The sequence below is a fragment of the Pseudomonas sp. Z4-20 genome, assembly GCF_051131955.1.
GTDB classification, from domain to species: domain Bacteria; phylum Pseudomonadota; class Gammaproteobacteria; order Pseudomonadales; family Pseudomonadaceae; genus Aquipseudomonas; species Aquipseudomonas marvdashtae.
Genome location: NZ_CP071641.1, coordinates 962,614 through 1,885,359 on the forward strand (window position 1 = coordinate 962,614; position 922,746 = coordinate 1,885,359).

At 60.6% G+C, this 922,746-nt stretch carries 810 protein-coding genes, 13 tRNA genes, 3 rRNA genes, 1 other RNA gene, 11 pseudogenes and 1 riboswitch (2 of these 839 cut by a window edge); of the genes and pseudogenes, 479 read left to right on the forward strand and 359 right to left on the reverse strand.

The annotated features are described in order from the left end of the window. The 7 genes from J3P82_RS04545 to J3P82_RS04575 form a co-directional block, all read right to left on the reverse strand. Positions 1–2,121 carry the 5' portion of a PepSY domain-containing protein gene (locus tag J3P82_RS04545; protein ID WP_434561043.1) on the reverse strand. 405 nt of this gene lie to the left of the window's left edge, so only the first 2,121 of its 2,526 coding nucleotides appear in the window; its start codon is at positions 2,119–2,121; its stop codon lies beyond the left edge, outside the window. A gap of 356 nt (positions 2,122–2,477) precedes the next feature. After that, entirely contained in the window at positions 2,478–2,846 is a 369-nt protein-coding gene (locus tag J3P82_RS04550) for a hypothetical protein (protein ID WP_434561045.1), read from the reverse strand. A 42-nt stretch (positions 2,847–2,888) separates the two neighbouring features. Beyond that, positions 2,889–4,052, reverse strand: a complete 1,164-nt coding sequence (locus J3P82_RS04555) for a type III PLP-dependent enzyme (RefSeq protein WP_434561047.1) — start codon at positions 4,050–4,052, stop codon at positions 2,889–2,891. A gap of 487 nt (positions 4,053–4,539) precedes the next feature. Then, positions 4,540–5,691 (reverse strand): osmoprotectant ABC transporter ATP-binding protein OsmV, encoded by a 1,152-nt coding sequence (locus J3P82_RS04560; protein WP_434561049.1) that lies wholly within the window; start codon positions 5,689–5,691, stop codon positions 4,540–4,542. After that, complete coding sequence (locus tag J3P82_RS04565; protein WP_434561051.1) at positions 5,688–6,341, reverse strand: ABC transporter permease; 654 nt, start codon at positions 6,339–6,341, stop codon at positions 5,688–5,690. The genes J3P82_RS04560 and J3P82_RS04565 overlap by 4 nt, the downstream gene beginning before the upstream one ends. 15 nt (positions 6,342–6,356) lie before the next feature. Then, the gene (locus tag J3P82_RS04570) at positions 6,357–7,259 is read right to left on the reverse strand and encodes a glycine betaine ABC transporter substrate-binding protein (protein ID WP_434561053.1); all 903 of its coding nucleotides are present in this window, start codon (positions 7,257–7,259) and stop codon (positions 6,357–6,359) included. 24 nt (positions 7,260–7,283) lie between these two features. After that, entirely contained in the window at positions 7,284–8,000 is a 717-nt protein-coding gene (locus tag J3P82_RS04575; RefSeq protein ID WP_434561055.1) for an ABC transporter permease, read from the reverse strand. 422 nt (positions 8,001–8,422) lie between these two features. Here J3P82_RS04575 and J3P82_RS04580 point away from each other — a divergent pair, with 422 nt between their 5' ends. From J3P82_RS04580 to J3P82_RS04590, 3 genes are all read left to right on the forward strand, one after another. Beyond that, complete coding sequence (locus J3P82_RS04580) at positions 8,423–8,779, forward strand: type II toxin-antitoxin system RelE/ParE family toxin (protein ID WP_434561057.1); 357 nt, start codon at positions 8,423–8,425, stop codon at positions 8,777–8,779. Positions 8,780–8,783: 4 nt separating this feature from the next. Then, positions 8,784–9,113 (forward strand): XRE family transcriptional regulator, encoded by a 330-nt coding sequence (locus tag J3P82_RS04585; protein ID WP_434561059.1) that lies wholly within the window; start codon positions 8,784–8,786, stop codon positions 9,111–9,113. Positions 9,114–9,326: 213 nt separating this feature from the next. Beyond that, positions 9,327–10,916, forward strand: a complete 1,590-nt coding sequence (locus J3P82_RS04590) for a peptide chain release factor 3 (protein WP_434561061.1) — start codon at positions 9,327–9,329, stop codon at positions 10,914–10,916. Positions 10,917–10,959: 43 nt separating this feature from the next. Here J3P82_RS04590 and J3P82_RS04595 read toward each other — a convergent pair whose 3' ends face one another. Continuing rightward, positions 10,960–11,907: an IS110 family transposase gene (locus tag J3P82_RS04595; RefSeq protein WP_434561063.1), complete on the reverse strand. Its 948-nt coding sequence runs from the start codon at positions 11,905–11,907 to the stop codon at positions 10,960–10,962. 461 nt (positions 11,908–12,368) lie between these two features. On the opposite strand from J3P82_RS04595, the gene J3P82_RS04600 reads away from it, so the two are divergent. Continuing rightward, positions 12,369–12,620 carry a hypothetical protein gene (locus J3P82_RS04600; protein ID WP_434561065.1) on the forward strand — a complete coding sequence of 84 codons (252 nt, stop codon included), beginning with the start codon at positions 12,369–12,371 and terminating at the stop codon, positions 12,618–12,620. A gap of 183 nt (positions 12,621–12,803) precedes the next feature. On the opposite strand, the gene J3P82_RS04605 is transcribed toward J3P82_RS04600, so the two are convergent. The 9 genes from J3P82_RS04605 to J3P82_RS04645 all read right to left on the reverse strand — a co-directional run bounded on the left by J3P82_RS04605 (position 12,804) and on the right by J3P82_RS04645 (position 25,424). Then, positions 12,804–13,784 (reverse strand): peptide ABC transporter ATP-binding protein, encoded by a 981-nt coding sequence (locus J3P82_RS04605; RefSeq protein ID WP_434561067.1) that lies wholly within the window; start codon positions 13,782–13,784, stop codon positions 12,804–12,806. Next, on the reverse strand, positions 13,784–14,752 hold the full coding sequence (locus tag J3P82_RS04610) for an ABC transporter ATP-binding protein (protein ID WP_434561069.1): 969 nt from the start codon (positions 14,750–14,752) through the stop codon (positions 13,784–13,786). The genes J3P82_RS04605 and J3P82_RS04610 overlap by 1 nt, the downstream gene beginning before the upstream one ends. 10 nt (positions 14,753–14,762) lie before the next feature. Then, positions 14,763–15,674, reverse strand: coding sequence for an ABC transporter permease subunit (locus tag J3P82_RS04615; protein ID WP_434561071.1), 912 nt, complete (start codon positions 15,672–15,674; stop codon positions 14,763–14,765). A 10-nt stretch (positions 15,675–15,684) separates the two neighbouring features. Continuing rightward, the gene (locus J3P82_RS04620) at positions 15,685–16,695 is read right to left on the reverse strand and encodes an ABC transporter permease subunit (RefSeq protein ID WP_305496852.1); all 1,011 of its coding nucleotides are present in this window, start codon (positions 16,693–16,695) and stop codon (positions 15,685–15,687) included. Positions 16,696–16,770: 75 nt separating this feature from the next. Beyond that, on the reverse strand, positions 16,771–18,366 hold the full coding sequence (locus tag J3P82_RS04625) for an ABC transporter substrate-binding protein (protein WP_434561073.1): 1,596 nt from the start codon (positions 18,364–18,366) through the stop codon (positions 16,771–16,773). Positions 18,367–18,441: 75 nt separating this feature from the next. Further along, positions 18,442–19,863: an OprD family porin gene (locus J3P82_RS04630; protein ID WP_434561075.1), complete on the reverse strand. Its 1,422-nt coding sequence runs from the start codon at positions 19,861–19,863 to the stop codon at positions 18,442–18,444. A gap of 169 nt (positions 19,864–20,032) precedes the next feature. Continuing rightward, complete coding sequence (locus tag J3P82_RS04635) at positions 20,033–21,634, reverse strand: ABC transporter substrate-binding protein (protein ID WP_434561077.1); 1,602 nt, start codon at positions 21,632–21,634, stop codon at positions 20,033–20,035. A 307-nt stretch (positions 21,635–21,941) separates the two neighbouring features. Beyond that, entirely contained in the window at positions 21,942–23,567 is a 1,626-nt protein-coding gene (locus J3P82_RS04640; protein ID WP_434561079.1) for an ABC transporter substrate-binding protein, read from the reverse strand. A 255-nt stretch (positions 23,568–23,822) separates the two neighbouring features. Beyond that, positions 23,823–25,424: an ABC transporter substrate-binding protein gene (locus J3P82_RS04645; protein ID WP_434561081.1), complete on the reverse strand. Its 1,602-nt coding sequence runs from the start codon at positions 25,422–25,424 to the stop codon at positions 23,823–23,825. A gap of 294 nt (positions 25,425–25,718) precedes the next feature. Here J3P82_RS04645 and J3P82_RS04650 point away from each other — a divergent pair, with 294 nt between their 5' ends. The 6 genes from J3P82_RS04650 to J3P82_RS04675 all read left to right on the forward strand — a co-directional run bounded on the left by J3P82_RS04650 (position 25,719) and on the right by J3P82_RS04675 (position 42,027). Next, positions 25,719–38,564 carry a hemagglutinin repeat-containing protein gene (locus tag J3P82_RS04650; RefSeq protein ID WP_434561083.1) on the forward strand — a complete coding sequence of 4,282 codons (12,846 nt, stop codon included), beginning with the start codon at positions 25,719–25,721 and terminating at the stop codon, positions 38,562–38,564. A 2-nt stretch (positions 38,565–38,566) separates the two neighbouring features. Beyond that, complete coding sequence (locus tag J3P82_RS04655; RefSeq protein ID WP_434561085.1) at positions 38,567–38,983, forward strand: hypothetical protein; 417 nt, start codon at positions 38,567–38,569, stop codon at positions 38,981–38,983. Between the two features lie 218 nt (positions 38,984–39,201). Beyond that, entirely contained in the window at positions 39,202–39,615 is a 414-nt protein-coding gene (locus J3P82_RS04660; RefSeq protein WP_434561087.1) for a hypothetical protein, read from the forward strand. A gap of 307 nt (positions 39,616–39,922) precedes the next feature. Beyond that, the gene (gene imm45, locus J3P82_RS04665; protein WP_434561089.1) at positions 39,923–40,261 is read left to right on the forward strand and encodes an Imm45 family immunity protein; all 339 of its coding nucleotides are present in this window, start codon (positions 39,923–39,925) and stop codon (positions 40,259–40,261) included. Positions 40,262–40,543: 282 nt separating this feature from the next. Then, a complete protein-coding gene (locus J3P82_RS04670) occupies positions 40,544–41,098 on the forward strand; it encodes a hypothetical protein (RefSeq protein ID WP_434561091.1) in 555 nt (184 codons plus the stop codon). A gap of 545 nt (positions 41,099–41,643) precedes the next feature. Further along, complete coding sequence (locus tag J3P82_RS04675; protein WP_434561093.1) at positions 41,644–42,027, forward strand: DUF6124 family protein; 384 nt, start codon at positions 41,644–41,646, stop codon at positions 42,025–42,027. A gap of 188 nt (positions 42,028–42,215) precedes the next feature. Here the strand turns inward: J3P82_RS04675 and J3P82_RS04680 are convergent, their stop codons facing one another. Then, positions 42,216–42,932, reverse strand: a complete 717-nt coding sequence (locus J3P82_RS04680) for an SIMPL domain-containing protein (protein ID WP_434561095.1) — start codon at positions 42,930–42,932, stop codon at positions 42,216–42,218. Between the two features lie 223 nt (positions 42,933–43,155). Here J3P82_RS04680 and J3P82_RS04685 point away from each other — a divergent pair, with 223 nt between their 5' ends. The 4 genes from J3P82_RS04685 to J3P82_RS04700 all read left to right on the forward strand — a co-directional run bounded on the left by J3P82_RS04685 (position 43,156) and on the right by J3P82_RS04700 (position 47,791). Continuing rightward, entirely contained in the window at positions 43,156–44,418 is a 1,263-nt protein-coding gene (locus tag J3P82_RS04685) for an ATP-binding protein (RefSeq protein WP_434561097.1), read from the forward strand. After that, the gene (locus J3P82_RS04690; RefSeq protein ID WP_003177957.1) at positions 44,411–44,971 is read left to right on the forward strand and encodes a response regulator transcription factor; all 561 of its coding nucleotides are present in this window, start codon (positions 44,411–44,413) and stop codon (positions 44,969–44,971) included. The genes J3P82_RS04685 and J3P82_RS04690 overlap by 8 nt, the downstream gene beginning before the upstream one ends. Positions 44,972–45,063: 92 nt before the next feature. Beyond that, positions 45,064–46,791: an ABC transporter ATP-binding protein/permease gene (locus J3P82_RS04695; RefSeq protein ID WP_434561099.1), complete on the forward strand. Its 1,728-nt coding sequence runs from the start codon at positions 45,064–45,066 to the stop codon at positions 46,789–46,791. 253 nt (positions 46,792–47,044) lie between these two features. Beyond that, positions 47,045–47,791 carry a FadR/GntR family transcriptional regulator gene (locus tag J3P82_RS04700; RefSeq protein ID WP_186613367.1) on the forward strand — a complete coding sequence of 249 codons (747 nt, stop codon included), beginning with the start codon at positions 47,045–47,047 and terminating at the stop codon, positions 47,789–47,791. A gap of 191 nt (positions 47,792–47,982) precedes the next feature. On the opposite strand, the gene J3P82_RS04705 is transcribed toward J3P82_RS04700, so the two are convergent. Further along, complete coding sequence (locus tag J3P82_RS04705) at positions 47,983–48,366, reverse strand: hypothetical protein (RefSeq protein WP_186613369.1); 384 nt, start codon at positions 48,364–48,366, stop codon at positions 47,983–47,985. 372 nt (positions 48,367–48,738) lie between these two features. Here J3P82_RS04705 and kdgD point away from each other — a divergent pair, with 372 nt between their 5' ends. The 5 genes from kdgD to J3P82_RS04730 all read left to right on the forward strand — a co-directional run bounded on the left by kdgD (position 48,739) and on the right by J3P82_RS04730 (position 55,285). Next, positions 48,739–49,650: a 5-dehydro-4-deoxyglucarate dehydratase gene (gene kdgD / locus J3P82_RS04710; RefSeq protein ID WP_434561101.1), complete on the forward strand. Its 912-nt coding sequence runs from the start codon at positions 48,739–48,741 to the stop codon at positions 49,648–49,650. A gap of 129 nt (positions 49,651–49,779) precedes the next feature. Further along, positions 49,780–51,225 carry an aldehyde dehydrogenase family protein gene (locus tag J3P82_RS04715; RefSeq protein WP_434561103.1) on the forward strand — a complete coding sequence of 482 codons (1,446 nt, stop codon included), beginning with the start codon at positions 49,780–49,782 and terminating at the stop codon, positions 51,223–51,225. 83 nt (positions 51,226–51,308) lie between these two features. Beyond that, positions 51,309–52,673 carry an MFS transporter gene (locus J3P82_RS04720; RefSeq protein ID WP_434561105.1) on the forward strand — a complete coding sequence of 455 codons (1,365 nt, stop codon included), beginning with the start codon at positions 51,309–51,311 and terminating at the stop codon, positions 52,671–52,673. 12 nt (positions 52,674–52,685) lie between these two features. Then, complete coding sequence (gene garD / locus J3P82_RS04725; protein ID WP_434561107.1) at positions 52,686–54,239, forward strand: galactarate dehydratase; 1,554 nt, start codon at positions 52,686–52,688, stop codon at positions 54,237–54,239. Between the two features lie 104 nt (positions 54,240–54,343). Beyond that, complete coding sequence (locus J3P82_RS04730) at positions 54,344–55,285, forward strand: AEC family transporter (RefSeq protein WP_434561109.1); 942 nt, start codon at positions 54,344–54,346, stop codon at positions 55,283–55,285. A 15-nt stretch (positions 55,286–55,300) separates the two neighbouring features. Here the strand turns inward: J3P82_RS04730 and J3P82_RS04735 are convergent, their stop codons facing one another. The 6 genes from J3P82_RS04735 to gatC form a co-directional block, all read right to left on the reverse strand. After that, on the reverse strand, positions 55,301–55,681 hold the full coding sequence (locus J3P82_RS04735; protein WP_434561111.1) for a carboxymuconolactone decarboxylase family protein: 381 nt from the start codon (positions 55,679–55,681) through the stop codon (positions 55,301–55,303). Continuing rightward, the gene (locus J3P82_RS04740; RefSeq protein WP_434563692.1) at positions 55,678–56,739 is read right to left on the reverse strand and encodes a calcium/sodium antiporter; all 1,062 of its coding nucleotides are present in this window, start codon (positions 56,737–56,739) and stop codon (positions 55,678–55,680) included. The genes J3P82_RS04735 and J3P82_RS04740 overlap by 4 nt, the downstream gene beginning before the upstream one ends. Before the next feature lie 49 nt (positions 56,740–56,788). Further along, positions 56,789–57,166, reverse strand: coding sequence for a septal ring lytic transglycosylase RlpA family protein (locus J3P82_RS04745; protein ID WP_434561113.1), 378 nt, complete (start codon positions 57,164–57,166; stop codon positions 56,789–56,791). 184 nt (positions 57,167–57,350) lie between these two features. Then, positions 57,351–58,796 carry an Asp-tRNA(Asn)/Glu-tRNA(Gln) amidotransferase subunit GatB gene (gatB, locus tag J3P82_RS04750; protein WP_434561115.1) on the reverse strand — a complete coding sequence of 482 codons (1,446 nt, stop codon included), beginning with the start codon at positions 58,794–58,796 and terminating at the stop codon, positions 57,351–57,353. Positions 58,797–58,806: 10 nt separating this feature from the next. Then, positions 58,807–60,258, reverse strand: a complete 1,452-nt coding sequence (gatA, locus tag J3P82_RS04755) for an Asp-tRNA(Asn)/Glu-tRNA(Gln) amidotransferase subunit GatA (RefSeq protein WP_434561117.1) — start codon at positions 60,256–60,258, stop codon at positions 58,807–58,809. Positions 60,259–60,274: 16 nt separating this feature from the next. Next, positions 60,275–60,562 (reverse strand): Asp-tRNA(Asn)/Glu-tRNA(Gln) amidotransferase subunit GatC, encoded by a 288-nt coding sequence (gene gatC / locus J3P82_RS04760; RefSeq protein ID WP_434561119.1) that lies wholly within the window; start codon positions 60,560–60,562, stop codon positions 60,275–60,277. A gap of 214 nt (positions 60,563–60,776) precedes the next feature. Between gatC and mreB the strand changes: the two genes are divergently transcribed. From mreB to tldD, 8 genes are all read left to right on the forward strand, one after another. Continuing rightward, positions 60,777–61,814: a rod shape-determining protein MreB gene (gene mreB, locus J3P82_RS04765; RefSeq protein WP_002555108.1), complete on the forward strand. Its 1,038-nt coding sequence runs from the start codon at positions 60,777–60,779 to the stop codon at positions 61,812–61,814. Positions 61,815–61,985: 171 nt separating this feature from the next. Then, positions 61,986–63,077: a rod shape-determining protein MreC gene (mreC, locus tag J3P82_RS04770; RefSeq protein WP_434563694.1), complete on the forward strand. Its 1,092-nt coding sequence runs from the start codon at positions 61,986–61,988 to the stop codon at positions 63,075–63,077. Beyond that, on the forward strand, positions 63,074–63,562 hold the full coding sequence (mreD, locus tag J3P82_RS04775; protein WP_186638006.1) for a rod shape-determining protein MreD: 489 nt from the start codon (positions 63,074–63,076) through the stop codon (positions 63,560–63,562). The genes mreC and mreD overlap by 4 nt, the downstream gene beginning before the upstream one ends. A gap of 43 nt (positions 63,563–63,605) precedes the next feature. Continuing rightward, a complete protein-coding gene (locus tag J3P82_RS04780; RefSeq protein ID WP_434561121.1) occupies positions 63,606–64,202 on the forward strand; it encodes a Maf family protein in 597 nt (198 codons plus the stop codon). Between the two features lie 56 nt (positions 64,203–64,258). Beyond that, on the forward strand, positions 64,259–65,716 hold the full coding sequence (gene rng / locus J3P82_RS04785) for a ribonuclease G (protein ID WP_186613392.1): 1,458 nt from the start codon (positions 64,259–64,261) through the stop codon (positions 65,714–65,716). Positions 65,717–65,774: 58 nt separating this feature from the next. Beyond that, a complete protein-coding gene (locus J3P82_RS04790) occupies positions 65,775–69,578 on the forward strand; it encodes a YhdP family protein (protein ID WP_434561123.1) in 3,804 nt (1,267 codons plus the stop codon). A gap of 44 nt (positions 69,579–69,622) precedes the next feature. After that, positions 69,623–70,486 carry a carbon-nitrogen hydrolase family protein gene (locus J3P82_RS04795; RefSeq protein WP_434561125.1) on the forward strand — a complete coding sequence of 288 codons (864 nt, stop codon included), beginning with the start codon at positions 69,623–69,625 and terminating at the stop codon, positions 70,484–70,486. Positions 70,487–70,491: 5 nt separating this feature from the next. Beyond that, positions 70,492–71,934 carry a metalloprotease TldD gene (tldD, locus tag J3P82_RS04800; protein WP_434561127.1) on the forward strand — a complete coding sequence of 481 codons (1,443 nt, stop codon included), beginning with the start codon at positions 70,492–70,494 and terminating at the stop codon, positions 71,932–71,934. 45 nt (positions 71,935–71,979) lie between these two features. Here the strand turns inward: tldD and yjgA are convergent, their stop codons facing one another. Further along, positions 71,980–72,504, reverse strand: a complete 525-nt coding sequence (yjgA, locus tag J3P82_RS04805; RefSeq protein ID WP_434561129.1) for a ribosome biogenesis factor YjgA — start codon at positions 72,502–72,504, stop codon at positions 71,980–71,982. A 108-nt stretch (positions 72,505–72,612) separates the two neighbouring features. Between yjgA and pmbA the strand changes: the two genes are divergently transcribed. The 6 genes from pmbA to J3P82_RS04835 all read left to right on the forward strand — a co-directional run bounded on the left by pmbA (position 72,613) and on the right by J3P82_RS04835 (position 77,968). Continuing rightward, positions 72,613–73,959 carry a metalloprotease PmbA gene (pmbA, locus tag J3P82_RS04810; RefSeq protein ID WP_434561131.1) on the forward strand — a complete coding sequence of 449 codons (1,347 nt, stop codon included), beginning with the start codon at positions 72,613–72,615 and terminating at the stop codon, positions 73,957–73,959. Positions 73,960–74,200: 241 nt separating this feature from the next. Continuing rightward, on the forward strand, positions 74,201–74,596 hold the full coding sequence (locus tag J3P82_RS04815; RefSeq protein WP_434561133.1) for a FagA protein: 396 nt from the start codon (positions 74,201–74,203) through the stop codon (positions 74,594–74,596). After that, the gene (locus J3P82_RS04820) at positions 74,589–75,965 is read left to right on the forward strand and encodes a class II fumarate hydratase (RefSeq protein WP_434561135.1); all 1,377 of its coding nucleotides are present in this window, start codon (positions 74,589–74,591) and stop codon (positions 75,963–75,965) included. Before J3P82_RS04815 ends, J3P82_RS04820 begins: the two co-directional genes overlap by 8 nt. Positions 75,966–75,992: 27 nt before the next feature. Further along, on the forward strand, positions 75,993–76,433 hold the full coding sequence (locus J3P82_RS04825) for a hypothetical protein (RefSeq protein ID WP_434561137.1): 441 nt from the start codon (positions 75,993–75,995) through the stop codon (positions 76,431–76,433). Between the two features lie 2 nt (positions 76,434–76,435). Next, positions 76,436–77,047 carry a superoxide dismutase gene (locus tag J3P82_RS04830; RefSeq protein ID WP_434561139.1) on the forward strand — a complete coding sequence of 204 codons (612 nt, stop codon included), beginning with the start codon at positions 76,436–76,438 and terminating at the stop codon, positions 77,045–77,047. Between the two features lie 30 nt (positions 77,048–77,077). Further along, positions 77,078–77,968, forward strand: a complete 891-nt coding sequence (locus J3P82_RS04835; RefSeq protein ID WP_434561141.1) for a ZIP family metal transporter — start codon at positions 77,078–77,080, stop codon at positions 77,966–77,968. A gap of 36 nt (positions 77,969–78,004) precedes the next feature. Here the strand turns inward: J3P82_RS04835 and J3P82_RS04840 are convergent, their stop codons facing one another. The 10 genes from J3P82_RS04840 to J3P82_RS04885 all read right to left on the reverse strand — a co-directional run bounded on the left by J3P82_RS04840 (position 78,005) and on the right by J3P82_RS04885 (position 85,043). Then, entirely contained in the window at positions 78,005–78,280 is a 276-nt protein-coding gene (locus tag J3P82_RS04840) for an HPr family phosphocarrier protein (RefSeq protein WP_434561143.1), read from the reverse strand. 15 nt (positions 78,281–78,295) lie between these two features. Further along, positions 78,296–79,153 carry an RNase adapter RapZ gene (gene rapZ, locus J3P82_RS04845; RefSeq protein ID WP_186638038.1) on the reverse strand — a complete coding sequence of 286 codons (858 nt, stop codon included), beginning with the start codon at positions 79,151–79,153 and terminating at the stop codon, positions 78,296–78,298. Positions 79,154–79,155: 2 nt separating this feature from the next. After that, the gene (gene ptsN, locus J3P82_RS04850; protein ID WP_186613414.1) at positions 79,156–79,620 is read right to left on the reverse strand and encodes a PTS IIA-like nitrogen regulatory protein PtsN; all 465 of its coding nucleotides are present in this window, start codon (positions 79,618–79,620) and stop codon (positions 79,156–79,158) included. 12 nt (positions 79,621–79,632) lie between these two features. Beyond that, on the reverse strand, positions 79,633–79,941 hold the full coding sequence (gene hpf, locus J3P82_RS04855) for a ribosome hibernation-promoting factor, HPF/YfiA family (RefSeq protein ID WP_039592236.1): 309 nt from the start codon (positions 79,939–79,941) through the stop codon (positions 79,633–79,635). Between the two features lie 76 nt (positions 79,942–80,017). Continuing rightward, positions 80,018–81,511, reverse strand: a complete 1,494-nt coding sequence (locus J3P82_RS04860; protein ID WP_434561145.1) for an RNA polymerase factor sigma-54 — start codon at positions 81,509–81,511, stop codon at positions 80,018–80,020. Positions 81,512–81,707: 196 nt separating this feature from the next. Beyond that, positions 81,708–82,433: an LPS export ABC transporter ATP-binding protein gene (lptB, locus tag J3P82_RS04865; RefSeq protein ID WP_047228667.1), complete on the reverse strand. Its 726-nt coding sequence runs from the start codon at positions 82,431–82,433 to the stop codon at positions 81,708–81,710. Further along, positions 82,433–82,981, reverse strand: coding sequence for a lipopolysaccharide transport periplasmic protein LptA (gene lptA / locus J3P82_RS04870; protein WP_434561147.1), 549 nt, complete (start codon positions 82,979–82,981; stop codon positions 82,433–82,435). Before lptA ends, lptB begins: the two co-directional genes overlap by 1 nt. Further along, positions 82,968–83,537, reverse strand: coding sequence for an LPS export ABC transporter periplasmic protein LptC (gene lptC, locus J3P82_RS04875; RefSeq protein WP_186613420.1), 570 nt, complete (start codon positions 83,535–83,537; stop codon positions 82,968–82,970). Before lptC ends, lptA begins: the two co-directional genes overlap by 14 nt. 7 nt (positions 83,538–83,544) lie before the next feature. Further along, positions 83,545–84,069, reverse strand: a complete 525-nt coding sequence (locus J3P82_RS04880; RefSeq protein ID WP_186613422.1) for a KdsC family phosphatase — start codon at positions 84,067–84,069, stop codon at positions 83,545–83,547. After that, entirely contained in the window at positions 84,069–85,043 is a 975-nt protein-coding gene (locus J3P82_RS04885) for a KpsF/GutQ family sugar-phosphate isomerase (RefSeq protein WP_434561149.1), read from the reverse strand. The genes J3P82_RS04880 and J3P82_RS04885 overlap by 1 nt, the downstream gene beginning before the upstream one ends. Before the next feature lie 273 nt (positions 85,044–85,316). On the opposite strand from J3P82_RS04885, the gene J3P82_RS04890 reads away from it, so the two are divergent. From J3P82_RS04890 to hisC, 10 genes are all read left to right on the forward strand, one after another. After that, positions 85,317–86,126 carry an ATP-binding cassette domain-containing protein gene (locus J3P82_RS04890; RefSeq protein WP_434561151.1) on the forward strand — a complete coding sequence of 270 codons (810 nt, stop codon included), beginning with the start codon at positions 85,317–85,319 and terminating at the stop codon, positions 86,124–86,126. Then, positions 86,126–86,923 carry a lipid asymmetry maintenance ABC transporter permease subunit MlaE gene (mlaE, locus tag J3P82_RS04895; RefSeq protein WP_434561153.1) on the forward strand — a complete coding sequence of 266 codons (798 nt, stop codon included), beginning with the start codon at positions 86,126–86,128 and terminating at the stop codon, positions 86,921–86,923. The genes J3P82_RS04890 and mlaE overlap by 1 nt, the downstream gene beginning before the upstream one ends. Continuing rightward, the gene (mlaD, locus tag J3P82_RS04900; RefSeq protein WP_434561155.1) at positions 86,923–87,390 is read left to right on the forward strand and encodes an outer membrane lipid asymmetry maintenance protein MlaD; all 468 of its coding nucleotides are present in this window, start codon (positions 86,923–86,925) and stop codon (positions 87,388–87,390) included. Before mlaE ends, mlaD begins: the two co-directional genes overlap by 1 nt. Before the next feature lie 11 nt (positions 87,391–87,401). Continuing rightward, positions 87,402–88,052: an MlaC/ttg2D family ABC transporter substrate-binding protein gene (locus tag J3P82_RS04905; RefSeq protein WP_434561157.1), complete on the forward strand. Its 651-nt coding sequence runs from the start codon at positions 87,402–87,404 to the stop codon at positions 88,050–88,052. Between the two features lie 8 nt (positions 88,053–88,060). After that, complete coding sequence (locus tag J3P82_RS04910; RefSeq protein WP_434563696.1) at positions 88,061–88,366, forward strand: STAS domain-containing protein; 306 nt, start codon at positions 88,061–88,063, stop codon at positions 88,364–88,366. A 113-nt stretch (positions 88,367–88,479) separates the two neighbouring features. Further along, positions 88,480–88,719: a BolA family protein gene (locus tag J3P82_RS04915; RefSeq protein WP_434561159.1), complete on the forward strand. Its 240-nt coding sequence runs from the start codon at positions 88,480–88,482 to the stop codon at positions 88,717–88,719. A 22-nt stretch (positions 88,720–88,741) separates the two neighbouring features. After that, positions 88,742–90,007, forward strand: a complete 1,266-nt coding sequence (murA, locus tag J3P82_RS04920; protein WP_434561161.1) for a UDP-N-acetylglucosamine 1-carboxyvinyltransferase — start codon at positions 88,742–88,744, stop codon at positions 90,005–90,007. 128 nt (positions 90,008–90,135) lie between these two features. Next, positions 90,136–90,771: an ATP phosphoribosyltransferase gene (hisG, locus tag J3P82_RS04925; protein WP_053178222.1), complete on the forward strand. Its 636-nt coding sequence runs from the start codon at positions 90,136–90,138 to the stop codon at positions 90,769–90,771. Between the two features lie 124 nt (positions 90,772–90,895). Next, positions 90,896–92,233 (forward strand): histidinol dehydrogenase, encoded by a 1,338-nt coding sequence (gene hisD, locus J3P82_RS04930; RefSeq protein WP_434561163.1) that lies wholly within the window; start codon positions 90,896–90,898, stop codon positions 92,231–92,233. A gap of 1 nt (position 92,234) precedes the next feature. After that, entirely contained in the window at positions 92,235–93,287 is a 1,053-nt protein-coding gene (hisC, locus tag J3P82_RS04935; protein WP_434561165.1) for a histidinol-phosphate transaminase, read from the forward strand. Positions 93,288–93,334: 47 nt separating this feature from the next. Here hisC and J3P82_RS04940 read toward each other — a convergent pair whose 3' ends face one another. The 3 genes from J3P82_RS04940 to algW all read right to left on the reverse strand — a co-directional run bounded on the left by J3P82_RS04940 (position 93,335) and on the right by algW (position 97,565). Beyond that, entirely contained in the window at positions 93,335–94,054 is a 720-nt protein-coding gene (locus tag J3P82_RS04940; protein WP_434561167.1) for a DUF4198 domain-containing protein, read from the reverse strand. 11 nt (positions 94,055–94,065) lie between these two features. Beyond that, positions 94,066–96,168 carry a TonB-dependent siderophore receptor gene (locus J3P82_RS04945; RefSeq protein WP_434561169.1) on the reverse strand — a complete coding sequence of 701 codons (2,103 nt, stop codon included), beginning with the start codon at positions 96,166–96,168 and terminating at the stop codon, positions 94,066–94,068. A gap of 236 nt (positions 96,169–96,404) precedes the next feature. Continuing rightward, a complete protein-coding gene (gene algW, locus J3P82_RS04950) occupies positions 96,405–97,565 on the reverse strand; it encodes a Do family serine endopeptidase AlgW (protein WP_434561171.1) in 1,161 nt (386 codons plus the stop codon). Between the two features lie 104 nt (positions 97,566–97,669). On the opposite strand from algW, the gene J3P82_RS04955 reads away from it, so the two are divergent. From J3P82_RS04955 to cysN, 4 genes are all read left to right on the forward strand, one after another. Further along, on the forward strand, positions 97,670–98,428 hold the full coding sequence (locus J3P82_RS04955; protein ID WP_434561173.1) for a Nif3-like dinuclear metal center hexameric protein: 759 nt from the start codon (positions 97,670–97,672) through the stop codon (positions 98,426–98,428). 145 nt (positions 98,429–98,573) lie between these two features. After that, on the forward strand, positions 98,574–99,491 hold the full coding sequence (cysD, locus tag J3P82_RS04960; RefSeq protein WP_434561175.1) for a sulfate adenylyltransferase subunit CysD: 918 nt from the start codon (positions 98,574–98,576) through the stop codon (positions 99,489–99,491). Positions 99,492–99,594: 103 nt separating this feature from the next. After that, on the forward strand, positions 99,595–99,936 hold the full coding sequence (locus tag J3P82_RS04965) for a four helix bundle protein (RefSeq protein WP_434563698.1): 342 nt from the start codon (positions 99,595–99,597) through the stop codon (positions 99,934–99,936). 53 nt (positions 99,937–99,989) lie between these two features. Beyond that, complete coding sequence (cysN, locus tag J3P82_RS04970; RefSeq protein ID WP_434561177.1) at positions 99,990–101,888, forward strand: sulfate adenylyltransferase subunit CysN; 1,899 nt, start codon at positions 99,990–99,992, stop codon at positions 101,886–101,888. A gap of 102 nt (positions 101,889–101,990) precedes the next feature. Here cysN and J3P82_RS04975 read toward each other — a convergent pair whose 3' ends face one another. The 3 genes from J3P82_RS04975 to J3P82_RS04985 are packed head-to-tail and all read right to left on the reverse strand — an operon-like array spanning position 101,991 to position 105,387. Next, positions 101,991–102,899 carry an acyltransferase gene (locus tag J3P82_RS04975; protein ID WP_434561179.1) on the reverse strand — a complete coding sequence of 303 codons (909 nt, stop codon included), beginning with the start codon at positions 102,897–102,899 and terminating at the stop codon, positions 101,991–101,993. Next, entirely contained in the window at positions 102,900–104,999 is a 2,100-nt protein-coding gene (gene pta / locus J3P82_RS04980; protein ID WP_434561181.1) for a phosphate acetyltransferase, read from the reverse strand. It abuts the gene before it with no gap. Positions 105,000–105,048: 49 nt separating this feature from the next. Further along, on the reverse strand, positions 105,049–105,387 hold the full coding sequence (locus tag J3P82_RS04985; RefSeq protein WP_434561183.1) for a DUF3565 domain-containing protein: 339 nt from the start codon (positions 105,385–105,387) through the stop codon (positions 105,049–105,051). Here J3P82_RS04985 and J3P82_RS04990 point away from each other — a divergent pair. The 3 genes from J3P82_RS04990 (at position 105,356) to J3P82_RS05000 (ending at position 107,698) form a co-directional block, all read left to right on the forward strand. Further along, the gene (locus J3P82_RS04990) at positions 105,356–105,841 is read left to right on the forward strand and encodes an FKBP-type peptidyl-prolyl cis-trans isomerase (protein WP_434561185.1); all 486 of its coding nucleotides are present in this window, start codon (positions 105,356–105,358) and stop codon (positions 105,839–105,841) included. The two genes, J3P82_RS04985 and J3P82_RS04990, sit on opposite strands and share 32 nt — an antisense overlap. 115 nt (positions 105,842–105,956) lie before the next feature. Continuing rightward, positions 105,957–106,439: a glutathione peroxidase gene (locus J3P82_RS04995; RefSeq protein ID WP_434561187.1), complete on the forward strand. Its 483-nt coding sequence runs from the start codon at positions 105,957–105,959 to the stop codon at positions 106,437–106,439. 155 nt (positions 106,440–106,594) lie between these two features. Then, a complete protein-coding gene (locus tag J3P82_RS05000) occupies positions 106,595–107,698 on the forward strand; it encodes an NADH:flavin oxidoreductase (protein ID WP_434561189.1) in 1,104 nt (367 codons plus the stop codon). Between the two features lie 29 nt (positions 107,699–107,727). On the opposite strand, the gene J3P82_RS05005 is transcribed toward J3P82_RS05000, so the two are convergent. Further along, complete coding sequence (locus tag J3P82_RS05005) at positions 107,728–108,927, reverse strand: glycosyltransferase family 4 protein (protein ID WP_434561191.1); 1,200 nt, start codon at positions 108,925–108,927, stop codon at positions 107,728–107,730. 40 nt (positions 108,928–108,967) lie between these two features. Continuing rightward, entirely contained in the window at positions 108,968–109,723 is a 756-nt protein-coding gene (gene cysZ, locus J3P82_RS05010) for a sulfate transporter CysZ (protein ID WP_186615765.1), read from the reverse strand. A 312-nt stretch (positions 109,724–110,035) separates the two neighbouring features. Between cysZ and trxB the strand changes: the two genes are divergently transcribed. Beyond that, positions 110,036–110,998, forward strand: coding sequence for a thioredoxin-disulfide reductase (gene trxB / locus J3P82_RS05015; RefSeq protein ID WP_434561193.1), 963 nt, complete (start codon positions 110,036–110,038; stop codon positions 110,996–110,998). Positions 110,999–111,067: 69 nt separating this feature from the next. On the opposite strand, the gene J3P82_RS05020 is transcribed toward trxB, so the two are convergent. From J3P82_RS05020 to J3P82_RS05070, 11 genes are all read right to left on the reverse strand, one after another. Then, positions 111,068–112,351 (reverse strand): NAD(P)/FAD-dependent oxidoreductase, encoded by a 1,284-nt coding sequence (locus J3P82_RS05020; RefSeq protein WP_434561195.1) that lies wholly within the window; start codon positions 112,349–112,351, stop codon positions 111,068–111,070. Between the two features lie 56 nt (positions 112,352–112,407). Then, complete coding sequence (locus J3P82_RS05025) at positions 112,408–113,241, reverse strand: transporter substrate-binding domain-containing protein (RefSeq protein WP_434561197.1); 834 nt, start codon at positions 113,239–113,241, stop codon at positions 112,408–112,410. A gap of 45 nt (positions 113,242–113,286) precedes the next feature. After that, entirely contained in the window at positions 113,287–114,015 is a 729-nt protein-coding gene (locus J3P82_RS05030; RefSeq protein WP_434563700.1) for an amino acid ABC transporter ATP-binding protein, read from the reverse strand. A gap of 69 nt (positions 114,016–114,084) precedes the next feature. Next, positions 114,085–115,059 (reverse strand): amino acid ABC transporter permease, encoded by a 975-nt coding sequence (locus tag J3P82_RS05035; protein ID WP_186611064.1) that lies wholly within the window; start codon positions 115,057–115,059, stop codon positions 114,085–114,087. Positions 115,060–115,191: 132 nt separating this feature from the next. Continuing rightward, a complete protein-coding gene (locus J3P82_RS05040) occupies positions 115,192–116,442 on the reverse strand; it encodes a 2-aminoadipate transaminase (protein ID WP_434561199.1) in 1,251 nt (416 codons plus the stop codon). A 277-nt stretch (positions 116,443–116,719) separates the two neighbouring features. After that, on the reverse strand, positions 116,720–117,058 hold the full coding sequence (locus J3P82_RS05045) for a HopJ type III effector protein (protein WP_434561201.1): 339 nt from the start codon (positions 117,056–117,058) through the stop codon (positions 116,720–116,722). Beyond that, on the reverse strand, positions 117,051–117,347 hold the full coding sequence (locus tag J3P82_RS05050; protein ID WP_434561203.1) for a DUF1244 domain-containing protein: 297 nt from the start codon (positions 117,345–117,347) through the stop codon (positions 117,051–117,053). Before J3P82_RS05050 ends, J3P82_RS05045 begins: the two co-directional genes overlap by 8 nt. 99 nt (positions 117,348–117,446) lie before the next feature. Continuing rightward, positions 117,447–117,827 carry a dihydroneopterin triphosphate 2'-epimerase gene (gene folX, locus J3P82_RS05055; protein WP_434561205.1) on the reverse strand — a complete coding sequence of 127 codons (381 nt, stop codon included), beginning with the start codon at positions 117,825–117,827 and terminating at the stop codon, positions 117,447–117,449. Next, positions 117,828–118,385, reverse strand: a complete 558-nt coding sequence (gene folE, locus J3P82_RS05060) for a GTP cyclohydrolase I FolE (protein WP_434561207.1) — start codon at positions 118,383–118,385, stop codon at positions 117,828–117,830. 20 nt (positions 118,386–118,405) lie between these two features. Next, positions 118,406–119,119: a dihydromonapterin reductase gene (folM, locus tag J3P82_RS05065; RefSeq protein WP_434561209.1), complete on the reverse strand. Its 714-nt coding sequence runs from the start codon at positions 119,117–119,119 to the stop codon at positions 118,406–118,408. A gap of 96 nt (positions 119,120–119,215) precedes the next feature. Further along, the gene (locus J3P82_RS05070; protein WP_434561211.1) at positions 119,216–119,785 is read right to left on the reverse strand and encodes an antibiotic biosynthesis monooxygenase; all 570 of its coding nucleotides are present in this window, start codon (positions 119,783–119,785) and stop codon (positions 119,216–119,218) included. A gap of 222 nt (positions 119,786–120,007) precedes the next feature. Here J3P82_RS05070 and J3P82_RS05075 point away from each other — a divergent pair, with 222 nt between their 5' ends. Continuing rightward, positions 120,008–120,967 carry a MerR family transcriptional regulator gene (locus J3P82_RS05075; protein WP_434561213.1) on the forward strand — a complete coding sequence of 320 codons (960 nt, stop codon included), beginning with the start codon at positions 120,008–120,010 and terminating at the stop codon, positions 120,965–120,967. Between the two features lie 7 nt (positions 120,968–120,974). On the opposite strand, the gene J3P82_RS05080 is transcribed toward J3P82_RS05075, so the two are convergent. Continuing rightward, positions 120,975–121,580 (reverse strand): hypothetical protein, encoded by a 606-nt coding sequence (locus J3P82_RS05080; RefSeq protein ID WP_434561215.1) that lies wholly within the window; start codon positions 121,578–121,580, stop codon positions 120,975–120,977. Positions 121,581–121,618: 38 nt separating this feature from the next. Then, a complete protein-coding gene (locus J3P82_RS05085) occupies positions 121,619–122,095 on the reverse strand; it encodes a PAS domain-containing protein (RefSeq protein WP_434561217.1) in 477 nt (158 codons plus the stop codon). A 154-nt stretch (positions 122,096–122,249) separates the two neighbouring features. On the opposite strand from J3P82_RS05085, the gene J3P82_RS05090 reads away from it, so the two are divergent. The 4 genes from J3P82_RS05090 (at position 122,250) to J3P82_RS05105 (ending at position 125,591) form a co-directional block, all read left to right on the forward strand. Then, complete coding sequence (locus J3P82_RS05090) at positions 122,250–122,705, forward strand: flavodoxin (protein WP_434561219.1); 456 nt, start codon at positions 122,250–122,252, stop codon at positions 122,703–122,705. A 164-nt stretch (positions 122,706–122,869) separates the two neighbouring features. Further along, positions 122,870–123,652: a class II aldolase/adducin family protein gene (locus tag J3P82_RS05095; RefSeq protein ID WP_434561221.1), complete on the forward strand. Its 783-nt coding sequence runs from the start codon at positions 122,870–122,872 to the stop codon at positions 123,650–123,652. After that, on the forward strand, positions 123,652–124,554 hold the full coding sequence (locus tag J3P82_RS05100) for an alpha/beta fold hydrolase (RefSeq protein ID WP_434561223.1): 903 nt from the start codon (positions 123,652–123,654) through the stop codon (positions 124,552–124,554). Before J3P82_RS05095 ends, J3P82_RS05100 begins: the two co-directional genes overlap by 1 nt. A gap of 125 nt (positions 124,555–124,679) precedes the next feature. Next, on the forward strand, positions 124,680–125,591 hold the full coding sequence (locus J3P82_RS05105; protein ID WP_434561225.1) for an SDR family oxidoreductase: 912 nt from the start codon (positions 124,680–124,682) through the stop codon (positions 125,589–125,591). Positions 125,592–125,631: 40 nt separating this feature from the next. Here J3P82_RS05105 and J3P82_RS05110 read toward each other — a convergent pair whose 3' ends face one another. After that, positions 125,632–126,396, reverse strand: a complete 765-nt coding sequence (locus J3P82_RS05110) for an N-acetylmuramoyl-L-alanine amidase (RefSeq protein ID WP_434563702.1) — start codon at positions 126,394–126,396, stop codon at positions 125,632–125,634. A 648-nt stretch (positions 126,397–127,044) separates the two neighbouring features. Here J3P82_RS05110 and J3P82_RS05115 point away from each other — a divergent pair. From J3P82_RS05115 to J3P82_RS05125, 3 genes are all read left to right on the forward strand, one after another. After that, positions 127,045–128,838: a DUF1302 domain-containing protein gene (locus J3P82_RS05115; RefSeq protein ID WP_434561227.1), complete on the forward strand. Its 1,794-nt coding sequence runs from the start codon at positions 127,045–127,047 to the stop codon at positions 128,836–128,838. Between the two features lie 22 nt (positions 128,839–128,860). Next, positions 128,861–130,228 carry a DUF1329 domain-containing protein gene (locus tag J3P82_RS05120; protein WP_434561229.1) on the forward strand — a complete coding sequence of 456 codons (1,368 nt, stop codon included), beginning with the start codon at positions 128,861–128,863 and terminating at the stop codon, positions 130,226–130,228. Positions 130,229–130,431: 203 nt separating this feature from the next. Further along, positions 130,432–132,987 (forward strand): LuxR C-terminal-related transcriptional regulator, encoded by a 2,556-nt coding sequence (locus J3P82_RS05125; protein WP_434561231.1) that lies wholly within the window; start codon positions 130,432–130,434, stop codon positions 132,985–132,987. A gap of 100 nt (positions 132,988–133,087) precedes the next feature. Here the strand turns inward: J3P82_RS05125 and J3P82_RS05130 are convergent, their stop codons facing one another. Continuing rightward, positions 133,088–133,909 (reverse strand): IclR family transcriptional regulator, encoded by an 822-nt coding sequence (locus J3P82_RS05130; RefSeq protein WP_434561233.1) that lies wholly within the window; start codon positions 133,907–133,909, stop codon positions 133,088–133,090. A 150-nt stretch (positions 133,910–134,059) separates the two neighbouring features. Between J3P82_RS05130 and hmgA the strand changes: the two genes are divergently transcribed. The 3 genes from hmgA to maiA are packed head-to-tail and all read left to right on the forward strand — an operon-like array spanning position 134,060 to position 137,317. Next, a complete protein-coding gene (hmgA, locus tag J3P82_RS05135) occupies positions 134,060–135,364 on the forward strand; it encodes a homogentisate 1,2-dioxygenase (protein ID WP_434561235.1) in 1,305 nt (434 codons plus the stop codon). A 3-nt stretch (positions 135,365–135,367) separates the two neighbouring features. Then, entirely contained in the window at positions 135,368–136,672 is a 1,305-nt protein-coding gene (fahA, locus tag J3P82_RS05140) for a fumarylacetoacetase (protein ID WP_434561237.1), read from the forward strand. A gap of 9 nt (positions 136,673–136,681) precedes the next feature. After that, complete coding sequence (gene maiA, locus J3P82_RS05145) at positions 136,682–137,317, forward strand: maleylacetoacetate isomerase (RefSeq protein ID WP_434561239.1); 636 nt, start codon at positions 136,682–136,684, stop codon at positions 137,315–137,317. A 24-nt stretch (positions 137,318–137,341) separates the two neighbouring features. On the opposite strand, the gene J3P82_RS05150 is transcribed toward maiA, so the two are convergent. After that, positions 137,342–138,145 carry a SirB1 family protein gene (locus J3P82_RS05150; RefSeq protein WP_434561241.1) on the reverse strand — a complete coding sequence of 268 codons (804 nt, stop codon included), beginning with the start codon at positions 138,143–138,145 and terminating at the stop codon, positions 137,342–137,344. A 186-nt stretch (positions 138,146–138,331) separates the two neighbouring features. Between J3P82_RS05150 and J3P82_RS05155 the strand changes: the two genes are divergently transcribed. Then, a complete protein-coding gene (locus J3P82_RS05155; protein ID WP_434561243.1) occupies positions 138,332–139,351 on the forward strand; it encodes a Glu/Leu/Phe/Val dehydrogenase dimerization domain-containing protein in 1,020 nt (339 codons plus the stop codon). A gap of 69 nt (positions 139,352–139,420) precedes the next feature. On the opposite strand, the gene J3P82_RS05160 is transcribed toward J3P82_RS05155, so the two are convergent. Continuing rightward, positions 139,421–139,681, reverse strand: coding sequence for a YebG family protein (locus J3P82_RS05160; RefSeq protein ID WP_014340121.1), 261 nt, complete (start codon positions 139,679–139,681; stop codon positions 139,421–139,423). Between the two features lie 294 nt (positions 139,682–139,975). On the opposite strand from J3P82_RS05160, the gene J3P82_RS05165 reads away from it, so the two are divergent. Beyond that, positions 139,976–140,476: a phosphate-starvation-inducible protein PsiE gene (locus J3P82_RS05165; RefSeq protein ID WP_186611035.1), complete on the forward strand. Its 501-nt coding sequence runs from the start codon at positions 139,976–139,978 to the stop codon at positions 140,474–140,476. Here J3P82_RS05165 and J3P82_RS05170 read toward each other — a convergent pair. After that, positions 140,473–140,790, reverse strand: a complete 318-nt coding sequence (locus tag J3P82_RS05170; protein WP_434561245.1) for a DUF3509 domain-containing protein — start codon at positions 140,788–140,790, stop codon at positions 140,473–140,475. The two genes, J3P82_RS05165 and J3P82_RS05170, sit on opposite strands and share 4 nt — an antisense overlap. Before the next feature lie 179 nt (positions 140,791–140,969). Between J3P82_RS05170 and J3P82_RS05175 the strand changes: the two genes are divergently transcribed. Next, positions 140,970–141,110 carry a hypothetical protein gene (locus J3P82_RS05175; RefSeq protein ID WP_434561247.1) on the forward strand — a complete coding sequence of 47 codons (141 nt, stop codon included), beginning with the start codon at positions 140,970–140,972 and terminating at the stop codon, positions 141,108–141,110. A 187-nt stretch (positions 141,111–141,297) separates the two neighbouring features. Beyond that, on the forward strand, positions 141,298–141,708 hold the full coding sequence (locus J3P82_RS05180; RefSeq protein ID WP_305496719.1) for an HPF/RaiA family ribosome-associated protein: 411 nt from the start codon (positions 141,298–141,300) through the stop codon (positions 141,706–141,708). A gap of 83 nt (positions 141,709–141,791) precedes the next feature. Here J3P82_RS05180 and fecA read toward each other — a convergent pair whose 3' ends face one another. From fecA to J3P82_RS05200, 4 genes are all read right to left on the reverse strand, one after another. After that, a complete protein-coding gene (gene fecA, locus J3P82_RS05185; RefSeq protein ID WP_434561249.1) occupies positions 141,792–144,131 on the reverse strand; it encodes a TonB-dependent Fe(3+) dicitrate receptor FecA in 2,340 nt (779 codons plus the stop codon). 109 nt (positions 144,132–144,240) lie between these two features. Beyond that, positions 144,241–145,188: a FecR domain-containing protein gene (locus J3P82_RS05190; RefSeq protein WP_434561251.1), complete on the reverse strand. Its 948-nt coding sequence runs from the start codon at positions 145,186–145,188 to the stop codon at positions 144,241–144,243. A gap of 8 nt (positions 145,189–145,196) precedes the next feature. Further along, positions 145,197–145,685, reverse strand: coding sequence for a sigma-70 family RNA polymerase sigma factor (locus J3P82_RS05195; protein WP_434561253.1), 489 nt, complete (start codon positions 145,683–145,685; stop codon positions 145,197–145,199). Between the two features lie 127 nt (positions 145,686–145,812). Then, positions 145,813–146,688 (reverse strand): helix-turn-helix domain-containing protein, encoded by an 876-nt coding sequence (locus J3P82_RS05200; protein ID WP_434561255.1) that lies wholly within the window; start codon positions 146,686–146,688, stop codon positions 145,813–145,815. 139 nt (positions 146,689–146,827) lie between these two features. Between J3P82_RS05200 and J3P82_RS05205 the strand changes: the two genes are divergently transcribed. Then, positions 146,828–147,727: a DMT family transporter gene (locus J3P82_RS05205; protein WP_434561257.1), complete on the forward strand. Its 900-nt coding sequence runs from the start codon at positions 146,828–146,830 to the stop codon at positions 147,725–147,727. A 75-nt stretch (positions 147,728–147,802) separates the two neighbouring features. Here J3P82_RS05205 and J3P82_RS05210 read toward each other — a convergent pair whose 3' ends face one another. From J3P82_RS05210 to norR, 5 genes are all read right to left on the reverse strand, one after another. Further along, the gene (locus tag J3P82_RS05210) at positions 147,803–148,774 is read right to left on the reverse strand and encodes a 2-hydroxyacid dehydrogenase (protein WP_434561259.1); all 972 of its coding nucleotides are present in this window, start codon (positions 148,772–148,774) and stop codon (positions 147,803–147,805) included. Between the two features lie 102 nt (positions 148,775–148,876). Continuing rightward, positions 148,877–149,626, reverse strand: a complete 750-nt coding sequence (locus J3P82_RS05215; RefSeq protein ID WP_434561261.1) for a YkgJ family cysteine cluster protein — start codon at positions 149,624–149,626, stop codon at positions 148,877–148,879. Positions 149,627–149,709: 83 nt separating this feature from the next. Continuing rightward, the gene (locus J3P82_RS05220; protein ID WP_434561263.1) at positions 149,710–150,036 is read right to left on the reverse strand and encodes a hypothetical protein; all 327 of its coding nucleotides are present in this window, start codon (positions 150,034–150,036) and stop codon (positions 149,710–149,712) included. Positions 150,037–150,133: 97 nt separating this feature from the next. Beyond that, positions 150,134–151,036 carry a chemotaxis protein CheV gene (locus J3P82_RS05225; protein WP_030139917.1) on the reverse strand — a complete coding sequence of 301 codons (903 nt, stop codon included), beginning with the start codon at positions 151,034–151,036 and terminating at the stop codon, positions 150,134–150,136. 157 nt (positions 151,037–151,193) lie between these two features. Beyond that, the gene (gene norR, locus J3P82_RS05230; RefSeq protein WP_434561265.1) at positions 151,194–152,747 is read right to left on the reverse strand and encodes a nitric oxide reductase transcriptional regulator NorR; all 1,554 of its coding nucleotides are present in this window, start codon (positions 152,745–152,747) and stop codon (positions 151,194–151,196) included. Positions 152,748–152,897: 150 nt separating this feature from the next. Here norR and hmpA point away from each other — a divergent pair, with 150 nt between their 5' ends. The 9 genes from hmpA to J3P82_RS05275 all read left to right on the forward strand — a co-directional run bounded on the left by hmpA (position 152,898) and on the right by J3P82_RS05275 (position 161,242). Continuing rightward, the gene (gene hmpA / locus J3P82_RS05235) at positions 152,898–154,079 is read left to right on the forward strand and encodes an NO-inducible flavohemoprotein (protein WP_434561267.1); all 1,182 of its coding nucleotides are present in this window, start codon (positions 152,898–152,900) and stop codon (positions 154,077–154,079) included. Positions 154,080–154,306: 227 nt separating this feature from the next. Further along, on the forward strand, positions 154,307–154,816 hold the full coding sequence (locus J3P82_RS05240) for a disulfide bond formation protein B (RefSeq protein ID WP_186611021.1): 510 nt from the start codon (positions 154,307–154,309) through the stop codon (positions 154,814–154,816). Between the two features lie 784 nt (positions 154,817–155,600). Further along, on the forward strand, positions 155,601–156,548 hold the full coding sequence (gene cyoA, locus J3P82_RS05245; RefSeq protein ID WP_434561269.1) for a ubiquinol oxidase subunit II: 948 nt from the start codon (positions 155,601–155,603) through the stop codon (positions 156,546–156,548). A gap of 3 nt (positions 156,549–156,551) precedes the next feature. Further along, positions 156,552–158,582: a cytochrome o ubiquinol oxidase subunit I gene (gene cyoB, locus J3P82_RS05250; RefSeq protein WP_434561271.1), complete on the forward strand. Its 2,031-nt coding sequence runs from the start codon at positions 156,552–156,554 to the stop codon at positions 158,580–158,582. A 3-nt stretch (positions 158,583–158,585) separates the two neighbouring features. After that, positions 158,586–159,212 carry a cytochrome o ubiquinol oxidase subunit III gene (locus J3P82_RS05255; RefSeq protein WP_434561273.1) on the forward strand — a complete coding sequence of 209 codons (627 nt, stop codon included), beginning with the start codon at positions 158,586–158,588 and terminating at the stop codon, positions 159,210–159,212. After that, positions 159,213–159,548, forward strand: coding sequence for a cytochrome o ubiquinol oxidase subunit IV (gene cyoD / locus J3P82_RS05260; protein ID WP_434561275.1), 336 nt, complete (start codon positions 159,213–159,215; stop codon positions 159,546–159,548). Between the two features lie 11 nt (positions 159,549–159,559). Further along, complete coding sequence (gene cyoE, locus J3P82_RS05265) at positions 159,560–160,447, forward strand: heme o synthase (RefSeq protein WP_434561277.1); 888 nt, start codon at positions 159,560–159,562, stop codon at positions 160,445–160,447. Between the two features lie 139 nt (positions 160,448–160,586). Beyond that, positions 160,587–160,931, forward strand: a complete 345-nt coding sequence (locus J3P82_RS05270; RefSeq protein ID WP_434561279.1) for a toxin — start codon at positions 160,587–160,589, stop codon at positions 160,929–160,931. Next, positions 160,928–161,242 (forward strand): helix-turn-helix domain-containing protein, encoded by a 315-nt coding sequence (locus J3P82_RS05275; RefSeq protein WP_030139928.1) that lies wholly within the window; start codon positions 160,928–160,930, stop codon positions 161,240–161,242. The genes J3P82_RS05270 and J3P82_RS05275 overlap by 4 nt, the downstream gene beginning before the upstream one ends. A 103-nt stretch (positions 161,243–161,345) precedes the next feature. Here J3P82_RS05275 and J3P82_RS05280 read toward each other — a convergent pair whose 3' ends face one another. The 4 genes from J3P82_RS05280 to J3P82_RS05295 all read right to left on the reverse strand — a co-directional run bounded on the left by J3P82_RS05280 (position 161,346) and on the right by J3P82_RS05295 (position 164,993). Continuing rightward, on the reverse strand, positions 161,346–162,050 hold the full coding sequence (locus J3P82_RS05280) for a hypothetical protein (protein ID WP_434561281.1): 705 nt from the start codon (positions 162,048–162,050) through the stop codon (positions 161,346–161,348). Positions 162,051–162,171: 121 nt separating this feature from the next. Next, the gene (locus J3P82_RS05285; RefSeq protein WP_434561283.1) at positions 162,172–162,915 is read right to left on the reverse strand and encodes a DUF72 domain-containing protein; all 744 of its coding nucleotides are present in this window, start codon (positions 162,913–162,915) and stop codon (positions 162,172–162,174) included. A 69-nt stretch (positions 162,916–162,984) separates the two neighbouring features. Then, a complete protein-coding gene (locus J3P82_RS05290) occupies positions 162,985–163,998 on the reverse strand; it encodes a sensor domain-containing diguanylate cyclase (RefSeq protein ID WP_434563704.1) in 1,014 nt (337 codons plus the stop codon). Positions 163,999–164,072: 74 nt separating this feature from the next. After that, positions 164,073–164,993, reverse strand: a complete 921-nt coding sequence (locus J3P82_RS05295) for a LysR family transcriptional regulator (protein ID WP_434561285.1) — start codon at positions 164,991–164,993, stop codon at positions 164,073–164,075. A 98-nt stretch (positions 164,994–165,091) separates the two neighbouring features. Here J3P82_RS05295 and J3P82_RS05300 point away from each other — a divergent pair, with 98 nt between their 5' ends. Both J3P82_RS05300 and J3P82_RS05305 read left to right on the forward strand, forming a co-directional pair. After that, the gene (locus J3P82_RS05300) at positions 165,092–166,261 is read left to right on the forward strand and encodes an aspartate aminotransferase family protein (RefSeq protein ID WP_434561287.1); all 1,170 of its coding nucleotides are present in this window, start codon (positions 165,092–165,094) and stop codon (positions 166,259–166,261) included. A gap of 157 nt (positions 166,262–166,418) precedes the next feature. Next, on the forward strand, positions 166,419–167,153 hold the full coding sequence (locus tag J3P82_RS05305) for an OmpA family protein (RefSeq protein WP_186611013.1): 735 nt from the start codon (positions 166,419–166,421) through the stop codon (positions 167,151–167,153). Positions 167,154–167,235: 82 nt separating this feature from the next. Here the strand turns inward: J3P82_RS05305 and ehuA are convergent, their stop codons facing one another. The 4 genes from ehuA to ehuB all read right to left on the reverse strand — a co-directional run bounded on the left by ehuA (position 167,236) and on the right by ehuB (position 170,353). After that, positions 167,236–168,105 (reverse strand): ectoine/hydroxyectoine ABC transporter ATP-binding protein EhuA, encoded by an 870-nt coding sequence (ehuA, locus tag J3P82_RS05310; protein WP_434561289.1) that lies wholly within the window; start codon positions 168,103–168,105, stop codon positions 167,236–167,238. Beyond that, on the reverse strand, positions 168,105–168,761 hold the full coding sequence (ehuD, locus tag J3P82_RS05315; protein WP_434561291.1) for an ectoine/hydroxyectoine ABC transporter permease subunit EhuD: 657 nt from the start codon (positions 168,759–168,761) through the stop codon (positions 168,105–168,107). The genes ehuA and ehuD overlap by 1 nt, the downstream gene beginning before the upstream one ends. Next, the gene (gene ehuC, locus J3P82_RS05320) at positions 168,758–169,417 is read right to left on the reverse strand and encodes an ectoine/hydroxyectoine ABC transporter permease subunit EhuC (RefSeq protein WP_434561293.1); all 660 of its coding nucleotides are present in this window, start codon (positions 169,415–169,417) and stop codon (positions 168,758–168,760) included. The genes ehuD and ehuC overlap by 4 nt, the downstream gene beginning before the upstream one ends. A gap of 78 nt (positions 169,418–169,495) precedes the next feature. After that, positions 169,496–170,353, reverse strand: coding sequence for an ectoine/hydroxyectoine ABC transporter substrate-binding protein EhuB (gene ehuB / locus J3P82_RS05325; RefSeq protein WP_434561295.1), 858 nt, complete (start codon positions 170,351–170,353; stop codon positions 169,496–169,498). Between the two features lie 289 nt (positions 170,354–170,642). Between ehuB and J3P82_RS05330 the strand changes: the two genes are divergently transcribed. From J3P82_RS05330 to J3P82_RS05365, 8 genes are all read left to right on the forward strand, one after another. Next, a complete protein-coding gene (locus J3P82_RS05330; RefSeq protein ID WP_434561297.1) occupies positions 170,643–172,037 on the forward strand; it encodes a PLP-dependent aminotransferase family protein in 1,395 nt (464 codons plus the stop codon). A 321-nt stretch (positions 172,038–172,358) separates the two neighbouring features. After that, the gene (gene eutB / locus J3P82_RS05335) at positions 172,359–173,330 is read left to right on the forward strand and encodes a hydroxyectoine utilization dehydratase EutB (RefSeq protein WP_434561299.1); all 972 of its coding nucleotides are present in this window, start codon (positions 172,359–172,361) and stop codon (positions 173,328–173,330) included. A gap of 21 nt (positions 173,331–173,351) precedes the next feature. Next, positions 173,352–174,344: an ectoine utilization protein EutC gene (eutC, locus tag J3P82_RS05340; protein WP_434561301.1), complete on the forward strand. Its 993-nt coding sequence runs from the start codon at positions 173,352–173,354 to the stop codon at positions 174,342–174,344. A 40-nt stretch (positions 174,345–174,384) separates the two neighbouring features. After that, entirely contained in the window at positions 174,385–175,575 is a 1,191-nt protein-coding gene (gene doeA / locus J3P82_RS05345) for an ectoine hydrolase DoeA (RefSeq protein ID WP_434561303.1), read from the forward strand. 3 nt (positions 175,576–175,578) lie between these two features. Beyond that, a complete protein-coding gene (gene doeB / locus J3P82_RS05350; protein WP_434561305.1) occupies positions 175,579–176,592 on the forward strand; it encodes a N(2)-acetyl-L-2,4-diaminobutanoate deacetylase DoeB in 1,014 nt (337 codons plus the stop codon). A gap of 190 nt (positions 176,593–176,782) precedes the next feature. Further along, positions 176,783–177,262: an Lrp/AsnC family transcriptional regulator gene (locus tag J3P82_RS05355; RefSeq protein WP_434561307.1), complete on the forward strand. Its 480-nt coding sequence runs from the start codon at positions 176,783–176,785 to the stop codon at positions 177,260–177,262. 130 nt (positions 177,263–177,392) lie between these two features. Beyond that, the gene (locus tag J3P82_RS05360; RefSeq protein ID WP_434561309.1) at positions 177,393–178,880 is read left to right on the forward strand and encodes an NAD-dependent succinate-semialdehyde dehydrogenase; all 1,488 of its coding nucleotides are present in this window, start codon (positions 177,393–177,395) and stop codon (positions 178,878–178,880) included. Next, positions 178,877–180,262, forward strand: a complete 1,386-nt coding sequence (locus tag J3P82_RS05365) for an aspartate aminotransferase family protein (RefSeq protein ID WP_434561311.1) — start codon at positions 178,877–178,879, stop codon at positions 180,260–180,262. Before J3P82_RS05360 ends, J3P82_RS05365 begins: the two co-directional genes overlap by 4 nt. A 254-nt stretch (positions 180,263–180,516) precedes the next feature. Here J3P82_RS05365 and J3P82_RS05370 read toward each other — a convergent pair whose 3' ends face one another. Next, complete coding sequence (locus tag J3P82_RS05370) at positions 180,517–180,954, reverse strand: ZapG family protein (RefSeq protein ID WP_186638269.1); 438 nt, start codon at positions 180,952–180,954, stop codon at positions 180,517–180,519. A gap of 148 nt (positions 180,955–181,102) precedes the next feature. Between J3P82_RS05370 and J3P82_RS05375 the strand changes: the two genes are divergently transcribed. The 3 genes from J3P82_RS05375 (at position 181,103) to zapE (ending at position 184,309) form a co-directional block, all read left to right on the forward strand. After that, positions 181,103–181,732: an alpha/beta hydrolase gene (locus J3P82_RS05375; protein ID WP_434563706.1), complete on the forward strand. Its 630-nt coding sequence runs from the start codon at positions 181,103–181,105 to the stop codon at positions 181,730–181,732. 25 nt (positions 181,733–181,757) lie between these two features. Continuing rightward, a complete protein-coding gene (locus J3P82_RS05380) occupies positions 181,758–183,113 on the forward strand; it encodes a tryptophan--tRNA ligase (RefSeq protein ID WP_434561313.1) in 1,356 nt (451 codons plus the stop codon). A 101-nt stretch (positions 183,114–183,214) separates the two neighbouring features. Next, positions 183,215–184,309 (forward strand): cell division protein ZapE, encoded by a 1,095-nt coding sequence (gene zapE, locus J3P82_RS05385; protein WP_186638274.1) that lies wholly within the window; start codon positions 183,215–183,217, stop codon positions 184,307–184,309. A gap of 214 nt (positions 184,310–184,523) precedes the next feature. On the opposite strand, the gene J3P82_RS05390 is transcribed toward zapE, so the two are convergent. From J3P82_RS05390 to J3P82_RS05410, 5 genes are all read right to left on the reverse strand, one after another. Further along, positions 184,524–185,513 (reverse strand): asparaginase, encoded by a 990-nt coding sequence (locus J3P82_RS05390; protein WP_434561315.1) that lies wholly within the window; start codon positions 185,511–185,513, stop codon positions 184,524–184,526. 76 nt (positions 185,514–185,589) lie between these two features. After that, positions 185,590–186,807, reverse strand: a complete 1,218-nt coding sequence (locus tag J3P82_RS05395; protein WP_434561317.1) for a hypothetical protein — start codon at positions 186,805–186,807, stop codon at positions 185,590–185,592. A gap of 15 nt (positions 186,808–186,822) precedes the next feature. After that, positions 186,823–187,710 (reverse strand): nitrilase family protein, encoded by an 888-nt coding sequence (locus J3P82_RS05400; protein ID WP_434561319.1) that lies wholly within the window; start codon positions 187,708–187,710, stop codon positions 186,823–186,825. Between the two features lie 185 nt (positions 187,711–187,895). After that, the gene (locus tag J3P82_RS05405; protein ID WP_434563708.1) at positions 187,896–189,842 is read right to left on the reverse strand and encodes a flavin monoamine oxidase family protein; all 1,947 of its coding nucleotides are present in this window, start codon (positions 189,840–189,842) and stop codon (positions 187,896–187,898) included. A 259-nt stretch (positions 189,843–190,101) separates the two neighbouring features. Beyond that, complete coding sequence (locus J3P82_RS05410) at positions 190,102–190,998, reverse strand: GlxA family transcriptional regulator (protein ID WP_434563710.1); 897 nt, start codon at positions 190,996–190,998, stop codon at positions 190,102–190,104. A gap of 243 nt (positions 190,999–191,241) precedes the next feature. Here J3P82_RS05410 and J3P82_RS05415 point away from each other — a divergent pair, with 243 nt between their 5' ends. Further along, complete coding sequence (locus J3P82_RS05415) at positions 191,242–192,378, forward strand: acyl-CoA dehydrogenase family protein (protein WP_434561321.1); 1,137 nt, start codon at positions 191,242–191,244, stop codon at positions 192,376–192,378. 60 nt (positions 192,379–192,438) lie between these two features. Here the strand turns inward: J3P82_RS05415 and J3P82_RS05420 are convergent, their stop codons facing one another. Next, on the reverse strand, positions 192,439–193,479 hold the full coding sequence (locus J3P82_RS05420) for an NADP(H)-dependent aldo-keto reductase (RefSeq protein WP_434561323.1): 1,041 nt from the start codon (positions 193,477–193,479) through the stop codon (positions 192,439–192,441). A gap of 245 nt (positions 193,480–193,724) precedes the next feature. Here J3P82_RS05420 and rplM point away from each other — a divergent pair, with 245 nt between their 5' ends. The 8 genes from rplM (at position 193,725) to J3P82_RS05460 (ending at position 199,063) form a co-directional block, all read left to right on the forward strand. Continuing rightward, positions 193,725–194,153 (forward strand): 50S ribosomal protein L13, encoded by a 429-nt coding sequence (rplM, locus tag J3P82_RS05425; protein WP_003178186.1) that lies wholly within the window; start codon positions 193,725–193,727, stop codon positions 194,151–194,153. A 14-nt stretch (positions 194,154–194,167) separates the two neighbouring features. Next, entirely contained in the window at positions 194,168–194,560 is a 393-nt protein-coding gene (rpsI, locus tag J3P82_RS05430) for a 30S ribosomal protein S9 (protein ID WP_003178188.1), read from the forward strand. Positions 194,561–194,816: 256 nt separating this feature from the next. After that, a complete protein-coding gene (gene petA / locus J3P82_RS05435) occupies positions 194,817–195,410 on the forward strand; it encodes a ubiquinol-cytochrome c reductase iron-sulfur subunit (RefSeq protein ID WP_434561325.1) in 594 nt (197 codons plus the stop codon). Continuing rightward, positions 195,410–196,621, forward strand: a complete 1,212-nt coding sequence (locus J3P82_RS05440) for a cytochrome b (protein ID WP_039591564.1) — start codon at positions 195,410–195,412, stop codon at positions 196,619–196,621. The genes petA and J3P82_RS05440 overlap by 1 nt, the downstream gene beginning before the upstream one ends. Continuing rightward, on the forward strand, positions 196,621–197,403 hold the full coding sequence (locus J3P82_RS05445) for a cytochrome c1 (RefSeq protein WP_434561327.1): 783 nt from the start codon (positions 196,621–196,623) through the stop codon (positions 197,401–197,403). Before J3P82_RS05440 ends, J3P82_RS05445 begins: the two co-directional genes overlap by 1 nt. Positions 197,404–197,555: 152 nt before the next feature. Next, a complete protein-coding gene (locus J3P82_RS05450; protein ID WP_434561329.1) occupies positions 197,556–198,173 on the forward strand; it encodes a glutathione S-transferase N-terminal domain-containing protein in 618 nt (205 codons plus the stop codon). Between the two features lie 16 nt (positions 198,174–198,189). Then, the gene (locus J3P82_RS05455) at positions 198,190–198,603 is read left to right on the forward strand and encodes a ClpXP protease specificity-enhancing factor (protein WP_186638313.1); all 414 of its coding nucleotides are present in this window, start codon (positions 198,190–198,192) and stop codon (positions 198,601–198,603) included. Positions 198,604–198,838: 235 nt separating this feature from the next. Further along, positions 198,839–199,063 (forward strand): hypothetical protein, encoded by a 225-nt coding sequence (locus J3P82_RS05460; RefSeq protein WP_434563985.1) that lies wholly within the window; start codon positions 198,839–198,841, stop codon positions 199,061–199,063. On the opposite strand, the gene J3P82_RS05465 is transcribed toward J3P82_RS05460, so the two are convergent. From J3P82_RS05465 to J3P82_RS05485, 5 genes are all read right to left on the reverse strand, one after another. Next, on the reverse strand, positions 199,045–199,992 hold the full coding sequence (locus tag J3P82_RS05465) for an IS110 family transposase (protein ID WP_434561331.1): 948 nt from the start codon (positions 199,990–199,992) through the stop codon (positions 199,045–199,047). The two genes, J3P82_RS05460 and J3P82_RS05465, sit on opposite strands and share 19 nt — an antisense overlap. 829 nt (positions 199,993–200,821) lie before the next feature. Beyond that, the gene (locus tag J3P82_RS05470; protein WP_186638315.1) at positions 200,822–201,400 is read right to left on the reverse strand and encodes a BON domain-containing protein; all 579 of its coding nucleotides are present in this window, start codon (positions 201,398–201,400) and stop codon (positions 200,822–200,824) included. Further along, complete coding sequence (locus tag J3P82_RS05475) at positions 201,397–201,990, reverse strand: phosphoheptose isomerase (RefSeq protein ID WP_007928463.1); 594 nt, start codon at positions 201,988–201,990, stop codon at positions 201,397–201,399. The genes J3P82_RS05470 and J3P82_RS05475 overlap by 4 nt, the downstream gene beginning before the upstream one ends. 100 nt (positions 201,991–202,090) lie before the next feature. After that, positions 202,091–202,453 (reverse strand): YraN family protein, encoded by a 363-nt coding sequence (locus tag J3P82_RS05480; RefSeq protein ID WP_434561333.1) that lies wholly within the window; start codon positions 202,451–202,453, stop codon positions 202,091–202,093. Then, positions 202,453–204,264 carry a penicillin-binding protein activator gene (locus J3P82_RS05485; protein WP_434561335.1) on the reverse strand — a complete coding sequence of 604 codons (1,812 nt, stop codon included), beginning with the start codon at positions 204,262–204,264 and terminating at the stop codon, positions 202,453–202,455. The genes J3P82_RS05480 and J3P82_RS05485 overlap by 1 nt, the downstream gene beginning before the upstream one ends. Positions 204,265–204,511: 247 nt before the next feature. Between J3P82_RS05485 and rsmI the strand changes: the two genes are divergently transcribed. The 18 genes from rsmI to lpxC all read left to right on the forward strand — a co-directional run bounded on the left by rsmI (position 204,512) and on the right by lpxC (position 223,941). Then, complete coding sequence (rsmI, locus tag J3P82_RS05490; RefSeq protein ID WP_434561337.1) at positions 204,512–205,366, forward strand: 16S rRNA (cytidine(1402)-2'-O)-methyltransferase; 855 nt, start codon at positions 204,512–204,514, stop codon at positions 205,364–205,366. Positions 205,367–205,440: 74 nt separating this feature from the next. Further along, positions 205,441–205,794, forward strand: an RNA gene (gene rnpB, locus J3P82_RS05495) — RNase P RNA component class A. A 308-nt stretch (positions 205,795–206,102) separates the two neighbouring features. Beyond that, the gene (gene mraZ / locus J3P82_RS05500; RefSeq protein ID WP_003178209.1) at positions 206,103–206,558 is read left to right on the forward strand and encodes a division/cell wall cluster transcriptional repressor MraZ; all 456 of its coding nucleotides are present in this window, start codon (positions 206,103–206,105) and stop codon (positions 206,556–206,558) included. Next, positions 206,555–207,502 (forward strand): 16S rRNA (cytosine(1402)-N(4))-methyltransferase RsmH, encoded by a 948-nt coding sequence (rsmH, locus tag J3P82_RS05505; protein ID WP_434561339.1) that lies wholly within the window; start codon positions 206,555–206,557, stop codon positions 207,500–207,502. The genes mraZ and rsmH overlap by 4 nt, the downstream gene beginning before the upstream one ends. Further along, the gene (gene ftsL, locus J3P82_RS05510) at positions 207,499–207,792 is read left to right on the forward strand and encodes a cell division protein FtsL (protein WP_003178214.1); all 294 of its coding nucleotides are present in this window, start codon (positions 207,499–207,501) and stop codon (positions 207,790–207,792) included. Before rsmH ends, ftsL begins: the two co-directional genes overlap by 4 nt. Then, complete coding sequence (locus tag J3P82_RS05515) at positions 207,792–209,531, forward strand: peptidoglycan D,D-transpeptidase FtsI family protein (protein WP_434563712.1); 1,740 nt, start codon at positions 207,792–207,794, stop codon at positions 209,529–209,531. Before ftsL ends, J3P82_RS05515 begins: the two co-directional genes overlap by 1 nt. Then, a complete protein-coding gene (locus J3P82_RS05520; protein ID WP_434561341.1) occupies positions 209,531–210,994 on the forward strand; it encodes a UDP-N-acetylmuramoyl-L-alanyl-D-glutamate--2,6-diaminopimelate ligase in 1,464 nt (487 codons plus the stop codon). Before J3P82_RS05515 ends, J3P82_RS05520 begins: the two co-directional genes overlap by 1 nt. Then, on the forward strand, positions 210,987–212,354 hold the full coding sequence (locus J3P82_RS05525; protein WP_434561343.1) for a UDP-N-acetylmuramoyl-tripeptide--D-alanyl-D-alanine ligase: 1,368 nt from the start codon (positions 210,987–210,989) through the stop codon (positions 212,352–212,354). The genes J3P82_RS05520 and J3P82_RS05525 overlap by 8 nt, the downstream gene beginning before the upstream one ends. Next, positions 212,354–213,436 (forward strand): phospho-N-acetylmuramoyl-pentapeptide-transferase, encoded by a 1,083-nt coding sequence (gene mraY / locus J3P82_RS05530; RefSeq protein WP_186610987.1) that lies wholly within the window; start codon positions 212,354–212,356, stop codon positions 213,434–213,436. The genes J3P82_RS05525 and mraY overlap by 1 nt, the downstream gene beginning before the upstream one ends. Positions 213,437–213,441: 5 nt before the next feature. Next, a complete protein-coding gene (murD, locus tag J3P82_RS05535; protein ID WP_434561345.1) occupies positions 213,442–214,788 on the forward strand; it encodes a UDP-N-acetylmuramoyl-L-alanine--D-glutamate ligase in 1,347 nt (448 codons plus the stop codon). Next, complete coding sequence (gene ftsW, locus J3P82_RS05540; protein WP_434561347.1) at positions 214,785–216,002, forward strand: putative lipid II flippase FtsW; 1,218 nt, start codon at positions 214,785–214,787, stop codon at positions 216,000–216,002. Before murD ends, ftsW begins: the two co-directional genes overlap by 4 nt. Further along, positions 215,992–217,062 (forward strand): undecaprenyldiphospho-muramoylpentapeptide beta-N-acetylglucosaminyltransferase, encoded by a 1,071-nt coding sequence (murG, locus tag J3P82_RS05545; RefSeq protein WP_434561349.1) that lies wholly within the window; start codon positions 215,992–215,994, stop codon positions 217,060–217,062. The genes ftsW and murG overlap by 11 nt, the downstream gene beginning before the upstream one ends. Continuing rightward, positions 217,055–218,515: a UDP-N-acetylmuramate--L-alanine ligase gene (gene murC / locus J3P82_RS05550; protein ID WP_434561351.1), complete on the forward strand. Its 1,461-nt coding sequence runs from the start codon at positions 217,055–217,057 to the stop codon at positions 218,513–218,515. The genes murG and murC overlap by 8 nt, the downstream gene beginning before the upstream one ends. Continuing rightward, entirely contained in the window at positions 218,512–219,477 is a 966-nt protein-coding gene (locus J3P82_RS05555) for a D-alanine--D-alanine ligase (protein ID WP_434561353.1), read from the forward strand. Before murC ends, J3P82_RS05555 begins: the two co-directional genes overlap by 4 nt. A 3-nt stretch (positions 219,478–219,480) precedes the next feature. Beyond that, positions 219,481–220,347: a cell division protein FtsQ/DivIB gene (locus J3P82_RS05560; protein WP_018606096.1), complete on the forward strand. Its 867-nt coding sequence runs from the start codon at positions 219,481–219,483 to the stop codon at positions 220,345–220,347. 15 nt (positions 220,348–220,362) lie between these two features. Then, a complete protein-coding gene (ftsA, locus tag J3P82_RS05565) occupies positions 220,363–221,622 on the forward strand; it encodes a cell division protein FtsA (protein ID WP_003205342.1) in 1,260 nt (419 codons plus the stop codon). A gap of 101 nt (positions 221,623–221,723) precedes the next feature. After that, complete coding sequence (gene ftsZ / locus J3P82_RS05570; RefSeq protein WP_135847083.1) at positions 221,724–222,917, forward strand: cell division protein FtsZ; 1,194 nt, start codon at positions 221,724–221,726, stop codon at positions 222,915–222,917. Positions 222,918–223,029: 112 nt separating this feature from the next. Next, complete coding sequence (gene lpxC / locus J3P82_RS05575; protein ID WP_095106092.1) at positions 223,030–223,941, forward strand: UDP-3-O-acyl-N-acetylglucosamine deacetylase; 912 nt, start codon at positions 223,030–223,032, stop codon at positions 223,939–223,941. An 89-nt stretch (positions 223,942–224,030) separates the two neighbouring features. Here lpxC and J3P82_RS05580 read toward each other — a convergent pair whose 3' ends face one another. The 5 genes from J3P82_RS05580 to J3P82_RS05600 all read right to left on the reverse strand — a co-directional run bounded on the left by J3P82_RS05580 (position 224,031) and on the right by J3P82_RS05600 (position 231,970). Next, positions 224,031–225,515, reverse strand: coding sequence for a sensor domain-containing diguanylate cyclase (locus tag J3P82_RS05580; protein WP_434563714.1), 1,485 nt, complete (start codon positions 225,513–225,515; stop codon positions 224,031–224,033). A 146-nt stretch (positions 225,516–225,661) separates the two neighbouring features. After that, positions 225,662–226,990, reverse strand: coding sequence for a heavy metal sensor histidine kinase (locus J3P82_RS05585; RefSeq protein ID WP_434563716.1), 1,329 nt, complete (start codon positions 226,988–226,990; stop codon positions 225,662–225,664). A 25-nt stretch (positions 226,991–227,015) separates the two neighbouring features. After that, complete coding sequence (locus J3P82_RS05590; protein WP_434561355.1) at positions 227,016–227,690, reverse strand: heavy metal response regulator transcription factor; 675 nt, start codon at positions 227,688–227,690, stop codon at positions 227,016–227,018. A gap of 9 nt (positions 227,691–227,699) precedes the next feature. After that, on the reverse strand, positions 227,700–230,816 hold the full coding sequence (locus J3P82_RS05595; RefSeq protein WP_434561357.1) for a multidrug efflux RND transporter permease subunit: 3,117 nt from the start codon (positions 230,814–230,816) through the stop codon (positions 227,700–227,702). Continuing rightward, the gene (locus J3P82_RS05600; protein ID WP_434561359.1) at positions 230,813–231,970 is read right to left on the reverse strand and encodes an efflux RND transporter periplasmic adaptor subunit; all 1,158 of its coding nucleotides are present in this window, start codon (positions 231,968–231,970) and stop codon (positions 230,813–230,815) included. Before J3P82_RS05600 ends, J3P82_RS05595 begins: the two co-directional genes overlap by 4 nt. A gap of 234 nt (positions 231,971–232,204) precedes the next feature. Between J3P82_RS05600 and J3P82_RS05605 the strand changes: the two genes are divergently transcribed. After that, positions 232,205–232,462, forward strand: a complete 258-nt coding sequence (locus J3P82_RS05605) for a hypothetical protein (RefSeq protein WP_434561361.1) — start codon at positions 232,205–232,207, stop codon at positions 232,460–232,462. A gap of 152 nt (positions 232,463–232,614) precedes the next feature. Continuing rightward, on the forward strand, positions 232,615–233,079 hold the full coding sequence (locus J3P82_RS05610) for a RidA family protein (protein ID WP_434561363.1): 465 nt from the start codon (positions 232,615–232,617) through the stop codon (positions 233,077–233,079). On the opposite strand, the gene J3P82_RS05615 is transcribed toward J3P82_RS05610, so the two are convergent. Beyond that, entirely contained in the window at positions 233,069–234,052 is a 984-nt protein-coding gene (locus tag J3P82_RS05615) for a LysR family transcriptional regulator (protein WP_434561365.1), read from the reverse strand. The genes J3P82_RS05610 and J3P82_RS05615 overlap by 11 nt on opposite strands. Before the next feature lie 209 nt (positions 234,053–234,261). On the opposite strand from J3P82_RS05615, the gene J3P82_RS05620 reads away from it, so the two are divergent. The 4 genes from J3P82_RS05620 to J3P82_RS05635 are packed head-to-tail and all read left to right on the forward strand — an operon-like array spanning position 234,262 to position 239,001. Next, positions 234,262–235,737, forward strand: coding sequence for an efflux transporter outer membrane subunit (locus tag J3P82_RS05620; protein WP_434563718.1), 1,476 nt, complete (start codon positions 234,262–234,264; stop codon positions 235,735–235,737). Between the two features lie 7 nt (positions 235,738–235,744). Further along, positions 235,745–237,937, forward strand: a complete 2,193-nt coding sequence (locus J3P82_RS05625; protein WP_434561367.1) for an FUSC family protein — start codon at positions 235,745–235,747, stop codon at positions 237,935–237,937. Further along, entirely contained in the window at positions 237,927–238,127 is a 201-nt protein-coding gene (locus J3P82_RS05630) for a DUF1656 domain-containing protein (RefSeq protein ID WP_186610974.1), read from the forward strand. The genes J3P82_RS05625 and J3P82_RS05630 overlap by 11 nt, the downstream gene beginning before the upstream one ends. Positions 238,128–238,137: 10 nt before the next feature. Then, entirely contained in the window at positions 238,138–239,001 is an 864-nt protein-coding gene (locus J3P82_RS05635; protein WP_434561369.1) for an efflux RND transporter periplasmic adaptor subunit, read from the forward strand. A gap of 74 nt (positions 239,002–239,075) precedes the next feature. On the opposite strand, the gene J3P82_RS05640 is transcribed toward J3P82_RS05635, so the two are convergent. Both J3P82_RS05640 and J3P82_RS05645 read right to left on the reverse strand, forming a co-directional pair. Continuing rightward, positions 239,076–239,900, reverse strand: a complete 825-nt coding sequence (locus J3P82_RS05640; protein WP_434561371.1) for an SDR family oxidoreductase — start codon at positions 239,898–239,900, stop codon at positions 239,076–239,078. Positions 239,901–239,932: 32 nt separating this feature from the next. Beyond that, entirely contained in the window at positions 239,933–240,397 is a 465-nt protein-coding gene (locus tag J3P82_RS05645; RefSeq protein ID WP_434561373.1) for a multidrug transporter, read from the reverse strand. Between the two features lie 168 nt (positions 240,398–240,565). Here J3P82_RS05645 and J3P82_RS05650 point away from each other — a divergent pair, with 168 nt between their 5' ends. Then, entirely contained in the window at positions 240,566–243,283 is a 2,718-nt protein-coding gene (locus J3P82_RS05650) for an RHS repeat domain-containing protein (RefSeq protein ID WP_434561375.1), read from the forward strand. Between the two features lie 72 nt (positions 243,284–243,355). On the opposite strand, the gene J3P82_RS05655 is transcribed toward J3P82_RS05650, so the two are convergent. The 13 genes from J3P82_RS05655 to yaaA form a co-directional block, all read right to left on the reverse strand. After that, positions 243,356–244,807, reverse strand: coding sequence for a mannose-1-phosphate guanylyltransferase/mannose-6-phosphate isomerase (locus J3P82_RS05655; protein WP_434561377.1), 1,452 nt, complete (start codon positions 244,805–244,807; stop codon positions 243,356–243,358). Between the two features lie 153 nt (positions 244,808–244,960). After that, positions 244,961–245,626 carry an alginate O-acetyltransferase AlgF gene (locus J3P82_RS05660; RefSeq protein ID WP_434561379.1) on the reverse strand — a complete coding sequence of 222 codons (666 nt, stop codon included), beginning with the start codon at positions 245,624–245,626 and terminating at the stop codon, positions 244,961–244,963. A 14-nt stretch (positions 245,627–245,640) separates the two neighbouring features. Next, positions 245,641–246,816 carry an alginate O-acetyltransferase gene (locus J3P82_RS05665; protein ID WP_434561381.1) on the reverse strand — a complete coding sequence of 392 codons (1,176 nt, stop codon included), beginning with the start codon at positions 246,814–246,816 and terminating at the stop codon, positions 245,641–245,643. A gap of 11 nt (positions 246,817–246,827) precedes the next feature. Beyond that, positions 246,828–248,393 (reverse strand): MBOAT family O-acyltransferase, encoded by a 1,566-nt coding sequence (locus J3P82_RS05670; RefSeq protein WP_186638388.1) that lies wholly within the window; start codon positions 248,391–248,393, stop codon positions 246,828–246,830. Between the two features lie 110 nt (positions 248,394–248,503). Continuing rightward, positions 248,504–249,640, reverse strand: a complete 1,137-nt coding sequence (locus tag J3P82_RS05675) for a mannuronate-specific alginate lyase (RefSeq protein WP_434561383.1) — start codon at positions 249,638–249,640, stop codon at positions 248,504–248,506. Between the two features lie 11 nt (positions 249,641–249,651). Continuing rightward, the gene (locus J3P82_RS05680; protein WP_434561385.1) at positions 249,652–251,103 is read right to left on the reverse strand and encodes an alginate O-acetyltransferase; all 1,452 of its coding nucleotides are present in this window, start codon (positions 251,101–251,103) and stop codon (positions 249,652–249,654) included. 12 nt (positions 251,104–251,115) lie between these two features. Then, complete coding sequence (gene algG, locus J3P82_RS05685; protein ID WP_434561387.1) at positions 251,116–252,705, reverse strand: mannuronan 5-epimerase AlgG; 1,590 nt, start codon at positions 252,703–252,705, stop codon at positions 251,116–251,118. A gap of 26 nt (positions 252,706–252,731) precedes the next feature. Further along, entirely contained in the window at positions 252,732–254,216 is a 1,485-nt protein-coding gene (locus tag J3P82_RS05690; protein ID WP_434563720.1) for an alginate export family protein, read from the reverse strand. Positions 254,217–254,221: 5 nt separating this feature from the next. Continuing rightward, positions 254,222–255,706, reverse strand: a complete 1,485-nt coding sequence (gene algK / locus J3P82_RS05695) for an alginate biosynthesis TPR repeat lipoprotein AlgK (protein WP_434561389.1) — start codon at positions 255,704–255,706, stop codon at positions 254,222–254,224. A 15-nt stretch (positions 255,707–255,721) separates the two neighbouring features. Further along, positions 255,722–256,891, reverse strand: coding sequence for an HlyD family efflux transporter periplasmic adaptor subunit (locus J3P82_RS05700; RefSeq protein ID WP_434561391.1), 1,170 nt, complete (start codon positions 256,889–256,891; stop codon positions 255,722–255,724). A 35-nt stretch (positions 256,892–256,926) separates the two neighbouring features. Continuing rightward, positions 256,927–258,408 carry a mannuronan synthase gene (alg8, locus tag J3P82_RS05705; protein WP_434561393.1) on the reverse strand — a complete coding sequence of 494 codons (1,482 nt, stop codon included), beginning with the start codon at positions 258,406–258,408 and terminating at the stop codon, positions 256,927–256,929. Positions 258,409–258,517: 109 nt separating this feature from the next. After that, positions 258,518–259,834, reverse strand: a complete 1,317-nt coding sequence (locus J3P82_RS05710) for a nucleotide sugar dehydrogenase (RefSeq protein WP_186610962.1) — start codon at positions 259,832–259,834, stop codon at positions 258,518–258,520. Between the two features lie 809 nt (positions 259,835–260,643). Further along, positions 260,644–261,423, reverse strand: coding sequence for a peroxide stress protein YaaA (yaaA, locus tag J3P82_RS05715; protein WP_434561395.1), 780 nt, complete (start codon positions 261,421–261,423; stop codon positions 260,644–260,646). A 173-nt stretch (positions 261,424–261,596) separates the two neighbouring features. On the opposite strand from yaaA, the gene J3P82_RS05720 reads away from it, so the two are divergent. The 5 genes from J3P82_RS05720 (at position 261,597) to moaE (ending at position 265,792) form a co-directional block, all read left to right on the forward strand. Beyond that, a complete protein-coding gene (locus J3P82_RS05720; RefSeq protein WP_434563722.1) occupies positions 261,597–262,721 on the forward strand; it encodes a polysaccharide deacetylase family protein in 1,125 nt (374 codons plus the stop codon). A gap of 336 nt (positions 262,722–263,057) precedes the next feature. Next, the gene (locus J3P82_RS05725) at positions 263,058–264,452 is read left to right on the forward strand and encodes a PhoH family protein (protein ID WP_072408927.1); all 1,395 of its coding nucleotides are present in this window, start codon (positions 263,058–263,060) and stop codon (positions 264,450–264,452) included. A 171-nt stretch (positions 264,453–264,623) separates the two neighbouring features. Next, the gene (moaC, locus tag J3P82_RS05730) at positions 264,624–265,097 is read left to right on the forward strand and encodes a cyclic pyranopterin monophosphate synthase MoaC (protein WP_434561397.1); all 474 of its coding nucleotides are present in this window, start codon (positions 264,624–264,626) and stop codon (positions 265,095–265,097) included. After that, positions 265,094–265,336 carry a MoaD family protein gene (locus J3P82_RS05735; RefSeq protein WP_434561399.1) on the forward strand — a complete coding sequence of 81 codons (243 nt, stop codon included), beginning with the start codon at positions 265,094–265,096 and terminating at the stop codon, positions 265,334–265,336. The genes moaC and J3P82_RS05735 overlap by 4 nt, the downstream gene beginning before the upstream one ends. 3 nt (positions 265,337–265,339) lie before the next feature. Then, on the forward strand, positions 265,340–265,792 hold the full coding sequence (moaE, locus tag J3P82_RS05740; RefSeq protein ID WP_434561401.1) for a molybdopterin synthase catalytic subunit MoaE: 453 nt from the start codon (positions 265,340–265,342) through the stop codon (positions 265,790–265,792). A 62-nt stretch (positions 265,793–265,854) separates the two neighbouring features. On the opposite strand, the gene rhlB is transcribed toward moaE, so the two are convergent. Then, the gene (gene rhlB / locus J3P82_RS05745) at positions 265,855–267,330 is read right to left on the reverse strand and encodes an ATP-dependent RNA helicase RhlB (RefSeq protein WP_434561403.1); all 1,476 of its coding nucleotides are present in this window, start codon (positions 267,328–267,330) and stop codon (positions 265,855–265,857) included. Positions 267,331–267,428: 98 nt separating this feature from the next. Next, complete coding sequence (locus J3P82_RS05750) at positions 267,429–268,085, reverse strand: alpha/beta hydrolase (RefSeq protein ID WP_434561405.1); 657 nt, start codon at positions 268,083–268,085, stop codon at positions 267,429–267,431. Between the two features lie 471 nt (positions 268,086–268,556). Here J3P82_RS05750 and J3P82_RS05755 point away from each other — a divergent pair, with 471 nt between their 5' ends. The 4 genes from J3P82_RS05755 to J3P82_RS05770 all read left to right on the forward strand — a co-directional run bounded on the left by J3P82_RS05755 (position 268,557) and on the right by J3P82_RS05770 (position 272,719). After that, positions 268,557–269,588, forward strand: coding sequence for an amino acid ABC transporter substrate-binding protein (locus tag J3P82_RS05755; protein WP_434561407.1), 1,032 nt, complete (start codon positions 268,557–268,559; stop codon positions 269,586–269,588). Between the two features lie 65 nt (positions 269,589–269,653). After that, positions 269,654–270,835 (forward strand): amino acid ABC transporter permease, encoded by a 1,182-nt coding sequence (locus J3P82_RS05760; RefSeq protein ID WP_434561409.1) that lies wholly within the window; start codon positions 269,654–269,656, stop codon positions 270,833–270,835. 10 nt (positions 270,836–270,845) lie between these two features. Next, positions 270,846–271,943 carry an amino acid ABC transporter permease gene (locus J3P82_RS05765; RefSeq protein ID WP_186610952.1) on the forward strand — a complete coding sequence of 366 codons (1,098 nt, stop codon included), beginning with the start codon at positions 270,846–270,848 and terminating at the stop codon, positions 271,941–271,943. 11 nt (positions 271,944–271,954) lie between these two features. Beyond that, on the forward strand, positions 271,955–272,719 hold the full coding sequence (locus J3P82_RS05770) for an amino acid ABC transporter ATP-binding protein (protein ID WP_003178331.1): 765 nt from the start codon (positions 271,955–271,957) through the stop codon (positions 272,717–272,719). A gap of 59 nt (positions 272,720–272,778) precedes the next feature. Here J3P82_RS05770 and J3P82_RS05775 read toward each other — a convergent pair whose 3' ends face one another. Both J3P82_RS05775 and J3P82_RS05780 read right to left on the reverse strand, forming a co-directional pair. Then, positions 272,779–273,267 carry a type II toxin-antitoxin system MqsA family antitoxin gene (locus J3P82_RS05775; RefSeq protein WP_186643554.1) on the reverse strand — a complete coding sequence of 163 codons (489 nt, stop codon included), beginning with the start codon at positions 273,265–273,267 and terminating at the stop codon, positions 272,779–272,781. Beyond that, a complete protein-coding gene (locus tag J3P82_RS05780; protein ID WP_434561411.1) occupies positions 273,264–273,575 on the reverse strand; it encodes a type II toxin-antitoxin system MqsR family toxin in 312 nt (103 codons plus the stop codon). The genes J3P82_RS05775 and J3P82_RS05780 overlap by 4 nt, the downstream gene beginning before the upstream one ends. A 348-nt stretch (positions 273,576–273,923) precedes the next feature. Between J3P82_RS05780 and J3P82_RS05785 the strand changes: the two genes are divergently transcribed. The 4 genes from J3P82_RS05785 (at position 273,924) to J3P82_RS05800 (ending at position 277,163) form a co-directional block, all read left to right on the forward strand. Continuing rightward, the gene (locus tag J3P82_RS05785) at positions 273,924–275,228 is read left to right on the forward strand and encodes a CynX/NimT family MFS transporter (RefSeq protein ID WP_434561413.1); all 1,305 of its coding nucleotides are present in this window, start codon (positions 273,924–273,926) and stop codon (positions 275,226–275,228) included. An 84-nt stretch (positions 275,229–275,312) separates the two neighbouring features. After that, on the forward strand, positions 275,313–275,783 hold the full coding sequence (locus tag J3P82_RS05790; protein WP_434561415.1) for a nuclear transport factor 2 family protein: 471 nt from the start codon (positions 275,313–275,315) through the stop codon (positions 275,781–275,783). Positions 275,784–275,827: 44 nt separating this feature from the next. Beyond that, the gene (locus J3P82_RS05795) at positions 275,828–276,148 is read left to right on the forward strand and encodes a GIY-YIG nuclease family protein (RefSeq protein ID WP_434561417.1); all 321 of its coding nucleotides are present in this window, start codon (positions 275,828–275,830) and stop codon (positions 276,146–276,148) included. 79 nt (positions 276,149–276,227) lie between these two features. Further along, positions 276,228–277,163 (forward strand): glutathione S-transferase family protein, encoded by a 936-nt coding sequence (locus tag J3P82_RS05800; RefSeq protein ID WP_434561419.1) that lies wholly within the window; start codon positions 276,228–276,230, stop codon positions 277,161–277,163. Between the two features lie 57 nt (positions 277,164–277,220). Here J3P82_RS05800 and yejK read toward each other — a convergent pair whose 3' ends face one another. Continuing rightward, positions 277,221–278,225: a nucleoid-associated protein YejK gene (yejK, locus tag J3P82_RS05805; RefSeq protein ID WP_434561421.1), complete on the reverse strand. Its 1,005-nt coding sequence runs from the start codon at positions 278,223–278,225 to the stop codon at positions 277,221–277,223. Between the two features lie 395 nt (positions 278,226–278,620). Here yejK and J3P82_RS05810 point away from each other — a divergent pair, with 395 nt between their 5' ends. Continuing rightward, positions 278,621–278,902: an HU family DNA-binding protein gene (locus J3P82_RS05810; RefSeq protein ID WP_186640872.1), complete on the forward strand. Its 282-nt coding sequence runs from the start codon at positions 278,621–278,623 to the stop codon at positions 278,900–278,902. A gap of 72 nt (positions 278,903–278,974) precedes the next feature. Here J3P82_RS05810 and rlmF read toward each other — a convergent pair whose 3' ends face one another. From rlmF to J3P82_RS05835, 5 genes are all read right to left on the reverse strand, one after another. Beyond that, positions 278,975–279,994: a 23S rRNA (adenine(1618)-N(6))-methyltransferase RlmF gene (rlmF, locus tag J3P82_RS05815; RefSeq protein ID WP_434561423.1), complete on the reverse strand. Its 1,020-nt coding sequence runs from the start codon at positions 279,992–279,994 to the stop codon at positions 278,975–278,977. 162 nt (positions 279,995–280,156) lie between these two features. Then, positions 280,157–283,003, reverse strand: coding sequence for a valine--tRNA ligase (locus tag J3P82_RS05820; RefSeq protein WP_434561425.1), 2,847 nt, complete (start codon positions 283,001–283,003; stop codon positions 280,157–280,159). A 126-nt stretch (positions 283,004–283,129) separates the two neighbouring features. Further along, complete coding sequence (locus J3P82_RS05825) at positions 283,130–283,504, reverse strand: DNA polymerase III subunit chi (protein ID WP_434561427.1); 375 nt, start codon at positions 283,502–283,504, stop codon at positions 283,130–283,132. 7 nt (positions 283,505–283,511) lie between these two features. Beyond that, a complete protein-coding gene (locus J3P82_RS05830; protein WP_434561429.1) occupies positions 283,512–283,940 on the reverse strand; it encodes a DNA polymerase III subunit chi in 429 nt (142 codons plus the stop codon). A gap of 60 nt (positions 283,941–284,000) precedes the next feature. Further along, positions 284,001–285,491, reverse strand: coding sequence for a leucyl aminopeptidase (locus J3P82_RS05835; RefSeq protein WP_434561431.1), 1,491 nt, complete (start codon positions 285,489–285,491; stop codon positions 284,001–284,003). Positions 285,492–285,903: 412 nt separating this feature from the next. Here J3P82_RS05835 and lptF point away from each other — a divergent pair, with 412 nt between their 5' ends. The 8 genes from lptF to pdxJ all read left to right on the forward strand — a co-directional run bounded on the left by lptF (position 285,904) and on the right by pdxJ (position 294,250). Further along, positions 285,904–287,025: an LPS export ABC transporter permease LptF gene (gene lptF, locus J3P82_RS05840; protein ID WP_434561433.1), complete on the forward strand. Its 1,122-nt coding sequence runs from the start codon at positions 285,904–285,906 to the stop codon at positions 287,023–287,025. Then, entirely contained in the window at positions 287,018–288,079 is a 1,062-nt protein-coding gene (lptG, locus tag J3P82_RS05845; protein ID WP_434561435.1) for an LPS export ABC transporter permease LptG, read from the forward strand. Before lptF ends, lptG begins: the two co-directional genes overlap by 8 nt. A 162-nt stretch (positions 288,080–288,241) precedes the next feature. Next, positions 288,242–290,041 (forward strand): translation elongation factor 4, encoded by a 1,800-nt coding sequence (gene lepA, locus J3P82_RS05850; protein WP_186640887.1) that lies wholly within the window; start codon positions 288,242–288,244, stop codon positions 290,039–290,041. Positions 290,042–290,046: 5 nt separating this feature from the next. Next, positions 290,047–290,901, forward strand: a complete 855-nt coding sequence (gene lepB / locus J3P82_RS05855) for a signal peptidase I (RefSeq protein ID WP_186610936.1) — start codon at positions 290,047–290,049, stop codon at positions 290,899–290,901. A 183-nt stretch (positions 290,902–291,084) separates the two neighbouring features. Continuing rightward, positions 291,085–291,774, forward strand: a complete 690-nt coding sequence (rnc, locus tag J3P82_RS05860) for a ribonuclease III (protein WP_186610935.1) — start codon at positions 291,085–291,087, stop codon at positions 291,772–291,774. After that, the gene (gene era, locus J3P82_RS05865; protein ID WP_186610934.1) at positions 291,767–292,669 is read left to right on the forward strand and encodes a GTPase Era; all 903 of its coding nucleotides are present in this window, start codon (positions 291,767–291,769) and stop codon (positions 292,667–292,669) included. The genes rnc and era overlap by 8 nt, the downstream gene beginning before the upstream one ends. A 98-nt stretch (positions 292,670–292,767) precedes the next feature. Continuing rightward, positions 292,768–293,457: a DNA repair protein RecO gene (recO, locus tag J3P82_RS05870; RefSeq protein WP_186610933.1), complete on the forward strand. Its 690-nt coding sequence runs from the start codon at positions 292,768–292,770 to the stop codon at positions 293,455–293,457. 49 nt (positions 293,458–293,506) lie between these two features. After that, a complete protein-coding gene (gene pdxJ / locus J3P82_RS05875) occupies positions 293,507–294,250 on the forward strand; it encodes a pyridoxine 5'-phosphate synthase (protein WP_434561437.1) in 744 nt (247 codons plus the stop codon). 215 nt (positions 294,251–294,465) lie between these two features. Here pdxJ and mltF read toward each other — a convergent pair whose 3' ends face one another. Further along, positions 294,466–295,926, reverse strand: a complete 1,461-nt coding sequence (gene mltF, locus J3P82_RS05880) for a membrane-bound lytic murein transglycosylase MltF (protein WP_434561439.1) — start codon at positions 295,924–295,926, stop codon at positions 294,466–294,468. Between the two features lie 287 nt (positions 295,927–296,213). Here mltF and purL point away from each other — a divergent pair, with 287 nt between their 5' ends. Continuing rightward, on the forward strand, positions 296,214–300,110 hold the full coding sequence (purL, locus tag J3P82_RS05885; protein WP_434561441.1) for a phosphoribosylformylglycinamidine synthase: 3,897 nt from the start codon (positions 296,214–296,216) through the stop codon (positions 300,108–300,110). 4 nt (positions 300,111–300,114) lie between these two features. Further along, complete coding sequence (locus J3P82_RS05890; RefSeq protein WP_434561443.1) at positions 300,115–300,426, forward strand: NGG1p interacting factor NIF3; 312 nt, start codon at positions 300,115–300,117, stop codon at positions 300,424–300,426. Positions 300,427–300,611: 185 nt separating this feature from the next. Here the strand turns inward: J3P82_RS05890 and nagE are convergent, their stop codons facing one another. The 5 genes from nagE to J3P82_RS05915 are packed head-to-tail and all read right to left on the reverse strand — an operon-like array spanning position 300,612 to position 307,796. Continuing rightward, positions 300,612–302,336 carry an N-acetylglucosamine-specific PTS transporter subunit IIBC gene (gene nagE / locus J3P82_RS05895; protein WP_434561445.1) on the reverse strand — a complete coding sequence of 575 codons (1,725 nt, stop codon included), beginning with the start codon at positions 302,334–302,336 and terminating at the stop codon, positions 300,612–300,614. Positions 302,337–302,369: 33 nt separating this feature from the next. Then, on the reverse strand, positions 302,370–304,883 hold the full coding sequence (ptsP, locus tag J3P82_RS05900) for a phosphoenolpyruvate--protein phosphotransferase (RefSeq protein WP_434561447.1): 2,514 nt from the start codon (positions 304,881–304,883) through the stop codon (positions 302,370–302,372). Between the two features lie 54 nt (positions 304,884–304,937). Further along, positions 304,938–305,960, reverse strand: a complete 1,023-nt coding sequence (locus J3P82_RS05905) for an SIS domain-containing protein (protein WP_434561449.1) — start codon at positions 305,958–305,960, stop codon at positions 304,938–304,940. Next, the gene (gene nagA, locus J3P82_RS05910; RefSeq protein WP_434561451.1) at positions 305,941–307,047 is read right to left on the reverse strand and encodes an N-acetylglucosamine-6-phosphate deacetylase; all 1,107 of its coding nucleotides are present in this window, start codon (positions 307,045–307,047) and stop codon (positions 305,941–305,943) included. Before nagA ends, J3P82_RS05905 begins: the two co-directional genes overlap by 20 nt. 17 nt (positions 307,048–307,064) lie before the next feature. After that, the gene (locus J3P82_RS05915) at positions 307,065–307,796 is read right to left on the reverse strand and encodes a GntR family transcriptional regulator (protein ID WP_186643569.1); all 732 of its coding nucleotides are present in this window, start codon (positions 307,794–307,796) and stop codon (positions 307,065–307,067) included. A 1,400-nt stretch (positions 307,797–309,196) separates the two neighbouring features. Between J3P82_RS05915 and J3P82_RS05920 the strand changes: the two genes are divergently transcribed. Then, positions 309,197–309,553, forward strand: coding sequence for a DUF6124 family protein (locus J3P82_RS05920; RefSeq protein ID WP_434561453.1), 357 nt, complete (start codon positions 309,197–309,199; stop codon positions 309,551–309,553). Between the two features lie 190 nt (positions 309,554–309,743). On the opposite strand, the gene J3P82_RS05925 is transcribed toward J3P82_RS05920, so the two are convergent. Further along, positions 309,744–310,250, reverse strand: a complete 507-nt coding sequence (locus J3P82_RS05925; protein WP_053124801.1) for a L,D-transpeptidase family protein — start codon at positions 310,248–310,250, stop codon at positions 309,744–309,746. A 42-nt stretch (positions 310,251–310,292) separates the two neighbouring features. Continuing rightward, on the reverse strand, positions 310,293–310,844 hold the full coding sequence (locus J3P82_RS05930) for an NUDIX hydrolase (protein ID WP_434561455.1): 552 nt from the start codon (positions 310,842–310,844) through the stop codon (positions 310,293–310,295). 147 nt (positions 310,845–310,991) lie between these two features. On the opposite strand from J3P82_RS05930, the gene J3P82_RS05935 reads away from it, so the two are divergent. From J3P82_RS05935 to J3P82_RS05945, 3 genes are read left to right on the forward strand one after another with little or no spacing between them, the layout of a single operon-like run. Next, a complete protein-coding gene (locus J3P82_RS05935) occupies positions 310,992–311,591 on the forward strand; it encodes a CoA pyrophosphatase (protein WP_186640912.1) in 600 nt (199 codons plus the stop codon). Positions 311,592–311,607: 16 nt separating this feature from the next. After that, entirely contained in the window at positions 311,608–312,132 is a 525-nt protein-coding gene (locus J3P82_RS05940; protein ID WP_434561457.1) for a gamma carbonic anhydrase family protein, read from the forward strand. Beyond that, on the forward strand, positions 312,129–312,344 hold the full coding sequence (locus J3P82_RS05945) for a DUF1289 domain-containing protein (protein ID WP_186643573.1): 216 nt from the start codon (positions 312,129–312,131) through the stop codon (positions 312,342–312,344). The genes J3P82_RS05940 and J3P82_RS05945 overlap by 4 nt, the downstream gene beginning before the upstream one ends. Positions 312,345–312,509: 165 nt before the next feature. On the opposite strand, the gene J3P82_RS05950 is transcribed toward J3P82_RS05945, so the two are convergent. Further along, positions 312,510–313,124 carry a Pr6Pr family membrane protein gene (locus J3P82_RS05950; RefSeq protein ID WP_434563724.1) on the reverse strand — a complete coding sequence of 205 codons (615 nt, stop codon included), beginning with the start codon at positions 313,122–313,124 and terminating at the stop codon, positions 312,510–312,512. Between the two features lie 24 nt (positions 313,125–313,148). Beyond that, positions 313,149–313,379: a VF530 family DNA-binding protein gene (locus tag J3P82_RS05955; protein WP_003205228.1), complete on the reverse strand. Its 231-nt coding sequence runs from the start codon at positions 313,377–313,379 to the stop codon at positions 313,149–313,151. 439 nt (positions 313,380–313,818) lie between these two features. Here J3P82_RS05955 and J3P82_RS05960 point away from each other — a divergent pair, with 439 nt between their 5' ends. After that, positions 313,819–316,233 carry a glucose/quinate/shikimate family membrane-bound PQQ-dependent dehydrogenase gene (locus tag J3P82_RS05960; protein ID WP_434561459.1) on the forward strand — a complete coding sequence of 805 codons (2,415 nt, stop codon included), beginning with the start codon at positions 313,819–313,821 and terminating at the stop codon, positions 316,231–316,233. 231 nt (positions 316,234–316,464) lie between these two features. On the opposite strand, the gene purT is transcribed toward J3P82_RS05960, so the two are convergent. From purT to J3P82_RS05975, 3 genes are all read right to left on the reverse strand, one after another. Beyond that, positions 316,465–317,646: a formate-dependent phosphoribosylglycinamide formyltransferase gene (purT, locus tag J3P82_RS05965; protein ID WP_434561461.1), complete on the reverse strand. Its 1,182-nt coding sequence runs from the start codon at positions 317,644–317,646 to the stop codon at positions 316,465–316,467. Between the two features lie 91 nt (positions 317,647–317,737). Then, positions 317,738–318,205 (reverse strand): preQ0 transporter, encoded by a 468-nt coding sequence (locus J3P82_RS05970; RefSeq protein WP_434561463.1) that lies wholly within the window; start codon positions 318,203–318,205, stop codon positions 317,738–317,740. A gap of 225 nt (positions 318,206–318,430) precedes the next feature. Then, positions 318,431–319,222: a siderophore-interacting protein gene (locus tag J3P82_RS05975; protein ID WP_434561465.1), complete on the reverse strand. Its 792-nt coding sequence runs from the start codon at positions 319,220–319,222 to the stop codon at positions 318,431–318,433. Between the two features lie 513 nt (positions 319,223–319,735). Here J3P82_RS05975 and J3P82_RS05980 point away from each other — a divergent pair. From J3P82_RS05980 to J3P82_RS06015, 8 genes are all read left to right on the forward strand, one after another. Beyond that, the gene (locus J3P82_RS05980) at positions 319,736–320,221 is read left to right on the forward strand and encodes a CS1 type fimbrial major subunit (RefSeq protein ID WP_434561467.1); all 486 of its coding nucleotides are present in this window, start codon (positions 319,736–319,738) and stop codon (positions 320,219–320,221) included. A gap of 126 nt (positions 320,222–320,347) precedes the next feature. Then, the gene (locus tag J3P82_RS05985) at positions 320,348–322,882 is read left to right on the forward strand and encodes a CS1-pili formation C-terminal domain-containing protein (RefSeq protein WP_434561469.1); all 2,535 of its coding nucleotides are present in this window, start codon (positions 320,348–320,350) and stop codon (positions 322,880–322,882) included. A gap of 153 nt (positions 322,883–323,035) precedes the next feature. After that, on the forward strand, positions 323,036–324,292 hold the full coding sequence (locus J3P82_RS05990; RefSeq protein WP_434561471.1) for a hypothetical protein: 1,257 nt from the start codon (positions 323,036–323,038) through the stop codon (positions 324,290–324,292). Positions 324,293–324,336: 44 nt separating this feature from the next. After that, positions 324,337–325,584 carry a hypothetical protein gene (locus J3P82_RS05995; RefSeq protein WP_434561473.1) on the forward strand — a complete coding sequence of 416 codons (1,248 nt, stop codon included), beginning with the start codon at positions 324,337–324,339 and terminating at the stop codon, positions 325,582–325,584. A gap of 59 nt (positions 325,585–325,643) precedes the next feature. Beyond that, entirely contained in the window at positions 325,644–326,387 is a 744-nt protein-coding gene (locus tag J3P82_RS06000) for a molecular chaperone (protein ID WP_434561475.1), read from the forward strand. A gap of 44 nt (positions 326,388–326,431) precedes the next feature. Next, positions 326,432–326,914 carry a CS1 type fimbrial major subunit gene (locus J3P82_RS06005; protein WP_434561477.1) on the forward strand — a complete coding sequence of 161 codons (483 nt, stop codon included), beginning with the start codon at positions 326,432–326,434 and terminating at the stop codon, positions 326,912–326,914. A gap of 86 nt (positions 326,915–327,000) precedes the next feature. Further along, complete coding sequence (locus tag J3P82_RS06010) at positions 327,001–327,492, forward strand: CS1 type fimbrial major subunit (RefSeq protein ID WP_434563726.1); 492 nt, start codon at positions 327,001–327,003, stop codon at positions 327,490–327,492. 77 nt (positions 327,493–327,569) lie between these two features. Further along, positions 327,570–328,067 carry a CS1 type fimbrial major subunit gene (locus J3P82_RS06015; RefSeq protein WP_434561479.1) on the forward strand — a complete coding sequence of 166 codons (498 nt, stop codon included), beginning with the start codon at positions 327,570–327,572 and terminating at the stop codon, positions 328,065–328,067. Positions 328,068–328,091: 24 nt separating this feature from the next. Here J3P82_RS06015 and J3P82_RS06020 read toward each other — a convergent pair whose 3' ends face one another. Next, the gene (locus J3P82_RS06020) at positions 328,092–331,199 is read right to left on the reverse strand and encodes a transglycosylase domain-containing protein (protein ID WP_434561481.1); all 3,108 of its coding nucleotides are present in this window, start codon (positions 331,197–331,199) and stop codon (positions 328,092–328,094) included. A gap of 230 nt (positions 331,200–331,429) precedes the next feature. Next, entirely contained in the window at positions 331,430–331,891 is a 462-nt protein-coding gene (locus tag J3P82_RS06025) for an REP-associated tyrosine transposase (protein ID WP_434561483.1), read from the reverse strand. A 574-nt stretch (positions 331,892–332,465) separates the two neighbouring features. Here J3P82_RS06025 and J3P82_RS06030 point away from each other — a divergent pair. Then, positions 332,466–333,887, forward strand: a complete 1,422-nt coding sequence (locus J3P82_RS06030; protein WP_434561485.1) for an amino acid permease — start codon at positions 332,466–332,468, stop codon at positions 333,885–333,887. 162 nt (positions 333,888–334,049) lie between these two features. On the opposite strand, the gene J3P82_RS06035 is transcribed toward J3P82_RS06030, so the two are convergent. The 5 genes from J3P82_RS06035 to J3P82_RS06055 are packed head-to-tail and all read right to left on the reverse strand — an operon-like array spanning position 334,050 to position 342,431. Then, a complete protein-coding gene (locus J3P82_RS06035; protein WP_434561487.1) occupies positions 334,050–335,456 on the reverse strand; it encodes an ATP-binding protein in 1,407 nt (468 codons plus the stop codon). Next, on the reverse strand, positions 335,453–337,255 hold the full coding sequence (locus J3P82_RS06040; RefSeq protein WP_434561489.1) for a DAHL domain-containing protein: 1,803 nt from the start codon (positions 337,253–337,255) through the stop codon (positions 335,453–335,455). Before J3P82_RS06040 ends, J3P82_RS06035 begins: the two co-directional genes overlap by 4 nt. Next, the gene (locus tag J3P82_RS06045) at positions 337,252–338,226 is read right to left on the reverse strand and encodes a cytochrome-c peroxidase (RefSeq protein ID WP_434561491.1); all 975 of its coding nucleotides are present in this window, start codon (positions 338,224–338,226) and stop codon (positions 337,252–337,254) included. The genes J3P82_RS06040 and J3P82_RS06045 overlap by 4 nt, the downstream gene beginning before the upstream one ends. A 42-nt stretch (positions 338,227–338,268) precedes the next feature. Next, a complete protein-coding gene (locus J3P82_RS06050; RefSeq protein ID WP_434561493.1) occupies positions 338,269–340,143 on the reverse strand; it encodes an EAL domain-containing protein in 1,875 nt (624 codons plus the stop codon). Continuing rightward, positions 340,140–342,431: a GGDEF/EAL domain-containing response regulator gene (locus J3P82_RS06055; protein ID WP_434561495.1), complete on the reverse strand. Its 2,292-nt coding sequence runs from the start codon at positions 342,429–342,431 to the stop codon at positions 340,140–340,142. The genes J3P82_RS06050 and J3P82_RS06055 overlap by 4 nt, the downstream gene beginning before the upstream one ends. A 227-nt stretch (positions 342,432–342,658) precedes the next feature. Between J3P82_RS06055 and J3P82_RS06060 the strand changes: the two genes are divergently transcribed. From J3P82_RS06060 to J3P82_RS06075, 4 genes are all read left to right on the forward strand, one after another. Next, positions 342,659–344,026, forward strand: a complete 1,368-nt coding sequence (locus tag J3P82_RS06060; RefSeq protein WP_434561497.1) for an HD domain-containing phosphohydrolase — start codon at positions 342,659–342,661, stop codon at positions 344,024–344,026. 104 nt (positions 344,027–344,130) lie between these two features. Continuing rightward, positions 344,131–344,547, forward strand: coding sequence for an NUDIX hydrolase (locus J3P82_RS06065; RefSeq protein WP_434561499.1), 417 nt, complete (start codon positions 344,131–344,133; stop codon positions 344,545–344,547). Between the two features lie 17 nt (positions 344,548–344,564). Continuing rightward, on the forward strand, positions 344,565–345,203 hold the full coding sequence (locus tag J3P82_RS06070; protein WP_434561501.1) for a LysE family translocator: 639 nt from the start codon (positions 344,565–344,567) through the stop codon (positions 345,201–345,203). Then, on the forward strand, positions 345,200–345,697 hold the full coding sequence (locus J3P82_RS06075) for a GNAT family N-acetyltransferase (RefSeq protein WP_434561503.1): 498 nt from the start codon (positions 345,200–345,202) through the stop codon (positions 345,695–345,697). Before J3P82_RS06070 ends, J3P82_RS06075 begins: the two co-directional genes overlap by 4 nt. Before the next feature lie 131 nt (positions 345,698–345,828). Here J3P82_RS06075 and metR read toward each other — a convergent pair whose 3' ends face one another. Then, entirely contained in the window at positions 345,829–346,746 is a 918-nt protein-coding gene (gene metR, locus J3P82_RS06080; protein ID WP_434561505.1) for a transcriptional regulator MetR, read from the reverse strand. A gap of 109 nt (positions 346,747–346,855) precedes the next feature. Between metR and metE the strand changes: the two genes are divergently transcribed. Further along, the gene (gene metE / locus J3P82_RS06085; protein ID WP_434561507.1) at positions 346,856–349,168 is read left to right on the forward strand and encodes a 5-methyltetrahydropteroyltriglutamate--homocysteine S-methyltransferase; all 2,313 of its coding nucleotides are present in this window, start codon (positions 346,856–346,858) and stop codon (positions 349,166–349,168) included. A gap of 160 nt (positions 349,169–349,328) precedes the next feature. Then, complete coding sequence (locus J3P82_RS06090; RefSeq protein ID WP_434561509.1) at positions 349,329–350,348, forward strand: alpha/beta fold hydrolase; 1,020 nt, start codon at positions 349,329–349,331, stop codon at positions 350,346–350,348. Positions 350,349–350,419: 71 nt separating this feature from the next. Here J3P82_RS06090 and J3P82_RS06095 read toward each other — a convergent pair whose 3' ends face one another. Beyond that, complete coding sequence (locus J3P82_RS06095) at positions 350,420–351,301, reverse strand: LysR substrate-binding domain-containing protein (RefSeq protein ID WP_434561511.1); 882 nt, start codon at positions 351,299–351,301, stop codon at positions 350,420–350,422. 110 nt (positions 351,302–351,411) lie between these two features. On the opposite strand from J3P82_RS06095, the gene J3P82_RS06100 reads away from it, so the two are divergent. Beyond that, positions 351,412–353,052 (forward strand): 5-guanidino-2-oxopentanoate decarboxylase, encoded by a 1,641-nt coding sequence (locus J3P82_RS06100; RefSeq protein WP_434561513.1) that lies wholly within the window; start codon positions 351,412–351,414, stop codon positions 353,050–353,052. A gap of 21 nt (positions 353,053–353,073) precedes the next feature. Here J3P82_RS06100 and J3P82_RS06105 read toward each other — a convergent pair whose 3' ends face one another. Further along, positions 353,074–354,003 (reverse strand): AraC family transcriptional regulator, encoded by a 930-nt coding sequence (locus J3P82_RS06105; protein ID WP_434561515.1) that lies wholly within the window; start codon positions 354,001–354,003, stop codon positions 353,074–353,076. A 331-nt stretch (positions 354,004–354,334) separates the two neighbouring features. Between J3P82_RS06105 and J3P82_RS06110 the strand changes: the two genes are divergently transcribed. Continuing rightward, the gene (locus J3P82_RS06110; RefSeq protein ID WP_186611717.1) at positions 354,335–354,688 is read left to right on the forward strand and encodes a putative quinol monooxygenase; all 354 of its coding nucleotides are present in this window, start codon (positions 354,335–354,337) and stop codon (positions 354,686–354,688) included. A 41-nt stretch (positions 354,689–354,729) separates the two neighbouring features. Next, complete coding sequence (locus tag J3P82_RS06115) at positions 354,730–354,963, forward strand: hypothetical protein (RefSeq protein WP_434561517.1); 234 nt, start codon at positions 354,730–354,732, stop codon at positions 354,961–354,963. Positions 354,964–355,094: 131 nt separating this feature from the next. Here J3P82_RS06115 and J3P82_RS06120 read toward each other — a convergent pair whose 3' ends face one another. From J3P82_RS06120 to J3P82_RS06160, 9 genes are all read right to left on the reverse strand, one after another. Continuing rightward, positions 355,095–355,715, reverse strand: coding sequence for a flavin reductase family protein (locus tag J3P82_RS06120; protein WP_434561519.1), 621 nt, complete (start codon positions 355,713–355,715; stop codon positions 355,095–355,097). Between the two features lie 85 nt (positions 355,716–355,800). Further along, positions 355,801–356,019 carry a hypothetical protein gene (locus tag J3P82_RS06125; protein ID WP_434561521.1) on the reverse strand — a complete coding sequence of 73 codons (219 nt, stop codon included), beginning with the start codon at positions 356,017–356,019 and terminating at the stop codon, positions 355,801–355,803. 149 nt (positions 356,020–356,168) lie between these two features. Further along, positions 356,169–357,488 carry an MFS transporter gene (locus J3P82_RS06130; protein WP_434561523.1) on the reverse strand — a complete coding sequence of 440 codons (1,320 nt, stop codon included), beginning with the start codon at positions 357,486–357,488 and terminating at the stop codon, positions 356,169–356,171. A 195-nt stretch (positions 357,489–357,683) separates the two neighbouring features. Next, positions 357,684–359,009, reverse strand: a complete 1,326-nt coding sequence (locus J3P82_RS06135; protein ID WP_434561525.1) for a sigma-54-dependent transcriptional regulator — start codon at positions 359,007–359,009, stop codon at positions 357,684–357,686. After that, complete coding sequence (locus J3P82_RS06140) at positions 359,002–360,768, reverse strand: sensor histidine kinase (protein ID WP_434561527.1); 1,767 nt, start codon at positions 360,766–360,768, stop codon at positions 359,002–359,004. The genes J3P82_RS06135 and J3P82_RS06140 overlap by 8 nt, the downstream gene beginning before the upstream one ends. 85 nt (positions 360,769–360,853) lie before the next feature. After that, positions 360,854–363,577, reverse strand: a complete 2,724-nt coding sequence (locus tag J3P82_RS06145; RefSeq protein WP_434561529.1) for an RHS repeat-associated core domain-containing protein — start codon at positions 363,575–363,577, stop codon at positions 360,854–360,856. Positions 363,578–363,755: 178 nt separating this feature from the next. After that, entirely contained in the window at positions 363,756–366,662 is a 2,907-nt protein-coding gene (locus J3P82_RS06150; protein WP_434561531.1) for an RHS repeat-associated core domain-containing protein, read from the reverse strand. Next, positions 366,592–371,046, reverse strand: a complete 4,455-nt coding sequence (locus J3P82_RS06155; RefSeq protein WP_434561533.1) for a SpvB/TcaC N-terminal domain-containing protein — start codon at positions 371,044–371,046, stop codon at positions 366,592–366,594. The genes J3P82_RS06150 and J3P82_RS06155 overlap by 71 nt, the downstream gene beginning before the upstream one ends. 239 nt (positions 371,047–371,285) lie before the next feature. Then, positions 371,286–372,809 (reverse strand): fumarate hydratase, encoded by a 1,524-nt coding sequence (locus J3P82_RS06160; protein ID WP_122589657.1) that lies wholly within the window; start codon positions 372,807–372,809, stop codon positions 371,286–371,288. Between the two features lie 536 nt (positions 372,810–373,345). Here J3P82_RS06160 and J3P82_RS06165 point away from each other — a divergent pair. Together J3P82_RS06165 and J3P82_RS06170 are read left to right on the forward strand one after the other, a co-directional pair. Continuing rightward, on the forward strand, positions 373,346–374,452 hold the full coding sequence (locus tag J3P82_RS06165) for a diguanylate cyclase domain-containing protein (RefSeq protein ID WP_434561535.1): 1,107 nt from the start codon (positions 373,346–373,348) through the stop codon (positions 374,450–374,452). Then, a complete protein-coding gene (locus J3P82_RS06170; RefSeq protein ID WP_434561537.1) occupies positions 374,445–375,392 on the forward strand; it encodes an iron-sulfur-binding ferredoxin reductase in 948 nt (315 codons plus the stop codon). The genes J3P82_RS06165 and J3P82_RS06170 overlap by 8 nt, the downstream gene beginning before the upstream one ends. Before the next feature lie 79 nt (positions 375,393–375,471). Here J3P82_RS06170 and pyk read toward each other — a convergent pair whose 3' ends face one another. Then, complete coding sequence (pyk, locus tag J3P82_RS06175; RefSeq protein ID WP_434561539.1) at positions 375,472–376,923, reverse strand: pyruvate kinase; 1,452 nt, start codon at positions 376,921–376,923, stop codon at positions 375,472–375,474. A 323-nt stretch (positions 376,924–377,246) separates the two neighbouring features. Here pyk and J3P82_RS06180 point away from each other — a divergent pair, with 323 nt between their 5' ends. Both J3P82_RS06180 and J3P82_RS06185 read left to right on the forward strand, forming a co-directional pair. Then, complete coding sequence (locus J3P82_RS06180) at positions 377,247–377,621, forward strand: tetratricopeptide repeat protein (protein ID WP_434561541.1); 375 nt, start codon at positions 377,247–377,249, stop codon at positions 377,619–377,621. 275 nt (positions 377,622–377,896) lie between these two features. Then, complete coding sequence (locus J3P82_RS06185; protein ID WP_434561543.1) at positions 377,897–378,256, forward strand: PilZ domain-containing protein; 360 nt, start codon at positions 377,897–377,899, stop codon at positions 378,254–378,256. An 89-nt stretch (positions 378,257–378,345) separates the two neighbouring features. Here J3P82_RS06185 and J3P82_RS06190 read toward each other — a convergent pair whose 3' ends face one another. Beyond that, positions 378,346–378,705 (reverse strand): DUF6124 family protein, encoded by a 360-nt coding sequence (locus J3P82_RS06190; RefSeq protein WP_434561545.1) that lies wholly within the window; start codon positions 378,703–378,705, stop codon positions 378,346–378,348. Between the two features lie 425 nt (positions 378,706–379,130). Between J3P82_RS06190 and J3P82_RS06195 the strand changes: the two genes are divergently transcribed. The 5 genes from J3P82_RS06195 (at position 379,131) to J3P82_RS06215 (ending at position 394,991) form a co-directional block, all read left to right on the forward strand. Beyond that, a complete protein-coding gene (locus J3P82_RS06195) occupies positions 379,131–379,634 on the forward strand; it encodes a hypothetical protein (RefSeq protein WP_434561547.1) in 504 nt (167 codons plus the stop codon). A 39-nt stretch (positions 379,635–379,673) separates the two neighbouring features. Continuing rightward, positions 379,674–382,694 carry a COG1470 family protein gene (locus J3P82_RS06200; protein WP_434561549.1) on the forward strand — a complete coding sequence of 1,007 codons (3,021 nt, stop codon included), beginning with the start codon at positions 379,674–379,676 and terminating at the stop codon, positions 382,692–382,694. Between the two features lie 148 nt (positions 382,695–382,842). Further along, complete coding sequence (locus J3P82_RS06205; RefSeq protein WP_434561551.1) at positions 382,843–386,454, forward strand: Tc toxin subunit A; 3,612 nt, start codon at positions 382,843–382,845, stop codon at positions 386,452–386,454. 5 nt (positions 386,455–386,459) lie between these two features. Then, a complete protein-coding gene (locus J3P82_RS06210; RefSeq protein WP_434561553.1) occupies positions 386,460–390,518 on the forward strand; it encodes a neuraminidase-like domain-containing protein in 4,059 nt (1,352 codons plus the stop codon). Between the two features lie 6 nt (positions 390,519–390,524). Further along, a complete protein-coding gene (locus J3P82_RS06215) occupies positions 390,525–394,991 on the forward strand; it encodes a hypothetical protein (RefSeq protein ID WP_434561555.1) in 4,467 nt (1,488 codons plus the stop codon). An 8-nt stretch (positions 394,992–394,999) separates the two neighbouring features. On the opposite strand, the gene J3P82_RS06220 is transcribed toward J3P82_RS06215, so the two are convergent. The 6 genes from J3P82_RS06220 to J3P82_RS06245 all read right to left on the reverse strand — a co-directional run bounded on the left by J3P82_RS06220 (position 395,000) and on the right by J3P82_RS06245 (position 401,913). After that, positions 395,000–396,331, reverse strand: a complete 1,332-nt coding sequence (locus J3P82_RS06220) for a DUF58 domain-containing protein (RefSeq protein WP_434561557.1) — start codon at positions 396,329–396,331, stop codon at positions 395,000–395,002. 199 nt (positions 396,332–396,530) lie between these two features. Continuing rightward, a complete protein-coding gene (locus J3P82_RS06225; RefSeq protein ID WP_434561559.1) occupies positions 396,531–397,535 on the reverse strand; it encodes an AAA family ATPase in 1,005 nt (334 codons plus the stop codon). Continuing rightward, positions 397,532–398,695 (reverse strand): DUF4350 domain-containing protein, encoded by a 1,164-nt coding sequence (locus tag J3P82_RS06230; RefSeq protein ID WP_434561561.1) that lies wholly within the window; start codon positions 398,693–398,695, stop codon positions 397,532–397,534. Before J3P82_RS06230 ends, J3P82_RS06225 begins: the two co-directional genes overlap by 4 nt. Then, on the reverse strand, positions 398,692–400,230 hold the full coding sequence (locus tag J3P82_RS06235; RefSeq protein ID WP_434561563.1) for a DUF4129 domain-containing protein: 1,539 nt from the start codon (positions 400,228–400,230) through the stop codon (positions 398,692–398,694). The genes J3P82_RS06230 and J3P82_RS06235 overlap by 4 nt, the downstream gene beginning before the upstream one ends. Then, positions 400,217–401,191 carry a stage II sporulation protein M gene (locus J3P82_RS06240; RefSeq protein ID WP_434561565.1) on the reverse strand — a complete coding sequence of 325 codons (975 nt, stop codon included), beginning with the start codon at positions 401,189–401,191 and terminating at the stop codon, positions 400,217–400,219. The genes J3P82_RS06235 and J3P82_RS06240 overlap by 14 nt, the downstream gene beginning before the upstream one ends. Further along, entirely contained in the window at positions 401,188–401,913 is a 726-nt protein-coding gene (locus tag J3P82_RS06245) for an RDD family protein (RefSeq protein ID WP_434561567.1), read from the reverse strand. Before J3P82_RS06245 ends, J3P82_RS06240 begins: the two co-directional genes overlap by 4 nt. A gap of 186 nt (positions 401,914–402,099) precedes the next feature. On the opposite strand from J3P82_RS06245, the gene sbcB reads away from it, so the two are divergent. Continuing rightward, complete coding sequence (sbcB, locus tag J3P82_RS06250) at positions 402,100–403,527, forward strand: exodeoxyribonuclease I (RefSeq protein WP_434561569.1); 1,428 nt, start codon at positions 402,100–402,102, stop codon at positions 403,525–403,527. A gap of 119 nt (positions 403,528–403,646) precedes the next feature. Here the strand turns inward: sbcB and mvaT are convergent, their stop codons facing one another. Further along, positions 403,647–404,024, reverse strand: coding sequence for a histone-like nucleoid-structuring protein MvaT (gene mvaT / locus J3P82_RS06255; RefSeq protein ID WP_186611687.1), 378 nt, complete (start codon positions 404,022–404,024; stop codon positions 403,647–403,649). A gap of 300 nt (positions 404,025–404,324) precedes the next feature. On the opposite strand from mvaT, the gene purU reads away from it, so the two are divergent. Both purU and J3P82_RS06265 read left to right on the forward strand, forming a co-directional pair. After that, complete coding sequence (gene purU / locus J3P82_RS06260; protein ID WP_434561571.1) at positions 404,325–405,173, forward strand: formyltetrahydrofolate deformylase; 849 nt, start codon at positions 404,325–404,327, stop codon at positions 405,171–405,173. 78 nt (positions 405,174–405,251) lie between these two features. Then, on the forward strand, positions 405,252–405,434 hold the full coding sequence (locus J3P82_RS06265) for a hypothetical protein (RefSeq protein WP_434561573.1): 183 nt from the start codon (positions 405,252–405,254) through the stop codon (positions 405,432–405,434). Between the two features lie 4 nt (positions 405,435–405,438). Here J3P82_RS06265 and J3P82_RS06270 read toward each other — a convergent pair whose 3' ends face one another. From J3P82_RS06270 to J3P82_RS06280, 3 genes are read right to left on the reverse strand one after another with little or no spacing between them, the layout of a single operon-like run. Beyond that, entirely contained in the window at positions 405,439–406,434 is a 996-nt protein-coding gene (locus J3P82_RS06270; protein WP_434561575.1) for a lysylphosphatidylglycerol synthase transmembrane domain-containing protein, read from the reverse strand. Continuing rightward, positions 406,431–407,204, reverse strand: coding sequence for a DUF2334 domain-containing protein (locus J3P82_RS06275; RefSeq protein WP_434561577.1), 774 nt, complete (start codon positions 407,202–407,204; stop codon positions 406,431–406,433). The genes J3P82_RS06270 and J3P82_RS06275 overlap by 4 nt, the downstream gene beginning before the upstream one ends. Before the next feature lie 10 nt (positions 407,205–407,214). Next, complete coding sequence (locus J3P82_RS06280; RefSeq protein WP_434561579.1) at positions 407,215–408,306, reverse strand: glycosyltransferase family 4 protein; 1,092 nt, start codon at positions 408,304–408,306, stop codon at positions 407,215–407,217. 220 nt (positions 408,307–408,526) lie between these two features. On the opposite strand from J3P82_RS06280, the gene J3P82_RS06285 reads away from it, so the two are divergent. Next, complete coding sequence (locus J3P82_RS06285; RefSeq protein ID WP_434561581.1) at positions 408,527–410,014, forward strand: helicase HerA-like domain-containing protein; 1,488 nt, start codon at positions 408,527–408,529, stop codon at positions 410,012–410,014. A gap of 36 nt (positions 410,015–410,050) precedes the next feature. Here the strand turns inward: J3P82_RS06285 and J3P82_RS06290 are convergent, their stop codons facing one another. After that, positions 410,051–410,506: a DUF721 domain-containing protein gene (locus J3P82_RS06290; protein WP_186611682.1), complete on the reverse strand. Its 456-nt coding sequence runs from the start codon at positions 410,504–410,506 to the stop codon at positions 410,051–410,053. Between the two features lie 309 nt (positions 410,507–410,815). Here J3P82_RS06290 and secA point away from each other — a divergent pair, with 309 nt between their 5' ends. From secA to J3P82_RS06310, 4 genes and pseudogenes are all read left to right on the forward strand, one after another. Beyond that, a complete protein-coding gene (gene secA / locus J3P82_RS06295; RefSeq protein WP_434561583.1) occupies positions 410,816–413,557 on the forward strand; it encodes a preprotein translocase subunit SecA in 2,742 nt (913 codons plus the stop codon). 120 nt (positions 413,558–413,677) lie between these two features. Next, positions 413,678–414,895 carry a bifunctional glutamate N-acetyltransferase/amino-acid acetyltransferase ArgJ gene (gene argJ, locus J3P82_RS06300; protein ID WP_434561585.1) on the forward strand — a complete coding sequence of 406 codons (1,218 nt, stop codon included), beginning with the start codon at positions 413,678–413,680 and terminating at the stop codon, positions 414,893–414,895. Between the two features lie 91 nt (positions 414,896–414,986). Next, positions 414,987–415,103: pseudogene (locus tag J3P82_RS06305) on the forward strand (glutathione S-transferase); the annotation flags it as partial. Further along, entirely contained in the window at positions 415,100–416,044 is a 945-nt protein-coding gene (locus J3P82_RS06310; protein ID WP_434561587.1) for a Nudix family hydrolase, read from the forward strand. The pseudogene J3P82_RS06305 and the gene J3P82_RS06310, both read left to right, overlap by 4 nt. Before the next feature lie 4 nt (positions 416,045–416,048). Here J3P82_RS06310 and J3P82_RS06315 read toward each other — a convergent pair whose 3' ends face one another. Genes J3P82_RS06315 through J3P82_RS06325 form a run of 3 tightly spaced genes read right to left on the reverse strand, consistent with a single transcriptional unit; the run spans position 416,049 to position 419,633 of the window. Then, a complete protein-coding gene (locus tag J3P82_RS06315; protein WP_434561589.1) occupies positions 416,049–416,630 on the reverse strand; it encodes a cob(I)yrinic acid a,c-diamide adenosyltransferase in 582 nt (193 codons plus the stop codon). Positions 416,631–416,632: 2 nt separating this feature from the next. Further along, positions 416,633–418,669 (reverse strand): sensor histidine kinase, encoded by a 2,037-nt coding sequence (locus J3P82_RS06320; RefSeq protein ID WP_434561591.1) that lies wholly within the window; start codon positions 418,667–418,669, stop codon positions 416,633–416,635. A gap of 46 nt (positions 418,670–418,715) precedes the next feature. Then, complete coding sequence (locus J3P82_RS06325; RefSeq protein ID WP_434561593.1) at positions 418,716–419,633, reverse strand: putative 2-dehydropantoate 2-reductase; 918 nt, start codon at positions 419,631–419,633, stop codon at positions 418,716–418,718. A gap of 143 nt (positions 419,634–419,776) precedes the next feature. Here J3P82_RS06325 and J3P82_RS06330 point away from each other — a divergent pair, with 143 nt between their 5' ends. Further along, positions 419,777–420,262 carry a YajQ family cyclic di-GMP-binding protein gene (locus J3P82_RS06330; protein ID WP_186611675.1) on the forward strand — a complete coding sequence of 162 codons (486 nt, stop codon included), beginning with the start codon at positions 419,777–419,779 and terminating at the stop codon, positions 420,260–420,262. Between the two features lie 57 nt (positions 420,263–420,319). Continuing rightward, positions 420,320–421,162 carry a mechanosensitive ion channel family protein gene (locus J3P82_RS06335; RefSeq protein WP_186635585.1) on the forward strand — a complete coding sequence of 281 codons (843 nt, stop codon included), beginning with the start codon at positions 420,320–420,322 and terminating at the stop codon, positions 421,160–421,162. Positions 421,163–421,327: 165 nt separating this feature from the next. Here J3P82_RS06335 and J3P82_RS06340 read toward each other — a convergent pair whose 3' ends face one another. Beyond that, positions 421,328–422,605, reverse strand: a complete 1,278-nt coding sequence (locus J3P82_RS06340) for an OprD family porin (protein WP_434561595.1) — start codon at positions 422,603–422,605, stop codon at positions 421,328–421,330. Between the two features lie 853 nt (positions 422,606–423,458). On the opposite strand from J3P82_RS06340, the gene J3P82_RS06345 reads away from it, so the two are divergent. Both J3P82_RS06345 and J3P82_RS06350 read left to right on the forward strand, forming a co-directional pair. Then, complete coding sequence (locus tag J3P82_RS06345; protein WP_434561597.1) at positions 423,459–423,884, forward strand: HIT domain-containing protein; 426 nt, start codon at positions 423,459–423,461, stop codon at positions 423,882–423,884. A 3-nt stretch (positions 423,885–423,887) separates the two neighbouring features. Then, the gene (locus tag J3P82_RS06350) at positions 423,888–424,094 is read left to right on the forward strand and encodes a SlyX family protein (RefSeq protein ID WP_434561598.1); all 207 of its coding nucleotides are present in this window, start codon (positions 423,888–423,890) and stop codon (positions 424,092–424,094) included. Positions 424,095–424,165: 71 nt separating this feature from the next. On the opposite strand, the gene J3P82_RS06355 is transcribed toward J3P82_RS06350, so the two are convergent. Beyond that, on the reverse strand, positions 424,166–424,771 hold the full coding sequence (locus J3P82_RS06355) for a cold-shock protein (protein WP_186611670.1): 606 nt from the start codon (positions 424,769–424,771) through the stop codon (positions 424,166–424,168). 397 nt (positions 424,772–425,168) lie between these two features. Between J3P82_RS06355 and J3P82_RS06360 the strand changes: the two genes are divergently transcribed. From J3P82_RS06360 to J3P82_RS06445, 18 genes are all read left to right on the forward strand, one after another. Further along, the gene (locus tag J3P82_RS06360; protein ID WP_186611669.1) at positions 425,169–425,642 is read left to right on the forward strand and encodes a Dps family protein; all 474 of its coding nucleotides are present in this window, start codon (positions 425,169–425,171) and stop codon (positions 425,640–425,642) included. A 203-nt stretch (positions 425,643–425,845) separates the two neighbouring features. Then, positions 425,846–426,187: a ribbon-helix-helix domain-containing protein gene (locus tag J3P82_RS06365; protein ID WP_434561600.1), complete on the forward strand. Its 342-nt coding sequence runs from the start codon at positions 425,846–425,848 to the stop codon at positions 426,185–426,187. A gap of 158 nt (positions 426,188–426,345) precedes the next feature. Further along, entirely contained in the window at positions 426,346–426,567 is a 222-nt protein-coding gene (locus J3P82_RS06370; protein WP_003178589.1) for an FmdB family zinc ribbon protein, read from the forward strand. Positions 426,568–426,642: 75 nt separating this feature from the next. Further along, the gene (gene aspS, locus J3P82_RS06375; RefSeq protein ID WP_434561602.1) at positions 426,643–428,418 is read left to right on the forward strand and encodes an aspartate--tRNA ligase; all 1,776 of its coding nucleotides are present in this window, start codon (positions 426,643–426,645) and stop codon (positions 428,416–428,418) included. A 120-nt stretch (positions 428,419–428,538) separates the two neighbouring features. Beyond that, positions 428,539–429,285, forward strand: a complete 747-nt coding sequence (locus J3P82_RS06380) for a YebC/PmpR family DNA-binding transcriptional regulator (RefSeq protein ID WP_434561604.1) — start codon at positions 428,539–428,541, stop codon at positions 429,283–429,285. 194 nt (positions 429,286–429,479) lie between these two features. Next, complete coding sequence (gene ruvC / locus J3P82_RS06385) at positions 429,480–430,004, forward strand: crossover junction endodeoxyribonuclease RuvC (RefSeq protein WP_025215229.1); 525 nt, start codon at positions 429,480–429,482, stop codon at positions 430,002–430,004. A 113-nt stretch (positions 430,005–430,117) separates the two neighbouring features. After that, positions 430,118–430,735 (forward strand): Holliday junction branch migration protein RuvA, encoded by a 618-nt coding sequence (gene ruvA, locus J3P82_RS06390; RefSeq protein ID WP_434561606.1) that lies wholly within the window; start codon positions 430,118–430,120, stop codon positions 430,733–430,735. Continuing rightward, entirely contained in the window at positions 430,736–431,797 is a 1,062-nt protein-coding gene (gene ruvB / locus J3P82_RS06395) for a Holliday junction branch migration DNA helicase RuvB (protein WP_025215228.1), read from the forward strand. Positions 431,798–431,923: 126 nt separating this feature from the next. Next, the gene (gene ybgC, locus J3P82_RS06400) at positions 431,924–432,391 is read left to right on the forward strand and encodes a tol-pal system-associated acyl-CoA thioesterase (protein ID WP_030140799.1); all 468 of its coding nucleotides are present in this window, start codon (positions 431,924–431,926) and stop codon (positions 432,389–432,391) included. Then, positions 432,381–433,076 (forward strand): protein TolQ, encoded by a 696-nt coding sequence (gene tolQ, locus J3P82_RS06405; RefSeq protein WP_025215226.1) that lies wholly within the window; start codon positions 432,381–432,383, stop codon positions 433,074–433,076. The genes ybgC and tolQ overlap by 11 nt, the downstream gene beginning before the upstream one ends. Before the next feature lie 23 nt (positions 433,077–433,099). After that, positions 433,100–433,552 carry a protein TolR gene (gene tolR, locus J3P82_RS06410; RefSeq protein ID WP_162277330.1) on the forward strand — a complete coding sequence of 151 codons (453 nt, stop codon included), beginning with the start codon at positions 433,100–433,102 and terminating at the stop codon, positions 433,550–433,552. Continuing rightward, entirely contained in the window at positions 433,552–434,631 is a 1,080-nt protein-coding gene (tolA, locus tag J3P82_RS06415) for a cell envelope integrity protein TolA (protein ID WP_434561608.1), read from the forward strand. The genes tolR and tolA overlap by 1 nt, the downstream gene beginning before the upstream one ends. Further along, entirely contained in the window at positions 434,628–435,929 is a 1,302-nt protein-coding gene (gene tolB / locus J3P82_RS06420) for a Tol-Pal system beta propeller repeat protein TolB (protein WP_434561610.1), read from the forward strand. The genes tolA and tolB overlap by 4 nt, the downstream gene beginning before the upstream one ends. Before the next feature lie 52 nt (positions 435,930–435,981). After that, the gene (pal, locus tag J3P82_RS06425) at positions 435,982–436,479 is read left to right on the forward strand and encodes a peptidoglycan-associated lipoprotein Pal (protein ID WP_003178634.1); all 498 of its coding nucleotides are present in this window, start codon (positions 435,982–435,984) and stop codon (positions 436,477–436,479) included. Between the two features lie 6 nt (positions 436,480–436,485). Next, a complete protein-coding gene (gene ybgF, locus J3P82_RS06430) occupies positions 436,486–437,319 on the forward strand; it encodes a tol-pal system protein YbgF (RefSeq protein ID WP_434561612.1) in 834 nt (277 codons plus the stop codon). A 166-nt stretch (positions 437,320–437,485) separates the two neighbouring features. Further along, positions 437,486–438,133, forward strand: coding sequence for a 7-carboxy-7-deazaguanine synthase QueE (gene queE, locus J3P82_RS06435; RefSeq protein ID WP_434561614.1), 648 nt, complete (start codon positions 437,486–437,488; stop codon positions 438,131–438,133). A 19-nt stretch (positions 438,134–438,152) separates the two neighbouring features. Continuing rightward, positions 438,153–438,827 carry a 7-cyano-7-deazaguanine synthase QueC gene (gene queC / locus J3P82_RS06440; RefSeq protein ID WP_434563728.1) on the forward strand — a complete coding sequence of 225 codons (675 nt, stop codon included), beginning with the start codon at positions 438,153–438,155 and terminating at the stop codon, positions 438,825–438,827. Positions 438,828–438,890: 63 nt separating this feature from the next. Continuing rightward, positions 438,891–438,966: transfer RNA gene (locus J3P82_RS06445), tRNA-Lys, on the forward strand. A gap of 93 nt (positions 438,967–439,059) precedes the next feature. Here J3P82_RS06445 and J3P82_RS06450 read toward each other — a convergent pair. The 6 genes from J3P82_RS06450 to J3P82_RS06475 all read right to left on the reverse strand — a co-directional run bounded on the left by J3P82_RS06450 (position 439,060) and on the right by J3P82_RS06475 (position 445,381). Beyond that, the gene (locus J3P82_RS06450; protein ID WP_434561616.1) at positions 439,060–439,995 is read right to left on the reverse strand and encodes a LysR family transcriptional regulator; all 936 of its coding nucleotides are present in this window, start codon (positions 439,993–439,995) and stop codon (positions 439,060–439,062) included. Positions 439,996–440,076: 81 nt separating this feature from the next. After that, on the reverse strand, positions 440,077–441,264 hold the full coding sequence (locus J3P82_RS06455; RefSeq protein WP_434561618.1) for a cyanate transporter: 1,188 nt from the start codon (positions 441,262–441,264) through the stop codon (positions 440,077–440,079). Between the two features lie 161 nt (positions 441,265–441,425). Continuing rightward, a complete protein-coding gene (gene copD, locus J3P82_RS06460; RefSeq protein ID WP_434561620.1) occupies positions 441,426–442,337 on the reverse strand; it encodes a copper homeostasis membrane protein CopD in 912 nt (303 codons plus the stop codon). A 4-nt stretch (positions 442,338–442,341) separates the two neighbouring features. Then, complete coding sequence (copC, locus tag J3P82_RS06465) at positions 442,342–442,719, reverse strand: copper homeostasis periplasmic binding protein CopC (RefSeq protein WP_434561622.1); 378 nt, start codon at positions 442,717–442,719, stop codon at positions 442,342–442,344. Between the two features lie 51 nt (positions 442,720–442,770). Beyond that, the gene (locus tag J3P82_RS06470; RefSeq protein ID WP_434561624.1) at positions 442,771–443,673 is read right to left on the reverse strand and encodes a copper resistance protein B; all 903 of its coding nucleotides are present in this window, start codon (positions 443,671–443,673) and stop codon (positions 442,771–442,773) included. Positions 443,674–443,683: 10 nt separating this feature from the next. Continuing rightward, positions 443,684–445,381, reverse strand: coding sequence for a copper resistance system multicopper oxidase (locus tag J3P82_RS06475; RefSeq protein WP_434561626.1), 1,698 nt, complete (start codon positions 445,379–445,381; stop codon positions 443,684–443,686). A 302-nt stretch (positions 445,382–445,683) separates the two neighbouring features. Between J3P82_RS06475 and nadA the strand changes: the two genes are divergently transcribed. Continuing rightward, on the forward strand, positions 445,684–446,742 hold the full coding sequence (nadA, locus tag J3P82_RS06480; protein ID WP_434561628.1) for a quinolinate synthase NadA: 1,059 nt from the start codon (positions 445,684–445,686) through the stop codon (positions 446,740–446,742). A gap of 69 nt (positions 446,743–446,811) precedes the next feature. Here nadA and J3P82_RS06485 read toward each other — a convergent pair whose 3' ends face one another. From J3P82_RS06485 to J3P82_RS06520, 8 genes are all read right to left on the reverse strand, one after another. After that, complete coding sequence (locus tag J3P82_RS06485; RefSeq protein ID WP_434561630.1) at positions 446,812–447,300, reverse strand: RDD family protein; 489 nt, start codon at positions 447,298–447,300, stop codon at positions 446,812–446,814. Positions 447,301–447,394: 94 nt separating this feature from the next. Further along, a complete protein-coding gene (locus J3P82_RS06490) occupies positions 447,395–447,607 on the reverse strand; it encodes a cold-shock protein (protein ID WP_003227496.1) in 213 nt (70 codons plus the stop codon). Positions 447,608–448,000: 393 nt separating this feature from the next. Then, positions 448,001–449,125 (reverse strand): glycine cleavage system aminomethyltransferase GcvT, encoded by a 1,125-nt coding sequence (gcvT, locus tag J3P82_RS06495; RefSeq protein ID WP_434561632.1) that lies wholly within the window; start codon positions 449,123–449,125, stop codon positions 448,001–448,003. A 30-nt stretch (positions 449,126–449,155) separates the two neighbouring features. After that, the gene (locus J3P82_RS06500) at positions 449,156–450,532 is read right to left on the reverse strand and encodes an L-serine ammonia-lyase (RefSeq protein WP_434561634.1); all 1,377 of its coding nucleotides are present in this window, start codon (positions 450,530–450,532) and stop codon (positions 449,156–449,158) included. 104 nt (positions 450,533–450,636) lie between these two features. Further along, the gene (gene gcvP / locus J3P82_RS06505) at positions 450,637–453,486 is read right to left on the reverse strand and encodes an aminomethyl-transferring glycine dehydrogenase (protein ID WP_434561636.1); all 2,850 of its coding nucleotides are present in this window, start codon (positions 453,484–453,486) and stop codon (positions 450,637–450,639) included. Between the two features lie 11 nt (positions 453,487–453,497). Further along, positions 453,498–453,881, reverse strand: coding sequence for a glycine cleavage system protein GcvH (gene gcvH / locus J3P82_RS06510; RefSeq protein WP_434561638.1), 384 nt, complete (start codon positions 453,879–453,881; stop codon positions 453,498–453,500). Between the two features lie 317 nt (positions 453,882–454,198). Next, entirely contained in the window at positions 454,199–455,707 is a 1,509-nt protein-coding gene (locus tag J3P82_RS06515; protein WP_434561640.1) for a sigma-54-dependent transcriptional regulator, read from the reverse strand. 115 nt (positions 455,708–455,822) lie between these two features. Then, positions 455,823–456,728: a LysR family transcriptional regulator gene (locus J3P82_RS06520; RefSeq protein WP_434561642.1), complete on the reverse strand. Its 906-nt coding sequence runs from the start codon at positions 456,726–456,728 to the stop codon at positions 455,823–455,825. Positions 456,729–456,841: 113 nt separating this feature from the next. Between J3P82_RS06520 and J3P82_RS06525 the strand changes: the two genes are divergently transcribed. Both J3P82_RS06525 and J3P82_RS06530 read left to right on the forward strand, forming a co-directional pair. Further along, positions 456,842–457,720, forward strand: coding sequence for an MBL fold metallo-hydrolase (locus J3P82_RS06525; RefSeq protein ID WP_434561644.1), 879 nt, complete (start codon positions 456,842–456,844; stop codon positions 457,718–457,720). A 218-nt stretch (positions 457,721–457,938) separates the two neighbouring features. After that, positions 457,939–458,553: an NAD(P)-dependent oxidoreductase gene (locus J3P82_RS06530; protein WP_434561646.1), complete on the forward strand. Its 615-nt coding sequence runs from the start codon at positions 457,939–457,941 to the stop codon at positions 458,551–458,553. A gap of 9 nt (positions 458,554–458,562) precedes the next feature. Here the strand turns inward: J3P82_RS06530 and J3P82_RS06535 are convergent, their stop codons facing one another. The 11 genes from J3P82_RS06535 to J3P82_RS06585 form a co-directional block, all read right to left on the reverse strand. Continuing rightward, positions 458,563–458,892: a GlpM family protein gene (locus tag J3P82_RS06535; RefSeq protein ID WP_434563730.1), complete on the reverse strand. Its 330-nt coding sequence runs from the start codon at positions 458,890–458,892 to the stop codon at positions 458,563–458,565. A gap of 25 nt (positions 458,893–458,917) precedes the next feature. Next, positions 458,918–460,198 (reverse strand): sigma-54-dependent transcriptional regulator, encoded by a 1,281-nt coding sequence (locus J3P82_RS06540; RefSeq protein ID WP_434563732.1) that lies wholly within the window; start codon positions 460,196–460,198, stop codon positions 458,918–458,920. A 44-nt stretch (positions 460,199–460,242) separates the two neighbouring features. Then, positions 460,243–462,144 carry a sensor histidine kinase gene (locus J3P82_RS06545; RefSeq protein WP_434561648.1) on the reverse strand — a complete coding sequence of 634 codons (1,902 nt, stop codon included), beginning with the start codon at positions 462,142–462,144 and terminating at the stop codon, positions 460,243–460,245. A gap of 113 nt (positions 462,145–462,257) precedes the next feature. After that, entirely contained in the window at positions 462,258–462,992 is a 735-nt protein-coding gene (locus J3P82_RS06550) for an amino acid ABC transporter ATP-binding protein (protein ID WP_186635675.1), read from the reverse strand. Continuing rightward, positions 462,989–463,660, reverse strand: a complete 672-nt coding sequence (locus J3P82_RS06555) for an amino acid ABC transporter permease (RefSeq protein ID WP_014339892.1) — start codon at positions 463,658–463,660, stop codon at positions 462,989–462,991. The genes J3P82_RS06550 and J3P82_RS06555 overlap by 4 nt, the downstream gene beginning before the upstream one ends. Then, complete coding sequence (locus tag J3P82_RS06560; protein WP_053124568.1) at positions 463,660–464,406, reverse strand: amino acid ABC transporter permease; 747 nt, start codon at positions 464,404–464,406, stop codon at positions 463,660–463,662. The genes J3P82_RS06555 and J3P82_RS06560 overlap by 1 nt, the downstream gene beginning before the upstream one ends. Positions 464,407–464,594: 188 nt before the next feature. Further along, positions 464,595–465,509 (reverse strand): glutamate/aspartate ABC transporter substrate-binding protein, encoded by a 915-nt coding sequence (locus tag J3P82_RS06565; RefSeq protein WP_434561650.1) that lies wholly within the window; start codon positions 465,507–465,509, stop codon positions 464,595–464,597. A gap of 349 nt (positions 465,510–465,858) precedes the next feature. Next, positions 465,859–467,397, reverse strand: coding sequence for a glycerol-3-phosphate dehydrogenase (glpD, locus tag J3P82_RS06570; RefSeq protein ID WP_434561652.1), 1,539 nt, complete (start codon positions 467,395–467,397; stop codon positions 465,859–465,861). 313 nt (positions 467,398–467,710) lie between these two features. After that, a complete protein-coding gene (locus J3P82_RS06575; RefSeq protein ID WP_003204973.1) occupies positions 467,711–468,466 on the reverse strand; it encodes a DeoR/GlpR family transcriptional regulator in 756 nt (251 codons plus the stop codon). A 95-nt stretch (positions 468,467–468,561) separates the two neighbouring features. Then, positions 468,562–470,067, reverse strand: coding sequence for a glycerol kinase GlpK (gene glpK, locus J3P82_RS06580; RefSeq protein WP_434561654.1), 1,506 nt, complete (start codon positions 470,065–470,067; stop codon positions 468,562–468,564). Positions 470,068–470,154: 87 nt separating this feature from the next. After that, the gene (locus J3P82_RS06585; protein WP_434561656.1) at positions 470,155–471,006 is read right to left on the reverse strand and encodes an MIP/aquaporin family protein; all 852 of its coding nucleotides are present in this window, start codon (positions 471,004–471,006) and stop codon (positions 470,155–470,157) included. A 284-nt stretch (positions 471,007–471,290) separates the two neighbouring features. Between J3P82_RS06585 and ybaK the strand changes: the two genes are divergently transcribed. Together ybaK and J3P82_RS06595 are read left to right on the forward strand one after the other, a co-directional pair. Then, positions 471,291–471,761 (forward strand): Cys-tRNA(Pro) deacylase, encoded by a 471-nt coding sequence (gene ybaK, locus J3P82_RS06590; protein WP_434561658.1) that lies wholly within the window; start codon positions 471,291–471,293, stop codon positions 471,759–471,761. Positions 471,762–471,911: 150 nt separating this feature from the next. Next, positions 471,912–472,694 carry a PhzF family phenazine biosynthesis protein gene (locus tag J3P82_RS06595; protein WP_434561660.1) on the forward strand — a complete coding sequence of 261 codons (783 nt, stop codon included), beginning with the start codon at positions 471,912–471,914 and terminating at the stop codon, positions 472,692–472,694. Between the two features lie 48 nt (positions 472,695–472,742). Here the strand turns inward: J3P82_RS06595 and J3P82_RS06600 are convergent, their stop codons facing one another. Together J3P82_RS06600 and argF are read right to left on the reverse strand one after the other, a co-directional pair. Then, the gene (locus J3P82_RS06600) at positions 472,743–473,852 is read right to left on the reverse strand and encodes an ABC transporter ATP-binding protein (protein WP_434561662.1); all 1,110 of its coding nucleotides are present in this window, start codon (positions 473,850–473,852) and stop codon (positions 472,743–472,745) included. Further along, a complete protein-coding gene (gene argF / locus J3P82_RS06605) occupies positions 473,849–474,769 on the reverse strand; it encodes an ornithine carbamoyltransferase (protein WP_434561664.1) in 921 nt (306 codons plus the stop codon). Before argF ends, J3P82_RS06600 begins: the two co-directional genes overlap by 4 nt. Positions 474,770–475,170: 401 nt before the next feature. On the opposite strand from argF, the gene J3P82_RS06610 reads away from it, so the two are divergent. From J3P82_RS06610 to grxD, 3 genes are all read left to right on the forward strand, one after another. Further along, positions 475,171–475,458 carry a hypothetical protein gene (locus J3P82_RS06610; protein ID WP_186635701.1) on the forward strand — a complete coding sequence of 96 codons (288 nt, stop codon included), beginning with the start codon at positions 475,171–475,173 and terminating at the stop codon, positions 475,456–475,458. A gap of 123 nt (positions 475,459–475,581) precedes the next feature. Next, positions 475,582–477,690: a molybdopterin oxidoreductase family protein gene (locus J3P82_RS06615; protein ID WP_434561666.1), complete on the forward strand. Its 2,109-nt coding sequence runs from the start codon at positions 475,582–475,584 to the stop codon at positions 477,688–477,690. Between the two features lie 99 nt (positions 477,691–477,789). Then, entirely contained in the window at positions 477,790–478,131 is a 342-nt protein-coding gene (gene grxD, locus J3P82_RS06620) for a Grx4 family monothiol glutaredoxin (RefSeq protein ID WP_434561668.1), read from the forward strand. A 131-nt stretch (positions 478,132–478,262) separates the two neighbouring features. Here grxD and bfr read toward each other — a convergent pair whose 3' ends face one another. Together bfr and J3P82_RS06630 are read right to left on the reverse strand one after the other, a co-directional pair. Continuing rightward, a complete protein-coding gene (gene bfr, locus J3P82_RS06625; RefSeq protein ID WP_434561670.1) occupies positions 478,263–478,736 on the reverse strand; it encodes a bacterioferritin in 474 nt (157 codons plus the stop codon). A 199-nt stretch (positions 478,737–478,935) separates the two neighbouring features. After that, positions 478,936–479,154: a bacterioferritin-associated ferredoxin gene (locus J3P82_RS06630; protein ID WP_003178704.1), complete on the reverse strand. Its 219-nt coding sequence runs from the start codon at positions 479,152–479,154 to the stop codon at positions 478,936–478,938. A 306-nt stretch (positions 479,155–479,460) separates the two neighbouring features. Between J3P82_RS06630 and J3P82_RS06635 the strand changes: the two genes are divergently transcribed. Beyond that, positions 479,461–480,063, forward strand: a complete 603-nt coding sequence (locus J3P82_RS06635; RefSeq protein WP_003204949.1) for a peroxiredoxin — start codon at positions 479,461–479,463, stop codon at positions 480,061–480,063. Positions 480,064–480,284: 221 nt separating this feature from the next. Here J3P82_RS06635 and rnt read toward each other — a convergent pair whose 3' ends face one another. Together rnt and pyrC are read right to left on the reverse strand one after the other, a co-directional pair. Then, complete coding sequence (rnt, locus tag J3P82_RS06640; RefSeq protein ID WP_186611625.1) at positions 480,285–480,962, reverse strand: ribonuclease T; 678 nt, start codon at positions 480,960–480,962, stop codon at positions 480,285–480,287. Further along, positions 480,959–482,005, reverse strand: coding sequence for a dihydroorotase (gene pyrC / locus J3P82_RS06645; protein ID WP_434561672.1), 1,047 nt, complete (start codon positions 482,003–482,005; stop codon positions 480,959–480,961). Before pyrC ends, rnt begins: the two co-directional genes overlap by 4 nt. Before the next feature lie 188 nt (positions 482,006–482,193). On the opposite strand from pyrC, the gene J3P82_RS06650 reads away from it, so the two are divergent. Both J3P82_RS06650 and J3P82_RS06655 read left to right on the forward strand, forming a co-directional pair. Continuing rightward, entirely contained in the window at positions 482,194–483,174 is a 981-nt protein-coding gene (locus J3P82_RS06650; RefSeq protein WP_434561674.1) for a flagellar protein MotY, read from the forward strand. Positions 483,175–483,302: 128 nt separating this feature from the next. Next, a complete protein-coding gene (locus J3P82_RS06655; RefSeq protein ID WP_003204943.1) occupies positions 483,303–484,520 on the forward strand; it encodes an argininosuccinate synthase in 1,218 nt (405 codons plus the stop codon). A gap of 162 nt (positions 484,521–484,682) precedes the next feature. On the opposite strand, the pseudogene J3P82_RS06660 reads toward J3P82_RS06655, so the two are convergent. Continuing rightward, a pseudogene (locus J3P82_RS06660) lies at positions 484,683–484,958 on the reverse strand (hypothetical protein); the annotation flags it as partial. Between the two features lie 464 nt (positions 484,959–485,422). On the opposite strand from J3P82_RS06660, the gene J3P82_RS06665 reads away from it, so the two are divergent. Further along, a complete protein-coding gene (locus J3P82_RS06665) occupies positions 485,423–486,049 on the forward strand; it encodes a response regulator transcription factor (protein WP_186635718.1) in 627 nt (208 codons plus the stop codon). Positions 486,050–486,103: 54 nt separating this feature from the next. On the opposite strand, the gene J3P82_RS06670 is transcribed toward J3P82_RS06665, so the two are convergent. From J3P82_RS06670 to metG, 8 genes are all read right to left on the reverse strand, one after another. Next, positions 486,104–486,286, reverse strand: a complete 183-nt coding sequence (locus J3P82_RS06670) for a PA3496 family putative envelope integrity protein (protein WP_186635721.1) — start codon at positions 486,284–486,286, stop codon at positions 486,104–486,106. 107 nt (positions 486,287–486,393) lie between these two features. Beyond that, complete coding sequence (gene nth, locus J3P82_RS06675; RefSeq protein ID WP_186635724.1) at positions 486,394–487,032, reverse strand: endonuclease III; 639 nt, start codon at positions 487,030–487,032, stop codon at positions 486,394–486,396. Further along, on the reverse strand, positions 487,029–487,559 hold the full coding sequence (locus J3P82_RS06680; protein ID WP_434561676.1) for an Rnf-Nqr domain containing protein: 531 nt from the start codon (positions 487,557–487,559) through the stop codon (positions 487,029–487,031). Before J3P82_RS06680 ends, nth begins: the two co-directional genes overlap by 4 nt. Further along, entirely contained in the window at positions 487,552–488,163 is a 612-nt protein-coding gene (locus J3P82_RS06685; protein WP_434561678.1) for an RnfABCDGE type electron transport complex subunit G, read from the reverse strand. The genes J3P82_RS06680 and J3P82_RS06685 overlap by 8 nt, the downstream gene beginning before the upstream one ends. After that, complete coding sequence (locus J3P82_RS06690) at positions 488,160–489,146, reverse strand: RnfABCDGE type electron transport complex subunit D (protein ID WP_434561680.1); 987 nt, start codon at positions 489,144–489,146, stop codon at positions 488,160–488,162. Before J3P82_RS06690 ends, J3P82_RS06685 begins: the two co-directional genes overlap by 4 nt. After that, positions 489,133–490,149 carry an electron transport complex subunit RsxB gene (gene rsxB / locus J3P82_RS06695; RefSeq protein WP_434561682.1) on the reverse strand — a complete coding sequence of 339 codons (1,017 nt, stop codon included), beginning with the start codon at positions 490,147–490,149 and terminating at the stop codon, positions 489,133–489,135. The genes J3P82_RS06690 and rsxB overlap by 14 nt, the downstream gene beginning before the upstream one ends. Then, positions 490,146–490,718, reverse strand: coding sequence for an Rnf-Nqr domain containing protein (locus J3P82_RS06700; protein WP_434561684.1), 573 nt, complete (start codon positions 490,716–490,718; stop codon positions 490,146–490,148). Before J3P82_RS06700 ends, rsxB begins: the two co-directional genes overlap by 4 nt. Before the next feature lie 126 nt (positions 490,719–490,844). Further along, the gene (metG, locus tag J3P82_RS06705; protein ID WP_434561686.1) at positions 490,845–492,890 is read right to left on the reverse strand and encodes a methionine--tRNA ligase; all 2,046 of its coding nucleotides are present in this window, start codon (positions 492,888–492,890) and stop codon (positions 490,845–490,847) included. A 315-nt stretch (positions 492,891–493,205) separates the two neighbouring features. On the opposite strand from metG, the gene apbC reads away from it, so the two are divergent. Further along, entirely contained in the window at positions 493,206–494,300 is a 1,095-nt protein-coding gene (gene apbC, locus J3P82_RS06710) for an iron-sulfur cluster carrier protein ApbC (RefSeq protein ID WP_434561688.1), read from the forward strand. A 49-nt stretch (positions 494,301–494,349) separates the two neighbouring features. Here apbC and J3P82_RS06715 read toward each other — a convergent pair. After that, positions 494,350–494,588: pseudogene (locus J3P82_RS06715) on the reverse strand (SDR family oxidoreductase); the annotation flags it as partial. Between the two features lie 78 nt (positions 494,589–494,666). Between J3P82_RS06715 and J3P82_RS06720 the strand changes: the two are divergent. The 4 genes from J3P82_RS06720 (at position 494,667) to groL (ending at position 498,185) form a co-directional block, all read left to right on the forward strand. Beyond that, the gene (locus tag J3P82_RS06720) at positions 494,667–495,398 is read left to right on the forward strand and encodes a HugZ family protein (RefSeq protein WP_434561690.1); all 732 of its coding nucleotides are present in this window, start codon (positions 494,667–494,669) and stop codon (positions 495,396–495,398) included. A gap of 66 nt (positions 495,399–495,464) precedes the next feature. After that, the gene (locus tag J3P82_RS06725) at positions 495,465–495,941 is read left to right on the forward strand and encodes an FxsA family protein (RefSeq protein ID WP_434561692.1); all 477 of its coding nucleotides are present in this window, start codon (positions 495,465–495,467) and stop codon (positions 495,939–495,941) included. Between the two features lie 257 nt (positions 495,942–496,198). Continuing rightward, positions 496,199–496,492, forward strand: a complete 294-nt coding sequence (locus J3P82_RS06730) for a co-chaperone GroES (protein ID WP_024619193.1) — start codon at positions 496,199–496,201, stop codon at positions 496,490–496,492. A gap of 49 nt (positions 496,493–496,541) precedes the next feature. Then, the gene (groL, locus tag J3P82_RS06735; protein WP_186635754.1) at positions 496,542–498,185 is read left to right on the forward strand and encodes a chaperonin GroEL; all 1,644 of its coding nucleotides are present in this window, start codon (positions 496,542–496,544) and stop codon (positions 498,183–498,185) included. A gap of 86 nt (positions 498,186–498,271) precedes the next feature. On the opposite strand, the gene J3P82_RS06740 is transcribed toward groL, so the two are convergent. Then, positions 498,272–499,015 (reverse strand): phosphatase PAP2 family protein, encoded by a 744-nt coding sequence (locus J3P82_RS06740; RefSeq protein WP_434561694.1) that lies wholly within the window; start codon positions 499,013–499,015, stop codon positions 498,272–498,274. Between the two features lie 231 nt (positions 499,016–499,246). Between J3P82_RS06740 and colR the strand changes: the two genes are divergently transcribed. The 4 genes and pseudogenes from colR (at position 499,247) to J3P82_RS06760 (ending at position 501,668) form a co-directional block, all read left to right on the forward strand. Next, positions 499,247–499,930 (forward strand): two-component system response regulator ColR, encoded by a 684-nt coding sequence (gene colR, locus J3P82_RS06745; RefSeq protein ID WP_434561696.1) that lies wholly within the window; start codon positions 499,247–499,249, stop codon positions 499,928–499,930. Next, positions 499,920–501,197 (forward strand): sensor histidine kinase, encoded by a 1,278-nt coding sequence (locus J3P82_RS06750; RefSeq protein WP_434561698.1) that lies wholly within the window; start codon positions 499,920–499,922, stop codon positions 501,195–501,197. Before colR ends, J3P82_RS06750 begins: the two co-directional genes overlap by 11 nt. Positions 501,198–501,336: 139 nt before the next feature. After that, positions 501,337–501,438: pseudogene (locus J3P82_RS06755) on the forward strand (lipopolysaccharide kinase InaA family protein); the annotation flags it as partial. A 2-nt stretch (positions 501,439–501,440) separates the two neighbouring features. Then, positions 501,441–501,668 carry a hypothetical protein gene (locus J3P82_RS06760; protein ID WP_434561700.1) on the forward strand — a complete coding sequence of 76 codons (228 nt, stop codon included), beginning with the start codon at positions 501,441–501,443 and terminating at the stop codon, positions 501,666–501,668. Between the two features lie 94 nt (positions 501,669–501,762). Here the strand turns inward: J3P82_RS06760 and J3P82_RS06765 are convergent, their stop codons facing one another. From J3P82_RS06765 to J3P82_RS06815, 11 genes are all read right to left on the reverse strand, one after another. Next, on the reverse strand, positions 501,763–504,789 hold the full coding sequence (locus J3P82_RS06765; RefSeq protein ID WP_434561702.1) for a multidrug efflux RND transporter permease subunit: 3,027 nt from the start codon (positions 504,787–504,789) through the stop codon (positions 501,763–501,765). A gap of 13 nt (positions 504,790–504,802) precedes the next feature. Beyond that, on the reverse strand, positions 504,803–505,951 hold the full coding sequence (locus J3P82_RS06770) for an efflux RND transporter periplasmic adaptor subunit (protein ID WP_434561704.1): 1,149 nt from the start codon (positions 505,949–505,951) through the stop codon (positions 504,803–504,805). A gap of 155 nt (positions 505,952–506,106) precedes the next feature. Continuing rightward, positions 506,107–507,204 (reverse strand): DUF1513 domain-containing protein, encoded by a 1,098-nt coding sequence (locus tag J3P82_RS06775; RefSeq protein WP_434561706.1) that lies wholly within the window; start codon positions 507,202–507,204, stop codon positions 506,107–506,109. 2 nt (positions 507,205–507,206) lie between these two features. Next, on the reverse strand, positions 507,207–508,271 hold the full coding sequence (locus J3P82_RS06780) for an imelysin family protein (protein WP_434561708.1): 1,065 nt from the start codon (positions 508,269–508,271) through the stop codon (positions 507,207–507,209). A 28-nt stretch (positions 508,272–508,299) separates the two neighbouring features. Further along, the gene (locus J3P82_RS06785) at positions 508,300–509,727 is read right to left on the reverse strand and encodes a di-heme oxidoredictase family protein (protein ID WP_434561710.1); all 1,428 of its coding nucleotides are present in this window, start codon (positions 509,725–509,727) and stop codon (positions 508,300–508,302) included. A gap of 118 nt (positions 509,728–509,845) precedes the next feature. Continuing rightward, a complete protein-coding gene (locus tag J3P82_RS06790) occupies positions 509,846–511,174 on the reverse strand; it encodes an ATP-binding protein (protein ID WP_434561712.1) in 1,329 nt (442 codons plus the stop codon). A gap of 68 nt (positions 511,175–511,242) precedes the next feature. Further along, positions 511,243–511,680 (reverse strand): Spy/CpxP family protein refolding chaperone, encoded by a 438-nt coding sequence (locus J3P82_RS06795; RefSeq protein WP_434561714.1) that lies wholly within the window; start codon positions 511,678–511,680, stop codon positions 511,243–511,245. A gap of 275 nt (positions 511,681–511,955) precedes the next feature. Further along, positions 511,956–512,633, reverse strand: coding sequence for a response regulator transcription factor (locus tag J3P82_RS06800; RefSeq protein WP_434561716.1), 678 nt, complete (start codon positions 512,631–512,633; stop codon positions 511,956–511,958). Positions 512,634–512,640: 7 nt separating this feature from the next. Then, positions 512,641–513,051 (reverse strand): translation initiation factor 2, encoded by a 411-nt coding sequence (locus tag J3P82_RS06805; protein WP_434561718.1) that lies wholly within the window; start codon positions 513,049–513,051, stop codon positions 512,641–512,643. 109 nt (positions 513,052–513,160) lie between these two features. Then, entirely contained in the window at positions 513,161–513,460 is a 300-nt protein-coding gene (locus J3P82_RS06810) for a YciI family protein (protein WP_045156716.1), read from the reverse strand. A gap of 1 nt (position 513,461) precedes the next feature. Beyond that, positions 513,462–514,058, reverse strand: coding sequence for a septation protein A (locus J3P82_RS06815; protein ID WP_434561720.1), 597 nt, complete (start codon positions 514,056–514,058; stop codon positions 513,462–513,464). Positions 514,059–514,145: 87 nt separating this feature from the next. Between J3P82_RS06815 and J3P82_RS06820 the strand changes: the two genes are divergently transcribed. The 6 genes from J3P82_RS06820 to rluB all read left to right on the forward strand — a co-directional run bounded on the left by J3P82_RS06820 (position 514,146) and on the right by rluB (position 519,080). Next, positions 514,146–515,009 carry a PHP domain-containing protein gene (locus J3P82_RS06820; protein ID WP_434561722.1) on the forward strand — a complete coding sequence of 288 codons (864 nt, stop codon included), beginning with the start codon at positions 514,146–514,148 and terminating at the stop codon, positions 515,007–515,009. Positions 515,010–515,022: 13 nt separating this feature from the next. Then, positions 515,023–515,652, forward strand: a complete 630-nt coding sequence (locus tag J3P82_RS06825) for an L-threonylcarbamoyladenylate synthase (RefSeq protein ID WP_053124883.1) — start codon at positions 515,023–515,025, stop codon at positions 515,650–515,652. Positions 515,653–515,784: 132 nt separating this feature from the next. Next, a complete protein-coding gene (locus tag J3P82_RS06830) occupies positions 515,785–516,483 on the forward strand; it encodes a segregation and condensation protein A (RefSeq protein ID WP_434563734.1) in 699 nt (232 codons plus the stop codon). Between the two features lie 11 nt (positions 516,484–516,494). Next, complete coding sequence (gene scpB / locus J3P82_RS06835) at positions 516,495–517,454, forward strand: SMC-Scp complex subunit ScpB (protein WP_434561724.1); 960 nt, start codon at positions 516,495–516,497, stop codon at positions 517,452–517,454. Positions 517,455–517,496: 42 nt separating this feature from the next. Beyond that, a complete protein-coding gene (locus J3P82_RS06840) occupies positions 517,497–517,688 on the forward strand; it encodes a DUF1289 domain-containing protein (RefSeq protein ID WP_434561726.1) in 192 nt (63 codons plus the stop codon). 144 nt (positions 517,689–517,832) lie between these two features. Then, positions 517,833–519,080 carry a 23S rRNA pseudouridine(2605) synthase RluB gene (gene rluB, locus J3P82_RS06845; protein WP_434561728.1) on the forward strand — a complete coding sequence of 416 codons (1,248 nt, stop codon included), beginning with the start codon at positions 517,833–517,835 and terminating at the stop codon, positions 519,078–519,080. Between the two features lie 155 nt (positions 519,081–519,235). On the opposite strand, the gene J3P82_RS06850 is transcribed toward rluB, so the two are convergent. Both J3P82_RS06850 and J3P82_RS06855 read right to left on the reverse strand, forming a co-directional pair. After that, a complete protein-coding gene (locus tag J3P82_RS06850) occupies positions 519,236–520,201 on the reverse strand; it encodes a leucyl aminopeptidase (protein ID WP_434561730.1) in 966 nt (321 codons plus the stop codon). Between the two features lie 84 nt (positions 520,202–520,285). Beyond that, positions 520,286–520,423 carry a hypothetical protein gene (locus tag J3P82_RS06855; protein ID WP_042729498.1) on the reverse strand — a complete coding sequence of 46 codons (138 nt, stop codon included), beginning with the start codon at positions 520,421–520,423 and terminating at the stop codon, positions 520,286–520,288. A gap of 657 nt (positions 520,424–521,080) precedes the next feature. On the opposite strand from J3P82_RS06855, the gene J3P82_RS06860 reads away from it, so the two are divergent. Beyond that, positions 521,081–522,502 carry an amino acid permease gene (locus tag J3P82_RS06860; protein ID WP_434561732.1) on the forward strand — a complete coding sequence of 474 codons (1,422 nt, stop codon included), beginning with the start codon at positions 521,081–521,083 and terminating at the stop codon, positions 522,500–522,502. 107 nt (positions 522,503–522,609) lie between these two features. Next, positions 522,610–523,023, forward strand: coding sequence for an alternative ribosome rescue aminoacyl-tRNA hydrolase ArfB (gene arfB / locus J3P82_RS06865; protein ID WP_186612293.1), 414 nt, complete (start codon positions 522,610–522,612; stop codon positions 523,021–523,023). Here arfB and J3P82_RS06870 read toward each other — a convergent pair. From J3P82_RS06870 to J3P82_RS06880, 3 genes are all read right to left on the reverse strand, one after another. Next, positions 523,020–524,219 (reverse strand): MFS transporter, encoded by a 1,200-nt coding sequence (locus tag J3P82_RS06870; protein WP_434561734.1) that lies wholly within the window; start codon positions 524,217–524,219, stop codon positions 523,020–523,022. The genes arfB and J3P82_RS06870 overlap by 4 nt on opposite strands. A gap of 83 nt (positions 524,220–524,302) precedes the next feature. After that, positions 524,303–524,554 (reverse strand): hypothetical protein, encoded by a 252-nt coding sequence (locus J3P82_RS06875; RefSeq protein WP_434561736.1) that lies wholly within the window; start codon positions 524,552–524,554, stop codon positions 524,303–524,305. A gap of 37 nt (positions 524,555–524,591) precedes the next feature. Continuing rightward, complete coding sequence (locus tag J3P82_RS06880) at positions 524,592–524,735, reverse strand: hypothetical protein (protein ID WP_434561738.1); 144 nt, start codon at positions 524,733–524,735, stop codon at positions 524,592–524,594. A gap of 287 nt (positions 524,736–525,022) precedes the next feature. On the opposite strand from J3P82_RS06880, the gene J3P82_RS06885 reads away from it, so the two are divergent. Then, a complete protein-coding gene (locus J3P82_RS06885; protein ID WP_434561740.1) occupies positions 525,023–526,648 on the forward strand; it encodes a methyl-accepting chemotaxis protein in 1,626 nt (541 codons plus the stop codon). Positions 526,649–526,851: 203 nt separating this feature from the next. On the opposite strand, the gene J3P82_RS06890 is transcribed toward J3P82_RS06885, so the two are convergent. The 3 genes from J3P82_RS06890 to J3P82_RS06900 form a co-directional block, all read right to left on the reverse strand. Then, on the reverse strand, positions 526,852–527,874 hold the full coding sequence (locus J3P82_RS06890; RefSeq protein ID WP_434561742.1) for a transporter: 1,023 nt from the start codon (positions 527,872–527,874) through the stop codon (positions 526,852–526,854). A 176-nt stretch (positions 527,875–528,050) separates the two neighbouring features. Continuing rightward, positions 528,051–528,356: a PepSY domain-containing protein gene (locus J3P82_RS06895; protein ID WP_434561744.1), complete on the reverse strand. Its 306-nt coding sequence runs from the start codon at positions 528,354–528,356 to the stop codon at positions 528,051–528,053. Between the two features lie 123 nt (positions 528,357–528,479). Beyond that, complete coding sequence (locus tag J3P82_RS06900; protein WP_434561746.1) at positions 528,480–529,607, reverse strand: glycerophosphodiester phosphodiesterase; 1,128 nt, start codon at positions 529,605–529,607, stop codon at positions 528,480–528,482. A gap of 227 nt (positions 529,608–529,834) precedes the next feature. Here J3P82_RS06900 and J3P82_RS06905 point away from each other — a divergent pair, with 227 nt between their 5' ends. Further along, positions 529,835–530,161, forward strand: coding sequence for a DUF2025 family protein (locus tag J3P82_RS06905; RefSeq protein ID WP_434561748.1), 327 nt, complete (start codon positions 529,835–529,837; stop codon positions 530,159–530,161). A 131-nt stretch (positions 530,162–530,292) separates the two neighbouring features. Here J3P82_RS06905 and J3P82_RS06910 read toward each other — a convergent pair whose 3' ends face one another. After that, positions 530,293–531,000, reverse strand: coding sequence for a CTP synthase C-terminal region-related (seleno)protein (locus tag J3P82_RS06910; RefSeq protein ID WP_434563736.1), 708 nt, complete (start codon positions 530,998–531,000; stop codon positions 530,293–530,295). A 14-nt stretch (positions 531,001–531,014) separates the two neighbouring features. On the opposite strand from J3P82_RS06910, the gene J3P82_RS06915 reads away from it, so the two are divergent. After that, entirely contained in the window at positions 531,015–531,962 is a 948-nt protein-coding gene (locus tag J3P82_RS06915) for a LysR family transcriptional regulator (RefSeq protein ID WP_434561750.1), read from the forward strand. A 3-nt stretch (positions 531,963–531,965) separates the two neighbouring features. On the opposite strand, the gene J3P82_RS06920 is transcribed toward J3P82_RS06915, so the two are convergent. Then, positions 531,966–532,574, reverse strand: coding sequence for a TetR/AcrR family transcriptional regulator (locus tag J3P82_RS06920; protein WP_434561752.1), 609 nt, complete (start codon positions 532,572–532,574; stop codon positions 531,966–531,968). A gap of 188 nt (positions 532,575–532,762) precedes the next feature. On the opposite strand from J3P82_RS06920, the gene J3P82_RS06925 reads away from it, so the two are divergent. After that, a complete protein-coding gene (locus J3P82_RS06925; protein ID WP_434561754.1) occupies positions 532,763–533,809 on the forward strand; it encodes an MBL fold metallo-hydrolase in 1,047 nt (348 codons plus the stop codon). A 12-nt stretch (positions 533,810–533,821) separates the two neighbouring features. On the opposite strand, the gene J3P82_RS06930 is transcribed toward J3P82_RS06925, so the two are convergent. Both J3P82_RS06930 and J3P82_RS06935 read right to left on the reverse strand, forming a co-directional pair. Next, positions 533,822–534,139, reverse strand: coding sequence for a helix-turn-helix domain-containing protein (locus J3P82_RS06930; protein WP_434561756.1), 318 nt, complete (start codon positions 534,137–534,139; stop codon positions 533,822–533,824). Positions 534,140–534,398: 259 nt separating this feature from the next. Continuing rightward, positions 534,399–535,388, reverse strand: a complete 990-nt coding sequence (locus J3P82_RS06935) for a hypothetical protein (RefSeq protein ID WP_434561758.1) — start codon at positions 535,386–535,388, stop codon at positions 534,399–534,401. A gap of 316 nt (positions 535,389–535,704) precedes the next feature. Here J3P82_RS06935 and J3P82_RS06940 point away from each other — a divergent pair, with 316 nt between their 5' ends. Together J3P82_RS06940 and J3P82_RS06945 are read left to right on the forward strand one after the other, a co-directional pair. Further along, positions 535,705–536,112 (forward strand): helix-turn-helix domain-containing protein, encoded by a 408-nt coding sequence (locus J3P82_RS06940; protein ID WP_434561760.1) that lies wholly within the window; start codon positions 535,705–535,707, stop codon positions 536,110–536,112. 88 nt (positions 536,113–536,200) lie between these two features. Then, on the forward strand, positions 536,201–536,449 hold the full coding sequence (locus J3P82_RS06945; RefSeq protein WP_434561762.1) for a type II toxin-antitoxin system Phd/YefM family antitoxin: 249 nt from the start codon (positions 536,201–536,203) through the stop codon (positions 536,447–536,449). Here J3P82_RS06945 and J3P82_RS06950 read toward each other — a convergent pair. The 4 genes from J3P82_RS06950 to J3P82_RS06965 all read right to left on the reverse strand — a co-directional run bounded on the left by J3P82_RS06950 (position 536,418) and on the right by J3P82_RS06965 (position 539,544). Then, a complete protein-coding gene (locus J3P82_RS06950) occupies positions 536,418–536,612 on the reverse strand; it encodes a DNA-binding protein (protein WP_434561764.1) in 195 nt (64 codons plus the stop codon). The two genes, J3P82_RS06945 and J3P82_RS06950, sit on opposite strands and share 32 nt — an antisense overlap. A 194-nt stretch (positions 536,613–536,806) precedes the next feature. Beyond that, the gene (locus J3P82_RS06955; protein WP_434561766.1) at positions 536,807–537,316 is read right to left on the reverse strand and encodes a BRO-N domain-containing protein; all 510 of its coding nucleotides are present in this window, start codon (positions 537,314–537,316) and stop codon (positions 536,807–536,809) included. Positions 537,317–537,541: 225 nt separating this feature from the next. Beyond that, positions 537,542–538,792, reverse strand: coding sequence for a ribonucleotide-diphosphate reductase subunit beta (locus J3P82_RS06960; protein ID WP_417695946.1), 1,251 nt, complete (start codon positions 538,790–538,792; stop codon positions 537,542–537,544). 488 nt (positions 538,793–539,280) lie between these two features. Further along, a complete protein-coding gene (locus J3P82_RS06965; RefSeq protein WP_434561768.1) occupies positions 539,281–539,544 on the reverse strand; it encodes a DUF2790 domain-containing protein in 264 nt (87 codons plus the stop codon). Between the two features lie 409 nt (positions 539,545–539,953). Between J3P82_RS06965 and acs the strand changes: the two genes are divergently transcribed. The 13 genes from acs (at position 539,954) to astE (ending at position 554,708) form a co-directional block, all read left to right on the forward strand. Further along, positions 539,954–541,909, forward strand: coding sequence for an acetate--CoA ligase (gene acs, locus J3P82_RS06970; protein WP_434561770.1), 1,956 nt, complete (start codon positions 539,954–539,956; stop codon positions 541,907–541,909). Positions 541,910–542,596: 687 nt separating this feature from the next. Then, positions 542,597–543,370: an ABC transporter substrate-binding protein gene (locus J3P82_RS06975; protein ID WP_434561772.1), complete on the forward strand. Its 774-nt coding sequence runs from the start codon at positions 542,597–542,599 to the stop codon at positions 543,368–543,370. 90 nt (positions 543,371–543,460) lie between these two features. Further along, positions 543,461–544,150 (forward strand): ABC transporter permease, encoded by a 690-nt coding sequence (locus J3P82_RS06980; RefSeq protein WP_003178836.1) that lies wholly within the window; start codon positions 543,461–543,463, stop codon positions 544,148–544,150. Next, positions 544,147–544,845: an ABC transporter permease gene (locus tag J3P82_RS06985; protein WP_186635882.1), complete on the forward strand. Its 699-nt coding sequence runs from the start codon at positions 544,147–544,149 to the stop codon at positions 544,843–544,845. Before J3P82_RS06980 ends, J3P82_RS06985 begins: the two co-directional genes overlap by 4 nt. A gap of 56 nt (positions 544,846–544,901) precedes the next feature. Further along, on the forward strand, positions 544,902–545,666 hold the full coding sequence (locus J3P82_RS06990) for an ABC transporter ATP-binding protein (protein ID WP_053124413.1): 765 nt from the start codon (positions 544,902–544,904) through the stop codon (positions 545,664–545,666). Between the two features lie 112 nt (positions 545,667–545,778). Further along, positions 545,779–546,759 (forward strand): GlxA family transcriptional regulator, encoded by a 981-nt coding sequence (locus tag J3P82_RS06995; RefSeq protein ID WP_434561774.1) that lies wholly within the window; start codon positions 545,779–545,781, stop codon positions 546,757–546,759. 235 nt (positions 546,760–546,994) lie between these two features. After that, complete coding sequence (locus J3P82_RS07000) at positions 546,995–548,215, forward strand: aspartate aminotransferase family protein (RefSeq protein WP_434561776.1); 1,221 nt, start codon at positions 546,995–546,997, stop codon at positions 548,213–548,215. A 120-nt stretch (positions 548,216–548,335) separates the two neighbouring features. Beyond that, on the forward strand, positions 548,336–549,355 hold the full coding sequence (gene aruF, locus J3P82_RS07005) for an arginine/ornithine succinyltransferase subunit alpha (protein ID WP_434561778.1): 1,020 nt from the start codon (positions 548,336–548,338) through the stop codon (positions 549,353–549,355). A 54-nt stretch (positions 549,356–549,409) separates the two neighbouring features. Continuing rightward, the gene (gene astA / locus J3P82_RS07010; protein WP_186635891.1) at positions 549,410–550,435 is read left to right on the forward strand and encodes an arginine N-succinyltransferase; all 1,026 of its coding nucleotides are present in this window, start codon (positions 549,410–549,412) and stop codon (positions 550,433–550,435) included. Beyond that, positions 550,432–551,901, forward strand: a complete 1,470-nt coding sequence (gene astD, locus J3P82_RS07015; RefSeq protein ID WP_434563738.1) for a succinylglutamate-semialdehyde dehydrogenase — start codon at positions 550,432–550,434, stop codon at positions 551,899–551,901. The genes astA and astD overlap by 4 nt, the downstream gene beginning before the upstream one ends. 83 nt (positions 551,902–551,984) lie before the next feature. Beyond that, positions 551,985–553,331, forward strand: a complete 1,347-nt coding sequence (gene astB / locus J3P82_RS07020) for an N-succinylarginine dihydrolase (RefSeq protein ID WP_434561780.1) — start codon at positions 551,985–551,987, stop codon at positions 553,329–553,331. 69 nt (positions 553,332–553,400) lie between these two features. Then, positions 553,401–553,688: a hypothetical protein gene (locus J3P82_RS07025; protein WP_003178862.1), complete on the forward strand. Its 288-nt coding sequence runs from the start codon at positions 553,401–553,403 to the stop codon at positions 553,686–553,688. A gap of 12 nt (positions 553,689–553,700) precedes the next feature. Beyond that, entirely contained in the window at positions 553,701–554,708 is a 1,008-nt protein-coding gene (gene astE, locus J3P82_RS07030; RefSeq protein ID WP_434561782.1) for a succinylglutamate desuccinylase, read from the forward strand. 57 nt (positions 554,709–554,765) lie between these two features. On the opposite strand, the gene J3P82_RS07035 is transcribed toward astE, so the two are convergent. Beyond that, positions 554,766–555,275 carry a 6,7-dimethyl-8-ribityllumazine synthase gene (locus J3P82_RS07035; RefSeq protein WP_434561784.1) on the reverse strand — a complete coding sequence of 170 codons (510 nt, stop codon included), beginning with the start codon at positions 555,273–555,275 and terminating at the stop codon, positions 554,766–554,768. A 101-nt stretch (positions 555,276–555,376) separates the two neighbouring features. Further along, positions 555,377–555,545: riboswitch (FMN riboswitch) on the reverse strand. 143 nt (positions 555,546–555,688) lie between these two features. Between J3P82_RS07035 and ltaE the strand changes: the two genes are divergently transcribed. The 7 genes from ltaE to J3P82_RS07070 all read left to right on the forward strand — a co-directional run bounded on the left by ltaE (position 555,689) and on the right by J3P82_RS07070 (position 561,648). Further along, positions 555,689–556,693: a low-specificity L-threonine aldolase gene (ltaE, locus tag J3P82_RS07040; protein WP_434561786.1), complete on the forward strand. Its 1,005-nt coding sequence runs from the start codon at positions 555,689–555,691 to the stop codon at positions 556,691–556,693. A gap of 146 nt (positions 556,694–556,839) precedes the next feature. Continuing rightward, on the forward strand, positions 556,840–559,461 hold the full coding sequence (gene alaS / locus J3P82_RS07045; RefSeq protein WP_434561788.1) for an alanine--tRNA ligase: 2,622 nt from the start codon (positions 556,840–556,842) through the stop codon (positions 559,459–559,461). Between the two features lie 85 nt (positions 559,462–559,546). Then, a complete protein-coding gene (locus J3P82_RS07050; protein WP_434561790.1) occupies positions 559,547–560,788 on the forward strand; it encodes an aspartate kinase in 1,242 nt (413 codons plus the stop codon). Between the two features lie 185 nt (positions 560,789–560,973). Further along, entirely contained in the window at positions 560,974–561,162 is a 189-nt protein-coding gene (csrA, locus tag J3P82_RS07055) for a carbon storage regulator CsrA (protein WP_003178872.1), read from the forward strand. Between the two features lie 62 nt (positions 561,163–561,224). Then, positions 561,225–561,315 (forward strand) — tRNA-Ser (locus tag J3P82_RS07060). A gap of 107 nt (positions 561,316–561,422) precedes the next feature. Continuing rightward, positions 561,423–561,499: transfer RNA gene (locus J3P82_RS07065), tRNA-Arg, on the forward strand. 72 nt (positions 561,500–561,571) lie between these two features. Further along, positions 561,572–561,648: transfer RNA gene (locus tag J3P82_RS07070), tRNA-Arg, on the forward strand. On the opposite strand, the gene J3P82_RS07075 is transcribed toward J3P82_RS07070, so the two are convergent. Then, positions 561,619–562,179, reverse strand: coding sequence for a cell envelope protein SmpA (locus J3P82_RS07075; protein ID WP_434563740.1), 561 nt, complete (start codon positions 562,177–562,179; stop codon positions 561,619–561,621). The two genes, J3P82_RS07070 and J3P82_RS07075, sit on opposite strands and share 30 nt — an antisense overlap. Before the next feature lie 323 nt (positions 562,180–562,502). Here J3P82_RS07075 and mgtE point away from each other — a divergent pair. Further along, a pseudogene (gene mgtE / locus J3P82_RS07080) lies at positions 562,503–563,946 on the forward strand (magnesium transporter). Positions 563,947–564,069: 123 nt separating this feature from the next. Here the strand turns inward: mgtE and J3P82_RS07085 are convergent. Beyond that, positions 564,070–564,396, reverse strand: coding sequence for an Arc family DNA-binding protein (locus tag J3P82_RS07085; RefSeq protein ID WP_010226671.1), 327 nt, complete (start codon positions 564,394–564,396; stop codon positions 564,070–564,072). A gap of 529 nt (positions 564,397–564,925) precedes the next feature. On the opposite strand from J3P82_RS07085, the gene J3P82_RS07090 reads away from it, so the two are divergent. The 5 genes from J3P82_RS07090 to J3P82_RS07110 all read left to right on the forward strand — a co-directional run bounded on the left by J3P82_RS07090 (position 564,926) and on the right by J3P82_RS07110 (position 570,437). Next, a tRNA-Arg gene (locus tag J3P82_RS07090) sits at positions 564,926–565,002 on the forward strand. A 218-nt stretch (positions 565,003–565,220) separates the two neighbouring features. Then, positions 565,221–566,828, forward strand: coding sequence for a response regulator (locus tag J3P82_RS07095; RefSeq protein ID WP_434561792.1), 1,608 nt, complete (start codon positions 565,221–565,223; stop codon positions 566,826–566,828). After that, a complete protein-coding gene (locus J3P82_RS07100) occupies positions 566,821–567,513 on the forward strand; it encodes a sensor histidine kinase (RefSeq protein ID WP_434561794.1) in 693 nt (230 codons plus the stop codon). The genes J3P82_RS07095 and J3P82_RS07100 overlap by 8 nt, the downstream gene beginning before the upstream one ends. A gap of 244 nt (positions 567,514–567,757) precedes the next feature. Next, positions 567,758–568,999, forward strand: coding sequence for a glutamine synthetase family protein (locus J3P82_RS07105; RefSeq protein WP_434563742.1), 1,242 nt, complete (start codon positions 567,758–567,760; stop codon positions 568,997–568,999). Positions 569,000–569,069: 70 nt separating this feature from the next. Next, a complete protein-coding gene (locus J3P82_RS07110) occupies positions 569,070–570,437 on the forward strand; it encodes an MFS transporter (RefSeq protein WP_434561796.1) in 1,368 nt (455 codons plus the stop codon). A gap of 64 nt (positions 570,438–570,501) precedes the next feature. Here J3P82_RS07110 and J3P82_RS07115 read toward each other — a convergent pair whose 3' ends face one another. From J3P82_RS07115 to flgA, 4 genes are all read right to left on the reverse strand, one after another. Beyond that, positions 570,502–571,248 (reverse strand): flagellar brake protein, encoded by a 747-nt coding sequence (locus J3P82_RS07115; RefSeq protein ID WP_434561798.1) that lies wholly within the window; start codon positions 571,246–571,248, stop codon positions 570,502–570,504. Between the two features lie 92 nt (positions 571,249–571,340). Further along, a complete protein-coding gene (locus J3P82_RS07120; protein WP_434561800.1) occupies positions 571,341–571,808 on the reverse strand; it encodes a flagella synthesis protein FlgN in 468 nt (155 codons plus the stop codon). Between the two features lie 48 nt (positions 571,809–571,856). Continuing rightward, a complete protein-coding gene (gene flgM / locus J3P82_RS07125; RefSeq protein ID WP_434561802.1) occupies positions 571,857–572,168 on the reverse strand; it encodes a flagellar biosynthesis anti-sigma factor FlgM in 312 nt (103 codons plus the stop codon). A 161-nt stretch (positions 572,169–572,329) separates the two neighbouring features. Continuing rightward, positions 572,330–573,094, reverse strand: coding sequence for a flagellar basal body P-ring formation chaperone FlgA (flgA, locus tag J3P82_RS07130; protein ID WP_434561804.1), 765 nt, complete (start codon positions 573,092–573,094; stop codon positions 572,330–572,332). A 78-nt stretch (positions 573,095–573,172) separates the two neighbouring features. On the opposite strand from flgA, the gene J3P82_RS07135 reads away from it, so the two are divergent. Next, positions 573,173–574,099, forward strand: a complete 927-nt coding sequence (locus tag J3P82_RS07135) for a chemotaxis protein CheV (protein WP_434561806.1) — start codon at positions 573,173–573,175, stop codon at positions 574,097–574,099. 55 nt (positions 574,100–574,154) lie between these two features. Continuing rightward, positions 574,155–574,982 (forward strand): protein-glutamate O-methyltransferase CheR, encoded by an 828-nt coding sequence (cheR, locus tag J3P82_RS07140; protein ID WP_434561808.1) that lies wholly within the window; start codon positions 574,155–574,157, stop codon positions 574,980–574,982. Positions 574,983–575,005: 23 nt separating this feature from the next. Here the strand turns inward: cheR and J3P82_RS07145 are convergent, their stop codons facing one another. Continuing rightward, a complete protein-coding gene (locus J3P82_RS07145; protein WP_434561810.1) occupies positions 575,006–576,118 on the reverse strand; it encodes an enoyl-CoA hydratase/isomerase family protein in 1,113 nt (370 codons plus the stop codon). 131 nt (positions 576,119–576,249) lie between these two features. Between J3P82_RS07145 and ung the strand changes: the two genes are divergently transcribed. Next, positions 576,250–576,942, forward strand: coding sequence for a uracil-DNA glycosylase (ung, locus tag J3P82_RS07150; protein ID WP_434561812.1), 693 nt, complete (start codon positions 576,250–576,252; stop codon positions 576,940–576,942). 29 nt (positions 576,943–576,971) lie between these two features. Here the strand turns inward: ung and J3P82_RS07155 are convergent, their stop codons facing one another. Genes J3P82_RS07155 through J3P82_RS07170 form a run of 4 tightly spaced genes read right to left on the reverse strand, consistent with a single transcriptional unit; the run spans position 576,972 to position 581,017 of the window. Continuing rightward, on the reverse strand, positions 576,972–578,012 hold the full coding sequence (locus J3P82_RS07155) for an AbrB family transcriptional regulator (RefSeq protein ID WP_434561814.1): 1,041 nt from the start codon (positions 578,010–578,012) through the stop codon (positions 576,972–576,974). Further along, on the reverse strand, positions 578,005–579,519 hold the full coding sequence (locus J3P82_RS07160; RefSeq protein WP_434561816.1) for a tripartite tricarboxylate transporter permease: 1,515 nt from the start codon (positions 579,517–579,519) through the stop codon (positions 578,005–578,007). The genes J3P82_RS07155 and J3P82_RS07160 overlap by 8 nt, the downstream gene beginning before the upstream one ends. Before the next feature lies 1 nt (position 579,520). Next, positions 579,521–579,982, reverse strand: coding sequence for a tripartite tricarboxylate transporter TctB family protein (locus J3P82_RS07165; protein WP_434561818.1), 462 nt, complete (start codon positions 579,980–579,982; stop codon positions 579,521–579,523). A 57-nt stretch (positions 579,983–580,039) separates the two neighbouring features. Next, a complete protein-coding gene (locus J3P82_RS07170; RefSeq protein ID WP_434561820.1) occupies positions 580,040–581,017 on the reverse strand; it encodes a Bug family tripartite tricarboxylate transporter substrate binding protein in 978 nt (325 codons plus the stop codon). Positions 581,018–581,090: 73 nt separating this feature from the next. On the opposite strand from J3P82_RS07170, the gene J3P82_RS07175 reads away from it, so the two are divergent. The 3 genes from J3P82_RS07175 to J3P82_RS07185 all read left to right on the forward strand — a co-directional run bounded on the left by J3P82_RS07175 (position 581,091) and on the right by J3P82_RS07185 (position 583,532). Further along, positions 581,091–581,351 carry a hypothetical protein gene (locus J3P82_RS07175; RefSeq protein ID WP_434561822.1) on the forward strand — a complete coding sequence of 87 codons (261 nt, stop codon included), beginning with the start codon at positions 581,091–581,093 and terminating at the stop codon, positions 581,349–581,351. Between the two features lie 125 nt (positions 581,352–581,476). Beyond that, positions 581,477–582,148, forward strand: a complete 672-nt coding sequence (locus tag J3P82_RS07180; protein WP_186612242.1) for a response regulator — start codon at positions 581,477–581,479, stop codon at positions 582,146–582,148. Continuing rightward, a complete protein-coding gene (locus tag J3P82_RS07185) occupies positions 582,141–583,532 on the forward strand; it encodes a sensor histidine kinase (RefSeq protein WP_434561824.1) in 1,392 nt (463 codons plus the stop codon). Before J3P82_RS07180 ends, J3P82_RS07185 begins: the two co-directional genes overlap by 8 nt. A 45-nt stretch (positions 583,533–583,577) precedes the next feature. On the opposite strand, the gene J3P82_RS07190 is transcribed toward J3P82_RS07185, so the two are convergent. Together J3P82_RS07190 and J3P82_RS07195 are read right to left on the reverse strand one after the other, a co-directional pair. After that, the gene (locus tag J3P82_RS07190) at positions 583,578–584,399 is read right to left on the reverse strand and encodes an HDOD domain-containing protein (protein ID WP_434561826.1); all 822 of its coding nucleotides are present in this window, start codon (positions 584,397–584,399) and stop codon (positions 583,578–583,580) included. A gap of 34 nt (positions 584,400–584,433) precedes the next feature. Further along, a complete protein-coding gene (locus J3P82_RS07195) occupies positions 584,434–585,375 on the reverse strand; it encodes a YgfZ/GcvT domain-containing protein (RefSeq protein ID WP_434561828.1) in 942 nt (313 codons plus the stop codon). A 150-nt stretch (positions 585,376–585,525) separates the two neighbouring features. Here J3P82_RS07195 and J3P82_RS07200 point away from each other — a divergent pair, with 150 nt between their 5' ends. Together J3P82_RS07200 and J3P82_RS07205 are read left to right on the forward strand one after the other, a co-directional pair. Then, on the forward strand, positions 585,526–585,780 hold the full coding sequence (locus J3P82_RS07200) for a succinate dehydrogenase assembly factor 2 (RefSeq protein ID WP_007930227.1): 255 nt from the start codon (positions 585,526–585,528) through the stop codon (positions 585,778–585,780). After that, entirely contained in the window at positions 585,764–586,216 is a 453-nt protein-coding gene (locus J3P82_RS07205) for a protein YgfX (protein WP_434561830.1), read from the forward strand. Before J3P82_RS07200 ends, J3P82_RS07205 begins: the two co-directional genes overlap by 17 nt. On the opposite strand, the gene nadB is transcribed toward J3P82_RS07205, so the two are convergent. Further along, the gene (gene nadB, locus J3P82_RS07210; protein ID WP_434561832.1) at positions 586,185–587,801 is read right to left on the reverse strand and encodes an L-aspartate oxidase; all 1,617 of its coding nucleotides are present in this window, start codon (positions 587,799–587,801) and stop codon (positions 586,185–586,187) included. The genes J3P82_RS07205 and nadB overlap by 32 nt on opposite strands. A 559-nt stretch (positions 587,802–588,360) precedes the next feature. Here nadB and rpoE point away from each other — a divergent pair. The 4 genes from rpoE (at position 588,361) to J3P82_RS07230 (ending at position 592,168) form a co-directional block, all read left to right on the forward strand. Beyond that, positions 588,361–588,942 carry an RNA polymerase sigma factor RpoE gene (rpoE, locus tag J3P82_RS07215; protein ID WP_003172477.1) on the forward strand — a complete coding sequence of 194 codons (582 nt, stop codon included), beginning with the start codon at positions 588,361–588,363 and terminating at the stop codon, positions 588,940–588,942. 30 nt (positions 588,943–588,972) lie between these two features. Beyond that, complete coding sequence (locus J3P82_RS07220; RefSeq protein WP_186612236.1) at positions 588,973–589,554, forward strand: sigma-E factor negative regulatory protein; 582 nt, start codon at positions 588,973–588,975, stop codon at positions 589,552–589,554. Positions 589,555–589,562: 8 nt separating this feature from the next. After that, complete coding sequence (locus tag J3P82_RS07225) at positions 589,563–590,510, forward strand: MucB/RseB C-terminal domain-containing protein (RefSeq protein WP_434561834.1); 948 nt, start codon at positions 589,563–589,565, stop codon at positions 590,508–590,510. Positions 590,511–590,740: 230 nt separating this feature from the next. Beyond that, positions 590,741–592,168, forward strand: coding sequence for a DegQ family serine endoprotease (locus J3P82_RS07230; RefSeq protein WP_434561836.1), 1,428 nt, complete (start codon positions 590,741–590,743; stop codon positions 592,166–592,168). A 61-nt stretch (positions 592,169–592,229) separates the two neighbouring features. Here J3P82_RS07230 and J3P82_RS07235 read toward each other — a convergent pair whose 3' ends face one another. Next, positions 592,230–593,663: a M48 family metalloprotease gene (locus J3P82_RS07235; RefSeq protein WP_434561838.1), complete on the reverse strand. Its 1,434-nt coding sequence runs from the start codon at positions 593,661–593,663 to the stop codon at positions 592,230–592,232. A gap of 97 nt (positions 593,664–593,760) precedes the next feature. On the opposite strand from J3P82_RS07235, the gene J3P82_RS07240 reads away from it, so the two are divergent. Together J3P82_RS07240 and J3P82_RS07245 are read left to right on the forward strand one after the other, a co-directional pair. Next, positions 593,761–594,000 carry a sulfurtransferase TusA family protein gene (locus J3P82_RS07240; protein ID WP_434561840.1) on the forward strand — a complete coding sequence of 80 codons (240 nt, stop codon included), beginning with the start codon at positions 593,761–593,763 and terminating at the stop codon, positions 593,998–594,000. 29 nt (positions 594,001–594,029) lie between these two features. Next, entirely contained in the window at positions 594,030–595,100 is a 1,071-nt protein-coding gene (locus tag J3P82_RS07245) for an AI-2E family transporter (protein WP_186612231.1), read from the forward strand. Positions 595,101–595,152: 52 nt separating this feature from the next. On the opposite strand, the gene J3P82_RS07250 is transcribed toward J3P82_RS07245, so the two are convergent. Together J3P82_RS07250 and J3P82_RS07255 are read right to left on the reverse strand one after the other, a co-directional pair. Next, a complete protein-coding gene (locus J3P82_RS07250) occupies positions 595,153–595,626 on the reverse strand; it encodes a peroxiredoxin (RefSeq protein WP_434561842.1) in 474 nt (157 codons plus the stop codon). A 10-nt stretch (positions 595,627–595,636) separates the two neighbouring features. After that, entirely contained in the window at positions 595,637–596,197 is a 561-nt protein-coding gene (locus tag J3P82_RS07255) for a glycine cleavage system protein R (RefSeq protein ID WP_434561844.1), read from the reverse strand. A 315-nt stretch (positions 596,198–596,512) separates the two neighbouring features. Here J3P82_RS07255 and dapA point away from each other — a divergent pair, with 315 nt between their 5' ends. The 14 genes and pseudogenes from dapA to J3P82_RS07325 form a co-directional block, all read left to right on the forward strand. Further along, positions 596,513–597,391 carry a 4-hydroxy-tetrahydrodipicolinate synthase gene (gene dapA / locus J3P82_RS07260; RefSeq protein ID WP_434561846.1) on the forward strand — a complete coding sequence of 293 codons (879 nt, stop codon included), beginning with the start codon at positions 596,513–596,515 and terminating at the stop codon, positions 597,389–597,391. A gap of 17 nt (positions 597,392–597,408) precedes the next feature. After that, on the forward strand, positions 597,409–598,524 hold the full coding sequence (gene bamC / locus J3P82_RS07265; RefSeq protein ID WP_434561848.1) for an outer membrane protein assembly factor BamC: 1,116 nt from the start codon (positions 597,409–597,411) through the stop codon (positions 598,522–598,524). Between the two features lie 4 nt (positions 598,525–598,528). Next, positions 598,529–599,287 carry an MBL fold metallo-hydrolase gene (locus J3P82_RS07270; protein ID WP_434561850.1) on the forward strand — a complete coding sequence of 253 codons (759 nt, stop codon included), beginning with the start codon at positions 598,529–598,531 and terminating at the stop codon, positions 599,285–599,287. Positions 599,288–599,314: 27 nt separating this feature from the next. Continuing rightward, positions 599,315–600,028: a phosphoribosylaminoimidazolesuccinocarboxamide synthase gene (gene purC, locus J3P82_RS07275; RefSeq protein WP_030141208.1), complete on the forward strand. Its 714-nt coding sequence runs from the start codon at positions 599,315–599,317 to the stop codon at positions 600,026–600,028. Positions 600,029–600,111: 83 nt separating this feature from the next. Next, a tRNA-Ser gene (locus tag J3P82_RS07280) sits at positions 600,112–600,201 on the forward strand. A gap of 211 nt (positions 600,202–600,412) precedes the next feature. Then, a complete protein-coding gene (locus J3P82_RS07285) occupies positions 600,413–602,905 on the forward strand; it encodes a hypothetical protein (protein ID WP_434561852.1) in 2,493 nt (830 codons plus the stop codon). 75 nt (positions 602,906–602,980) lie between these two features. Further along, complete coding sequence (locus tag J3P82_RS07290) at positions 602,981–603,892, forward strand: Ig-like domain-containing protein (protein WP_434561854.1); 912 nt, start codon at positions 602,981–602,983, stop codon at positions 603,890–603,892. Positions 603,893–604,102: 210 nt separating this feature from the next. After that, the gene (locus J3P82_RS07295; protein ID WP_434561856.1) at positions 604,103–606,010 is read left to right on the forward strand and encodes a hypothetical protein; all 1,908 of its coding nucleotides are present in this window, start codon (positions 604,103–604,105) and stop codon (positions 606,008–606,010) included. Between the two features lie 14 nt (positions 606,011–606,024). Then, entirely contained in the window at positions 606,025–607,644 is a 1,620-nt protein-coding gene (locus J3P82_RS07300; RefSeq protein ID WP_434561858.1) for a hypothetical protein, read from the forward strand. 17 nt (positions 607,645–607,661) lie between these two features. Further along, a complete protein-coding gene (locus J3P82_RS07305; RefSeq protein WP_434561860.1) occupies positions 607,662–609,287 on the forward strand; it encodes a hypothetical protein in 1,626 nt (541 codons plus the stop codon). Between the two features lie 89 nt (positions 609,288–609,376). Continuing rightward, complete coding sequence (locus J3P82_RS07310; RefSeq protein ID WP_434561862.1) at positions 609,377–610,999, forward strand: hypothetical protein; 1,623 nt, start codon at positions 609,377–609,379, stop codon at positions 610,997–610,999. A gap of 486 nt (positions 611,000–611,485) precedes the next feature. Then, a pseudogene (locus tag J3P82_RS07315) lies at positions 611,486–612,118 on the forward strand (MCP four helix bundle domain-containing protein); the annotation flags it as partial. A gap of 306 nt (positions 612,119–612,424) precedes the next feature. Continuing rightward, positions 612,425–613,024 (forward strand): annotated as a pseudogene (locus tag J3P82_RS07320) (methyl-accepting chemotaxis protein); the annotation flags it as partial. Positions 613,025–613,136: 112 nt separating this feature from the next. Next, positions 613,137–613,220: pseudogene (locus J3P82_RS07325) on the forward strand (phytanoyl-CoA dioxygenase family protein); the annotation flags it as partial. Between the two features lie 11 nt (positions 613,221–613,231). Here J3P82_RS07325 and J3P82_RS07330 read toward each other — a convergent pair. From J3P82_RS07330 to J3P82_RS07340, 3 genes are all read right to left on the reverse strand, one after another. Continuing rightward, entirely contained in the window at positions 613,232–613,600 is a 369-nt protein-coding gene (locus J3P82_RS07330; protein ID WP_434561864.1) for a cupin domain-containing protein, read from the reverse strand. Between the two features lie 102 nt (positions 613,601–613,702). Then, the gene (locus tag J3P82_RS07335; RefSeq protein WP_434561866.1) at positions 613,703–614,509 is read right to left on the reverse strand and encodes an AraC family transcriptional regulator; all 807 of its coding nucleotides are present in this window, start codon (positions 614,507–614,509) and stop codon (positions 613,703–613,705) included. A gap of 132 nt (positions 614,510–614,641) precedes the next feature. Next, positions 614,642–614,833, reverse strand: coding sequence for a YegP family protein (locus J3P82_RS07340; protein WP_434561868.1), 192 nt, complete (start codon positions 614,831–614,833; stop codon positions 614,642–614,644). 190 nt (positions 614,834–615,023) lie between these two features. Between J3P82_RS07340 and J3P82_RS07345 the strand changes: the two are divergent. From J3P82_RS07345 to J3P82_RS07385, 9 genes and pseudogenes are all read left to right on the forward strand, one after another. Next, positions 615,024–615,353 (forward strand): annotated as a pseudogene (locus J3P82_RS07345) (LysR substrate-binding domain-containing protein); the annotation flags it as partial. Positions 615,354–615,422: 69 nt separating this feature from the next. Continuing rightward, on the forward strand, positions 615,423–615,788 hold the full coding sequence (locus tag J3P82_RS07350) for a 5-carboxymethyl-2-hydroxymuconate Delta-isomerase (RefSeq protein WP_434561870.1): 366 nt from the start codon (positions 615,423–615,425) through the stop codon (positions 615,786–615,788). A gap of 196 nt (positions 615,789–615,984) precedes the next feature. Beyond that, on the forward strand, positions 615,985–617,634 hold the full coding sequence (locus J3P82_RS07355; RefSeq protein WP_434561872.1) for a phosphoethanolamine transferase: 1,650 nt from the start codon (positions 615,985–615,987) through the stop codon (positions 617,632–617,634). A gap of 68 nt (positions 617,635–617,702) precedes the next feature. Next, positions 617,703–618,344 (forward strand): class I SAM-dependent methyltransferase, encoded by a 642-nt coding sequence (locus tag J3P82_RS07360; protein WP_434561874.1) that lies wholly within the window; start codon positions 617,703–617,705, stop codon positions 618,342–618,344. Between the two features lie 121 nt (positions 618,345–618,465). After that, complete coding sequence (gene rnd / locus J3P82_RS07365) at positions 618,466–619,599, forward strand: ribonuclease D (protein WP_434561876.1); 1,134 nt, start codon at positions 618,466–618,468, stop codon at positions 619,597–619,599. Next, positions 619,596–619,889, forward strand: a complete 294-nt coding sequence (locus J3P82_RS07370; protein WP_186614117.1) for a YcgL domain-containing protein — start codon at positions 619,596–619,598, stop codon at positions 619,887–619,889. Before rnd ends, J3P82_RS07370 begins: the two co-directional genes overlap by 4 nt. A gap of 120 nt (positions 619,890–620,009) precedes the next feature. After that, positions 620,010–620,942: a D-2-hydroxyacid dehydrogenase gene (locus J3P82_RS07375; RefSeq protein ID WP_434561878.1), complete on the forward strand. Its 933-nt coding sequence runs from the start codon at positions 620,010–620,012 to the stop codon at positions 620,940–620,942. A gap of 397 nt (positions 620,943–621,339) precedes the next feature. Then, positions 621,340–621,789, forward strand: a complete 450-nt coding sequence (locus J3P82_RS07380) for a YcgN family cysteine cluster protein (RefSeq protein WP_033054039.1) — start codon at positions 621,340–621,342, stop codon at positions 621,787–621,789. A 32-nt stretch (positions 621,790–621,821) separates the two neighbouring features. After that, positions 621,822–623,051, forward strand: a complete 1,230-nt coding sequence (locus tag J3P82_RS07385; protein WP_434561880.1) for a hypothetical protein — start codon at positions 621,822–621,824, stop codon at positions 623,049–623,051. Between the two features lie 28 nt (positions 623,052–623,079). On the opposite strand, the gene J3P82_RS07390 is transcribed toward J3P82_RS07385, so the two are convergent. The 4 genes from J3P82_RS07390 to J3P82_RS07405 form a co-directional block, all read right to left on the reverse strand. Beyond that, positions 623,080–623,457 carry a YgaP family membrane protein gene (locus tag J3P82_RS07390; protein WP_186614109.1) on the reverse strand — a complete coding sequence of 126 codons (378 nt, stop codon included), beginning with the start codon at positions 623,455–623,457 and terminating at the stop codon, positions 623,080–623,082. Between the two features lie 76 nt (positions 623,458–623,533). After that, complete coding sequence (locus tag J3P82_RS07395) at positions 623,534–624,004, reverse strand: RNA methyltransferase (RefSeq protein WP_030141187.1); 471 nt, start codon at positions 624,002–624,004, stop codon at positions 623,534–623,536. A gap of 111 nt (positions 624,005–624,115) precedes the next feature. Beyond that, a complete protein-coding gene (locus J3P82_RS07400) occupies positions 624,116–624,490 on the reverse strand; it encodes a YajD family HNH nuclease (protein ID WP_434561882.1) in 375 nt (124 codons plus the stop codon). Between the two features lie 48 nt (positions 624,491–624,538). Next, the gene (locus J3P82_RS07405; protein ID WP_030141186.1) at positions 624,539–625,225 is read right to left on the reverse strand and encodes a spermidine synthase; all 687 of its coding nucleotides are present in this window, start codon (positions 625,223–625,225) and stop codon (positions 624,539–624,541) included. Positions 625,226–625,300: 75 nt separating this feature from the next. Here J3P82_RS07405 and J3P82_RS07410 point away from each other — a divergent pair, with 75 nt between their 5' ends. Continuing rightward, positions 625,301–625,588, forward strand: a complete 288-nt coding sequence (locus tag J3P82_RS07410) for a hypothetical protein (RefSeq protein WP_434561884.1) — start codon at positions 625,301–625,303, stop codon at positions 625,586–625,588. Here the strand turns inward: J3P82_RS07410 and J3P82_RS07415 are convergent. Together J3P82_RS07415 and J3P82_RS07420 are read right to left on the reverse strand one after the other, a co-directional pair. Further along, positions 625,585–626,058 (reverse strand): cyclic nucleotide-binding domain-containing protein, encoded by a 474-nt coding sequence (locus J3P82_RS07415; RefSeq protein ID WP_434561886.1) that lies wholly within the window; start codon positions 626,056–626,058, stop codon positions 625,585–625,587. The genes J3P82_RS07410 and J3P82_RS07415 overlap by 4 nt on opposite strands. Before the next feature lie 106 nt (positions 626,059–626,164). Further along, a complete protein-coding gene (locus J3P82_RS07420; RefSeq protein ID WP_434561888.1) occupies positions 626,165–628,219 on the reverse strand; it encodes a S9 family peptidase in 2,055 nt (684 codons plus the stop codon). 159 nt (positions 628,220–628,378) lie between these two features. Here J3P82_RS07420 and J3P82_RS07425 point away from each other — a divergent pair, with 159 nt between their 5' ends. The 7 genes from J3P82_RS07425 to J3P82_RS07455 all read left to right on the forward strand — a co-directional run bounded on the left by J3P82_RS07425 (position 628,379) and on the right by J3P82_RS07455 (position 634,278). Next, a complete protein-coding gene (locus tag J3P82_RS07425) occupies positions 628,379–628,873 on the forward strand; it encodes an MFS transporter (protein WP_186636048.1) in 495 nt (164 codons plus the stop codon). Between the two features lie 31 nt (positions 628,874–628,904). Further along, entirely contained in the window at positions 628,905–629,681 is a 777-nt protein-coding gene (locus J3P82_RS07430) for a class II glutamine amidotransferase (protein ID WP_103310166.1), read from the forward strand. 12 nt (positions 629,682–629,693) lie between these two features. After that, positions 629,694–630,236, forward strand: coding sequence for a DUF2937 family protein (locus J3P82_RS07435; RefSeq protein WP_025212399.1), 543 nt, complete (start codon positions 629,694–629,696; stop codon positions 630,234–630,236). 322 nt (positions 630,237–630,558) lie between these two features. Then, a complete protein-coding gene (locus J3P82_RS07440; protein ID WP_434561890.1) occupies positions 630,559–631,845 on the forward strand; it encodes an MFS transporter in 1,287 nt (428 codons plus the stop codon). A 62-nt stretch (positions 631,846–631,907) separates the two neighbouring features. Beyond that, positions 631,908–632,660: a 5-oxoprolinase subunit PxpA gene (locus J3P82_RS07445; protein ID WP_434561892.1), complete on the forward strand. Its 753-nt coding sequence runs from the start codon at positions 631,908–631,910 to the stop codon at positions 632,658–632,660. Beyond that, on the forward strand, positions 632,657–633,361 hold the full coding sequence (pxpB, locus tag J3P82_RS07450; RefSeq protein WP_434561894.1) for a 5-oxoprolinase subunit PxpB: 705 nt from the start codon (positions 632,657–632,659) through the stop codon (positions 633,359–633,361). Before J3P82_RS07445 ends, pxpB begins: the two co-directional genes overlap by 4 nt. Further along, positions 633,358–634,278: a biotin-dependent carboxyltransferase family protein gene (locus tag J3P82_RS07455; protein WP_434561896.1), complete on the forward strand. Its 921-nt coding sequence runs from the start codon at positions 633,358–633,360 to the stop codon at positions 634,276–634,278. Before pxpB ends, J3P82_RS07455 begins: the two co-directional genes overlap by 4 nt. Before the next feature lie 52 nt (positions 634,279–634,330). On the opposite strand, the gene J3P82_RS07460 is transcribed toward J3P82_RS07455, so the two are convergent. Together J3P82_RS07460 and J3P82_RS07465 are read right to left on the reverse strand one after the other, a co-directional pair. Further along, positions 634,331–635,509, reverse strand: coding sequence for a vWA domain-containing protein (locus tag J3P82_RS07460; RefSeq protein WP_305496176.1), 1,179 nt, complete (start codon positions 635,507–635,509; stop codon positions 634,331–634,333). Between the two features lie 34 nt (positions 635,510–635,543). Beyond that, on the reverse strand, positions 635,544–636,389 hold the full coding sequence (locus J3P82_RS07465; protein ID WP_025212404.1) for an AAA family ATPase: 846 nt from the start codon (positions 636,387–636,389) through the stop codon (positions 635,544–635,546). A 402-nt stretch (positions 636,390–636,791) separates the two neighbouring features. Here J3P82_RS07465 and J3P82_RS07470 point away from each other — a divergent pair, with 402 nt between their 5' ends. Beyond that, positions 636,792–637,292, forward strand: coding sequence for a hypothetical protein (locus J3P82_RS07470; RefSeq protein ID WP_434561898.1), 501 nt, complete (start codon positions 636,792–636,794; stop codon positions 637,290–637,292). Here the strand turns inward: J3P82_RS07470 and J3P82_RS07475 are convergent. Next, entirely contained in the window at positions 637,289–638,365 is a 1,077-nt protein-coding gene (locus tag J3P82_RS07475; RefSeq protein WP_434561900.1) for a DUF748 domain-containing protein, read from the reverse strand. The two genes, J3P82_RS07470 and J3P82_RS07475, sit on opposite strands and share 4 nt — an antisense overlap. Positions 638,366–638,489: 124 nt before the next feature. Between J3P82_RS07475 and cysK the strand changes: the two genes are divergently transcribed. From cysK to J3P82_RS07490, 3 genes are all read left to right on the forward strand, one after another. Then, positions 638,490–639,464, forward strand: coding sequence for a cysteine synthase A (gene cysK / locus J3P82_RS07480; RefSeq protein ID WP_434561902.1), 975 nt, complete (start codon positions 638,490–638,492; stop codon positions 639,462–639,464). Between the two features lie 200 nt (positions 639,465–639,664). Further along, a complete protein-coding gene (locus J3P82_RS07485) occupies positions 639,665–640,603 on the forward strand; it encodes an aspartyl/asparaginyl beta-hydroxylase domain-containing protein (RefSeq protein ID WP_434561904.1) in 939 nt (312 codons plus the stop codon). A gap of 338 nt (positions 640,604–640,941) precedes the next feature. After that, positions 640,942–641,805, forward strand: coding sequence for a DMT family transporter (locus J3P82_RS07490; protein WP_434561906.1), 864 nt, complete (start codon positions 640,942–640,944; stop codon positions 641,803–641,805). A 67-nt stretch (positions 641,806–641,872) separates the two neighbouring features. Here the strand turns inward: J3P82_RS07490 and J3P82_RS07495 are convergent, their stop codons facing one another. Further along, the gene (locus tag J3P82_RS07495; RefSeq protein ID WP_434561908.1) at positions 641,873–642,781 is read right to left on the reverse strand and encodes a DMT family transporter; all 909 of its coding nucleotides are present in this window, start codon (positions 642,779–642,781) and stop codon (positions 641,873–641,875) included. Between the two features lie 130 nt (positions 642,782–642,911). On the opposite strand from J3P82_RS07495, the gene aceK reads away from it, so the two are divergent. The 5 genes from aceK to J3P82_RS07520 all read left to right on the forward strand — a co-directional run bounded on the left by aceK (position 642,912) and on the right by J3P82_RS07520 (position 652,950). Next, complete coding sequence (aceK, locus tag J3P82_RS07500) at positions 642,912–644,621, forward strand: bifunctional isocitrate dehydrogenase kinase/phosphatase (RefSeq protein WP_434561910.1); 1,710 nt, start codon at positions 642,912–642,914, stop codon at positions 644,619–644,621. Between the two features lie 117 nt (positions 644,622–644,738). Then, positions 644,739–648,650, forward strand: a complete 3,912-nt coding sequence (gene hrpA, locus J3P82_RS07505; RefSeq protein WP_434561912.1) for an ATP-dependent RNA helicase HrpA — start codon at positions 644,739–644,741, stop codon at positions 648,648–648,650. Between the two features lie 229 nt (positions 648,651–648,879). Then, positions 648,880–650,001 carry a beta-ketoacyl-ACP synthase III gene (locus J3P82_RS07510; RefSeq protein WP_434561914.1) on the forward strand — a complete coding sequence of 374 codons (1,122 nt, stop codon included), beginning with the start codon at positions 648,880–648,882 and terminating at the stop codon, positions 649,999–650,001. 374 nt (positions 650,002–650,375) lie between these two features. Further along, a complete protein-coding gene (locus J3P82_RS07515) occupies positions 650,376–651,686 on the forward strand; it encodes an OprO/OprP family phosphate-selective porin (protein WP_434561916.1) in 1,311 nt (436 codons plus the stop codon). 139 nt (positions 651,687–651,825) lie between these two features. After that, on the forward strand, positions 651,826–652,950 hold the full coding sequence (locus tag J3P82_RS07520; RefSeq protein ID WP_434561918.1) for a GNAT family N-acetyltransferase: 1,125 nt from the start codon (positions 651,826–651,828) through the stop codon (positions 652,948–652,950). Between the two features lie 182 nt (positions 652,951–653,132). Here the strand turns inward: J3P82_RS07520 and J3P82_RS07525 are convergent, their stop codons facing one another. The 4 genes from J3P82_RS07525 to J3P82_RS07540 all read right to left on the reverse strand — a co-directional run bounded on the left by J3P82_RS07525 (position 653,133) and on the right by J3P82_RS07540 (position 657,360). Next, positions 653,133–654,965 carry an ABC transporter ATP-binding protein gene (locus J3P82_RS07525; RefSeq protein WP_434561920.1) on the reverse strand — a complete coding sequence of 611 codons (1,833 nt, stop codon included), beginning with the start codon at positions 654,963–654,965 and terminating at the stop codon, positions 653,133–653,135. 85 nt (positions 654,966–655,050) lie between these two features. Beyond that, positions 655,051–655,614 (reverse strand): peptidylprolyl isomerase, encoded by a 564-nt coding sequence (locus J3P82_RS07530; protein WP_434561922.1) that lies wholly within the window; start codon positions 655,612–655,614, stop codon positions 655,051–655,053. Positions 655,615–655,618: 4 nt separating this feature from the next. Further along, positions 655,619–656,422: an alpha/beta fold hydrolase gene (locus J3P82_RS07535; protein ID WP_434561924.1), complete on the reverse strand. Its 804-nt coding sequence runs from the start codon at positions 656,420–656,422 to the stop codon at positions 655,619–655,621. A 14-nt stretch (positions 656,423–656,436) separates the two neighbouring features. Further along, positions 656,437–657,360, reverse strand: a complete 924-nt coding sequence (locus J3P82_RS07540) for a LysR family transcriptional regulator (protein ID WP_186614056.1) — start codon at positions 657,358–657,360, stop codon at positions 656,437–656,439. 50 nt (positions 657,361–657,410) lie between these two features. On the opposite strand from J3P82_RS07540, the gene J3P82_RS07545 reads away from it, so the two are divergent. The 3 genes from J3P82_RS07545 to J3P82_RS07555 all read left to right on the forward strand — a co-directional run bounded on the left by J3P82_RS07545 (position 657,411) and on the right by J3P82_RS07555 (position 659,555). Further along, entirely contained in the window at positions 657,411–657,725 is a 315-nt protein-coding gene (locus tag J3P82_RS07545; RefSeq protein WP_434561926.1) for a 3-phosphoglycerate kinase, read from the forward strand. A gap of 149 nt (positions 657,726–657,874) precedes the next feature. Beyond that, positions 657,875–658,474, forward strand: coding sequence for an FMN-dependent NADH-azoreductase (locus J3P82_RS07550; protein ID WP_434561928.1), 600 nt, complete (start codon positions 657,875–657,877; stop codon positions 658,472–658,474). A 214-nt stretch (positions 658,475–658,688) separates the two neighbouring features. Continuing rightward, entirely contained in the window at positions 658,689–659,555 is an 867-nt protein-coding gene (locus J3P82_RS07555; RefSeq protein ID WP_186636111.1) for a carboxylate/amino acid/amine transporter, read from the forward strand. A 13-nt stretch (positions 659,556–659,568) separates the two neighbouring features. Here the strand turns inward: J3P82_RS07555 and J3P82_RS07560 are convergent, their stop codons facing one another. Beyond that, positions 659,569–660,867 (reverse strand): mechanosensitive ion channel family protein, encoded by a 1,299-nt coding sequence (locus J3P82_RS07560; RefSeq protein ID WP_434561930.1) that lies wholly within the window; start codon positions 660,865–660,867, stop codon positions 659,569–659,571. A 193-nt stretch (positions 660,868–661,060) separates the two neighbouring features. Between J3P82_RS07560 and J3P82_RS07565 the strand changes: the two genes are divergently transcribed. Continuing rightward, positions 661,061–662,407: a DEAD/DEAH box helicase gene (locus tag J3P82_RS07565; RefSeq protein WP_434561932.1), complete on the forward strand. Its 1,347-nt coding sequence runs from the start codon at positions 661,061–661,063 to the stop codon at positions 662,405–662,407. A 237-nt stretch (positions 662,408–662,644) separates the two neighbouring features. On the opposite strand, the gene J3P82_RS07570 is transcribed toward J3P82_RS07565, so the two are convergent. Then, positions 662,645–662,920 carry a hypothetical protein gene (locus J3P82_RS07570; protein ID WP_434561934.1) on the reverse strand — a complete coding sequence of 92 codons (276 nt, stop codon included), beginning with the start codon at positions 662,918–662,920 and terminating at the stop codon, positions 662,645–662,647. Between the two features lie 658 nt (positions 662,921–663,578). On the opposite strand from J3P82_RS07570, the gene J3P82_RS07575 reads away from it, so the two are divergent. Next, entirely contained in the window at positions 663,579–663,857 is a 279-nt protein-coding gene (locus tag J3P82_RS07575) for a BrnT family toxin (protein ID WP_434561936.1), read from the forward strand. Then, positions 663,835–664,092 carry a BrnA antitoxin family protein gene (locus tag J3P82_RS07580; RefSeq protein ID WP_434561938.1) on the forward strand — a complete coding sequence of 86 codons (258 nt, stop codon included), beginning with the start codon at positions 663,835–663,837 and terminating at the stop codon, positions 664,090–664,092. The genes J3P82_RS07575 and J3P82_RS07580 overlap by 23 nt, the downstream gene beginning before the upstream one ends. A 198-nt stretch (positions 664,093–664,290) precedes the next feature. Here the strand turns inward: J3P82_RS07580 and J3P82_RS07585 are convergent, their stop codons facing one another. Then, entirely contained in the window at positions 664,291–665,022 is a 732-nt protein-coding gene (locus J3P82_RS07585; RefSeq protein ID WP_434561940.1) for a DUF899 domain-containing protein, read from the reverse strand. A gap of 181 nt (positions 665,023–665,203) precedes the next feature. Here J3P82_RS07585 and J3P82_RS07590 point away from each other — a divergent pair, with 181 nt between their 5' ends. Beyond that, positions 665,204–665,596: a transcriptional regulator gene (locus tag J3P82_RS07590; RefSeq protein ID WP_434561942.1), complete on the forward strand. Its 393-nt coding sequence runs from the start codon at positions 665,204–665,206 to the stop codon at positions 665,594–665,596. A gap of 57 nt (positions 665,597–665,653) precedes the next feature. Here the strand turns inward: J3P82_RS07590 and J3P82_RS07595 are convergent, their stop codons facing one another. The 3 genes from J3P82_RS07595 to J3P82_RS07605 all read right to left on the reverse strand — a co-directional run bounded on the left by J3P82_RS07595 (position 665,654) and on the right by J3P82_RS07605 (position 667,698). Next, positions 665,654–666,520: a DUF6279 family lipoprotein gene (locus J3P82_RS07595; RefSeq protein WP_434561944.1), complete on the reverse strand. Its 867-nt coding sequence runs from the start codon at positions 666,518–666,520 to the stop codon at positions 665,654–665,656. Positions 666,521–666,601: 81 nt separating this feature from the next. Then, entirely contained in the window at positions 666,602–667,312 is a 711-nt protein-coding gene (locus J3P82_RS07600) for a TorF family putative porin (RefSeq protein ID WP_434561946.1), read from the reverse strand. A 197-nt stretch (positions 667,313–667,509) separates the two neighbouring features. Further along, positions 667,510–667,698: a hypothetical protein gene (locus J3P82_RS07605; RefSeq protein ID WP_172436054.1), complete on the reverse strand. Its 189-nt coding sequence runs from the start codon at positions 667,696–667,698 to the stop codon at positions 667,510–667,512. A 328-nt stretch (positions 667,699–668,026) separates the two neighbouring features. Between J3P82_RS07605 and J3P82_RS07610 the strand changes: the two genes are divergently transcribed. Both J3P82_RS07610 and J3P82_RS07615 read left to right on the forward strand, forming a co-directional pair. After that, positions 668,027–668,863, forward strand: a complete 837-nt coding sequence (locus tag J3P82_RS07610; protein ID WP_434561948.1) for a CvfB family protein — start codon at positions 668,027–668,029, stop codon at positions 668,861–668,863. A gap of 400 nt (positions 668,864–669,263) precedes the next feature. Continuing rightward, complete coding sequence (locus J3P82_RS07615) at positions 669,264–670,718, forward strand: NCS1 family nucleobase:cation symporter-1 (RefSeq protein ID WP_434561950.1); 1,455 nt, start codon at positions 669,264–669,266, stop codon at positions 670,716–670,718. Here J3P82_RS07615 and J3P82_RS07620 read toward each other — a convergent pair whose 3' ends face one another. Beyond that, positions 670,719–671,891, reverse strand: a complete 1,173-nt coding sequence (locus J3P82_RS07620) for an MFS transporter (RefSeq protein ID WP_434561952.1) — start codon at positions 671,889–671,891, stop codon at positions 670,719–670,721. It abuts the gene before it with no gap. Between the two features lie 103 nt (positions 671,892–671,994). Here J3P82_RS07620 and ptrR point away from each other — a divergent pair, with 103 nt between their 5' ends. Together ptrR and J3P82_RS07630 are read left to right on the forward strand one after the other, a co-directional pair. After that, positions 671,995–672,888, forward strand: a complete 894-nt coding sequence (ptrR, locus tag J3P82_RS07625; RefSeq protein WP_186636147.1) for a putrescine utilization regulator PtrR — start codon at positions 671,995–671,997, stop codon at positions 672,886–672,888. A gap of 139 nt (positions 672,889–673,027) precedes the next feature. Further along, positions 673,028–673,156 carry a PA1414 family protein gene (locus tag J3P82_RS07630; RefSeq protein WP_256222727.1) on the forward strand — a complete coding sequence of 43 codons (129 nt, stop codon included), beginning with the start codon at positions 673,028–673,030 and terminating at the stop codon, positions 673,154–673,156. A gap of 157 nt (positions 673,157–673,313) precedes the next feature. Here J3P82_RS07630 and J3P82_RS07635 read toward each other — a convergent pair whose 3' ends face one another. The 4 genes from J3P82_RS07635 to speB all read right to left on the reverse strand — a co-directional run bounded on the left by J3P82_RS07635 (position 673,314) and on the right by speB (position 677,828). Further along, on the reverse strand, positions 673,314–674,702 hold the full coding sequence (locus tag J3P82_RS07635) for a sodium:solute symporter (protein ID WP_186614022.1): 1,389 nt from the start codon (positions 674,700–674,702) through the stop codon (positions 673,314–673,316). A gap of 201 nt (positions 674,703–674,903) precedes the next feature. Beyond that, entirely contained in the window at positions 674,904–676,409 is a 1,506-nt protein-coding gene (locus J3P82_RS07640; protein WP_434563744.1) for a purine-cytosine permease family protein, read from the reverse strand. A 51-nt stretch (positions 676,410–676,460) separates the two neighbouring features. Then, a complete protein-coding gene (locus tag J3P82_RS07645) occupies positions 676,461–676,868 on the reverse strand; it encodes a YybH family protein (protein WP_434561954.1) in 408 nt (135 codons plus the stop codon). 9 nt (positions 676,869–676,877) lie between these two features. Continuing rightward, complete coding sequence (gene speB, locus J3P82_RS07650; protein ID WP_434561956.1) at positions 676,878–677,828, reverse strand: agmatinase; 951 nt, start codon at positions 677,826–677,828, stop codon at positions 676,878–676,880. Positions 677,829–678,165: 337 nt separating this feature from the next. Here speB and J3P82_RS07655 point away from each other — a divergent pair, with 337 nt between their 5' ends. Then, the gene (locus J3P82_RS07655; RefSeq protein WP_003184133.1) at positions 678,166–679,059 is read left to right on the forward strand and encodes a LysR family transcriptional regulator; all 894 of its coding nucleotides are present in this window, start codon (positions 678,166–678,168) and stop codon (positions 679,057–679,059) included. Between the two features lie 2 nt (positions 679,060–679,061). Beyond that, entirely contained in the window at positions 679,062–679,658 is a 597-nt protein-coding gene (locus J3P82_RS07660) for a tRNA-uridine aminocarboxypropyltransferase (RefSeq protein ID WP_434561958.1), read from the forward strand. A gap of 159 nt (positions 679,659–679,817) precedes the next feature. On the opposite strand, the gene J3P82_RS07665 is transcribed toward J3P82_RS07660, so the two are convergent. From J3P82_RS07665 to J3P82_RS07675, 3 genes are all read right to left on the reverse strand, one after another. Next, positions 679,818–681,182 carry an HlyD family type I secretion periplasmic adaptor subunit gene (locus J3P82_RS07665; RefSeq protein WP_434561960.1) on the reverse strand — a complete coding sequence of 455 codons (1,365 nt, stop codon included), beginning with the start codon at positions 681,180–681,182 and terminating at the stop codon, positions 679,818–679,820. 193 nt (positions 681,183–681,375) lie between these two features. Next, positions 681,376–683,535 (reverse strand): type I secretion system permease/ATPase, encoded by a 2,160-nt coding sequence (locus J3P82_RS07670; protein ID WP_434561962.1) that lies wholly within the window; start codon positions 683,533–683,535, stop codon positions 681,376–681,378. A 19-nt stretch (positions 683,536–683,554) separates the two neighbouring features. Beyond that, positions 683,555–684,913, reverse strand: a complete 1,359-nt coding sequence (locus J3P82_RS07675; RefSeq protein ID WP_434561964.1) for a TolC family outer membrane protein — start codon at positions 684,911–684,913, stop codon at positions 683,555–683,557. A 447-nt stretch (positions 684,914–685,360) separates the two neighbouring features. Here J3P82_RS07675 and J3P82_RS07680 point away from each other — a divergent pair, with 447 nt between their 5' ends. Next, a complete protein-coding gene (locus J3P82_RS07680) occupies positions 685,361–690,997 on the forward strand; it encodes a retention module-containing protein (protein ID WP_434561966.1) in 5,637 nt (1,878 codons plus the stop codon). 108 nt (positions 690,998–691,105) lie between these two features. On the opposite strand, the gene J3P82_RS07685 is transcribed toward J3P82_RS07680, so the two are convergent. The 6 genes from J3P82_RS07685 to J3P82_RS07710 all read right to left on the reverse strand — a co-directional run bounded on the left by J3P82_RS07685 (position 691,106) and on the right by J3P82_RS07710 (position 697,329). Then, positions 691,106–692,443 carry an Ig-like domain-containing protein gene (locus J3P82_RS07685; RefSeq protein WP_434561968.1) on the reverse strand — a complete coding sequence of 446 codons (1,338 nt, stop codon included), beginning with the start codon at positions 692,441–692,443 and terminating at the stop codon, positions 691,106–691,108. A 229-nt stretch (positions 692,444–692,672) separates the two neighbouring features. After that, positions 692,673–693,095 carry a hypothetical protein gene (locus J3P82_RS07690; protein ID WP_434561970.1) on the reverse strand — a complete coding sequence of 141 codons (423 nt, stop codon included), beginning with the start codon at positions 693,093–693,095 and terminating at the stop codon, positions 692,673–692,675. Positions 693,096–693,257: 162 nt separating this feature from the next. Beyond that, positions 693,258–695,243 (reverse strand): hypothetical protein, encoded by a 1,986-nt coding sequence (locus J3P82_RS07695; protein ID WP_434561972.1) that lies wholly within the window; start codon positions 695,241–695,243, stop codon positions 693,258–693,260. Positions 695,244–695,627: 384 nt separating this feature from the next. Continuing rightward, on the reverse strand, positions 695,628–696,017 hold the full coding sequence (locus J3P82_RS07700; RefSeq protein WP_434561974.1) for a YbaN family protein: 390 nt from the start codon (positions 696,015–696,017) through the stop codon (positions 695,628–695,630). A gap of 8 nt (positions 696,018–696,025) precedes the next feature. Continuing rightward, positions 696,026–696,613: a UPF0149 family protein gene (locus J3P82_RS07705; protein WP_434561976.1), complete on the reverse strand. Its 588-nt coding sequence runs from the start codon at positions 696,611–696,613 to the stop codon at positions 696,026–696,028. Between the two features lie 110 nt (positions 696,614–696,723). Further along, positions 696,724–697,329: a TetR/AcrR family transcriptional regulator gene (locus tag J3P82_RS07710; RefSeq protein ID WP_186636170.1), complete on the reverse strand. Its 606-nt coding sequence runs from the start codon at positions 697,327–697,329 to the stop codon at positions 696,724–696,726. Between the two features lie 131 nt (positions 697,330–697,460). Between J3P82_RS07710 and J3P82_RS07715 the strand changes: the two genes are divergently transcribed. Beyond that, complete coding sequence (locus J3P82_RS07715) at positions 697,461–698,375, forward strand: DUF808 domain-containing protein (protein ID WP_434561978.1); 915 nt, start codon at positions 697,461–697,463, stop codon at positions 698,373–698,375. A 64-nt stretch (positions 698,376–698,439) separates the two neighbouring features. Here the strand turns inward: J3P82_RS07715 and J3P82_RS07720 are convergent, their stop codons facing one another. Together J3P82_RS07720 and J3P82_RS07725 are read right to left on the reverse strand one after the other, a co-directional pair. Continuing rightward, complete coding sequence (locus J3P82_RS07720; protein WP_186636176.1) at positions 698,440–699,228, reverse strand: MlaA family lipoprotein; 789 nt, start codon at positions 699,226–699,228, stop codon at positions 698,440–698,442. After that, positions 699,221–700,519: a serine/threonine protein kinase gene (locus tag J3P82_RS07725; protein ID WP_434561980.1), complete on the reverse strand. Its 1,299-nt coding sequence runs from the start codon at positions 700,517–700,519 to the stop codon at positions 699,221–699,223. Before J3P82_RS07725 ends, J3P82_RS07720 begins: the two co-directional genes overlap by 8 nt. Before the next feature lie 427 nt (positions 700,520–700,946). On the opposite strand from J3P82_RS07725, the gene J3P82_RS07730 reads away from it, so the two are divergent. The 3 genes from J3P82_RS07730 (at position 700,947) to J3P82_RS07740 (ending at position 703,993) form a co-directional block, all read left to right on the forward strand. Continuing rightward, the gene (locus J3P82_RS07730; RefSeq protein ID WP_434561982.1) at positions 700,947–701,801 is read left to right on the forward strand and encodes a glycine betaine ABC transporter substrate-binding protein; all 855 of its coding nucleotides are present in this window, start codon (positions 700,947–700,949) and stop codon (positions 701,799–701,801) included. Positions 701,802–702,026: 225 nt separating this feature from the next. Continuing rightward, positions 702,027–702,338 carry a DUF485 domain-containing protein gene (locus tag J3P82_RS07735; RefSeq protein ID WP_434561983.1) on the forward strand — a complete coding sequence of 104 codons (312 nt, stop codon included), beginning with the start codon at positions 702,027–702,029 and terminating at the stop codon, positions 702,336–702,338. Further along, the gene (locus tag J3P82_RS07740; RefSeq protein ID WP_434561985.1) at positions 702,335–703,993 is read left to right on the forward strand and encodes a cation acetate symporter; all 1,659 of its coding nucleotides are present in this window, start codon (positions 702,335–702,337) and stop codon (positions 703,991–703,993) included. The genes J3P82_RS07735 and J3P82_RS07740 overlap by 4 nt, the downstream gene beginning before the upstream one ends. Positions 703,994–704,301: 308 nt before the next feature. Here J3P82_RS07740 and gltA read toward each other — a convergent pair whose 3' ends face one another. Next, positions 704,302–705,591 (reverse strand): citrate synthase, encoded by a 1,290-nt coding sequence (gltA, locus tag J3P82_RS07745; RefSeq protein ID WP_186611589.1) that lies wholly within the window; start codon positions 705,589–705,591, stop codon positions 704,302–704,304. 365 nt (positions 705,592–705,956) lie between these two features. On the opposite strand from gltA, the gene sdhC reads away from it, so the two are divergent. The 11 genes from sdhC to J3P82_RS07800 all read left to right on the forward strand — a co-directional run bounded on the left by sdhC (position 705,957) and on the right by J3P82_RS07800 (position 719,904). Next, complete coding sequence (gene sdhC, locus J3P82_RS07750; protein ID WP_024780620.1) at positions 705,957–706,331, forward strand: succinate dehydrogenase, cytochrome b556 subunit; 375 nt, start codon at positions 705,957–705,959, stop codon at positions 706,329–706,331. Further along, a complete protein-coding gene (gene sdhD / locus J3P82_RS07755; protein ID WP_003179222.1) occupies positions 706,325–706,693 on the forward strand; it encodes a succinate dehydrogenase, hydrophobic membrane anchor protein in 369 nt (122 codons plus the stop codon). Before sdhC ends, sdhD begins: the two co-directional genes overlap by 7 nt. 3 nt (positions 706,694–706,696) lie before the next feature. Then, positions 706,697–708,469, forward strand: coding sequence for a succinate dehydrogenase flavoprotein subunit (sdhA, locus tag J3P82_RS07760; RefSeq protein WP_434561987.1), 1,773 nt, complete (start codon positions 706,697–706,699; stop codon positions 708,467–708,469). 11 nt (positions 708,470–708,480) lie between these two features. Then, positions 708,481–709,185, forward strand: coding sequence for a succinate dehydrogenase iron-sulfur subunit (locus J3P82_RS07765; protein WP_434561989.1), 705 nt, complete (start codon positions 708,481–708,483; stop codon positions 709,183–709,185). A gap of 262 nt (positions 709,186–709,447) precedes the next feature. Next, complete coding sequence (locus tag J3P82_RS07770) at positions 709,448–712,279, forward strand: 2-oxoglutarate dehydrogenase E1 component (protein WP_434561991.1); 2,832 nt, start codon at positions 709,448–709,450, stop codon at positions 712,277–712,279. A gap of 43 nt (positions 712,280–712,322) precedes the next feature. Beyond that, positions 712,323–713,543, forward strand: coding sequence for a 2-oxoglutarate dehydrogenase complex dihydrolipoyllysine-residue succinyltransferase (gene odhB, locus J3P82_RS07775; protein WP_434561993.1), 1,221 nt, complete (start codon positions 712,323–712,325; stop codon positions 713,541–713,543). Positions 713,544–713,648: 105 nt separating this feature from the next. Further along, the gene (gene lpdA, locus J3P82_RS07780; RefSeq protein WP_434561995.1) at positions 713,649–715,085 is read left to right on the forward strand and encodes a dihydrolipoyl dehydrogenase; all 1,437 of its coding nucleotides are present in this window, start codon (positions 713,649–713,651) and stop codon (positions 715,083–715,085) included. Between the two features lie 196 nt (positions 715,086–715,281). Then, positions 715,282–716,448, forward strand: coding sequence for an ADP-forming succinate--CoA ligase subunit beta (sucC, locus tag J3P82_RS07785; protein ID WP_007919879.1), 1,167 nt, complete (start codon positions 715,282–715,284; stop codon positions 716,446–716,448). After that, a complete protein-coding gene (sucD, locus tag J3P82_RS07790) occupies positions 716,448–717,332 on the forward strand; it encodes a succinate--CoA ligase subunit alpha (RefSeq protein WP_003179236.1) in 885 nt (294 codons plus the stop codon). The genes sucC and sucD overlap by 1 nt, the downstream gene beginning before the upstream one ends. A gap of 357 nt (positions 717,333–717,689) precedes the next feature. After that, entirely contained in the window at positions 717,690–719,003 is a 1,314-nt protein-coding gene (brnQ, locus tag J3P82_RS07795; RefSeq protein WP_434561997.1) for a branched-chain amino acid transport system II carrier protein, read from the forward strand. A 163-nt stretch (positions 719,004–719,166) separates the two neighbouring features. Beyond that, a complete protein-coding gene (locus J3P82_RS07800; protein WP_434561999.1) occupies positions 719,167–719,904 on the forward strand; it encodes a DUF599 domain-containing protein in 738 nt (245 codons plus the stop codon). 77 nt (positions 719,905–719,981) lie between these two features. Here J3P82_RS07800 and J3P82_RS07805 read toward each other — a convergent pair whose 3' ends face one another. Then, a complete protein-coding gene (locus J3P82_RS07805; protein WP_030138335.1) occupies positions 719,982–720,233 on the reverse strand; it encodes a hypothetical protein in 252 nt (83 codons plus the stop codon). A gap of 158 nt (positions 720,234–720,391) precedes the next feature. Between J3P82_RS07805 and J3P82_RS07810 the strand changes: the two genes are divergently transcribed. The 4 genes from J3P82_RS07810 to J3P82_RS07825 all read left to right on the forward strand — a co-directional run bounded on the left by J3P82_RS07810 (position 720,392) and on the right by J3P82_RS07825 (position 724,115). Further along, positions 720,392–720,868, forward strand: a complete 477-nt coding sequence (locus J3P82_RS07810) for a PaaI family thioesterase (protein ID WP_434562001.1) — start codon at positions 720,392–720,394, stop codon at positions 720,866–720,868. Beyond that, the gene (locus J3P82_RS07815) at positions 720,865–721,326 is read left to right on the forward strand and encodes a PaaI family thioesterase (protein ID WP_434562003.1); all 462 of its coding nucleotides are present in this window, start codon (positions 720,865–720,867) and stop codon (positions 721,324–721,326) included. Before J3P82_RS07810 ends, J3P82_RS07815 begins: the two co-directional genes overlap by 4 nt. Positions 721,327–721,413: 87 nt before the next feature. Further along, positions 721,414–723,318, forward strand: a complete 1,905-nt coding sequence (gene htpG, locus J3P82_RS07820; protein WP_434562005.1) for a molecular chaperone HtpG — start codon at positions 721,414–721,416, stop codon at positions 723,316–723,318. A 68-nt stretch (positions 723,319–723,386) separates the two neighbouring features. After that, complete coding sequence (locus J3P82_RS07825) at positions 723,387–724,115, forward strand: dienelactone hydrolase family protein (RefSeq protein ID WP_434562007.1); 729 nt, start codon at positions 723,387–723,389, stop codon at positions 724,113–724,115. A 58-nt stretch (positions 724,116–724,173) separates the two neighbouring features. Here J3P82_RS07825 and J3P82_RS07830 read toward each other — a convergent pair whose 3' ends face one another. Then, the gene (locus J3P82_RS07830; protein WP_434562009.1) at positions 724,174–725,034 is read right to left on the reverse strand and encodes a pirin family protein; all 861 of its coding nucleotides are present in this window, start codon (positions 725,032–725,034) and stop codon (positions 724,174–724,176) included. Between the two features lie 121 nt (positions 725,035–725,155). Between J3P82_RS07830 and J3P82_RS07835 the strand changes: the two genes are divergently transcribed. Next, positions 725,156–726,172 (forward strand): amidohydrolase family protein, encoded by a 1,017-nt coding sequence (locus tag J3P82_RS07835; RefSeq protein ID WP_434562011.1) that lies wholly within the window; start codon positions 725,156–725,158, stop codon positions 726,170–726,172. 120 nt (positions 726,173–726,292) lie between these two features. Beyond that, a complete protein-coding gene (locus J3P82_RS07840; RefSeq protein WP_186611576.1) occupies positions 726,293–726,757 on the forward strand; it encodes a DUF3859 domain-containing protein in 465 nt (154 codons plus the stop codon). Between the two features lie 75 nt (positions 726,758–726,832). Here J3P82_RS07840 and fabB read toward each other — a convergent pair whose 3' ends face one another. The 5 genes from fabB to J3P82_RS07865 form a co-directional block, all read right to left on the reverse strand. After that, on the reverse strand, positions 726,833–728,050 hold the full coding sequence (gene fabB / locus J3P82_RS07845) for a beta-ketoacyl-ACP synthase I (RefSeq protein WP_434562013.1): 1,218 nt from the start codon (positions 728,048–728,050) through the stop codon (positions 726,833–726,835). 11 nt (positions 728,051–728,061) lie between these two features. Beyond that, positions 728,062–728,577, reverse strand: a complete 516-nt coding sequence (fabA, locus tag J3P82_RS07850; protein WP_003204400.1) for a 3-hydroxyacyl-[acyl-carrier-protein] dehydratase FabA — start codon at positions 728,575–728,577, stop codon at positions 728,062–728,064. Positions 728,578–728,826: 249 nt separating this feature from the next. Next, positions 728,827–730,728, reverse strand: coding sequence for an ATP-binding protein (locus J3P82_RS07855; RefSeq protein WP_434562015.1), 1,902 nt, complete (start codon positions 730,726–730,728; stop codon positions 728,827–728,829). Next, a complete protein-coding gene (locus J3P82_RS07860; protein WP_434562017.1) occupies positions 730,725–731,657 on the reverse strand; it encodes an ABC transporter substrate-binding protein in 933 nt (310 codons plus the stop codon). Before J3P82_RS07860 ends, J3P82_RS07855 begins: the two co-directional genes overlap by 4 nt. Continuing rightward, positions 731,658–733,715: a TonB-dependent receptor plug domain-containing protein gene (locus J3P82_RS07865; protein ID WP_434563746.1), complete on the reverse strand. Its 2,058-nt coding sequence runs from the start codon at positions 733,713–733,715 to the stop codon at positions 731,658–731,660. A gap of 265 nt (positions 733,716–733,980) precedes the next feature. Here J3P82_RS07865 and J3P82_RS07870 point away from each other — a divergent pair, with 265 nt between their 5' ends. The 9 genes from J3P82_RS07870 (at position 733,981) to pyrF (ending at position 741,058) form a co-directional block, all read left to right on the forward strand. Next, on the forward strand, positions 733,981–735,006 hold the full coding sequence (locus J3P82_RS07870) for an NAD(P)H-dependent glycerol-3-phosphate dehydrogenase (protein WP_434562019.1): 1,026 nt from the start codon (positions 733,981–733,983) through the stop codon (positions 735,004–735,006). A 28-nt stretch (positions 735,007–735,034) separates the two neighbouring features. Further along, a complete protein-coding gene (locus J3P82_RS07875; protein ID WP_434562021.1) occupies positions 735,035–735,382 on the forward strand; it encodes a DUF4389 domain-containing protein in 348 nt (115 codons plus the stop codon). Continuing rightward, positions 735,379–735,831: a phosphohistidine phosphatase SixA gene (gene sixA, locus J3P82_RS07880; protein WP_434562023.1), complete on the forward strand. Its 453-nt coding sequence runs from the start codon at positions 735,379–735,381 to the stop codon at positions 735,829–735,831. The genes J3P82_RS07875 and sixA overlap by 4 nt, the downstream gene beginning before the upstream one ends. Positions 735,832–735,875: 44 nt before the next feature. After that, the gene (locus tag J3P82_RS07885) at positions 735,876–736,319 is read left to right on the forward strand and encodes a hotdog fold thioesterase (RefSeq protein WP_434562025.1); all 444 of its coding nucleotides are present in this window, start codon (positions 735,876–735,878) and stop codon (positions 736,317–736,319) included. Between the two features lie 191 nt (positions 736,320–736,510). Then, positions 736,511–737,305 (forward strand): alpha/beta fold hydrolase, encoded by a 795-nt coding sequence (locus tag J3P82_RS07890; protein ID WP_434562027.1) that lies wholly within the window; start codon positions 736,511–736,513, stop codon positions 737,303–737,305. Continuing rightward, positions 737,302–738,153 (forward strand): alpha/beta fold hydrolase, encoded by an 852-nt coding sequence (locus J3P82_RS07895; protein ID WP_434562029.1) that lies wholly within the window; start codon positions 737,302–737,304, stop codon positions 738,151–738,153. Before J3P82_RS07890 ends, J3P82_RS07895 begins: the two co-directional genes overlap by 4 nt. A gap of 129 nt (positions 738,154–738,282) precedes the next feature. Next, positions 738,283–739,101, forward strand: a complete 819-nt coding sequence (locus J3P82_RS07900) for a DUF4892 domain-containing protein (RefSeq protein ID WP_434562031.1) — start codon at positions 738,283–738,285, stop codon at positions 739,099–739,101. Between the two features lie 62 nt (positions 739,102–739,163). Then, complete coding sequence (locus J3P82_RS07905) at positions 739,164–740,210, forward strand: AI-2E family transporter (protein ID WP_434562033.1); 1,047 nt, start codon at positions 739,164–739,166, stop codon at positions 740,208–740,210. 149 nt (positions 740,211–740,359) lie between these two features. Continuing rightward, positions 740,360–741,058: an orotidine-5'-phosphate decarboxylase gene (gene pyrF / locus J3P82_RS07910; protein ID WP_434562035.1), complete on the forward strand. Its 699-nt coding sequence runs from the start codon at positions 740,360–740,362 to the stop codon at positions 741,056–741,058. A 54-nt stretch (positions 741,059–741,112) separates the two neighbouring features. On the opposite strand, the gene J3P82_RS07915 is transcribed toward pyrF, so the two are convergent. Further along, positions 741,113–742,117, reverse strand: coding sequence for an NADP-dependent oxidoreductase (locus J3P82_RS07915; RefSeq protein WP_434562037.1), 1,005 nt, complete (start codon positions 742,115–742,117; stop codon positions 741,113–741,115). 226 nt (positions 742,118–742,343) lie between these two features. Between J3P82_RS07915 and J3P82_RS07920 the strand changes: the two genes are divergently transcribed. The 3 genes from J3P82_RS07920 (at position 742,344) to J3P82_RS07930 (ending at position 746,778) form a co-directional block, all read left to right on the forward strand. Continuing rightward, on the forward strand, positions 742,344–743,105 hold the full coding sequence (locus tag J3P82_RS07920) for an SDR family oxidoreductase (RefSeq protein ID WP_186611559.1): 762 nt from the start codon (positions 742,344–742,346) through the stop codon (positions 743,103–743,105). A gap of 197 nt (positions 743,106–743,302) precedes the next feature. Continuing rightward, the gene (locus tag J3P82_RS07925; protein ID WP_434562039.1) at positions 743,303–744,700 is read left to right on the forward strand and encodes a PLP-dependent aminotransferase family protein; all 1,398 of its coding nucleotides are present in this window, start codon (positions 743,303–743,305) and stop codon (positions 744,698–744,700) included. 110 nt (positions 744,701–744,810) lie between these two features. Continuing rightward, positions 744,811–746,778, forward strand: a complete 1,968-nt coding sequence (locus tag J3P82_RS07930) for a methyl-accepting chemotaxis protein (protein ID WP_434562041.1) — start codon at positions 744,811–744,813, stop codon at positions 746,776–746,778. Positions 746,779–747,201: 423 nt separating this feature from the next. On the opposite strand, the gene J3P82_RS07935 is transcribed toward J3P82_RS07930, so the two are convergent. Beyond that, entirely contained in the window at positions 747,202–747,960 is a 759-nt protein-coding gene (locus tag J3P82_RS07935) for a hypothetical protein (protein ID WP_434562043.1), read from the reverse strand. 371 nt (positions 747,961–748,331) lie between these two features. On the opposite strand from J3P82_RS07935, the gene J3P82_RS07940 reads away from it, so the two are divergent. The 4 genes from J3P82_RS07940 (at position 748,332) to J3P82_RS07955 (ending at position 748,745) form a co-directional block, all read left to right on the forward strand. Next, positions 748,332–748,407, forward strand: a tRNA-Glu gene (locus J3P82_RS07940). 2 nt (positions 748,408–748,409) lie between these two features. Beyond that, positions 748,410–748,485, forward strand: a tRNA-Gly gene (locus J3P82_RS07945). Positions 748,486–748,590: 105 nt separating this feature from the next. Continuing rightward, positions 748,591–748,666 (forward strand) — tRNA-Glu (locus tag J3P82_RS07950). A 3-nt stretch (positions 748,667–748,669) separates the two neighbouring features. Further along, positions 748,670–748,745, forward strand: a tRNA-Gly gene (locus J3P82_RS07955). 172 nt (positions 748,746–748,917) lie between these two features. On the opposite strand, the gene J3P82_RS07960 is transcribed toward J3P82_RS07955, so the two are convergent. After that, complete coding sequence (locus J3P82_RS07960; RefSeq protein WP_434562045.1) at positions 748,918–749,325, reverse strand: PA2817 family protein; 408 nt, start codon at positions 749,323–749,325, stop codon at positions 748,918–748,920. 88 nt (positions 749,326–749,413) lie between these two features. Further along, positions 749,414–751,861, reverse strand: coding sequence for an acyl-CoA dehydrogenase (locus J3P82_RS07965; protein WP_434562047.1), 2,448 nt, complete (start codon positions 751,859–751,861; stop codon positions 749,414–749,416). 296 nt (positions 751,862–752,157) lie between these two features. Between J3P82_RS07965 and J3P82_RS07970 the strand changes: the two genes are divergently transcribed. From J3P82_RS07970 to J3P82_RS07980, 3 genes are all read left to right on the forward strand, one after another. Further along, complete coding sequence (locus J3P82_RS07970) at positions 752,158–752,781, forward strand: glutathione S-transferase family protein (protein ID WP_434562049.1); 624 nt, start codon at positions 752,158–752,160, stop codon at positions 752,779–752,781. Positions 752,782–752,914: 133 nt separating this feature from the next. Continuing rightward, positions 752,915–753,847 carry an ABC transporter ATP-binding protein gene (locus J3P82_RS07975; RefSeq protein WP_434562051.1) on the forward strand — a complete coding sequence of 311 codons (933 nt, stop codon included), beginning with the start codon at positions 752,915–752,917 and terminating at the stop codon, positions 753,845–753,847. Then, on the forward strand, positions 753,844–754,623 hold the full coding sequence (locus J3P82_RS07980) for an ABC transporter permease (RefSeq protein ID WP_186611537.1): 780 nt from the start codon (positions 753,844–753,846) through the stop codon (positions 754,621–754,623). The genes J3P82_RS07975 and J3P82_RS07980 overlap by 4 nt, the downstream gene beginning before the upstream one ends. 72 nt (positions 754,624–754,695) lie before the next feature. On the opposite strand, the gene J3P82_RS07985 is transcribed toward J3P82_RS07980, so the two are convergent. Further along, positions 754,696–755,211, reverse strand: a complete 516-nt coding sequence (locus J3P82_RS07985) for a DUF2062 domain-containing protein (protein WP_434562053.1) — start codon at positions 755,209–755,211, stop codon at positions 754,696–754,698. A 144-nt stretch (positions 755,212–755,355) separates the two neighbouring features. Between J3P82_RS07985 and J3P82_RS07990 the strand changes: the two genes are divergently transcribed. The 12 genes from J3P82_RS07990 to J3P82_RS08045 all read left to right on the forward strand — a co-directional run bounded on the left by J3P82_RS07990 (position 755,356) and on the right by J3P82_RS08045 (position 766,846). Next, the gene (locus J3P82_RS07990) at positions 755,356–757,602 is read left to right on the forward strand and encodes a DNA internalization-related competence protein ComEC/Rec2 (protein WP_434562055.1); all 2,247 of its coding nucleotides are present in this window, start codon (positions 755,356–755,358) and stop codon (positions 757,600–757,602) included. A gap of 95 nt (positions 757,603–757,697) precedes the next feature. Next, on the forward strand, positions 757,698–758,333 hold the full coding sequence (locus J3P82_RS07995; RefSeq protein ID WP_434563748.1) for a MotA/TolQ/ExbB proton channel family protein: 636 nt from the start codon (positions 757,698–757,700) through the stop codon (positions 758,331–758,333). Continuing rightward, complete coding sequence (locus J3P82_RS08000) at positions 758,330–758,758, forward strand: biopolymer transporter ExbD (RefSeq protein WP_186611534.1); 429 nt, start codon at positions 758,330–758,332, stop codon at positions 758,756–758,758. Before J3P82_RS07995 ends, J3P82_RS08000 begins: the two co-directional genes overlap by 4 nt. Further along, positions 758,758–759,768 carry a tetraacyldisaccharide 4'-kinase gene (gene lpxK / locus J3P82_RS08005; protein ID WP_434562057.1) on the forward strand — a complete coding sequence of 337 codons (1,011 nt, stop codon included), beginning with the start codon at positions 758,758–758,760 and terminating at the stop codon, positions 759,766–759,768. Before J3P82_RS08000 ends, lpxK begins: the two co-directional genes overlap by 1 nt. 23 nt (positions 759,769–759,791) lie before the next feature. Next, a complete protein-coding gene (locus J3P82_RS08010; RefSeq protein WP_003179363.1) occupies positions 759,792–759,977 on the forward strand; it encodes a Trm112 family protein in 186 nt (61 codons plus the stop codon). After that, the gene (kdsB, locus tag J3P82_RS08015) at positions 759,974–760,738 is read left to right on the forward strand and encodes a 3-deoxy-manno-octulosonate cytidylyltransferase (RefSeq protein ID WP_186611532.1); all 765 of its coding nucleotides are present in this window, start codon (positions 759,974–759,976) and stop codon (positions 760,736–760,738) included. Before J3P82_RS08010 ends, kdsB begins: the two co-directional genes overlap by 4 nt. After that, positions 760,738–761,202, forward strand: coding sequence for a low molecular weight protein-tyrosine-phosphatase (locus tag J3P82_RS08020; protein ID WP_434562059.1), 465 nt, complete (start codon positions 760,738–760,740; stop codon positions 761,200–761,202). Before kdsB ends, J3P82_RS08020 begins: the two co-directional genes overlap by 1 nt. Then, positions 761,199–762,218, forward strand: a complete 1,020-nt coding sequence (murB, locus tag J3P82_RS08025; protein ID WP_434562061.1) for a UDP-N-acetylmuramate dehydrogenase — start codon at positions 761,199–761,201, stop codon at positions 762,216–762,218. Before J3P82_RS08020 ends, murB begins: the two co-directional genes overlap by 4 nt. A 265-nt stretch (positions 762,219–762,483) precedes the next feature. After that, positions 762,484–762,954: a (2Fe-2S)-binding protein gene (locus J3P82_RS08030; protein WP_434562063.1), complete on the forward strand. Its 471-nt coding sequence runs from the start codon at positions 762,484–762,486 to the stop codon at positions 762,952–762,954. After that, positions 762,951–765,266 carry a molybdopterin cofactor-binding domain-containing protein gene (locus tag J3P82_RS08035; RefSeq protein ID WP_434562065.1) on the forward strand — a complete coding sequence of 772 codons (2,316 nt, stop codon included), beginning with the start codon at positions 762,951–762,953 and terminating at the stop codon, positions 765,264–765,266. The genes J3P82_RS08030 and J3P82_RS08035 overlap by 4 nt, the downstream gene beginning before the upstream one ends. After that, positions 765,266–766,237 (forward strand): XdhC family protein, encoded by a 972-nt coding sequence (locus tag J3P82_RS08040; RefSeq protein ID WP_434562067.1) that lies wholly within the window; start codon positions 765,266–765,268, stop codon positions 766,235–766,237. The genes J3P82_RS08035 and J3P82_RS08040 overlap by 1 nt, the downstream gene beginning before the upstream one ends. 18 nt (positions 766,238–766,255) lie before the next feature. After that, the gene (locus J3P82_RS08045; protein WP_434562069.1) at positions 766,256–766,846 is read left to right on the forward strand and encodes a nucleotidyltransferase family protein; all 591 of its coding nucleotides are present in this window, start codon (positions 766,256–766,258) and stop codon (positions 766,844–766,846) included. Positions 766,847–766,925: 79 nt separating this feature from the next. Here the strand turns inward: J3P82_RS08045 and rne are convergent, their stop codons facing one another. Then, positions 766,926–770,159, reverse strand: coding sequence for a ribonuclease E (gene rne / locus J3P82_RS08050; protein ID WP_434562071.1), 3,234 nt, complete (start codon positions 770,157–770,159; stop codon positions 766,926–766,928). Between the two features lie 698 nt (positions 770,160–770,857). Here rne and rluC point away from each other — a divergent pair. From rluC to J3P82_RS08065, 3 genes are read left to right on the forward strand one after another with little or no spacing between them, the layout of a single operon-like run. Further along, positions 770,858–771,814, forward strand: a complete 957-nt coding sequence (gene rluC / locus J3P82_RS08055) for a 23S rRNA pseudouridine(955/2504/2580) synthase RluC (protein ID WP_434562073.1) — start codon at positions 770,858–770,860, stop codon at positions 771,812–771,814. Beyond that, positions 771,804–772,466, forward strand: coding sequence for an HAD-IA family hydrolase (locus J3P82_RS08060; protein WP_434562075.1), 663 nt, complete (start codon positions 771,804–771,806; stop codon positions 772,464–772,466). Before rluC ends, J3P82_RS08060 begins: the two co-directional genes overlap by 11 nt. Before the next feature lie 20 nt (positions 772,467–772,486). Beyond that, on the forward strand, positions 772,487–773,476 hold the full coding sequence (locus tag J3P82_RS08065) for a S49 family peptidase (RefSeq protein ID WP_434562077.1): 990 nt from the start codon (positions 772,487–772,489) through the stop codon (positions 773,474–773,476). Positions 773,477–773,529: 53 nt separating this feature from the next. On the opposite strand, the gene J3P82_RS08070 is transcribed toward J3P82_RS08065, so the two are convergent. After that, complete coding sequence (locus J3P82_RS08070; protein ID WP_434562079.1) at positions 773,530–774,108, reverse strand: Maf family protein; 579 nt, start codon at positions 774,106–774,108, stop codon at positions 773,530–773,532. 105 nt (positions 774,109–774,213) lie between these two features. Between J3P82_RS08070 and J3P82_RS08075 the strand changes: the two genes are divergently transcribed. The 23 genes from J3P82_RS08075 to araH all read left to right on the forward strand — a co-directional run bounded on the left by J3P82_RS08075 (position 774,214) and on the right by araH (position 794,332). Continuing rightward, positions 774,214–774,741, forward strand: coding sequence for a YceD family protein (locus J3P82_RS08075; protein ID WP_014339505.1), 528 nt, complete (start codon positions 774,214–774,216; stop codon positions 774,739–774,741). 13 nt (positions 774,742–774,754) lie between these two features. Further along, positions 774,755–774,937, forward strand: coding sequence for a 50S ribosomal protein L32 (gene rpmF / locus J3P82_RS08080; protein WP_003179396.1), 183 nt, complete (start codon positions 774,755–774,757; stop codon positions 774,935–774,937). Between the two features lie 4 nt (positions 774,938–774,941). Then, the gene (gene plsX, locus J3P82_RS08085; protein WP_434562081.1) at positions 774,942–775,952 is read left to right on the forward strand and encodes a phosphate acyltransferase PlsX; all 1,011 of its coding nucleotides are present in this window, start codon (positions 774,942–774,944) and stop codon (positions 775,950–775,952) included. 123 nt (positions 775,953–776,075) lie between these two features. Then, positions 776,076–777,014: an ACP S-malonyltransferase gene (gene fabD / locus J3P82_RS08090; RefSeq protein WP_434562083.1), complete on the forward strand. Its 939-nt coding sequence runs from the start codon at positions 776,076–776,078 to the stop codon at positions 777,012–777,014. A 15-nt stretch (positions 777,015–777,029) separates the two neighbouring features. Beyond that, positions 777,030–777,773, forward strand: coding sequence for a 3-oxoacyl-ACP reductase FabG (gene fabG / locus J3P82_RS08095; protein WP_434562085.1), 744 nt, complete (start codon positions 777,030–777,032; stop codon positions 777,771–777,773). A 191-nt stretch (positions 777,774–777,964) separates the two neighbouring features. Continuing rightward, the gene (gene acpP / locus J3P82_RS08100) at positions 777,965–778,201 is read left to right on the forward strand and encodes an acyl carrier protein (RefSeq protein ID WP_003175607.1); all 237 of its coding nucleotides are present in this window, start codon (positions 777,965–777,967) and stop codon (positions 778,199–778,201) included. A gap of 108 nt (positions 778,202–778,309) precedes the next feature. After that, on the forward strand, positions 778,310–779,554 hold the full coding sequence (fabF, locus tag J3P82_RS08105; RefSeq protein WP_434562087.1) for a beta-ketoacyl-ACP synthase II: 1,245 nt from the start codon (positions 778,310–778,312) through the stop codon (positions 779,552–779,554). Continuing rightward, a complete protein-coding gene (gene pabC / locus J3P82_RS08110) occupies positions 779,554–780,369 on the forward strand; it encodes an aminodeoxychorismate lyase (RefSeq protein ID WP_434562089.1) in 816 nt (271 codons plus the stop codon). Before fabF ends, pabC begins: the two co-directional genes overlap by 1 nt. Positions 780,370–780,372: 3 nt before the next feature. Further along, positions 780,373–781,533, forward strand: a complete 1,161-nt coding sequence (gene mltG / locus J3P82_RS08115) for an endolytic transglycosylase MltG (protein WP_434562091.1) — start codon at positions 780,373–780,375, stop codon at positions 781,531–781,533. 20 nt (positions 781,534–781,553) lie between these two features. Then, positions 781,554–782,186 carry a dTMP kinase gene (tmk, locus tag J3P82_RS08120; RefSeq protein ID WP_434562093.1) on the forward strand — a complete coding sequence of 211 codons (633 nt, stop codon included), beginning with the start codon at positions 781,554–781,556 and terminating at the stop codon, positions 782,184–782,186. Then, positions 782,179–783,165, forward strand: coding sequence for a DNA polymerase III subunit delta' (locus J3P82_RS08125; RefSeq protein WP_434562095.1), 987 nt, complete (start codon positions 782,179–782,181; stop codon positions 783,163–783,165). Before tmk ends, J3P82_RS08125 begins: the two co-directional genes overlap by 8 nt. A gap of 42 nt (positions 783,166–783,207) precedes the next feature. Beyond that, positions 783,208–783,564, forward strand: a complete 357-nt coding sequence (locus J3P82_RS08130) for a PilZ domain-containing protein (RefSeq protein ID WP_186640799.1) — start codon at positions 783,208–783,210, stop codon at positions 783,562–783,564. A gap of 11 nt (positions 783,565–783,575) precedes the next feature. Beyond that, complete coding sequence (locus J3P82_RS08135; RefSeq protein WP_434562097.1) at positions 783,576–784,370, forward strand: TatD family hydrolase; 795 nt, start codon at positions 783,576–783,578, stop codon at positions 784,368–784,370. 386 nt (positions 784,371–784,756) lie between these two features. Next, entirely contained in the window at positions 784,757–785,395 is a 639-nt protein-coding gene (locus J3P82_RS08140; RefSeq protein ID WP_186611511.1) for a TetR/AcrR family transcriptional regulator, read from the forward strand. Positions 785,396–785,533: 138 nt separating this feature from the next. Further along, the gene (locus J3P82_RS08145; protein WP_434562099.1) at positions 785,534–786,502 is read left to right on the forward strand and encodes a GTP 3',8-cyclase MoaA; all 969 of its coding nucleotides are present in this window, start codon (positions 785,534–785,536) and stop codon (positions 786,500–786,502) included. Between the two features lie 105 nt (positions 786,503–786,607). Then, positions 786,608–787,213, forward strand: coding sequence for a DUF4823 domain-containing protein (locus J3P82_RS08150; RefSeq protein WP_434562101.1), 606 nt, complete (start codon positions 786,608–786,610; stop codon positions 787,211–787,213). A 15-nt stretch (positions 787,214–787,228) separates the two neighbouring features. Next, positions 787,229–787,789 carry a DUF1285 domain-containing protein gene (locus J3P82_RS08155; protein ID WP_434562103.1) on the forward strand — a complete coding sequence of 187 codons (561 nt, stop codon included), beginning with the start codon at positions 787,229–787,231 and terminating at the stop codon, positions 787,787–787,789. 92 nt (positions 787,790–787,881) lie between these two features. Then, positions 787,882–788,628, forward strand: coding sequence for a FadR/GntR family transcriptional regulator (locus J3P82_RS08160; protein ID WP_434562105.1), 747 nt, complete (start codon positions 787,882–787,884; stop codon positions 788,626–788,628). Continuing rightward, positions 788,625–789,500, forward strand: a complete 876-nt coding sequence (locus tag J3P82_RS08165) for an SMP-30/gluconolactonase/LRE family protein (protein WP_434562107.1) — start codon at positions 788,625–788,627, stop codon at positions 789,498–789,500. Before J3P82_RS08160 ends, J3P82_RS08165 begins: the two co-directional genes overlap by 4 nt. Positions 789,501–789,735: 235 nt before the next feature. Continuing rightward, positions 789,736–790,554 (forward strand): SDR family oxidoreductase, encoded by an 819-nt coding sequence (locus tag J3P82_RS08170; RefSeq protein ID WP_434562109.1) that lies wholly within the window; start codon positions 789,736–789,738, stop codon positions 790,552–790,554. 175 nt (positions 790,555–790,729) lie between these two features. Further along, positions 790,730–791,734, forward strand: a complete 1,005-nt coding sequence (locus tag J3P82_RS08175; RefSeq protein ID WP_434562111.1) for a substrate-binding domain-containing protein — start codon at positions 790,730–790,732, stop codon at positions 791,732–791,734. 75 nt (positions 791,735–791,809) lie between these two features. Beyond that, positions 791,810–793,354 (forward strand): L-arabinose ABC transporter ATP-binding protein AraG, encoded by a 1,545-nt coding sequence (gene araG / locus J3P82_RS08180; RefSeq protein WP_434562113.1) that lies wholly within the window; start codon positions 791,810–791,812, stop codon positions 793,352–793,354. 9 nt (positions 793,355–793,363) lie between these two features. Further along, a complete protein-coding gene (gene araH / locus J3P82_RS08185; protein WP_025214842.1) occupies positions 793,364–794,332 on the forward strand; it encodes an L-arabinose ABC transporter permease AraH in 969 nt (322 codons plus the stop codon). A gap of 50 nt (positions 794,333–794,382) precedes the next feature. Here the strand turns inward: araH and J3P82_RS08190 are convergent, their stop codons facing one another. Beyond that, entirely contained in the window at positions 794,383–794,763 is a 381-nt protein-coding gene (locus J3P82_RS08190) for a Rho termination factor N-terminal domain-containing protein (protein WP_434562115.1), read from the reverse strand. Between the two features lie 42 nt (positions 794,764–794,805). Further along, the gene (locus J3P82_RS08195; RefSeq protein ID WP_186640778.1) at positions 794,806–795,144 is read right to left on the reverse strand and encodes a hypothetical protein; all 339 of its coding nucleotides are present in this window, start codon (positions 795,142–795,144) and stop codon (positions 794,806–794,808) included. A gap of 166 nt (positions 795,145–795,310) precedes the next feature. Here J3P82_RS08195 and J3P82_RS08200 point away from each other — a divergent pair, with 166 nt between their 5' ends. Beyond that, positions 795,311–795,793, forward strand: coding sequence for a GNAT family N-acetyltransferase (locus tag J3P82_RS08200; protein ID WP_434562117.1), 483 nt, complete (start codon positions 795,311–795,313; stop codon positions 795,791–795,793). Between the two features lies 1 nt (position 795,794). On the opposite strand, the gene J3P82_RS08205 is transcribed toward J3P82_RS08200, so the two are convergent. Further along, the gene (locus J3P82_RS08205; RefSeq protein ID WP_434562119.1) at positions 795,795–796,427 is read right to left on the reverse strand and encodes a glutathione S-transferase family protein; all 633 of its coding nucleotides are present in this window, start codon (positions 796,425–796,427) and stop codon (positions 795,795–795,797) included. Positions 796,428–796,602: 175 nt separating this feature from the next. On the opposite strand from J3P82_RS08205, the gene J3P82_RS08210 reads away from it, so the two are divergent. From J3P82_RS08210 to J3P82_RS08230, 5 genes are all read left to right on the forward strand, one after another. Then, on the forward strand, positions 796,603–797,586 hold the full coding sequence (locus J3P82_RS08210) for a 2-dehydro-3-deoxygalactonokinase (RefSeq protein WP_434562121.1): 984 nt from the start codon (positions 796,603–796,605) through the stop codon (positions 797,584–797,586). A gap of 19 nt (positions 797,587–797,605) precedes the next feature. Beyond that, positions 797,606–798,226, forward strand: a complete 621-nt coding sequence (locus J3P82_RS08215; RefSeq protein ID WP_434562123.1) for a 2-dehydro-3-deoxy-6-phosphogalactonate aldolase — start codon at positions 797,606–797,608, stop codon at positions 798,224–798,226. Positions 798,227–798,275: 49 nt separating this feature from the next. Continuing rightward, positions 798,276–799,424 carry a galactonate dehydratase gene (gene dgoD / locus J3P82_RS08220; protein WP_003179439.1) on the forward strand — a complete coding sequence of 383 codons (1,149 nt, stop codon included), beginning with the start codon at positions 798,276–798,278 and terminating at the stop codon, positions 799,422–799,424. 207 nt (positions 799,425–799,631) lie between these two features. Further along, positions 799,632–800,942: an MFS transporter gene (locus J3P82_RS08225; RefSeq protein ID WP_434562125.1), complete on the forward strand. Its 1,311-nt coding sequence runs from the start codon at positions 799,632–799,634 to the stop codon at positions 800,940–800,942. 60 nt (positions 800,943–801,002) lie between these two features. After that, complete coding sequence (locus tag J3P82_RS08230; protein WP_434562127.1) at positions 801,003–801,803, forward strand: IclR family transcriptional regulator; 801 nt, start codon at positions 801,003–801,005, stop codon at positions 801,801–801,803. Between the two features lie 6 nt (positions 801,804–801,809). Here J3P82_RS08230 and J3P82_RS08235 read toward each other — a convergent pair whose 3' ends face one another. After that, positions 801,810–802,862 (reverse strand): NAD(P)-dependent alcohol dehydrogenase, encoded by a 1,053-nt coding sequence (locus J3P82_RS08235; RefSeq protein WP_434562129.1) that lies wholly within the window; start codon positions 802,860–802,862, stop codon positions 801,810–801,812. Between the two features lie 180 nt (positions 802,863–803,042). On the opposite strand from J3P82_RS08235, the gene J3P82_RS08240 reads away from it, so the two are divergent. Beyond that, the gene (locus tag J3P82_RS08240; protein WP_434562131.1) at positions 803,043–803,933 is read left to right on the forward strand and encodes an AraC family transcriptional regulator N-terminal domain-containing protein; all 891 of its coding nucleotides are present in this window, start codon (positions 803,043–803,045) and stop codon (positions 803,931–803,933) included. 83 nt (positions 803,934–804,016) lie between these two features. Here J3P82_RS08240 and J3P82_RS08245 read toward each other — a convergent pair whose 3' ends face one another. After that, positions 804,017–805,681, reverse strand: a complete 1,665-nt coding sequence (locus J3P82_RS08245; RefSeq protein ID WP_434562133.1) for an electron transfer flavoprotein-ubiquinone oxidoreductase — start codon at positions 805,679–805,681, stop codon at positions 804,017–804,019. Between the two features lie 546 nt (positions 805,682–806,227). On the opposite strand from J3P82_RS08245, the gene J3P82_RS08250 reads away from it, so the two are divergent. The 11 genes from J3P82_RS08250 to J3P82_RS08300 all read left to right on the forward strand — a co-directional run bounded on the left by J3P82_RS08250 (position 806,228) and on the right by J3P82_RS08300 (position 814,173). Next, complete coding sequence (locus J3P82_RS08250) at positions 806,228–806,977, forward strand: electron transfer flavoprotein subunit beta/FixA family protein (RefSeq protein WP_007908338.1); 750 nt, start codon at positions 806,228–806,230, stop codon at positions 806,975–806,977. Between the two features lie 2 nt (positions 806,978–806,979). Next, a complete protein-coding gene (locus tag J3P82_RS08255) occupies positions 806,980–807,909 on the forward strand; it encodes an electron transfer flavoprotein subunit alpha/FixB family protein (protein ID WP_434562135.1) in 930 nt (309 codons plus the stop codon). Between the two features lie 90 nt (positions 807,910–807,999). After that, the gene (locus J3P82_RS08260) at positions 808,000–808,824 is read left to right on the forward strand and encodes a substrate-binding periplasmic protein (protein ID WP_434562137.1); all 825 of its coding nucleotides are present in this window, start codon (positions 808,000–808,002) and stop codon (positions 808,822–808,824) included. Between the two features lie 9 nt (positions 808,825–808,833). Next, complete coding sequence (locus tag J3P82_RS08265) at positions 808,834–809,193, forward strand: DUF4398 domain-containing protein (RefSeq protein ID WP_434562139.1); 360 nt, start codon at positions 808,834–808,836, stop codon at positions 809,191–809,193. Next, a complete protein-coding gene (locus tag J3P82_RS08270; RefSeq protein WP_186645051.1) occupies positions 809,190–809,999 on the forward strand; it encodes an OmpA family protein in 810 nt (269 codons plus the stop codon). The genes J3P82_RS08265 and J3P82_RS08270 overlap by 4 nt, the downstream gene beginning before the upstream one ends. Before the next feature lie 200 nt (positions 810,000–810,199). Beyond that, positions 810,200–811,642: a PLP-dependent aminotransferase family protein gene (locus J3P82_RS08275; RefSeq protein ID WP_434562141.1), complete on the forward strand. Its 1,443-nt coding sequence runs from the start codon at positions 810,200–810,202 to the stop codon at positions 811,640–811,642. 84 nt (positions 811,643–811,726) lie between these two features. Then, positions 811,727–812,203 (forward strand): translation initiation factor 2, encoded by a 477-nt coding sequence (locus J3P82_RS08280; protein ID WP_434562143.1) that lies wholly within the window; start codon positions 811,727–811,729, stop codon positions 812,201–812,203. Positions 812,204–812,351: 148 nt separating this feature from the next. Continuing rightward, on the forward strand, positions 812,352–812,606 hold the full coding sequence (locus J3P82_RS08285; protein ID WP_434562145.1) for a YkgJ family cysteine cluster protein: 255 nt from the start codon (positions 812,352–812,354) through the stop codon (positions 812,604–812,606). Positions 812,607–812,645: 39 nt separating this feature from the next. After that, the gene (locus tag J3P82_RS08290) at positions 812,646–813,254 is read left to right on the forward strand and encodes an START domain-containing protein (protein WP_434562147.1); all 609 of its coding nucleotides are present in this window, start codon (positions 812,646–812,648) and stop codon (positions 813,252–813,254) included. Positions 813,255–813,392: 138 nt separating this feature from the next. After that, entirely contained in the window at positions 813,393–813,629 is a 237-nt protein-coding gene (locus J3P82_RS08295) for a hypothetical protein (RefSeq protein WP_434562149.1), read from the forward strand. A gap of 202 nt (positions 813,630–813,831) precedes the next feature. Further along, the gene (locus J3P82_RS08300) at positions 813,832–814,173 is read left to right on the forward strand and encodes a ribonuclease E inhibitor RraB (protein ID WP_186611482.1); all 342 of its coding nucleotides are present in this window, start codon (positions 813,832–813,834) and stop codon (positions 814,171–814,173) included. 128 nt (positions 814,174–814,301) lie between these two features. On the opposite strand, the gene J3P82_RS08305 is transcribed toward J3P82_RS08300, so the two are convergent. Then, positions 814,302–815,114 (reverse strand): c-type cytochrome, encoded by an 813-nt coding sequence (locus tag J3P82_RS08305; protein WP_434562151.1) that lies wholly within the window; start codon positions 815,112–815,114, stop codon positions 814,302–814,304. 610 nt (positions 815,115–815,724) lie between these two features. Between J3P82_RS08305 and J3P82_RS08310 the strand changes: the two genes are divergently transcribed. From J3P82_RS08310 to J3P82_RS08320, 3 genes are all read left to right on the forward strand, one after another. After that, the gene (locus J3P82_RS08310; RefSeq protein WP_434562153.1) at positions 815,725–816,930 is read left to right on the forward strand and encodes an acetyl-CoA C-acetyltransferase; all 1,206 of its coding nucleotides are present in this window, start codon (positions 815,725–815,727) and stop codon (positions 816,928–816,930) included. Positions 816,931–816,955: 25 nt separating this feature from the next. Further along, positions 816,956–819,100, forward strand: coding sequence for a 3-hydroxyacyl-CoA dehydrogenase NAD-binding domain-containing protein (locus J3P82_RS08315; protein ID WP_434562155.1), 2,145 nt, complete (start codon positions 816,956–816,958; stop codon positions 819,098–819,100). An 83-nt stretch (positions 819,101–819,183) separates the two neighbouring features. Further along, on the forward strand, positions 819,184–819,900 hold the full coding sequence (locus tag J3P82_RS08320) for an amidotransferase (protein ID WP_434562157.1): 717 nt from the start codon (positions 819,184–819,186) through the stop codon (positions 819,898–819,900). A gap of 69 nt (positions 819,901–819,969) precedes the next feature. Here J3P82_RS08320 and J3P82_RS08325 read toward each other — a convergent pair whose 3' ends face one another. The 3 genes from J3P82_RS08325 to J3P82_RS08335 form a co-directional block, all read right to left on the reverse strand. Next, entirely contained in the window at positions 819,970–820,941 is a 972-nt protein-coding gene (locus J3P82_RS08325; protein ID WP_186640748.1) for a magnesium and cobalt transport protein CorA, read from the reverse strand. A gap of 135 nt (positions 820,942–821,076) precedes the next feature. Further along, complete coding sequence (locus tag J3P82_RS08330) at positions 821,077–821,799, reverse strand: lysophospholipid acyltransferase family protein (protein WP_434562159.1); 723 nt, start codon at positions 821,797–821,799, stop codon at positions 821,077–821,079. A gap of 202 nt (positions 821,800–822,001) precedes the next feature. After that, a complete protein-coding gene (locus J3P82_RS08335) occupies positions 822,002–822,691 on the reverse strand; it encodes a crotonase/enoyl-CoA hydratase family protein (RefSeq protein ID WP_434562161.1) in 690 nt (229 codons plus the stop codon). Positions 822,692–822,998: 307 nt separating this feature from the next. Between J3P82_RS08335 and J3P82_RS08340 the strand changes: the two genes are divergently transcribed. Next, positions 822,999–823,088 (forward strand) — tRNA-Ser (locus J3P82_RS08340). A gap of 303 nt (positions 823,089–823,391) precedes the next feature. Here the strand turns inward: J3P82_RS08340 and J3P82_RS08345 are convergent. Together J3P82_RS08345 and J3P82_RS08350 are read right to left on the reverse strand one after the other, a co-directional pair. Next, on the reverse strand, positions 823,392–823,913 hold the full coding sequence (locus J3P82_RS08345) for a hypothetical protein (RefSeq protein WP_434562163.1): 522 nt from the start codon (positions 823,911–823,913) through the stop codon (positions 823,392–823,394). Beyond that, entirely contained in the window at positions 823,871–824,164 is a 294-nt protein-coding gene (locus J3P82_RS08350) for a DUF1778 domain-containing protein (protein WP_434562165.1), read from the reverse strand. The genes J3P82_RS08345 and J3P82_RS08350 overlap by 43 nt, the downstream gene beginning before the upstream one ends. Positions 824,165–824,620: 456 nt before the next feature. Here J3P82_RS08350 and J3P82_RS08355 point away from each other — a divergent pair, with 456 nt between their 5' ends. The 4 genes from J3P82_RS08355 to J3P82_RS08370 all read left to right on the forward strand — a co-directional run bounded on the left by J3P82_RS08355 (position 824,621) and on the right by J3P82_RS08370 (position 827,466). Beyond that, positions 824,621–825,664: a UV damage endonuclease UvsE gene (locus J3P82_RS08355; RefSeq protein ID WP_434562167.1), complete on the forward strand. Its 1,044-nt coding sequence runs from the start codon at positions 824,621–824,623 to the stop codon at positions 825,662–825,664. A gap of 137 nt (positions 825,665–825,801) precedes the next feature. Next, positions 825,802–826,284 (forward strand): nuclear transport factor 2 family protein, encoded by a 483-nt coding sequence (locus J3P82_RS08360; RefSeq protein ID WP_434563750.1) that lies wholly within the window; start codon positions 825,802–825,804, stop codon positions 826,282–826,284. A gap of 214 nt (positions 826,285–826,498) precedes the next feature. Further along, positions 826,499–826,831, forward strand: a complete 333-nt coding sequence (locus J3P82_RS08365; protein ID WP_434562169.1) for a type II toxin-antitoxin system HigB family toxin — start codon at positions 826,499–826,501, stop codon at positions 826,829–826,831. Continuing rightward, positions 826,828–827,466: a helix-turn-helix domain-containing protein gene (locus J3P82_RS08370; protein ID WP_186640673.1), complete on the forward strand. Its 639-nt coding sequence runs from the start codon at positions 826,828–826,830 to the stop codon at positions 827,464–827,466. The genes J3P82_RS08365 and J3P82_RS08370 overlap by 4 nt, the downstream gene beginning before the upstream one ends. 16 nt (positions 827,467–827,482) lie before the next feature. On the opposite strand, the gene J3P82_RS08375 is transcribed toward J3P82_RS08370, so the two are convergent. Beyond that, complete coding sequence (locus J3P82_RS08375; RefSeq protein WP_434563752.1) at positions 827,483–828,448, reverse strand: DMT family transporter; 966 nt, start codon at positions 828,446–828,448, stop codon at positions 827,483–827,485. Then, positions 828,448–829,122 (reverse strand): DUF3916 domain-containing protein, encoded by a 675-nt coding sequence (locus tag J3P82_RS08380; protein ID WP_434562171.1) that lies wholly within the window; start codon positions 829,120–829,122, stop codon positions 828,448–828,450. Before J3P82_RS08380 ends, J3P82_RS08375 begins: the two co-directional genes overlap by 1 nt. Here J3P82_RS08380 and J3P82_RS08385 point away from each other — a divergent pair. Next, positions 829,112–829,426, forward strand: a pseudogene (locus tag J3P82_RS08385) (GNAT family N-acetyltransferase); the annotation flags it as partial. The gene J3P82_RS08380 and the pseudogene J3P82_RS08385 overlap by 11 nt on opposite strands. Here the strand turns inward: J3P82_RS08385 and J3P82_RS08390 are convergent. Beyond that, complete coding sequence (locus J3P82_RS08390; protein ID WP_434562173.1) at positions 829,356–829,745, reverse strand: DUF2834 domain-containing protein; 390 nt, start codon at positions 829,743–829,745, stop codon at positions 829,356–829,358. The pseudogene J3P82_RS08385 and the gene J3P82_RS08390 overlap by 71 nt on opposite strands. Positions 829,746–829,862: 117 nt before the next feature. On the opposite strand from J3P82_RS08390, the gene J3P82_RS08395 reads away from it, so the two are divergent. Both J3P82_RS08395 and dapF read left to right on the forward strand, forming a co-directional pair. Next, complete coding sequence (locus tag J3P82_RS08395) at positions 829,863–830,675, forward strand: helix-turn-helix domain-containing protein (RefSeq protein WP_434562175.1); 813 nt, start codon at positions 829,863–829,865, stop codon at positions 830,673–830,675. 84 nt (positions 830,676–830,759) lie between these two features. Then, positions 830,760–831,563 carry a diaminopimelate epimerase gene (gene dapF, locus J3P82_RS08400; protein ID WP_434562177.1) on the forward strand — a complete coding sequence of 268 codons (804 nt, stop codon included), beginning with the start codon at positions 830,760–830,762 and terminating at the stop codon, positions 831,561–831,563. A 227-nt stretch (positions 831,564–831,790) separates the two neighbouring features. On the opposite strand, the pseudogene J3P82_RS08405 reads toward dapF, so the two are convergent. Then, positions 831,791–832,059 (reverse strand): annotated as a pseudogene (locus J3P82_RS08405) (short-chain dehydrogenase). Between the two features lie 211 nt (positions 832,060–832,270). Here J3P82_RS08405 and J3P82_RS08410 point away from each other — a divergent pair. From J3P82_RS08410 to J3P82_RS08435, 6 genes are all read left to right on the forward strand, one after another. Further along, positions 832,271–834,460 (forward strand): GAF domain-containing protein, encoded by a 2,190-nt coding sequence (locus J3P82_RS08410; RefSeq protein WP_434562179.1) that lies wholly within the window; start codon positions 832,271–832,273, stop codon positions 834,458–834,460. 646 nt (positions 834,461–835,106) lie between these two features. Next, positions 835,107–835,523, forward strand: a complete 417-nt coding sequence (locus J3P82_RS08415; RefSeq protein ID WP_434562181.1) for a glycine zipper domain-containing protein — start codon at positions 835,107–835,109, stop codon at positions 835,521–835,523. Between the two features lie 119 nt (positions 835,524–835,642). Then, positions 835,643–835,816 carry a hypothetical protein gene (locus J3P82_RS08420; protein ID WP_186641627.1) on the forward strand — a complete coding sequence of 58 codons (174 nt, stop codon included), beginning with the start codon at positions 835,643–835,645 and terminating at the stop codon, positions 835,814–835,816. Between the two features lie 56 nt (positions 835,817–835,872). Continuing rightward, positions 835,873–836,079: a hypothetical protein gene (locus J3P82_RS08425; protein ID WP_434562183.1), complete on the forward strand. Its 207-nt coding sequence runs from the start codon at positions 835,873–835,875 to the stop codon at positions 836,077–836,079. Positions 836,080–836,165: 86 nt separating this feature from the next. Next, entirely contained in the window at positions 836,166–836,534 is a 369-nt protein-coding gene (locus tag J3P82_RS08430) for a hypothetical protein (RefSeq protein ID WP_434562185.1), read from the forward strand. Between the two features lie 218 nt (positions 836,535–836,752). Continuing rightward, complete coding sequence (locus J3P82_RS08435; RefSeq protein WP_434562187.1) at positions 836,753–837,448, forward strand: HAD-IA family hydrolase; 696 nt, start codon at positions 836,753–836,755, stop codon at positions 837,446–837,448. 74 nt (positions 837,449–837,522) lie between these two features. Here J3P82_RS08435 and J3P82_RS08440 read toward each other — a convergent pair whose 3' ends face one another. Beyond that, the gene (locus J3P82_RS08440; protein WP_434562189.1) at positions 837,523–838,269 is read right to left on the reverse strand and encodes a 3-oxoacyl-ACP reductase family protein; all 747 of its coding nucleotides are present in this window, start codon (positions 838,267–838,269) and stop codon (positions 837,523–837,525) included. A gap of 125 nt (positions 838,270–838,394) precedes the next feature. Here J3P82_RS08440 and J3P82_RS08445 point away from each other — a divergent pair, with 125 nt between their 5' ends. Beyond that, positions 838,395–839,318, forward strand: a complete 924-nt coding sequence (locus J3P82_RS08445) for a LysR family transcriptional regulator (protein WP_434562191.1) — start codon at positions 838,395–838,397, stop codon at positions 839,316–839,318. A gap of 9 nt (positions 839,319–839,327) precedes the next feature. Here J3P82_RS08445 and J3P82_RS08450 read toward each other — a convergent pair whose 3' ends face one another. The 3 genes from J3P82_RS08450 to J3P82_RS08460 all read right to left on the reverse strand — a co-directional run bounded on the left by J3P82_RS08450 (position 839,328) and on the right by J3P82_RS08460 (position 842,846). Then, positions 839,328–840,056 carry an aspartate/glutamate racemase family protein gene (locus tag J3P82_RS08450; RefSeq protein WP_434562193.1) on the reverse strand — a complete coding sequence of 243 codons (729 nt, stop codon included), beginning with the start codon at positions 840,054–840,056 and terminating at the stop codon, positions 839,328–839,330. A 61-nt stretch (positions 840,057–840,117) separates the two neighbouring features. Then, positions 840,118–841,647: an NCS1 family nucleobase:cation symporter-1 gene (locus tag J3P82_RS08455; RefSeq protein ID WP_434562195.1), complete on the reverse strand. Its 1,530-nt coding sequence runs from the start codon at positions 841,645–841,647 to the stop codon at positions 840,118–840,120. A 455-nt stretch (positions 841,648–842,102) separates the two neighbouring features. Beyond that, positions 842,103–842,846, reverse strand: a complete 744-nt coding sequence (locus J3P82_RS08460) for a phosphoadenylyl-sulfate reductase (RefSeq protein WP_434562197.1) — start codon at positions 842,844–842,846, stop codon at positions 842,103–842,105. 173 nt (positions 842,847–843,019) lie between these two features. Here J3P82_RS08460 and thrH point away from each other — a divergent pair, with 173 nt between their 5' ends. Then, complete coding sequence (thrH, locus tag J3P82_RS08465) at positions 843,020–843,637, forward strand: bifunctional phosphoserine phosphatase/homoserine phosphotransferase ThrH (RefSeq protein WP_434562199.1); 618 nt, start codon at positions 843,020–843,022, stop codon at positions 843,635–843,637. Positions 843,638–843,689: 52 nt separating this feature from the next. On the opposite strand, the gene pabB is transcribed toward thrH, so the two are convergent. The 4 genes from pabB to J3P82_RS08485 form a co-directional block, all read right to left on the reverse strand. Continuing rightward, positions 843,690–845,033: an aminodeoxychorismate synthase component I gene (gene pabB / locus J3P82_RS08470; protein WP_434562201.1), complete on the reverse strand. Its 1,344-nt coding sequence runs from the start codon at positions 845,031–845,033 to the stop codon at positions 843,690–843,692. 277 nt (positions 845,034–845,310) lie between these two features. Further along, positions 845,311–846,297 carry an alpha-L-glutamate ligase-like protein gene (locus J3P82_RS08475; protein ID WP_434562203.1) on the reverse strand — a complete coding sequence of 329 codons (987 nt, stop codon included), beginning with the start codon at positions 846,295–846,297 and terminating at the stop codon, positions 845,311–845,313. Then, positions 846,297–847,829: an inactive transglutaminase family protein gene (locus tag J3P82_RS08480; protein ID WP_434562205.1), complete on the reverse strand. Its 1,533-nt coding sequence runs from the start codon at positions 847,827–847,829 to the stop codon at positions 846,297–846,299. The genes J3P82_RS08475 and J3P82_RS08480 overlap by 1 nt, the downstream gene beginning before the upstream one ends. Before the next feature lie 5 nt (positions 847,830–847,834). Beyond that, the gene (locus tag J3P82_RS08485; RefSeq protein ID WP_186641643.1) at positions 847,835–848,371 is read right to left on the reverse strand and encodes an ATP-dependent zinc protease family protein; all 537 of its coding nucleotides are present in this window, start codon (positions 848,369–848,371) and stop codon (positions 847,835–847,837) included. 280 nt (positions 848,372–848,651) lie between these two features. On the opposite strand from J3P82_RS08485, the gene J3P82_RS08490 reads away from it, so the two are divergent. The 5 genes from J3P82_RS08490 to prpF all read left to right on the forward strand — a co-directional run bounded on the left by J3P82_RS08490 (position 848,652) and on the right by prpF (position 855,365). After that, complete coding sequence (locus J3P82_RS08490) at positions 848,652–849,365, forward strand: GntR family transcriptional regulator (RefSeq protein WP_434562207.1); 714 nt, start codon at positions 848,652–848,654, stop codon at positions 849,363–849,365. Beyond that, positions 849,362–850,252 carry a methylisocitrate lyase gene (prpB, locus tag J3P82_RS08495; protein ID WP_434562209.1) on the forward strand — a complete coding sequence of 297 codons (891 nt, stop codon included), beginning with the start codon at positions 849,362–849,364 and terminating at the stop codon, positions 850,250–850,252. The genes J3P82_RS08490 and prpB overlap by 4 nt, the downstream gene beginning before the upstream one ends. 43 nt (positions 850,253–850,295) lie before the next feature. After that, positions 850,296–851,423 (forward strand): bifunctional 2-methylcitrate synthase/citrate synthase, encoded by a 1,128-nt coding sequence (gene prpC / locus J3P82_RS08500; protein WP_434562211.1) that lies wholly within the window; start codon positions 850,296–850,298, stop codon positions 851,421–851,423. Between the two features lie 106 nt (positions 851,424–851,529). Continuing rightward, positions 851,530–854,121 (forward strand): Fe/S-dependent 2-methylisocitrate dehydratase AcnD, encoded by a 2,592-nt coding sequence (acnD, locus tag J3P82_RS08505; protein WP_434562213.1) that lies wholly within the window; start codon positions 851,530–851,532, stop codon positions 854,119–854,121. 50 nt (positions 854,122–854,171) lie between these two features. Further along, positions 854,172–855,365, forward strand: coding sequence for a 2-methylaconitate cis-trans isomerase PrpF (gene prpF, locus J3P82_RS08510; protein ID WP_434562215.1), 1,194 nt, complete (start codon positions 854,172–854,174; stop codon positions 855,363–855,365). Positions 855,366–855,413: 48 nt separating this feature from the next. Here prpF and J3P82_RS08515 read toward each other — a convergent pair whose 3' ends face one another. The 10 genes from J3P82_RS08515 to soxR form a co-directional block, all read right to left on the reverse strand. Further along, on the reverse strand, positions 855,414–856,307 hold the full coding sequence (locus J3P82_RS08515; protein WP_434562217.1) for a metal ABC transporter solute-binding protein, Zn/Mn family: 894 nt from the start codon (positions 856,305–856,307) through the stop codon (positions 855,414–855,416). Further along, entirely contained in the window at positions 856,308–857,207 is a 900-nt protein-coding gene (locus J3P82_RS08520; RefSeq protein WP_434562219.1) for a metal ABC transporter permease, read from the reverse strand. It abuts the gene before it with no gap. Continuing rightward, positions 857,204–857,959, reverse strand: a complete 756-nt coding sequence (locus J3P82_RS08525; protein WP_434562221.1) for a metal ABC transporter ATP-binding protein — start codon at positions 857,957–857,959, stop codon at positions 857,204–857,206. The genes J3P82_RS08520 and J3P82_RS08525 overlap by 4 nt, the downstream gene beginning before the upstream one ends. Next, positions 857,956–858,885, reverse strand: a complete 930-nt coding sequence (locus tag J3P82_RS08530) for a metal ABC transporter substrate-binding protein (RefSeq protein ID WP_434562223.1) — start codon at positions 858,883–858,885, stop codon at positions 857,956–857,958. The genes J3P82_RS08525 and J3P82_RS08530 overlap by 4 nt, the downstream gene beginning before the upstream one ends. A 34-nt stretch (positions 858,886–858,919) precedes the next feature. Next, a complete protein-coding gene (locus tag J3P82_RS08535; protein ID WP_434562225.1) occupies positions 858,920–859,495 on the reverse strand; it encodes a DUF6162 family protein in 576 nt (191 codons plus the stop codon). Beyond that, complete coding sequence (locus J3P82_RS08540) at positions 859,492–859,818, reverse strand: hypothetical protein (protein WP_434562227.1); 327 nt, start codon at positions 859,816–859,818, stop codon at positions 859,492–859,494. The genes J3P82_RS08535 and J3P82_RS08540 overlap by 4 nt, the downstream gene beginning before the upstream one ends. Beyond that, positions 859,815–860,357 carry a thiamine pyrophosphate-binding protein gene (locus J3P82_RS08545; RefSeq protein ID WP_434562229.1) on the reverse strand — a complete coding sequence of 181 codons (543 nt, stop codon included), beginning with the start codon at positions 860,355–860,357 and terminating at the stop codon, positions 859,815–859,817. The genes J3P82_RS08540 and J3P82_RS08545 overlap by 4 nt, the downstream gene beginning before the upstream one ends. Next, on the reverse strand, positions 860,354–861,568 hold the full coding sequence (locus tag J3P82_RS08550) for a PepSY-associated TM helix domain-containing protein (RefSeq protein WP_434562231.1): 1,215 nt from the start codon (positions 861,566–861,568) through the stop codon (positions 860,354–860,356). The genes J3P82_RS08545 and J3P82_RS08550 overlap by 4 nt, the downstream gene beginning before the upstream one ends. Positions 861,569–861,795: 227 nt before the next feature. Further along, positions 861,796–862,257, reverse strand: coding sequence for a VOC family protein (locus J3P82_RS08555; protein ID WP_434562233.1), 462 nt, complete (start codon positions 862,255–862,257; stop codon positions 861,796–861,798). A gap of 106 nt (positions 862,258–862,363) precedes the next feature. After that, positions 862,364–862,819 carry a redox-sensitive transcriptional activator SoxR gene (gene soxR / locus J3P82_RS08560; RefSeq protein WP_434563754.1) on the reverse strand — a complete coding sequence of 152 codons (456 nt, stop codon included), beginning with the start codon at positions 862,817–862,819 and terminating at the stop codon, positions 862,364–862,366. A 92-nt stretch (positions 862,820–862,911) separates the two neighbouring features. Between soxR and J3P82_RS08565 the strand changes: the two genes are divergently transcribed. From J3P82_RS08565 to J3P82_RS08585, 5 genes are all read left to right on the forward strand, one after another. Next, the gene (locus J3P82_RS08565) at positions 862,912–863,325 is read left to right on the forward strand and encodes an antibiotic biosynthesis monooxygenase (RefSeq protein ID WP_434562235.1); all 414 of its coding nucleotides are present in this window, start codon (positions 862,912–862,914) and stop codon (positions 863,323–863,325) included. Positions 863,326–863,393: 68 nt separating this feature from the next. Then, positions 863,394–863,660, forward strand: coding sequence for a hypothetical protein (locus tag J3P82_RS08570; protein WP_434562237.1), 267 nt, complete (start codon positions 863,394–863,396; stop codon positions 863,658–863,660). A gap of 98 nt (positions 863,661–863,758) precedes the next feature. Next, entirely contained in the window at positions 863,759–864,373 is a 615-nt protein-coding gene (locus J3P82_RS08575) for a LysE family translocator (protein WP_434562239.1), read from the forward strand. A 160-nt stretch (positions 864,374–864,533) separates the two neighbouring features. Next, positions 864,534–865,700: an aminotransferase class V-fold PLP-dependent enzyme gene (locus J3P82_RS08580; RefSeq protein WP_434562241.1), complete on the forward strand. Its 1,167-nt coding sequence runs from the start codon at positions 864,534–864,536 to the stop codon at positions 865,698–865,700. 49 nt (positions 865,701–865,749) lie between these two features. Then, entirely contained in the window at positions 865,750–867,558 is a 1,809-nt protein-coding gene (locus J3P82_RS08585) for an aminopeptidase P family protein (RefSeq protein WP_434562243.1), read from the forward strand. A 10-nt stretch (positions 867,559–867,568) separates the two neighbouring features. Here the strand turns inward: J3P82_RS08585 and J3P82_RS08590 are convergent, their stop codons facing one another. Next, entirely contained in the window at positions 867,569–868,159 is a 591-nt protein-coding gene (locus tag J3P82_RS08590) for a 2-hydroxychromene-2-carboxylate isomerase (protein ID WP_434562245.1), read from the reverse strand. A 34-nt stretch (positions 868,160–868,193) separates the two neighbouring features. Further along, a complete protein-coding gene (locus tag J3P82_RS08595; protein ID WP_434562247.1) occupies positions 868,194–868,922 on the reverse strand; it encodes an SDR family oxidoreductase in 729 nt (242 codons plus the stop codon). A gap of 89 nt (positions 868,923–869,011) precedes the next feature. Between J3P82_RS08595 and J3P82_RS08600 the strand changes: the two genes are divergently transcribed. Further along, positions 869,012–869,581 (forward strand): TetR/AcrR family transcriptional regulator, encoded by a 570-nt coding sequence (locus tag J3P82_RS08600; RefSeq protein WP_434562249.1) that lies wholly within the window; start codon positions 869,012–869,014, stop codon positions 869,579–869,581. A gap of 7 nt (positions 869,582–869,588) precedes the next feature. Here the strand turns inward: J3P82_RS08600 and J3P82_RS08605 are convergent, their stop codons facing one another. Then, on the reverse strand, positions 869,589–869,870 hold the full coding sequence (locus J3P82_RS08605) for a hypothetical protein (RefSeq protein ID WP_186611432.1): 282 nt from the start codon (positions 869,868–869,870) through the stop codon (positions 869,589–869,591). A gap of 165 nt (positions 869,871–870,035) precedes the next feature. Continuing rightward, positions 870,036–870,923: a threonine/homoserine exporter RhtA gene (gene rhtA, locus J3P82_RS08610; protein WP_434562251.1), complete on the reverse strand. Its 888-nt coding sequence runs from the start codon at positions 870,921–870,923 to the stop codon at positions 870,036–870,038. Positions 870,924–871,593: 670 nt separating this feature from the next. On the opposite strand from rhtA, the gene J3P82_RS08615 reads away from it, so the two are divergent. The 5 genes from J3P82_RS08615 (at position 871,594) to rrf (ending at position 876,827) form a co-directional block, all read left to right on the forward strand. Further along, positions 871,594–873,130, forward strand: a 16S ribosomal RNA gene (locus J3P82_RS08615). A gap of 123 nt (positions 873,131–873,253) precedes the next feature. Then, a tRNA-Ile gene (locus J3P82_RS08620) sits at positions 873,254–873,330 on the forward strand. A gap of 10 nt (positions 873,331–873,340) precedes the next feature. Then, positions 873,341–873,416, forward strand: a tRNA-Ala gene (locus tag J3P82_RS08625). A 242-nt stretch (positions 873,417–873,658) separates the two neighbouring features. After that, a 23S ribosomal RNA gene (locus J3P82_RS08630) occupies positions 873,659–876,550 on the forward strand. Positions 876,551–876,711: 161 nt separating this feature from the next. Beyond that, positions 876,712–876,827: ribosomal RNA gene (gene rrf, locus J3P82_RS08635) — 5S ribosomal RNA — on the forward strand. The 16S, 23S and 5S rRNA genes sit together here with 2 tRNA genes alongside, the layout of an rRNA operon. Positions 876,828–876,927: 100 nt before the next feature. Here the strand turns inward: rrf and J3P82_RS08640 are convergent. Then, positions 876,928–877,329, reverse strand: coding sequence for a lysozyme inhibitor LprI family protein (locus J3P82_RS08640; protein ID WP_434562253.1), 402 nt, complete (start codon positions 877,327–877,329; stop codon positions 876,928–876,930). Between the two features lie 120 nt (positions 877,330–877,449). Between J3P82_RS08640 and J3P82_RS08645 the strand changes: the two genes are divergently transcribed. Next, positions 877,450–877,908, forward strand: coding sequence for an SRPBCC family protein (locus J3P82_RS08645; RefSeq protein ID WP_434562255.1), 459 nt, complete (start codon positions 877,450–877,452; stop codon positions 877,906–877,908). Between the two features lie 570 nt (positions 877,909–878,478). On the opposite strand, the gene J3P82_RS08650 is transcribed toward J3P82_RS08645, so the two are convergent. Further along, positions 878,479–879,426 (reverse strand): AraC family transcriptional regulator N-terminal domain-containing protein, encoded by a 948-nt coding sequence (locus J3P82_RS08650; protein ID WP_434562257.1) that lies wholly within the window; start codon positions 879,424–879,426, stop codon positions 878,479–878,481. 198 nt (positions 879,427–879,624) lie between these two features. On the opposite strand from J3P82_RS08650, the gene J3P82_RS08655 reads away from it, so the two are divergent. Continuing rightward, positions 879,625–880,362 carry an SDR family oxidoreductase gene (locus J3P82_RS08655; RefSeq protein ID WP_434562259.1) on the forward strand — a complete coding sequence of 246 codons (738 nt, stop codon included), beginning with the start codon at positions 879,625–879,627 and terminating at the stop codon, positions 880,360–880,362. Between the two features lie 35 nt (positions 880,363–880,397). On the opposite strand, the gene inhA is transcribed toward J3P82_RS08655, so the two are convergent. Then, positions 880,398–881,084 carry an isonitrile hydratase gene (gene inhA / locus J3P82_RS08660; protein WP_434562261.1) on the reverse strand — a complete coding sequence of 229 codons (687 nt, stop codon included), beginning with the start codon at positions 881,082–881,084 and terminating at the stop codon, positions 880,398–880,400. 99 nt (positions 881,085–881,183) lie between these two features. Here inhA and J3P82_RS08665 point away from each other — a divergent pair, with 99 nt between their 5' ends. Further along, a complete protein-coding gene (locus tag J3P82_RS08665; protein ID WP_434562263.1) occupies positions 881,184–882,176 on the forward strand; it encodes a GlxA family transcriptional regulator in 993 nt (330 codons plus the stop codon). On the opposite strand, the gene J3P82_RS08670 is transcribed toward J3P82_RS08665, so the two are convergent. Together J3P82_RS08670 and J3P82_RS08675 are read right to left on the reverse strand one after the other, a co-directional pair. Continuing rightward, the gene (locus J3P82_RS08670) at positions 882,145–883,047 is read right to left on the reverse strand and encodes an alpha/beta fold hydrolase (RefSeq protein WP_434562265.1); all 903 of its coding nucleotides are present in this window, start codon (positions 883,045–883,047) and stop codon (positions 882,145–882,147) included. The genes J3P82_RS08665 and J3P82_RS08670 overlap by 32 nt on opposite strands. Positions 883,048–883,075: 28 nt before the next feature. Beyond that, on the reverse strand, positions 883,076–883,453 hold the full coding sequence (locus J3P82_RS08675) for a hypothetical protein (protein WP_434562267.1): 378 nt from the start codon (positions 883,451–883,453) through the stop codon (positions 883,076–883,078). Between the two features lie 574 nt (positions 883,454–884,027). On the opposite strand from J3P82_RS08675, the gene J3P82_RS08680 reads away from it, so the two are divergent. Further along, positions 884,028–884,399, forward strand: coding sequence for a DUF6124 family protein (locus J3P82_RS08680; protein WP_434562269.1), 372 nt, complete (start codon positions 884,028–884,030; stop codon positions 884,397–884,399). A gap of 149 nt (positions 884,400–884,548) precedes the next feature. Here J3P82_RS08680 and J3P82_RS08685 read toward each other — a convergent pair whose 3' ends face one another. Next, positions 884,549–886,372, reverse strand: a complete 1,824-nt coding sequence (locus J3P82_RS08685) for a glycoside hydrolase family 15 protein (RefSeq protein ID WP_434562271.1) — start codon at positions 886,370–886,372, stop codon at positions 884,549–884,551. Further along, on the reverse strand, positions 886,365–887,165 hold the full coding sequence (locus tag J3P82_RS08690) for an SDR family oxidoreductase (RefSeq protein ID WP_434562273.1): 801 nt from the start codon (positions 887,163–887,165) through the stop codon (positions 886,365–886,367). The genes J3P82_RS08685 and J3P82_RS08690 overlap by 8 nt, the downstream gene beginning before the upstream one ends. 157 nt (positions 887,166–887,322) lie before the next feature. Here J3P82_RS08690 and J3P82_RS08695 point away from each other — a divergent pair, with 157 nt between their 5' ends. Next, positions 887,323–888,495, forward strand: a complete 1,173-nt coding sequence (locus J3P82_RS08695; RefSeq protein ID WP_434562275.1) for an MFS transporter — start codon at positions 887,323–887,325, stop codon at positions 888,493–888,495. Between the two features lie 30 nt (positions 888,496–888,525). Here the strand turns inward: J3P82_RS08695 and J3P82_RS08700 are convergent, their stop codons facing one another. Continuing rightward, the gene (locus tag J3P82_RS08700) at positions 888,526–889,659 is read right to left on the reverse strand and encodes a cupin-like domain-containing protein (RefSeq protein ID WP_434562277.1); all 1,134 of its coding nucleotides are present in this window, start codon (positions 889,657–889,659) and stop codon (positions 888,526–888,528) included. 82 nt (positions 889,660–889,741) lie between these two features. Next, entirely contained in the window at positions 889,742–890,512 is a 771-nt protein-coding gene (tam, locus tag J3P82_RS08705) for a trans-aconitate 2-methyltransferase (RefSeq protein WP_434562279.1), read from the reverse strand. A gap of 134 nt (positions 890,513–890,646) precedes the next feature. Between tam and J3P82_RS08710 the strand changes: the two genes are divergently transcribed. From J3P82_RS08710 to J3P82_RS08730, 5 genes are all read left to right on the forward strand, one after another. Further along, entirely contained in the window at positions 890,647–891,381 is a 735-nt protein-coding gene (locus J3P82_RS08710) for a thioesterase II family protein (RefSeq protein WP_434562281.1), read from the forward strand. Between the two features lie 151 nt (positions 891,382–891,532). Further along, on the forward strand, positions 891,533–903,862 hold the full coding sequence (locus J3P82_RS08715; protein WP_434562283.1) for a non-ribosomal peptide synthase/polyketide synthase: 12,330 nt from the start codon (positions 891,533–891,535) through the stop codon (positions 903,860–903,862). Beyond that, the gene (locus J3P82_RS08720) at positions 903,862–917,349 is read left to right on the forward strand and encodes a non-ribosomal peptide synthase/polyketide synthase (protein ID WP_434562285.1); all 13,488 of its coding nucleotides are present in this window, start codon (positions 903,862–903,864) and stop codon (positions 917,347–917,349) included. Before J3P82_RS08715 ends, J3P82_RS08720 begins: the two co-directional genes overlap by 1 nt. Next, positions 917,346–920,564 (forward strand): non-ribosomal peptide synthetase, encoded by a 3,219-nt coding sequence (locus J3P82_RS08725; protein WP_434562287.1) that lies wholly within the window; start codon positions 917,346–917,348, stop codon positions 920,562–920,564. Before J3P82_RS08720 ends, J3P82_RS08725 begins: the two co-directional genes overlap by 4 nt. A 347-nt stretch (positions 920,565–920,911) precedes the next feature. Next, positions 920,912–922,746: the 5' portion of a TonB-dependent siderophore receptor gene (locus tag J3P82_RS08730; protein ID WP_434562289.1), read on the forward strand. Its footprint extends 637 nt past the window's final position; only the first 1,835 of its 2,472 coding nucleotides appear in the window; the start codon lies at positions 920,912–920,914; its stop codon lies beyond the right edge, outside the window.

Genomic DNA, 922,746 nt, shown 5'->3' on the forward strand with positions numbered 1-922,746 from the left:
CGGCACGCCTTGGGGCGGCAAATGGAAGCTGCTGTTGCGGCGTACCCGCAAGCTGATGGCGCGGCCCAACGGTGCATGTTCGGTGAGCCAGCCGGAGCCGACGCCCAGGCTGCCGTCGGCATGACACTCCTGGCGTACGATCAGCTCCAGTACACCGTCGGCCGGGATCGATGCGATGGAGTATTCGCGCATGCCGAGGGGCGCCAAGGCGTCCACCAGGGCTTGGGCGTGCAGGCCCACCAGATGGGTGCGATTTTCCGGCAATTGGCGCGTCGCGAGGGCTTGCTCGAGCGTCTGCTGCAAACCATCGACCTGCACCCGAGCGACCCCGGCGATGCCCAGGCCATCGAGGAAATGCTCGATGGCCCACGGGGCGTTGCGTGGCAGGATTTCCACCAGGTCGCCGGCCAGCCAACTGCTTGGGCCGGGTGCGGTAAGGCCCAGCAGGTAGACGCCCGAACCGCTGCTGTCGGGATTGAGCAGGGTGCGTTGGCTCAGCGTCCAGTGCTCGAAGCTCGGTGCCTGCCAGGCATCCGCCGGCGCCTGGCCGGTCAATTCGGCCAGTTGCTGTTGCCAATGACGCAAGGCGTAAGGGTCGCCGCTGTCGACTTCTACCGGCGCGAACAACGTCTTGCCGCCGTGTTCCGCCAGCCAGGCGTGCAGGCGCCGGGCGAAGCCGCAGAAGTTTTCATATTGCCGGTCGCCCAGGCCCAGCACCGAGTACTGCAGGCTTTCCAGGCTCATGGCGCGGCCCAGCACCTTGCGCTCGAAGCCGCGAGCGCTGTCGGGGCCCTCGCCGTCGCCAAACGTACTGACCACGAACAGGGCACGGGTGGAGGTGCTCAGGTCCTGCTCGCTGACGCCGGCCAGCGGCCGCACCTTCACCGGCAACCCGGCGGCCTGCAGTTGGCCGGCAGTCTGCCAGGCCAGTTGCTCGGCGAAACCGCTCTGGCTGGCGAAGCCGATCAGCCACGCCGGGGCATCGCCGGGAGGGTTGGCCAACGCTTGGCGGGCCTGCCGGACCTGGCGCTTCTTGCGCCGACGGTCCAGGTACAGCAACCAGCCGGTGATGAAAAACAGCGGCATGGTTAGCGCGGCGACCGTCACCAGGATCCGTCCAACCAGGCCGAAATAGCTGCCGACATGCAGCGCATAGATGCTGGTCAGCAGTTGCGCCTTGAGGCTCTTGTCGCTGTAGCGACTGTGACGGCTGACCACGCCGGTGGCCGGGTTGAGCATGATCTGGTTCAGCGCCCGGTCGTGGGGTGAATTCTTCAGCAGGTAGAACACCGTTGCCGGCTGACCCGCCACGGGCGGCATGCGCACGTTATAGGCGGACAGGCCGGGACCGGCGGCGCTGTAGATGCTGCTCCACATCGCCCGGTAATCGGCGATCGGCGCAGGCCCGTCCGGCGCAGGGCCGGCCTTGCGCACGCGCTCCTCCTCGGGCGAATCGGACAGCAGGCGGATGACGCCTTTGTTGTACCACTCGTAGGACCAGGTCAGACCGGTCAGCGCGGCCAGGAGATAGAAGACCAGGCACCAGGTGCCCGCGACGGAATGCAGGTCCCAGTTGAAGCTACGGCCCTTCTTCGCCCAATCGAGGGTCAGCCAGGCGCGCCAGTTTTTCCACTGGCGCGGCCAGCGCAGGTACAGCCCGGATAGGCAGAAGAACACCAGGATCAGCGTGCAGGCCCCGGTGATCTGCCGGCCTACGTCGTCCAGGGTCAGGACGCGGTGCAGCCTCAGCATCAGGCCGAAGAAATCCTGGCCCACCACATCGCCCATGAACTGCGCGTTGTAGGGATTGAAGTAGCGCATCGGCCCGCGTTTCTCTCCGGGCGGCGCCGTGAAGATCGCTCGCGCGGCGTTGCCGCTGTCGGTCTCGACCCAGAGCATGGCGACGGTCTTGCCGGACGCGGCTTCAATTTGTTCCACCAGTTCGGCGGGCGGCAGGACGCCGGCCGGTTGTGTCTCGACCGTCAGCACCTGCGGGTTCAAGGCCCGCAGGATTTCATCCTGAAACGACACCACCGCCCCGGTAACGCCCATCAACGCCAGGACCAGCCCGGCACTGATGCCGAAAAACCAGTGCAACTGGAACAGGGTTTTCTTCAACACGTCGCTCGCCTTTCATTCGTTACTTGTTTATCACGGCGTGCATTATGCCGTGTGTTATCGAGAAGCATTCATAAACACACCAAAAAGCCCCGGTCATTTGCATGAGCGGGGCTTTCCAAAGCCGTCAAAGTGGATGGCTGTTCAAGCCCATCGTTGGTGGACGAGGAAATGTATCCGCGGATCGAGTTTTTCCGCGTTGTGCCTCGAGCAGCAATTGATGGCGATCTCTTAGCGTTTGGAGTTCGTTATGCGTGGGCGCCGACGTCTGGCGACGCCGGTCCAGCTCAACTTGAACCTGGCGCCTGGCCCCGATCAGGTTGTCATACTTGATGGCATCCGAGACGAGGCCCAGCAGTCTACCGGCGACGTCCATACCCGCTTGGATGAGCTTGAGTTGTGTAGGGGATGGATTCATTACGGCAAGGTTGCTGGCGGTGAGGAGCAATTCCTTGATCAGCGAAAAACTGTCGGTCGACTCGGATATCCTGATTGAGGCTTTCGATGGCTTGCTGCTGTTCGAGGGCGGGGTTTTCCCGAAACGTTTCCATAGCGTTGCGCAACGAAACTATCTCATCGGTTTGCAATGAGACGGGAATCAGGGTGATGGCGCGTTTCGCAGGGTCGTAGGTGTTGCTGGTTTCCTTGCGAAGAGCGCTGAACTCCTCAACGAGGACCGGGATATGAAGATTGTTCAGAATGCTGATTTTGTAATTGAGCTCATCCAAAAAAAAGCCCGTGTAATCACGGGCCTGTTTTATTGATAAGACTTACACGTAAAACGACTTCAACGGCGGAAACCCATTGAATTCCACCGCGCTATAACTGGTGGTATAAGCCCCGGTCGACAGCCAGTACAAGCGATCACCAATCGCCAGGTTCAACGGCAAGCCGTACTTGTAGTTCTCATACATGATGTCGGCACTGTCGCAAGTCGGGCCGGCGATGACCACTTCTTCCATCTCGCCTTTCTTCTCGGTCCAGATCGGGAACTTGATGGCTTCGTCCATGGTTTCGATCAGGCCGGAGAACTTGCCCACGTCCGTGTACACCCAACGCTCGACGGCGGTACGGGACTTGCGCGCCACCAGCACCACTTCGCTGACCAGGATACCGGCGTTGGCGATCAACGAACGGCCCGGCTCCAGGATGATTTCCGGCAGCTCGTCGCCGAAGTCTTCCTTGAGGAAGCGGATGATTTCCTCAGCGTAGGTTTCCAGGCTGTTGGTGCGGGTGATGTAGTTGGCCGGGAAGCCGCCACCCATATTGATCAGTTGCAGGACGATGCCGTCTTCTTCCTTCAGACGCTCGAAGATCACCTTGACCTTGGCGATGGCCGCGTCCCAGACGCTGATGTCGCGCTGTTGCGAGCCGACGTGGAACGAAATGCCGTACGGCACCAGGCCCAAGTCGCGGGCCAGGATCAGCAGGTCCATGGCCATGTCGGTCTGGCAGCCGAACTTGCGCGACAACGGCCAGTCAGCGGTGGTCGAGCCTTCGGTGAGGATCCGCACATAGACTTTCGAGCCCGGCGCGGCCTTGGCGATGTTGCGCAAGTCGGCTTCGGAATCGGTGGCGTACAGGCGCACGCCCTTCTCGTAGAAGTAGCGGATGTCGCGGGATTTCTTGATGGTGTTGCCGTAGCTGATCTGATCCGGGCCGACGCCACGGCTCATGACCTTATCCAACTCATAGATCGAGGCGATGTCGAAGTTCGAACCTTTTTCCTTGAGCAGGTCGATGATTTCCACCGCCGGGTTGGCTTTGACGGCGTAGTAGACCTTGGCGAAGTCGAAACCGGCGCGCAGGTCGTCATAGGCCTTGGAGATCATCGCGGTGTCGATCACCACGAACGGGGTTTCCTGCTTGTCGGCGAAGGCTTTCATTTTCTGGAAGGTTTCGCGCGCGAAATAATCTTCGACCTGGATCGACATACTTGGGACTCCTACTGGCAAACATCAGGATCAATGGGTTTGAGGGCAAGCAGCCCTCGTGAACGTCCTCCGTATCCCCACTTTGGTTCGCCTACTTCCCAAGGCATGTCGCCGAAAGCAAAAAGGCCATGGGATACATGATTCCCTTGGCCTTGCTGTCTCGTCGTCAGTACTTGAGCCGGATGGATCGTTTCCAGCATGGACGTTCGGCGCGAACTTTAGGGCGTGAGGGGCCTGAGATCAACTAAAAATGTCGCGTTTTTGCACACATCCGTCGTGCGGCCGGCGACAGCTCATGATGTAACCGACCGGTGTGACAGGTTGATGTTCCCTTGGATCTGTCTCCGAGCCTGTTGAATGTCGCGCTTGCCCTTGTGGCGAGGGAGCTGGCTCCCGCTTGGGTGCGAAGCGCCCATCGCTTTTAGGGCCGCTGCGCGACCCAAGCGGGAGCAAGCTCCCTCGCCACAAAGGCAGTCGCCGCATGGGCCTACGCTGTTTCGGCCGGCGAGACGATACTGGTCTTGCCCCCACGGGACTTACCGGAGCTCAGGTATTCGGCAATCGATTCCTGGGTCACTTCCCCAAGAAAGACCCGCTCGGCGTCCATCACCGGCAGCCACGAACGGTTGAACTCATACATGCGCGACAACAGGATCCGCAGGTGTTCGTCGTAGGCCGCGGTGGCGTTAAATTCGCGCAGAAACTGCCCGCAAGTGCCGGTCTGGCGATGCAGGTCGCGACGGCGGACGTAGCCCAGGGCCTTATTCTCGGCACAGGTGACCACCACGTAGCGGCGGTCATGCTCGTCCATCAATTCCAATGCCTCGGCCACTGGCGTTTCGGGGCTGACCGACGGGGCGTTGTCGGCGGCGTCTTCGGCCTTGACCAGCAACAGTCGCTTGAGCGTGCTGTCCTGGCCGACGAAGTTGCTGACGAACTCGTCGGCCGGATGCGCCAGCAGCGTGTCCGGGTGATCGCATTGCACCAGCTTGCCGGCGCGGAAGATCGCGATCTTATCCCCCAGCTTGATGGCCTCGTCGATATCGTGGCTGACCATGATCACGGTCTTGTTCAGCGCCCGTTGCATCTCGAAGAACTCGTTCTGGATCATCTCGCGGTTGATCGGGTCGACCGCGCCGAACGGTTCGTCCATCAGTAACAGCGGCGCATCGGCCGCCAAGGCGCGGATCACGCCGATTCGCTGCTGCTGGCCTCCGGACAGTTCACGCGGATAGCGATGCAGATATTGCTTGGGTTCGAGCTTGATCATGCTCATCAACTCGCGGGCGCGGTCGTGGCATTTCTGTTTGTCCCAGCCGAGCAGGCGCGGGACCACCGTGATGTTCTCCTCGATGGTCATGTTCGGAAACAGGCCGATCTGTTGGATCACGTAGCCGATGTTACGGCGCAGGGTCACTTCGTCGAGGCCGGTGGTGTCTTCACCATTGATCAACACCTTGCCCGAAGTGGGCGGGATCAGCCGGTTGATCATCTTCAGGGTGGTGCTCTTGCCACAGCCCGACGGCCCGAGGAACACGCAAATCTCGCCTTCGTTGACGATCAGGTTCACCGAGTCCACGGCCTTTACATCCTTGCCGTTGCTCTTGAAGGTTTTGCTGAGGTTTTGAAGTTCGATCATTTGAGGAGTCCTTTAGGAGTCAGCGTGCGTTGCAGCCATTGCAGAAGCAGGTCGGCGAAGATGGCCAGGAGGCTGACCAGTACGGCGCCGACGATCAGCATCGACATGTCGCTGCGGCTGATGGAAGCGAGGATGAGCACGCCCAGGCCACCGGCGCCGATGGTGGCGGCGATGGTCATGACGCCGATGTTCATGACCACGGCGGTGCGTACGCCGGCGAGGATCACCGGCACGGCAATCGGCAGTTCGACCATGCGCAGGCGCTGGCTGAAGGTCATGCCGATGCCGCGAGCGGCTTCACGAATGCCCGGTTCGACGCCGGTCAAGGCCAGGTAGGTGTTGCGCATGATCGGCAACAGCGAATAAAGGAACACGGCGGTGATCGCCGGCATCGGCCCCAGGCCTTGGCCGAACTTGGAATAGAACGGCAGCAACAGGCCGAACAGCGCAATCGACGGAATCGTCAACAGCACCGTGGCGCTGGCCTGCAAGGGGCCTGCGAGCGCCGGGAAGCGGGTCATGAAAATGCCCAGCGGCACGCCGACCATAATCGCCAGGGTCACGGCGATGCCCACCAGGGCGATGTGCTGCCAGGTCAGGTGCAGCACCAGCGGCCAGTCCAGATGGGAAAAGGCGTCAAGAAAATCCATGGCTTTTCCTCCAGGTCATTGGGTTGAGAGCAGCGAATGCTTGCGCAGGAAATCGGCGGCAACGGCGGAAGGGCTTTCGTGATCGACATCCACCCGGGCGTTGAGCTGGCGCATGGTTGCGTCATCAAACAGCTCGGCCAGCGGCTTGAGCTGCGCGGACAGCTGCGGGTGCGCATCGAGGAATGCCTGGCGCACCACCGGCGCGGCGGTGTAGTCGGGGAAGTAATGCTTGTCGTCTTCCAGCAACTTCAGCTTGAACGCGTTCAAGCGCCCGTCGGTGGTGTACACCAAGCCGGCGAATACCTGGCTGTTACGCAGGGCGGTATAGACCAGGCCCGCGTCCATCTGCCGGATGTTCTTGCGGGTCAGGTTCATGCCGTACTGTTCGACCATGCCGGCCAGGCCGTCGGAGCGGTTGGCGAACTCGGTGTCCAGCGCGACCAGGTGATTTTCCTCGGCCTCGGCCTGCAACACTGTATTCAATTGGCTGATGGAGTTGATCTGCGGATATTTCTTCGCGACCTTTTCCGGCAGGGCCAAGGCGTAGGTGTTGCTGAATTTCGACGGTGCCAGCCAGACCAGGCCCTTTTTCGCGTCGAGTTCTTTCACTCGGGCGTAGGACTGGGCGCTGTCGAGTTTTTCCGTGACATGGTTGTAGGACACGAGCGACACGCCAGTGTATTCCCAGAGTAAATCCAGTTGCCCGGTTTCATGGGCGCTGCGGGCCAGGTTGCTGCCCAGCCCGCCAGTGACCTGAGCGTCGTAGCCCTTGTCGCGCAGGTATTGCGCGGTGATCTCGGCCAGCAGGGTCTGCTCGGTGAACACCCGGGCACCGAGGCGGATCAGCGGTTTTTCAGCGGCTTGGGCGAATCCCGCGAACAGCAGCAGGCAGCCCAGGATCAAGCTCAACTTCTTCATAACGATTCCTTTATCCAACCAGGCTCAGGACGGTCGCAGACCGCGTTCCAGCCAGAGGCGGCTGGCCAGGGTCACCAGGCCGTCAAGCAGCAATGCCAGCAACGCCGTGCAAGCGGCGCCGAGCAACAATTGCGGCTGGTTATTCAAGGCGATGCCGGGGAAGATCAGGCTGCCGAGACTGTTGGCGCCGATCAGGAAGGCCAGGGGCGCGGTGCCGACGTTGATCGCCAACGCCACGCGCACGCCACCGACGATGATCGGCACGGCGTTGGGCAGTTCGACTTTCCAGAGCACTTGGCGCGGGGTCATGCCGATGCCGACGGCGGCTTCCTTGAGCGAACCCTGGACGTTCTTCAAGCCTTCGTAGGTGTTGCGCACGATGGGCAGCAGCGAGGCGAGGAACAGGGCGAAGATGGCGGGTCCGCTGCCGATGCCCAGGATGCCCAGGGCGATGGCCAACACGGCCAGGGGCGGCACCGTATTGCCGATATTGAACACTTGCATGAAGCGTTCGGCGCGCCCGACCAGGCCGGGGCGGCTGAGGGCGATGCCGGCGGGGATGCCGACGATCAGGGCCGCCAGCATGGAGGCCAATACAAGCATCAGGTGCGCTTGCAGGTAAAACAGCAGGTCGTCGCGGTAACGGTGGATCGTATCGATGCCGATCCAGTGGACCAACAGGGCCAGGAGGGCGACGACGACCGCACCCCCAATAAGCCCTTTGCCATAGCGGATAGCCACAGGCGGACTCCTTTTTTTTCAGTCGACGCACGCTTTCCCGGGCGGCAAACCATCACTGGTTGCCGGGACAACGTTCGCGAGAAGCAGCTCTTTTCAATGCCGGTAAAACGGCTGTTGAATCGAGCCATGAGCGCAGCCTCGTCAGGCTAACTTGCTGATTTTGCAGACCCTGACGGTTGCTCGTATCAGGGTGGTGGACGCCTCCACGTTGCAAAAGGTTCCCATGCGGGGAAGCATCTGGCCACCCTTGATGTGCTCAACGGTTCGGTTCTTGGCACAAGTTGGGCTATAGTTTCTGCCCTTTTTTTGAATCACCTGCCAGGTGATTTCCCCGTGATCAAACAGGCCGTATGGAATCGGCCGGGATCGGGTAGGGTTGAATTATATACTTGACGGAATATTCTCTTAAGGACATATTTGCAATGCCATGGATTGTCGAGTTTTGTGATGAGTTTGAGCCGGAATTCGGGGCCATGGCCGAGGCGGTTCAGGATGAGCTGCTGGCCCAGCTCAAAGTACTCGAGCGATTCGGTCCGGAACTAGGGCGCCCGCAGGTGGACACTCTCAACGGCTCAAAGCATGCCAATATGAAAGAGTTGCGTTTCAAGGCGGATGATGGGGTCTGGCGTGTGGCCTTCGCGTTCGATCTGGAAAGGAAAGCTGTCCTGCTGGTTGGGAATGACAAGTCAGGCGGTAGCCAGAAGAAGTTCTATAAGGACTTGATCAAGACAGCAGATGTCCGCTTTGACCGGCACCTGAGCACACTGAAGAAAGGGTAAGGCAATGGCTAAGTCAATCGACGAGATTATGAAAGGGCTTCCCGCTGCCCGTCGACAAAAGATCGAACAGCGCGGCGCGGAGCTCATTGCAGAACAGATGACCCTGCAGGAACTGCGCAAGGAGCTGAATCTCACCCAGGAGACTATGGCTGGTCTTCTCCACATGAAGCAAGGCAACGTCTCTAAAGTGGAGAAGCGTACCGACATGCTGCTCTCTACGCTGCGTGAATATGTTGAGGCTATGGGGGGAACACTGGAATTGGTTGCCCGGCTTCCCGGTCGTGGCCCCGTGAAGCTGGAAGGACTTCGTGACCTGAACACGGACTGCCAGTAAGAAAAAAGGCCATCCAGACGGATGGCCTTTTGGTTTGCAGTCAACCTCTTTCGGCGAGGGCGCAGTCCCCGCCAAGCGCTATCGGCCATCGTACCGAGCGCTCCCGCCCACCCTTTGTTACAATGCGCGGTTCCCTGTACTGGCCTGTGCAATCGGCCAAAAGCAAATTTTTCAGTGTGTGCATAACAGCATGCACAATCGAGATTTTGAACGATGTCCGACAGCAAAATTGTCAATGAAGTCAATGCCAGACGCACTTTCGCCATTATTTCCCACCCCGATGCCGGTAAGACCACCATCACCGAAAAGCTCTTGCTGATGGGCAAGGCGATTGCGGTGGCCGGCACGGTGAAATCCCGCAAGTCCGACCGCCATGCCACCTCCGATTGGATGGAAATGGAAAAACAACGGGGTATTTCCATTACCACGTCGGTCATGCAGTTCCCGTATCGCGAGCACATGATCAACCTGCTCGACACCCCGGGCCACGAAGACTTCTCCGAAGACACCTACCGCACCCTGACCGCGGTGGACTCGGCCTTGATGGTCCTCGACGGCGGTAAGGGCGTCGAGCCACGGACCATCGCGCTGATGGACGTCTGCCGTCTGCGGGACACGCCGATCGTCAGCTTCATCAACAAACTCGACCGTGACATCCGCGACCCGATCGAATTGCTCGACGAGATCGAAGCGGTCCTGAAGATCAAGGCCGCACCGATCACCTGGCCGATCGGCTGCTACCGCGACTTCAAGGGCGTGTATCACCTGGCCGATGACTACATCATCGTCTACACCGCCGGTCACGGGCACGAGCGCACCGAAGTCAAAATCATCGAGAAGCTCGACTCCGACGAAGCCCGCGCGCACTTGGGCGACGAGTACGACCGCTTCGTCGACCAGTTGGAGCTGGTGCAGGGCGCCTGCCATGAGTTCAACCAGCAGGAATTCCTCGACGGCCAACTGACCCCGGTGTTCTTCGGCACCGCCCTGGGCAACTTCGGCGTCGACCACGTCCTCGACGCCGTGGTGAATTGGGCCCCGCGCCCGCTGGCACGGGTCGCCAACGAGCGCACCGTGGAGCCGGTGGAAGAGAAGTTCGCCGGCTTCGTGTTCAAGATCCAGGCGAACATGGACCCCAAGCACCGCGACCGCATCGCCTTCATGCGCATCTGCTCCGGCAAATACGAAAAAGGCATGAAGATGCGCCACGTGCGCACCGGCAAGGACGTGCGCATCGGCGACGCCCTGACGTTCTTCTCCTCGGAGCGCGAGCAACTGGAAGAGGCCTTCGCCGGTGACATCATCGGTTTGCACAACCACGGCACCATCCAGATCGGCGACACCTTCACCGAAGGCGAAACCCTGGGCTTCACCGGCATCCCACACTTCGCCCCGGAACTGTTCCGTCGCGTGCGCCTGAAGGATCCGCTCAAGTCCAAGCAACTGCGCCAAGGTTTGCAGCAACTGGCCGAAGAGGGCGCCACCCAGGTGTTCTTCCCGGAGCGCAGCAACGACATCATCCTCGGCGCCGTCGGTGTGCTGCAGTTCGACGTCGTCGCCAGCCGCTTGAAAGAGGAATACAAGGTCGAGTGCTCCTATGAGCCGATCACCGTGTACTCGGCGCGTTGGGTCGAATGCGGTGACAAGAAGAAGCTAGAGGAGTTTTCCAACAAGGCTGTGGAAAACCTTGCGCTGGATGGCGGCGGGCATTTGACCTACTTGGCGCCTACGCGGGTGAACCTGGCGTTGATGGAAGAGCGCTGGCCGGACGTGAAATTCCGCGCGACGCGGGAGCATCACTAAGGTGTGACCCATTGTGGGAGATTCTATGGTTGAGGGAAAGCCCTCAACTGGCTTTTGGCTGATATTCGCTTTGCCCTTTCAGCAAGGCGAATACCACCCGAGCAAGCTTGCGAGCCTGCATTACCAACGCCTGAGTGGTGCTGAAGCCTCGAGCTCTTTGGGCTTCGTAAAACCGTTTCCAGGCTTTTGTACGGCTAGCCGACATCGCTGCATTGTGCAAAAGCCGGCGGGCTTCGGGGTCTCCGCGCTTGGTCAAGCTGCGGCGACCGTCCTTTTGCCCAGATTTCGATACCCGCAGATCCATGCCCAGAAAGGCGATAAACGCATCCGCGTTGCTAAATTCCCCCCGCTGAAACGCCGTGAGCAAGCGTGCTCCGGTTAGAAATCCAATGCTCTCAACTTTCAGGCAGCGCTTCAGTTGACCGAGCAAACCGGCTTCTTTGAGCTGATCGTTGATCGTCTTTTCGATCATCGTTTCAAGCCGCTGCATGGACTTTATTTGTTCGGCAAAAGCCGCCTTGAGCAGCGGCTCATTCGACCAGCTCTGCACTAGGCCGACCCTGGCCTGGACCAAGGCTGCGCGACGGCGGAAAAGGCTCAGGAGCTGGCGGTACAGCGGTGAGGGCGGGGTCCATGGGCGCAACTCCTCGGCTTCGTTTTTCAGGTAACGGGCCAGCAGCCTGGCGTCCAAGGCGTCGGTTTTAGCGCGGATCTTCACGCCTTCGCGGTAATGTTTGAGTTCATAGCCGCCCACCATGTAAATCGTGCAACCGGCCTCATAGGCCAGATCAGCAAACTCCAGGTGGTAGATGTTGGTTGCCTCAATGGCAATAGACACGGGGCATGGCAAGGCCTTCAGCCACTGCTTGATGGATGTTTTGGTATTAGGGATCTCTTCAAGCAGATCGCTATCGGCCTGATAAATCACCAATTCATTCTTGGCGACATCCACACCCACGATCGGTTTTGATAAAGAGACCGGCATTGCCATAGGATTTCCTCCGAGATAAGGTTTGAGCACTTGAAGGGCTCACCCAGAGGCGCAGGCTTGTTCCTATCGTCGGTCTAGCCAGATGCATTCTTTATCGGCGCTTAGGTGAAAGGAGGAGGGGCGAAATCTCCCACGGTCTGTACTGCGTCAACAGTCAGAATCGAGCCTTGTCCCTCCTCCTCCCTTCAAGTCCTACCATACAAGCGAGCTTGCTCGCGATAGCGGTGGGTCAGTTTGCATCGATGTTGGAGTGCTGCCCTCATCGCGAGCAAGCTCGCTCCCACATGGGTTTCGGAGTGTTAGTCGGATTGGAGATAACGCTTATTCGAAACCATTCTGTTGTGCGGGGGCATTTCTGGTGGTTCGGTGGCGTCTTATCTGGTGAACCGGGCAGTTCAGAACTAGATTTTCCTGAGTGCCGTCGGCCCCCCGGCTTTAATCCGGAAAAGAAGGAATTGGTCATGAATAAGCTGCTACGCATGATGTTTTTGTTGAAGGTGTTGGTGATGCTGTCCCTCGGTTCAACGGTTGCCTGGGCTGAGTGCGATGAGCATGAAAAACATGCATCGAGCGGATCGGTGGCGCAGGGCGAGTTGATGCTTGCCGCGACCGATGCGGATGCAGGCGATCCGGATGATGGCGAGGATGATGATGGTTCGCCAATCGACACGCCGGATGACGATGAGGATGCCGAGGGCGATAGCCAGACGTAGATATCCGACATAAAAAACCTCCAGCCCTGATCGGACTGGAGGTTTTTTATTGCCCGTGGCGAGGGAGCTTGCTCCCGCTGGGGCGCGTAGCGGCCCTTTTTGGGACTGCTGCGCAGTCCAGCGGGAGCAAGCTCCCTCGCCACCAGGGCTTTTCTGCCTTAAGTGCTTCGCTGCCTTTAAGCCTTACGCCGCGCCGTCGAGGAACCGCTCGGCGTAGTGACACGCCACCAGCCGGTTATCCAACGGCCGCAACGCCGGCTCTTCAGTCTTGCAACGCTCGGTCGCATACGGGCAGCGCTTGTGAAACGCGCAGCCGGACGGCGGGTTGAGCGGGTTGGGCAGTTCGCCGACGATCTTGATCTTCGGCTTGTTCGGGTCCGGGTGGATGGTCGGGGTGGCCGACAGCAGCGCCTGGGTGTACGGGTGCAGCGGACGGCTGTAGATATTCTCGTTAGGGCCCATTTCCACCGGGCGGCCGAGGTACATCACCATCACGTCATCGGCGACGTGCTGCACCACCGCCAGGTTGTGGGAAATGAACACGTAGGCGGTGTTGAATTCCTGCTGCAGGTCCATGAACAGGTTCAGCACCTGGGCCTGGATCGACACGTCCAGCGCCGAGGTCGGTTCGTCCGCCACCAGCACCTTGGGTTGCAGCATCATTGCGCGCGCCAGGGCGATGCGCTGGCGCTGGCCGCCGGAGAACATGTGCGGGTAGCGCTGGTAATGCTCGGGGCGCAGGCCCACCTGCTTCATCATCGCCTGAACCTTGTCGCGACGCTCGGTGGCCGAGAGGTTGGTGTTGATCAGCAACGGCTCGGCCAGTTGATCACCGATTTTCTGCCGCGGGTTGAGGGACGCGTACGGGCTCTGGAAGACCATCTGCACGTCTTTGCGCAGTTGCTTGCGTTCGGCCTTGTTGGCGCCGGTCACTTCCTGGCCGGCGATTTTCAAGGAGCCGGAGGACGGTTCTTCAATCAGCGTCAGGGCCCGGGCGAGGGTGGATTTGCCGCAACCGGACTCACCGACCACGGCCAGGGTCTTGCCGGCTTCCAGTTCGAACGACACACCGTTGAGGGCGCGCACGGTCGCATGGCCCTTGAACATGCCACGGGACACTTCGTAATGACGGGTCAGGTCACGGGCGGTAAGTACGACGGCCATCACGCCACCTCCTGGTTCAACGGGTAGAAGCAGCGGGCGAGGCTGTTGGATTTCGGATCGAGGGCTGGGCGCTCCTGGCGGCAGTTATCGCGCACGTACGGGCAGCGCGGCGACAGCAGGCAGCCTTGCGGACGGTCGTAGCGACCGGGCACGATGCCCGGCAAGGTCGCCAGGCGCTCGGCGCCCATGCTGTGCTCCGGAATCGCTGCCAGCAGCGCTTCGCTGTACGGGTGCGCCGGGATGTCGAACAGCTCCGGCACCTGGCCCACTTCCACCGCTTGGCCGGCGTACATCACGCATACACGCTGGGCGGTTTCAGCCACCACGGCGAGGTCGTGGGTGATCAGCACCAGGCCCATGTCCTGCTCTTTTTGCAGGGCCAGCAGCAGGTCCATGATCTGCGCCTGGATGGTCACGTCCAGGGCGGTGGTCGGTTCGTCGGCGATCAGCAGTTTCGGCTCGCCGGCAATCGCCATGGCAATCGCCACGCGCTGGCTCATGCCGCCGGACAGTTGATGCGGGTAGGCGTCCATGCGGCTGGAAGCGCCGGGGATCTCGACTTTTTCCAGCAGTTCGATGGCGCGCTTGCGCGCGGCCTTGCCGGACATTTTCAGGTGCAGGCGCAGCACTTCTTCGATCTGGAAACCCACGGTGTAGCTGGGGTTGAGCGCGGTCATCGGGTCCTGGAAAACCATCGCCAGGTCCTTGCCGACGATCTGCCGGCGCTGGCGGTTGCTCAGCTTGAGCATGTTCTTGCCGTCGAAGTTCAGCGCATCGGCGGTGACGATGCCGGGGTGCTCGATCAGGCCCATCAGCGCCATCATGGTCACGGATTTACCCGAGCCGGATTCGCCGACGATGGCCAGGACTTCGCCTTTTTCCACGCTCAGGTCGAGGCCGTCGACCACCGGCACGGCGGTGGCGTCGCCGAAGCGGACGTTGAGATTCTTGATTTCTAGCAGTGACATGGGAATCTCCTCAGGCGGCATTCTTGAGTTTCGGGTCCAGCGCATCGCGCAGCCCGTCGCCCATCAGGTTGATTGCCAGCACGCTGAGCAAAATGGTCAAGCCCGGCAGGCTCACGACCCACCACGCGCGTTCGATGTAGTCGCGGGCCGAGGCCAGCATGGTGCCCCACTCTGGGGTGGGCGGTTGCACGCCGAGGCCGAGGAAACCCAGGGCGGCGGCATCGAGGATCGCCGAGGAAAAGCTCAGGGTCGCCTGGACGATCAGCGGTGCCATGCAGTTGGGCAGCACGGTGATGAACATCAGGCGCGGCAGGCCGGCACCGGCCAGGCGGGCGGCGGTCACGTAGTCGCGGTTCAGTTCGCCCATCACGGCGGCGCGGGTCAGGCGCACGTAGGAAGGCAGCGAGACGATGGCGATGGCGATCACGGTGTTGATCAGGCCTGGGCCGAGGATGGCGACAATCGCCACGGCCAGCAGCAGCGACGGCAGGGCGAGCATGATGTCCATCAGGCGCATGATGGTCGGGCCGAGCAGGCGCGGGAAGAACCCGGCGAACAGCCCCAGCAGGATGCCCGGGATCAGCGACATCACCACCGACGACAAGCCGATCAGCAGCGACAGGCGCGAACCCTGGATCAGGCGCGACAGCAGGTCGCGGCCCAGTTCGTCGGTGCCCAGCAGGAACTGGATCTGCCCGCCTTCAAGCCACGCCGGCGGCGTCAGCAGGAAGTCGCGGTATTGCTCGCTCGGGTCATGGGGTGCGACCCACGGCGCGAAAAGTGCGCAGAACACGATCAGGATCATGAACAGCAGCCCGGCCACGGCGCCCTTGTTGCGGGAAAACGCCTGCCAGAATTCTTTGTACGGGGACGGGTACAGCAGGCTTTGATCGACTGCTACCGCGGTAGTTGGAGTACTCATGGTTTTGATCTCAGCGCTGGTGACGGATGCGTGGGTTGGCAAAGCCGTAGAGGATGTCCACGACGAAGTTGACCAGAATCACCAGGCAGGCGATTAACAGGATGCCGTTCTGCACCACGGGATAGTCCCGGGCGCCGATGGCTTCGATCAGCCACTTGCCGATGCCCGGCCAGGAGAAGATCGTTTCGGTCAGGACCGCACCGGCCAGCAGCGTGCCGACTTGCAGGCCGACCACGGTCAGCACCGGGATCAGCGCGTTGCGCAGGCCGTGCACGAACACCACGCGCGATGGCGACAGGCCCTTGGCCTTGGCGGTGCGGATGTAGTCCTCGCGCAGCACTTCGAGCATCGAGGAACGGGTCATGCGGGCAATTACCGCCAGCGGAATGGTGCCCAGCACGATGGCCGGCAGGATCAGGTGATGCAACGCGTCGAGGAACGCACCCGGCTCATCGGCCAGCAGCGTGTCGATCAGCATGAAGCCGGTTTTCGGCTCGATGTCGTAGAGCAGGTCGATCCGCCCCGACACCGGTGTCCAGCCCAGGGACACCGAGAAGAACATGATCAGGATCAGGCCCCACCAGAAGATCGGCATCGAATACCCCGCCAGGGAGATGCCCATCACTCCGTGGTCGAACAGGGATCCTCGCTTGAGTGCCGCGATCACCCCGGCCAACAGGCCCAGGATGCCGGCGAACAACAGCGCGGCCAGGGACAACTCCAAGGTCGCGGGAAACAGCGAGCTGAACTCGGTCCATACGCTTTCACGGGTGCGCAGCGATTCGCCGAGATCTCCCTGGGCCAGTTTGCCGATGTAATCCAGGTACTGGGCATACAGCGGTTTATTGAGGCCAAGGCGTTCCATTGCCTGAGCATGCATTTCGGGATCGACCCGACGTTCGCCCATCATCACTTCCACGGGGTCGCCGGGGATCATGCGAATCAACGCGAAGGTCAGCAAGGTGATGCCGAAGAACGTGGGGATCAATAACCCCAGTCGGCGGGCAATAAAACTAAACATCTTCAGGTGTACCTCATCAGCCGGTTAGGCGTGCCCTTCGACGCTTGGGTCAAGTGTCGAAGAGCGCTTTCTTATCTACTTCACCTGGGTGGTGGCGAAGTTATTGGTGGTGAGCGGGCTAATCACGTAGCCCTCTACGTTCTTGCGCATTGCCGTGAACATCCGGGTGTGGGCCATGCTGATCCATGGCTGGTCCTGGTTGAAAACCACCTGGGCCTGCTCATAGAGCTTGGCGCGCTCCTCGGGGTTCACTGTGGCGCGTGCCTGGTCGAGCAGCGCCTGGAATTTCTCGTTGCACCAGCGCGCATAGTTTTCGCCGTTCTTGGCCGCTTCGCAACTGAGCATAGGCGTCAGGAAGTTATCCGGATCGCCGTTGTCGCCCGCCCATCCGGCGGAGACCATGTCGTGCTCACCGTTTTTGGCGCGCTTGAGCATCTCGCCCCACTCCATCACGCGGATGTCGACCTTGATCCCGACCTTCGCCAGGTCCGCCTGCATCATCTGCGCGCCGAGCATCGGGTTGGGGTTGGTCGGGCCGCCGCCGTTGCGGGTGAACAGGGTGAACACGGTGCCTTCCGGCACGCCGGCTTCCTTGAGCAACTGGCGCGCCTTGTCGAGGTCGCGGGTCGGATTCTTCAGGTCGTGGTTGAAGCCCAGCAGCGTCGGCGGGTACGGGTTGACCGCGGCGGTGGCGTTACCTTTGCCGAACAGCGCGTTGACGTAGGCTTCCTTGTCGAAGGCCAGGTCGATGGCTTTGCGCACCCGCACGTCGCTCATGTATTTGTGGCTGGTGTTCAGGGCGGTGTAGGAAACGGTCATCGCATCCAGCTCGGTGACCTTCAGGTTCGGGTCTTTCTTGATGCTGGGGATATCGTCCGGTTTCGGGTACAGCGCAATCTGGCACTCGTTGGTCTTGAGTTTTTGCATGCGCACATTGTTATCGGTGGCGATCGCCAGCACCAGCGCATCGGCCGGCGGTTTGCCCCGGAAGTAGTCCGGATTGGCCTTGAAGCGAACCTGGGCGTCTTTGTTGTAGCGCTGGAAGATGAACGGCCCGGTGCCGATCGGCTTGTTGTTGAGGTCGCCGGCCTTGCCTGCCTTGAGCAACTGGTCGGCGTATTCGGCCGGGTAGATCGAGGAGAAAGCCATGGCGACGTCGGCCAGGAACGGTGCTTCGCGGCGGGTCAGGGTGAACTTGACCGTGTGCTCGTCGACTTTTTCGACGTTCTTGAGCAGTTCCTTGAAGCCCATGCTTTCAAAGTACGGGAAACCCACGCTCGACAGTTTGTGCCACGGATGATTCGGGTCCAGCTGGCGCTGGAAGCTCCAGACCACGTCGTCGGCGTTCATGTCGCGGGTTGGCTTGAAGTAATCGGTGGTGTGGAACTTGACGCCTTTGCGCAGGTGGAAGGTGTACGTCAGGCCGTCGTCACTGATGTCCCAGGATTCGGCCAGGGCCGGAATCACTTCGGTGGTGCCGGGCTTGAAGTCGGCCAGGCGGTTGAAAACGGTTTCAGCCGCGGCGTCGGCGGTGACTGCAGTCGTGTACTGGACAATGTCGAAGCCTTCCGGGCTGGCTTCTGTGCAAACCACCAGGGGTTTGGCCGTGGCGCCAACGGCGGCGCTCAGCAATGCGGCGGCGATGGCGGCGCGTAGGGGGGTCATGTTCATCGTCAATCCTCTGCAATCGGTTGAACGGCAAAAACCGAACGGCCGACCTTGTGGGTCGACCGTCGGTGGAAAGGGTTAGAGAATGTTGAACGGGATGGTGGTGACCAGGCGGAATTCGTTGATGTTGCCATCAGCCTGGTTTTCGCTGGCGCGGTGAGTGGTGTAGGTCGCACGAATTGCGGTGGCCTTGAGCGGGCCGCTCTGCACGGCGTAGGACGCGCCGACACCGTATTCGTAGTGAGTTTCGCCGTCCATCAGGCTCAGGTCGCCGCGCTGCTTGCCCGGATCGGTGTAGGCTGTGCCACGGTAATGCGTGCCGTCGATGCCCCAGCCACGTGCCTGGTAAATGTTGAACTTCAGGCCCGGTACGCCGTACTCGGCCATGTTCAGGCCGTAGGCGATCTGGAACGATTTCTCGTTCGGGCTGTTGAAGTCCGACAGCAGGGAGTTGGCCAGGTAGATGCCGTTGGTTTCATGCAGGTAGTCGAAGTACTCGTCGCCGTTCACTTCCTGGTAGGAGAACGTCAGGCTATGAGCCTGGTGAGCAAGGCCGAGCGACAGGGAGTAGGTATCGTTGTCGATATTCCCCATCAGCTTTTTGCCTTCGTCGACGGTTTTGTAATAGTTCAGGCTGGTGGTCAGGCTGAGCACCTGGCTATCGCCCAGTTCATGGGTGGCGCCGAAGTAGTATTGATTCCAGAAGTCTTCGACCTTGGCGCCATACAGGCTGGTTTTCAGGCTCTTGAACGGCTGGTAGTTCACGCCGGCGGTGTAGACTTTGTCGGTTTCTACGCCCGTGGCGGAATACTCGGTGCGAAATTTCGACAGGCTCTGCTCGGTCCGTGGCGAAACGCGATCGAAACCGGCCAGATCGAACGAGAGGTTGTTGAATTCTTCACTGTGCAAACTAATACCTTCGAAGCTCGAAGGCAGTGCACGGTTACCGATGACATCAACGATTGGCGTACTGAAGTTCTGGCGACCTGCGGTCAGCGTCGTGTTCGAGGCACGGAACTTGACGTTGGCCAGGCCCAGCTTGCTCCACTGGTCCACGGCGTCCCCGTTGGAGTCGGCCAGAGTACGGTTGGAACCACCGGCAATGTGCTTGCGATCCCGGTCCAGCACGATAGCGTTGTAGGCGGCGACCTCGGTGCTAACGCCGACGGTGCCCTGAGTAAAGCCCGAGGTGTAGTTGACGATGGTGCCCTGGACCCAGTTGATACGACGAGCAATCGGCGTAGCTGGCACGGTAGGGTCATTTTTTACGCTGTTTGGCTTGTAGCTGAAGCGGTCGTCACGGCGTTTCAACTCGTTGGAGTACCAGTTACGCGTCGTGCCCCCCAGGCTCTGGCCGTCGATGAAGCCTTTTGCTTCGCTCTGGGCGCTGCTGTCGGCCAGCGCGGTAGGAACGAATTCCTGGCTGACAGATTCAGCGTAAGCCGTGGCCGTAACGCTGCTGATGGCCAACGCCAATATCGCGGTGCTGCTCAGTTTCATGGGTAACGCTCCTTTTTCTTTCTTTTTTATGCCGATCTTTTTGGGTGATTCGGCTATCGGTTTACAACTCATCTACAGTTTGCAAACGTTTGCTTGGCGCCTGATCGGCGAATTACGGCAAGACGTCGGCGTGGGGCCTCCAAAGGAGGCCCCGCTGTGTGGCTAACGGTTATGGGTTCAGGCTGACGCCCGAGAAGACGTTGCGACCGAAGGGGCTGACCTTGAACCCTTCGACTTTGGTGCTCAGCGGCTGGTTGACCGTCGAGTGGGCAACAGGGGTGATCGGCACTTGCTGCTTGAGCAACTGCTGGGCCTGTTTGTAGAGCACGGTGCGCTGGTCGCGGTCGGTGACGACCTTGGCCTGCTTGATCAGCTTGTCGTAATCCTGGTCACACCACATGGAGTAGTTGTTGCCGCCAATGGCGTCGCAGCTGTACAGCGTGCCCAGCCAGTTGTCCGGGTCCCCATTGTCACCGGTCCAGCCGATCAGGCTGATGTCGTGCTCGCCGTTCTTGGTGCGCTTGATGTACTCGCCCCATTCGTAGCTGACGATCTTCACTTTCAGGCCGATCTTCGCCCAGTCGGCCTGGAGCATTTCGGCCATCAGCTTGGCGTTGGGGTTGTACGGGCGTTGCACGGGCATGGCCCAGAGGGTGATCTCGGTGCCTTCCTTGACGCCGGCGGCCTTGAGCAACTCCTTGGCTTTTTCCGGGTTGTAGGGGACGTCCTTGATCGTGTCGTCGTAGGACCATTGGGTCGGTGGCATGGCGTTCTGCGCCAGTTGCCCCGCGCCTTGGTACACGGCGTTGAGAATGCCTTGCTTGTTCACCGCCATGTCCAACGCCCGGCGCACTTCAACCTGGTCGAATGGCTTGTGACGGGTGTTATAGGCGATGTAGCCGAGGTTGAAGCCGGGCTTCTCGATCAGTTGCAGCTTGGGGTCGTTCTTCAAGGCCGGCACGTCGGCCGGACGCGGATGCAGAGTGATCTGGCATTCGTTGGCCTTGAGCTTCTGCACCCGCACCGACGCGTCGGTGTTGATGGAGAAAATCAGGTTCTTCAGTTGCACCCGTTCCGGCGCCCAATACTTATCGTTGGCGACATAGCGGATGTTCGAGTCTTTCTGGTAGCTCCTGAATTCGAACGGCCCGGTGCCGATCGGCTTCTGATTGATGTCGCTTGGCTTGCCGCCCTTGAGCAACTGGTCGGCGTATTCGGCGGAGAGGATCGAGGCGAAGCTCATGGCGATGTTCTGGATGAACGCGGCGTCCACGCTGTTGAGCGTCATGACCACGGTCAATGGCCCGGTCGCTTCCACCTTGGCGATGTTCTTGTTCAGGCTCATGCCGTTGAAGTACGGGAACTCGGTGGGGTAGGCCTTGCGAAACGGATGCTGCGGGTCAAGCATGCGGTTGAAGGTGAACAGCACGTCGTCAGCGTTGAAATCCCGGGTCGGCGTGAAGTAATCGGTGGTATGAAATTTCACCCCTTCGCGCAGGTGAAAGGTGTATTTCAAGCCGTCTTCGGAAATGTCCCAGCTTGTCGCCAGGCCAGGAACGACGTTGGTCGCGCCTTTTTCAAACTCGGCCAGGCGGTTGTACAGCGGCTCGGCGGCATCGTTGTCGGTGGCGGTGGTGTATTGCGCGGTGTCGAAACCGGCGGGGCTGCCTTCGGAACAGAACACCAGGCTGCCGCCGGCGGCCTGTGCTGCGGATGTGGCGGCCAGCAGGCCGGTGCCCAGCAATGCGGATAAAACCAAGGTATGGCGCATGACGCTCCCTCTCTCGTTCGGGGTGTTTGACAGTGAACCGGTGTCCTTCCAGGGACGGGGCCGGGGCACTGGGCTCATTCCAATGCGTGAACAGCGCTGCAGCAGGATTGGCAAAACCTCCAGCCCCGACGGTATGAGTCGTGTGCCGGGCGGTATATGCGCAATGCCTGAAAGACTTGTGGGAAAAGGCGACACGTCCTAAACCAACTGCTGTGGTTCGCAGTGCTTTTGGATGTAGGCAATTTCCAAGTCTTTGTCTCGGCAGATAAAGCAACGGCGACGTTGGAAACGCCGCCGTTGATTACCTTTATTTGCTGACGCTGACGCCGTAGAAGGAGTTCAAGCCAAAGGGGCTGATCTTGAAGTCCTGCACGTTGGCGCGCATGGGTTGGTACACCGTCGAGTGAGCGATAGGTGTCATTGGCACCGCGTCCTTGAGGACGTGTTGCGCTTGTTTGTAGAGTTCGGTGCGCTTGGCCTGGTCGGTGGTGCGCTTGGCTTCCTTGACGAGGCCATCGAACTTCTTGTCGCACCATTTGGAGAAGTTGTTGCCGGCCAGCGAGTCGCAGCCGAACAGCACGTTGAGCCAGTTGTCCGGGTCACCGTTGTCACCGCTCCAGCCAATGATCATGGCCTGGTTCTCGCCGCCCTTGGAACGCTTGATGTACTCGCCCCATTCGTAGCTGGTGATCTTGACCTTCAGGCCGATCTTGGACCAGTCGTTCTGCAGCATTTCCGCCATCAGTTTGGCGTTCGGGTTGTACGGACGCTGAACCGGCATGGCCCACAGAACGATCTCTGTGCCTTCCTTGACGCCGGCTTCCTTGAGCAGCGCCTTGGCTTTTTCAGGGTCGTACTGGGCATCTTTGATGGTGGTGTCGTAGGACCACTGGGTCGGAGGCATGGCGTTGACCGCCAGTTGGCCCGCACCTTGGTACACCGAGTCGATGATCTGTTGCTTGTTCACGGCCATGTCCAAGGCTTGACGAACGCGCAGGTCAGCCAGTGGGTTGGGCTTGTCGTCGCCTTTGACTTTGTCCATCACGTTGTAAGCCACATAACCCAGGTTGAAACCCGCCTGGTCAGGCATCTTCAGCGCTTTGTCGTCCTTGAGGGCCTTGAGGTCGGCCGGGCGTGGGAAGAGGGTGATCTGGCACTCGTTCTTCTTCAGCTTCTGGATTCGCACCGACGGGTCGGTGGTGATGGCGAAGATCAGGTTATCGATCTTCACGTCTTCAGGTTTCCAGTAGTCCTTGTTGCCGGTGTAGCGGATGTTGGAGTCTTTCTGGTAGCTCTTGAACACGAACGGGCCGGTGCCGATCGGCTTCTGGTTGATGTCGGCAGGCTTGCCGTCCTTGAGCAGCTGGGCGGCGTACTCGGCGGACTGGATCGAGGCGAAGCTCATGGCCAGGTTCTGGATGAACGCCGCGTCAACATCTTTCAGGGTGAACTTGACGGTGTGGTCGTCGACTTTATCGACCTTGGTGATGTTGGTGTCCATCCCCATGTCGGTGAAGTACGGGAATTCGGTCGGATAGGCCTTACGGAACGGGTCATCCTTGTTGATCATGCGATTGAAGGTGAACAGCACGTCGTCGGCGTTGAATTCACGGGTCGGCTTGAAGTACGGGGTGGTGTGGAACTTGACGCCTTCACGCAGGTGGAAGGTGTAGGTCAGGCCGTCTTCGGTGATGTCCCACTGGGTGGCCAGGCCAGGAATCACGGCGGTGCCGCCGCGCTCGAACTGGGTCAGGCGGTTGAACATGGTTTCTGCAGAGGCGTCGAAGTCGGTTCCGGTGGTGTACTGACCAGGGTCAAAACCGGCCGGGCTGCCTTCGGAGCAGAACACCAGGTTAGTCGCGGCGGAAGCGAAAGGAGCGCTGGCTAGTAAGCTTGCGCCGACTAAAAACGGAATGACCGCTTGTTTAAGCATGTTGGCCTCATGATTTGTTGTCATTTTTGGATTTGAGGGCGACCTCGTGAGTCGTCCTGCGGATACTTATGCAGGCCCCATACCCAATGCAAGATCCAGAGCGGTTTCAAGTCTGAAACAGTGGCACGAACGTACCTTAATGTCGCATCCTTATAACTTTTGACGCATTTGAACGTTTGCGCAGGTTTTTTTGGGGCAAGCGGCGCTCCGTACCGGTGCGCTGCGAGGCTGCAACGCACCGGCCTGGGGCGGGTTTTACTTGTTCAAACCCACGCCGTAGAAGGGTGTAAGGCCGAATGGGCTGAGTTTGAAATCGACCACTTCCTTGCGTATCGGCTGGAACACCGTCGAGTTGGCGATGGGCGTGATGGGCACCTGCTGCTTGAGGATTTTCTGCGCCTGCCGGTACAGGTCGATGCGTTGCTGGCGGTCGGTCGAGACCTTGGCTTGCTGGATCAGCCGGTCGTAGGCCGGGTCGCACCACTTGGCGTAGTTGCTGCCCTTGACCGCTGCGCAGCTATAAAGCACGCCGAGCCAGTTGTCCGGATCGCCGTTGTCGCCGGTCCAGCCATAAATCATCACGTCGTGTTCGCCGTTCTTGGCGCGCTTGATGTACTCGCCCCATTCGTAGCTGATGATATTGGCCTTGATGCCAATCCTGGCCCAATCCTGCTGGATCATCTGTGCCGACATCCGCGCGTTGGGGTTGGAGGCACGCTGCACCGTCATCGCCCATAAATCGATGGTAGTACCGGGCGCAACCCCGGCTTCCTCAAGGAGCGCCTTGGCCTTGGTCACGTCATGGGGCGCGTCCTGGATCGCCGGGTCGAACGACCACTGGGCCGGCGGCAAGGCGTTCTGGGCCAGTTGCCCGGCGCTCTGGTACACGGCTTTGATGATGGCTGGTTTGTCGATGGCCATGTCCAGCGCCTGGCGGACCTTGAGCTGGTCCAACGGCGGATGCGTGACGTTATAGGCGAGGAAGCCCAAGTTGAAACCAGGCTGCTTGAGCACTCGCAGGTTCTGGTCCTGTTCCATCACCTCAATGTCAGCTGGACGCGGATAACCGCTGACTTGGCACTCGTTTTTCTTGAGCTTTTGCAGGCGCACGGCGGCGTCCGGGGTGATGGAAAAAATCAGGTTGTCGAGCTTTACGTCCTCAGGTTTCCAGTACGCGCTGTTGGCGACGTAGCGGATCTGCGAGTCCTTCTGGTAGCGCTTGAATACGAACGGACCGGTGCCGACGGATTTCTGGTTGAGGTCGGCGGCCTTGCCTTCCTTCAACAACTGCGCGGCGTATTCGGCGGACTGCACCGAGGCGAAGCTCATCGCCAGGTTTTGCACGAAGGCGGCGTCGACGTTGTTCAGGTTGAAGCGCACGGTGTGCTCGTCGACTTTCTCGACGCTTTTGATCGTGGTGTTCAGACCCATGTCGGTGAAGTACGGCGACTCGGTGGGGTAGGCCTGGCGGAACGGGTGTTGTGGGTCGAGCAGGCGTTGGAAGGTGAACAGCACGTCGTCGGCGTTGAAGTCGCGGGTGGGACTGAAGAAATCGGTTGTATGAAATTTCACACCCTCGCGCAGGTGGAAGGTGTAGGCCAGGCCGTCGGGTGATACGTCCCAGCTTGTGGCTAATCCGGGTTCGACCTCGGTGCCGCCCCGTTTGAATTGGGTGAGGCGGTTGAAGACGGTTTCGGCCGAGGCATCGAAGTCGGTGCCGCTGGTGTATTGGCTGGGATCGAACCCGGCGGGGCTGGCTTCGGAGCAGTAGACCAGGGTGGTGGCGGCCTGGGCCATTGGGGCGCTGCTGATCAGGGCTAGGGCCAGCAGGAGTGGTTTGAAGGTGGTTCTGTCCATGAAATCCCTTAAAGGGTGATGAGGGTTTTTCTGGAGAGTAGCGTTGCGGGTGGGGGCGTTGGAAATATCGAAAAGTGAGGGGGACCCGTGGGTTTGGGCATACCGCGCTGTTCATCAATATTTAATTGACGCCGGAATAATGGCTATCTAGTATCGCGCCACTATTTTGATATTGCTTTTCGGGCCGGGGTTGACGCACGTCTTACCCGCCTTGGGACGAAGTCATGTTTGGCTCTGCTGCCGACCGACTTCGGTATGGATGACCCTTTAATTGCGCTGCAACGAGACCCGATCATGGACGACCGCCAATACGCCTTCCTGGCCCGCCAACCTTCTGCTGCCCCGCAAACCCGCGAGCGGTTTCTCGGCATGCCCAAGCGCGGCCTGGCGTTCCTCTTGGCCAACGTCATGTTCTGGCAACCGATGTGGGCCCAGGCCGAGGGCATCGTGGTCAGCGCGCCTGGCACCAGCCTGGACCGGGCGGGCAACGGCGTGCCCATCGTCAACATCGCCAAGCCCAATGGCAGCGGTCTGTCACACAACCAGTTCAAGGACTACAACGTCGACGGCAGCGGCGTGATCCTCAACAATGCCACCAACCGCACCCAATCCACGCAACTGGGCGGCATCATCCTAGGCAACCCGAACCTCAACGGCACGGCCGCCAAAATCATCCTCAACGAAGTCAATGGCGGCAACCCGAGCCAGTTGCGCGGCTACACCGAAGTGGCGGGGCAATCGGCGCATGTGATTGTTGCCAACCCCTACGGCATCACTTGCAACGGCTGCGGTTTCATCAATACCCCGAAGGCGACGTTGACCACGGGCAAGCCGATCATCGAAAACGGTCAGCTGAGCCGCTATCAAGTGGACCAGGGCAGCGTCGCCATCGAAGGCGCGGGCCTTAACGCCAGCAACGTCGACCGCTTCGAAATCATCACCCGCAGCGCCAAGCTCAATGCCGAGATCCAGGCCAAGAACCTGACGATCGTGGCCGGGCGCAATGACGTCAACGCAGAGACTTTGAGCGCCACCGCTCGCGCCGATGACGGCAGTGTAAAGCCGGAACTGGCGATTGATTCCTCGGCGCTGGGTGGGATGTACGCCGGCGCGATCAAGCTGGTAGGCACCGAGGCCGGCGTCGGAGTGAAGCTGGACGGCAAGTTGATTGCCAGCGGCGGTGATATTCAGCTTGATGCCAATGGGCGTTTGAGCATGGTCGATACCTCGGCCAGCGGTGCGGTCAATGTCAAGGCTGCGAGTCTTGATGCGCGGGGGCCGGTTTACGCGGGGACGACGTTGAATGCGCAGACCCAGGGTGATCTGACGAACCGGCAAACGTTGGCGGCGCGGGACGGCATCGTGCTGAATGCCGGTGGGCAGCTAATCAACAACGGCATTATCGAGGCGGGGGTCAACCCGGATAACACGCGCAATGCTTCGGGTGATGTGAGCGTTACGGCACAAAGCCTGAACAACAACGGCAAGAGCATCGTTGCCAGCCGTAACCTCACGGCCAACGTTGCGCAGACGTTGAACAACCAGGGCGGAATGCTCAACGGGGCAGCCACTGTTATCAGCGTCGGAACACTGGATAACCGCAATACCGGGCGCGTTCTAAGCAACAATACCTTGAGCCTGGACGCCGGTCAGGTCCTGAACAATGGCGGTGTCATCAGCAGCGGCAAGATCGGCGGTAACGTTGGGCAGCTCATTAACCGTAACGGCGAACTCTCCAGCCAAACCGATACCGTACTGACGACCACTTCGCTGGATAACGTTTCAGGCTTGATGACGGCTGGGCGTCTGCTGGATCTCACCGCGCTCGGCACCATCAATAACAGCACCGGCAAGATCGGCGCAAAACAGGCTCTGGTCATTCGGGCGCAACAGTTCGACAACAGTCAACAGGGACAGATGACCAGTGAGGGGGCGCTGACCACCCGGATCGGCGCTCAGCTCAACAACCAGAAAGGCCTGATCCAGGCCAATGGTGCGATGGATGTGCAAGCCACTCGCTTGGATAACCGCACCGGCAAAATTTCCAGCCTAAATACCCTGGGCATCAACAGCACCAGTGTCGATAACCGTGGAGGCCTCATTCGCGCCGATCAGGCCGCGAAACTGTTGATCGATGAACTGGATAACCGAGCCAAGGGCCGCATTGAAAGCAAGGCCGCGTTGGCGTTTGAAGGCAACTCGCTGGATAACAGTGATGGGGGGCTGGTCACTTCGACAGGGGAGATGAATCTGAAGGCCAAAGAAGTGGCCAACGATGCCGGACGGATTTCCGGCAAGGGCGATATCGAAGCGACTGTCGACATCTTGAGCCAACAGGGCGGCGAGCTGGTAGCTGAGGGCAATCTGCTCCTGACCGGCAAGAGTCTGGACAACCGCCAGGATGGCTTGGTCGGATCACTCAAGACACTGACAATGAACGTCGATCAAATCGACAATCGCGGTGGCTCGCTGTCCAGCCAGCTGGATATGCACATCCAGGGCGCTCGCATGGACAACAGTGAGGGAGGCAAGGTGCTGTCCGACACCACGCTGGGCTTGAAGGTCGAGCAGATCATCAACGCCACCAATGGCCTGATATTCAGCAAAGGTGCGAGCACGCTCAGCGGCATCGGACTGAGCAATATCGGCGGACGGATTGTCACCCAGGGCAGCTTGGAATTGGACTTCGATGACAGCCTGGACAACCAGCAGGGCTTGGTCAGCAGCGAAGGTCAGATGACCTTGGATGCCGGTCGCCTCGACAATCGCCTGGGCAAGCTTTCGAGCCTTGAAACGATGGCACTCACATTCGTCGGCGCCGCGCTTAACCAAGGCGGCCTGATTGCATCCCAAAAGGGTCTGACGTTGAACAGCGCGAGCCTCGACAACAGTGATCAAGGCTTCATCAGCGCGAAGGCCAATTCAACACTGACCACCGGTGGGATGAAGAACCGTCAGGGCGGCAGTCTCGCCACCGACGGCACGTTGTTGCTAACAGCGGCGCATCTCGACAACTCCGGTGGGAAGATCGGCAGCCAACAACAGCTTCAGGTGTCCGTCACCTCGCTGAAGCAGGACGGCGGCGAGCTATTCAGCAACAGCGACCTGACCCTGGATCTCAATCATGGTCTGCTGAACAACCAGCGCGGCAATCTTCATACTCCGGGTCAATTGCTTCTGAAAAACCTCAATGAGGTGAACAACAGCGGTGGCGAAATTTCCGGCGCAAAAGCCTGGAGCATCAATGCTCAACGCCTGAACAACGATGGCGGAAAATTATTGAGCAATGAAAAGCTGACCTTCGTCATCGATCAGGCACTCAGCAACATAAAGGGATTGATCGCCTCCGCCGGCCTCGACAGCCGCAGTGCCACGCTGAACAACGCTAACGGCGAAATCCGTAGTAGTGGAGATGTTGATCTCACCATCGCTGGTTTTTTTGACAACCAGGCAGGCGTGGTCATCGCTGATAACAGTCTCACGGTCAAAGCGGCCGAGTTGGATAACCGCCAAGAGGGCTTGGTAGGTGCGACAAAAGCACTGGCATTGACCGTTGGTCGTCTCGATAACCGCACCGGCGAACTGTCGAGCAAGGCCGACGTGACCCTGACGGGTGCCTGGCTTGATAACAGCGACAGCGGCTACATCCTGGCTGGCGGAAACCTGGCCTTGACTGTGGGACAGATCATCAACCGCAACAAGGGGCTCATGTCCGGTGACACGGGACTGACGCTGACGGGGAAAACGCTGGAAAACAGCGGCAGGCTCATCACTCAGCGTGACCTTGCGATCAATCTCTCCTCGGATCTGAACAATGATCAAGGCGGCCTCCTCAGCGAAGGCTTGCTAACGATCAATGCCCAAAGCCTGAGCAACAACGGCGGTACAGTCTCCAGCGCCAAGACCTTGGCTATCGAAACCCGCGATACCGTCAGTAACCGTGCCGGCCAACTGCTGACCGACACGACGCTCACGATCACCAGCAGTGCGCTGGACAACCAGCAGAAAGGCATGCTGAGCAGCAAGGGCAAACTGAACATCACTACCGGTGCGCTGAACAATAGCCAAGGCAGTATGTATTCCGGTGACCAGCTGGAAATAAGCGCCGGTCAGATGACTAATGCCGCTGGCAGCTTAGGCGCTGCCAATTCGTTGGTGGCCACTATCCAGGGGCTCGATCAGCAGGGCGGCCAGTTGTTCAGCAAGGGCAACTTGAGTGTCGACTTGAATGGTGGCGGGCTAAATAATCAGGGCGGCTTCATCGGTGCGCCGGGCCAGTTGTTGCTGAAAAATCTAGGTGAGGTAAACAACCGCGGTGGTGAAATTTCCAGCGACCTGGCTTTCGATCTGGTCGCCACATCGCTGGACAACAGTGGCGGACAGTTGCTCAGTAATCAAAAGCTCACCCTGACTATCGACAGCGCGCTGATGTCGGTGAAAGGCAAGATCGCGGCTGCCGCGCTGCAAATCCGCGCAGCGAGCCTGGATAACAGCGGTGGTGTATTGCTCAGTGACAGCGATCTTGGCGTGACCGTTGATGGATTGCTAACTAACGACAAAGGCACGATCAAGGCTGAGCAACAACTGAGTCTCGACAGCGTCGGTCTGAGCAACGTGGGCGGCACGCTGTTGGGTGGCTCGGGTATCGACATTGATCTGGGGCCGGCAACGGGGGATCTGGATAATCGCAATGGTTTGATCAACACCAAAGGCGTGTTGAGCATCGCTCATCTGCGTGACCTCAATAACCAGATTGGCGAAATCTCCAGCGTCAACAGCTATAGCCTGACCGGTAACCGCCTGGATAACCGTGGCGGTAACCTGATCAGTAATGATCGATTGAGCCTATCCGCCGTCGAAATGAAAAACCAGGGCGGCTTGGTGTCCGGCTGGAATGGGCTGACGGTCGGCGGCGGCTCGCTCGATAACAGTCAGGAAGGCACGGTTTCCAGTTTGCTCGGTAACCTGACCATCGACCTCAGAGGCGCGTTGATCAACCACAATAAGGGCGGTATCGCCGGTAAGGGCGAGCTGAACCTCACAGCGGCCAGCCTCGACAACAACAGCGGTATCGTTACCAGCGGCGGCAAACAGACGCTGACTTTCACCGGTGGCGCCCTTACCAACACCTTGGGCGGCCTGATCGAAAGCGGTGACACCTTGAATATCCATGCGGCCGGTTTGGATAATACATCTGGCCGTGTCACCGCCAGCAAAGCGTTGGCCTTCACCGGATCTCAACTGAATAACACCAGCGGCAGCCTGGTGGGGGCAGACAGCGTCACCCTCGACTTGCTGGGTGCCCTGACGAACGTCAATGGCGCACTTGGAAGCACAGGCCCACTGGTCATCAAACGCTCCAGTAGCGTCGATAACCAGGGCGGCCAGTTGATCAGCCAGTCTCTTTTTAAGCTGCTGACTTCTGGCGACTTGAACAACAGCAAAAGCGGGACAATTTCAGCCATCGGCCAATTGAATCTCACCGTTGGCGGCATTGCTCATAACGATGCCGATGGCCTGATTTCCAGTCGTGACGCTGACGTGACCCTTACCGCTGGCGGACTGAACAATGCCAAAGGCGCGGTGCAAAGCTACAGCGCCTTGAGCGTGAACGCGGGTAACGGCGCCATCGACAACCAGGGCGGCAAAATCATCGCCCAGACCGGTGATTTGAACCTTATCGCCGCCAGCCTCGACAGTCGTAGCGGCGTGCTGTCCAGTTTGAAGGGCCTGTTACGAACTCGCCTGACCGGAGTGCTACGCAACGGCCAGGGCGGCAAGCTTGAAGGCGGCCGCCTTGACCTGCGAGCGCTGGGCGGCATCTACAGTGACGCTGGCCGTATCGCGGCCAACACTGGCGACATCCTGCTCGATGCTGGCGCCAATGCTTTGGACAATGGCGGCGGCGGAATCTACGCCAAGGGACGGGTGAATGTTGCGGCCGGGTCACTGAACAACAACGCCGGTCAAATCAGCGGCAGCAATATCGAACTTGGCGTCAATGGCAGCCTTACCAACAATGGCGGCCTGGTAGAAAGCGCCACCACTCTGGCAGTGCGAGCCGCCAATCTCGATAACCAGGGTGGGAAGTTGCGGGCGTTGGGTACCAGCGGCAAGACCGATTTTCAGATCGGTAGCTTGTTCGATAACCGTAACGGTCTGCTGGAATCCGCCAATACGGACCTTACCCTCGCAGCACCGAGCTTCCTCAACGCAGGAGGGACCGTCACACACGTCGGCCAGGGTGAGTTCGGTATTTCCACGGCCAACGTCATGAATGCCGGTGGTTCGTTATTGACCCGGGGTGGATTGACGCTGAACGCAAGCAGTTGGACCAACAGCAGCGTGATCCAGGCAGGACGCCTGACGGTCAACGTCAACAACTTCACCCAAACTGCCAGCGGACAGTTGTTAGCAGCGAACCAACTGATAGGCAAAGGCGGTACCTGGATCAACGACGGGTTGATTGCCAGCGATGGGAGCCTGGACATCCAGTTGACTGGCGGCTACAGCGGTAATGGCCGCGTGAGCAGCCTGGGTAATTTGACCCTCAAGGCCCCGCAGCTCGGTTTGACGAGCGTTTCGAGCATCGGCTCTGGCGGGCTCGGCACCATCAACGTGGACGGTTTGCTGAATAACGTCGGCGGTCGCCTGACGTCCAATGGTGACTTGATACTCAACGCCGGAGCAGTGAGCAACAGCGGTACGCTCGGCGCCGCCCAAGTACTCACGATCAAGACGGCCAGCCTGGTCAATAATACCGGGCTGATCTTCAGTGGCGGCAACATGAATCTGCTTGCCAACGACTTCACGAACCAGACCGGCGATATCTACAGCATCGGCAATCTGACGATCGCGGGGAGGGATGGCGGTCGGGCGAATAACGTCAACAATCTCGCCGCGTCGATCAATGTTGATGGTGATTTTTCGTTGTCGGCGAATAGTTTCAACAATAAAACCGAAGGCGTGGTTGGCGAAGAAAAATTTATCGCCGGGGACATTACGTTTGACCGGCTTGCTACGTTCTACGTAAACGAACGCTATGAGTCGACATCGACAATTTCAGGCCCGCAAGCCTCTCTTATAGTCGCGGGTAACCTGACAGGTGACGTCGGATCCTTCAACAATACCGCATCGCTGGTCTCAGCCGGTAAGTCTATCAAGCTAGACGTTGACACTTTTAACAACCTCGGGCTTCAGTCAGGAAGTTTCACTCGTTCGCGAATATATAAACTTAGTGGACTGCCTAACGACGAAACTAGCTGGATCAGCGCAGGCCTACAACGTTACGCAGATCGAAACTCAGAAAATCCATATAGCTATATTAGAAGGTGGCATGAGCCGGACAAAGGAGGAACTTTTTGGGACTATAACTCGCCCGATAAACAGAAACTCAACAAAATAAATACCAAGTTTGGTATTGGCGCCGAAGTCGCCATACCTACCCAGATATTGTCGGGCGCGCTGAAGAAAGATGACCGGATCTTCACCAACGGCGGCGGCAGCGTTTCGTCCATCGTGCAGGCTGGGCAGGCTGTAGAAATCAACGCCAAAACCACGATCAACAACGGCAACCTCAACCCTTACACCAACTTTGATGGCACGGCCAAGACTTCGGCTGACACAGCCGTCAAGAGCGGCGTCAAACCGACTATCGTGTTCTTGAACCCGCAATTGCCGCCAAACTTGGCCCAACAGCAGGTCAATCCACTGGCGCTGCCAGGCTTCACCCTGCCGGTAGGCAACAATGGCCTGTTCCGCCTCAACGGGAAGGGCGCAAGCGAGCAGACGAATGTGCCAGACGAAGACCGAACCATTGGCTCGGTTACCGGCACGACTGCCGAGCGCTCTGTCGGGTATCCAGCAAGACCTGCCACCGCTTTGCAGTTCGATCAGAATGATCCAGTTGCAATGAACAAGCGTGACCTGATCCTGGCCGCTCGTCCGTCGTTGAACCTTGACGACAAGACCGCCCTGATCAATGTCAACGCGAGCGCCGGTGACGGCCCGGTGGGTGTGCTGTTGCCCAGCCGTGACAAGGGCGCGTTCGACGTGCCGCGTGTCCAGGGGCTTCCCGACACCAGCGTGCGCTCCAACCCGCAAAAATACCTGATCGAAACCAACCCGGCGCTCACCGATCTCAAGCAGTTCATGAGTTCGGACTACCTGCTGGACAAGCTGGGTTACGACCCGGACACCAGCGCCAAACGTCTCGGCGACGGCCTGTTCGAACAGCGGTTGGTGCAACAAGCTGTGGTAGCCCGTACCGGCCAACGCTGGATTGACGGCCAGACCTCTGACGAAGCGATGTTCAAGTATCTGATGAACAACGCTGTGGCCAGCAAGGAGCAGCTCAACCTGTCGCTGGGCGTGACCCTGACCTCCCAGCAAGTGGCGGCCCTGACGCATGACATCGTCTGGCTCGAAGAGCATGAGGTGAATGGAGAGAAAGTGCTGGTGCCGGTGCTGTACATGGCCCAGGCCAACAATCGCCTGGCACCCAACGGTGCTTTGGTCCAGGGCGGTGATGTAACCCTGATTGCCGGTGCGGATCTAATCAACGCCGGCACGCTACGAGCTTCGAACAATCTATCGGCCGAAGCGGGCAACAACCTCACCAATAGCGGTTTGATCGAGGCCGGCGAGCGTCTGACGCTCAAGGCTGGTAACAATATCGTCAACAGCGCCGGTGGCATCATTACCGGTCGCGACGTGAGCTTGACCGCCACAAAGGGCGACGTGATCAATCAGCGGGACGTCTACGGTTTTGATACCAACTATGGCGGGACGCTACTGCATCGGGATGTCTTGAACAGCGCTGCGCGGATTGAAGCGGCCAATGATCTCAAGATCGATGCGGGGCGCAACGTCAATAATATTGGTGGGGTATTGCGAAGCGAGGGGGACCTGAAGCTTATCGCTGGTCAGGATGTGAATATCACCTCGGTCCAGGATCGCCGAACGGATTCGCGCGGTAGCAACTTCCTCAACCAGACCATTACCCAACATGCAGCCGAAGTGACTTCCGGAAGGGACCTGTCGATCAGTGCCGACCGTGATGTCGCGGTTGTCGCCAGTCGATTGGATGCCAAGCGTGATCTCATCGTCGATTCCGGTAATGACATTGTCATCGCCTCGGCCGCCAACGAAAGAGATTACGTCTCGCGCAGCAAAAGACGGGCGAATGAAACGCATAGCGTCACCCAGCAGTCGTCGGTATTAAACGCAGGTCGAGACATCGCGCTGAATGCGGGCAACGATCTGGGCATCATCGCTAGTCGGATCAAGGCCACTGAAGATGTCAGCCTTGATGCGGTACAGGACATCACTGTTGCGTCGGCAAAAGATGAAAGCTCTTCCTATTACTACAGGAAGAAAAAAGGTTCATTCGGTCGAAGCAAGACGACTCAAAAAGAAAGTTATGAAAGCGAAAACGTCGCTTCGGTCATCGAGGCGGGTCATGACCTGACTGTTAACGCGTCCAAAGATAACGACGGAGCCGTCAGCCTCGATGGAGGGCGCAATGTCGCGATCATCGGCAGTCAATTGAATGCCGGTAATGATCTGGTGGTCGGTGCAACCCAAGACGTAGCTGTTCTGTCCGCCACGGAGGAGTCTGGCAGTTACACCAAGAAGACCAAGACTGGTCGGTTTGGCATGTCGAAAAGTGGCAGCAGTCAACTACAGACTTCTGTCACCCAGATAGGAAGCGAGTTAAACGGCGGCCACGATGCAGTGGTAATCGCTGGACGTGACGTGCGCCTGAACGCAAGTGAAATCAATGCCAACCACGACGCCGAGCTACACGCCGGGCTAGTGGACAAGGAGGGTGATATTACCCTGTCGTCTGCGGACGACGAGGCTTACAGCCGTGCCGAGAAATACAAGAAAAAAGTGGGCATGTCACTCAAGGACACTATCGGTGCATTTGCGGGCACACCAGGATTGGGGGCCGATATTGCAGTAGCAGCCTCACAAAAGGGTGGTCGGGAAGTCGTCAGTTCCACCAGCATTGGTAGTCAGGTGAATGCTGGGCACGACGCAATTCTCGATGCGGCCCGTGACATCAACGTTATCGGAAGTGGAGTCAGCGCCGATAACAATGCTTCGTTAAAGGCAGGGCGGGACGTCAACGTGGTCGCCTCGATCGATCAGCAGCGTAGCAACACTTGGAAGACGGACAAAAGTGTAGGTCTGAAGCAGACCATCGACAGCAACGCGTTTTCAACATTTGTTGGTAGTGAAACCATCCAACACGGCGTCAACAGCAAGGGATACACCGCCGCGGGTAGCTCCATCGATGCGGGAATGAACCTCAATGTGAATGCTGGTCGCGATATAAATCAGCAGGGCTCCGATCTGACGGCCGAGAACAATATCCGCTTCAAGGCTGGGCGCGATATCAACATTGATGCCAAGGAGGAGGCCAGCCAAGTCACCATTATTGACAGCATCAAACGCAACGGCCTTACGGTGACGACGGCCTACAACATAGGCAATACGATTGACGGACTCAAGGGCACCGGCAAGGGCGAGGACGGGGTCAGCAAGGGCTCAAGCGTACTCAAAGCGGTGGATACCCTTGACCAGTTCTTCAGTGGGCCAAAGTTTGACGGGCATTTGGGGGGCTCCAGTGTCAGTTCTAGCCACACTCAAAGCTCAGTGACACAACGTCCGTCGACGCTTTTGGCGGGCGGCGATATTTCGCTGGACGCAGGAAACGACATCAGTGTCAGCGGCAGCCAGTTCAATGCCGGTCGTGACATCAACGTCACTGGCAAAAATATCACGTTGGATGTCGCCCACGGCTCAGACAGCAGCGAGGGGAGTTCCACCCAGAGTAAAGGTGGTGTCAAGGGCGGCACCACGGGCGGCTTCAAGCTCGGAGTTGGTGTCAGCAACGCAGGTACTGAGGATAAATTATTCCAAGGTTCCTCTTCGCCGACGCAGCTAACCGCAGGCGGCAACATAAATCTCGACGCGAAGAATGACTTGACCTTGATCGGAACCCAGGCGACCGCGGAGCGGGACATTACCCTCAAAGCCGGTAACGATCTGAACGTTCTTTCCGCGCAAAACGCTTATAGCAGTTCTCATGATCGACGCAGCTGGGGGGCAGAGGGCGGCATTATCGCCGGTCAAGATGGATTCGGCGTTTATGGCTCAGTAAACGTTGGGATCGGTGATCTGAATCGCAAAGGCGTAAGGCAGCAAGAGGCTTATCTGTACGCCGGCAACAAACTGGGGTTCGAGAGCGGACGTGATACCAACATTGCCGGCGCCACTTTGCGTGGTGATGAAGTCATCGGTGACGTTGGTCGCGACCTCACAGTGACTTCGGTACCCAACACCGGCAAGGTTGAGGGCAAGGAGTTCGATGCCAGTCTCACCGTCGCCGTCAGTTTCGGCGCGACCGTGAGTGGCTCTGTGGGTTATGGCCAGACTAATGGCAAGACCAATTGGGTTGAAAACCAGACGGTTATTAACGGTAAGAACAAAGTCGACATCCGTACCGAAAACCACACCCAACTCGACGGTTCGGTGATCACCGCCGATAACGGTAACCTGAAGCTCGATACCGACACCCTCGGGCACCGCAATATCACGGGCAAGGACAATGAGCACGGTTACTACCTCAGTGTCAGCGGCAGTTACGGCGGCGGCAATGGTTCTCAGGAAGACAAGCCGAACAAAGGCATGGAAGGCGAGAGCAAAAACAGCTGGGCAATCGAGGGTTACAACTACAAAAAAGATCGGGAGCAGGTTCTCAATGCCACGGTGGGGGCGGGCCAGGTTGTCGTGCGTGACGACAAGACCGCGGCTCAAGACTCTACGGCCGGTCTTAATCGTGATGTGAACCAAGCCTACGTTGTGACCAAGGATAAGGAGCACCGGACTGATCTGTACGTGAGTAGTTCTTCAATCGATGCGGTCAGCCATCCGGTCGAGACGGTGACGAAGTGGGGCGACAATGTTGTCAATTTCAAGGCGAACATGGTCAAAGAGGCCGAGGCTGGGGTCGATTTCCTTACAAATCTGGATCGAGCAATAAGTGCCCAATTGGTCGGGACTGGCGATGTTCCTCAAGCGCTTATTGATAAGTTGGGCAGCGAGCGGGCGCTTGCCGTTACTAAAAATTTCGTTCGACAGGGGCTTGATCCAGAGCGGATCAAAATATTGCCTGCTGCCGTGCTGGACGGACTGGCTGAGTTTGCAAAGCAGGCAGCTGATTACGAAAAACTGGTAGAGAGCTGCACCGCAAACAATACCTGCCCGGGCATGATTACATTGGGTGGGCCTGATAGGCCGGGCTCTATAGAACTACCGCCTACTCAGGTTCCGGCTGAGCTTATTACTCACGGACAGCTTGCACTGAACCAAGTGTTGGATGTGATTGACCTCGCCCAAGGCATGCCCACGGAGACATTTGAAGCCACCGTTATCGGCATTCAGGCGCTGATGGGGCCCATGAAGTTCCTTTTAAGCGTGACCGCCAATGGGTTGCTCAACGCTGCATATGGCCCTGAAATCGATGAACTGAAAGATCTGGCCGCGATCAAGGTGGCGTCGAAACTAATTGGAGAGCCTGAGCACGAGCTGACGAAGAGACACCAAAAGGCCAAAGCCGGACATGACGAGGGAAATGATGAGTATCAGTACGACGGTGATGGATACGTCGTTGCGAGTCGTTTTCTGATCGATGCGGTGCTGGGAGAGTTCAAGTCCCTTGGTATCAAGGCTAGCGGGAGAGCCATCCAGATTCTGGATAAGCAAAATCCACATGACGTTCTAGGCGGCCCGCATAGAGATACGACAAAGCCGAAAAATGACGGTTTTGACTCCCACCATTGTCCGGCCAAAGGATGCTATGTCGGAGCACCCATAAGCTCAAAAGATGGCCCGGCAATCAAGATGTCCCCGGCCGATCACGCAAGGACAGCGAGTCATGGCCCTTCCGATGCAGCTGTGGCATATAGGGCGAAGCAGGAAGAGCTGTTAAGTCAAGGGAAATTGATGGAGGCTATCGACATGGATGTAAAGGATATACGGAGCAAGTTTGGTGATAAGTATGACGCGGCGATAGGCCAGATGTTGGATTATGCGTCTAAGTTGAATCCGGATGATTTTAGGAAAAAATAGTGATGAGCTTCGAACTGTTGGGTTTTGGTGATTTAGGTCCGGTGCACGTGGGTATGACTCGCGATCAATCGCGGGCGATATTGGGAGGTGGTTTTGATGAGTTCTTCAAAACGACAGACTCTACAGTTCCGACTGACGCCTACGATGATTTAGGAGTGCATGTTTATTTTGATGTGAGTTTTGCCATCATCGGTTTGGAATTCTTGAAATGGAGCGACCTCAGCTGGCGCGGGCAGCGTTTGTCCGGTGCGGATGTACTTGAAGTTCAGCAGCATTTGGTTGCGCAAGGTGAGGTCCTGAAATTTAATAATTCAGGATTTGATGTGGACGGGCTGGGTCTTAGGGTTTATGCGCCTGATATCGGTGAAGAGGACGCTGTGATACAGGCGGTTTATGTCAGCTTTGTAAAAAACAAATAAGCTTGCTGAGAGAAACGACTCCCGAGCTTCATCACGCGCTGGGAAAAGGTGCGTTTTGTGCGGGATAAATGAGCTTGGGTGGGTTGCTCCTGTGATTGGGGATAACACAGTTGACGGTGCATCAGCCTGGTCGAATTCGCCCGCTCAATATCGCACACCGAGTCGTCAGGTTTGGAGGGGTATCCAGAGTATGAGCCTTAATGTATTTGGGATATGCAATGGAGCTTAAGTTTTATTATGTTGATGGTGGCGTTCACCCGGTTGCTGGGCAGGTATACGACGCTGTAGCTGAGGTGTCCCCTGGCCAAGAGGATGCGCAACGCTATGAGCTTTATGTTTGCGGTGTATTAAGTGCAGACGCTCAGATTCCAAGTAGCTGTGTTCAATTGCTGGAGGCTGTCACATCAATCGAGGAAGGTGTTCAGGTATCAATCATTGAAGGTGGAAATGATGTCCTATTGAATAGGGATGCTTCAGGTGTGCAAGTTGATATCTTGGTCAACGACGACTGGATCGGCCAACCTGAGGGCAGGTTTACCTTGCAGGAATGGCGCAAAATTTTAGAGAAATGGAAGTGTTTTTTAGAGCTGCCCAAAGGTTCTGATGAGGTCGCTATAGTGAAATTGCCGTAGGCGGAGGGCGAGCAGAATGAATTTCGAGTGGGTGGGTTTCGGTGATTTTGGTTCGGCGCATACCGGCATGCACTGTCGCCAATCGAGAGCGGTATTGGGCAGTGAAAATTCGGCGAACTCTTGAGGAAAGGGTGCGACTCATAGACGCTTCAGGTCGAGGACGCTTCATGAGGACGCCGATCAGGGGCAACTCTTATTCTCTACTGATCTAAAAGACGGGAAAGCACATTGGCGAGTTTTATTTTGATTCGGTGGCTGTCCCTGACTCAAGGTGGAAGTCTAGAGAGCATGATTTGGGGGGGAAGTAATGAACGGCATTAAATTGGTCGATAGTTTGTCTCCTGCGATAAGCCGAGGGCAGATATTCCGACTCCCTGCCCGTTGGCCGTATGAAGAAATTGTAGATTTTATGGTTCTTGATATTCCCGATGAACAATATGGGCATTCTATTGCCGTTGCCTCAGGTAATAAGTCGGGGCTTTTAGTGGTGTGTCTGCCGGTTGATAGTTGCTTGCCTCAAACACACGGGCTTTCAAGGGAGTGGTTAGTAAAAAACTGGGCTAAATGGGTATACCCCGACTGCCCTGTTGAAAATGTTTACTTGTTCGATCGGGCGGAGGTCCCATCTGATTTGACAGAGCGTTAATTGGTTTTGATTGTTGGGGTGGGAAGGTCGATGTTCCTTGATTATCTAAACCCCGACTCGAACACCGGTACCTACTGTTTCTGAGGGGTACAAGAGAGGGGTAAGGGGACAGACCACATTTTCTGTGATGTAAAAACGTGGTCTGTCCCGAATGGCACTTACTTAACGGCTAACTAGCTGATGTATCTGTAAAAAATGAAAAAGTTTGGCCTTGCTCTCTTAGGTGGAAAACCTGCTCCAAGAAGAGCTCTATTAGTTTTTTTGGTTTTTAAGGATTATTCAATGCACTATTTCGGCACGTCCCTCCTACTATCCATGACATTGCTCTTGTCAGCCTGCAACACTACCCCCTACGACAAGGCTACCATCTACTACGACCGGACACAGTTTCCTGCACAACTTGTCAAGGACTACCCAGGACTGAGCAGCCCTGTTTTGCAACATGGCCGTTGCTCTCTGATCGTATCTACCCCGGGTTCGAATACCGGCACCTACTATTTCTGCACCTACGCGTTAACCGCCAATGATCTGTACGTTCAGGGTTGGGACGCCAAGGCATTGAAATACGTCGAGATCGCTCATGTGGATATATCGGCGCTTAAAAACATTGCTCTGCATACGATTTTTCGGACCAGTCAGCTCCAGATGACGGAAGAACGGCGTCAATTGGCGTTGAGCGCGTCTATAGATGAGGGAGGCTATATCGACTCGGCAGCTACCAAGGAACTGTTTGAGGCAATTAAACGCAAGGGTGTGCCGGTGGTGAAAAGCGAAGGAATGATTAACCCGCCCGCGCCGCCTTCACCGATGATCATCCCGATCATTGTTCCAAAGTAAAAAGTGGTAAGCGGGAACAGACCTAATCAAACCCTCGCAAATCTGCCGAAGTTTTGGGTCTGTTATGCGCTGCAGCCCGCATAGGAAAAGAGAGACTTTATGTGTGCAACCTGACTCACCGAGTCGTCAGGCTTGGGTCTGCTGCGCAGCCCAGCGGGAGCAAGCTCCCTCGCCACGGGAATGTGGCGGGCCGTTAGGTGGCAGGCGTCCTTCACAAGAGTAGGAACATTCGGGCTTGGGAAACGAAAGATCCGACATGTTTTTAGGGTTGTACCTCGGAAGTGCGGTCTCTAACCTTTTGCTTGCCGCTGCCATTCAGCGGCCGGGCGTGAGAAACCCGAATAATAGGCATCCAGCCTCTGTACCTGCATAATTGCCGTCAGCTTATCCGCTGCCTGTAGATGCATATGGCGGCTGTGTGCGGGCAGGCTTCGGTCTGGCCGGGTACCTATTCTCGGATTTCTCACCCCTGCACACAGCTGCCACCACTTTGCCGAGTGAGAAACGGCAAGTGATGGTCCTCATCACTAAATAGGTACAAATCAATGGATAAGTCAGTCCCCGACCCACCCTTCAACCTAACAAACCCTCTAGCAGAATTCGACGCCATCGAAGACCTGCTAAAAGATCGCGCCGCCGCCGAGCGCGCCCTCAATCATTACCTGAACCCAAAGCCTCCAGAGCCCAGCACCGATCCGCGCATCGACAGCCTGTTTTCCGTCACCGCCAAGGCCGACGCCGACACGTTGCTGACCAGCACCTCCGAAACCCTGGCCTCGATCAAAGCCATGGCCGAGGACCTCGCTTTCGAAGTGGAGGGCACGCGTCGCAGTGTGGCGTTGGGGATTCATCAGTTGGTGGAGTTGTGCCAGCTGTTGGTGGACAAGGCGTTGGATCAGCTTGAAGCGCAGGCCAGCCCAGCACCGTGATCCCCCGTGGCGAGGGAGCTTGCTCCCGCTGGGGCGCGAAGCGGCCCCAACAGCAGCAGCGACTGCATCCATCTAACACGCCGAGGTGTCAGGCTTGGGTCTGCTGCGCAGCCCAGCGGGAGCAAGCTCCCTCGCCACAGAGGCCAGGGGTTTCAGCCAGTAGCGAACTGGCTGAAACCCCGCCAACTTTATTGCATCAACACCTCAACCACCCCATCCGCGGTCATCGTCACTTTGCTGGTGCCTGCTTCAACTTCCGGCGTCACCGACTCAGCATCCATGGACGCCGCTTTCATCATCATTTGCGGGCGCATGTACGGTTGTGGATAGCCGTTGGTGTTGAAGTTCAGGTTGACGATCTTGTAGCCCTTGCCACCGAGGGCTTCGGTGGCGAGTTGGGCGCGGGCCTTGAAGGCGTTGACGGCGTCTTTGAGAAGGGCGTCTTCGCTGCTTTGGCGGGTGGCTGTGGCGATGGCGAAGTCCATGCCGGCCATTTTCAGGTCGCCCAGCAATTCACCGGTGAGTTTGGACAGGGCGGCGAAGTCGGCGCTTTCCAGGCGCAGCTCGGCGCGTTCGCGCCAGCCGGTGATTTTCCCGCCTTTGTTGTCGTAGACCGGGTAGCTGTTGCGGCTGCCCTGGCGCAGGTTGATGTCCTTGACTTGCTTGGCCTGGCCGATGGCTTTGTTCAGCGTGGTGCTGACGGCGGCGGCAAGTTTGGCCGGGTCGGTGTTCTGTTCCTCGGTGTAGAGGGTGACGATCATCAGGTCGCGGGCCACTTCCTGGCTGGCCTCGGCGCGCAGGGAGATCTGGTTGTAGTGCAGCTCATCGGCGGCCAGGGCCGGCAAGCTGGCGACGGTGCCGAGGCTTAAGGCGAGCAGGGCGGCGGGGCGACTGAACGTGTGCATGAAAGCTCCTTGGGAAAAAGTGCAGCTTCTAGCGACAAGCTTCAAGCTGCAAGTAAAAGCTTGTAACTGTAGCCTCTAGCTTGCAGCTTGCAGCTTGCAGCTTGCAGCTTGCAGCTTGCAGCTTGCAGCTGCTCCTGTGGCTCTTTGCCGCATATCTGCCTCTGCCCGCCGCGCCTTGGTTATACTCCGTGCGATCCGCCTGGAGCGCTCATCAGGAGAGCTCATGCTCGCCCCTTTACAAATGACTTCCGCTTCGCGCCAGAACCTCTGGCGCCTGACATTTATCCGCATTCTGGTCCTCGCGGCCCAGGCCGGGTCCGTTGGGCTCGCCTATTGGTTCGACCTGCTGCCGCTGCCGTGGCTGCAACTGGCGATCACCCTGGCTTGCTCAAGCGTACTGTGTGCTCTGACGGCGATTCGCCTGCGTACCTCGTGGCCGGTGACTGAGCTTGAATACGCCGTGCAACTGGCCTGCGACCTGTTTATCCACAGTGCGCTGTTGTATTTCTCCGGCGGCTCCACCAACCCCTTCGTCTCTTATTACCTTGTGCCGCTGACCATCGCCGCCGTGACGTTGCCGTGGCGCTTTTCGCTGATTCTCTCCGGTATCGCCCTGGCGCTGTACACCTTGCTGCTGGCGCGGTTCTATCCGCTGGAAACCTTCCCCATCGCCCGGGAAAACCTGCAGATCTACGGCATGTGGCTGAGTTTCGCCTTGGCCGCAGCGGTCATCACGTTTTTTGCCGCGCGCATGGCTGAAGAGCTGCGCCGTCAGGAAGAGTTGCGGGCGATTCGTCGCGAAGAAGGCCTGCGGGACGAACAATTGCTGGCCGTGGCGACCCAGGCCGCCGGTGCCGCCCATGAGTTGGGTACGCCGCTGGCGACCATGAGCGTGCTGCTCAAGGAAATGCGCCAGGATCATCACGACCCAGCGTTGCAGGAAGACCTCAGCGTGCTGCAGGACCAGGTCAAACTCTGCAAGGAGACCTTGCAATACTTGGTGCGTGCCGCCGAGGCCAACCGCCGGCTGGACATCGACATGCAAGCGGTCACCTTCTGGCTCGACGATGCGTTGAACCGCTGGCACCTGATGCGCCCCGAAGCCAGTTATCGCTTCCAGTGCCTGGGCAAGGGCGTGGTGCCGCGCATGGCGCCGCCGCCGGACCTGACCCAGGCGCTGTTGAACCTGCTGAACAATGCCGCCGATGCCTGTCCCGACAATCTGGAAGTGGCGCTGGACTGGAACGATTATGAACTGACGATCTGCATCCGCGACCATGGCGCCGGTGTGCCGCTGGCGATTGCCGAGCAGATCGGCAAACCGTTTTTCACTACCAAGGGCAAGGGTTTCGGCCTGGGCCTGTTCTTGAGCAAGGCCAGCGTGACACGCGCCGGCGGCTCGGTAAAACTCTACCCCCATGAGGAAGGCGGCACGCTCACCGAGCTGCGCCTGCCTCATGCCGACCGAGGAGACGAATATGAGTGACGAGATCCAAGTCGACGGCGAAGAACTGCCGCACCTGCTGCTGGTGGATGACGACGCCACGTTTACCCGCGTCATGGCTCGCGCCATGTCTCGACGCGGCTTTCGCGTGAGTACTGCAGGTTCCGCCGAAGAGGGCCTCACCATCGCCCAGGCTGATCTGCCGGACTACGCCGCCCTCGATCTGAAAATGGACGGCGATTCCGGCCTGGTGCTGCTGCCCAAGCTGCTGGAGCTGGACCCGGAAATGCGCGTGGTGATCCTCACCGGTTATTCGAGCATCGCTACTGCGGTCGAGGCCATCAAGCGCGGTGCCTGCAATTACCTGTGCAAACCGGCGGACGCCGACGACGTGCTGGCCGCGTTGTTGTCCGAGCACGCCGACCTTGACACCCTGGTGCCGGAAAACCCCATGTCGGTGGATCGCCTGCAATGGGAGCACATCCAACGGGTGCTGACCGAGCACGAAGGCAATATCTCTGCCACCGCCCGCGCATTGGGCATGCACCGGCGCACCTTGCAGCGCAAATTGCAGAAGCGCCCGGTACGTCGCTGAACCTGCGCTGAACGAATGCTGTCCACCCTCGCGACACATCGGGTCGTTGCTTTATGATCGGCCCGAGTTTTCCCTTTATCGAGCCTTAAACCATGAATCAGAACGCTGAATATTCCGCGGTCAATGACGCGGTGCGCGGCCAGTTTTTCCGCCGTGTCTGGCAGATGACCACGCCATACTGGCGCAGTGAGGAGAAGGGCAAGGCCTGGACGCTGTTGATCGCTGTGATTGTGCTGTCGCTGTTCAGCGTGGCGATTTCGGTGTGGGTCAACAGTTGGTACAGGGATTTCTACAATGCCTTGCAAGAGAAGGACACTGAGGCATTCTGGCGGTTGATCCTGTATTTCTGCGGCATCGCGGCGGTGGCCATCCTTGGCGCGGTGTATCGCTTGTACCTGACGCAGATGCTCACCATTCGCTGGCGGGCCTGGCTCACCGAGCAACATTTTGCCCGTTGGCTCGGTGATAAAAATTACTACCAACTGGAGCAGGGCGGCTACACCGATAACCCTGACCAGCGGATTTCCGAAGACCTCAACACTTTCACCAGCAGCACGCTGAGCCTGGGGCTGGGATTGCTGCGCACCGTGGTCAGCCTGGTGTCGTTCTCGATCATTTTGTGGGGCGTGTCCGGAAGCATCGAGGTGTTCGGCTACACCATCCCCGGCTATATGTTCTGGTGTGCGCTGGTGTATGCGGCGGTGGGCAGTTGGCTGACGCATCTGATCGGCCGTCGCTTGATCGGCCTGAACAACAACCAGCAGCGCTTCGAAGCCGACCTGCGTTTCTCCATGGTTCGGGTGCGGGAGAACGCCGAGAGTATTGCGTTGTACAACGGCGAACCGAACGAGAATCGGCGCCTGAGCGAGCGTTTTGGTCTGGTCTGGCATAACTTCTGGGACATCATGCGGGTGTCCAAGCGCCTGACGTTCTTCACCTCCGGCTATGGGCAGATCGCGATCATCTTCCCGTTCATGGTCGCCTCGCCGCGTTATTTCGCCGGCAAGATCCAGCTGGGCGAGCTTATGCAGATCAACTCGGCGTTCGGCAATGTGCAGGAGAACTTCAGTTGGTTCATCGACGCTTACGCCTCTCTCGCCGCCTGGCGTGCCACCTGTGACCGTCTGCTGAGTTTCCGCCAGGCGATGAGCGACAACGAAGACCGCGTACCGGCGATCGATGTGCAGAACCAGGGCAACGAATTGAAAGTACGCGACCTTGGGCTGGACCTGGCCGACGGTCGCCATCTGCTGACCCACGCCGAACTGAATGTAGAGCCGGGCGAGCGAGTGATGCTCAGCGGACGTTCCGGCAGTGGCAAGTCCACCTTGCTGCGGGCGATGGGGCATTTGTGGCCTGCCGGGCATGGCAGCATTCTGTTGCCTGCGGCGCGTTATCTGTTCTTGCCGCAGAAGCCTTACCTGCCGATTGGCAGCCTGCGCGAAGTGTTGAGTTATCCACAGGCTGGCGACCTCTACCCCAACGAACGTTATGCACAGGTGCTCGAAACCTGCCGCCTGCCGCACCTGGTTTCGCGGTTGGACGAAAGCAACCATTGGCAACGCATGCTCTCGCCCGGCGAGCAACAACGCCTGGCTTTCGCCCGCGCCTTGCTTTATGCACCGCTCTGGTTGTACATGGACGAAGCGACGTCGGCGATGGATGAAGAGGACGAGGCGACGCTGTACCAGGCGTTGATCGACCAGTTGCCGGGCTTGAGTATCATCAGCGTCGGCCACCGAAGCAGTCTGAAACGTTTCCATGCACGACATGTGCGTATTGAAAATGGCCAACTGGTGGAGCAAGCCGTCATCGCCTGATAACAGTCGAACATTGTTGTGGCGAGGGGATTTATCCCCGCTGGGCGCGAAGCGCCCCTTTCAAATCAAAGGTCACGATATCGAATCTGCCGATAGACCAAGGGGGCTGCTACGCAGCCCAGCGGGGATAAATCCCCTCGCCACAACGGTGCATGACGCTAATCTTTGACAAGGCCTCCTAGGAGCACGGTGATCGTACAACCACGTTGCGCTATGATGGTGCCATTCAGCCGCTTGCCGAGACACAGAAACCATGGAAAACCCGATCGACGTCCCACGTCTTCCTCGTAAGCGCCGCAGCCTGGCGCAGGAGCTGGTGACGGTGCTGTCCGAGCAGATTCGTGACGGCCTGCTCAAGCGTGGCGACAAATTGCCCACCGAGTCGGCGATCATGGAGGCTCATGGCGTCAGCCGCACGGTGGTGCGGGAGGCGATTTCGCGCTTGCAGGCGGCCGGCCAGGTGGAAACCCGCCACGGCATTGGCACCTTCGTGCTGGACACGCCGAGCCCAAGCGGCTTTCGCATCGACCCGGCGACGGTGGTCACGTTGCGCGATGTGCTGGCGATCCTGGAATTGCGCATCAGCCTGGAAGTGGAATCTGCCGGGCTGGCGGCCCAGCGCCGCAGCGACGAGCAACTTGCCGCGATGCGCGCCGCCCTCGACGCCTTGAACGAAAGCGCGGCCCACGCCAGTGATGCCGTGGCTTCGGACTTTGCCTTCCATTTGGAAATTGCGCTGTCGACCGGCAACCGCTACTTCACCGACATCATGACCCACCTGGGCACCAGCATTATCCCGCGCACCCGGCTGAACTCGGCGCGCCTGGCCCACGACGACCACCAGCACTACATGGATCGCCTGAGCCGCGAGCACGAGGAAATCTACGAAGCCATCGCCCGCCAGGACTCCGACGCGGCCCGTGCGGCCATGCGCTTGCACCTGACCAACAGTCGCGAACGGCTGCGCCAGGCTCATGAAGAGGCGCAGGCGCAGGGCTGAAAGCGCTCACTGCCGGGGTAGCGAGAATGCTGTTGTGGCGAGGGAGCTTGCTCCCGCTGGGCTGCGAAGCGGCCCCAGATTGATGGCGGTTGCTGCGCAACCGAGCGGGAGCAAGCTCCCTCGCCACAAAGGCGCTTTGTTTGACTTCGGATCCTTGTACCGATCTGACGTGCAGATATGCAGACAAGAGCTTACGGCTGGATCTTCAGCGTTAGCGGCTTGGAGTACCTGTATTCCTCGGACTCACCATATGTCTGATAGCGTAGTTGGACCTCTTTGCCTACGTACTTTTTCAAGGCCTCCTTGGGCAAAGTCATCAATGTGTTCTCGGTTTTTTGCTGGGGATTTTCAGGGTCCTTCATGTCTACCAATGATCCACGTACCCCCGTCCACTCAGGTTTTTCCCCGTTGGGACCCAGTATCAAAAAGGCATCGTCGTATAGAGGTACTGTTTGCTTTCCCGCAATCACAACGGTGAGTCCACTTTCTTGCAGCGCTGACAGGCTGATTTTGACTGTCCCTGTGGATGTGTCTTTTGGGTGGTTCTGAACGGTTGGCTCCACATATGTTTCCATGATGTCACTCCCTGTGAGGCAGCCCTGATCGTCGCGTACGGGCGGCTCGCTAAAAAAATTGAGAAACGAACTTCGGCCAGGCATGGCACGGCCGTACGTGGGTTATCCCCCCATGCCGCAACGGCGCCTACTGGCAGAGTTGACAGTGGCGACGAGCGGTCCTGACGCTCGGCCGACAAGTTTCATCTGTCTTCCTATTCCCTCCAAAGCCCCAATCTACAAGGCTCCGCGCCAAACACCCCAACCCCGGCACCCGACAAAAGACGAAATGCAGTTGACGTCCGTATTTTAAGTTGTACGATGACTTACAACTTCTCAACGAAGCTGAACCGTTTCTTACAACACAACATTTGCGTCCAGGGTGTTCGAATAATGAATCCACAAGAACTGAAGTCCATCCTCTCGTCTGGCCTGCTGTCGTTCCCGGTCACCGATTTCACTGCCAATGGCGATTTCAATCGCGACAGCTACATCAAGCGCCTCGAGTGGCTGGCCCCGTATGGCGCCTCTGCATTGTTCGCAGCGGGCGGCACCGGTGAATTCTTCTCCCTGGCCGCCAGCGAGTATTCCCAAGTCATCAAGACCGCCGTCGATACCTGCGCCACCAGCGTGCCAATCCTTGCCGGCGTCGGCGGTGCCACCCGCCAGGCCATCGAATACGCTCAAGAAGCCGAGCGCCTGGGCGCCAAGGGCCTGTTGCTGCTGCCGCACTACCTGACCGAAGCCAGCCAGGACGGCGTTGCCGCCCACGTTGAAGCCGTGTGCAAATCGGTGAAGATCGGCGTCGTGGTGTACAACCGCAACGTCTGCCGCCTGAACGCCACCCATTTGGAACAACTGGCCGAGCGTTGCCCGAACCTGATCGGCTACAAGGACGGCCTGGGCGATATCGAACTGATGGTGTCGATCCGTCGTCGTCTCGGCGATCGCTTCAGCTACCTGGGCGGCCTGCCGACCGCTGAAGTCTACGCCGCGGCCTACAAGGCCCTGGGCGTGCCGGTCTACTCCTCGGCGGTGTTCAACTTCATCCCGAAAACCGCGATGGATTTCTACCACGCCATTGCCCGCGAAGATCACGAGACCGTCGGCAAGATCATCGACGACTTCTTCCTGCCTTACCTGGACATCCGCAACCGCAAGGCCGGTTACGCAGTGAGCATCGTCAAGGCCGGCGCGAAAATCGTGGGCTATGACGCCGGTCCTGTGCGCACGCCGCTGACCGATCTGCTGCCAGAAGAATACGAAGCCCTGGCCGCGCTGATCGACAAGCAAGGCAAGCAGTAACAGACCCGACAAGGCCGCTGAGAAATCAGCGGCTTTTTGCGTATGGCTTGATCGTTTCCACGCGCTGCGTGGGGATGCAGCCAGGGACGCCTTGCGTTCCTCGACAGCTTTTGTAGAAGGAGTAGCTCCGTGGCAGATTCAAAGCGTTTCGATCACTACATCGACGGTCAGTGGGTGGCCGGTGCTGACTATTGCGCCAATATCAACCCGTCTGACTTGTCCGATGTCATCGGTGAATACGCCAAGGCTGACGCAGCCCAAGTCAACGCCGCCATCGACGCCGCTCGCGCCGCGTTCCCGGCCTGGTCGACCTCAGGCATCCAGGCGCGTCACGATGCGTTGGACAAAGTCGGCAGCGAAATCCTCGCCCGCCGTGAAGAACTCGGCCAACTGCTGGCCCGGGAAGAGGGCAAGACCCTGCCCGAAGCCATCGGCGAAGTGACCCGCGCCGGCAACATCTTCAAGTTCTTCGCCGGTGAATGCCTGCGCCTGTCCGGCGACTACGTGCCGTCAGTTCGCCCGGGCGTCAACGTCGAAGTCACTCGCGAGGCCCTGGGTGTGATCGGCCTGATCACCCCGTGGAACTTCCCGATTGCCATCCCGGCGTGGAAAATCGCCCCAGCCCTGGCCTACGGCAACTGCGTGGTGATCAAGCCCGCCGAGCTGGTGCCGGGGTGCGCCTGGGCGTTGGCCGAAATCATCTCCCGTGCCGGTTTCCCTGCCGGTGTGTTCAACCTGGTGATGGGCAGCGGCCGAGTGGTCGGCGACGTGCTGGTCAACAGCCCGAAAGTCGACGGCATCAGTTTCACCGGCTCCGTGGGCGTAGGCCGGCAGATCGCGGTCAATTGCGTGTCGCGCCAAGCCAAGGTCCAGTTGGAAATGGGCGGCAAGAACCCGCAGATCATTCTCGACGATGCTGACCTCAAGCAAGCCGTCGAATTGGCGGTGCAGAGCGCGTTCTACTCCACCGGCCAGCGTTGCACGGCATCGAGCCGCCTGATCGTCACCGCCGGCATCCACGACAAGTTCGTCGCGGCCATGGCTGAGCGCATGCAATCGATCAAGGTTGGCCATGCGTTGAAAGCCGGTACCGATATCGGGCCGGTGGTTTCCGAAGCCCAACTGAACCAGGACTTGAAGTACATCGACATCGGCCAAAGCGAAGGTGCGCGGCTGGTGAGTGGTGGTGGTTTGGTGACGTGCGACACCGAGGGTTACTTCCTGGCGCCGACGCTGTTTGCCGACAGCGAAGCTTCGATGCGCATCAGCCGCGAAGAAATTTTCGGCCCGGTGGCTAACGTCGTACGCGTGGCGGACTACGAGGCGGCGCTGGCGATGGCCAACGACACCGAGTTCGGTCTGTCGGCTGGTATTGCTACCACCTCGTTGAAGTACGCCAACCACTTCAAGCGCCACTCCCAGGCGGGCATGGTGATGGTCAACCTGCCAACCGCCGGCGTGGATTATCACGTGCCGTTCGGTGGGCGCAAAGGTTCGTCCTACGGTTCGCGTGAGCAAGGTCGTTATGCGCAAGAGTTCTACACCGTGGTGAAGACCTCCTACATCGGATCGTAAACGCAACAACGTCGGTGCCGGGCAACGGCGCCGACCGCACAAGTTGATTTCCCGTATAAGAATAAATAGTGGAAGTAGATTACATGCAAGAAACCAAGCCGACCCGCGTCCGCTATTTGATCCTGCTCATGCTGTTTTTGGTGACGACGATCAACTATGCCGACCGCGCGACTATCGCCATCGCAGGCTCCAGCCTGCAAAAAGACCTCGGCATCGATGCCGTCACCCTCGGTTATATCTTCTCCGCTTTCGGCTGGGCCTACGTGGCCGGGCAGATTCCTGGCGGCTGGCTGCTCGACCGTTTCGGCTCGAAAAAAATCTATGCCTTGAGCATTTTCACCTGGTCGCTGTTCACCGTGCTGCAAGGCTATGTCGGTGAATTCGGCATGTCCACGGCCGTGGTTGCGCTGTTCATGCTGCGCTTCCTGGTGGGGTTGGCCGAGGCGCCGTCCTTCCCGGGCAACGCACGGATCGTCGCCGCGTGGTTTCCTACCGCGGAACGCGGCACCGCCTCGGCGATTTTCAACTCGGCGCAGTATTTCGCCACCGTGTTGTTCGCACCGCTGATGGGCTGGATCGTCTATCGCTTCGGCTGGCAGCACGTGTTCATCGTGATGGGCGTGATCGGTATCGTGTTCTCGCTGATCTGGTTGAAAGTGATCTACAGCCCACGCCAGCACCCTATGATCAACGAAGCCGAGTTCAATCACATCGCCGCCAACGGCGCGATGGTCGATATGGACCAGGACAAGGGCAAGGACAAGAAAACCGACGGTCCGAAGTGGGATTACATCCGCCAACTGCTGACCAACCGCATGATGCTCGGCGTTTACCTGGGCCAATATTGCATCAACGGCATCACCTACTTCTTCCTGACCTGGTTCCCGGTGTATCTGGTGCAGGAACGCGGCATGACCATCCTCAAGGCTGGTTTCATCGCGTCCTTGCCGGCGATCTGTGGATTCATCGGCGGCGTGCTCGGTGGGGTGATTTCCGATTACCTGCTGCGCAAGGGCCATTCGCTGACCTTCGCTCGCAAGGCGCCAATCATCGCCGGCCTGCTGGTGTCCAGCAGCATCGTGGCGTGCAATTACGTGGACATCGAATGGATGGTGGTGGGCTTCATGGCCCTGGCCTTCTTCGGTAAAGGCGTCGGCGCACTGGGCTGGGCCGTGGTCTCCGATACGTCGCCAAAACAGATCGCCGGTTTGAGCGGTGGCCTGTTCAACACCTTTGGCAACCTGGCGTCGATTACCACGCCAATCGTCATCGGCTACATCATCAGTTCCACTGGCTCGTTCAAATGGGCGTTGGTGTTTGTCGGTTGCAACGCGCTGATGGCGGTGTTCAGCTACCTGGTCATCGTGGGCCCGATCAAGCGTGTGGTGCTCAAGGAACCGACGGCCAGAGATGCCGACCTTTCCAGTCTGTCTGAAGCCAAATCCTGAGGAGCGGCGTCGATGAATCTGATTGAACATGCCGATTCGCCCCGTTACATCCGCCTGCATGGGCGGGACAACGTGGTGATCGTCGTCAACGACCAAGGCGTACCGGCCGGGACTGAATTCCCGGACGGCCTGGTCACCGTCGACTTCGTGCCACAAAGCCACAAAGTCACCCTGGAGGACATTCCCGAAGGCGGCGAGGTGATTCGCTACGGCCAGGTCATTGGCTATGCGCTGCAACCGATCCCCCGTGGCAGCTGGGTCAAGGAAGACCAGCTGCGCATGCCCACTGCGCCACCGCTGGACAGCTTGCCGCTGTCAACCGACGTGCCGGCGGCCGATGCGCCGCTGGAGGGCTACACGTTCGAGGGCTACCGCAACGCCGACGGTACCGTCGGCACACGCAACATCCTCGGTATCACTACCACGGTGCAGTGCGTGACCGGCGTGCTGGACCATGCGGTCAAGCGCATCAAGGACGAATTGCTGCCCAAGTACCCGAACGTCGATGACGTGGTGGCGCTGACCCACAGCTACGGCTGCGGCGTGGCGATTACCGCCACCGACGCGTACATCCCGATCCGCACGGTACGTAACCTGGCGCGCAACCCGAACCTGGGTGGCGAAGCGCTGGTGATCAGCCTGGGCTGCGAGAAATTGCAGGCCGGGCAGGTGATGCATGAGGGCGACAGCTCGGTGGACCTCAGCGAGCCATGGCTGTATCGCTTGCAAGATTCCAGTCACGGCTTCACCGAGATGATCGAGCAGATCATGGAGCTGGCCGAGACCCGCCTGAAGAAGCTCGACCAGCGCCGTCGCGAAACCGTGCCGGCCTCGGAGCTGATCCTGGGCATGCAGTGTGGCGGCAGCGATGCGTTTTCCGGCATCACCGCCAACCCGGCCCTGGGCTATGCCTCGGACCTGTTGCTGCGGGCCGGTGCAACGGTGATGTTCTCCGAAGTGACTGAAGTGCGCGATGCGATCTACCTGCTGACGTCCCGGGCACAAACCCGCGAAGTCGCCGAGGAGCTGGTGCGCGAGATGGACTGGTACGACCGCTACCTGGCCAAGGGCGAGGCCGATCGCAGCGCCAACACCACGCCGGGCAACAAGAAGGGTGGGTTGTCGAACATCGTCGAGAAATCCCTGGGCTCGATCGTCAAGTCCGGCAGCAGCGCGATCAACGGCGTGCTCGGCCCGGGCGAGCGGTTCAAGCAAAAGGGCCTGATCTTCTGCGCCACGCCGGCCAGCGATTTCGTCTGCGGTACGCTGCAACTGGCGGCGGGGATGAACCTGCATGTGTTCACCACCGGTCGCGGAACGCCGTATGGCCTGGCGATGGCACCCGTGGTAAAGGTCTCGACCCGTACCGAACTGGCCCAACGCTGGCCAGACCTGATCGACATCGATGCCGGCCGTATAGCCACCGGGCGCGCGACCATCGAGGAGTTGGGCTGGGAGCTGTTCCACTATTACCTGGACGTGGCCAGCGGCAAGAAGCAAACCTGGGCCGAGCGGCACAAGTTGTACAACGACATCACGTTGTTCAACCCCGCGCCGATTACCTGATATAGCGTTGTCGTGGATCGTTCTCACGCAAAAGCGTGGGAACGATCAGTGGGAAAGTGGCTTATCATTAGCCACCTAACGACACCCCTCTCAAGGTCCCCGGCATGCTGGCAATTTTCCTCGAAACCCTGAACATCACCGCGCCGGTGTTTGCCATGCTGTTTCTGGGGACGTTGCTCAAGCGCATCTACTGGATCAACGACAACTTCATCCACATTGCCTCGTCCCTGGTGTTCAACGTCACCATGCCGGCGTTGCTGTTTCTTGGAATCCTGCATGCCGACCTGCACGCGGCGTTGCAGCCGGACCTGCTGATTTATTTTTCGATCGCCACCCTGGCGAGTTTTGCGATGGCCTGGGGCTGGGCGATCTGGCGCTGCCCGCGGGAGGATCGCGGGATCTATACCCAGGGCGCGTTTCGCGGCAACAACGGGGTGATCGGCCTGGCGCTGGCGGCGAGCATGTACGGTGACTACGGGATTTCCCTGGGCGCGATCCTCGCAGCGTTGGTGATTCTGTTCTACAACACGCTGTCGACCATCGTGCTGGCGGTCTACAGCCCGGTGATCAAGTCCGACCCGTGGAGCATTTGCAAAAGTGTGGTCAGCAACCCGCTGATCATCAGCGTGATCGTCGCCGCGCCGTTCGCCTATTGGCAGATCGGTCTGCCGAACTGGTTCGAGACCTCGGCCAAGTACCTGTCGCAAATGACCTTGCCCCTGGCGCTGATCTGCATCGGTGGCACGCTGTCGCTGGCGGCCCTGCGCAAGAGCGGCAAGATGGCCCTGAGTTCGAGCCTGGTGAAAATGGTTGGCCTGCCGCTGGTGGCCACGCTGGGCGCCTGGCTCTGGGGCTTTCGCGGGGCGGAACTGGGGATTCTGTTCCTGTACTTCGGCAGCCCCACCGCCGCCGCCAGCTTCGTCATGGCCCGGGCGGCGAATGGCAACCATGAGCTGGCAGCGGCGATCATCGTCATCACTACGCTGATGGCGGCGATTACCACCAATGTGGGGATTTTTGTGCTGCAGTGGGGTGGGTGGATCTAGCCTTCATTCAAGCGGTCACTCAGCGTTCTGATAGCTATCGATCACTTCCTGCGCGGCCCGGAACGCATCGATCGCCGCCGGTACGCCTGCGTACACCGCGCAATGCAGCAACGCCTCGCGAATCTCTTCCACCGTGCAGCCATTGTTCAGCGCGCCACGCACGTGGCCCTTGAGTTCCTGCGGGCATTTGAGCGCGGTGAGCGCGGCGAGAGTGATCAGGCTGCGGGTTTTCAGTGGCAGGCCTTCTCGACTCCAGACGCTGCCCCAGGCATGTTCGTTGACAAAGTCCTGCAATGGCTGGGTGAATTCGGTGGCGTTGCCCAGGGCCCGGTCGACGAAGGCGTCGCCCATGACTTGGCGACGCATGTCCAGGCCGGTCTTTGGAATGTCGGTCATGGCAAATCCCTCTTGTGATGTTGGCGGCGCCAGGCGCGCAGGGAGGTGAACAGCAGAAACGCGAGCAGGGCCGGCAGCACGTAGAACAGCATCAGCCGTTCCAGTTGGCCGGCCAAGGGCATGCCGGTGGTGAATGACACCACGTGCAGCCCGTAGGCCAGGTACAAACCCAGGAACAGCAGGCCTTCGGCGCGGGTGACGCGATAACCGGAATAGAACACCGGCAGGCACAGCACCGCCACGCCGAGCATCACTGGCAGGTCGAAATCCAGCGCGTTCGGCGACACCGACAGTGGCGAGGGCGCGGCGAGGGCGGTCACCCCCAGGACCCCCAGCAGGTTGAACAGGTTGCTGCCGATCACGTTGCCCACCGCAATGTCCCGTTGGCCACGCAGTGCCGCGATCAGCGAAGTCGCGAGTTCCGGCAGCGAGGTGCTGACGGCCACGATGGTCAGGCCAATGATGCGCTCCGACAGTCCCAGGTCCGTCGCCACTTCGACCGCGGCGCCCAACAGCAGATGCCCGGCGAACACCAGCATCGCCAGGCCCGACACGATCATCAGCACACTCTTGATCCAGGACATTTGGGCAACGTCGCCCCCCACCGGGTGCGGTCGCCCCGAATGCCGTGACTGACGCAGCAAGAGGCCCAGGTACACCGCCAGGGCTATCAGCAGCAGTACGCCGTCCAGTCGGGTCAGTTCCTCGTTCCAGGCCAGCACGAAGACCAGCAGGCTCGCACCGATCATCAGCGGAATGTCCAACCGCACCAATTGACGCGAGACGCGCAGCGGAATGATCAGTGCCGACAGGCCGAGGGTCACAAGGATGTTGAAGATGCTGCTGCCGATCACGCTGCCCACGGCGATGTCAGCGTTCTGAGCCAGGGTCGCCTGCAGGCTGACGGCCATCTGTGGCGCGCTGCTGCCGAAAGCGACGACGCTCAAGCCGATGATCAACGGCCGAACCTGCAAGCGCGCCGCCAAGCCGACGGCGGCACGTACCAGCAGTTCGGCGCCGCCGATCAGCAACAGCAGGGCGCCGAACAGTTCGATCAGGCTGAGCAGCGGTAGGGCGGTGAGTAGGGAAATGGCCGGGCTCCGTCTATCAATCGTCGAGGGCTTGCACGCGCACGCGCGCGGTACCGCTGCGCAGCATGCCCAATTGTTCGGCAGCGGCGCGCGATATATCGATCAGGCGGCCGCGTGAATACGGGCCGCGGTCGTTGATACGGACCACGACGCTGTCGTTGTTTTTCAGGTTGGTGATTTTCACCCGGGTGCCGAATGGCAACTGGCGATGGGCGGCAGTCAGGCCATTCTGGTTGAAACGCTCGCCGCTGGCGGTGCGCTTGCCATGGTGCCTGGCACCGTAATAAGAGGCGACGCCGGTCTGGTCGTAGCCGTGTGGATCGACGGTGCCACTCTGGCTGGCGCAACCGGCCAGCAGGGACAGCAGGGCGCAGGCGCCGAGGAGACGCTTCATGTAAGGGATTCCACATCAGTGTGGTTGTAGTGGTCATCGTGGCGAGGGAGCTTGCTCCCGCTGGGCCGCAAAGCGGCCCCCAACAATCTGCTGCCAGAAAAAGGGGGCTGCTGCGCAGCCCGACGGGAGCAAGCTCCCTCGCCACGGGGGACCGAGCCAGACAGCAAGACTGGCTCCATGGCCATCAGCCTTCGAGCTTGCTTTTGAGCAGTTCGTTGACCTGTTGCGGGTTGGCCTTGCCCTTGGAGGCTTTCATGGCCTGGCCGACGAAGAAGCCGAACATCTTGCCGCGCTTGGCTTCGTCCGCCGCACGGTATTGCTCGACCTGCTCGGCGTTGGCCGCGAGCATTTCATCGAGCACGGCGGAAATCGCGCCGCTGTCGGTGACCTGCTTCAAGCCGCGCTTCTCGATGATCTCGTCAGCGCTGCCTTCACCATTGGCCATGGCTTCGAACACCATCTTGGCGATCTTGCCGGAAATGGTGTTGTCCTTGATCCGCAGCAGCATGCCGCCCAGTTGCTCGGCCGAGACCGGCGACTCATCGATTTCCAGGCCCTGCTTGTTCAACAAGCTGCCCAACTCGACCATCACCCAGTTGGCCGCCAGCTTGGCGTCGCCGCCGATGCTCACGACTTTTTCGAAGTAATCGGCTTGTTCGCGGCTGGTGGCCAGGACGTTGGCGTCATAGCTCGACAGGCCGAATTGCGCCTGGAAGCGCTCGCGTTTCTGCGGCGGCAGTTCCGGCAGGGTGGCGCGTACCTCGTCGAGGAACGAGTTCTCGATGACCACCGGCAGCAGGTCCGGGTCCGGGAAGTAACGGTAGTCGTTGGCTTCTTCCTTGCTGCGCATCGGACGGGTTTCGTCCTTGTTCGGGTCGTACAGGCGAGTCTGCTGGATGACCTTGCCGCCGTCCTCGATCAGTTCGATCTGGCGCTGGATCTCGCTGTTGATCGCCTTCTCGATGAAGCGGAACGAGTTGACGTTCTTGATCTCGCAGCGGGTGCCGAACTCGACCTGGCCCTTGGGCCGGATCGACACGTTGCAGTCGCAGCGCAGCGAGCCTTCGGCCATGTTGCCGTCGCAGATGCCCAGGTAGCGCACCAGCGCGTGGATCGCCTTGACGTAGGCCACGGCTTCCTTGGCGCTGCGCATGTCCGGCTCGGAGACGATTTCCAGCAGCGGCGTGCCGGCACGGTTCAGGTCGATGCCGGTGGCGCCGTTGAATTCTTCATGCAGGCTCTTGCCGGCGTCTTCTTCCAAGTGCGCGCGGGTGATGCCGACGCGCTTGACGGTGCCGTCTTCGAGGGCGATGTCCAGGTGGCCCTTGCCGACGATCGGCAATTCCATCTGGCTGATCTGGTAGCCCTTGGGCAGGTCCGGGTAGAAGTAGTTCTTGCGGGCGAACACGTTGTGCTGGCCGATCTCGGCGTCAATCGCCAGGCCGAACATCACCGCCATGCGCACCGCTTCGGCGTTGAGCACTGGCAATACGCCGGGCATGCCCAGGTCGACCAGGCTGGCCTGGGTGTTGGGCTCGGAACCGAACGTGGTCGAACTACCGGAAAAGATTTTCGATCGGGTGGTGAGCTGCGTGTGAATCTCCAGCCCGATCACGACTTCCCATTGCATGTGTTTCTCCTCAGAAGCCGGTGGGGGTGCGGGTGTGCCAGTCGGTATTGAGCTGGTACTGGTGCGCCACGTTGAGCAGGCGGCCTTCCTGGAAATACGGCGCGAGCAGCTGCACGCCCACCGGCAGGCCATCGACGAAGCCGGCCGGCATGGACAAGCCTGGCAAGCCTGCGAGGTTGGCGGTGATGGTGTAGACGTCTTCCAGGTAGGCAGCGACCGGGTCGCTGTTCTTGGCGCCGAGTTTCCAGGCCGGGTTCGGCGTGGTTGGGCCGAGGATGATGTCGACCTCGTTGAAGGCGGCCATGAAGTCGTTTTTTACCAGGCGGCGGATTTTTTGCGCCTTGAGGTAGTAGGCATCGTAGTAGCCAGCGGACAGCGCGTAGGCGCCGACCATGATCCGGCGTTGCACTTCGGCGCCGAAGCCTTCGCCACGGGAGCGCTTGTAAAGATCGATCAGGTTTTGCGGATTCTCGCAGCGATGACCGAAGCGTACGCCGTCGAAGCGCGAGAGGTTCGAGGACGCTTCCGCCGGGGCGATCACGTAGTACGCCGGGATGGCGTGCTGCATGTTCGGCAGGCTGATTTCCTTGATCACGGCGCCGAGCTTTTCCAGCGCCTTGATGCTGTCTTGGATCAGCCCGGCTATGCGTGGGTCTAGGCCGGCCCCGAAGTATTCCTTCGGTACGCCGATGCGCAGGCCTTGCAGCGAGCCATTGAGGGCGGCGCTGTAGTCCGGCACCGGCTCATCGATGCTGGTGGAATCGTTCGGGTCGAAGCCGGCCATGCCTTGCAGCAGGATCGCGCAGTCTTCGGCGGTGCGCGCCAGCGGGCCGCCCTGGTCGAGGCTGGAAGCGTAGGCGATCATGCCCCAGCGCGAGACGCGACCGTAGGTCGGCTTGAGCCCGGTGAGGTTGGTGAAGGCCGCCGGCTGGCGGATCGAACCGCCGGTGTCGGTGGCGGTGGCAGCGGGCAACAAGCGCGCGGCCACAGCGGCGGCGGAACCGCCGGACGAACCGCCCGGGACATGTTCCAGGTTCCACGGGTTTTTCACCGCGCCGTAGTAGCTCGACTCGTTGGCGGAACCCATGGCGAATTCGTCCATGTTGGTTTTGCCCAGGGTCACGGTGCCGGCCGCGGCCAGCTTGGCGACGACGGTGGCGTCGTATGGCGCCTTGAAGTTGTCGAGCATCTTCGAGCCGCAACTGGTGCGGATGCCCTGGGTGCAGAACAGGTCTTTGTGGGCAATCGGCGCACCGAGCAGGGCGCCGCTCTCACCGTTGGCGCGACGAGCGTCGGCGGCCTTGGCCTGGCTCAGGGCCAGTTCTTCGGTGAGGCTGATGAAGCTGTTGAGCTGCGGGTCGAGCTGGGCGATGCGCGCCAGCAGGGTCTTGGTCAGCTCTTCGGAAGAAAACTTTTTATCGGCGAGTCCGCGGGCGATCTCGGCCAGGGTCATGTGATGCATGAGAGGCTCTTTCCCTTTAGTCGATGACTTTCGGAACCAGGTACAGGCCGTTTTCGACCGCAGGTGCGATGGACTGGTAGGCCTCGCGATTATTCGACTCGGTGACGACGTCGGCGCGCAGGCGCTGGCTGGCTTCCAGTGGGTGGGCCAGCGGCTCGATACCGTTGGTATCGACCGCTTGCATCTCGTCGACCAGCCCTAGAATGCTGTTCAGGGCAGCAGTAATGTGTGGAAGATCGGCTTCATTGAGGCCCAAGCAGGCCAGATGAGCGATTTTTTCCACGTCGGAGCGTTCAAGCGCCATGGGATTCTCCAGTGGAAAACAAAACGGACGCAGTCTGTCCGTGTGTTAGATTGTCGGAACACTACCGCATTTCTACGGGTCTATACCCGCGATTGTGGGGTTTGGTGCACAGAAAAGCGGCCAATTTAACATATTGGCGCCTTGCCCAAAATCCCTGTCGTTGTTAGAGTTTGCCGCACTTTTTTACCCACGCGTTGCCTAGGGTCCCTTTCCCATGTTCAAGAAACTGCGTGGCATGTTTTCCAGCGATCTTTCCATCGACCTGGGCACTGCCAACACCCTTATTTACGTGCGCGAGCGCGGTATCGTCCTGAATGAACCCTCGGTCGTGGCCATCCGCACCCACGGTAACCAGAAGAGTGTCGTAGCTGTCGGTACGGAAGCCAAGCGCATGCTGGGCCGTACACCGGGCAACATTGCAGCCATTCGCCCCATGAAGGACGGCGTGATCGCCGACTTCAGCGTCTGCGAAAAGATGCTGCAGTACTTCATCAACAAGGTTCACGAAAACAGTTTCCTGCAGCCCAGCCCTCGCGTGCTGATCTGCGTGCCGTGCAAATCCACCCAGGTGGAGCGGCGTGCCATCCGTGAGTCGGCCCTCGGCGCCGGTGCCCGCGAAGTGTTCCTGATCGAAGAACCCATGGCCGCGGCCATCGGTGCCGGCCTGCCGGTGGAAGAAGCGCGCGGCTCGATGGTCGTCGACATCGGTGGTGGTACCACTGAAATCGCCTTGATCTCCCTCAACGGTGTGGTCTACGCCGAATCCGTGCGTGTGGGCGGCGACCGTTTCGACGAAGCGATCATCACCTACGTACGCCGCAACTACGGCAGCCTGATCGGCGAATCCACCGCCGAGCGTATCAAGCAGGAAATCGGCACGGCCTACCCGGGCGGTGAAGTGCGTGAAGTCGACGTACGCGGTCGCAACCTGGCCGAAGGCGTTCCACGGGCATTCACCCTCAATTCCAACGAAGTGCTCGAGGCGCTGCAAGAGTCACTGGCGACCATCGTCCAGGCAGTCAAGAGTGCCTTGGAGCAGTCGCCGCCAGAACTGGCGTCGGACATTGCCGAGCGTGGCCTGGTGCTGACCGGTGGTGGCGCGCTGTTGCGTGATCTCGACAAGTTGCTGGCCCAGGAAACCGGGTTGCCGGTGATCGTTGCCGAAGACCCGCTCACGTGCGTTGCCCGCGGCGGTGGCCGTGCGCTGGAAATGATGGACAAGCACACCATGGACCTGCTCTCCAGCGAATAAGTCTGGCTGAGTGGTCTATGTTGTTTGCGCCCGGGCAGCACTTTGCAGTGCTGCCCGTTGGCGTTTATCTTCTGTCATTCGTATCCAGGCCGGTTTGATGCCGTATGAATAAAGAAAACATTTGCCTGGGAGGAGCGGCCTATTAAACCGCTTTTCGCCAAAGGCCCCTCACTGGGTGTGCGCCTTCTGGTGTTGACCGTGCTGTCGGTCGCGCTGATGGTGGTCGACGCCCGCTTCACGCTGCTCAAGCCAGTGCGCAGCCAGATGTCGCTGGTGTTGATGGAGTCCTACTGGATCACCGACCTGCCGCAACGGTTGTGGCAAGGTGTGGCCAGTCAGTTTGGCAGCCGGACCGAACTGGTCGCCGAAAACGAAAAACTCAAGACCGAAAACCTGCTGTTGCAGGGGCGCATGCAGAAGTTGGCGGCCCTCACCGAGCAGAACGTGCGACTGCGTGAGTTGCTCAACTCCTCCGCGCTGGTCAACGAGAAAGTGGAAGTGGCCGAGCTGATCGGCATGGACCCCAACCCCTTCACCCACCGCATCATCATCAACAAGGGTGAGCGCGACGGCGTGGTCCTCGGCCAGCCGGTGCTCGACGCCCGTGGCCTGATGGGCCAGGTGGTGGAGTTGATGCCCTATACGTCCCGTGTCCTGCTACTGACCGATACCACCCACAGCATTCCCGTGCAGGTCAATCGCAACGGCTTGCGGGCGATTGCCAGCGGTACCGGCAACCCGGAACGCCTGGAACTGCGCCACGTGGCGGACACCGCCGACATCAAGGAAGGCGACTTGCTGGTCAGTTCCGGCCTCGGCCAGCGGTTCCCGGCCGGCTACCCGGTGGCGACGGTCAAGGAAGTCATCCACGATTCCGGCCAGCCGTTCGCGATCGTGCGGGCAGTGCCGACGGCCGCGTTGAACCGCAGTCGCTATCTGCTGCTGGTTTTCAGCGACAACCGCACGCCTGAAGAGCGCGCCAACGATGCGGCGGTGGCCCAGGAAGCCCAGGACCGGCAGGGCGGCGAATCGACCGCACCAGTCGCGCCAGCGCCTGTGCCTGTTCCGGCCACGGTGCCCAAGCCTCAAGCGGCAACGCCCGCTGCCACGCCGCCAGCCACGACGCCTCCGGCCGCACCTGCCGCGACCCCCGCCCGTCCAGCCGCCCATCAGCCGTCCACTCAGCCTGCAAGACCTGCAACCAAACCGCCGGCCTCGACGCCCGCCACTGCGCCTGCCACCAGGGGAGCACGAGAAGAATGAGCAGTACTCGATCCGGTAACGGCTGGATGGTCTGGCTGACTTTTGCCATCGGCCTGCTGCTCAGCATTTCACCGCTGCCGCAGTTCATGGAGATCCTCCGGCCACTGTGGCTGGCCCTGTTGCTGGCCTTCTGGGCGCTGGCCTTGCCGCACAAGGTCGGCATGGTCACCGCCTGGTGCCTTGGCCTGGCCGAGGACGTGCTTTACGGCACGTTGCTGGGTCAGAACGCATTGATCCTGACACTGATCACCTTCCTGGTGCTGTCGCTGCAACAACGCCTGCGGATGTTCCCGATGTGGCAACAATGCCTGGTGATCCTAGTGATCTTTGGCCTGGCGCAGCTGGTACAGCTATGGCTCAGCGCGCTGACCGGCAATCGTCAGCCGACCCTGGCGCTGGTGCTACCGGCCTTGGTCAGTGCCTTGCTCTGGCCGTGGATAAGCTTCGGTTTGCGTGGCTTGCGCCTGCGTTTCAAAATCAACTGATTCGGTCAGGCATTGGCCCGCACCTTGGAAGGGAGATGTCTTGATGAAACCGCTTTACCTCGCCTCAGGTTCGCCGCGTCGGCGTGAATTGCTTACGCAGATCGGCGTGCCGTTCACCGCCATCGGTGCGGACATCGACGAAACTCCCCTCGACCAAGAAACCCCATCGGCCTATGTCGAGCGCCTGGCGCGTGGCAAGGCCGAGGCCGGGCGACGCGCCTTGGCGTCTGGCGTCGAAGGTTGCATGCTCGGGGCCGACACCGCAGTAGTGCTAGAGGGACGAATTCTCGGCAAGCCAGTGGATCAGGCTGACGCCCTGTCGATGCTCCTGAGCCTGTCCGGTCGCGACCATGAAGTGCTGACCGCCATTGCCGTTGTGGACGGCCAGCACTGCGAAACCCGGGTGGTTCGCAGCCGGGTGCGCTTTCGCCTCATCACCGAACAGGAAGCGCTCGCCTATTGGGCCAGCGGCGAACCCCGGGACAAGGCGGGCGGCTACGGTATCCAGGGCCTGGGCGCGGTGTTCGTCGCCGGGCTGGAAGGCAGCTATTCAGCCGTGGTCGGCCTGCCACTGTGCGAAACCGCAGAACTACTCGGCCATTTCGGCATACCCTGTTGGCAAACCTTGAGCGCGCGCTGAGCGCCGTCTGACTTGATGCGGCCATAATCGTGAATACGCCTGAACGAGACCCTGCCATGAGTGAAGAGATCCTGATCAACATCACGCCGATGGAATCGCGCGTGGCGGTGGTTGAAAACGGCGTCCTGCAAGAAGTCCATGTCGAGCGCACGCAGAAGCGTGGCATTGTCGGCAACATCTACAAGGGCAAGGTGGTGCGGGTGTTGCCGGGCATGCAGGCGGCGTTCGTCGACATCGGCCTGGACCGCGCAGCGTTCATCCATGCGTCGGAAATCTCCATGCGCGAAGGCCCGGCGGTGGAGAGCATCAGCGCCCTGGTCCATGAAGGCCAGAGCCTGGTGGTGCAGGTCACCAAGGACCCTATCGGCTCCAAGGGCGCGCGGCTGACCACGCAGTTGTCCATTCCGTCGCGTTACCTGGTGTACATGCCACGCACGGCGCATGTTGGCATTTCCCTGAAGATCGAAGACGAAGGCGAGCGCGAGCGCCTGAAGAAGGTCGTCAGCGACTGCGTGGAAAAAGAAGGGATCAAGGAGGCCGGTGGCTTCATCCTGCGCACCGCCGCCGAGGGCGCCGGCGCCGACGAGATCCTGATGGATATCCGCTATTTGCGAAGGCTTTGGGACCAGATCGCCGTGCAGATCAAGACCATCGCCACGCCCAGCGTGATCTACGAAGACCTTGGCCTGGCGCTACGGACCCTGCGGGACCTGGTCAGCCCCAAGATCGAGAAGATCCGCATCGATTCCCGGGAAACCTTTCAGAAGACCACGCAATTTGTCGCCGAGCTGATGCCTGAAATCGCCGACCGCCTCGAGCACTACCCGGGCGAACGACCGATTTTCGACCTGTACGGCGTAGAAGATGAAATCCAGCGCGCCCTTGAACGCAAGGTGCCGCTCAAGTCTGGCGGTTACCTGGTGGTCGACCCGGCCGAGGCGATGAGTACCATCGACGTCAATACCGGGGCGTTTGTCGGCCATCGCAACCTCGAAGAAACCATCTTCAAGACCAATCTTGAGGCGGCCACGGCCATCGCCCGGCAACTGCGCCTGCGCAACCTGGGCGGAATCATCATCATCGATTTCATCGACATGGAAGATGAAGAGCATCAGCGCCAAGTGCTGCGTACCCTGGAAAAGCAACTCGAGCGCGATCACGCCAAGACCAACATCATCGGCATCACTGAGCTGGGCCTGGTGCAGATGACCCGCAAGCGCACCCGCGAAAGCCTTGAGCAGGTCCTCTGCGAGCCCTGCAGCAGCTGCCAGGGGCGAGGCAAGCTGAAGACTCCGGAAACCGTGTGTTACGAAATCTTCCGGGAAATTCTCCGCGAGGCACGCGCCTACCAGGCGACGGGCTATAGAGTGTTGGCTAACCAGAAAGTGGTGGACCGCCTGCTCGATGAAGAGTCCGGCAACGTCGCGGAGTTGGAAGCCTTTATCGGCCGCACGATTCGCTTCCAGGTGGAAACCATGTATTCCCAGGAACAATACGATGTGGTGTTGCTCTGAAGTCGCATGGATGGCAAGGCCGCGCAATTGAATGCCTTTGCCAGGGGAGACTGCTGACATGGAGCGTCTGACACGGCTTTTGGCGACGCTGACACGCTGGGGCCTGGGCCTGTGCGCGCTGCTGCTGGTAGTGCTGGCGTTATACGTCAGCCTCGGCCGGGAGTTGGTCCCGCTGGTGGCCGAATACCGCAGTGAAGTCGAGACTCGGGCCAGCGAAGCGTTGGGCATACCCGTGCAGGTCGGTAGCCTCGAAGGCACTTGGAGCGCCCTGGCGCCGATACTGGCCGCGCGCGACGTGGTGGTCGGCGAGGGCCCGAATGCCTTGCACCTCGATCAGGTCCGGGCCGTGCCAAACCTCTGGGACAGCCTGCTGACGCGCCAGGTGCGCATCGCTCATCTGGAAGTCAGCGGCCTGAAGATCAACCTCAAGGAAGGCGCCGACGGCAAATGGGCGCTGGAAGGCCTGCCGGTGCGGGACGACCAGCCATTCGATCCACAGCAGTTGCTGGATCGGATGCAGATGGTTTCGAAGCTGTCGGTGCTCGACAGCCAGGTCACTTTGCAGCCGGTGGATCATCCTCCGTTGAGCCTGACCTACGTCGGCCTGAGCTTGCGCACCGGCGGCGCCCGCCAGCGCCTGGACGCGCGCCTGACCTTGCCGGACGGCCAGCCCGTGGCGATCAACCTGCGTACCCGCATTCGTGCCAGCGACTGGAAGAATGGCGAGGTGGATGCCTACTTGAGCCTGCCGCAAAGCGACTGGTCCAAATGGCTGCCGAAGGGCCTGACCCGGCAATGGAATTTTTCCCAGATCAAGGCCGGCGGCGAGTTCTGGCTCAGTTGGGGCCAGGGCACGGTGCAAAGCGCGGCCATGCGCTTGAATGCGCCGCAGCTCCAGGGCGCCTATGCCGACCGCGAGCCGGTGCAGATCCACAACCTGGCCCTCAACGCCTATTTGCAGCGCAGCAGCCAGGGATTCACCGCGACCTTCGACACGCTGGCAATGAACCTGGGCGAGACCCGTTGGGAATCGCGTCTCCTTCTGCAACACAGTGACGCCACCGACAAGACCGAGGAGCGCTGGCATTTGCAGGCCGATCGCCTCGACCTGACACCGCTCACGCCACTGCTCCATGCCCTGGCGCCATTGCCCGAAGGCCTTGCCACGACAATTGACCGGCTCAAGGTAACCGGTGGCCTGCGCAACGTCCTGGTGGACTTTCGACCACAAAACACTGGCGACCAGAAAATCAGCTTTGCGACCAACCTGGACACCGTCGGCTTTGACGCCTATCGCGGTGCCCCAGCAGTGCGCAACGTGTCGGGCAGCCTCAGCGGCGACCTCGGCGGTGGCGAGCTGCGCATGGACAGCAAGGATTTCTCCCTGCACCTGGACCCGATCTTTGCCAAGCCCTGGCAGTATCTGCAGGCCAACGCCCGGCTGGCCTGGAAGCTCGACAAGCAGACCTTCACCCTGGTCGCGCCGTATCTGAAGGTGCTGGGCGAGGAAGGCCGAATTGCTGGCGACTTCCTGATCCGCCTGCATCTGGACCACAGCCAGGAAGACTACATGGACCTGCGGGTCGGCCTGGTGGACGGTGACGGGCGCTACACCGCCAAGTACCTGCCGGCCGTCCTCAGCCCGGCGCTGGACGAATGGTTGCGCACGGCCATCGTCAAGGGCGCGGTGGACGAGGGTTTTTTCCAGTACCAAGGCTCGCTGAATAAAAGTGCCGGGGACGCGGACCGCAGCATCAGCCTGTTTTTCAAGGTGCATGACGCCGAGCTGGCGTTCCAGCCGGGCTGGCCTTCGGTCAGCAAGGTCAGCGGTGACGTGTTCGTCGAAGACAGCGGCGTACGCATCTTCGCCAGCGAAGGGCAACTGCTGAACACCCAGGTCAAGGACATCACGGTGAACATCCCTCACGTACCCAGCGGGCAGAGTTCTCATCTGCTGTTGGACGGCGGTTTCGCCGGCGGGTTGGGCGACGGGCTGAAGATCCTCCAGACCGCGCCGATCGGCACGGCCGAGACGTTCGCTGGCTGGGAAGGCGAGGGCGACCTGCAAGGCAACGTGAAGCTCGATATCCCGCTGGTCAAGGGCGAGGAGCCGAAGATCCTGGTGGACTTCTCCACCGACAAGGCCCGGCTCAAGCTCAGCGAACCAGCGCTGGAATTGACCCAGCTCAAAGGCGATTTCCGCTTCGACAGCGGCAAGGGGTTGAGTGGCAAGAACATCGCGGCCCGGGTGTTCGACCGCCCCGTGACCGCGCAGATTTTCGCCGAGGGCCGTGCCGGTGCGCTCAATACCCGGGTCGCCGCGTCCGGGCAGGTAGAAATCAAGAAACTCACCCATTGGCTGAATGTCACCCAGCCGTTGCCGGTATCCGGTGTCGTGCCCTACCAATTGCAAGTGATCCTGAACAGTGCCGACAGCCAGTTGTCGGTCAGTTCCAGCCTCAAGGGCGTAGCCGTAGACCTGCCGGCACCTTTCGGCATGGCTGCGGATGTTGGTCGCGACACGGTGTTTCGCATGACCTTGCAAGGGCCGGAGCGGCGGTATTGGGTCAATTACGGCGACTTGGCCAGTTTTACTTACGCGGCGCCGAGCGGGAACTTCGCTGACGGTCGCGGCGAATTGTTGCTGGGCGTGGGCGATGCGGTCCTGCCTGGCGCCAAGGGTCTGCGATTGCGCGGCACGCTGTCGGAACTGGACGTGAGTCCTTGGCAGGAACTGGTTGGCAAATACGCCGGTCAGGATCCGGGCGGTAGCGCCCGGCAAGTGCTCAGCAGCGCCGACCTGAAAGTGGGCAAGCTTACTGCCATGGGCACGACGCTGGACCAGGCGTCGGTGCAACTGGACCGCAAGCCGGACGCCTGGGGCATGCGGCTTGACAGCCAGCAGGCCAAGGGCAGCGTCAATTTGCCGGATGCCAAAGCTGCTCCCATCGCCATCAAGCTCGATTACGTCCGGCTACCCGCCGCCGACCCGACGGTCCAGGCCGACGAAAATGCCCCGGATCCACTGGCCTCGGTCGACCCCAGCAAGATACCGGCCATGGATATTGCCATCGACCAGTTGTTCCAAGGCCCCGATCTCATCGGTGCGTGGTCGCTGAAGGTACGCCCGACCGGCAAGGGCATTGCGCTGAACGATCTGGACATGGGGCTAAAGGGCATGGTCTTGAACGGCAATGGCGCCTGGGAAGGCCTGCCCGGCTCAACCAACAGTTGGTACAAGGGCCGTATCAAGGGCAAGAATCTGGCTGACGTGCTCAAAGGCTGGGGCTTCGCGCCGAGCGTGACCAGCCAGGAATTTCATCTGGATGCCGACGGCCGCTGGCCCGGTTCGCCCGCCTGGGTGGCCACCAAGCGTTTTTCCGGTAGCCTGGATGCGTCCCTCAACAAAGGGCAGTTCGTCGAAGTCGAGGGCAGTGCCCAGGCGCTGCGGGTATTTGGGCTATTGAATTTCAACTCCATTGGCCGGCGTTTGCGCCTGGATTTCTCCGACCTGTTCGGCAAGGGGCTGAGTTACGACCGGGTCAAGGGGCTGCTGGTGGCGAGTAACGGCGTTTATGTGACCCGCGAGCCCATCACCCTGACGGGGCCGTCGAGCAACCTGGAACTCAACGGAACGCTGGACATGGTGGCCGACCGGGTCGATGCCAAATTGTTGGTGACCTTGCCTGTGACCAACAACTTGCCGATCGCCGCGCTGATCGTCGGCGCACCGGCAGTGGGTGGGGCGTTGTTTTTGATCGATAAACTGATCGGTGACCGCGTGGCGCGTTTTGCCAGCGTAAGATACGACGTCAAGGGGCCGTGGAAAGAGCCGAAGATCACCTTCGACAAACCGTTCTGATCGATGCCCTACCACACCGGACAAACGAAATAGCGGGAGGAGTCATGCCAGTCGCCGCGATTCAAATGGTCAGCCAAAGTGATGTACTCGCTAACCTGGCCCGTGCCCGCGTGTTGCTGGAACAGGCTGCCGCCGGTGGCGCAAGGCTGGCGGTGCTGCCTGAAAACTTCGCCGCGATGGGGCGGCGGGACGTTGCCGACATCGCCCGAGCCGAAGCCTTTGGTCAGGGACCGATCCTGCCTTGGTTGAAACAGGTCGCCCGCGACCTCAGGTTATGGATTGTGGCCGGGACGTTGCCGTTGCCGCCGGTAGACCAGCCTGAGGCCAAGGCCCATGCGTGCTCTTTGTTGGTGGATGATCAAGGCCAGGTCGTGGCGCGCTATGACAAGCTGCACCTGTTTGATGTGGACGTGGCGGACAATCGCGGGCGCTACCGCGAATCCGATGACTATGCTTACGGCGGCAACGTGGTGGTCGCCGATACACCGGTGGGCCGGGTTGGCTTGACGGTTTGCTACGACTTGCGTTTCCCGGAACTCTACAGCGAGTTGCGGGCGGCCGGGGCCGAATTGATCACCGCGCCTTCGGCGTTTACCGCGGTGACCGGCGCCGCCCATTGGGACGTGCTGATTCGCGCCCGAGCCATAGAGACCCAGTGCTACATGCTGGCGGCCACCCAAGGCGGAACGCATCCGGGGCCACGGGAAACCTTTGGCCATGCCGCGATTGTCGACCCGTGGGGCCGCGTGCTGGCACAACAGGATCAGGGTGAGGCCGTGCTGTTGGCCGAGCGCGACAGCAACGAACAAGCGTCCATCCGGGCGCGCATGCCGGTGGCGAGCCATCGGCGCTTTTTCTCGCAGGGCGCCCGGCGGCGGCCTGTCCAAGACGACGAATTCAAGGCGTAGAACTTATGAGCGGGTTGTTGTCCTCAGTCAGTGAACATCTTTTAGCCCCCGGTGGCGTGACCCTGGAAAGCCTGCAAGACGTGCTGGGCGACCTGGCCGGCCCGGGCATCGATGCGGCTGACTTGTATTTCCAGGGTCAGATTTCCGAGTCCTGGTCGCTGGAAGATGGCATCGTCAAGGAAGGCAGTTTCAACCTCGACCAAGGCGTGGGCGTGCGTGCGCAGTCCGGCGAAAAAACCGGGTTTGCCTACAGCAATGCCATCACTCTCGAAGCCCTCGGCGCTGCGGCCCGTGCCGCCCGCTCGATCTCCCGCGCCGGGCAGAACGGCACGGTCCAGGCGTTCAGCAGCCAGGACGTGGCCCAACTGTATGCGCCGGATAATCCGCTGGAAGTCATGAGCCGCGCCGAAAAAGTCGAACTGCTCAAGCGCATCGACGTCGCCACTCGCGCGCTCGACCCGCGTATCCAGCAGGTATCGGTGAGCATGGCCGGGGTCTGGGAACGGATTCTGGTAGCGTCTACAGATGGCGGCCTGGCCGCCGACGTACGGCCGTTGGTGCGTTTCAACGTCAGCGTGATCGTCGAGCAGAACGGCCGCCGTGAGCGCGGCGGCCACGGCGGCGGCGGACGTACCGACTACCGTTATTTCCTCAGCGAAGACCGCGCCATGGGCTACGCCCGCGAAGCGCTGCGCCAGGCCCTGGTCAACCTGGAGGCCATCCCGGCCCCGGCTGGCACCTTGCCGGTGGTGCTCGGGTCGGGCTGGTCAGGCGTGCTGCTGCACGAAGCCGTCGGCCACGGCCTGGAAGGCGATTTCAACCGCAAGGGCAGCTCGGCCTACAGCGGGCGCATGGGTGAAATGGTCGCCTCGAAACTCTGCACCATCGTCGACGATGGCACCCTCGCCGGGCGTCGTGGCTCTTTGAGCGTCGACGACGAAGGGACGCCGACCGAGTGCACCACGTTGATCGAAAACGGCGTGCTCAAGGGCTACATGCAAGACAAGCTCAACGCGCGCCTGATGGGCGTGGCCCGCACCGGCAACGGTCGCCGCGAATCCTACGCACACCTGCCAATGCCGCGCATGACCAATACTTACATGTTGGGCGGCCAGAGCGATCCGGCCGAAATCATCGCGTCGGTGAAGAAGGGCATTTATTGCGCCAATCTCGGCGGTGGCCAAGTGGACATCACCAGTGGCAAGTTCGTGTTTTCCACGAGCGAGGCCTACCTGATCGAAGACGGCAAGATTACCGCACCGGTCAAGGGCGCGACCCTGATCGGCAATGGGCCGGAGGCGATGAGCAAGGTGTCGATGGTCGGCAACGACCTGGCGCTGGACAGCGGTGTGGGGACGTGTGGCAAGGATGGGCAATCGGTGCCGGTGGGCGTCGGCCAGCCGACCCTGAAGATCGATGCGATTACCGTGGGTGGCACGGGCGCATGATGGGAGCGCCGGGTGGAGTGCCAAGCCTCCACCCGAGGGCGTTACTCAGCGCAGGCCGCGTTGAGTCTCGTCCAGCTCACGGATGTATTTGAAGATTTTGCGGCTCGAGGCCGGCGGCTTGTTCTGCGCCAGTTCGTGCTGGGCCTGACGGATCAGGGAGCGCAATTGTTGGCGGTCAGCCTCCGGATAGTCGATGACGAATTTTTCCAATACGCCGTCATCGCCCGCGATCAAGCGATCACGCCAGCGTTCCAGGCCGTGGAAGCGTTCGTTGTACTGCCGGGTGGAGGCATCGAGTTGATCGAGCAGAACCAGGATGGCGTCAGTGTCCTGATCGCGCATCAGTTTGCCGATGAATTGCAGGTGCCGTTTACGCGCGATATTCGCGGTGTGCTTGGGCGCATCGGCCAGGGCCCGGCGCAAGGCGTCGGTCAGTGGCAGTTTGGCCAGCAAGTCAGGCTTGAGTGTTGTCAGGCGCTCGCCGAGGTCAACCAGAGCATGCAGCTCGCGTTTGACCTGGGATTTGCTTTTTTCACCCTCGGAGAGGGAGTCGTCGTAAGAATCAACCATGGTGGCAGTCCGCAAAGAAACGCCGCCATGATAACCAGTCGGGGGCCGCTTGTCCGGCCCGGTCGCTCGATGGCGACCACCGAAAACAGAATTTGAGTGGAGAACCCCATGAGTGCAGTCCAGAGCGTCGGCCCGCAAGCATTGCCGGCACTGCAAGAACAAGTCGAGCAGATCATCGCCGAGGCCAAGCGACAGGGCGCGAGCGCGTGCGAAGTGGCGGTATCCCTGGAGCAGGGGTTGTCGACGTCGGTGCGCCAGCGCGAGGTGGAAACCGTTGAGTTCAATCGCGACCAGGGTTTCGGCATTACCCTGTATGTGGGGCAGCGCAAAGGTTCGGCCAGCACCTCGGCGAGCGGTCCGGAGGCCATTCGCGAAACCGTCGCCGCTGCGCTGGCAATCGCCAAGCACACCTCTGAAGACGAAGCCTCGGGCCTGGCCGATGCCGCGCTGATGTGCAAGGAACTGAAGGATTTCGACCTGTTTCATGCCTGGGACATCACGCCGGAGCAGGCCATTGAACAGGCGCTGCGTTGCGAAGGGGCGGCATTCGATGCCGACAGCCGGATCAAGAATGCCGATGGCACGACGCTCAATACCCACCAGGGCTGCCGGGTCTACGGCAACAGCCACGGTTTCATCGGCGGTTATGCATCGACCCGCCATAGCCTCAGTTGCGTGATGATCGCTGAGGCCGACGGCCAGATGCAGCGTGACTACTGGTATGACGTGAGCCGCCAGCGCACCTTGCTGGCGGACCCGGTGAGCATCGGTCAGAAAGCCGCGCAACGTGCAGCCAGTCGCCTGGGCGCGCGGCCCGTGCCGACTTGTGAAGTGCCAGTGCTGTTCTCTGCCGAACTGGCCGGTGGGCTGTTCGGCAGCTTCCTGTCGGCGGTGTCCGGCGGCAATCTGTACCGTAAATCGTCGTTCCTCGAAGGCTCGCTGGGCCAGAAGCTGTTCCCGGAATGGATGACCATCGACGAACGCCCGCACCTGATGCAAGCCATGGGAAGCTCGGCGTTCGACGGTGACGGCCTGGCCACCTACGCCAAGCCGTTCGTGGAAAACGGCGAGCTGGTCTCCTATATCCTCGGCACCTACTCGGGTCGCAAGCTCGGCATGCCGAGTACCGCCAATGCCGGAGGCGTGCACAACCTGTTCGTGACTCACGGCGAAGAAGACCAGGCGGCCTTGCTGCGACGCATGGGCCGCGGCCTGCTGGTGACTGAACTGATGGGCCATGGCCTGAACATGGTCACCGGCGATTACTCCCGTGGCGCAGCGGGATTCTGGGTCGAGAATGGCGAGATCCAGTTCCCGGTCCAGGAAGTGACCATCGCAGGCAATATGCGCGACATGTTCAAGCAGATCGTTGCCGTGGGGAATGACCTGGAGTTGCGTAGCAACATTCGCACTGGGTCGGTCCTGATCGAGCGGATGATGGTGGCGGGTAGCTAACGCTCATCGCAACAAAAGAGGCGCGTCATCCATTGGGGGACGCGCTTTTTTTGTGCCCGAATATCCTGTGGCGAGGGAGCTTGCTCCCGCTGGGCCGCGCAGCGACCCCAAAATCTTGCGGTCGCTGCGCAACCGAGCGGGAGCAAGCTCCCTCGCCACGATGAATTTGTATCGTGTTGCGGTTGTGTTGCTTCTTATTATCATCTAATAATGAATCTCATTCGCCGAGTGAGCCCCGGTCATGAGTTCTGCCGTGCACGAACAACCCTATCTTGAAAGCTGGCGCTGGATGAGTCGCCAGATCCGTTGCGCAATGAGCCCGGACGAGCCGCGGCTGATCGATCATTACTTGGCCGAAGGGCGCTATCTGGCCTGCTGCACGGCCACTTCTCCGTGGATGATTTGCGAAACTGCCTTCCGGCTTTTGCTCGACACGGCCGCTGATGTTGCACTGCCCTGGCACTGGCGCAACCTTTGTCTCGATCAAGCCTGGCGTCCTTTGCGTGACCTGGAGCGGCAATCGCTCTGCCGCTGTCGCCTTGACCGCTGGCAAAGCCATGCCTGGGCGTTGGCGACTTGTGCGCTGGCACCGTCGATTTCCCTTATTGAACTGGAGCAAGGACTTCCCGATGAGTAATACCCGCATCGAACGTGACAGCATGGGCGAACTCCACGTCCCGCTGGACGCCCTTTACGGCGCACAGACCCAGCGCGCCGTGGATAATTTCCCCATCAGTGGCCAGCGCATGCCGGCGCAATTCATTCGCGCCCTGATTCTGGCGAAAGCCGCCGCCGCCCGGGCTAACGTGGAGTTGGAGCAAATCAGTGCGGCCCAGGGCAAGGCCATCGTCGATGCCGCCCAAGGCCTGCTCGAAGGCGATTTCATGACGCATTTTCCGGTGGATATTTTCCAGACCGGATCTGGCACCAGCTCCAACATGAACGCCAACGAAGTGATCGCGACCCTGGCCAGTCGCCTGCTGGGGGAGGCGGTCAATCCGAATGACCATGTGAACTGCGGCCAGAGCAGCAACGACATCATTCCCACCAGCATTCACGTCAGTGCCTCCCTGGTATTGCACGAGCAGTTGTTGCCGGCGTTGGAGCATCTGGTGCAGGTGATCGAGCGCAAGGGCCGGGAGGTCCATCCATTCATCAAGACCGGCCGCACCCACCTCATGGACGCGATGCCGGTGCGCATGAGCCAAGTGCTCGACGGTTGGGCGCAGCAGCTCAAGGGCAATATCGGCCATCTGCGAGATTTGCAGCCGAGCCTGCAATCGCTGGCCCAAGGTGGTACGGCGGTCGGGACCGGGGTCAATGCCCACCCGCGTTTTGCCGAGCTGTTCAGCCAGCAACTGACGCAACTGACCCAAGTGCAATTCACTCCAGGCGAGAACCTGTTTGCGTTGATCGGTTCCCAGGACACCGCCGTGGCGGTTTCCGGACAATTGAAGACCACGGCGGTGTCGTTGATGAAAATCGCCAATGACCTGCGCTGGATGAATTCCGGGCCGCTGGCAGGCTTGGGCGAAATAGAACTCGAGGGCTTGCAGCCGGGTTCCTCGATCATGCCCGGCAAGGTCAACCCGGTCATTCCCGAAGCCACCGCAATGGTCGCGGCCCAGGTGATGGGCAACGACACGGTGATTACCCTCGCCGGTCAATCAGGCAATTTCGAACTCAATGTGATGCTGCCGATCATTGCCCAAAATCTGCTGAGCAGTATGACCCTGATGTCCACTGCCAGCCGCTTGCTGGCGGACAAGGCCATCGCCACGTTCAAGGTCAACGAAGCCAGGCTCAAGGAGGCGCTGTCGCGCAATCCGATCCTGGTCACGGCACTGAACCCGATCATCGGTTACCAGAAGGCCGCTGAAATCGCCAAGCAGGCGTATCGGCAAGGTCGCCCGGTCATCGATGTCGCCCTGGAACACACCGACCTGACTCGCACCGAGCTGGAGGTCCTGCTTGACCCGGAGAAGCTCACCGCCGGCGGCGTGTAACCCCGACACCTGTGTGGAGAACTCACCATGGAACACTGGAAACGTACGATCGAACGGGCCAATCGCTGTTTCATGCTGGGCGAGCTGGTAGACGCTCGCGAAGCCTACCTGCAAGCCCTGGCGCTGGCCCAAGTGTTGTTCGAGCGCTGGGCGGACGCCGACGAAGCCGTGGCCGCCTGCGTCGTCTCCCACCACAACTTGGCGGATCTGCACTTGCGCTTGAACCAGCCGGAGGAGAGCGCCGAGTACCTATGCGCCATCCACCAGCGCCTGCTGCAGACCATGCAAGACGAACGCATGGCGCCGGCGTTGCGTGAAGCGGCGATGCGCCAAAGCCACAAGACTTATGTCGAACTGCTGAATTTCATCAGCGAGCACGGCGAATACCCACGGACCCAGCGCCTGCTGCACTGCAATGCCGCCGCGCCTCGTCAGCGCAACGCCACTCTTCATCACGGAGTTCATTGAACATGGCTTTTACCTTGCCCGCTTTGCCTTACGCCTACGATGCCCTGGAACCGCACATCGATGCGCAAACCATGGAGATCCACTACACCAAGCACCACCAGACCTACATCAATAACCTCAACGCGGCGGTGGACGGCACCGAATTTGCCGATTGGCCCGTCGAAAAACTGGTGTCCAGTGTGGAGAAGTTGCCGCCCAGCCTGAAGGCCGCGGTGATCAACCAAGGCGGTGGCCATGCCAACCATTCGTTGTTCTGGGAAGTGATGACGCCCCGGGGCGGCGGCCTGCCCGAGGGCGCCCTGGCGGCGGCGATCGATGCGCAACTGGGCGGTATCGAGCTTTTCAAGGAGGCTTTTACCAAGGCTGCGCTGACCCGTTTCGGCAGCGGTTGGGCCTGGTTGAGCGTGACCCCGCAAAAGACCTTGGTGGTGGAAAGCAGTGGCAACCAGGACAGTCCGTTAATGAGCGGGAATACGCCCATCCTTGGCCTGGATGTCTGGGAGCATGCTTATTACCTGCTGTACCAGAACCGTCGTCCCGAATACATCAACGCCTTCTATAACGTGATCAATTGGCCGGAAGTCGCACGACGTTATGAGGCTGCGCTTGCTTGAGTCCTTCATGAAAACAATCCAAGGCTGACTATGGACACTGAAGCGCTGGCGATAGGCGGCGGGCGGATGTTCCGCTACGCCTTGGGATCGCTGTTGGTGTTGGCCGGAATGGCATTATTGACGGCCCAGGGATTGGCATGGCTGGACCTGGAGCCGAGACTGCTGCGGGCATTGCAGGGAGGCGGGCTTTGCGCACTGGGCACCGCGTTGGGCGCCGTGCCGGTGCTGGTGATCCGGCGCATGCCCCAAGCCGTGAGCGATTCGCTGCTGGGTTTCGGCGCCGGGGTGATGCTCGCCGCCACAGCGTTTTCGTTGATCGTGCCCGGCATTGCCGCGGCCGAGCACCTGGGGTTCACGCCTTGGGCAGCCAGCGGTTTCATCAGTTTCGGCATTCTGCTTGGGGCGTTCGGGTTGTATCTGGTGGACCGCAAGGTATCTGCCAGCCCCGAAAAGCTGTTAGTGACACCGGGCCATTCGATCATTGCGCCGCGGATCTGGCTGTTCGTGTTCGCAATCATCGCCCATAACATTCCCGAAGGCATGGCCGTCGGTGTCTCGGCGGGCGGCGGCATGCCGGATGCCGACAGCCTGGCGATGGGCATCGCCTTGCAGGACGTGCCGGAAGGGCTGGTCATCGCGCTGGTACTGGCCGCCGCCGGGATGTCCCGTGCCAGGGCGTTTTTGATCGGCGCCGCGTCAGGGCTGGTCGAGCCGGTGTTCGCGCTGCTGTGCGCCTGGCTGGTGAGCCTGGCCGAGGCGCTGCTGCCCCTGGGATTGGCGTTGGCCGCCGGCGCGATGTTGCTGGTTGTAACCCATGAAGTCATCCCTGAATCGCGCCGTAATGGTCACGAGAAGCTGGCGAGCCTGGGGCTGCTGGTTGGGTTTTGTCTGATGATGGTGATGGACACGGCGTTGGCGTGAAGCTCTCCGTAAAGGTCGTCTTTGGACGAGGGGCGGCTATTCGCCTTCATCAAAGTAGTTATTGATGAGTTCCACCAGTGCATCCATTGCTTCCTGAGCCTGTTCACCTTCCGTGCTCAGGTGGATCTTGGTGCCTTTGCCCGCTGCAAGCATCATCATCGCCATGATGCTCTTGCCGTCGACCGTCGAATCAGGCGTACGCCCGACCCGGATCGTGGTATCAGGAAACTTGCCCGCCACACCCACGAATTTGGCCGAGGCACGGGCATGCAGGCCCAGCTTGTTGATGATTTCAATTTCCCGAGCAGGCATCGCGATGTGAATCCTTTAGCTGAGGTCGCGGTGGCGAACCTGGACGTTCTTCAGGGATTGTTGCAAGAGCTGACCTAGGCGCTCGGTCAGGTAGACGGAGCGGTGATGCCCACCCGTACAGCCGATCGCGATCGTGACGTAGGCGCGGTTGCTGGCGGCGAAACGGGGGAGCCATTTCAGCAGATAGCCAGAGATGTCCTGGTACATTTCCTCGACATCCGGCTGGGCCGCCAGGTAATCGATTACCGGCTGGTCGAGTCCGGACTGTTCGCGCAGTTCCGGCTTCCAGTAGGGATTGGGCAGGCACCGGACATCGAACACCAGGTCGGCATCCACCGGCATGCCACGCTTGAAGCCGAACGACTCCACGAGGAAAGCCGTGCCCGGCTCCGGCTGATTCAGCAGGCGCAACTTGATGGTGTCACGCAGCTGATACAGGTTCAGGTTGGTGGTGTTGACCTTCAGGTCCGCCAAGTCGGCGATGGGGCCGAGCAGCTGGCTTTCGTCATGGATGGCTTCGGCGAGGGAGCGGCTGGCGTTGCTCAGCGGATGGCGTCGACGGGTTTCAGAGAAGCGCTTGAGCAGCGTCTCCTCGTCGGCGTCCAGGTAAAGCACATCGCATTGGATATGCCGGCTGCGCACTTCTTCGAGCAATTCGGGGAATCGCGACAAATGGCTGGGCAGGTTGCGGGCATCGATGGACACAGCGACCAGTGGTTGCGCCAGCTCGGTGTGGATCAGCGCTCGCTCGGCCAATTCTGGAAGAAGGCCTGCTGGCAAATTGTCGATGCAATAGTAACCGCTGTCCTCAAGCACGTTGAGGGCGGTGCTTTTACCGGAGCCGGAGCGGCCGCTGACGATGATCATGCGCATGTTTAATGGCCGTTCTGCTCGTCCAGGACTACCTGATACAAGGCTTCGTTGCTCGGGGCGCTGCGCAGTTTTTCGCGTACTTCCTTGCGGTCCAGCATGCTGGCGATCTGGCGCAGCAGCTCCAGGTGCGCGTCGGTCGCCGCTTCCGGGACCAGCAATACGAACAGCAAGTCGACCGGGGCGCCGTCGATGGCGTCGAAATCGATAGGTGCTTCCAAGTGCAACAACGCGCTGATTGGCGCGGTGCAGCCTTTGAGGCGACAGTGAGGAATGGCGATGCCGTTGCCAAAACCGGTGGAGCCCAGTTTTTCACGGGCGACCAATGCCTCGAAGACGTCTTGCATTTCCAGATCCGGTACCTCGCGGTGGATCAGGTTGGCAATTTGTTCGAGGGCTTTCTTTTTACTGCCGCCCGGCGCGTTCACTTGGGAACGGCCGGGGGTCAGGATGGTTTCTAGTCGGATCATGGATTGGGGGGGTTAACGACCGGTTGCGCCCTGGAGGAGGCTCTGGGTCTTTTCCTTATGCTTTTTGAGTTGGCGATCCAGCTTGTCGGTCAGCAGGTCAATCGCGGCATACATGTCTGAATGCTCTGCGTTGGCAACCACTTCTCCGCCGGGAATATGCAGCGTGGCTTCGATTTTCTGCAGCAGTTTCTCGACGTTCATCGTGACTTGCACGTTGGTAATCTTGTCGAAATGCCTTTCCAATCGGTCGAGTTTCTCGCCGATGTAAGTGCGCAGGGGTTCGGTCACTTCCAGTTGGTGTCCACTGATGTTGACTTGCATACAGCTTCTCCTTCGTTGCCAGTGCATAAAGCGGCAGGTAGAAATACCTGCCACTGGAACGCTGTGGCGTGGCCTGTTACATCAACCGCTTGCGTTCGCTCGAAGGCGCGATCCCGAGGGACTCACGGTATTTGGCGACGGTACGGCGGGCCACCTGAATGCCTTGTGCCTCCAGTAAACCAGCGATCTTGCTGTCACTCAACGGCTTTTTCTGATTTTCCGCCGCGACCAGTTTTTTGATGATCGCGCGGATAGCCGTGGACGAGCATTCGCCGCCTTCGGAGGTGCTGACGTGGCTGGAGAAAAAGTATTTCAATTCATAGATGCCCCGTGGGGTATGCATGAATTTCTGGGTAGTCACCCGGGAAATAGTCGACTCATGCATGCCCACCGCCTCGGCGATGTCGTGCAGGACCAACGGTTTCATCGCTTCGTCGCCGTACTCCAGGAAGCCGCGCTGATGCTCGACGATCTGGGTAGCAACTTTCATCAGGGTTTCGTTGCGGCTTTGCAGGCTCTTGATGAACCAGCGCGCTTCCTGCAGCTGGTTGCGCATGAAGGTGTTGTCGGCGCTGGTGTCGGCGCGCTTCACGAAACCGGCGTATTGGGCGTTGACTCGCAGCTTGGGCACCGATTCCTGGTTCAGTTCCACCAGCCAGCGGTCGTTGTGCTTGCGCACGATCACGTCAGGTACCACGTATTCGGGTTCGGTGGATTCGATCTGCGAGCCGGGGCGCGGATTGAGGCTTTGTACCAGCTCGATGACCTGGCGCAGCTCATCTTCCTTGAGCTTCATGCGACGCATCAGTTGGCTATAGTCGCGGCCGCCCAGCAGGTCGATGAAATCCGTCACCAACCGTTTGGCTTCGGCCAGCCACGGCGTCTTGGCGGGCAGCTGGCGCAGTTGCAGCAACAGGCATTCACCCAGGTTGCGAGCACCGATGCCGGCGGGTTCGAACTGCTGGATGCGATGGAGGACGGCTTCGATCTCGTCCAGCTCGATGTCGAGCTCAGGGTCGAAGGCTTCCAGGATCTCTTCGAGGGTCTCGTCCAGGTAGCCCTGGTTGTTGATGCAATCGATCAGCGTTACGGCGATGAGGCGATCGGTATCGGACATCGGCGCCAGGTTCAGTTGCCACAGCAGATGACTTTGCAAGCTCTCCCCGGCGGAGGTGCGGGTGGTGAAATCCCACTCGTCGTCATCGCCGCTCGGCAGGCTGCTGGCGCTGGTCTGGTATACGTCGTCCCAGGCCGTGTCCACGGGCAGCTCGTTGGGAATGCGCTCGTTCCACTCGCCGTCCTCGAGGTTGTCCACCGTCGGGGCGGCTTCCTGGTAGGACGGTTCCGGGATTTCGGCGGGAGTTTTCTGCTCTACGTTATCGGCCAGCGGATCGGTATTGTCGAAGTCTTCGCCTTCTTCCTGGCGTTCGAGCATCGGATTGGACTCCAGCGCCTCCTGGATTTCCTGTTGCAGGTCCAGGGTCGACAATTGGAGCAGGCGGATGGCCTGTTGCAGCTGCGGTGTCATCGTCAGCTGCTGGCCCATTCTCAAGACTAGCGATGGTTTCATGGCAGGGGCTTAACACCTTATTCGCCGGCGCACATGCGCCATCCACTACAGGGCGCCGGAGCGCCAAACTTAAGCAAATTATATGCCTGAAACTGAAGTGTTTGCCTAGGGGGGACTCTCAATTAATTGAACGCGTCCCCGCAACGTCGGCATTGAAGCGCCGGCATCGCTCGGGCATTCGCCAGGCACATTGTGCTTAAAGGCGGAATTCATGGCCCAGATACACTTCCTTGACCAGTTCGTTGGCCAGGATGGTGGCGGAGTCGCCTTCGGCAATCAACTGGCCGTCATTGACGATATAGGCGGTTTCGCAGATATCCAAGGTCTCGCGCACGTTGTGGTCGGTGATCAATACGCCGATGCCCTTGGCCTTGAGGTGGTGGATGATCTGCTTGATGTCGCCCACGGAGATCGGGTCCACGCCAGCGAACGGTTCGTCGAGCAGGATGAATTTCGGCGCGGTGGCCAGGGCGCGGGCGATTTCCACACGGCGGCGCTCGCCACCGGACAGGCTCATGCCCAGGTTGTCGCGAATGTGACTGATGTGGAACTCTTGCAGCAGGCTTTCCAATTCCTGGCGACGGCCGGCCTTGTCGAGCTCCTTGCGGGTCTCGAGGATCGCCATGATGTTGTCGGCCACTGACAGCTTGCGAAAGATCGACGCTTCCTGAGGCAGGTAGCCGATACCGGCTTTTGCCCGGCCATGCATCGGCTGGTGGCTGACGTCCAGGTCATCGATCAGGACGCGGCCCTGGTCGGCCTGGACCAGGCCTACGATCATGTAGAAGCAGGTCGTCTTGCCCGCGCCGTTGGGGCCGAGCAGGCCGACGATCTGGCCGCTATCGATGGACAGGCTGACATCGCGAACGACCTGGCGACTCTTGTAGCTCTTGGCCAAGTGCTGGGCTTTCAGAGTTGCCATTACTGGGCCTTCTGCTCGTCGGTTTTCTTTTTCGGCTGGATCACCATGTCGATACGCGGGCGCGATTCGGTGACCTTGCTGCCAGTGGCGCGACCGGCGCTGGCCAGTTTCTTGTTGGTGTCATAGACGATTTTCTCGCCTTGAGTCACGTTGTTGTCCTTGTCGACAACCTTGGCGCGGTCGATCAGCACGACGCGGTCCTGGGACGCGTGATACTGGATGGTGACGCCATAGCCCTGGACCGGCTTGGTGTCGCCCGCGGTCTGCATCTGCTCAAAGTAGGCCAGGTTGCCCACCGAGGTCACCACGTCGATGTCGCCGGACTGGGTGCGGGTGATGGTCACGGTGTTGCCGGTCACCTTCATCGAGCCCTGGGTGATGATCACGTCACCTTTATAGGTGGCGACACCGTTCTTGTCGTCCAGTTGCGCGTCGTCGGCCTGGATGCGGATAGGCTGGTCGCGGTCGTTGGGGAGGGCCCAGGCGCTCGCGCTTCCCAGTGCTGCGCCCAGACTGAGCAAAATAGGGAGGGTTTTAGCGAGCTTCATACTGTCCTCTTACTTTCGATAGCAGGTGTATCCTGCTTTCCTTCAAATACGCCTTCATTCCTACGCCAGTCGACACGCCGCCGGCGCCGTCGATTCTAACGGGTTGCTCGGTCTGCGCATATTCTCGCTGCGGAAAGACCGTCATGCGGCTGCTGGTAATGATGGTCGTACGGTTCTTTTCATCGGTTCGGGCGATGCGTACCGAGTCGATCAGCTCGACTTCGGTGCCACCGGGATTGACCTCGGCGCGCTCGCTCTGGACGTGCCACGGAAATTCAGTGCCCCGGAACATGTTCAGGTCCGGTTTGGTGACCAGGGTGATATCGCTGGCCTTTACGTGATCGACCTTGTCGGAGGTCATTTCGTACTGCAGCTTGCCGTCGGGCAGGTATTGCAGCGTATGCGTATTGGTTGCGTACCAGTCGATGTTTTCCTCGACCTTGGCCGCCGGCTGGTCAAGGAAGCGTTCCGGGCTGATGTTCCAGTAGCCGACCGCCGCGAAAATCGCTGCGATACAGCCGAACACCAGGATGGTGCGAATCTTCTTGCTTAGCATAAATGGCTCACAGGTATGCGGCGTGGGCCGCTTCGAGGTGGCCCTGGGCACGCAGGATCAGTTCACAGAATTCACGGGCCGCGCCTTCGCCGCCCCTCGCCGTGGTAACCCCATGGGCGTGCTCGCGTACGAAGGCGGCCGCGTTGGCCACGGCCATGCCCAGGCCGACCCGGCGGATCACCGGCAGGTCCGGCAGGTCGTCACCGAGGTAGGCGACCTGTTCATAGCTTAGGTTGAGTTGGCCCAGGAGTTCGTCCAGTACCACCAGTTTGTCTTCACGGCCCTGATAAAGATGCGGGATACCGAGGTTCTTCGCCCGCCGCTCGACCACCGGGGTCTTGCGACCACTGATGATAGCGGTCTGCACGCCAGTCGCCATCAGCATCTTGATGCCTTGGCCGTCGAGCGTATTGAAAGTCTTGAATTCGCTGCCGTCTTCAAGGAAGTACAGGCGGCCATCGGTGAGCACACCGTCAACGTCGAACACGGCGAGCTTGATATTCTTGCCCCGTAGCAGCAGGTCGGTCGTCATTACATTACTCCAGCACGCAGCAGGTCGGACAGATTGAAGGCGCCAACCGGGCGGTCCTCGTCGTCCACCACCACCAGTGCGTTGATCCTGTGGTCTTCCATGATTTTCAGGGCTTCGGCGGCGAGCATGTCGGCGCGAGCGGTCTTGCCGTGAGGGGTCATGACTTCGTCGATGGTCGCATTGCGGATATCGATAGCGCGATCGAGGGTGCGGCGCAGATCGCCGTCCGTGAAAACCCCGGCGAGCTTGCCGTCGGCTTCGAGGATCACCGTCATCCCCAGCCCCTTGCGGGTCATCTCCATGAGCGCGTCCTTGAGCAGCGTGCCGCGTTGTACTTGCGGCAATGCCTCGCCGGCGTGCATCACGTTTTCGACTTTCAGCAACAGGCGACGGCCCAAAGCACCACCGGGGTGGGAAAAAGCGAAGTCCTCGGCGGTGAAGCCCCTGGCTTCCAGCAGTGCCACGGCCAGGGCATCGCCCATGACCAGGGCTGCGGTGGTGGACGAAGTCGGGGCCAGGTTCAGCGGGCAGGCTTCGTGCTCGACATGAACGTTGAGGTTCACTTCGGCGGCCTTGGCCAGGGGAGAGTCCGGATTGCCGGTGATGCTGATCATCTGGATGCCCAGGCGTTTGATCAATGGCAGCAGCGTGAGGATTTCATTGGTCGAGCCGGAGTTGGACAGGGCCAGGATGACATCGTCCCGGGTGATCATGCCCATGTCGCCGTGACTGGCTTCGGCCGGGTGGACGAAAAATGCCGTGGTGCCGGTGCTGGCCAGGGTGGCAGCGATCTTGTTGCCGATGTGCCCGGACTTGCCCATGCCGACCACGACCACGCGCCCCTTGCTGGCCAGAATCATCTCGCAGGCGCGTACGAAATCAGCGTCGATATGAGGCAGCAAGCCTTGCACGGCTTCGAGCTCGAGGCGGATGGTACGTTGTGCCGATTGAATCAGGTCGCTGGATTGGCTCATGTCAGAATCGTATAGCCCGATGAAAAGGCGGCGATTATAGCGACAATGAACGAATCCCTCACGTTAGTTCGTCATGCTTTATTCGAACGGTTGTAAGGTCGGACATAAATTGTGGCGTTTTATCGCTGGTCTGGCTTAACGGGCATGGGGTTGGCCTTGGGCGCCCGGCGGTTGCAGTGATATAGTTCGCCGCCGGTTCGTGTGCCCGGTTGTACCGGCGTTTGTCGGCTGGCCGGGGCATTCGAATATGAGGCTGCATCGCAAGGAGTTTAGATGAGTGCCGACAACGCCTACGCGGTCGAGCTGAAGGGACTGTCCTTCAAGCGAGGGACGCGCAGTATTTTCAATGACATCGATATTCGTATCCCGCGCGGCAAGGTGACCGGCATCATGGGCCCTTCCGGCTGCGGAAAGACCACGCTGCTGCGGCTGATGGGCGCACAACTGCGCCCCAGCACCGGCGAAGTCTGGGTCAACGGCCAGAATCTTCCGCAGCTATCGCGCAGCGACCTGTTCGATGCGCGCAAGCATATGGGCGTGCTGTTCCAGAGCGGTGCCCTGTTCACTGACCTTGATGTATTCGAGAACGTGGCGTTTCCCCTGCGGGTCCATACGCAGCTGCCGGAAGAGATGATTCGCGACATCGTCCTGCTCAAATTGCAGGCGGTCGGGCTGCGGGGTGCCCTGGAGCTGATGCCGGACGAGCTGTCTGGCGGCATGAAGCGGCGGGTGGCCTTGGCCCGGGCGATCGCCCTCGACCCGAAAATCCTGATGTACGACGAGCCCTTCGTTGGGCAGGACCCCATTGCCATGGGCGTGCTCGTGCGCCTGATCCGGCTGCTCAACGATGCGTTGGGCATCACCAGCATCGTGGTCTCCCATGACCTGGCCGAAACCGCGAGCATCGCCGACTACATCTATGTTGTAGGCGATGGTCAGGTGCTGGGGCAGGGCACGCCCCAGGAGTTGCTGGATTCGGAAAACCCGCGCATTCGCCAATTCATGAAAGGTGATCCGGACGGCCCGGTGGCGTTCCATTTTCCGGCCACGGATTACCGTACCGATCTGCTGGGGAAGCGCTGATGCGCAAGAAGTCATTAATAGAAAGAGTCCGCCTGTTTGGTCGCTCGGGCATCGACGTGGTGGCAGTCCTGGGGCGTTCATCGTTGTTCCTGATGCATGCCTTGCTCGGTCGTAATTCGACCGGCGGCGGTTTTGGCCTGCTGGTCAAGCAATTGCATTCGGTGGGGGTGATGTCCCTGGTGATCATCGTCGTCTCCGGGATCTTCATCGGCATGGTGCTGGCACTCCAGGGCTTCAGCATTTTGTCCAGCTACGGGTCGGAGCAGGCGGTTGGGCAGATGGTTGCGCTGACATTGCTGCGTGAACTCGGGCCGGTGGTGACGGCACTGCTGTTCGCCGGGCGTGCCGGTTCGGCGCTGACGGCCGAAATCGGTAACATGAAGTCCACCGAGCAGTTGTCCAGCCTGGAAATGATTGGTGTCGACCCGCTCAAATATATTATTGCCCCGCGCCTGTGGGCCGGCTTCATTTCCCTGCCGGTGCTGGCGATGATCTTCAGTGTCGTGGGGATCTGGGGCGGCTCATGGGTTGCCGTCGATTGGCTGGGGGTCTATGAAGGCTCCTATTGGGCCAACATGCAGAACAGCGTCGATTTTCTCGACGATGTGCTCAACGGTGTGATCAAGAGTGCCGTATTCGCTTTCGTGGTGACCTGGATTGCCGTGTTTCAAGGTTATGACTGTGAGCCCACGTCAGAGGGGATCAGCCGTGCCACAACCAAGACCGTGGTCTACGCCTCGTTGGCCGTCCTGGGCCTTGACTTTATTCTGACCGCCTTGATGTTTGGAGATTTCTGATGCAAAACCGCACCCTGGAAATCGGTGTCGGCCTTTTCTTGCTGGCTGGCATCCTGGCTTTGCTGCTGCTGGCCCTGCGGGTCAGTGGACTGGCGCCGACCGCGAGCACCGATACTTATAAACTTTATGCTTATTTTGACAATATCGCCGGTTTGACGGTCAGAGCCAAGGTGACCATGGCCGGTGTGACCATCGGCAAGGTCACGGCAATCGATCTGGACCGCGACAGTTTCACTGGCCGGGTAACGCTGCAGTTGGAAAAACGCGTGGATAACCTGCCGACCGACTCCACTGCATCTATCCTCACGGCTGGGCTGCTGGGTGAGAAATACATCGGTATCAGCGTGGGCGGGGAAGACTCCCTGCTCAAGGACGGCGGGACCATCCACGATACGCAGTCGTCGCTGGTGCTTGAGGACCTGATCGGTAAATTCCTGCTCAATACCGTTAGCAAAGAAGCCAAATGAGGAGCTTTTGAATGATCTCTATCCTGCGACGCAGCCTGCTGGTCCTGCTGGCGGCGCTGCCGCTGATGGGCAACGCCTTGGCGGCGCCTTCGGCGCACGACATCATCAAGACGACGACTGACCAGCTGTTGGCGGATCTTTCAGCCAACAAGGAAAAGTACAAGCAGGACCCGGGCGCGTTCTATGAATCCTTGAACCGTATCGTTGGGCCGGTGGTGGATGCCGACGGTATTTCCAAGAGCATCATGACCGTCAAGTATTCGCGCAAGGCTACGCCCGCGCAGATGAGCCGCTTCCAGGAAAACTTCAAGCGCAGCCTGTTCCAGTTCTATGGCAACGCCTTGCTCGAGTACAACAACCAAGGCATCACGGTCGACCCGGCCAAGGATGAGTCTGGCGAGCGCACCAGCGTCGGCATGACGGTCAAGGGCAACAACGGTGCCGTCTACCCGGTGTCCTACACGCTCGAGAAGATCAATGGCGAGTGGAAGGTACGCAACGTGATCATCAATGGCATCAACATCGGCAAGCTGTTCCGCGATCAGTTCGCCGATGCGATGCAGCGCAATGGCAATGACCTGGACAAGACCATCAATGGTTGGGCCGGTGAGGTCGCCAAGGCAAAAGAAGTTGCCGAAGATGCCCAAGAGAAGCAGCAATGAACGAGTCGGTGAGTGAGTCAGCCGTGCGCCTGGGCGAGTCCGGCGAGCTGCTGCTCAGCGGCGTGCTGGATTACCGCACCGGCCCGGGCTTGCGCAAGCAGGGCCAGGCGCTGATCAAGTCCGCCACGACCGCCGAGCTGGTGATCGATTGCTCAGGCGTGCAGAAGTCCAGCAGCGTCGGCCTGTCGCTGCTGCTGTGCTTCATGCGGGACGCCAAGGAAGCCGGCAAGACGTGGAGCATCCGCGCAATGCCCGAAGACATGCGCGAAATAGCCCAGGTCAGCGAATTGACCGAGCTGTTGGCGCACCACTGAACCCACATCTTTGGAGCCCCCCCGTCAGAGTCCTGCTTCGCGGGGTTCGCAGGCGCGGGGCTTTTTTGTATGATGTGCGACCCGTGCGCACAGGGCGCCGATTGAGGTTGAGCATGCAGGCTGTAGAAGTGAAGAGCTTCCTAGAAGGAAAGCTGCCTGGTACGAACGTGGAAGTTGAAGGCGAAGGCTGCAACTTCCAGTTGAACGTGATCAGCGATGAACTGGCGGCGTTGAGCCCAGTGAAGCGTCAGCAGAGCATCTATGCCCATTTGAACCCATGGATCGCCGATGGCAGCATCCACGCGGTCACGATGAAATTTTTCAGCCGCGCGGCCTGGGCCGAGCGCACCTGAGCCCAAGGGCCTCGAGATTCTTATGGATAAATTGATTATTACCGGCGGCGTTCGTCTTGATGGCGAAATCCGTATTTCCGGGGCAAAGAACTCCGCCCTGCCGATCCTGGCCGCGACGCTGCTGTGCGATGGCCCGGTGACCGTGGCCAACCTGCCGCACCTGCACGACATCACCACCATGATCGAGCTGTTCGGTCGCATGGGCATCGAGCCGGTGATCGACGAGAAGCTCAGCGTCGAAATCGACCCGCGCACCATCAAGACCCTGATCGCCCCGTACGAACTGGTGAAGACCATGCGTGCGTCGATCCTGGTGCTGGGCCCGATGGTTGCTCGTTTCGGTGAAGCCGAAGTCGCGCTGCCTGGCGGTTGCGCCATCGGTTCGCGTCCGGTGGACCTGCACATCCGTGGCCTGGAAGCCATGGGCGCGATCATCGACGTCGAGGGCGGCTACATCAAGGCCAAGGCCCCTGAAGGCGGCCTGCGCGGGGCGAGCTTCTTCTTCGATACCGTCAGCGTGACCGGTACCGAGAACATCATGATGGCCGCTGCCCTTGCCAAGGGCCGCAGCGTGCTGCAAAACGCCGCCCGCGAGCCTGAAGTCGTCGACCTGGCGAACTTCCTGATCGCCATGGGCGCCAAGATCACCGGCGCCGGCACCGACACCATCACCATCGATGGCGTCGAGCGCCTGCATTCGGCCACTTATAAAGTGATGCCAGACCGTATCGAAACCGGCACCTACCTGGTAGCCGCCGCCGTCACCGGTGGCCGCGTCAAGGTCAAGGACACTGATCCAACCATCCTCGAAGCCGTCCTCGAAAAACTCAAGGAAGCCGGCGCCGAAGTCACCTGTGGTGAAGACTGGATCGAAGTGAACATGCACGGCAAGCGGCCGAAAGCCGTCAACGTGCGGACCGCGCCTTACCCGGCGTTCCCGACCGACATGCAGGCGCAGTTCATCTCCCTCAACGCCATTGCCGAAGGCACCGGTGCGGTGATCGAGACGATCTTCGAAAACCGTTTCATGCACGTCTACGAGCTGCACCGCATGGGCGCCAAGATCCAGGTCGAAGGCAACACCGCCATCGTTACCGGGACCGAGAAGCTCAAGGGCGCGCCTGTGATGGCCACCGACCTGCGGGCCTCGGCCAGCCTGGTGATCTCGGCCTTGGTAGCCGAAGGCGATACGCTCATCGATCGCATCTACCACATCGACCGTGGCTACGAGTGCATCGAAGAGAAACTGCAGATGCTCGGCGCCAAGATCCGTCGCGTACCGGGCTAGTCCCGGCTGAACGGGCACAGGGAGGTGCCCTCTGATTTCGTTTCACGTCGAGGGTGGTTCCACCCTCGATGTGTGTCTGGCGCCGTTTGCGACCAGGCATGAGTACTTGATAAGGACTGACGCTTCCCATGTTGACCATCGCACTGTCCAAGGGCCGTATCCTCGACGACACCCTGCCGCTTCTGGCTGAAGCGGGCATCGTGCCGACCGAGAATCCGGACAAGAGCCGCAAGTTGATCATCCCCACGACCCAGGCCGATGTGCGCTTGCTGATCGTGCGCGCCACCGATGTGCCAACCTACGTTGAACATGGCGCCGCTGATCTCGGGGTGGCCGGTAAAGACGTGTTGATGGAATACGGTGGCCAGGGCTTGTACGAGCCGTTGGACCTGCAGATCGCCCGCTGCAAGCTGATGACCGCCGGTAAAGTCGGCGCACCTGAGCCCAAGGGACGCCTGCGGGTGGCGACCAAGTTCGTCAACATTGCCAAGCGTTACTACGCCGAGCAGGGCCGTCAGGTCGATATCATCAAGTTGTACGGTTCGATGGAGCTGGCGCCGTTGATCGGCCTGGCGGACAAGATCATCGACGTCGTCGACACCGGCAATACGTTGCGGGCCAATGGCCTGGAGCCCCAGGATTTCATCGCGGACGTCACCTCCCGGCTGATCGTCAACAAGGCTTCGATGAAAATGCAGCACGCCCGTATCCAGGCTTTGATCGATACCCTGCGCAAGGCAGTGGAATCGCGACACCGCGGCTGATTCACCTGCGCGACCTTAGCGTCGCGCCCGTCTATCCGCGTCATAGCCAATTTTCTCAGGTGCCCACGCGAATGGACTGGTAGCTTAGGGCGCCTGAGCATTTGCCATTAATGAGGCCCTCGCTATGACCGCTCCCACTTCGATTCGCCGACTCAACGCTGCCGACCCGGATTTCGCGCATCATCTGGATCATCTGCTGAGCTGGGAGAGTGTGTCTGACGACTCGGTCAATGAGCGGGTGCTGGACATCATCAAGGCCGTTCGCGAGCGTGGCGATGCCGCGTTGGTGGAGTTCACGCAGAAGTTCGACGGCTTGCAAGTCGCCTCGATGGCCGACCTGATCCTGCCACGCGAGCGTCTGGAGCTGGCACTGACTCGGATCACCGTGCCTCAGCGCGAGGCGCTGGAAAAAGCCGCGTCCCGGGTTCGCAGCTACCACGAAAGGCAGAAACAGGACTCCTGGAGCTACACCGAAGCCGACGGCACGGTGCTGGGCCAGAAGGTCACGCCGCTGGACCGCGCCGGCCTGTACGTCCCGGGTGGCAAGGCGTCCTATCCGTCCTCGGTATTAATGAACGCCATCCCGGCCAAGGTCGCCGGGGTGACCGAAGTGGTGATGGTGGTGCCGACCCCGCGCGGTGAAATCAACGAACTGGTGTTGGCCGCCGCCTGCATTGCCGGCGTCGACCGGGTGTTCACCATCGGCGGTGCCCAAGCCGTCGCCGCGTTGGCCTATGGCACCGAAAGCGTGCCGAGGGTCGACAAAGTGGTCGGGCCGGGCAACATCTATGTCGCCACCGCCAAGCGCCACGTATTTGGCCAGGTCGGTATCGACATGATCGCCGGACCTTCGGAGATCCTCGTGGTGTGTGACGGTCAGACCGACCCGGACTGGATCGCCATGGACCTGTTTTCCCAGGCCGAGCACGACGAAGATGCCCAGGCGATCCTGGTCAGCCCGGACGCCGAGTTCCTCGACAAGGTCGCTGCGAGCATCGACAAGCTGCTGCCGACCATGGACCGCGCCGAGATCATCAACACCTCGATCAATGGTCGTGGAGCGCTGATCAAGGTCGAAGACATGGAGCAGGCCATCGAGGTCGCCAACCGCATTGCGCCGGAACACCTGGAATTGTCGGTCGCCGACCCTCAAGCCTGGCTGCCGAAGATTCGCCACGCCGGTGCGATTTTCATGGGCCGTCACACCTCCGAGGCGCTGGGCGACTATTGCGCGGGTCCCAACCACGTGCTGCCGACCTCCGGCACCGCGCGTTTCTCCTCGCCGCTGGGGGTTTACGATTTCCAGAAACGTTCGTCGATCATTTTCTGCTCCGAGCAGGGCGCGTCCGAACTGGGCAAGACCGCGTCGGTGCTGGCCCGCGGCGAATCCCTGAGCGCCCACGCGCGTAGCGCCGAGTACCGCATTCTTGACGAGCCATCCATTGAGCGGCAGGGGAACTGAAATGAGCAGATTCTGGAGCCCGTTCGTCAAGAACCTGGTGCCCTACGTGCCGGGCGAACAGCCGAAGCTGACCCGGCTGGTCAAGCTCAACACCAATGAAAATCCCTACGGCCCATCGCCCAAGGCCCTGGCCGCGATGCAGACCGAGCTGAACGACAATCTGCGCCTGTATCCGGATCCCAACAGTGATCTGCTGAAAAGCGCCGTGGCCCGGTATTACGGTGTGCAGACCAACCAAGTGTTCCTGGGCAACGGTTCGGATGAAGTGCTGGCGCACATCTTCCACGGCTTGTTGCAACACGATCAGCCGTTGCTGTTCCCGGACATCAGCTACAGCTTCTATCCGGTTTATTGCGGGCTGTACGGTATCCAGTTCGATGCGGTGCCGCTGGATGAGCAATTCCGGATCGACCCGGCGGACTACGCCAAGCCCAATGGCGGGATCATTTTCCCCAACCCCAACGCGCCGACCGGCTGCCTGTTGGCGCTGGAAGCGATCGAGCAGATCCTCAAGGCCAGCCCGGATTCGGTGGTGGTGGTCGACGAGGCCTACATCGACTTTGGCGGCGAGACGGCCATCAGCCTGGTGGATCGTTATCCGAACCTGCTGGTCACCCAGACGCTTTCCAAGTCTCGTTCGCTGGCGGGGCTGCGGGTGGGGCTGGCGGTGGGCCATCCGGAGCTGATCGAAGCGCTGGAGCGAATCAAGAACAGCTTCAACTCCTATCCCCTGGATCGCCTGGCAAATGTCGGCGGCGCGGCAGCGTTCGACGACCGTGAGTACTTTGACCGGACCTGTCGGTTGGTCATCGAGCACCGTGAATGGGTGGTGACGCAATTGGCAGCCAAGGGTTTTGAAGTGCTACCGTCGTCGGCGAACTTCATCTTCGCCCGTCATCCCCGGCACGACGCGGCGGGGCTGGCGGCGAAATTGCGCGAGCAAGGCGTGATTGTGCGGCACTTCAAGCAAGAGCGCATTGCGCAGTTCCTGCGGATCAGCATCGGCACGCCGGAGCAGAACCAGGCCCTGATCGAAGCCTTGGGCGAACTCTAAAGACCTGCGGTCGCTGTGGGAGTCTCGCTCCCACAGCGCTTGGTGTCCTATTCGTGGTGCGGTTCGCCGAGGAATGTCAGCGAGGTGAACACGCCGCGCGTCGCCACGTCCTTGTTGTCCTTGAGCGCGATTTCCATGCTCGCGGCGATCACATTCAAACCTTCATTGCGCACCAGCACTTTGGCCCGGCCTTCGGCATCGGTTTCAGTGCTCACGGTATTCGGCGCGCTACGGTAGTCCCCCACCAGTTTCACCCCAGCCGCCGGTTTGCCATCGAGCAGCACCCGCACCGGCAGTGACTGGCCGGGACCGACGGTCAGCGGGTCGACTTCCGGCACGATTACGAACTTGATCGGATCCAGCTTCGGCAGTTTCGCCCCCGGCTCATAGATCGCCAGGCTGTATTTGAACGTCTGCGTCGACTCAATCGCGCCGGGCACCTTGCTGCGGCCTTCGTTGATCCACTTTTTGTCAGCCGTCTGCGACCACATCCCGTTGTCCAGGGCGACCGCCAGCACGGCCGGGGGCTTGAGCGGTTGCAGGCGCGCATGGTCCGGCAGGCGCTCCACCGTAACGGGGATCATCTTGCCGCCCAGGTCGTAGGCCCAGGCGCCGCTGATTTTTTTCGCCTTGAAGGCGTTGTCCTCGGCGCCGTGGCCGTAGATCACTTCAATGTTGCCGCGTCGTTGTTCGGTCCACAGGCCATGGGCCGAGGCCTGGGTGGCGAGAAACAGGCCGAGAAGGGCGAAGGTCTTGGGGTATTTCATGCTGACTTCCTTTACAGATCGAGGGTGAGGCTGACAGTGAAGTTGCGCGGGTCGCCGGGCGTGACCCAGTAATTGCTGAAGGAGCGTTCGTAGTACTTTTCGTCGAACACGTTGTTCAGGTTCAGGCCCACGGTGACGTTGTCGCTGGCCTTGTAATGGGCCAGCAGGTCCACGGTGTGGTAGGCCGGCAGTTCGAAGTCCTTGCCGGCTTCGCCCGAGCGATCACCGACATAAGTGAACGCTGCACCGAGGTCCGAACCGCGCAGATGCCCATCCTGGAATTCGTAGACGCCCAGCAAGCTGCCGCTGCGCTTGGCGACGCCGAGGATCCGGCTGCCCGTGGGAATTTCCTCGTCACCCTGGGTCACTTCGGCATCGATGTAGGCGAAGGCGCCGATGATGCGCACCGCGTCGGTCACCTGGCCTGTGATCTGCAAATCGATGCCCTTGCTGCGGGCCTCGCCCACGGCGCGGCTGAAATCGGTTCCGGCAACCTGAGTCAGGACGTTTTCCTTTTCTATGTGGAACGCCGCCAGGGTGGTGCTCAATCGGTCATCGAACAACTCGCTCTTGACCCCGATTTCATACCCGATACCTTCCTCGGGGTCGAAGGTCTTGTCGTTGGCGTCCAGGCCGTTGTTGGGCTTGAACGAGGTGGAGGCGTTGGCGAACAGCCCGACTTCAGGCGTCAGTTGATACAGCAACCCGGCGCGCTGGGTCAGGGCGTCGTGGCGCTGGCGGCTGGTCACGTCGTTGACGTGGTTGTCGACGCTCTGCTCGAAATGCTCATAGCGCACACCAAGCAGGCCACGCAGCTTGTCGGTGAAGATGATCTGGTCCTGAAGGTTCAGGGCCCGGCTTTTGACATGCTCGAAGAAGTCCGTGCCGGAGCGCACGCCGTTGGGTTTTGGCTGGCCGTAGATCGGGTTGTAGAGGTCGATGGGGTAAGCGCCAGCGATGGTGGTCACGCGCTCGTTCTTGCGGTAGTCCTCGTATTCCGTGCCGATCAGCAGCTCATGCTGCCAAGGCCCGAGGTCGAATCGGCCACGCAGTTCCAGCTGGGTAATGCTGTCGTGCCAGTTGTTGTCGCGCTCGCGGTAGCGGCGGTTCACGGTGTGGCCGTCGGCGTTCAGCGGGCGCGCTTCGGAGGCAAATCCCCAGAGTACGCCCTGCTTGTAGTGGCTGGCGAGGCGCAGTTGCCAGTCATCGTTGAGCTGATGCTCAAGGGCGGCCTGAAGCATGTTGTTGTGGTTGTCGATGTCGCCGTCGTTGGGCTCGCCCAAAAAAGTCGAACGGGAAACGCCGCTCCAGCGATTGTTTGGCGCGACGATGCCGCGGTCAAAAGTCGAGCTGTGACGCACGATTTCACTTTCCACCAGCAGCCGAGTGTCTGGGCTTAGTTGCCAACTGATGGAAGGCGCCACGAAGACACGCTTGCTGTCGACGTGATCGCGGAAGCTGTGGTTGTCCTCGACCGCCAGGTTGACCCGCGACAGCACGTTGCCTTCAGCGTCGAGTGGCGTATTGACGTCCAGGGCGGTGCGGTAGCGATCCCAACTGCCAGCGCTGGTCTGCAATGTGGTGAACGCTTCAGGCTGGGGTTTCTTGGTGACGATGTTCACCGTGCCCCCGGGATCGCCTCGCCCGTAGAGGCTGGCCGCAGGCCCCTTGAGTACCTCGATGCGCTCGATATTGGCCGCGTCCGGCGTGCTGGGATAGCCGCGGTTGGCGCTGAAACCGTCCTTGTAGAATTCTGAAGTGGTGAAGCCGCGCACGCTGTATTCGTAGAGCGTCAGCCCGCCGAAGCTGTTCTGTTTCGATACGCCGCCGGCATATTCCAGCGCTCGCTCGACGCTCGTGCTGCCCAGGTCCTTGAGCACGCTGGCGGGGATTACGCTGATGGATTGCGGGACGTCGCGCAGGGCCGTGTCGGTTTTGGTGGCGCTGGCGGAACGGGTGGCGCGGTAGCCCGAGACGGGGCCAGTGGGGGATTCGTAATTGGACGTGACGTTGATGGCGTCCAGCTCCAGGGGCTGGTTTTCTTCGGCAAAGACCGGATCGCCCAGCAGGCCCAGGGCCAGGCTGGCGAGGGAAATCCGTTTTAAAGATGACATGTTATGTTGTTCCAATTTTTAGTATTGAAACAATATAACACTACTAATGAGAATTTATGCTATTTCTGATTTTCCTGATTCGCGGATTGTTTTCGTGGCGAGGGAGCTTGCTCCCGCTGGGCCGCGAAGCAGCCCCAACAGGATCGGATGCGGTCGGTCTGGTATTTTCGAGGTGACGGTTTTTAGGGCCGCTGCGCGACCCAGCGGGAGCAAGCTCCCTCGCCACGGGGGGATAGTTATTCTTCTTCCTTGAGCACCACCGGTGCCGGCGGTGGACGCAGGCCGATTTCGGCCGTGAGCTTGAGCTCCTTGCCGTTGCGCATCACCTGGACAGTCACCTTGTCGGTGGGCTTGATCCGCGCCACTTGGTTCATCGAGCGGCGGCCATCGCCCGCCGGTTCGCCATCGATGCTCAGGATCACATCGCCTAGCTGCAAGCCGGCCTTCTGCGCCGGGCCGTCGCGGAAGATCCCTGCCACAACGATCCCGGGACGCCCGGACAAGCCGTAAGACTCCGCCAGTTCCTGGGTCAGCGGTTGCACTTCGATGCCCAGCCAGCCACGGATCACCTGGCCGTGTTCGATGATCGACTTCATCACCTCCATCGCCAGTTTCACCGGGATGGCGAAGCCGATGCCCTGGCTGCCGCCGGACTTGGAGAAAATCGCGGTGTTGATCCCGGTGAGGTTGCCGTTGGCATCCACCAGTGCACCGCCGGAGTTGCCGGGGTTGATCGCGGCGTCGGTCTGGATGAAGTCTTCGTAGTTGTTCAGGCCCAGCTGGTTGCGCCCGGTGGCACTGATGATGCCCATGGTCACGGTCTGGCCGACGCCGAACGGATTACCGATCGCCAGGGCCACGTCGCCGATGCGAATACTGTCGGAGCGGCCGATGGTGATCGCCGGCAGGTTTTTCAGATCGATCTTGAGCACGGCGAGGTCGGTTTCCGGATCGCTGCCTATCACCCGGGCCAGGGTCTCACGGCCATCCTTGAGCGCCACGACGATCTGGTCGGCACCGCTGGTGACGTGGTTGTTGGTCAGGATATAGCCTTCCGGGCTCATGATCACACCCGAACCCAGGCTCGACTCCATGCGCTTCTGCTTGGGCGAGTTGTCGCCGAAAAAACGCCGGAATTGTGGGTCTTCGAAGAGCGGGTGGTTGGGTTTGTTGATGACCTTGGTGGTGTACAGGTTGACCACCGCCGGCGCGGCCAGGGTCACTGCGTCGGCATAGGACACCGGCCCCTGCTGCGGGGCCTTGGTTTGCGGCGCCTGCTGCAGATTGACGTCAAGGCTTGGCAGCCCGACCCATTCCGGGTAGCGCTGGATAATCAATAGAGCGACAAGCACGCCGGCCAATAGCGGCCAGCCGGAAAAACGCAGCGCCTTGAGCATTAAGCACGTCCTACGATGGTTGCAGGCGGGATGAGACCGCCCATAATGTCGCGCATTATACGAGGCCGCGCACGCCTCGGAACGGGATATTTAGGAGTCTTTTTATGGCCGTAGCCCTGAGCACCCTGGTTGAAGAAGCGGACCGATACCTGGCAAGCAGCCGGGTCACCGATTACTGCCCCAATGGCTTGCAGGTCGAGGGCGCGCCGCAGGTGATGCGCATCGTCAGCGGCGTGACCGCCAGCCAGGCGCTGCTCGACGCCGCCGTGGAGGCCAGCGCCGACCTGGTGTTGGTGCACCATGGTTATTTCTGGAAGGGTGAGAACCCGTGCATCACCGGCATGAAGCAGCGGCGCCTGAAAACTTTGCTCAAGCACGACATCAGCCTGCTGGCCTATCACTTGCCGCTGGATTTGCATCCCGAGGTCGGCAATAACGTGCAACTGGCCCGGCAGTTGGATATCACCGTCGAAGGGCCGCTGGATCCGGATAACCCGAAAATCGTCGGCTTGGTCGGCTCCTTGTCCGAGCCGATGACGCCGCGGGATTTCGCCCGCAAGGTCCAAGAGGCCATGGGCCGCGAGCCGTTGTTGATCGAAAGCGAGCACATGATCCGTCGCGTTGGCTGGTGCACGGGCGGGGGGCAGGGCTATATCGAACAGGCAGTGCTGGCCGGGGTTGATCTGTACCTCAGTGGCGAGGCGTCCGAGCAGACTTTTCACAGCGCCCGGGAAAACGGCATCAGCTTCATCGCCGCCGGTCACCATGCGACCGAACGCTACGGCGTCCAGGCATTGGGCGACTATCTGGCGCGACGTTTTGCACTGGAACACATCTTTATCGACTGCCCGAACCCCATTTGACACGCCTTCGGCCCCCGAACCCGCAGGCATATCCATATGCTGTTTCGATCTAGCCGGCGCCCTGATTAGAAGAGGTCGCTGTGCTAGGATTCCCCGCTCGAACACGGCCCGCTGGCCGTTCATAAGAATGTTTTCGTGAGTAGCCATGGTCGACAAACTGACGCATCTGAAACAGCTGGAGGCGGAAAGCATCCACATCATCCGCGAGGTGGCCGCCGAGTTCGACAACCCGGTGATGCTGTACTCCATCGGTAAAGACTCCGCCGTGATGCTGCACCTGGCACGCAAGGCGTTTTTCCCCGGCAAGCTGCCGTTTCCGGTGATGCACGTCGACACCCGCTGGAAATTCCAGGAGATGTACAAGTTCCGCGACCGCATGGTTGAGGAGCTTGGCCTGGACTTGATCACCCATATCAACCCGGACGGCGTGGCGCAGAATATCAACCCGTTCACCCATGGCAGCGCCAAGCACACCGACATCATGAAGACCGAGGGCCTGAAACAGGCGCTCGACAAGCATGGTTTCGACGCAGCTTTCGGCGGTGCCCGTCGCGATGAAGAGAAGTCCCGCGCCAAGGAGCGCGTCTACTCTTTCCGCGACGGCAAACACCGCTGGGACCCGAAGAACCAGCGTCCGGAGCTGTGGAACGTCTACAACGGCAAGGTCAACAAGGGCGAATCCATTCGCGTGTTCCCGCTGTCGAACTGGACCGAGCTGGACATCTGGCAGTACATCTACCTCGAAGGCATTCCGATCGTGCCGCTGTATTTCGCCGCCGAGCGTGAAGTGATCGAGAAGAACGGCACGCTGATCATGATCGACGACGAGCGCATCCTCGAGCACCTCTCCGATGAAGACAAAGCCCGCATCGTCAAGAAGAAAGTGCGTTTCCGTACCCTTGGCTGCTACCCGTTGACGGGCGCGGTGGAGTCCGAGGCCGAAAGCCTAACGGACATCATTCAGGAAATGCTCCTGACGCGAACTTCCGAGCGCCAGGGCCGGGTCATCGACCACGATGGCGCAGGCTCGATGGAAGATAAGAAACGTCAGGGGTACTTTTAAGCTTCGAGTTACAAGCGGCAAGCTGCAAGTTAAAGGCGGTATGCGTAATTTTGCAGCTTGGTGCTTGCAGCCGGTTGTTGCGAGCCGTCATCGGATGATCGCAATGGATTTCGAGAAGCTGATTGTTTGGCAACGAAGCAAATGTTTGGCGGTGGGAATTTATAGAGAGTTTGCGCGCTGTGGGGATTTCGGCTTCAAAGACCAAATTACCCGTTCCGCACTTTCGGTGCCTTCCAATATCGCAGAAGGCATGGAGCGTTACAGCGCCAAGGAAAAGGTACGTTTTCTTTGGATCGCGAAGGCTTCTTGTGGAGAGTTACGAACACAGATCCTCATCGGCAGCGACATTGCTTACATCGCCCAGCCGCTGGCAGATAACTGGATTGCAGAAACTCGCGAGCTCTCAAAAATGCTTCGCGGCTTGATCAACAAAATTTCTGACTAGCTGTACGCCGACAAGCTTGCCGCTTGAAGCTTACAGCTCGGAGCTTGAACACAATGAGCCATCAATCTGATTTGATCAGCGAGGACATCCTCGCCTACCTGGGCCAGCACGAGCGTAAAGAACTGCTGCGCTTTTTGACCTGCGGTAACGTCGATGACGGCAAAAGCACCCTGATCGGGCGCTTGCTGCACGACTCCAAGATGATCTACGAAGATCACTTGGAAGCCATCACCCGCGATTCGAAGAAAGTCGGCACCACCGGTGACGACATCGACCTGGCATTGCTGGTCGACGGCCTGCAGGCCGAGCGCGAGCAAGGCATCACCATTGATGTTGCGTACCGCTATTTCTCCACCGCCAAGCGCAAGTTCATCATTGCCGATACTCCCGGCCATGAGCAGTACACCCGCAACATGGCCACCGGTGCCTCCACCTGTGACCTGGCGATCATCCTGGTGGATGCCCGCTACGGCGTGCAGACCCAGACCCGTCGCCACAGCTTCATCGCCTCGTTGCTGGGCATCAAGCACATCGTTGTCGCCATCAACAAGATGGACCTCAAGGACTTCGACCAAGGCGTGTTCGAGTCGATCAAGGCCGACTACCTGAAGTTCGCCGAAGGCTTGAAATTGAAGCCCACCAGCATGCACTTCGTGCCGATGTCGGCCCTCAAGGGCGACAACGTGGTGAACAAGTCCGAGCGCTCGCCGTGGTACACCGGCCAGTCGCTGATGGAAATTCTCGAAACCGTGGAAGTGGCCGGTGACCGTAACTTCACCGACCTGCGTTTCCCGGTGCAGTATGTCAACCGTCCGAACCTGAACTTCCGCGGTTTCGCCGGCACCCTCGCCAGCGGCGTCGTGCACAAGGGCGACGAAGTGGTGGTGCTGCCGTCGGGCAAGAGCAGCCGGGTGAAATCCATCGTCACTTTCGAGGGCGAACTGGAGCACGCCGGCCCAGGTCAGGCCGTAACCCTGACCATGGAAGACGAGATCGACATCTCCCGTGGCGACTTGCTGGTGCACGCCGATAACGTCCCGCCGGTCACCGACAGCTTCGAAGCGATGCTCGTGTGGATGGCCGAAGAGCCAATGCTCCCGGGCAAGAAATACGACATCAAGCGCGCCACCAGTTATGTGCCGGGCTCGATTGCCAGCATCGTCAACAAGGTCGATGTGAACACGCTCGAAGAAGGCCCGGCCAGCGCGCTGCAACTCAACGAAATCGGCAAGGTGAAGATCGCCCTGGACGCGCCGATTGCCCTGGACGGCTACGAGAGCAACCGCACCACCGGCGCCTTCATCATCATTGATCGCCTGACCAACGGCACCGTTGGCGCGGGCATGATCGTCGCCCAGCCGCTGGCCCATGGCAGCAGCACGCATCACGGCAAACTGGCCCATGTGTCGGTGCAAGAGCGCGCCCAGCGCTTCGGCCAGCAACCGGCCACGGTGTTGTTCAGCGGCTTGTCCGGCGCGGGCAAGAGCACGCTGGCCTACGCCGTGGAGCGCAAGCTGTTCGACCAGGGCCGTGGGGTGTTCGTGCTCGATGGCCAGAACCTGCGTCATGACTTGAACAAAGGCCTGCCGCAGGATCGTGCCGGGCGTACCGAGAACTGGCGTCGTGCGGCTCACGTCGCACGCCAGTTCAACGAAGCCGGCCTGCTGACCCTCGCCGCGTTCGTTGCGCCGAGTGCCGAAGGGCGTGAGCAGGCCAAGGACCTGATCGGCAGGGAGCGTCTGCTGACGGTCTACGTCCAGGCGTCGCCAGCGGTGTGCGCCCAACGCGATCCGCAAGGGCTGTACGCCGCTGCCGGCGATAACATCCCGGGCGAGTCCTTCCCGTACGACGTGCCGCTGGACGCCGACCTGGTGATCGACACCCAGTCCCTGACGTTGGAGGAAAGCGTCAAGCAGGTGCTGGAGCTGCTACGCAAGCACGGGGTGATATAAGGGGAGCAGCTTCAAGTTGCAAGCTTCAAGCTTCAAGTAAAAGCCCGCCGATGAGTGATCATCGGCGGGCTTTTTTTATTTCTACAGAATCGTCAACGGGCATCAGTGGCGGTCAGGATACTCGCGATGCATCTGCGCAAGCAGCGCATCCTTGTCCTGCCACAACTGGTTGATCCAGCCTTGGAATTCCAGCCTATAGGCGCCGTCCTGGTCGTAGCTCTTGCCGATGAATTGCGGTGGAATCTTCAGTTCCTGGAAGTGCACCACCACTTCATCCACTTTGCCGCAAAGCAAGTCCCAGTACCCCGGACGCCCGCCGGGATAATGAATCGTCACGTTGATGATCGATTCCAGTTGTTCGCCCATTGCGTCGAGCACAAACGCGATGCCACCGGCCTTGGGCTTGAGCAGGTAGCGAAACGGCGATTGCTGCTGGGCATGCTTGCCTTCGGTAAAGCGCGTGCCTTCGACGAAGTTGAAAATGCCCACGGGGTTGTTGCGAAACTTCGCGCAGGTCTTGCGCGTGGTTTCCAAGTCCTTGCCTTTCTTTTCCGGGTGCTTTTCCAGGTACGCCTTGGAATAGCGCTTCATGAATGGAAAGCCCAACGCCCACCAGGCCAGGCCGATCACAGGCACCCAGATCAGCTCTTGCTTGAGAAAAAACTTCAACGGCCGGATGCGCCGGTTCAACACGTACTGCAACACCATGATGTCGACCCAGCTCTGGTGGTTGCTGGTGATCAGGTATGAGTGCTGGTAGTCGAGGCCCTCCAGGCCGCTGAGGTGCCAGCGCGTGCGGCGCAGCAGATTCATCCAGGCCTTATTGTTGCTGATCCAGGCTTCGTGGATGTGGCTCATCAGCCAGTCGGTGAAGCGCTGGGCGGCGGGGAAGGGCAGCAACAGCTTGAAAATCGCCACGACGAATAGCGGTGTGCAGCAGGCGATGGTGTTCAGCGCCAACAGCGATGAAGCGATGACGCCACGCAGGTGGGCAGGCAGGAAATCCAGCATTTAAATATCCAGAGGTCGGTTGGCGGCTTGGATCGCGGTGAGGGCGATGGTGTACACGATGTCGTCGACCTGGGCGCCGCGCGGCAAGTCGTTCACCGGTTTGCGCAAGCCTTGCAGCATCGGCCCGAGGCTGACGCAATCGGCGCTGCGCTGTACGGCCTTGTGGGTGGTATTGCCGGTGTTCAGGTCCGGGAAGATAAACACCGTCGCCCGACCCGCGACTTGGCTGTTGGGTGCCAATTGCCGCGCCACGGCTTCGTTGGCGGCGGCGTCGTATTGCAGCGGGCCGTCGATCAACAGGCCATGTTGTGCCTCGTGGGCCAGCAGGGTGGCCTCGCGGACCTTCTCCACTTCTTCGCCGCTGGCCGACTCGCCGCTGGAATAGCTGAGCATCGCCACCCGTGGCGTGATGCCGAAGGCCGCCGCGGAATCAGCGCTTTGCAGGGCAATTTCCGCCAGTTCCGTCGCGCTCGGGTGCGGGTTCATCACGCAGTCGCCATATACCAGGACTTCCTCCGGAAACAGCATGAAGAACACCGAGGACACCAGCGAGCATCCCGGCGCGGTCTTGATCAGTTGCAGCGCCGGGCGGATGGTGTTGGCGGTGGAGTGGATGACACCGGAGACCAGTCCGTCCACTTCGTCCAGCGCCAGCATCATGGTGCCGATGACCACGGTGTCTTCCAGCTGTTGCTCGGCCATCGGCGCGTTCAGGCTTTTGCTCTTGCGCAACCGCACCATCGGCTCGACGTAACGCTCGCGAATCGAATCCGGGTCGAGGATCTCCAGTCCCGGCGGCAGTTCGATGCCCTGGGCGCGCGCCACCGCCTCGACGTCGGCCGGCTTGGCCAGCAGCACGCAACGGGCGATGCCCCGGGCCTGGCAAATGGCAGCGGCCTGGACGGTCAGCGGTTCGCTGCCTTCAGGCAGCACGATGCGTTTGTTCGCCGCCTGCGCGCGTTGGATCAGTTGATAGCGGAACACCGCCGGCGACAGGCGCATTTCCCGAGGCGTGCCGCAGCGCTGGTGCAGCCATTTGGCGTCCAGGTGGCCGGCGACGAAATCGGTGATGATTTCCGCACGCTCGCGGTCGTCGATCGGGATTTCCTTGTTCAGGTTGTTGAGCAAGTTGGCAGTGTCGTACGAGCCGGTGCTTACCGACAGCACCGGCAGCCCGGCCTGCAGCGCACCCCGGCACAAATCCATGATGCGTGGGTCGGGCAGGGTGTCGCTGGTCAGCAGCAGGCCGGCCAGCGGCACGCCGTTGATCGCCGCCAGGCTCACGGCCAGGATGATGTCATCGCGATCGCCCGGGGTGACCACCAGTACGCCGGGCTTGAGCAGCTCCACCGTGTTGCGCATGGTGCGGGCGCAGATGATGATGTTGCTCATGCGCCGGGTTTCGTAATCGCCGGCGTTGAGCACCTGCGCGCCCATCAGGTCGGCCACGTCGCGGGTGCGCGGGGCGTTGAGTTCGGGGCGAAACGGGATGCAACCGAGCAGACGGAAGTCGCCGCTGCGCAGCAAGGGCGAGTGCTCCTTGAGGCGTGCGGAGAACGCTTCCATGCTTTCGTCAGTGCGGACCTTGTTAAGGATTACGCCAAGAACCTTCGGGTCTTTCGGCCCGCCGAACAATTGCGCCTGCAACTCGACGCGGCCGGACAGCTCGGTCAGCACTTCGTTTTCCGGGGCTGACACGAGGATGACCTCGGCGTCCAGGCTCTTGGCCAAGTGCAGGTTGACCCGGGCGGCGTAGCTGGCGCTGCGGGTCGGGACCATGCCTTCGACGACCAGCACGTCCTTGCCGATGGCGGCCTGTTGATAAAGGGTAATGATTTCTTCCAGCAGCTCATCGAGCTGGCCGTCGCCCAGCATGCGCTCCACATGGGCCAGGCCCAAGGGTTGTGGCGGCTTGAGGCCGTGGGTACGGGCCACCAGTTCGGTGGAGCGTTCCGGCCCGGTATCGCCGGGGTGAGGCTGGGCGATGGGTTTGAAAAAGCCGACTTTCAGCCCGGCCCGTTCGAGGGTACGCACCAGCCCGAGGCTGATGGAGGTCAGGCCCACACCAAAATCGGTGGGCGCGATAAAAAAAGTTTGCATGCGGTTTCCCTAGCAAGGCGCGGCCTATGGCTGGCCGTCTACCATCAATTCAGTCGTCAAGGTTATCGCTAACCGGGCCTTGGGCGCACCAGCCACAATTAAAGGGCTGGCCTATTTTTTCAATACGTTGCGCAGGGTCCAGCACCCAGGCCCGGGATTGCCACGGCGGCTGGTGGCGCAGGTGCTGGGTGTGGCCACAGGACAGCTCGGCCACCCAGTGCCCGTCCTCATCCTGATGGAAACCCGTGACCGTTGGTCTGTTCGAGCAGGCCCGTTTGTCCGGGTTCCGTTCGCTTTCAGGCAAATCCTTGTTTAGACTTGTCCGTTCTTCATTCTTATGCAAAAGGTCTCGCCCCATGCTGATCGCCGCCAATAAGGCTGTCTCCATCGACTATACCCTGACCAACGACGCTGGTGAGGTCATCGACAGCTCCGCCGGCGGCGCTCCGCTGGTCTACCTGCATGGCGCAGGCAACATCATCCCGGGCCTGGAAAAAGCCTTGGAAGGCAAAACCACCGGTGACGAGCTGAACGTTGCCGTTGAGCCGGAAGACGCCTATGGCGAATATTCCGCCGAACTGGTCAGCACCCTCAGCCGCAGCATGTTCGAAGGCGTGGATGAGCTGGAAGTGGGCATGCAATTCCACGCTTCGGCGCCGGACGGCCAGATGCAGATCGTCACCATCCGCGACCTGGAAGGCGACGACGTCACCGTTGACGGCAACCACCCATTGGCCGGCCAGCGCTTGAGCTTCCAAGTCAAGATCGTCGACATTCGTGACGCCAGCCAGGAAGAAATCGCCCATGGCCACGTCCATGGTGAAGGCGGCCATCAGCATTGATTTCTGCGCTACGCTCAGATTGACTGGAGAGGCGCCCTATGGCGCCTTTTTAGTCGCTTGCTGTTAGCATCACCCATGGCTGTTTCGAAAAGATCCGCAAACCCTGGAGTTCGTCATGAGTGCTTTCCACGACCTTAAACTGACAGCGCTGGATGGTCAGGAGCTTTCTCTGGCGCCCTTCAAAGGGCAAGTCGTGCTGGTGGTCAATGTTGCCTCCAAATGTGGCCTGACGCCTCAATACGCGGCGCTGGAAAACCTCTATCAGCAATACAAAGACAAGGGGTTCAGCGTGCTGGGCCTGCCCTGCAATCAGTTCGCCGGCCAGGAGCCGGGGACCGAGCAGGAAATCCAGGAATTCTGCAGCCTCAACTACGGCGTGACGTTCCCGCTGTCGAGCAAACTGGAAGTAAACGGCCACGACCGTCACCAGCTTTACCGCCTGCTGGCGGGCGAAGGCGCGGAGTTTCCCGGGGACATCACCTGGAACTTCGAAAAATTCCTGCTCGGCAAGGACGGCCGCGTGCTGGCGCGTTTTTCCCCGCGCACCGCGCCGGATGATCTTTCGGTCATCCAGGCGATTGAAAAAGCATTGGCCTAGCCCGGAGCCTTTGTGGCAAGGGAGCTTGAACCCACAACCTCACCGTCCCCTTTTGATCCTTAATCACTCCAATCAATAGTGCTACCCAGCGCTGTGCATGCCTCATATTATCGTCGTCATATCCGACCTGTGACCTCGTTTTCATGGAGTGCCCCATGCCTGTAAAAGCCCTGTTCAAACCCTTCCATCTCGGCGCGCTGGAACTGCCGACCCGGGTCGTGATGGCGCCGATGACGCGTTCGTTTTCACCGGGCGGCGTGCCGAACTCCAAGGTTATCGAATACTACCGTCGCCGAGCGGCGGCAGGGGTCGGCCTGATCATCACCGAAGGCACCACCGTCGGCCACAAGGCTTCCAACGGCTATCCGAACGTACCGCACTTCTACGGCGACGCCGCACTGGCCGGTTGGAAAAAAGTAGTCGATGCGGTGCACGCCGAGGGCGGTAAGATCGTTCCCCAGCTGTGGCATGTGGGTAATGTGCGCCGCCTCGGTACCGAGCCGGATGGCGCCGTGCCGGGCTATGGTCCGAGCGAAAAACTCAAGGATGGCCAGGTCGTGATTCATGGCATGACCCAGGCGGACATCAATGAAGTCATCGCCGCCTTTGCCCAAGCGGCAAAAGACGCCCAGAGCATCGGCATGGACGGCGTGGAGATCCACGGTGCCCACGGCTACCTGGTGGACCAGTTCTTCTGGGAAGGCAGCAACCAGCGCACTGACGGCTACGGCGGCAGCCTGGCCAACCGTTCGCGCTTTGCGATCGAGTTGATTCGCGCGGTGCGCGCGGCGGTGGGCGAGGGCTTCCCAATCATTTTCCGCTTCTCTCAATGGAAGCAGCAGGATTACGCAGCGCGTCTGGTGCTGACGCCCGAAGCGCTGGGAGAATTCCTCAAGCCATTGGCTGACGCAGGCGTCGATATTTTCCACTGCTCGACACGCCGGTTCTGGGAACCGGAGTTCGAAGGCTCGGAGCTGAATCTGGCCGGCTGGACGCGCAAGCTCACCGGCAAACCGACCATCACCGTCGGCAGCGTCGGCCTGGATGGCGAATTCCTCCAGTTCATGGTCAACACCGATAAAATTGCCCAGCCGGCCAGCCTGGAAAACCTGCTGGAGCGGTTGAACAACGAAGAGTTCGACCTCGTGGCAGTGGGACGCGCATTGCTGGTGGATCCGGACTGGGCGCAAAAAGTCCGGGAAGGGCGCGAGCAAGAGATCCTGCCGTTCAGCCGCGAGGCGTTGATGACGCTGGTTTGAGTAGCGCCTGAACCGACCTTTCCGAACACTCAGCGCACCGTCGGCGCAACGGGCAGGCCCTGCTCGCCGACGCACACTGCGCGCAACAGCGTCTCGAACTGCTCGATGATCGAGGCCCAGCCCTGGCGACTGGCATGTTGGCGCGCATTGAGCCTCACGCAACGCAAGGCCTCGCGCTCTTCCAGCAGCCAGCGGGCCGCGTCGCAGAATGCATCTTCATCCCCCGGCATCGCCAGCACCCCGTTATAACCGTGACGGATGTGTTGCGCCGCCGCGGCCTGATCGTAGGCCACCACGCCCAGTCCGGATGCCAGCGCTTCCAGCACGACGTTGCCGAAGGTTTCGGTCAGGCTCGGAAAAACGAATACGTCCCCGGACGCGTAATGGGCCGCCAACGCTTCGCCACGCTGGGCGCCACAGAAGATCGCCCCGGGCGATTGCTGTTCGAGGGCAGGCCGCTGCGGACCGTCACCAATGATCACCAGTTTGATTCGCTGTGTCGGAAAAGCGTTACACAGGGTGTCGAAACTGCGCGTGAGCAGGCCCAGGTTTTTCTCCGGTGCCAGGCGTCCGACATGGATCACTGCGATATCACCTTCGTCCAGGCCCCAGGCTTCGCGCAGAGCGGCCGAGCGTTTGGCCGGATGAAACAGTCGGCTGTCCACGCCGCGGGACAACAAGGCCACGCGTTCAAAATGCCGGCGTTCCAGCTCCAGGCGCTGGCTGACGCTGGGCACCAGGGTCAGGCTCGAGCGGTTGTGAAACCAGCGTAGGTAATGGGTCAACAGCCGACTCAACAAGCCGAGGCCATATTGCTGGGTGTATTGCTGGAAGTTGGTGTGGAAGCCGCTGACCACCGAGATACCCAGGCGCCGCGCTGCCCGCAACGCCGACAAGCCCAAGGGGCCTTCGGTGGCAATATACAAGACGTCCGGGCGATGACGTTTCCAGCGCCTGAGCAGCTTGTGCATCGAAGCCTGCCCCCACTGCAAGCCCGGATATCCCGGCAAAGGCCAGCCTCGGCACAGCAGGAGTTGATCGTCGCTGGCCTGGCCTTGATCCGCGGCCTGGCGGGGGCGGATCAGCTCAACGCGGTGTCCACGGGCTCGCAAGCCGTCGTAAAGGCGCCCCAGGGTATTGGCGACGCCATTGATTTCCGGTGCAAAGGTTTCAGTGACGAGGGTGACGTGCAGGAGTGTGGTCATGGCCCCAGTGTCGACCGAGGCCATTTCGTCGTTGTGACGCCACGATGACGGATTTGTGACGGGATCAGCCCTGCCGGGCCAACGCCGTCTCGGCACCTTGCTCGCGCACCCAGAACAACGTCGCCCCGGCGACCGCGGCCGGCATCATCAGGACGTTGACCACCGGGATCAGCAGCACCAGGTACACGCTGCCGCCAAAGCCCAGGCTCTGCCAGCGTTTCTCCCGCAGCCAGGCGAGCATTTCGTTCCAGCCCAGCTTGTGGTTGTCCGCCGGGTAGTCGATGTACTGGATCGCCATCATCCAGATGCCAAACAACAGCCACAGCGGCGCAGCGACGATATTGAGCACGGGGATGAACGACAGCACGAACAGCCCCAGGGCACGCGGCACGAAATAGCCGAGCTTTCGCGCTTCCCGGGCCAGGGTGCGGGGAACCATGGCGATCAGTTCGCCCCAGCTGAACGCCGGAAAATCATCAGTGCCGCGCACCACCACTTCGACTTTCTCAGCGAGAAAGCCGTTGAAGGGCGCCGCGATGATATTGGCGAGCATGGTGAAGGTGAAAAACACCATCAGCCCCACCAGTACGACGAACAATGGCCAGAGGATGTAGCTCAGGAAGCTCAGCCACTCCGGCAGCGACGGCATCAGCGTGTCGACCCAGAGGCTGAATTGGTGGCCGGCCAGGTAGATCAGCCCGACGAACAGCACCAGGTTGATCGTCAGCGGCAGCAATACAAACAGGCGCAAGCCGGGGCTCAGGACCAGCTTGAGACCTTCTCGCAAATATTGCGGACCGGACAAGACGGGGGCGGGCATAGGTGGCTCCGAGGGAATGATGGACGCGCCGACCTTACCGGCTTTGCCCGGCGCGGGAAAGCTACGACATCACGTGTAACAAGGTTTACTGAAGGATCGTACCTATTGAATAAGCGCCAGCGGATAGAGCTCACCTATGAGCTGGATTGTTAAACCGTATTTCCTTAATCTTCGCTCCCTCGATACGCTGCACCCATTCTTTTTCAGGACTGTCGAACCAAAGCCTTCCCCAAGTGCATCAACAGTCCTTTTTTATTCCCGCCGCTCAGCCGGCGTTCCGGACCTTACAGGTCCGGTCAACAGGAGCAGGTCATGTCTGAAGTCCGTCATTCGCGAGTGATTATTCTCGGTTCCGGCCCTGCCGGTTACAGCGCCGCGGTCTATGCGGCCCGTGCCAACCTCAAGCCGTTGCTCATCACCGGCATGCAGGCCGGCGGTCAATTGACCACCACCACCGAAGTCGACAACTGGCCGGGCGATGTTCACGGCTTGACCGGCCCTGTCTTGATGGAGCGCATGAAAGAACACGCCGAGCGCTTCGAGACAGAGATCGTTTTCGATCACATCAATGCCGTCGATTTCGCCGCCAAGCCGTACACGCTCACTGGTGACAGCGCGACCTACACCTGCGACGCCCTGATCATCGCCACCGGCGCCAGCGCTCGCTACCTGGGCCTGCCATCGGAAGAAGCGTTCATGGGCAAAGGTGTTTCCGCCTGCGCTACCTGCGACGGTTTCTTCTACCGCAACAAGCCCGTGGCCGTGGTCGGTGGCGGCAACACTGCGGTCGAGGAAGCCCTGTACCTGGCCAACATCGCGAGCACCGTGACCCTGGTCCACCGTCGCGAAACCTTCCGCGCCGAGAAGATCCTGATCGACAAGCTGAACGCGCGCGTCGCCGAAGGCAAGATTATCCTCAAGCTCAACGCCACCCTGGACGAAGTGCTGGGTGACAACATGGGCGTGACCGGTGCTCGCCTGAAGAACAACGACGGCAGCTTTGACGAGATCAAAGTCGACGGCGTGTTCATCGCCATCGGCCACACCCCGAACACCTCGTTGTTCGAAGGCCAGCTGGAACTCAAGGACGGCTACCTGGTGGTCAAGGGCGGCCGCGACGGCAACGCCACCGCCACCAGCGTCGAAGGCATCTTCGCCGCCGGCGATGTGGCCGACCACGTCTATCGCCAGGCCATCACCTCGGCCGGCGCCGGTTGCATGGCGGCCCTGGACACCGAGCGCTACCTGGACGGCCTGCAAAACGTTTCGTTCTGATCCGTCAGGCACAAAAAAACCGGCTTCGGCCGGTTTTTTCATGGGCGGTGGTTAACCGAGCGAGGCCCGTCACCCGCGTAACCGCTCCTGAACAAAATCCATCACCTTCAACGATTGATAGATGGCGTTCGCCGCGACGCGCCCGAACGGCCCGCCGTTCCAGTCGAGCCAATAAGGGCTGAAGGCCTTGTAGCGTTCGCTCTCCCCGCACACGGCTTCGGCGATGACCCGGGCGCCGATGGAGCCGGTGTTCAGGCCATGTCCACCAAATGATGTGCAGGCCCACACGCCCGGTTCCAGCATGCCCAGGTTGGGCATCTTGTTGGTGGAGTAACCCATCAGTCCGGACCAGGCCAACTCGATCTTCGCCGACGCCAGTTGCGGATAAACCGAGACCATATCGGCCTTGAGCATGGCCGCCAGGGCCGTTTCGTTCTGTTCGTTGCGGGTGGTGATGCGTCCGCCCCAGAGCAGGCGATCACCGTCGACGACGCGATAGTAGTCCGAGGCGCGACGGTCGTCGGAAAAGGCGGCGCTGCAATTGAGAACTTGTTTGATCAATTCGCCCAGCGGCTCGGTCAGTACCACATAGGTCGCGATAGGCAAGTAGGCGCGGCTGAGCTTTTGCAGTTCCGGGCCGCCGTAGCCGCCTGCGCAGAACACCAGGTCTTGGCAGCGCACGGAACCCTGGGCGGTGCGGATGACTTTGTCGACCCCCTCGCGGTGCCAGGCGAGCATCTTGGTGTTCTCATAGATCCGCCCGCCAGCCGCTTCGATGACCGAAGCCAGCCCCAGGCAATAGTTCAGGGGATGAAAATGCAGGGCGTTGGGGTCTTCGATGCCTTGGAAGTAGCGGCGGGTGTGGGCCCGTTCACGCACTTGGCCGACGTCGAGAAAATTGAGTTCGTAACCGAAATCCCGGCGCATGTTTTCGATATGGGCTTTTACACCGGCGCTGTCATCGTAGCGCTTGACCCGGATCGTGCCGGCGGACGGATCGCAACCGGTCAATGCCAGGCTAGTCATGTTATGGCGCACGATCTCCACGCCTTCCACCGACATCTGAAACAGTGCCTTGGCCTGCTCCAGCCCGACTTTTTTACGAATGGCCGCCGAGCCTTCGGCCCAGCCCGCCGACACCACGCCGCCGTTGCGTCCCGACGCGCCCCAGCCGACTTGATGGGTTTCCAGCAGGATCACGCGTTTGCCGCGCTGCGTCAGTTCCAGCGCCGCCGTGAGGCCGGCGATACCGGCGCCGATGATGCAGACGTCGCAGGCTTCGGCGCTGCCGAGTCCTGGCCTGGCTGTACGGGGCAGCGAGGTTTGGGAGTACCAGGTGGCGGGAAAGGACATGATCGATCCTTGAAGTCATTGAGTGGGAGCGAGCACGCCCGCTCCCGCACGAGGTGTTATTTGACGACCGAATAATCGACGCCGTACCACTTGGTCGACAACTGTGTCAGCGTGCCGTCCTTGTGCATCTGGCCGATGATTTCGGCAAGCTTGGCTTTGAGCTCCGGGTCGCCCTTGTCGGTCGCGATGGCCAGCGGTTCGTAGAACACCGCCGTCGCGTCGACGGCCCGCAACGGGTAGTTCTTCTTGACGGCCGCTTCCAGGGTGCTGCGCTGGGTAAGGATCGCGTCCAGGCGCACGCCGTTACCCAGGCGCAGGTCATCCAGCGGGCCAAGGGAGCCGGCGTAGGTCTTCATCTTTCCGGCCTTCACGTCATAGTTGACCGGCGGCATGTCGGTCGCTTCGATCGCCAGATGCTGGTTCAGGTAGTCTTCGGACGTTGTGCCACCCTCGACCCCGATGGTCTTGCCGTTGAGTGCCTGGCGGTTGGTCAAGGTCGAGTCGTTGTGGACCGCGAACACATAGGGCACGTAGTAGTACGTGGCGGGGAAGTCGAGGATGCGCGCACGGCTGGTGGTGGCGGTCATCGAGCCCACGGACATGTCCCAGCGGCCGTTCCACTTGCCGGCGGTGATGACGTCCCAATCCGGCGTCACGAACTTGACCGCGACGCCCAGGCGCTTGGCGATTTCCTTGGACACGTCGATGTCGAAACCGTCGATTTCGTTCTTGTCGTTGATAAAGCCTTGGGGCGGCCATGTCGCCGAGGTGGCGACGGTCATTTGCTTGCTGCTCTGGATCTTGTCCAGGACCGCCCCGGCGTTGGCGGCGCCGACGAACAGCAGGGACAGGGCGGCTGCCAGGGTGATTGCGCGTTTTTGACTGAGCATGTGCATCTCCACTTTTCGTTATTGTTATGCGGGGTAAAGCGGTTCTCAGTGACCGATGATCTGCGACAGGAATTTTTGCGCGCGTTCGGTCTGCGGGTTGTTGAAAAAATCGGCGGGCGTGGCTTGTTCGATCACCTGGCCCTGGTCCATGAACAGCACCCGGTCGGCGACCTTGCTGGCGAAGCCCATTTCGTGGGTCACGCAAATCATGGTCATGCCATCGCCGGCCAGCTCGCCCATGACGTCCAGCACTTCGTGGACCATTTCCGGGTCGAGGGCCGAGGTGGGCTCGTCGAAGAGCATGACTTTCGGGTTCATGCACAACGCGCGGGCGATCGCCACGCGCTGCTGCTGGCCGCCGGACAATTGCGAGGGGTATTTGTCGGCGTGCTCGGCGATGCGCACCCGCTCCAGGTAGACCCGGGCGCGTTTTTTCGCGTCGGCGCTGGACACGCCCTGGACCAGTTGCGGGGCAAGGGTCAGGTTGTCGATGACGCTCAGGTGCGGGAAAAGATTGAAGCTCTGGAACACCATGCCGATTTCGCGGCGCACGGCGCTGACGCTTTCGGCCTCGCTGGTGAGGACGATGCCGTTGACCTGGATCTGGCCTTTCTGGAAGTTTTCCAGGTGATTGATGCAGCGGATCATCGTCGACTTGCCCGAGCCCGACGGGCCGCAGACCACCAGGATTTCGCCAGGTGCGACAGTCAGGTCGACGTCACGCAACGCATGGAAATTGCCATACCACTTGTTCAGCCCCTTGATGGCAATCATCGGTGCGTCGGCCTGGGCAGTGGTTGCCGGGTCGAGATGCCGGGCGGTATCGGTTCGAGTCATCACGCATCAACCCCTTGCAGTGGATCGATTGACCCGTTTTTCAATCCGCGCCTGCACCCGTTCAAGTACGAACGACAGGGCCCAGTAGATCATCGCGGCGGTGATCAGCATTTCCAAGTGGCGGAAGTCCGCGCGACCCTGGGTCTTGGCCAGGTACATCAGTTCCCAGACGCCAATCACCGACACCAAGGAGCTGTCCTTGAGCATCGCGATGAACTGGTTGCCAGTAGGCGGGATGATGACGCGCAGGGCTTGGGGCATGATCACCCGGCTCAGGGTCTTGAATGGGCTGATGCCCAGTGCCCGCGAGGCCTCCCATTGGCCCACCGGGATGCTCTGGATGCCTGCACGGAAAATCTCCGTCATGTAGGCGCCGTAGCACAGGGCCAGGGCCAGGATGCCGGCGGGCACCGCATCGACCACATAACCCAGTTGCGGCAGGCCCAGGTAGATAAGGTAGATCTGGATCAGCAGCGGCACGCCACGAAAGAACGAGGTATAGAACGAGGCCAAGGCATTGGCCAGACCGTTGTTGGACAGCTTGGCGACTGCGCCGACCAGGGCCAGGACAAAGGCAATCACGATGGCGATGGCTGAGATGTAGAGTGTGGTGGCCGCGCCCTGAATGATCAGGAAACCGACCTTGTCGAGGATGAAACTGTAGGAGAGATTGAAGGTGTCGAAGAACGCCAGGAACAGTACCAGCAACTCGACCCAGACCACGGTGGTCTGCACCTTGAATTTCAGCCGACCGAGGACGTGGAAATTCAGCGTGCCCAGCAGGGCGATCCCCAGGCCGATGGCGATGTTGCGCGCGCCGAGGCTGTCCGGTGCGTTCCCCAGCAGCGGTTGCAAAAAGTGGCTGAGGGCGCTGTTGCCAAGGTTCATCACGTATGAACCCAGGAACAGCACCACGGCTACTCCCAGCAGGAATCGAGGATCATTGGACTTTTTCTTATAAATTATATTGTCGTGATACATGGATGCCTCGGGCGTGTGGGGTGGCAGCGATCTCTTCCGGCAACAAGGACAGTTGGCCAGTATTGCCAGCCGTAATCGGCTACCACAAGCGAACATAATTCGTTATGTCAGTCCCTCAGCGCATCCTGGATTTCAGGACAGCTTCGCCAGGCAGTCCTCCAGAATATCCAACCCCTCTTTCAACACCGTCGGCTCAGTCGTCAATGGCGCCAGCAGGCGAATGATGTGCCGCGACTTACCGCTGGGCATCAGCAGCAAACCCGCGTCCCGTGCCAGGGTCAGCAGTTGGGTCAGTTGTGCTGTCGCCGGGGTGCCGTCGGCGTTGGCCAGCTCGATGCCGCGCATCGCGCCGACGCCGGTCAACCGGCCCAGGTACGGTGACAGACCACGGCTGTTCCATGACTGGTAACGGCTGACAATCGCTTCTTCCTGCTGGGCGCCCCAGGCCCGCAGGTTCGCATCGGTCATTTCGTCCAGGGTCGCCAGGGCGGCGGCGCAGGCGATGGGGTTGCCCGAGTAAGTGCCGCCGAGCCCGCCCTTGGGCAAGGTGTCCAGCAGCGATTTACGTCCCACCACCGCCCCCAGCGGGACGCCACCGGCAATGCTTTTACCGAGCAGGATCAGGTCGGGCTCGATGCCCAGTCGAGGGAATGCAAAGCGCTGGCCGGTGCGGCCGAAGCCGGACTGGATCTCATCGACGATCAATACGATGCCCTTGTCGTCGCAAAATTGTCGCAGCGCCTGGGCGAAGCTCACGTCCATCGCCAGGAACCCGGCTTCGCCCTGCACCGGTTCAACGATGAAGCAGGCCACATCGTTCACGTCGATCTCGACGCTGAACAGCCTGTCCATGGCTTTCAACGCCTCGGCGCACGTCACGCCGTTGTCCTGGCTGGGGTAGGGCAGGTGATAAACCGGTCCGGGCAATACGCCGACTTTTTGTTTGTACGGGGCGACCTTGCCATTGAGGTTCAGCGTGGCGAGGGTTCGACCGTGGAAACCGCCGTCAAAAGCGATCACTGCGGTGCGCCCCGTAGCGCCGCGGACGATTTTCAAGGCGTTTTCCGCAGCCTCCGCCCCGCTGTTGGTGAGCATGCCACTGATCGGGTAATCCACCGGGATGAATGCGGCCAAGCGCTCCATCAGCTGGATATAGGGCTCATGGGGCGCGGCGTTGAAGGCGTAGTGGGTAAGGCGGGTGGCTTGCTCGCGGATCGCCTCGACGATGCGTGGGTGGCAATGGCCGAGGTTCAACACGCCGATGCCACCCACGAAATCGATATAGCGCTTGCCGTCAACGTCCCAGACTTCGGCGTTCCTGCCGTGGCTGAGGCTGACGGGGTGAACGAAGGAAATCGATTGGCTGATGGTTTTGCTGCTCATGGATGGACGGCTCGGCGGAGGAAAGATGTCCTTTATCTAAGCCGTGAGCAGGGAGAGCCGGCAAACGAAATAAAGTTGCCGGGTCAATCTTAAAAGTCGGGATGTGGATAAGTGCGAAGCTTGCCAGAACCGCTTCTGTGGCGAGGGAGCTTGCTCCCGCTGGGGCGCGAAGCGACCCCGAAATCTCACAACCCGGTGTGTCAGGCAAATTGAATCTGACTGCTTGGGTCTGCTGCGCAGCCCAGCGGGAGCAAGCTCCCTCGCCACGAAAAGCGGATCAGCGACGCTGTAGTGGTTGCGCCTCGAACTTCACACCGGCGAGACCATGGGCCATCAACGCGCGGATATTGCCGTGGTCGCTGCCTTCGGGCGTGGCCAGCACCGAGCGGTAATGCTCGCCAAACGCCTGGAGTGCTTCTTCATCGCTCAAGCCTTCAAGCAGGGCCAGGCCCAGGGTCTTGCACGAACCTTCATTCTGCCCGGCGACGTTTTCAACACCGCCGTTGTTGAAAGCCCGGGGCTGGTAGTCGTAGCCATCGGCGACAAAGGCCAGGGTATCGGCAAAGACATGTTCGCCACTTTTGAGGCTGGCGCGGAAGGTGTTCAGGTCAGGCATCGGGAGTTCCTTTGGCAAACGCCGCCTGCTGTTCGACGCTGGCTTCTTTCTGGTATTGGGCTTTCCACTCGGCGTACGGCATGCCGTAGACGACCTCACGCGCATCGTCGAGGCTGACCTCGATCTGGCGCTCGTCGGCAGCGGCCTTGTACCACTTGGACAAGCAGTTGCGGCAGAAACCGGCGAGGTTCATCAGGTCGATGTTCTGCACATCCTTGCGGCTGTCCAGATGGGCAACCAGCCGACGGAAAGCGGCGGCTTCGAGTTCGAGGCGTTGTTGGTCGTTCATGGAGGTCTCTGCGAGGCAGCTTCAAGGGGCAAGCTTCAAGCTGCAAGAGTGGATTTGCGGTGGTCAGGCTTGAAGCTTACAGCTTGAAGCTTTTGGCTGCTACGAAGTAGCCCTGCTTGCCGCGAGCGTAATCGACACCGACTCGGCAAATCGCAAGGCATGCGGCTTGTCCACTTCGACTTCGGCGTACAGCACCGACTCGTTGGCCATGACCAGGTCAAGCAGCTCCTGGGTGAGGCGTTCGAGCAGGGCGAAGCGGTTGCCTTCCACGTGGGCGATGATCGCCTTGGTGATGGTGCGGTAGTTCAGCGCGTGCTCGATATCGTTGTCGCGCACCGCATCCTGGGCGGCGTAGAGAATGGTCAGGTTGATCAACACATCCTGCTTGTTGAGAATCTCATCCTCATTGATGCCGATGAACGTACGCAGGCGCAGGTCCTTGATCTTGATACGCGCCATGGCGGGCTGAAGTTGTGGCATTTATTGGCTCCGTCGAATCAATTGCAGGAACTCCTGGCGGGTGTTGCTGGACTCGCGAAAGGCGCCGAGCATCACTGAGGTGTTCATGGTCGAATTCTGTTTCTCGACACCGCGCATCATCATGCACATGTGCTGGGCTTCGATCACCACCGCCACACCGGTGGCCTGGGTGACGTGTTGCACCGCGTCAGCGATTTGCCGGGTGAGGTTTTCCTGGATCTGCAGGCGGCGGGCGAACATGTCCACCAGCCGGGCGATCTTCGACAGTCCCAGGACCTTGCCCGTAGGAATATAAGCCACATGGGCCTTGCCGATGAAGGGCAGCAGGTGATGTTCGCACAGTGAGTAGAGCTCGATATTGGCAACGATCACCATTTCATCGCTGTCGGAGGCAAACAAAGCGCCATTGACCACCTGCTCGACGCTCTGATCATAGCCGTGGCAAAGATACTGCATGGCCTTGGCTGCGCGCACCGGGGTGTCCAGCAGGCCTTCGCGCTCCGGATCTTCGCCCAGGCCGATCAGGATCTCGCGGTAATGCTGGGGCGATAACGCCATGGTGCTTCCTCGAAACAGGACTATTTGATGTGCCGTCCGCCGTTCACGGTGAGCGTCGTGCCGGTAACGTAAGGGTTATCCAGCAGATAACGCAGGCTCTGGTAAACCACTTCGCTGCCGGGTTCGATGCCCAGCGCGGACTTGGCCAACGCCTTGGCACGGTAGGCCGCATCATCGTCGGGATTGAACAGTAGCAGGGCCGGGGCGATACCGTTGACCTTGATTGCAGGCGCGTACTTGGCCGCAAAGGACAGGGTCAGGCTTTCGAGCCCGGCCTTGGTGGCGCAATAGGCGATATGCTTGCTGCTACCCTTGCGCGTCACGTCGTCACTGATGTGCACGATGTCCGCCGGTACCGACCGTTCCAGCAACTGGACGCAATGCAGATTGATCAAATAAGGCGCGAGCATGTGCACGCCGAACATGGCGTGGAAGGCGTCCGCTTCACCGCCCGGGGCTTCGGCCAGCCAGGCCGAGGCGTTGTGCACAATGGCGCGCAGCTGGTGGGTATGCTGCTTGAGCTGATCGATAAACGCGAGAATCCCCGATTCACTGGCAAAATCGGCAAACAGAACCGTGGCCCCCAAATCTCGCAGCGCCTGTACGCCCGGACGTTCGGTGCGATACGTCGCGATCACCGGGTGCCCGTCTTCCAGCAGCCGCCGGGCACAATGCAAGCCGACGCGCTGGGCTGCGCCAGTGATCAGGATCGGAGCGGTTGTGCCCTGTTTCACGAATACGTTCCTTTATGACGAGCGGCTGGAGTCTTCAGGCGAGGCGCCGCGACGAGTCCGTGGGAGCGCGGTGGCTCCCACCGGTTTAGTGTCGCTTCAATGATTCTGCGTGGAAGGCTTGGTTGGCAAGGGCCGTTGCGATGCGCCAGTGAGCCAGCTCGCCAATAAATGAGTCGACATCGGGATAAACAGGTAGACCATCAGCGGCGTCAGTATAAGGGTGCTGATGAAGACGCGACTCAGCAAACCCAGTTCGTTGAGCAATGGTCCCAAGAGGAAATTGAACAATAACGAAACAGGAAAGAACGCGAGCCAGATAGCCACCGCTTGTTTCCAGCGTGGCGGACGTTGGCCGATCGCGCCGAACCAGCCATCTATACCTCGCACCCTATGTTCGGACGGCTGGGCAAACAGCTCGCTCCCCCGTTCCAGCCAGGCCGTGCGCGAGGCGGAGTACTCCCAGGCATGCAGGGTCTGCTCGTCGGCGAAACGGAAAATGATCTGGAATTCGTCGTCGTCGGGCGGCGGAGCGAGCACGCCCGAGCCCAAGTAACCGGCGAAATCGGTGGCCAATTGCTCGCCTTCACGCAACCATGCAATCAAATCCTGGTAGCGCCCGTTGGCAACGCGACGGGCGACCATTAGCGTGACGGGAGAGGTAGACATTTTGTATCTCCATGTTACATGTGCGGCGCTCCGGATAAGAGGTTCGCGGGGAAGACGCCCCCTGGGTAATGGGCAGCGTCTGATTGCAAGACGTAGGCAAGGATTATTCCCTGTCGGGTAAAAAACAACAATTGCGCGCGTTGATCGCGTTATGCCCTTGTCATGACGTGCTTGGGGAGAGCTAAAATGGGATCCAATTTTTCAGTCGGGAAAACGACGCGAATGAGCGTAAACACCGAGGATAACATCGCGTTCCAGGTGTCCGACGCCTTGGCGCGCGAAGACTTGGTTCCTATCCGTGAAGTGGCGCGGTTGACGGGTGTTAATCCAGTGACCTTGCGTGCATGGGAGCGACGCTATGGTCTGATCCAACCCACTCGCACCGAAAGCGGCCATCGCTTGTATTCCATGGGCGATGTCGAAAAAGTCCGCCGTATCGTTGCCTGGATCGAGCGCGGCGTAGCCGTGAGTAAGGTAGGAAAAATCCTCGCCAGGGCAGAATCGGCACAGCCGGTTTCCAAATTCATTTCTTCCGATCTGGTACGCGCCGATTACAGTCAGTGGCAACACCAGGTGCTGGACGCAGTCGGTAACTTTGACGACGTGGAACTCGATCGCGTCTACGGTCAGATTTTTTCCAGCTATGCCGTGCCGGTCGTATTTCAAGACATCTTGATGCCGCTCTGGCGAGAGCTACTGCAACGCCAACATGAGTTCGGACAGACCAGTGAATGGCTGTTTTTCGATGGTTTCCTGCGTTCGCGCGTAACGCAGCGACTGCTGCTCAAGCGAGATTTCTCATCGAGACGTGTGCTGGTCAGCGCCATTGCGGGCCAGTGTCGGGAGTTGGAGCTGCTGGTAACGGCGCTGTATGTGTCCAAGGCTGAGGTCGGCGTCAGGGTCATGACGGTCGGCCAACCTTTTGACGAGCTGACCCTGGTTTGCCAGAAAATGCAGCCTTTGGCGCTGGTACTGGTTTCCAACCATGCGCCAGTTGCCGAGCTGCCCAAACGCCTTAACCGGTTGGCGATGAGCCTGGATTGCCCCGTCATGCTCGCCGGCGATGCGTCCGACCTGGCGCAGGAAAGCCTGGCGGGGTCAGCGATCGCTTGTCTGGGAAATGAAGGTACGGTGATGCGCCAGCGTTTGTGTCAATTCCTGGCCGGCAACCTGGACACTTGAACCACCGCTAGAGATGCATCGTCGGATGGGTCAGGCGATGCTGTTGAAGGATGTACTGACGCAGGCGCTCGGTTTCGTCCTGGTCATGCTGGCTCAGATGGTAGGCATACATTCCTTGGTCTGTTTCTCGCTCGAACGTACCGCGCAGTGAAATCCTCTCGTAGCCTGACGGGCTGAACCACGAGACGAATTGTCTGGGTGGTTTGGTACGGTTGCGAATTTCCAGCAGTACGCCCTTGCAAGACACTTCGTGCACCCATAAAGCCCCCGGCTGACCCTTGGCATTTTCCAAGGCTACCGGCTCGTCGAGCGCCAGGCGCCAGGGGCGGATTTTCGGTCCGTCCTCATAGATGCTCGGCACACCCAGGCGAAGGTGCATGGCGTGGAATTCATCTTCAACCAGATGCAACGGAAACGTCATCTGCTGGTTTTCGAAATTCGCCTGCAAAGTGACTTGTTCATTCGCCGCCAGGCGCGTCAATAGATCCCGGATCTGCGACCCGCCGTTTACCAGCAAGCTAGACGTGACATCCCGCTCGTTGAGCTGCGGGTTGTGCTGCATGGTCCGGATGAAGTCCAGCTCATCCTGGGTCAGAAGGGCGTCGCGCTGCATAAGGTGCCACTTTCACGGTTGAGTGTAGTGACTGACCGTTAATTCGCCGTTTTGTTTGCACCATTCGTCGTATTGAGTCGCGCGATGGTCGCCCGGGCTTCGGCCAGCTCTGATTCCAGCTGAGCGACGCGCTGTTGAGCCTTTACTTGAGCCGTTACGTCTTTCTGTACGCCAACGAAATACGTGTGGCCATCCGCCTCGTTCTTGACAGTGGACAGCGACAACTCATTCCAGAACGGCGTACCGTCCTTACGGTAGTTCCGCAATATTTGCCGGCATGAGCCTCCTAACTTCAGGGCCATACGGATCTGTTCCAGAGCTGGCTGATCGCGGTCGCCCGACTGCAGGAAGCGGCAGTCCTGATAGAGGATTTCGTCGCGGCTATAGCCCGTCAGCCGCTCGAATGCCGGGTTGACGTAAATCAGGATATTGTCTTCATCGCCTTCTTTTTCGGCAATGACAATGCCGTCATTCGAAGCGTTGATTACGAGTTGCATCAGGTGCGCGTTAATCATGGAAATTCCCCTTAGACATCCGTGTGCGCTGCATTCTAGAAGAATCCCGCAGAGTGTCCAATTGCCAGCATTGATTGTCGAGAGTCAATCTCAGCTTAAGCGCACAGCCCTGTTACTATTCCGACTCTTTGAATTGAGTTCCAGGATCACATTGATGAAAGTCGCCATCCTTTCCGGCTCCGTATACGGCACGGCCGAAGAAGTTGCCCGGCATGCTGCCAAAATGCTGGGTGATGCCGGTTTCGAAACATTCCACAATCCTCGGGCGACACTGGCGGATATTCAGGCGTTCGAACCGCAAGCCATGGTGGCGGTGACATCGACGACGGGCATGGGTGAACTGCCTGACAACCTGATGCCACTGTACTCGACGATTCGCGACCAATTGCCCGCGTCGTTTCGCGCTCTGCCCGGCGCCGTCATCGGCCTGGGGGATGCCAGTTATGGCGATACATTCTGCGGTGGTGGCGAGCAGATGCGCGAGTTGTTCGCCGAGTTGGGGATACGCGAAGTGCTGCCAATGTTGCGCCTCGATGCCAGCGAAAGCGTGACACCTGAGACCGATGCCGAGCCCTGGCTGGGCGAGCTGGTCGATGCGTTGCGCGGTTGAAAGGACATAGCCTGCGCATGTGAAACAGGCTCGGGCTGACTCGCTCGGCCAGTAAGCTGGCTGCCAACGCAACTACCGACCTGGCCGGGGCTGACTAGACTGGTTTTCTTGTTCGCGAAAATCGTCGATATCTTTTCCATAAAAAGAAGCCAGAGGTCATAGCCGTGAGCGTAACCCCCATTCAATCGACACCCGGTATCAAGGATCAGGTCAGTGCGGCGGAGTGGCAAACACGCGTCGATCTGGCCGCGTGTTATCGGCTGGTCGCGATGCATGGCTGGGACGATCTGATCTTCACCCATATCTCCGCCAAGGTTCCTGGCACTGAAGAGTTCCTGATCAACCCGTACGGCTTGATGTTCGATGAAATCACCGCGTCGAGCCTGGTCAAGATCGATCAGGCCGGCAACAAGCTGATGGACAGTCCCTACGAAATCAACCCTGCCGGTTTTACCATTCACAGTGCGGTGCACGAGGTGCGGCACGATGTGGTGTGCGTGCTGCATACCCACACCGCAGCCGGCGTCGCGGTCTCGGCACAGAAGCAAGGGGTGCTGCCGATCAGCCAACAGTCGCTGTTCGTGCTGTCGAGCCTGGCGTATCACCCCTATGAAGGGGTTGCCCTTGATCCTGGAGAAAAGGTTCGTTTGCAAGCGGACCTGGGCGACAAGAACTTCCTCATGCTGCATAACCATGGCCTGCTGACCTGCGGCGGCGCCATCGCCGATACCTTTCTGATGATGTTCATTTTTCAGCGAGCCTGCGATATCCAGGTGCTGGCCCAGACGGGTGGTGCCGAGTTGATCGCCATCGAGCCACAGGTGCTGGCCGGGGCTCGAGCGATGGTCGCCGGGGTGACCAAAAGCGCGCAGGGAATGGGCGGCGCGCTGGCCTGGCCGGCGCTGCTGCGTAAGCTCGATCAGCAAGACACGGGTTATAAAAGCTGATGCCCATGGTCCAGATTCCCCTGCGTATCTGGCGTCAGCGCGGCCAGACGTTCATGTTTCGCGGCCACGCGATCCGCTACTGGACGGCGGGGCACGGCGAGCCGCTATTGCTGATTCACGGCTTTCCCACCGCCAGTTGGGATTGGCATTACCTGTGGCAGCCACTGGCACAGCGTTACCAGGTGATTGCCTGCGACATGCTCGGTTTTGGTGATTCCGCCAAACCGGCAGATCACGTCTACAGCCTGCTGGAACAGGCGGATTTGCAGCAGGCCTTGCTCGCGCACCTGAAGGTGACGCAAGGGGTCCACGTGCTGGCCCATGATTATGGCGACAGCGTGGCCCAAGAGTTGATCGCCCGGCATGGCGAGGCGCGCATCGATGTCGCCAGTTGTGTGTTTCTCAACGGTGGCCTGTTCCCGGAAACCCATCGTCCCGTGCTGATGCAAAGACTGTTGCTCAGCCCTTTGGGTTGGCTGATTGGCCGGGCGTTTTCACGGGACGGCCTGGTTAAAAGCTTCCGGCAGATCTTCGGTCCCAGGACCGGCCCCTCCGAAAGCGAGCTGGATGATTACTGGAGCCTGGTCGAAACTCATCGCGGTCCGCGGATCATGCACAGACTCATCACGTATGTTCCGGAGCGTCGCGTGCAGCGTGATCGCTGGGTCCATGCGATGCAGAGGGGTGGTGTGCCCATGCGGGTCATCGATGGCGCGTTCGACCCGATTTCCGGTGCGCATATGGTCGCGCGTTACCGCGCCCTTATCCCGAATGCCGACACGGTGCTACTGCCCGACATTGGTCACTATCCGCACACCGAGGCACCGGTACAGGTCCTCAGGCATTACCTGGCGTTTCGCGAAGTCATTGCCGCGACTTGCAGGCAAATGGCTTGCTCGTGACGTATCGCCTGCATCATCCCCTCACCTTATTGCGCGCTATTCACTCTCAGCCGAGTTGATTGTGACCGGCGGGTTTGTACCGGACACTCCTGTTCATCGTCTTACTGGCCTGCTGGAGTTCTTCCATGAATGAGTCTGTGCGCTTCGAGGATAAAGTCGTAATCGTTACGGGAGCCGGTGGTGGCCTGGGGCGTGCCCATGCGCTGTTGTTCGCAAGGCATGGCGCAAAAGTACTGGTCAACGACCTGGGCGGCTCGGCTCAAGGGGAGGGCGCCAACGCTTCGGCAGCCGATCGCGTGGTTTCAGAAATCCGCGAGGCCGGCGGCATCGCCGAGGCCAACCACGACTCTGTCACCGACGGTGACAAGCTTGTGCAGAACGCGCTGGATGCGTTCGGTCGGGTTGATGTGGTCGTCAACAACGCCGGGATCCTGCGGGACAAGACGTTCCACAAGATGGACGATGCCGACTGGGACCTGGTTTACCGCGTTCATGTCGAGGGGGCCTATAAAGTCACCCGTGCCGCCTGGCCACATCTGCGCGAGCAGAACTACGGACGAGTGATTTTCACCGCCTCCACCTCCGGCATCTACGGCAACTTCGGGCAGTCCAACTACGGCATGGCCAAGCTTGGCCTTTATGGCCTGACTCGTACCCTGGCCATTGAGGGCCGCAAGAACAACATTCTCGTCAACGCCATCGCGCCAACGGGCGGCACGCGCATGACCGAAGGCTTGATCCCGCCGCAGGTGTTCGAGCAACTCAAGCCTGAACTTGTCAGTCCGCTGGTCGTGTATCTAGCCAGTGAGGCCTGCCAGGAAACCTCCGGGCTGTTCGAAGTGGGCGGCGGCTGGATGGGCAAGGTGCGCTGGGAGCGCAGCCTGGGCGCGGGGTTCGATCCGCGCGAAGGTTTTTCCCCTGAAGACGTCGCCGCCCATTGGCAGCAGATCTGCGATTTCCAGGATGCGGTACACCCGAACGACAATCTGGAAGCCTTGAAAGAGATGATGGCGAACCTGCAACGCCACGCCATTTAAGTCTTATTGCCCAGGCCGGTTGCTGCCAGCAGCAATCGGCTCACGGAAAGTACTTTTTCACCAGGGCTGCCAGGTTCGCGGCTGTCTCGATGTCCATCACACCGTCATACCTGGCCGGGCGAAAGTGCAACTGAAAAGCCCTTACCAAACGCTCGAAGCCGGCACTTGTCGTGGCAGCCGAAGTGTCATAGCCATACCTCTTGAATAGGCCGAGCAATTGTTCCCGCAGGGGGATTCCGTTGGCCAGGTACGCCTGCTCAAAAGACTTCTGAGTCGCGTCATCGAACCACGCGCCGATACCCTTGAGGTACAGTACGTGCCACGGAAACATCGGGCCAGGATCACTCTTTCGCCCGGCGGCGATATCGGAATGGCCCACCACATTGACTGGGCTGATGTCCGGATATCGCTTGAGAATGTCTGCCGCCAGGTATTCGATCGCCTCTATTTGCTGGGCCTTGTAGGGCGGAAAAGTAAATTGACCTTGGTTATCGGTGGCCAGGTTCACAATCTCCACGCCGATCGAAGTGTCGTTCAGATTGTTGCGATTACCCCAACTGCTCACGCCGGCATGCCAGGCTCGCTGGTTCTCGTCCACCAGGTTGAAGATGTGTGGTTCTTTGAAGCAGGCCTTCAGGTAAGTCGGATCGGCAAAGTCCGGGATGAGGTAATGGGCACTGACGGAAGGGCCGGTTAATGCATTGATGGACGATGCAAAGTTGCCGGCGGTGTAATGGAAGACCAAAAAACGAACGCGGCTGTTATAACCTGTTTTTGAACGATAGCTTTGGTTGTTTATCTGCATTTTTAAACGACTCGCTGTTATTAAATCGAAGCGAAATGCTGCGAACGATTTCAGCGTAACAGTGAGTTTTAAAAGCATGCGTAGTTGGCTTCTGGCTTTGTTGTAGGAAGATACAACAGGCCATAAGTTTCGCTGTGGCTGGCGCGGTGGACGTTTCCGACAACCGTGTAGGAAAGAAGAGTTCCCCTGCGTTAAATAACCCGCCCATAAAAAAAGCCGCTGCAAAAAGCAGCGGCCTAAGCGTGACGTTGTAAAGGAGCTACAAATCAACGTCAGTGAACACGGGGCTGATGGATTGATGCGCAATCCACCCGAATGACGGTGCGCCGGGCGCAAGGGACGCCATGACGACTTGGCACTTGCAGGCCCGTTGTCCTGCAAGCCCGGCCAGCATAAGGATCAGGTGTCTCGGGAAACAGCCCGGATCCGGACATGCACTGTTGCAGTGCGCGCAACAGTTGCAAGCACTCCGACAGTTATGCGCGGCGCTGATAACCCATCATCCGTTCCGTTCATGCGCCGCGCAGACGCCAGTCCCGCATGGGCTGTCATCCTTTTTAGGTACAGCGCGAATACCTCCTTGGTGCGCTTATCGCCCATGGCGTGCGGCAGTAGGGTGAAGCCTCTGTCACTCACCGGGGAAGACGCATGACAACAATAACAATGCGCGCCATCTTCAAGCCGCAGGCGCTGGCCGTCGCGGTGGCCTTGGGTTGCTCTGCCCAGGCGCAGGCCGTTTCTTTCAATATTGGCGAAATCGAGGGTCAGTTCGACTCTTCGCTGTCGGTTGGCGCGAGCTGGGGCATGCGCGATGCCGACAGTGACCTTGTCGGCACGGTCAACGGCGGTCGGGGCCAGTCCTCTACCGGTGACAATGGGCGGTTGAACTTCAAGAAGGGCGAGACCTTTTCGAAAATCTTCAAGGGCCTGCATGACCTGGAACTCAAGTACGGCGACACTGGCGTGTTCGTGCGGGGCAAGTATTGGTATGACTTCGAACTCAAGGATGAAAACCGCGAGTTCAAGGACATCAGCGACAGCAATCGCAAGGAGGGCGCCAAGTCGTCAGGGGCACAGATTCTCGATGCCTTCGTCTATCACAACTATTCCATTGCCGACTTGCCAGGCACGGTGCGCGCCGGCAGGCAGGTGGTCAGTTGGGGTGAGAGTACTTTCATCGGCAACTCCATCAACAGCATCAATCCGGTGGACGTGTCGGCATTCCGTCGTCCGGGGGCGGAGATCAAGGAAGGCCTGATTCCGGTGAACATGCTGTTCGCCTCTCAGGGCTTGACCGACAAGCTTACCGTTGAAGGCTTCTATCAACTGGAGTGGGACCAGACGGTTGTGGACAACTGCGGCACCTTCTTCGGTAACGACGTGGTCGCCGATGGTTGCACCGATGGCTATACCGTAGGCAGCCCGGCGATTGCACCGTTCGTGCCGTTGACCACCGCATTCGGCCAGGGCATCCAAGTGACCAGCGAAGGCGTGGTCATTCCCCGTGGCGGTGACCGCGATGCGCGGGACTCCGGCCAGTGGGGCACGGCGTTGCGCTGGCTCGGCGATGACACCGAGTACGGCCTGTACTTCATGAATTATCACAGCCGCACGCCGACCGTTGGCACCACTACGGCGGGGCTCTCTACGCTGGCTGCGTTGCCACGGATGGTCGCGACTGCAAACGCCATCGCCCCTGGCAGCGGCGCCGGCCTGGCGCAAAGCGTGATGCTGGGGCGCGGTGGGTATTATCTTGAATACCCTGAAGACATCCGCCTGTACGGCGCCAGTTTCTCCACCACGCTGCCCACCGGTACCGCATGGACCGGCGAAATCAGCTATCGCCCCAACGCACCGGTGCAGATCAGCACCAACGACCTCACCCTCGCATTGGTGAATCCGATTGCCGGTGGCGCCGCGTCACCCATCGCCACTTCGCCGGGTGCCGATAACACCGGCTACCGCCGCAAGGAAGTCACTCAGGTCCAGAGCACCCTGACCCACTTCTTCGACCAGGTACTGGGCGCCGATCGCCTGACCGTGGTGGGCGAGGCGGCAGTCGTGCATGTCGGTGGACTCGAATCGAAAGACCAACTGCGTTATGGCCGCGATTCGGTCTACGGCCAGTATGGTTTCAACGGTGACACTGATGGTTTCGTCACCTCGACCTCTTGGGGCTACCGCGCCCGGGCGATTCTCGATTATTCCAACGTCATCGGTGGGGTGAACTTCAAGCCCAACGTGTCCTGGTCCCATGACGTGGCCGGCTATGGCCCCAACGGCTTGTTCAACGAAGGCGCCAAGGCGGTCAGCTTGGGTGTCGATGCCGATTACCGCAACACCTACACCGCCAGCCTGAGCTACACCGATTTCTTCGGCGGCGATTACAACGTTCTCGAAGATCGCGACTTCCTCGCGCTGAGCTTCGGCGTGAACTTCTGATCTGGCTGACAAGGAAAACCCAATGCGCAAGATGATCCTGCAGTGCGGTGCCCTGGCCCTGAGCCTGCTGGCAGCGAATGTGATGGCGGCGGTTTCGCCGGAGGAAGCGAACAAACTGGGCACCAGCCTCACGCCGCTGGGCGCCGAAAAGGCCGGCAACGCCGATGGCTCGATTCCGGCCTGGACCGGCGGTATCCCGAAAAACGCCGGTGCCGTGGACGGCAAAGGCTTCCTGGCTGACCCGTTCGCCAATGAAAAGCCGCTGTTCACCATCACTGCCGCGACCGTGGACAAATACAAGGACAAGCTGTCCGAAGGCCAGGTCGCGATGTTCAAGCGCTATCCGGAGACCTACAAAATTCCGGTCTACCCGACCCATCGCAGCGTTGGCCTGCCGCCGCAAATCTACGAGTCGGCCAAGCGCAGTGCGCTCAATGTGAACGCCATCAACGAAGGCAACGGCTTGGCCAATTTCACTGGCAACCGTTACTACGCGTTCCCGATTCCCAAGAGCGGGGTGGAAGTGCTCTGGAACCACGTCACCCGTTATCACGGCGGCAACGTGCGGCGCATCATCACCCAGGCCACGCCGCAAACCAACGGTGGCTTCACGCCGATCCGCTTCGAAGAAGAAATCGCCGTGCCGTTCCTGATCAAGGACGCCGATCCGGAAAAGGCCAGCAACGTGCTGACCTATTTCAAACAGTCGGTAACGGCCCCGGCGCGACTGGCCGGTAACGTGTTGCTGGTGCATGAAACCCTCGACCAGGTGAAGGAACCGCGCCTGGCGTGGATTTACAACGCCGGCCAGCGCCGCGTGCGTCGCGCCCCACAAGTGGCATACGACGGCCCGGGCACCGCTGCGGACGGCTTGCGCACTTCCGACAACTTCGACCTGTTTTCCGGCGCGCCGGATCGCTACGATTGGAAACTGGTCGGCAAGAAGGAGATGTACATCCCGTACAACAGCTACAAACTCGATTCCCCGAGCCTCAAGTACGATGACGTGATCAAGGCCGGCCACATCAACCAGGACTTGACCCGCTACGAATTGCATCGGGTCTGGGAAGTAGTAGGTACGGTCAAGTCCGGCGAACGGCACATCTATGCCAAGCGCCACATGTACTTCGACGAAGACAGCTGGCAAGCGGCGCTGGTGGACCACTATGACGGTCGCGGCCAGTTATGGCGCGTGGCGGAAGGTCATGCCCAGTTCTACTATGACCACCAGAACCCGGGCTACACGCTCGAGGCGCTCTACGACATCATTGCCGGTCGCTACATCGCGCTGGGCATGAAGAACGAAGAGAAACACGCCTACGAGTACGGTTTCGAGGCACGGGCAGCCGACTACACCCCGGCGGCGTTGCGTTCGAGTGGCGTGCGCTAAGGCGTCCCCTGTGGCGAGGGAGCTTGCTCCTGCTGGGCCGCGCGGCGGCCCCAAGCGCCGCCAGGGATAATCAGAAAACCGATGACCGGTAGCCAGGCTGCCGGTCATTTTTTTATGGGCGCCAATCAGCGCGCTGAATATTTCTCCTAAGGTGGTCGACACAGGCTAGGGTGAAGGAACAACAATAAAAGGGACCTTGCACAATGACCGCCATGACCCCGTGTCCGGACCGTCCCGGGCTGCTGCCGCGGCTGTCTTCGACGCATGTGCCGCGCAAGTCGTTGAGCGAACCTTTGCTGGCTTGCGAGGCCCGCGTAAAGCTGCTTTGCGCACCGGCTGGCAGTGGCAAGAGCGCCTTGTTCGCCGAATGTTTCCTGCAGGCACCAGCGCAGTGCCGGTTGCATTGGCTGCCGTTGGCGGGTGCCGCGATGGATGCGGCGCAACTGTGTGAATGCCTCGCCCAGGCCCTCGGATTACCGGTCACGGATGAATCGAGTCTGGTGGCCCATCTGGCGCGTTTGCAGACGCCTACCTGGCTGTTTCTGGATGACTATTGCCGGGTGCCCAATCCGGAACTCGACCAGCTGCTCGACCGTTTGTTGAACGCCAGCAGTCCGATGGTGCACCTGTGGTTGAACGGCCGCCGTCGTCCTCACTGCAATTGGCCGCGCTTGCTGCTCGATGACGAATTGTACGAGTTCGATGCCAAGACCCTGGTGTTCACCGATATTGATGTCCAGCAGTTGCTCAGTCACTTGCCCGAGCCGTTGGCGGCGCGTACGGCTCGTGAAGTGATACAGCGCAGCGGTGGCTGGTGTGCCGGGGTACGCATCACATTGCTCGAGCGCTGTGAATGGGCGCGTCGGCACGCTGCGCCGGGTCGGGCCGGCACATTGCTCGACTACCTCGAATACGAACTGTTTGGCACGTTGACTCCAGAGCTGGCTCAAGCCTGGCGCGTGCTGGCGCATCTGCCGCGCTTCAACGCCCGTCTCTGCGCGCATTTGTTCGTCGACACGGTGGGCGTCGAATGCCTGCCGTTGCTGCTGGACCTTGGGTGTTTTATCGAGCCTTGGGAGCAATCCTCGGACTGGCTGCAAATTTTTCCGCCCCTGGCCCGGCTGGTGCGGGACGAGCCCTGGCCGCAGGGCCGTTCCTGGCATCGACGGGCCTGCCAGTGGTTCGCCGCCGAGCAGGACTGGCCAATGGCGTTCGCGCAGGCCATGCAGGCCGGTGAGTTCGAGGCCGCCGTCAGTTCTTTGCAGCATCTGAACTTTGAACATGTGCTACAGGGCAGTAACGCCCAGCTATTGCTGGCCTTGCATGACCAGCAGGGTGACGCGCTGTCACTCGGGACGCCGCAGTCGGTGGGATTGGTCACCACCGCCTTGCTGTTTGCCGGACGCTTCGACCAGGCGCAGGCTTGCATCGAACAGCTGGCCCGCTTCATGCCGCAACCCTTGGCTTGCCAGCAGCGCCAACTGATCGCCCGATGGCAGGTCTTGCGCGGTTGGTTGTTGCACCTGCGCGGCGATGGCGGGCAGGCACGTGAACATTTCCTCCAGGCCCAGATCGACTTGGATCCGCAGGCCTGGGCCCTGAAAGTGCTGTGCCTGATCGGACAGACGCAACAGGCGCTGCTGGCAGGTGACTTGACGTCTGCGCAATGGATCAACCGCCAAGCGTTATGCGTGGCCCGCGCGCAAGGTTCACTGGTGTTTGAAGGGCTGCTGGAGTTGGATCACGCCCAGATTCTCGAGCAGCGCGGCGCCCCCCACCGGGCCGACCATTTACTGGACGCCGTCCAGGCATTGCTCGATAAGCCGGGGCAGGATTTTTCCGCGCTGCTGGGGCGGATTGCCTTGCGACGAGGGCGCTTGGCGTTACGCATGGGCTTTGACGAGCAGGCCGCCGAGCATTTCCAGGCGGGCCTCGAAGCGGGCCTGCGCAATCATGACAAACAGGTGCTCTATGGCTTTCTCGGCAAGGCCTGCCTGGCAGCCAACCAGGGTGACTACGGCGAGGCGTTCATGCAACTACGTGACGCCGAGCGGATCATGCAACAACGGCATATTCCCGATACGGTATATCGAGGCGTATTGCTGCAAACCAGCTGTCAATTCTGGTTGCAGCAGGGTCGACCGGAACTGGCCCATGAAGTCTTGACCCGTGTGTTGCGGCATTTTAGCGGGCCGCAGGCCAAGCAGGCGCCACCTGCAACCCTGGAACTGATTCCGCGTCTTGAATACTTGTTGGTGTTGACCGAGGTCTACCTGCGTCGGGCACAGGATCCACAAGCTCGCCTCAGGGAAATGATTGCCCAGGCGCAACGCTGCGAGATGCATGCCCTGGAAACCGAACTGCATCTGGTGTTGGCGCAAGTGGTCTGGTTGTCCGCTGACCATCCCCAGGCGCGGGCTCTCCTGCAAGAAGGGACCGAACGTGTCGCCTGCTGGCGGGCGCAACAAGCGCTGCGCGAACTGTGTCTGCGCCAACCTGACCTGGTGCGCGGCGCGATCCAATCCCCAGAGCAAGTCGCGCCCCCCATAACCATGGCTGAAGAAACCGTGCTCAGTCAGCGCGAGCTGGAAGTGCTTGAGCTGATCGCGCAGGGGTATTCGAATCAGCAGATCGCCGAGCAACTATTCATCTCGTTGCACACTGTAAAAACACACTCGCGTCGAATCCACAGCAAGTTGGGTGTACAACGGCGTACTCAAGCGGTAGCGAAGGCAAAACTCATGGGGGTCATGAATTGAATACAAGCGGTCGCTGAGGCCCTTTGGTATTTATACGGCTGCCTTCAGTAGGGAAGACCGCGGTCTGCATCCGCGGTGGGGTATCCATCATCTGAATGATCTAGTGATACGTATCGTCCCGGACTTCCTGGACTGATCCGGGCGTTGCCTCATACCCCATCCGCCAACTCACGGCCCGGGTCGCTGCCAACAGACGCTGCGCCGCCGGGCCGTTTTCGTCGGCGTGGAACAGCGAAGTCGGACCGACGATGGTCATCACCGCCGTCACCTGGCCGACGGCGTTGAATACCGGGGCGGACAAGGCATCTACACCGGGCATCAGCAAGCCATGCACATGGTGCAGGCCACGGCTGCGAATCTGCTCGCACAAGAGCGCATAGACCTGGGCATCGGCCAGTGCATGGCCGCTGGTACTTTTTACTTCATCCACACGCAGCTCGATGGTTTCCCGTTCTGGCAGATAAGCCGCGAAAACCAGCCCCGTGGAAGAGCTGAGCAACGGCAGCACCGAGCCCAGTTGCGTCACCACGGTCACGGCTCGCACGGCGGGTTCGATTCGCACCACCGTTGCGCCGTGATTACCCCATACCGCCAGGAAACAGGTTTCGTTCAAGTCGTCGCGCAGTTCGGCCAAGGGCAGGGCGGCCACTTGCAATACGTCCATTCCATTCAACGCCGCCAGGCCCACCCGCAATGCCTCACGGCCCAGGCCGTAGTGATTGGTGGCTGTGTTTTGCTCGGCAAATCCGCTGGCGATCAACGCTTGCAAATAGCGGTGGACCTTGCTGGCCGGCATTTGCACATGTTCGGCCAAGCGCGATAGCGACGTTGAGGGAGACAGCTCGGCCAACGCTTTAAGGATGTCGGTGCCGACCTCGGCGGAGCGGACTTTCTGTTTACCGTTGCTGGGCGGGTTTTCCATGGAAGGCAGGTCCGGAGAGGCGAATGGGCGTCTTTATAGCTTGACGGTCGCTGCCGAGCAAATTACGTTATGCGTAATTTGATTACGATAAAAATAACCCGGTGCGCCTCAAGCTTTCGTTGAATGACGGGCCGCATCCCAGGAGGCTCCATGAACCTCGATTCCACCGCGTCGGAACTGGCTTATCTGTCCGGCTTTGGTAATGAGTTCGCCAGCGAAGCGCTGCCCGGCGCATTGCCTGTCGGCCAGAACTCCCCGCAAAAAGCTCCGTATGGCCTGTATGCCGAACTGTTTTCCGGCACTGCCTTTACCATGGCCCGCAGCGAAGCGCGCCGGACCTGGATGTACCGCATCCGGCCATCGGCTCATCATCCAGCGTTTGCCAAGCTTGGCGCGCAATTGGCGGGTGGTCCGCTGGGTGACGTCACGCCTAATCGCCTGCGCTGGAACCCGTTGGAGATCCCTTCCGAGCCCACCGATTTCATCGATGGGCTGGTGCGCATGGCGGCCAATGCTGACGCTGACAAACCGGCTGGCATCAGCATTTATCATTACCGGGCCAACCGTTCCATGGAGCGGGTGTTCTTCAATGCCGATGGCGAATGGCTGATCGTCCCGCAATTGGGGCGGCTTAGGATCACCACCGAATTGGGCGTGCTGGAAGTGGCGCCGCTGGAAATCGCCGTCTTGCCTCGGGGCTTGAAAATTCGCGTCGAATTGCTCGACTCGCAAGCCCGCGGCTATATCGCCGAGAACCACGGTGCGCCATTGCGGCTGCCGGACCTAGGGCCTATCGGAAGCAATGGCTTGGCCAATCCACGCGACTTCCTGACGCCGGTCGCCCATTACGAAAACCTCACACAACCGACCACGCTTGTGCAGAAGTTCTTGGGGGAGTTATGGGCCTGCGAGCTGGATCATTCGCCATTCGACGTTGTGGCCTGGCACGGCAGCAACGTCCCCTACAAGTACGACCTGCGCCGTTTCAACACCATCGGCACGGTCAGTTTCGACCACCCGGACCCGTCGATTTTCACTGTGTTGACATCGCCTACCAGTGTTCACGGCCTGGCGAATCTCGACTTCGTGATCTTCCCACCCCGCTGGATGGTGGCGGAAAACACCTTCCGTCCGCCTTGGTTCCATCGCAACCTGATGAACGAGTTCATGGGACTGATCCAGGGCGCCTATGACGCCAAGGCCGAAGGTTTCCTGCCGGGAGGCGCGTCGTTGCACAGTTGCATGAGTGCTCATGGTCCTGATGGCGAAACCTGCACCAAGGCGATCAATGCCGAGCTCAAGCCGGCAAAAATCGACAACACCATGGCCTTCATGTTCGAGACCAGCCAAGTGCTGCGTCCGAGCCGTTTCGCCTTGGACTGCCCGCAATTGCAAACTGACTACGACGCCTGCTGGGCCTCGCTGCCGGTCAGTTTTGATCCGACCCGGAGATAACCCATGTCCCAAGTTTCCTTCACCCGTAGCTGGGTCGAATCCGCCAACGGCCATACCGACTTCCCCCTGCAGAACCTGCCGCTGGGCATTTTCAGTATTGCTGGCGGAGCTCCACGCAGCGGTGTGGCCATTGGCGAGCGGATTTTCGATTTACAGGCGGCGCTGCAAGCCGGCTTGTTCGATGGCGCCGCAGGCAAAGCCGTCGCGGCGATGCAGAACGGCCAGTTGAACGCGTTCTTCGATTTGGGTCGCACCGCCCGGGTCGCCTTGCGTGAACGACTCCTGGAACTGCTGCGCGAAGACAGCCCCCTGCGGGAGAAGATTCAGGCCGAGGGCGAAACGTTGCTGCCTCCGGCAGCCGATTGCCAGATGCATCTGCCGGCAAAGATCAACGATTACACTGATTTCTACGTCGGTATCGAGCACGCGCAAAATGTCGGTAAATTGTTCCGACCTGACAATCCGCTGCTTCCGAACTACAAATACGTCCCTATTGGCTATCACGGTCGTGCCTCGACGGTTCGTCCGTCTGGCACCGACGTGCGCCGACCGAACGGCCAAACCTTGCCGGCCGGTCAGACCGAGCCGACGTTCGGCCCCTGTGCGCGCCTGGACTATGAGCTGGAGCTGGGTATCTGGATCGGAAAAGGCAATGCACTGGGCGAGCCCATTGCTGTTGGCGACGCCGCCGAACACATAGCCGGTTTTTGCCTGCTCAATGACTGGTCGGCCCGGGATATCCAAGCCTGGGAATACCAACCGCTGGGGCCGTTCCTGTCGAAGAGCTTCCTGACCAGCGTCTCGCCATGGGTAGTGACGGCCGAGGCCCTTGAACCGTTCCGACGCCCTCAACCGGCGCGTCCCGAGGGCGATCCGCAACCGTTGCCGTATCTGCTGGACAAGCGCGACCAGGCTGGCGGTGCATTCGACATCGAACTGGAAGTGCTGCTGCTGACCGAAGCCATGCGTGAGCAGAACCTGCCGGCCCATCGATTGACGCTGAGCAATACCCAATACATGTATTGGACCGTGGCGCAGATGGTTGCGCACCACAGCGTCAACGGCTGCCAATTGCAGTCTGGCGACTTGTTTGGCTCGGGCACGTTGTCGGGGCCTGAGAGCGGTCAGTTCGGCAGCTTGTTGGAAATCACCGAGGGTGGCAAAAAAGCGATCCAATTGGCGTCCGGCGAGGTCCGCAAGTTCCTGGAAGATGGCGACGAGATCATCCTGCGCGCCCGTTGCAAAGGCGAGGCGGGCGCGTCCATAGGCTTTGGCGAGTGCCGCGGCAAGATTCTGCCGGCGCGTTGAGGACGGGGCATGGAACTCTACACCTACTACCGTTCCACCTCGTCCTACCGGGTGCGTATTGCCTTGGCACTCAAGGGCCTGGATTACCAGGCCCTGCCGGTCAACCTGATCGCCCCGCCGGGGGGCGAGCATCGCCAGCCGGCCTACCTGGGAATCAACCCCCAGGGGCGGGTGCCGGCGTTGCGCACCGAGGAGGGGGCGTTGCTGGTGCAATCACCGGCCATCATCGAATACCTGGAGGAGCGTTACCCCCAGATGCCGCTACTCAGCGGTGACCTCGCGATTCGTGCTCACGAACGTGGCGTCGCCGCGCTGATCGGTTGCGACATTCATCCCCTGCATAACGTCAGCGTGCTCAACAAGCTGCGACAGTGGGGCCACGATGAAACGCAGGTGACGGAGTGGATCGGGCACTGGATCGGCCAAGGGCTGGCAGCGGTGGAGCAGTTGATTGGCAACGAAGGCTATTGTTTCGGCGCCGCGCCAGGGGTGGCAGATGTTTACCTGATCCCGCAGCTGTACGCCGCCGAGCGGTTCAATGTTTCGCTGCAAGCGTACCCGCGGATCCGTCGGGTTGCGGCGCTGGCGGCTGGGCATGTTGCGTTCCAGCAGGCGCATCCGGCGAATCAGTCTGACACGCCTTAGAATGGTCTGTCGGCGGCATGGAGCTCAATGCACGATGGAGTTCGGCGGCAGATGCCCCAGTCGCTCGGTCAAGCGGATCCGCTGGATCGGATCGTCGCTGAGCATCAAGGCGTGCTCAAGATCGAAGCGTTCGGCGTTGGGGCAGTCCAGCCGCTGGTAAAGGCTGGCGCGGGCCAGATAATCGGCGGCATTGGCGTTGCCCATTTCCAATACCCGTTCGGCGTCGATCAGCGCCGCAATGTAATCATCGTTCGCCAGGTGCAATTGCCGCAGGTTGCGCGACAGCCGTTGCAGCATTTGCATCGGCTCGGCGTTGACCAGGTGCTCGGCCTTGAGCGGCACGTTCGAGCCATATTGGCGTTGCAGTAGCTCCCGGCAGTCATTGGGGTACAACCGACGGCCACCGCACGGGTCGAGCAGGTGATCGGCGCCGGGTACGCGCAGCAGAAAATGACCGGGGAAATTGACGCCGGCCATCGGGATTTCCAGCCCTCGGGCCAGCTCCAGCGCAATCAGGCCAAGGGCCAGGGGTTGGCCTCGTCTACGGGCCAGGACTTTGTCCAGCAACGCCGCGCGGGGGCGTAGCGGTGTGAAGTCGTCCTGGGCGAAACCCAGGTCATTAAGGCGTCGAAGCAAAGGTTGGCCCAGTTCGCTGACGGGTAACATCGGCAGGCCGTGGCTGACCAACTGCTGCAGATCCTTGAAATCCTTGAGCAACGCCGGTACGTCCGCCTCAGGATCATGTTCGGCGGCGATCCACAGCGCGGCTTCGAAGAGCGCCGGTGGCGAGCGGTGCAGACATTCAAAAAAGGCTTGGCGCGGCTTCATCACAGTCTCCGGACTATGTCTCGTTTTAGCGCTGCCATGGGCTTTCGTCCAGTCTCGCAAATACGCAGTAACAGGTTATGCCTAAAAAGCTGACTACCGCCCAGGCTTATTCCGGCGTGCTCCAGCAATTTTCGGCCGCACGCCTATACTGGCGAGACAGACAAAAAGTGATTCGGGAGCCTGTCGATGTTCGCTCTCATGCAAAGCTCCCGCCTTGAATCGCTGCACTTGAGCGTGGACCCGGCGACCGGGTTGAAGGCGGTGATTGCCATTCATTGCAGCCGTCCTGGGCCTGCCCTGGGTGGTTGTCGTTATCTTTCCTACCCCGACGATGAAGCCGCCGTGGCCGACGCCGTGCGCTTGGCCCAAGGCATGAGTTATAAGGCCGCCCTGGCCGGCCTGCCAGTGGGCGGTGGCGTGGCAGTCATCATGCGTCCGGCGCACGTCGAGAGCCGGGCGGCGCTGTTCGAAGCCTTCGGTCGCTGCGTTGAGCAACTGGACGGCCGCTACATCACTGCCATCGACAGCGGCACATCGGTAGCGGACATGGACTGCATCGCCCAGCAAACCCGCCATGTCACCAGCACCACCGCTGCGGGAGACCCGGCGCCCCATGCGGCAATGGGCGTGTTCGCCGGGATTCGCGCCACGGCCATGGCTCGCCTGGGCAGCGATAACCTGGAAAGCCTGCGGGTGGCCATCCAGGGCTTGGGCAATGTCGGTTATGCGCTGGCCGAACAGCTGCATGCGGCGGGCGCCGAACTGCTGGTCAGCGATATCGACCCTGGCAAGGTGCAATTGGCGATGGAGCAACTGGGTGCCCATCCGATCGCCAACGACGCGCTGCTCAGTACGCCCTGCGACATCCTGGCTCCCTGCGGCCTCGGCGCAGTGCTCAACAGCCAGAGCGTGGCGCAACTGCGCTGCTCGGCGGTTGCAGGCTCGGCCCACAACCAATTGAGCAATCTGCAAGTAGCCGATCAGTTGGAAAGACGCGGGATACTCTATGCGCCGGATTACGTGATCAACTCGGGCGGGCTGATCTACGTCGCCCTGAAACATCATGGCGAGGAACTTCCAACCATCACCGCGCACTTGTCGAAGATCGGTGCCCGGCTCACTGAAGTCTTCGCCCATGCCCAGGCGGAGAAGCGCTCACCAGCCCGGGTAGCCGATGAGTTGGCGGAGCGTTTGTTGTACCGATAAAAAAAGACCGCAGCATGTGACAGCTGATACACCTCGTGTATCAGCTGTCACATGCTGCGGTCTTTTTGCTCATTCGTCCGACGGATTGAGCAGTTCGGATAACGCGTCTGGCTGGCTCTTGAAGGCCTTGGCAAACACATCGCGATTCTTCGCCATGTAGATCCCGGCTTCTTCCACTTGTTTCTCGCTCAGCGAAGGCACGGCTTTTTGCAACACCTCTGCCAGCAATTCGGCGAGTTCCAGCATTTTGTCATGACGGTCAGCTTCGGCTTTATCCATGAACAAGCGCTCCAGATCTCGGCTGCTGCGGTATACCACTTCGACGGCCATTCACCACCTCACATGCCTTCACATTGGTTTGTCTATGCGACTACTGTATTTATATACAGGCAAAAGAATAAGCGAATCCTGATGCTTTGGATAGTGGCTTTTTAATGTAGACCGGTTTCTAGGTCTGTCGCCTAGGACAAACGTGTCCGCGACGAGGCCGTTTGATGTCGCCCACGTGTCGAATGCCAGCCCCGTGCCATCTCATTCCGGTCGCTGGCCTTTTTTCTGCATGCAGAACAACCGTCACGTCTAACCCGCATCATCCGGTCGAGCCGACCTAAGGAAAACTACATCGTGAAAATCAACTGGGCCGAGAACCTGCGCCAGAACGTACACCAGCTGGCCGAATCCCTGGGCAACCTGTTCGTCGAGACCTTCCACTACCTGGCGCTGTTCGCCATTGGTGCGGTGACCGCGTGGGCGGCGGTGATGGAGTTCCTGCAGATGATCGAGGAGGGGCACATCAAGATCGACGACATCCTCCTGTTGTTCATCTATCTGGAGTTAGGGGCAATGGTCGGGATTTACTTCAAGACCAACCACATGCCGGTGCGGTTCCTGATCTACGTGGCAATCACCGCGCTGACGCGCCTGCTGATTTCCAACGTTTCTCACCACAGCCCGCCGGACCTCGGAATTATCTACCTGTGTGGTGGCATCCTGCTGCTGGCATTCGCGATCCTGGTAGTGCGCTATGCGTCCTCGCAGTTTCCCTCAGTGAAGATCGAACATCCGCACCGCAAGGTCGGCGCGGGTTCGAGCGAGCATGCTGAAGTGGAAAAGGGCGAAATCTAGAGACCGGCGGCGCTGGAGGCCTGGCCTTGGACCTGCGGCGGCGGCACCTTGATGGTGTCGCCGCCGGTCATGGCTTCGAGGATGGCCACGGCGCTGTGGCCCTGCTCGATGGCAATGCCGAATTGAATGCTCTGCACCAGGCGCTTGAGCCGTTCCGGGTCGTTGCGTTGTTGCGCGCTGATCATGCGCTTGGCAACGACGCGCCCGGCCTTGGACAAGGTCAGCATGATGCTGCCGTCCAGGCCCTGGATGCTCAGGTTGATCTGGTATTGCGGCGCGAAGGCGTCCGTAATGATCTGAAAGGGGTTGTCCATGATGCGTCACCGCCTGATTGAACGTGCAGTTGTTGACCGGCCATGATCAGGATTAGTTCGCAACACCGGACCATCGGCCATTCCATGATCGTATCCATCGCCAGCTTCCCGAGGCGGGCAGGCGGCTGACCAACAGATCGCAGCCCGCGGCGCCTCCTGCAAGGGAAGTAGCAAGGGGCATGCCGGAAAAACTGTCGGACAATGATCACGGCGCCTGGACGCGCAATGCTCTGGAATGCGGTTATGGCGGCAGCCCGTTTCGGGGCACTGGCGGGCCGATGTTCGCTGACGGTGCAGGGCACGCAGGCGGATTGGAATGAACAAGCGGGGCGAGACAACTCCCGACATTAACAGTGCTATTGCTCGTTGTCCGGCTTTATTTGCAAATGAATATTTATCTTTTTTCGGGGGTTGAATTGTTCTTCCGCCAGCCCGACTCTGTATTCAAGGAGCCGTTGCATCAACGTCGACGGCTCCCGGCGAGCTAGCTGAAATAAGGGATGAACTATGCAAATCCAAGTCAACAGCGATAACCATATTCAAGGCAGCATCCGACTGGAGGAGTGGGTACGTACTACCATTGAAAGCACGCTCGAACGTTACGAAGAAGACCTGACACGGGTCGAGGTTCATTTGGGGGATGAGAACGGTGACAAGCCTGGTCCCCATGACTTGCGTTGCCAAATTGAGGCTCGGCCAAAGGGCCATCAACCAATATCCGTGACGCACAAGGCAGATACCCTGGAGCTGGCGCTCGACGGCGCAGCCGAGAAGCTGGAACATGCGCTGGAACACTTGTTTGGCAAACTGCGCGGCAAGCGCGCCGCCACCAACGGCCAGACCGAGTCGATTGCACTGGCTGATGCCATGCTGGAAGAAGAATTCCTCGAGAACGAACGGGCTGCGCTTAACGGCTAAACCCGATCACTGAAACGACCCACCAAACAGACGGGCCTGCAATCGCAGGCCCGTCTTGTTTCAGCTATTCACCATGGCCTGAATCAGAACGCCACGGACGTCTGCACATACAACGTGCGCGGTTCCCCTACGTACTTGCCCCGGTTGTTGTCGTCGAACGAGCGGGTGAAGTACTGGGTATTGAAGATGTTCTTCACGCCCACCGCTACGTTCAGGTCCGACAGTTGCGGGCCGAAGTCATAGGCGGCGCGGCTGCTGAACAGCATGTAGCCAGGAATATTGCCGGTGCTGCCATCGGCGCTTTCAGCGCGGGTATTGGCATTGTCGGCAAACTGCGCGCTCTGGTAGGTGCTGTCCAGGTTCAGCTGCCACGGCCCGTCCGTGTAGCCCACGCCCAGCGTACCTTTGTGCGTGGAGGAAAATGGCACGCGGTTGCCCTTGTTCGGTCCGTCTTCGCGGATGGTGGCGTCGACGTACGCATAAGTGGCGTACACATCAAAGCCGGCCAGCGCCGGGCTCAGGCCGTCGAGAGCATAGTTGATGCTGGTTTCGATGCCTTGGTGGCGAGTCTCGCCCCGGGCGATCACCGAGTCATTGGTCTGGTTGCTTTCGTACTGGTTGTCGAAGTTGATCAGGAAAGCGCCGATTTCCGCCCGCAGGTTGCCATTGTCATAGCGAGTGCCGAGTTCCCAGGTGCGGGCCTTCTCCGGCTTCACTTCGCCGCTGCTGACGCGGTTGGGCATCTGGCTGTACTGCACGCTGCCGAATGAACCTTCGGTGTTGGCGTACAGGTTCCATTGATCGGTCAGGTGATACAGGACGTTCAGCGCCGGCAGGGCTGTGTTGTAGTCGCCCGTGTATTTCACGTTGGTCAAGTTGTTGGTTTGCTGCGACTCGATCATTTCGTAGCGAATGCCGGGCGTGATCGTCCATTTGCCGATATCGATCCGGTCATCGATGAAAAATGCATTGGCTTCGGTTCCGCCACGGGTATCGCGGTCGTTGCGGCTGGAGGTGGTCGGCAACTCGTTGCTGGCGATGGGTGTGCGATAACGCAGTTCATGGCCGGCTTCGTTGATATAGCGATAGCCGACGCCGGCCTCGTGGCTGGTCGGGCCGAGGTCGAAGCCTTGGGCGAAACGGGTTTCCAGGCCGCGTACCCAATATTCGCGGGGTGACAGGGACAGGAACGTGCCCTGGTCCAGATAGCCGCTGCGCAAGGTTTTGGTGAAAAACGTATTGGCGGTAAATTCTCGCCGGTCCTGCTGGTAGCGGTAGCCGAAATTGACCAGGGTACGACGGCCCCAGAATCGGTCCTTCTGACGAGTGGACTGGTATGGGTCGGCGTCGTAGTCGGCGACATTCAGGCCGCCGGGCATATCGGCCTCGCCTTCGTAATACTGGGCCATGGCGCTGAAACTGTTGGCTTCGTCCAGTTGATAGTTGCCCTTGAGGATCAGGTCGTCGATTTGCGTGTCGCTGTGCTCACGCCAGTCGCCGCCGCGGGTGCCGGAATACAACAGGGCGCCGCCCAGGCCGTTATCGGCGGTGCCGCCGGCCAGCAGATTGGCGGACGTCTTGAAGCCATCGTGGCTGGAGGACGGGCTCGCCTCGGTCTGGAAACCGCCTTTGACGGTCGGTGCATCGGGTATTGCCCGGGTCACGAAGTTGACCACGCCGCCGACGTTTTGCGGGCCGTAGCGCACCGCGCCGCCCCCGCGCACGACATCCACCGCGTCCATGTTGCCCATGCTCACGGGAGCAAAGGACAGCTGCGGTTGGCCATACGGCGCGAAAGGCACTGGAATGCCATCCATCAGTACCGTCGAGCGGGAAGCCAGGCGTGGATTGAGGCCACGGATACCGAAATTCAGCGCCATGTCATGGCTGCCGGTGCCGTTGTTTTCCGGTGCGTTGACGCCGGGAATGCGATTGAGCACGTCCCGCGCCTGCGTCGCGCCCTGGCGCTCGAATTCTTCGCGGCGGATGACGTCACGGGCGCCCGGGTGCTCGAACACATTAGTCTGCGCGGCGTCGCCGAGCCAGTCGCCGACCACGGTCGTGGTGCCGATGTCCAACGCGGTGCTGCTGACCGGCTGCAGGCTGAAAGCATTGTCCCCCTCGGGCCGGGCTTGCAGGCCTGTGCCTTCAAGCAGCGCGCTCAGCCCTTGCTCGGGGCTGTAGCTGCCTTCCAGGCCGCGACTCTGCAGGCCTCCGGTCAGTTGCGAGCCGAAGGAGATCAACACGCCGGCTTCGCGGCCGAACTGATTGAGAGCGTTTTCCAGCGACGACGGCGCGATGTGATAGGCCTTGGCCTCTGCAGCCAGCACGGCGGGCAGTGCGACGAAACTCAAGCTGGCCCCCAGGAGCAGTTGACGCGCGACGCGAGCGAGCGGGGTTAGACGGGTGGGTTGCTGCGGCATGGATGGGAGTCCCGAGAAGGTTATATCGAAGTGGCTTTCCTTCTCTGTCACCCGAGGTGTGGAAAACGGCTCACTGGAGCAGCATTTTTTTTCGGTGGGTGGCGATGACTCAAGCGCGAGCTTCGACCGTGACCCAATAGCGAGTGAAGCGCCGCACTTTTACCGGCAGGCTGATTTCCAGCAGATCGAGGATTCGTTCGCTGTTGTCCAGCGGATAAGTCCCGGAGACCAGAAGGTTGGCCACCGCCTCGTCGCAGTGCAGTTGGCCGCGTCGGTAGCGGCCCAGTTCATCAAGGAAATCCGCCAGGCGCATGTGCGCGGCGACCAGCATGCCCTCCGTCCAGGCACCACTGTTGGCGTCCAGCGCGGTGGCGGGCCCGGTGCCGTTGATGCCAAGGGACGCTTGTCGTGAAGCCGTCAGCAGAAAAGCCGGGCCGTGCCCGCTGCGAATGTCCACCTGGCCGGCAAACACCGCTACCTGAGTGTGGCCTGCATACTCGCGTACATTGAAGCGGGCGTCGTGGCTTTCCAGCAGGCCATGGGCGGTCAGCACTTGCAGGGGGCGCGGGTCCTGGGCTGCGGTCAACAACAGTTCCCCTTCCAGCAGGCGGATCAGGCGGCGTTGAGCGTCGAAGCGAATATCGACCGCGCTGGCGCTGTTGAGCTGCAACTGGCTGCCGTCATCCAGTGCCAGGCGCCGCCGCTCGCCCACAGGGCTGCGGAAATCGGCGAGCAATGGCGGTAACAACTGGCGTTCACGCAGGCCCCACGTCACCGCCGAGCCGGCACCCAGCAGCAACAGCATCTTGAGCGCCCGGCGCCGCGTTGCCGACTTGGGTGTGTTGAGCGTCGCATGGGCTAATGGAGAGGACACATTGCGCAGCCGCTGGTTGACCCGCTGGATGTGCTCCCAGGCGCGGCGATGTTCGCTGTGTGCATTGAGCCACTGTTCCCAGGCTTGCTGCTGGCGCGTATCAAGCGGCCCTTGCTGCATTTCCAGCAGCCAGTGCACCGCCTGCTCGGCGACTTGCGCGCTGACGTTCGGCGCGCTTGGCATCGGCGGGTTCACAGGGCGAAGTAGCAGCGCATCGCTGCCTTGTTCAGGTGGCGCTTGACCGTCGCCAGGGAAATACCCAGTTCAAGGGCGATTTCGTTGTAGGTCAGGCCATCGATCTGCGCCAGCAGGAACGCCTTTTTGACCGCACGCGGCAGGCCATCGAGCAGTTGATCCAGCTCCAGCAGCGTTTGCAGGATGATCGCGCGGTCCTCTTCCGAAGGCGCCACCTGTTCGGGCAGTTGGGCAAGCGCGTCAACGTAGGCGCGCTCCAGGTCCTGACGGCGGTAATGGTTGAACAACACACGCTTGGCGATGGTGGTAAGAAAGGCCCGCGGTTCGAGAATTGGCTGGGGATCGCGTGCCGCCAGTACCCGTATGAACGTGTCTTGCGCCAGGTCGGCGGCGCTTTCGGGGCAGGCGAGGCGGCGTCGCAACCAGCCGTTGAGCCAGTTGTGATGGGCGATATAAAGCACTTCGACGGTAGGGGCGGACGGCAACAGGAACACTCCGACAGCGATCGGCTGCGCTAGAGAACAAGAATTGTTCGCATTGTAGGGGTGCGGCGGGGGCTACGGCAATCGGGATGCGTGTCTGCTTATTTGTTGGACCGGGGCGCGACGGCGACTAGCACAGAAACGCCTGTCGATAGTCCCCGGGCGTGGCGCCCACGACTTGGCGAAAACGGTTGGCGAAATGACTGGCGCTGGCGAACCCGCAGGCCAGCGCAACATCGCCCAGCGCTTGTGAAGTGCTGCGCAGCAAGTGTCGCGCCTGTGACAAGCGTCGTGCCAGCACATACTGGTGGGGAGGCAGCCCGAAGCTCTCGCGGAACATTCGGGCGAAATGGTATTCGGACAAGGCGCAAAGCGCCGCCAGTTGCCCAAGGCTGATGCCCTCGGCCAGGTGACTGTCGATGTAGTCCACCAGCATACGCCGTTGATGGGCAGCCAGGCCGCCCTTGAGGCGAAGCCCCTGGCGCAGGCCGACCTGACTCAGCAGCAAATGACTGAGCAGGTCATGGGCCAGGCTGGTGCAGAGCAGGCGTTCGGCGGGTTCGTTCCAGTTCAGCGCGATCAACTGGCGAAAGCGCTGGGCCTGTTGCGCGTCGTCGAGAAACGTTGCCTCATGCAATTGCACTTGCCGAGGTTCACGATCCAGCAACGTGACGCAACCGAGGGCGAACTGTTCGGGGCTGAAATACAGGTGGGCGAGGCGAATGTCACCATTAATGACCCAGGCCGACTCATGCCCGGCCGGCAGCACGCAGAGCTTGTCTGGTGCCCCGGTGGCGTCGGGTCGTTCGCGGCGAAACGTGCCGGTGCCGCCAGCGATGTAGCACGACAGCGTATGGTGGGTTGGCGCCTCGTAGTCACGGGCGTCATGGTGATTGCTCCACAAAGCGGCCGCCAAGCCGTCCCCAAGCTCGGCGCTGTGCTCAAGGCGAGCGTTGGGCGAGCTGTTGAGGGCTTGAAAGACTTGCAAGGTTTGCAGTGTGGACATGATCGGTTCTCTCCAACGCCTTGCATCCTACTCCGTCGGCCGATCCGTGCCAGCCCGCCAGCCGACAAAACCGCAAGTTTACGCAAGCGCCAGGTCAATGACGGCGTGACACTGGGAACCATTGCCAGGAGTCGCCGTCATGAACCTCTCGCTGTACCTGCTTACCGTGATCATTTGGGGCACCACGTGGATTGCGCTGAAATTGCAATTGGGCGTGGTCGCCATCCCGGTGTCGATCGTTTATCGCTTTGGCCTCGCGGCGCTGATTCTGTTCGTGATGCTGTTGCTCAGCCGGCGCTTGCAAGTGATGAACCAGCGCGGCCATCTGATTTGCGTCGCCCAGGGCTTGTGCCTGTTCTGCATCAACTTCATGTGTTTCCTGACCGCCAGTCAGTGGATTCCCAGCGGGCTGATTGCCGTGGTGTTCTCCACGGCCACCCTTTGGAACGCCCTGAATGCGCGGGTTTTCTTCAGTCAGCGGATTGCCCGTAACGTGTTGCTGGGCGGTGCGCTGGGGCTGTTCGGGCTGGCGCTATTGTTCTGGCCGGAGCTGGCCGGTCACAGCGCAAGCCCGCAAACGTTGCTCGGATTGGCATTGGCGCTCTTGGGAACGTTGTGTTTCTCGGCGGGCAACATGCTGTCGAGCCTGCAACAGAAAGCCGGCCTGAAGCCGCTGACGACCAACGCTTGGGGCATGGCCTACGGGGCCGCGATGCTGTCCGTGTGGTCTCTGTTTCACGGCATCCCGTTCGACATGGAATGGAACACGCGTTACGTGGGCTCGCTGTTGTATTTGGTCATTCCAGGTTCGGTCATCGGCTTTACCGCCTACCTGACGCTGGTAGGGCGCATGGGCCCAGAGCGGGCGGCGTATTGCACGGTGCTGTTCCCGGTGGTGGCATTGAACGTCTCGGCGTTTGCCGAGGGTTATCAATGGACGGCGCCAGCGTTGGTCGGGCTGGTGCTGGTGATGCTGGGCAACGTGCTGGTGTTCCGCAAGCCGCGACCCGTGGCCGCGCAAGTCTCGCTAGCTCGCTGAGCCATTACGTCTGACGTTAATCCCGTGGAGGGAGCAAGCTCCCTCGCCACGGTGTGTTCCTCGTGGTGTCCGCGGTTATTTCCAGACTTGCGAGTTGACCAGGTTCTTTGGTCGCTCGCCCAGCAAGGCGCTGCGCAGGTTCTCCACGGCCAGATTGGCCATGGCCTCACGGGTTTCATGGGTAGCCGAACCGATATGCGGCAAGGTCACGGCGTTTTTCAGCTGGAACAGCGGTGACTCTGCCAGCGGCTCTTTCTCATAGACATCCAGCCCGGCGCCGCGGATGCGGTTGTTCTGTAAGGCTTCGATCAGCGCCGGCTCGTCCACCACCGGGCCACGGGAGATGTTGACCAGGATGGCGCTAGGTTTCATCAGGCCCAGCTCGCGTTGGCCGATCAGGTGACGGGTCTTCTCGCTCAACGGCACCACGAGGCAGACGAAGTCGGCTTCGGCCAGCAGCTGGTCCAGTTCGCGAAATTGCGCACCCAGCTGGGTTTCCAGTTCGGTCTTGCGGCTGTTGCCGCTGTAGAGGATCGGCATGTTGAACCCCAGCCGGCCGCGTCGGGCAATGGCTGCGCCGATATTACCCATGCCGACGATACCCAGGGTCTTGCCATGCACATCGCTGCCGAACAGCGGTGGCGCGACCGTCGCTTGCCACTGTCCGGCCTTGGTCCAGGCGTCCAGTTCAGCGACGCGACGGGCACTGCTCATCAGCAGCGCGAACGCCAGGTCGGCGGTGCTTTCGGTGAGCACGTCGGGTGTGTTGGTGAGCATGATTCCGCGTTCATTGAAGTACGCCAGGTCATAGTTGTCATAGCCCACCGACACGCTGGACACCACTTGCAGCTTCGCGGCGTTTTGCAGTTGCTCGCGGCCGAGCTTGCGGCCGACACCGATCAACCCGTGGACGTGGGGCAAGGCTTCATTGAACTGCGCGTTGATGTCGCCGTTCGACGGGTTGGGCACAATCACGTCGAAGTCCTGTCGCAGGCGCTCAATCATAGGCGGCGTGATGCGGCTGAAGGCAAGTACGGTTTTTTTCATCGTGCAAGGCTCTCTGCAGGGAATACCAAGCACGCTAACATTCCTGGCGCGGGTTAGGCGAGGGGGGCGGTGTTTTTGGTGCACCGCAACTCCCTATGGAGGCTATGCCGCCCGCAGCGAAATAAAGGCGTAGTTCACCGGCGTTTCAGTGACGACGCATGCGCCGGCGGCTTTGACCTGGCTGGCGATGTCATCACCGGACAGATGGAACTGCCATTCTCCTGCCGCTTGCTCAAGCGGCTGCGAGCGGGCCTGATCGATGGCAGCGGCGAACGCGCTCATGTCCGGCAGGTACGCGGTGAACCCATCACCTTTGAGCGCAGTGGTGTGAATGCCCAGGGCCACGCAAATGCGTTCCTTCATGCCGATCTCCTGACGATCGGCCTGGCGCGAGCGCTCAATCAGCCGAGCGAGCTCCTGGTCGACCAATTGACCGCCGACAATCAACTGCGGCCCCGTTTCCCACGACTCCGGCGGACAATCCTTGGTGGCGGTGTCGAGCGGGATGTGCGGGTTGATTTCCATCGGATAGATGCGGCACACCAAGGGGCGGCGCTCATAGATGCGGCACAGGTTGTCGGCGTCCAGATTATGGCAAGGGCCGGCGTTGTAGGCGGCAAACGTGATCGCCACGAGGGCCTCGCTCGTGCCGCTGCGCACCACCGCCGAACGCCGTTCGGCGTGCTCGCGTTGTGCCACGGGCAGACCGAGGCCATTGGCCAGGAAGGCCTCGACCAGGACGATCACTTGCCCGCCATCCTTCGCCCACATCCTGGCTTCGTCGAGGGTCAGGGGAACGTGATGACCGGTACAGCATTTGCCGCACCCTACACAGGAAAACGTTGTGTTCATTGATCGACCGAAGACAAATGGGCTGAAAGCAGCGACAGAAAAGCGCCGCGATGCGCCCTGCGAAGCAAGTTATGCGCCAGCCATCATGGATTGCCAGCCGGGCGGATCGAATCCCATTCGGTCACGAACGCGGTCTTGGTTTTCTTGCGGTAGAGACACAGCTCGGTGCCGCTCGCGCCTTTCATGTGGGCCTGCGGGTATTGGCCTTGCAGCAACAGCGCGGTGTAGCCCACCCGGTCGTCGAATTGCGCGGCGCTGCCGATCGGTTCGGGGTTTTTCAGGGTGCTGGCCTTGAGGCAGCTGGCGAGCACTTTTTTGTCGTAGGCAGCCCAGGCGTCGGGGCTGGAAGCGTGAGCCTGGAGGGTCATTGCGGCGATAAAGCCGAAGAGCGTCAGGGCCGGGGTTTTCATCAGCGAAGTCCTTGTTTGGGAAGACAAGGACTGGAGTATGCCTGAGGATGGCCCGGCTCAAAGGCTGCAAACACCGCAGCCTCGAAGCGGGCAGCGGTCAGCGACCTTGTTCGGCAACCGCCTTGGCCGCCGTGATCAGGCACTTGGTCAATTCCGGTGAAGAGAACTTGGTGAGTACCCCGTTGGCGCCGGCCAGCCTGGCCTTTTCGCTGTTCATGGCGCTGTCGAGCGAGGTATGCAGCAACACGTAGAGGTGAGCGAAGTCCGGCGTCTCGCGCAGCGTGCGGGTGAGGGCGTAGCCGTCCATCTCCGACATCTCGATGTCGGAGACGATCAGATTGATCTCTTGTGCGGTGCCCTGCAGCTCCAACAGGCAGTCGATGGCTTCCTTGGCGCTGCGGGCGGTGTGGCATTGCAGGCCGAGGTTACGCAGGGTATGCACCGATTGTTGCAGCGCCACCTGGCTGTCATCGACCACGAGGATACGCGCGTTGCCCAGCACTTCGGCGTCTTCCATGCTCAGCTCGGTCGGTGCTGTCTCGATCTGCGCGGGCGCTATGCCATGGATGACTTTTTCGATGTCCAGCACTTGCACCAGCGTACCGTCTACCGAGGTCACGCCGGTAATGAACGCTCGCACACCGCCGGAGCCGTAGGGCGGCGGTTTGATGTCAGTGGTCAGGCAATGCACGATCTTGCTCACGGCCTGTACGTGCAAGCCCTGTTTGGAGCGGCTGACATCGGTGACGATCAGGCAGCCGCCGTCCGGATCTTCCAGCGGCCGTTCGCCAATGGCGCGGCTCAGGTCGATCACCGACAGCGATGTCCCGCGCAGCGTGGCGATGCCTTTGACGTGCGGATGCGACTCCGGCAGCTTGGTCAGCGGCGGGCAGGGGATGATTTCACTGACCTTGAGCAGGTTGATCGCCATCAGCTTGCCGCTGCGCAAGGTAAACAGCAGAAGCGAAAGTGAATCTGCGCGGGCTTTGTTTGAAGACATAAAAACCTTCTGTGGAAAAAGGTGAGGCGAGCGGGAACATCGCCAAGACAGCTTTGATAATGGGTTATCGACTTGTCGGGGGCAGGCTTTAGGACGAAAACCATCGACAACGAGGATCGCTATAACGGGGACTGGTGAAAGGTGGCGCCCTCGGCCACTACTTGAGGCCCAGGCGCTTCGCCATGCGCCCCAGGTTCGCCCGGTCCAGGCCCAGCTCCCGGGCGGCGCTGGCCCAGTTGTGCTGGTGGCGTTCCAGGCAGGCGCCGATCATTTGTCGCTGATAATTTTCCGTGGCCTGGCGCAAGTCACCGGACACCGTCACCGTGGACTGCGGCGCGAGGCTGATCGTTGGGACGTTCTCTGCGGTGGCATGGGGCAAGTCAAGATCCCCGGCGCTCAAGCTGAGAATCTTCGGCCGTATTTTGCAATGACCCAGTGCCTTCAAGGCGCTGCGACCGATCAGGTGTTCCAGCTCGCGCACGTTGCCCGGCCAATCGTAGGCTAGCAATGCGGCCTGGGCATCGCTGGTCAGGCGAAGGCTGCCCAGGCCCATGCGCGAACGGTTCTGTTCGAGGAAGAACCCGGCGAGCAACAGCACATCGCGTCCGCGCTCACGCAGCGGTGGCACCTGCAGCGGGTACACGCTCAGTCGATGGTAGAAATCGGCCCGATAACGGCCATTGCGCACCTCCTCGGCGAGGTCGCGATTGGTCGCCGCGATCAGGCGCACATCGACGCGGTGTTCTTTGTCCGAGCCGAGCCGCTGCAACTGCCCGCTCTGCAGCACACGCAACAGCTTGGCCTGGACGGTCAGGGACAGTTCACCGACTTCATCGAGAAACAACGTGCCGCCATCGGCCAGTTCGAACTTTCCGCGTCGGTCGTTCGTGGCCCCGGTGAAAGCGCCCCGTACATGGCCGAACAGCTCGCTTTCAACCAGAGTGTCCGGCAGGGCCGCGCAGTTGAGGCTGATCAGCGGCTGGTCGGCGCGCTGGGAGGCGGCGTGGATCGCCTGGGCCACCAACTCTTTGCCGACACCGGTTTCGCCGGTGATCAGCACCGTCAGGTCGCTGCCACCCACCAAATTGATTTCTTCCACCAAGCGTTTATGGGCCTTGCTCTGGCCGACCATGTCGCGGTGCTGCTGGCCGCTGGCCTGGCGATAAACCTCGGCACGGTGGTGTTCGTCTTCGGCCCTCAAGGCCAGGTGCTCGATACGCTGGGCCGCGCTGACCGTTGCGGCGGCGAGGCTCGCGAAGGCTTGCAAGGCGCTCAGGTCGATGGGCTCGAAACGTTCCGGGTCCAGGGAGTCGAGGGTCAGCAATCCCCAGGGCCGCTCATCGACGAACAGCGGGCACCCCATGCAATCGTGGACTTCGAGATGCTCGTCCAGCCCCTCGACCAGCCCATCGTATGGATCGGGCAGATCGCTGTCGGTGGCGAAGCGAGTCGGCTGCGCACTGGCCAGCAACGCCTCGAAACGCGGATGCTCGCTGATGCGGAACCGCCGACCCAGCGTGTCGGCGCTCAAGCCATCCACCGCCAACGGCACCAGGCAGTCGCCGTCCAGGCGCAGCAGTGCGGCGGCATCGCAAGGCAGGAGGGCGCGCAAGGCGCCGAGCAGGCGGCGGTAGCGCTCGCTCTCCGGCAGTTCGCGGGACAGGTCCGCCACCAGGGGCAGCAGCGAGGTGAGCAAGGAGGTTGCGGTCATAATGACTCCATCTGGTCATATTGACTATAAACGGTAGCGTGTCGTTATGACTATCTTGTTCTCAATCTATTGAAATTAAAGGAATAAATTATTGGCACGGAAACTGATAAACCTAGGCATCTGTTATCAGTTCCAAGCGAGGAGTTACCCATGCTGAGTCGAGAACAACGCACCATTATCCGCTCCACCGTCCCATTGCTGGAAAGCGGTGGTGAAGCGCTCATCACTCACTTCTACCGCATGATGCTGGCTGAGTACCCGCAAGTGCGGCCGCTGTTCAATCAGGCCCACCAGGCCAGTGGCGACCAGCCGCGTGCCTTGGCCAACGGTGTGCTGATGTATGCGCGGCACATCGATCAGCTCGACCAGTTGGGCGACCTGGTGGCGAAAATCGTCAACAAGCATGTCGCCTTGCAGATTCAACCGGAACACTATCCGATCGTCGGTTCATGCCTGCTGCGGGCAATCGCCGAGGTGCTGGGCGAGGAAATCGCCACGCCTGAAGTGATTTCGGCATGGGGCGCCGCCTACAACCAGTTGGCCGATATCCTCATCGGCGCCGAAGCCGGGCTGTATGACCAGAAGGCCGCGGCACCAGGCGGCTGGCGCGGCGAGCGCGAGTTCATCCTGACGGCCAAGGTGCCGGAAAGCTCGGAGATCACCTCGTTCTACTTCGAGCCGGCGGACAACGGGCCGATTCTGCAAGCGGAGCCGGGCCAGTACATCGGCATGAAGCTGGTGCTGGGCGGCGAAGAAGTGCGGCGCAATTATTCGCTGTCGGCCCTGGCGGACAACGGTCAATACCGCATCAGCGTCAAGCGCGAGGCGGGCGGTCGCGTGTCCAATTACCTGCACGACGATTTCCTGGTGGGCAGCAGCATCCAGCTCTTCCCGCCGTCCGGGGACTTTTACCTCACGGCCAGCGATAAGCCGCTGGTGTTGATCAGCGGCGGCGTTGGCATCACTCCAACCCTGGCGATGCTGCAGGCTGCGCTGCAAACCGAGCGGCCGGTGCATTTCATCCACTGTGCGCGCAACGGCGGCGTCCACGCTTTCCGCGACTGGATCGACGACCTGGCCGCGCGTCACCCGCAACTCAAGCGTTTTTATTGCTACGACGAAGACGACGGTTCGGGTCGCGTGGCTGACAAGGTCGGGTTGTTGGGCGAGCAACAGTTGGCGCAATGGCTGCCGGAGCAGCGGGACGTCGATGCCTACTTCCTTGGACCGAAGGGTTTCATGGCGGCCGTCAAGCGTCACCTCAAGGCCTTGGGCGTGCCAGCGCAACAGAGCCGCTACGAGTTCTTTGGTCCGGCAGCGGCGCTGGAATAAGACAGCATCGAGCCTGCTCGCGATGGGGGCGGCACTGTCCGGCCCCATTCCAAAGAGCCTTCCCCAGCCAGAATTAATCCACAGTTAACTCTCTTCCTGTCTATTCCCTTGATGTTGCCGACGGCGGCTCGTTCACGGCCATGGTCTGCGTGTAGACTTCGGCCATCCGATAGCGCGCCGGGTGCCGCCAGGTCGCGCGTCGATCCATGTCTATAAAGGGAAACGCAATGAGTGAGGAAATGATGCGGTTAGGCCGAGAACGGCGCTACCTCGTGCTGCTGGGGCTGATCTGCCTGGGGCTCATCGGCGGTGCGCTGTACATGCAGGTGGTACTCGGCGAAGCGCCATGCCCACTGTGCATCCTGCAGCGCTATGCGTTGTTGCTGATCGCCATCTTCGCCTTCATCGGTGCCGCCATGCGCACGCGCCGCAGCCTGACGATTTTCGAAGGCCTGGTGGTGCTGTGTGCCTTGGCCGGGGCAGGCGTGGCGGGTCATCACGTGTACACCCAGTTTTTCCCCGCGGTCAGCTGTGGCGTCGACGTCCTGCAACCGATTGTGGACGACCTGCCGCTGGCGAAGATTTTCCCGCTGGGCTTCCAGGTCGATGGTTTCTGCTCCACCCCGTATCCACCGATCCTCGGTCTGTCGCTGGCGCAATGGGCGCTGGTGGCGTTCGTGTTGACCGTGGTGCTGGTGCCTTTGCTGGTGTCGCGTAATCGCAAGCCGCTTCGCTGACGAAACGCTTGAGACGCCCCGGTTTCTTCTTTCAGGAGCCGGGGCGTTTTGCATTTCAGTCCCAGCGGGAGACAGCCTTGATCCGGGACAAGAATGCCCTGCGACAACGTGCGACACGTTGTCACATATCTCGCCCCCGGCGACCTTTCAAGGCGTGAATAGGCGTCCGATCCTGCAACAAAAAAACAGCCGGATTGGCCCTGGTTCGCTCGCCAGTTCTCTGTTGGAGCAGGCATTTTTAACAGCGAAGCATCCTGCCGTACAGCCCCCGAAAAATGGGCGCATTAAGGGCGTTCAGGTCCGATGGGATGCCCTGGAGCTGTCTAAATCGGGCGTAGTAGCCCTACGATTTTTGGGGTTCTTGTTGAGAATTAATTTCGATAACATGCTGGCCCGTTGCAATAGCGGCGACAGATTGTTGCCGGATCGGATAAAAATTATTTCGGGTTAAGACATGGTCTCCAAGGCTCCAGCTCACTACAATCGCCCGCACCGATTTTCCGACCCGGCTCAGGCTTGAGCACGAGAGTGGTCGAAGGGCGCGAGCGCCCCATGCGACCCCAGGTGTCGGTGCCTCCAACTACCCGCACCAAATGGAATTGGGCTTGAACTAGGCCTTTGACCAACGAATAAGAACTCACTGCTGGCCCAGGATGTGTCGAACAGCGTCTGACGTTCGAAGGGCAGCCCTTATTCAATCCAAGAAAATGCCAACCCTTGGCAGGGTGAAGTGTTGGCGATCAAAACCCAACTGCATTGCGCAAGCTGCTTTAGAGGTCGTGAGATGAGTAAAAACAGGTACCCCCGATTACTAGGCTTGTTGCCGCTGCTCGGCACGTTGCTGCTGGGAGGCTGCAATATGACCTTGCTCGATCCCAAGGGCCAGGTCGGCCTGGATGAACGAAACCTGATCATCACCGCCACGCTGCTGATGTTGCTGGTCGTCGTGCCGGTTATCGTCATGACGTTCCTGTTCGCCTGGAAATACCGCGCGTCCAACACCAGTGCCACCTACACCCCGAAATGGTCCCACTCGACCAAAATCGAAATCGCGGTGTGGACCATTCCGGTACTGATCATCATTGCCCTGGGTTACATCACCTACAAGTCGACCCACGCCCTGGATCCGTACCGCCCGCTGGACTCCGACGTCAAGCCGATCACCATCGAAGTGGTCTCGATGGACTGGAAGTGGCTGTTCATCTATCCGGAACAAGGCATTGCCACGGTCAACAAGATCGTGTTCCCGGCCCATACGCCGATCAACTTCAAGGTCACCTCCGACACCGTGATGAACTCGTTCTTCATCCCGGGCCTGGGCGGCCAGATCTATGCGATGGCCGGCATGCAGACCAAGCTGCACCTGATCGCCAACCAGAACGCCGAACTCGACGGTATCTCCGCCAACTACAGCGGCGCGGGTTTCACCGGTATGAAGTTCAAAGCAATCGCCACGACCCAGGAAGATTTCGACGCCTGGGTCAACGATGTGAAGAAGGCACCTAAACAGCTTGAAAAAGCTGAATACGAAGCCCTTTCCAAGCCGAGCCAGAACAACCCAGTCGAACTTTACTCGTCGGTCACGCCGAACCTGTTCCAGACCATCATCGATAAGTATGAAGGGATGAATCCGGGCAAGCCGATGCATCACGAGAAGCACGAGAAGGAAGTGGTCCACAACATGGAAGGGATGGACATGAGCTCGCATTCAGCTGCCGGGGCAGAGGAGTAAACGATGTTTGGTAAATTAAGTTGGGAAGCGATCCCGTTCCACGAGCCGATTGTCATGGTGACCCTCGCCATCATCGCGCTCGGTGGTCTGGCATTGTTTGCAGGTATCACTTATTTCAAGAAGTGGACCTATCTGTGGACCGAGTGGTTGACGTCGGTCGACCACAAGAAGATTGGCGTGATGTACATCATCGTCGCCATGGTCATGTTGCTGCGCGGCTTTGCCGACGCGATCATGATGCGTACCCAGCTGGCCATGGCCACCGAGGGTTCGCCCGGCTACCTGCCGCCTGAACACTATGACCAGATCTTCACCGCCCACGGTGTGATCATGATCATCTTCATGGCGATGCCATTCTTCACCGGCCTGATGAACCTCGCAGTGCCGCTGCAGATCGGCGCGCGTGACGTGGCCTATCCGTTCCTGAACTCCTTGAGCTTCTGGCTGCTGGTGTCCGGCGTGGTGCTGATCAACCTGTCCCTGGGCGTCGGCGAATTCGCCAAGACCGGTTGGGTTGCCTATCCGCCGCTGTCGGGCCTGCAATACAGCCCGGGCGTGGGGATGGATTACTACATCTGGGCGCTACAGCTATCCGGGTTGGGTACGACGCTGACGGGGGTCAACTTCCTGGCCACCGTGCTGAAAATGCGCACCCCGGGCATGAAGCTGATGGACATGCCGATCTTCACCTGGACCTGCACCTGGGCCAACGTGCTGATCGTCGCTTCGTTCCCGATCCTCACCGCTACCCTGGCTTTGCTGACGCTTGACCGCTACATGGATTTCCACATTTTCACCAATGAGCTGGGTGGAAATCCGATGATGTACGTCAACCTGTTCTGGGCTTGGGGTCACCCTGAGGTGTACATCCTGATCCTGCCGGCGTTCGGTATTTTCTCCGAAGTCATCTCGACGTTCTCTGGCAAGAAACTGTTTGGCCACCACTCGATGATCTACGCTTCCGGCGCGATCTCGGTGCTGGGCTTCATGGTCTGGCTGCACCACTTCTTCACCATGGGTTCGGGGGCGAGCGTCAACGCCTTCTTCGGCCTGGCGACGATGCTGATTTCGATCCCGACGGGTGTGAAGCTGTTCAACTGGCTGTTCACCATTTATCAGGGCCGCCTGCGTTTCACCAGCCACGTGCTATGGACCCTGGGCTTCATGGTGACCTTCGCCATCGGCGGCATGACCGGCGTACTGTTGGCCATCCCGGGTGCGGACTTCGTGCTGCACAACAGCCTGTTCGTGATCGCGCACTTCCACAACGTGATCATCGGCGGCGCCGTGTTCGGCTACATCGCGGGCTTTGCGTTCTACTTCCCGAAAGCGTTCGGCTTCAAGCTGCACGAAGGTTGGGGCAAGGCAGCGTTCTGGTTCTGGATCTCGGGCTTCTTCGTCGCGTTCATGCCGCTCTATGCACTGGGTTTCATGGGCATGACCCGACGCTTGAATGCCACCACCAACCCTGAATGGGTGCCGTACCTGTACGTCGCCATGTTCGGTGCGGTGATGATCGCGGTCGGCATCGCCTGCCAGTTGATCCAGTTGTACGTCAGTGTGCGTGACCGCAAGAAGCCGGAAAACATGTGCGAACACGGTGACCCGTGGAATGCCCATACCCTGGAATGGTCGACTTCTTCGCCACCACCGTTCTACAACTTTGCCGTGCTGCCAAAAGCGGACGTCATCGACCCGTTCACCGAGGCCAAGGAAGACGGTACCGCGTACCAGGCTCCGGCCAAGTACGCGACGATCCACATGCCCAACAACACCGCTACCGGTGTGGTCATGGGGGCGCTGTTGACCGTGTTCGGTTTCGCGATGATCTGGCACATCTGGTGGCTGGCCATCGCCAGCCTGGTCGGCACCGTGGTGTATTTCACCATCCATGCCGCCCGTGATGACCAGGGCTACATGGTGCCGGTGGATGTCATCGAGCGCATCGAAGCCGAGCAGCACAAGCGCCTGGTCGCGGCCGGGAAAGTCCCAGCCTCCGCCACCCGTGTTGAAACCTCGTTGGAACAGGCTTAAACCATGTCGAACTTAGTGACCAATGTTGGACACGCCCATGGTCATGACCATGGGCACGATGACCATCACCACGACTCGGGCGAGATGACCGTATTCGGTTTCTGGCTCTACCTGATGACCGACTGCATTCTGTTTGCGTCGATCTTCGCGGTGTACGCGGTGCTGGTTAACAACGTCGCCGGTGGCCCGTCGGGCGCCGACATCTTCGAACTTCCTTACGTGCTGGGCGAAACCGCGCTGCTGCTGTTCAGTTCGATCACCTACGGCTTCGCCATGCTGGCGTTGTTCAAGGGTAAGAAAACCCAGGTCCTGGGCTGGTTGGCCATGACCTTCCTGCTGGGCGCCGGCTTTATCGCCATGGAGATCAACGAGTTTCATATCTTGATCGCCGAAGGCTACGGCCCTAGCCGCAGCGGCTTCCTGTCCGGGTTCTTCACCCTGGTCGGAACCCACGGCCTGCACGTGACCAGCGGTCTGATCTGGATGGCGATCATGATGTACCAGGTCCAGAAAAATGGCCTGACCGCCACCAACAAGACGCGCCTGAGCTGCCTGAGCTTGTTCTGGCACTTCCTGGACGTGGTGTGGATCTGCGTATTCACCGTTGTATATCTGATGGGGACTCTGTAAATGGCTAACGCACATTCCCATGATGGCCACGACGCCGGCCACGGCAGCGTCAAGTCCTACGCCATCGGTTTTATCCTGTCGGTGATCTTGACCGTCATTCCGTTCGGCCTGGTGATGTATCCAACGCTGCCGAAGAGCCTGACGCTTTGGATCATCCTGATCTTCGCGGTGGTCCAAGTATTGGTCCACCTGGTGTACTTCCTGCACCTGGACCGTTCGGCCGCCCAGCGTAACAACGTGATTGCGTTCGTCTTCGCGGCGTTGGTGATCGTACTGTTGGTCGGCCTGTCGTTGTGGATCATGTTCAGTATCCACACCAACATGATGGCGCACTGAGGAAACTCCGAATGTCACTGAAGCACTTTATCCAAATCACCAAGCCGGGGATCATTTTCGGTAACGTGCTTTCTGTGGCGGGCGGGTTTTTCCTGGCCTCGAAAGGGCATGTCGATCTGGCCATCTTCCTGGCGGCGATGATCGGCACTTCCCTGGTGGTGGCGTCCGGTTGCGTGTTCAACAACTGCATCGACCGCGACATCGACATCAAGATGGAGCGAACCAAGAACCGGGCGCTGGTGCAAGGCCTGGTGTCGGTGAAGCTGGCACTGGTGTTCGCCACCGTGTTGGGCGTGGCCGGCGTGGCGCTGCTCTATTGGGTCGCCAACCCGTTGGCGGCGTTGTTCGCGGTGATCGGTTTTGTCATCTACGTCGGCCTCTACAGCCTGTACCTCAAGCGCAAGTCGGTCCACGGCACGCTGGTGGGCAGCCTGTCGGGGGCGATGCCGCCGGTGATCGGTTACGTCGCCGTCAGCAACAGCTTCGACATGGCCGCGCTGACGCTGCTGGTGATGTTCAGCCTGTGGCAGATGCCGCATTCGTACGCCATCGCGATCTTCCGCTTCAACGATTACCTGGCCGCTTCGATTCCGGTGCTGCCGGTCAAGCGTGGCATCCAGGTCGCCAAGAAGCACATCCTGCTCTACATCCTGGCTTTCCTCGTGGCGACCTTGATGCTGACCTTCAGCGGCTACGCCGGCATGAGCTACCTCGCCGTCGCCGCCGCCATGGGCATGTACTGGCTGTACATGGCCTGGACCGGCTACAAGGCGGTGGATGACAGGGTCTGGGCACGCAAGCTGTTCGTGTTCTCGATCTTCACCATCACCGCCCTGAGCGTCATGATGTCCCTGGACTTCAAAGTGCCGAGTGAGCTGCTGCTGACCTACGCACCTTAATCTTCAGACGCTGCAAAAAAGCCCCGCCTTCGAGAGAAGCGCGGGGCTTTTTTGCAATCAGGCGCGGGAAGCGGGGTGTCATTCGTCGCAACAGGTTGTGGCTTGTTGAACTATACGCAATTTGCCTATAGTTTTGGCCATGCAAACCCTATTTTTCGAAACAACGTCGTTCACCGCCACAGTTGGTCAATACTTGGCTGACGATGAATATCGCCTCCTCCAGTCCTATATGCTGCGGCATCCAGAGGTCGGTGATGTCATGCCACGTACCGGAGGCTTTCGTAAGCTGCGCTGGTTCGATGAACGTCGTGGCAAAGGGAAACGAGGTGGGTTGCGAGTTATTTACTATTGGCTCATGAATGACCGTCAGTTCTGGATGTTTGCAATTTATGACAAGGATGAGTTGGAAAACCTGACCTCCGAGCAAGAGAAGACGCTCAAGCGCGCCATAGAAGCTGAGTTGAAAGTACGAGGTACCTTATGAAAAAGCGCGATCTGTTTGCCGAGATGATGCAAGGCGTCGAAGAGATGGCCGCTCACCGCGAGGGCAAGATTACCCTTCGCCAGATATCGATCGAGGACAAACCGGTTCCCGAGGTATCGGCCCAGGAAATCGTGGCTTTGCGTGACCGGCTTCATATGTCTCAAGCCGTTTTTGCCAAGAGCATCCGGACCAGTCCAGGCACCCTTCGGAACTGGGAGCAGGAAAAATCCAAGCCTAATGCCCAAGCGGCTTTGTTGATCAAACTGGTCGAAAAGTTTCCAGATATGGTCGAGCGTCTCGGCGCTGTTTGAAAAGCTGATAGTCATGAAAAAGCCCCGCCTTCGAGAGAAGCGCGGGGCTTTTTCATGGCCGCTGTCTCAGAGCGTCGCGACCACAGGGGAAATCAACCGGGGCTTATTGCTGGGCGATGCTGTAGCCGTCGAAGGCTTTTTGCTGCTGCAAGGCGGTGACAATGCTCTTGCGTGTGACCGGCTGTTCGGTGCCGTCATTGTCCAGGAACGTTTCGCTTTCCAGCTCGGCTTCGTCGCCTTCGCCAACGAAATTGAAGCCCAGGAACTCGAACGCCTCGCGGTCGACGTTGGGTTTGGAGCGTGGTGTGCGCAAGGGCAGGGTGACGCTGATGCCGTCCTTGCTGATGACAAACACCTCGGCTTCCTTCTTGGGACGCGTGGCCTTGCCCTTGCTGCCACTCGGGTTGCTGATGGCTTGGTGGGTCTGGTTCAGCACTTTCAGCGCCAGGCCATAGACCAATTCCTGAAAATCCGGGTCGTCCTTGTAGCTGGACAGGATACGGCTGATGGGGAAGCGGCTGCTGAGATCTTCCAGCGCGGCGAAATCGGCGGCTTCTGCGTCCTTGAGTTGCTTGAGCTGGCCCATCAGTTCGTAGGCCTTGTCATCGTCGAAGGCATCGTGAGCCTGGCGAATGGCGTTGCGCAGCTCGCGGATCTGGTCGCTTTCGCGGTTCGACTGGAAGGCATCCAGAACCATTTCGCTAATGGTTTTGGCCTGGGGCAGATGCTGTGAAAGATTGATGGAGTTTTCGTATTCCGCTTTGGACGACAGGGAGACTACAGATTCAGCGGTATTGGAATCGGACATTGAAATTTCACTACTTCTGTTAGCTGGATAAGGCGAGAAAGGCATTGAGCTTTTTTCCGGTCGCCTAATCTATTGGACGCGGGCGATGTTGTCACGGTCGGACCGGCCGCCGGTGAATATTTTACCCTCGCATCAAGTCCATCAATCGCAACGCATCCCCTGTTGCGGCGCCGCTGGCGGTGTTGTCGAAGATGCACCAGGTCGGTGTGTCCGGGGCGGCCTTCAGTTGCCGGGCGAGCTGCTGCAGCCAGGCGTTTTCGTATCGGGAATAGTAAATTCGCGGCGAGCCGTGCAGCCGGTAGTAACGCACCCCCGGCCAGCCCGCCGGTTCATCGCCGCCTGGTAGAGGCGAAGGATCGGCGGCGACCCGACCGATGCGTTCGTCTTGCAGCATCGCCCTGACCTGCGGTGCGAGCCAGCTCGGGTGTCGAGGTTCAAGTACCGCGTGGCCCTGATAGCGGTCTCGCAACGCCGTAAAGAAACGCCCGGCTTGCTCACTGTCAAAGGCCAGCGACGGTGGCAATTGAATCAACAGGCAACCCAGTTTTTCGCCCAGTTGCGAGCATTGCCCCAGGAATTCATCCACAAGCCCGGCGCAATCGTGCAAGCGCCGCTCGTGGGTGATTTGCTTCGGCACCTTGACCGAGAAGCGGAAGTCCGGCGCCACGCTGTCGGCCCACTTTGCGTACGTCGCGGGGCGGTGCGGGCGGTAGAACGAACTGTTGATCTCCACGGCCGGAAAGCGTGCGCTATAGCGCTGCAAATGAGTGCCCTCGACAGGAAAGGATGGCCAATGCTCCCTGGGCAACGACCAGCCGGCACAACCCAGGAAAAGGCGTGAACAGGAGGGGAGTCGAGTCGTCAACGGCAGGAACCTGATTCGAAAGGGTTACAGCCTATGACCGCTGCAAGCGCCTCAAGGGTTCAATTCGAGTCAGACACAAATCACATTCTTGCCGCCCATCTTGGAGCGATACAGCGCCTGGTCCGCCCGGTCCAGCAGCGTCGCCTGCGGCTCGTCCTCGAACCGTTGCACCACGCCAAAGCTCATCGTGATCTGGAAGTCGCCCACCGGCAGCAGGTCGGACAGGCCTCGGCGAATGCTTTCGGCCATCAGCACGGCATCGGCCAAGGAGGTGCTTGGCAAAATCATGATGAATTCATCACCGCCCCAGCGCACCAATAGATCACCGTCGCGCTCGCAGCGTTTGACAGCCTGCACCACTTGCACCAGCGCTGCGTCGCCGAAGGCATGACCGTAACGGTCATTGATGTCCTTGAAGTCGTCGACGTCCATCGCGATCAGCGACAGCGGTTCGCGAAAGCGCTGGGCGCGATCACAGGCCAGCGGCAGCGCCTGTTCCAGGCGATAACGGTTGGCGACGAGGGTCAAGGCGTCGGTTTCGGCGAGCCTACGGTTTTCGTCGAGTTGGATTTGCAATTGATGATTGACCCGGGACAGTTCGCGGGTGCGTTCCTCGATGACCGCTTCCAGGGACTTGTTGCGCCGTTCCAGTTGTTGGAACAGGCGCTTCTTGTCGTCGATGCTGCGATGGGCGCCGATCATCCGGGCCACGCTGCCGTCGGGGTTGCGGGCAATCACATAGCCGCGGTCTTCGATCCAGATATGGGAACCGTCCTGCGTGCGGCAGCGATATTCGGCCTGATACGTGGGGGATCGGTGTTCCAGGTAGTCATCGAACAGCGCCATCACCTGGGGGTAATCATCGGGATGGATGACGTTCTCCCACGTCAGCACGGTATTGCTCAGCGAGTGGGGCGTGTAGCCGAGCATCGTGTACCAACCGGGGTTGCGGTAGACGAACCCGGTGTTGGCGTTCCAGTCCCAGATGCCGTCGCTGACCAGCTCCATGATGGTGTGCAGCACGCTTTCGTCCAGATCGGATAAATCGAGCCGCAGCAATTCGATTTTCGAGGCGTCGTCCATCATCGTTCCCTCAATCAGCCCTGATATCAAAATGCTCTCCAGGACTGAAGAGTAGCCGATGGGGCGGAGCGCCACTAGCGGGCACTGTTCAGACTGGGTTTACCCCACTTGTGCAACGCAAACTCGACAAAACTGCGCAGTTTCGGCAAGCGGTAGCGATCCTGGGCGTAGAGCAGGCTCATTGGGCGGTGGGGCAGTTGATAGCCCTGCAGGAGGGCCACCAAGTCTCCGTGCTTCAGGTCCTGCTCCACCAATGCATCGGGCAGCATCACCACGCCCATGCCGGCCAGGGCCGCACGGTGCAGGCCGGAAGAGCTGTTGATCAGCATCGGTCCGGTCACCGGCACTTTGATTTCGCCCTCCGGTCCGTTGATCGGCCAATGCTCCTGGGCAAAGCGCCATTCGTCGCCGGCCGAATAGGCGAACGACAGGCAATCGTGGTGTTGCAGGTCATCGGGCTTTTGCGGCGTGCCGCGCCGGGCCAAGTAAGCCTTGGAGGCGCAAACGGTGAGGGTGTAGTCCATCAGGGGGCGGGCGATCAGCTTCGGGTCGGGATGGCCCAGGCGAATGGCTACGTCAAAGCCGTGGTCGAGCAGATCGAGACGCTGGTTGGTCAGCACCACATCGAGCTTGACCTGCGGATAGCGTTGGCTGAATTCGGCCAACGCCGGTGCCAGGCGCTCCGTGCCGAATGTCAGCGGCGCGGTGATGCGCAACGTGCCGGTGGGGTCACCTTGGGTCTGCTCGGCCAAGCGTTCGGAGTCGGCGACCAGCCCGATCACTTCCAGGCAACGCTGATAGTAGGCCGAGCCGATTTCGGTCAAGCGCTGGCGGCGGGTCGTCCGGTTGATCAGGCGCGCCCCGAGGCGTTGCTCCAATGCCCGAAGATGATTGCCCACCATGGTCGTCGACATTTCACACGCCTGCGCCGCCGCAGTCAGGCTGCCGGTTTCCACCACTTTCACGTAAACGGTCATTGCCTGGAACAGGTCCATTATCAAGCTCTGCTTTTAAATGATTGAAGTAGGGCGAGGTTTATCCAGCAAGAGTGGCTAACCATACTGGAAAAAACCACCCGATGGAGCTAGATGTCATGACTGCCGCCTGCCTGATGAGCACTTACCAACCCTTGGCGCTGAACTTCACCCATGGCTTGGGTACGCGCCTGTGGGACCAGGACGGTCGCGAATACCTCGATGCGGTGGCGGGCGTGGCGGTGACCAATGTCGGTCATTCCCATCCGCAGCTGGTGGCGGCCATCAGTGAGCAGGCCGGCCTGTTGCTGCACACGTCCAACCTGTACAGCATCGACTGGCAGCAGCGGTTGGCCCATAGGCTCACGCAGCTCTCGGGGATGGAGAGGGTGTTTTTCAACAATTCCGGCGCCGAAGCGAATGAAACCGCATTGAAGCTGGCCCGCCTGCATGGCTGGCACAAAGGCGTCGAACAACCATTGGTCGTGGTGATGGACAACGCTTTCCACGGGCGCACCCTGGGCACGATGTCCGCCAGCGACGGACCCTCGGTGCGGCTGGGCTTCAATCGGTTGCCGGGGGACTTCATCAAGGTGCCGTTCGGCGATCTCGGCGCATTGGAAAAAGTCCAGCAAGCCCACGGCGAGCGTATCGTCGCGATATTGGTTGAACCGATCCAGGGCGAAAGTGGCGTGCAACTCGCGCCGCCGGGTTACTTGAAAGCGCTGCGGGACCTGTGCAGCCGGCGCGCCTGGTTGCTGATGCTTGACGAGATCCAGACCGGCATCGGCCGCACCGGCCAGTGGTTCGCTTTCCAGCACGAGGGCATCGTGCCGGACGTCATGACCCTCGCCAAAGGACTGGGCAACGGGGTGCCTATCGGCGCCTGCCTGGCCCGGGGCAAGGCCGCTCAGCTGTTTACCCCCGGAAGCCATGGCAGCACGTTTGGCGGCAATCCGTTGGCCTGTCGCGTCGGTTGCACGGTGTTGGACATCATCGAGGAACAAGGCCTGCTGGAGAATGCCCGGCGCCAGGGCGAGCAATTGCTCGGTCGGTTGCGGGCCGAGTTGGCGGATAATCCGAACGTGCGTGAGATCCGTGGCCAAGGGCTGATGATCGGCGTAGAACTCAAGCAACCGGTCCGTGACCTGGCCCTCTGCGCCGCCCGGGACCACGGCTTGCTGATCAATGTCACCCGGGGCAAGACCATCCGCCTGCTGCCGCCACTGACGATTGACGGGCGGGAAGTGGCGATGATCGTCAGGGGCGTGAGCCGCTGCTTGGCCTAGGCTTGAGGGGGACTTCGCCTGGACCGATGATCCATCGTCGACTCGGGCGAAGCGCAGCGCGGCGGGACGGAATTTTTAACGATTGTCGCGTTCCAACGCCAGCCAGAGTCGATTGCCTACACTTTGGCACTCAGACTGAAAACCCAGGAGCATCTCCATGTTCACCTCGCGTCGCTTGATCGTTGTCGCTACTGCCGTGGCCCTGTTGTCCGGCTGTGCGTCGCCCAACCCCTATGACAACCAAGGCCAGGCCTCTACCGATTCTTCCGGCATGAGCAAAACCGCCAAGTATGGTGGTCTCGGCGCCTTGGCCGGTGCATTGGCGGGCGCGGCCATCGGCCACGATAACCGCGGCAAAGGGGCATTGATCGGCGCGGCGGTGGTAGGGGCTTCGGCGGCCGGCTACGGTTACTATGCCGACCAGCAGGAAAAGAAACTGCGCGCCAGCATGGCCAATACCGGTGTCGAAGTGCAGCGCCAGGGCGACCAGATCAAGCTGATCATGCCGGGCAATATCACCTTCGCCACCGACTCGGCGAACATCGCATCGAGCTTCTACCAGCCGCTGAACAACCTGGCCAACTCTCTCAAGGAGTTCAACCAGAACCAGATCGAAATCGTCGGCTATACCGACAGCACTGGCAGCCGCCAGCACAACATGGACCTGTCCCAGCGTCGCGCCCAGAGCGTGGCGACCTACCTGACGTCGCAAGGCGTGAGCGGTGCCAACCTCACGGCTCGCGGAGCCGGCCCGGACAACCCGGTCGCCAGCAACGCCGACGTCAATGGCCGCGCGCAGAACCGTCGTGTCGAGGTCAACCTCAAGGCCATTCCGGGCCAGCAGTACCAGGCGCCGCAGCAGCAGGGGCAGACTTACCAGCAGTATCCGTGATTGCTGGGCGGTAAATGAAACGGGGGGCCATGGAAACATGGCCCTTTTTTTATGGCTGCCAGATCAGATGTTGTGCTGAGGTTTAATTAGCCTCTTTCACCGCACTCAAAAACGCACACGTACGCTCCTGCTGCGGGTGCTCGAAAATCTGCGCCGGGGTGCCTTGTTCGTGGATCTGCCCCTTGTAGAAGAAGCACACCCGGTCGGCGAACTCCCGGGCGAAGCCCATTTGGTGGGTCACCATCAGCATCGTCAGGTTGTGTTCGGCGCCCAGCTTGCGGATCACGTTCAGCACTTCGCCGCACAACTCCGGATCCAGCGCCGAAGTCACCTCGTCGAACAACATCACCTTGGGCCGCATCGCCAGCGCCCGGGCAATCGCCACCCGCTGTTGCTGACCGCCGGACAACTGCGACGGGTAATGGTCGAGCTTGTTGCCCAGGCCCACCAGCTCCAACAGGTCGGCGGCGCGCTCGCGGGCTTCTTTCGGGTTCATGCCCAGCACTCGCACCGGCGCCTCGATCACGTTTTGCAGCGCGGTCATGTGGGGAAACAGGTTGAAACTCTGGAACACCATGCCGATCTTGCCGCGCACGCGGCGGATGTGCCGGTCGTTGGCGGGCACCAGCACCCCGTTGCGGTTGGGCATGTGGGTCAGGGAATCGTCTTCGATGCGGATCTGACCCTGGTCGATGCCTTCCAGCGTCATCAACACCCGCAGCAGGGTGGATTTGCCCGAGCCGCTGGGGCCGATGATCGCGACTTTTTCGCCGGGCGCGACATTCAGGTTCAAATGATCCAGCACGGTGAAGCTGCCATAGCTTTTGGTCACGTCCTGGAAACTCACAATCGGCCGGGACGGTGTCGGAACCTGCATGGCGGGGGCCTCCTGCTGCGATGCCAGCGTGCTGCGCCGGGACAAATCGGTGGGCGTGGACAGAGGTAAAGTCATTAGCGTAGCTCCATGCGCGTTTCAAGGCGCCGTACCAGATAAGCCAGGGCAAGGCTCAGGGCCAGGAAGAACAGGCCGACCAGGGTGATCGGTTCCAGGTAGCGGAAATGCTCGGAGCCGATGTTCTTGGCCTGCTGCATGATTTCCACCACGGTGATCGCCGACAACACCGGCGTGTCCTTGAGCATCGCCACCAGGTAGTTGCCCAGCGGCGGGATGATCGGCCGCAGCGCCTGGGGCAGGATGATGTTGCGGTAGGCGTCGTACGGCGCGATGTTCAGCGCCGTCACCGCCTCCCACTGCGCCCGTGGCACGGCGTCGAGACCACTGCGATAGACCTCGGCGATGTAGCAGGCGTAATGCAGGCCGATGCCAATGATGCCGACCTGCATGGCCGTCAGGCTCAAGCCGTAGTTGGGCAGCACGTAGTAGAGGAAATACACCTGGATCAGCAACGGCGTGCTGCGGATGAATTCGATCAGCGCCGTGGCCGGCCACGACAACCAGAACTTGCGGCTGCGCCGGCCAATCGCCAGGAACAGCCCCAGCACGATCGCGATCAGGAAACCGATGAGGGTAATGGCCACGGTGTTGAGGGAGGCCCGCAACAGGTCCGGGAGGATCTGCGCCGCGTACGCCCAGTCGAACAGGGTCATGACAGGCCTCCACGCATCCGGCCCCGGCTCAACCGACGCTCAATGCTGCGCATGCCCAGGTTGATGGCCTGGGCGAGGATGAAATACATCACCAGCGCCAGGCTGAAGATTTCCAGGGTCTGGAACGTCGCCTGGTCCAACTGTCGCGCCCGAAAGCTCAGGTCGGACAAAGTGATCAGCGACACCAGCGAGGTGTTCTTCAACAATTCGATCAGCAAGTTGGTGCCCGGCGGAATCGCCGCCAGCAAAGCCTGGGGCAGGATGATCCGCTTGAAGCGGGTGAAGCCATCGAAATTCAGCGCCGTGCAGGCTTCGTATTGCCCTTTCGCCACCGAGCTGATGGCGCCGCGCATCACTTCGGCCCCATACGCGCCGATGTGCAGCCCCAGGCCGACGATCGCCACGGCGTACGGGCTCAGCTCGATGTTGAACGGCGGCAGCGGCAACACGAAGAACAGCCAGAACAACTGCACCAGCAGCGAGGTGCCACGGAACACTTCGATGTAGGTAATCGAAAACCAGCGCAACGCGCGCCACGGCGACAGCCGACCGAGGGCCGCGAGCACCGCCGCGACAATTGCCAGCAATGAGCCGAAGAAGGTCACCTGCAGCGTGACCCAGGCCCCTTGAATCAGTAACGGAAGTAATTCGCCCATGGTTCAACCCGATATCCGATGAAGCAGGGAACAGGCATCACGCGTGCGCGTCATGCCCGTTTCGGCACGCCAGTTCGACTATGGCTGAGCGCAGAGCTCGGCGGCGGTCTTGCTGGTGACGTTGGACTTGTCGAAACCGAATGGCGCGACGGCCTTGAGGTGTTCCTCGGAGCCCAGCCACTTTTTCAGCTCGGCATTGACCGCGTCGCGCAGGTCTTTGTCCTCGGGGCGAAAGGCCAAGGCGCCGTAGCCGATGTGGGACGGATCGTCCTTGAACTCGGTCATTGCCTCGACCTTGTCACCACCCTTGGAAGCCAGGCCTTTCATGGTCAGTTGCGTGCCGACGGCAGCGTCGGCGCGACCGGCGCGCACCGCTTGCAATTGTGCGGTGGTGTCGGGGACCTGGAGGATCTGCTCATCCTTGACCCCGGAATCGCGGGCGTAGGCCAGGTTCACTGTGCCGGCCATGATCGCCAGCTTCACGTCCGGTTGCTTGGCAATGTCTTCATAGCTGTGGAGTTTTTTCGGATTGCCCTTGGCCACGAGCAAGGCGTCGGGCAGTTGGTACTGGGGATCGGTGAACAAGACTTGCTTGCAGCGCGCGGGGGTGATGTACATGCCCGCGGCGATCACGTCGAAACGGCCGGCGCGCAGGCCAGGAATCAGCGATCCCCATTCGGTGAGCACGCCGTTGACCTGCTTGATGCCCATTTTGGCGAAGATGATCTTGGCGATTTCCGGCGATTCACCGGTCACGGTGCCGTCGGTTTCGGTGAAGGCGAACGGGGTTTCGTTCGCATAGCCGATGCGGATGCTGCTGTTGCTTTTGACGGTATCCAGGGTCGCCGCTTGAGCGCTGCCGGCCAGGCCGATCAAGGCACAGGTCAACAAGAGCCGGCGCAGGGGCGCGCAGGTGCCGGGAAGAAAATTGCTCATCGATAAAATCTCCTGTTTCTTGTGGATCCGTCGGGGGACGGTTCTGTGTTAGGAGGCAGTGTGACAAGAGCAAAGCGTACAGCGGCGGACCCGGGCGAGGCCTGGAATCGATAACGGCGCCGGTACAGGTCGATCCGGCTTTTTGTCGGGGCGATGAACCCGCCTGGATGACGACCTTGGGCCGAGCATACAAAAGCCCCGGCGCTGATTGTATTGCACTAGGACAATTGCTTTGCCGCGATTGCCGCGCAATGCTGTGCGCACCAGTACACACGCGGGTTGCAGCGTTATGGATAAGTGGAAAACAGCCTTGGACGTCGCCCGTAGCGGTGAATCCAAATACAAGATCCTGGTACAGGCCATCTCCGACGATATCGAACAGGGCACCTTGGCCAATGATCAGCGCCTGCCGCCGCAACGGCAGGTGGCCGACGCCATGGGCATCAGCGTGCAGACCGTCACCAATGCCTACAAGGAATTGGAGCGCCAGGGGCTGGTGCGTTGTGAGGTCGGGCGTGGCAGCTTCGTCTCGCGACGCATGAGCGACCGGGTCGCCACGTACATACTCGATAGCCCCGAGCGCGCCCTGGTGGATTTTTCCATCACGCGCATCCTGCACACCCGCGAGCATGATCAATTCTGGCGCGACACCTGCGCCGAGCTGAGCACCGAAGAAGACCAGCCGTGGATTCACGCGTTTCGCCCCATCGCCGGTTTCGAATCCCATCGCGAAGCGGCGGCTCAATGGATCGGTCGCCAGGGGCTCAAGGTTGATCGCAACGATATCCTGATCACCAATGGCGCGGCCCACGGGATCTTCCTCGCCTTGGCGTCACTGGCCGGCCCCGACGACGTGGTGCTCTGCGAAGGCGTGACCGACCACGGCGTGATCGGCAATTCCCAGGTGCTGGGCTTCACCCTCAAGGGCTTGGAGATGGACCGCCATGGCATCGACCCGGAACATTTCGAAGACATGTGCAGCAACGAGCGCGTCACCGCGCTGGTGTGCACGCCGAACCTGAACAACCCCACCACCAGCCTGATGCCCGACACGCGTCGCCGGGAAATCGCCGAGATTGCCCGGCGTTTCGGCGTGCACATCATCGAAGACGACGTCTACGGTCCGTTGCTGGACGAGCGCCGCGCGCCGCCCATCAGCCATTACCTGCCGGAGCTGTCCTTCTACTGCACGAGCATGACCAAGTCGGTGCTCACGGGCTTGCGCGTCGGCTACCTGGTGGTGCCCAAGCGCCTGGCGCTGCGCACCGAGAGCATCCTGCGGGTGAACAGTTGGATGGCCACGCCGATGGTCTCGGAAATCGCCGCCCGGTGGATCCGCGATGGGCGCGCCGAATCGCTGGTGCATTTGCAGCGACGCCTGTTGGCGGGACGCCAGGCGATGGTCACCGAATACATGGGCGAGCATCTGCTGGCCCAGCACCCTCACGCCTTGAACGCCTGGATCGGCATCCCGCCCCATTGGGAAGTGGACAGCCTGGTGCGGGCGCTGCGGCACAAGCACATCGCCGTCACGTCGCCCGACCCGTTCACCGTACGCGGGACGCCCAAGCCTCGTGCCGTGCGGGTGTGTGTCGGTGCCGAATGCAGTGACGAAGAAATGCGCCATGCGCTGGCGGGGATGCGTGAAATCTTCAACCAGTACCCGCAGATTCATGATTTTTGATGGGCAAGAGGGTGCTCTGAAGGCAAGGTGTTTACTTAAAAATTGCATGGGGCCTTTGTGGCGAGGGAGCTTGCTCCCGCTCGGCTGCGAAGCAGTCGTAAAAGTTTCCGATTGTCTCTCATGCATCGGGTCGAATGGTTTTGGGTCTGCTGCGCAGCCCAGCGGGAGCAAGCTCCCTCGCCACGGGAATGAGGTCATCTTCAAGTTTTCAGTTCACTTTCGTTCAATCGCAACGAATGCAAACTAAATTGCCCTAGTACATTCATTGCCACAATCCAGCCCTCTTAGACTGCGCCCAACACATCAGCTCGGGACGCGGTCATGGCAGTGTTGCAGCTACAGGATGTCTATCTCGCTCGCCAGCGCATCGAGTCGCAGGTCAGACGCACGCCCATGGAACATTCTCCCAGCCTGTCGCGACTGATGGGCGTGGCGGTGTATCTCAAGCTCGAATCCATGCAAGTCACCGGCAGTTTCAAACTGCGTGGGGCGAGCAATGCCGTGGCGCAACTCAGCCCGGAGCGCAAAGCGTCAGGCGTGGTGACGGCCTCGACCGGTAACCATGGTCGGGCACTGGCCCATGCCGCCTCGCAGCAAGGGATCAAGGCGATTGTCTGCCTGTCGAACCTCGTGCCGGGCAACAAAGTGCAGGCGATCCGCGACCTGGGTGCCGAGGTATGCATCGTTGGCCAGTCCCAGGACGATGCCCAGCGTGAAGCCGAGCGCATTGCCACGGAGCAGGGCGCAACCTTCCTGCCGCCCTTCGATCATCCGGCGATCATCGCCGGCCAAGGCACCCTCGGCCTGGAGATCCTTGAACAACAACCCGACGTGGCCCAGGTGTTGGTGCCGTTGTCCGGCGGCGGGCTGTTCGCCGGCGTGGCCCTGGCTCTCAAAAGCGCGAATCCGGCGATCCAGGTCCATGGCATCAGCATGGCTCGGGGCGCAGCCATGCACGCCAGCTTTGCGATCGGACACCCAGTGGACGTCGAAGAACTGTCGACGCTGGCCGACTCCCTCGGCGGCGGCATCGGCCTGGACAACCGCTACACCTTCGACATGACCCGGCAACTGATCAACGACCTGCACCTGCTCTCGGAAGCTTCGATCGCCAACGCCATCCGCCACGCTTATCACCAGGAACGCCTGGTGCTCGAAGGCGCTGCCGTGGTCGGCATCGCCGCGCTGCTCGATGGCCTGATCGAGCCCCGCGGGCCCATCGTATTGGTGGTCAGCGGGCGCAACGTCGACACCGAACACCATGCCCGCGTAATCGCCGGCGCCAATGAATAACCACTCGCAACGGAGCCAGCCATGAGTGAAGTGACCCTATTGAGCGAAGCGGATCTGCGCAGCTGCGTCGCCCTGGATGTGCCCAGCATCGATGCCGTCGAGCAGGCCTTCGTGCTGCTGGCGACCGCGGCCGTGGCGATGCCGCCGATCCTGCGGCTGGACATCCCCGAACATAACGGCGAGGTGGACGTGAAGACCGCTTACCTGCCGGGCCTGGAGCGCTTCGCGATCAAGGTAAGCCCGGGCTTTTTCGACAATCCCAAGCTTGGCCTGCCCAGCCTCAACGGCATGATGATGCTGCTCTCGGCGCGCACCGGCCTGTTGGAAGCGCTGCTGCTGGACAATGGCTACCTCACCGCCGTGCGCACCGCAGCGGCCGGGGCGGTGGCGGCGCGGTGCCTGTCTCGCGAGCAAAGCCGCAGCGTGGCGCTGATCGGCGCGGGCGAGCAAGCCGCGTTGCAGCTCCAGGCGCTGCGCCTGGTGCGACCCATCAACGAGGTGCGGGTCTGGGCGCGGGACGCAGAGAAGGCCAAGGCGTTCAGCGTTGAACTGGCGCGCGACAGCGGATTGTCGATCACCGCATGTTGCACGGTCGACGAAGCCCTGGAAGGCGTGGACATCGCCATCACCTGCACCCCCAGCCGCGAGCCGCTGATCGAGGCGCGCCATTTGCGCCCCGGCCTGCACATCACTGCGATGGGCTCGGACGCTGAACACAAGAACGAAATTTCTCCGCAAGCCTTGGCGGCTGTCGATTGCTACGTCGCCGATCGCCTGAGCCAGACGCGCGTGCTTGGCGAGTTGCATCACGCATTGGCCGCCGGAATCGTCCGCGACGAACGGGTGCTGATGGAACTGGGCCAAGTGCTGGCGGGGCAACGGGCCGGGCGCACCAGCCCGTCGCAAATCACCCTGTGCGACCTCACGGGCACCGGCGCCCAGGACACCGCCATCGCCAACCTGGCGTTCGAGCGGGCGCGGGCGGCGGGCAAGGGTTTCCCATTCGGCCGCTAACCATTTTTCATTCGTGCGTCATTGATTCGAGGGCAGATGGATGTCAGAGATAGTCGTCAATCTTCCGTTTAAGCGGGAGGAATACGCCCAGCGCCTGGCGAAGGTTCGGGCCGCCATGCAGGCCCAGGGCCTGGAGCTGCTGGTGGTCACCGATCCATCGAACATGGCCTGGCTCACCGGCTATGACGGGTGGTCCTTCTATGTGCACCAGTGCGTGTTGCTGGCGCTGGACGGCGAGCCCGTGTGGTTCGGTCGCGGCCAGGATGCCAACGGCGCCAAGCGTACGGTGTTCATGCAGGCCGACAACATCGTCGGCTATCCCGACATTTACGTGCAGTCCCGCGAGCGCCACCCGATGGACTACTTGTCCCGCGAGGTAATCATCGCCCGTGGCTGGGGCGCGCTGAGCATCGGTGTGGAGATGGACAACTACTACTTCAGCGCCGCCGCGTACCTGTCGCTGCAAAAGCACCTGCCCGAGGCCAAACTGGTGGACGCGGTCGGCCTGGTGAATTGGCAGCGGGCGGTCAAGTCACCGCAGGAAATCGCCTACATGCGCATCGCCGCGCGGATCGTCGAGAACATGCACAGCCGGATCCTCGAACGCATCGAGCCGGGCATGCGCAAGAACGAACTGGTGGCCGAGATCTACAGCAGCGGCATCCTCGGCGCCGACGGCCATGGCGGCGACTACCCGGCCATCGTGCCTCTGTTGCCCACCGGCGCCGATGCCAGCGCGCCGCACCTGACCTGGGACGACTCACCGTTCGAGAAGGGCGCCGGCACCTTTTTTGAAATCGCCGGTTGCTACAAGCGTTACCACTGCCCGCTGTCGCGGACCATCTACCTGGGCAAGCCGCCGCAACATTTCCTCGACGGCGAAAAAGCCGTGGTCGAGGGCATCGCCGCCGGCCTGGACGCGGCCAAGCCAGGCAACACCACTGGCGACATCGCCGTGGCGTTTTTCAAGGTGCTGGAGAAATTCGGTATCCATAAGGACAGCCGTTGCGGCTATCCCATCGGGATCAGTTATCCACCGGATTGGGGCGAGCGCACCATGAGCCTGCGTCCCGGCGACAACAGCGTGTTGCAGCCGGGCATGACCTTTCACTTTATGCCGGGGCTGTGGATGGACGACTGGGGCCTGGAAATCACCGAAAGCATCCTGATCACCGAGACCGGCGTCGAGACGCTGTGCAACGTGCCTCGTCAACTGTTCGTGAAGGATTGAGCCATGCCCGACTTGTCCATCAATCCCATCAGCAACCCCATCAGCGCCACGGTCGACTTCAGCCGCGAGGGCGTGCAGCACGGCTTTCTCAAGCTGCCATATTCGCGGGACGATTCGGCCTGGGGCGCGGTGATGATCCCCATCACCGTGATCCAGCGCGGCAGCGGCCCGACGGCGCTGCTCAGCGGTGGCAACCACGGCGATGAATACGAAGGACCGGTGGCCCTGAGCAAGCTGGCGCAACAGTTGAACGCCGAAGACGTCAGCGGGCGGGTGATCATCGTACCGTTCATGAACACCCCGGCGTTTCATGCCGGGCGTCGGACCTCGCCCATCGACAAAGGCAACCTGAATCGCAGCTTCCCCGGCAGGCCGGACGGCACCGTCACCGAGAAAATCGCCGACTATTTCAATCGCACCTTGTTGCCTTTGGCAGACATTGTCCTCGACATTCATTCCGGCGGCCGGACCCTGGATTTCCTACCGTTTGCCGCCTGCCATGTGCTGCCTGACAAAACGCAGCAGGCGCGCTGCGAGGCCGCGATGCTGGCGTTCAATGCGCCCTATTGCATGCGCATGCTGGAACTGGACGCCGGGTCGATGTACGACACCGCGGCCGAGTCCCAGGGCAAGGTGTTTGTTACTACCGAGCTGGGCGGCGGCGGTTCGTCGACCGCGCGCAGCGTGGCGATCGCCGAGCGCGGGGTACGCAACCTGTTGATCCACGCCGGCATCCTGCGGGGCGCGATCGAGTTGCAACCGTCGCTGATGCTCGACATGCCGGACGCCAGTTGCTTCATCGCCAGCGAGCACGACGGCTTGCTGGAAATGTGCCGCGACCTCGGCGAAAACGTGACCTGCGGCGAGGTGGTCGCGCGTATCTACGACGCTACCCGCAGCGGCGTCGCCCCGGTCGAATACCGCGCCACCCGCAGCGGCCTGCTGGCGGCCCGGCACTTTCCCGGGCTGGTGCAGTGTGGCGATACGATGGTGGTGATTGCGGATGTGTTGGCTTGACACCGCCCCCTCAATTGACACACCACCTCGTGGCGAGGGAGCTTGCTCCCGCTCGGCTGCGAAGCAGTCGTTGCTTTTTGGCCTGAGCCATCGCGACTCTGACATTGGGGCCGCTGCGCGGCCCAGCGGGAGCAAGCTCCCTCGCCACAGGGAGCGGTGTGATGTCTGAATTCTCTGGAGAGCCCCGGCCATGCACAAGCTCGATCGCTACGACCTGAAGATCCTGCAGATCCTCGCCGAGAACGGGCGCATCACCAAGTCGAGCCTGGCCGAGGCCATCAACCTGTCGGTGACGCCGGCCTGGGAGCGGGTGCGCAAGCTGGAAGCGGCGGGGCTGATCATTGGCTACCGGGCGCAGATCGATTGGGGCGCGGTGTTCAAGCGCCAGCAAGTGCTGGTGGAAATCACCCTGGCCCGACACACCGCCCAGGACATGCGCCGTTTCGAACAACGCATGATCGCCGCGCCGGAAGTGGCGTTCTGTTACGCCACCGGCGGCGGTGTGGATTACCTGGCGATGATCCAGGCGCCGGACGTCGATGCCTACCAGCGTTTCGTCGATCAACTGCTGCTCGAAGACCTCGGCATCGAGCGCTACTTTACCTACATCGTCACCAAGACCATCAAGGCTGCCGGTGCCTTGCCGGCGGAGCTGGCGCAGTCCTGCTGAGCACCACAGAAAACACCTTCCCACCTGGCTTTTTCGGAAAAAAACCAGGGTTTGGCCCCTGGCAAACGGGCAATGACCCAGGCCTAGCTGCCCTAGCATGGATTCACGCACACGGTCTGGAGTGAACGTCATGACTTATCAACACCCGCTGCTGTTCAAGGCGCTCTGCTACATAGATGGCCATTGGGTCCATAGCGACAGCGGCCAGAGCATCGCGGTGCGCAATCCTGCCACGCGCACGGTGATCGGCCATGTGCCGATGCTCGATCAGCCACAGATCATCGCGACGGTGGACGCGGCGCATCGCGCCTTCCCGGCATGGCGCGAGCAGAGCCTGGAGGCTCGTGGCGCGATCCTGCGACGTTGGGCGGCGTTGATTAACGAGCACAGTGAAGACCTGGCGCGCATTCTCAGTCTGGAGCAGGGCAAGCCGTTGGCCGAGTCCCGTGGTGAAATCGCCTATGCCGCCAGCTTCATCCCGTGGTTCGCCGAAGAGGCCCGACGCCTGTACGGGCAGAACATCCCCAGCCATATCGCCGGCGCGCACTTGGGCACGGTCAAGGAACCGGTGGGCGTTTGCGCGCTGCTTACGCCGTGGAATTTCCCCTCGGCGATGATCACCCGTAAGGCTGCCGCCGCACTGGCTGCCGGCTGCACCGTGGTGGTCAAGCCGGCACATGAAACGCCTTACTCGGCCCTGGCCTTGGCGCAACTGGCCGAGGAAGCAGGCTTTCCCGCCGGGGTCTTCAACGTGGTCTTGGGCGAACCGCAAATGGTCATGGAAACCCTGGTCAAGGACCGTCGCGTGCGCTCGGTAAGTTTCACCGGCTCGACCCGGGTGGGCAAATTGGTCCTGCAAGCGGCGGCTCATGACGTGAAAAAAGTCGCGCTGGAGTTGGGCGGTAACGCGCCGTTCATTGTCTGTGCCGACGCCGATTTGGCGCTAGCGGTGAAAGTCGCCGTCGACGCGAAGTTCCAGACGTCGGGCCAGGATTGCTGCGCGGCCAATCGGATCATGGTGCAGCGTCCGGTCTATCAGGCATTTCTTGCCCGTTTCGCCGAAGCTGTCCGTGCCTTGCGGGTCGGGCCGGCCATGGTCGATCAACAAGAGCAGGGCGTGGATGTCGGGCCGTTGATGCACCAGGCGGCGTTCGATGGGACTGCTGAGCGTGTCGCCGATGCGCTGGCCCTCGGCGCTCAACGCCTGGTGGGCGGAGAGGCTCATGCTCTGGGTGGGTTGTTCTATCAACCGACCGTGCTGGCCGATGTCACGCCGCAGATGCGTATCTACCGCGAGGAAAACTTCGCGCCCATCGCCGGGGTGATGCCGTTCGATACCCTGGACGAGGCCATCGAAATGGCCAACGACACCGAGTACGGCCTGGCGGCCTATATTTGCTCGAACCGCCTGGACGTCATTTATCCGCTGATTCGCCGTCTCGACCACGCCATGGTCGCGGTCAACGGCGTCAAGTTCACCGGCCACCCGATTCCCTTCGGTGGCATGAAGGCCTCGGGCCTCGGCCGCGAGGGCGGCAGCGAGGGCTTTGAGCCCTTTGTCGAAACCAAATATTTTTGCCTGCACCATCAAGGCCAGTTCCCAGGAGAGCCCGCATGAGCCAAGAACTCAACACGCTGTTCGAACAAGACCGTGCGCATTTCATGCACCCCTCGACCCACGCCCACGACCACGCCAGCGGCGCGCTCAAGGGCCGGATCATCAAGAGTGCGTCGGGCATTCGCATTCGTGACCATGAAGGGCGTGATTTCATCGACGCTTTCGCCGGGCTCTATTGCGTGAATATCGGTTACGGCCGTACCGAAGTGGCGGACGCCATCTACAAGCAAGCCAAGGAACTGGCCTATTACCACACCTATGTTGGCCATTCGAGCGAGGCGATCATCGAACTGTCCAGTCGCATCATGGATTGGGCGCCGACGGGCATGGAGAAGGTCTACTACGGGTTGTCCGGCTCAGACGCCAACGAAACCCAAATCAAACTGGTGCGTTACTACAACAACGTCCTGGGTCGGCCGCAGAAGAAGAAAATCATCTCCCGTGACCGTGGCTACCACGGCTCGGGCATCATGACCGGCAGCCTGACCGGGCTACCGGCCTTTCACCAACATTTCGACCTGCCGGCCGAAGGCGTCAAGCACACAGTATGTCCGCATTGGTATCGCAAGGCCCCGGCGGGCATGGACGAAGCGAACTTTGTGCGCTATTGCGCCGATGAGCTGGAAAAAATGATCCTCGCCGAAGGTCCGGACACTGTCGCGGCGTTCATCGGCGAACCGGTGATGGGCACCGGCGGCATCATCGTTCCGCCGGCGGGTTATTGGGATGCGATCCAGGCCGTGCTGGACAAGTACGACGTGCTGCTGATCGCCGACGAAGTGGTCTGCGCGTTTGGCCGCCTCGGTTCGAAAATGGGCAGCCAGCGCTACGGCATGAAGCCGGACCTGATCACCACCGCCAAGGGGCTGACCAGTGCTTATGCACCGTTGTCGGCGGTGATCATCGGCGAAAAAGTCTGGAGCGTGATCGAAAAAGCCTCCCAGGCCGAAGGTGCGATGGGCCATGGCTGGACTTACTCCGGACACCCGATCTGCGCGGCGGCGGCCTTGGCCAACCTGGATATCCTCGAAAGGGAAAACCTCACGGCCAACGCCGAGGACGTCGGTGGTTATCTCAACCGTCGTTTGCGCGAAGCCCTCGAAGGTCATCCGCTGGTGGGCGAAGTGCGCGGTGACGGCATGCTGGCGGCGGTGGAGTTCATGGCCGATCGTGACCAGCGTACGGCGTTCGACCCGGCGCTGAAAGTCGGCCCGAAGGTTTCAGCCGCCTGCCTGGAGCGCGGCATGATCGCCCGTGCGATGCCCCACGGCGACATCCTGGGCTTCGCCCCTCCGCTGATCCTGACCCGCGAGGAGGCTGACCTGATTGTCGACATCACCAAGGGGGCTATCGACCAGGTGGCCAGCGAAGTGTTGGCGTAAGCGGAGTGAATCATTCTTCAGGAAACCTGTATCCCGTGGCGAGGGAGCTTGCTCCCGCTGGGCCGCGAAGCGGCCCCAAAACCAGGCAACTCGGTGTGCCAGGAAAATTGTGTTCGCTGCTATAGGGCTGCTGCGCAGCCCAGCGGGAGCAAGCTCCCTCGCCACGGGGGAATCAAATTGAAGTGAGAAAATAGAACCAATAAAAAGCCCGCCCGATCAGGTGATCGGGCGGGCTTTTGGGTGTCGCTTGGAAATTACTTCTTCAAACCGTAATGCTCATCGAGCATGCCGGGTGAATTCGGCGCCTTGGGGGCGTAGTCCCGTGGCGGTTCCTGGATCCCTTTTGGTGGGGTCAGGCGTTCCCGTGGCGTCTGCGCCGCATCGGCTTGCAGGGCGGCCAGCAGGCGTTGGCGAGTCTGTTCGTCCAGGGCCAGGCGGTTGGCGCCTTCGGACAGATGATCCTGGACGTCCTGGTAGCTCTGGGTGAGTTTCTTCACCAGAGACGCGGTGCTGTTGAAGTGAGTGACCACTTCATTCTGGTAACTGTCGAAACGTTCCTGAATGTCGTCCAGCTGACGCTGCGTGCTGTTGGGCACCGCGTTGGGCAGCAGTCGGGCAACCAGGAATCCAATGGCGACACCGGCAACCAGGGCAAGAGTCGGCAACAGCCAAACTAAGAGCGAGTGTTCCACGAGTCCTTCCTCTATAAACGGCTTTGCTTTACGTTAACGGCTCGGACCTGCGCTGTATACCGCGAAGAACATCGCAATCATGCCAGGCACAGACTTTTAGCTAGACGAGTCGACCCTATTTGGGGTCACGGAGTTCTTTCCCTTGCTTATGCGCGAAACCCCTGTATTCATCGATGGCCCTGTGGGCCAACTGGAAGCCTTGTACCTGGACAGCGAAGCGCCCCGTGGCCTGGCGCTGATCTGCCACCCGAACCCGGTGCAGGGCGGGACCATGCTCAACAAGGTGGTCTCGACCCTGCAACGTACCGCACGCGACGCCGGCCTGGTTACGTTGCGTTTCAATTATCGCGGCGTTGGCGCCAGTGCCGGCAGTCACGATATGGGCACCGGCGAAGTGGACGACGCCCAGGCCGCGGCCGCCTGGTTGCTGGAAAAGCACCCGGATCTGCCCCTGACGCTGTTCGGTTTCTCATTCGGCGGTTTTGTCGCCGCCACCCTCGGCGGTCGCCTGGAAGTCCAGGGCCAGGCGCTCAAGCACCTGTTCATGGTCGCACCTGCCGTGATGCGCCTGAATGAACAATCGCCCCTGCCGACGGGTGGTGAGTTGACGGTGATCCAGCCTGAAACCGATGAAGTCGTCGATCCCCGGCTTGTCTACGAATGGTCCGACACGCTGCAGCGCCCCCATGAGCTGCTGAAAGTGGCAGAATGCGGACACTTTTTTCATGGCAAGCTGACCGATCTCAAGGATCTGCTCCTGCCGCGCCTCTCGAATTGACAGCAGTCTGACAAGCGATAAACCCATGACGACGCGTACCCGTATCCTGACCGGCATCACCACCACCGGCACCCCGCACCTGGGCAACTATGCCGGCGCCATCCGTCCGGCGATCCTCGCCAGCCGCGACAGCAATGCCGATTCGTTCTACTTCCTGGCCGATTATCACGCCCTGATCAAATGCGACGACCCGCTGCGCATCCAGCGTTCGCGCCTGGAAATCGCCGCCACCTGGCTGGCCGGTGGCCTGGACGTGGACCGGGTGACGTTTTATCGCCAGTCCGATATTCCGGAGATTCCGGAACTGACCTGGCTGCTGACCTGCGTCGCCGCCAAGGGCCTGCTCAACCGTGCCCATGCCTACAAGGCGTCGGTGGACAAGAATGTCGAGACCGGCGAAGACCCGGACGCCGGCGTCACCATGGGCCTCTACAGCTACCCGATCCTGATGGCCGCCGACATCCTGATGTTCAACGCCCACAAGGTGCCGGTCGGTCGTGACCAGATCCAGCACGTGGAAATGGCCCGCGACATCGGCCAGCGTTTCAACCACCTGTTCGGCCAGGGCAAGGAATTTTTCACCATGCCCGAGGCGCTGATCGAAGAAAGCGTTGCCACGCTGCCAGGCCTCGACGGTCGCAAAATGTCCAAGAGCTACGACAACACCATCCCGTTGTTCAGCAGCGCCAAGGACATGAAGGACGCGATCTCGCGGATCGTCACCGACTCCCGCGCGCCGGGCGAAGCCAAGGATCCGGACAATTCGCATCTGTTCACGCTGTTCCAGGCCTTCGCCACGGCTGAACAGTCTGCCGAGTTCCGCAGCGAACTGCTGCAAGGCCTGGGTTGGGGAGAAGCCAAGAACCGCCTGTTCCAGTTGCTCGACAGCGAGCTGGGTGAAGCGCGCGAGCGTTATCACCAGTTCATCGAGCGTCCATCGGACCTTGAAGACATCCTGCAACTGGGCGCGAGCAAAGCCCGGGCCGTGGCAACGCCGTTCCTCAACGAACTGCGCGAAGCCGTTGGCCTGCGTTCGTTCGTCAGCCAGGTCCAGGTAGCGCCCCAGGCCAAAAAGAAAGCGGCCAAGGCGGCACGCTTCGTCAGCTTCCGCGAAGACGACGGCAGTTTCCGCTTCCGCCTGCTGTCGGCCGATGGCGAGCAATTGTTGCTCTCGAGCAATTTTGCTGACGGCAAGATCGCAGGCCAGGCGACCAAGCAGCTGCAAGCCGGCCAGCCGCTGGACGTACGCAGCGACGACCTCAGTTTCAGTGTCTGGCTCGACGGCGAATGCGTGGCCAACAGCCCGGTTTTCGCCGACAGCAGCGCCCGGGATGCGGCGATCGACGCCCTGCGTGTCGCCCTGACGCCTACGCAGGACTGATCCCAGGCAATATCCGACCATCGGTCCGGAAAAGGGCCGATTGCCATTCTCCCGGGCCGTCGCTACAGTGACGGCCCGTTTTTGTTGCCTTGCTAACGAATATGACGCCCCTAGAACGATATCAAGCTGATTTGAAACGCCCGGAGTTCTTCCACGACGCAGCGCAGGAAACGGCCGTGCGGCACTTGCAGCGCCTGTACGACGACTTGATTGCCGCTTCGAACAACAAGCCGGGCTTTTTGGGCAAACTGTTCGGCAAAAAAGACCAGGCGCCGGTCAAGGGCCTGTACTTCTGGGGCGGCGTAGGCCGTGGCAAGACCTACCTGGTGGACACCTTCTTCGAAGCGCTGCCGTTCAAGGAAAAGACCCGGACGCACTTCCACCGCTTCATGAAGCGCGTGCACGAAGAAATGAAGACCCTGGGTGGCGAAAAGAACCCGCTGACCCTCATCGCCAAGCGTTTTTCCGACGAAACGCGGGTGATCTGCTTTGATGAGTTTTTCGTGTCCGACATCACCGACGCGATGATTCTTGGCACGCTGATGGAAGAACTGTTCAAGAACGGCGTGACCCTGGTCGCCACCTCGAACATCGTGCCAGACGGCCTGTACAAGGATGGCCTGCAACGGGCGCGCTTCCTGCCAGCGATCAAGCTGATCAAGGAGCACACCGAAGTCGTCAACGTCGACAGCGGCGTGGATTATCGCCTCCGTCATCTCGAGCAAGCGGAGCTGTTCCACTTTCCGTTGGACGCTGCCGCCGAAGAAAGCCTGCGCAAGAGCTTCCGTGCCTTGACGCCGGAATGCACCCAGGCGGTCGAGAACGATGTGCTGATCATCGAAAACCGTGAGATCCGCGCCATCCGCACGTGTGATGACGTCGCCTGGTTCGACTTCCGCGAACTCTGCGACGGTCCCCGCAGCCAGAACGACTACATCGAGCTGGGCAAGATCTTCCACGCCGTGCTGATCAGCGGCGTCGAGCAGATGAGCGTCACCACCGATGACATCGCCCGCCGGTTCATCAACATGGTCGACGAGTTCTACGACCGTAACGTGAAGCTGATCATCTCGGCTGAAGTCGAGCTCAAGGACCTCTACACCGGCGGTCGCCTGACGTTCGAATTCCAGCGGACCCTGAGCCGTTTGCTGGAAATGCAATCCCACGAATTCTTGTCGCGGGCGCATAAGCCGTAGGGATTCGGAGAATAGAAAAGGCCTGCGATTGCAGGCCTTTTTATTTATTGATTCCCCACCGGACCCTGTGGGAGCGAGCTTGCTCGCGATAGCGTCCTGCCAGCCAACGTCCATGCTGCTGAACCACCGCCATCGCGAGCAAGCTCGCTCCCACAGTGGATCGGTGCCAGGCCTCCGGGCTAACGCCGCAATGAATCGGTAAGTCTCAAAGCTACTAAAACCGGATGTCCTCTTTCAGATAACGAGCCAAATCATCCTGTCTCTGGCAACCAATCAGCAGCCACAGGAGAATCCTGGCTTTGCGTGGGCAGAAAAAGCCAGCCATCGATGCGCCTCTGCGAATCAAATCCATCTCGCCACCCTTGAACCCGTAAGTTGAACGAGCCGTGGATCCTGAGCCGCAGCGAGTTGCAATAATGACCGGGATTTTTTTGGCAATGACATCAACCAACGCTGTCCAGCTTTCAGAAAGATGTCCTGCACCGAAACCAGCGATCACTAACCCGTCGTAGCCCAGCGTGACGATGTTTTCCAACAATTGGGTGTCGGCAGACAGTGACGCTTGTAGCAAGGCAACTTTCTGTGTCGTTTGCTTCGGTAACGGCAAAACGTTGCGTTGCAGCGTGGGATGCAAGTAGTGAACGCTGCTTTCCAATAACAGACCGCTTGGGCCCACAATAGGCGAAGAAAAAGCCTGCATTGCCATCGCATCGGTTTTGCGAACAGCCTGCGCCAAATGAATCTGCCCGTTCATGACCACTTGGACGCCACGCTGCCGGCTGCTTCTGGCCAGGCCAACCCGGCAGGCGTCCAACAGATTTCCCGGCCCATCGGCGCCTGCCTGGGTCGCCGAGCGCATTGCTCCCGTCAGAACCAGTGGTTCGTCGTGGTCCCACAGCAGGTCGAAAAAAGCCGCAGTTTCTTCCAACGTATCCGTACCTTGTGTGATGACAATACCCACCGCACCTTGCTGTATCTGATAGTTCGCCCAGCGGAGAACGCTCAATAAAAACTCGAAATCCAATGAAGCGCTGGGCAACATCCCCAGTGTTTCAACAGTAATGCGTGCCAGCTTCGTCAGTTCCGGCACCGAAGCCAGCAGGGTTGCGCCACTGATGGTCGGGATCACTCCTTCTCCGGCAGCCCGGGCCTGCATGCTTACGGTGCCGCCGAGTGACGCGATGGCCAGTTTGGGCAAGTCCATGTGGATCACCTCGCTTTTTAATAGGAATTGGCTGTACGCGCCTCAGGGGCCGCAATACAGCCATGGGATGGAAGGCTCAGCTGATCATCAGAGATCCGATAAACGGAACGATTAGCAGGGTGCTGATGGCCATGGACAGGACATTGGCGATGTAGGCATGCATGTCAGCGGGTAACCGTTTGGCAATTGCGCACGCCAGCGGCGGCGCAATCAATGCGCCTAGCAAAGCGCTTGAAGCAATGACCAGCCAACTGCCGCCGTAGGTCAAAACCGCCGCCGGTACGACGGATACCAACGGTATGTAGGTGGGGTACCACCCGCGTAGCATCCATTGTCGACGCCAGATGATCACGCCCAGAGCCGAGGTCAATGCTTGGGCACCGATCAGTTGAAGGAGCAAGCCCGAGCCGTAGGCAGGGCTCATAGGGTTCAAGCTATAAGCCAGTAACGCACCCACTATCAGGCCGAGGCTGGCCCACTCATTGCCGAAAAATGGCGCCTCCGAAAAGTCCGCCAAGACCCGGCGTAAGCTCCAGACGACACCGTAGTCAGGCTTCTTGGTGAGGGTGAGGGCTGGTTGTGGTTCTGATTCCGACGACTCTGCTTGAGCCTGTGACTGCATAAGGCTTGGCACGTAGCGACAGAGCAGGAAGGCAATGACGCTGGCGACGGCCATTCCCGAGACATTGCCAATCACGACGGGCAAGCCGAGCGGATTGCAGACGTAGTTGACGATCACTAGACACGCAGGGGTAACCAGCAGGGCACCCATGATTGCGCCATTGATCGCGATCTTCCAGCCGCCGCCAAACATCAGCACCATCGCCGCTGGCAATGAAACGAAAGCCGCAAATGTGGGCTGCCAAGTCGTGGCTGTCACTGTCCAGCCCCACAAAAGGTTACTCAGCAAGAGCCCCAGCAATGAGCTGGTGACCAGCCACGGCCACAGGCCGCTGCCATAGCAGATGGAAAAACCTTGCCAGGCTTTTCCGGTCCGATTGGCCCGGTACGCTAGGTAGGCCCCGGCTAGTAATCCAATAGAGGCGAACTCATGCTTGTAGAAGGCCACCTCGCTGATATCTCCCAATACCCAGCGTAACCAGGCAGTGGGCTGTGGCAGGTTCGATACCATGTGGCTGTAGTCTGGCCAATGGGCGGGCCAGGAAGCGCTGTGGGTGAATGAAAGCCAGATGACCAGCGTTATAGTGCCGAGCATCAGCAAAACGATGGCAACGTCCAGTGGTGATCTTGCAGTCTGCTGGGGTTGTTCGAGCTTTTCGCTTGCAGTTTCCATCGGGTCGCTCCCTTATCAACGCGGCAGACAAGGGTGCTGGGTATAACCGAGCATCTGATCGTATAGGTCAGATCGACGATCGCGGTGTAGATCATTCAAGTCGTTCCAGATGGCCGCGCTACGGGAGCTGGTCAGGTCGATATCGGCAAACAGGACTTCTTGCTGGTCAGCGGAAGCCACCGCGCCAATCGGCCAACCGTTGGTGCCCGCGATTAGCGAACAGCCTAGGTAGCGAGCACCTCGCTCTTCCCCTATGCGACTTGCCGCTGCGATAAATACATTGTTCACGTGAGCGGCTGTCATCGTCAGGTAGGACGCCATGCATTTGCCGGCATCATCAAACAGAGGCGGTGGCGTCCAGACCCAATTGTTCAAGCTGCATATGATGTCTGCGCCTTGCTGGCTGAGAATTCGCGGCACTTCCGGAAACCAGATGTCCCAACAGATCAACAACCCGATGCGACCTATAGGTGTTTCAAACACTGGAAAGCCCAAATCACCTGGCGTGAACCAGAGTTTTTCCAGATTCCACAGATGTGTCTTTCGGTATTTGCCGATGAAGCCGTCAGGCCCCACCAGGACGCCAGTGTTGAAGAGCCGCATGCCTTCGCGCTCCGTCAAACCGGCTACCAGGTAGATCTGGTACTGGCGGGCGAAGTCCATCCAGGCCTGCACGCTTTGCCCGTCGGGGATCGACTCGGCGTGTTCAAACGCGTCCTGTCGGTTGTGGAAGAAATAGCCAGTATTCGATAGTTCGGGCAGGACGATGAGATTGGCACCGCCGTCGACCGCTTTCTGCGCCAGTGCGAGGCTGCGATGCAGATTGGTTTCTCGATTGGTGATGCCTACCTGTGGGTCGAATTGCACGACGGCGACACGAACAGGGCTGGTTGGCTCGCTCATTGGGGTAACCTCTTTTTATTGTTATTCACGCTGTGTAATGGCGTGTATATGAGAGGCTAAACAGGCAGGGATGTAAGTCGGCCGTTTCCGTACAGGTTGTAGGCAGCTTCTGAAGACGATAATTGAAAGGATTGGTGAATCGGCAGCGCCATGCACAAACGTGCATGGCGCTAAGCGGACCAGGATCAGGTTCCAAGCTTATAGTGCGGGTAGTCGTTCAGGGAGAATCCGCCATTGAAGATCGCAGCGGTTTTGTCGCAGATGTGGATGACGGCATCGACGGCGCCTCGAAAGCAAGGTTCTGTCCAACCAGCGTCCACGGAAAACGATTCTCCGGAAAAATACAGGCCCGAATGATGGCCAAAATCCCTGTTGTACTTCATCAGGCTCACAGCGTCGCAGTAGGTACCTGGTCGGTATAACTTTGCACAACCCAGCGAGTTTTTATCGGTTATCCACCGTTGGACCACGGCTTGGTCGAGTCCGATGTAGGGCGAAATCCTCTCTTGGATATTGGTACATTTCATGAGTATTCGATCCAGCTCCCTGGCGCACTTGCTGATAAGCTCCTTGTCGCTGAATGACGCGAGTTTGGTGGCATCGTCTTCCCACGTATAGCTCAGCAGAATGCAGTCATAGCTGTAGTGGTCGTTGTAGCGATAGGTGTAGACGTCGTGAATGAAGCTGTCGGTGACGATGGCCTGTGGAATTTTGCTGTTTTTCGAAAGGAATGACTTTTTCAATGGCGCAAAGACCTTGCAACTGGTCTCCCAATGAGCTGTTTTATAGGCATTGATTGTCTCGAAGGGGAGCATTTTCGGGGTGAAGTTTTCAAGCTCGATACGAGTTTCAATCAGCCACGAGGGCAGCGTCATGATGACTGAGTCGAAATCCTCGAAACGGTGTTGGGTCTGTTCGGGCTGGCTGTATTTCCAGTCGAAGTGGACGCGCGTCTTTTGGTTCGCCAGTTTTACCAGTTTTGTTACGGATGAATCTGTAAGCAGACCGTCGTTTCCTTCGAGGCAGTGTTCATAAAAAGACTTTCGAGTTTCATCGGTTTTCATGAATAACAGGCACTCGTTCAACGCCCCTAGCCCGATGTAGCGGGGGCTGTCGAAAATCAGGCCCTTCGAGTCAAACACGGCTTCGCTATGCAGGTAGGGCGAAGCGAGCGGGTCCCCCGTCGAATCCACCCGACCATGAATCAGCTGCAGGTGGCTGCTGAATCCGAAGATAGCGGTACGCAGGGGATAAAGCGAGCAGACGTCATAGAAGGCACCCCAGCTACCATCGCCTATGCCAATCGCATAGAAAATCGCGGACTCTTCCAGGGACATTCCCATCCCGCCAAAGTCCCCCGGTGAGCGTTCATTCCAGGTTTTTAAGGCCGGCATAGTCACCAAGTCACGAAACGAAACGCTCTCGTATCTTGAAACAATAGCGGCCCACATGGTTTCCCACCCATCGCTGGCGTAAACCTCCGCGACGTGTCGAGTCATACGGTCGGCAAAGGTTTTCCACTTGGAATAGACCTTTTGCAATTCTCTGCCGGGAGGTGGTGTATGGCCGTCGTCATTTTTCCAGATTTGCATTTGCGGAGTCGATTCGCCGCCAATGCTGCCCTCGCGCAGGTAAATACCCGTCGAGCGGACCCATTGGCTTCCTGGATTGGCGAAGTCCGAAGTCGATAAATCAAACGTTTTTGCGTAATAAGCCAACATCGACCGCCCTTCTGTCGGCGGCTCACCCGTCCGGTTAAAGAAAGGCATGCGCATCGCGCCCATCTCAAAGGGGGTATGGCTCGCGGTGGAGTGTTTGCTTCCGGGTACGGTCAGGTGCCTGCCGCCTATGCGCTTGGATTGCTCTATTAAGGTTATATGGGTGAATCCGCAACGATAAAGCTCTCTGGCGGCAGTCAATCCGGTGATGCCGGCGCCTATGATGCAAATTTTGTGTTGTGGATCAGTGGCCTTGGCGATGCCATTTTTCTGCTCGACCAACGCCCTATAGTCGAAGCACAAATCGGGTGGGTTTGGAAAGCGAACCGCCCATTTGTTGCCAGCCGAGCGCTTGGTTCGAGCGACTTCCTTGGCGGCGGAGGCGGGGTAGTTGTAGCTTGATCCGATAGTCATTGTTGCTCTTCCCTGATGATGTTGTTCAGGGAGCGATGGTGCGGCGTTCATGCGGTGGTGTATGTGAGCGAAATCCAGCGCTGGGGCGCTCTGCATTCCGCTTTTTATGTAGGAATGTGCAAGAGGGTGCGACCTTTCCATGCACACATTGTGGGAGCGAGCTTGCTCGCGATAGCGTCCTGCCAGCCAACGTCCATGCTGCTGAACCACCGCCATCGCGAGCAAGCTCCCACAGTGGATCGGTGCCAAGCCCTTCCACCTACGCCGCCTGCTGAAACTGCTGCCGATACTGGTTCGGTGACAGGTCGGTATGCTGTCGGAACAACCGTGCGAAAAAGCTCGCATCGTCGTAGCCGACTTCGTAGCTGATGGTCTTGATGCTCTTGCGGCTGCCGGACAGCAGGCCCTTGGCGGTTTCGATCCGCAGCCGTTGCAAGTAGTGCAATGGCTTGTCGCCCGTGGCGGTCTGGAAGCGGCGCATGAAATTGCGGATGCTCATGCCATGCTCGCGGGCGACGTCCTCGAAGCGGAACTTGTCGGCGAAGTGCTCTTCGAGCCATTGCTGGATCTGCAGGATGATCACGTCCTGGTGCAGTTTCTGCCCGCCGAAGCCGATGCGTCCGGGCGAATAGCTGCGCTGCACTTCATAGAGGATATCCCGTGCCACGGCCTGGGCGATGTTGGCGCCGCAGAAGCGTTCGATCAGATAGATGTAAAGGTCGCACGCCGACGTGGTGCCGCCGGCGCAGAACAGGTTGTCGGCGTCGGTCAGATGCTTGTCCTGGTTCAGGTGCACCTGGGGGAAGCGTTCCTTGAAGGCATTGAAGAAACGCCAGTAGGTGGTGGCTTCCTTGCCATCGAGCAGCCCAGCCTCGGCCAGCCAGAACACCCCAGTGGCTTCGCCGCAGAGTACTGCGCCGCAAGCGTGTTGTTCGCGCAGCCAGGGCAAGACCTGGGGATAACGTTGGCAGAGGCCAGCGAAGTCATCCCAAAAGGCCGGCAGGATGATGACGTCGGTATTTTCCAGGCCACCGTCCACCGGCATGATCACATCGCTGAAGCTGTTCACCGGTTTGCCATCGGGGCTGACCAGCCGGGTTTCGAATGCCGGCGTCAGGCCGTGGCCCAGTTGTTTGCCATAACGCAGGCTGGCCAGGTGGAAAAAATCCTTGGCCTGCATGAGAGTAGAAGCGAAAACCCGGTCGGTTGCCAGGATGCTGACGCGCCGCAAGGGCGTGGAGCCGTGCATGGACATAATTAATCTTTATTTTTATAGGGGATAGTGGTCACCAAACGGCTGGATCGTCTTATTTTTTGTCGGATGTGTCCAGTGTCCTGTTGCGAGCCGCAGGCTTAGGCTCTTTTGGATAGCCCATCGAACAATAACCATAGGTGCCCCATGATCCCAAGAACCCTGTTCAGTCCCGAGCACGAACTGTTTCGAGACACGGTACGAAGCTTTCTTGAAAAAGAAGCGGTGCCGTACCACAGTCAGTGGGAAAAGCAGGGGCACATCGACCGTCAGCTGTGGAACAAGGCGGGGGAGGCCGGGATGCTCTGCTCGCATCTGCCGCAGGCCTACGGTGGACTGGACGCGGACTTTCTCTACAGTACGGTGGTGATCGAGGAAGTCGGGCGCCTGGGGCTGACCGGGATCGGCTTCTCGCTGCACTCCGATATCGTCGCGCCGTACATCCTGCATTACGGAAGCGAGGCGCTGAAGCACAAATACCTGCCAAAACTGGTGTCTGGCGAAATGGTCACGGCTATCGCCATGACCGAGCCAGGCGCGGGCTCTGACTTGCAAGGTGTAAAGACCTCGGCGGTGCTGGATGGCGATGAATATGTCATCAACGGCTCCAAAACGTTCATCACTAATGGCTTCCTGGCTGACCTGGTCATTGTCGTCGCCAAGACCGACCCGAAAGCGGGGGCCAAGGGCACCAGCCTGTTCCTCGTGGAGGCGGGCACGCCCGGCTTCGAGAAAGGCAAGCGCCTGGAAAAAGTCGGCATGAAGGCCCAGGACACCTCCGAACTGTTCTTCCAGGATGTCCGCGTACCGAAGGAAAATCTATTGGGGCAGGCGGGAATGGGGTTTGCCTACCTGATGCAAGAGTTGCCCCAGGAGCGCCTGACCGTCGCCATCGGTGGCCTGGCGTCGGCCGAAGCAGCGCTGCAGTGGACGCTGGACTACACCCGTGATCGCAAGGCGTTCGGTAAATCCATCGCGGATTTCCAGAATACCCGTTTCAAACTGGCGGAAATGGCCACCGAGATCCAGATCGGCCGGGTCTTTGTCGATCGCTGCCTGGAACTGCACCTGCAAGGCAAGCTCGACGTGCCGACCGCGGCGATGGCGAAATACTGGGGCACCGACCTGCAATGCAAGGTGCTCGACGAATGCGTGCAGTTGCATGGCGGCTACGGCTTCATGTGGGAATACCCGGTTGCCCGGGCATGGGCCGATGCGCGGGTGCAGCGGATCTATGCCGGGACCAACGAAATCATGAAGGAGATCATTGCGCGGTCGCTGTGATGCAGCGTGACCGATCCCACGCTCGGCGTGGGATCGGTGCAAGGGACGTTCCGCTTGGGGTTATGGCGCGGGATTCGGATGATCCTTGTGGATCGCCTCGATCCCCGCCAGCACTTCGTCCGACAGTTTCAGGTCGAAGCTGGCGATGTTGCTGTCCAGTTGTTCCAGTGTCGTGGCGCCAATGATGTTGCTGGTCACGAACGGCTGTTGGGTAACGAATGCCAAGGCCATCTGCGCCGGATCCAGGCCATGCTCGCGAGCCAGCGCCACATAGCGGCTGCAGGCTGCTTCCGATTGCGGGTTGAAGTAGCGCATGAAGCGGCTGTAGAGCGTCAGGCGGCCCTTGGCCGGCCGCGCGCCGCCTTCGTATTTGCCTGACAGGAAGCCGAACGCCAGGGGCGAATAGGCCAGCAGGCCACACTGTTCGCGAATAGCGATTTCCGCCAGGCCGATCTCGAAGCTGCGGTTGAGCAGGTTGTACGGATTCTGGATTGACACTGCGCGGGGCCAGCCGCGGGCTTCGGCCAGGGCGAGGAATTTCATGGTGCCCCACGGTGTTTCGTTGGACAGGCCGATGTGGCGGATCTTGCCGGCGCGGACCTGCTCGTCCAGGGCTTCGAGGGTTTCTTCCAACGGGGTAAAATCTTCGTCGGCCTTATGGGTGTAGCCCAGTTGTCCGAAGAAATTGGTGCTGCGCTCCGGCCAGTGCAGTTGGTAGAGATCGATCCAGTCGGTCTGCAGGCGCTCGAGACTGGCGTCCAGCGCTTCGACGATATGGCGGCGGTTGTGCTTGAGGTTCTTGTCGCGGATGTAGTCGATGGTGTTGCCGGGGCCGGCGATCTTGCTCGCCAGGACCCAGTCGGCACGGTCGCCGCGGCTCTTGAAATAGTTGCCGATGTAACGCTCGGTGGTGGCGTAGGTCTCGGCCTTGGGCGGCACGGGGTACATCTCGGCGGTGTCGAGGAAGTTGATCCCGGCACCCTTGGCGCGTTCAATCTGGGCGAACGCCTCTGCCTCGCTGTTCTGCTCGCCCCAGGTCATGGTTCCGAGGCACAAGGCGCTGACATTCAGATCGGTACGGCCTAGCTTGCGATAATCCATCGGGGACTCCTTGGGCAAAACAATCATAAAAGCAGGTTGAAATATTTTTCGCAATCTGCATAATTGCGCACCTCTTTCTGCAGTGGAAGTGATGCGCCGCCGCCGAAGAATCTTGCCGTTGAACGGACGCGCCGACCCGAGCCCCCGAAAGCGTCTGTATCCGGCTGCCTTTGACTTGTCAAAGTACGCACTATTCAGTAAGATCCGCCGTCTAATTTACAGGGCGGCCCCTGAGGCTATAAAGAATGAAAACTTTTACTGCTAAACCGGAAACAGTAAAGCGCGACTGGTTTGTCGTCGACGCTGCTGGTCAGACCCTGGGTCGTCTGGCCACCGAAATCGCGAGCCGTCTGCGTGGCAAGCACAAGCCTGAGTACACCCCTCACGTTGACACCGGTGACTACATCGTCGTTATCAATGCCGAGCAAGTACGTGTTACTGGCGCTAAAACCACTGACAAAATGTACTACTCCCACTCCGGTTTTCCTGGCGGCATCAAGTCGATCAACTTCGAAAAGCTGATCGCCAAAGCCCCTGAGCGCGTGCTCGAGACCGCGGTTAAAGGCATGCTGCCTAAAAACCCACTGGGTCGCGACATGTATCGTAAGCTGAAGGTTTATGCGGGCGCTGCTCACCCTCATACTGCTCAGCAGCCCCAAGAACTGAAGTTTTAACGGAATAGTTCATTATGTCGGCGACTCAAAATTACGGCACTGGCCGTCGCAAGACCGCAACCGCACGCGTCTTCCTGCGTCCGGGCACTGGTAACATCTCCATCAACAACCGCACCCTGGATAACTTCTTCGGCCGCGAAACTGCCCGCATGGTAGTTCGTCAGCCGCTGGAACTGACCGAGACCGTCGAAAAATTCGACATCTACGTCACCGTTATCGGTGGTGGTGTAAGTGGTCAAGCTGGCGCAATCCGCCACGGCATCACTCGCGCCCTGATGGATTACGACGAGACTCTGCGTGGTGCTCTGCGCAAAGCCGGCTTCGTAACTCGCGATGCTCGCGAAGTTGAACGTAAGAAAGTCGGTCTGCGTAAAGCGCGTAAGCGTCCGCAGTACTCGAAGCGTTAATTTCGCTTCCGCGTTCAAAAGGCGCCCAGTTCCTCACGGAGCTGGGCGTTTTTTTATGGGCAAAATAATTGCTCTGTGACAACTTGCCACATTCGTAGAGCCCCTATACTACAAGGCTTGGCGGTTTGGCCGCTTGGTAATTACCTTGTCAGAATTGGGGGTTTTCATTACCATTCGGCAAAATTTTTATAAGTTCAGATTTTTACTTAGTAGACGCCTGATCTAACAGGCCACAAAGCTGATGGGAGAGGACTGAATGAGCAATGACGGCGTGAATGCAGGCCGGCGTCGCTTCCTGGTAGCAGCCACATCCGTGGTGGGTGCTGCAGGAGCGGTGGGGGCCGTGGTCCCGTTCGTGGGGTCATGGTTTCCCAGTGCCAAGGCGAAAGCTGCAGGTGCACCGGTGAAAGTGAATATCAGCAAGATCGAGCCAGGGCAGCAGATGATTGCTGAGTGGCGCGGTCAGCCGGTGTTCATCGTCCGCCGTACAGAGGAGATTCTGGGGAATCTGAAAAAGATCGAGGGCCAGCTGTCCGATCCCTCTTCCAAGAACTCGGTCCAACCGGAATATGTCAACCCCGAGACGCGCTCGATCAAGCCGGAGATCCTGCTTCTGGTTGGCCTCTGCACTCACTTGGGCTGCTCGCCAACGTTCCGTCCCGAAGTCGCGCCTGTCGACTTGGGCAAGGACTGGGTCGGCGGCTATTTCTGCCCTTGCCACGGCTCCCACTATGACCTGGCCGGTCGCGTCTACAAATCGCAGCCTGCACCTTTGAACCTGCCGGTTCCCCCGCATTCCTATGAGACCGATGACATCATTGTCGTTGGCGTCGATACGGAGAAAGCGTGATGAGCAAACTAATGGACTGGGTTGATGCGCGCTTTCCCGCGACCAAGATGTGGGAAGACCATCTCAGCAAGTACTACGCTCCGAAGAACTTCAACTTCTTCTACTTCTTTGGCTCCCTGGCATTGCTCGTTCTGGTCAACCAGATCGTCACCGGTGTCTGGCTGACCATGAGCTACACCCCGTCGGCGGAAGAGGCGTTTGCGTCCGTCGAGTACATCATGCGCGACGTCGAGTACGGCTCGATCCTGCGTCTGCTGCACTCCACCGGCGCTTCAGCGTTCTTCATCGTGGTCTATCTGCACATGTTCCGTGGCCTGCTCTACGGTTCGTACCAGAAGCCGCGAGAGCTGGTCTGGGTCTTCGGCATGCTGATCTACCTGGCGCTGATGGCCGAAGCCTTCATGGGCTACCTGCTGCCGTGGGGCCAGATGTCCTACTGGGGCGCCCAGGTGATCATTTCGCTGTTCGGTGCCATCCCGGTCATCGGTGACGACCTGACCCAGTGGATCCGCGGTGACTACCTGATCTCGGGCATTACCCTGAACCGCTTCTTCGCCCTGCATGTCGTGGCCCTGCCGATCGTGATCCTCGGTCTGGTGGTGCTGCATATCCTCGCGCTGCATGAAGTCGGTTCGAACAACCCGGACGGCGTGGACATCAAGAAGCACAAGGACGAGAACGGCGTACCGCTGGATGGCATCGCCTTCCACCCGTACTACACCGTGAAAGACATCGTCGGCGTCGTGGTCTTCCTGTTCATCTTCTGCTCCATCGTGTTCTTCTTCCCTGAGATGGGCGGTTACTTCCTCGAGAAGCCGAACTTCGAGCAGGCGAACGCCTTCAAGACGCCTGAGCATATTGCGCCGGTCTGGTACTTCACACCGTTCTACGCGATCCTGCGGGCGGTTCCGGACAAGCTGCTGGGCGTCATCGCCATGGGCGCGGCCATCGCCGTGCTGTTCGTCCTGCCATGGCTGGACCGCAGTCCCGTCAAGTCGATGCGCTACAAGGGTTGGCTGAGCAAGATCTGGCTCTGGGTGTTCTGCATCTCGTTCGTGATCCTGGGCGTGCTAGGCGTACTGGCGCCGACCCCGGGTCGGACGCTGCTGTCGCAGGTCTGCACCTTCCTGTACTTCGCCTACTTCATTCTGATGCCTTTCTACACCAGGCTCGAGAAGACCAAACCGGTTCCGGAAAGGGTGACTGGCTGATGAAAAAGCTATTTTCTGTACTGATTCTTGCTGCTCTGCCTGTACTGTCCTTCGCGTCTACCTCAAGTGGGCCGGAACTGGAAAAAGTCGACATCGACGTTTCCGATAAAGCAGCCATGCAAGACGGCGCCCGTACGTTCGCCAACTATTGCATGGGTTGCCACAGTGCCAAGTTCCAGCGCTACGAGCGCGTGGCCGATGACCTGGGTATCCCTCACGAGATGATGCTCGAGAAGCTGGTGTTCACCGGAGCCAAGCTGGGCGACCACATGAACATCGGCATGCAGCCGTCCGACGCCAAGACCTGGTTCGGCGCTGCACCCCCGGACCTGACCCTGGTAGCACGCGTGCGGGGTACCGATTGGCTCTACGGCTACCTGCGTTCGTTCTATGAAGACCCTGCGCGTCCATGGGGCGTGAACAACAAAGTCTTCCCGAACGTCGGCATGCCGAACGTTCTGGTCGGCCTGCAGGGTCGGCAAGTGGTAGGCTGCAAGCAGGTTCAGATCGTCGAAGACGGCAAGAAGCAATATGATCCGCTGACCGGCACCGCTTTGACCCATGAAGCCTGCGACCAGCTGACCATCGTGCCGAACTCCGGCAGCCTGACGCCTGAGCAGTTCGACGAAAAGGTCAAGAACCTGGTGACTTTCCTGGCCTATTCGGCCAACCCGGTGAAGCTGGAGCATCAGCGCATCGGTACGTATGTATTGCTGTACCTGGCGTTCTTCTTCGTCTTCGCCTATCTGCTCAAGCGTGAATACTGGAAAGACGTGCATTGATAAAGTTGTAAGCCGTTGCTGTTAATCGTGCGCGCCCAAGGGCGTCTCTGAAGGTGTAACGAGCCTGGTTGATCAGGTGGTTACGGGAGGCGCCCTCTGGGCGCGCTCGTTTTTCCGTTTTTCGATAATTTCAACAAGCGAGGAGGATCGCCATGGGCGTGACCAATCGGTTGGCCTGTTACTCCGACCCCGCCGACCACTATTCCCACCGGGTACGCATCGTACTTGCAGAGAAGGGTGTCAGCGCCGAGATCATTTACGTTGAAGCGGGCCGTCAGCCGCCGAAGCTGATTGAGGTGAACCCTTACGGCAGCCTGCCCACGCTGGTCGATCGTGACCTGGCGTTATGGGAGTCGACGGTGGTGATGGAATATTTGGATGAGCGTTATCCGCATCCGCCTTTGCTGCCGGTATACCCAGTTGCGCGTGCCAACAGTCGTTTGCTCATCCATCGTATCCAGCGTGACTGGTGCGGGTTGGTGGATCTGATCCTGGATCCGCGGGCCAAGGAGCCGGCGCGGGTGGTGGCGCGTAAGGAGTTGCGAGAAAGCCTGACGGGCGTGTCGCCGCTGTTCGTCGACAAGCCGTTCTTTCTGAGTGAGGAACAAAGTCTGGTGGATTGCTGCCTATTGCCCATACTCTGGCGTTTGCCGATCCTGGGTATCGAACTGCCGCGGCCAGCCAAGCCGCTGCTTGATTATATGGAGCGCCAATTTGCGCGTGAGGCTTTCCAGGCGAGTCTGTCTGGTGCCGAACGCGACATGCGCTAAGGCTTAGGGAGCCGCTATGAACTCCAGTCGACCTTATCTGGTCCGCGCGCTCTACGAGTGGATTGTGGACAACGATTGCACCCCGCACATGCTGGTCAATGCCGAGTATCCATCGGTCCAGGTGCCGCAGGGTTTCGCCAATGACGGACAAATTGTCCTGAACGTATCGCCGGCCGCTGTGCGGCATTTGCACATGGACAACGATGCGGTCAGCTTCGAAGGGCGCTTCGGTGGCGTGCCGCATACGCTGTACGTGCCGATTGCCTCGATCCTGGGGATCTATGCCCGGGAGAATGGCCAGGGCATGGTGTTCGAGCTGGAAGTGCCGTTGGACGGCGAGGAAGAGTTCGAGGCGGATGATGACCTGCCACCACCGGATGACGAACCGCCGCGTCCTAGCGGGCGGCCGAGTTTGAAAGTGGTGAAGTGATCGGGTCTGTGTGAAGGCTTGGTTAATTGGTTGAGAAAAATGCCCGTGTCGTGAGATGCGGGCATTTTTTTGTGGGGTTGGGTGGTGTGTATATCCGTTGCTGCGGTTATGGCTGCTAATGGTTTCGCTTTTACAGCGACTCACTTTCGAAGGGCGCGAAAGTAAGCAAAGCGCCTTTGCCCCACCACTCGGCACCTCGCCTGGGCTCGGTGTGCCCTCACTCCGGCATTGCTCCGTGGGCCGCCGCGAAGGGCCGTCCCTGGCCCAGCGCGGCTACCTCGGCATCCATGCCGAGGTGCCCACTGCGCAATGCCTGCGTTCGGCCAGCGTGGTTAACGGGGCGCCCGAGGTCAACGTCCACCGCGAGGCGGCCTTAAAGCCGGCCTGTTTCTTGCTGACCGCGTTCCCCCTGTGGGAGATTCTATGGTTGAGGGAAAGCCCTCAACTGGCTTTTGGCTGATATTCGCTTTGCCCTTTCAGCAAGGCGAATACCACCCGAGCAAGCTTGCGAGCCAGCATTACCAACGCCTGAGTGGTGCTGAAGCCTCGAGCTCTTTGGGCTTCGTAAAACCGTTTCCAGGCTTTTGTACGGCTAGCCGACATCGCTGCATTGTGCAAAAGCCGGCGGGCTTCGGGGTCTCCGCGCTTGGTCAAGCTGCGGCGACCGTCCTTTTGCCCAGATTTCGATACCCGCAGATCCATGCCCAGAAAGGCGATAAACGCATCCGCGTTGCTAAATTCCCCCCGCTGAAACGCCGTGAGCAAGCGTGCTCCGGTTAGAAATCCAATGCCCTCAACTTTCAGGCAGCGCTTCAGTTGACCGAGCAAACCGGCTTCTTTGAGCTGATCGTTGATCGTCTTTTCGATCATCGTTTCAAGCCGCTGCATGGACTTTATTTGTTCGGCAAAAGCCGCCTTGAGCAGCGGCTCATTCGACCAGCTCTGCACTAGGCCGACCCTGGCCTGGACCAAGGCTGCGCGACGGCGCAAAAGGCTCAGGAGCTGGCGGTACAGCGGTGAGGGCGGGGTCCATGGGCGCAACTCCTCGGCTTCGTTTTTCAGGTAACGGGCCAGCAGCCTGGCGTCCAAGGCGTCGGTTTTAGCGCGGATCTTCACGCCTTCGCGGTAATGTTTGAGTTCATAGCCGCCCACCATGTAAATCGTGCAACCGGCCTCATAGGCCAGATCAGCAAACTCCAGGTGGTAGATGTTGGTTGCCTCAATGGCAATAGACACGGGGCATGGCAAGGCCTTCAGCCACTGCTTGATGGATGTTTTGGTATTAGGGATCTCTTCAAGCAGATCGCTATCGGCCTGATAAATCACCAATTCATTCTTGGCGACATCCACACCCACGATCGGTTTTGATAAAGAGACCGGCATTGCCATAGGATTTCCTCCGAGATAAGGTTTGAGCACTTGAAGGGCTCACCCAGAGGCGCAGGCTTGTTCCTATCGTCGGTCTAGCCAGATGCATTCTTTATCGGCGCTTAGGTGAAAGGAGGAGGGGCGAAATCTCCCACGGTCTGTACTGCGTCAACAGTCAGAATCGAGCCTTGTCCCTCCTCCTCCCTTCAAGTCCTACCATACAAGCGAGCCTGCTCGCGAAGGCGGAGTGTCAGTCGATGAAGATGCTGGATGTGGTGGCCTCTTCGCGAGCAAGCTCGCTCCCACAGGAGATCTGTGGTGCACATGAGTTTTATGTTCCCTGAAGATCCACTGTGGGAGCGAGCTTGCTCGCGAAGGCTGAGTGTCAGTGGATGAAGGTGCTGGATGTGCTGGCCTCTTCGCGGGCAAGCCCGCTCCCCACAGGAAGTAACGCGGTCCCACCGAAACCAGGTCGGCTTCAGGCCGCCTCGTGGTGGACGTTGATTTCGGGCGCCCCGTTAACCACGCTGGCCGAACGCAGGCATTGGTGGAGTGGGCATCCCGGCATGGATGCCGGGATAGCCGCGCTGGGCCAGGGACGGCCCTTCGCGGCGGGCCCACGGAGCAATGCCGGAGTGAGGGCATGCCGAGCCCAGGCGAGGCACCGAGTGGTGGGGCAAAGGCGTTTTGCTTACTTTTGCGCCTCTTAAAAGTGAGCCGCTGTAAAAGCGGAACCATTACTGGCCGCAACCGCAGCAACGGATATACACACCAACCAGTATCCATAAAAAAACGGCGCCTCTCCATCGCGGAGCAAGCGCCGTTTTCTTGAGCGAATCAGAGCTCGATATCAGTCAATGTACTCAAACAACTTGACGATCTTCTGCACCCCAGACACACCCTGCACCAGGTTGGTCGCCTGTGCCGCTTCCTGCTTGGTCAGCAACCCCAGCAGATAGACAATACCGTTCTCAGTCACAACCTTGATGCGCGAACCAGGAATGCTGGCATCGGTCAACATCTGCGTCTTGATCTTGGTGGTCAGCCAGGCGTCATTCTGGCGCGCCAGCAGCGAGGAGGGCGGCAGGACCTGGAGTTCGTTATGCACGGTCTTGACCCGCTGCACGGCGCTGGCTTCCTGTTCGGCCTTGGCCTTGAGGTCGGCGCGTGGCGTCTGGCCGGCCAGCAGCACGACGCCGTTGAAGCTGGTGACGACGATGTGCGAGTTGTTGTCCAGGTCCGGGTCGGCCTTGGCGATATTCACGCCGACCTTGGTTTCGATCAGCGAGTCGTCGATCTTGCTGCCGAAGGTGCGGGTGCCGCGGTCGTCTTCAATCGGCTTTTCCCGGCTGGCATTAACCACCGATGTGCAGCCGCTGATGCCGAGGCACAGGGTCAGGGCCAATAGGCCTAGGCGATTAGGGGTCATTCTTCACTCCCGAACAGTTGGCTGTCGATCAAGTCACAGAGACAGTGGATCGCCAGCAGATGGACTTCCTGAATACGTGCAGTGACATTGGCCGGTACGCGGATCTCGACGTCTTCAGGCAGCAGCAACGATGCCATGCCGCCGCCGTCGCGACCGGTCAATGCTACGACAATCATTTCGCGATCATGTGCGGCCTGGATCGCTTGAATAATGTTGGCCGAGTTGCCGCTGGTGGAAATCGCCAGCAGCACATCGCCGGGTTGGCCCAGGGCGCGGATCTGTTTGGAGAATACTTCGTTGTAGCTGTAGTCGTTGGCGATCGAGGTGATCGTCGAGCTGTCGGTTGTCAGCGCGATGGCCGGCAGGCTCGGGCGTTCGCGTTCGAAGCGGTTGAGCAGCTCCGAGGAGAAGTGCTGCGCGTCGCCGGCAGAGCCGCCATTGCCGCACGAGAGCATTTTGCCTTCGTTGAGCAGGGCGTTGACCATCACTTGGCTCGCTTGCTCGATGTGCGGTGCAAGTACGTCCATCGCCTGTTGCTTGGTGTCGATACTGGCCTGAAAAAGCTGGCGGATTCGCGATTGCATGTCCATCTGTGTGACCTTAAGTAGCGCGACTTATCGGCACAAACATGTGCGGCGCGCAAAGCAAAGAGCAAAAAGTTAAGTGAAGGTGTCCGGCTTGGCTGGGCGCTCAACTGTCGAAGGCGTTTTGTAGCCAGTTCAGCTGATCGAGGTTGCTGTCGATGGCAACCACGTCGAAGCGGCAGGGATGGTCGGCCCAGCGAGGCTCGCGTTGCAGGAAATACTGCGCGGCGAAAACCAGCTTCTGACGCTTGCGTGCATCGATGCTATCGAGCGCGCCACCCCATTGGGTATTTTTTCTATAGCGGACTTCGACGAATACTACTGTATCGCCGTCAAGCATGACCAGATCCAGCTCGCCGCGTTTGCACAACCAGTTCTGCGCCAGCAGGCGCAGACCCTGTTGCTGAAGATGCGCGAGGGCTTGGCCCTCGGCATTCTTACCGCTTTGCAGGTGTGAGCGGTCAGGCATCAGCGCTGGGTGTCCGGCAGCCGCTGTACCTGGCCGTTGACGAATTGCGCCCAAGGCAACTGACGTTGCACGCGCTGGGTCGGCGATATCGCCAGGCTGCCCGACAGGCCTTCGAGCCGGCTGTCTGGCAATGCCTTGAGCTGGCCCAGGCGCGGAGCGAGGCGATAGGCGTCGGCACCCATCGCATACAACCGGCCCAGGCTGCCGCCGGCCTGAGGCCATTGCGCGGTGACTTGCTGGCGCAGCGGGTCATTGGCGTCGAGCAGCCAAGGCGTTTCGCAGAAGCGCACGCCGTTCATGTCGTTGTACTGATTCTGGTCGCCGCTGACGCTGAATACAGAGGACGTCGCGTAGACCGGCACGTCGCCGGCGTACTGGAAGTTCAGGGTTGGCTTGATCTGCTGGGCCTGCTGCGGGGTCGATGCGAGGAAGATGAACTCGATGTCCTGGCGACGCGATGGCTGCGCGGCGACCGTTGTGCCCACGGTGCTTTGCAAGCTCTTGGCGCGACCTTCGCTCTGACGCAACTGGAACATGTCGGCGATCTGCTGGGCCAGTTGCACCGGCTGGTCGACGCGTTCGACTGCGACGATGGTTCCGCCGTTCGCCTGCCAATCCTGGCTGAAAGCTTTCAATACGCGATCGCCCCATTCCCCTTTCGGCACCATGGCGGCGGCGCGATGCAGGCCGTCGGCGCGAGCGCGACGGGAGACTTCACGGGCTTCATCTTCTGGAGCCAGGCCGAACTGGAACAGTTGGGGCGGGCCTTGTTCGCCTTCGCTGTAGTTCAGCGCCAGGGTGGTGATGGGCAGTTGCGGGCGGGTGCTGATTTGTTTGACCAAGGGTTTTTCCAGCGGGCCGACGACCAGTTGGACACCGTCGGCCTGGGCCTTGCGATAGAAGTCATCCATCGACGTCAAGCTGGCGCTGTCGTAGAACTGGATGCTCGGCGGCTTCTGCCCGGCCTGCTGCACCTGGTAGTGAGCTGCCATAAAGCCTTCGCGCAGGGCCTTGGCGACCGAGGCCAGCGGGCCGGTTTGCGGCAGCAGCACGGCGATCTTGCTCAGCGGCTGGCTCGCCAGTTCTTTTAGCTTGACCAGCGGCGTCGGCAATTGCAGTGCGGCAGGGTGCTTCGAGTTCTGCTCGCGCCAGCTGTCGATGGCCGCTTGTTGTTGCTCCAGGGTGCCGGCGGTTTTCACGGCCTTGGCCAGGCTCAACCAGCCGCCGAGGTCGTCGGTGGTGGTCGGTTGCAATTGATCGGTGGGCAGCGAGGCGATCAGCGTCCAGATGGTTTCGTGATTTTTTACTGCGGCTTCGTTGTCGAGCAGCGGGGCAATGAAGATCCGCTCCTTGGCGGCGGCCAGGGTCTGGCCATCGGCCTCAAGGGCGCGAGCGCGGACGGTGCCGGTGCGGACTTGCTGTTCCACCGGCATTTCGCTCAGGTGCTGCAGGCTTGGGTGGCCCAGCGAAGTCAGCGCTGCCTTGGGCTGATTGCGCGTCATCGCCAATTCGGCCGACAGCGTGCTGGCAAAGATCTGCTGGCCGGGCTTGAGTTGTTCCATCGGCACTTGTTGCAGGATCTGTGCGGACTGGCCGGCATTGCCCTGGCGGTAGGCCAGGTCCGCGGCACTCAGGCGCAACAGGGCTGCTTGTTCCGGCGTTTTACTTTGGGCGGCCTGTTCGAGCAACTGCTCGATACTGGCATCCGGGGTCCGTGGAAGTTCGCCAAGGCTGGACGAGGGCGAGCTGGCGCAGGCCGCCAGGAGGGCAGCGAGGCAGAGGGCGGAGAGCAGCCGCAGGCAAGCGATCATGTAAGTGTTCCTGATACGAGATCAAATTAGCGTCGAATTGTACCCAAGCGTTGGCCGGGGCGCGATGTTAGTGGTGTGAATCGGATGATTTAGGTGGTTCAAAGGGTGTGGTACCGCATAAAAGACGAGAAGTTGACTCTTGTGGCGGGCACAAGCCCTTGGTGCGCAGCAGCCGAGACCGACGCTACGCGCTACAATGCCGGTTTTGACCGACCATGAGGTATGCGTTTTGACTGCTCCAGGTGCTATGAATTCCGCCGCCGGCTCGCTTTACGTGGTGGCGACGCCCATCGGCAACCTGGACGATATCAGTGCGCGCGCCTTGAAGATCCTGCAGGACGTTGCGCTGATCGCGGCCGAAGACACCCGCCATTCCCAACGTCTGTTGCAGCATTTTGGTATCTCCACGCCGCTGGCCGCCTGTCATGAGCATAACGAGCGGGACGAAGGCAGTCGTTTCATCACCCGTCTGCTGGCCGGTGACAATGTGGCGCTGATTTCCGATGCCGGTACGCCGCTGATTTCCGATCCGGGGTATCACCTGGTTCGCCAGGCTCGCGCTGCCGGGATAAGTGTGGTGCCGGTGCCTGGGGCCTGTGCTTTGATCGCGGCGCTGTCGGCGGCCGGCTTGCCGTCGGACCGGTTTATTTTCGAAGGTTTCCTGCCCGCCAAGGCCGTGGGGCGACGGGCGCGCCTGGAAGCTATAAAGGAAGAACCGCGCACGCTGATCTTTTATGAGGCGCCGCACCGCATTCTGGAGTGCCTGCAAGATATGGAGCTGGTGTTCGGTCCCGAGCGTCAGGCCTTGCTGGCGCGGGAGCTGACCAAAACCTTCGAGACGCTAAAAGGGCTCCCCTTGGCGCAACTGCGTGAGTTCGTCGAGAGCGACAGCAACCAGCAGCGCGGCGAATGCGTCGTGTTGGTGGCGGGCTGGACGCCGCCGGAAAGCGAAGACGCCGTCAGTGGCGAAGCGATGCGTATCCTCAACCTGCTGCTCGAGGAAATGCCTCTCAAGCGCGCGGCCGCCCTTGCGGCGCAGATTACCGGCGAGCGCAAGAATGTGCTGTACCAGGTCGCACTGGAAAAACAGAAGAACCAGTGAAAGCTGGGTGCCGGGCTGGCCATGGGCTTTTAGCGCTTGTTCTTGGAACGCTCTACCGTTAACCTTCGCGGCGGAGAGTCGATCGGACAGTCGCTGCCCTCTATGAAAATTAGGGGGGGGAGGAAAGTCCGGGCTCCATAGGGCGAAGTGCCAGGTAATGCCTGGGAGGCGTGAGCCTACGGAAAGTGCCACAGAAAATAACCGCCTAAGCGCTTCGGCGCCGGTAAGGGTGAAAAGGTGCGGTAAGAGCGCACCGCACGGCTGGCAACAGTTCGTGGCTAGGTAAACCCCACTTGGAGCAAGACCAAATAGGGTCCCAAGGCGTGGCCCGCGCTGGGACCGGGTAGGTTGCTAAAGATGTCCAGTGATGGCCATCGTAGACGAATGACTGTTCAAGACAGAACCCGGCTTACAGATCGACTCTCCACCTTTTCCCTCCCTGCCGGAATCACTGGCAGACGCAGTTCCTAATACCAAAAAAATCTTACTCTTAATAAATCACTTTAACTTGTGCGCGCAGTCCTCTGTGCTTCCTCAAGTTCGGGCGAATTTTCCTACGTCAGATTCTTGTTACCCCTCCTGAAACGCTCCTAAATCTCCGATCTATAAGGCTTTTCCTTCAATTCGTGCCTTGACGGTGCGGTGGGCGCATTCCTATAGTGTGCGCAAGTGGCGGAAAGTGGCATGAAGTGGGTTTTTTTGAACGTAAACCGCCCAAAAGTGGAGAAACGCAGACGTGTTTCGCGGAGCTAACGCAATCAGTCTCGATGCAAAAGGCCGGCTCGCCATGCCCAGCCGGTATCGTGACGAGCTCGTTTCGCGAAGTTCGGGTCAGTTAATCGTCACGATCGACGCTGTTGACCCATGTTTGTCGGTCTACCCGCTGGATGAATGGGAAATCATCGAAACCAAACTGCGCGCACTGCCTTCGTTGCGTGAAGAAAACCGCCGCTTGCAGCGCTTGCTGATCGGCAATGCCGTCGACCTCGAACTCGACGGTAGCGGGCGTTTCCTGGTGCCACCGCGTCTGCGCGAATACGCCAAGCTGGATAAGCGCGCGATGCTGGTGGGCCAACTGAACAAGTTCCAGCTGTGGGACGAAGATGCCTGGAATGCGGTTTCCGCCGCCGACCTTGCTGCTATTCAACAACCGGGCGCCATGCCTGATGAACTACGTGATTTGATCCTGTGACTACTGATAGCGGCTTTAACCACATCACCGTACTGCTTGACGAAGCCGTCGAGGCTCTCGCCGTACGTCCTGATGGCTGCTATCTGGACGGCACGTTCGGGCGTGGCGGGCACAGTCGGCTGATCCTCAGCCAGCTCGGTCCGGACGGTCGGCTGCTGGGGTTCGACAAGGATCCTCAAGCGATTGCCACCGGGCAAGCGCTAGCGGCCGAAGACGGCCGCTTTGTCGTTGTGCAGCGCAGCTTTGCGGAGCTCGGTTCGGAAGTCGTCCAGCGTGGCCTGGCCGGCAAGATCAGTGGCGTGCTGCTGGACCTTGGCGTGTCGTCGCCGCAGTTGGACGACCCGGAACGGGGCTTCAGTTTCCTCAACGACGGCCCGCTGGACATGCGCATGGATCCGTCCCGCGGAGTCAGCGCCGCCGAATTCGTCAACACCGCTGCGGTGGAAGAAATCGCCCGTGTCTTCAAGGAATATGGCGAAGAACGTTTTTCGGGGCGCATGGCGCGCGCGGTAGTCGAACGTCGCGACGTCAAGCCGTTCGAGCGTACCGGTGACTTGGCCGAAGTGCTGAAAGTCGCCAATCCGGCCTGGGAAAAAGGCAAGAATCCAGCGACCCGCGCTTTCCAGGGGCTGCGCATCCATGTCAACAACGAACTGGGCGATCTTGAGGCCGGCCTTGAAGCGGCCCTTGAAGCGCTGGAGATCGGTGGTCGCCTGGTGGTGATCAGCTTCCATTCCCTGGAAGACCGTATCGTCAAGCTGTTCATGCGCAAGCTCACCAAAGGCGAAGCCGACAACCTGCCGCGCAACCTGCCGGTGCGTTTCGAAGCGTTCGTCCCCAAGATCAAGATCCACGGCAAAGCGCAGTTCGCCTCCGAGGCAGAACTCAAGGCCAATCCGCGCGCCCGTAGCGCTGTCATGCGTGTCGCGGAGAAGTTGCGGTGAGCAAGCTCTTCGCCAAGCCGTTGCCGGGCGGCAGCTTTTTCATGCTGCTGCTTTTTATTGGCGTGCTCGTGTCGGCTATCGCCGTGTCCTACAGCGCCCATTGGAATCGTCAGCTGCTCAACACTCTTTATAACGAGCTGAGCGTGCGCGACAAGGCTCAGGCCGAGTGGGGCCGGTTGATCCTGGAACAGAGTACCTGGACTGCCCATAGCCGCATCGAAGTACTGGCCACCGAGCAACTGAAAATGCGCATTCCCGGCGCCGCCGAAGTGCAGATGGTGGCGCCATGATGAAACTCGAAGGGGCGCTGTTCCCGTGGCGGTTTCGTCTGGTCCTGGGCTTGCTCGGGATCATGGTCGCAGCGATTGCCTGGCGCATCATCGACCTGCAAGTCGTCGACCGCGACTTTCTCAAGGGGCAGGGCGATGCGCGTAGCGTGCGTCATATCCCGATCCCGGCGCACCGTGGCTTGATCACTGACCGCAATGGCGAGCCCCTTGCCGTAAGCACCCCGGTAACCACCCTGTGGGCCAACGCCAAGGAAATGCAGCAAGCCAAGGAAAAGTGGCCGGCATTGGCTGCAGCCCTCGGCCAGGATCCCAAGGCACTCGCCGAGCGTCTTGAAGCCCAGGCCAACAAAGAATTTATCTATCTGGTGCGCGGGTTGACGCCTGAGCAAGGCCAGGGCGTGCTCGACCTGAAAGTGCCGGGCGTCTATGGCATCGAAGAGTTCCGGCGTTTCTACCCGGCCGGTGAAGTTACCGCCCACATGGTCGGTTTTACCGATATCGATGACCGGGGACGGGAAGGGGTCGAACTGGCCTATGACGAATGGCTCGCTGGAGTCGCCGGCAAGCGCCAGGTCATCAAGGACCGGCGCGGCAGGCTGATCAAGGATGTCCAGGTTACGAAAAACGCCAAGGCCGGCAAGCCCTTGGCGTTGTCCATTGACTTGCGCCTGCAATACCTGGCCAACCGCGAGCTGCGCAACGCCATCGTCGAGAACGGTGCCAAGGCCGGTAGCCTGGTGATCATGGACGTCAAGACTGGCGAGATCCTGGCGATGGTCAACCAGCCGACCTACAACCCGAACAACCGTCGCAACCTGCAGCCGGCGATGATGCGCAACCGCGCGATGATCGACGTATTCGAGCCGGGTTCGACCATGAAGGCCGTGTCCATGGCCGCTGCCCTGGAAACCGGACGCTGGAAGCCAAGCGACACCGTCGAGGTCTATCCGGGTACGTTGCAGATCGGCAAGTACACCATTCGCGACGTATCCAAGACAGAAGGACCGGTGCTCGACCTGACCGGCATCCTGATCAATTCCAGTAACGTCGGCATGAGCAAGATCGCCTTCGATATCGGTGGCGAGGCGATTTATCGCCTGGCCCAGAAAATCGGCCTCGGCCAGGACACTGGCCTGGGTTTCCCGGGCGAGCGCGTCGGCAACCTGCCCAACTATCGTGAATGGCGCAAGGCGGAAACCGCCACGTTGTCCTACGGCTACGGTGTTTCCGTGACCGCGATCCAGCTCGTCCACGCGTTTTCCGCGCTGGCCAACAATGGGCGTATCGCGCCGCTGACCCTGGTCAAGACCGACAAGGCGCCGCAGACCACCCAAGTGATTCCGGAAGACGTCGCGAAGACGATGCAGGGCATGCTGCAACAAGTGATCGAGGCGCCGCGCGGTGTATATCGCGCCCAGGTGCCGGCTTATCACGTTGCCGGCAAGTCCGGTACGGCGCGCAAGACTTCTGTCGGCACCAAGGGCTATGCCGAGAACTCCTACCGCTCGCTGTTTGCCGGTTTCGGCCCGATGAGCGACCCGCGTTATGCCATCGTCGTGGTCATCGATGAACCGAGCAAGGCCGGCTATTTCGGCGGCCTGGTTTCTGCGCCGGTGTTCAGCAAAGTCATGTCCGGCACGCTGCGGCTGATGAACATCACCCCGGACAACCTGCCACCGACCCAGCAGGCGAGTACCGCCCCGGTCGTTCCATTGAAAGCCGACGGAGGGCGTGGCTGATGTCCCTGAGCCTGAACAAGATTTTTGCCCACGCCGGCCACGACTTGTTGATTCGCGAGTTGGCCCTTGATAGCCGTGACGTACGCGCTGGAGACCTGTTCCTGGCGGTGCCGGGCGCCCGGTTCGATGGTCGCGCGCGCATTGCCGACGCCCTGAAGCGCGGAGCGGCGGCGGTGGCCTATGAGGTCAACGGCGCCACCGTGCTGCCCATCACCGATGTTCCACTGATTCCGGTCAAGGGGCTGGCGGCACAATTGTCGGATATTGCCGGACGTTTTTATGGCGAGCCGAGCCGTCACCTGAACCTGATCGGCGTGACCGGCACTAACGGCAAGACCAGCGTCACCCAACTGGTGGCGCAGGCGCTGGACCTGCTCGGGCAGCACTGCGGCATCGTCGGGACGCTGGGCAACGGTTTCCACGGTGCGCTGCAGAGCGGCCTGCACACCACGCCAAATCCGATTGCTGTACAAGCTACGTTGGCCGACCTGAAGAAGGCCGGTGCCAAGGCCGTTGCGATGGAGGTTTCTTCCCATGGCCTTGATCAGGGCCGCGTCAGCGCACTGGCATTCGATGTCGCCGTGCTGACCAACCTGTCCCGCGATCACCTGGATTACCACGGCACCATGCAGGCCTACGGTGAAGCCAAGGCCAGGCTGTTTGCCTGGAATAACCTGAAGTGCCGGGTCATCAATATCGATGACGAGTTCGGCCGGCAGCTGGCCGCCGAGCAACGCGAGTCCCGGTTGATCACCTACAGCCTGGAAGACACCAGCGCCTACCTTTATATCCGCCAGGCGCAATTCAATGACGAAGGCGTGCGCGCCACGCTGGTCACGCCCCAGGGCGAGCATTTCCTGCGCAGCACGTTGCTGGGCCGCTTCAACCTGAGCAACGTTTTGGCAGCCATCGGCGCCTTGCTCGGGCTGGATTACGCACTCGACGAAATTCTCAAAATGCTGCCGCAACTCGAGGGTCCGGCCGGTCGCATGCAGCGCCTGGGCGGCGGCACCCAGCCATTGGTTGTGGTCGATTATGCCCACACGCCGGACGCGCTGGAAAAAGTTCTCACCGCCTTGCGCCCGCACGCCAAGGGCAAGTTGCTGTGCCTGTTCGGCTGTGGCGGTGATCGTGACCGAGGCAAGCGTCCGTTGATGGCTGAAGTCGTCGAGCGGCTGGCCGATGGTGTGCTTGTGACCGATGACAATCCGCGTAGCGAAGACCCGCAGCGGATTTTCGACGATATCCGCGCCGGTTTCTCGCAGGTCGATAACGTCGACTTCGTGGCCGGTCGCGGCCAGGCCATTGCCCAACTGATCGCCAGTGCGTCGGCGGACGATGTTGTCGTCCTGGCCGGAAAGGGGCATGAGGACTATCAGGAAATCAACGGCGAACGCCATGCTTTTTCCGATCTGGTGGAAGCCGATCACGCCTTGAGCGCATGGGAGGTGGCCCATGCTTAAGGCCCTCAAGCTCAGCGAACTGACCAACGCCTTGAACGCGCGCCTTATCGCCGCCGACGCCAGTTTTGACGGCGTCAGCATTGACAGCCGGGCCATCGCGCCGGGGCAATTGTTCGTCGCCCTGGCCGGTCCGCGTTTCGATGGCCACGACTACTTGAACGAGGTCGCGGGCAAAGGCGCGGTCGCGGCGCTGGTCGAGCGGGAAGTGACCAACAGTACGCTGCCGCAACTGCTGGTCAGCGACAGTCGCCAGGCCTTGGGCCTGCTCGGCGCGCAGAATCGCGCGGCGTTTGCCAACCCAGTCGCGGCCATCACCGGCTCCAGCGGCAAGACCACGGTCAAGGAAATGCTCGCGAGCATCCTGCGCACCCGCGGTCCGGTATTGGCGACCCGCGGCAACCTGAACAATGATCTTGGCGTACCGCTGACCCTGCTGGAGCTGGCGCAGGAACACAGCGCCGCCGTCATCGAACTCGGCGCTTCGCGCCTGGGCGAGATTGCCTACACGGTCGGCATGACCAAGCCCCACGTGGCCGTGCTCAACAATGCCGGGACCGCCCATGTCGGCGAGTTCGGCGGCCCGGAAAAAATCGTCGAGGCCAAGGGCGAGATCATCGAAGGGCTGGATGCCCAAGGCGTCGCCGTGCTGAATCTCGACGACAAAGCCTTCGAAATCTGGAAGGCCCGGGCGGGCGAGCGCAAGGTGTTGACCTTCGCCCTGAGCAACCTCGCCGCGAATTTCTACGCCAGCGACCTGGACCGCGACGTCCGTGGTTGCCCGGCTTTCAATCTGCACAGCCCCGACGGTGCCGAACGCGTGCAGTTGAACCTGCTTGGCACTCATAACGTTGCCAACGCCCTGGCTGCCGCCGCCGCCGCCCATGCCCTGGGCGTGCCGCTGCCGGGCATCGTCGCCGGCTTGAATGCCGTGCAACCCGTCAAGGGGCGTACCGTCGCGCAGCTGGCGAGCAACGGCATGCGCGTCATTGACGACACCTACAACGCCAACCCGACGTCCATGTGCGCAGCGGTGGATATCCTTGCCGGTTTCTCCGGTCGCACCGTATTGGTGTTGGGGGATATCGGCGAACTGGGCGAGTGGGCGCAACAAGGTCATCACGATGTCGGCGCCTATGCACGCGGCAAGGTCGATGCGTTGTACGCCGTCGGCCCGATGATGGCTCATGCGGTCGCCGCGTTTGGCGAGAACGCGCGGCATTTCACCACTCAGGCCGAGCTGATCCAGGCCCTGGGCGCCGAGCAAGACCCGAACACCACCCTATTGATCAAGGGCTCACGCAGCGCAGCGATGGAAAATATCGTCGCGGCTTTGTGCGGCACCCGTATGGAGAAACATTAATGCTGCTGCTGCTAGCGGAGTACCTGCAACAGTTCCACAAAGGCTTCGCGGTCTTTCAGTACCTGACCCTGCGCGGGATCCTGGGTGTGCTGACCGCGCTGTCGTTGTCGCTGTTCCTGGGCCCGTGGATGATCCGCACCTTGCAGAGCCTGCAAATCGGCCAGTCGGTTCGTAACGACGGCCCGCAATCGCACCTGTCCAAATCCGGCACGCCGACCATGGGGGGCGCGTTGATCCTGTCGTCCATCGGCATCAGTACCTTGCTCTGGGCCGACTTGGCGAACCGTTACGTCTGGGTCGTGCTGCTGGTGACGCTGCTGTTCGGCGCCATCGGCTGGGTGGACGACTATCGCAAGGTCATCGAGAAGAACTCCCGCGGGCTGCCAAGCCGCTGGAAATATTTCTGGCAGTCGGTGTTCGGCCTCGGCGCGGCGATCTTCCTTTATATGACCGCCGCGTCGCCGGTGGAAACCACCCTGATCCTGCCGATGCTCAAGGACTACAGCATCCCACTCGGCGCGGGCTTCATCGTGCTGACCTACCTGGTGATCGTCGGCTCGAGCAACGCGGTCAACCTCACCGATGGCCTGGACGGCCTGGCGATCATGCCGACGGTCATGGTCGGCGGCGCGCTGGGGATCTTCTGCTACCTGTCGGGTAACGTGAAATTCGCTGAATACCTGCTGATTCCTTATGTACCGGGCGCCGGTGAACTGATTGTTTTCTGCGGCGCGCTGATCGGTGCCGGCCTGGGCTTCCTCTGGTTCAACACCTATCCGGCCCAGGTCTTCATGGGTGATGTCGGCGCATTGGCGCTGGGCGCGGCCCTGGGCACCATCGCCGTCATCGTCCGCCAGGAAATCGTCCTGTTCATCATGGGCGGCGTGTTCGTGATGGAGACCTTGTCAGTCGTCATTCAGGTGGCCTCCTTTAAATTGACCGGCCGCCGGGTATTTCGCATGGCGCCAATCCACCACCACTTTGAACTCAAGGGCTGGCCCGAGCCGCGCGTGATCGTCCGTTTCTGGATCATCACCGTGATTCTGGTACTGGTCGGCCTTGCCACCCTGAAGCTGAGGTAGAGCGCGTGTCCCTGATCGCTTCTGACCACTTCCGCATCGTTGTCGGCCTCGGCAAGAGCGGCATGTCCCTGGTTCGCTTCCTGGCGAACCGGGGCGTGTCGTTCGCCGTGGCCGATACGCGGGAAAATCCGCCTGAGCTGGCCACGCTGCGTCGTGACTATCCTCAGGTAGATGTGCGTTGTGGCGAGCTGGACGTCGAATTCCTGTGCCGTGCCGATGAGCTCTACGTGAGCCCCGGCTTGGCCTTGGCGACCCCGGCCCTGCAGGCTGCCGCCGCTCGTGGGGTGAAATTGTCCGGTGACATCGAGTTGTTCGCCCGCAACGCCAAGGCACCGATCGTTGCCATCAGTGGCTCCAACGCCAAGAGCACCGTCACCACCCTGGTGGGTGAAATGGCGGCTGCGGCCGGCAAGCGTGTCGCCGTGGGCGGCAACCTCGGCACCCCGGCGCTGGACCTGCTCAGCGACGACGTCGAGCTGTACGTGATGGAACTGTCCAGCTTCCAGCTCGAAACCACTGATGACCTGGGCGCCGAAGTGGCGACCGTGCTCAATATCAGCGAAGACCACATGGACCGGTACAGCGGCCTGCCGGCCTATCACCTGGCCAAGCACCGGATCTTCCGTGGCGCGCGGCAGGTGGTATTCAATCGGCAAGACGCGCTGACACGGCCGTTGATGAGCGAAGGGCTGCCTTGCTGGACCTTCGGCCTCGGCGTTCCGGATTTCAAAGGCTTCGGTTTGCGCGAAGAGAACGGCGAGAAATACCTGGCCTTCGAATTCCAGAACCTGATGCCCGTGCGCGAATTGAAGATTCGTGGCGCCCACAACCAGGCCAATGCACTCGCGGCCTTGGCGCTTGGGCACGCGGTCGGGCTGCCGTTCGACGCCATGCTCTCGGCCCTGCGCAGCTTCGCCGGTCTCGAACATCGCTGCCAGTGGGTGCGCGACCTGGATGGCGTGGCCTGGTACAACGATTCCAAAGCCACCAACGTCGGCGCCGCGCTGGCCGCCATCGAAGGATTGGGCGCGGACATCGAAGGCAAACTCGTGCTGATCGCCGGTGGCGACGGCAAGGGCGCCGACTTCAAGGATCTGCGCGACCCGGTGGTGGTCAACTGCCGCGCCGTGGTGCTGATGGGCCGCGACCGGGAATTGATCGCCCATGCCCTCGGCGATGCCGTGCCGTTGGTTCGCGTGGGTTCGTTGGACGAGGCGGTACAGCAATGCCGTGCCCTCGCGCACCGAGGCGATGCGGTGCTGTTGTCTCCGGCCTGCGCCAGTTTTGACATGTTCAAGAACTACGAAGAGCGCGGGCAGTTGTTCGCTCGGGCCACGGAGGACTTGGCATGAACCTGCTGAACATCATCAAACCGTACCCGTCGCCGCTGATCACTGGGCGCGGCATCGACCTGGATTTCCCGATGCTCGCCGGTTGCCTGGCATTGCTCGGCCTGGGCCTGGTGATGATTACCTCCGCGTCGTCGGAAGTGGCCGCCGTGCAGTCGGGCAACACCCTTTATCACATGATCCGTCACCTGATTTACCTGGTGATCGGGCTGGGCGCGTGCATCGTCACCATGATGGTGCCGATCGCCACCTGGCAGCGCCTGGGCTGGATGATGCTGCTCGGCGCCTTCGGCCTGCTGGTGATGGTGCTGGTGCCCGGCATCGGCCGTGAGGTCAACGGTTCCATGCGCTGGATCGGCTTCAGCTTCTTCAACGTCCAGCCTTCGGAAATCGCCAAGGTGTTCGTGGTGATCTACCTCGCCGGTTACCTGGTGCGGCGCCAGAAAGAAGTGCGCGAAAGCTGGATGGGTTTCTTCAAGCCGTTCATCGTGCTTTTGCCGATGGCCGGCCTGCTGCTGATGGAACCGGACTTCGGCGCCACTGTAGTGATGATGGGGGCGGCGGCGGCGATGCTGTTCCTGGGCGGTGTCGGGCTGTTCCGTTTCACCCTGATGGTGGCGCTGGCGGTCGGCGCGGTGACCGTGCTGGTTCAGGCGCAGCCGTACCGGATGGCGCGTTTGATTACCTTTACCGATCCATGGGCCGACCAATTCGGTTCCGGCTATCAATTGACCCAGGCGCTGATCGCTTTCGGGCGCGGCGAATGGTTGGGCGTAGGCCTGGGCAACAGCGTGCAGAAGCAGTTCTACCTGCCGGAAGCCCATACCGACTTCGTGTTCTCGGTCCTCGCCGAAGAGCTGGGCGTGGTCGGTTCGCTGCTGACCGTCGCGCTGTTCGTCTTCGTCTGCGTGCGCGGCATGTACATCGGTTTGTGGGCCGAGAAGGCCAAGCAGTTTTTTGCCGCGTACGTGGCGTATGGCCTGTCGTTCCTGTGGATTGGTCAGTTCCTGATCAACATCGGCGTGAACGTTGGTCTGTTGCCGACCAAGGGTCTGACGCTGCCGTTCCTCAGTTACGGCGGCAGCTCCCTGGTGATCTGCTGCGCCTGTCTCGGCTTGTTGCTGCGCATCGAGTGGGAGAGTCGCACGCATCTGGGCAGCGAAGAGATGGAATTCCAAGAGAGCGACTTCGCCGAGGAGCCGACTCATGGGCGCTAACGTGCTGATCATGGCGGGCGGCACCGGTGGGCATGTGTTCCCGGCGCTGGCCTGTGCGCGGGAGTTCCAGGCGCGCGGCTATACCGTGCACTGGCTGGGCACGCCACGGGGCATCGAGAATGAATTGGTGCCGGCCGCCGGCCTGGAGCTGCATCGGATCAACGCCAGCGGCCTGCGCGGCAAGGGCAAGCTGTCGCTGCTCAAGGCGCCACTGATGCTGCTCAAATCGATCTGGCAGGCGCGGGCGATCATTCGTCGGCTGCGGCCGGTCTGTGTCGTCGGATTCGGTGGCTACGTGACCGGCCCAGGTGGCGTCGCGGCGAAACTGGCCGGTGTGCCGGTGATCGTTCACGAGCAGAACGCCGTAGCCGGTACCGCCAATCGGTTACTGGTGCCATTGGCCGCCCGGGTCTGTGAAGCCTTCCCCGACACCTTTACCCTGTCGGGCAGCCGTCGCACCACCGGTAATCCAGTGCGCACGGAGCTGTTCCTCGCAACACCGCGCCCGGCCCTGGCCGGACGCAAGGCGCGTTTGCTGATCCTGGGCGGAAGCCTGGGCGCAGAACCGTTGAACAAATTGCTGCCCGAAGCCCTGTCGCAGGTCGCTCCCGAACTGCGCCCGGAGGTGTTTCACCAGGCTGGCAAAAACCACGATGAAGTGACCGCCGAACGCTATCGCGCCGCCGGCGTCGAGGCGCAAGTGCAGCCGTTCATCATAGACATGGCCCAAGCCTATGGCTGGGCCGACCTGGTGGTCTGCCGCGCAGGCGCGCTCACCGTCAGTGAACTGGCTGCCGCCGGTCTGCCCTCGATGCTGGTGCCTTTGCCCCATGCCATCGACGATCACCAGACCCGCAACGCCGATTATTTGGCCCGTGAAGGCGCTGCCTTCCTGATGCCACAAAGAACGACTGGCGCCGCGGATCTTGCCGCACGCCTGACAGAGGTCTTGATGCAGCCGCAAACACTCGAAGACATGGCCCGCGCCGCGCGCCGCCTGGCCAAACCCGATGCCACTGCCCAAGTGGTCGATACCTGCCTGGAGGTGGCCCATGGTTGAGAATCGCAAAGCCATGCCGCAGCCGGAAATGCGCCGTATCCGCCGCATCCACTTCGTCGGGATCGGCGGCGTGGGCATGTGCGGGATCGCCGAGGTGTTGCTGAACCTGGGTTACCAGGTCTCGGGGTCCGACCTGAAGGCTTCGCCGGTCACCGAGCGCCTGGAATCCTTCGGTGCGCAGATTTTCATCGGCCACCGCGCCGAGAACGCCGCCAACGCCGATGTGCTGGTGGTTTCCAGCGCCGTGAACACCTCCAACCCGGAAGTCGCCACCGCCCTGGAACGGCGCATCCCCGTGGTGCCGCGAGCCGAGATGCTCGCCGAGCTGATGCGTTATCGCCATGGCATCGCCGTCGCCGGTACTCACGGCAAGACCACCACCACCAGCCTGATCGCCTCGGTGTTCGCCGCCGGTGGCCTGGACCCGACGTTCGTGATCGGTGGTCGCCTGAATGCCGCGGGCACCAATGCCCAGCTGGGCACCAGCCGCTACCTGATCGCCGAAGCCGACGAGAGCGACGCGAGTTTCCTGCACCTGCAACCGTTGGTGGCCGTGGTCACCAACATCGACGCCGATCACATGGCGACCTACGACGGTGACTTCAACAAACTGAAGAAAACCTTCGTCGAATTCCTGCACAACCTGCCGTTCTACGGGTTGGCGGTGGTGTGCCTGGACGATCCGGTGGTGCGCGAGATCCTGCCGCTGATCAAGCGTCCGACCGTGACCTACGGTTTTGGCGAAGACGCCGACGTGCGCGCCATCAACGTGCGCCAGCAAGGCATGCAGACGTTCTTCACCGTGCTGCGCCCTGATCGCGAACCGTTGGACGTGTCGGTGAACATGCCCGGCAACCACAACGTGCTGAACTCGCTGGCCACCATCTGCATCGCCACCGACGAAGGCGTCAGCGATGAAGCCATCGTCCAGGGCCTGTCTGGCTTCCAGGGTGTGGGCCGACGCTTCCAGGTCTACGGCGAACTGCCGGTGGACGGCGGCAACGTGATGCTGGTGGACGACTATGGCCACCACCCGACCGAAGTCGCGGCGGTGATCAAGGCCGTGCGCGGTGGCTGGCCGGAACGGCGCCTGGTGATGGTCTACCAGCCGCACCGCTACAGCCGCACCCGCGACCTGTACGACGATTTCGTCCAGGTGCTGGCCGACGCCAACGTGCTGCTGCTGATGGAAGTCTATCCGGCCGGCGAAGAGCCGATCCCGGGTGCTGACAGCCGCCAGTTGTGCCACAGCATCCGCCAGCGCGGTCAGTTGGACCCGATCTACATCGAGCGCGGCGTGGACCTCGCGCCGCTGGTCAAGCCGCTGCTGCGCGCCGGCGACATCCTGCTTTGCCAGGGTGCTGGTGACATCGGTGGCCTGGCCCCGAAACTGTTGAATAGTCCGTTATTCGCTGGGGCAATCGTGGCTTCCAGCGAGGGGAAACTGAAATGACTGCTGCCTACGCCAACCTGGTCTCGACCCTGGACCCGAAAGCCTTCGGCCGCGTGGCCGTGCTGTTCGGTGGCAAGAGCGCCGAGCGCGAGGTGTCCCTCAAGTCCGGCAATGCCGTGCTGCTCGCTTTGCAAAGCGCCGGTGTCGACGCGTTCGGTATCGACGTGGGCGACGATTTCCTGCAGCGCCTGCTGAGCGAAAAAATCGACCGGGCCTTCATCATTCTCCACGGTCGCGGCGGCGAAGACGGCAGCATGCAGGGTCTGCTCGAGTGCTTGGGCATCCCTTACACCGGCAGCGGCATCCTGGCTTCCGCCCTGGCAATGGACAAGCTGCGCACCAAGCAGGTCTGGCACAGCCTCGGCATTCCGACGCCGCGTCACGCCGTGCTGGCGAGCGAGGCCGATTGTATTTCGGCGGCGACGGAACTGGGCTTCCCCTTGATCGTCAAACCGGCCCATGAAGGTTCAAGTATCGGCATGGCGAAAGTGAATTCGCTGCCTGAGTTGACCGCCGCATGGAAGGACGCCAGTTCCTACGATTCGCAAGTGTTGGTCGAACAGTGGATCACCGGTCCGGAGTTCACCATCGCCACCCTGCGTGACCAGGTGTTGCCCCCTATCGCGCTGGGCACGCCCCACACGTTCTACGACTACGACGCCAAGTACATCGCCAATGACACCCAGTACCGCATTCCCTGCGGGCTGGATGCCGCCAAGGAAAAACAATTGATGGAGCTCACGGCCAAGGCCTGTGAGGCGCTGGGGATCGCCGGTTGGGCCCGCGCGGACGTGATGCAGGACGCCGACGGGCAGTTCTGGTTCCTGGAAGTCAATACCGCTCCCGGCATGACCGATCACAGCCTGGTACCGATGGCGGCCCGTGCCGCCGGTCTGGATTTCCAGCAACTGGTGCTGTCGATCCTGGCCGCCAGTGTCGGCAACCAAGAGCCAAGAGGTTAAGCCATGCAAGGCGCATCGCTTCGTCATCAGCCATCCGCTCCCGGTCGCAAGCCGGTGCCGCGGGGTGCCAGCCGAATGGTGGCCAAAGAGCCGATGTCGGCGCGCTTGCCGAAAGCCAATTTTGGTTTTCTCAAGAGCTTGTTCTGGCCGGTGCTGCTGGTGGCGTTGGGGTTCGGTACGTATGAAGGCGCACAACGCTTGCTGCCCTATGCCGACCGGCCAATCGCCCGGATCAACGTCCAGGGCGACCTGAGCTACATCAGCCAGCAGGCGGTGCAGCAGCGGATCGCGCCGTTCGTCGCGTCGAGCTTCTTCACCATCGACCTGGCCGGCATGCGCACGGAGCTGGAGCAGATGCCTTGGATCGCCCACGCCGAAGTACGGCGGGTATGGCCCGACCAGGTGTCGATTCGCCTGGAAGAACAATTGCCAGTGGCCCGTTGGGGCGACGAGTCGCTGTTGAACAACCAGGGCCAGGCGTTCACGCCACGGGAACTGGCGAACTACGAACATTTGCCACAACTGTTCGGGCCTCAACGGGCCCAGCAGAAAGTGATGCAGCAATACCAGGTGTTGAGTCAGATGTTGCGGCCGCTGGGCTTCTCCATCGCACGCCTGGAACTGCGTGAGCGCGGCAGTTGGTTTCTGACCACTGGCGCGGGCAGCTCGGGGCCCGGCATCGAGCTGCTGCTCGGGCGCGGCAACCTGGTGGAAAAGATGCGCCGCTTCATTGCCATCTATGACAAGACGCTCAAAGAACAGATTACGAACATCGCGCGCATCGATCTGCGCTACGCCAACGGCCTCGCTGTTGGCTGGCGGGAACCTGTAGCGCCGACGACAGCCGAACCCGCTGTCGCGAAGAATTAAGAAGAGGCAGGACCCATGGCAAACGTGCAAAGCGGAAAAATGATCGTCGGTCTGGATATCGGCACTTCCAAGGTGGTTGCGCTGGTAGGCGAGGTCGCGGACGACGGCACGCTGGTCATCGTCGGGATCGGTACACACCCGTCCCGTGGCTTGAAAAAAGGCGTGGTGGTGAACATCGAGTCCACCGTGCAATCGATCCAGCGCGCCATCGAAGAAGCGCAGCTGATGGCCGGTTGCCGGATCCACTCGGCGTTCGTCGGCGTTGCGGGCAATCACATCCGCAGCCTGAACTCCCACGGCATCGTGGCGATTCGTGATCGCGAAGTCAGCTCCGCCGACCTTGAGCGCGTGCTCGACGCGGCCCAAGCGGTGGCGATTCCGGCCGACCAGCGTGTCTTGCACACCCTGCCGCAGGATTATGTGATCGATAACCAGGAAGGCGTGCGCGAGCCGCTGGGCATGTCCGGCGTGCGCCTCGAAGCCAAGGTCCACGTGGTGACTTGCGCCGTGAACGCTGCACAGAACATTGAAAAATGTGTGCGCCGCTGCGGCCTGGAAATCGACGACATCATCCTCGAGCAACTGGCGTCGGCCTACTCGGTGTTGACCGACGATGAGAAAGAACTGGGCGTGTGCCTGGTGGACATCGGCGGCGGCACCACTGATATCGCGATCTTCACCGAAGGCGCCATTCGCCACACGGCCGTGATTCCGATTGCCGGCGACCAGGTGACCAATGACATCGCCATGGCGTTGCGCACCCCGACCCAGTACGCCGAGGAAATCAAGATCCGCTACGCCTGCGCCCTGGCGAAACTCGCCGGTGCCGGTGAAACCATCAAGGTGCCAAGCGTTGGCGACCGTCCACCGCGCGAACTGTCGCGCCAGGCCTTGGCCGAGGTGGTCGAGCCGCGCTACGACGAGCTGTTCACGCTGATCCAGGCCGAACTGCGTCGCAGCGGCTACGAAGACTTGATCCCGGCCGGCATCGTGCTGACCGGCGGTACGTCGAAGATGGAGGGCGCGGTCGAACTGGCCGAAGAGATTTTCCACATGCCGGTGCGCCTGGGCGTGCCCCATGGCGTCAAGGGCCTCGATGACGTGGTCCGCAACCCGATCTATTCCACCGGCGTGGGCCTGTTGATGTATGGCCTGCAAAAGCAATCCGACGGGATTTCGTTCTCGGGGATCGGCAGCCGTGACAGCTACAGCAGCGACGAGCCGAAAGCGCCGCTTTTCGAGCGGCTCCAGGCTTGGGTGAAAGGTAATTTTTAGCAGCAAGCTTCAAGCTTCAAGCGGCAAGCTCAGGCTTGGCGCTAGAAGGCGGTAAAAACGCAGTAGGCGAAAAAAAACTAGAGAATGTAAGGAGAGGGAACATGTTTGAACTCGTAGACAACATCCCCGCTAGCCCGGTTATCAAAGTAATCGGTGTCGGCGGTGGCGGCGGCAACGCTGTCAACCACATGGTCAAGAGCAACATTGAAGGCGTTGAGTTCATCTGCGCCAACACTGATGCCCAGGCGCTGAAATCCATCGGCGCACGGACCATCCTGCAATTGGGCACTGGCGTGACCAAAGGCCTTGGCGCCGGCGCCAACCCTGAAGTGGGCCGTCAGGCCGCTCTCGAAGACCGTGAGCGCATTGCTGAAGTCCTGCAAGGCACCAACATGGTGTTCATCACCACGGGCATGGGCGGCGGTACCGGTACCGGTGCGGCGCCAATCATTGCCGAAGTGGCCAAGGAAATGGGCATTCTCACCGTTGCGGTGGTGACTCGTCCGTTCCCTTTCGAAGGTCGCAAGCGTATGCAGATCGCCGACGAAGGTATCCGTCTGCTGTCTGAAAGCGTCGACTCGTTGATCACCATCCCTAACGAGAAGCTGCTGACCATCCTCGGTAAAGACGCAAGCCTCTTGTCGGCTTTCGCCAAGGCTGACGATGTACTGGCCGGTGCCGTTCGCGGTATCTCCGACATCATCAAGCGTCCTGGCATGATCAACGTCGACTTTGCTGACGTACGGACTGTCATGAGCGAAATGGGCATGGCGATGATGGGCACTGGCTGCGCCAGCGGTCCGAACCGTGCGCGCGAAGCGACCGAAGCGGCCATCCGCAACCCGTTGCTCGAAGACGTGAACCTGCAAGGTGCGCGCGGCATCCTCGTGAACATCACCGCCGGTCCTGACCTGTCCCTGGGTGAGTACTCCGACGTGGGTAGCATCATCGAAGCCTTCGCTTCCGAGCACGCAATGGTCAAGGTCGGTACCGTTATCGATCCGGACATGCGCGACGAGTTGCACGTCACCGTGGTTGCCACGGGTCTGGGCGCTAAAATCGAGAAGCCGGTAAAGGTTATCGACAATACCGTTCACACCTCAATGGCTTCGCAACCGCAACAACAAGTGTCCTCCCGTCAGGAAGCACCGGCGGTGAACTACCGTGACCTGGACCGTCCGACCGTCATGCGCAACCAGGCCCAGGCCGGTACTGCGACTGCCGCGAAGATGAATCCGCAAGACGATCTGGATTACCTGGACATCCCGGCATTCCTGCGTCGTCAGGCCGATTGATGGAATGTATCAGGGGTATACGGGTGATTGGTGTTCAGCAAAGGTCTGGTCTGCTATCATCGCCAGCCTTTGTTGATACCAGTTCGCAATTTGCGCTGAAGCGGCCCATGCCATGATTAAACAACGCACCCTGAAGAATATTATCCGTGCCACAGGTGTCGGCCTGCACTCCGGCGAGAAGGTCTACCTGACCCTCAAGCCTGCGCCTGTCGACACCGGCATTGTGTTTTGTCGTGCCGACCTCGACCCTGTGGTGCAGATCCCTGCTCGCGCGGAAAACGTTGGCGAAACCACTATGTCGACCACACTGGTCAACGGTGACGTCAAAGTGGACACGGTGGAGCATTTGCTCTCGGCCATGGCTGGCCTGGGCATCGATAACGCCTACGTCGAGCTCTCCGCGTCCGAAGTCCCGATCATGGATGGCAGTGCCGGACCCTTTGTATTCCTGATTCAATCGGCTGGCCTGGAAGAACAGGACGCGGCCAAGAAATTCATCCGCATCCTGCGGGAAGTGACAGTGGAAGACGGCGACAAGCGCGCCACTTTCGTCCCTTTCGAAGGTTTCAAGGTGAGCTTCGAGATCGATTTCGATCACCCGGTTTTCCGTGACCGCACCCAAAGTGCAAGCGTGGATTTTTCCAGCACTTCGTTCGTAAAAGAAGTCAGCCGCGCCCGTACCTTTGGTTTCATGAGTGACATCGAGTACCTGCGCAAGCACAACCTCGCACTCGGCGGCAGTGTGGAAAACGCGATCGTGGTCGATTCCGACGGTGTATTGAACGAAGACGGCCTTCGTTATGAAGACGAATTCGTCAAGCACAAGATCCTCGATGCAATCGGCGACCTCTACCTGCTGGGCAACAGCCTGATTGGTGAGTTCAAGGGCTTCAAGTCCGGCCACGCACTGAACAACCAGCTGCTGCGCAAGTTGATTGAGCAGAAAGACGCTTGGGAAGTCGTGACGTTCGAAGACGCCAGCACCGCACCAATCTCTTACATGCGCCCTGTAGCGGCCGTGTAAGCAAAAAACCTCTCTAGTTTTTTAAGGGCTGCCTTCGGGTGGCCCTTTTTTATACCTGGAGTTCGGGGCATAAGCACTTGGTGGCTGTCTTACATCGCGCAAACAACCCGATTACGCCCGCTGGCCTTGGCCTGGTAAAGCGCCTTGTCGGCGGCAAGCAGCAGTTGTTCGGGTTCGCTGTACGGCCCCTGGGCCCAAGTGGCGATGCCGATGCTGACGGTCATGGGCACGTCGCCAGGCAACTGCTCCACCGCTTCACGAATGTTCTGCGCCATGCTGAACGCTCCTGCGGTGGTGGTTTCCGGCAGCACCACTGAAAACTCCTCACCTCCGTAGCGCGCAGCCAAGTCGGCCGGTCGCCGAACATGCTCGCCGATCAGTTGCGCCAGGGCGCGCAAGGCCTCGTCGCCACGTTGGTGGCCAAGGCGATCGTTGAGCGCCTTGAAGTGGTCTGCATCGATCATCAGGACCGACAGCGGCTGGCCGGAGCGTTGCGCACGCAGCCATTCCAGATGCAGCGTCTGGTCCAGGGTCCGACGGTTGGCCAGGCCTGTCAGCGGATCGACGGATGCCAGTTGCGCCAGCTCCCGTTCGGCGTGGTGGCGGCGTCGCAATTCCCGGCGCAGCAACCAGGTGAGCCAGAGCAAGGTGATGCACAGCGCGCCCGTGGCGCCACTGACCAGCAACGCCGTGCGTTTCCATGAAGCGAAGACTTCCTGGGAGGAGAGCGCGACGACGACTATCAAAGGCAAGTCGCCCACCTGGGAAAAGGTGTAGAGACGTTGCGTCTGATCCACGCTCGACACGCTGGTGAAGCTGCCATCGCCTTCGCGCAGGATGCGCACGAAATTCGGCCGATTGCTGAAATCCTTGCCGATCATGTCTTCGGCCAGCGGTGGTTCCTGCGCGAGCAGGATGCCGTCACGGCTGACCAGGTTGACCGTTCCGCCGTGACCGATGTTCAGGCTTTTGAACAGTTGGCTGAAGTAGCCCAGGCGCATCGCTGCCTCGGCCACGCCCATGAAATCGCCCCGGTCATCGTTCAACCGATAGCTGAAGCTGATGCGCCAATCGTGCGGCTGGCTCCTGGCCCGGAACGGGCGACTGATTTTCATGCCCGGGTTGGGGTCCGGAAGGTGGGACTGGAAATATTCCCGATCGGCGTAATTGCCTCTACGTGGTTCTACCGAGGCGGAATCGGCGATCACATCGCCACGCTTGTCGAGCACCAGGATGTCGCCTTTGTAGGGCGCGGCGGTGGCGCGGTCGAACAGGGCGAGATGGCGAATCGTTGGCGAAACGTCTTTCAAGTCGTCGCGCTTTGCAGCGGCAATCAAACCTCGCAGGGATAGGTCGTAGAGTTCAACGTTGCGCAGCACGTCGGCGTCGATCAGCTGCACGATGTTGCTCGCCGCCCGCGTCGCCGCCTGTTGGGCGCTGGCATGTTCCCGGATCAGCAGGAACGTCACGATACTCAGGATGGCAATCACAACCAGCGAGCTGGCCAATACGAGTACCCGTTCCGAACGTATCGAAAGGGGGATCTTGCCGGGTGTTGCACTGCTCGCGTTCATGATTCCGATCTGCATTGTCATGTGGCTGGGATCCTTCCCATAGGCTGCTCATCTTCAACCGCGGATGACTGGCATCAGACAATGCTGGCCTTTTGCAAGATTGTGCGTGCGGCACTGGAATTGAGCAATGCACATCGTGGCTTATTTCAGGCCGGCAAACGGATGCCGAAGGTGTTTGCGCCCCGGTCGCTGCGCACGAACACATCGCCGCCATGCATCAGCGCAATCGCCTTGACGATGGCCAGGCCCAGCCCGTGGTTGGCGCCACTGTTGCTGCGGGAGGCATCGACCCGGTAGAAGCGCTCGAACAGACGCGGCAGGTGCTCGCCGGCGATCGGCTCGCCGGGGTTGGTGACGCCAAGGCAGACCTGGTCGCCGAGGACTTCAATCTGCACATCGATCACTTGTCCGGGCGCGGTGTGCTGGACGGCGTTGCTGAGCAGGTTGATCAGCGCCCGGCGCAGGTGGGCGATTTCGATCGTGGCTTGTGCATCGCCGCTGACGCAAACCTGGACCTGGGCGTCTTCGAGGATGAAGTCCAGGTAATCGAGGGTGGTTGCCACCTCGTCGGCCAGGGAGGTGGTGGTCAGCTTGGTGGCCTTGCTGCCCTGGTCCGCGCTGGCCAGGAACAACATGTCATTGATGATCGAGCGCAGCCGCTCCAGTTCTTCGAGGTTCGATTGCAGCACTTCGAAGTAATGCTCGGCCGAACGCCCGCGGGTCAGCGCCACTTGGGTCTGGCCGATCAGGTTGGTCAGCGGCGAGCGCAGTTCGTGGGCGACATCGGCGTTAAACGATTCGAGCCGGGAGTACGCCTGTTCCACGCGATCGAGGGTGGCATTGAACGAACTGACGAACTGGCTGAGTTCCGGCGGCAACGGCGACAAGCGCAAGCGACCGGTGAGGCGGGGCGGGGCCAGGCGCTGGGCTTCATCGGACAACTTGATGAGGGGCTTGAGGCCGATGCGCGCAACCCAATAGCCCAGCAAGGAAGCCAGCAGCACGCCGATACACGCCAGGCTCACCAGCGCCACCAGCAAATGATGTTGGGTCTGGTAGAAGGTCTCGGTGTCGATGCCGATCATGAACCGCAACGGCGGACGCTGGTCCTTGGCCGGAAACTGGCTCACCAGGACCTTCATCGGATAATGCCGGTCGGGCAATACAAGGTCGTGCTTGCCCAGCGGGCCTTGGGCAACGGCGCGGACCTGAGGGGCGGGGTTGCCGTATTCAAAGCGCGGGTCGCCGCTGACGACCCAGAAATGGATGCGCTTGTCTTCTTCGCCCAGCAACCGCAGCTTGTTGTTGATTTTCACCCAGTGCTCGGACGTGCCGAAACGCCCGACGGTGGATTCAAGCACGCTGTAACGGGCATCGAGTTCGGCTTCCGGCAACAGGCCCAGGCCTTTTTCGACCTGCTGGTAAAGGGCGCCGCCAATCAGCAGGAACACCAGCGCCGCGACCAGCGTGAACATGCCGCTCAGGCGCAGTGCGATGCTATTACTCACCTCGGTTCTCCAGCACGTAACCCATGCCGCGAATGGTGTGCAGCAATTTTTCTTCGAACGGTCCGTCGAGCTTGGCCCGCAGCCGTTTGATCGCCACTTCGACGACGTTGGCGTCGCTGTCGAAGTTGATGTCCCAGACCATTTCGGCAATGGCGGTTTTCGAGAGGATTTCGCCTTGGCGACGGGCCAGGACGCTGAGCAGCGAGAACTCCTTGGCGGTCAGGTCCAGGCGCTGGCCGGCGCGGGTGGCCTTGCGGCTGATCAAGTCGATCCACAGGTCGGCGATGCTGACCTGCACCGGTTCATGGCCGCCGCTGCGGCGAGTCAGGGCTTGCAAGCGGGCCACCAGTTCAAGGAAGGAGAAGGGTTTGCCCAAGTAATCGTCGGCACCGTCGCGCAGGCCCTTGATGCGGTCTTCGACCCGTTCGCGGGCGGTGAGCATGATCACCGGCGTCTGCTTGCGCACGCGCAAGGCACGCAGCACGCCAAAGCCATCCAGCCCCGGCAGCATGACGTCGAGCACGATCACCGCGTAATCGCTTTCGAGGGCCAGGTGCAGCCCTTCGACGCCGTCCCGCGCCACGTCCACGGTGTAGCCCTGTTCGGTCAGGCCGCGGTGCAGGTAGTCAGCGGTTTTTTCTTCGTCTTCGATGATCAGAACGCGCATGGGCCCGCCTCAGTGGTCTGTGCTTGCCAGCGTCGCCGTCGGCGCCGGCCCTGGGTGCTGGGCGGGCCGATGGAACAGTCGCTCGAGCCACAAGTATATGACCGGAGTGGTGAACAACGTCAGCGCCTGGCTCACCAGCAGACCGCCAACCACCGCGATGCCCAGGGGCTGGCGCAATTCCGCGCCAGCGCCGTAGCCGAGCATCAGCGGCAGGGCACCGAGAAGGGCAGCCAGGGTGGTCATGATGATCGGACGGAAGCGGGTCAGGCAGGCCTGGAAAATCGCGTCCTGCGGCGTCATCCCGCCATTGCGCTGGGCGTCGAGGGCGAAGTCGATCATCAGGATGCCGTTCTTCTTGACGATGCCGATCAGCAGCACCAGCCCGATCAACGCCATGATCGAAAAATCCTGGCCCAGCAGCCAGAGCATGATCAGCGCGCCAAGGCCGGCCGAGGGTAACGTGGAAATGATCGTCAGCGGGTGCACGAAACTCTCGTAGAGCACGCCAAGGATGATGTACACCGCCACCAGCGCGGCGAGGATCAGCCACGGCTGGCTCGCCAGCGAACTTTGAAACGCCTGGGCCGCGCCTTGGAAATTACCGGTGATGGCGGCGGGCATGCCGATCTCGTTCTTGGCCTGGTCGAGCAGGCGCACTGCATCCCCCAGCGCCACCCCGGGCGCCAGGTTGAACGACAGGTTCGCCGCCGGGAACATGCCGTCATGGGCAATCGACAGCGGGCCGTTGGTGGGCGCATCGAAGCGGGCCAGGGCCGAAAGCGGCACCATTTCCCCGCTCAGTGGCGAGCGCAGGTAGAAATACGCCAGGCTTTCGGCCTTGCCACGTTGCTGGGTATCGAGCTCCAGGATCACGTTGTACTGGTTGGTCTCGGTCTGGAATTCATTGATCTGGCGCTGGCCGAAGGCATCGTACAGCGCCTGGTCGACATCGCTGGCGGTCAGGCCGAAACGCGCCGCGGCGCTGCGGTCGATGTTGATGTGAGTGATGCTGCCGCCCAGTTGCAGGTCGTTGGAGATGTCACGGAACGCCGGGCTGCCGCGCAGCTTGTCGGTGAGTTTCTGGGTCCAGGCGTTGAGAGTCGGTCCGTCGTTGCTCTTGAGCACGTATTGATACTGGGCGCGGCTGGGGCCGGAGCTGAGGTTGATGTCTTGCCCTGCCCGCAGGTACAGCACGACGCCGGGAATCTTCAACAGTTTGGGACGGATCCGGTCAATGAAGCCACTGGCCGATACATCGCGCTCGCCCCGGGGCTTGAGGGCGATCCAGAAGCGGCCGTTGGCGATGGTCTGGTTGTTGCCCGAGACGCCGACGGAGTGGGAGAAAGTCTGCACTGCCGGGTCGGCGGCAACGATCTCGGCCAGGGCCTTGTGCTTGGCCACCATGTCCGGGAACGACACGTCGGCGGCCGCCTCACTGGTGCCCAGCACCAGGCCAGTGTCCTGCACCGGGAAAAAACCCTTGGGAATGAACACGTAGCCCACTACCGCAAGCGCCAAGGTCAGGCCGAACACGCCGATCATTAGCTTCTGATGGGCGAGGGCCTTGCGCAAGCCCCGCTCGTACCAACCCAGCAGACGTTCGCCGAACCCGGGCTTGGCGTGAGCATGGTGCGTCGGGGCGCGCATGAACAACGCCGCCAGGGTGGGCGCCAGTGTCAGGGACACCACCACCGAAATCAGGATGGTCGAGGTGGCCGTCAGGGCGAACTCCTTGAACAGACGACCGACCACGCCGCCCATGAACAACAGCGGGATAAACGCCGCGACCAGCGAGAGGCTGATGGAAACCACGGTGAAGCCGATTTCCCCGGCGCCCTTGATCGCCGCCTCGCGCATGCCTTCGCCGGCCTCCAGGTGCCGGTGGATGTTTTCCACGACGACGATGGCGTCGTCCACCACGAACCCCACCGAGATGACGATGGCCACCAGGGTCAGGTTGTTCAGGCTGAACCCCATCACGTACATCAGGGCGAAACTGGCGATCAACGACACGCCGAGCACCGCCGAGACAATCAGGGTCGCCGAGAGCTGGCGCAGGAACAGCGCCATCACCGCCACCACCAGCAGCACCGCGATCACCAAGGTGATCTCCACTTCGTGCAGCGATGCCCGAATGGTCTGCGTACGGTCGATCATCACCTTGACCTGCACCGCGGCGGGCAACATGGCTTCCAAGGTCGGCAGGGCCGCCTGGATGCGGTCGACGGTCTCGACGATGTTCGCTCCCGGTTGGCGGAAGATGACCAGGTTGACCCCGGGCTGATCGTCGGACCAGGCCTGGACGTAGGCGTTTTCCGAACCGTTGACGACCTTGGCGATGTCCTTGAGGTGAACCGGCGCGCCGTCCCGGTAGGAAACGATCAATTCGCCGTATTCTTCGGGCTTGAACAACTGGTCGTTGGTGGACAGCGTGGAAATGCTCGACTCTCCGTACAGCGCACCCTTGGCAAGGTTGAGGCTGGCTTGCTGGAGGGACAGGCGAAGGTCGGCCAGGGTCAAGCCGATGGCCGCGAGTCGGTCGGCCGAGGCCTGGACCCGGATCGCCGGGCGTTGCTGGCCGGTGATATAGATTTGCCCGACGCCGTCGATCTGGCTGATCTGGCGGGCGAGCAGGGTTTCGACGTAATCGCTCAGCTCGGTGCCTGGCATCAGGTCTGAGCTGATGCTGAGGATCAGCACCGGACTGTCGGCTGGATTGACCTTGCGCCAGGTCGGCAGGTTCGGCATGTCGTTGGGCAGCTTGCCGGCAGCGGTGTTGATGGCCGCCTGGACTTCCTGGGCCGCGGTGTCGATGCTTTTGTCGAGGCTGAATTGCAGGGTCAGGTTGGTCGAGCCCAACGCGCTGCTGGAGGTCATCTGGGTGATGCCCGGGATGGCGCTGAATTGCACTTCCAGCGGGGTCGCTACCGACGAAGCCATGGTCTCGGGACTGGCGCCAGGCAACTGGGCGCTGACTTGGATAGTCGGGAATTCCGCCTCGGGCAACGGCGCGACGGGCAGGCGAGGGAAGGCGATCAACCCCAGCAACACCAGGGCGAATGTCAGCAGCACCGTGGCGATGGGGTGGTCGATGCACCACGCCGATATCGAGCCGCGGCCCTTCATGGCTGCGCCTGCCCGGTCTTGGCGAGGGCGGGGGGATCGCCGAGTACCTGGACGCTGGCGCCGGGCTTGAGCCGTGACTGGCCGTCGCTCACCAATTGGTCGCCGGCGCTCACCCCCTTGATGATGTGCATGCCGCTATCCTGGTAGACCATTTCTACCGGCACGCTTTCCACCTTGTCGCCTTTGACCCGGTACACGAAGTGTTGCTCCAGCCCGCGCTGGACCACGGTGGGTGGCACCACCAAGGCGCCTTTTTCGATGGCTGTCTGGATTTTCAGGGTGACCAGTTGCCCCGGCCACAGCCGTTGCGCGGCGTTATTGAATTCAGCCTTGGCCCGCAGGGTCCCGGTGTTGGTATTGATCTGGTTGTCGATGAGGCTGAGCCGCCCCTCGCCGAGTGGGTCCCCGGTGGCGTCATCGGCGCCGATGTAGGCCTTGACCAAGGCTTGGTCGGGGGCGGCGATCAATCGCTGCAAGGTCGGCAACATTTGCTGGGGCAAGGAAAACTCCACCGCAATCGGGTCGATCTGGGTCACCGTGAACAAGCCTTCGGTGTCGCTGGTTCGCAGGAAGTTGCCTTCATCGACGTTGCGAATGCCGACGCGACCGGTCACCGGGGAGCGGATCTGGGTGTAGGACAATTGCACCTGGGCCGAGTCGATGGCCGCCTGGTTGCCTTGGGCAGAGGCCTTGAGCTGATTGACCAAGGCCTGTTGCTGGTCGTAGGTCTGTTTGGACACGCCGTCATCGACACTCAGCAATTTATAGCGCTTGAGGTTGACCTGGGCCACGGCCAGTTGCGCCTGGCTCTCGCCGAGTTGGGCCCGGGCCTGGTCGAGGCTGGCACGGATCGAACGATCATCGATGGTCGCCAGCAGGTCCCCCTTCTTGACCAGCTGTCCTTCCTTGACCATCAGCCTGGTGAGAATGCCGTCGATCTGCGGGCGGATCACCACGCTGTGCAGCGACAACACCGTGCCGATACCGCTGGCAAAGCGCGGCACGTCCTTTTCGACCACGCTGACAACCCTCACCGGTACGGCGGCGGACGCGCTGGGTCGGGTGGCGACGGGCTTGATGGCAAACCAGAGGGCGAGGGCGGCCAGGGCGATCAATAGCACGACAAGCAAGACGGTTTTTTTCTGGATAGGCATGAACGTGAAACGCCGGTTCGGGACGAAGGAATTCTTGGGCTTTCTTATATAGCGTTGTGAGCCCGTCAGGAAGGTGACGGCTAGCTGTCACGGCTGTCAGTTTTGTCCCGACTTCCTGTCAGACGGTCAGTCTCGATTGAATCTGCCCGGTGCACGGCGATAGCGGGCGAGTATACTGCTGCGTTTCGCGGCTCACTCACCGAGCCCGGCATACCCGCTTTACCGGAGCCTTACATGACTTCCCCGACACCTTCGCCCGTGGACGAACTCACGAGCGACGACCAGGCTGACCTGGCCAACAGCGAGAATGGCAGCGCTGAAAACGCCACGGCGGCGATCGCGGCCTTCAAGTTCCCGTTCAAACCCGGCGAACTGGCCACGGCCAAAGGTGCCGGGCAACAGCCCTGGTACAAGAACGGCGCGAAGAACGGTCACACCAAGACCCCCGGCGCGGCGCCTCCCGGTACGCGTCGTTCAATGGGCAAACGCTGAGCCTTGCAGACCCTGAGTACACGTTAATTTAAGGCGTTGCCTACAAGAATGTAGGTCAATGCCTACAGCTAACTTTATCAGTCCTCGCGAAGATGAAATGCCCCGGCGCCACCATTCAGGATGCGTAACGGGTCATCTTTGTGGAGACGTTCATGTCGATAAATAAAACCTGGCTTGCCTTTTTGCCTGCCTTGTTGCTCAGCGGTGTTGCGCCGTCTTATGCCCAGCAACAGGCTTCGGTTGCCCAAGACGTTTCGCCAATTTATGAATCACTCGAAGGCCTGCCGTTCTCGTCATCCGTGCGTGTTGGGCCAACGGTCTACTTGTCGGGTGTGTTGGGTCTTGGCTCGGACGGTCGTCTGGTCGAGGGCGGGGCCGCCGGACAAACCAGGCAGGCTATGGATAATCTCAAGGCGGCGCTCGAGCGGGCTGGATCTTCTCTTGAACACGTCGCCAAGTGCACCGTGATCCTTGCCGATATCAAGGACTTCGCCAGCATGAACGACGTCTATAAAAAATACTTCAATTCCAGGCGGCTGCCGGCTCGCACGACGTTCGCGGCAAGCCTGGTGCGTGATGCCCGGGTAGAAATTGAATGCGTGGCTGTCATGTCCTGAATAATTGAGGAGTGGCGGCGGGCCCTGTCAGGCTTCCACTCAATTCATAAGCCGTCAGTTCCGCCTGGTGTGCCGCCAGGATTTCCGGCAACGAACCTCTCAGGTACTCGACCCACGTCTTGATCTTCGCGTCCAGGTACTGGCGCGAAGGATAGATGGCGTAGAGGTTCAGCTCCTGAGAGCGATAGTTGGGCATGACCCGCACCAGCGTGCCGTTGCGCAAGCCTTCGATGGCGGCGTACACCGGCAAGACCCCTACACCCATGCCGCTGGTGATCGCGGTTTTCATCGCATCGGCGGAATTCACCAGGAACGGTGAACTATTGATGGTCACCATCTCCTGGCCTTCCGGGCCGTCGAACACCCATTTCTCCAGCGGAATGACCGGGCTGACCAGGCGCAGGCAGGCGTGGTTGAGCAGGTCGCTGGGTTTTTGCGGACAGCCGCTGGCCTTCACATAGGCGGGCGACGCACAAACGATGCTGTAAGTGATCCCCAGGCGCTGGGAGACGAAACCTGAATCCGGCAGCTCGCTGGCGAGGACGATGGAGACGTCGTAGCCCTCGTCGAGGATGTCTGGCACGCGGTTGGCCAGGGTCAGGTCGAAGGTCACGTCCGGATGGGTCTTGCGGTAGCGAGCGATGGCGTCAATCACGAAGTGCTGGCCGATGCCGGTCATGGTGTGCACCTTCAACTGCCCGGCCGGGCGCGCATGGGCGTCGCTGGCCTCGGCTTCCGCCTCTTCGACGTACGCCAGGATCTGCTCGCAACGCAGCAGATAGCGTTTACCCGCCTCGGTCAGTGCAATGCGGCGCGTGGTGCGGTTGAGCAGGCGGGTTTGCAGGTGGGCTTCGAGGTTGGAAACCGCACGCGAGACGTTGGCCGTGGTGGTGTCCAGTTGCGCGGCGGCAGCGGTGAAGCTGCCGGCTTCAGCAACACAGCTGAACGCGCGCATGTTTTGCAAAGTGTCCATGGAGGGCTCTCTTGGGAGGTGGCAAATTGTGACATGAAGTTACGGCGCTACGGGACCCCGACCGATCGATTATCACGTTAACGGTAACAAAGAATCACAGAAAGATTGGCTTATCGCCGTTGGGGGCGATGCCTAGAATTGCCGCCACTGTGGCGCGGTCCCTGCGTTTCCACAGTTCCCCCGACTTTCTCTCCCAGGAATTTGCGCCAGTGCCGCGTTGCATCAGCAGAGAGCTGAAGACTCTCAGTGTTTGGGTTTTGACGTTGACCCTCGGCGGTTGCATCGGCACGGGAGGGATTGCGCCGCAAGGCAAGGCGTTGTCGGCCAACCAACTGGCGACTGATGAAGCGATTCGCCAGGCCGCCGGCGAGGCCCACTGGCCCACCCGTCAATGGTGGAAGGCCTATGGCGACCGACAACTGGATCGCTGGATCGCTTTGGCTGTGCAAGACAGCCCGAGCCTGGCGATGGCCGCCGCCCGAGTGCGGCAGGCCAAGGCCATGGCCGGTGTCGCGCAGGCCGCCGAGTCGCCGCAGGTTAATGCCGAGTCCACCCTCAAGCGTCACAACTGGCCGACCGATCAGTTCTATGGACCCGGCGAGCTGGCCGATACCACTACCTGGGACAACAACGCCGCCCTGGGCCTGAGCTACGCCTTGGATTTATGGGGACGTGAGCGCAACGCCAGCGAGCAGGCCGTCGATCTGGCCCATGTCAGCGTCGCCGAAGCGCGGCAGGCGCAGTTGGAGTTGCAAAACAACATTGTGCGCGCCTACATCGAGTTTTCGCTGCACTACGCCCAGCGCGACATCGTCGCCGCGACGCTCGATCAACAGCAGCAGATTCGGCAACTGGCGAAAAAGCGCCTGGACGGCGGCATCGGCACCCATTTTGAAGTCAGCCAGGCCCAGGCGCCGTTGCCCGAAACCCATCGCCAACTTGACGCCCTCGACGAAGCCATTGCCTTGAGCCGCAATCAACTGGCGGCGCTCGCTGGCAAGGGGCCGGGAGAGGGCGCGCGCCTGCAACGGCCGAGCCTGGCGCTGGGTGCTCCGTTGGAATTGCCCTGCGCCTTGCCCGCCGAACTGCTCGGTCAGCGCCCGGATGTGGTTGCTGCGCGCTGGCAAGTGGCGGCCCAGGCCCGTGGCGTCGATGTGGCCCGGGCCGGTTTTTATCCCAATGTCGATCTGGTCGGCAGCCTCGGCTACATGGCTACCGGCGGCGGGGCGTTGGAATTCCTGACCGGCAAGAAACTCACCTACAACGTCGGGCCGGCCATCTCGCTGCCGATCTTTGACGCAGGGCGCTTGCGTGGAGCGCTGGGAGAAGCCGCGGCGGGTCATGACATCGCCGTGGCGCACTACAACCAGACCCTGGTGAATGCCCTCAAGAGTGTTTCCGACCGATTGATCCGTCGCGAGTCGATGGACAGGCAACAGGCCTTCGCCGCCGAATCGGTGGCCGCCGCCCAGCGCACCTACGACATCGCCATGGTGGCGTTCCGGCGCGGCCTCACCGATTACCTCAACGCGCTCAATGCCCAGAGCCTGTTATTCAAGCAACAACAGGTACTTCAGCAAGTAGAAGCCGCGAGATTGACTGTCCATGCCGATCTGGTGACGGCGCTGGGTGGCGGGTTGGAGGCTGGCAGCGACGTGCCTGATGTGAGCCACGGTGCCGAATAGAAATTTCATGAGGACTCTACGTGCCCCCTTGCGCCGGCTCCATTGCCTCGAATGGCGCCGTGGTTTCTTCGACTGGGCCCGCAGCGACGGAGTGACCTGGGTCTACATCTTCAAAGTGTTGTTGGCCGCGTTCTTGACGTTATGGCTGGCGATGCGCCTGGAGCTGCCACAACCGCGCACGGCCATGATCACGGTGTTTATCGTCATGCAACCCCAGAGCGGCCAGGTATTGGCCAAAAGCTTCTATCGCTTGCTTGGCACCTTGGTCGGTTCGACGGTGATGGTCGCATTGATCGCCTTGTTCGCCCAGAACACCGAGCTGTTCCTCGGCTGCCTGGCCATCTGGGTCGGAATCTGCTCGGCGGGGGCGGCGCGTTATCGCAATTTCCGGGCCTACGGGTTTGTGCTGGCAGGCTACACCGCGGCAATGATCGGCCTGCCGGCCCTGGCCCATCCAGAAGCGGCGTTCATGGCGGCGGTCTGGCGCGTGTTGGAGATTTCCTTGGGAATACTCTGTGCGACCTTGGTCAGCGCCGCGGTCCTGCCGCAAACCGCGAGCGCCGCCATGCGCAACGCGCTTTATCAGCGCTTCGGCGTATTCGCCCTGTTCGTCACCGATGGCTTGCGCGGGCGCAGCCAGCCCGAGGCATTCGAGGCGCGCAACGTTGGATTCATCGCCGAAGCGGTGGGCCTGGAAAGCCTGCGCAGCGTGACTGTTTTCGAAGATCCGCACATGCGTCGGCGCAACGGTCGGCTCAGCCGCTTGAACAGTGAGTTCATGGGCGTCACCACGCGTTTCAATGCCTTGCACCAGTTGCTCGAACGTTTGCGCGAAGCCCGGGCGGATCACGTGATAAACACCATCAAACCCGGTTTGCAGACCCTGGCCGAATTGCTCGATGGCTTCAGCGCACGGGCCTTGACCGATGCCGATGCGGCGCGTCTGGCGGCGGCACTGGCTGACTACAAGGCCGACTTGCCGGCCTTGGTGCGCCGGTTGCGGGCGCTCTTCCAAGAGACGGATCCCAGTGATGCGCAGCAGTTGGATTTCCATACGGCCTACGAGCTGCTCTATCGCTTTGTCGACGACTTACACGGCTACGCCCAGACCCACGCGTCCCTGACCGATCATCGCCACGAACGCGAACGCTGGGACGAGCCCTTCGTGTCGCAGACCAACGGCTTGGCCGCTGCGGCTTCCGGGTTTCGCGCAGCCTTTATCTTGCTGGTGCTGGGCAGCTATTGGGTCGTCACGGCCTGGCCGAGCGGCGCGACCATGACGATGATCGCGGCCGCCACCGTGGGCTTGTCGGCCGCCACGCCGAACCCCAAGCGCATGGCGTTCCAGATGGCTTGTGGGACGTTGTTCGGGGCGTTGATCGGTTTCGTCGAAATGTTTTTTGTCTTCCCATTGATCGACGGCTTTCCTTTGCTCTGCGTGATGCTGGCGCCGGTAATCATGCTGGGCTCATTCCTCAGTTCACGCCCGCAATACGCCGGCGTCGGGCTGGGGCTGCTGATTTTCTTCAGCACCGGCTCGGTGCCGGACAATCCGACGGTCTACAACCCTTACACCTTCATCAATGATTACATTGCGATGATCCTCGGCATGCTGGTGTGCGCGGCGGCTGGTGCGGTCATCCTGCCACCCAACAGCCGCTGGATGTGGCGTCGACTCGAACAGGACCTGCGTGAACAAGTGGTGTTTGCCATCAGCGGCAAGCTCAAGGGCCTGGCCTCGGGCTTCGAGAGTCGCAGCCGTGACTTGCTGCACCAAGCCTACGGTCTCGCGACGGGGCAGCCGCAGGTGCAACGGGAGCTGTTGCGCTGGCTGTTGGTGGTGCTGGAGGTCGGCCACGCGATCATCGAATTGCGCAAGGAACAAGCAATCCTGCCGGTGCACCCGGCCTATGCCGAAAGCCAGCCATGGCGACAGGCGATCCGCCTGATGGGACGAGCGCTGGTGCGGCTGTTCCGCCAGCCTGGTCAGAACAATCTGGAACGGGCGCGGATGGCGGTCGACGATGCGATCAGTCGCGTGCAAGCCACTGATGAACCTTTCGCCGCGCATTTCGACACCTCGGCCCTGCGCCGGGTGAAAAGCTACCTGCACTTTATCCGGACCTCGCTGATGGACCCGCAATCGCCCTTGTCGGCCCACGCCGCGCCGCTGCTCCAGGAACCTCGACATGCCTCGTGAGATCGCCTTCCATGGCGTGTACATGCCCACCATGACCCTGATGTTTTTCATCGCTGCCGGCTTGGCCTGGGCGCTGGACCGTTTCCTTTCGGGGCTGGATCTGTACCGTTTTTTCTGGCATCCGGCGTTGCTGCGCCTGAGCCTGTTTACCTGCCTGTTCGGCGCGCTGGCGCTGGCGGTCTACCGTTGAGATCGAAGCCATGAAAAAATTTTTCAGCCTGATGGCGACGCTGCTGGTGCTGGCCCTGGCGCTGTGGATCGGTCGTACGCTCTGGGTGCATTACATGGATACGCCCTGGACCCGCGATGGTCGGGTGCGGGCCGACATCATCAACGTGGCGGCCGATGTCAGCGGCGAGGTGCTCGACGTTCCAGTGCGTGACAATCAGCAGGTGAAGAAGGGCGACCTGCTAATGCGCATCGACCCCGAGCATTACCGCATCGCGGTCAAACAGGCCCGTTCTCTGGTGGCGTCGCGCAAGGCCACCTGGGCAATGCGCAAGGTCAATGCCCACAGGCGTGCCGACCTGGACAGCCTGGTGATTTCCCGTGAAAACCGTGACGACGCCAGCAACCTCGCCGACTCGGCCCTGGCCGACTACCAGCACGCCCAGGCGCAACTGGAGGCCGCCGAGCTGAACCTTGCCCGCACGCAAGTTCGCGCGGCGGTGGACGGCTACGTCACCAACCTCAACGTGCACCGGGGCGACTACGCGCGAATCGGCGAGGCAAAGATGGCGGTGGTGGATATGAATTCGTTCTGGGTCTATGGCTTCTTTGAAGAGACCAAGTTGCCCAAGGTGCGGGTCGGCGATCCCGCGCAGTCGCAGTTGATGAGCGGCGAGGTGCTCAAGGGCCATGTGGAAAGTATTTCCAGGGGCATCTACGACCGTGACAATCCCCAAAGCCGTGAATTGGTCGCCGACGTAAACCCCACGTTCAACTGGGTGCGCCTGGCCCAGCGGGTACCGGTGCGCATTCACCTGGACGAGGTGCCGGATGGCGTGCTGCTGGCGGCGGGGATGACGTGTACGGTGGTGGTCGAGCCGCACGACAAGCGCTGAGATCACTGGCTACTGATGGGGTGATGGTGAGATTTGGTTCACCCCACAGCAGCCAAAAGCCCAATTCGCGATGATTACAGCGATTTCCCCAACCCAAACCGTTTCATCAATCCCTTCTCCAGCAGCGCCTTGGGTAATAAACCCGCCATCAACGGCAACGCCCGGCTGCCATTGCCCAGACGCAACAAGCGCGGCGGTTTGGGTTGTTGCACGGCTTTGAGCAGCCCTGCGGCGAGTTCGCTGGCCGGGGTCGGGTTGTCCTGGGACGCCTTGGCGCGGGCGCGGATACCCTCACGCAAGGGCCACCAGGGCGACTGTTCGCTGATCAGCTGTTCGGCTTCGTGGCCGGCATTCTTGGCGAAGCTGGAGGCGATGGCGCCGGGCTGGACTTCCATCACGCGAATGCCGAACGGCGCCAGTTCCATGCGCAGCGCATCGCTCAAGGCATGCACCGCTGCCTTTGACGCGCAATAGGCGCCGGCGAACGGCGTGACCAGCACCCCGGAAACGCTGCCAATATTCACCACCAACCCCTTGGCGCGGCGCAGAACGGGAAACAGCGCGCGGGTCACGCCGACGATGGCGAACACGTTGGTTTCGAACTGGCGCTGCATGGCGGGCACACCGCCATCCAGCAGCGGTCCCATGGCGCCGTAACCGGCGTTGTTGATCAGGACATCAAGGCCGCCATGTTGCTGGTTGATCCTTTCGCTCAGTTTTTCCAAGGCCTGGCCGTCGTTAACGTCCAATTGCACGGCGGTGAACCCGGCGGCGCTGAGTAGCGCCACATCCTCAGCCCTGCGCGCACTGGCCCAGACCTGGTAACCGGCGGCCTTGAAGGCATCGGCGAGGGCACGGCCGATGCCGCTGGAACATCCGGTGATCAACGCAACGGGCATGGCGCTTTCCTTGTGTAACGGCGGATTTGAAATCAATTAGAGAAACTTCCCTGCAACCGCTCGGCGCGAAACTCCAGGGTTTGCGGGCGATAGCTGGGACGCAACGGCGGCAACGGCAGGCAGTCTTGCCAGTCGGCGCCAGGTTGCAATTCGCCGGGGCCGCGATAGCGCGGTGAACTGTAGACGTTCTCGGCCAGGTTGATGGTGTCGCCAGGCGCGTAGGCCGCTATTCGCCAGTGCAGCTCGGTCAACGGCACGTCGTTGCCATTTTTCAGGCTCAACGACAGCGGACGATCAGCAGGGCAGCGCTCAGGCGCATAGGCAATGCGCACATCCAGGCGCGCCAATTGTCGCGTTTCGCGGTTCTCCTGCCAGAGCACCCACGCCGCGACCAGTCCCAGCCCGATGAACGCCGCCAGAGACACTGGCAAGGCCTTGGCCGGGTAGCGCAGCAGCAGGATGAGCCAAGTGATGACCAGCAAAACGCCGATGAGCATGGTTGAAGCCTCCGTGACCTTCGCCACATCCTACCGAAGGGGGCGGGCCGTGGGTATTGCTCCGTCGTTGACCGTGCGTCGCCACTGTCACATCTGACAGTAGGCAGCCCGCTGGACTGTCGGCTAGATGGCTTGGACACCATGTCGCTACGATGGGACGTCTTATAAATGGGTTTGGATCATGGAACACCGACACTGACAGCCGTCGACGCGCGCGGTTTGCCGGTGCGTTCGGTCGGCTATTGCCGCAACGTCGAGCATGGCCCCGCGCAGCGGCGCATCAACCGCAGCCGCTTCGATATGGCCGGACGCGCGGTGAAACAGTGGGATCCGCGCTTGTGGGCTTTGCAACGGACGGATGAGACGGCGCCGGCCAATCTTTCGGCGATCTATTCGCTGTCCGGCGCCACGCTGCATACGGACGGCGTCGACGCGGGCATACAGACCGGTCTGCCCGGTCTTGCCGATGAAGGCTTGTTGGGCTGGGACGGGCGAGGGACGCAGCGTGAGATTTTATATGACAACCTGCTGCGTCCCGTGGCGGTGTTCGAGCAAGGCACCAGCCAGCCACGTCGCTGCACCGAGCGCATGACCCACGGATACCCCGGCCAGGGCGATCAGAACCACAATCAGCATGGGCAATTGATTCGTCACGACGACCCGGCGGGTACGCTGGTGCTCGCGTCGTTTGCCTTGGCGGGGCAGAACCTTGTCCAGGATCGTCGTTTCATTCTCGATGCCGCGCCAGCTGACTGGCCGGAGTCGGAAGCCGATCGCGAGCTCTTGCTTGAACCTGGCGACGGCGCCGTTTCGACGTGGCGCATCGGGCCGCTGGGGGATGTGCTGGAGCAGGTCGATGCCAGGGGAAATCGACAACGGCAAAGCCTGACGCTCGATGGCCGGATGTCTGGCAGTCAATTGCAGTTGGCGGAGCAGGGCGAGTGGCAGTCGTTGGTGAACGACATTCGCTACGACGCCTTTGGGCAGATCGAACAGGAAACGGCCGGCAATGGCCTAAGGACCACGCTCATCTACAGCCCCGAAGACGGGCGGTTGATAGAGCGTCAAGCCGTGCGCGCGGGCGATGTTCTGCAACATTTGCTTTACGCCTACGACCCCATGGGCAACGTATTGAGCATCGAGGACAAAAAACAGCCGATCCGCTATTTTGCCAATCAGCGCATCGAGCCAGTCAGCCGTTTTGCCTACGACAGTCTCTACCAACTGATCGAAGCCACCGGCTGGGAGGCGGGCGCCGCCAACCAGGGGCCTGACTCCGTGGGTCGTAACGACCCTGCGGCGGTCAGCAATTACCGGCAGACCTACCACTACGACGAGGCCGGTAACTTGTTGGAACTGACGCACGTCGGTGCCCAAAGCCATGGCCGGGAAATCAAAGCGGCCCAGTACAGCAATCGCTGCCTGCCATACCGCAATGGCGTGCCGCCCACGGAACAAGAAATCGCCGCCGCGTTCGATGTGCGGGGCAATTGCCTGGAATTGGACGCGGGCCGGTTCCTGGCGTGGGACCTGCGTAACCAGTTGAGTTCGGTCACGCCCATTGAACGCGCCTCGGGGCTCAACGATAGCGAGGCCTATATCTATGACGGCGGCGGGCAACGGGTGCGCAAGCTGCGGACCCTGCAAACCGGCGCTCGCACGCTGGCCGCCGAAGTACGTTATTTGCCGGGGCTGGAACTGCGCGCAAACAGCGGCACGGGCGAGGCGCTGCAGGTAATCGTCGCTCAGGGTGGGCTCAGCGATGTTCGGGTCCTACATTGGGAAAGCGCATCGCCGACCGGCGAGAAGGACTGCTATCGATACAGCGTTGCCGATCACCTGGGCTCGGTCGGCCTGGAACTGGCCCAGGACGGGCGGGTTATCAGCCGGGAGCACTTCTACTCCTTCGGCGAGACCGCGTATTTGGCGGGGGCTGACGGGGTCGGTGTCAGTTACAAGACAGTTCGTTATTCGGGAAAAGAACGGGATGCGACGGGGTTCTACTACTACGGCTATCGCTACTACATGCCTGGCTTGCAGCGCTGGCTCAATCCAGACCCCGCGGGAAATGTCGATGGGCTGAACCTGTACGCGATGGTGAGCAATAACCCACTTACTTTTCGGGACGCCGACGGGCATAACAAGACTGGAAAGTACGAAATTGAAATGGGCGTGAAAAATCGGCTCAAGCTCATAGCGGCAGCGCTTACGAGCCGTGTTAGCGTGTTTAAGCAAACCACGGGAAAGTACAGTGAAGTGAACGACTTCAAAGTGGTGGAGGTCGGTGCATTCAATGACTATCTGGTGGGAGGAGATGAGGTCAAACAGAATCTTCAACGCTACAAGCAACGCTATAAAACCCTCTCCAGCGAAACATTGCAGTCGAAGGTCGTTGGGCAGCCTTCAAACTTCGGTCTGGGGGCAAGCATTTCCGGTTATATGTTGCGCAGTGCCAATGAGGTATTTGTGGACGAGTCGATCAATCCGGACGCCTTGAACGGACACCCTGACTTCGTCGTTGAGCGGCGCTTTTTCGCAGTCATGAAAAAATCCGACAAATTGAAATCGCGTGAGGAGCGGCACATTTATGGTCTGGCCGAACTGAACATGCTTACCTCCAAGGGAAAAACGGAAGTGGATGTTGTGCAAGTGGTCGTTCATCCTGAAACCCAGGGTGACGGGACGTTGGAAAAAGAGGCGCTGGTAGGGGCCACCTCAGTGGTGCAAATGCCGATTCTGAAGGGAGTGGGTACATTCTTGACGGTGAACGCAATCAACGCGATTTCGAAGGGAGCGGATATCAGAAAAATCAGAACGGAAGCTGTCAATCCGCGCTCGGCCAGGATTGCCGAAAAGTTTGATGCCAAGAGAGTGGTCAATCAATAAAAAGCCCCCACCCAACCCGCTGCGGATAGGGGACGCAGTGAGCTGGATGGGGGCTTCTTGTTCTGCTGGTCGTTACTGCGCGATGGTCTTCACCGACACGCCGCGTTCGATCGGGGTGGAGCGGCCGTAGATGTCTTCGAAACGCTCGATGTCATCTTCACCCAGGTAGCTGCCGGACTGCACTTCGATGATTTCCAGCGGGATCTTGCCCGGATTGCGCAGACGGTGCACCGACGCGATCGGGATGTAGGTCGACTGGTTTTCGCAGAGCAGGAACACGTTCTCGTCGCAGGTCACTTCGGCGGTGCCGCTGACCACGATCCAGTGTTCGGCGCGGTGGTGGTGCATTTGCAGCGACAGGCACGCGCCCGGCTTGACCGAGATGTGCTTGACCTGGAAACGACCGCCCATGTCCACCGAGTCATAGGAGCCCCACGGACGATAGACCTCGCAGTGGTTCTGGGTTTCGGTACGGCCCTGGGCGTTGAGGGTGTTGACCAGTTGCTTGACGCCTTGGACCTTGTCCTTGTGGGCGATCATCATGGCGTCCTTGGTTTCGACCACGACGATGTTGTCCAGGCCGATCACCGATACCAGTTTGCCGTTGCCATGGATCATGCAATTGCGGCTGTCCTGGATCACGACGTCGCCTTTGGTGACGTTGCCGTTGGTGTCTTTTGCGTTGACTTCCCACAGCGACGCCCAGCAACCGACGTCGCTCCAGCCAGCCGACAGCGGCACCACGCAGGCGCGCTGGGTTTTTTCCATGACGGCGTAGTCGATGGAGTTATCCGGGCAGCAGGCGAAGGTGGCTTCGTCAAAGGTGATGGTGTCGGCGGTCTGCTCACTGCGCTCCAGGGTCAGTAGGCAGGTGTCGTAGATGTCCGGATCGTGCTTTTTCAGCTCTTCGAGGAAACGGCTGGCGCGGAACAGGAACATGCCGCTGTTCCAGAAGTAACCGCCGGCTTCGACGAATTCAGTGGCGCGCTTGACGTCGGGTTTTTCGACGAAGTGCGAGACGCGGCTGACGCCTTCAGGCAGCAGCGCATCGTTGGTCGACTTGATGTAGCCGTAGCCGGTTTCCGGCTTGGTCGCCGGTACGCCGAACAGCACCATTTCGCCACGCTCGGCGGCCACGGTGGCCAGGGCCAAAGCACGTTGCAGGGCTTTCTGGTCTTCCACCACGTGGTCGGCCGGCAGCACCAACATCAGCTCGTCGCGGCCTTCGTTGACCAGCATCATCGCAGTCAGGGCCACGGCCGGCGCGGTGTTGCGCCCGAACGGTTCCATCAGGATGCGCTGGGCTTCCAGGTTGCGAGCGGACAGTTGCTCGTTGACGATGAAGCGGTGGTCTTTGTTGCAGACCACGATCGGCGTGTCCATGCCTTCGAACACCAGGCGTTCGAGGGTCTGTTGGAACAGGGTGTGCTCGCCGGTCAGGGCCAGGAACTGTTTAGGGAATTGCTTGCGCGAAAGCGGCCAAAGACGTGAGCCGCTACCACCTGACAAGATCACCGGAATCATGTGTGTTACTCCTACAAAATCGAAATGGTTTTAGAGCTACTGCGTTCTGTCGTTTCACTCTCTTGTTGTTGTTCCAGGAGGGCAGCGGCAAGTTTCAAGCTTCAAGCTACAAGTCAAAGCTTGCCGCTTGAGGCTTAAAGCTCGCCGCTGCTCTTATCGGGTGGAAGCCGGACGCTTGACCCACACTGGCGACAGGCTGCTGCCCGAGCCGGTCACGTAGAGCACGGCTGCTTCGCCGCGTTCCAGGGCAACTGGCTTGAGGTCGCCGACTTTCTTGTCGCCTTCGAACAGGGCCAGGCTTACTTTCACCGGGTTGATTTCACGTTCGCCACGGCCCTTGGCCGCTACGTTCGGAACCACTTCGGTCTTGCCGTCAGCGGTCTTGAGGGTCAACGCCTTGTCGGTGAGGTTCTGCACGCGTACCAGAGATTTCTGCTTGTTCTTGAACGGTGGTTCTTCGATCAGTTGTGGCTGGCCGGTGGCGTTGTTGACCAGGGTGTAATAGTGATCGGAAGCCAGTTTAACCGGAACGGTCTGGCTGCCCACCTTGGCGCTGTAGTCGCCGCCAGGCATGAAGCTGAAGTCGCTGCTGGCCAACGGGGCCACGTCGCTGATGTTGGTGCTGCCGACGGTGGCGCTGACTTCGGCGTTGCTGGCGTTGTAGATGCGCACGAAGCTCGAACCTTTTGGCGCGACCGGGCCGTACAGGGCCGAGTCACCGGCGAAGGCTGAGAAGGACAGGGCACTCATGCTGGCGACCAGGGCAACGGCCTTGAAGGAGCGAGCAGCGAGACGGCGAGGAGTAGTGTTGAAAGTCATGGTGGACCTCTCTTTCAGTTTTGCGCCCGGTCGGGCGTCTCGGATTGTGTGTTAGCAGCTACGTTCTGTTGGCGGGCACCGGCTTGCTTGAGCTCGGCGACCCACTGCGGATCGGCGTCGCCGATCTCGTTGTTCACTGGCAAATAACGTTCTGGAAACTCCCAGATCAGCACTTGTGGCGGGCTGTTCTTGAAGGCGTCGCTCTTGAGGTAGCTGAGCATCGGCAGAATCGGGCCATGGCCGTCTTCGGCGTAGTTCACGACGTCGCTGTGCAGGGCTTGCTTGAGTGCACCGACGAAGTTCCAGGTTGGGTTGGCGCTGTAGCTGGTACCGATCAGGGCCACGGGCACCTGGGCATCGGCAAACAACGCGTCATCGCTGGCCGGCTGGTCGTCGGCTTCGCGAGTGTTGCGTTTGACCAGCGGCTCCTGGGCTGGCATCAGGTTTTCAAACAGCGGGTCCAGCGGCAGGAACTGACGCAGGTCGCCCTTGTGGATGATCTTTTCAGCAGGCTCGGTGACGAAACGCTGTGGCTCGCCGTTAAGAGGAGTACGTTCGGCAATCGCCTTGGCCAGATGTTCCGCAGCGATTTGCGCGCCTTCCGGCGTCCAGTGGGTGTCGGTGCGCAGGAACACTTGCTGGCCGCTTTGCTTGGCCTGTTGCATCGGGCCGAGCAGGTCCGGGGCGAGGATTTTGTCTGCCGCGACACGGGCGTGGAAATCCTGGTACAGGCTGGCGTGAATGCTCGAAGGCTTCACTTCACCCAGGTATTCCGGGTACAGCCGCGCCTTGGCCGGGACGATCGCCATGACCAGGGTGATGCCCTGTTCCTTGAGTTTCTGGCGCACGCCTTCGACCAGTGCGTAGTTGTCCTGCAGGTTCTGTTCTTCGTTGACGATCGGGTTGAACTCTTCGTCGCTGTACAGCCACTGATCGCGGCCCAGGACCACGCCTTTGCGGCCTTCGTTGAACAGCTTGTAGTCCAGCGCAGCCCAGATGTTGGTGCCCAGGCGCTTGATCGGGAACTCTTCGTCGTAGTGCGTTTCCACGGCCTTGGCCCAGCGCCCGTTGAGCACGGTCGCGTCGGGGTTGGTGCTGAAGCCGAGGAAGCTGCGCATCGACCAAATACCCAAGGCTGTCAGGATCAGCATAAACAGCGCGACGTAGAAGATGCGTAATGAGCGGGTCATGTTCAGATCCCTCAGAACTGGAAGTAAAGGAACGGCGAGAAGCTTTGCGCCGACAGTTTGAGAATCGAGGCGATGAACAGCACCAACACCAGGGTGCGCATCACGTAGCGCGACCAGTCCACGGTCCAGTAGGCCGGTTGCACCTGGGCTTCGACGCCGACGGTGTAGCCTGGTTCATGGATGGTCGACGGGTTGTCGCCCGGTACGGCTTTGATCAGCCCCGGTTGCGCGGTGGCAGGACCGTTGGCTTCGGTGCTCTGTTCAGGCTTGGCCTTGACCGGCGGACGGTTGGTGTAGAAGTCGCGCAGGCCGAAGAAGGCGAGGGTGATGTAGGCCACCGCCAACGTAGCGATCTGCAGGCCGGTGAGGTTGGCGCGGGTCAGTTCCGACAGCGACCAGTCGCCAAAGCTGAACATGGCGCTGTACATGCGACCGGCCACGTGCAGGTTTTCGGCACGGAAGATCACCCAGCCCATCACCACCAGCAGGAACGTCAGTGCCCAGCGGATCGGGTTGATGCTGCGCGGGTTGGTGTCGATACCCACCGCTTTCTCGATGGCCAGCCACATGCCGTGCCAGGCACCCCAGATCACGTAGGTGATGTTCGCGCCGTGCCACAGACCACCGAGGAGCATGGTCAGGAACAGGTTGCGATAGGTCATCAACGTGCCTTTGCGGTTACCGCCAAGGGTGATGTAGAGGTAATCGCGCAGCCAGGTCGACAGGCTGATGTGCCAGCGACGCCAGAACTCGGTGATTGACTGGCTGATGTACGGCTGCTTGAAGTTTTCCATGAAGCGGAAACCCATCATCAAGCCCAGGCCGATCGCCATGTCGCTGTAGCCGGAGAAGTCGAAGTACAACTGCGCGGTGTACGCCAGGGCGCCGAGCCAGGCATCGCCGGTGGTCGGGTTTTGCAGGGCAAAGCAATGGTCGGCCACCACCGCCAGGGTGTCGGCGATGAACACTTTCTTGATGAAGCCCTGCATGAAGCGCGTGCAGCCTTCGGAGAACTTGTCCAGCGTGTGGGTGCGGTTGTTGAACTGGTCGGCCAGATCACGGAAACGCAGCACGGGGCCGGCAATCAGGTGCGGGAAGATCGCTACGAATGCCGCGAAGTCGATCAGGTTGCGGGTGGCCGGGGTATCACCACGATAGACGTCGATGATGTAGCTGATGGACTCGAAAATGTAGAACGAGATACCGATCGGCAGCAGCACGTGAGTCAGGATGAATGGGTTGAGCCCGAAGCCGGAGATGATTGCGTTAAGGCTGTCCACGCCAAAGTTGGCGTACTTGAAGTAGCCCAGGATGGCCAAGTCGACGCCCACGCCGAGCAGCAGCCAACGCTGGGCTGGTTTGGTGCGCACACCGGCGGCGCCGACTTTCAGGCCGATCCAGTAGTTCCACAGGGTGACGCCTGCGAACAGGGCCAGGAAGTCCACCCGCCACCAGGCATAGAACACATAGCTGGCGATGAGCAGCAGCAGGTTGCGATAGCGTTGCCCGCTCAAGTAATACAGGCCGAGAAAGATCGGCAAGAATAGGAACAGGAACACATTGGATGAAAATACCATCCCGATCTCTCCATGTTGAATCAACAGTCAAGGGCCAGAGCCCCCCCAAACCCCCCCATTGAAACCGGGGGGGCATTGCATTTCGAACACTTACTTACCCGTGGCGAGCATCAGCTTCCTTTCTCGCCTTTTTCCCGCGAAGGGTCATACACCCGGGTCAAGTCGCCGCCGAGTCGAAAGGTCTTGAACGGCTGCATTTCATGCTTGCGTTCCAGCACGTCTTCGGAGCAGGTGTAGAGGCTGCAGAACGGTTCGAGCCAGGCAAATTTCGAATCGATCTTCAGGTCTTTCATGTCCTGCTCTTCGCCATTCTTCTCTTCGAAGATATCCGGGTCCTCGACGCCGGCCAGCACGCGGTCACCCAAGCGCTTGAGGGCACCGTTGTTTTCCTGGCGCAGGTCCACGCCATTGACCTGGGCGAAACTGGCGATCATCGCCAGTGGCGGCAGGGCATAGTTGTGGTAGGACAGGGCCCGTTGCTTGCGCTTGAGCTCATTGGGCAAGAAGCCTTCGGCGTCGACCTGGTTGACGCCTACCTTGTATTCCTTGACGGCCCAGTCGAACAGGTCGCGACGGTTGGTCGCCACGGAGGTGGCCATTACCGACCAGGCGGCCCAGTACGAGTGGTTGTTGGTTTTTTCCAACGGCAGGTTGTCCCAGTCGCTGACGACTTGGTCGGCCATTTTGCTGAACCAGCCTTCGATCAATTGCGCTTGCTCTTGACGGTTGGCCAGCGGGCGCGACTCGGAGAACTTCAGGCGCACGTAGGCCGAAGCCATGCTGCCCAAGGCCCATTTGCGCATGGACTTGCCGGTGTGGTTGAAGTCCTTGGACATCAACGCATCGGCCTGGGCCCAGGCGGTCAGCCAATTCAGCGTGCATTCCAGTTGCTCGGGGCGACCGTCGCGCATGAACTGCATGACTTGCTTGCTGATGCCGCGCTCGATCTTGGTGATGTCGGCGGTGCTGTCACGGAAAGCTTTTTCCGACTGCACGTTCAGTGTCGAGCGAGCCTTGTCGGAGCCCTCGTACTTGCTGCGAAACTGCAGCGAGCCGGTATACGGCGTCGGCACGGCATCGCAACTTTGGCCGCCATTACCTTCCTTGACCTTTTCGATCGGTGCGAAGTAGCCCTGCGGCGGACGCAGCGGGGCCGAGGCCTGCGTGGCCCCGGCGAACATCGCCAAGGCCAGCAGCGACGGCGCCAGCAGCGTTTTCAGCGTTCGGGTGCGCATGGTTCTAGTCATGAGACGAGACCTCATTGTCCGATTTGAGCCGTTTGTTGCTCGGCTTGCGAAGATGCGTTGCGTTTGCAGACTTTCGCTTCGACTTGCAGCGGCTCTTTACCGGCTTCAGGACCCTGGACTTCGAGAGCCAGCAGGTTTTGCGAAGCCCAGTCTTCGTCGGTGCGCAATTGGAAGGCGAAACGTCCGTCGGTTTCGGAGGTGTTCGGTTTTTCGATCTTGATGTCCTCGTGGCGCCCATTCATGTACCAGAGGGTGGCTTGCAAGGTTTTCACCGACGTGTCGGCGAAGCGGATGTCGATCTGGTGGCTGCCGTTACGCAGGTCCATATTCTTGCTGTTGACCATCAATTCGTTTTTGCCCGGCTTGAGCTTGGCCTTGCTGCTCATCAGCGCCGGCTTGCCTTCGCAACCGTTGTTGTCCAGCAACGCCATCATCTGGCGGTAGATGGTTTCCTGGTCGAGGCGATACAGCGGCGAGAATTCCCAGATGAGGATTTTCGGCGGGTTCTTCTGGAACTCTTCGCTGCCCAGGTACTGGATCATCGCGCCCTCGAAACCGCCGCCTGGGAAGGCCACGTTGAGGATGTCGGCGCCGATGGATTCCTGCAGGAAACCGGCGAAGTTGTAGTTCTTGCCGCTGTGGCTGGTGCCCACCAGGGTGATCTGCGGATCGCCGGAGTCGCCGAACAGGTCTCCGTCGCCAGCCTCGCCCTTGGGCTCGGTGGTGAACTGGTCCATGTACTGGATCGCGTAGCTGGTGCCGCACAGCTGCCCGGCCATGTTGTGCAGGGTGCCGGTCTTGCCCATGCGGCCGGACTTCTTGGTCTCGAATTCCTGCTTGGGAATGTCGGCGAAGGCCGGGAGCTGCTTGATCTTCTCGGCGACGATTTTTGCCGTGCGCTGGGCGCCGTAGGGCGTCCAGTGCTGATCGCCACGGAAGTAAAAGTCGTGGGCGGGCAGGGTTTCGGGCAAGTTTTCATTGGTCAGCGGCGACAGGTCTGGCACCACATAACCCATCTGGGCAAAGCGGCCAAGCATGGTCTTGTAGTTAGCCAAGGCCTTGTCGAAGTTGAAGCTGGCCTTTTCCTGCGGGTTGAGTTTGTTGCGGTTCACCAGGCCCCGGGTCGGCTGGTAGACGAGTACCAGTTCAACGCCTTTTTTCTTGAAGGCATCGTGCAGCTGTTGCATGCGTTTGTAGCCGGCCGGCGTGGTATTGAATTCGGTGCGCAGGTCTTCCTGGGTACGGAACAGCCAGTCGCCCTGGGCTTGTACCAGCGTGGTGAAGTTCTGCTGGTAGCGCGTGGTGTAGTTCTTCGCGTCATGGGCGGCAGGGCAGAGATTGCAGCACGGTTCAGCGGTAAAGGCCGGTGCCTTGACTTCATCGGCGCGCGCGCCGCTTGCGGCGGCGAGAATGCCGGCAGTCAGGGCGGACAGGCCCAGGAGTTTGATCATCTGTGGGTTCATAAAGGTCATTCCTCAGTCCCGCATTTCGGTCTGGCGTTCGACAGGGTCGATCAGCACGGCTTTCTGCTGGCGCACCAGCAGGTCGAGAATTTCATCCTGGCGCTCGCCCAGGATCCCCGTGAAGCTGATGCCGCTGGATTTGGTCGGCGCGAGCATGGACACGCGGTACAGCTCAACACTCAACGGCGAGTCGATGGACAACGGACCGCTGCCGTTGCCGGCCAGTTCGCCACCGACCACGATCAACGACACTTCGGCGTCGAACGGGTCGAGCTTGATGTCTCGGTCGGTATCGGACAGGTCCTTGATGTGGCCATAGAGACCGGTCAAGCCGTTGGCCATGGACAGGTTTTCGTAGAGGCGAATGTTCACGCTGTTACGAATCCGGATGCCGTGGCGGCGGTTGCTGATCACTTTGTTGCCCCACAGCAGGTTGTCACCACTTTCGTACAGTGTGATGCCGTCGGTGTGGTTCTTGTAGATCTCGTTGTAGGCGATCAGGTTGTTCACGCTGTTACGGTCGATCACCACGCCGGAGAGTTTGTTGTCGTAGCTGCGGTTATTGAAAATGAAGCTGTCGTTCACCTCACGGGAAATAATGATCCCGTGCTTTTTCTTGGTCCCGTAGACGGTGTTGTCGGCGATGATCAGCCGATGGGAACGGTCGTGGGGGTCGATGCCGTAGACAATGTTGTCTTTGTACGTGCTGCCTTTGATCACAAAGTCGCTGGTCTCGTAGCAGTAGAAGCCGTACCACATGTCCGAGAACTCGGAACCGATGATCCAGCCGGTCGGCTCCGGGCGCTTGAGGACCTTGGCCATGTTCGGCGTGTACTGGGAAATACTCACCCCGTACGACTTACTGTTGGCATAGCCGAAACTGGCCATCTTGGTGTTGACGATGTAGGTCTCGGTGCCGCCCCAGGACAGCAGGAACGGCCGGAATTCGTTGGCCGAGCGGAACGTGGCGGGACCGTTGTCCTTTTCACGCCAGCCGGTGACCTTGGTGTCGCGGATGAACATGTGGCCATCGTTGACCAGGAACGAGCCGCCCTCTTGGGACAGGCGCAATTCCTGGGTCTGTTTGTCGATTTCGAGGATGCCTTTCTGGCCGACCACGATCGGGATCTTCGCCAGGTAGACGCCTGGCGAAGTTTCGATGATGTACTTGGGCACCTTTTTAGCCAGGTCCTTGAGATTCATATAACCGTCGTCAAGGAAGATGGCCTGTGGGATGCCGTGCTGACGCACCACCCACTCGGCCATCTTGTTGTCGCCGCCGATGAAGTCCTTCAAGGCGTTTTCCTGCATCATCCGCCGCACGCTGACCTTGCCGGGCTTGCTGCGCACGATCTTTGCGGCGACCGCTTCGGCGGTGTAGCCGGAGAGGTCGGGCAGGGTCGGGGCGGCCAGCTCCAGCGGTTCGGTTGGCGCGCTGCTGACGGTGTAGGTCTTGGCTTGTTGCAGTTCCTTGACCACGTTGCCCGGTTTGACCACCGGTTCAACGTTGGCGAACGCCGACGAGCCGGCCAGCAGCATCGCTGCGGCCAACAGGCTGATCGAACCTTTCATCGCCTGGCTGTTCCTGAGGTAGCGGTTCATATCGGGCACTCCCATGGCCGTTCGCATCAGAAGCGCCAGATCACGTCGACAAAGGCGCGATGCATGTACGAATCGACCTCTTTGCCGTAGGCGTCGCCTGGCTTGAATACGCCGCCACGAAAGCGCACCAGCGCCGACGGCTCATCAATGGATTGACTCAGCGCGGCCGGCAGCAGGCCTTGCTTGAAGTATTTGGTGACGACCAGATCGACTTCCTGGCCCAAGTCCTTGTTGCCATCACGCAACGGCAGGGACGAGGTGGACAGGATGGCGCCGGTCACGTCATCGGTGTTGTTTTCCACGGCATTGATGCCGTTACTGCCCACCGGTTTGTTGCCGTCCACGCGCCAAAACTTGTGGTACACCAGGCTTGCGTCGTATTCGTCGCGCAGCTGCCAGGAACCGAACAGGCTGGCACTCTGGGTGTTGGCCATTTCGCCTCGGAAGGCTTCGCCGAAACGGTGGACCCGCGAGCGAGTACCGGTGAAGTTCGACCGGTTGCTTTGCAGGCCGTTCTGTTCGTAGTCCTCGCTGGCACGGGCATAGGCCGCGCCGACTTGCCATTGCGGGTCGAGGCGCAGGCGGATGCCCAGGTCAGTGGCCCAGCCGTCGACGTCATCACTGCGCTTGAGTTGCGCAGGGCGAGTGCCGTCGGCGTTGAGCGGGTTGACCGTGTCGCGATCGCCGGTCATGCCGGTGAGGCTTGCCCAGTAATTGACAGTGTTGGTGTTGCGCCAGTTGTAGGCGTCGCTGTTGGCTTCCAGGCCGAGCCAGGTCAAGTCGCCGTTCTGGGTCTTGTCCAGGGTGTCGGTGGCTTCGCCCGGGGTCGGGTAATCGAGGCTGCCGCTGTCATGGGAATGGTGGGCACGGATACCCGCCCACTGGCCAGGCATCCACTGATAGCCGACGTCACCGTAGACGTGCATGCGATCCTTGTCCTGGGGCGACAGCTCCTTGAGGTCGGTGCGGTATTCGCTGAACCGCTCGGCGACGCCCAGGTTGGCGCGCAGCAGCGTGGTGTCGAAGGTCCAGTTCAGCGCTTCGATGTTGGTGTCGCGCCATTGGCCGTCGTCGTTGCGCAGGCGCTGGCGACCGAATTTCAGTTGCTCGCCCGGATAAGGGGTCAGGCCCCGGTAGCCAATCCAGAATTCGCGCATGGCCAGGTAGTTTTTCTTGGCCTCGCGGTCGCCGCTGTCGGTTTGCTGGGTCGCGTCGTCCGACTGCTGCAGGGTGTCGGTCTCGATGATGTCGGTGGATGCCACGGCCTGGGCCATGGCGTAGGCGCTCCAGGCGCCGCTTTCCCCATAGACCCATGGACGCAGGTCCAGGCCGACGCCGTTGACGTCGCCACCGCGTTGGGTGCCGAGGTCGCGGTCATCTTCGGACTGGCCGGTGATCTTCACTTCCAGGCCAAAATTCTTGCTGTCGGTCAGGGCCGCCAGGGTTGGGCAGGACCACAGCAGGGCAAACGACAGGCCAATACCGGCCTGCACAAAAGGATTGAGCTTCAAAAGCTTCATAGAGGTTCCTCGCCGTCATCTTCTTTTAGGGCTTGCAGTTCCAGCGTATCGGGGCTCATTGCGCCGCGAATGGCCTGCTCTTGTTGTAGCAGGCGTTGCGCTTGTGCAAGTTGTTCCGGCGGTAATTGTGCTTCGAGGGTCTGGGCAAGCTCGATGGCCTGCGGGGTGTTTTGCGCCTTGGCCAACTGGCTGAACACATAAGCGTTGACCGGGTTGGGCTTGGTGCCCTTGCCCTGGGAAAACAACTGGGCAATGGCATAGTCCGCACTGTTCTGACCGTTGCGGGCGGCCTTGAGCAGGTGGTCCAGGGCTTTTTGCGAGTACACCTGGCCCAGGTAGCCGCGACGATAGATCTGGCCGAGGTAGTAGTCGGCGGACACTTCACGGCCAGCGGCTTTCTGGAAATGTGCCTCGGCGGCTTTGGCGTCAGCCGGCACCCACTTGCCTTCGTAGTACAGCTTGCCCAGCAGCACTTCGGCACGCGGCTGGTCGGCGGCACGGCCGTTTTCCAGGTACTGCATCATCTTGTCGACATCACCCAGCTCGGGGAAGTCGTAAAGCAGTTGCGCCAGGCTGACCCAGGCAGCGGGATAGCCGGGCGCGATGCCTTCGAGCAGCGACTGGGCGGTTTTCTCGTCGGTCTTGCCCAGGCTCGAATCGGCCAGGACACGAGCGACGCTGTCCACACGCTGGGCAGAAACCACACCGCGAGCGTGACCGGCCTGCATCTGCTTGATCAGTTCAGCCTGCTGTTCCGGCTGGCCGCGTTTCTGATAGACCGTGGCCAGTTCGACGTAGCAGATGTCGGTGGTCGCCAATGCGGCCTTGCAGACGCTTTCCACTTCATCCAGGTGCTGGTCGTAAGTGCCCTGGGTGCGATAGAGCAGGATCTGCGCCAGGCCCGCTTCCGGATAACCGGCGCTGCGCCATTGGCTGATCTGCTGCTGGGCGTTGACGTTCGGGAAGCTGTGAGGGTATTGCAGGTACAGCATCGCCAGGGGGATCAGGGTGTTGCCTTCACCGTTGGCGAAGGCCTTTTTCAGCAAACCTTCGGCTTCATGTTTTTCCGCTTCGGTGGAACCGGGCTTGGCCACCAGCAGGCGACCCAGGCGAGCCTGGGCCCGTGGCGAGATGTCGGCAGCGGCGCGGTAGGTCGCCTCGGCCTTTCTCATCTGCTCGGGGTCGCGGCTGTCCACCTGGATATCGGCCAGGCCCACCTGGGCTTCGCTGTAGCCCAGGTCTGCCAACTGCTGATAGTTTTGCTGCGCCAATGCCGTGTCGCCGCGCTTGAGGGCTTCGTTGGCCAGGCGTTGGTCGGGCAGGCCGGCACAACCGGCCAGGCTCACGGCCAATGCCAAGGCACACAGGGTTCCCACTTGGGAACGCGCTTGCGGCATCTCATCCTGACCGCGTTGATCCTTTCGCGAGCATGCTCGCTCCCACAGGCTCTGTGGGGTGTTAAGGATTTTTATAATGGTCACGGGCATATCCTCGACTTAAAGACCAACGGCCATGGCTTTGTCGATCAGCCAGTTCAGGTTCGGGCCACGGTCGCTGACGACTTCCACCGGACGGCCGGCCAGCGCGCTGTCCAAGGCTTCGTCAGGCTGGATCAGCACACGGATATCGGAAGACAGGTCGGCGCTTTTCAGGCTGGTGCTGCTGACGATCTTGCCGGTGCGGGTGGCGTCTTCGCCGGCCACTTGGAAGCTGACCGGGGTGCCTGGGCGCACGTCGCCGAACTGGCGATAGGAGAAGCGCGCTTCGACGTTGGCTTCGGCGCCACGTGGAACCAGTTGGAAGATCACGTCACCCTTGCTGGCGTACTGGCCGTTGGAAACCATTTGCTGAGCCACGATGCAATCGCATGGCGAGGTCAGGGTGCCGGTCATTTGCTTGCCGAACAGTTCCTCGACCTTGGCTGGCTGCAATTGGTTGTCGTCCAGGTGACCCTTGAGCACGTCGAGCATGCTGGTGCTGAAAGTCGCCAGCGGGGCGCCCTTGGCCGCCAAGCCGTCAGCCTTGACCAGGCTTTGCACGGTGCCGTCGCGCGGCATGGTAATCGCCATGCCCGGTACGTTGACGATGCCGGCCTGGGCGTGGCTGACGAAGTACATGCCATATACCGACTTGAAGATGAAACCGAACGCCGCCAGGCCGACGATGAAAATCCCCAGGCTGAAGGTCACGGCGCGCAGGCGACCGAAGGCGCTCATGCCGCCGTTTTCATCTTTCTGCTTGCGAGCCTTGGTGAAGTTGTCGCGCTGCAGCGTCGCCAGCACGTCGCCGACGCCGACGATGTCGCCGGCCAGGTGCGAGGTGATGATGTGGCGCAGCGTCGAGATGTCCCGCGGCTCCAGGTTCTGGAACTGGCAACCGGCGCGGCCGGTCTGGCGGTCGTAGGAGCGGATCTGCAATTCGACGTCCATGGCCAGGCCAAGGTTGTCGATCACGAACTGCAAGCGAGCCTTGTAGGTCTCGCCAACCTTGAGCGGCAACTGACCGGCGTTGAAGCACAGCCCACCGGCGGACAGGTCCAGGACCTTGACTTCCATGGGCGTACGGTCAGGGCCGAAGAAGCGCAACTTGGCCGGGATTTTGACCCGGGCGTGTTGGCGTTGGGCTTCGGATTCATGCACTACGTTGACATTCACGGCGGTGTTCATAGGGGCGATTTCCTAGTTAATTCATTCAAGTCCGGTCAGACCATCGTCAGCAGCACGGCGACAAAGATGCTGCCGGCGGAGAAGGTCATGGTCCGAGACGACCAAGTGTTGAACCAACGTTGAAAGCTGGCGAGATCACGGGTCAGGTGGGTGGGCTGGCGAGTCCAGGATTGTTGATCGAGGCGGAAGAACACGTAGATCTTCACCAGCGCGCCGACGATCTGGTTGTAATAGAGAATCGCCGGGTAGGCCGGGCCGATCCGGTGTCCGGAGCACGACAGCAATAGGGTCAACAGCAACCGTGTGATGCCGATCCACAGCAGGTACACCAGGATGAACGCGGTGCCGTACTTGAAGCTGGCGATGATCGCCACGGTCAAGCCCAGCAGCGAGGTCCACATCGATACGCGCTGATCAAACAGCACTACCGAGGTGAACAGGCCCAGACGTTTCATGCCCAGGCCCAATGCCCGGGAGTTTTGCCGCAGGTTGTTGCCGTACCAGCGAAACATCAACTTGCGGCTCGCCTTGATGAAGCTTTTTTCCGGCGGGTGCTCGACGGTGTTGATCGCCGCATCCGGCACATAGAAGGTGTCGTAGCCCAGGCGCATCAGGCTGAACCAGCTCGATTTGTCGTCGCCGGTGAGGAACTTGAAGCGGCCCAGGCGCCAGTGTTGCAGCGAGTCGCTTTCCACGTCGGCAATGAAGTCCGGGTTGGTAACCACGGTGGCGCGGAACACCGACATACGCCCGGTCATGGTCAGCACGCGCTTGGACAGGGCCATGGAGCACATGTTGATGTGACGCTGGGCGAAGCGCAGCTTGTGCCACTCGCTCATGATGTAGCCGCCGCGCACTTCGCAGAATTCGTTAGTGGTCAGGCCACCGACGTTGCCGAACAGCTGGAACCACGGCACGGTCTTGCGTACCACGCCTTCGGCGAGCACGGTGTCGCCATCGATCACGGCGACCACGGCGCGGTCGTCCGGCAAGTGGCGGGAGATTGCACGGAAACCGTAGGCGAGGCCGTCACGCTTGCCAGTGCCGGGGATGCGCACGAAGTCCAGCTTGACCCGCTCTGGCGGATTCATGCGGGCCCAGAGGCTCTTGACCAGCAATTCGTCGGACATCTCGACGATGGAGCAGACCAGCGTGGTCGGCAGCCCGCAGTCGATGGCTTCGCGAATCACCGAGCCGTAGACCTGGGCGGTGGTCAGTGCGTCGATCCGAAAGCTGGTGACCATCAGGTACACGTGGGACGGATCCGCCGCCTTGCCCAGCTTGCGTACCTTGCGGCGCAAGTGTGGGTAGACGATGTACAGGAAGATCATGCCGCGCACGAAATGCGTTGCTCCCATGGAGTAACGCCAAATGCCCACGGCGCCGATCAGGAAAATGAAATCCTTCGATTCGGCGTCGAACGTGGACGTGGGCAACGCCGTGGCGATGCCCATCAATAAACTCAAGTAAAACAGCCAACCGGCGGCCTGAAGCAGGCCGTGCTTTAGCCTGTGCATAATCGGGATCCTAAAGTCAGAGGCAAGCTGCAAGGGGCAAGCTCCAAGCTGCAAGCTCAAGCAAACGGGCTTTGAGCTTGAGGCTTGCAGCTTGAAGCTTGCGGCTGCTTTACCAGCAAATACCTTCGGTCCGGCCACTCGGGGAGGTGGCCTTGGACATGAAACCAACCAGGTCGATGACCTGCTTGCCTTCCGGTACGTTCTCGGTCAGCGCGCGGAACTTCTCGTCGCGGTTACCGAGGATGATGATGTCGGAGCTGTCGATCACCGCGTCGAAGTCGGAATTGAGCAAGGACGAGACGTGAGGAATCTTCGACTCGATGTAATCCTTGTTCGCACCGTGCACGCGTGCGTATTCGACGTTGCTGTCGTAGATCTTCAGGTCGAAACCCTTGCCGATCAGCATTTCCGCCAGTTCTACCAGTGGGCTTTCACGCAGGTCGTCGGTGCCGGCCTTGAAGCTCAGGCCCAGCAGGGCGACTTTGCGCTTGTCGTGGCTGGAGACGATGTCGAAGGCGTTCTGCACCTGGGATTCGTTGCTGCGCATCAGCGAGTTGAGCAGCGGCGCTTCCACGTCCAAGGAGCTTGCGCGGTAGGTCAGGGCACGCACGTCTTTTGGCAGGCACGAGCCGCCGAAAGCGAAGCCGGGGCGCATGTAGTACTGGGACAGGTTCAGGGCCTTGTCCTGGCAGACCACGTCCATCACGACACGACCATCGACGCCGACGGCCTTGGCGATGTTGCCGATCTCGTTGGCGAAGGTCACCTTGGTGGCGTGCCAGACGTTGCAGGTGTACTTGATCATCTCGGCAACGGCGATGTCCTTGCGGATGATCGGTGCGTCGAGTTCTTCGTACAGCGATTGCAGGACGTCGCCGGAGGCGGTGTCGAATTCGCCGATGACAGTCATTGGCGGCTGGTCGTAGTCCTTGATCGCGGTGCTTTCACGCAGGAACTCAGGGTTGACCGCAACGCCGAAATCGACGCCGGCTTTCTTGCCGGAGCAGTCTTCGAGGATGGGGATGACCACATTAGCCACGGTGCCTGGCAGCACGGTGCTGCGAACCACGATGGTGTGGCGGGTGGTCTTGTCACGCAGGACGAAACCAATCTCGCGGCACACTGCTTCGATGTAGTTGAGTTCCAGGTCGCCGTTCTTTTTGCTTGGCGTACCGACACAAATCATCGACAGGTCAGTATCGCGAATGGCTTCGGCGAAGTTGGTGGTACCGCGCAGGCGACCTGTTTGAATGCCTTGCGCCAACAGCTCGCCAAGACCCGGTTCAACGATCGGAGATTTACCGGCGTTGATCATGTCGATTTTGTCTTTGGCGACATCTACGCCAACTACATCATGGCCCCGTGCAGACAGGCAACCGGCACATACTGCACCGACGTAACCCAAACCAAATATGCTAATGCGCATCGCATTTACCTCTGTTTTCACGCCATTAAATGGCCGGAGTTAATAGTGTTCAGCGGTCATCGAGCACTCGGAAGTGTGGAATGCAGGCGCCACAATGCCGTGTGCAGGCATACTAAGTTCCGAGTGTCTAAATAATTGCACTCAAGTTGTGCGCAAAGCGGCCTAGTTGTTATGACCTGCCCTGTTATGCAGCCAGTCCTCGTTGTCGGGACGTCCGTGCAAAAGGTCGTTGACCTCCGATTTCTGGCAAAAAGCCCACAAAATCAGAAGCTTGCGTGCTCGGGGGAGCACGTTAATAGGGGCACAGCCTTGGCCTTGTAGGGGATAGTAATGGTGCGTTATCTCCCGTCCCTTAAGTGTGGATCCAATTAGACGACCGTTTCGCGAAGTTGTCGTGACAACTCGGTTACTTTGGACGACGTGCTGCGTAAGTTATCTCGTACACGCTCGGCGAGAATCGTTACGGGTGGTATGAGCCGTGCAATTTCACATAGTTCCGATCCGCTCATCGCCATTTTCGAAATTTTTCGAAATATTTGCCTAGATGGCACTGCCCTCATACTGATAGCACTGATGGTTTGGCCCTTTAGTTACGGGCGTTTAAAGGGGGTCGATAGTTTTGTGCCACTACGGATCAAAAATTTTTGTGCCACTACGGAAAAATCTGACATTTGTCGAGTGAAACAAAAGTTAGCGCAGGGGGTGTTTGTTTTGTTGACGCCAAGAAAGTGTCAAGTTGGGCGGGGAAGTGGGATGACACATACAGCTTCAATCGAGGCCCCTTATCGAGGCCTGAAAGAGACGTTGCGTTATTGCGGGGCGCTGTCGCGCAGAAAGACCATTTTATTGGCTGAGGACTGTTCGGCATTGTAGCGATAGCCGTGGACATCGAAGTGTCGGAGTTGTGCCGGGTCATTGATGCGTTGCTCTATGACAAATCGGCTCATCAAGCCTCGGGCTTTTTTTGCGTAGAAGCTGATGATTTTATACTGGCCGTTCTTGAGGTCCTTGAATTCGGTATCGATGACGCGTGCGTTCAGTGCACTGCGCTTGACCGCCGAGAAGTATTCATTGGACGCCAGGTTCAATAATACGTCGTCGCCCTGGTCGGCCAGGGCTTCGTTCAGCCACTCGCTGATACGGGTGCCCCAGAATGCATAAAGATCCTTGCCTCGGGCGTTGGCCAGCTTCGTGCCCATTTCCAGGCGATAGGGTTGCATCAAGTCCAGCGGGCGCAACAGGCCATACAGGCCCGAAAGCATGCGCAAGTGTTGCTGGGCGTAATCGAAATCGGCTTCGCCAAGGCTTTGTGCGTCGAGACCGGTGTAGACATCCCCCTTGAAGGCCAGCAGGGCTTGTTTGGCATTGTCTGGCGTAAACGCCGGATTCCAGCTGCCGAACCGCGCGGCATTGAGGCCGCCGATCTTGTCGGAAACGTGCATCAGCTCGCTGATCTGGGCCGGTGACAGTTCTCGCAACTGCTCGACCAGTTCCTGGGAGTGATCCAGGTATTGCGGCAGGGTAAAGCGCTCGATGGCCGGTGGTGTTTCGAAATCGAGGGTCTTGGCGGGGGAAATCACCATCAGCATGCAAACGTCTCCTTTAAGGGTGCGGCGATTCTAGGGGGTTGTTTGGGTGGACTCCAGCTATTGGGGCAATAGGGGATCGGTGGTGATGGTGGTGGTCGGTGCCAGTTTGCCAATGGGTACTGCTTCTGGATCAGCTATCATCCCGCGCGGGTTTCGTTATGGAGACATACCTTTTGCGCATCGCTCTTCTTCTATCGGCCTGGTTGCTGAGCCTCGGCGTCATCGCCGCGCCCAACGACGTCGCCACCCTGGACCGCAGCGCCTGGCCTGAGCAGCTCACCAGCCCGACCTTGTTCGATGTGGCCTCGCGGGCCGAGGTCCTGATGTTTGCCCGGGTGTTGCTGGACGTCGATGCCATGGACGAAATAGCCCTCAAGCAGTACCTGGGGCTACGCACGGTGAACATGCAAGCGGTCAACGCCCTGCGGGCACGGCTGTGGCAGCGGCTGCTGTCCAGCTACAACTTTGCCCAGCGCAGTTGCGGATTGGACGCGTCGTTTTGTTACCTGGTCGAAGACATGGCGACCCTGCGTGAAGAAGCGGGCAGGTTCCAGCTCGATGACAATTCCTATTACATCAAGTGGGCCGGGCCGAGCCGGATCTTCCATACGCAATATCGGGACGAGCTGCTGCGCAAGGCGGCACTTTTTCCCCAGGTCAGCAGCGAAATCGAGCGTTTCGGCGATTACGAACGCAACGGCGAGGCGATGAACGACCGACTGTTCTTGCTGACCTTTGACAGCGGCGCCAACGTCGCGCCGGACAATACACCGTGGCTGACCGAGTATCTGCGCAAGTCGAATATCAACGGCACGTTCTTTGTGCTGGGCAAGGACTTCCAGGCGCGGCTCGTGGATCGCTCGGTCAATGATCTCCAGGCGCTGTATTCCGGGCAATGCGTCGGGGTGCAGGGCTGGGAGTTCCGCTCCCACAGCTATTGGCAGGATTGGCAGGACTCGGTGCGGCGCAGCGTCGATCTGGTCAAGGGCAAGCTGCCCGAGAATTACGTGCCGCTGTTCCGCCCGCCCCAAGGCCAGCGCCGAGGCGATGCCCAGTCCTTCTTCAGGACCCAGGGCCTGCAAGTGGCGCTATGGGATATCGATCCCCAGGACGGCACCAACCGCCTCAAGCCCGAGCAAAGTGCCCAGCGCGTGCTGACCCTGATGTTGCTATGGCGCCACGGCGTCATCAATTTCAACGCCAAGCAGGACACGGTCAAAACGGCGATGCCCTGGCTCATTGCGCAAACGGCGCAAAGTGGGATCGGTTGGGAGGATTGCCAGGACGCGTTTCGCTGAAGAGCAAAAGCCCCGTAAACGTTGGGCGAGGAGGGAATTGTGTCGTGCATTCGGGGCGACCCGACTTCCGACTTTAACGGCGCGACGGCGGTACGCCAAGGGTTATTCGTCACTCTGAAAAATAAACTTCAAAAAAGCGTCAAAGTACTTTTTCCTGTCATGGGTTTTGGAGTATCAAGAAGTCAGACCGCCGAAACCTGCAACACAGGTGGCGTCTTCCAAGACCCAGATTGTGTGCAGTTCACCCGAAATCCTCGCGGGTGAATTCGGTGGCTACCTCGAGGCGCAGCACTGTCACGGTATTGCGTCGAATGGCCCCCACAAAGGTGACCGAGTATGGATGACCACGGACGTAGCCCTTCCTCCAACCAGCCAATCCTGTATGTACTCGATACCAACGTATTGATCCACGATCCAAACGCGCTGCTGAACTTCGAAGAACACCACGTTGCCATCCCGATGACCGTGCTTGAAGAGCTGGACAAGCTCAAGAGCGGGCATCACAGCGTGGCGGCTGAATGCCGGCAGGCGATCCGCCTGATCGACAAGACCTTGGGCGACGCCTCGCCCGAAGACGTTGAACTCGGGGTACCGATCCAGCGCGGAAAAAGTGGTCCCAAGGGCTTGCTCTCCATCCTGATGAGCAAACGCACCGAACCCAACCTGGTGCTGCCTGAACACCTGAACGACAACATCATCATCAACCAGCTGATCGACCTGCACGCGCGCAACAAGGATCAAGCCGTCGTGCTGGTGACCAAAGACATCAACATGCGCCTCAAGGCCCGTGCCTGCGGAATCGCGGCGGAGGACTACAGCACCGACCAGCTGGTCGACGATGTATCGCTGCTGCCCAACGGCTACCACACCATGACCGGCTCGTTCTGGGACCGTGTGAGCAAGGTCGAGACGCGCCAGGACCATGGTCGCACCTGGCACCAGGTGCAACTGATCGACAATCTGCCAGCAGTGCACATCAATGAATTCATTATCGATGAACAAGGATTCGTCGGCTGGATCAAGGAAATCCAGGTCGACAAGCTGCTGATTCTCGACCTGCACCAGGAGCCCTTGTTGCACCAGGAGGCCTGGGGCCTCAAGCCGCGTGACATCTACCAGAGCCTGGCCTTGTTCGCCTTGCTCGACCCGGACATTCACCTGGTCAACCTGTCCGGTGCCGCCGGTTCCGGCAAGACCATCCTGGCCCTGGCCGCGGCCATTGAGCAGACCATGGTCAGCAAACGCTACCGGCGCATTATCGCCACCCGCAGCGTGCAGGGCCTGGATCAGGAAATCGGTTTCCTGCCCGGCACCGAAGCGGAAAAAATGGAGCCTTGGCTGGGCGCCATCACCGACAACCTCGAAGCCTTGCACATGGATGATGAAAGCACCCATGGCAGCGTCGATTACATCCTCAGCAAAGTGCCGTTGCAGTTCAAATCCCTCAATTACATCCGAGGCCGCAGCTTCCAGCAGAGCCTGATCTTGATCGACGAATGCCAGAACCTGACCCCGCACCAGATGAAAACCATCATCACCCGTGCCGGTGCCGGTTCCAAAGTGGTGTGCCTGGGTAACCTGGCGCAGATCGACACCCCTTACCTGTCCGCGACCAGCTCCGGGCTGACCTACTTGACCGAACGTTTCAAGGATTTCCCCAACGGGGTCCATATCACCCTGCAGGGCGTACCGCGCTCGATCCTGGCCGAATACGCCGAATCGCATCTCTAAAATCAGCTACAAGTTTTAAGCTGCAAGCTGCAAGCGGACCGAGTGAACTCACTTGCCGCTTGTAGCTTGTCACTTGTGGCTGCTTAAATGCCCCTTTTAAATCCGCAGCTGGACTGCGTTGTTTACTTGCCGCTTGTGGCTTGTAGCTTGCGGCTGCCTCAAGGAGGCCCTGTGCTGACCCATCTCGATTCCCAAGGTCGCGCCAACATGGTCGACGTGACCGACAAGGCCGTGACATTCCGTGAAGCCACCGCCGAAGCCTTTGTGCGCATGCTGCCCGCCACGCTGCAGATGATCGTCAGCGGCGGTCATCCCAAGGGCGACGTGTTCGCCGTTGCGCGTATTGCCGGTATCCAGGCGGCCAAGAAAACCAGCGACCTGATTCCCCTCTGCCACCCGCTGATGCTTACCAGCGTCAAGGTCGAGCTCATTGCCGAAGGCGAGGACCGGGTGCGCATCGTCGCCCGCTGCAAACTGTCGGGGCAGACCGGCGTGGAAATGGAAGCCCTCACCGCCGCCAGCGTCGCCGCGTTGACCATTTATGACATGTGCAAGGCCGTGGACCGGGGCATGACCATCGAAGGCGTGCGGGTGTTGGAGAAGCTTGGCGGCAAGAGCGGCCACTTCCAGGCGGATGCGTCATGAACATCACGGTAAAGTTCTTCGCCCGTTACCGTGAAGCGCTTGGTGTGGATTCGCTAAAGGTTGAAGGCGATTTCGACACGGTCGACGATGTGCGCGCGTTGCTCGCCCAACGTGACGGTGTCGAGGTGCTGAAGGAGCAGAACCTCATGTGCGCGCGCAACGAAGACCTGTGCCAGCTTGATGAACAGCTGGCGGATGGTGACGAAGTGGCGTTCTTCCCCACCGTGACCGGAGGCTGAGCCATGGCGATTCGTGTGCAGGCCGATCCATTCGACCCGGGAACCGAAGTCAACGCGATGCACGCGGCCAACGTCGGCGTCGGGGCGGTCGTGAGTTTTGTCGGCTACGTGCGTGACTTCAATGACGGACTGGATGTGTCTGGCATGTTCCTGGAGCATTATCCGGGCATGACCGAAAAAGCCCTAGGCAAGATCGCCGCCGAGGCCGAGCAGCGCTGGCCGTTGCTCAAGCTGGAGGTGCTGCACCGTATCGGTGCCCTGGAGCCGGGCGAGCCGATTGTCTTCGTCGCGGCGGCCAGTGCCCATCGCCAGGCGGCGTTCGACGCCTGCGCCTTTGTCATGGACTACCTCAAGACTCGCGCTCCATTCTGGAAAAAGGAAAACACCGCCGACGGCCCGCGCTGGGTTGAAGGGCGGGACAGCGATCACGCGGCGGCGCAGCGCTGGAAGTCATAAGCAACTGCAAAAAAAAGCGCAGCTGTTACGGCTGCGCTGATCGGACCCATCACTTCAAATAATCAGGAGTGCTTGCGCTCAACCGGCCGCAACAAATGCGTCGGCGGGGTTTCGCAATTGATCTTTTTCCCCAGCAACGCCTCGATCGACGGCAACTGATAGGAATCATCCTCGCCGGCAAAGCTGATCGAGACCCCCGCAGCCCCGGCACGGCCGGTACGGCCAATCCGGTGCACATAATCATCCGGCACTTCCGGCAGCGTGAAGTTGATCACGTGGCTGATGCCGTCGATGTGGATGCCACGCCCGGCCACGTCGGTGGCGACCAGCACGCGGATCTTGCCTTCGCGGAAGCCTTCGAGGGTCTTGATGCGCTTGTGCTGGGGCACATCGCCCGACAGTTGCGCGGCGTTGACGCCATCGCGCACCAGGCGTTCTTCTATGCGGCGCACTTCGTCCTTGCGGTTGGCGAATACCATCACCCGCTCCCAACCGTTGTCGTTGACCAGGTTGTAGAGCAGCTTGTATTTGTCGGCACCAGCGACGGCGTAGATGTGCTGCTCGACGTTTTCGCTGGCGACGTTCAGCGCCTCGATCTCGACGATGGCCGGGTCGGTGGTCCACTGCTTGGCCAGGTTCATCACGTCTTCAGTGAAGGTGGCGGAAAACAGCAGGGTCTGGCGTTCGTCTTTCGGTGGGGTCTGGCGAATGATCTGGCGCACTTGCGGGATGAAGCCCATGTCGAGCATGCGGTCGGCTTCGTCCAGTACCATCACTTCGACCATGTCCAGGTGCACGTCGCCGCGCTGGTTGAAGTCCAGCAGGCGGCCCGGCGTTGCAACGAGGATGTCGCAGTGGCGCGCTTCGAGGTGCTTGAGCTGCTTGTCGAAGTCCATGCCGCCGACGAATGTCATCACGTTCAGGCCGGTGTACTTGGTCAGGTCGGCGGCGTCCTTGGCGATCTGCACCACCAGCTCGCGGGTCGGCGCGATGATCAGCGCCCGCGGTTCGCCCATGTAGCGTTCCTTGGGCGGCGGGGTCTGGAGCAATTGGGTGATGATGGAAATCAGGAACGCGGCAGTCTTGCCGGTGCCGGTCTGGGCGCGACCGATGGCGTCTTTGCCGGCCAGGGTAAAACCCAGCACCTGCGCCTGGATGGGCGTGCAATACGGGAAACCCAAGTCCTGGATGGCGTGCATCAGTTCCGGGGCCAGTTTGAAGTCGTGGAAACGGGTCTTGCCTTCCTGGGGCTCTACGGCGAAATCCTCGAGCTTCCAGGCGACAACCGGCGGTTTCGGTGCGCGTTCGCGGCGTGGCTTGGCGGCTTCGGGTGGCCGTTCCGGTGCCGGGGAAACGTCTGGCTCGGTTGCGGCAGCGGGCGCCGGCGCTTTTTTATCGCTGACAACCGGCGCGGCGCGGCGCGGCTGCTGGGGTGCTTCGGTACGGCTCGGGCCGTGGACCGGCGTGCTGGTGCCAGGCGCGAGCTGCTCGGCCTCGCTTTTACCGAACATCTTCTTGAGTGCTTTGAGCACGGTCATCTCATCGATTGGTTAAGGAATGTACGCCGGCCAGTGTAATGCAAGAAACGGGCGCGGCGTAGTGTGATCATCAAAGCGTCGGCGTGGCGATTGGCCGCTTAGCGCAAACGCTCGGCCAGCCAGGTGCCGATGTCGCGAATCTCCTCGGGTAACACTTCGTGGCCCATTGGGTATTCCTGCCATGTCACGGTGACACCATGCTGCTTTAAATACTCTTTAGCGGTCCGCCCCATGGGGTTGAGCACCACTTCATCGTATTGACCGTGCAGCGCCAGGACCGGAACGCGTTGCTGGCTGGCAGATAACCGCAGTTCTTCGCTGAACGTTGGCGCATACGTGGACAATGCGATCACGCCGCCCAGAGGCCCCTGCCATTTGACGAATGCCGTGTGATAAACCACCGCGCCGCCTTGGGAGAAACCCGCCAGGAAGATCCGCGAGGCGTCTATTCCGCTGGCTCGCTGGGTTTCCATCAGGTCGATGACCCGTTGCGAGGACGCTTCCAGTTGCTGCTCGTCGATGGCCCGGGCCGGGCTCAAGGCACGGATGTCGTACCAACTGGGCATGGCGTAGCCACCGTTGATCGTGACCGCCTGCGTCGGTGCCTGGGGCAGGACGAACCGCGTGGTGAGCAGTTTTTCCTGCAACACTTCGGCGACCGGCAGGAAATCAAAACGATCGGCGCCCAGGCCGTGGAGCCAGATAACGCACGCGTCGACGGTGCTGGAAGGCTCGAGAATCAAGGGGTCGGTCATGGTGTGCTCCAAAAATGTGCGGGCGCGCTCAATCAGTGCGTGATTACGGTGCGGGCCTGGTGCCTCAGTTAATTAGATGTCGCAATGCTACAACTTTTTGTCTTGACGTGTTTAGTAAGGGGCAAGCGCAGCGGTGTGGTACGGGCTTTGCTATGGGGAAGCCTGAGTGATGATTCTTACGCTGCGCGGTAACACTATCAGCTCGACGCGCCGCATGGGATATCAGAATCCGGTGATGGATGTTCGCCAATAGCCGCTACGGGCTTCGCGAACGTGAAGGGCTACAGCCCGTTCGGCCGATTGGTGAGAAGTGAGTAAGGCCGCTGTTTATAGGCACTCTCATGATTAGACTCATAGCGAAGGCCCAGACGTCGGTTGACCCTAAAAAAAGCCAACAAGGGTCGGCAATGCCTCAAAAGGGTGCGACAGGGCTCAAGCTCCGACACAACAAGAGCAAAACTGGAGGTTTGAATGAAGTTACTGAAATCCACCCTGGCAGTCGTGACTGCAGCAGCAGTTCTCGGCGTCAGCGGGTTCGCTCAGGCGGGTGCAACCCTGGATGCCGTACAGAAGAAAGGCTTTGTACAGTGCGGTGTGAGCGATGGTTTGCCGGGTTTCTCGGTACCTGATGCCTCCGGCAAGATCCTCGGCATCGACGCTGACTTCTGCCGCGCCGTGGCCGCCGCCGTGTTTGGCGACGCCAACAAGGTGAAATTCAGCCAGTTGAACGCCAAGGAGCGTTTCACCGCGCTGCAGTCCGGCGAGATCGACATCCTGTCGCGCAACACCACCATGACCAGTTCCCGCGATGCCGGCATGGGCTTGGTGTTCCCTGGCTTCATTACCTACTACGACGGCATCGGCTTCCTGGTAAACAACAAGCTGGGCGTCAAGAGCGCCAAGGAACTGGACGGCGCGACTATCTGCATCCAGGCCGGTACCACCACTGAGCTGAACGTTTCCGACTACTTCCGCGGTAATGGCCTGAAGTACACCCCCATCACTTTCGACACCTCCGATGAAAGCGCCAAGTCGCTGGAATCCGGTCGCTGCGATGTGCTGACCTCCGACAAGTCCCAGCTGTTCGCCCAGCGCAGCAAGCTGGCTTCGCCGAAGGACTACGTAGTTCTGCCGGAAACCATTTCCAAGGAGCCACTGGGCCCAGTCGTGCGTAATGGCGATGAAGAGTGGTCGAAAATCATCCGCTGGACTGGCTACGCCTTGCTCAACTCTGAGGAAGCCGGCATCACTTCGAAGAACGTCGAAGCTGAAGCCAAAGCCACCAAGAACCCGGACGTCGCCCGTATGCTCGGCGCTGATGGCGAATACGGCAAAGACCTGAAACTGCCGAAAGATTGGGTTGTGCAGATCGTCAAGCAAGTCGGCAACTACGGCGAAATCTTCGAGCGCAACCTCGGCAAGGGCACCCCGCTGGAAATCGATCGTGGCCTGAACGCTCTGTGGAACGCAGGCGGCATTCAATACGCACCACCAGTGCGCTGATGGTTCTATCACCCGGTGGGCCAACCACCGGGTGATGTTCTGTTCCATTCTTTGCGGGGCACTTCATGCAAAATTCAATCGGCGCACCTAAGCAGAGGCTCAGCCTCAGCGATCCACGAGTGCGTGCGTGGGTATTTCAGATCGTCACCATCGTGGCGGTCATTTCTCTGGGCTGGTTTCTGTTCGACAACACTCAGACCAACCTTGAGCACCGGGGCATCACCTCCGGTTTCAGCTTTTTGGAGCGCAGTGCCGGTTTCGGCATCGCTCAAACCCTGATCGACTACACCGAGGCGGACAGTTATGCCCGGGTCTTCGTCATCGGGTTGCTCAACACGCTGCTGGTGACCTTCATCGGTGTGATCCTGGCGACGATCCTCGGTTTCATTGTCGGCGTGGCCCGGCTCTCGAAAAACTGGATCATCGCCAAAGTGGCGACGGTGTACGTGGAAGTCTTCCGCAACATCCCACCACTGCTGCAGATCCTGTTCTGGTACTTCGCGGTATTCCTGACCATGCCAGGGCCGCGCAACAGCCATAACTTCGGCGACACCTTCTTTGTCAGCAGCCGGGGCCTGAACATGCCGGCGGCGTTGATGGCCGAAGGGTTCTGGCCGTTCGCGGTCAGCGTGGTGCTGGCGATCGTCGCCATCGTGCTGATGACCCGCTGGGCCAACAAGCGTTTCGAAGCGACCGGCGTGCCGTTCCATAAATTCTGGGTGGGCCTGGCACTGTTCCTGGTGATCCCGGCGTTGTGCGCCGCGATCTTCGGTGCTCCGGTGCATTGGGAAATGCCGGAACTCAAGGGCTTCAACTTCGTGGGTGGCTGGGTACTGATTCCTGAGCTGCTGGCTTTGACCCTCGCCTTGACCGTATACACCGCGGCGTTCATCGCCGAAATCGTGCGTTCGGGCATCAAGTCGGTCAGCCATGGCCAGACCGAGGCGGCTCACTCGCTGGGCCTGCGCAACGGTCCGACCTTGCGCAAGGTGATCATCCCGCAAGCCTTGCGCGTGATCATTCCGCCGTTGACCAGCCAGTACCTGAACCTGGCGAAGAACTCTTCGCTGGCGGCCGGTATCGGTTACCCGGAAATGGTTTCGTTGTTTGCCGGCACGGTGTTGAACCAGACCGGCCAGGCCATCGAGGTGATTGCGATCACCATGAGCGTGTACCTGGCGATCAGTATCAGCATTTCCCTGCTGATGAACTGGTACAACAAGCGCATTGCGCTGATCGAGCGGTGAGGAAACGCGCATGACATCCCATACTTTCAAACCTGATATGCCGCCACCGAGCAAAGTGTTCGGGCCGATGGCCTGGATGCGCGCGAACATGTTCTCCAGCTGGCTCAATACGCTGCTGACCCTGTTTGCGTTCTACCTGATCTACCTGGTGGTTCCACCGATTCTCAGCTGGGCGATTCTCGATGCCAACTGGGTCGGCACCACTCAAGCCGACTGCACCAAGGAGGGCGCCTGCTGGGTGTTCATCCAGCAGCGTTTTGGCCAGTTCATGTACGGCTATTACCCAGCGGACCTGCGCTGGCGCGTGGACCTGACCGTATGGCTGGCGGTGATCGGCGTGGCACCGCTGTTCATCTCGCGCTTCCCGCGCAAGGCGATCTATGGCCTGAGCTTCCTGGTGCTGTATCCGATCATCGCCTGGTGCCTGCTGCACGGCGGCGTGTTCGGCCTGGCCACCGTGGCGACCAGCCAATGGGGCGGCCTGATGCTGACCCTGGTGATCGCCACCGTCGGTATCGCCGGCGCCTTGCCGCTGGGTATTGTCCTGGCGCTGGGGCGTCGTTCGAACATGCCGGCGATTCGCGTGGTCTGCGTGACCTTCATCGAGTTCTGGCGCGGCGTGCCGTTGATCACGGTGCTGTTCATGTCGTCGGTGATGCTGCCGTTGTTCCTGCCTGAGGGCATGAACTTCGACAAGCTGCTGCGGGCACTGATCGGCGTGATCCTGTTCCAGTCGGCCTACGTGGCCGAAGTGGTGCGCGGGGGTCTGCAAGCCATTCCCAAGGGTCAGTACGAAGCGGCTGCGGCGATGGGGCTGGGCTACTGGCGCAGCATGGGCCTGGTAATCCTTCCACAGGCCCTGAAGATGGTGATCCCGGGGATCGTCAACACCTTCATTGCGCTGTTCAAGGACACGAGCCTGGTGATCATCATCGGCCTGTTCGACCTGCTCAACAGCGTGAAACAAGCTGCCGCCGACCCGAAATGGCTGGGCATGGCCACCGAAGGCTATGTGTTTGCCGCCCTGGTGTTCTGGATTTTCTGTTTTGGTATGTCCCGCTATTCCATGCATTTGGAACGCAAGCTGGACACTGGCCACAAGCGTTAGGAGCGTAGTTTATGAGTGAAGCGATCAAACAGCCTGTGAGCCCTGAAGGCATTATTCAGATGCAGGGCGTGAACAAGTGGTACGGCCAGTTCCACGTGTTGAAAGACATCAACCTGAACGTCAAGCAGGGCGAGCGTATCGTCCTGTGTGGCCCTTCGGGTTCCGGCAAGTCGACGACCATCCGTTGCCTCAACCGTCTGGAAGAGCACCAGCAGGGCCGCATCGTGGTCGACGGCGTGGAACTGACCAACGACCTCAAGCAGATCGAAGCGATCCGCCGCGAAGTCGGCATGGTGTTCCAGCACTTCAACCTGTTCCCGCACCTGACCATCCTGCAGAACTGCACCCTGGCGCCGATGTGGGTGCGCAAGATGCCCAAGCGCAAGGCCGAGGAAATCGCCATGCATTATCTGGAGCGCGTGCGCATTCCAGAGCAGGCGCATAAATACCCGGGCCAGCTCTCCGGCGGCCAGCAGCAGCGTGTGGCGATTGCCCGTGCCTTGTGCATGAAGCCGAAAATCATGCTGTTCGACGAACCGACCTCGGCCCTCGACCCAGAGATGGTGAAAGAGGTTCTGGATACCATGATCGGCCTGGCCGAAGACGGCATGACCATGCTCTGCGTGACTCACGAGATGGGCTTCGCCCGCACCGTGGCCAACCGCGTGATCTTCATGGACAAGGGTGAAATCGTCGAACAGGCCGCGCCAAACGACTTCTTCGACAATCCGCAGAACGACCGCACCAAGTTGTTCCTGAGCCAGATCTTGCATTGATCCAGTCTTAGGCAGTGAAAATAGACCCGGACTTGTCCGGGTTTGTTTTTTTCTGGGAGTCAGGGTGTCAGGACGATTTCCTGCTCCGGATGGCAGATAGCTAACAACTGCTTCAAATCGGTGCCCTCGCTCAGTGCGCGTACCTCAGCCATCAGATGTGGATGACGATCAAGCAGACGCATCAGCATGAACAGTGGTTGCGGTGGGGCTATTTCGCCCCGCTCGTAACGGGAAAAGGCGTTGTGTCCGCCGCCAGACAGCAGCTTCACCGCGTCTTTCTGCGTGAGCTGCAGTTTGCGGCGGATGCGTTTCATCTCTGTCCCTATCGCCTGGGCGTAATCTTCGAGCAACTGATCGCTCACGCGGGAATAACGTTCCGCGCTGTCGGTGTCGTGATCAAATTCGATCTCACCACAGCTCCTGCACTCCCATCCAGCGATGTCGTGCACCTGCCGTGCTACCTGTTTGTAGTCGATGGTAAAGCTGCGGCCCTCAAAGTGTTGCATTGCGTCTTGGGTACCGCAGTTGACACATTGCTGCGTTTTCATTGGTCTTTCTCCTTGAAGGAGATTACCGGATGGCCACCGCCAGGGCGGTAGGTCACCTTGATGTAAATCTCCCGATCCTGAAATGCCGTGTGATAAACGTCCTGCCAGACTCGATGATCGGCATAGGTCGTCATCGACTTGTGCAACATCCTGTACTCCAGCGAGGCAATGATTCGCAGCATCCTCGCAGTGCTTAACGACATTCTTCGACCGCCTTCCTGAGCGCTCAGTGTGAATGCCTTGCTCCCCAGCCTGAGTACTTCTGCCTTGACCACTGCCAGGTCGTAGTGGGGTGTGCTCTTTTCCATAGAACTGTTTGCCCTGTCCTTGAAATTACCCTTATAGGGTAATTTTTACCAATCGAAAATTTCACCCCTTTTCCCTCCCATTGACCTTAGGTGGTTGCCGTCCTACAAGAAGCTGACTAATCTGTCAGAAAATTCGACCCATGCTGCCAGCCCCTGCGCTCAGCGAACGTTAACGCTGCTTCTCCTGCGTCATCGGCGCAGTTGCGCCAGAGCCTCAAACTTGTCCTCGCCATCACCCTGTATTCGATCCGCGCTTCGAATCCTCGACGCTGTGGAACGACAGGTTCGGCAATGAGCCAAGGCCCTCTGTCGACCGTTGATCAATGAACCTTGAACCCAGAGCTTTCCATGTCCCGCGATCCGCTTGACCTCACCCCTGCGACGCCGAACAAGCGCGCCGCCGAACTCGAAGAATTGTTGATTGACGCCGAAGCCGACGATGAGCAAACCCAGCAACGCCATCCGTTGGTGCGCCGCCCCTGGCTGCTGTTGCTTGGGTTGATCCTGGTGGCACTGAACCTGCGTCCGGCGCTGTCGAGCATGGCGCCGTTGCTCAGCGAGGTTTCAAAAAGCCTCGGTCTGTCGGCGGCCCAGGCCGGTCTGCTGACGACGCTGCCTGTGCTTTGCCTGGGGTTGTTCGCGCCGTTGGCGCCGGTGCTGGCTCGGCGCTTCGGTGCCGAGCGCGTGGTACTGGGGATCTTGCTGACGTTGGCTGGGGGGATCGTGCTGCGTAGCTCATTCGGCCAGTTCGGGCTGTTCGCCGGCAGCGTCCTGGCCGGAGCGAGCATCGGCGTGATCGGCGTGCTGTTGCCGGGCATCGTCAAGCGCGACTTCGCCAAGCAGGCCGGCGCCATGACCGGTGTCTACACCATGGCACTGTGCCTGGGCGCCGCGATGGCGGCCGGTTCGACGGTGCCTTTGAGCGAGCGCTTGGGCGACAGCTGGTCGCTGGGCCTGGGTTTCTGGATGATTCCGGCGCTGGTGGCGGCGGTGTTCTGGCTGCCACAAGTGGGCCAGCAGCACGGCGCGCACCAGGCGGCTTATCGGGTTCGCGGTTTGCTGCGTGATCCACTGGCCTGGCAGGTAACGCTGTATATGGGGCTGCAATCGTCCCTGGCCTACATCGTATTTGGCTGGTTGCCCTCGATTCTCATCGGCCGTGGACTGACGCCGACCCAGGCCGGGCTGGTGCTGTCCGGTTCGGTGCTCGTGCAGTTGATCAGCTCCCTGGCGGCGCCTTGGTTGGCCACGCGTGGCAAGGATCAACGGCTGGCCATTGTCATCGTCATGGTCATGGCTCTGGGCGGCCTGTTCGGTTGCCTGTACGCCCCTCTCGACGGTCTGTGGGGCTGGGCAATCCTGTTGGGGTTGGGGCAGGGCGCGACGTTCAGCCTGGCGCTGACCCTGATCGTATTGCGATCACGCGATGCCCATGTGGCGGCGAACCTTTCCAGCATGGCCCAGGGCTTTGGCTACACGTTGGCGTCATTGGGGCCATTTGCGGTGGGCGTGGTCCACGACTGGACCGGCGGTTGGAGCGCGTTGGGCTGGATCTTCGGCCTGATTGGCCTGGGGGCGATCATTGCCGGCGTCGGTGCCGGACGGGCATTGTACGTAGGCGTCGTCAGCGAAAGGGTTGACGATCTTCACTGATGTCATTTCCATGGCGAATGACGATAGTCTTCCTCGCGCAGGCAGATTATCGTGCCAGCTACTGAAATCTTTTCGGAGCCTTCCATGAGTGACACCCACAACGCCCTGGTGACCCGCTTCTATGAGGCGTTCCAGCGCCTGGATGCTGAAGCCATGAGCGCCTGCTACACCAACGACGTGGTGTTCAGCGATCCGGCCTTTGGTGAGCTGCGGGGCCGTGATGCAGGTGACATGTGGCGCATGCTGACGACACGGGCCAAGGATTTCTCCCTGGCCTTCGACAGCGTGCGCAGTGATGAGCACGCCGGCGGCGCTCACTGGGTAGCGACGTACCTGTTCAGCCAGACCGGCAATACCGTCGTCAACGATATCCAGGCGCGCTTCGTGTTTCGCGACGGCAAGATTTGCGAGCATCACGACAGTTTCGATTTGTGGCGCTGGTCCCGCCAGGCATTGGGTACCAAGGGCCTGCTGCTAGGCTGGACGCCGCTGGTGCGCAACGCAGTCAGAGCCCAGGCGCTCAAGGGGCTGCGGGCATTCCAGGCGAGTCGCTGATAAGATCGCAGCTTGTTTCCTACGTACCTGCTGAACGTTTCGTGATGAGCGCCAACGAATCTTCCGACCTGTCTATGCCAACGGCAGCCGATCCCGGCAAACCTTGGTTCGTCTATCTGGTGCGGGCCGCCAACGGCTCGCTGTACTGCGGCATCAGCGATGATCCGGTCCGGCGCTTTGCCAAGCATCAAAGCGGCAAAGGCGCCCGTTTCTTCCTCTCCAGCCCCGCAGTTTCCCTCGTGTACACCGAAGCCTGTCGCGACAAGGGCGAGGCCCTGCGCCAGGAGCGGCTGATCAAAAAGCTCAGGAAAAGCGCCAAGGAATGCCTGGTGGCCAGTGCGCTGGCGCTTCATCAGCCTGGCTGATAGGCCTTTATCAGGCCGGTAGGCTGGTCCGGTCAGGCGCGCTAAGCTGCAAGACTTCATTCCTGCAGTGGCGAATCTCATGTCAGAGCTGATTCTTCATCATTACCCGACGTCTCCGTTTGCCGAAAAGGCCCGTTTGCTCTTGGGCTTCAAGGGCTTGTCCTGGCGTTCGGTGAACATCCCGCCAATGATGCCCAAGCCTGACCTGACGGCACTGACGGGCGGTTACCGCAAGACCCCGGTATTGCAGATTGGCGCGAACATCTATTGCGATACGTCGCTGATGGCCCGCCGGCTGGAGCAGGAAAAAGCCTCGCCGGCACTGTTCCCCGAAGGCCGGGAAATGATCGCCGCGTCCTTTGCCGCCTGGGCCGATTCGGTGGTGTTCCAGCACGCGGTGAGCTTGGTGTTCCAGCCTGAATCGGTGGCGGTGCGTTTCGCCAAGCTATCGCCCGAAGCGATCAAGGCGTTCGTCAGCGATCGTGCCGGATTGTTCAGCGGCGGCACGACCACGCGCTTGTCTGCCGAGCAGGCCAAGCACCAGTGGCCGACGATCATGGCGCGGCTGGAGCAACAATTGCAGCGCGAAGAGGGTGATTTCCTGCTGGGCGATCCGTCGATTGCCGACTTCGCCATGGCCCATCCGCTGTGGTTCCTCAAGGGCACGCCCGTCACTTCGCCGTTGGTGGACGAATACCCAGCAGTATCGTCGTGGCTCGCGCGGGTATTGGGTTTTGGCCATGGCGCGCCGAAGGAAATGAGTTCCGAAGAGGCGTTGGACGTGGCTCGGAACGCCACACCGGCAGCGTTGCCGGATGAACCGTTCAATGACCCAAATGGCTTCGTGGCGGGGCAACAGGTAACCATCGCGGCGACTGACTATGGCGTCGACCCGGTGGCTGGAGAGTTGGTGTTTGCCGGTAGCGAGGAGCTGATCCTGCGCCGAGAGGACGCGCGTGGCGGGGTGGTGCATGTGCACTTTCCGCGGTTTGGGTTTCGTATCGAGGCCACCTGATCCTCACCAGGACGGTGACGGGGGTTTATCGCGAGCTGGCTGCTCGCGATAAGACCGTCAGTTGCGTCGCTTGAGCTGATCGGTCAGCGACGTCGGCAAGCCCTTGATGATCAAGGTGCCGGCCTCCTCGTCATACTCGATCTTGGAGCCCAGCAAGTGCGCTTCGAAGCTGATGGACAAGCCTTCGGCGCGGCCGGTGAAGCGGCGGAACTGGTTGAGGGTGCGCTTATCCGCGGGGATTTCCGGCGACAACCCGTAGTCCTTGTTGCGGATGTGGTCGTAGAAGGCTTTCGGGCGATCTTCGTCGATCAGCTCGGACAGTTGTGCCAGCCCCATCGGCTCGCCGAGCTTGGCCTGGCTGCTGGCGTAATCCACCAAGGTCTTGGTTTTTTCCCGGGCGTCGTCTTCGGGCAGGTCTTCGCTTTCGACGAAATCACTGAATGCCTTGAGCAGGGTGCGAGTCTCGCCAGGGCCGTCGACGCCTTCCTGGCAGCCGATGAAGTCACGGAAATACTCCGAGACTTTCTTGCCGTTCTTGCCCTTGATAAACGAAATGTATTGTTTGGACTGCTTGTTGTTCTGCCACTCCGACACGTTGATGCGCGCCGCCAGGTGCAATTGGCCCAGGTCCAGGTGACGGGACGGCGTGACATCCAGTGCGTCGGTCACCGCCACGCCTTCGCTGTGGTGCAGCAGGGCGATGGCCAGGTAATCCGTCATGCCCTGTTGGTAATGGGCGAACAACACGTGGCCACCTACCGATAGGTTGGACTCTTCCATCAGGTTTTGCAGGTGTTCCACCGCCACGCGACTGAACGCGGTGAAATCCTTGCCGCCGTCCAGGTACTCCTTCAACCAGCCGCTGAACGGATGCGCCCCGGACTCGGCGTGGAAAAAGCCCCAGGCCTTGCCTTGCTTGGCGTTATAGCTTTCATTGAGGTCGGCGAGCATGTGCTCGATGGCCGTGGACTCCGCCAGTTCGGAGTCGCGAGCATGGAGCACGGCAGGGCTGCCGTCGGGTTTTTTGTCGATCAGGTGGACGATGCAATGACGGATCGGCATGGTTTTCTCGGCTGGCAAAAGGGAGGAGGGCGCGCTCCCCGAAAAAGGGCCCAGTGTACCGCAAACACTGGTTTTGGGAGGCGCCAAAGGTTCTTTCAGACCCGTCCGACACTCACGGAGCATTTTTTTACCGGTTTAGCGCAATAAAGCTGACCAAATGGGTAGGTAGAGGCGGATATTTCACAGGCGTTGTGCTAGTTTTGCCCGGTCTTACGCGAAGTCTCTGCGTTAAGCGTGCATTCAGCATTTGTCAGGTCGAACCAAACCCGGATTTCGGCATCTATTACCCCGATCCGTCGTGGTGATGACCGAGGGCGGCTGATCAGATAGATCGGGCTCGATGGCTGACACTGCACTCTGCAATCCATATGAATTTGATAGGGAAGGAACACTACATGGCTCTTACTAAAGACCAACTGATCGCTGATTTGGCTGAATCTGTAGACGCACCAAAAGCTACCGTGCGTGCTCTGCTGGACCAACTGGGCCAAGTCGTTGCTGATCAGCTGGAAAACGGCGGCGAAATCACCCTGCCAGGTGTTGGCAAGCTGAAAGTCACCGAGCGTCCTGCCCGTACCGGTCGCAACCCTTCGACTGGCGCAGCCATCGAAATCCCGGCCAAGAAAGTGATCAAGCTGGTTGTGGCTAAAGGCCTGACCGACGCGGTCAACAAGTAAGACCGTTTTATAAAAAACCGTGCCGCGGAGTGATCCGGGCACGGTTTTTTGTTGCCTTGGGAAAAGTGCTGCTTAGTCCTTGCGAACCCAGCGCGACTGGCGCCACGCCTGCTGCTGTGCCTCGGTCTGGAAGGTCCAAGCCACGAAACGACTCTGCTTCTGGCCCTGGGACATTTCCACCACCTCGCTGTGCAGTGCTCCGGCTTTTTTCAGGGCGGCATGAATTGCCGGCAGGTTCGAGGCTTTCGACACCAGGGTGCTGAACCACAGCACTTGCCCGGCCACTTGTACGCTCTCGCTGATCAGTTGGGTCACGAAGCGCACTTCCCCACCTTCGCACCACAACTCCGCCGCCTGGCCGCCGAAATTCAACACCGGCAACTTGCGTTTCGGGTCCGCCTTGCCCAGCGCACGCCATTTGCGCTGGCTGCCTTTGGTGGCTTCCTCCAGGGAGGCGTGGAACGGTGGATTGCACATTGTCAGGTCAAACCGCTCGGCGTCTTCCAAAAGGCCCAGCAGGATCTGCTTGCGGTTGGTTTGTTGGCGCAGCTGGATGGCCTTGTTCAAGCCATTGGATTGAACGATGGCCTTGGCCGAAGCGATCGCCGTCGGGTCGATCTCAGAACCGAGGAAGTGCCAGCGGTAATCGCTGTGGCCGATCAGCGGATAAACACAGTTGGCGCCGGTGCCGACGTCCAGCACCTTGACCGTCGCCCCACGAGGGATCTCGCCGCCGTTATGGCTGGCGAGCAGATCGGCGAGAAAGTGCACATAGTCCGCACGGCCGGGCACCGGCGGGCACAGGTAGTCTGCCGGAATGTCCCAATGGGCGATGCCATAGAAAGATTTGAGCAGCGCCCGGTTGAACACTCGCACGGCGTCGGGGCTGGCGAAGTCGATGCTTTCCTTGCCGTAAGGATTGATGATCACGAACTTCGCCAGTTCCGGGGTGCTCTTGATCAACGCCGGGAAGTCATAGCGGCCCTGGTGGCGGTTTCGCGGATGCAGGCTGGCCTTCTCTCGAGGCGCTTTGGCCTCAGTGGTGGGCTTGGGCTTCTGGCGGGCAGGTTTGGGGGGGCGAGGGGCAGTCATGGGCGGGTCGATTCGGGGCTGGCTCAAAAAGTGGCGGGCATTGTCCCACATCCAACCTGGTCGTGATGACTGCTCGATTAAATGTGCGAGTGGTACGGCAGGGAAGTGACGGGCAGAAAAAAGGAGGCCACCAGGGCCTCCTTCTTCTGTTGCGAACCGCCGTTACAAACTGGCAATCCGCGCGTGCTGCTCGGCCAATTTGCCCAAGGCCTGCTCAGCCTCGGCCAGCTTGGCTCGTTCCTTCTCGATGACCTCGGCCGGCGCCTTGTCAACGAAGCCGGCGTTGGACAGCTTGCCGCCGACCCGCTGGACTTCGCCTTTGAGGCGCAGGATTTCCTTGTCCAGCCGCGCCAGTTCGGCGGCCTTGTCGATCAAGCCGGCCATCGGCACCAGCACTTCCATCTCGCCGACCAGGGCGGTGGCGGACAGCGGCGCTTCCTCGCCAGCCGCCAGCACGGTCACCGATTCGAGCTTTGCCAGTTTCTTGAGCAGCGCCTCGTTTTCGTTGAGGCGGCGCAGGTCTTCGGCGTTGGCGTTCTTCAGGAACAAGGTCAGCGGCTTGCCCGGGCCGATGTTCATTTCGGCGCGAATGTTGCGCAGGCCGAGCATGAAGGTCTTGAGCCACTCGATGTCGTCTTCGGCCGCCGGATCGATGCGGCTTTCGTTGGCCACCGGCCAAGGTTGCAGCATGATCGTCTTGCCTTGGGCGCCGGCCAGCGGTGCGACGCGCTGCCAGATTTCCTCGGTGATGAACGGCATGAATGGATGCGCCAGGCGCAGGGCCACTTCCAGTACCCGAACCAGGGTGCGACGAGTGCCGCGCTGACGTTCGACCGGTGCGTTCTCGTCCCACAGCACCGGCTTGGACAGTTCCAGGTACCAGTCGCAATACTGGTTCCAGATGAACTCGTACAAGGCTTGCGCGGCCAGGTCGAAACGGAACTGGTCGAGCTGGCGGGTCACTTCGGCTTCGGTGCGTTGCAGCTGGGAAATGATCCAGCGATCGGCCAAGGTCAGTTCAACGGCTTCGCCGTTCTGGCCACAGTCTTCGCCCTTGTCCAGCACGTAACGTGCAGCGTTCCAGATCTTGTTGCAGAAGTTGCGATAGCCTTCGACGCGGCCCATGTCGAACTTGATGTCGCGACCGGTGGACGCCAGCGAGCAGAAGGTGAAGCGCAGCGCATCGGTGCCGTAGCTGGCGATGCCCTCGGCGAATTCTTCGCGGGTGGCTTTCTCGATCTTCTTCGCCAGTTTCGGCTGCATCAGGCCTGAAGTGCGTTTTTGCACCAGGGTTTCCAGGTCGATGCCGTCAATGATGTCCAGCGGATCCAGGACGTTGCCCTTGGACTTGGACATCTTCTGGCCCTGGCCATCGCGCACCAAGCCATGCACGTACACGGTCTTGAACGGTACCTGCGGCGTGCCGTCTTCATTTTTGACCAAGTGCATGGTCAGCATGATCATCCGGGCGACCCAGAAGAAAATGATATCGAAGCCGGTGACCAGCACATCGGTGGAATGGAATTTCTTCAGGAATTCGGTCTGCTGTGGCCAGCCCAAGGTCGAGAACGTCCACAAGCCGGAGCTGAACCAGGTATCGAGAACATCGTTGTCCTGTTGCAGCGCAACGTCCGGACCGAGGTTGTGCTTGGCGCGGACTTCGGCTTCATCGCGGCCGACATAGACCTTGCCCGACTCGTCGTACCAGGCCGGGATGCGATGGCCCCACCACAGCTGACGGCTGATGCACCAGTCCTGGATGTCGCGCATCCACGAGAAGTACATGTTTTCGTATTGCTTGGGCACGAACTGGATGCGGCCGTCTTCCACGGCGGCAATCGCCGGCTCGGCCAGCGGTTTGGTGGACACGTACCATTGGTCGGTCAACCACGGTTCGATGATGGTGCCGGAACGGTCACCTTTCGGCACTTTCAGGGCGTGATCGTCGACGCTGACCAGCAGGCCGACGGCATCGAATGCGGCAACGATCTGCTTGCGCGCTTCAAAGCGGTCCAGACCGGCGTATTCGGCCGGGATCTGGCCATCGATGCTTTCGTTCAGTGTGCCGTCGAGGTTGAAGACCTGGGCTGCTGGCAAGACGTTGGCGTTCTTGTCGAAGATGTTCAGCAGCGGCAGGTTGTGGCGCTTGCCAACTTCGTAATCGTTGAAATCGTGGGCCGGGGTGATTTTCACGCAGCCGGTGCCGAATTCAGGGTCGCAGTAATCGTCGCCGATGATCGGGATGCGACGGCCAACAAGGGGCAATTCGACAAACTTGCCGATCAGCGCCTGGTAGCGCTCATCGTTCGGGTTCACCGCCACGGCGGAGTCGCCCAGCATGGTTTCCGGGCGCGTGGTGGCAACGATCAGGTAGTCCTTGCCTTCGGCGGTCTTGGCGCCGTCGGCCAATGGGTACTTCAGGTTCCACAGGAAACCTTTCTCGTCGTGGTTCTCCACTTCGAGGTCGGAAATGGCCGTGTGCAACTTGGTGTCCCAGTTGACCAGGCGCTTGCCACGATAGATCAGCCCGTCTTCATGCAGGCGCACGAAGGCTTCCTTGACCGCTTCCGAAAGGCCGTCATCCATGGTGAAGCGCTCGCGGCTCCAGTCCACGGACGAGCCGAGGCGACGGATCTGGCGGCTGATGTTGCCGCCGGACTCGTCTTTCCACTCCCAGACTTTCTCGAGGAATTTTTCGCGACCCAGGTCATGACGGCTCTGGCCCTGGGCTTCGAGACGGCGTTCCACCAGCATTTGCGTGGCGATACCGGCGTGGTCGGTGCCCGGTTGCCACAAGGTGTTGCGCCCTTGCATGCGACGGAAACGGATCAGGGCGTCCATGATCGCGTTGTTGAAACCGTGGCCCATGTGCAGGCTGCCGGTGACGTTCGGCGGCGGGATCATGATGGTGTAGGAATCGCCCGCGCCTTGCGGAGCGAAATAATTCTCGGACTCCCAGGTGTTGTACCAGGAAGTTTCAATGGCGTGCGGCTGGTAGGTCTTATCCATGCGCGGCGGGACCCTATTGGCATTCATTCAGGAAAAGCCGGGAAGTATAGCGGGGGGGGCAGCTACAAGCCACAAGCCACAAGCTGCAAGCGGGATCCGGCTTTTGCTTTTGATTTTACTTGCAGCTTAAAGCTTGTCGCTCGCAGCTGCGGCGACTAGCCGCTCCATCCGCGCATCCAGCCGGCGCTTGATCTCGGTCTCGATGTGCGGGGCGAAATCGTCGATCACGTCTTGCAGGATCAATTGCGCGGCCGCGCGCAATTCGCGGTCCAGGTGCAGCAGGGCATCCGGGCCTTTGGGCTCGGCCTGGGGGGCTGGCTTGGGTTCGGGCTGTCCATTGATCGGATCGAACAGCAGGGGGATCTGTTCGTCGTGCACGGGTTCATGCTCGACCGTATCGGTCAGCAGCGGTGGTTGCAGGTTGTCGTCTCCGAGCAGCTGGCGGATCGACTCAAGGTCATCCAGTAGTTGTGCGGGTTTTTGCGGTTTTGAAGTGTCCATCGAAGGCTCAGAGTCGCTGTAAACGGTGGTCTTGCAGAGGATAGCCCTGTTCGCGGTAGAAGCGGAAACTCTCCCGCGCGGCTTGTCGGATGGCCGGGTCTTCCACCACCACTTCCGCCACGCGGGCGAAGCGCTGGGCGAAGGCCGGCACTTTCAGGTCGAGGTTGACCAGCAGGTCCTGGTGCTGACCGCAGTCTTCCCCAAGCCCCAATACAATCAAGCCCTCGGGCTCGCTTTCCGCCGGGCCATGGGGCACGAAGCTTTCACCCTTGAAGGCCCAGAGGCGCGCATCGAGGTCGTCGCGCTGGGCGGCATCGCTGCAATGCAGGTAGATGCGATGGCCCATGCGCCAGGCCTTTTCAGTGAGCTTGCAGGCGAAATCCAGCCGCGCCGACGGATCGGCGCTGGGCAGGATATAGAAATCGACTTTGGTCATTGCGGTTCCTGAGCCGCCGCTGACGCCACCCGAGGGCGACGCCAACGACGGTCATCGGTGTCAGGCCTTGGCGCGGTCCAGCAGGTACTGGGTCAACAGGGGCACCGGACGGCCGGTGGCGCCCTTGTCCTTGCCGCCGCTGGTCCAGGCGGTGCCGGCGATGTCCAGGTGCGCCCAGTTCAGGTTCTTGGTGAAGCGCGACAGGAAGCACGCCGCCGTGATGGTCCCGGCTTTCGGGCCGCCGATGTTGGCAATGTCGGCGAACGGGCTGTCCAGTTGTTCCTGGTACTCATCGAACAGCGGCAGTTGCCAGGCACGGTCGTCGGCTTGCTGGCCGGCGCTGAGCAGCTGGCCGATCAGCTCGTCGTTGTTGCCCAGCAAGCCCGACGTATGGGCGCCCAGGGCGACGACGCAAGCGCCGGTCAGGGTCGCGATATCGATCACCGCTTGCGGCTTGAAGCGCTCGGAGTAGGTGAGGGCGTCACACAGCACCAAGCGGCCTTCGGCGTCAGTGTTGAGGATTTCCACGGTCTGGCCGCTCATGGTGGTGACGATATCGCCCGGACGCGAGGCGGTGCCGCTGGGCATGTTCTCGGCGCAGGCGAGGATGCACACCAGGTTGATCGGCAATTGCAGTTCGAGCACCGCGCGCAGGGTACCGAACACGCTCGCGGCGCCGCCCATGTCGTACTTCATTTCATCCATGCCGGCACCGGGCTTGAGGCTGATGCCACCGGTGTCGAAGGTAATGCCCTTGCCGACCAGTGCGTACGGCTTCTCGGATTTCTTGCCGCCGTTGTATTGCATGACGATCAGGCGCGGCGGCTGGGCGCTGCCTTGGCCGACGGCGTAGAACGAGCCCATGCCCAGGTCCTTGATCTTCTTCTCATCGAAGACTTCGACCTTGAGTCCCTTGAACTCCTTGCCCAGCGCCTTGGCCTGTTCGCCCATGAAGGTCGGATGGCAGATATTCGGCGGCAGGTTGCCCAGGTCGCGAGTGAAGGCCATGCCATTGGCGATTGCGGTGGCGTGGGTCACGGCGCGCTGGACTTCAGCCTGAGCGGCCTTGATGGTCAGCAGGGTGATTTTCTTCAGGGCGCGGGGTTCGGCTTTCTGGCTTTTGAATTGATCGAACTGGTATTCGCCATCCACCAGGGTTTCAGCCAGCAGGCGGTTCTTGCCATAGCTGTCGCGGCCCTTGACCACCAATTCGTCCAATGCCAGTGCGGCATCGCCGCCGCCCAGGCTTTTGAGGGTGCCGAGCACGCCGGCGATGATTTTACGGAACGGACGGTCGCCCAGCTCGGCGTCCTTGCCCACGCCCACCAGCAGCACGCGCTCGGCCTTGAGGTTGGGCAGGCTGTGCATCAACAGGCTCTGACCGACCTTGCCAGCCAGGTCGCCGCGCTTGAGCACGGCGCTGATGGCGCCGCCGCTCATGGCGTCGAGCTGGGTGGCGACGACGCCAAGCTTGCGGTTTTCACCAACGGCAACCACCAGCGTGGCAGTCTTCAACGTTTCTGGGCTGACGCTTTTTACAACCAATTCCATGTCCGGATCCCTGAGTGAATGGTCAAGAGGCAGGCGCCGGGCAGTGGCGCGCTGGACAGCTGTCTTCCTATGAGGCAGCTTCGAGCGGCAAGCTTCAAGCGGCAAGCTGAAGCAGTACGCGTACTGCTCTGAACTTGCCGCTTGGAGCTTGCCGCTTGCAACTGACCTTATAAAAGAAGCGCCGGGGCATGCCGGCGACGAAGGCCGCAGTTTGAACCCCGGCGCCCGAGCCTGACAACCCTCGGCGTTGTTAACTTTTTGACGTTGAGGCGTCTGCATTAAAGCGTTCGCAGTGACAGGCGCCTCCAATCACAGGATAATGCGGCTCTTTTTTCGGCGGCTCGCTCGTATGGGCTGGCTCGATACGTGTCTTGTTTGGCCGCCTTAGCCTGACAATCCTGGAGTGTCTGGTTTGATCGTCTTCCGTTATTTATCCCGCGAAGTCCTGTTGACCCTGAGCGCTGTAAGCGCGGTGCTGCTGGTCATCATCATGAGCGGGCGTTTCATCAAGTACCTTGCCCAGGCGGCCTCCGGCGCCCTGGACCCAGGCTCGCTGTTCCTGATCATGGGGTTCCGCTTGCCGGGCTTTCTGCAATTGATCCTGCCGCTGGGGTTGTTCCTCGGTATCCTGCTGGCTTACGGTCGCCTGTACCTGGACAGTGAAATGACCGTGCTGTCAGCCACCGGCATGAGCCAGCAGCGTCTGTTTCGCATCACCCTGTTCCCGGCAACCCTGGTGGCGCTGGTGGTGGCCTGGTTGAGCCTGAGCCTGTCGCCCCAGGGCGCCAATCAGTTCCAGTTGCTGATCAATCAGCAGGACGCCATGACGGAATTCGACACCCTGGTGCCGGGGCGCTTCCAGGCCCTGCGCGACGGGACGCGTGTCACCTATACCGAACAGCTCTCGGACGACCGGGTCAACCTGGGCGGGGTCTTCATTACGCAAAAGAACCTGTCATCGGATACCAAGAAGGATCGCGGCATCTCCGTGCTGGTAGCAGAGAAGGGACGCCAGGAAATCAACCCAGACGGTAACCGCTACCTGATCCTCGAAAATGGCTACCGCTATGACGGCAAGCCGGGGCAGGCCGATTACCGCGCTATCAAGTACGACACCTATGGGGTGCTGCTGCCCAAGCCCGAGGTCAGCGACGAAGTCACCGACCGCGATGCGATGCCTACGGCCAGCCTGCTGGGCAACGATGACATTCGGGCCCGCACCGAGCTGCAGTGGCGCCTGTCGTTGCCATTGTTGGTGTTCATCGTGACGCTCATGGCGGTCCCGCTGTCGCGGGTCAATCCGCGCCAGGGCCGTTTCCTCAAGCTGTTGCCGGCGATTCTTTTGTATATGGCTTACCTGACCATCCTGATTTCCGCCCGCAGCGCCCTGGAAAAAGGCAAGATCCCGCCGGCCCTGGGCCTGTGGTGGGTGCATTCGATCTTCCTCGTCATTGGCCTGGGGTTGCTGTACTGGGAGCCACTGCGCCTGAAACTGGCCAGTCGTCGCAGCGCGCTGGAGGTGGCCCGTGGTTAAACTCGACCGCTACATCGGCAGCAGCGTATTCATGGCGATCCTTGCTGTCCTGGGGATCATTCTTGGCCTGGCGACCTTGTTCGCGTTCATCGATGAAATGGGCGACGTCAGCGATACCTATACGCTGCTGGACGTGGCGAGCTACGTCCTGCTGACGGCGCCGCGACGGCTTTACGACATGTTGCCGATGGCCGCGTTGATCGGCTGCTTGATCGGCCTGGGCAGCTTGGCGAGCAACAGCGAACTGACCATCATGCGCGCCGCTGGCGTGTCCATCGGTCGGATCGTCTGGGCGGTAATGAAGCCGATGCTGGTGCTGATGCTGGTAGGTGTGCTGATCGGTGAGTACGTCGCCCCGGCGACTGAAAACACTGCGCAGGCCAATCGCTCCCTGGCCCAGGGCGGTGGTGATGCGCAAAGCGCCAAGCATGGCCTCTGGCACCGCCAGGGCGCCGAATTCATTCATATCAACTCGGTCCAGCCCAACGGAACGCTGTATGGCGTGACGCGATATCGCTTCGATGACGAGCGTCACATGCTGTCGTCGAGCTTCGCCAAACGCGGCAAATTTACCGAGGATCATTGGCAACTGACGGAGGTCACCACCACGCTGTTCCATGACAAGCGCACCGAAGTGGTCACTGCCCCTGAGGCGCGTTGGGACGTGGCCCTGAGCCCGCAATTGCTCAGCACCGTGGTGATGGCGCCGGACTCCTTGTCGATTACCGGACTGTGGGGGTATATCCACTATCTGGCGGACCAGGGCCTGAACAATGGTCGCTACTGGCTGGCTTTTTGGGTCAAGGTGTTGCAGCCGCTGGTGACCGCTGCCCTGGTACTGATGGCGATTTCCTTCATCTTCGGTCCGCTGCGTTCGGTGACCCTTGGCCAACGGGTATTCACCGGTGTGCTGGTGGGCTTCACCTTCCGCATCGCCCAGGATTTGCTGGGGCCATCGAGCCTGGTGTTCGGTTTCTCGCCGCTGTTCGCGGTGCTGGTGCCGGCCGGTGTCTGCGCGCTGGCCGGCCTCTGGCTGCTGCGCCGGGCCGGTTGACCAGAATTCAATGAGGCAAGCGAGCTTCTGTGGGCAGGGGAGCTTGCTCCCTCGCCACAAGAGCTCATCGACAGGCGAGCGTGACGCTTGCTCGATGGATCAGGTACAATTCCCGGCTATTTTTCCGCGGGCCATGCCTGCAGCCTTTTTGAGTGTTGATCCGTGAGTGATTTGAGTCATATCCGCAATTTCTCCATCATCGCCCACATTGACCATGGCAAGTCGACGCTGGCTGATCGGTTCATCCAGATGTGCGGCGGCCTGGCCGAGCGTGAAATGGAAGCCCAGGTCCTGGATTCCATGGACCTGGAGCGTGAGCGCGGGATCACCATCAAGGCCCACAGCGTTACCCTCTATTACAAGGCCAAAGACGGCATCACCTACCAGCTCAACTTCATCGACACCCCGGGCCACGTCGACTTCACCTATGAAGTCAGCCGGTCGCTGGCGGCCTGTGAAGGTGCATTGCTCGTGGTCGATGCCGGCCAGGGCGTCGAGGCCCAATCGGTTGCCAACTGCTACACGGCCATCGAGCAGGGTCTTGAGGTCATGCCGGTGCTTAACAAAATCGACCTGCCCCAGGCCGATCCGGACCGGGTAAAGGAAGAAATCGAAAAAATCATCGGCATCGATGCCACCGACGCGGTCACGTGCAGCGCCAAGACCGGCCTGGGCGTGGATGAAGTGCTCGAGCGCCTGGTCGCCACCATTCCCGCGCCGACTGGCAACATCGAAGATCCGCTGCAAGCGTTGATCATCGACTCCTGGTTCGACAACTACCTGGGCGTGGTTTCCCTGGTTCGCGTGCGCCATGGCCGCGTGAAGAAGGGCGACAAGATCCTGGTCAAGTCCACTGGCAAGATCCACCTGGTGGACAGCGTCGGTGTCTTCAACCCGAAACACTCCGCCACCGTCGACCTGAAGGCCGGTGAAGTGGGCTTCATCATTGCCGGCATCAAGGACATCCATGGGGCGCCGGTCGGCGACACCCTGACCTTGAGCTCCACTCCCGACGTCGATGTGCTGCCAGGTTTCAAGCGCATCCAGCCGCAGGTCTATGCCGGCCTGTTTCCGGTCAGTTCCGACGACTTCGAGGATTTCCGCGAAGCCCTGCAAAAGCTGACCTTGAACGACTCGTCCCTGCAGTACACCCCGGAAAGCTCCGACGCCCTGGGCTTCGGTTTCCGTTGCGGGTTCCTGGGCATGCTGCACATGGAAATCATCCAGGAGCGCCTGGAGCGCGAGTATGACCTGGACCTGATCACTACGGCGCCGACGGTGATCTTTGAGCTGCTGCTCAAGAGCGGCGAGACGATCTACGTCGATAACCCGTCCAAGCTACCGGACCTGTCGGCCATCGAGGATATGCGCGAGCCGATCGTGCGCGCCAACATCCTTGTGCCTCAGGAGCATCTGGGCAACGTCATTACCCTGTGCATTGAAAAGCGTGGCGTGCAGCACGACATGCTGTTCCTCGGTACGCAGGTCCAGGTGACCTACGACCTTCCGATGAACGAAGTGGTGCTGGACTTCTTCGATCGCCTGAAATCCACCAGCCGCGGCTATGCTTCGCTGGACTATCATTTCGATCGCTACCAATCGGCTAATCTGGTGAAGCTGGATGTGCTGATCAACGGCGAGAAAGTCGATGCCCTGGCATTGATCGTGCACCGTGACAACGCGCACTACAAAGGTCGCGCATTGACCGAGAAGATGAAGGAACTGATTCCGCGGCAGATGTTCGACGTGGCAATCCAGGCCGCCATTGGCGGGCAGATTGTGGCGCGCACAACCGTCAAGGCGCTCAGAAAGAACGTATTGGCCAAATGCTACGGCGGTGACGTTAGCCGTAAGCGCAAGCTGTTGGAAAAGCAGAAGGCCGGTAAAAAACGCATGAAGCAGGTCGGCAACGTGGAAATTCCACAGGAAGCCTTCCTTGCGGTGCTCAGGTTGGATAGTTAGGTCCTATGTCGCTAAATTTCCCGCTGTTGCTGGTTATCGCCGTGTTCGTCTGCGGCTTGTTGGCGTTGCTTGATCTGTTGTTCCTGGCGCCTCGGCGCCGGGCCGCGATTGCCTCTTATCAGGGCAGCGTCAGCCAGCCTGATGGCGTGGTCATCGAAAAGCTCAACAAGGAACCGCTGCTGGTCGAATACGGCAAGTCGTTCTTCCCTGTGCTGTTTATTGTGCTCGTGCTGCGCTCGTTCCTGGTGGAACCGTTCCAGATTCCGTCCGGTTCGATGAAGCCGACCCTGGACGTTGGCGATTTCATCCTGGTGAACAAGTTCTCCTACGGAATTCGGCTGCCAGTGATTGACAAGAAAGTCATCGAGATCGGCGACCCGCAACGCGGCGATGTCATGGTGTTTCGCTTCCCGAGCGACCCTAACGTCAACTACATCAAGCGCGTGGTCGGCCTGCCGGGCGACAAGATCCGCTACACCGCCGACAAGCGCCTGTTTGTCAACGGCGAGCTGGTGGCCGAGCAGTTGATCGGTTCCGAACCGGGCACCCTGGGCAGCGCCGAGCTGTACAAGGAAAAACTCGGCGAAGCCGAACACCTGATCCGCAAGGAAATGAGCCGCTACCGCGCCACGCCGGACCATTCGTGGACCGTGCCGGCAGGGCACTATTTCATGATGGGCGACAACCGCGACAACTCCAACGACAGCCGGTATTGGGATGATCCGAACATTCCCAAGGACATGCTGGGCATGGTCCCCGACCGCAATATCGTCGGCAAGGCCTTTGCGGTCTGGATGAGCTGGCCGGAACCCAAACTCAGTCACCTGCCGAATTTCTCGCGGGTTGGCCTGATCAAGTAATCACACACGGCGCTGTTGAACACAGCGCCGAATGCATTTCTGGAGCCTGAACAAGGTTCCCGAAGGCATGAAGCCAACGATAGTCAGGACGTCATTTTTGAACACAGCGTTAATTGTCCCAAGCCAACGGCGCCTCGCCGCCGTGGCGGTGGAATCCAGCCACGAACTCAGCGTGGGTAAACCGTGAGCGTTTCTCTAAGTCGTCTCGAGCGCCAGCTCGGCTACACTTTCAAGGATCAGGAACTGATGCTCCTGGCCCTCACTCACCGCAGTTTTGCCGGGCGCAACAATGAACGCCTGGAATTCCTTGGCGATGCCATTCTCAATTTCGTGGCCGGCGAGGCGTTGTTCGAACGCTTTCCCCTGGCTCGCGAAGGCCAGTTGTCGCGTTTGCGCGCACGATTGGTGAAAGGTGAGACCCTGGCGGTACTCGCCCGCGGTTTCGACCTGGGCGAATACTTGCGCTTGGGCTCGGGTGAATTGAAAAGTGGCGGTTTCCGTCGCGAGTCGATCCTGGCGGACGCCCTGGAAGCATTGATCGGGGCGATTTACCTGGACGCGGGCATGGAAATGGCGCGTGAGCGTGTGCTGGCCTGGCTGACTTCCGAGATCGACAGCTTGACGCTGGTGGACACCAACAAGGATCCGAAGACCCGCTTGCAGGAATTCCTGCAATCGCGCAGCTGCGATCTGCCGCGCTACGAAGTGGTGGATATCCAAGGTGAGCCGCATTGCCGAACCTTCTTCGTCGAATGCGAAGTGGTCTTATTGAATGAAAAAAGCCGAGGCCAGGGTGTGAGTCGTCGTATTGCCGAACAGGTAGCGGCTGCCGCAGCACTGATCGCCTTGGGCGTGGAGAATGGCAATGACTGATACAACCGTCACCCGCTGCGGCTATGTTGCCATTGTCGGACGGCCGAACGTGGGCAAGTCCACGTTGCTGAACCACATCCTCGGCCAGAAGCTGGCGATCACCTCGCGCAAGCCCCAGACCACCCGCCATAATATGCTCGGCATCAAGACCGAAGGCGCCGTCCAGGCGATCTATGTCGACACCCCGGGCATGCACAAGGGCGGCGAAAAGGCCCTGAACCGCTACATGAACAAGACCGCCTCGGCGGCGTTGAAAGACGTCGACGTGGTGATCTTCGTGGTCGACCGGACCAAGTGGACCGACGAAGACCAGATGGTCCTCGAACGCGTCCAGTACGTGACCGGCCCCTTGATCGTGGCGCTGAACAAGACCGATCGCATCGAAGACAAGGCCGAGCTGATGCCGCACCTGAGCTGGTTGCAGGAGCAGTTGCCCAATGCCCAGATCATCCCGATCTCTGCCCAGCACGGCCATAACCTCGACGCGCTGGAACGGGTGATTGCCGACCACCTGCCGGAAAATGATCATTTCTTCCCCGAAGACCAGATCACCGACCGCAGCAGCCGTTTCCTCGCCGCCGAGCTGGTGCGCGAGAAAATCATGCGCCAGATGGGTGCCGAGCTGCCGTACCAGATCACGGTCGAGATCGAAGAGTTCAAGCAGCAAGGGAAGACCCTGCATATTCATGCGTTGATTCTCGTTGAGCGTGACGGCCAGAAGAAAATCATCATTGGCGACAAGGGCGAGCGTATCAAGCGCATCGGCACCGAGGCGCGCAAGGACATGGAGCTGCTGTTCGACTCCAAGATCATGCTCAACCTGTGGGTCAAGGTGAAGGGCGGCTGGTCCGACGACGAGCGTGCATTGCGCTCATTGGGTTACGGCGACCTGTAATCTGATTGGCTGGGGGCGGGCTCTTGTGGCGAGGGAGCACGCTCCCTCGCCACAAGATCTGTTCATCCATTGATATCTTATTGATATTCAGGCCCCCGATGTCCCCCAACCAACCCCTCGCGCAATCCGCCTACGTCCTGCACTCGCGCGCCTACCGCGAAAGCAGCGCCCTGGTGGACTTCCTCACGCCCCAAGGGCGGTTGCGGGCGGTGTTGCGTGGGGCGCGGGGCAAGGCCGGGACGCTGGCGCGGCCGTTCGTGCCGCTGGAAGTCGAATTCCGCGGGCGGGGCGAGTTGAAAAACGTCGGGCGCATGGAAAGTAATGGCGTGGCGGCCTGGCTCAACGGCGAGGCGCTGTTCAGTGGCTTGTACCTTAATGAGTTGCTGATTCGCCTGCTGCCGGCCGAAGATCCTCATCCCGCCGTTTTCGACCACTACGCCGCCACGCTGCAAGCCTTGGCCGAGGGGCGCCCGCTGGAACCGCTGCTGCGTTCATTCGAGTGGCGCCTGCTGGACGACCTGGGCTACGGTTTTGCCCTGGACACCGACCTGCACGGTCAACCCATCGCTGCGGACGGTCTGTACCGCTTGCAAGTGGATGCGGGCCTGGAGCAGGTCTATCAATTGCAGCCCGGCCTGTTCAATGGCGTTGAGTTGCTGGCGATGGCCGAGGCCGACTGGACCGCACCGGGCGCCTTGGCGGCGGCCAAGCGTTTGATGCGCCAAGCCTTGGCGGTTCATTTGGGTGGTCGGCCGCTGGTCAGTCGCGAGCTGTTTCGCAAGCCCTGATCTACCCGTATGCTGTGGGCCGAATCTCTGTCCATTCAGGAGCGCTTTCGTGAGCACCAGCAATCGCATTCTTCTCGGCGTGAACATCGACCATGTCGCGACCCTGCGTCAGGCCCGCGGTACGCGTTACCCGGATCCGGTCAAGGCCGCGCTGGACGCGGAAGAAGCGGGGGCCGACGGCATCACCGTGCACTTGCGTGAAGACCGCCGTCACATCCAGGAGCGTGACGTGCTGCTGCTCAAGGACGTGCTGCAGACCCGCATGAACTTTGAAATGGGCGTGACCGAGGAAATGATGGCGTTCGCCGAACGCATCCGTCCGGCGCACATCTGCCTGGTACCGGAGACGCGCCAGGAGCTGACCACCGAGGGCGGCCTGGACGTAGCGGGGCAGGAGTCGCGGATCAGCCTGGCGGTGGAGCGGCTGTCGAAGATCGGTGCCGAAGTTTCGCTGTTCATCGACGCCGACGAGCGGCAGATCGAGGCCGCCAAGCGTGTCGGCGCACCGGCCATCGAGTTGCATACCGGTCGTTATGCCGATGCCGAAACGCCGACGGACGTGGCCGATGAGCTGCAACGGGTCGCCGATGGCGTCACCTTTGGCCTGGCCCAAGGGTTGATCGTCAATGCCGGCCATGGCCTGCACTACCATAATGTTGAAGCCGTCGCGGCCATCAAGGGCATCAACGAGCTGAACATTGGCCACGCGCTGGTAGCGCATGCGATGTTTGTTGGGTTCAAGTCGGCTGTGGCGGAGATGAAAGCGTTGATCCTGGCTGCAGCCAAGTCCTGAGCCCGTCCCATAACCCAATGTGCCTGCTCACTTGAGCTTGCAAATTCTATTGTGGCGAGGGGATTTATCCCCGCTGGGCTGCGTAGCAGCCCTAAAATCTGGCGCCTCGGTGTGTCAGGCAGATTGAGTTGAATGCTTTGGGGACTGCTGCGCAGCCCAGCGGGGATAAATCCCCTCGCCACAGGTTCATCACAACATTGGAAGTTGGTTACAGCTTATAACTGCGGGGATTCCTGGTTCGGCTTGCTCTTGTCGACACCCGGCACGTGCAGATTGCCCTCGGCCACCTGGTTGCCTTCAAGCTGCGGCTGGGTCACCCAGGTCAGGATGTCGTAGTAGCGGCGGATGTTCGCCACGAAGTGCACAGGTTCGCCGCCCCGAGCGTAGCCATAGCGGGTCTTGCTGTACCACTGTTTCTGCGACAGGCGCGGCAGGATCTTTTTCACATCCAGCCACTTGTTCGGATTCAGGCCTTCCTTGGCGGCGAGCTTGCGCGCGTCGTCCAGATGGCCGCTGCCTACGTTATAGGCGGCGAGGGCGAACCAGGTGCGGTCTGGCTCTTCGATGCTCTCGTCCAGTTGCTCCTTCATATAGGCCAGGTACTTGGCGCCGCCCATGATGCTTTGCTTCGGATCCAGGCGATTGGACACGCCCATGGCCTGCGCGGTGTTCTGGGTCAGCATCATCAGGCCGCGCACGCCGGTCTTGGACGTGACCGTCGGTTGCCAGAGCGATTCCTGATAGCCGATCGCCGCCAGCAGCCGCCAATCGACCTTTTCTTTCTTGGCGTAGGCCTTGAAGTGCTGTTCGTATTTGGGTAGGCGTTGCTGCAGATGCTGGGCGAACGTGGTGGCGCCCATGTAGCCGAGGACGTCGACGTGGCCGTAGTAGCGATCCTTGAGGCGCTGCAGCGTGCCGTTTTTCTGCACCTTGTCCAAATACGCATTGATCTCGTTGAGCAGGCTGTGGTCTTCGCCCGGGCCCACCGCCCAGCTTTGGCTGCGGGCATCGCCCAGGTCAAACGCCACGCGTACGTTGGGGAAGTACACCTGGTTCATTGCCACTTCGTTGGAATCCACCAGGGTCAGGTCGATCTGGCCTTCATCGACCATGCGCAGCAGGTCGACGACCTCAACCGCGTCGGACTCTTCGTATTCGATGCCCGGGTATTGCTGTTTCAACTGCGCCAGTTGTTCGGCGTGGGAGCTGCCCTTGAGCACCATGATCTTCTTGCCGGCCAGGGCTGCCGCGTCGGTAGGGCGCGACTGGCCGTTGCGGTAGATGATCTGGGGGGTGACTTCCAGGTAAGGATGGGAAAACCGTACCTGTTTCTTGCGCTGTTCGCTGCTGACCAGGCCTGCGGCGGCCAGCACCGGGCCGTTGGGCTTGCCGACCTGGCCGAAGAGGTCGTCGAGATTGTCGGCGGTCTCGATTTTCAGTTCGACGCCCAAATCCTCGGCGAAGCGCTTCACCAGCTCGTATTCGAAGCCGGTTTCACCGTTGCGATCCTGAAAGTAGGTGGCGGGGCTGTTACGAGTGACGACCCGCAGCACGCCATCCTCCTTTACGCGCTCCAGTGTGTTGGGTTTCTCAACACAACCACTGAGCACCAGGAAGAGTCCGGTTGCGATCAGCCATCTGGCGTACCGCGGACGCAAAGCCGTTGGGGAAAACATCTGCGCAGTATACGCAAACGGCCTCGACCGCCATATATCGACAGTGAAAGGCCAGTCTGCTAGAGGTTGCAAAACGTGTCCGCAACACAGGCGGGCCGGCGCGCGGCGGGTTTTATGTCGGTAAAAAATAACTCCATGGCGTTCTCGCAACAGCGGCGCGACCAAGCCGTCTGCGCCACGACCGACGTTCGGCTGGCATTGTCCCTACCGTTTCGGATGCCGTCGCCACCGGTTTAGGCTAGAATGCACGGCCTCAAAGCACACCCCTTCCCGAGGCTGTCCCGAAGATGTTGATCCTGCGCGGCGCTCCTGCCCTTTCTGCCTTTCGCCACAGCAAACTTCTTGAGCAACTGAGCCAGAAAGTACCGGCTGTCAGTGGCTTGTATGCTGAATTCGCTCACTTCGCCGAAGTCACCGGCGGTTTGACCGGCGACGAACAGCAGGTGCTCGCGCGCCTTCTGAAGTACGGTCCCAGTGTTCCCGTCCAGGAGCCGACCGGTCGGCTGTTCCTGGTGTTGCCACGTTTCGGCACCATTTCGCCGTGGTCGAGCAAGGCCAGCGACATCGCCCGCAACTGCGGCCTGGCGAAGATCCAGCGCCTGGAGCGCGGCATTGCCTTTTATGTCGCCGGTCAGTTCAGCGAGGCCGAGGCCCAACTGATCGCCGACGGCTTGCATGACCGCATGACCCAAGTCGTACTGGGCAACCTTGAGCAGGCCGCCGGCCTGTTCAGCCACGCCGAGCCCAAGCCGCTGACCGCCATCGACGTACTGGGCGGCGGCCGTGCCGCGCTGGAAAAAGCCAACGCCGAGCTGGGCCTGGCCCTGGCCGAAGATGAGATCGATTACCTGGTCGACGCCTTCCAGGGCTTGAAGCGCAACCCGCACGACATCGAACTGATGATGTTCGCCCAGGCCAACTCCGAGCACTGCCGTCACAAGATCTTCAACGCCAGTTGGGACATTGACGGCCAGAGCCAGGAAAAAAGCCTGTTCGGCATGATCAAGAACACCTACCAGATGCATAACGAAGGTGTGCTGTCGGCCTACAAGGACAACGCCGCGGTCATCGTCGGCAATGTGGCTGGCCGTTTCTACCCGAACCCCGAGACCCGCCAGTACGGTGCGGTCCAGGAGCCGGTGCACATCCTGATGAAGGTCGAGACCCACAACCACCCGACCGCCATTGCCCCGTTCCCGGGCGCGTCCACCGGTTCCGGTGGTGAGATCCGCGACGAAGGCGCCACCGGACGCGGTGCCAAGCCCAAGGCCGGCCTGACCGGCTTCACCGTGTCGAACCTGCGGATTCCGGGCTTTGAACAACCGTGGGAAAAGCCCTACGGCAAGCCTGAGCGCATCGTCACCGCCCTCGACATCATGATCGAAGGTCCGCTGGGCGGCGCGGCGTTCAACAACGAATTCGGCCGTCCGGCCCTGACCGGTTACTTCCGTACCTTCGAACAGTCCATCACCACCCCCCGTGGTGAGGAAGTCCGTGGTTACCACAAGCCGATCATGCTCGCTGGCGGCATGGGCAACATCCGCGCCGAACACGTGCAGAAAGGCGAGATCGTGGTCGGCTCCAAGCTGATCGTTCTCGGCGGCCCGGCCATGTTGATCGGCCTGGGTGGCGGCGCGGCTTCGTCCATGGCCACTGGCACCAGCTCGGCCGACCTGGACTTCGCTTCGGTCCAGCGGGAAAACCCGGAAATGGAACGCCGTTGCCAGGAAGTCATCGACCGCTGCTGGCAGTTGGGCGAGCAGAACCCCATCAGCTTCATCCACGATGTCGGCGCGGGCGGCCTGTCCAACGCGTTCCCGGAACTGGTCAACGACGGTGGCCGCGGCGGCCGCTTCGAACTGCGCAACATTCCGAACGACGAGCCGGGCATGGCCCCGCACGAAATCTGGAGCAACGAATCCCAGGAGCGTTACGTCCTGGCGGTCGGCCCGGCCGACTTCGAGCGCTTCCAGGCGATCTGCGAGCGTGAGCGCTGCCCGTTCGCGGTCGTCGGCGAGGCCACCGCCGAGCCGCAACTGACCGTCACCGACAGCCACTTCGGCAACAGCCCGGTGGACATGCCGCTGGAAGTGCTGTTGGGCAAGGCCCCGCGGATGCACCGTTCGGCCGTTCGCGAAGCCGAGCAGGGCGACGATTTCGATCCATCGATCCTCGACATCGCCGACTCCATCGAGCGTGTGCTGCATCACCCGGCCGTGGCGAGCAAGAGCTTCCTGATCACCATCGGCGACCGTACCATCACCGGCCTTGTGGCCCGCGACCAGATGGTCGGCCCATGGCAAGTGCCGGTGGCTGACGTGGCCGTGACCGCCACCAGCTTCGACGTCTACACCGGCGAAGCCATGGCCATGGGCGAGCGCACGCCGCTGGCGCTGCTGGACGCCCCGGCGTCGGGCCGCATGGCGATCGGCGAGACCCTGACCAACATCGCGGCCTCGCGCATCGGCAAGATGTCCGACATCAAGCTGTCGGCCAACTGGATGTCCGCCGCCGGTCATCCGGGCGAAGACGCCCGCCTGTACGACACCGTCAAGGCGGTCGGCATGGAGCTGTGCCCGGAACTGGGCATCACCATTCCGGTGGGCAAGGACTCCATGTCCATGGCCACGCGCTGGAACGACGAAGGCGTGGACAAGAGCGTGACCTCGCCGCTGTCGTTGATCGTGACCGGTTTCGCCCCAGTCACCGACATCCGCCAGACCCTGACCCCGCAACTGCGCATGGACAAGGGCACCACCGACCTGATCCTGATCGACCTGGGCCGTGGCCAGAACCGCATGGGCGCCTCGATCCTGGCCCAGGTGCATGGCAAGCTCGGCTCGCAAGCGCCGGACGTCGACGATGCCGAAGACCTGAAAGCCTTTTTCGCGGTGATCCAGGGCCTCAACGCCGACGGTCACCTGCTGGCCTACCACGACCGTTCCGATGGCGGCTTGCTGACCACCGTGGTGGAAATGGCCTTCGCCGGTCATTGCGGCTTGAACCTGACCCTGGACAGCGTCGCCGAATCCGCCGCTGAAATCCCGGCCATCCTGTTCAACGAAGAACTCGGTGCGGTGATTCAGGTTCGCCAGGACGCTACCCCGGACATCCTCGCCCAGTTCAGCGCCGCCGGCCTGGCCGAGTGCGTCTCGGTGATCGGCCAGCCGATCAACAATGCCCACATCAACATCACCTTCAACGGCGACACGGTCTTTGAAGGCCAGCGTCGCGTGTTGCAGCGCCAGTGGGCCGAGACCAGTTACCAGATCCAGCGCCTGCGCGACAACGCCGATTGCGCCGAACAGGAATTCGACGCGCTGCTGGAAGAAGACAACCCGGGCCTGAGCGCCAAGCTCAGCTACGACGTCAACGAAAACGTCGCCGCGCCCTACATCAAGAAAGGCATTCGCCCACAAGTGGCGGTCCTGCGCGAGCAGGGCGTCAACGGTCAGGTGGAGATGGCGGCAGCGTTCGACCGCGCCGGTTTCAACGCGATCGACGTGCACATGAGCGACATCCTCTCCGGCCGTGTCGACCTGAACGACTTCAAGGGCATGGTCGCCTGCGGCGGTTTCTCCTACGGCGACGTGCTCGGGGCCGGTGAAGGCTGGGCCAAGTCGGCGCTGTTCAACAGCCGCGCCCGTGATGCATTCCAGGACTTCTTCGAACGCACCGACAGCTTCACCCTCGGCGTGTGCAACGGTTGCCAGATGATGTCCAACCTGCACGAGCTGATCCCGGGCAGCGAGTTCTGGCCGCACTTCGTGCGTAACCGTTCCGAGCAGTTCGAAGCCCGCGTCGCGATGGTCCAGGTCCAGGAGTCGAACTCGATCTTCCTGCAAGGCATGGCCGGTTCGCGCATGCCGATCGCCATCGCCCACGGCGAAGGCCATGCGGAGTTCGAAAGCGAAGAGGCACTGCTGGAAGCCGATCTGTCGGGTTGTGTGTCGCTGCGTTTTGTCGACAACCATGGCAAGGTCACCGAAACCTACCCGGCCAACCCGAACGGCTCGCCGCGCGGGATCACCGGCCTGACCAGCCGCGACGGCCGCGTCACGATCATGATGCCGCACCCTGAGCGAGTCTTCCGTGCGGTGCAGAACTCGTGGCGTTCGGACGACTGGAACGAAGACGCGCCATGGATGCGCATGTTCCGCAACGCACGCGTCTGGGTGAACTAAGACGGTGTACAAGCTCTGCTTCTTCGTCCCGGCCAGCCATGTCGACGAGGTCAAAAGCGCCGTATTCGCCGCCGGTGGCGGGCGAATCGGCGACTATGACCACTGCGCTTGGCAAGTGCTGGGCCTGGGCCAGTTTCGCCCGTTGGACGGCAGCCAGCCGTTCATCGGTGAGGTGGGGCAGCTCGAACAAGTCGAGGAATGGAAGGTGGAGCTGGTAGTTGCCGACGGGTTGATCCGCACAGTGGTGGAGGCGCTGAAACACAGCCATCCCTACGAGACACCGGCGTATGAAGTGTGGCGGTTGGAGGATTTTTGATCTTCCCCGCTTAAATGAAAAACCCGCTGATTGATTCAGCGGGTTTTTTGTTGTCCGCGATTCTGTGTACACGAACTCCTTGTGGCGAGGGAGCTTGCTCCCGCTCGGTTGCGTAGCAACCGCCAAAGCTTGGGGCCGCTGCGCGACCCAGCGGGAGCAAGCTCCCTCGCCACGGGATTAGTGTGTCAGCCACTGAAGGTTTTAGCCTTGGCCCCATCCCGATTCACGATCATCGTCAACGCCCGCCACACCCCCGGCGCTTTCTCGCCCAGCAGCAAGTGCCACACGCCACCTTCCAGCGAGCTAACCCCCTGACAGCCAAGCGCCTTGAGCTGGCTTTCCGATATCCCCTTGCCATCGGCCAATTGCACGCGCAGACGGCTCGTCGCCACGCAATCAAGTTGCAACACATTCTCTCCACCGCCCAGGGCATTGAGCCACTGTTGCGCCTCGGTCTCGCAGACGTCAGTCGGTAGGGCAGGCTCGATCACGGCGGTTGCGGGCATACTGGCGGCTCGTTCCGAAGATGGCAACGCCTGGCGAATTTCATCGGCGATACTGTCGGCCATCGGCCCCACCACCACCTGCAAGCTGCCGCCGTTGCCAGGGCGAACCACGGCCATGGCGCCGAGGGCCTTGAGCTGGGCGTCGGACGCCTTGTTGCGATCCACCATGTCCAGTCGCAGACGCGTGGTGCAGGCGCCAATCGTGATCATGTTCTCGGCACCGCCCAGCGCCTGGATATAGGCAGCGGCGCGCTGGTTTTCGGCGATGACCGGCTTGTCGCCCGCCGGCACCTCCTCCCGACCTGGGGTCTTGAGGTCGAAGCGGCGGATGCAGAAGTCGAACACCACGTAGTAAATCAGTGCATACGCCAGGCCTACCGGGACAACCAACCAGCCGTTGGTGGATTTACCCCAGCCCAAGACCATGTCAATGAAACCACCCGAGAAGGTAAAGCCCAGGTGAATGTCCAATAGATTGGTCACCGCCATCGACAGCCCGGTGAGCAGCGCGTGGACCAGGTACAACAGTGGCGCGAGGAACATGAAGGCGAATTCGATCGGTTCGGTGACGCCGGTCAGAAACGAGGTCAGTGCCATCGACAGCAAGATCCCGCCCATGACTTTGCGCCGCTGGGGCAGGGCGTTGCGGTACATCGCCAGGCAAGCGGCGGGCAGGCCGAACAGCATCACCGGGAACATGCCGGTCATGAACTGGCCGCCCTTGGGATCGCCAGCGAAATAACGGGTCAGGTCACCGGTGACCACGGCGCCGGTTTGCGGGTCGGTGAAACTGCCAAAGATGAACCAGGCCATGTTATTGAGGATGTGGTGCAGGCCGGTGACGATCAGCAACCGGTTGAACACCCCGAAGACGAACGCGCCGAAGCTGCCGCTGGCCATCAGCAGCTCGCCAAAGCTGTTGATGCCGTGCTGGATCGGCGGCCAGATCAGGCCGAACACCAGACCCAGGCCGACGGCACTGAAACCGGTGACAATCGGTACGAAGCGTCGGCCGCCAAAGAACGCCAGGTATTCCGGCAGCTTGATGTCCTTGAACCGGTTGTACAGCGCGCCGGCCAACAGACCGCTGATGATCCCGGCGAGCATGCCCATGTTGATGGTCGCGTCGAGTACCTTCAGTGTCGCGATCATCACCAGGTAGCCGATGGCCCCGGCCAGCCCGGCCGTGCCGTTGTTGTCCCGGGCGAAGCCCACGGCGATACCAATGGCGAAGATCATCGGCAGATTGGCGAAAATCGCTTCGCCGGCGTCGTGGATGATCGCGATATTCAACAAGTCCGTGTCGCCCAGACGCAGCAGCAGGCCGGCAATCGGCAGGATCGCGATGGGCAACATCAGCGCCCGGCCGAGACGTTGCAACCCTTCAATGAAATGCTGATACATGGCGTCTCTCCTTTTATTGTTCTTCGACGTGGCTCAGCCCAAAGGCCAGTGTTGGTGACAGGCCTGGCGCACGGCGGCGGCGCTGGCCAGGTTCAGCAAATCGGTACTGACGCGGCGGCACTGGGCGGCGTCGAGGTGACGCACGCGGTCCTTGATTTCGCCGATTTGCGGCGAGCTGACCGACAGCTCCCGGACGCCCAGCCCGATCAGCACCGGCGTCGCCAGGGGATCCGAAGCCAGGGCGCCGCACACGCCGACCCAACGCCCGTGCTTTGCCGCGCCAGCGCAGGTTTGGGCGATCAGCCGCAACAGTGCCGGGTGCAAGGCATCGACCCGGGCGGCGAGACCTGCATGGTCGCGGTCCATGGCGAGGGTGTACTGGGACAGGTCATTGGTGCCGATGGACAGGAAGTCTGCGTGCTCGGCCAGTTGTTCGGCCAGCAAGGCGGCGGCCGGCACTTCGATCATCACTCCCAGTTGCGGACGTTCGCTCAGGCCCAGTTCGGCGCCCAGCGCATCGAGGCGCTGACGGATGTGCAGCAGCTCGTCGACCTCTGTGACCATCGGCAACAAGATCCGGCAGCGCTGCAGCGGGCGGGTTTGCAGCAGGGCGCGCAGTTGTTGATCCAACAGTTCCGGGCGCACCTGGGCCAGGCGAATGCCCCGCAGGCCGAGCACCGGGTTGGCTTCGGCCGGCAGTGGCAGGTAGTCCAATTGCTTGTCGCCGCCGACGTCGATGGTGCGGATGATCACCGGTTTTTCGCCCATGGCATCGAGCACCGCCTGATAGGCCTGGCGCTGTTCCTGTTCATCGGGGGCGGTACGGCGGTCGACGAAAAGAAATTCGGTGCGCAACAAACCGACGCCGTCGGCGCCGTAGGCAAAGGCCTGGCTTGCTTCGGCGCTCGACGCCACGTTTGCGGCGATTTCAATCCCGACTCCGTCAATGGTCCGCGCCGGCGCGTGGGCGAGCGACTGTTGTTGGGCGCGCAGGGCTGCGCGTCGGGCTTGTGCTTGCTGAACCTGCGTCAGGCGCTCGGCGGTTGGCGCCAGTTCGAGGCGTCCGCCGTCGGCATCCAGCACCACGGGCTGCCCCGGCGCCTGCGCAAGCAAGGCATCGCCCAACGCCACCAGGCAGGGCACGCCTTTGCCTCGGGCCAGGATTGCCACATGGGACGTCGCGCCGCCCTCGGCCATGCACACACCGGCCACGCCTTGGGCGCTGAGGTGCAGCAGGTCCGACGGGGTCAACTCCTGTGCGGCGACAATGGAGCCTGCCGGCACGTCGAATTGCCAAGCCTCACCCAGCAACGCTCGCAGGACTCGCTGGCGCAGGTCGCGTAAATCGTTGGCGCGCTCGGCCAGCAGCGGGCTGCCTAACTGACGCAGGACCTGGCACTGCGCGTCGATGGATCGGCTCCAGGCGTGGGTGGCGGCGTCGCCCTGGTCGATGGACACGTAGGCGGCGTCCAGCAAGGCCGGGTCTTCTAGCAATGCCAGATGGGCGCTGAAGATCGCCTGCTCATTGTCGTAACGTCGAGCCTTGGCATTTTCCAACGTCAGGCGGATGTCGCCACTGACGTGCTCCAGGGCTTGGCGCAACCGTTGCCGCTGCTCTTCGATATCGTGACCACCGTCATCCTCGGGCAACTTCAAGCCATCCAACCGAACCAACGGTCCGGCCACCAGGCCGGGCGCGGCGCAGACTCCTTGGAGCACGCCCTCTTCGGCGGCCCGACTGGGCGCTTTTACCGGCGGGGCCTGGGCATGGTCGTTTTCGGCCAGGGCTGTGGATAACGTTGCGAGCAAGGCTTGCAGCGCCGCTTTGGCGTCGCTGCCACGGCAACTGACGTGCACTTCGGCCTGCTCGTTGATTGCCAGGCCCATCAAGCCCATGACGCTGTCGCAGGACGCCGACCGGCCGCCAAAGTGCAGGTGCGAGCGGCTCTTGAAGCCTTGCGCAGTCTGGCGCACCAAGGCGGCCGGCCGCGCGTGTAGGCCGCCACGGTGGGCGATACGGATCTGGCCGAACACTTCGATGCCGACGTCCGCTTCATCGTCGCGCGGTTCACCCGGTGCTTTGCTGACGATGTGCAGCAACGGTTCGCCGACCTTGACCCCTTTAAGCGTGATGGGCCGTGCCTGGAAATGCTCGCCGTTAGTGATGATCAACAGGCTGACCAGGCTTTTGCAGCGCCGTGCCACGCTGTCCAGGTCATAGCGCAGCAGTGCCTGGCCGTTGCTGACCCGCGCGCCCTCCTTGACCAGCATGGAAAACCCATCGCCCTGCAGTTCGACGGTGTCCAGCCCCAGGTGCAGGAGCAGTTCGGCGCCGTTGTCGGCCCGCAGGGTCACGGCGTGGCCGGTGCGGGCGACGTGGATCACCTCGCCGTCACAGGGCGCATAGAGGGTGTCGTTCAACGGATCGATGGCGATCCCGTCACCCATGGCGCCGCTGGCGAATACCGCGTCAGGAACGTTGGCGAGGGTGAGCACCGGACCGCTGAGCGGGGCGCTGAGGATCAGCTCTTTATTGTTGTTGGGCATGGGCTCGCTCTCTCTTGAAATCTCATTGGCCCTCGATGGAAGAGGGCCGGCGGTTCAGTGGGTCCGGGTAACCTTGCTCAAGTGCCGTGGCTGGTCCGGGTCCAGGCCCCGGGCCACGGCCAGGGTCGCGGCCATGCCATAAAAGCTCTGGATCGCCAGGATCGGGTCCAGGGCCGGATGCTCGGCGCGGCTCAGCGTCAGGTCGCGTTCGGCGATGTCATCAGGTGCGGCCAGCAGCACCCGGGCGCCGCGCTGGCGCATATCGGCAGCCAGGCTCAACACGCCAGCCTGCTCAGCGCCGCGTGGGGCAAAAACCAGTAGCGGATAGTCCTCGTCGATCAGCGCCATCGGCCCGTGGCGGACCTCGGCGCTACTGAAGGCTTCGGCCTGGATCGCCGAGGTCTCCTTGAATTTGAGCGCCGCTTCCTGGGCGATGGCGAACCCGGCACCACGGCCGATCACCATCAACCGCTGGCTGTCACGGAACGTCTCGACGGCAGCGCTCCAATCCTGGCTCGCGGCCTCGCGCAGGCCTTCGGGCAGCGCAATGCCGGCTTCGAGCAACTCGCCGTCGTCTTTCCAGTGGGCGACCAGGCGCGCGCTGGCGCTGAGGGTAGCGATGAAACTCTTGGTGGCGGCGACACTGCTTTCGATGCCTGCGCACAGCGGCACGCTGAACTCACACGCCGCTTCCAAGGGCGAATCGGCGGCATTCACCAGGGCCACGCTCAAGGCACCGCGCTTGCGCAACAGCCGCAAGCTGTTCACCAGGTCCGGGCTCTGCCCAGATTGGGAGAACGCGAACGCCACCTGGCCGCTGACCTTCAGCGGCGCCTGTTGCATGGTCACCACCGACATCGGCAACGATGCCACCGGCAAACCCAGTTGTTGCATGGTCAGGTAGGCAAAGTAGCTAGCGGCGTGGTCGGAGCTGCCACGGGCCACGGTCATCGCCACTTGCGGCGGTTGTCGGCGCAAGCGTCCGGCAATCTCCTGCAGGGCGGGGTCCAATTGGCGCAATTGGCGCTCGACGGCCTCGGACGAGGCCAGGGCCTCTTCAAGCATTTTTGAAGACAATGGCTTCTCCTTCGACCATCACGTCGGTCAAGTTCATGGAACGGTCCAGGCGCACGCAATCGGCCCAGGCACCCGGGTGCAGGCGTCCGCGTTCGGGCAGGCCGAGGTAGTCAGCGGGGAATTGCGACAAGCGCTGCGAGGCTTCGGCAAGGGGCAAGCCAATCTTCACCAGGTTGCGCAGGGCCTGATCCATCGTCAGCGTGCTGCCGGCCAGGGTGCCGTCGGCCAGGCGCACGCCGCCCAGGCATTTGGTCACGGTGTGGCTGCCCAGCTTGTATTCACCGTCGGGCATGCCGGCGGCGGCCGTGGAATCGGTGACGCAATACAGGCACGGGATCGAGCGCAACGCCACGCGGATAGCGCCGGGGTGCACGTGCAACAGGTCCGGGATCAACTCGGCATATTGCGCGTGGGCCAGCGCCGCGCCGACGATGCCTGGCTCGCGGTGATGCAACGGGCTCATGGCGTTGTACAAGTGGGTAAAGCTGCTGGCCCCGGCCGCCAGCGCCGCGACGCCTTCCTCATAGCTGCCCAGCGTATGACCGATTTGCATGCGCACCCCGCGGGAACTGAGTGCGCGAATCAAGGCGTCGTGGCCGGCGATTTCCGGCGCGATGGTGATCACCCGGATCGGTGCCAGGGCCAGGTACGCTTCCACCTCGGCCATCAATGCCGTGTGGGCGAAATTCGGTTGAGCGCCGAGTTTGCCGGGGTTGATGTAGGGGCCTTCCAAGTGCACGCCCAGGACACGGGCACTGCCGCTGGGCCGCTGTTCACAAAACTCGCCGAGGGCCTTGAGCACGCCGGCGATTTCCTCGCTCGGCGCGGTCATGGTCGTGGCCAGCAGCGAGGTGGTGCCGAAGCGCACATGAGTGCGAGCGATGGTCTCGAATGCAGGCGCGCCTTCCATGATGTCCTTGCCGCCACCGCCGTGCACATGCAGGTCGATGAACCCGGGCAACAGATAAGGCAAGTCATTGTCCGCCGGATCGCAGGGCTGGCCTTCGATGGACACGATCTTGCCGTGTTCATGCAAGAGACGGCCGCGTATCCAGCCGTTGGCGGTGAGGATGTTGTCTTCGGACATGGGGATTCTCTGGTCGTCTAGCGCCGCAGTTCCGCGACAAAGTCGTAGTAGTCGTTGCGGCAATAGGTGTCGGTGACTTCGATGGGCGTGTTGTCTTCCAGGTAGCCGACCCGCGTCATCAGCAGCATCGCGGTGCCGGGGGCGATGCCCACCAGGGCGGCGAATTCGTCCGAGGCGTTGATCGCCTGGATGTGTTGCAGCGCGCGCACGACCGGTTTGCCGATGCCATCGAGGAATTCATAAAGCGAATCGCCCACCGCCTGCGGCTTGGGAATGATCGAGGCGGGCAGGGTGCTCATTTCGATGGCCATGACCGTGTCATCGGCCTTGCGCAGCCGTTTGAGCCGGGCGACTTTGTCATTGGGCGACAGGCCCAGGCGGATCAATTCTTCGTGGGTTGGCGGGGTGATCTCTCGCTCCAGCCACTGCGACCCAGGCACGAAGCCCTTGAGCCGGAGCATTTCGCTGAACCCGCTGAGGCGCGAGAGCGGCTGTTCGAGGCGCGGGGTGATGAATGTGCCCGAGCCTTGGTTGCGGCGGATCAGACCTTGTTCGAACAGCACTTCCAACGCTTTGCGAGCGGTCACCCGAGAAATGCCCAGTTGCTCGCTCAAGCTGCGCTCGGACGGCATCGCTTGCTCGGCTTTCCATTGGCCGGCGTGGATGGCGGCCTCCAGGTTGCGGGCCAGTTGCAGGTACAGCGGCGTGGGTTGGGTGTCGTCGGGACGCAGGGCCAGGATGTCGTTCATGTGAGCTGTGTCCGATGCTGCTGTAGGAATTTTCGCTCGGTGAGTGGGTGGGAAGCTAATACCACTTGAATACCAAGTCAATGTGATGTTCGGCGGTTTTTGGGGAATTACGGGGTGCTTGGATAAGGTTGGCTTAAAGTGGTATTAGTGGGGGCAGAAGGGGGCGTGAAACTACGGCGCTGGTGGCTGCCTCAGAGGGGCAGTGGTATGCCCGGCCTGTGAGTTGTGAATTTTGATATTTATTTTCTGATGGCGGTGGTGATGGGCTGTTTTCAGCTGGGCGTGTATATCCAATGCTGCGGTAGCGGCGGCTAATGGTTCCGCTCTTACAGCGGGTTACTTTTGAACAGCGCAAAAGTAACCAAAACGCTTTTGCCCCACCACTCGGTGCCTCGCCTAGGCTCGGCATGCCTGAACGAAGACCTTGCTCCGTGGGCCGCCGCGAAGGGCCATCCATGGCCCAGCGCGGCTACCTCGGCATCCATGCCGAGGTGCCCACTGCGCAACGCCTTCGTTCAGCCAGCGTGGTTAACGGGGCGCCCTAGATCAACGTCCGCCACGAGGCGGCCTTATAGCCGACCTGTCTTTGGCGCCTGTACTTCGATCCAATTGTGGGAGCGAGCCTTCTCGCGAAGGCGGAGTGTCAGCCGGTGGATATGCTGGATGTCATGGCATCTCGTGAGCAAGTACGCTTCCACCGGAAAAACACGGTCCCCACCAAAATCAGGTCGGCTATAAGGCCGCCTCGTGGTGGACGTTGATCTCGGCGCCCCATTAACCACGCTGGCCGAACGCAGGTATTGCGCAGTGGGCATCCCGGCATGGATGCCGGGATAGCCGCGCTGGACCATGGATGGTCCTTCGCGGCGGGCTCACGGAGCAATGCCGGAGTGAGGGCACACCGAGCCTAGGCGAGGTGCCGAGTGGTGGGGCAGAGCGTTTTTGGTTACTTTTGGCGCTCTTTCCAAAAGTGACCCGCTGTAAGAGCGGAACCATAAGCAGCCGTTACCGCAGCAACGGATATGCCCCCAATCCAACCCACCCAAAAAGACTACTCGGAAATTTGTGCGAAACATCCATGACCAGATGGATGGTCTGTCAGACGCCCCGAAGTTTCCGACATGTTTTTAAGGTTGTCCGTCGGAAGCGAGGACTCTAGCCTCTGGGTGTCGCTGCCAATTCAGCGACCGGATTTGACCGTCCGAGAATCTAGACGCGCCAGCATTCCAAGACCTAGTTCAGGCGTTTTCCTTTCGTCTGAGGTATCGTGTCGCGGCAGCTGTGCGTGGGACGTCTTCGGATGTGCCGGTTTTCTTGATTCCCGGTCGGTCAACCCGCGTACAGCTGCCCTTTTTGTTTGACCGCGAAAAGTGGTGGCTCCATTGAATCAGGAGCTGCACATGATCAAAGAAACCCCAAACCCGCCAAAACCCGCCTCCACCTTCCCCTACGGCGACTACGCTCCCGAAAAACTGAAAGAAGCCGCCGATCGCGCAATGGACCACTACCTTAAGCCCGATGACGAACCAGACCCCCAGCCCTCGGTGCAGTTGTTCACCGTATCGGACAACATCGACACCGAAGCCCTGCTAGCCAACCTCAGCGAAACCCTGGCCTCGGCCAACGCAATGCTCAGCGAACTCGCATTCGGCCTGGAAGGTTCTCGACGACGGGTGGCATTGGGGGTGGCGCAGATGATTGAGTTGGGGGAGTTATTGGCGAACAAGGCCTTGGATCGGGTCGAACTCAGGACTTGATACCAAAGTAATCTGTGTGGCGAGGGAGCTTGCTCCCGCTGGGTTGCGAAGCAGCCCTAAAACCTGACAACCCGGAGTGTCAGGCAGATTGAGTTGCCCTGCCTTGGGGTTGCTGCGCAACCCAGCGGGAGCAAGCTCCCTCGCCACAAGAGCTCCTATCCACAGGAGCTCCTTGCCGCAAGAGAAGGGGCTACGGACGAATCTCGATCATCGTCCCATCCGGCACCAGGTTCCACACCTCGCGCATGTCCACATTACGCATGGCGATGCAGCCATCGGTCCAGTCCAGGGTATGGAACAACTGCTCTGGGTTCTCTTCCGAATCAGGCGTGCCGTGGATCATGATCATGCCCCCCGGCTCCACGCCTTCGCGGCGGGCGCGGGCGGCGTCGCTGATGTTGGGGTAGGAAATGTGCATCGACAAATAGAACCGGTCGCTGGTCTTGCGCCAGTCCAGCCAATAGAAACCCTCGGGGGTACGCTTGTCGCCTTCTATCAACTTGGGGCCTTTCTTGGCGCCCTTGCCCAGGGAGATGCGATACGTCTTGAGGGGCTTGCCGTCGTTGATCAATTGCAATTGATGGGCGGACTTGAGCACCAGGACTTTTTCGATGACCTTGCCGTTGTAGGTTCCCACGGCAGCGGCTTGGGACACAGCGGTAAACGACAGGCAGAACAGGACAAGCAACCAGCGCATTGAAACGATATCCCTAGAGGTGTCGCGGCTATATTGGATTTTTTAAGTGTTGGCAGGCTGAGCAAGCGGCGGTATCGACTCGGATCGCACCGGGTAATCCTCGGCTCGCCGGTCAGCGTAGAAGCATTCTAGGGTACGGCCCACCGTGCGGAAAGCCAGCTCGTCCCACGGAATGTCGGCTTCCTCGAACAATTGCACTTCCAGGCTCTCGGGCCCGGCGGCGAAATCCACGTCCACCAGTTCGGCGCGGAAGAATACATGCACCTGGCTGATGTGCGGTACGTCGATCAGCGTATAGATGTTCAAGTTTCGGACTCTGGCGCAGGCCTCTTCGGCGGTTTCACGGACCGCGGCCTGTTCGACGGTTTCGCCGTTCTCCATAAAACCGGCCGGCAAGGTCCAATAGCCGCGTCGCGGTTCGATGGCGCGTCGACATAAAAGCACCTTGCTGCCCCAAGTCGGTACGCAACCGGCCACGATGTTGGGGTTCTGGTAGTGAATGGTGTGACAGGTGTCGCAGACAAAGCGCAGGCGCGAGTCGCCCTCGGGTATGCGCTGGGTCACCGGGTTACCGCACTGGCTGCAGAATTTCATGCTTGGATTCCTGGAGGCTGCGCCTATCTTGGCGTGTGCGCACGGGTATCGGCAAGTTGTCGTTTCGCGACATGACGCCGTTTCGGGGCTTGGGCCGCTTGCGTGATTGGTGCATGATGCAAGGTAGCGAATAAATCGAGAAGTCTCATGCTGGACGAGCTACTGCATCGAGTAAGCAACCATACCCCACGCGATCTGGAGACCGATCGACGCTTCCCGGAAGCAGCGGTGCTGGTGCCGATTACCCGCAGCGGCGAGCCGGAACTGGTCCTCACGTTGCGCGCCAGCGGGTTATCGACCCATGGCGGCGAAGTGGCGTTCCCCGGCGGACGCCGGGATCCGGAAGACCCTGACCTGATCTTCACAGCCCTGCGCGAAGCCGAGGAAGAGATCGGTCTGCCGCCCGGCCTGGTGGAAGTGATTGGCCCCCTCAGCCCGCTGATTTCCCTGCACGGAATCAAAGTCACGCCGTACGTCGGCGTGATTCCGGATTACGTCGAGTACCAGGCCAACGACGCCGAGATCGCGGCGGTGTTCAGTGTGCCGCTGGAGTTCTTCCGCAAGGATCCGCGAGAACACACCCACCGCATCGATTATCAGGGATGCAGTTGGTACGTACCCAGCTACCGGTTCGGCGAATACAAGATCTGGGGCCTGACTGCAATCATGATCGTGGAACTGGTCAACCTGCTGTACGACGCCGATATCGACTTGCACACGCCACCCAAGAGCTTCATCAATACCTGACGCCCCGAGGACTTTCATGAAATACCGCCTGGGCGATGCCCGTGTCGAAACTCACCCGCAAAGTTGGGTTGCACCCAACGCCACGTTGGTGGGCAAGGTCCGCCTCGAAGAGGGCGCCAATGTCTGGTTCAACGCCGTGCTGCGTGGCGACAACGAGTTGATCCTGATCGGCAAGAACAGCAACGTGCAGGACGGCACCGTAATGCACACGGACATGGGCTATCCGCTGACCCTCGGCACCGGCGTGACCATCGGCCACAACGCGATGCTTCACGGCTGCACGGTGGGCGACTACAGCCTCATCGGCATCAACGCGGTGATTCTCAACGGCGCGAAGATTGGCAAGCATTGCATCATCGGCGCCAACTCGCTGATCGGCGAAGGCAAGGAGATTCCCGACGGTTCGCTGGTGATGGGCTCGCCGGGCAAGGTCGTGCGGGAACTGACCGAGGCCCAGAAGAGCATGCTCATGGCCAGCGCGGCGCACTATGTGCACAATTCGCAGCGCTATGCCCGCGACTTGGCCGAGCAGGAACAATGAACACGCCCGAACGCCCTGTGCCTTCGCCCTGCGTAAACATCTGCGCGCTGGACGATGACGACATCTGCACCGGCTGCCAGCGCACCGTGGCGGAGATCACCCTCTGGAGCCGCATGGATAACGATGAACGGCGTGGGGTCCTGGCGCTGTGTCATGAGCGGGCCAAGGCCAGTGGGTTGGTGTGGATGTTGCCGACAAAGCGCGGATTGTGAATACGTTCCCCTGTGGCGAGGGAGCTTGCTCCCGCTGGGTCGCGTAGCGACCCCAAAGCAGGCGACTTAATCTGCCTGACACACCGGGTTGTCGGGTTCAGGGCTGCTGCGCAACCCAGCGGGAGCAAGCTCCCTCGCCACAAAAGCTTTTTATCCGCAGTCCCGTCAGTACGACCGTCGCCCCAACCACCGATCCAGCCCCACCACCCCCAGCGCAATCGCGATAAACCCCGCCAATATCCCCCCGGCATTGACGAACACCTGTGGATAACCCAGGTTCGCCACGTCGATGAAGGGGTAGGGATAGGCCGCGAGTAAATCCCCGCGCAACAGGACGTAGCCGAAGTACACCAGCGGATAAATCACCCAAAGCCCGATATGGCCCAGGCGCAGGGTGCCTTTGGGCACACACCGCCACCAATAGATGAGGAACAGCACAGGCATCACGTCGTGCAGCAATTCGTCGGCGACGAATTGCCAGCCTTCGGGTTGCCAGAGGTGGCGCAGCAGCAGGTTATAGGCCAGGCCGACCAGGGCGATGCTCACCGCGATGCCGCTGCGTACGCTGGGCAGCAGGAACCAGCGTCGGGCCGCGGAGGGGCGCTGGGTCAGTTCCCAGGTCAGGACCACCGCCACCAACAAGTTGGTCAGTACCGTGAAAAAACTGAGGAAACTCACCAGCCCACCCAGCAGGCTCGCGCCCAGTTCCCAGCGCCCCAGCAGGATCAGGTAAAGCTGGATGCTCAATCCCGTCCAGCCAAGCAAGGCCTGCGTCGCCACGAAACCGGTTCGCCCGCTCACGATTCAGACGGGCCGCTTGGTACGCATCAGCTTGATGTAAAGACGCTCGACTTTCTCCCGCGCCCAAGGCGTCTTGCGCAGGAAAGTCAGGCTCGACTTGATGCTCGGGTCGCTCTTGAAGCAACGGATGTCGATGCGTTCGGCCAGGCCCGACCATTCGTAGTGCTGCACGAGGGCGTTGAGGATCTGCTCCAGCGTGACGCCGTGCAGCGGGTTGTTGTTCGGTTCGGTCATGGCAGGCCTGCGCGAAAAGGCTGTAAAGCCGCGCACCTTAGCCGAGGTGCTCTTTGGGGGGAAGCGTTGCCTTCATCCGCTCGCCTGAGTGGGGTAGCCGCTTGGCACACTGTTACCGAAACCGAAAGGCTCCATGTCAATAAAAGATCTTTCTCTATTTATGACAGGCCATTATCCTTGCGCCGCCTGCTGAAACGTTTCTTCTTGCGCGCCAGAGCCTCCGCATCCCACGCATCCCTACTGGATCCACCAACTCCCGCGCTCTGGCGCCAGGATAGACAGCGCTGTCTCTGCGTGAGGGGCCGTCGGGGCTCTCGTTCTCCCAGATGAGCGTGGCAGTGGAATTTGCTTTTTTTAACTGAACCATGCCCCCGAAGGATCGTCATCTAAAGTGACAACTTGCGCGGGACTTTTTTTAAACGTCACGGAGAAACACGCTATGAGCACTGAGGGTGCTTTGAGTCGAAGCCGTCTGTTACCGAGCCTGCTCGGCATTCTGCTTCTATTGATGGGCCTGGCCTTGCTGGCCGGGGGAATCAAGCTGAGCACGCTCGGCGGCTCGCTGTATTACCTGCTCGCTGGTATCGGCCTGGCGCTGACCGGCGTGCTATTGATCATGGCCCGTCGTGCGGCGCTGGGGCTGTACGCATTGGTGTTGTTCGCCAGTACGGTCTGGGCGCTGTGGGAAGTTGGCCTGGACTGGTGGCAGTTGGTGCCGCGCCTGGCGATGCTGTTTGCCTTGGGCATCGTCATGCTCCTGCCATGGTTCCGCCGTCCGCTACTGACCGCCGACGCTTCGCCGATGGGCACCCGTGCCTTGGGCGCCGCCGTGGTCATCGCCGGTATCGCCGCGCTGGCCAGTCAGTTCACCAACCCGGGCGAGATCAAGGGCCAACTGGACCGCGACAGTGTGCCGGGGATGACCAACACCGCACCGGCCATGCCGGACGGCGATTGGAACTCCTACGGGCGCAGCGCCCATGGCGACCGCTATTCCCCGCTGGCGCAGATCACCCCTGAGAACGTCGGCAAGTTGAAGGAAGCCTGGTCCTATCGCACCGGCGATCTGCCAGGGCCGAACGACCCGGGTGAAACCACTGCCGAAAATACCCCGTTGAAGGTCAACGGTATGCTCTATGTGTGCACGCCTCACAGCCAGGTGATTGCCCTGGAGCCTGAAACCGGTAAGGAAATCTGGCGTTTCGATCCGAAGCTTTCCACGCAAAAAGCGGAGAACTTCAAGGGTTGGGCCCACATGACTTGCCGTGGCGTGACCTACCACGATGACGCCGTGTACGCATCCGCCGAACAGAGCCCGACCGGCATGGCCAGTGCTACGCCAGCCAGCAGCGTTTGCCCACGGCGGATTTTCCTGCCGACCGCCGACACCCGCCTGATCGCCCTCAATGCCGACACCGGCAAGATGTGCGAAGACTTCGGCGACAAGGGCCAGGTCGACCTGACCGCCAATATCGGCGGCTTCACGGCGGGCGGTTACTACTCCACCTCGCCGCCGGCAGTCACCCAGAACCTGGTGGTGATCGGCGGCCACGTCACCGATAACGTCTCCACCGATGAGCCGAGCGGTGTCATCCGTGCCTACGACGTGCACACCGGCAAACTGGTGTGGAACTGGGACAGCGGCAACCCGGACGACACCACGCCGATTGCCGAAGGCCAGACCTACACCCGCAACTCGCCGAACATGTGGTCTATGTTCAGCGTCGATGAAAAACTCGGGATGCTCTATCTGCCGATGGGCAACCAGACTCCCGACCAGTTCGGCGGATTCCGCACACCGGAATCGGAAAAATACGCCGCCGGCCTGACCGCCCTGGACATCGCCACCGGCAAGGTGCGCTGGTACTTCCAGTTCACCCACCACGACCTGTGGGACATGGACGTTGGCGGTCAACCGACCCTGATGGACCTGAAGACCGCCGATGGCGTGAAACCCGCCGTCCTGGCCTCGACCAAACAGGGCAGCATCTACGTGCTGGATCGCAGCAACGGCCAGCCGATCGTGCCGATCAAGGAGATCCCGGTGCCGCAAGGCGCGGTGGAAGGCGACTTCACCTCGCCGACCCAACCGATGTCCGACCTGAACTTCGTGCCGCCGGTCCTCAAGGAACGCGACATGTGGGGCGTGACCCCGTTCGACCAGATGCTGTGCCGGATCGACTTCAAGTCGCTGCGCTATGACGGCATGTTCACGCCGCCGTCGCTGCAAGGCTCGATCGTCTACCCAGGCAACTTCGGCGTATTCGACTGGGGTGGCATTTCAGTGGACCCGGTGCGCCAGATCGCCTTCGTCAACCCGAGCTACATGGCGTTCAAGTCAAAACTGGTGCCGGCGGCGGAAGTCGCTGGCGGTCCGGGGCGCAAAAGCGAAACCGAAGGCGTGCAGCCGAACAAGGGCGCGCCGTATGGCGTGATCCTCGAAGCGCTGCTCTCGCCCATGGGCCTGCCGTGCCAGGCGCCTGCCTGGGGTTACGTGGCAGCCGTGGACCTGACCAACAACAAGACCCTGTGGAAGCACAAGAACGGCACCGTGCGCGACAGCTCGCCGGTTCCGATCCCGCTGAGCATGGGCGTCCCGAGCCTGGGCGGCCCGTTCACCACCGCCAGTGGCCTGGCATTCCTTAGCGGTACGCTCGACCAGTACCTGCGTGCCTATGATGTGAAGAACGGCAAGCAACTGTGGGAAGGCCGCCTGCCCGCCGGCGCCCAGACCACGCCGATGACCTACACCGGCAAGGACGGCAAACAATACGTGCTGGTTGTTGCCGGTGGTCATGGCTCGCTGGGCACCAAGCAGGGTGACTATGTGATTGCCTACAAGCTGCCGGATTAAGCAGAACCGCGCCCAAGAAAAAGGCGACACCCTTGCGGGTGTCGCCTTTTTTTGTGCCGCGCGGAGTCTTTGTGAACGCAGGCCTTTTAGCTTCTGCTTTTGTGGCGAGGGAGCTTGCTCCCGCTGGATGCGTCAGCATCCCCTGCGGTGTGATGGCTGACAAAGCAAGGGGGCTGCTTCGCAACCCAGCGGGAGCAAGCTCCCTCGCCACGGGGTTTTGTGTACGAGGTCTTAGAGCTCGATCTTGACCGCTTGGGAAGCTCGGGTCGCCTTGGCGCGGGCGGCTTCGATCGACTCATCGCGCGCCAGGGCCACGCCCAAGCGGCGCTGGCCGTTGACTTCCGGTTTGCCGAACAGGCGCAGGGCGGTGTCCGGCTCGCCCAGGGCGGCGCCGAGGTTGGCGAAGGCGGTCTGGGTCGACTGGCCTTCCACCAAAATCACCGCCGAGGCCGATGGGCCGAACTGGCGGATCAGTGGGATCGGCAGGCCGAGAATGGCCCGGGCGTGCAAGGCGAATTGCGACAGGTCCTGGGAAATCAGCGTCACCAGGCCGGTGTCGTGTGGGCGCGGCGAGACTTCGCTGAACCACACCTGGTCACCCTTGATGAACAGTTCGACGCCAAACAGTCCACGACCGCCCAAGGCCTCGGTCACGGCTTTGGCGACGCGCTCGGATTCGGCCAGGGCCGCTGGGCTCATGGCTTGTGGCTGCCAGGATTCCTGATAGTCGCCTTTTTCCTGCCGGTGGCCGACCGGTGCGCAGAAGGTCGTGCCGCCGACGTGACGCACGGTGAGCAGGGTGATTTCGTAGTCGAAGTCGATGAACCCTTCGATGATCACCCGGCCCTTGCCGGCACGGCCGCCTTCCTGGGCGTAATCCCAGGCTTTCTGCACGTCATCGGTGCCGCGCAGCAGGCTTTGGCCCTTGCCCGATGAGCTCATCACCGGCTTCACTACGCACGGGAAGCCCAGGGTCTCGACGGCCTTGCGGTAGTCTTCGATGGTGTCGGCGAAGAAGTATGGCGAGGTCGGCAGACCCAGTTCTTCGGCGGCCAGGCGGCGGATGCCTTCGCGGTTCATGGTCAACTGCGCGGCGCGAGCCGTAGGGATCACGGTGAAGCCTTCGGCCTCCAGTTCCACCAGGGTCGCGGTGGCGATGGCTTCGATTTCCGGCACGATGTAGTGCGGCTTCTCGGCCTCGATCACTGCGCGCAGGGCCGCGCCGTCGAGCATGTTGATCACGTGGCTGCGGTGGGCCACTTGCATGGCCGGCGCGTTGGCGTAGCGATCCACGGCAATCACTTCAACGCCCAGGCGCTGCAGTTCGATTACCACTTCCTTGCCCAGCTCACCGCTGCCACACAACAAAACGCGGGTCGCGGTGGGCGACAATGGGGTTCCGATACGGGTCATCTGAAGGTCCTCAAACAGGAGCGGATCATCGAGGGTCGCGCGCCGGGCGAGCTTCCCATGGGAGAAAGCGCGGCATTTTACATGAACCGCGTCAGCCGGCGACGGGCTGTTTGCGCAGACGCCAGGCCATGATCAGCCAGACGGCCGTAACCCCGGCGAATTTCGAGAGCAGGGCGGTGATCACCACGGCTGGGGTCAAGGCGTCGATCATTCCAAAGAAAATGAACGTGTCGATGGGGATGCTCAGGGCCGAACTGATCCACAACCGGTCATGCAGCGGGCGCTTGGTGACCGTGAACACCAGCCAGTCGATGCATTCGGATACCGCGAACGCCGTGGCGCTCGCCAAGGCGATGGTCGGGTCCGAGGTGACGTAGGACAACACCAGCGCCGCCAGCATCGCCACGATGGCGCCATGGCCGAAGCGGGTCTGCACCATGTCCCGCAGGATAAACACCAGCCCGCCCCAGGCCGACCAGATGATGTCCAGGTGCGGCGCGGCCGAGAATGCGAAGTTGATCAGCACGACGCTGCCGATGTACGCGATCAGGAAAAGCATGGGGCGGGGTACCTGGTGGGTTGGGATGCAGGGCGAAACGACCGTGGCGAGGGAGCTTGCTCCCGCTGGGCTGCGAAGCAGACCCAAAACCTGGCAACTCGGTGGATCAGATAGGTCGAGGTGGCTGCTTTGGGGGGGGGGGCTGCTGCGCAGCCCAGCGGGAGCAAGCTCCCTCGCCACAAGGGTCATTAGTGTCAGAAGGTTACTTCAGCAGCAAGCCGTCCCTCAATCCTCCTCACTATCATTCAGCTTCCAATACCCCACCGTCTTCACAAAATCCTGGCCCAACCCTTTCTCCTCCAGCAAAACCTTGCGAATCTGCCGGGACACCTTGCTCTCGGTCGCGACCCAGGCGTACAGCTTGCCGCCGGGCATTTCCAGCTGTTGCACGGTACGGAGCAGGTTGTCCTGGCGACCCTCGCGCAACACCCAGATCACATGCACCTGCGCCGGGCTCTGGAGCACCTGCTGCTCGGCGCCGTTTTCCACTTCCACCACCACCAGGGCCCGCCGATTGGGCGCCAGGCCTTCGAGGCGGCGGGCGATGGCGGGCAGGGCGGTTTCGTCGCCGATCAGTAAATAGCTGTCGAAGATGTCCGGCACGATCATCGAGCCCCGGGGCCCGGCGATGTTGAGGTATTGCCCTGGCGCCGCTTGGGCCGCCCAGGTCGCGGCCGGGCCGTCGCCGTGGAGCACGAAATCGATGTCCAGTTCCAGGGTGTCCAGGTCATAGCGACGCGGGGTGTAGTCGCGCATCGGGGGCATCGGCCCCTGGGCCTTGTCGGTGCTGGGGCTGGGGCTGAAGTTTTCCAGGGCAGCCTGTTCCTCGGCGTTCTGCGGGAACAGCAGCTTCACATGATCGTCCGTGCCCAGGCTGACGAACCCGGCCAGCTCCGGCCCGCCGACGGTGATGCGGCGCATGCGCGGGGTCAGGTCGGCCACCCGCAGCACTTGCAGGCGGCGCCGCTTGATCTCGTGGTTGACACGGTGAATGGTGTTCGGATCGACTTCGGTCATTGCATGACTCCAAAACAGGTGGACGGTCGGGCCGTCGAGGGTGGCTTTGGCGATATAGACAGCAGTCTACGTCTGCTCGCGTCAATAGGCTGCCTTGCATCATCCCGCACGACGGTCGCGCTTCTATGAATAGACGTATGGCAGCGGTCAGGCTGTAGCGTTTTCTTTCATTTCAGCCGCGTCCTGTGCCGTGGCAGGCATGTAATCTTGGCCCTCTAGTTAAATGGAATAAGCGCTTTGCCAAAAAGTTGACCGGAAGAATATCAAGGTCTGTTTTTAGGTGGATCTAAAGCTATACGTAGGGAGTTTCTTACATCCAAAAACATCAATTAAATAAAATCGCAACTTTTTCTTCTTTTCGAGTACCGCTTTTACTACGTGTCTATAGGAAACGGCCTGCTTATTTTTAATTAAAGGGAGACGATCATGCTCCGGCGTTGAGGTGACACGCCAAGTTGCTGGTGGCCTGGAACCCAACCTCTCTCTCTTTATTGCTATGAACAGGTGTTAGACATGCTCAAACCACTCGTAACCGCCGCTTCCCTGACTGCCGTTACCTTGAGTTCTTCGCTGGCGTTCGCTGCCGATGACGCGCGCTCCTCCATCCACATCACCGCGAACATTCCGACCCAGCAGTTCCATGTGCAGCCTCGCAACCCGGACTTCGGTAAGGATGAAGTCATGAGCTACAACACGGTGACCGGCACCCTGACTTCGCTGCGCCAGACCTTTGATGTGAAGAATACCGACGGTTCGGTCAATGCCTACATCGAAGGTGGCCCGGCTTCGCTGTTCAATGGTCGTGATGCCATTGCCCTGACCACCGCGTTCAATGGCGTCACCCTGACCGCCACGCCTCAGGAAGTGGTGGACGACGCAACGTCGACACCGGGTACCCAGGCTGACATGACCATCACCCCGGCTCGTCCTCTGGACACCCAGAACGGCCTGTACACCGCCGACATGACCGTGATCTTCGATGCCGTGCCGCGTCCGTGATGCCATTTAACGCCCGGTGAGTTCATCCCGTCACCACGGGCGTTATCGCAGGTCGGCCGGTTCTCCCCAGCCGGTCGGCCCGCACCTGGAACAACCCGATAGCTCGCTGATTATGAGAATCCGTTGATGTATCCAATGACACCCATCGCGGGTGCGCTCGCGCTGTTGCTGTGCGCGAATGCATTGGCCGCGCCGACTGCCCCCGGTACGACGCCCACCAGTCTGTTGTCACAGGCCAAGGGTTTGCCGGCAGAGTTTGAAGCGCACTTCTTCGACGTACCACTGGCGGTTCGTGTTGAACTCAATCAACAGTATCTCGGTGAAGCCATGGTGGTCTTGACGCGGGATGATCGTATTACCCTGCTTGAATTTACCGACACTCAGGAAAGTACCCTGAAGGCGGTCGAGCGCGATCAATGGGAACACCTTCTCAAACAAGGCGTAGCACTGGGTGCCTGCGAAGCCAATTGTTCGTCAGGCCTGCTCGCTGTGCATTACAGTCTTGAAAATTCATTGGTGTCGATCCTCACCCGCGATGTGGAGCGCGGCACCGAAACCAAGCGTTATTACGATCAACCGGAAGGCGGCAGCTTCGGCCTGATCCTCAATAACCAACTCAACATCAATGGCGGCCAGGAGCAGGATACGGGCGGTCGCTATGGTCTCAATGCCGGTTCCAGCCTCGGCAACTGGAGCCAGTCGCTCGATCTCCAGCTCTCACGCCTGGGTGGGCCGGACGACAAGGTCTATCACGCCGTCCATGAGCTCTACACCCAACGAGAGATGGAAGGAAATTTTTTCCGCCTGGGTTATTTCACGCCCAGCTCCGATGGCTTGAACCGGCAGATCCGCGCGTTTGGCGCTAACCCGGACACCGCGCTGGGGGTGATGTACGGCAGTTCCGACAGCCTGGTCATCGACAATCCCAAGCCCAGCGTCTACCCCATTTATGTCACCGCCAGTCGCCAGGCTGCGGTGGAAATCTATCGCAATGGCCTGTTGATCAATACCCAGGCGGTCAGCGCCGGCTTGCAAAGCCTGGACACCCGGCCCTTGCCCGGCGGCATTTATGAAGTAGAAGTACGGTTGGTCGAGGACGGGCAAACCACCGCCACCAGCCAAGAGCTGGTCTATAAGCCCAACAATTGGAACAGCACCGAAGACCGCTGGCGCTACAACCTGTTCGCCGGACGGGAAACCCGGCTCTGGAGCAATTGGGAAGACCAACCCTCGGGTTTCAACACCGCGGGGATCGGCCTCAACTACCTGTTGCATCCTCGGGTGATCCTGGGGGCTTCCACGCGCCAAGTGCAGGACAAACTGCAAGTCGGCACCTCGGTGGACTGGACGCTTGCCAGCAACACCAGCCTGTATGCCAACGTCTACCAGACCGAGCGGTACGGCAACGGCATGGACCTGCAAGGCCTGTACAGCTACGGCCAGGGCAGCATCGTGGCCAGCCACAATCGCAGCTGGCTGGACACCCGCAACACCTATGAAACCCTGCCGGACGGCACCCGTATCCGCCAGCGCAATGTGTTCGTCGGCCATACCAGCAACTCATCGCTGTCGGTCAACCATCGCCTGAGCAACAAGACCTCCCTCAACGGCCGGCTCGCCTACAGCGAAGGCAATGTCCAGGGCACCGGCCTGGACCTGGGCTGGACCCAGCGCGCCAAGTTGCGCGGCAGCGATGCCAACTGGCGGCTGTCGGTGTTTGACCGCCCGGGCACTTCCAGCACCGCCGACAAGCGCAACCGTGGCCTGGACCTGAGTCTCAGTGTGGCCTTGGGTGGGCCGGGTGAGTACTGGTCGGGCAGCGTCGGTACCCGCACCTCGCGCGATGGCGAGCGGGACAACAACGCGTCGCTGTCGTATCGCCGCAATCTGGAAGATCACGTCCTGCAAAGCGTCTCCGGCACGGTGCTGGCCGACACCTATGGCGTGGGCCTGTCCGGCCTCGCCAGTTTCCAGACCGATTCGCTTTACGGCGACGGTTTCCTCCAGCGTTCGTCCTATAACGACAACCTCACCGGCGGCTTGAACCTGAGCAGCACGGTGGCCGTGGGCGGCACGAAAGCCGCGTTCACCGGCGTGCCCCAAGGGCGCGGCGCGGGAATGATCGTCGATGTGGAAACCGACCTGGACGAAATCGCCTTGCGCGCCGACGACTTGACCGGCGGCAGCACTGTGCTGCGTCCGGGCCGTAACTTCGTGCCGATCACCGCTTACAAAAACAGCATGGTGACCTTCGATTTCGAGGGCCTGCATCCGCCGGCGGCGAACATCGAGCCTTCCCGCACCCGCTATCACTTGAACAAGGGCGGCGTGGACTACCGCAGGATCGCTGTGATGCGCACCGTGACTGTATTGGGTCGCCTGCTCGACGAACAGGGGCAGCCGCTCAAGGGCCATCACGTGATCAACCACGCCAGTCGCGGGATCAGCGAAGTGGACGGGTTCTTCTCGATGGAAATGAATGCCGGCAACCCGACCCTGGAAGTGCGCTACGGCAATGAATTGTTCTGCCGTTTCCGTCTCGATCCCGACAGTGCCAGCCGCGAAGGGGATGTATTGATGATCGGCGATCTGCGCTGCACCCCGGATACCCTGGCCGACACGACGGTGGCCGAGGCTGGCAGTGCGAAACAACGCTCGTGAGGCCGTGGGAGCAAAGCTTGCTCGCGATTAACGATAACGCAGTTCACCTGAAGAGAGGGGGCGCCTGCATCGCGGGCAAGTCTTGCTCCCACAAGTGAATGGCCCACCTACTTATTTTGCGGCGATTTGTCTTGATTGTATGAGGTTGTATAAATGAAACCCTTATCGGTTGCAGTACGCAGCGTCGTCTCGGTGTTGTTGTTTGCGTGCGTGCCTGCGGCCAATGCCGTGAGCCGGGATATCACTGCCATATTCAGGCCCGATGCTTCGAAGCCAAACCTGAATCAATTTACCAATACCACGCCTATTTCTGGTTACTGCACCGACTTCCCGGCGGATTGCGCAGCGACGAAGATCTTCAGCATTCAGTTGCCTATCACCTTCAATTCGAGCCGCCCTATCCAGGCGAATCATACCGACTATCGGCAAGGCGCAACGTTCAAGGTGCCCGCCAATTGGCGTACCGCACACGTGACTCATGCGGTGACGGGTGAAACCGAAACCGTTGAAGTGCGTTTTTCAGGAATCGGCTCGAGGTATCAACTACCAACGAGCGTGCTGAACCTCATTGGTAATCCGGACATTAGCCTTTCGCTGGCACATAACCGGTTATGGGGTGGGTATGGTAATAGCTGGGTGAATCCCGGCTCACCTTGCGGATATACCGGTCGTGGGGGCTTTAACGCGACTTCATACCGTTTTTTCTGGAAAACCCGGGTCGAAGCAGCGTGCTCCAAAAAGGCGAGCTTTTTGATCCCGAGCTTTACCTACCAATATCTGGAATTTGCCTACGAGTTGCGCACCCCAAACCCCCTGAAAATGTCGAGCGGTCTCTACACGGGATCGCTGACCTATAGCGTTGGACCGGGCCAGGATCTCGACATGGGCGATGTCATGATTCCTTCCGATGCGATACTCACCCTTGATTTCAAGTTGACTGTCGAACACACCCTCAAAGTCGAAGTCCCCCCCGGCGGCAACCGGGTCGAGCTGGTTCCCCAGGAGGGTTGGCAATCCTGGCTGAACAGCGGCCGGAAACCATCACGGTTATTCCGTGACCAGCGCTTCCATATCTCAGCCTCGTCGCGTTTCAAGATGGCACTCGAATGCCAACAAATCAGTGGCAATACCTGCGCGGTTTCTGAAACCGGTTCTGGCCATACCGTGCCGGTCGACATCAGCGTGAGCCTGCCCAACGGCTTGACCGACGGTTCCGGCCAGCCGGTCAACCGCCGTCGGCTGCTGCGCGATGGCAGCGGCACCGAACTGTTCCAACCGGGCCAGTATATCGATCGCGGGCCGGGAACCCTGCACTTCGAAATCGGCCGCAACAGTGTCGAGCAGATGCTGGACAGCGGCGCCAAGGCCTATAGCGGGAGCGTCACGGTGATATGGGATTCGGAAGTGTAAGAAAGAGCTTGGTCTATTCAACGGATTTGAATGAGGTCGTACCCATGAAAGGATCACCAGTACTAGCAGGCTGTGTGGTTTCAACGTTTCTGGCTGCCGGCGCCCCCATGGCCAGTGCGCTAACCCGGGACATCAGCGCAGTGTTCAGGCCCGACCCGTCGAAGCCTCAGCAAAGCACATTCGTCAACACCACCCCGGTCAGCGGCTACTGCCAGCGTTATCCGGAGCAATGCAGGGCTTCGGGCATGTTCAGCATCTCGTTGCCTATCACGGTCAACTTGAGCCGGCCTATCCAGGCCAATCATGCAGATGCTCGGCAGGGTGCGATGTTCAAGGTGCCCGCCAGCTGGCGCCCGGTGCTGGTGACTCATTCGGGCACGGGGGAGACGGAAACCGTCGAGGTGCGCTGGTCGGGTATTGGCGCGCAACAGCGCCTTCCCGACGGCGTCGACACCTTGGTCGGTGGCGAGCCGAACCTCGCTCTCGCACACCGGATGTTGTGGGGCGGTGCGGCCTGGGACGAGGCCCCATCACCCTGCCAATACAGCGGCCTGGGGTTTTATTCCAGAGTGACTTACGACTTTTTCTGGAAGACCCCGACAGAAGGCGTGTGTGCCAAGACGGCTCATTACCCGATTCCCCAGATGAGTTATTACTCAATGGATTTTGCCTACGAACTGCGCACGCCCAACCCGCTGAAAATGTCGGCCGGGCATTACACCGGGTCGCTGACCTACACCATCGGGCCAGGGCTGGACCTGGACATGGGCGATGTCATGGTCGCGGATGACTCGGTGCTCACGCTCAATTTCGATCTTCAGGTCGATCACGCCCTCAAGATCGACGTGCCCCCCGGTGGCAACCAGGTAGAGCTGGTGCCCCAGGAGGGCTGGCAAGGGTGGTTGAACAGCGGGCGCAAGCCGACGCGGTTGTTTCGGGATCAGCGGTTCCATATTTCCACGTCCTCGCGCTTCAAGATGTCGCTGGAGTGCCAGTACCCCAACGGTAATACCTGCGCTGTCGCGGAGGCCGGCTCCGGGCATGCCGTTCCGGTGGATGTCAGCGTGACGCTGCCCGCCGGCCTGACCGACGCCAACGGGCAGCCGGTCAACCGTCGCCGGGTGCTGCGTGACGGCAGCGGCACCGAGCTGTTCCAGCCGAGCGTTTATATCGATCGTCGAGCGGCCAGCCTGTCATTCGAAATCGCCCAGGGTGACGTCGACGACATGCTGGTCGGTGGCGCCGGGACCTACACCGGCAACGTCACGGTGATCTGGGATTCGGAAGTTTGAATGGGCCTGCGACCAGCAGTGTCCAGTGAGTTGCTTTAGTGCATGAGGTTGAAGAAACGATGAAACGGTTAGTGGCATGGATTGGTTTTTTTCTGTTCAGCAGTGTGGCCCAGGCCGGGCCGCAGATTGGGGTCGGGGTGGTCTACGACTACCTGGACGGTGACAAGAGCACCTACATGAAGCGGGTGTTCAATGGCGGAACGTCGACGGCGTTCGTCAAGGTCAACATCCTGGAAATCATCTACAACGAGGACGGCACTTACCAGGAGGTGCCGCTGCAGAACCAGGTCAGCGCCCAGGCCAAGGACGGCCTGATGGCCAGTCCGGCGCGCCTGATCGTACCGGCCAACGGCATGCAGGGCACGCGGCTGGTGTTCATGGGCAACCGCGACAAGGAGCGTTACTTCCGGGTCCGTTTCGTGCCCGTGGTGCCCGAGGCGGAGGACGAATTTGCCATCAGCCAGGAAGAACGCGAGCAATACAAGAAGGACCGGGTCGCGGCGGGGGTCAAGGTCCTGGCGGGCTACGGCACGGTGTTTTTCGTGCGACCCAAGAACACCCGTTTCGAGACGGTGATCGATGACAACGCCAGCCGATACCTGATGCGCAACAACGGCAACAGCGTCGTGGTCATCGACGAATTCAAGGACTGTGACGCGCAGAAGGAAAACGACTGCCGACCCACCACCAAGCACCACGTCATGGCAGGTCGCACGTTTTTCTTTGAAAAGGAGTCGGGGCGTGAGTACCGCTTCACGCTGATCGAAGGCGGCGAGACGAAGTCCGTCGAAATCAAGGGTTGACGATTGCTGTCGCCGAACCGTCGCTGACGCCACAGGTAATGACCATGCTCAAGACACTTGCAAGCCCCCTCGCACTGACCACGCTGATGTTGCCCTGGCCTGCGGCCTGGGCGGCCGTGGAGCGGGAAACGTTCGAGCTCTATGTGACCATCCCGACGGTGGATTTCTATGTGCTGCCGCTCGATCCGCAGTTGGTCCAGCGCGAGCAACGCTTGCCGTTCAGCTCCATCACGAACGACCTCAGCCCGCTGCGGGCGACCTACGAGGTGAAGAACACCACCGGCGCCATCGGCGCGCGCCTGGGCGAAGAGGCCTACTTGTCCAACGGCCGTGATCGCATTGATTTGCGGGTGAGCTTCAACAACGTTGAATTGAGCCTCGATTCGACCCTGGTCGTGTCGGCCACCGAGGCCCGGCCGGGGCGGCAAGTGCCCTTGGAAATCGCCGCCATCAAGCCCGGCGATAACTACAGGCCCGGTGATTACTACGGCACCGTTCACATGGTGTTCGATGCCGTTGCGCCATAAGAGGCTGGATGTTTTGTCGGAGCAATCCGGCTTGCTCGTCCAAGGAGGGGCTATTGATGAACCACAATGAAAAAGGAGCTACACCCATGTTTAAAAAAATCATATCCAGTACGGTGCTGGGCGCTGTCGCCCTGGCTTGCCCGGCGGCCTTCGCTGCCGATGATGCACGCTCGTCCATCCACATCACCGCGAATATTCCCAACAAGCAGTTCCATGTGCAGCCGCGTAATCCGGATTTCGGAAAAGATGAGTACATGCATTACAACCCTGTGAGCTACGAGTTGAGCTCCATACGCCATACCTTTGATGTGAAGAATACCGACGGCTCGGTTCATGCCTACCTTGAGGGGCGCCCTGACCTGTCTAATGGCAGCGTGATCATTCCTGTGCGTGTTTGGTTCAACGACGTACAGTTGTCCTATGAGCCTCAAGAAGTCGTAGATGACGCCACATCCACGCCAGGTACCCAGGCGGAGATGGTCATCAACCCGGTTAATTGGGGCATCCATCGCCTACCTGGACTGTATACCGGGAACTTCACTGTCATCTTCGATGCGGTGCCTCGTGTAACTCTCTAACGACAGCCTGATCCGGCGGCGGCTAGTGCCCTTGTCGCGGGACGGTCTGCATTTGGTTCTGTAAAAAGGTATCAACCATGTTCAAGCAAATGGTCTCCCTGGTCGTACTGGCGGCCGCCGTCCTGGGCTCTTCGCCGGTATTGGCAGCTGATGATGCACGCACCTCGATTCACATCACCGCGAATATTCCCAACAAGCAATTCCACGTGCAGCCTCGTGACCCCGAGTTCGGTAAGAACGAGGTCATGCTCTACAACGAAGTGACCCAGTGGATGAGCCGCATACGTCATACGTATGATGTGAAAAACACCGACGGCTCGGTCCATGCCTACATTCTGGAAGGCCACCGGCCTTGGTTGAGCAACGGGAGGACTGCGATTGAGCTGGGTGTCACGTTCAATGATGTACGTCTGCGAGGTACGCCCCTGGAAGTGGTGGATGATGCCTCGTCCACACCAGGCACCCAGGCTGAAATGGTCATCTTTGCCGATGGCATGCCTGCCGATCGCGATCCAGGGGTGTATATCGGCAGCTTCACCGTGATCTTCGACGCGGTGCCTCGGGTAGCGATTTAGCTCACCGCACGGCGGTGCGGTCGCTCATGGGCCGGCCACCAACGGCTTGCACTGGGTTTGACTGCCCGGCTGCAAATAGGCCGACAGAAACGGCGCCATGCCCTTGAGCACTTGCACCGGCAAGGCCGAGGTGAACTTGAAGTTCTGGGCCGACGCGCCGGGGACGAATGCCGTCAGCGTGCCGAAATGGCTGTCGCCGATGTAGAACACGAACGTGGCGGTGCGGTTGATCGATTTGGAACTGATCACCCGCCCACCGGAACCGACCGCTTCGATACGGTTGTCACCGGTGCCGGTCTTGCCACCCATGGCCAGTGGCGTATCGTCGGCCAACTTGAAACTGCCTGCCACCCGTTTCGCGGTGCCGGCATCCACCACCTGGGACAGCGCACCGCGCAAGGCCCGGGCCACTTCCACTGGCATCACGCGCTTGCCGTTGTCCGGGTTACTGACCAATCGCGTTTCATAAGGCGTACCGACGGCGAACTGCAAGCTGTCGACGCGCAGCGCCGGCCGGCGGACGCCGTCGTTGAGGATCGTACCCACCAGCTCCGCGAGCGCGGCGGGGCGATCACCGGAGCTGCCGATGGCAGTGGCCAGCGATGGCACCAGGTGGTCGAACGGATAGCCGACTTGCTGCCAGCGCTGGTGGATATCCAGGAAAGCTTCGATCTCCAGCATGGTGCGGATACGGCTGTCGCGGGCGCTCTTGTGCCGGCTCTTGAACAGCCAACTGTAGACTTCCTGACGCTCGAACTGGCTGGCCTTGACGATCTGGCTGAACTTGGCGTCGGGGTTGTTCAGCAGGTAACCCATCAACCACAAGTCCAACGGGTGGACCTTGGCGATGAAGCCTTGGTCAGGCAGGTCATAGGCGCCGGGACCGTAACTTTGATAAAGCCGTTCCAGGCGTTCGTCGGTGAGTTTTTCGGCGCTCTTGGCCGACTTCAGATGCGCGCGCACGAAGCGGTTGAAGCTTTCCTGGCTGTCGTTGGGAAAGAAATAACGGTGCACGGCGGCGAGGCGGATTGCGGTAGGGCGCATGCCGTCGAGGAAGGTTTCCAGGCGCTGTGCGGTGTCCTTTTTCTGGTATTTCTTCCAGAACCTGAGCAGGAACGACGTGCCTTCGCGGTCGGCGAACTGGGCCAGGTATTCCTGGCGGCGCGGGTCCTTGTCGTCCTTGAGCAATTCGGAACTGTTGTTGGGGCCGGCGTAGGTGGCGTAGCGCACCAGGTCGCGCATCAGGCGGATAAAGGGCAGGTTGATGGATTCTCGCAAAGAGTCACGCAGCGTGGGTATGCGGCCGTCGTCTTCCTTGCGAAAGTTGTGGAAGGTGTGCAGCCCGCCACCGGTAAAGAACGACTCGCCGGGGCTGGCTGAATAAGTGCGGTCCAGTGCCGCTTCGAGCATCTTGGGCAGGCTGCGGTCGGTGTTCTGGATCAGATAGTCAACGGCCCAGCGGGACAGGCGGTCCTGCTCGGCGATCTCGGTTTTCTTCAACGCCGCCGGGGTTTGCTGGGCATAACGCTCATGCAGTTCGGCGATGATCTGCAGGTAAGTGGTGAGCACGCGCAACTTGGCGGTGGAGCCCAGCTCCAGTTTGCTGCCTTCGTTGATGTCGAAAGGCTGGTCGGTGCTGTCGGTCTGCACCCGCACGCGCGAGCCATCGGGGGTCAGTTCCAGCAGGGTGAAGCTGTAGCGCACCTGGGTGGTGCTGGTGGGGGTCAGCAGGCGTTCTCCCATCAGGCCGATCTCGGCGGCGAAGGCCGGGTCGGCCAAGCGCTTGAGGTAGTCGGTGGCCTGGGCCTGCAAGTCGCTTTGCAAGGTGCTGGTGGCGGAGAGGTCGAGGCGATCGAGGTCATACAGCGGTCGGTTGAGCAGCGCGGCGAGGCGACTGCGGGCGGCGCTGATGCCTTTGTTGGTTTCGTTGGGCTGGACGGTCGGGTCCTGGACCCAGTCGCGGTAGCTGACCTTGCTCGCCAGGGCCGCTTCGGACAGCGCGGCGTCGATCACGCCGTTCTGTGCCAGTAGGCGGATATGGCTGTCGGTCAGGCGCGCCAGTTCATCGTGGCCCTTGGACAGGTAATGGGACGGGCGCCGCTGGGCGATCATCAACGACAGCATTTCCCGCAGGGCCAGGCCTTTTTCCGCCAGGCTCTTGGGGTCGGTGGCGGTGCTGAACAGCCGCTCGTTGGCCCGCTTGAAGTCCGCGCCATACCAGACCCGCAAACCTTCCGCCATACCGTGGACTTCACCGTGCCCCGGCACGGCGGAGAGCGGTACGCTGTTGAGGTAGTCGCGGATGACCCGCTGCCGTGCCTCGAGGGTTTGCGGACCGGCCTGGTAAGCGCGGACGCTGGCGGAAATCATCTGGCGGATTTTTTCCGCTCCCGACACGGTCAGGCCTTCGGGCGAGTGCCGGTACTTTTCCAACTGCGTTGCCAACGTACTGCCGCCGGCCGATTGCCCCGGCAGGCTCAGCAGCTTGGCCACCTGCGACCACGCCGCCATGCCGAAGCGCGGCCAGTCCACCGCCGGGTTGGCGAGTGGCTGCTTGGGGTCGAGCAGGAAGCGGTTTTCGATGAACAACAGGCTTTGCACCACCACTGGCGGAATCGCGTCAAAGCTTGCATACAACTGCTGTGGATACTTGAACTGATACACCGGCGCGGCGCGGCAGTCGGTGATGGTCAGCCCCGCCTGGATCTTTTCCGCGTAGGGCACGAACAGGCCTTTGTCGACGTAGTCCATCAAGGCCGGTGAAAAACGCGCCTGGGCCTCGATCACATAATCGCGCTTGAGCAGGCGCGGCAGGAATTCCCCCAGGGCGCTGTAGCCCCACCGCTGGTCGAACGGACCGGCGCCCGGGTAGACGATGGCATCGCTGGGGCCCGGTTGTACCGAATAGGTCAGCGACGCGGCATATTGGCTGAGTTCCTGCGCCTGGAACCGGGACGTGCGCATCTCCTTGGCCGCAGCGATGCCGACCACCACCACGATAATCAGCAACAACAACCAGAACGCCCGCCAGCCATGCCGTGCGCGGCGATTTTTTTGAGGTAAAGGCGCTTCTTCCATACGTTCAGTCGGGACCACAGGTTTGTTCGAATCGGTTTGCCACAAAGCGCCCATAGTCGACTGATCCATTCACGCAGATTGATCGGACTTGCTTGAAGCTTAGACGGTGGTTGGCGTGGGGGAGGGGAAATTGTGGTTGGCACGTAAGTCGTTGAGTGATGAGGCCGTTGTGGCAAGGGAGCTTGCTCCCGCTCGGCTGCGCAGCAGTCGTCAGCTTTTGAAAGCTGAAAAGCGAGGGCGGCTTCGCCCCCCAGCGGGAGCAAGCTCCCTCGCCACAAGAGCGGTCAGAGCCAAATGGCGTCCCAGAGCGGATAGTTGCCAATGCACTCCACCAAGCCCGCGCGAAGAGGGTTGGCGATAATGTAGCGGGCGCAAGGCAACAGATCCTGATTGTCGCGGATGGCCCTATCATGGAATCCGTTTTGCCAGAAGGCCCCCTTCTTGCCCATGGCTCGATTGATTGCAAGGGTGCTTCGGGACTTGACCGTCTGCATCACGTTGGGCAGTTGAGCTTGTTCCAATTGCAGCAACCAGTGCAGATGATCTGGCATCACAACCCAGGCGAGCGAATTGACCTGACTTCGCTCATGGATCAGACGCATTTCTGCAACCAGCAAACGGCCCAGCTGCCAATCCTTGAAGATCGGTGTGCGTTGGTGAACGACTGTGGTGACGAGGTAACCTCGCCCCGCTTCTGATGAGCGTCCATGACGCAGCCTATGAGAGTTTGGACGTAGGGGATGCATTCCGTGGCTTCCTGTAGTTGGGGTACTCCTTGACGGTAGCTTCGCCCACGACGACCTGACGACCTGACGCCCTGATACATGAACGACTTTTCTGAAATCGCCGTAGTCCCCGTGGCGAGGGAGCTTGCTCCCGCTCGGCTGCGCAGCAGTCGTCAGCTTTTGAAAGCTGAAAAGCGAGGGCGGCTTCGCCCCCCCAGCGGGAGCAAGCTCCCTCGCCACGGGGGCGGTGGCATCCTGAAATCCTTGTGCTAGAGCCGTCGCCGTCTGCCAAGACATGACGCTGCACCATCGCTGTGCAATACTCTGCGCCGTTTTCTGAATGGCCGGTAATTCAGTCAATCCCTCTTGAAAATGCCGTTCCGGCTGAGGCTTATCCCTGAACTTCTCTGGTTTTACAGTGAAACTCTCTATCCCTGGCTTTTTATACTGCACGGCCCGCTGATCTTGAGGATTTTTCCTACAGGACGGTCTGCCCACAAGGCAGGCCCGGTTTCGGCAAAGGCTGCAAGCTCACCCGTTTGCGGCTTTTGGAGACTCGGTGGCTCATCCAATAACAAGACGAGGTTGTACTCCTATGCCTGTCGGCAATCATCTGCCCCATGGCGAGACCGCTCAGGGTGGTCCGCTCAAACGTGAACTCGGCGAGCGACATATCCGCTTGATGGCGCTTGGCGCTTGCATCGGTGTCGGGTTGTTCCTCGGTTCGGCCAAGGCCATCGAGATGGCGGGTCCGGCGATCATGCTGTCTTACATCATTGGCGGCCTGGCGATCCTGGTGATCATGCGCGCCCTTGGCGAGATGGCCGTGCATAACCCGGTGGCCGGTTCGTTCAGTCGTTATGCCCAGGATTACCTCGGCCCGCTGGCAGGCTTCCTCACGGGCTGGAACTACTGGTTCCTGTGGCTGGTGACCTGTGTGGCGGAGATCACCGCGGTAGCGGTGTACATGGGCGTCTGGTTTCCCGACGTTCCGCGCTGGATCTGGGCGTTGGCCGCACTGATCAGCATGGGCTCGATCAACCTGATCGCGGTCAAGGCCTTCGGTGAATTCGAGTTCTGGTTTGCCCTGATCAAGATCGTCACGATCATCGCCATGGTCATCGGCGGCGTCGGCATCATCGCCTTCGGGTTCGGCAACGATGGCGTGGCCCTGGGCGTTTCCAACCTGTGGACCCACGGCGGCTTCATGCCCAACGGCGTGTCCGGCGTGTTGATGTCCCTGCAAATGGTCATGTTCGCCTACCTGGGCGTGGAGATGATCGGCCTGACCGCCGGGGAAGCGCGCAATCCGCAGAAAACCATCCCCAACGCCATCGGCTCGGTGTTCTGGCGGATCCTGCTGTTCTACGTCGGCGCGTTGTTCGTGATCCTGTCGATCTATCCGTGGAACGAAATCGGCACCCAAGGCAGCCCCTTCGTGATGACCTTCGAGCGCCTGGGCATCAAGACCGCCGCCGGCATCATCAACTTCGTGGTGATCACCGCCGCGCTGTCGTCCTGCAACGGCGGGATCTTCAGCACCGGGCGGATGCTCTACAGCCTGGCGCAGAACGGCCAGGCTCCGGCCGGTTTCGCCAAGACCTCGAGCAACGGCGTGCCGCGCCGTGCGTTGCTGTTATCGATTGCCGCGCTGCTGCTGGGCGTGCTGCTCAATTACCTGGTACCGGAGAAAGTCTTCGTCTGGGTCACTTCCATCGCCACCTTCGGCGCGATCTGGACCTGGGTGATGATCCTGCTGGCCCAGCTGAAATTCCGCAGAGGCCTGAGCGCGTCCGAGCGTGCGGCGTTGAAGTACCGGATGTGGCTTTACCCGGTCAGCTCTTATCTGGCACTGGCGTTCCTGCTATTGGTGGTGGGGCTGATGGCGTACTTCCCGGATACGCGCGTGGCGTTGTATGTGGGCCCGGCGTTCCTGGTGTTGCTGACGGTGTTGTTTTATACCTTCAAGTTGCAACCGACCGGTGATCTAGCCGGTTCGGTGCGTTCGGCTTCGTAACGTGAGAGTGCTGTAGAACAAGAGCCCCGGTCGGAAATGACTGGGGCTTTTTGTTAAGTGAGGGTATCGAGCAATGTCGCTGAACGTCCGCGGCAGCTGCCATTGGGGCTGCTGCGCAGCCCAGCGGGAGCAAGCTCCCTTGCCACAAGAGCCGGTTCGTATTTATCCGGCCAATTTCATCTGCCGCACCGGCAGTTCCACCCGGAACGTCGTCCCCACGCCGACCTCGCTGCTCACGGTAATTTCGCCGTTGTGTTTCTTCACGATGCCGTAGGACAGCGATAACCCCAGCCCCGTGCCTTTACCGATGGGTTTGGTGGTGAAGAACGGGTCGAAGATTTTCTTCAGGGTTTCCGGTGGGATGCCCGAGCCGTTGTCGGCGATTTCGATCCAGACGGTGTCGCCTTCGACGCCGTTGCGCAGGGTGATGGTGCCGCGTTCCGGGCCGATGGCTTGGGCGGCGTTGACGATCAGGTTCATGATCACCTGGTTGATCTGCGACGGCAGGCATTCGACTTCCGGCAACGGGCTGTATTGCTTGACCACGTCGGCCTTGTACTTGATCTCGTTGGCGACGATGTTCAACGTCGAATCCATCCCCTGCTGCAAGTTCGCCATCTGCCATTCCTGGCTGGAGTCGACGCGGGAGAAGTCCTTGAGGTCCTTGACGATTTGCCCGACGCGGGCGATGCCGTCCTTGGACTCCTTGATCAGCACCGGAATGTCCTCCACCAGGAAGTCGAGTTCCACCTGTTCGCGCAGGCGCTTGAGTTCCGTCAGCAACTCCGGCGAGGTGATGGCTTGTTCGGCACTGCCGTAGGCCTGGAGCATTTCTTCGAGCTTGCTGAAGTACCCGCCGAGGGCGCCGAGATTGGAGGAAATGAAACCGATCGGGTTGTTGATTTCATGGGCGACACCAGCGGCCAGCTGGCCCAGCGAGGCCAGTTTCTCCGATTGCACCAATTGGCTTTCGAGCATCTTGCGTTCGTCGATTTCCATTTGCAGCAGCTCGCTGGCCTGCTTGAACGCCAGGGTGCGTTGCTCCACCAGGTCTTCGAGCTTGTTCATTTTCAACCGGGCGCGGGAGGTCATTTCCCATTTGGTGGTCAGGGTGTTGGCCATCTGCTGGACTTCGATATTGTCGAAGGGCTTTTTCAGGATCAGCAGGCGGTCGTGGCCATTCAGGCGATCGAGCAGTTCATCCCAGGAATAATCCGAATACGCGGTGCAGACCACCACTTGCAACTGTGGGTCGACTTTCCAGAGCTCTTCGATGGTCTTGGCGCCGTCCCAACCTTCGGGCATGCGCATGTCGACAAACGCCAGGGCATAAGGAAGCTCCTTGGCCAACGCTTGCTGCAATTTGGCCAAGCCCTCCTGGCCGCCGTAGGCCGAGTCGAGCTCGAACACCGTGGCGACGGGTTTCGGGGCTTCACCGAAGAGGGCGCTTTCCATGTCCTGCAGGTCGCTGTCGTTTTCCTCTTCCGGGGTCAGGATCTTGCGGAAGTCTTCATGGATGGCGGGCGTGTCGTCGATCAGGAGGATGCGCCGGTTGCTGATGCTGTTCATGGCTCACCCTCCGCGAGTTTCAAGGGCAGTTGCAGGACGAAGGTTGCCCCGGTTCCTGGCCCGTCACTGTGTGCGGTGAGCTGGCCGTTCATTTCTATCGCTGCCAGTGCGCAACTGTGCAGGCCGAACCCGTGGCCGTCCTTACGGGTGGTAAAGCCGTGGGCGAAGATGCGCGTCATGTTGTCCGCCGGGATCCCTTCGCCTTCGTCCTTGACGCTGATCTGCAACGTCTCGCCGTCCACGACGGCGGCCTTGAGCGTCATGTTTCGCGCATGGTTGGAAACGCCCCCCATGGCGTACTTGGCGTTGCTGATCAGGTTGATCAGGATCAGCAACAAGCGGTGCTTGTCGCCCATGATCCGCGGCACCTCGCCGTATTCCTTGAGCACCGTCACGTGGTGGCGGGTCAGGGCGCCGGAGTTCATGCGCAGGGCGTCCTCGAGCAATTCGCTGATCACCAGCGGTTCCATCAGGCTGTTGGCGCCGGCGTAGGATTGCTGGGTGGAAACGATGTCCTTGATGTGGTCCACGCTCTTGCTCAGTTGGGCCAGTTCATCGGTCATGCCTTGCTGTTCCACCGCGATGGCCTCCACCAATTGATTGAGGTAGCCGGGCAGCAGCTTGCCTTTTTCATCTTCGGTGAGGAAGTGCCCCAGGTCGTGGTTGTGTTCGTTGATCAGGTTCATCGCCTTGCCCAGGCCCAGGGCCTTGCTGCTGCGCAGTTTGCGGCTGACAAGGTCGGCGGATATGTTCACGCTATTGAGCACGTTGCCGACGTTGTGCAACACGTTGGTGGCGATCTCCGCCATGCCGGCCTGGCGGGCGGTGTCCATCAGTTCGCTCTGGGTGTCCTTGAGTTGGCGGGTGCGTTCTTCGACGCGTTGTTCAAGTTCGTCGTTGGCGGTTTGCAGGGCGTTGTTGACCCGCTTGATCTCGGCGAAGCTGCGAATCAACCGGATCGCCAGCCAGATCAGGATCAGCACCAAAAGCGTGGCGAACACCAACAGGTAAACGTGGTTGCGCTCGTATTTGGCGGCGGCTTTTTCCTGGTCTTTCTCCAGCAGATGGGTGATGGTATCCAGATGATCGGCCACGGGGATGGCGCCGATTCCGAGTAAGAGTTCGTTGACCTTTGGCTGTTCGCGCAGGATCACCCCAATGTGTCTGCGCAGCACTTCGATGGAGTTGAGCAGCCCCGTGGGCAGGCGCTCTTTGTTGACGTCCAGCTGGTTCAAACCCAGCAATACCTCGGCGGCTATCTCGGGGGAGCCGAGCTGGGCGAACTCCATGCTGCTGAGCAACAGGTCGTAGGTGTCGATGGCAACGTTCTGCAACTCCAGCCTGTAGGTGTCGGGCAGCCGAGCGAATTGGCCCTGGATGTCGTCCTCGCCAGTGGGCAGGAAGGCCAGGGAATTGCGCAGCACCGCGTTATGGGATTTGAACTGTTCCACCAAGCGGGTTTTTTCCTTGACCGCCTTGAGGTACGCGTTGCGCTGGGTCTCCCAGAGTGACGGCCCGTGGCGGCCCGGCTCCGATTCGATGGCGTCCAGGCGCTGCCACAGGCGCGCCATCTCCTGCAGCGGCGAGACCAGTGGATCGTAATTGTGGCTCAGGGCAATCCGCGCCTTGAGCACCTCGTTGTCCCAGATCGCGTCCTGCTGCTTGAGCAGGCGGATCAGGTCCCGGGATTCGATGTACGAGGCGGCCTGCTGGGCACCGGAATTGACGTACATGAACAGCAGGACCGAAGCCAGCAACAGGCCGATGAACGCAAGACCGAGACGACGCAGAGTGGTCATAGGGGCTTGCCCTCCGATTCGCCGGTCAGTGTCCTGAGGAACTCGACGATCAGGGTCGTATCGTTCTTGAGGGGCTCACGACCCAGTTGATACTTGAACATGACCTCTACCGCGCGCTCCAGGGTCGGCGCCGACCCATCATGGAAATACGGGGCGGTGACGGCCACGTTGCGCAGGCTGGGCACTTTGAAAACCTGGCGATCCGCTTCATCGCCGGTGACGTTGAAGCGTCCTTCGTCGGCCCGGGTGGGGTTGCCCCGGTCATTGATGTAGTCGCCCATGATTCCGAATTTCTGGAACATGTTGCCGCCAATGTTCACGCCTTGGTGGCAGGCGATGCAGCCGTACTCCTTGAAACGCTGGTAGCCGAATTTTTCCCGGGGCGTGAGGATGTCGGTGTCGCCCAGCAGGTATTGATCGAAACGCGAGTTCGGCGTCTGCAAGGTGCGCTCGTAGGCGGCCAATGCGCCCTGGACATTGGGTTTGGTCACGCCATCGGGATAGGCGGCCTTGAAATCCTTGGTATAGCCGGGGTCATCGGCGATGCGCTTGACCACCGATTCCCAGGTGCTGCCCATTTCCACCGGGCTGGTCACGACCAGATGGACCTGTTCTTCCAGCGTATCGGCGCGGCCGTCCCAGAACTGGTGGAAGTTCAGGCTGGCATTGAACACCGTGGGCGTATTGACCTCGACCGGTTTGCCATCGAAACCCACGGACATGGGCTTGTCGTCGGCGCCGCCCTTGTCCAGGCGATGGCAACTGGCGCAGGACAGTGTGTTGTTGACGGAAAGGCGCGGGTCATTGAACAGGCGTTGGCCCAGTTGGACCCGTTTGGGGTCCAGTGCCGGAACGGGAGGCAGCGGCTTGAGCGGTTCGTCCAGTGGCTCGGCGTGGGCGGTTACACTCCAACCCACCGGCATCCATCCCACCAGCAGGCCGAGAGCCAGAATCAATCCGTGTGACGCCATGGAGTGCTTTCCTTTGAAACTCTGGTTGATGAACCCGGATGCTCATGAAAGCGGGTTCGGGCGTTGTTCCCATTCGGCCATCCATTGGCTGAAGGCTTGCGGCTCCACGGCCTTGCTGAAGTAATAACCTTGGGCTTCCTCGCACTGGTGGCGCTTGAGGAATTCCAATTGCTCGCGGGTCTCCACGCCCTCGGCAATGATGTGCAAGTGCAAGCTCCGGCCCAGGCTGATGATGGTGCTCACCAGCTTGGCGTCGTTGCTGTCGATGCTCAGGTCGCCGACGAATGACTGGTCGATCTTCAACACATCCACCGGAAATTTTTGCAGGTAGCTCAGGCTCGAATAGCCGGTGCCGAAATCATCGATGGCCAGTCGTACCCCCAGCTGTTTGATGGCCTTGAGCGTGGCGACGGTCGTATCGATGTTCTGCATGAGCACGCTTTCGGTGATCTCCAGTTCTAACTGTGTCGGGTCCAGGCCGGTTTCCTTGAGGGTGCGTGCGATGCCATCGACAAAACCGCGCTGGCGAAAGTCGATTGCCGAGACGTTGACCGACAAATACAGCGGCCGCATGCCCTCGGCTTGCCAGCGACAAGCCTGCTGGCAGGCTTCCTGGAGCACCCACTGGCTGAGCGGCACGATCAGCCCACTGTCCTCGGCCACCGGGATGAAATCCGACGGGAAGACGAGGCCTTGGTCGGGACGGTTCCAGCGCACCAGGGCCTCGGCACCGACCACTCTGCCGTTCGTCAGGTCGAGCTTGGGTTGGTAGTGCAGCACGAATTCCTTGCGTTGCAGGGCCAGGCGCAGACCGGATTCGATGGTCTGTTGCTGGCGGGCCCGGCGGTTCATGTCTTCGGTAAAAAAACGGTAATCGTTGGGGCCGCTTTCCTTGACGTTGCGCATGGCCGTCTCGGCTTTCTTGATCAGCGCCACGGCATCGAAGCCGTCGGTTGGATAAACGCTGATGCCCAGGCTCGCCGTTACCGTCAGGTCATGGCCGTCGATGGGGTGTGGAGCGTTGATGGCCGCCAGCAGTTTTTCCGCCACGCCCTTGGTCAGTTGTGGGTCGGCGATGTCCCCGAGGATCACTACGAATTCGTCGGAACCGTAGCGAAACACCGAGTCGGATTCGCGCACCACCGTTGCCAGCGTCCGCGCCACGCGCTTGAGCAATTCATCGCCGACCGGATGGCCCAGCGCATTGTTGATGCGCTTGAAGCGGTCCAGGCCGATGAACATCACCGCCAGCTGCCGATCGTGCCGGCGACATTGGGCCAGGGCCTGGGTCAGGCGATCACCGAGCAACATGCTGTTGGGCAGCTCGGTGAGCACGTCGTATTGCAGCAGGTGCGAGACTTTCAGCAGTTCCTGGACGCGCTCTTCAATGGTGCGCTCCAGGCTGCGCATTTTTCGCGCGGCGTCCTGCGCCAGTTGCCATTTCCAGGTCATGGCACTGGCCATCTGGCGAATTTCCAGGGTGTCGAACGGTTTCTTGAGGATCAGCAACTGATCGTCGAACTCGATGCGTTCGGACATGGTTTCCCAGGAATAATCCGAATACGCGGTGCACAGGGCGATCTGCAGGCGCGGGTCGGCTTTCCACAATTGCTCGATGGTTTGCAGGCCGTCCCAGCCCGGCGGCATGCGCATGTCGGCGAACACCAGCGCGTAAGGCTGGCCCTCGGCCTGGGCACGCTTGACCAGTTCCAAGGCTTCTTCACCCTGGTAGGCCGAGTCGATCTCAAATTGCAGTCGACTGACCTGCGGGGTGCCGAACAGCAGGCTTTCGGTGTCGTCCAGCGAGTCGTCATTGCCAGCGCCGGGGCTGAGGATCTTGCGAAAGTCCTGGTGAATGGCGGGCGTGTCGTCCACCACCAGGATTCGCCGGTTGGCAGGTACCGACATAGGGTTCATGGATTGCTCTCCGATAGCTCGCTTGCCGGCCGGGTCCAATGATCCGTCACCGGGACGATGGTGCCGGCCTTGAGCAAGGCGGCCGCCTGGTCGCTGTCGACCACGGTGCTGAAGTAATGCCCCTGGGCCTGCATCGAGCCGCCGCTGGACATCAGGGTGGTGCGTTGTTCCTGGGTCTCGACGCCTTCGGCAATGATGCCGATGCCCACGTCCCGGGCGAAGTTGATGATGGCCCGCAAGGTCGTGGCGTTCTCCGGATCGTCATTGGCGCTGTCGAGAAACCGCTGGGCGAGCTTGAGGTGGTTGACCCGGTAGGTCTTGAGGTAATCGAAGGATGAATACTCGGTGCCGAAATCATCGATGGCGACCTGCACGCCCAGTTCGCACAGGCGCGGCAGCACGTCGTTGTGGGTCCATTTGGTCTGGGCCAGGGTCGCTTCGGTGACGTCAAAGCGCAGGTCCCACGGCGCCAGCTCCCAGCGGGCGGTGGTGCGCAGCACGTCATAGATCAGTTCCGGGCCGGTCTTGAGCTGGGTCAGCGACAAGTCAATGGCAATCACCGGTGGCGCCACGCCCTGGTCGCGCCACTGGCGCATCTGCTGGCAGGCCTGGTCCAGCACCCAATGGCCGAGGCCGATGATGATCCCGGTCTTTTCCGCCGCTGGCATGAACGCCGCCGGTTCCAGCCAGCCCTGTCGGGGGTGGTTCCAGCGCACCTGCACGCCCATGCCGAGGATTTTGCCAGTGCCGAGGTCGACTTCCGGCAGGTAATGCAATTTCAGCTCGTTGTGCTCGATGGCGTGGCGCAGGTCGTTGGCCAGGGCGACCCGGTCGGTCACTTCCTGGTTAATCTCCTCGTTGTGGAAATGGTACTGGTTGCGGCCTTTTTCCTTGGAGCGGTAAAGGGCCATGTCGGATTGGGCCATCAAGCTGTCGGCGCTTTGGCTTTGCGCGGTGTACAGGCTGATGCCGATGCTCACGGAAATGCGAACGTCATTGCCGTCCAGCGAATAGGGCGCCACCAGCGAGTCGCGGATCTTGGCCGCCAGCGCGGCGCAGTGGGTCGCTTCGTGGACGTCCAGTTGCAAAATGGCGAATTCGTCGCCGCCCAGGCGTGCCACCACGTCGTTTTCCCGGGTGCAGGCCTTGATCCGTGCGGCGACTTCCTGCAACAGCAGGTCGCCGATGGGGTGCCCCAGCGTGTCGTTGATGCGCTTGAAGTGATCCAGGTCCAGGTAGAACATCGCGAACGGCGCGGCCCCCCGGCGCGCGCCGGCGAAGGCTTGGTGCAGCCGCTCGATCATGGTGGCGCGGTTGGCGAGCCCGGTCAGGCCGTCGGTGCGGGCCAGCAAGGCGATTTTTTCCTCGGCCAGCCGGCGTTCGGTGATGTCGAGGATGATGCCTTCGACTTCCAGCAACAGGCCTTGCTCGTTGCGCACCGGAATGTAGCGGTTCTCGACCCAGCGGAACGCGCCGTCGCCGGTGCGCATGCGAAACTCGATGGACGCCCCCGCCGTGTCACGGTCCAGAACGCGGACCATGGCTTCCTGGACCTTGCTCTGGTCGTCAGTATGGATCAAGGTCTGCGCCCAATCGGGTGAGCTGATCAACTGCGCCGCGACATGGCCGAACTTGGTGATGTTGTGGGAGATGTACATCAACGGGAACGGTGGTTCGCCGCGCAGGCGATAGAGGATGGTCGGGCTGTTCTGCACGATGATATTGGCGTCGGCCAGTTCCCGGGTACGTTCCTCCACGGCCCGCTCGAGCATGTCCATTTTCAACGCCGCGTCTTCGGTCATCTGCCATTTGACGGTCAACGTACTGGCCATCTGGCGGATCTCGATCGCATCAAAGGGCTTTTTCAGGATCAGCAGGCGATCGCCCAGTTCCAGGCGATCGGCGATGTCCTCCCAGGAATAATCCGAGTAAGCGGTGCATAGGGCCACTTGCAGCTTGGGGTCGACGCGCCACAGCCGCTCGATGGTTTCAAGGCCGTCCCAACCCGGCGGCATGCGCATGTCGATGAAGGCCATGGCGAAGGGCTGGCCCTGGGCCAGGGCCGTTTCCACTTTATTCAAGGCTTCCATGCCCTGGAAGGCCGAATCGAGCTCGAAATTCTGAACGGAAACGGCCACGGGGGCGCCGAACAGCGTTTCTTCGGCGCTGCTCAGGCTGTCTTCCGGGGCCGCTTGAGGGCTGAGGATCTTGCGAAAATCTTCATGGATCGTCGGCGTGTCATCGACGATCAGGATCCGCCGATTGGATCTGTCCATCGGCAGGCTCATGGCCGTGCACCGTCATGATGCTGACTGTAGAACCGTGGGAACATCTGATATCCCTTTCGCTGGCATGAGCATTCGGCCTGTACTTGGCCCTTCATGGGGTACAGCATAGTCGGCTCATCGGAAGCGTGCGGTGGGGTGGTGGCAAAATATGTCTAAATGTCGGTGATCTACTAGCCTGTCTCTCAGGGGTAAGGTAGAACGGTGGTCGTCAATAGGAGGGGGTGCCAATGGAAGATCAAGCGTCAAACGTTCCGGTCACGAAGCCGACGGTGTTGCTGGTCGATGATGAAGAGTCGATTCTCAACAGCCTGCGCCGGCTGTTGCGCAGCCAGCCGTATGAAATCCTGCTGGCCGACAGCGGTGCCAAGGCGCTGGAAATCCTCAAGGAGCGGCCGGTCGACCTGGTCATGACCGACGCACGCATGCCCAACATGGACGGGGCCACGCTGCTGGCTGAAATCCGCAGGCTGTATCCATCGACCTTGCGCATCCTGCTGACCGGCTACGCCGATGTCGACATGATGACCAAGGCGATCAACGAGGGGCAGCTCTATCGCTACCTCAGCAAGCCCTGGAATGATGAAGAACTGGTGCAGGCCCTGCGTCAGGCCCTGGCCCACCAGCATTCGGAAAGCGAGCGCCAGCGCCTCGAAGCGCTGAACCGCGAGCAGAACCAGCAACTCAAGACCCTCAACGCCACCCTGGAAAAACGCGTGGCGTCTCGCACCTCCGAATTGCAACAGACCGCCGACATGCTTGACCTGGCCTACGACGAGCTCAAGCGCAGCTATGTGACCAGTACCGAAGTGTTTTCGTTGATCGCCAACCTGCGCCTGCCTAAAGCCAAGCAGACCAACCGGCAGATCATCGAGCTGATCCGCGTCTACAGCCGGCTCAACTTTCTCGACGAGTCCACCGACCGCGACCTGACCATGGCCGCCGCGCTCTACAACATTGGCAAGCTGAGCTGGACCGACAACATGATGGTCACGCCGGCCGACATGTTGCACCACACTGAACTTGATCTGTACCGGGCCTATCCGAAGCAGAGCGAGTCGCTGCTGATGACCCTGGACCCGATGAAGGACGCGGCGCGCATCATCCGCCATCACCAGGAGCGTTGGGACGGCAGCGGTTTCCCCGAGCACCTCAAGGGCGAGGCCATTCCGTTTGGCTCGCGCCTGTTGAAACTGGCGGTGGACTTCATCGAGTTGCAGCGCGGGTTGATCCTGGAGCGGCAGATGAACAGCGACGAAGCGCTGGTCTACATCCGCAACTACACCGGCAAGCTGTACGACCCAAACATGGTCGAGGATTTCATCAAGGCCTGTGCCGAGTACCTGGAAGACGTGACCTTGTCCGACCCGACGGTGAAGGTCGCGACCACCCGCGAGCTGGCGGCCGGCATGGTCCTGGCGCGCAACCTCAATGCCGACAATGGCATGCTGTTGCTCAACGCCGGCAAGGTCTTGAGCGGGCCGCTGATCGAGAAACTCATCGCCTTCGAAGCGATGGAAGGGGCGCGCTACAGCGTGTTCGTCAAGATCCCCGAAGAGGAGGCGGACCCTACGGCGCCGAAGCCGATGCTGGGTTGAGACGCCTCTGGTGGAAGGCGTTGATTGCAGATGCGACGACAGGCTTTGCGCCTGCTGCCGCGATCTGTAATCTGCCCGGCATTTCCTGCCCGAGATTGTTGAACATGACCGCTTCTCTCATCCGTATCGCCGCCGCTCTGCTCATCGGCCCGGACGGTCGGACCCTGTTGGTGCGTAAGCGCGGCACCTTGGCCTTCATGCAGCCCGGTGGCAAGATCGAGCCGCATGAGCAACCGCTGCAGGCGCTGGCTCGCGAACTGGAGGAAGAGCTTGGGCTCGCGATCGATCCGGTACAGGCCCGCTACTTGGGGCAGTTCAGCGCACCGGCCGCCAACGAGCCGGGTTTTACCGTGCGCGCCGAGGTGTTTTTGCTGAACAGCGACGCCCCGGCTGTCCCCACCGCCGAGATTGAAGAAGTCCGCTGGATCGATCCGCTCGGCGCCAGCGACTTGCTGCTGGCGCCACTGACAGGCGAGGTAATCCTGCCGTTTTATCGAAGCCACTGCCTCGCAACCTGCTGATTCAAGGACTGACGCCCATGATTCCCTTGCCGGACCTGCTGATTTTCGCCGCTGCTGCGTTGCTGATGGTGCTCACGCCCGGCCCGAACATGATCTACCTGATTTCCCGTTCCATCTGCCAGGGCCGCAAGGCCGGCGTCACGTCCTTGCTGGGTGTGGTGGCGGGCTTTTTCGTGCACATGTTCGCGGCAGCGGCGGGGCTGACGGCGGTGTTCCTGGCCGTGCCGATGGCCTATGAAGTGCTGAAATGGGCGGGTGCGCTTTACCTGTTGTGGCTGGCTTGGCAGGCCTTGAAGCCGGGCGCGCGCTCGCCGTTCCAGGCCCAGCAGTTGCCCGCGGACTCGACGCGCAAACTAATCACCATGGGTTTTCTGACCAGCGCCCTGAACCCGAAGATCGCGGTGTTCTACCTCTCGGTATTCCCCCAATTCATCAGCCCGGAACACGGCTCGCTGTTCACCCAGAGCATCATCCTCGGGCTGACCCAGATCAGCGTCAGTTTCAGCGTCAACTTGCTGATCGCCCTGTTCGCCGCCGGGATTGCCTCTTGGTTCGTCCACAACCCGACCTGGCTGGCGGCGCAGCGTTACTTCATGGGGTTTGTCCTCGGTGCGTTGGCGCTGCGGCTCATGCTTGAGCAACGGCGTTCGGCGTGAGCATCCGGCGGCTGAAAGCGGGTGATGCACTGGCGTATCGCGAGCTGATGCTCCAGGCCTATGAGCTGCATCCACAAGCCTTCACCTCGAGCACCAGCGAACGGGCGGCGCTGCCCATCAATTGGTGGGAATCGCGCCTGACCAGCCGGGTCGATGTGATCCTCGGGGCGTTCGTGGCGGACGAACTGGTCGGTATCGTCGGCCTGGCCCTGGAGCCTCGGTTGAAGGCCCGGCACAAGGCGACGCTGTTCGGCATGTACGTTGCCGAAGGCCTTCGCCACGGAGGGCTTGGCGAACAACTGGTGCAGTCAGCCCTCAACGAAGCCCGTCGCCATGCCTTCCTGCGGCTGGTGCAACTGACCGTCACCGCCGGCAACGACCCGGCCGTCAAGCTCTACCAGCGCTGCGGTTTCGTGCTCTACGGGCTCGAACCGATGGCGATTCGTGTGGGCGAAGAGTATTTCGACAAGATCCACATGTGGCTTGAACTCTGAGCTATCTACCGGTTTGGGTGTGGAGCTTTTGTGGCGAGGGAGCTTGCTCCCGCTGGGCTGCGTAGCGGCCCCATTCTTTTGCAATCGCTACGCAATCGAGCGGGAGCAAGCTCCCTCGCCACAAAAAGCGGTCAGCGAACGGCACTGACACCGTCGAGGGTCGAGAACGACGTGTCCTTGGCCGTCAGCAAGAAATCGCGCATGTACGGCGCATCGAGCATGTCGGTGCGCACCGCCGCGTACAGTGTGGCGAACAAGCCTTTCTCCCCCAGCCGCTTGGCCTTCACATAGCCCCGTGAGCTGTATTCATGCAGCGCCCAATGCGGCATGCCGCACACGCCTCGGCCGCTGGCCACCAGTTGCATCATCATCACCGTCAGCTCGGACGTGCGCACCTGGGCCGGTTCGATGTCGGCCGGCTCCAGGAAGCGGGTGAAGATGTCCAGTCGATCGCGTTCCACCGGATAGGTGATCAGGGTTTCGCTGACCAGGTCTTCGGGCACGATGTACGCCTTGCCCACCAGTCGGTGCTGGTTGGCCACCGCGAGCATCGCTTCGTAGGTGAACAGCGGCACGTAGGTGATGCCGGCCAGTTCCAGCGGGTCGGAAGTCACCACCAAGTCGAGGTCGCCACGGGCCAGGCCCGGCAGCGGGGCGAAGGCGAAGCCCGAAGCCAGGTCCAGTTCGACTTCCGGCCAGGCATCGCGAAACTGGTCGATGGTGGGCATCAGCCATTGGAAGCAACTGTGACATTCGATCGCCATGTGCAAACGCCCGGCGGTGCCGCCGGCCAGCCGAGCGATGTCCCGTTCGGCGCCGCGCAACAAGGGCAGGGTGGCGTCGGCCAGTTGCAACAGGCGCAGGCCGGCGCTGGTGAATCGTACCGGTTTGGTCTTGCGCACGAATAACTGCATGCCCAGGCGCTCCTCCAGTTCCTTGAACTGGTGGGACAGCGCTGACTGGGTCAGGTGCAGGCGTTCGGCGGCCTCCACCAGGCTGTCGGCTTCACGCAGGGCGTGCAGGGTCTTGAGGTGACGGAGTTCAAGCACCGGGGTTGCTCCATGAATAAAACTTGTGATCAACACGAAAAGGTTGAGTTTGTCTCATGTAGGCCTGGCTGTCGACAATGGCGCCATCTTTTACAGAAGGACAGTCACCATGGCTCTGGCCCACACCCTCGGTTTTCCTCGCATTGGCGCCGACCGCGAACTGAAGAAAGCCCTCGAAGCCTATTGGAAGGGCGACCTGGCACCGACCGCCTTGCAGGCCGTGGGCCGTGAATTGCGGGCCCGGCACTGGCAGTTGCAGAAAGACGCCGGCATTGACCTGCTGCCCGTGGGCGATTTTGCCTGGTACGACCAGGTGCTCAGCCACACCTTGACCCTGGGCGCCGTCCCGCCGCGCTTTCACAACACCTTGGACGACAAGGGCCTGCCGACGCTCGACACCCTGTTTACCATGGCCCGTGGCGCCACGACTGCCTGTTGTAGCGCCGACCAGGGTCCCGCGCAACACGCCCAGGAATTGACCAAGTGGTTCGACACCAACTACCACTACCTGGTCCCGGAGTTCTCCGCTGACCAGACCTTCGCCCTGAGCTGGCAGCAACTGTTCGACGAAGTCGACGAAGCCCATGCACTGGGCCATCGGATCAAGCCAGTGGTCATCGGTCCGCTGACCTACCTCTGGCTGGGCAAGGCCAAGGGCGGCGACTTCGACAAGCTCGACCTCTTGGAGCGCCTGCTGCCGGTCTACGGTGAAATCCTCAATCGCCTCAAGGCCCAAGGCGTGGAATGGGTGCAGATCGATGAACCGATCCTCACCCTTGACCTGCCGCTGGCTTGGAGAAACGCCTTCGAACGGGCTTATCACATCCTTCAATATTCGCCGCTGAAGAAACTGGTGGCGACCTATTTCAGTGGCCTGCAAGACAACCTTGGCCTGGCGGTGAGCCTGCCGGTGGACGGCTTGCACATCGACGCGGTACGTGACCCAGAACAACTGGGCCAGGTGCTGGACCGCCTGCCGACCTACAAGATTCTCTCGGTGGGCCTGGTTAACGGTCGCAACGTCTGGCGCTGCGAACTGGAGCAGGCGCTGACGCAATTGCGTCCCGCCCAGGAACGGTTCGGCGACAACCTCTGGGTCAGCACCTCATGCTCGCTGTTGCACAGCCCGGTGGACCTGGAGCGCGAAGACAAACTCGACCCCGAGCTCAAGAGCTGGCTGGCGTTCGCCGTGCAGAAGTGCGGTGAAGTCGCGGTGTTGCGTGATGCGCTGAACGATCCGCAAGCTCCTGGCGTGCAACGGGCATTGATCCATGACCGGGAGATTCAAGTCAGTCGCGCGGGCTCGTCGCGCATCCACAACGCCGAGGTCCAGGCCCGTCTCGCGGCGATTGGGCCGCACGACAGCCAGCGGTGTTCAGCGTTTGCCAAACGCATCGAACAGCAACGTGCGCGGCTCAAGTTACCGACGTTTCCCACCACCTCCATCGGCTCTTTCCCGCAAACCCCGGCGATTCGCCTGGCGCGACAGGCTTACAAGCAAGGCAAGCTGTCGGCCAACGATTATCAGGAGGCGATGCGCACCGAGATCCGCCACGCCGTGCAGATCCAGGAACGCCTGGGCCTGGATGTGCTGGTGCATGGCGAAGCCGAGCGCAATGACATGGTGGAATATTTCGCCGAACAACTGGACGGCTACGCCTTCACCCGATTCGGTTGGGTGCAGAGCTACGGCTCGCGGTGCGTAAAACCGGCGATCATCTATGGCGACATCAGCCGGCCCAAGGCGATGACGGTCGACTGGATTCGTTATGCGCAAAGCCTCACCGACAAACCCATGAAAGGCATGCTCACCGGCCCCGTGACTATGCTGATGTGGTCGTTCCCCCGCGAAGACGTGTCACGCCAGGTTCAGGCGCAGCAATTGGCCCTGGCCCTGCGCGACGAAGTGGTCGACCTGGAAAAAGCCGGGATCGGCATCATCCAGATCGACGAGGCGGCCTTTCGTGAAGGCCTGCCGCTGCGACGCGGACAATGGCAGGACTACCTCGACTGGGCGGTGCAAGCGTTCCGCCTGAGCGCATCAGGCATAAGCGATGAAACCCAGATCCACACCCACATGTGCTACAGCGAATTCAACGATGTGATCAAAGCCATCGCCGACATGGACGCCGATGTCATCACGATTGAAACCTCGCGCTCGGACATGGAATTGCTCGACGCCTTCGAGGCGTTCGACTATCCCAACGACATCGGGCCGGGCGTCTACGACATCCACTCGCCACGGGTACCAGACACCGCCGAGATCGTCGCTCTGATGAGCAAAGCCGTGCAGCGCATCCCCGCCGAGCGGTTGTGGATCAATCCCGATTGTGGCCTGAAGACGCGGGCCTGGCCGGAAACCGAAGCGGCGCTGGTAAACATGGTGGCGGTGGCGCGACGGTTGCGCAGTCAGTTGGCTTGAACCGTGGTCCCTTTCTGGGGTGAGCCTGGCTTTGTGGCGAGGGAGCTTCGGATAACCACTCGGCAATCTTCATCAAACTGTCACGCAATTGTGGCAGCGCGCTTGAACAAACTTCATCAGACTCGCGCTCTACTGGGGTTCTGCGTTTTGGTGTTTGTTCATGCGTGTATTCATTTTCCTGGCCGCCTTGCTGTGCGGCCTGCCGTCGTTGGCGGCTTCTCGTTGTGATGTCAATGTCGCGACCCAACGGGTCGACCTGGACCAGGTAAGCCTGGCGTACCAGAGCATCGGCCGTGCGTCCGATCCAGCATTGCTGCTGGTGATGGGCCTGGGCGGGCAATTGATCCATTGGCCGGATGAAGTGGTGGAGGCCTTGTGCGAACAGGGCTTTAGGGTGATCCGCTACGACAATCGGGACGTCGGCCTTTCCGCCTGGCGCCAGGCCCCCGGCAGCGCCAACCTGACGTTCGAAGCGCTGCGCTACAAGCTTGGCCTGCCGGTGGCCGCGCCGTACGCCTTGACCGACATGGCCGCCGATGGCCTGGGGTTGATGGACGCCTTGGACGTGGAGAACTTCCATGTGCTGGGGGTGAGCATGGGCGGGATGATCGCCCAGCACATGGCCGCGATGGCGCCGCAGCGGGTCGAGAGTCTTACGCTTATCATGACCAGCTCCGGCGCCCAAGGCTTGCCCGCGCCGAGTGAAACGCTGGTGCAATTGTTGTCGCGGCGCAGCGCGCCGAATCGCCAAGTGGCGCTGGAACAGCAGGCCGACCTGCTTGCCGCGCTCGGCAGCCCGATGGTGGTCGATGATCGGCAAGCCTTGCTGCACCAGGCCGCCGTGGCGTATGACCGGGCCTTCAATCCCGAGGGCGTGAAGCGCCAGATCATGGCGATCCTGGCGGAGCCGAGCCGGGTGGCGCTGCTCAATCAGCTGCAGGTGCCGACGCTGGTGGTCCACGGCACCGCCGATCCGTTGCTGCCGGTGATGCATGGCGTGCATTTGGCGGCGCACATTCGCGGCAGCCAGTTGAAGCTGATTCCAGGCCTGGCTCATCGCTTTCAAGAGGCGTTCAAGGAACCGCTGCTGGGCGCGGTGTTGCCTTATCTGCAACAGCACCGTGAAGACACGTCGCACTGGGCGCAGGTCGAGCCGGCACAGGCGCCGAATCTGCTCTGACATTCAGGATTGACACGATCCCCTGTGGCGGGGGAGCTTGCTCCCCCGCCACAGGATTTGCAGTAATTTAGCTATCTGCGCCGGGCCTGCTCCACCAGCCATTCCATCAACTCCCGCAACGGTTCTGACGCCTGGGCTTTGCGCGGATGAACCAGGTAATAACCCAACCCGGTCGTGACCTTCAATTGAAACGGAATCACCAGCCGTCCGGCGCTCAGGTCGTCGCCGATCAGCGACCAGTCGCCAATCGCCACGCCCGTGCCCTGGGAGGCCATGGACATCGCCAGATCGAGGGTTTCGAAATGTTGGCCCTTGCTGACGTTGTTCAGGCGCACATCGGCCTCGGCCAACCAAGCGTTCCAGTCGCGCTCGTCGGTGGTGGGGTGCAGCAGCAAGTGCTGCTGCAGATCGTCAGGCGAGCGCAGCGGTACGGGACCTTCCAGCAACGGACGGGAGCAGACTGGCGTCAGTTGTTCGTCGAACAGATGCAGGCATGCCAACGAGGCGTCAGGCGGTGGCCCGTAGACCACCGCCGCGTCGAACGCCTCGCGCTGAAAATCCACCCCATGCCGGACCGTGGTGGTCAATTCCACCGGGACGTCCGGGCGTTCCTTTTGCCATTGCAGCAGGCGCGGCAGTAACCAGCGCATCACGCACGTGGGGGCCTTGAGTCGCAGGGCCTGGCGTTTTTCCCCGATCTGCGCCACCGCTTCGCCAATCAGGCCGAACACCTGCTGCACCCGGGGCAGCCACGCCTGGCCCTCGGCGGTCAGGCTCAGGCCTCGCGCCTGACGCTGGAACAGCGGGTAACCCAAATGTGCTTCCAACCCAGCGATCTGTCGGCTCACCGCGCCCTGGGTGATGTGCAACTGTTCAGCCGCGCGGGTGAAGTTGCAGCATTGGGCCGTAATCAGGAAGGTGTACAGCGTCGGCAGCGGAGGAAGCCGTTTCATTGGATTTGAGCCATGACGTGTGGACATGGCTAGTATGACTTTTTATCGATTGTTGCCGCCATGGCCCGACCGCTCCAATAGCGCCATCCTGAAGAAAAAAGGCATTGACGATGGCGACGTGCGGCGAGGTATTGGTCAAGTTACTCGAAGGTTATGGCGTGGAGCAGGTGTTCGGCATTCCCGGCGTCCACACCGTCGAGCTGTATCGCGGGCTGGCCCATTCAAACATCCGCCATGTGACGCCGCGTCACGAGCAGGGCGCCGGCTTCATGGCTGACGGTTATGCCCGGGTCAGTGGCAAGCCCGGCGTGTGTTTCATCATCACCGGGCCGGGCATGACCAACATCACCACGGCCATGGGCCAGGCCTACGCCGATTCGATCCCGATGCTGGTGATCTCCAGCGTGCAGTCGCGCAGCCAATTGGGCGGCGGGCGGGGCAAGTTGCATGAGCTGCCGAACCAGAGTGCACTGGTGGGCGGTGTGGCGGCGTTTTCCCACACATTGATGTCCGCTGCGCAATTGCCAGGGGTGCTGGCCCGGGCTTTTGCGTTGTTCCAGGCCGCACGGCCGCGACCGGTGCACATCGAGATCCCATTGGATGTGCTCGTCGAGAAGGCCGATGACTTGCTCGCCAGCACGCCGGTAAATATCAGTCGTGCCGGCGCCGCGCCCGCAGCCGTGGCGCAGATGGCGAGCCTGTTGGCAACGGCTGAACGACCCTTGATCCTGGCCGGCGGCGGCGCAGTCGACGCGTCGCTCGAATTGACCGAACTGGCCGAACGCCTCGCTGCCCCGGTCGCGTTGACCATCAACGCCAAGGGCTTGCTGGCCTCCAGTCATCCCTTGTTGATCGGCTCCACCCAGAGCCTGGTCGCGACCCGTGCCCTGGTGGCCGAGGCCGACGTGGTGCTGGCGGTCGGCACCGAACTGGCCGAGACCGACTACGACGTCACTTTCGCCGGCGGCTTCGAGATCCCCGGCGCGCTGCTGCGCATCGACATCGACCCCGACCAGACGGTGCGCAACTACCCGCCGAAACTGGCGCTAGTGGCCGATGCGCGGATGGCTGCCGGCGCCTTGCTCGATGCGTTGAATCGACAAGCGCTCGACGCGCGTCACGATACTTGGGGGGCGACTCGTGTTGCACGACTGCGGGCCGAACTCGACCGGCAATGGGACGCCCCGACTCGCGTCCAGGCCTTATTCCTCGACACGGTTTTGCAAACACTGCCCGACGCGGTCTTCGTCGGCGATTCCACCCAGCCCGTATACACCGGCAATCTCACCTTCAATCCAGAGCATCCGCGCCGCTGGTTCAATTCGTCCACCGGCTACGGCACCCTCGGCTATGCGTTGCCAGCGGCGGTCGGCGCCTGGCTCGGCGGGGGCGACCAGGGCGATGGTCGCCCGCCAGTGGTGTGCCTGATCGGCGATGGTGGCTTGCAGTTCACCTTGGCCGAACTGGCCAGCGCCGTGGAAGCGCGCACGCCAATTATCGTGCTGCTGTGGAATAACCAGGGCTACGAAGAGATCAAGAAATACATGCTCAACCGGGCCATCGAGCCGGTGGGCGTCGACATCTACACGCCGGATTTCATCGCCGTCGCCAAAGCCCTGGGCTGTGACGCCGAGGCCGTTGACGATGCGCCGTCATTGCGTGCAGCGTTGCTCGTCGCCCGCGGCCGGCAAGGTCCGACGTTGATTGAGGTGGATCAGGCACGGTGGAGCCGGCGTGCTGAAGGCTCGTAAAAAGCTGCTCGAAAAACCAGATCAAACGGTCATGCGCAACCGCGCGAGATCGCGCAGCGGCGGTGCGCCGAACAGGCGGCTGTACTCGCGGCTGAACTGCGAAGGGCTTTCATAACCGACCCGATACCCCGCCGCCGACGCTTCAAGCCCTTCGGCCAGCATCAGCCGCCGGGCTTCTTGCAGGCGCAATTGCTTTTGGTATTGCAGCGGGCTCATGGCCGTCATGGCCTTGAAGCGATGATGCAGCGTCGAGACGCTGAGGTTGACCTCCCGGGCCAGGTCATCGATGCGCAGCGGCTGTTCGAAATGGCCGTTGAGCCATTTGATCGCCTGGCTGATGCGATGGCTCTGACTGTTGGCAATGGCAATTTCGTAGAGCCGATAGCCCTGCGGACTGCGCAGCAGGCGATAGAGGATTTCCCGGCGTACCAGCGGCGCGAGCATGCCGATGTCCTTCGGCGTATCGAGCAGCCGCGCCAGGCGCAGCACGGCGTCGAGCATCGGCGTGTCCAGGCGTTCGACATACAGGCCGCGCCCGGCGGGGCGGGTCGGTACACCCAAGGGTCCCGCGTCGGCGATCAGCGCGGTGATTTCCGCCGGGTCGATGTCCAGGCGCAGGGCCAGGATCGGCTGCTCGGGCGAGACATTGGCGATGCATCCACTCAACGGCATCGAGACCGAGACCACCAGATAATGCAGCGGATCGTAATTGAATGTTTCGTCCGCCAGGCGCACCTGCTTACTGCCCTGGGCCATGATGCACAGCGCCGGTTGCGCCAGCACCGGGGCGAACCTGTGCGGTTGGCTGTGTCGCGACAGATTCAGCGAGCCGATGGCCGTGGCGTAGCTGCCATCCTCGCGGGTGTTGCGCTCGATGATCGAGGCCAGTTCGGCGCGCTGTTGTTCCAGGTAGGTGTCCAGCGGGACGGGGGCGTGGTCGAGTGGCGACATGCCGGGGATCCTCAAGTAAAACGGGGAGCGATGAGACAGAGCTTATGTTTGTGCAAGGCGTAGCGGTAGTCACATCCTGTTGAAAGCTTGCCTGATCCTGCACGACGGGTGGGGACTGGGCCGTGCAGCCCGGTCGAAACTTGCTTGAAACCTTTTGTTTCATCTGTCGGTGTTTTCAGCGCATCCGGGCTGGATGCGCTGCACTCGACGGGCAGGATCGTGCAATGGGTCGGCAGGAATCGACTAACGAAGCTGGCGTCGGGGCCTTTAACCTTTGATCCTGTCGCGGCCTGTCCCCGGCTGCACAACGGATTACCTGGGAGGGTTGAACATGACTACACAGATCCCCGTCAGTCACATGGCTTTCGTCCGCGCACGCGCCGGGTGCAGCCAGCCGCTCGGCGCGCGCCTGAGCACGTTGATCACGCCATCGCGCCAGGCGCCCGGTTGCCTGCACTTTGCCTTGCAGCAATCGCAATGCGATGCCGACTTGTGGCTGGTGTCTGGGCTGTGGGTCAACCAGCAGGCGATGGACGCCTATTTCAACTCGCCAGCGATGGCGATTTTCGCCGAGCTGGTGCAAGACCTGGTGGTGAGCAGCCTGGATTTCCACACCTTTCGCGAAGTGTCCGCCGCCCAGGCGACCGAAGGGTGCATGGCGAAGGTACACAAACTGGCCGGTTGAAGGTTTAATGACGGTCATTTTCCACCGCCAGGATGCGCGTTATGGCACGTAAAGCCTTTGACACTTTTGAAGCTGTTTCCGCTGTTGTACCCAAGGAGGGTGGCGGCTATTACGCCGCCATCGCCACCAAGGCCATCGGCAGTCCCGACAAGCCGCGTTTCAATAAAGTGCTTGAAGAACAGACGTTCGAGACTGCTACCAAGGCCGATGAAGCGGCCGCGGTGAAGCTGACTCACCTGAAGGGTGTCGACGACGAGGGCGGGTTGGTCTGGTAATCAGCATCACTGGCATTGCTTTTGTGGCGAGGGAGCTTGCTCCCGCTTGGGTGCGAAGCGCCCATCAAAACAGGGGCTGCTGCGCAACCCAGCGGGAGCAAGCTCCCTCGCCACGGGGAACTGCGTTGTTCTTATTGGGGGCGATGCATCCTGAACAACGCCTCGGGCCCCAGCTGGAAATAATCCGCCGGCCCGCCACCGCGCAAGATCGGCTCGGCGGCGGCAGTGTCGTATACCCCATCCTTCAACAGCCATTTGGCGATATGCACGGCGACCACTTCGCCGAGAATCAACCAGCTTGGCACCAGTGCCTTGTCCGCCCGCTGCAACTGAATGATCTGTGTGACCTTGCATTCAAAAGACACCGGGCTCTCGCTCACGCGCGGTACCTGGATCACCCGCGACGCCGCCGGCGTCAGGCCCGCCAGCTCAAATTCATTGACCTCTGGCGCGACCATCGCACAGCTCTGGTTCATCTGCTCGGCCAGCGGGCGCGTGGCCAGGTTCCAAGCGAACTCGCCGGTCTGCTCGATGTTGTTCAGGCTGTCCTTGCGCCCGACACTGGAGAAACCAATGATCGGCGGAACGTAGTTGAACGCGTTGAAGAAACTGTAGGGTGCGAGATTCAGGCGGCCCTCGCCGTCCTGTGAAGAAATCCAGCCAATCGGCCGTGGACCAATGATCGCATTGAACGGATCGTGGGGCAGGCCGTGACCGTTGGCGGGTTCGTAGTAATGGATATCGTCGGGCATGAAAGATGGAGGTCCGGTGCTGGTCAGAAGGATCCGACGATAGTGCAGGGACCAGACATTTTTGTCAGCACCGGTTGTGCTGGGATCAGTTGGTCAACGCCGCATCGCTATGGTCGGAACCATCGGCCGCCACGGCAGGTTCGATCGCGTGATTCTCATCCTTCTTCGCAACAACGGCGGAGCCGGCGCGCTCATGACTGCTGGCGATAAAAGCGGCAGTGCCGGTGCGCTCGAAGCCGTCGTCGGCGAAGGCGCTGCTTGCCAGTGCACTGAGGGTCAGGGCGAAGATCAGTTTGGGTTTCATGGTCATACTCCAAGCATCGATAGTGGATGAGGGGGAGGATGGAGTGCGGCCATTAAGTGGAAATTAATGTAGGAAACGACGCCGGCCTGGAACGAAAAAAGGGGCGAGCCCGTGCAGGTTCGCCCCTTTCGTTTGTACGAGCGGAGCTGTCAGTCAGTCAGGATCCGCGAGTGCTTGCGGGTGTCTTTCATGGTGATGTAGACCAGCAGCGATACCGCGATGCACGCCGTCACGTACCAGTAGTAACCGGTCTCCATGCCAATGCTCTTGAACCACAGGGCGATGTATTCAGCGGTGCCGCCGAAGATCGACACGGTCAATGCATAGGGCAGGCCGACGCCCAGGGCGCGGATTTCGGTAGGGAACAACTCGGCTTTCACCACCGCGTTGATCGAGGTGTAGCCGCTGACGATGATCAGCGCGGCCATGATCAGGAAGAACGCGCCCCACCAGGTCTGGATGGTGTGCAGGGTGGTGAGGATCGGCACCGTGAACAATGTGCCCAGGATGCCGAAGGCGATCAGGATCGGCCGGCGCCCGACCTTGTCCGACAACCCGCCGATCAAAGGTTGCAGGCACATGAACAGGAACAGCGTGGCGGCGGAAATGGTGGTGGAGTCGGAGATGCTCATGCCGACCGTATTCACCAGGTATTTCTGCATGTAGGTGGTGTAGGTGTAGAACGCCAGCGTGCCGCCCATGGTCAGGCCGACCACGGTCATCAATTCCTTGGGATGGCGCATCAAGGTGCGCATGGCGCTTTCCTTGGCTTTTTCTTTCTTGGTGAATGACTCGGTTTCTTCCATGCCGCGACGCAGGTACAGCGCAACGACTGCGCACAGCGCGCCGATGGCGAACGGGATGCGCCAGCCCCAGGCGTACAGCTGCTCGGTGGTGAGGGTCTGTTGCAGCACGATCAGCACGCCCAGGGCAATGAGCTGGCCGGAGATCAGGGTCACGTACTGGAAGCTGGAGAAAAAGCCGCGACGTTCCTTGGTTGCCATCTCGCTCAGGTAGGTCGCCGAGGTGCCGTACTCGCCACCGACCGACAGGCCTTGGAGCAAGCGGGCGAACACCAGCAGGATCGGCGCGCCGACGCCGATGGTTTCGTAGCCGGGGCTCAGGGCGATGATCAACGAGCCGAAGCACATCAGGTAGACCGAGGCCATCAGGGCCCGTTTACGACCGGCGCGGTCAGCGTACAGGCCCATCAGCCAGCCGCCGATCGGGCGCATCAGGAAGCCCACGGCAAAGATCGCGGCGGTGTTGAGCAGTTGGGCGGTGGTGTCGCCCTTGGGGAAGAAGGCTTTGGCGAAGTACAACGAGAAAGCGGCGTAGACGTACCAGTCGTACCACTCGACCATGTTGCCAACCGAGCCGCTGAAGATCGATTTGATTCGGCTGGCGGTGGTTCTTTCACGGGCGGGCACGGCAGCCGACCCAATGGGCAGGGCGTTGGAGTTGTCCATTGAAGGATCCTTCGTTTAATTGTTTTTGTGGAGCGCGTGGGAACGCAGCCTGCCAGGGCTATAGCAGGAGCTGTGCCAGGTGCGAGAAGGCCGGCCTAGAGGGGGTTGTAATGCTGGATGGGCGGAAATCCGCTCATTGCGGGTGGGGATGTGGGCGGGAATCCGCTTATGTCGATCGGGTGAAAACCGCCGGCCTTACAAAAACATCTCCCGACTCAGCCCATGCCGCTGCATCTTTTCATTGAAGGTGCGGCGCGGCAGTTGCAGTTCTTCGAGCACGGCTTTTACATCACCCTTGTGTCGGGTCAGGGCGGCGCGCAGGCATTGGGCCTCGAAGGCTTCCTGCTGGGCGGCGAGCGATTGCCCCGGTTCCGTGTCCAGGACGGGCGGTTGATCCAGCCCCAGCACCTGCCGTTCGGCGACGTTGGCCAGTTCGCGCACGTTGCCCGGCCAATCGTGGCTGAGCAGATGGCTCAACTGCGGACCGCTCAACGGCAGGGCGGGACGGCCGAGGCGTTCGGCGGCGCTGTGGGCGAAATGTTCGAACAGCAGCGCAATGTCCTCGCGCCGTTCACGCAGGGGCGGCAGGCGCAGTTCGGCGATGTTCAGGCGATAGGCCAGGTCCTCGCGAAAGCGCCCGGCCCGGGCTTCGTCCAGCAAGTCTGGTTTGGTGGCGGCGATGATGCGCAGGTCTACGTGGATGCTCTGGTTGGAGCCCAGTCGCTCGAGTTTTTTTTCCTGAAGCACGCGCAGCAGTTTGGCCTGCTGGGCCAACGGCATGCTTTCGATCTCATCGAGAAACAGCGTGCCGCCGTCGGCGTATTCGAGCTTGCCGATGCGCTTGCCTTGGGCACCGGTGAAGGCGCCGCTTTCATGGCCGAACAGTTCGGCCTCGAACAGCTGTTCGGGAATGGCCGCGCAGTTCAACGCGACGAAGGGCTTGCTCGCCCTCGGACCGAAGTCGTGCAGGCAACGGGCGACCAGTTCCTTGCCGCTGCCGGTTTCACCGCGGATCAACACATTGACCGGCAGGGTTGCCAGGTCCAGCACTTGGCGCCGCAGGTTTTGCAGCGCCCGGGAGGCGCCAAGCAGCGTGGTATCCAGCTTGACCCTGGCATCGGCCTGCTCGTGCAGTCGACGGTTTTCCAAGATCAGGAAACGCTTGTCCAGGGCCCGGCGCAAACTGCCAAGAAGGGCTTCTGGGCTGAAAGGTTTTTCAAGAAAGTCATAGGCGCCGTCGCGCATGGCTTCCACCGCCATCGGCACGTCGCCATGGCCGGTCAACAGGATGACCGGCAGGTCCGGGTCGCGCCGGCGTACTTCGGCCAGCAGCTCCAGGCCGCCAAGTCCGGGCATGCGCACGTCGCTGAGGATCACCCCCGGATAATTGTCCGGCAACTGCGCCAGGCAATCCTCGGCGCGACTGAACAATTGCACCTGGAACCCCGACAGGCTCAGCCATTGCTCGACGGCTGTGCGGATACTGGTTTCGTCATCGACGACTATGACCGAATCAAGCATGCAACTGCGCCTCCTGGTCGATGGGCAAGGTCACGCAGAATACCGCGCCGTTTTCATGGTTGTCCGCCGTCAGCCGCCCGCCGGATTCGTGAATGATTGCAAACGAAACCGCCAGCCCCAGGCCCAGGCCATCGCCCACGGCCTTGGTGGTGAAGAACGGGTCGAATACCTGGGCCAGGTGTTCCTCGGCGATCCCGTTGCCGCTGTCTGTCACGGTCAGGCTCCACAATTGGTCATCGGCCTGAAGACGCACTTCCAGGCGCTTGAGCGGTTGGTCGGCCATCGCGTCGAGGGCGTTGCGCAGCAGGTTGATCAAGACCTGTTCGAGGCGAATCGCATCGCCGCGCACCCACGCCGGGCGGGTCAGGTGCAAAACGGTGCTGACCTGCTCGTCGCGTAGGCGCGTGTCCAGCAGTTGCAGGGCCTGGTCGACCACCGCCGCCAGGTCCAGGCGTTCGCGCAGGCCGCTGGGGCTTTTGCGCGCGAACGTCTTCAAATGGCCGGTGAGGGCGGCCATGCGGGTCAGCATGTCATCCACCGGCTTGAGGGCTTTGTAGGCATCGTCGACCCGGCCGTGATCCAGCAGCAGGCGCAGGGTTGCCAATTGCATGCGTTGGGCGGTCAGCGGCTGGTTGATCTCGTGGGCCAGCGCCGCCGACATCTGCCCCAGGGCCGCGAGCTTGGCCGATTGCACCAGGCCGTCCTGGGCGGTGTGCAATTCGCGGGTGCGTTCATCCACCAGCCGTTCGAGTTCTTCGCGGCTGCGTTGGCGCAGTTTCGCCAGGCGCCAGCGTTGGTTGAGAAACAGCAGCAGGAACACCAGCGCCAACCACGACCCGGCGGCGGCGAGGCCGGCGTTGCGCAGGTCTTCGAAAGCGATCTGCGGACGGCGTAGCAGGTGCAAGGTCCAGCCTTCGCTGGTCAACGGCAGGGATTCCCAAAGGTAGTCCGCCGGGCCGTCGGGCGCCTCGACCCGGGACAAGTGACTGTTATCGTCAAAGCGTCGCAGCGGATCGAAGGTCAAAGGTTGTAGCGGTTGCTTGTCGTATTGGCGAGTGGCCTTGAGTTCGGCGCGGTCGCTGTCGGTCAAGGGTTGTAGATGGCGATAGCGCCAGCCGGGGCGGTTGGCGATGAAAATGATCCCCCGCGCATCGCTGACCAACAGCGTGTCGCTGCCCTGGCGCCATTCGCGCTCAAGCTCGGGGAACTCCAGCTTCACCACCATGGCGCCGAGGAACTCGCCGTTGTCGCCGGTCACCGCGCTGGACAAAAAATAGCCCGGGATGCCACTGGTCACGCCCACTGCGTAGAACCGCCCGGTGCCCAGAGTGCGGGTCTGGATGAAGTAAGGACGAAAACCGTAATTGTGCCCAACGTAACTGCTGGGCAATCGCCAGTTGCTGGCGGCAACGGCCAAGCCGTTGTGGTCGAGCAATTCCAGGGTGGACGACTGTGCGGCACCATTGATTTTTTCCAGCTTGCGGTTCAATGCATCCTGCTGCGTCGCGCCGACCGGGCCCTTGAGGGCATCGCGCAACTGCGGGTCCAGCGCCAGTACGGCGGGCAGGGCGCGGTAGCGTTCGATCAAGGTATGGAGGGAATTGGCGTACAGCGCCAGTTGTTGGCTGGCACGGCTGGCGTCTTCCTCCAGCGCCTCGCGTTCTGCGTGGCGCACGGCCAGGGTGGCGGCAATGATCGCGCCGGTGAGGATCAGCAGGATATACAACGACAGACGCAAGGGGCGTGGCATTGCGGGCATGTAAAAACGTCATGGCAGGACAGGGTCGGGCACGATAGCATGCCTCCGTCGGCCGTGATGCTCCTGCGCGCCGAGCCCCATCGAATCACGGTCTAGGGCCTTTGGCCCGCTTCAGCAAAAACTGATTGTCGGTGGTCCTGCTCTCTTTGTACGAAGCCATGCCTTTTTGCGCCCGATCGATATAGTCCAGGATCCCCCTGGTTTTTTGCTGCAGGGTTGAACGATGAATCGGTGCCGGTGTTTCTTGTGTCGTCATGTAGTTAACGTTAGGTAGCACTTCGCCCGGCTTTATAACGGTGGTTCCCAGGGTGTCAAAAGCCGCCTCGGTCGAGGTCCAGCGACTTTCCAGAGCCTCTTTCCATTCGGCGAGCATTTTGTCGATTTTCTGGATTTTCATGGGTGTCAGCCCCGTCTTGATGTCCTCGGCTTCTTGTGCTCGAGCAGCCAGGCTCAAGAAGTTCATGCCTGGAATAACCGAGCCCACGACACGGTTCATGAAAAAACTAGGGAAATCGCTGATGGAAAAGGTCAGGGGGGCGTCGCGAAAGCCAAGCCTACGGTCAATCGCCTCGACTGACATCGCCGATGTCTGCGGTATCAGTGGGCGGATCAAGCGTGCCGTTGGCAGGATGGCATCGGACAACGCACCGACCGTGTCGCCGCCGATATTTCCCCCAACGAGGCCACCCACATAAGGCATATCATTGAGACGCGGAGCCACGCTGGCAAACGCCTCACCTCCGACGAAGCCACCGGCAAACCCGAGGGCGCCGCCGATGGACTCACCCACCAGATTCTTCAGCAGATTCGTCTTGATACCTGACTGGGTGATGATGCTATCTATTTGCTTCAGGGCCGTGGCCGATTCTGTCCCCAATTCTGAAATAAAGTCCGAGTAGTTCATGATCTCCCACTTGAGTTTGTTTGTTCCTCCGTCATCCAGGTAGCGCACTGGGTTGTTTCCCACAAATGCATACATATTCAAGCCGTCCACATCCCTTGCCGGATCGGCACTGACCCAGCGCTGTAGCCACGGCGCGTAATAGCGCGCGCCGTAGTAGTAAAGCCCACTTTCGTCCATTTCCTTGCCAGAGTACCGAACGGTCTTGTAGCCGACTTCCACCAATGAGCGACCGGCCTGCCACGCGGTGCCGCCGAAGGGGTAAAAAAACTCAAGGCCGATCAGCCCGCCGTGACGGTCTAACTCTACGGTGTCGGAGCCCAGGTGATCATCGAGGCTGTAGCGCAACTGATCGGCTTCGATCCCGCCAGGTTGGCCGGTCTCCCAATGCAGGCAGCGGACATTGCCGTAAGCCAGCCCAAGGGTGATGACGTGGAGTGCTTCGCCGTCGCTGCAAATGCGTACCTCAAGGCCCGGCAGGTAATGTGTTTGCCGCACCATGCCGGTCGTGGCGTGGATCTTCCCGACCCGCTCACCTTGGCTATACAGGTAGGTTTCGTCATCGTTGAGCACACCATTGTCGCGCTCGATCACCGTGACATTGCTGAGCTGATCGCGAGGGTTCCAGGCAAGCTGTGGCGTACCGGGCTGAAGGAATAGCTGGTTGCCGTGGGCATCGAACAGCGTGTCGAAGTCCGGCTCGGGGTCGCCGTCCTTCCAGCGCACGCCCCGGTTGCTGTTTGGGTCGATGCGCATGATCTGGGTGTGATTGTTGCCCTCGCGAACATGGCGCAGGCGGGTCAGGTTGTTGCCCACGTCGTATTCATACCGTTGGGAATAATTGAAGAGACGGTTCGGGTCGATGGGAATGATCGGGGCCGGCAGGCCAGGTTGCAGGTGCGGTGTGTCGCCCTCGAAACCGCTGGCGCCGGTCAGGCGATAGAGCGAGTCATAAGTGAAGTCGCGATGGCCATCCACGCGTTGGTTGGCGAAATGGACGGTGGTGACCGTGTGGTCCTCGATGCGCAGCACATTACCGACGGGGTCGTAGACGTAAGCCAGGTTCTGGCGCGGGGCTTCACTGGGTTTTCCGGCCTGTAGCGTGCTGAGCCGCCCGTCGGCCGGGTCATAGGTCCAGCGGCTGATGACGCCATTGGCCGCGTCCTGACGCTCGATCTGGCCGGCGGCGTTGTAATAGGCCGCCAGCAGCAGCGGTTGCCGCGCCGCGTCCTGCTTGAGTTGCAAACTCACCCATATAAGTTGCCCGGCAACGTCCAGGCGCATGTCCTGCTGATGACCTCCGGCATCGGTCTGGCGAATGAGCGCGCCGAGGGTATCGAAGGTTTGCTCGGTGACGTAGGCATCACTGGCGGCGATGACACGCGCCTGGCGCAGGGGCAACCCCAACAAGCCATAACTGTCGAGGTTCAAGGTGCCGGACGGGTCGGTTTGCTCAAGCAGTTGACCGCGCAGGTTATGGCCCGTGTCTGCCGTAGCATCGCCATAGGCGAAGGTGTCGACATTGGCCTGGCCGTTTTCCTCCAGGGCCACCGGGCGTAGCTGGTCGTCATACGACGTGCGCCAATGACTGCCGCGGGCATTCCATAATTGCAAGGTTTCACCCGCCAGCCCCGGCAACGCCAGGCGCCATCCGGCGTCGACGCTGTCGGTGTGCAGTGGCTCGCCCAGAAGGTTGTAGACCGTGGCCTGATTGGGTTTGGGGGCGTTGCCGAACAGGCGAGGGTCCCATTGTTCAACGAGTTGGCCGGCGACGTTGAAGCGTTGCTGTGTTATCAGCGCGGTTGGGGGGGGCGAGGCTTGGCTTCGCAGATACGCGCCGCGCCGCACCGCCAGGCCTTGGCAGTTGAAGGCAACGACATCTGGAGTGCGGCTGTGGATAGCGCTCATCGATCGAAGGGCTCCATGTCCAAGCAGAGAGGGTTCGTCACTTCAGCCAATATAGCTGCGAACACATTGGACCGAACCTGTCAGGTCTGACAGGGCTTCGGTGCGCACGGATGCTTGACGAGGGCGGCAACAGGTGCCCTGCCGCCAACCCGTCGAGATGTGCGTCAATGCGAGCTCACTAGAGCATGCTTTGCGTCTGCCTCAAGCGGCCAATAGTGGCTTCCATGTCTCTTCTTAGGGCCACACGAGTGATGCCGTTCGATTTTCCAAATAGCTTCTCCAGCGGTACAAAGGTCCCGATTGCGTCAATACCTGCCTCATCGTATAGCTGTTCGACGGTGCCCATTTCCTCATTCAATAAGTCGATCAGGCCAGTAATGTAGGTATGTGCAATCGCCAATTTTTCCTCGGTCAATTCTTGCCCCGCCCCGACGATTTCATGGACGATTTCAACGGCGCCCGTTGCCGTCTTTATCAACGCGGAAATTTCGGTGGAACCCGTAGTAGCTAAAGCTTTCAGGGCGGTTGACGTACCGGTGTTGACCGTTTCCTTGGCCAGTTTCGAAAGGCCCTTTGGCGTGGGGGACGTCGCCGCGTGGATGAAGTCTTGGGTTTTTTTCGCGGCATACTCGGGAAGGTGCATCATTTTGTATTCCTGCTTCTTCACGATTTTTTCCTTGCTCAGCTTACTGCTTTTGAATTTGACCGATGCACTTGCACCTGTTCTTTCAGCCAAGTAGTCCAGGCCAGCGCCGATGCCTTTGCCCACCGTAAAGCCCAAAAGGCCGAAGCCTATGGCGCCAGGTGGGCCCAGTGCACTACCGACTATTCCGGCCGCGACGCCAAAACCAATACTCACGCCATAATTTGTGGCCTGCACAGCCACATGACTGCCGATGCGTATCGCCGCCGATTGGGCAAGGGCCGAGCCCGAGCGATGATTGGCCAGTTGCGTTTGAGCTTCGAGGGCCCTTCTAGAGGACATCTTCATAATGTCGGTGAGCCTGGTGACGCCTGCGGTCAACCGGGAACGACTTCGGTACATTTGGTTTTGGTTCTTCGATTCTTCTTTCCTGGTGTTTTTCTCCGCTTGAGTTTCTACCTTTAACAACTTCATCAAACCGTCGCCGTCGGCGTAGGTCATCGGGTTATTGGTGACGAACCCGTACAGGTTCAATCCATCGATATCCCCCGCCGGGTCGGTGCTGACCCAGCGCTGTAGCCAAGGCGCGTAATAGCGCGTGCCGTAGTAATACAGCCCGCTTGTATCCATTTCCTTGCCCGAGTAGCGAATCGTCTTGTAGCCGACTTCCACCAATGAGCGACCGGCCTGCCAGGCGGTGCCGCCAAACGGGTAAAAAGACTCAAGGCTGATCAGGTCGCCAGCGCGGTCCAGTTCCAAGCTGCTGGAGCCATGAGGTTCATCGAGGCTGTAGCGCAACTGATCGGCTTCAATCCCCCCAGGCTGGCCAGCCTCCCAATGCAGGCAGCGGACACTGCCGTATGCCAGCCCAAGGGTGATGACGTGGAGTACCTCGCCGTCGCTGGAAGTACGTATCTCAAGGCCCGGCAAGTAGTGCGTTTTTCGCGCCATGCTGGTCGCGGTGTGGTTTTTTTCGACCCGCTCACCCTGGCTGTAGAGATAGGTCTCATCATCGTTGCGTAAACTGTTGTCGCGTTGGATCACCGTGACGCTACTGAGCTGATCGCGAGGGTTCCAGGCCAGCTCTGGCGTACCAGCCTGCAGGAACCGCTGGTTGCCATGGGCATCGAACAGCGTGTTGAAATCCGGCTCGGGATCGCCGTCCGTCCAGCGCACGCCCCGATTGCTGTTTGGGTCGATGCGCATGATCTGGGTGTGATTGTTGCCCTCGCGAACATGGCACAGGCGGGTCAGGTTGTTGCCGGTGTCGTATTCGTACTGCTGGGCATAGTTGAAGCGGCGATTCGGGTCGATGGGAACGATCGGGGCCGGCAGGCCGGGTTGCAGGTGCGGTGTGTCGCCCTCGAAACCGCTGGCGCCGGTCAGGCGATAGAGCGAGTCATAAGTGAAGTCGCGATGGCCATCCACGCGCTGGTTGGCGAAATGGACGGTGGTGACCGTGTGGTCCTCGATGCGCAGCACATTACCGACGGGGTCGTAGACGTAAGCCAGGTTCTGGCGCGGGGCTTCACTGGGTTTTCCGGCCTGTAGCGTGCTGAGCCGCCCGTCGGCCGGGTCATAGGTCCAGCGGCTGATGACGCCATTGGCCGCGTCCTGACGCTCGATCTGGCCGGCGGCGTTGTAATAGGCCGCCAGCAGCAGCGGTTGCCGCGCCGCGTCCTGCTTGAGTTGCAAACTCACCCATATAAGTTGCCCGGCAACGTCCAGGCGCATGTCCTGCTGATGACCTCCGGCATCGGTCTGGCGAATGAGCGCGCCGAGGGTATCGAAGGTTTGCTCGGTGACGTAGGCATCATTGGCGGCGATGACACGCGCCTGGCGCAGGGGCAACCCCAACAAGCCATAACTGTCGAGGTTCAAGGTGCCGGACGGGTCGGTTTGCTCAAGCAGTTGACCGCGCAGGTTATGACCCGTGTCTGCCGTAGCATCGGCATAGGCGAAGGTGTCGACATTGGCCTGGCCGTTTTCCTCCAGGGCCACCGGGCGTAGCTGGTCGTCATACGACGTGCGCCAATGACTGCCGCGGGCATCCCATAATTGCAAGGTTTCACCCGCCAGCCCCGGCAACGCCAGGCGCCATCCGGCGTCGACGCTGTCGGTGTGCAGTGGCTCGCCCAGAAGGTTGTAGACCGTGGCCTGATTGGGTTTGGGGGCGTTGCCGGACAGGCGAGGGTCCCATTGTTCAACGAGTTGGCCGGCGACGTTGAAGCGTTGCCGTGTTATCAGCGCGGTTGGGGGGGCCGAAGCCTGGTTTCTCAGGTAAGCGATTTGCCTGGCGGGCAGGCCACGGCCATCGACCGCCGCGACATTTGGGGTACGGGAATGAACGGTGCTCAAGGCATTCGTCTGCTCACGCACGTCGATTCCCCGGATCCGTATCGTTGTAATCGTGATCGCACTGGTACCACGGATGGTAGACATGCCAGGCCTCATGCCCCTTGGCATTGACAACCTTCACCAGCCGTCCGGGCGGATCGTAGAACTGTTGGTCGTGGTAGCCGTGTTCGCGTATGGAGGCATCGTTGATGTAGCGCCAGGCATCGGCGAAATAGGGGCGATAGACCCGCGTGACCAGGCCTTTGTTGTTGTACTCGACCCGTTCGCTGACGCGCCAGCGTCGGTCGGCCTCGTGCTCGATGGGAGGTCCTTGGTCGTCCACTTGCAGCGAACCGTCCGCCGCCACGGCATAGGCGTTCCCAGGTTCGACCAATTGCTTGCTTTGCAACGCGCGACCGAAACCGTCCACGGCGCTGAGCGCAATGCGGATCTGCCGCAATGGGTCATCTGGATAGCGATCGGCACTCAGCACCACGCTATGAGCCGGCTCCCGCGTGGCCGCCCGGATCAGCGTCCAGAGCAGTTCCTCACCGGCGGTACGCGTTTTGAGCCGGGCCAGGTGAACACGCGCCGACGCACGAATGTGCCCGCTGGGCAGCAGATAGCGGGCGCTGACCCACTCGTCGCGCTGCGTCGTCAGTACTATCGCCAAGTCAAGCGTGCCCATCCAACTCATGTCTTCTATCCGCACGGCGCTGGCCATGTCACCGAGGGTGGCCTCGGGGTTTTCGATGGCGTGAGCGGGAGACAGGTCTTCGGGCGGCTCGTAGTTATCGATGGCCTTGAAGCCAGTCGGCAGGCCATTCTCGGTACCATGAAAAGTCACCGCCAAGGGCACTCCGGCCGGGCCATAAAGTGCCTCTTGGATGTTGTCGTTGGCGTCGATGATTGTTTGCGGCAGCAGCGAGTGATAGTCGTATTCGACGCGGGTTGTGCAGCCGTCCGGTAACGTCACGGCGATGGGCATCAGGTGATAGTCGTCATAGTCGGTCGTTGTAACGCCATGACTCTGGGTTTCCTGCAAGGCGCTGATATGGAAGAAACCTTCCAGCGGCAGGTAGGTGGGGAAGCCGATTTTTTTCGACCACAGCTCTTGCGCGGCGTCCTTGGCTGGGTCTTCTGGCAGGAACAGCTTCATGGGTTCGAAGCCAATCGTCTCCAGTTGCTGGCGAATGTCGAAAGGCTCTGGCACGGCGTCGTAGGCGTCCAGGGCCTGTTTGTCGAACTCGGCCACTTCCAAGGGACCGCGCAACGCCGGGAATCGGATGTTGTCCGAGCCGTCGCTCAGGTAAGTTTGTTCTTCCAGGGCGATCAAGACCCGGGCGGCATCCCACTGAGGTGAGTCTTGGTGCGCGGAGAAAGATTCGTAGCTGACTTGTTGTGGGGTCAATCCGTCTGGAAGCTCGCCTTTGGGGCGTTGCAGCCCGTTGGTTCGAGCGCGCCAGGGCAGGCCCAGTTGCATGCGTGGTCCGGTCGCGTCAAACAGGTCCAGCGACTCGGCCCGGCTCTCGATGAGATGAAAAACCTGCTGCTGATCGTCATGGGCGTCGCGCCACCAGATGTTCTCGACATCATCGTCAAAGGGCGGATCGTCGGTCGCGGCCAGGCGCCGGGCGTAATGCACCACGAAGCTATGCACCGGCTGGCCATGGTGGTTCCACTCAAGTGTGATGCTGTGCTGGACTTGGGGGTCGTTGATGAAGCCGTCGTATTGGAGGCTGACTGTTTCCACATCCAGTACCAACAAGCTTCTATTGCTCGCATGCGGTTGACGCAGCAGGTAGCGTTGTTGCGTCACGGTGTACGGTTCGAGCAGGGTGATGGATTCAGCGTGATGGGTCTCGCTGCGCAATACGTGGCCGCCCAAGGCGTAGGCCATTTCCCGGGCGGTGTCGGGGTCGGGGGGGACGATTTGATCGGCCCCGTCCCGCCCATGGAAACGCGCCAGCAGCATGGGGCCCAGCTGCGGCGCGTCGTCGTCGGCCTCGAAACAGTCTTTGAGCGGCTGATCGACGGTACGGCCGGTGTGGAACCAGGTCTTGACCAGCACTGGCGCGGTAAAACCGCTGTCCAGGGCAGCGCCGGGTAGTTCGCTGTCGAGTTGATGCAGGCGACCGAAGCCGCGGAACTCCCGGTGAAAGCTGTCGTAGTTTCCCTCGAAATAGGCGAAGCGCTGGGTCAGGCAGTTTCCGGTGATTTCGTCCAGTTGTTGCTGGCGTGCCACCAATGGCAGGGCCATTGGCAGGTAGCAGGCCGGCGCCTGGCGCAATGTCAGGATACGTAGTTTCTCATCCAGCCAGAATTGCGCGCTGCTGCGATAGCTCAGGCTACTGCTGCAGCCCATGTTGTTGTTCGTGGCGCTGAGCAGGTAGGGCCGTGTCGCGACGAAATCGTAGCGCCAATGACGGGGATGCATGTCCGGCGCGTGATGAGGAACACTCAGGATCAAGCTGGCACAACCCAGGCCTTGCAGATCGGCCAGGGTGACTTGGCAGAGTCGGTCGTAACGCAGGCCCTCGGGCCAGGGAACCCGCAGCGGAGTTTGCTCAAGACCATTGCCACCGCGGTTGAAATAGATTTCGAAACAATCGCTTTGCAGATAGATCAGTGCCGGCGCCCCGGAGCCGTCGAGATCGGCGATCCGCACCCGCTCGGCGTCGAACTCGGTGTAGGTGAAGGGCAGTTTGCTCATTTCGAAGCCTTCGCCGAAACGCCCATGACCCAGGTTTGGCCAGCACTTGATTTCATCGAAGCGAATACGGCACAGCTCGGTGGTGTCGCTGCCCAGCATATTGCCGAACAGCACCAGCTCGCTGCGCACGTCGCTGAACAATGGCAGGTCGCTGTCCGGTTCATGAGGCACTTCCACGCCCGCGGCGAACCCTTCTTCGCGAAGGTTGGCGTACAGCCGCACGCTTTTGGGACCGATCATGGCCAGCGAGCGCAGACCGTCGCCGGCCAGGTCGCCCAGTTGCGCGGCGGGGTGCAGGAACTCAGTGGGGAAGGAATCAAAATCCTTGAAAGTCGACCAGCTGCGGTCCGGGTTGAGCGTATAAAAACCATTCATGCCCGGTTGGGCGATGACCCAATTGAGGTGGCCGCTGCCGGTCAGGTCGGTCAGCACCTGCATCGCCGCCGAATGATCGGCCGCGATCGGGATGCTCGGCAACAGTGACCAGGGGCCATAGCTGATTTCGTCAGGATCCTCGCCTGCGCCGCGTTCAGGCTCCCGGTAATACCAACCGTCGGCGTAGCGACACAAGAAACCTGGAACGCCTTCACCGTAAAGATCGACACACTGGTAGCGACGGCCGTCTTCCAGGCCGGGCATGGTTTCCAAGGCAAAAAATGCCTTGGGTTCAAGGTTTGGCTCAAAGTCGGTGTATTGAAGCTCCACCGGTGGGCTGTGTTCGACCCGGCCGTCGGCATCCCAGTCCTGATAATGGGCTGCGGTCAACAAACTGTAGCCAGCCCTGATGGTGTCGGTGTATTCCAGCAGCAATCGCCGCACCAGCGCCGGTTCAGCGTCGGTGTCGGCGGGAAACTGGTGGAACATCAGCACCTGGTGGCACAAGCGCCGCGTGCCCACCTCAAAACCGTAGCGGTACGCGTGAATCGGGTCGCTGCGCGGTTTCCAGGCATTCTCGTCGGGGGCCGTCCAGGTGGGTTTCTCTTCAAGTTCGAGGGAGCGTTGGCCGTAATCGAAGACGAGATGAAAGTGCCAATCCAGGTCGGCCGGATCTTCATTTGCGAAGCAATACAAGGTATCGCTGGCCGTGGCGTTGCCGTAACAGACCCGTCGCAAGTAGCGCTGGGCGCGATAGTCATGGGGGCCGTCGAACTCAGCGCGATCCTGCGTATATTCGTAATAGATGTGCTCGCCCAGCGGGCTGACTTCTTCCAATAACAGCCACTCGGCGATGTGCGACGGGGTTGGCGGAACGGTGATGCGTGATGTATTGGCGATGATCGACGCTGGGCTTTTTCCATAGCAATACACGTGTCCGTTGCTGCCCTGTACGCGCCAGAACGCATGGCTGGTGATAGACGTCCAGAGTTCGTAGATGTCGAAGGCACTCTCGATCCTGGGGTAATAGCGCACCACCGCGTAGGTCAGGTCGCCCACTGTGCGGCAGGTCTGCCCGTCAAGATCGGGCCACATATCCACCCCGTCGGGCCCGACCATGACATCGTCGTCGCCGTAGAGCGGCACGCCTTTGCTGGTTTTACGAGCGATGCTGGGGATTGGCAGATGCATGCCGATGCCGAATAGGCCGTTGCCACTTTGACTGTTGTATTGCAGGGCCAGAGAGGGTGTCAGAAGACGGGCGCTCGACACGGGCAGCGGCAAGGTCAGGGAGGCGGCACCCCGCGTGCCGACCGGGCCGAGGCTGTTGCCGATGGTCGCAATCGACGCGCCGCCGGCGATGGTCGGCGTGATGATCTGGAGGGGCGTTTGCTCTGCCATGGACGTTCATCCCTTTGATCCGCGCCAGGGTTGATTCCCGGCATGGCTGAGGATGCCAAGAGATCGCAGGGGTGTAACCTGTCAGATCTGACAGGCAGGCAGGTACAGCCGATGAACGGCTGTGTCCAAGCTGAATAAGATTTGAAACCCCCGTGGCGAGAAATAGGTTGTTTGAAAATATAAAAAAGGCCGGTGGGCATGTCGCTCACCGGCCTTTTTTCACAGCGCTGAAGTGCGTGTTATTGCACTTCCACCGCGAGGCTTTCGCTGATCTTCTGCTGCCAGATGGCGGGACCGGTGATGTGCACCGACTCGCCTTTGCTGTCGACCGCAACGGTCACCGGCATGTCCTTGACCTCGAACTCGTAGATCGCTTCCATCCCCAGTTCGGCGAACGCCAGGACCTTGGATTTCTTGATCGCCTGGGCCACCAGGTAAGCGGCGCCGCCGACGGCCATCAGATAGACGGCCTTGTTGTCCTTGATCGCTTCGATGGCGGTCGGGCCGCGCTCGGATTTGCCGATCATGCCCAACAGGCCAGTCTGCTCAAGAATCTGGCGAGTGAACTTGTCCATCCGCGTGGCGGTGGTCGGGCCGGCCGGGCCGACCACTTCGTCGCCCACCGGATCGACCGGGCCGACGTAGTAGATGAAGCGGCCCTTGAGGTCTACCGGCAAGGTTTCACCCTTGTTCAGCATCTCGACCATGCGCTTGTGCGCGGCGTCGCGGCCGGTGAGCATCTTGCCGTTGAGCAGCACGGTTTCGCCCGGCTTCCAGCTCTGTACGTCTTCCGGGGTCAGGGTGTCGAGGTTCACGCGACGAGCCGACGGGCCGGCTTCCCAGACGATTTCCGGGTAGGCGTCCAGCGGTGGCGCTTCCAGCGAGGCCGGGCCAGTGCCGTCGAGCACGAAGTGGGCGTGACGGGTGGCGGCGCAGTTGGGGATCATGCACACCGGCAGGGAGGCGGCGTGGGTCGGGTAGTCCATGATCTTCACGTCGAGCACGGTGGTCAGGCCACCCAGGCCCTGGGCGCCGATGCCCAGTTGGTTGACCTTCTCGAACAGCTCCAGGCGCATCTCTTCGATACGGTTCTGCGGGCCGCGGGCCTTGAGCTCGTGGATGTCGATGGATTCCATCAACACTTCCTTGGCCATCACCGCGGCTTTCTCGGCGGTGCCGCCGATACCGATGCCGAGCATGCCCGGTGGGCACCAGCCGGCGCCCATGGTCGGAACGGTCTTGAGTACCCAGTCGACGATCGAGTCGGACGGGTTGAGCATCGCCATCTTCGACTTGTTCTCGGAACCGCCGCCCTTGGCCGCCACGTCCACTTCCACGGTGTTGCCCGGGACGATGGAGTAGTGGATGACCGCCGGGGTATTGTCCTTGGTGTTTTTGCGCGCCCCTGCCGGGTCGGCGAGGATCGATGCACGCAGGACGTTTTCCGGCAGGTTATAGGCGCGACGCACGCCCTCGTTGATCATGTCGTCCAGGCCCATGGTCGCGCCATCCCAACGCACGTCCATGCCCACGCGCACGAACACGGTCACGATGCCGGTGTCCTGGCAGATCGGCCGATGGCCGGTGGCGCACATGCGCGAGTTGATCAGGATCTGCGCCATGGAATCACGGGCCGCCGGCGATTCTTCGCGCAGATAGGCCTCGTGCATCGCCTGGATGAAATCCACGGGGTGGTAGTAGGAAATGAACTGCAGGGCGTCGGCAACGCTCTGAATCAGGTCGTCTTGCTTGATCACGGTCATGAGTCGCGCTCCTCTCTAAGACGGGAACATTTTATGAGGCAGCTGTAAGCTTCAAGCTCCAAGCAACAAGCTGAAGCAGTACGCGTACTGCTTTGAACTTGCCGCTTGGAGCTTGGAGCTTACAGCTGGCCCCAGGTCAAGGCACGCCGGGCATGCTGGCGCGACGCTAAAAAGGCGCGGCAGTATATCGCAGGCGGGCAACCTATGGGAGCGAGGTTGCTGGTGATGGCAACCTGCGCGCTGAAGGGCTGGAATGCACCCCGTGGCGAGGGAGCTTGCTCCCGCTGGGCTGCGTAGCGGCCCCAAGATTTTGCGGTCGCTGCGTACTGGAGCGCCAGCCCGGCCGAGCGGGAGCAAGCTGCCTCGCCACGGGGGCAGCGTCGGGGCCGGCAGATGCGTCAATCTGGGCCATTGCTTTGACGCCATTTTTCTGAGCCAGAATTGAATGGTCATTTGCCGAACACGCCACTAAAGTGGCGTCTGGCCTGTAGCGTAGGACACCTCTATCAGCCCCCTTTCCCATGGTGAGTCACCGATTGACCCATAACGCCATCCAACGCCTTTTGCTGAAACGCTTCGCCCTGGCAGCCACGACTTATGCGCTGGCACTGGTGTTGCTGTGGCTGGCGTTTTTCAGTGGCCATTACCTCGACTCGTTGCGCGGCGTCGTCATCGGCAGCGTGTTGGTAGTGCTGTGCCAGGTCGGGTTGTTCACGCTGTTCATCTCTGGCCGCAACTTGCGCTTCGCCGACCCCAGCCTCACGGAAGTACAGGTCTGGATCGGCCTGGGCTGGCAGACCTGGATGATGGCGCACCTTGACCAGGCCCGGGGCCTGTTCCTGGTGTTCTATGTGCTGATCCTGCTGTTCGGGCTGTTCCACCTGACGCGACGGGCCTTCGTGCGCTGCGCGACGCTGGTGTTCATCAGCTTTACCGGCATCACGCTGTGGGACGGCTATTTCTTTCGGCTTTCCGATCCGACCCTCGCCGGGCTGCAAGTGTGCGTGTTGTTCATCGTGCTGGTGTGGCTGGTGTTGTATGCCCGCTACGTCCAGACCTCGCGCCAACGCATGCGCCAGCGCCGGTTCGCCTTGCAGGCGCACCAGGACACCCTGCGCGGCATGATGCGCCAGCTTGAAGACCTGGTGGCCACCGATGAACTGACCGGGCTGTTCAACCGTCGGCATTTCTTGCGCCTGGCAAGTCGCGAACTCAATACATTGCGGCCCGGCGTCGCCCATGGGCTGGCCTTGATCGATCTCGATCATTTCAAACGCATCAACGACTTGCACGGCCATGCCGCTGGCGACCAGGTGCTCCAGGCATTCGCGACCGTGGCCACGGCCTGCCTGCGTGAAGGTGATGTGCTGGCCCGTTATGGCGGCGAAGAATTCGTCATGTTGCTGCCAGCGTGCGACCCGGCGCGCCTGACGGCTTGTTGCGAACGCTTGCGGCTGGCGTTCAACGAAGTTCAGGTGATCGAGTTGCGCGTCGGCAGTCTCAGCCTGTCGGTGGGCATGACGATGCTGGAAATGGGCGATGACCTGGACAGCGCCTTGCAGCGCGCCGACCAGGCCTTGTACCGTGCCAAGCGGGACGGCCGTAATCGTTGCGCCGCCGCCTGGGAGAACATCGATGCCTGAGCTGAAAGTCACCGGCCGGCAATGGACGGTGACGGCGGGCGCCAACTTGCTGGACGCGCTCAACCAGGCCGGCGTGTCGGTGCCCTACAGTTGCCGTGCCGGCAGTTGCCATGCGTGCCTGGTTCAATGCGTGAGCGGCGATGTACGTGACAGTCGACCTGACGCCCTCAGTCCTGCGCAGCGTGACCAAGGTTGGCGACTCGCATGCCAATGCCAAGTCACCGAAGATGTGCAGATCCACACGTTCGATCCGCAACGCGACGGCCAGGCTGCCGAGGTGGTGGCAGTGGATTGGCTCGGCGCCGACGTGCTGCGCTTGCGCATCACCCCAGAGCGACTGCTGCGTTATCGAGCCGGGCAACACTTGGTGCTCTGGGCCGGTGACGTCGCGCGCCCGTATTCCTTGGCGAGCTTGCCCGGGGAAGACCGTTTCCTGGAATTTCACCTCGATTGTCGCGAACCTGGTCAATTCATCAGTGCGGCGCGACAACTGAAGGCTGGCGACCCGATTCGCCTCGGTGAACTGCGCGGCGGCACACTGCATTATGATCCCGACTGGCATGACAAGCCGTTGTGGCTGCTGGCGTCCGGCACAGGCCTGGCGCCGTTGTTCGGCATCTTGCGCGAAGCCTTGCGCCAGCAGCATCAAGGCGCGATTCGCCTGATACATGTGGCCCGTGACGCCAGCGGACACTATCTCGCAAAACCTCTGCAGGCCCTGGCGGCCAAACATCCAAACCTGAGCGTTGAGTGGATCATCGGGGCCGAGGCGCCAGCGGCACTGGCGCAACTGCGCCTGACGTCCCGGCAGACCCAGGCCTTGGTGTGCGGCCAGCCGGAACGGGTCGAGGCGTTTGCCAAGCGTCTGTACCTGGCGGGGTTGCCACGCAATCAGTTGTTGGCGGATGTTTTCCTCACCCGCGAGAACGGTGTGGGCTGATCAGTTTGCACAACAAAAAGCCCCGCCATGTGAATGGCGGGGCTTTTTGTTTTCCAGGCGTTGGTTTGTCAGCCGATCATCAAACCATCGGGTCGCCGACATGCAGGATCTTCATCCCGTTGGTGCCGCCGGTGGTGTGGTAGCTGTCGCCCTTGGTCAGGATGACCCAGTCACCTTTTTCCACCACGCCGCGCTTGGTCAGTTCATCGATGGCTTTCTGACTGACTTCGTGCGGCTCCAGCGAAGCTGGATCGAACGGAATGGTGTACACGCCGCGGAACATCGCTGCGCGCGCCTGGGTTTCGCGGTGTGGCGAGAACGCATAGATCGGCACCGAGGAACGGATGCGCGACATGATCAGCGGCGTGTAGCCACTCTCGGTCAGGGCAATGATTGCTTTGACGCCCGGGAAGTGGTTGGCGGTGTACATGGTCGCCAGGGCGATGCTTTCGTCGCAGCGGGTGAATTCCTTGCCGATGCGGTGGCTGGAAGTCTTGCCGGTCGGGTGCTTTTCAGCGCCGATGCAGATACGCGCCATGGCCTGCACCGCTTCGAGCGGGTAGAGGCCGGCGGCGCTTTCGGCCGAGAGCATCACCGCGTCGGTGTAGTCCAGCACGGCGTTGGCTACGTCGGACACTTCGGCGCGGGTCGGCATCGGGTTCTGGATCATCGACTCCATCATCTGGGTCGCGACGATCACCGCTTTGTTGTGGCGGCGTGCGTGCAGGATGATCTTCTTCTGGATGCCCACCAGCTCGGCGTCGCCGATTTCCACGCCCAGGTCGCCACGGGCCACCATCACGGCGTCGGACGCCTTGATCAGGCCATCGAGGGTTTCGTCGTCGGCCACTGCTTCGGCGCGTTCGATCTTGGCCACCAGCCAGGCAGTGCCGCCGGCTTCGTCGCGCAGTTGACGTGCGTATTCCATGTCCGCCGCGTCACGCGGGAAGGACACGGCCAGGTAATCGACTTCCATTTCCGCGGCCAGCTTGATGTCGGCCTTGTCTTTTTCGGTCAGGGCCGGGGCGGTCAGGCCGCCGCCGCGACGGTTGATGCCCTTGTGGTCCGACAGCGGGCCGCCGATGATCACGACGCAGTGCAGTTCGGTGGCGGTGGCGGTTTCGACGCGCATCACCACGCGACCGTCGTCGAGCAGCAGCTCGTCGCCCACGCCGCAGTCCTTGACCAGGTCCGGGTAGTCGATGCCGACCACTTGCTGGTTGCCTTCGGTCAGCGGGTGGCTGGTGGAGAAGGTGAACTTGTCACCGATCTTCAGCTCGATGCGCTTGTTGGCGAATTTGGCGATGCGGATCTTCGGGCCTTGCAGGTCACCGAGCAGGGCGACGAAGCGGCCGTGCTTGGCGGCCAGGTCACGCACCAGCTTGGCGCGAGCCTTGTGCTCGTCGGGCGTGCCGTGGGAGAAGTTCAGACGGGCAACGTCCAGGCCAGCCAGAATCAGCTGTTCGAGAACTTCCGGCGAGTTACTGGCCGGGCCAAGGGTAGCGACGATTTTGGTGCGACGGACGGACATGCAAGACTCCTCAAGTTCAAGCGCCAGCGAAGGCTACTATGGTCTTTGGGTGTAGTCATCGTTCATGTGCACTACTTATTCGTTTGTTTTTCGAAATGAACATTCCTGAAAATTTTTGCGCCTCTCAAGCGCGAAAGCCGAACATTGCTTGGGTGGCGAGGGAGCTTGCTCCCGCTCGGTTGCGCAGCGACCGCAAAATCTCAGGGCCGCTGCGCGCCCCAGCGGGAGCAAGCTCCCTCGCCACAAGAGCTCGTCCGATCCTTTTCAGGCTGAAGATTTTCCCATCCAGGTCGATAAACAGCTCAAGACAGGAGAACCTCCCCATGCGATTCGTGCTTTTTATTGCCCTGGCCCTGAGTATCACGGGCTGTACCCGTTGGTCGATGAACCACCACATGAACCTGGCCTACAAGGCCTACGAGCGTGGCAACTGCGAGCAAGTCATGCTCGAGTTGTCCAAGGTCGACCGCGCCAGCCGTGCCCGTCGCTACATGCAGCCGGAAGTCTCGATGATGCGCGGCCAGTGCCTGGAGCGGCAGAAACTGTTCGTCGATGCGGCGCAAACCTATCAATTCATCCTCACCCAGTACCCCAACAGCGAATACGCCTACCGCGCCCGCGCACGTCTCGAAACCCTGCAGAGCCTCGGCCATTACCCGACTCGCGGCGCCACGGCTGTTCGCCCCACATCGTTCTGATCGTGTCGCGATGAAACCATTGGCGCAAAACGATTGTCGGACCGATGACTGGCATCGTGTCGACCTGACGCTTATGCCTGCATGAGCTATATTTTTGTACAAGTCGTGACTAGAGCCTATGCTCTAATTTCGCAGCGTCACCTGAGACCGGCAGAAGTGCGCCAGCATGCTTGCAAGCGTCTGGCACCGGGCTCGGGGAGAGCGGGCTGGTGCAGGCTCGTTCCGAAGCACTCGATTGGCCGTGTACGCGGCTGTTCAAAAAAGCGATACAAGACATGTACAAAGAGCGTCGCATTGAACGACATCAGTTGTCGTATTTCCTTGAAGTGTTCAACGGTATCAACGATAAACCCATCGGTTTTCTGGGCAACGTCTCAGAAAACGGCTTGATGCTGATCAGCCATTTGCCGTTGATGGTCGGGGCACACTTCGACCTGCGCTTGAAGATGCCAGCCGACGACGGGCCGCAGCAGCATATCAAAGTGAAAGCCACCTGCCTGTGGTGCCAGGAAGACGTGACCCCACAACATTTCGACGCCGGTTTCAGCCTGCAAAGGGCACCGCCGGAGTACGGGCAGTTGGTGAGCGCGTTACAGCAGTATTTCTGTTTTTATCCGATGCCCGCATCGGCTTGAGCCGTCGACTGCTTGCCGGGTAGTCCGCTAAACCGTGGCGAGAAAGTTTGCTCCCTCGCCACAGGTGCGCCAGCGCTGTTACACAGCCATCAACGCTGTACCTTCGTCTCGCCATCCAGCAATTTCTCCAGCAACAACACCCCCATCTCGCCCATCTGGTGAATCGCCAGGGCCAGGTTGCGTGGGGCGCCTTCCAGGTCTTCGGATAAATCCAGAATCAGCGTGCTCACCGAGCAGAAGGTTTCGTAGGTGTGCACGAGCATGCCTTCGGGGTCGGCGTCCGGGGCGACGATGAAGCAGTCCAGCTGCCGCTGGGACTTGGCCGGTTTGTCGGGCTTGAGGTAATGGTCCAGGGCTTTTTGCGCGGCTTTGTCGAGGTTGATTTCTTCGGCGGTTTTTGCGGTGGGGCGTGAGGCTTTTTTCGGGGGATTGGGGGTTGGTTTGATCATCATCGGTCTCCGTAATGGGGCTGCCACCAATTCGCGACTAAACGAATGGAGGCGGCTGGACGCAGGTTAGTCGACCGGCGGAGACACGAAATCCGGCGCGCCCGAGGGCGCCCTGCGAACAGCCACCATCGAGTGCGGGCAGGGAGCCCGACTGGATGACGCTTGTGCACACCGTATCTGACCGCCGAGCGACTAAACCCGATCGCTGAGGTGTCAGCGACGCGAATCACGTTACGGGGCAAGGCCAAGGCGCACAAGTCGGCGGATTCTGGCGGATCTGTAGTCCGTTGCGCAAGGAGGTGTAGTCAGTTGGGCGCTTTCTTGCACCGAGGGACTGCCGCTGGTCAGACCTGTCAAGTTTGACAGGTGCAAAGGCCGCTCGTTGATACGCAAAATGCCGACTCAAATTACTTGGAAGCTAAATCATGAACAGTGCAACTCCAGATGACCTCAGTACCGAGATACTTTCTGGGCCTCAGCAGGAAGAGAGAGAAAAGACAAAGTCCGCGCTGGAAAAAGAGAGTGAAATTCTCAAGTCTCGCCTTATTAAAGAGAGGCACGATAACGTGTCTGTTCGAACTGATACGTTGACAGTGAATAAAGGCAATTTTAGAGGAGAGCTTACTTTTCAATACTCGTTCGTAGGAGGGTATTTCGATTTTAAAACGCTTCAATATAGAATTACGCGATTTAATGGTCAATCGGGGGGGAATAAGGCCAATATAAACCTGCATCTTTGGAATGAGCCGTCGGACTGGAGAAGTAATTCCCCTGATGCTATGTGGCAGGATGGTAAATGGCATAACTATGAGCGCGAAGCTAATCTTCGCGAGTGGGGCTGGATCACCGTGTGGGCGGAATTCATCTTTGATAAGGGGGGGGGTGATCCGTCTGGACCCACGTATAAGCAGTACTATCCTTCGATCTAATTAATTGGCGAACGGTGGGTGTTTCGCAAGGAGGTGATTATGAGTAAAAATAACGAACCCGTTCCGCACAGCGTGACCATTGTAAAGCCGGCTGATAATGCTTACGTTAGGAATGCGATGATTCCTGTTGAGGGCACATCACCGATCGCCTTGCCTATTGTGGTCCGGGTGTTCAAAGGCGATGTTCGGGTGGCTGAGCAGGCGGCCGCTTTGCAGAACAATCAATGGTTTGCTCAGATAACGGGGCCTCTCGAACCTGGGCAGTACAGGTTTGAAGTGACTCAATCAGGGCCTGTGAACGTAATAGTCAACCTGCGCGTCACCCCCGTCACCATCACGGACCCTCCCTCCGGAGACGTGCCAAACACGCAATTCATTGTCAGTGGTTCTGGTGGCGAGCAAGGTGTAGGGACGGTTACCCTGCATAATGCATCCAACGAAGCGCTGTTAAGTACCGCCACGATCAATAGCGCCGCCGGCAACTGGACAGCCACTGTGACCTTGCCCAATGAAACTCAAACCCTGACGTTCTATGCCAAGCAGAAAATCGGAAACTATGATTCTCGTTCAACCTCTGTAACGGTAGGCCTGGTCGTCCCTCCTGTGGTGATACATTCTCCTTCTGGAGGCGTGGCAGAAAATCCGTTCACCGTTACCGGAACAGGTGCCAATCACGGCGTGGGTGTCGTCACGGTTCACAACAATGCCAACGATGCGTTATTAGGCTCTGCCACGATTCATTCAAACGGCGATTGGACCGCTACAATTTCTCTGTCTACTAGCGAGACAACGTCCCTGACGTTTTACGCCATACAAAAATACGGAATCCGTAAATCCGTGAAATCCAATTTAGTCACGGTGATGGTACTTTCTACGCCGGTCATTACCAGCCCTGCCGCTGGCTCGTATCAAAATAGTACCTTTACACTTTCGGGCACCGGCGGTGCCCTGGGCGCTCAAGTCCATGTATTCAACGATAACGCCGTGGAAGTTGGTCATTCCGGCGTGTTAGCCGGGACTAGCTGGACCTGTCCCGTGACGGTGGATCCAGGTAGGCGATCGTTGGTCGCACTGCTGAGACTCAACGGTGAAGATTCAGATCGCAGTGAGCCCCGTGCGTTTGACGTCCGACCTGCCACGCTCACCAACGTCACTGTCACCGACCTGTCCGAAACCGCAATCAGGTTCTCCGGCTCAGGCTATACCGGCGCAACCGTCCAGATCACAGTCGTCAGCGGCCCGACCGTCGAGCCGCCGCCCGAGGTGCCAGTGGAGGACGACGGGTGGTACACGACGGCGACAAACTGGCCGTTTGGCAGCTACAGCCTGAGGGCGATTCAGAAGGTTTCCAACCATGCGGGTGGCTGGATTGAGTCACAACCCTACACATTCCCCGTCAATCGGGTGTTGCCCGATGTAAGCGAAGTGACCTACACGCAGGATTATCAACCAACGATCTCGGGTAAAGGTTTCACCGGAGCCTCGGTGAGGCTTGCCAACCCTGGCGGTGGCAGCGATGCCGCGCCCAACGCGCCGGTGAGCAACAGCGAATGGTCAAGTCGGGTATCACAGGTATGGGGCCCGACGTACAAACGAGAAGTCCATCTCAAGCAATCCTTGGATGGCCAGTCGTCACCGAACTGGTACAAGCTCGAGATCACCATCCCACCTTTGGCTCCGGTCATGGACCCACCAGTGGAAAATGGCCTCTCGCCAGATCTGAGCGGCACCTGCTGGCCCGGCGCGGTTCTGAAACTCAAATACAGCGACAGCAACACCGAGCACCCCGTCACCAATAACAATGGCAGCTGGAGTTTCCGGCGCGAGACGTCGTTCGAACCTGAAATCACTCACACCGCCACCCTCACCCAGACCGACGCCGAGCAAACATCGCCGCCAGCATCCAGGACGTTTACGGTGTCTGTGCCCATGCTCCAACCGGTCATCACCCATCCCGACCCTGGTGAGGTGGGCCGTGATGTGACCATTCGAGGGCGGGAGGGCATGGCCGGGGCGACGATGCAACTGCGCGACGCTCAATTCAACAGGCCTCTGGGCGAGCCAAAACTGCTCACCACTGATGGCGAATGGTTTATCGAACTCAGCGGATTGCAATTTCGTGATTACGTCATCGATGCGCAGCAGACATTGGGTGGACGGCCATCGGAGCCAAGTGATCCATTGGTTTTTACGGTAGTGCTGTTGCCTCCGGAATTCGACGTGCCGCAGCCGGGCGGGAAGCTGCCGCGCACCTCGCAATTGTCGGGCAGAGGCATGCGGAATGGGCGGGTCAGTGTCTGGCTACAAGGCCGAGACGAACCGTTGCGTGAAAACATTTCCGTGAATTTCAATGGCGATTGGGAAGCCGAGGTGACCTTGCCCGTTGGTGAGACCACCGTCCGGGCTCGGCAATTCTTTGTCGACGAGAACGGCAAAGAACAGACCTCAGCATATAGCGACTGGCTGACCTACAATGTTGTCCCAGCCGCTCCCTTCATCGAAACCCCGGCCATGGATGAGCACATCGGTCGGCGGGTCGTGGTGTCGGGTTTCGGCGTGCCGGGGGACACGGTGACGGTGAGGCTGGGCGATACCAAACTGAAAATACTGGGACGCAGCCCGGTCCTGGAAGACCGCACCTGGTCGGTGACCGTGACGCTCGATCAGCCCGGCGGTGCCCATGGCCTGGTGGCCGTGGCGGAAAGCGAGGGGTTCGAATCCGAGGATTCGGCGCCGCGCGCCGTGGTGCTGGGGACTTATCTACCTTCCATCGATGTGCCGGCGTCGGGACATTGGGTCGATAATCCGGTCGAGTTCGAAGGCCGGGGCAGGCCGGGTGTCGGGCAGGTGGTGAGTTGGTACAACCCCGATCGAGCCTTGGTCGCCGACCTTGGAGTCGATGCCGGCGCTTGGCAGGGCGAAGCGGTGTTGTCATTACCCAGCGGCGGTCATTGGTGCCGATTCAAGCAAACCCTCACGGACAGCGCGGGGGACGGCACGGTTTCCGATTGGATTGACAGCGGGCGCTTCGACGTCCTGCCTCCCTCTTCGCAACCCTGATGCTGGGCCGTCGACGGACGGTCTTATGAACTGTCAGATCTGACAGTAGCCGAGAAGCCTTCGTTGGCGCCAAATCTATCCCAGCAAACTCATGGCCGGGTCACATCACCAGGCCACTTAGGTCTATGTCGACTCAAGGAAACCCGTCATGGCGGACTCCCGGCCTGCTGTACAGCTAATGAATCAATTGATCAGCCAAAAGCAACTCGCCGAATACCCTGCGCTTCGAACATACATGGAGGCAGACGGCTCTATTTTCCCGCTGGTGGAAAAGGGCGTGCGGGGGCTGGTCAAGGATTATGGCGTGACGCCCGATGATGCCCATCGATTCATGCGCCGGGCCAACAGCATGGCGCTTTATGTGCGGCGCCAGTTCATCGAACACAATTTGTATGGTCGCGAGGTTGAGGGAGAAAGGAGGGGGAGCGGTTTGTTGTCGTTGGTTCAGGGTCCCAGTTTCGAGGAGTTATTCCGCCCCGACTTCGATAGCATGTGCCCACCGCAGGCGCTGGAATCATTGACCTCACCCGTGGCGTATCTGATTGAGCTATTGAGGTGGATAGAGCAGCGTATCGAGGCGGCCTCGAACGATCCGCTCAAGTTGCCGTTGCATGATCGGCGCAAAGACTTGAAACCGCTGGCTGTCGATTTCAATGCGGTGCATCAATCGGTGTCGGCGGTGAACATCATCGTCCCGGTGCTGGAAACCTTCATCAACGCGCATGAACCTCCAGAAAATCTGGAAGACGCCATGATCGAGGCGCGGTACCCCAACGGGCTACCTTATTATCAACATTGGGTCACGCTGGATACGGTCGCGCGCCAGCATGATTTGTCCGTGGGCGATTTTGCCCACAGGGTTGACCTCTCGTTTCCTTACTTTCTGCAGCGTCATGCCTGGGATGACGATGCGGGTCGTGCCTTGGCCCACGCGTCGCGGCTAGGGCCTTATCAACGAAAACTGCTGACGGAAGATCGGCCCCAAGAGGGGAGCCTAGAGGACTATTACGCCCTTAACTTCGGTACCGATAATCAGAATCTGTTCGCTAACCTCTACCAGGTTCCATTCTTTGGCGAGCGGACCAAACTGGATACACAAGGGCTTGAGGCCTTATTGTCGGTGCGCCGCTTCGCGCCCGTGCGCTCTGCTAACGTGACGTATACGGGAGCGGTATCTGGAGAACCGGAAAGCGGCCGCTCCGGTTCGGTTTACCTCAATGCCAACGCCCATCCTGCTGTTCAAATTACCGGTGACGACTCTGGCGCCGCATTTTTTCACCGGTTGTCAGTAGACCCCGCTGTCAACGTTGATCGGTACGACCGGATGAACCGCAAGGTGCGCCTGGACCAATGGCTGGCGCTGCCGAGCGAGCAGGTGGACGCGCTACTGGTGGCGGCCATCAATGCCGAAGTGCGCGGTGGCGCGCCGGCCAATGCTTGGTGGATCACCGAGCGAGTCGTACATGCATTGGGACTGTTTCAGTCGCTGCGCGAGCGATACGGGTGCAGCGCGCCCGACTTTACGGTGTTCATCGACACGTTCTCGATTTATGGTCGCGGCGAAGCACCTTCGCAATTCGATCAGATTTTCAATGATCAGGGCGACTATAACGAGCCCTTGATGCTTGATGGAGGAACCTTTCCAGTCATGCCCGACCCCGGGCAGTCCGACCTGACAGTCGCCAGGCTATGTAGCGCCTTGAATATCGATCAGAAAAGCTATGCCTATCTGGCCCAGGTGATTGCTGGCGCTCATGGTGTCCAGAACGGCAACTTTCAGCGCAACGCGGCGATTCTGTCCAGTTTCTACCGTTTGGTCAGGTTGCCCAGGTTGCTGGGGATCACACCGGTCGAAGGCGTCCTGATGCTGACATTGCTGGGCGGGAAGCCTTGGCTCGACGGCGTGGCGGGGGAGCCTCAAATCAATCCAGCCCGGGGCGAGTCACCCGATGTGCTCAACCTGCTATATGCCATGCAAGCCTGTACGCAGTGGTGCGCCGATCGCAACCTTCCGGTGCTTTGGATGTTGCAACAGGTCTCGCCCCCTCAAGCCCAGGCCACCACCGATGCTGAGCGCCAGTTTTTTGAGCAGGTGCTCAATCTACTTCCTGGCGCGCTATTCACTAATATGGAATTGCTGGTGGCCGGCGTGCCTCCGTTGGCGGGGGGCAACTGGCTGGATTTGCTGACGGCGCTGATCGATTCCGATGGGCTGGTCATTGCCTATTCGGGCACTGAACTCGAATACCTGGGCTTCGCGCGGCCAAGACTCGACGACGCGGTGAGGGATGGCCTGGGCGAAGCGTTCGAGCCCGAGCGTCCAGCCATTGTCGAAAGAATGCTCAGCGTGTTGTTACAGGTCCGGGCGGCCCAAGCATCAGTGGCCAAGGAATGCCTTGCGGTCTACGCCGGTGTCGATTCGGAACAGGCGTTACCTGTCTTGACCTGGGCCAATGCAACGGTGCATCGGTTGTTGCGTCAAGTGCTGGAACGGGCACCGCTACCCTCCGATAGCCAGGCGCCTGCCAGGGGGCGTAACGAGGAGCCTGATCCACTCCTTGCGCTGCTGGCGGATGTGCGCCGTCGTGGTGCCGTGGTGGCGAAGCTGGCGCTTGGCGCCGGGTTGTTGCAGGACTTCCTGGATTATGGCTATCGGGCCTGGCTGGGGCTGGAAGAGAGCAACAAGCACGCGTTCACGATGCGCACGCTTTATTATCTGACGTCGCTCACCCATGCCTTTGAGCTCAGTGAACAGCCCGCGCAGAAACTGCTCGATTACCTGCGTGAGGTCGACGCGTTGGATTCCGGGTTGGGGGAAGACGCGCTGGGGTTGGCCCAGCAAGCATCGTGGATCAGGCTCGCCGAGTTTTTTAACTGGAGCGTCCAAGAGGTGCGCGAATGCCTCAGGCACATCGATCCGGAATGTGAGGTCCTGAAAAATCTGACCCAGTTGGATTTGATGATGCGCGTTCGGGAACTGGCTGCGCATACCGGTATGGATGCCTTGACGATTTTCCTGATCGGGATCTTACCGGAAGAAATAAACAAACCGGCCTACAAGGAAGCCGCTGAGTACGCCTTGCTGAGCGTGACCGAATCCGGTGCGTCTGCGTTGACCTCCTCCACCGAGGATCTGAAGCAATTGGTCAACATTGCCGTTGACGTGGATAACACTCACGTCGTGGCTAATAAACCCAACGAGAAAATCACCTTCACCGTCACGCTTCGCGACCGCGCCGGGGCACCGTTGAGCGGTGTTTTCGTTCGGTGGAGCGCCACACTGGGGACCATCGAAGAGAAGGCGACTGGTGTCGAGGGGAACGTTGAGGTGGAGTTCAAACCTGGCAAGGTGATGGGCACGGAAACCCCGCAGTTTTGGCTGGACCTGTTCGAGCCGCAGTACGCGCCCACCATCCATGTCATCGCCGACGTTCAAACCCTGCAAGTTCCGCCACCGCTTCGGTCACCGGTGCCGTTGGGTGAGGTGGCGTACGGCCAGGAAATCGAACTCTACGGCACGTTGATGGACGGGTATGGAAACCTCGGAAAAACCAGCCTTGTGCAATGGTTCATCGAATCGTCAGAACCCGCAGATGGACAACTGGTTTTTCGGTCCAGGCAGGCATTCACCAACCAGGAGGGGCAGGCACGGTTGTTCGTTTCCAGCCCGACGGGTGGAACATTCGAAATCAGCATTTTGGCCGAGGGCAGTGAGCGCAAAGCCCACTTCGACCCCATTAAGTTTGCTAGCCAGGAGTAACGACCATGGCGCTGAATAATCTCGCTGAACTTCTCGAAAAGCGTCGTACTGCCCTGGTGGAGTACTGCTTGGGTCAAGTCAAGGAATCTGGCGGAAAATACAACTTTTTGCGAACCCCGGCAGACCTGTTCGAACTGCTGCGCATGGATCCGCTGGACAGCTACCCGGTACAAAGCTCTTGGGTCGCCGAAGCGACCAGCTGCGCTCAGCAGTTCATTCACGCCGCTTTCCGTAAGCTGGAGCCCGGCTACGAAAAAATCGAATTCGACAAGCGCGATCTGGCCACGTGGGAACTTTATAACAATTATCCGGATTGGGCCGCGCTGCAGCTGATTGCGATTTATCCGGAGAATTTCATCAACCCCTTTGTGCGGCGGCGCAAGACCAGCCTGTTCAAGGCACTGGAAAACAACCTCAACCAGACACGCTTGAACGCTGATTCCGTTCAGGCGGCGCTGCAAGATTACCTGCAATCCTTTGAGCAAATCTGCAACCTGGACGTGATCAGCGGCTATATGGATGGCGCCACGGCCGACCGTGCCGATTATTACTTTGTCGGTCGGCAGCGGGTGCCGCCTTTCCAATACTTCTGGCGCAAGGCAGAAGTTGAACTCTCTGCTACTTGTGCCGCGATCAATCCGGCGGCATGGAGCGAATGGCAACCCGCGGATATTCCGGCCGGCGCAATGGTGCTGGACATGCGTCCGGTGTTCTGGAGCGGTCGACTTTGCCTGGTATGGGCGCAGTGGCAAGCGAAGGTGCAGGGGCAGGAAGGCAGTGAAGGCTTGCCAGCCAGGTTGGATATCAATGTTTCTTTCATGGCGCAGAATGGCAACTGGTCAGCTCCGCTGAGCCTGCACAGCTCCGCGCGGGACCAGGATCCCCCTCCCCAAGGCGCTCGTCTGGTCGCGACCGTTTGGGCCGATCCAAATCATCCCCAGGGCAGGCTGGGGGTTATGCTGATCGGCGTGGATCCGGAGGTATTTGCGGTGCGTGATGTGCTGTTTCGTCCCGTGGATTGGGACGACGGCGGTTGGTTGGAAAAGGCTGTACTCTATCGGTTTACCACTGCCGAAACAGTTCAACATCCGCTGACGAATCAGCCGACGATGGTTATTTCCGATGCTGCGTCAGGCTCCTTGACGCCGTACTTGGGTTTCCAGGCGGTGGCGTTTCGTGTGGGTAATGACGACAAGTTGTTCGTGCAGGGTTTCTGTAGGCCAACGGGGCTGACTGGGGATCCTGTAATTCTAAAACTGGAACTTGATCAACGGGCAGGTGACGATCCGGACCCGATTGAACAAGAATTTGCTGTTGCGGGTGGCTGGAGTACGCAATGGCTGGAGCTCACGCGGGGGCAGGGCTCGTGGCAGGATCCGGTCTTTTTGTTCGGCGACGAAACAGGTGGCCCTGGGCAGAAACGATTTAAACTGACGATCAAAAACGTCACGGACTTCCCTCCCGTGACCCTGTCTAAAAACACGCTCGATGCGGCGCAGTTTCTTTCCCTCAACCAATCGGGGCTGAACCTTAAGTACACCCGTTTGAACTCGCTGTTTGGTCCCGAATTGGTGCAGCGTTCCAATATTTCCGTCGATGCGGTACTGGACTGGGATACACAATTCCTATCGGAACCACCTCCCCTGGGCGTGCCTGATTTTTCGGAGCCCAACGGTGCGTTCAACGGCGCCAACGGTTTATTTTTTTGGGAGCTGTTTTTTCATCTGCCTCACTTGGTGACCGCACGCTTGAATGCCGAGGATCGTTTTCTCGAAGCGCAGAATTGGTTGCATTATCTGTTCGATCCACAAGCGCCAGCTGATCTTGGGCGATCTCCCGTGGATCATCCAAAACCTCTCTACTGGCGCTGCCGACCCTTGTATGGTCCCGGTAACCTGGGTTGTGAAGCCGATGCCCCCACCGATCCCGATGCCATCGGGTATTCGGCGCCCCGGCACTTCCAGATTGTGGTGTTTACTGAATACGTTAAAAACCTGATCGCCTGGGGTGACTGGTATTACCGCCAGCTCACCCGGGAGAGCTTGGTGGCGGCCAAGCTGTGTTACGTCCAGGCCGAGTTCCTGATGGGCAAGGCACCCGAGGTCCGGACGGTGAACCGTTGGGAGACGAACACGGTGGAAGGGCTGTTGAACAAAAGTGCCTCGCGACCGGCGCTTGAGCAGTTCGAAAAAGAACTGGTGTTCAGCCTGGCGGATTTTCCGGCCACCGCCGAGGCGCCGCCTCTGTTGGGCTTGCTGGCAAACGAGCCGTTCAAGGCCCCGATCAATGAGCAATTGTTGGCGGTCTATGATTTGCCCGGCCAGCGCCTGTACAACCTGCGCAATAACCTCACGCTCGATGGCAAGCCACTGGACATTCCGCTGTTCAGTCCACCCACCGATCCCAACCAATTGCTACGTGACCTGGCGGCGGGTAGTGGTGGAGCAAGGCCCATGGGCGGGCGTCTGGTGGTCGGTGCGTTCCGCTGGCGCGTGACCTTCGAGACGGCGTTGCGCGCCGTGCAGAGCTTGCAGGAGCACGGTAGCCAGGTCCTGCATTTGCTCGAGCAGCGTGACCGGGCCGAGCAGGAGGAAATGCAGCAAAACCACCTGGTGGAATTGGGAAGCTACGCCCAGACCGTTCAAGAACAGAGCATTACCCAATTGCAAGCGAGCACGGCCGCGTTGGAACAAAGTCGCGCCATGGCCCAGGAGAGGGCCGAGGCGTATGCGCGGCGCTACGATGAAAACGTCTCGGAGGTTGAATACCAGGTCATGGAAAACCTGCAACTTTCGAAAAAGCTCGAATTGGCCTCCTCGATTATCAAACCAGCGGGGGCGGTCGTGGCGTCGCTGCCCACAATCTTCGGCATGGCCAACGGCGGCCATCGTCTGGACAAGACCATCGACGCGGTGAGTTTCGTATTGAGTGTCGCTGCGTCGGCGATGCAGATCGACGCGGATAAGCAGGCGACCACCGAGGGCTATCGCCGGCGCCGTGAAGAGTGGCAACTGCAACGCGATCAGGCGCTGGCGGAGGTACGGGCCATCGACGCCCAAATCACCGCACAGACCCACGCCTTGCAGGCCGCGCAAACTACCCTGGCGCAAACGCTGAAAGCCAACAGCCAGGCCTTGACGGTTTACAACTTCATTAAAAAACGCGCGAGCAATGCCGAACTGTTCGGCTGGCTACTGGGCCAGCTCAAAGCGTTGCATTATCAGGCTTATGACGCGGTCGTTAGCCTGTGCCTCGGTGCCCAGGCCGCGTTGACTGCCGAGACCGGCGATTACGATGCCCAAATCCCTTTGCCACAAGTCTGGCTGGACAACCGCCACGGCTTGACCGCCGGCGAGCATTTGCACGGGCACCTGTTGCGCATGGAGCGTGAATACCTGCAACGCCATGAGCGACGGATGGAGCTGGTCAAGACCGTTTCCCTGCGTCGGCTTTTCGATGATTCGGTCGAGCGTCAAGCCGGCGTTGATGGGTGGGCGGCCGCGCTGGCCCAGTTGCGGGGCCAAGGGATGCTGGAGTTCGCGCTCACCCAACTGCTTTTCGATCGCGATCATCCCGGGCATTACTGCCGGCAGATCAGTTCAATCGAAGTCGACCTGCCGGTGCTGACCGGCCCCTTCGAAAATGTGCGAGCCACCTTGCTGCAGATTGGCAGCATGATCGCCACCAAGGCGTCGTTGCAATCGGTGCGCTACCTGCATCATCCGACAGAGTTCGTGGCGCCTTCGGATGTGCTGTTCAACCTGCGCAGTGGTCAGCAAATAGCCTTGTCCGTCGGGCTGGGCGACAGCGGCATGACGGCGATGAAACCGGATGAGGGGCTGCTCAACCCCTTTGAAAATACCGGCGTTGTCTCACGCTGGATGCTGAAGTTTCCATGGCCGAATAATGACCCACAGCTACAGATGCTCGCATCTTTGACCGACATTATCGTGCGCATTCGCTACACGGCGAAAGCCGGTGAACCGACCTTCATACGGGCCGTCGAGGACCGGGTAGTCGAGGCGGAAACCCCCGATAGACTCAATCCCCTTCCGAAGGAGTAGCGTGTCATGGATAACGTGGTGAGAACCGATGAGAGTTTGGTGGTCAATGGGGATTTCGCCCAATCGTTCAGTCACTGGAGGAAGGGGCCAACCAATCCGAGCTGGCTGGGCATAGATAGCGAAATGTATAACGGGGAGATGATTCGCGTGCTATTGGCTGGCAATAGATCATCAGTCAGTCAGCCGTTGACGGCTCCGAAGGACCCAGGCAACCAGGCTCTCTACATCCTCACTTTTCTCTGCGAGGTTCGACACGCCGAAGAGGGTACATTGAGGATTGAAGTTGATGGACGGGAGGAGCAGCTGGATATCCCGTTATTGCCGGGCCCACCCCGCAATGCAAAGAAGGATCAGGCTCGACTGAAGAGCGGGGAGCTTCTGGAGTTCTTGCCGAAGGAGTATCGCGTCGAGCTGGATCTGTCATTCAATGAGCAGGATACGCTGATTGTCAGCGTATTCAGCCCGCCCAACGCATCCGGGGACTACACATCGGCGGTCTTTATCACCCGAATCAAACTCCATGTGCATCTGGAGCCTGTTGCCATGCAAGTGCTCAAGCTCGACGAGCAATCCCACACGCCAACCGGTCCGCTATATATATGCCTGGGGGCAACGGTGTCCCAGTCCCATCAACTTGAATTTGTGCCTGAGCCGGACAACGCCTGGCTCGGTACGCAGGCTGCGCTGACCAGCGACGACAATCCATTGGAAGCGGTTGAAACGACGCCGGGCTGGGGCGAGGACCAACCGTTGGAATTGCCTTGGACACTCGAATGTCCATTGATCGGTGAGGACGAGCCCTACCTGTTTTCGATGAATCTGCTCAACCAGTACACCGCCGACCCTTATCCGCTGCAGGTGTCGCTCGGGCACCACCGGTTGGTCTTCCTCGACGTGCGCGAAGCGGCGTATTACCCGGTGTTGGAATACGAACAAAGTGTTCGCCTGGGGGTTCAGGTTGGTTCGTATTACACCCGTCAGACTCTGAGTGGGCGGACCGTGAGCTGGACCGTCACGTCCGGCCAGATCAAAACGGTTGCCCTGACGGACGACCAGGGCTGGGCCTATTTCGATTATCTGCCGACCCAGGCCGGCGAGTTGGAAATCGAGGCATCGGTTGAAAGTCCCTATTACACTGCGGGCGTTGTGTCCCAAACCTTGACCGTCCGGGCCCTTGAGACAGACCCGTGGAAAAGTGTATCGACCGTTGTCGAGGGGGAGGAGACGCGTTGGGATGAAAAAACCGGGTACCCCAACCGAGGCACGGATTATGCGTTGGACTTGAAGGTGCCGGTGGCCAGTCCGTTGTTGGGTACGGATCTGTCGTTGCATTGGAGCGGCGACCCCCAGGAACAGCTGGGTGTTGACGTCGAGCCTGCGCTTGGAGATCCCGTCCCGATCACCGGCACTGAATTCGCTTGGACATTGACGAGCCAAGACCGCCTGGATGGTCGGTTCTACCTTGAGCTGGCCTGCTCCAAACTGTTGCTCCCTTCACCGAAAAAAACCATGTCGCTGGCGCGCAATCTGGTCAAGGTGGGCGAAGTCCGCGAGGCCAATAAGTTTCCGATCGTGGACGAAAACGAAAGCGTGCTGTTGCGGGTGCAAGGGGTGCACGTCATCGCTGCTGGGGACGGTGATCCGGTCATCAATGCATTGGTTGAATGGAGGAGTTCCGACGGACCGATCACCACCGTGCCCACCGGGGCCGGTGGCTGGGCGAGCTTACTGTACGAGCCGCAGACCCCTGGGGACAAAACTGTCACCGCCAGCATCAAGGCCCACGCCGAGGCCGTTGCGGTGGAGCATCCATTCAATGTGAAAGCGATCGCGACCAGCCCCTGGAAAAATGAGGTCACGATTCTCCTGGATGAGCTAGAAGTCGAGCGTAATGCCCTCGACGTGCTCTGCAGGCGCGGCCGGACCCATACGTTGAAGGTCGTGCCGAATAGCGGAAGTAGCTGGATCGGTAAAAACATCAGCTTGCATTGGCGAGGGGCTGCACCGGGTATCGGTCTGGTTCCAAGTGACCTTGAAACACCCAAGCCGCTGGCGGCCGTTGGGGCACAATGGAGCCTAGCATCACCCGTCAATGGCAGTACCAGCAGTCTGTTCGAGTTGGAGCTACGCCTTGAAAGTGTTTCCGTCGTCCGGGAATTGGCTGGGCGCCTGGTTTCCGAAAATCTGGCGGAAGAAGTGAGCCTGAGGCTCGACCAGATACCGGCGCAGTTGAATGACCAGACACTTTATCCATGCCTGGGGGCTCGCCACCGTTTCAGTATTTTGCCTAATGCGTTGAGTCCCTTGGTCGGGCTGGCATCAAGGTTGGTGTGGTCCGGGACGTCTGCTGAGCAGTTGAATGCGACCGTTCAACCTCCACTCGACAATGCACAACCTGTCAATGACGGTGGTGCAATCTGGACGCTGGACTTTACCGCCAGTGAGCAACCGGGGCAGTTTGCCCTTGCATGGGAACTGCCGCAGCTGGACTTCGCCGCAACCGCCAAGCCAATGATGCTTGCACATAACAGAGTCCGAATTCAGGACTGGCGCGATTCGCCGGTAGACCCGGTTGTGGGGCAAGACCCTGCGTGGCTGTGGGTACAGGTTTTTTCTCATTTCACCGAACTTGCTGTGGATCAGGTGCCGGTGAGTTGGAGTGCAGGGGGAGCGCCAACTGACGTGCCCACTGATGCCGCAGGCTGGTCTGGGTTTGCGCTGGAACCGTCCGACGCCCGACCTTATGAAGTGACGGCATCGGTCGTCAGTCTTTATGACGACTTCGAGGGTAGCCATTGTCTGACGGTCACCCCATTGGCAAATGATCCCTGGGCGGAGTTGACCGTTCAATTCGACGAACAGCCGCCGCAGCGCTGGGGTGACAAGACTTATTTCCCTCGTCGTCGAGGTACCCACAGCTTGATATTGCAAGCCCCGGACAATAGCCCTCTGTTCGACCATGAGGTGACATTGGGGCTGACCGGAACCGGACCTGCCGAGTTGGGGTTGGAGTTTTTACCGGCCGCGCTTGGCGTGCCGAAAAAACTACCCCAAGGGGGATTGAGCTACGCCTTCAAGGTGAATGATCTTACCGACGGCAGTTTCGCATTGCGCTTGTCGGCAACGCGACTGGCGAATCTGTCGCCTGCCAACGCGATGTCCGTGGGGGCCGGTTCACAGGCGCTGAAGCTGGTGCTGAGCGGCAATGTCCATCAGATCTTGGATTGGGAGAGCGAGCTTTATGCCGAGGTCAAATTGCTCTCGGCGATCAATGGTAAGCCGATGGCCGGGTGGACAGTGACTTGGCGCAGCCCCGATCTTGAAGAGCTCACCTCAGTGACCAACTGGTATGGCGTGGCTAACGTGCGCTTTGTCCCTATCACACCAGGCGCGGCCCAACTGACCGCTACGGTAGGCGATGTGGCGTATTCGGAATCGGTGGCGTTGTCCTATTTCCTGAACAACCCCCGGGAAATACAGTCGCTCACCAGCCCCAAGCCAACTGGACATCTGGGTGAGTTGGTTTCAGCGACTGTCACTGTGGTATCAGCATTAACCGGTGAGCCATTACCAAACGTAGAAGTTATGTGGAATTACCCTTACCTCTCGCTTGCTTCGACGAGTACGGACGATGATGGCAAAGCCCGAGTGGAGTTCAATTTGCCAGGCGTGAGACGGGGACTTTTAGAGGCCTCGGTACGGGGTGGGTACGCTGGGTGGGAGATTGAGCATATTGAATTTGAGTTGGTGCCCGATGAGACGACGTGGTCGAGTGAATTCACGCCTTACGTCAACAACACTCGAGTACAGTGGTCTGAAATAAAACTGAATGTATTTGCTGGACAGCGTTATACATTGAAGCTGGATTATAGGGATAGTTGGCTGATCGGCGATCCGCATGCCCGGATCCTTCTGGACTACAAGCCTGGCGAAGAGGCACAGAACCTTGTTATCGATCCGCCGTTGGGGCAGCCGGTTGCGATGGAGCAAGGGAGTAGTTCCTTGAGCTGGTCCATATCCGCCGACCAAGCGCAAAACAGGACCTTTGTGTTGCAGTTCGCCACGCCCTTGATGAGTGACATGCCAATGTCACCACCTGTGCCGGGGATTACACGCGATACAGATAGCTGGCTGGAAGAGTTCACGTTCTACCTGAACGAACAACTGTTCGATCTGGCTCATAGGGACCTCTACCTCAAAGATGGAACCACTAACACCTTGGAATTGAGAGTCAAGGAAGGCAGCAGTTTGATTGACTCAACCAGCGTTGATTTGTGGATGCAGGGGTACGAAGGCCTTGGGTTGGAGTTCGATCCCGGGTTGTTCCAGCCGCAGCCGGTAACGGCGGCCCCCTTGAGGTGGTCTATCTTGACTAAGCCAGCGCATTACGGGCCTTTCGTGTTGGAGTTACGCAGTCCAGACCTGCCCACACGGGCAATCAACGCAGAGGTAAATGTTTTAGCGTCAAGGTGATCGATCACCTACAAATCCCCCGCCTTCTTCCACTCCAGATACAACGTCACCAGCTCGGCCCCCAACTCCCCGGGCCGGGCTTGCAACACCGCCAACCCATGGGCACTCAGCCGTTCATGCAGCGTCGCCCGCGCGTTCAAATAATCCACCGTTCCACAATACGCCAGCGCCTCGGGCAAGGTCCGCACCGGCGCCTGGCGCAACCGGTCCAGCGCCTCTTCCCGCAGGCTCGCCACCAATACCCGATGCCGTTGGCCCAGCCGTTTGACGGCGGTCAGCAGTTCTTCATCGTCTTCGTCCCGCAGGTTGGTCACCAACACCACCAGGGCGCGGCGCTTCTGCCGCGTCAGCAGTTGCGTGACGGCGGCCTGGTAGTCGGCGGGGTGTTGGCTGCTGTCGAGGTCGTAGACGGTGTTGAGCAATACATTGAGTTGGCCGGTGCCTTTGACCGGCGCGAGATAGCGCGGCTGTTCGCTGGCGAAGGTGCTCAGGCCCACGGCATCGCCCTGGCGCAGCGCGGTGTAGCTGAGCAGCAGGCAGGCGTTGAGGGCGTGGTCGAAATGCGCCAGCTCGCCGTCCTGGCTGCGCATGCGCCGGCCGCAGTCGAGCATGAAGATGATCTGCTGGTCGCGTTCATCTTCGTATTCGCGGGCGATGGGCGTGCGGTGGCGGGCGGTGGCTTTCCAGTCGATCTGGCGCAGGCTGTCGCCTTCGCGGAATTCACGTAGCTGATGGAATTCCTGGCCCTGGCCCCGTCGTTGGCGCTGACGGATGCCGAGTTGGCTGAGCCAGTTGTCCACGGCCAACAATTGGCCGTCGTAGAGCCGGGCGAAGTCCGGGTAGACGCGGGTGTCGTCAAGCGCTTCGATCAGGCGTTTGTCGCTCCACAGGCCCAGCGGGCTGGGCAGGTTGATTTCGCAGTACTCGAAGGTGAAGTGTCCGCGCTTGAGCGGACGCACGCGGTAGCCGAGTTGGGTGAGCTGGCCCGGTTGTAGCTCAGCTGACAGCGGCAGGTGTTCGAAGCTGAGGCCGTCGGGCACGTGATCGAAAATCAGCGTTTCCAGCGGCTGGGTAAAGTCGTGGCTGATCGCCAGGCGCACTTCGCTCCAGCGGCCCAGCGCCAGGCTGCCAGGCATCTGCCGTTGTACGCGCGGCGAGGACAAGCGTCGCAGCCGCACCGCGTCGAGTATCGCCAAGGCCAGCAAGGCCAGCAGCAAGCCCCAGTTGATGGACAGCAGGGTGACGGGCAGCGCGACGCCCAACGCCCGCAAGGTGCCCAGCACGATGCCGACGGTCAGCAGGACAGCGAGCCAGGACAGCAGCAGGCGCGAGGGTTTCATCGCAACATCTCGGCTGCGCAAATCCCCGTGGCGAGGGAGCTTGCTCCCGCTGGACGCGCAGCGTCCCCTGGCGGTGTGTCAGATAGAACCAGGGGGCTACTTCGCAGCCCAGCGGGAGCAAGCTCCCTCGCCACAAAAAGCATGCCTGCCACAGAGAATATTCCTGGCACAGAAAGCGTGCTCGTCACAGGAGATCTCATCACAACCGCGGCGCCGGCACTTGGTCGAGCAGTTGCCCCAGCACCTGGTCCACCGACAGCCCTTCGATGTCCAGCTCCGGTGCCAGCCGCACACGGTGGCGCAGCACGGCCAGGGCGCAGCCCTTGATGTCGTCCGGCACCACGAACTCGCCCCCACGCAGCAACGCCCGGGCGCGGGCGCAGCGCACCAGTGCAATCGAAGCCCGAGGCCCGGCGCCCAGAGTCAGGCCCGGCCAGGTGCGGGTGCTGCGGGCCAGGCGTACGGCGTAGTCGAGCACCTGGTCGTCCATCGGCAGGTCGCTGGCAATGCGCTGCAGCGCTTGTACATCCTTGGCCTGCAACACCGTGCGCAACGGCTGCACATCAAGCATGTCGGCACGGGTCGAGCGGCTGACCTGGCGCACCATGTTCAATTCCTGGTCGGCGTCGGGGTAATCCATGCGCACCTTGAGCATGAAGCGGTCGAGCTCGGCTTCCGGCAGCGGATAGGTGCCTTCCTGTTCGATAGGGTTCTGGGTGGCGAGCACCATGAACGGTTGAGCGATGGGCAAGGCGCGACCTTCGAGGGTGACCTGGCGTTCCTGCATGGCTTCGAGCAGCGCGGCCTGGGTCTTGGCCGGTGCGCGGTTGATCTCGTCGGCCAACAGCAGGTTGGTGAACACCGGCCCCTTGCGCAGCTTGAACTGCTCGGTCTGCAAGTCGTACACCGCGTGGCCGGTGACATCGCTGGGCATCAGGTCGGGGGTGAACTGGATGCGCGCAAACTCGCCGCCGAAACAGCGCGCCAGGGCCCGCACCAGCAAGGTCTTGCCCAGCCCAGGAACGCCTTCGAGCAGGACATGACCACCGGCGATCAGCGCCGTGAGCACATCGTCGATCACCGCACCCTGGCCGACCACGGCCTTGTGCAGTTCGGTGCGAATCGCCTGTGCCAACTGACTGGCACGCTGGCGCTGTTGGACGGCGTGGGTCTGGCCGGCAGCAGGTTCGTTCTGTTCAGTCATAAAGCATTCCTAAGGGTTTGCAAAAGGGCGACCTGGCGGCAGAACTCGGCGCTGGACAGGCGCTGTTTCGGCCGGGGGCTAAGGGCCTGGCTGATGGTTCGGGTGGGTTGCCGGGTCAGGCGCGCAAGCACTTGCCATTGATCGGCCACGACCTGTTGCTCGAAGCCCGGATGAAGCTGGCGAGCCCGACGCAGTACGTCCTGCTGCAAGGTCTGCAGCAGCTGTTGTTGACCGTTGTGGCGCAGATGGAACGCGGCGCTGGCTTGCAGGTATTCTTGCAGTTGGCGGCGGGCCTTGGGCGCCGGTTGTTGCAGCGGACCCTGGCGCACTGCCGAACGCCAGAACCAAAGGGCAACCAGGGCCAGCAGCGCCACCAAGGCCTGGGGGAAATAGCGCAGCAGCAAGGTCAGCAGATTGTCATGGTCGGTATTGAACAGCAGTGTGACGTCGGTGTCGGCGCTCAGGTACCAGAGTAGCCAGGCGTTGTCGTATTGGTCGATCTGGTCGTTCTTCCACAGCTCGGCGTCGGTGAGCACGGTGATCGTGCCCAGGCCGTGGTTCAGTTGCATCAAATGGGTCGCCTGCGCACTGTTGGCCCAGGCCTGGACAAGGTTCAGCGGGTCTTCGAGGTGGAAGTCGGTGTCGAAGCCGAGATAGGCCGGCGCCTCTTCGTCCTCCAGGTACAGCTTGGTCAGTTTCGGGTAGGGATCCTTGATGAGCTCGGGATCGGGCTCCTTGAGGTCCTTGCTCAGCAACTGGCGTAGGCGCACGCGGTCCAGCAGCAGATCGCCGCTGCTGCTGGTGCTGTCATCCCATATCGCTTCGGCGACAAACAGCAAGCGCCCTCCGGCGCGGGTCCAGTTCAACAGTTGATCGGCGTCCCGTGGGGTCATGTTGCTGCGCTCGCCCAGCAGCAAAAGGCTGCGCTGGTGCGGCTCCAGGGTCGGCAGGACGTCCAGGCTGTTGGCGTGCTCGACGTTGATGCCCTGCTTGCGCAAGAAATATTCGGCGGCCAGGTAAGGGTTGGCCTGGGCCTCGGGGGAGGGGCCATGCTCGATGACTTCCTGATACGGCACGGCCTTCAGGTACAGGTAAATGGCCAAAGCACCGGTCAACGCGGCGACCACGGCCCCGACCAGCAACCCTGTGCGTCGGCTCATCGGGACGCCCCCGGGCCGAACAGCTGACGCCATCCATCGCACAGTTGCTGTTGCAGATGGGGCGGCGGGGCACGGTGCCCGTAGGCAATGTTCTGCCAGTGCAGCGTCAGGTTCTTGCTGAAGGCCAATAGCTGTTCGTGTTGGAGGTTTTCGACACGTTGCAACACTTGGCCTTCGGTATCGGCGGGTTTCAGAGGAACGTTGAATTCATGGTGCAAGCGGCTGAGCAATGCTCGATACAACAAGCCCAGCGCCTCTCGGGGAGCACCGGACCATAGCTGCTCGGCACTGGCCGCGACGTCGTCCGGCAGGCTTTCCTCACGAATATCCAGGCCGAACATTCGGGCTGGCGTGGGCCGCTCTGCGCGCAGGCGCTTCGTCGGGCGCAGGTTCACCAGGGCATTGAGTCGCTCGCGATAATGCCAGCCCAGCCACACGACCGCGCCCACCAGTGCGGCCCAGAGCATTACTTGGATCAGCGTGGCGAGGGTGTCGAAGCGTTTGGCGCTCCATTCGAACATCGATTTGAGCCAGCCCGGGGCTTTGCCAGCCTCGGCTGACTCGCTGGTCTGTTCTTCACCGAAACGATAACGGGTGACTGTTTCCGGATTCTTGAAGGGCGGGGCTTCCAGGATCGTCTCGATGCTGTCCCGGGAGGCCTCGCTGGTAAGCGGTTGGTTGAGCAGTCGGGGACTGTCGGGCGCGTTGCTGTCTTCGGCGGCCCAGACCGGTGGCGCCAGCGGCAGCAGGGTCAATGCCAGCAGTATCAGCATCGGAGCGACGGCGCTCAGGCGCTGGCGCAGTCGGCGGAATACCAATTCGATGTCCCAGGCCTCAAGCATGGTGCGCCGGTTCAGATAGAGGCTGAAGCCGCAGGCGACGTACACCGGCTCCCAAAGAATCAGCAGCAGCGGATAGAGCAAGTTGATCAGGTGTTCGAGCCATAACCAATCGTGCTCGGCGACGGCGATCAGCGTCTGCCAATCCCATTCCAGCTCGACCTGCTGCGGTATGAACAAATAGAACAGCGCCATCAGGCCGAACCACAGGGCCATTTCCAGGTGCACGCCAATGATGGTCAACCATTGCGCCGCACCGCCGTTGCGTTGAAGTAACACCCCCAAACGCTGCTCCCGCGCCTCACCGGCAAGCCCTTCGAGTTGCACGACGGGCATCAGGAAGCTGCGGCTCGGGCTCAGCCGGCGCCAGGTCAGGCTGGCGAGCAATTGGGGCTTGAGCAAAGCCGGCCATTGGCGCAAGGCCTGCTTCAAAGTGGGCGTCTCGCCAAACAGCGCCTTGGACAAGATGTACAAGGGCAGCCGGTCGAAGGCTGGTTTCAGCCACCAGAATATAAACATTACCAGGGACGGCGAATCCCACAGCAACAGTGCCAGCAGCGCATAGACCGGCAGCGTGACAAGTGCCCAACTGGTCATCAACAGCCACCGATGCCGCTGGCTCATCAGCACACCCAGGTCCATGGCTTCCCAAGTGGTGCGTGGACGGATGACGACGGTGGCGTCACTCAGGCGCATGGTGGTCTCGTCCGGCAAACAGCAGGTAACCGAGCACCAGCAGCCACAACAATGCGCCGACGGTGTATTTGGTGGCCGGCGTCACCGCGCTGGAGGACCAGTAGGCCTCGACGAATGCGGCGATCAGCAACAGCAATGTCACGCCGCCGATCATCAGCACGCTTTTGCCCGCGGCGAGCCGCAAGGCTTCACCGCGGGTGAGGCGCCCCGGCGCGATCAACGCCCAGCCCAAATGCAGGCCCGCGGCGCCGGCCAGCACGATGGCGGTGAGTTCGAAGGCGCCATGGCCGATCACGAAGGACCAGAACGTGCCGCCGGAGCCGACCTGGGTAAGGTGCCCGGCCACCGCCCCGATTGTCAGGCCGTTGAAGAACAGGAAAAACGCGCTGCCCAGGCCAAACAGCAAGCCACTGGCAAAGGTCTGAAAGGCGATGCCGATGTTGTGCATGATGTAATAACCAAACATGACCCAATCCTCGCTGGCGGCTCGCTCGATCGAACGTCCCAGGTGCCCCGCCGCCGGGTCGTACATGGCGCGCATCCCGCTGATTTCCTCGACGCTCAGGAGGCTATAGACCAGTTCGGGAAACAGATAGACCAATATCCCGATGCCGATCAGGCTACCCAGGAACATCAGCCCAGCCGCCAGGACGAACCGCCATTGTTCGCGCACCAATTGGGGAAAACCGGCCAGGATGAAGGCCGACAAGCTGGTCGAGGGGCGGCTGCGGTCCCGGTAGAGTTGCTGGTGGCCGCGCAGCGCCAGTTGCTGTAGCGCATCCACCAGCAGGCTGCTGTAGCCGCGCGCCTGTGCCAGCGCCAGATGATGGCAGAGCCGTCGATAAACGTGGGGGAAGTCGCTGCTCTGGGCGACGCTACGGCTGCGTTCCAACTGGTCGAGCAGCCGGGACAACTGGTCCCATTGCGCCTGGTGGCGACTTTCGAACAGGCTTTGCTTCATGTCGGCCCCAGCAGGCCGCGGGCAATGCCGTTGAGTTCGGCCACGGCGCCTGTCGGATGCACTTTCAGCGGCGTGGCGAGGATCGTTGCCAGTTCGGTGACCCGTGCCTCGGACAGTTCTGCCTGGCGCTCGGCGAAACCCAGCACGGCGCGTTGTTCAGCCAGGCCCAGGGCAAAAGGCGGCCGTATCGATCGGGCGGAAGGCAGTACGGGGCGTTTGACCGGTTGCTCGCGATAGACCACTAAAGTGCCGGCCGCCAAGTCCCCCAGGCGTTTGAAAGTAGGGTTTTGCAGGCAGCAGATTGCCCCGAAGGTGTAGCCGAAGGGCAGCATGTCGACGAAGCGCAGCAGGTTGCGAATCAGCGATGCGGACCAGCCGATCGGCCTGCCGTCGTCCTGCACAACGCGCAACCCCATCATTTGCTTGCCGGGAGAACGGCCTTGGTTCAGTACTTCGAACAGCACCATGTACCACCAGCTGATGACAAACAGCAGGATCGAACCCAGGCCGATCCCCAGCTCGCCGAAAAACGCCAGGACGATGAAGAAAAGGCCCAGCACCAGCCCACGTATGCCCAGGTCGATGGCGAAGGCCAGCGCGCGGGGCATCAGCCCCGCCGGGCGCAGCGGCAGGTCAATACCTTCGGGCGTTTCTACCTGGTAGCGCGTGTCCAGTGGCGGCGGCAGCGGCGCGTTCCTTTGCAGTGCTGGTGTCTCGGGCATGGGCTACCTGTAATGGACCGGTTTGGACGTTCGATCTCGGCCCAGATGCTAGCAGTCTTCTGGCGGGCACACGATACACGTGTGTGGGTCATTTAATGGCCTGCAACATGATTCAACGACGGCAATGCTGGCGGGCGCCGGGTTCGAACGCCTAGACTTCGCCAGTCCCCAGCTCAGGAACCCCCCGTGACTTCGATCTTTTGGTACGACTACGAAACCACCGGCATCAATCCGCGTTGCGACCGACCGTTGCAGGTGGCGGGGATCCGTACCGATTTCGAACTCAATGAGATCGACGAACCGGTAAACCTTTATTGCCGGCCCAGCGACGACATCCTGCCTCATCCGGCGGCCTGCGCGATTACCGGCATCACTCCGGCATGCCTGGCCGAAAAGGGCTTGAGCGAAGCCGATTTCATGACCCGTGTCCACGCGCAACTGGCCGCTCCCGGAACCTGTGGCGCCGGCTACAACACCTTGCGCTTCGACGATGAGATGACGCGCTACAGTCTGTATCGGAATTTTTTCGACCCGTATGCGCGGGAGTGGCAGGGCGGCAACAGTCGCTGGGACTTGATCGACCTGGTGCGCGCTGCCTACGCGTTGCGACCCGATGGCATTATCTGGCCGCAGGAGGAGGGTCGCGTCACCCTCAAGCTGGAACGCCTGACCGCCGCCAACGGCATCGACCATGGCCAGGCGCATGACGCGCTGTCGGACGTGCGCGCGACGATTGCCCTGGCCCGGTTGATCCGCCAGAAGCAACCACGGCTCTATGACTGGCTGTTCCAATTGCGCAGTAAACAGAAGGTGCTGGACCAGATCCGCCTGCTGCAGCCGATGGTGCATATATCCGGGCGTTTCTCGGCGGCGCGCAACTACATCGGCGTGGTGCTGCCGCTGGCCTGGCATCCGAAGAACCGCAACGCCTTGATCGTCTGCGACCTGCACCTCGATCCCCAGGGATTGCTGGACCATGATGCGCAGTTACTGCGTCAACGCCTGTATACCCGTCGCGAAGAACTGCTCGAAGGGGAGCTCCCGGTACCGCTCAAGCTGATTCATATCAACAAGTGCCCGGTCATCGCACCGTTGACTGTCTTGCGCGCCGAAGACCAGCATCGGCTGCAGCTGGACATGGACGGCTTTCAGGAGCGGGCGCTGCGGCTAAGTGACGCACAACAGCTCTGGCAAGTTAAACTCCAGCACATTTATGGGCCGGAAGACTTTGCTGCCAGCGAAGATCCCGAGCAGCAGTTATACGCAGGCTTCCTGGGTGATCGTGATCGTCGATTATCTGAACAAGTACGCCTGGCCGATCCCGCTCAACTGGCGCAAGAGCATTGGCCGTTCGACGACGAACGCCTGCCGGAATTATTGTTTCGTTACCGTGCGCGCAACTTCCCGGACACCTTGGAGCCGAACGAGCAGGAACGCTGGAAACTATTTTGCCAGCAACGCCTGTCGTCCCCTGAATGGGGGGCGCCTAATACCCTGGAAAGTTTTGATGAAGCAATGGCTGAGTGGATGGGGCTCTCCACGCCGTTGCAGCAAGAGGTACTCATGCAATGGCAGGGTTATAGCCAACAATTGCGTAAACGTTTAAGCCTTTGAACGGCCCTGCAGCGATTGAAGCCAGGACTTAACATGAGGGCATAAAAAAACGCCAGTAATGACTGGCGTTTTCGGGTCCGTAAGCGTCGCCCGTAAAGAGCAGCGCTGATCGGCGAGGCTTAGCCCAGCAGGGTTGCCCAGCCTTCTACGACGTCACCGCCCCACTTGGCTTTCCACTCTTTCAGCGTCTTGTGGTTGCCACCTTTGGTTTCGATGACTTCGCCGTTGTGCGGGTTTTTGTATTGCTTAACTTTGCGAGCGCGTTTGGTGCCGGTGGTTTTTACCGCGCCACGGGGTGCTTTGCTCGACTTGGCTTCTGGATCCAGCAGGGCAATGATGTCGCGCAGGGACTTGGAGTACTCGCCCATCAGCGTGCGCAGCTTGCCTTCGAATTCCAGTTCTTTTTGCAGTTTGTCGTCTTTAGACAGGTCGGCCAGACGTTGTTGCAGTTCTTCAATGGCTTGTTTTGTGGCGTTGTATTCGGTGATCAGGGACATTTGGACTACCTTATGTAGGACGCTGGTGACAAGGAGACAGTGCAGCAATAGTAATCAGACAGTTTCATCAAGTAAACATTTAAGCCGTGTTTATTTAATTAAATAGTGCAATGCCACGAAAACGGGCAATGCGAATTAATATATGACGCGTCTGTGCATCTGTTCACACAAATAGCCCTCGCTCATGGGGCAGGCTGCACGTCGTGGGCGGTCAAGAAGGGCTCGGCGCCTCATCGGTACTGCAGTTTTGCTGCGCAATGGCTAGAATGGCCGCCTTTTGCGAAGTTCTGGAGTTTCCTCATGCGCACTTTTCGGCTGGTGATCGCTTGCCCGGACCGCGTCGGCATCGTTGCTAAAGTCAGTAACTTTCTGGCGTCCCATAACGGCTGGATCACTGAAGCAAGCCATCATTCGGACAATCAAAGTGGCTGGTTCTTCATGCGCCACGAGATCCGTGCCGACTCGCTGCCCTTCGGCATCGAAGCGTTTCGCGAGGCCTTCGCCCCGATTGCCGAAGCGTTCTCGATGGACTGGCGAATCACCGATACCGCGCAGAAAAAACGCGTGGTGCTGATGGCCAGTCGCGAGTCCCATTGCCTGGCTGACTTGTTGCACCGCTGGCACAGCGATGAGCTGGATTGCGACATCGCCTGTGTGATTTCCAACCATGACGACTTGCGCAGCATGGTGGAGTGGCACGGCATTCCTTATTACCACGTACCGGTCAATCCGCAGGACAAGCAGCCAGCGTTCGCCGAAGTCTCGCGGCTGGTCAAGCAGCACGACGCCGAAGTGGTGGTGCTGGCGCGCTATATGCAAATCCTGCCGCCGTCGCTGTGCAGCGAATACGCCCATAAGGTCATCAATATCCACCACAGTTTCCTGCCGTCGTTCGTTGGTGCCAAGCCCTACCACCAGGCTTCGATGCGCGGTGTGAAGCTGATCGGCGCGACGTGCCACTACGTGACCGAAGAGCTCGACGCCGGCCCGATCATCGAGCAGGACGTGGTGCGTGTCAGCCATAGCGACAGCATCGAAGACATGGTTCGATTCGGCCGTGACGTGGAAAAAATGGTGCTGGCGCGTGGCTTGCGTTACCACTTGGAAGACCGCGTGTTGGTACACGGCAACAAGACCGTCGTATTCTGATTCCATGCAGAACCCTGTGGCGCGGGAGCAAGCTCCCTCGCCACAATGGTCCATGAGGACTTCGAGGGAGCAATAGCAATGACCGATCCCTTGGACAAGGCCACCGCCAAAGCCCCGGCTACGGTGGGCGAGGGCTGCCTGAGTCGTTACGATCCCGAAGCGCTGGGGCCGGAAGACGGCACGGAATTCCCCGACGCCGCCCAGCTGTGGGAAACGCTGCAAAAGCCGTCACCGCCAGACGATCCTGAACGCAAGCGTTGAACTGTCAGGCCTGCCGGAGCCTGATCAGTTTCTTGATCAAGGGGCGTCCGACCATCAGGAAGAACACCGGACCGCCGGCCACTAGATAGAAGTAATAGGTGACCGCCCGCCAGATCAGGATCGCCGCCGCGGCGGTGGATTTGCCCACCATGGGCGCCAGCAACGCCGCTGAGGTCAGCTCTGCCGCCCCTGCGCCGCCCGGTAGCAGGCTGAACTGCCCCGCGCTGAGGGACAGCATCTGGATGAGAAAACTCCAGGCCCACTGCAAGTCCGCTCCCAACCCTCTCAATGCCAGGTACAACACGCTGTAGCGCAAGGCCCAGTGCAGGCAGGTCAGACCGAACACCTGGAAAAGCGTCTGCCGGGGCAGTTTCAGGGTATCGGTAAAGGCCGCCAGGAAATTCAGGATCTTGCGACCCCAGCGCCGACGGGTCGTGGATTTCACCCTCAGATGACGCAGCAGCCGCGCCCCCAGCAGAATCAGCCGCCGATGATAGCGAGCTACCAGCGCGCAGCAGAGAAGCCCGCCGAACAACGAAATCGCGCTCAGTGCGAGCATCCATTCCATGCGCTGGCTGAGATTCTGGAACAAGGCGTAGAACAGAATGCCCAGCAAGGCGCAGAGGAAGAACAGCAGGTCGCTCAACTGATCCATCGCAAACACCGCGCTGCCATGGGCCGGACGCACGCCGTTGCGCGCCAGCAGCGCCATCAGCGTCAACGGGCCGCCACTGCCGCCGGGTGTCGCGCACATGGCGAACTCGGTGGACATCACCACGCCAATGCTCTTGAGCCCGCCAATGCGTCCTCGATGTTCACCCAGCAACAGGCGCAGGCGCACCGAGTTCAGGCCCCAGCAGAGCACGATCATGCCGAGCATGATCAGCAACAACGACAGCGGAAAGCGCTGCACGCGTGACCACATCTCGCCGCCGCCCAACAACATCGGAACCAGCAACGCCGTGAGCAGGGCGGCACTTAGCCATATCAAGCGTTTCATGCGGCGCTGCTGACCCGCAGGCCCTGGGTTGCCAGCCAGCCGGCCTTGGTCATCGGCACCCGGCCATCTTCGAGCAGACGTTCCAGGGTCTGCAGCCAATAGTCGCGGGAAAAGTCGTGACGCATATCCACCGGGTGCAGGCCCAGCCGAATCACCGGTGCCTGGCGCCAACGCTGTTGACGCTGATCGCTGATGATTTTCGACAGGCCCCGGCGCCAGGCACTCCGAGCGCTCCAGACCAGGCCTGGGGCATCGACCTGGGTGAAGTCCGGCAAGTGGTAAAGGTGCTGGGTGTCGCTGGTATAACTCAGGGGCAACTGGCGCAAGGCACGGCGGGTGCCCTCACTCATCAACCAGGCGGGCGCGACAAAGCCTTCCAGCGGCCATTGATAGCGCTGGAAGAGTTCAACGCCTGCGTGCAGACGGGTGAGGGCGGCTTCCTCGGACAAGTGGTAGAACTCGCCTTCATGGGTATAGATCCGACGCATGAACCAGTCCTTGGGATGAGCGGCGGGCGGGCCGTCGTCGCAATGGTAGTAACCATGCAGGACCAGTTCGTCGCCGCGTTCGACACGGCTGTCGAGCAAGCGTCTGAAGCTCGGATGATTGTCCAGAGCGTTGGCATGGTGGAAATCCGGCACCACCAGCCAGGTCATCGGCACTTGGCCGAGGGCGTCGACGGCTTCGACGAAGGGCTGGTAGTCGGGCCAGGTCTGCGGTGCGACGTCATGAAGCACCAGCAGCAGGCTGGGTGAAGGGGTCATCGCCATGGGTTTGACCTCAACCGTTTGCCAGCAGTGGCATCTCTGCGCCCAGCACGCTGTAGTAATGGCCCAACAGGCTGTTGACCACCGAATCCCAGGCGTAATGACGCTCTACGTGGCGTCGTGCCCTTGCGCCGCGCTGCTGACAGCCCTCGGCGAACAGTTGGCGCACCGCATTGGCCATGGCCTGTGGATTGTTGGGCGTGCATAACAGGCCGCACTCTTGCTGGACGATTTCGCTGAACGCGCCCGCCGCTACCGCCACCACCGGAATGCCGCTGGCCATCGCTTCGAGGATGACCAGGCCGAACGTCTCCTGGTCGCCGGCATGCAGCAGCGCGTCGGCACTGGCCATCAGCCGGGCGACTTGCGGCGCCGGGCAGAACTCGTCGATCACCGTGACATTGTCCGGCACCAGGGCGGGCATCGAAGAGCCCACCAGCAACAGGTGATAGCGCTCGCCCAGGCGTTGCATGCACTTGAGCAGCACCGGCAGGTTTTTTTCCTTGGAGCCGCGACCGGCGAAAATCAACAGCCGCGCGTCTTCGGCGATGCCCAGCTCGGCCCGCAGTTCCGGGTCTCGAGCGGCAGGGTTGAAGGTTTGCAGGTCCACACCCAGAGGCTGCACATGGACATTCCTGACGCCCAGCCCGGTCAACTTATCGGCCATGACCTGGCTCGGCGCCAATACCCGGTCGAAGTTGCCGTACAACTTGCTGACATAGGCTTCGATGTTGGGCGTGAACCAGTTCCCCATGCGGTTGCTCACCAGCAGGGGCAGGTCGGAGTGATAGAAACCGATCACGGGGACGTCAAGCTGCCGCCGGGCATCCAGGGCAGCCCAGGCGGTGAGATAGGGGTCGCCGACTTCAATCAGATCCGGTTGCAGGTCGCGCAGGACATTACGCCACGGGGCCAGGCGAAGCGGGAAGCGGTAGCCCTTGCCGAAGGGCAGGGGAGGGGCTGGAACCTTGTAGATGCCGTCCTGCTCGCTCAAATGCGCACCGGGTATCAGGAGGCTGTGGCGTATGCCGGGCCGATTGCCCAGGCGCCGGTGCTTGGCATCCAGATAAGTGCGCACGCCGCCGCTGGCGGGGGCGTAGAACATGGTGATGTCCGCTATATGCACGATGAACGTCCCTCCGGTCTGTGTTCTCCCTTGTTGACCTTTAGTAAGAATAGATGTTCGGTTGGGTTGTGGTGACGTAGCGATACGGCATCAGACGTGACGATGTTTTTGTTTCCAGCGCCAGGGTCTTAACGTCCCGGGCATGCTTTTATATAAGCGTGCAAAATGACGTCATATCGCAAACATCACGGGTGACCAAATGGCTGACTCATCGCAACTCATCATCGGGGCCGACCTTGCCGGCCAACCCGTGGCCCAGGCCATGCGCCTGGCGAACCGACATGGTTTGGTGGCGGGGGCCACCGGCACGGGCAAGACGGTCACCTTGCAACGCCTGGCCGAGATGTTCAGCGATGCCGGCGTCGCGGTATTCGCAGCGGACATCAAGGGCGATCTATGTGGCCTCGGTGCCGCCGGCAATCCCCAAGGCAAGATCGCCGAGCGCATCGCTGGCATGCCCTGGCTCGGCCACACGCCCCAGGCCTACCCGGTGACCTTGTGGGATATCCACGGCCAATCCGGTCATCCGTTGCGCACGACCTTGAGTGAAATGGGGCCGTTGCTGCTCGGTAGCCTGCTGGAGCTGACGGACAGCCAGCAAGCGGCGTTGTACGCGGCGTTCAAGGTGGCCGACCGCGAGGGGCTGTTGCTGCTGGACCTCAAGGACCTGAAGGCGCTGCTCAATCACCTCAAGGACAATCCCGAGCTGCTCGGCGACGATGCGGCCTTGATGACCACCGGCTCTAGCCAGGCCTTGATGCGACGCTTGTCGACGCTGGAGCAGCAAGGCGCGGATGCGCTGTTCGGCGAGCCGGCGTTGCAACTCGAAGACATCCTGCAACCGGCCAGTGATGGCCGCGGCCGGATTCATCTGCTGGACGCCAGTCGCCTGGTCCATGAGGCACCCAAGGTCTACGCGACGTTCCTGTTGTGGTTGTTGGCCGAGCTGTTCGAACAACTGCCCGAGCGCGGCGACGCGGATAAACCCCTGCTGGCGCTGTTTTTCGACGAGGCGCATTTGTTATTTGCCGGTACGCCCAAGGCGTTGCAGGAGCGGCTGGAACAAGTGGTGCGGCTGATTCGCTCCAAGGGCGTCGGGGTGTATTTCGTGACCCAGTCGCCAGGCGACTTGCCGGACGACGTGCTGGCGCAGTTGGGGCTGCGCATCCAGCACGGCTTGCGGGCGTTTACCGCCAAGGAGCAGAAATCCCTGCGGGCGGTGGCGGACGGTTTTCGACCGAACCCACAATTCGATGCCTTGTCGGTGCTGACTGAGCTGGGCATCGGCGAGGCCCTGGTGGGCACCTTGCAAGAAAAAGGCACGCCGGAAATGGTCCAGCGCGTGCTGGTGGCGCCGCCGCAGTCGCGCATCGGGCCGCTGACCGAGGCCGAGCGCGTCGCACTCATCGCCGGCTCAGCGTTGCAGGGGCGCTATGACAAACCCATCGACCGCGAGTCTGCCTATGAAGTGCTGATGGGGCGCAAGGGGTTGGAACCGCAGGCCGAAGCGGCGCCGGGAAAACCGACCGCGCAAGAGCCGAGCTTTACCGAAAAGGCCGGTGAGTTCCTCGGCACCGCGGCCGGCCAGGCGTTGAAATCGGCAATGCGCCAGGCAGCCAACCAACTGGGTCGGCAACTGGTACGTGGGTTGATGGGGTCGTTGCTGGGAGGCAGCAAGCGCCGCTAGTCAGGGCGCAAGCTGAGGGACAGGCGCCCAGAATACTCAGTCCTTGGGTTTGGCGTGCGCCGCCAATCGCTCCAGCGCCGCCCGCAGCTTGGGATCGCTGATGCCTTCGGCCGTGGCCTGGATGGTCGCGGCCGCATCGGTGGACAGGTCCAGCGTATGGCCCTTGACGGCGGCCTGTACGGTGGGCGGCTGAACCTTGAACAGGATCCGCGTCAGGTTGGCGAACTCATCGAAAACCTGCAATTGACGCAGCAGGCGCTTTTGCTGGTAGCGCAAGCGCGTGGCCCAGTGGCCGTCGGTGACGATCAGCAGCAAACTGCCTTCGCGCCATGACGCCACGTGGCAATGCTCGCGTGCGGCCGGCTGCAGCTGACTGTCCAGCAGCCGTTGCAGGTGGCCCAGGCGCTTGGCGTGGCCGAAGATCGCTTTCAGCGGTTTGGCTTCGCGCAGGAGCACGGCGGGCGCCTTGGCTGGAAGAGGGCGGAAGGCCATGAATGAATACCACAAGTGACAGAGGCGCCATGGTAGCAGAAAGCGTCCGATGCGCTCCGGGCGCAGCTGCCGAGCGGCATTTTACCTGCACAATCAATCAGTAACTTCTGCGTTTTGTGGGTTGAAGTTCGCGCAAAAGCCCTTATTTTAGGGAAGCCCCGTCACAGCGCTGTGCCAGCATCGTGGAATAACGCCACTTTCCTCACCATCGTTTCCGGGTAGAATGCTCGTTCGCATGCGGCCATGAGGGCTGCACGGGCGACTCATGGGGCCGCCCTCCATCCCTTTAGTGTGGAAGATCCTGCCGATATGTTTGCGCCTTTGTTAAAGAAACTTTTTGGAAGCAAGAACGAGCGTGAAGTCAAACGCATGCTCAAGACGGTACAGACTGTCAATGCCTTCGAAGAGCAAATGGTGGCCCTTTCGGACGATCAGTTACGCGCCAAGACTGCCGAATTCAAGGACCGCTTCGCCAAGGGCGAGACCCTTGACCAACTCCTGCCCGAAGCCTTTGCGGTCTGCCGCGAAGCCGGCAAGCGGGTCATGGGCATGCGTCACTTCGACGTCCAGTTGATCGGCGGCATGACCTTGCACGAAGGCAAGATCGCCGAAATGCGCACCGGTGAAGGCAAGACCCTTGTGGCCACCTTGGCGGTGTACCTCAACGCATTGTCCGGCAAGGGCGTGCACGTGGTGACGGTCAACGACTACCTGGCCCGCCGCGACGCCAACTGGATGCGCCCGCTCTACGAATTCCTCGGCCTGACCGTTGGCGTGGTCATACCGTTCCAGCCGCCAGAAGAGAAGCGTGCCGCCTACGCCTCGGACATCACCTACGGCACCAACAACGAATTCGGTTTCGACTACCTGCGCGACAACATGGCGTTCAGCATGGATGAAAAATTCCAGCGTGAACTCAACTTTGCCGTGATCGATGAAGTCGACTCCATCCTCATCGACGAAGCCCGTACCCCGCTGATCATTTCCGGTCAGGCCGAGGACAGCTCCAAGCTGTACATCGAGATCAACAAGCTGATCCCGCAGCTCACCTTGCACGTCGAGGAAGTCGAAGGCGAAGTGACCCAGGCCGGGCACTACACCGTCGACGAGAAGACCCGTCAGGTCGAGCTCAACGAAGCCGGTCACCAGTTCGTCGAGGAAATGCTGACCCGCGTCGGCCTGCTGGCCGAAGGCGAGAGCCTGTATTCGGCGCACAACCTGGGGCTGCTGACCCACGTCTACGCCGGCCTGCGTGCCCACAAGCTGTTCCATCGCAACGTCGAGTACATCGTGCAGGACGGCCAGGTCGTGCTGGTGGATGAACACACCGGTCGCACCATGCCGGGCCGTCGCTTGTCCGAAGGCCTGCACCAGGCCATCGAAGCCAAGGAAGGCCTGAACATCCAGGCTGAAAGCCAGACCCTGGCCTCGACCACCTTCCAGAACTACTTCCGCCTGTACAACAAGCTGTCCGGCATGACCGGTACCGCTGACACCGAGGCGTTCGAATTCCACCAGATCTACGGCCTGCAAGTGGTGGTGATTCCGCCGAACAAGCCGCTGGCGCGTAAAGACTACAACGACCTGGTGTTCCTGACCGCCGAAGAGAAATACGCGGCGATCATCAATGACATCAAGGAAGGCATGGCCCAGGGCCGTCCGATCCTGGTGGGTACCGCCACCATCGAGACCTCCGAGCACATGTCTGCCCTGCTCAACAAGGAAGGCATCGAGCACAAGGTCCTCAACGCCAAGTTCCACGAGAAGGAAGCCGAGATCATCGCCCAGGCCGGTCGCCCGGGTGCGTTGACCATCGCTACCAACATGGCCGGCCGTGGTACTGACATCCTGCTGGGCGGCAACTGGGAAGTGGAAGTGGCTTCCCTGGAAAACCCGACCCCCGAGCAGATCGCGCAGATCAAGGCCGACTGGCAGAAGCGCCACCAACAGGTGCTCGAATCCGGCGGTTTGCAGGTGATCGCTTCCGAGCGCCACGAATCGCGCCGTATTGACAACCAGCTGCGCGGCCGTGCCGGTCGCCAGGGTGACGCCGGCTCCAGCCGTTTCTACCTGTCGCTGGAAGACAGCCTGATGCGCATCTTCGCCTCTGACCGGGTGAAGAATTTCATGAAGGCCCTTGGCATGCAGCCGGGCGAGGCGATCGAGCACCGGATGGTGACCAACGCCATCGAGAAGGCGCAGCGCAAGGTCGAAGGCCGCAACTTCGATATCCGCAAGCAATTGCTGGAGTTCGACGACGTCAACAACGAGCAGCGCAAAGTGATCTATCACATGCGCAACACCCTGTTGGCCGCTGATGACATTGGCGAAACCATTTCCGATTTCCGCCGCGAAGCGCTCGACGCGACCATCAGCGCGCACATTCCACCGCAATCGCTGCCGGAACAGTGGGACGTCGCGGGCCTGGAAGCCTCCCTGCGCAGCGATTTCGGCGTGTCGTTGCCGATCCAGCAGTGGCTCGATGAAGATGACAAGCTGTACGAAGAAACCCTGCGCGAGAAGCTGCTGGCCGAACTGATCGCCGCGTACAACGAGAAGGAAGACCAGGCCGGCGCCGAGGCACTGCGTTCCTTCGAGAAGCAGATTGTGCTGCGCGTCCTCGACGACCTGTGGAAAGACCACCTGTCGACCATGGACCACCTGCGTCACGGTATCCACCTGCGCGGCTACGCCCAGAAGAATCCGAAGCAGGAGTACAAGCGCGAGTCCTTCACGCTGTTCTCCGAGCTGCTGGATTCGATCAAGCGCGACTCGATCCGGGTCCTGTCCCATGTCCAGGTTCGTCGCGAAGACCCGGTCGAAGAGGAAGCCCGCCTGCGCCAGGAAGCCGAAGCCCTGGCCGCGCGCATGCAGTTCGAACACGCCGAAGCCCCAGGCCTGGAAGTCGTCCAGGCGATGGAAGAGGGTGTCGATGTGGATGTCGCCTTGGCAACCACGCCGGTACGCAACGAACAGAAGTTGGGCCGCAACGAACTGTGCTATTGCGGTTCGGGCAAGAAATACAAGCATTGCCACGGGCAGATCCAATAAACCCGTTTCAACGCTGAACGACCCGCGCCGCGGCAGGTTTTCCCTGCCGCGGCGTTTTGCCATTTGATTCGCCGTCCTGATAAGGCGGCGTCGATAGACATCTAATTTAGGAGCGCATTCATGGCTGTTGGTCTTGGTCCGTTGCCAACGTTGCACCCGGTTGCCGGTTTTGAACTCGGTATCGCCTCGGCGGGCATCAAGCGCCCCGGGCGCAAGGATGTCGTGGTCATGCGTTGCGCCGAAGGCTCGACGGTGGCCGGCGTGTTCACCCTCAATGCCTTTTGCGCCGCGCCGGTCATCCTGGCCAAGCAGCGCGTGCAAGGACCGGTGCGTTATCTGCTGACCAACACCGGCAACGCCAACGCCGGCACGGGCGCGCCAGGCCTGGCCGCCGCCGAGCGCACGTGCGCCAAGTTGGCCGAACTGACTGGCGTCGATGCCAGCCAGGTGCTGCCTTACTCTACCGGCGTGATCGGCGAGCCGCTGCCAGTCGAGAAGATCGAAGGCGCGTTGCAGGCCGCCCTCGATGACCTCTCGGAAAACAACTGGGCGGCTGCCGCCACCGGCATCATGACCACCGACACCCTGCCCAAGGGTGCGAGCCGCCAGTTCCAGCACGACGGCGTGACCGTTACCGTGACTGGCATCAGCAAAGGCGCGGGCATGATCCGCCCGAACATGGCGACCATGCTCGGCTACATCGCCACCGACGCCAAGGTCTCGCGCCAGGTGCTGCAAGACCTGATGCTCGACGGCGCGAACAAGTCGTTCAACCGCATCACCATCGACGGCGACACCTCCACCAATGACTGCTGCATGTTGATCGCCACGGGCAAGGCCAACCTGCCGGAGGTCACCGAAGCCAGCGGTCCGCTGTTCGCAGCCTTGAAGCAGGCCGTGTTCGAAGTGTGCATGGAAGTGGCCCAGGCAATCGTCCGTGACGGCGAAGGCGCGACCAAATTCGTGACCGTGCAGGTCAACGGCGGTGGCAATCACCAGGAATGCCTGGACGTCGGCTACACCGTCGCGCATTCGCCACTGATCAAGACCGCATTGTTTGCCTCCGACCCGAACTGGGGCCGGATCCTCGCCGCCGTCGGCCGGGCCGGCGTGCCGGAGCTGGACGTGAGCAAGATCGACGTGTTCCTCGGTGACGTCTGCATCGCCAGCAAAGGCGCCCGCGCCTCCACCTATACCGAAGCCCAAGGCGCGGCGGTGATGCAGCAGGAAGAAATCACCATCCGCATCGAACTGGGACGTGGCGATTGCAGCGAAACGATCTGGACCACCGACCTGTCCCACGAGTACGTGAAGATCAACGCTGAGTACCGGACTTAAACCGCTCGGGACCGAGCTGCTCCCAACGCGAGTAAGGAATCACATGAGCCTGCACCTGATCATTGGCGACAAGCGCATTTTCTCCTGGTCCCTGCGCACGTATCATGTGCAATTGCCGGAAGTCGACGCGGACTACGTCGAAACCCTTTATCAATGGCCGGCATTCAAGGCTTGGCTGCAGGCTGGTCTGGAGGAAGTGGCGCGGTGAAACGAGTACACGTAGCGGCGGCGGTCATTCGTGACGCCAGCGGCAAGATCCTGATTGCCCGACGGGCCGATTCCCAGCATCAAGGTGGCCTGTGGGAGTTTCCCGGAGGCAAGGTCGAGGCGGATGAATCCGTTGAAACGGCCCTGGCCCGCGAACTACATGAAGAGCTGGGCATCGTCGTCGGCGCTGCCCGACCGCTGATCAAGGTGCGTCACGATTACCCGGACAAACAGGTGTTGCTGGATGTCTGGGAAGTCTCGACCTTCACCGGCGAGCCCCATGGTGCCGAAGGACAACCGCTGGCCTGGGTGACCACTCGGGAGCTTGCGAACTATGAGTTTCCGGCGGCCAATCAGCCAATCGTCGCGGCGGCCCGATTGCCGGGCGAGTACCTGATTACCCCAGAGGGCCTGGAAACCCCAGCCCTGCTGCGTGGCCTGCAGAAAGCTATCGCCGGCGGGATCAAGTTGGTCCAGCTGCGCGCGCCTAACGGCTATGACCCGAAATACCGCGACCTGGCGGTGGATGCCGCAGGGCTTTGTGCGGGCAAGGCCCAGTTGATGCTCAAGGGGCCGTTTGAATGGTTGGGCGATTTCCCCTCCGCTGGCTGGCACATCACCGCCGCGCAACTGCGCAAGCACGCGGCGGCCGGCCGACCGTTCGGCAAGGATCGCTGGCTGGCGGCTTCTTGTCACAACGCAGAGGAATTATCCATGGCGCAGCAGATGGACGTGGACTTCGTGACACTGTCGCCCGTACAGCCGACCCAGACCCATCCGGATGCACAGCCGTTGGGGTGGGAAGAGGCGGCGCGGTTGATCGACGGGTTCGATAAACCCGTTTATTTGCTGGGCGGGGTCGGGCCTGGCGAACAGCAGAAAGCCTGGGCGGCCGGGGCCCAGGGCGTGGCGGGGATTCGGGCGTTCTGGCCTGAGGCGTGAGTGATCAGTGCGCAGGCTTGGCTGCCGCCTGCCACAGCACTTCTGCAATTCCCTGCCGACGGGCAATGATCCGCGCCGCTACGAACAGCAGGTCCGATAACCGATTGATATAGGCCAGCCCCGGCCCCGCCAGCGGCTCCATGGCGTTCAGCTGTTGGCAACGGCGCTCCGCGCTGCGGGCCAGGCTCCGGCACACATGGGCCTGGGCTATCAAGGTCGAGCCACCGGGCAGGATGAAGTTCTCCAACGGCCCCAGTTCGTCGTTCCACACGTCGATGGCCGCTTCCAGGCGTTCGACTTCCGCCATATCCAGTGCTTGATACGCCGGCATCGCCAGCTCGCCACCCAGGTCGAACAACCGGTGCTGACAGGGCGCCAGCACTTCGACGAGTTCCTCCAGTGCCGGATACTGGCCCATTTCATTGGCCAGCCCGGCCAGCAGCAACCCCAACTGGCTGTTCAACGTATCCACTTCGCCGATGGCCTCAACCCGTGGATGGTCCTTCGCTACGCGGCGGCCATCGCCCAGCCCGGTTTCACCTTTGTCACCGGTGCGGGTGTATATCTTCGACAGGCGAAAACCCATGTTCAGCGCTCCACTTGCTTGTGTTCTTGCGCCACCATCGAAGTGCCCGCCAGGGGCAGGCGCAAGGTGAAGCAAGTGCCTTGGCCCGGCGTTGATTGCACTTCCATCTGGCCCTTGTGGTTGTTGGTAATGATGAAATACGACACTGACAGCCCGAGCCCCGTACCCTGGCCGATTTCCTTGGTAGTGAAGAACGGTTCGAAGGTGCGTTTGCGCACGTTTTCGCTCATGCCGATGCCATTGTCCTCGACCTGGATTTGCGCCCACGGCGGGTTCAGCCGGGTACGCAAGATGATGCGGCCGGGCTCGCCGTCGTCCTGGCGCTGGTGAATGGCCTGGGCGGCGTTCTTCAACAGGTTCAGCAGCACCTGCTCCAATTCGTTGGCCGTGCCGGGCACCGGGCCCAGGTTCGGGTCGAACTGGCGGATGATCGCCTGGCCCTTGAAGTCGAAACCAATCGCCAGGTCGAAGTCGTTGCCGGCGATCTCCACCGCCTGGTCGATCAGCGCCGGCAGGTCGCAGGGCGCCATTTGCCGGGTGCTGCGCCGGCTGAAGCTGAGCATGTGGGTGACGATTTTGGCGGCGCGGGCGCCGGCCTGCTGGATGCCATCGAGCAACTGCGGGATCTCCCGGCTTTGCAGGTAGCGATTGACCACCGGCAAGTCGATCCCCAACTGTTCGGCCTGTTCGAGGTTCTTGGGCAGTTCGGCCGACAGGCGTCGGCGGATGTTCTGCACGTTGTGCAGGATCGCCCCCAGTGGGTTGTTGATTTCATGGGCCATGCCCGCTGCGAGGCCACCCACCGAGAGCATTTTCTCCGATTGCACCATCATTTCCTCCAGCGACAGGCGCTGGGTGATGTCGTCGATGCGGATCACCACGCCCCGTCCGGCGCCGCCCATCAACGGATAGAAAGTCAGGGCGTAGTGCTTGGCTTCATCGTCCTTGGTCCAGGTGACGCGCTCGATCTTGGCGACCGTGTGCTGCTCGACCGTCTGCTTGAGCTGTGGCAGATAGGGCTTGAGCGGTTCGAAGGCGAGGAAGATCGGCTGGTTCAACGCCTCGTCCAGCCGAGTGCCGGAAAGGGCGCTGGCTTCCTGGTTCCATTGGGTGACATAGAGTTGTTCGTCGAGGGCGATCAGCGCCGACGGCATGGAGTCGATGATGCTGTTGAGGTAGTTCTGAAAGCCCGTGAGCTTTTTCTCGATCTTGCTGCGCACCTGGACTTCCAGCTCCAGCTTGCGGTTGGTGTGGCGGGTTTCTTCCGCCAGGCCCTGGGCCTGGTCATAAGCCGCCTGGGAATCGTCCCGGGCGCGCTTGAGCTGCTGCTCCCGGGCTTCGATACGCGACAGCATGGTGTTGAACGCCTCGGCCAGGCTGCCGATCTCGTCATGGTTGCCACGGCCGGCCCGCAGGGAATAGTTTTCCTCGCGGGTAACCTGGCGCGACAGCTCTTCGAGTTGGTGGATCGGCTGGGTAATCAGCCGCTTGATCTGCTGGGCAATGAGCAACCACAGCAGCACGCTGAAAATCAGGATGCCGAGGCTGGCGGTCAGGGTGCCGGTGTAGAAGGCGGTGGGCAACTCGCTGCTGGCGACCAGCAACAAATGGCCGGGTTGGGTGCCGGGACGGGGCAGGGTGATGACTTGGTTGCTACGAAATTCCCCGGCCTGCCAGGTTTGCATATGGCGAAAGTGTTCCGGCAACCTGAGCTTTTCGCCCTGTTGCAACTCGGCCAGGCGTTCACCCCGACCGTCATACAGCGCCGCTGCCCGCAGGGGCGCGTAACTGTTGAGTTCATCGAGCAGGCGCTGGGCGCTCTGCGGCGACTGCAACGCGTCGGAGATCAGGCTCGGGTTGGCCACCAGCCGGCCGATGGTCTGCAAGGCCTGCGGGGCCATGCTTTCCTGGGAAATGTAGTAGGCCGCGCTGATGAAGGTCAGGTTCGCCACCAGCAAAACGGTGGTCAACAATACCAACAGGGCCGCCAGCAGTTTCTGGCCGACCGGGAGGTTTTCAAGGCGCTGGCGCAATGGCATCTGACTCGTCGCTAAAAAGGAACACGTGGGCCAGCGTAGCCGCTGCTCAGTCGCTGGGCAATCCGAGGTTGTCCAAGTGGGCAATCAGGCGTTGGCGCATTTGTTCAAGATGCGGCACGGCCACCCCATGACGTTGTGCGACCGCGCAGGCATGGCCGAGCAGGTAGCTGATTTCGGTGCGGCGCTGGTTGGCGACATCCTGGTACATCGACGAATAGTTCTGAGCGGTGGCCTGGATGACCCGTTCGACTTCGGCCGGTAAGTCTTCGGCCGCCGCGGGCTGGCCGCAGCGTTCGAGCAGGTCGGTCAGTTCCGCGCACAAGGTTGCCACTTCGCAGTGGTGTTCCTGCAAGCCGCCGTTCTTGCAATGGTGCAGCACGGTGAGCGGATTGATCGCACAGTTGAGGGCCAGTTTGCGCCACAGGCGAGTGAGAATATCGGCGCTCCATTCATGGGGGATGCCAGCAGCGCTCAGGTCATCTAGCCAGACTGGCGCCACCGGGTGCGCGGGGTCGCCCAGCCAGGTGTAGCCATGGCCGGCGAACACCACGCGCCAGTCACCGTCGCGGAACGCGCCTTCGGTGCTCGAGGCGCAGATGCAGCGAGCCAGGGGGACGCGGTTCGCCACCGCATCCTGGCTGCCGAGGCCGTTCTGCAGCAGGATCAGTTCCGTCTCGGCACTCAGTCGATGGGCGACCGAAGCCACCGCCGCTTGCGCGTCATAGGCCTTGCAAGCCAGCAGCAAGCGCTGGATGGGTTCGGGGCTTTGCGCGGTTTCGCCGGGCACCGGGTAACACTGCGCCTGGCCCTGTTCCACCAGCGTCAGGCCGCCGCTGGCCCGGTAAGCCTGCAGCCGCTGCTCATTGCGCAGCACCAGCCGCACCGGCAGGCCGGCCCGGGCCAGGCGCGTCGCCCACAACGTGCCGAGGCTGCCGGCTCCCAGGACATGCCAGGTGGTGGACATCAGTTTTTTACTCGCTTTGGCGCTGGCATCTGAGGGGCTCGCGGTAACGACGGGAAAAGACCCGTTATAATGAGCCCGATTTTAACCACAAGCCAAGTGCGCGCCTTTGTCACGGGCGCGCCTTTTTATTTGGAGAACACTACATGCCGTCATTCGACGTGGTATCCGAACTGGACAAACACGAAGTCACCAACGCCGTTGAAAACGCCGTCAAGGAACTCGACCGTCGGTATGACCTCAAGGGCAAGGGCAGTTTTGAGTTCAAGGAAAAGGACCTGACCGTCAACCTGACCGCCGAGGCCGAGTTCCAGCTCGAGGCGATGATCGAAATCCTCAAGCTGGCGCTGGTCAAGCGCAAGATCGATGTGCAATGCCTGGAGGTCAAGGAAGCCTACGCCTCGGGCAAGCTGATGAAGCAGGAAGCCGTGCTCAAGGAAGGTATCGACAAGGAATTGGCGAAGAAGATCGTTGCCCACATCAAGGACGCCAAGCTCAAGGTACAGGCCGCCATCCAGGGCGAGCAGGTGCGCGTGACCGGCAAGAAGCGTGACGACTTGCAGGAAGCCATCGCCGCGCTGCGCGGGAAGGAATTCGGCATGCCCCTGCAATTCAATAACTTCCGCGACTGATCTCCGTTATACGGAAACACACAACATGCCGCGTGCAACAGGAATAAGGAGAGTTAGATGGACTTGAACGCTGAAGTGGACCACCTGGTCAAGGCTTCCCAGGCCTGGATACCGATGATCATGGAGTACGGCAGCCGCGTGCTGCTGGCGGTCGTCACCCTGGCTATCGGCTGGTGGCTGATCAACAAGTTGACCCGCAAACTGGGCGCACTGCTGGCCTTGCGCAATGCCGACTTGGCATTGCAAGGGTTTATCAGCACCCTGGCGAACGTCATCCTCAAGATTTTACTGATCGTCAGCGTCGCGTCGATGATCGGCGTGGAAACCACCTCGTTCGTCGCGGCCATCGGTGCGGCAGGCTTGGCGATCGGCCTGGCCTTGCAGGGCAGCCTGGCGAATTTCGCCGGCGGCGTGCTGATCCTGCTGTTCCGTCCGTTTCGCATCGGTGACTGGATCGAAGCCCAAGGCGTGGCCGGTACGGTCGACAGCATCCAGATCTTCCACACGATCATTCGTACCGGTGACAACAAGACCGTTATCGTGCCCAACGGCAACCTGTCCAACGGCATCATCACCAACACCAATCGCCAACCCACTCGCAAAGTGGTGTTCGACGTGGGCGTGGATTACCAGGCCGACCTGCAAAAGGCCCGGGAAGTGTTACTGGAGTTGGCCAAGGACGAGCGCGTATTGGCCGATCCTGCACCAGAAGCGGTGATTTCCACCCTAGGCGATAGCTCGATCACGGTGTCGCTGCGTATCTGGGTGAAAACGGCGGACTACTGGAACGTGATGTTCATGCTTAACGAACAGGCGCGGGACCGCTTGAAGGATGCGGGCATTGATATTCCGTTTCCGCAACGGGTGATTCGGGTTGTTCAGGAAGGGCCGGCGCAATAACGGTTTGAATGTAACTCGGCGCTGGGGTCAGGTTATGTTTAGCTAGCTTGCTATTTAACAAGTTGTGTTAACGCTGACATTGCACCAGGCATAAAAAAACCGCTCACCTGGATCAGGTGAGCGGTTTTTGTTTGTTGCGGGTGTCGCTATCGAATTAGCACTGAATTACAAGATGCTCAGTGGGTATTCGACGATGAAGCGGAAGTCGTTGTTGTCGCGGCCAACACCATCGCTGCCGCGGTAGAACGCGCTACGAACACGGAAAGACAGGTCTTTTGCTGGACCGCTCTGCATGACGTACTTGGTTTCGAAGTCAAGTTCGTGTTCTTTGTTGTCGCTGTCGTCGCCAATGGTGATGTTGTCACCTCGGACGTAGCGAGTCATGAAGCTCAGGCCAGGAACGCCGTAGGTCTTCATGTTCAGGTCGTAGCGAGCCTGCCAGGACCGCTCGTCTTCGTTGTTGAAGTCGGAGTACTGGATGGAGTTGGCGAGGAAGATGGTGCCGTTGCCGTCAACGCCATAAAGGTAGCCAGTATCACCGGTGGAGCGCTGATGAGCCACGGTGAACTTGTGGGCACCGATAGCATAGGCCGCTGCGAGGGACCAGATGCGGTTGTCGATGTTGCCGCTCAGTTCCCGACCTTGGCTCTCGCTGTCATAGCCGTTGAAGTCGAAGTTCAGAGATTGATCTTCGTTGATTGGCAGGGTGTAGTTCAGGTTGATGTACTTCTTCTTGAAGTAATCTTCAACGTCGGAGGCAGCCACGCCAGCGACGAAATTGTCGGTGAACTGGTAGGTAGCACCTGCAATGTTGGCGGAGGTCAGGCCAGGGTTGCGGATACCGGCATCGTTACGACCATTGATGCTGTCACGGCCCATACCAGTCTGTGAACTCAGCGAGGTGAAGCGACCAGCGCTCAGCTCCAGGCCTTTGATTTCCTTGCTGGTGATCAGGGTGCCGGTGGCAACTTCCGGCAGCAGACGGCTGTCGTCAGTCGAGAAAACCGGGCTGGCAACCACTTGATTACCGTATTTCAGAACGGTGTCGGACAGACGGAACTTAACCGCGCCACCAGCCTTCGACTGAGTATGTTCTAGGTCGCCATCGCTGTCCTGAGCGAACAGACCGTTACCGGCACGACCAGCACTGCCGTCGAAACGGGCGGAGCCGAATGCGAAGGCATCGACGCCTACACCAACGGTACCTTGGGTGAAGCCCGATTCGTACGTGGCACGTACACCAAGGCCAGCTTCTTCACGATAACTTTGCTCGTCGCTGTCGTTGTTCTTCCAATCGCGATTCATGTACAGCGCACGGCTCAGAACGTTCAAACTCTGATCTTCAAAAAAGCCCTTGGATTCTTCCTGGGAAGAGGCCACTGCGAACTGCGAGGTACTGGCCGATACAGCCAGTGCGATCATGCTCCACTTCATCACGCGCATCGTGATTTGCTCCTTTGGTTTTTAGAAGAGTACTGCCGTCCCACCTGTTTTTTTATCTGGGCGGCTCTTTCTTTTTGTGTCGGCGCAAACTTATATCACGCTGACATTCTTTGGCGATACTTGCCCATTCAACCTTTCAGCTTCTTTACGACCGTGTCGCCAATGGCTCGATCCCTGTCGTATTTCAGCTAGTGCGGCGCAATCGGATCCGCAACTTGTAGTTGCTTTTTTTTTCCGGCACCGGCGTAAAGAGTCCTTGGTAACTGCGCTTGAAGCTCCTTGAGGGCAACCTTGCCACTTTATTCATGAGCCTTCAGGTTCGCGCGTCCGGCGATTCCCCTGTAGGCGATGTGGGGATGAATGCAACAAGCATGCTCAAATCCCATTTCTGTTCACGTTTTTTTCACATTTCCCAATTGCTCGTAGCGAAACCTCATGAAACCGGGCTCCAAACGCCTTGTTTTAATTAAGGTTGACTACGAGGCCAGTGCCGTGATTGCCGCCCGGAAAGGCCGTGCGACAACCAAAAACGTTACCGGTTCACCCCACGAGTGAGTAGATCACGGATGCTTCGTGCACTGAGCGTAGACGCGCTGTGCGATTTTGGTGCAGAAAATCTTCTGGTTGTACGAAAAACTTACAGTGCGAATTCTCGATGCGGCGTCTATAGAGCTGTTTTGGCATCGCCGAGTATTCGCTGCGCTGTATTGGTGCGCGGCGTCGAAAGCAGGCGCCATGTCGGTTCATCATTCGCGATGAACCCGTTGCCGTTCACAGGTATGCTGACCCCCTGCGTCCGGTGCCGGCCTGCGGGCCAAATCGGGCTCAATCGATCATGTAAGGAGTACGCACGGTGTTTGCCTTAGATCCACGATTGCAACAAGACACATTGCCCATCGGCGATTTCCCGCTGTGCCGGTTGCTCATGTCCAACGACTCGAACTACCCATGGTTCATCCTCGTGCCGCGACGGGAAAATATCAGCGAATTGTTTCAGTTGGATGACGGTGACCAGCAACAGTTGTGGAAAGAAACCACGGCGCTGGCCGAAACGCTCAAGGACTCGTTCGATGCCGACAAACTGAACGTTGCAACCTTGGGTAACGTTGTCAGTCAATTGCACATGCATGTGATCGTGCGCAAGCGAGAGGACGCTGCGTGGCCCGCGCCGGTATGGGGCAAACATCCGGCGCAGCCTTATAATGCCGAGCAGGTGAGCGCCATTCGCGAACGCTTGCGAGCGGTCCTGACCGATGATTTCAAGTTCCTGGAGGGCTGAACCATGAACCTTGAAGAGCGTGTAACCGAGCTTGAAAGCCGCCTGGCGTTTCAGGATGACACTATCCAGGCGTTGAATGACGTGCTGGTGGCGCAGCAACGAATTGTCGAACGTTTGCAGCTGCAGATGGCCGCACTTCTCAAGCGCCAAGAGGAAATGGCCGGGCAGTTCGAATCCTTCGAAGAAGACGCGCCACCCCCGCATTACTGACCTGGGCCCGAACGACGGGCAATAAAAAACCGCGAGCAGCCAGGCTGCATCGCGGTTTTTTTACGCCTGGATCAGCGGCGCGGGAGCGCGGCGATCACGTCTTCGGCCTGCAGGCCCTTGTCGCGGTGCATGACCGAGAACTCGACACGCTGGCCTTCGACCAGGACGCGGTGGCCTTCGCCACGGATCGCCCGGAAATGCACGAAAATATCATCACCGGAATCGCGAGAAATGAAACCGAACCCCTTGGAGGTGTTGAACCACTTCACGGTGCCGGTATCGCGGTTGGACATGTCGTAGTTCTGCGGTGCGGCGGCCGGCGACGACTTCTTGTAGAAGCTGACGGCCAGGTGCAGCAACACAGCGAGCAATGCCGCGGCCAGGCTGGAAAGAATGGCGGGTTGGCCGCCGATTTCCGGCATGGGCGCCAGCAGGGTCAGGGTTTGCAACGCAACAGCCAGCACCAGCAGCGCACTGACAAGGTTTTGCAGTTGATGACGTGGACCTTTGTTCCAGTAAGGGATGACGGGTGCCAGGGTCAGGTTGAGCAGGCCGAAAAAGGCCAGGTACAGCGCGTCGGGATGTTGCAGGTAAGGTGTGGCTTCGGAACCCAGGCTAGGGATGAAGGACAGCAGCAGGGCAGCTGCGCCCATTAGCAAGTGGACGATTTTCAACATTTTGATTGGCTCACGGTTAAGACAGATCACAAGGAAGAGCTGGTCGGGGGCGGTTCGCTCCAGAACAATGAGAGGCGTAGGAACACGTACCCGAATCAGCCTATGCGCCATGCCCGGGAAAAGAGGCGTAGCGACACACTGCCTATTTAACAGCAAAGCCCCGGCCTTCTCAAACTCGTTACGGGGCCGTGACACGCTGTTCGTCGGCCGAAAAGCGCCGGCGGGGCGCTCGAAGGTGATCGGCAAAGGAGGTTGAATTTTGCGCCGCGCCGGAACCCTGCGCCGTCCCGGCTTGTCGGTTCAGGAGGGCTGGCGATTAGTCGCAGGCTACAGATGGCGACACCCGCTAGGGTGCAATGGCCGCTGTCGAATTCATCACCGTCAGGAGATCAAACACATGGCAATTGATATCGGTATCAGCGAAGAAGATCGCAAGTCCATCGTCGACGGGCTTTCGCGCCTGTTGTCGGACACCTACGTGCTTTACCTCAAGACCCATAATTTCCATTGGAATGTCACCGGGCCGATGTTCCGGACCCTGCACTTGATGTTCGAAGAGCAGTACAACGAGCTGGCGCTGGCGGTGGACCTGATCGCCGAAAGGATCCGTGCGCTCGGCTTTCCGGCGCCCGGCGCCTACTCGGTGTACGCGCGCTTGTCTTCTATAAAGGAAGAAGAGGGCGTGCCGGGTGCCGAGGACATGATTCGACAACTGGTCGAGGGCCAGGAGGCGGTGACGCGTACGGCCCGTGGCATCTTTCCTTTGCTGGACAAGGTCAGCGACGAACCCACCGCCGACCTTTTGACCCAGCGTATGCAGGTCCACGAAAAAACCGCCTGGATGCTGCGTTCGCTGCTGGAAGATCAATAAGTCTGTACAGGTGATGGTGCTGCCGTTGGCGCCATCGCTTGCCGTCGCGTGTAGGAAGGCATGATTTGTCGCCAACTCCCCGTTGGCTTGTCCTACGTTGATGGTCAAAAAGTCATCTGGAACTGGCGATCCAGTTGAGCTTCCATAGGGCCACAGGTCGGTTGTTCCGACTGAGGCTCGTATGGCAAAGGAGTGTCAACGGTATGATTCAAGGAAAAGAACCCAGGGGAAGTGCGCGCGAACGTTTGCTGTCCGTAAGCACCGACCCGTTCGTCAGAGGGTTTGACATGCAACTGGCCCGGCCCTTGGCCCGCTCTATCCGGCTCAACGGGTTCGCCACCTGTCTGCGGCTGGAACAAATCTATTGGGATATCCTTGGCGACATGGCCCAGCTCAATAGCTGCTCCGTCAGCACCTTGCTGTCCCATGTGGATCGTGAGGTGCATCTGCGTCACGGTGGCGTGCGCAATTTCAGCGGCTTGGTGCGTGTTGTCTGCGTTGTGCACAGCTTGAAGGAAGCTGAAATTGATCAGTGCGTGATCTAGTCCCCTCGCCAAGTGGGGTACGCAAGCCTGGAATGAACGACATTGCCGGCAATGACTGTGCGGTCTTACGGCTGCACAGGCTGCATTTAATGGATATAATCCCGCTCTTTGCCGCAAAGCCGCGCTTTGCGTAATAACCTGATCGCCGAGACAACCCCATGCCGATGTACGACTATCAATGTGCTTCCTGTGGTCATCAGATGGAAGCCATTCAAAAGATCAGCGCGGCACCGCTGGTCGACTGCCCTGCCTGCCAGGCGCCGGAGCTGAAGAAGATGCTGTCCATGCCAGGTTTTCGCCTCGGTGGTACCGGCTGGTATGAAACCGACTTCAAGACCGGCGCCAAGAAAAACCTGGCCGGTGGCGACAAAGCCGATTGAACTGAATACGCGCGAGTTCTTGCACAGGCAGGGCCTCCAACCGAATGTCGAATTACGAGAAGTGAAACCACTACCATGATGCGCAGCCATTATTGCGGCCAACTGAACGAAAGCCTGGAAGGTCAGGAAGTTACTCTTTGCGGATGGGTCCATCGTCGCCGTGACCATGGCGGGGTGATTTTCCTCGATATCCGTGATCGTGAAGGCCTGGCCCAGGTGGTGTTCGATCCGGACCGCGCTGAAACCTTCGCTACCGCCGACCGCGTGCGCAGCGAATATGTCGTCAAGATCACTGGCAAGGTGCGCCTGCGCCCGGCCGGCGCCGGTAACGCCAACATGGCGTCCGGCATGATCGAAGTGCTGGGCTATGAGCTGGAAGTGCTCAACGAGTCGGAAACCCCGCCGTTCCCGCTCAACGAATATTCCGACGTGGGCGAGGAAACCCGCCTGCGCTACCGCTTCATCGACCTGCGTCGTCCGGAAATGGCCGAGAAGCTGCGCCTGCGTTCGCGCATGACCACCAGCATCCGTCGCTACCTGGACGAAAATGGCTTCCTCGACGTCGAGACGCCGATCCTGACCCGCGCCACGCCGGAAGGCGCCCGCGACTACCTGGTGCCGAGCCGTACTCACCCCGGCAGCTTCTTCGCCCTGCCGCAATCGCCACAGTTGTTCAAGCAACTGTTGATGGTGGCCGGGTTCGACCGCTACTACCAGATCGCCAAGTGCTTTCGCGACGAGGACCTGCGTGCCGACCGTCAGCCTGAGTTCACTCAGATCGACATCGAGACCAGCTTCCTCGACGAAAAAGACATCATGGGCCTGACCGAAGGCATGATCCGCAACCTGTTCAAGGAAGTGCTGGACCTGGAATTCGGTGAGTTCCCGCACATGACCTTCGAAGAGGCCATGCGTCGCTACGGTTCCGACAAGCCGGACCTGCGTAACCCGCTGGAGCTGGTGGACGTGGCCGACCAGCTCAAGGACGTCGATTTCAAGGTGTTCAGCGGTCCGGCCAACGACCCGAAATGCCGTATCGCGGCCTTGCGTGTGCCAGGCGGGGCGAGCATGCCGCGCAAGCAGATCGACGACTACACCAAGTTCGTCGGCATCTACGGTGCCAAGGGCCTGGCGTACATCAAGGTCAACGAGCGCGCCGCGGGTGTTGATGGCCTGCAATCGCCCATCGTGAAAAACATTCCTGAAGCCAACCTCAATGTGATCCTCGATCGCGTGGGCGCGGTTGACGGCGACATCGTGTTCTTCGGCGCCGACAAGGCCAAGATCGTCAGCGAAGCCCTGGGCGCGTTGCGCATCAAGCTGGGTCACGACCTCAAGCTGCTGACCTGCGAATGGGCACCGATGTGGGTCGTCGACTTCCCGATGTTCGAAGAAAACGACGACGGCAGCTTCTCTGCGCTGCACCACCCGTTCACCGCGCCGAAGTGCTCGCCGCAAGAATTGGAGGCCAACCCGGCCACCGCTCTGTCGCGTGCCTACGACATGGTCCTGAACGGTACCGAGCTGGGTGGCGGTTCGATCCGTATCCATCGCAAGGAAATGCAACAGGCGGTGTTCCGCCTGCTGGGCATCAATGAAGCCGAGCAGGAAGAGAAATTCGGCTTCCTGCTGGATGCACTGAAGTACGGCGCGCCACCCCACGGTGGCTTGGCCTTCGGCCTGGACCGTCTGGTGATGCTGATGACCGGCGCCCAGTCGATCCGCGAAGTGATCGCGTTCCCGAAAACCCAGAGCGCGGCCGATGTCATGACCCAGGCGCCGGGCGTGGTGGACGCCAAGGCGCTGCGTGAGTTGCACATTCGTCTGCGTGAACAGCCAAAGGCTGAGTAAGGCTGGCACCTGAGAGGGCGCATCTTCGGATGCGCCTTTTCATTGGGGTCGATATTTCTGATTGCCGGCCACTGCGCACGCGCAGGGCGGGCAATGTTCCAAAGAGAAACGGAGCGAGTTATGGCAGGTCATTCCAAGTGGGCGAACATCAAGCACCGCAAAGAACGTCAGGATGCCAAGAGAGGCAAGATCTTTACCAAGTGGATCCGTGAGCTGACGGTCGCGGCCCGCCAGGGTGGCGGCGATCCGGGTTCCAACCCGCGCCTGCGCCTGGCGTTGGACAAGGCGCTCGGCGCGAACATGAGCCGCGACATCATCGACCGGGCCATCGCCCGTGGCGCCGGTGCGACCGAGGCCGACAACGTTGAAGAGCTGACCTACGAGGGTTATGGCCCGGGCGGCGTGGCAGTGATGGTCGAATGCATGACCGACAACCGCAACCGCACCGCGGCGGCCGTGCGTCATGCGTTCAGCAAATGCGGTGGCAACCTGGGCACCGATGGCTCGGTGGCTTACCTGTTCGAGCGCAAGGGCCAGATCAGCTTCGCCCCGGGCATCGATGAGGATGCGTTGACAGAAGCGGCCCTGGAGGCCGACGCCGATGACGTGGTCAGTCATGAAGACGGCTCGTTCGACGTGTTCACCTCGTTCGCCAGTTTCTATGCCGTGCGCAACGCCTTGGAAGCGGCGGGTTTTACGCCTGCCGACGCGGAAATCGTCATGCAGCCGACCACCAGTGCCGAACTGGACCTGGAAGGCGCCGAGAAAGTGCTCAAGCTGATCGACATGCTGGAAGACCTGGACGATGTGCAGAACGTCTACTCCAACGCCGACATCCCGGAGTCGGTGGCTGAACAGCTGGGCTGACAGGCGTAATGCCGCTCACTTAAGGTTTGCTTGAAATCATCGTGGCGAGGGAGCTTGCTCCCGCTGGAGTGCGAAGCGCTCCCAAAAAAGGTCTGCTGCGCAGCCCAGCGGGAGCAAGCTCCCTCGCCACGGATTCACTGCAAACCTTCGGTGAGCTGTATCCTTTTGCAACCGCATTACCTTTCGCAGGCGTTATGACTTTAATCCTTGGTATCGACCCCGGTTCGCGCATCACCGGCTACGGTGTGGTTCGCGATACCGGGCGCGGCTGCGTGTACGTTGCGTCTGGCTGCATCCGCACCGGCGCGGGCGAACTGCACGAGCGCTTGCAGATTGTTTATCGCGGCGTGCGCGAAGTCATCCAGACCTACGGCCCGGTGACCATGGGTATCGAAAAGGTCTTCATGGCCCGCAATGCCGATTCCGCCTTGAAGCTGGGGCAGGCACGAGGCGCGGCCATCGTGGCCGGCGCCGAGGAAAGCCTGGAGATCGCTGAATACACCGCGACCCAGGTCAAGCAGGCAGTCGTCGGGACGGGAGCGGCGAACAAGGAGCAAGTGCAAATGATGGTCATGCATTTGCTGAAACTGGTCAGCAAGCCGCAGATCGACGCCTCCGACGCCCTGGCCATCGCCATTTGCCATGCCCATACCCGTTCCAGCCTGTTGCCTCACGGACTGGGAGCTGCACGCAGTCGTGGCGGGCGCCTGCGTCTCTGATAGCATCAGCGCATTCATTCATGAACCCGAGCAAGTTGTGCCTGTGTCGTTGGCCTCCATGCCCGGGCAGTTATTCGCCAGCCAGCGGTTGGCAGAGCCCAAGGATCTGAAACGTGATTGGACGCTTGCGCGGCACTTTGGCTGAAAAACAGCCGCCGCACCTGATTCTGGATGTAAACGGCCTGGGTTATGAGCTGGAAGTGCCCATGACCACGCTGTATCGCTTGCCGTCGGTCGGTGAGCCGCTGACGCTTCACACTCATTTGGTCGTGCGCGAAGATGCCCAGTTACTCTATGGTTTTGTCGGCAAGCGCGAGCGGGATTTCTTTCGCGAGCTGATCCGCCTCAATGGCGTCGGCCCGAAGCTGGCGCTGGCCTTGATGTCGAGCCTGGAAGTCGATGAGCTGATCCGTTGCGTGCAATCCCAGGACACTTCGGCGCTGACCAAGGTGCCGGGCGTTGGCAAGAAAACCGCCGAGCGCCTGTTGGTCGAGCTCAAGGACCGCTTCAAGGCCTGGGAGGCGGTACCGGCGATGTTCGCCTTGGTGCCGAATCAGCCGAATCAGCCGGACGCGCTAACGCCAGCGGTCAGCGCCGAGAGCGATGCGGTCACTGCGCTGATCTCCCTGGGCTATAAGCCGCAGGAAGCCAGCAAGGCGATTTCCGCGATCAAGGAAAAAGGCTTGAGTACCGAAGACATGATTCGCCGCGCCCTGAAGGGAATGATTTAAGTGATTGAAGCTGATCGTCTGATCGCCGCCACGGGCGCGCCCCGTGACCGCGAGGAAATCCAGGACCGCGCGATCCGCCCCGTCAGCCTGGCCGATTACATCGGCCAGCCGACAGTGCGCGAGCAGATGGAGCTGTTCATCCAGGCCGCCCGTGGGCGCAGCGAATCCCTGGATCACACCCTGATCTTCGGTCCGCCGGGCCTGGGCAAGACCACCCTGGCCAATATCATCGCCCAGGAAATGGGCGTGTCGATCAAAAGCACCTCCGGACCGGTCCTCGAGCGCCCGGGCGACCTGGCGGCGCTGCTGACCAATCTTGAACCCCATGACGTGCTGTTCATCGACGAAATCCACAGGCTGTCGCCGATCGTCGAGGAAGTGCTGTATCCGGCCATGGAAGATTTCCAGCTCGACATCATGATCGGCGAGGGACCGGCGGCGCGTTCCATCAAGCTCGACCTGCCGCCTTTCACCCTGGTGGGCGCCACCACCCGCGCCGGCATGTTGACCAACCCGCTGCGCGACCGCTTCGGTATCGTCCAGCGCCTGGAGTTCTATAACAACGCCGACCTGGCGACCATTGTCAGCCGCTCGGCGAGCATCCTCGGGTTGCCGCTGGATCCGGACGGCGCTTATGAAATCGCCCGTCGGGCCCGGGGCACGCCGCGGATCGCCAACCGACTGTTGCGCCGCGTCCGCGACTTTGCCGAAGTCCGCGCCAAGGGCCACATCACCAAGCCAATTGCCGACCTGGCCTTGAACCTGTTGGACATCGACGAGCGCGGCTTCGACCACCAGGACCGACGCCTGCTGCTGACCATGATCGAGAAGTTCGACGGTGGCCCGGTGGGCGTCGACAGCCTCGCCGCGGCCATCAGCGAAGAGCGCCATACCATCGAAGATGTGCTGGAGCCGTACCTGATCCAGCAGGGCTATATCATGCGTACCCCTCGCGGGCGCGTGGTGACGCGTCACGCCTATCTGCACTTTGGCTTAAACATCCCGACACGAATGGGTGAGATGCCGGTGGTAGACGAATTCCTCGATGCGGTGGACGATTGAACGCGCTCTTTGTCCCGACTTTTTTCCGGTTCGTGCTGTCCCAGACGACGCCTGGAGCGTCAATGCATTCGAGAATGAAAAAACAGTTGCCGGCCGATTGGCAACCTGAGGAGTAAGCACTAGAGTATGCGCGCGCAAAACGGGCTGGAGTCGTTCGCACATCGCTGTCGCGTTTATTACGAGGACACCGATGCTGGCGGCATCGTCTACTACGTCAATTACCTCAAGTTTATGGAACGGGCTCGAACCGAACGGCTGCGGGAACTGGGTTTCGCCCAATCCGCGCTGGCAGGGGAGGACCTGTTATTCGTCGTGCATTCCAGCGAAGCGCGCTACCACGCGCCGGCGCGACTGGATGACGAGCTTGTGGTGACTGCCGATGTCATCGAATTGAACCGCGTCAGCCTGCGCTTCAAGCAGCAGGTCAGGCGGGCTGCGGATAATGTGCTGCTCTGCGAAGGGCAGTTTTTGGTGGCCTGTGTGCGCACCCATAGTTTGAAACCCCGGGCCATTCCCGAAGCTCTACGCGCGGCCTTTGCCGGCGTGAGCGGCGCGGGTACACACTCAGAGCAGGAGATAAAGCGTGGAAGCTAACGTCGTCGACCATTCCTCCATGTGGAGCCTGGTCAGCAATGCCAGTGTCGTGGTGCAACTGGTAATGCTGATCCTGGTAGCCGCATCGGTGACCTCATGGATCATGATCTTTCAGCGCAGCAACATGCTGCGCGCCGGTCGCCGTGCCCTGGAGAGCTTCGAAGAGCGCTTCTGGTCCGGCATCGACCTGTCCAAGCTGTATCGCCAGGCCGGCAGCAACCCGGACCCGGATTCGGGCGTCGAGCAGATCTTCCGTGCAGGTTTCAAGGAATTCTCTCGCCTGCGCCAGCAGCCGGGTGTCGATCCTGAAGCGGTGATGGAAGGTGTGGCGCGTGCCATGCGCGTGGCCATCTCCCGCGAAGAAGAAAAACTCGAACAAGGCCTGTCGTTCCTGGCCACCGTCGGTTCGGTCAGCCCGTACATCGGTCTGTTCGGTACCGTGTGGGGCATCATGAACTCCTTCCGTGGCCTGGCATCCGCCCAGCAAGCGACCCTGGCCACCGTGGCCCCGGGTATTGCCGAAGCGCTGATCGCTACCGCCATCGGCCTGTTCGCGGCCATCCCGGCCGTTATTGCCTACAACCGCTTCGCTGCCCGCAGCGAGACGCTGACCGGCCGCTACTACACCTTCGCCGATGAGTTCCAGGCGATCCTGCACCGCAAAGTGCACACCAGCGAAGAATAAGCAGGTATTTCCCAATGGCTTTAATCGCTCGAGCCCGAAAAAAGCGCAAGCCGGTCGCCGAGATGAACGTAGTGCCCTACATCGACGTGATGTTGGTGCTGCTGGTCATCTTCATGGTGACCGCGCCCATGCTCAATCAGGGCGTGAAGGTTGATCTGCCGAAGGTTTCCAGCGAAGCCTTGCCGCAGGACAACAACACCCAGGTACTGACCATTTCGATCAAGGCTGACAAGACCTATTACTGGAACCTTGGCAGCGAAGTCGATACCGAGAAGCAGCAGGACCGCGCCATGACCTTGCCGCAGATGACCGATGCGGTGACAAAGATCATCAACGCCGGTAACAGTAACGGCAAGCGCACCCAGGTCTTCATTCGCGGCGACAAGACCGTCGACTACGGTGCCGTCATGGGCGCCATGGGCGGTTTGCAGAAAGCCGGGGTCGGTAATGTTGGCTTGATCACCGAGGCCCCCTGATGCAGCAACAGCGAGAGCCGTCCGCCTCGGAAAGCTACTTCTGGCCCAGTGTCCTGGCAATCGGCCTGCACGTGCTGGTGTTCGGCATGCTGTTCGTCAGTTTTGCCATGACCCCGGAACTGCCGCCGGCCAAGCCGATCGTGCAGGCGACCCTGTACCAGCTCAAGTCGAAAAGCCAGGCGACTACGCAGACCAACCAGAAGCTGGCTGGCGAGGCGAAGAAATCCGCCGCGCGCCAGACCGAGGTCGAGCAGATGGAGCAGAAAAAGGTCGAGCAGGAAGCGGTGAGAGCAGCGGAACAAAAGAAAGAGGAAGCTGCTCAAAAGGCCGAAGAAGCCAAGAAGGCCGATGAGGCGAAGAAAGCGGACGAGGCGAAAAAGGCAGACGAAGCCAAGAAAGCCGACGAAGCGAAGAAAACCGCCGAGGCCAAGAAGGCAGAAGAGAAACAATTGGCTGATATAGCCAAGAAGAAATCCGAAGAAGAAGCCAAGAAAGCCGCTGAAGAAGAGGCCAAGAAAGCGGCCGCTGAAGAAGCGAAGAAAAAGATTGTCGAGGACGCGAAGAAAAAAGCGGCCGAAGACGCCAAGAAGAAAACTGAAGCTGAAGAGGCGAAAAAGAAAGTCGCCGAAGACGCGAAGAAGAAAGCCGCCGCCGACGCCGCCAAGAAAAAGGCCCAGGACGCAGCGCGCAAATCCGCCGAAGAGAAAAAGGCCCAGGCCTTGGCGGACCTGCTTTCGGACACGCCGGAGCGTCAGCAGGCCTTGGCCGACGAGCAGGGCGATGAAGTCGCCGGCAGTTTCGATGACCTGATTCGCGCCCGAGCGGCAGAAGGCTGGGCTCGTCCACCTTCAGCGCGCAAAGGCATGACGGTTGTGTTGCAAATCGGCATGTTGCCCGACGGTACGGTTACCTCGGTCAACGTCGCCAAGTCCAGCGGTGACGGTCCGTTCGACGCTTCGGCGGTCGCGGCGGTCAAGAACATTGGGCGATTGACGGAAATGCAAGGAATGAAGCCGAGCGATTTTGCTCCCTATCGTTCGTTCAAGATGACATTCACACCTGAGGATCTAGCCTTGTGAGAAACCTTCTTCGATCAATGCTTGTCGTTATCTGCTGCCTGGCAGGGATAGCGGTAGCAGAGGAAAAGAACATCCTGGTCACCAGCGGCAGCGACCGGGCGACGCCGATCGCCGTCGTACCGTTCGGCTGGCAGGGCGGTAGCGTCTTGCCGGACGACATGGCGGAAATCATCGGCAATGACCTGCGCAACTCGGGTTACTACGCGCCGATTCCCAAGCAGAACATGATCGGCCTGCCGACCCAGGCCAGCGAAGTCATCTACCGTGACTGGAAGGCGTTGGGCGCCCAGTACATCATGGTGGGCAGCATCGTTCCGGCCGGCGGTCGCCTGCAGGTCCAGTACGCGTTGTTCAACGTCGCCACCGAGCAGCAAGTGCTGACCGGCAGCGTGTCGGGCAGCGTTGACCAGTTGCGTGACATGTCCCACTACATCGCCGACCAGTCGTTCGAGAAACTCACCGGCATCAAGGGGGCGTTCTCTACCCGCATGCTCTACGTGACGGCCGAACGCTTCTCCGAGAAAAACACCCGCTACACCCTGCAGCGCTCCGACTATGACGGTGCCCGTGCAGTGACCCTGCTGCAGTCGCGCGAGCCGATCCTGTCGCCGCGTTTCGCCCCCGATGGCAAGCGTATCGCCTATGTATCGTTCGAACAGAAGCGTCCGCGCATCTTCATGCAGCACATCGACACCGGTCGTCGCGAGCAGATTACCAACTTCGAAGGCCTGAACGGCGCGCCAGCCTGGTCGCCGGACGGTACCCGCCTGGCGTTCGTGCTGTCCAAGGACGGTAACCCGGACATCTATGTGATGAACCTGGCGTCGCGTTCGATTTCCCGCGTGACCAATGGCCCGGGCATCAACACCGAACCGTTCTGGGGCAAGGATGGCTCGACCATCTACTTCACCTCCGACCGTGGCGGCAAGCCGCAGATCTACAAGACCAGTGCCGGTGGCGGCGGTGCCGAGCGCGTGACGTTCGTGGGTAACTACAACGCCAACCCTAAACTGTCAGCGGACGAAAAGACCCTGGTGATGATCCATCGCCAGGATGGATTCACCAATTTCAAGGTGGCGGCCCAGGATTTGCAGCGCGGTAGCGTAAAAATCCTCACTGATAGCACTCTGGACGAGTCACCTACTGTTGCGCCCAACGGCACCATGGTAATCTACGCCACCCGCCAGCAGGGCCGGGGAGTCTTGATGCTCGTGTCCATTAATGGACGCGTGAGGCTCCCGCTTCCTACCGCTCAAGGCGAAGTCAGAGAACCGTCCTGGTCCCCTTACCTGAACTGACGCGGCGCAATACGTTTTACTTAACACACTGGGGTTCATTAGGAGTTTCACGATGGAAATGCTGAAGTTTGGTAAATTTGCTGCGCTGGCTCTGGCCATGGCTGTAGCTGTAGGTTGCTCGTCCAAAGGCGGCGACAACGCCGGTGAAGGCGCTGTTGATCCAAACGCTGGTTACGGCGCTAACACTGGTGCAGTTGACGGCTCCCTGAGCGAAGAAGCTGCTCTGCGCGCAATCACCACCTTCTACTTCGAATACGACAGCTCGGACCTGAAGCCAGAAGCCATGCGCGCTCTGGACGTTCACGCCAAAGACCTGAAAGCAAACGGCGCTCGCGTTGTTCTGGAAGGCAACACCGACGAACGTGGTACTCGTGAGTACAACATGGCACTGGGCGAGCGTCGTGCGAAAGCCGTTCAACGCTACCTGGTACTGCAAGGTGTTTCCCCAGCTCAGCTGGAACTGGTTTCCTACGGCGAAGAGCGTCCAGTTGCTACCGGCAACGACGAGCAGTCCTGGGCTCAAAACCGTCGCGTCGAACTGCGTAAGTAATTCGTCATGCGAACGTGCCGTCGTGCTGTAACTGTCCTGGCTCTCAGCCTCGCGCCGCTTGCGGCGTGGGCTGCGGTTCCTGTGGTCGATAACCAGACCGGCTATGACAATAGCGGGAGCAGTTATCCGCCTGCAGGTTACGGTACGAACGGCGCCTATGCCGGGGGAGGGGTTTCGGCCCCTGTCTCGGCACAGGGCCAGCTGTTCAACCAACTGCAGCAAATGCAGGATCAGATCTCGCGCCAACAGGGTGTGATCGAAGAACTGCAAAATGATATTTCGCGCATGAAGCAAGAAAACCTGGAGCGATACCAGGATCTTGATCGGCGCATAGGAACCGGCGTTGCTCCTGCCGCGACTCCTGATAATTCTTCAGCCGGTGGCGATTTGAACGCCCCCGGTGCAGCCGCAGGCGCCGGAGCAGCCGCTCCAGCAGCACCTGCAGCCGGTGGTGAGCCGGCTGATCCGGCGAAGGAAAAGCTCTATTACGATGCTGCCTTCGACCTGATCAAGGCCAAGGATTTCGACAAGGCAAGCCAGGCCTTTACCGCTTTCCTGCGCAAATACCCCAACAGCCAGTACTCGGGTAACGCCCAATACTGGTTGGGCGAAGTGAACCTGGCCAAAGGTGACCTGCAAGGTGCTGGCCAGGCCTTTGCCAAGGTCTCGCAGCTGTACCCCAAGCATGCCAAGGTGCCGGATTCGTTGTACAAGCTAGCTGACGTGGAACGCCGCCTCGGTCACACCGACAAGGTAAAAGGCATTCTGCAGCAAGTGGTGGCCCAGTATCCGGGTACGTCCGCTGCCCAGTTGGCCCAACGCGATCTGCAACGCATGTAAGGTTGCTTGACCCGCTTGGAAGAAACCCGCGCTTGTCGCGGGTTTTTTCGTTAGAATTCACGCCCTTTTTCTGAAACACGCTTCTTGGGATCTACGCGTTGGCGGGGTTGCTTGAAGTGCCTGACGGAGGCGGACAGCCTGTTTAGCTGTTACGCCCGTGGCGACTATGCAAGACACATTGAGAATTACTGAAGTTTTTTACTCGTTGCAGGGTGAAACGCGGACGGCCGGGCTGCCCACTGTATTTGTGCGCCTCACCGGTTGCCCGTTGCGTTGCCAATACTGCGACAGTGCCTATGCCTTCAGCGGCGGCACCTTGCGAACCCTCGACGATCTTCTCGAACAGGTGGCCGGCTTCCGTCCGCGCTATGTTTGCGTGACCGGCGGTGAGCCCTTGGCGCAACCCAATGCCATCCCTTTGCTCAAGCAGCTGTGCGACGCTGGCTATGAGGTCTCGCTGGAAACCAGCGGTGCCCTGGACATTTCGCCGGTCGACCCACGGGTCAGTCGTGTCCTGGACCTGAAAACCCCAGGCTCCAAGGAAGCGCATCGCAACCGTTACGAGAACGTCCAGCTGTTGACCCCCAACGATCAGGTCAAGTTTGTCATCTGCTCAAGGGAAGACTACGACTGGGCCGTGTCCAAACTGATCCAGTATGGACTCGACCGGCGGGCCGGCGAGGTGTTGTTTTCACCGAGTCATCACGACCTCAATGCCCGGGAATTGGCCGATTGGGTCGTGGCGGACAATTTGCCGGTGCGCCTGCAATTGCAGCTGCATAAATATCTTTGGAACGACGAGCCGGGGCGCTGACATGATTGAACAAACCACGATTCCAGAAAAGCGCGCGGTCATCCTGCTGTCCGGTGGCCTGGACTCGGCGACCGTCGTGGCCATGGCCCGTGCAGACGGCTATAGCTGCTACACCATGAGTTTCGATTACGGCCAGCGTCACCGCGCCGAGCTTCATGCCGCCGAGCGGGTTGCCCGTGACCTTGGCGTGGTCGAGCACAAGGTGATCGGCCTGAACCTCAACGGCATCGGTGGTTCGGCCCTGACCGACAGCTCCATTGACGTGCCCGAGGCGCCGAGCGAAGGCATTCCGGTGACCTATGTGCCGGCGCGCAACACCGTGTTCCTATCGCTGGCGCTGGGCTGGGCCGAAGTGCTGCAGGCCCGAGACATCTTTATTGGCGTCAACGCCGTGGATTATTCCGGCTACCCGGACTGCCGCCCGGAATTCGTCGAGTCGTTCGAGCGCATGGCCAACCTGGCGACCAAGGCCGGCGTAGAAGGACAGGGCTTTCGCATCCAGGCGCCGCTGCAAAACCTCAGCAAGGCTGACATCATCAAGGCGGGGGTGAAGCTGGGCGTGGACTATGGCCTGACCGTTTCGTGCTACCAGGCCGATGATCAGGGCCGCGCTTGTGGCAAGTGCGACAGCTGCCGCCTGCGTGCGGAAGGCTTCGCAATGGCGGGCGTAGACGATCCAACCCCTTATTTTTGATTTATTTCAAATTAAGTGTTGAATAGTCCTTAGAAATCAGTATTATACGCGCCACCACACAGAGGGTCGTTAGCTCAGTTGGTAGAGCAGTTGGCTTTTAACCAATTGGTCGTAGGTTCGAATCCCACACGACCCACCATTTTCTGTAGTTTTAAAAGTCTGGAAGGCCCACGCAAGTGAGGATTTCCGGATTTTTTTTTGCCTGCAGGAAAGTTCGCTGGCCTGATCGGAGTCAGCGCAATCCTTCCTCCGAACACACTTGCATGACCTGCTGGCGCAACCAGGTATTGGCACTGTCCTGGCTCGCTTTCTCGTTCCACACCATGTCCAGCGTAAAGTTCGGCAGGCCTGCCGGTGGCTGGCGCTCGGCGAATTTCGCTTTGTCGCAAAGCAATGCCTGGATGCGCTTGGGCAGCGTCAGGATAAAGTCGGTTCCGGCGACCAGGTTCAACGCTGCCACGTAGCTGTTGGCTCGGGCAACGATCTGCCGGCTATGACCCTGTCGATCGAGCCAGCCATCGATCATGTTAGTGTCAGACGTCCAAGGTGTCGGAAAGATATGCTTGCATGCGACAAAGTCCTCCAGGCTCAACGCTTCCTTGCGCCCCGAGAAATGTTTATCGACCACACACATCAGCTCATCTTCGAGCAGGGTCTGTGAGTGCAAGCCCTGGCTGTCGCCATGGAAGTTCGGGCCGAAACACACGACAAGATCGAAGCGATCTTCCTCCAATGCGCCCACCGGGATATCCCGCTGAAATTTCGTGATGTTGAGGACCACCGGAAAACGGCTGCCGATGAAGCGTTTAACCAGTTTCGGCAGGACCAGTAGTTCGAAATACTCCGGCGCGCAAACGGTGAAGGTTATTGCTGCCTGACGCGGATCGAACGCCTGCTTGCCCGAGTGGCATTGGTTGATCGTCTTGAGGATCTCAAGTATCTGGCCGTACATGGCGGCGGCTTTGTGGGTGGGGCACATGCCACTGCGGGTGTTGATGAACAGCTCGTCTTCGAAGCTGATGCGCAGTTTCTTCAGGCAGTAGCTCACCGTCGACTGGCTGACACACAATGCTTCGGAGACCTGGGTGACGTTGCCCTGTTCGTACACCGCGACAAACACCATCAAGTCTTGCATGTCCAGCTTTCTGAGCTGGTTACTAATGAGCATCGGTTGTTCTCGGCGCCATCCGTACGTACCGTCCCTGTCCCTGAACAAAGGGACCTTTATACTTGCCGTTACGGTCGATGCCTAGCCAATATGCCGCGCGTATTGCTTGGGATTGAAGCGCAACACCATTAGCAGCATCAGCGCCATTACTGCTGTGAGCGACCACCAGGCCCATTCGAAGCTGCCCGACTGATCGCGAATCATCCCGGCAATCAATGGCGAAAGCCCGGCGATCAGGTAGCCGATGCCCTGCACGAACGCCGTCAGCGCACCGGCACGGCGTGGACTTTCCAGATGGTCGAGGGACACGATCAGACTCATCGGGAACAGGCCGCCGATTCCCAATCCCAGTAGGCACGGCCATAGCAGGCTCAAGCGCTCCGGGCTGAGGATCATGCCGCAAAAGCCAGCCATGACCAGGGCCAGCAGCGCGACCAATACCAAGCGTTTATCCTGGCTGCGATTGGCTATTGCCGGCGTGACGAGGCCGGACAACACTTCCATCGCGGTGAGAAACCCCAGCAGCAGGCCGGCTTGCTGTTCGCTCCAGCCTTTTTCCACGTAATACGGCGCCAACCAGGCCAGGACGCAGGTGTAGGACGCGGTACCCATGCCGAAAAAGAGTGCCAGCAACCAGGCTCGGCCGCTGGTGAAGAACGACGCCTGTGGGCGCGCCGATGTTTCAGGCAAGGGCGTTACGGCGCGGCGTTGTGCGTACCAGCAGCCGAGTGCGACCACGGCCAGCAGCGCCCAAATCGCCAGGCCGGCGCGCCAACGGCCGGTCTGCGCCAGGACGAGGGGAGAGAACGACGCGGCAATGGCCGCTCCACCCATGATCGACGTGACATACAGCCCCATGAACAGCGAGACGTTGCCGGCGAAGCGCGACTTGATCAGTGCCGGCATCACAGCCTGGATCAGGGCGATCCCGATTCCGGCCGCGACCGCACTGGCGATCAATCCGGCGGCGCTGTCCAGATACCAGCGCGATGCCGTGGCGATTGCGATGATCAACAGCGACAGAACGACGGTGCGGCGTTCACCGATGCGCAGGGCAACGCGCATGCCCAGGAACATCGCCAGGCCCATCGCCATGACCGGCAGCATGGTCAGTAGCGATGCCATGCTGAAACTCAAGGGCACCTCGCCGCGAATGGCCGATAACAACGGCCCGACCGCAGCCATCGAAGGCCGTAGATTCAGTGCCACCAGCACGATGCTGACCATCAGCCAGACGGTGTGGGTGCTTGAGGTTCGAATGTTTTCCATGACAGAGCCTTGGCCAGAACAAAGCGCCATTAAGGCTGCGGCAACCTGCTTTGGGCAAACTGAAAACTGGCGGGGCTTATCGAATAATTAAATGCCGCCCACCCGGCCTTTGTGGCGAGGGAGCAAGCTCCCTCGCCACGGACTCATGGGGCGCGAGACGGTCATTCCATCGCCGGGCTCAGCGTCCCAAGCCACGCCACCAATCCAAGAATCATGACGGCTACTGAAAACTCCAAAGCCATGCTGCGCCGCAGCGCACTCACCGCGATGCGGTGATCGCCGGTCTGTCGGGCCTGTTCCAGCAGCGGAGTCAGGCGAAAACGGTTCAGCGCGGCGAACACCAGCATGACCGAGAACAAGATGAGCTTGAACGTCAGCAACTGACCGTAAGTGCTGTCGAACAGCCCTGCGACACTTGCGCCGACGATGAACAGATAATTGCCCACGCCTGTCACGCTGATGACTACCACGATCACCGCCCCGACGGTTTCAAACCCAGCCAATGCCCGGACCAGTATCGCCAGCTGAGGTTCGGCCTGGCGAAGCAGGAGGGCAAACGCGGCCAAGGCGCCGACCCAGCTGCCCGCCGCCCACAGGTGCAGGAAGTCGGTGATGAAGTGCCAGTTGCGGCGTGAGCCCTCATCCATGGCGCCGTGGCCTGCCCAGGCCAGCGTCGCCAGCGCCACAGCCCCGCCCAGCGTGACCAGGACCAGGCTGGCGGTCGGCCAAGGTTTATTGAGCGCCACGGCGAAACCGGCCAGCAGCAACGCCGCGATGCGCAACGTGCAAGCCAAGCCGACCTCGGTTTCCAGTACCATCATTTCAATGTGCGGCCACAGTTCGGCCCATGCCGAAGCACCGCTCATGGCCCAAGCCATGCACGCCATGGCGGCCAGGGACAGCAACCCGCCAAGCACCGCCGTGGTCACCAGCACCGGCGCGAAAGACCACGCCGTGCCCGACACCCGCTCCTGGCCACGCAGACTGTAGAGGCCGAACGCGGCCAGGCCGAACAGCAGCATGAGGTCCAGGTACAGGGCTAAACGCAGCGCGATGTTGATCGAGTCGCTCATCGACTCACTTCACCTTGAACGTAACGCTGCCGGTGATCGGGTGAGTGTCGGACGATACCGCGCGCCACTGGACCTGATAGGTACCCGTAGCCAGGGGCGCGTTTGGCGTGATGACCATGGTTTTCGGATCGTCGCTGCCGGAAACCCTGGCCGCCATGGGCATCGGCGAATGCGCCGCCATCCCGGGCATCGCGGTCATCACCAGCTTGGCGCCGGAGAACTTGGTCATCAGGTTTTCGGAAAAGCGCAGCTCGATTCTTGTGGGCGCCGCACCTTCGGCGCCTTCGGCCGGGGTCGAGGACAGCAGTTTCGGATGGGCCTGGGCCAAGCCACTGAACAACAGGCCGGCGGACAAGGCGACAGCGGTCTTGATGAATGACATGCAAGGACTCCTACAGCTCGTTTTTAGTTTTAAGTAAAGCAGGTCAGCGGATTAGAACCACAGGCGCACGCCTAGCACCAGGCGTGCTTCGCTGCGGTCTTCGCCTTCATCCTGGGCGTAGTCGGCGGTATTGCCGTAGACACGGTTCCAGGTGACGCCGATATACGGGGCGAATTCGCGGCGGATTTCGTAGCGCAGCCGCAGGCCGACTTCGGTGTCTGACAGGCCCGAGCCGACGCCGTGGGCGGGGTCGTTCTTGCCGTAGAAGTTGGCTTCGGCGGTGGGTTGCAGGATCAGACGGTTGGTCAGCAAGATGTCGTAGTCGCCTTCCAGGCGCGCCGCGCTCTGGCCGCCTTCGCCGATGAACGCGGTGGCCTCGGCTTCGAAGTTGTACAGCGCCATGCCTTGCACACCGAATGCGGCCCAGGTTTGCGGATCGCCTGGCTTGAAGTCCTGGCGCACGCCGGCTACCACGTCCCACCACGGGCTGACGGCGTGTCCCCACAGGGCCTGGAGCTCGGCTTCTTCAGTCTTGCCGTTGAGGCGCTCACCTTCGGAGCGCAGCCATAGACGATCGATGTCGCCGCCAATCCAGCCGGAGGCATCCCAGCTCAGGGCACTGCCGTCATTGGCGTCTTGCCATTCGAGTTGGTCGATGAGAAAAAACGAATGGATGGCGCTGTCATGTACCGCATGCCCGCCATGATCCTCATAGACGGCGGCGCGGTCGGCAGCGGTCAGCTGCGGGATTGGCGTGCGGCTGGTGACGGGGGCCGGCTGCATCGGCTCCATGCCCTGCATCGAGTCCATGCCCTGCATCTGGCCATGGTCCATGCCCTGCATCTGGCTGTGATCCATGCCTTGCATCGTGTCGCTCGCCGCCCAGGCCGAAACGCTGGTGCCGAGGGCCAGGGCGGCCACGGGCAGGGTAGGGTATTTCAACAGGCTGATCATGGTCGGCTCCTCATTCCTGCACCCGGACTTCACGGAACATGCCCATTTCCATATGGAACAGCAGGTGGCAGTGATAGGCCCAGCGTCCAAGCGCGTCGGCGGTCACGCGGTAGCTGCGCCTGGAGCCCGGTGGCACGTCGATGGTGTGCTTGCGGACCATGAACTGGCCGTTTTCATCTTCCAGATCGCTCCACATGCCGTGCAAGTGGATAGGGTGGGTCATCATGGTGTCGTTGATCAGCACGATGCGCAGGCGCTCGCCGTACTTGAGCAGCAGCGGCGCGGCGTCACTGAACTTCACGCCGTTGAACGACCAGGCGAACTTTTCCATGTGCCCGGTCAGGTGCAGCTCGATCGTTCGGCCGGGTTCGCGGCCGTCGGGGTCGGGGAATGTGCTGCGCAAGTCCGAATAAGTCAGCACCTTGCGACCGTTGTTGCGCAGGCCCATGCCCGGGTCGTCGAGCTTGGGCTTGGCGCTCATGGCCTGCATGTCTACCAAGGGATTGTCTTTCTCGGTGTCGGGATGCGAGAGCATGCTGTCGCCCTGCATCTGGCTGTGATCCATGCCCGGCATCGAGCCGTGATCCATACCGCCCATGCCCATGTCGTCCATGGTCACCAAGGGGCGAGGGTCCAGCGGCGGCACTGGCACTGACAACCCGGCCTTGGTGGCGAGGGTGCCGCGGGCATAGCCGGTGCGGTCCATCGATTGAGCGAACAGGGTGTAGGCCTCTTGGGTCGGTTCGATGATGACGTCGTAGGTTTCGGCCACGGCAATGCGCAACTCATCGACGCTCACCGGTGTGACGTATTGGCCATCGGACGCTACCACCGTCATCTTCAAGCCGGGAATGCGCACGTCGAAATACGTCATCGACGAGCCATTGATAAAGCGCAGGCGGATGCGCTCGCCCGGCTTGAACAGGCCGGTCCAGTTCATGTCCGGCGCCTGGCCGTTCATGAGGTAGGTGTAGGTGGCGCCACTGACGTCGGCGAGGTCAGTGGGGTTCATCTTCATCTCGGCCCACATCTTGCGGTCGGCCATGGTGGCGCCCCAGCCGTTCTTGCCCACGTCATCGATAAAGTCGCCGACGGTGCGTTTGTTGTAGTTGTAGTAGTCCGATTGTTTCTTGAGCTTGCGCAGGATGTCGGTGGGGTCTTCATCGGTCCAGTCGGTGAGCATCACCACGTAGTCCCGTTCGTACTGGAAGGGCTCGGGCTCCTTGGCGTCGATCACCAGCGGGCCGTAGACGCCGGACTGTTCCTGGAAACCGGAGTGACTGTGGTACCAGTAGGTGCCGTTTTGCCGGACCTTGAATTGATACACGTACACGCCGCCGGGCTCGATGCCCTTGAAACTCAGCCCCGGCACGCCGTCCATGTTGGCCGGCAGCAAAATGCCGTGCCAGTGGATGGACGTGGTGTCCTCCAAGCGATTGCGCACTCGCAGGGTCACGGTATCGCCTTCGCGCCAGCGCAGCAGCGGGCCGGGAATACCGCCGTTGATGGTTTGTGCGGTGCGTGGGCTGCCGGTGAAATTGACCGGGCTCTCGCCGATGAACAGGTCGAATTCGCTGCCGGTGAGTACGTTGGGCTGGCCGGGGCTGGTGACGGCCCAGACGGGCGGGCGCCAAAGGCCGAGGCCGCTCAGGAGGCCTCCCGCGGCCAGGCCCTTTACGAAAGTTCGCCTGGAAGTGTTCGATTGCATGCCTTGAATCCATCGCTCGATTTGAAGCAGGCACAGAAGCGCTGCCCTGTGCCGGTTGAAAAGAAGATGACACAGCCGGACGCGGCAAGTGATTACATTTCAGTCAGCTTGCTGGACGCGTCCGTTTCGGTGGCCGGGCGCAGGTCAGAATGATCTTTTGCAACGGCGGGATATTCTGTAGCCTTGCCGGCTTCACGCTGTCCCGTGCCTGATAGATACTCACTTTCCCGGCGGTACCCGAGTGGTCCGGAGCCGGGTGTATACTCGACTTTCGCGCAAATGCGCCCATAGGTCTTGCGAACATGACGCAAATTTCCGAACGCCTTCTAGTCCAGGCCCATCTCGATGCCAAGCAGCCCAAGCCGTTGACCGCCGAGCAAGAGGCCTGGTACCGCGCCGCCATTGCCGCCGAGCTCAAGGCTCAGGACGCGGTGCTGGTCGCGCACTTCTATTGTGACCCGATCATCCAGGCCCTGGCCGAAGAGACCGGCGGCTGCGTGTCCGATTCCCTGGAAATGGCCCGCTTCGGCAATGCCCACCCGGCCAAGACCGTGGTGGTGGCCGGGGTCAAGTTCATGGGCGAGACCGCCAAGATCCTCAACCCGGAAAAACGCGTATTGATGCCGACCCTGGAAGCCACCTGCTCCCTGGACCTGGGTTGTCCTGTGGACGAGTTCTCGGCGTTCTGCGATCAGCACCCCGAGCGCACCGTGGTGGTCTACGCCAACACCTCGGCGGCGGTCAAGGCCCGGGCCGACTGGGTCGTGACCTCCAGTTGCGCACTGGAAATCGTCGAGAGCCTGATGGACAACGGCGAGACGATCATCTGGGGCCCGGACAAGCACCTGGGCACCTACATCCAGCGAAAGACCGGGGCCGACATGCTGCTTTGGGACGGTGCCTGCATCGTCCACGAAGAGTTCAAGTCCAAGCAGTTGGAAGACATGAAGGCGCTGTACCCGGACGCCGCCATCCTGGTGCACCCGGAGTCGCCGACGGCGGTGATCGAGCTGGCGGATGCCGTGGGCTCTACCAGCCAGTTGATCGCTGCGGCGCAAAGCCTGCCGAACAAGACGCTGATCGTCGCCACCGACCGCGGCATCTTCTACAAGATGCAGCAGTTGTGTCCCGATAAGGTCTTTATCGAAGCCCCCACCGCCGGCAACGGCGCGGCCTGCCGTAGTTGTGCACATTGTCCGTGGATGGCGATGAACACCCTGGAGCGCACGCTCCAGGCGTTGAAAGACGGTAGCAACGAAATCTTCGTCGACCCGGCCTTGATCCCCCACGCGATTCGCCCGCTCAAGCGCATGCTCGACTTCACCCAGGCGGCGCGGATGAAGCTGGCGGGGAATGCTTAAAGGCAGCTTCGAGCTGCAAGCTGCAAGCTGCAAGCTAAGGTCACAATCGCTTGGCTTGTAGCTTGTAGCTTATTTTTTGCTTTTTGGAATCCGCACCAACTGCGTATCCGAGTAGATGTCATGCCAGCTGCGCTTGCGCTTGTCGAACAGCGCCCAGATGAAGCCTGCGCCCACCAGTAGCAACGACGCAATCGATACCACGAACCGCAACAGCGCCTGCCACAGGCTGATGGCGGTGCCGTCGGCGTTCTGTACGCGGATGCACCAGACCTGCATGCCCAGGGTCTGGCCGTTGTGGGTCCAGAACTTGGCGAAGAAACCGAACAGCACGAATAACAGCACGGTGGACAGCAGCGGGTCACCGTCCAGCGCGCCAGTGTCGGTGAGGGCGCGCATCTTTTCTTCGCCGAGGATCGCCATCTGGATCATCTTATAGACGCCGCCGGTCACGATCAGCAGCGCCGTGCACAGCAGAAAGTCATAAAACATCGCCGCCAGGCGACGACCCAAGCCGGCGGGAGGAAAGTCCCCCTGAGGGGTGAGCAGGTGTTTCGGCATGATGGTCTCGGCGGACAAAAGAAGCCATTTTACGGATTTACGCCCATAAAAAAGCCCCTGATATCAATCAGGGGCTTTTTAGTTCCTGAAAGCCTTAGGCTTCGGCTTGAACCTCGTCAGCCTGCATGCCTTTCTGGCCTTGCACGGCAACGAAAGTGACTTTCTGGCCTTCTTTCAGGCTCTTGAAGCCGTTGCCCTGAATGGCGCGGAAGTGCACGAACAGATCCGGACCGCTTTCAGGAGTAATGAAACCAAAACCTTTTTCGTCGTTGAACCACTTGACGGTACCGCTCTGACGAGTAGACATTTTCTTAATTTCCTTGACGCTAAATTAATGACAGCCTCTTTCAATGCGAAAGAGTACTGGGGCTGGGTTGCAGGAAAGTAAGATGACGTCGAACGGGATGTAGCTAACTTCGTAGGCTACTGCCCAGGTCACGATCCAAGCGACCCATGCAAACACAGTGACGAAACTCTACGCCAACTTCCAAGGAAAAAACAACCCCCTGCAAGACCCCGGTTTTGCTCAGTTTGCTGGCATTTCATATGTTTCGCTGGGGCAGGCTTATTCGCAAGGTTTGTCTACTTGTTCCGCACCGTTATAAGCCGGTCCACTATTGATACATGCACCTTTTTATGGCGGTTGCGTTACACATTAGTGCATGTATGACGCAACCGCGTTACTTATAGAAACAACTAATCAACCGCGGTAGTAGCGCTGTGGAACGAATGGCATTTTGCTTACAAGCAACGGTACCTTTTTTCCACGCACAATCGCCCAGACCGGCGTCCCCAGCGCTGCGTAGACGCTGTCCAGATACCCCATCGCCAAGGGGCCGCCCAGTGTCGGGCCGAAACCGCCGCTGCACACCGCGCCGATGATGTTGCCCGCTTCGTTGACGATCTCTGCGCCTTCACGCACCGGTGTGCGTTCCTGGGGCAGCAGGCCGACGCGCTTGCGGTTCACACCGCCCTGTTGTTGGGCGAACACGGTCTGCGCCCCGGGGAAACCACCGGCGCGGGCGCCATCGGCGCGTCGGACCTTGGAAATGGCCCATAGCAGGCTGGCTTCGATTGGCGTGGTCTCGGTGTTCATGTCGTGGCCGTAGAGACACAGGCCGGCTTCCAGGCGCAGCGAATCACGGGCGCCAAGGCCAATGGCCGCGACTTCCGGTTCGGCCAGCAGGGCACGGGCGAGTTTCTCCGCATCGGCAGCCGGCACGGAAATCTCGAAACCGTCTTCGCCGGTGTAGCCCGAACGGCTGACAAAACAATCCACGCCCAGCAACGTAACGCGTTGGAACTGCATGAAGGTCATCTTCGCCACTTCCGGCGCCAGGCGTGCGAGCACGGTGACGGCGGCCGGGCCTTGCAGGGCGAGCAGGGCGCGGGCTTCGAACAGCGCCTCGATGCTGCACTGGTCGCCAATGTGGGCGCGCAGGTGGGCCAGGTCCTGATCCTTGCAGGCCGCGTTGACCACCAGGAACAGTTCGTCATTGCCCAGGTTGGCGACCATCAGGTCATCGAGGATGCCGCCGTTCTCGTTGGTGAACATGGCATAGCGCTGCATGCCCACCGGCAGATCGATGATGTCCACCGGCACCAGGCTTTCCAAAGCCTTGGCGGCACCCGCGCCGGTCAGGCGGATCTGGCCCATGTGGGACACGTCGAAGAGTCCGGCCTGATCACGGGTGTGCTGGTGTTCCTTCATCACGCCCAGTGGGTATTGCACCGGCATGTCGTAGCCGGCGAATGGCACCATGCGCGCGCCGAGTTCCAGGTGCAGCGAATGCAGCGGGGTTTTCAACAGTTGTTCGGTGGACATATCAGCTCCTGATTCTTGAGAGGTGGCGCATCAGCATTCGATGATGTTGACCGCCAGACCGCCGCGGGCGGTCTCCTTGTATTTGCTTTTCATGTCGGCGCCGGTCTGGCGCATGGTGCGGATGACTTTATCGAGGGAGACAAAGTGATGCCCGTCACCGCGCATGGCCATGCGCACCGCATTGATGGCTTTCACCGAACCCATGGCGTTGCGCTCGATGCACGGCACTTGCACCAGGCCACCAATGGGGTCGCAGGTCAGGCCGAGGTTGTGTTCCATGCCGATTTCGGCGGCGTTTTCCACTTGCTGCACCGTACCGCCCAAGACTTCGCACAACGCGCCGGCAGCCATGGAACAGGCCACGCCGACTTCGCCCTGGCAGCCGACTTCGGCGCCGGAGATGGAGGCGTTCTCCTTGTACAGAATGCCAATGGCCGCGGCGGTCAGCAGGAATCGCACCACGCCATCTTCATTGGCACCGGGTATGAAGCGCATGTAGTAATGCAGCACCGCCGGCACGATTCCGGCCGCACCGTTGGTGGGCGCGGTCACGACACGCCCGCCGTAGGCGTTCTCTTCGTTGACCGCCAGGGCGTACAGGTTGACCCAGTCCAGCACCGACAACGGGTCGCGCAGCGCGGCTTCCGGGTTCTTGCACAACTGGCGGTGCAGCGCCGCGGCTCGTCGCTTGACCTTCAGCCCGCCTGGCAAAATCCCTTCGTTGCGACAGCCAGCGGCCACGCAATCTTGCATCACCTGCCAGATTTTCAGCAGGCCGGCGCGGGTTTCGGCCTCGGGGCGCCAGGCACTTTCGTTGGTCAGCATCACTTGGCTGATGGACAGGCCGTAGGTCGTACAATGGGCGAGCAGGTCCTTGGCGCTCTTGAACGGGAAAGTCAGCGGCGTGGCGTCCTCGACGATCCGGTCAGCGCCGGCCGCGCCTTCATCGACCACAAAGCCTCCACCCACCGAGTAGTACTCGCGGCTGCGCACTTGCAGGCCCGCCGCGTCGAAGGCGCGGAAGATCATGCCGTTGGGGTGAAAGGCCAACGGCTTGCGGATCATCGCCAGGTGCAGCTTTTCATTGAATTCGATGGAGTGTTCACCCAACAGGTTCAGGCGACCGCTGCTGCGAATCTGTTGCAGGCGGGCGTCGACTGTTTCGGTGTCCACGGTGTCCGGGTGCTCACCTTCCAGGCCCAGCAGCACGGCCTTGTCACTGCCGTGCCCTTTGCCCGTGGCACCGAGCGAGCCGTAGAGCTCGACCCTGACGCTGGCAGTGGCATTGAGCAGGTCATCACGACGCAGCCCTTCGGCGAAACGGGCGGCGGCACGCATCGGGCCGACCGTATGGGAGCTGGAAGGGCCGATGCCGATCTTGAACAGGTCGAACACGCTTAATGACATGGGGGGCTCCTGGGGGAGCAGCGACAAGCTGTGAGCTACAAGCTGCAAGAAGAGCCGTTCGGCTTTTAACTTGTAGCTTGCAGCTTGAAGCTCGTAGCTGCTTTTTATGCGTAACTTTCGATCGACGGGCAGGCGCAAACCAGGTTGCGGTCGCCGAACACGTTGTCGACCCGGCCCACTGGCGGCCAGTACTTGCCTTCGATCAACGACGCCACCGGGTAGACCGCTTGTTCGCGGCTGTAGGGGTGAGTCCACTCGCCGACCAGCTCCGCCGCGGTGTGCGGGGCGTTTTTCAGCGGGTTGTCGTCTTTGTCGAGGCTGCCATTTTCCACCGCGCGGATTTCTTCGCGAATGCAGATCATGGCGTCGCAGAAGCGGTCCAGCTCTTCCTTGGATTCGCTTTCGGTCGGCTCGATCATCAACGTGCCGGCCACCGGGAACGACATGGTCGGCGCATGGAAGCCGAAGTCGATCAGGCGCTTGGCGACGTCATCGACGCTGATGCCGCTGCTGTCCTTGAGCGGACGCAAATCGAGGATGCATTCGTGGGCTACCAGGCCGTTGCTGCCGGAGTAGAGCACCGGATAGTGCTCTTCCAGGCGGCGGGCGATGTAGTTGGCGTTGAGGATCGCCAGTTGCGAGGCGCGCTTGAGGCCAGCGCCGCCCATCATGCGAATGTACATCCAGGTAATCGGCAGGATGCTCGCGCTGCCGAACGGTGCCGCGCACACCGCGCCTTCCTTGCGCGTCATGTTGGCGTGGCCCGGCAGGAACGGCGCCAGGTGCGACTTGACGCCGATCGGGCCGACGCCCGGGCCGCCACCGCCGTGAGGGATGCAGAAGGTCTTGTGCAGGTTCAGGTGCGACACGTCGCCGCCGAACTTGCCCGGGGCGCAGAGGCCGACCATCGCATTCATGTTGGCGCCATCGATGTACACCTGGCCGCCGTTGTCATGAACGATGCCGCAGATCTCGCGAATGCCTTCCTCGAACACGCCGTGGGTGGACGGGTAGGTGATCATCAGCGCGGCGAGGTGCTCGCGGTGCTCAATGGCCTTGGCGCGCAGGTCTTCGATGTCGACGTTGCCACGGGCATCGCACGCGGTCACGACCACGCGCATGCCGGCCATGTTGGCGGTGGCCGGGTTGGTGCCGTGGGCCGAAGACGGGATCAGGCAGATGTCTCGGCGGTCTTCGCCACGGCTCTGGTGATAGGCACGGATCGCCAGCAAACCGGCGTATTCGCCCTGGGAACCGGCGTTGGGTTGCAGCGACACCGCGTCATAGCCGGTGGCGGCGCAGAGCATCGCTTCCAGCTCATCGGTCAGTTGCTGGTAGCCGGCGCTCTGCTCGGCCGGGGCGAACGGGTGCAGGGCGCCGAACTCGGCCCAGGTCACCGGGATCATTTCGCTGGCGGCGTTGAGTTTCATCGTGCAGGAACCCAGCGGGATCATGGTGCGATCCAGCGCCAGGTCCTTGTCGGCGAGCTTGCGCAGGTAGCGCATCAGCTCGGTTTCGGAGTGGTAGCGGTTGAACACCGGGTGGCTGAGGATCGCCGACTGGCGCACCAGCGCCGCCGGGATACGGCTTTGGACATTGGCGGCCAGGGCCGCGAAGTCTGGCAGCGCCTTGCCGTCGGCCAACAGGCCCCAGAGATTTTCCACGTCAGCCTGGCTGGTGGTTTCGTCCAGGGACAGGCCCAGGCGTTCGGCGTCCACCACGCGCAGGTTGATGCGTTGGGCGCGGGCCTTGTCATGCAGGGCGGCGGTCTGTGCGCCGGTGTGCAGGGTCAGGGTGTCGAAGAAGCTCTCTTGCTCCACGTTCAGGCCCAGCGCGCCCAGGCCCTTGGCGAGGATCGCGGTGAGGTGGTGGATGCGGTTGGCGATCTGAGTCAGGCCTTTAGGGCCGTGGTACACCGCGTACATGCTGGCGATGTTGGCCAGCAGCACTTGGGCGGTGCAGATGTTGCTCGTGGCTTTCTCGCGGCGGATGTGTTGCTCACGGGTCTGCATCGCCAGGCGCAGGGCCGGCTTGCCGAAACGGTCCACGGAAACACCGACCAGACGGCCCGGCATGTCGCGCTTGAACGCATCCTTAGTGGAGAAATAAGCCGCGTGCGGGCCGCCGAAGCCCAGCGGTACGCCGAAGCGCTGGGCGCTGCCGATGGCGACGTCGGCGCCGAATTCACCCGGTGGGGTCAGCAGGGTCAGGGCCAACAAGTCAGCCGCGACCGCCACCAGTGCGTTGGCGGCGTGGAAGCGTTCGGTCAGCTCGCGATAGTCGAACAGGTCGCCGTTGCTGGCCGGGTATTGCAGCAACGCGCCGAAGAACGCGCTCACATCGGTCAGTTCGCGCTCATCGCCCACCACCACGTCGATGCCCAGGGGCTCGGCGCGGGTGCGCAGCACATCAAGGGTTTGCGGGTGGCTGTGGACGGAGGCGAAGAAGGCATTGCTGCCCTTGTTCTTGCTCAGGCGCTTGCAGAAGGTCATGGCTTCGGCGGCGGCGGTGGCTTCGTCCAGCAACGAGGCGTTGGCGATCGGCAGGCCGGTGAGGTCGCTGATCAGCGTCTGGAAATTCAACAACGCTTCGAGACGGCCCTGGGAAATTTCCGGCTGGTACGGGGTGTAGGCGGTGTACCAGGCCGGGTTTTCCAGCAGGTTGCGCAAGATCGGCGACGGGGTGTGGCAGTTGTAGTAGCCCTGGCCGATGTAGGTCTTGAACAGTTGGTTCTTGCCAGCGATGGCCTTGATCGAGGCCAATGCATCGGCTTCGCTCTGGCCGTCGCCCATGTCCAGCACGCTGGTGCCCTTGATGCTTTCCGGGATGACGCTGGCGCTCAGGGCTTGCAGGGAGTCGAAGCCCAGGCGCTCGAGCATGGCTTGCTCGTCGCCTGCACGCGGGCCGATGTGGCGGGCGATGAATTCGTTGGCGGTGCCGAGATTAACGGTCATGTCGTGGCTCCTCAGGCTTCGGCGTTGGCTTTGATCAGGCGATCGTAGGCGTCTTGATCCAACAGCTTAGCCACTGCGTCGGCGTCGGTCGGTTTAAAGCGGAAGAACCAGCCGTCGCCCAGCGGATCTTCGTTGACCAGTTCCGGGCTGTCGCCGAGCTTGTCGTTCACTTCAAGTACTTCACCATCAAGGGGCATGTACACACCGCTGGCGGCTTTCACTGATTCAACCGTGGAGGCTTCGTCGCCCTTGGCGTAGGACTGCAATTCAGGCAGTTGCACAAAAACCACGTCGCCCAATGCGTTCTGCGCGAAGGCGGTAATGCCTACGGTGACGCTGCCGTCTGCTTCGGTGCGCAGCCATTCGTGATCTTCAGTAAAACGCAACTCGCTCATGGAAACTCCTGGGGCCAGATTTCGTCTGGTGGACGCGAAGAAAGGCGCGGGGCTTGGCCCGGCCGAATGACCATAGCCTTAGCAAGAACGTGGCCAATGTTTTAAATCTCTTATTTTTCAGTGACTTAAGTAGATTTTGAAAGGCGAAAGGCTTTTACTCTGTAGCGAAATCGCTACAGTATCCAGACAGGAGAAAATCACCCTGGGATCAAAGCCTTACCCAGCGCCGCTCAGCGCCCGGTGTAGCGATATCGTTCCGCTGTAGCGCTTTCAGTACGGTCGAGGTCGTTTTTAATGCGTTTTCGACCGTAACACGGCTAAGGCTTGCCGGAGATCCCATACTTGCGCAGCCGATGGGCGATCGCGGTGTGCGAGGTTTGCAGACGGCTGGCGAGTTGGCGGGTGGAGGGATAATTGGTGTACAGCGATTCGAGCAATTGCTTTTCGAACGTTTCGACGGCCTGCTCCAGGCTTTCGACTTCCACATCACCCTGACGCGCCACGCTGGTGCCGGCGATGTCCAAGTCGCCGATGTCCACCAGGCTGCTTTCGCAGATAGCGGCGGCGCGGAAGATCACGTTCTGCAGTTGCCGCACGTTGCCCGGCCAGCGATTGCCCAGCAGCGCCGGATAGGTACCGGGGGCCAGGCGGCAGACCGGACGCTGGATCTGCGCACAGGCCTGCTGCATGAAGTAACGCGCCAACAGCAGGATGTCCTGGCCGCGTTCGCGCAGTGGCGGGACTTCGACGTTGAGCACGTTCAGGCGGTAGAACAGGTCTTCGCGAAACGAGCCTTCGCTGACCATTTTTTCCAGGTTGCGGTGGGTGGCGCTGAGGATCCGCACGTTGACCTTGATCTCCCGGTCGCCGCCCACCCGGCGGAAGCTGCCGTCGTTGAGGAAACGCAGGAGCTTGGCTTGCAGGTAGGGCGACATCTCGCCGATTTCATCGAGGAATACCGTGCCCTGGTTCGCCAGCTCCATCAGCCCCGGCTTGCCGCCACGTTGTGCGCCGGTGAAGGCGCCGGGGGCGTAGCCGAACAGTTCGCTCTCGGCCAGGTTCTCCGGTAGTGCCGCACAGTTGAGGGCCAGGAATGGCGCGCCGTAACGGGCGCTGATGGCATGACAGGCACGGGCCACCAGTTCCTTTCCGGTGCCGGTTTCACCTTGAATCAGCAGCGGTGCATCCAGGGCCGCGACCCGCTGGGCCCGGGCCTTGAGGGTGCGGATCGCCGGGGATTCGCCCAACAGCGCGTCGAAGCCTTCGGCATGGTCGTGGTGAAGCGCCGACAGGCGCTCACCGATGCGATTGGGCTGATACAGCGTCAGCAGCGCCCCGGCGTCGGTGATCGGGGTGGCGTCCAGCAGCAGCGTCTGGCCGTTGAGGGTGATTTCCCGCAGCGGCAGGCGAAAACCATTCTCCAACAGGGCATCGAGCAATGCCGCATCACCGAACAGCTCGGCCACGCTTTCCCCGGCCGGCTCACGGCCGTAGAGGGCGATCAGCGCCGGGTTGGCGAGTAACACCTTGCCAGCGCTGTCCAGCGCCAGGACCGGGTCGGTCATCGCCGCGAGCAAGGCATCGAGCTGCAAGTGCCGGCGTTGGCCCGGCAGGATGTCCACCACGGTTACCGCCTGCACGCCGCGCACGCTGAACAGCGCCTCGCGCAATTCATCCAGCACTTGCGGGCTGAGGGTCGGGGCGTCGATGTAGACGTTGGGCGGCACCATCTCTACGGCATCCAGGTTGAGATTGCGACCGCCGAGCAAGGCCAGGACTTCCTGGGTGATGCCGACGCGGTCGATGAAACTGACGTGGATACGCATGGGGCGGCTTTGGGTTCTGGAATACGATGGGTGGCAAGTATGCCTTGGGGCGGGCTATTGGTGAAATCCCGGGGACACCGTTGCGAGCGCAGCAAATCCTGATGGCTGAGGGACGTTAGAGCCCCGCATCCCATTCCGGCGTTTCCGGAAACCTCTCCACCAGGAAATCCAGCAGGCTGCGCAACGCCGATGGCATGTGTTTGCGCGACGCGTATACCGCGTACATGTTCATCCGGCGAGGTTCAGCGTGGGCCAGCAGGCGTTCCAGTTCACCATTCTGGATGTGGGGACCGGCTTGATAGCTGGGCAGCATCGCCACGCCGGCGCCCGCTATCGTTGCTTGCAGCAGCGTGCTGGCTTCGTTGGCGCTGATGTTGCCCTGCACCGGCACCGAGACCGGTTCGCCGTCCTGCTCGAAATGCCAAAGGCTTTTGCCGACGTAGGAGTGGGTCAGGCAATTGTGCCGGCTCAAATCCTCCACGCGTTGCGGCGTCGGATGCTCGCGCAGGTAGCGGGGCGAGGCGCAGATTACCGAACGGCACACCGTGAGGCGGCGGGCTATCAGGTTCGGGTCGAGGTCGTTGCTCATGCGGATCGCCAGGTCGATGCGCTCATCCACCAGGTTCACCGTGCGGTCGAGCATTTGCAGGTCGACGGTCACGCCTGGGTAACGCCGGACAAAGTCGGCCATGGCGCAGGCCAACTGGGCCTGGCCGAACGAGGGGCTGGCGGTGATGCGCAGCAGGCCCCGTGGCGCGTCTTGCGGCGTGCTCACGGCGGCTTGCATGTCGCCGGACAGCTCGAGCATCTGCCGGCAACGCGGCAGGATCTCGCTGCCGGCGGCCGTCAGGCTCAGCTTGCGGGTGGTGCGGTGCATCAGCCGAGCACCAACCCAATCCTCCAGCTCCGCCAGATACCGCGACACCACTGGCCGCGAAAGGTCCAGGTGCTCGGCCGCCGCCGACTGGCTGCCCAGGTCCACCACGGTGACAAACACCCGCATTGCTTGTAGACGATCCATGATTTGCCCGCTTTCAGAAACAAACTGTGTTCCAGCATGGCATTTTTTGTAACGACTCTGGCAACTAAGCTCTGTTTCATTCCCTTGCGGGCCTTTGGACGACGGAGCATCTCATGACCGGATTCACCCCTATCAAGCGCTGGCTGCTGGCAACCGCCGCCCTGGCTTTCACGGCCCAGGCCTGGGCCGCCGACTTGACGCTTGACGTCTACAACCCCGGCGCGGCGGCGATTTTTCCGGTGACGTCAGTGTTGGTCAGTGGTGAAAAAGAAGCCATTCTCGTCGACGCCCAGTTCGGCAGATCCCAGGCTGAGCAAGTCGTCGAGAAAATTCGCGCCAGTGGCAAGCAACTGACCACGATCTACATCAGCCATGGCGATCCAGACTACTATTTTGGCTTGGAAACCCTCACCGCCGCGTTCCCTGAGGCCAAGGTGCTGGCCTCGGCGCCGACCGTCGAACACGTCAAGCACACCATGGACGGCAAGCTGAAATATTGGGCGCCGATCCTGAAGACCGATGCCCCAACCAAGGCCATCGTGCCCCAGGTGCTCAAGGGCGACAGCTTGACGCTGGAAGGCAAGCGCTTACAGATCATCGGCCTCGACGGCCCGCAACCGGACCGCAGCTTTGTCTGGATTCCATCGATCAAGGCAGTGGTTGGTGGCGTGGTGGTGGCGGAAAACATTCACGTCTGGATGGCCGACACCCAGACGCCGCAGTCTCACAAGGATTGGCTGGCGACGCTGGATAACCTCGAAAAGCTGCAACCGGCCACCGTGATTCCTGGACATTACCTGGGCGCAAGCGCCCGTTCCCTGGCCCCGGTGCGCTTTACTGCTGGCTACATCAAGGCGTTCGACGAGGAAACCGCCAAGGCCAAGGATTCCGCCGCGCTGATCGCCGCCATAAAAAAACGCTACCCGGACCTGGGGGAAGACAGCTCCCTGGAACTCAGCGCCAAGGTTGCCAAGGGCGAGATGAAGTGGTGACCCTCAACCTTTGATCGGGGCTTTTGTGGCGAGGGAGCTTGCTCCCGCTGGGCTGCGCAGCAGCCCCCATACCAGCAAATGAGTTGTACCTGGCACACCGCATGAACCTTTTTGCGGCTGCTTCGCAGCCGAGCGGGAGCAAGCTCCCTCGCCACGAATGTATTCATGGCTCCAAGACGCGTTGAAGTAATCCCTACGAATAACCATAGGAGAATCACATGAGCAAAATCGCAATCATCGGCGCCACCGGCCGGGCCGGCAGCCAACTGTTGGAAGAAGCCCTGCGCCGTGGTCACAGCGTGACGGCCATTGCCCGCAACACCGCGAAAATCGGCGAAAGGACCGGGGTGGTCAGCAAACCATTGGACGTATTGGACAGCGAGGCGTTGATCGCCGCCATCGACGGGCATGACCTGGTAATCAGCGCCGCGCACTTTGCCACCGTACCGGCCGACAAGGTCATCGCCCCGGTGAAAGCCGCCGGCGTCAAGCGTCTGCTGGTGGTGGGCGGTGCCGGTTCGTTGCTGCTGCCGGATGACAGCCGTGTCATTGACAGCGAGGGCTTCCCGGAGGAATACCTGGCCGAAGCCAGCGCCGGTGCCTTGTTCCTCGACGTGTTGCGCAAGGAGCAGGATCTGGACTGGACCTTTTTGTCGCCCTCGGCGGAGTTCGTCGAAACCGAACGTACCGGCCAGTTCCGTGTCGGCAAGGACCATCTGCTGTTCGATGCTGCTGGACGCAGCTGGATCAGCTTCGCCGACTACGCCATTGCGATGATCGATGAAGTCGAAACGCCGCAGTTTCCACGGACGCGGTTCACCGTCGGTTATTGATCACAGGGTTCAGCCGTGAAGCCGTACCCAGACGCTGACCAGCACCGTCGCCGCCATCAGCCAGGCGACGGCTGCTACGGCCAATGAGGCTTCGAGGCGCATGCGATCGATCATCACGTACAGCGTCGCAAGATAGACGAAGTACGGGATGATCGACCACATGCCGAACACTATGGTGGTCTTCAGGTCGTCCACCGAGCGGCCCTTGCCGACAATGTAGTGGGCAATCAGGGCAAAGGTCGGAAACAGCGGCACCAACCCGGCGATGTAATAGTTCTTGGTCTTGGCGAGCATCGCCAGGATGACCACCACGGCTGCGCCGAGCGCCGCCTTGAAAATCAGGTCCACAGGTTCACATCCCGGATCAATGGCTCAGGCCATATTTTTTGACTTTGTCGAACAGCGTGGTCTTGGCCATGCCCAGTTCCTGGCTGGCCTGGGTCAGGTTGCCGCCGCTGCGTTGCAACGCGTCCATCAACAGATTGCGCTCGAAGGCTTCCACTGCTTCGGCGAAGGCCAGGCCATGGCTGCCACTGCTGGCGCCGGACTTCTTGAACGCCGGCAGGCCCAAGGCGTAGCGTTCGGCGACGTTGCGCAGTTCACGCACGTTGCCCGGCCAGTCGTGGCTCATCAGGTTCGACAGGGTCTGGTTGTCCAGCTCCGGCACGGTGCGGTCGAAGCGCAGGGACGATTGCTGGAGGAAATGCTCGAACAGTTGCAGGATGTCTTCGCGCCGCTCGCGCAGCGGCGGCAATTCCAGGGTGACCACGTTGAGGCGGTAATACAGGTCGCTGCGGAACTGTCCGGACCGGCCCATTTCGTCGAGGTCGGATTTGGTGGCGGCGATCACCCGGCAATCCACGGCCACGCTCTGGTTTGAACCCAGGCGTTCGAGGGTGCGTTCCTGCAGCACGCGCAGCAGCTTGATCTGCAAGGGCAGGGGCATGCTTTCCACTTCATCGAGAAACAGCGTGCCACCGTCGGCGTGCTCGATCTTGCCGATCCGGCGTTTGCCGGCACCGGTGAAGGCATTGGCCTCGTGGCCGAAAATTTCGCTTTCGAAGAGATTCTCCGGCAGGCCGCCGCAATTCAGCGCGACGAACTGCTTGTCGTGGCGCCGACTGAAATCATGCAGGCAGCGCGCGACCAATTCCTTGCCGGTGCCGGTTTCGCCTTCGATCAGCACATTGGCCGACGTGTCGGCGACGTTGGCGATCAGCGCCCGCAGATGCTGCATGGCCGGCGAACGGCCAATGATCCGGCCTTCCAGCGAATCACGTTCGGCCAGTTGCCGCCGCAGCGATGACACCTCGCGGGCCAGGCTGCGCTGCTCCAGGGCGCGGCGGGCGACATCGACCAGGCGCTCGGGAGAGAACGGTTTTTCCATGAAGTCATAGGCGCCTTTCTGCATGGCGTCGACGGCCATGGAGATGTCGCCGTGGCCGGTGATCAACACCACTGGCAGGCTGCGGTCGCGGGCCTTGAGGCGGGTGAGCAGCTCCAGGCCATCGATGCCCGGCAGGCGGATGTCGCTGATGACGATGCCGGCGAAGTTGTCGTCGACCCGCTCCAGGGCTTCTTCGGCACTGCCCACGCCGATGCAGGGAATGTCTTCCAGGGTCAAGGCTTGCTGGCAGCCCAACAGGACATGGGGGTCGTCTTCGACGATCAATACGCTCAGGTCGTTGTTCATAGCGGCTCGGCAGGTGAAAGGCTTACCAACGGTAAACTGAGGACAAACGTGGTGCCACCGTCCTCCGGATGCTCGACGCCCAGGTGCCCGCCAGCGGCGGCGCTCAGGCTCGCCGACAGCGTCAGGCCAAGGCCCAGCCCCTGTTCGCCGGGTTTGGTGGTGAAGAACGGTTCGAACAGATGCTTGCGCGCTTGCGGGTCGATGCCATGACCGTTATCGCGGACCCGCAGGCGGTATTTGCCATCGCTGGTGTCGCCGACAAGCCACAGTTTCGGCTCGGGTTGGACCTGCATGGCGTCCAGCGCATTACCGATCAGGTTGACCAGGATCTGCTCCAGGCGCGTCTGGTCGATCTGCACCTGGACGTCTTCGAAAGCCGAGTGAACCTGGATGCCGAGTTTCTCAAGGCGTGCGCCGAGCAATTGCAGCGCCGCCTCGACGGCCTTGCCCAGGCTGGCTTGGCCCTTGTCGTCGCCGCGCCGGGCAAATGCGCGCAGGCTGGCGGTGATCCGGCCCATGCGGTCGATCAGTTCATTGATGGTCTTGAGGTTGGTGCTGGCGATGTCCAACTGGCCGCGCTCCAGGAAGCGCACGGTATTGCCGGACAGGGTGCGCAACGCCGCCAGCGGCTGGTTGAGTTCATGGGCGATGCTGGTGGACATCTGGCCGATGGCCGCCAGTTTACCGGCCTGCACCAGTTCATCCTGGGCGCGGCGCAAGGTCTCTTCGGCCTGCCGTCGCTCGCGGATCTGGCCCTTGAGCTGTTCGTTGCTGGCGCGAAGGTCAGTGGTGCGTTCGGTAATCCGACGTTCGAGTTGGTTGTTGGCCTCTTGCAACGCTTCGCGGGCGGCGAGGCGCGTGGCGATCACCTTGCGCCGCTCGTTCCAGGCGATCAACAGGAAGGCCACCAGGGCAAACGCCACGGCCACCAGGATGCCTTGGTTGATCGCTTGGCGACGCAGGTCTTCAAGCGGCGTGAGCAAGGTGAAATTCCACGGTGTGTCGCTCAACGGGCGGGTCTGTGACAGGTAGCTGATGGCCTGCTGTTCGGTGGCGATTTCGGTATTGGCGGGGAAGGTCAGTTTTTCCATGCCTTCGCCCAGCCGCTCCCGGGCCAGGGGGATCAGCTCATTCAACGGGAACCAGTAATATTGCAGGCTGCGGGCCAGGCGTTCCTTGGTTTCATCGCTCAGCGGGCGTACGGACTTGAGCCGTCGTGCCGGGTCGCTGGAGAGGATGATGATGCCGTTCTCGTCGCTGACGAAGGCCTCCAAGCGTGCCCGCTGCCAGCGTTCCTCCATGGCTTCGAGGCGTACCTTGACCACGGCCACGCCGATGATCTTGCCTTGTTCTTCCAGGCCATGGGCGAGGTAATAGCCGGGCTCGCCGTTGGTGCTGCCGATGCCGTAGAAGCGCCCTGGCTGGCCGCGTACGGCATTCTGGAAGTAGGCGCGGAAGGACAGGTCTTCGCCAAGGTAACTGTCGACATCGCGCCAGTTGCTGGTGGCCATGACCCGGCCGGTGGTATCCATGACGTAAATGGCCCGGCTGCGGCTACGCCGGTTCAGGCCTTCGAGGTACTCGTTGACGGTCTTGCGGTGTTCGGGTGTCGGGTCGTCGAGCAGTTGCGCGACGCTCGATTCAAGCTCCAGCAGGCTGGGCAAATAGGTGTACTTGCTGATTTCGCTTTCCACCGCGCGGGCATGCAGTTCCAGCTGGCGCTCGCCATTCTCGGCCAGGCCGCGAATGCCATAGTGCTCGCTGAGCCAGAAGCCGAGGTAACCCAAGCCGATCATCAGGGCAATGACCAAGGGCGGCAAAAATAGATGGCGGATCAGGCGGGGTTTCACGGCGAGTGATGGCGGCGCGGCGCGATAGAAGGTGGGGTCGCATTTCATCACAGAAGCCTTGGGTCAACCAGTGTGGCGGCGGTCGTCCTTCAAACGCGGCCTTGTGGGGAGGGAACCAGCTCCCTCACCACAAGGGCAAGCGTGTCTAAGGAAGGCGACGCTTAGTGCTGCAGGATTTTCTCAAGGAAATGCTGGGCGCGTTCGGAGCGGGCGCTGATGTCGCCGAAGAACTCTTCTTTCGGGCAGTCCTCGATGATCTGGCCCTGGTCCATGAAGATCACCCGGTTCGCCACTTTACGGGCGAAGCCCATTTCGTGGGTCACGCACATCATGGTCATGCCTTCGTGGGCCAGTTGCACCATCACGTCGAGCACTTCGTTGACCATTTCCGGGTCAAGGGCCGAGGTGGGTTCGTCGAACAGCATGACCACCGGGTCCATCGCCAGGGCACGGGCGATCGCCACGCGCTGCTGCTGGCCGCCGGAGAGCTGGCCAGGGTGCTTGTGGGCGTGGGCCGAGAGGCCGACGCGTTCGAGCAGTTGCAGGCCTTTCTTGGTGGCTTCTTCCTTGCTGCGGCCCAGCACCTTGATCTGCGCGATGGTCAGGTTCTCGGTGATGGTCAGGTGCGGGAACAGTTCGAAATGCTGGAACACCATGCCGACGCGCGAACGCAGTTTCGGCAGGTTGGTCTTCGGGTCGGCGATGGATGTGCCATCGACCACGACGTCGCCTTTCTGGAACGGCTCCAGCGCGTTCACGCACTTGATCAGCGTGGACTTGCCCGAACCCGACGGCCCGCAGACCACCACCACTTCACCTTTGCTGACCTCGGTGCTGCAATTGGTCAGTACCTGGAAGTCCCCATACCACTTGTTGATATTTTTGATAGAGATCATACGGCGAACCTTTTTTGCAGACGCTTGACCAGCAGCGAGGCGGCAAAGCTGATTGTGAAGTACACGAGACCTGCGATGATCAGGAACTCATTGGAGCGGCCGATGATGTCGCCATTGGCCCGCGAAGCATTGAGGAAGTCCACCAGGCCGACCGTGTAGACCAACGAGGTGTCCTGAAACAGGATGATGCTCTGTTGCAGCAACAGCGGAGTCATCTTGCGAAACGCCTGGGGCAGGATGATCAGGCGCATGACCTGGCCATAATTCATGCCCAGCGCCTGCGCCGCGCCCATCTGGCCCTTGGGGATCGACTGCACGCCGGCCCGGACGATTTCGCAGAAATACGCCGCTTCGAACATCATGAACGCCACGACGCAGGAACCGAACGCGCCAATAGGCGTGTCCTCGCCGGTGATCCAGCGCAGCACGAACGGCACCGCCAGGTAGAACCAGGTGATCACCAGCAGCAACGGGATCGAGCGGAAATAGTTGACGTAGGCGCCGGCGATGTTGGAAACCAGCTTGTTGTGGGACAGGCGCATCAGCGCCAGGATCGTCCCCAGGATGATCCCGCCGACCACGCCCAGGGCCATCAGCTTGAGGGTCATCACCATGCCATTCCACAAGCCGGGAATGGCGGGGATGATGCCTGTGAAGTCGAATTCCATTATTTACCCCCCACGGAGATCAGGCCGGGCACCGCGACTTTCTTCTCGACCATGCGCATGAGCAACATCAGGCTCATGTTCAGGGTGAAGTAGATCAGGGTCGCCAAGGTAAAGGCTTCGAACAGGTTGGCGGAGAACTCGGCGGTCTGCTTGGTCTGCGCGAGCAGCTCCATCAGGCCGATCAGCGACGCCACGGAAGAGTTCTTGAAGACGTTGAGGAATTCCGAGGTAAGCGGTGGAATGATGATCCGGTAGGCTTGGGGCAGCAGCACGTTCCAGTAGATCTGCGGCAGCTTGAAGCCCATGGCGCGTGCGGCGGATTCCTGGCCGCGCGGCAGCGCCTGGATCCCGGTGCGTACCTGTTCGCAAACTCGCGCGGCGGTGAACAGGCCCAGGCACACGACAACGCTCAGGTAGGCCGAGGTGGTCGGATTCAGGTCCTGTTTGTACCATTCCTGCATGTCTGCGGGCAGCAGGTCCGGTACCAAGAAGTACCAGATGAACAGCTGTACCAGCAACGGCACGTTACGAAAGAGCTCCACGTAGCAAGTCGCGATGCCCGACACCAGCCGGTTCGGCACGGTGCGCATCACGCCCAGGATCGAGCCCAGCAGCAGGGCAATGATCCAGGCGACGACGGCGATGGCGATGGTCCAGCCCAGGCCGGCCACGTACCAGTCGAGATAGATCTCGCTGCCCACGCCGGTGGACTTGAAGAACACACCCCAGTCCCAGTTGTAATTCATCAGGGTCTCCCCTCAGATCGATCGATGTACAAATATCTGCAGGGGGAAATCCTTTCCCGCCTAATCTTGACGATCAGGCACACACCGACGGCTCGACCTCACCGTTCGAGTGTTTCCATTATTGCCAGCAGGGAATGACACACTCTTGGAAGGGCTGGGCCCTTCCAAGAGGTAAGGTTAGTCAGAAATCAGGATTTTTTGTCGTCAGCCGCTTTGTCGGTTGGGGTGGCGATCAGGTCCTTGAGTTCGTCGCTCATCGGGAAGTTGAGGTTCAGGCCTTTTGGCGGGATTGGCTGCATGAACCATTTTTCGTAGATCTTGTTGATCTCGCCCGAAGCGTAGGTGGCCTTGATGGCGTCATCCACAGCCTTCTTGAACGGCTCGTCGCCCTTGCGCACCATGCAGCCATAGATTTCGTAGGACTGTGCGGTACCGGTCACGGCCCAGTCATCAGCCTTCTTGGCCTTTGCGGCTTCGCCGGCCAGCAGGGCGTCGTCCATCATGAACGCGACGGCACGACCGCCTTCGAGCATCTGGAAGGATTCGCCATGGTCCTTGGCGGAGATGACGTTCATGCCCATTTGCTTGTCGGCGTTCATGGACTTGAGCAGGCGCTCGGACGTGGTGCCGGCGGTGGTCACGACGTTCTTGCCTTTCAGGTCGTCAAAATCCTTGTACTTGGAATCTTTCTTGGTCAGCAGCCGGGTGCCGATCTCGAAGATGCCTACGGAGAAAGCGACTTGTTGCTGGCGCTCGACGTTGTTGGTGGTGGAGCCGCATTCCAGGTCGACGGTGCCGTTCTGCACCAGGGGAATACGGGTTTGCGAGGTGACCAGGTTGTACTTGACCTGCAGGTTCGGCACGTCCAGCTCTTTTTTCAGCGCTTCGACGACTTTCAGTTGGATGTCGTGGGAATAGCCGACCGGCTTGCCGGAAGCGTCCGCAATGTAGGAAAACGGGATGGAGGCGTCGCGGTGGCCGAGCGTAACGACGCCGGACTCTTTGATCTTTTTCAGCGTACCGGTCAGTTCGGCTGCGAAGACCGGAGTGCTGATCAGAGCGGCAGCAACGGCTGCGCCCAGGAGATGGGGAACGATGCGCATCGATATTTCCTCGACATTGTTTTTTTTATTCGGCCGGTTCAACCGGCCCTGAGTGCTTCGAATGCCTGGCAGCTCCTGTTGTGTTGGCGTACAGGCGTTCGTCTCCACGAGTGTAGAGCATGACTCGTGCCAGGCCAGCGACAAATGATCAACTAGTTGTTTTATAAGGAAATTAACGTTTTGTTTCAGCTTTTCGGCCGATAACTTATCCGGTTTGCCGAATTGACCGTCGGGTCGCGTTCGGAAAACCGAATGCGCCGCATAGGGCGTGTGCTTGGGGAAAGGGCGCCAGGCAGCAAAAAGCCCCCGTATCTTTCGATCCGGGGGCTTCATTTACTCAGCGGTGATTTCAGGCCGCTTCGATCTTGCGTCGGTTGTGCTCGACCTTGTCCAGGTACTGCTGCAGTTTCTCTTGTTCCGAGGCGCTGGTGAACAGGCCCAGCTTGCTGCGACGCCAGAGAATGTCCTGGGCATACACGGCCCATTCGTCGCTGCACAGATAGTCGACTTCCCGGGTGTAGAGTCCTGCGCCGATGTGTTCGCCCAGGTCGGCGAGGCTTTGCACCCCTTCAAGCATGCGCCAGGTACGGCTGCCATAAGTGGTGGCCCAGCGGCGGGCGATATCGGTCGGCAGCCAGTCGAATTTGTCGCGAATGGCCGAGCACAACGCCTGCGGCGTGGTCATGTTTTCGCCGCCGGGCAAGGTTTCCAGGGCGGTCCAGCTTGGGCGCATCTGTGTGAAATAGGGAGCCAGCTGCGCCATGGCCGATTCGGCCAACTTGCGATAAGTGGTCAGCTTGCCGCCGAACACTGACAGCAATGGAGCTTCTTCGCCGCCGCCAGAGAGCGCGAGGGTGTAGTCCCGGGTCACGGCGGATGGGTTGTCGGATTCGTCGTTGCACAGCGGGCGAACACCCGAATAGCTGTGCAGGATCTCGTCACGGCTGATCTGCTTCTTGAAGTGCGCGTTGACCACCTTCAGCAGGTAATCGGTTTCGCCCTCGGTAATCGCCACTGAAGCTGGGTCGCCGGTGTATTCGCGATCGGTGGTGCCGATCAGGGTGAATTGGTTCAGGTACGGAATGGTGAACACGATGCGCTGATCTTCGTTTTGAAGAATGTGCGCGTGCTCGCCTTCGTAGAGCTTCGGAACAATCAGGTGGCTGCCCTGGATCAGGCGGATGCCGTAGGGCGATTCGAGCTTCAGGTCATCGCGAATGAACTTGGCGACCCACGGCCCGGCGGCGTTGACCAGCGCCTTGGCATGGATGGAAAACAGACTGCCATCGGTGCGTTCCAGGTTCAGCTGCCACAGGCCCTTGCTGCGGCGAGCACTCACGCAGCGGGTGCGGGTGTGGATATGCGCGCTTTTTTCGCGGGCCGCCATGGCGTTGAGCACCACCAGTCGTGCGTCATCTACCCAGCAGTCGGAGTATTCGAAACCTTTGGTGATTTCGCTTTTCAATGCGCTGTCGGCGCCGAATTTCAGGCTCTTGGAACCGGCCAGTTGCTCGCGTTTGCCCAGGTGATCGTAAAGAAACAGGCCGGCGCGAATCATCCAGGCAGGACGCAGGTGCGGCCGATGGGGCAACACAAAGCGCATTTGCTTGACGATGTGCGGGGCTTTGGTGAGCAGCACTTCGCGCTCGGCCAGCGCTTCACGCACCAGGCGGAATTCGTAATGCTCGAGATAGCGCAGACCGCCGTGAATCAACTTGCTGCTGGCCGACGAGGTATGGCTGGCCAGGTCATCCTTTTCACAAAGGAACACCGAAAGGCCGCGACCGGCGGCGTCCGCGGCAATCCCCACGCCGTTGATACCGCCACCGATGACGGCGACATCATAGATCTCTGAGAGAGGGGGCGTAGGCAAGGTAGAAGTGGGCATCGGCTGGCCTCGGGCTCTTTTCGTAATATTTGAATTCGAACATAAATGTTCATTTGCGAAAATACTAGCCCATAAGTACAGCGACAGCCAGTCGAATCCGATTGAAAATACTGATCGAACGACGCTGAAGGAAAATTTTCGAACAAAAAGGAGTTGGGGAGGGCTCTTGTGGCGAGGGAGCTTGCTCCCGCTGGATGGCGAAGCCATCCCAATCAGGCCGACGCGTTTCTTCAGGCGAGCCGCATTCAGTAAAATTTGCGACGGTTACGCCGCCGAGCGGGAGCAAGCTCCCTCGCCACAGGGTAGTGGGGCTTCAGACCACTTCCAGCCGAATCTTGTGCTGGCTCAGCAATTGCGCCAGCGCCGGCACTGGCTGTTGGTCGGTCACCAGGCAGTCGATCAGGCTGATCGGGCCCAGGCGTACCATGGCGTTGCGCCCGAACTTGCTGGAATCGGCCGCCAGCAATACCTGCCGCGCATTAGCGATGATGGCTTGGGAAACCCGCACTTCCTGATAATCGAAATCCAGCAGGCTGCCGTCTTCGTCGATCCCGCTGATACCCACCAGGGCGAAGTCCACCTTGAACTGGTTGATGAAATCGACGCTGGCCTGGCCTACCACGCCGCCATCACGGCGTACGTTGCCCCCGGCAATCAGGACTTCGAAGTCATCCTTGGCGCTGAGGATCGATGCCACGTGCAGGTTGTTGGTGATGACTTTCAGATGGTTGTGATTGAGCAGCGCCCGGGCAATCGACTCGGTGGTGGTGCCGATATTGATGAACAGCGAGGCGTGATCGGGAATCTGGGCGGCGATGGCTTCGGCAATGCGTTGCTTTTCGTCGCGCATCTGGTCGGCGCGCATGGCGTAGGCGGTGTTTTCCACGCTCGAATCATAGGCGGCGCCGCCGTGGTAGCGGCGCAGCAGGTTCACTTCCGCCAATTGATTGATGTCGCGGCGGATGGTTTGCGGGGTGACGACGAATAGCTGCGCCATTTCCTCGATGCTGACATAGCCGCGTTCGCGGACCAGCTCGAGGATTTGCTGCTGGCGGGGAGGCAGATTCATGGGGCTTCCTTTGGGCTGCCGTACAAAATTTGCCCATGATGCCGCAGGAATCCATTCCCGACCAGTTTCAGATCCTCATCGTTCCCGGCTTCGGCTTACTCAGCGTCTTCGTGTGGCTCCCAATCGCGGGTGCGGCTGACGGCTTTTTTCCAGCCAGCGTAGAGTTTTTCCTTGGCCTGTTCATCCAGCTGCGGCTCGAACTCGCGCTCGATGACCGCTTTGCCGCGCAACTCGTCCAGGCTGCCCCAGAAGCCGCATGCCAAACCGGCCAGGTACGCTGCGCCCAGTGCGGTGGTCTCGCGCATTTTCGGGCGCTCGACCAAGGTGCCAAGAATGTCTGCCTGAAACTGCATGAGGAAGTTGTTGGCCACCGCGCCGCCGTCCACGCGAAGGGACTTGAGGCGTTCGCCGGCATCCTGCTGCATGGAATCGAGCACGTCGCGGGTCTGATAGGCGATTGATTCCAGCGTCGCCCGAATGATGTGATCGACTCGTACGCCACGGGTCAGGCCGAACAGTGCGCCGCGGGCATAAGGGTCCCAGTACGGCGCACCAAGGCCCGTGAACGCCGGCACCAGGTACACGCCATTGCTGTCCTTGACCTTGTTGGCGAAATATTCGGTATCGAGGGCGTCGTTGACGATCTTGAGTTCATCGCGCAACCACTGGACCGTGGAGCCGCCGTTGAACACCGCGCCCTCCAGGGCGTATGCCACTTCGCCGCGCGGGCCGCAGGCGATGGTGGTGAGCATGCCATGGTTGGATTTGACGGCTTTGTCGCCGGTGTTCATCAACAGGAAGCAGCCGGTGCCGTAGGTATTCTTCGCCTGGCCCGGTTCCACGCACATCTGGCCGAAGAGGGCGGCTTGCTGGTCGCCGGCGATACCGCCGATGGCGATGCCGCTTTTGGTGCGGCCGTAGATTTCCGAGGAAGATTTCACTTCCGGCAACATCTCACGAGGGATGTCGAGGATGTCGAGCATCTTCGCGTCCCACTCCAGCGAGTGAATGTTGAACAGCATGGTGCGCGAGGCGTTGGTGTAGTCGGTGACGTGGACCTTGCCGCCAGTGAATTTCCAGATAAGCCAACTGTCCACGGTGCCGAATAGCAATTCGCCGTTGCGCGCGCGTTCGCGGCTGCCTTCGACGTGGTCGAGGATCCACTTGAGCTTGGTCCCGGAGAAATACGGATCGGTGACCAGGCCGGTGGCTTCGCTGATGTACTGCTCGTGGCCGTCGCGCTTGAGTTGCTGGCAGATCTCGGTGCTGCGTCGGCATTGCCAGACGACGGCGTTGTAGATCGGACGCCCGGTGGACTTGTCCCAGACCACAGTGGTTTCGCGCTGGTTGGTAATGCCGATGGCGGCAACCTGGTCGTGGTGCAGCCCGGCATGGGCCAAGGCCTCTACCATGACCGCGCTCTGCGTGGCGAAGATTTCCATCGGATCATGTTCGACCCAGCCTGGCTGCGGATAATGCTGGACGAATTCGCGTTGGGCTGTGCAGACCACGTTGGCGTCACGGTCGAAAATAATCGCCCGCGAGCTGGTCGTGCCTTGGTCTAGGGCAATGATGTAGTTTTTATTCTCAATGTCGGTCATGTCGATTGCCTCGGGTCTTTCATAAAGGGAGACGTAGATAAAGAAGCCACGGCGCAGACCGGAATGGCAGGAGCCTGCGCCGACTGTTCAGGATGTTCTGGGCTTGCCGTCAATGGTCGGCTCTGCATCCTTTGTAGCAGCCACGGCGCCGGGCAGGTGACGGGCAATCAGCCCGCGGTAGGCGGCGGCACCCAGGCAAGCCCCCGCAATCGGTGCAAAAATAGGCACCAGAAAGTACGGGATGTCGCGTCCCCCGGTCAGGGAAATTTCACCCCAGCCAGCGAAGAATGTCATCAGTTTTGGACCGAAGTCCCGTGCCGGGTTCATCGCGAAGCCTGTCAGCGGTCCCATCGAACTGCCAATCACGGCGATCAGCAGGCCGATCAGCAGTGGAGCCAGTGGACCGCGGGGCAGGCCATTATTGTCATCGGTAAGGGACATGATCACACCCATCAGGATGGCGGTGATGATCGTTTCCACCAGGAAGGCCTGGCCGGTAGACAGTGCTGGGTGCGGGTAGGTAGAGAATACCGACGCCAGTTCGATGCTTGCTTCGGTGCCGCGAATCATCTGGCGAGACTGTTCGAAATCGAAGAACAGATTGCTGTACAGCGTATAGACCAAGAGCGCACCGCAGAAGGCGCCGGCGACTTGGCAGATGATGTAGAAGGGCAGTTTGCGTTTTTCGAAGTCAGTAAAAATACACAGCGCGATGCTGACGGCGGGGTTTAAATGGGCACCGGAAATACCGGCGCTGAGATAGATCGCCATGCTGACACCGACGCCCCAGATGATGCTGATTTCCCACAAGCCGAAACTCGCACCCGCGACCTTGAGCGCCGCAACGCAACCGGTACCGAAAAAGATCAGCAGGGCCGTACCGAGAAACTCGGCCAGGCATTGGCTGGAAAGGGAGGGTTGTTGTAAAGCAGTTGTCATTCAAACCTCGGTTCTTTTTGTTGTCCTGCGCGTCGGATACAACTCGTCAGCGCGTTTTCACCGAGGGCGGGATCCCCATCCTGCGCTCGGGCTGTTGCTTGAGACACGTGTTTCTGCTTTCAGTTTCGAAAAAATATAGACAAGAAACGCCGCTGTCAAAGGTCGAAAGTGAACCATCAGTCACTTTGGGATTATTCGTGGCGTGAATGACCGCCGCGAAGCCTTTTACCCGCCGATCGCATAGAATTCCTCACAGTCTTTTGGTTTTTCTGTCAGGAGTGGCCATGACCCCCGCGTTGGATCTGCTTAAGAAAGTGCGCGCCGAACATCGCATCCACAGCTACGAACACGATCCCAAGGCAGCGTCCTATGGACTGGAGGCAGCTGAAAAGCTCGGATTGGAGCCGGCGCGGGTGTTCAAGACCTTGTTGGCCGCCAGCGAAAAGGGCGAGCTGCTGGTGGCGGTGGTGCCCGTGGCTGGAAGCCTGGACCTGAAAGCGCTGGCCCACGCCGCGGGGGTGAAAAAAGTCGAGATGGCTGATCCAGCCGCCGCTCAACGCTCGACGGGTTATCTGCTGGGCGGTATCAGCCCGCTGGGGCAGAAAAAACGTCTTCGCACGTTTATCGATAATTCTGCGCAGCCTCTAGCCAGTCTGTTCGTCAGTGCGGGCAGGCGTGGTTTGGAAGTCGAATTGGCGCCTTTGGTATTGAAGGAACATACCGGGGCGGCATTCGCCGACATTGGGCGTCCCTGAATCCCTTGCCAAGATAATCTGAGGCTTCAGGTTTCATTGGGTGTCAAAACTTCCGTCCTGTGCTGTAGGGCAAAAATTGTGCTCATCTGTCACTGGATAAACGGTGCCGGTGCGGCTCATGCTCGCGCATCTATAAAAAGGAGAAGTGCCATGCAGCTCGCGTTTCATCAGGTCGATGCGTTCAGTGACCGGCCGTTTGGCGGTAACCCGGCGATGGTCTATCGGCTCGATGCCTGGCTCGCCGACGACTTGATGCAGAAGATCGCGGCCGAACATAACCTGGCTGAAACCGCTTTCCTGGTGCGTGAAAACCAGCAGTGGCACATTCGATGGTTTACTCCCACCACGGAAGTCCCGCTCTGTGGACATGCGACATTGGCCAGCGCCTTCGTATTGTTCGAGGTCTATCACGAAACCGCGCAGCGGCTGGATTTCATCTGCAAGTCTGGAGCGCTGAGCGTCAGCCGCGAAGGTGACCGGCTGTGGTTGGATTTCCCTGCGATAGTGCCGGCCGAATTGGGCGCTTCCCTGGCGGTCCAGAATGCCTTGGGGGTCGAGGCGGTGGACGTGCTGAGCTCCAACGAGCTGTTCGTGGTGTTGGAATCGGAGCAAGCCGTGCTCGACTGCAAGCCTGATATGGCAGCCTTGGCAAAGCTGCCGTGGCCGGGCGCTATCGTGACGGCGCCGGGCAGCAAGCACGATTTCGTCTCGCGCTATTTTGCCCCGGCGATCGGCATCAATGAGGATCCGGTCACCGGGTCGACCCATTGCAGCTTGATTCCATACTGGTCCAAGCGCCTGAACAAGCACGGTCTTACGGCGTATCAGTGTTCAGCCAGGGGCGGGGCATTGTTTTGTCGGTTGGAGGGAGAGCGGGTGAAGATCGGCGGGCATGCGACGCTTGTGGCGAGCGGGACGCTGTCCCTGGGTTGACTTGTGGCGAGGGAGCCAGCCCCTTCGCCACAAAAGCCTCCCGAAGCATTAGCTGGCCGCGCTGTGTCGCCGCACGCCGTTTTCCACCGGCGGCAGATGTGCCGCTGTGCTGCCCGAGGCCTGGAACAATACCAAGTGCTCTGCCGCCACTCGGACACCAACGGTCGCCCCGACCTGATGATCGGCATGGCTCGGGAAAATCGATTCCAATTGCGCGCCTGTCGGCAATTGCAGGCGATACAAGGTAGAAGCACCAAGGAACGTCTTGCCGACGATAGTGGCTGTCAGCTGGCTGTCTGGCGCATAGACGATATCGTCCGGGCGCAGCAGCACATCCACGGCGCCGCCGATCGGCCAGGTGTAGGCTCGGTTGCCGCGCAGCACGCCCAGTTCAGTTTGCACCGATTCCGGGCTGTTGAGTTGGCCGCGAATGAAATAACCCTGGCCAATGAAGCTGGCGACGTAAGGCGTCAGCGGTTCGTGATACAGGTTGTAAGGTGTATCCCATTGTTCCAGTCGACCTTCCCGGAACACACCGACATGATCGCTCACGGCAAAGGCCTCTTCCTGATCATGAGTCACCAGGATTGCGCTGGTGCCGCGAGCCTTGAGAATGTCGCGCACCTCATGGCTGAGCTTGCGTCGCAGCTCGCCGTCGAGGTTGGAAAACGGTTCGTCGAGCAACAACAGTTGCGGCTCGGGCGCCAACGCCCGGGCAAGCGCCACGCGTTGTTGCTGGCCCCCAGAAAGTTCATGGGGAAAGCGCTTGCCCAGGTTCTTCAAGTTGACCAATTCCAGCAGCTCTTCGACCACGCGATCCTTTTGAGGATGTTTGCGAATGCCGAAGGCCATGTTCTCGGCGACGCTCAAGTGCGGGAACAGCGCATAGTCCTGGAACACCATGCCGATACGGCGCTTCTCGGGGGCGAGGGTAAAGCCCGCGCGGGAAATGGTTTCCCCGGCCAGCTGGATCTCACCTTCATGCACGGGCTCGAAACCAGCGATGGCCCGCAAGGTCGTGGTCTTGCCGCACCCGGACGAGCCGAGCAGGCAGCCGATATCGCCGGCGTTGAGGTGCAGGTTGAGGTTCTGTACGACCCGTTGGTCCTGATAACCGCAGGCCAAGTTGTGCAAATTCAACAACAAGGAATGGCTCATGCGTGGTGGTACGCCGGCTCGACGAGAAATTCGAGCAGGGCCTTCTGTGCGTGGAGACGATTCTCGGCCTGGTCCCAGGCCACGGAGCGCGGATCATCCAGCAGGTCGAGGCTGATCTCTTCGCCACGATGGGCCGGCAGGCAATGCATGAACAGCACTTCGTCGGCCGCCAGGTCGAGCAGGGCGCGATTGACCTGGAAAGGCGCGAACAGCTTCAGGCGCTTGGCGGTTTCTTCTTCCTGGCCCATGGACGTCCAGACGTCGGTGCTTACCAGGTGCGCGCCGGTGACCGCTTGTTGCGGGTCGCGAACGAGGGTTACGCGGTCACCGGCCCGGGCGACAAATTGCGGATTGGGTTCGTAGCCTTCAGGGCAGGCGATGCGCAGCTGGAAATCGAATTGGATCGCTGCTTCTATATAGCTGTTGCACATGTTATTGCCGTCACCGATCCACGCCACGGTCTTGCCCTGGATCGAGCCCCGGTGTTCGAGGAACGTCTGCATGTCGGCCAGGAGCTGGCAGGGATGCAGGTCATCGGACAGGCCATTGATCACCGGCACGCGGGAATGGGCTGCGAATTGGGTCAGGGTGCTGTGGGCAAAGGTCCGGATCATCACCGCATCGAGCATGCTCGACATGACGATGGCGCAATCGCTGATGGGCTCGCCGCGGCCGAGCTGGGTGTCGCGGGGCGACAGGAAAATCGCCTGGCCACCGAGCTGGATCATGCCGGCTTCGAACGAAATGCGCGTGCGCGTCGAGGCCTTCTCGAAAATCATCCCCAGTACACGGTTGTTCAAGGGCTCGAACAGTACGCCGCGCTTACGCAGGTCCTTGAGCTCCACGCCTCGACGGATGACGCCGAGCAACTCATCGGGCGTGAAATCCATCAGGGAGAGAAAGTGCCTTGCGCTCATGATTGACTACCTTTTGTTACTGACCGCAGATACTCAAAGCCTTGTTTAATGGAAAAACGGGCGAGACCTGCGGCAAAAGCCGCACGGGGCGACGAAATTAGGGGAAGGCGCGATATTGACATTAAATGTCGCGTCTTACCAATAGGGCTACGGTTATAGGGGATTTCAGCGAAGTCACGGCAGGACTGCAATGACGTATTTAAAGCCGGTTTCCTGACAGCAGCAGCCCATTTGTACACTGGCGTGGCGGCGCTTGGCAAACAAGCCGGACGGGCGTGGGACGATAAACGCTCGGTTTTCGGCGGGCGGGCGTGGATTTCCCAGTGTCCGTTGTCGGATGTGAGATTTCCTAAACCAAGGGCCTGGGTTATAAATGAACCCCTATATGCAGGAGCCCCCAAATGGATTCGAAAGAGCGACAACTGATGGAATTGCTGGGGCTGACGGCGCGCTCCCTGACGCACCTGACCGCTTCGGTGACGTCCATGTCATTCGAGTTGTTGCGCAGCGACGACGAAGTGACCAAGGCCGCGGGTCGGCGGATGATTGATCGCATGGCCACTATCAGCAGTGGACTTGACGAGCATTGGCGCTTGATTGGCGAGTTGACGGGCGTACCCATCTCCCATGAGGAAGTGGAGACCATCGAGGAAATCCAGTTGCTGGCGCCGCCTCCCGAGCAGCCCTGAAATCGGCTGGCCTGATGCCCGCCGATTCACAGGACGAACGTCGCTGGCGCGGTAGGGGATCCCGGGCCATAGTTTTGTTCCCGCGGCCAAAAGCGGCCGCTACGAATAAAACAGAGACTGGCCATGACCAAGACTCTTCATCACCGTGCGTGCCATCTGTGTGAGGCCATCTGTGGCCTGACGCTCGAAACCACCGAAACTGAAGGCCAAGGCCTGGCGATCACCTCGATCAAGGGGGATCCGCTGGACAGTTTCAGTCGTGGACACATCTGCCCCAAGGCCGTCGCGCTGCAGGATATCCAGAACGATCCGGACCGGCTGCGCCAGCCCATGCGGCGGATGGGCAGCGAATGGCTACCCATCGCCTGGGAGGATGCGTTCGCGTTGGTGGCCGAACGCCTGGCAAGCATTCAGGAACGCCACGGCCAGAACGCGGTGGGCGTCTATCAAGGCAACCCGAGCGTGCATAACTATGGGCTGATGACCCACAGCAACTATTTTCTCGGTCTGCTGAAAACCCGTAGCCGCTTCTCGGCGACCTCGGTGGACCAACTGCCCCATCACCTGACCAGCCACTTGATGTACGGCCACGGCCTCTTACTGCCAATTCCGGACATTGACCACACCGACTTCATGCTGATCTTGGGTGCAAACCCGTTGGCTTCCAACGGCAGCATCATGACCGTGCCGGACGTGGAGAAACGCCTCAAGGCGATCCAGGCCCGGGGCGGCCAAGTGGTGGTGGTCGATCCTCGGCGCAGCGAGACCGCGGCCATCGCCAACCAGCATGTCTTCGTACGCCCCGGTGGTGATGCTGCGTTGCTGTTTGGCTTGCTCAACACGCTCTTCAGCGAAGGCCTGACTCGTGACGGTCATTTGCCGGTGGATGGCCTCGAAGAGGTGCGCCAGGCCGTTGCAAGCTTTACCGCGGAGGCGATGAGCCCTCTCTGTGCGATTCCGGCGACGCAGATCCGTCAGCTGGCGCGTGATTTTGCCGCCGCGCCGTCAGCGGTGTGTTACGGACGGATGGGCGTATCGACCCAGGCTTTCGGCACGCTTTGCCATTGGCTGATCCAGTTGATCAATCTGGTGACCGGAAATCTTGATCGGGTCGGCGGGGCGCTGTGCACCGAGCCAGCGGTGGATTTGGTGGCGAGCACCTCGGGCGGACACTTCAACCGATGGCAAAGTCGAGTGTCCGGGCGTCCCGAATACGCGGGGGAGCTGCCGGTGTCGGCCCTCGCCGAAGAAATGCTCACCGAGGGCGAAGGGCAGATCCGTGCGTTGGTCACCGTGGCGGGTAACCCGGTGTTGTCCACGCCCAATGGGCGGCAGCTGGAGCAGGCACTGGATGGCCTGGAGTTCATGGTCAGTATCGATCTGTACATCAACGAGACCACTCGCTATGCCGACCTGATCCTGCCGTCGACCTCTGCCCTGGAAAACGATCATTACGACACCACGTTCAATCTGTTCGCGGTGCGTAACGTCAGCCGTTTCAATCGGGCGATCCTGCCCAAGCCTGAGGGTGCGCTGCATGACTGGGAAATATTCGTCGGCCTGGCCAAGGCCTTTGCAGCCCGGACCGGCAAGGAACTCAAGCCGACCATGCCGCCAGCGCAGATGATCGATCTGGGGCTGCGCGCGGGTGCCTATGGGGATGCATCGCCGCACAAGCTGTCCCTGGCGACTCTGTTTGATCATCCCCACGGCATTGATCTCGGTGCGCTCAAACCCAATCTCACCGCAAGGTTGAAAACTGAAAATGGTCGCTTGCAGGCTGCGCCCGCGGTGATCCTTGCCGACCTGGCGCGCTTTGCCGTGTTGCGAGCGCCGGCATCCGATGAGCTGCTGATGATTGGCCGTCGCCATGTGCGCAGCAACAACTCTTGGATGCATAACTTTCATCGGCTAGTGAAAGGCAAGCCGCGCCATCAGCTGCTGATGCATCCCGATGACCTGGCGAGCCGGGGTCTTGTCGATGGGCAACGAGTCAAGGTCAGTTCGCGAGTAGGCGTGATCGAAGTGGAGGTGCAGGGCAGCCTGGACATGATGAAAGGCGTGGTCAGTCTTCCCCATGGCTGGGGCCATGCCCGACCGGGTGTGCAGATGACCATTGCCAGCGCGCAGCCCGGTTCCAGTGCCAATGACTTGACCGATGAATGCCAACTCGATGAGTTGTCCGGCAACGCGGCGCTTAATGGGGTTCCGGTGAAGGTGGCGGCTGCGTAGAATTGTCCTTGGGGCGGACCGAGCAGGGTGCTCGGCTTTCCGTTACAATGCGCCACCGTGTCGACATCTGTAGTCGCAAAGTTCAAGCCGAGGTGCTCCGTGGATATCATCGAAACGATCAAAGACCAGATTGCCAACAACACCATCCTGCTTTACATGAAAGGCTCGCCGAATGCGCCTCAGTGCGGCTTCTCGGCCAAGGCTGCTCAAGCGGTGATGGCGTGTGGCGAGAAGTTCGCTTACGTGGACATCCTGCAGAACCCGGAAATCCGCGCCAACCTGCCCAAGTACGCCAACTGGCCAACCTTCCCACAGTTGTGGGTCGGCGGTGAGTTGATTGGCGGCAGCGACATCATGACCGAGATGGCAGCTGACGGTTCGTTGCAGTCCGCGATCAAGGCAGCTGTAGAAGCGGCAGCGGCGAACAAGACTGAAGCTTGATCCATGACGGTTCTGTTCGCCGCACGGGGTGTGGTGGACGAACGTTGTGGGATGCCTGGAAATCCAGGCAACAAAAAGCCCCGCTCCTCGAAAGAGGGCGGGGCTTTTTTGTGGCTTGCTTTCGGGGAAGCTTATTCTTCACCCATCTGCGATTGCAGGTAATTCTCCAGACCGATCTTGTCGATCAGGCCCAACTGGGTTTCCAGCCAGTCGATATGTTCTTCTTCGGACTCGAGGATATCTTCGAGCAGCTCGCGACTGCCGAAGTCACTGACGGTTTCGCAGTGGGCGATGGCGGCTTTCAGGTCGGCGTGGCCGGTGCGTTCGATGCGCAGGTCGCATTCGAGCATTTCCCGGGTGTGTTCGCCGATGTGCAGCTTGCCCAGGTCCTGGACGTTCGGCAGGCCTTCGAGGAACAGGATGCGCTTGATCAGCTTGTCCGCGTGTTTCATCTCGTCGATGGATTCGTGGTACTCGTGCTTGCCCAGCTTGTTCAGGCCCCAATCTTCATACATGCGTGCATGCAGGAAGTATTGATTGATCGCGACCAGCTCATTGGCGAGGATCTTGTTGAGATGCTGGATGACTGTAATGTCGCCTTTCATGGTGAGGGCCTGCCCTGTAATAGCTGTGTATAAGGCGGAGTTTGAGCCGCCCATTTACGGGTGTCAAACCTAAGTTATTGAATAATAAATGAAAATTAATCGGAATAAGAATGTTTGTGTTCCGCGTCTGGACGCTAAGCAATTGATTTACAGGCATAAAAAAACCGGACATTGAGTCCGGTTCTTCAAAAAGCTGGATTTATGCGGCAGTAAATTCTACCGGATAAGGGATCGAGGCCTGGGCGGTCTGCACTTTGGCGAGGGTTTCACGCACCACTTCCTTGGCAAGGCAGGCGCATTTACCGCATTGGCTGGCTACGCCGGTGGCCTGGCGGACTTCGCGGTAGCTGCAGCAACCTTCATAGATCGCTTCGCGGATTTGTCCGTCGGTGACGCCAGTGCAGAGGCATACATACATAAGTAAGAACCGTCGCTGGTTGTGACTCAATTGAGACAGATCTTAATGTTAACGAGAATGATTGTCAAAGTGGTTTCTAAAGCTCTTTCACCAGAGCGGCATCAGGCTGACGAACGGTTTGGTGGAGGTGCATGCCGCCAGGTGCTTCGGATTTTCGATGTCGCTGAAAAACCGTTGAGGACAGTCCAAATGTGCGGTGTATGATGGTCGGTCCTTGCAAAGCGGGTTCGTGTCACAGGGCTGTCGCCTGAGGGTGACAGGCTGGCGCGGACTCTGTTTTCACGTTACTACACCAGGAGATATCCAATGAGCGTACTCGTAGGCAAACAAGCCCCTGACTTTACCGTTCCAGCCGTCCTCGGCAACGGCGAAATCGTCGACAGCTTCACCCTGTCCTCCGCCATCAAAGGCAAATACGGCCTGGTGTTCTTCTACCCGCTGGACTTCACCTTCGTCTGCCCATCCGAGCTGATCGCACTGGATCACCGCATGGACGACTTCAAGGCGCGCAACGTTGAAGTGGTCGCGGTTTCGATCGACTCGCACTTCACCCACAACGCCTGGCGCAACACCCCGATCAACAATGGCGGGATCGGCCAAGTGAAGTACACCATGGCTGCCGACATGAAGCATGAAATCGCCAAGGCCTACGACGTTGAGTCCGAAGGCGGCGTGGCCTTCCGTGGCGCGTTCCTGATCGATGACAAAGGCGTGGTTCGTTCGCAGATCATCAACGATCTGCCGCTGGGCCGTAACATGGAAGAGCTGATCCGTCTGGTCGACGCCCTGCAATTCCACGAAGAGCACGGCGAAGTCTGCCCGGCCAACTGGAAAAAAGGCGACAAGGGCATGACCGCATCGCCTGAAGGCGTAGCCGCCTATCTGGGCGAGCACAGCGACAAGCTGTAAGCGCACGCGGCATAAAAAAACCGGCCCTTGATGGGCCGGTTTTTTTATGGGCCGGTTATCAGCTGCAATGCAGATATCTGTGGCGAGGGAGCTTGCTCCCGCTGGGGGGCGCAGCCGCCCTCAAAACTGTGTGAGCGCTTCGCACTCAAGCGGGAGCAAGCTCCCTCGCCACAAGAGCACAAGAGCACAAGAGCCAGAGCCAGAGCCAGGCTTAGCCGCTATCAGTCGTCGAAATCCTGCCAGCCGCCCATTTCCTTCCAGCGATTGACGATGCCGCAGAACAGCTCGGCAGTTTTCTCAGTGTCATAGCGGGCCGAGTGGGCTTCGCGGCCATCGAAATCGATGTCGGCTGCCTGGCAGGCCTTCGCCAATACGGTCTGGCCGTACGCCAGGCCCGCGAGGGTTGCGGTGTCGAAGCTGGAAAACGGATGGAACGGGTTGCGCTTCATGTCCAATCGCGCAACGGCGGCATTGAGAAAGCCCAAGTCGAAGCTGCTGTTGTGCCCCACCAGGATCGCGCGCTTGCAACCGTTGGCCTTCAGCGCCTTGCGCACGCCGCGGAAGATGTCGGTCAGGGCGGTTTCTTCACTCACTGCCATGCGCAGTGGGTGATCAAGCTTGATCCCAGTGAATTCCAGCGCGGCGGCTTCGACGTTGGCGCCTTCGAACGGTTCGACGCGGAAGAAATAGGTGTGGTCAGGGAAGACGAAACCTTTTTCGTCCATGCCGATGGTCGTCGCGGCGATTTCCAGCAGCGCATCGGTGGCGGAGTTGAATCCGCCGGTTTCTACGTCGACCACCACCGGCAGGTAGCCCCGGAACCGAGCGGCCATGGGATGGCGAGCGCCCCCGGAACCAGCGTTGCCGTCCAGTTCGTCGTCGAAATGATCTTCACTCACGCGTTTTCCTCCAGCAGGCGCCAGCGCAGTTTTTCACCGGCGCGCAGCGGGATGACAGTCAGCTCGCCAAAGGGCAGGCTGGCGGGGGCGGTCCACTCGTCGCGGACCAGGGTAATACAATCGGTGTTCACCGGCAGGCCGTAGAAACGCGGGCCGTGCAAGCTGGCGAAACCTTCGAGCTTGTCCAGCGCATTGCGCTGCTCGAACGCCTCGGCGTACATCTCTATGGCGGCGTAGGCGGTGTAGCACCCGGCGCAACCGCAAGCGGCTTCCTTGGCGTGGCGGGCGTGGGGCGCCGAGTCCGTGCCGAGGAAAAACTTGGCGCTGCCGCTGGTGGCGGCGTCGAGCAAGGCTTCCTGATGGGTGTTGCGCTTGAGGATCGGCAGGCAATAGAAGTGCGGCCGGATGCCGCCCACCAGCATGTGGTTGCGGTTGTACAGCAGATGATGCGCAGTGATCGTCGCGCCGACATTGGCCGGGGCTTCGTTGACGAACTGCACGGCATCGCCGGTGGTGATGTGCTCGAAAACCACCTTGAGCGTCGGGAAACGCTCCACGACGCGACGCATATGCTCGTCAATGAAGATTTTCTCGCGGTCGAACACATCGACATCGCTGCGGGTGACTTCACCGTGGATCAGAAGGGGCATCCCGACTTCAGCCATGGCTTCCAGCGCCGGGAAAATCTTGTCGATGCTCGTGACGCCGGAATCCGAGTTGGTGGTGGCGCCGGCCGGGTACAACTTGGCCGCGTGGACGAAACCGCTGGCCTTGGCCTCGCGTATTTCCGCGGGCTGGGTGCGGTCGGTGAGGTAAAGCACCATCAGTGGCTCGAAGCGGCTGCCAGCCGGGCGCGCGGCGAGGATGCGCTGGCGATAGCCATCAGCCTCGAAGGCGTTACGCACGGGCGGAACCAGGTTAGGCATGATGATTGCGCGCCCGAAGGTGCGCGCGACATCGGCGACGGTATGGGTCAACACAGCACCATCGCGAAGATGAATATGCCAGTCGTCGGGACGCAGCAGGGTCAGGCGGTCGGACATGGGGGGCTTCCAGGCGGGTCAAACTCTGGGGAATGCTACCGGAAAAGACCGATGCGGGCACCCGCTATCAAGTTTTGCCGCAAGTGACCGATAGCCCCTTCAGGTGTGCCACGATTCCGTGCGGTGTCTCGGACAGGCGTCATGCCACGTGTTTTTCGATTTCCGTATAAATGCCAGTGGAGCCTCCCGTGCGCCAGCGTTATCTAGCCTTGCTCAGTGTGTTTGCCAGCCTTCCCGCGATGGCGCTCACTTTCCAGACCCGTCTGGAGAGCATCGAGTGGACGGTCGAAGGCGACAAGTTCGAGTGCCGGCTGAGCCAGCCGATCACCGATTTCGGTAGCGGCGAGTTCGTGCGCCGGGCAGGCGAGCAGGCCACGTTCCGGCTCAAGGCCTATAACCCGATGATGGGTGGCGGCTCCGCGACGTTGCTGGCGGCTGCGGCGCCTTGGCAGCCAGGGCGGGGTGACATCAACCTGGGCTCGGTCAGGATCGGCAGCGGCGATGTGCTGTTCGACAGCTCCCAGGTACAGGCGGGCCGTCTGATCAGTGGGCTGATGGAGGGGCGTAGCCCTGTGGTCCGACGCAATACCGAGGACGGCCGGGTATCGGAGGTCCGCCTGTTGCCTGTGCGCTTCAACAAGGCTTTCAGCGATTATCAAGGCTGTGTAGCGAAACTGTTACCGAAGAATTTCGAGCAGATCAAGCAAACCCAGATCGGCTTTCCCGGCGAAGGGATTGAACTCGACGCCCAAGCCAAGGCGCAGTTGCAAGTCATGCTCGACTTCATCAAGGCTGACCCTAGCGTCAATCATGTCGAACTCGACGGCCATTCCGACAACAGTGGCAACCGTTTGACCAATCGTGAATTGTCGCGCCGTCGTGCGCTGGCGGTCATGGATTTCTTCAAGGCCAACGGTTTCCAGGAATCCCAATTCACCGTGCGTTTTCACGGTGAGCGTTATCCCCTCGTCTCTAATACCAACGCCGCCAATCGAGCCAAGAACCGGCGCGTGGTTGTGCATCTGGCGCGTGTGACGCCGACTCAAGCTCCGACGCCACAGCCGACGACACCGCCTGCGGCACCGGTAGGGGCGCCTGGCAAGGTTCCGACGCCGGTCGCTCCCACCAAAACTGCAGCCCCCGCTGCGGCGACGGCGCGAACCTCCTGATCCTGCCCTGATCGTCGCGGGCTCGACATAATCTGTCGCTTCGTCGTCATAAGCTGTCGCGCCCCTGTAAATTATTCGCGCTGGACGTTAGACTTCCCGGCTTTCCGTACAACCCGTGGAGTGATGGCATGGCGGACGTAAACAAGGTCGTTCTGGCGTATTCCGGCGGCCTGGACACTTCGGTGATCCTCAAGTGGCTGCAGGACACTTATAACTGCGAAGTGGTGACCTTCACCGCTGACCTGGGGCAGGGCGAAGAAGTCGAGCCTGCACGCGCCAAGGCTCAGGCCATGGGCGTCAAAGAGATCTACATCGACGACTTGCGCGAAGAGTTTGTCCGCGACTTCGTGTTCCCAATGTTCCGCGCCAACACTGTTTATGAAGGCGAGTACCTGTTGGGTACTTCCATTGCCCGTCCGCTGATTGCCAAGCGCCTGATCGAAATCGCCAACGAAACCGGCGCCGACGCCATTTCCCATGGCGCCACCGGTAAAGGCAACGACCAGGTGCGTTTCGAGCTGGGCGCCTATGCCCTCAAGCCGGGCGTGAAGGTCATTGCCCCGTGGCGCGAATGGGACTTGCTGTCCCGTGAAAAATTGATGGACTACGCCGAGAAGCATGCGATCCCGATCGAGCGCCACGGCAAGAAGAAATCGCCGTACTCGATGGACGCCAACTTGCTGCACATCTCCTATGAAGGCGGCGTGCTGGAAGACACCTGGACCGAGCACGAAGAAGACATGTGGCGCTGGACCGTCTCCCCGGAGAAAGCCCCCGATACGCCGCAATACCTGGAACTGACCTATCGCAACGGTGACATTGTCGCGCTGGATGGCGTGGAAATGAGCCCGGCCACCGTTCTGGCGACGCTGAATCGTATCGGCGGCGAACACGGCATTGGTCGTCTGGACATCGTCGAGAACCGCTATGTTGGCATGAAGTCCCGTGGCTGCTACGAAACCCCGGGCGGCACCATCATGCTGCGCGCGCACCGGGCGATTGAATCGATCACCCTGGACCGCGAAGTGGCTCACTTGAAAGACGAGTTGATGCCCAAGTACGCCAGCCTGATCTACACCGGCTACTGGTGGAGCCCGGAGCGTCTGATGCTGCAACAGATGATCGATGCCTCCCAGGCTCACGTGAATGGCGTCGTGCGGTTGAAACTCTACAAAGGCAACGTGATCGTCACCGGACGCAAATCCGACGAGTCGTTGTTCGATGCCAACATCGCGACCTTCGAGGAAGACGGTGGGGCCTACAACCAGGCCGACGCGGCCGGCTTTATCAAGCTCAACGCCCTGCGCATGCGCATTGCGGCGAACAAGGGTCGTAAGTTGTTCTGATCCGGCTTTAAAAAAAACGGCCTGCCATGAGCAGGCCGTTTTTTTATACATTCCTTCTATCGTTCCCCCTTTCGGCTCATCCCCGTGATGACTCGACTTCCCAGTTGATAACGCGGATTATCTGGCAGAACGCCTGCGCCTTTTACCAGGTGAACGACGTGGGCGATGGCTATCCTCGGAGGAGACGTCCATGCTTTTCGTGAAATGCTTGCTCTTGCGAAAATCTGAAGGTGAATACAGGGAACGGTAGTTGAAGTTCAACGTAGTGAAGAACAGAAGTAACAAGTAGAACGGAAAGCTGATCAGGAACCAAAGAAAGTATTCGCGATCTTGGTCATCCAGGAACGGCAGGGAGATGGCGGCGGAGCTTTCGGATAAAGTTGCTAGTATGGCGATAAGTGTCAGGGGGTTGGTAACGGTTCTCGGTGGTTTGTTCATGGTGGATGCTCATAAATAGTTTCATGCTCGAAGAGTAAAATAAGATTAAGTAGTATTGCGTGCTCTGAAGCGATAATAATATTGATGGTGCAATTGTTCTGTCGCCGATCAGATAGAATCTTTTATACAGAAACTCATTCCTCTGGGCGAAATTTTTGCTGTTGTCTATAAATAAATCAGTAACTATTTATGATAAATGGCTTTTTCCTGATGTTGCCGTCAGGGACGTTTTTCCGGGAAAACTCGCATTGTTTATAGGGTTTCCGGCTCGTCAGAATAAGCCGCTTCATGTCTGTGGAAAAAATCGTGGCACATCATCTCTCAGGTTATTTGTAGGATTTTTCTGTATTGCTTGTAGGTTATGTCTTTCGGTGCGAGCGGTCATGGGGGGCGGCATGCCAAGGCCGAAATGACTAGGCTATTGTGCGTGCTCTAAAAACTCGAACAGCGAATTGGATTTGCCCATGAATAAAGTGCTGATCGTGGATGATCATCCCGTCATTCGTCTTGCTGTACGTTTGCTAATGGAGCGCCATGGATATGAAGTTATCGCTGAAGCAGATAATGGCGTCGATGCGTTACAGATTGCCAGGGAACAAATGCCCGACATCGTCATCCTGGATATTGGAATCCCGAAATTGGATGGGTTGGAGGTCATTGCTCGTTTGACCGCCAATCCATCACCCTTGAAAGTATTAGTGCTGACTTCACAAGCACCCGGACATTTCTCTATGCGCTGCATGCAGACAGGCGCTGCCGGCTATGTTTGCAAGCAACAGGATTTGACCGAACTGTTAAGCGCAATAAAGGCGGTGCTGTCCGGCTACAGCTATTTCCCTAACCAAGCCTTGCATACGGTTCGTTCAAGCCTTGGGAATGCCAGCGAGTCCGATATGGTTGATCGCCTGTCCGCAAGGGAAATGATGGTCCTGCAGGAACTGGCTCGCGGAAAGACCAACAAGGAAATAGCGGATGGGATGTTCCTGAGCAACAAGACCGTCAGCACCTACAAGACTCGCTTGTTGTTGAAGCTCAATGCCCGTTCGCTGGTCGACCTGATCGAACTGGCACAGCGAAACGGCTTGGTGTGAGTTTCCGGCTACGCGTAATCAGTAAAAAGCCTCCATCAGGGAGGCTTTTACGTGTCAGAGATCAAAGTCATACTCGGCGAGTTGCTTCTGTAGGCGACGCTCTTCCAGCAGGTTATCGATGGTGCGGCGTTTGCTCAGGTTGGTTTTCGCCACTTCCACGACCGCAGGTTCCGCGTCGTCAGCCTCGACGGCGATGAAATCGTCTTCTACATCCAATTGTTCTTTGCCAGTACTCATGGGGTCGACTCCAGGCTAAGGATGCCATTGGCGCTCCTTATATCGATAAACCACCGGCGGGTAAAAAAGATTTTTTCAATCGACTTATCAATAAAAGCAATAGCGCCTCAATCGTCCGATGTCTTGTGCTTGTATTCGCAGAGGTCTTCGATCCGGCAACTCCCGCAGCGTGGCTTGCGCGCCAGGCAAACGTAACGCCCGTGGAGGATGAGCCAGTGATGGGAGTCCAGCAGGTATTCCTTGGGTACGAATTTCAGCAGCTTCTTTTCCACTTCCACCACATTTTTGCCTGGAGCCAAGCCGGTGCGGTTGCTGACGCGGAAAATGTGGGTATCGACCGCCATCGTCAACTGACGAAACGCCGTGTTGAGGACTACGTTGGCAGTCTTGCGACCGACGCCCGGCAGGGCCTCCAGCTCCTCCCGAGTCTGTGGGATTTCGCCCCCGTGGCGCTCAATCAACAGGCGACAGGTTTCGATCACATTTTTTGCCTTGCTATTGAACAGCCCGATGGTCTTGATGTATTCGGACAGCCCTTCAACGCCCAGAGCGTGGATCGCCTGAGGCGTATTGGCCACGGGGAATAGTTTGGCCGTAGCCTTGTTGACGCCGACATCGGTGGATTGGGCCGACAGAATCACCGCGATCAGCAACTCGAAGGCAGAGGAATAGGCCAGTTCGGTTTTCGGCTCCGGGTTGTCTTCATGGAAACGACGAAATATTTCCAGGCGTTTTGCGGCGTTCATGGGCGCGGCGGTTCCTCTTGGGGTGATGGGGCTTTGATAGTTTTCCAGGCTTGGTAAGCCGCCAGCAGCAAGCCCAGCAGAATGAATCCGCCAGGGGCGAGCAGGGCCAGTGGGACGCCCCTGCCGATCAGTTCCCGCAGAGCACCCAGGGTGATGATCAACAGGCCAAACTGTCCCGCCAGCCTGAGTTGGGCAGCCATGCGGGGCTCGACGATGGTTGTGTGGTCCAGCGCTACGCAGCTCACGGCGATCCATCCGATATACAGGCTCAACGCTGCGTGGCGCTCCAGCAGCCAGGCCTGTGCAACAAGGCCTGCGCATGCGGTCAGCGTCGCGGCCAGGACGACGGACGCAAGAAGCCGTTGGTTGGCCGTGAGGCGTTGCCTCAGCAAAATCATGGTGCCGCCATGGGGGAAGCTGATCAAAACCCAGGCACACCATAGAAGCAGCGAATTGATCAGCGAGTCGCTTGCGCCCACCAGGGGGACGAGCACCAGTCCACGGGTCCAGGCCGCAGGTTTATTCATGAACAACCGCTCCTGTCAGCCGAGCCTTGTTCTCGTCGAAGTAACGCAGCGCGTCGTGTACAGCCTGGAGCACAGCCCGGGACGTGACCGTCGCGCCAGCCAGTTGATCGAATTGGCCCTGATCCTTTTTCAAGGCCCAGCCGTTATCGGTAGGCGCCTGGAGTGACTTTCCGTGGAAGGTTTGCAGCCAAGTGTTCGGCCAGCCGGCGATCGCCGCGCCCAGGCCTGGGGTTTCCGACTGGCGCAGTGTTTTCACTCCTAGTAGTCGGCCTGTCGGGTCGATAGCGATCAGCAGTTCGATGCTGCCTTCATAACCCGATACTTGGCTGCGTAACAGTACTGCGCTGGGCCGGCCGGTGCGGGTCGCCAGGTAACCGCCCAACACGGTGCTGTGAGATAACGTGACCGGAGTCGCGAGGATGGGCCGCTCCAGCGGCTGATTGTCGTAGCGGTCGGCCGGCAGTGCGTCGAGCAAGGTTTTGCTGGCTATCGCTTGTCGCTGGGCTTCGATGCGCCCGGTGGTATTGATTTGCATGACATACGTGGCGCCGATGCAAAGGCCAGTCAGCAGTATCAGGATTACAATGCCCGTGACGTTTTTCATGTCACCGAACGCCTTTGTCGTGCCTCGACGAAGCGGTCCAGCGCGGGCGCGCCGAGGTTCATCAACAACACCGCAAACGCCACGCCATCCGGGAAACCGCCCCACGTGCGAATCAGATAGACCAGTAATCCTGCGCCGGCGCCGAACAACAGCCGGGCGAGCGGGGCCTTCGCGCCCGACACGGGTTCGGTCACGATAAAAAACGCGCCCAGCATGGTGGCTCCGGTCAGCAGATGAAACAGTGGCGAGCCATGGGAGTCCGAGCCCGAGCCGCTCCAGCACAGCAAGCTGATCGTGAACAAACTGACAAGCATGCCCACCGGGGCGTGCCAGCTGAATACCCGTTGTCGCAACAGAAACAGGCCCCCGGCGAGGAAGGCCAGGTTGATCCACTCGACACCGTGTCCACCCCAGCGACCGAACGCCGGGTCGCTGGCGAACAGCTCGTCGATGGTCAGGCTTCTATTGATCTGCAGGCTGTCCAATGCTGTGGCTGCGGCCCACCCGTCGGGCGCCTGGGCAATGCCAGCAACCTGCCGCAAGCCCTCGAGCAGGTCCATGCCGTGGAGCGAGGGCCATTGGCTCATGTACTGGGGAAACGCCACGAGCACCAGGGCATACCCCAACATCGCCGGGTTGAACGGATTGCTGCCGACTCCGCCCCATAAATGCTTGCCGAACAACAAGGCGCAGGCGACCGCTGTGACGATCAGCCACCAAGGGCAATACGCCGGCAAGGCCAAGGCCAGCAAGAGGGCGCTGACCCATGCGCTACCGTCGCTCAGGCCCGGCTTGAGTGGCCATCGCCGCAAACGCAACACCAGCGCCTCGACCGCCAGTGCGGCGAGGCCTGACAACAGCAAGTTGAGCAGCACGCCCCAGCCGTAGACCCACACCGACACCAGCACTCCGGGCAGCGCCGCCAGCAGCACTTGCCGCATGGCTTGTCGCAGTCGTTCGTCCACCGGGTCAGGTAGCGGCATGGGCGTTCACTTGCTGTTCGGCGTCTTTTACGGCTTGCTCCAACGCTTGCAGTTGCTCCTGCGATGCCGCGGCAGTCCGGGCCTTGCTCAGCTCTGCGCGACGCATCGCCAGCTGGATCTTGGCCCGCTTGAGCTCGGCGTCGTTTACCGGCATGGCGGCTGGCGCTGAAGCAACGGGGCAAGCGCTGTTTTCCAGTTGGGCCAGCACTTGCTCCGCCGTCTCGAACTGGCGTTGCAGCACGATCAGTTGCGACTGCTGCTCGAAGGTCGGCGGATGGCCGAACGCTTTCAAGGATTTGTTCAGTTGCGCCCGACTCATGGCCAAATCGATCTTGGCTTTTTTCAAGGCGGCATCGGCGCTGGCGGCTTTCTGTGCGCGCACTCGCTCCAGCGCTGCCTGCACCGGGTCAAGGGGCTGTGCCTCGGCTTGCTGGACGTTGCGCTGGGTACGGGCGAGACGCTCGGCCTGGCGCTGCTCTTCTTCGCGACGCAGGCGCGCGTTGCGTTGTTCAAAGCGTCGGCGGGCGTGATTGCGCTTGGCGGTTCGCGCCTGCTGTTCCTCGACGCTGAAGGCCAAGCCCCCCACGATCGGCAATACGGTTGCCATCGGCAATGGCCGCATCTCGATACAGTCCACTGGGCATGGCGCCACGCACAGATCGCAGCCAGTGCATTCGTCGACAAGCACGGTGTGCATCAGCTTTGCCGCGCCGACAATCGCGTCCACCGGGCAGGCCTGGATGCATTTGGTACAACCGATGCATTCGGCCTCGCGGATAAAGGCGAGCTGCGCCGGCGCCGAGCCGCGACTGACGTCCAGCTCCAGCACCGGGATCTTCATCAGCTCGGCCAGGGCCGTGATGGTCTCGCTTGCGCCTGGCGGGCATTTGTTGATGGGCTCACCCTGGGCGATGCCTTCAGCGTAAGGCTTGCAACCGGGATGGCCGCATTTACCGCATTGAGTCTGCGGGAGCAAGGCGTCGATACGTTGAATCAGGCTCATGTCTTGACCAGCCCGCGTAATCCGAGAAAGGCCACCGCCATCAGTCCGGCGCTGATCAACTGAATCGGCAGGCCTCGAAAAGGCTGGGGAATATTGTTACCCAGGACTCGCTGGCGCAAGTCATCGAACAGACTCAATACCAGCCAGAAACCCAGCCCGGCGCCCAGGCTCGCGGCAATGGCCTGGCCCAAGCCTGATCCCTCCCGGCTGTTGAGCAGGGTGACACCCAATATGCCGGCGTTGCCGAGCAACATGGGCCACAGGCCGTCGAATGGTAACAAGGGAAACGTGCGCGCCAGCCGCCGCAACAACGGCCCGATCAGCAATACGCTCAGGGGCAGCCACACGAATAACCGCAGCGACGCCAGGTCGGCCGGCACCAGCAGCCAATAATCGATCAGATACCCCAAGGTCCCCACTATCAGCATCAGGCATGCCGTCGCCAGGCCCAAGGCATGGACCTGGTCTCTGCCCTCGGCTGCCAAGAGCGGATCGACGCCCAGCGGCCAATGCAACACGAGGTTGTTGATCAGGGCCGCGCTCAATAGGGGCAAGAGGATTTCGGTCATGGGTATTGGGTGACAGTGCCTGTTACAAGAGTAGGCATTATCCGGCACGCCGTGAGAGTGAGCCAGATATGAAAATCCCACAGTCGCTCGACAGCCACCGTGGGATCGGTGCAGCGCGCCGTCGTGTTATTTGATTCGTTGGCCCGGCTTGGCACCGCTGTCCGGGCTCAGCAGGTAGATTTCCTCGCCGCCGGGGCCGGCCGCCATCACCATGCCTTCCGAAATACCGAAGCGCATTTTGCGCGGCTTGAGGTTGGCGATCATCATCGTCAGCCGGCCTTCGAGCTTGGCAGGGTCCGGGTACGCGCTCTTGATGCCGGAGAACACGTTGCGTTGCTCATCGCCGATATCCAGGGTCAGGCGCAGCAGCTTGTCGGCGCCTTCGACGGCCTCAGCCTTGACGATCAGCGCCACGCGCAGGTCGATGGCGGCGAACGCATCGAAATCGATTTCCGGCGACAACGGATCCTTGGCCAGTTCGCCGTTGCCGGCAGGGCCGCCGGTGTCGGTCTGGCTGGCGGCCAGGTCTTCCTTGGAGGCGTCGATCATGGCTTGTACCTTGGTCGGGTCGATGCGGGTCATCAGCGGCTTGAACGCGTTCAACTGATGGTTGCTCAGCAGAGTCTGGTGATCGTTCCAGGTCAGTGGCGCAACGTTCAGGAACGCTTCGGCATCGGCGGCCAGCAACGGCAGCACCGGCTTGAGGAAGATCACCAACTGGCGGAACAGGTTGATGCCCAGGGCGCAGATCGCCTGCACTTCGTCCTGCTTGCCTTCCTGCTTGGCCAGTGACCACGGTGCCTTGTCGGCGATCCAGGCATTGGCACGGTCGGCCAGCCCCATGATTTCGCGCATGGCACGGGCGAAGTCGCGGCCCTCGTAGGCTTCGGCGATGCTTGGCGCGGCGGCCAGGAAGGCCTCGGTCAGCTCCGGCGCGGCATTGCCCGCCACCAGCACACCGGCGTTGCCTTTGTGGATGAACCCGGCGCAACGGCTGGCAATGTTGACGACCTTGCCCACCAGGTCGGAGTTGACCTTCTGCACGAAGTCTTCGAGATTCAGGTCCAGGTCATCGACGCCACGGCCCAGCTTGGCCGCGTAGTAATAGCGCAGGTATTCCGGCGACAGGTGGTCCAGGTAAGTCCGCGCCTTGATGAAGGTGCCGCGGGACTTGGACATTTTCTGGCCATTGACGGTCAGGTAGCCATGGACGTTGATGCCGGTCGGCTTGCGGAAACCGGCGCCTTCAAGCATGGCGGGCCAGAACAGCGCGTGGAAGTTGACGATGTCCTTGCCGATGAAGTGATACACCTCGGCCGTGGAGTCCTTTGCCCAGAACTCATCGAAGTCCAGCTCCGGGGTGCGGTCGCAAAGGTTCTTGAAACTCGCCATGTAGCCGATGGGCGCATCCAGCCATACGTAGAAATATTTGCCAGGCTCGCCGGGAATCTCGAAGCCGAAATACGGCGCATCGCGGGAAATGTCCCACTCTTGCAGGCCAGAGTCGAGCCACTCGGCGAGCTTGTTGGCCACGGCGTCCTGCAACGTGCCGCTGCGGGTCCAGGTCTGCAGCATCTGCTGGAAATCCGGCAGCTTGAAGAAAAAATGCTGGGAGTCCCTGAGCACCGGGGTCGCTCCAGAAATCGCCGATTTCGGGTCTTTCAGGTCGGTCGGTGCGTAAGTGGCGCCGCATTTTTCACAATTGTCGCCGTACTGGTCTTCGGTGCCGCATTTCGGGCAGGTGCCCTTGATGAAGCGGTCGGCCAGGAACATTTTCTTTTCCGGGTCGAAGTACTGCGTGACCGAACGGGTCGAAATGTGCCCGGCATCACGCAGCTTCAAATAGATCTGGCTCGACAGCTCACGGTTTTCTTCGGCGTGAGTGGAGTGGAAGTTGTCGAAGTCCACCAGGAACTCGGCAAAGTCGGCGCTGTGCTCAGCCTGGACGTTGGCGATCAGTTGCTCCGGGGTGATGCCTTCTTTTTCCGCGCGCAACATGATGGCCGAACCGTGGGCGTCGTCGGCGCAGACGTAGATGCATTGATTGCCGCGATGTTTCTGGAAGCGCGTCCACATATCGGTCTGGATGTATTCCAGCATATGGCCGAGGTGAATCGAACCATTGGCATAGGGCAGGGCGCTGGTGACGAGGATCTTGCGTGGCTCGGACATGGGGCTCGGCTACTTGATGAAACGGAGGTCGGCCACTATAAAGCGCTGGCGGCTTTTTTTCACCCTTCGGGGCTGTTTCAGAGTGCTGCGCGGTTGTGGCGAGGGAGCTTGCTCCCGCTGGGTGGCGAAGCCGCCCCAAAGCTGTCAGCCAGGCATGCAGGCGAACTGCGTCAGCCCCATTGCGACTGCTGCGCAGTCGAGCGGGAGCAAGCTCCCTCGCCACAAGAGCGTTTGTCGTCCTTAATCGGGTCGCCACGACAGCATGCGCGGCGTAGGATAGCGGCCTGTTTTCAAGTCTTGCTATCGGAGTTGCCCATGAGCGCCGTCAATCGCGCAGCGGTGGAAGCCGTTCTTCGCCAATACACCGACCCCTACCTGAACCAGGACCCGGTGAGCGCCGGATGTGTGCGCGCCATCGATATCCAGGGGGATCGTGTCAGCGTCCAGCTGGAAATTGGCTATGCCGCCGACCTGTTCAAGAGCGGTTGGGCGCAAATGCTGCAGATGGCGATCGAGGGCCTGGACGGCGTGGCAGCCGCAAAGGTCCAGGTCAACAGCGTGATTGCCGCCCACAAGGCCCAGGCGCAGGTGCCTGGGCTGGCCAACGTCAAGAATGTGATCGCCGTGGCGTCGGGCAAGGGCGGCGTCGGCAAGTCCACCACCGCCGCCAACCTGGCCCTGGCCTTGGCCCGTGAAGGGGCCAAGGTCGGTATTCTCGACGCCGACATCTACGGCCCGAGCCAGGGCATCATGTTCGGCGTCGCCGAGGGCACCCGACCGCAGATCAAGGACCAGAAGTGGTTCGTGCCGATCCAGTCCCATGGCGTGGAAGTCATGTCCATGGCGTTCCTGACCGACGACAACACGCCGATGGTCTGGCGCGGGCCGATGGTTTCGGGCGCCTTGCTGCAGTTGGTCACGCAAACCGCGTGGGGCGACCTGGACTACCTGGTGATCGACATGCCGCCGGGCACCGGTGACATCCAGCTGACCCTGGCACAGAAAGTCCCGGTGGCCGGCGCGGTGATCGTCACCACGCCTCAAGACCTGGCCTTGCTGGACGCCCGCAAGGGCGTGGAGATGTTCCGCAAGGTGAACATCCCGGTGCTGGGCGTGGTGGAAAACATGGCCGTGCACATCTGCTCCAATTGCGGACACGCCGAGCATCTGTTCGGTGAAGGCGGCGGTGAAAAACTGGCAACTCAGTACGGCGTTGAGCTACTGGCCTCGCTGCCGCTGTCGATGCTGATCCGCGAACAGGCCGACGGCGGCAAGCCAACCGTCATCGCCGAGCCGGACAGCCAGATCGCCATGGTCTATCAAGAGTTGGCCCGCCACGTGGGCGCGCGGATCGTGTTGCAGGAAGCGGCGACGCCGGCGATGCCGAACATTACCGTCAGCGACGATTGATGAGCTGATCAGAGAGGGACACGAGCAAGCGCGTCCCTCTGCGGTGATGTCAGATCCGCAATCCGCCGTCCATTTCCAGGATGCGCCCGGTGTAGTAATCGTTCTCGAAGATGTAGGCGGCCGAATGGGCGATCTCCTCGGGTTTGCCCATGCGCTTGAGCGGAATTGCGGACGTCATCTTTTTAGGGCTTCGGGCTTCATGCCCAGGGTCATCTCGGTTTCGATAAAGCCCGGTGCGATACCCGCCACGCGGATGCCGTATCGTGCCAGTTCCTTGGCCCACACGAGAGCTGCCCGAAGGCGTACTGGAACAATATCTCAGTCACCCGACGGTTTTTAGACGGATTTCATAAAAGGAGTCATAAATTGAGCGTTGAGCCCGCTAAGCATGCACGAGAATTACTGCTCAAGGAATACCGTGGGATGCTCTCCACCCATTCCAAAGCCATGCCTGGTTTCCCGTTCGGTTCCGTGGTGCCGTACTGCCTGGATGATCAGGGCCGGCCGTTGATTCTCATTAGCCGCATCGCGCAGCACACCCACAACCTCCAGAAGGACGCCAGGTGCTCGATGCTGGTCGGCGAGCGGGGCGCTGAAGATGTGCAAGCGGTAGGGCGCCTGACTTACCTGGCCGAGGCGCAGAAGCTCGAGGACAGTGCCGCCATCGAGTTTGCCGCCGAACGTTATTACCGCTATTTCCCTGATTCGCAGAACTATCACAAGGCCCACGATTTTGATTTCTGGGTGCTCACCCCGGTGCGCCACCGTTACATCGGTGGCTTTGGCGCGATTCACTGGATCGATCAGATCACCTTGGCCAACCCCTTTGCGGGCAAGGCCGAAGCCAGCATGATCGAACATATGAACGCCGATCACGCCAAGGCCATCGCCCACTACGTGGACTTGGCCAGCCTGCCGAAAACCGAACCGGCGCAACTGGTGGGTATCGACAGTGAAGGCATGCACCTGCGTATCGGCGAAGGCTTGCATTGGTTGGCGTTTCCCGCACCTTGCAACACGCCGACACAAGTGCGCGAAGCGTTGGTTTACCTGGCTCACGCTGAGCAATGGCCGAAAAATCTGGAGGTCGGCGCTTGAATTCACGAAAGGGCGACGTCATTTAGGTTTTCATAGCAAGGTATTCTTGCGTTGAGGAACCATTTGATGCGCCCTTTTTTGTTGCTCTTTCTGCTGTTCCCGGTGTTGGAGCTGTTCGTATTCGTCAAGGTCAGCGGTGCGATCGGGTTTTTCCCGGCGCTGCTGCTGGTCATTCTCGGCTCGATGCTCGGCGTGTTCGTGCTGCGTATCGCCGGCCTTGCCACGGCGCTGCGCGCCCGTGAAAGCCTGAGTCGGGGCGAGCTGCCTGCGCAGACCATGCTCGAGGGCCTGATGCTCGCCCTGGGTGGCGGTCTGTTGATCCTGCCTGGCTTCATCAGCGATGTGCTGGGCCTGGTCATGTTGTTGCCAATCACCCGGCGGTTGGTGGCCAATAAAATGCGCCGGCGCGCCGAAGAACAGGCGATGCACCAGCGGGCCTTCGCCGACGACCTGCAGCCACGTGGCGGGCCGGCTCCGCGAGAACCCCTGGGCCGCGAGCCCAACGTGATCGAAGGCGAATTCGAACACCGCGATCCCAAGTAGCTTTCCAGTGACACGGCAGCCAGCCACACGGCACCTTCGGGTGCCGTGTTCGTTTGCCCGCTTGAAGAAAAAAATTCATACCCGGCCCTTGTAATCGGCTTGTACGCCCTTATGTATGGGTCACCGCAAGGTTTCCGGTGGCAACGCCGGACAGACTTCCGCGGTTCGCTTGGCGAACCGCACCCGGCACCGCCGGATTCGTTAAACCCGCCGGGACTACACCGGCCGATGAAAACCACAATTAGGAGAGATCGACAATGAAGCTTCGTCCTCTGCATGACCGCGTCGTCGTCCGTCGCAGCGAAGAAGAAAAGAAAACCGCTGGCGGTATCGTCCTGCCAGGTTCGGCTGCTGAAAAGCCAAACCAGGGTGAAGTCCTCGCTGTTGGCCCAGGCAAAGCCCTGGAAAACGGTGAAGTACGTGCGCTGTCCGTGAAAGTGGGTGACAAGGTTGTGTTCGGCCCTTACTCCGGCAGCAACACAGTGAAAGTCGACGGTGAAGACCTGCTGGTTATCGGCGAAAGCGAAATCCTCGCTGTTGTCGAAGGCTGATTCCCCGCTCATTTTCCCGCTACTACAAAGTATTTAAGGAATATCGATCATGGCTGCTAAAGAAGTTAAATTCGGCGATTCCGCCCGCAAGAAAATGCTCGCCGGTGTCAACGTCCTGGCTGACGCAGTAAAAGCGACCCTGGGCCCGAAAGGCCGTAACGTGATCATCGAGAAGAGCTTCGGCGCTCCGACCATCACCAAGGACGGCGTTTCCGTAGCCAAAGAAATCGAGCTGAAAGATCGCTTCGAAAACATGGGCGCGCAGCTGGTTAAAGACGTTGCCTCCCGTGCCAACGATGACGCAGGCGACGGTACCACCACCGCGACCGTACTGGCTCAGTCGATCGTCAACGAAGGCCTGAAAGCCGTCGCTGCCGGCATGAACCCGATGGACCTCAAGCGCGGTATCGACAAGGCAACCATCGCCATTGTCAAAGAGCTCAAGGCCCTGTCCAAGCCATGCGCTGACACCAAGGCAATCGCTCAGGTCGGCACCATCTCCGCCAACTCCGACAGCTCCATCGGCGACATCATTGCCGAAGCCATGGAAAAAGTCGGTAAAGAAGGCGTGATCACCGTTGAAGAAGGCTCGGGCCTGGAAAACGAACTGTCGGTTGTAGAAGGCATGCAGTTCGACCGTGGCTACCTGTCCCCGTACTTCGTCAACAAGCCGGACACCATGACCGCCGAGCTCGACGGTCCGCTGATCCTGCTGGTCGACAAAAAGATCTCCAACATCCGTGAGCTGCTGCCAGTGCTGGAAGCTGTTGCCAAGGCCGGCCGCCCGCTGTTGATCGTGAGCGAAGACGTTGAAGGCGAAGCCCTGGCGACGCTGGTTGTGAACAACATGCGCGGTATCGTCAAGGTCGTTGCCGTCAAGGCACCAGGCTTCGGCGATCGCCGCAAGGCCATGCTGCAGGACATCGCTGTCCTGACCGGCGGTACCGTTATCTCCGAAGAGATCGGCCTGAGCCTGGAAAGCGCTACCCTGGAACACCTGGGTAATGCCAAGCGCGTGACCGTGACCAAGGAAAACACCACCGTCATCGACGGCGCTGGCGTTGAGACTGACATCCAGGCTCGCGTAACCCAGATCCGTGCACAAGTTGCCGAGACTTCGTCCGACTACGACCGTGAAAAACTGCAAGAGCGCCTGGCCAAGCTGTCCGGCGGTGTTGCTGTCATCAAGGTTGGCGCCGGTTCCGAAGTTGAAATGAAAGAGAAGAAAGCCCGCGTTGAAGACGCCCTGCACGCGACCCGCGCAGCCGTTGAAGAAGGCGTGGTGCCTGGCGGCGGCGTGGCACTGGTTCGTGCCCTGCAAGCCATCAGCGAGCTCAAAGGCGACAACGATGACCAGAACGTGGGCATCCAGTTGCTGCGTCGCGCTGTTGAAGCGCCTCTGCGCCAGATCGTTGCCAACTCCGGCGACGAGCCAAGCGTAGTGGTCGACAAGGTCAAGCAGGGTTCGGGTAACTACGGTTACAACGCTGCCACCGGCGAATACGGCGACATGATCGAAATGGGTATCCTGGATCCAGCCAAAGTGACTCGTTCGGCCCTGCAAGCGGCTTCGTCGATTGCCAGCCTGATGATCACCACCGAGGCGATGATCGCTGAAATCAAGGACGACGCTCCAGCTGGCGGCGGCATGCCAGACATGGGCGGCATGGGTGGTATGGGCGGCATGATGTAAGCCAGCCTTACCCCTGTAGCGAAAAACCCCGCCTGCGAAAGCAGGCGGGGTTTTTTAATACGTTGGATTCACCCTGCGACGCGAATTCAGGCGCTGACGGGCTGAATGCCAACCGCACGCTCATCCTTGGAGGCCGGCCGGTAAAGAATCCAGCAATAACAACCCAGGCAAATCAGCCAACAGAACACTGCCGTCCACACGTTGTGGGAGAAAAAGTGCGCCCCTTGCATCATCCGGCCCACCGAAAACACCGTACCCAGCCCAAATGCGAAGATAAGCGCCTGGCGAGCCAGGCGTGGGCGGCGGTCACGCAATACGAAAAACAGCGCGAAGAGCGTAAAACCAGTGGCGGCGTGCCCGCCCGGCCAGCAGCGGCCAGGTTTTTGCGTCGCCGGACGCGGGCTCAGCAATTCACTGTAGGTTTCCTTGCCGCCAAATTCCTTCAGGCTCCAGGGGCATTGCACGGCCGTCACGGCTTTGAGCGGCGTGACAAAGGCAGTTGCCAGCGCGAGGGACAGGACCAGGCAACCCAGCTCCCGCTTGAAAGGCGCGAGTCGAGCGATAAAAAACGAAGCGACGAAGCCGAGGACCGAAAGTACCGAAAAGACGATGACCAGTTGTTTGGCCCGGTCGTGCAGGATGTCTTCTAGAAAAAAACTATGCCGGCCAATGAATCCACCATCAGCGGAGCTGTAGAAAAGCCTGGCCAATGTCATATCCAGCGTGGTCAATTCCAGCAGCACCAGGATGAGCGCGACTGCGACAGGAACACCCAGGGCGATCCGTAAGTTCAGCGGTCTGGAGGCGGGGCGCAGGGCGATGGAAACCATGGCGATACCTATGTGGGAAGTCTTCGTGGGCAGCAGGTGATGCGGAGTCTGTTCCCCGCGGCGTTGGCGAGGCGTGAATCCGTGGTGAAAAACTCGTCAATCCAGCTGGCTCTCTTCTGGGATTGCTCCCCGCTGGCCTGACACAAGCGGATACAACCCTAGCGGTGCGGCACGCTTGGCCTTAAGCTGCGCGGGCCACGACGATTGCCTACGTGCGCAGAGGAGATGCCCATGCGAATTCTATTGGTCGAAGACAACCGTGACATCCTGGCCAACCTGGCCGACTACCTGGGACTCAAGGGTTATACCGTCGATTGCGCCCAGGACGGTTTGTCGGGGTTGCACCTGGCCGCGACCGAACACTATGACTTGATCGTGCTCGATATCATGCTGCCGGGCATCGACGGCTACACCTTGTGCAAGCGCTTGCGCGAAGACGCCCGGCGCGATACGCCGGTGATCATGCTCACTGCGCGAGACCAATTGGACGACCGTCTGCAAGGCTTCAAATCCGGGGCTGACGATTATCTGGTCAAGCCCTTTGCCTTGTCCGAGCTGGCAGCGCGGATCGAAGCTGTCATGCGCCGCGCCCAGGGCGGCGGCCGGCGCGCCCTGCAGGTCGCAGACTTGAGCTACGACCTCGATACATTGGAAGTGACCCGTGAAGGGCGGCTGCTCAAGCTCAACCCCGTTGGCCTGAAGCTGCTGGCGGTATTGATGCAGAAAAGCCCTCACGTGCTGCGCCGCGAAATCCTCGAAGAAGCCTTGTGGGGAGACGATTGTCCGGACAGTGACAGCCTGCGCAGCCATGTCCACCAATTGCGCCAGGTGATCGACAAGCCGTTCGAGAAGCCGCTGCTGCACACGGTGCACGGCGTGGGTTACCGCTTGGCCGAGGGCCGAGATGGAGTTTAAGCAAAGCCTTGCCCAACGGATCATCATCGCTTTCGCACTGATGAGCGCATTGGTGGCGGGGGCTTTTGCCCTCGGTATCGTGGCAACGGTTCACCTGGTGGAAGAAAAACTGATTTCCGCCGGTCTCGGTGGAGACCTGCAACGCCTGCTGCTGATGGACAGTGTTTCCGACTGGAGTCATCGCCCTGAACCCGACCAATTGTTCTACTTCACTGGCGGCCCAGGTGATTTCGAGTTGCCCAAGGATTTGCGCCATCTCGACCGTGGCTTCCATGAAGTGTTTCGCGACCAACTGTCCTATCACGCGATGGTAGAGATCGTTGACGGCCGACACTACGTGTTATTGCAAGACCAGAGCGATTTCGAGGAGCGCGAACGCGTGCTCTTCGCCGTGGTGCTGGTGGGTTTCGTGCTCAGTCTGGCGTTGGCGGTATTCCTGGGCTGGGTGCTGGCACGCCGAGTGATGGCGCCGGTGGTTCGCCTGGCCCGGCAAGTGCGACATCGCGACCAGCTCCTGGGACTTGCTCCGCCGCTGGCCCCGGACTATGCCGCCGACGAAGTGGGCGAGCTGGCCGTGGCCTTCGACGCGACATTGGGACGGCTGCGCCAAGCCCTGACCCGTGAGCGGCTGTTCACCAGCGATGTCAGCCATGAGCTGCGCACCCCGTTGATGGTCTTGGCCACGTCCTGCGAACTGCTGTTGGAAAATCCGGCACTGGATCAGCGGGGACGCACTCAGGTCGAGCGCATCAACCGTGCCAGTGAAGAAATGCGCGAGCTGGTGCAGACCTTCCTGATGCTCGCCCGGGCCCAGCGTGAAGACAACGGCATGTCGCCCCGGGCGACATTGGGACAGGTGGCAGAAAACCTTCTCGGGGTCTGGCGCACGCCGATCGAATCCAAGGGCCTCACATTGGTCTTCGAGCCAGGGCACACCGCCGATACGCCGTATAACGCCACATTCCTGACTGCCGTCATGGGGAATTTGCTGCGTAACGCGTTGCACTACACCGATCAGGGCTTTATCCGCGTCTCGCTGACCGCCACGGGGTTCGTGGTCGAAGACAGCGGCGTGGGGATTCCCGAGGAAAAGCGTGAGGCGATGTTCGAGCCGTTCGTGCGCGGTAATGAAAAGCGCGGCGAGGGGCTGGGGCTCGGGCTGTCGTTGGTGCAGCGGATTTGCGAGGATCAGGGTTGGACGGTCAGCCTCAGCACGATGGAGCCTAACGGTTGCCGTTTCGTAGTGGATTTGAATCCGAAGGGATGACGGCTCGTCGAAAAAACTTGAAATGATTCCTCGGTACTTGACGGTTTTTTCACAAGGCGACGACACTCCGTTTCATAGGGTGGGCTGATCAATAACGGAGAGCCCCAATGTCCAAAGCCATCAAGTTGGATTTTTCAAAATGAAGCAGCTGCAGCGCCATTCGTCGTTCCAAGGCGCCGACTGGGAAAAACTGGTCTACTTTTACGAGACGGCGTTTGGCAGCGCTATCAAAGGTTTATAACGATGAAACTAGAAATTGCTAGAGGTTTATTTTTAGTCGGAGCCCTGGCAGTTACCTCAATGGCGGTGGCGGTGTGGGAACAGCCGCGTTCGCAGATCCTCAGTGCCTCCACGGTTGGCGCGCATTGCCCTGTGCCTCGCGTGGCCAAGACCAGCGAGGCGATCCGACCGGATGACGACTTGTTGCTGTTCATGTTCAGCCTGTCTCAAGGCATGCGGCCGCAGAGTTAAGTGTCATGGTTAAAAATAAAAGGCCTCGCATTTGCGAGGCCTTTTATTTTCCTGCGGATTCCATGCACCACAGGCGTCCCGTGATGCTCGTATCTCAGGCTTTGTCCGGTTTTGCCAACAAGGTATAGACGCAGGGCAATACGAACAAGGTGAACAAGGTTCCGACCGTCATGCCCGTGGCGATGACCATGCCGATGTCGAAGCGGCTTACCGCCCCGGCTCCTGTGGCCAGGATCAACGGCACCATGCCGAACACCATAGCGGCTGTGGTCATCAATACGGGCCGCAGGCGAATCGAGGCCGCTTGCTCCACTGCATCCCGCGGGCTCAGGCCTTGTTCCTTGCGCAGCTGGTTGGCGAACTCGACGATGAGAATGCCGTGCTTGCTGATCAATCCGATCAGCGTCACCAGCCCCACCTGAGTGTAGATATTCATGCTCGACCACCCGAGGAACAGCGGGATCAGCGCTCCGCAAATGGACAGCGGCACTGTTACCAGGATCACCAGCGGGTCCCGGAAACTTTCGAACTGCGCAGCCAGCACCAGGAAGATAATGGCCAGCGCCAGGGCAAAGGTTGCCCACAGCGCGCTGCCCTCCTGTACGAATTGGCGTGAAGCACCGGCGTAATCGAAGGAGAATCCCACCGGTGCTTCCTCGAGCGCAATCTGGCGCACGGTCTCGATGGCCTCGCCCATGCTCACCGTGGGGAAGCCAGAGATCGTGACGGCGTTTAGCTGCTGGAACTGGTTCAGTTGCCGCGGTCGGGCCCGGTCGCTCACCTTGATCAGCGTCGACAACGGTAGCAACTCACCCTGGGCATTCTTCACGTAGTAGTTGTTCAACCACTGCGGATTGTCCCGGAACGGTCGTTCGACCTGGGCAATGACCTTGTAGCTGCGCCCTTCGAGCGTAAAGCGGTTGATCTCGGATTCACCCAGCAATGTCGCCAGGGTTCCGCCCAGGTCCTGCATCGAGACGCCCATCTGGGCAGCCTTTTCACGATCGATGTCCACCACTACTTCAGGCTTGTCGAAAGCCAGGTCGATGTCCATGAAAGCAAATTTGCCGGACTCCACCGCGCGTTTTTTCACCCGGTCGGCAACCTCCAGGAGCGTCGCATAGTCTTTCGGCGAATTGATGACGAACGCGAACGGCAGGCCTTCGCCGGTTCCGGGCAGTGAAGGCAGGTTGAAACCGAAGATCTGCAGGCCAGGTACGCTTTCCAGCTTGGCCTGGACTTCAGGCAGGATTTCCATTTGGGTGCGGCTGCGTTCGTTCCAGGGTTTGAGCAGGAAACCGCCGATGCCCGATTGCACGCCGTTGTAGCCGTTGATCTGGAACGAGGAGTAGTACTCCGGAAACTCCTTGAAGATGGTAATGAAGTGATCGGTGTAGCTGTTCAGGTAGTCGAGGTTCGTGGGCTGCGGGGCGTTCGCCATCATGAAAATGATGCCCTGGTCCTCGTCGGGCGCCAGTTCCGACCTGGTGAACATGATCAACACCGGTATCAGCAGCAGGACGATCACCGCAAACACCAGGACCACCGGACGGGTATTGAGCGTGCCGTGAAGCATGCGCTGGTAACGGGTCTTCGAGCGTTCGAAGATCACGTCCAGTCGATGGGCCAATCCCGACGGGTTTTCGTCATGGCGCAGCAGCATCGCGCACATCATCGGCGACAGGGTCAGGGCGACGATTCCGGATATCACCACCGCTCCGGCCAGGGTCAGTGCGAACTCCTTGAACAGCGCCCCCGTCAGGCCTTCTAGCAGGCCAATCGGCGCATACACCGCCGCCAGCGTGATGGTCATCGAGACCACCGGCATGGCTATTTCGCGCGCGCCATCTATCGCGGCGTCGAACGGGGTCTTGCCTTTTTCGATGTGCCGGTGAATGTTCTCCACCACCACAATGGCGTCGTCCACCACCAGGCCGATCGCCAACACCATGGCGAGCAACGTCAGCAGGTTCATGGAATAACCCATGAGCTGCATGAAGAACATCACGCCGATCATCGACAGTGGAATGGTCACCACCGGGATGAGTACCGAACGCAGCGCGCCGAGGAACAGGAATACCACGACGATGACGATCAGCACTGCCTCGAACAGGGTCTTTACCACCTCGTCGATGGACGCCTGGATGAACAGCGTCGCATCATACGCGATCTCGGCCTTGAGGTTGGAGGGCAACTGCGCCTCCAGTTCAGGCATGATCTTGCGCACTTCCTTGATGACATCGAGGGGGTTGGCGCCCGGTGTTGCCTTGATGCCGATGTACACCGAAGGCGTGCCACCGAAGGAGCTGACGGTATCGTAGTTTTCGGCACCCATTTCCACCCGTGCCACGTCCCGCAGCAACACGCGGCTGTCGCCTTCGGTCTTGAGCGCAATCGCGGCGAATGCTTCTGCGGACTTGAGCTCGGTGTTGGCGTTAATGCTGGTGACCACGTACTCGCCTTTTACTTCACCGGCTGCGGAGAGGAAGTTGTGCTGGCGCACGGCATTGGTCACGTCGGCGGCGGTCAGGCCGAAACCGGCGAGCTTGACCGGGTCCAGCCACAAACGCATGGCAAAGACCTGGTTGCCGAGGATCTCGGCCTCAGCCATGCCAGGCAGTGTCGCCAGTTTGGGTTGGATCACCCGCGACAGATAGTCGGTGATCTGGGGATTGCTCAATTCCTTGCTGAAGAAACTGATGTACATCAGTGCCGAGGCGTCGGCGGCCTCGCGGCTGAGCACTGGGTCTTCCGATTCCTGGGGCAGCTCGTTCTTGACCTCGCTGGCCTTGGCCAGCAGTTCGGTGTAGAGCCGGTCGCTGTTGGAACCGATACGGGCATAGACCGAGATGACCGAAAAGTTCTGGCGGCTGACCGAGGTCATGTAGTCGATGCCCTCGGCACTGGCCAGGCTCTGTTGCATCGGTTGGGTAATGTAGCCCTGGATGGTTTCAGCGTTGGCCCCCGGGTAAGCGGTGGTCACCGTGATCAAGGCGTTTTCCATCTGCGGATACTGACGCAGGGGCAGCTTGCTCCAGGCCTGGAAGCCCAGCAGCACGATCAGCAGGCTGACCACGGTGGCAAGCACCGGACGGCGGATGAACGGATCGGTAAAAGCCATGGGGGTTCCTTGATCAGTCCGCGGGTGACGGGCTGTTCTGTTCGGTCAGGGTCTTGTCATCGCCGATGGCGATGGGCGTACCGTTGTCCAGTTTGATCTGGCCGGCAATCACGACCTGTTCGCCGCTCTGCAAGCCCTTGGTCACCAGCACCTTGCCGTCACGCCGCTCGCCGGTCTCGACGAAGCGCCGTTCGGCGATCAACAGCGGCTGGTCCTTGTCATCCATCTCGACACTGCCGTCGGCGGCTTTCTTTTGCGTGACCACGTACATGGAGTTGCCGTAGAGCGTGTAGGTCACGGCGCTTTCCGGCACGACGATGCCGGCGGCCACATCGGGCAGGATGACCTGCAGATTGGCGAACATGCCGGGCAACAATTTGCCGTCGGGGTTGGCGAGGGTGGCGCGTACCAGCACGTTGCGAGTGCTGTCCTCGACCTTGGGGTTGATGGCGCTGATGGTGCCGGTGAAGGCCTGGCCGGGGTAGGCCGAGACGCTGACGTTGATCGGCAGGGTGATAGCCAATCGAGCCACCGTCTGCTCAGGCACGTAGAAGTCCACATAAAGGCTGCTGAGGTCTTGCAAGGTCGCGATCACCGTGCCGCTGGCCAGGTAGTCGCCGACGTCCACCTGGCGAATGCCGATGGTGCCGCTGAACGGCGCGACGATGTGTTTCTTCGCCAACGAAGCCTTGAGCTGGTTGACCGTGGCCTGGTTCTTTTTCAGCTGCGCCGAGAGACGGTCGAATTCGCCCTTGGAAATTGCCTGGCTGCCCACCAGTTGACGGCCGCGGCCGAAGTCCAGCTGTGACAGGCCGAGGTCGGCCTGTGCGGTTTCCAGCAGGGCACTTTCGACTTCGCTGTCCAGTTGCAGGATCGGTTGGCCAGCCTTGACCTTCTGCCCGGACTCGAACTGCACCTTTTGCACGGTCCCGGCAATCTCCAGGCTCAGGTCAACGCCTTGCAGGGCCTTGAGGCTGCCAACGGTGGGCAGGCGAGACTGCCAGGGTTGCTCGGTGGCCTTGGCCACGGCGACGCTGACCGGCGGTTTGGGTGCAGAAAACATCTGGATTTGCTGGTAGATGGAGAAGGACTTGTAGCCCGCCAGCAACAGCACCACCAGCAGGACAACACCCAACATGATCAGCATGCGGCGTCGCAGCATGTTCCACTTCCTTGGAAAAGAGCCGAGAGGAGAAACAGATAGGCGGGCACATTACTCCGAGTGGGCGGTGTATTCCATATGCTGTTGGGCCTGTAATGCGTGGGATTATTCCGAAAAATAGGGAGCTGGGCTTCGATGGGCTTCGCTCCCCTCGCTCAGGCCAGATGCAAATGGTTGTCCCAGAGCCCCGCCGGCAGATCCAAGGGTTTTGCAACCAGTTGTGTCTGCGTGCAGTCGTAATAACGGCAACGGCCCTGGCCGGATGTCACGACAAACCCGTCGGCCACCGCACCCACTCCGGCGCAGTCCGGCAAGGGCGCGTCCAGGCGAATCTCGCCGCTGTCCAGGTCCCAGATGAAGAACCGGTTGCCCCGTGGCGCCGTCAGGGCCACCAGCCGCAAGTCGCTGTGCACGGCCACACTGGCGGTGTAGTGCCCCATGGCTTGCAACTGGCGTTCAGGCACTGGGAACGCTTGGAACGGTTGTCCCGGTCGCTTGATCGCCAGCAGTTGCGACGACTCGTAGGCGGCGCCCATGAACTGCTGGCCAGTGACGATGGTGCCGTCGCTGGCAATGCCCATGTGGCGCACGCTGTTCATCTGCTGGGGGAGGGTCTCCTTGCTCAACAGTGTGCCGTCTCTGCGCATCAGCACCAGGCTCGGCTCCATCGCATCGAGGTTCATCTCGACGCGACTTTCGGCCTCGGTGCGGATACCGCCGTTGGCCACCACCAAGGTCTCGCCGTCGGGCATCCACGACACTTGATGAGGGCCGATGCCGTGGGTGGAAATCTCACCACTGTGCGCCAGCCGCTCGCCCTCGAAGCGGTACACACCCAGCAGGCCGCGTCCCGGATCGCGGGTGTCGTTCTCGGTGGCATACAACCATTCGCCGCTGCGATGGATCACCGCATGGCCATAGAAGTGCCGGTTCGGCAATGAGCTGATGGTTTGCAACAGCGCACCGTCGCGCAAGTCGATCAGGTAGCTTTTGGTGCCTGGACGGCGGGCAACGAACAGCGCAATCGGCTGCGCTGGATGATTGATGATGTCATGGCAACGCTGGCCGACCTGGGTGGCAAACACCCGGGTGCCGTCCAGTCGATAGCCGACGGCGTAGTGCTTGCCGTCGCCATCGTCCCGTGCCGAAAGCAGCAGCGGACTCTTGTCCTTTTGCTTGAACAGCGTCCAGCCGCCCAGGGTAACGGCGCCCAGCAGCAAGCTGCCGAGCGCCAGAGCCTGACGTCGAAACATGATCAGTCACCGTCGTTGGCGTTGAAGCCCAGTTGAATGCCCAGCGCCTTGGCCAGTTCGCCTTCGTGCAGGCGATGGACGACGTTGAGGCTGTCATACAGGTCGTTGAGTTGTTGGCGCCCGGTATCATCGCTGAGCATTTCGGCCAGCGAGCGCTGGCTGCTGGCGAACAGTTTCAACGAGGCGTCGTAGGCGGCGTCGATCTTGTCGGCCAGCGGTTTCTGGTCACTTGGCAACAAGCCTCGCAGGCCTTTGTTGTCCACGCCGACCCACACGGTCCTGGCGGCGCTGAGGCTGGCTTCCAGTCCTTGCAGCGACGATTGGCTGCGCCAGGCATCGGCCTGGAACGGCTGCGGCACGCCCTTGCTCTGGCGGCCCATCGGCGTGCCGAGCTTCTTCTTCAGGGTGTCCAGGGCGGTGACCTGGACGCGCAGCAGATCGGCGATCGCTTCGTGGGAATCGGCATAGCGCTGGTTCGGGAATTTGCTCATCTGGGCGAGCATGCCGTCGTGGGTGTTCCAGCGCGACAGGATCTCTTCGGCGAGCTGCTTCTGGCGTTCGCCGATGGCGATGAGCAACGGGCAATACTTGGCTTTTTGCGTGCTGTCGGCCATGTCGATCTTGGCGTCGAACAGCAGGTATTCGTAGGCCGAAAGCCCTTGCACGACGACGCTGGACTTGGCCAGGCCGGCGGCGTCGATCTGCGGCTGGCTGTTGACCAGTTGCTCGACCTGACGGCCCACGAGGTTTTTCTTGTCTGGCCAGAACTGCACCTGCCAGGCGCGGTTGCCCTCGGCCAGCGGACCGATCAGCAACGGTTGTAGTTCGGCCCAGGCTTTTTGTGCCTTGAGAAAGTCGGCGCGGGCGCTTTCCAGGTTTTCCTTGCCCTGGCAGAACGCGAGGGCGCTGGTCGCCAACTGCCGATCGGCATCGACCCAACGGCTGTAGGTCGGCAGGATCACCTGTTTGGCAATGGCGGCCGACGTGACGGCTTGTGGGTCCTGGGGCGAGCAGGCCCCCAGGGCGATGGCGGCGAGGCTGGTGAACAACAGCTTGGGACGGAACATGTCGGGCTCCCGTTTCTGGAACGTACGTTTAAAGAGAATTGAGGAAGGCCAGCAACGCGGCGCGTTGCTCGGCATTGAAGGCTAAGACTTGTCGTTGCGCCGCCTGGGCTTCGCCGCCATGCCAGAGCACGGCTTCGAGCAGGCTGCGGGCGCGACCGTCATGCAGGAACTGGGTGTGGCCGTTGACGGTTTCGGTCAGGCCGATGCCCCACAGCGGCGGGGTTCGCCAGTCACGGCCGCTGGCCTTGAATTCGCTGCGGTTGTCAGCCAGGCCTTCGCCCATGTCGTGCAGCAGCAGGTCGGTGTAAGGGCGGATGACCTGGTTCGCCAGCTCCGGTTCGGCAGCGTTGGCGGCGGTGGTGTATGTGGGCGTATGGCAGGACTGGCAGCCGGCCTGGAAAAACAGGTTCTTGCCGGCCAGCACCTGGGGCGCATTCACCTCGCGACGGGCCGGTACGGCGAGGTTGCGGCTGTAGAAAAGTACAAGTCGCAAGATGTTGTCGCTGACTTCCGGCTCGCCTTCCGGGCCATTGCCATTGGGCGCTCGCTTGCAATCGACCTGGGCCTCGGTGCAGTCGTCGAAAGGCCGCAGGGTGGTGGTCAGGCCCATGTCGCCGGAGAAGGCGTGGACGTTCTGCTGATTGAGGTTTGGCTGTCCGGCTTTCCAGCCGAAACGCCCCAGCACGGTTTTCTGCTGCACATCGTCCCAGACCCGGTTGGGGCGCCCGGCGATGCCGTTGTTCTCCCGCGCCTGGGCCTCGGCATTTGCCAGGATGGCTTCGTCGGGGATGGCTTCCAGCAGACCCAGGCCGATCATTGGCGGGGCGACGCGGGCCGAAAAACGCGTGTCCGGGTGCATCGGGCCATAACCCAGCTGGGTAATCTGCAGGTTTGGCTTGCGCAGTTCCACGACGGTGCCGTCCTTGAAACGCACAGGGACGGGTGTGTAGTCGACCCGCACCTTGCCTTCCGGGGCGACGCCAGGTACGGACATGTCCTGCAACTGGCCGCCATACACTGGTTCTGGCACGACACCGAGTTGTTCGATGACCTTCGCATAGGACGGCGCATCGGGAATCGACAGGCGCACCAGCATCGACACCGCGTTGGCGGCATCTGGAGCCGGTGGGTGGCCGCGCCCGTCCTTGATGTGGCAATTCTGGCAGGCGTTGGTATTGAACAAGGGGCCGAGTCCGTCCCGTGCGGTGGTCGTCGAAGGGGCGATCACCCAGGGACTGCGGAAGAAACTGTTGCCGACGCTGAAATCCACGCGCCGCGAAGGCGGCAGGTTGGCCGAAGGCAAGGAGAAGGCGTTCTGATCGGCCTTGCGCACCGTCGCGCTGCCGCCGGACTTGGCTTCGCCGGGTTCGGCCTGGGTAAAACGCGGGGCGTCGTCGCAGGCACTCAGGCCCAGGGCCAGGAACAGTGCGCATAAGCGAAGAGACAACGACGGCATTGGGAATCCTGCGGGGACGAGTGAAACGCGGGCGCAAAGTCTAACAGGGCAGGGCAGTTTGAATAAGAGGAATTATCGTTTGGTTTGAGGGAGCAAGGTCCCTCGCCACAGCTCCATTTTAAGGTTGCACCACGGCCCCCGGCACCAGCGGCAGCTCGAGCGTCGCGATGAACCCGCCCTCCGGATGGTTGGCCAATACCAGCGCACCCCCGTGGCGTTCCGCCGCGCGGCGGGCGATTGCCAGCCCCAGGCCATGGCCGGCGGCGGTCTGGCCGGGGGCCCGGTAGAAGGGTTCGCCCAACTGGTCCAGGTGTTCGGCCTCCACGCCTGGCCCATGGTCGCGCACGCTGATCAGGATCCGTTCGCCCTGTTGCACTGCACGCATCTCCACGGGCTGCCCGCTCGGACTGAAACGCTGGGCGTTGCGCAGCAAATTATCCACAGCCCGCTCGATCATGGTCGGCCAGCCTTTAAGGGTGAGGTTCGGCTCCGCTGCCACCTGGACATGCTGTTCAGGCGAAGCCAGTTGGGTGTCTTTTTGCAGCGTGACCAACAGGGCGTTGAGATCGACCTCTTCGGCGCTGGCGTTGTCGGCATCGACCCGGGCCAGGACCAGGATTTCACTGATCAGCGCTTCCAGGCGATCACATTCGCGGGTCAAGCGTGGCCACAGTTTCTCCCGCTCCGCAGGATTGGCCCGTTCGGCGAGCGCCAGGGCGATGCGCAAGCGGGCGAGGGGCGAGCGCAGCTCATGGGAGACGTCTCGCAGCAATTGGCGCTGGCTGGCAATCAGGCTTTGCAGGCGCGCGCCCATGCGATTGAAGTCGGTGGCCAGTACACCGAACTCGTCCCGGCGGTTGGCCAGCTTGGCCAGGCTGTTTTGCTGGTAGGTGGCCTGCCCCAGATCATGCACCGCACCGCGCAGGCGACTCAGTGGACGGGTGATGGAGAAGGTCACCAACAGGCTGAACAGGGTCAGCACCACCAACGCGATCCCCAGTGCACTGAGGGGCAAGAGCAGGCTCTCGCGGTGCCAGGCGTCCAGTTCAGGATGGGGAATGCGGTAGATGAACAGGTATGTGTCGCCGGTTGTTGCGCTGGTGAACTCGTCGGTCAGCCGCCGCCAGGGCAGGCGCTTTTGCCGTGCCTCGAAGGCGGCGGCGCGAGGTGGGAAGGTGCCGCGCACCACCGGGTCACCGCTTTCGTTGAGCACTTGGACGTCGATTCGATATTGGCGCTTGCGTTGTTGCAGGATGTCCTGGGCGGCTTCTTCACCCTGGCTTTCATAGGTTTGCGTCCATTCCTCGGCCAGGGTGTTGAGACCCGGATGGCGGGTGAGAATCCATGCGTCCTGATTCAGCATGTGGCCCATGAGAATCGAAAGCCCTGCAACCAGGGCAATGGCCAGCCAGAAACTGGCCAGGATGCGCCAGAACAATGAACGCACGGATTTATCCTCACAAACCAGGAAAGCCCAACGGCGGTGTGCCGTTGGGCTGGGGGCGCTTCAAGGTATTATTGCGCTTTTTGCGGCTGTTGCGCTTTCCACGCCTTGAATTCAGCCCACTCGGCCCGACGCTCGGTCTGCTTTTTCTGGATCGCATCAAACTCTTTCTGTTGTTCAGGCTTCAACAGGCCACGGATCTGGGCATCGACCTTTTCGTGACGAGCCTGCATTTCGTCCTGCATGGCTTTCTGATCGGCCGGCGAGAGTTTGGCCAGGTATTTTTCGACCAGCTCGCGACGTTCGTGACGCTGCTCCCCCATGATCTTGCGGATCTGCTGGCGTTGCTCGTGGGTCAGGTCCAGCTGGCTGTACGGACCTTTGTCGTGCATCTGGCCGCCGTGGCGCGGTCCGTCCATCGGGCCCATCGGGCCGGGGCCTTCAGGCATGGCCATGGCGACGGTCGGCAGGGCGGCGGCGAACATCAGAGCGATAAGGGACTTGCGCATGGTGTTTCTCCTTGTCTCATTCCCGGTCAGTTCCGGATGTGTGCAGATTACGGAGATCAAGGTCAGCGGCGGTCAGGGGGGCGTAAAGCTTGGGTAAAGACGGTTTGATGCAGAGCTGACAAACAGCCTGCACAAACCCCGTGGCGAGGGAGCTTGCTCCCGCTGGGCTGCGTAGCGGCCCCCAGATTTTGCGGTTGCTGCGCAACCGAGCGGGAGCAAGCTCCCTCGCCACAAAAGCCCCGTTCGCCACAGTTAACCGTAGCGGCGGTGCATTGCTAGAGGCTGTAGTAGTAGCCCCGGCTACGCAGCGCCACGATCCGCGGCCGGCCGTCGGGGTGGGGGCCGATTTTCTTGCGCAGGTTGCTCACGTGCATGTCGAGGCTGCGGTCGTACAGGGTCAGCTTGCGGCCCAGGGCGAGCTGCGCCAATTCCTGCTTGTCCAGCGGCTCGCCCGGCTGCTTGAGCAATGCTTCGAGCAGGCGGCTTTCGGAAACGGTGAGGGTCTGTTGCTGCTCGTCGATGCTGACCACGCCGCGCACCGGGCTGAACGTCAGGTCGCCCAGTTCGATCTGGCTGGACACGGCCATCGGGTGGCTGCGGCGCAGCACGGCGCGCAGGCGGGCGGTCAGTTCCCGTGGGTCGCAGGGCTTGGCCAGGTAGTCATCGGCGCCCAGCTCCAGGCCAAGGATACGGTCCAACGGTTCACCCCGGGCCGAGAGCATCAGTACCGGCAACTCCGGGTGATCGTTGCGCAATTGCTTGAGCAGTTCCAGGCCGCTGCCGTCGGGCAGCATCACATCCAGCACCACTGCAGCAGGGGCGGTCTCGGCCAAGGCCTTGCGGGCACTTTGGCCGTCGTGACAGGCGCGGACCTGAAACCCTTCCTGGCCCAGCCAACTGCAGAGGAGCTCACACAGCTCCTGGTCATCATCTATCAGTAACAGCTCGCTCATGACTCACTCAATTTAGCCATTGCCGACGTTGTCTACGTCCACCGCTGGCAAAGATACCGCAGAGCAAGGCCAATAGCGCTACCCCGGCACCAATGACGAACCATTGCTGTTGATCGGTCAACAGGCGTGGCAGCGGGCTGGCCTGGGCTTCCTTGAGTTGCAGCTTCAAGCGCTGGTTTTCCTGGCGCAGCCGGGCCAGCACAGCGCTTTCGCGCTCGCTGTCGGCATTTTGCAGTTGTTTGCTCAGCTCTTCACGCTGGCGTTCACTGTCCTTCAAGCGTTGCTGCAATTCGGCGATCTGGCCGCCGGCGCTCAGGGATAACGGCGCCGAATGGCTGCCCTCGGCGCTTTCCTCGCCATGGGCGGGCGCTCCGATCGCCAACGATACCAACAACAGGCACAACGGACCTTTGCGCATTGCAACTCCTGAATTCCAATCGAGATTAGACAGGTTGTCGGCAGGCGCACGGGAAAAATGAGCAAATCGAGCGCAATGAGCCGCGCAGGCTCATTGCGCCAGGAGGGAGTTACGGCAGGACTTGCTTGAACGGCTTGACCACAACATCGGCGTAGACGCCGGCCGCCACGAACGGATCGGCCTTGGCCCAGGCCTGCGCGGCGGCCAGGGAGTCGAACTCGGCCACGATCAGGCTGCCGGTGAAACCTGCGGCGCCCGGATCATTACTGTCCACCGCCGGGTGCGGGCCGGCCAGCACGATGCGGCCTTCGGCCTTGAGCTGCTGCAGGCGCTCCAGGTGTTCCGGGCGGGCGGCCAGGCGTTTTTCCAGGGAGTTGGCGACGTCGGTGGCAATGATTGCGTAGAGCATGTCAGTCCTCGGTTTTTGGCGTGGTGGGTTCGGCATCGTGCAGGTGACGGGACAGGTAGATGCCCTGGCCGATCAGGAACAGCAAGGTCATGCCCAGGCTGCCGAAGACCTTGAAGTCGACCCAGTATTGCTGGAACGTGAATGCAACGAAGAGGTTGGCGGCGCCGCAGAACAGGAAGAAAACGATCCAGGCGATGTTCAACCGGGTCCAGATCACCTCTGGCAAGCTCAGGGCATGGCCCATGATGCGCTTGACCAACAGGCGGTCACCGATGAAGTGGCTGCCGATAAAGGCCAGGGCAAACAGCCAGTTGACCACCGGTGCTTTCCATTTCAGGAAGGTCTCGCTGTGGAAGGCCAGGGTCAGGCTGCCGAAGACAAGGCAGGCGATCAAGGTCAGCCACTGGCTTTTTTCCAGCTTGCGCTGGGAAACGAAGAGCGCGCCATAGACCACCAGGGAGCTGATGATCAGCACGGCGGTGGCGCTGTAGATACCGCCAACAGTCAACGAGTGACCGGCGATGTCGACGGTTCGTGGATCAAGTTTGTAGACGATGAAAAACAGCAGGAGCGGGATGAAGTCGATGAATTGTTTCACAGTGGCAGCCAGAAGCAGGATGTGGCGGCATAATAACAAACATCCTTGGCCGCGATAGGGCCAGCTGATTTGAGGTAACAAACTCTCGTGAATGTTGATTTGCACTGCCATAGCACGGCCTCCGATGGTGCCCTGGCGCCTGCGGTTCTGGTGGCGCGGGCGTTCGAGCACGGCGTGCGAGTCCTGGCCCTGACCGATCACGATACCCTCGAGGGCCTGGACGAGGCGCGCGGCGCCGCCACCGCGCTGGGCATGCAGTTGATCGATGGGGTCGAGCTGTCCTGCACCTGGGGCGGGGCGACCATCCATGTGCTGGGCTACGGTTTCGATGTGAATGCGCCGGCGCTGGTCCAGGCCATCGCACAATTGCGCGACGGTCGCTGGCTGCGCTCCGAGGAGATCAGCCGCAAGCTGGCCCTCAAGGGCATGCCCGGTGCGCTGGAAGGCGCCCGGCAAATCCAGCAGGCCCTGGGCGACAGCGGCAATGCGCCGGCCCGGCCGCATTTTGCCGACTGGATGGTGAGCGAAGGTTACGTCAAGGATCGCGCCGAAGCCTTCCGCAAATGGCTGGGGGCCGGCAAGCTGGGGGACGTCAAGCAGCATTGGCCCACCTTGGAGGAAACCGTCGCGACGCTGCGAGCCGCCGGGGCGTGGATCAGCCTTGCACATCCCTGGCACTACGATTTCACTCGCAGCAAGCGCCGCCGCCTGATAGCCGACTATATTCAAGCAGGGGGCCATGCCATCGAAGTGGTCAATGGCCATCAGCCGGCCGAGCAGGTCGGCAGCCTGGCGATCCTCGCCCGGGAGTTTGGGCTGCTGGTCACCGCCGGCAGTGATTTCCACGGCCCGGGGGGCTGGTCCGAGATTGGCGAATACCGCCCGTTGCCGGAAGATCTGCCACCACTATGGTGTAGATTCAAACATGATCCCGTTATCGCCGCCGTCTGAACAGGTAGAACACGTGAGTCAATTTTTCCAGATTCATCCGGAAAACCCGCAAGCGCGCCTGATCAAACAGGCGGTGGAGATCATCCGTGGTGGTGGTGTAGTGGTTTATCCCACCGACTCGTCCTACGCGATTGGTTGCCAGATCGGCGATAAAAATGCTGTGGAGCGGGTAAGACGCCTGCGCCAGTTGGATGACAAGCACAACTTCGCGCTCATCTGTAGCGACCTGTCGCAGTTGGGGCTGTTCGCCAAGATCGACACCGGCACCTTCCGCCTGCTCAAGGCTCATCTGCCAGGCCCTTACACATTTATTCTCAACGCCACGCGGGAAGTCCCGCGGCTGTTGCTGCACCCGAAAAAACGCACCATCGGCCTGCGTGTGCCGAGCCACCCGATTGCCTTGGCGCTGCTGGCTGAGTTGGGTGAACCGCTGATGAGCGTGACGTTGATCATGCCCGGCGAGACCGAGCCGTTGACCGATCCCTATGAAATGCGCCAGATACTCGAGCACCAGGTGGACCTGATCATCGACGGCGGTTTCGGCGGCATGTCGGCCTCCACCGTGATCAACCTCGCCGATGGCGAGCCCCAAGTGGTGCGTGTCGGCTGCGGTGATCCGACGCCGTTCATGGTCGAGGCCTGAATGTCCGCTGTTGAGACCGCCGTCGAAAGCGTCGACAGCCAGGCCGGCGCGCAACAGGAATTGCCCTTTGCCATGGTCTATGGCCAGGCGGTCCTGGAAATGCCCCTGGACCTATACATCCCGCCGGATGCGCTGGAGGTTTTCCTCGAAGCCTTCGAAGGCCCGCTTGACCTGCTGCTGTACCTGATCCGCAAACAGAACATCAACATCCTCGACATTCCCGTGGCGGAAATCACCCGTCAATACATGGGCTACGTCGAGCTGATGCAGTCGGTGCGCCTGGAGCTGGCGGCCGAATACCTGGTGATGGCCGCGATGCTGGCCGAAATCAAGTCGCGCATGTTGCTGCCGCGTTCGGCCGCGGTCGAAGAGGAAGAAGACGATCCGAGGGCCGAGCTGATCCGTCGCTTGCAGGAATACGAGCGCTTCAAGGCCGCGGCCGAAGGCCTCGATGGCCTGAACCGGGTCGGGCGCGACGTGGTGGTGCCCAAGCTCGATGCGCCTGAAGCGCGGGCGCGCAAGTTGCTGCCAGACGTGAGCCTGGAAGAGCTGTTGATGTCCATGGCCGAGGTCTTGCGCCGGGGCGATATGTTTGAAAGTCACCAGGTCAGCCGCGAAGCACTGTCCACCCGCGAGCGCATGAGCGATGTGCTGGAGCGGCTCAAGGGCGGCGGCTTCGTGCCGTTCGTCGAGCTGTTCACCGCCGAGGAAGGACGGCTGGGGGTGGTGGTGACGTTTATGGCAGTCCTGGAATTGGTCAAGGAATCCTTGGTCGAGCTGGTGCAGAATGAGCCGTTCGCAGCGATCCACGTGCGGGCCCGAGCCGAATAACGAGCAAATCAATGAATCTGACTGAACCCCGCGAGCTGGCGCCCTTGCTTGAAGCTTTCCTGTTGGCTTCCGGAAAGCCGCAATCGATGGAGCGCCTGTTCGAACTTTTCGAAGAAGGCGAGCGGCCCGAGCCGGCCGTGTTCAAGAAAGCCCTGACACTGTTGGGCAAGTCCTGCGAGGGGCGGGCATTCGAGCTCAAGGAGGTGGCGTCTGGTTATCGCCTGCAAATCCGCGAGAAATTCTCGCCCTGGGTCGGGCGCCTGTGGGAGGAGCGGCCGCAGCGTTACTCCCGGGCGATGCTCGAAACCATGGCGCTGATTGCCTATCGCCAACCCATCACCCGGGGCGAGATCGAGGATGTACGGGGCGTGGCGGTCAACAGCCACATCGTCAAGACGTTGCTGGAGCGCGAGTGGATCCGCGTCGTCGGCTATCGTGACGTGCCGGGCAAACCGGCGATGTTTGCCACCACCAAGGCTTTTCTCGATCACTTCAACTTGAAGAACCTCGACGACCTGCCGCCGCTGGCCGAGCTGCGGGAGCTGGAGCCAGAACCGATGCTCGGGTTCGACGACGCCCCGGTGCCTCAAAGCCTGCAAGCGTTGGCCGATGCCAGTGCCGAGCCTGAGGAGCCGAAGGAGGAGACCAGTTTCCATTCGTTGTTGCTGGAGCTGGACACCATGGAGGAGGGCCTGAAAACCGACTTCGACGATTTGCTGCGTGACGCTCCGGATATTGAGGACGGGACGGAACAACAGCCACAGCAAGTCGATGCAGTTGAACTTGCTGTCGAGCCTGAACCCGAACCCGAAGACGATATTCTCGGCGTTGCACAGGCACGGGAAAAGCTGCTCGCTGCGGTTGCCGCCCTCGAACCGCGCGAGCCCGAACCCGAGCTGAGCGACGAAGAGGCCGAGGCTCGCGCCCTGGCCGAAGCGATTGAAAACGAGCGTCGCCAGTTCGAAGATTGACCCGCTTGCCCATCCCGGGCTTGCGGCGTGACAGGAATTATCATGAGCGCCATCAAAGACCCCTGCATCAGCCTCTGCAAGTTCGACGATGATATTTGCATCGGCTGCGGGCGCAGCAAGCGCGAGATCAAGGCCTGGAAAAAACTCGACAAAGAAGACAGGCGCGTCGTACTCGCCGAAGCGGCGCTGCGCCTGATCAAGCTTGGCGCCACCGGTCGGCGGAAAAAGCGCTAAGCACTGTACGATCAGCTAGTCTCTGATGCGCGAAAGCCTCAACGAGCGTATGATTCGCGACCCTTTGGCGATCCCTTCGCCGAATGACCTGTTTTCAAAGCGTCAGGCCACGCCTGACCCGACCACACCGGGAGGTGCCCAGAAATGAAAGACCTAGACCAGAACGACAGCCAGGAAATCGGCCCAGCAGGCGAGAAGTTGCAAAAAGTCCTCGCCCGTATCGGCGTCGGCTCGCGCCGTGACGTGGAAGCCTGGATCACCCAGGGCCGCATCAAGGTCAACGGCAAAGATGCCACCTTGGGCCTGCGTGTCGACATGCACGACGCCATCACCATCGATGGCAAGGTGATCAAGCGCGAAGAGGCCGCCGAAACGGTGCGCCGCGTGATCATGTACAACAAACCCGACGGTGAAATCTGCACCCGTGACGACCCGGAAGGCCGTCCGACGGTGTTCGACAAGATGCCGCGTCCGAAAGAAGGCCGCTGGATCAACATCGGTCGCCTGGACATCAACACCACCGGTCTGCTGATGTTCACCACCGACGGCGAACTGGCCAACCGCCTGATGCACCCGTCCTACGAGATGGACCGCGAATACGCCGTGCGCGTGCGTGGTGAAGTCGATGACGAAATGATCGAGCGCCTCAAGGCCGGTGTTGTGCTGGAAGACGGCCCGGCTCGGTTTACCGACATCAAGCAGGCCCCAGGCGGTGAGGGTTTCAACCACTGGTACCACTGCGTGGTGATGGAAGGCCGGAACCGTGAAGTGCGCCGGCTGTGGGAATCCCAGGGCCTGGTGGTCAGCCGCCTGAAACGCGTGCGTTTCGGCCCGGTGTTCCTCAACTCCGACCTGCCGATGGGCCGCTGGCGCGAAATGACCCAGCAGGAAGTCGACATCCTGGCGGCCGAAGTGGGCCTCAAGCCTGTGGCAATGCCGCAGATGACCGCCAAGAGCAAGGACAAGCTGGATCGCATGCAGCGCAAGTCCTCGCGTCCGATGGGCAAGACCGAGCGCGTGCGTACCTTGCGCCCTGCTGCCGACGGCGCAGCGACCGGCCCGCGTCCTTCCCGTGAGCCGCAACTCGAAGGCGAACGCCCGGCCCGCAAGCCGGCGCCGCGCCAGGACGGCGAGCGCGGCCCGCGCACGCCACGTCCGGCCAACGGCCGTACCGAGCGTGGCACTGAGCGTGGCGAAGGTCGCGGCGCTCCGGCAGGTCGCGGCACACCGGTCGCCGACCGTCCGGCCGACACCAAGCGCCCGGCCAAGCCTGCACCGAAAAAGCGTCCGGGCATCATCCTGGCCGACCGTGACGCGCCATCAGGCAAACGCCGTGGCGCGCCGGCCGGTTCCGGCCAGCGTCCAGGGTTTGGACGCCGGAAGCCCGAGTGAGGCAGCTGTGAGTTTCTAGCTGCAAGCGGCAAGAAAAAACGCCAACCGTTGGGTTGGCGTTTTTTTTTGCTTGGCTGAATGATACGTTTCGGATAAGGCACACCCTCGGTGCCCGCTCTTTCTTGCAGCTTGCAGCTCGCAGCTCAAAACTGCCCCTAAAGCACAAACCGCCCATCAAACATCGGCTTATTGTCCAGCGCCAGCACACCGCCTTCAAAGATCAGGTCCAGATGATGGCTGCCCTTGGCCCCGCCGCCCAGCCCCAGGTGCAGGCCGCAGTGGCGTTCTTCGAAACCGGCATTGCGGGCGTACAGGCTCTTGACGCCTTCGTTGGTGCCGATTCCCAACTCCTCGATGCGCCGGTTCGATGGGTTGGCGTCCAGGTATCGGTTGAAATCGTGTTCCAGGCCCGGCACGTCGGTGGCAATTTTCTGAATGGTCGAATCTTCGATCCACAGCTCCAGCGGCGATTGCAGCACACCATATTTACGAGCGAACGGAATCGTGCTGAGAAACGTCCCGACGAATTTCACCTGGCCATTGATGGCGTCGCTGTGGGTAGCAATTTCGCCGGGGGCGAGGTCGTAGTTGCCGACGCCATTGATGTCGGTCCACTTCTTCACGCCGTTCAACGCCGTGTCGAAATATGAGCCGTAGCCATCTTCGAAACTCAAGGTCGCGGCTTGGGACATGCGGCGGATGAGGTGACTGTTGAGCCCGGCGATGCGTTGGGGGATGACGCTGAAGGTGTCGTAGAAATAGTCGCCGTAATCTTTGAACAGCAGCGATTTCTTCCAGTTGTCCGCCATCACGCTTTGCAGCGCACGGACAAAGTCCGGGCCGTCGGGACGTGGATTGGGCAGGGTGGAAGAGTCGTAGAAGAAAATGTACAGATCGCTCTCGGCAATGGCCTGTGCCAGGCGCTCGGTAGTTTCGAGATCCAGGCGCATGGCGCTGAACTGGAACGGCGAGCCACTGCCAGCCTGTTCGGCGATGGCACCGGTCAATGCTTCGTAGTCGGCGGTGTGGCCGAGCAATACCTTGGCGGGCTGGATGCCGGCCAGGGCGGGATGATGTTCGAGGTAGTAAAGGAAATGTGAGATGGCTCGTTGTGTGTCCATGCTTATTCTTCCCTGACGAATGATTGGCGTCCTGTTAGCAAAGTGGCGGAACCGACCGGCCGGATCAGCTCCGCCGGGTATCGCTTACAGAGGCCACATCGCCGTGCCGAACGGAACGACGGCGTCGGCTTGCATCATTTCGACGGCGGCTTCATGGGTCGGTGCCTCGAACCATTCATCCAGTTGCAGTTCGGTTTCCAAGTCTTTGTCCAGTGTTTGCATAGTGAATCTCCTAGATGACTTTTGCGGAAAACGCGGGCCGATTCGTGAGCAGAACCCGAGCGAACCGGCACCGCAAAAACTCGCCGGCACGATGCCGTGGCAAGTGGGGGAAAACCTAGTCGAGGGTTTTTTGGAATGCAAAAAAATAATCTATTTTTTTATTTTGAATTTTTTATTCCAATTTACGTGGGGGATTTACCCTTTGGAAAACAGTCATGTGGGCTTGTTTTTTTGTTAGGTAGCTACCTACCGTCAATTTGCGGTCATCCTTCGAAAACTTCCCGCATGGAAAGTCTACGTTACGGCTTGTAAAGGAATGCTGACGGTTTTGACCGTTGGAGCGGACCGGTATCGGCATTTGGAAGGGCTGTAAGAAAAAGCTGCCGGGTGGCCCGGCTTGACGCGTTTTTTTGCTACTTCGCAGCGCTTGTTTCAAGCCCGCGGGAAGGGTCAGATGCGCGCCAGACCTCAAGTGCGGGGTGAGACGCTGATCGGGTGGTGTCTGGCAGCGAGGGGACTGCAGTGTACAATGCGCCGCGTTTTACTGTGACCCTTCGCGTACCCACGCACTTTCAAGGTTATCCGCCTTGTTCACTCCGCCACGCCACAAGCGTGTCGGGTCCGATTTCGTCACAGATAAAAACAAATAGGTGACGCATGACCGTTGTAGAAAATACGCATTCTGGCGAGCTGAAGCGCGGCCTGAAAAATCGCCACATCCAGTTGATCGCCCTCGGCGGCGCGATCGGCACCGGCCTGTTCCTCGGCTCGGCGGGGGTGCTGAAATCAGCCGGCCCGTCGATGATCCTCGGCTATGCCATCTGCGGGTTCATCGCCTTCATGATCATGCGCCAGCTCGGTGAAATGATCGTCGAAGAGCCCGTCGCCGGCTCCTTCAGTCACTTTGCCCATAAATACTGGGGCGGTTTCGCCGGGTTCCTGTCGGGCTGGAACTGCTGGATCCTCTATATCCTGGTGGGCATGTCCGAGCTGACGGCGGTCGGCAAATACATTCATTACTGGGCGCCGGACATCCCGACCTGGGCGTCGGCGGCGGCGTTCTTCGTCCTGATCAACGCCATCAACCTGGCCAATGTCAAAGTCTTCGGCGAGGCCGAGTTCTGGTTTGCGATCATCAAGGTGGTGGCGATTGTCGGCATGATTGCCTTGGGCAGCTATTTGCTGGTCAGCGGTAACGGCGGCCCGCAAGCCTCGGTGACCAACCTGTGGGCCCATGGCGGATTTTTCCCCAACGGCGTGAGCGGCCTGGTGATGGCGATGGCGATCATCATGTTCTCCTTTGGCGGCCTGGAAATGCTCGGCTTCACCGCTGCCGAAGCCGATAAACCGAAAACCGTGATTCCCAAGGCCATCAACCAGGTGATCTACCGCATCCTGATTTTCTACATCGGCGCGCTGGTGGTGCTGCTGTCGTTGACGCCGTGGGACAGCCTGTTGACCACGCTCAATGCGTCCGGCGATGCCTACAGCGGCAGTCCGTTCGTCCAGGTGTTCTCGATGCTGGGCAGCAACACCGCGGCGCACATTCTCAACTTCGTCGTGTTGACCGCTGCGTTGTCGGTGTACAACAGCGGCACTTACTGCAACAGCCGCATGTTGCTGGGCATGGCCGAGCAGGGCGATGCGCCCAAGGGCCTGGCGAAGATCGACAAGCGCGGCGTGCCGGTGCGTTCGATCCTCGCGTCGGCGGCGGTCACGCTGGTGGCGGTGCTGCTGAACTACCTGATCCCGCAGCATGCGCTGGAGTTACTGATGTCGTTGGTGGTCGCGACGTTGGTGATCAACTGGGCGATGATCAGCTACTCGCACTTCAAGTTCCGCCAGCACATGAACCAGACTCGCCAGACGCCGCTGTTCAAGGCGTTGTGGTATCCGTACGGCAACTACGTCTGCCTGGCGTTCGTGGTGTTCATCCTGGGCGTGATGCTGTTGATCCCGGGCATTCAGATCTCGGTCTATGCGATTCCGGTGTGGGTGGTGTTCATGTGGGGGTGCTACGTGATCAAGAACAAGCGCAGTGCCCGGCATGAACTGACGATGGCGGCTACTGCCAAGTAAGCAATCTTGAAATACGACAAACCCGGCCAAGTGCCGGGTTTGTTGCATTAAGGCAAGACACCTGAAGATTCGGGGTATCCTGTGGAGCCTGATACCGGACACTTTCCATGCTGGTGATTTCCAACAACGTGCACCTCCCCGACGCGGAGATCGAGCTGACGGCTATCCGCGCCCAAGGCGCTGGCGGGCAGAACGTCAACAAGGTTTCGAGCGCCGTGCACCTGCGCTTCGACATTCCGGCCTCGTCCTTGCCCGAGTTCTACAAGGAGCGGCTGCTGGCGCTGCGTGACAGTCGGATTACCAGCGAAGGCGTGTTGATCATCAAGGCCCAGCAATACCGCACGCAGGAACAGAACCGCGCCGATGCCCTGGAGCGTCTGGTCGAGTTGATCCTCAGCGCCACCAAAGTCGAAAAGAAGCGCCGCCCGACCAAGCCGACCTTGGGCTCAAAAAAGCGCCGCCTGGAATCCAAGACCAAGCGCGGTTCGATCAAGGCCGGTCGCGGCAAGGTGGATTTCTAGTTCTTTTCCCGTTCTTGACGGTAGCGAGGTGCCTGGCGATACAGGTAGACGCTCAACGCCAGCCCGCCCAACGCCGCCAGCGCGGCGAACAGGAAGATCGAGGCAAAGCCGAACCCTGCGGCAATCGCACCGGCCAGCGGACCGGTGATGCCCAGCGACAAGTCGATGAACAGCGAATAAGCACCCACCGCCGCCCCACGACTGGAGGCCGGCACCAGGTTGACCGCTTCCACGCCCAGCGCCGGGAATACCAGCGAGAAACCAAAACCACTCAACGCCGCACCCGCCAGGGCCCACTGCGCATCCGGCGCCAACCACAACAGCAACAGACCGAGGGTTTCCACCGACAGGCAGGCGATCGCCACCCGGAACCCACCGAGACGGTTGATCAGGTTGCCGAACAGCAAGCGTGCGCCGATGAAGCTGGCGCCGAACAGGCTCAGGCACAGCACGGCGTTATCCCAGTGCTGTGTCGCGTAGTACAGGGTGATGAAAGTCGCGATGGTGCCGAACCCGATGGACCCCAGGGCCAGCCCGCAGCCGTGGGGAAGCACTCGTCCTAACACGTGCATGAAGGGCAGGCGTTCGCCAGAGACGATGGGCGCCGCGGTCTTGCGCCAAGCCAATGCCAGCCCCAGCAGGCCGAGCGCAATGATGCTGACGCCCATGCTCCAAAGTCCCAACGCATTGACTAGCCAAACCCCCAGCGGGGCACCGATCGCCAGCGCGCCGTAACTGGCAATTCCGTTCCAGGAAATCACTTTGGCGGTGTTCGCCGCCCCGACTCGACCGATGCCCCAGCCAATCGAACCCGAGCCCACCAGGCTTTCCGCACTGCCCAACACCAGGCGACCGATCAGCAGGCTGATCAGGCTGAATGTCGGCAGGTGTGGCGTCCAGGCAGACACCAGCATGAACACACCGCTCAGTCCGCAGCCGGCGAGGCCGAACATCACTGCGCGCTTGCTGCCCAGGTTGTCGATGATGCGGCCCGCATAAGGACGGCTGAGCAAGGTGGCCAAGTACTGGACGCTGATTACCAGCCCGGCGATCACCGCGCCGAAACCCAGTTCGCCATGGACGAAGCCGGGCAGCACGGCCAGGGGAATGCCGATATTCAGGTAGCCGATGAAAGTGAACAGGACGATGGAGACGACTTGCAGCGTGACCGCCAAGGGGCGCTGGGGATCTGGCATGGGTAAAAGGTCCACGGGGCAGCTGGATAGATAGGCTGCTTATGATAGCGGCGACCGTGGGGGTGGCGCCTGGAAAAGTAAAACTATTTGCCGGACGGCGGTTCGGTAGTGGGTTTGCCAGCGACCAGATGTGTGGTCACCAACGCAGCAAGGGCATTTTCCTCCGTGCCGAACCGAGCCAGCAGGGTGGCTTGTTTCTCGGGAGAAAGGCGGGTCCAGATATCGACCATTTTTTCCGCTGTGCCGATCAGCATGCTGGCCTGGGCTTCGCTGAAGGTAGGGGTGTCATCGGTCATGGTACGGGGCTCGGAATTCAGGCGGTGTGGAAAGCGCATCTTAGCGCTTTCCACACAGTCTGTTGGTGCGGGTGTATCAGTCGTCGCTGTCGGCCTGGCGGCGTTCAGTGGCTTGCGGCGGCTCGGGTTGCTGGGCGTCGGGTTGCCCCCCGGCTTGTAGCGTGGTCGTCTGCTCAGGTTCGTGCAGGCTTGGGAAGGGGAGATTAGGAATCTCGTGCATATCGCGCTCCTCGCAAAGTCTGTTGATCGATCGGGTAGATCCGCGCTTGTACAAAGCGCGGGCAGGATACCCCAGGAGAAATGACAAAAAGACTTTTAAATCCCGATGCGCGACAAAAGGGATTGTCTGGACAAGTCATGACCACCGGGGAAAAACGACGCCGCTACCGATGGTCGCCAAGGCTCAAGAACACTGGATGCGGGCCGATCCCATGTTCATATCTTCCACGCTCAGTTGCGACAGTGGACCCTGGACATGGAGGTCCTTTATTTGAAGAGATCGATTGCATGTTCCTACAAAAATCCCTGAGAGCCCAGATCCTTGCCTTGCTGACGGGTAGCCTGCTGGCGATGCTGTTGATCGCCCTGGCGTCCTTTCATTTCCTTTCCGATGGCATTCACAATTATCGCAACCTGATTGATGGCCCGTTGCGTGCGTCGCAATTGATCGACGAGGCGAACCTGCAATTCAAGGTCCAGGTCCAGGAATGGAAAAATGTGCTGCTGCGTGGCAAGCAGCCGGCGGACCTGGATAAATACTGGAAGCAATTCGAAGACCGTCAGCGCGATGTCCAGGGCATCCTTGGCGACTTGATCAAACACGACGGTGTTGCGGCGCAGATCAAGACGCGCATCGAACGCCTGCGGGGCGAACATGCGCAGCTGGGCGCGGCCTATCAGAAGGGCCGTGATGCGTTCGTTGCGGCAGGCGGCGACGCAGCAGCGGGTGACGCGGCGGTCAAGGGTGTCGACCGTGCGACCAGTGAGCAGATGAGCGAGCTGGTGGTCGAGCTGCATAAACTGGGTGATGAACAATCGGCGCTGATCAATGCCGGTGCCGATCGCACGATCATGCTGGGCACTGTGATCATGCTTGTCTCGGGGCTGCTGGTCTGGCTGCTGAGCCTGTGGCTGATCAACCGCAACCTGGTGCAGCCCATCCGTAACCTGATCGAATACGTGACTCAACTGAGCCGCGGGCGTTTTGGCGAACGCGTCACCAGCACCCGCCAGGATGAGTTGGGCGACCTGGCCCTGGCGGCGAATACGCTGCGCGATTTCCTCGCCGAAACCTTCACGCGCCTGCAACGCAGTGCGACGGAGCTGGACAGCGCCAGCGGTGAGCTCAATGCCATCGCCAGCCTGATGAGCCAGGGGACGAGCGAACAATTCGAACGCACCGATCAGGTGGCGACGGCGATGAACGAAATGTCCGCCACCGCCCAGGAAGTCGCCCGCCATGCCGCCGACGCCGCTCGGGCCGCCGATGAGGCCGATCACTCGGCGCAACAGGGCGAGAAGGTGATGCAAGGCACCATCCACACCATCACCCAGATGCGCGGCGAAATCGCCAACACCGCCACGGTCATTCGTCGCCTGGAAACCGACAGCGGTCGCATCGGCAAGGTGCTGGAAGTCATTCGCGGAATTGCCGAACAGACCAACCTGCTGGCCCTCAATGCCGCCATCGAAGCCGCTCGAGCCGGTGAGGCAGGGCGTGGTTTTGCGGTGGTCGCCGATGAAGTACGCAGCCTCGCCCAGCGCACGGCGTCGTCGATCATCGAGATCAACCAGATCATCCAGACGGTGCAAACCGGTGCGGTGGACGCGGCCCAAGCCATCGAAAGCGGGCAGTCGCGCAGCGAAGAAAGTGTCGAGCAAGTGACCCAGGCCGGCGAGATGCTCGAACGCATCACTCATGCGGTCGAAGCGATTCGCGACATGAACCGCCAGATCGCTACGGCTGCGGAAGAGCAGACCTCGGTGGCCGAGGACATCTCGCGCAACCTGACAGAAATCACCTGCATTGCCAGCACCAACCTGGACAACGTGCAGCGCACCGAAGCGGCGAGCCGGGATCTGCACGGGTTGTCCGGGCAGTTGAATGAAGTGACGGCGCGGTTGAGTGCCTGAGAGCGTTGACCTGTTTGCAATAGGGTCTGATTAACACCCGTGGCGAGGGAGCTTGCTCCCGCTGGGCTGCGTAGCAGCCCTAAAGCCATTCAACGCGGTGGGTCAGGAATAAAACGGTAGGCAGCTTTTACGACTGCTGCGCAGCCGAGCGGGAGCAAGCTCCCTCGCCACAACAGCTTATGCGAGCCCGAGGTGGACCAATCTCAGTAATCGCGCCGCTTGCGAAATGCCCAGCGGCCTGCAATCACGGTGAAGGTCGCCACCAGTGCGACCAGGATCCAGAAGCCGTGGTCATCACCGGCCAACGGCACGCCGCCGACATTCATGCCAAAAAAACCGGCAATGATGTTGATGGGCAGCGCCAGCACCGTGACCACCGTCAGGGTGAACAGCGTGCGGTTGCTCTGTTCATTGAGGTTGGCGGCAATTTCTTCCTGCAGCAATTTGATCCGCTCGCCAAGGGCGGTGAGGTCGTTGATGATCAACGCGAACTCCTCGGTGGATTTGCGCAGCTCCTTGACGTCTTCTTTCTGCAACCACTGCGGTGGGCGATTGAGCAGACGCAGCAACGAACCCGGCTCCAATGCCAGCAGGCGTTGCAGGCGCACCAGTATCCGGCGCTGGCTGCCGAGTTCGGCGCGGTTGTTGGACACGCGCGAAGACAGCAGTTGGTCTTCGATCTGGTCGACGCTGAGGCTGGTCTTGCGCACGATCTGGGTGAGCACTTCGCCTTGGTCGCGCAATAAATGCACGAGTAGTTCAAGCGGCGAGCGAAAGTGTTCCCCGGCCTTGACCGACGAGCGCAGCTTGTCGACCGAGTGCAGCGGTTGCAGGCGTGCGCTGACTATCAGCCGACTGTGGACGCAAACCCACAACGTGGACACATCCGAGGACACCAGGTTGCTGAGGTTGAATACCACATCGTTCACCACGGCCAGCAAGGCTGAGTCCACGTGTTCGATGCGGGTCGAGCGCGAGCCTTCGTGCAACGCTTCGAAAAACTCCACGGGCAAGGCCAGATGGTTTTTCATCCAGCGCTCACAAGCGGCATGAGCCAGGTTCAGGTGCAGCCAGAGGAATTCGTCGGCATCCTCCGGTTGCTGCAGGCTTCGCAGGGCCTGGGCCGAATCGATCTCTCGCCCGCGTTCGCCGGGGCGGAAGCGAAACCCGTAGAGCAGGCCGAACAGGTCCGGATCGCGGTGGCTTTGGTCGATGCTGTGGTTCATGAAGGCTCGCTGGCGGGAAGTGCCTGTCGTGGCGATGACAGGTTCACTTGAGCGGCATCATTGCAGGGTTTTTTGAAGGTTTTGTGACGGTTGAGCTGTGTTGCCCGGATCGGTAGCTATTTACAGCGTGCGCAAAAAAGCCGCGCAACTTGAAAGTTGCGCGGCTTTTTGATCGGTTAATTATCTTGTTTGTTGGAGAGCACTTTACCAGTGGTGGCGTCGAAGTCGATATCCCACTCTTGGCCATTGGCGTCGCGTACTTCAACTTCATATTCATAGCCGTTGAAGTGATTGTCCAGGTCGGTGTCGGTGATCGTGCCGCCCGGGTGCAACTTCAGGGCTTCGGCATTCATCGATTCCAGCGATTTGATTTTGCCGTCCTTGACCAACTGGGGAATCTGGTCGATGCGGACATCAGCCTGGGCCAAGCCAGCGGTAAGGGTCAGTGCAGCAGCAGTAAACAGGGCAGTCAACGTTTTCATGAGGTCTTTCCTTGGTGTCGTTAAAGGGTGATTCGTTTAAGTGGGTTCAGATTATCTGTGGCAACTTAATTCACCCTTAATTCGGAAAACTTGCAGCAACTGCCCCGATCCGGCCCTGATGCTTCAGTAGCCGTTCTTCTCCAATAGTTGCGCCACACTGCCGGTTTCGGGACGCTTGAAGTACTTGAGCAACTCACTGGCCCGGTTGGTGAAAATGCCATCCACGCCGGCATTCATCACGTTCTGGAAGTCCACCGGCTCATCCACAGTGTAGACATGTACCAGTAAACCTTGGTCATGGGTGTACTGGTTCATCCACGGCTGCACCAGGTCCGTGTAGCTCTGGCTGCCGCCATGGGTCAACGCCGCCGAAGGACCGGTGCCGATGGCGCCTTGGGCCTTGGCGTACTGGACCCATTGTTCGAACTCGGCCTTATCCTTGGGTTCCTGTTTGGCGTAGTACGCCGCCTTGTCGGTTTCGCCGGATTCGGCAAACGTCACCTTGGACTTGGGCTCGATATTGCCTTCACCGACCCACAGCAACAGGATTTTCGGCACCTTCGGCATTTCCTTGTGCAGCAGTTCCAGGCTGCTCTTTTCGAAGGTCTGCAATACCACCTTGCCCTTTCCTTGGCCTACCCCGATGGCGCCCTTGGCCAGCTTGGAGCCTGCCGGGCTCAACCAGCCACGATCTTGCAGCTTGTCCTTGAGGTCGCGCTCGATGCCTGGAAACAGCTTGGGCTCCTTGGTCTCGATGTACAGCCCTGGTTTGTGTTGCGGGTTGCCCTCGGCGATGTTGATGACTTCGTCCAGCGTCAGGATTTTCAGACCCGCGTATGAAGGACGCGCGCGGTCCGGGTAGGCCGCGTTGAACCAGCTGCCGGCGTCCAGCGTCTTGAGCTCGGCCATGGTGAATTCGTTGGCGGTCTTGTCCTTGCGCTCGGGAAACCTGGTCGCGACATCGGTGGTGCGCAACAGGCTGTCGTCGTGCAAGACGAACAGCACGCCGTCCTTGCTGCGTTGCAGGTCGAGCTCCAGATAATCGGCGCCCAGGTCACGCGCCAGTTTATAGGCCGCGGCGGTGGACTCCGGCGCGTCGAACGATGCACCGCGATGGGCGATGACCGCCGGGTGGGGGATACCTTGGAGGGTTGCCAGGGCCTTGGGATTCGGGACTTCGGCGGCATGTGCCTGACCGAAACCGAGCAACAGGCTCAGCATCAACGCGCTACGGGGGAGTGTGACAGGCATGTTCGAGGTCCTTTCGTGGGTGTAAAGACCTCTCTTTTAACAACTGAACGCGCTCGGCGCTATCGCCAGACCGTCATAAACCTGTGCGATGCAGATCTTTCCCACGCATTTTCGGGATGTTTTGAAGTAACCTTGGCGGCACCAGTTTCCCCGCCAGAGGGAAACCTCAAAATCTGTATTCGCTTGCCCTGCGTGTAAACCATCAATCAGACGTCCTGAGGTTTACCATGCGCACCACTTCCACATTCATCTGCCAGGCCGCGGACCAGCTCAAGGGCTTCGTCGGCCTGAACCGCAAGACCGGCCAGTACATTGTGCGTTTCAGCGAAGATGCCTTCGGCATGGACGTGGCCGACGACGGCATCATCCCCACCAGTGAATTCGTCTGGACTCCAGCGGCTGACGGCGCCATGACCCTCAACCGCGAGCGAATCCAGTTGCTGCTGGACCAGCACGTCGACGACCGGATCAACCTCACCGAACCGTTGCGGCTGTACATGGCCCGTAGCGATCTGCCGGAAATCATGGCGGTGCGGCAGTTGGTGGAAGGCTGAGCACTCGATGTTGAACTGAATAGAAAACCCTGTGGGGCCAACAAAGATTTTTGGAACGGCACGGTTTTGTGGCGAGGGAGCTCCCTCGCCACGAAAGCTTCCCAGCCACCACGCCACAGACTGATCAGCGCTCATGATATTTTCCTCGCGCAGGCTTCGACAAATGCGCGGACCAGCGGGGGCACCCGTCCTTCTAATGCGGCACGTTCAGGTTGGAACAGCGTGGAGACAAAGAACGGATGGTCCCGCAGCTCCACCGCTCGCAAGTCGTCGGCCGAATCCCGGGCAACGGCGTGCAGGCGCTGGCTCAGCAAGTCTTTTTCAAAATCCGGATTGACCCCGAAGCGGCAATGGTAGCCCTCGAACGCGGTCTGTCGGCCATAGGCCTTGGCAATCAGCGAGCCCGCCTCGAACTGAAGGCTGTCGATGGTTTCGACCAAGGCACAGCTCAGCGGCGTCAGCAGCGGCCGTTCAGCTTCTGGAGAGGTTTCACCATGAACGGCATCGGCCCAGCCCATCACATTACGGGCATATTCCAGCACAGCATGTTGAAAACCGCCGCAGGTGCCCAAGAAAGGGCGAAGCCGTTCGCGGGCAAAACGAATGGCTTGTAAGGCGCCGTTTTCGTTTTGGTAAGGGCTGCCGGGTACGCACCAGACACCGTCGAAGTTCTCCAGCACAGCGTTCTCGATAAGCGGTGTTGCCAGCCATTGCAGACGAATGGAATGGCCGGTTTGCTTGGCAGCCAGCTCAAGTGCGAGGGGGATCGCTCGATGCGCGGTGATGCGTGGGTCGTGGTCGCCGACCAGGGCGATGTTTAACGGATGCTGATTTTCCATGGGAGGTCCGCCGCTTGTTGATTCATGGTCGTCACTATAGATTGGCGTTTGTGCAATCAATATTGGCGTTTACCCAAGTGATCAATGCAGCGACGCACTATCGTCTCGACTATCCCGATCTGTCCCTGATCCTGGCGTTGGTCCGTGGCGGCTCGCTGGCCCGGGCCGCTCGGCTATTGCACGTGGATGTATCGACGGTGTTTCGTTCGGTACGTCGGCTGGAGGCGGCCCTGGGCCAGCCATTGTTCGAAAAGAGCCGTTCCGGGTATTTACCCACGAGCCTGGCCCAGGCGTTGGCCGAACAAGCCGAACGTGCCGAACAGGCTTTGGAGGCGGCGCGCGTCGGCGTGGAGCAGGGCGGCCAGGTAGTCAGCGGCACGGTGCGCCTGACGTGTACCGACGCGGTCCTGCAGGCATTGCTGCTGCCGGCGTTGGCGCGGTTCATGCCCGCTTATCCAGCGTTGACGCTGGAGCTGAGTACCTCGAACGACTTCGCCAACCTGAGCCGCCGCGATGCCGACATTGCCTTGCGCTTGACCCGTACGCCGCCGGAACATCTGGTGGGACGCAATCTGGGCAATGTGGTTTATCGGGTATGTGCTGGCGACGCGTATCTGCGCTCGACGAGTCTGCGGGACCTGGCGTCCATGACTTGGATCGCACCGGACGATTTCCTGCCTGATCACCCCACCGTGGCCTGGCGCCGCCAGCACTTGCCTGGGGTGGTGCCGGCCTATCGTTGTAATAGCATGCTTTCTGTCACCGAACTGGTGCGGGCCGGTTTGGGAGTGGCGGCACTGCCGGACTTTTTGATCGATGGCAACCAGGGCCTGACGCCCGTTGGTGAGCCATTGGCCGGGTATGACACGGCGCTCTGGCTCCTGACCCGACCGGACTGCCGCGCGTTGCGCTCGGTGGTGACGCTGTTCGATGAGCTGGGGCGCACTCTGCGGCGCAGCTGAGGTTCAGCGTTGGTAACAGGCCAGGAACATGTCCAACGCAGATTCGATCACCTGGGCCTGTTCAGGCGATGCAAGGCTCGGCTGGCCCATGGAAATCTGCGGCCAGAACGCGAATGTCTTGATCAGCCCATGCATCTGTTGGGCAGCAAATGCCGGGTCAACCGGTTTCAATCGACCGTCGGCCTGGGCCATGCGAATCCAGACGGTCAAGCCTTCTTCGCGCTCGCCCATACGCGCAACCATGTCTTGGGCCCGCTCCGGAGAGTGGATCGTTGCGGCGATGGCGATGCGCGCCAGGTCGAGAAAATTCTCATCCGCCAGCATGTGCAATTTGGCTTGAAGCAGCGTTCGAAGCTGATCGCGTAAAGGCTGATCCGTGGCGTAAGGGGTGAGCTGTTCTGCCGTGATGCTGTTCCATAGTCGATTCAGAATCTCGGCGAACAGGGCTTCCTTGCTGGGGAAGTGGTTATACACCGTGCGTTTCGAGACGCCGGCAGTCGCCGCGATCCTGTCCATGCTGGTGACCTCGAAACCGCTGCTGCGAAACTCCGCAATCGCGGATTGAAGGATCGCTTCGCGTTTTCGCTCGGTAAGGCGCTGCGGTACGGTCATGGGCATTTGTCGGTAGGAAAAAAGAAGTTACACCCGGCAGTTTACTTGCCCAGGAGATTCATGCAATCTAGAAACTACACCATGTAGTGTAGTTTTTGATTCAAGTGGCTGAGCGTGCATTGCAACGGCCATCCAGCGTCCCACGACGGCGAAGCGCAGCGCGCCGACGCCCTTGGAGTTATCGCACCATGACCAACCTTTCTTTTTCGACCGAAAATCCTTCGTCACGGCATGAACAGGGCAAATACCGCAATCATGCCGTTACGCCACGTGAGGGTTTTGGCACGACCTTGCGCGTCATCTGGAACATGGTCTTCCATAAACCGCACAACACGCGGCCCGCGGGCACCATCGACGTTCGACCATTGACTCGCGCCGCTCTGCTGACGGCGCCGAACCACAGCGTCTTCCGTCTCGGCCATTCCACCGTGTTGCTCAAGCTACGGGACAAATTCTGGCTGACCGACCCGGTCTTCTCCGAGCGCGCCTCGCCCGTGCAGTGGGCCGGCCCAAAGCGTTTTCATCAGCCGCCCATCAGCCTTGAGGAGCTGCCGCCGATCGAAGCGGTGATCCTTTCCCATGACCATTACGACCACCTCGACCATCACGCCATCCTGAAGCTCGCTGCCAAGACTCGCTATTTCCTCGCACCGCTTGGCGTGGGCGAAACCTTGGTCAAATGGGGTATCGACGCCGGCAAGGTGCGCCAGTTGGATTGGTGGCAAGGCACCGAGGTGGCGGGTATCGAATTCGTTGCCACGCCGTCCCAGCACTTTTCCGGGCGCGGCCTGTTCGACAGCAACGGCACGTTATGGGCCTCATGGGTAATGATCGATGGCGACACGCGAATTTTCTTCAGTGGCGACAGCGGTTATTTCGATGGTTTCAAACGCATCGGCGAGAAATACGGGCCCTTCGACCTGACGCTGATGGAAACCGGCGCCTATAACGTCGATTGGCCTCATGTCCACATGCAGCCGGAGCAGACCTTGCAGGCCCATATCGATCTGAAGGGCCGTTGGCTCTTGCCGATCCACAACGGCACGTTCGACCTGGCGATGCACGCCTGGTATGAACCTTTCGACCGCATCCTGGCGCTGGCCTGGGAGCGCAACGTTTGCATCACCACGCCGCAAATGGGCGAAGCATTCACCCTGACGCAACCGCAGCGTGGCCGCGCCTGGTGGCTGGACGTGGAGCCCTCGGCTTATCAGAACCAGACCGGCATGGCCTGACGCCCGGCTCGTTTATTCGATCATTGCGTAGTCCGACCGCTCCATCGGATCTGGCGTGGCGCCTTTGATATTCATGCCGCGTCCCGGAGCGAAACCCGGGAAGAACACCAACCCTTCGGCCTCCAGCCGGAAGGCCAGCGCCAGGCGCGTCACGTCAAGCAGCTCGCCACCGGCCTCGAAGCGCCGAATGGCCCGGACCGAGACGCCGGACTGTCGCGACAGCTCTTCGACACTCCAGCCCAGCATGGCTCGGGCCTGCTGGCTGTGAGCGGGGGTGAATTGATAGACCGCGATGCGTTCCAAGGTGGTTTTGATTGCGAGAGAGGCCATGGGGTGCTCCAAAGCGATGGATTCGAAAAATACTGTGTTTTTGTACAGTTGTTTTGAGTCCACTTCAATCTCATTTTTTTGATCAATGACCAGCGGTCTTCTCCAGCCAGGCACTCGGGGCATGTCCCAGTTTTCCACGATGTTCCATCTTGTTCCGACGCGGTTTTCTGACACAGTACGACGGTGTAATCCCACGGCAACCCGCTGAGTTTGCCGGTTGCGGTGGTTGGAGACGCAATAAAAAGCGTGGTGCTGCAAGTCACTTCTCGGACAACCCCGGCGCCTCCCGAATAATGAAGTGATCCAGGTTCTCGATATTGGCACTGAACACCCCGAACGTTTCTTCGGGGTTCTTCTTGCTCTGCACCTGCTTCAACTCCGGCGTCACGCCATAAAAGAAGCAATACAACGGCGCGTCACTGTCGATGGCGTGCTTGATCTCTGCCAGGAAAGCTTTGCGCTTGCGGTAGTTATCGATCAGCTTCTTGCTCAGGTAAACGTTGACCGAGTAAGGCTTCTTCTTCGCCTCGTCCGGCTGCTTGAACCAGACCTTTGCTTCGAAATCGATGCGAAAGCTCAGCGTGTAATCCTTAATCTCCTTGATCTTGCCCCAGTAAATCAAACCCTTGTTGTCCTGCAAGTAATCAATTTTCTTGAAGAACGACCCATAGGGCGCCGTGTGCTCGCCAATCTTCAGCGGCTTGCTCTTGAGCAGGTCCTTGTCCGCGAAGTTCGAGACGAAACACTCCACCGGGTGGGCGAAGACGCTGGTCTTGTCGGGTGTCGAGTCCTGGGCCGAATGGGCGTTGTCACCGTGGGACGATGGAAGATTCGACGTGGGCCGAGTCGCAGCAAGATCCTTCGGCTGATCCGACGGCTTGCGAATGTACTCACGCCGAGTCAGCAACAGCTCCGACGGAAAATGCTCTTCACGGCCATCATCCGTTTCTGCCTCGCCACTCTCCAGACCCAGCCCCGGCATCTTCGGACTGACATACGGGCAACCCTCGATATGCTGGGTAGTAGGTTGATTCTTGAAATGTGGCGTGCGGATGTAATTGACGTTCTTGGCGTTGAACGTCGTCAGCCGATTCTCCTCATCAAACGCCGCCCGACAGGCATCGTTGGGGCACTGAAAGCGCTCCTTGGCCGAATCGAAGGCCATGGTCTCGTCGAAATTCAGATCCCGAACGTCATAGATCGAAAGCTTGGCATCGAGGCTGAGGCAGTAGGCAGTGTCGAATTTCATCGGGGCTCGGGTCCGTGACAGGAGGTGTATTAATACCGAAGGACGCGGCGGGCTGCACCCAAAGTTTCAACGCACCACAAGACTCTGTGGGAGTGAGCCTGCTCGCGATTCCCAATCCCCAACCCGACCATCAAGCCTGCCCTCTACTTGCGCCCTGACAGCAACCCGTGGCGAGGGGATTTATCCCCGCTGGGCTGCGAAGCAGCCCCCGTTCTGCAGTTCCTTACACGGAGCAATCGGAACTATAATGCCGGTTATAGCCCGATCTCTCAGATAGTCGGCAATATAATGCCGAAAACAGCGACTAGGAACTTCGATGAAAGAGCCCACCGTCGAACAACGCAGGGAGATTATTGCCGACATCGTCACGCAGCATGTGACGGGATTTGAAACCCTGGGAACCGCTATCCGCCGACTACGGCTTGAAGTGACCGGGCTGGATCAGGAAACCTTTGCTGTCATGTGCAAGATGTCGACCAAGGCCCTGTACCAGATCGAGAAGGACAAGGGTAACCCGACCATCAACACGCTCGAATGTATTCTGAGAAAGTTCGGGCTGCGATTGGGGCTGACGAAGGCTGCAACATCCATCTACGCACCGCCCCCACAGAAACGAAAAACGGATCCTGAAACGCCTGTTCGCGGCGCTAATCCCCGACGCAAAACCGCAGCACAGCTTGGTAGCGTTGTTACGAAGACCAAGGATGGCGGCAAGGCCGATTAAGTGACAAACCTCAGGACAGTGACTAGAAGCGCCAGCTAGAACCTATCGAGCACTCAAGCTTGGTCCAGCTAAATCATTGGAGCGGTGTATGAGCGAGCAACTGCGAGTAACCCTACACGAAGCAAAGTCCCAGCTCTTTCAACTGGGTGCACGTGCATGGCGGGGCGACAGCGTGGTGATCACCAAGGCCGGCAAGCCTTATCTGGATCTGGTGCCCCATATCGATACACCGCAGGCGCGCAAGCCTGGGCGGTTGAAGGGGAAGATTTGGATGTCGGCGGAGTTTGGCCGTTCCTCCGAAGAAGTCATTGATGGTTTTGAGGGCGGCCAGCTTTGAGTTCAGACGAGCCTTCTTGCTCTAAGACTTCAGCAGACACCTCGGTTATGCAGGCCTCATCGAACTCCCGCATAGTGGCCATGTCGATAGCGCCGATTTTCAGCAGCGCTTCGGCCGAGCTGTGAATCGACTCGAAGGCCTCAGTTCTTATTTTTTTCGTCATTACATGTCTCCTTGGGTCTTTTTTCAACAGGCTGAACTGGCACTGGTGCTCTCAAACTCACGGAGCTTGCCGCGTCGCCGTCTCAACTCCCGTGGCGAGGGAGCTTGCTCCCGCTGGGCTGCGTAGCAGCCCCAATTCCATATCCCCAACAAAAAACCGCCGCCCGAACACGGACGACGGCTTCCGATTGAAGCTCAAAACCCTCGCATAATCCGAGAGGCTTTCCGCCACCAGGATTCATGCTGACTAAACGGATCATCCACCAACACCGCTGGCATATCCCGCAAACGAATCCATGGCTCATCCTGCCAGTGCAGCATGCACAGCGAAATCTTCGGCCAATCCAGCACACTCAACGTAGGTCGTTCCATCTTATGCGAGTAGCGTTCATCCCGCAGGGTAGGCACTACCTGATGCGTGATCCACTCACGCAGCAATCGATACTCAGGGCAGTAGTGATAAACCAGCAATGCATAAACGCCCGACTCGCTCAGCATCAGACGCTCTTCGGTCAAGCCGTGGATGTGCATGAGCATCATCCTGCGCTGGTCAGGGTCAAGCTTGCGGGTCATGCGTTCATCGAGGTGCTTGCTCATCAAGCGACCCAAATCGGAGGCGCTGAACCAAGCCTGGTTTTCAACCAAGAGGGCATGCAGATGGACGTTGTGACGGGTAAAAACCGCCGGAATGTAAGCATCAGACATGATGGGTCTCCGAGGTACACGGAGAACAGAGCTGCGCTTTCGTGGGCATAACAGATAACGAGGAGATGCGGCGTCAATACGGAACGATTCTGAGTTTTGCGTAGGGTAAAGGTAGCGTTCCGGTCCCAGAGTTAAACGCGGCTTTGGTGCTGCAGAAATATAAAAAACCCCGTTTTCACGGGGTTTTTAGTTAAGTCGCTGATGGTTCAACTTAGGACTTAGACATCAATCCCAGCTAAGCGCCCCACCCGTCTGATATTCAATCACCCGAGTCTCAAAGAAATTCTTCTCTTTCTTCAAGTCCATGATCTCGCTCATCCAAGGGAACGGATTCGTCGTCCCCGGATACTCTTCCTTCAACCCAATCTGCGACAAGCGACGGTTGGCGATGAACTTGAGGTAGTCCTCCATCATCGCCGCGTTCATGCCCAGCACGCCGCGAGGCATGGTGTCGCGGGCGTATTCGATTTCCAGTTGGGTCCCTTGCAGGATCATCTGGGTTGCTTCTTCCTTCATCTCGGCGTCCCACAGGTGTGGGTTTTCGATTTTGATCTGGTTGATCACGTCGATGCCGAAGTTAAGGTGCATGGACTCGTCGCGCAGGATGTACTGGAACTGCTCGGCGACGCCGGTCATTTTGTTGCGGCGGCCCATGGAGAGGATCTGGGTGAAGCCGCAGTAGAAGAAGATGCCTTCCAGGACGCAGTAGTAGGCGATCAGGTTGCGCAGCAACTCTTTGTCGGTGTCCGGGGTGCCGGTTTCGAACTTCGGATCGGAGATCGAACGGGTATATTTCAGGCCCCAGGCGGCTTTCTTCGCGACCGATGGGATCTCGTGGTACATGTTGAAGATCTCGCCTTCATCCATGGCCAGCGATTCGATGCAGTACTGGTAGGCGTGGGTGTGGATCGCCTCTTCAAAGGCCTGGCGCAGGATGTACTGGCGGCACTCCGGGTTGGTGATCAGGCGGTACACGGCCAGGACCAGGTTGTTGGCGACCAGGGAGTCGGCGGTGGAGAAGAAGCCCAGGTTGCGCATCACGATGCGGCGTTCGTCGTCGGTCAGGCCTTCCGGGGTTTTCCAGAGGGCGATGTCGGCGGTCATGTTGACTTCTTGCGGCATCCAGTGGTTTGCGCAGCCGTCCAGGTACTTCTGCCAGGCCCAGTCGTACTTGAAAGGCACGAGCTGGTTGAGGTCGGCGCGGCAGTTGATCATGCGCTTTTCATCGACGGCGACACGGGCGGAGGCGCCTTCGAGTTCGGCGAGGCCTTCGGCAACGTCGAGTTTATCGAGGGCGGCCTTGGCGCGAATGATCGCGGCCGAGTCGCTGGCCGTCACGGCACGGGCTTCGAGCGCGGCGGCACCGCCGGCGCTGTCGAGGCGGTCCATGTTGGCTTCAGAAGCGTGGCCGGCGTTGGCGCCTTTTACCGCGACTTCGCCGTCGTCTTCTTTGTCGAATTCGTCCCAGCTCAGCATGACGTGTCGTCTCCTGCGTGAGGGCCAGATGCCCATTGAAAGGCCTACTGGCCGCGGTGGATCTTGGAAAATCGTTTGTTGCAGCAGCTGACGCAGGCAATAAACAGAAAAATGTACGGGTTTACTGAAGCGGCTGTGAACGCACCGGCGTGTCGACCGTTGCGTGGGCTTCAGGCTGGTTTTGACCCCTGTAAGGGAATATTGCAGGCCCGTTTAAGGCGGCATTATAAGGACTTTTTTGCCTACGTGGTGCGGCGAAATAGCTCACAGAAGAGCTGGCGGGGGAGATATCCGCGTGGGAGCGAGGGTTTACAAGGCTTTGGTCATTGAAGATTTTTTTTGCATGGGGTGGATGACGGATTTTTTTGATCAGAAAATGATCGGTTTTTGCGGTTTTGCACTACATGTTGTGTTTTATGACGTTTTTTGGTTGCTTCAGACACAACCAGGCCCGACCGGAATCGGGCCTTGGAAAGCGCCAGTCGTGATCAATCGCTGGAGCAACCATTGCCCATGACGCGGTAGCGCAGGATGTGGCGCTGCCCCTTGGAGTCATCGTATTCCATTTGGGCTGGGACCACTTCGCAAACGTTCGGGATCGTACTCATGGAGATGACTTTGGCAATGTCCAGGTGAGTGGAGTAGCTGTAGTCCTCAATTGCCGGTTTTCGCTGCCCGGCTTTGATTGGGGTTTCGCCAGCCATTGCGGTGGCGCAAAGGCTGCCGAGGACCAGGGCCCATAAAGCTTTCATTTGAATTTCACCTTTTTTGAGGTCGAGTGGGGTCACGCCGCCTTTTTGGGGCTGCGTGTGGAGTAGATGTTGGGAAAGTTCGATCAACGGCCTTCGTGGGGGCTGTGTTGCGTCAATCTTGTTGCCGGTTGGCGAGGCTGATTTTAGGAGGCGAGGGCAGGGCTAAACAGTCTCGGTTTTGATAAACACTATTGATCGTTCTGGCAATAATCGGCTCAGGATGCACTGAGCATCTGGCGGATCCCGAGCAAGCGGGTTCTCGCAAAGGAGCGCTTGCAGGGGCGGAGTTGAAGGCTAGTACCGACATTTTGTAGGGACTTGTTACTACCATCGTCGAATGGTTCTATAGGCCCGCCCCGGGCTACAACGGGACCATACAAAAACAACTATTGTCACCGAGGTAAGAAAGATGAGTGCGGCTTCTGTGTATCCCGTTCGTCCCGAGGTTGCGGCCAATACGCTGACTGACGAGGCGACCTATAAAGCCATGTACCAGCAGTCGGTCGTCAACCCGGATGGCTTCTGGCGCGAGCAGGCCAAGCGCCTCGACTGGATCAAGCCTTTCACCACGGTGAAGCAGACGTCCTTCGACGATCACCATGTCGACATCAAGTGGTTTGCCGACGGCACCTTGAACGTTTCCTATAACTGCCTCGACCGTCACTTGGCCGAGCGCGGCGATCAAATCGCGATTATCTGGGAGGGCGATGACCCGTCCGAGAGTCGCAACATCACCTATCGCGAGCTGCATGAAGAAGTCTGCAAGTTCGCCAACGCCCTGCGCGGCCAGGACGTGCATCGCGGCGACGTGGTGACCATCTACATGCCGATGATTCCCGAAGCCGTGGTTGCCATGCTCGCCTGCACCCGGATCGGTGCGATCCATTCGGTGGTGTTCGGTGGGTTTTCGCCCGAAGCCCTGGCTGGCCGGATCATCGACTGCAAATCCAAAGTGGTGATCACCGCCGACGAAGGCATTCGCGCCGGCAAGAAGATTCCGCTCAAGGCCAACGTCGATGACGCGCTGACCAACCCGGAAACCAGCAGCATCCAGAAAGTCATCGTGTGCAAGCGCACCGCCGGTAACATCAAGTGGAACCAGCACCGTGACATCTGGTACGAAGACCTGATGAAGGTGGCCGGCACTGTTTGCGCGCCGAAGGAAATGGGCGCCGAGGAAGCGCTGTTCATCCTCTATACCTCCGGTTCCACCGGCAAGCCCAAGGGCGTGCAGCACACTACCGCCGGTTACTTGCTCTACGCGGCGCTGACCCATGAGCGGGTGTTCGACTACAAGCCGGGCGAGGTCTACTGGTGCACCGCCGACGTCGGTTGGGTTACCGGTCACAGCTATATCGTCTACGGCCCGCTGGCCAATGGCGCGACCACGCTGATGTTCGAAGGCGTGCCGAACTACCCGGACATCACCCGGGTGGCCAAGGTCATCGATAAGCACAAGGTCAACATCCTCTACACCGCGCCGACCGCCATCCGCGCGATGATGGCCTCAGGCACCGCCGCCGTCGAAGGCGCCGATGGCAGCAGCCTGCGCCTGTTGGGATCGGTAGGCGAGCCGATCAACCCGGAAGCCTGGGGCTGGTACTACAAGAACGTCGGCAAGGAACGTTGCCCGATCGTCGACACCTGGTGGCAGACCGAAACCGGTGGCGTACTGATCAGCCCACTGCCAGGCGCCACGGCGTTGAAGCCGGGTTCGGCCACGCGTCCGTTCTTTGGCGTGGTGCCGGCGCTGGTGGACAACCTCGGCAACCTGATCGAAGGCGCCGCCGAAGGCAATCTGGTGATTCTCGATTCCTGGCCAGGCCAGGCCCGTACCCTGTATGGCGACCATGATCGTTTTGTCGATACCTACTTCAAGACGTTCAGCGGCATGTATTTCACTGGTGACGGCGCTCGTCGCGACGAAGACGGCTACTACTGGATCACCGGTCGAGTGGATGACGTGCTCAACGTGTCCGGCCACCGCATGGGCACGGCCGAGATCGAGAGCGCCATGGTCGCGCACCCGAAAGTCGCCGAAGCGGCGGTGGTCGGTGTGCCGCACGACATCAAGGGGCAGGGCATCTATGTCTATGTCACCCTCAATGCTGGCGAAGAAACCAGCGAGGCCCTGCGCTTGGAACTGAAGAACTGGGTGCGCAAGGAGATCGGTCCGATTGCCTCGCCGGACGTGATCCAGTGGGCGCCGGGGCTGCCGAAAACCCGTTCCGGCAAGATCATGCGCCGTATCTTGCGCAAGATCGCCACGGCGGAGTACGACGGGTTGGGTGATATCTCCACCCTGGCCGACCCAAGCGTCGTTGCGCACCTGATCGAGACGCACAAGACCATGAACGTCGCCTGACGGTACCCGTAATACCGAAAAGCCCCGCCCGGCGTTTGCCGGGTGGGGCTTTTTTGTGCGCGTGGGATGGCCTTTGTGGCGAGGGAGCTTGCTCCCGCTCGGCTGCACAGCAGTCGCAACTCAGCCAATGCCGTCTGGCTGAAGGACCGTAGTGTCTGGTTTAGGGCTGCTGCGCAGCCCAGCGGGAGCAAGCTCCCTCGCCACGGGTTCGGTGGATGAATAAATATCGGCGTTTAAAGTAGGAGGTGCCTGAACGTTACCGGTGTTTTGAAATGTGTAACCAAAGGCGCCACGACGGGGCGATGTGAAACGCAAAGCCCCGTTATAGGGCGGCTCCGGGCGTCTCGGAAAACAAGCCGACACGCTGTGCTTGCCGGATTAGAAGGGTTTGCGAATAATGGGCCCGCTATTTGCAGCATGGATCGGTTCCCTTTCTTTTGCTCTTGCATGATTTTGCGAGGCTGTCAATGTGCTCGAACAGCTTTCTCGGTGCTTCTGTAATTTGTTGTCGCATTGAAGAAATATCGGCTTCGGGCCTGTCGTTAGAATGCCGATCACTCGCTCGTCGTGGCGTGCGTTGAATAAACGCGCGCATTTCGGACGCAGCACCAAAGTTCGTTCCACCCATTCGCATATTGGGCTGTTGCTCACTCTGCCGTTTTCGCCCTTTACCGATGGAGTCCCAAGATGAAGAAACTTGTGCTGCTTGGCGCCCTGGCACTGTCCGTGCTGTCCCTGCCAACATTCGCTGATGAGAAACCCCTGAAGATCGGTATCGAAGCGGCTTACCCTCCGTTTGCTTCCAAGGCTCCGGACGGCAGCATCGTCGGTTTCGACTACGACATCGGCAATGCGCTGTGCGAAGAGATGAAGGTCAAGTGCGTGTGGGTCGAGCAAGAGTTCGACGGCCTGATCCCGGCGCTCAAGGTCCGCAAGATCGACGCCATCCTGTCTTCGATGTCGATCACAGAAGATCGCAAGAAGTCGGTTGATTTCACTGGCAAGTACTACAACACTCCGGCCCGTCTGGTGATGAAGGCCGGTACCCAGGTGAGCGACGGCCTGGCCGAACTCAAGGGCAAGAACATCGGCGTACAGCGCGGTTCGATCCACGAGCGTTTCGCCCGTGAAGTCCTGGCCCCGCTGGGTGCCGAGATCAAGCCGTACGGTTCGCAGAACGAGATCTACCTGGACGTGTCCGCCGGCCGCCTCGACGGCACCGTGGCAGACGCTACCCTGTTGGAGGACGGCTTCCTCAAGACCGACGCGGGCAAGGGCTTCGCGTTCGTCGGCCCGGCCTTTACCGACGTCAAGTACTTCGGCGACGGCGTGGGTATCGCGGTTCGCAAGGGCGATGCGTTGAAGGACAAGATCAACAGTGCAATCGCTGCCATTCGTGAGAACGGCAAATACAAGCAAATCCAAGACAAATACTTCGCCTTCGACATCTACGGCAAGTAAGCACGTCCCGCCACTCGTGCGAAATGGCGCAAGCAACAGGATCTCTGCGGTTTGCGCCATTTTTTCATCCCACTTTCGAGGACCTGAATCATGTTGAAAGGCTACGGGGCTGTCATCCTCGATGGCGCATGGTTGACGCTTCAGCTCGCCTTGTCGTCCATGGCCTTGGCCATCGTCCTGGGGTTGATCGGCGTCGCGTTGCGCCTCTCGCCGGTGCGCTGGCTGGCGTGGCTGGGCGACCTGTATTCGACGGTCATCCGCGGCATCCCCGACCTGGTGCTGATCCTGCTGATTTTCTACGGCGGCCAGGACTTGCTCAATCGCGTGGCGCCGATGCTCGGCTATGACGACTACATCGACCTGAACCCGCTGGCGGCCGGTATCGGCACCCTGGGCTTCATCTTCGGTGCGTACCTGTCGGAAACCTTTCGCGGTGCGTTCATGGCGATCCCCAAGGGCCAGGCCGAGGCGGGCATGGCGTACGGCATGAACGGCTTCCAAGTGTTCTTCCGGGTGCTGGTGCCGCAGATGATTCGTCTGGCGATTCCGGGCTTCACCAACAACTGGCTGGTGCTGACCAAGGCCACCGCGCTGATTTCGGTGGTGGGCCTGCAAGACATGATGTTCAAGGCCAAGCAGGCGGCGGATGCCACTCGCGAGCCTTTCACCTTCTTCCTCGCAGTGGCGGCGATGTACCTGGTGATCACCAGTGTCTCGTTGCTGGCGTTGCGTCACCTTGAGAAGCGCTACTCGGTAGGCGTAAGGGCGGCTGATCTATGATCTTCGACTACAACGTCATCTATGAAGCCTTGCCGCTGTACTTCAGTGGCCTGCTGACCACCCTGAAGCTGCTGGCCCTGTCGTTGTTCTTTGGTCTGTTGGCCGCGCTGCCCCTGGGGTTGATGCGGGTGTCCAAGCAGCCGATCGTCAACATGACGGCCTGGCTCTACACCTACGTAATCCGCGGCACGCCGATGCTGGTGCAACTGTTCCTGATCTACTACGGGTTGGCGCAATTCGAAGCCGTGCGCGAGAGTTTCCTCTGGCCGTGGCTGTCCAGCGCGACGTTCTGTGCGTGCCTGGCATTTGCGATCAATACCAGCGCCTACACCGCGGAAATCATCGCCGGCAGCCTGCGGGCCACGCCTAACGGTGAAATCGAGGCGGCCAAGGCCATGGGCATGTCACGCTACAAGCTGTACCGCCGGATCCTGCTGCCATCGGCCTTGCGCCGGGCGCTGCCGCAATACAGCAACGAAGTGATCATGATGTTGCAGACCACCAGCCTGGCGTCCATCGTCACCCTGATCGACATCACCGGCGCCGCGCGCACGGTGAATGCGCAGTATTACTTGCCGTTCGAGGCCTACATCACGGCCGGCGTCTTCTACCTGTGCCTGACCTTCATCCTGGTGCGCCTGTTCAAATTGGCCGAGCGCCGCTGGCTGGGTTACCTGGCCCCGCGCAAGCACTGATAACGCATCGATCCGATCGACTGCTCAACGATTGACGTTTTGTGAGAACCGACCGCATGTACAAGCTTGAAGTCCAAGACCTGCATAAACGCTATGGCAGTCACGAAGTGCTCAAGGGCGTCTCCCTGAAAGCCGCCGCTGGCGACGTGATCAGCATCATCGGCTCCAGTGGCTCCGGCAAGAGCACCTTCCTGCGTTGCATCAACCTGCTTGAGCAACCCCATGCCGGCAAGATCTTGCTCAACAATGAAGAGCTGAAACTGGTCGCGGGCAAGGATGGCGCCATGAAGGCTGCGGACCCCAAGCAACTGCAACGCATGCGTTCGCGGCTGTCGATGGTGTTCCAGCATTTCAACCTGTGGTCGCACATGACCGCGCTGGAAAACATCATGGAGGCGCCGGTGCATGTGCTGGGCGTGGCCAAGGCTGAAGCGCGGGAGAAAGCCGAGCACTACCTGAACAAGGTCGGCGTGGCGCACCGCAAGGATGCTTACCCGGGGCATATGTCCGGCGGCGAGCAGCAGCGCGTGGCGATTGCCCGTGCGCTGGCGATGGAGCCTGAGGTGATGCTGTTCGACGAACCGACCTCGGCCCTCGACCCGGAGCTGGTGGGCGACGTGCTCAAGGTCATGCAGGCCCTGGCCCTGGAAGGGCGGACCATGGTGGTGGTGACCCACGAAATGGGTTTTGCCCGCGAAGTGTCGAACCAGTTGGTGTTCCTGCACAAAGGCATCGTCGAAGAGAGCGGCAACCCACGCGAAGTGCTGGTCAATCCGCAATCGGAGCGCCTGCAACAATTCCTCTCGGGCAGCCTCAAGTAGTCGCTCCCGTTACGCACTCGATTGGATCATGCTGCGCGCCATGCGCCAGATGGTCTAATTTGGTTGCAGCCGCTTTTGGCTTTAACACTGTTTTCGCTTCGGATTGCCCGCCATGACTGCCCATCGAATAGGTTTCCTGATTTGGCCCAGCACTAAAGCCTTGACGCTGGCGCTGGCCGAGGAGGCCTTGCGTGTTGCGCAGCGAGTGCATCCGGACGTGGTCTACGAGCTGTCGTTCCTGCAAGCCGAGCCGCCGACCGAAGGCGCCTGGCAATTGCCGGGTGAACCCTGGGCCGGCAAGCTCGAAGGCTTGCAGAAACTGTTCCTGCTGGCCGATGAGCCACCGACCACGCTGGCTTCGCCGCTAAGCAGCGCGCTCAAGCAGTTGGTGCGTGCTGGTTGTGTCATCGGTGGCCTGTCCGCCGGTGTCTATCCGCTGGCTCAGTTGGGCTTGCTCGACGGTTATCGCGCTGCCGTGCACTGGCGCTGGCAGGATGATTTCTCCGAGCGCTTTCCCAAGGTCATCGCGACCAGTCATTTGTTCGATTGGGATCGTGATCGCCTGAGCGCTTGTGGCGGCATGTCGGTGCTCGATCTGTTGCTGGCGGTGTTGGCGCGGGATCACGGTGCGGAACTGGCCGGCGCGGTGTCGGAAGAACTGGTGGTCGAGCGCATTCGCGAGGGCGGCGAACGCCAGCGCATCCCGCTGCAGAACCGCCTCGGCTCCAGCCATCCGAAGCTCACCCAGGCGGTGTTGCTGATGGAAGCCAACATCGAAGAGCCGCTGACCACCGACGAAATCGCTCAGCATGTGTGCGTATCGCGCCGGCAACTGGAGCGGATCTTCAAGCAATACCTCAACCGCGTGCCGAGCCAGTATTACTTGGAGCTGCGCCTGAACAAGGCGCGGCAGATGTTGATGCAGACCAGCAAATCCATCATCCAGATCGGCCTGTCCTGCGGATTCTCCTCGGGGCCGCATTTCTCCAGCGCCTATCGCAACTTCTTCGGCGCCACGCCGCGGGAAGATCGCAACCAGCGCCGCAGCAGCAGCCCGTTCGAACTGTCTTCGGTGCCGTCCGAGCGCGGCTGAGACTGGACGCGTCACGGGGCTGCAGCAAATCGTTATGCGGGCACCTCAAAGACATCGGCAACGTTTAAACTGCGCCTTTGCGACGCTATTTGTCGCATTGCCGTAAACCCGCGCAAAACGTGGGTTGGCGCTATAAGAAGTTGTCGCTTGGCGGCAAGGCCGGGCTGAAAACTGTCCTTACAATCCTTACCAAGCTCGCCAGTTCCAGGCGAGTGTTCCTCTTCAGGAGACTCCGATGTCCGTTGAGCAAGCCGCGGTACAACGCGCCGATTTCGACCAGGTGATGGTTCCCAACTATGCGCCTGCTGCCTTTATTCCTGTGCGTGGTGCCGGTTCCCGCGTGTGGGACCAGTCCGGTCGCGAGTTGATCGATTTTGCTGGCGGTATCGCAGTCAACGTACTCGGGCATGCCCATCCGGCGCTGGTCGGCGCCCTGACTGAACAGGCCAACAAGCTGTGGCATGTGTCGAACGTATTCACCAATGAACCGGCGCTGCGACTGGCTCATAAGCTGATTGACGCAACCTTTGCCGAGCGCGCGTTCTTCTGCAACTCCGGCGCCGAAGCCAACGAGGCCGCCTTCAAGCTGGCCCGTCGCGTTGCGTTCGACCGTTTCGGCAGCGAGAAATACGAAATCATCGCCGCGCTCAACAGTTTCCACGGGCGCACGCTGTTTACCGTCAATGTTGGCGGGCAGTCGAAGTACTCCGACGGTTTCGGTCCTAAAATCACCGGCATCACCCACGTTCCTTATAACGACCTGGCGGCGCTGAAAGCGGCTGTCTCGGACAAGACCTGCGCCGTGGTGCTGGAACCGATCCAGGGCGAGGGCGGTGTATTGCCGGCCGAACTGGCCTACCTGCAAGGCGCCCGCGAGCTGTGCGATGCGCACGACGCGCTGCTGGTATTCGACGAAGTGCAGACCGGCATGGGCCGCAGCGGCGAGTTGTTCGCCTACATGCACTACGGCGTGGTTCCGGACATCCTCACCAGCGCCAAGAGCCTGGGCGGTGGTTTCCCGATCGCGGCGATGCTCACCACCGAAGCGCTGGCCAAGCACCTGGTGGTCGGTACCCACGGCACGACGTATGGCGGTAACCCGTTGGCTTGTGCGGTGGCCGAGGCGGTGATCGACGTTGTGAACACGCCTGAAGTCCTCGGCGGCGTCAAAGCCAAGCATCAGAAATTCAAGGCGCGCCTGGAGCAGATCGGCGAGAAGTACGGCATGTTCACCCAAGTGCGTGGCCTGGGCCTGCTGATGGGTTGCGTGCTGAACGACGCCTGGAAGGGCAAGGCCAAGGACATCTTCAACGCCGCCGAGCAGGAAGGCCTGATGATCCTGCAAGCCGGCCCGGACGTGATCCGTTTCGCCCCGAGCCTGGTGGTGGAAGACGCCGACATCGACGCCGGCCTGGACCGCTTCGAGCGGGCCGCGGCGAAGCTGACGCAAGCCTGATTCACCCAGCTGGACCAGCTCCAATGGATGAGCGGCGCAGTGCCGCTCATCCATTGATGTTTTTTCTCTGTGTATCGACCTCAGGGTCGAACCGTTTATTTCAAGTTAAGGAGTGACACCATGCTGGTGATGCGCCCCGCGCAAATGGCGGATCTGGGCGAGGTACAGCGTCTGGCTGCGGACAGTCCGATCGGTGTCACTTCCTTGCCGGATGACGTGGAACGCCTGAGCGACAAGATCGCCGCAAGCGAAGCTTCGTTTTCCGCCGAAGTCAGTTTCAACGGAGAGGAGAGTTATTTCTTCGTCCTCGAAGACACCGCCACCGGCAAGCTTGTAGGCTGTTCGGCCATCGTCGCGTCGGCCGGCTATTCCGAGCCGTTCTACAGCTTTCGCAACGAAACGTTCGTCCACGCGTCCCGCGAGCTGAAGATCCACAACAAGATCCACGTCCTTTCCCAGTGCCACGACCTGACCGGCAACAGCCTGTTGACGAGTTTCTATGTGGTGCCGGAACTGGTCGGGTCGCCTTGGGCGGAGCTCAACTCCCGTGGGCGTCTACTGTTCGTCGCCAGCCATCCGGAGCGGTTCGCCGATTCGGTGGTGACCGAGATCGTCGGTTACAGCGATGAGAACGGTGATTCGCCGTTCTGGGACGCCATCGGTCGCAACTTCTTCGACCTCAACTACGCCGCCGCCGAGCGTTTGTGCGGGCTGAAGAGCCGTACCTTCCTCGCCGAGCTGATGCCGCATTACCCGATCTACGTGCCGTTGTTGCCGGACGCCGCCCAGGAAGCCATGGGGCAGGTTCATCCACGGGCACAGATCACCTTCGACATCCTGATGCGTGAGGGTTTCGAGACGGATCACTACATCGACATCTTCGACGGTGGCCCGACCCTGCATGCCCGTGTCTCGGGGATTCGCTCGATTGCCCAGAGCCGCGTAGTGCCGGTCAAGATCGGCGAACCGGTCAAGGGCGCCGGCCGCCAATACCTGGTCGCCAACGCCCAATTGCAGGACTACCGCGCCGTGCTGCTCGAGCTCGACTACGCGCCGGGCAAGCCTGTGACGCTGGACATGGACGCGGCCGAAGCCTTGGGCGTTGGCGAAGGTGCGAGTGTGCGCCTGGTAGCGGTTTAACGCCTTACAGCTGAGTTTCGCGGGTGGCGTGAGCGGCCCGTTTGAGGAGATAGCATGATCGTTCGTCCCGTACGCAGCAGCGATTTACCCGCTCTGATCGCCCTGGCCCGCAGCACCGGTACTGGCCTGACCACCTTGCCGGCCAACGAAGAGCGCCTGGCGCATCGGGTCGGCTGGGCCGAGAAGACCTTTCGCGGCGAAGCCGGGCGCGGCGATGCGGACTACCTGTTCGTGCTCGAAGACGATGACGGCCGCGTGGTCGGCATTTCCGCTATCGCCGGTGCCGTGGGCCTGCGTGAGCCCTGGTACAACTTCCGGGTCGGCCTGACGGTCAGCGCTTCCCAGGAACTGAACATCTACCGGGAAATTCCGACGTTGTTCCTGGCCAACGACCTGACCGGCAATTCCGAGCTGTGCTCGCTGTTCCTGCACGCCGACTTCCGCAGTGGCCTCAATGGCCGGATGCTGGCCAAGGCGCGGCTGTTGTTCATCGCCGAATTTCCACAGCTGTTCGGCAACAAGATCATCGCCGAGATGCGCGGCATGTCCGACGATAACGGCCGTTCGCCATTCTGGGAAAGCCTGGGTCGGCATTTCTTCAAGATGGAATTCAGCCAAGCCGACTACCTGACCGGTGTGGGCAACAAAGCCTTCATCGCCGAGCTGATGCCCAAGTTCCCGCTGTACACCTGCTTCCTGTCCGAAGATGCCCGGGCCGTGATTGGCCAGGTTCATCCTGACACGGAGCCGGCGCTGTCGATGCTCAAGAGCGAGGGCTTCAGCTACCAGGGTTACGTCGACATCTTCGATGCCGGCCCGGCCGTGGAATGCGAGACCGGCAAGATCCGCGCGATTAAAGACAGCCAGGCGTTGGTGCTGGCCATCGGCACGCCGGGCGATGACGCCACGCCGTTTCTCATTCATAACCGCAAGCGTGAAGACTGCCGCATCACCGCAGCACCGGCGCGCTTCGCCGCAGGCACACTGGTGGTCGATCCGCTGACCGCCAAACGTCTTCAACTCAACGCCGGCGATCAAGTGCGTGCCGTGGCGTTGTCTGCCGCTCGGGAGTCGAAATAATGAAATCGCTGTACATCGCTGGAAGTTGGCTGGAAGGCCAGGGCGACGTCTTTGAGTCGTTGAACCCGGTGACGCAGCAGGTGCTGTGGTCTGGCAAAGGCGCCACGGCTGCGCAGGTGGAGTCCGCTGTGCAGGCGGCGCGCCAGGCGTTCCCGGACTGGGCGCGGCGCTCGCTGGATGAGCGCATCCAGGTACTGGAAGCGTTTGCCGGCAACCTGAAGACTCATGCTGACGAATTGGCCCGTTGCATCGGTGAGGAAACCGGCAAGCCGCTGTGGGAATCGGCCACCGAAGTCACCAGCATGATCAACAAGGTGGCGATTTCGGTGCAGAGCTACCGCGAGCGGACCGGCGAGAAGAGCGGCCCGCTGGGCGACGCCACCGCCGTGCTGCGCCACAAGCCCCACGGTGTGGTGGCGGTGTTCGGCCCCTACAACTTTCCCGGCCATTTGCCCAACGGCCACATCGTGCCCGCGCTGCTGGCAGGCAACTGCGTGTTGTTCAAGCCCAGCGAGCTGACGCCGAAAGTCGCCGAGCTGACGGTCAAATGCTGGGTCGAGGCCGGCCTGCCCGCGGGCGTGCTGAACCTGCTGCAAGGCGCGCGGGAAACCGGTATCGCCCTGGCGGCGGATCCGGGGATCGACGGGCTGTTCTTCACCGGATCCAGTCGCACCGGCAATTTGCTGCATCAACAGTTTTCCGGTCGGCCGGACAAGATCCTGGCGCTGGAGATGGGCGGTAACAACCCGCTGGTGGTGGATGAGGTGGCCGACGTCGATGCGGCGGTCTACACCATCATCCAATCGGCCTTCATTTCCGCCGGCCAGCGCTGCACGTGCGCACGCCGTCTGCTGGTGCCGGAAGGGGCGTGGGGCGATGCCTTGCTCGAGCGCCTGGTGCAAGTCAGTTCGACCATCGAGGTGGGCGCCTTCGACCAGCAGCCGGCGCCGTTCATGGGCTCGGTGGTGTCCTTGGGCGCGGCGAAAGCGCTGATGGATGCACAGAATCATTTGCTGGGCAAGGGCGCGCTGCCGTTGCTGGCCATGACCCAGCCGCAGCCACAGGCTGCGTTGCTGACCCCGGGGATTCTCGATGTGACTGCCGTGGCCGAGCGCCCTGACGAGGAGCTGTTCGGGCCGCTGTTGCAAGTCATCCGCTACCAGGATTTCGCAGCAGCGATCAGCGAGGCCAACAATACTCAATATGGCTTGGCCGCCGGCTTGCTGTCGGATTCGCAAGCGCGCTACGAACAGTTCTGGCTGCAAAGCCGTGCCGGTATCGTCAACTGGAACAAGCAGCTGACCGGTGCCGCCAGCAGTGCGCCATTCGGCGGTGTCGGCGCCTCGGGCAACCATCGCGCCAGTGCTTATTACGCGGCGGATTATTGCGCGTATCCGGTGGCCTCCCTGGAGACCCCAAGCCTTGCCATGCCGGCTGCCCTGACCCCCGGCCTGCGGATGGTGTAAATCTGTCGCGAGCTTGCTCGCGATAGCTACGCCATCGTTGCTATTGATGCCTATAAAAAACAGATTCTCGTGGAGCCTCGCTGATGAAATCCTATGAAGTCAACTTTGACGGTCTAGTGGGGCCGACCCACAACTATGGCGGGCTCTCCTACGGCAACGTCGCGTCCCAGAGCAACAGCCAGCAATCCTCCAACCCCAAGGAAGCGGCGTTGCAAGGCCTGGCGAAAATGAAAGCGTTGATGGAAATGGGTTTCCAGCAAGGCGTGCTGGCGCCCCAGGAGCGTCCGGACGTGGCGGCCCTGCGCCGGTTGGGTTTTGCCGGCAGCGATGCCCAAGTCATCCAACAGGCGGCGAAAGAAGCGATGCCGCTGCTGGTTGCCAGTTGCTCGGCGTCGAGCATGTGGGTCGCCAACGCCGCCACCGTCAGCCCGAGCGCCGACACTGCCGATTGCCGTGTGCATTTCACCGCCGCCAACCTGAACTGCAAATACCACCGCAGCATCGAGCATCCGACCACCAGCCGTGTGCTGGGGGCGATGTTCGCCGACCCGCAGCACTTCGCCCATCACGCGGCATTGCCGGCGGTGGCGCAGTTCGGCGACGAAGGCGCGGCCAACCACACGCGTTTCTGCCGTGCATACGGCGAGGCCGGCGTCGAATTCTTCGTGTTCGGTCGCAGCGCTTTCGACAGCCGTTACCCATCGCCGCAGAAGTACCCGGCACGCCAGACCCTCGAGGCGTCCCAAGCCGTTGCCCGCCTGCACGGTCTGAGGGAAGAGGGCGTGGTCTATGCGCAGCAGAACCCGGCGGTGATCGACCAGGGCGTTTTCCACAATGACGTCATCGCGGTCGGTAATGGTGAAGTGTTGTTCTATCACGAGGACGCATTCCTCGAGACCGACAAGATGCTGGCCGAACTGAGCAGCAAACTTGCCAAGGTCGGTGGAAAACTCCAGTCGGTGTGCGTGCCGCGTTCGGCCGTTACCGTCGATGACGCCGTACGTTCCTACCTGTTCAATAGCCAACTGCTGTCGCGTCCCGACGGCTCGATGCTGCTGATCGTGCCGGAAGAATGCCGTGGCAATGAACGCGTCTGGCAATACCTGCAAGGCCTGACGGGTTCTGGCGGGGTGATTCGCGAAGTGAAGGTCTTCGACCTCAAGCAGAGCATGCAGAACGGTGGCGGCCCGGCGTGCCTGAGGTTGCGCGTGGCGCTCAACGAGACCGAACTGGCGGCTGTGAATCCAGGGGTTATCATGACCGCGCCGCTGTATGGGTCGTTGACCCAATGGGTCGAGCGCCACTACCGCGACCGCATGAGCGAAAATGACCTGGCGGACCCGCAATTGCTGCTTGAATGCCGGTCGGCACTGGATGAACTGACACAAATCCTTAAACTTGGCTCGGTTTATCCTTTCCAGATCAATTGAAAGCGCGCGCGACCTGACTACAGTCAAAGCAGGGCGCGTTGCCTTATCCCCAGACGAGAATGTAAAGACATGAGCGATACCCTGCAGCTGATCCTTGAAGACACCGACGGCACGCAACTGGAAACTTCCTGCACTCGCGTCGCAGTGATGTGGCAAGGCAAGGAACTGTGGATCCAGCAGGACGGCCGCGGCCAGTTGCTGATCGGCGTCGACGTCGAGGAAGGGGACGAGGAGTACGCCAACCTGTTGCTGCGTCCATTGGCGACCAACCTGGTCAGCCTGCAACTGGAAATGGAACCGGCCGACGTCGGCGATGATGACCATGTCCATGGCCCGGATTGCGGCCACGACCATTAAGGAACCCGCGCTATGCTCGCCCTCGGCAAACTGCTTGAACTGACGCTGGCCGGCCGTGAACCGGCGGAGAAGACTCAACTGACTGTCGAAGGCGTACGGATGCGCTGGTTGAGCGAGGGCGCGCTGGAGGTCAAGCCGCCCGAAGCCCGGGATAACGGCCTGGACCTGCTGCTGTCGGCCGGAATCCATGGCAACGAAACCGCGCCGATCGAATTGCTCGACCGTCTGCTGCATGACATTGCCCGTGGCGACCTGAAGCCGCGGGCGCGCATTTTGTTCCTGTTCGGCAACCCCGAGGCGATCCGTCGCGGAGAACGTTTCGTCGAGCAGGACGTCAACCGGCTGTTCAATGGTCGCCACGAATTGAGCGGCGGCCCCGAAGCGTTGCGAGCGTGTGAACTTGAACGGCTGGCCGCGAGTTTCTTCAGCGTGCCGGACCGCAGTCGTCTGCACTACGATTTGCACACCGCCATTCGTGGCTCGAAGATCGAGCAGTTCGCCCTGTATCCCTGGAAGGAAGGCCGTCCGCATTCACGTCGCGAACTGGCGCGCCTGCGCGCGGCGGGCATGGAGGCGGTATTGCTGCAGAACAAGCCGTCCATCGTGTTCAGCGCCTACACCTACGATCAGCTCGGTGCCGAGTCTTTCACCCTGGAACTGGGCAAGGCCCGGCCATTCGGGCAGAACAACGGGGTTAACGTCAGCTTGTTGGAAACCCGCCTGCAACAGATCATCGAAGGCAACGAGCCGGAGCTGGATGAAGGGCTCGATGGCTTGCAACTGTTCAGCGTCGCCCGGGAAATCATCAAGCACAGCGATAGCTTCCGCCTGAACTTGCCGGCGGACATCGAGAATTTTTCCGAGCTTGAAAAAGGTTATGTGCTGGCCGAGGACATCGCCCAGACTCGTTGGGTGATCGAAGAGGACGGTGCCCGGATCATCTTCCCGAACCCCAAGGTCAAGAATGGCTTGCGCGCCGGGATTCTGATCGTGCCGGCGACGGATGAAAACCTGGCCTGAGTCCAGCGTCGACTCGGTCGTGGGAACGAGCAAGGCCGCCCCACGATCGAATCGGCCTCAGACTGCCAGGGCGCGCTGCTCGCTGCGGCGCAATGCCCGGGTCTTGTGCAGCGTATCGGCGCAGGTCTTCGCTGCTTCCTGGCCCTTGTGCACGAAATGCTCGAAGAAGAACTTTTGGTGTTCTTCCCCGGCATGGAAGTGGTGCGGCGTGAGCACGACCGAGAACACCGGCACTTCGGTTTCCAATTGGACCTGCATCAGGCCGCTGATCACCGATTGGGCGACGAATTCGTGGCGGTAGATCCCGCCATCCACCACCAAGCCTGCAGCAACGATGCCGGCGTACCGGCCGGATTTTGCCAGCAGCTTGGCGTGCAGCGGAATTTCAAAGGCGCCGCCAACCTCGAAGAAGTCGAAGTCGCTTTCCTGATAACCCTGGTTGATCATCTCGGCGACGAAGCCTTTACGGCTCTGGTCGACGATTTCCTTGTGCCAGCAGGCCTGGATGAACGCGACGCGCTCGCCCGGATGGGTTTTGGTTTTACTGTCGATTGCAGTGGGTTGCATGTTCTGGTTCCTGTTTGTGTGAAAAACAGGGCGTCATGAATCGAAGGGGATTCGAGGGTACGCCGCGCACAAGACAGTCGCAGGCGGCCCTTGGGTGTCAATCCCGTTCTCTCTTCATCCGGACTATGACCGTCGGCCCCGGGATCGCACCGGGTCTGCTGACCTTGTCACTGCACCGCAAGAAAGTGGTGAGTGCCAAGCGCTCGCGGGCTATGCGCATTGCGCGCAATTACCGCCGGTGGGGAGTTGCACCCCGCCCTGAGAACGTTTTTGTCGCCGTGGTTGGTGGCGGCGGAGGATTTTTAACACATATTTCGGTGCAACGCATGGGCAACTGGCTTGATTATTCGTCACCATGCCCGCAGTAATTGTCATCCGAAAGGGAATTCCCATCTGAACCCGAGGCCAGATTCATGAGCGTTATCGACCTTCGCAGCGACACGGTGACTCAACCTTCCGCCGGCATGCTCGATGCCATGGCCAATGCGCCAACGGGCGACGACGTCTACGGTGAAGACCCGACCGTCAATCGCCTCGAAGCCGAACTCGCCGAGCGCCTTGGCTTCGCGGCGGCGTTGTTCGTGCCGACCGGCACCATGAGCAACCTGCTGGGGTTGATGGCTCATTGTGAGCGCGGCGATGAATACATCGTCGGCCAACAGGCCCATACCTATAAATATGAAGGCGGCGGTGCGGCGGTGCTCGGCTCGATCCAGCCCCAGCCTCTCGAAGTCCAGGCCGACGGCTCGCTGGACCTGGCGCAAGTGGCTGCGGCGATCAAACCCGATGACTTCCACTTCGCCCGCACCCGCCTGCTGGCCCTGGAAAACACCATGCAGGGCAAGGTCCTGCCCCTGGAATACCTGGCCCGGGCCCGGCGTTTCACCCAGGAACACGGCTTGGCGCTGCACTTGGACGGCGCGCGGCTGTACAACGCCGCGGTCAAGCTGAACGTCGACGCGCGCGAGATAACCCAGCATTTCGATTCGGTGTCGGTGTGCCTGTCCAAGGGCCTCGGTGCTCCGGTGGGCTCGGTGCTGTGTAGCAGCGTCGAGCTGATCGGCAAGGCGCGGCGGCTGCGCAAGATGGTCGGTGGCGGCATGCGTCAGGCCGGGATCCTCGCGGCGGCGGGGCTGTATGCCTTGGAAAATAACGTCCAGCGCCTGGCCGACGATCACACCAATGCCCAGCGGCTTGCCGAGGGCTTGCGTGCGGCCGGTTACGACGTCGAGCCAGTACAGACCAACATGGTCTACGTGCGGATGGGCGAGCGGGCCGAGGCGATCAAGGCCTACGCCGCTGAGCTAGGCATCCAGCTCAGTGCCGCGCCCCGTCTGCGCATGGTGACCCATATGGATATCAGCACCGCGCAAATCGGCCAAGTCATCGACACTTTCGTCGAATTTTCCCGCAACTGATCCTTTCAGCGGTCCAATTGACGGTTTCTATCGCATAAACACGCTGTACCCCACGCAAAGGGCCGATATAATGCGGCCCTTTGCCGTTGCTTCGTCTGTTGACGTTTTGCACAGGCCTTTGGCCGCAGCCTCCGTGGAAGAACCTAATGAAAAGCGCAGAAATCCGTGAAGCCTTCCTTCGCTTCTTCGAAGAGCAAGGCCACACCCGAGTAGCCTCCAGCTCTTTGATTCCGGGCAACGACCCGACCCTGCTGTTCACCAACGCGGGGATGAACCAGTTCAAGGACTGCTTCCTGGGCCAGGAAAAACGTGCCTACACCCGTGCGGTGAGCAGCCAGAAGTGCGTACGCGCCGGCGGCAAGCACAACGACCTGGAAAACGTCGGCTACACCGCTCGTCACCAAACCTTCTTCGAAATGCTGGGTAACTTCAGCTTCGGCGACTATTTCAAGCGCGACGCCATCACCTTCGCCTGGACCTTCCTGACCTCCGACAAGTGGCTGAACCTGCCCAAGGAGAAGCTCTGGGTAACGGTCTACGCGACGGATGACGAAGCCTATGACATCTGGACCAAAGAGGTCGGCGTCCCGGCTGAACGCATGGTGCGCATCGGCGACAACAAAGGCGCGCCTTACGCTTCCGACAACTTCTGGACCATGGGCGATACTGGTCCATGCGGCCCTTGCACCGAGATTTTCTACGATCATGGCGCCGACATCTGGGGTGGCCCACCGGGCTCGCCGGAAGAAGACGGCGACCGCTACATCGAGATCTGGAACAACGTGTTCATGCAGTTCAACCGCACCGCCGACGGCGTGTTGCATCCGCTGCCGGCGCCGTCGGTGGACACCGGCATGGGCCTGGAGCGGATCAGTGCGGTGTTGCAGCACGTTCATTCCAACTACGAGATCGACCTGTTCCAGAGCCTGCTCACCGCTTCGGCCAAGGCCATCGGTTGCTCCAATGACAACCAGGCCTCGCTGAAAGTGGTGGCCGACCATATCCGTTCCTGCGGCTTCCTGATCGCCGACGGCGTGCTGCCTTCCAACGAAGGTCGCGGCTATGTGCTGCGCCGGATCATTCGTCGCGCCTGCCGTCACGGCAACAAGCTGGGCGCCAAGGGCAGCTTCTTCTACCAGATCGTCGCGGCACTGGTGGCCGAGATGGGCGAGGCGTTCCCGGAACTCAAGTCCCAGCAGGCGCACATCGAGCGCGTGCTCAAGGGCGAAGAAGAGCAGTTTGCCAAGACTCTGGAGCAGGGCCTGAAGATCCTCGAGCAGGACCTGGCCGACCTCAAGGGCAACGTGGTCCCGGGCGATGTCGTGTTCAAGCTGTACGACACCTATGGCTTCCCGATGGACCTGACCGGCGACATCGCCCGCGAACGCAACCTGACCCTCGACGAGGAAGGTTTCGAGCGCGAGATGCAAGCCCAGCGCGTGCGTGCGCGTTCCGCCAGTTCCTTCGGCATGGACTACAACAGTCTGGTCAAGGTTGACGTGGCGACCGAGTTCACCGGTTACGCCGCGACCACCGGCTCGGCCAAGATTGTCGCGATCTACAAGGACGGGCAGTCGGTCGACATCCTGAGCGAAGGCCAGGAAGGCGTGATCGTGCTGGACAAGACGCCGTTCTACGCCGAGTCCGGTGGTCAGATCGGCGACAGCGGCTACTTGCAGGCGGGCAATTCGCGTTTCGACGTGCGTGACACCACCAAGACCGGCGGCGCGTTCCTGCACCACGGCGTGCTGGCCTCCGGCAGCCTGATGATCGCCGCCCCCGTGGCCGCTCATGTCGATGCCGAAGTTCGTCACGCGACATCGTTGAACCACTCCGCCACGCACTTGCTGCACGCAGCGTTGCGCCAAGTGCTGGGTGAACATGTCCAGCAGAAGGGCTCGTTGGTGGACAGCCAGCGCCTGCGTTTCGACTTCAGTCACTTCGAAGCGATCAAGCCGGAGCAACTCAAGGCGCTGGAAGACATCGTCAATGCCGAGATCCGCAAGAACTCCCCGGTAGAAACCGAGGAAACCGACATCGAGACCGCCAAGCGCAAGGGCGCGATGGCGCTGTTCGGCGAGAAGTACGGCGACAACGTGCGCGTGCTGAGCATGGGTGATTTCTCGGTGGAGCTGTGCGGCGGCATCCACGCCAATCGCACCGGTGACATCGGCCTGCTGAAAATCGTCAGCGAAGGCGGCGTGGCCTCCGGTGTGCGGCGTATCGAGGCGGTCACTGGCGCTGCGGCGCTGGCGTACCTCAATGCGGCGGAAGAACAACTCAAGGAAGCGGCGAGCCTGATCAAGGGCAGCCGTGACAACCTGATCGACAAGCTCTCGGCTGTGCTGGAGCGCAACCGCCTGCTGGAAAAGCAACTCGAGCAGTTGCAAGCCAAGGCTGCCAGCGCCGCGGGCGACGATCTGTCGGCCCAGGCCGTGGACGTCAAGGGCGTGAAGGTGCTGGCCGTGCGTCTCGATGGCCAGGACGGCAAGGCGCTGCTGGCGCTGGTCGATCAATTGAAAAACAAACTCGGCCGCGCAGTGATCCTGCTCGGCGGTGTCCATGAGGAAAAGGTCGTTCTCGTCGCAGGCGTGACCAAAGACCTGACTGGCCAACTCAAAGCCGGTGATTTGATGAAGCAGGCCGCTGCGGCAGTGGGCGGGAAGGGCGGTGGTCGTCCGGACATGGCGCAAGGCGGCGGTACCGACGCCAGCGCCCTGGACGCGGCACTGGCCCAGACCGTTGCATTTGTAGAGCAGGGTATTTAAGGCAGCGCTCCGGGCTCGCCAAGCGTGGGCCCGACCGCTGTTGATTGATTATTGGGCGCCCTTCATGGGCAGAGGCGGCTTTGAAATGGCTTTGATCGTACAGAAATTTGGAGGCACCTCGGTCGGCACCGTCGAGAGAATCGAACAAGTCGCCGACAAGGTTAAGAAATTCCGTGACGCGGGCGACGACCTGGTGGTCGTGCTGTCGGCAATGAGCGGCGAGACCAACCGTCTGATCGATCTGGCCAAGCAAATCAGTGGCGACCAGCAACCGGTCCCCCGCGAGCTGGACGTGATCGTGTCCACTGGCGAGCAGGTGACCATTGCCTTGCTGGCCATGGCCCTGATCAAGCGTGGCGTGCCGGCGGTGTCCTACACCGGCAACCAGGTTCGTATCCTGACGGACAGTGCGCACAACAAAGCGCGTATCCTGCAGATCGACGACCAGAAAATTCGTGGTGACCTGAAGGCCGGTCGCGTTGTGGTTGTCGCCGGTTTCCAGGGCGTAGACGAGCACGGCAACATCACTACCTTGGGCCGTGGCGGTTCCGATACCACCGGCGTGGCGCTGGCAGCAGCCCTCAAGGCTGACGAGTGCCAGATCTACACCGATGTGGATGGCGTCTACACCACCGATCCGCGGGTCGTGCCCGTGGCTCAGCGCCTGGACAAGATTACCTTCGAAGAGATGCTGGAAATGGCCAGCCTCGGTTCCAAGGTATTGCAGATCCGCGCGGTCGAATTCGCCGGCAAGTACAACGTTCCGCTGCGCGTTCTGCACAGCTTCAAAGAGGGTCCGGGCACCCTCATTACTATTGATGAAGAGGAATCCATGGAACAGCCGATCATTTCCGGCATCGCTTTCAACCGCGATGAAGCCAAGCTGACCATCCGTGGTGTGCCAGACACTCCCGGCGTGGCCTTCAAGATTCTCGGCCCGATCAGTGCCGCCAACATCGAAGTGGACATGATCGTGCAGAACGTCGCGCACGATAACACCACCGACTTCACCTTCACTGTGCACCGCAACGACTACCAGGCCGCTGAAACCGTGCTGAAAAAGACGGCTGTCGAGATCGGCGCCCGGGAAGTGGTGGGCGACACCAAGATCGCCAAGGTCTCGATCGTCGGTGTCGGCATGCGTTCCCACGCAGGCGTGGCCAGCCGCATGTTCGAGTCCCTGGCCAAGGAAAGCATCAACATCCAGATGATCTCCACCTCGGAAATCAAGGTGTCCGTGGTGATCGAAGAGAAGTACTTGGAGCTGGCCGTGCGCGCCCTGCACACGGCTTTTGAACTCGATGCTGCTGCCCGACAGGGCGAGTAAAGCATTGTCCTGAGGGCGCGGCATTGACCGCGCCCTTTGTTTTTCTGAATGGCGTGCCCCAAAACTGTTCTTTTGCGCGCGCTAGTCAATACTAGGCCTGTAGGCTGCGACCGTTTCGGTTGTAGGTCCCATGCCTTTTTTTTGCAGACTGTTGTCCCTGAACTGAATTGCGTGAGGAGAAAGGTATGCTGATTCTGACTCGTCGGTGCGCAGAAAGCCTGATTATTGGCGATGGCGAAATCACCGTGACCGTGCTCGGCGTCAAAGGAAACCAAGTACGTATCGGCGTCAACGCCCCGAAAGAGGTTGCTGTCCACCGGGAGGAAATTTACCTGCGTATCAAGAAAGAGAAGGACGACGAACCAAGCCATTAATTTTTATCGATTTTTATGTTTGCAAACGGGGATGAAGGTGGTTAATATACGCCCCGTGTTGCGGAGAGCTGGCCGAGTGGCCGAAGGCGCTCCCCTGCTAAGGGAGTACACCTCAAAAGGGTGTCGGGGGTTCGAATCCCCCGTTCTCCGCCATTATTCGTTTAGTGCGCTGTAGTCTGGCTTGATCGGTAAGTGATTGAAATTACTGAAAAAAGCGCTTTACAAAAAGATTCGGCGACCTATAATGCGCGGCAACAAATGCACTCGTAGCTCAGCTGGATAGAGTACTCGGCTACGAACCGAGCGGTCACAGGTTCGAATCCTGTCGAGTGCACCATTTAAGAGTTGCTTGCAGCGATGCAAATAACTTGGCTTCAACCAGTTGTGATCTGGTATAAAACCACAATCTGCACTCGTAGCTCAGCTGGATAGAGTACTCGGCTACGAACCGAGCGGTCACAGGTTCGAATCCTGTCGAGTGCACCAAACACCAAAAAGCCCGCATTCAATGCGGGCTTTTTGCTGTCTACGATTGCCTTTTATACATCCTTTCTCATCGAATACGATTTCTGCACTGCGGCCTTTCTTCGCTTTGTAGATATACCGCGTAGTCGAATTCCGAACCTTGATCGTGTCGGGTTTACCCAGCGCGTTGATCACATCGTGCTGGTTCATGCCGGCGATGATGCGTTGGTTGATGATGGCTTCGCGGCGCTGGCTGGCGTTGATCAGATTTGCGCAGTTGTCTTCGAACTGGCCGACAATGGTCGGTTCCTTGCGCCTGGTTTTGTTGCTGGATGTTTGGCGGGGTTCCGCTTCGGGCAGCATCGGCTCGGCGTGGCTCGGCGTGAACGAATGAATCTGCTGCAGCGTCAGGGTCTCGCCTGTTTCGCAACTCAAACTCGTAAACGTAACCTGCCCAGCGACGTTTTCGCAGCGGTGCACGGTTAGCCCGTTAGCCCATAAAGGCAGGCAGGGCAGGGCGGCGAGCAAAAACAGACAGTGACTTGGCGACATCATCCTGGCGTCCTCCTTGACGTAGAAATGAAAGGGTAGCCGCTGGGTTTTTGCCCCGGCGTGTGTTTTCTTTTCAAGATAAGTCGTCGTAAATGCAGAGGTTCAGCCTGTCTCCAGGTTTGTCTCGCAAGCGCTTGTTCTTGCCATGATTTTTTAACGTTTTACAGCGTCAAGCGGTGTATGATTGCGCCCGTCAGCCCCGCCGGGGCTTTGGAATATCTTCATGGACTTACCCAGTAGTTACTCAATATCCCGTTTTGCCAATCATGAATTGACTGATTGATCCTTCCGGCGTGTTCCACTGCTGGGAGTGGAGTTCGCCTATGACCGAAGTAGAAGTAAAAAAAAACGCAGGAAAGCCTTCAGGATCGCCTCGCTCAAGTCGTTGAGCTGCTGCATCGCCAGCGGGTCGTCGAAGACCTGACGCATCGCCAGGAAGGCCCTCACTCCGACCGGGTCGGGAACCTGGTCCACCGGCAGAATCTCGTCGAGTTGCAGCGCAAGCTCGATGACCTGCACTCGGCCGACGTCGCCTACATCCTTGAAGCCTTGCCACTGGAAGAGCGTCTGACGGTCTGGCAACTGGTCCAGGCTGATCGCGACGGTGACATCCTGCTCGAAGTGTCCGACTCGGTCCGTGAGACCCTGATCGCCGACATGGATGATCACGAGCTGCTGGCCGCCGCCAAGGAGATGGACGCCGACGAACTCGCCGACCTTGCCCCCGAACTGCCGCGCGACGTTGTCCATGAGCTGATGGAAGCCCTCGATGGCCAGCAGCGTGAGCGTGTGCGCTCGGCATTGTCCTACGACGAGGAGCAGGTCGGTGCGCTGATGGACTTCGAGATGGTGACCATCCGCGAAGACGTCAGCCTTGAGGTGGTCTTGCGCTACCTGCGTCGCCTGAAGGAGCTGCCGGGGCATACCGATAAACTCTTCGTAGTTGATTACGACGGCGTGCTCAAGGGCGTGCTGCCCATCAAGCGCTTGCTCGTCAATGATCCAGAGAAGCAAGTGGCCGAGGTCATGGCCAGCGATCCGGTGAGTTTTCACCCGGACGAAAATGGCTACGATGCCGCCCAGGCGTTCGAGCGTTATGACTTGATTTCCGCGCCGGTGGTGGACAAGAACGGCAAGCTGATCGGCCGTCTTACCATCGACGAAATGGTTGACCTGATCCGTGAGGAAAGCGAAAGCGAAGTCCTCAGCATGGCCGGTCTGCGCGAAGAAGAAGATATTTTCGCCTCGGTCTGGAAGTCCCTGCGTAACCGTTGGGCCTGGCTGGCGGTCAATCTGATTACGGCTTTTGTCGCTTCCCGCGTCATCGGCCTGTTCGAAGGCTCCATCGAGAAGCTGGTGGCGCTCGCGGCGTTGATGCCGATCGTTGCCGGCATCGGCGGTAATTCCGGCAACCAGACCATTACCATGATCGTTCGCGCCATGGCGCTGGATCAGGTCAGCACCGGCAATACCTCGCGATTGATGCGCAAGGAATTGGCAGTGTCCTTGATCAACGGCGTGATCTGGGGTGGGGTGATTGGCGTGGTGGCGTATCTGCTATATGGCAGCTGGTCGCTAGGTGTAGTCATGACTGCCGCGATGACGCTCAACCTGCTGTTGGCCGCGCTGATGGGTGTATTGATCCCGATGACCTTGGCCCGTCTGGGGCGCGACCCGGCAATGGGGGCCAGTGTGATGATTACCGCCGTGACGGACAGTGGCGGTTTCTTTATCTTCCTGGGCTTGGCGACGATTTTCCTGCTCTAAGTCGCTCATCAAGAAACCCGCCTGATTGGCGGGTTTTTTATTGGGTGATGATTCGCAGCGGGAGGCCGAATTCCGGGCCAAAAAAAGCCAGCACGAGGCTGGCTTTTACTGTCAAGGATGCGATCAGGACGCGTCTGCGGCCATTTCGGCGTCGTGAGCGATCAGCGAAACGAGGGCGTTTTGCTGGCGATGGGAAAGTTGCCGGAAGCGTTGCAGCAACTCGCGCTCATGCAGTGACAGCTCCGGGCTGTCCAGGCGCATGCTCAGCTCTTCACCCAAGGCACCTTCCTGAATCAGGCTTTGCTCTAGGCGTGCGATGATTTCAGAGTTCATGCTGCGGTGATGATTACGAGCCACCTCGGCAATGCGTTCCCGCATTCCGTCTGGCAGACGTACGACGAACTTGTCAGCCGTACGGCTGGAATAAATTGCCTGTTTCATTGGGCGCATATTTATTTAACCGGTTAGTTCAGGGGAGCGGTTCTCGGGATTGGCCGCAGGATGTCGATAGGACAAGTCCTACAGCCAAATGTTCAACCTGAATTGTTAAGAGGCCCGCATCATGCCTCAAAATTGCCAGATCATTGGCGCCAATTCTGTGACAAATTCTGATCCGCGTAAAGGCGTTATGCCAGTACCCTTCGTCAAAAAATGCGGACTGGTTTGAAAAAACACACAGGTTCCGCATTTGTGACCACTGCATCGTGTCGTTGTGCCATACCGTTGGGCGGATAACCGGTACGGAGCGAAACCCTCTGACGTCTTCGTTATGCATAGGATAGTGGCAAATGGCCGATTTACTAGGCCGCGCCGCCGTGAGGCGGATGAATGGCGGCTGGATTCTCAGCGGGCTCGGTCGCTGCGGCTACTGAGCCGTACCATTTGCCTACACTTAAAGACATGGACGACATGACAAACGCAGGGCTGGCCGTTAACATGCACGCCGTCCAACGCACCGCGTTTCTCGCGGTCGACCTGTGTCTCAGTAGCTCAATTGGATAGAGCATCCCCCTCCTAAGGGGAAGGTTGGCAGTTCGAACCTGCCCTGGGACACCATCTTTCTTTGCCTCTCCCTGCAAGTCTCTCTCGATCTCCTTAACGGAACGCCAACCGCTGCCGATAACCCGATGAGTCCCCTTTCCTGACGTCCCGAGGTTCAGGATTGACTCGCGATGTGCGCTGCGAGTGTCTATCCTCTGCGCGCGTCGCCGGCTGCGGGGCGGCGTTTCGTTGTTATGCCATTGGTTATTTTCTTACTTGCCTGGACATCCTCGATGCTCGCGTACCACCAAAAAAGTTTTCTGATCGTCGATGATTTCTCGGATTTCCGCAGTTCCGTCCGGTCCATGTTGCGTGAGCTGGGCGTCAAGGACGTGGACACCGCCGACACTGGTGAAGTGGCGCTGCGCATGTGCTCGCAGAAGCGCTATGACTTCATCTTGCAGGATTATCACCTGGGCGACGGGCGCAAGAATGGCCAGCAAGTGCTGGAAGACCTGATGGTCGAAAAGCTCATCAGCCATGAAAGCGTGTTCCTCATGGTGACTGCCGAGAGCAGCCAGGCGATGGTGCTCAGTGCCTTGGAGCACGAGCCCGATGCGTATCTGACCAAACCATTTAACCGTTCCGGCCTGGCCCAGCGCCTGGAGCGTCTGGAGCAGCGCAAGACGCTGCTCAAACCGATCCTGCAGGCCCTTGATCGTGGCAAGCCGATGGAAGTGCTCAACGCCTGCATCGCGCTGTGCAAGCAGGATCCGCGCTACGGACCGTTGTGCCTGCGTTATCGAGCCGATGCGTTGCGGGACTTGAATCAGAACGAAGCGCTGGAGCGCCTATACAACACCATTCTTGCGGACCGCCCATTGCCATGGGCGTACGCGGGGCTGGGAAAGTTGTTGTTCAAGCGCGGCCAGGTCCTTCAGGCCAAGGACGTTTATGAGAAGGCTCTGAAAGTATTCCCGATGATGCCGGCCTTATATGACGGCATGGCTGAAGTGCTGGTGGCGGAAGGCGATACGAAACAGGCGCAACACGTACTGGAAGAGGCGGTTCGCTTGTCGCCGCTGGCGGTGCGCCGGCAATCGTTGCTGGGCAAGCTGGCAATGACCAATGAAGACTACGAGACCGCATCGAAAGCCTATCGCCAGGCGGTCGGGCAGGGTGCGCAGTCGCGCTTCAAGGATCCGGAAAGCAATCTCGGCCTGGCCCACGCGTTGATCAGCAAGGGGAGCGAGAAAGGCCTGGACACGCGTACCCGGCTGGAAATCAACACGACGCTCAGCGCCGTGGCGAAGGAAAATCCCAGCGATCCGGGGTTACAGGTTCGGGCGCGCTTGATGAAGGCCACGAGTCTGCTGCTCAACGATGCCGAAACCGCCGAAAAGCTGACCGAGCAGGCCTTGCAGCGCCTCGACGGCATGGAACAGTTCATGAGCGCCGAAGCCGCTTTGCTGGTTGCCAAGCAGTTGCAGATGCTTGGGCAGACCAGCGCCGGCGAGTCGATGCTCAAGAACTGCGCAGAAATCTATGGCGATGACCCAGCCGTGATGCAAGGTATCGCCAAGCTCACCGATGACCCCAATATTCTCAATCAGGGCAATGCCGCCGCCGAACTGAACCGTGAGGGCGTGCGCGTCTACAAGACCGGCGCGTTGCCTGAGGCGCGAGAGCTGTTCCGTCGGGCGCTGAAGATGCAACCGAAGAACATCAGTATTGCCCTGAACCTGGCGCAGTCGCTGTTGCACGGCACCGATACCAGCGTGGAATCGGAGCTGCTGCAGGAATGCCGCGCCTGCCTGAAACTGGTGGGCATGATGCCCGACACCGATGCGCGTCATGCGCGTTATCAGAAACTGCGAAGCAAGGCATTTGGCGATGAATGACAGCGAACAGGCGCTCGATTTTTCCACGGTGATCGCGTCTACCGTGCACGACATGAAAAACTCCCTGACCTTGCTCATGCAGGCTCATACGCAATGGCTCGAGCGTTTGCCGGAACCTGATCGGCAGACGTCGGAGCAGGGCGTGATGGAGTTCGAATTCGCCCATCTCAACGGCCTGCTGGTGCAATTGCTCGGGTTATACAAGCTTGGGGTCAACCAGTTGCCATTGCATCCGGCTTACCACGAGCTGGATGACTTCATCGAAGCACAACTGGCCGGCCACCAGGAGGTGTTCCGCAGTCGCGGGATCATGGCCACCTACGAGGTCGACCCGCTGAGCCCACTGGGTTTCTTCGATCGCGAGCTGATTGCTTCGGTGCTCGATAACATGATCAACAATGCCATTCGCCACGCTCGCCAAGCGCTGTTGATCAGTGTGAGCGATGAGGCTGGGCAGTTGGTATTGACCATCAATGATGACGGCGAAGGTTACCCGCCCGAAATGATCGAGCGTCAGGCCGAGTACGTGCAGGGTATCAACCACAGCAGCGGCAGCACCGGGTTGGGCCTGTACTTCGCCGCGAGGATTGCCGGGCTGCATCAGCGTGGTGGCTTGAGCGGGCGCACCGAGATTGCCAATGGCGGTGTGCTGGGTGGCGGGGTGTTCAGGCTTTACCTGCCTTGAGCCCGTTGCGCCAATAGCCGGTGATGCACATCGTCTTCCTGGCGCCGGTGTTTATTGTTTCCAGGCGCTTGATATTCCGAACAGCTGGAGCCTATTTTGTACGGGTTGCCGTTCGCGGCCCGCACATAACAAGGATTGCGTCATGACGACCGATGGCCAGCGTTCACTCGCGCAGCGACTGACGGGCATTGATGAGATTGAATGTGTCACGCCGGATCTCAATGGCGTGCCCAGGGGCAAGGTAATGACCGCCGAGGGCTTTTTGGAGGGCCGGCGGTTGCAGATGGCGCGTGGTGTTCTGCTGCAATGCATCATGGGCGGTTATCCGCCGTCGCGTTTTTACGGTAGCGACGATGGCGACCTGGCGCTGGTCGCTGATCCAAAGCAGGTACATCGCTTGCCGTGGAGCCAGTCGCCGCGTGCCTTGGCTATTTGCGACGCCGATGAGCTGACCGGCGAAAGCTCGCGACTCTCCACGCGTGGCCAGCTCAAAGCGGTGATCGCCCGGTATGCAGCCCGCGGCTTGGCGCCGGTGGTAGCTACCGAGTTGGAATTTTTCGTGTTCGCACCCAACGCGGACCCTACCCAGCCATTCCTGCCGCCGGTGGGGCTCGATGGTCGCCGCGAAGACGGCCAGTCTGCGTTCAGCGTGAGTTCCAACAACGGTTTGCGCCCGTTTTTCAACGAAGTCTACGCATGCATGGCGGCGTTGGGTTTGCCGCGCGATACGTTCATGCATGAAATGGGCGTGAGCCAGTTCGAGATCAATCTGCTCCACGGCGATCCGTTGTTGCTCGCCGACCAGACGTTCCTGTTCAAGCACCTGCTCAAGGAAGTCGCCCTCAAGCACGGCCTGGCCGTGGTCTGCATGGCCAAGCCCCTGGCCCATACGCCAGGCAGCTCGATGCACATCCACCAGAGCGTGGTTGAGCTGGGCAGCGGTCGTAATGTGTTCAGCGACGAGGCGGGCGAGCCGACGGCGGCTTTCCGGCATTTCATTGGTGGGCAGCAGGCCGGCATGGCGGATTTCACCGCGCTGTTCGCACCGAACGTGAACTCCTACCATCGGCTGTGTCATCCGTTCGCCTCGCCAAACAATGCGTGCTGGTCCCATGACAATCGTTGCGCCGGGTTGCGCATTCCCGCCAGTGCGCCGCAGGCCCGACGGGTCGAGAACCGCTTGCCGGGCGCCGACGCCAACCCTTACCTGGCGATCGCCGCGAGCTTGGCGGCGGGCCTCCATGGCATCGAAAACCAACTTGAGCCGAGCGCTGTGATCCAGGGCGAATTCGAGGTGCCGGATAATTTGTCCCTGCCGTGTACCTTGCACGCGGCCCTCGAGCGTCTCAAGCGTAGCCAGTTGGCGAAGGAACTGTTCGGTGCCGAGTTCATCGAAGGTTACATCGCTTCGAAGACCCTGGAACTGACCAGTTTTTTTGACGAAATCACTCCCTGGGAGCGGCGTGTCCTAGCGGCCCAGGCATAACGAACCACCGCATTAGGGCTATCTTCAAGAGATAGCCCTCACTCACCTCAAGGAGCCGCTCGGAACGCCGATGCGCCAAATCTGGAAACCTTTTCGAGCGCTTTATTTTTCTTCGCTGATGATGCTCATCGGCTCGGGCCTCCTGAGTACTTACCTGGCCTTGCGCCTGGCCGCCGACCACGTCGACAGCCTGTGGGTCGGTGCGCTGATGGCCGCCAACTATTTCGGCCTGGTGCTGGGAGGCAAGATCGGTCACCGACTGATTGCCCGCGTCGGGCATATTCGCGCCTATTCGGCCTGCGCCGGAATCGTTGGCGCGGCGGTATTGGGCCACGGCCTGATCAATTGGCTGCCGGCCTGGATCGTGCTGCGGATGATTGTTGGCCTGGGCATGATGTGCCAGTACATGGTCATCGAGAGTTGGCTCAACGAGCAGGCAGAGGCCAAGCAGCGCGGGGTGGTGTTCAGCGGCTACATGATCGCCTCGTACCTGGGGCTGGTGCTGGGGCAATTGATTCTGGTCATGCACCCGGCCCTTGGGTTGGAGCTGCTGATGCTGGTGGCGTTGTGTTTCGCCCTGTGCCTGGTGCCGGTGGCGCTGACCCAGCGGATTCACCCGGCGCCCTTGCATCCGGCGCCGATGGAGCCGCGTTTCTTTATCAAGCGCGTGCCGCAATCGTTGACCACGGTGCTGGGCTCGGGACTGATTGTCGGCTCCTTCTACGGCCTGGCGCCGCTGTACGCTTCTCAGCAGGGCTTGAGCACAGAACAGGTCGGCCTGTTCATGGGTAGCTGCATTTTTGCCGGGCTGCTGGTGCAGTGGCCGTTGGGCTGGCTATCGGATCGTTACGACAGGGCGCTGTTGATCCGCTGCTTCGCGCTGATCCTGGTGGTGTGCGCGCTGCCGTTGGCCATCCTGCCGAAGGTGCCGCTGGAAGTGTTGTTCGTGGCGGGGTTCTTCTGTTCCCTGGTGCAGTTTTGCCTGTATCCATTAGCGGTGGCCTTCTCCAACGACCATGTCGAAGGGGACCGTCGGGTGTCGCTGACGGCCATGTTGCTGGTGACCTACGGCGTTGGCGCCAGTATTGGCCCGCTGGTGGCTGGGGTGCTGATGAAGTTGTATGGCAGCCAGATGCTCTACGGCTTTTTCGTCTTGTTTGCGTTGATCCTGGTGTGGCGGATCCGGCCGAAAGCGGTCACCAATCTGCATCAGGTCGATGATGCGCCACTGCACCATGTGGCCATGCCGGACAACATGACCAGCTCACCCTTGGTAGCGTGCCTCGATCCGCGGGTCGACGAGCAGGTTGTGCAGGAACAGATGCAGACGTCGCCCAATCCGGACGTCGAGCCCGAGCCCGAGCCGGAATTGGAGCCGGTCATCGAAGGGGCCGACGATGAACCTCCACCCTCCGATTTCACTCGGGCAAGGCCTTGAGCCAGGCATAAAAAAACGGGCAATCCCTCGTAAGGATTGCCCGTTTTTTCATGCCCGCGAAAAATTAGTAATCGTCTTTATCGAACTGGCGGGCTTCACGCTGCAATTGATACACGAAACGCTCGACCTGACGCTGCACCAAGCCGCTGATATTGTGAAAGCGAACACCGGCAAAGGTGGTATTGATCCGCTCTTCAAAATGCAGATAGCGCAGTTCCACCGGCGCGGTCATGCTGCCGAAAGGCAAGGCGGCGATAAAACGCTCGTAGACTTGGCCCAGTTGCAGTCGTTCGGTGATGTCGCCATCGAAGCGTAGCTTGCAGCCGGTTGCGGAGAGATCCAGCAACTTGCCGTTCACCGGGGACTTCAGCTTGTCGCCCCCCAACTCCACGTTCACCAGCTGCGCCAGTTTCAGGGCGGCGCGGAAGGCATTGCGACGTTGGTGATAAACCACTTCATCAGGCAGGGCGCCGCGGTAGCAGCGTCCGTCTTTCGACTCCTGGATGGTCAGCGCACCGTTGCCTTCCCACGCGATGCGCACGCCATCATGGAAACCCTCGACTCGAAACGGCTCGCCCGCCAGCAGGAAACGCTCGCCGTCACGGGGGATCATTTCATCCAGGGCCAGGGTATTGCGCTCGCGGTCGACATCCACCAGATAGCTCTGGAAGCGCTGGCTGCGCTCATGGAAGGTGATGATCAACGGGTCATGGCTATCTTGCAGCATCCGCAGGTTGCCGGAGATTTCCAGAGGGGTGTTGAGGACCTTCGGTGGCTGCGGAGCATCATCCGCGTTTGAGGCATTGAACACGGTGGGTCAATCTCCAGGCAAAATACGACTACAAAGAGCCAGCATTTTGCCAGCATGTAGCGCGCGTTGATAGTGCGCAGGCATCGTTCCCTTCACGCCTGGCTGAGCGGGCGGTGCTTGACCAGTTTAGCGGTCGAACCGCGAGCGTCATAAAGCGTAGGGATTTCACCACCATTGAGGATGCGCAACTGGTTGGCCGTAGCGGCCTGCTGCATCTGGATGGATTGGCCGATTCGAGCGTTGGCGGCCTGGCACTGGCTGAGCAAGTCAGTGAGCGCTGCGCTCTGGGATAACAGCTGATCGCCGATCGATGATTGAGTCGCCAGCTGCTCAAGGCCGCTATTGTCGGCGGGCAGGTTGAGGCTGGCGAGAATCTCGCTGCGCTTGCGGCCATGCTGATCGAGCAAAATGATCAATGCCTGTTTCTGCGCCAGAATATTTTCCAGCAGGGGCATGTCGCGACCGTGCAGTGCCAGGGATTCGGTCTGCAGCAGTTCCAGCAATTGTTGCGCTGGAGCGAAGTCGTCGTTGATCAGTTGCAATAAATGAGTGTCGTGCATGGCTGGCCTTGGGTCTTGAGCGTCCAAAAGCCTGGCGCAGGCGGCGGCCTAGCGCTGGGCTTCGAAGTTGAGCAGTTTGCTGGCTACACGGTTGCTGTCGACTTGGTAGCTGCCATCGGCAATTGCTGCTTTCAACTGCGCCACGCGGGCGTTGTCGACGACAGGTTGATCGCGCAGCTTATCAGTGACCTTTTGCAACTGCTGAGCCTCATTGCTGAGGTGTACCGACTCCCCGTTGCTGACAGTAGCTTTTTCGGCTGGCTTGGATTTGTCGACTTCGACGGTTTCCTTGCTGGCGCTGGTACGTGTGGTGCCTGTCGTGGGCGAAGAGCTGTTTAGACGGTTGAAATCGATGACCATGGTAAAAAACCTCTGGGTATTTGGACGCTTGCCATGTTTTCGGCCATTCCCAAATAAACTTTAGGCTCATTTATCAAATGAACGTGCGCACGTCTGCGCTTGCCTTTGCGTAAGGCACAGTCTAGGGAACACCGAGGTCAAGCGCCAGCCTGTCACCCTCCTTACATAGCCACTTCCACCTGGCCCGGCGCGATCACTTGCGCCTTGATGACCCGTTGGGAGTTGAGGTTTTTCACACGAATCTGTTCACGCATGCCGCCATTGGACAGGGCTTCGCCGGGCATCCGCACGGCCAGGGTGCCGCTGCGCGCGGTGATCACGACCTGATCGCCCTTGCGGACCACTTCGGCTTGTTCCAGGTGCACGAGGGTAACGACCTGATCAGTGACCATTGGTCGGACAAGCTTCTGCCCGATGGCCTGATCGACGGAGGTCAGGAAACCCTGGGTAATCTGGCTGACATCACGCTCACGCAGCACCACATCCTGAGGCTCGACAATCCCGGCGCGCTTGAGCGGGCGAGTAGTGGTGACAATCTCGCGAAACAGGCGCACTTGAGCGGGCACGAACACCGTCCAGGGCGCGGCGCTGTCACAACGAACCTTCACTGTGACGCGGCCCAGGGGCCTGGCCGGACTCTCCAGCGAGGCAGTCAATTCCTTGTCGCACATCGGCATCCGCAGGCGCGGGTCGAGCTGGTTGACTTCGATCTCGTAACGCCCTTCGGTTTGACTGGTTGCCAGATAGTCTTCTACGGTGAACTCAAGAAAGCCCTGAGTGACGCCGATAAGGAGATCAGGCAAGGTGACCGCAGCAGCACCAAGGGCAGGACCGCCCGAAGCGAGCAGGCAGGCAGCCAGCAACGCACCGAGCCAGTGGCGGCAGAGAGTGGTCAGGCGTCGAGAAAATGTCGTTTGTGCGTTCATGCCGGTTCAATAGCAAGCCCCGTGCCGTTTAGTGATGAATGCGCGTCGGACACATTAGCGTTAGGTAGGAGTCAGGGCATGGCGGGAGTGATGGATTCGGTAAACCAGCGCACACAGCTGGTCGGTCAGAATCGCCTGGAGCTGTTGTTGTTCCGTCTCGATGGCCAACAACTGTATGGGATCAACGTATTCAAGGTCCGCGAAGTGCTGCAATGCCCTAAGCTGACCCTGATGCCGAAGTCCAGTCCCGTCGTGTGCGGTGTGGCGAATATCCGGGGAGCGACCATCCCGATTCTCGACCTGGCAATGGCAACCGGTTCCGGCCGGCTGCTGGACCAGAGCAACCCATTCGTGATCATCACCGAGTACAACACCAAGACCCAAGGGTTCCTGGTGCGATCGGTGGAGCGCATCGTCAACATGAACTGGGAGGAGATCCACCCGCCGCCCAAGGGCACTGGCCGCGACCACTACCTGACGGCGGTGACGCGAGTCGACAACCAGCTGGTGGAAATCATCGACGTGGAGAAGATCCTCGCCGAAGTGGCGCCGACCCCGGAGGCGATCTCTGTCGGTGTGGTGGACGAAGAGACCCAGCACAAGGCGATTTCGCTGCGTGTGCTGACCGTCGACGATTCATCGGTGGCACGCAAGCAGGTCACCCGTTGTCTACAAACGATCGGCGTCGAAGTGGTCGCCCTGAACGACGGACGGCAAGCGCTGGATTACCTGCGCAAGCTGGTCGAAGAGGGCAAGAAACCGGAAGAAGAATTCCTGATGATGATCTCCGACATCGAGATGCCGGAGATGGACGGATACACGCTGACATCGGAAATTCGCAGCGACCCGCGTATGCAAAAGCTGCACATCATCTTGCATACTTCATTGTCCGGGGTGTTCAACCAGGCGATGGTCAAGAAGGTCGGTGCCGATGACTTCCTGGCCAAGTTCCGCCCCGACGACCTGGCTTCCCGGGTGGTCGAACGCATCAAGTCAGCAGATTAAAAGGTCGGGCGCGTTGTGCGCCCGGCAAGTCAATACAGAGAAAAGAGGCGGTATCTTGTCTACGGGTAATTTGGATTTCGAACAGTTCCGGGTCTTCCTGGAAAAAGCCTGTGGCATCTTGCTTGGTGAAAACAAGCAATACCTGGTGTCTAGCCGTCTCAATAAATTGATGGAACAGCAGGGCATCAAATCATTGGGCGAACTGGTCCAGCGTATCCAGACCCAGCCACGCAGCGGTTTGCGCGAAATGGTAGTGGACGCCATGACCACCAACGAAACCCTGTGGTTTCGTGACACCTATCCCTTCGAAGTATTGAAGAACAGGGTTTTGCCGGCGGCCATCAAGGCCAGCCCGGGCCAACGCCTGCGCATCTGGTCGGCGGCCTGTTCGTCGGGGCAGGAACCTTATTCGCTGTCGATGTCCATCGACGAGTTCGAGCGGACCAACATCGGCCAGTTGAAGATGGGCGTACAAATCGTCGCCACCGATCTGTCGGGGACCATGCTCAACAACTGCAAGACCGGCGAGTACGACAGCCTGGCCATTGGCCGTGGTCTGTCGCCTGATCGCCTGCAACGTTACTTCGATCCGAAAGGGCCGGGCAGATGGGTGGTCAAGGCGCCCATCAAGAGCCGCGTGGAGTTCCGCTCGTTCAACCTGCTGGACAGCTACGCCAGCCTGGGCAAGTTCGACATCGTGTTCTGCCGCAACGTGTTGATCTATTTCTCCGCCGAAGTGAAGAAGGACATCCTGCTGCGTATCCACAGCACCCTGAAGCCGGGCGGCTATCTGTTCCTTGGCGCGTCCGAGGCATTGAACGGCTTGCCGGATCATTACCAGATGGTTCAGTGCAGCCCTGGAATCATCTATCAGGCGAAGTGATGGGTGTGCGGCGGGTCGGACGTTTACTCGTTGGATAAATCCGCCAACGGATGCCGCCCCTCCCATGCCTTGTGGAAATGCGCCTCGACTGCGGCTTCGGGCACATGGTTGATGTCAGGCCAGTGCCAGCGGGGCTTGTGATCCTTGTCGATCAACCGCGCCCGTACGCCTTCGCTGAATTCCGGATGGCGGCAGCAGTTCAGGCTCAGGGTGTATTCCATGCGGAACACTCCGGCCAATGACAAATGGCGCGCGCGGCTGATCTGCTCCCAGACCAGGTGCGCCGTCAGCGGCGAGCCTTCGGTCATGGTCTTGGCCGCCCGGGCGATCAGCGGGTCCGGATGGTCCAGCAGCAAGCTGAGGGCTTTCCAGGCGCAGCGCACATCACTGACATCCAGCCATTCGTCGATTTTCTGCCGGCGCGGCAACCATTGCGCGTCCGGTAACTGACCAACGGCTTCCTGCTCCAACGCCTTGAGCAGGCTGTTGAGCTGCATCTGGGTTTGCTCCTGCCAGTTGAGCTGCAGAAGACCCTCGATCAAATCGTCCTGTTGCTCATCGAGCAGGAAGCGGTCGGCCAGGCCCAGGTCAATGGCGTCTCGGGCGTTCATGTGGGCGCCAGTCAGGCCGAGGAACAGGCCAAGCTTGCCCGGCAGGCGCGACAGGAACCAGCTGGCGCCAACATCTGGATACAGGCCGATGCTGATTTCCGGCATTGCCAGGCGACTGCTTGGCGTGACGATCCGCGTACTGGCGCCTTGCAGCAGACCCATGCCGCCGCCAAGCACATAGCCATGGCCCCAGCACAACAAGGGCTTGGGGTAGGTATGCAGATTGAAATCCAGCCGGTATTCCGCCGCGAAAAATTGCGCAGCCAGTGTCGGCACTTCGCCGGGTTGGGCGCGGCAGGCTTCCACCAGGCTACGGACTTCGCCGCCGGCGCAGAAGGCCTTGGCGCCGTTGCCGCGCAACAATACACAGACAATCTGCGGCTCTCTGGCCCAAGCGTCGAGGCGATCGCGCAAGGCGTTGATCATGGGCAGGGACAGGGCGTTCAAGAATTTTTCGGCGTCCAGGGTGGCGATGCCCAGGCGCGCTCCGTTGATGCCGGTGAGTTCTTCGAAGTGCAGATTCATCGTGACCTCGATCAGAAAATTGAATGATCAGTATGACTGCTGTGTGGGAAAGTGCCGGATCAGCGTCAGATCAATTGACAAGCTCTGTAGGCTTTCCTAGGGTGCGCCCATTGTTTTTTTCGAGTGCAACCATGACTGCCGACGATCGTATCAAACTCGAACCGAGCTGGAAGCAGGCACTGCGTGCCGAGTTCGACCAGCCCTACATGGCCGAGTTGCGCGAGTTCCTGCGCGGGGAATATGCGGCGGGTAAGGAGATTTATCCACCGGCCCCGCTGATCTTCAATGCGCTCAACTCCACGCCGCTGGACGAGGTCAAAGTGGTGATACTGGGCCAGGATCCGTATCACGGTCCGGGCCAAGCCCACGGCCTGTGCTTTTCAGTACAGCCGGGCGTGCCGACACCGCCGTCGCTGGTGAACATCTACAAGGAATTGAAGCGCGACCTGAACATCGACATTCCCAACCATGGCTATTTGCAGCATTGGGCTGACCAAGGCGTGTTGCTGCTCAACACTACCCTGACCGTGGAGCGCGCCAACGCCAATGCCCACGCCAAAAAAGGCTGGCAGCACTTTACCGATAAGGTCATCGAAGTGGTCAGCGAGCATCAGCCTCACTCGGTGTTCCTGCTGTGGGGCGCTCATGCGCAGAGCAAGCAGAAGCTGATCGATGCAACCAAGCACCTGATATTGACCTCGGTCCACCCGTCACCGCTGTCGGCCCATCGCGGCTTCATCGGCTGCGGGCATTTCAGCCGGACCAACAAGTTTCTTGAACACAATGGTGAGAAGCCGATCGACTGGCGATTGCCGCCGGTCTGAGTGGCAGGCCGAAAAAGCCCGTCGGACGATCAGACCGAATCGGGCTTGCGAGTCCAATACCTGAATAATGGCTCCGCCAGAAACAGCACGAACAACAGCCGCATGACTTGCAATGCTGTCACCAACGGCACCGATAACTGTAGCGTTTCCGCCGTCAGGCTCATCTCCGCGATGCCGCCGGGCATCATGCCCAGGGTCAGCGAACGCAGGTCCAGGTGAGTGAGAGTACTCAGGCCGAGGGCTGCGAGGGTGGCGATGAGCATCGTCAACACCGTGCCGATCAAGGTGCGACCCATGAACGACGGTGCCCGGCGGAAGAACTGCCGGTTGAAATGACAGCCCAGGCCGCTGCCGATCAGCCATTGGCCGATCTGGCTGCCGCCATCGGGCAGGCCGATGTGCAAATCCCAACCGATGCTCACCGCCGCGCTGACCAGCAGCGGCCCGAACAGCCAGGGGTTGGGTTGGCGCAAGCGTTCCCAGGCCCAGGCGAGCAGGGCGCCCGCCGGGAACAGGATCGCCAGCCACAACCAATCCACCGTGGCGGCATGGTGCAGCGGGGTGCCTTCGCCCAGCAGATATTTGAACGCGGCCGGCACGCACAGCACCACCACCAGAACGCGCAGGCTCTGGCCCGCGGCGACATGGCTGAGCATGGCGCCATTGCGGGCGCCGAGGTTGACCATCTCGCCGGAACCGCCCGGCATGCTCGAGAAGAACGCGGTGGCGCGGTCTTCGCCAGTGCGGCGCATCAGCCACACGCTCACCACGCTGGACACGCTGGTAATCAGCGCGCCGAAGAAGATCAGGCCGAAGTGGCTGAGGACTTGTTCCATCACCACCGGCGTAAAATGCAGGCCGATACCGATGCCCACCACCCATTGGCCGCATTTGCGGCCGCCGGGGATTTCCATCAGTTGCCAGGGAGTGAGACAGCGCACCAGGATGATCGCCAACAGCGAGCCGACCATCCAGGGCAAGGGCCAGCCGATCAGGCTGGCCAGGTAACCGCCGGCCAGGCCGACCAGCGGTGTTCCCCACCATTGTCTGAAGGTTGGCGCCTCAGACATTGGCCAGGGCACGACGCTGGGCGCTGCGACGACGCCAGATGCGCAGCAGTGGCAAGAACAACATGATCGCCGTGAGGATCCAGCAACCGAAGGTGATCGGACTCGACCAGAGGATTTCCAGCGCACCGTTGGAGATCGACAGCGCACGGCGCAGGTTCTGCTCCATCAGGCCACCAAGGATGAAGCCCAGCAGGACGGGCGACAGCGGGAAGTCCAACTTGCGCAGGATGTAGCCGAAGATGCCGATACCGATCATCAGGAACAGATCGAACGTGGTGGCGTGCACCGCGTAGACACCGATCCCAGTGATGATCGCGATGACCGGCACCAGCGCCCAGTTCGGCACGGCCAGGATGCGCGTGAAGATGCGGATCATCGGGATGTTGAGGATCACCAGCATGATGTTGGCGACGAACAACGAGGCGATCAGGCCCCAGACGATGTCCGGCTGTTGCTGGAACAGCAGCGGGCCGGGCGTGATGTTGTACAGCGACAGCGCGCCGATCATCACCGCCGTGGTGCCCGAGCCGGGAACGCCGAGGGTCAGCATCGGCACGAGTGCGCCGCAGGCTGCGCCGCCGATGGCGGTTTCCGGGGCCGCGAGGCCACGCTTGTCGCCTTGGCCGAACGTGCCACTGGTTCCGGCGATGCGTTTTTCAGTCATGTAGGCCACGGCACTGGCCAGGGTCGCGCCCGCGCCAGGCAATACGCCCATGATGAAACCGAGCACGCCGCAGCGGATGTTCACCCAGAACACCGAGGCCGCTTCCTTGAAGTTGAACATCATTCGCCCGGTGGCCTCCACCGCTTCCTGGCCGCGATGGGTTTTTTCCAGCAGCAACAGGATTTCGCTGATGGAGAACAGGCCCAGCACCAGCACGACGAATTGGATACCGTCGGTCAAATGGATGTTGTCACCGGTGAAACGGTACACGCCGCTGTTGGCATCGATCCCAACGGCGGACAGGAATAACCCGATCAGCGCGGCAATGAAGGTCTTGAGCGGTCGATCGCCGGCCATGCCGCCGAGGCAGACAATGGCAAACACCATCAGGACGAAATATTCCGCCGGTCCGAAGGCAATCGCCCATTTGGCCAGCAGTGGAGCAAACAGCACCATGCCGCAGGTGGCGATGAACGCGCCGATGAACGAGCTCCAGGCCGACAGCGACAAAGCCACCCCAGCCAGGCCTTGGCGGGCCATTGGGTAACCGTCAAGCGTAGTCATTACGGTGGACGCTTCGCCCGGGATGTTCAGCAGGATCGAGCTGATACGTCCGCCGTATTCGCAACCCAGGTAGACCGCCGCCAGCAGGATCAGCGCCGATTCCGGTGGCAGGCCCAAGGCGAAGGCGATCGGGATCAGCAGCGCCACGCCGTTGATCGGGCCCAGGCCCGGCAGCAGCCCGACCACAGTTCCGATCAGCGTGCCGCTCAACGCGGTGACGAGGTTATACGGCGTCAGCGCAACGCCAAAACCCTGGCCTAGATAATTCAGGGTATCCATATCAATTCTCCAGGACGTCGAGCAGGCCCAGGGGCAGCGGCACGTCCATCAGCTTGTCGAACAACAGATAAAGACCGATGGCCATCAGGCTGATGATCACCGCGCTCGGTACCCAGCGACCGCCATACAGGCGCGCCATCGGCACACCAATCAGAATGCTGGCGACAATGAAGCCCAGGGGCTCGAAGGTGCCGGCGAAGACCAGCAGGAGTAACACGCAGATGCCGATTTTCTGCAGGGTTTCGCGGTCCAGTTGCGGGTCGTCGTCGCTGTGCACAACGGGCGTAGGGCGAAACAGCATGTACAGCAGCGCCAGGCCCATCAGTCCCAGGATCAATAATGGAAAGGCGCGCGGGCCGACCGGTTCGTAGGAAAAGGCGGCCTGATAGGGCCAAGCCATCAGTGCCAGGCCGATACAGATCAGCAGCAGCACCGCGGCAAAAATACGTTGGATGGTGAGCATGACTAACTCCTGGGCGGCGCGGCCATAGTGCCAGCGCCGCCGCGAGAACAGAGACGGTTACTGGATCAGGCCGAACTCTTTGGCCAGCACCTTGTAATCAGCCACTTGCTTCTTCACGTAGGTGTCCAGTTCCGGACCAGTCATGGCAAACGGGAACAGCTCGCGCTGGTCACGCAGCTTGGCGAATTCTTCGGAAGCCAACAGTTTGTCGAAGGCATCTTTCCACCAAGCGTAGTCTTCATCGCTGACCTTCGGCCCGAGGTAGAAGCCGCGAACCACCGGCCAGACAATGTCGTAGCCTTGTTCCTTGGCGGTCGGAATATCTTTCATCTCCGGCTCTTCGATGCGTTTCTCGGCAAACACGGCGAGCAGGCGCATGTCGCCGCTCTGGATGTGCGGCATGGAGTCGGAAATGTCGGTACTGCCTACCTGGATGTGCCCACCGAGCAGTGCGGTGGCGATTTCGCCGCCCCCTTCGAGGGCTACGTAACGCAGGTCGCGAGGGTTGATACCGGCGGCCTTGGCGATCAGCGCGGTTTGCATCCAGTCCTGGCTGCCGACGGTGCCGCCGGAACCGATCACCACGGAGCCTGGGTCTTTCTTCAGGGCCTGTACCAGATCGTCGAGATTCTTGTAGGGCGAATCGCTTTTCACCGCGATGGCGCCGTAGCTGGTGCCCACGGCAGCGAGCCAACGTACTGCGCTTTCATCGAAGCGACCGAACTTGCCTTGTGCCAGGTTCAGCAGCGAGCCGCTGGACCAGGCCACCAGCGTACCGGCATCGGCCGGGCGCTGGGCAACCACCGCGTTGTAGGCCACTGCGCCGACACCGCCGGGCATGTAGGTGACGCGCATCGGCTTGGTCAGCAGCTTCTGATTGACCAGCGCGCTTTGCACCAGCTTGCACGTCAGGTCAAAACCGCCGCCGGGGGACGCCGGTGCGATGCACTCAGGGCGCTTGGGCTCGGCGAGCAGTTGCCCGGCGAACATCAGGCATCCGGCGGCCAGGGCTACTTTACGCAGTGATAGGTTCATTTTTTGTCTCCACAGGAGTTGTTGTTTTGTGTTGTAAATCAAGTAATGCCAGGGCGTGACGCCGTGCTGGTCCATGCGGCTGATCAACCGCGCGACAGCTCAAGCCGCACAGCCGCACCGTGACGTCGATGAAAAATCGGCGCGCGAGACGGCACAGGCAAGGGTAGTCTGGGCAAGGCGAGAAAGGCGGGTGGGCGGTGAAACCTGGAGCTGCATGAACAGCATGGTGAATACTCCGCTTATTGTTTTTATTCGGCGAAAACGCTTCGGGGCGTTTTTCGTTCGCAAGGTGTGTCGCGACCGGCAGTCGAAACTGTCCGTGGGAGGACTCTAACGGGCCAACCTTTCGCGAACCTTTCAAAAGGTTTCAGGATGTTTTTTGACTCCACAGTGGCGAATGCGGCTGTAAACTCCGCGCCAAAGAATGGCCCCGACCATCCCTGAATCGAGGAAAATCCCATGCGTGTCCTGCTCGTCGAAGACCATCTGCAGCTCGCTGAAAGTGTTGCCCAGGCCCTCAAGAGCACGGGGTTGACGGTGGATGTGCTGCACGATGGGGTAGCCGCCGACCTAGCGTTGAGCAGCGAGGAATACGCCGTGGCGGTCCTTGATGTGGGGTTGCCGCGCATGGACGGATTCGAAGTGCTGGCGCGCTTGCGAGCGCGGGGCAAGACCTTGCCGGTGCTGATGTTGACCGCTCGCAGCGATGTCAAGGACCGCGTCCACGGGCTGAACCTCGGCGCCGACGATTACCTGGCCAAGCCCTTCGAACTCACGGAGCTCGAAGCCCGGGTCAAGGCGTTGCTGCGCCGTAGCGTGCTGGGTGGCGAGCGCCAGCAGCGATGCGGAGGACTGGTCTACGACCTCGACACCCGCCGCTTCACCCTCGACGACGAACTCATGACATTGACCTCCCGTGAGCAGGCCGTGCTGGAGGCGTTGATCGCCCGGCCCGGTCGGGTGATGAGCAAGGAGCAGTTGGCGGCCCAAGTGTTTGGCCTGGATGAAGAGGCGAGCCCCGATGCCATCGAAATCTACGTGCACCGTCTACGCAAGAAACTCGACGGCCATGCGGTGGCAATCGTGACGTTCCGGGGGTTGGGTTATCTGTTGGAAACCCGCGATGCATAAGCCGGACAGCCTGCGTTGGCGGCTGCTGCGCAACCTGGCATCGCTGTTGGTGGTACTGATGCTCGCCAGCGGCCTGAGCGCCTATTGGAACGGTCGTGAAGCAGCCGATACCGCCTACGACCGCACCTTGCTGGCTTCGGCCCGGACCATCGCTGCTGGCCTTTCGCAGCGAGACGGCACGCTCAGCGCCGATGTGCCTTACGTGGCCTTGGATACCTTCGCCTATGACAGCGCCGGACGGATCTACTACCAGGTCAACGACATCCACCAGAAGCTGATTTCAGGCTACGAGAATCTTCCCGGTCCGCCGCCCGGTACGCCGCGCACCGATGACTATCCCGCGCTGGCACGTTTCTACAACGCTCGATATGAAGGCCAGAATGTGCGAGTGGTGAGCCTGCTCAAGGCCGTGAGCGAGCCGGAGATGAATGGCATGGCGGAAATTCGCGTGGCGGAAACCGAAGAGGCGCGGGTCAGCATGGCCCGGAGCCTGATGGCCGATACGCTGTTGCGGTTAGGCATGCTCGCCGTGGGTGCGCTGCTGTTGGTGTGGTTCGCCGTCAGTGCCGCGCTGCGTCCGCTGGAACGCTTGCGCACGGCAGTGGAGGAGCGTCAGCCGGACGACTTGCGACCTTTGCCGCTGGTAGAGGTCCAGCATGAGCTGTGGCCGCTGGTGAGGGCCCTCAATCATTTCACCGAACGCTTGCGCGGCCAGTTCGAACGTCAGGCGCAGTTCATTGCCGATGCCGCCCATGAGTTGCGAACCCCCTTGGCCGCGCTCAAGGCGCGCCTGGAGTTGGGCTTGCGCTCCAGCGAGCCGGCAACGTGGCGCGAAACCCTGGAAAGCGCGGCCCAGGGCACCGACCGCCTGACCCATCTGGCGAATCAGCTGCTGTCGCTGGCCCGGGTGGAAAATGGTGCGAGGGCGATTGCCGAGGGCGGCGCGCAGTTGCTCGATCTCAGCCAATTGGCCCGTGAACTGGGCATGGCCATGGCGCCATTGGCCCATGCGCGTGGTGTCGCATTGGCCCTGGAAGCCGAGGAGCCTGTCTGGTTGCGGGGCGAACCGACGCTGCTGAACGAGCTGTTGAGCAATCTGGTAGACAACGCGCTGGCCCATACGCCTGCGGGCGGGAATGTGATCCTGCGCGTCGCCGCACCGGCGATACTCGAGGTCGAGGATGATGGCCCAGGCATTCCCCTGTATGAACGAGAGCGGGTGTTCGAGCGCTTCTATCGGCGCAACCAGCAAGTGGCCGGCTCCGGCTTGGGCTTGGCGATCGTCGGGGAAATCTGCCGGGCGCATTTGGCGCAGATCACCCTGCATGATGGGCAGGAGGGGGGATTGAAGGTGCGGGTGAGTTTTATTCCTGGCTCGGACTGAGTCCGAGCCGAAAGCCACATGAAGGTGTGGTGGTTGCAAAATTTGTCAGTAAAACATCGACCGCGCCTCTTCGATGTCTGCGCACCGGTCCTTGTTGTCCAGGTCCAGGCCCAGCTTCTTGACCGAGGGCACTCCAAACACGTCGATCCTGCCCAGCGGGTTGTCGGTGTCACGGTGGCAATACAGTGAGGCGACCTGCACCAGGTCGACGTAATCGAGCTGCCTGGAGTCCCGGCTGAAATCCAGATACTGGCCCGGCAGTTTTACCAGCCTCTCTGGAAACTCCCAGACACTGAGCAGCTTGTCCCCCAATACGGGATGAATCGACTCGATGACGTGGTTAAGGCTGACCGGGTCCGAAAGCAGCTCATTGTTGTCCTCGGCATACGTCAGGATCGGCAGGACGCCAATCTGGTGGACCAGCCCACCCAATGCAGCCTGGTCAGGCTTGAGATGGGTGTAGCTGCGGCACAGCGCATAACTGACGCCCGCGATCTCCAGGCTTTTGCGCCAGACTTCGCGCATCTTGTGTTCCACGACCTCGGAGCGGGCATGGAATATCTGTTCCATGACCAGGCCGATGGCCAAATTGCTGCTGTAGTTGACCCCCAGCCGCGTGATGGCCGTGTGCAAGTCGGTTACTTCTTGGGTAGCTCGCAGCAGCGGGCTGTTGACGACCTTGATCAGGCGCGCCGACAGAGCCGTGTCGCGGCCGATCACTTTGCTCAGGTTGCTGACGCTGATTTCCGGGTCTTCGGCGGCCCGGCGAATCTGCATGGCCACTTCCGGCAATGTTGGCAGGACCAAATCGTCATTATCGATGGCCGCCACCAAGTCCCGCTGGACCTTATCCGCCAAATCGCTCATTTCGTTTCTCTAGGTGCTGCGAAAAATGTTGCGATCAACGCTGGATTTCGCGGTCGCGGTCCAGTTCGTAAGGCAAGTCCAGCAAGTGTAGCGCGGGTCCTTCCAAAGCACCGAGGTGCAGATTGCCATCTTCTGCTGCTTCGGCCTGCAAAACCGCCAGCAGTTCTATATTTTGTTCGGCACGGGCAGCAATCACCACTTCGCCGATGGAGCTGCCGTGAGTGGGGGAAAATAGCGGGGTGCCAGACTCTGGCAATTCATTGGCCTCCAGTTGCAGGCGATACAGCCGGCGCTTGAGTTTGCCCAGGTACTGCATGCGCGCGACGATTTCCTGGCCGGTGTAGCAGCCTTTCTTGAAGCTCACGCCGCCAACGGCTTGCAGGTTGAGCATTTGCGGAATGAACAGTTCGCGGGTGGCCGGCATGACTTGGCCGATGCCCGCGCGAATCTGGCCCAGCAACCATTGGTTCAGGTCGCTTTCGGCCAGAAGCGCGCGCAGGCGGGTGCGCAGCGTATCGGCCTGTTCGGCGCGAGCCCAGAGCTCGGCGCGGCCGGGAGAGACGCGAATGGCGATCAACGACTCATGGCGTGCAACGCTGTCAGTGTCGACCGGCAGCTCCAGGCCCAGGTCGCTGAGCGCCGTGTCGGCGTTTTCCAGTCCGAAGCGGACCCAGGCTGCGCTTTCATCGGTGAGCTTGGATTTGGAAAATACAGCGTATTTCTTCAAGTCCGCCAGTTGCGGCTCCAGCAGTTCGGTGGCCATCGCCATCAAGACACCGTCACCTTCGAGCAGGATCCGGAAGCTCGATTGCATCCGGCCTTTCTGAGTGCACCGGGCACCCAGGCTGGCCCGGCTGTCGCCCAGGTAGTTGAGATTGCAAGTCAATTGGCCTTGCAGGAATTTGCCGGCATCCACGCCGCGGACCGCGAGTACGCCTTCGTGGGACAGGGTGCAGAAAAAAGCGGAATCAGCCATGGGTCATCGCAGGGTAAAAAAGTCTGGTGGACATCATAAGGGGGCGCCCTTGAAATGGGTAGTTTACAAAGGATTGGCGTCGCCCGACCAAAGCCGTCTGTTGCGCCACGGTCGGGCCTGTATACTTGCGCTCTATTTGAGGAGCGCTCCATGGTTGAAGATGTTGAACTGAATCGCCTCTACTGGCACAGCCGCCGCGGCATGCTTGAACTTGACGTGCTGCTGGTGCCGTTCGTGAAGGAGGTCTACCCACACCTCAATGACGTGGATCGTGCGTGCTACGTTCGCCTGCTCGAGTGCGAGGACCAGGATATGTTCGGCTGGTTCATGGAACGCAGTGAGTCCGAAGACCCGGAGCTGCAACGCATGGTCCGGATGATCCTGGACCGTGTCCAGCCCAAGTAATCGCTTCGAATGCCGCTGGCACGTCTCCGGGCAGTTGCTGGCGGCCTACCTGCTGGCCCAGGTGTTCGCCCTGGGTTCGTCGTTGCTGTTGACTGTCCCGCCCGTGTTCACTGCCGTTGGCGTCGTGCTTTGCATGTGCCACGGCGCCTGGGTATTGCCGCGATATGTATTGCTGACTCATCGCCAAGCCTTTCGTGGCTTGCGTCGTGATGCCGATGGCTGGCAGCTCTGGAGCGCCAGTGGCGGCTGGCAAGCGGTGCAGTTGCGGCCCGACAGCCTCGCGTTACCCTTGATCGTCGTGCTGCGCTTTCGCCTGCAGGGCGAGCGACGGGTCCGCTCATTGTGCGTGCCCCGTGACGCGCTGGCGCCGGATGTCCACCGGCGCCTGCGCGTGCGGCTCAAGTTCAGCCGGCGTAGGTGGGCGGCACCAGAATAGTGTCCAGCGCTTCCGGCAGCAGGTTCGGGTAGTCGAGCGTGTAGTGCAGGCCGCGACTTTCCTTGCGTTCCATGGCTGAGCGAATCATCAGCTCGGCCACTTGCGCCAGGTTGCGCAGTTCGATCAGGTCGCGGCTCACCTTGTAGTTGCTGTAGAACTCATCGATCTCATCGAGCAGCAAGCGCACCCGATGCTGGGCCCGTTGCAGGCGCTTGTTGGTGCGCACGATGCCAACGTAGTCCCACATGAAGCGCCGCAATTCATCCCAGTTGTGGGCAATGATCACGTCTTCATCCGAGTCGGTGACCTGGCTGGCGTCCCACGAGGGCAGGGCGGCGGGAACGGCGACAAGGGGTAACTGCTCAAGGATGTCTGCCGCTGCGGAGCGTGCATAGACAAAACACTCCAGCAGCGAGTTGCTGGCCATGCGGTTGGCGCCGTGCAGGCCGGTGAAACTGGTCTCGCCAATGGCGTACAGGCCAGGCACGTCGGTGCGGCCTTGCTGATCGACCATCACGCCACCGCAGGTGTAATGCGCTGCGGGCACCACCGGGATCGGCTGCTTGGTAATGTCGATGGAAAACTCGAGGCAGCGTTCGTACACCGTCGGGAAATGGCTCTTGATGAACGCTTCGGGTTTATGGCTGATGTCCAGGTAGACGCAGTCGATGCCCAGGCGCTTCATTTCATGGTCGATGGCCCGTGCAACGATGTCCCTTGGGGCCAATTCCGCACGAGGATCGAAGCGCTGCATGAAACGCTCCCCATTGGGTAGCTTCAGGTGAGCACCTTCACCACGCAGGGCCTCGGTCACCAGGAAACTCTTGGCCAACGGGTGATACAGGCAGGTCGGGTGAAATTGGTTGAATTCCAGGTTCGCCACCCGGCAACCCGAACGCCAGGCCATGGCAATACCGTCGCCGCAGGCGCCGTCGGGGTTGCTGGTGTACAGATAGACTTTCGCCGCGCCGCCGGAGGCCAGGATCACGAAGCGTGCGCCGTAGGTGTCGACTTCTCCGGTGCCTCGGTTGAGGACGTAGGCGCCCAGGCAGCGGTCGCCGTCCAGGCCCAGGCGTCTTTCGGTGATCAGGTCGATCGCGACTCGCTGTTCCAGCAATTCGACATTCGGGCGCTGCCGGGCCTGGGCCAGCAAGGTCTTGAAGATGGCCGCGCCGGTCGCGTCGGCCGCATGGATGATCCTCCGGTGGCTGTGGCCGCCCTCGCGGGTCAGGTGGAACTCAAATCCACCGTCTTCAGTACCGGACTGCTCGTCACGGGTGAAGGGCACGCCTTGGTCGATCAGCCATTGGATGGCCTGCTTGCTGTGCTCGACGGTGAATCGCACCGCGTCGGGATGGCACAGGCCGCCGCCCGCGTTAAGGGTGTCGTCGACATGGGACTCAATGGTATCGGTGTCATCCAGCACTGCGGCGACCCCGCCCTGGGCCCAGAAGGTCGAGCCGTTGGCCAGGTCGCCTTTGCTCAGCACTGCAATGCGCAAGTGCTCCGGCAGGGTCAGGGCGAGGCTCAAGCCGGCGGCACCGCTGCCGATTACCAGAACATCGTGTTGGAACTGTTGGCTCATTTGAAGTTTTCCGCTCAAGGCGACCCGGTTTCGGGGTTGGCACCAGACAACCGCTACATCGGGTCGGGAAGCCACGCAGCCCACTAGTATATAGAGGGGGGGACCGGCACAATAGCCGGGTGTTCATGGCAATATGGAACCAGTGGGGCGGGAAAAGCGACGCGCTTCGTCGCAAGACGGTTTTCCTGATGGACGACAAGGCGGCCGTTTCGTCGATTAAGCGCAGTTTATCTCGTCACGCAAGGCCAATGTTTGCTTCGGAGCTCTATAAATAGCGGGAACTTTTGCCAAGCGTCCACGTTCAATAGACGGTTGCCTGCAAAAGGGAACGGCGTCGGGTTGGTGCAGGACTTCGGTTTGAGTCCTCCTCCGACAAACCCGGCGACAGATTATTCGCGCAGCCGGGGAATCTCGTGCTGCGCTTTTCGTGCGTGCCGGATCAGAGCACGCCGGAAACTTGCTTGGAAGGGGGAGAACTTTTGCGAAAAGCCCGAGTCTATGTTTGCAAGCCCGGTCAATTAGTAATGCAAGCCTCCTTCGAGCTTATCGAGGAGTGTTCATGCTAACCCAGGAAGAGGATCAGCAGCTGGTCGAACGCGTTCAGCGCGGCGACAAGCGAGCTTTCGATCTGCTAGTGCTGAAATACCAGCACAAAATTCTCGGGTTGATCGTGCGTTTTGTGCACGACACCCATGAAGCCCAGGATGTCGCCCAGGAAGCCTTCATCAAGGCCTACCGCGCACTTGGTAATTTTCGCGGGGACAGCGCGTTTTACACGTGGCTTTACCGCATCGCCATTAATACGGCGAAAAACTATCTGGTTTCACGCGGCCGTCGGCCGCCGGATAGCGATGTAAGTTCCGAGGATGCCGAGTTCTATGATGGCGATCATGGCCTCAAGGACCTTGAGTCACCGGAGCGAGCCTTGCTGCGGGATGAGATCGAAGGCACCGTCCATCGAACCATCCAGCAATTACCTGAAGATTTGCGTACGGCTTTAACTTTACGTGAATTCGACGGTCTGAGTTACGAGGACATTGCGAGCGTCATGCAGTGTCCGGTGGGTACCGTGCGCTCCCGGATCTTCCGCGCTCGGGAGGCCATCGATAAAGCCCTGCAACCGTTGTTGCAGGAAAACTGAGACAGCGGCGATAGCCAAGAGAGGAACGCCATGAGTCGTGAAGCCCTGCAGGAATCGCTGTCCGCAGTGATGGATAACGAAGCGGACGAATTGGAATTGCGTCGGGTATTGAATGCCTTTGACGATGTTGAAACCCGTGAGACCTGGGCTCGTTACCAGATCGCCCGGGCTGTCATGCACAAGGACCTGCTGCTTCCGCGTCTGGACATCGCTGCGGCCGTTTCTGCTGCATTGGCTGATGAAGCCGTACCGGCGAAAGCCTCTCGTGGTCCATGGCGTAGCCTGGGTCGACTGGCTGTGGCCGCGTCGGTGACCGTAGCCGTTCTGGCAGGCGTGCGCTTGTACAACCAGGATGAGATTGCCGGTGTTCAGATGGCCCAGCAATCCAACCAGCCAAGCTTGGCCACCCCACAGGTCAAAGGCCCTGCGGTACTGGCTGGCTACAGCGAAGGTTCGGAAGCTGCCGGCACCAATGGTGTCCTTCAAGGACAACCAGGCTGGCATGATCAACGCTTGCCCAATTATCTGCGCCAGCATGCCCAGCAGGCTGCGTTGAAAGGGACTGAAAGTGCACTGCCATACGCTCGTGCAGCCAGTCTGGAAAACCGTTAAGGAGGACCATGCGCGCCATACCTCTCTTATCGCTTCTGCTCGGTGGCTGGTGCGTTGTTCCAGCCCATGCAGGTGAGGCTCAAGACTGGCTTAATCGTCTAAGCCAAGCCGAGCAACAGCAAAGCTTCCAAGGTACTTTCGTTTACGAGCGTAACGGTAGTTTTTCCACCCATAACATCTGGCATCGCGTCCTTGATGGCAAAGTCCGCGAGCGGCTATTGCAGCTCGACGGTTCGGCACAGGAGGTCATGCGCATTGATGGACGTACTCAATGCGTCAGTGGCAGCTTGATTGCCGGGCTGGGAAATACGCCTGAAGGTACTGCGCGTGCGCTTGATCCGCAAAAACTCAAGAATTGGTATGACCTTGCCGTCATTGGCAAGTCGCGTGTGGCTGGGCGACAGGCAGTGATCGTTGCCCTGACGCCCAAAGATCAGCATCGTTATGGCTTTGAGTTGCATCTGGACAAGGAAACCGGTTTGCCGCTCAAGTCTCTGTTGCTCAATGACAAGGGCCAGTTGCTCGAACGCTTCCAGTTTACCCGCCTGAATATCGCCGAACCTTCGGACGGTGACCTGCAGGCCAGCGCCGAGTGCAAGGCCGTTGCGCAAGACCCTGATAAAGCCCCCGCGGTAAAGACCGCCTGGCATTCGGACTGGCTTCCGCCTGGCTTCGAACTGACCAGCAGCGTTGCGCGAAAGGATCCGGACACCAAGGTCCAGGTCAGCAGCTTGATGTACGACGATGGCCTGGCTCGCTTTTCGGTGTTTCTCGAACCGTTGAACGGTGCTACAGCTACCGACACTCGCACCCAGTTGGGGCCGACGGCTGCTGTATCTCGTCGTCTCACCACGCCGCAAGGCGAAATGATGGTCACGGTGGTTGGAGAAATTCCTATCGGTACGGCAGAGCGGATTGCGCTGTCCATGCGCTCCGACGTCGCGGCAGCCAAGTAGTCCATTGCTCAGGTGGCTCGATTGCGCATGAGGCCGGTAGCGCCGAGGCTTGATCGAAATGCCGAAACTTCCTGTCAGCATTTTCATTTGCAAAAAAACGATTTTTTTTCTATTAGGTCAGAGCCGCTCGGCTCTGGCCTTGTCTGTTTGCGGAGGATAAATACCAGCGTATCGTGCTCTGGTGTTTCTGCTCCATATCGCTTAACCATGCTCGTCGTAACGGGAGCCGTATGTCGATACCACGCTTGAAAACCTATCTCTCCATATTTGCCACCGTGCTGGTTCTCGGTCAGGCCGTTCCCGCGGTGGCGGTCGAGTTGCCTGACTTCACTCAGTTGGTCGAGCAGGCTTCGCCCGCCGTCGTGAACATCAGCACCACGCAGAAGCTGCCGGAACGCAGGGTGATGGATCCGCAGATGCCAGACCTGGAAGGCCTTCCGCCCATGTTGCGTGAGTTCTTCGAACGCGGAATGCCGCAGCCGCGCTCGCCCGGTGGTGGCCGCCAGCGTGAAGCGCAGTCCTTGGGCTCGGGCTTCATTATTTCGCCGGATGGCTACATCCTGACCAACAATCATGTGATCGCCGATGCCGATGAAATCCTGGTTCGCCTGGCCGATCGCAGCGAGCTCAAGGCGAAGCTGGTCGGCACCGACCCACGCTCCGACGTGGCGTTGCTGAAGATCGAAGGCAAGAATCTGCCTGTGCTCAAGCTCGGCAAGTCGCAGAATCTTAAAGCCGGCCAGTGGGTGGTGGCGATTGGTTCGCCGTTCGGCTTCGACCATACGGTGACCCAGGGTATCGTCAGCGCCATCGGTCGCAGCCTGCCAAACGAAAACTACGTCCCATTCATCCAGACCGACGTGCCGATCAACCCGGGCAACTCCGGAGGTCCGTTGTTCAACCTCGACGGTGAGGTCGTGGGCATCAATTCCCAGATCTACACCCGTTCGGGCGGTTTCATGGGCGTGTCATTCGCCATTCCGATCGACGTTGCGATGGACGTCTCCAACCAGTTGAAGAGCGAGGGCAAGGTGAGCCGCGGCTGGTTGGGCGTGGTCATCCAGGAAGTGAACAAGGACCTGGCCGAGTCGTTCGGGCTGGAAAAACCTGCTGGCGCCCTGGTGGCGCAGATTCAGGAAGGTGGTCCGGCAGCCAAGGGTGGCTTGCAAGTCGGTGACGTGATTCTCAGCCTCAATGGCCAGCCGATCATCATGTCCGCTGACTTGCCGCACCTGGTGGGAGCCCTCAAGGCTGGTGCCAAAGCCAACCTGGAAGTGATTCGTGAAGGTAAGCGCAAGAACGTCGAGCTGACGGTTGGCGCCATCCCTGAAGAAGGCAAGGAACTGGATTCACAGCCCAAGTCTGGCGTAGAGCGCAGCAGCAATCGCCTGGGCGTGGCCGTGGCTGAGCTGACCGAGGAGCAGAAGCGCACGCTGGAGCTGCAAGGCGGCGTCGTGATCAAGGAAGTACAGGACGGTCCAGCTGCACTGATCGGCCTGCAACCGGGCGACATCATTACGCACCTGAACAATCAGGCCATCGGCTCCACCAAGGCGTTCACCGACATTGCCCAGGCACTGCCGAAGAATCGTTCGGTGTCGATGCGGGTCCTGCGCCAGGGACGTGCGAGCTTCATTACTTTCAAATTGGCCGAATGACCGGTTGATCGCTGAAAAAAACCGCCTCGAACGAGGCGGTTTTTTTATGTCTGGCGAATGCTCAGCCCATCATGTCCTTGACCATGCGCTCCTGCTCCATGAGCTCTCGTTGCCGGGCATCGATGCGCGACGACAACGGGAAATTGGTGCCGGCGCGCCGTTTGGCGAAGTCCAGCTGCTGGATGGCCTGACGGTAATCGCCCACCAGTGCGAAGTATTCGGCACGTGCTTGATGCAGGCCGATGATATTGCCTGACAGCCCGCGGGTTTCCGCCACCATGTACCAGACGTCCGGGTCGTCCGGGCGGTTCTTGAGCAGGGTTTCGAGGGCCTTCTCGGCGTCGGCGGGGCGGTTCTGCTTGAGCAACAGGTCGACACGCACTTGGTTGAGCGGATAATTGCCCGGGTATTGCACCAGCAGCCGGTCGACGCGAGCTTGAGCATCCGCCAGCTTGTTGCTGGTAATGTCCAGATCCACTTCGGCCAGGTTGTAGATGATCTCGTTAGGCGATTTCGCCAACAACGGCTTGAGGTTCTCGCGAGCCTCATTCAGCTGGCCGCCCTTGATTTGCGCGATCGCCAGGCCATAACGGGCGACATCGTTCTTCGGGTTTTCGTCCAGCAACGCGCGAAAACGCTTGGCGCCCAGCCCCGGCGTTTCTTCATAGGTCAACTGGACCCGTGCACGGATCAGTTGATAGCGCATGCTGTCCTCGATGCCCCCTGGCCTGGCCTGCTCGGCGCGGTTGCGGGTGTCGGCAATGCGCGATTCGGTGACCGGGTGAGTCAGCAGGAACTCTGGGGGCTTGGCGTCAAATCGGTACTGGCGCATCAAGCGCTCGAACATGGTCGGCATGGACCGCGGGTCGTAGCCGGCCTTTTCCAGGTTCTGGATACCGATGCGGTCGGCTTCCTGCTCGTTCTGGCGCGAGAAGCGCCGTTGTTCCTGGATGGCGGCGGCCTGGGTCCCGGCGATGGCGGCAATACCCGCGTCACCACCACCGGCGGCGGCAATCACGATGCCCGCCAGCAACGCCGCCATCATCGGCACTTGCATGCGCTGTTGGGCTTCAACGCCGCGGGCAAAGTGACGTTGTGACAAGTGCGCCAGTTCATGGGCCATGACCGATGCGTATTCGCCTTCGGTCTGCGCGTTGAGAAACAGTCCGCCATTGACCCCGACGATTCCGCCGGGTGCGGCGAAGGCGTTGAGCTGGGGGCTGTTGATCAGGATGAACTCCAGGCGCCGGTCATTGACCTGGCTGGTTTCCACCAGCTTGTAGACACTGGATTCGACGTAGTCCTTGAGCTGCGGATCGTTGAGTTGCGAGACCTGGCTGCGCAGCAGGGCCAGCCAGGCGCGACCCAGTTGATGTTCCTGTTCCGGCGAGACGATGGCAGAACTGGCATCGCCAAGTGACGGCAGGTCGTCGGCGAAGCCCGGTGAGGCGAGCAGGCAAGCGAGCGTCAGCAGGGTGGGGCGCAGAAATGTCATGCACGGAGCCTTAGTCGACAAAGACCTTACTGTAGCCGGACAGCGGGTCCGGGACCAGATATTCTAGGCGGCTCGACGACTGTTGCGGAGTGAAACAATGACCGATGCTGTAGCCTACGATGCCGAGTTGGACGCCAGCGGCCTGAACTGTCCGTTGCCGTTGCTCAAGGCCAAGCTGGAACTCAATCGCCTGGCCAGCGGCGCCGTGCTCAAGGTGATCGCGACGGATGCGGGCTCCCAGCGCGACTTTCGTACCTTCGCACGGCTGGCCGGTCACACGCTGCTGCGTGAAGAAGACGAAAACGGCGTCTACCGTTATTGGCTGAAGAAAGCCTGAAAACGGACAGCAATTCATAGGGATTTTTAATGTTCAAAGTGTTACGTGACTGGATCCAGCGCTACTTCTCCGATGAAGAGGCGGTGGTATTGGCCGTGCTGTTGTTCCTGGCCTTCACGGCTGTCCTGACGTTGGGAGGCATGCTCGCGCCGGTCTTGGCGGGGATGGTGCTGGCGTACCTGATGCAGGGGCTGGTCACAACGCTGGAGCGCTTGCGGCTGCCAGGCTCCGTGGCGGTGGGGTTGGTGTTCGCCCTGTTCATGGGGCTGCTGGTGGTGTTCCTTGTGGTGATCGTGCCCTTGCTCTGGCACCAATTGGTGACCTTGTTCAACGAGCTGCCAGGGATGCTCGCGAAATGGCAATCGCTGCTGCTGCTATTACCGGAGCGCTACCCGCACCTGGTCTCGGATGAGCAGGTGCTGCAAACGATCGAAGTGGTGCGCGGCGAGATCGGCAAGTTCGGCCAGTGGGCGCTGACATTCTCCCTGTCCAGCTTGCCGCTGCTGGTGAACATCATGATCTATCTGGTGTTGGTGCCAATCCTGGTGTTCTTCTTTCTCAAGGATCGGGAAATGATCGGGCGCTGGGTTCGGGGTTATCTTCCTCGTGAACGGGCGCTGATCACTCGGGTAGCCCAGGAAATGAATCGCCAGATCGCCAACTACATTCGCGGCAAAGTCATCGAGATTTTCATCTGCGGCGGCGTCACCTATATCGGTTTCGTCGCCCTGGGCCTCAACTACGCCGCGTTGCTGGCGCTGCTGGTGGGGATTTCGGTGGTGGTGCCTTACGTCGGCACCGTGGTGGTAACCGTGCCGGTGGCGCTGATTGCGCTGTTCCAATGGGGCTGGAGCGACCAGTTCATCTATTTGATGGCGGTGTACGGAATCATCCAGACACTGGACGGCAACGTGCTGGTCCCGCTGCTGTTTTCCGAAGCGGTGAACCTGCACCCGGTGGCGATCATCTGCGCGGTTTTGCTGTTTGGCGGGCTGTGGGGATTCTGGGGAGTGTTCTTCGCGATTCCCCTGGCGACGCTGTTCAAGGCAGTGCTGGATGCGTGGCCTAGCAAGGAACCGGTGGTGGCGCCGCTCTTGTAGGGGTCCTGGGCACATGGCGAGCCGACTCGCCATGTGCCCAGGCAATGACACCTCAGGCGTTATTCAGCGCCTGAGCCGCCGCCAGCACCGCTTCCACATGGCCCGGCACCTTCACGCCACGCCATTCCTGACGCAATACACCGTCCTTGTCGATCAGGAATGTGCTGCGGTCAACGCCCAGGTACTCCTTGCCATACAGCTTTTTCAGCTTGATCACATCAAACAGCTGGCAGACGGCTTCGTCCTTGTCGCTGATCAGCTCGAACGGGAATTCCTGCTTGCACTTGAAGTTCTCGTGGGACTTGATGCTGTCCCGGGAGACGCCAAACACCTCGGTGTTGGCCGCCTGGAATTGTGCGTATTGATCGCGAAAACCCTGGCCTTCGGTGGTGCAGCCGGGGGTGCTGTCCTTGGGGTAGAAGTAGATCACGACCTGCTTGCCTTTGAGGGCCGCGAGGCTGACGGTCTGCCCGCTGGTGGCGGGCGCTTGGAAATCGGTAACCGACTGGTCGATGGCAACGGCCATGAACGCTTCCTTACATTGGGTTTTGTGGGCGCCACGGTTCGATCAATGCGTCCAGGTTCATCGCATCGGCGAAATCCAGGAACTGATCACGCAGCCAACTGATCTGGGTGCCGGCCGGCAAGGTCACGGTGAACGTGGCGTTGAGCATGGTGCCGCCCGTTTGCGGGGCCTGATAAGTGTCGCACGTGAGGTTTTCCAGCTCGACGTGGTGGTCCATGAAAAACTGGCACAGCTCGTTGATGATGTCCGGGCGGTAGGCCGAACTCACATAGGCCACGTAGGGCAGGGCCTGGGGACGGTTCTCCAAGACAGCGCTGCGCACCACGTTAACGGTGAAGGCGTGCTTCTTGGCCAACACGGGCAGGCTACCTTCCAGGCGGGCGAGGGCGTCCCAGCTGCCGGAGATCTCGAGCACGAGCGCGCTGCATTCGCCATGACGGGTCAGGCGTGAGGTCACGACGGCGCAGCGATTTTCATGGCTGGCGCGGCACAGGACGTTAGTCAGCTCCATGGGGTTGGCGCCAAGGGCACTGATAACAAGGAATTGTTCGCGGACTGTGGGGGTGGACATGCAGCATTCCTAAAGCGATGAGCGGTCGGTATGTTTCAGCTCGACGGGGCGACAGCACTGGGAAAACGAACGGTTCAAGCCTTTTGCTTTTTTGTGGCGCTGCGTTGCGGGACATCACGCAAACACCTGTTCAAGAGCAGGATCGAGGCTTGTAGCGACGAAAACGGAGGCTGGAAACCGGCGTATGAGCTTATCGGTACCGATCAAAGGCTGAAGGGTAGCGAAAACCATCGCCAAGGGGAATGGGAGTTCGCTTGTACAAGCATCTTGGCGCCAGTACCATTACGGCTCTCTTTTTCCGGCAGGAGCGGTTTCATGATTGCGGGCAGTATGGTGGCACTGGTCACACCCATGGATGCACAAGGGCGTCTTGACTGGGCCAGCCTCAGCAAACTCGTGGACTTCCACCTTGAAAACGGCACCCACGCCATCGTCGCCGTCGGCACTACCGGCGAGTCGGCAACCCTTGACGTCAACGAGCACATCGAAGTCATCCGCGCCGTGGTCAAGCAGGTCAATGGGCGCATTCCGGTGATCGCCGGTACCGGCGCCAACTCCACCCGCGAAGCCGTCGAGCTGACCCGCAACGCCAAGGAAGCCGGGGCCGACGCCTGCCTGCTGGTCGTTCCGTACTACAACAAGCCGACCCAGGAAGGCTTGTACCAGCACTTCAAGCACATTGCCGAAGCCGTCGACATCCCGCAGATTCTCTATAACGTTCCCGGCCGCACCTCCTGCGACATGCAGGCCGAGACCGTTATCCGCCTGTCCACCGTACCGAACATCATCGGCATCAAGGAAGCCACTGGCGACCTGGCGCGTGCCAAGGCCATCCTCGATGGCGTGAGCCAGGATTTCATCGTGCTGTCCGGCGATGATCCGACCGCTGTCAAGCTGATCCTGATGGGCGGCAAGGGCAACATCTCCGTCACCGCCAACGTCGCCCCCCGCGAGATGGCCGACCTGTGCGAGGCCGCGCTCAAGGGCGACGCCGAGACCGCACGGGCACTCAACGAAAAACTGATGCCGCTGCACAAGGACCTGTTCATCGAGGCCAACCCGATCCCAGTGAAATTTGCCCTGGTCGAAATGGGCTTGATGCACGAAGGCATTCGCCTGCCGCTCACCTGGTTGAGCACTACCTGTCACGAACCGCTGCGGCAGGCCATGCGCCAGTCCGGCGTCCTGGTTTAATTGAGGAACTACACCGCATGAAGCGAATGGCCGGCCTTTCCGCACTTGCCTTGATTATCTCCAGCACCAGTGGCTGCGGATGGGTCTGGGGCCCGGATGGTTATTTCCGCGATCGTGGTAGCGACTACCTCGAAGCGCAACAGACTGCACCGATGCAACTGCCACCCGACGTCAGTGTCGCCAAGCGCCTGGATCCGCTGTTGCCGATCCCGCGCAACGTCGCCGACGACAGCGTCAAAGGGGAATACGTCGTCCCGCGTCCACAGCCGTTGACGGCCGTGGCCGATGCCAGTGACTACACCCTGCAAAAGAGTGGCGACTCAAGCTGGGTCATGGGCCAGCACCCGCCGGCCGAAGTCTGGCCCGTGGCGATCCAGTTCTTCCAGGACAACGGCTTCCGCCTGGATGAACAGCGTCCGCAGACCGGTGAGTTCACCACCACCTGGCAGCGCTCCGATGAACTGTCCGCGGCCATGGCCAAGCGCCTGAGCGCCGCCGGTGTCGCCGCCGACAGCGAAACCCGCGTGCGGGTGCGTATCGAGCCGGGCGTGCAGCGCAACACCAGTGAAATCTACGTGGTCAGTGCCGAGCGTCCTGCCGGCAGCACCGCCGACGTGGCTTTCACCAACCGTTCGGTGAACAACAGTCTCGACGCCGCGCTGGTCGACGACATGCTGGCCAGCATGAGCCGTAACGCCGAGCAGGGCGGTTCAGTCTCGATGCTGGCGACCCGTGACTACGACACGCCGAGCCGCGTCAGCCTGAGCGAAGACGGCAGCGGCAATCCGGTGCTCAACGTCGGCTCCGACCTGGATCGCGCCTGGTCGAGCGTGGGTCGTGCGTTGGAGCAGGGCGAATGGCGAGTTGAAGACATCAACCGCAGCCTGGGCCTCTACTACATCAACCTCGCCGAAAAAGCCGAGAAGAAAGACGAGAAGCCCGGCTTCTTCAGTGGTCTGTTCGGCAGCGCGCCGGACAAGGAAGAGATCGAAGCCCGTGCCGAGCGTTATCAGGTTCGCCTGAGCAAGGTCGGCGACAACGTCCAGGTGACCGTCGAGAAAAACATCAACACCGTGGCGCCGGCCGATGTGGCCCGCAAAGTGTTGGGCGTGATTCAGGACAACCTGGGCTGATCCGATGCGTTTTGCCGTTCTCGGCAGCGGTAGCCAGGGCAACGGCACGCTGATCGCCAGCGCCGGCACCTATGTGCTGGTCGATTGTGGTTTCTCCTTGCGAGAAACCGAGAAGCGCCTGTTGCGCCTGGGTGTTCACCCGGCGCAACTGAGCGCGATACTCGTGACCCACGAACATGCCGATCATGTGCATGGCGTGGGTTTGCTGTCTCGGCGTTACAATCTGCCGGTCTACCTGAGCCGCGGAACGCATGGCGGCCTGCGCAAACCCATCGAACCGGCTGGCTTCGTGGCCGGCGGCGAGCAGTTGCGCATTGGTGCCCTGGACATCAACGTGGTCAGCGTGGCGCATGACGCCCGGGAGCCGACGCAATATGTCCTCAGCGATGGCGAGCGGCGCTTCGGGTTGCTCACCGACCTGGGTTCGTATTGCGACAGGGTCATGGACAGTTATCGGGACCTCGATGCGCTGATGATCGAGTCCAACCATTGCCGCGACATGCTGGCGCGGGGGTACTATCCGTACTTTCTCAAGCAGCGGGTCGGCGGGGAACACGGACATTTGAACAACCACCAGGCGGCGTTCCTGGTGGCCGAGTTGGGCTGGCAAGGCCTGCAACACCTGGTCCTGGCCCATCTGAGCAGCAAGAACAACCTGCCGCAGCTGGCCCGGCAATGTTTTGTCGACACTCTCGGGTGCGACCCGGACTGGCTGCAACTGGCCGATCAAGATTCAGGGCTCGACTGGCGACATATCGCCTAGCCCACTACTTAGCAAGCGGAGCCCATCATGGAAAAACGTGAAGAACTCTACCGCGGCAAAGCCAAGTCGGTTTACAAGACCGACGACGCTGACCGCTTGATCCTGCTGTTTCGCAACGACACCTCGGCGTTCGACGGCAAGCGCATCGAACAGCTCGACCGCAAAGGCATGGTGAACAACAAGTTCAACGCCTTCATCATGCAGAAACTCGAAGCCGCCGGCGTGCCGACCCAGTTCGACAAACTGCTGGGCGACAACGAATGCCTGGTCAAGAAGCTGGACATGATCCCGGTGGAATGCGTGGTGCGTAACTACGCCGCCGGCAGCCTGGTCAAGCGCCTGGGCGTGGAAGAGGGCATGAAGCTCAATCCCTACACCTTCGAGCTGTTCCTGAAGGACGACGCCAAGGGCGATCCCTTCATCAACGAATCCCACGTCGTGGCCTTCGGTTGGGGCACCGCCGAGCAACTGGCGCGCATGAAGGAATTGTCCCTCAAGGTCAACGACGTGCTGACCAAGCTGTTCGACGATGCCGGCCTGCTGCTGGTGGACTTCAAGCTGGAATTCGGCGTGTTCAGCGACGGCTCCATCGTCCTGGGCGACGAGTTCAGCCCGGACGGCTGCCGCCTGTGGGACAAGGACACCAAGAAGAAGATGGACAAGGACCGCTTCCGCCAAGGCCTCGGTGACGTCATCGAAGCCTACGAAGAAGTCGCCCAGCGCCTGGGTGTACCGCTGTAATCGACGCAAGCATCTGATAGCACGGAAAAAATTTCGCCCGGGGGTTCGCTTCCGGCGAATGTGCTGGTATGATGCGCGCCACTGGAGAGATGCCGGAGTGGCCGAACGGGACGGATTCGAAATCCGTTGTACTGGCGACAGTACCTAGGGTTCAAATCCCTATCTCTCCGCCATAATTGAATACGACTAAGCCCCTGAAATGGTTGAACATTTCAGGGGCTTTTTCGTTTCTGGCGTTTTGTAAAACACCTTCGCTCAAGTCACCCCAGCCCGCCGTTCGTCTTAAATCCATCCGACCTGTAAGTTCTGACAGTAGGCAGCCTTCGCCGCTTGAAGTCTCATGGCTCCATGCCGAAAGGCCGCCCACCATTGTCAGGAGACATCATGGACATCCAATCTTCCGCCTTGAACGAATTGTTCAAGCTATTCCCTGTGATCATCATGGGGTGGGTGACGCCAGTGAAGCCGGCGGGTATTGCGCATGGCGGCATTCCCAAGAGCCTGTACGACAATCAGCCCAAGGGGTTGAGATGCCTGATCGACCCGTGGACCGAACTCCAGAAACGTTCCTGGACAATGGCGGTGGATGACCGAGCTGATTTGTACGTCAACGACGATCCATTTCCGGTGGATGGTAAGGACGTAGGGCCAGGAGAAGAACAGCTGCGCATGGAGCTGCATGTGCCCCATGGTCGGTTACTGAATGGTGTCAACCGGTTGCACTACAAAGTAACCCGTCCCAGTCAGAACGGTGTGTCATCAGGGGATTTGCTTGTACTTTATCACCTGCGGGCGCCGGGGGAGCCTGCACCCCAAGGCCTGGACCTGGTCATTCCAGTCGACGTGATTGCCGACGGAGTCAGCGGTGAACGGGCGGCGCAGGGTGTAGCGTTTGGTTTTACTTATTCCAATCGGCGGACCTACGACCGCATCAATTTCTTGATAGGCAATGCGACGGTTCCATTTGAAGTATTGGACGGTTTGGTGCCCGTGGTGCATACGCTCTTTACCGATACATTCATACAGGCAGGGGACAACCCAAACACGCCGCTTGAATTCAGGGTGACGGATCAGTTGGGCAACTCCAACCAGTCCTCAATCAAATATATCAATGTCCACCTTGGTCAGGTCGAGCAGGACCTACCAGCGCCCAACGTTGAAGGTGTTAAGGACGGCGGCACGCTCGATCCCTCTCAAACAACCCAGGTCTGGACCAGGGTGCCGGGGACGGCGTTGCTGGAAGGCGATGAGGTCGTTGTAACCTGGACGGATGAAAGCGGTGTCGCTCTTCCTTATGTATCTCCTCCAAAACCTTATACGTTCAATGACACGCAGCTAGGTTATCTGCGTTTTCCGATCGGCGCGGCTGTGGTGCAAAGGTTTCTCGACAAGAGCGTCAAGGTGACCTATACGCGGGATCGAAACGGGAGCATCACCGGACCGTCACTGCCGTTCAAGATGCGGGTTGAAACGCCTGTATTGCAGGAGCAGTTCAAGGTGATGGGCGCACGTTTCAACCGCACGACATATAGAGCTTCTGGTAGCTCACGGCTATTGAGTGCGTTGCGCGCCGACACGCTCCAGCCGCTGATGGTGGAATGGAAGTATGCGGATGAAATCAACTGGAGTGCACCTTCCGCTACCTGGCGCGACAGTCAACCATCCAAGCCATTGCAGGTACGTTCCAGCAGCCATGAGGCGACGTTGAACCCGGCGAATATTTTCGGCAACGGGGCCGATACGCTTACCGATGGCGGTGCAGCTTTTGTAGCCTTGCGCGACCAGGGCGATGTGGTGGGCTGGGGCAATCCGGATTTCGGCGCGGCACCTCCCGCCCTGAGCAATATTTTCGAAGTGAGCTGCACCCAGAGCGCTTATGCGGCGCTGGACAGTGGCGGCACTGTGCGGGTCTGGGGCGATTCGAACGCAGGCGGGATGATGGGAAGCGTATCGCCTTATGGCTTCGCCGAGTTGGCCGCCAATGGCAATGCATTTGCCGGACGCAAGACCAGCAACAATAGCCTGGTGGCCTGGGGGAGAGGTCAGGAGACGGATTTGATTCCTCCGGAACTGGGAGGGCTCCCCGGAACAACACATGTTTACGGCGCCTCCCAGGCATTTGCGGTTCGTCGTCTGAATAACCCTGTCGTGGCCTGGGGTCGAAATTTGGACGGTGACTACGGCGGCACGATGCCTGGGGACCTCGTTATCAATGATGCCGTGGACATCTTGGGCAGTTTCGCCGCTTTCGCGGTGTTGCGTGCAGGCGGCCGAGTGGTGGCCTGGGGCAATACTGCCTATGGCGGCACGTCACCGAATCTCTCCGGCATTGCTTCTCTGGGGTGTTCAAACGCCCAGGCGTTCTGTGTCCTGAATAACAGTCAGCAGGTGCAATCGTGGGGCACACCGGATTACGGAGGCGGCGGGATTCCGTCACCCAACAGCAACGTTGTCGAAGTCGTCAGCACTTGGCGCGCATTCGCCGCGCGTCGTGGCGACGGTACCGTAGGGGTTTGGGGGCGACCTAATGAAGGCGGTACCCATCCTGGAGGGCTGACAAACGTTGTGCAGATTGCCGGCAGTTCCGAAGCGTTTGCCGCGTTGTGCAGTGATGGCTCGGTCATAGCCTGGGGCAATGCGCTGGTGGGCGGCGGCGGGGGGCCGGTTTTGACTGACGCGCTGGCGATATACAGCAACTCCCACGGTTTCACCGCATTGACGACCAGTGGCGATGTGGTCAGTTGGGGGCATCCTGGCGGCGGTGGCAACAACGCCGCAGTGATCGGGCAACTGCGCAACAACGTCTCCTACTACCGCTCGCCACCGGCACCGAGGGCCCTGGCCGCCCAGGCTGAGCACGCCAGCAGCCACTCTTGAATCATTTTTCCGGTTCTTGATCCGTCTCGGCGCACCGTAAGGACGCCGAGTCCTCTCTACCTATGAGGCCTCATCATGTCCGGCACACCTGAACGTGCGGTAAACCTGCCTCCCCCGTCGGTGGATGAGGCGCCTGACGGCATCCTCGACCCTGCCGATATCCCGCTTGATGGTGCCCGTGTCCGGCTCAAGCGCTCTGCCGCCGATACTGGCTGGCAGAAGGCGTTTGTCTTCGTCGGCCCTACCTACAGTAATCAGCTACCCGTAGGAACGACGATCAAGGATGTCGTGTTCTATGTCGAGGCAGAGCATTTTGTTGCTGATGCGGACGGTATCGTAATCATCCGTTATGACGTGCTGATGAGCGATGGCAGCACGGAACCCTCGGATAATTTTGAACTGAAAATAGACGTTGGCTTTGAGGCGCCTGCGACACTCGATCTCAGCCAGGATAATTATGTCGCGGTGGCCGACAAGGCTCCGCTGGACGTACCGCCCTATGCCCGGATGACACGACCGGCGACCGGGGGCACCCCGCCCTATCGCTATGAAAGCAGCAACGAGTACGTGGCCAGCGTCGATGCCCAGGCCGGCGAGGTGACCGCCAGGGGCAACGGCCAATGCACGATCACCGCCACCGACAGCCTGAATCAGCCGCGCCAGTATGAGCTGACCGTCAAGGGCATCCGGCAAGTGCATTGGCTGAGTAACAGCGCCGATTGGCAGGGCATGACCGCGGCTTGTGCTGTCGCCGACCTGGACAGGGTCACGCGCTCGGACCTCGACCGGTTACGGGCAGTGTACAAGCACCCGGACATTGGTGAGGCGGTCGGGGAATATCTGGGTTGGCTGCCCTATTCGTTCTGGACCGGTGACGCGGCGGGGGCGGGTACCTATTGGATCTATGAAATGGACACCGGTGACAAGACGTCAGCCGATGCCGGCGCCCATCACCAGGCACTCGGTATTTCCAAACGAGTGTCATGACCGTTTGCTTGAGGGGGGCGCGACATGAACGACACGCCAGAGAACACTGCAGCAAACGCTTTGTTGCCACCACCTTCCGTGGAGGGAGTGGGTGAGGACGCGACACTTGATCCCGATTCGGTGCCCCAGGGTATCAGGGTTCAAATTCCCGCAGGCAGCTTGGTCGAGGGTGATCTTGCAGTGCTCAGCTGGGCGGACGCGGCAGGCGTCGTGACCGCTTACACGCGCGACAAGCCCTATACCTATAACGATGTGGGCCTACCTTTGTACTTCACCGTGGCCCAGGCAGAGGCCCGCCGGTTCCTCGACCAAAGCGTGGCGCTGAGCTACACGGTGCAGCGCTTGGCGGGCGGAGCAGACGAGGACTCTGATGTCTTCAGCTTTCGGGTGGCAAAGCTGCCGCTGCCTGCGCCGACGATTCTGAAGGCCGAGGACAACCAACTGAACCCGGACGACTTGTTAGGCAACGCCACGGTACTGATCCCACGCGAAGCCTGGCTGAGAGCTGGCGATGTGCTGCGGGTGAACCTGGCGGGCGCGGCGGATGCCGGCAGTACCGTGGTGACGCATAAGGTCCTGCCGAGCGAGGGCGGGCAAGCGTTGGAAGTGGCCATCCCGTACAGTGTGATCGACGCCAATGAAGGCCGGTCTGTCGTGTTGTCCTATACCGTCAACGGGGGCGAGCCGAGCCCAGAGGCCGTGTACTCAATCAAGCGGGACGTAGGCTCCGGCGAGCTGCGGGTCATGGGCGCGCGGTACAACCGTGGTTTGTATCGCTGTTCGGCATGTTCGCGTCGGTTGAGCGCATTTCAGGCGTCGACCGGGCGGCCAATCCTGGCGCAATGGCAATACGACGGTGACGACGGTTGGGTGGCCGGCACGAGTTTTCGTGACACCGACTCGTCCCGTCCGTTGCGCGTGCGAACGACGGATTTTCAGATCATCGTCAATCCGGCGAACGTGTTGGGTAATGGCCTGGATAGCATGCTGACGGGGGAGGCGGCGTTCGTGGCCCTCCGGGGCATGGGCGATCTGGTCGGCTGGGGCAACGCCATCGAGGGCGCGAAAATTCCCCCGACCATCATCAGTATGGACGACATGGCCGAGGTGAGCGCCACGGCGGGCGCCTACGCTGCGCGCCGGGCCAATGGCAATGTCGTTGCCTGGGGATTGGCCACCCATGGCGCGACCATGGGTGAGCTGTCGAGGCTGGACTTTGCCCAAGTAGTGGGCAATGGCGCGGCTTTCGCCGGTATCAAACGCAGTGGTCAATTGGTCGCCTGGGGAGATCCGGAACGCGGTGGGTTGCTGCCCGCGCCCATCGAGGGCTACACGGATATCGTCAGGGTGTGCGGCGGGGCGTCGGCGTTTGTCGCGATCCGCCGCACTGGCGAGATCGTGGCCTGGGGCGCTGCCGCCAGTGGCGGCGAGTTGGGCGAAGCGGTCGGGCAGTTGAACGATATCGACGACGTGATGGGCAATGACGCCGCGTTCTCGGCCCTGCGCAAAAATCGCCGGCTGATTGCCTGGGGAGGAGCGGAGCAGGGCGGTGCGCTGCCGGAAAAGATCGCCTACCTGGACGATATTGTCGAGTTGAGTTGTGCCAATGCGCAGGCGTTCGTTGCCCGGCGAGCCAGTGGGCATATCGTCGCCTGGGGCGCGGCGACTCACGGCGGCGTGTTGCCGGACGTGATCAGGGACCTGGACGATATCGTCGAAGTGGTCGCCAATTGGCATTCATTCGTGGCTCGCCGGGAAAATGGCCACGTGGTGGCTTGGGGGACGGCGGAAACCGGGGGCGAACTCAGTGACGAGATTGCCCGGCTCAACGACATTGTCCAAGTCGTCGGCTCATCCAGGGCTTTTGCCGCCCTGCGCAAGGATGGCAGTGTCATGGCGTGGGGCGATATCACTGTGGGCGGGGACGCGAGTCCTGTCGCCGAAGGGTTGACGGACGTCCAGGCCATTTATGGCAACACCCATGGTTTTACTGCCTTGACCGCAGACGGTCGGGTCGTGACGTGGGGCCATGCCGCAGGAGGGGGCGACAGCGATGCGGTGCGATCTTTGCTCAATGACCAGGTGGCTTGTTATCGAGCCGTCGAAGCATTGACGTAGCGGGCCTCGCGATCATGAGCCATTTCTTCAAGATATTGATGCTGTCATGGGCACTGCTTGGCGTGACAGTCCATGCCGCCACCGGCCCGGAAGTTGCGCAATTGCTTAACAATCGTTACCGCTATGCACCGCAGCAGTGTGCTGGTGGGAACCCTGCATATTTTTGCAGCGGGGTATTGGTCAGCAGTCTGGCGAGCGGGCTATCGCTCAAGTTCTGGGAGCATACGGACAACGCTCTCGTGGTCGGTGCCCGGAGCTTTTCCTATTTGCGACGAGACTTGGGTATACGCACCCTGCGCGAGAGCAATGGCATGGTCTTCAGCGATTCGATCACGGCTATCAGTCAGGGCAAGACTGTCGACGTGCGCTGCGCCTACCCTTTACCGACGACGATACACGGGCTTGAGGGTTGCGGGGCCGGCGGGACAGTGGACGATCCGGGTTCCTGCGCCGCGCAAGGGGTCAGCGATGCGCCTGGCTGGCTTGTGCATTTCCAGCAGCACGGCCAGCAGCTCGACGCGCAATGTTCGCTGAGCAGCCGGATCGCGACACAGTTTCGCGCCAGCCTGCTGGCCCACCAGCAGTTGGGGGGTGACTGGGTGACCCAGCCCAATCAGTTGCAGGTGCGCCTTTGGGATGCACAGGCGCCGACGCAGATTCCGGTGCAAGCGTTGTTTTATGACTTGAGTCAAACCGGCGGCTTGCGTGTGGCGCAGAAGAATCAGAACGATTATCACGCGGCCACCGGGCAATGGCTGCCGATCCTGCGCCTGGATATGTCGCGGGCCCGGGATGACGTCTTCGGCTTCGAGCTGTGGGACCAGATTTATATCGGCTATGAAGTGGCCGGGCGGTTGAACAGGCGCTATTTCGATACGGCGGCCACCTGTCCGGATGGTCGGGCATCGTTCTACTGCAATTGGGTGATATTGAGAGGAACCGATGTTTCGCCACTTTTTCATTCTTGGAATCCCAGCCCCGCTTCGAAAGAAAACAACGGTATTTCCATTACGCTCTTAAGGACCGATTCCCTGGCCCCGAGGCCCGTCTGGCCTCAGGGGCTGCTGTTCAAGGAGATGGCAGCTCCGTCCGCGCATCCGCAGACATTGCGCTGCGGGTACCCCTACGACGGGCATACGGGATGGGGCACCGACGCCTGCCTGGTCAATGATGCCTGCGCCAATCTAGGGATCGACAACCTGGAAAAATGGACGGCGAAATACCACGCGAGTCTCTACCTGTCCTGCAGCTTCGACCCAACGGTAACGAACCTTCAGTTGATCGATGAGATCCGCAGAACGATCCCGATGCCTGAATACGACTGGAACGAATTCATTCTGGCGGCCTGGCCGGAGGATATTCCCGAGCAGTTGCCCGTCGACGCTCTTTTCTATAGCCACACGTCCTATTTCCCTCGGGATGGCCTGGCCGGCGCGCGTTATATCCAGGATGACTATTTCAAGAGTACGGGGCGCTTCTGGCCGGTCGTCCAACTGCGCCTTGGTGCCACGGACCGGCAGGTATTCATCTTTAATCCCGACGATCAATGCCTGGCTGGCAGTTGCGCCCCACCCCAGCAATCGTTCGGGGCTCAGGAAGCAGCAGATGCCTGGTTTCTCAAGCACGGACAATAGTGTCGGGGAGCGTCACGATGAGTAGTTATTCGGTTTGGCTCGGTAAAGGTCTGGTCCTGATGCTGGCACTGCTCATTTTCACGAGCCAGGCTGCAACCGGCCCGGAAGTCGCGCAATTGCTTAACAATCGGTACCGCTATGCACCGCAGCAGTGTGCCGGAGGACACCCGGCATATTTTTGTAGCGGGGTGCTGGTCAGTGGGCTGGCGAGCGGCTTCACCGTGAAATTCTGGGAGCATGGTCCCACCGCCGATGCCCTGGGCGCGCGTGACTTTTCCTATTTGCGCCGCGACCTGGGCATCCGCACCCTGACACAGCCCAGCGGGATGGTGTTCAGTGATTCGGTAACTGCCATCAGCCAAGGAAAATCGTTGGACGTGCTCTGTGCCTACCCGTTGGTATCGACGAATAGGGATAAATACGGCTGTGGCGCAGGCGGCAGCGAGGGTGATCCGGGCTCCTGCGCCGCGCAGGGCGTGAACGATGCGCCGGGTTGGCTGGCGCATTTCCAGCAGCAAGGCCAGCAGCCTGCGGCGCAATGTTCGCTGAGCAGCCGCATCGCGGCACAATTTCGCGCCAGCCTGCTGGCCCATGAACAACTGGGCGGCAGTTGGGTTGCCCAACCCAACCAAGTACAGGTACGTAATTGGGATCCCCAGGCCCCGACGCAAGTACCGGTGCAAGCGTTGTTTTATGACGTACATGGGGACAAGGGACTGCGCGTGGCGCAGTCCGATCAGAAGGACTATTACGCAGCCACGGGGCAATGGCTGCCGATCCTGCGCCTGGACCTGACCCAGGCCGACGGCTTGGTGTTTGGTTTTGATTTGCAAGAGCAGCTGTACGTGGGCTATCAGGTGGCGGAGCGGCTCAACAGGCGGTATTTCGATACGGCGCCGACCTGTCCAGACGGTCGTGCGTCGTTCTACTGCAATGGAGTGGTGTTGAGGGGAACCGATGCGAATACCGCATTCCATTCCTGGAATCCCAGCCCGGGATCTGTTCGGAACAATGGTGTTTCCACGACTTATTTGAGGGCCGATGCACACGTCCTCAGACCGGTTTGGCGTCAAGGGTTCCTATTCAAAGAGTGGGCCGCGCCGGCTACTTACCCGCTGACGATGGGTTGTGCCTATCCTGTCGATGCAGGTACCTCAAATCTGGCTGAAGCTTGTTCGTCCCACGGTGTGTGCCAGCAAATGGGGATCGACAGCGTGGCTACCTGGATGGAGCGTTATGGTACCTATCCCTATAACACCTGCAGTTTTTTGCCGACTGCGGAGCAGATCCAACTGACGATCGATATTCGCGTGCACATGGCGGATAGGGATTGGAATGAGTTCATGGTCAGGACCTGGCCGCAGGACATTCCCGAGCAATTACCGATCGACGCGGTGTTTTATGGCGATGCGCTTTTCGAGGGTAATGGGCCGGTCGGTTCACGCTATCTCCAGGATGATTACTTCCAGCAAACCGGTCGATTCATGCCGATTGTCGAACTGCGGCTGGATGCGCCGGATGCCCGGATATTTAGGTTCAGTCCGGACGACCAGTGTCTGAGCGATCGTTGTCCGGCTCCTCAGGTAAGAGCGGCGGGTCGACAATATTTCGGTCCGAACCTGGAGCGGTACCTGGATCCTTAACGATGTTGCTTCGTCCAACGGCGATTACTGTTTGTCTGTGTTCGGGGGGCGACGCGTGATTCTGTAAACCTGGTTTCAAGGAGGCATTCATGGGATTTAATTTTCTGCTGAGCAAGCTCCTGGGTCTGGTATCGATCGTATTTGTGCTGGCGGTCCAGGCCGCCACCGGGCCTGAAGTCGCGCACTTGCTTAATAATCGTTACCGCTATGCACCGCAGCAATGCCCCAATAACCAGCCGGCCTACTTTTGTAGCGGGGTGCTGGTCAGTGGGCTGGCGAGCGGCTTCACCGTGAAATTCTGGGAGCATGGTCCCACCGCCGATGCCCTGGGCGCGCGTGACTTTTCCTATTTGCGCCGCGACCTGGGCATCCGCACTCTGACACAGCCCAGCGGGATGGTGTTCAGTGATTCGGTAACTGCCATCAGCCAAGGAAAATCGTTGGACGTGCTCTGTGCCTACCCGTTGGTATCGACGAATAGGGATAAATACGGCTGTGGCGCAGGCGGCAGCGAGGGTGATCCGGGCTCCTGCGCCGCGCAGGGCGTGAACGATGCGCCGGGTTGGCTGGCGCATTTCCAGCAGCAAGACCAGCAGCCTGCGGCGCAATGTTCGCTGAGCAGCCGGGTGGCGGCACAGTTTCGCGCCAGCCTGCTGGCCCATGAACAACTGGGCGGCAGTTGGGTTGCCCAACCCAACCAAGTACAGGTACGCAATTGGGATCCCCAGGCCCCGACGCAAGTGCCGGTGCAAGCGTTGTTTTATGACGTACAGGGGGACAAGGGACTGCGCGTGGCCCAGTCTGACCAGAACGATTATTTCGCGGCCACTGGTCAATGGCTGCCGATTCTGCGTCTGGATCTGGCGCAGCCCGACGGGCTGGTGTTTGGTTTTGATGTGCAGGAGCAAGTGTACGTTGGTTATCAGGTGGCGGAGCGGCTGAACAGGCGCTATTTCGATACGGCCAAGACCTGTCCGGATGGGCGGGCATCGTTTTATTGCAATGGGATCATATTGAGATCGACCGAAGCCGTCACGGCGTTTCACGCATGGGATCCCAGCCCCCGATCAGAACAGATTAATGGTGTATCCGCCAGTTATGCACGGGCCGATGCTGTGATGCACTTGCCCGCCGGACCTCAAGGCTTGTTGTTCAAGGAATCTTCCGCGCCAGCGGCCCATCCGCTGACGCTGCGTTGCCTGTACCCGTTCGACGGTTATACGGGGAATCTGATCGAAGCCTGCACCGGGCGTATGGTCTGCGCAACGGGAGGTGTTGACAGCGTGGCGAGCTGGCAGGGCCGGTACGCCACGGCGCCTTATGAATCCTGCAGTTTCGATACATCGGCGGATATGGCCCAAGTGGTCATGGACATCCGCAACACGGTCGCGCACCCCCAGTACAACTGGAACGAGTTGGTGCTGGCGGCCTGGCCGAAGGACATTGCCGAGAAATTACCCATTGAAGCGGTGTATCACGGCCCCGGACTCAGGCCGGGAGATGGGTTGGCGGGAGCTCGTTATACCCAGGACGATTATTACCAGAAGACGAGGCGTTTCTGGCCCGTTGTACAAATGCGTCTTAACGCTACGGATGGCCAGGTATTCCGCTTCGATCCCGCTGAACAGTGTCTGACAGAGAATTGCCCACCGCCGCCGCAGGCTATGGGAGTCCAGGACATGGAGTCGTGGTTTCGCGAGCACGGACAATAAGCCATTCGGGAGAGACCACGATTATGAAGCGGGGCGATTACAAGCGAACTCAAAATCGTGGCCGGTCCCGTTTCCGCACCATTTGTCATCGAGTCGCCAAACCCAAGCCGCTCCTACGAATGACGCTTGGACTATAGGGCCGTCCTGCAGAGATCATCAATCAGACGATGCGTAGGACTCTTCCCTGAATTATGTGAGCGGAAAATGTCAGAAAAATCCCCGACGGTACTGCGTCCACCCCATACTTTTTTATCCAGCTCAACTCCCCTCCGCATCCTGCATAACCACAGCCCTTCACACCAAAACCTTTGTGACAATCAGACTAATGGGCTATAGCTCAAGACATGGCTGCCGATAGGTAGGTATTCCCCCGTGTAAGGAGTGACCCCCATGCCGCGATTTTTTGCCGACCTTGGCTTTCGCTGGAAGATCACTCTCCCAGTCGCCTTCCTGGCTGTATTGCTGGCGCTAATGGGGTGGACGGGCATGCGCGGCATCGGTCAAGTGACCGAGTCCAGCACGCAATTGACCAAACGTTATTTGCCGGCCATCAGCCTGTTGCTCAATGCGGATCGCGATCTTTATCAGGCGTTCGTCGCCGAGCGCAGTCTGCTGGATGGTCATGCAGACGTACACGTGCAGGCGCTGAGCGCCAGTCATGGCGAGAATGCCAAGCAGGCCTATGACCGCGTGCAGCAATATGCCGCGATGCAGCCCGGTGCCGAGGCGCTGGCGTTGGTCAGTCAGTTCAACGACAGCTTCGGAAAATGGATGCAGGTTTCGCGGCGGGTCATCGAGCAGTCTGTCGGCGACCCCCAGGGCGCCAGCGCCTTGAGTTTTAGTGACAGCGAGCGCCTGTTCGATACCATGCGTGATTCCATCGACAAGCTGGGTGAGCTGGAAGATGCCGCGTCGCACCGCGAGGGCGACGCGGCGATTGAAAACGGCGAAGCAGTCGGGGTGCATCAGGGCGTGATTCTGCTGGTCGGCCTGCTTGGTTGCATCTTGGTAATCGTTGTTCTGCCACTGGTAGTGCTGACCCCTATGCGCCGATTGTTGCAGCGAGTCGAGCAGATCGCCGAGGGCGGGGGCGATTTGAAAGGACGCCTCGAAGTGCGTTCGGCCGATGAGTTGGGCCAGCTCGGCAGCGCCTTCAACCGTTTCCTCGACAAGTTGCAGCCGTTGATCGCCGAGGTTGGGCGGGTGACCGGGGAGGTCGACTCCGCAGCGCGCGCCATGGCCAGCATGGCGGCGACAAATGATCGCTTGATCAGCAGCGAGCATGCGGCGCTCGACCAGGTCAGCACCGCTGCCACGCAGATGAGCGCGGCGGTGCATGAAGTAGCCCATAACGCGGCGAGCGCTTCCGAGGCCGCGCAGCAGGCGACGAGCCAGTCCCGCGACGGCGCCCAAGTGGTCAGCAGTACCGTCGATTCGATCCGCCAGTTGGCCCAGGAGGTGGAGAGCGCGTCGGGCACGATCGAGGCCCTAGCCCAGGAAACTTCCAGCATCGGCGCCGTGCTCGAGGTGATCCGTGGCATCGCCGAACAAACCAACCTGTTGGCGCTGAACGCGGCCATCGAAGCCGCGCGAGCCGGTGAGCAGGGCCGTGGTTTTGCCGTGGTCGCCGACGAAGTGAGGGCGTTGGCGGCGCGGACCCAGGATTCGACCAAAGACATCCAGGTTCGCATCGAGCGTTTGCAGAGCGGTGTTGCCAAGGCCGTGCAAGCCATGCAGGTCGGCAGCAACAAGGCGCGCGACAGCGTTGAACGCGCCGCGGGCGTCGATCAGGTGCTCAGCGGTACCGGCGGTTCGATCCAGCGGATCAACGACATGGCCGCGCAGATCGCCAGCGCGTGTGAAGAGCAGAGCAGCGTTACCGAGGAAATAGCCCGCAATATTTCCGACATCCGCGACTTGTCCAACGAAGCAGCCGCCAACTCCGCCCAAAGCATGCACGCCAGCCAGCAGCTTTCCAACTTGTCGAGAAACCTGGCAGAGCTGACCGGCCGCTTCCGTACCTGAGGCAGGTGCTGCCGTGTCCGTTGACGATCAGCTGCGAGCGTTGCATCAGGACGGTTTTGTCCTGATGCCCGTTGTGTTGAACGTCAGGCGAATCACCGACCTGCGCCGGCGGAGGTTCAATCCGGAGGTCCTGGCCGCCGCGACGCCTCGCCAGCGCCGGCTGCTGGGCGACCATCAGGAAGCGGAATACGACTGAACTTGGCCCAGTCAGATCCAGACATCATTGACCGCTGTTCGCTCATTGGTTTCTTCGCCGGTATTGATCACGCCCCGAGGTTCTATTAACAACAACTTCACTTCCTGCTTGGCACTGGGTTTGTGCTCGACACCTTTTTTGACGACGAACATTTCGCCCGCGCCAATCGTCACTGCACCCTCGCGAAAATCGATACGAAGCTCACCTTCCAACACGATGAAGGTTTCATCTGTATCAGCATGGGTGTGCCAGATGAAATCGCCTTCTAGCCGGGCGATCTTGAACTGGTAGTCGTTCATTTCGGCGACCACTTTTGGCGCCCACTGCTCGTGGAACAGCGCGTATTTCTGGGCGAAGTTAATGGGGGAGTAATGATTCATCGGACACGCTTCTCAACTGGAATATGAGCGCTACCTTATTGCCTTGGGGTGGGGCCGGTATTGGATGATCGTGCAGCTTTTTGCGCTGCTCGGCACAGGTCTTTAGCGCAGCATTTTCAGCCAGCGCGCAGGCGAGATGCCGAAGGCCTGGGTGTGGAGGCGCGTCATGTGGCTTTGGTCAAAAAAACCGCAGGCCAAGGCAGTTTCGCTCAACGGCATGCCGCGCAATACCAGGCGACGGGCTTGGCTCAATCGACGGTGGATGATGTAACGATAGGGGCTGGTGCCGTACAAGGCGCGGAAGTCCCGGGACAGGCTCCATCGGTCACGACCGCTGGCCTCGACCAGGTCATCCAAGGTTATTGGCTGGCCAAGGGCATCATGGATGAACAGCCTTGCGCGCTCCGCTGCAGGATAATCCAGCAACCTGCGTCCACGCCTGTTCCCTGCCGCAACGGCGAGTGCCTGGGCTACGTCGTAGATGGCATCGTCCTCTTCAAGCGGATCGAGGCGATGCTCCAGCGTGCTCAATAGCCTGCGGGTCGCGATGTTGAGTCGGGGGTCGTTCGACAGCCCGCCTTCGATGAAGGGCAATGGCCTGCCCCCCAGCACTTGCTGGATTAGCGCCGGTTCGATGTAGGACATCCTGTATCGAAAGCCGTCGCTTGTCCCGGCCTCACCGTCATGGACCTCGTCTGGGTGCAGTACGATGGTGCCGCCCGGCTGGCTATGACGTTTGCTGTGCCGGTAATTGAAGCTCTGGACGCCGGAAAGGGTGAAGCCGATGGCATAGGTGTCATGCCGGTGGGTGGTGTAGCCATGACCACTGAAATAGGCCTCGATGCGTTCCAGCTTCCCCGATTCAGGAGCGCGCAGCAGCCAATCGCGACAAATGCTTGATTGAGCCATGGGCATCGACCTCTCGCTGTTGTCTGTACACGATACCCGCCTGGTTCCACACGCCAAAGCAAAACAACGAAGTTGGTGTTGGACAGAGCTGCTCATTTCACCGAGCAGCCTCGCGATAATAGCCCTCGGGGGTCAGATTTCCTTCACGGGCGTCTCGCCGTGGGCGCTTTTGATCAACCCGATAACATGCAGGCAGTCAGCCTTGTTCACGTAGGATTCGCCGCTGGCGATGGTTTCGTGATTGCCGGCCCTCAAGCGCCAGCGCCACTGGCCTTGTCCGGTGTAGGGGGTGCCTCGGGTCTGTCTGTAGATTTCAAAATACATCGGTTCGCTCCCTGCGATTCATTCATTCAAGACACGTTTTGAACATGTCGTCGCAAGCCTAGCCAAGCTGAAAACTTTCGCAAAATGGCAATACGTTTCCAATGATTGTGGGATATTTCAGGGCATTGCAGAGCTTGCTCAAAATCGACTCGAACCAGGAGCCATGCATGAACCGCAACGAATTGCGCGAGCCAATATTGCCGGCTTCGCCGATGAATGGCTGGCCGAGATCGGTCGCAAGCGGCAGGTCGTGCTGTCGGTGCCGCAGTACAGCGCATTGCCGGCGCTACTGGCAGGCACAGACCTGATCGCCAGCCTGCCGGACTATACCGCCACCGCCATGGCTGCTTCCGGCCAGTTGTTCAGCGAACCCTTTCCCTTCAAGACGCCCACCCTGGACCTGTCCATGGTCTGGCTGAGCCACGTCGACAATGACCCGGCCGAGCGTTGGCTGAGGTCCCGTCTGGAGGCGTTCATGAGTGAGCGCAAGGGCCCGAGGGGCGAAACAAAACCTGCCTGAAACAGCAAAGTCGAGGTATGGTTGCGCCGATTGTCATCCCGATATCATCTTCGAAACGGAGTCGAACACATGCCTCACCTGCACATGGAGTACACCGCCAACCTGACCGAGCTGAACGCCGACGTCGCGCTGTTGCGCATGAACAACGCACTGGTGGCATCCGGTCAGTTCGCCGCCGAGTTCGACATCAAGAGCCGGGCCGTGAAAATCGAGACGTTTCGCGTTGGCACCGGCATGGGTGAGCGCGGGTTCGTGCATGTGAAACTGGCCTTGCTAAGCGGTCGTTCACCGGAGATCAAGAAGCAGTTGGCCGATAGCCTGCTGGCGGTGATCCAGGATCTGGGCCCATGGCCCGTCGGCGTCAGCGTGCAGCTGTGCGTGGAAGTGCTCGATATTGATCGGGGCCCCTACGCCAAGGCAGCCATCGGTCTTTGAAATACGGTGTGCACACGCAGTGGATCGAGTAGGCGATGGCTGTTTGAAGTGGCTATCTAAAAAATGATTTAACAGCAATTTTTTCACGAAAAATTGATGGCGGGCTATCTAAAGTTTGTGTTGCCGTAGGAAATGAGTTTTTCACATTTACTGCGCCAGCCTTATAAAGAACAACGCTCAGGAAGTCCCCGCCATCATGTTAACGATTAAAGCCGTGCGCCCCGAGTGGGTGACACTGGTCGCCAGTGCGTTTCTGTTAGTGGGCTTTAATCTGGTGCTCTGGCAACACCTGCTCACGATCACCGCATCGGACGGTCACGGAGTGTTGCTGTGCCTGGCCTTTGGCGTGATGGTGTTCTGCGCGTTCAACCTGGTGCTGACGCTGCTGGCGTTCCGTCCGCTGCTCAAGCCTGTGCTGGCGCTGCTGTTCGTGATCAGTGCCGGCGTGGCGTATTTCATGGCCCAGTATGGGGTATTGATCGACGCCGGCATGTTACGCAATTTCGCCGAAACCAATGCCACGGAAGTGCGTGACTTATTGTCGGTCAAGTTGTTTGCCTATTTGTTCTTATTGGGTGTCTTGCCGGCGTGGTTATTGTTCAAGACCCCGATAAACTATCGTCGCTGGCCCAAGGAGTTGTTAAGTAAACTGATTGTCGCGGTGGCCTCGGCTGCGGTGCTCGGTGGGGTTGCATTGAGCAATTACCAGGGCTTGTCTTCGTTGTTTCGCAACCACCACGAGTTGCACTTGATGGTCGTGCCAAGCAACTACATTGGCGCGTCGATCGGCTACTTGCGCGAGCAGGTCGCGTCAGCCAAGCAACCGTTCATTGCCTTGGGCGAGGATGCGAGTCGCAACCCGGCCTGGCAAACCCACGGGCGAAAATCCCTCACCGTGCTGGTCGTGGGGGAGAGCGCCCGGGCCGAAAACTTCGGCATTCTCGGCTATAAGCGCGATACCACGCCGAAACTGGACAAGGAGGCGGGGCTGATCGCTTTCACCGATGTGCATTCCTGCGGCACCGAAACCGCCGTGTCGGTGCCCTGCATGTTTTCCAATATGGGGCGCAAGAACTACGACGCCAGCAAGGCCAGGAACGAAGAGGGCCTGCTGGACGTGCTCAAGCGCGCCGGGCTGGAGGTGATCTGGCGGGACAATCAATCCGGCTGCAAGGGCACCTGCGACCGGGTCACGGTGCAGGACGTGAGCAATCTCAAGGACCCGAGCCTGTGCGCCAACAGCGAGTGCCGCGACGAGATCCTGCTCCAGGGCCTGCAGCATTTCATCGACACCCTGGACAAGGACACCGTGCTGGTGTTGCACCAGATGGGCAGCCATGGGCCGGAGTATTTCAAGCGCTATCCCAAGGAGTACGAGCATTTCACTCCCGTGTGTGAAAGCAACGCCCTGAACAATTGCAGTCGAGAAAGCATCGTCAACGGTTACGACAACACCTTGGTGTACACCGATCACGTGCTGTCGACGCTGATCGATCTGCTGCGCGCCAATCAGGACAAGGTCGATACCGCGATGTTGTATCTGTCGGACCATGGCGAGTCCTTGGGCGAATACAACCTGTTCCTTCATGGCACGCCGTACATGCTGGCCCCGGAGCAACAGAAGCACGTGGCGATGCTGGCTTGGTTTTCTGACAGCTACCAAAAGTCCTTCGCCGTCGATACCCATTGCCTGCAACTGAGTCGGGACAAGCCCCTGAGCCAGGACAACCTGTTCCATTCGATGCTCGGGCTGCTGGAGATCAACAGCAAAGTCTACAACCAGGATCTCGACTTGTTCGCCAGCTGTCGCGGTGCGGTGATTGACGGCGTGCTGGCCCGGGAATAATGCCTACACCTTTTTTTCACGCAGCGTTGTTTAACCTGTCCTTCAACCTTTTTTCATGAGCTGTGAGCATGCCCCGGCAATTCCCATCCACTGTCGAGCTTGAGTTCGCCAGGCAGCATGACCAGGAGCATGCGCAAATCTGCCGTCAGCCGGCGCCTCGCCGCTTGCGCCTGGCGTTCTGGCGTGACGAGCAGTTGGTGCGCAACGCCTTGAAAGTGGCGGGTGAGCCTGGGCTGGTGCTGGACGTGGCGTGTGGGGCGGGGCGGTTCTGGCCGGTCTTGGGCGAACATGCCAATCGGGTGATCCTGGCGGCGGACCCGTCGCCAGACAGGCTTGAGCACGCCCGCAGCCATCATGAAGGCGCATTGCTCGAACGGGTCACGACTTTCCCGAGTTCGGCGTTTACCCTCGGCCTGTCAGCCAACGCGGTCGACTGCATTTTTTGTGTGCATCTGTTTCTGCACATCAAGGCCAGCGAGCATCGCCTGGCCTTGCTGCACGAATTTCATCGGGTCAGTCGCGACACGGTGATCGTTTCGGTCCAGATCGAAGGGCGTCTCAAGCTCGGCAAGCCGACGCAGCGAAGCCTGGCCGATAAGGCCGACGTCGAAGCGCAGTTCATCGAGGCCGGGTTCACCGTGCTGTGGCACCAGGATTTCCTGCCTGGTTTCGCGTTGAAGCGGGTTTACGTATTACGCAAGGCCGGTTAAGTCTGGATGTAGGACTATTCTTGCGTTTGCGCAGGCAATTTCTCTCAAGCTCTTGCTCCGTAGATGCTCGCAACCGCCGACGGCGATATATACTGCGCGCCATTCTTCAAGGGAGAGCCGTGTGGCCATCGATATTCACTGGATTCGCGACAACGATAGCCTCGGTCAGTTTTGCGCCGAATGGCAAGCGTTGCCATTCGTCGCCCTCGACACCGAATTCATGCGGGTCGACACTTTTTATCCCATTGCCGGCTTGCTTCAGATCGGCGACGGCAAGCGCGCCTACCTGATCGACCCCTTGACCATCAATGACTGGAGACCCTTGGCCGCGTTGCTGGAAAACCCGGCGGTGCTCAAGGTGTTGCATGCCTGTAGCGAAGACCTGGAAGTTTTGCTGCGCCTGACCGGCAGCCTGCCCGCGCCGTTGTTCGACACCCAACTGGCCGCCGCCTACTTGAACCTCGGTTTTTCCATGGGCTACTCGCGGTTGGTGCAGGAAGTACTGGGCATCGAACTGCCCAAGGGCGAGACCCGTTCCGACTGGTTGCAACGCCCCTTGTCCGAGACGCAAATCAGCTACGCCGCGGAAGATGCTGTGCACCTGGCGGAAGTTTTCGTACAGCTGCGCCCGAAACTTTCCGACGACAAGTACGCCTGGGTGCTAGAGGACGGCGCCGAACTGGTGGCCAACCTGCGTCGCGAAATCGACCCGTACGAGGTGTACCGCGAGGCCAAGCTGGCCTGGAAGCTGTCCCGTGCGCAACTGGCCGTGCTGCGCGAGCTGTGTGCCTGGCGCGAGCGCGAAGCGCGGGCCCGTGACTTGCCGCGCAATCGCATCATCCGTGAGCATTCACTGTGGCCCCTGGCCCGCACGCAGCCGGATAACCTCGGCGCGCTGGCGAAGATTGAAGACATGCACCCGCGTACCGTGCGCCAGGACGGGGAGTTCCTGCTGGACCTGATCAAACGTGCGGCCAGCGTGCCTCCCGAGCAATGGCCACCCGCCGTGCCCGAGCCACTGCCCATCGAGGCGTCGGCGCTGCTCAAGCGCCTCAAGGCGTTGGGGCAGGCCGAAGCCGAGCGCCTGGGTGTAGCTCCGGAGCTGATGCTGCGCAAGAAAACCCTCGAGGCCCTGATAAAAAGCGGCTTTCCCGAGGGCCCTTACCAATTGCCCGATTCGCTGCGTGGCTGGCGCCGCGAGTTGATGGGCCAGGCCCTGCTCGACAGCCTGGCCACCGCCGGAGAACAGCCTTGAAACGTATCTGCTCCATCTATCGAAGCTCGAAGAAAAACGAGATGTACCTGTATGTGCTCAAGAGCGATGCCTTGAAGCGTGTGCCGGAGCCATTGATGGCGGCATTCGGCAAGGCGATCCATGCCTTTGACTTGGTGCTGAGTCCCGAGCGGGAGCTGTCTCGGGAGGACATCAACAAGGTGCTGGAAAACCTCGACACCCAGGGTTATCACTTGCAAATGCCACCGGCCGAAGACGAGTACATCGAGCATCTGCCTGAAGAGTTGCTACGACGCAACGACCCGATTTGACAATACCCCGGGCGCCCGTCTCGGGGCTCTTGAAACATTGAAACGATTTTGGCGATGGTCCGTGAGGACGGAGCGATACTCTGTCAGCGGCCGTCTGCACTGTTTTTGAAAGGTTGATTCATGCGCGTTCTGATTGCCGAACACGACCACGCGGTATATGCCCAGCTTCTGCGCCAAGCCGCACCCGATATCGAAGTGCTGACCAGCGGTGACTCCGCCGAGCTGGCGCGGCTGGCCAGCGACTGCCCGGTCTGGCTCGGCCAGCCTGACCTGTTGGCGACGCTGTTGCGTCAAGGCCACCAACCCCGTTGGTTGCAATCGACCTGGGCAGGCATCACGCCGCTGCTGGCCGAGGGTTTGACACGCGATTATCGACTGACCCGCGCCGTCGGTATTTTCGGCCAGTTAATGGCTGAGTATGTGCTGACCTACATGCTCGGCCATGAGCGCGAAGTGTTGGCGCGGTTGGTCAGCCAGGTGGAGCGCAAGTGGGACAATCGCCAAGGGCAAAGCCTGGCGGGGCGCAAGGTGTTGATCGTCGGGACCGGCGATATCGGTCAGTGCATAGCGCAGTTCCTGGTGCCGTTTGGCGTGCAGTTGTACGGCATCGCCAGCGAAGCCAGGGAGCTGGCGCCGTTCGTCGAAGTCGGCGCGCTGGAAGATTTGCCACGCCTGGTGGGCGAAGTGGATTACGTGATCAATCTGCTGCCGAACACCCCGAACACCCATGACATCTATGACGCGGCGCTGTTCAAGCGTTTCAAGCCCACCGGGTTGTTCATCAATGTTGGCCGTGGCGTGGCCGTGGTCGATGCAGACCTGGTGCAAGCCTTGAAAGAAGGGCACTTGGCCGGCGCGGTGATCGACGTCTGCCGCCAAGAGCCATTACCGCAGCGTCATCCATTCTGGACCGCGTGGGGCCTGCTGCTGACTGGTCACAGCTCGGCTCCGACCTCGCCGCCGATGATGGTGCAACTGTTCCTGGACAACCTGCGGGCGTATGAGGCCGGTGATGGGCTGCGTGGGGAAGTGGATTTCAGCCGGGGTTACTGATCCGCTGACTCCACCCAAGACTTGTGGACCCATCGTGGCGAGGGAGCTTGCTCCCGCTGGGCTGCGAAGCAGACCCAAAACCATTCAGCACGATGCATCAGGCAACGGCTGATATTTTTACGACTGCTGCGCAGCCGAGCGGGAGCAAGCTCCCTCGCCACGGGTCGCGGGGTCCTTACAGAGTGAAGTCGCCTTCGGCCACCCGCTCGCTCAACGGCCAGAGTGGTTTTGTCCCCCAGCTTGCCAATCGCCACGGCGGCGGAACGTGATGCAGCAACCTACGTCTCGGCGCCCGGCCTGACAAGCCCCGGTTACCGACAGTCGCCAATGCTTGGCCTCCAGAGGTCCCGGCACTAGACTGTCGGCCTTTTCACCACGCGATGTTGATGCTCGAGCCATGGCCGCCAAAGTCGAACCGTTCTGGATACGCAAAACCCTCGATCAGCTCGATCCCCAGGAATGGGAATCGCTGTGCGACGGCTGCGGCCTGTGCTGCCTGCAAAAGCTCGAGGATGAAGACGACAACAGCGTCTACTACACGCGCATCGCCTGCAAACTGTTGGACCTGAAGACGTGCCAGTGCACGGACTACCCCAATCGCCGCGACTTCGTCCCCGACTGCATCCAGCTCACGCCGGGCAAGGCCGATGAGTTCAAATGGCTGCCGCCGACCTGTGGCTATCGACTGGTCAGCGAGGGCAAGGACTTGCCGCTGTGGCACCATCTGGTCTGCGGCGATCGGGACGCCGTGCACCACGAACGCATTTCCCAATCGGGGCGCATGCTGGCCGAAGGCAGCGTGGCTGAAGACGATTGGGAAGATCACCTGATTTTTCGTGCAGGCTGAAATCCAACGGCATCGCATCACAGGGAGCGCCCATGGCGGCAGGATTGAAATGGATGCTGGCGGCTGCACTGCTGCCGTTGTGCGGGTCGCTGTGGGCGGCGCAGAAAGTCGACCTTGATTATCACGTCCACCTGTTGCCGCAACGCGATCAGGTCGAGGTGCGCCTGACCCTCGCGCGGGGCTCGGCGGTGCGCAGCCTGGATTTCGACCTCGGCGACGAAGGTCGCTACAGCGATTTCAAGGCGGACGGCCAATGGCAGCTCACTCCCGGACATGGCTCGCGAGGCGTTTGGCGTCCAGCCGCCGACAAGGCGAGCCTGACCTACCGCGTGCGCATCAGCGAATCGCGCAAGAACGGTTCTTTTGAGGCGCGCATGACCCCGGGATGGGCGCTGATGCGCGGCGATGACCTGGTGCCGCCGGCCAAGCTGGATCAGCAGGACGGCATCGAGTTGGTGTCGCGCCTGGAATTCGAACTGCCCGGCGGCTGGAAGAGCATCGAGACGTCCTGGCCGCGTATTGGCAAGCAACGCTTTCGCATCGATAACCCTTCGCGCTTGTTCGACCGGCCCACGGGCTGGATGCTCGCCGGCAAGCTCGGCAGCCGCCGCACGCGCCTGGGTGAGACCGAGCTCACCGTCGCTTCGCCCCAAGGCCAGGGCATGCGGCGGATGGACGTGCTGACGCTGCTGACCTTCATCTGGCCGCAAGTGCAGGCAGCGCTGCCGCGTCATCCTGCCAAGCTGCTGATTGTCGGTGCGAGCGACCCGATGTGGCGTGGTGCCCAGGCCGGTCGTGATTCGGTTTACCTGCACAGCCGTTCACCGCTGGTCAGCGAACGGGGCACCAGCCCGCTATTACGGGAATTGGTCCAGGTGCTGGCGCGCATCAACGATGACGATCGTAGCGACTGGATCGGCGAAGGGCTGAACGAGTATTACGCGATCGAATTGCTGCGCCGCGCTGGCGGCATGAGCGACGAACGTTATCAGGCCCTGAATGATCGCCTCGCCCGGGACAGTAAGGGCGTCACGACCTTGCGCGGCGAACAGGCGAGCCCTGCTATGGTGGCCAAGGCGGTGCTGTTGTTGCAGGAGCTGGACCGCGAAATCCGCCTGAAGACGCGCAACAAGCGTTCGCTTGATGACGTGCTACAGGGCGCGATGCGCTTGGAAACGGTGGATACCGAGGAGTTTGTCCAGCTCAGCGAGAGCATTCTTGGCGAACGTTCTACCGCGCTGGACACTCGGTTACTTCAGTAATTTCGCTTCATCGGTCGCACAGCCGAGATCAGAGCCCAGCCTTCGGCGAAACCAGCGAATCATTTCCGGTCACGGTGGCTGTGTCGGTCGCGGCCGTTGCATTGGCCTTCATGCGCGACAACTCATCGCCCGCCTGTTCAATACGGGCGCGGGCTTCGTGCAGATGCTGACGATTCCTTTCCAGCATGCTCTTGGCCGAGCAGTGCCCGGTGATGCCGCGGGCCAGGGCCATGCCGCCGATTGCCAGTTGAGCCAGGCCGAACACGCCGCCGCGGCGCAGGCCCTTGCCCATCATCAGCACCCCACCGGCCAGTGAACCAATGCGCTCCCAGCCGTGTACGTTTTGCGGGGTACGGGATTGAAAAGGGGTGGTCTCAACCGGCCCGAACGGATTGTTATCGCTCATGATCTGTCTCCAGTGTGGGGATTTGTATAAAGCTGACTGCCAGAGCGAATCCGTCGTTCCATCAAATTCGCGCCGATCAGCGGAATTGCGGACCCGAGCGCGTGTTGTTGCCTTTGGCCATGCGATCGTACAACACGACATTGACCGTGGCCGCCAGGTTCATGCAGCCGTTGGTGGGGATGTAGATTACGTCTTCGCACCAGTCGCGGATGTCTTTGTCCAGCGAGCCGTCTTCTGGGCCGAAGATGTACAAGGCCCGGTCCGGGTGCGTGTATTCGGGCAGCGGCCGGGCGCCTTCCACCAGCTCGACGGCCACCGGTACGCAGCCAAGTGGCAGGATCTTCTTCAGGTCGTCGATGCCGATCAGCGGGATGTCGTAATGGACTTTCTTGGTGTCGGTGACGAAGTCGGCGGCGCGTTCATAACGCTTGCCGGTATAGAACACCGACGCCACGCCGTAGCAACCGGCGGCGCGCATCACCGAACCGACGTTTTCCGGTGACTTGGGGTTGAACAGACCGATGCAGCTGTAGCGTTTGTTGGCCACGGACGGGGTGCCTTTGAGAAAAGGCGCGATTATACGGGGAATGCCGTTTACTTACGAAAAACGATACGCCCGTGGCGAGGGAACAGGCTCCCTTGCCCCCGATGGGGCCTGCTATTCGTCTTTTTTCATCAGTCCGGCCAATGCGGCGAAGGGGTTATGGGTCGCCTTGGCGATCTTCGGCGTGCTCAGGGAGCCGTCGCCAAAGTATTGCTGGTCGGTATAACGCGAGTGCTCGTTGTCGTGGCAGTACAAGCACAGCAGTTCCCAGTTGGAACCGTCCTGCGGGTTGTTGTCGTGGTTGTGGTCGCGGTGGTGAACGGTCAGTTCGCTCAGGCGCTTGCCGGAAAACTCACGGGCGCAGCGGCCGCAGACGTGGGGGTACATTTTCAGGGCTTTGTCGCGGTAGCCCATTTCCCGGTCGCGCTGGGCGTCGGCAAGGATGCGGTCCAGCTTGGCGGTGGTGGACGGTGGGGTGGACGAACTCATGGGTTCACCTCTGTGAAAAAGACTGATGACGGTTGGACAGAGTTTAGCTCAGCCCTTGAGCTTCTCGGCAATCCAGATGGTGTGGCGGGTGCCTTTGTTGCCGTGGGCGAAGACTTGCACCTCTTCAGCCTTGAAGCCGGCCTTCTTCAGCTTGTCGGAAAACTGCCGGTCAGCACTGGCCGACCACACGGCCAGCACGCCCTTGGGCCGCAGGGCTTTGGCGCAGGCGGCCAGGCCACCGGCCGAGTACAGCCAGCTGTTGGCTTTCTGGGTCAGGCCTTCGGGGCCGTTGTCGACGTCCAGCATGATTGCGTCGAAGCCCTGGGGCTCGGCTTGCAGCACTTTGGCGACGTCTTCCATGCGGATCACCGTGCGCGGGTCCGACAGCGGCCGTCCGGCCTTTTCGCCCAAGGGGCCGCGATTCCACTCCACCACGCCGGGAACCAGTTCGGCCACCACCACTTCGGCGCTCTTGCCCAAATGCTTGAGGGCCGAGGCGAGGGTGAAGCCCATGCCGAGCCCCCCGATCAGCACGCGCGAGCCAGGACGGCCGGCGACCTTGCGGCAAGGAATCTCGGCCAGGGCATCTTCGGAACCGTGCATGCGCGTATTCATCAACTGCCCGCCGTCACCGCCCTGGATCTTGATGACGAAGTCTTCGCCATATTCGAACAGGCACAGGGCACCGCCGTTGTCAGGGATGGGCGTGGTGTCGAGCAGAACGAAACGTTTCATGGAAATCTCATGGGAAGGGGCAGACTTGCCCGGTAGGGACTAGCCTCAAAGCAGACAATAGCCATGGAGCCATTGATGAAGTGCAGCATTCTAACGGCCATTGCCCTGGCGGCGCTCTCGATAAGTTATGCACAGGCCCAGCAGCCGACCATTCCAGTATCGCCGCCGGGCATTCCCGGTTCGCCCGGCACCGCCACGCCCATGCCGTACCCGCCGGTCGCGCCCAGTGGCTTACCCAAGGCCGGCCCCGGAAGTGGCGGCCCGCCCTTGTTGCCACCGATCGAAATGCCCAGGCCGCCAAAGGACCAACCGATACCGGGCCTGGAACCTAAGCCGCCGAAGGCCAAGTCGCCTGGTGGCTAGACCTGCTGCGACAGTAACTGTCCATCGGCCATGCGCAGGCGCTTGGACAGGGAGACGGCGAGGGCGCGGATGATCTTGGCGGCAATCTTCGGCGCGTCGTTGAGCATTTTTTCCAGGGAATCCTTGCCCAGGTTCAGCAACTGGCAATCAGTGGCTGCAATGCAACTGGCCGAACGCCGTTCGCCATCGAGCACGGCCATTTCGCCGAACGCCCGGCCGCTGCGCAGTGTAGCGATGGTGACGGGTTGGCCGTCAGGGCCGGTTTTTTGTACGGCCACTTGGCCGGTGTGAAGGATGCACATGAAGCTGCCAGCATCGCCCTCGTGAAATATCGCCTCGCCTTGGGCGATGGTGCTGATGCTGAAATAGCCCGACGCCGCGGCGAAGTCGACGGGCAGCAATTGGTCGAACAAGCCGCAGTCCATCAGCCAATCGCGAATCTGGTTGTTCAGTAAAGTCGGTTCTGACATGTCGTCACGGTCTTTTCTTGTGTTTACAGGGTCAGCCTGGCCTTGGGGGAGAACAGATGGGATGCCTGGCCAATGGAGCTAAGACCCGGCCATCCCACAGAGTTCCTCAGGCCCGTCCCAAAACCTTCAGGACAAATGCATATTCGAGCGCTACGTCACGCAATCCCTGATAGCGACCGCTCATTCCACCGTGGCCGGCGCCCAGTTCGGTCTTGAGCAGCAGCGGATTGTCATCGGTCTTGGTGGCCCGAAGTTTGGCCACCCATTTTGCCGCTTCCCAATACTGCACGCGGCTGTCGTTGTAGCCGGCGATAACCAGCATCGCCGGATACGCTTGGGCGCGAACGTTTTCATAGGGGGCGTAGGCCCTGATCCGATCATAGACCTGCGGCTCTTCGGGATTGCCCCATTCGTCGTATTCTGTGACGGTCAGCGGCAGCTCAGGGTCGAGCATCGTGTTGAGCACATCGACGAAGGGCACTTCGGCAATTGCGACCTTGAACAGCTCAGGGCGCTGATTGAGCACCGCGCCGATCAACAGGCCTCCGGCGCTGCCACCGCTGATTGCCAGCTGTTCGGCCGTGGTGTAGCCCTCGGCGATCAGGTGTTCGGCGCAGGCGATGAAGTCGCTGAAGGTGTTGTGCTTGTGCTCTTGCTTGCCGGCGCGATACCAGGCTTCGCCCAGCTCGCCGCCACCGCGGACATGGGCGATGGCGAAGGCGACGCCACGGTCCAACAGGCTCAGCCGCGCGTGGGAAAACCATGGATCGAGGCTCTCGCCATAGGCGCCGTAGCCATACAGATAGAGCGGTACCGGCTGGCCGAGGGCTTCACGTTTGACCACCAGGCTGATGGGCACTTGCGTGCCGTCCGGTGCTGTGGCCCAAAGGCGCTGGCTGACGTAGGCATCGGCGTCGAACGGACCCAGCACCGGGGTTTGCTTGAGTACGATCTGGTCACCGCTGGCAAGGTCCAGCTGGCGGATTTGCGCCGGACGGTTCAGGGCCTCGTAGCGCAGGCGAACGCGCTCGCTGACGAATTCCAGGCTGTTCTGCACGTGCAGGCTGTAGGCCGCGTCTGGCAATTGCACCCGATACGCCGGCAAGCCGTGTGGATGAACTTCGATGATCGGCAGACCGCCTTCGCGCAGGCTCAACGTCATCGCGCTGGCGTTGAGGCTCAGGCTATCGATCATCACCGTGTCGCTGTGGGGGATCAGCTGCTGCCAGTCAGCCTCGGTCGGCGCTTCGCCCGTATCGGCCGCCTGGTACAGCGCGTAATTGATGCCGTCGCGGTTGCTGCGGATGAACCAAGTCCACTGGCCGTCGAGCAAGCCGTGATCGACATCATATTCATGGTGCTCCACCCGTGGCGCCAGGCAGGTAAACGGCCGTTGCGGTTGTGTGGCGTCCAGCACCCAGATCTCGCTGGTGGTCTTGCTGCCCAGGGACAGGATCAGCTGGCGCTCCGAACTCGAACGGTAGCAGTGCAGGAAGAAACGCCCGTCCGGCTCATGGAACACCTCTTCGGCGGCCGTGCCGTCCAGGCGATAGCGCAGCAGCTTGTGCGGGCGGTGGGTGTCGTCCAGTTCGCCAAAGAACAGCGTCAGGCTGTCGTTGGCCCAGGTCATGCTGCCGTCGCAGTTTTCGAAGGAGAGTTCGCTGACCTTGTCGTTGGACAATTCCTTCACGAACAAGGTGTAGATCTCATCGCCCGTGGTATCCAGGCTGTAGGCCAGGCGCTGATGGTCGGGGCTGATGCTGAACGCACCCAGGGAAAAGAACCCACCGCCGGCCAGCGCGTTCGGGTCCAGCAAGAGTTGTTCATGGCTTTCATCGACGGTCAGGCTGTCGTCGGCCGGACGCGGGCAGCGGTAATGACGGGGGTATTCGTCACCGGCCGTGGTGCGGGTGTAATACAAGTACGGGCCCCAGGGCGAGGGCAGGGACAGGTCGGTCTCGAGGATCCGTCCCTTGATTTCCTGGAACAGCGTTTCGCGCAATTCGGCCTGATCGGCGAGTCGGGTTTCCTGATAACGGTTTTCGGCCTTGAGGTATTCGAGCACGGCGTCGGTGTCGCGCTCCTGCAGCCAGGCATACGGGTCGACACCGGCGTCCTTGCGGGCAATCGGTGCGTCGGGAACGTGGGCGGATAGGGGCATGAAAAAACTCTCGGGCTGGATACGAAAAGGGACAAGTGGCCGGTGACGTCAGTTCTGTTGCCGGACCGAAAAACTCACCATGCCAGCCAAGGGGCAGACACCGGGGCAGCCTGACGAGCGAAAAGCCGTTACTATAAGCGCCTCTTTGCCTGCCTTGCCATGGACACCATGACCGAGAACGACTATCTGATTGCCTGGGGCCTCTACGCCTTCGCCGCCTTGGGCTGCCTGCTGGTATGGATGCGCATGACCCGCTTCATGTGGCGCTGGTTGCGCGAGCCGCTGCGGCTGTTGATGGCGGTGCTGCTGTTCAGCCCGACCATCGTCGACCCGGTGAAGGAAAAGGTTGCGCCGGCGCTGGCAATTGTCGCCCTGGATGTGCTGTTCAAGGTTGGCAACAATCTCTGGCGCGCAGCGTCGGACCTGCTCATGTACGGCATGATCGCCTTCGGCCTCTACCTGATTGTCGTGCTGATCCGCTTCCCTATCGAACGCGCTTCAAAGGCCCGCAAGGAGCGAGCTGCCGCCGCGAAAGCCGCCGAGGCAGCCGAGCCTGACGACGAACCGCCGTTCGGCGTCGCCGGCGATGACCGCTACGGTCGCCCACCCGTGCCGAGCAACCCTCAGCGTTCGCGTATCGAACCGCGCCTGTAGCCAGGCCTCCCATTCCTCCAAGGGTTCGAGCATGTGTGAATTATTGGGCATGAGTGCCAATGTGCCGACCGACATCGTGTTCAGCTTCACCGGGTTGATGCAGCGCGGGGGCAAGACCGGACCACATCGCGACGGCTGGGGGATCGCCTTCTATGAAGGCCGCGGCTTGCGCCTGTTCCAGGACCCGGCCGCGAGCAGCGAGTCGGAGGTGGCGAACCTGGTGCAGCGCTATCCGATCAAGAGCGAAGTGGTGATCGGGCACATCCGCCAGGCCAACGTCGGCAAGGTCTGCCTGTCCAACACCCACCCGTTTGTGCGTGAGCTGTGGGGGCGAAACTGGTGTTTCGCCCACAACGGCCAGCTCGCCGATTTCCAGCCGGGCGTGAGCTTCTACCGCCCCGTGGGCGATACCGACAGCGAAGCGGCATTCTGTGATTTGCTCAACCGCGTGCGCCAAGCCTTTCCGGAACCGGTGGAAGTGGAGCAATTATTGCCATCGTTGATCGAAGCCTGCAGCGAATATCGCAGCAAAGGCGTGTTCAACTGCCTGCTCAGCGACGGTGACTGGCTGTTCTGCTATTGCTCGACCAAACTCGCGCAGATCACCCGGCGCGCACCGTTCGGTCCGGCGCGGCTCAAGGACGTCGACGTGATTGTCGATTTCCAGGCCGAAACCACACCCAACGACGTGGTCACGGTGATTGCCACCGAACCCCTGACTGAAAACGAAACCTGGACCCGCTACGAACCGGGCCAATGGAGCCTGTGGCGACGCGGCGAATGCGTCAGCCACGGCCGAACCGAATAAGGACGTCAGACTATGTTGCTCAGCTATCTACGGTTGGTGTTGTTCGCGGTGGGCCTGCTGGTCGGGGTCCAGGTGCCAGGCTTTGTCAGCGACTATGCCAAGCGGGTCGAAGCTCACCTGATCGAGGCGCAAACCGGGCTCCAGGGTTTCCAGGGCACCGCGAATCAATTTTTCAAGGGCGACATGCAGGCCTTGGTCGCGCATTACCGCGCCAGCGAGGACCCGATCTTTCGCAGCGATGCCGACAGCCTGAACACGTTGCTTGTGCGTCAGCAGGCGTTGGACAAGCAATTCCAGGCGATGCAAGGCCCGTGGTATATCCGCCTGCTGCAAGTGGCGCTGGCGGCCGATCCGGACATCCGCAAGGAAACCTGGAACGGCTACAGCTACCAGATCCTGCTGACGCCCGAGGCTATGATCTGGGGCATCAGCGGTGCCCTGTTGCTGTCGTTCGGCCTGGAATGCCTGTTCCGCCTGATCGACTGGGTCGTGCTGGGCGGCAAACGCCTGCGCCAGAGCCGGCCGATTGAAGAGCGCGACCTGCGCGGGCTCTGACCCGATTGTTCAGTGAGTTTCCTGTGGCGAGGGAGCTTGCTCCCGCTGGGCCGCGCAGCGGCCCCAAAACCAGACGCTGCGCAGTGTCTGGCTGATGATGCCCGGCAGTTTTGGGTCTGCTTCGCAGACCAGCGGGAGCAAGCTCCCTCGCCACAGAAGCGGTCCGCCTTTCCTGGCAATGCTCCGCCCAATCAAATTTTTCTTATGACCCGGCCAAGGTTTTATTCGTTGGACGCGATCGGCTGCGCGCTCAAGAATCGGGGCAACGGTCTCCACGCCAGCGTCGTTGAGACTCACAACAATAAAACCGTGGAGAACCACCATGAGTGCACCCGACACGCTCGGCGTCCCCCAGCCGCAGGCCCGTTCCGGCCCGTTCGACTGGTACCGCAACATCAACCAGCAGGAACGGCGCACGTTCTGGAGCTGCAAGATCGGTTATGCCCTGGACGGCATGGACACGCAAATGCTCAGTTTCGTGGTGCCGACCCTGATCGCCATGTGGGGCATCACCACCGGTGAAGCGGGGCTGATCCACACCAGCACGCTGATCGCTTCGGCCATCGGCGGTTGGGTCGCGGGTATTCTCTCGGACCGCATCGGCCGAGTGCGCACCTTGCAACTGACGGTGTTGTGGTTCGCCTTCTTTACCTTCCTCTGCGGCTTCGCCCAGAACTACGAACAGCTGTTGATCGCCCGCACGTTGATGGGCTTCGGCTTTGGCGGCGAGTGGACCGCTGGCGCGGTGTTGATGGGCGAGGTGATCCGCGCCAAGGACCGTGGCAAGGCGGTGGGCATGGTGCAATCGGGCTGGGCGCTGGGCTGGGGCATGACGGCGATCCTGTATGCGCTGTTATTCTCGGTCTTACCGCCGGAAGACGCTTGGCGCGCCTTGTTCATTCTCGGCATCGTGCCGGCGGTGTTCGTGATTTTCGTCCGCCGGTTGGTCAAGGATCCGGAAATCTACAACCAGACCAAGGCCCGGCTGACGCCGGAGAATCCGGCCAAGTTCTACGAGATCTTTGCCCCCGGCATCCTCTCCACCACCATCCGGGCTTCGCTGCTGACCACAGGCGCGTTGGGCGGTTACTACGCAATCACCTCCTGGCTGCCGACGTTCCTGAAAAACGAGCGCGGTTTGAGCGTGCTGGGCACCGGCGGATACCTGGCGATGGTCATCGTCGGTTCCTATGTGGGTTACGTGATCAGCGCGTACTTGAGCGACATTCTTGGCCGCAAGAAAAACTTCGTCCTGTTCGCCGTCGGCTCATTCACGATCGTGCTGCTGTACACGCAAGTGCCGGTGAGTAATACCGTGATGCTTTGGCTGGGCTTCCCCCTGGGGTTCTTCGCTTCGGGAATGTTCAGCGGCATGGGCTCGTTCCTCACTGAATTGTTCCCGACCCGCATCCGGGGCTCGGGCCAGGGTTTCTGCTACAACATTGGCCGGGCAGTGGCGGCGCTGTTCCCGCTGTTGATCGGTATTCTCAGCCAGAAGGTGCCATTGAGCGTCGGTATCGGTGCGTTCGCGGCGGTGTCCTACGGAGTGGTGATCCTCGCGGCCCTGAGCCTGCCGGAAACCCAAGGCAAGCAGTTGGAAGCCGAGTAACTGATAACCTGTGGGGCCAATGCCTCATAGCTAAAAAGAAAGAGCCTACAGGAGCGTTCACCGTGAACCGCCTGCTATTGAACTGCGACATCGGCGAAAGCTTTGGCAACTGGACCATGGGTCTGGACGCCGAGGTGATGCCCTTCATCGATTGCGCCAACGTCGCCTGCGGCTTTCATGCCGGCGACCCGAGCATCATGCGCAAGACCGTCAGCCTCGCGCTGAGCCACGACGTACGGATCGGCGCGCACCCGGCCTATCAAGACCTGGCGGGCTTCGGCCGACGTTCCATGGCCTATGGCGCCCAGGAATTGCAGGACCTGTTGCACTATCAGATCGGCGCCCTGGACGGTATCTGCCGCGCCCAAGGTGGCCGGGTCAGCTACGTCAAACCCCACGGTGCGATGTACAACGACATGATGGCCAACCCGGCGCAACTGCGCGCGGTAATCCAGGCAATCGCCGCTTATGACCGGCAGTTGCCGTTGATGCTGATGGCGACCCGGGACAACAGCGCCGCCCAAGCCTTGGGCGATGAGTACGGCCTGACGCTGTGGTTCGAGGCCTTCGCCGACCGAGCCTATGACAGTGCCGGTCACTTGGTTTCCAGGCAATTGCCCGCGGCGGTGCATCACGATCCCGAGATCATCATTGAGCAGGCCCTGACCATCGCCCGCGGCGATGCGCTAACGGCCAGCGATGGCAGCCCCTTGAATCTGCACGCCAACACCTTGTGCGTGCATGGCGACAACGCCAGTTCCGTAGCCGCCGTGCAGCGTATCCGCCAGGCCCTGGACGGGCAGAGCGCGCCATGAAGCCGCGCTTGGAAGTGGTGGCGGTGGACTGCCTGATGGTTCGCCTGTTCGATGAGATCGCCGAGACGAACATGCCGTGGATGCTCGCCGCCAGCGAGCGTTTGCGTGAGGTTTTTGCCGGCGACTTGATCGACCTGGTGCCGTCCTACACTACGTTGATGGTGCATTACGATTTGCTGGCCCTGACGCCGACCCAGGCCCGCGAGCTGATCGGCGAGGCGCTGAACAACCTTTCGCCGGACGCCGGCTCCGTCGGTCAATGCCATGTGTTGCCGGTGTGGTACGACCTAAGCGTCGGGCCCGAGCTGGTCCTGCTATCGAGCCGCAGCGGGTTGACGGTGGAGCAAGTGATCCGTCGCCACACCGAGCGTGAGTACCAAGTGTTTGCCCTGGGTTTCGCGCCGGGCTTCGCCTTCATGGGGCTGGTTGACCAAGAACTGGCCGCGCCGCGCCTCGACACACCGCGCAAACGCGTGGCGGCGGGCAGCGTCGGGATCGCCGAGCGCCAGACAGCGGCATATCCCGTGGTCTCGCCGGGTGGCTGGAACCTGATCGGTCGCACCCCGGCCAAACTGTTCGACCGTGAGCGCGACGGCTACAGCTTGATGCGACCCGGCGACACGGTGCGGTTTGCCGCCATCGATCACGCTGAATTCATCGCCCTGGGGGGCGACGACACTCCGTTGGAGGCCCAGGCATGAGTCGTTTGTTGATTGAGGCCAGCACACCGCTGTGCCTGTTGCAGGACAGCGGCCGTTTCGGCGTCAGGCACTTGGGCGTGACCCAGGGCGGCGCGGCGGATTGGCTGTCGATGAGCTGGGCCAATTGGATGTTGGGCAACGCGCTGGACGCAGCGGTGGTGGAGATCACGCTGGGCGGTTTTACCGTGGTGGCTGAAGAGGATTGTGTGCTGGCCCTGGCCGGTGGGGACCTGGGCGCGCGTATCGATGGCCAGCCTGTGGGGGCGTGGCGTTATTTTGCTTTGCGCAAAGGCCAGGTCCTGGCTTTCACACAACCGGTACTCGGCGCCCGGGCCTACCTGGCGGCGCCCGGCGGGTTCGACGCGCCCGCGATGCTGGGCAGCCGGGCGACGGTGGTGCGCGAAGAGCTGGGTGGCCTGGATGGGCGGGGGCGGGCGTTGAGTCGCGGCGAACACTTGAGTTATTCAGGCGCGGCGACGCCTCGGCCCATGCCGCACGCGCTGATTCCAGATTTTCAGCAAGCGCAGCCGCTGGATCTGATCCTCGGGGCGCAGAATGGTGCGTTCAGTGGAGGGAGCCTCTTCGACGCCTTCAATACGGTCTGGACGCTGGACAGTCGCGCCGACCGCATGGGCATTCGCCTGCTTGGCAAAACGTTGGAATATCAGGGCCCGGCGATGATTTCCGAAGGCATTCCGCTGGGGGCCGTGCAGGTGCCGCCGGACGGCCAGCCGATCGTGTTGCTCAATGACCGGCAAACCATCGGCGGCTATCCGCGCCTGGGTGCCCTGACGCCGCTGTCCCTGGCCCGGCTGGCGCAATGCCTGCCAGGGACGCCGGTGCGGTTGCGGCCAGTGGTGCAGGAGGTTGCGCATCGGCAGCAGGTTGAATGTCTTCAGGCGTTCTTGAAGGGTTGAAAAGCTTCGCGATCCGAAGGGATCGCGAAGAGTCATCACTGGCGCGAAGCGCTTATTTGGAGAGAAACCGCATCCCTTCCTCCAAGCCCCGCAAGGTCAGCGGATACATCCGGTCTTCCACCAACTCCCGCACGATGTTGGTCGAGGCGGTATAACCCCAGGTGTCCTTCGGGTACGGATTGATCCAGATGAGCTTCTTGTATTTTTCCATGAAGCGCTGCATCCACACATAACCGGCTTCTTCGTTCCAGTGTTCGACGCTGCCGCCGGCCTGGGTGATTTCATAGGGCGCCATTGCCGCGTCGCCGATGAAGATCACTTTGTAGTCGGCGCCGTACTTGTGCAGCAAGTCCTGGGTCGATGTGCGCTCCGAGGTGCGGCGCAGGTTGTTCTTCCACACCGATTCGTAGACGAAGTTGTGGAAGTAGAAGTACTCCAAGTGCTTGAACTCGGTCTTGCAGGCCGAGAACAGTTCCTCGCAGATCTTTACGTGGGCATCCATCGAGCCGCCGATGTCGAACAGCAGCAAGAGCTTGACGGTGTTGCGTCGCTCGGGGCGCATCTGGATATTCAGCAGGCCGGCGTCCCTGGCGGTGTGGTCGATGGTGCCGTCGATGTCCAGCTCTTCGGCCGCACCTTGGCGAGCGAATTTGCGCAGGCGACGAAGGGCGATCTTGATGTTGCGGGTGCCCAGTTCGACCTGGTCGTCGAGGTTCTTGTACTCGCGCTGGTCCCAGACCTTCACGGCCTTGCCCTGGCGCTTGCCGGCGTCGCCGACACGGATGCCCTCGGGGTTGAAACCGCCGGAGCCGAACGGACTGGTGCCGCCGGTGCCGATCCACTTGTTGCCGCCGGCGTGGCGTTCTTTCTGTTCCTCCAGGCGCTTCTTGAACTCTTCGATCAGTTTGTCCAGGCCACCGAGGGACTGGATCTGCGCCCGTTCTTCGTCGGTCAGCGAGCGCTCGAACTCCTTGCGCAACCAGTCTTCGGGAATCAGCGCCTGGAGGTGATCGTCGAGTTTTTCCAGGCCGTTGAAGTAGGCGCCGAACGCCCGGTCGAACTTATCGAAATGCCGTTCGTCCTTCACCAGGATCGCTCGGGACAGGTAATAGAACTCATCCATGTCGGCAAAGATCACCCGCTGCTTCAGCGCGTTGATCAGGTCCAGCAATTCACGCACCGACACGGGCACCTTGGCAGCGCGCATCTCATTGAACAGGTTAAGCAGCATGGCAATCGCCCTCGCTCTTGTTAAACGAAGAGGATCAGCGAGTGCCGCGACGGCTCATGAACGCCAGGCGCTCGAGCAATTGCACATCCTGCTCGTTCTTGACCAGGGCACCGGCCAGCGGCGGAATGGCCTTGGTCGGATCACGCTCGCGCAGCACCGCTTCGCCGATGTTGTCGGCCATCAGCAGCTTGAGCCAGTCCACCAGCTCGGACGTGGAAGGTTTTTTCTTCAGGCCCGGCACCTTGCGCACGTCGAAGAACACGTCCAGCGCTTCGCTGACCAGGTCCTTCTTGATGTCCGGGTAATGCACGTCGACGATTTTTTGCAGGGTAACGCGGTCGGGGAAGGCGATGTAATGGAAGAAGCAGCGGCGCAGGAAGGCGTCCGGCAGTTCCTTTTCGTTGTTGGAGGTAATGATGATGATCGGGCGCTGCTTGGCCTTGATGGTTTCGTCGGTCTCGTAGACGTAGAACTCCATCTTGTCGAGCTCTTGCAGCAGGTCGTTGGGGAACTCGATGTCGGCCTTGTCGATCTCGTCGATCAGCAGGATGACCCGCTCCTCGGACTCGAACGCTTCCCAGAGCTTGCCTTTCTTCAGGTAATTGCGCACGTCATGGACTTTGTCTACGCCCAATTGCGAGTCCCGCAGGCGGCTGACCGCATCGTACTCGTACAAACCCTGGTGGGCCTTGGTGGTGGACTTGATGTGCCAGGTGATCAGGCGCGCGCCGAAGGACTCCGCCAATTGTTCGGCCAGCATGGTCTTGCCGGTGCCCGGTTCGCCCTTGACCAGCAGCGGCCGCTCCAGGGTGATGGCGGCGTTCACGGCCAGTTTCAGGTCATCGGTGGCCACGTAGGCGCGGGTGCCTTCGAACTTCATCGGTATTTCCTCGAACGGAGTCGCCGGCCCGGCGAGGCGGGGCGCGCGAAATAGATATCGTGCCCGACTATAACGCGCGGCCCCGCCGACTGTGAACGCAGACGCTGTATTCAGTCTCTGAATGGGGCGTCACATGTTGACTCAGTCTTGGCGTCTTGCCAGTATTGCATATCGCCAATTTGGCGATACATTTCTGGATTCATATTTTTCTAACGATCAGCCGCACTTGTGGCGAGGGAGCTTGCTCCCGCTCGAGTGCGCAGCGCTCGCAGGCTTTTAGGGCTGCTTCGCGGCCCAGCGGGAGCAAGCTCCCTCGCCACAAGTGCGCTACACGTAAGCCACGTGTTGGTCGTTGGACTGGGTCAGGGCTCATCAGGCGCAACTGCTGGAGGATTGGCAACGATGCTACCCATGAAACGACCGCGGCTATTGGCCGTGCAGCCTTTATTACCGTGCATTCTCGAACTGACTTTTATCGATGGTCAGCAACTGACGCTGGACCTGAGCGCCGATGTGCAACATTTTCCGGGCCTGCGACCTTTGCTGGAGGAGGGCGCGTTTGAAGGCGCGGTGCTGGGTGACGACGGCTGGAGCGTCGAATGGCGGGCGCTGGATATTCAGATCGGCGCCGACACTTTGTACCTGGATGCGCTGGCGCAGAACGCCGAGGATGAAAACACCCGCATCTTCATCAGTTGGCGCGCCCGCACAGGCCTGCCGTTGAACCAGGCGGCCGAAGCGCTGGGGGTCAGCGCCCGTAGCATCAGTCGCTACAGCAGCGGTCGCGAAGCGGTGCCGCGTTCGCTGGCCCTGGCGTGCCTGGGCTGGGACTCGCTGCAGCGCGCACCAGCCGTAGCGGCGGCGGAACAGACCGGCCGTTATACCGTCACCGGCAAGGGTTAATCCTTGGAGGGCGGCGGTTGCTCGTAGCGGGTATTGAATGCCTGGACAAAACCATTGCGCAGGATCTGCAGGAAGGCTTCGAATGCACCAATGTCCTGTTGGTGGACGTTGCCGCTGAGTTCCACGCGGGTGGCAAACTGGTTTTTGCGCTGGTTCTTGAGGGCCGTTTCACCCCCTCCGACCAACGCTTCCCAGACGGAGCGGAAGATATTCTTGTTCTGGTTTTCCACGTCCTGCTGCCAGTCGAACACATCCACATCGCGCAGCAGCGGCTTGATATAGCCGCTGAGCTTGGCGTTGTTGGCTTCGGCTTCGACCACCAGGTCGCCGTGGCCGGCGTTGAAGTCAAACTTGCCGTAGGCCGCGGCGAAGTCGTTCAGGCGTTTGAGCTCGATGTTCCTGGCCCGCAGGCGGAAATCGAAGTCCTCGAAGTCGCTCAGCGGGTCGAAGGTGGCCTGGACTTCCAGGGGCGCATGTTCGGCGACAAGGGCCTTGCCCTCGAAGCGAGCGTCGCGCTTGCCTTCGGTGTCGACCACGTTGGTCAGGTTATGGAAAGTGGCGTTCACGTTGGTGGCCCGAAGGTTCACCGGCGGCTTGGAGTTGAAGTTGCGGAAGGTCACCTTGCCATCGTTGATCCGCACCTCGTTGAGGGTGATGGGCATCAACTTGCTCAACTGCTCGCGCCAGTTGGTGCCTTGACCGGTCTGTGAGTTTTGCCGGTTGGCGCCACCGTCGACGAAGTTCACTTCGGGATGGGCGAACTCCACCTCGGCCACGACCGCGTGGTCATGCCACAGTGAGTGCCAGCTCACGGACAAATCGACCAGTGGCGCGTCGACGAACGGCACCGGGACCTTGCCGTCAACCTTGACGATTCGCAGGCCATTGATCCGATAGGCGCCGCGCCAGAGGGCCAAGTCGACATCGGTCACTTGGCCACGGTAACTGCCCATGTCGGCCAGTTTGTCGTTCAGGTAGTTGCGCACCAGGTGAGGCAAGGCGAAATGCAAGGCCACCAGTAGCGCAACGATGGCGACGAAGGCCCACAGTGGCCAGCTGTATCGACGCTTCATGTCAGTAGTCTCCGTTGTTAAACCATTGACCGTTGTCACAGCGCGAACGTTCGCTGCAACTGGACGCCCTTGGGCAACAGGCTTACCTTAAAGCGCTAAATTCCTCTGCATTAAGGACCCGGTCATGAGTCGTATATACGCTGACAACGCCCATTCCATCGGCAATACGCCGCTGGTGCAGATCAACCGCATCGCCCCTCGTGGTGTGACCATCCTGGCCAAGATCGAAGGACGCAACCCGGGTTATTCGGTCAAGTGCCGGATCGGCGCTAACATGATCTGGGACGCTGAAAGCTCGGGCAAACTCAAGCCTGGCATGACCATCGTCGAGCCAACCTCGGGCAACACCGGTATCGGCCTGGCGTTCGTGGCGGCTGCCCGTGGCTACAAACTGATGCTGACCATGCCGGCGTCCATGAGCATCGAGCGGCGCAAGGTGCTCAAGGCCTTGGGCGCGGAACTGGTGCTCACCGAGCCGGCCAAGGGCATGAAAGGCGCCATCGAGAAAGCCGCCGAAATCCTGGCCAGCGACCCGTCGAAATACTTCATGCCGCAGCAGTTCGATAACCCGGCCAACCCGGCCATCCACGAGAAAACCACCGGTCCGGAAATCTGGAACGACACCGATGGCGCCGTCGATGTGCTGGTCGCGGGCGTGGGGACCGGCGGAACCATTACCGGCGTTTCGCGGTATATCAAGAACACCTGCGGCAAACCGATCCTGTCCGTGGCGGTAGAGCCCGAAGCGTCGCCGGTGATTACCCAACGGATGGCGGGGCAGGAGATCAAGCCCAGTCCTCACAAAATCCAGGGGATCGGTGCGGGTTTCGTACCGAAGAACCTCGATCTGTCGATCGTGGACCAGGTCGAACGGGTCACCGACGATGAGTCCAAGGCCATGGCCCTGCGCTTGATGCAGGAAGAGGGGATTCTCTGCGGCATCTCCTGCGGCGCGGCGATGGCAGTGGCTGTGCGCCTGGCGGAAAAACCGGAAATGCAGGGCAAGACGATCGTCGTGATCCTGCCGGATTCGGGCGAACGCTACCTGTCGAGCATGCTGTTCAGCGACTTGTTTACCGAGCAGGAGACGCAGCAGTAACCGAACATCACGACGTTGGTAATGATTGTCGATGCTTCAGCCAAGGTTCAGGTGGCGCCTGTTAAAAGTGTTTATTGCGCTTTACTCAATAGAGAATGTTACGTCAGATGGTTTTTACCCGGGCCATGAGTATTTAGCATGGCCCTCGGCTACGTCGGGCAGTTGGCGTTGCGTAAGTGGTTTCTACAAGGAGCTGTTCCATGACCATTTCGTTTGTTGCCAAGGCCTCGGTGTTGCTGCTGTTTCTGGGCAGTACGCTTTATGTGCATTTGCGTGGCAAGGCGCGTTTGCCGGTGTTGCGCCAGTTCGTCAATCACTCTGCGTTGTTCGCCCCCTACAACGCCTTGATGTACCTGTTTTCCGGCGTGCCTGCCAGGCCGTACCTGGATCGCAGCAAGTTCCCTGAACTGGATGTGCTCAAGGACAACTGGCAGGTGATCCGCGACGAAGCCATGCACCTGTTCGACGAGGGCTACATCCGCGCCGCGGAGAAAAACAACGACGCTGGTTTCGGTTCGTTCTTCAAGAAGGGCTGGAAGCGTTTTTACCTCAAGTGGTACGACAAACCGCTGCCTTCGGCAGAGCTGTTGTGCCCCAGAACCGTCGAGCTGGTAAATCGCATCCCCAACGTGCGAGGCGCGATGTTCGCGCTGCTGCCGGGCGACAGCCACCTCAATCCTCATCGCGATCCGTTCGCCGGGTCGCTGCGTTATCACTTGGGGCTGTCCACGCCCAATTCCGACGATTGCCGGATCATCGTCGACGGGCAGATCTATGTCTGGCGCGACGGCGAAGACGTCATGTTCGATGAAACCTATGTGCACTGGGTCAAGAACGAAACACCCGAGACTCGCGTGATCCTCTTCTGTGATGTCGAGCGGCCCCTGAGAAATCCGTTGATGACGCGCTTCAACCGCACCATCAGCGCCTTCCTCGGACGCGCCACCGCACCGCAGAACCTGGACGATGAGCACGTCGGCGGCATCAACCGAGCCTATGCTTGGAGCAAATCGTTCAGCGACGCCATCAGTGGCCGGGTCAAGCAATTCAAGCGCAAGCACCCCAAGGCCTATCGGGTGATGCGGCCCGTGCTGGCGGTGGCCGTGTTGACGGCGCTGGGGTATTGGTTGTTCGTTTAAACATTGCGTAGCTCATGGGGCGCTGGTTATAGTCAGCGTTCTCCGGGTTTTCGAACCCGCCTTCCAAGAGATCGGCTCATGCCTGCATTCCCTTTCACCGCGGTTGTGGTTCCAGCGTTCAACGCTGGCGTCGTGCCGTGCGGGAATCCGCCGCCTGAGCAGATCGGTCAATACCCCCCACCTGTCAGTTGCTCTGCGGTGTACGCCTGCGTATCTCCGCCGGGTGTTGGCATCCAGGGCTGATCGGCGACGGTTGCCGTTCCCTGTGCCCGCCTGAAAAAACGACTGGATTTCAGCTTCGGCTGAGTTGGCTTTTTGCCTGACTACAGGTGGTTTTCATGTTTCCCTTTTCCAAAAACGCCTTATTGGCGACGGCTTCCACGAGCCTGTTCGTTTTGCTGTGGAGCAGCGGGGCGATCTTTTCAAAACTGGGCCTGGCCCACGCGTCACCCTTCGCTTTCCTGCTGATCCGTTTTGCTATCGCGTTGTGCGCGTTGGTGCTGTTGATCCCCTTGCTGAAATTCAAGCTGCCCCGGGCCGGCAAGCCGATGCTGTACGCGGCGGCGACCGGCTTGGTGTTGTTGGGGGCCTATCAGATTTTTTATCTGCTGGCGCTGCAGCTGAACGTTACCCCCGGCGTGATGGCTACGCTGATGGGCGTGCAGCCGATCCTCACCGTGGTGCTCATGGAGCGCCAACGGTCCTGGCAACGGATGTTCGGCTTGGCGCTGGGCTTGGTTGGACTGGTGATGGTGGTGTACCAAGGCATCGGCCTGGCGGGCATGTCCCTGGCGGGCATGCTCTGCGGGTTGCTGGCGCTGGTGAGCATGACGGCGGGTTCGATCATGCAGAAGCGCATCACCGACAATCCGCTCGGCACCCTGCCGGTGCAATACCTGGCCGGGCTCATCCTGTGCGCGGTGTTCGTGCCGTTCCAGTCGTTTCACTTCGAACACAGCATGGGTTTCATCGTGCCGGTGCTGTGGATGGGGTTGGTGGTATCGGTGCTGGCGACCTTGCTGCTGTATCGGCTTATCGCCCGGGGCAATCTGGTCAACGTGACCAGTCTGTTCTACCTGGTGCCGGCGGTGACAGCGATCATGGACTACTTGGTATTTGGCAACCGGCTGGCGTTGTTGAGCTTGCTGGGGATGGTGCTGATTATCATCGGGTTGGTGTTTGTGTTTCGTAAGAGTCGCTAGCTGATTCCTGGCGGACCAATGCCATCGCGAGCCTGCTCGCGATGGCATTTTCAGGTTCGCCGAAAGATTAGCGGGCAGCAACCTCAATCGGTTTCGCCGCTCCAGGCTTGAGCACCAGCCACAACGCCGCGGCAATCAACACTCCGCCATACAGGTGCGCCATTCCCAACGGTTCATCCAACAACAGCGCCCCCCACAGCACGCCGAATGGCGGGATCAGGAAGGTCACGGTCATGGACTTGACCGGGCCGATGGAACTGAGCAGGCGGAAATAAAGAATGTACGCCAGCGCCGTGCACACCAGTCCCAATCCCAGCAGCGACAGCCAGACGCTCCAGCCGCCCCAACTGGCCGGTGGTTGGCTGATGACGCTGTAGCCAAACAGCGGCAGCAGAAAAACCGTGGCGCCAAACATGCTGCCCAAAGCCGACAAGCGACTGTCCAGCCCGCCTTGGTGATCGAGCCAGCGACGGGTGAGGAAACCGGCAAAACCGTAGCAGGTGGTGGCGAGCAGGCAGGCGAGGGCGCCCATCAGCAATTGCAGGTCGAAGGCCACCGGGCCGGCGCCGGTCAGGATGCCGACGCCGAAGAGCCCGAGGAACACACCACTGACCTTGGCCAGGGTCAGTTTTTCACTGAAGAACAACCCGCCGATCAACACCCCCATCAGCGGTGTGGTGGCATTGAAGATCGCCGAGTAGCCGGCCGGCAGGACTTGCGCGGCCAGGGAGTAAAAGGTCGCCGGGATGCCGGAGTTGATCAGGCCCAGCACCATCACGATTTTCAGTTTGCCGCGGAAATTCCAATCGATACGCATCAGCGCGAGGATCACCAGCAGTCCGACGAAGGCGATGGACACGCGAAAAAACGCCGTGGGAATCGTGCCAATCACTGGGGCAATAATGCGCATGAAAAGGAAACTCGCCCCCCAGATGGCGGCCAGTGATAGCAAACGCAAGATATCGACGGGGTTCACGGGGATTTCCTTCCTTGATGGGGTCGCAAGTGTCGCCGCCCCCAAGACCAATGGCAATGGTTGCGTTGCCGCGCAATTGGCCTCTAAGCTCAGTCGCCAATAACAAGCATGACCCGCCGAGGTTTTCCCTATGTCGCAGCCATGGCCCGCCACCGATATCGCCCGTTCGATCCTCGACGGCTTCGACGATTATCGTGAGCATTTCCGGCAGATCACCGACGGTGCCCGCGCCCGGTTCGAGCAAGCGCGGTGGCAAGAGGCGCAGACGGCTTCGGCGGCGCGCATCAGCTTGTACGAAGAAAAAGTCTTCGAAACCGTGGCCAGGCTGCGCGAGGCCTTCGCTGCCGAAGCCCTGATGGATGTCGGCTGCTGGCCCCTGGTGAAAAGCGCCTATATCAGCCTGATCGACCTGCGCTTCGACGATGAGCTGTCCGAGACTTGGTACAACTCGATCTTTTGTGGCCTGTTCAGTCATGACCTGATCAGCGACGGCACGATGTTCATCCACACGACCCGGCCGAGCCTGCGTCGTGCCCGCGCCGCCCAGACTCGTACCTATAGACCCGAAGGGCAGCTGGACAAGATGCTGGCGCAGATGTTCGCCGATTATCGCTTCAGCGAAGACTACGCCGACCTGCCTGGTGACCTGAAACGCCTCGAAACCCAACTGCGCGAGAACCTGCCGGACTGGGTCTGCAAAGACCCCGAGCTGACAGTGGAATTGTTCTCCTCGGTGCTTTATCGCAACAAGGGCGCTTACCTGGTGGGGCGCATCTACACCCGGGACGAGCAATGGCCGCTGGTGATTCCTTTGCTGCACCGCGAGGGTCGGGGCATCCAGATCGACGCGCTGATCACCGATGAGGCGCAGGTGTCGATCATCTTTTCCTTCACCCGTTCGTACTTCATGGTGGACGTGCCGGTGCCAGCGGAATTCGTCGGTTTTCTCAAGCGCATCCTGCCGGGCAAGCACGTTGCCGAGCTGTACACATCCATCGGCTTCTACAAGCATGGCAAGTCGGAGTTCTACCGGGCCTTGATCAATCACCTGGCGAACACCGACGACCAATTCATCATGGCACCGGGCGTGCGCGGCATGGTCATGAGCGTGTTTACCTTGCCGGGCTTCAACACCGTGTTCAAGATCATCAAGGACCGGTTCTCGCCGTCGAAAAACGTCGACCGAGCCACGGTCATCGAGAAATACCGGCTGGTAAAAAGCGTCGACCGGGTCGGGCGCATGGCCGATACCCAGGAGTTCGCCGACTTCCGCTTTCCCTTGAGCAAGTTCGAGCCAGCGTGCCTGGAGGAACTGCTGGAGGTGGCACCGTCCACGGTGTCGGTGGACGGCGACACGGTGTTGGTCCGCCACTGTTGGACTGAACGCCGGATGACGCCGCTGAACCTTTACCTTGAAAACGCCAACGAAGCCCAGGTGCGCGAGGCGCTGGAGGATTATGGTCTGGCGATCAAGCAGTTGGCGGCCGCCAACATCTTCCCTGGCGACATGTTGCTCAAGAACTTCGGCGTGACCCGCCATGGCCGCGTGGTGTTCTACGATTACGACGAAATCTGCTTCCTCACCGAAGCCAACTTTCGCCACATCCCCCAGCCGCGCACGCCGGAAGACGAAATGGCGTCCGAGCCCTGGTATTCCATCGGGCCGCTGGATGTCTTCCCCGAGGAATTCCCCCCCTTCCTGTTCGCCGATGCCGGACAGCGCAAGCTGTTCGATCAGTTGCATGGCGAACTGTACAACGCCGACTACTGGAAAAGCCTGCAAGAGGCGATTCGGGCAGGGAAGGTGATCGACGTGTTCCCGTATCGGCGCAGGGGATAGGGGCAGCTTCGAGCTTCAAGCTTCAAGCTGCAAGTTCGAGTTTCAGGCCAGTGCCGCTTGCAACTTGCAGCTTGCAGCTTGAAACTTGCCGCTGCTCCTATTCCCCTTGCGTACGTGATGACTGACCAAGCCCCCGCTATCGACAAACTGTTGAAAAACCTCGATCACGCCATGCTCGCCGACCGTAACCGGTTGCGGCGGCAGTTGTTCGAGCTGCGCAAGAAGCCCGACGAGGCCAAGCTGGCCCAGTGGGTGGCGCGCATGCAAGCGTCGTGCGACCAGGTGTTGGCGCGCAAGGCGAGCCTGCCGCTGATCCGCTACGACGACAATCTGCCGATCGCCGCCAAGCGCGACGAAATCAAGGAGGCGCTGCTCAAGCACCAGGTGTTGATCATCGCCGGCGAGACCGGCTCGGGTAAGACCACCCAGTTGCCGAAGATCTGCCTGGAAATCGGTCGCGGCCAGCATGGCTTGATCGGCCACACCCAGCCGCGCCGGATCGCTGCCCGCAGCGTCGCGAGCCGCGTGGCCGAGGAGCTGGGCACTCCGTTGGGCGCGCTGGTCGGTTATCAAGTGCGGTTCGAGGACCAGAGCGACGCCAATACCCTCATCAAGTTGATGACCGACGGCATCCTGCTGGCCGAAACCCAGAACGACCGCTACCTCGAGCGCTACGACACGATCATCGTCGACGAAGCCCACGAACGCAGCCTCAACATCGACTTCCTGCTTGGCTACCTCAAGACCCTGCTGCCGCGCCGTCCGGACCTGAAGGTCATCATCACCTCGGCGACCATTGACCTGGAGCGTTTCTCCAAGCATTTCGATGACGCGCCGATCGTCGAGGTCTCCGGTCGCACCTTCCCGGTGGAAACCTGGTATCGCCCGCTGACCCTGGAGCAGGACGAGGAGGGCAATCGGGTCGAGGACGACTTGACCGTCGACCAGGCGATCCTCGCCACCCTCGATGAAATCGCCGCCTACGAACGTAGCGAGCGCCGCAGCCCTGGCGATGTGCTGGTGTTCCTGCCGGGCGAGCGGGAGATTCGTGACGCGGCGGAAATGCTGCGCAAGGCCCAGCTCAAGCACACCGAGATCCTGCCGTTGTATGCACGCCTGTCGCCGGCCGAGCAACAGCGGATTTTCCAGTCCCACCCAGGTCGCCGTGTAGTGCTGGCGACCAACGTGGCGGAAACCTCGCTGACCGTGCCGGGGATCCGCTACGTGATCGACAGCGGCACCGCGCGCATCAGTCGCTACAGCTATCGCGCCAAGGTCCAGCGCCTGCCCATCGAAGCGATTTCCCAGGCCAGCGCCAACCAGCGCAAGGGCCGTTGTGGCCGGGTCGAGCCGGGGATCTGCATTCGACTGTACAGCGAAGAAGATTTCCTCGGCCGGCCGGAATTCACCGACCCGGAGATCCTGCGTACCAACCTGGCGGCGGTGATCCTTCAGATGCTGCACCTGCGCCTCGGCGAGATAACGGACTTCCCGTTCATCGAGCCGCCGGACGGCAAGGCCATCAGCGACGGTTTCAATCTGCTGCAAGAGCTCTCGGCGGTGGACCGCAACAGCCAATTGACGCCGTTGGGTCGGCAGTTGGCGCGGCTGCCGGTGGACCCGCGCATGGGCCGCATGCTGCTGGAAGCGGCAAAACTGGGCAGCCTCCAGGAAGTGCTGATCGTTGCCAGCGCCATGTCGATCCAGGACCCGCGCGAGCGCCCGCCGGAACGCCAGCAAGCGGCCGACCAGGCCCACGCCCAATGGAAAGATGCCGACTCGGACTTCGCCGGGCTGGTCAATCTATGGCGCGGTTTTGAAGAGCAGCGCCAGGCCCTGACCGCCAGCCCGCTGCGCAACTGGTGCCGCAAGAACTTCCTCAATTACCTGCGGCTGCGTGAGTGGCGCGATTCCCATCGTCAGTTGAGCCTGATCTGCCGCGACATGCAGCTGAGCCTCAATAAAGACCCGGCCGACTACCCGAAACTGCACAAAGCGGTGCTCTCGGGCCTGCTGAGCCAGATCGGCCAGAAAACCGAGGACGGCGATTACCTCGGTGCGCGTCAACGGCGTTTCTGGGTCCACCCGTCGTCAGGCCTCGGCAAGAAGCGTCCGCAGTGGCTGATGACCGCCGAGTTGGTGGAAACCACCAAGTTGTACGCGCGCATGGTGGCGAAAATCGAACCGGACTGGATCGAACCGCTGGCCGGGCACCTGATCAAGAAAAACCACTTCGAACCCCATTGGGAGAAGAAGCGCGGGCAAGTGGTGGCCTACGAGCAGATCACCCTGTTCGGGCTCATCGTCGTCGGTCGCCGGCCCGTGCACTACGGGCCGGTGGACCCGGTGGTGTCCCGCGAGCTGTTCATCCGTGAAGCGCTGGTGCGCGGCGAGATCCAGTCCAAGGCCAAGTGCCTGAGCGCCAACACCCGCCTGCTGGAACAACTCGACGAACTGGAAGCCAAGGCGCGCCGGCGTGACATCCTGGCGGACGAGGAAACCCTCTTCGCGTTCTACGATGCGCGCCTGCCCGCGGAGATCCACCAGACCGCGACCTTTGATAGTTGGTATCGGATCAACAGCCAGAAAGATCCGCAATTGCTGATCATGCGCGAAGAAGACGTGCTGGCCCGCGAAGCCAGCGAGGTCACGGCCACGCAGTACCCCGACACTTTGCGCGTCGGCGAGCTGACCTTGCCGTTGAGCTACCACTTCGAGCCCAACCACCCGCGCGACGGTGTGACCTTGCGTGTGCCGGCGCCACTGCTGCCGATGTTGCCGCCGGAGCGCCTGGAGTGGCTGGTGCCGGGGATGATCGAAGCCAAGTGCATTGCCCTGGTGCGCAACCTGCCCAAGGCCTTGCGCAAGAATTTCGTGCCGGTGCCGGATTTCGTCAAGGCCGCGCTGCAACGCATGACGTTCGCCGAGGGCTCGTTGCCCCAGGCGCTGGGCCGCGAGTTGTTGCGCATGACCGGCGCGCGGGTCAGTGACGAAGCCTGGGCCGAAGCGGCGCAGCAGGTGGAGAGCCACCTGCGCATGAACCTGGAAATCGTCGACGGCCAGGGCAAGTTCCTCGGCGAAGGCCGTGACCTGGCCGAGCTGACCGCCCGCTTTGCCGAAGCCAGCCAGGCCGCGTTGGCCGTACCGCAAACGGCGAAAAGCCAGGCGCCGGTGGAGGCGAAAGTCTTTGCGCCGGTCGCGGAGAAAACCCAGCAGAAGATCGCCGGGTTGTCGATGACGGTGTATCCGGCGCTGGTGGAAGAGGGCGGTGTGGTCAAGGAAGGGCGCTTCCCGACGCCGGCCGAAGCCGAGTTCCAGCACCGTCGCGCCTTGCAGCGCTTGCTGATGCAGCAACTGGCCGAACCGGCAAAGTTCCTCCGAGGCAAGCTACCGGGCTTGACGGAGCTGGGCCTGCTGTACCGTGACTTGGGCCGCGTCGACGGCCTCGTGGAAGACATCCTGTTGGCGAGCCTCGACAGCTGCGTGCTCGAAGGCGAGCCGAGCCTGCCCCGTGACGGCGCCGCACTGGCGGCCTTGGCCGAGCGCAAGCGCGGCGGCTGGACCGAGCACGCCGAACGCTTGGCGAAGCTGACGCTGGACATCCTCAAGCTCTGGCACGGCCTGCAAAAACGCTTCAAAGGCAAGATCGACCTGGCCCAGGCCGTGGCCCTCAACGATATCAAACAGCAGCTCAGCCACTTGGTGTACCCGGGCTTCGTACGCGAAACCCCGCATCAGTGGCTCAAGGAACTGCCGCGCTACCTCAAGGCCGTCGAGCAACGCTTCGAGAAACTCGGCAGCCAGGTGCAGAAAGACCGGGTCTGGAGTGGTGAGCTGTCCAACCTCTGGGCGCAATACCAGGCTCGCGCGAGCAAACATGCCCAGGAGGGCAAGCGCGATCCGCAGTTGGAGTTGTATCGCTGGTGGCTGGAAGAATATCGGGTGTCGCTGTTCGCCCAGCAACTGGGCACCAAGGTGCCGATTTCCGACAAGCGCCTGAGCAAACAGTGGGGACAGGTGGACGCTTGACCGTCCGGCTCCTGTGTTGTGTCTTCAGCAACGGAGAATGGGCCAAACGCCAGCGTTTATGGCAAACTTCGCGCCTATAAATGCCGGTCCCGTGGTCTTGCGCTTCAAGACCACGGGCGGATCGGAATAAAGCGATGCCTGGGCTGCTTCCCCTGGATGGGAAAAGTCCCTTTGTGTGTTGGTACGTCGGTGCCAATACTTTCTGCCTGAACAGATCAGAGACACGACCATGCATAACGTCGTCATCAGCGGCACCGGCCTGTACACCCCGGCCAACAGCATCTCCAACGAAGAGCTGGTGCAGTCTTTCAATACCTATGTCGCGCAGTTCAACGCCGACAACGCCGAGGCCATCGAGCGCGGCGAAGTCCAAGCATTGACCGAATCCAACGCGGCGTTCATCGAAAAGGCTTCGGGCATCAAGAGCCGTTTCGTGATGGACAAGGAGGGCATCCTCGATCCGCAACGCATGACGCCGCGCCTGCCTGAGCGTTCCAATGACGAGTGGTCGGTGCTCTGCGAAATGGCCGTAGGCGCCGCGAAACAGGCCCTTGAACGCGCCGGTCGCAGCGCCGCTGACATCGACGGCGTGATCGTCGCCTGTTCCAACCTGCAGCGGCCTTATCCGGCCATTGCCATCGAAGTCCAGGAAGCCCTGGGCATCGAAGGGTTCGGTTTCGACATGAACGTGGCCTGTTCCTCGGCGACGTTCGGCATCCAGTCCGCCGCCAACAGCGTGCAACTGGGCCAGGCCCGGGCGATCCTGATGGTCAACCCGGAAGTCTGCACCGGGCACCTGAATTTCCGTGACCGCGACAGTCATTTCATCTTCGGCGACGCGGCCACGGCGGTGATCATCGAGCGGGCCGACCAGGCGACATCGCCGTACCAGTTCGATGTGGTCAGCACCAAGCTGCTCACCAAGTTCTCCAACAACATCCGCAACAACTTCGGCTTCCTCAACCGCGCAGCGGAGGAGGGCGTCGGCACGCGAGACAAGCTGTTTGTCCAGGAAGGCCGCAAGGTGTTCCGCGACGTTTGTCCGATGGTGGCGGAACTGGTCGGCGCTCATTTGGCAGAAAATCAGCTGAACGTCGGCGAAGTGAGGCGTTTCTGGCTGCATCAGGCCAACTTGAGCATGAACCAGCTGATCGTGCGCAAACTGCTGGGACGCGAGGCCACCGAGGAAGAAGCCCCGGTGATTCTCGACCGCTACGCCAACACCAGCTCGGCCGGTTCCGTGATTGCATTCCACATGTATCAGGATGACTTGCCCAGCGGCTCGGTGGCAGTGCTCAGCTCGTTTGGCGCCGGCTACTCGATTGGCAGCGTGATCCTGCGCAAGCGTTGATTTGTCCTGATTGATTTCCCGTGGCGAGGGAGCTTGCTCCCGCTGGGCTGCGCAGCAGCCCCCTGCGTCCTATCTGATGCATTGCGGTGCCAGATAAAGTTTGGGGCTGCTATGCAGCCCAGCGGGAGCAAGCTCCCTCGCCACGAAAGCAGCTTGATCGCTGCTTCACCGCTCTAGCTTGCCGCTTGCAGCTTGCCTCTCGAAGCTGCCTCATTTGTTATTCCGATTCGAAGTAAAAAGTTCCGCTGTCATAAAATCTTTATGTGATAGCAACTTGCCTGACACACCCCGTCGCCAAGATCCCCTCCCAACACCAGCGGGCCCAGTTCCGCGTGTTTTCTAACGCATAGACTACCAACTAGGGGAATTCTTCGATGATCCGTAAGCACTTCGCAGGTGTTGCCGCCAGCGCACTGGCAATGGCAGTAACCGCCCAGGCTTTCGCCGGCACCGTCACCACCGATGGCGCCGATATCGTGGTCAAGACCAAGGGCGGCCTTGAGGTCGCTACCACTGACAAAGAGTTCAGCTTCAAGCTCGGCGGTCGTTTGCAGGCTGACTACAGTCAGTTCGACGGGATCTACACCGACAATGGCAATTCGGCAGACGCCGCCTATTTCCGTCGTGCTTTCTTGGAACTGTCCGGCGTGCTGTACACGGATTGGGCATACACCATCAACTACGACATGTCCCATAACACCGGCGATTCCGATAACGGCTACTTCGACGAGGCGTCTCTGGCCTATAACGGTTTCAAACCGGTTTCCATCAAGGTTGGCCGTTTTGACCCAGACTTTGGCCTTGAAAAAGCCACCAGCTCCAAATGGGTCACCGCGCCTGAGCGAAACTCCGCCTACGATCTGGTCGATTGGGCCATGGACAAGCAGAACGGTATGGGTATCCAGGCATCCAGCACTTTCGCTGATTCGTTCTATGCTTCGGCCGGCGTGTTCAGCAAGGACAATGACGATGCTGACGGCGACAGCGTCAAGCAAGTCAACGGTCGTTTTGTATTCGCGCCGATGCACGAAGCCGGCAACGTGCTGCACTTCGGTTTGAGCGTGGCCTCCCGTGACGTCTCCGACACTGCGTTCGATGCTCGTTATCGCTCCCGCCTGGGCATGCGTGGCGTTGAAACCCTGGGCGGCAACGATGCCGGTCCTAACGGCAACCGTCCGGTCCTGGGCGGCGCGAACAACTCGCCGGCCGGTTCGTACGACACTGACACCGCCTTCGGCCTGGAAGCCGCTTTCGCTATGGGGCCAGCGTCGATCCAGGGTGAATACATCTCGCGCAAGACCAAGGCTGACAGCGACGCCTTCGAAGACCTCAAGGGCCACGGCTTCTACGTCCAGGGTGCCTACACCCTCACCGGCGAGTCCCGTGGTTATAAAGTCGGCAAGTTTGACGCGATCAAGCCACAGAACAAATCCATCGGTGCCTGGGAAGTGTTCTACCGCTACGACAGCATGACCGTCGAAGACGACAACATCACCACTGCCTCGGCGACCCGCGAAGTGGGCGATGCCGAAGCCAAGGTGCACAATCTAGGTGTGAACTGGTACGCCAACGAAGCGGTGAAAATCACCGGTGCCTACGTCAAGGCCAAGACCGACAAGGTCACCAACGTCAACGGCGATGACGACGGCGATGGTTTTGTTGTCCGCGCTCAGTACGTGTTCTAAATCGCTTTGACTTGATACACCGCTGCACTTTCATCCGTTATGCTCCTTTGAACCCCGCCTCTGGCGGGGTTTTTTTATGCCCGACCGGCCTGGATCGGCGATACTCGGGTAATCCGCCGCCTGGATATCGAGGAACTGCATGCCGCTTCACGTCCTGGACAGTCTGTCCGCCATCGCGCCACATGAGTGGGACGCGCTGGTGCCCGCCAATCAACCTTTCCTGCGCCACGCCTTTCTAAGCGCCCTCGAAGACAGCGCCAGCCTGGGCGCGCATTCCGGCTGGCAGCCCGAGCACCTGTTGCACATGAAAGACGGACGGCTGCTGGCGGCCTTGCCCAGTTATCGCAAATGGCATTCCTACGGTGAGTATGTGTTCGATCACGGCTGGGCCGATGCCTGCGCCCGGGCCGGCATCGAGTATTATCCCAAGCTGTTGACGGCGGTGCCGTTCAGCCCGGTCAGCGGTCCGCGGTTGTTGGCGGCGTGTGTGGAGGATGGCTTGGAATTGCTCGGTAGCCTGCCGGGTTATCTGGAAATCGAAGCGCTCTCCAGCGCCCACATCAACTTCACCGATCCTTTCACCGACGCGGCGCTGGCTGGGCAGGAGGGCTGGCTGCAGCGGATCGGTTGTCAATACCACTGGCAGAATCGCGGTTACCGGGACTTCCAGGATTTCCTCGATGCGCTCAGTTCCCGCAAGCGCAAGCAGATGCGCAAGGAACGCGAGCAGGTGGCAGGGCAGGGCATAGAATTCGAGTGGCTTGAAGGCCATCAACTGGACGAGGCGCAGTGGGATTTTGTCTACGCCTGCTACGCCAACACCTACGCGGTGCGACGGCAGGCGCCGTACCTGACCCGGGCGTTTTTCAGCCTGTTGGCCGAGCGCATGCCTGAGGCCATTCGCGTGGTCCTGGCCAAGCAAGGTTCACGGCCGGTGGCGATGGCGTTCAGCCTGGTGGGTGGCGACAGCTTTTATGGGCGGTACTGGGGATGCCTGGCGGAGTTCGACCGCCTGCACTTCGAAACCTGTTTCTACCAAGGCATGGACTATGCGATCGCCAACGGTCTGCAGCGCTTTGACGCCGGGGCCCAGGGCGAGCACAAATTGATTCGCGGGTTCGAGCCGGTGATTACCCGCTCGTGGCACTACTTGCGCCATCCGGGCCTGAAAGCGGCGGTGGCGGATTTTCTCGCGCGCGAGCACGAGGGCGTGCTGGCGTATGCCGAAGAGGCGAAAGCAGCACTGCCTTATCGGCAGTGCTGAGGTTGCTAATGGTCACTACAAAACCTTGTGGCGAGGGAGCTTGCTCCCGCTGGGCTGCGCAGCAGCCCCAATAAGGCTGGTGTCCAACCCATTTATTGTGTTGGAGCCTAGATTTTTGGGGGCGCTTCGCACCCCAGCGGGAGCAAGCTCCCTCGCCACGGGTTCTTCATCACCTGGCCCGGTCAGTCGATCCCCACGAATCCACCCGTCTGGTGCTGCCAAAGCCGCGCATACAACCCACCATGGGCCAGCAGTTCGGCATGGCTGCCGGTCTCGGCGATGCGGCCGTTTTCCAGCACCACCAGGCGATCCATCCGGGCGATGGTCGAGAGGCGGTGGGCGATGGCGATCACGGTCTTGCCTTGCATCAGCGTCTCGAGGCTTTCCTGGATCGCCGCCTCGACTTCCGAGTCCAGCGCGGAAGTCGCTTCGTCCATGATCAGGATCGGCGCGTCCTTGAGCAGTACCCGGGCGATGGCAATGCGTTGGCGCTGGCCGCCGGAGAGTTTGACGCCGCGTTCACCCACATGAGCGTCGAAACCGCTGCGGCCTTCGGCGTCCGATAGCAGCGGGATGAACTGATCGGCACGGGCCTTGTGCACCGCTTCCCACAGTTGTGCATCGGTCGCGTCGGGCTTGCCGTAAAGCAGGTTATCGCGAATCGAACGGTGCAGCAGTGAGGTGTCCTGCGTGATCATGCCGATGCGCTCGCGCAGGCTTTCCTGGCCGACGTGGGCGATGTCCTGGCCGTCGATGAGGATGCGCCCGCCTTGTACGTCGTAGAGGCGCAGCAGCAGGTTCACCAGCGTCGACTTGCCCGCACCGGACGGGCCGATCAGGCCGATTTTCTCGCCCGGCTTGATGATCAGGTTCAGGTCGCCGATGACGCCGCTTTTCTTGCCGTAATGGAAATCCACATGCTCGAAACGCACCTCGCCCTGGGCCACGGCCAGCGGCTTGGCCTCGTCGCGGTCGGTGACGCTGACGGGCTGGGAGATGGTCTGCAAGCCATCCTGGACCATGCCGATGTTTTCGAAGATGCCGGTGACCACCCACATGATCCAGCCGGACATGTTGACGATGCGAATCACCAGGCCGGTGGCCAGCGCAATGGCACCGACGCTGATCAACGATTGCGTCCACAGCCACAGCGCCAGGGCGGTGGTGCCGACGATCAGCAGCCCGTTCATGCTGGTGATGACGACGTCCATGCTGGTCACCACACGGCCGGCCAGCTGAGCCTTTTCAGTTTGCTCCTCGATGGCTTCGCGCGCGTATTGCTGTTCGAAGTTGGTGTGGGCGAACAGCTTCAGAGTGGTGATATTGGTATAGCCATCGACAATCCGCCCCATGAGCTTGGAGCGGGCATCGGAGGAGACCACGGAGCGTTCCTTGACCCGAGGCACGAAATAGCAGAGCGCGCCGATGTAGCTGGCGATCCACATCAGCAGCGGGATCATCAGGCGCCAATCGGCTTCGGCAAACAGCACCAGCGAGCTGATCGCATAGATCAGCACGTGCCACAACGCATCCACCGCCTGCACCGCCGAGTCGCGTAGCGAGTTACCGGTCTGCATGATGCGCTGGGCGATGCGCCCGGCGAAGTCGTTCTGGAAGAAGTTCAGGCTCTGCTTGAGCACGTAGCTGTGGTTTTGCCAGCGGATCAGGCTGGTCATGCTGGGGCTCAGGGTCTGGTGCACCAAGAGGTCATGCAGGGCCACGAAGATCGGCCGGAACACCAGCGCCACCACGGCCATCCAAGCCAGCTCCACGCCGTGGAGCTTGAAGAAGTCTGCGCTGGGCGTGGCCTGGGTCAGGTCGATGATGCGACTCAGGTAGCTGAACAGCGCGACTTCTATCAGCGCGCCGATCAGGCCCACCAGCAGCAGCGCGGCGAAGCTGGGCCAGACCTGTTTCAGATAATAGGTATAGAAGGGCAGGACGCGGTTCGGCGGGGCCGAGGTCGGCGCATCGCGGAAAATGTCGATCAGTTTTTCAAAACGGCGGTAAACCATGGGGTGCATAGCCCGGGCGGGGGCTCTCCTTTTTTGCGGTAAGCGGCGCGGGGTTGCCGGCGCCGCTCAAGCTTGCCCTGTGCGTTTAGTCGATGCGCTTGGCCGACTTGATGATCACAGGATCGATCGGCACGTTTTGCATGCCTTGCTTGGTGGTGGTCTGGGAGTTGACGATGACGTCCACCACGTCCATGCCCTTGACCACTTTGGCGAACACCGCGTAGCCGGCGTCGCGGCCCGGATCGAGGAACGCGTTGTCAGCCACGTTGATGAAGAATTGGCTGGTGGCCGAATCGGGATTGGAAGTGCGGGCCATCGACAGGGTTCCGCGAACGTTGTGCAAGCCGTTGCTGGCTTCGTTCTTGATCGGCGCCTTGGTGTCTTTCTGTTGCATCTGCTGGGTAAAGCCGCCGCCCTGGGCCATGAAGCCTGGGATCACGCGGTGGAAAATCGTGTTGTTGTAGAAGCCGCTGTCAACGTACTCAAGGAAATTCTTGGTACTGATGGGCGCCTTGACCGGGTCCAGTTCGATTTCGATCTGGCCGTTGGTGGTATCCAGCAAGACGTGTGGCGCCTTGGCTGGTTGCGCGGCCATCAGGTTGGCGGCAAACAGGACGGAGCCGGCGGCGAGGGCGATTTTTTTCAGCATGGGTTCAATGATCCTGGGTAGTGGAATCGATAGCGGTCAAGAATTCGAGCAGGGTCTGGTTGAAGCGTTCGGGTTGATCCAGCGGTGTAGCGTGCCGTGAATCGGCGATGACCGCCAGTCGTGCGTCAGGCAACAGTTTCACATAAGCCTCTTTCAGCGCCACCGGGGTGTAGTCGTGGTCGGCGCAAATAATGAGGGTTGGACAGGCAACCTGGGAGAGTCGTTCCTGCACGCCCCAACCGACAATGGCGTCGAAACTGGCGAGATAGGCACGTTTGTCGTTCTCTGCCCAACGCCGGGCCATTTCCAGGCGCAGCTCGGTTTGTTCGGGCTTGGGGAACAACTTCGCACCGAGGGCCTTGCCGATGGTTTCAAGGCTCAGCAGGCGCATCAAGCTCCAGCGCTTGAACCATTGCCAGCAATCGTCGGGCGTGCGGACCTTGACTTCAGGGGCGCTGTTGACGATGCACAGGCTCTTGACCCGCGCGGGTTCATCCACCGCCAGCTGGAAACCAATCATGCCGCCCATGGACCAGCCCACCAAGTGCACCGGGCCGAGATCGAGGTAGTCGATCAGGGCGCCCAGGTCGGCGCTGAAGCCTTCGATGCTGTAGCGCTCGCGGGGCTTGTCGGAGCGACCGTGGCCGCGCACATCGGGCACGATCAGGCGATAGCGGGCGGACAACACCGGGATCTGTTTTTCCCAGTCCCGCGTGCTTGAACCCAGCCCGTGGACCAGCACCAGGGGCGCGCCGTGGCCGTACTCCTCGTAATGCAGGTTGTAACCTTCGTGCTCGAAATAGGCCATCGGTGAAGTCCTTGTCAGGCTTGTTCAGGGGCGGCGAACGGCGCATCCAGCGGCGCGGTGTCGAAGGTGCGCAGCAGTTCGATCAGGATTTGCGTGGCCGGGCCCAGGGGTTTTTCCTTGTTTGAGAAAAGATAGAAGGTCGAGTTGCGGCTGCCTCCCTGTTCCAAGGGTAGACGCTTGAGCACGCCCTCCGTGAGTTCTCGTTCGATCATATGACGGGGCAGCCAGGCGAATCCCAACCCGCTGCCGACAAAACTCGCGGCGGTGGCCAGGCTGCCTACGGTCCAGCGCTGTTCGGCGCCGAGCCAGCCGACATCCCGGGGTTGCTGGCGACCGGAGTCGCGGATGACTACTTGCAACTGGCTTTCCAGGTCCTGAAAGTTCAGCTCGCGATTGAGGCGGTGCAGGGCGTGTTCGGGATGGGCCACGGCGATGAACTCCACATCGCTCAGTTCCGCGCCCAGGTAACCGGGAATGCTGAAACCGCTGATGGCCAGGTCCGCCACGCCTTCGAGCAGCACTTCTTCGACCCCCGACAACACTTCCTCGCGCAGCCGCACCCGGCAGCCACGGCTTTGCGGCATGAATGCCGTCAAGGCGCGAACGAGGCGGGCGTTGGGGTAGGCCGCGTCGACCACCAGGCGAACTTCTGCTTCCCAGCCTTGCTCCATGTGATGGGCCAGGTCTTCCAGTTGGCTGGCCTGTTTCACCAATTGCCGGGAGCGGCGCAACAGCACGCCACCGGCTTCGGTCAGCACGGCCTTGCGCCCGTCGATGCGCAACAACGGTACGCCGAGCTGATCCTGCATGCGCGCGACGGTGTAGCTCACCGATGACTGGGAACGATGCAGCACTTCGGCGGCCTGGGCAAAACCACCGTGGTCCACCACCGCCTGCAACGTTCGCCACTGATCAAGGGTCACGCGGGGCGCTTTCATGTTGAGCTCCTCTTGTCCTAAGCTGGCGGTCCCCTGGTGGAGACTGCCGAATGAAGAAAATCTGTTGTGCGTTGCTGGCCCTGTTGCCATTGACCGCGTTCGCCTACCCGATCGAAGTGGAAAAACACCTCAACGGCCTGAGCATCGACTACACCGCCTACGACACCGATGCCGATATCGGCTCGATCCAGGTCAACAACTACGGCAGCACCGACGCGGCTTGCACCGTGGTGTTCCGCAACGGTCCCGAAGCGCCGCGCACCCGCAAGATCGAAGTCGCCGCCGGCAAATTCAAGAACGCCACGGCCAAGTTCAACCGCAACATCATCAAGCTGCGCATCGAGCTGACTTGTAAGCCGAAGTAGCCAACCGCGGGCAGCATCGTAAAGCGTGCTCCGCTTATAAACGAAAATATCGATGCATTACAGCAATTTTTTGCGCTTTTTCATCGATATGATCGCGATTAACCTTCACTCCATCGACTGACAACATTCTCAGATGGAGCCTACAAGCCATGTCCCGCGTCCTGATCATCGAAAGCAGTGCTCGCCAGCAAGATTCGGTTTCCCGCCAGCTGACCCAGACCTTCATCAACCAGTGGAAAGCCGCGCACCCGGCCGATGAGATCAGCGTTCGTGACCTGGCCGTCAATCCGGTGCCGCACCTGGACGCCAACTTGCTGGGTGGCTGGATGAAACCGGCCGAGCAGCGCAACGACATCGAGAACGCTTCGCTGGAGCGCTCCAACCAACTGACCGACGAGCTACTGGCCGCCGACGTACTGGTGATGGCCGCGCCGATGTACAACTTCGCGATTCCCAGCACCTTGAAAGCCTGGCTGGACCATGTGCTGCGTGCCGGCGTGACGTTCAAGTACACCCCCACCGGTCCCCAGGGTTTATTGACCGGCAAGCGCGCCTTCGTCCTGACCGCCCGCGGCGGCATCCATGCAGGCGGCAGCACCGACCACCAGGAACCGTACCTGCGCCAGGTGATGGGCTTCATCGGTATCCACGACGTCACGTTCATCCATGCCGAAGGCTTGAACCTGGGCGGTGACTTCCAGGAGAAGGGCTTGAATCAGGCCAACGCCAAGCTGTCCCAGGTCGCCTGATCCGTTAATCCTCGGGTAATCGCCAAGTGGTCTAGTGACTTGGCGCTTCCCTTCAAACCGTTTTGCGCATCGAACCTCCCTTCGCACTTATTGCTCCCTGAGTGCATCAGCCCGATTGAACGCTTAAGCGAAATCGGGCTTTTTTTTGCCTGCGATCGCATGGCTCCCGCCATTCAAAACCGTTATCTTCGCCGCCATTCGAAACGAGGGCGGTATGGGCTATCTACTTTTTGTGACATTGATCCAGGCGTTTTCCTTCAGCCTGATCGGCGAATACCTGGCCGGACACGTCGACAGTTATTTCGCGGTGCTGGTGCGGGTCGTGCTGGCGGGGCTGGTGTTCATTCCGTTGACGCGCTGGCGCCAGGTGGAACCGTCGTTCATGCGCGGCATGCTGCTGATCGGCGCCTTGCAGTTCGGCGTGACTTACGTTTGCCTTTACCTGAGTTTCCGAGTGCTGACGGTCCCAGAGGTATTGTTGTTCACCATTCTCACGCCGCTCCACGTGACCTTGATCGAAGATGCCCTCAACCGCCGCTTCAATCCCTGGGCGTTGATCGCGGCGCTGGTGGCCGTGGCCGGCGCGGCGGTGATTCGCTACGACCGGATCAACCCGGATTTCTTCATGGGGTTCTTGCTGCTGCAACTGGCCAACTTCACCTATGCGGCGGGGCAGGTGTTGTACAAGCACTTGGTAGCGCGGCATCCGAGTGACCTGCCGCATTACCGACGTTTCGGCTATTTCTACCTGGGCGCGCTGATGGTTGCGTTGCCGGCGTTCCTGCTGTTCGGCAAGGCGGATTTCTGGCCTGAAGCGCCGTTGCAGTGGGGCGTACTGGTATTCCTCGGGCTGGTTTCCACCGCGCTCGGTTTGTACTGGTGGAACAAAGGCGCTTGCCTGGTCAACGGCGGCACGCTGGCAGTGATGAACAACCTGCACGTGCCGGTGGGGCTGCTGGTGAACCTGTTGATCTGGAACCAGCACGAGGCGTTGGGGCGGTTGCTACTGGGCGGGTCGGTGATACTGGCGGCAGTGTGGATCAGTCGGTTGGGGGTTCGCCGACCTCAGCCTTCGCCCTGAATATCGTGGTGGTTCAGACCACCTGCTTCTCCGTCTCCGGCAGGTGGCTCGCCCCCAGCACTGCCGGCAGCAGTCCCGAGCGCAAATCCGTGCCGCTTGGCTGCTGGTACAGGTTCAATCCAAACTCCGGCATCACCGCCAGCAGGTAATCGAAAATATCCCCCTGGATGCGTTCGTAGTCGGCCCACACGGTGGTGCCAGTGAAGCAGTAGATTTCCAGCGGGATGCCTTGGGCGGTGGTTTGCAGCTGCCGGACCATGCAGGTCATGTTCGGCTGGATCTCGGGGTGGCTTTTCAGATAGGCCAGGGCATAGGCACGAAAGGTGCCCAGGTTGGTCATCCGCCGGCGGTTGGCTGACATCGCCGCGACGTTGCCCTGGGCTTCGTTCCAGGCCTTGAGCTCGGCCTGCTTGCGGCCGATGTAGTCGGTCAGCAGGCGCACCTGGGTCAGGCGCTGTTCCTCCTCGTCGTGGAGGAAGCGCACGCCGCTGGCGTCGATGAACAGGCTGCGCTTGATCCGCCGCCCGCCGGATTGCTGCATGCCGCGCCAGTTCTTGAACGACTCGGACATCAGGCGCCAGGTCGGGATCGAGACGATGGTCTTGTCGAAGTTCTGCACCTTGACCGTGTGCAGGGTGATGTCCACCACGTCACCGTCGGCGCCGACCTGGGGCATCTCGATCCAGTCGCCGACCCGCAGCATGTCGTTACTGGTCAACTGCACGCTGGCGACGAACGACAACAGCGTGTCCTTGTAGACCAACAGGATCACGGCCGACATCGCACCCAGGCCCGACAGCAGCAACAGCGGCGAACGGTCGATCAGCGTGGCGACGATGATGATCGCGCCGAACACATACAGCACCATTTTCGTCAGTTGCACGTAGCCTTTGATCGAGCGAGTGCGGGCATGCTCGGTGCGGGCGTACACATCCAGCAGGGCGCTGAGCAGGGCACTGAGGCTCAGCACCATGAACAGGATGGTGAACGCCAGGGCGACATTGCCCAGGAAGACCGTGCTGGTCTTGCTCAGTTCCGGCACCAGGTGCAGGCCGAACTGGATGATCAGCGACGGCGTCATCTGTGCCAGGCGATGAAAGACCTTGTTCTGGCGCAGGTCGTTGACCCAGTGCAGGGCCGGTTGGCGCCCAAGCAGCTTGGCGGCGTGGAGGATCAGGTAGCGCGCTATGCGCCCGAGTACCAGGGCGATGACCAGTAGCAACATCAGGGCGAGGCTGGAATGCAGGAGCGGATGCTGGTCAAGGGCACCCCAGAGGTCTTGGATGTTGACCCAGAGTTGTTTGATGTCCATGGACGAGACGGTTCTTCTATAAAGACGCGACGGGGCGATTAGAGCATTTAAGCCCGTTCAAGTGACCGTTGTTGCAATAACGGCTGATAAAAATGCACTGATTTGCCGCCGTTTGTACAAAGAAACTCGGCCTTCGCGCTCGAAACCGTTACCCTATGCAGCTGTTTTTTTGCATTTCTTCGAGGTAGCACCCGTGTTTTCCCAATTCGCCCTGCACGAACGCCTGCTCAAAGCCGTGGCCGAGCTTAAATTTGTCGAGCCAACGCCGGTGCAGGCAGCGGCTATTCCGCTCGCGCTCCAGGGGCGTGACCTGCGGGTGACGGCGCAAACCGGCAGCGGCAAGACCGCCGCGTTCGTGCTGCCGATCCTTAACCGCCTGATCGGTCCGGCCAAAGTTCGCGTCAGCATCAAGACCCTGATCCTGCTGCCGACCCGTGAGCTGGCCCAGCAGACCTTGAAGGAAGTGGAGCGTTTCTCGCAGTTCACCTTCATCAAGTCCGGCCTGATCACCGGGGGCGAAGATTTCAAGGTCCAGGCTGCCATGCTGCGCAAGGTGCCGGACATCCTCATCGGCACGCCGGGGCGGATGATCGAGCAACTGAACGCCGGCAACCTCGACCTCAAGGAAGTCGAAGTGCTGGTGCTGGACGAAGCCGACCGCATGCTGGACATGGGCTTTGCCGAAGACGTGCAGCGCCTGGTGGAAGAGTGCACCAACCGCCAGCAGACCATGCTGTTCTCCGCCACCACGGGCGGTTCGGGCCTGCGCGAGATGATCGCCAAGGTGCTGAACAACCCCGAGCACTTGCAGCTCAACGCGGTCAGCCAGCTGAACGCCACCACCCGCCAGCAAATCATCACCGCTGATCACAACCAGCATAAAGAGCAGATCGTGAACTGGCTGCTGGCCAACGAAACCTATGAAAAGGCCATCGTGTTCACCAACACCCGGGCCATGGCCGACCGCATCTATGGCCGTCTCGTTGCCCAGGATTACAAGGCCTTCGTTCTGCACGGCGAAAAAGACCAGAAGGACCGCAAGCTGGCCATCGACCGCCTCAAGCAGGGCGGCGTGAAAATCCTCGTCGCCACCGACGTCGCGGCCCGTGGCCTGGACGTGGATGGGCTGGACATGGTTATCAACTTCGACATGCCCCGCAGCGGCGACGAATATGTGCACCGTATCGGCCGCACTGGTCGCGCCGGCAACGAGGGCCTGGCGATCTCGCTGATCTGCCATGGCGACTGGAACCTGATGTCGAGCGTCGAGCGCTACCTCAAGCAGAGCTTCGAGCGTCGCACCATCAAGGAAGTCAAAGGCACCTACGGCGGACCGAAAAAGGTCAAGGCCTCGGGCAAGGCCGTTGGTGTGAAGAAGAAAAAAGTCGACGCCAAGGGCGACAAGAAAAAAACCGGCGCCAAGGCCCCGACCAAGCGCAAGATCGCCAACCGCCCGAAGACCGACGCCTTGTCGCTGGTCAGCAAGGACGGCATGGCCCCGCTCAAGCGCCGCAAGCCAGAGGCGCCGGCGGCTGAGTAAAATCGGCGTTAGCGCTTGATGAAAAAAACCGGACCTTGGGTCCGGTTTTTTTATGAGCAGTTGAATCTGACGCAAAACCCTGTGGCGAGGGAGCTTGCTCCCGCTGGGCTGCGCAGCAGCCCCAATAAAAGCACCCCGTTTGCCCCTGGCACACCGAGTACTGACTTCAGGGCTGCTTCGCACCCCAGCGGGAGCAAGCTCCCTCGCCACAGAAGCGGGATGTGCTGAGCTCGGCGCTCACTCCGCCTTCTTCTGCGCCTCCTCCAGTTCCCGCAGGCGATTATCAATCAACTCGCACTTGTCCGGCACCTTCTTGCTGGATGTCTCCATCTTCATGGCCTGCAGTTCGTCATTCATCTCCTTGGCCTTGGATGGATCCTGCTCGGTGAGCTTGGCGACCTTATCCGCCAGTTGCTCGCGCTTGATGGTCGCTTCTTCGGGCGTGCAAGCGGCCCAGGCGGGCAGGGCGCAGGTGAGGGTGGCAGCGAGGGTGAGTGTGATCAGGGTTTTCATGGCTCGGGCCTCGTATTCCTTTGTTGGGCAGATAAACGGTTGAGGCTGATGGCGGGGAGAAAGTTCAGTGATTGCAAGGTGGGCTGCTGATCGAGGGAGTCCTGCGGCCGCTCCGGATCTTTCGTACTGCCGTAAAGGAGGCGTCTGATTTCAGATGAGCGGTCGCAAAGATTTCCCTCAAAGGGCGGGACGGCTGGTTGACGCCAAAATGATGGCTCGTTATTTGTCGGCTTAAAGCAAGCAACTGCTGCGCAGTCGAGCGGGAGCAAGCTCCCTCGCCACGGAAGCGGTGATCGACTTGAGGATTGTGCTTAGTCGCATCAGCAACCGTGGGGTTTTTCTCTTTCGTATTCATCGTGATGCGGCGTCAGTCCCCCGTTTCCTACTACGACCTGTTTGCCATCTTGTCTGTCCGTTTCGCAGGAGGTTCCCACCTCTGCGCAGGACGTTTCGCACTTTTTTACAGGATACGTCTGATTTCAGATGAACGGTTACGACAGTAATCTTCGGGGAAGAGGCGTCATGCGTCGAATACGGTTGCGCCTTTTGAGCTGTTTCCAATGTAGTGATCCGATGGTCATTCCATCGAGCTACCGGGGCTGTGTATTTCTGCAGAGGAGAGTACTGTGTATGTACGTAAGTAAGTACAGATGGTCCCATGCTGTTTGAATGGGACGAAGCCAAGAACCGGGCCAACATTCTTAAGCACGGCATCGACTTCAACGACGTGCCGGGCATTTTTCAGCATCCGATGCTGGTCTTGCACGATGACCGAAGGGCCTACGGCGAAGAGCGTTGGATCACTATCGGATTGATCAAAACGTTGATTGGCGTGGTCGTGTACACCGAACGACGGGGCGATGTGATCCGCTTCATCTCCGCCCGAAAAGCCACTAAGCAGGAGGCCATACGTTATGTCGAAAACATCGAAAACTGACTGGGAGCGCTTGGCCAAGTTGGATGACGCGGACATCGATACCAGGGATATCCCCGAATTGGATGAGGACTTCTTCCGTCGCGCCGAGCTGCGTGTGCCGGTAAAGCAGTCGGTGACTATTCGCCTTGATGCCGATGTGGTCGAGTGGTTCAAGGGGCAGGGCACGGGCTATCAGACGCGCATCAATCAGCTTCTTCGCCAATACATGCAGGCTCAGCAGGGCCATCGTCGGTGAGCCAATTGATGCTATGAAACGGGTGGCTGAGAAGTCGCCCGTTGTCGTTAATTCTGTTACCTGCGCCCGCAGCTCCTCCGATTTCATCAAACCTATCGCCCAGCGCTGTGGTTAAGGCAAAACTGGCGACTGCTACGCAGTCGAGCGGGAGCAAGCTCCCTCGCCACGGATACCGCGCTCGACTGGGCGGCTGGCCCATCAGCCATGGCAGCAGCCACGCGGCTTGGCCTCTTCGTATTTATCATGATGCCGCACCCAATCCATGATCTCCTCTTCGTTGCGACCCTTGGGTGTCAGGTCGAGGTAGTTGTAGGCGCCGACCAGGATGTCGAGGCCGCGGGCGTAGGTGGAGTAGGTGTGGAAGATGTCGCCGGTTTCGTTGCGATAGAAGACGCTCAGGCCGGGGAGTTCGCCTTCGGTGGTGTCGGTTTTTTCGTAGTTGTAGGTGGCTTTTCCGGCGGCGGTGTCTTCGGTCTTGAAGCTGACACCGAAGTCGTAGTTGAAGTCGCAGCCTTCTGACGAGACCCAGTCGAAGGCCCAGCCCATGCGGCGTTTGAAGGGCTGGAATTCGGCCAGGGGCGCGCGGGAGACGGCCACGACGGCCACGTCGTGGTGGGCCAGGTGTTGGTTGGCGCCGTCGATGTGGTCGGACAGGAACGAGCAGCCTTGGCAGCCTTCGGTCCAGGCGGGGCCGAACATGAAGTGGTAGATGATCAGTTGGCTGCGACCGCCGAACAGGTCGGCCAGGCTCAGTTCGCCGTGCGGGCCTTGGAAGCGGTAGGGCTTGTCGATTTTTACCCAGGGCAGGGCGCGGCGTTCGGCGCTGAGTTTGTCCCGTTCGCGGGTGAAGGCTTTTTCGTGAGCCAGGTGTTGGGTGCGGGCGGCGAGCCATTCTTCCCGCGACACGACTGGATGGTGTTCGATGTTCATGGGCTGCTCCTCAGAGATTCGTTTATCGACGGTTGCTCTGCCTAGTCGTTTGGTTGGCGTCGGATTCGACATGCCGTTGGTCGGCTCGGGGAGAGGACCGGTCGTGAACCCGGCTGAACGGCGCGGCGCCGCCTCGGTCACAAAACAAGTAGGCATCTCACTCTTTAGAGGATGGACCTGGATGACGACTTATAACTGGGACTTGATCGAACGGTTGCTGCACGAAGTGCAGAACGGCGCCGGCCACAGTTTTACCCCTCGGCCCTATGCGGAGCAGTACGCGGCGGCGAAAGCGGCTCAGGGCGAGGAGATCGAGAACCTCGATCATTTGAAAGCGGTCGCCGGGGAGTACGAGAAGTTACTGCTGGAGCGCGGCTATATCGAACCTCGTCCGGAGGAAGAGGGCGGCAACGGCGAGAACTTTGTGCTGACGCCGCGTGGCTCGCGGTTGTTGAGCCTGATCGACAGCAGCATCCCGGGTAATGACCATCCGCGCCAGGTGCTGGATGAACAGGAAGATGCGCTGGATGAGTTTACGTTCGATGATTTGGCTTCGAAGGCGCAGATTGCCTAGATCCAGCGCTATATCACCTGGGAGCGGGGCTCGCCCGCTCCCAGGTGATGGCCTGTCCTACCGTTGCGCTACCTTCAAGCATTTCAAATCACTGAAGTCCCTTTTCACCCCGTCGATTTTTTGCAACAGCCGTTCACGCTGCTCCGCGGTGCTGTCGCCCATCAGGTCCACCAGCAGATTGCGGGCCTGTGCTTCGGTCTTGTTGTAGGCCTCCCGGTAGGCGGGAGTCCATAGACTTTCGCGGTTGACCAGCAATTGCTCGATGCGTTTGGGAAAGTCCGGGCTGTGGCGCTGGGCCACGGCTTGGCTGAATTGGTTCTGCCAGTGAGCGCGGTTGGCGATCCATTGCTGGTTCTGGTCGCCGAGGGCGGTGGACCAGGCTTGTACCCGTTGACGCTGGGCGTCGTTGAGTGGGCCGATCCAGTCATTCAGGCGTTTTTCCATGCGCTCGGCACGTTCCTTGATCTGCTGTTGCAGCGTCGGCTTGAGGTATTCCCGTTGGCGTTTGCGTTGGTCTTTGACAAACGCGGCGTCCATGTCCGCCACCTGTTCATCGCTCAGGCCTTGCAACAGCTCGATAGACGACGGGGTGATTTCCCGGGCGGTTTCGGCGATGGCGGCCTTGGCCTCGCGGGTGCGTTGCTGCAGGGCTTCGTCGGTTACCTGGTTGGTTTGCACCATAGACTTCAGGCGATCGAGCCAGTCAAGGTAGCCGGGCAATTGCGTGCTGCAATGCCAGCTCAGGTGCTCCTTGAGGCGATCGTCGAACCAGTCTTTTTGCTCGCCGTTGATCTCCAAATAGTCGTTGAGCGTCCAAGGGATGATCAGGTCAAGGTTGCGGTACGCCAGCCCGACGCGGCTGCAAGCGGTGAGCACGAGAAGCATGGCGATAAACATGGCGGTGCGGGTTAACCAGCGCGACATGAGCGAGTCCTTGCAAGGGCGTAGGTGCTTTGTTTGAGCATGGCAGGCGCGCCGCAGTTCAGCCGATTGAATACGTAACGCTTAGTAAAAAGGATGGGCCATCTTCAGTGTGACCAGTCCGTCGCACTCACTGTTGTGACCGGAATACGCCGAGCAGCTGTTGCCGCTGAGGCTAGAGTCGCTGTAGATCAGGTCCAGGTCGATGCCTTTCCAAGGCCGGGAGATTTTCAACGACCAGTCGCTGAAGCTGCTGATGGAGCCGTTATCCACAGACACCGGCGAGTTGAGCTGGTGGGTGGTGTATTTGGCGCTGATGCCAATGCCGAACGGCACGTTGCCGCCCAGGTCGGCAAACAAGGTGCTGTTTTGTTTGTCCGGGTCATTGCTCAGGGCTGCGCCGAAGCGACTGCCGAGCAGGGTCAGGCCGCCATAGAACTCTTGGCTGTCGAGCGTATCGACGGTGGGGTAGCTGTAATGGATAAGGCCGACTTCATAACCGAGGGTCTGGTCGAAGGGCTGTTTGAAACCCATGTAGGAATCGACTTCAAGATCGGCGGACACTCCCGCGCTGGGCGACCACTGGCCGATATACCAGCCGCTGTCATGGCTCAGGTCCAGGCCGCCGTGGAACGAACCGGTGCTCGATGGCGTGACAAGGCCCTGGGCCATGCTACGGCTGGGCGTGGTGCCGAGTTTAAGGTCGAAGTCACCGAGCTCGCGCTGGAACACCTGCCCTTGGACGAGAGGACAGGCCAATAGGCTGATCAACAGCACGACCGTGTGAATGCGCATGCTTCACTCCGTGAATAGCGAGGAGCAGGGGACCGTAGCCAAGCTGAAACGCTTGAGCTAGAGAGGTGCAAGCATACCGGCGAATGCTCGACTGCGATGGCCGTTCGTCGATTTTTGCGCGAAGGGGGGGTAAGCAGAGGGGTTCCAGTCCAAGCGCTTCGAGCGTCAAAGCGCTTTGGGACCAGGTGTTACGAAGTTTACTTCTTGCCCAGGCTGATCTGCTTGGACGGGCCGAATGTCTGGCCGCTGACACCTTTGGCAATTTGCTGGATTTCACCGCCGGACTTGAGGAACGCAGCGATCTGGTCGTTGATCGACTCGCTGGTTTCAACGGCTGGAGCTGGCTTTGATTTGCTGTTGGATGCTTTTACGCGCATGACGACCATTAACCTGTAGATAATTAATTGGGCCAGGCATCGTACAGGAAATACTTGACAATTGCTTGGCAAATATCCTCCTGAATTATTATCGCTGAAACCGGAATATCGGCTGGGTTATCCGTATTTATGACCCTAAGTCGCTGTTTTAAATAAGATCACCTGAGCAAGCCCAGCGCCGACGGGAAGCGACGCGAACCGTCGGCCGTCTGACGAATGGCCACGCCTTGGACGAAAACCCAGGAAAATCAAAGGCCGCGCGGCGAAGCTCGTCGTCGGCCACGAATCGCGCCGCAAAACCGGGTAGAATGCCGCCCACGCAATGAGGGTTTTGGAAATGGCTTTAGTCGGGCGCTACAACAGTTTGCAAGTGGTTAAACATACCAACTTCGGTTTATATCTGGACGGTGGGGCGGACGGTGAAATCCTGCTGCCCAATCGTTATATCCCCAAGGATATTCCCAGCGAAGATGAAGACTGGCTGAATGTTTTTATTTATCTGGACAGCGACGACAAACTGATCGCCACCACTGAAAAGCCGAAAGTCCAGGTGGGCGAATTTGCCAGCCTGAAAGTGGTTGAAGTCAACAGCATCGGCGTGTTCCTGGACTGGGGGCTGCCCAAGGATCTGCTGCTGCCGTACTCCGAAGAGAAACGCCAGATGACCGCCGGCGAATATTGCGTGGTGCATGTCTACCTCGACAAACACACCCGCCGCATCACCGCTACGGCGCGCTTGGACCGTTATCTGGACAAGACCCCCGCCAACTATACGCCTGGGCAGGAAGTCGATTTGCTGGTGGCCGAAGCCACTGATATGGGCTTCAAGGCGATCATCAATAACAAGCACTGGGGCTTGATCCACAAGAACGAAATCTTCAAGTTCATGCGTGCCGGTAAAGAGGAAAAGGGTTTCATCAAGGAAATCCGTCCGGACGGCAAGATCAGCCTGAGCCTGCAGCCGGTGGGTCAGGAAGCGGCCACCAGTTTGAACGCCAAGATCCTCGCCAAGTTGCGCGAGAACAACGGCACGCTCCCGGTCAGTGACAAGAGCGACCCGGTATTGATCACCAGCCTGTTTGGCGTGAGCAAGGGCAACTTCAAGAAGGCCATTGGTGCGCTGTACAAGAATGGGCAGATTGTCATTCATGCCGATCGTATCGAGTTGAGCTGATCGAACGCAGCCTCCCGGGTTTATGAGCTTGTGACCTTGTGGCGAGGGAGCTTGCTCCCGCTGGCCTGCGTAGCGGGCCCCGGCGATCTTCCTGACGTACTGTGGTGAAAAATAGTTTTGGGGCTGCTTCGCAGCCCAGCGGGAGCAAGCTCCCTCGCCACGGTTGATTCTCGCTGTATACAAAAACCTGCACCTTAAACATGCACCTGCGCTCTGTTCGCGGGCGTTCGTCTGTGCTCGTTCGGTTTTTACCTGCGCTGAACACCACGGTTTGTCTCACATCCAGCGCCTGTGGCACGCATTCTGCCTGGGAACCGGTATACAAACCATGCCAGCTCCCGTGCGCAGTGTGGTGGACAATCAACTCGGGGGCTCGGCGGTATCGAAAAGGAGCCCCGCGATGTCCGAACAAATGCCCAACGGCTATAGCCCTCGTCTCTATAACGAAGACTTGGGCCCGCTGCCGCAGAAATGGAATTGGTACAACATCTTCGCGTTCTGGATGAGTGACGTGCACAGCGTCGGCGGCTATGTATTTGCCGCCAGCCTGTTCGCCTTGGGCTTGGCGAGTTGGCAGGTGCTCATCGCATTGTTGGGCGGGATTTGCATCGTGCAGTTGATCGCCAACCTGGTCGCCAAGCCGAGCCAGCAGGCGGCGGTGCCTTATCCTGTCATTTGCCGGCTGGCGTTCGGCGTGTTCGGAGCGAATATCCCGGCGGTGATCCGAGGCCTGATCGCCGTGGCCTGGTATGGCATCCAGACCTATCTGGCCTCGAGTGCGCTGATCATTGTGGTGCTGCGGTTTTTTCCTTCGATGGAAGTCTATGCGACGCCGCATTTTGCAGGTTTGTCCTACCTGGGCTGGTTTGGTTTCCTCGGCTTATGGTTTGTCCAAGCGCTGGTGTTCTGGACGGGCATGGAGTCGATCCGTCGTTTCATCGACTGGGCCGGGCCGCTGGTGTATGCGGTGATGTTCCTGTTGGCCGGTTGGATCGTCTGGAAAGCCGGTTGGAGCAACATCAGTTTTACCTTGGCCGAGAAGTCCCTGTCCGGCTGGCAAGCGTTCGGCCAGGTCATCGTGGCGACGGCCCTGGTGGTGTCGTACTTTTCCGGTCCAACCCTGAACTTCGGTGATTTCAGCCGTTACTGCCGGAGCATGTCTGATGTGCGCCGGGGAAATTTCTGGGGGCTGCCGGTGAATTTCCTGGCGTTCTCCCTGGTCACCGTGGTGATTGTCTCCGGGACCTTGCCGGTATTCGGGGAAATGCTTCACGATCCGATCGCTACGGTGGCGCGCATCGACAACGATGTCGCCGTCTTGCTCGGGGCGTTTGCCTTCGTGACCGCCACCATCGGCATTAATATTGTCGCCAACTTTGTGTCCCCGGCCTTCGACTTTGCCAACGTCGCGCCGAGCAAGATCAGTTGGCGCGCCGGTGGCATGATCGCGGCGGTGGCGTCGATTTTCATCACCCCGTGGAACCTGTTCAACAACCCTGAAGTGATCCACTACACCCTGGACGTGCTGGCAGCGTTTATCGGGCCGTTGTTCGGCATTCTGTTGGTGGATTATTACCTGATCAAAAAACAGCAGATCGATGTTGATGCCCTGTTCAACGACGGCCCGAGCGGGCGTTATTACTACAGTGGCGGCATCAACTGGACCGCCATCAAGGCGTTGGTTCCGGCGACGTTGATGGGGGTGGCGATCACTTTCACGCCGCTGCTGCAACCGATGGCCAACTTTGCCTGGTTCACCGGATGCTTTCTCGGCGGGGCGCTGTATTTCGTCCTGGCGCGGCGCGAGCCGGCAACGTGGCCGGCCAAGGCGTTGAGCCCTGCCGGCCAGGCCTGATCAACGCATGGCGGTCTGGGTGCAAGGCTTCACTGCGCCGCGGTTGGTCGGTCGCAGCAGCAGGCCGCCGGCCAATACCAAACCGCTGCCGGCGACGATCAGCGCCGGTTGCAGGCCGCCGCTGAAATGGCTGCTCAGCGCCGCCAGCAATGGACCGCTGAGCTGGCCTACGGCAAAGCAGGCGGTCAGCAGCCCGATGTTGCGCTGGGTCGCGTGGGGCGCCAGTTCCCTGGCACGCATCACCATCAGTTGCATGCAGGCGAGGAACGGCGCGCCACAGAGAAACACACCCATGGCCAGCCCCATGCCGCTGCCCAGCAGGCAGGCAAATACGCCAGCGGCTTGCAACCACAATGTCGCCATCAACCAGCGACTGGTGGTGTTCGGGTTCGGTCGACGCAGGCTCACCAGCAGCACGCCGGTGGCAGCGGCCAGGCCGAAGCAGGGCCAAAACAGATCCGCCTGCCACTGCCCATGAAATTGCGCCGAAGCCATTTGCGAGAGGAAAGTCGCCGGAATGATGTAGCCCACACCATACAAGGCGTAGACCACGCAGAGCCGGGCGATGCCGCTGTTGCTGGACGCGGCGATGGGCGCTGCAACAGTGGCCGTCGGTACGGGTTTGGGCAGGGCCGGCAGGATCATCAGCAACATCACCAGCGCTGCGCCGGCATACACCAGCCACAGGGTATCGGATGTCTGGCCCAACACGTTCGAACCCAAGGCCAGCAAGCCTGTAAGAAAAATCCCCATGCCCGGCCCGGCAAATACCAACGCGCCCAGCCGAGGCCGTCCCGCTGCCGCCGCCAACGGTTGGCTCAACGCGGTAATCATCACCATCACCCAGGCACTCGCCACGCCGGTGCCGAAGCGCAGCGCCAGGTGCGGCCAGAACCCCCAGGCCCAGAACGACGCCAGCGTCAGTACTACGCACAGCCACAGGCCTCCCAATAGACGTCGCTGCACCTGTTGCGGACGACGGGCGAACATGGCATCCAGCGCACCGAGCAGATAACCCAGGTAGTTGGCGGCTGCAATCAGACCGGCGGCGGTCAAGTCGACCTGACCTTCGCCGATTAAATGAGGTAATTGCGGTGTCAGGGCGAAGCGGCCAATGCCCATGGCCATCATCAAGGCGATGAAACTGGCGAGCAGGTGAATCAAGGGCGACATGGTCGATCTCCAGCGTCGAGGCGAATGACCGTCAGGCTAGAATCGATTGACTTTCATTAAAAATGAATAATAGTGAGTAACTTGTTCTTTTTTGGAGAAGGTCGTGGAGTTCAGCCAGTTACGGATTTTCCAGGCGGTGGCCGAAGAAGGCTCCATCACCCGAGCGGCAGAACGCCTGCACCGGGTGCCGTCGAACCTTTCGACCCGGCTCAAGCAGCTCGAAGAGCAGTTGGGCGTCGACCTTTTCCTGCGTGAGCGTCAGCGTTTGCAGTTATCGCCTGCGGGAAAAGTCCTGTTGGACTATGCGACCAAGCTGTTTGCCCTGCACGACGAAGCCCATGCGGCGGTGCAGGGTGGCCAGCCGGCTGGAGATTTTGTGTTGGGTACCATGTACAGCACGGCGGCGACGCACTTGCCGGACCTGTTGGCCGGTTACCACCGGGCTTACCCGGCGGTGAACCTGCAAGTGCAGTCGGGACCAAGTGGCGAATTGCTGGAAGGCCTGCTCACCAATCGCCTCGACGCGGCGTTGGTGGATGGCCCGCTGGAGCTGGCGGGGTTGGATGGCGTGCCGTTGTGCGACGAGCGGCTGGTGTTGATCACCGAGGCCGATCATCCACCGGTGCGCAGTGCGCTGGATGTCCAGGGCCGCGCGGTGTTCACGTTCCGGCGCGGCTGTTCCTACCGGATGCGCTTGGAAGCCTGGTTTGCCCATGATCACGCAACCATGGGCCGGGCGATGGAGATTGAGTCGTACCAGGGGATGCTGGCTTGTGTGATCGCCGGGTCCGGGGTGGCGTTGATGTCCGAGTCGATGCTCGCCAGCCTGCCAGGCCGGGAACGGGTGACGATGCATCCATTGGCCGAGCCGTTTGCCAGCGCAACGACCTGGTTGATGTGGCGCAAAGGCATGGTAGGCGCCAACTTGAACGCCTGGATTGAACTGCAACAACAAGCCTGGCCGCGTGCGCCAATGATCACGGCGCAATCGGCTTGAACTCCCAGGTTGGGATTTGGATCAATTCAGTAACAGATCATTGCAATCTGTCACGAGCATTGCGTAGGACTTCGGACTATTATCAGTGCGAAGGGGCCACAGAAATCTGCCGCTCGCACCACCCTGAGGGGGCACCACGATGAAAGAGAAAATCCAGAACTGGCTTCACGACTTGGGTGTCGCGCTCGGCCTGATCGAACCGCCGATGCAGCCGATACCGATCCGCACCGACGACGAGCAACGCCGCCGCCAGCCGCGCCGCCGGTAAACCCACCGATTTTGGAGAGATCGCAGTCTCGGGCTGTTTCAATTGAAACAGCCCGAGACTGCGATCTTTTTTTTGTTTTGACGGGACAGATGCAGGAAAAAAAAGGGCATGGCCACCGACGCCATCCCCCTCGAAGAAAACCTTTCCTAGTGCTTGATCAAGCGGCCTTAGCCACCACATTCGAACGTGGCGACAACAGGCTCACCAGCACAAAACTCACCAGCGCCACGCTCAGGCTGTAGTAAATCGGCGTGTTCGCATCCAGGCCGTCCTTGAACATGAAGAACAGCGCGGTGAGAAAGCCCAGCGACATGCTGGTGATCGCGCCGGCCGTGGTCGCGCGTTTCCAGTAGATCGCGCCGATCAGCGGGATCAGCATGCCGCCCACCAGCAGGTTGTAAGCCAGGGTCAGGGCGCTGATCACGTCGCTGACCACCAGGGCGATGCCCAGCACCACCACACCCAACAGCAGGGTCGCAATGCGGTTTTCATGGACGTCGCCGTCGCCGCTTTCTCGGCCCTGACGCAGACGCGGCAACAGGTCCTGGACCACCGTTGTGGACGCTGCCAGCAGGCCCGCCGCGGCGGTGGACATCAGCGCCGCCAGCGCTGCGGCGATTACCAGCCCGCGAATGCCATTGGGCAGGCTGGTCTGCACCACGCTGGCGAAGGCGTTGTTGACGTTTTCCAGGTCCGGCAGCAACACCTTGGCGGCCATGCCGATCAGCGCACCGGCCAGGCCGTAGAGCACGCAATAAAGGCCGGCGGCAGTGCCGGCGACTTTCGCCACGCGCTCGCTGCGAGCGGTGAACACCCGTTGCCAGATGTCCTGGCCGATGAAGATGCCGAAGAAGTAGATCAGGAAGTAAGTGAGGATCGTGTCCCAGCCGATCGCGGTGAAATCGAAATAACGCGCCGGCAACGCCGCCACCATCGCATCCCAGCCGCCGGCGTCGACGATGGACATCGGCATCAGCAGGAACACCAGGCCAACGGTCATGATCAAAAATTGCACGATGTCAGTCAGGGTCAGCGACCACATGCCACCGATGGTGGAATACAGCACGACGACACCGCCGCCCACCAGGATCGAAGCCCAGAAGGGCAGGCCGAACAGCACCTGCATCACCGTGCCGATGGCGATGGTCGAGGTGGCGCCGATCATCAGCGCATACACCAGCATGATCAGCGCGCTGGCGTGACGAGCCGCCGGGTTGTAGCGGCGCTCCAGCACTTGGGTCACGGTGTAGATCTTCAGCTTGAGCAGCGGCTTGGCCAGGAACAGGCTCAGGCCGACGATGCCCAGGCCGATCGCGCCGCACAGCCAGAACCCGGAAATGCCGTGGACATAGCCCAGGCGCACGGTGCCGATGGTCGATGCGCCGCCCAGCACGGTCGCGGCCATGGTGCCCAGGTAGAAACCCGGGCCGAGGTTGCGCCCGGCGACCAAGTAGTCGTCACGCGTCTTGGCGCGGCGCATGCCATACCAGCCCAGGGCGATCATGCCGGCGGCATAGATGAGAACGACGATTAAATCCAAAGCCATGATGGCGTGTCTCCGATTGTCTTTTTATGTGGGGCGAGGCTGCTGGCATTGACACCGCAGCCTCAATGCGCACGGGCTTTCGTGGCGAGGGAGCTTGCTCCCGCTCGACTGCGCAGCAGTCGCCGCTTTTCAAGTCAGAAAACCTGGGGGTCGCTGCGCAACCCAGCGGGAGCAAGCTCCCTCGCCACGGGAATTGGTCAGTCAGGCGGCCTGTCGCAGTTCTGACGGGTTGAGCGGATCAGTGCTACGCGGATCCTGCGGCCCATACACCGCCGCCGGCTCTGGAAACAGTCCCAGCAGCGCCAGGTAAACCACCGACGCCAGCCCCAGGGTCACCGGCAGGCTGACGTCGATACCGCCGGCCAGTTCGCCCAATGGCCCGACGAATTGCCCCGGGAGGTTGACGAAGCACAGCCCCACCAATGCGCTGGGAATCCACGCCCCCAGGCCCCGCCAGTTCCAGCCGTGGCTGAACCAGTAGCGCCCGCCGGTTTCGCCGCGGGTGAACACCTGCAAGTCGTCCGGGCAGTAGAAGCCGCGGCGCACCAGCAGGCCGATGATCATGATCACCATCCAAGGCGTGGTGCAGGTGATGATCAGCACGGCGAAGGTCGAGACGCTCTGCACCAGGTTCGCGGCGAAGCGCCCGATAAAGATGAAGGCAATCGACAGCACGCCGATCAGCAGCGTCGCCTTGACCCGCGACAGCACGCGGGGAAAGACGCTGGACATGTCCAGCCCGGTGCCGTACAGCGACGTGGTCCCGGTGGACATGCCGCCGATCACCGCTATCAGGCACACCGGCAGGAAGAACCATCCCGGCGAAACCGCCAGCAGGCCGCCCACGTAGTTGTTGGCCGCGATGTAGTCCGGTGCCTTGATCGCCACGATGGTGGCGGTGGCAAGGCCGAACAGGAACGGAATCAGCGTGGCCAACCGGGCAGCGATCACCGCCAGCATGATGCGCGGCTTCGGCGTATCTCGCGGGATGTAGCGCGACCAGTCGCCCAGGAACGCGCCGAAGGAAATCGGGTTGCTCATGGCCACCAGCGCGGCGCCGATGAAAGCGGCGTAGAAGCCCGGCTGGCCGAGGCTGACCGTGCCGGCGAACTGGCTGTCGAAGCTCGGCGCGAAGGCGAATATGCCCAGCAGGAACAGCAGGCTGGCGGCCCACACGGCGATGCGGTTGACCCACAGCATGAAGCGGAAGCCGTAGATGCACACGGTCAACACCAGGAGTGCGAACAAGCCGTAGGCCAAGCCCAGGCTGAGGTCGGTTTCCGGCACGCCGATCAAGCGCTTGGCGCCGCCGATCAGCGCATCGCCCGAACTCCACACCGACAGCGAGAAGAACGCGATAGCGGTCAACAGCGAGAGGAACGAGCCGACGATTCGCCCGTGGACGCCGAAGTGCGCACCCGAAGACACCGCGTTGTTGGTGCCGTTGAGCGGGCCGAACAGGCCCATCGGCGCGAGGATGATCGAACCGACCAACACCCCCAGCACAATCGCCCAGACTCCGGCCTGGAACGACAGGCCGAACAGCACCGGGAAACTACCGAGCACGGCGGTGGCAAAGGTATTGGCGCCGCCGAAGATCAGGCGAAACAGATCGCCCGGACCGGCGGTTCGTTCATGGTCGGGGATCTGTTCGACCCCGTTGGTTTCAATCTGCGTAAGGCTTTTATCGTTATTGTTATTCATGATCTGCTCCGATCATCGAGGCGCGTTCATCGGATGTGAACGTTGCCTGCTTGGCTAAGGGGGTGGCAGCCCTTCCGGCATTGCGGACAAATGTTCATGACAGGCCAGCCATAGGCCTTGTTGTTCTTGGCGAAACACAATGGTTTCGCGCTCCTGGCTAAAGTGAAGCTCCCCTTGCATGCGCAGCTCGGTGGCCACGTCATGGATGAAAATCGCCACGTCCCCTTGCAGGCTGACGAAGGCGTTGCTCGAGGTGCAGTTCAGCACCTCGAAACCCTCCTCGGACCGCCAGCGGTCCCACAAGGCCTGGTAGGCCTCGCGTGACAGCAGCGGCTGTTCGAGGGTGTAGAACACGAAACTCGCATCGGCCGCGAACGCGCCGAAGTAAACCTCGCGGTCATTGCGGGCGAAGGCCGATACCAGCTCGGCGGCGGCCTTGAGAACCTGATCCCGATGGCTCATGGCGGCGCCTCAGCGATGGACCACGCCAGGTAGTACGCAGAGCATCTCGTACAGCAGGTTGGCGCCCAGCAGCGAGGTGTTGCCGGTGGTGTCATACGGCGGCGAGACTTCTACCAGATCGCAACCGACCAGGTCGAGGCCCTGGCAACCACGGACGATTTCGATCGCCTGGATGGTGGTCAGGCCGCCGATTTCCGGGGTGCCGGTGCCAGGCGCCCAGGCTGGGTCGATGCCGTCGATGTCGAAACTCAGGTACACCGGGCCGCCGCCGACTTTCTCGCGCACTTCGGCCATCAGCGGTGCCAGGGATTTGTGCCAGCACTCTTCGGCCTGGACCACGCGGAAGCCCTGGTTGCGGCTCCAGTTGAAATCGTCGGCGGTATAGCCCTGGGCCCGCAGACCGATCTGCACCACGCGATCGCAGTCGAGCAAGCCTTCTTCCACGGCGCGACGGAAGGTGGTGCCGTGGGCGATTTTCTCGCCGAACATGTGGTCGTTTACATCGGCGTGGGCGTCGATGTGCACCAGCCCGACCTTGCCGTGCTTCTTATGGATCGCCCGCAGGATCGGCAGGGTGATGGTGTGGTCGCCGCCCAGGGTCAGGGGGATGACGTTGTGTTCGAGAATCTGGTGGTACGACTCTTCGATGATCCGTACCGCGTCCAGCAGATTGAAGGTGTTGATCGCCACGTCGCCAATGTCCGCCACCGCCAGCGAGTCGAATGGCGCGGCGCCGGTGGCCATGTTGTAGGGGCGGATCATCACGGATTCGGCGCGGATTTCGCGGGGTCCGAAACGGGTGCCGGCGCGCAGGGAGGTGCCGATGTCCAGCGGTACGCCGACGAACGCAGCGTCGAGGCCGGCAGCGGTTTGCAAATGGGGAAGTCGCATCATGGTGGCGATGCCGCCGAAGCGCGGCATTTCGTTGCCGCCCAGTGGTTGGTGAAGAATCTTGTCCACGGGTAGGGCCTCATCGTTTGTTTTATTTATCAGGGGCCGATTCTGCGAAAAGCTTTCGCCGTGAAGAATCGCTGGCGGCAAATACTTAGTTCAGATTTTTCTAAACTAATGGCGGGCGGGGCGATAGACTCCGCAGCAATGCAATTCCGGGGGATATGAACACCCCCCTGTGGCGAGGGAGCTTGCTCCCGCTCGATGGCGCAGCCATCGCAAAACCAGCCGACGCGGTCCGTCTGATGCGTCGAGGTGAATGGTTTGGGGCTGCTTCGCGGCCCAGCGGGAGCAAGCTCCCTCGCCACAAGAGCGCTACAAACCCCTGAGTAATTTGGAGACCCCCATGGCCAACGCTCTACCCGACCTGAAACTGCTGCGCATTTTTGTCAGCGTGGTCCGGCACCAGGGGTTCGCCAATGCCCAGCACGAGCTCAATCTTTCCACGTCGGCCATCAGTACCTACATGAGCCAGCTCGAATCGGCCCTGGGCCTGGTGCTCTGCCATCGCGGGCGGGGCGGGTTCAGCCTGACCAGCAAGGGCGAGTTGTTCCATCAGGAAACCCTGCGCCTGTTGGGCGAGCTCGAAGGGTTCGAGCAGTACGCCGCAGCGCTCAAGGGCGAACTACGCGGGACGCTGAACCTGGGGGTGATCGATTCCACCGTCAGCGACAAGGCCCTGCCGTTTGCCGAAGCCATCGGCGCCTACAGCCAGGAACATCCGGCGGTGCATTTGCACTTGTCCGTCATGAGCCCTTACGAACTGCAGCTGGGCGTTCAGGACAATCGCCTGGACCTGGCCATCGGCGCGTTCTCCACGCGCATGAGCGGCCTCGTCTACATGCCGCTGTACCGCGAGCAGCACTGGCTGTATTGCAGCAACCGCCACCCGCTGTTCAACGAGCGGCGCATTCCCGAGCAAGTCATCACCCAGCAACGCATGGTCGGGCGTGGTTACTGGAGCCAGGCCGAACTGGCTCGCCATGGCTTCAAACACAGCGCGGCGACGGTGGAGAGCATGGAAGCCCAGTTGATCCTGGTGCTGTCCGGTGCTTATGTTGGTTATTTGCCCGAACATTATGCCCAGGCTTGGGTCGACAAGGGCGACTTGCGCGTGCTGCTGCCGGCGACGTTCGGCTATCAGGCACCGTTTTCGATGATCGTGCGCCGTGGCCGCAGCCGCGAGCCGTTGATCCAGACCTTCCGTGACTTGCTCAAAGCGCAACTGAATCAGGCATGACCATGTCCAGAATCCAATGCCCGCGTTGTCTCCGGCCGCAAAGCCACTGCCTGTGCCCGCTGATCCCCAGCCTCGACAGCCGGACCCGGGTCTTGTTGTTGCAGCACCCCAGCGAAGTGAACCATGCGTTGAACACTGCCCGGTTGGCGGCGTTGGGGCTCAACAATGCCGAACTGATCGTGGGCGAGGTGTTCGAGGATTTGCCCAGGCTGCTCGATCAACCGGGCTATCAGGCGCGGTTGTTATTTCCTGCTGACGATGCGCAGCCGCTGCAAGCCTACCGGCCGCCCGATGATCCGCTGCTATTGGTCGTACCCGACGGCACCTGGCGCAAGGCACGCAAGCTGCTGCACCTCAACCCGCTGCTGGCGGCGTTGCCGAGGGTGACGCTGGCCGAAGGCAAGGTATCCCGTTACCGTTTGCGCAAGGCGCCAGGACCGGGGGCGTTGTCGACGGTGGAGGCGATTGTCCAGGCGCTGCAAACCCTCGAAGCGCCGGCGAGCTTCGAGTTGTTGCTCAAGCCGTTCGAGGCGTTGATCGAAGGGCAGATCGCGGCGATGGGCGAAGAAACCTACCAAAAGAACCATGGAGGGGAATAGAGTCCCCTGTGGCGAGGGAGCTTGCTCCCGCTCGGCGGCGCAGCCGTCGTGAAACCTGCTGGCGCGGTCTGCCTGACACAACGAGGTGAATGGTCTTGGGGCTGCTGCGCAGCCCAGCGGGAGCAAGCTCCCTCGCCACGGGATCGGCGTAAATCCGGATCAGCGCTCGCGCATCGCCTCGGTCCGTGCCTTCAACACTGGTTTGAGCAAGTAATCCAGGACACTTTTCTCCCCGGTAATGATATCCACCGTGGCCACCATCCCCGGAATGATCAGCAGCGGTTTTGCATCGCCGCCCAAGTGATTTTTATCGGTGCGAACCTGAATCAGGTAGAAGCTGTTGCCCTTGTCGTCGGTGATAGTGTCGGCGCCGATCAGTTCGAGCTTGGCGCTCAGGCCGCCATAAATCGTGTAGTCGTAGGCGCTGAACTTGACCATGGCTTTCTGGCCTGGATGGAGGAACGCAACGTCCTGGGGACGGACCTTGGCTTCGATCAGCAGGTTGTCTTCCAGGGGCACGATTTCGATCATGTCGCTGCCCGGCTGGACCACGCCGCCGATGGTGTTGACCTTGAGCTGCTTGATCACTCCGTGCACCGGCGAAACCACCGTGGTGCGGGTGACACGGTCGTCGATGGCGATGCTCGAGGCGGTGATTTTTGACAGCTCGGTGCGCTTCTCGTTGAGCTCCTTGGCCGCGTCGGAGCGGAAGGACTGTTCCGATTCGTCGATCTTGCTCTTGATCTCGTTGATCGCCGATTCGGCCCGTGGGATTGCCAAGGTCGTGGCGTTGAGCGAACCGCGTATTTCCACCGCGCTGCGCTTGAGCCGCAGGATCTCCACCGGCGAAACCGCCCCGGTGCGCACCAGCGGCGCCGACATGTTCATTTCTTCCTGAAGCAAGGCCAGGGCCGAGCTGAACTGGCTTTGCTTGGAGCGAAATTCCGCAAGTTCCTGGGTCTTCTGCCGCAGTTGTTCAGACAGTGTGCGTTGCTCGCTGGCCAGACGTCGCTGGCGTTGCTCATGCAACGAGCGCTCGTCTTCGGCCACTTGCGGCGCCTTGGCGATCACCTCGGCCGACAGCTTGAAGGGACGGCCTTCTGCCTCGGCCGACAAGCGCTCGACTTGGGCCGTCAGGGCGTAACGGTCGGCCTCGCTCTCGCCCTTGTTCGACAGGAACCGCGTGTCGTCCAGGCGCAGCAGGGTATCGCCCTTGTTCACCATCTGGCCTTCGCGCGCGAAAATCTCGGTGACGATGCCGCCCTCCAGGTTCTGGATCACCTGGATCTTGCTCGATGGAATGGCTTTGCCCTCACCGGTGGTGACTTCTTGCAGCACCGCCAGTTTGGCCCAGACCAGCCCAGTGATAATCAACCCGGCGGCCAGCCACACGGTGACCCGCGAGCGACGGGGCGAGTCCTGCAGCGTGGCGCTGGCGGTTTCCGGCATGAACTCGCTTTCGGCGCTTCTGCTGAAACTGCCGAAGTAGCTGCGGGCGGCTGAGTCGGGTGTTTGAGCGGACATGGGGCGGTACCCGTTGGTTAAATGAAATGCGCTAGGCGCTGCTTTTGTGGCGAGGGAGCTTGCTCCCGCTGGGCTGCGAAGCAGCCCTAAAAACATTCACCTAGTGTAACAGGTAGATCGCGCGGGCAGGTTTCGCGACGGCTGCGCCGCCGAGCGGGAGCAAGCTCCCTCGCCACAGAGTATGTGTTGGCGGCTATACCGCAGCAGACCCCACCCGCCCTTTGCGCAGTGCATCGATCACCGCTTCCTTGGGCCCATCCGCCACGATCCGCCCGTTATCCAGCACCACCAAGCGGTCCACCAGACTCAGCATTGAGGTGCGGTGGGTGACCAGCAGCACGGTCTTGCCCTGTACATGGGTGTGAAGCTTTTGCCGCAAGGTATCTTCGCTGCTGTTGTCCATGGCGCTGGTGGGTTCATCGAGCAAGAGGATCGGCGGATCGAGCAGCAGCGCGCGGGCCAGCAGCACGGCTTGGCGCTGGCCACCGGAGAGCAACTGCCCGCGCTCGCCCACCGGGCGGTCGAAACCTTGTGGATGCTGGCGGGCCAGTTCCGTAACGCCGGTCAGCTCCGCCACTTCCAGCATGCGCGCGTCGCTGATATAGCGGGCGCCGAGGGTGAGGTTGTCGCGCAGGCTGCCGGCCAGCAGCGGCAGGTCATGGGCGACATAGCCGATCTGCTGCCGCAAGTCGGCGACGTCCAGTTGCCGCAAGTCCAGCCCATCGAGCAGCAGTTGGCCTTCCTCCGGTGCATAGAAACCCATCACCAGGCGCGCCAGGGTGCTTTTGCCCGAGCCGCTGCGGCCGATGATCCCGACCCGTTCGCCAGGCTTGAGGCTGAAGCTGACGTTGGCCAGCGCCGGGGTACTCTGGCCGTCGTAGTGGAAGGTCACGCCGTTGACGTCCAGGGCGCCCTGCAATTGGGTGCGGTCCAGGGGGCGCTGTTTGGCATCGCGCTCCTGGGGCAGGGCCATCAAGGCATCGGTGCTGCGCATGGTGAGCTGGGCTTGCTGGTAGCGGGTGATCAGGCCGGCGATCTGGCCGAGCGGCGCTAGGACGCGGCTGCCGAGCATGTAGGTCGCCACCAGCGCGCCGACGCTGAGGTTGCCGGCGATGATGCTGTAGACCCCAGCGACGATGGTCGCCATGCCCGCCAGTTGCTGTAGGAAGAGGGTGCCATTGGTCGCCAGCGCTGAAAGGTTGCGCGCATGGCTGTCGAGGCGGGTGAGGGCGCCGTGGGTGCTTTCCCATTGATGTTGGCGCTCGCTTTCGGCGCTGCAGGCCTTGAGGGTTTCCAAGCCGCCGAGGGTTTCGATCAGCAGTGCCTGGCGCTGGGCGCCGAGGGCCAGGCTTTTCTGCACGGTGTCGCGCAGGCGGGCCTGGATGATCATGGCGAAGACGATGGTAATCGGAAACGCCACCATTGGAATCACCACCAGCCAGCCGCCGAGCAGGCCGATCACCACCAGCATCAGCAGGGCGAAGGGTAGGTCGATCAGACTGGTGAGGGTCACGGCGGTGAGGAATTCGCGCAGGCCCTGGAAGTCATGGATGCTCTGGGCGAAGCCGCCGATGGTCACGGGCTTGGCTTTCATTGCCATGCCGGTGATGCGTTCGAACAGGGTGGCGGAGAGAATCACGTCGGTTTTCTTGCCGGCAGTGTCCAGCAGGTGGGCGCGAACCACCCGCAACACCAATTCGAACCCGGTGCCGATCAACAGCCCCACGGCCAGTACCCATAACGTCGACGTGGCCTGGTTCGGTACCACGCGGTCGTAGGTCTGCATCACGAACAGCGGCACCATCAGGCCCAGCAAGTTGATCAGGAAACTTGCCAGGATCGCGTCGCTGTACAACCAGCGCGACAGTTTCAACGTGTCGCGAAACCATGCCTCGACCCGCGGCACCAAGGGCGCGCGCAAGTCTTCGAGTTCATGGCGTGGCCGGGCGAACAGCGCCTGGCCACTGTAGTCGGCGGCCAGTTCCTGGCGACTGACCCATTGCTCGCCGCCATCGGCTTCGCTGGGCAGGATCAGCGCCTGACCGTCCTCGCCCCAGCGCCGCAGTATCGCGCAGCGACCTCCGGCCAAGATCAGCATGACCGGCAAGTTGAGCGCGGAAATATCGTTCAGGTCGCGACGCAACAGTCGCGCCTGCAAACTGGCCCGGGCCGCTGCGCGAGGCAGCAGGTCCAGGCTCAAGCGTTGGTGCGCCATAGGCAGCCCGGCGCTGAGGCTGGCGCGACTGACGGTCGCGCCATGGAGTTTGCAGAGGATCAACAGGCCGTCCAGCAACGGATCATCGAAGTTCAGGCGCGGATCGGCGCCGGGGATTACCGGTTCCATGCGGGTCATGCTGATCACTCCCACTGGATTACTTCAGTTCCGGCAACCGTGCCTGGTTCTTGACTTCGGTCTGCGCGACCGCGTCGGCTGGCAGGACGATCCGTTGTTTTTGCAATAACAGGCCCATGTTCGCCAGCACCCGGTACATCGAGTATTCCTCGGTGTAGCGCACCTCGGTGTAGCGACGGTTGGCGTTGTACAGCTCGTTTTCGCTGTCGAGCAAGTCGAGCAGGGTCCGCTGGCCAAGGCCGAACTGGTCTTGGTAGGCGGCGCGCACGCGGGCGGTGGTGTCGGCGTATTCGCGGGCCGTCGGGGTCTGCTTGCGGGCATTGAGCATCGCGTTCCAGGCCAGGCGCGTGTCTTCATTGAGCTGGCGCAGGGCGTTGTTGCGTATGTCCATGGCCTGGTTGATTTGGTGGGCGTTGGACGCCAGCCGCGCCTTGTCGCTGCCGCCGCGGAACAGGTTGTAGTTCATCACCACGCCGAGCCGCCAGTTGTTGTCATGGCCTTCTTCGCCGCCGAGGTTGTTGTTGGCGCCCACGGCCGCTTCGGCGTCGAAGCGCGGGTAGAACGGCGACTTCGCCACTTCGTATTGGCTCTCGGCGGACTGCACGTCGGCCTGGGCCGATTTCAGGTAGGGATTGTTGTCGACCATGCTTTGCTGGGCTTCGCGCAGGTCGGCGGGTATTTCGCCTTTGGTCGAGGGCGGCGCTTCCAACTCGTCAGGCATGCGCCCGACCACGCTGTAGAAGTTCGCCTCGGCGTCGGCGAGGTCGACTTGGGCAGTGTCGTAGTTATTTTCCGCCAGGGCGCGACGGGCATTGGACTGGTCGGAGTCGGCGGTGCTGCCCACGCCCCGCTCGGTGCGTAGGCCGATCTGATCGTTGACCCGCAGGTGCGCTTGCAGATTGTTCTTGGCCAGGGTCACCAGTTCGCGACGCTTGAGCACTTCCAGATACACCTCGATGGTGCGCAGGGCCAGGTCCTGGGCAGTGCCCTGGGCGTAATAGGCTCGGGAATTGACCACGCCTTTGGTGCGCTCCACTTCATTGGCGGTGTTGAACCCGTCAAAAATCATCTGCCGCAGGCGCAGCTCCGACTGGGTGTAGGTCAGGATGTTGGTGTGGTGGTTGCCCAATGCCCGGGTATTGGTGTTATCGCTGTAGCCGCGGCCATAACCGGCGTTCAGATCCAACGATGGGAAAAAGCCCCCCCTGGCGACCTTGACGTCTTCATTGGCCGACAAACGGCTGTCCACCCGTTGCGCCAGTTCGGGGTGGGTCGCAATGGTGCTCTGGATCGCTTCGGTCACGGACATGGCCTGCACCTGAGAAGAGCAGGCCATGGCCAGTAAAACCGCGCTGTAGAGGGGAGTAAGAACGCGCATGGGGAGCATCTCCTGAGGGCTGTTGTGCTTCGTTGTCGCCAGAATATTGACGTTTAAAAGATCAAAACCGTTTCAACCTTGTAACAACACAGCTAAGAACATCCTGAGGAAAACCTAAGAAGGATTTCTCATAAGCTTTATTCCGAAAAAAACTTATGTGCTCTGAGAAATCCAGCACATTGTTCAAATCGAAAGCCGCAGAAACTAAGGGTTGTGACGGCTTTTAGGCGTCAATTAAAAGTTCCATGCAAATTTTTAAACGATGTGAAGACGTGCAAAAAGGTTGAGCGAAGAGGCGGTTTAAGCGACGGTTTTTTGTCATTGTGGCGAAAGGCTAGCGCTTCGGACGCTCGCGAAAGCTGGCAGATTTTCCAGATTCTGACGGTGACCTGAGCACGCTTCTTCACCCAGACAGGTGCTGACTGCGGTCGGCAGGAGGGGATGCACATGGCAGCGCTCATCGGTACCGTCAGCAAGGTGGTAGGGCAGGTTTTCGCGGAGGCTGCCGGTGGGCTGCGGCGCCCCCTGGTCGAAGGCGATCGGCTGTATGCCGGCGAGCATCTGATCACCGGGGCCGAAGGCGCAGTGGCAGTGCAGTTGCAGAACGGCCAGGAATTGACCCTGGGCCGCGAGAGCAACCTGAGCCTGACCCCGCAGTTGCTCGCCAACCAGGCGCCTCATGTCGACACGCCTGACAGCGTGGCGCCGACCGATGCGCAACTGACCGATGTACAACAGCTGCAGCAAGCCATCGCCGCCGGTGCCGACCCGACCCAGACGGGCGAGGCCACGGCTGCGGGCGCCGAGGGCGGCAACCCGGGCGGGGTAGGCGGCGGGCACAGCTTTGTATTGCTGGAAGAAGTCGCCGGGGAGGTTGATCCGCTCATCGGCTTTCCAACCGCCGGCTTCAACGGGATACCGGAGTTTCCCCAGCTGGAGCTGGCCGCTGACCCGGATGGAGACGGCGATGATGCCACCGTGCCGCCGGTAACGCCCGAGACGCCGGATAATCCCGTCACCCTCGACGGCCTGACCATCGATGGCGGTGAACTGACCGCCCACGAGGCCAGCCTTGCCGACGGCACGGCGAGTAACCCAGGCGCCTTGGTGCAAAACGGTACGTTCACCCTCTCGGCTCCCGACGGCCTGAGCAGCCTGAGCATTGGCGGCATCAGCGTGATTGCCGGTGGCGTGCCCACGGGTTTCCCGCAATCCATCACCTCGGCGCTGGGCAATACGCTGACCATCACCGGCTACAACCCGGCCACTGGCGTGGTCAGCTACAGCTACACCCTGACCGACAATGAAACCCATCCGACGGGCGACGGTGCCAACAGCATCAGTGAGCAATTTCCGGTGGTGGCGGTCGATACCGACGGTGATACGGCCAACGGCACCCTGGATGTCAACATCACCGACGACGTGCCCCAGGCGATCGATGACAGCCACGCCAGCACCGCGTCGCAAACCCTCGTCAGCCTGACCGGCAACGTCTTGCCCAACGATCATCAGGGCGCTGATCGCATTCCCACCGGCCCCGACAGCGGCCCGATCATCGGCGGCACCTTCACCGGCACCTACGGGACGTTGGTCCTCAACCCCAACGGCACGTATACCTACACGCTGAACACCAGCGACCCGCAATTCGTCGCGTTGCACGGTGGCGGCAGCGACACTGAAACCTTCCCCTACACCCTGACCGACGCCGACGGTGACACCAGTACCGCGAACCTGGTCCTTCAAGTCCATAACAACGACGACCCGGTGGTTATCGCCGGCCTCGACACCGACGGCGGCGAGCTGACGGTGCAAGAGAAAAACCTCGACGACGGCAGCAGCCCCGACGCTTCGGCGCTGACCCAAAGCGGCACCTTCACCGTGACCGCGTTGGACGGCGTGCAAACCCTGAGCGTCGGCGGTATCAGCGTGGTCAGTGGTGGCGTTACCGCCGGTTTCCCGCAATCGATCACCACCGCATTAGGCAACACACTGACCATCACCGGCTTCAACGCGGTTACCGGCGTGGTCAGCTACAGCTACACCTTGCTCGACAACGAAGCGCATCCCAATGCGAATGGCGCCAACAGCCTGGGCGAGCAATTTGCCGTGGTGGTCACCGATGACAACGGCACCACTGCGAACGGCAACCTGGACGTGAACATCATCGACGACTTGCCCAAGGCCCACGCCGATTCAGCCTCGGTTGAGGAGGGCGGGACGGTCAGCGGCAATGTGCTGAACAACGATGAGGGCGGTGCCGATGGTCCTGCGGCGAGCGGTGCGGTCATCGGCGTACGGGCGGGCGGCGATACGTCGACCTCGGCCGTCGGCGGCCTCAATACCCAGATCAACGGCGCCTATGGCTACCTGACCCTGGATGCCAACGGCAACGCCGTTTACCACAGCAACCCGAACGTCGTCAGCGCACCGGGTGCCACTGATGTGTTCACCTACACCGTGCGCGACGCCGATGGCGATGAAAGCACCACGACCATCACCATCGACGTGCACAACAGCTGCCTCGTCGCTGCGCCGGATCATGAGATCAGCGTCCATGAACGCGCGCTCGACCTCAACCAGGATGGCCAGGACCTGGCCCCCGGCACCGTCACTGGCAGCGCGCCGAACGCCAGCAGTGAAACCGCCAGCGGCAGCCTCGTGGATGCGGTGACCGGTGCGGTCGGCGCCGTCAGCTTCGCGCTGATCGGCAATGCCACCGGCGCCCATGGTCAGTTACTGCTCAACCCGGACGGTTCCTACACCTACACCCTGACCTCGCCCGCAACGACAGCGCCCGCCGCCAACGACGGGCCGAACGTGCTGAGCGAAAGCTTTACCTACCAAGCCACTGATTCACTCGGCAACAGCGTCACCAGCACCATCGTCATCAACATCGTCGACGATGTGCCCAAGGCTCATTGCGATACCGCTGCGGTGGTGGAAGGCGGGACGGTCAGCGGTAATGTGCTGGACAACGACGTGCTGGGCGCGGACGGCGGCGCGGTGCTTGGCGTACGTGCCGGCAACGATACTTCAACGCCTGTCACTGGCGGCCTCGACACGCAGATCAACGGCACCTACGGCTACCTGACCCTGGACGCCAACGGCAACGCGGTTTATCACAGTAACGCTGACTCGGTCGGCGCACCGGGTGCCACCGATGTGTTTACCTACACCGTGCGCGATGGCGACGGTGACGTAAGCACCACGACCATCACCATCGATGTGCACAACAGTTGCCTGGTCGCCGAAACCGACCACGACGTCACCGTCCATGAAAAAGCCCTGGACCTGAAACAGGACGGCCAGGACCTCGCGGCTGGCACCGCCACGGGCAGCGAGCCGGGTGCCACCAGCGAAACCGCCACGGGCACCTTGGTCGGTTCGGTGACCGGCGCGACCGGTGCCGTAACGTTTATCCTGGTGGGAGACGCCACCGGCGCCCACGGCCAGTTGCTGCTCAATCCCAACGGCTCCTACACCTACACGTTGACTTCACCGGCGGCGACTTCGCCCCATGTCAACGACGGCCCGAATGCGCTGACCGAAAGCTTCACCTATCAGGCGACCGATTCCCTGGGCAACAGCACTACCGGCAACCTGGTGGTGAGCATCGTCGATGACGTGCCCAAGGCAGCCGCGTCTGAACGTTCGGTCACGGCGACGGAGATCGATTCGAACCTGCTGATCGTGCTTGATGTGTCCGGCAGCATGAAAGATCCCTCAGGCGTGTCGGGGCTCTCGCGAATGGACTTGGCCAAACAGGCGATAAACGCTTTGCTCGATAAGTACGACGACATGGGCGACGTGAAAGTCCAGCTCGTGACCTTCAGCGGCAGCGCCACCGACCAGAGTTCCGTGTGGGTCGACGTAGCAACTGCCAAGACGCTGATCTCGACGCTCAAAGCGCACGGTGATACCAATTACGATGCGGCCGTGGCGGTGGCTCAGACTGCGTTCGCAACCTCCGGCAAACTGCCCGACGCACAGAACGTTGGCTATTTCTTCTCGGACGGCAAGCCGACCTTGGGCGAGATCGGCTCGGCGGACGAAGCCGCTTGGAAGGCTTTCCTCGACGCCAACAGCATCAAGAACTACGCCATCGGCCTGGGCAGCGGCGTCAGGGATGTCCACCTCGATCCGCTGGCCCATGACGGCAGCACCCGCACCGATACCGACGCCGTGCTGGTCACCGACCTGAACCAACTCAACTCGGTGCTTTCCGGCACCGTGCAGGGCGTGCCGGTCACCGGCAGCCTGCTGGGCGAGGGCGGCTCGTTCGGCGCCGACGGCGGGTTTGTCAAAAGCCTGGTGGTGGACGGCACAACGTATGGCTACAACCCGGAGGCCAACGGTGGCCAGGGTTCACTGATCGTCAGCGGTGGGGCCAACCACGGCACCTTCAATACCGCGACCAACACGGTGAGCATCGCCACAGATCATGACGGTACCCTGGTGGTCAATCTGGATACCGGCGCGTTCAGCTACACCTCGCAGACCACCACCGGCACGCTGATTACCGAGCACATCGGCTACACCATCAGCGACAACGACGGCGACCTGGCCAGTTCCAACCTGGTGATCAAAGTCGTGCCCAACAGCCCACCGGTGGCGGTTGAGGACAATGTCATCACCAATGTGCTGTCGGGCAATATCGTCATCCCCAGCGAACTCTTGCTGGGGAACGACAGCGATGCCAACGGCGATCCGCTCACCGCTTCACCCACGGGCTTCAATACCGGCTGGATCGCCAAGGGCGCGGATTTCACCGGCACCAGCGGCACTGCCAGTTTCACCGGCAACAATGCCCAGGCGATCAACCTCAACCGCAGTGCCTTCGTCGCCAACGCCGCGAGCATGACGGCGGTGCTGGTGGTCAGCGGCGCGCTGGGGGCGGTGTCGAACAACAACGCCAACGATGAAGACCGGCTCAACATCACGCTCAAGCAGGGCGAAACCCTGACGCTGGATCACAACCTCACGGCCGGTCGCATCGCCATGGAGTACTCGTTGAACGGCGGGCCGTTCATCGCGATCAACGATGGCGCCTCGTTCACCGCGGCAGCGGACGGCAACTACCAGATCCACGTCACCAACATCCCCAACCCCGGCAATGGCAACGCCAATGCCTCGGAAAACTACCAACTGACGATGACCGTCAACTACGCCGGCGCCCAGGACCACACGCCGGATTACCACGGGACCTACACCACCAGCGACAATCATGGTGGCAGCGACAGTGGCGGGGTCGGCATCAGCTACCAGGCAGGCCATACGCTCACCGGTACAAGCGGGGACGATGTGCTGCTGGCCGGCAATGGCAACAACGTGCTCAACGCCGGCGATGGCAATGACATTCTCAGTGCGGGCACCGGCAACAACACCTTCAATGGCGGCGCGGGCGGCGACTTGCTCTACAGCGGCAGCGGCAACGACCTGCTCGACGGCGGCAGCGGCAACGACACCGCCAGCTACGCCCATGCCAGCGCGGGTGTCACGGTGAACCTCGGCCTGCTTGCCGCACAAGACACCCTCGGCGCAGGCACCGACACCCTGGCCGGCATCGAAAGCCTCGTCGGCTCGAACTTCAACGACACCCTCACGGGTAACGGCGCGAGCAATCGCATCGACGGGGGGCTCGGCCATGACGTGCTCAATGGCGGCGGCGGTGATGACATTCTGATCGGCGGCCTGGGCAACAATACCCTCACCGGCGGCAGCGGCGCCGACACCTTCCAATGGCAGGCAGGCAACAGCGGCCACGACGTCATCACCGACTTCACCCCAGGCCTGGACAAACTCGACCTGTCCCAACTGCTACTGGGCGAAAACGGCAGCGCCGCGTCCCTCGACGACTACCTGCACTTTACCGTCACCGGCACCGGCGCATCGGTCATCACCAGCATCGATGTCGGCAGCACCGCCGGCGCCACGCCGAACCAGACCATCGACCTGGCCGGTGTCAACCTCGCCAGCCACTACGGCGTCACGCCGGGCTCGGGGGGGATGATCGGCGGCGCGGACACGGCGACCATCATCAATGGGATGCTCAATGATCATTCGTTGAAGGTGGATACGGTGTGAAGTGAGCTGAAATGACAAAGCCCGGCGACGTGCCGGGTTTTGTGTACTTGGGACGGTTATGTTCACCGTAAAACCGTTTAGAACTTGTCCAGCACCTTACATTCGAAGCTACAGCCTCTTTATTGCCGGAAACACGTTACTGCCTGGATATATTTTTTCCTCAGGGATGTCCGAATCCAGGTTGACAGCCCAAGCCGTACCATCTGTCCACACGTTGGTCGATGACCAATACCAACCCGGAGGCCAACCCAATGCGATGGCTACAGGCCCGTGCGAGGGAAAGTACAGCGCCCAGAATCTCTTCATCTGCGTCATGTCCAAGTGAACTTCCGGATCAGGTCTGGCAGCGGAATAGTTTGCGTCCCACCACATCCCATCGACTCTTTCGACCCACCTGACGTTTGAAAATGTGATTTGGTAGGAAACCGTGTTTTTGTTTGCATCGGTGGCTGTGATACGCGCCACGCCATTCCCTGCCGCTCGCACCAGGCCGGAGCCACTGTCAACCATGGCGATGTTGTTATCGGACGACGTGTATACGTAAGGAGCAGTTCCCCCCGTAGCGGTACGCATATACGTTGCCGTGGCGTCATCGGGGGGCATTGTGGGTGGCCGCCCACGCACTATGAAATAATCTGACGCAGATTGACTGTAATCTGAGGGATCAATCGATAGCGGCACCCCCTCGAGGTCGATCTTCAAAAGTATGGGCACCGATTCGTTGGAATTGCCCAGTCGGTCTGTCACCCTGTACCAAAATGGCAGCACGGGCACCCCGGCCTCCGCAGTGCGGCCCGTCATTGCTTCTTTGAATGTCTGAGTGAACAGTGTGTCCACCAACGGAGGCGCGGGTGCCGTTACGTTGTGTAAGCGGGTCACGGTACCCAGATTGAATTCAATTTCGTCAAGATTTCGCTGATAAGTGTATTTAAAACCAAACGGCACACCCGCTTCCGCCTGCTGGGCGGTGATGGTCTCATTTGCGCGGATCTCGGGCGGCAGTTCCAGAACCATGTTGGTCTCCGGCGGCTCTCCGGGAGACAGCGAGTGATAGAGCACCTGCAATTCCTCTGAGGACTCTGCATTTTGACTGACACGGGTGACTTCGTAGTGCAACTTGTTAATCCCATTAACCAACTGCCTATGGGGAATGTACAATCCGATACGGTCTTTTTCTTCCCCCTTAAGGACGGTATGGCTGGCGACGGGGGTCCGCCCGTTATTCACGTAAAGCTCAACTTGATCGTATGCCGCCATTGTCAAAGAGCGGCGTTGTAGTTCGGTCCATGGATCGACCACGCATAGTAAGCCGTTGGGATTATTGTCATAAATGCTTTTGGGAATACCTCCGTGTGCAATGTCTCCCGGTTCGAATTGTTTCCAGCCAGGAATCCACACGGGGAACAGTTCGAACAACTCGTTCCAGTCGGAAGATTGAATATCCATGTTGTTCTCCTGCCAAGTAATGATTGTGATCTTTGAACTCGCTTATCTAATCCTTTGGCCGGAAGGCTGACTACTGTCAGGTTTGACAGGTGCGCGCCGGTTTCGGACGAGCGGTTGGGCAGGCGGGGCGGTGATCATTAACGTGCTTGCGAGGCGTCCCACAATAAGTGTCGCGGCTTCAGGTGGGCCGTTGTCGCGAGCAACTCGCAGCCACAGAGGTCGGCGTGAGTCACGCTACCAGTTCATGCACCAGCAAACTGAGCGTCGACGAATATTCGTATGCTCGCGCGGCCGACCGCCACAAGGCGTAACTCACCCTGACACGCTGCCCCATGTTGGGCATGACACACTCGACACCTACCGTGAAACGCACTGGTTGGTCTTCGACAACGTCCGTGACCGTCAGCCGGCCGCGAGTGCATCCCGACGGAGTGGTCCCTTGCCAGCTAACAATCAGAACGTCGTTGCGGGTCATCTGCGGATACTCGATCAGCACATGAACGGTTTCGAACACTCTGGACAGGTCGAGCACATCCGTTGGAGCTTCCTCCACTCTCGGGCAGGGCAGCGTGGCGGATTCGCAAGGGACGTGAGGCGTTGCTTGGTTGTTCAATGAAATGTCGGAAGAAAATGGAGTCGAGATATTTGACATGACCACGCTCCTTGCGAGGACAACGCTCTGGATTCAAGCAGTTTGGGTGTGATCTGATTGAGCCTCTGCGGCATCGGCCTGGCTACTGTCAGGATTGACAGGTGCGGATGGTTTTTGGACGAGCGGTTGAAGCGATAGGTATTTCGCTCAACCGCGCCCTGTTCAGTTTGTAAAATTGATCCTCCATCCAATCGAAGACACATCTTCATTAAGCCAATAACCTGGCTTGGCACGGCATTCCTTGAAGCCGCCCTCGGCGCGAGGCACTTGAACTGACCACTCTCCATTTAGATTCGCGGTGACAGGCTCTAGAGCGACGGTATTCACCATGACCTGAACCGGGACGCCAGGTACCGCGAATCCGCTCAGGGTGACAAAGGCCCCGGAGGTTGAGTCGCCATTGGGTATTGAATTGCCGCCTGGGTCCCTGGCAACCAGGATGCTCGGTCGAAGAACGGATCGAACCCAGATGTGGGAGATTTCATAATCGTTTCCTCCTCCCGTCGCGACGTGGCTGAGGATTCTGAAGGCGATCTCTTCATCAGCCGAAATTTCCGGGAGTCTGCCGGCGAGCCCCACCCAGTCTGCACTGCTGATTGGAGTCGCCGGGGTTAGTTCTGCTTGTGTACTAGTTTCCAAGGACAGGATTGGCACAACCTGTTCGTGTACGATTCGGCGAGTTCGAATGGCAAACTCATAGGCCATGAATTTTCTGATTTGAAGCCTCTTGAACAGAATGATCCCGTTGCTTGCCTGGCTATAGGTCATGTTGTGCAGTACCCAGCCTTCTCCAGGGGCCTGGTACCTGAGCAAGTCGTCTGGGTGACTTGCAGCCGGGCCCTTGTTCCACCCGTCGTAATTTTTTTCGAATGTCGAGGTGCTATTGAAGGATTCGACAATTGTCAGTACCCACGTATTGGAATCTGTTCCACCTGGCCGTTCACGGGCAACCAGATTGCGGACGCCACCTATTTCAAGCGTGACGGTCACACCTCTCCACGCACCAGACGCGTCGCTCTGAGCAGTGCCGACCTGTGTGAACCCATCGTATATTCCTACCGTGCTTGACGGAGCTGCTTTTCCGTAAACCACTACCTGCCGATACAGCGTGGTTGCGCCTTGCACAATAGCAATGCCGTTGCCGTCCTCAACCCCGAGGATTACTGGCACTTCACCCGGGCCGCCTTGCCCGATAACAGTCGCATGTGCGGTTCGCGAGGTCCCCCGCAATTCAATGCCTCTCAACAGTTCATATGACATTTCTACGGTGCTGTTCGGGATGACTTTATCCTTTGGAATCTCAAGTATGCAGGGGATTTTCTGTCCAAACTGATCCGTTTCTACGGTGCCTGTCACGGAGAAAGTGACATCCGGCTGGCCGGCGACTTTCGTGACGTAGATCGCCTCGATCGTATCCCCCGGCATAAAATGCGGGTCGCTGGTCAAGATGATCAGCCACAGGTCGTCGCCCAGCTTTTCGAGGTCGATGAGGCTGGGATCGTCGTCCGACTCGCCGAGAATTTCCCGCGGGATGGGTGCCGGCAGTTGCACACGACGGACATGAATATCCATATATTCTTCTGACGACTGGTTGGAGTTACCCAATTGGTCAGTCACTCTGAATTGAAGCGCCGCCCTGGGATTGTCCCCCGCCCGTAGGAATTCTTCGGTGCCCAGAATCTTCACCACTGGGCTCGGAAGATCCGGTACATCAAATAGTTCGTCCGTGAGGCCTATAGAAAAGCTGATGTGGTCGTAATTACGCCGATAGGGATAGGTAAAACCAAACTCCACGCCCCGCGCAGCCTCCTCGGGGCCGACCCCTGTTTTAATCACCTCTGGCGGGATTGTGAGAACCATGTCTGCGCTAGGATCACCCGGTGCCTTCAGGTGATACAGCACGTTCACTTTACTGGAAGGGCTGCTGATATTTTCGCTGGGACGCTGCACCGTGTAGTGCAGCTTGTTCACCCCGTCCCTCAATCTCCCTTTGGGGAGGTCGAATAAAAAGTACTCTTGATTTTCCTGTTCCGGCTGGACGGTGAAACCTGCTTCAGGGATCCGCACGTCGTTGACATACACCTCAACGCGATCAAGCACCGCCATGGTTCGAGGGCCGCTTTGAAGAGGCGTCCATGAGTAGATCATGCACTGCAATCCCTCATGATAAAGGGCTATAGGGATACCGGCGTAAGCGGTACCTTCCGGTAGCACTGGCCTTACCCACCCAAAAATGTAGATAGGCACGAGATCGAATGGGTGGTTCAAGACGGACGATGGGATATCCATAAGGTTACCTGGCAAATGACGGGCGTGAGACCTTCCGGTGCAGGATCATGAGACTTCAGGCGGGGAAGGCCGGCAACTGTCAGAACTTACAGGTGCGGCCAGGTTATCGACGGAAGGTAGGTTGAAATTTGCAGGGCGGGCTCCGCAGGTCCTTGCTCCGTGGGGGCGCGATTGACAGGTGCGGATGGTTTTTGGACGAGCGGTTGGGGGATGTACCGACAAACACTCAAGCTGCGTTCAGCATCAGCGCAGCGTCTTTTGCCTGAGGATATAAATCGTCACCAGCACCGCGCTGGCCAGCATGAACCCGCGCGCCCACGGCAGTGGCACCAGATAACAGGACAACAGGATGCTCGCCCACATCAGGCCGATGGCGTAGACCTTGCCCTTGAGCGGGATGCCGTTGCCGCTGAGGTAGTCGCTGATCCACGGGCCGAGGCGGGGATGTTCCACCAGCCATTGATAGAAACGCGGCGAACTGCGGGCGAAGCACGCGGCGGCCAGCAGCAGGAAGGGGGTGGTGGGGAGGACGGGAACGAAGATGCCGATGACCCCCAGCACCACGCTCAACCAGCCGATGGCCAGTAGAGCGTAACGCAGGATCAGCGGGCGGTTGCCGACGGGCGAGGGCACCCGGTCACTCAGTGGTGGCGCGGCTTGAGGATCGCCGGTTTCTCGTCCGGGGCGTTGCACAGCAGGTACAGGGCGGTGAGGGCTTCGGGGATCTGGACGATCATGTCATCCATCAGGTTCGCGTCGGCGGCGATGTCGGAGAACTCCGGTTGCTCGTCGAACAGGCCGGAACCGACCATGATCGGCAGGAGCATTTCGCTGACTTCCTCTTCGGCGGTTTCGAACCAGGCCGCTTCGCGCAGGAACACGCCTTCCATGAAGCCGATGCACCAGCCACGCAGTTCCGAATCGTCCGGGTCATCGCCCAGGTCCAGTTCGCACGGCAGTTCGAATTCTTCGTCGGACGCCAGTTGACGGGCGATGTGGGCCTTGAGGCCAACCAGTGTGGCTTCGATCTCGGCGCGCTGGGCTTCGTCCGCGTAATGTGGCTCTTCGGCGAACAGGGCATCGATCCATTCACGCTCCGGCACCGATTCTGCGCAGATGGACAGGGCGGTCAGATAGCCGTGAGCGGCCACGTAATCCAGCGCCTCTTCGTGCAGCTCATCGGCGTCGAGGAAGACTTGCAGGCGGGTCAGTTGCTCAGCGAAGGACATTACGGGCTACCTTGGGGAATAAACAATGCGGGAATTCTAGGCCTTCTTGAGCGTCCAGGCCAGCCGCGTGGCGTATTTGCTTCTCGGTGGTGTGGCTGGACGCGCCGGTATCAGTCGGGTGCGCAGCCCTTCAACACCAACCGAATGATGGTCTGTGCCGCCGCTTCATAATCGGCTTCATCGAGCTTGGCTTTGCCCGTTACTGCGCTAATCTGCCAGTCGAAGTCGGCATAGGTCTGGGTGGCGGCCCAGATGCTGAACATCAGGTGGTTGGGGTCGATGGGGGCGATCTGGCCGCGGTCGATCCAGGTCTGGATGCAGTCGATGTTGTGCCGGGCCTGGGCATTGAGTTGTTCAACGAGGTCGGCGCTCAGGTGCGGGGCGCCGTGCATGATTTCGCTGGCGAAGACTTTCGAGGCGAAGGGCAGGTCGCGGGAGATGCGGATCTTGGAGCGGATGTAGTGGCTCAGCACCTCGCCCGGCTCGCCGTCGGCGTTGAAGGGCGTGGAGGCCTGGAGGATCGGCTCGATGATGCTTTCCAATACCTCGCGGTAAAGGTTTTCCTTGGATTTGAAGTAATAGTAGACGTTGGGTTTGGGCAGGCCCGCCTTGGCCGCGATGTCGCTGGTTTTGGTCGCGGCGAAGCCCTTGTCGGCAAACTCTTCGCTGGCGGCACGCAGGATCAATTCTTTGTTGCGCTCGCGGATAGTGCTCATAAACCCTGGGGTTCCTTGCCGGTTCTGGCGGTGGCGCATGGTAGCACCGGGCTCGCGCGGCGCTCAAGAATGCCCATGCAAGCACCGCTCGCGCTATGCTGCGCAGCATTATTTATTCAAGGAGTCCCTTCATGGCTGGAAGCAGTTTGCTGGTACTGATCGACGACATCGCCGCCGTGCTCGACGATGTCGCGCTGATGACCAAGATGGCGGCCAAGAAAACCGCTGGTGTACTCGGTGATGACCTGGCGCTCAATGCCCAGCAAGTGTCCGGTGTGCGGGCCGAGCGGGAGCTGCCGGTGGTCTGGGCGGTGGCCAAGGGATCGTTTATCAACAAGCTGATCCTGGTGCCCTCGGCGCTGGCCATCAGTGTTTTCGTGCCCTGGCTGGTGACGCCGTTGCTGATGGTCGGCGGCGCCTACCTGTGTTTCGAAGGGTTCGAAAAGCTTGCCCACAAGTTCCTCCACAGCAAGGCTGAAAACCAGGCCGAGCACGCGCAATTGGTCGAGGCGGTGGCCGATCCGGCGGTGGATCTGGTGGCCTTCGAAAAGGACAAGATCAAGGGCGCGGTGCGTACCGACTTCATCCTCTCGGCGGAAATCATCGCCATCACCCTAGGCACTGTCGCCGATGCGCCGCTGACCCAGCAGATCATCGTGCTGTCAGGCATCGCCATTGTCATGACCGTCGGCGTCTATGGCCTGGTGGCCGGTATCGTCAAGCTCGATGACCTGGGCTTGTGGCTGACCCAGAAACCGGGCCAGGCCGCCAAGAGCATCGGCGGGGCCATCCTGCGCGCAGCGCCCTACATGATGAAGAGCCTGTCGGTGATCGGCACGGCGGCGATGTTCCTGGTTGGCGGGGGCATCCTGACCCATGGCGTGCCGGCGGTGCATCATTGGATCGAAGGCGTGGCAGCCAGTGCCGGCGGCGCCGGTTTTATCGTGCCGATGCTGCTCAATGCCGTGGCCGGGATCGTGGCGGGTGCGGTGGTGCTGGCGGGGGTGATGGCGGTGAGCAAGGTCTGGAAGACCTTCAAGAAATAGAGCAGGCGCCCAAGAACCACCGTGGGGAGCCAGTCTGCTCCCACGGTGGTCGGTCGGCTGATGTTTACTCGGCGATCTGCAACTTGCGCGATTCGGTGTACACGTAGCGCACTTTTTCGTACTCGAACGGCGAGTTCAGCTGGCCATAGCGGAAACTGGTCTGGTAGCGCTTGTCCACGCCACGCAAAAGCAGCAGTTCCGGGTGGTTGGAACTGACCTCGGCGACGTTCAGGAAGTTGATCGCCGACTCGGCCGTGTAGTCCACCAGCAAGCCCGAGGTATCGCGCAGGTTCGACGGGCCGAAGATCGGCAGCACGAAGTACGCGCCGCCGGGCACGCCGTAGTAGCCCAAGGTCTGGCCGAAATCTTCGCTCTGGCGCGGCAGGCCCATGGCCGTGGCCGGGTCCCACAGGCCGGCGATGCCGACGGTCGTGTTGAGCAACAGTCGCGCCGTGGTTTCCATCGAACGCTTGCCCTTGAATTGCAGCAGGCTGTTCATCAGGTTCGGCACGTCCCCCAGGTTATTGAAGAAGTTGCTGACCCCCGTACGCACGAAGCTCGGCGTGACGTAGCGGTAGCCATCGACGACAGGCAGGAAGACCCATTGGTCGAAGCGGTAGTTGAAGTGGTAGACGCGACGGTTCCAGGATTCCAGCGGGTCGTAGACGTTCAGGGCGTTGAGCGTCGAGCGTTCGAATTCACGCTGGTCCAGGCCGGGGTTGAACTTGAGCTTGGACAGCGGTTCCTTGAAGCCATCCGAATCCACCACCACGGGCGCGTTGGCCTTGCTGTTATCGGCGTGGACCATGCCAGCGCTCATTAATGCGGCAATAAGCAGAAGGTATTTAGCCACGGAAGAACTCCAGCATGGCGTCGCTGTTGACGCGATAGTTAAGGTTGCCGCAATGGCCGCCCAGTGGGTAAACCGTCAGGCGATCACCAAAGGTCTGGCGCAGGAAACCCAAGTCGCCTGGGCCGAGAATCACATCGTCGGCGTTGTGCATGACCGCGATCTTCGGGCTGGCCTGCAGATAATCCTTCAGGGCGTAGAGGCTGACCTGATCGACCAGTTGCAGCAGGCTGCCGCCGTCGGTGCGCGCGCGCCACATCGGAATCACTTGCTCAGTCAGGTAGCAATCGAAATCGCATTGCAGCGCGCGCTTGAGGAACGGCGTCAGGCTGGTGCTTTCAGTGATCGGGAACTTGGGCGGGATGATCAGGCCGCGACGGTTGATCAAGTCCGAGGTAAACGCGATGTCCGCCGCCGAGAAACGGAACGAGGTGCCGATCAGCATCGCCATCTGTTCGTTACTCAGGTGTTGCTTGGACTGCTGGAAGTCGTAGAGCAGGGCATCGTTGAGGTCGATGTAGCCTTTTTGCTGGAAGTAGCGGGTCAGCTTGTTCAGCACCAATTCATAGAAAGTGGTGCTGCTGTTGATGCCCTTGACCTCGGTCTGGACCAGTTTGTCGAGGTTGGTGATCGAGGTGTAGAGGTTCACCGGCGGGTTCAGCAACAGGACTTTCTTGAAGTTGAAACTGCGCCGGGTTTCGTCCAGATGCGCGACAAACGCCGCGTCCAGGGCGCCCAGGCTATAGCCGGTCAGGTAGTACTCGGTGACGGGAAGTTTCGGGTTTTGCGCGCGCACCGCCTGCATCACCCGGTACATGTCTTCGGCATCTTCCTTGGTGATACCCGGGGTGGCGAATCGCGAGGCCGCGCTCATGAAGTCGAAGCTGGTTGGCGACGACAGTTGCACCACGTGATAACCGGCCTTGTAGTAAAGGCGCTTGAGGTACTCGTTGAGCGTGCTGTCGTACCGTGCGCCGGTGCCGGCGATCAGGAAGATCAGCGGCGCGGGTTTGTCCTGGGTAGCCATGCGGTAAGTGAGGCTTTTCACCGGCCAGAAGTTGTCCGGCAGGATGAATTCGCGTTCCGGGCGCAGGGTCAGGCTCTGGTCCGACTGGTTGATGTCCTCATTCAGCGGCAGCTCCGGGCGCAGCTCCGGCGGCGTGGTGGCAATGGTCGCCTCGAACGGGTTGGTCAAGGGGTAGCCATAGCTGGCGGCGTCGACATCCACCGCCAGCGCGGACGCACTCAAGATAAGGCCGCCGGCGAGGGCAGCGAAGCGCAAGGAACGGAGCATGACTGGATCCCTTAGAGGAAGGTGCCGAATGAAGTTCGCAGCCTATGACCACCGAAGCGAAGCCAAGTGCCATGACGGATGCAAAACAAGCGCGGGCGGGGCGCGATAGTAGCGGGACGATACACGGTGAGACGTGGTGACCGCTAGTGACTCGGCGGCTCGCTTGGTTCAGACATGCAAGATTTGATCGAAATTCGCGGGCTGAAACGCCTGGAATGGCTTGCTGGCTTTCTGATGTCGTTTCTCGCTGCCTCAGCGTCGCAGACAGAGCAGGTTCCAGATCGGCGCAGGTTGATGATCAGCCTGTCAGTACTCCACTGGCATTCGAACCGGTTTGCAGGCGAGCGTGATGGGGGCGCTGTGCACCATAACAATACGTTGACGCTGCTCGGCATCCGCCGGGCGCAGCACTTTCGGGGAAGTAACGATGAAGATGCGACGACTCTTGGGCGCAGGTGCCGCACTGGTACTTGCGATCAGCTCCACCCTGGCCAACGCCGAAACCAAAACCCTGAGCATTGGCTACGTTGACGGCTGGTCCGACAGCGTCGCGACCACCCACGTGGCCGCCGAAGTGATCAAGCAGAAGCTCGGTTATGACGTGAAGCTGCAAGCCGTGGCGACCGGGATCATGTGGCAAGGCGTGGCCACCGGCAAGCTCGACGCGATGCTCTCGGCCTGGCTGCCAGTGACCCATGGCGACTATTGGACCAAGAACAAGGATCAGGTGGTCGACTACGGCCCGAACTTCAAGGACGCTAAAATCGGCCTGATCGTGCCGGAGTACGTCAAGGCCAAGTCGCTTGAAGACCTCAAGACCGACGATTCCTTCAAGAAACGCATCGTCGGCATCGACGCCGGTTCAGGTGTGATGATCAAGACCGAACAGGCCATCAAGGACTACGACCTGACCGGTTATCAACTCAAGGCCAGTTCCGGTGCCGGCATGATTGCCGAGCTGACCCGCGCCGAGAAGAAAAACGAATCCATCGCGGTCACCGGTTGGGTTCCGCACTGGATGTTCGCCAAGTGGAAACTGCGCTTCCTGGAAGACCCGAAGGGCGTCTATGGCGCGGCTGAGACGGTAAACAGCATCGGCAGCAAAGGCCTGGAAGCCAAGGCGCCGGAAGTGGTCGCGTTCCTGAAAAAATTCCAATGGGCCTCGAAGGATGAAATCGGCGAAGTGATGCTGGCGATCCAGGAAGGTGCCAAGCCTGACGCCGCCGCCAAGGACTGGGTCGCCAAGCACCCGGACCGCGTGAAGGAGTGGACCGGCAAATAACCCGCCTGGTTGGGTGATTTCCTAAGGCCGCACGGCTCGCGTCGTGCGGCTTTTTTGTGCCTGGAATATTTGATCCTTGCGGTGCCCCTATGGCGGGCTGCGCGAATGTGCTGGAAACCGGCAAGGCAGTCATGTCGTTCTAATACTAAGGTCGTCTGGAACCTGGCCTTGAGCCGCATAGAGTAGCGTCGTTCCAACTTAATTTGTGCTGCGAGGATAAAAACAATGAACGACAGCATTTACCTCTCGATTCAAAACAGCCCGCGCTTCAAGGAGCTGGTGAAAAAGCGAGAGAAGTTCGCCTGGATTCTCTCGGCGATCATGCTTGGTTTGTATTCCGGCTTCATTCTTCTGATTGCCTACGGGCCTCACATCCTGGGAGCGAAGATCAGTCCCGAGTCGACGATTACTTGGGGTATCCCCATCGGGATTGGCCTGATTCTCTCGGCTTTCGTCCTGACCGGTATTTACGTACGACGTGCCAATGGCGAGTTCGACGACCTGAACAATGCGATTCTCAAGGAGGCTCAGCAATGATCCGGCGTCTACTGGCTCTATTGAGCATCGCAGCGTTTGCACCGGGCGTCTGGGCGGCTGATGCCGTGGCGGGGGCCGTGCAGAAACAGCCCCTCAACGTCGCGGCTATCTTGATGTTCGTGGCCTTCGTCGGCGCGACCCTGTACATCACGTACTGGGCATCCAAGAAAAACAACTCGGCGGCCGACTACTATGCGGCCGGCGGCAAGATCACCGGCTTCCAGAATGGCCTGGCAATCGCGGGCGACTACATGTCGGCGGCGTCCTTCCTGGGTATTTCCGCGCTGGTGTTCACGTCCGGTTATGACGGCCTGATCTACTCCATCGGCTTCCTGGTGGGCTGGCCGATCATTCTGTTCCTGATCGCCGAGCGCCTGCGCAACCTGGGTAAATACACCTTTGCCGACGTGGCGTCCTATCGCCTCGGGCAAACCCAGATCCGCAGTCTGTCGGCTTGCGGCTCGCTGGTGGTGGTAGCGTTCTACCTGATCGCGCAAATGGTCGGTGCCGGCAAGCTGATCCAGCTGCTGTTCGGCCTGGACTATCACGTTGCGGTGATCCTGGTCGGCATCCTGATGTGCCTCTATGTGTTGTTCGGCGGCATGCTGGCGACCACTTGGGTACAGATCATCAAGGCGGTGCTGTTGCTTTCGGGTGCTTCGTTCATGGCCTTGATGGTGATGAAGCACGTCAACTTCGACTTCAACATGCTGTTCTCCGAGGCTGTCAAGGTACACGCCAAGGGTGAAGCGATCATGAGTCCGGGCGGCTTGGTGAAGGATCCGATCTCGGCCTTCTCCCTCGGCTTGGCGCTGATGTTCGGTACTGCTGGCCTGCCACACATCCTGATGCGCTTCTTCACCGTGAGCGACGCCAAGGAAGCGCGCAAGAGCGTGCTGTACGCCACTGGCTTCATCGGCTACTTCTACATCCTGACCTTCATCATCGGCTTCGGCGCGATCCTGTTGGTCAGCACCAACCCGGCCTTCAAGGACGCGGCAGGTGCCTTGCTGGGCGGTAACAACATGGCGGCGGTGCACCTGTCCAACGCGGTTGGCGGCAGCATCTTCCTGGGCTTCATCTCGGCGGTGGCGTTCGCGACCATCCTGGCGGTGGTAGCGGGCCTGACCCTGGCCGGTGCCTCGGCGGTGTCCCATGACCTGTATGCCAGCGTGATCAAGAAAGGCAAGGCTAACGAGAAGGATGAGATTCGCGTCTCGAAAATCACCACCATCTGTCTGGCGGTGCTGGCGATCGGCCTGGGCATCCTGTTCGAGAAGCAGAACATCGCGTTCATGGTGGGCCTGGCGTTCTCCATCGCGGCGAGCTGCAACTTCCCGGTGCTGCTGCTTTCGATGTACTGGAAGAAGCTGACCACCCGTGGCGCCATGATCGGCGGCTGGCTGGGCCTGGTCAGTGCCGTGGGCCTGATGGTGCTCGGTCCGACCATTTGGGTGCAGATCATGGGTCACGAGAAGGCGATCTTCCCGTATGAATACCCTGCGCTGTTCTCGATGGCCATTGCGTTTGTGGGTATCTGGTTCTTCTCCATCACCGACAAGTCGGTTGAAGGCGCCAATGAGCGGGCGCTGTTCTTCCCGCAATTCGTGCGTTCGCAGACGGGTTTGGGTGCGAGTGGAGCAGTGAGTCACTGAGGCAGTTGTGAGCTGCAAGCTGCAAGCTGCAAGTTAGAGGCAGTGCTATGTAGAGAGATACCCCTGTTGTGAGACAGGGGTATTTTTTTTTGCTTTTTGCTTTTTGCTTTTTGCTTTTTGCTTTTTGCTTTTTGCTTTTTGCTTTTTGCTTTTTGCTTTTTGCTTTTTGCTTTTAGCTTTTAGCTTTTAGCTTTTAGCTTTTAGCTTTTAGCTTGCAGCTTGCAGCTTGCAGCTTGCAGCTTGAAGCCAACTAAACCCCAGCCAAAAAAAACGGCCTCATCAAGAGGCCGTTTTTTCTTGGCTGGGGTTTAGTGCCGGTCTTCCAGCTTGGTGATGTCACGCGACTCGTAGCCGGTGTACAACTGGCGTGGGCGGCCGATCTTGTACGGGCTGGAGAGCATTTCCTTCCAGTGGGAGATCCAGCCGACGGTCCGCGCCAGGGCGAAAATCACGGTGAACATACTGGTCGGGATGCCGATCGCCTTGAGGATGATCCCCGAGTAGAAGTCGACGTTCGGGTACAGCGAGCGCTCGATGAAGTACGGGTCGGTCAGGGCGATCTCTTCCAGGCGCATGGCCAGTTCGAGTTGCGGATCGTTCTTGATCCCCAGTTCCTTGAGCACTTCGTCGCAGGTCTGCTTCATGACGGTGGCGCGTGGGTCGCGGTTCTTGTAGACCCGGTGACCGAAGCCCATCAGCTTGAACGGATCGTTCTTGTCCTTGGCCTTGGCGATGAACTTGTCGATGTTCGAGACATCGCCGATTTCATCGAGCATGGTCAGTACCGCTTCGTTCGCACCGCCGTGGGCGGGGCCCCAGAGCGCGGCGATACCGGCGGCGATACAGGCGAACGGGTTGGCACCCGACGAGCCGGCCAGGCGTACGGTGGACGTGGAGGCGTTCTGCTCGTGGTCGGCATGGAGGATGAAGATCCGGTCCATGGCCTTGGCGAGCACCGGGCTGATCGGTTTGATCTCGCACGGGGTGTTGAACATCATATGCAGGAAGTTCTCTGCATAGGTCAGGTCGTTGCGCGGGTACATCATGGGCTGGCCCATGGAGTACTTGTAGACCATGGCCGCCAGGGTCGGCATCTTCGCCACCAGGCGGATCGCGGAGATTTCGCGATGCTGGGGGTTATTGATGTCCAGGGAGTCGTGGTAGAAGGCCGAGAGGGCGCCGACAACGCCGCACATGACGGCCATCGGGTGGGCATCGCGACGGAAGCCGTTGAAGAAGGTCTTCAACTGCTCGTGAACCATGGTGTGGTTCTTCACGGTGCTGACGAACTGGGCCTTTTGCTCTGCGGTTGGCAGCTCGCCGTTGAGCAGCAGGTAGCAGGTTTCCAGGTAGTCCGATTTTTCAGCCAGTTGCTCGATCGGGTAGCCGCGGTGCAGCAGGATGCCGTTGTCGCCGTCGATGTAGGTGATTTTCGACTCGCACGAGGCGGTCGACATGAAACCTGGGTCAAAGGTGAAACGGCCCGTGGCCGTCAGGCCCCGTACGTCGATTACATCGGGACCAACGGTGCCGGTTAAAATGGGCAGCTCGACGGGGGCTGCGCCCTCGATGATCAACTGCGCTTTTTTGTCAGCCATGTGGCCTCCTATTAATGCTTGGAATCATCAGACAGACCCCCCACGCAGGGCCCGCACCACTATAGTGAGATAAATCCGAATGTCAATTTGCCTAAAGTCTTGCTCCAGAAGGCTTTAACCGGACTTTTTCCGCGAAATTGACTGCCATTTACGCCTTTTATGGCGCTTGTGCAATGCGCTATTAGGGGAAGGTGAACGCGTTGTCATTAGTAGCCTAACTGTCTATACTCGGCCACCGACCGCCAGGGGCTTTTGGGCCTGCTTTCTTGGGGGTCGTCACTCCCTGGGTGGTGAGTACCTGACCAGTGCGCGCCCCAACAACTTTGCCCTGATTGTTAGGGGCTCTTCAGTGTGAAAAAAAAGCCGTGAAAAGCCAACGACCTGTAAACCTAGACCTAAGGACCATCAAACTCCCAGTCACTGCTTACACGTCCATTCTTCACCGTATTTCCGGTGTCATCCTCTTCGTCAGCCTGGCCATCATGCTTTACGCATTGGACAAGTCGCTCGATTCGGAAGAAGGCTTCGGTCAGGTGAAAGCGTGTCTGACCAGTCCGCTAGCCAAGCTAGTGATTTGGGGCATCCTGTCCGCCTTGCTGTATCACCTGGTAGCCGGCGTGCGCCACTTGATCATGGACATGGGCATCGGTGAGACGCTGGAAGGCGGCAAGCTGGGCTCGAAAATCGTTATCGCCGTTTCCGTGGTGGTAATCGTTCTGGCAGGAGTCTGGATATGGTAACCAACGTCACGAACCTCTCGCGTTCTGGCCTTTATGACTGGATGGCGCAACGTGTGTCGGCGGTCGTTCTCGCGGCTTATTTCATTTTCCTGATCGGATATGTAGTAGCCAACCCCGGCCTGGGCTACGCCCAATGGCACGAACTGTTTGCAAACAACTGGATGCGTATCTTCAGTCTGCTGGCACTTGTCGCACTCGGCGCTCACGCCTGGGTCGGCATGTGGACCATCGCCACCGACTACCTGACGCAGATGGCGTTCGGCAAGTCGGCGACTGCCGTACGTTTCCTCTTCCAGGCAGTATGCGGCGTTGCGATGTTCGCTTACTTCGTCTGGGGTGTGCAGATTCTCTGGGGTATCTGATTCATGGCTAACATTCCAACGATTTCTTTCGACGCCATCATCATTGGTGGTGGCGGTGCCGGCATGCGCGCAGCGCTGCAGCTGGCACAGGGCGGTCACAAGACTGCCGTGATCACCAAGGTTTTCCCGACCCGTTCGCACACTGTGTCCGCCCAGGGCGGCATCACTTGCGCCATCGCTTCGGCCGACCCGAACGATGACTGGCGCTGGCACATGTACGATACCGTCAAGGGTTCCGACTACATCGGTGACCAGGACGCTATCGAATACATGTGCCAGGAAGGCCCGGCTGCTGTTTACGAGCTGGACCACATGGGCATGCCGTTCTCGCGTACCGAACAGGGTCGTATCTACCAGCGTCCGTTCGGCGGCCAGTCGAAGGACTACGGCAAGGGCGGCCAGGCCGCACGTACTTGCGCGGCGTCCGACCGTACCGGTCACGCACTGCTGCACACCCTTTATCAGGGCAACCTGAAAGCCGGTACCGTGTTCCTGAACGAGTACTACGCTGTCGACCTGGTGAAGAACCAGGACGGCGCTTTTGTCGGCGTGATCGCGATCTGCATCGAAACCGGTGAAACCACCTACATCCGCGCCAAGGCCACCGTACTGGCGACCGGCGGTGCAGGGCGTATCTACGCGTCCACCACTAACGCCCTGATCAACACCGGTGACGGCGTCGGCATGGCACTGCGTGCCGGCGTGCCGGTACAAGACATCGAAATGTGGCAGTTCCACCCGACCGGCATCGCTGGCGCCGGTGTGCTGGTCACCGAAGGTTGCCGCGGAGAAGGCGGCTACCTGATCAACAAGCACGGCGAGCGTTTCATGGAGCGTTATGCGCCGAACGCCAAGGACCTGGCCGGTCGTGACGTTGTGGCTCGTTCGATGGTTAAAGAGATCATCGCCGGCAACGGCTGTGGCCCCAATGGCGACCACGTGATGCTCAAGCTCGATCACCTGGGCGAGGAAGTGCTGCATAGCCGGCTGCCAGGTATCTGCGAACTGTCCAAGACCTTCGCCCACGTCGATCCGGTCGTTGCGCCAGTTCCGGTCGTTCCAACCTGCCACTATATGATGGGCGGCGTTGCCACCAACATTCATGGCCAGGCGATCACCCAGGACGCCGAAGGCGTGGACCAAATCATCCCTGGCTTGTTCGCAGTAGGTGAAGTGGCTTGCGTATCCGTCCACGGTGCCAACCGCCTGGGCGGCAACTCGCTGCTCGACCTGGTGGTGTTCGGCCGTGCTGCCGGCCTGCATCTGGAGAAAGCGCTGACCGACGGTATCGAATACCGCGACGCCAGCGACACCGACATCGACGTGGCCCTCAAGCGCCTGGCCGGTCTCAACGAGCGTACCGAAGGCGAAGACGTCGCCACCCTGCGTCGCGAGCTGCAAAGCTGCATGCAGAACTACTTCGGTGTGTTCCGTACCGGCGAATACATGCAGAAGGGTATCGCCCAGCTCGCGCAATTGCGTGAACGAATTGCCAACGTGAAGATCAACGATAAGTCGCAGGCGTTCAACACTGCCCGTATCGAAGCGCTGGAATTGCAGAACCTGCTGGAAGTGGCCGAAGCCACCGCCATCGCGGCAGAAGTACGTAAAGAGTCCCGTGGTGCCCATGCCCGCGAAGACTATGAAGACCGTGACGACGAAAACTGGCTGTGCCACACCTTGTACTTCCCGGGTGATAAGCGCGTCACCAAGCGTGCCGTGAACTTCTCGCCGAAGACTGTTCCGACTTTCGAACCAAAAGTCCGGACTTATTAAGGGTGACCGCTATGTTGAAAGTCAGTGTTTATCGCTACAACCCTGATCAGGACGCTGCGCCGTTCATGCAGGACTTCCAGGTCGATACCGGTGGTAAAGACCTGATGGTGCTGGACGTGCTGGCCTTGATCAAAGAGCAGGACGAAGGTTTTTCCTATCGTCGCTCGTGCCGCGAGGGCGTTTGCGGCTCCGACGGCATGAACATCAACGGCAAGAACGGCCTGGCCTGCATCACGCCATTGTCGGCTGTGGTCAAGGGCAACAAGCTGATCGTTCGCCCGTTGCCAGGTTTGCCGGTCATCCGTGACCTGGTCGTTGATATGAGCATCTTCTACAAGCAATACGAGAAGGTGAAGCCATTCCTGCAGAACGACACGCCGGCTCCGGCCATCGAGCGTCTGCAGTCTCCGGAAGAGCGTGAAAAGCTCGACGGTCTGTACGAGTGCATCCTGTGCGCCTGCTGCTCGACCTCGTGCCCATCCTTCTGGTGGAACCCGGACAAATTCCTGGGCCCGGCCGCCCTGCTGCAAGCGTATCGCTTCCTGGCAGACAGCCGCGACACCAAGACGTCCGAGCGTTTGGCCGCACTGGATGACCCGTTCAGCGTATTCCGCTGCCGCGGGATCATGAACTGCGTCAACGTCTGCCCGAAAGGCCTGAACCCGACGAAGGCCATCGGTCACGTACGTAACATGCTGCTGCAAAACGGCGTGTGATTCAGCTGCTGTACCCGTAGAACCGCTGTACCCGTAGAGGCGAGGGCGTGGGCTTCAACCCACGTCCTGGCTATAACCAGAACAGCCACTCACAAAGCGGCAGTTCTTATTTTGAAGAAATGAGACAAGCAGGGGCATCCGGGCTGGTACCCGGACTATCAGCGTGATCCTAAGTGGCTTGTTTTAGTCGCTGCACTCGGACTTCTGCAAGTTTGCTCGGTGTTTTCGCCGATGGTGTTCCCCAAATCGAGGGTGACCAAGCATGCAAGAAAGCGTGATGCAGCGCATGTGGAACAGTGCCCACCTCTCCGGTGGTAACGCTGCCTATGTGGAAGAGCTCTACGAGCTCTACCTGCACGACCCTAACGCTGTGCCAGAAGAATGGCGCACCTACTTTCAGAAGTTGCCAGCTGACGGTAACTCTGCCACTGATGTTTCGCACTCGACGATTCGCGATCATTTCGTGCTGCTGGCAAAGAACCAGCGCCGCGCCCAACCGGTGTCTGCCGGCAGCGTGAGCTCCGAGCATGAAAAGAAGCAAGTTGAAGTACTGCGACTGATCCAGGCCTACCGGATGCGCGGCCACCAGGCAGCCCAGCTGGACCCGCTGGGGCTGTGGCAGCGTCCTGCACCTGCAGACCTGTCGATCACTCATTACGGCTTGACCAATGCCGATCTTGATACGACCTTCCGTGCCGGCGACCTGTTCATCGGCAAAGAGGAAGCGAGCCTACGCGAAATTCACGAAGCGTTGCAGCAGACATATTGCCGCACCATCGGCGCTGAATTTACGCACATCACCGATTCCGAACAGCGCCAGTGGTTCCAGCAGCGTCTGGAAAGCGTTCGTGGTCGTCCGGCTTACTCCGCGGATATCAAGAGTCACTTGCTCGAGCGCGTCACCGCGGGTGAAGGTTTGGAGAAGTACCTGGGCACCAAATACCCGGGCACCAAGCGTTTCGGCCTGGAAGGCGGTGAAAGCCTGATTCCAATGCTCGACGAGCTGATCCAGCGTTCCGGTTCGTACGGCACCAAGGAAGTCGTCATCGGCATGGCCCACCGTGGTCGCCTGAACGTACTGGTCAACACCTTCGGCAAGAACCCGCGCGAGCTGTTCGACGAGTTCGAAGGCAAGAAGAAGGTCGAGCTGGGCTCCGGTGACGTGAAATACCACCAGGGCTTCTCGTCCAACGTGATGACCACAGGTGGCGAAGTGCACCTGGCCATGGCGTTCAACCCGTCCCACCTGGAAATCGTTTCCCCGGTGGTCGAGGGTTCGGTTCGCGCCCGCCAGGATCGTCGCAACGACCCGACCGGCGAGAAGGTGCTGCCGATCTCCATCCACGGTGACGCGGCATTCGCCGGTCAAGGCGTGGTCATGGAAACCTTCCAAATGTCGCAGACCCGCGGTTTCAAGACCGGCGGCACCGTGCACATCGTGATCAACAACCAGGTCGGTTTCACCATCAGCAACCCGCTGGACTCGCGTTCCACCGAGTACGCAACCGACGTCGCGAAAATGATCCAGGCGCCGATTCTCCATGTGAATGGCGATGACCCGGAAGCCGTGCTGTTCGTGACCCAGTTGGCCATCGACTACCGCATGCAGTTCAAGCGTGACGTGGTGATCGACCTGGTCTGCTACCGCCGTCGCGGCCACAACGAGGCCGACGAGCCAAGCGGCACCCAGCCGCTGATGTACCAGCAGATCGCCAAGCAGCGCACCACCCGTGAGCTGTACGCCGAGCGCCTGACCCAAGGCGGCGTCCTGGATGCCGCGCGCGTCCAGGAAAAAGTCGATGAATATCGCAACGCCCTGGACAACGGCCTGCATGTGGTAAAGAGCCTGGTCAAAGAGCCGAACAAGGAGCTGTTCGTGGACTGGCGTCCGTATCTGGGCCACGCCTGGACCGCTCGTCACGACACGCGCTTCGACCTCAAGACCTTGCAAGAGCTGTCCGCCAAGCTGCTGGAAATTCCGGAAGGCTTCGTGGTCCAGCGCCAGGTTGCGAAAATCTACGAAGACCGGCAGAAGATGCAAGCCGGTGGCTTGCCGATCAACTGGGGTTACGCTGAAACCATGGCGTACGCGACCCTGGCGTTCGAAGGTCACCCGATTCGCATGACGGGCCAGGACATCGGTCGCGGTACGTTCTCGCACCGTCACGCTGTCTTGCACAACCAGAAAGACGCGGGTACCTACATTCCGCTGCAGAACCTGTACAAGGGCCAGCCACGTTTCGACCTGTACGATTCGCTGCTGTCCGAGGAAGCCGTCCTGGCGTTCGAATATGGCTATTCCACCACCGAGCCGAATGCGCTGGTGATCTGGGAAGCCCAGTTCGGCGACTTCGCCAACGGTGCCCAGGTGGTCGTCGACCAATTCATCACCAGCGGCGAGCACAAGTGGGGCCGTCTCTGCGGCCTGACCATGCTGTTGCCACACGGTTATGAAGGGCAGGGGCCGGAGCACTCTTCGGCACGTCTGGAGCGTTACCTGCAACTGTGCGCCGAGCACAACGTCCAGGTTTGCGTACCGACGACCCCCGCGCAGATCTACCACCTGCTGCGTCGTCAAGTCATCCGTCCGCTGCGCAAGCCGCTGATCGTGCTGACACCGAAGTCGCTGCTGCGTCACAAACTGGCGATTTCCACGCTTGAAGACTTGGCTGAAGGCTCGTTCCAGACCGTCATTTCGGAAATCGACACCCTGGACGCGGCAAAGGTGACTCGCCTGGTCCTGTGCAGCGGCAAGGTCTACTACGACCTGCTGGAAAAACGTCGTGCCGAAGGCCGCGAAGACATCGCCATCGTGCGTATCGAGCAGCTTTACCCGTTCCCGGAAGAGGACCTGATGGAGGCCATCGCGCCTTACACCAATCTCACCCATGTGGTGTGGTGTCAGGAAGAACCGATGAACCAAGGCGCGTGGTACAGCAGCCAGCATCACCTGCGTCGCAGCATCGGCAACCATAAGAAGGGCCTGGGCCTGGAGTACGCCGGTCGTGATGCTTCCGCTGCACCTGCGTGTGGTTATGCGTCGATGCACGCCGAGCAGCAGGAAAAACTGCTGCAAGATGCCTTCACTGTTTAACGCCTTCGCGCTGACTGAAACCGAATTTTAAGGACCCACTGAAATGGCTATCGAAATCAAAGCCCCGTCATTCCCGGAATCGGTTGCCGATGGCACCGTTGCCACCTGGCACAAGAAACCAGGCGAGGCCGTCAAGCGTGACGACCTGATCGTCGACATCGAGACCGACAAGGTCGTGCTGGAAGTATTGGCCGAAGCTGACGGCGTGCTGGGCGCCATCGTTGCCGAAGAGGGCGCTACCGTTCTGTCGAACCAGGTCCTGGGCTCGATCGAAGAGGGCGGTGCTGCCGCTGCCGCTCCAGCCGCCGCTGCACCGGCTGCCGCTCAGGCCTCTGCGCCTGCTGCTTCGGGCGAAGATGATCCAGTCGCAGCTCCCGCTGCTCGCAAGCTGGCTGAAGAGAACGGCATCAACATCGCTTCCGTTGCCGGCACCGGCAAGGGTGGTCGTGTGACCAAGGAAGACGTGGTGGCAGCCGTTGCCGCCAAGAAAGCCGCTCCAGCCGCCGCACCGGCCAAGCCTGCCGCGCCTGCCGCCGCTGCTCCGGTGTTCGCTGCCGGTGACCGCGTTGAAAAACGCGTTCCGATGACCCGCCTGCGTGCCAAGGTTGCCGAGCGTCTGGTTGAAGCCCAGTCGAACATGGCGATGCTGACCACGTTCAACGAAGTCGACATGACCGAAGTCATGGCGCTGCGTTCGAAGTACAAGGATCTGTTCGAGAAGTCTCACAACGGCGTACGCCTGGGCTTCATGTCGTTCTTCGTCAAGGCTGCCACCGAAGCGCTGAAGCGCTTCCCGGCCGTCAACGCGTCGATTGACGGTTCCGACATCGTCTACCACGGCTACGCCGACATCGGTGTTGCGGTCTCCAGCGACCGTGGCCTGGTGGTTCCGGTCCTGCGCAACGCCGAACAGATGAGCCTGGCCGAAATCGAAGGCGGCATCGCCACCTTCGGCAAGAAGGCCCGTGACGGCAAGCTGTCCATCGAAGAGATGACCGGCGGTACGTTCACCATCACCAACGGTGGTACATTCGGTTCGATGATGTCGACCCCGATCGTCAACCCGCCACAAGCGGCTATCCTGGGCATGCACAACATCCTGCAGCGTCCGATGGCGATCAACGGTCAAGTCGTTATTCGTCCGATGATGTACCTGGCACTGTCCTACGATCACCGCTTGATCGACGGCAAAGAAGCCGTGACGTTCCTGGTCACCATCAAGAATCTGCTTGAAGATCCGGCTCGTCTGCTCCTGGATATTTAAAAAGCAGCTGCTAGCTGCAAGTGGCAAGCCTCAAGCTCAAAGCGAGCGGGAATGGCTTCTCTTGTGGCTTGCAGCTTATAGCTTGTAGCTAAAAGGAACTTTTTCATGACTCAGAAATTCGACGTGGTAGTGATTGGTGCGGGCCCTGGCGGCTACGTAGCGGCCATCAAGGCTGCGCAACTGGGCCTTACCACTGCCTGCATCGAGAAATACACCGACAAGGAAGGCAAACAGGCCTTGGGCGGTACTTGCCTGAACGTCGGTTGCATTCCTTCCAAGGCGCTGCTGGACAGCTCCTGGAAATACAAGGAAGCCAAGGAAAGCTTCAACGTTCACGGTATTTCCACCGGTGAAGTGAAAATGGACGTTGCTGCGATGGTTGGCCGCAAGGCTGGCATCGTCAAGAACCTGACCAGCGGTGTCGCCACCCTGTTCAAGGCCAACGGCGTCACCTCGATCCAGGGCCACGGCAAGCTGCTGATGGGCAAGAAAGTCGAAGTGACCAAGCCGGACGGCTCGGTTGAAGTGATCGAAGCCGAAAACGTCATCCTGGCGCCAGGCTCGCGTCCGATCGACATTCCACCGGCTCCGGTCGACCAGAACGTGATTGTCGATTCCACCGGCGCCCTGGAATTCCAGACCGTGCCAAAACGCCTGGGCGTCATCGGCGCTGGCGTGATCGGCCTCGAGCTGGGTTCGGTATGGTCGCGCCTTGGCGCTGAAGTGACCGTGCTCGAAGCCCTCGACACCTTTCTGATGGCCGCTGACGTCGCCGTCTCCAAGGAAGCGTTCAAGACCCTGACCAAGCAAGGCCTGGACATCAAGCTGGGCGCTCGCGTGACCGGTTCGAAGGTCAACGGCGAAGAAGTCGTGGTGACCTACACCGACGCCAACGGCGAACAGACCATCACCTTCGACAAGCTGATCGTTGCGGTCGGCCGTCGTCCGGTGACCACTGACCTGCTGGCTGCCGACAGCGGTGTGGAAATCGACGAGCGCGGTTTCATCCAGGTTGACGATCAATGCGCCACCACCGTACCGGGCGTCTTCGCCATCGGTGACGTGGTCCGCGGCATGATGCTGGCGCACAAGGCGTCCGAGGAAGGCATCATGGTCGTCGAGCGCATCAAGGGCCACAAGGCCCAGATCAACTATGACCTGATCCCTTCGGTGATCTACACCCACCCGGAAATCGCATGGGTCGGCAAGACCGAGCAGGCCTTGAAAGCCGAAGGCGTTGAAGTTAACGTCGGCACCTTCCCGTTCGCCGCCAGTGGCCGTGCCATGGCCGCCAACGATACCGGTGGTTTCGTGAAAGTCATCGCCGATGCCAAGACGGATCGCGTACTGGGCGTTCACGTCATTGGCCCAAGCGCTGCCGAGCTGGTACAGCAAGGCGCGATCGGTATGGAATTCGGCACCAGCGCTGAGGATCTGGGCATGATGGTCTTCTCCCACCCGACCCTGTCCGAAGCCTTGCACGAAGCGGCCCTGGCCGTAAATGGCGGCGCCATCCACGTGGCCAACCGCAAGAAGCGTTAATAGACAATAAGAAACCACGGCGGTATGGCCCGTCGTGAGCCTTGCGAGCAAGACTCACCGCGGAATATCCGCTGGACGCAGCCTTGCGTAGTGACACCGGTTCACCGGAACGCTACGCAAGCAGCAGTCACAGGTGGTGCGGCACCACAACGGTGCAGCACCGAATGCGCAGTACCTAACGAAGACGGTAATAAGCATGAATCTTCACGAGTATCAGGGTAAGCAGCTGTTCGCTGAGTACGGCCTGCCAGTATCCACCGGTTACGCGGTAGACACCCCGGAAGCGGCAGCAGAAGCTTGCGACAAAATCGGCGGCAGCGAATGGGTTGTCAAAGCCCAGGTTCACGCCGGTGGTCGCGGTAAAGCGGGCGGCGTCAAGCTGGTTCGTAGCAAAGAAGACGCCAAAGCCTTCGCACAGCAGTGGCTGGGCAAGCGTCTGGTGACTTACCAGACTGACGCCAACGGTCAGCCAGTCACCAAGATCCTGGTTGAATCGTGCACTGATATCGCTAAAGAGCTGTACCTGGGCGCTGTCGTTGACCGTTCGAGCCGTCGCATCGTGTTCATGGCTTCCACCGAAGGTGGCGTGGACATCGAGAAAATCGCTCACGACACCCCTGAGAAAATCCTCAAGGCCACCATTGATCCGCTGGTTGGCGCACAGCCGTTCCAAGGTCGCGAGCTGGCCTTCCAGCTGGGCCTGGAAGGCAAGCAAGTTGCTCAGTTCGCCAAGATCTTCGTAGGCCTGGCCAAGCTGTTCAAGGACCACGACCTGGCGCTGCTGGAAGTGAACCCGCTGGTGATCAAGGCCGACGGCGACCTGCACTGCCTCGATGCCAAGATCAACATCGACGCCAACGCCATGTACCGTCAGCCTAAGCTGAAGACTTTCCACGATCCGTCGCAAGACGATCCGCGCGAAGCGCACGCTGCCAAGTTCGAACTGAACTACGTGGCCCTGGAAGGCAACATCGGCTGCATGGTCAACGGTGCTGGCCTGGCCATGGGTACCATGGACATCGTCAACCTGCATGGCGGCAAGCCAGCCAACTTCCTCGACGTGGGCGGCGGTGCTACCAAGGAACGCGTAACCGAAGCGTTCAAGATCATCCTGTCCGACACCAACGTCGCTGCAGTACTGGTCAACATCTTCGGCGGCATCGTTCGTTGCGACATGATTGCCGAAGGCATCATTGGCGCCGTGAAAGAAGTCGGCGTGAAAATCCCGGTTGTTGTTCGCCTTGAAGGCAACAACGCTGAGCTGGGCGCTAAAGTACTGGCAGAAAGCGGTTTGAACATCATCGCTGCTACCAGCCTGACCGACGCTGCTCAACAAGTCGTTAAAGCTGCGGAGGGCAAATAATGAGCGTCCTGATCAATAAAGACACCAAGGTTATCTGCCAGGGTATTACCGGTTCGCAAGGTAGTTTCCACACCCAGCAAGCCATCGAATACGGCACCAAGATGGTTGGCGGCGTAACGCCGGGCAAGGGCGGCACCGAGCACCTGGGCCTGCCTGTCTTCAACACCGTCAAGGACGCTGTTGCAGCCACTGGCGCTACCGCCAGCGTGATCTACGTTCCGGCTCCTTTCTGCAAGGACTCCATCCTTGAAGCAGCGTTCGGCGGCATCAAGCTGATCGTCTGCATCACCGAAGGCATCCCGACCATCGACATGCTGGAAGCCAAGGTCAAGTGCGACGAGCTGGGTATCACCCTGATCGGCCCTAACTGCCCAGGCGTGATCACTCCAGGCGAATGCAAGATCGGCATCATGCCAGGTCACATTCACTTGCCAGGCAAGGTCGGTATCGTTTCCCGTTCCGGCACCTTGACCTACGAAGCCGTCAAGCAGACCACTGACGCCGGTTTCGGTCAGTCGACTTGCGTCGGCATCGGCGGTGACCCGATCCCAGGCTCCAACTTCATCGACATCCTGAAGCTGTTCCAGGAAGACCCGAAGACCGAAGCGATCGTCATGATCGGTGAGATCGGCGGTTCCGCTGAAGAAGAAGCGGCTGCCTACATCAAGGCCAACGTGACCAAGCCGGTTGTTTCCTACATCGCGGGTGTGACTGCTCCTCCGGGCAAGCGCATGGGCCATGCTGGCGCAATCATCTCTGGCGGCAAAGGCACTGCAGACGAGAAATTCGCTGCGCTGCAAGACGCAGGCGTGAAAACCGTGCGTTCGCTGGCAGACATCGGCAAGGCCCTGGCCGAGCTGACTGGCTGGGAAATGAAGAAGTAAGCTTCGGCTGACCCCTTCGTTCCAGCAACAAAGGCCACCTTCGGGTGGCCTTTGTCGTTCCAGAGCAGCGCCAAGCTTCAAGCGGCTAGCTGCAAGATAAATGCTTGCAGCTCGAAACTTGTAGCTTGCTGCTGCTTTTATTACGTAAACGCGACAAGGAAATGTCGTGTATCGGATAGTTCGCCCTGTAACAGTGCGTTTTTCACCCAGATTCGTTAGTCTGGCGGCCATTTTGCGATCGCGGCCCACAAGGAAGCGACGCGCTAAACGGGTTGGTCCCATACGGATCGGCAGCATTTCCCTCACCCTTCAGGGAAATCCCTCTCTAAATTCCGATTCAGTAGTGTGGTTTCCTTAATGAAAGTGTTGAAAGGCCAGGACATCCTGGCGCTTGGTTTCATGACATTTGCCCTGTTCGTCGGGGCTGGCAATATCATCTTCCCGCCTATCGTTGGTTTGCAGTCCGGGCCGCATGTCTGGATGGCGGCGCTGGGCTTTTTGATCACCGCGGTCGGGCTGCCGGTGATCACCGTCGTTGCGCTGGCCAAGGTCGGCGGGGCGATGGATGCCTTGAGCAGCCCTATCGGCAAGATCGCCGGTGGTTTGCTGGCAGCGGTGTGCTACCTGGCTGTCGGCCCGCTGTTCGCCACACCGCGCACCGCCACGGTCTCGTTCGAGGTCGGCCTGGCACCGCTGACCGGCGAGAGTCCGCTGGCGCTGTTTCTTTATAGTGCGGTGTACTTCCTGCTGGTGTTCTTCATCTCGCTCTATCCGGGCCGCTTGCTGGACACCGTCGGGCGCTTTCTCGCCCCGCTGAAGATCATCGCCCTGGCCGTGCTCGGCATCGCCGCGTTTGCCTTGCCTGCCGGCGATATCGGCGTGGCGACACCGCAATACGTGGCGGCGCCGTTTTCCCAGGGCTTCATCAATGGCTACCTGACCATGGATACCCTCGGTGCCCTGGTATTCGGCATCGTCATCGTCAACGCGATCCGTTCCCGAGGCGTGGAGTCGCCTGCCTTGATCACCCGCTACGCGATCATCGCCGGGCTGATCGCCGGAGTGGGCCTGGCGCTGGTCTACGTCAGCCTGTTCCGCCTGGGCTCCGGCAGCCACGAAGTCGCGGCGCACGCAACCAATGGCGCGGCCGTGCTGCATGCCTACGTGCAACACACGTTCGGCAGCCTGGGCAGCGGTTTCCTCGCGGTACTGATCTCCCTGGCGTGCCTGGTGACTGCGGTCGGCCTGACCTGCGCCTGTGCCGAATACTTCAGCCGCGTCCTGCCGCTGTCGTACAAGACGCTGGTGATCATCCTGGCGGCGTTCTCGCTGCTGGTCTCCAACCTCGGCCTGACCAAGCTGATCGCCTTCTCGATTCCGTTGCTGACGGCGATCTATCCACCCTGCATCGTTCTGGTTGCCCTGAGCTTCTGCAAGGACTTCTGGCACGAGCAGGGGCGCATCGTCGGCCCGGTCATGCTGGTGTCGTTCCTGTTCGGCTTGATCGACGCTCTCAAGGGCGCCGGGTTGGCGGATTGGCTGCCGACGCAGCTGGCCCACCTGCCGCTGAGCGATCAGGGCCTGGCCTGGCTGGTGCCTTCGGTCATGACCCTCGTGGTCGCGGTGGTCTGCGATCGGTTATTGGGCAAGCGCAGCGAAGCACTGGCTTAAGCGGCTTCGAACAGGCTAACCCGTAGAACGAAATGCCCCGTATCAATCGATACGGGGCATTTTTTATGGGTGCAGTGTCTTTTTCCTTGAGCTAGCGTCGAATGGAGTGTCCTGAGTCCGCAAACACGGTTCCAGCGTTCGTTATTGTCATACAGGGAATTGCATGTCATTCATCCAAGCCAACCTGATTCATCTTCTCGCCGCCGTATGGTTCATTATCTGCTGGGCTGGCTACACCCGTTACGCTTCCTGGAAAGCGCGCGATACGGCGTGCCTGGCCAGCGTAATGCACCTGTACCGGGAAGATTGGATGCGTCGCATGTTGCTGCGCGATAACCGCATCGCCGATGCCAGCGTGATTGGTAACCTTGAGCGCAACGCGTCGTTCTTCGCCTCCAGTACGCTGATTATCCTTGCCGGTATCCTCACGGTATTGGGCGCGTCCGACCGTGCGGTGTCGTTGCTCGCGGACCTGCCACTGGTGCAGCAGGCTTCCCAAGGCATGGCAGAGGTGAAGCTGCTGTGCCTGGCGCTGGTGTTCGTGTATGCGTTCTTCACGTTCAGTTGGTGCATGCGCCAGTACAACTTTGCCGCGGTCCTGGTGGGTTCGGCGCCGATGATCGGTGAACGGCATGTGTCCGAGCAAGAGCGCAAGGCCTTTGCATCAAGAGCGGCACGGGTCATCTCCATGGCGGCCAACCAGTTCAACTTCGGCCTGCGCGCTTATTATTTCGGCATGACCATGTTGGCGTGGTTCGTCAGCCCCGTGTTATTCATGTTGATGAGCGCCGGTGTGGTGTTTGTGCTGTATCAGCGCGAGTTTCATTCGGATGTACTGGATGTAATGGTCTATACGCCTACCGAAGCGCCAACGTCGGACGCCGGCAAGGAAACCGCGTGATGAAGCGTTGAGCCACCCAAATTGCAGGCAAAAGAAAACCCGCTCCAGGCGGGTTTTCTTTTACTGCTAAAACCGTATCAGTTGGTTTTAGGCGCGGTAGCAGGGGCTTGTTCCTGCTGGGCGGCGCTGTTCGATTCAGACTGAGCTTTGGCGGCTTCGGCGTTTTCTTTCGCCGCGTCGTTCACTTTATCCTGTGCTTTGTTCATGTCTTGCTGAGCTTGCTCAGCGTGTTGGTTGGCATCTTGAGCTTTGTCCTCGGATTTTTTATCGCAGGCAGCGAGACCGAGGGAGGCGGCCAACATCAAGGCAATAGCAAAAGTCTTACGCATGGGGTGTTTCTCCTTATGGAAATAACTACTGGCCTTTTGAGCAACCCCCCTCAGGTTAAGTTCCTCTTTTGCGACAGATATATAACTTTGCAAGGTTGCGGAACTTTAGCGCACCCGCCTGTTGCCAGGCCTATCAACAAACAAGGGCATTGATGAACATGGCTGAAGATCCCGTTTTTGAGCGTGCGACACGTTTTTTATCCGCGCTGCGGCATTGTCAGGTCCTGGGCTTGAAGTTGCACAGCGCCAGTTGTGATGGGCTGACGGTCATCCTTCCGTTCAGCCCGCAAATCGTCGGCAACCCGCTGACGGGCATCATCCATGGTGGCGCGTTGACTTCATTGATGGACACCGCCTGCGGCATGTCGACCTTATGCGTGCTTGCGCAATTCGAAGTCTGTCCCACCCTCGACTTGCGCATCGATTACATGCACGCCGCCGAGCCCCACAAGGACGTCTACGGCTTCGCTCAATGCTACCGGGTGACTCCGGATGTGATCTTCTCTCGCGGTTTCGCCTACCAGGACGACCCCGGGCAACCCATCGCTCATGTGGTGGGCACGTTCATGCGCCTGGGCGAGCATGCTCGGGGAATGGGGAAGGGCGGCCCGATGACCGCCGTGGCCCAGCCATGACCGACATCACCGAGGAACAACTGCGCCGCGCCTGCGAACAGGGCGACTACGCGCTGCTGCTCGCTTCGATTCCCTATGCGCAGCTGATTGGCATTGAATGCACGCGACAGGGCGACGAACTGCTGTTTTGCCTGCCGGCCAACAAGGACAACATTGGTAACCCTTTGCTGCCAGCCATTCATGGCGGTGTGATCGCCGGTTTCATGGAGTTGTCGGCTGCCGTTCATCTGCTGATCGCCACCCGTGCGCCGGGCGTGCCGAAGATCATCGATTTTTCCCTGGATTACCTGCGCGCCGGGCAGTTTCGCGACACCTATGCCAAATGCCAGGTATGGCGCCAGGGGCGGCGCGTGGCCAACGTGGCGATCACTGCTTGGCAGGAAAGTGAGGCCGAGCCTATTGCAACGGCGCGGGCCCATTTCAAGATCCCTGCGCCTTCCAAGCCGACCGGCCCTTGAAATCATCACCGTTGCCCCCACCTTCAGGACATCCCGCCGCCAATCTCTGCGAGGCGGACACCACCATCCACTTGGAGTTTGATGACCATGAGCGTGGAAACTCAAAAGGAAACCCTGGGCTTCCAGACCGAGGTGAAGCAACTGCTGCACCTGATGATTCACTCGCTGTATTCGAATAAGGAAATTTTCCTTCGCGAGCTGATCTCGAACGCCTCTGACGCTGTCGACAAGTTACGTTTTAAAGCACTGTCCAAGCCAGAGCTGCTGGAGGGCGGTGCTGAGCTGAAGATCCGTGTGAGCTTCAACAAGGACGCGAAAACCGTCACCCTCGAAGACAATGGCATCGGCATGAGCCGCGAAGAGGTGATCACGCACCTGGGCACCATCGCCAAGTCGGGCACCGCCGACTTCATGAAAAACCTGTCCGGCGACCAGAAGAAAGATTCCCACCTGATCGGCCAGTTCGGCGTCGGTTTCTATTCCGCATTCATCGTCGCCGATCAGGTCGAAGTGTTCAGCCGCCGTGCCGGCCTCGCTGCGAGCGAAGGCGTGCATTGGTCGTCCAAGGGCGAGGGCGAATTTGAAGTCGCCACCGTCGACAAGGCTGATCGGGGCACCCGCATCGTGCTGCACCTCAAGTCCGGCGAAGACGAGTTTGCCGATGGCTGGCGCCTGCGCAACATCATCAAGAAATACTCCGACCACATCGCGCTGCCGATCGAGCTGCCGAAGGAAGTCACCGCTGCCGAGGGCGAAGAAAAGCCTGAAGTGGAATGGGAGACTGTCAACCGCGCCAGTGCCCTGTGGACCCGTCCGCGCACTGAGGTTACGGACGAGGAATACCAGGAGTTCTACAAGCACATCGCCCACGACTACGAGAATCCGCTGAGCTGGAGCCATAACAAGGTCGAAGGCAAGCTGGAATACAACTCGCTGTTGTACGTGCCGGCCCGTGCGCCGTTCGATCTGTACCAGCGTGAAGCGCCACGCGGCCTGAAACTGTACGTGCAGCGTGTGTTCGTCATGGACCAGGCCGAGTCGTTCCTGCCGCTTTACCTGCGCTTCATCAAGGGTGTGGTGGACTCCAATGACCTGTCGCTGAACGTCTCGCGGGAAATCCTGCAGAAAGACCCGATCATCGACTCCATGAAGTCGGCGCTGACCAAGCGCGTCTTGGACATGCTGGAAAAACTGGCCAAGAACGAGCCGGAGCAATACAAGAGCTTCTGGAAAAACTTCGGCCAGGTGATGAAAGAAGGCCCCGCCGAGGACTTCGCCAACAAAGAGAAAATCGCCGGCCTGCTGCGCTTTGCATCCACCCAGGGTGACGATGGCGAGCAGATCGTTGGCTTGGCCGATTACCTGGCTCGCGCCAAGGAAGGCCAGGACAAGATCTACTTCCTCACCGGTGAAACTTATGCACAGGTGAAAAACAGCCCGCACCTGGAAGTCTTCCGCAAAAAAGGCATCGAAGTGCTGCTGTTGACCGACCGCATCGATGAGTGGCTGATGAGCTACCTCAACGAGTTCGACGGCAAGAGTTTCGTCGACGTGGCCCGTGGCGACCTGGACCTCGGCAACCTGGATTCGGAAGAAGACAAGAAAGCCGCCGAAGAAGTCGCCAAGAGCAAGGAAGGCTTGGTCGAGCGGATCAAGACGGCCCTCGGCGATGCCGTTAGCGAAGTGCGTGTTTCCCACCGCCTGACCGATTCTCCGGCGATCCTGGCTATCGGTGAACAGGACCTCGGTTTGCAGATGCGTCAGATCCTCGAAGCCAGCGGCCAGAAGGTCCCGGATTCCAAGCCGATCTTCGAATTCAACCCGGCTCACCCGCTGGTGGAGAAGCTCGATAACGAGCAGAGCGAAGAGCGTTTCGGCGACTTGTCGCACATCCTCTTCGACCAGGCCGCCCTGGCGGCCGGCGACAGCTTGAAGGACCCGGCGGCATATGTCCGTCGCCTGAACAAGCTGCTGGTTGAACTGTCAGCTTGATCAAGTGAGACAAAACCCGCTTCGGCGGGTTTTGTCATTTCTGGTGTTCAGTCAAAAAGGAGTCCGTCATGAGTGAGGTTACGGTTCGTTCGCTGGTCTATCAGATCGATGGTCAAAGTTATGAAGGTCGTCTGGCCTTCGACGTCAACCAGCAGGGCCCGCGTCCGGGTTTGCTGATGGCGCCGAACTGGATGGGTGTCGGGGCGGGTGCCGAAGACATCGCCAGATCGGTGGCGGCTAATGGTTATGTGGTGTTGATCGCCGACCTGTACGGGCAAACGGTGCGCCCGAGCAATGCCGATGAGGCCGGGGCGGCGATGATGCCGCTCAAGAACGACCGGGCCTTGTTGCGCAAGCGCATGCAGGCCGCGTTCGAACAACTGCAGAGCCAGGGTGACGCAGAGGTCGATACGGCGAGACTGGCCACGTTCGGCTTCTGCTTCGGTGGCTGCTGCGCCCTGGAACTGGCGCGAAGCGGTGCGCCGCTGAAGGCCACCATTTCCTTTCACGGCACCCTGGATACACCGGACCCGGCCGATGCGCAAAATATCAAGGGCGCGGTGTTGGTGATGCATGGCGCGTCCGACCCGCTGGTGCCGAAGGAACAACTGCCCGCGTTCGAAGCTGAGATGAGCGCCGCTGGTGTGGACTGGCAATTGCTCAGCTATGGCGGCGCGGTGCACTCTTTCACCGATCCACAAGCCAATGTGCCTGGCAAAATGATGTACAACGCCAAGGTCGCCGGGCGCGCGTTCCGGTCGATGCATAATTTGCTGGATGAAGTGTTCAAGGGCTGAATGCACCCAATAACTGTAGTGAGGGAGCAAGCTCCCTCACCACGGGATGGGTGTGTAGCTAGGGCAATTCGATCCGCTCGCTTTCCCCCGGCACCGTCGGCCAGTCCCCGGCCGCCCAGCGCCGGCGGGCTTCGTCGATGCGAGCCGGGTCGCTGGAAACGAAATTCCAGTTCATTCGCCGTGGCCCGTCCAGCGGAGCGCCGCCGAACAGCACGGCGTGACAATCGCTGTCGGCAAACAGCGCCATCTCTTCCCCCGCTGGCAGTATCACCAGCGAATGAGGCTCCAGCGGTTCACCGTCCAACTGCGCCTCGCCGCTCAGGACATACAGTGCGCGTTCTTCATGCTCGGTCGGGATCAGCAGCGTCGTCGCGGTTTGCAGGTTCAGTTCGGCATACAGCGTAGGCGACAATACCGGGACCGGCGACTCCAGGCAAAAGCCTGACCCGGCAATCATGCGGATGCTGACGCCCAGGTTGTTGCTGACCGGTAGGGTCTGGCCCGGATGATGGCTGTAGTGCCCTGGCCCTTGCTCATGGGACTTGGGCGAAGCCAACCAGACTTGCAGGCCATGCATGACGAAGGCGCTGCCCAGCAATGAGTCAGGGGTGCGCTCGACATGGGCGATGGCGCTGCCCGCCGTCATCCAGCTGACGTCCCCAGCCTCCACCACCTGATCGGAACCCAGGCTGTCCTTGTGTTGGAGTGTTCCCTCGAACAGGTAGGTGAGGGTGGACAGGCCAATATGCGGATGCTGGCGGACGTTCATGCCTTTATCGGCCGGGTAGGAGGTCTGCAGCATGTGGTCGAAAAACACGAAGGGTCCGACGTTGCGGCATTTGGCGGACGGCAGCGGCCGCAGAATGGGCTGGCCTTCCACATCTTCTGCACGGGGGCGAACGATCAGGGGAGCGGTCATGAGGGCTTCCAGGTTGAACGACGAATGCGCAGAGCATAACCCGAGCTTACAGAGAGCGGCAGCGGCGGCTTGAACCCGGGCGGGACGGCCGGGTCTATGCTGCTCATGGCTTTTTTGGAGAGTGCTCGTGCCTTCGCCCCGTCTGATCTTCGCTTGCCTGTTGGCCATTACGAGCAGCGGCGCCGTGGCTCGTGAATATGTCTACAGTGATGCGCACCTGCATTATGTTGACTTCTTCCAGGAGTCTGCCGGCATGCCCAAGCTGCTCAAGGCCATGGCCGACAACCGCATCGAGCACGTCATGATTTCCGGCGTGCCGGTGGCGAAGAAATGGCATGAGGATGAACCCAAGCGTCCTCGCTACTACGCCGGTGATGATGCGGACGCCTATTGGTACAGCGCCACTGACGTGATTGTCGCAGCGGCGGTCAACAAACTGCCCGCCGAACAACGCCGGTATTTCCATCCATTCCTGTCCGGGTTCAACCCCAACGACAAGAATTCCGCTGCACATATCCAGCGCATGCTCGATCTGTACCCTGGGCTGTGGCAAGGCATCGGCGAAGTGTTCACTCGCCATGACGACTTGACGGCGCTGACTTCCGGCGACACCCCCCGCGCTAACAACGAGGCCATGACCCGGATCTATCACCTGGCCGCCGAGAACGACCTGCCGGTGATGCTGCATTCCAATATCACGTCCAAGCGTGAGAGAAATCCGCTTTACCTGGCGGAAATAGAAGAGCCGTTGCGTAATCATCCGCACACACGGTTCATTTGGGCCCATGCCGGCACTAGCATGGAGATTCATCGGCACCAGACTCAGCTGGATTTCCTGCTGCCCACGCTGACGCGGATGCTCGAGTCCTACCCCAACCTGTTCATCGACCTGTCCTGGAGCATGCTCACGCCTTACTTGCTCGACGAGGCGGGCAAGCCCAGGGTTGAATGGGTAAAGCTGGTGGAGCGCTTCCCTGAGCGCTTCATGCTGGGGTCTGATGTGGTAGGACGCTTCAACAAACTGGGTAAGGAGCTGCGCAGCTTTGCCCCGTTCCTGGATGCCTTGCCGGAAGACGTGGCGAGGAAAGTGGCGCGGGATAATTTCCTCGCGGTATTGCCTCGCTCAGTGGCCCGCTGAGCTCCCTCGCCACAGGTTAGCCATTTGCCCGAGTTATCGGTGGCAGGGTGCATTGGCTTTGTCATCAGCCTGTCACCCCGGCGTCATACCCTCGCGCTCATCTCAATCAAGGAGCGCAATATGCATCTCACCCGTCCAAGCGCGCTGCTCGCGCTGTTGATGACCTGTGGCCTGGCCCAGGCGGAAGTCCGTGTCGAAGGCCCGGTGGAGTACGGCGTGTTTGAAGGGCCACAAGCCGAGTTGCAATCGGGCGAGCGAGTCCTGCGTCGCAGCAACGAGCAGATCCGTCAGACCGAAAGTGTGCCGGCCAAGCTGGGCACCAAATTTGGCATGCGCTATCAGTTGGCGGGCAAGGTCGCGGATGACCAACCGTTGACACTGCTGTACTTCACGCCGGGCATTCGTACTCCCGATGGCGTGCGGCACGACAAGTTCGAAGTTATCCAGAAACTGGTGCCCGGCGCGCCTCAGGACGTGATGGCGTATGAGTTCACCGAAAGCCATGAAGTGGTGCCGGGGGAGTGGCGGTTCATGGTGTTCCAGGGTGACCGACTGCTGACGCAGCAGCGGTTTGTCGTGCGCTGAACACGTACTGAGCAGGCAAAAAAACGCCCCGAACCAGTCGGGGCGTTTTTGTGTGCGGCGTAGCGGCGGGGCTTACTAGCCCTGCCAGCGCTTCATGACCAGGGTGGCGTTGGTGCCACCGAAGCCGAAGCTGTTGCTCATCACGGTGTTGATGGTGGCGTTTTCGCGAGTCTTGGTCAGGATCGGCAGGTCCGCCACTTCCGGGTCCAGCTCGTCGATGTTGGCCGAACCGGCCATGAAGTTGCCTTCCATCATCAGCATGCAGTAGATCGCTTCGTGAACGCCGGCGGCGCCCAGGGAGTGACCCGACAGGCTCTTGGTGGAGCTGATGGCCGGTGCTTTGTCACCGAACACCTCACGCACGCCTTTCATTTCCGCAACGTCGCCGACCGGGGTCGAGGTGCCGTGGGTGTTCAAGTAGTCGATCGATGCATCGACGGTGGACATCGCCATTTGCATGCAACGCACGGCGCCTTCACCGCTCGGGGCAACCATGTCGTAGCCGTCCGAAGTGGCGCCGTAGCCGACAATTTCCGCATAGATTTTTGCGCCACGGGCGAGGGCGTGTTCCAGCTCCTCGACCACGACCATGCCACCACCGCCGGCGATGACGAAGCCGTCACGGTCGGCATCGTAGGCACGGGAAGCTTTTTCCGGCGTGTCGTTGCGCTTGCTGGACAGGGCGCCCATCGCGTCGAACAGGAACGACTGGCTCCAATGTTCTTCTTCGCCGCCACCGGCAAAGACGATGTCCTGCTTGCCCATCTGGATCTGTTCCATGGCAGTACCGATGCAGTGGGCACTGGTGGCACAGGCAGAAGCGATGGAATAGTTCAGGCCCTTGATCTTGAACGGTGTGGCCAGGCAGGCGGAAACGGTGCTGCTCATGGTCCGCGTGACGCGGTACGGACCTACGCGCTTGACGCCTTTCTCGCGCAGGATGTCCAACGCTTCCATCTGGTTCAAGGTCGAGGCGCCGCCGGAGCCGGCGATCAGGCCGGTGCGCGGGTTGGACACCTGCTCTTCGGTCAGGCCGGAGTCAGCGATGGCGTCCTTCATGGCCAGGTAGGCGTAAGCCGCCGCATGGCCGACGAAACGGTAGATCTTGCGATCGATCAGCTCTTCGAGGTTGAGGTCAATGGAGCCGGAAACCTGGCTACGCAGACCCATTTCGGCATATTCCGGGTTGTACCGGATGCCAGGGCGACTTGCACGCAGGTTAGCGGAGACGGTCTCTTTGTCATTGCCCAGGCACGAAACGATGCCCAGACCAGTGATAACGACGCGGCGCATGCGGATAACCCTTAGAAGTTGTCAGTGGAGGTGAAAACGCCGACCCGAAGGCCTTCGGCGGTGTAGATCTCGCGACCGTCGACAGCCACCGAACCATCGGCGATGGCCATGTTCAGCTTGCCCTTGAGGACGCGTTTGATATGAATGTTATAGGTGATCTTCTTGGCGGTCGGCAGAACCTGACCGAAGAACTTCACTTCGCCCGAGCCCAAGGCGCGACCGCGACCCGGCAGGCCCTGCCAGCCGAGGAAGAAGCCGACCAGTTGCCACATGGCATCCAGGCCCAGGCAGCCCGGCATCACCGGGTCGCCTTCGAAGTGACAGGCGAAGAACCACAGGTCCGGAGTGATATCCAGCTCGGCGACCAATTCACCTTTGCCGTACTTGCCACCCTCTTCGCTGATATGGGTAATGCGATCCACCATCAGCATGTTCGGGGCGGGCAGTTGCGCGTTACCTGGGCCGAACAGCTCACCGCGACTGCAGCGCAGCAGATCTTCCCGAGTAAAGGCGTTTTGTTTGGTCATGCGAGCTCCTCAATAGTCCCATGCGGCAGGGTGGGGCAAATCTTCCCGGCCGATCGAAGCGTTCATGCCTCGAGTCGGCAGCCTACTCATAGACTATTGCGTTGTAGTGAAAGTCACAGCACACGGGAAATGAATGTACACCTGTGCACTGAAATGGTTATTCCTTTCCCGATCGAGGCGTGTCCGGGTGCCTAAGACTGCCGCACTTTCGCTTTTCACGCCAGTCACAGATCGTCCAAGAGACCGCATTCATCCCACCCAACGCTGCAGAATCTGCTGCAGGTCAACCCGTTTGAAGGGTTTTGCCAGGTAATCGTTCATGCCCGCCGCGAGGCACGCTTCGCGGTCGCCCTGCAACGCGTTGGCCGTCAGCGCGATGATGGGCACCTCGGCGCAGCCGGGCAACTGGCGAATCTGGCGCGTGGCTTCGTAGCCATCGATCACCGGCAGTCGGCAGTCCATCAGGATCGCTTCGAAAATCAGGCTCTCGGCGCTGCGTACCGCCTGGGCGCCGTCCGTGGCAACGCTCACCTTGAAGCCCAGGCTGCGCAGCATCGCTTCGATCACGGTCTGGTTCACCGGGTTGTCTTCTACCAGCAAGATGTTGCGGCCTTCTCCATCGCCGTTTCCAGCAGGCAGGCGCGGGACCAAGATCGGCGGGGCCAGGCGCGACAAGGCCAACGGGATTTCCAAGGTAAACACCGAGCCCTGGCCCTCCTGGCTCTGGGCACGCAGCGTGCCGCCCATGCGTTCGGCCAGGGTGCGGGCGATCGGCAGGCCCAGGCCCGTGCCGCCGTAGCGCCGGGAAATCGAACTGTCGGCCTGTTGGAAAGCGTCGAACATTCGCTCCAGGCTCTCGGCTGGGATACCGATGCCACTGTCGCGCACCGTGCAGGTGAACCACAGCAACTCGTGATCCAGGGCCTGCCATTGGCATTGCACGGTGACCCGTCCCTGGTCGGTGAACTTCAGTGCGTTGCCGATCAGGTTCACCAGTATCTGTCGGATACGCGTCGGGTCGCCTTGTACCCGCAGCACCTTCATGTCGTCAGGGATCAGCAGGTCCAGGCCCAGCTTGCGTTGCGCGGCGCTGTGCTGGAACGATTGGGCACAGCTGCCGACCAGTTCAGACAAGTTGAAGGGGATATGTTCCAGTTCCAGCGCCGAACGTTCGATGCGCGAGAAATCGAGGATGTCGTTGATCACCTTCAACAAGTGCTCGGTGGATTCCGACGCCAGCGCGGTGTACTCCTGCTGCTCATCGGTCATCTGCGTGGTTTCGAGCAGTTGCAGCATGCCCAGCACACCGTTCATCGGCGTGCGCAGTTCATGGCTCATCATTGCCAGGAATTCCGACTTGGCGCTGTTGGCTTTTTCCGCTTCCTCCCGAGTCTTGATCAGTTGCGCCATGGCCTGGTGCTGTTCGCGGCTGGCTTGCTCCAGACCGTCCGCCAGATTGTTGATGTGCCGCGACAACGCGCCCAGTTCGCCGTCGTCGACGATCGGCAGTGGGGTGCTGTAGTCGCCTTGCTGGATGGCCTTGACCGCGTTGCCGATGTCGCGAATCGGCTGCGATAGGCTCGCCGCCAGGCGACGCGCCACCAGGAAGGTGAACAACAGGGCAAACAGTGCCAGGATCGCCGCCTTGAGCAAGATTTCCTGTTGGCGCTGGCTGAAGGCATCGCTGGACATGCCGACGATGACACGGCCCAGGTAGTCCTCGCCGGGCATCTCGATGGACGGGCCGGCGCTTTGCAGGAAATCATTGTTCAGGGCAATGCGCTGCAGGCGAACCGGGGCCTGGAACACCTCCACCTGCCGGGAATGGCCGCCGGTTTGTGCGGGTTGCTCGACGTACACAAGCACCCGCTCCGAGCGATCCTGGACTTCCAGGAAACGCACGTGTGGCGTGGCAAGAGTGGCCGTGAGCAGGCTTTCCAGTACGTCGTTGTTGCCGGAAATCACACCGTATTCCGCCGCGGGGGCCAGTTGGTTGGCGATCAGTTGCCCGGTGTGGTTGAGTTCCTGGCGCAGGTCCTGGATACGCACGAAGGTGAAAAAGCTGATCAACAGCACGGTCAGCAACAAAGCCGGGCCAAGCGCAATGAGCTGGGTGCGGGTATTGATGTCCCAACGGCGACGCAAGGTCATGGGCGATGTTCTCCTTCTGCCAACTGCGTAGCGACGGATTCGGCGTCAATCGGTTCGATCCCCAGCGAGCGGGCGACCTGCTGGTTGCTCAGAATCTTGAAACGGGCCGGATACAAGGCGCGTGGCCAAGTGGCGGTGGGGCGGTCGAGCAGGTCGTCAAGAATCGCCAGCCAGTCTTCCTGGTCGCTGTAGGTGCTGGCCAGGCTGCCGGCCTTGACGAAGGCGGCACTTGGGCCGATCAGCGCCCGTTGGCGGGCATAACTGCTAAGCAGCACGTTTTTCACGGTCTTGGGGTTGTAAAGGTCGGGGTCATCGAGGCCCAGCAAGACATCGCTCTGGCCCAACAGTCTTTGCAAGGGGCGGCTGTCGTTGGTGTCGTCCCAGCGTTCGCTGACGATTTCCAAGCCCAGGGGCGTTGCGGCCTGGCGAAGGTCCTGGAGCAGGAACTCGCTGTGCCTGTCGAACAGCACGCCGACCCGCCGTACTTGCGGCAGGACCTTGCGAATCAGGCGCAATTGCCGGGCCATCGGCGGATCGCTCCAGAGCAGGCTCAGTTGATCGGGCGTCGCCTCGCCGAGGCGCTCGCGGGCTTGTTGGCGGCTGATCCGCAGCACCAGGGTGGCCGGCCCGTTGGGCGTTTGCAGGCGCCAGTCGAGGCCCGGCAGGTCCAGCAGGACCAGGCGCATGTCGGCGGGCAAACGGTCCGGTGCCGGCAGGCTGTCCAGGCGTGCAAACCGCACGCGGTCCTGGGGACGCCGGGCCTGTAAGGCTTGGGTAAACGATTGCACGCCGGGGCTGTCCTGGGCGCCGGTCAACAGAATCTCGGCGGCCCGCGCCTCAAGGGTGCCCAGTAGGCTGGCGAACGCCAGGCACAGTAGCCACCACAGGCGGCCACAAAAGGGCGTCTTGCTCGGTTGGCCGCGGAACATCTAGAAGGACAACTCCGCGCTGAAATACAGCACATGACGGGAGTCGTAGCGGTTGTCGACGAACGTGGTCGGCTGATCGTCGAGACGCTGTTGCAGGATGCCCGCCAGCTCCAGGCTGGCCTTGCCCAAGGGGATGCGCCGGGCGAGGCGGGTGTCGACTCGCTCGTAGCGGTAGCCGTTGAGGGCATCAGCGGCGTAATAGAAGACCGCACTGTTCCAGCCTCGGCCCCAGTCACGGAGCCAGCCGGCCGAACCGCTGTTGCGGGCGGTCAGTTGTTCATCGAGGGGGTTGCTCGCCAGGGCGTCAACGTAGGCGTAGGTCAGGCGCAGGCGATCGGTGCGGGTCACGCGCCAGTCCAATTGGGTCTCGGCGCCAGTAAATTGCGATTCGTTGCTGTTGCTGGCGATGTACTGATTGTTGCGTAGCGGTTCGCTGATCATGCCGGTGATTTCGTCATGGAACAGCTTCACATCGACCGCCAGGCCCAGGTCCATGAAATAGCCGTTGTAGCCCAGCTCCCGGGAGCGCATGTGTTCCTGTTCCAGGTTGCCCGGGCCGCGGGTGCGGACGAAATAACGGGCGCTGTCCTGGCCGAACGCGGCGGGCCGCAGGTTGGTCACCTGGTAGCTCCAATTGACATTGTTCTCGAACATGTCCGGCGAGCGCACGGCCTCGGAGTACACCGCACGCAGTCCGTGTCGCGGGGTGATCAGGTAGTTGACCGCCATGCGCGGGGTCAGCGAGCTGCCGGTCAGGCGCGTGTCTTCGAACATTGCACCGCCCTGCAACAACCAGTGCTCGCTGGCCCGCCATTCGAGCTGGCCGAACAAGCGCCAGGTAGTGTCGTCGAGCGTACCGTTGAAGTAGGTTTCGGAATCGGCGCGGTCGTAGCGATAATTCGCCCCGGTGACCAGCCGCAGGCTGTCGGACAGGCTCAGGGTGTCCTGGATTTCCAAGTCATAGCGCGATTCTCGGGCGCTCTGGTCGATGTCGCCGCACAGGGTGCGCGAGGCGCCGTTGCGCCACTGGTCGATCACTTGATTGGCCAACGCCTGTTCCTGGGCCGTGCCGGCAGGCGCACCCGTGCCGAGGAAGCTGGGAATGTTGCGTGCCAGCTTCTCGGCGTAGTGGGGGTTGAGCTGCCAGAGATCGGTCAATTGCGGGCTGAAGGACACCTCGGCGTCACAGGCGCGCCAGGTTTGTTGGCGATCCCAATGCTGGATCGAGCCTTGCACATAAAGACTGTGATTGGGGTTCAGGTCCAGGTTCCAACGCAGCGAGCCGGCGTAATCCTTGGCGACGACGTCGGAGTTGTCACCTGCCGCGGTAATCCCGGCGAAAACCGGACGATAGGTATAGGGACGTTGATTGGTCCCGTCCTTGGCGTTCAACTGCCAGTCGATGCTCTGGCGTTCGTCCAGGGTCTGGCTGACCGACAGGTTGAAGCGGTCCAGGCGTCGGCTGTCGCGGTAGTTTGCGCCGTTGCGGTCACTGTCAAAACCGTCGTCTTCCTGGCCTGACAGTGAAAGTCGCCAGTCTCCGTGCTCCCAGCCACTGCCCTGGCTCGCGTACCAGTCGCCGATCCCGCGCTGACCCCGGGTTATTTTCAAGCGTGTACCGTGGCTGTCGACCGGGGCGCGGGTGATGATGTTGACCACCGCCATCAGGGCGTTGGCGCCGTAGCTGACGGTGTTGGGGCCGCGGAAGACTTCGATCCGATCGATGTCTTCCATGGCCACTGGGATATCGCTCCAGTCCACCGTCGCGAGGCCGGCGCGGTACACCGAGCGGCCGTCGATCAGCACCTGCATGCGTCGCGCTTCGCTGGCGCTGGTGCCGTGGTAGTTCGCCGTGGCCTGGTTGCCGCTGAGATTGCCGACCATCATGCCCGGCACCAGACGCAACAGTTCGCTGATGTCCCGGGCGCCGCTGGCCTTGATCAGTTCGCTGTCGAGCACGGTCATGCTGCCCGGCACCGCCGCTGGCGATTGTTTCAGGCGCGTGGCGGTCAGTATCTGGGGCAAGGGCTGGTTGTCCACGAACAAGTCGTCGGCCATCACTGGCGCACTGATGATCAGCGCCAATAGCAGTGGTGAACCTGAACGGGAAGGGCCAGCGAGCACGGCACAGCCTTTGATAAAGGAAGGGTGGCGGGCATGTTAACCGAGCCGAACGACTTTTCCATTCACGTTGACAGCATTTTCCTGGAAATTGAAGGTCTGCCTCCTACGGCTGTGGCTATTTACTAACGGGGCTGGTCGCGATCTGGCCGCTCCGTATAATGCCTGGCATTGCCACTTGGTACGGAAGAGCGGATTGCATATGACTGAACAGCGCCCGATTGCGGTCCTGGGAGGCGGGAGTTTCGGCACCGCCGTGGCCAACCTGCTGGCGGAAAATGGCCACGCGGTACGCCAATGGATGCGTGACCCGGAGCAGGCCGAGGCCATCCGCGTGAACCGGGAGAATCCGCGTTACCTCAAAGGCATCAAGGTCCGGCCTGAAGTGGAGCCCGTCACTGACTTGCAGGCGACACTTGAGGGCAGCGATCTGTTCTTTGTCGCCTTGCCCTCCAGCGCCTTGCGCTCGGTATTGGCGGCGCATGCCGAACGCTTGAGCGGCAAATTGCTGGTGAGTCTGACCAAAGGCATCGAGGCACAGACCTTCAAGCTGATGAGCGAGATCCTCGAAGAGATCGCCCCCAAGGCGCGCATCGGCGTGATTTCCGGGCCGAACCTGGCGCGCGAGATCGCCGAACACGCACTGACCGCCACCGTGGTCGCCAGCGAAGATGAAGAACTCTGCCAGCGGGTCCAGGCGGCACTGCATGGCCGCACCTTCCGGGTCTACGCCAGTGCTGACCGTTTCGGCGTGGAGTTGGGCGGGGCGTTGAAAAATGTCTATGCAATCATCGCCGGCATGGCGGTCGCGCTGGGCATGGGTGAGAACACCAAGAGCATGCTGATCACCCGGGCGCTGGCGGAAATGACCCGCTTTGCCGTCAGCCAGGGCGCCAACCCGATGACCTTCCTCGGGCTGGCCGGGGTGGGCGATTTGATTGTCACCTGTTCCTCGCCCAAGAGCCGCAACTACCAGGTGGGTTTTGCTCTCGGCCAAGGGCTGAGCCTGGATGAGGCGGTGTCGCGCCTGGGCGAAGTGGCCGAGGGGGTCAATACGCTCAAGGTGCTCAAGGCCAAGTCCCAGGAAGCCGGCGTCTACATGCCATTGGTCGCCGGGCTGCACGCGATTCTGTTCGAAGGGCGGACGCTGGAACAGGTGATTGAACTGTTGATGCGTGGCGAACCGAAGACCGATGTCGATTTCATTTCCACCAGCGGTTTCAACTGATTCTATTGACCGCAAGCAGGAGCGAACCATGAATGATCCGAAAGGGCAGCCTCGATACGAATCCATCCTGCTGCGTGTGCTGTGGATGGTGATTTACCTGCTGGTCTGGCAGGTGGCGCAATTCATCCTCGGCGCCGTGGTGCTGATGCAGTTGATCTACCGGTTGATCTACGGCGCACCCAGCGCCGGCCTGATGAATTTCGGCGACAGCCTGAGCCAGTTCCTGGCGCAGATCGGCCGCTTCGGCACGTTCCACAGCGACCAGAAACCCTGGCCATTCGCTGACTGGCCAACCCCACGCACACCAGAAGGCGAGGTGCCTCATGCCGTAGCGCCGGCGCCGCATCCAGTCCGCGACGAGGAGCCAAAGCTATGAAACTATGGGTATTGCGTCATGGTGAGGCCGAGCCCCACGGCGTTCGTCCCGATCCGGAGCGGGTATTGACGGTGCATGGTCGAGAAGAAGTGCTGCGCAGCGCCGGTCGATTGATGGGTGAACCATTGCGGGCCATTTACGCCAGCCCCTACGTGCGCGCCCAACAGACCGCCCAACTGGTGCGTGAAGCGTTGGGGTTCGAGCCTGAGCTGATTACCGTGGACTGGCTGACGCCCGAGACCCGACCGACCGATGTGCCGAAACATCTGAAGGATCAGGACGACGTGCTGTTGGTCAGCCACAACCCGCTGGTGGGCAGCTTGCTGGGCTTGTTGCAGCACGGTCACTTGCAGCAGCCCGAGCAGGTGCAAACGGCTGGGCTGGCCGAGCTTGAAGGTGACCTGCCGTTGGCCGGTGCGATGACGCTCGAAAGCCTTAAGCATCCCTGAAAAACCACTTGCCGGAACATAAAAATCAAAAAGGAAGGGCAACGATGAGTCTGTGGCGCACCATCCCCAACATCGAACAGTTGAACGCTGCCGGTAAGAACACCATCAGCGAAGTGCTGGACATCCGTTTCGAGTCGTTCGACGACGAGTCCCTGACCGCCAGCATGGTGGTCGATCACCGCACCCACCAACCGTTCGGCCTGCTGCACGGCGGCGCTTCGGTGGTGTTGGCCGAAACGGTCGGCTCCATGGCCGCCTACCTGTGCGTGGATACCAGCAAGTTCTATTGCGTCGGTCTGGAGATCAACGCCAACCACCTGCGCGGCGTGCGCAGCGGGCGAGTCACGGCCACGGCTCGCTCGGTTCACCTGGGCCGCACCACCCAAGTCTGGGACATCCGCCTGGTCAACGATGACGGCAAGGTCAACTGCGTGTCGCGCTTGACCATGGCGGTGGTACCGTTGGGTGAGCAGCCGCCGGGGCGCTAAAAGCTACAAGCTACAAGCTACAAGCTACAAGCTACAAGCTACAAGCGAAGCAGGCCTGCGTTTACTGGCAGCGTGAGGCTTGCAGCTTGCAGCTTGAATCCAGCTGTCATCATTCCTGTCAGTTACGGTCATTGCCCCAGCGTCGGGTTCTGCGCACAATCGGTCGCAGTTCTCGCAATGGATCGGCCTACATGTCGCAACAGGTGTTTTTCGCCCACGCCAACGGTTTCCCTTCGGCCACCTACGGCAAGCTCTTTGCCGCGCTAGCGCCGCAATACGAGGTTGCGCACCTTGAACTGCACGGCCATGACCCGCGATTTCCGGTGGATGACAACTGGAACAACCTGGTGGACGAACTGATTCATCACCTCGAACAACAACCGGAGCCGGTATGGGGCGTGGGCCACTCTCTAGGCGGCGTACTGCACCTTCACGCAGCGTTGCGATGCCCTCGGCTGTATCGGGGCGTGGTCATGCTTGATTCGCCGGTGCTGACCCGCGCGGACCGTTGGGTGATCCTCGCCGCCAAGCGCCTGGGCTTCATCGATCGCCTGACCCCGGCCGGGCGGACTCTGGGCCGGCGCGAGGAGTTCAACGATCTCGAATCGGCGCGGGCCTATTTTGCCGGCAAAACGCTGTTTCGCGGTTTCGATCCAGAATGCTTCGAAGCGTACCTGCAACATGGCTTGCAGCCCATTGGCGACCGGTTGCGACTGCGCTTCGACCCGGCCACGGAAATCAGCATCTATCGCGGCGTGCCGCACACCAGCCCAGGTCGGGCTCTAAAGCTACAAGTGCCGCTGGCGGTGGTGCGAGGCCGGCAGAGCCGGGTGGTAATGCGTCACCACACCCGTTCGGTGGGGCGCATGCCCTTGGGCGAATCCCTGAGCATGCCGGGCGGCCACATGTTTCCTCTCGAATACCCCCAGGACACGGCCACCTTGATCAAGGACCTGCTCCAGCGCTGGGAAGGGCAGCGAGCATGAATGCCGTCGAAGAGGTTCGCCTGAGCCTGCCTCACATCGAACTGGCGGCCCACCTGTTCGGGCCGGAAGATGGCCGACCGGTGATCGCCTTGCATGGCTGGCTGGACAATGCCAACAGTTTCGCCCGGCTGGCACCCCGACTGAAGGGTGTCCGAGTCATTGCCCTGGACATGGCCGGTCACGGTCATTCCGGGCACCGCCCGCCTGGCGCCGGCTACGCCCTGTGGGACTACGCGCATGACGTGCTGCAAGTCGCCGAACAACTGGGCTTGAAGCGTTTTGCCTTGTTGGGGCACTCCATGGGCGCGATTGTTTCGCTGGTGTTGGCCGGCGCTTTGCCGGAGCGGATCACGCACTTGGGCTTGATTGATGGAGTGATTCCTCCTACGGCCAAAGGCGACAATGCGGCGGAGCGCATGGGCATGGCCTTACAAGCGCAGCTGGAACTGCAACAAAAACGCAAACCCGTCTACAAAACCCTCGACCGGGCCATCGAAGCCCGTATGAAAGGGCTGGTGGCGGTCAGTCGCGAGGCAGCCGAGCTGTTGGCCCAGCGTGGGCTGATGCCGGTGCCGGGGGGCTACACCTGGCGCACCGACAACCGACTGACCTTGCCCTCACCGCTGCGCCTGACCGATGAACAAGCCATGGCCTTCGTGGCTCGGGTCGCTTGTCCTGCTCATCTGGTGGTGGCGGCCGACGGCATGCTTGCCCAGCACCCCGAGTTGCTGGAGCGTCTACCCTTCAGTCATGAACAGCTGCCTGGCGGTCATCATTTGCACCTGAACGACGAGGTCGGTGCCGCGCTTGTAGCAGACTGTTTCAATCGGTTCTTCTGCGTTCCTTGACTTGCGCCGGGCAAGTGTCGAGGCTGGGCGGGTTGAAAGGGAGCCAACCATGACAGACAACCACCCACTCGCCTTGCTGCGCATTGACGAACGCCTTTGCGTCGCGCGGATCCAGGCCAAGTCCATCCGATGAAACCGACCATTCACTCATTCGTCCTGCTGGCGCTGGCCTGTCTCAGCCCGGCATCGCTGGCCGCCGATGTGCCCGGCAGTCGAGACCTGGAACGCGTGCCACGTATGCCCGACGCGCAGATCGTCGATTACCGGCAAACCAGCGACCTTGAGCGCATCTACCCGATGGGGGCGATCCGCAGGATCAGCGGCCAGTTGCGTTTCGACGGGCAGGTCGATGCCCGTGGCAACGCCACGTCAGTGACCTACGAACTGCCGCCGGAACATTCCGCCACCCAAGCCTTTACCACTGCGCGCGAAGCCTTGCAAAAGCAGGGTGCCGAGCTGTTGTTCTGGTGCCAAGCTCGCGATTGCGGCGAAAGCAGCCTGTGGGCCAACGACGTATTCGGCAATGCCAAGCTCTATGGCGCCGATAACGGTCAGGCCTACCTGTTGCTGCGCCTGGCGCCGCCTGCGGACAACACACTGATCGCGCTGTATGCGATAACCCGTGGCAACCGCAAGGCGTACCTGCACATCGAGCAGTTCGAAGCGGGCGCGCCCTTGGGGAACGTCCTGCCGACATCGGCGACACTGCTGCGCCAGCTCAAGGACACAGGCGTGCTGGATTTGCCGCGTCTGGCCGGCGAGCCGGATGACGCCTGGTTGCGCTTGCTGTCCCGGGCCCTGAACCTGGACACGGGCCTGCGAGTCAGCATCGCCGGCCCGCACGCCGAGGCTTGGCGCCAGGCCTTGGTCGATCAAGGTGTCCGCGCGGCAAGAATGGAGGCGACCAGGAGTGACGTCACTGGCCTGCACCTTGAACTGCTGCGATAAGCTATCTGGGGGAGTGCGCTTGACGACCTTATCCCGGCCTTGTTCATTTTTCGGGACCGTCCATGCTCAATAACGATCGGCTGTTGGTGCAGATCCTGCTCCTGGTGTTGTTCGGAGCAAGCCTTTGGGTAATGGCTCCGTTCTGGTCGGCGCTGTTCTGGGGCGCCGTGCTGGCGTTTGCCAGTTGGCCGCTGATGCGCTTGCTGACGCGTTGGGTCAATGGCCGTGAATCCCTGGCGGCGGCGTTGCTGACGGTAGGCTGGATGTTGCTGGTGGCGGTGCCGCTGGTGTGGCTGGGGTTCAACCTGGCCGATCATGTGCGCGATGCCACGGCCTTCATCAGGGACGTCCAGGTCGACGGCCTGCCCGAAGCGCCCGAGTGGCTGGCCGGTGTGCCATTGGTCGGCGGACGGCTGGTGACGCTCTGGGACAGTATCGACCAGCAAGGAGCGGCGATGATGGCTTCCGTCAAGCCGTACCTGGGACGGGTCGGCAACTGGTTGTTGGCCCGCAGTGCGCAAATCGGCGGCGGGATTCTCGAATTGACCCTGAGCATTGTGTTCGTGTTCTTCTTCTACCGCGACGGCCCGCGACTGGCGGCGTTTGTCCAAGGGCTGCTGGAGCGGCTGATCGGCGACCGTGCCGGCTACTACGTCGAACTGGTGGCCGGTACGGTCCAACGAGTGGTCAATGGCGTGATCGGGACCGCGGCGGCCCAGGCCGTGCTGGCGCTGATCGGCTTCCTGATCGCCGGGGTACCGGGTGCCCTGGTACTGGGGATCGTCACCTTCCTGCTCAGTCTGATTCCCATGGGGCCGCCATTGGTCTGGATCCCCGCCACCGCCTGGCTGGCGTGGAAGGGCGAATACGGAATGGCGGTGTTCCTGGGCATCTGGGGGACCTTCATCATCAGCGGCGTGGACAACGTGCTCAAGCCGTACTTGATCAGCCGTGGCGGGAACCTGCCGCTGGTCATCGTGTTGCTGGGGGTGTTCGGCGGGCTGATTGCATTCGGTTTCATTGGGCTGTTCATCGGTCCAACCTTGCTGGCGGTGGCGTACAGCTTGCTGACGGACTGGAGCAAGAGCCACGCGCGGCAGGACATATAGAACAAGCTGTGGCGAGAGGGATCGGGACACGAGCCTGCTGGTGAAAGACCCGTGCGTGGGCGTTTGACGATTTAACGATCATCGGGTCCCGCACGGGCGCTGGTTCCGCTACAATGCGCGCCGATTTCGACTTGCCTGAGAGCCCACTCATGTCCGCCTGCCAGACGCCCATCATCGTCGCCCTGGATTTCCCCACCCGTGACGCCGCCCTGAAGCTGGCCGACCAGTTGGACCCCAAGCTTTGCCGGGTCAAAGTCGGCAAGGAGCTGTTCACCAGCTGTGCCTCGGAAATCGTCGGTACCTTGCGTGACAAGGGTTTCGAAGTGTTCTTGGACCTTAAATTCCACGACATCCCGAACACCACCGCGATGGCCGTCAAGGCTGCCGCGGAGATGGGGGTGTGGATGGTCAATGTGCATTGCTCCGGTGGCCTGCGCATGATGGCCGCGTGCCGCGAAGTGCTCGATCAGCGCAGCGGTCCAAAACCGCTGTTGATCGGCGTGACTGTGCTGACCAGCATGGAGCGTGAGGATTTGGCAGGGATCGGCCTGGACATCGAGCCTCAGGAGCAAGTGCTGCGCTTGGCGGCGCTGGCCCAGAAAGCCGGCATGGACGGCCTGGTTTGTTCAGCCCTGGAAGCCAACGCCCTGAAGTCGGCCCATCCATCGCTGCAACTGGTGACGCCGGGGATTCGTCCGGCGGGCAGCGCCCAGGACGATCAACGCCGTATCCTGACACCGCGCCAGGCATTGGACGCCGGCTCCGATTATCTGGTGATAGGCCGCCCGATCAGCCAGGCGGCGGATCCGGCCAAGGCGCTGGCGGCGGTGGTGGCCGAACTGGCCTGATCCAACACTGCAGATCGTGCGGGAGCGAGCAAGCTCGCTCCCGCTTGTCTCGCTTCAGACCTTGAGAACCAGCTTCCCGAAGTTCTCGCCACTGAACAATTTGGTCAGTGTCTCGGGAAACGTTTCCAGCCCTTCGACGATATCTTCCTTGCTCTTGAGTTGTCCCTTGGCCATCCAGCCGGCCATTTCCTGCCCAGCCGCGGCGAACTGCGACGCATAGTCCATAACCACGAAACCTTCCATACGCGCGCGGTTGACCAGCAGCGACAGGTAGTTGGCCGGGCCCTTTACCGCTTCCTTGTTGTTGTATTGGCTGATCGCACCGCAAATCACCACGCGAGCCTTGAGGGCCAGGCGGCTGAGCACCGCATCGAGGATGTCGCCGCCGACGTTGTCGAAATAAACATCTACGCCTTTGGGGCACTCGCGCTTTAGGCCTGCGTGGACGTCTTCGCTCTTGTAGTCGATGGCGCCGTCAAAGCCCAGCTCATTGATCAGGAATTTGCATTTATCGGCGCCACCGGCGATGCCCACCACACGGCAACCTTTGATCTTGGCGATCTGCCCGGCAATGCTGCCCACTGCACCGGCGGCCCCGGAAAGCACCACGGTTTCTCCGGCTTTGGGCGCACCGACATCCAGCAGGGCGAAATAAGCAGTCATCCCGGTCATGCCCAGCGCGGATAAATAGCGTGGCAGCGGCGCCAGTTTCGGGTCCACCTTGTAGAAACCTCGTGGCTCGCCAAGGAAATAATCCTGCACGCCCAGCGCACCGTTGACGTAATCCCCGACCGCAAATCCCGGATTGTTCGAAGCGATGACCTGGCCCACGCCCAACGCCCGCATGACTTCACCGATGCCGACCGGCGGGATGTAGGACTTGCCTTCATTCATCCAGCCGCGCATGGCCGGGTCGAGGGACAGGTACTCATTCTTGACCAGGATCTGGCCGGCTGCCGCTTCGCCGACGGGGACTTCTTGAAAGGTAAACGTCTCACGGGTCGCGGCGCCCACCGGGCGTTTGGCGAGCAGGAACTGGCGGTTGGTCTGGGCAGTCATGACAGGCACTCAAAATGAATGAAGCCTTGTTGATAGACCCTCCAGGCCTGCGCCGCAAGGTTTGCCGATACAGCGAATGCAGGTTGATCCAAGCCAGTGATAGTGCGACGGGCGCTATTATCACTGGCGCTCATGCGATGCCAACCGGCGGTTGGATAGTGCTGCCGTGCCGTTGCGATCGGTGGCTATATGCGGCAATCAGCGGTAATTCTTCGAGGCATTGACAATGAGCATGACGTTTTCCGGACAGGTTGCGGTGGTGACGGGCGCGGCGGCGGGCATTGGCCGCGCCACGGCTCAGGCATTCGCGGCGCAAAACCTCAAAGTGGTCGTTGCCGACCTTGACGTGGCGGGCGGCGAGGGCACGGTGCAGTCGATCCGCGAGGCGGGGGGCGAAGCTGTGTTCGTGCGTTGCGACGTGACATTGGAAAGCGACGTGCAGAATCTGATGAGCGCAGTGATCAATGCTTATGGACGCCTCGATTATGCCTTCAACAACGCGGGCATCGAGATCGAGAAGGGCAAGTTGGCTGACGGTACGCTGGATGAATTCGACGCAATCATGAGCGTCAACGTGAAGGGCGTGTGGCTGTGCATGAAGTACCAATTGCCACTGCTGTTGGCCCAAGGCGGTGGAGCTATCGTCAATACCGCCTCGGTGGCAGGGCTCGGGGCGGCGCCAAAAATGAGTATCTATGCCGCGTCCAAGCATGCCGTGATCGGCCTGACCAAGTCGGCGGCCATTGAGTACGCCAAGAAGAAAATTCGCGTGAATGCAGTTTGCCCGGCAGTGATCGACACGGACATGTTCCGTCGAGCCTACGAGGCGGACCCGAAAAAAGCCGATTTCGCCAACGCAATGCACCCGGTCGGGCGCATTGGCAAGGTCGAGGAAATTGCCAGCGCGGTGTTGTATCTGTGCAGCGATGGCGCTGCATTCACCACGGGACATTCCTTGGCAGTGGACGGTGGGGTCACTGCGTTCTGACGCCAACTACGTAAGATAGGGCCCGCATTGCCCGCGGGCTTTTTCTTTTGGCGCCGAAGGTTCCCTTGATAAGGGCGCCAATGTATTTCAAAGAATGAGAATCAGGTGGTTTTGCGCCGATGTCGTACATCGTCCGGCGGCGGCCTGTGCTTAACTGTTTGTGGAAATAAAACAAACGCTTAGGAGCTTGTTTACTCATGGAGTTGAGAATCGACCGGCAGGCACTGGTACCTGTCGTGCAGCAAATCGTCGATGCGCTGGCCAGTTGGGTTCGACAAGGGACGGTTGAACCGGGCACTCGCCTGCCATCGATCCGGCAACTGGCGCGGGAGAACCTGCTCAGCCAGGCCAGTGTTCACGACGCCTACCAACGCCTGGTTGCCCAAGGCGTGCTGGAATCCCGTAATGGCTCGAGTTTTTTTGTCGCCCTCGCCCCTTCGGCAGTGGGGGAGCCGGCAGGCAGCGTCTGGCTCCAGGACGCACTGTCTGCCCCGCCCCGCCCGGCCAGCGACGCGCAACAAGAGCTGAAGCTGGGTTGTGGCGGCCTGCCCGAGAGTTGGCGCGAAAGCGACGATCTGGGCTATGCGATCCGTCAGGTAACCCGAACAGACATGGCAGGCCTGTTCAATTACAGCACGCCGCTGGGGTTGCCGGCCCTACGCGAGCTTCTGTCCAGGCGACTGAAGCAGTTCGATATCGACGCCGATAAGAACCGGATCCTTACGACTGCGGGCGCCACCCACGGGCTTGACCTGATCGTGCGCACCCTGCTGCCACCAGGATGTTGCGTGGTAGTGGAGAGTCCCGGCTATTCGAACCTGTTCGATCTGCTCAGGCTGCATAAAATAGACATGATCGAACTGCCCAGGACCCCACGCGGACCGGACATCGACGCCCTGCAATGCCTGCTGGCGATCCATCGGCCCTGCGCTCTGTTCGTCAACAGCGCCTGCCACAATCCTACCGGGAGCAGCCTGGCTCCAGCCGTGGCCCAGCAGCTGCTGCAACTGACAAAAAAACACGCCATGCTGGTTATCGAAGACGACGTCTATGCCGATTTTCAAAGTTCGATGCGCCCGCGCCTGGCGGCGCTGGATGCCGATGTGGTTTACCTGGGCAGCTTTTCAAAAACCCTGAGCAGCTCGTTGCGAGTCGGCTTCGTGGTCGCCGGGCCGGCCACTATCGCGCGCTTGAGCGAGGTCAAGGAGATCACCAGCATGGGCGGTTCTCGATTCTGCGAATCGGTGCTGGCCAATCTTCTGGCCAACGGTGCCTATCGCAAACTGGTCCAACGCCAACGGCAGCGACTGAGCGTGGATATGGCAGTGGCTTTGCAGCTGCTGGAGGACGCCGACTGGAAAGTGTTTGGCAAGCCGGCGGGTGGCTTGTTCATATGGGCGCGTGCGCCATTGTGTGACTATGCTGAGTTGCAGCGGCTGGCCAAACGGTGCGGTATACAGCTGTCGTCGCGCACCGCATTCAGCCCTTCGGGCACGGACACTGACTGGCTGCGTATCAACGTGGCCTATGCCCGAGATCCCAAAGCCTTGGCGTTCTTCCGAGCGACGGCTCTGGATCGACCTCAAGTGTCCTGAAAACGACGCGGCTGTAGCTTTTTGCCATTATTCCGACGCGAGCATCTTGTGTTGCGGGGCGTCTCGTTGCGAACCTGCAATCAACACACACTGGCAGAGGATTGGGCGCAATGATTTCGGCCGTGCAAGGACGTTTTGCCAACCTGGGTATGGCAAAGAAACTGGGTATCGGGTTCGTCCTGGTATTGCTGCTCACCGCAGTAGTGGCGGCTATTGGCGTCTGGTCCCTGCAAACCATCAGTTTTCGCTTCGATGGCTTGAAGCAGATGTCGTCCCTCAACAACGAGCTGCTCAAGGTCCGGCTGCTTGAACAGGAATACGCCTTGCGCTCCGATCCCAAGACCGCCGATGCCTTGCGCCAGGGTGTTGACGGGCTGGTGGCCCTGGCAAACGAGCTCAAGGCACAATCGGCTGCCAACGTGCCAGTGATGGAAGATGTGGAACAGGCCCTGGCGGCCTATCGCAAAGCATTCGATGAGTTCGTCGGGCTGAGCCAGAGCAAGGATCTGGCCCTCGAAATGGCCAGTTGGTCAGTCTCCAGCGTCGCCAACAACCTGGATGTGTTGCAGGCTGGGTTAGCCGATGACGGCGCCTACACGTTGAAGGAGTCGGAAGGCAAGGAGGGCGCCGAGTTCATCGAGCAGGCCAATCAGGTCAGCGAAGTGTCGCGGATGATGTTGCAGGCCATGAACGAAGCGCGCGTTCGCCTTGATCAGAGCCGCAAAGGCAGTGATGAAGCCGCTGGACAAGGCAATATAGAACAGGCCGAGCAGGCCATGAAACTGGCCGAAGGGCTCAGGAGCGCCGTCAAGGATCCAGGCTACCAGACCGTGCTCAACGAAGTGGCCGGGCATATTGGCGGGTTCAACCAACAGCTCGCCGAATACACCGGCCTGTTGGCCAACGAAAAGACCGTCTACCAGCAACTGCACGAGCGCGCCGATCAGGTCGTGGCGCGGGTCAACCAGGCCTACGGCGCCGAAGACAGTGCCATGCAGAGGGAACTGAAGAAGAACTCGCTGATGATCATCGGCTCGTCGGCCTTGGCGCTGCTGGTGGGATTGATCGCCGCTTGGGTCATCACCCGGCTGATCGTCACGCCGCTGCGCAGTGTCATTCGTGTCGCTCAGCAAATTGCTTCGGGTGACTTGAGTGCCAAGGTCGAAGTGACGCGTCGGGACGAGATCGGCCAGTTGATGCTCGCGATGCAACAGATGGCCGCCGGCTTGAGCAGCATCGTCAGTGGATTGCAGGCCGGGATCGAGCAACTGGCCAGCTCGGCCCAGTCGCTGTCGTCCGTGACCGAACAGACCAACTTGGAAGTCAGCAGCCAGAAGGAGGAAACCGAGCAAGTGGCGACGGCCATGAACCAGATGACCGCCACCGTGCACGACGTCGCCCGCAATGCCGAAGAGGCGGCGCAAGCGGCTCAGACGGCTGACGACAAGGTCGAAAGCGGCCAGCAGGTAGTGCGCCAGAGCATGGTACGCATCGAGCAATTGGCCGACTCGGCCACACTGGCCAGCACCAGCATCGAAAGCCTGAGCGCCGAAATACAAAACATCGGCAAGGTCCTGAGTGTCATCAAGAGCGTGGCCGAACAAACCAACCTGCTGGCGCTCAATGCCGCGATCGAGGCGGCTCGGGCGGGCGAACAGGGCAGGGGATTTGCTGTGGTGGCCGACGAAGTACGGGCCTTGGCCAAGCGTACGCAACAGTCCACTGAGGAAATCGAGCGACTGGTGAGTGCTTTGCGCTCAGCCGCCCAGACCTCCGTACAACAGATCCAGAGCAGCGGCGACCTGGTGAAAATGGCCGTCAGCGATGCACTACAGACCGAAAGCGCCCTCGGCAGCATCGCGGCAGCGGTGTCGCTCATCCAGCAAATGAACCAGCAGATCGCCGCGGCCGCCGAGCAACAGAGCTCAGTGGCCGAAGAAATCAACCGCAGCGTCACCAGCATCCGGGCCAGCGCCGATCAGTCATCCGTGGCCATGCAAGGCAACGCCGCGTCCAGTATTGAACTGGCGCAGCTGGGCGCTGAATTGAAGGGGATGGTGGGGCATTTCAGGTTGTGAATGGGGGCGGCGACAGCAATCCAACCTTTGCAACTGATTCGGCTACCGTGAGCAGTCTTGCTCTCACAGAAGAAACGCGGCCATCCAGAGACAGGTCGGCTATAAGGCCGCCTCGCGGAGGACGTTGATTTCGGCGCCCCGTTAACCACGCTGGCCGAACGCAGGTATTGCGCAGTGGGCATCCCGGCATGGATGCCGGGATAGCTGCGCTGGGCCATGGATGGCCCTTCGCAGCGGGCCCACGGAGCAATGCCTGCGTTCGGGTACACCGAGCCTAGGCGAGGTGCCGAGTGGTGGGGCAAAGCGGTTTTGGTTACTTTTGACGCTTTTCAAAAGTGACTCGCCGTAAGGGCGAAACCTTAAGCAGCCGTTACCGCGGCAACGGATATACACCCAATCCCAATCCCAATCCCAACTCCAACCTCAATCGTAAACCTTCTTCTTCTTCCACTCGTCGTTCGCTTCGTCGTCCTTCAAGCCTTCCGTCAACTGATTCACCTCACCCTCGACCGGCTGAGTGCTGGCCAGGACCTGGGCATTGGCCCGAGCCAGGAGCTTCTCCAGATAGGCCAACTGCTCGACATAGAGCTGAGGCTCCTGCTGCTTGCGCAGATACTGCACGCCACGCTCGAACGCCAGGCGAGCCTGCCCCGGCTGTTCCTGTTGCAAAGCCTGCTGGCCAAGGTTGTTGAAGAATTCGATGTGCAACAGCACCAGGATATGCCGCACTTCACGGATCCAACGCTTGGCCTCATTGGACGGCAGGAAACCGTCCTGGGCAGCGCGGGTGATCTGGCCGTGCAAGGCCTCGAGCAGAAACCGTACATCCTTGGCCTTGGCTTCGGTCTGGATCGGTGCCGGCGGGTTGCTCACCGGGATCGATTCACCTTGGGCCGCCAATGCAGTCAGTTCGTCCAGGCGTGCCTTGACCGCAGCATTGGTCTTGTCCAGATTGAGCAAGCGCTGGCAGACGTTGAGTTCAAGGCGCGTGATCAACAGTTTCAGGGCCGGAGTCATCAGCTGGCCGGGGAAGGTTTCGGTCAGCTCGCCGCAACGACGCAAACGGTCGTTGAGTTCAACCTTGGTGCGGGCCTTTTCCAGCTTGTTGTTTTCCACCACATGGTTCATGTAGCCAATGGCGATCAACAGCGCGATCCCGGCTACGACGAGCAGGGTGATCATGAGTGGTGTCACCGGTAAGACCTCTTTATTAGCGTTTGCATGTCATGAGTGTAGTGGCTTGGCTTTTAAGCGCATAGGCCCGAACGATGCGATTAGACGGGCGTCGTGCTGTTTATGGAGTATGTAGCGCCATAGATGCACATTGCCATCATTTGCCGTGTGCGACTATAACGTCTTGGCGGGCGACAGAATATAGGCGTCAGGGACCGGGCGGGCAAAATCCGCAAATCCGCCCCAAACCTGAGGAAGTCATTGATTTAAATAAATTTATATCTGGGGGTTGACGACCCTCCAATCCGTCCATAGAATGCGCGCCACTTACAGCGTAAAGCACTCAGCCAAACGCGATAAGCAGTGAATGTTGTACGTGTGTCCCCTTCGTCTAGTGGCCTAGGACACCGCCCTTTCACGGCGGTAACAGGGGTTCGAGTCCCCTAGGGGACGCCAATGCGGGAATAGCTCAGTTGGTAGAGCACGACCTTGCCAAGGTCGGGGTCGCGAGTTCGAGTCTCGTTTCCCGCTCCAATTTTAAGCAGCGTTGCTTTCGGGCAGTGCTGAGTGAAGCCAGAGCCGATATCTTAGGATGCGGGTTTGGGCACTGGAATACACACCATGTATTTCAGTTAGCGTGTCCCCTTCGTCTAGTGGCCTAGGACACCGCCCTTTCACGGCGGTAACAGGGGTTCGAGTCCCCTAGGGGACGCCATTTGCGGGAATAGCTCAGTTGGTAGAGCACGACCTTGCCAAGGTCGGGGTCGCGAGTTCGAGTCTCGTTTCCCGCTCCAAATTCAAAAAACGCCGCTCATTGAGCGGCGTTTTTTTTTGCGCGCAGGAAAAGTCTGTCCCAACTTCAAGGCTAAGTATCGCGCGCCCACTGCCAAACATGGCTCGATAAAAAAATCAAAAAAAGACCCGCAGAGTTTTAACTCATGCGGGTCTTTGTCGTGCTGTTTGCAATCAGTGCTTACTGTCCTGATCCGACATGGCCAGCAATTGTTTTTCCTGGCTCCAGTCGAAAGGCTCGTCGTTTTGCTCGGCTTCGAAGCGACGTTCCTCAAGGGCCTGGTACAGACCGATTTCTTCGTCGGGCATGTAGTGCAGGCAATCGCCGCCGAAATACCACAGCAGGTCGCGAGGCACCAGGTGGGCGATCTGTGGATAACGCACGATGACCTGGCACAGCAGATCCTGGCCCAGGTACTGGCTTTGGATCGGGTCGACCGGCAGTTGCGCGCGCAATTCGTCAAAGCGCTCCAGGAACAGCGCATGGCTTTCTTCGGGAACCTGTTCGGCCTCACCCACGGCGACCAGGATGCTGCGCAAGTGGTCAAGCAAGACGAGGTGATCGGCAACGACGTTGGACACGAGATAAGTCCTCAAGAGCAAAACGGGCGCAGGAGTATAAAGCCCCTGCGCCCGCTTTTACATGGCAGCGATCAGATCGCCGACAGGGTTAACGAACTTTCGCCTCGGCGAGCATCAGTTCCTCCTTGTCGAAATCATCCACGTCGATGACCTGGCGGCGTGCCGCTTCAGCTGCGCGCAAAGTCTGCGCCTCACCGGCTTGCAGGACACCCGCTTCCAGGGCTGCGTCGATGAGGTGTTCACCGGGCGCCGGGTTGAGCTGCCCGTGCTTGAACGCGCCCTGCAGTTTTTTGTGCAGCGGCTGGGCGGCGGCCAGCAGGTCGGCGGCATGTTGCAACGCTCCGACTGGGTCGTCCGTCGATTGCGGGCGATAACAGCCTTGTAGCAGTTCCTCCAAGGTTGGATCGCCCTTGGCCCGGCCGATCACGGCGGCTACCTCGGCGTCCAACCTGTCGCTGGGGCCCTTGTGGCGCCGGCCGAAAGGGAACACCATCACCCGCAGCAGGCAACCCAGCACGCGGTTCGGAAAGTTCGCCAGCAGTTCGTCCAACGCCCGCTCCGACTGGCCCAGGCTTTCTTCCATGGCCCATTGGAACAGCGGCGCCATATGGTCTGGCGAGTCGAGATCGTGGTAGCGCTTTAGAGCTGCAGACGCCAGGTAAAGGTTGCTCAATACATCACCCAGGCGTGCGGACAGGCGTTCGCGACGTTTGAGTTCGCCGCCGAGCAACATCATGCTCAAATCCGCCAGCAGGGCGAATGCTGCCGCCTGCCGATTGAGGGCGCGGAAATACCCTTGGCTCAAGGCATTGCCCGGCACGTTGTCGAAATGTCCCAGGCCCAGGTTCAGCACCAGGGTGCTGGCGGCATTGCTGACCGCGAAGCCGATGTGCTTGAGCAGTAAGCCGTCGAATTCGATCAGCGCCTGGTCCTGATCTTCCCGGGTCGCCAGCGCCATTTCCTTGAGTACAAACGGATGGCAGCGGATTGCACCCTGGCCAAAGATCATCAGGTTGCGCGAGAGGATGTTCGCTCCTTCGACCGTGATGAAAATGGGTGCGCCTTGCCAGCTTCGGCCCAGGTAATTGTTCGGGCCCATGATGATGCCCTTGCCGCCGTGCACGTCCATGGCGTGGCTGATGCACTCGCGACCGCGTTCGGTCAGGTGGTACTTGAGGATCGCCGACAGCACCGAGGGTTTCTCGCCGAGGTCTACCGCATTGGCGGTCAGCATGCGCGCGGCATCCATCAGCCAGGCGTTACCACCGATCCGCGCCATGGCCTCTTGAATACCTTCGAAGGCAGCCAGCGGTACGTTGAATTGTTCACGCACCTGGGTGTATTGGCCTGTCACCAGGCTGGTGAACTTCGCCGCGCCGGTGCCTACCGCCGGCAGGGAAATCGAGCGCCCGACCGACAGGCAGTTCATCAACATCATCCAGCCCTTGCCGAGCATGGCCTGGCCGCCGATGAGGAAGTCCAGCGGGATGAACACGTCCTTGCCCCAGTTCGGCCCGTTCATGAAGGCGGCACCGAGGGGCAGGTGACGGCGACCGATCTGGACGCCGGGTGTATCCGTCGGGATCAGCGCCAGGCTGATCCCGAGGTCCTCTTCGTCGCCGAGCAGGTGGTCGGGATCGTAGGCTTTGAAGGCCAGGCCGAGGAGGGTGGCGACCGGGCCAAGGGTGATGTAGCGCTTTTCCCAGTTCAAGCGCAGGCCCAGGGTTTCCTTGCCTTCCCATTCGCCTTTGCAAATGATGCCGGTGTCGGGCATCGCCCCGGCGTCGGAGCCGGCCAGCGGCCCAGTCAGGGCGAAGCAGGGGATATCGTCACCACGGGCCAGACGCGGCAGGTAATGGTTGCGTTGTTCATCGGTGCCATAGTGCAAGAGCAGTTCGGCCGGGCCGAGGGAATTGGGGACCATCACGGTGGAGGCCAGGTCGCCGCTGCGGGTCGCCAGTTTCATCGCCACCTGGGAATGGGCATAGGCGGAGAACCCCTTGCCGCCGTATTCCTTGGGGATGATCAGCGCGAAGAAACCGTGTTCCTTTATATGGGCCCAGGCCTGCGGCGGCAGGTCCATGGCCTGGCCGATCTGCCAGTCGCTGACCATCGCGCAGAGCGCTTCGGTAGGGCCGTCTAGGAATGCCTGCTCTTCTTCGGTCAATTGCACCTTGGGGTAGGCCAGCAACATGTCCCAGTTCGGGCGGCCACTGAAAAGCTCGCCGTCCCACCACACCGTGCCGGCGTCGATGGCATCGCGTTCGGTCTGCGACATGGGCGGCAAGGTCTTCTGGAACCAGTCGAACATCGGTGCGCTGAAATATTTGCGGCGCAGGTCTGGCAACAACAGCGGGGCAGCGACGACGGCGAGCGCCAGCCACAGGATCAGCATCAGCCAGCCGGGGGCGTGGCTGGAAACACCCATGACGAGCAAATAGACCGCGACGATGCCCAGCGCGGGCAGCGGGGCGGTGCGACGGTGCGCCAGCCAGGCTATTCCAACGACCAGCACCAGTATCCACAACAACAGCATAAGTGATCCTCCGTGAACCAAGGCAAACCGACCTTCAGAGCTTAGACGGCCCCTGCAAAACCGGCGGTAGGCGCGATGTGACTGTTTTCGTGGGAAACCCTCGACACATTGCGCCAGTCTGGTTGGCAACAGCCGTGGGAAATCGTTCGTTGTCAGCGTGAGAAAACGCCATTGTCTGGCCGAAACGTCGTTATCGCCGAGCCAGGGCTGATATGGATTGGAGACCTGCCGGGCGATTTGAGCCACGGCTGATCCGGCGTATGCTGCTGCGGCATTTATCCAATGAGGAAGCCGTGATGCTGAAGATCTGGGGCCGGAAGAATTCATCGAACGTGCGCAAGGCGTTATGGTGCGCCGAAGAGCTGGGCCTGGTTTACCAGGCCATCGACGCGGGCGGGGCGTTCGGTGTGGTGGACACGCCTGAGTACCGTGCGAAGAATCCCAACGGCCGTGTCCCGATGATCGAGGAGGACGGCTTCGTGCTATGGGAATCCAACTCCATCGTCCGCTATCTGGCCGCTCGTCATGCCCCGGGTTCGGCCTGGTACCCCGCTGACGTTCAGGCCCGAGCCCGGGCTGAAAAATGGATGGACTGGACCACCTCCAGCTTCGCTGCGCCGTTTCGCACGGTATTCTGGGGTGTGTTGCGCACCCCTCCCGAGCAACAGGACTGGGCGGCCATCAACGCGGGAATCAAGGAGTGCAGCGACTTGCTGGCGATGGTGGAGCAGGCCTTGGCCGAACAGCCTTACCTCTCGGGTGAAGAAATCGGCATCGGCGACATTCCCTTGGGCAGTTTCATTTATGCCTGGTTCGAGATGCCCATCGGGCGCCCCGACCTGCCTCACCTGGAGGCCTGGTATGCACGGCTCACGCAGCGTCCAGCCTATCGAAAAGCCGTCATGACCGCGTTGACTTAATACTTACTATCGACACACTTCACTGTACTTGTGCGGCGACGCCACTCACCATTGCCTTCGTGTGCCGTGGTTGTATTGCTCGCCGCACGCCCTTATCTATTCTTTTCTTCCCCTTCTTGGTGCGTAATCCGATATGAGTTCCGCTCTGTCCATACGGCAGTTAACCAAAACCTACGGCAACGGTTTCCAGGCCCTGAGTGGTATCGATCTGGACGTTGCCGAAGGTGATTTCTTCGCCTTGCTTGGCCCTAACGGAGCAGGCAAGTCCACCACCATCGGCATTCTTTCCACCCTGGTGAATAAGTCCGGCGGTACGGTAAATGTCTTCGGCCATGACCTGGACCGCTCACCCGCCGCGCTCAAGCGTTGCATTGGCGTGGTGCCCCAGGAATTCAATTTCAACCAATTCGAAAAGACCTTCGACATCGTCGTGACCCAGGCCGGCTACTACGGCATCCCGCCGAAGGTCGCCAATGAGCGCGCCGAACAGTACCTGACCCAACTAGGGTTGTGGGACAAGCGCGACGTGCCGTCCCGTTCTTTGTCCGGGGGCATGAAGCGGCGCCTGATGATTGCCCGCGCGCTGGTGCACGAGCCGCGCCTGCTGATCCTCGACGAACCGACCGCGGGTGTGGACATCGAGCTACGCCGTTCGATGTGGACCTTCCTGACCGAGCTGAACCAGAAAGGCATCACCATCATCCTCACCACGCACTACCTTGAAGAAGCCGAGCAGCTGTGCCGCAACATCGGCATCATCGACCACGGCACCATCGTGGAAAACACCAGCATGCGCCAGTTGTTGAGCCAGTTGCATGTGGAAACCTTCCTGCTGGACCTCAAGCATGACCTGAGTGTCGTGCCGCAGCTCGTTGGCTATCCCACCCGGCTGGTGGACGGCCACACACTGGAAGTCCAGGTCGACAAAGCCGCTGGTATCACCGGGTTGTTCACCCAATTGGCGCTACAGAACATCGAAGTGCTGAGCTTGCGTAACAAAACCAATCGCCTTGAGGAGTTGTTCGTGTCCCTGGTGGAGAAAAACCTGGCGAAGGTGGCGGTATGAGTTCCGAATTGCGCCCCAACCTCATCGCTCTCAACACCATCGTCTACCGAGAAGTCCGACGTTTCATGCGAATCTGGCCGCAAACGCTGCTGCCGCCGGCCATCACGATGGTTCTGTATTTCGTCATCTTCGGCAACCTGATCGGCCGGCAGATAGGCGACATGGGCGGCTTCACGTACATGGACTACATCGTGCCGGGACTGATCATGATGTCGGTGATCACCAACTCCTACGGCAACGTCGTGTCGAGTTTCTTCGGCAGCAAGTTCCAGCGTTCGATCGAAGAACTGATGGTCTCGCCGGTTTCACCTCACACGATCCTGATCGGCTTCACCTTGGGCGGCGTGCTGCGAGGGCTGGCGGTGGGTCTGATCGTGACGCTGCTGTCACTGTTCTTCACTGACCTGCAAGTGCATCACCTGGGGTTGACGATCCTGGTTGTAGTGCTGACGGCGACGATCTTTTCGCTACTGGGTTTCATTAACGCCGTGTTTGCGCGCAACTTCGATGACATTTCCATCATCCCGACCTTCGTGCTCACGCCGTTGACCTACCTGGGCGGAGTGTTCTACTCGATCTCCCTGCTGCCACCGTTCTGGCAGACCGTATCGCTGGCCAACCCGGTGCTGCACATGGTCAACGCTTTCCGCTACGGGATCCTTGGGGTTTCGGACATTCGCATCAGCATTGCGATTACGTTCATGGTGGTGGCGACCGTGGTGCTTTATGTGGGGTGTGCGCGGTTGTTGGTGAGTGGGCGGGGGATGCGGACCTGAGCCGGTAGTTTCATGCGCCACCCTCTCGAGCGGAACGAAAAGGCCTCCAATTGTTGGAGGCCTTTTCGCATTTCACATCCGGCTTTTCTTACGTCGCCGCCACTGCCGCGTCACCCACCATCGCCAATACGCCATGGTGACAAAATAAGCCAACGCGCCAAGCACCAACCCCGTCACCACAGACCCCAGCAAAAACGGCTGCCACAATGTCGACAACTGGTTAGTGATCCACTCCCAGGTCAGCTCATCCGGCAACGTCCGGGCTGGCACGTCCATCAGCCAGGCGCCGGTTTGATAAGTGCAGAAGAACACCGCAGGCATCGTGATGGGGTTGGTCAACCAGACCAGGCTCACCGCAATCGGAATATTGCCACGCACCGTGACGGCCAGCGCCGCGGCCAACAGCATTTGCAACGGGATCGGCAGAAACGCGGCGAACAGGCCGACGGCCATCGCTCGTGCCACTGAATGGCGATTGAGGTGCCAAAGGTTGGGATCGTGAAGCAGAGTACCGAGAAAGCGTAAGGACTTGTGTTCCCGAATGCTCGCTGGGTCAGGCATGAAACGTTTGAATAGGCGCCGGGGCATAAGGCTTCTCGGTGGGATCAAAGCAGTCAGGTCGCAAGTATGTCCGGATTCTACGGCCGGCAGATTCAGACTTTGTGACAATTGATAACGCGCGCGGTGCCATGAACCGGCTAAGCCTGAGAGGGAACTCTCAAGGATGAGCTTATGCGTACAGCAATGGTCGCGCTTGCATTGGGGCTGCTGGCCCCGATTTTTCTACCGGTATTGCCGCCGCTGTGGCTGATCGCAGCCATGTCGATATCGGCATTGATGGTGTTGCCATCGCGCCTTTACCCGGTGGGCTTCTTTTTCTTCGGGCTGGCTTGGGCCTGTTTCTCGGCGCAGCTTGCATTGGACGACCGGTTACCCGCCGCGCTGGAGGGTGAGACCCGTTGGGTCGAGGGGCGTGTCGTCGGCTTGCCGCAACAGAGTGACGGCGTGGTGCGCTTCGAACTGGCCGACGCTCAATCCCGACGCACACGCTTGCCGACGTTGATGCGCCTGGCCTGGTACGACGGGCCGGCGGTCAACAGCGGTGAAAAATGGCGCCTGGCGGTTAAGCTCAAAAGGCCCGCCGGGCTGCTCAATCCCCACGGCTTCGACTATGAAGCGTGGTTGCTGAGCCGGGGCATTGGCGCGACCGGCTCGGTCAAGGATGGTTGGCGGGTGCAGCCGGCCGAAGGCGCCTGGCGCGATGGGGTGCGCCAGGCGCTGGCAAAAGTCGATGCCCAGGGTCGCTCCGGCGCGCTGATGGCGTTGGTTCTAGGCGACGGTGCCGGTCTGGCCCGGGAAGATTGGCAGGTGCTGCAAGACACCGGCACTGTCCATTTACTGGTGATCTCCGGACAGCATATCGGCTTGCTTGCCGGCCTGGTTTATCTACTGGTGGCCGGCGCGGCGCGTTATGGCGTATGGCCGTCGCGTCTGCCGTGGTTGCCCTGGGCCTGTGCGCTGGCTTTTGCCGCTGCCCTGGGTTACGGCTTGCTCGCCGGGTTCGAGGTGCCGGTGCGGCGGGCCTGCGCCATGATCGGGCTGGTGCTGTTGTGGCGCTTGCGCTTCCGGCAGGCGAAGCCTTGGTGGGCTTGGCTGTTGGCCTTCGTTGGAGTGCTGGTGCTGGACCCGCTGGCGAGCCTGCGGCCAGGGTTCTGGTTGTCGTTTGCCGCCGTGGCCATATTGATGTTCACGTTTGGCGCTCGCCTGGGGCCCTGGCGTTGGTGGCAGACTTGGACCCGCGCCCAGTGGCTGATTGCGCTCGGCCTTTGCCCGTTGTTACTGATACTGGGTTTGCCGGTCAGTCTCAGCGGTCCGTTGATCAACTTGCTGGCGGTGCCCTGGATCAGCTTGTTGGTATTGCCTGCGGCCCTGCTTGGCACGGCGTTGCTGCCGGTCCCGTTCGTGGGGGAAAGCCTTTTATGGATCGCCGGTGGATTGCTCGATCTGCTATTCAAGGGGCTTGCCTTGGCAGCCGGGCGAATACCGGCTTGGGTACCGCCCGCCTTGCCGCTATGGGCCTGGGCTCTTGCGACGCTCGGCGCGTTGTTGCTGTTGTTGCCCAGGGGCTTGCCGTTGCGGATCCTGGGTTGGCCGATGTTGTTGCTGATCGTTTTTCCTCCATGGGAAGAAGTGCCCCAGGGGCAGGCCGAAATCTGGCAACTGGACGTTGGCCAGGGGTTGGCGGTCCTGGTGCGCACCCGTCGCCATGCCTTGCTATATGACGCGGGGCCGCGCTTTGGCGACGCCGATGCGGGCGAGCGCGTGGTGGTGCCGACGTTGCGCAAGCTCGGCGTGCGCGGATTGGACCTGATGTTGCTCAGCCACGCCGATGCAGATCACGCCGGCGGCGCCCGTGCCGTGCGCAACGGGCTACCGACGACTCGGGTGATCAGCGGCGACCCCGCTACGCTGGCCGTCGATCTGCAGGCGGGCCCGTGCGATAGCGGTGAAGGCTGGGAGTGGGACGGGGTCAGGTTCGAGCTCTGGCGATGGGCATCGGCTGTCGAAAGTAACCAGACGTCCTGCGTCTTGCTGGTCGAGGCCGGCGGCGAGCGATTGTTGCTGACGGGTGACATCGACACCCATGCCGAGCGCGCCTTGCTCGACGGTCCATTGGGGGCGCCGACCCAATGGCTGGCGTCACCGCATCATGGCAGCCGCAGCTCATCGTCGATTGCGCTGCTGGCGCGCCTGCAGCCTCATTCGGTATTGATCTCCCGAGGGCGAAACAACGCATACGGCCATCCGCATCCGTGGGTGATGGAGCGCTATCGAAGGTTGGGCATGACAATCTATGACAGTGCCAAACAGGGTGCCATTCGTCTGCAACTGGGCGCGTTCGGGCCGGCGCACACCCTAGCCGGCGAACGTCGATACTGGCGTGAGCCGCCACCCGCTGGCCCATCGACGCAGCATTGATCTGGCTCATCGTTCTTGCCGTGTTGTCGGCCGGGCGGGTCTGCACGGCGAGTCTGTATGATAAAGTGGCGCACTTTTTCGAGGGGGCTGTCACTGTGTGGGAATTGGTCAAATCCGGCGGTTGGATGATGTTGCCGATCATTCTGAGTTCCATCGCGGCATTGGGTATCGTTGCCGAACGCCTGTGGACCCTGCGGGTCAGTCGCGTGACCCCGGAGCATCTGCTCGGGCAGGTCTGGGTCTGGATCAAGGACAAACAGCTGAACAAGGACAAGCTCAAGGAGCTGCGAGCCAGTTCGCCTTTGGGGGAGATTCTTGCGGCGGGCCTGGCGAATTCCAAGCATGGTCGCGAGATCATGAAGGAATGCATTGAAGAAGCGGCCGCGCGGGTCATTCATGACCTGGAGCGCTACCTCAACGCCCTGGGTACCATCGCGGCCATGTCCCCATTGCTGGGCCTGCTGGGCACTGTGCTGGGCATGATCGATATTTTCAGTGCCTTCACCGGTTCTGGCATGACCACCAACGCCGCGGTGTTGGCGGGGGGTATTTCCAAGGCCCTGATCACCACCGCCGCAGGCCTGATGGTCGGTATCCCAGCCGTGTTCTTCCACCGATTCCTGCAACGCCGCGTCGACGAGTTGGTGGTGGGCATGGAGCAGGAAGCCATCAAGCTGGTCGAGGTGGTGCAGGGCGACCGTGACGTGGACCTGGCCGGGGGCAAGCAGTGAAATTCCGCCGCAAACCACGGGAAAACATCGAGATCAATCTCGCGTCGCTGATCGACGTGGTGTTCATCCTGCTGCTGTTTTTCGTCGTGACCACCACGTTCACCCGGGAGACCCAGCTCAAGGTCGAATTGCCGCAAGCGGTCAGTGGTTCGCCCGCCGAAGACCAGCAGTTGAAGAACCTGGAAGTCACCATCAGCGCCGAAGGCGCGTTCTCGGTGAACAACCATTTGCTGCCCAAAAGCGACCTGGCGAGCCTGATCGAGGCCCTGCAGAAGGAATCCGGCGGTGACACCAGCCTGCCGTTGTCCATCAGCGCCGACGGCAAGACCCCTCACCAATCCGTTATCACCGCCATGGACGCGGCCGGCAAGCTCGGCTTCAGCCACCTGCGCATGACGACGGTCGAGGCGGCGCCGGCGCCCTGATGGCCATGTCCGATCGATTGCTTGCCGCGTGGTACGAAGGTCACCCGGCCCTGACGCTGTTGCGACCGCTGGAATGGCTGTATCGACGTGTGGTGGTGAGCAAGCGCGAACGCTTCCTGGCGGGCGACGGCGAGATCTACCAACCCCCCGTGCCGCTGATCGTGGTCGGCAATATTACCGTTGGCGGTACCGGCAAGACGCCGTTGATCCTGTGGATGATCGAACATTGCCAGCGCAGTGGCTTGCGGGTTGGCGTGGTCAGTCGTGGCTATGGAGCCAAGCCGCCGCAACTGCCTTGGCGGGTCCAGGCCGAGCAGGGCGCCGACATCGCGGGTGACGAGCCGCTGCTGATCGTCCAGCGCACCGGTGTGCCGTTGATGATCGACCCTGATCGCAGTCGCGCGGTCCGCGCGCTGCTGGAAGCCGAGCCGCTGGACCTGATCCTGTCCGACGACGGCATGCAGCATTACCGCCTGGCCCGGGACCTTGAACTGGTACTGATCGACAACGCCCGCGGCCTCGGCAACCGCCGTTGCCTGCCTGCCGGTCCGTTGCGCGAACCGGTCGAACGCCTGCAATCGGTCGATGCGGTGTTGTACAACGGCGCCAGCGCCGACCGCGAAGACGGCTTCGCCTTCCAATTGCGACCCACCGCCCTGGTGAACCTCGCCAGTGGAGAGCGGCGCACCCTCGACCACTTCCCAGCCGGGCAGGCCCTGCACGCCGTGGCCGGTATCGGCAATCCGCAGCGTTTCTTCAAGACCCTCGAAACGCTACACTGGCGGCCTATACCGCACGGGTTTGCCGATCACGCCGAATACAGTGCCCAGGCCTTGAATTTCACGCCAACCCTGCCAGTGGTCATGACGGAAAAGGACGCGGTCAAGTGCCGTGCCTTCGCCGCGCCGCACTGGTGGTACCTGGCGGTGGACGCCGCACCGTCGCCAGCCTTCGCGGCCTGGTTCGATAGGCAATTGATGCGCCTGTTGCCGGATCGGCTCTTGCCTTAAAATCTTTTACCCAGGGGAATTCCATGGACACCAAATTGCTCGATATTCTGGCCTGCCCAGTTTGCAAAGGCCCGCTCAAGCTCAGCGCCGACAAGACCGAACTGATCAGCAAGGGTGCCGGCCTGGCCTATCCGATTCGCGACGGCATCCCGGTGATGCTCGAGAGCGAAGCCCGCACCCTGACCACTGACGAGCGCCTGGATAAATGACCACAGCCTTCACCGTCGTCATTCCGTCGCGCTTCGCCTCGACGCGCCTGCCGGGCAAGCCGTTGTTGTTGATCGCCGGCAAGCCGATGATCCAGCACGTCTGGGAACAGGCCAGCAAAAGCAGCGCCCAGCGCGTGGTGGTCGCGACTGACGATGCGCGCATCGTCGAAGCCTGCGAGGCGTTTGGCGCCGAAGTGGTGCTGACCCGCGAAGATCATAATTCCGGCACCGATCGACTGGCGGAAGTCGCCACGAAACTGGGCCTTGAACCCGACGCCATCGTGGTCAACGTACAAGGCGACGAGCCGTTGATCCCGCCCAGTGTGATCGACCAGGTCGCGGCTAACCTGGCGGCCCATCCCGAAGCGCGCATGGCGACCCTGGCTGAGCCGATCGACGACGTGCAAGCGTTGTTCAATCCCAATGTGGTCAAGGTGATCAGCGACCTCAATGGCCTGGCCTTGACCTTCAGCCGCGCGACGTTGCCCTGGGCGCGGGATGCCTTCGCGCAAAGCCGGGACGTGATGCCCGAAGGCGTGCCGTACCGCCGCCATATCGGCATCTACGCCTACCGCGCCGGCTTCCTCCACGACTTCGTGGCCTGGGGACCGTGCTGGCTGGAAAACACCGAAGCGCTGGAACAGTTGCGTGCCCTGTGGCACGGCGTACGAATCCATGTGGCCGATGCACTGATCGCTCCGCCGACCGGTGTCGATACCGCTGAAGATCTTGAGCGCGTTCGGCGCTTGCTGGAGGCCTGATGCGGGTTTTGTTTGTCTGTCTCGGCAATATCTGCCGATCGCCCACGGCCGAAGGCATCTTGCGCCACAAGTTGCGCGAAGCCGGGCTGGACGCTCAGGTGGAGGTCGCCTCCGCCGGCACCGGTGACTGGCACGTCGGCAAGGCACCGGACAAGCGCAGCCAGGCCGCGGCCCTGAGCCGTGGCTACGACTTGTCGGCCCAGCGCGCCCAACAAGTGACGCGCGCCGATTTCGCCGCCTATGACCTGATCCTGGCGATGGACAGCAGCAACCTGCGCAATCTCAAAGTCCTGCAACCGACCAATGCCAGGGCTGAACTGGACCTGTTCCTGCGTCGTTACGAGGCGGAACTCGATGACGTACCAGACCCTTACTATGACGGTGAGCAAGGTTTCGAGCAGGTGTTGGATTTGATTGAACGTGCCACGGATCGCCTGGTGGTCGAACTGAAGGGGCGGTTATGACCTTGCACGTCCAGCCGGGTGTCAGCCTCAAGCCATTCAACAGCTTTGGCGTGGATGTCGCCGCCCGGTTGTTCGCCCAGGCCCACAACGACGAGGATGTCCGTGAGGCCTTGGCCTACGCCGCCGAGCAAGACATGCCCCTGTTGGTCATCGGCGGCGGCAGCAACCTCTTGTTGACCGGCGACGTGGACGCGCTGGTGTTGCGCATGGCCAGCCAAGGCGTCCGCCTGCTCAGTGATGACGGCGAGCGCGTGGTGGTCGAGGCCGAGGCGGGCGAGCCATGGCACGCTTTTGTCCAGTACACGCTGGCGCAAGGTTGGTCGGGGCTGGAGAACCTCAGCCTGATTCCCGGTACGGTGGGTGCGGCACCGATGCAGAATATCGGCGCCTACGGGGTGGAGATAAAGGACGTCTTCGCTGGCCTCACCGCGCTGGATCGTGACACCGACGAGCTGCGCGATTTCACCCTTGAGGAGTGCGGTTTCGCCTACCGCGACAGCCTGTTCAAGCAACAGGCCGGGCGCTGGTTGATCCTGCGGGTGCGTTTCGCCCTCAGTCGTGCCGCGCACTTGCATTTGGAGTACGGCCCGGTCCGCCAGCGATTGACCGAACAGGGCATCGATCAGCCAACGCCCACGGATGTGAGCCGGGCCATCTGCAGTATCCGCAGCGAAAAACTGCCAGACCCAGCGGTGCTGGGCAATGCCGGCAGCTTCTTCAAGAACCCGTTGGTGCCGGCCTCCCACGTGGCGCAACTCAAGGCCCGATACCCGGACTTGGTGGCTTATCCACAGCCCGACGGCCAGATGAAGATCGCCGCTGGCTGGCTGATCGAGCACGCCGGCTGGAAGGGGTTTCGCGAGGGCGACGCCGGGGTGCATAAATTGCAGGCGCTGGTGTTGGTCAACTACGGCAATGCGACCGGCCTGCAACTGCTTGAACTGGCTCGGCGCATCCAAAAGGACATTGCCGAACGTTTTCAGGTCGAGCTGGAAATGGAGCCCAATCGGTACTGACCCGCGCTTCGCAATCGCCGGAAAAAACGCCCTGGACAGGCTGCACAAAACCATTTGTGCAGGATTGTGCAGGGCGTTTTGCTTGATCCTGGGTTAATTTAACGGGCTGGCGATGCGAGCATACGCATCCCTGAGGCCCGGTGCAGACGCGTGCTCGCGTGTGCACAAGAGAGCCCGATTAGCCTGAGCCAGTCTGCGACACCGAACCGATAACCAAACGGCAGATGGCTCGACCCCATAACTCGATGACGATGCGGGCGTGCCCATGATTACCCTGAAACTCAATGGAAAAGATCACCAACTGGATGTGACCGAGGACATGCCGCTGCTGTGGGCGATCCGTGACGTGGCCGGTTACAACGGCACCAAGTTCGGCTGCGGCATGGGCTTGTGCGGCGCCTGCACCATCCACATCGACGGCGCCCCTGCTCGCAGTTGCATCACGCCGATCGGCTCGGTGAAGGGGCAAAGCGTCAGCACCATCGACGCGCTTCACGTCGACCCGGTCGGGCAGGTGGTGCAGAAAGCCTGGCTGGACACCGCGGTAGCTCAGTGCGGTTTTTGCCAGGGCGGGCAGATCATGTCTGCTACAGCCCTGCTCAAGACCAACCCCAACCCCAGCGACGAGCAGATCGAAGAAGCTATGGTTGGCAACCTCTGCCGCTGCGGCACTTATAACCGGATCAAGACCGCGATACGCCAAGCCTCCACTCACCTGAAGGAGGCCAAGGCATGAGCCGCTTGCCTGATGATTTTGTCCTGAGCAACCTCAGCCGTCGTGGTTTCCTGAAAGGTGCGAGCGCTACCGGTGTGCTGGTGCTGGCGGCCACGTGGGGCCTGCCGGATGCCTTCGCCGAGGAAAAGAAATTTGGCGCCGAGGGCATGCCCAATGGCGCGGTCGACGACCCCAAGGTCTACTTGAGCATTGCCGCCGACGGCAGCGTGACGGTGATCTGTAACCGTTCCGAGATGGGCCAGGGTGTGCGCACCAGCCTGAGCATGGTGGTGGCCGACGAACTGGACGCCGACTGGGCGCTGGTCAAGGTCAAGCAGGCACCGGCAGATGAGGCGCGCTTCGGCAACCAGGACACCGACGGCTCGCGCAGCATGCGCCATTGGTACGAGCCGATGCGCCGTTGCGGTGCCGCCGCGCGGACCATGTTGGAACTGGCCGCCGCTGCACAATGGAACGTGCCGGTAGGCGAATGCCGCGCGCAGCTGCACAAAGTGGTGCACCAGCCTTCCGGGCGGGAGCTGGGTTATGGCGCCTTGGCTGCCGCAGCCAGTGCCTTGCCGGTGCCGCCCCGCGAGAACCTGCGCCTCAAGCAGCCTTCGGAATTTCGTTACATCGGCAAGGAGGCGAGCCGTGCCATCGACGGCGCGGACATCGTCAACGGTCGCGCAGTCTTCGGTGCCGACGTGCATTTCGACGGCATGCTCTATGCCGTCATCGCGCGGCCGCCGGTCTATGGCGGCAAGGTCAAGAGCGTCGACAGCAGCGCGGCGTTGAAAGTACCAGGCGTGGTCAAGGTGCTCCAGATCGAGGGGCGCCCATTGCCTTCGGAATTCCAGCCTCTGGGCGGCGTGGCGGTGGTGGCGAAAAATACCTGGGCGGCGATCAAGGGCCGCGAAGCGCTGAAAATAGAGTGGGACGACGGCCCGAACGCCGGTTACGACTCCATTGCCTATCGCAAGGAACTGGAAGCGGCTGCTCGCCAGCCTGGAAAAGTCCTGGGCAGCACCGGTGATCTCGATGGCGCATGGGCCAAGGCCGATTCGACGTTGGAAGCTTCGTATTATCTGCCGCACCTGTCCCAGTCCCCAATGGAGCCGATGGTCGCCGTCGCCCGGTTCAAGGATGGCCAATGCGAAGCCTGGGCCCCGAGCCAGGCACCGCAGGTGACCCGCGAACGTGTCGCCGAACGCCTGGGCATTCCTTTCGAGAAGGTCACGGTGAACATCACCTTGTTGGGCGGTGGTTTCGGACGCAAGTCGAAACCCGACTTCGTCGTCGAAGCCGCCGTGCTCGCCAAGGAGTTTCCCGGTCAGGCGATACGGGTGCAATGGACCCGCGAGGATGACATCCACCATTCGTATTTCCACACCGTATCGGCCCAATACCTGAAGGCCAGCCTGAACCAGGACGGCATGCCTTCCGGTTGGCTGCATCGCACCGTGGCGCCGACCATCACCGCGTTGTTCGCTCCGGGCATGACCCACGAAGCGCCGTTCGAAGTAGGAATGGGCGTGACCAACATGGCCTATGCGATTGCCAACATGCGCCTGGAAAATCCCGAGGCAGTGGCTCATACCCGGGTGGGCTGGTACCGCTCGGTGTCGAATATTCCCCACGGTTTTGCGATCCAGAGCTTCATCGACGAATTGGCCCACAAGGCCGGCCAGGATCCTCTGAAGTATCACCTCAAGTTGCTGGGGCCGGACCGCAAGATCAATCCGAACAGCCTGAACGACGATTGGAACTACGGCGAATCCCCCGAGCGTTATCCCATCGATACGGCGCGGATCCGTACTGTGCTGGAGACTGCCGCAAAAGCCGCCGGCTGGGGGCGCGAACTGCCCAAGGGCCGGGGCTTGGGGCTGGCGGTGCACTACAGTTTCGTCACTTACGTCGCGGCGGTGATCGAAGTCGAGGTCAAGGATGACGGCACGGTGATCGTGCACAAGGCCGACATTGCCGTGGATTGTGGGCCACAGATCAACCCCGAGCGCATCCGCTCCCAGTTCGAAGGCGCCTGCGTCATGGGCTTGGGTAATGCGATGGTGGGGGAAATCAGCTTCAAGGACGGCAAGGTCCAGCAAGATAACTTCCACATGTACGAAGTGGCGCGCATGTCCCTGGCGCCCAAGGAAGTGGCGGTGCATCTGGTCACGCCGCCGGGTGAAGTGCCCTTGGGCGGCGTGGGTGAGCCAGGCGTGCCGCCGATCGCACCGGCGCTGTGCAACGCGATTTTTGCAGCCACCGGCAAGCGTATCCGCGATCTGCCCGTGCGTTATCAGCTGCAAGGCTGGCAACAGGCCAAAGCCTGATGGACAGCGTTGACCTGAATGTCCTGCGCAGCGTGCTGGCGTGGCGCCGCGCCGGGCAGCGCGTGGTGTTGTTCACCGTAGTCCAGACCTGGGGCACCGCGCCACGGCCTCCCGGCGCCATGCTGGCCCTGCGCGAGGATGGCGTGGTAATCGGTTCGGTGTCGGGCGGTTGTGTCGAAGATGACTTGATTGCCCGGTTGCACGACGACCGGATTCCGGCGGACGGCCCGCCGGTGCAGTTGATCACCTATGGCGTCACCCGCGAGGAGGCAGCGCGCTTCGGCCTACCGTGCGGCGGCACCTTGCGCCTGACGGAGGAGCGAGTGGGCGATCCACAGTGGGTTGCCGACTTGCTGGAGCGTTGCGAGGCCCATGAGATTGTCGCCCGGGAATTGACCGTCGCCACCGGTAGCGTGTCGTTGGTGCCGGCCAGTAAAAGCGATGCTTTAGTGTTTGATGGCGAGACACTGCGGGCGATTTATGGGCCGCGTTGGCGGCTGCTGTTGATCGGCGCTGGGCAGCTGTCCCGTTACGTCGCGGAGATGGCCCGGCTGCTGGATTTCGAAGTGCTGATCTGCGATCCGCGCAAGGAATTCGTCTACGGCTGGGAAGAGCAGCATGGCCGCTTCGTGACCGGCATGCCCGACGAAGCGGTGCTGAGCATCCAGACTGATGAGCGCACGGCGATCGTGGCGCTGACCCATGACCCGCGCCTGGACGACATGGCCTTGTTGACCGCCCTCGATTCCAAGGCCTTTTATGTGGGCGCCCTGGGGTCGCGGGTCAACAGCCAGAAACGCCGGGACAACCTGGCTCAGCTAGGCTTGTCGGCACAGGCCATCGAACGGCTGCATGGCCCTATCGGCCTGCACATCGGCAGCCATACACCAGCGGAAATCGCCTTGTCGTTGCTGGCGGAAATCGTTGCCATCAAAAATGGCATCGAACTGCGGCAGAAGAAACCGCTGTAAGCCACAAAGGAGCAGGTTATGACTGGGTCCATTGGCGTGATCATTCTTGCGGCGGGATCGGGTCGCCGTTTCCGTGAGGTTGCCGGTGCCGACAAGGATAAGTTGCTGGCCGATTGCACCGGGCGTGACGGTGCGGTGCGCTCAGTGATCGAACATGTGCTGGCCAATTTACCGTCCTCCCTGGAAAAGCGCGTGCTGGTGACCCGCAACGATCGTCCGCAGGCCATTCGCATGGCCCAGGCCTACGGGTGCGATTACGTGGAGCTGGACTCGCCCGGCCTGGGCGACAGCATTGCCGCCGGCGTCCGGGCGTGCCCGGACCTTGATGGCTGGCTGATCGTGTTGGGCGACATGCCGTTCATCTTGCCGTCGAGCTTCGAAGGGGTGATGGCGGGGATGCGCGAGGATGGCGTCAGCGTGCCGGTGCTTGCCGGGGAGCATGGGCATCCGGTGGGATTCGGTCGCGCGTTGGGTCCGCCACTGATGGCCTTGACGGGTGATCGCGGCGCCAAGGTGCTGTTAGCCGGGGCGCACGTGGTCCACGTGCCGGTGGACGATCCAGGTGTGACGTGGGATGTCGATGTGCCTGAGGCACTGGTTTTTAGATAACTCACTCGATCAGATCCACTGAGGCATAAAAAAGCCCCGCCTGGCATCACCAGGCGGGGCTTTTTACTGGGCGATGGAATCAGGCGTGAGGTTTAGGCTCGTGCTCTTTTTCCAGGGCTTCAGGGTGGTGCGGTGCAACTTCTTCAGCGGACTGCTGAGGTTCGTCGATCGCTGGCTCTGCTGCGGTTTCGGCAACCGGGGCAGGGGCTTCGACGGCTTCCACGACTGGCGTCGGTTCGGCGGCAGGCGCCAGGGCAGCGGCAGCGGCAGCCTGTTCGGCTTCCTTCTGCAGGCGCTCGGCTTCACGCTTGCGACGGCGCACTTCACGCGGATCATTCGGAGCGCGGCCATTCGGAGCCAAGGCGCTGACAGGTGCAGGTGCCTCAACCGGGGCCGGAGCTTCGACAACCGCAGGAGCCTCGATCACTGGCGCAGGCTCTTCCACCGAGGCAGCTTCGACCTCCGGAGCAGGCTCGATCACTTGCGCTTCTACGGTTTTCACCGGCTCAGGCTCGGCGATTGGCGCTGGCGCTGCGGGTTCTGCGTGCCAGTTGAACGTCGTCTGCTCTTCACGAACAGGTTCGGGCGCAACTTCCTCGGCCGGGGTTTCCTGCACCGGAGCTTCGACGGCAGGTTCGGCGGCGGCCACTGGCTGCTCGACGACCGGTGCCGGCTCGGCGGCGGCTTGGACTTCAGGCTCTGCGTCGGGAACCGGCGCGAGTTCCACTTCCGGCGAAGCGGTGGCTTGTACTGGCGTGGTCGCTTCGACGACTGGCGCTTCAACCGGGGCGTCTTCCACCGCAGCGGTGGCGCGTTCAGCCTGCTCGTGTGCCTGGGCTTCGGCCGGGGCGCTGATCGCGCTGCTGGCCACTGCCGCGGTGACGGCCAGGCCTGCGGCCAGATCCGCGCCGCTTGGCGCTTCGGCGTTCTCGGCGGATTCGGACTCTTCCGAACCTTCGATCACGTTGCCATTAGCATCACGTTGACGCTCGCGGCGGTTGCTGCGACGACGCTGGCCACGGGAGCGGCGGCGTGGACGATCGCCTTCGGCATTGTCCTGGCCGTCTTCCTGCAACTGCTCTTCGCTGTTCAGCACTTCTTCTTCGCTGGCAGCGGCGGCTGCCTGCTCGGCGCGTGGTTGACGCTCTTCACGCGGCTGACGCGGTGCGCGCTCTTCGCGAGGCTGGCGGGCCGGGCGCTCTTCAGCCGGTGCGGCGCCAGCGGCGGCAGCTGGTGCGGCATCCAGTGGCTCACGCAGTTCGCGGACACGTTCTTCACGTTCGCCACGCGGCTTGCGGTCTTCGCGCGGTGCACGCGGCTGACGCTCTTCACGTGGAGGACGCGGTGCGCGCTCTTCACGGGCTACGGTTGGAGTCGCTGGCGTTTCCTCGCGGGCTTCGCGTGGCTGACGCTCTTCGCGCGGCTCGCGTGGCGCTCGTTCTTCACGGGGCGCGCGTTCTTCGCGCGGCTTGCGCTCTTCGTCACGGCGACCGTTGCGATTGCGGGTCTGCTGGCGACCGTTACGGCGCTCCTCGTTGCGGGCCGGACGCTCGGTAGCGGCAGGCTTGGCGACGACGGCCGGAGCGGCAGGCTCTTCCTTGGAGGCAAACAGGCTGACCAAGGATTTCACCAGGCCCTTGAACAGGCTCGGTTCTGGCGCGGCCGCTGGGGCAGGGGCCGGGGCGGCGACTTCGGTCGGGACCGGAGCGTTGGCGCGGGCTGGGGCAGTCTTGACCGCCGCTTCCTGGCGAACCAGGGTGCGAGTCGCCGCAGCGGGCTGGACTTCTTCCACTTCGGCAGCGGCAGCAGCGATTTCGTAGCTCGACTGGTTGGTGTGGGCTTCCGGGCTGTCATCGCGCAGGCGCTGCACTTCGAAGTGCGGCGTCTCGAGGTGATCGTTCGGCAGGATGACGATACGGGCCCGGGTGCGCAGTTCGATCTTGGTGATCGAGTTGCGTTTCTCGTTGAGCAGGAACGCTGCCACTGGAATCGGCACCTGGGCGCGGACTTCGGCGGTGCGGTCTTTCAGGGCTTCTTCTTCGATCAGGCGCAGGATCGCCAAGGACAGCGATTCAACGTCACGGATGATGCCGGTGCCGTTGCAGCGAGGGCAAACGATGCCGCTGCTTTCACCCAGCGATGGACGCAGGCGCTGACGGGACATTTCCAGCAGGCCGAAACGCGAGATACGACCGACCTGTACGCGGGCGCGGTCGGCTTCCAGGCACTCACGGACCTTCTCTTCCACGGCGCGCTGGTTCTTGGCCGGGGTCATGTCGATGAAGTCGATGACGATCAGTCCGCCGATGTCGCGCAGGCGCAACTGACGGGCGATTTCTTCGGCGGCTTCAAGGTTGGTCTGCAGCGCGGTTTCTTCGATGTCGCTGCCTTTGGTGGCGCGCGCCGAGTTGATGTCGATGGACACCAGGGCCTCGGTCGGATCGATGACGATGGAGCCGCCGGACGGCAGTTCGACGACGCGCTGGAAGGCGGTTTCGATCTGGCTTTCGATCTGGAAACGGTTGAACAGCGGGACGCTGTCTTCGTAGAGCTTGATCTTGCTGGCGTACTGCGGCATCACCTGGCGGATGAAAGTCAGGGCTTCGTCCTGGGCTTCGACACTGTCGATCAGCACTTCGCCGATGTCCTGGCGCAGGTAGTCGCGGATGGCGCGGATGATCACGTTGCTTTCCTGGTAGATCAGGAATGGCGCGGAGCGATCCAGCGAGGCTTCTTTGATGGCGGTCCACAGTTGCAGCAGGTAGTCGAGGTCCCACTGCATTTCTTCGCTGCTGCGGCCAAGGCCGGCAGTGCGCACGATCAGGCCCATGTCGGCGGGGGCGACCAGGCCGTTGAGGGCTTCACGCAGTTCGTTGCGCTCTTCGCCTTCGATGCGGCGGGAGATACCACCGGCACGCGGATTGTTCGGCATCAGGACCAGGTAACGGCCGGCGAGGCTGATGAAGGTGGTCAGGGCGGCGCCCTTGTTGCCACGTTCTTCTTTTTCGACCTGGACGATGACTTCCTGGCCTTCGCTCAGGACGTCCTTGATGTTGACGCGGCCTTCAGGGGCCTTCTTGAAGTATTCGCGGGAGATTTCTTTGAGGGGCAGGAAGCCGTGGCGCTCGGAGCCGAAATCGACAAAGGCAGCCTCAAGGCTTGGTTCGATGCGAGTAATCCGGCCTTTATAGATGTTGGCCTTCTTCTGCTCGCGTGCACCGGATTCGATATCCAGGTCGTAGAGGCGCTGGCCGTCTACCAGTGCAACACGCAACTCTTCGGGTTGAGTTGCGTTAATCAGCATTCTTTTCATGTAGTACCGTCGGTTTCCGGGCTGCCGGAAACGGCGTTCGGCACACACGACTTCTCACGGTCGGTGTCAGGTGCGTCCTGGTAATGGCGGGCCATTCCAGTGTCCAGCGAGTTCGACCCAATGATGGCGAAGTCGCGACGGACGCGTCCTGCTTGCTGGTACTCAAGCACTCAGTCAGGAGGAGGAATCAACCGGCGTCTGTGGACGAGATGAAGCGTCTAAATATAAGCCTAATGCTACACAGTCCGACGGTTGTACATCTCCACCCTACACGTATCCCTGATAATTCGGGTGCTGCCGCGCGCAGAATCCGCAGCGGGTTGGCATTTACCGTGAGCTCCGAAAGGGGAGGTCACGCATCATGGCTAATTTAGGCGTTGTTTCCGAAGCTCTCGCTCGGGGTCGTTCCCAAGTGACTGCACTTTGTGAACTGGCCATGAATGTGGCGCGCAAGGCGAGTCAAAACTCTGCTTTGCGGCGTATTTCAGGCCTCATGTCACCTGCGCTCGTTACACTCGAAAACTCTACCGTTACGTAGCAAAAGCCCCGTAGGACGGCCTCTCGTCCTCGTGAATTGCGTTGGTCAGGGCCGGTTTTTAACCGCTAGTCCGCTGGCCAGCCACTTTTGGCGGCGTTCGCGACTATAGCAGCAATGATTAAGTGCTTCAATTCCATAAAAAATTGTTATCATCGCGGCCATGACAACTACTGCCCCTTCGACCCCTGGCGTTCAACTGCTCGAGGTCTCGCCGGAATATGCCGGCCAACGAATCGATAATTTCCTCCTTGCCCGGCTCAAAGGCGTGCCCAAGACCTTGATCTATCGCATCTTGCGCAAAGGCGAAGTGCGGGTGAACAAAGGTCGGATCAAGCCCGAGTACAAACTCCAGGCCGGCGACGTCGTGCGCGTGCCGCCGGTTCGGGTGCCCGAGCGCGACGAACCGGTGCCCTTGGCGCAAGGTTTGTTGCAACGCCTTGAAGCCTCGATTGTCTTCGAAGACAAGGCGCTGATCGTGGTCAACAAGCCCGCGGGTATCGCGGTCCACGGCGGCAGTGGCCTGAGCTTCGGGGTGATCGAAGCCTTTCGTCAGTTGCGTCCGGATACCAAGGAGCTGGAACTGGTCCATCGCCTGGATCGCGATACCTCCGGTCTGCTGATGATCGCCAAGAAGCGCAGCATGCTGCGGCATCTGCACGAGCAGTTGCGCGGCGATGGTGTCGACAAGCGCTACATGGCGCTGGTGCGTGGTCGTTGGGATACCTCCGTGAAGCAGGTCCGTGCGCCGTTGCTCAAGAGCAACTTGCGCTCGGGTGAGCGCATGGTGGAAGTCAACGAGGAGGGTAAGGAAGCGCTTACCGTATTCAAGGTGCTCCGTCGCTTCGGCGATTTCGCCACCATGGTCGAGGCCAAGCCGGTGACCGGGCGCACGCACCAGATTCGCGTCCATACCCTGCATGCCGGGCATTGCATTGCCGGTGACAGCAAATATGGCGATGACGATTTCACCAAGGAAATCCGCGACCTGGGTGGCAAGCGCCTGTTTCTCCATGCCTATATGCTGACCGTGCCGCTGCCCGACGGCGGTGAGTTGAAATTGCAGGCTCCCGTGGATGACATGTGGGCCAAGACCGTGGAGCGGTTGAGTGCATCCTGATTACAAGCTGCTCATATTCGATTGGGACGGCACTCTGGCCAACTCCATCGGTCGGATCGTGGAGGCGATGCATGTCGCGTCGGACCGCACGGGTTTTCCCTTGCGTGACGATCTGGCGGTAAAAGGCATCATCGGCCTTGGGTTGCCGGAGGCGATTCGCAGCCTGTATCCGGAGATCGACGATGAGCAATTAATCGTTTTTCGCCAGCATTACGCCGATCACTACATTGCACTGGAAGCCGAGCCTTCGCCGTTGTTCGAAGGCGTGGCGCAGACGCTTCATGCGTTGCGGGGCGAGGGCTATCGCCTGGCGGTCGCAACTGGCAAGGCTCGGCGCGGGCTGGATCGGGTGTTGAAGGCTCACGGCTGGGACGATTATTTCGACATCACCCGAGCCGCGGACGAAACCGCCAGCAAGCCGCACCCATTGATGCTTGAGCAGATCCTTGCTCATTGCGATATGCGGCCCGAACAGGCGCTGATGGTCGGGGACTCGTCGTTCGATCTGCAAATGGCGCGCAATGCTGGCATGGGCTCGGTGGCTGTCAGTTATGGTGCCCAGACGATCGAGGCGCTAAAGGCCTTCGAGCCGTGCCTGGCCATTGACCATTTTCCTGAGTTGCACGCCTGGCTGAGCCGGCGTGCCGATTAAGTTTTGACGGGGATGCATGCATGACGGATGAATGGAAGGCACCGGCCAAGGCAAACGCCGAGAACGGTGATGATAAAAGCTGGAAGCTGCTGGAAAAGACTCTGCTGGCCAGTGTCCAGGAGCAGCGCCGTTCGCGCCGCTGGGGCATTTTCTTCAAGCTGCTGACGTTTGTTTATCTTTTCGCCGCGCTCATGCTGTTCACACCGCTGATGAGCCTGGAGAAAAGCGCCGCGGGCGGTTCGGCGTATACCGCGCTGATCGACATCGAAGGCATGATCGCCGACAAGGAGCCCGCCAGCGCGGACAACATCGTCGGTAGCCTGCGGGCAGCGTTCGAGGATCCGAAGGTCAAGGGTGTGGTGCTGCGCATCAACAGTCCGGGCGGCAGTCCGGTACAGTCGGGTTATGTGTATGACGAGATCGTCCGGTTGCGCGCGTTGCATCCGAACATCAAGGTCTACGCGGTCATCGCCGATCTCGGTGCGTCCGGGGCCTATTACATTGCCAGTGCGGCAGACCAGATCTATGCCGACAAGGCGAGTCTGGTCGGTTCCATCGGTGTGACGGCGGCGGGTTATGGTTTTGTCGGGACCATGGAAAAGCTGGGTGTCGAGCGCCGGGTCTATACCTCGGGCGAGCATAAGTCGTTCCTTGATCCGTTTCAGCCGCGCAAGCCTGAAGAAACCGCGTTCTGGCAAGGCGTGCTGGACACGACTCACAAGCAGTTCATCGCTAGCGTCAAGAAAGGGCGGGGCGAACGCCTGAAGGACAAGGAGCATCCGGAGTTGTTTTCCGGGTTGGTCTGGTCCGGGGAGCAGGCGTTGCCGCTGGGCTTGATCGATGGCCTGGGCAGCGCGAGTTTCGTGGCTCGGGACGTGATCGGCGAGAAAGAGCTGGTGGATTTCACCATCGAAGAATCGCCGTTCGATCGCTTCTCGAAAAAACTGGGCGCAAGCATTGCCGAGCACCTGGCAATGTGGATGGGCTTCCAAGGCCCGGCGTTGCGCTGATTTTTTGAAAGGCTGCGCACCTGAAAGGCGATGCGGTCCCTGTGGCGAGGTATTCAGGGAATCTGCGCACCCTCGGCCAGCAACATATCCACCAGGCGAATCAACGGCAGTCCGATCAGGCTGGTGGCGTCCGGGCCCTCGGTGCTCTGAAACAGGCTCACGCCCAGTCCCTCGGCCTTGAAGCTACCAGCGCAGTCGTACGGCTGCTCCGCCCGCAAGTAGCGCTCAACGCGTGCCTGATCCAATGTCCGCATCGTCACGGTAAACGGAACGCAATCGACCTGGCAGTTGCCTGTCTGGCTGTTAAGCAGCGCCAGGCCCGTCAGGAACGTTACGCGGGCGCCGCTGGCGGCCAGTAGTTGTTCACGGGCGTTTTCGAAGGTGTGGGGCTTGCCCAGGATGCGCTCGTCGAGCACGGCGACCTGGTCTGATCCGATGATCAGGTGCGCCGGATGGCTGGCGGCTAGCGCCAAGGCTTTTTCCCGGGCCAGGCGTTTTACCAGTTCGAGCGCGGATTCATCGGCGTGGCGGCTTTCGTCGATGTCCGGTGAGCTGCAGACGAACGGCAGCCCCAGGCGGGCGAGCAATTCCCGGCGGTAGACCGAGCTTGAGGCAAGTAATAAAGGCAGCATGGGCGTCTCCAGGAGGCAGGAGCGAATTCTAGCGAGGCGCGCAAGTGACGGACAGGGCTGAATTTCCTTTGACATGGCCCGGTGCATCCCTATAATGCTGCGCCTATGTTGAATGACCCGATTCCACCTCACGTTGACCCGCGCAAATTGGCTGACCGTGGCACCACCCTTCAAGGTGAACTGCTGCTGGCCGATTTGAAGAGACTCTGCGACCCGCTTTCCGACAATGTCGGTACGGTCCAGGCCAAATTCGTTTTTGAACGAGATGAACGTAAATCTGTGGTCATCCACAGCTTTATCGACACTGAAGTCAAAATGGTTTGCCAGCGTTGTCTTGAGCTGGTCACCCTGCCGATCCATAGCGAATGCAGTTACGCCGTGGTGAAGGAGGGTGCGAATACCCAGTCGTTGCCGAAAGGTTATGACGTGCTGGAACTGGGCGAAGATCCATTGGATCTGCAGTCACTGATCGAGGAGGAGCTTCTGCTCGCCTTGCCCATTGTGCCTGCTCATCATCCGGAAGAATGCCAGCAGCCGGCGGGAGCAGATGAGCCCGAACCGAGCGAGGACGAGGTAACGCGGTCCAACCCGTTCAGTGTATTGGCGCAGTTAAAGCGTGACCCAAACGTTTAGGAGTTAATCAATTATGGCTGTTCAGCAGAACAAAAAATCCCGCTCTGCCCGTGACATGCGCCGTTCGCACGACGCTCTCGAGGCTAGCACCCTGTCTGTAGAAAAAACCACCGGTGAAGTTCACTTGCGTCACCACGTATCGCCAGAAGGCGTATACCGTGGCCGTAAAGTGATCGACAAGGGCGCTGACGAGTAATCACTTGTCCGCTCAAGTCATCGCGATTGACGCAATGGGCGGGGACTTCGGTCCCCGCAGCATTGTCCAGGCCAGCCTTGCTTGCCTGAATGCCACGCCCTCGCTACACCTGACCCTCGTCGGTCAACCCTCTCTCCTTGAAGAAATGCTCAGCGGCCAATCGGCTGTGGATCGCGCGCGCCTATCGATTGCGCCTGCGTCCGAAGTCATCACGATGGACGAAAAACCGGCCCAGGCTCTGCGTGGCAAGCCTGACGCTTCGATGCGGGTGGCCCTTGAGTTGTTGCGAGACGGTAAGGCCCAAGCGTGCGTCAGCGCGGGTAACACCGGTGCGCTGATGGCGCTGTCGCGCTACGTACTCAAGACCCTGCCGGGTATCGATCGCCCGGCGATGGTGGCTGCGATCCCGACCCAGCGCGGCTTCTGCCAGTTGCTGGACCTGGGCGCCAACGTCGATTGCAGCGCCGAGCACCTGTTGCAGTTCGCCGTGATGGGCTCGGTTGCGGCGCAGACCCTCGGCATCGCCCAACCTCGCGTGGCGCTGCTCAATATCGGCACCGAAGACATCAAGGGCAACCAGCAGGTCAAGCTGGCGGCGACGTTGTTGCAGGGCGCGCGCGGTATCAACTACATCGGTTTCATCGAGGGCGACGGCTTGTACCGTGGCGAGGCCGATGTGGTGGTCTGCGACGGCTTCGTCGGCAATATCCTGCTCAAGTCCAGTGAAGGCCTGGCAACCATGATCGGCCAGCGCATCGAGACGTTGTTCAAGCAGAGCCTGGCCTCGCGGATGGTTGGCGCCCTGGCGCTGCCGTTGATGCGGCGACTGCAGGCCGACCTGGCGCCGGCGCGGCACAACGGGGCGAGTTTCCTGGGGTTGCAGGGCATTGTCATCAAGAGCCATGGCTCGGCGGGCGTGCAGGGTTTTCAAAGCGCGATCAACAGGGCTGTGATCGAAATCCAGGAAAACCTGCCGGAACGGCTTCATGGCCGCCTCGGGGATTTGTTAACTTAGGCGTTTTCGTCCGACAATGCTTAAATGTGACCGGTCGGTTCAACCGGCCATCCAACTGTCAGTTTCCTAGCGCCCCCAGGGGCGTCAATTTTTGACGACAAGATCATTAGGGGCTTTGTTTTCATGTCTGCTTCCCTCGCATTCGTCTTTCCAGGACAGGGCTCGCAGTCCCTCGGCATGTTGGCCGAGTTGGGCGCGCAATACCCACTGGTCCTTGAAACATTCAAAGAAGCGTCCGATGCGCTCGGCTACGACTTGTGGGCACTGACCCAACAAGGGCCGGAAGAACAACTCAATCAAACCGATAAAACCCAGCCCGCCATTTTGACCGCCTCCGTTGCGCTGTGGCGCCTGTGGCTGGCCGAAGGCGGCCCACGCCCGGCGTTTGTCGCCGGTCACAGCCTGGGCGAATACAGCGCCCTGGTGGCCGCTGGCAGCTTGAGCCTGGGTCATGCGGTCAAGCTGGTAGAGCGTCGTGGCCAGCTGATGCAGGAAGCCGTTCCGGCCGGGAAGGGTGGCATGGCCGCGATCCTCGGCCTGGACGATGCCGATGTGCTGGCCGCCTGCGCTGAAGCGGCACAGGGCGAAGTAGTCAGTGCAGTGAACTTCAACTCCCCGGGCCAAGTGGTCATTGCCGGCGCCAAGGCGGCCGTCGAGCGCGCCATTGAAGGCTGCAAGGCCCGTGGCGCCAAGCGCGCCATGCCGCTGCCAGTCAGCGTGCCGTCGCACTGCGAGCTGATGCGCCCGGCCGCCGAGCGCTTTGCCGAATCCATCGCCGCGATCCAGTGGCAAGCGCCGCAGATTCCCGTCGTGCAAAACGTCAGCGCCGACGTGGCACCGGATCTCGAGACCCTCAAGCGCGATTTGCTGGAACAACTCTACAAGCCGGTTCGCTGGGTCGAAACGGTGCAGGCCCTGGCGGCAAAGGGCGCGACCGAACTGGTCGAGTGCGGGCCTGGCAAAGTGCTGGCTGGCCTGAACAAACGCTGCGCCGAAGGCGTATCGACTTCCAATCTCAATACCCCAGACGCTTTCGCTGCCGCTCGCGCAGCGCAAGCCTGAACAGGAGAAGCTTGCATGAGTCTGCAAGGTAAAGTTGCACTGGTGACCGGTGCAAGCCGTGGCATCGGCCAGGCCATTGCCCTGGAATTGGGTCGCCAAGGCGCCATCGTTGTTGGCACCGCGACTTCCGCTTCGGGTGCCGAGCGTATCGCCGCGACCCTGAAGGAAAACGCTATTCAGGGCACCGGCCTTGAACTGAACGTGACCAGCGACGAATCTGTCTCGGCGGTGTTGGCAAGCATTCAGGAACAGTTCGGTGCGCCGGCGATCCTGGTCAATAATGCTGGCATCACCCGCGATAACCTGATGATGCGCATGAAAGATGACGAGTGGTTCGACGTTATCGATACCAACCTGAACAGCCTGTATCGGCTGTCCAAGGGCGTTTTGCGTGGCATGACCAAGGCCCGTTGGGGTCGGATTATCAGTATTGGCTCGGTGGTGGGTGCCATGGGCAACGCAGGCCAAGTAAACTATGCTGCGGCGAAGGCTGGCCTGGAAGGTTTCAGTCGTGCGCTGGCGCGTGAAGTGGGTTCGCGCTCGATTACGGTAAACTCGGTTGCACCGGGTTTCATCGACACCGACATGACCCGTGAACTGCCAGAAGCACAGCGTGAAGCCTTGTTGACGCAGATTCCGCTGGGTCGTCTGGGGCAAGCTCAAGAAATCGCGTCGGTGGTCGCTTTTCTTGCTTCGGACGGTGCGGCATACGTGACTGGGGCTACAATCCCGGTAAACGGCGGGATGTACATGAGTTAAATGTGACGGATTGCTTCAAAAAAATGTCATACGAGCTGTCTAAAATCCGTTATAAAGCTGCAATCTATTTATAGGCGGCGGGCCCCAGGGTTCGAGGAGTGAAGCTTTCGGTTGAAAAACTGAAAAGTCTTTCTATACACTTACCCACCGGCCAGCTGCCTGAATTTGTCCATTAGGAGTGAAAACAAGGTATGAGCACCATCGAAGAGCGCGTCAAGAAAATCGTTGCCGAGCAACTGGGCGTCAAAGAAGAAGAAGTTGTGAACACCGCTTCCTTCGTTGAAGACCTGGGTGCCGACTCCCTTGACACTGTTGAGCTGGTGATGGCTCTGGAAGAGGAATTCGAGACCGAGATTCCTGACGAAGAAGCTGAGAAGATCACTACTGTACAAGCTGCTATCGACTACGTTACCAGCCACCAGGCGTAATCGTTTTTAGTCGTCGCTAGCTGTCATGGAAAAACCGCACTGCCGTTACGGCGTGCGGTTTTTTCTTTAGGCCTGATGCAAAGTCGTCATTAGAAAAAGGAGAGTGCTGTGTCGCGTAGACGCGTCGTAGTCACCGGTATGGGTATGTTGTCGCCACTGGGCACGGATGTGCCGAGCAGCTGGCAGGGCATTCTGGCTGGCCGTAGTGGCATTGGTCTGATCGAACACACCGACCTTTCTGCCTATTCCACCCGTTTTGGCGGCTCGGTAAAGGACTTCAATGTCGAGGAATACCTGTCGGTCAAGGAAGCTCGCAAGCTTGACCTGTTCATTCAATACGGTCTGGCAGCCGGGTTCCAGGCGGTGCGTAACGCCGGCCTGGAAGTCACTGACGCCAACCGTGAACGCATCGGCGTGGCCATGGGATCGGGTATTGGCGGCTTGACCAATATCGAAGAAACCAGCCGCACGCTGCATGATTCGGGGCCGCGACGGATTTCTCCGTTTTTTGTGCCGGGCTCGATCATCAATATGATTTCCGGATTCCTGTCCATCCACTTGGGTGCACAGGGGCCGAACTACGCCATTGCCACCGCTTGCACCACGGGTACCCACTGCATCGGCATGGCCGCGCGCAACATCATGTACGACGAAGCCGACGTGATGATTGCTGGCGGCGCCGAGATGGCCGCCTGTGGCCTGGGCATGGGCGGTTTCGGCGCGTCCCGTGCGCTGTCGACCCGCAACGATGAGCCAGCCCGGGCCAGCCGGCCGTGGGACAAGGGCCGTGATGGCTTCGTGCTGTCGGACGGTGCCGGAGCGCTGGTTCTCGAAGAGCTGGAGCACGCCAAGGCGCGCGGCGCGACCATCTATGCCGAACTGATCGGGTTTGGCACCAGCGGCGATGCGTATCACATGACGTCGCCGCCGCCCGATGGTGCCGGTGCTGCCCGTTGCATCACCAACGCCCTGCGGGATGCGAAGCTCAACGGCGAACAGGTGCAGTACATCAACGCCCATGGCACTTCGACCCCGGCCGGCGACTTGGCCGAAGCCCAGGCGATCAAGACCGTGTTCGGCGACCACGCCTACAAGCTGGCTGTCAGCTCTACCAAGTCCATGACCGGTCACCTGCTGGGTGCAGCAGGGGCGGTGGAAGCGATCTTCAGCGTGCTGGCGATCAATAGCCAGGTGGCGCCGCCGACCATCAACCTCGATGAGCCGGACGAGGGTTGCGACCTGGACTTCGTGCCGCATACGGCCCGTAGCATGGACATCGATGTGGTGTTGTCCAACTCCTTCGGCTTCGGCGGAACCAACGGCTCGCTGGTGTTTCGCCGGTTCGCCGGTTGATGGAAAGCTGGGTCGACGGTCAGCCGGCTGACGCTCTGTCGCTGAAAGATCGCGGCCTGGCCTACGGTGATGGGTTTTTCGAAACCATCGCCGTGCGTGACGGCAAGCTCGTTTTGCTGGAACGCCATCTGCAACGCCTCGCGCTGGGGTGCCAACGGTTGGCAATCGGTGTCGATCAGGCGGTGTTGAACGCCGAACTGCGAGCCTATGCGCAGCAGCTTGGCGATGGCATCCTGAAACTGACCGTGACCCGCGGTGACAGCCTGCGGGGCTACGCCGCCAATCCTTTGGCCCAGGCCCGCCGCATCTTGCAGGGCAGCCCGCCGGCCGCCTATCCGCTGGCCCATGCCGAGCAAGGCATTCAACTGTTCCCCTGCGTTACACGCCTGTCCGAGCAACCGCTGCTCGCCGGCCTCAAACACCTCAATCGCCTTGAGCAAGTGCTGGCCCGCGCCGAGTGGAGCGACACCGAGCACGCCGAAGGCTTGATGCTGGATATGTCCGGGCGGGTGATCGAAGGCGTGTTCAGCAATCTATTTATGGTGCGCGACGGAGCGCTGATCACGGCGGACTTGAGCCGTTGTGGTGTCGCCGGGGTGATGCGTGGGCAATTATTGTTTCAAGCCGAGTCTCAAGGCATCGCCACGCAAATCACCGATATCAGCCTCGAACAGCTGCACCAGGCCGACGAAGTCTTTGTCTGCAACAGCGTGTATGGCGTGTGGCCGGTACGCGGATGCGGTTCGGCGCGCTGGTCGGTTGGCCCGCTCACCCGTAAACTGCAGTCCCTTGCCCGTGCGCTATTGGAAGCCTGATTCGTGAGACGTAAATTCTTGTTGCTGCTAGAGACCGGACTGGTTCTGGCGGGGCTGTTGTTGGGCGCTTCGGCCTGGAAAATTCATTCAGCTTTGCAGCAGCCTTTGAACATCGCCCAGGAAGAACTGCTCGACGTGCCCAACGGGACCACGCCAACCGGCACCTTCAATCGTCTCGAAGCTGATGGCCTGATAAAGGATGCGTTCTGGTTGCGGGTCTACTGGCGTTTCAACCTCGCCGGCCAGCCGTTGCATTCCGGTGAATACCGGATGACGCCGGGGATGACCATGGAAGGCCTGATCGGTGTTTGGAAGCGCGGCGAAGTGGTGCAGTACAGCGTGACGCTGGTAGAGGGTTGGAACTTCCGTCAGGTTCGCGCTGCGCTGGCCAAGGCTGAAAAGCTCGAGCAAACCGTTGCCGGCCTGAGCGACAGCCAGGTGATGGAGCGTCTTGGCCATTCCGGGGTATTTCCCGAGGGCCGGTTCTTTCCGGATACCTATCGATTCGTGCGCGGTACGTCGGACGTCGACCTGCTGAGAAAAGCCTACGATCGGCTGGAAGATGTGCTTGCCAAAGAGTGGGCGCAACGCGCTGCCGATGTGCCGTACACCCAGCCCTACCATGCATTGATCATGGCGTCCCTGATTGAAAAGGAAACCGGCGTGCCCCAGGAACGCGACCAGATTGCCGGGGTATTCGTGCGCCGCCTGCGCCTGGGCATGCTGTTGCAAACCGATCCCACCGTGATCTACGGCTTGGGGGAGCGCTACACCGGTAAGCTCACCCGGGCCCATTTGAAAGAACCGAATCCCTACAACACGTACCTCGTTCCAGGCTTGCCGCCAACGCCCATTGCGATGGTCGGGCGTGAGGCGATTCATGCGGCATTGAACCCGGCCGACGGCAACAGCCTTTACTTTGTCGCGCGCGGCGATGGCAGCCATGTCTTTTCCGATGACCTGGAAACGCACAATAACGCGGTGCGCGAATATCAGCTCAAGCGCCGTGCCGACTACCGCTCCAGCCCGGCTCCAGCTGCGCCGGAAGATTCGGCGCCGATTCCCGCCGCATCGCCTGATACCGCGCCCGAAGCCGTGCCTCAGGTGTCGCCGCAGGAACCTGCCCCTGAACCGAACGCCAGCGAGCCGCCGAGCCCGCAATGACACTGAATTAAGGATCGCCCGTGACTGGCTTGTTTATAACGCTGGAAGGCCCCGAAGGCGCCGGCAAGAGCACCAACCGCGAATACCTGGCCGAACGCCTGCGGGCATCGGGCGTCGAGGTCGTGTTGACTCGTGAGCCGGGCGGTACGCCGTTGGCCGAGCGGATTCGCGAGGTGCTGCTGGCACCTGCCGACGAAGTCATGAACGCCGATACGGAACTGCTGTTGGTGTTCGCAGCCCGGGCGCAGCACCTGGCGGAAGTGATTCGCCCGGCGCTGGCCCGTGGTGCCGTGGTGCTGTGTGATCGGTTTACCGATTCGACCTACGCCTACCAGGGCGGAGGCCGAGGCTTGTCACTTGAACGTATCGCTGCGCTGGAGTCTTTCGTCCAAGGCGACCTGCGGCCCGACCTGACCCTCGTTTTCGACCTGCCGGTGGAAATCGGCCTCGCACGCGCAAGTGCTCGCGGTCGCCTGGATCGCTTCGAGCTTGAAGGACAGGCGTTCTTCAATGCCGTGCGCAATGCTTTCCTGGGGCGCGCCAAGGCCGATCCTGCGCATTACCTGTTGATTGACGCCGCTCAGCCGTTGACGCAAGTCCAGCAGTCATTGGACAGCTTGCTGCCGCGTTTGCTGGAGCGTACCCGTGGCTGAAGCCTATCCCTGGCAGGACGGCCTCTGGCAACAGCTGGCCGGTCGTTCGCAACATGCCCATGCCTATCTGTTGCACGGCCCAGCCGGTATCGGCAAGCGAGCCCTTGCCGAGCGCTTGATGGCAAGCTTGTTGTGCCAGGCTCCGACGGCCTTGAACGCCTGCGGTGAATGCAAGTCGTGCATGCTGCTCAGGGCCGGCAGTCATCCTGACAACTATGTGTTGGAGCCGGAAGAGGCGGACAAGGCGATCAAGGTCGACCAGGTCCGTGACCTGGTCAGTTTCGTGGTCCAGACCGCGCAGATGGGCGGGCGCAAAGTGGTGTTGATCGAGCCGGTCGAGTCGATGAACATCAACGCCGCGAACGCACTGCTCAAGAGCCTCGAAGAGCCTTCCGGCGATACGGTGCTTTTGCTGGTCAGCCACCAGCCCAGCCGTTTGCTGCCGACCATCAAGAGCCGTTGCGTGCAGCAGGCCTGTCCGTTGCCCAGCGAGGCGATCAGCCTGCAGTGGCTGGGCCAGGCATTGCCCGGGAGCACCGATGAAGAACGTGTCGAACTGCTGACCCTGGCCGCCGGTTCACCGCTTGCCGCCGTCAGCCTCCAGGCCCAGGGTGTGCGGGAGCAGCGGGCGCTGGTGGTGGACGGCGTGAAGAAACTGCTCAAGCAGCAACAATCTCCGACGCAACTGGCCGAGGGGTGGAACGCCATTCCCTTGCTGCTGTTGTTTGATTGGTTCTGCGACTGGTCGAGCCTGGTCCTGCGTTATCAGCTCACCGAGGACGAGGCAGGCCTGGGGCTGGCAGACATGCGCAAGGTGATCCAATACCTGGCGCAAAAAAGCAGCCAGGATAAAATCTTGAACATTCAGGACTGGATCCTTGCCCAACGTCAGAAGGTGCTGAGCAAGGCCAACCTCAACCGCGTGTTGCTGCTGGAGGCACTGTTGGTGCAATGGGCGAGTTTGCCTGGTCGTAACTGACAGAGAGCGCCTAGACTCAGCTCAATTGCAGCGGAGATCAGCATGAACGAACCTGTCAGTCCCGGGCCACGCAATGGCATCTTGTCCCTGACCATCAAGGACAAGTCCGTGCTTTACGCCGCCTACATGCCCTTCATCAAGAACGGCGGCCTGTTCATTCCCACCAACAAGAACTATCGCTTGGGCGATGAGGTGTTCATGCTGTTGAGCCTGATGGACGAACCGGAGAAAATCCCGGTGGCCGGCAAGGTGATCTGGATGACTCCCAAAGGCGCCCAGGGCAATCGGGCCGCTGGCGTCGGCGTGCAATTCAATGAAGGCGACAACTCCGCCCGCAGTCAGATCGAAACCCACCTGGCCGGAACCCTCAAGTCCGACCGTCCTACCCATACGATGTAGCCTGGCCCCTTATGCTTGTAGACTCTCATTGCCACCTCGATCGCCTCGACCTTGCCGCCCATGGCGGCTCCCTGGACGCTGCGCTGGATGCCGCACGCCAACGGGGCGTCGGCCACTTCCTGTGCATTGGCGTCAGCGCCGACAATGCGGCCGACGTCAAAGTCCTGGCTGAACGTTACGAAGACGTCGATTGCTCAGTCGGTATCCACCCGCTGGATGTCCAGCCCGGTGCTGCGCCGGCCCTGGACTGGCTGCTGCGTGAGCTGGACCACCCCCGGGTGGTCGCCATTGGCGAGACCGGCCTCGACTATCACTACGAACCGGAGGCCGCCGACGTTCAGCAGGCTTCGTTCCGTCTACACCTGGAGGCTGCGCAACAGACGGGCAAGCCAGTGATCATTCATACCCGCGGTGCCAGGGCCGATACCCTGGCCCTGCTGCAAGAGGCGGCGTTGCCCCAGGCCGGTGTGCTGCATTGTTTCACCGAGGATTGGGACATGGCCAAGGCCGCGCTGGACATGGGTTATTACATTTCCCTGTCCGGGATTGTCACGTTCCGCAATGCCGATGCCCTGCGCGATGTTGCAAGCAAGGTGCCGGCCGATCGCTTGCTGGTGGAAACGGACTCGCCTTACCTGGCGCCGATACCGTATCGCGGCAAGCCGAACCTTCCGCAATACGTGCGGGAGGTGGCGGAGTTCCTGGCGATGTTGCGCGGCGAATCCTACGAGCGTTTCGCCCAGCAGACCACGGAGAATTTCAAGCGCCTGTTTCCATTGGCCCATGTCCGTTCGGTACGGGCTTGAATCGCAGGCAAAAAAAACCCGGGTTCTGGGGGGTGAATCCGGGTTAAGACCATTAGGAGTAAAACAAAGGCACGCGGTCCGTTGGTACCTTTATCGGCGCGTCACTTGGGGGAGATGTCGCGCCGACAGTTCAAGTATTGATCACTATGGCGACGCGTCCAGTTTAGCCGCGGTGGTTTTTAAACAAATTTGGAATACGTTCGCTTCGGATAAGTTCTCACTGCCATCCAAGCGTGCCGTTACGGTGCGGGTGGTGGCGTACAGGGGGAGTCGGGTCCGCACGGTTTTTAGAAGAACTGCCGCCGAGAGCGGATGATCCGTGCATTTTTGCGTAAGTTAGGCATAATACCCGGCTTCGAATTTTGACCCTTCAGACCTTTTTTCTTATGCATAAAGAACCCCGTAAGGTCCGTGAGTTTCGTCGCCGCGAGCAGGAAATTCTCGACACCGCGCTCAAGTTGTTCCTCGACCAAGGCGAAGACAGCGTCACCGTCGAGATGATTGCGGATGCCGTGGGTATCGGCAAAGGCACGATCTATAAACACTTCAAATCCAAGGCGGAGATTTACCTGCGCTTGATGCTCGATTACGAGCGCGATTTGAACGAGCTGCTGCATTCAGCCGATGTGGACAAAGACAAGGAAGCCCTGTCCCGGGCCTACTTCGAGTTCCGCATGCGCGACCCGCAGCGTTACCGCTTGTTCGACCGCCTCGAAGAGAAAGTGGTCAAGGGTAACCAGGTGCCGGAGATGGTTGAGGAGCTGCACAAGATCCGTGCCTCGAACTTCGAACGCCTGACCTTGCTGATCAAGGGCCGAATCAGCGAAGGCAAGCTCGAAGACGTGCCGCCTTATTTCCACTACTGCGCTGCCTGGGCATTGGTGCACGGCGCGGTGGCGCTGTATCACTCGCCGTTCTGGAGCAATGTGTTGGAAGATCAGGAAGGCTTCTTCCAGTTTCTGATGGATATCGGCGTGCGCATGGGCAACAAGCGCAAGCGCGATACGGATACACCGAGCAGTTGAGGCATCCAGCTGCTTAATTGCGCCATGTCCGCTTACATGGCGCGGCGCCCCAGGAATATACTCGGGCTGGGGTCTTGCGGAAATTTGATTTGTAAGTCAAGTTTTGCGGGCCCGATTTTTCTTTCGCCGGAGTGATCCATGATCGTTGACCGTCAAGGCAGGCGTTTTCGCAATTTGCGGATCAGCCTGACTTCAGCCTGCAATTACGCCTGTACCTACTGCGTGCCTGATGGCAAGCGGCTGGTGGCTGCGCAGGATGAGCTGTCGGCCGAGGCGATGGCGCGGGGCGTGGCTTACCTGATCGAAGCTGCCGGTATCGAGCGGTTGCGCATCACCGGGGGCGAGCCGCTGGTCAGTCCCAAGCTTGAGCGCTTCATGACGGCGGTCGGGCAGATGGGGCTGGACGACATCAGCCTGACCACCAACGGCCAACTGCTGGCAAAAAAACTGCCTTTGCTGGTGAGTGCCGGCATCCGCCGTATCAACGTTTCCCTCGACACCCTGGATGCTGGCGCGTTTCGCAGCATCGCCCGGGGTGGCGACCTGGCGACCGTGCTGGACGGCATGGAGCAAGCCCGGGCGGCGGGAATGAAAATCAAGGTCAACATGGTGCCGTTGCGCGGGCAGAACCTCGATCAGGTGATGCCGTTGCTGGAGTACTGCCTTGAGCGCGGCTATGAGTTGCGTTTCATCGAGCTGATGCGCATGGGCCACTTGGCCAAGGACTCGAATGCATTCCTCCAGCAGTTCGTCAGCCTCCAGCAACTGCTGAGCCTGATTGGCGACCAATACGAATACCTGCAGGCCGATGCGCCGGTGGATGCCACCGCAGTGCGTTATGAGATTCCGGGGCTGGGGCACTTCGGCGTGATCGCCAACGAAAGCGTGCCGTTCTGCCGTACCTGTTCGCGGCTGCGGCTGTCTTCGACGGGTTGGTTGCACGGCTGCCTGTCGTCGAGCAATCGTCATTTTGTCGGCGATCTGCTGGACAAACCCCGCCATCAGGCGCTGCCGGCGCTGCAGCGCTTGCTGGTCAAGGCGCTGGGAGACAAGCAGGAAGTGGCATTCTCCGGCGGTGCAACCATCATGAAAATCATCGGCGGCTGATCGGGGATTTCCGAGGCAATAAATCCAACCATCCTGCGAGCTGGCGCAAAAGCTGCATCCCGTGGCCATTCGCCGGTTTTCCGTCACCGGTCTTTGGAGGGTAGGATGCGTAGCCTGTTTTTGCTGCTGGCCGTTTTGGCGCTGGGTGGCTGCATGAATGTCAGCGACATGGGGGAGGGTGTTCGTTATCACATGAGCGATGCCGGCCTGTTAGACCATAGCGACAGTCGTCGTGTGAACAACCTGCGCATCCAGCCGGATTCCTTTATCTATATCGCCCAGGGGGCCTTCGCTCCGCCAGGCAGCGCCTATCCACGTCCCAACGTCGTGGCTGAAGAAGCCTTCAACGGTTTCGTTGAATATTTCCCCATGGTTCGTCGCGCCCGGGTCCCCGAAGGGCTTGACCAGGCTATGGGCGAAGCGCGTGCCGCCGGCGCCCATTATTTGCTGTATACCCGATTCGCCAAGGCGGACAACCGCATCGGCACTACCGACGAATGGCTGGATGAAGAGGCTGTGGATCGCCTCGGCGTCGATACCAGCGTGATTCAGATCATGTTGATCGAGACCAGTACCCAGTATTTGATTGATACTGCACGTATCAAGAGCCGTGGCGGTTTGCTGACGTTGCACGACAAGCAGCCACAAGACCTCATCGCCGCGCCCTTGCGTGAGTATGCCCGCAGCCTGCTGGGGATGAGCGACGAATAAACAGAAGGAGTCACCATGAGCGGACCGCAAAAAGCCAATGACCTGTTGGGACAGATTCCCAAGACCAAAGGCTTGCCGCCGGTCCACTTGTGGAACCCCGACTTCTGCGGCGACATCGACATGCGCATCGCCCGTGACGGCACTTGGTACTACCTGGGGACGCCCATTGGACGCAAGCCGATGGTCAAGCTGTTCTCCACCATCATTCGCCGCGACGGCGATGATTACTTCCTGATCACTCCCGTGGAAAAAGTCGGCATCAAGGTGGACGACGCCCCATTCGTGGCTGTGACCCTGGAGGTCGAGGGGCGGGGAGAAGGGCAGTTGTTGCGCTTTACTACTAATGTCGATGAATCCACCGAAGCTGGATCCGAACATCCGATGCGAGTGGTGATCGATCCCCAGACCCAGGAGCCCGCTCCGTACATCCATGTGCGCAGCAACCTGGAAGCGCTGATTCACCGCAACGTCTTCTATCAGTTGGTCGAGCTGGCGGTCAGCCGCGAGATCGACGGCCAGCGGTGGTTGGGCGTCTGGAGCGGCGGCGTGTTCTTTCCCATAGGCCTCGAACCCTGATCCTCAACCTTGGAAGGGCAAAAATTCAAATTGACACTCAATCATATGATGATTAGCGTGGGCGCCTGATAAGAAAAGCCCACGGGGTGTTCATGTCCAGCAGTTTTCATGCGTCGACCGTCGATTGGCTGGGTGGCTGGATTGCCGCTGGCCAGGTCAAGCCTGGGCAAACCATCAAGGTCGAGGCCGACTTGGGCGAGCAGTTGGGCGTCAGTCGCACGGTCATCCGTGAGGCCATCAAGACCTTGGTCGCAAAGGGCATGCTGGAAGTGGGGCCGAAAGTCGGCACGCGGGTATTGCCGGTGCGCCGTTGGAATCTGTTCGATCCCCAAGTAGTAGGCTGGCTGTCACGCAGTGGCCTGCCGGAAAATTTCGTCGACGATCTGTTGGACCTGCGCCGCACCATCGAACCCATGGCGGTGCGCTGGGCCTGCGAACGGGCGACGGCCGACCAGGTGCAGGCGATCCGCTTGGCCTATCATGCGCTGGAACGGGCGGTGGACAGTGGCGCTGATTACAACCGCGCCGATCAGTTCTTTCATGAGTGCATTCTGGCCGCCAGCCACAATCAATTCATCGAACAGATGGTCCCTGCATTGGGCGCGCTGCTGGCGGTCTCGTTCGAGGTATCGGCTGCCGATCCGGACGAACTGCGCCGCACCTTGCCGATCCACAAGGAGATCGCCGACGCCATCGCCGCCCGTGACGCGGCGCGAGGCGTCTGGGCCTGCATGACCTTGATCGATAATGCAGACTTGGCCATCAAGCGTTTTTACCCTGATGTCATGGCCGGTCGAACTGACAACGCCGGGAAAGCCGGGAACGGGAGGTTTCAATGAGGTGGACGGCGCTCACGGAGCATCGGGCAAAATTGGGCGAAGGGCCATTCTGGGATGAGCCGACCCAGGCGCTTTATTGGGTTGATATCGCCGGCAAGCAAGCGCTGCGCCTGATCGGCGCGAACGTACAGATCTGGCAGATGCCCGAGCACGTTTCCGCCTTCATCCCGACCCAGAGCGGCGATGCGTTGGTGACGTTGAGCAGTGGTGTCTATCGGCTGGACCTGGATTCGCCTGGGCTGGAACCACGCCTGAAGCTGTTGTGCATGGCCGATCCCCAGCCAGGCAACCGCGCCAATGAAGCCCGTTGTGATTCGCTGGGCCAGCTCTGGCTGGGCACCATGCAGAACAACATTGGTGAAAATGGCGAAGACCTGCCCATTGAGCGGCGTTCCGGCGGCTTGTTCCGTGTCGGAGTCGATGGTCGGGTAATGCCGCTGCTGCGCGGGCTGGGCATCCCCAACACATTGCTGTGGAGTCCTGACGGCACGACGGTTTATTTCGGCGAAAGCATGGACGGGACGCTGTACCGGCACTTCATCTACCCCGATGGCAAGCTGGCGCCCGCTGAAGTCTGGTTCGGGCCCCATTCCCGTGGCGGGCCGGACGGTTCGGCGATGGATGCGCAAGGGTACGTCTGGAACGCCCGCTGGGATGGCAGTTGCCTGCTGCGGTTGCACCCGGACGGCTACGTCGATCGGGTGATCGAGTTGCCCGTCAGTCGCCCCACCAGCTGCGTATTTGGTGGTAAAGACCTCAAGACGTTGTACATCACCAGCGCGCAAAGCCCTGTAGGCCATCCGCTTGACGGTGCGGTGCTGTCGATGCGAGTGGACGTGCCGGGAGTGGCTTGCACAAGGTTTGCCGGATAGATCCCAAAATATGGGATGTAAATATATATATTGAGATTATTTGGCGGTCGGGTTTATAGTCGGCTCCATCAGCAATACGCACTCACACTTAAAAAAACAAAAGGTGAAGCGATGCATCGAGTTCCCCCCGGACGCCCCAGCGGCGTTCGCCAGCTACTCATCGCCCTGCAGTTTCCTGACCGGTCACCCGTGGTTGCCCGGTTTTTCTCGTGCCTTACCACGGGAGCCCAGGTCCATGGCTGAAGCGCTTTGCTTGCCACCGGTGCCGAAGCCGCCGCAGGGCGAACGGTTGAAAGGCAAGGTCGTGCTGCTGACCGGCGCTGCCCAAGGCATTGGCGAGGCGATCGTTGCTGCGTTTGCTTCACAACAGGCGCGGCTGGTGATCAGCGACATCCAGGCGGAAAAAGTCGAGGCCGTCGCCGCCCATTGGCGTGGCCAGGGCGCGGACGTACAGGCGCTCAGAGTCGATGTTTCGAACCAGCAGGATCTGCACGCCATGGCCCGTCGCGCCGTTGAACTGCACGGTCGCATCGACGTGCTGGTGAATTGCGCCGGGGTCAATGTGTTTCGCGACCCCTTGGAAATGACCGAGGAAGACTGGCGCCGCTGCTTTGCCATAGATTTGGATGGCGCTTGGTACGGTTGCAAGGCGGTGCTGCCACAAATGATCGAGCAAGCCGTGGGCAGCATTATCAACATCGCGTCGACCCATTCGTCCCACATCATTCCCGGTTGCTTTCCATACCCGGTGGCCAAGCACGGCCTGCTCGGTCTTACCCGCGCCCTGGGCATCGAGTACGCGCCCAAGGGTGTCCGTGTGAATGCCATTGCGCCGGGCTACATCGAGACTCAATTGAATGTCGATTACTGGAACGGTTTCGCCGATCCCCATGCCGAACGCCAGCGTGCACTGGATCTGCACCCGCCTCGGCGCATCGGCCAGCCACTCGAAGTGGCAATGACGGCGGTGTTCCTGGCCAGTGACGAAGCCCCTTTTATCAATGCTTCATGCATCACCATCGATGGTGGACGTTCGGTCATGTACCACGACTGAATATTCTTGGGTTGCGGTGGGAAACTTCGCCTGTAATCCAATCATCATACGATATGACTATTTAGACCTATGCTGTGCAGTAACACGATTTGACCGGCCAGCCTGCGCATTTCCACCAACGTGGAGCAGATCCCTGGACGTTTTGGCTTTCAATAAAAAAAACAAGGAGTCAGCTATGAAACATCGTCGTGGGATCCGTTCCCTGTGTCGTGCCGCCCTGGCGGTTACCGCGTTCAGTCTCAGCAGCCATCTGCTGGCGGACGATGCGGTAAAAATTGGTTTCCTGGTCAAGCAGGCCGAGGAGCCCTGGTTCCAGACCGAATGGGCGTTCGCCGAGAAGGCGGCCAAGGACAAAGGCTTCCAGTTGATCAAGATCGCCGTGCCTGACGGCGAAAAAACCCTTTCAGCCATCGACAGCCTCGCCGCCAACGGCGCCAAGGGCTTCGTCATCTGCCCGCCAGACGTGTCCCTCGGCCCGGCCATCATGGCCAAGGCCAAGCTCAACGATCTGAAGGTGATTGCCGTCGATGACCGTTTCGTCGACGCCAACGGCAAATTCATGGAAGACGTGCCGTACCTGGGCATGGCTGCGTTCGAGGTGGGCCAGAAGCAAGGCGCCGCGATGGCCGCCGAAGCGAAAAAACGCAACTGGGACTGGAAGGACACCTACGCGGTGATCAACACCTTCAACGAGCTGGACACCGGCAAGAAGCGCACCGACGGTTCGGTCGATGCCCTGAAGAAAGCCGGGATGCCGGAAGACCATATCCTTTATTCCGCGCTGAAGACCCTCGACGTTCCCGGCAGCATGGACTCCACCAACTCGGCACTGGTGAAGCTGCCAAGCGCTGCGAAAAACCTGATCATCGGCGGCATGAACGACAACACCGTGCTGGGCGGCGTGCGCGCCACCGAAGCGGCGGGGTTCAAGGCAGCCAACGTGATCGGTATCGGCATCAACGGCACCGACGCCATCGGCGAATTGAAAAAGCCTGACAGCGGCTTCTTCGGTTCGATGCTGCCAAGCCCGCACATCGAAGGCTACAAGACCGCCGAAATGATGTACGAGTGGATCACCGCCGGCAAGGAGCCGCCGAAGTACACCGCCATGGACGAGGTGACGCTGATCACCCGGGAGAACTTCAAGCAGGAGCTGGAAAAAATCGGCCTGTGGAACTGACGGTCGGTTGATTCAAAAGCGGCTCTGGTCACAGGCGTGACCGGGCCGCTTGATCTCTGTAAGTTCGAGGTGGTTATGCAAGCGCAAACAGCGACACGGCAACACAACATCGGCGGCAGCTTGCGGTTCAACGGGATCGGCAAGTCCTTCCCTGGCGTGCAGGCGCTGGCCAATATCAGTTTCGTCGCCCATCCGGGGCAGGTTCATGCCTTGATGGGCGAAAATGGCGCGGGCAAATCCACGCTGCTCAAGATCCTCGGTGGCGCCTACATTCCGAGCAGCGGCGACTTGCAGATCGGCGAACAGACGATGGCCTTCAAAGGCACCGCCGACAGCATCGCCAGCGGTGTGGCGGTGATTCACCAGGAACTGCACCTGGTGCCGGAAATGACCGTCGCCGAAAACCTGTTCCTTGGTCACTTGCCGGCGCGTTTCGGCCTGGTCAATCGCGGTGTGCTGCGCCAGCAGGCGTTGACGCTGCTCAAAGGCCTGGCCGACGAAATCGACCCCCAGGAAAAAGTCGGGCGCCTGTCCCTCGGCCAGCGGCAACTGGTGGAAATCGCCAAGGCCTTGTCCCGTGGCGCCCATGTCATTGCTTTCGACGAACCGACCAGCAGCCTCTCGGCCCGGGAAATCGACCGTTTGATGGCGATCATCGCCCGCCTGCGGGACGAGGGCAAAGTGGTGCTGTACGTCAGCCACCGCATGGAAGAAGTGTTCCGCATCTGTAACGCGGTGACGGTCTTCAAGGACGGTCGTTACGTCCGGACTTTTGAAGACATGAGCGAATTGACCCACGATCAACTCGTCACCTGCATGGTCGGTCGCGATATCCAGGACATCTATGACTACCGCCCGCGGGAGCGCGGCGCTGTGGCGCTGCAAGTGAAGGGCCTGTTGGGGCCGGGCTTGCGCGAACCGGTGAGTTTCGAGGTGCACAAGGGCGAAATCCTCGGCTTGTTCGGGCTGGTCGGTGCCGGGCGTACCGAGCTGTTTCGCTTGCTCAGTGGGCTGGAGCGCCAGAGCGAGGGAAGCCTCGTCCTGCACGACAAGGAACTGAAGCTGCGTTCGCCACGGGATGCCATCGCCGCTGGCGTGCTGCTCTGCCCGGAGGACCGCAAGAAGGAAGGCATCATTCCGTTGGGCAGCGTGGGCGAGAACATCAACATCAGCGCGCGTCCGTCCCACTCGACGCTCGGTTGCCTGTTGCGTGGCGATTGGGAGCGGGGCAACGCCGACAAGCAGATCAAGGCGCTAAAGGTGAAGACCCCGGCGGCGAGCCAGAAAATCATGTACCTGTCCGGCGGCAACCAGCAGAAGGCGATCCTCGGACGCTGGCTGTCCATGCCGATGAAAGTCTTGCTGCTGGACGAGCCGACACGCGGCATCGACATCGGCGCCAAGGCCGAGATCTACCAGATCATCCACAACCTGGCGGCCGATGGCATCGCGGTGATTGTGGTGTCCAGCGACCTGATGGAAGTGATGGGCATTTCCGACCGGATCCTGGTGTTGTGCGAAGGGGCCATGCGCGGCGAGTTGCCACGTGACCAGGCCAACGAATCCAACCTGCTGCAACTGGCGCTGCCGCGCCAACGCGTTGCCGACGCGGCGAACTGAGAGGTAATCATGACCATTCAAAACAATGCACTGCCAACGGCACGCAAACCCCTGGACCTGCGCCGCTTCCTCGACGACTGGGTCATGCTGCTGGCGGCCATCGGCATCTTCGTGCTCTGCACCTTGATGATCGACAACTTCCTGTCTCCGCTGAACATGCGCGGCCTGGGCCTGGCGATTTCCACCACCGGCATCGCCGCCTGCACCATGCTGTATTGCTTGGCGTCCGGGCACTTCGACTTGTCGGTCGGTTCGGTGATTGCCTGTGCCGGTGTGGTCGCGGCGGTGGTGATGCGCGATACCAACAGCGTGTTCCTGGGCGTGAGCGCAGCGCTGGCGATGGGGCTGATCGTCGGCCTGATCAACGGCATCGTGATTGCCAAGCTGCGGGTCAACGCGTTGATCACGACGCTGGCGACCATGCAGATCGTTCGCGGGCTGGCCTACATCTTCGCCAATGGCAAGGCGGTGGGTGTGTCGCAGGAATCGTTCTTCGTCTTCGGCAACGGCCAGTTGTTCGGCGTGCCGGTGCCGATCCTGATCACCATCGTCTGCTTCCTGTTTTTCGGCTGGCTGCTGAACTACACCACCTACGGGCGCAACACCATGGCCATCGGTGGTAACCAGGAAGCGGCGTTGTTGGCGGGGGTGAACGTTGATCGCACCAAGATCATCATCTTCGCCGTGCATGGCTTGATCGGCGCGCTGGCCGGGGTAATCCTGGCGTCGCGCATGACCTCGGGCCAACCGATGATCGGCCAGGGCTTCGAGCTGACCGTCATCTCGGCTTGCGTGCTGGGTGGGGTTTCATTAAGTGGTGGCATTGGCATGATTCGCCACGTCATCGCGGGTGTGCTGATCCTGGCGATCATCGAAAACGCGATGAACCTGAAGAACATCGATACCTTCTACCAATACGTCATCCGCGGGTCGATCCTGCTGCTGGCGGTGGTGATCGACCGGTTGAAACAGCGCTGATAACCCTCCGCGGCAGGCCTGCTCGATGGCGTCGTCCTTGACGCCATCGTTCATCCCGCCTTGCGCAACGCTTCGACCAACTCTTGCTTGCGCATCTTCGAACGCCCGGGAATGTTCTTCGCCCGGGCTTCTTTCATCAGGCTGTCCACGGTCTGGGCCTCATGGGAGGCTTTGCTGGTACGCGGATGCCCTTCGCGGGTCTTGGCGGCACGACGGGCCGATTCCTTGCGATCGGATTGCTTTTCCCCGACGGACTTTTTCTTCCCGGACCCACCGGAGCGCTCGCCGCCGCCCGATTGCTTGTTGACCGTAGCCCAGGCCCGAGCCTCGGCCTCATTCTCAGACAGACCTTTTTGCTCGTAGCTTTTTTCGATGTGCTCGGCCTTGCGCTTTTGCTCGTCGGTGTACTTCTCTTTGCTTCCACGAGGCATGAAGTGTTCCTCCTCAATGTATGAGCAGAGCGGCGGCCCGTACTACTGGCTCGCGCCACCTTCCGAGCCGGAACCGCCGGTGGTGGTTTTCGAACCCACGCCGGTATCGGCATTGTCAGGGGCGGTGGAGTCCGGGGTGTTCATGCCGCCCTGGCGACCGGTGTCGTTACCCTGGACGCGTGGATCGGTTCCCGTGGCGGGCGGCTGGCCATTGTTCAAGCCACCGGTACCGTCGGTGTTCAGCTTGGGCAAGCCTTGCGTGGCGGGCGAATTCGGAGCCTGGACCGGGTCGGTCGGCCCGGTGCCAGAAGTCGACGCTGCCAAAGCAGCCGAAGATAGCAGTGCAGCGAATGTGAACGCAGTCAGCCTTGAATAAATCATGGTGTCGCCTCCATTTTTGGAATGCTTGCCTGATTTTTGGCCGCGCTGGAGCGAGGTTGGTGCCTGGGCGGCGACGAATGGCACACTGGAAGCCTTGTCCAGAAGATGTGACGAGCACCGCGTAGCGGCTTAGTATGGCGCTTTCAATTGGCTACAAGGCCCGTTCATGTCGATCGAGATCCGTCCCGCGCAACCTAGCGATGCGCCTCAAATCCTTGCCTTCATCACTGAGCTTGCCGATTACGAGAAAGCCCGCCACGAAGTCATCGCCAGTGTGACCGATATCGAGCGCAGCCTGTTCAGTGAAGGCGCAACCGCCCACGGCTTGATCTGCCTGCGTGATGGCGTGCCCATCGGTTTTGCGGTGTTCTTCTTCAGTTACTCCACTTGGCTGGGCAGCAACTGCCTGTACCTCGAAGACTTGTACATCACTCCCGAACAGCGCGGTGGCGGGGCGGGCAAGACGCTGCTGCGACACTTGGCGAAGATCGCCTGTGACAACGATTGCGGTCGCTTCGAATGGAGCGTGCTGGACTGGAACACGCCGGCCATCGAGTTCTACAAGTCCCTCGGCGCGCAACCGCAGGAGGAGTGGGTGCGCTATCGGATGGACGGCAAAGTGCTCCGGGATTTTGCCAACGGCAACTGATTTACGCGTATGCGCTGGACGCGTACTCGGCAAATCCGCGGCGTTGTTCGAGCCGCTTGCAGTAGGCGGCCACCGCCGGATAGTCCGGACGCTCCATGGGCGTCTGGCGCCAGCGATGCGCGGACAGGCCGATAAGCACGTCGGCGAGGCAGAAATCCGCGCCGGCCACATAGGCTTCGGTGCGACTCAGCTGATCCTCCAGCAACCCCATCGTCTTGTTCCAGCGTTTAACCCCGGCGGCGATGAGCTGTGGGTCCTGGAAGTCCGGGTGTTTGCGCACCAGTCCGTAAAACGCATCGCCCCATGACGGGTTGAGCTCCGTGGCTTGCCAGTCCATCCACTGTTCTACACGCGCCCGTGCGGCAGGCTCGATGGGGAGCAGATCGCTGCGCCCATGTTTGCCGACCAGGTAGCGGCAAATGGTATTCGACTCCCAGAGCACGCCGTTCTCGTCAATGATCACCGGCACCTGGGCGTTGGGGTTGAGCGCCAGGAAGGCCGGGTCATGGGGCGAGGCAAAGCCGCTGCCCCAATCTTCGCGTTCGTAGGAAAGGTCCAGTTCCTGACAGGTCCACAGTACTTTTCTGACGTTGATCGAGGAGGTGCGGCCGAGGATCTTCAGTCGATGTTCCATGTTCTTTCCTGAGTTTTTGGCGTCCGATCAAAAACGTAGCAGGGTCTGGGACGGATGGCGACTATCACTGATATATCCCAATATATGGGAGTGATATTTATATATTGAGATTTTCCCGTGCTCGGGTTTATAGTCCGTCTCACTCACTGCCAAATAAACAGAACAGGTGAAGCGGATGCAGGCGCAATTGATCGCGCTCGATTGGGGAACTACCTCATTACGGGCTTACAAACTCGCCGCTGGTGGCGAGGTGCTCGAACAGCGTTCGCTGTCGTCGGGGATCATGCAGTTACCGTCCGGGCCGCGAACCGTGGCCGGCCGGGAGTGCACCGATGGGTTCGAGCTGGCTTTCGATGAAGCCTGCGGCGACTGGCTCGATGCACAGCCGAGCCTGCCCGTCATTGCTTGCGGCATGGTCGGCAGCGCCCAAGGCTGGCGCGAAGCGCCTTACTGCGACACGCCTGCAAACGTAGCCAACCTCGGACATTCCCTACAAACCGTTCGCAGCCTTCGCGGTGTCAATGTGCACATCGTGCCCGGCGTGATCCAGCGTTCACGCTTGCCCAATGTCATGCGTGGCGAAGAAACCCAAGTGCTTGGCGCCTTGCACAGCCTGCCGAACGAAGCGGTGCTGATCGGCCTGCCGGGCAGCCACTCGAAGTGGGCGGAAGTCACCGATGGCTGCATTGTGCATTTCGACACCTTCATGACCGGCGAGATCTTCGCCGTGCTCAGCGACCACAGCATCCTCGGCCGTACCCAGCAGCGCGGCGCGGCGTTCGATGGCCTGGCCTTTGACCGTGGCGTGCAGGTGGCGCTGTCGGCGGAGGGGCAGATCGGCCCGTTGTCCACCGTCTTCAGTGCCCGCAGCCTGGGGCTGACCGGCGAACTTGGCGCCAGCGCCCAGGCCGATTATCTCTCCGGCCTGTTGATCGGCCATGAGCTGACGGCCCTGGCCGCGGCGCAACGCCAACGACGCAACAGCGTGCACCTGCCGACGGTGGTGCTGATCGGCAACTCTCAACTCTGCGCCCGTTATCAACGGGCCCTCGACGCCTGCGGTTTCGCCCGGGTGACCTTGGCCGAACAGGCCACCGAACGTGGGTTGTGGCAACTGGCCGTGGCGGCCGGGCTGCTCGACGCCGCCGCATTGCGTTAAACCTGACTGGAGGTCTGACATGCTCACACAAGCATTGGCGCAAAACGGGCTGATCGCGATTCTGCGCGGCCTGCGTCCCGAAGAGGCAGCCGCTGTCGGCGAAGTCCTTTATAGCGCTGGATTCCGCGTCATCGAGGTACCGCTCAATTCCCCTGAACCGTACGAAAGTATCCGCATCCTGCGCGACACCTTGCCGGCCGATTGCTTGATCGGTGCAGGGACCGTGCTCAGGGCGGAACAGGTCGAGCAGGTAAAAGCCGCTGGCGGCCAAGTCATCGTCATGCCCCACAGCGATCCTAAGGTGCTGCGGGCGGCGAAAACGGCGGGCCTGTACCTGTCGCCCGGCGTCGCCACGCCCACCGAAGCCTTCGCCGCGCTGGCCGAAGGCGCTCACGTGCTGAAGATGTTCCCGGCCGAGCAGATGGGCCCGGCGGTGGTCAAGGCCTGGCTCGCGGTGCTGCCGGCCGGGACCGTATTGGTGCCGGTGGGCGGGATCACCCCTGACAACATGGCGGTGTTCGTCGAAGCCGGCGTTAAGGGGTTCGGCCTCGGTTCCGGGCTGTTCAAGCCGGGCCTGACAGCGGACGAAGTGGCAGTGCGCGCCAAGGCCTACGTCGCCGCGTGGAATGCCTTGATCTGAAGACTTTTCCGGCGCCACGCGCGCTGCATCCGATAAGAGAGACAAGAAGATGAAAATCACCAAGCTGACCACGTTTATTGTTCCGCCGCGCTGGTGCTTCCTCAAGGTCGAGACCGATGAAGGCGTGACCGGCTGGGGCGAACCCGTGGTCGAAGGCCGTGCCCACACGGTGGCGGCTGCCGTCGAGGAATTGTCCGACTACCTGATCGGCAAGGACCCACGCAATATCGAAGACATCTGGACCGTGCTCTATCGTGGCGGCTTCTACCGCGGCGGTGCCATCCACATGAGCGCCCTGGCCGGTATCGATCAGGCGTTATGGGACATCAAGGGCAAGGCCCTGGGTGTGTCGGTCAGTGATCTGCTGGGCGGTCAGGTGCGTGACAAGATTCGTGTGTACTCGTGGATCGGCGGCGATCGTCCGGCCGACACCGCCCGGGCGGCGAAAGAAGCCGTGGCGCGGGGGTTTACCGCGGTGAAGATGAACGGCACCGAAGAGCTGCAGTTTCTCGACACCTTTGAAAAAGTCGACCTGGCCCTCGCCAACGTAGCCGCGGTGCGCGACGCCGTCGGGCCGAACGTCGGCATTGGCGTGGACTTTCATGGCCGCGTGCATAAGCCAATGGCCAAGGTGTTGATGAAGGAACTCGACCCCTACAAGCTGATGTTCATCGAAGAACCGGTGCTCAGCGAAAACTACGAAGCGCTCAAGGAACTGGCGCCGCTGACCAGCACACCGATTGCCTTGGGCGAGCGGCTGTTCTCGCGTTGGGATTTCAAGCGTGTACTCAGCGAGGGCTACGTGGACATCATCCAACCGGATGCCTCCCACGCCGGCGGCATCACCGAAACCCGCAAGATCGCCAACATGGCCGAGGCCTACGACGTGGCGCTGGCGCTGCATTGCCCGTTGGGCCCAATCGCCCTGGCGGCATGCCTGCAACTGGACGCGGTTTGCTACAACGCGTTTATCCAGGAGCAGAGCCTGGGCATTCACTACAACGAAAGCAACGACCTGCTGGATTACATCAAGGATCCGCAGGTGTTCGACTACGACAAGGGCTTCGTGAAAATCCCCAACGGTCCGGGCCTGGGCATCGAGATCAACGAGGAATATGTGATTGAGCGCGCGGCCATCGGCCACCGCTGGCGCAACCCGATCTGGCGCCATGCCGATGGCAGTTTTGCCGAGTGGTGAGTGCCTAGACGCCCCACATTCCATGTGGCGAGGGAGCTTGCTCCCGCTCGACTGCGCAGCGGTCGCAAGAATTTTGACCAACGAACCCAGGGGCTGCTGCGCCCGAGGCGTCGGGCCGGCCCAGCGGGAGCAAGCTCCATCGCCACGGCGGTTGACGTAGCTGCTCATAAGTTTCGCCCTCAATAAACATAAAAAGAGGCACCTCACATGCAAGCGCACACCCTGAACGCGCAGGCGTCGTTGGTGACGCCCAGCCGCAAGCGTTTTTTCATCATGGTCCTGCTGTTCATCACCGTGGTGATCAATTACCTGGACCGCAGCAACCTCTCGATTGCCGCTCCTGCAATGACCAGTGAGCTAGGCATTGATCCGATTCATGTCGGGCTGATTTTCTCGGCGTTCGGCTGGACCTACGCCGCCATGCAAATCCCCGGTGGCTGGCTGGTGGACCGGGTGCCGCCGCGCATTCTGTACAGCGTGGCGCTGCTGTTGTGGTCGGTGGCCACGGTGATGCTCGGTTTCGTTTCCAGTTTTATTGCGTTATTCGTCCTGCGCATGGCGGTCGGTGCGTTGGAAGCACCGGCTTATCCGATCAACAGCCGCGTCGTTACCACGTGGTTTCCAGAGCGTGAGCGGGCCACGGCGATTGGTTTCTACACGTCTGGACAGTTCGTCGGGCTGGCATTCCTGACACCGGTCCTGGCGTGGCTGCAGCATGCCTTCGGCTGGCACATGGTGTTCGTCGCGACCGGTGCCGTCGGTATTCTCTGGGCGTTGATCTGGTACGCGGTGTATCGCGAGCCGCGGGATTTCAAAGGCGCCAATGCCGCCGAAATCGAGCTGATCCGCGAAGGCGGCGGGCTGGTGGATATCCAGGCCGAGACGGCGAAGGTCAAGGCGAAATTCAGCTGGACTGACTTGGTCATCGTCCTGACCCAGCGCAAGCTTTGGGGCATTTACCTGGGACAGTTCTGCCTCAACTCCACGCTGTGGTTTTTCCTGACGTGGTTCCCGACCTACCTGGTGAAATATCGCGGCATGGACTTCATCAAGTCTGGCCTGCTGGCGTCGTTGCCGTTCCTCGCGGCGTTTGTCGGCGTGCTGTGCTCCGGGTTCTTCTCCGACTGGCTGATCCGCCGCGGCACCAGCGTGGGGTTTGCGCGCAAGCTACCGATCATTGGCGGGCTGCTGATTTCCACCTCAATCATCGGTGCCAACTTCGTCGAGTCGACGCCGCTGGTGATCGCGTTCCTGGCCCTGGCGTTCTTCGGCAATGGCCTGGCCTCGATCACTTGGTCGCTGGTTTCCACCTTGGCACCGGCGCGGTTGCTCGGCTTGACCGGCGGGGTGTTCAACTTCATCGGCAACCTGGCGGCCATCGCCACGCCGATTGTCATTGGCTTCCTCGCCAGCGGCGATTCGTTTGCCCCGGCCATTACCTATATCGCTGTCCTGGCATTGGCTGGCGCGCTTTCCTACATCCTGCTGGTCGGGAAAGTCGAGCGCATCGAGTTGTAGTCCCGTGGGGCGGGCGACCATAATGCCGCCCGTTCCCTCGCTCACTGTGAAAGGCCGGATATGCAAGACGCCCCAAAAAATACCAAGGACGCAGCGCCCACGGGCACGCAGACATTGCTGCGCGGCCTGGGCGTGGTCCAGGCGGTCGCCAGCGGAGCCCGCGACTTGAAGGAAATCGCCCGGCTGATCGGGACCACGCGCAGCACCACTCATCGCCTGGCCAGTTGCCTGGTGGATGAACGTTACCTGCGCGTGGTGCCGCAAGTGGGCTACCTGCTTGGGCCGAAGTTGATTGAATTGGGTTTTCAGGCGCGGGAAGAGCTGCCGCTGGTGAGCCTGGCGGGGCCCTACCTGGATGAACTGTCGGCGCTCACCGGTGACACCGTCCACCTGGCGATTCGCGAGGGCGACGAGGTCTTGTACCTGCTGAAGAATCCCGGACGCAATGGCCCGGAAATGCGCTCGCGCGTCGGTCATCGCATGCCGTTGGCGCGCACCGGCATCGGCAAGGCGCTGATGCTCGATGACCCGCAGGACCAATGGAAGAGGCTGTATGAAATCAGCCTGCCGGCAGGTGGGAAGAATCAGTTCTGGCCGCTGCACCAGGAGCAGTCTTGGGAGCAGTTCCAGCAGCGAATGGTGGAATACGTCGCGGGGGGCTATGCCTACGACCTGGAGGACAACGAACCGTCGATTCGCTGTGTAGCGGCGCCGATCCGAGACGCGGGCAAGCGCATCGTCGCCGGTATCAGCATCGCCAGCACCGTGCCGTACATGCCGCTGGAAAAAATGGCCGAGCTGATTCCCCTGGTCAAAGGGGTCACAGCCCGGCTATCGGCGGAGTTGGGCGCCAAGGTTTGACGAACGTCAGGCCTTGAGCGTCGCCATTTCGATGACGAAGCGATACTTCACGTCCCCGGCGATCATGCGGCTGTAGGCCTCGTTGATCTGGCGGATGTCGAGCATTTCAATGTCGCAACTGATGTTGTGCTCGGCGCAGAAGTCCAGCACCTCCTGGGTTTCTGCGACACCACCGATCAGCGAGCCGGCCAGGACACGGCGACCCATGATCAGTTTTGCCGCATGCACTGGCGGTTCGACCGGTTCGACCAGGCCCACGATGATGTGCACGCCGTCGAAACGCAGCGTGTCGAGGTAGGGGTTGAGGTCGTGCTGCACCGGAATGGTGTCCAGCAGGAAGTGGAATCGTCCGGCCGCCGCGGCCATTTGTTCGGCGTCGGTGGACACGATCACATGGTCCGCGCCTTGGCGACGGGCTTCTTCGGCCTTGCTGGCCGAGCGGGTAAACAGGGTCACCTCGGCGCCCATCGCCTTGGCAAACTTGATGCCCATATGCCCCAGTCCGCCCATGCCCAGCACACCGACCTTGTCACCGGCTTTTACGCCATAGTGCTTGAGCGGCGAATAGGTGGTAATGCCGGCGCAGAGCAGCGGTGCGGCACTGGCTGGATCGAGTGTCTGCGGGATGCGCAGCACAAAGTGCTCGCTGACCACGATGCTCTCGGAATAGCCGCCCATGGTGTGGCCGCCGCTGATGCGGTCCGGGCTGGCGTAGGTCTGGGTCATGCCTTCGAAACAGTATTGCTCCAAGTCGGCGCGGCAAGCCTCGCACTCGCGGCAGGAGTCGACCATGCAGCCCACCCCCACCAAATCGCCTACTTTATGGCGAGTGACATTCGCACCGACAGCGGTGACTTTTCCGATGATTTCATGGCCAGGCATCAGCGGATAAACGGCGATGCCCCACTCATTGCGGGCCTGGTGGATGTCGGAATGACAGACGCCGCAATACAGGATCTCGATCGCCACGTCGTCGGCGCGCGGGCTGCGGCGCTCGAACTTCATGGGGGCGAGGGGCGTGGTGGGCGATTGAGCGGCGTATCCGATTGCTGTGTACATGATGGACCTCGCTAAGCAGTGAACGGTGAGGTGGTCCATTCTGGGGGTGCTCGCGGCAGGCGGCGATGGCGATTCCTACGTCTGTCATGCCTAATCCTCCGGTCTTGGCCAGGATCTGATCCTATGTGTCGCCAGACCTGCGATCATGGGTTCATCCCCTCTTCCGGAAAGTTTCTGCCCATGTTGTTGACCCGCCATCTCGATGCCAACGCCACCCTGGTTTCCCTGATCGAACCCTTGGCGACCCGTGACGGTTTTGTCCCGACGCAACTGCCCGGCGTGCATGCGCTTCGGGCCAGCCAGGACGTCGCTCGTGGCCCGCAGCTGTACGAGCCGAGCCTGGTGATCATCGCCCAAGGCAGCAAACTAGCGTACCTGGGGCCTCGCACGCTGGAATATGGTGCCGGGAATTATCTGATCCAGGCCCTGCCGGTGCCGTTCGAATGCGAAACCTACGCCTTGCCCAATGCTCCGCTGCTTGGGGTTTCCGTTGCGATCGATCGAGCGATGTTGGGGGAGCTGGTGTTGGCGATGGGGCTGGTACCGGGGCGGAACCTGGCGCCGCAGACGCCGGAATCGATGACGTGCGCAGTGCTCGATGACGCCATGCGTGGATGCGTCGAGCGCTTGCTGCGCTGCTTGCACGATCCGCTGGAATGCCAGGTCATGGGCCAGGCACGGCTGCGGGAACTGTTGTTCGTCGCACTGCGTGGCCCCCAGGCCGATGTGTTACGCGCACTGGTGGAACAACAAGGGCAATTCGCCCGGATTGCCGCTGCCCTGAGCCATTTGCACGCGCATTTTACCGAGCCGCTGAACGTCGAGACCCTGGCCAGTTGCGCGCACATGAGCGCCTCGACCTTTCATGAGCATTTCAAGCGCAGCACGTTGCAGACGCCCGTGCAGTACCTCAAGCGGCTGCGCCTGCTCAAGGCCCAGCGACTATTGCTCACCGAGGGCATGGGCGTGGCCGAGGTCGCTCATCAGGTGGGATACCAGAGTCCGTCGCAGTTCAGTCGGGAGTACAAGCGCTACTTCGAGCGTAATCCTGGGGAAGAGCGGGCAGCCTGATCCTTTGACGGAAGCGGCGCTGCTTTAATTGTGCACAACAAAAAGGCCCCCATTGCGGGAGCCTCGATGTTCAGCGTGTCGGCTTACATGTTCGGGTAAGTCGGACCGCCGGCGCCTTCCGGCGATACCCAGGTGATGTTCTGTGCTGGGTCCTTGATGTCGCAGGTCTTGCAGTGCACGCAGTTCTGGGCGTTGATCTGGAAGCGTTTTTCGCCGTCTTCCTTGGTGATGACTTCGTACACTCCAGCCGGGCAGTAGCGCTGGGCCGGCTCGTCGTACAGCGGCAGGTTCTTGCTGATCGGGATGCTTGGGTCGGTCAGCTTCAGGTGGCAAGGCTGTTCTTCTTCATGGTTGGTACCGGAGATGAACACCGAGCTGAGTTTGTCGAAGCTGATCTTGCCGTCCGGTTTCGGGTAGTCGATTTTCTTGCAATCGGCCGCCAGTTTCAGGCAAGCGTAGTCCGGCTTGGTATCGCGCAGGGTGATTGGTAGCTTGCCGCCGAAGATGTTCTGGTCGAGCCAGTTGAAACCCCCGCCGATAATCGCGCCGTATTTGTGGATCGCTGCGCCGAAATTGCGGCTGGCGAACAGTTCTTCGTACAGCCAGCTGGCCTTGAACGCGTCGACATAGCTGTTCAGTTCGTCGGCACCTTCGGAGCCGGCGAACAGCGCATCGGCCACGGCCTCGGCGGCGAGCATGCCGGATTTCATCGCCGTGTGGCTGCCCTTGATCTTGGCGAAGTTCAGGGTTCCGAGGTCGCAACCGATCAGCGCGCCGCCCTTGAAGACCATTTTCGGCAGCGAATTCAGGCCACCCTTGGCGATGGCGCGTGCGCCGTAGCTGACGCGCTTGCCGCCTTCCAGGTATTGCTTTAGCACCGGGTGATGCTTGAGGCGCTGGAATTCGTCGAACGGCGACAGGAACGTATTGCTGTAGGACAGGTCGACGATCAGGCCGACCACCACTTGGTTGTTTTCCAGGTGGTAAAGGAAAGAGCCACCGGTGTTTTCGGTGCCCATGATGTCCAGCGGCCAACCGGCGGTGTGCACCACCAGGCCTGGCTGATGCTTGGCCGGGTCGATTTCCCAGATTTCCTTCAGGCCGATGCCGTAGTGCTGGGCGTCGGCCTCGCTGTCCAGGTTGAAACGCTTGATCAACTGCTTGCCGATATGGCCACGGCAGCCTTCGGCGAACAGTGTGTACTTGCCGCGCAGTTCCATGCCGGGGGTGTAGAGGCCTTCCTTCGGATTGCCTTCGCGGTCGACACCCAGGTCGCCGGTGATGATCCCGCGCACCACGCCGTTCTCGTCGAACAGCGCTTCCTGGGCGGCGAAGCCTGGGTAGATTTCCACACCCAGGTTCTCGGCCTGCTGGGCCAGCCAGCGGCACAGGTTGCCCAGGGAAATAATATAGTTGCCTTCGTTGTGCATGGTCTTGGGCACAAAGAAGTCAGGGATTTTGCTCGCGGTCTCGGCGTTCTTCAGGACATAAATGTCATCGCGCTTGACGGGCGTATTCAACGGGGCGCCGAGTTCTTTCCAGTCCGGGAACAGTTCGTTCAGGGCGCGCGGTTCAAACACCGCGCCGGAGAGAATGTGCGCACCGACTTCGGAGCCTTTTTCGACCACGCAGACGCTGATTTCCTTACCGGCTTCGGCGGCCTTCTGTTTCAGTCGGCAAGCGGCAGACAGGCCAGCGGGGCCGGCACCGACGATGACCACGTCGAATTCCATGTATTCGCGTTCCACAGGCTATCTCCTACTCAAGGCTCTACAGTTTTTTCTAATTGGAGGTTTGGCGATGCATCCGTCGTTTCTTTGGCCAGGCGACGAAAGCGACAATGAATGACCCGCGCTTCTCTCTTAAGCGGCGCATTATATCTACACCACTCTCAGGGTCCAATACAAACGTTTGTTTGAAATTGCCGCAGCCCAGATAAATCACTGACGTACGGCTTATGACTGACCATTTTGCCGTATTGACCGGAATAGGCGTTCCGGTCAAGATACGGGCGGTTTTGCGCTCGCCGTAGGCTGACTGTTGGTTTCAAGAGCACCTCTAAAGACAGGGCGAAGGCAGCACAAAGTGACGAGTTGCGTGGTTCGGACGCGCAGTTTACACGCCGCGATAATGAATGACTCATCGGTCATCACTGACGAATGGTCTTCACTCCCGTGAGCAAAGGTCATGTGTGGTTCATGCCGGCGTTTTTAGAGGTGCCCTTGCGCCCATGATCATCAACCGCCAGGTTCGCCCGGGCGGCTTTCTTTTCACCGGAGAGTAACGAGGAATCCATGAAGGTTCTTGTAGCTGTCAAACGAGTGGTCGACTATAACGTCAAGGTTCGCGTCAAGGCGGACAACTCCGGCGTCGACCTCGCCAACGTCAAGATGTCGATGAATCCATTCTGCGAAATCGCCGTAGAAGAAGCCGTACGCCTGAAAGAGAAAGGCGTGGCGACTGAGATCGTCGTCGTTTCCATCGGCCCGACCACCGCCCAGGAGCAACTGCGCACCGCGCTGGCGCTGGGTGCCGATCGCGCCATCCTCGTCGAATCCGCCGAAGACCTGACTTCCCTGGCCGTGGCCAAGCTGCTCAAGGCCGTTGTCGATAAGGAGCAGCCACAGCTGGTGATCCTCGGCAAGCAGGCCATCGACAGCGACAACAACCAGACTGGCCAGATGCTCGCGGCATTAAGCGGCTATGGTCAGGGCACCTTCGCTTCGAAAGTCGAAGTGTCTGGTGACAGCGTTGCCGTGACTCGCGAAATCGACGGCGGCGCGCAGACCGTTTCGCTGAAGCTGCCGGCCATCGTTACCACCGACCTGCGTTTGAACGAGCCGCGCTATGCGTCCCTGCCAAACATCATGAAAGCCAAGAAGAAGCCGCTTGAAGTGCTGACTCCGGATGCTTTGGGCGTTTCCACCGCCTCCACCAACAAGACCCTGAAAGTCGAAGCGCCGGCTGCACGCAGCGCAGGCATCAAGGTCAAGTCGGTGGCTGAACTGGTCGAGAAACTGAAAAACGAAGCGAAGGTAATCTGACTATGACTATCTTGGTAATCGCCGAACACGATAACAAGGCGCTGGCTCCGGCCACGCTGAACACTGTTGCTGCCGCTGCCAAAATCGGTGGCGACGTGCACGTTTTGGTCGCCGGGCAGGGCGCGAGCGCCGTTGCCGAAGCCGCCGCGAAAATCGCTGGCGTGGCTAAAGTGCTGTCGGCCGACAACGCCGCCTACGCGCACCAACTGCCGGAAAACGTTGCGCCGCTGGTTGCTGAGCTGGGCAAGGGCTACAGCCACATCCTGGCTGCCGCCACCTCCAACGGCAAGAACATCCTGCCGCGCGTTGCCGCTGCGCTGGACGTCGACCAGATCTCCGAGATCATCTCGGTAGAAAGCGCCGACACGTTCAAACGCCCGATCTACGCCGGTAACGCCATTGCCACCGTGCAGTCTAACGCTGCGGTCAAGGTCATCACCGTGCGCGCCACCGGTTTCGACCCGGTTGCCGCCGAAGGTGGCTCGGCTGCCGTTGAGGCAGTGGGCGCTGCCCATGACGCCGGCATCTCCAGCTTCGTCAACGAAGAACTGGCCAAGTCCGATCGTCCTGAACTGACCGCTGCCAAGATCGTCGTTTCCGGCGGCCGTGGCATGCAGAACGGTGACAACTTCAAGCACCTGTACGCCCTGGCCGACAAGCTGGGCGCTGCCGTCGGCGCTTCCCGCGCGGCGGTCGACGCAGGTTTCGTGCCCAACGACATGCAGGTCGGCCAGACCGGCAAGATCGTTGCGCCACAGCTGTACATCGCCGTCGGTATCTCCGGCGCGATCCAGCACCTGGCCGGCATGAAGGACTCCAAGGTGATCGTTGCGATCAACAAGGACGAAGAAGCACCGATCTTCCAGGTGGCCGACTACGGCCTGGTGGCGGACTTGTTCGAAGCCATCCCTGAGCTGGAGAAGCTGGTCTAATCCAGCGTCTTCACTTATAAAGAGCCCGGCCCTTTGGCCGGGCTTTTTATTTTCTGCACTGTTTATTTGATGCAAGGGGAGCAAGTCGCCATGGATCTGCGTCGTTGGACCCGCTGGTCGTTGCTGTGGACATTGGCGGTCATGCCGGGCCTGTCTGTCGCCGCCGGCAAATGTGAACGACTGATCGCCACCGGCAGTCCGGACGCACCGCCTTATCTCTGGCAAGACCCTCAGGACCCCAAGCACCTGATTGGCGCCGGTGCCGACCTGCTGGCGCACGTCGCGACGGAGCTGGGGATCAAGATCGAGCTGCTGTATGCCGGCAAGCGCGCCCAGGCGCTGGACGAAGTGCGCAGCGGGCGCATGGACCTGCTCACCGACGCTCCACTGACAGCCGCTGGGCTTGAAGCGTTGGATTACGTCCATCCGCCGCTGTTGGAAAATGATTACCTGGTCTGGACTCGCAACGACTCGACGCTGGTCATCAACCAGCCCGGAGACCTTCATGGGCATCCCGGCGCGCTGTCGGAAAAGGCTCGAATGACCCAGGGATTTGGCATTTTCGCCGAGCAGCAATTGTCCCTGATCCGTACGCCGAACCTGACCCAGGCCTTTCAGAAATTGCTCTTGGGCGAGGTGGAATATGTCCTGGCGGGGCGCTATTCGGGCTTGGCGACGGCGCAGACATTAGGCTTGGCCAACGATCTACAGGCCGCACCGCAACCGGTGGATAAACCGGGATTGTTCCTGGCGGTTTCCCATAACTCCGCCTGCAATGACCCATGGTTGCGCGGACAGCTGGCGCAAAAGATGACAGAATTGGCCGCGTCCGGCCTGACGGAGGCTGTATTGCAACGCAATCTGGAGCGTTGGAAAACACAGTTGAAGCCTCCTGTCAGTGCCCCAAAACAGTAGGGAATATTAGTGACTATTCGACCTCTTTTCGCTGCCCTGGCCGTTCTGGCTCTGGCGGGTTGTGCAGCCGATCCGGCGCCGAATGAACAGATCCGCCTGACTGAACAGGCCATCGAGCAAGCCCGTGCGGTGGGTGCCACCACCGAAGAAGTGCCCGAGTTGAAACTGGCCGAAGAAAAGTTCGCTCGTGCCAAATCGAACATGGCCGACGAATCCTACAAGAAGGCGCGCATGCGGGCCGAGCAGGCCGAGCTGGACGCGCGCCTGGCCGAAGCGAAGGTGCTGAGGCTCAAGAGCCAGGAGCAACTGAACGTGCTCGATACGCGCATCAAGCGCTTGCGCAAACAGTTGAGGGAGGATGCCCAATGAATCACTCCCATGTTTTCGGTGGCCTGCTGATTGCAGGTCTCGCGAGTTTGTATGGCTGCGCCGGCCAGCGCAGCGAGGCAGTGCTGGAACAGGCCAGCGGCGATTTCCAGAAGGTCAAGGAAGACGCCAACGTGCTGCGTGCCGCGCCCCGGGACGTGATCCGCGCCGGCGAATCCTTGGCCCGTGCCGATCGCTTGTCCAGCTACTGGGGCAGCGGTGAGGATGTGCAGCATTACGCCTATCTGAGCCAACGCTATAGTGCGATTGCCCGGGAGCACAGCAATCAAGTGCTCAACGAAGAGCGCGCGACGAAGCTCGAGCTTGAGCGCCAGCGTCTGCAATTGGCCTTGCGCGAGTCCAAGTTGCTAAGTGTCCAGCAGCAGGGCAAATGGCTGGAAGAGCAGATCATGGCGATGGCGACAACCCAGACTGATCGCGGCCTGGTGATGACGCTCGGCGACGTATTGTTCGACACCGGCGAAGCTGAGCTGAAAAACTCGGCCAATCGCGTGGTGCTCAAGATCGTGCAATTCCTTCAGCTCAACCCCAAGCGCGTAGTGCGTATCGAGGGCTACACCGACAGCACCGGTGGCAAACAGGAGAACCTCAAGCTGTCCCGTGACCGCGCGCAAGCGGTGGCGGACGTGCTGGTGGACCTGGGAATCGACGAGAAGCGTATTCAGGTCGAAGGCTACGGCGATCAATACCCGGTGGACGTCAACGCCTCCGAACGTGGCCGGGCACAGAACCGTCGGGTTGAAATTGTGTTCTCCGACGAGAAAGGCCAGCTCGGCGCCGCCCGCTAAGGGCTGCGGCTCTGGAAAACCCGGCCCCTATACAGGCGCCGGGTTTTTTTGGGCTCGGCGATTGTCCGGCAAGCGGTACAGTTAGAGCTGTCACTCCACTGTACTGTCGAGTAATCTGGCAACTGTCCCAGTACACTTCTAAACTGTTACGGTATCGTTTCCGACAAGAATAAAATGCCCGTAAAATCGAGTGCTGCGTCATGACCAACCTCTTGCTCTACCAACGTATTGCTCAACAGCTGGCTGAAGACATCCGGCGCGGTGTGTATCAGCCCGGTGAACGCGTGCCTTCGGTGCGCAAGATGAGTTCGCAGCTCAACGTCAGCCATGCCACCGTGCTGCAGGCCTACGCCAACCTTGAAGACCAGGGCTTGATTCGCGCGCGGCCGCAATCGGGCTATTACGTGCACCAGACGCCGGCCCTGACCGCGCCGACGCCGGACATTGCCCGAGTGGAGCGTCCGGGGCTGGTGACGCGCAGCAGCATCATCCAGCAGGTACTGGTCGAGTCGCGCCGCGAAGGCGTCTTTCCGTTGGGCGCAGCGGTGCCGAGCGTCGATTACCTGCCTGTCCGGGCATTGCATCAGCAGTTGGCCAAGGTCACGCGTTTCCACAGTCCACGCGCGTTCAGCTACATGTTCAGCCCCGGCTTCGAACCGTTGCGCCGCCAGGTGGCGATTCGCATGCGCGATGCCGGTGTCGTGGTGGATCCTTCCGAAGTCGTGATCACCCATGGCTGTGTCGATGCGCTGCAGATGTCGTTGCGCGTGCTGACTCGACCTGGCGACCTGATCGCCGCCGAATCGCCAACCTATTACGGTTTGCTGCAACTGGCGGATCTGCTGGGGCTCAAGGTGATCGAGATCCCGAGTGATCCTGTCACTGGCATGAGCCTTGAAGCCTTGCAACTGGCGGCCAACCAATGGTCAATCAAGGCGCTGGTCCTGACTACGCGCCTGAGCAATCCCCTCGGCGGCACCATGCCTGAGGAGCGGCAGAAGCAGCTGCTGCGCCTGGCGTCGGACTTCGACATTCAGATCGTCGAAGACGATATCTATGGCGAGCTGATGTTCGAGCAGGGCCGTACCAAGGCGCTCAAGGCCTACGATCGATTGGACCGGGTGATCTACTGTTCGAGTTTTTCCAAGACGCTGTCACCAGGCGTGCGCATTGGTTGGATGATCGCCGGCAAGTTCCAGCACGAAATCCAGCGGCTCCAGACCTTCAGTACCCACTCGGCGTGCAGCGTCACCCAGATGGGAATCGCGGCCTATCTGGAAAACGGCGGCTACGACCGACACCTGCGCTATATCCGCCAGGAGTACCGCAAAAACCTCAGCGCCTTCCAACTGGCGGTGCAGCAATACTTCCCGGAAGGCACGCAAATGAGCCGTCCCACCGGAGGTTTCATCCTGTGGGTCAGCCTGCCGGGGCGGGTCAACACTCAGGAATTGCATGTGCGGGCGTTGCAACAAGGCATCAGCATCGCGCCAGGGCTGATTTTCAGCAACACCGAGCAGTTCAACCATTGCATCCGGCTCAATTGCGGCACACCGTGGAACCGCGAGGCAGAGCGAGCGTTGATGACGCTGGGGCTGCTGGCCACTCAATTGTGCCAAGAGACAGCCAACGGGTTTCTATAGGAATCAGTGGCTTGGTTTGATGCGCTTGTCAGCGCCTCATAATCGGGCGAGCATGGAGACTCTGCCGCAAATGTCGTTGTGTCTATGAAAGCTATTGGTCCTGCTGCCTGGGTTTTGATTGGCCTGTTGAGCGCCTTCCATGTCGCAGGCGTTGCCGTGGCGGCTCCAGCGCAGGAAAAAACCACCGCTAGCGCCAAGAAGGACACGCCGAAGAAAGCCGCGGTGGTCAAAAAGTCCCCTGCTAAAAAATCCGCCACGACGAAGAAAAAACGCGCGCCCATCGCCTCCAAGAGCAAATCGGCCCGTGAGGTTGCCAAGACGCCTTTGCCGCCGGCCAAGCTTGACCTGAGCCTGCCGCACGATATGGTCGATGAGCTGCAACCACCGGGCAAAGTACCGTTACCCAAGCGTGAGCCGTTATTGCCGTCGATGTTCGGCGAGAAGCCCGGTCCGTTCCAACTCAACGGTCGCCTGCTGAGCAACGAGATGCAGCTGCCGCTGCGCAACCAGGAGCGCAACGAAGTGGAAGGCGCCGCGCTGGAGTTCGAATTCAAGCAATAAGCGCTGCAAAACACTGCTGTTCGTCGCTGACCGTCCGGTCACCGGGCGATGTACGAAAAAACACGCGGCTGGCAATTTGAAACAACTGTTTTAGTCGTTACTCTGTCTTCTGTTACCAATCATTACCTGTCGTAAGGATATCGTCCTCATGGAATGCCGTGAAGGCTGTGGCGCCTGTTGCGTCGCCCCGTCCATCAGTTCGCCCATTCCGGGCATGCCCCAGGGCAAACCTGCGGGCGAACGTTGCGTGCAACTGTCGTCCGCTAATCTGTGCCAGATCTTTGGCCAACCGGAGCGTCCGGCGGTGTGCTCGGCATTCGAGGCCGATATCGAGGTCTGTGGTTACAGCAGTGACGAAGCCATTCGGCTGATCGGTTGGTGGGAGCAAGTCACGGCAGCGTAATGCGTCAAGATCGGAACTTCGAAAACAAGGAAAACAACTATGGGTTCGCTGCATCGTATGGCTGTGTTGTGTGGTTTGACTGTGTTCTTGGCGACGGCTACAGCCCAGGCTGAGGATTGGCAGGTTGCCAAGGAAAAGGAAGGTATCAAGGTTTCACTCAGTGAAGTCAGCGGTTCCAAGTACAAGGCCTACCAGGGCGTGACCGTCATGAAGACCACCATGGCGAAGTTGCGAGCCTTGCAGGAAGACGTAGCGGGCGCCTGTGCCTGGATTCATGAATGCAAGAGCCAGAAACTGCTCAAGCACGAAGGCGGCAAGAGCTGGACCTACACTCAATTCAACACACCATGGCCGGTTACGCCCCGTGACTCCGTGCTGGAGGTCACCACCGCCGAAGGCGCCGATGGCAGCCTGACTCGCAACCTCAAGGGTGTCCCCACCTATGCCCCTGAAGAGAAGGGTTTCGTGCGCGTGACACAAGTCGACGGTTTCTGGAAGTTCACTCCCAAGGGGGCGGACCAGGTCGAGGTGATTTACCAGGTCCATACCGAGCCGGGTGGCGACGTTCCGTCCTGGCTGGCTAACAAGTTCGTCGTGGATGCGCCGTTCAATACCCTGAAAGCGTTGAAAGAACGCGCCGAAAAATAATCCTGATCACTCTAAGAAAAACCGCCCTTGAGGCGGTTTTTTCGTAGGTGCCGCCTACGAACTCAGCGGAACGATTGTTTCGCCGCCAATGTCGAGATAGAGGTAAGCCCGGCCATTCCATCGATCAAGGAGACACTGATGCAAAAGTGGGAAATCACCTTCGTTGACGATCACGGCGAAACGATCGCCGAGCAGTTTGATTACGCCCAGGAGCCCACGATGGAACAAGCGGCACAACTGATTCGGGAGAAGCTGGTGCCTCTCTCGAAAGAGCTTGACCTCAACGATTTGGAAGGTCGCACCGACGACCCCACAGTCAAGAGCCTGAAGACCCAAAACAGTATTGAAATCATCAGCATTAAATCGGCTTCATGAAATTCATTGTCTGGTCCCGCTTGGCAGCCGCACTGACTTGAAGCTACTCTGCAATCGAGATCAGCGAAAGGATCGCCAAGGTCCGGTCTTGTCAGCTACATGCTTGTGTCCCGACGGTCATTTGATGCCGTATCGCTTGTAACGCAGGTTGCACGCACGGGAGGACGGAAAGTCTATCCATCGGTTCTGAGGAGGACGTTTCATGAGCACAGCCTATCAAGAAGACATCAGCACCAGCGTGTTGCGCCGCATGAAAGAAGGCGGTTTCGATTTTTCCCAGTTTCATCCCATCGAGTTCTACGCCATTTTTCCCGACGAGGAACGGGCACGGCGCGCGGCAGGTCATTTTCGGGGAGAGTCGTTGAATGCGCAGATCAGCGCCCGGGATGATGGCGCCTGGTCATTGGAGCTGAGCCGGGTGATGTACGCCACTTATGACGACATTGGCGACTTCGAGATGAACTTCGAAGCCGTGGTCGAACCTTTGGGTGGCATCATCGAAGGGTGGGGCGTCAAGCAGGAGATTCGGCGCCTGCAAGCCTGATACTTTCCAACAGATCCACAGCAACGGCTGGCCATCGTGTCGGCCGTTTTCATGTGTCTAGTAACGCCTGGCGAACTCCTGGCGAGCGCGCCTTTGTGGGGGAGGAGCAGCTCAACCCAATGGCCAACTTACTGCTTCAATGGCTGCTTGCGCCCCGCCATGTGCTTCAAATACCCCACTAGCAAATCCAACTCCGCGTCCGGCAGCACCGCCGCCGCGAACCCGGGCATTTTCCCCTGGGGCCAACGACGCAGGCTTTGCGGATCCCGTATGTAGCGCTTGAGGAAGTCTCCCGAGAAATATTCTGTGGGATTGAAGGGGATGTTCAGGTCCGGACCGAACTGCGCGTCACCCGCGCCGTTGAGGCGATGGCAAGCCAGGCAGTTTTTCTGGAACAACTCGAAACCTTTATTGACAGGATCATCCTTGGCCAGGGTGGGCGAGGGCAGTAGCGCCGGGAAACGCTCGGCCACCGCCGACAGGCGCTTGATGGTCGCCACTGCGTAGGGCCATTGTTCGGGGCTGATATGGCCCGCTTGGGGATCGGTCCAGACCAGGTAGAAAGGGCCGGCGCCGTGCTTGCCTTGCCCCAGCGGCGGCCAAGGTTTGGCCGGGTCTTCAATCGCCAGCCACGCTCGGGCGCCGTTCGTGTTGAGCAGCGGCGCCGCAGGCATTTCGGCTGCAAAGCCGTCCAGCGCCACGGCCTGAAGATGGTCGTCCGATCGGACTCCGGTCAACAGTGCGGTCAACGGCACGGCCTGATAACTCATGGGTTTCTTGTAGGAAACATCTTCAATGATTTGGACGGTTTGAACTTCCGGATGCTTGAGCAGCTCTTCGGTTTGCCAGGTGTGCGCATTCGTACCCAGTTCCAACACCAACTGCGCGGCGTATGAAGGCGTGCTGAGCAGCAGCGCCCCGATCAATGTGAAAGCTTTCAAATAAGTCGCCGTCCATGTCGAGGGGGAGTGCAAAGGTTGGCACAACCACCGTTGTCGGAACAACGATCCGTCTCGTATTTATCGGTGATGCGACTTACTGAGGGTGCGGACACCACGTGCCTGGATCAGCCGATCACCTTGGTGATATTCGGCAGAATCAACAGCAGCGTCGTGGCAAAGAGAATGAGTCCGGCTTGACGAACTTTCGAATGTTTGAACATGGCTGGCCCGCCTTTTTGTTATTTCCTGAGGCCAGCCTGCATAACTCCATCTCGGCTGGCGTTGCACTTCCTGTTGCACAAGCGCCTCGGCAAAACCCGACGACTTACTTGTATACGTTTACCTTAGGGTCCACGGCTGCTATGGCTTAGATCCAATTCATATCAACTTGAGCTGTGTCGCTATTAAAAAGGCATGAGGCCTATTGCCAGCTTCTTGCCGGGCCTTTTGCTAGACAGCTTGCTTACCTGAACCGGTTAACCCGATAGCTCGCTACCGTTCGTCTGGGCGTGGCTGTCAATGCCGTTGAGCACTGTGGTCATTGCATCCAGCGCCGCTGGGCTTAAGGTTGGAGGGGTTTGTTCCATGCCGATGGCGGTTCGAGGATGTCATGACCCAAGCTTATATTTTCGATGCATTACGCACGCCTCGCGGCAAGGGTAAACCCGACGGCGCGCTGTACACCGTCAAGCCGGTAAACCTGGTCACTGGCCTGCTTACTGCGTTACGGCAGCGCATGAGCCTGGACACCCGTCATGTGGATGACGTTGTGCTCGGTTGCGTGACGCCAGTGGGCGACCAAGGCGCCGACATTGCCAAGACCGCTATTCTGGTGGCCGACTGGGACGTGAGCGTACCCGGCGTGCAACTCAACCGCTTTTGCGCCTCGGGACTGGAGGCCGTGAACCTGGCCGCGATGAAAGTGCGCTCCGGTTTCGAAGATCTGGTAGTGGCTGGCGGCGTCGAGTCGATGTCGCGTGTGCCGATGGGCAGTGACGGTGGCGCATGGGCGCTGGACCCGCAATCCAACCTGCACGGGCATTTCGTGCCCCAAGGCATTGGTGCCGACCTGATCGCCACTCTGGAGGGTTTCAATCGCGAGGACGTCGACGCGTTCGCCATGCAGTCCCAGCAAAAAGCCGCGCGGGCCCGTGACGACGGTTCGTTTCACAAATCGTTGGTGGCGGTGCGGGACCAGAACGGAATCGTGTTGCTGGACCACGACGAATTCATCCGCGCCGACTCAACGCTTGAAGGCCTGGGCAAGCTCAGGCCGAGTTTCGAAGCGATGGGGCAGGCGGGCTTCGATGCCACGGCGTTGCGGGTTTACAGTCATGTCGAGCGGATCAATCATGTGCACACACCGGGCAACAGTTCGGGCATCGTCGATGGCGCGGCGCTGATGCTGATCGGTTCCCAGGCCAAGGGACGGGAGCTGGGCCTGGAGCCTCGGGCGCGAATCGTCGCCACTGCCGTCACCAGCTCCGAGCCGACCATCATGCTCACCGGTCCGGCCCCAGCCACCCGCAAGGCCTTGGCGAAAGCTGGGCTGCGGGTGGAAGACATCGACCTGTTCGAAGTCAACGAAGCCTTCGCCTCGGTGGTGCTCAAATTCATCAAGGACATGGCCATCGACCCGGCCAAGGTCAACGTCAACGGCGGCTCCATCGCCATGGGTCACCCTTTGGGTGCCACGGGCTGCGCAATCCTCGGCACGCTGCTCGATGAACTGGAGGTGCGTCGCCAGCGCTATGGCCTGGCGACTTTGTGTGTCGGCGGTGGCATGGGCATCGCCACCATCATCGAACGCCTCTGAGTCCCGACTTCAAGGAACACTTTTCATGATCGACGCCATTCGTTACGAAACCGGCGAGGACCGGATCGTCGTCCTCACCCTGGACATGCCAGGCCAGAGTGCCAATACCATGAACGCGATCTACCGCGAGGCGATGGCCGTTTGCGTAGCTCGCTTGACCGGTGAAAAAGATTCGATTGCCGGCGTGATCGTCACCTCCGCCAAAAAAACCTTTTTTGCTGGCGGCGACCTGAACGAGCTGATCAGGGTCGGCAAGCACGAGGCCCAGGCCTTCTACCAAACGGTCTTGGGACTCAAGGCGCAACTGCGGGCCTTGGAAACCTTAGGCAAGCCCGTGGTCGCGGCCATCAATGGCGCGGCCCTGGGCGGCGGTTGGGAAATCTGCCTGGCTTGCCATCATCGCGTCGCGTTGGATCATCCGTCGGTGCAGATCGGCTTGCCGGAAGTCACCCTCGGCCTGCTGCCAGGCGGTGGCGGTGTGGTGCGAATGGTGCGCCTGCTGGGCCTGGAAAAGGCCCTGCCGTATTTGCTTGAAGGCAAGCGTGTGGGTCCGCAACAGGCGCTGCAGGTCGGCTTGATCGATGAGCTGGCGGCGGACCGCGACGAACTGCTGGCGAAATCCCGGGCCTGGATTCTCACCAACCCGAGCGCGGCTCAACCATGGGACAGCAAAGACTATCGTATGCCAGGCGGGACCCCGTCCGACCCGGCAGTCGCTCAAATGTTGGCGATCGCGCCTTCGATCCTGCGCAGCAAGACCCAGGGCTGCTTGCCGGCTCCGGAGAAAATCCTCTGCGCCGCCGTCGAAGGTGCACAGGTGGGGTTTGACGCGGCGCATCTGATCGAGACCCGTTATTTCGCCGAGTTGGTCACCGGCCAAGTGGCCAAGAACCTGATCGGCACCTTCTGGTTTCAACTCAACGAGATCAAGGCCGGCGGTTCCCGCCCAGAGGGTTTCACGCCTTATCGGACAAACAAAATCGGCGTGCTCGGTGCCGGGATGATGGGGGCCGGCATCGCCCATGTCAGCGCAATGGCTGGCATCGACGTGGTGCTCAAGGACATCGACCTGGCCGCAGCGCAAAAGGGCAAGGCCCGCTCGGCGGCGTTGCTGGACAAAAAAGTCGCCCGTGGCCAGCTTGCCGATGGACAGCGTAATGCCACGCTGGCGCGCATCCATCCCACCGACAGCGATGCCGATCTGATCGGTTGCGACCTGATCATCGAAGCCGTATTTGAAGACCGGGCTTTGAAATCCACCGTGTCGGCGGCAGCCCAGGCGATGGCAGGGCCTGACGCGGTGATCGCTTCCAACACTTCGACGTTGCCCATCAGCGGCTTGGCGATGGCGGTGCCGGACCCGGGCAAGTTCATCGGATTGCACTTCTTCAGCCCAGTGGAAAAAATGCCTTTGGTTGAAATCATCAAGGGGGCGCGGACCAGCGAGGAAACCCTTGCCCGGGGCTTCGATTTCGTCCTGCAAATCGACAAGACCCCGATCGTGGTCAACGACAGCCGCGGCTTCTTCACGTCGCGGGTTTTTGGCACCTTCATCAATGAAGGCATCGCGATGCTTGGCGAGGGTGTGAGTGCGCCGATGATCGAAACCGAGGCGCGCAAGGCCGGGATGCCGGTCGGGCCCCTGGCTGTTTCAGATGAAGTTTCCCTCAGTCTGATGAGCCATGTCCGCACGCAAACGGCCAAGGACCTGCAAGCAGAAGGGAAGACGCCGATTGAGCACCCAGCGTTCGCCGTGATTGACTGGCTGCTCGAGAAAGACAAGCGACCGGGCAAAGCCGCCGGCGCCGGTTTTTACGAATACCCGGCCCAGGGACAGAAATACCTCTGGCCGAAGCTCAAGCACCGCTTCGAGAAGCCCGATCGGCAAATCCCGCCTCAGGACATCCGTGATCGCCTGCTGTTCATCCAGGCCTTGGAGACCGTGCGCTGCGTCGAGGAGGGCGTCGTCACTTCGACGGCGGACGCTAACCTCGGCTCGGTCTTCGGCATCGGCTTTGCGGCCTGGACGGGCGGTGCGTTGCAGTTCATCAACCAATACGGTGTGCAGGCGTTCGTGGACCGTGCCCAATCCCTGGCCGATCAATACGGTGAACGTTTCTCACCGCCCGCCCTGTTGCTGGAAAAAGCTGCGAGCCAGGCGCTGTTCTGACGGGGAGGGGGCTTGCCTTGGGGCGGTGTTTCAAGGCAGGCTCTGGGTGTGCAATATTCCCATCATCCTGTCAGGTATTTTTTATGTCGCTACGCATCTGCATTTTGGAAACCGATATCCTGCGTCCGGAACTGGTCGACCAATATCAGGGTTACGGGCAGATGTTTCAGCGCCTGTTTTCGCAGCAGCCCATTGCGGCTGATTTCACCGTGTACAACGTGGTGGAAGGGCAATACCCCAGTGACGATGAGCAATTCGACGCCTATCTGGTCACAGGCAGCAAGGCCGACTCCTTCGGCACCGATCCCTGGATCCAGACCCTCAAGACCTACTTGCTGGACCGTTACCAGCGTGGCGACAAGTTGTTGGGCGTCTGCTTTGGCCATCAGTTGCTGGCGCTGCTGCTGGGTGGCAAGACCGAGCGGGCGAGCCAAGGCTGGGGCGTGGGCACCCATCGTTATAAGCTCGCGGCCAAGGCGCCGTGGATGAGCCCGGTAATGGAAGAATTGACCTTGCTGATCAGCCATCAGGATCAAGTCACCGAGCTGCCAGCAAATGCCACGGTCATCGCTACAAGCGATTTCTGCCCCTTCGCGGCCTATCACATCAACGATCAAGTCCTGTGCTTCCAAGGCCATCCGGAATTCATCCACGATTATTCCCGGGCCTTGCTGGAGATCCGCCAACAGCACCTCGGCGAACAGATCTATAGCCAGGGCGTGGCGAGCCTTGAACATGAACATCACGGCACGACCGTGGCGGAGTGGATGATGCGTTTTGTGGCTCAGAAGCAGCTTTAAGCTACAAGCTACAAGCGCTGCAAGCCCGAACTTGCAGCTTGAAGCTCAAAGCTTGCAGCTGCTCCTCTCTTACAACCATCCCGACCGCTTGAAACTCACCCACAACGCGGTACACCCCACCCCGATAAACCCCAGCACCAGGAAGTAGCCGTAGTGCCAGGTCAACTCCGGCATATTCTCGAAGTTCATCCCATAGATCCCGGCGACAGCCGTCGGGAACGCCAGGATCGCTGCCCATGCCGCGAACTTGCGTTGCACCACGCTCTGGCGTGACGCTTCGAGCAGCACACCAATCTCGATGGTCTGGCTGGCAATGTCCGCCAGGGTCGCCAAGTCTTCCATCTGCCGGGTGACGTGAATCTGCACATCACGGAAATACGGGCTCATATTCTTGTCGATGAACGGAAAGTCCAGCCGCTGTAGTTCTTCGCTGATTTCCACCATCGGCGCCGCGTAGCGACGCAGGCGCAGCACGTCGCGGCGCAAACTGTGCAGATTTTGGATGTCTCGCTCGTTGAGAGCGCTGCACAGCACGTTGCGCTCCAGCTCATCGATCTCGGCGTGAATGGCTTCGCCCACTGGCTGGTAGTTTTCAATGACGAAATCGAGGATGGCGTAGAGGACAAAATCTTCCCCGTGCTCCAGCAGAATAGGACGTGCCTCACAGCGTTGCCGGACGTGGGCGTAGGACGCGGAGTGACCGTTGCGGGCGGTGATGATGTAACCCTTGCCGGCGAAGATATGGGTTTCGATGAACTGCAGCTTGCCGTCCTGGCGTACCGGCGAATACGTGACGATAAACAGCGCATCGCCAAACGTCTCCAGCTTCGGACGGCTGTGTTTCTCCATGGCATCTTCAATCGCCAGCTCATGCAGGTTGAACTGGCGTTGCAGGTTGGTCAGCTCCAGCGTGCTCGGCTCTTCGAGTCCGATCCACACGAAATGTCCTGGTTTTGCAGCCCAGGCGCTGCCTTCGTCGAGGGTAATGTTGGTGACTTTCTTACCGGCGCTGTAAACCGCAGCAGCAACGACTCTACCCATGATGATGGTTCACTTCTTCTTGGAAATTGGCAGTGGCAGGCACGTGCAGCTTAGCGCGCCATGGTGCTTGAGAGTCAGCAAAATCCGCTGAGTTCGCTGGTAAAGGAAAACCCGCCATGGAGGCGGGTTTTTGGCTCAGGCGGCTTGCAGCTGCCGATCCATCGTCTCGATGCACTCGCGCATCTGTTCCCGGCATTGGGCGACGAGGCGGGGCATGTCATCCATGCTCAGGCCTGCCGTAGGAATTGCCGGTAGCGAGCGTATGAGAATGTCACCACTGCGCCAGCGATTGAGGCGCATGTGCTTGATGTAGCTGCTGACACACACCGGGACAATCGGCACCCCGGCGGCGATCGCCATTTGAAATGCGCCTTTCTTGAACGGCAGCAGCTCTGCGCCGAGGTTGCGCGTACCTTCCGGAAACACCCAGATAGACGTGTTCTCGTGCTGGAGCGTATGCGTGGTGGTCAGCATCGACTTGCGCGCCTTGATCGCATTGCCGCGGTCAATTAACACGTTACCGGCCAACCAGAACAATTGGCCAAACAGCGGCACCCACTTCAGGCTCTTCTTGCCAATGCACACGGTACGACGCGGCACCACGTTGCCGAACACGAACAGATCATAGTTGGACTGATGATTGGCGATGATCACGCAACCCTGGGATTTATTCACCAGCGTGTCCACCTCGGCCTTCACCCGCAAGCGCAGGATCCACATCGCAGGCAGTGCATACAGCCTGGCGCATAAACGGCTGTTGTCGGGGTTGAACGGCCGGCACAGCCCCAGCATCACGCCAAGCACACCCGCCAGGACAAAATGCAGGGCCATCAACGACATACGCAGTGCAAACAACATCTACAGGCCCCATTGGGACAAAAGGTGGCGCAGTGTACGGATGTGCACTGTTTTCAGCAATTGTCCCTAAAGAGGTAGGAGATGGCCGATGTTTAAGTATTTGTTTCGCCGCAACTTGAAAGAAGCGGGCTAGAGCGGTTGCCGGATTTTTACTCGACATGTGTAGGACAAAGCGCTGGCCGCTCCCTGAATAATTTGGGGGTCAGCCCATATATTCCTGATCCAACAGAATCGCGCTGTCCAAAGTGTCCAGCAGCGCCTTGCGGACCTTGAGCTTGGTGTTCTTGTGCGCCGTCATGTTGATCTTCTTCAGCTGGCGCGCCGCCTCCAATGCCGCGGCTTGCAACTCGTCGGCCGAGACCACCTTATCAAGGAAACCGGCGTCCACGGCACTCTGCGGATTGAACATCTCTCCATTGATGACCGAGCGGTGAAAGGCAGACTTGCGCAAGCGATCGCGGGCTAGCTCGATGCCGGCGTGGTGCATGGTCATGCCGATTTGCACCTCGTTCAGGCCGATTGTGAACGGCCCGTCTACACCGATGCGGTAATCCACCGACAGCAAAAGGAACGCGCCCTTGGCCACTGCATGCCCCGAGCATGCGACGATGACGGGATAGGGGTGCGACAACAGGCGACGGGCCAGGGTGGAGCCGGACGCGACCAGGCTCACCGCCTCCTTGGGTCCGGCGGTCATCACTTTCAAATCGTAACCGCCGGACAGAATACCCGGCTGCCCGGTGATGATCACCACTGCGCGATCGGCCACCGCCTGGTCCAGCGCGGTGTTGAACGCGATGATCACGTCAGGCGAGATAGCATTGACCTTGCCGTTGTTCAAGGTCAGAGTCGCAATACCGTCGTCGAGGTGGTAGGCAATCAGGTCGCTCATGGCGCTATTCCTTGTAAGAGAAGTGGAGCAGACGTTACCCACCGCCGCAGGCCAGGTAAAGCGCCGTGACTGACTCGCCGGTCAGCCGCGCTCCCGACAAACAGCCCGGTCCGCCCGGCAGGCCGCGCCTGCTTCTATAGCGCAGCAACCAGACAAAGCCAGAGTTTGGCCGGTTTGCCATGCCTCGGCGCGTTTGAAATGCCAGCCAGCCTTAACCACATGAAAATTCTGAAAAAAACCTTTGCCATCGGAAAAGCTTTCGACTACATTAGCGCGCCTCGACAGACTGAACAGTTTGCCGAGACACGGTGAAGTGTCCGAGTGGCTTAAGGAGCACGCCTGGAAAGTGTGTATACAGGAAACTGTATCGAGAGTTCGAATCTCTCCTTCACCGCCACATTCTGCAAACACAAATCCCTGATTTTCCTAGAGAAAGTCGGGGATTTGTGGTTTTTGGTATCTGAAAAAAGGAGATGTGGGACCCATGGTGGGAACGGCGATAGGGCGTTCGCCCATCAGCCCAAGACGGAATGGGGGTTTATGCTCCCTCGCTCTGGATTCTTGACGGTTGGAAGCGTCCATTTAAGCTGTGCAGAGGGTTAAGAAATGTCACGTAGAGCCTGGTACGAAGGGGCCGTGGTCGCAATGACCACATCCTAGTCTTAGGTATCCATGAAATCATCAGTGCGGGTCCGACGTATTACCGGAGCGGCAGCATTAACGTGATAGGCGAAAGCCCAGGGCACGGTATAAACCCAGCATATTTGGCATAGAAGTCTGATAGCCGCTCATTAAGCGGATGCACGATCATAGCGGTAGAACCAATGGTGGCAGACGCGGTGATCGCCCTCTCGATCGCATCCTGCAGCAGGTCAATCGCAAAGCCTTGGCCTTGAGCCGCCAAAGTGATCCCCATCCGCCCCAACAGTGTCACCGGATGCACGCTTGGCGAGTTGCGTTGATGGCTCTTTGGGACAACGTTTTCCCGGGCTATCGATCCGCTGGATAGGGTGTAGTACCCCGCCACGACAGGCGTATCCTTACGGCAGACCACATAGACCACGGCCTGTTTTGCGACCTGAGCTTTGCGGGCATGCCTTTGAAGATAATCGTTGATCGACGCCACGCCAGAATCGAATTCATCCAGGATGTGTTCGTCGTTCAGCTTTTCGGGAGCCCTCAGCTCCACCGTTTGGGCCTTTCGAGAAGTTGATGTAGACACTCGTTACCTCGAATCGGGTTGGCTTCCATTGCCTGTTCAAATGCGTCAAATGCCACGTCGTCGAGAAGGAACAGGCGCTTATCCAAGATGACTTCCTCTGCTTTCTGACAAGCAGCCTCCAAGATAAAGCTGGTTCGATCACGACCGGACATGGCAGCAGCCAGATCGATCAGGTTCCGTTTTTTTTCGTCCGCTCTCATGTTGATGGGAACGGGCTTTGATCTTTCAACATTTTCAATATTTACGGACATGTGATTTCCGCCTTGGATACGTTCCAGTACTGCGCTTAATATGATCTCTCGTTCGAAAGATCTAACGTTCAAATTGAAGCCGTGTTGGGGCTCCAAATGAATGCTATACCTACGTATAGCTATTGTCTATACGTGTGTATCGATTGGCTATACGGTCTGCCTCCTTGACAACCGCCGCCCAACCCACTCCGCGACCTGCGTAACGACGGCGTTTCCGGCACTGAAAGCCTCCCCAAGCTTGGCCGCATCCAGCCTGAGGCAAAACCCATGTTTTGTGGTTTTCGGCGTCCGAAAAAGGGCGATATGGGAAAATCCAGGACTGGAATGTTTAACGCGGCTCAGCGATATCCAACGCCCTATTTGCTAGCAGTCCATTGTCAGAATAGCCAATCAAAAAGCACCACTCGGCCACCGTAATGTCTACCGCCCATACGGACCCAACGGCCAGGATACTCCATGACCCACCCCCGAATCGGCTTCGCCTGCCAATACCGGCACCCAGATCGCGGCCTTTCAGTCAGCGCCTTGAAAGCAATCGAAAGCCCATTAAATCCTCGCACCACGACGTTGCGCTGGATGGACGGCGTCGCTCCCCAGGTCGCCCGCGACAAGCTACTGGAAGTGGTCGCCCACAATCTCGACGCGCAGTTGCGCCTGATCGCCTACGTTGCCGAGTTGCCGCCTACTCTGCGCATGCTTCGCCTGAGCAGCGACCTGCTGCCGTTCTACAGCCATCCGAAAGTGCGCGGGTTTTATCGGGACCCGGTTATTCAACGTCAACTTGAAGAGCGTTTCGCTGCGATTGGCGAGGTGGCGCGTTCGGCGGATGTCCGATTGTCTTTTCACCCTGGCCAATACTGCGTGTTGGGTTCGGATAAACCATCGGTGGTGGAAAACAGCATCGCCGAGTTTGAATACCACGCCGACATGATTCGCATGATGGGCTACGGACGGCGCTTCCAGGATTTCAAATGCAACGTGCACATCGCCGGGCGCCTGGGAGGCGAGGGGATTCGTGGGCTCTGGCCGCAACTGACGGAAGTGGCACGCAATTGCATCACGTTTGAAAACGAGGAGAAGACTTACGGCGTGGATGATTGCCTGCAACTCGCTGACCTTGCCCCCGTCGTGCTGGACATCCATCACTGCTGGATCAACGAGAACGATTACATCGCGCCGGACTCCTCGCGAGTCGATCGCATCATCGAAAGTTGGCGTGGGGTTCGGCCCACCATGCATTACTCACAGCCTCCGGAGCGCCTTCAAGAGTTGGGTTTCGATGCAGACCGCAAGCTTGAGATGGAGGTATTGTTGAAGGCCGTTTCCAAACGTGATTTGTACGGCCACAGCGATCGGATGTGGAATGGCTGGACGAACACCTACGCGCTTGGGTTCCTGGACCGTTTCGACATTATGTTGGAGGCGAAAGACAAGAACCTGGCGGCGCAAGCGTTCTATGAAAATGTCGCGCGGCCATATCTTGATGCATTGTCCACTTAAGCGAACTTCAGGCCACTGAACAGCATCATGCAACCCCACAGCAGTATCGGGCAAAAGCTTAAGGGCACATGCCGGTAAGGTTCTTCCTGAAGACCCTCACCCACTCAATTGCTATGAGGAGCATCATGATGAAATGGATGAGTTTGGCTTGGCGCGTCCAGGTTCTCGCTTTGTCTTTAATATTTTCAACGGCCCACGCCTGGGCTTCGCAGAATACTCAAAACACCAACACGGATCTGGTGCGCCAGGCATTCGCTAATTGGCAGCAAGGCAAGGGCACAGTGTTCGATCTGCTGGCGCCAGATGCCAAATGGACCGTGGCCGGCACGAGCCCCGTTTCGGCTGTCTACGCCAGCAAGGCTGAGTTGGCCCAAGCCGTGCGGCCAATTACCGCGAGGCTGGCAACGCCAATTGTCCCTACGGTGCGCAGTATCGTTGCCCAGGGCGATGTCGTGGCGGTTCTTTGGAATGGAACGGCCACGGCGCTGGATCACAAACCCTACGACAACACCTATCTGTGGCACATGACGTTCAAGAATGGCCAGATCGTTGAAGTGACGGCTTTTCTGGATACCTACGCCTTGGACGACCTCATGCGACGGGTGAAACCCGCGCAGTGATGGCCTGTCGGAAACCGCGTGCTGGGCTATATTGTTCGAGCGCCCGTTTGATGGGCGCGTTGCCAATTCCCTTGCGCAACGCGCCCTTTCTGTTTGAGCCCCCGCCGCTTGCGCCTTTGAAATCTTTCCACATATGAATGCTCCCGGCAGTCATCAAACAGAAGTTGTGAAAAAACACAACAAGAGTACCATCGGCCCGAAGACAAGGACGCCCATGGATATACTCACACCATCACGTTTTGGCGACGCTGCGATTCTCTACCCAAACGATAAGGCTGGGCTTGATCGTTGCCTGCGCATTTTAAGGATGGCGCGCCCCAAAGGGTTCTCGGACCTGCAAAAGCTTTTCGGTGTGCACGGTGTCGACTTGTTCAAGCCCAGAGCTGCGATGAATTGGGTGGTGATCGACGTGGGTGGCAATAATCTGAGGGTGATAGGCGGAGTCAACTTCACCCGACAGAAGTTCTACGTCAAACACATCTACACGCATGCTGATTACGACGTTGCCAACATCTGGTATGCAAGAAACAAAGGGGTAAGACGATGAGCGCAGCCCGGACCGACTTTCAAACCGTGATCGCTACGCTTGGCGAGCTACACGCGGTACTGGATCGCCTGCGCGGTGAGTTTGTGCACGGCATCAAAACTCCTGCCGACTATAAGCGTGCGACGGACTTGCTCGATGCGCTCACCGATGGGCACGAGCTGAACAGAACCGAAGAGAGAATTCTCGTTGAACTTGAGGATGAGATCCTGGCCTACCAGAGCGACTCCGACCAGTTTCGCGAATCGAATGCCGCTTTTGAGGCGACCTGCACGCCTGTACAGCTGATCAAGGACCTTATGGAGACGGTCGGGCTCACCGGTTCAGACCTCCCTGAAATCGGCGATAAAACGGCGGTGTCCAAAGTGCTCAATGGCGATCGGCCTATCAGTCACAAGATGGCGTATGCGCTGGCCGAACGATTTGCGATGGAGCCGAGTGCTTTCTTGACCGCAGGCTCGATAGAGGCGGCTCATATCGAAACTGTTCGTCTTCCCGTCGGTAAAACTTCAGCGTATCACCGCTTTCGCAACGACCCGTTGACCGCCCATTCAGTGAAAGAGCCCAGCGCTGGTGAATACAAAGTGGTGGCTTCGAAGGGCCGCAAAAAAACAGTCGAAGAGCCTGACAAAGGGTAGGGCAGTCATCTGCTGATTAAGGGCCGGGGCCAGTTGACGACTCACGGGAAGTCAGGATGATACGCACCCCCATCACCACCCCAACCAACACGGCTGCGAGACCTGACGCCTCCAGGAGTGTCGGCAGCCGGCCATGAAACCCCAAGCCGAGTAACGTCGCGAACAATGACTCCAGGGCGATCAACTGCCCGGAAAGCACCATGGGCAGGCGCCGGGACGCGGCGTTCCAGGCCCAGGCCCCGACAACGGATGACATCAGCGCAATCCCCAAACCCCAGAGGTATAAATCCCCTGCAACGGAAACACCAAAACCCAGGCTCGGCAGTTTGAGCAGGTCGAGCGCCTGTACCGCCGGCAGCAAGCACAAGGTGCCGATTCCGGCGCCAACCATCATGAGGCCGGTCCACGCGCCTGATGCGTGGGCTGGCAGCGTTAGCAGGGCGTGTTGGTTCAGCCAACTGAATACGAGCCACAACACCACGGCACCGATTGAAAACAATAAACCCAGCAGCCAGGTACCGTCGCTTGCAACGGGTTGATGGATTGCGCCCAGGTTCGACAGCAGAAGTCCAACCGTCAAGAAAACCAGCGGTATCGCCAATTTGCGCCATGGCAGGGTTTTGGTCGTGGCGTTGCCCAGCAGTGCCAGCAAGACCGGCACCATGCCAATAAAGGCCGGGGTCAGCACCGGCCCGCCGAAGATGATGCCGGCGGCGATGCAGGCGCTATAGCCCAGGTAGCCGATCACGCCCAGGCCGGCGGCCAGAAGCACCTGATCGCGGCGCAGCAGACGAAGCTGGGCCCGATAGAGCAGCACGACACCCAGGCCCAGGGCACCGGCGATCAAGAATCTTACGATCAACAAGTCATAGATCGTGTAGGCACCGGTGACGTAAGGCGCAATGAAGTTCAACGCCCAGCTCAGCGTCGCGACCACGGCGAGGGCCAATCCGACGATGAGATTTGAGCGGGGCTTCACTATCACGCTGGTTCCCCGATACACCACCAATGAACGTCGACTTCATCATCGCACTGGGTTACGTCGTGCCCATGCTCGATGAACGATTCGGGCACATCCAAGGCAAGTTTGTCGCTCAAGCGTAGCGGTGCAAGAGCGTTGTGCTGTCCCAAGAATCTCAAGTAATAGTCACGGTCATAAAACACCGTAACTTCACTTTGGTGGACCCAGGGCCAAGTCAGCAGGCAGGCAACGCGGTAGTACCCTTGGCTACGATCCGCTGCACGAGAAAGATGGGCGGCAGCTTCGAGCAACTGTTGGATACAGAAAGCCTGCACTTCGATGTGTGCTTGTGGACCTTGTACGAGCGAATCGATGACGGGGATTTTCCAATGCGCGTAGCGTTCGCTTTCATGACGGTGAGGGTAGAAATGGCCGTCAAATGTCGCGGCCCAGCGCTCCAGCGAGCGGAGACGGCGGGGGATACCTCGGAGTTTTCTATCGCTGAGGGCAATTTGTCGCAAGGCGATGTCCTTATACGGTTCAATGGTACTGAGCGCCTCCAGTGTAGGCCGCGAAACGATGTGATTGGCCTTCGCCGTGGTTGGATGTGCAACTTGGTTTTTCCGACCTACGCTGGCAGCATCCGCTCCGCAGGACGCCATAACGTTAAAAAAGGAATTCACCTTGGACCCCATCCCCGCCTTCCAAACCCGCCGCCTCATCCTCACCCCCCTTGAGCTGACGGACGCACCAGCGATTCAACAATTATTCCCACACTGGGAAGTGGTTCGCTACCTCGACTGCCGCGTGCCCTGGCCTTACCCGGATGATGGCGCGCTGACGTACGTGCGCGACCATGCGCTCCCCGCTGTCGCCGCCGGGCGCGAGTGTCACTGGATGATCCGTATTTCAGGGGATCCGACACGGATCATCGGCAGCATCCATTTGTACGACGAGCCTGGCAACAATCGAGGTTTCTGGCTGGCCCCAAAATGGCGGTAGGCTTCAGCGGCGATTGGCGTCCAAATCCGTTAACGACGATGTACAACAGCGGACCGATTGATACGAAGATGGCCGTTATCAGGATGTAGGGCAGCAATGATATGAGCGACCTGCCTTTCAAGCGAGTGTCCCGGTACATCCAGATGCATGCCATGCAAGCGAGTAGATAAAGATCGATGACGACCTGCGCGGTGTCCGGGCGAGACATGAGCCCGAGTCCGAACGCCAGGAGCGATTGCTCGGCGAGCAACACAGTACTCGCCGTGTACATTGAAAAAAGCAGTAGCGCGATAAGTGCAACGTAGGGTCTTTTCACTTTGCCTCCTTGGACTCGTTCATGATCAGTGGAAGTAGGCTAGTGATTCGACCGTCATGGTTTCAATGACCTCTGAGGTCATCGACGCCGCTCACCCTGCAATGCCAGAGTCAACGGATGACCAGTCGACCTTTCTCTCGAACAACGCCGCCAACCTCGGCCGGAGCGCAACTACGTCACTTGCGCCAACAGGCCGGACTGAGTCAGTTGGACTGCGCACTGATAACAGGGCTATCTCAGCGTCACCTTAGTTGCATCGAGACGGGGCGCGCGAAGCCAAGTCCCGGCACTCTGCATAACTTGTTGACCGCCCTGGATGTACCGTTGGAACGATGCAACGACATCTTCCTCGCCAGCGGCTACGCCCCTCGCTACGAAACGACACCGCTCACATCATCGACGATGGAAGTGGTGCGTGATGCCATTGAACACATCCTTCGCGCCAATAACCCTGCGCCGGCGATTGTCTTGGGGGCTCAATGGGACATCCTTGGCGCCAACGCCAGCGCGGGAGTGTTGTTCGATCTGGTTGGCCTTGCCAGAAACGCAGAAGAGGGGCTCAACCTCTTGGTGACACTGCTGCAACCCGCTGGCTTGGGCGATCATTTGAGTAACGCCGAGGAAATAAGACTAGTGGCTTGGCAACGAGCATCCAGGGAAGCCTTGAGTAATCCAGCGCTGGCTGAGATTCTGAAGAGCCTGCCGGCCCCAGACAGCGCTGCGGCCCTGGCTGACGAACTGCCTCCGCTGTTGCTGACACGAGTTGATTCTTCCCAGGGGGAGCTGCGGTTCATGTCGACGTTCACTACGTTTGGCATGCCGCTCGACATCACGATGAGTTCATTGCGTATCGAGCATTTGATTCCTGCCGATGCCAAGACCTGGGAGGTCATGGCCAAGGCGTATGAGCAGACGCAACAGAAACAATGATCAAGGAAGAACAATGGTTCATCTAGTAGAAGCGGCCGTTAAAACAGGGCGAGTCGATAATTCAATCTCCAGCAGAGCGTTTACATGCAACTGAGCTTTCAAAAGATGCATGCCAATGGCGACGACTTCGTCATCGTCGACGCGCGAAACGCCGTTAACCCAATGACAAGTGCCATGGTCAAGCGACTGGGTAATCGGAACCGGGGCGTGGGCTTCAACCAACTCGCAGTGCTGCTCGATTGCGACGATGCTGATGCGCGCGTGATGTTCTGGAACGCAGATGGCTCCGCGCTGGACGTTTGTGGCAGCGCGACGCGAGGAGCGGCGGACCTGCTCATGCGCGCAGCAAATGTCAGGTCGATAACCCTGCGCACCAATCGCGGTTTGCTTACCTGCAAACGTACGCCAACCGGCGACATTTCCGTCGACATGGGCGTGCCGCTTTTCGGCTGGTCGGACATTCCCTTGGCGCAAGAGCTGGACTCCACTGTCTTGCCACTGGCCGGCAGTCCAGCCGCATGCAGCATGGGAAATCCCCACTGCACCTATTTTGTCGATGATCTGGCCAGCGTTGATATCGCGAAGATAGGACCGGCCATCGAAATCAACGCACTATTTCCACTCAAGACCAACGTTCATTTCGTCCAGATCATTGATCGCACACATATTCGGTTGCGCATCTGGGAACGCGGGGCGGGTATTGCGCTGGGCTCAGGTTCTTGCTCTTGTGGCGCGGCTGTTAATGGAATTCGTCGTGGTTTGTTGGACGGTTCCGTCGAGGTTGAATGTGATGGCGGAAGCGTGACGGTGCAATGGGATGGTGTTGGCTCGGCCTTTCTTATCGGGCCGGTGGAGGCGAGTTTTTCGGGAACGATGAGTCAAGGCTGAGTCGGTAGGCTTTCCACCCCGACATAGCAAGGATCCGCAGGAGGTTCAGCTTGCTCGCCAACGCGGCAGCGAGTTACACACGGTCTTAATATTTACACACTGCGTGGCGAGGGAGCTTGCTCCCGCTTGAGTGCGCAGCGCTCACAAAAGGGGCTGCTGCGCAGCCCAGCGGGAGCAAGCTCCCTCGCCACAGGTTGTCGGTTTGCAGGCTTATTTGGCGGGCAGGCTTATAAAGTGGAACCTGCCGGTGCCGCATCCAATCGACGGGCAATCACATCCATCACATCACACCCATCACGCAGCGGGATGCAGCACAGCTGTGCCAGGTCTTGAAGGGTCGCGGGATCGATGGTCAGTTCATCACGCATCGCCTCTCCAAGAATTGTGTGGCGGCACGGATTCGGTAGGCTGCTGAGTCGAGCAGGATGTGTAGTGGGGCGGTGGTATCATTGCCATGGCCGTAAGTATCTGAGCTGTATGCCTTACAACTCAACAAGCCCGCTACTTACATCAGGGCCAAATCCCAACGATATGTAGGATATTTCTGTAGCCTCATTGCCCGTGTCTGCCCCTCACCCCCCATTTGCCCCTCCGGCGCATCCCACAATCCAATCGCGCATTCCCACACAGCGGGGGATAATACGGCCCTGCTTGGGGTTACAAGCGCTATCCTCGTTGGTATTGGCGTCTCAGAAGGATCGAACGCAATGACAGATTGGCTCCAAAGCTACGGAGAAATGGTTGAGCGGGTCCGCCGCCATCCTTGGGAAGGCACGCCGCTCGGGGCGCCTGGGCAGTGGCCCGATGTGCTGAAGACCACGGTGGCGCTGAGTCTTGCTTCCCATTTTCCCCAGGCGATCATCTGGGGCCCCGAGCTTGTCACGCTTTACAACGATGCGTTCCTGCCCATCCTCGGCAGTAAACCCGACGCGCTGGGCCGGCGATTCGATGAGGTCTGGCAGGAAGCCTGGAGCGAGATCGCTCCGATCATGCAGGCGGCCTTTGAGGGGCAAGCCACCTTTATTGAAAACTTCCCGCTGGTGATTGAGCGCGGTGGTGGCCCTGAACGGGCCTATTTCACTTTCTGCTACAGCCCCATTCGTGACCAGTTCGGCAAGATCGTGGGTGTGTTGGATACGGTCACCGAGACCACCTCCACGGTGTTCATGACTCAGCGGCTCGCCGTGCTTGATGCCATTGGCAGCGCCGTGGCGAATGCCACCGACCCGCAGACCATCATGGCGATCACTACGCGCATTCTGGCGGCGCACTTGAACTTGTCCAATTGTGCCTACGCGGACATGGATGAAGACGAGGACGGTTTCACCATTCGCGGCGATTGGGCGAGAGCCGGGTCGCCGAGCATCGTCGGACATTATCGACTGGCGGATTTCGGTCGACTGGCCGTCACCAACCTGCGGGTCGGCAAGCCATTGGTGGTGAACGATAACCTGGCGGAACTCGAGCCGGAGGAAGCGGCAACCTTCCAGTCGATTGGTATCGCAGCCACCATTTGCGTTCCGTTGATAAAGGACGGGCGTTTGACCGCACTGATGGCAATCCACGATAGAACGCCTAGGGTCTGGTCTTCCAACGATCTGGCGTTGCTGATGGAAGTCACGGAGCGATCCTGGGCCCACATCGAGCGTGCCCGTGCGGACGCCGCGGTGCGTGAAGGCTTGGCCGCGCTGGCTGAATTGAATGCTACCCTGGAGCAACGGGTCGAGGAACGCACCACGCGGCTGAAGCAGACCGAAGCGGCGCTTCATCAGTCGCAGAAGCTCGAAGCCATAGGCCAGCTCACCGGCGGTGTAGCCCACGATTTCAATAATCTGCTGACAATCATCCGCTCCTCCGTCGATTTCCTGCGTATGCCCAATCTGTCTGATGAGCGCCGACAGCGCTACATGTCAGCTGTTGCCGAGACGGTGGAGCGCGCGTCGAAGCTGACCAGCCAGTTGCTCGCGTTTGCCCGCCGCCAGCCTTTGAAACCGGAAGTCTTCGAGGTGGGCAAGCAGGTGCAGAGCCTGGGGGACATGCTGGAAACCGTGACGGGCGCCCGAATACCCGTCAAGGTCGAGCTGTGTGACCGGCCTTGTTATATCCGCGCTGATTTAAGCCAGTTCGAAACGGCCATCATCAACATGGCGTTGAACGCCCGGGACGCCATGAACGGCCAGGGTACGCTGTGGCTCAGGCTCAATTGCGGTGCCGGCATACCGCCGATCCGTGGCCATGCCGGGGCCGCGCAGGCTTTTGCTGCCATCGCCCTGGAGGACACAGGCACCGGGATCGCTCCGCAGATACTCGAACACATCTTCGAACCGTTTTTCACCACCAAGGAGGTGGGCAAGGGTACGGGGCTGGGGTTGTCCCAGGTGTTTGGTTTCGCCAAGCAGTCGGGTGGCAACGTCGACGTTTCCACCGTTGTCGGAAAGGGGACCCTGTTCACCTTGTATCTGCCGGAAGTGGAAGTTGAAGAAGTGCGTTTACCTCCCATGGAGGAAACCCCGCAGTTGAGGTTGGAAAAAGGCCGACGGCGGGTATTGATCGTGGAAGACAACCTGGAAGTGGGGCGTTTCGCCAGTCAGATTCTGCAAGACTTGGGGTACGAAACGGCCTGGGCGACCAACGCTGAGCAGGCACTGGAAATGGTCGGCCAGGATGCGATGGCGTTCGATGCGATATTTTCCGACGTCCTTATGCCTGGCATCAGTGGCATTGCGCTGGCCAGGCAGCTGCGCCAGTGTCGCCCGGACCTACCCGTGGTGTTGACGTCTGGCTACAGCGAAGAGTTGGCTCGTAGCGGGCATGAGGGCTTCGAGTTTTTGTCCAAACCCTATTCCGCCGATCAGGTTTCCCGTGTCTTGAGCCGGACGATGCTGGGCGCCGAATGAATGTTTTCTTTTTGAAACAGCGCGTTCCATTCGTCGGTCAAGGGTGTCAACGAACAGCCAGTCTGTTGATGACCGACTAGTCTCTTAGCCGTGAGGATCGATATTTCCAGGCGATCGTTTGTTGCCGGTATCGACCTTGATGAAAGGGGAAATGCGATGGGAGCACCGTACAGCGAGGAAAACGGAGCCGCGTATCCGGTCAACGAAGGACTGCAGTGTGGCCAGTCGGCGTATCGGGCAGACTTTGGCGATGAGCCAATCAGGTCCATCAGGACGAAGGTTGCCAAAGTGCAGCGAGGGGAAAGGGCCAAGTTTTTGCCCAAGGTTCCTATCAGGAAATAACGTAAGCACAGCCCCGTCACCGAATGGGGCTTTTTTTTGCAGAGAATTGGACGTTTCGTAAATATTTTTAATCTTTTTCCTACAGACAATTGCTTTCACGTTTCTTTCACACTCCCGCGCGTAGTCTCAGCTCATCCGTTAGAAAGCAGTACCTGCCCGTTTCCCCAGCGGGCTTTTTTTTGCCTGTCATAAAACTACCCCTGCATTTGTGGTCCAACCGTCATGGCTGACGCGGTTTGGCGTACACTCGCGCCCGCGCGCACCGGCTATCTCTCCCCGATGCGGCATTCTTGAGGTTTTTATCATGCGTTTGACTTTGTCCACCTTGGTGCTGGGGCTTGTAGTCGCTCAGGGCGCAATGGCCGCTGGCGACGGTACCGCTGCGGTCGGCGGTGGTCTTGGCGGTGTCTTGGGTAACGTGGTCGGCCAGCAGATGGGCGGCAGCGCGGGCGCTGCGATTGGCGCCGGTGTCGGTGGCGCAGCCGGCAGCGCGGTGGGGGCTCGAAAGGGCAGCCGTACGGAAGCGGCCATTGGCGGTGGCCTGGGTTCGGCCGGCGGTTCGATTGTGGGCAACCGCCTGGGCGGTTCTACCGGGTCGACCATTGGCGCGGGCGTCGGTGGTGCGGCTGGCGCAGCGTTGGGCAGCAACCTGTCCAACGATAACGATGGCCATTCCGGTGGCAAGAAGCACAAGCACAAGCACAAGAAAAAACACCGCTGAGCGGACGCTTGATGAAGAGACCCGGCCTAGTGCCGGGTTTTTTCTTATTGGGTATTTCCCGGAACGTTTGCCCGACCACCGCCTCGAACGCATACACACTTGCAATAGTGAGGTCTGCCATGACGCCGGAAACCGAAGGCAAGGAAGAAAAAGGCCCCTCGGGCGTTCCGTTCATCAACGATCCGGGCGTGAATGACCCGGGCAATGAAGATCCAGGTTCGCTGATGGACGACGCTCAGGTTCCGCTGATCGAGGATGAAGATACTGAGCACGAAGATGAATCCTACGATTGAAGCTGCCCAAGCGCAGCACCGATGTCCTCGTAAAACTGCTGACCAGGAGATTTGCCATGACTGCCGACTCGCCTGTCCCAGACGACGATGAAACCCCGGAATACCCGCTGCCATCGCCAACCGACTCCCTGAGCCGCGATCAGCGTCCACCTGACGACGAGGAGGCCGGTGTAGAGCAAGTACCAAGCGATGACCCGGATGTCGAGGCGACTCCGGACGACCCGGACATTGCCGGTGACGATGCTTCCGGCAAGCCAAGCTGATTGCCCATCCGCCCGTCGATTTTGCGGCACCATCGGCCGGAGGTGGTTGCCAGACATCAGGTAGTTATCTGAAAAGGAGACTTACCATGATGAAGTCAAATATGACGGCTTTGGTGCTTGCCGGAATTCTTTCGGCCAGTTCAGTGGCGGTGTTTGCCCAGTCCTCGAACGACGCACCCGTAGATAAGGGGGGAATGCCGCCTTCTACCCAGATGGATGCCGGTTCCACCACCGAGACCAATGGCAACGCTCTTCCGCCGGGTTCAGTGGGCGGAGGGAACGGTGGCGATGCCAGCGGCAGCAGCACCAGTCCGGGAACCGGCAGTGGCTCGACCAGCGGTGGCAGCACGATGGGCGGCGGATCTTCCGGCTCAAGCAGTGGAACCGGTAGCAGCAGCGGTGGCAGCTCAAGCGGCGGCGGATCAGGCTCCGGTTCGGGTGCGTCCGGCGGCTAAGGCGCAGCCCATTGTCAATCACCGCTGTGTTCGTGGCGAGGGAGCCCGTCGCTGACCGGTCAAGTAGCAGCTCATTCCTCGCCACCTCGTTACGAAAATTTCCCATTGCTTGCATCCTGCGCGCCTCGTTATTCTGCTGAATCCTTTAAGGCGAACACGTTGCGCTGGCCGCACCTGAGCCATCCCTGGAATGTTGTGTTGATAACGGATCAGATGCGATGAATGCACCGCTGAAAAATTTTGGCCCGATCAAGGCTGTGATTTTCGACATGGATGGCCTGCTGTTGGACACCGAAGGCATCTATACAGAGGTTACGTCCATCATTGCCGAGCGCTACGGGCGTACGTTCGACTGGAGCCACAAGCAGAACATCATCGGGCGCGGCGCGGGTGACCTGGCTCGTTATGTGGTCCAGGCGCTGGAGCTGCCGATCACTCCGGAAGAATTCCTGGTCATTCGCGAACCGCTGATGCGCGAACGTTTTCCTCATGCCCTGGCGATGCCCGGCGCTGAAGAGTTGGTGCGCCACTTGAAGGCCCATGACGTGCCCATTGCGGTAGGAACCAGTTCGGCGCGCCAGTCGTTCGAGCTGAAAACCACGCTGCACCGGGACTGGTTCGCGCTGTTCGATTTCATCGTGACGGCGGATGATCCGGAAGTGGGCGCGGCCAAACCGGCGCCGGATATCTTCCTCACCGCGGCCCGTCGCCTCGGCGTTGCGCCGAAAGATTGCCTGGTCTTCGAGGACTCGCCGTTCGGCGTGACGGCGGCCAAAGCTGCGGGCATGACCGCTATCGCAATCCCCGACTCGGCCATGGCTGACGAGAAGTATGCCCATGCCGACGGGATCATTCGCTCGCTCAAGCTGTTCCAGCCAAGCCTGTGCGGTTTGCCAGAGATGGAATGGGCCTGACGACACACTGCGAGGCAACGCAAAAAACGCCGGTCATGGCTCAACCATGACCGGCGTTTTTGTGTGCCTTGGGATCAGGCGCCAAAGCCGCCGTCGATGGTCAGGCTGGCCCCGGTGATGTAGGCCGCTTCCGGGCCCGCCAGATAGGCGACGAAGCTGGCGATTTCTTCCACCGTGCCGTAACGCCCTATAGCCATGAGGTCCATCAGGCTGGACGCGAAGTCGCTGTCTGCTGGGTTCATGTCAGTGTCCACCGGGCCGGGTTGCACGTTGTTGACAGTAATGCCGCGGGGGCCGAGGTCGCGGGCCAGGCCCTTGGTCAGGCCCACCAGCGCGGATTTGCTCATGGCATAAGTCGCGCCACCGGCGAAGGGCATGCGGTCGGCGTTGGTGCTGCCGATGTTGATGACTCGACCGCCTTCGGTCATGTGTCGAGCGGCTGCCTGGGTAGCAATAAACACGCTGCGCACGTTGATGGCCAGGGTCTGGTCGAAGTCTTCAAGCTTGAACTCGTCCAGCGGTGCCATTGCCAGGATGCCAGCGTTGTTGACCAGAATGTCCAGCCGGCCAAAAGCGTCCACAGTCGCATCGACGGCGCTGCGGATGGCGTCGGCGTCAGCGCTGTCAGCCTTGATCGCCAAGGCTTTGCCACCGGTGGCGATGATGCTGTTCTGCAGTTCTTCGGACTTGGCGGCGGAACTGACGTACGTGAAGGCGACTGCAGCGCCTTGCGCAGCGAGGCGCTTGACGATGGCGGCGCCGATGCCGCGGGAACCGCCTTGGATCAAGGCGACTTTACCGTTCAGTGTCTGATTGCTCATGAAGGTCTCCAAAGGTGCCGAGGCGAGGTGCCACGGTTGATGGGGCGAGTATCAAGACTCGGCGATCGGCTGTGTAGACCTCCTTTGATATAGTCTGTGTAAACAAAAAGTTTATAGTGAGCGCCATGGAGACTTTCAGCAGTATCGAATGCTTTGTCCGCAGCGCCGAGGTCGGCAGTTTTGCCGAGGCGGCGCGACGCTTGAGCCTGACCCCGGCGGCGGTGGGCAAAAGCGTCGCCAAGCTTGAAGCGCGCCTGGGCGTGCGGCTGTTCCAGCGCAGCACTCGCAGCCTGACACTGACCGAGGCCGGCCAGTTGTTCCTGCGGGAAGTGGGCAGCAGTTTTAATACGATCCAGAACGCCGTCGCCAACCTGGCCAGCGCCGGTGGGCAGCCAGCCGGTACGCTGAAAGTGAGCATGGGCACGGCGTTCGGACGATTGTTTGTCGTGCCGTTGCTGGGGGAATTCCTGCGGCGGTACCCGGCGATCAACCCGGACTGGCATTTCGACAACCGCCAGGTGGACCTGATCGGGCAGGGCTTCGACGCGGCCATCGGGGGTGGGTTCGAGCTGCCTCAAGGCGTGGTGGCGCGCAAACTGGCGGTGGCTCATCGGGTGCTGGTCGCGTCCGAAGATTATCTACAAAATCATGCTGCGATCACTGAGCCGCAAGACCTGGCGCACCATCAAGGCATCCTGATTCGTTCGCCACAGACCGGGCGTGTCCGCTCCTGGCAACTGACCCATCGCAACCGGGAACATAGCCCGCTGATGCTCAGGGCGCGCATGACCATGAGTGACTCGGAAGCCGACTGCGCGGCCGCCGCCCAAGGGTTGGGGATTGGGCTGGTGAGCATGCCTATCGCCATTCCTTTCCTGGAGTCCGGGGGGTTGCAGCGAGTCCTGCCAGACTGGTATGTCGATGACGGCAACATCTCCATTTATTACGCCGAGCACAAACTGCTGCCGGGCAAGACCCGGGCGTTTGTGGATTTCATTATCGAACAGTTTGCCGAGCAGGGGCTTGCGCAGCGGTTCAGCGCGGTCTGAAGTTTGAACTCATCGCCCAAACCGACCCGGCCAGCCAATGATAGTCTTCGGCCGAGGCGTCGCATAGGTGCGTACTTTTGATGTCGACAACCCTAATCGCACCAGTGATTCGGCGATGGTCACTGCTGCGGTTACCCCATCGACCACCGGCACGCCAGTGCGCTGGCGGATCTGTTCATCGAGCCCGGCCATGCCGCCGCAACCCAGGCAGATGACCTCGGCCTTGTCCTGGCTGACCGCCAGTTCGGCCTGATGCACGATGGCTTCGAGTGCCCGTTGTGGATCCTGCTCAAGTTCCAGCACTGCCAGGCCACTGGCCCGCACCGAGGCGCAGCGGTCGAACAGTCCTGAGAGTTTGAGGCGGTCCTCGATCAGCGGTACCGTGCGGTCCAAGGTAGTGACAACCGAATAGGCATGACCGAGGAACATCGCGGTACTGGCGCCGGCATCGGTGATGTCCACAACCGGCACGTTGAGCAGCTCCTGCAAACCTTCGCGGCCATGTTCGCCATAACCGGCTTGGATGACCGCATCGAACGGCTGGTCGTAAGACATCACCCGGTCCATCACGGCGATCGCTGCCAGATAGCTTTCAAAGTTGCCTTCGATGGAGTCGGCTCCGAAATGCGGCGTAAGCCCGATGATTTCGGTGCCTGGCGCGGCCACTGCCTGGGCTTGCCGGGCGATGGCCTGGGTGATGGACTCGGTGGTGTTGACGTTGACCACAAGAATTCGCATGAGCTGTCCCTTTTAAACACATAAATAAGCGGCCCGCACCTGACGGGCCGCTGGTCATGGATCAATGGCTGACGTTATCCACGGCGATGGATTCGCCACTGACGTCCTCGTAGTACGGCTGGCGCTTGGCGATGATCAGGTATAACAACCCTGCAATCGAGGCGCCAATCAGCCAGGAAAACGCTGAGACGCTGTCGAAACCGGGCACCAGCGCCAGGATAATCGCGATCAGCGCCGCGGGAATGAACGCCGCCACTGCCCGCAGGTTCACGCCGTTGCTGTAGAAATACGCACCATTTGGGTCCTCGCTGTACAGTTGTGGCACGTTGATGCGGCCTTTTCGCAGCAGCCAGTAGTCGACCATGATCACGCCGTACAGCGGCCCGAGCAGGGCGCCGAGGCCGGACAGGAAATACACGATCACCAACGGGCTGTTGTACAGGTTCCACGGCAGGATCAGCACGGCTATGGCGGCGCTGATCAGCCCGGCGCGGCGAAAGGTCAGGTATTTGGGCGCCAGGTTACTGAGCACGAAGGCCGGGGCGACGAAGTTGGCCATGATGTTCACCGCTACGGTGACGATCAGGAAAGCCACGCAACCGAGTACCAGGAAAAAGGTGTTGGGGATCGAGGCGATAACCTGGGTTGGGCTCTCGATGATCTGGCCATTGATCTGGAACTGCGCACCGCATAGCAGGATGGTGATGGCAGCGAACACCAGAATATTGACCGGCAGGCCCCAGAAATTTCCGACAATAATCGTCCGACGGCACGGTGAGGAACGGGCGAAATCGCAAAAATTCAGGATCAAGGTTCCGTATATCGCCAGCCACAGGGCACCACCGGCGAATATGTTGCGCCACATCTCGCCGCCGGTCAGCGGTTCACGGATCGACCATGCGATGGTGGCATCGGCCTGGAAGTACATCCATCCGGCCAGCGCCGCGACCGTCACCAGGATGACGGGGCCGGCAAAGCCTTCATAACGGCGAACCATTTCCATGCCGTAGGCCAGGATCACCAATTGCACGAACCATATCGCCACGAAACACACCCAGCCGAGGCTCGACAGCCCGAGGATCGAGTTGTGATCGTACTCGGCGAAGCCTGGGTGGATGGCGGTCAACAACACGCGGAACACCACGGACGCCAGGTACGTCTGGATACCGAACCAGGCGATGGCAATGACTGCCCTGATCAGTGCAGGAATCTGCGCGCCATGAATGCCGAAACTGATCCGACTGATGACAGGAAACGGCACGCCGGTCTTCTGGCCCATGTAGCCGGATAGATTCATGAAGCCATACACCAGCGCTGCGCCGATCCCCAGCGAGAGGAGGATTTGCCAAGCGCCCAGGCCCAACGCATACAGGCCTATGGCGAACGAATAATTGGCGATGTTATGCACGTCGTTCGTCCACAGGGCAAAGATGCTATAGCGGCCCCAGCGTCGGCCCTCGGCCTTGGTCGGTGCGAGATCCTTGTTGTGTAGCCTGGGGCTCAACGTGGGAAGGGCTGCGGTTGGGTCATCAAAGGCAGTAGTTGGGGAGGGCAGATCCAGCGCGATGTTATTAGAGAGACTTGTACGCATTCCGGCAGGCTCCTGATTCTCAGGGCCGCGATGACTGTGCATGAGCGCGGGGCTCGGCAGATCTTCGTCGCGGCGGGGTGAGCAATCATTGATTACGGGGCATCTGCAGCCTGTACGGGATAGGGCGCTTCAGGCTGGCGGATCTAAAGTGTGTGTACGTTTTGTTGTTAGTTGTATACAAAACGTCTTCCACCTCAAGCCAGATTTATGCCAGCCTTGAATCTAACCCGTAGCTTGCTAATTTCATTTTGTTATTGATTAAAGATAAGTATTTGAAATAGCGCAGGTAAAAACTGACCATTCAAACAGGTAATTTTACAAAAGAGGCAGGGAAGGGAGAGTCGAGACGGAGAAGGAATCGAAGCAAGTTGTAACTTTTTAGCGCAGTGATGGAATCAATGCACACAAAAATGCCACTTGTGGTGACATTTTTGTGTACAGGAAACTGCGTGCTATCAGACCACCTTGGACTTGGCGATGATGTTGCCGGCATGCAACCCGCATTCTTTCTGCGTGGCTTCTTCCCACCACCAGCGGCCTTCGCGCTCGTGCTGGTTCGGCAGGACCGGACGGGTGCAGGGTTCGCAGCCGATGCTGATGAAGCCGCGCTCGTGCAGGCTGTTGTAGGGCAGCTCCAGCATGCGGATATAGCCCCAGACTTCTTCGCTGGTCATTTGCGACAAAGGGTTGAACTTGTACAGCGTGCGTTCCGGGGTAGAAAACGCGGTATCGATTTCCAGCACCGCCACCTGGCTGCGGGTGCCGGGGCTCTGGTCGCGGCGCTGGCCGGTGGCCCAGGCGCGGACATCGGCCAGTTTGCGCCGCAACGGTTCGATTTTGCGAATCCCGCAGCACTCGCCGTGGCCATCCTTATAGAAGCTGAACAAGCCTTTTTCCTTCACGAAGGGTTCAAGTTTCGTGTAGTCCGGCGAGACCAGCTCGATCTCGATCTTGTAGTGCTCGCGCACCTGATCGATGAAACGATAGGTCTCCGGATGCAGGCGACCGGTGTCGAGGCTGAACACCTTGACGTTCTTGTTCAGCTTCCAGGCCATGTCCACCAGCACCACGTCTTCGGCGCCACTGAAGGATATCCACAGGTCGTCGCCAAATTCGGCGAAGGCCAGCTTGAGGATGTCCTGCGGGGACTTGTTGGCATAGGTCGTGGCGAGTTCCACGACGTCAAACGTTGGGCTCATCAGGGCGGTTTCCTACAGGTCGGTGGCGCTGGGCGCTCTATATGGGGCTGATGGTAACAAAAAGCTGCCCGGGCTGGCGCGCTCCTGTGCGTTGCGCAGGTCTCGGCGAATGGCTAGAGTCGGCAGTCCTTTGGTTCGCTCAACCGATAAACAGCAAAAAATGGGAGTGTCTTGTGGAAATTGCCTGTCTCGACCTGGAAGGTGTGTTGGTCCCGGAGATCTGGATCGCCTTCGCTGAAAAAACCGGGATTGAATCCCTCAGGGCAACCACTCGGGACATTCCCGATTACGACGTGCTGATGAAGCAGCGATTGCGCATCCTCGACGACCATGGCCTCAAGCTCTCCGATATCCAGGAAGTGATCGCCACCCTCAAACCACTGGACGGTGCCATCGAATTCGTCGATTGGCTGCGCGAGCGCTTCCAGGTGGTGATTCTCTCGGACACATTCTATGAATTCTCCCAGCCGTTGATGCGTCAGCTGGGCTTTCCAACGCTGCTCTGCCATCGGCTGATCACTGACGACCACGGGCGGGTGACTGGCTATCAGTTGCGTCAGAAGGATCCGAAACGGCAGTCGGTCCTGGCCTTCAAGAGCCTGTACTACCGTGTAATTGCGGCGGGGGATTCCTACAACGACACCACGATGCTGGGTGAAGCCGACGCGGGGATTCTGTTCCATGCGCCTGACAATGTGATCCGCGAATTCCCGCAGTTCCCGGCGGTGCATACCTTTGCCAAGTTGAAGCAGGCGCTCATCGAGGCTTCGAATCGCCCCTTGAGCCTGTAGACCTGAGCGGGTTGATCGTTCCTACGGGAGCGTAGGAGCGATCACTGGAGTCCTAGAGTTCCTGCAGGGTTTCGAGCAGGACCCGGACCTTGGTCATCGACTCCTGATACTCCGCCTCCCACTCCGAGTCCGCGACAATCCCGCCGCCTCCCCAGCAACAGACCTGCCCATCCTTGACCAGCAAGCTGCGGATGGCAATGGAGCTGTCCATTTCCCCGCGCACGTCCAGGTACAGCAACGAGCCGCAATAAAGCCCGCGTCGGGTCGGTTCGAGTTCGTCGATGATTTGCATGGCGCGAATTTTCGGCGCGCCGGTGATCGAACCGCCGGGGAAGCTGCCGGCGATCAAGTCCAGGGCATCCCTGTCAGCATCCAGCTCGCCGGTCACGCTGCTGACCAAGTGATGCACATTCGGGTAGCTTTCCAGGCTGAACAACTCCGGCACCCGCACCGAGCCAACGCGGCACGTGCGGCCCAGGTCGTTACGCAGCAGGTCGACGATCATCAGGTTTTCCGCCCGGTCTTTCGGGCTGGCCAGCAGCTCGGCGGCGTGGGCGGCATCCTCCCCAGGCGTGGTGCCGCGAGGCCGGGTGCCCTTGATCGGCCGGGTTTCGACGTGGCGTTCGCTGACCTTGACGAAACGTTCCGGCGACAGGCTCAGCACCGCACCGCCGCCCGGCAGGCTCTGGAAACCGGAGAACGGCGTCGGGCAAGCCGCCCGCAGCGCCTGATAAGCGACCCAGGCATCGCCTTGGCAGGGGGCGCGAAAACGTTGGGCAAAGTTGACTTGATAACAATCGCCGGCCTGGATATAGGCCTGGATACGCTCGAATGCTTGCCGATAGTCCTCGGCGCTGAGGTCGGGCGTCATCGGGCCTTGAAGGTTGAACGCAGTGACGGGCGGCGGGTTTGGACGGGCGAACAATTCGATCAGTCGCTGGCGTTCGCTTTCGCTGCAGTGGGGATGGAAGACCAGTTGGCTAGTGCGGACCTGGTGATCGGTGATCAGCGCCCAGTCGTACAGGCCAAAACGCGCGTCAGGCAATTGCAGGTCGTCCTTGGCGTGGGACGGCAGGACTTCAAGGTGTCGGCCGAAGTCGTAACTCATGTAACCGATCAAGCCGCCGGCGAAGGGCAATTGGACCTGGGCCGGTAGGTCTGCGCGGCCCAGTTGCGTCAGATGGAGCCGAAGGCGGTGCAGGAAATCACCGCCACGTTCCTCCGGCAATACCATCAGTTGCTCCAATGGCCAGGCGCTTAGCAGGTCATAACGACCGCGTTCGGCACTCGGTCGGCCGCTGTCGAGCAGCACGCTGCCTGGGGCATGGCGGATCGCCGCAAAGTATTCGGCGGGATCGGCGCGATAGGGCAGCGAGTGTACGGAGCAGGTTGGCATGGGCGGGGCGGGTCAGCCGTTCAGGCGGGGGGGGGGGCGATTGTAATCCCCTGTAGGATTTGCTCCTAGAGGGATGTCGGTATTGAACATCTGAAGGCGCATGGAACCCGTGGCGAGGGAGCTTGCTCCCGCTGGGTTGCGCAGCAGCCCCTTGTTCAGATGAACGCGATCAACCTGATGCATCGAGGTGCCGGGCTTTGGGGTTGCTTCGCAACCCAGCGGGAGCAAGCTCCCTCGCCACGGGGGGCTATCTTCGATCCTCAGCTTACTTCAAGCCTCAACCCTCAACCGGCGGAATATGCCCAAACAACTCCTGGGCAAACGCCACGCGTTCTTCCACGGTTTCGATAACACCCCGGGCCTTGAGTTCTTCCAGGCGTGCTTCAACGGCATGGGTGCGCAAGGTCAGGCCGCAGTCGTTGGCAATCTGGATGTTCAGGCCCGGCCGGGCGTTCAGTTCCAGGATCAACGGGCCTTTTTCCTGGTCCAGGACCATGTCGACACCGATGTAGCCCAGCCCGCAAAGTTCATAGCAACCGGCGGCCAGTTTCATGAAACCGTCCCAATAGGGCAGTTGCACGCCGTCCACTGCGTTGGTGGTGTCGGGGTGTTTAGTGATGATGTTGTTCAGCCAGGTTCCGCGCAGGGTCAGGCCCGTGGCGAGGTCAACGCCGACGCCAATGGCGCCCTGGTGCAGGTTGGCCTTGCCGCCGGACTGGCGGGTCGGCAGTCGCAACATGGCCATCACCGGATAGCCCATCAGCACGATGATACGGATGTCCGGCACGCCTTCGTAGCTGATGCTCTTGAAGATCTGGTCTGGGGTCACACGGTATTCGATCAGTGCGCGGTCACGGTGTCCGCCAAGGGAGTACAGACCCGTAAGGATGCTGGAGATGTGGTGCTCGATTTCTTCGTGGCTGATGATTTTGCCAGACACGGTTCGATAGCGACCCTCGAAGCGGTCGGCGATCACTATGATGCCGTCGCCCCCGGCGCCCTGGGCCGGCTTGATCACGAAATCGGTACGCCCCCCGATGATTTCGTCGAGCTTGTCGATTTCCTTCTCGGTGGAAATCACTCCATACAACTCCGGTACGTGAATACCGGCAATGATTGCCCGCTCCTTGGTGATGATCTTGTCATCGACGATGGGATACAGGCTGCGCTTGTTGTACTTGAGCACGTAGTCGGCGTTACGCCGATTGATGCCCATGATGCCCCGGGCTTCCAGGGCCTTCCAGGTTTTCCACAGGCCGAACATCAGGAGTCAGCCTTGACGAAGGCCTTGAACCGCACCAGCTCGGTCAGGCGATAACCACGATAACGACCCATGGCCAGCATGAAGCCCACCAGGATCAGCAGGATCGCCGGGAAGGTGAACACGAAGTACACCAGCTCCGGCACGCTCATGATCAGGTGCGCCAGCGACGCGGCGAACAGCGTGCCGATGGCGACTTTCATCGCGTGGCCGGCGCCGCGTTCTTCCCAGGTGATGGACAGGCGTTCGATGGTCATGGTCAGGATCACCATCGGGAACAGCGCCACCGACAAGCCGCGCTCCAGGCCCAACTTGTGGCTGAACAGGCTGATCGCGGCGATCAGCACCACCACGAACGTCAGCACCACCGAGAGCCTTGGCAGCATCTGCAGCTTGAGGTGCTCCAAATAGGAGCGCAGCGACAGGCCCAGGGTGGTAATCACCGTGAACAGGATGATGCCGAAGCCCAGCTGGGTTTCGCGGAAGGCCAAGGCGATCAGCACCGGGGTGAACGTCCCGAGGGTCTGCAGGCCGATCAGGTTACGCAACACCAGGATCACCAGCACGCCAATCGGGATCATCACCATGATCATGAACGTCTGCTGGGTTTGCAGCGGCAATCCGTAGAGCGAGTACTCGAGGAAGTTGGCGTCGGTGTTCTCGTCCGTCAGCTTGGCCAGGCGAATGGCGTTCATTTCGCTGTTGTTCATGCTGAAGGTGACGGTGGCTTTCTTGCCGCCATCGACGGTGATCAGGTTCTCGTCGCCGGTCCACCACAGCAGGCGGTCGGTCGGCAGGCCTTGCTCGCCGGAGTCGGGGTTGAAGTACAGCCAGTCGGTGCCGTTGAAACTGCGTAGCCACAGTTCAGGCGTCTGCGGCTGGTCGGCGACCAGGCGGATGGTATGGACTTTTTCCACCGGCACGTGGGCGATGGACAGCACCAACTCGACGATTTTGGCTTTATTGCTCGACGAAGGATCGCCGGCCAGCAGCAGCTTGACGTTGTCATCGTTGAGGTTGTTGACCCGCTTGATGGCTTCGCTGATAAACGTCTCGACATCCGCCGAATGCTGGCGGATCGGCGCCAGCAATGCTTCGGCGGCCAGTTTTTCCGGCCCCTCGACGGCGATGCTGTCACGGAAAGTCGGGCCCTTGACCTTGGTTTTCTCGGCGCTGTAGCGCTTGGTCAGCACCAGGCGGTAATACAGGGTCTGGTTGCCTTTGGCGCGACGGGCCGACCACGTCACTTTGCGGTTGCCGTCGACCCGGTTCACCGCCACGCCGTAATTGTTGGAAATGAAACTCTCATTGAGGCTCACATAATCGCGGCTCAAGGGCGGCACGAACATCTGGATTTTCACCGGATCCTTGGCGTTGGGCACGAATTCGACCTTGGCGTCGATGTTCCACAAGTCGTCGGTGGCGTCTTCGGTGACCGGGATGCCGAGCACGAAAATCTGATAGGCCGTCACCGACAGGCCCAGCACCACCAGGATGGCGATCAGCATTTTCAGATGGAGGGTAAGGGAGCGCATTGGAATTACTCTGCGGTATGAGCGGCATTGGCGCAGGCGGGTTTGCCGGCAGCGTATTTAAGACTGGGGTCGACCAGCGCATCGAAACGCTTGAGCGCTTCGGAGCCGATCAGCAACGGGTATTGGAAGGCGCTGCGGTCGGTCAGGTTCACTTCAATGCTGCGCAGGGCGGAGCCCATGCAGATGTCCAGTTCAATGACCGGCCGGGCCGTGTATTTCTTGCCTTCTTCCGGGTCGTAGTCACCGGCGCGACGCTTGATCTTGCTGACTCGGGCCAGCGGGCGTTCGATGGGGTGAGAATGGGCCGCGTCGATGGCCAGGTAGAAACGCACCCAGGATTCGCCATTGCGCTTGAAACGCTTGATGTCCCTGGCGCTGAGGGATGCGGTCTTGGCGCCGGTGTCGAGCTTGGCGGCGACCTCCAGGTCGATGCCTTGCAGCGCTGCATATTCGTTGAGGCCGTACACGGTTTTTTCACCCGCCGCGGCAAGCCCCGGCAGGCACATGAAATAGAAAGCAGCAGATAAGGGCTTGAGTGTCATAGATCCTGGTGCGCAGCGTTCCGTTTATCGGTTCAGGCCCTGGCATTACTGCACAAGCTCCTAGGTTGCCTTCTCTATATATAGGGAGAGCGGCAATTGCGGCGGCATTCTAGCACGGTGGTTTTCTGACGCCACCGCTGGCCGGGGGCTACGATGCTTCTGAACGGTGGTTATCTCAGGAGCGTTTATTAGGCGATTGTCGACAATCCATAATTTTACTTTGACGTTTATAGATTGAGCGGGTAGTTTTTGCCGTATTGATTTGTAAGGTGTCGACAATATGCTCGATCAGCTCGAAACACCGGCGGTTGCCCCGGACGACACGGAAACCCTGTCCGAGAACGTCTTCCGGCGTATCCAGGCCGCCATCGTCAAAGGCGAAATCGCCCCCGGCAGCAAGATCTCCGAGCCCGAGCTGGCCCGGACCTACGGAATCAGCCGCGGGCCGCTACGCGAGGCGATCCATCGCCTGGAAGGCCAGCGCCTGCTGGTGCGCATCCCGCATGTTGGGGCGCGGGTGGTGTCGCTGAGCCATGCCGAACTGCTGGAACTCTACGAAATCCGTGAATCCCTCGAAGGCATGGCCTGCCGTCTGGCGGCCGAGCGCATGACTCTGGAAGAAATCGACGAACTGCGCCGTGTGCTGGAAACCCACGAGCGCGATGCGGCGTTCCAGGCCGGTGTCGGTTACTACCAGCAGGAAGGTGATTTCGATTTTCATTACCGGATCATCCAGGGCAGCGGCAACCGCACCCTGACGCAAATGCTCTGCGGCGAGTTGTACCAACTGGTGCGCATGTATCGCATCCAGTTTTCCACCACGCCAAACCGTCCGCGCCAAGCCTTTGCCGAGCATCACCGGATTCTCGACGCCATCGCCGACCGTGATGGCGAACTGGCTGAGTTATTGATGCGCCGGCACATCGGCGCTTCCAAACGCAATATCGCGCGCCATTTCCAGGACAGCGCCGCCACTCAACGAGGTGAGTCATGAGTTCCAGCAAGAGCACGCCAGGCCAGCGTTTTCGCGATGCGGTCGCCGCCGAGCATCCATTGCAAGTGGTCGGCACCATCAACGCCAACCATGCGTTGCTGGCCAAGCGCGCCGGCTTCAAGGCAATCTACCTTTCGGGCGGCGGCGTGGCGGCCGGCTCCCTTGGCGTGCCCGACCTGGGGATTACCGGCCTGGATGACGTGCTGACCGATGTGCGCCGTATCACCGACGTCTGCGATCTGCCGCTACTGGTGGACGTCGACACCGGGTTTGGTTCCTCGGCGTTCAACGTCGCCCGTACGGTCAAATCGATGATCAAGTTCGGCGCGGCGGCGATTCATATCGAAGACCAGGTCGGCGCCAAGCGTTGCGGCCATCGTCCAAACAAGGAAATCGTCTCGCAGCAGGAGATGGTCGACCGCATCAAGGCCGCCGTCGATGCCCGCACCGACGACAGTTTCGTGATCATGGCGCGGACCGATGCCCTGGCGGTGGAAGGCTTGGAGTCGGCCCTGGACCGTGCGGCCGCGTGCATCGAGGCCGGTGCCGACATGATTTTTCCCGAAGCCATCACCGAATTGGACATGTACAAGCTGTTCGCCAGCCGCGTGAAAGCGCCGATCCTGGCCAACATCACCGAGTTCGGCGCAACCCCGCTGTACACCACCGAGCAACTCGCCGGGGCCGACGTGTCCCTGGTGCTGTATCCGCTGTCGGCGTTCCGCGCGATGAACAAGGCCGCCGAGAATGTCTACACCGCGATCCGCCGCGACGGCACGCAACAGAATGTCATCGACACCATGCAGACCCGTATGGAGCTTTACGATCGCATCGACTACCACACGTTCGAGCAGAAGCTCGATGCGTTGTTCGCGGCGAAGAAGTAAGGCGCGGCTCCCCGACAAATTCAAGAAAATGGAGATAGCACAAATGGCCGAAGCAAAAATACTCAGTGGCGCCGGGCTCCGTGGCCAGGTGGCCGGGCAAACCGCATTGTCCACCGTAGGCCAGTCGGGTGCCGGCCTGACCTATCGCGGCTACGACGTTCGCGACCTGGCGGCTGATGCACAATTTGAAGAAGTGGCTTACCTGCTGCTGTACGGCGAACTGCCGACCCAGGCGCAACTCGACGCCTACACACGCAAGCTCAGCCAATTGCGCGACTTGCCCCAGGCGTTGAAAGAAGTGCTAGAGCGCATTCCTGCCGACGCCCATCCGATGGATGTGATGCGCACTGGCTGCTCGTTCCTGGGCAATCTTGAACCAGAGAACGACTTTTCCGAGCAGCACGACAAGACCGATCGCCTGTTGGGCGCATTCCCGGCGATCATGTGCTACTGGTACCGCTTCAGTCACGAAGGCCAGCGCATCGAGTGCGTGACCGACGAAGCCTCCATCGGCGGCCACTTCCTGCAGCTGTTGCACGGCAAAAAGCCGAGCGAGTTGCACGTCAAGGTCATGAACGTATCGCTGATCCTCTACGCCGAGCACGAATTCAACGCCTCGACCTTCACCGCCCGGGTCTGCGCTTCCACACTGTCGGACCTGTTCTCCTGCATCACCGCTGCCATCGGCTCGTTGCGCGGCCCGTTGCACGGTGGCGCCAACGAAGCGGCGATGGCAATGATCGAGCGCTTCAGCTCGCCCCAGGAGGCCATCGAAGGCACTCTCGGCATGCTGGCGCGCAAGGATAAGATCATGGGCTTCGGCCACGCGATCTATAAGGACAACGACCCGCGCAACGAGGTGATCAAGGGCTGGTCGAAAAAACTCGCCGACGAAGTGGGCGACACGGTGCTGTTCCCAGTGTCCGAAGCCATCGACAAGACCATGTGGGAGCAGAAGAAGCTGTTCCCCAATGCCGACTTCTACCATGCCTCGGCGTACCACTTCATGGGCATCCCGACCAAGCTGTTTACGCCGATCTTCGTTTGCTCGCGCCTGACCGGCTGGGCCGCCCACGTGTTCGAACAACGCGCCAACAACCGCATCATCCGACCGAGCGCCGAATACACCGGCGTCGAACAGCGCAAGTTCGTGCCAATCGAACAACGCTGAGCGGGAGGGCTCACGCGATTACCAGGATCGTTCCCAAGCTCTGCGTAGGAACGATCCTGGTCGTGGCAAGCGCCTTTCTGAAACCACCGTGACCCGAGTCCTGACGATGAACACAGAATTTCGCAAATCGCTGCCCGGCACTTCGCTGGATTATTTCGACGTTCGCGCTGCCGTGGAGGCCATCCGCCCCGGCGCCTATGACGGCCTGCCATACACCTCACGCGTGCTGGCGGAAAACCTCGTGCGCCGCTGCGATCCGGCCACGCTGCGCGAGTCGCTGCTGCAACTGATCGAGCGCAAGCGCGACTTGGATTTCCCGTGGTTCCCGGCGCGGGTGGTGTGTCATGACATTCTTGGCCAGACCGCCCTGGTGGACCTTGCTGGCCTGCGCGATGCCATCGCCTTGCAAGGCGGCGATCCGGCGCAGGTCAATCCGGTGGTGCCGACCCAACTGATCGTCGACCATTCGCTGGCGGTGGAGAGCGGCGGGTCCGACCCCCAGGCGTTCGCGAAGAACCGTGCCATCGAAGACCGGCGCAACGAAGACCGCTTTCACTTCATCAACTGGACCAAGAAAGCCTTCAAGAACGTCGACGTGATTCCGCCGGGCAACGGGATCATGCACCAGATCAACCTGGAAAAAATGTCGCCGGTGATCCAACAGCGTGACGGCGTGGCGTTCCCCGACACCTGCGTCGGCACCGACAGCCACACGCCCCACGTCGATGCCCTGGGCGTGATCGCCATCGGCGTCGGCGGCCTGGAAGCCGAAAGTGTCATGCTCGGTCGCGCCTCATGGATGCGTCTGCCGGAAATCATCGGTGTCGAGCTGACCGGCAAACTGCAGCCGGGCATCACCGCCACCGACATGGTGCTGGCACTGACCGAATTCCTGCGCAAGCAAAAAGTCGTCGGTGCCTGGCTGGAGTTTTTCGGCGAAGGCGCCAGTGCCCTGACCTTGGGCGACCGCGCGACGATCTCCAACATGGCCCCCGAATACGGCGCCACGGCGGCGATGTTCCATATCGATCAGCAGACGATCGATTACTTGAAGCTCACCGGCCGCGAAGACACCCAGGTGCAGTTGGTGGAAACCTATGCCAAGCACGTGGGCCTGTGGGCGGATGGCCTCAAGGGCGCGCAATACGAGCGCGGCCTGACCTTCGACCTGTCGTCGGTGGTGCGCAACATGGCAGGTCCCAGCAACCCCCACGCCCGCGTCGCGGTATCGGACCTGGCTGCCAAAGGCATTTCCGGCCAGTGGGACGATGTGCCCGGGCAGATGCCCGACGGCGCGGTGATCATCGCTGCCATCACCAGTTGCACCAACACCAGCAACCCGCGCAACGTGATCGCCGCCGGCCTGCTGGCACGCAACGCCAACCGCCTGGGCCTGGCCCGCAAGCCGTGGGTCAAGTCGTCCCTGGCGCCGGGTTCGAAAACCGTGGCGCTGTACCTGGATGAAGCCGGCCTGACGACCGAACTCGAGAAGCTGGGCTTCGGCGTCGTTGCGTTTGCCTGCACCACCTGCAACGGCATGTCCGGCGCGCTGGACCCGCTGATCCAACAGGAAATCATCGACCGCGACCTGTACGCCACCGCGGTGCTGTCGGGCAACCGCAACTTCGACGGGCGCATCCACCCGTACGCCAAGCAGGCGTTCCTCGCTTCGCCGCCGCTGGTGGTGGCTTACGCCATCGCCGGGACCATCCGCTTCGACATCGAGAAGGATGTGCTGGGCATGGTCGACGGCCGCGAGATCCGTCTCAAGGACATCTGGCCGAGCGACGAAGAAATCGACGCGGTGGTCAAGGCATCGGTAAAACCGGAGCAGTTCCGCCAGGTGTACATCCCGATGTTCGCCATCCAGGAAGACACCGGGCCTAAAGTCACGCCGCTATACGACTGGCGCCCACAAAGCACCTACATCCGTCGTCCGCCGTATTGGGAAGGCGCACTGGCCGGCGCGCGACCGCTCAAGGGCATGCGTCCGCTGGCGGTGTTGCCGGACAACATCACCACCGATCACCTGTCGCCGTCCAACGCCATCATGCTGGACAGTGCCGCCGGCGAATACCTGGCGAAAATGGGCTTGCCGGAAGAAGACTTCAACTCCTACGCGACTCACCGTGGCGACCACCTGACCGCGCAGCGCGCCACCTTTGCCAACCCGAAACTGTTCAACGAAATGGTCCAGGAAAACGGCAAGGTCAAGCAGGGCTCCCTGGCCCGGGTCGAGCCGGAAGGCCAGGTCATGCGCATGTGGGAAGCGATTGAAACCTACATGGAACGCAAGCAGCCGTTGATCATCATTGCCGGTGCCGATTATGGCCAGGGTTCGTCGCGGGACTGGGCGGCCAAGGGCGTGCGCCTGGCCGGTGTCGAGGCGATCGCCGCCGAAGGTTTCGAACGCATCCACCGCACCAACCTGGTGGGCATGGGTGTATTACCGCTGGAATTCCAGCCCGGCACGGACCGCAAGACCCTGGGCATCGACGGCAGCGAAATCTATGACGTGATCGGCGAGCGCACCCCGCGAGCGACGCTGACCTTGGTTATCACTCGCAGGAACGGCGAGCGCGTCGAAGTGCCGGTGACCTGCCGTCTCGACACGGCCGAAGAAGTGTCGATCTACGAAGCCGGGGGCGTGCTGCAACGCTTTGCCCAGGATTTCCTTGAATCGGCGGTTGCCGTTTAAATCGTTTGGGTGGCCAGTATCTGGCCGCCTTTTTTCAGGAGTTAGAGCACATGGCTCACTCGCCGCAAATCAAGATCCCCGCGACCTACATGCGTGGCGGCACCAGCAAAGGTGTTTTCTTCAGCCTGCAAGATCTGCCCGAAGCGGCCCGGGTCCCGGGTCCGGTCCGGGATGCCTTGTTGCTACGGGTGATCGGCAGCCCCGACCCGTACGAGAAGCAGATCGATGGCATGGGCGGCGCCACGTCCAGCACCAGCAAGACCGTGATCCTGTGCAAGAGCACCCGGGCCGACCACGATGTCGATTACCTGTTCGGCCAGGTGTCCATCGATAAACCGTTCGTGGACTGGAGCGGCAATTGCGGGAACCTGTCGGCGGCGGTCGGTTCATTCGCCATCAGCAGTGGTTTGCTGGAGACCAGTCGCATCCCGCAAAACGGTACCGCCGTGGTGCGGATCTGGCAGGCCAACATCGGCAAGACCATCATCGCTCATGTGCCGATTACCAACGGCGCGGTGCAGGAAACCGGTGACTTTGAACTCGACGGCGTGACCTTTCCAGCGGCCGAAGTGCAGCTGGAATTCATGGACCCGGCAGCCGAGGAGGAGGGCGGTGGCGGCTCGATGTTTCCCACCGGCAATCTGGTGGACGACTTGGAGGTGCCGGGCGTCGGGACACTCAAGGCGACCCTGATCAACGCAGGCATCCCGACTATTTTCATCAATGCCCGCGACGTCGGTTACACCGGCACTGAGCTGCAGGGTGCGATCAATGGCGATCCGAAAGCCCTGGCGATGTTCGAGACAATCCGCGCTTACGGTGCCTTGCGCATGGGGCTGATCAAGCATCTGGACAAGGCCGCCCAGCGCCAACACACGCCTAAGGTAGCGTTTGTCGCCTCGCCGGCGGACTACGTTTCATCCAGCGGAAAAGCCGTGGCGGCCGGCGACGTCGACTTGCTGGTGCGGGCACTGTCCATGGGCAAGCTGCACCACGCGATGATGGGCACCGCCGCCGTTGCCATCGGCACCGCCGCCGCCATTTCCGGCACTCTGGTGAACCTGGCAGCCGGCGGCACCGAACGCACCGCCGTACGCTTCGGGCACCCGTCCGGCACCCTGCGCGTCGGCGCCGAGGCCAGCCAGGTCGGCGGCGAATGGACCGTGAAAAAAGCCATCATGAGCCGCAGCGCGCGGGTGCTGATGGAAGGGTTTGTGCGGGTGCCAGGGGATGTCCTGACCTGAATCAATCTTTGCGGGAGCTCGCTTCCTCGGCTGATTGCGTTGTTGCCGTCAGTCCTTCGTCAACGCGGCGACGACCAAGGCCACGTTACCTTCCAGCTCCGCCACCGGATCGGCGCCGTCGGTACTCAACACCAACAGTTGGCTACCGCCTTCTACAATGGCCGCTTTCAATGCTTGCGACGGCTCTCGGTGATGCAGGACCAGCGCGACGTCGTTGTCTTTCAACGTGGCGGCCAGCTGCTTCAGGGCATCGGGTGTCCAGTCGGCATCGGGCCGGGCATCGGTGCTGATCCCATCCAGATTCAACCCGCTGATCAAGTAGCCAAAATGCTCGCTCAGGCTTACCACACTCAAGTTGTCAGCCCCGGCGAGCCTTTTTTCGCTGTCGGCGCTGAGCTTGAGCAAGCGTTGCTTGAGCGTCGCGAGGTTGGCGTTGATCTTCGACTTGGCCGTCGGGGCCAGGCGCACCAGGTCGGCGGCGATCACATCGGCCATCCGGCCAAGGTTATGGCTGGCCATCCACGGCTGGCTCGCCAGGCCATCGGCCATGCCCGGTTGCACGGCGATACCGGGCAGGGCGCCGTCCACCGGGCGCGCCGCGTCGACCTCGACAATGTGGATATTGCTGCGCCGGGCCATCGGATACAGCGGATCGTCCGGCCACAGCGAGCGCAGGCCGATCACCGCGTCAGCCTCACCGGCGAGTTTGCCCAGTGCCGCGGCGCCACGCCCGCTGAAATATGCGCTTTGCCGGGTACCGGGTAGATTGTCCGGCGCGGCCCGGTCCAGGCTGACATCGGTGCCCTTGAGCAAGGCGTCGCTCAAGCCGTAGGTGATCGGCAGCGAGGCAAGCAGACGGACCTTTTCGTCAGCAAATGACGAGGTGGCGACGACGCCGCACAAGGTGAAGGCCAAGGCCAGTTGTCGTAATGAAAAAAACATTTATCCAAGATTCCCTTTCAGTTGGGGGACAACCCCTCGGGCGATGGCGGCAAGGGCGAATGCGATACCGGCCACCAGAATGATCGCGGCACCGGATGGGATCGGCAGGTCGAAGACAATCGGCGCCAGGATCCCGCACAACGTGCTGACGGTCGCAATCAAAACCGAGCACCAGAAAAAGCCTTTCAACGATTGGCTGAGCAGACGCGCGGCCGCGGCCGGAATCACCAGCAGCGCACCGACCAGAATGGCGCCGATGACCTTCACCGCTGCCACGGTGATCAGGGTCACCAGCACCACGAATAGATAGTCCAGGGTCTTGACTGCGACCCCGCGTACCGCCGCCAATTGCGGATTGAAACTGGCGAGCATGATTCGGTTGTACAGCGGCAGCGCCAGGGCCATCACCAGCGAGCCGACCACCGCCAGCACCACGAGGTCGTTGCCATTGACCGTCAGCACCGAGCCGAACAACACGTTTTCCAGGATGTGCACATTGATCTTGCCCGCCAGGATCAACAGCAGGCTGGCGCCCAGGGCCAGGGACACCGAAAGGAAAACGCCGATCAAGGTGTCCGGCGCCAGGCCCGTGCGGTTGCGCAAGTAATTGAGCAAGATGCCGAACAGCAGGCAGTAGCCGAACAGGCTGCCGTAGGGCCCGGTGTAGGGTTCGCCGAGCAATATACCAATGGCCACGCCAGTCAGCGCCGCATGGCCCACCGCCTCGGAGAAAAACGCGAAGCGCTTGACCACTACCAGCGTGCCAAGGCCGCCCAGCACCGGCCCGATCAATAGCCCGGCCAGCAAGGCATTGACTACGAATCCATAGGCGAGCGCCTCGGGCAGATAACCGGACGAGGCCCAGCCCTGGATCATCAAGCGAAAGGCTTCGTAACTCATCCGGCGGCGCTCCCGTTCGTGCGTGGATGGGTGGAAAACAGCGTCAGCAGGCGTTCCGGTGTCAGGGTCTGGCGCGGCGGGCCATCGAACAGAACGCGGCGATTCAGGCCGGTGACGCGGTCAGCCAGGCGCCCGACGGCTTCCAGGTCGTGTTCGATCCACAGCACCGTGATTCCGGCCTGGCGCCAGTCTTGTAGCAATTTTTCAAACACCTGGATGCCTGCTTCGTCCAGCGCCGACATCGGTTCATCCAGCACCAGCAATTGCGGTGAAGGAATCAACCCCTGGGCCAACAACACCCGCTGGCGCTCGCCGCCGGACAGCGCGCCCATGCGCCGCTTGCGCTTGTCCTGCATTCCGACCCGCTCCAGGGCCTGGCCGATGGCGCCAGCGTAGTGTTTGCTCAGGCCGAGAAAGGCTGGCCGTCGCTGACACATCGCCGCCATGAAATCATCCACGGTCATGGGCAGGCCCCGGTCGAATTCCAATGCCTGGGGCACGTAGCCGATCACCCCAGGCTCGCCCGGCCATCGCAGGCTCAAGCGGCCCTGATGCGGCATCTGCCCGAGCAAAGTCTTGATCAGCGAACTCTTGCCACCACCATTGGGGCCGACCAGCGCATGGATGCTGCCCGGTTGCACTTGGAATGCCACGCTGTCGAGAATCGTGGTGCGACCCAGGTTGAGACCCACGTCGGCGAACTCGATCAATGGTCCGGCGTGTGGCTGGATAAGGGTTTCCTGGACGGTCATGCGCCGGACTCCTGGATCGCTCGGACTACCGTGTCGAGGTTGCCGGTCATTTCCTTTTCGTACTTCTCGGCGCTGTAGTCGCCGTACGAGATGTGCGAGAGCGGGTACAGCTTCACCCCCGATTCACGCTGGATGGTGTCGACGTAGGTGGACGGGAAGTCCATCTCCGAGAAGATCACTTTCACGTCCAACTCACGCAGTTGGTCGATGGTCTTTTTCAGTTGGCTGGGGCTGGGCTCGATGCCGTGGGCGGGCTCGACCACGGCGGTGACTTCCAGACCGAATTCGCGCAACAGGTAGTCGTAGGCGGCGTGCACTGTGGCGACCCGCAGTTCGGCATTCGGCGCCTGGGTCAGCTTGGCCAGGGCGGCGGCACGCATCTGCCGCAGGCGCTTGCCATAGGCGCGGGCATTCTGCGTATAGGCCTTGGCATTGTCCGGGTCGAGCTTGCCCAATTCCCGGGCGATATTGTTGACCTGGGCGATGGACGCGCTGATGGACAGGAAGGTGTGTGGGTTTACGACTTTGCCCGCGCCTCGTGCGGCGGTGCCCGTGGCAGCCAGCAAGGGTACGTTTTCGTTGGCTTCTATGACCTTGACGCCCGGGGTTTCGCTGGCGGCGATCATGCGGTCGGCGAAATCGTCGTGGCCGACGCCGTTGAGCACGATCACGTCCAGGCCGCCGATGCGCTTGATGTCTTGCGCGCGGGGTTCATAGGCGTGAGGGTTGAAACCTGCCGGGATCAACGGCACCACTTCGGCCTTGTCGCCGACGATGTTGGCCACGTAGCTGTAATAAGGGTGCAAGGTGATGCCGATGCGCAGGCGCTTGGATGTTTCGGCGCTCGCCAGTGGGGCGACCAGGCAAGCGAGCAGGCCGATCAATAGCAGGCGCAGCAAGGGGCGGCGTTGAAATGCAATAGGCATGGGCAAACGGTCTTCTCTCGAAAAAAGCGTGGGGTCAGTGCCGGTGCTGGCGGGTTACGCCGGCATCGAATTGCGCGACGATCTGTTGCCAGCCGGCGGCGGACAAGGCGGCGTCGTCCAGTGCCGTGGGGGCCGTCGGAGAGTTGCTGCGGTTAAGCCAGATGTCCGGGGCGGCGTCGGACGCTTCGCTGATGCGCATCAGAAAGGAGCCCGAGACCGACGGTTTGGTGCTTGCGCCGAAGTAGGCCTGTTCGTTCAACAGCTGCCAGGCGTGGTCGCCTCGACTGACGGAACTGGCGTCGTGGGCGAACGGCGCAAAGCCTTCGTCGGCCAAGGCTTGCGGGCCGGGGAGGGCTGGCTCGCTTTCGCGCAGAAGGCGGATCTCATCCAGCGTCACCCGCAGGTCGGCATAGATGCCTTGCTCGGCGGCGCTGAGGTCGCGGCGAGCATCCAGTTGATAGGTCTCCAGGTGCGCGACGTCCTGGGTTTCCCCGTGCCAAGCCACGACCGAGCCGGCGCCCAGTACGATGATCAGGCACAGCAGCAACACGTAAAGGGTTTCATGTCCGGCACCGGCGGGGCGGATGACTTGGGTAACAGGTGCGTTCATGGGGCCTCGATATCGGCTTGGTCGATTTCCACTACGTGGCCGGGACCTGCGTCGAAGAGCACGTAGAATTCAGCGTTCGGCTTTTTGAAGGTCAGGGTCGAGTCGGCGCCGAGCTTGCCCGGGACCAGGATGGTTTCGTCGTAGCCAATCACGTCCAGCGTCACCCCTGGGGCACCGCTGCCGTCGGAAAAACCGCCGGTGCATTGGATCTGTTCGGCATCGATGGCTTTACATTCGCACATCGGGTTGTGGGCCTGCGCGCTGGTGGCGAAACCTGCGCACAGCAGCAGCGCCAGGCTGTTGAGAAAGGCGCGTAGGGTCATGGTCGGGCTCCTTGGGTTTGCAACCAGGCGACGGTGGCCGGTGAGGCTTGGCTCAGGGGAATGGAAGCTTGATGCATCGAACCGTCCCAGCCTTCAAGGGTGATCCACAGTTCGGCGTCTGGCTGGGTCTTCTTCGGCACTGGCAGCAGGGCGCCCATGCGATACGGCGAGCCGAAGAAAATCACCCCGGCAGCCCGCAGGCTGCGCGGTTTGCCGATGCGCAAGTAGGTGGCCTTGACTTGGCTGATGCAGCGCTGGCAGAGGGCGGCGTTGAAGTGTTTCATCGGGCCGGCGGGCCCTTGGGTGCGAGGCGCTTCGTTGCGAAACTCCGCCAGGCGCAGGCTCCACGGCCCGACCTGGACCTCGCCGACTTCACGCTCGCCAAGCCCTCCGTCTCCTCGGAACAGAGCCGCTTCTGAAAAATACTTAGGCATGAAACCCAGGGGAATCAACAGCAACAACACGTTGAGGTGGAAACGCCATTTGTGCCAGAACTGGCCCAGGCGTGAGGGTGATGTTGTCGTGGTGGACGGGTTCACAGGTTGCCCTCCGGCGAGTCACGGTGCAGGGACGGCTGTAATAAAGGCGCGGCCAAGGCCTGTGGTGCGGGTTTCTGGCCGCGCTTGAAGGCGTTGGCGGTGGCCAGGGCGGTGCGTTTGGTCCAGATCAACAGGCCACTGAGGACCATCAGGCTCAGGACCAGACCAAAGAAGAACCAGATAAGCTTGATCCACAGTCCGCCGAAGTCCCCGGTGTGCAACGGGCGCATCGATTCGGTGACGAACTCCAGCGCCGTACGGTCCGATAACAAGCGCGAGGCATCCACGTCACCGTTATAGGGATTGATAGTCGCGGTCTGGAACATCAGCGGATACCAGCCGCGACCGCCGATTTCCAAATGGCTGTAGGCGTTGAAGGGCAGGCTGACGAAGCTCGCCTCCAGCCCTGGGATTCGCTGCTGGGCGATCTCGATGGCGCGATCCAGGTTCAGCTGTGGCGGCGGCATGCCATTGGCCGAGAGCGGAACGCTTTCGCGGGCCACTACCGGGACGACCGGTGCACTGGAGATGGAAATCCCGTTGTCGGCGAGCGAAGCCTCGATCAGGAACCAGACACCTGTGACGGAAATGACCGCAATGAACCAGATCGACCAGATGCCGCTGAGCCGATGGAAGTCGCCCCAGAAAATACGGGCGCCGTGGCGGATACGCAGGGTCGGACGGAAGAAACCCTTCCAGAAACGCTTGTAGACCACCAGCCCGGTCACCAGGGACGCGAGCAGCGGCAGACCGAGGAAAGACACCAGGTACCAGCCCCAACTGTAACCGTTGGTGAATGGCACCAGCCACCAGCCATGCAGTGCACGTGTAAAGGCCTTGAAGTTGAACGCCGGGGCCGATCCCTGGATGACGCCGCTGTAGGGGTTTACGTAGACGGTGTCAGGGCGGCCGTCGGGGTAGGTGACCTTGGCCTCCAGGGCGAAATGCGATTCGTCCGGACGCACGATGCTTTGCACTTGGGTCTGCGGTTGGGCCTGCTTGATGGCGGCAATCACCTGGTCGTAGCTGAGCAGCGGGGCATCGTCCGAGGGTTCGCTGGCGCGCATTTCAGGGTTGACCAGCCAGACAATCTCCTGGCTGACCACCGCCAGGGTGCCGGTGACGCAGACTATCAGCACGAAGAACCAGATGGGCAGCGCCAGCCAGCTATGAACCAGGAACCACAGTTTTGAACGGGATTTCTTGGACATGATTGAGCGTCTTGATTCGATGAAAGGTTCTGTGTCACGGGCTTCGTAACCCCATGAACCTTGGGAAAACAGGCCGTGGCTTTTGCCGACGCGGCCTGCTGCATCTAATTAAGACGAATGAGCAGCCGAAATCCCGAAAGGGAAGATGAAAGAAAATGTTTCGCGTTTACGATTCAGGTCTTTTTGGCGAGGAAACAGGTTCCCTCGCCAAAAATACCTTGGGCGAGTCAGCCCTGCTGTTGGAACATCTCTTCGGCTCGCTGCTCGATCTGTTCCTGGCTCAGATCCTCCTTGTGCGTCGCCAGGAACCACAGATGCCCATAGGGATCTTTCAGAGTCCCGGTGCGATCACCATAAAATTGATCCTTGACCTCGGAAATCACCGTGCCTCCGGCTTCAATCGCTCGGGCAAAGGCACTGTCCACGTCTTCGACATATAAATGCAACCCCACCGATGGCGATCGGTCCGGGTTGCTCAGTGGGCCCTGATCGCAAGGCGTGCCGAGCATGATCGGATAACCGTTGATCCGCAGTTCGGCATGCCCGATACCCCCATCGGGCATGGCCAGGCGCATCACCTCAGTGGCATCGAAGGCTTTTTTATAGAAATCGATGGCTTCGGCGGCTTTTTGAATGCCCAGGTAGGGCGTGATGCCATGGAAACCTTCGGGAATGGCTTTGACGCCCATGACATTTCTCCTTAGTTGTGAAGGGAGGCGAAGAAAGTCTTCGTCGATTTGCGCCCATCCACTATAGGCCGGCCATCGCGGCCGGGCTCATGTCCCGACGAACGCCTCAAGGTTCGTCCAGCAAATGCGCCCCAGGTCCACGCTTGCCTAATACATCACCATGATTGCGCAGCGGGCAATTCTCCATCGATAGGCAACCGCAGCCGATACAGCCGTTGAGCCGGTCGCGCAGCGCAACCAGTTGATTGATGCGTTCATCCAGGTCCCGGCTCCACTGCGCCGACAACGCCTCCCAGTCGGCGGCCGTTGGCGCGCGGTTGTCCGGAAGGGTCTTCAATGCCTCGCCAATTTCCGCCAGAGGAATACCCAGGCGCTGGGCGACCTTGATGAGCGCCACGCGCCGCAGGACTTCGCGAGGGTAGCGACGCTGATTGCCCGGGTTGCGCGTGCTTTTGATCAGGCCCTTGGATTCATAAAAATGTAGCGCCGTGACCGCCACACCGCTGCGGGCGGCGACTTGGCCGACGGTGAGTTGCTTGTGAATATTGAGAGGCGTTGACAACTGAATCACCGCTTGACCTTGACTTAAGTAGAGGTTTTACCCTGCAGGCCTTCGGATCGCAAGATTCGCCTTACGTGGACGGGGGACCTTTCATGCAATCTTCAAGTAATAACCGCAGCTTCACGCAACTGATCGAATTCGATATCGAACCGCAGTCGCTGCAGGCGCTGGTGACCGCCCTGACGAAGCAGACCGAGCGTCTGGCCCGTGACCACCAGGGCTTCCTCAGTGCCAGTATCCAGGCCAGCGAGGACGGCCGGCGGGTGCTCAATTATTTGCAATGGCAAACCCGCGAAGCCGGTGAAGCGGCGTTTCGACGTTTCGAAAACGGCGAGGAAAATTTCTGGCAGTTGATTCAGGCGCATCGGGCCAAAGCGGTGACGTTCGGCTCGTTCCAGATACTGCACGACATCGAGCGCAGCCTGGATAACGCGCTGCAGTGCCGGTGGTTCAGCCAAGCGCAACGAGAAATCCGAGAGGGCGATACCCACTATCAAAACCGTTGATTTCTGCCGTGCCGGGTCGGCGGGTAGCCTTTGTTCATCGCCCAACTTCAGAACATCGGACTCCCGCCATGAATCGTATCCTTGCTGTCTTGCTGCTGTTGACTGCCACCGTATTGAGCGGTTGCGCTTCGTCGTCCCCGGAGTTGCGTCCCTACACCGCCGAGGAATCTCGCGAGCTGGCCCTTGAAGCCTTGAATCGCCGCGGCCTTTCGTTTGACGAATACCACGCGAAGAAAGCCGAGCTGCTTGGACCTTCGCAGAAGAATGTCGGCTTTGATGAGCGTGGCGAAATGAATGCCGAGCAGACCGTCCAATTGCCTGGCCGGCCAAGCTGAGGGACTGTACCGCTCGAAGTTTTGCCTAACTGTCCATGGGTTTGCGCCGGGACGTGGGGTAGGGTCACTAGCTGACTGCCCCGACGGATTGACCTGCCATGACCCTCTCGCTTGACCTGCTGCTGGGCTTCGCCCTGTTTGCCCTCGTGACCTCGATCACGCCAGGCCCCAACAACACCATGTTGCTGGCCTCGGGTGTCAATTTCGGTTTCAACCGCACCATCCCTCACATGCTGGGCATCACCTGCGGGTTCTTTTCCCTGGTGTTGGCGGTGGGCCTTGGCCTGGGCGCGGTGTTCCAGGCATACCCGTTGCTCTACACCGTGCTGCGCTACGTCGGCGCGGCGTATCTGATGTACCTGGCGTGGAAGATCGCTCATTCCGGTCCCGTCTCTGACAGTGGAACCGGCGACAATAAGCCGATCAGCTATTGGGGCGCGGCGGCGTTCCAATGGGTCAATCCCAAGGCCTGGATCATGGCCATCGGTGCCATCAGTACTTACACGCCTCTGCAAGGCTACTTTTTCAACGTGGTGGTGATCGCGACGGTGTTTGCCCTCATCAATCTGCCAAGTGTCAGCTTGTGGGTGGTTTGCGGCAGCCTGTTGCGCAACTTGTTGCGTGATCGTCGATGGCTGCGCCTGTTCAACTGGGGCATGGCGCTGCTGCTGGTCGCATCGCTGTATCCGTTGTTGCTCGAAAGCGTGAGCTGAGGGCTGAGCTTCGACGCGATGCCTGCTAAGCTCGCTTCTCCAGGAGCGTTCCTACGCACTTTTAAACGAAGTCCGACTTCTTTAAGGTCTTGATCAGGTATAGCTTGTCTCGAACCCAACGAGGGCATCCTGATCCCGGAGCAGGCTCTGCGAGTTTCTTATGAATAAGCGTCCTTTGTATTTCGATTATGCCGCCACCACGCCGGTGGATGAGCGAGTTATCCAGGTCATGGTCCAGTGCCTGGGGTTTGACGGTAATTTTGGCAATCCGGCCTCCAGTTCCCACGCCTTCGGACAGGAGGCCCGGCGTTCCGTGGAACAGGCGCGCCAGCAGGTGGCCCACTTGGTTGGGGCTCAGCCCGGGCAAATCGTCTGGACGTCCGGCGCCACCGAATCCAACAACCTGGCCATCAAGGGCGTGACCCAACTGCGCGGTGCGCGCGCTGGCCATGTCATCACCAGCCTGATCGAACACAAGGCGGTTCTCGACACCGTCAGGCAGCTCGAGGAAGGTGGCGTCGCGGTGACCTGGCTGGCGCCGGGCGCCGATGGGCTGATCAGCCCGCAAGCGGTTCACGAGGCGTTGCGTGACGACACATTCCTGGTGTCGCTGATGCTAGTGAATAATGAGTTGGGCACCCTCAACGATGCCGTTGCCATCGGCGAAATCGTTCGGGAGCATGGCGCGTTGTTTCATATGGACGCGGCCCAGGGCGCCGGAAAGGTGAGCATCGACCTGGCCCGATGGCCGGTGGACCTGATGTCGTTTTCCGCGCACAAGGTCTACGGTCCCAAGGGGATCGGCGCACTTTACGTCGGTGATCGCGCGCGCTCGCGGCTATCGGCCCAGATCCATGGCGGCGGTCATGAAGGTGGCTTGCGCTCCGGGACCCTGGCCACCCACCAGATTGCCGCGATGGGCGCGGCATTCGAGCTGGCGGCGCAATCCTTTGATGAAGAACTTGCTGACATCGCCCGGTTGCGCAATCGTTTGCTTGAGCCTTTGCTGGCCTTGCCCGGTGTGTGTATGAATGGCAGTGCCAACCGCCGCATTCCCCATACGGTGAGCCTGACGTTCAACGAAGGTGAGTTCAACCCGACGACGCTGGGAGCATCGATGGCATTTTCCGCGACCTCGGCTTGCAACTCGGCGCAAAACACCCCATCCCACGTGTTGCTCGCCCTTGGGCACGATGCGCGTGCGGCCGGGCGGACCATTCGTTTGAGCCTGGGTCGCTTTACCAGCGAACAGGATATTGATGAGGCGGTGCGATTGATCAAGGCAGCCTGCGCTACCGCGCCGGCTTTCTGGGCGACAACCCCCTGAGCCGAACGTATTCGGCATCGAACAATAAAATTGATTAGCAGGAGTGATGATGAGTACCCAGCTTTCGACCCCAGGACAGGTTCTCCAGCGCCTGGCCCGAATTCGCCAATTGATGAGCCAGGAGGGCATCCATGCGCTGTTGGTGCCCTCCGCCGACCCGCATCTTTCGGAATATCTGCCGGGTTACTGGCAAGGGCGCCAATGGTTGTCCGGGTTCCATGGCTCGGTCGGTACATTGATTGTGACCACGGATTTCGCCGGAGTCTGGGCGGACAGTCGTTACTGGGAACAAGCCACCAGGGAACTGGAAGGCAGCGGCATCGATCTGGTCAAGCTCATCCCCGGACAGCCCGGTCCGCTGGACTGGCTGGCCGAAAACACGCCTGAAGCAGGCGTGGTGGCGGTCGATGGGGCGGTCATGGCGGTGGCATCGGCGCGAACCCTGAGCAGCAAGTTGCAGGAGCGTGGCGCACGGTTGCGTACCGACATCGATCTGCTTGCCCAAGCCTGGACCGATCGTCCGAGCCTGCCTGATCAACCGGTCTACGCCCATTTGCCGCCGCAAGCCACGACCGGCCGTGTCGAGAAAATTGCCCAGTTGCGCGAATCGCTCAAGGAGCGTGCTGCGGACTGGCATTTCATCGCCACCCTGGACGACATCGCCTGGCTGTTCAACCTGCGCGGCGCGGATGTGTCGTTCAATCCGGTGTTCGTTTCCTTTGCCCTGATCAGCCAGCAACAGGCGACGCTGTTCGTGGACTTGAACAAGGTCGACGCTGCGCTGCGTTCCGCTCTCGAGCAGGACGGCGTAACACTGCGCGACTACAGCGAAGCGGCGGCTGCGTTGCGTGAAGTGCCGAGCGGCGCGAGCCTGCAGGTCGATCCGGCACGGGTCACGGTCGGCTTGCTCGGCAACCTGGACAGCGGCGTGAAACTCGTCGAAGGGCTCAACCCCACGACGCTGGCCAAATCGCGCAAAAGCCCGGCCGATGCCGAGCACATCCGTCGAGCCATGGAGCAGGACGGAGCGGCACTCTGCGAATTTTTTGCCTGGCTGGAAAGTGCCTGGGGCCATGAGCGCATCACCGAACTGACCATCGATGAGCACCTGACCGCAGCGCGCAAGCGCCGGCCGGAGTTCGTCTCCTTGAGCTTCAACACCATCGCAGCGTTCAATGCCAATGGCGCGATGCCTCATTACCACGCCACGGAAGAAGCGCACGCGGTCATTGAAGGTGATGGCTTGCTGTTGATCGATTCGGGCGGCCAGTACCTTGGCGGTACCACCGATATCACCCGCATGGTGCCGGTCGGGACACCGACGTCGGAGCAGAAGCGTGACTGCACTCGCGTGCTCAAAGGCGTGATTGCCTTGTCCAGGGCCAAATTCCCCAAGGGCATTCTGTCGCCTCTGCTGGATGCCATCGCCCGGGCGCCGATCTGGGCTGAACAGGTGGATTACGGTCATGGCACGGGCCACGGCGTCGGTTATTTCCTTAACGTTCACGAAGGGCCGCAGGTCATTGCCTATCAGGCCGCTGCCGCGCCCCAGACCGCCATGCAGCCGGGCATGATCACCTCCATCGAGCCGGGTACTTATCGCCCGGGCCGCTGGGGTGTTCGCATCGAGAACCTGGTGTTGAATCGTGAGGCGGGCAGCAGCGAGTTCGGCGAGTTCCTCGCATTCGAAACCCTGACGCTGTGCCCGATCGACACCCGTTGCCTGGAGCCGTCGTTGCTGACCCAGGATGAAAAGGACTGGCTCAACGCCTACCATAGCGAGGTTCAGCGTCGCTTGAGTCCGCTGCTCAATGGCGCTGCGCTGCAATGGCTGGACACGCGGACTGCGGCGATCTGAGGCGAAGGGATCAGCCGAGGGCTTCACGGACGAAGTCCAGCCGATCCTGGCCAAAAAACAGTTCCGCGCCCACGAACATGCTCGGGGCGCCGAACACCCCACGTCTAACAGCTTCTTCTGTGGCTGTCTTGAGCGCTTCCTTGATCTGCTCATCTGCGGTCAAGGCCAGCACATGATCAGAATCAAAACCGCCCTCGCTCAGGACCGCCGCCACGGTTGCCGGATCGTTCAGGTTGCGGGCATCGACCCACAATGCTCGGAACAGACAATCAACAAAAGCCTCGAAACGCTCGGGCTGGCGCAACTGCATGCCAGTCACGGCGCGCATCAGCAGCAACGTGTTGATCGGGAAATAGGGGTTGAGCTTGAAATCCACGCCGTAACGTTTGGCAAAGCGATTCAGATCCTTGAACAGGTAAGGTCCTTTGGCTGGCACGGTCACCGGCGATGCGTTGCCCGTTGCCTTGAATATGCCACCGAGGAGCATCGGACGGTAAATCAGTTTGCTGGCGGTTTGTGCGCAAAGCGCGGGTAGCTGGGTGTAGGCCAGATAGGTGGTCGGGCTGCCGAGATCGAAGAAAAATTCCACAGATTTATTCATGAGCGTTGCTCTCTTATTGGTACAGGAAGGGGGTCTACCAGCGTTCGCTCCAGGGGCGCAGGTCCAGTTCGAAGGTCCAGGCATCGCGAGGCTGGGAGTGCAGATACCAATAATTTTCAGCAATGTGCCCGGGGTCGAGGATGCCGTCCTCATCCTTGGTTGCGTATTTTTCCGGGAAGTTATTGCGGATGAAATCAGTGTCGATGGCGCCGTCGACCACCACATGAGCCACGTGGATATTCATCGGCCCCAGTTCACGCGCCATACTCTGGGCCAGCGCGCGTATGCCGTGCTTCGCCCCGGCAAACGCGGCGAACCCAGATGCGCCGCGCAATCCCGCCGTGGCCCCGGTGAACAGAATCGTTCCGCGCTGGCGCTTGACCATGCGCCTGGCCACTTCCCGCGCGTTGAGAAAACCTGAGAAACATGCCATCTCCCAGATCTTGAAATACTTGCGCGCTGTCTCTTCCAGGATGCTGCACGGCACGTTGGCGCCGATATTAAATACAAAGGCTTCGATCGGGCCGAGTTGAGTCTCGATTTGCTCGATCAATGCAATGACGTCGTCTTCCTTGCGCGCATCGCAAGCGAATCCGTGGGCTTCGCCGCCTTGGGCTCGAATGTCGTTGACCAACGGTTCGAGTTTGTCGGCGCTGCGACGCGTCACACATGCGACGAAACCTTCCTGGGCGAAACGCCTGGCTATAGCGCCGCCGGTGGCATCGCCCGCACCAACAACCAGTACGATCTTCTTGTTATTCATGGTCAGTCCTATAGATAAACGATCGTTAACTAAACGAACGTTATGCTAAGGTTTGGTGGACGTCAAGGCGAGTACCAAGAGGCAGGACGATGCGTTATTCAGTCAATCACAAGATAGAAACCCGCGAAAAGCTGCTCGTTAGCAGCGCCATGTCAGCCAAGAAGTCGGGTTTTTCGACGGTAGGGGTTGATGGCCTTATGAAAGCGATCGGATTGAGCGGCGGTGCGTTCTACAGTCACTTCTCATCCAAGGACGAGCTTTTCAAGGTCATTATCGAGCGAGAGCTCGCCCACAGCCTGGACCGGTTGAGCGGCGACGGGGTGATGGACTCAGCGAAACTGCAGCGTTGTCTCAAGCAGTACCTGAGCATGAGCCACGTCGAGCAACCCGAAGCAGGGTGCGCCTTGCCGGTACTGGGACCGGAGATTGCGCGTTCGGATCTGGAGGTTCGTGAAGCGGCACAAGCGTGGATCTGCCGTTTGCACGAAAGTTGGGCGCAAATACTGGGAAGCGGCAGCCTTGCGTGGGCGATCCTGTCGCAATGCGTGGGAGCGTTGGTCGTTGCGCGAATGCTGGCGACACCCGAAGTGCAGCGCGATGTCCTCAAGTCCAGCCATGATGAAATCAGCCGCCAAATAGCCGAGCGGCCGTTCGATTGACCTGCGCTTATTTGCAGATGACGATCATGCTGCGGCTGGTGTAACCGGCGGGGTTGAGTCCGAAGGGATAATCCCCCGGTTCCTCGACGGCGTCGCCCGACTTGGCGATGACCTTGTAGTTTTTTGGGGCGCATGAATTGGCGGCGGTAGCAGCACACTGGTCCCAAGATGACGTCAGGCCAGAGCAATTGATGTGCAAGCCTTTTTTACCGCGTTTGATTTCCGTTTTCGATGTCGCCGCGCAGCCCGCAACCGCAAGTACGGCGATCAATATCAAAATTCTTTTCATTCCCGTCCTTATGCCGTCGTGGATCTTCTGTCTACGTACGGCTGCGTTCGCTTTTGCTTGAAGCGGTCATGACGTCCTGTATGAAAAATCCATGTCTGACATTAGGTTACGGGGCTAAACATGGCCTAAATGGCCAGTAAATACCAGAGCTATGTAAAAAACTGCTCAATCTGCCGCAACGGCGGGCTTTGCGGTATCGCCCATGGTCAGCGTCGCGCCGATCGACGCGAGGATAATGCACGTGATGGCGGTCCACTGGGCCAGGGACAGATACTCTTGGAGGAATAACAGGCCCGACAACGCACCGACCGCGGGCTCGACGCTCATAAGGGTTCCGAACGTACGCGCGGGGATCCGGGTCAGGGAAATCATCTCCAAGGTATAAGGCAGCGCAGTGGAGAGTATCGCGACTGCAATGGCGACCGGGATAAGGCTTGGCGTAAGTAGCGCGGCCCCGGCATGGACAATGCCGATAGGGGCTACAAACAAGGCGGCGATCATGACGCCCAATGCAGCGGTCTGCACGCCGTTATCTGCTCCCGCCTTCTGGCCAAACAGAATGTACAGCGCCCAACATACGCCTGCTCCCAGGGCATAGCTGGCTCCGGTCAGATCGATGCTGGCGCTGGCAGCGCCGGTTGGTATGAGTAACAGCAGTCCAATCACTGCCAGGGCAATCCACAGGAAATCAATTGCTCGGCGAGAGGCGTAGATGGCTACGGCCAAGGGGCCGGTAAACTCCAGTGCCACGGCAATGCCCAGTGGAACCGTGCGAAGCGACATATAGAAGAGGAAATTCATACCGCCCAGGGCCAATCCGTAGATGACCACGGTGCGCAGGGACTGGGCGGTGAGTTTGGCTCGCCAGGGTCGTAGCAGCAGCAACATGATGAGGCTGGCAAAAATGAGTCGCAGCGTAGTGGTGCCTTGGGCGCCTACAACCGGGAACATGCTTTTGGCGAGGGAGGCTCCAGACTGGATGGATGCCATGGCGACGAGAAGCAGGGCAACCGGATATAGGGTAGCTACCAGGCTGCGATTGGGAGAAGTCATTACAGGGTGTCATCCAAGAAAAGGCGGGAAAGACCGGTTTGCGCAATATAGTGCGCATTTCAAGCGATACCGTCTATATATAAGACGGATTGGGGCCCATTTCGGTCCGGAAAGCTGGGAAAGCGAAATGAAGGGTTGACGGCAAATCCTGGGTGTCTATAATTCGCCCCACTTCCGGCGCAGTCGAAACGGAAAACTCCTTGAGTTTCAACGAGTTAAGTAGGTTTCGATGTAAGCGTGCTTCAGTTCATTGAGGCACGGAAGGAGCGGGTAGAGCGGCGTTGTTTGGCTCTATCGGCGGTTCGATCTTCTCGGTCGAAAGCGGAGAAAAAGAGGTGTTGACAGCAGCGACTAACGCTGTAGAATTCGCCTCCCGCTAACGAGAGATCGGAAGCGCAAGTGGTTGAAGTTGATAAGGAAACTTTGAAAACTTCTAAAAATAACCGCTTGACAGATACACAAGGCGCTGTAGAATGCGCGCCTCGGTTGAGACGAAAGACTCAGCCAACCGCTCTTTAACAACTGAATCAAGCAATTCGTGTGGGTGCTTGTGGAGTCAGACTGCTAGTCAACAGATTATCAGCATCACAAGTTACTCCGCGAGAAATCAAAGATGTAACCAACGATTGCTGAGCCAAGTTTAGGGTTTTCTCAAAACTCAAAGATGTTTGAACTGAAGAGTTTGATCATGGCTCAGATTGAACGCTGGCGGCAGGCCTAACACATGCAAGTCGAGCGGTAGAGAGGTGCTTGCACCTCTTGAGAGCGGCGGACGGGTGAGTAATGCCTAGGAATCTGCCTGGTAGTGGGGGATAACGCTCGGAAACGGACGCTAATACCGCATACGTCCTACGGGAGAAAGCAGGGGACCTTCGGGCCTTGCGCTATCAGATGAGCCTAGGTCGGATTAGCTAGTTGGTGGGGTAATGGCTCACCAAGGCGACGATCCGTAACTGGTCTGAGAGGATGATCAGTCACACTGGAACTGAGACACGGTCCAGACTCCTACGGGAGGCAGCAGTGGGGAATATTGGACAATGGGCGAAAGCCTGATCCAGCCATGCCGCGTGTGTGAAGAAGGTCTTCGGATTGTAAAGCACTTTAAGTTGGGAGGAAGGGCATTAACCTAATACGTTGGTGTCTTGACGTTACCGACAGAATAAGCACCGGCTAACTCTGTGCCAGCAGCCGCGGTAATACAGAGGGTGCAAGCGTTAATCGGAATTACTGGGCGTAAAGCGCGCGTAGGTGGTTCGTTAAGTTGGATGTGAAATCCCCGGGCTCAACCTGGGAACTGCATTCAAAACTGTCGAGCTAGAGTATGGTAGAGGGTGGTGGAATTTCCTGTGTAGCGGTGAAATGCGTAGATATAGGAAGGAACACCAGTGGCGAAGGCGACCACCTGGACTGATACTGACACTGAGGTGCGAAAGCGTGGGGAGCAAACAGGATTAGATACCCTGGTAGTCCACGCCGTAAACGATGTCAACTAGCCGTTGGGAGCCTTGAGCTCTTAGTGGCGCAGCTAACGCATTAAGTTGACCGCCTGGGGAGTACGGCCGCAAGGTTAAAACTCAAATGAATTGACGGGGGCCCGCACAAGCGGTGGAGCATGTGGTTTAATTCGAAGCAACGCGAAGAACCTTACCAGGCCTTGACATCCAATGAACTTTCCAGAGATGGATTGGTGCCTTCGGGAACATTGAGACAGGTGCTGCATGGCTGTCGTCAGCTCGTGTCGTGAGATGTTGGGTTAAGTCCCGTAACGAGCGCAACCCTTGTCCTTAGTTACCAGCACGTTATGGTGGGCACTCTAAGGAGACTGCCGGTGACAAACCGGAGGAAGGTGGGGATGACGTCAAGTCATCATGGCCCTTACGGCCTGGGCTACACACGTGCTACAATGGTCGGTACAGAGGGTTGCCAAGCCGCGAGGTGGAGCTAATCCCACAAAACCGATCGTAGTCCGGATCGCAGTCTGCAACTCGACTGCGTGAAGTCGGAATCGCTAGTAATCGCGAATCAGAATGTCGCGGTGAATACGTTCCCGGGCCTTGTACACACCGCCCGTCACACCATGGGAGTGGGTTGCACCAGAAGTAGCTAGTCTAACCTTCGGGAGGACGGTTACCACGGTGTGATTCATGACTGGGGTGAAGTCGTAACAAGGTAGCCGTAGGGGAACCTGCGGCTGGATCACCTCCTTAATCGACGACCGCAGCTGCTCCATGAGCTCCCACACGAATTGCTTGATTCATTGAAGAAGACGATAGAAGCAGCTTTAAGCTCCAAGCTGATAGCTCACAGCTAACAGTTACAAGCTCGAAATTGGGTCTGTAGCTCAGTTGGTTAGAGCGCACCCCTGATAAGGGTGAGGTCGGCAGTTCGAATCTGCCCAGACCCACCAATTTTGTAATGGGGCCATAGCTCAGCTGGGAGAGCGCCTGCCTTGCACGCAGGAGGTCAGCGGTTCGATCCCGCTTGGCTCCACCATAAACTGCTTCTGAAAGCTTAGAAATGAGCATTCCATCGACGTGATGGTGAATGTTGATTTCTAGTCTTTTGATTAGATCGTTCTTTAAAAATTTGGGTATGTGATAGAAAGATAGACTGGACGTTACTTTCACTGGTAACGGATCAGGCTAAGGTAAAATTTGTGAGTTCTCTTAGTTGAGGAATTCGAATTTTCGGCGAATGTCGTCTTCACAGTATAACCAGATTGCTTGGGGTTATATGGTCAAGTGAAGAAGCGCATACGGTGGATGCCTTGGCAGTCAGAGGCGATGAAAGACGTGGTAGCCTGCGAAAAGCTTCGGGGAGTCGGCAAACAGACTGTGATCCGGAGATGTCTGAATGGGGGAACCCAGCCATCATAAGATGGTTATCTTGTACTGAATACATAGGTGCAAGAGGCGAACCAGGGGAACTGAAACATCTAAGTACCCTGAGGAAAAGAAATCAACCGAGATTCCCTTAGTAGTGGCGAGCGAACGGGGACTAGCCCTTAAGCTTCTTTGATTTTAGCGGAACGCTCTGGAAAGTGCGGCCATAGTGGGTGATAGCCCTGTACGCGAAAGGATCTTAGAAGTGAAATCGAGTAGGACGGAGCACGAGAAACTTTGTCTGAATATGGGGGGACCATCCTCCAAGGCTAAATACTACTGACTGACCGATAGTGAACTAGTACCGTGAGGGAAAGGCGAAAAGAACCCCGGAGAGGGGAGTGAAATAGATCCTGAAACCGTATGCGTACAAGCAGTGGGAGCCCACTTTGTTGGGTGACTGCGTACCTTTTGTATAATGGGTCAGCGACTTATTTTCAGTGGCGAGCTTAACCGAATAGGGGAGGCGTAGCGAAAGCGAGTCTTAATAGGGCGTCTAGTCGCTGGGAATAGACCCGAAACCGGGCGATCTATCCATGGGCAGGTTGAAGGTTGGGTAACACTAACTGGAGGACCGAACCGACTACCGTTGAAAAGTTAGCGGATGACCTGTGGATCGGAGTGAAAGGCTAATCAAGCTCGGAGATAGCTGGTTCTCCTCGAAAGCTATTTAGGTAGCGCCTCATGTATCACTGTAGGGGGTAGAGCACTGTTTCGGCTAGGGGGTCATCCCGACTTACCAAACCGATGCAAACTCCGAATACCTACAAGTGCCGAGCATGGGAGACACACGGCGGGTGCTAACGTCCGTCGTGAAAAGGGAAACAACCCAGACCGTCAGCTAAGGTCCCAAAGTTATGGTTAAGTGGGAAACGATGTGGGAAGGCTTAGACAGCTAGGAGGTTGGCTTAGAAGCAGCCACCCTTTAAAGAAAGCGTAATAGCTCACTAGTCGAGTCGGCCTGCGCGGAAGATGTAACGGGGCTCAAACCATACACCGAAGCTACGGGTATCACGTAAGTGATGCGGTAGAGGAGCGTTCTGTAAGCCTGTGAAGGTGAGTTGAGAAGCTTGCTGGAGGTATCAGAAGTGCGAATGCTGACATGAGTAACGACAATGGGTGTGAAAAACACCCACGCCGAAAGACCAAGGTTTCCTGCGCAACGTTAATCGACGCAGGGTTAGTCGGTCCCTAAGGCGAGGCTGAAAAGCGTAGTCGATGGAAAACAGGTTAATATTCCTGTACTTCTGGTTATTGCGATGGAGGGACGGAGAAGGCTAGGCCAGCTTGGCGTTGGTTGTCCAAGTTTAAGGTGGTAGGCTGGAATCTTAGGTAAATCCGGGATTCTAAGGCCGAGAGCTGATGACGAGTTACCCTTTAGGTGACGAAGTGGTTGATGCCATGCTTCCAAGAAAAGCTTCTAAGCTTCAGGTAACCAGGAACCGTACCCCAAACCGACACAGGTGGTTGGGTAGAGAATACCAAGGCGCTTGAGAGAACTCGGGTGAAGGAACTAGGCAAAATGGCACCGTAACTTCGGGAGAAGGTGCGCCGGTGAGGGTCAAGCACTTGCTGCGTAAGCCCACGCCGGTCGAAGATACCAGGCCGCTGCGACTGTTTATTAAAAACACAGCACTCTGCAAACACGAAAGTGGACGTATAGGGTGTGACGCCTGCCCGGTGCCGGAAGGTTAATTGATGGGGTTAGCTAACGCGAAGCTCTTGATCGAAGCCCCGGTAAACGGCGGCCGTAACTATAACGGTCCTAAGGTAGCGAAATTCCTTGTCGGGTAAGTTCCGACCTGCACGAATGGCGTAACGATGGCGGCGCTGTCTCCACCCGAGACTCAGTGAAATTGAAATCGCTGTGAAGATGCAGTGTATCCGCGGCTAGACGGAAAGACCCCGTGAACCTTTACTATAGCTTTGCACTGGACTTTGAATTTGCTTGTGTAGGATAGGTGGGAGGCTTTGAAGCGTGGACGCCAGTTCGCGTGGAGCCAACCTTGAAATACCACCCTGGCAACTTTGAGGTTCTAACTCAGGTCCGTTATCCGGATCGAGGACAGTGTATGGTGGGTAGTTTGACTGGGGCGGTCTCCTCCTAAAGAGTAACGGAGGAGTACGAAGGTGCGCTCAGACCGGTCGGAAATCGGTCGTAGAGTATAAAGGCAAAAGCGCGCTTGACTGCGAGACAGACACGTCGAGCAGGTACGAAAGTAGGTCTTAGTGATCCGGTGGTTCTGTATGGAAGGGCCATCGCTCAACGGATAAAAGGTACTCCGGGGATAACAGGCTGATACCGCCCAAGAGTTCATATCGACGGCGGTGTTTGGCACCTCGATGTCGGCTCATCACATCCTGGGGCTGAAGCCGGTCCCAAGGGTATGGCTGTTCGCCATTTAAAGTGGTACGCGAGCTGGGTTTAGAACGTCGTGAGACAGTTCGGTCCCTATCTGCCGTGGACGTTTGAGATTTGAGAGGGGCTGCTCCTAGTACGAGAGGACCGGAGTGGACGAACCTCTGGTGTTCCGGTTGTCACGCCAGTGGCATTGCCGGGTAGCTATGTTCGGGAAAGATAACCGCTGAAAGCATCTAAGCGGGAAACTTGCCTCAAGATGAGATCTCACTGGGACCTTGAGTCCCCTGAAGGGCCGTCGAAGACTACGACGTTGATAGGCAGGGTGTGTAAGCGCTGTGAGGCGTTGAGCTAACCTGTACTAATTGCCCGTGAGGCTTGACCATATAACACCCAAGCAATTTGCTGATCCTGCTCGCAGGGCGCCAGATTGCGGTGTGTGAAGACGAAACGAACCGAAAGTTCGAATCTCACAAAAACACCGAAGCTATCACATACCCAATTTGCTGAAGCGAGGCCAACCGGCCACGACTCAGTACCCGAATTTCTTGACGACCATAGAGCATTGGAACCACCTGATCCCATCCCGAACTCAGCAGTGAAACGATGCATCGCCGATGGTAGTGTGGGGTTTCCCCATGTGAGAGTAGGTCATCGTCAAGATTAAATTCCGAAACCCCTATCTGCTGATGCAGGTAGGGGTTTTGTTTTTGTGTCAAAAAAATAGGATGACCTAACGATCATCCTCTTCAGCGTCCTTCAATCAAGCCCCAGGCACGGGGCAGCTCAAATCGCCCTCCTTGCATTTCAGATAAGTCTTGAGCGTCTCGATACGCGCCTTCGTAACGGCTGTAATACACTCATTGTGGATCATTGGATAGGCGCTACCGCCTTTAACGCCGGACGCAGAAAAGCTGCACTCAGCGTCACGAAAGCCCATCCAGGCACGTTGCGCCTTGACCAGCAGTTGCTTGGCTTCGGCATTGTCCTTCAGGCGCGCTGTGATTTGCTTGTACAAGCTGTTCAGCTCCTTGTCGGCGGCCTTGTTCTCTTGGGCCGAGCACTGGTTCAGGTCACCTTGGCTCGTGGCGTCGGTGCAATCTTCAGCGTGGACTGTGGCGATGAACAACAGCGGGATCATGGGCAGAAGCAAGCGGCTGGACATTATCTATCTCTCCTTGAGGGGTAAAACTGCCGGAGGAGTGTACCCAAACAACGCATCGATACAACTTTCCGGTTGGCCTTGCGGTCTTACAGGCCTACTGTTGAACACAGGAGGTGATCCATGCATTTATCCGATCGTATCGAAAGAAAGATCCTACTTAAGGCGCCGCGCTCACAAGTCTGGCGCGCTCTGGCCAATGCTGAGACCTTCGGCCAATGGTTTGGTGTAAACCTCGCCGGCAAACGGTTCGTTGCGGGTGAGCGCACCCAAGGGCAGATCACCTATCCGGGGTATGAGCATCTTGTCTGGGATGTGGCGGTGGAACGCGTCGAGCCCGAGCGGGTGTTCTCATTTCGCTGGCATCCTTACGCCGTCGATCCGCAAACCGATTATTCCCAGGAGTCTGAAACCCAAGTGCAGTTCGAACTTGAAGACATGAATGGAGGGACTTTGCTGAAAGTGGTGGAGTCGGGTTTCAACTGCATTCCCGAGGCGCGCCGACTCAAGGCCTTCCGCATGGACAGTCGCGGCTGGGATGAGCAAATGGCGAACATTGAAGAGTTTCTGAACAAGTCATGAGTGGCTACCCAGGTATCGATACCTGACGGGACTAGGGGTTTCCGGAAGGTGGTGTATGGCGAATGTCTTACGCTCGGTGGTAGCTATCTCCTCTATTTCACTTTGGATCCGAGGCGTAATCTGAACTCATCCACTGAAGCACAGGGAGTGCTCAGGATCAGGGAAGATCGGCCTTGCAAGGATTGCTATCGACAGGGAGTCGTAATGGTCTTGGAAAAACCCGCTTAGGCGGGTTTTTTTTCGTCCTTTAAAAGATCAAGAGGCGTTGTATAGCCAAACGCTTACGCCGCGATGCTGCGTTGTCGTCTTTGCGCATCAAGGTGACGAGGCTAATCTATGTTTACCCACTGAGCACAGGGAGTGTTCGGGGTCACGGATGACGGGGCCAGGCATGGAATGCCAGACAGGAGTCGAACTGGTCCTCAAAAAACCCGCCTAGGCGGGTTTTTTTTGTCTTGAAGAAAGTAGGTCCTCATGCTTGTCTTGCTGCAAGGGTTCAGAGGGGGGAGTCGGGTGCGGTCGTTAGTTGGAAACTGCCCTGCGTTTGCCTGATCCTGTTTGCGTGCAGGATCAGGCGCTGCTGGCTTGCAACGCCATGGCACGCAGGCGGGCGATGTCCTTGCTCGGCGAGGCGCCGAATAGACGGCTGTATTCACGGCTGAACTGCGAAGGGCTTTCATAGCCCATCTTGTAGCCGATTGACGAAACGTCGCTGTTCTCCGCCAGTAAAAGTCGCCGGGCTTCCTGCAGGCGTAACTGTTTTTGATATTGCAGCGGGCTCATGGCGGTCACGGCTTTGAAACGATGATGCAGTGCCGAGGCGCTGAGATTGATCATCTGCGCCAGGCTTTCGATGCTCAGCGGCTCGGCGTAATGCGTGTTGAGCCACTCGATGGCGCGGCTGATGCGGTGGGTCTGGGTGTCAGGAATGGCAATCTCATGCAGCCGTCGGCCTTGGGAACCCCGCAGCAATCGATAAAAAATTTCCTGCTGGGCCAACGGAGCGAGGGTCGCAATGTCGTCCGGACTGTCCAGCAGCCGCAGCAAGCGCAACATTGCGTCGAGCAGGGGCTCATCGATTCGGTCGAGAAACAATCCGCGATCGGCTCTCTCGGTTGGCACGCCGATTGGGCTGGCGTCGGCGATCAGCCGGCAGATTTGTGCCGGGTCGATGTCCAGGCGGATGCACAGGTACGGTTGATCTGGGCTGGCCTCGATCACCTGGCCGGCCAACGGTAGCGTCACCGAGACCACCAAATAGTTAAGCGGATCATAAACGTAGCGTTCGTCCGCGAGCGTGACCTCCTTGCGCCCTTGAACAATGACGCACAGCCCTGGCTTATGCACGACGTGCAAGGCTTCGGTGGGATGGTCGCTCCGGATCAGGTGCAACGCCTCTATAGCCGTGGAGTGAACACCATATTCCGGCGCGAAGCGCTTCATCAAGTTCGCCAGTTCGGCGCGACGCAGGTCTACGCCGTTATCAGGCGTGATGGTGATGGAGGTGGATACCGACATGCCGATCAATCTCCCTGCCCAATTCAATGGATCGCGCTAGTAAAGCCGATTGCAACCGCGACGACCAGAGGCGTTATCGTTACAGGATCGTGCAAGTGCGCAGGAGAATCCGGCTAACCCAAGCGTCGGAAGGTTTCTTAATCTGGACCTGTTAAAACGCTCCCTCCGGGGCCAACGTATCCAGACGAGGAAATCATCATGTCCGATATTCAAAACAAAGTAGTGGTCATCACTGGCGCAAGCAGCGGGATTGGCGAGGCGGCGGCGCGGTTGCTGGCCGCCCGGGGTGCTTCTGTTGTGCTTGGCGCTCGGCGCGTGGACCGCTTGCAAGCGCTGATGGAGGAACTTCAAGCCGCGGGCCAGCAGGCCGCCTGCCGAGCCGTGGACGTGACCCGTCGTGACGATGTCCAGAGCCTGATCGATTTCGCTGTCGAAAGATTCGGACGGGTTGATGTCATCGTCAACAACGCCGGGGTCATGCCGCTCTCCAAGCTCGAGGCGCTGAAAGTCGAGGAATGGGATCGCATGATCGACGTCAACATTCGTGGCGTGCTTCATGGCATCGCCGCCGGTTTGCCTCTGATGCAGCGCCAACGCAGCGGCCAGTTCATCAACATTGCTTCCATCGGTGCCTACACCGTCAGCCCCACGGCCGCTGTGTATTGCGCGACGAAATTTGCTGTGCGGGCGATTTCCGAGGGCCTGCGCCAGGAGGTCGGTGGCGATGTTCGCGTGACGGTGATTTCACCCGGCGTGACCGAGTCGGAACTGGCCGAAAGCATTTCCGACGAAGGCGGACGCGCCGAGATGCGCGAGTTCCGCAAGATTGCCATTCCCGCCGAGGCCATCGCCCGGGCCATTGCCTACGCGATCGAGCAACCGGCGGACGTGGACGTCAGCGAACTGGTGGTGCGGCCGACGGCCAGCCCGTTCTAAGCCAAGCACTTTATTGGAGTGCCTGCTTGATTTCCTTACGCCGATTCCAACCGCGCCGCAGCCCGCTGGGTGATCTGCGAGCGCACCCGGAACGACTCCGCCGAGCGCCGGTGGGCCTCTTCGAGCACCTGAGTCGGTGCGCTGTCCGGGGAGCCTGCGGCGAACGGTGGAGCGGGAGCGTATTCAAGCTGCAGTTGGACCAGCTCGGCGGTGTCCTGGTCGAACAGCTCTGCTGCCAGGGTCAAGGCAAAATCGATTCCTGCGGTGATGCCGCCGCCGGTGAACAGGTTGCCGTCGCGGACCACGCGATCGTTGACCGGCGTCGCTCCCAAGGGCTGCAACAAACTGTGGAAGGCCCAGTGGGTGGTGGCACGTTTGCCACGCAACAGTCCCGCCGCGCCGAGTACCAGCGAACCGGTGCACACCGAAGTGATGTACTTGGCGTGGGCCGCCTGGCGCTTGATGAACGTCAGGGTCTGCTCATCTTCCATCAACGGGCCGACGCCGCTGCCGCCGGGGACGCAGATGACGTCGAGTTTCGGGCACTCTTCGTATGTGGTGGTTGGCAGCAGGACCAGTCCGGTGCTGGAGGTGACGGGCGCCAGGTCTTTCCAGATCAGGTGGATTTTCACATCCGGCAACGAGGCCAGCACGTCGTACGGGCCGGTGAGATCCAGCTGCTGGACCTGAGGGAATAACAGAAAACCGATCTGCAACGTCATGTCGCTTTCTCCTTTGAATAGTGCCCGAAGGGTGGACGGTTTTAGTTTAGGTCCGTAGTCTTTGGCTTATTCGCCAATAAGCCCTCGAATCACGCCAATATGCCCGATCAGCCGAAAACCGTTCATGTACTGGCCTTCGCCAACGTGCAAGTGCTTGATGTCACCGGGCCCTTGCAGGTGTTCGCGTCGGCCAACGATCTGCTCCGTGGGCAAGGCCTGCCGGTGCCGTACGCGCCGACTGTCATTGCCGCCGGAGGTGGGGCGGTGATGTCGTCGGCGGGGTTGGCGCTGATGGCCGAGCCGCTGCCCAGCGAAGCCAGCGACACGCTGCTGATCGCCGGCGGTTGGGGCGTGTACGAAGCCGCCGAGGATCCAGCCTTGGTGGCTTGGGTCAAGGCACAAGGGCTGCGTTCGCGCAGGGTGGCGTCGGTGTGCACTGGGGCGTTTCTGCTGGCGGCCAGTGGATGGCTGGACGGACGCCGGGTGGCGACTCACTGGACCCGCTGTGAACAACTGGCCCGGCAACATCCAAAACTACAGGTCGAACCCAATCCAATTTTTATCAACGACGGTCCGGTGTGGACCTCCGCCGGGGTCACCGCCGGGATCGACCTGGCGTTGGCGCTGGTCGAAGAAGACTTGGGCCGAGCGGTGGCCCTGGAGGTTGCGCGGCACTTGGTGGTGTTTCTCAAGCGCCCCGGTGGGCAATCGCAATTCAGCGCTACGTTGGCGCTACAGAAGCAGGGCGGTCGCTTCGATGAGTTGCATGCCTGGATTGCCGAAAATCTCATCCAAGACCTGGGCTTATCGAGCCTGGCTGCCAAGGTCGGCATGAGTGAGCGCAGCTTTGTACGCCACTACCGCACCGAGACCGGCCAGACCCCGGCCCGTGCCGTAGAGCTGATTCGCGTGGAAACCGCTCGGCGCCTGCTAACCGACAGCACCGTGCCGATCAAACGCGTAGCGGTGCAGTGTGGGTTCGGCAGCGAGGAAACCCTGCGTCGAAGCTTCATGCGCGCGATGGAGGTAACCCCTCAGGCCTATCGCGGGCGTTTCGCGATCAGCCCTCAAGCAGATCCAGCAGTGCCTTGAGCGTGGCTTCGGGCGCCTCCTGGGGAATATTGTGGCCGACGCCGGCCAACACGCGACGTTCATAATGCCCGGTGAAATGCCCCGCATCGTCGTCGTGTTCGGACGGCGGACCCACGCCGTCATTGGCCCCGCACAGGGAAATGCTCGGCACACTGATGACGGGTTGCGCCGCCAGCTTTTCTTCCATCCAGTCAAGGGTCGGGTCCCCCGGCGCGTACCCGAAACGATGGCGGTAGGAATGAATCACCACCTCGACAAAATCCGGGTTATCGAATGAAGGGGCGGTGAGCGGATACAGCTCGGCGCCGCGTTGCCAGGTCGGCGACCACAGGCGCCAAAGCAATTGGCACAATTCACGCCGGTTTTGTCTCAGGCCTTCGACGCCCCGGGCGGTGTGAAAGTAATATTGGTACCACAGGCGATGTTCATCTTCGGGCCCCAGCGGTTGGCTCGAATGAGCAATGTCCTGCAAGTTATAGCCGTCGCCCGTGACCAGGCAGCGCACGCGTTCGGGCCACAGGGCGGCGACGATGCAGGCGGCGCGGCCCCCCCAGTCATAGCCGCACAGCGCCGCTTGCGGGATATCGAGCGCCTGCATCAGGTCCAGCAGGTCCTGGGCCAGTGCCGCTTGCTGGCCGGAGCGGGCGATAGCGGGGTTGTTGAACCGGGTCGGGCCATAGCCGCGCAGGTACGGCACGACAACTCGATAACCGCGTTGGGCCAGGGCCGGCGCAACCTCGTCAAAGGCTCGTGGGTCGTAGGGAAATCCATGCAGCAGAATCACTGGCTCACCGCTGGCGGGGCCGTGTTCCTCATAGGCGATGCGCAGCAGTGGCGTCACCGCAAAATTCACCTGGGGTGCAGCTGTCATGTTGGCCTCCGGCATCGCTCGGTTGTGGTCAGGCGGGTTCCTGGTTCACGTATTTGGCGCGGTCCGGGGTGAAGGTCACGACCATGTTCGTGCTGGAACAGGTCAAGGTCCGTTCCTGGGTCAGATCGATGTCCAAGTCCTCGCCGCGCAGGCCCTGCCATTGGGCCAGGTACTTGAGGCAACCGAATTTTGCGTTCTTCTTCAGGCTGCGGCTGACGCCGCCTTTCCAACCCAGCACCGGCAATTCACCGGCCAGGCAACGGTGTGCCAGTTCAGGAAATCTCGCCGCTCGATCGCGGCCGATTTCCCAGCATTTGATCAAGCCTTTGTCCTGGTCGTTCCACAGTTCTTCCCGGTTCAGGCCTGTTCGAGGCGCGGTGGTGATGGAGCGTCTGATGTGCATCATGTCGGATCCTTGAATCGGGTTTATCGGGCAGCTCCGCTGCACCCGTGAGTGCATCGATCTTAGGAGGGGTTTGCGGGGCTGGCAACTTGAGGACATGGACTGAGTGCGATTGCGCCAGCTTTTTTGAGAAAAACACCGGACACCCGTGGCGAGGGAGCTTGCTCCCGCTCGGCTGCGCAGCAGTCGTCGCTTTTCAATCCGGAAATTTTGGGGTCGCTGCGCAACCCAGCGGGAGCAAGCTCCCTCGCCACAGGAGTTACGTATTCCTACAAAAATTGTGATGAAGCGGAATTTTCCGACGAGTCGTGGCGGTTGGTGGTTCGGAAGCGCCGGGGATAGGCTTTGTCCATCGCTGCAAAATCAGCGACCGGGCTTGGTCACCCGTTCGAAGTCAGGCGCACACGTGCAACTCTGCATCTTGGCTCTTTTGCCGGTATGCTTTGCGGCGGGCTGTGCGCGGGGCACTCTCGAGTGCGCCGGGTGCCTGACTTCCCGGTTGACCAACCTGCGTATAGCCCACCACCCTCGTTTGGTCACGAGGTGGGTGAGTTCCTATTAAGTCAGGAGTTTCACAATGGTCAAGATCACCCCCAATCCCCCCAAAAAAGCCGAGAACCTCTCCGCCTACACCCGGCTCGACACAGAAGAGCGCCGCGAAGCGGCTGATCGCGCATTACGCATTCACTTATCGCCCGACACCCCAGCCAAGCCCGACACCCAGCAAGGCCAGGTCTTTTCCGTGGTGCCCGGTCTCAACACCGAATCCCTGCTGACCACCCTCAGCGAAACCCTGGCTTCGGCCAATGCGATGGCCAGTGACCTGGCATTCGACCTGGAAGGTTCACGGCGGCATGTGGCGTTGGGGCTTCAGCAGTTGATCGAGCTGGGCACCTTGCTGGTCAACCGTGCGCTGAATGACATCGAACTGGCCGAGCCAACTCAGTAGTCGAAACACCGTCCAACCCGTGGCGAGGGAGCTTGCTCCCGCTCGGCTGCGCAGCAGTCGTCGCTTTTCAATCCGGGAAACTTGGGGTCGCTGCGCAACCCAGCGGGAGCAAGCTCCCTCGCCACGAAGTCCGAAGTGTTGAGCACCGCTCAAGGCTGCCAGTGATTTTTCTCCCCGCTCAACTTGCGGTCCAAAAAGCTCGCCGCGCTGATCAGCGCCAAATGGCTCAACGCCTGGGGCAGGTTGCCGAGATGGTAGCCATGGCTGTCGAATTCCTCGGCATACAGCCCCAGCGGATTGGCATAGCGCAGCAGTTGCTCGAACTCCAGCTGGGCTTTCTCCACGCGGCCGGCGCGGGCCAAGCATTCGACGTACCAGAATGAGCAAGCGACGAACGAACCCTCGGTACCGCTGAGGCCATCAATGGGGCTGTCGTCGTTGCGATAGCGGTACACCATGCCGTCGCGCACCAGGTCCTTTTCGATGGCGTCCAGCGTCGACAGCCAGCGCGGGTCGCGGGCGCTGACGAAGCGCACCAGCGGCATCAGCAACATCGAACCGTCGAGCGCGGTGCTGCCCAGGCGCTGGACGAAATGCTGGTGTTCGTCGTTCCAGAAATTCGTCCAGATGTCTTCATAGATGGCCTGGCGAGTCTCGTCCCACCGTGAGAACGGGGCGGGCAGGGAACGTTTGCTCGCCAGGCGAATGGCGCGGTCCACCGCGACCCAACACATCAGCCGCGAATGGAGAAAGTGTTGCTTGTCGCCGCGCATCTCCCAGATGCCCACGTCCGTGTCCCGCCAGATTTCGCAGACCTGATCGACCACATCAACGGTGTGCTTCCAGCCTTGATGGGAGATGGCTTCGCCGTATTTGTTGACCAGATACACCGCGTCCATCAGCTCACCGAAAATATCCAGCTGCACCTGCTGGTAGGCCAGGTTGCCGATGCGCACCGGCCGAGCGTTGCCGTAGCCGCTCAGATGGGTCAATTCGGTTTCCGGCAGTTCGAGCCGGCCATCCAGGCCGTAAAGGATATTGAGCTTGGCCGGTTGGTCGCGGCAGTCGCTGACGCGGCCGCGCAGCCAGCGCATGTAGGCGTTGGCCTCGTCGATAAAACCCAGGCGCATGAACGCATAGACAGTGAACGAGGCGTCGCGGATCCAGGTGTAGCGGTAGTCCCAGTTGCGCTCACCGCCGCGGCTTTCCGGCAGGCCGAAGGTGGCGGCCGCGATGATGGCGCCCTGCTTGCGCGAGGTCAGTAGTTTCAGCGCCAGCGCGGAGCGATTGACCATCTCCCGCCAGCGTCCACGGTAGTTCGATTGGCTGATCCAGCCGCGCCAGAACGCCAGGGTTCGCTCCAGGCACAGGGCGCTGGTGTCGTCCACCAGACGCGCATCGTCGATGCCGCCCAGCAGGAACTCGGCGGTCTGGCCTTGCTCCAGGGTGAATTCGGCTGCCGCGGCCTGGCCGTCCAATGTCATGGCCTGATCGGCGCACAAACGCAGGCTCGGCTGTTGAGGGGCCTCGAAGATAACGTGGTCACCGTCCCTGCGCGCGGTGGTCGCCGCGCGGGAATAATCATGGCGCACCGCGCAACGCATGCGGAAGGTCGCGCTGCCGACAGTCATGCGCACCCTGCGCATCAACACGGGCAAATCGTCCTCGCTGTCGCCGATGGGCAGCAGGTCGGTAATCTCCACCACCACGCCGTCGCTCAGCCAACGGGTTTGCAACACATTGGTGTCGGGCAGGTAGATTTGCTGGCGGCGGGCATCCTGCAGGTCCGGAGCGAGTTGGAAGATGCCCGCTTCGGGAGTGTCCAACAGCGAACAGAAGATCGACGGGCTGTCGAACTCCGGCCAGCAGAAAAAATCCACGCTGCCCCGATCGTTGACCAACGCAGCCGTGCGCATGTCGCCAATGATGCCGTGGTTTTCGATGGGACTTTGCGGTTCGTCATGATCAGCCATTGCCACGGAACCCCGGATAAAGGCTCATCCCGCCGTCGATGAACAACGTGGTGCCCACCACATAATCGGACAGGTCCGACGCCAGCCAGACCACCGCATTGGCGACATCGTCGACATCGCCGACCCGGCCGTAGGGAATCAGCTCCAACAGTTGCTGTTCTTTTTCACCTTCCATGGCCTCACGGTTGATGGCCGTGCGAATCGCGCCAGGGGCGATGCTGTTGATGCGGATTCGCTGGTGGCTGGTCTCCTGGGCCAGGGTCTGCATGAGCTGGTCGATGCCGCCCTTGGAAGCCGCGTAATTGACGTGGCCGGCCCAAGGGATGCGCTGATGCACCGAACTCATGTGGATGATCTTGCCGGCAGCCCGGGACACGCCTTGGCGAATGCCCTGGCGGTTGAAGATCCGCAGGGCGGCGCGGGCGCAGAGGAATTGGCCGGTGAGGTTGACGCCGATCACCGTGTTCCAGTCGTCCAGGCTCATATCGACGGCGGCGGCGCCTTTTTGCAGGCCGGAGTTGGCCACCAGAATGTCCAGCGTGCCGAAGGCGTCCAGGGTCTCGGCGAACAGTCGCTCGACGTCCTGTTCCTTCGACACATCGGCACCGATGGCGATGGCGCGGCCACCGCTGTCGTTGATTTCACGGGCCAGGTCTTCGGCCGGGCCGGCGCTGGAATGATAGTTGAGTACCACGGTGGCACCGGCCGCCGCCAATGCCTTGGCCGAGCCGGCGCCAATGCCGGAGCTGGCGCCGGTGACCAAAGCCACTTGTCGGGCGAGGGAAATCTGCATGGGACTAGCACCTTGAACTGAGGGCACTACTTGCTGACTGGCGGCAGGCCCGGAGAGTTCATTTGCGGGCGACGGTCTTCACATTTCCTCCACAGTTTCGCGCTTCCGCGGCACGGGCCTTTATGGCAAGTTGCAGGCCCTTGTTGAGGCGACATTCATGGCAAACCCCTATCGCGAACTGTTCACCGCTCCTGGCAGCCGCGGCTTCGTGCTGGCGGGGATGATCGCGCGCATGCCGATCTCGATGACGGGCATCGGCGTGATCACCATGCTTGCGCAGCTCAAGGGCGGTTATGGATTGGCCGGCGCGGTGGCGGCGACGTTCGCCTTGGCGACGGCGTTCTGCGCGCCACAGGTGTCGCGGTTGGTGGACCGTTTCGGCCAGGGACGGGTCTTGCCATTGGCGGCGCTGATCGGTGGCGGGGCGTTGTTGCTGTTGCTGCTGTGCACGCGATTGCAGGCGCCCCATTGGACGCTGTTCCTGTTCGCCGCCCTCGCTGGCTGCATGCCGAGCATGTCGGCGATGGTGCGCGCGCGCTGGACCGAGGTCTATCGCGGCCAGCCGCAACTGCGCACTGCCTATGCGCTGGAGTCGGTGCTGGACGAGGTCTGTTTCATTGTCGGGCCGCCGCTGTCGGTGGGGCTCTGCGTGGTGGCGTTCCCGGAGGCGGGGCCCCTGGCCTCGGTGGCGCTGCTGGCGATCGGCGTGACAGCGTTTGTCCTGCAACGCAGCACCGAGCCGCCGGTGCATCCGCACCAGGCGCATCACCAGGGCTCGATCATCGGTTCCAGCGACGTGCTTCTGCTGCTGTTACTGATGGTCGCCATGGGCGTCATCGTCGGGGTGGTGGACGTGGTCAGCGTGGCGTTCGCCCAACATCAGGGGCAACCGGCGGCGGCGAGCATCGTGCTGTCGGTCTACGCCATCGGCTCCTGCCTGGCCGGCTTGGCGTTCGGGGCGCTGCGCTCGAAAGTGCCGTTGCCGCGGTTGTTCTTGTACGGCGGGGTGGCGACTGCGCTGACGACGCTGCCGCTGTTGCTGGCGAGCAATATCCTCGGGTTGTCGCTGGCGGTGTTTGTCGCCGGTTTGTTCTTCGCGCCGACGCTAATCGTCGCCATGGCCTTGGTCGAGCGCATCGTGCCACCGGCCCGGCTCACCGAGGGCCTGACCTGGCTGGTGACGGGCCTGAGTATCGGCGTGGCGATCGGCGCGGCGGGTTCGGGTTGGCTGGTGGATACGTTTGGCGCGCGCAGTGGTTTCTGGTTGGCAATCGCTGCCGGGGCGGTGGTGCTGGGGGCTGCGGTGCAGAGTTATCGGCAGCAAACGTAAATCCCTTGCCACAGGGAATATGTTCAACCGTCACCAACCCCGCCCCGAATTCACCCAGAAGTTCACCGACAGCGATGTGGACACCGACTCCACCTGGTGGAACCAGCCCTCCGGCAAAAACAACAGGTCGCCAGCCTCCAGCGGCACCCGCAGGAACGTCACGTCCCGGGCGCGAGGGAAGCGATCATAGTCCGGCGCGTCCGGGTTGAAGTCACAACCATCGAGCCCACCCTGGGGCGCGGTCGACCAAGTGCCCAGGGCTTCGCGGTGATGGGGCGCGGCGAGGGTGAAGGTTTTCTGGCCCCAGACCTGGGCGAACAAGTTGTCGGTATCGTCGCGGTGCAACGGCGTGAGGGTGCCCTTGGGACCGATCCAGATGCGCGGCGGGATGAACAGTGAAGGGTCGAAGTAGGGCGGGTATTTGATCTGCTCCAGCAGTTGCGCCGGCAGGATGTTGTTGCCCATGTAGGCCGGTGGTTCGCCGTCGGCGGTTTTGACCGCCGGGCTGTCGAGGGAGGCAATGAAGTCGACCATGGACGTTGAGCGGAAATCCCGCTCCGTGGAGAAGGTCTTCTTCACGTAATCGCCATGACGGGTAATGCCTTGCAACTCGGCAAAGTGCACCAGGGATTCCTCCCGGCTGAGCTTGAACAACGGCCAGTCCTGCAACGCGTCGCTGATGACCAGCGGGATGCCGTGGGGCAGGTAACGTGCCTGGAACTCCTGCACCGACAGTTCGCTGCGTGGCCGGCGTTCCACGCTGCGTTGGGTTGGCAGGCTGGCGGTGAGGGCTTCGCTCAAGCGCGACGGCGTGGGGTAGCGCTTGTTCATGTCGACCTTTTCCACCGCGCGGGCGCCGTGACGGGCATGGTCGATGATCTGCGGCAGCAACGTCGCCAGGCCCATATTGCCGCCGATCTTCAGGCGACCGCTGGCAAACAGTTCCTCGACGTTAGCCATGCCGGCCATGATCCCGAGAAAGTCTTTTTCCGCGACTTCGATGGTGACGTCCGGGCTGGCGTGTCGGCCGGCCTGGGTGCGGCTGCTGGCCTTGACCTCGGACCAGTACGCCTGGTGCGGGCCGAACACGAATTGGAAAACGCCTTCGATACCAACGGCGCCGGCGTTGGCGAACAGTTTGCCCAGGATGGTTTGCAGGTCCACGGCAGTCACTCTTGTGGGTTTCGGTCCTAGCAGGTAACGAGGGCCCACGAGCTAAATTTAGCCCTCGCTGCTGACCGGCCCCCTAGCGCGTCGCGACGATGAACAACCTTGGAAACGGCAACAGGACCGAGCCATCGTCCAAGGCGGGATAAGCCTGCTCGATGGCCGCGAGATATTGGCGAAGGTATTCCTCGCGCTGCGCCTCATCCAACGGCTCGAGGAACGGCCGCAAGCCGCTGCCCTTGAACCATTCCACGACGCCCGAGGCACCGTCGGCCAACGGGTGGTGATAGGTGGTGCGCCAGACATCGACGCGGCTGCAATGGGCTTTGAGAATCGAATAATAGGTGCAGGCGTCGGCCACTTCCGTGCGCGTGTCCGCCGCGCCGGCCAGTTGGCTGGCCCAGGGACTGTTGGCGGCGATGTCGCTCATCAAGCGATGGGAGGGCTGGTGCAAGTTGTCGGGCATCTGGATCGCCAGGCTGCCACCCGGCGCGAGCTTGTCCACCAGCGACGGCAACAGCGTGGCGTGGTCGGGCAGCCATTGCAGCACGGCGTTGGCGAAGATCAGGTCAAAGGGACCGCCTTCATGCCATCGTCCGATATCGGCAGTGGCGAATGTCACGCCGGGCAGGCGCTTGCGGGCGGCTTCGATCATGTCGGCTGAGCTGTCCAGGCCACGCACCGTGGCGCCGGGGAACCGGTCCACCAGCAGTTCGGTGGAATTTCCGGGGCCGCAGCCCAGGTCGATCACCTCGCGCGCCTGCACAGGCGCGATGGCCGCCAGCAGATCGCGGGCTGGGCGGGTGCGTTCCTGTTCAAAAGCGACATATTGTTGGGCGGACCAGCTCATTGTGTTCTCCTTGAGGGCAGACCAAAGCCATTGGGCGTGCAGTATAAGGCGCATCCGGGCGAGGAGGCCGCTGACTAATTCTTCACGACCCGGCCTCGTTATTCCTTTTATACAAACGATCGGAGAAAACCGCAGTGACCCAATTGACTCTCCTGTGCCTGCCGTATTCCGGCGCCAGCGCGATGGTTTACAGCCGTTGGCGGCGCAAGGTGCCGCAATGGCTGCAGGTGCAGCCGGTGGAGCTGCCGGGGCGCGGTGCGCGTTTCGGCGAGCCGCTGCACACTGAGATGGGCCCGTTGGCGATGCAGTTGGCGCGAGAGGTGTTGCCCACGTTGCAAGCGCCCTATGCCTTGTTCGGTCACAGCCTGGGCGCGTTGCTGGCTTGCGAAATCGCCCATGCCTTGCGGGAACTGGGCTGCCCCGAGCCGGTCGCACTGTTCGCCTCGGGTACAGCGGCGCCCACGATGCGTGCCGATTATGATCGCGGCTTCGCCGAAGCGAAAACCGACGCTGAATTGATCGACCAATTGCGCACCCTCAACGGCACCAGCGAAGAGGTGCTGGCCAACGAAGAGCTGATGTCCCTGACGCTACCCGTACTGCGCGCCGATTTCCTGCTGTGCGGGCGTTACCAGCCCCGGCTTCGACCGCCGCTCAGTTGTCCAGTGCACGTGCTCGGCGGAACCGCCGACAAAGCCACCACCGAACAACTGATCGGCTGGAGCCGGGAAACCCGCGGCAGCTTCTCGGTGGACATGCTCGCCGGCGGACACTTTTTCATCCACGAGCACGAGGCCAAGGTGCTGCGGCTGATCAAGGATCAGTTGAGCGTGCATCATCGGCGGCACGGGTTGGCGATCAGCGCCTGAATCCCTCCCGTGGCGAGTCAGCAAGCGCCCTCGCCACGGGTTTGTTCCTTCCTGACACAAATTCCCAATCGCTAATTTTTCCGGTTTGCATTCGTTTCATAGGGACGACATGCCTTTGTGCCTTGTGCCCACTGATTCCGGATACCCAGAAATGAATGCTGAAGACGCCTTGAAACTTGCTCGCCGGTTTATCGGGTTGCCCTTGGACAAGCGCCAGATGTTCCTGGCAGCGCTGGACAAGGAGGGCGTGGAGTTCAGCCGTTTCCCTATTCCCCAAGGCGTCGAGGCTGACGACCGCCAGGCCCTGTCTTACGCCCAGCAGCGTATGTGGTTCCTCTGGCAACTGGACCCGCAAAGCGGCGCCTACAATTTGCCCGGTGCGGTCCGACTCAAGGGCACGCTGAGCCTGCCAGCGCTGGAGCAAGCCTTCGCCAGCCTGGTGGCCCGCCACGAAACCCTGCGCACGGTGTTCCAGCGCCAGGCCGACGACAGCCTCCTGCAAGTACCGGCCAATGCGCCGCTGGTGATCGAGCAACAAGACCTCGGCAACTTGCCCGCAGGCGAGCGCGAGCAGGCGGTGCGCCAGGCGGCGGAAGCGCAATCGATGCGGCCCTTCGATTTGTCGAACGGCCCCTTGCTGCGAGTCGAGTTGCTCAAGCTCGATGAGCAGGAACGCGTGTTGCTGCTGACCTTGCATCACATCGTCTCCGATGGCTGGTCGATGAACGTGCTGATCGATGAATTCATCCGCTGCTACGACGCCCATGAAGCGGGCCTGGAGCCGCAATTGGCTGACTTGCCGATCCAGTACAGCGATTACGCGCTGTGGCAGCGCCGCTGGCTGGAGGCCGGTGAGCAGGCGCGGCAGCTGGCGTACTGGCAGGCGCAATTGGGTGATGAACATCCGGTGCTGGAGCTGCCGACCGACCATTCGCGCCCGGCCATGCCGAGCTACCGTGGCAGCCGTCATGAGTTTGCCATCGATGCCGCATTGGCGGAGCAACTGCGCAGCACCGCCCAGCAGCATGGCGTCACGCTGTTCGTGCTGTTGCTCAGTGCGTTCAATGTGCTGCTGCATCGCTACAGCGGCCAGTCGGATATCCGCGTCGGTGTGCCGATCGCCAACCGTAACCGTGACGAAATCGAAGGCCTGATCGGCTTCTTCGTCAACACCCAAGTGCTGCGCACTGAGCTGGATGGCCAGACCCGGGTCGACCAGTTGTTGCGCCGTGTCAAGGAGACCGCGCTGGGTGCCCAGGCTCATCAGGACCTGCCGTTCGAGCGCCTGGTCGAAGCCCTGAAGCTGGAGCGCAGCCTCAGCCATACGCCGCTGTTCCAGGTGATGTACAACCATCAGCCGCAGGTGGCGGATGTCACCAGGATCCGCACGGCATCCGGGCTGGAATTGGGCATGATCGAGTGGCAGGCCCGCACCACGCAATTCGACCTGACCCTGGACACCTTTGAGAAGGCCGGCACGCTGCACGCTGCGCTGACCTTTGCCAATGACCTGTTTGAGGCGCCGACCATCGAGCGCATGGCACGGCATTGGCTGCGCGTACTGACGGCGATGATCGCCGACCCGTCGCAGCGCATCGGCGAGTTGCCGTTGCTCGATAGTGACGAGTACAGCAGCCTGGTCCACGGTTGGAATGCCACCGCCCAGCGCTACCCCACCGACTTGTGCATGCATCAACTGATTGAAGCCCAGGTGGCGCGCACCCCGGATGCAACGGCGCTGGTTTTTGACGAACAAAGCCTGACCTACGCCGAGCTCGATGCACGCGCCAACCGACTGGCTCATCTGCTGCGTGAGCGCGGTGTGCGGCCGGACAGCCTGGTGGGCATCTGCGTCGAGCGCTCGGTGGAAATGGTCGTTGGCCTGCTGGCGATCCACAAGGCCGGCGGCGCCTACGTGCCGCTGGACCCTGAGTATCCGCAGGAGCGCCTGGCCTACATGATCGAGGACAGCGGCGTCGCCTGGTTGCTGACCCAGCGCTCGTTGGCGGCGGGGCTGCCCACCGATGGCGTCGAGGTGATCACGCTCGATCAGCCGGCCGATTGGCTCGACGGCTACAGCGAGCATCGCCCCGGCATCAGCGTCAATCCGCTGAACCTGGCCTATGTGATCTACACCTCCGGTTCCACCGGCAAGCCCAAGGGCGCGGGCAACAGTCACGCCGCCCTGGTCAATCGCTTGTGCTGGATGCAGCAAGCCTACGGCCTGGATGGCAGCGATGCGGTGTTGCAGAAAACCCCGTTCAGCTTCGACGTGTCGGTGTGGGAATTTTTCTGGCCACTGATGACCGGTGCGCGCCTGGTAGTGGCCGCGCCGGGTGCGCACCGCGACCCGCAAGAACTGATCGAGACCATCAACCGTCACGGCATCAGCACGCTGCATTTCGTGCCGTCGATGCTGCAGGCGTTCATCCACGAGCCAGGCGTGGAAAGCTGCGAAGGCTTGAAGCGCATCGTCTGCAGCGGTGAGGCGCTGGCGCTGGACGCCCAGCACCAAGTGTTTGCGAAACTGCCGAACGCCTCCCTCTACAACCTGTACGGCCCGACCGAAGCGGCCATCGACGTGACCCATTGGACCTGCGTCGACGAAGGTGCCGATTGCGTGCCGATCGGCCAGCCCATCGCCAACCTGCGCACCCATGTGCTCGATGCCCAGCTGTCGCCGGTGCCGTGGGGTGTGCCGGGCGAGTTGTACCTGGGCGGGGCCGGGCTGGCGCGCAATTATCACCAACGCCCGGGGCTGACGGCGGAGCGTTTTGTGCCGTGCCCGTTCCATGACGGTGCGCGTCTGTACCGCACCGGCGACCAAGTGCGCCAGCGCGCCGACGGGGTGATCGAATACCTCGGTCGCCTCGACCATCAGGTCAAGCTGCGCGGCCTGCGCATCGAGCTGGGCGAAATCGAAACCCGCCTCATGCAGCACCCGCTCGTGCGCGAGGCCGTGGTGCTGGTGCAGGACGGCAAGCATCTGGTGGGTTACCTGGTGCTGCAAGACGGCGACCCCCAGGAGACGTGGCAGCAGGACCTCAAGGCCTGGTTGCTGGGCAACTTGCCGGAATACATGGTGCCGACGTACCTGATGCCGTTGCATAAGTTGCCGGTCACCGCCAACGGCAAACTGGATCGCAAGGCCCTGCCACAGCCAGACGCCGCGCCTCAACAAGCGTTTGTGGCACCACAGGATGCGCTGCAAACCGCCCTGGCCGAGATATGGCAGGACGTTCTCGGGGTGGCGCGCGTGGGGCTCGAAGACAACTTCTTCGAGCTGGGCGGCGACTCGATCATCTCCATCCAAGTGGTCAGTCGTGCGCGACAGGCCGGTATCCGCATTCAGCCCCGTGATCTGTTCCAGTACCAGACGGTGCGCAGCCTGGCGTTGGTGGCCAGCCACGACAATCACAGTACCTTGGATCAAGGGGCGGTCACTGGCGACGCCGTGCTCGGGCCGATCCAGCAGCAGTTTTTCACCCAGGCGATGCAGGCTCGCGAACACTGGAACCAGTCGCTGTTGCTGACTGCCCGGGAGTCGCTGAATGCGCACTGGCTCGACGCGGCGCTGACCTGCCTCATCAATCATCACGACGCCTTGCGCCTGCGCTTTGTCGAAGGCGCCGACGGTTGGCAGCAGCATCATGGGCCGCTGGTGCAAAGCGCCGACGTGTGGCAACGCGATGCCCGGTCCGTCGACGACCTGAATGCATTGTGCGACGAGGCACAGCGCAGCCTGGACCTGCAAGACGGGCCGCTGTTGCGCGCCATGCTGGTGAATCTGGCCGACGGTAGCCAGCGGTTGGCGCTGATCATCCATCACCTGGTGGTGGACGGCGTGTCGTGGCGCGTGCTGCTGGAAGATCTGCAGCAAACCTACGAGCAGCTGGCGGCGGGCGGCGGCGTGGCGCTGCCAGCCAAGACCAGTGCGTTCAAGTGCTGGACAGCGCGGCTGAGCGCCGAAACGTCGCGCTTCGACGGTCAGTTGGCTTACTGGAAAGCCCAGCATCACGGGGCGCGGGATCTGCCTTGCGAGCGCCCGCAGGGCAGCCTGCAGAATGTTCACGGCGCCAAGATCGAATGGCGCCTGGACGCCGAGCTGACCCGGCAATTGCTGCAACAGACGCCCGCGGCCTATCGCACGCAGGTCAACGACCTGCTGCTGACTGCGCTGGCCCGCACCATCAGCCACTGGAGCGGGCAGCCCGGCACGCTGATCGAACTGGAAGGCCATGGCCGTGAAGAGCTGTTCGATGACATCGACCTGACCCGCACGGTCGGTTGGTTGACGAGCTTGTTCCCGGTGAAGCTGACCGCCACCGACGACCTCGACGGCTCGATCAAGGCGATCAAGGAACAACTGCGCGGCGTCCCGGACAAAGGCCTGGGCTACGGCGTGCTGCGTTATCTGGCGGCGCCTTCGGTGCGAGCTGAATGGGCGGGCCTGGCGCCCGCGCGCATTACGTTCAACTATCTGGGCCAGTTCGACCGTCAGTTCGATGAATCGGCGCTGTTGGTACCGTCCAGCGAAGGCAGTGGCGTCGCCCAGGACCCAACGGCTCCGCTGGCCAACTGGCTGACCGTGGAAGGCCAGGTGTACGGCGGGGAACTGGCGATGAGCTGGGGTTTCAGCCGTGAGATGTTCGACAGCGCGACGGTGCAACGGCTGGTCGACCAATACGCCATCGAGCTCAAGGCGCTGATCGAGCATTGCGCCAACCTTGCGATGCCGCAAGCCACGCCGTCGGATTTCCCCCTGGCGCAGATCAGCCAGGCGCAGCTCGACCAGCTGCCGATGCCGGCCGGCCAGCTCGATGATATTTATCCGCTGGCGCCGATGCAGCAGGGCTTGTTATTCCACACGCTCTACGAACAGGCCGCGGGCGAATACGTCAACCAACTGCGGGTGGACGTGCAAGGCCTCGATGCCGAGCGCTTCCGCACGGCGTGGCAAGCCACCGTCGCGACGCAGGATATCCTGCGCAGTGGTTTCGTCTGGCAGGGCGAATGGGAGCAACCGCTGCAGGTCGTCCACAAGCAGGTGCAGTTGCCCTTCACCGCGCTGGACTGGCGCGAGCGAGACGAGCAGACCCAGGCCCTGACGGCGCTGGCCAATGCCGAACGCGCGCAAGGTTTCGATCTTGGCCAGGCGCCGCTGTTGCGCCTGGTGCTGGTGCGCACCGGCGCCGAGCACTGGCATCTGATCTACACCCATCATCACATCCTGATGGACGGCTGGAGCAATTCGCAGCTGCTCGGCGAGGTCATGCAGCGCTACAACGGACGCCCGCCCGCCAGCACCGTCGGCCGTTATCGCGATTACATCGGCTGGCTGCAACGCCAGGACGGGAAGCTCAGCGAGGGCTTCTGGCGCGAGCAACTGGCCGCGCTGCAAGAGCCGACCCGACTCGCCCGCGCAGCGTTGGACAGCGATAGCCAGGGCGGCCACGGCGATCGTTTCCACACGCTCGACGCGCCACGCACACAGGCGCTGGAAGCGTTTGCCCGCGAGCAAAAAGTCACCGTCAACACGCTGGTGCAAGCGGCCTGGCTGCTATTGCTGCAACGCTATACCGGGCACCCGACCGTGGCGTTTGGCGCGACCGTGGCCGGGCGGCCGGCGGACTTGCCCGGCATCGAGCAGCAGGTCGGGTTGTTCATCAACACCTTGCCGGTGATCGGCACGCCACGTCCCGACCAGACGGTCAGCCAATGGCTGCAAGCGGTACAGGCGCAGAACCTGAGCCTGCGGGATTTCGAACACACGCCGCTGGCGGACATCCAGCGTTGGGCCGGGCAGGGCGGCGAGGCGCTGTTCGACAACATCCTGGTATTCGAGAACTACCCGATTGCCCAGGCCTTGCAGCAAGGCACCGGTAGCGACGTCACCTTTGGCAAGGTGGCCAATCTTGAGCAGACCCACTATGCCCTGAGCGTGGCGGTCACCCTCGGTGAACAACTGGCGCTGCATTACAGCTACGAGCGCCGGCAGTTCGCCGACGAGGTCATCAACCAGATCAGCGCTCATCTGCTGCATCTACTTGGACAATTCAGCCAGGGTGCCGAACGCAGGCTGGGTGAAATCGCCCTGGCGAGCAGCGCGCAACAGGCGCGGCAACAGGCCGACAACCGCCCGCAGCCGTATCCGGTGGACATCGCCGTGCATCAGCGGATCGCCGCGTTGGCGACCGAGCGCCCGCAGCGCACGGCAGTGATTTTCAACGGCCGGCACTTCAGCTACGGCGAGATAGACCAGCGCGCGAACCAGTTGGCCCATGCCCTGATCGCCCGTGGCGTTGGTCCTGAAACCCGCGTTGGGGTGGCCCTGCCGCGCAGCGAAGGGGTGATCGTCGCGCTGTTGGCGGTGCTCAAGGCCGGCGGCGCCTACGTGCCGCTGGATATCAGCTATCCGCGAGAGCGCCTGGCGTACCTGATGGAAGACGCCGGTCTGGCCTTGCTGATCAGTGACACGTCGGTATCGGCGCAGTTGCCCGTGGACGAATCGTTGCCGCTGCTGGAGCTCGATCGTATCGATCTGCGCGAGCTGCCGGCCAGCGCGCCGCACGTCCAACTCGATCCGCAAAACCTCGCCTACGTCATCTACACCTCAGGTTCCACCGGCAACCCCAAGGGCGTGAGCGTGGCCCACGGTCCGCTGGCGATGCACTGCCAGGCCATCGGCGAGCGCTATGAAATGCGCGACAGCGATTGCGAGTTCCATTTCATGTCGTTCGCTTTCGACGGTGCCCATGAACGTTGGCTCACCAGCCTGACCCACGGCGCGTCGCTGCTGATTCGCGACGACAGCCTGTGGACCCCGGAGCAAACCTACAACGCCATGCGCGAGCACGGTGTGACGGTGGTGGCGTTCCCGCCGGTGTACCTGCAACAACTGGCCGAACACGCCGAGCGCGAGGGCAACCCACCGAAGGTGCGCATTTACTGCTTCGGCGGCGATGCCGTGCCCAGCGCCAGTTTTGAACGAGTCAAGCGCGCCCTCGATCCGGATTTCATCATCAACGGCTACGGCCCGACCGAAACCGTGGTCACGCCGCTGATCTGGAAAGCAGGCCGCGAGGTGGCGTGTGGCGCCGCGTACGCGCCGATTGGTAGCCGCATCGGCGACCGCAGTGCCTACGTGCTCGACGCCGATCTGAACCTGCTGCCCCAAGGCATGGCCGGTGAGCTGTACCTGGGCGGCACTGGGCTGGCCCGCGGTTACCTGAACCGTCCGGGCCTGACCGCCGAGCGCTTCGTTGCTGACCCGTTCAGCGCCGACGGTCTGCTGTACCGCACCGGCGACCTGGTGCGCCAGCGCGTCGACGGCACTTTCGATTACCTGGACCGTATCGACAACCAAGTGAAGATCCGCGGTTTCCGCATCGAGCTGGGGGAAATCGAAGCCAGCCTACAAGCCCTCGACGGCGTGCGCGAAGCGGTGGTCGTGGCCCAGGAGGGCGCTGCCGGCAGCGGCAAGCGCTTGGTGGCCTACGTCGTGGCTGCAGAAGCTGCGCGTGGAGATTTCGCCGAGCACCTGCGCGAACAGCTCAAGGCGACATTGCCGGCGCACATGGTCCCGGCTTATCTGCTGCTGCTCGAACGCCTGCCGCTGACCCCCAACGGCAAACTCGACCGCAAGAACCTGCCCAAGCCTGACGCCAGCCAATTGCAGCAAAGCTACCTGGCGCCGCGCAGCGCGTTGGAGCAGCAATTGGCGTCGATCTGGCAGGACGTGCTCAAGCTTGAACGCGTCGGCCTGCGGGACAACTTCTTCGAACTGGGCGGCGATTCCATCGTCTCGATCCAGGTGGTCAGCCGCGCCCGCCAGGCCGGGATTCATTTCACGCCGAAGGATCTGTTCCAGCATCAAACCCTGGAAATGCTGGCGACCGTGGCCCGCCTGGGCGAAGCCGCCCAAGTCATCGATCAGGGCCCGGTTACCGGTGAGCTGGCGCTGTTGCCGGTGCAACGCTTGTTCTTCGAACAAACGATCGCGCAGCGTCATCACTGGAACCAGGCGGTGATGCTCAAGCCGACCGAGCGCCTGGATGCGCGAGTGCTTGATCAGGCACTAAACGCGCTGGTGCTGCATCACGATGGCCTGCGTTTGAGCTTCACCGAGCGGGGCGAGGGTTGGACGGCGCGCTACCGTGCGCCGGCCAGCCATCGCGACGAATTGCTCTGGGCCGTGGACGCGCCTGATGCACAGGCCTTGCAGAGCATAGCCAACGAGGCCCAGCGCAGCCTGAGTCTGCAAGACGGGCCGCTGCTGCGTGCGGTCTTGGCGACGCTGGCCGATGGCAGCCAACGGCTGTTGCTGGCGGTCCATCACCTGGTGATCGACGGCGTGTCGTGGCGAATCCTGTTCGAGGATCTGCAAAGCGCTTACCGCCAGTTAGCCAGTGGCGCAGCCTTGCAGCTGCCGCTCAGGACCCATTCGGCGCAGGCCTGGGCCGAGCGGCTGCAAGGTTATGCGCGCAGCAACTCGCTGCAGCAGGAATTGACCTTCTGGCAAGCCCAGCTCGAGGGCGTCGATGCGCGGTTGCCGATGGATAATCCACACGGCGGGCAGCAGAACCGCTTGGCGATGACTGTGCGTACGCGACTCGACGCCGCGTTGACCCGACAACTGCTGCAAGACGCGCCCAAGGCCTATCGCACCCAGGTCAATGATTTGCTGCTGACTGCCTTGGCGCGGGTCATGGTGCGTTGGACCGGTGCCGACAGCGTGCTGATCCAGCTCGAAGGCCATGGTCGCGAAGCCCTGTTCGACGATGTCGACCTGACCCGCACCGTTGGCTGGTTCACCAGCCTGTACCCGGCCAGGCTCACGCCACGGGCGGACCTTGGCGATTGCCTGAAACAGATCAAGGAACAACTGCGGGCGATTCCCGACAAGGGCCTGGGCTTTGGCGCCCTGGCCCACCTGGCGGATGACGCCACGCGGGCGCTCCTGGCCCGACTGCCGACGCCAAGCCTGACCTTCAACTACCTGGGGCAGTTCGACGCCAGCTTTGACGAAGCCGACGGCGCCTTGTTCGTGCCGGCCGACGAAGCTGCTGGCGATGAGCTGGACGCCGAAGCGCCACTGTCCAACGTGTTGGCCTTGAACGGCCAGGTGTTCAATGGCGAGCTGAACCTGGGCTGGACCTTCAGCCGCGAGCAGTTCAACGAGGCCACCATCCAGGCCTTGGCCGATGAATATGCGGACCAATTGCAGCGGCTGATCGAGCATTGCTGCCAGGGCGGACACCACGGTGTGACGCCGTCGGACTTCCCGCTGGCGAGCCTGGGTCAGCAGCAATTGGACGGGCTGCCAATGCCGACAGCGCAGATTGTCGACCTCTATCCGCTGTCGCCGATGCAGCAGGGCATGTTGTTCCATGGCGTGTACGGCGACGCCAGCGGCGACTACAGCAACCAGTTGCGCCTGGATGTCGAAGGGCTGGATCCGCAGCGTTTCCGCCAGGCCTGGCAGGCTGCCGTGGACGCCCATGACATATTGCGCACGCGCTTCGTCTGGCAGGGCGACCTGTCGGCGCCGGTGCAAGTCGTCAGCAGGTATCTGGAGCTGCCTTACAGCGTGCATGACTTGCGCGGCGACCCGCAGCCCGACCAGGCCTTGCAGACCCTCGCCGATGCCGAGCGCCAGCAACTGGACCTGAGCGCGCCAGCCCTGATACGCCTGATGATCGTGCGCCTCGACGAGCAGCGTTATCACCTGATCTACAGCCACCACCACATCCTTATGGATGGCTGGAGCAATTCGCAGCTGCTCGGCGAGGTGCTGCAACGCTACAACGGTCAATCTGTCGCGGCGTCTGGCGGTCGTTATCGCGACTACATCGCCTGGCTGCAACGCCAGGATGCAGCAGCCAGCGAAGCGTTCTGGAAACCTGCGCTGCAACGCCTGGAAGCCCCGACGCGGCTGGCCGATGCGGTCGTCAAACCGGCCGAACTGGGCACCGGCTACGGCGATCACGTGCAGGTGTTGGATGAAGCGTCGACCCGCCGCCTGGAAGCTTTCGCCCGAGCCTCGAAAGTCACCGTCAACACGCTGGTGCAAGCGGCATGGCTGCTGCTGTTGCAGCGCTACACCGGCAAGGCCACCGTGGCGTTTGGCGCGACGGTGGCCGGGCGTCCGGCGGATTTGCCCGGCATCGAGCAGCAGATCGGCCTGTTCATCAACACCTTGCCGGTGATCGCCAGCCCGCGGGCCGAGCAGTCGCTGGACAGCTGGCTGCAAGCGGTGCAGGAACAAAACCTGGCGCTGCGCGAGTTCGAACACAGCGCATTGCTGGACATCCAACGCTGGGCCGGGCAGGGCGGCGACGCGCTGTTCGACAGCTTGCTGGTGTTCGAGAACTACCCGATCGCCCAGGCTCTGGAGCAAGGCGCGCCGGACGGTTTGCGCTTCGGCTCGCCAATCACCCAGGAGCAGACCAACTACCCGCTGACGTTGCTGGTGGGGTTGGAGCGGCAGTTGTCGGTGCACATGAGTTATCAATTGGCGAGCTTTGCTCCGGATACGGTTGAGCGGTTGGCGGCGCATCTGGCGCAGTTGCTTGGGCAGATGACCACGCAAGGCGAGCGCTGCCTGAGTGAACTGTCGATGCTGGAATTCGATGAGCATCAGCGCCTGACCCATGATTGGAATCCAGTCGATGCGCCGTTCGAACAGGACGTTTGTGTTCACCAACTGATCGCCCGCCAGGCGCAATCCACTCCTGACGCATTGGCCGTCACCTTCGCCAGCACGCGCCTGAGCTACAGCGAACTCGACGGCCGCGCCAATCGCCTGGCCCACAAGCTCATCGAGCTGGGCGTCGGCCCGGAAGTGCGGGTGGGCGTGGCGATGCCGCGTTCCGAACAGTTGTTGATCGCCTTGCTGGCGGTGCTCAAGGCCGGTGGCGCCTATGTGCCGCTCGACCCCGATTACCCGGCCGAACGCGTGGCGTACATGCTCGATGACAGCCGTGCGCGGGTGCTGTTGACCGAGCAGGCAGTAGCGGCGACGTTGACGGTTCCGGCGGGGACCGAAGTGTTGCTGCTGGACCGGATTGAGTTGACCTCCTATCCGTTGAAACCACCGGTTATAGCTGTCACGCCAGACAACCTCGCCTACGTCATCTACACCTCCGGCTCCACCGGCAAACCCAAAGGCGTAGCCATTGCCCATCGCAATGTGCTTGCGCTGATCGACTGGTCGAAATCGGTCTACCGCCGCGACGACATCCAAGGCGTACTCGCTTCCACCTCGGTGTGCTTCGACTTGTCGGTGTGGGAGCTGTTTGTCACGCTCGCCAACGGCGGCTCGTTGATCATCGCCCGCAACGCCCTGGAACTGCCGCAGCTGCCGGCCCGCGATCAAGTCCGGCTGATCAACAGCGTGCCCTCGGTCATCGCTGCGTTACAGCGCAACGGCGAGATTCCGGACAGCGTGCGCATCATCAACCTGGCCGGTGAACCGCTGAAGCAGAGCCTGGTGGAGACGCTGTACCAACAGCCAGCCATCGAGCACGTCTACGACCTTTATGGTCCTTCCGAAGACACGACCTACTCGACCTGGACCCGTCGCACTGCCGGCGGCACGGCGAACATCGGTCGCCCGCTGAAGCACACCGCCAGCTACCTGCTGGACGCAAACCTGCAACCGGTGCCCCAAGGCGTCTCGGCGGAGCTGTACCTGAGCGGCGCGGGCATCACCCGGGGTTACCTCGGGCGGGCGGCGATGACTGCGGAAAAATATGTACCCAATCCGTTTTCCACGACCGGCGAACGCCTGTACCGCACCGGTGACCTGTGCCGTTATCGCGCCGATGGCGTGCTCCAATACCAGGGCCGCCTCGACCATCAAGTGAAGATCCGTGGCTTGCGCATCGAGCTGGGGGAAATCGAGGCGCGGTTGCTACAACAACCGGCGGTGCGGGAAGTGGCGGTGCTCGCTCAGGACGGCGCGGGCGGCCAGCAACTGGTGGCCTACGTGGTCGCTTCGGCTCAGGAGGCGGACGCCAGCACCCTGCGTGATCAGCTCAAGGCCAATCTCAAGACAAGCGTGCCCGATTACATGATCCCGGCGCACTGGCTGTTCCTCGAACAACTGCCGCTGACCCCCAATGGCAAGCTCGACCGCAAGGCGTTGCCGAGCATAGAGAGCGCACGTTCGCAAAGCAGCTACGAAGCGCCTGTCAGCGAACTCGAACAGCAAGTCGCGGCGATCTGGGCCCAGGTGCTCACCGTCGAGCGCGTGGGCTTGCACGATCACTTCTTCGAGCTGGGCGGCCACTCGTTGCTGGCGGTCACCGCCGTCTCGCGCATGGCCCTCGAACTGGGGGTGAGCCTGACCCCGCAACTGTTATTCCAGCACCCGGTCCTGAAGGATTTCGTCGCGTTACTCGACAGCGGCGACCGGCCAATCAATGAACAGAAACTGAACAAGCTGGAAGCCCTGCTTGATGAAATGGAGGAAGTCTGATGGACAAGAGTGTTGCTTTGAGGATTGCCAAGCGCTTTATCACTCTGCCGCTGGACAAACGCAGGCTGTATCTGGAAAAGATGCTCCAAGAGGGCGTCTCGCCGGCCAACCTGCCGATCCCCGAGGTGCGTTCCGGGTTCGAACACATCCCGCTGTCCTATGCCCAGGAGCGCCAGTGGTTCCTGTGGCAGATGGACCCCCACAGCTCGGCTTATCACATCCCCACGACCCTTCGCCTGAAAGGCCGGTTGGACGTGCCGGCCCTGGAGCGCAGTTTCAATGCCCTGGTCGAGCGCCACGAGAGCTTGCGCACCACCTTCAGCGAAGACGGCGAACAAGCCATCCAGATTGTCCACCGCCAGATGCCTTTGCGCATCGCGGTGGAGACACTGGCGGCCGGTTCGCCGACCAGCCAGGACAGCGCCATCAAGGCCTTCGTCGAGCGCGAAACCGCGCGCCCCTTCGACTTGCGCCAAGGGCCGATGTTGCGGGTGTCGCTGTTGAAAATCGCCGAGGATGATCACGTGTTGGCGCTGATCCAGCACCACATCATTGCCGATGGCTGGTCGATGCAAGTGCTGGTTGATGAGCTGGTGCGCCATTACGCGACCGATACCGCCGGCCAGCCATTGCGCCTGCCGGCCCTGGACGTGCAGTACGCCGACTACGCTATCTGGCAGCGCCATTGGCTGGAGGCCGGCGAGCGCGAGCGTCAGTTGGCCTATTGGCTCCAGACCCTAGGTGACGAGCAGCCGGTGCTTGAGTTGCCGCTCGATCATCCGCGCCCACCGGTGCAGAGCTTTCGTGGCGCGCGCCTGGACTTGAAGCTGACAGCCGAACTGGCGACAGCGCTCAAGCAACTGGCCCAGCGCGAAGGCGCGAGCCTGTTCATGGTCTTGCTGGCCTCGTTCCAAGCGTTGCTGCACCGCTACAGCGGCCAGCCGCAGATTCGCGTGGGCGTGCCGACCGCCAACCGCAACCGGGTCGAGACCGAAGGGCTGATCGGCTTTTTCGTCAACACCCAAGTGCTCAATGCCCACGTCGACGGACAGCTGCCATTCGATCGCTTGCTTGCCCAAGTCAAGCAGTCGGCCATGGCCGCCCAGGCCCATCAAGACTTGCCATTCGAGCAACTGATCGAGGCGCTGCAACCGGAGCGCAGCCTCAGCCACAGCCCGATCTTCCAAGTCATGTTCAACCACCAGAACGCCGGCGCCAATCGAAGCCGGCGGATGCACCTGCCGCAACTGCGCGTCGAAGATTTGCTATGGGAAGGGCGCACCGCCCAGTTCGACTTGACCCTCGGCACCTATGAAACCGAGCAGGGCATTGCGGCGGAGCTGACTTACGCCACCGACCTCTTCGACCCCCTGACGATCGAACGCCTGGCCGAGCACTGGCAAAACCTGTTGCGAGGCATCGTCGACGCGCCACACCAGCGCATCGGCGAACTGCCGCTGCTCGGCCCGGCGCAACAGCGCCTCACGCAACAACAATGGCTGCGCGTGGCCGACCATAGTGCCGAGGCCGTGTGCGTACACCAGCGCATCGCTGAACAGGCCCGTCTGAATCCCGAGGCACTGGCGCTGACTGTCGACGGACACGCCCTGAGCTACAGGCAACTGGATGCACGTGCCAACCAACTGGCTCACCGCTTGATCGAGCTGGGCGTGACGCCAGGCCAATTGGTGGGCATCGCGGTGGAGCGCAGCGCCGAAATGATTGTCGGCCTGTTGGCGATCCTCAAGGCCGGCGGCGCCTACGTGCCGTTGGACCCGGCGTACCCGGAGGATCGCCTGGCCTACATGATCGAGGACAGCGGCATCGGTTTGTTGTTGACCCAGGCCCGCTTGGTCAATCGATTGCCGATCCCGGCGACGCTCCAGACCCTGCTGTTGGATCAGCCGGACGCCGCGCTGCAAGACGCCGCTCAAACCTCTCCGGCCGTAGCGCTGACCGGCGAGCACCTGGCTTACGTCATCTACACCTCCGGCTCCACCGGCAAGCCCAAGGGCGTCATGGTGCGCCACGGCGCGCTGGGCAATTTCATCAGCAGCATGATCGCCCAGCCAGGCCTCGCGGCCGGCGACCGCATGCTGTCGCTGACGACGTTCTCCTTCGATATTTTCGGCCTGGAAATCTACGCGCCATTGTCGGTCGGGGCTAGCGTGGTGCTGACCGGCCAGAACGTCCACCAGGATCCGCAAGCGGTGCTGGCGCTGATCGAACAGCACGACGTCAGCGTGCTGCAAGCCACGCCGTCGAGCTGGCGCATGCTGCTCGATCATGAACAGGCTTGGGTGCTTGCCGGGCGTACTTTCCTGTGCGGCGGCGAAGCATTGCCGCTGGAGTTGGCCCAGCGTCTGCTGGCGCTTTCGCCGAAGGTCTGGAACCTCTACGGTCCGACCGAAACCACGATCTGGTCGGCCGTGCATCCGCTGAGCCTTGAGTGCGACCGTCCATTCCTCGGCAAACCGCTGGACAACACGGCGCTGTACATCGTCGGCAGCGACCTGAGCCTCAATCCCCCTGGCGCGCCGGGTGAGCTGTTCATCGGTGGCGTCGGCCTCGCCCGTGGCTATTTCCAGCGCCCGGCATTGACCGCCGAACGCTTCGTGCCGGACCCGTTTTCCACCACGGGCGAGCGGCTGTACCGCACCGGCGACCTGAGCCGTTATCGCGCCGAAGGCGTGGTCGAATACCTCGGCCGCCTCGACCATCAGGTGAAGATCCGCGGCCTGCGTATCGAGCTCGGCGAGATCGAAGCTGCGCTGCTGGCCCAGGACAGTGTGCGCGAAACCGTGGTGGTCGCCCACGAAGGCCCGACCGGTGCGCAACTGGTGGGTTATGTGGTGCCAGCCAACGGCGAATTGCCTGAACCGGATGCCCCGCTGCGCGCCGCGCTCAAGGCCGCGCTCAAGGCGCAGCTGCCGGAATACATGGTCCCGGCACACCTGTTGTTCCTGGCGCAACTGCCGCTGACACCCAATGGCAAGATCGATCGCAAGGCCTTGCCGGCGCCCGAGGCCAGGGATTTGCAGCAGACCTACATGGCGCCGCGCAGTGAGGTCGAGCAGCAAGTGGCGGCGATCTGGCAGGACGTGCTCAAGCTTGAGCGCGTGGGGCTGGAAGACAACTTCTTCGAGCTGGGCGGGCACTCGCTGCTGGTCACCCAAGTGGTCTCGCGAGTCCGTCGGGCGCTGGGCATCGAGGTGCCGCTGCGCAGCTTGTTCGAGCACAGCACGTTGCGAGCGTTCGTCGCGGCCTTCGCTACAACGCCCGGCGAACAAACGCCGGTCATGGTGCCGGTGTCGCGTGACGCGCCGCTGCCGTTGTCGTTTGCCCAGGAGCGCCAATGGTTCCTCTGGAAAATGGATCCGGACAGCGCCGCCTACAACATCCCGACTGCGCTGCGGATGCGCGGCACGCTGGATAAAGTCGCGCTGCGCAAGAGTTTTGCGGCGTTGGTGGAACGTCATGAAAGCTTGCGCACCGTGTTCGTCGAAGAGGATGGACACACCTGCCAAGTCATTCGTGGGCAGGGCCGGGTTGATTTCATTGAGCAGTGCCTGGAGGGGAACGATGAGGCCGCTATCGAGGTTTTCCTCGAGCAGCAGACGCAACGTCCGTTCGATCTGCTGAGCGATGCGCTGCTGCGCGTGGCGTTGCTGGAGGTGACCGAACAGGATCACGTCCTGGTACTGACGCTGCACCACATCGTCTCGGACGGTTGGTCCTTGCAGGTGATGGTTGATGACCTGATGGGCCTGTACTCGGCGTTCGCTCAGGGCCACAGCGCGCAACTGCCGCCGCTGGCGGTGCAATACGCCGACTACGCGGTCTGGCAGCGGCAATGGATGGCGGCCGGTGAACAGGATCGCCAACTGGCCTACTGGACCGCGCAACTGGGCGGCGAACAGCCGTTGCTGGAATTGCCCACCGACCACCCGCGCCCTGCGCAGCAAAGCCAGCGGGGCGCACGTCTGCCGATTGTGCTGGACCGCGCCTTGAGCGATGACCTCAAGGCCCTGGCCCGGCGAGAAAACGTCACGCTGTTCGTGCTGTTGCTCGGCGCTTTCCAAACGTTGCTGCATCGCTACAGTGGTCAAGCCGACATCCGTGTCGGGGTGCCGATCGCCAACCGCCAGCGGCTGGAAACCGAGCGGCTGATCGGATTCTTCGTCAACACCCAGGTCCTGCGCAGCGAGTTTCACAGTGACCTGAGCGGTGCCGCATTGTTGCAACAGCTCAAGAAGACGGCCTTGGCCGCGCAGATGCACCAGGACCTGCCCTTCGAGCAACTGGTCGATGCCTTGCAGCCGCAACGCAACCTGAGTCACAGCCCGCTGTTCCAGGCGATGTTCAACCACCGCAACGAAGCCGACTCGGCCTTCGTCGACGCCTTGCCGGGTCTTCGCATCGAACCCGTCGGCTGGGCGCAGCGCACCGCGCAATTCGACTTGAGCCTGGACACCACCGACAGCTCGCAGGGCTTGCACGCAGCCTTGACCTACGCCACGGACCTGTTCGAGCCGGCGACCATCGAACGCATGGCCCGGCATTGGCTCAACGTGTTGCAGAGCATGGTGCAAGACCTGCATCGCCCCGTGGCGCAATGGTCGCTGTTGGACGATGAAGAGCGCCGGCACATGCTCGTTGACTGGAACGCGACGGCGCAATATTACCCTCTCGACCACAGCGTCCAGGCGCTGATCGAGGAACAGGTGCGCCGGACTCCGGACGCGCCGGCACTGGTGTTTGGCGAACAACGCCTGAGCTACAGCGAACTCAACGCTCGTGCCAACCGGTTGGCTCACCGCTTGATCGACCAGGGTGTCGGTCCCGATGTGCTGGTGGGCATCGCCGTGGAGCGTTCGGTGGAAATGGTGCTGGGGCTGTTGGCGATTCTCAAGGCTGGCGGCGCCTACGTGCCGTTGGACCCTGAGTATCCACGGGACCGCCTGGCCTACATGTTCGAAGACAGCGGCATCGGTTTGCTGCTGACCCAGCAGCCTCTGCTGGAATCGTTGCCGATTCCGGACGGGCTGCGCTGCCTGGTGCTGGACCTGCCTGACGATGGGCTATACGCGACCCGCGAGCACAATCCGAATGTGCAAGTCCATGCCGAAAACCTGGCGTATGTCATCTATACCTCCGGCTCCACCGGCAAGCCCAAGGGCGCCGGCAATCGCCATGGCGCGCTGGTCAATCGGTTGTGCTGGATGCAGCAGGCATACGGCCTCGTTGCCTCGGACAGCGTCCTGCAAAAAACGCCGTTCAGCTTCGACGTCTCGGTGTGGGAATTCTTCTGGCCGCTGCTGACCGGCTCTACGCTGGTGGTGGCTGCGCCGGGTGCCCATCGTGACCCGACGCAACTGATCGAGCTGATTACCGCGCAGCGCATCACCACGCTGCACTTCGTGCCGTCGATGCTCCAGGCATTCCTGCAAGATCCGCGCGTGGCGCAATGCACCAGCCTCAAGCGGATCGTTTGCAGTGGTGAAGCGCTGCCGGTGGATGCCCAGCAACAGGTCTTTGCCAAACTGCCGAACGCCGGCCTGTACAACCTCTACGGTCCGACCGAGGCGGCTATCGACGTCACCCACTGGACCTGTGTCGAAGAAGGCCGCGACAGCGTGCCGATCGGCCAGCCGATCGCCAACCTCGGCACCTACATCCTCGACGACGAATTGTCGCCGGTGCCGGTGGGCGTGATCGGCGAGCTGTACCTGGCGGGCGAGGGGCTGGCGCGGGGCTACCATCGGCGCGCGGCGTTGACCGCCGAGCGCTTCGTCACCGGGCCGTTCGGCCATGGCCAGCGCTTGTATCGCACCGGCGACCTGGCGCACTACCGCGCCGATGGCGTGATCGAATACGCCGGGCGAATGGACCATCAGGTGAAGATCCGCGGACTGCGCATCGAACTGGGCGAAATCGACGCGCGCCTGGCCGAGCACGATGCGGTGCGCGAAACCGTGGTCCTGGCCCAGGACGGCACGCTACTGGTGGCTTACGTGGTCCCGACGCGCGCCGAGTTGCTGGCCGCCGACGACGCCGTTCGCCAAGCGCTGCAAGCTCGCTTGAGGGAACATCTGAGCCAATCCTTGCCCGACTACATGGTGCCGCAACACTGGGTGTGGCTGGAAAAAATGCCGGTCAGCCCAAACGGCAAGCTTGAGCGCAAGGCGCTGCCCAAGGCTGATCCAAGCGCGAGCCCCAAGGGCTACGTTGCAGCGGTTACCGCCGTGGAACAAACGTTGGCCGTGATCTGGCAAAACGTGCTCGGGCGCGAGCGCGTAGGGGTGACCGACAACTTCTTCGAGCTGGGCGGCGATTCGATCATTTCAATTCAGGTGGTGAGCCGCGCCCGTCAGGCCGGGATCCATATCAGTCCCAAGGACTTGTTCCTGCACCAGACCATCCAGGGCCTGGCCAGCGTCGCGACGACGGGGCACGGCGGGCCTGTCGTTGACCAAGGCCCGGTCACCGGGCAGACGCTGCTGTTGCCGTTCCAGCAGTGGTTTTTCGAACTGGCCATGACCGAGCCTCATCACTGGAACCAGTCGGTGTTGCTCAAGGGCTTGCGACCCGTACACGCCGGGCATCTGGAGCAAGCGTTGCAAACCTTGGTTGCGCATCACGACGCGTTGCGCCTGGGCTTCGCCTGCAAGGACGGCGTCTGGAGCGCTCGCCATGGCACCCTGGCCGAGCAGCAGGCGCTTTGGCAGCGTTCGCCGCTGTTGTGGACCGCCGAGGTGGCCGATGCGTCGGCCCTCGAAGCGTTGGCCGAACACGCCCAGCGCAGCCTCGAACTGCAAAATGGCGCGCTGATGCGCGGCGTGCTGGCGAGCCTAGCCGACGGCAGCCAACGGTTGTTATTGGTGATTCACCACCTGGTGGTGGACGGCGTGTCCTGGCGCATTCTGCTGGAAGACCTGCAACAGGCCTATGACCAGTTGCAGGCCGGCCAGGCGCCGACGCTGCCAGCCAAGACCACGGCCACGCAGACCTGGGCGCAACGGTTGCAGGTGTATGCCGGCAGCGCGGCGTTGCAGGCCCAGATGGCGTATTGGCAGGGACAACTGGAAGGTGCTTGCCACGACTTGCCTTGCGACCGTCCGCAGGGCGATTTGCAAAGATGCCGTGGGGTGCAGGTCCAGACGCGGCTGGGCAAAGACCAGACCCGGCGATTGCTGCAACAGGCGCCGGCGGCTTACCGCACCCAGGTCAATGACCTGCTGCTGACCGCACTGGCCCGGGTGATCGGCCGCTGGACCTCCCAGGAATCGACCTTGATTCAACTGGAGGGCCATGGCCGCGAGGCGCTGTTCGATGAGTTGGACCTGAGCCGCAGCGTTGGCTGGTTCACCAGCCTGTTTCCGGTGCGCCTCACCCCGATGGCAACTGCCGAAGGCTCGATCAAGGCGATCAAGGAGCAACTGCGGGCGATTCCCGACAAAGGGCTCGGCTTCGGCGTGTTGCGTTACCTGGGCGATGAACCGACGCGTCGCACCCTCGCAGCGCTGCCGGTACCGCGCATCACGTTCAATTATCTGGGCCAGTTCGACAGCGATTTTGCCGATGACGGCGATGGGCTGTTTGTTCCCGCCAGCGAATCGGCGGGCGCGGCGCAGAGTCCGTTGGCGCCGCTGGATAACTGGTTGAGCCTCAATGGCAGCGTCTATGCGGGCGAGTTGAGCATCGACTGGACGTTCAGCTCGCAGATGTTCGACGAGGCGACGATCCAGGCGTTGGCCGTGGAATATGGTCGAGAGTTGCAAGCGTTGATCGACCACTGCTGCGAACCGCAGCACCGCGGCTTCACGCCGTCGGACTTCCCCCTGGCCGGATTGCACCAGTCGCAGCTAGACGCCTTGCCGCTGGTGGCGCGAGAGGTGGAGGACATCTATCCGCTGTCGCCGATGCAGCAGGGCATGTTGTTCCATACGTTGCTAGAGCAACAGGCCGGCCACTACATCAACCAGATGCGCGTCGATGTCGAAGGGCTCGACGTCGAGCGCTTCCGCCACGCCTGGCAAGCGGCAACGGATGCCCATGATGTGCTGCGCAGTGGTTTTGTCTGGGAGGGTGATTTCAAGCGGGCGTTGCAAGTGGTGCACAAGCGCGTGGACCTCGTTTTGCAGCTGCATGACGGACGCTCACAGGCTGATTTGCCTGAGTATCTGGATGCTCTCGCAGCGGCCCAGCGGCAACAAGGTTTCGTCCTGGAGGCAGCGCCGTTGCTGCGGTTGGCGGTAGTGCGCGTGGCCCAGGATCACTATCACTTGATCTACACCAGCCACCATATCCTCATGGATGGCTGGAGCAATTCGCAGTTGCTCGGCGAAGTATTACAGCGCTACAGCGGCCAGTCAGTTGCCGTGTCTGGCGGTCGGTATCGCGACTACATCGCCTGGCTGCAACGCCAGGACGCAGCAGCCAGCGAAGCGTTCTGGAAACCTGCGCTGCAACGCCTGGAAGCACCGACGCGGTTGGCCGATGCGGTCGCCAAACCGGCCGAGCTGGGCACCGGCTACGGCGATCACGTCCAAGTGCTGGACGAAGCGTTGACCCGCCGCCTGGAAGCTTTCGCCCGAGCCTCGAAAGTCACCGTCAACACGCTGGTGCAAGCGGCATGGCTGCTGCTGTTGCAGCGCTACACCGGCAAGGCCACCGTGGCGTTTGGCGCGACGGTGGCCGGGCGTCCGGCGGATTTGCCCGGCATCGAGCAGCAGATCGGCCTGTTCATCAACACCTTGCCGGTGATCGCCAGCCCGCGGGCTGAGCAGACGCTGGACAGCTGGCTGCAAGCGGTGCAGGGACAAAACCTGGCGCTGCGCGAGTTCGAACACAGCGCATTGCTGGACATCCAACGCTGGGCCGGGCAGGGCGGAGACGCGCTGTTCGACAGCCTGCTGGTGTTCGAGAACTACCCGATCGCCCAGGCTCTGGAGCAAGGCGCGCCGGACGGTTTGCGCTTCGGCTCGCCAATCACCCAGGAGCAGACCAACTACCCGCTGACGTTGCTGGTGGGGTTGGAGCGGCAGTTGTCGGTGCACATGAGTTATCAATTGGCGAGCTTTGCTCCGGATACGGTTGAGCGGTTGGCGGCGCATCTGGCGCAGTTGCTTGGGCAGATGACGGCCAATGGCGAGCGCTGCCTGGGTGAACTGTCGATGCTGGAATTCGATGAGCATCAGCGCCTGACCCATGATTGGAATCCAGTCGACGCGCCGTTCGAACAGGACGTGTGCATCCACGATTTGATTGCTCGCCAAGTCGACGCTACTCCAGACGCGCTAGCGGTGACCTTCAATGATATTCGGCTGAGCTACAGCGAACTCGACGGCCGCGCCAATCGCCTGGCCCACAAGCTCATCGAGCTGGGCGTCGGCCCGGAAGTGCGAGTGGGCGTGGCGATGCCGCGTTCCGAGCAGTTGCTGATCGCCTTGCTCGCGGTGCTCAAGGCCGGTGGTGCCTACGTGCCGCTCGACCCCGATTATCCGGCCGAACGCGTGGCCTACATGCTCGATGACAGCCGTGCGCGGGTGCTGTTGACCGAGCAGGCAGTGGCGGCGACGTTGACGGTTCCGGCCGAGACTGAAGTGCTGCTGCTCGATCAGCTCGACCTTTCACGCTATCCATTGGACGCACCACAGAGCAGCGTTAAACCCGACAATCTTGCTTATGTGATCTACACCTCCGGCTCCACCGGCAAACCCAAAGGCGTGGCCATCGCCCATCGCAACGTGTTGGCGCTGATCGACTGGTCGAAATCGGTCTACCGCCGCGACGACATCCAAGGCGTACTCGCTTCCACCTCGGTGTGCTTCGACTTGTCGGTGTGGGAGCTGTTCGTCACGCTCGCCAACGGCGGCTCGCTGATCATCGCCCGCAACGCCCTGGAACTGCCGCAGCTGCCGGCCCGCGATCAAGTCCGGCTGATCAACAGCGTGCCCTCGGTCATCGCTGCGTTACAGCGCAACGGCGAGATTCCGGACAGCGTGCGCATCATCAACCTGGCCGGTGAACCGCTGAAGCAGAGCCTGGTGGAGACGCTGTACCAACAGCCAGCCATCGAGCACGTCTACGACCTTTATGGTCCTTCCGAAGACACGACCTACTCGACCTGGACCCGCCGCACTGCCGGCGGCACGGCGAACATCGGTCGCCCGCTGAAGCACACCGCCAGCTACCTGCTGGACGCAAACCTGCAACCGGTGCCCCAAGGCGTCTCGGCGGAGCTGTACCTGAGCGGCGCGGGCATCACCCGGGGTTACCTCGGGCGGGCGGCGATGACTGCGGAAAAATATGTACCCAATCCGTTTTCCACGACCGGCGAACGCCTGTACCGCACCGGTGACCTGTGCCGTTATCGCGCCGATGGCGTGCTCCAATACCAGGGCCGCCTCGACCATCAAGTGAAGATCCGTGGCTTGCGCATCGAGCTGGGGGAAATCGAGGCGCGGTTGCTACAACAACCGGCGGTGCGGGAAGTGGCGGTGCTCGCTCAGGACGGCGCGGGCGGCCAGCAACTGGTGGCCTACGTGGTCGCTTCGGCTCAGGAGGCGGACGCCAGCACCCTGCGTGATCAGCTCAAGGCCAATCTCAAGACAAGCGTGCCCGACTACATGATCCCGGCGCACTGGCTGTTCCTCGAACAACTGCCGCTGACGCCCAACGGCAAGCTTGACCGCAAGGCGTTGCCGGGCATCGAGAGCGGGGTGCAGCAAAGCGATTACGCGGCCCCGGCCAGCGAACTCGAGCAACGCATCGCCGACGTCTGGCAAGCGGTGCTGGAAGTGGAGCGAGTCGGTCGCAACGACCATTTCTTCGAGCGCGGCGGTCATTCGTTGCTGGCGACCCAGGCCATATCCCGGTTACGCAAGCTGACGACTTATCCATTGAGCCTGCGCGACCTGTTCGATCACCCGCAACTCAAGGCGTTGGCGGCAGTGATGAGCGCTGGCGACGAGGGTTCGGTGCGGGCGGGCGACTCCAGCCAGGTCCGGCTCAAGGCCCATGGCCCACGGCAATCGGCGCCGCTGTCGCTGGTGCAACGGCGGTTGTGGATCGCCGAGCAGCTGGCCGGCGGCACATCGGCGTATGGCATGCCCATGGCGTTGCGGCTGTGTGGCGAGTTGTCGGTCGAGCGGCTGATGAGCAGCTTCGCCGAAGTGACACGCCGTCACGCCGTGCTGCGCACCGCCTACGTCCAGGACGACGAAGGCGACCCGGTGGCACTGATCGTCGATGAGGTCCAACTGGATTTCCCGCTGATCGATCTGTCCGACCTCTCGCCCGGTGCCCAGCAGGAACACGTCGCCCAGGCGACGCTGGACAATGCGCGTACACCGATTGATCTGGAACAGGCGCCGCTGCTGCGCGGACGGATCCTGCGCCTGGGCCCGACCGAGCATGTGTTGTTGTACGCCATGCACCACATCATCTCCGACGGCTGGTCGATGGGGCTGTTGATCAATGAGCTGGTGCAGGTCTACGAGGCGTCCTCGCGCAACGAACCGATGCCGCTGGCGCCGTTGGAGGTCCAATACCACGACTTCGCCTTGTGGCAGCAAGCGCTGGAGGAACAAGGCGTGCTGGCGCGCCAGGCCGATTACTGGAAAGACCGGCTCGACGGCTACAACGGCCGTCTCGATCTGCCACTGGACAATCCTCGTGGCCCGACGGCGTCCTATGAAGGCGATGCGTTGCAGTTCGAGCTTTCTGCCGGGCTCAGCGCCGCGTTGCGGCGAGTATCCAGCGCGGCCGGTGTTACGCTGTACAGCACGTTGCTGGCGTCGTTCCAGGTGTTGTTGCATCGACTCTGCGCTACGCAGGATCTGGTGGTCGGTGCCGACGTGGCCGGGCGCGAACAGCCCGAGCTGGAGCGCCTGATCGGTTTCTTCGTCAACGTCCTGCCGCTGCGTTCGCGCTTCGTCGCCGACGCCACTTTCGGCCGATTCCTCGCGCAGACCCAGGACGACCTGCTCGGCGCGCTGGAGCATCAGGACCTGCCGTTCGACCAGATCGTCGAGGCCTCGGGCGTCCCGCGGCACAAAGGCATGAGCCCGCTGCTGCAGGTGTTGTTCGTGATGAACAACGTGCCGGTGCGCAGCCGCGCCATGGCGGGCTTGAGCGTCGAGTTCCTGCCGGCGCTGCAGACCCATTCTAAATTCGACATGGCGTTGTTCGTTGACGAAGGAGAAGGGCAATTGCGCGGTAATTGGCAATTCGCCACAGGCTTGTTCGGACATGAGCGCATCCAGTACCTGATCCAGGCCTGGACGGCCCTGTTGGAACAGATCGTCGCTGATCAGGACATTCAATTGGGAGCTATCAGCATGCCAGTCGACAACGTGGCGACAGCCGCCACGCCTGCCAACGTCCCGGGGCCCAAGGCCGACAAACTGGGCAAGTTTCTCAAGCGCGCGGCGACTCCGGCTGCCCGGCCTCGACCGGCGTTGGTGCGCGAATCGCTGGTGGCCGCGCCACAGCGCTTCCCGCTGATGATGGAGCCTGGCGAGCCACACTTGGACGTCGTCGAGTGGATCCAGCAGAACCGGCCATTGATCGAGCAGAAGCTGGCCGAACACGCCGGCATCCTGTTCCGCGGTTTCGCGCTGGACGGCATCCAGGGCTTTGAAGCCTTCGCCGAAGCGATACAACCGGGACTGTACGGCCAATATGGCGATCTTCCCAAGAAGGAGGGAGGCAAGAACACCTACCGTTCCACGCCGTACCCGGAACGCAAGATGATCCTGTTCCACAACGAGAGCTCCCACCAGGACCGCTGGCCGCGCAAGCAGATGTTCTATTGCGAGCAAGCCGCGCCCGTAGGCGGTGCGACGCCAGTGGTGGACTGCCGCTTGATGTACGAAAAGCTTCCTGCAGACCTTCGCGAAAAATTTGAGGACAAGGGGCTGCTGTACGTGCGCACCTTCACCGACAAGCTCGACGTGTCGTGGCAGCACTTCTTCAAGACCGAGGATCGTTCTGAAGTGGAGACGCGCTGCCGGGCCGGTGGCATTCAATGGCGCTGGCTCGATAACGATGAGCTGCAAACCCGCACGCCGGGGCCGGCGATCATCACGCACCCGATCACCGGGGAGAAATCGTTCTTCAACCAGGTGCAGCTGCACCACGTCTACTGGCTGGAGCCGGACGTGCGCCAGGACCTGTTGTCGATGTACGGCCTGGAGCGCATGCCTCGTCACGTGTATTACGGCGACGGCACACCGATTGAAGACGAGGTGATGGCGCGTATCGGCGAGTTGTACGAGGCCTGCGCGGTGCGTTTCGACTGGCAGAAGGGCGATGTGATCCTGCTGGACAACATGCTCGTGGCCCACGCCCGCGACCCGTTCGAGGGGCCGCGCAAGATCGTCGTCGCCATGGGCGACATGTATGACCATGCCAGCCTGCAACGACCTGCCTTTGGGCAAACCCCGCGGGGCGCATTCAATACCGAGGAAACCGGAGCATGAACGAGGTGATGATGGACGCGCAGGATCCGGGTTTCGCCCTGACGCCCGAGCAACAACGGGAAGTTGAATGGCTGACGGGCACGGTGACCTGCGGCGAGGCCTTGCGCTGGTTCAGTGTGGTCATTGACGGCGATCTCGATTCGCAGCGATTGCAGGTCGCTTTCGATACGGTGGTGGCGCAGCAACCCATGGTGCTGGCGGGCCTGGCCAAGGTCGGCGGTTTCCACGGACTGCGTCAAGCCGCCGCCGATGCCGGGCGCTTCCCGCTGACGGTACAGGCCAGCGAGCAGCGCGCCGATGAAGTCCGGGCGCAGATTGACGAAACCCTCGGTCGCGCTTTTGTGCTGGGCGAATCGGCCAGTGTCCAGGCCGTGCTGTATCGCCTGGCGCCACGGCAATGGCAATTGCTGCTGGGCATCGCTCGTTACAGTTCCGATGCCCGATCGATGAGCCTGTTGCTGGAACAGGTACGGCAAGCGTACGCGGGCCAGGCGTCGGAAGACGAAGCGCCGGGCGAGTTCGCCCAGTATCTGGAATGGCGCAGCGAAGTGGTGCTCGATGAAGACGCCGCCACTGCGCGGACTTATTGGCAGCAACACCTGCAAGGCTTGCAGGCGGATATCGACACACCGTGGCTGGCCGCACGCAGCACCGCCAGCGGGACAGCTAATGCGCAGGTATCGCTGAGCTTGGAACCGGCCCGGCGCGACGCCTTGCAACGCTTGGCCGACCAACTCGGCCAACCGCTGGCGACGTTGCTGCAAGGCGCCTGGTGGGTATTGCTGGGGCTCCTGAGCGGCCTCGAACAGGCGCTGGTCGGCGTGCGCCACGACAGCCGAGGCGACTACGAGTACTTCGCCAATGCCATTGGCGTGTTCGAAAAAAACCTGCCGCTTTGCGTTCCGCTGCCGGCCACCGCGCCGTTCAGCGAGTGGCTGGTGGAGCTGGCGGCACGCCTCGAAGCACATCGCACCTGGCAGGAATACTGGGCGACGGAGCTGGCGCCAGACGCGGCGTATCCGGCCTATGGCTTTACGGTAGGCCGGGCGCCGATTACCAACAGCAGCGGGGGTTTGGCCTGGGCGGCTGAGTCTTTACCCGCGCGGGACGACGGATTCGAGGTGCTGCTGCACGTTCAATTGGACGACGCCCAGCGGCTTGATTCGGTGAACCTGCATTACGCCGCCTCGCTTTATTCGTCTGCGGCGACCACCACCGTGCTGGAACAATTCGACGTGCTGTTGGCTTCGATCCTCGCGGCTGCGCAAACACCGCTGGCGCAGCTCAACTTGCTCGGGCCTGAAGAGGAACAGCGCTTACGGGCAATCAACCCGACGATGCAGGCGCTGGTCGATCAGCGCTACCTGCCGCAGCGTATCGCGGATCAGGCGCTTGAGACGCCGGAAGCGATTGCCCTGACCGACGCCCATCGATCCCTCAGCTACGGCCAGTTGAATAGCCAAGTCGAGCGCATCGCCCAGGGCCTGGTGAACCAAGGCTTGGGCGAGGGTTCGATTGTCGCGCTGGCCTTGCCGCGCTCGGTGGACCTGGTGATTGCGATGCTGGCGAGCTGGCGCATCGGGGCGGCGTATCTGCCACTGGATATTCAGTGGCCCCAGGCCCGTCAGGCGTTGATGCTGGAGCAGGCCGGCGCCGCTGTGGTGCTGACTGATGCGCTACATGTGCCTGACTGGCAGGAGCAGCCATACACCGCGCTGACGGTGGGGGGGCTCGACTTGTCGAGCGCGCCGTTGCCGGCGCTCATGACCAAGGGCAACGACATCGCCTACGTGCTGTTTACCTCCGGCTCCACCGGCGTGCCCAAGGGCGTAGTGATCGAACATCGGCAACTGCTCAACTACACCGCCCAGGCCAGCCGGACGTTGGGGCTTGGGCAGTGCAGCAGCGTCGCGTTCAGTTCCACCGTGGCGGCGGATCTGGGCAACACGGCGCTGTTCGGTGCGTTGTTCAACGGCGCGACCCTGCACGTCGCCACTGATGAGCAGATGCAGGACGGCGAGTTGTTTGGCAGATTCATGCAACAGCAACAGATCGACTGCCTGAAAATCGTCCCGTCGCACCTCGCGGCGCTGCTCGACAGTGAGCACGCCACACTGCCGCGCACGCTGGTGCTCGGCGGCGAGCCGATTGCGCCGACGTTGGTCGAGCGGATCAAACGCTTGCGCAGCGATTGCCGGGTGTTCAACCACTATGGCCCGACCGAAGCCACGGTCGGGGTGATGATTCATCCGTTGTCACTGGACGGCGCAGCCGATGATTGTTCGGCGCTGACCCACGTGCTGGGCAACAATCAGGTTTACATCCTCGACGCTGATCGGCGCCTGGCGCCGGTGGGCATGTTGGGCGAGTTGTACCTGGGCGGCGCGCAATTGTGCCGGGGCTACCTGAATGCCGAGGCGCACGGGCAAGCGTTTATCCAGAGCCCGTTCGACCCGGCGCAACGCCTTTACCGAACGGGCGATCTGGCGCGTTATCGCGCCGACGGCGCTGTCCAGTTGCACGGTCGCCGTGATCAGCAGGTCAAGGTGCGCGGGTTCCGTATCGAACTGGCGGAAATCGAGGCCGAACTGCTGCGCGTGCCGCAAGTTGCCGAAGCGCTGGTGCTGCCGGCCGCGTCGGCCGAGCAGGGATTGTTGGCGTTCGTCGTGGCCCGGCAAGGGCAGTCTTCGGGCGTGCTGGACGCCGCGCGTGGCGAACTGATCGCCCGGCTGCCCGGCGTGATGGTGCCGCAGCATCTGCAATTGATCGAACGTTTCCCACGCCTGGCCAACGGCAAGATCGACCGCAAGGCGTTGCAGCAACTGATGATCGCGCCGAGCAACCACGAAGACCTCGCGCCACGTGATGCGCTGGAGCAATTGCTCTCCGCGCGCATGGCGCAGCTGCTGGGGCTTGAACGGCTGGGCATCGACCGCGACTTCTTCGCCGCCGGCGGGCATTCGTTGCTGGTGATCAAGTTGGTGGCCGGCATTCGCAAGTTGTTGCAGTGCGACATCCATCCGGGACTGGTCTTCGATCATCCGACCGTGGCGTCGCTCGCCATGGCGTTGCGGGCGGAGGAGAGCGCTCCGGGGCAGCTGGAAAAAATCGCCCAGGTGCGCCTGCGCATGGACGCGATGAGCCCCGAGGAAAAGGCCCGCCTGACCGAACAGGCTCGGCAACTGCAAGCCGCCAAGGCTGCGCAGGGTAGCTGACATCCCAGCCAACATCTCACTCAACAACAGGCCGACGCCCGCGAGCGTCGGCTTTTTTTTAAGTTTATGCGCGAATGATAAATAAACTCATTCCGGTTTTTCCCAAGTGCTGCGTCTTACTAAGGTATGCGGGCAAATCGGCTCGGGCAGGGCAGCCCAGGCGCCGGTTGTGTCCAGGAAAAAATTAAGCCGTCGTCCAGCCGGACGACCGTGCCCGGGGAGGGGCCGGTCGGCCACGCACCGATGCATTGCCCCAGGCAATCGACGGTGCGGGTTCACCCGTGCTGGCGAGCGGCAGGCCCTTTGGCCCCATGGACTTTTCACCTTTACCAATAATAGAGAGCGCGATGTCGGCAATTCATGAGTTGAAACCGTTGTTCAAGGCACTTGTCATGTCCCGCGGCCTGCGTTCGCGCCGGATGTTGACGGGGCTGGGTCTGGTCTGCGTTCTGCCATTTAGCGCCCAGGTGATGGCTGAAGATGTCAGCCTCGACATCCCGGCACAACCGCTGCCGCAGGCGCTGCAAGCGTTCGGCAAGCAGACCAACCAACAAGTGATCTACAACGCCGACGAACTGGCCGGCCTGAGGAGCAACCGCGTCAGCGGCAGGATGAGCCCGCAGGCGGCCATCGCCGAATTGCTCAAGGGCACCGGCGTGCGCCACAGTTTCGAGGGCAACACGTTGATGCTGACAAAGGGTTCCGCCGCCGGAACCCTGGAACTGGGCGCGACCACGGTAAAAGCCGCGGAACTGGAGGCGACGACCGAAGGCAGCCAGTCCTACACCAGCAACGCCGTGACCATCGGCAAGGGCACCCACACCCTCAAGGAAATTCCCCAGTCGATCACCGTGATGACGCGCAAGCAGATGGATGACCAGAACCTGGTCAACCTCAAGGACGCCGTCAACCAGACCACCGGCATCGTCGGCCTGCAGGGCGTCGGCCAGGGCATGATCCTGTCGTCGCGCGGTTTCCAGATCGATGACTGGCAGTACGACGGCGTGCCGATTCCGCGCAACACCTACTCGCTGGGCAACTGGGCGACCCAGGACTTGATCTTCTTCGACCGCCTGGAAATCCTCCGTGGCGCCTCGGGCCTGCTGCAAGGCACCGGCAGCCCAGGTGGTGCCGTCAATTTGGTGCGCAAGCGCGGCCAGAGCACCCCGACCGTGACCCTGACCGGCAAGGCCGGCTCGTGGGATCACTACGGCCTGCAACTGGACGCTGGTGGCCCGCTGAACGAGGCCGGCAACATTCGCGGGCGCTTCGTCGCCGACGAAGACCAGAGCAATTCATTCGTCGACCATGCCTGGAGCAAGACCCACTCGCTGTACGGCGCGCTGGACATCGACCTGAGCGAAGACACCACCCTGGGTTTCGCGGTCAGCCAATCCAACGGTGAATCGCGCGGCAACATCCGCGGCCTGCCACGCTACGCCGACGGCTCGATGCCGGACGTGTCGCGCTCGACCTACACCGGCGCGCGCTGGAACCGATCGGAAATCGACGTCACCACCTACTACGCCGATTTGGAGCATCGCTTCAATGAGGATTGGGCATTCAAGGTGGGGGGCGTGTATATGAGCGAAGACAACCAGGCGAAGAATCAGCGGACGCAAAATGCCCTTGTCGGTCTCAATCCCGATGGCACCGGTGTGCAATATGCCCACTTCTTGACTGATTTCCAGTCCACCAAAGTGGGGCTGGACATGAATCTGGTCGGCAAATTCGAAGCCCTGTCGATGGAGCAGGAAGTCATGCTCGGCGGTAACTTCTCCCAGTTGGAAACGGATGACAAATACGCCCGGACTTTCAACGCCAGCAGCGACACGATCTTCGATCTGGACAACGACCGCCCGGACATCAGCTATGACAGCTTGATCAACAGCCCGACTGGCCGGGGCGTCCTCAGCAAGTATGACATCCGTCAAAAAGGCCTGTACGGCACCTGGCGCGTCAAGCCGGTGGACGATCTGACGCTGATCCTGGGCTCGCGGGTCAGTTGGTATGACTTCAGCTACAAATCGAAAATCCAAAACTCAGCCGGTATCACACGCGTCGACCCAAGCACCGCAACCGAAACCGGGGTGGTCACGCCCTATGCCGGCATCGTCTATGACCTGAGCCGCGAATGGGCGGTGTACGCCAGCTATACGGATGTATTTCAGCCCCAGACCAA

Excerpts from the sequence above, each read along its gene's own strand:
- J3P82_RS04555 (WP_434561047.1), bottom strand. The coding sequence starts at position 4,052 with ATGTCGATCCAGGTCGAAGATTATTTCGCGCGCGAAACCTTCCAGAAA.
- J3P82_RS04560 (WP_434561049.1), bottom strand. The coding sequence starts at position 5,691 with ATGATCGAACTTCAAAACCTCAGCAAAACCTTCAAGAGCAACGGCAAG.
- J3P82_RS04565 (WP_434561051.1), bottom strand. The coding sequence starts at position 6,341 with ATGGATTTTCTTGACGCCTTTTCCCATCTGGACTGGCCGCTGGTGCTG.
- J3P82_RS04570 (WP_434561053.1), bottom strand. The coding sequence starts at position 7,259 with ATGAAGAAGTTGAGCTTGATCCTGGGCTGCCTGCTGCTGTTCGCGGGA.
- J3P82_RS04580 (WP_434561057.1), top strand. The coding sequence starts at position 8,423 with ATGCCATGGATTGTCGAGTTTTGTGATGAGTTTGAGCCGGAATTCGGG.
- J3P82_RS04585 (WP_434561059.1), top strand. The coding sequence starts at position 8,784 with ATGGCTAAGTCAATCGACGAGATTATGAAAGGGCTTCCCGCTGCCCGT.
- J3P82_RS04590 (WP_434561061.1), top strand. The coding sequence starts at position 9,327 with ATGTCCGACAGCAAAATTGTCAATGAAGTCAATGCCAGACGCACTTTC.
- J3P82_RS04595 (WP_434561063.1), bottom strand. The coding sequence starts at position 11,907 with ATGGCAATGCCGGTCTCTTTATCAAAACCGATCGTGGGTGTGGATGTC.
- J3P82_RS04600 (WP_434561065.1), top strand. The coding sequence starts at position 12,369 with ATGAATAAGCTGCTACGCATGATGTTTTTGTTGAAGGTGTTGGTGATG.
- J3P82_RS04605 (WP_434561067.1), bottom strand. The coding sequence starts at position 13,784 with ATGGCCGTCGTACTTACCGCCCGTGACCTGACCCGTCATTACGAAGTG.
- J3P82_RS04610 (WP_434561069.1), bottom strand. The coding sequence starts at position 14,752 with ATGTCACTGCTAGAAATCAAGAATCTCAACGTCCGCTTCGGCGACGCC.
- J3P82_RS04615 (WP_434561071.1), bottom strand. The coding sequence starts at position 15,674 with ATGAGTACTCCAACTACCGCGGTAGCAGTCGATCAAAGCCTGCTGTAC.
- J3P82_RS04620 (WP_305496852.1), bottom strand. The coding sequence starts at position 16,695 with ATGTTTAGTTTTATTGCCCGCCGACTGGGGTTATTGATCCCCACGTTC.
- J3P82_RS04625 (WP_434561073.1), bottom strand. The coding sequence starts at position 18,366 with ATGAACATGACCCCCCTACGCGCCGCCATCGCCGCCGCATTGCTGAGC.
- J3P82_RS04630 (WP_434561075.1), bottom strand. The coding sequence starts at position 19,863 with ATGAAACTGAGCAGCACCGCGATATTGGCGTTGGCCATCAGCAGCGTT.
- J3P82_RS04635 (WP_434561077.1), bottom strand. The coding sequence starts at position 21,634 with ATGCGCCATACCTTGGTTTTATCCGCATTGCTGGGCACCGGCCTGCTG.
- J3P82_RS04640 (WP_434561079.1), bottom strand. The coding sequence starts at position 23,567 with ATGCTTAAACAAGCGGTCATTCCGTTTTTAGTCGGCGCAAGCTTACTA.
- J3P82_RS04645 (WP_434561081.1), bottom strand. The coding sequence starts at position 25,424 with ATGGACAGAACCACCTTCAAACCACTCCTGCTGGCCCTAGCCCTGATC.
- J3P82_RS04650 (WP_434561083.1), top strand. The coding sequence starts at position 25,719 with ATGGACGACCGCCAATACGCCTTCCTGGCCCGCCAACCTTCTGCTGCC.
- J3P82_RS04655 (WP_434561085.1), top strand. The coding sequence starts at position 38,567 with ATGAGCTTCGAACTGTTGGGTTTTGGTGATTTAGGTCCGGTGCACGTG.
- J3P82_RS04660 (WP_434561087.1), top strand. The coding sequence starts at position 39,202 with ATGGAGCTTAAGTTTTATTATGTTGATGGTGGCGTTCACCCGGTTGCT.
- imm45 (WP_434561089.1), top strand. The coding sequence starts at position 39,923 with ATGAACGGCATTAAATTGGTCGATAGTTTGTCTCCTGCGATAAGCCGA.
- J3P82_RS04670 (WP_434561091.1), top strand. The coding sequence starts at position 40,544 with ATGCACTATTTCGGCACGTCCCTCCTACTATCCATGACATTGCTCTTG.
- J3P82_RS04675 (WP_434561093.1), top strand. The coding sequence starts at position 41,644 with ATGGATAAGTCAGTCCCCGACCCACCCTTCAACCTAACAAACCCTCTA.
- J3P82_RS04680 (WP_434561095.1), bottom strand. The coding sequence starts at position 42,932 with ATGCACACGTTCAGTCGCCCCGCCGCCCTGCTCGCCTTAAGCCTCGGC.
- J3P82_RS04685 (WP_434561097.1), top strand. The coding sequence starts at position 43,156 with ATGCTCGCCCCTTTACAAATGACTTCCGCTTCGCGCCAGAACCTCTGG.
- J3P82_RS04690 (WP_003177957.1), top strand. The coding sequence starts at position 44,411 with ATGAGTGACGAGATCCAAGTCGACGGCGAAGAACTGCCGCACCTGCTG.
- J3P82_RS04695 (WP_434561099.1), top strand. The coding sequence starts at position 45,064 with ATGAATCAGAACGCTGAATATTCCGCGGTCAATGACGCGGTGCGCGGC.
- J3P82_RS04700 (WP_186613367.1), top strand. The coding sequence starts at position 47,045 with ATGGAAAACCCGATCGACGTCCCACGTCTTCCTCGTAAGCGCCGCAGC.
- J3P82_RS04705 (WP_186613369.1), bottom strand. The coding sequence starts at position 48,366 with ATGGAAACATATGTGGAGCCAACCGTTCAGAACCACCCAAAAGACACA.
- kdgD (WP_434561101.1), top strand. The coding sequence starts at position 48,739 with ATGAATCCACAAGAACTGAAGTCCATCCTCTCGTCTGGCCTGCTGTCG.
- J3P82_RS04720 (WP_434561105.1), top strand. The coding sequence starts at position 51,309 with ATGCAAGAAACCAAGCCGACCCGCGTCCGCTATTTGATCCTGCTCATG.
- garD (WP_434561107.1), top strand. The coding sequence starts at position 52,686 with ATGAATCTGATTGAACATGCCGATTCGCCCCGTTACATCCGCCTGCAT.
- J3P82_RS04730 (WP_434561109.1), top strand. The coding sequence starts at position 54,344 with ATGCTGGCAATTTTCCTCGAAACCCTGAACATCACCGCGCCGGTGTTT.
- J3P82_RS04735 (WP_434561111.1), bottom strand. The coding sequence starts at position 55,681 with ATGACCGACATTCCAAAGACCGGCCTGGACATGCGTCGCCAAGTCATG.
- J3P82_RS04745 (WP_434561113.1), bottom strand. The coding sequence starts at position 57,166 with ATGAAGCGTCTCCTCGGCGCCTGCGCCCTGCTGTCCCTGCTGGCCGGT.
- gatB (WP_434561115.1), bottom strand. The coding sequence starts at position 58,796 with ATGCAATGGGAAGTCGTGATCGGGCTGGAGATTCACACGCAGCTCACC.
- gatA (WP_434561117.1), bottom strand. The coding sequence starts at position 60,258 with ATGCATCACATGACCCTGGCCGAGATCGCCCGCGGACTCGCCGATAAA.
- gatC (WP_434561119.1), bottom strand. The coding sequence starts at position 60,562 with ATGGCGCTTGAACGCTCCGACGTGGAAAAAATCGCTCATCTGGCCTGC.
- mreB (WP_002555108.1), top strand. The coding sequence starts at position 60,777 with ATGTTCAAGAAACTGCGTGGCATGTTTTCCAGCGATCTTTCCATCGAC.
- mreD (WP_186638006.1), top strand. The coding sequence starts at position 63,074 with ATGAGCAGTACTCGATCCGGTAACGGCTGGATGGTCTGGCTGACTTTT.
- J3P82_RS04780 (WP_434561121.1), top strand. The coding sequence starts at position 63,606 with ATGAAACCGCTTTACCTCGCCTCAGGTTCGCCGCGTCGGCGTGAATTG.
- rng (WP_186613392.1), top strand. The coding sequence starts at position 64,259 with ATGAGTGAAGAGATCCTGATCAACATCACGCCGATGGAATCGCGCGTG.
- J3P82_RS04790 (WP_434561123.1), top strand. The coding sequence starts at position 65,775 with ATGGAGCGTCTGACACGGCTTTTGGCGACGCTGACACGCTGGGGCCTG.
- J3P82_RS04795 (WP_434561125.1), top strand. The coding sequence starts at position 69,623 with ATGCCAGTCGCCGCGATTCAAATGGTCAGCCAAAGTGATGTACTCGCT.
- tldD (WP_434561127.1), top strand. The coding sequence starts at position 70,492 with ATGAGCGGGTTGTTGTCCTCAGTCAGTGAACATCTTTTAGCCCCCGGT.
- yjgA (WP_434561129.1), bottom strand. The coding sequence starts at position 72,504 with ATGGTTGATTCTTACGACGACTCCCTCTCCGAGGGTGAAAAAAGCAAA.
- pmbA (WP_434561131.1), top strand. The coding sequence starts at position 72,613 with ATGAGTGCAGTCCAGAGCGTCGGCCCGCAAGCATTGCCGGCACTGCAA.
- J3P82_RS04815 (WP_434561133.1), top strand. The coding sequence starts at position 74,201 with ATGAGTTCTGCCGTGCACGAACAACCCTATCTTGAAAGCTGGCGCTGG.
- J3P82_RS04820 (WP_434561135.1), top strand. The coding sequence starts at position 74,589 with ATGAGTAATACCCGCATCGAACGTGACAGCATGGGCGAACTCCACGTC.
- J3P82_RS04825 (WP_434561137.1), top strand. The coding sequence starts at position 75,993 with ATGGAACACTGGAAACGTACGATCGAACGGGCCAATCGCTGTTTCATG.
- J3P82_RS04830 (WP_434561139.1), top strand. The coding sequence starts at position 76,436 with ATGGCTTTTACCTTGCCCGCTTTGCCTTACGCCTACGATGCCCTGGAA.
- J3P82_RS04835 (WP_434561141.1), top strand. The coding sequence starts at position 77,078 with ATGGACACTGAAGCGCTGGCGATAGGCGGCGGGCGGATGTTCCGCTAC.
- J3P82_RS04840 (WP_434561143.1), bottom strand. The coding sequence starts at position 78,280 with ATGCCTGCTCGGGAAATTGAAATCATCAACAAGCTGGGCCTGCATGCC.
- rapZ (WP_186638038.1), bottom strand. The coding sequence starts at position 79,153 with ATGCGCATGATCATCGTCAGCGGCCGCTCCGGCTCCGGTAAAAGCACC.
- ptsN (WP_186613414.1), bottom strand. The coding sequence starts at position 79,620 with ATGATCCGACTAGAAACCATCCTGACCCCCGGCCGTTCCCAAGTGAAC.
- hpf (WP_039592236.1), bottom strand. The coding sequence starts at position 79,941 with ATGCAAGTCAACATCAGTGGACACCAACTGGAAGTGACCGAACCCCTG.
- J3P82_RS04860 (WP_434561145.1), bottom strand. The coding sequence starts at position 81,511 with ATGAAACCATCGCTAGTCTTGAGAATGGGCCAGCAGCTGACGATGACA.
- lptB (WP_047228667.1), bottom strand. The coding sequence starts at position 82,433 with ATGGCAACTCTGAAAGCCCAGCACTTGGCCAAGAGCTACAAGAGTCGC.
- lptA (WP_434561147.1), bottom strand. The coding sequence starts at position 82,981 with ATGAAGCTCGCTAAAACCCTCCCTATTTTGCTCAGTCTGGGCGCAGCA.
- lptC (WP_186613420.1), bottom strand. The coding sequence starts at position 83,537 with ATGCTAAGCAAGAAGATTCGCACCATCCTGGTGTTCGGCTGTATCGCA.
- J3P82_RS04880 (WP_186613422.1), bottom strand. The coding sequence starts at position 84,069 with ATGACGACCGACCTGCTGCTACGGGGCAAGAATATCAAGCTCGCCGTG.
- J3P82_RS04885 (WP_434561149.1), bottom strand. The coding sequence starts at position 85,043 with ATGAGCCAATCCAGCGACCTGATTCAATCGGCACAACGTACCATCCGC.
- J3P82_RS04890 (WP_434561151.1), top strand. The coding sequence starts at position 85,317 with ATGAGTGCCGACAACGCCTACGCGGTCGAGCTGAAGGGACTGTCCTTC.
- mlaE (WP_434561153.1), top strand. The coding sequence starts at position 86,126 with ATGCGCAAGAAGTCATTAATAGAAAGAGTCCGCCTGTTTGGTCGCTCG.
- mlaD (WP_434561155.1), top strand. The coding sequence starts at position 86,923 with ATGCAAAACCGCACCCTGGAAATCGGTGTCGGCCTTTTCTTGCTGGCT.
- J3P82_RS04905 (WP_434561157.1), top strand. The coding sequence starts at position 87,402 with ATGATCTCTATCCTGCGACGCAGCCTGCTGGTCCTGCTGGCGGCGCTG.
- J3P82_RS04915 (WP_434561159.1), top strand. The coding sequence starts at position 88,480 with ATGCAGGCTGTAGAAGTGAAGAGCTTCCTAGAAGGAAAGCTGCCTGGT.
- murA (WP_434561161.1), top strand. The coding sequence starts at position 88,742 with ATGGATAAATTGATTATTACCGGCGGCGTTCGTCTTGATGGCGAAATC.
- hisG (WP_053178222.1), top strand. The coding sequence starts at position 90,136 with ATGTTGACCATCGCACTGTCCAAGGGCCGTATCCTCGACGACACCCTG.
- hisD (WP_434561163.1), top strand. The coding sequence starts at position 90,896 with ATGACCGCTCCCACTTCGATTCGCCGACTCAACGCTGCCGACCCGGAT.
- hisC (WP_434561165.1), top strand. The coding sequence starts at position 92,235 with ATGAGCAGATTCTGGAGCCCGTTCGTCAAGAACCTGGTGCCCTACGTG.
- J3P82_RS04940 (WP_434561167.1), bottom strand. The coding sequence starts at position 94,054 with ATGAAATACCCCAAGACCTTCGCCCTTCTCGGCCTGTTTCTCGCCACC.
- J3P82_RS04945 (WP_434561169.1), bottom strand. The coding sequence starts at position 96,168 with ATGTCATCTTTAAAACGGATTTCCCTCGCCAGCCTGGCCCTGGGCCTG.
- algW (WP_434561171.1), bottom strand. The coding sequence starts at position 97,565 with ATGCTCAAGGCGCTGCGTTTTTCCGGCTGGCCGCTATTGGCCGGCGTG.
- J3P82_RS04955 (WP_434561173.1), top strand. The coding sequence starts at position 97,670 with ATGGCCGTAGCCCTGAGCACCCTGGTTGAAGAAGCGGACCGATACCTG.
- cysD (WP_434561175.1), top strand. The coding sequence starts at position 98,574 with ATGGTCGACAAACTGACGCATCTGAAACAGCTGGAGGCGGAAAGCATC.
- J3P82_RS04965 (WP_434563698.1), top strand. The coding sequence starts at position 99,595 with ATGGATTTCGAGAAGCTGATTGTTTGGCAACGAAGCAAATGTTTGGCG.
- cysN (WP_434561177.1), top strand. The coding sequence starts at position 99,990 with ATGAGCCATCAATCTGATTTGATCAGCGAGGACATCCTCGCCTACCTG.
- J3P82_RS04975 (WP_434561179.1), bottom strand. The coding sequence starts at position 102,899 with ATGCTGGATTTCCTGCCTGCCCACCTGCGTGGCGTCATCGCTTCATCG.
- pta (WP_434561181.1), bottom strand. The coding sequence starts at position 104,999 with ATGCAAACTTTTTTTATCGCGCCCACCGATTTTGGTGTGGGCCTGACC.
- J3P82_RS04990 (WP_434561185.1), top strand. The coding sequence starts at position 105,356 with ATGCTGATCGCCGCCAATAAGGCTGTCTCCATCGACTATACCCTGACC.
- J3P82_RS04985 (WP_434561183.1), bottom strand. The coding sequence starts at position 105,387 with ATGGAGACAGCCTTATTGGCGGCGATCAGCATGGGGCGAGACCTTTTG.
- J3P82_RS04995 (WP_434561187.1), top strand. The coding sequence starts at position 105,957 with ATGAGTGCTTTCCACGACCTTAAACTGACAGCGCTGGATGGTCAGGAG.
- J3P82_RS05000 (WP_434561189.1), top strand. The coding sequence starts at position 106,595 with ATGCCTGTAAAAGCCCTGTTCAAACCCTTCCATCTCGGCGCGCTGGAA.
- J3P82_RS05005 (WP_434561191.1), bottom strand. The coding sequence starts at position 108,927 with ATGGCCTCGGTCGACACTGGGGCCATGACCACACTCCTGCACGTCACC.
- cysZ (WP_186615765.1), bottom strand. The coding sequence starts at position 109,723 with ATGCCCGCCCCCGTCTTGTCCGGTCCGCAATATTTGCGAGAAGGTCTC.
- trxB (WP_434561193.1), top strand. The coding sequence starts at position 110,036 with ATGTCTGAAGTCCGTCATTCGCGAGTGATTATTCTCGGTTCCGGCCCT.
- J3P82_RS05020 (WP_434561195.1), bottom strand. The coding sequence starts at position 112,351 with ATGTCCTTTCCCGCCACCTGGTACTCCCAAACCTCGCTGCCCCGTACA.
- J3P82_RS05025 (WP_434561197.1), bottom strand. The coding sequence starts at position 113,241 with ATGCTCAGTCAAAAACGCGCAATCACCCTGGCAGCCGCCCTGTCCCTG.
- J3P82_RS05030 (WP_434563700.1), bottom strand. The coding sequence starts at position 114,015 with ATGATTGCCATCAAGGGGCTGAACAAGTGGTATGGCAATTTCCATGCG.
- J3P82_RS05035 (WP_186611064.1), bottom strand. The coding sequence starts at position 115,059 with ATGTATCACGACAATATAATTTATAAGAAAAAGTCCAATGATCCTCGA.
- J3P82_RS05040 (WP_434561199.1), bottom strand. The coding sequence starts at position 116,442 with ATGAGCAGCAAAACCATCAGCCAATCGATTTCCTTCGTTCACCCCGTC.
- J3P82_RS05045 (WP_434561201.1), bottom strand. The coding sequence starts at position 117,058 with ATGCCTGACCTGAACACCTTCCGCGCCAGCCTCAAAAGTGGCGAACAT.
- J3P82_RS05050 (WP_434561203.1), bottom strand. The coding sequence starts at position 117,347 with ATGAACGACCAACAACGCCTCGAACTCGAAGCCGCCGCTTTCCGTCGG.
- folX (WP_434561205.1), bottom strand. The coding sequence starts at position 117,827 with ATGCCACAACTTCAGCCCGCCATGGCGCGTATCAAGATCAAGGACCTG.
- folE (WP_434561207.1), bottom strand. The coding sequence starts at position 118,385 with ATGGCGTTATCGCCCCAGCATTACCGCGAGATCCTGATCGGCCTGGGC.
- J3P82_RS05070 (WP_434561211.1), bottom strand. The coding sequence starts at position 119,785 with ATGTCTACCTCTCCCGTCACGCTAATGGTCGCCCGTCGCGTTGCCAAC.
- J3P82_RS05075 (WP_434561213.1), top strand. The coding sequence starts at position 120,008 with ATGAGCGTAAACACCGAGGATAACATCGCGTTCCAGGTGTCCGACGCC.
- J3P82_RS05080 (WP_434561215.1), bottom strand. The coding sequence starts at position 121,580 with ATGCAGCGCGACGCCCTTCTGACCCAGGATGAGCTGGACTTCATCCGG.
- J3P82_RS05085 (WP_434561217.1), bottom strand. The coding sequence starts at position 122,095 with ATGATTAACGCGCACCTGATGCAACTCGTAATCAACGCTTCGAATGAC.
- J3P82_RS05090 (WP_434561219.1), top strand. The coding sequence starts at position 122,250 with ATGAAAGTCGCCATCCTTTCCGGCTCCGTATACGGCACGGCCGAAGAA.
- J3P82_RS05100 (WP_434561223.1), top strand. The coding sequence starts at position 123,652 with ATGCCCATGGTCCAGATTCCCCTGCGTATCTGGCGTCAGCGCGGCCAG.
- J3P82_RS05105 (WP_434561225.1), top strand. The coding sequence starts at position 124,680 with ATGAATGAGTCTGTGCGCTTCGAGGATAAAGTCGTAATCGTTACGGGA.
- J3P82_RS05110 (WP_434563702.1), bottom strand. The coding sequence starts at position 126,396 with ATGCAGATAAACAACCAAAGCTATCGTTCAAAAACAGGTTATAACAGC.
- J3P82_RS05115 (WP_434561227.1), top strand. The coding sequence starts at position 127,045 with ATGACAACAATAACAATGCGCGCCATCTTCAAGCCGCAGGCGCTGGCC.
- J3P82_RS05120 (WP_434561229.1), top strand. The coding sequence starts at position 128,861 with ATGCGCAAGATGATCCTGCAGTGCGGTGCCCTGGCCCTGAGCCTGCTG.
- J3P82_RS05125 (WP_434561231.1), top strand. The coding sequence starts at position 130,432 with ATGACCGCCATGACCCCGTGTCCGGACCGTCCCGGGCTGCTGCCGCGG.
- J3P82_RS05130 (WP_434561233.1), bottom strand. The coding sequence starts at position 133,909 with ATGGAAAACCCGCCCAGCAACGGTAAACAGAAAGTCCGCTCCGCCGAG.
- hmgA (WP_434561235.1), top strand. The coding sequence starts at position 134,060 with ATGAACCTCGATTCCACCGCGTCGGAACTGGCTTATCTGTCCGGCTTT.
- fahA (WP_434561237.1), top strand. The coding sequence starts at position 135,368 with ATGTCCCAAGTTTCCTTCACCCGTAGCTGGGTCGAATCCGCCAACGGC.
- maiA (WP_434561239.1), top strand. The coding sequence starts at position 136,682 with ATGGAACTCTACACCTACTACCGTTCCACCTCGTCCTACCGGGTGCGT.
- J3P82_RS05150 (WP_434561241.1), bottom strand. The coding sequence starts at position 138,145 with ATGAAGCCGCGCCAAGCCTTTTTTGAATGTCTGCACCGCTCGCCACCG.
- J3P82_RS05155 (WP_434561243.1), top strand. The coding sequence starts at position 138,332 with ATGTTCGCTCTCATGCAAAGCTCCCGCCTTGAATCGCTGCACTTGAGC.
- J3P82_RS05160 (WP_014340121.1), bottom strand. The coding sequence starts at position 139,681 with ATGGCCGTCGAAGTGGTATACCGCAGCAGCCGAGATCTGGAGCGCTTG.
- J3P82_RS05170 (WP_434561245.1), bottom strand. The coding sequence starts at position 140,790 with ATGGACAACCCCTTTCAGATCATTACGGACGCCTTCGCGCCGCAATAC.
- J3P82_RS05175 (WP_434561247.1), top strand. The coding sequence starts at position 140,970 with ATGCCGGAAAAACTGTCGGACAATGATCACGGCGCCTGGACGCGCAAT.
- J3P82_RS05180 (WP_305496719.1), top strand. The coding sequence starts at position 141,298 with ATGCAAATCCAAGTCAACAGCGATAACCATATTCAAGGCAGCATCCGA.
- fecA (WP_434561249.1), bottom strand. The coding sequence starts at position 144,131 with ATGCCGCAGCAACCCACCCGTCTAACCCCGCTCGCTCGCGTCGCGCGT.
- J3P82_RS05190 (WP_434561251.1), bottom strand. The coding sequence starts at position 145,188 with ATGCCAAGCGCGCCGAACGTCAGCGCGCAAGTCGCCGAGCAGGCGGTG.
- J3P82_RS05200 (WP_434561255.1), bottom strand. The coding sequence starts at position 146,688 with ATGTCCACACTGCAAACCTTGCAAGTCTTTCAAGCCCTCAACAGCTCG.
- J3P82_RS05205 (WP_434561257.1), top strand. The coding sequence starts at position 146,828 with ATGAACCTCTCGCTGTACCTGCTTACCGTGATCATTTGGGGCACCACG.
- J3P82_RS05210 (WP_434561259.1), bottom strand. The coding sequence starts at position 148,774 with ATGAAAAAAACCGTACTTGCCTTCAGCCGCATCACGCCGCCTATGATT.
- J3P82_RS05215 (WP_434561261.1), bottom strand. The coding sequence starts at position 149,626 with ATGAACACAACGTTTTCCTGTGTAGGGTGCGGCAAATGCTGTACCGGT.
- J3P82_RS05220 (WP_434561263.1), bottom strand. The coding sequence starts at position 150,036 with ATGAAAACCCCGGCCCTGACGCTCTTCGGCTTTATCGCCGCAATGACC.
- J3P82_RS05225 (WP_030139917.1), bottom strand. The coding sequence starts at position 151,036 with ATGTCTTCAAACAAAGCCCGCGCAGATTCACTTTCGCTTCTGCTGTTT.
- norR (WP_434561265.1), bottom strand. The coding sequence starts at position 152,747 with ATGACCGCAACCTCCTTGCTCACCTCGCTGCTGCCCCTGGTGGCGGAC.
- hmpA (WP_434561267.1), top strand. The coding sequence starts at position 152,898 with ATGCTGAGTCGAGAACAACGCACCATTATCCGCTCCACCGTCCCATTG.
- J3P82_RS05240 (WP_186611021.1), top strand. The coding sequence starts at position 154,307 with ATGAGTGAGGAAATGATGCGGTTAGGCCGAGAACGGCGCTACCTCGTG.
- cyoA (WP_434561269.1), top strand. The coding sequence starts at position 155,601 with ATGAGTAAAAACAGGTACCCCCGATTACTAGGCTTGTTGCCGCTGCTC.
- cyoB (WP_434561271.1), top strand. The coding sequence starts at position 156,552 with ATGTTTGGTAAATTAAGTTGGGAAGCGATCCCGTTCCACGAGCCGATT.
- J3P82_RS05255 (WP_434561273.1), top strand. The coding sequence starts at position 158,586 with ATGTCGAACTTAGTGACCAATGTTGGACACGCCCATGGTCATGACCAT.
- cyoD (WP_434561275.1), top strand. The coding sequence starts at position 159,213 with ATGGCTAACGCACATTCCCATGATGGCCACGACGCCGGCCACGGCAGC.
- cyoE (WP_434561277.1), top strand. The coding sequence starts at position 159,560 with ATGTCACTGAAGCACTTTATCCAAATCACCAAGCCGGGGATCATTTTC.
- J3P82_RS05270 (WP_434561279.1), top strand. The coding sequence starts at position 160,587 with ATGCAAACCCTATTTTTCGAAACAACGTCGTTCACCGCCACAGTTGGT.
- J3P82_RS05275 (WP_030139928.1), top strand. The coding sequence starts at position 160,928 with ATGAAAAAGCGCGATCTGTTTGCCGAGATGATGCAAGGCGTCGAAGAG.
- J3P82_RS05280 (WP_434561281.1), bottom strand. The coding sequence starts at position 162,050 with ATGTCCGATTCCAATACCGCTGAATCTGTAGTCTCCCTGTCGTCCAAA.
- J3P82_RS05290 (WP_434563704.1), bottom strand. The coding sequence starts at position 163,998 with ATGGACGACGCCTCGAAAATCGAATTGCTGCGGCTCGATTTATCCGAT.
- J3P82_RS05295 (WP_434561285.1), bottom strand. The coding sequence starts at position 164,993 with ATGGACCTGTTCCAGGCAATGACCGTTTACGTGAAAGTGGTGGAAACC.
- J3P82_RS05300 (WP_434561287.1), top strand. The coding sequence starts at position 165,092 with ATGACTGCCGCCTGCCTGATGAGCACTTACCAACCCTTGGCGCTGAAC.
- J3P82_RS05305 (WP_186611013.1), top strand. The coding sequence starts at position 166,419 with ATGTTCACCTCGCGTCGCTTGATCGTTGTCGCTACTGCCGTGGCCCTG.
- ehuA (WP_434561289.1), bottom strand. The coding sequence starts at position 168,105 with ATGACTTTACCTCTGTCCACGCCCACCGATTTGTCCCGGCGCAGCACG.
- ehuD (WP_434561291.1), bottom strand. The coding sequence starts at position 168,761 with ATGACCCTGTTCGACTGGGCGTACGCGGCGCAGATCCTCCCGGACCTG.
- ehuC (WP_434561293.1), bottom strand. The coding sequence starts at position 169,417 with ATGGGCGAATTACTTCCGTTACTGATTCAAGGGGCCTGGGTCACGCTG.
- ehuB (WP_434561295.1), bottom strand. The coding sequence starts at position 170,353 with ATGAGCAATTTTCTTCCCGGCACCTGCGCGCCCCTGCGCCGGCTCTTG.
- J3P82_RS05330 (WP_434561297.1), top strand. The coding sequence starts at position 170,643 with ATGGATAAGTGGAAAACAGCCTTGGACGTCGCCCGTAGCGGTGAATCC.
- eutB (WP_434561299.1), top strand. The coding sequence starts at position 172,359 with ATGGCAGTGTTGCAGCTACAGGATGTCTATCTCGCTCGCCAGCGCATC.
- eutC (WP_434561301.1), top strand. The coding sequence starts at position 173,352 with ATGAGTGAAGTGACCCTATTGAGCGAAGCGGATCTGCGCAGCTGCGTC.
- doeA (WP_434561303.1), top strand. The coding sequence starts at position 174,385 with ATGTCAGAGATAGTCGTCAATCTTCCGTTTAAGCGGGAGGAATACGCC.
- doeB (WP_434561305.1), top strand. The coding sequence starts at position 175,579 with ATGCCCGACTTGTCCATCAATCCCATCAGCAACCCCATCAGCGCCACG.
- J3P82_RS05355 (WP_434561307.1), top strand. The coding sequence starts at position 176,783 with ATGCACAAGCTCGATCGCTACGACCTGAAGATCCTGCAGATCCTCGCC.
- J3P82_RS05360 (WP_434561309.1), top strand. The coding sequence starts at position 177,393 with ATGACTTATCAACACCCGCTGCTGTTCAAGGCGCTCTGCTACATAGAT.
- J3P82_RS05365 (WP_434561311.1), top strand. The coding sequence starts at position 178,877 with ATGAGCCAAGAACTCAACACGCTGTTCGAACAAGACCGTGCGCATTTC.
- J3P82_RS05375 (WP_434563706.1), top strand. The coding sequence starts at position 181,103 with ATGCGCGAAACCCCTGTATTCATCGATGGCCCTGTGGGCCAACTGGAA.
- J3P82_RS05380 (WP_434561313.1), top strand. The coding sequence starts at position 181,758 with ATGACGACGCGTACCCGTATCCTGACCGGCATCACCACCACCGGCACC.
- zapE (WP_186638274.1), top strand. The coding sequence starts at position 183,215 with ATGACGCCCCTAGAACGATATCAAGCTGATTTGAAACGCCCGGAGTTC.
- J3P82_RS05390 (WP_434561315.1), bottom strand. The coding sequence starts at position 185,513 with ATGGACTTGCCCAAACTGGCCATCGCGTCACTCGGCGGCACCGTAAGC.
- J3P82_RS05395 (WP_434561317.1), bottom strand. The coding sequence starts at position 186,807 with ATGGAAACTGCAAGCGAAAAGCTCGAACAACCCCAGCAGACTGCAAGA.
- J3P82_RS05400 (WP_434561319.1), bottom strand. The coding sequence starts at position 187,710 with ATGAGCGAGCCAACCAGCCCTGTTCGTGTCGCCGTCGTGCAATTCGAC.
- J3P82_RS05405 (WP_434563708.1), bottom strand. The coding sequence starts at position 189,842 with ATGACTATCGGATCAAGCTACAACTACCCCGCCTCCGCCGCCAAGGAA.
- J3P82_RS05415 (WP_434561321.1), top strand. The coding sequence starts at position 191,242 with ATGATCCCAAGAACCCTGTTCAGTCCCGAGCACGAACTGTTTCGAGAC.
- J3P82_RS05420 (WP_434561323.1), bottom strand. The coding sequence starts at position 193,479 with ATGGATTATCGCAAGCTAGGCCGTACCGATCTGAATGTCAGCGCCTTG.
- rplM (WP_003178186.1), top strand. The coding sequence starts at position 193,725 with ATGAAAACTTTTACTGCTAAACCGGAAACAGTAAAGCGCGACTGGTTT.
- rpsI (WP_003178188.1), top strand. The coding sequence starts at position 194,168 with ATGTCGGCGACTCAAAATTACGGCACTGGCCGTCGCAAGACCGCAACC.
- petA (WP_434561325.1), top strand. The coding sequence starts at position 194,817 with ATGAGCAATGACGGCGTGAATGCAGGCCGGCGTCGCTTCCTGGTAGCA.
- J3P82_RS05440 (WP_039591564.1), top strand. The coding sequence starts at position 195,410 with ATGAGCAAACTAATGGACTGGGTTGATGCGCGCTTTCCCGCGACCAAG.
- J3P82_RS05445 (WP_434561327.1), top strand. The coding sequence starts at position 196,621 with ATGAAAAAGCTATTTTCTGTACTGATTCTTGCTGCTCTGCCTGTACTG.
- J3P82_RS05450 (WP_434561329.1), top strand. The coding sequence starts at position 197,556 with ATGGGCGTGACCAATCGGTTGGCCTGTTACTCCGACCCCGCCGACCAC.
- J3P82_RS05455 (WP_186638313.1), top strand. The coding sequence starts at position 198,190 with ATGAACTCCAGTCGACCTTATCTGGTCCGCGCGCTCTACGAGTGGATT.
- J3P82_RS05465 (WP_434561331.1), bottom strand. The coding sequence starts at position 199,992 with ATGGCAATGCCGGTCTCTTTATCAAAACCGATCGTGGGTGTGGATGTC.
- J3P82_RS05470 (WP_186638315.1), bottom strand. The coding sequence starts at position 201,400 with ATGACCCCTAATCGCCTAGGCCTATTGGCCCTGACCCTGTGCCTCGGC.
- J3P82_RS05475 (WP_007928463.1), bottom strand. The coding sequence starts at position 201,990 with ATGGACATGCAATCGCGAATCCGCCAGCTTTTTCAGGCCAGTATCGAC.
- J3P82_RS05480 (WP_434561333.1), bottom strand. The coding sequence starts at position 202,453 with ATGCCTGACCGCTCACACCTGCAAAGCGGTAAGAATGCCGAGGGCCAA.
- J3P82_RS05485 (WP_434561335.1), bottom strand. The coding sequence starts at position 204,264 with ATGATCGCTTGCCTGCGGCTGCTCTCCGCCCTCTGCCTCGCTGCCCTC.
- rsmI (WP_434561337.1), top strand. The coding sequence starts at position 204,512 with ATGAATTCCGCCGCCGGCTCGCTTTACGTGGTGGCGACGCCCATCGGC.
- J3P82_RS05515 (WP_434563712.1), top strand. The coding sequence starts at position 207,792 with ATGAAACTCGAAGGGGCGCTGTTCCCGTGGCGGTTTCGTCTGGTCCTG.
- J3P82_RS05520 (WP_434561341.1), top strand. The coding sequence starts at position 209,531 with ATGTCCCTGAGCCTGAACAAGATTTTTGCCCACGCCGGCCACGACTTG.
- J3P82_RS05525 (WP_434561343.1), top strand. The coding sequence starts at position 210,987 with ATGCTTAAGGCCCTCAAGCTCAGCGAACTGACCAACGCCTTGAACGCG.
- mraY (WP_186610987.1), top strand. The coding sequence starts at position 212,354 with ATGCTGCTGCTGCTAGCGGAGTACCTGCAACAGTTCCACAAAGGCTTC.
- ftsW (WP_434561347.1), top strand. The coding sequence starts at position 214,785 with ATGAACCTGCTGAACATCATCAAACCGTACCCGTCGCCGCTGATCACT.
- murG (WP_434561349.1), top strand. The coding sequence starts at position 215,992 with ATGGGCGCTAACGTGCTGATCATGGCGGGCGGCACCGGTGGGCATGTG.
- murC (WP_434561351.1), top strand. The coding sequence starts at position 217,055 with ATGGTTGAGAATCGCAAAGCCATGCCGCAGCCGGAAATGCGCCGTATC.
- J3P82_RS05555 (WP_434561353.1), top strand. The coding sequence starts at position 218,512 with ATGACTGCTGCCTACGCCAACCTGGTCTCGACCCTGGACCCGAAAGCC.
- J3P82_RS05560 (WP_018606096.1), top strand. The coding sequence starts at position 219,481 with ATGCAAGGCGCATCGCTTCGTCATCAGCCATCCGCTCCCGGTCGCAAG.
- ftsA (WP_003205342.1), top strand. The coding sequence starts at position 220,363 with ATGGCAAACGTGCAAAGCGGAAAAATGATCGTCGGTCTGGATATCGGC.
- ftsZ (WP_135847083.1), top strand. The coding sequence starts at position 221,724 with ATGTTTGAACTCGTAGACAACATCCCCGCTAGCCCGGTTATCAAAGTA.
- lpxC (WP_095106092.1), top strand. The coding sequence starts at position 223,030 with ATGATTAAACAACGCACCCTGAAGAATATTATCCGTGCCACAGGTGTC.
- J3P82_RS05580 (WP_434563714.1), bottom strand. The coding sequence starts at position 225,515 with ATGAACGCGAGCAGTGCAACACCCGGCAAGATCCCCCTTTCGATACGT.
- J3P82_RS05585 (WP_434563716.1), bottom strand. The coding sequence starts at position 226,990 with ATGTTCACGCTGGTCGCGGCGCTGGTGTTCCTGCTGATTGGCGGCGCC.
- J3P82_RS05590 (WP_434561355.1), bottom strand. The coding sequence starts at position 227,690 with ATGCGCGTTCTGATCATCGAAGACGAAGAAAAAACCGCTGACTACCTG.
- J3P82_RS05595 (WP_434561357.1), bottom strand. The coding sequence starts at position 230,816 with ATGAAGGGCCGCGGCTCGATATCGGCGTGGTGCATCGACCACCCCATC.
- J3P82_RS05600 (WP_434561359.1), bottom strand. The coding sequence starts at position 231,970 with ATGCCTATCCAGAAAAAAACCGTCTTGCTTGTCGTGCTATTGATCGCC.
- J3P82_RS05605 (WP_434561361.1), top strand. The coding sequence starts at position 232,205 with ATGACTTCCCCGACACCTTCGCCCGTGGACGAACTCACGAGCGACGAC.
- J3P82_RS05610 (WP_434561363.1), top strand. The coding sequence starts at position 232,615 with ATGTCGATAAATAAAACCTGGCTTGCCTTTTTGCCTGCCTTGTTGCTC.
- J3P82_RS05615 (WP_434561365.1), bottom strand. The coding sequence starts at position 234,052 with ATGGACACTTTGCAAAACATGCGCGCGTTCAGCTGTGTTGCTGAAGCC.
- J3P82_RS05625 (WP_434561367.1), top strand. The coding sequence starts at position 235,745 with ATGAGGACTCTACGTGCCCCCTTGCGCCGGCTCCATTGCCTCGAATGG.
- J3P82_RS05630 (WP_186610974.1), top strand. The coding sequence starts at position 237,927 with ATGCCTCGTGAGATCGCCTTCCATGGCGTGTACATGCCCACCATGACC.
- J3P82_RS05635 (WP_434561369.1), top strand. The coding sequence starts at position 238,138 with ATGAAAAAATTTTTCAGCCTGATGGCGACGCTGCTGGTGCTGGCCCTG.
- J3P82_RS05640 (WP_434561371.1), bottom strand. The coding sequence starts at position 239,900 with ATGCCCGTTGCGTTGATCACCGGATGTTCCAGCGGCATCGGCCGTGCC.
- J3P82_RS05645 (WP_434561373.1), bottom strand. The coding sequence starts at position 240,397 with ATGCTCATCGGCGTTTTGCTGGTCATCACTTGGCTCATCCTGCTGCTG.
- J3P82_RS05650 (WP_434561375.1), top strand. The coding sequence starts at position 240,566 with ATGGGTTTGGATCATGGAACACCGACACTGACAGCCGTCGACGCGCGC.
- J3P82_RS05655 (WP_434561377.1), bottom strand. The coding sequence starts at position 244,807 with ATGATTCCGGTGATCTTGTCAGGTGGTAGCGGCTCACGTCTTTGGCCG.
- J3P82_RS05660 (WP_434561379.1), bottom strand. The coding sequence starts at position 245,626 with ATGACTTTCAACACTACTCCTCGCCGTCTCGCTGCTCGCTCCTTCAAG.
- J3P82_RS05665 (WP_434561381.1), bottom strand. The coding sequence starts at position 246,816 with ATGACCCGCTCATTACGCATCTTCTACGTCGCGCTGTTTATGCTGATC.
- J3P82_RS05670 (WP_186638388.1), bottom strand. The coding sequence starts at position 248,393 with ATGGTATTTTCATCCAATGTGTTCCTGTTCCTATTCTTGCCGATCTTT.
- J3P82_RS05675 (WP_434561383.1), bottom strand. The coding sequence starts at position 249,640 with ATGACTAGAACCATGCGCACCCGAACGCTGAAAACGCTGCTGGCGCCG.
- J3P82_RS05680 (WP_434561385.1), bottom strand. The coding sequence starts at position 251,103 with ATGAACCCACAGATGATCAAACTCCTGGGCCTGTCCGCCCTGACTGCC.
- algG (WP_434561387.1), bottom strand. The coding sequence starts at position 252,705 with ATGAACCGCTACCTCAGGAACAGCCAGGCGATGAAAGGTTCGATCAGC.
- J3P82_RS05700 (WP_434561391.1), bottom strand. The coding sequence starts at position 256,891 with ATGAACACCGCCGTGAATGTCAACGTAGTGCATGAATCCGAAGCCCAA.
- alg8 (WP_434561393.1), bottom strand. The coding sequence starts at position 258,408 with ATGCACAGGCTAAAGCACGGCCTGCTTCAGGCCGCCGGTTGGCTGTTT.
- J3P82_RS05710 (WP_186610962.1), bottom strand. The coding sequence starts at position 259,834 with ATGCGCATTAGCATATTTGGTTTGGGTTACGTCGGTGCAGTATGTGCC.
- yaaA (WP_434561395.1), bottom strand. The coding sequence starts at position 261,423 with ATGCTGATGGTGATTTCCCCCGCCAAGACCCTCGATTTCGAAACACCA.
- J3P82_RS05725 (WP_072408927.1), top strand. The coding sequence starts at position 263,058 with ATGGATGACCACGGACGTAGCCCTTCCTCCAACCAGCCAATCCTGTAT.
- J3P82_RS05735 (WP_434561399.1), top strand. The coding sequence starts at position 265,094 with ATGAACATCACGGTAAAGTTCTTCGCCCGTTACCGTGAAGCGCTTGGT.
- moaE (WP_434561401.1), top strand. The coding sequence starts at position 265,340 with ATGGCGATTCGTGTGCAGGCCGATCCATTCGACCCGGGAACCGAAGTC.
- rhlB (WP_434561403.1), bottom strand. The coding sequence starts at position 267,330 with ATGACCGTGCTCAAAGCACTCAAGAAGATGTTCGGTAAAAGCGAGGCC.
- J3P82_RS05750 (WP_434561405.1), bottom strand. The coding sequence starts at position 268,085 with ATGACCGACCCCTTGATTCTCGAGCCTTCCAGCACCGTCGACGCGTGC.
- J3P82_RS05755 (WP_434561407.1), top strand. The coding sequence starts at position 268,557 with ATGAAGTTACTGAAATCCACCCTGGCAGTCGTGACTGCAGCAGCAGTT.
- J3P82_RS05760 (WP_434561409.1), top strand. The coding sequence starts at position 269,654 with ATGCAAAATTCAATCGGCGCACCTAAGCAGAGGCTCAGCCTCAGCGAT.
- J3P82_RS05765 (WP_186610952.1), top strand. The coding sequence starts at position 270,846 with ATGACATCCCATACTTTCAAACCTGATATGCCGCCACCGAGCAAAGTG.
- J3P82_RS05770 (WP_003178331.1), top strand. The coding sequence starts at position 271,955 with ATGAGTGAAGCGATCAAACAGCCTGTGAGCCCTGAAGGCATTATTCAG.
- J3P82_RS05775 (WP_186643554.1), bottom strand. The coding sequence starts at position 273,267 with ATGAAAACGCAGCAATGTGTCAACTGCGGTACCCAAGACGCAATGCAA.
- J3P82_RS05780 (WP_434561411.1), bottom strand. The coding sequence starts at position 273,575 with ATGGAAAAGAGCACACCCCACTACGACCTGGCAGTGGTCAAGGCAGAA.
- J3P82_RS05785 (WP_434561413.1), top strand. The coding sequence starts at position 273,924 with ATGTCCCGCGATCCGCTTGACCTCACCCCTGCGACGCCGAACAAGCGC.
- J3P82_RS05790 (WP_434561415.1), top strand. The coding sequence starts at position 275,313 with ATGAGTGACACCCACAACGCCCTGGTGACCCGCTTCTATGAGGCGTTC.
- J3P82_RS05795 (WP_434561417.1), top strand. The coding sequence starts at position 275,828 with ATGAGCGCCAACGAATCTTCCGACCTGTCTATGCCAACGGCAGCCGAT.
- J3P82_RS05800 (WP_434561419.1), top strand. The coding sequence starts at position 276,228 with ATGTCAGAGCTGATTCTTCATCATTACCCGACGTCTCCGTTTGCCGAA.
- yejK (WP_434561421.1), bottom strand. The coding sequence starts at position 278,225 with ATGCCGATCCGTCATTGCATCGTCCACCTGATCGACAAAAAACCCGAC.
- J3P82_RS05810 (WP_186640872.1), top strand. The coding sequence starts at position 278,621 with ATGGCTCTTACTAAAGACCAACTGATCGCTGATTTGGCTGAATCTGTA.
- rlmF (WP_434561423.1), bottom strand. The coding sequence starts at position 279,994 with ATGACTGCCCCTCGCCCCCCCAAACCTGCCCGCCAGAAGCCCAAGCCC.
- J3P82_RS05820 (WP_434561425.1), bottom strand. The coding sequence starts at position 283,003 with ATGGATAAGACCTACCAGCCGCACGCCATTGAAACTTCCTGGTACAAC.
- J3P82_RS05825 (WP_434561427.1), bottom strand. The coding sequence starts at position 283,504 with ATGGACACTTCAAAACCGCAAAAACCCGCACAACTACTGGATGACCTT.
- J3P82_RS05830 (WP_434561429.1), bottom strand. The coding sequence starts at position 283,940 with ATGACCAAAGTCGATTTCTATATCCTGCCCAGCGCCGATCCGTCGGCG.
- J3P82_RS05835 (WP_434561431.1), bottom strand. The coding sequence starts at position 285,491 with ATGGAATTGGTTGTAAAAAGCGTCAGCCCAGAAACGTTGAAGACTGCC.
- lepB (WP_186610936.1), top strand. The coding sequence starts at position 290,047 with ATGTCGCTAAATTTCCCGCTGTTGCTGGTTATCGCCGTGTTCGTCTGC.
- era (WP_186610934.1), top strand. The coding sequence starts at position 291,767 with ATGACTGATACAACCGTCACCCGCTGCGGCTATGTTGCCATTGTCGGA.
- recO (WP_186610933.1), top strand. The coding sequence starts at position 292,768 with ATGTCCCCCAACCAACCCCTCGCGCAATCCGCCTACGTCCTGCACTCG.
- mltF (WP_434561439.1), bottom strand. The coding sequence starts at position 295,926 with ATGTTTTCCCCAACGGCTTTGCGTCCGCGGTACGCCAGATGGCTGATC.
- purL (WP_434561441.1), top strand. The coding sequence starts at position 296,214 with ATGTTGATCCTGCGCGGCGCTCCTGCCCTTTCTGCCTTTCGCCACAGC.
- nagE (WP_434561445.1), bottom strand. The coding sequence starts at position 302,336 with ATGTATCAGCATTTCATTGAAGGGTTGCAACGTCTCGGCCGGGCGCTG.
- ptsP (WP_434561447.1), bottom strand. The coding sequence starts at position 304,883 with ATGCCCAACAACAATAAAGAGCTGATCCTCAGCGCCCCGCTCAGCGGT.
- nagA (WP_434561451.1), bottom strand. The coding sequence starts at position 307,047 with ATGTCCGAAGACAACATCCTCACCGCCAACGGCTGGATACGCGGCCGT.
- J3P82_RS05915 (WP_186643569.1), bottom strand. The coding sequence starts at position 307,796 with ATGAACGACATCCTGGCCCTGCGTCCCGACGACACCCAACCCACGCCG.
- J3P82_RS05920 (WP_434561453.1), top strand. The coding sequence starts at position 309,197 with ATGATCAAAGAAACCCCAAACCCGCCAAAACCCGCCTCCACCTTCCCC.
- J3P82_RS05925 (WP_053124801.1), bottom strand. The coding sequence starts at position 310,250 with ATGCGCTGGTTGCTTGTCCTGTTCTGCCTGTCGTTTACCGCTGTGTCC.
- J3P82_RS05930 (WP_434561455.1), bottom strand. The coding sequence starts at position 310,844 with ATGAAATTCTGCAGCCAGTGCGGTAACCCGGTGACCCAGCGCATACCC.
- J3P82_RS05935 (WP_186640912.1), top strand. The coding sequence starts at position 310,992 with ATGCTGGACGAGCTACTGCATCGAGTAAGCAACCATACCCCACGCGAT.
- J3P82_RS05940 (WP_434561457.1), top strand. The coding sequence starts at position 311,608 with ATGAAATACCGCCTGGGCGATGCCCGTGTCGAAACTCACCCGCAAAGT.
- J3P82_RS05945 (WP_186643573.1), top strand. The coding sequence starts at position 312,129 with ATGAACACGCCCGAACGCCCTGTGCCTTCGCCCTGCGTAAACATCTGC.
- J3P82_RS05955 (WP_003205228.1), bottom strand. The coding sequence starts at position 313,379 with ATGACCGAACCGAACAACAACCCGCTGCACGGCGTCACGCTGGAGCAG.
- J3P82_RS05960 (WP_434561459.1), top strand. The coding sequence starts at position 313,819 with ATGAGCACTGAGGGTGCTTTGAGTCGAAGCCGTCTGTTACCGAGCCTG.
- purT (WP_434561461.1), bottom strand. The coding sequence starts at position 317,646 with ATGACCCGTATCGGAACCCCATTGTCGCCCACCGCGACCCGCGTTTTG.
- J3P82_RS05970 (WP_434561463.1), bottom strand. The coding sequence starts at position 318,205 with ATGCTTTTCCTGATCGCGTACATCGGCAGCGTCGTGCTGATCAACTTC.
- J3P82_RS05975 (WP_434561465.1), bottom strand. The coding sequence starts at position 319,222 with ATGACCGAAGTCGATCCGAACACCATTCACCGTGTCAACCACGAGATC.
- J3P82_RS05980 (WP_434561467.1), top strand. The coding sequence starts at position 319,736 with ATGCTCAAACCACTCGTAACCGCCGCTTCCCTGACTGCCGTTACCTTG.
- J3P82_RS05985 (WP_434561469.1), top strand. The coding sequence starts at position 320,348 with ATGTATCCAATGACACCCATCGCGGGTGCGCTCGCGCTGTTGCTGTGC.
- J3P82_RS05990 (WP_434561471.1), top strand. The coding sequence starts at position 323,036 with ATGAAACCCTTATCGGTTGCAGTACGCAGCGTCGTCTCGGTGTTGTTG.
- J3P82_RS05995 (WP_434561473.1), top strand. The coding sequence starts at position 324,337 with ATGAAAGGATCACCAGTACTAGCAGGCTGTGTGGTTTCAACGTTTCTG.
- J3P82_RS06000 (WP_434561475.1), top strand. The coding sequence starts at position 325,644 with ATGAAACGGTTAGTGGCATGGATTGGTTTTTTTCTGTTCAGCAGTGTG.
- J3P82_RS06005 (WP_434561477.1), top strand. The coding sequence starts at position 326,432 with ATGCTCAAGACACTTGCAAGCCCCCTCGCACTGACCACGCTGATGTTG.
- J3P82_RS06010 (WP_434563726.1), top strand. The coding sequence starts at position 327,001 with ATGTTTAAAAAAATCATATCCAGTACGGTGCTGGGCGCTGTCGCCCTG.
- J3P82_RS06015 (WP_434561479.1), top strand. The coding sequence starts at position 327,570 with ATGTTCAAGCAAATGGTCTCCCTGGTCGTACTGGCGGCCGCCGTCCTG.
- J3P82_RS06020 (WP_434561481.1), bottom strand. The coding sequence starts at position 331,199 with ATGGGCGCTTTGTGGCAAACCGATTCGAACAAACCTGTGGTCCCGACT.
- J3P82_RS06025 (WP_434561483.1), bottom strand. The coding sequence starts at position 331,891 with ATGCATCCCCTACGTCCAAACTCTCATAGGCTGCGTCATGGACGCTCA.
- J3P82_RS06030 (WP_434561485.1), top strand. The coding sequence starts at position 332,466 with ATGCCTGTCGGCAATCATCTGCCCCATGGCGAGACCGCTCAGGGTGGT.
- J3P82_RS06035 (WP_434561487.1), bottom strand. The coding sequence starts at position 335,456 with ATGAACAGCATCAGCAACCGGCGCATCCTCCTGATCGACGACACGCCC.
- J3P82_RS06040 (WP_434561489.1), bottom strand. The coding sequence starts at position 337,255 with ATGACCACTCTGCGTCGTCTCGGTCTTGCGTTCATCGGCCTGTTGCTG.
- J3P82_RS06045 (WP_434561491.1), bottom strand. The coding sequence starts at position 338,226 with ATGGCGTCACACGGATTGATTCTGGCTCTCGGCCTGCTGGTGGGATGG.
- J3P82_RS06050 (WP_434561493.1), bottom strand. The coding sequence starts at position 340,143 with ATGAACCCTATGTCGGTACCTGCCAACCGGCGAATCCTGGTGGTGGAC.
- J3P82_RS06055 (WP_434561495.1), bottom strand. The coding sequence starts at position 342,431 with ATGAGCCTGCCGATGGACAGATCCAATCGGCGGATCCTGATCGTCGAT.
- J3P82_RS06060 (WP_434561497.1), top strand. The coding sequence starts at position 342,659 with ATGGAAGATCAAGCGTCAAACGTTCCGGTCACGAAGCCGACGGTGTTG.
- J3P82_RS06065 (WP_434561499.1), top strand. The coding sequence starts at position 344,131 with ATGACCGCTTCTCTCATCCGTATCGCCGCCGCTCTGCTCATCGGCCCG.
- J3P82_RS06070 (WP_434561501.1), top strand. The coding sequence starts at position 344,565 with ATGATTCCCTTGCCGGACCTGCTGATTTTCGCCGCTGCTGCGTTGCTG.
- metE (WP_434561507.1), top strand. The coding sequence starts at position 346,856 with ATGGCTCTGGCCCACACCCTCGGTTTTCCTCGCATTGGCGCCGACCGC.
- J3P82_RS06090 (WP_434561509.1), top strand. The coding sequence starts at position 349,329 with ATGCGTGTATTCATTTTCCTGGCCGCCTTGCTGTGCGGCCTGCCGTCG.
- J3P82_RS06095 (WP_434561511.1), bottom strand. The coding sequence starts at position 351,301 with ATGAAACGGCTTCCTCCGCTGCCGACGCTGTACACCTTCCTGATTACG.
- J3P82_RS06100 (WP_434561513.1), top strand. The coding sequence starts at position 351,412 with ATGGCGACGTGCGGCGAGGTATTGGTCAAGTTACTCGAAGGTTATGGC.
- J3P82_RS06105 (WP_434561515.1), bottom strand. The coding sequence starts at position 354,003 with ATGTCGCCACTCGACCACGCCCCCGTCCCGCTGGACACCTACCTGGAA.
- J3P82_RS06110 (WP_186611717.1), top strand. The coding sequence starts at position 354,335 with ATGACTACACAGATCCCCGTCAGTCACATGGCTTTCGTCCGCGCACGC.
- J3P82_RS06115 (WP_434561517.1), top strand. The coding sequence starts at position 354,730 with ATGGCACGTAAAGCCTTTGACACTTTTGAAGCTGTTTCCGCTGTTGTA.
- J3P82_RS06120 (WP_434561519.1), bottom strand. The coding sequence starts at position 355,715 with ATGCCCGACGATATCCATTACTACGAACCCGCCAACGGTCACGGCCTG.
- J3P82_RS06125 (WP_434561521.1), bottom strand. The coding sequence starts at position 356,019 with ATGAAACCCAAACTGATCTTCGCCCTGACCCTCAGTGCACTGGCAAGC.
- J3P82_RS06130 (WP_434561523.1), bottom strand. The coding sequence starts at position 357,488 with ATGGACAACTCCAACGCCCTGCCCATTGGGTCGGCTGCCGTGCCCGCC.
- J3P82_RS06135 (WP_434561525.1), bottom strand. The coding sequence starts at position 359,009 with ATGCTTGATTCGGTCATAGTCGTCGATGACGAAACCAGTATCCGCACA.
- J3P82_RS06140 (WP_434561527.1), bottom strand. The coding sequence starts at position 360,768 with ATGCCCGCAATGCCACGCCCCTTGCGTCTGTCGTTGTATATCCTGCTG.
- J3P82_RS06145 (WP_434561529.1), bottom strand. The coding sequence starts at position 363,577 with ATGAGCGCTATCCACAGCCGCACTCCAGATGTCGTTGCCTTCAACTGC.
- J3P82_RS06150 (WP_434561531.1), bottom strand. The coding sequence starts at position 366,662 with ATGTCTACCATCCGTGGTACCAGTGCGATCACGATTACAACGATACGG.
- J3P82_RS06155 (WP_434561533.1), bottom strand. The coding sequence starts at position 371,046 with ATGGCAGAGCAAACGCCCCTCCAGATCATCACGCCGACCATCGCCGGC.
- J3P82_RS06160 (WP_122589657.1), bottom strand. The coding sequence starts at position 372,809 with ATGACCGTGATCAAGCAAGACGACCTGATTCAGAGCGTTGCCGACGCC.
- J3P82_RS06170 (WP_434561537.1), top strand. The coding sequence starts at position 374,445 with ATGCCTGAGCTGAAAGTCACCGGCCGGCAATGGACGGTGACGGCGGGC.
- pyk (WP_434561539.1), bottom strand. The coding sequence starts at position 376,923 with ATGTCCGTCCGTCGCACCAAAATCGTCGCTACCCTTGGCCCGGCCAGT.
- J3P82_RS06180 (WP_434561541.1), top strand. The coding sequence starts at position 377,247 with ATGCGATTCGTGCTTTTTATTGCCCTGGCCCTGAGTATCACGGGCTGT.
- J3P82_RS06185 (WP_434561543.1), top strand. The coding sequence starts at position 377,897 with ATGTACAAAGAGCGTCGCATTGAACGACATCAGTTGTCGTATTTCCTT.
- J3P82_RS06190 (WP_434561545.1), bottom strand. The coding sequence starts at position 378,705 with ATGATCAAACCAACCCCCAATCCCCCGAAAAAAGCCTCACGCCCCACC.
- J3P82_RS06195 (WP_434561547.1), top strand. The coding sequence starts at position 379,131 with ATGAACAGTGCAACTCCAGATGACCTCAGTACCGAGATACTTTCTGGG.
- J3P82_RS06200 (WP_434561549.1), top strand. The coding sequence starts at position 379,674 with ATGAGTAAAAATAACGAACCCGTTCCGCACAGCGTGACCATTGTAAAG.
- J3P82_RS06205 (WP_434561551.1), top strand. The coding sequence starts at position 382,843 with ATGGCGGACTCCCGGCCTGCTGTACAGCTAATGAATCAATTGATCAGC.
- J3P82_RS06210 (WP_434561553.1), top strand. The coding sequence starts at position 386,460 with ATGGCGCTGAATAATCTCGCTGAACTTCTCGAAAAGCGTCGTACTGCC.
- J3P82_RS06215 (WP_434561555.1), top strand. The coding sequence starts at position 390,525 with ATGGATAACGTGGTGAGAACCGATGAGAGTTTGGTGGTCAATGGGGAT.
- J3P82_RS06220 (WP_434561557.1), bottom strand. The coding sequence starts at position 396,331 with ATGAAACCCTCGCGCCTGCTGCTGTCCTGGCTCGCTGTCCTGCTGACC.
- J3P82_RS06225 (WP_434561559.1), bottom strand. The coding sequence starts at position 397,535 with ATGACTGAACAGAACGAACCTGCTGCCGGCCAGACCCACGCCGTCCAA.
- J3P82_RS06230 (WP_434561561.1), bottom strand. The coding sequence starts at position 398,695 with ATGAGCCGACGCACAGGGTTGCTGGTCGGGGCCGTGGTCGCCGCGTTG.
- J3P82_RS06235 (WP_434561563.1), bottom strand. The coding sequence starts at position 400,230 with ATGCGCCTGAGTGACGCCACCGTCGTCATCCGTCCACGCACCACTTGG.
- J3P82_RS06240 (WP_434561565.1), bottom strand. The coding sequence starts at position 401,191 with ATGAAGCAAAGCCTGTTCGAAAGTCGCCACCAGGCGCAATGGGACCAG.
- J3P82_RS06245 (WP_434561567.1), bottom strand. The coding sequence starts at position 401,913 with ATGCCCGAGACACCAGCACTGCAAAGGAACGCGCCGCTGCCGCCGCCA.
- mvaT (WP_186611687.1), bottom strand. The coding sequence starts at position 404,024 with ATGTCCCTGATCACCGAATACAACGCCACAAAACAAGCCATTGAAGAA.
- purU (WP_434561571.1), top strand. The coding sequence starts at position 404,325 with ATGCGCACTTTTCGGCTGGTGATCGCTTGCCCGGACCGCGTCGGCATC.
- J3P82_RS06265 (WP_434561573.1), top strand. The coding sequence starts at position 405,252 with ATGACCGATCCCTTGGACAAGGCCACCGCCAAAGCCCCGGCTACGGTG.
- J3P82_RS06270 (WP_434561575.1), bottom strand. The coding sequence starts at position 406,434 with ATGAAACGCTTGATATGGCTAAGTGCCGCCCTGCTCACGGCGTTGCTG.
- J3P82_RS06275 (WP_434561577.1), bottom strand. The coding sequence starts at position 407,204 with ATGGCGATGACCCCTTCACCCAGCCTGCTGCTGGTGCTTCATGACGTC.
- J3P82_RS06280 (WP_434561579.1), bottom strand. The coding sequence starts at position 408,306 with ATGTTCTACGCCCCCGCCAGCGGCGGCGTGCGCACTTATCTGGATGCC.
- J3P82_RS06285 (WP_434561581.1), top strand. The coding sequence starts at position 408,527 with ATGGCTGACTCATCGCAACTCATCATCGGGGCCGACCTTGCCGGCCAA.
- J3P82_RS06290 (WP_186611682.1), bottom strand. The coding sequence starts at position 410,506 with ATGGCCTTCCGCCCTCTTCCAGCCAAGGCGCCCGCCGTGCTCCTGCGC.
- secA (WP_434561583.1), top strand. The coding sequence starts at position 410,816 with ATGTTTGCGCCTTTGTTAAAGAAACTTTTTGGAAGCAAGAACGAGCGT.
- argJ (WP_434561585.1), top strand. The coding sequence starts at position 413,678 with ATGGCTGTTGGTCTTGGTCCGTTGCCAACGTTGCACCCGGTTGCCGGT.
- J3P82_RS06315 (WP_434561589.1), bottom strand. The coding sequence starts at position 416,630 with ATGGGTTTTCGCCTGTCGAAGATATACACCCGCACCGGTGACAAAGGT.
- J3P82_RS06320 (WP_434561591.1), bottom strand. The coding sequence starts at position 418,669 with ATGCCATTGCGCCAGCGCCTTGAAAACCTCCCGGTCGGCCAGAAACTG.
- J3P82_RS06325 (WP_434561593.1), bottom strand. The coding sequence starts at position 419,633 with ATGTCCACCACCTGGCATGTCCTGGGAGCCGGCAGCCTCGGCACGTTG.
- J3P82_RS06330 (WP_186611675.1), top strand. The coding sequence starts at position 419,777 with ATGCCGTCATTCGACGTGGTATCCGAACTGGACAAACACGAAGTCACC.
- J3P82_RS06335 (WP_186635585.1), top strand. The coding sequence starts at position 420,320 with ATGGACTTGAACGCTGAAGTGGACCACCTGGTCAAGGCTTCCCAGGCC.
- J3P82_RS06340 (WP_434561595.1), bottom strand. The coding sequence starts at position 422,605 with ATGCGCGTGATGAAGTGGAGCATGATCGCACTGGCTGTATCGGCCAGT.
- J3P82_RS06350 (WP_434561598.1), top strand. The coding sequence starts at position 423,888 with ATGAACCTTGAAGAGCGTGTAACCGAGCTTGAAAGCCGCCTGGCGTTT.
- J3P82_RS06355 (WP_186611670.1), bottom strand. The coding sequence starts at position 424,771 with ATGTTGAAAATCGTCCACTTGCTAATGGGCGCAGCTGCCCTGCTGCTG.
- J3P82_RS06360 (WP_186611669.1), top strand. The coding sequence starts at position 425,169 with ATGGCAATTGATATCGGTATCAGCGAAGAAGATCGCAAGTCCATCGTC.
- J3P82_RS06365 (WP_434561600.1), top strand. The coding sequence starts at position 425,846 with ATGATTCAAGGAAAAGAACCCAGGGGAAGTGCGCGCGAACGTTTGCTG.
- J3P82_RS06370 (WP_003178589.1), top strand. The coding sequence starts at position 426,346 with ATGCCGATGTACGACTATCAATGTGCTTCCTGTGGTCATCAGATGGAA.
- aspS (WP_434561602.1), top strand. The coding sequence starts at position 426,643 with ATGATGCGCAGCCATTATTGCGGCCAACTGAACGAAAGCCTGGAAGGT.
- J3P82_RS06380 (WP_434561604.1), top strand. The coding sequence starts at position 428,539 with ATGGCAGGTCATTCCAAGTGGGCGAACATCAAGCACCGCAAAGAACGT.
- ruvC (WP_025215229.1), top strand. The coding sequence starts at position 429,480 with ATGACTTTAATCCTTGGTATCGACCCCGGTTCGCGCATCACCGGCTAC.
- ybgC (WP_030140799.1), top strand. The coding sequence starts at position 431,924 with ATGCGCGCGCAAAACGGGCTGGAGTCGTTCGCACATCGCTGTCGCGTT.
- tolA (WP_434561608.1), top strand. The coding sequence starts at position 433,552 with ATGCAGCAACAGCGAGAGCCGTCCGCCTCGGAAAGCTACTTCTGGCCC.
- pal (WP_003178634.1), top strand. The coding sequence starts at position 435,982 with ATGGAAATGCTGAAGTTTGGTAAATTTGCTGCGCTGGCTCTGGCCATG.
- ybgF (WP_434561612.1), top strand. The coding sequence starts at position 436,486 with ATGCGAACGTGCCGTCGTGCTGTAACTGTCCTGGCTCTCAGCCTCGCG.
- queE (WP_434561614.1), top strand. The coding sequence starts at position 437,486 with ATGCAAGACACATTGAGAATTACTGAAGTTTTTTACTCGTTGCAGGGT.
- J3P82_RS06450 (WP_434561616.1), bottom strand. The coding sequence starts at position 439,995 with ATGCTCATTAGTAACCAGCTCAGAAAGCTGGACATGCAAGACTTGATG.
- J3P82_RS06455 (WP_434561618.1), bottom strand. The coding sequence starts at position 441,264 with ATGGAAAACATTCGAACCTCAAGCACCCACACCGTCTGGCTGATGGTC.
- copD (WP_434561620.1), bottom strand. The coding sequence starts at position 442,337 with ATGAGCGACTCGATCAACATCGCGCTGCGTTTAGCCCTGTACCTGGAC.
- copC (WP_434561622.1), bottom strand. The coding sequence starts at position 442,719 with ATGTCATTCATCAAGACCGCTGTCGCCTTGTCCGCCGGCCTGTTGTTC.
- J3P82_RS06470 (WP_434561624.1), bottom strand. The coding sequence starts at position 443,673 with ATGATCAGCCTGTTGAAATACCCTACCCTGCCCGTGGCCGCCCTGGCC.
- J3P82_RS06475 (WP_434561626.1), bottom strand. The coding sequence starts at position 445,381 with ATGCAATCGAACACTTCCAGGCGAACTTTCGTAAAGGGCCTGGCCGCG.
- nadA (WP_434561628.1), top strand. The coding sequence starts at position 445,684 with ATGACGCAAATTTCCGAACGCCTTCTAGTCCAGGCCCATCTCGATGCC.
- J3P82_RS06485 (WP_434561630.1), bottom strand. The coding sequence starts at position 447,300 with ATGCCGAAACACCTGCTCACCCCTCAGGGGGACTTTCCTCCCGCCGGC.
- J3P82_RS06490 (WP_003227496.1), bottom strand. The coding sequence starts at position 447,607 with ATGTCTACTCGTCAGAGCGGTACCGTCAAGTGGTTCAACGACGAAAAA.
- gcvT (WP_434561632.1), bottom strand. The coding sequence starts at position 449,125 with ATGTCCACCGAACAACTGTTGAAAACCCCGCTGCATTCGCTGCACCTG.
- J3P82_RS06500 (WP_434561634.1), bottom strand. The coding sequence starts at position 450,532 with ATGTCATTAAGCGTGTTCGACCTGTTCAAGATCGGCATCGGCCCTTCC.
- gcvP (WP_434561636.1), bottom strand. The coding sequence starts at position 453,486 with ATGACCGTTAATCTCGGCACCGCCAACGAATTCATCGCCCGCCACATC.
- gcvH (WP_434561638.1), bottom strand. The coding sequence starts at position 453,881 with ATGAGCGAGTTGCGTTTTACTGAAGATCACGAATGGCTGCGCACCGAA.
- J3P82_RS06515 (WP_434561640.1), bottom strand. The coding sequence starts at position 455,707 with ATGCGTATCCACGTCAGTTTCATCGACCGCGTCGGCATCACCCAGGAA.
- J3P82_RS06520 (WP_434561642.1), bottom strand. The coding sequence starts at position 456,728 with ATGGATCGTCTACAAGCAATGCGGGTGTTTGTCACCGTGGTGGACCTG.
- J3P82_RS06525 (WP_434561644.1), top strand. The coding sequence starts at position 456,842 with ATGACCGGATTCACCCCTATCAAGCGCTGGCTGCTGGCAACCGCCGCC.
- J3P82_RS06530 (WP_434561646.1), top strand. The coding sequence starts at position 457,939 with ATGAGCAAAATCGCAATCATCGGCGCCACCGGCCGGGCCGGCAGCCAA.
- J3P82_RS06545 (WP_434561648.1), bottom strand. The coding sequence starts at position 462,144 with ATGAAATGCGACCCCACCTTCTATCGCGCCGCGCCGCCATCACTCGCC.
- J3P82_RS06550 (WP_186635675.1), bottom strand. The coding sequence starts at position 462,992 with ATGATCTCTATCAAAAATATCAACAAGTGGTATGGGGACTTCCAGGTA.
- J3P82_RS06555 (WP_014339892.1), bottom strand. The coding sequence starts at position 463,660 with ATGGAATTCGACTTCACAGGCATCATCCCCGCCATTCCCGGCTTGTGG.
- J3P82_RS06560 (WP_053124568.1), bottom strand. The coding sequence starts at position 464,406 with ATGAATTACAACTGGGACTGGGGTGTGTTCTTCAAGTCCACCGGCGTG.
- J3P82_RS06565 (WP_434561650.1), bottom strand. The coding sequence starts at position 465,509 with ATGCGCATCGTTCCCCATCTCCTGGGCGCAGCCGTTGCTGCCGCTCTG.
- glpD (WP_434561652.1), bottom strand. The coding sequence starts at position 467,397 with ATGCCCACTTCTACCTTGCCTACGCCCCCTCTCTCAGAGATCTATGAT.
- J3P82_RS06575 (WP_003204973.1), bottom strand. The coding sequence starts at position 468,466 with ATGAATCTGCCTCCCCGCCAGCAGCAAATCCTCGAGCTGGTCCGCGAA.
- glpK (WP_434561654.1), bottom strand. The coding sequence starts at position 470,067 with ATGACCGACATTGAGAATAAAAACTACATCATTGCCCTAGACCAAGGC.
- J3P82_RS06585 (WP_434561656.1), bottom strand. The coding sequence starts at position 471,006 with ATGACAACTGCTTTACAACAACCCTCCCTTTCCAGCCAATGCCTGGCC.
- ybaK (WP_434561658.1), top strand. The coding sequence starts at position 471,291 with ATGACCCCCGCGTTGGATCTGCTTAAGAAAGTGCGCGCCGAACATCGC.
- J3P82_RS06595 (WP_434561660.1), top strand. The coding sequence starts at position 471,912 with ATGCAGCTCGCGTTTCATCAGGTCGATGCGTTCAGTGACCGGCCGTTT.
- J3P82_RS06600 (WP_434561662.1), bottom strand. The coding sequence starts at position 473,852 with ATGAGCCATTCCTTGTTGTTGAATTTGCACAACTTGGCCTGCGGTTAT.
- argF (WP_434561664.1), bottom strand. The coding sequence starts at position 474,769 with ATGAGCGCAAGGCACTTTCTCTCCCTGATGGATTTCACGCCCGATGAG.
- J3P82_RS06610 (WP_186635701.1), top strand. The coding sequence starts at position 475,171 with ATGGATTCGAAAGAGCGACAACTGATGGAATTGCTGGGGCTGACGGCG.
- J3P82_RS06615 (WP_434561666.1), top strand. The coding sequence starts at position 475,582 with ATGACCAAGACTCTTCATCACCGTGCGTGCCATCTGTGTGAGGCCATC.
- bfr (WP_434561670.1), bottom strand. The coding sequence starts at position 478,736 with ATGAAAGGCGACATTACAGTCATCCAGCATCTCAACAAGATCCTCGCC.
- J3P82_RS06630 (WP_003178704.1), bottom strand. The coding sequence starts at position 479,154 with ATGTATGTATGCCTCTGCACTGGCGTCACCGACGGACAAATCCGCGAA.
- J3P82_RS06635 (WP_003204949.1), top strand. The coding sequence starts at position 479,461 with ATGAGCGTACTCGTAGGCAAACAAGCCCCTGACTTTACCGTTCCAGCC.
- pyrC (WP_434561672.1), bottom strand. The coding sequence starts at position 482,005 with ATGTCCGACCGCCTGACCCTGCTGCGTCCCGACGACTGGCATATTCAT.
- J3P82_RS06655 (WP_003204943.1), top strand. The coding sequence starts at position 483,303 with ATGGCGGACGTAAACAAGGTCGTTCTGGCGTATTCCGGCGGCCTGGAC.
- J3P82_RS06665 (WP_186635718.1), top strand. The coding sequence starts at position 485,423 with ATGAATAAAGTGCTGATCGTGGATGATCATCCCGTCATTCGTCTTGCT.
- J3P82_RS06670 (WP_186635721.1), bottom strand. The coding sequence starts at position 486,286 with ATGAGTACTGGCAAAGAACAATTGGATGTAGAAGACGATTTCATCGCC.
- nth (WP_186635724.1), bottom strand. The coding sequence starts at position 487,032 with ATGAACGCCGCAAAACGCCTGGAAATATTTCGTCGTTTCCATGAAGAC.
- J3P82_RS06680 (WP_434561676.1), bottom strand. The coding sequence starts at position 487,559 with ATGAATAAACCTGCGGCCTGGACCCGTGGACTGGTGCTCGTCCCCCTG.
- J3P82_RS06685 (WP_434561678.1), bottom strand. The coding sequence starts at position 488,163 with ATGAAAAACGTCACGGGCATTGTAATCCTGATACTGCTGACTGGCCTT.
- J3P82_RS06690 (WP_434561680.1), bottom strand. The coding sequence starts at position 489,146 with ATGCCGCTACCTGACCCGGTGGACGAACGACTGCGACAAGCCATGCGG.
- rsxB (WP_434561682.1), bottom strand. The coding sequence starts at position 490,149 with ATGAGCCTGATTCAACGTATCGACGCCTTGCTCCCGCAGACTCAATGC.
- J3P82_RS06700 (WP_434561684.1), bottom strand. The coding sequence starts at position 490,718 with ATGACCGAAATCCTCTTGCCCCTATTGAGCGCGGCCCTGATCAACAAC.
- metG (WP_434561686.1), bottom strand. The coding sequence starts at position 492,890 with ATGTCCGAGCCACGCAAGATCCTCGTCACCAGCGCCCTGCCCTATGCC.
- apbC (WP_434561688.1), top strand. The coding sequence starts at position 493,206 with ATGAGCGCCGTCAATCGCGCAGCGGTGGAAGCCGTTCTTCGCCAATAC.
- J3P82_RS06725 (WP_434561692.1), top strand. The coding sequence starts at position 495,465 with ATGCGCCCTTTTTTGTTGCTCTTTCTGCTGTTCCCGGTGTTGGAGCTG.
- J3P82_RS06730 (WP_024619193.1), top strand. The coding sequence starts at position 496,199 with ATGAAGCTTCGTCCTCTGCATGACCGCGTCGTCGTCCGTCGCAGCGAA.
- groL (WP_186635754.1), top strand. The coding sequence starts at position 496,542 with ATGGCTGCTAAAGAAGTTAAATTCGGCGATTCCGCCCGCAAGAAAATG.
- J3P82_RS06740 (WP_434561694.1), bottom strand. The coding sequence starts at position 499,015 with ATGGTTTCCATCGCCCTGCGCCCCGCCTCCAGACCGCTGAACTTACGG.
- colR (WP_434561696.1), top strand. The coding sequence starts at position 499,247 with ATGCGAATTCTATTGGTCGAAGACAACCGTGACATCCTGGCCAACCTG.
- J3P82_RS06750 (WP_434561698.1), top strand. The coding sequence starts at position 499,920 with ATGGAGTTTAAGCAAAGCCTTGCCCAACGGATCATCATCGCTTTCGCA.
- J3P82_RS06760 (WP_434561700.1), top strand. The coding sequence starts at position 501,441 with ATGAAACTAGAAATTGCTAGAGGTTTATTTTTAGTCGGAGCCCTGGCA.
- J3P82_RS06765 (WP_434561702.1), bottom strand. The coding sequence starts at position 504,789 with ATGGCTTTTACCGATCCGTTCATCCGCCGTCCGGTGCTTGCCACCGTG.
- J3P82_RS06770 (WP_434561704.1), bottom strand. The coding sequence starts at position 505,951 with ATGCTGCGACGCCGCATGCTGATCATGTTGGGTGTTGTCCTGCTGGTG.
- J3P82_RS06775 (WP_434561706.1), bottom strand. The coding sequence starts at position 507,204 with ATGTTTCGACGTCAGGCTCTGGCGCTCGGCAGCTTGCTGCTGGGCGCC.
- J3P82_RS06780 (WP_434561708.1), bottom strand. The coding sequence starts at position 508,271 with ATGTTCCGTCCCAAGCTGTTGTTCACCAGCCTCGCCGCCATCGCCCTG.
- J3P82_RS06785 (WP_434561710.1), bottom strand. The coding sequence starts at position 509,727 with ATGCCGTCGTTGTCTCTTCGCTTATGCGCACTGTTCCTGGCCCTGGGC.
- J3P82_RS06795 (WP_434561714.1), bottom strand. The coding sequence starts at position 511,680 with ATGCGCAAGTCCCTTATCGCTCTGATGTTCGCCGCCGCCCTGCCGACC.
- J3P82_RS06800 (WP_434561716.1), bottom strand. The coding sequence starts at position 512,633 with ATGAGCGAGCTGTTACTGATAGATGATGACCAGGAGCTGTGTGAGCTC.
- J3P82_RS06805 (WP_434561718.1), bottom strand. The coding sequence starts at position 513,051 with ATGCGCAAAGGTCCGTTGTGCCTGTTGTTGGTATCGTTGGCGATCGGA.
- J3P82_RS06810 (WP_045156716.1), bottom strand. The coding sequence starts at position 513,460 with ATGCTCTACGCAATCATTGCCACCGACGTCGCCAACTCCCTGGAAAAA.
- scpB (WP_434561724.1), top strand. The coding sequence starts at position 516,495 with ATGAATCTGACTGAACCCCGCGAGCTGGCGCCCTTGCTTGAAGCTTTC.
- J3P82_RS06840 (WP_434561726.1), top strand. The coding sequence starts at position 517,497 with ATGAGCGCCATCAAAGACCCCTGCATCAGCCTCTGCAAGTTCGACGAT.
- rluB (WP_434561728.1), top strand. The coding sequence starts at position 517,833 with ATGAAAGACCTAGACCAGAACGACAGCCAGGAAATCGGCCCAGCAGGC.
- J3P82_RS06850 (WP_434561730.1), bottom strand. The coding sequence starts at position 520,201 with ATGGACACACAACGAGCCATCTCACATTTCCTTTACTACCTCGAACAT.
- J3P82_RS06855 (WP_042729498.1), bottom strand. The coding sequence starts at position 520,423 with ATGCAAACACTGGACAAAGACTTGGAAACCGAACTGCAACTGGATGAA.
- J3P82_RS06860 (WP_434561732.1), top strand. The coding sequence starts at position 521,081 with ATGACCGTTGTAGAAAATACGCATTCTGGCGAGCTGAAGCGCGGCCTG.
- arfB (WP_186612293.1), top strand. The coding sequence starts at position 522,610 with ATGCTGGTGATTTCCAACAACGTGCACCTCCCCGACGCGGAGATCGAG.
- J3P82_RS06870 (WP_434561734.1), bottom strand. The coding sequence starts at position 524,219 with ATGCCAGATCCCCAGCGCCCCTTGGCGGTCACGCTGCAAGTCGTCTCC.
- J3P82_RS06875 (WP_434561736.1), bottom strand. The coding sequence starts at position 524,554 with ATGCGCTTTCCACACCGCCTGAATTCCGAGCCCCGTACCATGACCGAT.
- J3P82_RS06880 (WP_434561738.1), bottom strand. The coding sequence starts at position 524,735 with ATGCACGAGATTCCTAATCTCCCCTTCCCAAGCCTGCACGAACCTGAG.
- J3P82_RS06885 (WP_434561740.1), top strand. The coding sequence starts at position 525,023 with ATGTTCCTACAAAAATCCCTGAGAGCCCAGATCCTTGCCTTGCTGACG.
- J3P82_RS06890 (WP_434561742.1), bottom strand. The coding sequence starts at position 527,874 with ATGAACCACAGCATCGACCAAAGCCACCGCGATCCGGACCTGTTCGGC.
- J3P82_RS06895 (WP_434561744.1), bottom strand. The coding sequence starts at position 528,356 with ATGAAAACGTTGACTGCCCTGTTTACTGCTGCTGCACTGACCCTTACC.
- J3P82_RS06900 (WP_434561746.1), bottom strand. The coding sequence starts at position 529,607 with ATGCCTGTCACACTCCCCCGTAGCGCGTTGATGCTGAGCCTGTTGCTC.
- J3P82_RS06905 (WP_434561748.1), top strand. The coding sequence starts at position 529,835 with ATGCGCACCACTTCCACATTCATCTGCCAGGCCGCGGACCAGCTCAAG.
- J3P82_RS06910 (WP_434563736.1), bottom strand. The coding sequence starts at position 531,000 with ATGGAAAATCAGCATCCGTTAAACATCGCCCTGGTCGGCGACCACGAC.
- J3P82_RS06920 (WP_434561752.1), bottom strand. The coding sequence starts at position 532,574 with ATGACCGTACCGCAGCGCCTTACCGAGCGAAAACGCGAAGCGATCCTT.
- J3P82_RS06925 (WP_434561754.1), top strand. The coding sequence starts at position 532,763 with ATGACCAACCTTTCTTTTTCGACCGAAAATCCTTCGTCACGGCATGAA.
- J3P82_RS06930 (WP_434561756.1), bottom strand. The coding sequence starts at position 534,139 with ATGGCCTCTCTCGCAATCAAAACCACCTTGGAACGCATCGCGGTCTAT.
- J3P82_RS06935 (WP_434561758.1), bottom strand. The coding sequence starts at position 535,388 with ATGAAATTCGACACTGCCTACTGCCTCAGCCTCGATGCCAAGCTTTCG.
- J3P82_RS06940 (WP_434561760.1), top strand. The coding sequence starts at position 535,705 with ATGAAAGAGCCCACCGTCGAACAACGCAGGGAGATTATTGCCGACATC.
- J3P82_RS06945 (WP_434561762.1), top strand. The coding sequence starts at position 536,201 with ATGAGCGAGCAACTGCGAGTAACCCTACACGAAGCAAAGTCCCAGCTC.
- J3P82_RS06950 (WP_434561764.1), bottom strand. The coding sequence starts at position 536,612 with ATGACGAAAAAAATAAGAACTGAGGCCTTCGAGTCGATTCACAGCTCG.
- J3P82_RS06955 (WP_434561766.1), bottom strand. The coding sequence starts at position 537,316 with ATGTCTGATGCTTACATTCCGGCGGTTTTTACCCGTCACAACGTCCAT.
- J3P82_RS06960 (WP_417695946.1), bottom strand. The coding sequence starts at position 538,792 with ATGCTGAGCTGGGACGAATTCGACAAAGAAGACGACGGCGAAGTCGCG.
- J3P82_RS06965 (WP_434561768.1), bottom strand. The coding sequence starts at position 539,544 with ATGAAAGCTTTATGGGCCCTGGTCCTCGGCAGCCTTTGCGCCACCGCA.
- acs (WP_434561770.1), top strand. The coding sequence starts at position 539,954 with ATGAGTGCGGCTTCTGTGTATCCCGTTCGTCCCGAGGTTGCGGCCAAT.
- J3P82_RS06975 (WP_434561772.1), top strand. The coding sequence starts at position 542,597 with ATGAAGAAACTTGTGCTGCTTGGCGCCCTGGCACTGTCCGTGCTGTCC.
- J3P82_RS06980 (WP_003178836.1), top strand. The coding sequence starts at position 543,461 with ATGTTGAAAGGCTACGGGGCTGTCATCCTCGATGGCGCATGGTTGACG.
- J3P82_RS06985 (WP_186635882.1), top strand. The coding sequence starts at position 544,147 with ATGATCTTCGACTACAACGTCATCTATGAAGCCTTGCCGCTGTACTTC.
- J3P82_RS06990 (WP_053124413.1), top strand. The coding sequence starts at position 544,902 with ATGTACAAGCTTGAAGTCCAAGACCTGCATAAACGCTATGGCAGTCAC.
- J3P82_RS06995 (WP_434561774.1), top strand. The coding sequence starts at position 545,779 with ATGACTGCCCATCGAATAGGTTTCCTGATTTGGCCCAGCACTAAAGCC.
- J3P82_RS07000 (WP_434561776.1), top strand. The coding sequence starts at position 546,995 with ATGTCCGTTGAGCAAGCCGCGGTACAACGCGCCGATTTCGACCAGGTG.
- aruF (WP_434561778.1), top strand. The coding sequence starts at position 548,336 with ATGCTGGTGATGCGCCCCGCGCAAATGGCGGATCTGGGCGAGGTACAG.
- astA (WP_186635891.1), top strand. The coding sequence starts at position 549,410 with ATGATCGTTCGTCCCGTACGCAGCAGCGATTTACCCGCTCTGATCGCC.
- astB (WP_434561780.1), top strand. The coding sequence starts at position 551,985 with ATGAAATCCTATGAAGTCAACTTTGACGGTCTAGTGGGGCCGACCCAC.
- J3P82_RS07025 (WP_003178862.1), top strand. The coding sequence starts at position 553,401 with ATGAGCGATACCCTGCAGCTGATCCTTGAAGACACCGACGGCACGCAA.
- astE (WP_434561782.1), top strand. The coding sequence starts at position 553,701 with ATGCTCGCCCTCGGCAAACTGCTTGAACTGACGCTGGCCGGCCGTGAA.
- J3P82_RS07035 (WP_434561784.1), bottom strand. The coding sequence starts at position 555,275 with ATGCAACCCACTGCAATCGACAGTAAAACCAAAACCCATCCGGGCGAG.
- ltaE (WP_434561786.1), top strand. The coding sequence starts at position 555,689 with ATGAGCGTTATCGACCTTCGCAGCGACACGGTGACTCAACCTTCCGCC.
- alaS (WP_434561788.1), top strand. The coding sequence starts at position 556,840 with ATGAAAAGCGCAGAAATCCGTGAAGCCTTCCTTCGCTTCTTCGAAGAG.
- J3P82_RS07050 (WP_434561790.1), top strand. The coding sequence starts at position 559,547 with ATGGCTTTGATCGTACAGAAATTTGGAGGCACCTCGGTCGGCACCGTC.
- csrA (WP_003178872.1), top strand. The coding sequence starts at position 560,974 with ATGCTGATTCTGACTCGTCGGTGCGCAGAAAGCCTGATTATTGGCGAT.
- J3P82_RS07075 (WP_434563740.1), bottom strand. The coding sequence starts at position 562,179 with ATGTCGCCAAGTCACTGTCTGTTTTTGCTCGCCGCCCTGCCCTGCCTG.
- J3P82_RS07085 (WP_010226671.1), bottom strand. The coding sequence starts at position 564,396 with ATGCGCCCAATGAAACAGGCAATTTATTCCAGCCGTACGGCTGACAAG.
- J3P82_RS07095 (WP_434561792.1), top strand. The coding sequence starts at position 565,221 with ATGCTCGCGTACCACCAAAAAAGTTTTCTGATCGTCGATGATTTCTCG.
- J3P82_RS07100 (WP_434561794.1), top strand. The coding sequence starts at position 566,821 with ATGAATGACAGCGAACAGGCGCTCGATTTTTCCACGGTGATCGCGTCT.
- J3P82_RS07105 (WP_434563742.1), top strand. The coding sequence starts at position 567,758 with ATGACCGCCGAGGGCTTTTTGGAGGGCCGGCGGTTGCAGATGGCGCGT.
- J3P82_RS07110 (WP_434561796.1), top strand. The coding sequence starts at position 569,070 with ATGCGCCAAATCTGGAAACCTTTTCGAGCGCTTTATTTTTCTTCGCTG.
- J3P82_RS07120 (WP_434561800.1), bottom strand. The coding sequence starts at position 571,808 with ATGCACGACACTCATTTATTGCAACTGATCAACGACGACTTCGCTCCA.
- flgM (WP_434561802.1), bottom strand. The coding sequence starts at position 572,168 with ATGGTCATCGATTTCAACCGTCTAAACAGCTCTTCGCCCACGACAGGC.
- flgA (WP_434561804.1), bottom strand. The coding sequence starts at position 573,094 with ATGAACGCACAAACGACATTTTCTCGACGCCTGACCACTCTCTGCCGC.
- J3P82_RS07135 (WP_434561806.1), top strand. The coding sequence starts at position 573,173 with ATGGCGGGAGTGATGGATTCGGTAAACCAGCGCACACAGCTGGTCGGT.
- J3P82_RS07145 (WP_434561810.1), bottom strand. The coding sequence starts at position 576,118 with ATGAATCTGCACTTCGAAGAACTCACCGGCATCAACGGAGCGCGCCTG.
- ung (WP_434561812.1), top strand. The coding sequence starts at position 576,250 with ATGACTGCCGACGATCGTATCAAACTCGAACCGAGCTGGAAGCAGGCA.
- J3P82_RS07155 (WP_434561814.1), bottom strand. The coding sequence starts at position 578,012 with ATGTCTGAGGCGCCAACCTTCAGACAATGGTGGGGAACACCGCTGGTC.
- J3P82_RS07160 (WP_434561816.1), bottom strand. The coding sequence starts at position 579,519 with ATGGATACCCTGAATTATCTAGGCCAGGGTTTTGGCGTTGCGCTGACG.
- J3P82_RS07165 (WP_434561818.1), bottom strand. The coding sequence starts at position 579,982 with ATGCTCACCATCCAACGTATTTTTGCCGCGGTGCTGCTGCTGATCTGT.
- J3P82_RS07170 (WP_434561820.1), bottom strand. The coding sequence starts at position 581,017 with ATGAACCTATCACTGCGTAAAGTAGCCCTGGCCGCCGGATGCCTGATG.
- J3P82_RS07175 (WP_434561822.1), top strand. The coding sequence starts at position 581,091 with ATGCGGCTGATCAACCGCGCGACAGCTCAAGCCGCACAGCCGCACCGT.
- J3P82_RS07180 (WP_186612242.1), top strand. The coding sequence starts at position 581,477 with ATGCGTGTCCTGCTCGTCGAAGACCATCTGCAGCTCGCTGAAAGTGTT.
- J3P82_RS07185 (WP_434561824.1), top strand. The coding sequence starts at position 582,141 with ATGCATAAGCCGGACAGCCTGCGTTGGCGGCTGCTGCGCAACCTGGCA.
- J3P82_RS07190 (WP_434561826.1), bottom strand. The coding sequence starts at position 584,399 with ATGAGCGATTTGGCGGATAAGGTCCAGCGGGACTTGGTGGCGGCCATC.
- J3P82_RS07195 (WP_434561828.1), bottom strand. The coding sequence starts at position 585,375 with ATGGCTGATTCCGCTTTTTTCTGCACCCTGTCCCACGAAGGCGTACTC.
- J3P82_RS07200 (WP_007930227.1), top strand. The coding sequence starts at position 585,526 with ATGGTTGAAGATGTTGAACTGAATCGCCTCTACTGGCACAGCCGCCGC.
- nadB (WP_434561832.1), bottom strand. The coding sequence starts at position 587,801 with ATGAGCCAACAGTTCCAACACGATGTTCTGGTAATCGGCAGCGGTGCC.
- rpoE (WP_003172477.1), top strand. The coding sequence starts at position 588,361 with ATGCTAACCCAGGAAGAGGATCAGCAGCTGGTCGAACGCGTTCAGCGC.
- J3P82_RS07220 (WP_186612236.1), top strand. The coding sequence starts at position 588,973 with ATGAGTCGTGAAGCCCTGCAGGAATCGCTGTCCGCAGTGATGGATAAC.
- J3P82_RS07225 (WP_434561834.1), top strand. The coding sequence starts at position 589,563 with ATGCGCGCCATACCTCTCTTATCGCTTCTGCTCGGTGGCTGGTGCGTT.
- J3P82_RS07230 (WP_434561836.1), top strand. The coding sequence starts at position 590,741 with ATGTCGATACCACGCTTGAAAACCTATCTCTCCATATTTGCCACCGTG.
- J3P82_RS07235 (WP_434561838.1), bottom strand. The coding sequence starts at position 593,663 with ATGACATTTCTGCGCCCCACCCTGCTGACGCTCGCTTGCCTGCTCGCC.
- J3P82_RS07240 (WP_434561840.1), top strand. The coding sequence starts at position 593,761 with ATGACCGATGCTGTAGCCTACGATGCCGAGTTGGACGCCAGCGGCCTG.
- J3P82_RS07245 (WP_186612231.1), top strand. The coding sequence starts at position 594,030 with ATGTTCAAAGTGTTACGTGACTGGATCCAGCGCTACTTCTCCGATGAA.
- J3P82_RS07250 (WP_434561842.1), bottom strand. The coding sequence starts at position 595,626 with ATGGCCGTTGCCATCGACCAGTCGGTTACCGATTTCCAAGCGCCCGCC.
- J3P82_RS07255 (WP_434561844.1), bottom strand. The coding sequence starts at position 596,197 with ATGTCCACCCCCACAGTCCGCGAACAATTCCTTGTTATCAGTGCCCTT.
- dapA (WP_434561846.1), top strand. The coding sequence starts at position 596,513 with ATGATTGCGGGCAGTATGGTGGCACTGGTCACACCCATGGATGCACAA.
- bamC (WP_434561848.1), top strand. The coding sequence starts at position 597,409 with ATGAAGCGAATGGCCGGCCTTTCCGCACTTGCCTTGATTATCTCCAGC.
- J3P82_RS07270 (WP_434561850.1), top strand. The coding sequence starts at position 598,529 with ATGCGTTTTGCCGTTCTCGGCAGCGGTAGCCAGGGCAACGGCACGCTG.
- purC (WP_030141208.1), top strand. The coding sequence starts at position 599,315 with ATGGAAAAACGTGAAGAACTCTACCGCGGCAAAGCCAAGTCGGTTTAC.
- J3P82_RS07285 (WP_434561852.1), top strand. The coding sequence starts at position 600,413 with ATGGACATCCAATCTTCCGCCTTGAACGAATTGTTCAAGCTATTCCCT.
- J3P82_RS07290 (WP_434561854.1), top strand. The coding sequence starts at position 602,981 with ATGTCCGGCACACCTGAACGTGCGGTAAACCTGCCTCCCCCGTCGGTG.
- J3P82_RS07300 (WP_434561858.1), top strand. The coding sequence starts at position 606,025 with ATGAGCCATTTCTTCAAGATATTGATGCTGTCATGGGCACTGCTTGGC.
- J3P82_RS07305 (WP_434561860.1), top strand. The coding sequence starts at position 607,662 with ATGAGTAGTTATTCGGTTTGGCTCGGTAAAGGTCTGGTCCTGATGCTG.
- J3P82_RS07310 (WP_434561862.1), top strand. The coding sequence starts at position 609,377 with ATGGGATTTAATTTTCTGCTGAGCAAGCTCCTGGGTCTGGTATCGATC.
- J3P82_RS07330 (WP_434561864.1), bottom strand. The coding sequence starts at position 613,600 with ATGAATCATTACTCCCCCATTAACTTCGCCCAGAAATACGCGCTGTTC.
- J3P82_RS07335 (WP_434561866.1), bottom strand. The coding sequence starts at position 614,509 with ATGGCTCAATCAAGCATTTGTCGCGATTGGCTGCTGCGCGCTCCTGAA.
- J3P82_RS07340 (WP_434561868.1), bottom strand. The coding sequence starts at position 614,833 with ATGTATTTTGAAATCTACAGACAGACCCGAGGCACCCCCTACACCGGA.
- J3P82_RS07350 (WP_434561870.1), top strand. The coding sequence starts at position 615,423 with ATGCCTCACCTGCACATGGAGTACACCGCCAACCTGACCGAGCTGAAC.
- J3P82_RS07355 (WP_434561872.1), top strand. The coding sequence starts at position 615,985 with ATGTTAACGATTAAAGCCGTGCGCCCCGAGTGGGTGACACTGGTCGCC.
- J3P82_RS07360 (WP_434561874.1), top strand. The coding sequence starts at position 617,703 with ATGCCCCGGCAATTCCCATCCACTGTCGAGCTTGAGTTCGCCAGGCAG.
- J3P82_RS07375 (WP_434561878.1), top strand. The coding sequence starts at position 620,010 with ATGCGCGTTCTGATTGCCGAACACGACCACGCGGTATATGCCCAGCTT.
- J3P82_RS07380 (WP_033054039.1), top strand. The coding sequence starts at position 621,340 with ATGGCCGCCAAAGTCGAACCGTTCTGGATACGCAAAACCCTCGATCAG.
- J3P82_RS07385 (WP_434561880.1), top strand. The coding sequence starts at position 621,822 with ATGGCGGCAGGATTGAAATGGATGCTGGCGGCTGCACTGCTGCCGTTG.
- J3P82_RS07390 (WP_186614109.1), bottom strand. The coding sequence starts at position 623,457 with ATGAGCGATAACAATCCGTTCGGGCCGGTTGAGACCACCCCTTTTCAA.
- J3P82_RS07400 (WP_434561882.1), bottom strand. The coding sequence starts at position 624,490 with ATGAGTTCGTCCACCCCACCGTCCACCACCGCCAAGCTGGACCGCATC.
- J3P82_RS07405 (WP_030141186.1), bottom strand. The coding sequence starts at position 625,225 with ATGAAACGTTTCGTTCTGCTCGACACCACGCCCATCCCTGACAACGGC.
- J3P82_RS07410 (WP_434561884.1), top strand. The coding sequence starts at position 625,301 with ATGAAGTGCAGCATTCTAACGGCCATTGCCCTGGCGGCGCTCTCGATA.
- J3P82_RS07415 (WP_434561886.1), bottom strand. The coding sequence starts at position 626,058 with ATGTCAGAACCGACTTTACTGAACAACCAGATTCGCGATTGGCTGATG.
- J3P82_RS07420 (WP_434561888.1), bottom strand. The coding sequence starts at position 628,219 with ATGCCCCTATCCGCCCACGTTCCCGACGCACCGATTGCCCGCAAGGAC.
- J3P82_RS07425 (WP_186636048.1), top strand. The coding sequence starts at position 628,379 with ATGGACACCATGACCGAGAACGACTATCTGATTGCCTGGGGCCTCTAC.
- J3P82_RS07430 (WP_103310166.1), top strand. The coding sequence starts at position 628,905 with ATGTGTGAATTATTGGGCATGAGTGCCAATGTGCCGACCGACATCGTG.
- J3P82_RS07435 (WP_025212399.1), top strand. The coding sequence starts at position 629,694 with ATGTTGCTCAGCTATCTACGGTTGGTGTTGTTCGCGGTGGGCCTGCTG.
- J3P82_RS07440 (WP_434561890.1), top strand. The coding sequence starts at position 630,559 with ATGAGTGCACCCGACACGCTCGGCGTCCCCCAGCCGCAGGCCCGTTCC.
- pxpB (WP_434561894.1), top strand. The coding sequence starts at position 632,657 with ATGAAGCCGCGCTTGGAAGTGGTGGCGGTGGACTGCCTGATGGTTCGC.
- J3P82_RS07455 (WP_434561896.1), top strand. The coding sequence starts at position 633,358 with ATGAGTCGTTTGTTGATTGAGGCCAGCACACCGCTGTGCCTGTTGCAG.
- J3P82_RS07460 (WP_305496176.1), bottom strand. The coding sequence starts at position 635,509 with ATGCTGCTTAACCTGTTCAATGAGATGCGCGCTGCCAAGGTGCCCGTG.
- J3P82_RS07465 (WP_025212404.1), bottom strand. The coding sequence starts at position 636,389 with ATGAAGTTCGAAGGCACCCGCGCCTACGTGGCCACCGATGACCTGAAA.
- J3P82_RS07470 (WP_434561898.1), top strand. The coding sequence starts at position 636,792 with ATGCTACCCATGAAACGACCGCGGCTATTGGCCGTGCAGCCTTTATTA.
- J3P82_RS07475 (WP_434561900.1), bottom strand. The coding sequence starts at position 638,365 with ATGAAGCGTCGATACAGCTGGCCACTGTGGGCCTTCGTCGCCATCGTT.
- cysK (WP_434561902.1), top strand. The coding sequence starts at position 638,490 with ATGAGTCGTATATACGCTGACAACGCCCATTCCATCGGCAATACGCCG.
- J3P82_RS07485 (WP_434561904.1), top strand. The coding sequence starts at position 639,665 with ATGACCATTTCGTTTGTTGCCAAGGCCTCGGTGTTGCTGCTGTTTCTG.
- J3P82_RS07490 (WP_434561906.1), top strand. The coding sequence starts at position 640,942 with ATGTTTCCCTTTTCCAAAAACGCCTTATTGGCGACGGCTTCCACGAGC.
- aceK (WP_434561910.1), top strand. The coding sequence starts at position 642,912 with ATGTCGCAGCCATGGCCCGCCACCGATATCGCCCGTTCGATCCTCGAC.
- hrpA (WP_434561912.1), top strand. The coding sequence starts at position 644,739 with ATGACTGACCAAGCCCCCGCTATCGACAAACTGTTGAAAAACCTCGAT.
- J3P82_RS07510 (WP_434561914.1), top strand. The coding sequence starts at position 648,880 with ATGCATAACGTCGTCATCAGCGGCACCGGCCTGTACACCCCGGCCAAC.
- J3P82_RS07515 (WP_434561916.1), top strand. The coding sequence starts at position 650,376 with ATGATCCGTAAGCACTTCGCAGGTGTTGCCGCCAGCGCACTGGCAATG.
- J3P82_RS07520 (WP_434561918.1), top strand. The coding sequence starts at position 651,826 with ATGCCGCTTCACGTCCTGGACAGTCTGTCCGCCATCGCGCCACATGAG.
- J3P82_RS07525 (WP_434561920.1), bottom strand. The coding sequence starts at position 654,965 with ATGGTTTACCGCCGTTTTGAAAAACTGATCGACATTTTCCGCGATGCG.
- J3P82_RS07530 (WP_434561922.1), bottom strand. The coding sequence starts at position 655,614 with ATGCTGAAAAAAATCGCCCTCGCCGCCGGCTCCGTCCTGTTTGCCGCC.
- J3P82_RS07535 (WP_434561924.1), bottom strand. The coding sequence starts at position 656,422 with ATGGCCTATTTCGAGCACGAAGGTTACAACCTGCATTACGAGGAGTAC.
- J3P82_RS07540 (WP_186614056.1), bottom strand. The coding sequence starts at position 657,360 with ATGAAAGCGCCCCGCGTGACCCTTGATCAGTGGCGAACGTTGCAGGCG.
- J3P82_RS07545 (WP_434561926.1), top strand. The coding sequence starts at position 657,411 with ATGAAGAAAATCTGTTGTGCGTTGCTGGCCCTGTTGCCATTGACCGCG.
- J3P82_RS07550 (WP_434561928.1), top strand. The coding sequence starts at position 657,875 with ATGTCCCGCGTCCTGATCATCGAAAGCAGTGCTCGCCAGCAAGATTCG.
- J3P82_RS07555 (WP_186636111.1), top strand. The coding sequence starts at position 658,689 with ATGGGCTATCTACTTTTTGTGACATTGATCCAGGCGTTTTCCTTCAGC.
- J3P82_RS07560 (WP_434561930.1), bottom strand. The coding sequence starts at position 660,867 with ATGGACATCAAACAACTCTGGGTCAACATCCAAGACCTCTGGGGTGCC.
- J3P82_RS07570 (WP_434561934.1), bottom strand. The coding sequence starts at position 662,920 with ATGAAAACCCTGATCACACTCACCCTCGCTGCCACCCTCACCTGCGCC.
- J3P82_RS07575 (WP_434561936.1), top strand. The coding sequence starts at position 663,579 with ATGCTGTTTGAATGGGACGAAGCCAAGAACCGGGCCAACATTCTTAAG.
- J3P82_RS07580 (WP_434561938.1), top strand. The coding sequence starts at position 663,835 with ATGTCGAAAACATCGAAAACTGACTGGGAGCGCTTGGCCAAGTTGGAT.
- J3P82_RS07585 (WP_434561940.1), bottom strand. The coding sequence starts at position 665,022 with ATGAACATCGAACACCATCCAGTCGTGTCGCGGGAAGAATGGCTCGCC.
- J3P82_RS07590 (WP_434561942.1), top strand. The coding sequence starts at position 665,204 with ATGACGACTTATAACTGGGACTTGATCGAACGGTTGCTGCACGAAGTG.
- J3P82_RS07595 (WP_434561944.1), bottom strand. The coding sequence starts at position 666,520 with ATGTCGCGCTGGTTAACCCGCACCGCCATGTTTATCGCCATGCTTCTC.
- J3P82_RS07600 (WP_434561946.1), bottom strand. The coding sequence starts at position 667,312 with ATGCGCATTCACACGGTCGTGCTGTTGATCAGCCTATTGGCCTGTCCT.
- J3P82_RS07605 (WP_172436054.1), bottom strand. The coding sequence starts at position 667,698 with ATGGTCGTCATGCGCGTAAAAGCATCCAACAGCAAATCAAAGCCAGCT.
- J3P82_RS07610 (WP_434561948.1), top strand. The coding sequence starts at position 668,027 with ATGGCTTTAGTCGGGCGCTACAACAGTTTGCAAGTGGTTAAACATACC.
- J3P82_RS07615 (WP_434561950.1), top strand. The coding sequence starts at position 669,264 with ATGTCCGAACAAATGCCCAACGGCTATAGCCCTCGTCTCTATAACGAA.
- J3P82_RS07620 (WP_434561952.1), bottom strand. The coding sequence starts at position 671,891 with ATGTCGCCCTTGATTCACCTGCTCGCCAGTTTCATCGCCTTGATGATG.
- J3P82_RS07630 (WP_256222727.1), top strand. The coding sequence starts at position 673,028 with ATGAAAGAGAAAATCCAGAACTGGCTTCACGACTTGGGTGTCGCGCTC.
- J3P82_RS07635 (WP_186614022.1), bottom strand. The coding sequence starts at position 674,702 with ATGGCTTTGGATTTAATCGTCGTTCTCATCTATGCCGCCGGCATGATC.
- J3P82_RS07645 (WP_434561954.1), bottom strand. The coding sequence starts at position 676,868 with ATGAGCCATCGGGATCAGGTTCTCAAGGCCGCCGCCGAGCTGGTATCG.
- J3P82_RS07655 (WP_003184133.1), top strand. The coding sequence starts at position 678,166 with ATGGCCAACGCTCTACCCGACCTGAAACTGCTGCGCATTTTTGTCAGC.
- J3P82_RS07660 (WP_434561958.1), top strand. The coding sequence starts at position 679,062 with ATGTCCAGAATCCAATGCCCGCGTTGTCTCCGGCCGCAAAGCCACTGC.
- J3P82_RS07665 (WP_434561960.1), bottom strand. The coding sequence starts at position 681,182 with ATGTCCGCTCAAACACCCGACTCAGCCGCCCGCAGCTACTTCGGCAGT.
- J3P82_RS07670 (WP_434561962.1), bottom strand. The coding sequence starts at position 683,535 with ATGACCCGCATGGAACCGGTAATCCCCGGCGCCGATCCGCGCCTGAAC.
- J3P82_RS07675 (WP_434561964.1), bottom strand. The coding sequence starts at position 684,913 with ATGCGCGTTCTTACTCCCCTCTACAGCGCGGTTTTACTGGCCATGGCC.
- J3P82_RS07680 (WP_434561966.1), top strand. The coding sequence starts at position 685,361 with ATGGCAGCGCTCATCGGTACCGTCAGCAAGGTGGTAGGGCAGGTTTTC.
- J3P82_RS07685 (WP_434561968.1), bottom strand. The coding sequence starts at position 692,443 with ATGGATATTCAATCTTCCGACTGGAACGAGTTGTTCGAACTGTTCCCC.
- J3P82_RS07690 (WP_434561970.1), bottom strand. The coding sequence starts at position 693,095 with ATGTCAAATATCTCGACTCCATTTTCTTCCGACATTTCATTGAACAAC.
- J3P82_RS07695 (WP_434561972.1), bottom strand. The coding sequence starts at position 695,243 with ATGATCTACTCATGGACGCCTCTTCAAAGCGGCCCTCGAACCATGGCG.
- J3P82_RS07705 (WP_434561976.1), bottom strand. The coding sequence starts at position 696,613 with ATGTCCTTCGCTGAGCAACTGACCCGCCTGCAAGTCTTCCTCGACGCC.
- J3P82_RS07710 (WP_186636170.1), bottom strand. The coding sequence starts at position 697,329 with ATGAGCACTATCCGCGAGCGCAACAAAGAATTGATCCTGCGTGCCGCC.
- J3P82_RS07715 (WP_434561978.1), top strand. The coding sequence starts at position 697,461 with ATGGCTGGAAGCAGTTTGCTGGTACTGATCGACGACATCGCCGCCGTG.
- J3P82_RS07725 (WP_434561980.1), bottom strand. The coding sequence starts at position 700,519 with ATGCTCCGTTCCTTGCGCTTCGCTGCCCTCGCCGGCGGCCTTATCTTG.
- J3P82_RS07730 (WP_434561982.1), top strand. The coding sequence starts at position 700,947 with ATGAAGATGCGACGACTCTTGGGCGCAGGTGCCGCACTGGTACTTGCG.
- J3P82_RS07735 (WP_434561983.1), top strand. The coding sequence starts at position 702,027 with ATGAACGACAGCATTTACCTCTCGATTCAAAACAGCCCGCGCTTCAAG.
- J3P82_RS07740 (WP_434561985.1), top strand. The coding sequence starts at position 702,335 with ATGATCCGGCGTCTACTGGCTCTATTGAGCATCGCAGCGTTTGCACCG.
- gltA (WP_186611589.1), bottom strand. The coding sequence starts at position 705,591 with ATGGCTGACAAAAAAGCGCAGTTGATCATCGAGGGCGCAGCCCCCGTC.
- sdhD (WP_003179222.1), top strand. The coding sequence starts at position 706,325 with ATGGTAACCAACGTCACGAACCTCTCGCGTTCTGGCCTTTATGACTGG.
- sdhA (WP_434561987.1), top strand. The coding sequence starts at position 706,697 with ATGGCTAACATTCCAACGATTTCTTTCGACGCCATCATCATTGGTGGT.
- J3P82_RS07765 (WP_434561989.1), top strand. The coding sequence starts at position 708,481 with ATGTTGAAAGTCAGTGTTTATCGCTACAACCCTGATCAGGACGCTGCG.
- J3P82_RS07770 (WP_434561991.1), top strand. The coding sequence starts at position 709,448 with ATGCAAGAAAGCGTGATGCAGCGCATGTGGAACAGTGCCCACCTCTCC.
- odhB (WP_434561993.1), top strand. The coding sequence starts at position 712,323 with ATGGCTATCGAAATCAAAGCCCCGTCATTCCCGGAATCGGTTGCCGAT.
- lpdA (WP_434561995.1), top strand. The coding sequence starts at position 713,649 with ATGACTCAGAAATTCGACGTGGTAGTGATTGGTGCGGGCCCTGGCGGC.
- sucC (WP_007919879.1), top strand. The coding sequence starts at position 715,282 with ATGAATCTTCACGAGTATCAGGGTAAGCAGCTGTTCGCTGAGTACGGC.
- sucD (WP_003179236.1), top strand. The coding sequence starts at position 716,448 with ATGAGCGTCCTGATCAATAAAGACACCAAGGTTATCTGCCAGGGTATT.
- brnQ (WP_434561997.1), top strand. The coding sequence starts at position 717,690 with ATGAAAGTGTTGAAAGGCCAGGACATCCTGGCGCTTGGTTTCATGACA.
- J3P82_RS07800 (WP_434561999.1), top strand. The coding sequence starts at position 719,167 with ATGTCATTCATCCAAGCCAACCTGATTCATCTTCTCGCCGCCGTATGG.
- J3P82_RS07805 (WP_030138335.1), bottom strand. The coding sequence starts at position 720,233 with ATGCGTAAGACTTTTGCTATTGCCTTGATGTTGGCCGCCTCCCTCGGT.
- J3P82_RS07810 (WP_434562001.1), top strand. The coding sequence starts at position 720,392 with ATGGCTGAAGATCCCGTTTTTGAGCGTGCGACACGTTTTTTATCCGCG.
- J3P82_RS07815 (WP_434562003.1), top strand. The coding sequence starts at position 720,865 with ATGACCGACATCACCGAGGAACAACTGCGCCGCGCCTGCGAACAGGGC.
- htpG (WP_434562005.1), top strand. The coding sequence starts at position 721,414 with ATGAGCGTGGAAACTCAAAAGGAAACCCTGGGCTTCCAGACCGAGGTG.
- J3P82_RS07825 (WP_434562007.1), top strand. The coding sequence starts at position 723,387 with ATGAGTGAGGTTACGGTTCGTTCGCTGGTCTATCAGATCGATGGTCAA.
- J3P82_RS07830 (WP_434562009.1), bottom strand. The coding sequence starts at position 725,034 with ATGACCGCTCCCCTGATCGTTCGCCCCCGTGCAGAAGATGTGGAAGGC.
- J3P82_RS07840 (WP_186611576.1), top strand. The coding sequence starts at position 726,293 with ATGCATCTCACCCGTCCAAGCGCGCTGCTCGCGCTGTTGATGACCTGT.
- fabB (WP_434562013.1), bottom strand. The coding sequence starts at position 728,050 with ATGCGCCGCGTCGTTATCACTGGTCTGGGCATCGTTTCGTGCCTGGGC.
- fabA (WP_003204400.1), bottom strand. The coding sequence starts at position 728,577 with ATGACCAAACAAAACGCCTTTACTCGGGAAGATCTGCTGCGCTGCAGT.
- J3P82_RS07855 (WP_434562015.1), bottom strand. The coding sequence starts at position 730,728 with ATGACCTTGCGTCGCCGTTGGGACATCAATACCCGCACCCAGCTCATT.
- J3P82_RS07860 (WP_434562017.1), bottom strand. The coding sequence starts at position 731,657 with ATGTTCCGCGGCCAACCGAGCAAGACGCCCTTTTGTGGCCGCCTGTGG.
- J3P82_RS07865 (WP_434563746.1), bottom strand. The coding sequence starts at position 733,715 with ATGGCCGACGACTTGTTCGTGGACAACCAGCCCTTGCCCCAGATACTG.
- J3P82_RS07870 (WP_434562019.1), top strand. The coding sequence starts at position 733,981 with ATGACTGAACAGCGCCCGATTGCGGTCCTGGGAGGCGGGAGTTTCGGC.
- J3P82_RS07875 (WP_434562021.1), top strand. The coding sequence starts at position 735,035 with ATGAATGATCCGAAAGGGCAGCCTCGATACGAATCCATCCTGCTGCGT.
- sixA (WP_434562023.1), top strand. The coding sequence starts at position 735,379 with ATGAAACTATGGGTATTGCGTCATGGTGAGGCCGAGCCCCACGGCGTT.
- J3P82_RS07885 (WP_434562025.1), top strand. The coding sequence starts at position 735,876 with ATGAGTCTGTGGCGCACCATCCCCAACATCGAACAGTTGAACGCTGCC.
- J3P82_RS07890 (WP_434562027.1), top strand. The coding sequence starts at position 736,511 with ATGTCGCAACAGGTGTTTTTCGCCCACGCCAACGGTTTCCCTTCGGCC.
- J3P82_RS07895 (WP_434562029.1), top strand. The coding sequence starts at position 737,302 with ATGAATGCCGTCGAAGAGGTTCGCCTGAGCCTGCCTCACATCGAACTG.
- J3P82_RS07900 (WP_434562031.1), top strand. The coding sequence starts at position 738,283 with ATGAAACCGACCATTCACTCATTCGTCCTGCTGGCGCTGGCCTGTCTC.
- J3P82_RS07905 (WP_434562033.1), top strand. The coding sequence starts at position 739,164 with ATGCTCAATAACGATCGGCTGTTGGTGCAGATCCTGCTCCTGGTGTTG.
- pyrF (WP_434562035.1), top strand. The coding sequence starts at position 740,360 with ATGTCCGCCTGCCAGACGCCCATCATCGTCGCCCTGGATTTCCCCACC.
- J3P82_RS07915 (WP_434562037.1), bottom strand. The coding sequence starts at position 742,117 with ATGACTGCCCAGACCAACCGCCAGTTCCTGCTCGCCAAACGCCCGGTG.
- J3P82_RS07920 (WP_186611559.1), top strand. The coding sequence starts at position 742,344 with ATGAGCATGACGTTTTCCGGACAGGTTGCGGTGGTGACGGGCGCGGCG.
- J3P82_RS07925 (WP_434562039.1), top strand. The coding sequence starts at position 743,303 with ATGGAGTTGAGAATCGACCGGCAGGCACTGGTACCTGTCGTGCAGCAA.
- J3P82_RS07930 (WP_434562041.1), top strand. The coding sequence starts at position 744,811 with ATGATTTCGGCCGTGCAAGGACGTTTTGCCAACCTGGGTATGGCAAAG.
- J3P82_RS07935 (WP_434562043.1), bottom strand. The coding sequence starts at position 747,960 with ATGATCACCCTGCTCGTCGTAGCCGGGATCGCGCTGTTGATCGCCATT.
- J3P82_RS07965 (WP_434562047.1), bottom strand. The coding sequence starts at position 751,861 with ATGCTGTTGTTGTGGATACTGGTGCTGGTCGTTGGAATAGCCTGGCTG.
- J3P82_RS07970 (WP_434562049.1), top strand. The coding sequence starts at position 752,158 with ATGCTGAAGATCTGGGGCCGGAAGAATTCATCGAACGTGCGCAAGGCG.
- J3P82_RS07975 (WP_434562051.1), top strand. The coding sequence starts at position 752,915 with ATGAGTTCCGCTCTGTCCATACGGCAGTTAACCAAAACCTACGGCAAC.
- J3P82_RS07980 (WP_186611537.1), top strand. The coding sequence starts at position 753,844 with ATGAGTTCCGAATTGCGCCCCAACCTCATCGCTCTCAACACCATCGTC.
- J3P82_RS07985 (WP_434562053.1), bottom strand. The coding sequence starts at position 755,211 with ATGCCCCGGCGCCTATTCAAACGTTTCATGCCTGACCCAGCGAGCATT.
- J3P82_RS07990 (WP_434562055.1), top strand. The coding sequence starts at position 755,356 with ATGCGTACAGCAATGGTCGCGCTTGCATTGGGGCTGCTGGCCCCGATT.
- lpxK (WP_434562057.1), top strand. The coding sequence starts at position 758,758 with ATGGCCATGTCCGATCGATTGCTTGCCGCGTGGTACGAAGGTCACCCG.
- J3P82_RS08010 (WP_003179363.1), top strand. The coding sequence starts at position 759,792 with ATGGACACCAAATTGCTCGATATTCTGGCCTGCCCAGTTTGCAAAGGC.
- kdsB (WP_186611532.1), top strand. The coding sequence starts at position 759,974 with ATGACCACAGCCTTCACCGTCGTCATTCCGTCGCGCTTCGCCTCGACG.
- J3P82_RS08020 (WP_434562059.1), top strand. The coding sequence starts at position 760,738 with ATGCGGGTTTTGTTTGTCTGTCTCGGCAATATCTGCCGATCGCCCACG.
- murB (WP_434562061.1), top strand. The coding sequence starts at position 761,199 with ATGACCTTGCACGTCCAGCCGGGTGTCAGCCTCAAGCCATTCAACAGC.
- J3P82_RS08030 (WP_434562063.1), top strand. The coding sequence starts at position 762,484 with ATGATTACCCTGAAACTCAATGGAAAAGATCACCAACTGGATGTGACC.
- J3P82_RS08035 (WP_434562065.1), top strand. The coding sequence starts at position 762,951 with ATGAGCCGCTTGCCTGATGATTTTGTCCTGAGCAACCTCAGCCGTCGT.
- J3P82_RS08040 (WP_434562067.1), top strand. The coding sequence starts at position 765,266 with ATGGACAGCGTTGACCTGAATGTCCTGCGCAGCGTGCTGGCGTGGCGC.
- J3P82_RS08045 (WP_434562069.1), top strand. The coding sequence starts at position 766,256 with ATGACTGGGTCCATTGGCGTGATCATTCTTGCGGCGGGATCGGGTCGC.
- rne (WP_434562071.1), bottom strand. The coding sequence starts at position 770,159 with ATGAAAAGAATGCTGATTAACGCAACTCAACCCGAAGAGTTGCGTGTT.
- rluC (WP_434562073.1), top strand. The coding sequence starts at position 770,858 with ATGACAACTACTGCCCCTTCGACCCCTGGCGTTCAACTGCTCGAGGTC.
- J3P82_RS08065 (WP_434562077.1), top strand. The coding sequence starts at position 772,487 with ATGACGGATGAATGGAAGGCACCGGCCAAGGCAAACGCCGAGAACGGT.
- J3P82_RS08070 (WP_434562079.1), bottom strand. The coding sequence starts at position 774,108 with ATGCTGCCTTTATTACTTGCCTCAAGCTCGGTCTACCGCCGGGAATTG.
- J3P82_RS08075 (WP_014339505.1), top strand. The coding sequence starts at position 774,214 with ATGTTGAATGACCCGATTCCACCTCACGTTGACCCGCGCAAATTGGCT.
- rpmF (WP_003179396.1), top strand. The coding sequence starts at position 774,755 with ATGGCTGTTCAGCAGAACAAAAAATCCCGCTCTGCCCGTGACATGCGC.
- fabD (WP_434562083.1), top strand. The coding sequence starts at position 776,076 with ATGTCTGCTTCCCTCGCATTCGTCTTTCCAGGACAGGGCTCGCAGTCC.
- fabG (WP_434562085.1), top strand. The coding sequence starts at position 777,030 with ATGAGTCTGCAAGGTAAAGTTGCACTGGTGACCGGTGCAAGCCGTGGC.
- acpP (WP_003175607.1), top strand. The coding sequence starts at position 777,965 with ATGAGCACCATCGAAGAGCGCGTCAAGAAAATCGTTGCCGAGCAACTG.
- pabC (WP_434562089.1), top strand. The coding sequence starts at position 779,554 with ATGGAAAGCTGGGTCGACGGTCAGCCGGCTGACGCTCTGTCGCTGAAA.
- J3P82_RS08130 (WP_186640799.1), top strand. The coding sequence starts at position 783,208 with ATGAACGAACCTGTCAGTCCCGGGCCACGCAATGGCATCTTGTCCCTG.
- J3P82_RS08135 (WP_434562097.1), top strand. The coding sequence starts at position 783,576 with ATGCTTGTAGACTCTCATTGCCACCTCGATCGCCTCGACCTTGCCGCC.
- J3P82_RS08140 (WP_186611511.1), top strand. The coding sequence starts at position 784,757 with ATGCATAAAGAACCCCGTAAGGTCCGTGAGTTTCGTCGCCGCGAGCAG.
- J3P82_RS08145 (WP_434562099.1), top strand. The coding sequence starts at position 785,534 with ATGATCGTTGACCGTCAAGGCAGGCGTTTTCGCAATTTGCGGATCAGC.
- J3P82_RS08150 (WP_434562101.1), top strand. The coding sequence starts at position 786,608 with ATGCGTAGCCTGTTTTTGCTGCTGGCCGTTTTGGCGCTGGGTGGCTGC.
- J3P82_RS08155 (WP_434562103.1), top strand. The coding sequence starts at position 787,229 with ATGAGCGGACCGCAAAAAGCCAATGACCTGTTGGGACAGATTCCCAAG.
- J3P82_RS08160 (WP_434562105.1), top strand. The coding sequence starts at position 787,882 with ATGTCCAGCAGTTTTCATGCGTCGACCGTCGATTGGCTGGGTGGCTGG.
- J3P82_RS08165 (WP_434562107.1), top strand. The coding sequence starts at position 788,625 with ATGAGGTGGACGGCGCTCACGGAGCATCGGGCAAAATTGGGCGAAGGG.
- J3P82_RS08170 (WP_434562109.1), top strand. The coding sequence starts at position 789,736 with ATGGCTGAAGCGCTTTGCTTGCCACCGGTGCCGAAGCCGCCGCAGGGC.
- J3P82_RS08175 (WP_434562111.1), top strand. The coding sequence starts at position 790,730 with ATGAAACATCGTCGTGGGATCCGTTCCCTGTGTCGTGCCGCCCTGGCG.
- araG (WP_434562113.1), top strand. The coding sequence starts at position 791,810 with ATGCAAGCGCAAACAGCGACACGGCAACACAACATCGGCGGCAGCTTG.
- araH (WP_025214842.1), top strand. The coding sequence starts at position 793,364 with ATGACCATTCAAAACAATGCACTGCCAACGGCACGCAAACCCCTGGAC.
- J3P82_RS08190 (WP_434562115.1), bottom strand. The coding sequence starts at position 794,763 with ATGCCTCGTGGAAGCAAAGAGAAGTACACCGACGAGCAAAAGCGCAAG.
- J3P82_RS08195 (WP_186640778.1), bottom strand. The coding sequence starts at position 795,144 with ATGATTTATTCAAGGCTGACTGCGTTCACATTCGCTGCACTGCTATCT.
- J3P82_RS08200 (WP_434562117.1), top strand. The coding sequence starts at position 795,311 with ATGTCGATCGAGATCCGTCCCGCGCAACCTAGCGATGCGCCTCAAATC.
- J3P82_RS08205 (WP_434562119.1), bottom strand. The coding sequence starts at position 796,427 with ATGGAACATCGACTGAAGATCCTCGGCCGCACCTCCTCGATCAACGTC.
- J3P82_RS08210 (WP_434562121.1), top strand. The coding sequence starts at position 796,603 with ATGCAGGCGCAATTGATCGCGCTCGATTGGGGAACTACCTCATTACGG.
- J3P82_RS08215 (WP_434562123.1), top strand. The coding sequence starts at position 797,606 with ATGCTCACACAAGCATTGGCGCAAAACGGGCTGATCGCGATTCTGCGC.
- dgoD (WP_003179439.1), top strand. The coding sequence starts at position 798,276 with ATGAAAATCACCAAGCTGACCACGTTTATTGTTCCGCCGCGCTGGTGC.
- J3P82_RS08225 (WP_434562125.1), top strand. The coding sequence starts at position 799,632 with ATGCAAGCGCACACCCTGAACGCGCAGGCGTCGTTGGTGACGCCCAGC.
- J3P82_RS08230 (WP_434562127.1), top strand. The coding sequence starts at position 801,003 with ATGCAAGACGCCCCAAAAAATACCAAGGACGCAGCGCCCACGGGCACG.
- J3P82_RS08235 (WP_434562129.1), bottom strand. The coding sequence starts at position 802,862 with ATGTACACAGCAATCGGATACGCCGCTCAATCGCCCACCACGCCCCTC.
- J3P82_RS08240 (WP_434562131.1), top strand. The coding sequence starts at position 803,043 with ATGTTGTTGACCCGCCATCTCGATGCCAACGCCACCCTGGTTTCCCTG.
- J3P82_RS08250 (WP_007908338.1), top strand. The coding sequence starts at position 806,228 with ATGAAGGTTCTTGTAGCTGTCAAACGAGTGGTCGACTATAACGTCAAG.
- J3P82_RS08255 (WP_434562135.1), top strand. The coding sequence starts at position 806,980 with ATGACTATCTTGGTAATCGCCGAACACGATAACAAGGCGCTGGCTCCG.
- J3P82_RS08260 (WP_434562137.1), top strand. The coding sequence starts at position 808,000 with ATGGATCTGCGTCGTTGGACCCGCTGGTCGTTGCTGTGGACATTGGCG.
- J3P82_RS08270 (WP_186645051.1), top strand. The coding sequence starts at position 809,190 with ATGAATCACTCCCATGTTTTCGGTGGCCTGCTGATTGCAGGTCTCGCG.
- J3P82_RS08275 (WP_434562141.1), top strand. The coding sequence starts at position 810,200 with ATGACCAACCTCTTGCTCTACCAACGTATTGCTCAACAGCTGGCTGAA.
- J3P82_RS08280 (WP_434562143.1), top strand. The coding sequence starts at position 811,727 with ATGAAAGCTATTGGTCCTGCTGCCTGGGTTTTGATTGGCCTGTTGAGC.
- J3P82_RS08285 (WP_434562145.1), top strand. The coding sequence starts at position 812,352 with ATGGAATGCCGTGAAGGCTGTGGCGCCTGTTGCGTCGCCCCGTCCATC.
- J3P82_RS08290 (WP_434562147.1), top strand. The coding sequence starts at position 812,646 with ATGGGTTCGCTGCATCGTATGGCTGTGTTGTGTGGTTTGACTGTGTTC.
- J3P82_RS08295 (WP_434562149.1), top strand. The coding sequence starts at position 813,393 with ATGCAAAAGTGGGAAATCACCTTCGTTGACGATCACGGCGAAACGATC.
- J3P82_RS08300 (WP_186611482.1), top strand. The coding sequence starts at position 813,832 with ATGAGCACAGCCTATCAAGAAGACATCAGCACCAGCGTGTTGCGCCGC.
- J3P82_RS08310 (WP_434562153.1), top strand. The coding sequence starts at position 815,725 with ATGACCCAAGCTTATATTTTCGATGCATTACGCACGCCTCGCGGCAAG.
- J3P82_RS08315 (WP_434562155.1), top strand. The coding sequence starts at position 816,956 with ATGATCGACGCCATTCGTTACGAAACCGGCGAGGACCGGATCGTCGTC.
- J3P82_RS08320 (WP_434562157.1), top strand. The coding sequence starts at position 819,184 with ATGTCGCTACGCATCTGCATTTTGGAAACCGATATCCTGCGTCCGGAA.
- J3P82_RS08325 (WP_186640748.1), bottom strand. The coding sequence starts at position 820,941 with ATGGGTAGAGTCGTTGCTGCTGCGGTTTACAGCGCCGGTAAGAAAGTC.
- J3P82_RS08330 (WP_434562159.1), bottom strand. The coding sequence starts at position 821,799 with ATGTTGTTTGCACTGCGTATGTCGTTGATGGCCCTGCATTTTGTCCTG.
- J3P82_RS08335 (WP_434562161.1), bottom strand. The coding sequence starts at position 822,691 with ATGAGCGACCTGATTGCCTACCACCTCGACGACGGTATTGCGACTCTG.
- J3P82_RS08350 (WP_434562165.1), bottom strand. The coding sequence starts at position 824,164 with ATGTCCGTAAATATTGAAAATGTTGAAAGATCAAAGCCCGTTCCCATC.
- J3P82_RS08355 (WP_434562167.1), top strand. The coding sequence starts at position 824,621 with ATGACCCACCCCCGAATCGGCTTCGCCTGCCAATACCGGCACCCAGAT.
- J3P82_RS08360 (WP_434563750.1), top strand. The coding sequence starts at position 825,802 with ATGAGTTTGGCTTGGCGCGTCCAGGTTCTCGCTTTGTCTTTAATATTT.
- J3P82_RS08365 (WP_434562169.1), top strand. The coding sequence starts at position 826,499 with ATGGATATACTCACACCATCACGTTTTGGCGACGCTGCGATTCTCTAC.
- J3P82_RS08370 (WP_186640673.1), top strand. The coding sequence starts at position 826,828 with ATGAGCGCAGCCCGGACCGACTTTCAAACCGTGATCGCTACGCTTGGC.
- J3P82_RS08380 (WP_434562171.1), bottom strand. The coding sequence starts at position 829,122 with ATGGGGTCCAAGGTGAATTCCTTTTTTAACGTTATGGCGTCCTGCGGA.
- J3P82_RS08395 (WP_434562175.1), top strand. The coding sequence starts at position 829,863 with ATGACCAGTCGACCTTTCTCTCGAACAACGCCGCCAACCTCGGCCGGA.
- dapF (WP_434562177.1), top strand. The coding sequence starts at position 830,760 with ATGCAACTGAGCTTTCAAAAGATGCATGCCAATGGCGACGACTTCGTC.
- J3P82_RS08410 (WP_434562179.1), top strand. The coding sequence starts at position 832,271 with ATGACAGATTGGCTCCAAAGCTACGGAGAAATGGTTGAGCGGGTCCGC.
- J3P82_RS08415 (WP_434562181.1), top strand. The coding sequence starts at position 835,107 with ATGCGTTTGACTTTGTCCACCTTGGTGCTGGGGCTTGTAGTCGCTCAG.
- J3P82_RS08420 (WP_186641627.1), top strand. The coding sequence starts at position 835,643 with ATGACGCCGGAAACCGAAGGCAAGGAAGAAAAAGGCCCCTCGGGCGTT.
- J3P82_RS08425 (WP_434562183.1), top strand. The coding sequence starts at position 835,873 with ATGACTGCCGACTCGCCTGTCCCAGACGACGATGAAACCCCGGAATAC.
- J3P82_RS08430 (WP_434562185.1), top strand. The coding sequence starts at position 836,166 with ATGATGAAGTCAAATATGACGGCTTTGGTGCTTGCCGGAATTCTTTCG.
- J3P82_RS08435 (WP_434562187.1), top strand. The coding sequence starts at position 836,753 with ATGAATGCACCGCTGAAAAATTTTGGCCCGATCAAGGCTGTGATTTTC.
- J3P82_RS08440 (WP_434562189.1), bottom strand. The coding sequence starts at position 838,269 with ATGAGCAATCAGACACTGAACGGTAAAGTCGCCTTGATCCAAGGCGGT.
- J3P82_RS08445 (WP_434562191.1), top strand. The coding sequence starts at position 838,395 with ATGGAGACTTTCAGCAGTATCGAATGCTTTGTCCGCAGCGCCGAGGTC.
- J3P82_RS08450 (WP_434562193.1), bottom strand. The coding sequence starts at position 840,056 with ATGCGAATTCTTGTGGTCAACGTCAACACCACCGAGTCCATCACCCAG.
- J3P82_RS08455 (WP_434562195.1), bottom strand. The coding sequence starts at position 841,647 with ATGCGTACAAGTCTCTCTAATAACATCGCGCTGGATCTGCCCTCCCCA.
- J3P82_RS08460 (WP_434562197.1), bottom strand. The coding sequence starts at position 842,846 with ATGAGCCCAACGTTTGACGTCGTGGAACTCGCCACGACCTATGCCAAC.
- pabB (WP_434562201.1), bottom strand. The coding sequence starts at position 845,033 with ATGCCAACCTGCTCCGTACACTCGCTGCCCTATCGCGCCGATCCCGCC.
- J3P82_RS08475 (WP_434562203.1), bottom strand. The coding sequence starts at position 846,297 with ATGTTCGGCCTGTGGAAAACCTGGAAGGCCCTGGAAGCCCGGGGCATC.
- J3P82_RS08480 (WP_434562205.1), bottom strand. The coding sequence starts at position 847,829 with ATGCGCTCCCTTACCCTCCATCTGAAAATGCTGATCGCCATCCTGGTG.
- J3P82_RS08485 (WP_186641643.1), bottom strand. The coding sequence starts at position 848,371 with ATGACACTCAAGCCCTTATCTGCTGCTTTCTATTTCATGTGCCTGCCG.
- J3P82_RS08490 (WP_434562207.1), top strand. The coding sequence starts at position 848,652 with ATGCTCGATCAGCTCGAAACACCGGCGGTTGCCCCGGACGACACGGAA.
- prpB (WP_434562209.1), top strand. The coding sequence starts at position 849,362 with ATGAGTTCCAGCAAGAGCACGCCAGGCCAGCGTTTTCGCGATGCGGTC.
- prpC (WP_434562211.1), top strand. The coding sequence starts at position 850,296 with ATGGCCGAAGCAAAAATACTCAGTGGCGCCGGGCTCCGTGGCCAGGTG.
- acnD (WP_434562213.1), top strand. The coding sequence starts at position 851,530 with ATGAACACAGAATTTCGCAAATCGCTGCCCGGCACTTCGCTGGATTAT.
- prpF (WP_434562215.1), top strand. The coding sequence starts at position 854,172 with ATGGCTCACTCGCCGCAAATCAAGATCCCCGCGACCTACATGCGTGGC.
- J3P82_RS08515 (WP_434562217.1), bottom strand. The coding sequence starts at position 856,307 with ATGTTTTTTTCATTACGACAACTGGCCTTGGCCTTCACCTTGTGCGGC.
- J3P82_RS08520 (WP_434562219.1), bottom strand. The coding sequence starts at position 857,207 with ATGAGTTACGAAGCCTTTCGCTTGATGATCCAGGGCTGGGCCTCGTCC.
- J3P82_RS08525 (WP_434562221.1), bottom strand. The coding sequence starts at position 857,959 with ATGACCGTCCAGGAAACCCTTATCCAGCCACACGCCGGACCATTGATC.
- J3P82_RS08530 (WP_434562223.1), bottom strand. The coding sequence starts at position 858,885 with ATGCCTATTGCATTTCAACGCCGCCCCTTGCTGCGCCTGCTATTGATC.
- J3P82_RS08535 (WP_434562225.1), bottom strand. The coding sequence starts at position 859,495 with ATGAACGCACCTGTTACCCAAGTCATCCGCCCCGCCGGTGCCGGACAT.
- J3P82_RS08540 (WP_434562227.1), bottom strand. The coding sequence starts at position 859,818 with ATGACCCTACGCGCCTTTCTCAACAGCCTGGCGCTGCTGCTGTGCGCA.
- J3P82_RS08550 (WP_434562231.1), bottom strand. The coding sequence starts at position 861,568 with ATGTCCAAGAAATCCCGTTCAAAACTGTGGTTCCTGGTTCATAGCTGG.
- J3P82_RS08555 (WP_434562233.1), bottom strand. The coding sequence starts at position 862,257 with ATGGGCGTCAAAGCCATTCCCGAAGGTTTCCATGGCATCACGCCCTAC.
- J3P82_RS08565 (WP_434562235.1), top strand. The coding sequence starts at position 862,912 with ATGCAATCTTCAAGTAATAACCGCAGCTTCACGCAACTGATCGAATTC.
- J3P82_RS08570 (WP_434562237.1), top strand. The coding sequence starts at position 863,394 with ATGAATCGTATCCTTGCTGTCTTGCTGCTGTTGACTGCCACCGTATTG.
- J3P82_RS08575 (WP_434562239.1), top strand. The coding sequence starts at position 863,759 with ATGACCCTCTCGCTTGACCTGCTGCTGGGCTTCGCCCTGTTTGCCCTC.
- J3P82_RS08580 (WP_434562241.1), top strand. The coding sequence starts at position 864,534 with ATGAATAAGCGTCCTTTGTATTTCGATTATGCCGCCACCACGCCGGTG.
- J3P82_RS08585 (WP_434562243.1), top strand. The coding sequence starts at position 865,750 with ATGAGTACCCAGCTTTCGACCCCAGGACAGGTTCTCCAGCGCCTGGCC.
- J3P82_RS08590 (WP_434562245.1), bottom strand. The coding sequence starts at position 868,159 with ATGAATAAATCTGTGGAATTTTTCTTCGATCTCGGCAGCCCGACCACC.
- J3P82_RS08595 (WP_434562247.1), bottom strand. The coding sequence starts at position 868,922 with ATGAATAACAAGAAGATCGTACTGGTTGTTGGTGCGGGCGATGCCACC.
- J3P82_RS08600 (WP_434562249.1), top strand. The coding sequence starts at position 869,012 with ATGCGTTATTCAGTCAATCACAAGATAGAAACCCGCGAAAAGCTGCTC.
- J3P82_RS08605 (WP_186611432.1), bottom strand. The coding sequence starts at position 869,870 with ATGAAAAGAATTTTGATATTGATCGCCGTACTTGCGGTTGCGGGCTGC.
- rhtA (WP_434562251.1), bottom strand. The coding sequence starts at position 870,923 with ATGACTTCTCCCAATCGCAGCCTGGTAGCTACCCTATATCCGGTTGCC.
- J3P82_RS08640 (WP_434562253.1), bottom strand. The coding sequence starts at position 877,329 with ATGTCCAGCCGCTTGCTTCTGCCCATGATCCCGCTGTTGTTCATCGCC.
- J3P82_RS08645 (WP_434562255.1), top strand. The coding sequence starts at position 877,450 with ATGCATTTATCCGATCGTATCGAAAGAAAGATCCTACTTAAGGCGCCG.
- J3P82_RS08650 (WP_434562257.1), bottom strand. The coding sequence starts at position 879,426 with ATGTCGGTATCCACCTCCATCACCATCACGCCTGATAACGGCGTAGAC.
- J3P82_RS08655 (WP_434562259.1), top strand. The coding sequence starts at position 879,625 with ATGTCCGATATTCAAAACAAAGTAGTGGTCATCACTGGCGCAAGCAGC.
- inhA (WP_434562261.1), bottom strand. The coding sequence starts at position 881,084 with ATGACGTTGCAGATCGGTTTTCTGTTATTCCCTCAGGTCCAGCAGCTG.
- J3P82_RS08665 (WP_434562263.1), top strand. The coding sequence starts at position 881,184 with ATGCCCGATCAGCCGAAAACCGTTCATGTACTGGCCTTCGCCAACGTG.
- J3P82_RS08670 (WP_434562265.1), bottom strand. The coding sequence starts at position 883,047 with ATGACAGCTGCACCCCAGGTGAATTTTGCGGTGACGCCACTGCTGCGC.
- J3P82_RS08675 (WP_434562267.1), bottom strand. The coding sequence starts at position 883,453 with ATGATGCACATCAGACGCTCCATCACCACCGCGCCTCGAACAGGCCTG.
- J3P82_RS08680 (WP_434562269.1), top strand. The coding sequence starts at position 884,028 with ATGGTCAAGATCACCCCCAATCCCCCCAAAAAAGCCGAGAACCTCTCC.
- J3P82_RS08685 (WP_434562271.1), bottom strand. The coding sequence starts at position 886,372 with ATGGCTGATCATGACGAACCGCAAAGTCCCATCGAAAACCACGGCATC.
- J3P82_RS08690 (WP_434562273.1), bottom strand. The coding sequence starts at position 887,165 with ATGCAGATTTCCCTCGCCCGACAAGTGGCTTTGGTCACCGGCGCCAGC.
- J3P82_RS08695 (WP_434562275.1), top strand. The coding sequence starts at position 887,323 with ATGGCAAACCCCTATCGCGAACTGTTCACCGCTCCTGGCAGCCGCGGC.
- tam (WP_434562279.1), bottom strand. The coding sequence starts at position 890,512 with ATGAGCTGGTCCGCCCAACAATATGTCGCTTTTGAACAGGAACGCACC.
- J3P82_RS08715 (WP_434562283.1), top strand. The coding sequence starts at position 891,533 with ATGAATGCTGAAGACGCCTTGAAACTTGCTCGCCGGTTTATCGGGTTG.
- J3P82_RS08720 (WP_434562285.1), top strand. The coding sequence starts at position 903,862 with ATGGACAAGAGTGTTGCTTTGAGGATTGCCAAGCGCTTTATCACTCTG.
- J3P82_RS08725 (WP_434562287.1), top strand. The coding sequence starts at position 917,346 with ATGAACGAGGTGATGATGGACGCGCAGGATCCGGGTTTCGCCCTGACG.